This window comes from Solibacillus sp. FSL R7-0668, from assembly GCF_038006205.1.
Lineage (GTDB): Bacteria > Bacillota > Bacilli > Bacillales_A > Planococcaceae > Solibacillus.
Map to the genome: position 1 here is coordinate 2,841,139 of NZ_JBBOUU010000001.1, position 753,862 is coordinate 3,595,000.

At 38.6% G+C, this 753,862-nt stretch carries 673 protein-coding genes, 57 tRNA genes, 11 rRNA genes, 1 other RNA gene, 5 pseudogenes, 8 riboswitches and 3 other annotated features (2 of these 758 running past the window's edge); of the genes and pseudogenes, 197 read left to right on the forward strand and 550 right to left on the reverse strand.

Translation table 11 applies throughout. The annotated features are described in order from the left end of the window. The 8 genes from MKX47_RS14165 to MKX47_RS14200 form a co-directional block, all read right to left on the reverse strand. A protein-coding gene (locus MKX47_RS14165; protein ID WP_340775372.1) for an FxsA family protein crosses the window boundary here: on the reverse strand, window positions 1-273 show its 5' portion. The gene continues 117 nt to the left of window position 1, outside the view; the window shows 273 of its 390 coding nt (coding positions 1-273); it begins with the start codon at window positions 271-273; the stop codon falls past the left edge of the window. A 109-nt stretch (window positions 274-382) separates the two neighbouring features. Further along, complete coding sequence (gene pyk, locus MKX47_RS14170; RefSeq protein WP_340775375.1) at window positions 383-2,143, reverse strand: pyruvate kinase; 1,761 nt, start codon at window positions 2,141-2,143, stop codon at window positions 383-385. Window positions 2,144-2,171: 28 nt separating this feature from the next. After that, the gene (pfkA, locus tag MKX47_RS14175) at window positions 2,172-3,131 is read right to left on the reverse strand and encodes a 6-phosphofructokinase (RefSeq protein ID WP_340775377.1); all 960 of its coding nucleotides are present in this window, start codon (window positions 3,129-3,131) and stop codon (window positions 2,172-2,174) included. A gap of 159 nt (window positions 3,132-3,290) precedes the next feature. Further along, window positions 3,291-4,244, reverse strand: a complete 954-nt coding sequence (gene accA, locus MKX47_RS14180; protein WP_340775379.1) for an acetyl-CoA carboxylase carboxyl transferase subunit alpha — start codon at window positions 4,242-4,244, stop codon at window positions 3,291-3,293. Further along, entirely contained in the window at window positions 4,237-5,109 is an 873-nt protein-coding gene (accD, locus tag MKX47_RS14185) for an acetyl-CoA carboxylase, carboxyltransferase subunit beta (protein ID WP_340775382.1), read from the reverse strand. Before accD ends, accA begins: the two co-directional genes overlap by 8 nt. A 30-nt stretch (window positions 5,110-5,139) precedes the next feature. After that, window positions 5,140-5,775, reverse strand: coding sequence for a FadR/GntR family transcriptional regulator (locus MKX47_RS14190; RefSeq protein WP_340775384.1), 636 nt, complete (start codon window positions 5,773-5,775; stop codon window positions 5,140-5,142). A gap of 222 nt (window positions 5,776-5,997) precedes the next feature. Further along, the gene (gene dnaE / locus MKX47_RS14195) at window positions 5,998-9,072 is read right to left on the reverse strand and encodes a DNA polymerase III subunit alpha (RefSeq protein ID WP_340775387.1); all 3,075 of its coding nucleotides are present in this window, start codon (window positions 9,070-9,072) and stop codon (window positions 5,998-6,000) included. Window positions 9,073-9,159: 87 nt separating this feature from the next. Further along, on the reverse strand, window positions 9,160-10,101 hold the full coding sequence (locus MKX47_RS14200) for a DHH family phosphoesterase (protein ID WP_340775390.1): 942 nt from the start codon (window positions 10,099-10,101) through the stop codon (window positions 9,160-9,162). Between the two features lie 92 nt (window positions 10,102-10,193). On the opposite strand from MKX47_RS14200, the gene MKX47_RS14205 reads away from it, so the two are divergent. Beyond that, a complete protein-coding gene (locus MKX47_RS14205) occupies window positions 10,194-10,505 on the forward strand; it encodes a YtpI family protein (RefSeq protein ID WP_340775392.1) in 312 nt (103 codons plus the stop codon). A 51-nt stretch (window positions 10,506-10,556) separates the two neighbouring features. Here MKX47_RS14205 and MKX47_RS14210 read toward each other — a convergent pair whose 3' ends face one another. Both MKX47_RS14210 and MKX47_RS14215 read right to left on the reverse strand, forming a co-directional pair. After that, window positions 10,557-11,864, reverse strand: coding sequence for a DRTGG domain-containing protein (locus MKX47_RS14210; RefSeq protein WP_340775394.1), 1,308 nt, complete (start codon window positions 11,862-11,864; stop codon window positions 10,557-10,559). A 179-nt stretch (window positions 11,865-12,043) separates the two neighbouring features. Further along, window positions 12,044-12,724 (reverse strand): metal-dependent hydrolase, encoded by a 681-nt coding sequence (locus MKX47_RS14215; RefSeq protein ID WP_340775396.1) that lies wholly within the window; start codon window positions 12,722-12,724, stop codon window positions 12,044-12,046. Between the two features lie 130 nt (window positions 12,725-12,854). Here MKX47_RS14215 and MKX47_RS14220 point away from each other — a divergent pair, with 130 nt between their 5' ends. Beyond that, window positions 12,855-13,943, forward strand: coding sequence for a M24 family metallopeptidase (locus MKX47_RS14220; protein WP_340775398.1), 1,089 nt, complete (start codon window positions 12,855-12,857; stop codon window positions 13,941-13,943). A gap of 251 nt (window positions 13,944-14,194) precedes the next feature. Beyond that, window positions 14,195-14,839, forward strand: coding sequence for a 5,10-methylene tetrahydromethanopterin reductase (locus tag MKX47_RS14225; protein WP_340775400.1), 645 nt, complete (start codon window positions 14,195-14,197; stop codon window positions 14,837-14,839). Window positions 14,840-14,887: 48 nt separating this feature from the next. Here the strand turns inward: MKX47_RS14225 and ald are convergent, their stop codons facing one another. Continuing rightward, complete coding sequence (gene ald, locus MKX47_RS14230) at window positions 14,888-16,024, reverse strand: alanine dehydrogenase (protein WP_340775402.1); 1,137 nt, start codon at window positions 16,022-16,024, stop codon at window positions 14,888-14,890. A 328-nt stretch (window positions 16,025-16,352) separates the two neighbouring features. On the opposite strand from ald, the gene MKX47_RS14235 reads away from it, so the two are divergent. Beyond that, on the forward strand, window positions 16,353-16,799 hold the full coding sequence (locus tag MKX47_RS14235) for a universal stress protein (protein WP_340775404.1): 447 nt from the start codon (window positions 16,353-16,355) through the stop codon (window positions 16,797-16,799). 69 nt (window positions 16,800-16,868) lie between these two features. On the opposite strand, the gene MKX47_RS14240 is transcribed toward MKX47_RS14235, so the two are convergent. From MKX47_RS14240 to ezrA, 9 genes are all read right to left on the reverse strand, one after another. After that, the gene (locus MKX47_RS14240; protein WP_340775406.1) at window positions 16,869-17,810 is read right to left on the reverse strand and encodes a class I SAM-dependent methyltransferase; all 942 of its coding nucleotides are present in this window, start codon (window positions 17,808-17,810) and stop codon (window positions 16,869-16,871) included. A 186-nt stretch (window positions 17,811-17,996) separates the two neighbouring features. Next, window positions 17,997-18,503: a thiol peroxidase gene (gene tpx, locus MKX47_RS14245; protein ID WP_340775408.1), complete on the reverse strand. Its 507-nt coding sequence runs from the start codon at window positions 18,501-18,503 to the stop codon at window positions 17,997-17,999. Between the two features lie 173 nt (window positions 18,504-18,676). Beyond that, a complete protein-coding gene (locus MKX47_RS14250) occupies window positions 18,677-19,180 on the reverse strand; it encodes an RDD family protein (protein ID WP_340775410.1) in 504 nt (167 codons plus the stop codon). A gap of 16 nt (window positions 19,181-19,196) precedes the next feature. Beyond that, window positions 19,197-20,207, reverse strand: coding sequence for a signal peptide peptidase SppA (gene sppA, locus MKX47_RS14255; RefSeq protein ID WP_340775412.1), 1,011 nt, complete (start codon window positions 20,205-20,207; stop codon window positions 19,197-19,199). A 145-nt stretch (window positions 20,208-20,352) separates the two neighbouring features. Further along, complete coding sequence (mbcS, locus tag MKX47_RS14260; RefSeq protein WP_340775414.1) at window positions 20,353-21,924, reverse strand: acyl-CoA synthetase MbcS; 1,572 nt, start codon at window positions 21,922-21,924, stop codon at window positions 20,353-20,355. A 164-nt stretch (window positions 21,925-22,088) separates the two neighbouring features. Further along, window positions 22,089-22,298, reverse strand: coding sequence for an alpha/beta-type small acid-soluble spore protein (locus MKX47_RS14265; protein WP_241369458.1), 210 nt, complete (start codon window positions 22,296-22,298; stop codon window positions 22,089-22,091). Window positions 22,299-22,410: 112 nt separating this feature from the next. Next, entirely contained in the window at window positions 22,411-23,622 is a 1,212-nt protein-coding gene (thiI, locus tag MKX47_RS14270) for a tRNA uracil 4-sulfurtransferase ThiI (RefSeq protein ID WP_340775418.1), read from the reverse strand. Further along, complete coding sequence (locus MKX47_RS14275; RefSeq protein WP_340775420.1) at window positions 23,619-24,767, reverse strand: cysteine desulfurase family protein; 1,149 nt, start codon at window positions 24,765-24,767, stop codon at window positions 23,619-23,621. Before MKX47_RS14275 ends, thiI begins: the two co-directional genes overlap by 4 nt. 132 nt (window positions 24,768-24,899) lie before the next feature. Further along, window positions 24,900-26,603 (reverse strand): septation ring formation regulator EzrA, encoded by a 1,704-nt coding sequence (gene ezrA, locus MKX47_RS14280; RefSeq protein ID WP_340775422.1) that lies wholly within the window; start codon window positions 26,601-26,603, stop codon window positions 24,900-24,902. 140 nt (window positions 26,604-26,743) lie between these two features. Here ezrA and hisJ point away from each other — a divergent pair, with 140 nt between their 5' ends. Continuing rightward, window positions 26,744-27,550, forward strand: coding sequence for a histidinol-phosphatase HisJ (gene hisJ / locus MKX47_RS14285; RefSeq protein WP_340775424.1), 807 nt, complete (start codon window positions 26,744-26,746; stop codon window positions 27,548-27,550). A 15-nt stretch (window positions 27,551-27,565) separates the two neighbouring features. Beyond that, a complete protein-coding gene (locus MKX47_RS14290; protein WP_340775428.1) occupies window positions 27,566-28,045 on the forward strand; it encodes a GAF domain-containing protein in 480 nt (159 codons plus the stop codon). Between the two features lie 35 nt (window positions 28,046-28,080). Here MKX47_RS14290 and MKX47_RS14295 read toward each other — a convergent pair whose 3' ends face one another. Continuing rightward, on the reverse strand, window positions 28,081-29,937 hold the full coding sequence (locus MKX47_RS14295) for a sensor domain-containing diguanylate cyclase (protein WP_340775430.1): 1,857 nt from the start codon (window positions 29,935-29,937) through the stop codon (window positions 28,081-28,083). A 472-nt stretch (window positions 29,938-30,409) separates the two neighbouring features. On the opposite strand from MKX47_RS14295, the gene rpsD reads away from it, so the two are divergent. Continuing rightward, the gene (gene rpsD, locus MKX47_RS14300) at window positions 30,410-31,012 is read left to right on the forward strand and encodes a 30S ribosomal protein S4 (RefSeq protein ID WP_340775432.1); all 603 of its coding nucleotides are present in this window, start codon (window positions 30,410-30,412) and stop codon (window positions 31,010-31,012) included. Window positions 31,013-31,258: 246 nt separating this feature from the next. On the opposite strand, the gene MKX47_RS14305 is transcribed toward rpsD, so the two are convergent. Continuing rightward, a complete protein-coding gene (locus MKX47_RS14305; protein ID WP_340775435.1) occupies window positions 31,259-31,918 on the reverse strand; it encodes a M15 family metallopeptidase in 660 nt (219 codons plus the stop codon). Window positions 31,919-32,587: 669 nt separating this feature from the next. On the opposite strand from MKX47_RS14305, the gene dctA reads away from it, so the two are divergent. Next, window positions 32,588-33,841 (forward strand): C4-dicarboxylate transporter DctA, encoded by a 1,254-nt coding sequence (gene dctA / locus MKX47_RS14310; protein WP_340775436.1) that lies wholly within the window; start codon window positions 32,588-32,590, stop codon window positions 33,839-33,841. A gap of 121 nt (window positions 33,842-33,962) precedes the next feature. Here dctA and MKX47_RS14315 read toward each other — a convergent pair whose 3' ends face one another. The 3 genes from MKX47_RS14315 to tyrS form a co-directional block, all read right to left on the reverse strand. Then, complete coding sequence (locus MKX47_RS14315) at window positions 33,963-34,580, reverse strand: Yip1 family protein (RefSeq protein ID WP_340775438.1); 618 nt, start codon at window positions 34,578-34,580, stop codon at window positions 33,963-33,965. Between the two features lie 152 nt (window positions 34,581-34,732). Next, a complete protein-coding gene (locus MKX47_RS14320) occupies window positions 34,733-35,908 on the reverse strand; it encodes a PstS family phosphate ABC transporter substrate-binding protein (RefSeq protein WP_340775440.1) in 1,176 nt (391 codons plus the stop codon). Window positions 35,909-36,017: 109 nt separating this feature from the next. Next, the gene (gene tyrS / locus MKX47_RS14325) at window positions 36,018-37,289 is read right to left on the reverse strand and encodes a tyrosine--tRNA ligase (protein WP_340775442.1); all 1,272 of its coding nucleotides are present in this window, start codon (window positions 37,287-37,289) and stop codon (window positions 36,018-36,020) included. Window positions 37,290-37,368: 79 nt separating this feature from the next. Beyond that, window positions 37,369-37,572: a binding site (T-box leader), on the reverse strand. 102 nt (window positions 37,573-37,674) lie between these two features. Between tyrS and MKX47_RS14330 the strand changes: the two genes are divergently transcribed. Continuing rightward, the gene (locus MKX47_RS14330; protein WP_340775445.1) at window positions 37,675-40,551 is read left to right on the forward strand and encodes a transglycosylase domain-containing protein; all 2,877 of its coding nucleotides are present in this window, start codon (window positions 37,675-37,677) and stop codon (window positions 40,549-40,551) included. A gap of 72 nt (window positions 40,552-40,623) precedes the next feature. Here the strand turns inward: MKX47_RS14330 and MKX47_RS14335 are convergent, their stop codons facing one another. The 5 genes from MKX47_RS14335 to acsA all read right to left on the reverse strand — a co-directional run bounded on the left by MKX47_RS14335 (window position 40,624) and on the right by acsA (window position 46,703). Then, complete coding sequence (locus MKX47_RS14335) at window positions 40,624-41,760, reverse strand: acetylornithine transaminase (RefSeq protein ID WP_340775447.1); 1,137 nt, start codon at window positions 41,758-41,760, stop codon at window positions 40,624-40,626. Next, a complete protein-coding gene (argB, locus tag MKX47_RS14340) occupies window positions 41,757-42,533 on the reverse strand; it encodes an acetylglutamate kinase (protein WP_340775449.1) in 777 nt (258 codons plus the stop codon). Before argB ends, MKX47_RS14335 begins: the two co-directional genes overlap by 4 nt. Next, a complete protein-coding gene (gene argJ, locus MKX47_RS14345; protein WP_340775451.1) occupies window positions 42,496-43,719 on the reverse strand; it encodes a bifunctional ornithine acetyltransferase/N-acetylglutamate synthase in 1,224 nt (407 codons plus the stop codon). The genes argB and argJ overlap by 38 nt, the downstream gene beginning before the upstream one ends. A 17-nt stretch (window positions 43,720-43,736) precedes the next feature. Further along, complete coding sequence (gene argC / locus MKX47_RS14350; protein WP_340775454.1) at window positions 43,737-44,771, reverse strand: N-acetyl-gamma-glutamyl-phosphate reductase; 1,035 nt, start codon at window positions 44,769-44,771, stop codon at window positions 43,737-43,739. 204 nt (window positions 44,772-44,975) lie between these two features. Then, window positions 44,976-46,703 (reverse strand): acetate--CoA ligase, encoded by a 1,728-nt coding sequence (gene acsA, locus MKX47_RS14355; protein ID WP_445683591.1) that lies wholly within the window; start codon window positions 46,701-46,703, stop codon window positions 44,976-44,978. A 165-nt stretch (window positions 46,704-46,868) separates the two neighbouring features. Here acsA and MKX47_RS14360 point away from each other — a divergent pair, with 165 nt between their 5' ends. The 4 genes from MKX47_RS14360 to MKX47_RS14375 all read left to right on the forward strand — a co-directional run bounded on the left by MKX47_RS14360 (window position 46,869) and on the right by MKX47_RS14375 (window position 49,956). Then, window positions 46,869-47,501 carry a GNAT family N-acetyltransferase gene (locus MKX47_RS14360; RefSeq protein WP_340775456.1) on the forward strand — a complete coding sequence of 211 codons (633 nt, stop codon included), beginning with the start codon at window positions 46,869-46,871 and terminating at the stop codon, window positions 47,499-47,501. A 25-nt stretch (window positions 47,502-47,526) separates the two neighbouring features. Beyond that, complete coding sequence (locus tag MKX47_RS14365) at window positions 47,527-48,174, forward strand: acetoin utilization AcuB family protein (protein ID WP_340775458.1); 648 nt, start codon at window positions 47,527-47,529, stop codon at window positions 48,172-48,174. Continuing rightward, window positions 48,171-49,334, forward strand: coding sequence for an acetoin utilization protein AcuC (locus tag MKX47_RS14370; protein WP_340775461.1), 1,164 nt, complete (start codon window positions 48,171-48,173; stop codon window positions 49,332-49,334). Before MKX47_RS14365 ends, MKX47_RS14370 begins: the two co-directional genes overlap by 4 nt. A 208-nt stretch (window positions 49,335-49,542) precedes the next feature. Further along, on the forward strand, window positions 49,543-49,956 hold the full coding sequence (locus tag MKX47_RS14375; RefSeq protein ID WP_340775465.1) for a universal stress protein: 414 nt from the start codon (window positions 49,543-49,545) through the stop codon (window positions 49,954-49,956). A 42-nt stretch (window positions 49,957-49,998) separates the two neighbouring features. Here MKX47_RS14375 and ccpA read toward each other — a convergent pair whose 3' ends face one another. From ccpA to MKX47_RS14395, 4 genes are all read right to left on the reverse strand, one after another. Further along, entirely contained in the window at window positions 49,999-50,997 is a 999-nt protein-coding gene (ccpA, locus tag MKX47_RS14380; protein WP_340775468.1) for a catabolite control protein A, read from the reverse strand. Window positions 50,998-51,229: 232 nt separating this feature from the next. Beyond that, complete coding sequence (locus MKX47_RS14385; RefSeq protein WP_340775470.1) at window positions 51,230-51,607, reverse strand: MarR family winged helix-turn-helix transcriptional regulator; 378 nt, start codon at window positions 51,605-51,607, stop codon at window positions 51,230-51,232. Between the two features lie 73 nt (window positions 51,608-51,680). Beyond that, window positions 51,681-52,433, reverse strand: coding sequence for an SDR family NAD(P)-dependent oxidoreductase (locus MKX47_RS14390; RefSeq protein WP_340775472.1), 753 nt, complete (start codon window positions 52,431-52,433; stop codon window positions 51,681-51,683). A gap of 155 nt (window positions 52,434-52,588) precedes the next feature. After that, window positions 52,589-53,674 (reverse strand): bifunctional 3-deoxy-7-phosphoheptulonate synthase/chorismate mutase, encoded by a 1,086-nt coding sequence (locus MKX47_RS14395; RefSeq protein ID WP_340775474.1) that lies wholly within the window; start codon window positions 53,672-53,674, stop codon window positions 52,589-52,591. A gap of 178 nt (window positions 53,675-53,852) precedes the next feature. Here MKX47_RS14395 and pilM point away from each other — a divergent pair, with 178 nt between their 5' ends. Continuing rightward, window positions 53,853-56,009: a pilus assembly protein PilM gene (pilM, locus tag MKX47_RS14400; protein ID WP_340775476.1), complete on the forward strand. Its 2,157-nt coding sequence runs from the start codon at window positions 53,853-53,855 to the stop codon at window positions 56,007-56,009. Between the two features lie 49 nt (window positions 56,010-56,058). On the opposite strand, the gene MKX47_RS14405 is transcribed toward pilM, so the two are convergent. The 9 genes from MKX47_RS14405 to MKX47_RS14445 form a co-directional block, all read right to left on the reverse strand. After that, entirely contained in the window at window positions 56,059-56,532 is a 474-nt protein-coding gene (locus MKX47_RS14405; protein WP_340775478.1) for a YtxH domain-containing protein, read from the reverse strand. Window positions 56,533-56,566: 34 nt separating this feature from the next. After that, on the reverse strand, window positions 56,567-57,076 hold the full coding sequence (locus MKX47_RS14410) for a DUF948 domain-containing protein (RefSeq protein WP_340775480.1): 510 nt from the start codon (window positions 57,074-57,076) through the stop codon (window positions 56,567-56,569). Window positions 57,077-57,319: 243 nt separating this feature from the next. Beyond that, window positions 57,320-58,618, reverse strand: coding sequence for a UDP-N-acetylmuramate--L-alanine ligase (gene murC / locus MKX47_RS14415; protein ID WP_340775483.1), 1,299 nt, complete (start codon window positions 58,616-58,618; stop codon window positions 57,320-57,322). Window positions 58,619-58,837: 219 nt separating this feature from the next. Further along, window positions 58,838-62,164, reverse strand: coding sequence for a DNA translocase FtsK (locus MKX47_RS14420; RefSeq protein ID WP_340775485.1), 3,327 nt, complete (start codon window positions 62,162-62,164; stop codon window positions 58,838-58,840). Window positions 62,165-62,357: 193 nt separating this feature from the next. Then, a complete protein-coding gene (gene ytpR / locus MKX47_RS14425; RefSeq protein ID WP_340775487.1) occupies window positions 62,358-62,972 on the reverse strand; it encodes a YtpR family tRNA-binding protein in 615 nt (204 codons plus the stop codon). A gap of 8 nt (window positions 62,973-62,980) precedes the next feature. Continuing rightward, window positions 62,981-63,781: a DUF1444 domain-containing protein gene (locus MKX47_RS14430; protein WP_340775489.1), complete on the reverse strand. Its 801-nt coding sequence runs from the start codon at window positions 63,779-63,781 to the stop codon at window positions 62,981-62,983. Between the two features lie 193 nt (window positions 63,782-63,974). Further along, a complete protein-coding gene (locus tag MKX47_RS14435) occupies window positions 63,975-64,493 on the reverse strand; it encodes a hypothetical protein (protein ID WP_340775491.1) in 519 nt (172 codons plus the stop codon). Window positions 64,494-64,521: 28 nt separating this feature from the next. Beyond that, complete coding sequence (locus tag MKX47_RS14440; protein WP_340775492.1) at window positions 64,522-65,046, reverse strand: DUF84 family protein; 525 nt, start codon at window positions 65,044-65,046, stop codon at window positions 64,522-64,524. A gap of 167 nt (window positions 65,047-65,213) precedes the next feature. Continuing rightward, window positions 65,214-66,290 carry a M42 family metallopeptidase gene (locus MKX47_RS14445; protein ID WP_340775493.1) on the reverse strand — a complete coding sequence of 359 codons (1,077 nt, stop codon included), beginning with the start codon at window positions 66,288-66,290 and terminating at the stop codon, window positions 65,214-65,216. Window positions 66,291-66,432: 142 nt separating this feature from the next. Between MKX47_RS14445 and MKX47_RS14450 the strand changes: the two genes are divergently transcribed. The 4 genes from MKX47_RS14450 (at window position 66,433) to MKX47_RS14465 (ending at window position 68,074) form a co-directional block, all read left to right on the forward strand. After that, the gene (locus tag MKX47_RS14450) at window positions 66,433-66,750 is read left to right on the forward strand and encodes a hypothetical protein (protein WP_340775494.1); all 318 of its coding nucleotides are present in this window, start codon (window positions 66,433-66,435) and stop codon (window positions 66,748-66,750) included. Window positions 66,751-66,892: 142 nt separating this feature from the next. After that, a complete protein-coding gene (locus MKX47_RS14455) occupies window positions 66,893-67,048 on the forward strand; it encodes a hypothetical protein (RefSeq protein WP_340775495.1) in 156 nt (51 codons plus the stop codon). A 139-nt stretch (window positions 67,049-67,187) separates the two neighbouring features. Then, window positions 67,188-67,391 carry a helix-turn-helix transcriptional regulator gene (locus MKX47_RS14460; protein WP_340775496.1) on the forward strand — a complete coding sequence of 68 codons (204 nt, stop codon included), beginning with the start codon at window positions 67,188-67,190 and terminating at the stop codon, window positions 67,389-67,391. Continuing rightward, complete coding sequence (locus MKX47_RS14465) at window positions 67,391-68,074, forward strand: DUF3169 family protein (protein WP_340775498.1); 684 nt, start codon at window positions 67,391-67,393, stop codon at window positions 68,072-68,074. Before MKX47_RS14460 ends, MKX47_RS14465 begins: the two co-directional genes overlap by 1 nt. Before the next feature lie 38 nt (window positions 68,075-68,112). Here the strand turns inward: MKX47_RS14465 and MKX47_RS14470 are convergent, their stop codons facing one another. The 16 genes from MKX47_RS14470 to nagA all read right to left on the reverse strand — a co-directional run bounded on the left by MKX47_RS14470 (window position 68,113) and on the right by nagA (window position 83,352). Beyond that, the gene (locus MKX47_RS14470; protein WP_340775501.1) at window positions 68,113-68,973 is read right to left on the reverse strand and encodes a YtnP family quorum-quenching lactonase; all 861 of its coding nucleotides are present in this window, start codon (window positions 68,971-68,973) and stop codon (window positions 68,113-68,115) included. A gap of 23 nt (window positions 68,974-68,996) precedes the next feature. Next, window positions 68,997-69,644 carry a tRNA (guanosine(46)-N7)-methyltransferase TrmB gene (gene trmB / locus MKX47_RS14475; RefSeq protein ID WP_340775503.1) on the reverse strand — a complete coding sequence of 216 codons (648 nt, stop codon included), beginning with the start codon at window positions 69,642-69,644 and terminating at the stop codon, window positions 68,997-68,999. Window positions 69,645-69,708: 64 nt separating this feature from the next. Beyond that, the gene (locus MKX47_RS14480) at window positions 69,709-70,629 is read right to left on the reverse strand and encodes a diacylglycerol/lipid kinase family protein (RefSeq protein ID WP_340775505.1); all 921 of its coding nucleotides are present in this window, start codon (window positions 70,627-70,629) and stop codon (window positions 69,709-69,711) included. Window positions 70,630-70,631: 2 nt separating this feature from the next. Next, on the reverse strand, window positions 70,632-71,642 hold the full coding sequence (locus tag MKX47_RS14485; protein WP_340775506.1) for a nuclease-related domain-containing protein: 1,011 nt from the start codon (window positions 71,640-71,642) through the stop codon (window positions 70,632-70,634). A gap of 117 nt (window positions 71,643-71,759) precedes the next feature. After that, the gene (dat, locus tag MKX47_RS14490; protein ID WP_340775509.1) at window positions 71,760-72,611 is read right to left on the reverse strand and encodes a D-amino-acid transaminase; all 852 of its coding nucleotides are present in this window, start codon (window positions 72,609-72,611) and stop codon (window positions 71,760-71,762) included. 23 nt (window positions 72,612-72,634) lie between these two features. Beyond that, window positions 72,635-74,029 (reverse strand): dipeptidase PepV, encoded by a 1,395-nt coding sequence (pepV, locus tag MKX47_RS14495; protein ID WP_340775511.1) that lies wholly within the window; start codon window positions 74,027-74,029, stop codon window positions 72,635-72,637. A 181-nt stretch (window positions 74,030-74,210) separates the two neighbouring features. Continuing rightward, window positions 74,211-75,293 (reverse strand): DUF871 domain-containing protein, encoded by a 1,083-nt coding sequence (locus MKX47_RS14500; protein ID WP_340775513.1) that lies wholly within the window; start codon window positions 75,291-75,293, stop codon window positions 74,211-74,213. Window positions 75,294-75,310: 17 nt separating this feature from the next. Beyond that, entirely contained in the window at window positions 75,311-76,594 is a 1,284-nt protein-coding gene (locus MKX47_RS14505; protein ID WP_340775515.1) for a PTS sugar transporter subunit IIC, read from the reverse strand. A gap of 40 nt (window positions 76,595-76,634) precedes the next feature. Continuing rightward, entirely contained in the window at window positions 76,635-76,946 is a 312-nt protein-coding gene (locus MKX47_RS14510) for a PTS lactose/cellobiose transporter subunit IIA (protein ID WP_445683616.1), read from the reverse strand. Between the two features lie 29 nt (window positions 76,947-76,975). Beyond that, the gene (locus MKX47_RS14515; protein ID WP_340775519.1) at window positions 76,976-77,287 is read right to left on the reverse strand and encodes a PTS sugar transporter subunit IIB; all 312 of its coding nucleotides are present in this window, start codon (window positions 77,285-77,287) and stop codon (window positions 76,976-76,978) included. Between the two features lie 226 nt (window positions 77,288-77,513). Beyond that, on the reverse strand, window positions 77,514-78,689 hold the full coding sequence (locus MKX47_RS14520) for a GNAT family N-acetyltransferase (RefSeq protein WP_340775522.1): 1,176 nt from the start codon (window positions 78,687-78,689) through the stop codon (window positions 77,514-77,516). A gap of 34 nt (window positions 78,690-78,723) precedes the next feature. After that, window positions 78,724-80,433 carry a phosphoenolpyruvate--protein phosphotransferase gene (gene ptsP, locus MKX47_RS14525; protein WP_340775524.1) on the reverse strand — a complete coding sequence of 570 codons (1,710 nt, stop codon included), beginning with the start codon at window positions 80,431-80,433 and terminating at the stop codon, window positions 78,724-78,726. After that, window positions 80,427-80,696, reverse strand: coding sequence for an HPr family phosphocarrier protein (locus MKX47_RS14530; RefSeq protein ID WP_340775526.1), 270 nt, complete (start codon window positions 80,694-80,696; stop codon window positions 80,427-80,429). Before MKX47_RS14530 ends, ptsP begins: the two co-directional genes overlap by 7 nt. A gap of 22 nt (window positions 80,697-80,718) precedes the next feature. Further along, window positions 80,719-81,435: a sugar isomerase domain-containing protein gene (locus MKX47_RS14535; protein WP_340775528.1), complete on the reverse strand. Its 717-nt coding sequence runs from the start codon at window positions 81,433-81,435 to the stop codon at window positions 80,719-80,721. A 4-nt stretch (window positions 81,436-81,439) separates the two neighbouring features. Further along, window positions 81,440-82,171, reverse strand: a complete 732-nt coding sequence (locus tag MKX47_RS14540; protein ID WP_340775530.1) for a GntR family transcriptional regulator — start codon at window positions 82,169-82,171, stop codon at window positions 81,440-81,442. 17 nt (window positions 82,172-82,188) lie between these two features. Then, complete coding sequence (nagA, locus tag MKX47_RS14545; RefSeq protein WP_340775532.1) at window positions 82,189-83,352, reverse strand: N-acetylglucosamine-6-phosphate deacetylase; 1,164 nt, start codon at window positions 83,350-83,352, stop codon at window positions 82,189-82,191. Between the two features lie 518 nt (window positions 83,353-83,870). On the opposite strand from nagA, the gene MKX47_RS14550 reads away from it, so the two are divergent. Next, a complete protein-coding gene (locus MKX47_RS14550) occupies window positions 83,871-84,092 on the forward strand; it encodes a DeoR family transcriptional regulator (protein ID WP_008408196.1) in 222 nt (73 codons plus the stop codon). 192 nt (window positions 84,093-84,284) lie between these two features. On the opposite strand, the gene MKX47_RS14555 is transcribed toward MKX47_RS14550, so the two are convergent. Together MKX47_RS14555 and MKX47_RS14560 are read right to left on the reverse strand one after the other, a co-directional pair. Then, window positions 84,285-84,995: a pseudouridine synthase gene (locus MKX47_RS14555; RefSeq protein ID WP_340775534.1), complete on the reverse strand. Its 711-nt coding sequence runs from the start codon at window positions 84,993-84,995 to the stop codon at window positions 84,285-84,287. A gap of 86 nt (window positions 84,996-85,081) precedes the next feature. Then, the gene (locus MKX47_RS14560; RefSeq protein WP_340775538.1) at window positions 85,082-86,698 is read right to left on the reverse strand and encodes a putative polysaccharide biosynthesis protein; all 1,617 of its coding nucleotides are present in this window, start codon (window positions 86,696-86,698) and stop codon (window positions 85,082-85,084) included. Window positions 86,699-86,933: 235 nt separating this feature from the next. Between MKX47_RS14560 and MKX47_RS14565 the strand changes: the two genes are divergently transcribed. Both MKX47_RS14565 and MKX47_RS14570 read left to right on the forward strand, forming a co-directional pair. Beyond that, window positions 86,934-88,193 (forward strand): BaiN/RdsA family NAD(P)/FAD-dependent oxidoreductase, encoded by a 1,260-nt coding sequence (locus MKX47_RS14565; RefSeq protein ID WP_340775541.1) that lies wholly within the window; start codon window positions 86,934-86,936, stop codon window positions 88,191-88,193. Between the two features lie 73 nt (window positions 88,194-88,266). Then, complete coding sequence (locus tag MKX47_RS14570) at window positions 88,267-89,082, forward strand: cysteine methyltransferase (RefSeq protein WP_340775544.1); 816 nt, start codon at window positions 88,267-88,269, stop codon at window positions 89,080-89,082. Window positions 89,083-89,120: 38 nt separating this feature from the next. On the opposite strand, the gene trhA is transcribed toward MKX47_RS14570, so the two are convergent. After that, entirely contained in the window at window positions 89,121-89,762 is a 642-nt protein-coding gene (gene trhA, locus MKX47_RS14575; RefSeq protein ID WP_340775547.1) for a PAQR family membrane homeostasis protein TrhA, read from the reverse strand. A 139-nt stretch (window positions 89,763-89,901) separates the two neighbouring features. After that, window positions 89,902-90,336: a CoxG family protein gene (locus MKX47_RS14580; protein WP_340775549.1), complete on the reverse strand. Its 435-nt coding sequence runs from the start codon at window positions 90,334-90,336 to the stop codon at window positions 89,902-89,904. Window positions 90,337-90,803: 467 nt separating this feature from the next. On the opposite strand from MKX47_RS14580, the gene MKX47_RS14585 reads away from it, so the two are divergent. After that, window positions 90,804-92,519: an HD-GYP domain-containing protein gene (locus MKX47_RS14585; RefSeq protein ID WP_340775551.1), complete on the forward strand. Its 1,716-nt coding sequence runs from the start codon at window positions 90,804-90,806 to the stop codon at window positions 92,517-92,519. Between the two features lie 58 nt (window positions 92,520-92,577). On the opposite strand, the gene MKX47_RS14590 is transcribed toward MKX47_RS14585, so the two are convergent. From MKX47_RS14590 to MKX47_RS14630, 9 genes are all read right to left on the reverse strand, one after another. Further along, window positions 92,578-93,264: a response regulator transcription factor gene (locus MKX47_RS14590; RefSeq protein WP_340775553.1), complete on the reverse strand. Its 687-nt coding sequence runs from the start codon at window positions 93,262-93,264 to the stop codon at window positions 92,578-92,580. A 150-nt stretch (window positions 93,265-93,414) separates the two neighbouring features. Continuing rightward, a complete protein-coding gene (gene leuS / locus MKX47_RS14595; RefSeq protein WP_340775555.1) occupies window positions 93,415-95,829 on the reverse strand; it encodes a leucine--tRNA ligase in 2,415 nt (804 codons plus the stop codon). Window positions 95,830-95,943: 114 nt separating this feature from the next. After that, window positions 95,944-96,162, reverse strand: a binding site (T-box leader). A gap of 53 nt (window positions 96,163-96,215) precedes the next feature. Beyond that, entirely contained in the window at window positions 96,216-97,376 is a 1,161-nt protein-coding gene (locus tag MKX47_RS14600) for an MDR family MFS transporter (RefSeq protein ID WP_340775558.1), read from the reverse strand. 152 nt (window positions 97,377-97,528) lie between these two features. Beyond that, complete coding sequence (locus MKX47_RS14605) at window positions 97,529-98,827, reverse strand: TRAP transporter large permease (RefSeq protein ID WP_340775560.1); 1,299 nt, start codon at window positions 98,825-98,827, stop codon at window positions 97,529-97,531. Between the two features lie 11 nt (window positions 98,828-98,838). Next, a complete protein-coding gene (locus MKX47_RS14610) occupies window positions 98,839-99,396 on the reverse strand; it encodes a TRAP transporter small permease (RefSeq protein WP_340775564.1) in 558 nt (185 codons plus the stop codon). Between the two features lie 12 nt (window positions 99,397-99,408). Next, on the reverse strand, window positions 99,409-100,509 hold the full coding sequence (dctP, locus tag MKX47_RS14615; protein WP_340775565.1) for a TRAP transporter substrate-binding protein DctP: 1,101 nt from the start codon (window positions 100,507-100,509) through the stop codon (window positions 99,409-99,411). After that, entirely contained in the window at window positions 100,509-101,492 is a 984-nt protein-coding gene (locus MKX47_RS14620; protein WP_340775568.1) for a fumarylacetoacetate hydrolase family protein, read from the reverse strand. Before MKX47_RS14620 ends, dctP begins: the two co-directional genes overlap by 1 nt. 12 nt (window positions 101,493-101,504) lie before the next feature. Then, window positions 101,505-102,284 (reverse strand): cyclase family protein, encoded by a 780-nt coding sequence (locus tag MKX47_RS14625; protein WP_340775571.1) that lies wholly within the window; start codon window positions 102,282-102,284, stop codon window positions 101,505-101,507. A gap of 20 nt (window positions 102,285-102,304) precedes the next feature. Continuing rightward, entirely contained in the window at window positions 102,305-103,114 is an 810-nt protein-coding gene (locus MKX47_RS14630) for a TrmB family transcriptional regulator (RefSeq protein WP_340775574.1), read from the reverse strand. Between the two features lie 483 nt (window positions 103,115-103,597). Here MKX47_RS14630 and MKX47_RS14635 point away from each other — a divergent pair, with 483 nt between their 5' ends. Genes MKX47_RS14635 through MKX47_RS14645 form a run of 3 tightly spaced genes read left to right on the forward strand, consistent with a single transcriptional unit; the run spans window position 103,598 to window position 105,579 of the window. After that, window positions 103,598-104,557, forward strand: a complete 960-nt coding sequence (locus tag MKX47_RS14635; RefSeq protein WP_340775576.1) for a TIGR01212 family radical SAM protein — start codon at window positions 103,598-103,600, stop codon at window positions 104,555-104,557. After that, complete coding sequence (locus MKX47_RS14640) at window positions 104,554-105,135, forward strand: class I SAM-dependent methyltransferase (protein ID WP_340775579.1); 582 nt, start codon at window positions 104,554-104,556, stop codon at window positions 105,133-105,135. Before MKX47_RS14635 ends, MKX47_RS14640 begins: the two co-directional genes overlap by 4 nt. 39 nt (window positions 105,136-105,174) lie before the next feature. Further along, window positions 105,175-105,579 carry a pyrimidine dimer DNA glycosylase/endonuclease V gene (locus MKX47_RS14645; RefSeq protein WP_340775582.1) on the forward strand — a complete coding sequence of 135 codons (405 nt, stop codon included), beginning with the start codon at window positions 105,175-105,177 and terminating at the stop codon, window positions 105,577-105,579. Window positions 105,580-105,601: 22 nt separating this feature from the next. On the opposite strand, the gene MKX47_RS14650 is transcribed toward MKX47_RS14645, so the two are convergent. Both MKX47_RS14650 and MKX47_RS14655 read right to left on the reverse strand, forming a co-directional pair. Beyond that, the gene (locus tag MKX47_RS14650) at window positions 105,602-107,059 is read right to left on the reverse strand and encodes an alanine/glycine:cation symporter family protein (protein ID WP_340775584.1); all 1,458 of its coding nucleotides are present in this window, start codon (window positions 107,057-107,059) and stop codon (window positions 105,602-105,604) included. Between the two features lie 129 nt (window positions 107,060-107,188). Further along, the gene (locus MKX47_RS14655; RefSeq protein ID WP_340775586.1) at window positions 107,189-107,995 is read right to left on the reverse strand and encodes an alpha/beta hydrolase; all 807 of its coding nucleotides are present in this window, start codon (window positions 107,993-107,995) and stop codon (window positions 107,189-107,191) included. Window positions 107,996-108,133: 138 nt separating this feature from the next. Here MKX47_RS14655 and MKX47_RS14660 point away from each other — a divergent pair, with 138 nt between their 5' ends. After that, on the forward strand, window positions 108,134-108,658 hold the full coding sequence (locus MKX47_RS14660; protein ID WP_340775589.1) for a gamma carbonic anhydrase: 525 nt from the start codon (window positions 108,134-108,136) through the stop codon (window positions 108,656-108,658). A gap of 82 nt (window positions 108,659-108,740) precedes the next feature. On the opposite strand, the gene metK is transcribed toward MKX47_RS14660, so the two are convergent. Then, on the reverse strand, window positions 108,741-109,937 hold the full coding sequence (gene metK / locus MKX47_RS14665; protein WP_340775592.1) for a methionine adenosyltransferase: 1,197 nt from the start codon (window positions 109,935-109,937) through the stop codon (window positions 108,741-108,743). 198 nt (window positions 109,938-110,135) lie between these two features. Then, a riboswitch (SAM riboswitch) is annotated at window positions 110,136-110,251 on the reverse strand. A gap of 210 nt (window positions 110,252-110,461) precedes the next feature. On the opposite strand from metK, the gene pckA reads away from it, so the two are divergent. Beyond that, window positions 110,462-112,048, forward strand: coding sequence for a phosphoenolpyruvate carboxykinase (ATP) (gene pckA / locus MKX47_RS14670; RefSeq protein WP_340775595.1), 1,587 nt, complete (start codon window positions 110,462-110,464; stop codon window positions 112,046-112,048). 151 nt (window positions 112,049-112,199) lie between these two features. On the opposite strand, the gene MKX47_RS14675 is transcribed toward pckA, so the two are convergent. The 4 genes from MKX47_RS14675 to MKX47_RS14690 all read right to left on the reverse strand — a co-directional run bounded on the left by MKX47_RS14675 (window position 112,200) and on the right by MKX47_RS14690 (window position 114,347). Next, on the reverse strand, window positions 112,200-112,994 hold the full coding sequence (locus MKX47_RS14675) for an alpha/beta hydrolase family protein (protein ID WP_340775598.1): 795 nt from the start codon (window positions 112,992-112,994) through the stop codon (window positions 112,200-112,202). Continuing rightward, window positions 112,978-113,445 (reverse strand): NUDIX hydrolase, encoded by a 468-nt coding sequence (locus MKX47_RS14680; RefSeq protein WP_340775600.1) that lies wholly within the window; start codon window positions 113,443-113,445, stop codon window positions 112,978-112,980. Before MKX47_RS14680 ends, MKX47_RS14675 begins: the two co-directional genes overlap by 17 nt. 69 nt (window positions 113,446-113,514) lie before the next feature. After that, entirely contained in the window at window positions 113,515-113,820 is a 306-nt protein-coding gene (locus MKX47_RS14685; protein ID WP_340775602.1) for a transposase, read from the reverse strand. A gap of 83 nt (window positions 113,821-113,903) precedes the next feature. After that, complete coding sequence (locus tag MKX47_RS14690) at window positions 113,904-114,347, reverse strand: Dps family protein (protein WP_340775605.1); 444 nt, start codon at window positions 114,345-114,347, stop codon at window positions 113,904-113,906. Window positions 114,348-114,591: 244 nt separating this feature from the next. Here MKX47_RS14690 and MKX47_RS14695 point away from each other — a divergent pair, with 244 nt between their 5' ends. The 4 genes from MKX47_RS14695 (at window position 114,592) to MKX47_RS14710 (ending at window position 116,310) form a co-directional block, all read left to right on the forward strand. Continuing rightward, window positions 114,592-114,744: a hypothetical protein gene (locus tag MKX47_RS14695; RefSeq protein WP_340775608.1), complete on the forward strand. Its 153-nt coding sequence runs from the start codon at window positions 114,592-114,594 to the stop codon at window positions 114,742-114,744. Then, window positions 114,741-114,899 (forward strand): hypothetical protein, encoded by a 159-nt coding sequence (locus MKX47_RS14700; RefSeq protein WP_340775611.1) that lies wholly within the window; start codon window positions 114,741-114,743, stop codon window positions 114,897-114,899. The genes MKX47_RS14695 and MKX47_RS14700 overlap by 4 nt, the downstream gene beginning before the upstream one ends. Further along, complete coding sequence (gene yidD, locus MKX47_RS14705; protein ID WP_340775614.1) at window positions 114,896-115,129, forward strand: membrane protein insertion efficiency factor YidD; 234 nt, start codon at window positions 114,896-114,898, stop codon at window positions 115,127-115,129. Before MKX47_RS14700 ends, yidD begins: the two co-directional genes overlap by 4 nt. A gap of 191 nt (window positions 115,130-115,320) precedes the next feature. Further along, complete coding sequence (locus MKX47_RS14710) at window positions 115,321-116,310, forward strand: metal ABC transporter solute-binding protein, Zn/Mn family (RefSeq protein ID WP_340775617.1); 990 nt, start codon at window positions 115,321-115,323, stop codon at window positions 116,308-116,310. A gap of 78 nt (window positions 116,311-116,388) precedes the next feature. On the opposite strand, the gene MKX47_RS14715 is transcribed toward MKX47_RS14710, so the two are convergent. From MKX47_RS14715 to MKX47_RS14735, 5 genes are all read right to left on the reverse strand, one after another. Continuing rightward, window positions 116,389-117,825, reverse strand: a complete 1,437-nt coding sequence (locus MKX47_RS14715) for an o-succinylbenzoate--CoA ligase (protein WP_340775619.1) — start codon at window positions 117,823-117,825, stop codon at window positions 116,389-116,391. Window positions 117,826-117,897: 72 nt separating this feature from the next. Next, window positions 117,898-118,722, reverse strand: a complete 825-nt coding sequence (gene menB, locus MKX47_RS14720) for a 1,4-dihydroxy-2-naphthoyl-CoA synthase (RefSeq protein ID WP_340775621.1) — start codon at window positions 118,720-118,722, stop codon at window positions 117,898-117,900. Window positions 118,723-118,799: 77 nt separating this feature from the next. Next, window positions 118,800-119,609 carry a 2-succinyl-6-hydroxy-2,4-cyclohexadiene-1-carboxylate synthase gene (gene menH / locus MKX47_RS14725; protein WP_340775623.1) on the reverse strand — a complete coding sequence of 270 codons (810 nt, stop codon included), beginning with the start codon at window positions 119,607-119,609 and terminating at the stop codon, window positions 118,800-118,802. Then, a complete protein-coding gene (gene menD, locus MKX47_RS14730) occupies window positions 119,591-121,324 on the reverse strand; it encodes a 2-succinyl-5-enolpyruvyl-6-hydroxy-3-cyclohexene-1-carboxylic-acid synthase (protein ID WP_340775625.1) in 1,734 nt (577 codons plus the stop codon). The genes menH and menD overlap by 19 nt, the downstream gene beginning before the upstream one ends. Beyond that, window positions 121,317-122,699: an isochorismate synthase gene (locus MKX47_RS14735; RefSeq protein WP_340775628.1), complete on the reverse strand. Its 1,383-nt coding sequence runs from the start codon at window positions 122,697-122,699 to the stop codon at window positions 121,317-121,319. Before MKX47_RS14735 ends, menD begins: the two co-directional genes overlap by 8 nt. Window positions 122,700-122,943: 244 nt before the next feature. Here MKX47_RS14735 and MKX47_RS14740 point away from each other — a divergent pair, with 244 nt between their 5' ends. After that, window positions 122,944-123,864, forward strand: coding sequence for a 1,4-dihydroxy-2-naphthoate polyprenyltransferase (locus tag MKX47_RS14740; RefSeq protein WP_340775631.1), 921 nt, complete (start codon window positions 122,944-122,946; stop codon window positions 123,862-123,864). A gap of 54 nt (window positions 123,865-123,918) precedes the next feature. Here the strand turns inward: MKX47_RS14740 and MKX47_RS14745 are convergent, their stop codons facing one another. The 24 genes from MKX47_RS14745 to MKX47_RS14860 all read right to left on the reverse strand — a co-directional run bounded on the left by MKX47_RS14745 (window position 123,919) and on the right by MKX47_RS14860 (window position 129,519). Then, window positions 123,919-124,674, reverse strand: a complete 756-nt coding sequence (locus MKX47_RS14745; protein ID WP_340775634.1) for a MerR family transcriptional regulator — start codon at window positions 124,672-124,674, stop codon at window positions 123,919-123,921. 664 nt (window positions 124,675-125,338) lie between these two features. Continuing rightward, window positions 125,339-125,599 (reverse strand): hypothetical protein, encoded by a 261-nt coding sequence (locus tag MKX47_RS14750; RefSeq protein ID WP_340775636.1) that lies wholly within the window; start codon window positions 125,597-125,599, stop codon window positions 125,339-125,341. 31 nt (window positions 125,600-125,630) lie between these two features. After that, the gene (locus tag MKX47_RS14755) at window positions 125,631-125,807 is read right to left on the reverse strand and encodes a hypothetical protein (protein ID WP_340775639.1); all 177 of its coding nucleotides are present in this window, start codon (window positions 125,805-125,807) and stop codon (window positions 125,631-125,633) included. A gap of 234 nt (window positions 125,808-126,041) precedes the next feature. Beyond that, window positions 126,042-126,113: transfer RNA gene (locus MKX47_RS14760), tRNA-Glu, on the reverse strand. Window positions 126,114-126,115: 2 nt separating this feature from the next. Next, window positions 126,116-126,206: transfer RNA gene (locus MKX47_RS14765), tRNA-Ser, on the reverse strand. A gap of 11 nt (window positions 126,207-126,217) precedes the next feature. Beyond that, window positions 126,218-126,293, reverse strand: a tRNA-Asn gene (locus MKX47_RS14770). Window positions 126,294-126,303: 10 nt separating this feature from the next. Then, window positions 126,304-126,380 (reverse strand) — tRNA-Ile (locus MKX47_RS14775). Window positions 126,381-126,395: 15 nt separating this feature from the next. After that, window positions 126,396-126,469: transfer RNA gene (locus MKX47_RS14780), tRNA-Gly, on the reverse strand. Between the two features lie 3 nt (window positions 126,470-126,472). Beyond that, window positions 126,473-126,548, reverse strand: a tRNA-Phe gene (locus tag MKX47_RS14785). Window positions 126,549-126,557: 9 nt separating this feature from the next. After that, window positions 126,558-126,633: transfer RNA gene (locus MKX47_RS14790), tRNA-Asp, on the reverse strand. 3 nt (window positions 126,634-126,636) lie between these two features. After that, window positions 126,637-126,711 (reverse strand) — tRNA-Met (locus MKX47_RS14795). Window positions 126,712-126,843: 132 nt separating this feature from the next. After that, window positions 126,844-126,936: transfer RNA gene (locus MKX47_RS14800), tRNA-Ser, on the reverse strand. A 19-nt stretch (window positions 126,937-126,955) separates the two neighbouring features. Then, window positions 126,956-127,032: transfer RNA gene (locus MKX47_RS14805), tRNA-Ile, on the reverse strand. Window positions 127,033-127,038: 6 nt separating this feature from the next. Further along, window positions 127,039-127,112 (reverse strand) — tRNA-Met (locus MKX47_RS14810). 26 nt (window positions 127,113-127,138) lie between these two features. Then, a tRNA-Ala gene (locus MKX47_RS14815) sits at window positions 127,139-127,214 on the reverse strand. A 7-nt stretch (window positions 127,215-127,221) separates the two neighbouring features. After that, window positions 127,222-127,298 (reverse strand) — tRNA-Pro (locus tag MKX47_RS14820). A gap of 6 nt (window positions 127,299-127,304) precedes the next feature. Further along, window positions 127,305-127,381, reverse strand: a tRNA-Arg gene (locus MKX47_RS14825). A gap of 21 nt (window positions 127,382-127,402) precedes the next feature. After that, a tRNA-Leu gene (locus tag MKX47_RS14830) sits at window positions 127,403-127,491 on the reverse strand. Between the two features lie 4 nt (window positions 127,492-127,495). Next, window positions 127,496-127,570: transfer RNA gene (locus MKX47_RS14835), tRNA-Gly, on the reverse strand. Between the two features lie 43 nt (window positions 127,571-127,613). Continuing rightward, window positions 127,614-127,698: transfer RNA gene (locus MKX47_RS14840), tRNA-Leu, on the reverse strand. A gap of 13 nt (window positions 127,699-127,711) precedes the next feature. Then, window positions 127,712-127,787: transfer RNA gene (locus MKX47_RS14845), tRNA-Lys, on the reverse strand. Window positions 127,788-127,795: 8 nt separating this feature from the next. Next, window positions 127,796-127,871 (reverse strand) — tRNA-Thr (locus MKX47_RS14850). A 10-nt stretch (window positions 127,872-127,881) separates the two neighbouring features. After that, window positions 127,882-127,957, reverse strand: a tRNA-Val gene (locus tag MKX47_RS14855). A gap of 581 nt (window positions 127,958-128,538) precedes the next feature. Further along, window positions 128,539-129,519, reverse strand: coding sequence for an MBL fold metallo-hydrolase (locus tag MKX47_RS14860; RefSeq protein ID WP_340775642.1), 981 nt, complete (start codon window positions 129,517-129,519; stop codon window positions 128,539-128,541). 112 nt (window positions 129,520-129,631) lie between these two features. On the opposite strand from MKX47_RS14860, the gene MKX47_RS14865 reads away from it, so the two are divergent. Beyond that, complete coding sequence (locus MKX47_RS14865; RefSeq protein WP_340775644.1) at window positions 129,632-130,810, forward strand: hypothetical protein; 1,179 nt, start codon at window positions 129,632-129,634, stop codon at window positions 130,808-130,810. 117 nt (window positions 130,811-130,927) lie between these two features. On the opposite strand, the gene MKX47_RS14870 is transcribed toward MKX47_RS14865, so the two are convergent. The 24 genes from MKX47_RS14870 to MKX47_RS14985 all read right to left on the reverse strand — a co-directional run bounded on the left by MKX47_RS14870 (window position 130,928) and on the right by MKX47_RS14985 (window position 138,871). Beyond that, window positions 130,928-130,999 (reverse strand) — tRNA-Glu (locus MKX47_RS14870). Between the two features lie 2 nt (window positions 131,000-131,001). After that, a tRNA-Ser gene (locus MKX47_RS14875) sits at window positions 131,002-131,092 on the reverse strand. Between the two features lie 11 nt (window positions 131,093-131,103). Beyond that, window positions 131,104-131,179: transfer RNA gene (locus tag MKX47_RS14880), tRNA-Asn, on the reverse strand. Between the two features lie 10 nt (window positions 131,180-131,189). Further along, a tRNA-Ile gene (locus MKX47_RS14885) sits at window positions 131,190-131,266 on the reverse strand. Window positions 131,267-131,281: 15 nt separating this feature from the next. Continuing rightward, window positions 131,282-131,355 (reverse strand) — tRNA-Gly (locus MKX47_RS14890). A 3-nt stretch (window positions 131,356-131,358) separates the two neighbouring features. Further along, a tRNA-Phe gene (locus MKX47_RS14895) sits at window positions 131,359-131,434 on the reverse strand. Window positions 131,435-131,443: 9 nt separating this feature from the next. After that, window positions 131,444-131,519: transfer RNA gene (locus MKX47_RS14900), tRNA-Asp, on the reverse strand. 3 nt (window positions 131,520-131,522) lie between these two features. Then, window positions 131,523-131,597: transfer RNA gene (locus MKX47_RS14905), tRNA-Met, on the reverse strand. Window positions 131,598-131,664: 67 nt separating this feature from the next. Beyond that, window positions 131,665-131,757: transfer RNA gene (locus MKX47_RS14910), tRNA-Ser, on the reverse strand. A 19-nt stretch (window positions 131,758-131,776) separates the two neighbouring features. Then, window positions 131,777-131,853 (reverse strand) — tRNA-Ile (locus tag MKX47_RS14915). Between the two features lie 6 nt (window positions 131,854-131,859). Further along, window positions 131,860-131,933: transfer RNA gene (locus MKX47_RS14920), tRNA-Met, on the reverse strand. 26 nt (window positions 131,934-131,959) lie between these two features. Beyond that, window positions 131,960-132,035: transfer RNA gene (locus tag MKX47_RS14925), tRNA-Ala, on the reverse strand. A 7-nt stretch (window positions 132,036-132,042) separates the two neighbouring features. Then, window positions 132,043-132,119: transfer RNA gene (locus MKX47_RS14930), tRNA-Pro, on the reverse strand. A gap of 6 nt (window positions 132,120-132,125) precedes the next feature. After that, window positions 132,126-132,202: transfer RNA gene (locus tag MKX47_RS14935), tRNA-Arg, on the reverse strand. A 21-nt stretch (window positions 132,203-132,223) separates the two neighbouring features. Then, window positions 132,224-132,312: transfer RNA gene (locus MKX47_RS14940), tRNA-Leu, on the reverse strand. Window positions 132,313-132,316: 4 nt separating this feature from the next. Continuing rightward, a tRNA-Gly gene (locus MKX47_RS14945) sits at window positions 132,317-132,391 on the reverse strand. Between the two features lie 43 nt (window positions 132,392-132,434). Further along, window positions 132,435-132,519: transfer RNA gene (locus MKX47_RS14950), tRNA-Leu, on the reverse strand. 13 nt (window positions 132,520-132,532) lie between these two features. Then, a tRNA-Lys gene (locus MKX47_RS14955) sits at window positions 132,533-132,608 on the reverse strand. A gap of 7 nt (window positions 132,609-132,615) precedes the next feature. Beyond that, window positions 132,616-132,691, reverse strand: a tRNA-Thr gene (locus tag MKX47_RS14960). Window positions 132,692-132,701: 10 nt separating this feature from the next. Beyond that, window positions 132,702-132,777: transfer RNA gene (locus MKX47_RS14965), tRNA-Val, on the reverse strand. Between the two features lie 9 nt (window positions 132,778-132,786). Beyond that, a 5S ribosomal RNA gene (rrf, locus tag MKX47_RS14970) occupies window positions 132,787-132,902 on the reverse strand. Between the two features lie 61 nt (window positions 132,903-132,963). Continuing rightward, window positions 132,964-135,891: ribosomal RNA gene (locus MKX47_RS14975) — 23S ribosomal RNA — on the reverse strand. 215 nt (window positions 135,892-136,106) lie between these two features. Then, a 16S ribosomal RNA gene (locus MKX47_RS14980) occupies window positions 136,107-137,659 on the reverse strand. The 16S, 23S and 5S rRNA genes sit together here with 20 tRNA genes alongside, the layout of an rRNA operon. Window positions 137,660-137,980: 321 nt before the next feature. Next, a complete protein-coding gene (locus MKX47_RS14985) occupies window positions 137,981-138,871 on the reverse strand; it encodes a DMT family transporter (protein WP_340775647.1) in 891 nt (296 codons plus the stop codon). 141 nt (window positions 138,872-139,012) lie between these two features. On the opposite strand from MKX47_RS14985, the gene MKX47_RS14990 reads away from it, so the two are divergent. Beyond that, window positions 139,013-139,732 (forward strand): MgtC/SapB family protein, encoded by a 720-nt coding sequence (locus MKX47_RS14990; RefSeq protein WP_340775650.1) that lies wholly within the window; start codon window positions 139,013-139,015, stop codon window positions 139,730-139,732. Window positions 139,733-139,748: 16 nt separating this feature from the next. Continuing rightward, window positions 139,749-140,738, forward strand: a complete 990-nt coding sequence (locus tag MKX47_RS14995; protein WP_340775654.1) for a cation diffusion facilitator family transporter — start codon at window positions 139,749-139,751, stop codon at window positions 140,736-140,738. Window positions 140,739-140,797: 59 nt separating this feature from the next. Here the strand turns inward: MKX47_RS14995 and MKX47_RS15000 are convergent, their stop codons facing one another. From MKX47_RS15000 to yugI, 3 genes are all read right to left on the reverse strand, one after another. Beyond that, window positions 140,798-141,961, reverse strand: coding sequence for an iron-containing alcohol dehydrogenase (locus tag MKX47_RS15000; protein WP_340775657.1), 1,164 nt, complete (start codon window positions 141,959-141,961; stop codon window positions 140,798-140,800). 86 nt (window positions 141,962-142,047) lie between these two features. After that, window positions 142,048-143,292 (reverse strand): Glu/Leu/Phe/Val family dehydrogenase, encoded by a 1,245-nt coding sequence (locus MKX47_RS15005; protein ID WP_340775658.1) that lies wholly within the window; start codon window positions 143,290-143,292, stop codon window positions 142,048-142,050. A gap of 237 nt (window positions 143,293-143,529) precedes the next feature. Beyond that, a complete protein-coding gene (gene yugI / locus MKX47_RS15010) occupies window positions 143,530-143,904 on the reverse strand; it encodes a S1 domain-containing post-transcriptional regulator GSP13 (protein WP_340775660.1) in 375 nt (124 codons plus the stop codon). Window positions 143,905-144,152: 248 nt separating this feature from the next. On the opposite strand from yugI, the gene MKX47_RS15015 reads away from it, so the two are divergent. Together MKX47_RS15015 and MKX47_RS15020 are read left to right on the forward strand one after the other, a co-directional pair. Beyond that, window positions 144,153-145,481: a sodium-dependent transporter gene (locus MKX47_RS15015; protein ID WP_340775663.1), complete on the forward strand. Its 1,329-nt coding sequence runs from the start codon at window positions 144,153-144,155 to the stop codon at window positions 145,479-145,481. A 129-nt stretch (window positions 145,482-145,610) separates the two neighbouring features. After that, a complete protein-coding gene (locus MKX47_RS15020) occupies window positions 145,611-145,817 on the forward strand; it encodes a helix-turn-helix domain-containing protein (RefSeq protein ID WP_340775666.1) in 207 nt (68 codons plus the stop codon). Between the two features lie 38 nt (window positions 145,818-145,855). Here the strand turns inward: MKX47_RS15020 and MKX47_RS15025 are convergent, their stop codons facing one another. Beyond that, complete coding sequence (locus MKX47_RS15025) at window positions 145,856-146,116, reverse strand: DUF1871 family protein (RefSeq protein ID WP_340775669.1); 261 nt, start codon at window positions 146,114-146,116, stop codon at window positions 145,856-145,858. Window positions 146,117-146,198: 82 nt separating this feature from the next. Between MKX47_RS15025 and MKX47_RS15030 the strand changes: the two genes are divergently transcribed. After that, window positions 146,199-147,365 (forward strand): MalY/PatB family protein, encoded by a 1,167-nt coding sequence (locus MKX47_RS15030; protein ID WP_340775673.1) that lies wholly within the window; start codon window positions 146,199-146,201, stop codon window positions 147,363-147,365. Between the two features lie 54 nt (window positions 147,366-147,419). On the opposite strand, the gene MKX47_RS15035 is transcribed toward MKX47_RS15030, so the two are convergent. Together MKX47_RS15035 and MKX47_RS15040 are read right to left on the reverse strand one after the other, a co-directional pair. Beyond that, the gene (locus MKX47_RS15035) at window positions 147,420-147,653 is read right to left on the reverse strand and encodes a hypothetical protein (RefSeq protein ID WP_340775675.1); all 234 of its coding nucleotides are present in this window, start codon (window positions 147,651-147,653) and stop codon (window positions 147,420-147,422) included. A gap of 23 nt (window positions 147,654-147,676) precedes the next feature. After that, window positions 147,677-148,264, reverse strand: coding sequence for a peptidylprolyl isomerase (locus MKX47_RS15040; RefSeq protein ID WP_340775677.1), 588 nt, complete (start codon window positions 148,262-148,264; stop codon window positions 147,677-147,679). 229 nt (window positions 148,265-148,493) lie between these two features. Here MKX47_RS15040 and MKX47_RS15045 point away from each other — a divergent pair, with 229 nt between their 5' ends. Together MKX47_RS15045 and MKX47_RS15050 are read left to right on the forward strand one after the other, a co-directional pair. Further along, window positions 148,494-149,711 carry an MFS transporter gene (locus MKX47_RS15045; RefSeq protein WP_340775680.1) on the forward strand — a complete coding sequence of 406 codons (1,218 nt, stop codon included), beginning with the start codon at window positions 148,494-148,496 and terminating at the stop codon, window positions 149,709-149,711. Window positions 149,712-149,766: 55 nt separating this feature from the next. Then, window positions 149,767-151,620 (forward strand): transglycosylase domain-containing protein, encoded by a 1,854-nt coding sequence (locus tag MKX47_RS15050; RefSeq protein ID WP_340775683.1) that lies wholly within the window; start codon window positions 149,767-149,769, stop codon window positions 151,618-151,620. 48 nt (window positions 151,621-151,668) lie between these two features. On the opposite strand, the gene MKX47_RS15055 is transcribed toward MKX47_RS15050, so the two are convergent. Continuing rightward, window positions 151,669-152,229: a YufK family protein gene (locus MKX47_RS15055; RefSeq protein WP_340775685.1), complete on the reverse strand. Its 561-nt coding sequence runs from the start codon at window positions 152,227-152,229 to the stop codon at window positions 151,669-151,671. Window positions 152,230-152,327: 98 nt separating this feature from the next. Beyond that, on the reverse strand, window positions 152,328-152,531 hold the full coding sequence (locus MKX47_RS15060; RefSeq protein ID WP_340775687.1) for a uroporphyrin-III methyltransferase: 204 nt from the start codon (window positions 152,529-152,531) through the stop codon (window positions 152,328-152,330). Between the two features lie 310 nt (window positions 152,532-152,841). Between MKX47_RS15060 and MKX47_RS15065 the strand changes: the two genes are divergently transcribed. Continuing rightward, window positions 152,842-153,318: a VanZ family protein gene (locus MKX47_RS15065; protein WP_340775690.1), complete on the forward strand. Its 477-nt coding sequence runs from the start codon at window positions 152,842-152,844 to the stop codon at window positions 153,316-153,318. A gap of 137 nt (window positions 153,319-153,455) precedes the next feature. On the opposite strand, the gene MKX47_RS15070 is transcribed toward MKX47_RS15065, so the two are convergent. Further along, on the reverse strand, window positions 153,456-154,958 hold the full coding sequence (locus tag MKX47_RS15070; protein WP_340775693.1) for a leucyl aminopeptidase: 1,503 nt from the start codon (window positions 154,956-154,958) through the stop codon (window positions 153,456-153,458). Window positions 154,959-155,118: 160 nt separating this feature from the next. Here MKX47_RS15070 and MKX47_RS15075 point away from each other — a divergent pair, with 160 nt between their 5' ends. Then, window positions 155,119-155,592 (forward strand): divergent PAP2 family protein, encoded by a 474-nt coding sequence (locus MKX47_RS15075; RefSeq protein WP_340775696.1) that lies wholly within the window; start codon window positions 155,119-155,121, stop codon window positions 155,590-155,592. Between the two features lie 49 nt (window positions 155,593-155,641). On the opposite strand, the gene MKX47_RS15080 is transcribed toward MKX47_RS15075, so the two are convergent. The 5 genes from MKX47_RS15080 to MKX47_RS15100 form a co-directional block, all read right to left on the reverse strand. After that, entirely contained in the window at window positions 155,642-155,968 is a 327-nt protein-coding gene (locus MKX47_RS15080) for a YuiB family protein (RefSeq protein ID WP_340775700.1), read from the reverse strand. Window positions 155,969-156,109: 141 nt separating this feature from the next. Beyond that, window positions 156,110-156,610, reverse strand: a complete 501-nt coding sequence (locus tag MKX47_RS15085; RefSeq protein WP_340775702.1) for an NUDIX hydrolase — start codon at window positions 156,608-156,610, stop codon at window positions 156,110-156,112. A 75-nt stretch (window positions 156,611-156,685) separates the two neighbouring features. Then, window positions 156,686-157,891, reverse strand: coding sequence for an EAL-associated domain-containing protein (locus MKX47_RS15090; RefSeq protein WP_340775704.1), 1,206 nt, complete (start codon window positions 157,889-157,891; stop codon window positions 156,686-156,688). A gap of 170 nt (window positions 157,892-158,061) precedes the next feature. Next, entirely contained in the window at window positions 158,062-159,573 is a 1,512-nt protein-coding gene (locus MKX47_RS15095; protein WP_340775706.1) for an SH3 domain-containing protein, read from the reverse strand. Between the two features lie 353 nt (window positions 159,574-159,926). After that, a complete protein-coding gene (locus tag MKX47_RS15100; protein ID WP_340775708.1) occupies window positions 159,927-160,301 on the reverse strand; it encodes a HesB/IscA family protein in 375 nt (124 codons plus the stop codon). 287 nt (window positions 160,302-160,588) lie between these two features. Between MKX47_RS15100 and MKX47_RS15105 the strand changes: the two genes are divergently transcribed. Beyond that, a complete protein-coding gene (locus tag MKX47_RS15105; protein WP_340775710.1) occupies window positions 160,589-161,281 on the forward strand; it encodes a DUF2225 domain-containing protein in 693 nt (230 codons plus the stop codon). A 38-nt stretch (window positions 161,282-161,319) separates the two neighbouring features. On the opposite strand, the gene MKX47_RS15110 is transcribed toward MKX47_RS15105, so the two are convergent. Further along, window positions 161,320-161,556 carry a NifU family protein gene (locus MKX47_RS15110; protein ID WP_445683592.1) on the reverse strand — a complete coding sequence of 79 codons (237 nt, stop codon included), beginning with the start codon at window positions 161,554-161,556 and terminating at the stop codon, window positions 161,320-161,322. Between the two features lie 83 nt (window positions 161,557-161,639). Here MKX47_RS15110 and MKX47_RS15115 point away from each other — a divergent pair, with 83 nt between their 5' ends. Continuing rightward, the gene (locus MKX47_RS15115) at window positions 161,640-161,972 is read left to right on the forward strand and encodes a YuzD family protein (RefSeq protein WP_340775713.1); all 333 of its coding nucleotides are present in this window, start codon (window positions 161,640-161,642) and stop codon (window positions 161,970-161,972) included. Between the two features lie 39 nt (window positions 161,973-162,011). Here the strand turns inward: MKX47_RS15115 and MKX47_RS15120 are convergent, their stop codons facing one another. Continuing rightward, complete coding sequence (locus MKX47_RS15120) at window positions 162,012-163,079, reverse strand: NAD(P)/FAD-dependent oxidoreductase (protein WP_340775716.1); 1,068 nt, start codon at window positions 163,077-163,079, stop codon at window positions 162,012-162,014. 274 nt (window positions 163,080-163,353) lie between these two features. On the opposite strand from MKX47_RS15120, the gene MKX47_RS15125 reads away from it, so the two are divergent. Continuing rightward, entirely contained in the window at window positions 163,354-163,590 is a 237-nt protein-coding gene (locus tag MKX47_RS15125) for a YuzB family protein (RefSeq protein ID WP_241370185.1), read from the forward strand. 19 nt (window positions 163,591-163,609) lie between these two features. Here MKX47_RS15125 and MKX47_RS15130 read toward each other — a convergent pair whose 3' ends face one another. Further along, complete coding sequence (locus MKX47_RS15130) at window positions 163,610-164,371, reverse strand: TIGR01457 family HAD-type hydrolase (RefSeq protein ID WP_340775724.1); 762 nt, start codon at window positions 164,369-164,371, stop codon at window positions 163,610-163,612. A 1-nt stretch (window position 164,372) separates the two neighbouring features. Next, a complete protein-coding gene (locus tag MKX47_RS15135) occupies window positions 164,373-164,822 on the reverse strand; it encodes a DUF86 domain-containing protein (RefSeq protein WP_340775726.1) in 450 nt (149 codons plus the stop codon). Window positions 164,823-164,913: 91 nt separating this feature from the next. On the opposite strand from MKX47_RS15135, the gene MKX47_RS15140 reads away from it, so the two are divergent. Continuing rightward, window positions 164,914-165,180, forward strand: coding sequence for a DUF3055 domain-containing protein (locus tag MKX47_RS15140; RefSeq protein ID WP_340775728.1), 267 nt, complete (start codon window positions 164,914-164,916; stop codon window positions 165,178-165,180). A gap of 82 nt (window positions 165,181-165,262) precedes the next feature. Here the strand turns inward: MKX47_RS15140 and MKX47_RS15145 are convergent, their stop codons facing one another. From MKX47_RS15145 to MKX47_RS15170, 6 genes are all read right to left on the reverse strand, one after another. Then, on the reverse strand, window positions 165,263-165,610 hold the full coding sequence (locus MKX47_RS15145) for a YutD family protein (protein WP_340775731.1): 348 nt from the start codon (window positions 165,608-165,610) through the stop codon (window positions 165,263-165,265). A gap of 64 nt (window positions 165,611-165,674) precedes the next feature. Further along, window positions 165,675-166,586 carry a lipoyl synthase gene (lipA, locus tag MKX47_RS15150; RefSeq protein ID WP_340775734.1) on the reverse strand — a complete coding sequence of 304 codons (912 nt, stop codon included), beginning with the start codon at window positions 166,584-166,586 and terminating at the stop codon, window positions 165,675-165,677. 114 nt (window positions 166,587-166,700) lie between these two features. Continuing rightward, complete coding sequence (gene yunB, locus MKX47_RS15155) at window positions 166,701-167,471, reverse strand: sporulation protein YunB (RefSeq protein WP_340775735.1); 771 nt, start codon at window positions 167,469-167,471, stop codon at window positions 166,701-166,703. Window positions 167,472-167,512: 41 nt separating this feature from the next. After that, window positions 167,513-168,616: an HD-GYP domain-containing protein gene (locus MKX47_RS15160; protein WP_340775738.1), complete on the reverse strand. Its 1,104-nt coding sequence runs from the start codon at window positions 168,614-168,616 to the stop codon at window positions 167,513-167,515. A 77-nt stretch (window positions 168,617-168,693) separates the two neighbouring features. Continuing rightward, entirely contained in the window at window positions 168,694-170,058 is a 1,365-nt protein-coding gene (locus tag MKX47_RS15165; protein ID WP_340775741.1) for a bifunctional metallophosphatase/5'-nucleotidase, read from the reverse strand. 40 nt (window positions 170,059-170,098) lie between these two features. Then, window positions 170,099-170,950: a DUF72 domain-containing protein gene (locus MKX47_RS15170; RefSeq protein WP_340775744.1), complete on the reverse strand. Its 852-nt coding sequence runs from the start codon at window positions 170,948-170,950 to the stop codon at window positions 170,099-170,101. Window positions 170,951-171,060: 110 nt separating this feature from the next. Between MKX47_RS15170 and MKX47_RS15175 the strand changes: the two genes are divergently transcribed. Then, window positions 171,061-171,378, forward strand: a complete 318-nt coding sequence (locus MKX47_RS15175; RefSeq protein ID WP_340775748.1) for a thioredoxin family protein — start codon at window positions 171,061-171,063, stop codon at window positions 171,376-171,378. A 42-nt stretch (window positions 171,379-171,420) separates the two neighbouring features. Here MKX47_RS15175 and MKX47_RS15180 read toward each other — a convergent pair whose 3' ends face one another. The 6 genes from MKX47_RS15180 to sufC all read right to left on the reverse strand — a co-directional run bounded on the left by MKX47_RS15180 (window position 171,421) and on the right by sufC (window position 177,003). Continuing rightward, window positions 171,421-171,564 carry a hypothetical protein gene (locus tag MKX47_RS15180; protein ID WP_340775751.1) on the reverse strand — a complete coding sequence of 48 codons (144 nt, stop codon included), beginning with the start codon at window positions 171,562-171,564 and terminating at the stop codon, window positions 171,421-171,423. Window positions 171,565-171,762: 198 nt separating this feature from the next. Then, window positions 171,763-173,160, reverse strand: a complete 1,398-nt coding sequence (gene sufB, locus MKX47_RS15185) for a Fe-S cluster assembly protein SufB (protein WP_340775754.1) — start codon at window positions 173,158-173,160, stop codon at window positions 171,763-171,765. Window positions 173,161-173,235: 75 nt separating this feature from the next. Further along, window positions 173,236-173,676 carry a Fe-S cluster assembly sulfur transfer protein SufU gene (gene sufU, locus MKX47_RS15190; RefSeq protein ID WP_340775756.1) on the reverse strand — a complete coding sequence of 147 codons (441 nt, stop codon included), beginning with the start codon at window positions 173,674-173,676 and terminating at the stop codon, window positions 173,236-173,238. After that, window positions 173,666-174,895: a cysteine desulfurase gene (locus MKX47_RS15195; RefSeq protein ID WP_340775758.1), complete on the reverse strand. Its 1,230-nt coding sequence runs from the start codon at window positions 174,893-174,895 to the stop codon at window positions 173,666-173,668. The genes sufU and MKX47_RS15195 overlap by 11 nt, the downstream gene beginning before the upstream one ends. Next, window positions 174,895-176,202, reverse strand: coding sequence for a Fe-S cluster assembly protein SufD (gene sufD, locus MKX47_RS15200; RefSeq protein ID WP_340775761.1), 1,308 nt, complete (start codon window positions 176,200-176,202; stop codon window positions 174,895-174,897). The genes MKX47_RS15195 and sufD overlap by 1 nt, the downstream gene beginning before the upstream one ends. An 18-nt stretch (window positions 176,203-176,220) precedes the next feature. Next, window positions 176,221-177,003, reverse strand: coding sequence for a Fe-S cluster assembly ATPase SufC (gene sufC / locus MKX47_RS15205; RefSeq protein WP_340775764.1), 783 nt, complete (start codon window positions 177,001-177,003; stop codon window positions 176,221-176,223). A gap of 496 nt (window positions 177,004-177,499) precedes the next feature. Between sufC and MKX47_RS15210 the strand changes: the two genes are divergently transcribed. From MKX47_RS15210 to MKX47_RS15230, 5 genes are all read left to right on the forward strand, one after another. Further along, complete coding sequence (locus MKX47_RS15210) at window positions 177,500-177,640, forward strand: hypothetical protein (protein ID WP_340775767.1); 141 nt, start codon at window positions 177,500-177,502, stop codon at window positions 177,638-177,640. Between the two features lie 37 nt (window positions 177,641-177,677). Then, window positions 177,678-177,968, forward strand: a complete 291-nt coding sequence (locus MKX47_RS15215; RefSeq protein ID WP_340775771.1) for a hypothetical protein — start codon at window positions 177,678-177,680, stop codon at window positions 177,966-177,968. A gap of 696 nt (window positions 177,969-178,664) precedes the next feature. Next, window positions 178,665-179,057 (forward strand): hypothetical protein, encoded by a 393-nt coding sequence (locus tag MKX47_RS15220; protein ID WP_340775773.1) that lies wholly within the window; start codon window positions 178,665-178,667, stop codon window positions 179,055-179,057. Window positions 179,058-179,221: 164 nt separating this feature from the next. Next, window positions 179,222-179,749: a hypothetical protein gene (locus MKX47_RS15225; protein ID WP_340775775.1), complete on the forward strand. Its 528-nt coding sequence runs from the start codon at window positions 179,222-179,224 to the stop codon at window positions 179,747-179,749. A 127-nt stretch (window positions 179,750-179,876) separates the two neighbouring features. Continuing rightward, window positions 179,877-180,419 carry an isochorismatase family protein gene (locus MKX47_RS15230; protein WP_340775777.1) on the forward strand — a complete coding sequence of 181 codons (543 nt, stop codon included), beginning with the start codon at window positions 179,877-179,879 and terminating at the stop codon, window positions 180,417-180,419. Between the two features lie 323 nt (window positions 180,420-180,742). Here the strand turns inward: MKX47_RS15230 and gltD are convergent, their stop codons facing one another. Then, entirely contained in the window at window positions 180,743-182,224 is a 1,482-nt protein-coding gene (gene gltD / locus MKX47_RS15235; RefSeq protein ID WP_340775781.1) for a glutamate synthase small subunit, read from the reverse strand. Window positions 182,225-182,240: 16 nt separating this feature from the next. After that, a complete protein-coding gene (gene gltB / locus MKX47_RS15240) occupies window positions 182,241-186,761 on the reverse strand; it encodes a glutamate synthase large subunit (protein WP_340775784.1) in 4,521 nt (1,506 codons plus the stop codon). 118 nt (window positions 186,762-186,879) lie between these two features. On the opposite strand from gltB, the gene MKX47_RS15245 reads away from it, so the two are divergent. Then, window positions 186,880-187,782 carry a LysR family transcriptional regulator gene (locus tag MKX47_RS15245; RefSeq protein WP_340775787.1) on the forward strand — a complete coding sequence of 301 codons (903 nt, stop codon included), beginning with the start codon at window positions 186,880-186,882 and terminating at the stop codon, window positions 187,780-187,782. Window positions 187,783-187,834: 52 nt separating this feature from the next. Here MKX47_RS15245 and MKX47_RS15250 read toward each other — a convergent pair whose 3' ends face one another. The 11 genes from MKX47_RS15250 to MKX47_RS15300 form a co-directional block, all read right to left on the reverse strand. Then, window positions 187,835-188,698, reverse strand: coding sequence for a MetQ/NlpA family ABC transporter substrate-binding protein (locus MKX47_RS15250; RefSeq protein ID WP_340775789.1), 864 nt, complete (start codon window positions 188,696-188,698; stop codon window positions 187,835-187,837). A 150-nt stretch (window positions 188,699-188,848) separates the two neighbouring features. Further along, on the reverse strand, window positions 188,849-189,517 hold the full coding sequence (locus MKX47_RS15255) for a methionine ABC transporter permease (protein ID WP_340775791.1): 669 nt from the start codon (window positions 189,515-189,517) through the stop codon (window positions 188,849-188,851). Further along, window positions 189,510-190,538 (reverse strand): methionine ABC transporter ATP-binding protein, encoded by a 1,029-nt coding sequence (locus MKX47_RS15260; RefSeq protein WP_340775794.1) that lies wholly within the window; start codon window positions 190,536-190,538, stop codon window positions 189,510-189,512. The genes MKX47_RS15255 and MKX47_RS15260 overlap by 8 nt, the downstream gene beginning before the upstream one ends. A gap of 140 nt (window positions 190,539-190,678) precedes the next feature. Beyond that, window positions 190,679-190,782, reverse strand: a riboswitch (SAM riboswitch). 61 nt (window positions 190,783-190,843) lie between these two features. Beyond that, on the reverse strand, window positions 190,844-191,146 hold the full coding sequence (locus MKX47_RS15265; RefSeq protein WP_340775795.1) for a thioredoxin family protein: 303 nt from the start codon (window positions 191,144-191,146) through the stop codon (window positions 190,844-190,846). Window positions 191,147-191,159: 13 nt separating this feature from the next. Beyond that, window positions 191,160-191,480: a toprim domain-containing protein gene (locus tag MKX47_RS15270; protein WP_340775798.1), complete on the reverse strand. Its 321-nt coding sequence runs from the start codon at window positions 191,478-191,480 to the stop codon at window positions 191,160-191,162. Between the two features lie 71 nt (window positions 191,481-191,551). Next, on the reverse strand, window positions 191,552-191,932 hold the full coding sequence (gene gcvH / locus MKX47_RS15275) for a glycine cleavage system protein GcvH (protein WP_340775801.1): 381 nt from the start codon (window positions 191,930-191,932) through the stop codon (window positions 191,552-191,554). A gap of 80 nt (window positions 191,933-192,012) precedes the next feature. Then, window positions 192,013-192,369, reverse strand: coding sequence for an arsenate reductase family protein (locus tag MKX47_RS15280; protein WP_340775803.1), 357 nt, complete (start codon window positions 192,367-192,369; stop codon window positions 192,013-192,015). A 738-nt stretch (window positions 192,370-193,107) separates the two neighbouring features. Then, window positions 193,108-193,338 (reverse strand): phosphoglycerate mutase, encoded by a 231-nt coding sequence (locus MKX47_RS15285; protein WP_340775805.1) that lies wholly within the window; start codon window positions 193,336-193,338, stop codon window positions 193,108-193,110. A 145-nt stretch (window positions 193,339-193,483) separates the two neighbouring features. Further along, complete coding sequence (locus MKX47_RS15290; RefSeq protein ID WP_340775807.1) at window positions 193,484-195,265, reverse strand: acyl-CoA dehydrogenase family protein; 1,782 nt, start codon at window positions 195,263-195,265, stop codon at window positions 193,484-193,486. 53 nt (window positions 195,266-195,318) lie between these two features. Continuing rightward, window positions 195,319-196,491: an acetyl-CoA C-acetyltransferase gene (locus tag MKX47_RS15295; RefSeq protein ID WP_340775809.1), complete on the reverse strand. Its 1,173-nt coding sequence runs from the start codon at window positions 196,489-196,491 to the stop codon at window positions 195,319-195,321. Between the two features lie 71 nt (window positions 196,492-196,562). Continuing rightward, window positions 196,563-198,947 carry a 3-hydroxyacyl-CoA dehydrogenase/enoyl-CoA hydratase family protein gene (locus MKX47_RS15300; RefSeq protein ID WP_340775811.1) on the reverse strand — a complete coding sequence of 795 codons (2,385 nt, stop codon included), beginning with the start codon at window positions 198,945-198,947 and terminating at the stop codon, window positions 196,563-196,565. Between the two features lie 242 nt (window positions 198,948-199,189). On the opposite strand from MKX47_RS15300, the gene MKX47_RS15305 reads away from it, so the two are divergent. Beyond that, window positions 199,190-199,507, forward strand: coding sequence for a thioredoxin family protein (locus tag MKX47_RS15305; RefSeq protein ID WP_340775814.1), 318 nt, complete (start codon window positions 199,190-199,192; stop codon window positions 199,505-199,507). 323 nt (window positions 199,508-199,830) lie between these two features. Here the strand turns inward: MKX47_RS15305 and MKX47_RS15310 are convergent, their stop codons facing one another. Beyond that, a complete protein-coding gene (locus MKX47_RS15310; RefSeq protein WP_340775817.1) occupies window positions 199,831-201,258 on the reverse strand; it encodes a hypothetical protein in 1,428 nt (475 codons plus the stop codon). After that, complete coding sequence (locus MKX47_RS15315; protein WP_340775820.1) at window positions 201,227-201,751, reverse strand: sigma-70 family RNA polymerase sigma factor; 525 nt, start codon at window positions 201,749-201,751, stop codon at window positions 201,227-201,229. Before MKX47_RS15315 ends, MKX47_RS15310 begins: the two co-directional genes overlap by 32 nt. Window positions 201,752-201,871: 120 nt before the next feature. Between MKX47_RS15315 and MKX47_RS15320 the strand changes: the two genes are divergently transcribed. The 4 genes from MKX47_RS15320 (at window position 201,872) to MKX47_RS15335 (ending at window position 206,297) form a co-directional block, all read left to right on the forward strand. Then, window positions 201,872-202,402 (forward strand): C39 family peptidase, encoded by a 531-nt coding sequence (locus MKX47_RS15320; protein ID WP_340775823.1) that lies wholly within the window; start codon window positions 201,872-201,874, stop codon window positions 202,400-202,402. Window positions 202,403-202,622: 220 nt separating this feature from the next. Beyond that, window positions 202,623-203,720, forward strand: coding sequence for an endospore germination permease (locus MKX47_RS15325; RefSeq protein ID WP_340775827.1), 1,098 nt, complete (start codon window positions 202,623-202,625; stop codon window positions 203,718-203,720). Beyond that, window positions 203,707-205,143 carry a spore germination protein gene (locus MKX47_RS15330; RefSeq protein ID WP_340775830.1) on the forward strand — a complete coding sequence of 479 codons (1,437 nt, stop codon included), beginning with the start codon at window positions 203,707-203,709 and terminating at the stop codon, window positions 205,141-205,143. Before MKX47_RS15325 ends, MKX47_RS15330 begins: the two co-directional genes overlap by 14 nt. After that, complete coding sequence (locus MKX47_RS15335; RefSeq protein WP_340775833.1) at window positions 205,140-206,297, forward strand: Ger(x)C family spore germination protein; 1,158 nt, start codon at window positions 205,140-205,142, stop codon at window positions 206,295-206,297. Before MKX47_RS15330 ends, MKX47_RS15335 begins: the two co-directional genes overlap by 4 nt. A 65-nt stretch (window positions 206,298-206,362) precedes the next feature. Here the strand turns inward: MKX47_RS15335 and MKX47_RS15340 are convergent, their stop codons facing one another. From MKX47_RS15340 to MKX47_RS15360, 5 genes are all read right to left on the reverse strand, one after another. Then, window positions 206,363-207,238 (reverse strand): 5'-3' exonuclease, encoded by an 876-nt coding sequence (locus tag MKX47_RS15340; protein WP_340775835.1) that lies wholly within the window; start codon window positions 207,236-207,238, stop codon window positions 206,363-206,365. A 76-nt stretch (window positions 207,239-207,314) separates the two neighbouring features. Further along, entirely contained in the window at window positions 207,315-208,799 is a 1,485-nt protein-coding gene (hutH, locus tag MKX47_RS15345; protein WP_340775837.1) for a histidine ammonia-lyase, read from the reverse strand. A 264-nt stretch (window positions 208,800-209,063) separates the two neighbouring features. Further along, window positions 209,064-211,061, reverse strand: a complete 1,998-nt coding sequence (locus MKX47_RS15350; protein ID WP_340775839.1) for an ABC1 kinase family protein — start codon at window positions 211,059-211,061, stop codon at window positions 209,064-209,066. Between the two features lie 14 nt (window positions 211,062-211,075). After that, a complete protein-coding gene (locus MKX47_RS15355; RefSeq protein ID WP_340775842.1) occupies window positions 211,076-211,510 on the reverse strand; it encodes an SACOL1771 family peroxiredoxin in 435 nt (144 codons plus the stop codon). 124 nt (window positions 211,511-211,634) lie between these two features. Continuing rightward, a complete protein-coding gene (locus MKX47_RS15360) occupies window positions 211,635-212,849 on the reverse strand; it encodes a carboxylate--amine ligase (protein ID WP_340775844.1) in 1,215 nt (404 codons plus the stop codon). 173 nt (window positions 212,850-213,022) lie between these two features. Here MKX47_RS15360 and MKX47_RS15365 point away from each other — a divergent pair, with 173 nt between their 5' ends. Next, entirely contained in the window at window positions 213,023-213,943 is a 921-nt protein-coding gene (locus tag MKX47_RS15365) for a DUF4003 family protein (protein ID WP_340775846.1), read from the forward strand. Window positions 213,944-213,992: 49 nt separating this feature from the next. On the opposite strand, the gene MKX47_RS15370 is transcribed toward MKX47_RS15365, so the two are convergent. The 3 genes from MKX47_RS15370 to MKX47_RS15380 all read right to left on the reverse strand — a co-directional run bounded on the left by MKX47_RS15370 (window position 213,993) and on the right by MKX47_RS15380 (window position 218,036). Next, window positions 213,993-215,369: a right-handed parallel beta-helix repeat-containing protein gene (locus tag MKX47_RS15370; protein ID WP_340775850.1), complete on the reverse strand. Its 1,377-nt coding sequence runs from the start codon at window positions 215,367-215,369 to the stop codon at window positions 213,993-213,995. Window positions 215,370-215,569: 200 nt separating this feature from the next. Next, window positions 215,570-216,781: a serine/threonine transporter SstT gene (gene sstT / locus MKX47_RS15375; RefSeq protein ID WP_340775851.1), complete on the reverse strand. Its 1,212-nt coding sequence runs from the start codon at window positions 216,779-216,781 to the stop codon at window positions 215,570-215,572. A gap of 331 nt (window positions 216,782-217,112) precedes the next feature. After that, window positions 217,113-218,036, reverse strand: coding sequence for a bile acid:sodium symporter family protein (locus MKX47_RS15380; protein ID WP_340775855.1), 924 nt, complete (start codon window positions 218,034-218,036; stop codon window positions 217,113-217,115). A 278-nt stretch (window positions 218,037-218,314) separates the two neighbouring features. Here MKX47_RS15380 and MKX47_RS15385 point away from each other — a divergent pair, with 278 nt between their 5' ends. Further along, complete coding sequence (locus MKX47_RS15385) at window positions 218,315-223,411, forward strand: AAA family ATPase (protein ID WP_340775857.1); 5,097 nt, start codon at window positions 218,315-218,317, stop codon at window positions 223,409-223,411. A 95-nt stretch (window positions 223,412-223,506) separates the two neighbouring features. Then, entirely contained in the window at window positions 223,507-223,713 is a 207-nt protein-coding gene (locus tag MKX47_RS15390; protein WP_340775859.1) for a hypothetical protein, read from the forward strand. 41 nt (window positions 223,714-223,754) lie between these two features. Here the strand turns inward: MKX47_RS15390 and MKX47_RS15395 are convergent, their stop codons facing one another. Then, entirely contained in the window at window positions 223,755-223,910 is a 156-nt protein-coding gene (locus MKX47_RS15395) for a hypothetical protein (protein WP_340775861.1), read from the reverse strand. A gap of 133 nt (window positions 223,911-224,043) precedes the next feature. Here MKX47_RS15395 and MKX47_RS15400 point away from each other — a divergent pair, with 133 nt between their 5' ends. After that, window positions 224,044-224,946: an ADP-ribosylglycohydrolase family protein gene (locus MKX47_RS15400; protein ID WP_340775864.1), complete on the forward strand. Its 903-nt coding sequence runs from the start codon at window positions 224,044-224,046 to the stop codon at window positions 224,944-224,946. A 58-nt stretch (window positions 224,947-225,004) separates the two neighbouring features. Here MKX47_RS15400 and MKX47_RS15405 read toward each other — a convergent pair whose 3' ends face one another. The 3 genes from MKX47_RS15405 to MKX47_RS15415 form a co-directional block, all read right to left on the reverse strand. Continuing rightward, entirely contained in the window at window positions 225,005-225,475 is a 471-nt protein-coding gene (locus MKX47_RS15405) for a Fe-S oxidoreductase (RefSeq protein WP_340775866.1), read from the reverse strand. Between the two features lie 170 nt (window positions 225,476-225,645). After that, window positions 225,646-227,073, reverse strand: a complete 1,428-nt coding sequence (locus MKX47_RS15410) for a DUF7309 domain-containing protein (protein ID WP_340775869.1) — start codon at window positions 227,071-227,073, stop codon at window positions 225,646-225,648. A gap of 135 nt (window positions 227,074-227,208) precedes the next feature. Next, window positions 227,209-227,784, reverse strand: coding sequence for an alpha/beta hydrolase (locus tag MKX47_RS15415; protein ID WP_340775872.1), 576 nt, complete (start codon window positions 227,782-227,784; stop codon window positions 227,209-227,211). A gap of 42 nt (window positions 227,785-227,826) precedes the next feature. Between MKX47_RS15415 and MKX47_RS15420 the strand changes: the two genes are divergently transcribed. Continuing rightward, window positions 227,827-228,774: a VOC family protein gene (locus MKX47_RS15420; protein ID WP_340775875.1), complete on the forward strand. Its 948-nt coding sequence runs from the start codon at window positions 227,827-227,829 to the stop codon at window positions 228,772-228,774. A gap of 21 nt (window positions 228,775-228,795) precedes the next feature. Here MKX47_RS15420 and MKX47_RS15425 read toward each other — a convergent pair whose 3' ends face one another. After that, the gene (locus MKX47_RS15425) at window positions 228,796-229,386 is read right to left on the reverse strand and encodes a Fic/DOC family protein (RefSeq protein ID WP_340775878.1); all 591 of its coding nucleotides are present in this window, start codon (window positions 229,384-229,386) and stop codon (window positions 228,796-228,798) included. Next, the gene (locus MKX47_RS15430; protein WP_340775880.1) at window positions 229,373-229,546 is read right to left on the reverse strand and encodes a hypothetical protein; all 174 of its coding nucleotides are present in this window, start codon (window positions 229,544-229,546) and stop codon (window positions 229,373-229,375) included. Before MKX47_RS15430 ends, MKX47_RS15425 begins: the two co-directional genes overlap by 14 nt. A gap of 85 nt (window positions 229,547-229,631) precedes the next feature. Here MKX47_RS15430 and MKX47_RS15435 point away from each other — a divergent pair, with 85 nt between their 5' ends. Together MKX47_RS15435 and MKX47_RS15440 are read left to right on the forward strand one after the other, a co-directional pair. Further along, complete coding sequence (locus tag MKX47_RS15435) at window positions 229,632-229,880, forward strand: hypothetical protein (protein WP_340775883.1); 249 nt, start codon at window positions 229,632-229,634, stop codon at window positions 229,878-229,880. A 228-nt stretch (window positions 229,881-230,108) separates the two neighbouring features. Then, window positions 230,109-230,636, forward strand: coding sequence for a YceI family protein (locus MKX47_RS15440; RefSeq protein WP_340775885.1), 528 nt, complete (start codon window positions 230,109-230,111; stop codon window positions 230,634-230,636). Window positions 230,637-230,733: 97 nt separating this feature from the next. Here MKX47_RS15440 and MKX47_RS15445 read toward each other — a convergent pair whose 3' ends face one another. Then, the gene (locus MKX47_RS15445; protein WP_340775888.1) at window positions 230,734-231,225 is read right to left on the reverse strand and encodes an LURP-one-related/scramblase family protein; all 492 of its coding nucleotides are present in this window, start codon (window positions 231,223-231,225) and stop codon (window positions 230,734-230,736) included. 76 nt (window positions 231,226-231,301) lie between these two features. Then, window positions 231,302-233,806: a hypothetical protein gene (locus MKX47_RS15450; RefSeq protein ID WP_340775890.1), complete on the reverse strand. Its 2,505-nt coding sequence runs from the start codon at window positions 233,804-233,806 to the stop codon at window positions 231,302-231,304. 349 nt (window positions 233,807-234,155) lie between these two features. Here MKX47_RS15450 and MKX47_RS15455 point away from each other — a divergent pair, with 349 nt between their 5' ends. Then, entirely contained in the window at window positions 234,156-234,761 is a 606-nt protein-coding gene (locus tag MKX47_RS15455; RefSeq protein WP_340775893.1) for a C40 family peptidase, read from the forward strand. A 78-nt stretch (window positions 234,762-234,839) separates the two neighbouring features. Here the strand turns inward: MKX47_RS15455 and MKX47_RS15460 are convergent, their stop codons facing one another. Continuing rightward, window positions 234,840-236,027, reverse strand: a complete 1,188-nt coding sequence (locus MKX47_RS15460; protein WP_340775896.1) for an ornithine--oxo-acid transaminase — start codon at window positions 236,025-236,027, stop codon at window positions 234,840-234,842. 311 nt (window positions 236,028-236,338) lie between these two features. Continuing rightward, the gene (locus tag MKX47_RS15465; RefSeq protein ID WP_340775900.1) at window positions 236,339-236,692 is read right to left on the reverse strand and encodes a hypothetical protein; all 354 of its coding nucleotides are present in this window, start codon (window positions 236,690-236,692) and stop codon (window positions 236,339-236,341) included. 290 nt (window positions 236,693-236,982) lie between these two features. Here MKX47_RS15465 and MKX47_RS15470 point away from each other — a divergent pair, with 290 nt between their 5' ends. After that, window positions 236,983-237,621, forward strand: coding sequence for a LysE family translocator (locus MKX47_RS15470; protein ID WP_340775901.1), 639 nt, complete (start codon window positions 236,983-236,985; stop codon window positions 237,619-237,621). Window positions 237,622-237,699: 78 nt separating this feature from the next. Here the strand turns inward: MKX47_RS15470 and MKX47_RS15475 are convergent, their stop codons facing one another. The 4 genes from MKX47_RS15475 to MKX47_RS15490 all read right to left on the reverse strand — a co-directional run bounded on the left by MKX47_RS15475 (window position 237,700) and on the right by MKX47_RS15490 (window position 241,912). Then, on the reverse strand, window positions 237,700-238,182 hold the full coding sequence (locus MKX47_RS15475; protein WP_340775904.1) for a GNAT family N-acetyltransferase: 483 nt from the start codon (window positions 238,180-238,182) through the stop codon (window positions 237,700-237,702). Between the two features lie 85 nt (window positions 238,183-238,267). Beyond that, on the reverse strand, window positions 238,268-240,229 hold the full coding sequence (locus MKX47_RS15480) for a methyl-accepting chemotaxis protein (protein ID WP_340775906.1): 1,962 nt from the start codon (window positions 240,227-240,229) through the stop codon (window positions 238,268-238,270). Window positions 240,230-240,507: 278 nt separating this feature from the next. Then, the gene (locus MKX47_RS15485; RefSeq protein WP_340775910.1) at window positions 240,508-241,095 is read right to left on the reverse strand and encodes a TetR/AcrR family transcriptional regulator; all 588 of its coding nucleotides are present in this window, start codon (window positions 241,093-241,095) and stop codon (window positions 240,508-240,510) included. A gap of 73 nt (window positions 241,096-241,168) precedes the next feature. Further along, on the reverse strand, window positions 241,169-241,912 hold the full coding sequence (locus MKX47_RS15490) for an SDR family NAD(P)-dependent oxidoreductase (RefSeq protein ID WP_340775912.1): 744 nt from the start codon (window positions 241,910-241,912) through the stop codon (window positions 241,169-241,171). 219 nt (window positions 241,913-242,131) lie between these two features. On the opposite strand from MKX47_RS15490, the gene pdxS reads away from it, so the two are divergent. The 6 genes from pdxS to MKX47_RS15520 all read left to right on the forward strand — a co-directional run bounded on the left by pdxS (window position 242,132) and on the right by MKX47_RS15520 (window position 246,238). After that, window positions 242,132-243,016 (forward strand): pyridoxal 5'-phosphate synthase lyase subunit PdxS, encoded by an 885-nt coding sequence (gene pdxS, locus MKX47_RS15495; protein ID WP_340775913.1) that lies wholly within the window; start codon window positions 242,132-242,134, stop codon window positions 243,014-243,016. Window position 243,017: 1 nt separating this feature from the next. Next, window positions 243,018-243,599, forward strand: a complete 582-nt coding sequence (gene pdxT / locus MKX47_RS15500) for a pyridoxal 5'-phosphate synthase glutaminase subunit PdxT (RefSeq protein WP_340775914.1) — start codon at window positions 243,018-243,020, stop codon at window positions 243,597-243,599. Window positions 243,600-243,828: 229 nt separating this feature from the next. After that, window positions 243,829-244,494: a copper amine oxidase N-terminal domain-containing protein gene (locus tag MKX47_RS15505; protein ID WP_340775915.1), complete on the forward strand. Its 666-nt coding sequence runs from the start codon at window positions 243,829-243,831 to the stop codon at window positions 244,492-244,494. 16 nt (window positions 244,495-244,510) lie between these two features. Further along, window positions 244,511-244,765 (forward strand): hypothetical protein, encoded by a 255-nt coding sequence (locus tag MKX47_RS15510; RefSeq protein WP_340775916.1) that lies wholly within the window; start codon window positions 244,511-244,513, stop codon window positions 244,763-244,765. A gap of 14 nt (window positions 244,766-244,779) precedes the next feature. Beyond that, window positions 244,780-245,688, forward strand: a complete 909-nt coding sequence (locus MKX47_RS15515) for an FAD:protein FMN transferase (RefSeq protein WP_340775919.1) — start codon at window positions 244,780-244,782, stop codon at window positions 245,686-245,688. Then, window positions 245,678-246,238, forward strand: coding sequence for a ferric reductase-like transmembrane domain-containing protein (locus MKX47_RS15520; RefSeq protein WP_340775920.1), 561 nt, complete (start codon window positions 245,678-245,680; stop codon window positions 246,236-246,238). The genes MKX47_RS15515 and MKX47_RS15520 overlap by 11 nt, the downstream gene beginning before the upstream one ends. Window positions 246,239-246,289: 51 nt before the next feature. Here MKX47_RS15520 and MKX47_RS15525 read toward each other — a convergent pair whose 3' ends face one another. The 3 genes from MKX47_RS15525 to asnB form a co-directional block, all read right to left on the reverse strand. Beyond that, a complete protein-coding gene (locus MKX47_RS15525) occupies window positions 246,290-247,525 on the reverse strand; it encodes a sensor histidine kinase (RefSeq protein ID WP_340775926.1) in 1,236 nt (411 codons plus the stop codon). Next, the gene (locus MKX47_RS15530) at window positions 247,515-248,195 is read right to left on the reverse strand and encodes a response regulator transcription factor (protein ID WP_340775928.1); all 681 of its coding nucleotides are present in this window, start codon (window positions 248,193-248,195) and stop codon (window positions 247,515-247,517) included. The genes MKX47_RS15525 and MKX47_RS15530 overlap by 11 nt, the downstream gene beginning before the upstream one ends. Before the next feature lie 205 nt (window positions 248,196-248,400). Then, complete coding sequence (gene asnB / locus MKX47_RS15535) at window positions 248,401-250,251, reverse strand: asparagine synthase (glutamine-hydrolyzing) (protein ID WP_340775930.1); 1,851 nt, start codon at window positions 250,249-250,251, stop codon at window positions 248,401-248,403. A 356-nt stretch (window positions 250,252-250,607) separates the two neighbouring features. Between asnB and MKX47_RS15540 the strand changes: the two genes are divergently transcribed. Both MKX47_RS15540 and MKX47_RS15545 read left to right on the forward strand, forming a co-directional pair. Beyond that, entirely contained in the window at window positions 250,608-251,036 is a 429-nt protein-coding gene (locus MKX47_RS15540) for a HEAT repeat domain-containing protein (RefSeq protein ID WP_340775932.1), read from the forward strand. Window positions 251,037-251,382: 346 nt separating this feature from the next. Continuing rightward, window positions 251,383-251,907, forward strand: coding sequence for a PepSY domain-containing protein (locus tag MKX47_RS15545; protein ID WP_340775934.1), 525 nt, complete (start codon window positions 251,383-251,385; stop codon window positions 251,905-251,907). 279 nt (window positions 251,908-252,186) lie between these two features. Here MKX47_RS15545 and MKX47_RS15550 read toward each other — a convergent pair whose 3' ends face one another. From MKX47_RS15550 to MKX47_RS15575, 6 genes are all read right to left on the reverse strand, one after another. Further along, window positions 252,187-252,489 carry an excinuclease gene (locus MKX47_RS15550; protein ID WP_340775938.1) on the reverse strand — a complete coding sequence of 101 codons (303 nt, stop codon included), beginning with the start codon at window positions 252,487-252,489 and terminating at the stop codon, window positions 252,187-252,189. Window positions 252,490-252,507: 18 nt separating this feature from the next. Next, window positions 252,508-253,737 carry a plasmid pRiA4b ORF-3 family protein gene (locus MKX47_RS15555; RefSeq protein WP_340775941.1) on the reverse strand — a complete coding sequence of 410 codons (1,230 nt, stop codon included), beginning with the start codon at window positions 253,735-253,737 and terminating at the stop codon, window positions 252,508-252,510. 78 nt (window positions 253,738-253,815) lie between these two features. Then, window positions 253,816-255,279, reverse strand: coding sequence for a DUF7309 domain-containing protein (locus tag MKX47_RS15560; RefSeq protein ID WP_340775942.1), 1,464 nt, complete (start codon window positions 255,277-255,279; stop codon window positions 253,816-253,818). 255 nt (window positions 255,280-255,534) lie between these two features. Beyond that, window positions 255,535-256,692: a tryptophan synthase subunit beta gene (gene trpB, locus MKX47_RS15565; RefSeq protein ID WP_340775944.1), complete on the reverse strand. Its 1,158-nt coding sequence runs from the start codon at window positions 256,690-256,692 to the stop codon at window positions 255,535-255,537. Between the two features lie 178 nt (window positions 256,693-256,870). Then, window positions 256,871-257,143, reverse strand: coding sequence for a YqhV family protein (locus tag MKX47_RS15570; protein ID WP_340775947.1), 273 nt, complete (start codon window positions 257,141-257,143; stop codon window positions 256,871-256,873). A gap of 68 nt (window positions 257,144-257,211) precedes the next feature. Further along, window positions 257,212-259,800, reverse strand: a complete 2,589-nt coding sequence (locus MKX47_RS15575; protein ID WP_340775949.1) for a cation-translocating P-type ATPase — start codon at window positions 259,798-259,800, stop codon at window positions 257,212-257,214. 424 nt (window positions 259,801-260,224) lie between these two features. Here MKX47_RS15575 and MKX47_RS15580 point away from each other — a divergent pair, with 424 nt between their 5' ends. Beyond that, window positions 260,225-260,752 (forward strand): DUF5698 domain-containing protein, encoded by a 528-nt coding sequence (locus MKX47_RS15580; protein ID WP_340775953.1) that lies wholly within the window; start codon window positions 260,225-260,227, stop codon window positions 260,750-260,752. Window positions 260,753-260,961: 209 nt separating this feature from the next. Here the strand turns inward: MKX47_RS15580 and MKX47_RS15585 are convergent, their stop codons facing one another. From MKX47_RS15585 to MKX47_RS15600, 4 genes are all read right to left on the reverse strand, one after another. After that, window positions 260,962-262,137: an iron-containing alcohol dehydrogenase gene (locus tag MKX47_RS15585; RefSeq protein ID WP_340775954.1), complete on the reverse strand. Its 1,176-nt coding sequence runs from the start codon at window positions 262,135-262,137 to the stop codon at window positions 260,962-260,964. A 12-nt stretch (window positions 262,138-262,149) separates the two neighbouring features. Continuing rightward, window positions 262,150-263,571: an aldehyde dehydrogenase family protein gene (locus MKX47_RS15590; RefSeq protein ID WP_340775956.1), complete on the reverse strand. Its 1,422-nt coding sequence runs from the start codon at window positions 263,569-263,571 to the stop codon at window positions 262,150-262,152. Window positions 263,572-263,576: 5 nt separating this feature from the next. Next, the gene (locus MKX47_RS15595; protein ID WP_340775958.1) at window positions 263,577-264,980 is read right to left on the reverse strand and encodes a hypothetical protein; all 1,404 of its coding nucleotides are present in this window, start codon (window positions 264,978-264,980) and stop codon (window positions 263,577-263,579) included. 220 nt (window positions 264,981-265,200) lie between these two features. Further along, entirely contained in the window at window positions 265,201-266,187 is a 987-nt protein-coding gene (locus tag MKX47_RS15600; protein WP_340775961.1) for a LacI family DNA-binding transcriptional regulator, read from the reverse strand. Between the two features lie 333 nt (window positions 266,188-266,520). On the opposite strand from MKX47_RS15600, the gene MKX47_RS15605 reads away from it, so the two are divergent. Next, window positions 266,521-267,261 (forward strand): hypothetical protein, encoded by a 741-nt coding sequence (locus MKX47_RS15605; RefSeq protein ID WP_340775963.1) that lies wholly within the window; start codon window positions 266,521-266,523, stop codon window positions 267,259-267,261. 67 nt (window positions 267,262-267,328) lie between these two features. Here MKX47_RS15605 and MKX47_RS15610 read toward each other — a convergent pair whose 3' ends face one another. Continuing rightward, window positions 267,329-268,855: a sensor histidine kinase gene (locus MKX47_RS15610; protein ID WP_340775966.1), complete on the reverse strand. Its 1,527-nt coding sequence runs from the start codon at window positions 268,853-268,855 to the stop codon at window positions 267,329-267,331. 14 nt (window positions 268,856-268,869) lie between these two features. Then, on the reverse strand, window positions 268,870-269,514 hold the full coding sequence (locus MKX47_RS15615) for a response regulator transcription factor (RefSeq protein WP_340775968.1): 645 nt from the start codon (window positions 269,512-269,514) through the stop codon (window positions 268,870-268,872). A 261-nt stretch (window positions 269,515-269,775) separates the two neighbouring features. On the opposite strand from MKX47_RS15615, the gene MKX47_RS15620 reads away from it, so the two are divergent. Beyond that, a complete protein-coding gene (locus tag MKX47_RS15620) occupies window positions 269,776-270,324 on the forward strand; it encodes a GAF domain-containing protein (protein ID WP_340775970.1) in 549 nt (182 codons plus the stop codon). Window positions 270,325-270,450: 126 nt separating this feature from the next. Here the strand turns inward: MKX47_RS15620 and MKX47_RS15625 are convergent, their stop codons facing one another. Further along, complete coding sequence (locus tag MKX47_RS15625) at window positions 270,451-270,903, reverse strand: GNAT family N-acetyltransferase (RefSeq protein WP_340777843.1); 453 nt, start codon at window positions 270,901-270,903, stop codon at window positions 270,451-270,453. A gap of 82 nt (window positions 270,904-270,985) precedes the next feature. Continuing rightward, window positions 270,986-271,153 carry a MarR family transcriptional regulator gene (locus MKX47_RS15630; protein ID WP_340775972.1) on the reverse strand — a complete coding sequence of 56 codons (168 nt, stop codon included), beginning with the start codon at window positions 271,151-271,153 and terminating at the stop codon, window positions 270,986-270,988. Window positions 271,154-271,735: 582 nt separating this feature from the next. Here MKX47_RS15630 and MKX47_RS15635 point away from each other — a divergent pair. From MKX47_RS15635 to MKX47_RS15645, 3 genes are all read left to right on the forward strand, one after another. Further along, complete coding sequence (locus MKX47_RS15635; protein ID WP_340775974.1) at window positions 271,736-272,590, forward strand: malate synthase; 855 nt, start codon at window positions 271,736-271,738, stop codon at window positions 272,588-272,590. Window positions 272,591-272,935: 345 nt separating this feature from the next. Continuing rightward, window positions 272,936-273,775, forward strand: a complete 840-nt coding sequence (locus tag MKX47_RS15640; protein WP_340775978.1) for a YitT family protein — start codon at window positions 272,936-272,938, stop codon at window positions 273,773-273,775. A 171-nt stretch (window positions 273,776-273,946) separates the two neighbouring features. Next, the gene (locus MKX47_RS15645) at window positions 273,947-274,249 is read left to right on the forward strand and encodes a YunC family protein (RefSeq protein WP_340777846.1); all 303 of its coding nucleotides are present in this window, start codon (window positions 273,947-273,949) and stop codon (window positions 274,247-274,249) included. Window positions 274,250-274,571: 322 nt separating this feature from the next. Here the strand turns inward: MKX47_RS15645 and MKX47_RS15650 are convergent, their stop codons facing one another. The 5 genes from MKX47_RS15650 to MKX47_RS15670 all read right to left on the reverse strand — a co-directional run bounded on the left by MKX47_RS15650 (window position 274,572) and on the right by MKX47_RS15670 (window position 283,543). After that, the gene (locus tag MKX47_RS15650; protein ID WP_340775981.1) at window positions 274,572-275,567 is read right to left on the reverse strand and encodes a virulence RhuM family protein; all 996 of its coding nucleotides are present in this window, start codon (window positions 275,565-275,567) and stop codon (window positions 274,572-274,574) included. A gap of 339 nt (window positions 275,568-275,906) precedes the next feature. Continuing rightward, window positions 275,907-280,175 (reverse strand): hypothetical protein, encoded by a 4,269-nt coding sequence (locus MKX47_RS15655; protein ID WP_340775983.1) that lies wholly within the window; start codon window positions 280,173-280,175, stop codon window positions 275,907-275,909. A 118-nt stretch (window positions 280,176-280,293) separates the two neighbouring features. Beyond that, complete coding sequence (locus tag MKX47_RS15660) at window positions 280,294-281,031, reverse strand: DUF6063 family protein (protein WP_340775986.1); 738 nt, start codon at window positions 281,029-281,031, stop codon at window positions 280,294-280,296. Then, the gene (locus MKX47_RS15665; RefSeq protein ID WP_340775988.1) at window positions 281,032-282,525 is read right to left on the reverse strand and encodes a replicative DNA helicase; all 1,494 of its coding nucleotides are present in this window, start codon (window positions 282,523-282,525) and stop codon (window positions 281,032-281,034) included. It abuts the gene before it with no gap. Beyond that, window positions 282,509-283,543 carry a Wadjet anti-phage system protein JetD domain-containing protein gene (locus MKX47_RS15670; RefSeq protein WP_340775991.1) on the reverse strand — a complete coding sequence of 345 codons (1,035 nt, stop codon included), beginning with the start codon at window positions 283,541-283,543 and terminating at the stop codon, window positions 282,509-282,511. Before MKX47_RS15670 ends, MKX47_RS15665 begins: the two co-directional genes overlap by 17 nt. A 337-nt stretch (window positions 283,544-283,880) precedes the next feature. Between MKX47_RS15670 and MKX47_RS15675 the strand changes: the two genes are divergently transcribed. After that, a complete protein-coding gene (locus tag MKX47_RS15675) occupies window positions 283,881-285,158 on the forward strand; it encodes an IS110 family transposase (protein WP_340775994.1) in 1,278 nt (425 codons plus the stop codon). Window positions 285,159-285,567: 409 nt separating this feature from the next. After that, entirely contained in the window at window positions 285,568-285,870 is a 303-nt protein-coding gene (locus MKX47_RS15680) for a YunC family protein (RefSeq protein ID WP_340777846.1), read from the forward strand. 187 nt (window positions 285,871-286,057) lie between these two features. Here the strand turns inward: MKX47_RS15680 and MKX47_RS15685 are convergent, their stop codons facing one another. Further along, window positions 286,058-286,369 carry a hypothetical protein gene (locus MKX47_RS15685; protein ID WP_340775996.1) on the reverse strand — a complete coding sequence of 104 codons (312 nt, stop codon included), beginning with the start codon at window positions 286,367-286,369 and terminating at the stop codon, window positions 286,058-286,060. Window positions 286,370-286,808: 439 nt separating this feature from the next. Here MKX47_RS15685 and MKX47_RS15690 point away from each other — a divergent pair, with 439 nt between their 5' ends. Continuing rightward, window positions 286,809-287,273 carry a DNA polymerase III subunit alpha gene (locus tag MKX47_RS15690; RefSeq protein ID WP_340775998.1) on the forward strand — a complete coding sequence of 155 codons (465 nt, stop codon included), beginning with the start codon at window positions 286,809-286,811 and terminating at the stop codon, window positions 287,271-287,273. Window positions 287,274-287,515: 242 nt separating this feature from the next. Here the strand turns inward: MKX47_RS15690 and MKX47_RS15695 are convergent, their stop codons facing one another. Both MKX47_RS15695 and MKX47_RS15700 read right to left on the reverse strand, forming a co-directional pair. Then, the gene (locus tag MKX47_RS15695; RefSeq protein WP_340775999.1) at window positions 287,516-287,698 is read right to left on the reverse strand and encodes a hypothetical protein; all 183 of its coding nucleotides are present in this window, start codon (window positions 287,696-287,698) and stop codon (window positions 287,516-287,518) included. 1,072 nt (window positions 287,699-288,770) lie between these two features. Next, window positions 288,771-289,967 carry an N-6 DNA methylase gene (locus MKX47_RS15700; protein WP_340776000.1) on the reverse strand — a complete coding sequence of 399 codons (1,197 nt, stop codon included), beginning with the start codon at window positions 289,965-289,967 and terminating at the stop codon, window positions 288,771-288,773. A 410-nt stretch (window positions 289,968-290,377) separates the two neighbouring features. Here MKX47_RS15700 and MKX47_RS15705 point away from each other — a divergent pair, with 410 nt between their 5' ends. Further along, the gene (locus MKX47_RS15705; RefSeq protein WP_340770156.1) at window positions 290,378-291,628 is read left to right on the forward strand and encodes an IS4 family transposase; all 1,251 of its coding nucleotides are present in this window, start codon (window positions 290,378-290,380) and stop codon (window positions 291,626-291,628) included. Between the two features lie 157 nt (window positions 291,629-291,785). On the opposite strand, the gene MKX47_RS15710 is transcribed toward MKX47_RS15705, so the two are convergent. The 18 genes from MKX47_RS15710 to MKX47_RS21450 all read right to left on the reverse strand — a co-directional run bounded on the left by MKX47_RS15710 (window position 291,786) and on the right by MKX47_RS21450 (window position 311,686). Then, window positions 291,786-292,391: a hypothetical protein gene (locus MKX47_RS15710; RefSeq protein ID WP_340776001.1), complete on the reverse strand. Its 606-nt coding sequence runs from the start codon at window positions 292,389-292,391 to the stop codon at window positions 291,786-291,788. Continuing rightward, window positions 292,391-294,070: a zinc ribbon domain-containing protein gene (locus tag MKX47_RS15715; RefSeq protein WP_340776003.1), complete on the reverse strand. Its 1,680-nt coding sequence runs from the start codon at window positions 294,068-294,070 to the stop codon at window positions 292,391-292,393. Before MKX47_RS15715 ends, MKX47_RS15710 begins: the two co-directional genes overlap by 1 nt. Window positions 294,071-294,119: 49 nt before the next feature. Continuing rightward, window positions 294,120-294,347 (reverse strand): hypothetical protein, encoded by a 228-nt coding sequence (locus tag MKX47_RS15720; RefSeq protein WP_340776005.1) that lies wholly within the window; start codon window positions 294,345-294,347, stop codon window positions 294,120-294,122. Between the two features lie 364 nt (window positions 294,348-294,711). Then, window positions 294,712-295,062 (reverse strand): hypothetical protein, encoded by a 351-nt coding sequence (locus tag MKX47_RS15725; RefSeq protein ID WP_340776009.1) that lies wholly within the window; start codon window positions 295,060-295,062, stop codon window positions 294,712-294,714. A gap of 49 nt (window positions 295,063-295,111) precedes the next feature. Then, complete coding sequence (locus tag MKX47_RS15730) at window positions 295,112-296,857, reverse strand: ATP-dependent nuclease (RefSeq protein ID WP_340776010.1); 1,746 nt, start codon at window positions 296,855-296,857, stop codon at window positions 295,112-295,114. A gap of 111 nt (window positions 296,858-296,968) precedes the next feature. Beyond that, entirely contained in the window at window positions 296,969-299,671 is a 2,703-nt protein-coding gene (locus MKX47_RS15735; RefSeq protein ID WP_340776012.1) for a DEAD/DEAH box helicase family protein, read from the reverse strand. Further along, complete coding sequence (locus tag MKX47_RS15740) at window positions 299,664-301,286, reverse strand: site-specific DNA-methyltransferase (protein ID WP_340776018.1); 1,623 nt, start codon at window positions 301,284-301,286, stop codon at window positions 299,664-299,666. Before MKX47_RS15740 ends, MKX47_RS15735 begins: the two co-directional genes overlap by 8 nt. A gap of 19 nt (window positions 301,287-301,305) precedes the next feature. Continuing rightward, entirely contained in the window at window positions 301,306-301,503 is a 198-nt protein-coding gene (locus MKX47_RS15745; protein WP_340776021.1) for a hypothetical protein, read from the reverse strand. A 60-nt stretch (window positions 301,504-301,563) separates the two neighbouring features. Then, window positions 301,564-301,926 (reverse strand): SNF2-related protein, encoded by a 363-nt coding sequence (locus MKX47_RS15750; protein ID WP_340776023.1) that lies wholly within the window; start codon window positions 301,924-301,926, stop codon window positions 301,564-301,566. 40 nt (window positions 301,927-301,966) lie between these two features. Continuing rightward, the gene (locus MKX47_RS15755; RefSeq protein ID WP_340776025.1) at window positions 301,967-302,284 is read right to left on the reverse strand and encodes a hypothetical protein; all 318 of its coding nucleotides are present in this window, start codon (window positions 302,282-302,284) and stop codon (window positions 301,967-301,969) included. 175 nt (window positions 302,285-302,459) lie between these two features. Further along, the gene (locus tag MKX47_RS15760) at window positions 302,460-302,831 is read right to left on the reverse strand and encodes a hypothetical protein (protein ID WP_340776028.1); all 372 of its coding nucleotides are present in this window, start codon (window positions 302,829-302,831) and stop codon (window positions 302,460-302,462) included. A 70-nt stretch (window positions 302,832-302,901) separates the two neighbouring features. Beyond that, entirely contained in the window at window positions 302,902-303,252 is a 351-nt protein-coding gene (locus tag MKX47_RS15765) for a hypothetical protein (RefSeq protein WP_340776030.1), read from the reverse strand. Further along, entirely contained in the window at window positions 303,243-303,797 is a 555-nt protein-coding gene (locus tag MKX47_RS15770) for a site-specific integrase (RefSeq protein WP_340776032.1), read from the reverse strand. The genes MKX47_RS15765 and MKX47_RS15770 overlap by 10 nt, the downstream gene beginning before the upstream one ends. A 56-nt stretch (window positions 303,798-303,853) precedes the next feature. After that, complete coding sequence (gene istB, locus MKX47_RS15775; protein WP_340776034.1) at window positions 303,854-304,570, reverse strand: IS21-like element helper ATPase IstB; 717 nt, start codon at window positions 304,568-304,570, stop codon at window positions 303,854-303,856. Further along, window positions 304,567-306,066: an IS21 family transposase gene (gene istA, locus MKX47_RS15780; protein WP_340776037.1), complete on the reverse strand. Its 1,500-nt coding sequence runs from the start codon at window positions 306,064-306,066 to the stop codon at window positions 304,567-304,569. Before istA ends, istB begins: the two co-directional genes overlap by 4 nt. A 110-nt stretch (window positions 306,067-306,176) precedes the next feature. Beyond that, window positions 306,177-306,521 carry a hypothetical protein gene (locus MKX47_RS15785; protein WP_340776039.1) on the reverse strand — a complete coding sequence of 115 codons (345 nt, stop codon included), beginning with the start codon at window positions 306,519-306,521 and terminating at the stop codon, window positions 306,177-306,179. A gap of 525 nt (window positions 306,522-307,046) precedes the next feature. Continuing rightward, window positions 307,047-311,033, reverse strand: a complete 3,987-nt coding sequence (locus MKX47_RS15790; RefSeq protein WP_340776042.1) for a YobI family P-loop NTPase — start codon at window positions 311,031-311,033, stop codon at window positions 307,047-307,049. Between the two features lie 551 nt (window positions 311,034-311,584). Further along, window positions 311,585-311,686: a GTPase gene (locus tag MKX47_RS21450; protein WP_445683593.1), complete on the reverse strand. Its 102-nt coding sequence runs from the start codon at window positions 311,684-311,686 to the stop codon at window positions 311,585-311,587. 558 nt (window positions 311,687-312,244) lie between these two features. Between MKX47_RS21450 and MKX47_RS15795 the strand changes: the two genes are divergently transcribed. Continuing rightward, window positions 312,245-312,403, forward strand: a complete 159-nt coding sequence (locus MKX47_RS15795) for a hypothetical protein (protein ID WP_340776043.1) — start codon at window positions 312,245-312,247, stop codon at window positions 312,401-312,403. Between the two features lie 66 nt (window positions 312,404-312,469). On the opposite strand, the gene MKX47_RS15800 is transcribed toward MKX47_RS15795, so the two are convergent. From MKX47_RS15800 to MKX47_RS15850, 11 genes are all read right to left on the reverse strand, one after another. After that, entirely contained in the window at window positions 312,470-313,393 is a 924-nt protein-coding gene (locus MKX47_RS15800) for a hypothetical protein (RefSeq protein WP_340776045.1), read from the reverse strand. Between the two features lie 679 nt (window positions 313,394-314,072). Then, a complete protein-coding gene (brxL, locus tag MKX47_RS15805) occupies window positions 314,073-316,118 on the reverse strand; it encodes a protease Lon-related BREX system protein BrxL (protein WP_340776048.1) in 2,046 nt (681 codons plus the stop codon). A 15-nt stretch (window positions 316,119-316,133) separates the two neighbouring features. After that, on the reverse strand, window positions 316,134-318,692 hold the full coding sequence (gene pglZ, locus MKX47_RS15810; protein WP_340776051.1) for a BREX-1 system phosphatase PglZ type A: 2,559 nt from the start codon (window positions 318,690-318,692) through the stop codon (window positions 316,134-316,136). Window positions 318,693-318,763: 71 nt separating this feature from the next. Then, window positions 318,764-319,270, reverse strand: coding sequence for a hypothetical protein (locus tag MKX47_RS15815; protein ID WP_340776053.1), 507 nt, complete (start codon window positions 319,268-319,270; stop codon window positions 318,764-318,766). Then, entirely contained in the window at window positions 319,263-320,516 is a 1,254-nt protein-coding gene (locus MKX47_RS15820) for an AAA family ATPase (RefSeq protein WP_340776056.1), read from the reverse strand. Before MKX47_RS15820 ends, MKX47_RS15815 begins: the two co-directional genes overlap by 8 nt. A gap of 77 nt (window positions 320,517-320,593) precedes the next feature. Continuing rightward, window positions 320,594-324,136, reverse strand: a complete 3,543-nt coding sequence (gene pglX / locus MKX47_RS15825) for a BREX-1 system adenine-specific DNA-methyltransferase PglX (RefSeq protein WP_340776058.1) — start codon at window positions 324,134-324,136, stop codon at window positions 320,594-320,596. Window positions 324,137-324,149: 13 nt separating this feature from the next. Further along, the gene (gene brxC / locus MKX47_RS15830) at window positions 324,150-327,725 is read right to left on the reverse strand and encodes a BREX system P-loop protein BrxC (protein WP_340776060.1); all 3,576 of its coding nucleotides are present in this window, start codon (window positions 327,723-327,725) and stop codon (window positions 324,150-324,152) included. Window positions 327,726-327,743: 18 nt separating this feature from the next. Then, a complete protein-coding gene (locus MKX47_RS15835; protein WP_340776062.1) occupies window positions 327,744-328,310 on the reverse strand; it encodes a DUF1788 domain-containing protein in 567 nt (188 codons plus the stop codon). After that, complete coding sequence (locus tag MKX47_RS15840) at window positions 328,303-328,917, reverse strand: DUF1819 family protein (protein ID WP_340776063.1); 615 nt, start codon at window positions 328,915-328,917, stop codon at window positions 328,303-328,305. Before MKX47_RS15840 ends, MKX47_RS15835 begins: the two co-directional genes overlap by 8 nt. Window positions 328,918-328,945: 28 nt before the next feature. Further along, entirely contained in the window at window positions 328,946-329,194 is a 249-nt protein-coding gene (locus MKX47_RS15845) for a TIGR04540 family protein (protein WP_340776065.1), read from the reverse strand. Between the two features lie 3,508 nt (window positions 329,195-332,702). Then, window positions 332,703-333,854 (reverse strand): stalk domain-containing protein, encoded by a 1,152-nt coding sequence (locus MKX47_RS15850; protein WP_340776068.1) that lies wholly within the window; start codon window positions 333,852-333,854, stop codon window positions 332,703-332,705. Between the two features lie 653 nt (window positions 333,855-334,507). Here MKX47_RS15850 and MKX47_RS15855 point away from each other — a divergent pair. From MKX47_RS15855 to MKX47_RS15865, 3 genes are all read left to right on the forward strand, one after another. Next, on the forward strand, window positions 334,508-337,150 hold the full coding sequence (locus MKX47_RS15855) for a S8 family peptidase (RefSeq protein ID WP_340776070.1): 2,643 nt from the start codon (window positions 334,508-334,510) through the stop codon (window positions 337,148-337,150). Window positions 337,151-338,169: 1,019 nt separating this feature from the next. Beyond that, a complete protein-coding gene (locus MKX47_RS15860) occupies window positions 338,170-338,442 on the forward strand; it encodes a helix-turn-helix domain-containing protein (protein ID WP_340776073.1) in 273 nt (90 codons plus the stop codon). A 33-nt stretch (window positions 338,443-338,475) separates the two neighbouring features. Continuing rightward, window positions 338,476-339,645, forward strand: a complete 1,170-nt coding sequence (locus MKX47_RS15865) for a tyrosine-type recombinase/integrase (protein WP_340776075.1) — start codon at window positions 338,476-338,478, stop codon at window positions 339,643-339,645. A 298-nt stretch (window positions 339,646-339,943) separates the two neighbouring features. Here MKX47_RS15865 and MKX47_RS15870 read toward each other — a convergent pair whose 3' ends face one another. The 3 genes from MKX47_RS15870 to MKX47_RS15880 form a co-directional block, all read right to left on the reverse strand. Then, window positions 339,944-340,510, reverse strand: coding sequence for a recombinase family protein (locus MKX47_RS15870; protein WP_340776078.1), 567 nt, complete (start codon window positions 340,508-340,510; stop codon window positions 339,944-339,946). An 822-nt stretch (window positions 340,511-341,332) separates the two neighbouring features. After that, window positions 341,333-341,614: a hypothetical protein gene (locus MKX47_RS15875; protein WP_340776080.1), complete on the reverse strand. Its 282-nt coding sequence runs from the start codon at window positions 341,612-341,614 to the stop codon at window positions 341,333-341,335. Window positions 341,615-341,827: 213 nt separating this feature from the next. Next, window positions 341,828-342,169, reverse strand: coding sequence for a hypothetical protein (locus MKX47_RS15880; protein WP_340776082.1), 342 nt, complete (start codon window positions 342,167-342,169; stop codon window positions 341,828-341,830). 324 nt (window positions 342,170-342,493) lie between these two features. Between MKX47_RS15880 and MKX47_RS15885 the strand changes: the two genes are divergently transcribed. Together MKX47_RS15885 and MKX47_RS15890 are read left to right on the forward strand one after the other, a co-directional pair. Then, window positions 342,494-345,337 carry a Z1 domain-containing protein gene (locus MKX47_RS15885; RefSeq protein WP_340776083.1) on the forward strand — a complete coding sequence of 948 codons (2,844 nt, stop codon included), beginning with the start codon at window positions 342,494-342,496 and terminating at the stop codon, window positions 345,335-345,337. Further along, entirely contained in the window at window positions 345,309-346,244 is a 936-nt protein-coding gene (locus MKX47_RS15890) for a PD-(D/E)XK motif protein (RefSeq protein WP_340776085.1), read from the forward strand. The genes MKX47_RS15885 and MKX47_RS15890 overlap by 29 nt, the downstream gene beginning before the upstream one ends. Before the next feature lie 303 nt (window positions 346,245-346,547). Here MKX47_RS15890 and MKX47_RS15895 read toward each other — a convergent pair whose 3' ends face one another. Then, complete coding sequence (locus MKX47_RS15895) at window positions 346,548-346,910, reverse strand: cyclic-phosphate processing receiver domain-containing protein (protein WP_340776088.1); 363 nt, start codon at window positions 346,908-346,910, stop codon at window positions 346,548-346,550. Window positions 346,911-347,155: 245 nt separating this feature from the next. Here MKX47_RS15895 and MKX47_RS15900 point away from each other — a divergent pair, with 245 nt between their 5' ends. Next, window positions 347,156-348,292: a site-specific integrase gene (locus tag MKX47_RS15900; protein ID WP_340776090.1), complete on the forward strand. Its 1,137-nt coding sequence runs from the start codon at window positions 347,156-347,158 to the stop codon at window positions 348,290-348,292. Between the two features lie 132 nt (window positions 348,293-348,424). Here MKX47_RS15900 and ssrA read toward each other — a convergent pair. The 10 genes from ssrA to secG form a co-directional block, all read right to left on the reverse strand. Then, window positions 348,425-348,780: a transfer-messenger RNA gene (gene ssrA / locus MKX47_RS15905) on the reverse strand. Between the two features lie 242 nt (window positions 348,781-349,022). Further along, a complete protein-coding gene (locus MKX47_RS15910) occupies window positions 349,023-350,078 on the reverse strand; it encodes a YkvI family membrane protein (RefSeq protein WP_340776092.1) in 1,056 nt (351 codons plus the stop codon). Window positions 350,079-350,173: 95 nt separating this feature from the next. Further along, on the reverse strand, window positions 350,174-351,280 hold the full coding sequence (gene menC, locus MKX47_RS15915; RefSeq protein WP_340776094.1) for an o-succinylbenzoate synthase: 1,107 nt from the start codon (window positions 351,278-351,280) through the stop codon (window positions 350,174-350,176). After that, window positions 351,267-352,091, reverse strand: coding sequence for a GNAT family N-acetyltransferase (locus MKX47_RS15920; protein WP_340776096.1), 825 nt, complete (start codon window positions 352,089-352,091; stop codon window positions 351,267-351,269). Before MKX47_RS15920 ends, menC begins: the two co-directional genes overlap by 14 nt. Further along, window positions 352,078-353,205 (reverse strand): amidohydrolase, encoded by a 1,128-nt coding sequence (locus MKX47_RS15925; protein WP_340776098.1) that lies wholly within the window; start codon window positions 353,203-353,205, stop codon window positions 352,078-352,080. The genes MKX47_RS15920 and MKX47_RS15925 overlap by 14 nt, the downstream gene beginning before the upstream one ends. Window positions 353,206-353,209: 4 nt before the next feature. Further along, complete coding sequence (locus MKX47_RS15930) at window positions 353,210-354,076, reverse strand: MurR/RpiR family transcriptional regulator (protein ID WP_340776100.1); 867 nt, start codon at window positions 354,074-354,076, stop codon at window positions 353,210-353,212. 208 nt (window positions 354,077-354,284) lie between these two features. After that, window positions 354,285-354,749: an SsrA-binding protein SmpB gene (smpB, locus tag MKX47_RS15935; protein ID WP_340776102.1), complete on the reverse strand. Its 465-nt coding sequence runs from the start codon at window positions 354,747-354,749 to the stop codon at window positions 354,285-354,287. 153 nt (window positions 354,750-354,902) lie between these two features. After that, the gene (gene rnr / locus MKX47_RS15940; RefSeq protein ID WP_340776103.1) at window positions 354,903-357,323 is read right to left on the reverse strand and encodes a ribonuclease R; all 2,421 of its coding nucleotides are present in this window, start codon (window positions 357,321-357,323) and stop codon (window positions 354,903-354,905) included. A gap of 40 nt (window positions 357,324-357,363) precedes the next feature. Beyond that, the gene (locus tag MKX47_RS15945; RefSeq protein ID WP_340776106.1) at window positions 357,364-358,110 is read right to left on the reverse strand and encodes an alpha/beta hydrolase; all 747 of its coding nucleotides are present in this window, start codon (window positions 358,108-358,110) and stop codon (window positions 357,364-357,366) included. A gap of 168 nt (window positions 358,111-358,278) precedes the next feature. After that, window positions 358,279-358,506, reverse strand: coding sequence for a preprotein translocase subunit SecG (gene secG, locus MKX47_RS15950; protein ID WP_340776109.1), 228 nt, complete (start codon window positions 358,504-358,506; stop codon window positions 358,279-358,281). Window positions 358,507-358,675: 169 nt separating this feature from the next. On the opposite strand from secG, the gene MKX47_RS15955 reads away from it, so the two are divergent. Then, a complete protein-coding gene (locus MKX47_RS15955) occupies window positions 358,676-359,617 on the forward strand; it encodes a nuclease-related domain-containing protein (protein ID WP_340776112.1) in 942 nt (313 codons plus the stop codon). A gap of 268 nt (window positions 359,618-359,885) precedes the next feature. Here the strand turns inward: MKX47_RS15955 and eno are convergent, their stop codons facing one another. The 9 genes from eno to MKX47_RS16000 form a co-directional block, all read right to left on the reverse strand. After that, window positions 359,886-361,178, reverse strand: coding sequence for a phosphopyruvate hydratase (eno, locus tag MKX47_RS15960; protein ID WP_340776115.1), 1,293 nt, complete (start codon window positions 361,176-361,178; stop codon window positions 359,886-359,888). Between the two features lie 77 nt (window positions 361,179-361,255). After that, window positions 361,256-362,797, reverse strand: a complete 1,542-nt coding sequence (gene gpmI, locus MKX47_RS15965; protein WP_340776119.1) for a 2,3-bisphosphoglycerate-independent phosphoglycerate mutase — start codon at window positions 362,795-362,797, stop codon at window positions 361,256-361,258. After that, entirely contained in the window at window positions 362,790-363,551 is a 762-nt protein-coding gene (tpiA, locus tag MKX47_RS15970; RefSeq protein WP_340776123.1) for a triose-phosphate isomerase, read from the reverse strand. Before tpiA ends, gpmI begins: the two co-directional genes overlap by 8 nt. A gap of 13 nt (window positions 363,552-363,564) precedes the next feature. Further along, window positions 363,565-364,749: a phosphoglycerate kinase gene (locus MKX47_RS15975; RefSeq protein WP_340776126.1), complete on the reverse strand. Its 1,185-nt coding sequence runs from the start codon at window positions 364,747-364,749 to the stop codon at window positions 363,565-363,567. Window positions 364,750-365,119: 370 nt separating this feature from the next. Next, window positions 365,120-366,133, reverse strand: a complete 1,014-nt coding sequence (gene gap / locus MKX47_RS15980; RefSeq protein ID WP_340776129.1) for a type I glyceraldehyde-3-phosphate dehydrogenase — start codon at window positions 366,131-366,133, stop codon at window positions 365,120-365,122. 69 nt (window positions 366,134-366,202) lie between these two features. Further along, entirely contained in the window at window positions 366,203-367,222 is a 1,020-nt protein-coding gene (locus MKX47_RS15985; protein ID WP_340777848.1) for a sugar-binding transcriptional regulator, read from the reverse strand. Window positions 367,223-367,398: 176 nt separating this feature from the next. After that, on the reverse strand, window positions 367,399-367,632 hold the full coding sequence (locus MKX47_RS15990) for a glutaredoxin family protein (protein WP_340776132.1): 234 nt from the start codon (window positions 367,630-367,632) through the stop codon (window positions 367,399-367,401). A gap of 122 nt (window positions 367,633-367,754) precedes the next feature. Further along, window positions 367,755-368,528: a TPM domain-containing protein gene (locus MKX47_RS15995; protein ID WP_340776134.1), complete on the reverse strand. Its 774-nt coding sequence runs from the start codon at window positions 368,526-368,528 to the stop codon at window positions 367,755-367,757. Window positions 368,529-368,612: 84 nt separating this feature from the next. After that, complete coding sequence (locus tag MKX47_RS16000) at window positions 368,613-369,209, reverse strand: LemA family protein (protein ID WP_340776138.1); 597 nt, start codon at window positions 369,207-369,209, stop codon at window positions 368,613-368,615. 92 nt (window positions 369,210-369,301) lie between these two features. Between MKX47_RS16000 and MKX47_RS16005 the strand changes: the two genes are divergently transcribed. Beyond that, window positions 369,302-369,913 (forward strand): spore coat protein, encoded by a 612-nt coding sequence (locus tag MKX47_RS16005; RefSeq protein ID WP_340776141.1) that lies wholly within the window; start codon window positions 369,302-369,304, stop codon window positions 369,911-369,913. Between the two features lie 129 nt (window positions 369,914-370,042). Here the strand turns inward: MKX47_RS16005 and MKX47_RS16010 are convergent, their stop codons facing one another. The 8 genes from MKX47_RS16010 to MKX47_RS16045 all read right to left on the reverse strand — a co-directional run bounded on the left by MKX47_RS16010 (window position 370,043) and on the right by MKX47_RS16045 (window position 380,847). Continuing rightward, complete coding sequence (locus MKX47_RS16010) at window positions 370,043-370,255, reverse strand: hypothetical protein (RefSeq protein ID WP_340776143.1); 213 nt, start codon at window positions 370,253-370,255, stop codon at window positions 370,043-370,045. Between the two features lie 20 nt (window positions 370,256-370,275). Continuing rightward, window positions 370,276-371,757 carry an NCS1 family transporter gene (locus MKX47_RS16015; protein WP_340776146.1) on the reverse strand — a complete coding sequence of 494 codons (1,482 nt, stop codon included), beginning with the start codon at window positions 371,755-371,757 and terminating at the stop codon, window positions 370,276-370,278. A gap of 37 nt (window positions 371,758-371,794) precedes the next feature. After that, window positions 371,795-373,078, reverse strand: a complete 1,284-nt coding sequence (preA, locus tag MKX47_RS16020) for an NAD-dependent dihydropyrimidine dehydrogenase subunit PreA (RefSeq protein ID WP_340776149.1) — start codon at window positions 373,076-373,078, stop codon at window positions 371,795-371,797. Window positions 373,079-373,089: 11 nt separating this feature from the next. Further along, window positions 373,090-374,427, reverse strand: coding sequence for an NAD(P)-dependent oxidoreductase (locus MKX47_RS16025; RefSeq protein ID WP_340777851.1), 1,338 nt, complete (start codon window positions 374,425-374,427; stop codon window positions 373,090-373,092). Window positions 374,428-374,486: 59 nt separating this feature from the next. Further along, window positions 374,487-375,884 carry a dihydropyrimidinase gene (gene hydA, locus MKX47_RS16030; RefSeq protein WP_340776152.1) on the reverse strand — a complete coding sequence of 466 codons (1,398 nt, stop codon included), beginning with the start codon at window positions 375,882-375,884 and terminating at the stop codon, window positions 374,487-374,489. A 429-nt stretch (window positions 375,885-376,313) separates the two neighbouring features. Then, the gene (locus tag MKX47_RS16035; protein WP_340776155.1) at window positions 376,314-377,831 is read right to left on the reverse strand and encodes a CoA-acylating methylmalonate-semialdehyde dehydrogenase; all 1,518 of its coding nucleotides are present in this window, start codon (window positions 377,829-377,831) and stop codon (window positions 376,314-376,316) included. 17 nt (window positions 377,832-377,848) lie between these two features. Next, complete coding sequence (locus MKX47_RS16040) at window positions 377,849-379,204, reverse strand: aspartate aminotransferase family protein (RefSeq protein ID WP_340776158.1); 1,356 nt, start codon at window positions 379,202-379,204, stop codon at window positions 377,849-377,851. 107 nt (window positions 379,205-379,311) lie between these two features. Beyond that, complete coding sequence (locus MKX47_RS16045; protein WP_340776161.1) at window positions 379,312-380,847, reverse strand: PucR family transcriptional regulator; 1,536 nt, start codon at window positions 380,845-380,847, stop codon at window positions 379,312-379,314. Window positions 380,848-380,977: 130 nt separating this feature from the next. Between MKX47_RS16045 and MKX47_RS16050 the strand changes: the two genes are divergently transcribed. Beyond that, window positions 380,978-382,225 carry a Zn-dependent hydrolase gene (locus MKX47_RS16050; protein WP_340776164.1) on the forward strand — a complete coding sequence of 416 codons (1,248 nt, stop codon included), beginning with the start codon at window positions 380,978-380,980 and terminating at the stop codon, window positions 382,223-382,225. A gap of 551 nt (window positions 382,226-382,776) precedes the next feature. On the opposite strand, the gene MKX47_RS16055 is transcribed toward MKX47_RS16050, so the two are convergent. After that, window positions 382,777-382,848, reverse strand: a tRNA-Arg gene (locus tag MKX47_RS16055). 184 nt (window positions 382,849-383,032) lie between these two features. On the opposite strand from MKX47_RS16055, the gene clpP reads away from it, so the two are divergent. Next, entirely contained in the window at window positions 383,033-383,626 is a 594-nt protein-coding gene (gene clpP / locus MKX47_RS16060; protein ID WP_340776167.1) for an ATP-dependent Clp endopeptidase proteolytic subunit ClpP, read from the forward strand. Window positions 383,627-383,745: 119 nt separating this feature from the next. Here clpP and MKX47_RS16065 read toward each other — a convergent pair whose 3' ends face one another. The 21 genes from MKX47_RS16065 to MKX47_RS16165 form a co-directional block, all read right to left on the reverse strand. Further along, a complete protein-coding gene (locus MKX47_RS16065; protein WP_340776171.1) occupies window positions 383,746-384,003 on the reverse strand; it encodes an HPr family phosphocarrier protein in 258 nt (85 codons plus the stop codon). Between the two features lie 108 nt (window positions 384,004-384,111). Further along, complete coding sequence (whiA, locus tag MKX47_RS16070) at window positions 384,112-385,053, reverse strand: DNA-binding protein WhiA (protein WP_340776174.1); 942 nt, start codon at window positions 385,051-385,053, stop codon at window positions 384,112-384,114. 37 nt (window positions 385,054-385,090) lie between these two features. After that, entirely contained in the window at window positions 385,091-386,068 is a 978-nt protein-coding gene (locus MKX47_RS16075) for a gluconeogenesis factor YvcK family protein (RefSeq protein ID WP_340776177.1), read from the reverse strand. Between the two features lie 4 nt (window positions 386,069-386,072). Beyond that, entirely contained in the window at window positions 386,073-386,954 is an 882-nt protein-coding gene (rapZ, locus tag MKX47_RS16080) for an RNase adapter RapZ (protein WP_340776182.1), read from the reverse strand. A 15-nt stretch (window positions 386,955-386,969) separates the two neighbouring features. After that, window positions 386,970-387,440 (reverse strand): 8-oxo-dGTP diphosphatase, encoded by a 471-nt coding sequence (locus tag MKX47_RS16085; RefSeq protein WP_340776185.1) that lies wholly within the window; start codon window positions 387,438-387,440, stop codon window positions 386,970-386,972. Window positions 387,441-387,686: 246 nt separating this feature from the next. Beyond that, window positions 387,687-388,631 (reverse strand): thioredoxin-disulfide reductase, encoded by a 945-nt coding sequence (gene trxB, locus MKX47_RS16090; RefSeq protein ID WP_340776188.1) that lies wholly within the window; start codon window positions 388,629-388,631, stop codon window positions 387,687-387,689. 76 nt (window positions 388,632-388,707) lie between these two features. Further along, a complete protein-coding gene (locus MKX47_RS16095) occupies window positions 388,708-390,240 on the reverse strand; it encodes a tetratricopeptide repeat protein (protein ID WP_340776191.1) in 1,533 nt (510 codons plus the stop codon). Window positions 390,241-390,509: 269 nt separating this feature from the next. Then, on the reverse strand, window positions 390,510-391,133 hold the full coding sequence (gene hisIE, locus MKX47_RS16100) for a bifunctional phosphoribosyl-AMP cyclohydrolase/phosphoribosyl-ATP diphosphatase HisIE (RefSeq protein ID WP_340776195.1): 624 nt from the start codon (window positions 391,131-391,133) through the stop codon (window positions 390,510-390,512). Continuing rightward, the gene (hisF, locus tag MKX47_RS16105) at window positions 391,130-391,888 is read right to left on the reverse strand and encodes an imidazole glycerol phosphate synthase subunit HisF (RefSeq protein ID WP_340776196.1); all 759 of its coding nucleotides are present in this window, start codon (window positions 391,886-391,888) and stop codon (window positions 391,130-391,132) included. Before hisF ends, hisIE begins: the two co-directional genes overlap by 4 nt. Beyond that, window positions 391,882-392,502, reverse strand: coding sequence for an imidazole glycerol phosphate synthase subunit HisH (hisH, locus tag MKX47_RS16110; RefSeq protein ID WP_340776200.1), 621 nt, complete (start codon window positions 392,500-392,502; stop codon window positions 391,882-391,884). The genes hisF and hisH overlap by 7 nt, the downstream gene beginning before the upstream one ends. Beyond that, window positions 392,499-393,089 (reverse strand): imidazoleglycerol-phosphate dehydratase HisB, encoded by a 591-nt coding sequence (hisB, locus tag MKX47_RS16115; RefSeq protein WP_340776203.1) that lies wholly within the window; start codon window positions 393,087-393,089, stop codon window positions 392,499-392,501. Before hisB ends, hisH begins: the two co-directional genes overlap by 4 nt. Further along, a complete protein-coding gene (gene hisD, locus MKX47_RS16120; protein WP_340776206.1) occupies window positions 393,089-394,372 on the reverse strand; it encodes a histidinol dehydrogenase in 1,284 nt (427 codons plus the stop codon). The genes hisB and hisD overlap by 1 nt, the downstream gene beginning before the upstream one ends. Window positions 394,373-394,385: 13 nt before the next feature. Then, window positions 394,386-395,009 carry an ATP phosphoribosyltransferase gene (hisG, locus tag MKX47_RS16125; RefSeq protein ID WP_340776208.1) on the reverse strand — a complete coding sequence of 208 codons (624 nt, stop codon included), beginning with the start codon at window positions 395,007-395,009 and terminating at the stop codon, window positions 394,386-394,388. A 2-nt stretch (window positions 395,010-395,011) separates the two neighbouring features. Further along, complete coding sequence (locus tag MKX47_RS16130; RefSeq protein ID WP_340776210.1) at window positions 395,012-396,172, reverse strand: ATP phosphoribosyltransferase regulatory subunit; 1,161 nt, start codon at window positions 396,170-396,172, stop codon at window positions 395,012-395,014. 279 nt (window positions 396,173-396,451) lie between these two features. Further along, window positions 396,452-396,985 carry an acyltransferase gene (locus MKX47_RS16135; protein WP_340776212.1) on the reverse strand — a complete coding sequence of 178 codons (534 nt, stop codon included), beginning with the start codon at window positions 396,983-396,985 and terminating at the stop codon, window positions 396,452-396,454. 2 nt (window positions 396,986-396,987) lie between these two features. Continuing rightward, entirely contained in the window at window positions 396,988-397,629 is a 642-nt protein-coding gene (ppaX, locus tag MKX47_RS16140) for a pyrophosphatase PpaX (protein ID WP_340776214.1), read from the reverse strand. Between the two features lie 57 nt (window positions 397,630-397,686). Next, window positions 397,687-398,553 (reverse strand): prolipoprotein diacylglyceryl transferase, encoded by an 867-nt coding sequence (lgt, locus tag MKX47_RS16145; protein WP_340776216.1) that lies wholly within the window; start codon window positions 398,551-398,553, stop codon window positions 397,687-397,689. A 45-nt stretch (window positions 398,554-398,598) separates the two neighbouring features. Then, window positions 398,599-399,537 carry an HPr(Ser) kinase/phosphatase gene (gene hprK, locus MKX47_RS16150; protein WP_340776218.1) on the reverse strand — a complete coding sequence of 313 codons (939 nt, stop codon included), beginning with the start codon at window positions 399,535-399,537 and terminating at the stop codon, window positions 398,599-398,601. 136 nt (window positions 399,538-399,673) lie between these two features. Further along, window positions 399,674-399,991 (reverse strand): cytochrome c551, encoded by a 318-nt coding sequence (cccB, locus tag MKX47_RS16155; protein WP_340776221.1) that lies wholly within the window; start codon window positions 399,989-399,991, stop codon window positions 399,674-399,676. Window positions 399,992-400,043: 52 nt separating this feature from the next. Next, window positions 400,044-400,907 (reverse strand): YitT family protein, encoded by an 864-nt coding sequence (locus MKX47_RS16160; RefSeq protein WP_340776224.1) that lies wholly within the window; start codon window positions 400,905-400,907, stop codon window positions 400,044-400,046. A gap of 148 nt (window positions 400,908-401,055) precedes the next feature. Then, on the reverse strand, window positions 401,056-402,297 hold the full coding sequence (locus tag MKX47_RS16165) for an EAL and HDOD domain-containing protein (RefSeq protein ID WP_340776227.1): 1,242 nt from the start codon (window positions 402,295-402,297) through the stop codon (window positions 401,056-401,058). Between the two features lie 97 nt (window positions 402,298-402,394). Between MKX47_RS16165 and MKX47_RS16170 the strand changes: the two genes are divergently transcribed. Next, window positions 402,395-403,171, forward strand: a complete 777-nt coding sequence (locus MKX47_RS16170) for an enoyl-CoA hydratase-related protein (protein ID WP_340776230.1) — start codon at window positions 402,395-402,397, stop codon at window positions 403,169-403,171. A gap of 93 nt (window positions 403,172-403,264) precedes the next feature. On the opposite strand, the gene MKX47_RS16175 is transcribed toward MKX47_RS16170, so the two are convergent. The 9 genes from MKX47_RS16175 to MKX47_RS16215 form a co-directional block, all read right to left on the reverse strand. After that, window positions 403,265-403,903: a DedA family protein gene (locus tag MKX47_RS16175; RefSeq protein WP_340776233.1), complete on the reverse strand. Its 639-nt coding sequence runs from the start codon at window positions 403,901-403,903 to the stop codon at window positions 403,265-403,267. A 212-nt stretch (window positions 403,904-404,115) separates the two neighbouring features. Next, the gene (locus MKX47_RS16180) at window positions 404,116-406,089 is read right to left on the reverse strand and encodes a S9 family peptidase (RefSeq protein ID WP_340776236.1); all 1,974 of its coding nucleotides are present in this window, start codon (window positions 406,087-406,089) and stop codon (window positions 404,116-404,118) included. A gap of 105 nt (window positions 406,090-406,194) precedes the next feature. After that, window positions 406,195-407,745: a fatty acid--CoA ligase family protein gene (locus tag MKX47_RS16185; RefSeq protein ID WP_340776239.1), complete on the reverse strand. Its 1,551-nt coding sequence runs from the start codon at window positions 407,743-407,745 to the stop codon at window positions 406,195-406,197. Between the two features lie 137 nt (window positions 407,746-407,882). After that, window positions 407,883-409,817, reverse strand: a complete 1,935-nt coding sequence (locus MKX47_RS16190; RefSeq protein ID WP_340776242.1) for an ABC transporter permease — start codon at window positions 409,815-409,817, stop codon at window positions 407,883-407,885. After that, window positions 409,789-410,562 (reverse strand): ABC transporter ATP-binding protein, encoded by a 774-nt coding sequence (locus MKX47_RS16195; protein ID WP_340776245.1) that lies wholly within the window; start codon window positions 410,560-410,562, stop codon window positions 409,789-409,791. Before MKX47_RS16195 ends, MKX47_RS16190 begins: the two co-directional genes overlap by 29 nt. Before the next feature lie 16 nt (window positions 410,563-410,578). Next, window positions 410,579-411,001, reverse strand: a complete 423-nt coding sequence (locus MKX47_RS16200) for a hypothetical protein (protein WP_340776247.1) — start codon at window positions 410,999-411,001, stop codon at window positions 410,579-410,581. A gap of 10 nt (window positions 411,002-411,011) precedes the next feature. After that, window positions 411,012-411,995, reverse strand: coding sequence for a sensor histidine kinase (locus MKX47_RS16205; protein ID WP_340776250.1), 984 nt, complete (start codon window positions 411,993-411,995; stop codon window positions 411,012-411,014). After that, the gene (locus MKX47_RS16210; protein ID WP_340776252.1) at window positions 411,995-412,699 is read right to left on the reverse strand and encodes a response regulator transcription factor; all 705 of its coding nucleotides are present in this window, start codon (window positions 412,697-412,699) and stop codon (window positions 411,995-411,997) included. The genes MKX47_RS16205 and MKX47_RS16210 overlap by 1 nt, the downstream gene beginning before the upstream one ends. 117 nt (window positions 412,700-412,816) lie before the next feature. Beyond that, complete coding sequence (locus MKX47_RS16215) at window positions 412,817-413,809, reverse strand: lipoate--protein ligase (RefSeq protein WP_340776255.1); 993 nt, start codon at window positions 413,807-413,809, stop codon at window positions 412,817-412,819. Between the two features lie 139 nt (window positions 413,810-413,948). On the opposite strand from MKX47_RS16215, the gene yhfH reads away from it, so the two are divergent. Further along, window positions 413,949-414,074, forward strand: coding sequence for a protein YhfH (gene yhfH, locus MKX47_RS16220; protein WP_340776260.1), 126 nt, complete (start codon window positions 413,949-413,951; stop codon window positions 414,072-414,074). Between the two features lie 357 nt (window positions 414,075-414,431). On the opposite strand, the gene MKX47_RS16225 is transcribed toward yhfH, so the two are convergent. From MKX47_RS16225 to hemE, 9 genes are all read right to left on the reverse strand, one after another. Further along, window positions 414,432-416,618: a YhgE/Pip domain-containing protein gene (locus tag MKX47_RS16225; protein ID WP_340776264.1), complete on the reverse strand. Its 2,187-nt coding sequence runs from the start codon at window positions 416,616-416,618 to the stop codon at window positions 414,432-414,434. Window positions 416,619-416,708: 90 nt separating this feature from the next. Continuing rightward, window positions 416,709-417,284 (reverse strand): TetR/AcrR family transcriptional regulator, encoded by a 576-nt coding sequence (locus MKX47_RS16230; RefSeq protein ID WP_340776266.1) that lies wholly within the window; start codon window positions 417,282-417,284, stop codon window positions 416,709-416,711. A gap of 88 nt (window positions 417,285-417,372) precedes the next feature. Beyond that, window positions 417,373-417,864: a FixH family protein gene (locus MKX47_RS16235; RefSeq protein ID WP_340776269.1), complete on the reverse strand. Its 492-nt coding sequence runs from the start codon at window positions 417,862-417,864 to the stop codon at window positions 417,373-417,375. After that, window positions 417,861-419,252 carry a sensor histidine kinase gene (locus MKX47_RS16240; protein WP_340776271.1) on the reverse strand — a complete coding sequence of 464 codons (1,392 nt, stop codon included), beginning with the start codon at window positions 419,250-419,252 and terminating at the stop codon, window positions 417,861-417,863. Before MKX47_RS16240 ends, MKX47_RS16235 begins: the two co-directional genes overlap by 4 nt. Beyond that, a complete protein-coding gene (locus MKX47_RS16245) occupies window positions 419,249-419,947 on the reverse strand; it encodes a response regulator transcription factor (protein WP_340776273.1) in 699 nt (232 codons plus the stop codon). The genes MKX47_RS16240 and MKX47_RS16245 overlap by 4 nt, the downstream gene beginning before the upstream one ends. Continuing rightward, complete coding sequence (locus MKX47_RS16250; RefSeq protein WP_340776275.1) at window positions 419,947-420,903, reverse strand: YncE family protein; 957 nt, start codon at window positions 420,901-420,903, stop codon at window positions 419,947-419,949. Before MKX47_RS16250 ends, MKX47_RS16245 begins: the two co-directional genes overlap by 1 nt. 158 nt (window positions 420,904-421,061) lie before the next feature. Further along, window positions 421,062-422,483, reverse strand: a complete 1,422-nt coding sequence (gene hemG, locus MKX47_RS16255) for a protoporphyrinogen oxidase (RefSeq protein WP_340776278.1) — start codon at window positions 422,481-422,483, stop codon at window positions 421,062-421,064. Window positions 422,484-422,500: 17 nt separating this feature from the next. After that, window positions 422,501-423,433, reverse strand: coding sequence for a ferrochelatase (gene hemH / locus MKX47_RS16260; protein WP_340776281.1), 933 nt, complete (start codon window positions 423,431-423,433; stop codon window positions 422,501-422,503). Window positions 423,434-423,606: 173 nt separating this feature from the next. After that, entirely contained in the window at window positions 423,607-424,659 is a 1,053-nt protein-coding gene (gene hemE / locus MKX47_RS16265) for a uroporphyrinogen decarboxylase (RefSeq protein WP_340776283.1), read from the reverse strand. 216 nt (window positions 424,660-424,875) lie between these two features. On the opposite strand from hemE, the gene MKX47_RS16270 reads away from it, so the two are divergent. The 4 genes from MKX47_RS16270 to MKX47_RS16285 all read left to right on the forward strand — a co-directional run bounded on the left by MKX47_RS16270 (window position 424,876) and on the right by MKX47_RS16285 (window position 427,489). Continuing rightward, the gene (locus tag MKX47_RS16270; RefSeq protein WP_340776285.1) at window positions 424,876-425,382 is read left to right on the forward strand and encodes a Target of RNAIII-activating protein; all 507 of its coding nucleotides are present in this window, start codon (window positions 424,876-424,878) and stop codon (window positions 425,380-425,382) included. Between the two features lie 116 nt (window positions 425,383-425,498). Continuing rightward, window positions 425,499-426,053, forward strand: coding sequence for a chromate transporter (locus tag MKX47_RS16275; protein ID WP_340776287.1), 555 nt, complete (start codon window positions 425,499-425,501; stop codon window positions 426,051-426,053). Continuing rightward, window positions 426,050-426,577 carry a chromate transporter gene (locus MKX47_RS16280; protein ID WP_340776290.1) on the forward strand — a complete coding sequence of 176 codons (528 nt, stop codon included), beginning with the start codon at window positions 426,050-426,052 and terminating at the stop codon, window positions 426,575-426,577. The genes MKX47_RS16275 and MKX47_RS16280 overlap by 4 nt, the downstream gene beginning before the upstream one ends. Before the next feature lie 60 nt (window positions 426,578-426,637). Continuing rightward, window positions 426,638-427,489 carry a flagellin N-terminal helical domain-containing protein gene (locus MKX47_RS16285; protein ID WP_340776293.1) on the forward strand — a complete coding sequence of 284 codons (852 nt, stop codon included), beginning with the start codon at window positions 426,638-426,640 and terminating at the stop codon, window positions 427,487-427,489. A 23-nt stretch (window positions 427,490-427,512) separates the two neighbouring features. Here MKX47_RS16285 and MKX47_RS16290 read toward each other — a convergent pair whose 3' ends face one another. Then, window positions 427,513-428,691 carry an ABC transporter permease gene (locus MKX47_RS16290; protein WP_340776295.1) on the reverse strand — a complete coding sequence of 393 codons (1,179 nt, stop codon included), beginning with the start codon at window positions 428,689-428,691 and terminating at the stop codon, window positions 427,513-427,515. Then, complete coding sequence (locus MKX47_RS16295) at window positions 428,675-429,424, reverse strand: ABC transporter ATP-binding protein (protein WP_340776296.1); 750 nt, start codon at window positions 429,422-429,424, stop codon at window positions 428,675-428,677. The genes MKX47_RS16290 and MKX47_RS16295 overlap by 17 nt, the downstream gene beginning before the upstream one ends. Window positions 429,425-429,557: 133 nt before the next feature. On the opposite strand from MKX47_RS16295, the gene MKX47_RS16300 reads away from it, so the two are divergent. The 5 genes from MKX47_RS16300 (at window position 429,558) to MKX47_RS16320 (ending at window position 432,215) form a co-directional block, all read left to right on the forward strand. Then, window positions 429,558-430,013: an HIT family protein gene (locus MKX47_RS16300; protein ID WP_340776297.1), complete on the forward strand. Its 456-nt coding sequence runs from the start codon at window positions 429,558-429,560 to the stop codon at window positions 430,011-430,013. A 127-nt stretch (window positions 430,014-430,140) separates the two neighbouring features. Beyond that, on the forward strand, window positions 430,141-430,509 hold the full coding sequence (locus MKX47_RS16305; RefSeq protein WP_340776299.1) for a YtxH domain-containing protein: 369 nt from the start codon (window positions 430,141-430,143) through the stop codon (window positions 430,507-430,509). 184 nt (window positions 430,510-430,693) lie between these two features. Then, entirely contained in the window at window positions 430,694-431,266 is a 573-nt protein-coding gene (locus tag MKX47_RS16310) for an HTH-type transcriptional regulator Hpr (RefSeq protein ID WP_340777853.1), read from the forward strand. A 192-nt stretch (window positions 431,267-431,458) separates the two neighbouring features. Further along, window positions 431,459-432,001, forward strand: a complete 543-nt coding sequence (locus tag MKX47_RS16315; RefSeq protein WP_340776301.1) for a DUF3267 domain-containing protein — start codon at window positions 431,459-431,461, stop codon at window positions 431,999-432,001. Window positions 432,002-432,029: 28 nt separating this feature from the next. After that, the gene (locus MKX47_RS16320; protein WP_340776304.1) at window positions 432,030-432,215 is read left to right on the forward strand and encodes a hypothetical protein; all 186 of its coding nucleotides are present in this window, start codon (window positions 432,030-432,032) and stop codon (window positions 432,213-432,215) included. A 96-nt stretch (window positions 432,216-432,311) separates the two neighbouring features. Here MKX47_RS16320 and MKX47_RS16325 read toward each other — a convergent pair whose 3' ends face one another. Next, window positions 432,312-432,416: a YjcZ family sporulation protein gene (locus MKX47_RS16325; RefSeq protein ID WP_340776306.1), complete on the reverse strand. Its 105-nt coding sequence runs from the start codon at window positions 432,414-432,416 to the stop codon at window positions 432,312-432,314. A 141-nt stretch (window positions 432,417-432,557) separates the two neighbouring features. Here MKX47_RS16325 and MKX47_RS16330 point away from each other — a divergent pair, with 141 nt between their 5' ends. Then, complete coding sequence (locus MKX47_RS16330; RefSeq protein WP_340776309.1) at window positions 432,558-433,412, forward strand: peptidylprolyl isomerase; 855 nt, start codon at window positions 432,558-432,560, stop codon at window positions 433,410-433,412. Window positions 433,413-433,459: 47 nt separating this feature from the next. On the opposite strand, the gene MKX47_RS16335 is transcribed toward MKX47_RS16330, so the two are convergent. Together MKX47_RS16335 and MKX47_RS16340 are read right to left on the reverse strand one after the other, a co-directional pair. After that, window positions 433,460-433,795 (reverse strand): zinc ribbon domain-containing protein YjdM, encoded by a 336-nt coding sequence (locus tag MKX47_RS16335; protein WP_340776312.1) that lies wholly within the window; start codon window positions 433,793-433,795, stop codon window positions 433,460-433,462. Window positions 433,796-433,906: 111 nt separating this feature from the next. After that, a complete protein-coding gene (locus MKX47_RS16340) occupies window positions 433,907-434,677 on the reverse strand; it encodes a formate/nitrite transporter family protein (protein ID WP_340776315.1) in 771 nt (256 codons plus the stop codon). Window positions 434,678-434,983: 306 nt separating this feature from the next. Between MKX47_RS16340 and serC the strand changes: the two genes are divergently transcribed. Beyond that, window positions 434,984-436,081 (forward strand): 3-phosphoserine/phosphohydroxythreonine transaminase, encoded by a 1,098-nt coding sequence (gene serC, locus MKX47_RS16345; RefSeq protein WP_340776317.1) that lies wholly within the window; start codon window positions 434,984-434,986, stop codon window positions 436,079-436,081. Between the two features lie 71 nt (window positions 436,082-436,152). Then, window positions 436,153-437,403, forward strand: a complete 1,251-nt coding sequence (locus tag MKX47_RS16350; protein ID WP_340776320.1) for an MFS transporter — start codon at window positions 436,153-436,155, stop codon at window positions 437,401-437,403. Between the two features lie 38 nt (window positions 437,404-437,441). Here the strand turns inward: MKX47_RS16350 and yhaM are convergent, their stop codons facing one another. Continuing rightward, a complete protein-coding gene (yhaM, locus tag MKX47_RS16355) occupies window positions 437,442-438,377 on the reverse strand; it encodes a 3'-5' exoribonuclease YhaM (RefSeq protein WP_340776322.1) in 936 nt (311 codons plus the stop codon). 195 nt (window positions 438,378-438,572) lie between these two features. Here yhaM and MKX47_RS16360 point away from each other — a divergent pair, with 195 nt between their 5' ends. Continuing rightward, the gene (locus tag MKX47_RS16360) at window positions 438,573-438,758 is read left to right on the forward strand and encodes a YhzD family protein (RefSeq protein ID WP_340776324.1); all 186 of its coding nucleotides are present in this window, start codon (window positions 438,573-438,575) and stop codon (window positions 438,756-438,758) included. Window positions 438,759-438,815: 57 nt separating this feature from the next. Here the strand turns inward: MKX47_RS16360 and MKX47_RS16365 are convergent, their stop codons facing one another. From MKX47_RS16365 to MKX47_RS16375, 3 genes are all read right to left on the reverse strand, one after another. After that, window positions 438,816-439,985 carry a hypothetical protein gene (locus MKX47_RS16365; protein ID WP_340776327.1) on the reverse strand — a complete coding sequence of 390 codons (1,170 nt, stop codon included), beginning with the start codon at window positions 439,983-439,985 and terminating at the stop codon, window positions 438,816-438,818. Between the two features lie 786 nt (window positions 439,986-440,771). Beyond that, window positions 440,772-441,551, reverse strand: coding sequence for an enoyl-CoA hydratase (locus tag MKX47_RS16370; protein WP_340776330.1), 780 nt, complete (start codon window positions 441,549-441,551; stop codon window positions 440,772-440,774). Window positions 441,552-441,611: 60 nt separating this feature from the next. After that, window positions 441,612-443,258, reverse strand: a complete 1,647-nt coding sequence (locus tag MKX47_RS16375) for an FAD-binding dehydrogenase (RefSeq protein ID WP_340776333.1) — start codon at window positions 443,256-443,258, stop codon at window positions 441,612-441,614. Between the two features lie 397 nt (window positions 443,259-443,655). Then, window positions 443,656-443,901, forward strand: a binding site (T-box leader). 80 nt (window positions 443,902-443,981) lie between these two features. Here MKX47_RS16375 and serA point away from each other — a divergent pair. Both serA and MKX47_RS16385 read left to right on the forward strand, forming a co-directional pair. Continuing rightward, complete coding sequence (gene serA, locus MKX47_RS16380) at window positions 443,982-445,604, forward strand: phosphoglycerate dehydrogenase (protein ID WP_340776336.1); 1,623 nt, start codon at window positions 443,982-443,984, stop codon at window positions 445,602-445,604. 207 nt (window positions 445,605-445,811) lie between these two features. Continuing rightward, entirely contained in the window at window positions 445,812-447,059 is a 1,248-nt protein-coding gene (locus tag MKX47_RS16385; RefSeq protein WP_340776340.1) for a polysaccharide deacetylase family protein, read from the forward strand. Window positions 447,060-447,107: 48 nt separating this feature from the next. Here MKX47_RS16385 and MKX47_RS16390 read toward each other — a convergent pair whose 3' ends face one another. After that, window positions 447,108-447,488: a DNA polymerase III subunit delta gene (locus MKX47_RS16390; RefSeq protein ID WP_340776343.1), complete on the reverse strand. Its 381-nt coding sequence runs from the start codon at window positions 447,486-447,488 to the stop codon at window positions 447,108-447,110. Between the two features lie 195 nt (window positions 447,489-447,683). Here MKX47_RS16390 and MKX47_RS16395 point away from each other — a divergent pair, with 195 nt between their 5' ends. The 3 genes from MKX47_RS16395 to MKX47_RS16405 all read left to right on the forward strand — a co-directional run bounded on the left by MKX47_RS16395 (window position 447,684) and on the right by MKX47_RS16405 (window position 450,672). Further along, window positions 447,684-448,163, forward strand: coding sequence for an HXXEE domain-containing protein (locus MKX47_RS16395; protein WP_445683617.1), 480 nt, complete (start codon window positions 447,684-447,686; stop codon window positions 448,161-448,163). A 743-nt stretch (window positions 448,164-448,906) separates the two neighbouring features. Continuing rightward, complete coding sequence (locus MKX47_RS16400) at window positions 448,907-450,157, forward strand: IS4 family transposase (RefSeq protein WP_340770156.1); 1,251 nt, start codon at window positions 448,907-448,909, stop codon at window positions 450,155-450,157. Window positions 450,158-450,405: 248 nt separating this feature from the next. Further along, window positions 450,406-450,672, forward strand: coding sequence for a YesK family protein (locus MKX47_RS16405; protein ID WP_340776348.1), 267 nt, complete (start codon window positions 450,406-450,408; stop codon window positions 450,670-450,672). 425 nt (window positions 450,673-451,097) lie between these two features. Here the strand turns inward: MKX47_RS16405 and MKX47_RS16410 are convergent, their stop codons facing one another. The 7 genes from MKX47_RS16410 to MKX47_RS16440 form a co-directional block, all read right to left on the reverse strand. Further along, window positions 451,098-452,735, reverse strand: coding sequence for an acyl-CoA dehydrogenase family protein (locus MKX47_RS16410; RefSeq protein ID WP_340776351.1), 1,638 nt, complete (start codon window positions 452,733-452,735; stop codon window positions 451,098-451,100). Next, complete coding sequence (locus MKX47_RS16415) at window positions 452,716-454,233, reverse strand: class I adenylate-forming enzyme family protein (RefSeq protein WP_340776353.1); 1,518 nt, start codon at window positions 454,231-454,233, stop codon at window positions 452,716-452,718. Before MKX47_RS16415 ends, MKX47_RS16410 begins: the two co-directional genes overlap by 20 nt. Beyond that, on the reverse strand, window positions 454,230-454,613 hold the full coding sequence (locus MKX47_RS16420; RefSeq protein WP_340776355.1) for a MerR family DNA-binding protein: 384 nt from the start codon (window positions 454,611-454,613) through the stop codon (window positions 454,230-454,232). Before MKX47_RS16420 ends, MKX47_RS16415 begins: the two co-directional genes overlap by 4 nt. 308 nt (window positions 454,614-454,921) lie before the next feature. Continuing rightward, window positions 454,922-455,710, reverse strand: coding sequence for an HAD family hydrolase (locus MKX47_RS16425; protein WP_340776357.1), 789 nt, complete (start codon window positions 455,708-455,710; stop codon window positions 454,922-454,924). A 136-nt stretch (window positions 455,711-455,846) separates the two neighbouring features. Beyond that, window positions 455,847-456,098: a DUF3006 domain-containing protein gene (locus tag MKX47_RS16430; RefSeq protein WP_340776359.1), complete on the reverse strand. Its 252-nt coding sequence runs from the start codon at window positions 456,096-456,098 to the stop codon at window positions 455,847-455,849. Further along, the gene (locus tag MKX47_RS16435; protein WP_340776361.1) at window positions 456,085-457,275 is read right to left on the reverse strand and encodes an MBL fold metallo-hydrolase; all 1,191 of its coding nucleotides are present in this window, start codon (window positions 457,273-457,275) and stop codon (window positions 456,085-456,087) included. Before MKX47_RS16435 ends, MKX47_RS16430 begins: the two co-directional genes overlap by 14 nt. Window positions 457,276-457,395: 120 nt before the next feature. After that, entirely contained in the window at window positions 457,396-458,898 is a 1,503-nt protein-coding gene (locus MKX47_RS16440; RefSeq protein ID WP_340776365.1) for a coproporphyrinogen III oxidase, read from the reverse strand. A gap of 432 nt (window positions 458,899-459,330) precedes the next feature. On the opposite strand from MKX47_RS16440, the gene MKX47_RS16445 reads away from it, so the two are divergent. Beyond that, complete coding sequence (locus tag MKX47_RS16445) at window positions 459,331-459,705, forward strand: hypothetical protein (RefSeq protein ID WP_340776367.1); 375 nt, start codon at window positions 459,331-459,333, stop codon at window positions 459,703-459,705. 31 nt (window positions 459,706-459,736) lie between these two features. Here MKX47_RS16445 and MKX47_RS16450 read toward each other — a convergent pair whose 3' ends face one another. Beyond that, the gene (locus tag MKX47_RS16450; protein WP_340776369.1) at window positions 459,737-460,081 is read right to left on the reverse strand and encodes a YlbF family regulator; all 345 of its coding nucleotides are present in this window, start codon (window positions 460,079-460,081) and stop codon (window positions 459,737-459,739) included. A gap of 21 nt (window positions 460,082-460,102) precedes the next feature. After that, window positions 460,103-461,248, reverse strand: a complete 1,146-nt coding sequence (locus MKX47_RS16455) for a DUF445 domain-containing protein (RefSeq protein ID WP_340776370.1) — start codon at window positions 461,246-461,248, stop codon at window positions 460,103-460,105. Between the two features lie 107 nt (window positions 461,249-461,355). On the opposite strand from MKX47_RS16455, the gene MKX47_RS16460 reads away from it, so the two are divergent. Both MKX47_RS16460 and MKX47_RS16465 read left to right on the forward strand, forming a co-directional pair. Next, window positions 461,356-461,565 (forward strand): YheE family protein, encoded by a 210-nt coding sequence (locus tag MKX47_RS16460; RefSeq protein WP_340776371.1) that lies wholly within the window; start codon window positions 461,356-461,358, stop codon window positions 461,563-461,565. A gap of 560 nt (window positions 461,566-462,125) precedes the next feature. After that, the gene (locus tag MKX47_RS16465) at window positions 462,126-463,430 is read left to right on the forward strand and encodes a hemolysin family protein (protein ID WP_340777856.1); all 1,305 of its coding nucleotides are present in this window, start codon (window positions 462,126-462,128) and stop codon (window positions 463,428-463,430) included. A 109-nt stretch (window positions 463,431-463,539) separates the two neighbouring features. On the opposite strand, the gene MKX47_RS16470 is transcribed toward MKX47_RS16465, so the two are convergent. From MKX47_RS16470 to MKX47_RS16485, 4 genes are all read right to left on the reverse strand, one after another. After that, on the reverse strand, window positions 463,540-464,190 hold the full coding sequence (locus MKX47_RS16470) for a response regulator transcription factor (RefSeq protein WP_340776372.1): 651 nt from the start codon (window positions 464,188-464,190) through the stop codon (window positions 463,540-463,542). A 12-nt stretch (window positions 464,191-464,202) separates the two neighbouring features. Next, a complete protein-coding gene (locus tag MKX47_RS16475) occupies window positions 464,203-465,315 on the reverse strand; it encodes a GAF domain-containing sensor histidine kinase (protein WP_340776375.1) in 1,113 nt (370 codons plus the stop codon). Window positions 465,316-465,481: 166 nt separating this feature from the next. Continuing rightward, on the reverse strand, window positions 465,482-466,765 hold the full coding sequence (locus MKX47_RS16480; RefSeq protein WP_340776376.1) for a DUF4179 domain-containing protein: 1,284 nt from the start codon (window positions 466,763-466,765) through the stop codon (window positions 465,482-465,484). Next, on the reverse strand, window positions 466,765-467,268 hold the full coding sequence (locus MKX47_RS16485) for a sigma-70 family RNA polymerase sigma factor (RefSeq protein WP_340776378.1): 504 nt from the start codon (window positions 467,266-467,268) through the stop codon (window positions 466,765-466,767). Before MKX47_RS16485 ends, MKX47_RS16480 begins: the two co-directional genes overlap by 1 nt. 295 nt (window positions 467,269-467,563) lie before the next feature. On the opposite strand from MKX47_RS16485, the gene MKX47_RS16490 reads away from it, so the two are divergent. From MKX47_RS16490 to MKX47_RS16500, 3 genes are read left to right on the forward strand one after another with little or no spacing between them, the layout of a single operon-like run. After that, window positions 467,564-467,989, forward strand: a complete 426-nt coding sequence (locus MKX47_RS16490) for a disulfide oxidoreductase (protein ID WP_340776382.1) — start codon at window positions 467,564-467,566, stop codon at window positions 467,987-467,989. Window position 467,990: 1 nt separating this feature from the next. Further along, a complete protein-coding gene (locus MKX47_RS16495; RefSeq protein WP_340776384.1) occupies window positions 467,991-468,461 on the forward strand; it encodes a thioredoxin family protein in 471 nt (156 codons plus the stop codon). A gap of 60 nt (window positions 468,462-468,521) precedes the next feature. Beyond that, entirely contained in the window at window positions 468,522-469,355 is an 834-nt protein-coding gene (locus MKX47_RS16500) for an RluA family pseudouridine synthase (RefSeq protein WP_340776386.1), read from the forward strand. Between the two features lie 47 nt (window positions 469,356-469,402). Here the strand turns inward: MKX47_RS16500 and MKX47_RS16505 are convergent, their stop codons facing one another. Both MKX47_RS16505 and MKX47_RS16510 read right to left on the reverse strand, forming a co-directional pair. Beyond that, a complete protein-coding gene (locus MKX47_RS16505) occupies window positions 469,403-469,954 on the reverse strand; it encodes an acyl dehydratase (protein ID WP_340776389.1) in 552 nt (183 codons plus the stop codon). A 33-nt stretch (window positions 469,955-469,987) separates the two neighbouring features. After that, window positions 469,988-470,818 carry an aldo/keto reductase gene (locus MKX47_RS16510; RefSeq protein ID WP_340776393.1) on the reverse strand — a complete coding sequence of 277 codons (831 nt, stop codon included), beginning with the start codon at window positions 470,816-470,818 and terminating at the stop codon, window positions 469,988-469,990. A 223-nt stretch (window positions 470,819-471,041) separates the two neighbouring features. Here MKX47_RS16510 and MKX47_RS16515 point away from each other — a divergent pair, with 223 nt between their 5' ends. After that, on the forward strand, window positions 471,042-472,658 hold the full coding sequence (locus MKX47_RS16515) for a long-chain fatty acid--CoA ligase (RefSeq protein ID WP_340776396.1): 1,617 nt from the start codon (window positions 471,042-471,044) through the stop codon (window positions 472,656-472,658). A gap of 62 nt (window positions 472,659-472,720) precedes the next feature. Here the strand turns inward: MKX47_RS16515 and MKX47_RS16520 are convergent, their stop codons facing one another. Further along, window positions 472,721-472,885: a multidrug ABC transporter ATPase gene (locus tag MKX47_RS16520; protein WP_340776398.1), complete on the reverse strand. Its 165-nt coding sequence runs from the start codon at window positions 472,883-472,885 to the stop codon at window positions 472,721-472,723. A 381-nt stretch (window positions 472,886-473,266) separates the two neighbouring features. Between MKX47_RS16520 and MKX47_RS16525 the strand changes: the two genes are divergently transcribed. Together MKX47_RS16525 and MKX47_RS16530 are read left to right on the forward strand one after the other, a co-directional pair. Then, window positions 473,267-474,154 carry a VOC family protein gene (locus tag MKX47_RS16525; RefSeq protein ID WP_340776404.1) on the forward strand — a complete coding sequence of 296 codons (888 nt, stop codon included), beginning with the start codon at window positions 473,267-473,269 and terminating at the stop codon, window positions 474,152-474,154. 109 nt (window positions 474,155-474,263) lie between these two features. After that, the gene (locus MKX47_RS16530) at window positions 474,264-475,031 is read left to right on the forward strand and encodes a sporulation protein (protein ID WP_340776405.1); all 768 of its coding nucleotides are present in this window, start codon (window positions 474,264-474,266) and stop codon (window positions 475,029-475,031) included. 49 nt (window positions 475,032-475,080) lie between these two features. Here the strand turns inward: MKX47_RS16530 and trmL are convergent, their stop codons facing one another. Together trmL and queG are read right to left on the reverse strand one after the other, a co-directional pair. Beyond that, window positions 475,081-475,554: a tRNA (uridine(34)/cytosine(34)/5-carboxymethylaminomethyluridine(34)-2'-O)-methyltransferase TrmL gene (gene trmL / locus MKX47_RS16535; RefSeq protein WP_340776408.1), complete on the reverse strand. Its 474-nt coding sequence runs from the start codon at window positions 475,552-475,554 to the stop codon at window positions 475,081-475,083. A 21-nt stretch (window positions 475,555-475,575) separates the two neighbouring features. Continuing rightward, a complete protein-coding gene (gene queG, locus MKX47_RS16540; protein ID WP_340776410.1) occupies window positions 475,576-476,706 on the reverse strand; it encodes a tRNA epoxyqueuosine(34) reductase QueG in 1,131 nt (376 codons plus the stop codon). Between the two features lie 92 nt (window positions 476,707-476,798). Between queG and MKX47_RS16545 the strand changes: the two genes are divergently transcribed. Together MKX47_RS16545 and MKX47_RS16550 are read left to right on the forward strand one after the other, a co-directional pair. Next, window positions 476,799-477,488, forward strand: a complete 690-nt coding sequence (locus tag MKX47_RS16545; protein WP_340776413.1) for a B3/B4 domain-containing protein — start codon at window positions 476,799-476,801, stop codon at window positions 477,486-477,488. 12 nt (window positions 477,489-477,500) lie between these two features. Then, entirely contained in the window at window positions 477,501-478,010 is a 510-nt protein-coding gene (locus MKX47_RS16550) for a hypothetical protein (protein ID WP_340776415.1), read from the forward strand. A gap of 256 nt (window positions 478,011-478,266) precedes the next feature. Here MKX47_RS16550 and MKX47_RS16555 read toward each other — a convergent pair whose 3' ends face one another. After that, window positions 478,267-479,178, reverse strand: a complete 912-nt coding sequence (locus MKX47_RS16555; protein WP_340776417.1) for a S66 peptidase family protein — start codon at window positions 479,176-479,178, stop codon at window positions 478,267-478,269. A 128-nt stretch (window positions 479,179-479,306) separates the two neighbouring features. On the opposite strand from MKX47_RS16555, the gene MKX47_RS16560 reads away from it, so the two are divergent. Further along, a complete protein-coding gene (locus MKX47_RS16560) occupies window positions 479,307-480,215 on the forward strand; it encodes a DMT family transporter (RefSeq protein WP_340776419.1) in 909 nt (302 codons plus the stop codon). 67 nt (window positions 480,216-480,282) lie between these two features. On the opposite strand, the gene nagB is transcribed toward MKX47_RS16560, so the two are convergent. The 23 genes from nagB to MKX47_RS16675 form a co-directional block, all read right to left on the reverse strand. After that, the gene (gene nagB / locus MKX47_RS16565) at window positions 480,283-480,996 is read right to left on the reverse strand and encodes a glucosamine-6-phosphate deaminase (protein ID WP_340777858.1); all 714 of its coding nucleotides are present in this window, start codon (window positions 480,994-480,996) and stop codon (window positions 480,283-480,285) included. Between the two features lie 314 nt (window positions 480,997-481,310). Beyond that, the gene (gene mnmH, locus MKX47_RS16570) at window positions 481,311-482,345 is read right to left on the reverse strand and encodes a tRNA 2-selenouridine(34) synthase MnmH (RefSeq protein WP_340776421.1); all 1,035 of its coding nucleotides are present in this window, start codon (window positions 482,343-482,345) and stop codon (window positions 481,311-481,313) included. Window positions 482,346-482,382: 37 nt separating this feature from the next. Next, on the reverse strand, window positions 482,383-483,432 hold the full coding sequence (selD, locus tag MKX47_RS16575; protein ID WP_340776423.1) for a selenide, water dikinase SelD: 1,050 nt from the start codon (window positions 483,430-483,432) through the stop codon (window positions 482,383-482,385). A 193-nt stretch (window positions 483,433-483,625) separates the two neighbouring features. Further along, window positions 483,626-483,707, reverse strand: a tRNA-Leu gene (locus tag MKX47_RS16580). A gap of 45 nt (window positions 483,708-483,752) precedes the next feature. Further along, window positions 483,753-483,826 (reverse strand) — tRNA-Cys (locus MKX47_RS16585). 6 nt (window positions 483,827-483,832) lie between these two features. After that, window positions 483,833-483,907, reverse strand: a tRNA-Gly gene (locus MKX47_RS16590). A 7-nt stretch (window positions 483,908-483,914) separates the two neighbouring features. Then, a tRNA-Gln gene (locus MKX47_RS16595) sits at window positions 483,915-483,989 on the reverse strand. Window positions 483,990-483,997: 8 nt separating this feature from the next. Further along, window positions 483,998-484,073, reverse strand: a tRNA-His gene (locus tag MKX47_RS16600). Between the two features lie 34 nt (window positions 484,074-484,107). Beyond that, a tRNA-His gene (locus MKX47_RS16605) sits at window positions 484,108-484,183 on the reverse strand. Between the two features lie 27 nt (window positions 484,184-484,210). After that, window positions 484,211-484,284 (reverse strand) — tRNA-Trp (locus MKX47_RS16610). Window positions 484,285-484,294: 10 nt separating this feature from the next. Continuing rightward, window positions 484,295-484,378 (reverse strand) — tRNA-Tyr (locus MKX47_RS16615). 6 nt (window positions 484,379-484,384) lie between these two features. Next, window positions 484,385-484,460: transfer RNA gene (locus MKX47_RS16620), tRNA-Thr, on the reverse strand. 8 nt (window positions 484,461-484,468) lie between these two features. After that, window positions 484,469-484,544 (reverse strand) — tRNA-Phe (locus tag MKX47_RS16625). A gap of 23 nt (window positions 484,545-484,567) precedes the next feature. After that, window positions 484,568-484,643 (reverse strand) — tRNA-Asp (locus tag MKX47_RS16630). Window positions 484,644-484,646: 3 nt separating this feature from the next. Further along, window positions 484,647-484,721, reverse strand: a tRNA-Met gene (locus tag MKX47_RS16635). Between the two features lie 129 nt (window positions 484,722-484,850). After that, window positions 484,851-484,926 (reverse strand) — tRNA-Val (locus tag MKX47_RS16640). Between the two features lie 24 nt (window positions 484,927-484,950). Further along, window positions 484,951-485,025: transfer RNA gene (locus MKX47_RS16645), tRNA-Glu, on the reverse strand. Between the two features lie 15 nt (window positions 485,026-485,040). Further along, window positions 485,041-485,132: transfer RNA gene (locus tag MKX47_RS16650), tRNA-Ser, on the reverse strand. A 10-nt stretch (window positions 485,133-485,142) separates the two neighbouring features. Continuing rightward, a tRNA-Asn gene (locus MKX47_RS16655) sits at window positions 485,143-485,218 on the reverse strand. Window positions 485,219-485,232: 14 nt separating this feature from the next. Beyond that, window positions 485,233-485,348 (reverse strand): 5S ribosomal RNA (gene rrf / locus MKX47_RS16660). A 114-nt stretch (window positions 485,349-485,462) separates the two neighbouring features. After that, window positions 485,463-488,390 (reverse strand): 23S ribosomal RNA (locus MKX47_RS16665). A 215-nt stretch (window positions 488,391-488,605) separates the two neighbouring features. Then, window positions 488,606-490,158 (reverse strand): 16S ribosomal RNA (locus tag MKX47_RS16670). Window positions 490,159-490,501: 343 nt separating this feature from the next. Further along, window positions 490,502-491,395, reverse strand: a complete 894-nt coding sequence (locus MKX47_RS16675) for a nucleotidyltransferase-like protein (protein ID WP_340776425.1) — start codon at window positions 491,393-491,395, stop codon at window positions 490,502-490,504. Window positions 491,396-491,646: 251 nt separating this feature from the next. Here MKX47_RS16675 and MKX47_RS16680 point away from each other — a divergent pair, with 251 nt between their 5' ends. Continuing rightward, complete coding sequence (locus MKX47_RS16680) at window positions 491,647-491,988, forward strand: YgzB family protein (RefSeq protein ID WP_340776428.1); 342 nt, start codon at window positions 491,647-491,649, stop codon at window positions 491,986-491,988. 85 nt (window positions 491,989-492,073) lie between these two features. Here the strand turns inward: MKX47_RS16680 and perR are convergent, their stop codons facing one another. From perR to bcp, 3 genes are all read right to left on the reverse strand, one after another. Further along, on the reverse strand, window positions 492,074-492,520 hold the full coding sequence (gene perR, locus MKX47_RS16685; RefSeq protein WP_340776431.1) for a peroxide-responsive transcriptional repressor PerR: 447 nt from the start codon (window positions 492,518-492,520) through the stop codon (window positions 492,074-492,076). Window positions 492,521-492,697: 177 nt separating this feature from the next. After that, entirely contained in the window at window positions 492,698-493,645 is a 948-nt protein-coding gene (locus MKX47_RS16690) for a D-2-hydroxyacid dehydrogenase (RefSeq protein ID WP_340776433.1), read from the reverse strand. A 24-nt stretch (window positions 493,646-493,669) separates the two neighbouring features. After that, window positions 493,670-494,137, reverse strand: a complete 468-nt coding sequence (bcp, locus tag MKX47_RS16695) for a thioredoxin-dependent thiol peroxidase (RefSeq protein ID WP_340776435.1) — start codon at window positions 494,135-494,137, stop codon at window positions 493,670-493,672. Window positions 494,138-494,271: 134 nt separating this feature from the next. Here bcp and MKX47_RS16700 point away from each other — a divergent pair, with 134 nt between their 5' ends. Both MKX47_RS16700 and MKX47_RS16705 read left to right on the forward strand, forming a co-directional pair. Next, window positions 494,272-495,558, forward strand: coding sequence for a glutamate-1-semialdehyde 2,1-aminomutase (locus MKX47_RS16700; protein WP_340776439.1), 1,287 nt, complete (start codon window positions 494,272-494,274; stop codon window positions 495,556-495,558). Between the two features lie 97 nt (window positions 495,559-495,655). Next, a complete protein-coding gene (locus MKX47_RS16705) occupies window positions 495,656-496,750 on the forward strand; it encodes an FUSC family protein (protein ID WP_340776441.1) in 1,095 nt (364 codons plus the stop codon). Window positions 496,751-496,807: 57 nt separating this feature from the next. Here MKX47_RS16705 and MKX47_RS16710 read toward each other — a convergent pair whose 3' ends face one another. The 7 genes from MKX47_RS16710 to ntdP form a co-directional block, all read right to left on the reverse strand. Continuing rightward, window positions 496,808-497,701, reverse strand: coding sequence for an ABC transporter permease (locus tag MKX47_RS16710; RefSeq protein ID WP_340776444.1), 894 nt, complete (start codon window positions 497,699-497,701; stop codon window positions 496,808-496,810). A gap of 16 nt (window positions 497,702-497,717) precedes the next feature. Continuing rightward, a complete protein-coding gene (locus MKX47_RS16715; RefSeq protein WP_340776446.1) occupies window positions 497,718-498,722 on the reverse strand; it encodes an ABC transporter permease in 1,005 nt (334 codons plus the stop codon). Between the two features lie 94 nt (window positions 498,723-498,816). Beyond that, complete coding sequence (locus tag MKX47_RS16720; protein ID WP_340777860.1) at window positions 498,817-500,460, reverse strand: ABC transporter substrate-binding protein; 1,644 nt, start codon at window positions 500,458-500,460, stop codon at window positions 498,817-498,819. 38 nt (window positions 500,461-500,498) lie between these two features. Continuing rightward, on the reverse strand, window positions 500,499-501,476 hold the full coding sequence (locus MKX47_RS16725; RefSeq protein ID WP_340776448.1) for an ABC transporter ATP-binding protein: 978 nt from the start codon (window positions 501,474-501,476) through the stop codon (window positions 500,499-500,501). Beyond that, the gene (locus MKX47_RS16730) at window positions 501,451-502,452 is read right to left on the reverse strand and encodes an ABC transporter ATP-binding protein (protein ID WP_340777862.1); all 1,002 of its coding nucleotides are present in this window, start codon (window positions 502,450-502,452) and stop codon (window positions 501,451-501,453) included. Before MKX47_RS16730 ends, MKX47_RS16725 begins: the two co-directional genes overlap by 26 nt. 212 nt (window positions 502,453-502,664) lie before the next feature. After that, window positions 502,665-504,410 carry an ABC transporter ATP-binding protein gene (locus MKX47_RS16735; protein ID WP_340776450.1) on the reverse strand — a complete coding sequence of 582 codons (1,746 nt, stop codon included), beginning with the start codon at window positions 504,408-504,410 and terminating at the stop codon, window positions 502,665-502,667. Between the two features lie 108 nt (window positions 504,411-504,518). Beyond that, window positions 504,519-505,082, reverse strand: a complete 564-nt coding sequence (gene ntdP / locus MKX47_RS16740) for a nucleoside tri-diphosphate phosphatase (protein ID WP_340776452.1) — start codon at window positions 505,080-505,082, stop codon at window positions 504,519-504,521. Window positions 505,083-505,316: 234 nt separating this feature from the next. Here ntdP and MKX47_RS16745 point away from each other — a divergent pair, with 234 nt between their 5' ends. Together MKX47_RS16745 and MKX47_RS16750 are read left to right on the forward strand one after the other, a co-directional pair. Beyond that, complete coding sequence (locus tag MKX47_RS16745) at window positions 505,317-505,709, forward strand: carboxymuconolactone decarboxylase family protein (RefSeq protein ID WP_340776454.1); 393 nt, start codon at window positions 505,317-505,319, stop codon at window positions 505,707-505,709. A 101-nt stretch (window positions 505,710-505,810) separates the two neighbouring features. Then, on the forward strand, window positions 505,811-505,963 hold the full coding sequence (locus tag MKX47_RS16750; protein WP_340776456.1) for a YpzG family protein: 153 nt from the start codon (window positions 505,811-505,813) through the stop codon (window positions 505,961-505,963). Window positions 505,964-506,185: 222 nt separating this feature from the next. Here the strand turns inward: MKX47_RS16750 and MKX47_RS16755 are convergent, their stop codons facing one another. Both MKX47_RS16755 and mutY read right to left on the reverse strand, forming a co-directional pair. Next, a complete protein-coding gene (locus MKX47_RS16755) occupies window positions 506,186-506,377 on the reverse strand; it encodes a hypothetical protein (RefSeq protein ID WP_340776457.1) in 192 nt (63 codons plus the stop codon). Between the two features lie 59 nt (window positions 506,378-506,436). Continuing rightward, the gene (mutY, locus tag MKX47_RS16760) at window positions 506,437-507,495 is read right to left on the reverse strand and encodes an A/G-specific adenine glycosylase (RefSeq protein WP_340776459.1); all 1,059 of its coding nucleotides are present in this window, start codon (window positions 507,493-507,495) and stop codon (window positions 506,437-506,439) included. Window positions 507,496-507,797: 302 nt separating this feature from the next. On the opposite strand from mutY, the gene MKX47_RS16765 reads away from it, so the two are divergent. Next, complete coding sequence (locus tag MKX47_RS16765; protein ID WP_340776460.1) at window positions 507,798-508,787, forward strand: metal-dependent hydrolase; 990 nt, start codon at window positions 507,798-507,800, stop codon at window positions 508,785-508,787. A 79-nt stretch (window positions 508,788-508,866) separates the two neighbouring features. Here the strand turns inward: MKX47_RS16765 and MKX47_RS16770 are convergent, their stop codons facing one another. Genes MKX47_RS16770 through recX form a run of 3 tightly spaced genes read right to left on the reverse strand, consistent with a single transcriptional unit; the run spans window position 508,867 to window position 510,266 of the window. Then, window positions 508,867-509,136: a YfhJ family protein gene (locus MKX47_RS16770; RefSeq protein ID WP_340776462.1), complete on the reverse strand. Its 270-nt coding sequence runs from the start codon at window positions 509,134-509,136 to the stop codon at window positions 508,867-508,869. Between the two features lies 1 nt (window position 509,137). Then, on the reverse strand, window positions 509,138-509,467 hold the full coding sequence (locus MKX47_RS16775; protein ID WP_340776463.1) for a YfhH family protein: 330 nt from the start codon (window positions 509,465-509,467) through the stop codon (window positions 509,138-509,140). Then, window positions 509,460-510,266: a recombination regulator RecX gene (gene recX, locus MKX47_RS16780; protein WP_340776465.1), complete on the reverse strand. Its 807-nt coding sequence runs from the start codon at window positions 510,264-510,266 to the stop codon at window positions 509,460-509,462. Before recX ends, MKX47_RS16775 begins: the two co-directional genes overlap by 8 nt. A 105-nt stretch (window positions 510,267-510,371) precedes the next feature. Here recX and MKX47_RS16785 point away from each other — a divergent pair, with 105 nt between their 5' ends. The 4 genes from MKX47_RS16785 to MKX47_RS16800 all read left to right on the forward strand — a co-directional run bounded on the left by MKX47_RS16785 (window position 510,372) and on the right by MKX47_RS16800 (window position 514,921). Continuing rightward, entirely contained in the window at window positions 510,372-511,271 is a 900-nt protein-coding gene (locus tag MKX47_RS16785; RefSeq protein ID WP_340776467.1) for a TIGR01777 family oxidoreductase, read from the forward strand. An 85-nt stretch (window positions 511,272-511,356) separates the two neighbouring features. Next, window positions 511,357-512,121, forward strand: a complete 765-nt coding sequence (locus tag MKX47_RS16790) for a polysaccharide deacetylase family protein (RefSeq protein WP_445683618.1) — start codon at window positions 511,357-511,359, stop codon at window positions 512,119-512,121. A 135-nt stretch (window positions 512,122-512,256) separates the two neighbouring features. Next, complete coding sequence (gene rlmD / locus MKX47_RS16795; RefSeq protein WP_340777864.1) at window positions 512,257-513,618, forward strand: 23S rRNA (uracil(1939)-C(5))-methyltransferase RlmD; 1,362 nt, start codon at window positions 512,257-512,259, stop codon at window positions 513,616-513,618. A 247-nt stretch (window positions 513,619-513,865) separates the two neighbouring features. Further along, complete coding sequence (locus MKX47_RS16800) at window positions 513,866-514,921, forward strand: 2,3-butanediol dehydrogenase (protein WP_274308125.1); 1,056 nt, start codon at window positions 513,866-513,868, stop codon at window positions 514,919-514,921. Window positions 514,922-514,977: 56 nt separating this feature from the next. On the opposite strand, the gene MKX47_RS16805 is transcribed toward MKX47_RS16800, so the two are convergent. Together MKX47_RS16805 and MKX47_RS16810 are read right to left on the reverse strand one after the other, a co-directional pair. After that, window positions 514,978-515,664, reverse strand: a complete 687-nt coding sequence (locus MKX47_RS16805; RefSeq protein ID WP_340776476.1) for a zf-HC2 domain-containing protein — start codon at window positions 515,662-515,664, stop codon at window positions 514,978-514,980. Continuing rightward, complete coding sequence (locus tag MKX47_RS16810; protein ID WP_340776479.1) at window positions 515,664-516,140, reverse strand: RNA polymerase sigma factor; 477 nt, start codon at window positions 516,138-516,140, stop codon at window positions 515,664-515,666. The genes MKX47_RS16805 and MKX47_RS16810 overlap by 1 nt, the downstream gene beginning before the upstream one ends. Before the next feature lie 128 nt (window positions 516,141-516,268). Between MKX47_RS16810 and MKX47_RS16815 the strand changes: the two genes are divergently transcribed. Further along, window positions 516,269-516,505, forward strand: a complete 237-nt coding sequence (locus MKX47_RS16815) for a carboxypeptidase (protein WP_340776481.1) — start codon at window positions 516,269-516,271, stop codon at window positions 516,503-516,505. A gap of 52 nt (window positions 516,506-516,557) precedes the next feature. Here MKX47_RS16815 and MKX47_RS16820 read toward each other — a convergent pair whose 3' ends face one another. After that, a complete protein-coding gene (locus MKX47_RS16820) occupies window positions 516,558-517,718 on the reverse strand; it encodes an MFS transporter (RefSeq protein ID WP_340776483.1) in 1,161 nt (386 codons plus the stop codon). A 463-nt stretch (window positions 517,719-518,181) separates the two neighbouring features. Here MKX47_RS16820 and MKX47_RS16825 point away from each other — a divergent pair, with 463 nt between their 5' ends. The 3 genes from MKX47_RS16825 to MKX47_RS16835 all read left to right on the forward strand — a co-directional run bounded on the left by MKX47_RS16825 (window position 518,182) and on the right by MKX47_RS16835 (window position 520,453). Further along, window positions 518,182-518,364: an SE1561 family protein gene (locus MKX47_RS16825; protein ID WP_340776485.1), complete on the forward strand. Its 183-nt coding sequence runs from the start codon at window positions 518,182-518,184 to the stop codon at window positions 518,362-518,364. Window positions 518,365-518,554: 190 nt separating this feature from the next. Next, complete coding sequence (locus tag MKX47_RS16830; protein ID WP_340776488.1) at window positions 518,555-520,096, forward strand: fumarate hydratase; 1,542 nt, start codon at window positions 518,555-518,557, stop codon at window positions 520,094-520,096. A 111-nt stretch (window positions 520,097-520,207) separates the two neighbouring features. Beyond that, on the forward strand, window positions 520,208-520,453 hold the full coding sequence (locus MKX47_RS16835) for a hypothetical protein (RefSeq protein ID WP_340776490.1): 246 nt from the start codon (window positions 520,208-520,210) through the stop codon (window positions 520,451-520,453). Window positions 520,454-520,481: 28 nt separating this feature from the next. On the opposite strand, the gene MKX47_RS16840 is transcribed toward MKX47_RS16835, so the two are convergent. Next, on the reverse strand, window positions 520,482-521,864 hold the full coding sequence (locus MKX47_RS16840; RefSeq protein ID WP_340776492.1) for an L-cystine transporter: 1,383 nt from the start codon (window positions 521,862-521,864) through the stop codon (window positions 520,482-520,484). Between the two features lie 210 nt (window positions 521,865-522,074). Here MKX47_RS16840 and MKX47_RS16845 point away from each other — a divergent pair, with 210 nt between their 5' ends. After that, a complete protein-coding gene (locus tag MKX47_RS16845; RefSeq protein WP_340776496.1) occupies window positions 522,075-523,979 on the forward strand; it encodes a heavy metal translocating P-type ATPase in 1,905 nt (634 codons plus the stop codon). 49 nt (window positions 523,980-524,028) lie between these two features. On the opposite strand, the gene MKX47_RS16850 is transcribed toward MKX47_RS16845, so the two are convergent. Next, window positions 524,029-524,964, reverse strand: coding sequence for a YihY/virulence factor BrkB family protein (locus MKX47_RS16850; RefSeq protein ID WP_340776498.1), 936 nt, complete (start codon window positions 524,962-524,964; stop codon window positions 524,029-524,031). A 19-nt stretch (window positions 524,965-524,983) separates the two neighbouring features. Continuing rightward, entirely contained in the window at window positions 524,984-525,310 is a 327-nt protein-coding gene (locus tag MKX47_RS16855; RefSeq protein ID WP_340776500.1) for a YtxH domain-containing protein, read from the reverse strand. 277 nt (window positions 525,311-525,587) lie between these two features. Here MKX47_RS16855 and MKX47_RS16860 point away from each other — a divergent pair, with 277 nt between their 5' ends. Next, the gene (locus MKX47_RS16860) at window positions 525,588-525,809 is read left to right on the forward strand and encodes a DUF1128 domain-containing protein (RefSeq protein WP_340776502.1); all 222 of its coding nucleotides are present in this window, start codon (window positions 525,588-525,590) and stop codon (window positions 525,807-525,809) included. A gap of 61 nt (window positions 525,810-525,870) precedes the next feature. On the opposite strand, the gene MKX47_RS16865 is transcribed toward MKX47_RS16860, so the two are convergent. The 4 genes from MKX47_RS16865 to motA form a co-directional block, all read right to left on the reverse strand. Beyond that, window positions 525,871-526,779 carry a pseudouridine-5'-phosphate glycosidase gene (locus tag MKX47_RS16865; protein ID WP_340776505.1) on the reverse strand — a complete coding sequence of 303 codons (909 nt, stop codon included), beginning with the start codon at window positions 526,777-526,779 and terminating at the stop codon, window positions 525,871-525,873. Next, window positions 526,776-527,867 carry a carbohydrate kinase gene (locus tag MKX47_RS16870; RefSeq protein WP_340776508.1) on the reverse strand — a complete coding sequence of 364 codons (1,092 nt, stop codon included), beginning with the start codon at window positions 527,865-527,867 and terminating at the stop codon, window positions 526,776-526,778. Before MKX47_RS16870 ends, MKX47_RS16865 begins: the two co-directional genes overlap by 4 nt. A 104-nt stretch (window positions 527,868-527,971) precedes the next feature. Continuing rightward, a complete protein-coding gene (gene motB, locus MKX47_RS16875) occupies window positions 527,972-528,736 on the reverse strand; it encodes a flagellar motor protein MotB (protein ID WP_340776510.1) in 765 nt (254 codons plus the stop codon). Continuing rightward, entirely contained in the window at window positions 528,720-529,520 is an 801-nt protein-coding gene (gene motA / locus MKX47_RS16880; protein ID WP_340776512.1) for a flagellar motor stator protein MotA, read from the reverse strand. The genes motB and motA overlap by 17 nt, the downstream gene beginning before the upstream one ends. A 198-nt stretch (window positions 529,521-529,718) precedes the next feature. Between motA and MKX47_RS16885 the strand changes: the two genes are divergently transcribed. The 3 genes from MKX47_RS16885 (at window position 529,719) to MKX47_RS16895 (ending at window position 532,025) form a co-directional block, all read left to right on the forward strand. After that, on the forward strand, window positions 529,719-530,954 hold the full coding sequence (locus tag MKX47_RS16885) for an aminopeptidase (RefSeq protein ID WP_340776516.1): 1,236 nt from the start codon (window positions 529,719-529,721) through the stop codon (window positions 530,952-530,954). A 135-nt stretch (window positions 530,955-531,089) separates the two neighbouring features. Beyond that, window positions 531,090-531,293, forward strand: coding sequence for a hypothetical protein (locus MKX47_RS16890; RefSeq protein ID WP_340776518.1), 204 nt, complete (start codon window positions 531,090-531,092; stop codon window positions 531,291-531,293). Window positions 531,294-531,461: 168 nt separating this feature from the next. After that, window positions 531,462-532,025, forward strand: a complete 564-nt coding sequence (locus MKX47_RS16895) for a beta-class carbonic anhydrase (protein ID WP_340776521.1) — start codon at window positions 531,462-531,464, stop codon at window positions 532,023-532,025. 42 nt (window positions 532,026-532,067) lie between these two features. Here MKX47_RS16895 and MKX47_RS16900 read toward each other — a convergent pair whose 3' ends face one another. Next, window positions 532,068-532,625, reverse strand: a complete 558-nt coding sequence (locus MKX47_RS16900; protein WP_340776524.1) for a GNAT family N-acetyltransferase — start codon at window positions 532,623-532,625, stop codon at window positions 532,068-532,070. A gap of 82 nt (window positions 532,626-532,707) precedes the next feature. Beyond that, a complete protein-coding gene (locus tag MKX47_RS16905; protein ID WP_340776525.1) occupies window positions 532,708-533,565 on the reverse strand; it encodes a polyphosphate kinase 2 family protein in 858 nt (285 codons plus the stop codon). Between the two features lie 288 nt (window positions 533,566-533,853). Here MKX47_RS16905 and MKX47_RS16910 point away from each other — a divergent pair, with 288 nt between their 5' ends. Next, window positions 533,854-534,831 carry a papain-like cysteine protease family protein gene (locus MKX47_RS16910; protein ID WP_340776527.1) on the forward strand — a complete coding sequence of 326 codons (978 nt, stop codon included), beginning with the start codon at window positions 533,854-533,856 and terminating at the stop codon, window positions 534,829-534,831. Between the two features lie 51 nt (window positions 534,832-534,882). On the opposite strand, the gene map is transcribed toward MKX47_RS16910, so the two are convergent. Both map and thiT read right to left on the reverse strand, forming a co-directional pair. After that, window positions 534,883-535,635, reverse strand: coding sequence for a type I methionyl aminopeptidase (gene map / locus MKX47_RS16915; protein ID WP_340776529.1), 753 nt, complete (start codon window positions 535,633-535,635; stop codon window positions 534,883-534,885). A 355-nt stretch (window positions 535,636-535,990) separates the two neighbouring features. Continuing rightward, window positions 535,991-536,551: an energy-coupled thiamine transporter ThiT gene (gene thiT, locus MKX47_RS16920; protein WP_340776531.1), complete on the reverse strand. Its 561-nt coding sequence runs from the start codon at window positions 536,549-536,551 to the stop codon at window positions 535,991-535,993. Between the two features lie 106 nt (window positions 536,552-536,657). Continuing rightward, window positions 536,658-536,767: riboswitch (TPP riboswitch) on the reverse strand. Window positions 536,768-536,884: 117 nt separating this feature from the next. Here thiT and MKX47_RS16925 point away from each other — a divergent pair. Next, window positions 536,885-537,211 (forward strand): DUF4870 domain-containing protein, encoded by a 327-nt coding sequence (locus MKX47_RS16925; protein ID WP_340776535.1) that lies wholly within the window; start codon window positions 536,885-536,887, stop codon window positions 537,209-537,211. Window positions 537,212-537,279: 68 nt separating this feature from the next. Then, a complete protein-coding gene (locus tag MKX47_RS16930; RefSeq protein WP_340776537.1) occupies window positions 537,280-537,408 on the forward strand; it encodes a hypothetical protein in 129 nt (42 codons plus the stop codon). 43 nt (window positions 537,409-537,451) lie between these two features. Here the strand turns inward: MKX47_RS16930 and MKX47_RS16935 are convergent, their stop codons facing one another. The 6 genes from MKX47_RS16935 to MKX47_RS16960 form a co-directional block, all read right to left on the reverse strand. Beyond that, on the reverse strand, window positions 537,452-540,505 hold the full coding sequence (locus MKX47_RS16935; protein WP_340776539.1) for an SMC family ATPase: 3,054 nt from the start codon (window positions 540,503-540,505) through the stop codon (window positions 537,452-537,454). Window positions 540,506-540,511: 6 nt separating this feature from the next. After that, a complete protein-coding gene (locus MKX47_RS16940; protein ID WP_340776542.1) occupies window positions 540,512-541,672 on the reverse strand; it encodes an exonuclease SbcCD subunit D in 1,161 nt (386 codons plus the stop codon). A gap of 100 nt (window positions 541,673-541,772) precedes the next feature. Further along, window positions 541,773-542,627, reverse strand: coding sequence for an SGNH/GDSL hydrolase family protein (locus MKX47_RS16945; protein WP_340776545.1), 855 nt, complete (start codon window positions 542,625-542,627; stop codon window positions 541,773-541,775). A gap of 21 nt (window positions 542,628-542,648) precedes the next feature. Then, on the reverse strand, window positions 542,649-543,878 hold the full coding sequence (locus tag MKX47_RS16950; RefSeq protein WP_340776547.1) for an aminopeptidase: 1,230 nt from the start codon (window positions 543,876-543,878) through the stop codon (window positions 542,649-542,651). A 2-nt stretch (window positions 543,879-543,880) separates the two neighbouring features. Beyond that, entirely contained in the window at window positions 543,881-545,116 is a 1,236-nt protein-coding gene (locus tag MKX47_RS16955; protein ID WP_340776551.1) for a DEAD/DEAH box helicase, read from the reverse strand. 140 nt (window positions 545,117-545,256) lie between these two features. Beyond that, window positions 545,257-546,438, reverse strand: coding sequence for an acetyl-CoA C-acetyltransferase (locus tag MKX47_RS16960; protein WP_340776554.1), 1,182 nt, complete (start codon window positions 546,436-546,438; stop codon window positions 545,257-545,259). A 516-nt stretch (window positions 546,439-546,954) separates the two neighbouring features. On the opposite strand from MKX47_RS16960, the gene MKX47_RS16965 reads away from it, so the two are divergent. After that, the gene (locus MKX47_RS16965) at window positions 546,955-547,530 is read left to right on the forward strand and encodes a metallophosphoesterase family protein (protein WP_340776557.1); all 576 of its coding nucleotides are present in this window, start codon (window positions 546,955-546,957) and stop codon (window positions 547,528-547,530) included. 51 nt (window positions 547,531-547,581) lie between these two features. Here the strand turns inward: MKX47_RS16965 and MKX47_RS16970 are convergent, their stop codons facing one another. The 5 genes from MKX47_RS16970 to MKX47_RS16990 all read right to left on the reverse strand — a co-directional run bounded on the left by MKX47_RS16970 (window position 547,582) and on the right by MKX47_RS16990 (window position 552,629). Next, window positions 547,582-548,877 carry a methyl-accepting chemotaxis protein gene (locus MKX47_RS16970; protein ID WP_340776559.1) on the reverse strand — a complete coding sequence of 432 codons (1,296 nt, stop codon included), beginning with the start codon at window positions 548,875-548,877 and terminating at the stop codon, window positions 547,582-547,584. Then, window positions 548,852-549,331, reverse strand: a complete 480-nt coding sequence (locus MKX47_RS16975) for a protoglobin domain-containing protein (protein WP_340776562.1) — start codon at window positions 549,329-549,331, stop codon at window positions 548,852-548,854. Before MKX47_RS16975 ends, MKX47_RS16970 begins: the two co-directional genes overlap by 26 nt. 133 nt (window positions 549,332-549,464) lie before the next feature. Next, window positions 549,465-550,364 (reverse strand): radical SAM/SPASM domain-containing protein, encoded by a 900-nt coding sequence (locus MKX47_RS16980; RefSeq protein WP_340776564.1) that lies wholly within the window; start codon window positions 550,362-550,364, stop codon window positions 549,465-549,467. Between the two features lie 138 nt (window positions 550,365-550,502). Beyond that, window positions 550,503-551,000, reverse strand: coding sequence for a YehS family protein (locus tag MKX47_RS16985; protein WP_340776565.1), 498 nt, complete (start codon window positions 550,998-551,000; stop codon window positions 550,503-550,505). An 87-nt stretch (window positions 551,001-551,087) separates the two neighbouring features. After that, a complete protein-coding gene (locus MKX47_RS16990; RefSeq protein ID WP_340776566.1) occupies window positions 551,088-552,629 on the reverse strand; it encodes a catalase in 1,542 nt (513 codons plus the stop codon). 432 nt (window positions 552,630-553,061) lie between these two features. Between MKX47_RS16990 and MKX47_RS16995 the strand changes: the two genes are divergently transcribed. From MKX47_RS16995 to MKX47_RS17020, 6 genes are all read left to right on the forward strand, one after another. Next, complete coding sequence (locus MKX47_RS16995) at window positions 553,062-554,729, forward strand: peptide ABC transporter substrate-binding protein (protein WP_340776568.1); 1,668 nt, start codon at window positions 553,062-553,064, stop codon at window positions 554,727-554,729. A 125-nt stretch (window positions 554,730-554,854) separates the two neighbouring features. Further along, window positions 554,855-555,787 (forward strand): ABC transporter permease, encoded by a 933-nt coding sequence (locus MKX47_RS17000; protein ID WP_340776571.1) that lies wholly within the window; start codon window positions 554,855-554,857, stop codon window positions 555,785-555,787. Beyond that, on the forward strand, window positions 555,784-556,719 hold the full coding sequence (locus MKX47_RS17005) for an ABC transporter permease (protein ID WP_340776572.1): 936 nt from the start codon (window positions 555,784-555,786) through the stop codon (window positions 556,717-556,719). Before MKX47_RS17000 ends, MKX47_RS17005 begins: the two co-directional genes overlap by 4 nt. Window positions 556,720-556,734: 15 nt before the next feature. Continuing rightward, window positions 556,735-557,781: an ABC transporter ATP-binding protein gene (locus MKX47_RS17010; RefSeq protein ID WP_340776573.1), complete on the forward strand. Its 1,047-nt coding sequence runs from the start codon at window positions 556,735-556,737 to the stop codon at window positions 557,779-557,781. Further along, window positions 557,781-558,686, forward strand: a complete 906-nt coding sequence (locus MKX47_RS17015) for an ABC transporter ATP-binding protein (protein ID WP_340776574.1) — start codon at window positions 557,781-557,783, stop codon at window positions 558,684-558,686. Before MKX47_RS17010 ends, MKX47_RS17015 begins: the two co-directional genes overlap by 1 nt. A 191-nt stretch (window positions 558,687-558,877) precedes the next feature. Then, the gene (locus tag MKX47_RS17020; RefSeq protein WP_340776576.1) at window positions 558,878-559,108 is read left to right on the forward strand and encodes a DUF1540 domain-containing protein; all 231 of its coding nucleotides are present in this window, start codon (window positions 558,878-558,880) and stop codon (window positions 559,106-559,108) included. Between the two features lie 26 nt (window positions 559,109-559,134). On the opposite strand, the gene MKX47_RS17025 is transcribed toward MKX47_RS17020, so the two are convergent. Then, window positions 559,135-559,347 (reverse strand): hypothetical protein, encoded by a 213-nt coding sequence (locus MKX47_RS17025; RefSeq protein ID WP_340776578.1) that lies wholly within the window; start codon window positions 559,345-559,347, stop codon window positions 559,135-559,137. A gap of 147 nt (window positions 559,348-559,494) precedes the next feature. Here MKX47_RS17025 and MKX47_RS17030 point away from each other — a divergent pair, with 147 nt between their 5' ends. Continuing rightward, window positions 559,495-559,623: a YjcZ family sporulation protein gene (locus MKX47_RS17030; protein ID WP_340776582.1), complete on the forward strand. Its 129-nt coding sequence runs from the start codon at window positions 559,495-559,497 to the stop codon at window positions 559,621-559,623. Between the two features lie 152 nt (window positions 559,624-559,775). On the opposite strand, the gene MKX47_RS17035 is transcribed toward MKX47_RS17030, so the two are convergent. The 3 genes from MKX47_RS17035 to MKX47_RS17045 form a co-directional block, all read right to left on the reverse strand. Beyond that, complete coding sequence (locus MKX47_RS17035; RefSeq protein WP_340776585.1) at window positions 559,776-559,967, reverse strand: hypothetical protein; 192 nt, start codon at window positions 559,965-559,967, stop codon at window positions 559,776-559,778. A gap of 405 nt (window positions 559,968-560,372) precedes the next feature. Next, on the reverse strand, window positions 560,373-561,650 hold the full coding sequence (locus tag MKX47_RS17040; RefSeq protein ID WP_340770751.1) for an IS110 family transposase: 1,278 nt from the start codon (window positions 561,648-561,650) through the stop codon (window positions 560,373-560,375). 180 nt (window positions 561,651-561,830) lie between these two features. Further along, window positions 561,831-563,093, reverse strand: a complete 1,263-nt coding sequence (locus MKX47_RS17045; RefSeq protein ID WP_340776587.1) for an MFS transporter — start codon at window positions 563,091-563,093, stop codon at window positions 561,831-561,833. A gap of 239 nt (window positions 563,094-563,332) precedes the next feature. Here MKX47_RS17045 and MKX47_RS17050 point away from each other — a divergent pair, with 239 nt between their 5' ends. Further along, on the forward strand, window positions 563,333-563,893 hold the full coding sequence (locus tag MKX47_RS17050) for a DUF3298 and DUF4163 domain-containing protein (RefSeq protein ID WP_340777866.1): 561 nt from the start codon (window positions 563,333-563,335) through the stop codon (window positions 563,891-563,893). A 67-nt stretch (window positions 563,894-563,960) separates the two neighbouring features. On the opposite strand, the gene MKX47_RS17055 is transcribed toward MKX47_RS17050, so the two are convergent. Both MKX47_RS17055 and MKX47_RS17060 read right to left on the reverse strand, forming a co-directional pair. Next, window positions 563,961-565,580, reverse strand: coding sequence for a multicopper oxidase family protein (locus MKX47_RS17055; RefSeq protein WP_340776588.1), 1,620 nt, complete (start codon window positions 565,578-565,580; stop codon window positions 563,961-563,963). A gap of 75 nt (window positions 565,581-565,655) precedes the next feature. Continuing rightward, window positions 565,656-567,047, reverse strand: a complete 1,392-nt coding sequence (locus tag MKX47_RS17060) for a hypothetical protein (RefSeq protein ID WP_340776590.1) — start codon at window positions 567,045-567,047, stop codon at window positions 565,656-565,658. A 207-nt stretch (window positions 567,048-567,254) separates the two neighbouring features. On the opposite strand from MKX47_RS17060, the gene MKX47_RS17065 reads away from it, so the two are divergent. Then, window positions 567,255-568,139 (forward strand): patatin-like phospholipase family protein, encoded by an 885-nt coding sequence (locus MKX47_RS17065; RefSeq protein WP_340776592.1) that lies wholly within the window; start codon window positions 567,255-567,257, stop codon window positions 568,137-568,139. Window positions 568,140-568,232: 93 nt separating this feature from the next. On the opposite strand, the gene MKX47_RS17070 is transcribed toward MKX47_RS17065, so the two are convergent. The 4 genes from MKX47_RS17070 to nadX form a co-directional block, all read right to left on the reverse strand. Next, a complete protein-coding gene (locus MKX47_RS17070) occupies window positions 568,233-568,469 on the reverse strand; it encodes a small acid-soluble spore protein Tlp (RefSeq protein WP_340776594.1) in 237 nt (78 codons plus the stop codon). Between the two features lie 94 nt (window positions 568,470-568,563). Further along, window positions 568,564-569,199, reverse strand: a complete 636-nt coding sequence (locus MKX47_RS17075) for a DUF6944 family repetitive protein (protein ID WP_340776596.1) — start codon at window positions 569,197-569,199, stop codon at window positions 568,564-568,566. Between the two features lie 155 nt (window positions 569,200-569,354). Beyond that, window positions 569,355-570,326 (reverse strand): tRNA dihydrouridine synthase, encoded by a 972-nt coding sequence (locus tag MKX47_RS17080; RefSeq protein WP_445683594.1) that lies wholly within the window; start codon window positions 570,324-570,326, stop codon window positions 569,355-569,357. Window positions 570,327-570,497: 171 nt separating this feature from the next. Then, a complete protein-coding gene (gene nadX / locus MKX47_RS17085; RefSeq protein WP_340776599.1) occupies window positions 570,498-571,277 on the reverse strand; it encodes an aspartate dehydrogenase in 780 nt (259 codons plus the stop codon). A gap of 264 nt (window positions 571,278-571,541) precedes the next feature. On the opposite strand from nadX, the gene MKX47_RS17090 reads away from it, so the two are divergent. Both MKX47_RS17090 and MKX47_RS17095 read left to right on the forward strand, forming a co-directional pair. Beyond that, window positions 571,542-571,721 (forward strand): hypothetical protein, encoded by a 180-nt coding sequence (locus MKX47_RS17090; protein WP_340776601.1) that lies wholly within the window; start codon window positions 571,542-571,544, stop codon window positions 571,719-571,721. Between the two features lie 127 nt (window positions 571,722-571,848). Continuing rightward, a protein-coding gene (locus MKX47_RS17095) for an IS3 family transposase (protein WP_340776603.1) occupies window positions 571,849-573,179 on the forward strand; the annotation gives its coding sequence in 2 pieces (ribosomal slippage) (window positions 571,849-572,230 and window positions 572,230-573,179; 1,332 coding nt in all). Window positions 573,180-573,295: 116 nt separating this feature from the next. Here the strand turns inward: MKX47_RS17095 and MKX47_RS17100 are convergent. From MKX47_RS17100 to MKX47_RS17110, 3 genes are all read right to left on the reverse strand, one after another. Further along, window positions 573,296-574,294 carry an HAAS signaling domain-containing protein gene (locus MKX47_RS17100; protein ID WP_340776605.1) on the reverse strand — a complete coding sequence of 333 codons (999 nt, stop codon included), beginning with the start codon at window positions 574,292-574,294 and terminating at the stop codon, window positions 573,296-573,298. Next, window positions 574,281-574,628, reverse strand: a complete 348-nt coding sequence (locus MKX47_RS17105) for a PadR family transcriptional regulator (protein ID WP_340776608.1) — start codon at window positions 574,626-574,628, stop codon at window positions 574,281-574,283. The genes MKX47_RS17100 and MKX47_RS17105 overlap by 14 nt, the downstream gene beginning before the upstream one ends. A gap of 217 nt (window positions 574,629-574,845) precedes the next feature. After that, complete coding sequence (locus MKX47_RS17110) at window positions 574,846-575,703, reverse strand: malate synthase (RefSeq protein WP_340776610.1); 858 nt, start codon at window positions 575,701-575,703, stop codon at window positions 574,846-574,848. Between the two features lie 330 nt (window positions 575,704-576,033). Here MKX47_RS17110 and MKX47_RS17115 point away from each other — a divergent pair, with 330 nt between their 5' ends. Continuing rightward, on the forward strand, window positions 576,034-576,294 hold the full coding sequence (locus MKX47_RS17115; protein WP_340776611.1) for a hypothetical protein: 261 nt from the start codon (window positions 576,034-576,036) through the stop codon (window positions 576,292-576,294). A 151-nt stretch (window positions 576,295-576,445) separates the two neighbouring features. Here MKX47_RS17115 and MKX47_RS17120 read toward each other — a convergent pair whose 3' ends face one another. From MKX47_RS17120 to MKX47_RS17185, 14 genes and pseudogenes are all read right to left on the reverse strand, one after another. Next, window positions 576,446-577,651, reverse strand: coding sequence for an iron-containing alcohol dehydrogenase (locus tag MKX47_RS17120; protein WP_340776612.1), 1,206 nt, complete (start codon window positions 577,649-577,651; stop codon window positions 576,446-576,448). Between the two features lie 282 nt (window positions 577,652-577,933). Beyond that, a pseudogene (locus MKX47_RS17125) lies at window positions 577,934-578,737 on the reverse strand (alkaline phosphatase family protein); the annotation flags it as partial. A gap of 801 nt (window positions 578,738-579,538) precedes the next feature. Continuing rightward, window positions 579,539-579,700: a hypothetical protein gene (locus tag MKX47_RS17130; RefSeq protein ID WP_340776613.1), complete on the reverse strand. Its 162-nt coding sequence runs from the start codon at window positions 579,698-579,700 to the stop codon at window positions 579,539-579,541. A gap of 147 nt (window positions 579,701-579,847) precedes the next feature. Continuing rightward, window positions 579,848-580,699, reverse strand: coding sequence for a DegV family protein (locus MKX47_RS17135; protein ID WP_340776614.1), 852 nt, complete (start codon window positions 580,697-580,699; stop codon window positions 579,848-579,850). Between the two features lie 665 nt (window positions 580,700-581,364). Next, window positions 581,365-583,266, reverse strand: coding sequence for an S-layer protein (locus MKX47_RS17140; protein WP_340776615.1), 1,902 nt, complete (start codon window positions 583,264-583,266; stop codon window positions 581,365-581,367). Window positions 583,267-583,442: 176 nt separating this feature from the next. Further along, window positions 583,443-584,537: a nucleotide kinase gene (locus MKX47_RS17145; protein WP_340776616.1), complete on the reverse strand. Its 1,095-nt coding sequence runs from the start codon at window positions 584,535-584,537 to the stop codon at window positions 583,443-583,445. Between the two features lie 194 nt (window positions 584,538-584,731). Then, a complete protein-coding gene (locus tag MKX47_RS17150) occupies window positions 584,732-584,944 on the reverse strand; it encodes a helix-turn-helix domain-containing protein (RefSeq protein WP_340776617.1) in 213 nt (70 codons plus the stop codon). 11 nt (window positions 584,945-584,955) lie between these two features. Continuing rightward, window positions 584,956-585,438, reverse strand: coding sequence for a DUF2975 domain-containing protein (locus MKX47_RS17155; protein ID WP_340776619.1), 483 nt, complete (start codon window positions 585,436-585,438; stop codon window positions 584,956-584,958). Window positions 585,439-585,813: 375 nt separating this feature from the next. Continuing rightward, window positions 585,814-586,422, reverse strand: a complete 609-nt coding sequence (locus MKX47_RS17160) for a hypothetical protein (protein ID WP_340776621.1) — start codon at window positions 586,420-586,422, stop codon at window positions 585,814-585,816. A gap of 246 nt (window positions 586,423-586,668) precedes the next feature. Continuing rightward, window positions 586,669-587,373: a thiamine phosphate synthase gene (gene thiE, locus MKX47_RS17165; RefSeq protein WP_340776623.1), complete on the reverse strand. Its 705-nt coding sequence runs from the start codon at window positions 587,371-587,373 to the stop codon at window positions 586,669-586,671. A 1-nt stretch (window position 587,374) separates the two neighbouring features. Then, a complete protein-coding gene (locus MKX47_RS17170) occupies window positions 587,375-587,674 on the reverse strand; it encodes an MTH1187 family thiamine-binding protein (RefSeq protein WP_340776625.1) in 300 nt (99 codons plus the stop codon). A gap of 3 nt (window positions 587,675-587,677) precedes the next feature. After that, a complete protein-coding gene (thiM, locus tag MKX47_RS17175) occupies window positions 587,678-588,514 on the reverse strand; it encodes a hydroxyethylthiazole kinase (RefSeq protein WP_340776626.1) in 837 nt (278 codons plus the stop codon). Between the two features lie 145 nt (window positions 588,515-588,659). Next, window positions 588,660-588,759: riboswitch (TPP riboswitch) on the reverse strand. 67 nt (window positions 588,760-588,826) lie between these two features. Then, window positions 588,827-589,723 carry a cation transporter gene (locus MKX47_RS17180; protein ID WP_340776627.1) on the reverse strand — a complete coding sequence of 299 codons (897 nt, stop codon included), beginning with the start codon at window positions 589,721-589,723 and terminating at the stop codon, window positions 588,827-588,829. 149 nt (window positions 589,724-589,872) lie between these two features. Next, complete coding sequence (locus tag MKX47_RS17185) at window positions 589,873-590,355, reverse strand: magnesium transporter (protein ID WP_340776628.1); 483 nt, start codon at window positions 590,353-590,355, stop codon at window positions 589,873-589,875. Window positions 590,356-590,399: 44 nt separating this feature from the next. On the opposite strand from MKX47_RS17185, the pseudogene MKX47_RS17190 reads away from it, so the two are divergent. After that, window positions 590,400-590,621, forward strand: a pseudogene (locus MKX47_RS17190) (transposase); the annotation flags it as partial. Window positions 590,622-591,251: 630 nt separating this feature from the next. Here MKX47_RS17190 and MKX47_RS17195 read toward each other — a convergent pair. The 17 genes from MKX47_RS17195 to MKX47_RS17275 form a co-directional block, all read right to left on the reverse strand. Next, a complete protein-coding gene (locus MKX47_RS17195; RefSeq protein ID WP_340776630.1) occupies window positions 591,252-594,242 on the reverse strand; it encodes a type I restriction endonuclease subunit R in 2,991 nt (996 codons plus the stop codon). Window positions 594,243-594,257: 15 nt separating this feature from the next. Further along, window positions 594,258-595,520 (reverse strand): restriction endonuclease subunit S, encoded by a 1,263-nt coding sequence (locus MKX47_RS17200; RefSeq protein ID WP_340776632.1) that lies wholly within the window; start codon window positions 595,518-595,520, stop codon window positions 594,258-594,260. Continuing rightward, window positions 595,517-597,529 (reverse strand): type I restriction-modification system subunit M, encoded by a 2,013-nt coding sequence (locus MKX47_RS17205; protein ID WP_340776634.1) that lies wholly within the window; start codon window positions 597,527-597,529, stop codon window positions 595,517-595,519. The genes MKX47_RS17200 and MKX47_RS17205 overlap by 4 nt, the downstream gene beginning before the upstream one ends. Before the next feature lie 561 nt (window positions 597,530-598,090). Continuing rightward, on the reverse strand, window positions 598,091-598,411 hold the full coding sequence (locus MKX47_RS17210; RefSeq protein WP_340776636.1) for a hypothetical protein: 321 nt from the start codon (window positions 598,409-598,411) through the stop codon (window positions 598,091-598,093). After that, window positions 598,398-598,568 (reverse strand): hypothetical protein, encoded by a 171-nt coding sequence (locus MKX47_RS17215; RefSeq protein ID WP_340776637.1) that lies wholly within the window; start codon window positions 598,566-598,568, stop codon window positions 598,398-598,400. Before MKX47_RS17215 ends, MKX47_RS17210 begins: the two co-directional genes overlap by 14 nt. A 178-nt stretch (window positions 598,569-598,746) precedes the next feature. Beyond that, window positions 598,747-598,938, reverse strand: a complete 192-nt coding sequence (locus MKX47_RS17220; protein WP_340776638.1) for a hypothetical protein — start codon at window positions 598,936-598,938, stop codon at window positions 598,747-598,749. Further along, a complete protein-coding gene (locus MKX47_RS17225; RefSeq protein ID WP_340776639.1) occupies window positions 598,901-599,959 on the reverse strand; it encodes a S8 family peptidase in 1,059 nt (352 codons plus the stop codon). The genes MKX47_RS17220 and MKX47_RS17225 overlap by 38 nt, the downstream gene beginning before the upstream one ends. Window positions 599,960-600,662: 703 nt before the next feature. Next, window positions 600,663-601,748: an AAA family ATPase gene (locus tag MKX47_RS17230; protein ID WP_340776641.1), complete on the reverse strand. Its 1,086-nt coding sequence runs from the start codon at window positions 601,746-601,748 to the stop codon at window positions 600,663-600,665. Then, a complete protein-coding gene (locus MKX47_RS17235) occupies window positions 601,745-602,518 on the reverse strand; it encodes a DUF6414 family protein (protein WP_340776643.1) in 774 nt (257 codons plus the stop codon). Before MKX47_RS17235 ends, MKX47_RS17230 begins: the two co-directional genes overlap by 4 nt. A gap of 241 nt (window positions 602,519-602,759) precedes the next feature. Then, on the reverse strand, window positions 602,760-605,768 hold the full coding sequence (locus tag MKX47_RS17240) for a type I restriction endonuclease subunit R (RefSeq protein WP_340776645.1): 3,009 nt from the start codon (window positions 605,766-605,768) through the stop codon (window positions 602,760-602,762). Between the two features lie 11 nt (window positions 605,769-605,779). Beyond that, on the reverse strand, window positions 605,780-607,036 hold the full coding sequence (locus MKX47_RS17245) for a restriction endonuclease subunit S (protein WP_340776647.1): 1,257 nt from the start codon (window positions 607,034-607,036) through the stop codon (window positions 605,780-605,782). Beyond that, entirely contained in the window at window positions 607,029-608,813 is a 1,785-nt protein-coding gene (locus tag MKX47_RS17250) for a type I restriction-modification system subunit M (RefSeq protein ID WP_340776650.1), read from the reverse strand. Before MKX47_RS17250 ends, MKX47_RS17245 begins: the two co-directional genes overlap by 8 nt. A 72-nt stretch (window positions 608,814-608,885) precedes the next feature. After that, window positions 608,886-610,760: an N-6 DNA methylase gene (locus MKX47_RS17255; protein ID WP_340776653.1), complete on the reverse strand. Its 1,875-nt coding sequence runs from the start codon at window positions 610,758-610,760 to the stop codon at window positions 608,886-608,888. A gap of 678 nt (window positions 610,761-611,438) precedes the next feature. Continuing rightward, window positions 611,439-612,398: a hypothetical protein gene (locus MKX47_RS17260; protein WP_340776656.1), complete on the reverse strand. Its 960-nt coding sequence runs from the start codon at window positions 612,396-612,398 to the stop codon at window positions 611,439-611,441. A gap of 108 nt (window positions 612,399-612,506) precedes the next feature. Beyond that, the gene (locus tag MKX47_RS17265; protein ID WP_340776658.1) at window positions 612,507-613,457 is read right to left on the reverse strand and encodes a hypothetical protein; all 951 of its coding nucleotides are present in this window, start codon (window positions 613,455-613,457) and stop codon (window positions 612,507-612,509) included. Window positions 613,458-613,622: 165 nt separating this feature from the next. After that, window positions 613,623-613,910, reverse strand: coding sequence for a hypothetical protein (locus MKX47_RS17270; protein ID WP_340776660.1), 288 nt, complete (start codon window positions 613,908-613,910; stop codon window positions 613,623-613,625). Between the two features lie 56 nt (window positions 613,911-613,966). Next, window positions 613,967-614,221, reverse strand: coding sequence for a hypothetical protein (locus MKX47_RS17275; RefSeq protein WP_340776662.1), 255 nt, complete (start codon window positions 614,219-614,221; stop codon window positions 613,967-613,969). 182 nt (window positions 614,222-614,403) lie between these two features. Between MKX47_RS17275 and MKX47_RS17280 the strand changes: the two genes are divergently transcribed. Both MKX47_RS17280 and MKX47_RS17285 read left to right on the forward strand, forming a co-directional pair. Further along, window positions 614,404-614,721, forward strand: a complete 318-nt coding sequence (locus MKX47_RS17280; RefSeq protein ID WP_340776664.1) for a helix-turn-helix domain-containing protein — start codon at window positions 614,404-614,406, stop codon at window positions 614,719-614,721. A gap of 1,030 nt (window positions 614,722-615,751) precedes the next feature. Then, window positions 615,752-616,732: a tyrosine-type recombinase/integrase gene (locus tag MKX47_RS17285; protein WP_340776666.1), complete on the forward strand. Its 981-nt coding sequence runs from the start codon at window positions 615,752-615,754 to the stop codon at window positions 616,730-616,732. A gap of 47 nt (window positions 616,733-616,779) precedes the next feature. On the opposite strand, the gene MKX47_RS17290 is transcribed toward MKX47_RS17285, so the two are convergent. Then, the gene (locus tag MKX47_RS17290) at window positions 616,780-617,658 is read right to left on the reverse strand and encodes a hypothetical protein (protein WP_340776668.1); all 879 of its coding nucleotides are present in this window, start codon (window positions 617,656-617,658) and stop codon (window positions 616,780-616,782) included. 251 nt (window positions 617,659-617,909) lie between these two features. Between MKX47_RS17290 and MKX47_RS17295 the strand changes: the two genes are divergently transcribed. The 4 genes from MKX47_RS17295 to MKX47_RS17310 all read left to right on the forward strand — a co-directional run bounded on the left by MKX47_RS17295 (window position 617,910) and on the right by MKX47_RS17310 (window position 621,310). Continuing rightward, window positions 617,910-618,320 carry a hypothetical protein gene (locus MKX47_RS17295; RefSeq protein WP_340776670.1) on the forward strand — a complete coding sequence of 137 codons (411 nt, stop codon included), beginning with the start codon at window positions 617,910-617,912 and terminating at the stop codon, window positions 618,318-618,320. Between the two features lie 474 nt (window positions 618,321-618,794). After that, on the forward strand, window positions 618,795-618,944 hold the full coding sequence (locus MKX47_RS17300; RefSeq protein ID WP_340776672.1) for a hypothetical protein: 150 nt from the start codon (window positions 618,795-618,797) through the stop codon (window positions 618,942-618,944). A 1-nt stretch (window position 618,945) separates the two neighbouring features. Further along, the gene (locus MKX47_RS17305; RefSeq protein ID WP_340776674.1) at window positions 618,946-619,734 is read left to right on the forward strand and encodes a recombinase family protein; all 789 of its coding nucleotides are present in this window, start codon (window positions 618,946-618,948) and stop codon (window positions 619,732-619,734) included. Further along, on the forward strand, window positions 619,727-621,310 hold the full coding sequence (locus MKX47_RS17310; RefSeq protein WP_340776676.1) for a recombinase family protein: 1,584 nt from the start codon (window positions 619,727-619,729) through the stop codon (window positions 621,308-621,310). The genes MKX47_RS17305 and MKX47_RS17310 overlap by 8 nt, the downstream gene beginning before the upstream one ends. Window positions 621,311-621,317: 7 nt before the next feature. Here MKX47_RS17310 and rlmD (MKX47_RS17315) read toward each other — a convergent pair whose 3' ends face one another. Continuing rightward, window positions 621,318-622,685 (reverse strand): 23S rRNA (uracil(1939)-C(5))-methyltransferase RlmD, encoded by a 1,368-nt coding sequence (gene rlmD / locus MKX47_RS17315; RefSeq protein ID WP_340776678.1) that lies wholly within the window; start codon window positions 622,683-622,685, stop codon window positions 621,318-621,320. Between the two features lie 188 nt (window positions 622,686-622,873). On the opposite strand from rlmD (MKX47_RS17315), the gene MKX47_RS17320 reads away from it, so the two are divergent. Continuing rightward, window positions 622,874-624,559: a methyl-accepting chemotaxis protein gene (locus MKX47_RS17320; protein WP_340776680.1), complete on the forward strand. Its 1,686-nt coding sequence runs from the start codon at window positions 622,874-622,876 to the stop codon at window positions 624,557-624,559. A gap of 50 nt (window positions 624,560-624,609) precedes the next feature. On the opposite strand, the gene cydS is transcribed toward MKX47_RS17320, so the two are convergent. The 5 genes from cydS to MKX47_RS17340 form a co-directional block, all read right to left on the reverse strand. Further along, entirely contained in the window at window positions 624,610-624,714 is a 105-nt protein-coding gene (gene cydS, locus MKX47_RS21455; RefSeq protein ID WP_445683595.1) for a cytochrome bd oxidase small subunit CydS, read from the reverse strand. A gap of 12 nt (window positions 624,715-624,726) precedes the next feature. Continuing rightward, window positions 624,727-625,752, reverse strand: coding sequence for a cytochrome d ubiquinol oxidase subunit II (locus MKX47_RS17325; RefSeq protein ID WP_340776683.1), 1,026 nt, complete (start codon window positions 625,750-625,752; stop codon window positions 624,727-624,729). A gap of 1 nt (window position 625,753) precedes the next feature. Continuing rightward, on the reverse strand, window positions 625,754-627,088 hold the full coding sequence (locus tag MKX47_RS17330) for a cytochrome ubiquinol oxidase subunit I (protein ID WP_340776685.1): 1,335 nt from the start codon (window positions 627,086-627,088) through the stop codon (window positions 625,754-625,756). Between the two features lie 136 nt (window positions 627,089-627,224). After that, window positions 627,225-628,145: a diacylglycerol kinase gene (locus tag MKX47_RS17335; protein WP_340776687.1), complete on the reverse strand. Its 921-nt coding sequence runs from the start codon at window positions 628,143-628,145 to the stop codon at window positions 627,225-627,227. 173 nt (window positions 628,146-628,318) lie between these two features. Continuing rightward, entirely contained in the window at window positions 628,319-628,876 is a 558-nt protein-coding gene (locus MKX47_RS17340) for a thioredoxin family protein (RefSeq protein WP_340776689.1), read from the reverse strand. Window positions 628,877-629,230: 354 nt separating this feature from the next. On the opposite strand from MKX47_RS17340, the gene MKX47_RS17345 reads away from it, so the two are divergent. The 5 genes from MKX47_RS17345 (at window position 629,231) to MKX47_RS17365 (ending at window position 634,835) form a co-directional block, all read left to right on the forward strand. Further along, a complete protein-coding gene (locus MKX47_RS17345) occupies window positions 629,231-630,856 on the forward strand; it encodes a peptide ABC transporter substrate-binding protein (RefSeq protein ID WP_340776691.1) in 1,626 nt (541 codons plus the stop codon). Window positions 630,857-630,996: 140 nt separating this feature from the next. Then, on the forward strand, window positions 630,997-631,926 hold the full coding sequence (locus tag MKX47_RS17350) for an ABC transporter permease (RefSeq protein ID WP_340776692.1): 930 nt from the start codon (window positions 630,997-630,999) through the stop codon (window positions 631,924-631,926). Continuing rightward, window positions 631,926-632,858 (forward strand): ABC transporter permease, encoded by a 933-nt coding sequence (locus tag MKX47_RS17355; RefSeq protein ID WP_340776695.1) that lies wholly within the window; start codon window positions 631,926-631,928, stop codon window positions 632,856-632,858. The genes MKX47_RS17350 and MKX47_RS17355 overlap by 1 nt, the downstream gene beginning before the upstream one ends. 20 nt (window positions 632,859-632,878) lie before the next feature. Next, a complete protein-coding gene (locus MKX47_RS17360; protein ID WP_340777868.1) occupies window positions 632,879-633,925 on the forward strand; it encodes an ABC transporter ATP-binding protein in 1,047 nt (348 codons plus the stop codon). A gap of 1 nt (window position 633,926) precedes the next feature. After that, window positions 633,927-634,835: an ABC transporter ATP-binding protein gene (locus MKX47_RS17365; protein WP_340776697.1), complete on the forward strand. Its 909-nt coding sequence runs from the start codon at window positions 633,927-633,929 to the stop codon at window positions 634,833-634,835. Between the two features lie 89 nt (window positions 634,836-634,924). Here the strand turns inward: MKX47_RS17365 and pruA are convergent, their stop codons facing one another. Then, window positions 634,925-636,469, reverse strand: coding sequence for an L-glutamate gamma-semialdehyde dehydrogenase (gene pruA / locus MKX47_RS17370; RefSeq protein WP_340776699.1), 1,545 nt, complete (start codon window positions 636,467-636,469; stop codon window positions 634,925-634,927). A 159-nt stretch (window positions 636,470-636,628) separates the two neighbouring features. On the opposite strand from pruA, the gene MKX47_RS17375 reads away from it, so the two are divergent. The 4 genes from MKX47_RS17375 (at window position 636,629) to MKX47_RS17390 (ending at window position 641,598) form a co-directional block, all read left to right on the forward strand. Further along, on the forward strand, window positions 636,629-637,924 hold the full coding sequence (locus MKX47_RS17375) for a sigma 54-interacting transcriptional regulator (RefSeq protein ID WP_340776701.1): 1,296 nt from the start codon (window positions 636,629-636,631) through the stop codon (window positions 637,922-637,924). Between the two features lie 480 nt (window positions 637,925-638,404). Then, window positions 638,405-639,379, forward strand: a complete 975-nt coding sequence (locus MKX47_RS17380) for a proline dehydrogenase family protein (protein WP_340776703.1) — start codon at window positions 638,405-638,407, stop codon at window positions 639,377-639,379. Between the two features lie 91 nt (window positions 639,380-639,470). Further along, the gene (gene putP, locus MKX47_RS17385) at window positions 639,471-640,958 is read left to right on the forward strand and encodes a sodium/proline symporter PutP (protein ID WP_340776705.1); all 1,488 of its coding nucleotides are present in this window, start codon (window positions 639,471-639,473) and stop codon (window positions 640,956-640,958) included. 118 nt (window positions 640,959-641,076) lie between these two features. After that, complete coding sequence (locus tag MKX47_RS17390; protein WP_340776708.1) at window positions 641,077-641,598, forward strand: hypothetical protein; 522 nt, start codon at window positions 641,077-641,079, stop codon at window positions 641,596-641,598. 211 nt (window positions 641,599-641,809) lie between these two features. Here MKX47_RS17390 and MKX47_RS17395 read toward each other — a convergent pair whose 3' ends face one another. Next, a complete protein-coding gene (locus MKX47_RS17395; protein WP_340776710.1) occupies window positions 641,810-642,853 on the reverse strand; it encodes an LCP family protein in 1,044 nt (347 codons plus the stop codon). Beyond that, the gene (locus MKX47_RS17400) at window positions 642,843-643,370 is read right to left on the reverse strand and encodes a sigma-70 family RNA polymerase sigma factor (protein WP_340776712.1); all 528 of its coding nucleotides are present in this window, start codon (window positions 643,368-643,370) and stop codon (window positions 642,843-642,845) included. Before MKX47_RS17400 ends, MKX47_RS17395 begins: the two co-directional genes overlap by 11 nt. A 305-nt stretch (window positions 643,371-643,675) precedes the next feature. On the opposite strand from MKX47_RS17400, the gene MKX47_RS17405 reads away from it, so the two are divergent. Together MKX47_RS17405 and MKX47_RS17410 are read left to right on the forward strand one after the other, a co-directional pair. After that, entirely contained in the window at window positions 643,676-643,921 is a 246-nt protein-coding gene (locus MKX47_RS17405) for a hypothetical protein (RefSeq protein ID WP_340776713.1), read from the forward strand. 200 nt (window positions 643,922-644,121) lie between these two features. Continuing rightward, a complete protein-coding gene (locus MKX47_RS17410; RefSeq protein WP_340776714.1) occupies window positions 644,122-644,406 on the forward strand; it encodes a hypothetical protein in 285 nt (94 codons plus the stop codon). 169 nt (window positions 644,407-644,575) lie between these two features. Here the strand turns inward: MKX47_RS17410 and MKX47_RS17415 are convergent, their stop codons facing one another. Beyond that, window positions 644,576-644,872: a hypothetical protein gene (locus MKX47_RS17415; RefSeq protein ID WP_340776715.1), complete on the reverse strand. Its 297-nt coding sequence runs from the start codon at window positions 644,870-644,872 to the stop codon at window positions 644,576-644,578. A 749-nt stretch (window positions 644,873-645,621) separates the two neighbouring features. Here MKX47_RS17415 and MKX47_RS17420 point away from each other — a divergent pair. Continuing rightward, on the forward strand, window positions 645,622-645,924 hold the full coding sequence (locus MKX47_RS17420; protein WP_340776716.1) for a hypothetical protein: 303 nt from the start codon (window positions 645,622-645,624) through the stop codon (window positions 645,922-645,924). A gap of 56 nt (window positions 645,925-645,980) precedes the next feature. Beyond that, window positions 645,981-646,295: a YbjQ family protein gene (locus tag MKX47_RS17425; RefSeq protein WP_340776719.1), complete on the forward strand. Its 315-nt coding sequence runs from the start codon at window positions 645,981-645,983 to the stop codon at window positions 646,293-646,295. A gap of 65 nt (window positions 646,296-646,360) precedes the next feature. On the opposite strand, the gene MKX47_RS17430 is transcribed toward MKX47_RS17425, so the two are convergent. The 16 genes and pseudogenes from MKX47_RS17430 to MKX47_RS17505 all read right to left on the reverse strand — a co-directional run bounded on the left by MKX47_RS17430 (window position 646,361) and on the right by MKX47_RS17505 (window position 666,384). Beyond that, window positions 646,361-647,221 (reverse strand): ROK family protein, encoded by an 861-nt coding sequence (locus tag MKX47_RS17430; protein ID WP_340776721.1) that lies wholly within the window; start codon window positions 647,219-647,221, stop codon window positions 646,361-646,363. Window positions 647,222-647,457: 236 nt separating this feature from the next. Further along, on the reverse strand, window positions 647,458-648,330 hold the full coding sequence (locus MKX47_RS17435; protein WP_340776724.1) for a GNAT family N-acetyltransferase: 873 nt from the start codon (window positions 648,328-648,330) through the stop codon (window positions 647,458-647,460). A 290-nt stretch (window positions 648,331-648,620) separates the two neighbouring features. Next, a complete protein-coding gene (gene gatB, locus MKX47_RS17440; protein WP_340776726.1) occupies window positions 648,621-650,066 on the reverse strand; it encodes an Asp-tRNA(Asn)/Glu-tRNA(Gln) amidotransferase subunit GatB in 1,446 nt (481 codons plus the stop codon). A gap of 1 nt (window position 650,067) precedes the next feature. Continuing rightward, complete coding sequence (gatA, locus tag MKX47_RS17445; protein WP_340776728.1) at window positions 650,068-651,531, reverse strand: Asp-tRNA(Asn)/Glu-tRNA(Gln) amidotransferase subunit GatA; 1,464 nt, start codon at window positions 651,529-651,531, stop codon at window positions 650,068-650,070. A 17-nt stretch (window positions 651,532-651,548) separates the two neighbouring features. After that, window positions 651,549-651,839 carry an Asp-tRNA(Asn)/Glu-tRNA(Gln) amidotransferase subunit GatC gene (gene gatC / locus MKX47_RS17450; RefSeq protein ID WP_340776734.1) on the reverse strand — a complete coding sequence of 97 codons (291 nt, stop codon included), beginning with the start codon at window positions 651,837-651,839 and terminating at the stop codon, window positions 651,549-651,551. Window positions 651,840-652,048: 209 nt separating this feature from the next. Further along, window positions 652,049-653,224 (reverse strand): CamS family sex pheromone protein, encoded by a 1,176-nt coding sequence (locus tag MKX47_RS17455; protein ID WP_340776735.1) that lies wholly within the window; start codon window positions 653,222-653,224, stop codon window positions 652,049-652,051. Window positions 653,225-653,242: 18 nt separating this feature from the next. Next, a complete protein-coding gene (gene ligA, locus MKX47_RS17460; RefSeq protein ID WP_340776736.1) occupies window positions 653,243-655,240 on the reverse strand; it encodes an NAD-dependent DNA ligase LigA in 1,998 nt (665 codons plus the stop codon). 11 nt (window positions 655,241-655,251) lie between these two features. Continuing rightward, window positions 655,252-656,823: pseudogene (locus MKX47_RS17465) on the reverse strand (3'-5' exonuclease); the annotation flags it as partial. A gap of 100 nt (window positions 656,824-656,923) precedes the next feature. Then, entirely contained in the window at window positions 656,924-658,801 is a 1,878-nt protein-coding gene (gene ltrA / locus MKX47_RS17470; RefSeq protein WP_340776739.1) for a group II intron reverse transcriptase/maturase, read from the reverse strand. Window positions 658,802-659,498: 697 nt separating this feature from the next. Continuing rightward, window positions 659,499-660,191, reverse strand: a pseudogene (locus MKX47_RS17475) (UvrD-helicase domain-containing protein); the annotation flags it as partial. Window positions 660,192-660,310: 119 nt separating this feature from the next. Further along, window positions 660,311-661,003, reverse strand: a complete 693-nt coding sequence (locus MKX47_RS17480; protein WP_340776741.1) for a heptaprenylglyceryl phosphate synthase — start codon at window positions 661,001-661,003, stop codon at window positions 660,311-660,313. A gap of 169 nt (window positions 661,004-661,172) precedes the next feature. Continuing rightward, window positions 661,173-661,487, reverse strand: a complete 315-nt coding sequence (locus MKX47_RS17485) for a YerC/YecD family TrpR-related protein (RefSeq protein ID WP_340776743.1) — start codon at window positions 661,485-661,487, stop codon at window positions 661,173-661,175. Between the two features lie 19 nt (window positions 661,488-661,506). Beyond that, window positions 661,507-662,565 carry a DUF3048 domain-containing protein gene (locus MKX47_RS17490; protein WP_340776746.1) on the reverse strand — a complete coding sequence of 353 codons (1,059 nt, stop codon included), beginning with the start codon at window positions 662,563-662,565 and terminating at the stop codon, window positions 661,507-661,509. Between the two features lie 78 nt (window positions 662,566-662,643). Next, entirely contained in the window at window positions 662,644-664,374 is a 1,731-nt protein-coding gene (locus MKX47_RS17495; RefSeq protein WP_340776748.1) for an adenine deaminase C-terminal domain-containing protein, read from the reverse strand. A gap of 234 nt (window positions 664,375-664,608) precedes the next feature. After that, window positions 664,609-665,244 carry an exosporium glycoprotein BclB-related protein gene (locus tag MKX47_RS17500; RefSeq protein ID WP_340776749.1) on the reverse strand — a complete coding sequence of 212 codons (636 nt, stop codon included), beginning with the start codon at window positions 665,242-665,244 and terminating at the stop codon, window positions 664,609-664,611. A gap of 168 nt (window positions 665,245-665,412) precedes the next feature. Next, on the reverse strand, window positions 665,413-666,384 hold the full coding sequence (locus tag MKX47_RS17505) for a hypothetical protein (RefSeq protein WP_340776752.1): 972 nt from the start codon (window positions 666,382-666,384) through the stop codon (window positions 665,413-665,415). Between the two features lie 252 nt (window positions 666,385-666,636). Here MKX47_RS17505 and MKX47_RS17510 point away from each other — a divergent pair, with 252 nt between their 5' ends. The 4 genes from MKX47_RS17510 to MKX47_RS17525 all read left to right on the forward strand — a co-directional run bounded on the left by MKX47_RS17510 (window position 666,637) and on the right by MKX47_RS17525 (window position 669,101). Beyond that, window positions 666,637-667,269 carry a hypothetical protein gene (locus tag MKX47_RS17510; RefSeq protein ID WP_340776754.1) on the forward strand — a complete coding sequence of 211 codons (633 nt, stop codon included), beginning with the start codon at window positions 666,637-666,639 and terminating at the stop codon, window positions 667,267-667,269. Window positions 667,270-667,380: 111 nt separating this feature from the next. Continuing rightward, window positions 667,381-667,953: a hypothetical protein gene (locus MKX47_RS17515; RefSeq protein WP_340776756.1), complete on the forward strand. Its 573-nt coding sequence runs from the start codon at window positions 667,381-667,383 to the stop codon at window positions 667,951-667,953. Beyond that, window positions 667,950-668,273, forward strand: a complete 324-nt coding sequence (locus tag MKX47_RS17520) for a hypothetical protein (protein WP_340776759.1) — start codon at window positions 667,950-667,952, stop codon at window positions 668,271-668,273. The genes MKX47_RS17515 and MKX47_RS17520 overlap by 4 nt, the downstream gene beginning before the upstream one ends. Before the next feature lie 108 nt (window positions 668,274-668,381). After that, entirely contained in the window at window positions 668,382-669,101 is a 720-nt protein-coding gene (locus tag MKX47_RS17525) for a hypothetical protein (protein WP_340776761.1), read from the forward strand. Window positions 669,102-669,139: 38 nt separating this feature from the next. Here MKX47_RS17525 and purD read toward each other — a convergent pair whose 3' ends face one another. The 31 genes from purD to MKX47_RS17685 all read right to left on the reverse strand — a co-directional run bounded on the left by purD (window position 669,140) and on the right by MKX47_RS17685 (window position 708,139). Then, window positions 669,140-670,390: a phosphoribosylamine--glycine ligase gene (purD, locus tag MKX47_RS17530; RefSeq protein ID WP_340776763.1), complete on the reverse strand. Its 1,251-nt coding sequence runs from the start codon at window positions 670,388-670,390 to the stop codon at window positions 669,140-669,142. Window positions 670,391-670,792: 402 nt separating this feature from the next. Continuing rightward, window positions 670,793-672,328 carry a bifunctional phosphoribosylaminoimidazolecarboxamide formyltransferase/IMP cyclohydrolase gene (gene purH, locus MKX47_RS17535; protein ID WP_340776765.1) on the reverse strand — a complete coding sequence of 512 codons (1,536 nt, stop codon included), beginning with the start codon at window positions 672,326-672,328 and terminating at the stop codon, window positions 670,793-670,795. Window positions 672,329-672,402: 74 nt separating this feature from the next. Then, window positions 672,403-672,969, reverse strand: a complete 567-nt coding sequence (gene purN, locus MKX47_RS17540; RefSeq protein ID WP_340776767.1) for a phosphoribosylglycinamide formyltransferase — start codon at window positions 672,967-672,969, stop codon at window positions 672,403-672,405. Then, window positions 672,969-674,024, reverse strand: coding sequence for a phosphoribosylformylglycinamidine cyclo-ligase (purM, locus tag MKX47_RS17545; RefSeq protein ID WP_340776769.1), 1,056 nt, complete (start codon window positions 674,022-674,024; stop codon window positions 672,969-672,971). The genes purN and purM overlap by 1 nt, the downstream gene beginning before the upstream one ends. 162 nt (window positions 674,025-674,186) lie before the next feature. Further along, window positions 674,187-675,605: an amidophosphoribosyltransferase gene (purF, locus tag MKX47_RS17550; protein ID WP_340776771.1), complete on the reverse strand. Its 1,419-nt coding sequence runs from the start codon at window positions 675,603-675,605 to the stop codon at window positions 674,187-674,189. Further along, window positions 675,581-677,812, reverse strand: coding sequence for a phosphoribosylformylglycinamidine synthase subunit PurL (purL, locus tag MKX47_RS17555; RefSeq protein WP_340776773.1), 2,232 nt, complete (start codon window positions 677,810-677,812; stop codon window positions 675,581-675,583). Before purL ends, purF begins: the two co-directional genes overlap by 25 nt. After that, window positions 677,799-678,482: a phosphoribosylformylglycinamidine synthase subunit PurQ gene (purQ, locus tag MKX47_RS17560; protein WP_340776775.1), complete on the reverse strand. Its 684-nt coding sequence runs from the start codon at window positions 678,480-678,482 to the stop codon at window positions 677,799-677,801. Before purQ ends, purL begins: the two co-directional genes overlap by 14 nt. Window positions 678,483-678,486: 4 nt before the next feature. Continuing rightward, window positions 678,487-678,732, reverse strand: coding sequence for a phosphoribosylformylglycinamidine synthase subunit PurS (gene purS / locus MKX47_RS17565; RefSeq protein WP_340776778.1), 246 nt, complete (start codon window positions 678,730-678,732; stop codon window positions 678,487-678,489). 3 nt (window positions 678,733-678,735) lie between these two features. Then, the gene (gene purC, locus MKX47_RS17570) at window positions 678,736-679,446 is read right to left on the reverse strand and encodes a phosphoribosylaminoimidazolesuccinocarboxamide synthase (RefSeq protein ID WP_340776780.1); all 711 of its coding nucleotides are present in this window, start codon (window positions 679,444-679,446) and stop codon (window positions 678,736-678,738) included. Window positions 679,447-679,535: 89 nt separating this feature from the next. Further along, a complete protein-coding gene (gene purB / locus MKX47_RS17575) occupies window positions 679,536-680,840 on the reverse strand; it encodes an adenylosuccinate lyase (RefSeq protein WP_340776782.1) in 1,305 nt (434 codons plus the stop codon). A gap of 15 nt (window positions 680,841-680,855) precedes the next feature. Beyond that, window positions 680,856-681,980 (reverse strand): 5-(carboxyamino)imidazole ribonucleotide synthase, encoded by a 1,125-nt coding sequence (purK, locus tag MKX47_RS17580; protein WP_340776784.1) that lies wholly within the window; start codon window positions 681,978-681,980, stop codon window positions 680,856-680,858. After that, window positions 681,977-682,465, reverse strand: a complete 489-nt coding sequence (purE, locus tag MKX47_RS17585; protein WP_340776786.1) for a 5-(carboxyamino)imidazole ribonucleotide mutase — start codon at window positions 682,463-682,465, stop codon at window positions 681,977-681,979. Before purE ends, purK begins: the two co-directional genes overlap by 4 nt. Window positions 682,466-682,747: 282 nt before the next feature. Continuing rightward, a riboswitch (purine riboswitch) is annotated at window positions 682,748-682,847 on the reverse strand. Between the two features lie 97 nt (window positions 682,848-682,944). After that, window positions 682,945-683,133 carry an NETI motif-containing protein gene (locus MKX47_RS17590; protein ID WP_340776788.1) on the reverse strand — a complete coding sequence of 63 codons (189 nt, stop codon included), beginning with the start codon at window positions 683,131-683,133 and terminating at the stop codon, window positions 682,945-682,947. Window positions 683,134-683,454: 321 nt separating this feature from the next. After that, complete coding sequence (locus tag MKX47_RS17595; RefSeq protein WP_340776790.1) at window positions 683,455-684,432, reverse strand: hypothetical protein; 978 nt, start codon at window positions 684,430-684,432, stop codon at window positions 683,455-683,457. Window positions 684,433-684,593: 161 nt separating this feature from the next. Then, window positions 684,594-684,709, reverse strand: a 5S ribosomal RNA gene (gene rrf / locus MKX47_RS17600). Between the two features lie 61 nt (window positions 684,710-684,770). Continuing rightward, a 23S ribosomal RNA gene (locus MKX47_RS17605) occupies window positions 684,771-687,698 on the reverse strand. A gap of 215 nt (window positions 687,699-687,913) precedes the next feature. Continuing rightward, a 16S ribosomal RNA gene (locus MKX47_RS17610) occupies window positions 687,914-689,467 on the reverse strand. 500 nt (window positions 689,468-689,967) lie between these two features. Further along, window positions 689,968-691,269 (reverse strand): NCS2 family permease, encoded by a 1,302-nt coding sequence (locus tag MKX47_RS17615; protein WP_340776792.1) that lies wholly within the window; start codon window positions 691,267-691,269, stop codon window positions 689,968-689,970. 137 nt (window positions 691,270-691,406) lie between these two features. Continuing rightward, window positions 691,407-691,508: riboswitch (purine riboswitch) on the reverse strand. Window positions 691,509-691,798: 290 nt separating this feature from the next. Further along, a complete protein-coding gene (locus MKX47_RS17620; protein WP_340776795.1) occupies window positions 691,799-693,001 on the reverse strand; it encodes an MFS transporter in 1,203 nt (400 codons plus the stop codon). Between the two features lie 152 nt (window positions 693,002-693,153). Further along, on the reverse strand, window positions 693,154-693,816 hold the full coding sequence (locus tag MKX47_RS17625; RefSeq protein WP_445683619.1) for a Crp/Fnr family transcriptional regulator: 663 nt from the start codon (window positions 693,814-693,816) through the stop codon (window positions 693,154-693,156). Between the two features lie 5 nt (window positions 693,817-693,821). Next, window positions 693,822-694,055 carry a heavy-metal-associated domain-containing protein gene (locus MKX47_RS17630; RefSeq protein WP_340776800.1) on the reverse strand — a complete coding sequence of 78 codons (234 nt, stop codon included), beginning with the start codon at window positions 694,053-694,055 and terminating at the stop codon, window positions 693,822-693,824. A 107-nt stretch (window positions 694,056-694,162) separates the two neighbouring features. Beyond that, window positions 694,163-696,016: a heavy metal translocating P-type ATPase gene (locus tag MKX47_RS17635; protein WP_340776802.1), complete on the reverse strand. Its 1,854-nt coding sequence runs from the start codon at window positions 696,014-696,016 to the stop codon at window positions 694,163-694,165. 1,138 nt (window positions 696,017-697,154) lie between these two features. Then, the gene (locus MKX47_RS17645) at window positions 697,155-698,189 is read right to left on the reverse strand and encodes a retron St85 family RNA-directed DNA polymerase (RefSeq protein WP_340776805.1); all 1,035 of its coding nucleotides are present in this window, start codon (window positions 698,187-698,189) and stop codon (window positions 697,155-697,157) included. A 252-nt stretch (window positions 698,190-698,441) separates the two neighbouring features. After that, a complete protein-coding gene (locus MKX47_RS17650) occupies window positions 698,442-698,759 on the reverse strand; it encodes a hypothetical protein (protein WP_340776808.1) in 318 nt (105 codons plus the stop codon). Window positions 698,760-698,762: 3 nt separating this feature from the next. Then, window positions 698,763-699,614 (reverse strand): phosphoribosyltransferase, encoded by an 852-nt coding sequence (locus MKX47_RS17655; RefSeq protein WP_340776812.1) that lies wholly within the window; start codon window positions 699,612-699,614, stop codon window positions 698,763-698,765. A 192-nt stretch (window positions 699,615-699,806) separates the two neighbouring features. Continuing rightward, window positions 699,807-701,360: a glutamine-hydrolyzing GMP synthase gene (guaA, locus tag MKX47_RS17660; RefSeq protein WP_340777869.1), complete on the reverse strand. Its 1,554-nt coding sequence runs from the start codon at window positions 701,358-701,360 to the stop codon at window positions 699,807-699,809. A 117-nt stretch (window positions 701,361-701,477) separates the two neighbouring features. Beyond that, a riboswitch (purine riboswitch) is annotated at window positions 701,478-701,579 on the reverse strand. A gap of 367 nt (window positions 701,580-701,946) precedes the next feature. Further along, complete coding sequence (gene guaA, locus MKX47_RS17665) at window positions 701,947-703,257, reverse strand: glutamine-hydrolyzing GMP synthase (protein ID WP_340777871.1); 1,311 nt, start codon at window positions 703,255-703,257, stop codon at window positions 701,947-701,949. Window positions 703,258-703,375: 118 nt separating this feature from the next. After that, window positions 703,376-705,520: a DUF4129 domain-containing transglutaminase family protein gene (locus MKX47_RS17670; RefSeq protein WP_340776815.1), complete on the reverse strand. Its 2,145-nt coding sequence runs from the start codon at window positions 705,518-705,520 to the stop codon at window positions 703,376-703,378. Next, on the reverse strand, window positions 705,517-706,593 hold the full coding sequence (locus MKX47_RS17675; RefSeq protein ID WP_340776817.1) for a DUF58 domain-containing protein: 1,077 nt from the start codon (window positions 706,591-706,593) through the stop codon (window positions 705,517-705,519). The genes MKX47_RS17670 and MKX47_RS17675 overlap by 4 nt, the downstream gene beginning before the upstream one ends. A 98-nt stretch (window positions 706,594-706,691) precedes the next feature. Next, entirely contained in the window at window positions 706,692-707,636 is a 945-nt protein-coding gene (locus MKX47_RS17680) for an AAA family ATPase (RefSeq protein ID WP_340776819.1), read from the reverse strand. A gap of 164 nt (window positions 707,637-707,800) precedes the next feature. Continuing rightward, window positions 707,801-708,139, reverse strand: a complete 339-nt coding sequence (locus tag MKX47_RS17685; protein ID WP_340776823.1) for a hypothetical protein — start codon at window positions 708,137-708,139, stop codon at window positions 707,801-707,803. A 377-nt stretch (window positions 708,140-708,516) separates the two neighbouring features. On the opposite strand from MKX47_RS17685, the gene MKX47_RS17690 reads away from it, so the two are divergent. Next, the gene (locus tag MKX47_RS17690; RefSeq protein WP_340776824.1) at window positions 708,517-709,260 is read left to right on the forward strand and encodes a DUF4230 domain-containing protein; all 744 of its coding nucleotides are present in this window, start codon (window positions 708,517-708,519) and stop codon (window positions 709,258-709,260) included. 76 nt (window positions 709,261-709,336) lie between these two features. On the opposite strand, the gene nadE is transcribed toward MKX47_RS17690, so the two are convergent. After that, window positions 709,337-710,161, reverse strand: coding sequence for an ammonia-dependent NAD(+) synthetase (gene nadE, locus MKX47_RS17695; protein WP_340776826.1), 825 nt, complete (start codon window positions 710,159-710,161; stop codon window positions 709,337-709,339). A gap of 13 nt (window positions 710,162-710,174) precedes the next feature. After that, entirely contained in the window at window positions 710,175-711,644 is a 1,470-nt protein-coding gene (locus MKX47_RS17700) for a nicotinate phosphoribosyltransferase (protein ID WP_340776828.1), read from the reverse strand. A 405-nt stretch (window positions 711,645-712,049) separates the two neighbouring features. Here MKX47_RS17700 and MKX47_RS17705 point away from each other — a divergent pair, with 405 nt between their 5' ends. The 5 genes from MKX47_RS17705 (at window position 712,050) to MKX47_RS17725 (ending at window position 716,465) form a co-directional block, all read left to right on the forward strand. Beyond that, a complete protein-coding gene (locus tag MKX47_RS17705; RefSeq protein ID WP_241371144.1) occupies window positions 712,050-712,391 on the forward strand; it encodes a P-II family nitrogen regulator in 342 nt (113 codons plus the stop codon). A 30-nt stretch (window positions 712,392-712,421) separates the two neighbouring features. Then, entirely contained in the window at window positions 712,422-713,729 is a 1,308-nt protein-coding gene (locus MKX47_RS17710) for an ammonium transporter (protein WP_340776835.1), read from the forward strand. A gap of 274 nt (window positions 713,730-714,003) precedes the next feature. After that, window positions 714,004-714,669 (forward strand): ABC transporter ATP-binding protein, encoded by a 666-nt coding sequence (locus MKX47_RS17715; protein ID WP_340777872.1) that lies wholly within the window; start codon window positions 714,004-714,006, stop codon window positions 714,667-714,669. Further along, the gene (locus tag MKX47_RS17720; RefSeq protein WP_340776836.1) at window positions 714,666-715,412 is read left to right on the forward strand and encodes an ABC transporter permease; all 747 of its coding nucleotides are present in this window, start codon (window positions 714,666-714,668) and stop codon (window positions 715,410-715,412) included. The genes MKX47_RS17715 and MKX47_RS17720 overlap by 4 nt, the downstream gene beginning before the upstream one ends. Before the next feature lie 81 nt (window positions 715,413-715,493). Next, window positions 715,494-716,465: a proline dehydrogenase family protein gene (locus tag MKX47_RS17725; protein WP_340776838.1), complete on the forward strand. Its 972-nt coding sequence runs from the start codon at window positions 715,494-715,496 to the stop codon at window positions 716,463-716,465. Between the two features lie 718 nt (window positions 716,466-717,183). Here MKX47_RS17725 and MKX47_RS17730 read toward each other — a convergent pair. The 15 genes and pseudogenes from MKX47_RS17730 to MKX47_RS17800 form a co-directional block, all read right to left on the reverse strand. Further along, on the reverse strand, window positions 717,184-717,489 hold the full coding sequence (locus MKX47_RS17730) for a hypothetical protein (protein ID WP_340776841.1): 306 nt from the start codon (window positions 717,487-717,489) through the stop codon (window positions 717,184-717,186). A 181-nt stretch (window positions 717,490-717,670) separates the two neighbouring features. Beyond that, window positions 717,671-718,276: a response regulator transcription factor gene (locus MKX47_RS17735; protein ID WP_340776842.1), complete on the reverse strand. Its 606-nt coding sequence runs from the start codon at window positions 718,274-718,276 to the stop codon at window positions 717,671-717,673. Window position 718,277: 1 nt separating this feature from the next. Continuing rightward, the gene (locus MKX47_RS17740) at window positions 718,278-719,408 is read right to left on the reverse strand and encodes a sensor histidine kinase (protein WP_340776845.1); all 1,131 of its coding nucleotides are present in this window, start codon (window positions 719,406-719,408) and stop codon (window positions 718,278-718,280) included. A gap of 81 nt (window positions 719,409-719,489) precedes the next feature. Next, complete coding sequence (locus MKX47_RS17745) at window positions 719,490-720,524, reverse strand: fatty acid desaturase (RefSeq protein WP_340776848.1); 1,035 nt, start codon at window positions 720,522-720,524, stop codon at window positions 719,490-719,492. Between the two features lie 186 nt (window positions 720,525-720,710). Then, window positions 720,711-721,859 (reverse strand): GerAB/ArcD/ProY family transporter, encoded by a 1,149-nt coding sequence (locus tag MKX47_RS17750; RefSeq protein WP_340776850.1) that lies wholly within the window; start codon window positions 721,857-721,859, stop codon window positions 720,711-720,713. 2 nt (window positions 721,860-721,861) lie between these two features. Beyond that, window positions 721,862-723,055 carry a Ger(x)C family spore germination protein gene (locus MKX47_RS17755; RefSeq protein ID WP_340776851.1) on the reverse strand — a complete coding sequence of 398 codons (1,194 nt, stop codon included), beginning with the start codon at window positions 723,053-723,055 and terminating at the stop codon, window positions 721,862-721,864. Next, window positions 723,052-724,596 (reverse strand): annotated as a pseudogene (locus MKX47_RS17760) (spore germination protein). Before MKX47_RS17760 ends, MKX47_RS17755 begins: the two are co-directional and overlap by 4 nt. 346 nt (window positions 724,597-724,942) lie before the next feature. Continuing rightward, window positions 724,943-725,455, reverse strand: a complete 513-nt coding sequence (locus MKX47_RS17765) for a GNAT family N-acetyltransferase (protein WP_340776853.1) — start codon at window positions 725,453-725,455, stop codon at window positions 724,943-724,945. A 130-nt stretch (window positions 725,456-725,585) separates the two neighbouring features. Further along, window positions 725,586-729,017 (reverse strand): methionine synthase, encoded by a 3,432-nt coding sequence (gene metH, locus MKX47_RS17770; protein WP_340776855.1) that lies wholly within the window; start codon window positions 729,015-729,017, stop codon window positions 725,586-725,588. After that, entirely contained in the window at window positions 728,995-730,854 is a 1,860-nt protein-coding gene (locus tag MKX47_RS17775) for a bifunctional homocysteine S-methyltransferase/methylenetetrahydrofolate reductase (RefSeq protein ID WP_340776858.1), read from the reverse strand. The genes metH and MKX47_RS17775 overlap by 23 nt, the downstream gene beginning before the upstream one ends. Window positions 730,855-730,957: 103 nt before the next feature. Continuing rightward, window positions 730,958-731,057: riboswitch (SAM riboswitch) on the reverse strand. A gap of 134 nt (window positions 731,058-731,191) precedes the next feature. Further along, complete coding sequence (hemG, locus tag MKX47_RS17780) at window positions 731,192-732,577, reverse strand: protoporphyrinogen oxidase (RefSeq protein ID WP_340777874.1); 1,386 nt, start codon at window positions 732,575-732,577, stop codon at window positions 731,192-731,194. Between the two features lie 391 nt (window positions 732,578-732,968). Next, window positions 732,969-734,264: a globin-coupled sensor protein gene (locus tag MKX47_RS17785; protein ID WP_340776859.1), complete on the reverse strand. Its 1,296-nt coding sequence runs from the start codon at window positions 734,262-734,264 to the stop codon at window positions 732,969-732,971. A 397-nt stretch (window positions 734,265-734,661) separates the two neighbouring features. Next, entirely contained in the window at window positions 734,662-735,147 is a 486-nt protein-coding gene (locus MKX47_RS17790; protein ID WP_340776861.1) for a chemotaxis protein, read from the reverse strand. 123 nt (window positions 735,148-735,270) lie between these two features. Then, window positions 735,271-736,089 (reverse strand): tetratricopeptide repeat protein, encoded by an 819-nt coding sequence (locus MKX47_RS17795; protein WP_340776863.1) that lies wholly within the window; start codon window positions 736,087-736,089, stop codon window positions 735,271-735,273. A 4-nt stretch (window positions 736,090-736,093) separates the two neighbouring features. Beyond that, the gene (locus MKX47_RS17800; protein WP_340776865.1) at window positions 736,094-736,981 is read right to left on the reverse strand and encodes a LysR family transcriptional regulator; all 888 of its coding nucleotides are present in this window, start codon (window positions 736,979-736,981) and stop codon (window positions 736,094-736,096) included. Window positions 736,982-737,175: 194 nt separating this feature from the next. Between MKX47_RS17800 and MKX47_RS17805 the strand changes: the two genes are divergently transcribed. Continuing rightward, on the forward strand, window positions 737,176-737,922 hold the full coding sequence (locus MKX47_RS17805; protein ID WP_340776866.1) for an alpha/beta hydrolase: 747 nt from the start codon (window positions 737,176-737,178) through the stop codon (window positions 737,920-737,922). Between the two features lie 98 nt (window positions 737,923-738,020). Here the strand turns inward: MKX47_RS17805 and MKX47_RS17810 are convergent, their stop codons facing one another. The 4 genes from MKX47_RS17810 to groES form a co-directional block, all read right to left on the reverse strand. Further along, window positions 738,021-739,394 carry an S-layer homology domain-containing protein gene (locus tag MKX47_RS17810; protein WP_340776870.1) on the reverse strand — a complete coding sequence of 458 codons (1,374 nt, stop codon included), beginning with the start codon at window positions 739,392-739,394 and terminating at the stop codon, window positions 738,021-738,023. Window positions 739,395-739,707: 313 nt separating this feature from the next. Further along, complete coding sequence (locus MKX47_RS17815; RefSeq protein WP_340776872.1) at window positions 739,708-740,145, reverse strand: hypothetical protein; 438 nt, start codon at window positions 740,143-740,145, stop codon at window positions 739,708-739,710. Between the two features lie 126 nt (window positions 740,146-740,271). Further along, a complete protein-coding gene (gene groL, locus MKX47_RS17820) occupies window positions 740,272-741,906 on the reverse strand; it encodes a chaperonin GroEL (RefSeq protein ID WP_340776874.1) in 1,635 nt (544 codons plus the stop codon). Window positions 741,907-742,020: 114 nt separating this feature from the next. Next, complete coding sequence (groES, locus tag MKX47_RS17825) at window positions 742,021-742,305, reverse strand: co-chaperone GroES (RefSeq protein ID WP_340776876.1); 285 nt, start codon at window positions 742,303-742,305, stop codon at window positions 742,021-742,023. Window positions 742,306-742,486: 181 nt separating this feature from the next. Here groES and MKX47_RS17830 point away from each other — a divergent pair, with 181 nt between their 5' ends. Further along, window positions 742,487-743,212 carry a CPBP family intramembrane glutamic endopeptidase gene (locus MKX47_RS17830; protein WP_340776878.1) on the forward strand — a complete coding sequence of 242 codons (726 nt, stop codon included), beginning with the start codon at window positions 742,487-742,489 and terminating at the stop codon, window positions 743,210-743,212. Window positions 743,213-743,308: 96 nt separating this feature from the next. On the opposite strand, the gene tatC is transcribed toward MKX47_RS17830, so the two are convergent. The 3 genes from tatC to MKX47_RS17845 all read right to left on the reverse strand — a co-directional run bounded on the left by tatC (window position 743,309) and on the right by MKX47_RS17845 (window position 745,100). Then, the gene (gene tatC / locus MKX47_RS17835; protein WP_340776881.1) at window positions 743,309-744,130 is read right to left on the reverse strand and encodes a twin-arginine translocase subunit TatC; all 822 of its coding nucleotides are present in this window, start codon (window positions 744,128-744,130) and stop codon (window positions 743,309-743,311) included. Window positions 744,131-744,147: 17 nt separating this feature from the next. After that, entirely contained in the window at window positions 744,148-744,384 is a 237-nt protein-coding gene (gene tatA / locus MKX47_RS17840; protein WP_340776883.1) for a twin-arginine translocase TatA/TatE family subunit, read from the reverse strand. Window positions 744,385-744,467: 83 nt separating this feature from the next. Then, entirely contained in the window at window positions 744,468-745,100 is a 633-nt protein-coding gene (locus tag MKX47_RS17845; RefSeq protein WP_340776885.1) for a redox-sensing transcriptional repressor Rex, read from the reverse strand. Between the two features lie 129 nt (window positions 745,101-745,229). Between MKX47_RS17845 and MKX47_RS17850 the strand changes: the two genes are divergently transcribed. Further along, the gene (locus MKX47_RS17850) at window positions 745,230-747,170 is read left to right on the forward strand and encodes an ABC-F family ATP-binding cassette domain-containing protein (protein ID WP_340776887.1); all 1,941 of its coding nucleotides are present in this window, start codon (window positions 745,230-745,232) and stop codon (window positions 747,168-747,170) included. A 114-nt stretch (window positions 747,171-747,284) separates the two neighbouring features. Here MKX47_RS17850 and MKX47_RS17855 read toward each other — a convergent pair whose 3' ends face one another. The 8 genes from MKX47_RS17855 to MKX47_RS17890 all read right to left on the reverse strand — a co-directional run. Beyond that, window positions 747,285-747,671: a hypothetical protein gene (locus tag MKX47_RS17855; RefSeq protein ID WP_340776890.1), complete on the reverse strand. Its 387-nt coding sequence runs from the start codon at window positions 747,669-747,671 to the stop codon at window positions 747,285-747,287. Window positions 747,672-748,234: 563 nt separating this feature from the next. Next, window positions 748,235-749,248: a tRNA (adenosine(37)-N6)-threonylcarbamoyltransferase complex transferase subunit TsaD gene (gene tsaD / locus MKX47_RS17860; protein WP_340776892.1), complete on the reverse strand. Its 1,014-nt coding sequence runs from the start codon at window positions 749,246-749,248 to the stop codon at window positions 748,235-748,237. After that, window positions 749,248-749,691, reverse strand: coding sequence for a ribosomal protein S18-alanine N-acetyltransferase (gene rimI, locus MKX47_RS17865; protein WP_340776894.1), 444 nt, complete (start codon window positions 749,689-749,691; stop codon window positions 749,248-749,250). Before rimI ends, tsaD begins: the two co-directional genes overlap by 1 nt. Further along, window positions 749,691-750,395 (reverse strand): tRNA (adenosine(37)-N6)-threonylcarbamoyltransferase complex dimerization subunit type 1 TsaB, encoded by a 705-nt coding sequence (gene tsaB / locus MKX47_RS17870; RefSeq protein ID WP_340776896.1) that lies wholly within the window; start codon window positions 750,393-750,395, stop codon window positions 749,691-749,693. The genes rimI and tsaB overlap by 1 nt, the downstream gene beginning before the upstream one ends. After that, the gene (tsaE, locus tag MKX47_RS17875) at window positions 750,392-750,844 is read right to left on the reverse strand and encodes a tRNA (adenosine(37)-N6)-threonylcarbamoyltransferase complex ATPase subunit type 1 TsaE (RefSeq protein WP_340776899.1); all 453 of its coding nucleotides are present in this window, start codon (window positions 750,842-750,844) and stop codon (window positions 750,392-750,394) included. Before tsaE ends, tsaB begins: the two co-directional genes overlap by 4 nt. 129 nt (window positions 750,845-750,973) lie before the next feature. Beyond that, a complete protein-coding gene (locus tag MKX47_RS17880) occupies window positions 750,974-751,312 on the reverse strand; it encodes a hypothetical protein (protein ID WP_340776902.1) in 339 nt (112 codons plus the stop codon). A gap of 355 nt (window positions 751,313-751,667) precedes the next feature. Continuing rightward, a 5S ribosomal RNA gene (gene rrf, locus MKX47_RS17885) occupies window positions 751,668-751,783 on the reverse strand. 61 nt (window positions 751,784-751,844) lie between these two features. Next, window positions 751,845-753,862, reverse strand: a 23S ribosomal RNA gene (locus MKX47_RS17890); it runs 910 nt beyond the window's last position.

Consider the following 753,862-nt stretch of genomic DNA (forward strand, 5'->3'; position numbering starts at 1 on the left):
TGTAATAAAGCCCGGGAATGCCATTAACATCCCACCAATGAAGATCATAAATGTTTCAATCATGGCAACACCAGGTGGTTGACCTTGCTGTATACTTTTTTGAATATCTTTATACGATTTCATGCCGCGCTGTTTCGCAATAAACACACCCACTACAGAAGTGAGTACAATTAATAGTAATGTATAGAAAACGCCGATTGCTTTGCCGATTATGATAAACAAAGCAATTTCTGCAAAGCCTAGCGCTAATAGTCCCCATAATAACTTTTTCATATCACTTGTCCCCCTCTTACTATTTTATACGAATCTCCACCAAAAAAGTTTCAAAACAAAGGGAATGTCCCAGTAATATTTCTCGGACACTCCCCTTTACTTTTATCTATTAAAGTACACTCGCATGACCTTTATAGATGACGCCTGTTTCTGCGTCCATCGTAATTTCTTGACCATGACGAATTAATGTTGTTGCTTCTTTTACGCCAACGATAACTGGAATCCCTAAACTTAAGCCAACTACTGCTGCATGTGAGGTTAAACCACCCTCTTCAGTAATAATACCGGCGCAGTTTTCAATGGCTGGCATCATTTCACGGTCAGAGCCGACTGTTACGATAATCGCTCCTTCTGTATCATAAGCTAATGCTTCCCCAGCGTTTTTCGCGACGATTGCTTTTCCGACTACCGATGCTTTACCAATTCCTTGCCCGCGTGCTAATAAGTCGCCAATTATATGAACCTTCATTAAGTTTGTTGTACCCGCTTCACCAACTGGTACACCCGCCGTAATAATCACAACATCGCCATGACTTACAAATTCATGTTTAAGTGCTTCATCTACAGAAAGCTCTAAAATTTCATCCGTTGTTGTGACACGGTGCGTTAAAATTGGTTTTACGCCCCACACTAGTGTTAGTTTCTGTGCCGTTGATTGTTGGCTTGTTACGGCGATAATCGAAACACCTGGGCGATATTTAGCAATCATTTTTGCTGTATTACCGCTTTCTGTTGGCGCTAATACAGCTGCTACCCCTAGATTAATAGACGTGAATGCCACTGCTTGTGAAATTGCCTCTGTCATATTAGCTTCTCTTTCACGGCTACGTGTCGATACAATTTGACGATAGTCTAATGCATTTTCAGTGCGCTCTGCAATTTTATTCATTGTCGATACAGATTCTACTGGGTAAAGCCCTGCTGCCGTTTCACCTGAAAGCATAATCGCATCTGTTCCGTCCATGATTGCATTCGCTACGTCTGATGCTTCAGCACGCGTTGGACGAGGATTACGTTGCATCGAATCTAACATTTGCGTTGCTGTAATAACAGGCTTACCTACTTGGTTACATTTTTTAATTAATGATTTTTGGACAAGTGGTACTTCTTCGGCTGGAATTTCTACCCCTAAATCACCACGTGCAACCATTAATCCATCTGACACCTCGATAATGTCATCAATATTGTCTACACCTTCTTGGTTTTCGATTTTCGGGATAATTTGAATATGGCTTCCATTGTTTTGCTCTAATAGCTCACGAATTTCTAATACATCCTTGGCTGTACGAACAAATGACGCAGCAATAAAATCTACCCCTTGATCAATACCGAATAAAATATCTGCAGCATCTTTTTCTGTAATTCCTGGTAGCTTAACAGAAACGCCTGGAACGTTGACACCTTTTTTATTCTTCAAAATCCCCGCATTTTCAACGATTGTATGAATTAAACCTTGTTCTAAATCCTTTGCTAAAACGCGTAATTCAATTAAACCATCATCTAATAAAATGACATCATTTTGGTCTACATCCTCAATTAACTGATCATATGTTACGGAAAAACGAGATGCGTTACCAAGTACCTCTGTCATTGAAATGTCAATTACTTGACCTGTTACTAAATGAACTTCGTCGTTTTCCATAGTATGCGTACGAATTTCAGGACCTTTTGTATCTAATAAAATGCCGACTGGTTTTTTCATGCGCTCGGATGCATCACGAATCGCTGCAATACGAATCGCGTGATCTTCATGATTGCCGTGTGAAAAGTTTAAACGTGCTACATTCATACCAGCAGTAATTAATTTGTCTAACATTTCTGGTGATTCACTTGCAGGACCGATTGTACAAACAATTTTTGTTTTTCTCATAATATTGTCATCTCCGTTTTTTTACACTTTAGATTGATAGTTCTTTTGATAATGTATACAGACTTAAATCTGCCTCGTGTTTGGATTCAAATGCTTCTTTTAAATCATAATCGATAATATGGTGATTTTTGACACCAACTGCACGTCCACCTTTATTTTCAAGTAAAAGTTCTACAGCTCTTGCTCCAAATTGCCCTGCTAATACACGGTCTCGTGCAGAGGGTGAACCACCGCGTTGGATATGTCCTAAAACCGATGTACGAATTTTGACACCTGTTCGTTCTTCAAGCTGCTTGGCTAATTTATGCCCGTTCATAACACCTTCTGCCACGATAATGATACTATGACGCTTACCACGCGCCGCACCACGCTCTAAACGTGTCACGATGTCCTCTATGTCAAGGGACTCTTCTGGAATTAAAATCGATTCCGCACCTGCCGCTAGTCCAGCCCATAATGCGATATCCCCTGCATCACGTCCCATTACCTCAATAACAAACGTATTTTCATGGCTTGTTGCTGTGTCACGTATTTTATCGATTGATTCGACAACTGTATTTAATGCCGTATCGAAGCCGATTGTATATTCAGTTCCTGGTACGTCATTGTCAATTGTGCCTGGAATCCCAACGCAAGGGAAACCTTTTTCAGTAAGCTGCATGGCACCGCGATAAGAACCGTCTCCACCAATAACAACAAGCCCTTCGATGTCATCTTTTTTCATGCGTTCAATAGCTTCAAATTGATAGTGGTCTTCTTTAAATTCTGGAAAACGAGCAGAGAATAGCTTCGTGCCCCCACGTTGAATAATATCGCCAACTGAACCAATATCTAAAAGCTCATAATTGCCGTTATACAATCCTTCATAACCGTGAGATACACCTACTACCTCGACTCCATGAAAACGTGCCTTACGAACAACCGCACGAATCGCAGCGTTCATACCAGGTGCGTCTCCACCACTCGTTAATACCGCAATCTTCTTCATTCTCTATTTTCCTCCTACTTGTCTCATACTATTCACATTAACAGAAAAATGGTCTATATGTAACTATTCTGGAAAACAAAAAATATAATCTTAATAAAAAAATGAAAGAATGCGCTTTCATGCATTCTTCCACCTCAAATCGTGCGTTCAGTCGAAAGTTTATTCTGAAAACTGACCGATATTTTTAAATTTTGTATAACGATTTTCTATTAGCTCATCTGGTGTTAGTTTTACTAATTCGCTTAAATGAAGTTCTAATGCTTGCTTCATAAAATGAGCCTGCTTCAGTATATCTTTATGTGCACCGCCTGCAACTTCTTGAATAATGTCATCAATAACATTTAATTTCTTCAAATCAGGAGCCGTAATCTTCATAGCCTCCGCAGCCTGTTTCGCATAGGTTGCATCCTTCCATAAGATTGATGCGGCACCTTCTGGAGAAATAACAGAGTACGTCGAATTTTCGAGCATCAATATTTTATTGGCGACTCCAAGTGCTAATGCACCACCACTGCCGCCTTCCCCGATGACAACACTTATAACCGGCACGCGCAGCCCAGCCATCTCAAATAGATTACGAGCAATGGCCTCACTCTGCCCACGTTCCTCGGCCGCTTTTCCTGGATACGCGCCTTTTGTATCAATCAAGCAAATAATCGGACGGTTAAATTTCTCAGCCTGCTTCATTAAACGAAGCGCTTTTCGGTAGCCTTCTGGATGGGGCATACCAAAATTACGACGAATATTTTCCTTCGTCGTTTTCCCACGCTGATGACCGATAATCGTAACTGGCTGACCATTAAAGGACGCGATGCCCCCGACAATTGCGGCATCATCCTTAAATGTACGATCGCCATGTAATTCGATGAAATCCTCAAAAATATGCGCAATATAATCAAGTGTTGTTGGACGTTCTGCATGACGTGCTACTTGCACACGGTCCCAAGGCTCCATATTGGCATATACTGATTTTTCAAGCTCCTGTAAACGTGTTTCGAGCTTTTCGATTTCGCCGCTCATGTCAACATCCGCTTCCATGGCAATGGTCTTTAACTCCACAATTTTTTCTCGTAATTTTACAACTGGTTCTTCAAACGCCATTAATTTAGACATGCGAAACACCTCCTTTTACGTGTAACTTCACAATCGTTGCCACCTTGTCACGCATCTCAGCGCGGTTAAATATCGCATCTAATTGACCATGCTCCAGTAAAAACTCCGCTGTTTGGAAATCTTCCGGTAGCTTTTCTCGTACCGTTTGTTCGATAACACGGCGTCCTGCAAATCCAATCAAACTTTGCGGCTCTGCAATATTATAATCGCCAATGGAAGCAAAACTCGCTGATACACCACCTGTTGTCGGATGTGTCAAGATCGAAATATAGAGCAAGCCTTCTTCGCTATGTCGTTTAAGTGCTACACTAGTCTTAGCCATTTGCATCAACGACAACACACCTTCTTGCATACGCGCACCGCCACTCGCAGTAAAAATAATAAATGGCACACGTAATTCTGTTGCTTTTTCTACTGCGCGCGTAATTTTTTCACCAACGACTGAACCCATAGAGCCCATTCGGAACGTAGAATCCATTACCGCAACAACGACTGGCATACCCTTTAATGTGGCAACACCCGTCAATACTGCTTCATTTAAGCCGGTTTTCTTTTTGTCGACCTCTATTTTTTCGACATATGCCGGAAATTGTAACGGATTAATCGTTTGTAAATGATCGTCCATGGATCTAAAAGAACCCTCATCGATAAAAATGGCCATACGCTCTTGTGAATTCAGCGTAAAATGATGCTGGCATTTCATGCACACTTTTAAATTTTTCTCTAGTTCCTTTGTGACATGGATTGCTTTACATTTCGGACATTTTGTTACAATACCTTCTGGAAATGACTTTTCATCTGTCTTATTTGTCATATTTTCATTATTTTTTTTACGATTAATTGAAAATAAATCTCGAATCGCCATCGTACATCCCCCTTGATTTCACACGCTACTTTAGCGCTCGATACATTCCATCCAATTTTCATAGGCTTGGATTGCTTCATGTGTATAACCCATTTGCATCGCCTTTAGCATTGTTTCCACTTCTAGTTTTTCATGTGTTTCAATTGTACCAACTAGTAAGTCCCCACTAAATGCTACTAATTGCATCCAAATTTTTAGTGCTAGTCGGTTACCACTTGCAATGATGCATTCACGTAATATATCCTCCCTAGCGACCTCTTCACCGAGCTCGACTTTAATGAAAAAGCTATCTAGTATTGGTAAGTTACGTAATTTTTTTGACTGACAAATGAGACGAATGGCTTCTTTTTCATGCATTTGTCTTGTTGCCTCAACATCCATTGCAGACTTTTCGTCTTGTAAAATAAATGAGCCAACGATTTCAACAAATTGATGATGCTTCATGCTCGCTAAATATGTTCCGCCACCATGCTTTGTTTCGATCAAACCTAATAACTCTAAGCTTCGAAGCGCCTCTCGAACGGATGAACGCCCTACTTGTAATTGCTCAGACAAAACACGTTCAGAAGGGAGCTTTTGCCCTTCTTGAATATGTTGGCTAGCAATTAGCTCGCGCAGCTGCTTTACAATTTGCAAAAACATTTTCTTCTCGGGCTTGTTTTCCATACAACTCACCTCAATATTCGCTCAAAAGTGGTCTGACCAGTTTTACTATAACTAAGAATACAAAATGTTTTTGGCGTTGTAAAGAGATTTCCACTATCTTTTTTATTCGCTATAAAGATATTTATGTATAAAACATAGATTTTACGATTTTTCGATCGATATTTTTTTACCACAGAAAAAAAGCGCTTCTAGTAAAAGCTAGAAAACGCTTTCTATTATTATTTATTGAATAGTAATTTGCTTTACTTTTATTTGAACCTTGTTAAATCGACGCTCTAAAAAGCCTTCTACATAGAGCAATTGATCCTCACATAGCTGACCAGCAACCTGTTCATATTCTTTAGGGAATACCGTGCAGGATACTGTTCCAAACTCATCTTCAATCATAACAAATGCCATCAGCTCACCGCGCTTCGTTCGTAACTGGCGAAACTCGCTGATCATACCAATGAGGCGAACATAGCTATTATCCTTTAGGGACGTCAATAATTGAACCGTTCCATTTACCTGCTGAAATTGGGCACGCATACGAGTAATCGGATGTTCTGATAAATAAAAACCTAGTACTTCTTTTTCAAATTGCAGCTTCATTTTTTCCGGCATAATAGACGCTTGACTATATTTTGGTTTACCGAATGCCATCATCGCACCATCAAATAGATCATCGCCACCCGGTCGCATGAAATCCGCCTGCTTTTGAGCACCCTCGATAGTGGCCAGCAATGTCGCACGGTCCTTGCCAAACTCATCAAGCGCGCCAGCCTTAATGAGCGGCTCTATTACTTTCCGTTGAAAATGCGCGGTTGTTAAGGTCACCGCCAAATCAAAAATCGAATCAAATGGTTGTTGACGCTCTTTTCTTACGAGTAATAATTGCTGTAAAAAAGGTTGCGAGACGCCTTTAATGGCCGATAAGCTAAAACGTATTTTGCCATTTTCAACTTTAAAATGTCGGACACTCCGATTGATCGATGGCGGTAAGACTTGAATCCCATTTGCTTTAGCTTCCATTAAAATTTGCATTAATTTATCGCTATTTCCAGTTGCATTTGTTAATAAGGCTGCATAGAAATTAACAGGGAAATTCGCCTTTAAATAGGCCATCTGATACGAAATAATACTATAGGCAACCGCATGACTTTTCGGAAAACCATAATCCGCAAAGCGCACAATTAATTCATAAACCTCTTGTGCGATTTGCTCTGTGTAGCCTTTTGCAAGCGAGCCCTTCACAAATGCTGCGCGTTGTTGTTCGAGCACTTCTCGTTTTTTCTTACTTACTGCACGTCGCAAAATATCCGCTTGACCAATCGTAAAGCCCGCCATAACATTGGCGATACGCATAATTTGCTCCTGATAAATAATAACACCGTATGTTTCTTGTAAAATCGGTGTTAAATCAGGATGAGGCATAATGACCGGTTCCATATGATGCTTACGTTTGGCATAGACTGGAATAAATTGCATCGGACCTGGTCGATAGAGCGCATTGACCGCAACGATATCTAAAAAATGCGTTGGCTTTATATCACGTAACGCATTTTTCATCCCATCTGACTCTAGCTGGAATATCCCTACCGTATCGCCCCGCTGTAATAATTCAAACGTTTTTGCATCCTGTAATGGAATCTGATTGAAATCTAGCTCGATTTGATGAGTAAACTGAATCGACTTTCGAATTTGATCTAAAATCGTTAAATTTCTAAGTCCTAAAAAATCGATTTTCAGTAATCCGGTTTGTTCAATTTCAAGCATGGGCCACTGTGTTAAATAAATATCATCATGTCCCTGCTCGATTGGGACAACTTCGACTAATGGCACTGGGCTTAATACGACTCCTGCCGCATGGGTTGACGCATTACGTGGTAGTCCCTCTAATCGTAGCGCGGTTTGGAACCACTTATGACGAACCGGCTCCGCGTCCATCCATTTGCGTAAGTTTTCAGAATTCGCATATGCTTCCTGCAGTGTAATGCCGGGCTTATTTGGAATCAGCTTCGAAATCATTTCAAGCGTTTCCGAATCAAAGTTAAACATCCGTGCGACATCACGTGCGACAGCCTTGGCAGATAATGTCCCAAACGTAATAATTTGTGCGACAAATTGCTTGCCATATTTCCTTGCAACATATTCGATGACTTCATGTCGCCGTGTATCTAAAAAGTCAATATCAATATCCGGCAATGTCACTCGCTCCACATTTAAAAAGCGCTCAAATAATAAATCGTAGTGTAATGGGTCTACTTGCGTAATTTCTAGCGCATAGGCAATGAGGGATGAAGCAGACGAACCACGACCCGGCCCCGTTAAAATTTGATGTTCACGAGCAAAGCGCATAAAGTCAGCAACAATTAAAAAATAATCCGAGTAGCCCATCGATTGAATAATTTGTAGCTCATATTGAATACGTTCTACATAGGGCTTTGGTAGAGTATTTGTTTGTAATCGTTTCTGTAAGCCCTCCTGCACCTCTTGCTTTAACACCTCTGCAGCTGTTTGCCCTTCCAGAAGCGGAAACTTCGGCATATATACATCATGTAAGCTGATTTCTACATGACAGCTTAGCAATAATGTTTCAGCGGTATCTAGCCAATTTTGCTGATCCTTAAAGCGTTGCTGCCATTCTTGGGCTGGTAATACGTAGTGATCATGCTGTTGTTCATAATTTCGGTCATGCAGCTTAACGCCTGTTTCAATTGATTGTGCAACTTCATAGGCAAAGGCATCCTGCTCATACAGATATAGGCTTTCATGGGTAGCCATGATTTGCAGCTGATGTTGCTGTGCTAGCGCCACTGCTTGTGCTTCAAATGGATGTACCCCATTTGCCCTTGTAATCCCTATGTAAAGGTTTTCTTTATTGGCTTGAATAAGCGCTTGCAAAGCTTCTTGTGCTGTTGGTTGCAACCAGGCTTGCTGATTTCCAAATGGTAATACAACAAATGCAATGTCCTCACCATAGGCAATAAGCCAACGTAAGGGAATATTTTGTTGCGGGCGAATGGCGATACTGCTTGCGATCTTCAATAAATTTTTATAGCCTTTATTCGTCTTTGCATAAAGCACAAGTGGTAATATTTCGTCTTCTGTTCGTTCAAGTGCAATCGTTAAGCCAGCAACAGGGTGTATACCGGCCTTTTTTAGCTGAAACATAAAAGGCAAAAGCCCATACAATTTTGTGTTCACAATTGCACAGCTTTTTGCCTGTTGTTGTTGTAAAAAAGGGATGAGCTCATCGATACGAATTATACTTTTCAATAAATCGGCACTTGTCCGTATTTGTGGATATACCGTCAACGATCATCCCTCCTCATTTTTTGTATATAGGGACCCGAATGTTACATAGTGAGAATCTAGGACATCATCACCGAGCAACGCTTCCCTTTATGCGTTTTGACAAATTTCTTTTAAATCGACAATGACTTGCTCTACTTCCTCCCAATTATGTGCCGTAGCACCTGAAGCAAGCGGATGGCCACCACCGTTGTACTTTTTTGCTAAGCCATTAATTACCGGCCCTTTTGAGCGTAAACGTACACGGATTGTGTCATTTTCTTCAATAAACATGACCCATGCACGAATATTTTTCACATTACCTAAGGAGCCAACTAATAACGAGGTTTCAGATGGTGTTGCATCAAATTGCTTTAATACGTCCGTTGGTAATTTAATATGGGCCATACCGTTTTCATCCATAATAAAATGTTGATAAATGTAGCCTTGTAGATTTAATAGCTTGCGTTCCATTTCATACATCCCATCAAATATTTGATTGCGATCAAAGTTATATTGAATGAGCTGACCTGCGATTTCAAATGTTCTTGGACTCGCGCTCGGGAATAAGAAGCGCCCTGTATCTCCAACAATACCCGCAAATAGGAGACGTGCTGCTGCATCTGATAATTGCCAATTGGCATAGTCTTTCGCTTCTTTGTATAATTCGTAAATCATTTCACTACAAGAGCTTGCACTCGTATCAACCCACAGTAAATCTCCATAGGCATCATCATTTGGATGGTGGTCGATTTTAATGAGGCAATCCCCCGTCTTATAGCGTTGATCGTCGATGCGCTCTGTGTTTGCTGTATCGGTTGCAATAACTAATGCCCCTTCAAAAACAGCGTCCTCAATTTGCTCTGGGTATGCTAAAAACGATAGAGACGCATCATGCTCACCAACTGTGTACACATTTTTTTCTGGAAAGTTGGCGCGAATTAATTCCGCTAAACCAATTTGAGACCCGTAGGCATCTGGATCTGGGCGTACATGACGGTGCACGATAATCGTTTCATATTGTTTAATTTTGTCAATAATTTGACGTTTCACAAAGTTTCCCCCTAAGACATAGTGAATACCTATCGCAATTCCTCAAGAAAGCCGTTACAATATTTAGTAGTTTTGTAATTGGGAGGTTCACTATGGTTTATTTAAATTTCTTATTAGTCGCTTGTATTGTTGCGTCACTTGTATTTTATTTTTATTTTAAAACGAAGCAATTCCGTTCGACATTGCCAATTCGTACAAAATGGTATAAAGCCAAATCAGGGGTTGCACTTGCTGCATTCATCATTTTCTTTGGATTCAATGCAACGATTCTTTACCCTGATATGATTGGCTATATTGTTGCGATTGTCTTTTTAATTATTGGAATCATTCTTGGTACGAGTAACTACAAACGTATGCGTCACGAAGGTCGTTTCGTTCAAGAAGAATACGAATTAAATAAATAATGAATCGACCACTATTTTTGATAGTGGTCTTTTTAATTGGATTGGAGCGTTTTAGCGCTCTAATAATTGGAATGTCATCATCGCTTTACCAACTAATAAAGATCCGCTATACACTTCAAAATCCATTTTTACGAATTTGCGTGACATATCTAAAATACGCGGTTGCACGGTCAAGATGCTTTCCATTTGTACAGGCTTTATGAAGTAAATATTCATATTTTCAACTACAGCTTCACCACGTTTACGACGCTTTAAAGCAAAAGCCCCTACCTCTGATAATAATGTCGTGAAAGCGCCATATGAAATCGCACCGAATTGGTTCGTCATTTGCGGTGTAACAGTAAATTCAACAACGATATCCTCTTCTCCCGTAACACGCATTTCATTTTTCACTAAATCATCAATCGTTTCACCATGCTGCGGCTGACGTTGGGCAATTTGAATTGCTTTTAATACATCCTGACGGCTAATCACCCCTCTTAGTGCACCAGCATCGTCAATAACAGGTAATAGGTCAATTCCTTCCCAAATCATACGATGTCCAGCAGTTGCAACACTCGTTTTCATCGAGGCAGCAATTGGATTTTTCGTCATCACTTTTTCGATTGGCTCATCCTCGTCTTTTCCAATTACGTCTTTACTCGTAATCATACCGACCAGCTTATTTTGTTGTGTAACGACGGGGAATGCGCCATGGGTTGTACGCAAATTTTGCTTATGGAAGGCGGCAATGGTATCGGTATTTTTCAACACAGCCGTTTCCTCAATTGGCACGTACACATCTTCAATTAATAATATATCCTTTTTAATTAATTGGTCATAAATGGCACGGTTAATCATCGTTGCAACAGTAAAGGTATCATAGCTTGTTGAAATGATTGGTAAATCTAATTCATCAGCTAGTTGCTTGTTTGGCTCTGTTGTATCAAAGCCACCTGTAATTAATACAGCCGCGCCTGTTTTTAGTGCATATTCATGTGCCTGTGTACGATTCCCGACAATAAGAAGACTCCCTGCATCCGTATAGCGCATCATATCGTCAAGCTTCATCGCACCTATTACAAATTTTGTTAAAGTTTTATGGAGGCCTGATTTTCCGCCTAAAACTTGACCATCAATAATATTTACAATTTCAGCAAATGTTAAGCGCTCAATATTTTCCTTCTTTTTCTTTTCAATTCGAATCGTCCCAACACGTTCTATTGAGCTTACTAAACGGCGATTTTCCGCTTCCTTAATGGCGCGGTAAGCCGTTCCCTCACTTACTTGCATTTCCTTTGCAATTTGACGAACAGAAATTTTATCTCCGACCGGTAGTGATTCGATATATTGTAAAATTTTCTCGTGCTTTGTTGACAACTACATCACCTATTTCTCATCATTCATTTCTATTATTAGTGTAACACATTCACTCATCCTAATTACACCATTTCATTAGTACAGTTGAGAAAGATTCGTTCAATTGTTAGAAAATTGATTGTCTAAAAATCGGAAAAACTGCCCAAAGAAGGACAAACCTCCCGGACAGTTTCAAAAATTTAATGGTTTACGAACTCACCTGCTGATAAAATTTGTACTTCCGCATCTTCAACAAGCTTGGCAAATTTGTTTGGATCTTGCGCAATCGGTGGGAATGTATTGTAGTGAATCGGTACAACGATTTTGGGCTTTAATAATGATACAGCATAAGCCGCATCTTCTGGACCCATTGTAAAATTATCACCAATTGGTAAAAAAGCGATATCAATCGGGTGGCGTTTGCCGATGAGCTCCATATCTCCAAACAAAGCCGTATCCCCTGCATGATAAATGGTTTTCCCTTCTGCTGTAAATAAAATTCCCGCTGGCATTCCGGTATAAATGATTTCGTTTTTTTCTGTTACGTAGGACGAACCATGAAATGCTTGCGTAAATTTTACTTTGCCAAATTCAAATTGATGCGCACCGCCAATATGCATATTGTGAACATTGCAACCCTGCCAGCCTAAATAGTCGGCTAGTTCGTTTGGTGCAACAACGAGTGCATTATTTTTCTTTGCAAGCTCTACCGTATCCCCTACGTGATCATTATGGCCATGCGTCAACAAAATAACATCTGGCTGTTCATTATCAACCTTTAAATCGGTTTTCCCATTGCCATTGATAAATGGGTCAATTAAAATCGTCCTTCCATTCGTTTTGATTTTTACGACTGAATGTCCGTGATAAGAAATTTGCATCGAATGACCTCCTCAAAAAATTTCATCCCCCATTCTATTCGTTATTTCAGCATAAATCCCCTTTTTTTGATATGCTAAATAAGCAAAAGATAATGATGATTGTCTATACAAAACTAAAGGAGTTTTTACTATGTCAAAACTTAATGAACTACAAGCGTATTTAGTAACAAATGAAATCGATGCGGCTTTTATTACGACACCAGATAATGTATTTTATTTTTCAAATTTTAATAGCGATCCACATGAGCGTTTACTAGGTGTCATGCTATTTAAAGATGCCGAGCCATTTCTAATATGTCCTAAAATGGAAATGCCCGATGTCATTGCGGCTGGTTGGCAATATGAAGTTGTCGGTCATGAAGATACAGAAAACGCATGGGATATTGTGACTAAAACCGTTGCAACGCGCAATACCCCATTCCAAAAGCTCGCTATTGAAAAAGCACATTTAACAGTTGAGCGTTTTGAAGCGATTCAAGAACGTTTTGAAAACATCGTATTCGTAGGAATTGATGAAAAAATCAATGCGATGCGTATTTATAAGAGCGAAGAAGAATTAGTCAAAATGCGTAAAGCAGCTGAACTTGCAGACTATGCCATTCAAGTAGGCTGTGACGCCATCACTGAAGGTAAGACTGAAATGGAAGTTTTAAATGAAATCGAATCAGCGATTAAAGCGAAGGGGTATGCGATGAGCTTTGATACGATGGTACTTGCCGGTGAAAAAGCCGCCTCACCACACGGAACACCCGGTGATCGTAAAATCCAGCAAGGTGATCTTATCTTATTTGACCTTGGCGTTATTTACGAAGGATATTGCTCAGACATCACACGTACAGTCGCATTTGGTCAACCAGGTGAAGAGCAAATTAAAATTTATAATACCGTACGTGCTGCCAACGAAAATGCCATCGCTGCCGTAAAACCTGGCGTACGCGCAATGGACCTAGATAAAATTGCACGCGATACAATTGCTGATGCAGGATATGGTGAGTACTTTACACACCGCTTAGGTCATGGTCTTGGTATTTCAGTACATGAGTTCCCTTCGATTAATGGCTCCAATGAAATGGTATTAAACGAAGGTACCGTATTCACAATTGAACCAGGTGTTTATAAAACAAATGTTGCCGGTGTTCGAATTGAGGATGATGTAGTCGTAACAAGCACAGGGGTAGAAATATTAACAAAATTCACAAAAGAATTAGTAATTCTTTAAAATTTTACGACAGACAATCAAGCTACTAGATAGCTTGGTTGTCTTTTTAGTAATCACTAAAAATAGTTGAATAAAACATATACGATATGCGTAACCTATAACGAGTGATTAACTAGCATCATGCATGCTATTAATCACTCATTTTTTATTGATAAATTGTCTATCATCATTTTTTACAATATTTAACTCGTTTTTATTAGCTAGCAATAAGGAATAGAATACTAAGTCTCTTTGAAAGGACGTGGGATCGTATGAATAAATGGTTCATCATCGCCTTCATTATTTTATTATTGGCTTTGCTCTCTATGAGTCAAGTGAATCAACAAACGAAGGCAGCAACAACATCGCTTAGTATTGCTCAAAAAGATCTTGTTTTACGTAATGCTCCAAATAAGGGCGCAGTAGGATCAAAAAAGGCACAGCCACCCGTTGTTACGAGCGGTTTCATGCCAAAAGCAAATCGTAGCTACACCTATGAGCCTTCCTTTGAAGATCCGAATCAAGTTACCTATCAAGCAGTGAACAATCCTTCTATTGCGAACTCAATTGAATTATTAGAAGCGGACTATATCGGCTATACGTATATTGAAAGCAACAGCGAACTCAAACTTGGTGTCGCCTATTCTGATACCTTCTTCTTTTCATTAAGCTATCCGATGAAGGAGAACCGTACTATTATTGATACGGATTACGGCTATGATGGTGTCCATGCGACTACGGAAGTAAAAGTTGAAAGTACTTCGGCTACTGTGCACACAAAAGCCGCAACATTTCATAACGTCGTCATTTTAGCGTATCCGAATGGCACTAAAATTTATTTAGCAAAGGATTACGGCATTATCCGCATTGCTGATTTCGAAGGCGATATTACGACTGAATTAATTGCGGTCCAATAAAAAAATCTGCCTTGCTCTCCATTTCGAGGGCAAGGCAGATTTATTAGCTTATTGATTTAATCCTGTTAAAACACCTAGTACATCATCCACCGTAACATATGGCAATTGTTGGGCGTCTGCTACTGCGCGGTATACAACTTTACCATCAATAGTATTCACGCCTCGTTTTAATGCTTCATTGTCTAAGCAGGCACGAATATAGCCCTTGTTGGCAATTTGTAACGCATAAGGAACAGTATTGTTTGTTAACGCAATTGTTGACGTACGCGGTACAGCTCCTGGCATATTCGCTACTGTATAGTGTACAACACCATGTTTTACGAATGTTGGGTTATCATGCGTTGTGACCTTTTCCGATGTCGCGAAGCAGCCACCTTGGTCAATTGCAATATCAACGACAACAGAACCTGGAGACATTGATGCAATCATCTCTTCCGTTACTAATTTCGGTGCTTTTGCGCCAGGAATTAATACAGATCCAATTACTAAGTCTGCCGAACGAACTGCATCCGCAATATTAAATGGATTTGAAATTAATGTTTGGACATCACGACCAAAAATATCTTCTAATTGACGTAAACGCTCTGGGCTTAAGTCAATAATTGTCACATCTGCCCCCATGCCAACAGCAACCTTAGCTGCATTCGTCCCAGCGATACCGCCTCCAATTACCGTTACCTTTCCACGAGGCACGCCCGACACACCGCCTAATAAAATCCCTTTTCCACCTTGTAATTTTTCTAAATAATGTGCACCGATTTGCGTTGCCATTCGCCCTGCGACTTCGCTCATTGGTGTCAGTAATGGTAAAGAATTATTCGGTAATTGCACCGTTTCATAAGCAATCCCGACTACCTTGTTTTCAAGTAATGCCTTTGTCAGCTCTGGCTCCGGTGCTAAATGTAGGTAGGTGAATAAAATTAAGCCTTCTCGGAAATATTGATATTCACTTTCTATTGGCTCTTTTACCTTTAACACCATATCTGCATTCCAAGCTTCTACTGCCGAATCAACAATATGTGCTCCTGCTAATAAATAATCATTATCTGTAAATGAAGAACCTAATCCAGCCCCTGCTTCAATATACACTTCATGACCATTGGCAATTAATGATAATACCCCTGATGGCGTCATTGCCACACGATTTTCGTTGTTTTTAATTTCTTTTGGTACCCCTATTTTCATCGTGAATTCCTCCCTGTGAATCATAAAATGTAATAATTCAAATCCATTCTACCACTTTATTCAAAAAATAGTAGCTATTTTTTGAATATATAATACATTCATAATAATCGAATTTAAAAAACGTCAACCCATTTCACAAGAAAGATTCCCTACATCGACACGAACACTATTTTTCAATAATAACTAAACGGTTTTTCTACAATTGTGAAGAAAAATTATACATATACGATAGGAAATATTATTAATTTTCAGCTTTTTTAATGTTAGCTATTTCCAATCGAAAAACATTTGCTATAATAAGGCTATAGAAAACTAGGAGGTAATGAAAATGGCAAATCATTATAAGAGTATTGTAGTAGCAGTAGACGGTTCTAAAGAAGCAGAATACGCATTCCGTAAATCAATCGACGTTGCAAAACGTAACGAAGGCGCAACAATAAACTTAGTGAATGTTATTGATACACGTTCGTTCGCAGCAATCGAAGCGTATGATCGTTCAATCGCTGAGCGTGCACAACAACACTCAGAAGAATTATTAAACGGTTACAAAAAACAAGCGGAAGAAGCTGGTATTGCTAATGTAAACTTAGTAATTGAATACGGCTCTCCAAAAAACATCATCACAAAAGAGCTTTCTAACGTTGTAGAAGCGGACTTAATCATTTGTGGTGCAACTGGTTTAAACGCTGTTGAACGCTTCTTAATCGGTTCTGTATCAGAAGCTATCGTACGTTCTGCAAAATGTGACGTATTAGTAATCCGTACACCAGAGTGATTTTTTCATTCCAGTAAATGAAAACGCCATCTTCCAAATCAATGGAAGATGGCGTTTTTTTTCGTTTCTTTAGCGCTTTTGGTCATTTCCTTCACGCCACATACGTACTTTTTCAAAGAACATCGCAAGCGCTTCACGGTTGGACATATTTGGGACCTTCGCTAATAATACTTCGCGAGGTGCTTTTAACTGCTTACTTTGCTTTTGTAAAATTAAAATACTTTTTTCATGCGCTTTTGATGCAAATAAATTTTCAGGTAATTGAATGACTGCTTGAATCCACGCATGACTTTTTATAAATTTGTGTAATTGCTTTGCTTGCTCGGATTCAAATAAATTAGCAGGAATTAAGAAGAAAGCAAAGCCGCCCTCTTTTGTATAATTCATCGATTGCTCAATAAATAAGTGGTGCGCATAACTCATACCTTCTGCCGCACATAATTCATAATCTAGCGCTACCTCTTCATTTGGATAATAGCCAACAGGTAAATCACAAATGACCGCATCGACTGGGTCTACTAATAATTTTTCTAATGCATCTTGACGGAATAATCTCACAGGCTGTTCAATTAAATCCCCTGTTGCTGCAGCAAGACGGATTAATAAATCATCGATTTCAACACCTGTTGCTTCGACATTACCATTTAAAGCATTCATCACCGTAAATAATAAATTGCCCGTACCTAAAGCTGGGTCAACTACCGCAATGGGACCATGTTGTAATCGCTGTTCAAAGCATTGCTCTACAAAATGAGCCACAAGTAAGCCTAACGTGTCAGGTGTCATTTGATGATTCGGCTGGGCACTTTTGCGCATCCCTTTTAAAATGGCAATTTGGATGGCCTTGCGCATATCTTCATTCGTTGCCTCTTCTACTTGCCACTCAAATTTACCATCTAATGTATCGTCTAATGCTTGTAATAACGCATCTAAATAATCTAGCCCATTTGTTTCTACTAATTTTTCTGCATAATCATTAACATATTTAAATATTTGTTCAAATTTTTCCATCGTATTAAAACCCCTCTTACTATGTTAGAAATATACATACCACATAATTTGACCACTTTCTTATGTGAATTTTCTCGATACATTTCCATCATTTTATCAATCCCAGAAATGAACAACCCACTCAATTTTCTTGAGTGGGTTTTTTAATGCTCTATTTACTTTACACTAAATTGCTGAAAAACAAAATTATTTTGAAAGTGCTTTTACCGCTTCTAACGCTGCTTCATAGTTCGGATGTGTTGTACCTTCTGAAACGTATTCTACATAAGCTACTTTCCCGCTTTCATCCACTACGAAAATTGAACGAGCTAAAAGGCGCAATTCCTTCATATGTACGCCATATGCTTCTCCGAATGATGCATCGCGATGATCTGATACAGTAACGACTTTATCGATACCTGCAGCGCCGCACCAACGTTTTTGTGCAAATGGTAAATCCATTGATACCGTATAAATAATCACGTTATCGCCTAACTCTGCAGCAGCTTCATTAAACTTACGTGTTTGTTGGTCACAAACTCCTGTATCTAATGATGGAACCACTGAGAATAAACGAATCTTCCCTTCAGAATCCTTTAATGTTACTGGGGATAAATCGTTTGCTAACACTGTGAAGTCAGGTGCTTGATCGCCTACTTTTACTTCGTTACCGATTAAAGTGACTGGTTTATTAATAAATGTTACTTGTGCCATAATAACGCCTCCTTATTTATTACCTTATATTACTAAAGACAAAATACACTTTGCAACTATCGTGGCTCGAGAACACCAAAGAAAAAAGCTACTTCATAAGTGACCACTTATAAAATAACTTTCTTCTTGTTTAGAAGGTGTCGATACTCTCTGATACCCTCTCCTATGATTCATTAAACTTTTTGCACATAAATTGCTTCATGTACGACGATGGTATCTGCAAAATAGTCCGCGATGCTTTTATTATTCGGTGCAACTGCTATGATTAAGTACGGTAAATAGAGCATTGTACCGTTAATAAAGCGCCCTATCCCTTCACGGAATAAAACCGTCATCCAGTCCAATGGTTCTCCATTATCTTTTTGTACCTTTAATCCAAAGACCATTTTACCTAAAGTTTGCTTGAAATACTTCGTCATCAATACGAAATACGCATAAAAAAAGAACCCTGATACGATTGTAAACGGTGCGTACCAACTATCACCCGTTACACTCCAATCCAATACTGCAAATAATGGCTTTACTGCAATTCCTACGATGGCTGCAATCACAAGCGAATCGATGATAAAAGCCCAAAATCGCATCCAAAAGCCACCTGTTTTAAGTTGAAGAGAAGGCTCTACTACGACTGGCTTCGTATCAATCGTATTTACTTCCTCGATTATATTGTCCGACATCGTAACCCCTCCTATTCTATTGTTCACCATATAAATACATCATACGCGGTGAGCTAGTTGATGAAATAATTTTTGAAATAGCCTGTGCTTCTGCTGAAGGGCTAAACATTGATCCTATTTTCACGCCTAATAACGAAGCCCAACTATCTGATTGTGTTGCATATTCAAATAACTCTGCATCCTCTAAGCCGTGTTCTGTACGCAGTGCATGTAATGCTGCATTTTCATTGCCGATTTCATCTACTAAACCTGCTTTTAATGCTTGCGAGCCACCTAAAATGCGTCCGTCCGCCACTTTCTTCACGTTTGCTTCTGACATGCCACGACCTTGTTCAATAATGTCGACAAATACTTCATACGATTCATCAATCATTTCTTGTAACATCGTTTTTTCCTCTGCTGTAGAAGGACGATTACCACCGAACATATCTTTATGTTCACCTGATTTGATCGTTTCAAATTCAATTCCTACTTTTTCTGCTAGCTTGCTATAGTTAAGCGATTGCATAATGACACCAATCGAACCTGTAATCGTTTCACGCTGCGCAAAAATTTTGTCAGCTGGGGCCGAAATATAATAACCACCTGAGGCAGCCATCGATCCCATTGATACATAAATTGGAATTTGCTTTTCTTCTTTAATTTGAACAAGCTTTTCATGGATTTCTGCCGATTCAATTACACCACCACCAGGGGAATCTACCGAAAGCAACACGGCCTGGACAGTATCATCCGCTAAAATAGCATCCAACTGTCTCATAAAGGCCTGGTGATTATATTCAACCGTCTCCCAAACACTCGGCTCACCCACATCTTGAATGACACCACTTACTGTTAAATGGGCAATACGATTTGCAAAATCACCTGGTTCCACAACATTTTCATAAGCAAAGTCTTGCGTTCCAAGCATGCTATCAAAGCTTGTTAAAAAATCGGTTTTAAAAATCGTAATGATCGTATTAATTCCAATAGAAAAGAATAATAATACCGCTGCGATAATGAGCGCAACTACTCGTTTTGTATTCATTTATATAGCCTCCTTTAATTACTGTACGAAAGTATTTTACAAAAAGTTTCAACTTTCTACAAATCTAGCCCAAAATAAAGAGAGTATCCGAGAAATATTTCTGGGACACCCTCTTTATTACCTGGGAAATACATCGAAATAACTGTTATTTTGTTTCTTTTAGACGCAGCTCCACACGGCGGATTTTGCCGGAAATTGTTTTCGGTAGCTCATCTAAAAATTCAATAATTCGTGGATATTTATAAGGCGCTGTTAGTTGCTTCACATGATTTTGTAACTCTTCAACAATTGTTGGACTATCTTTTAAACTCGCATCTCTTAAAACAATATATGCTTTTACAACATTCCCCCGTACTTCATCGGGACTGGCTACAACTGCGCATTCTTGAACTGCTGCATGCTTCGTTAAAGCGTCCTCTACCTCGAACGGTCCAATCGTATAGCCTGACGAAATAATGATGTCATCATTGCGCCCTTCAAACCAGAAATAGCCATCCTCATCTTTTGTTGCACGATCACCTGTTACATACCAATCACCACGGAATTGAATCGCCGTACGCTCCGGATCTTTAAAATAGCCTTTAAATAAGGCTGGGGTCGATTTATGCACAGCAATATCACCCACTTCACCCGCAACAACGACTTCACCAAATTCATTGATTAAATCAATACGGTTACCAGGCGTTGGTTTCCCCATTGAACCTGGACGTAATTCAGTGTTCAATAATGTACCAATTAATAATGTATTTTCCGTCTGACCATAACCATCTCGTACAGTAATTTGATGCTCGCGCTTAAATATTTCAATGACTTCGCGATTTAATGGTTCACCTGCAGATACCGCACTACGCAATGCAGCTAAATTGTATGAGCCAAGCTGATCCAGTTTAGCCATCATTCGATATTCCGTTGGTGTACAGCAAAGTACATTAATTTTTTGTTGTTCAATTATTGTTAAAAATGTTTTTGCTTCGAATTTTCCTTTATAAACAAAGCCTGTTGCGCCACTACCAAGAACCGCTAAAAACGGACTCCAAATCCATTTTTGCCACCCTGGTGCAGCCGTGGCCCAAACAATATCCCCATCTTGCACACCTAGCCATTCACTTGCAGTTGTTCGTAAATGGGCAAAACCCCAACCATGTGTATGCATAGCGCCTTTTGGATTGCCGGTTGTGCCAGATGTATAAGCTAAAAATGCTAAATCGTCGGCATTTGTAGTAACCGCATTAAACTCAGTTGACTGCTCTTGCGCTAGTTCCATTAAAGATACCCAGCCCTCACGTTTATTACCAACAATAAAGCATGTAACATTCGCTAAATTTTCGACCTGCTCAAATTCTTTTATAAATTGCTCTTGCACAATAATGGCCTTTGCGCCCGAGTGTATTAAACGATAGTCAATATCTTTTGCTCGAAGCAACTCCGAGCTAGGAATAATTACCAATCCCGCCTTAAGTGCACCAATATACGACACATACGCTTCTAAACAGCGTGGCAGCATAATTAAAATAACGTCCCCTTTCGTTAATCCTTGTGCGATAAAGGCGTTAGCAGCTTGATTGGCTTTTTCAAGGAGCACTTCATATGTATAATGCACCTGCTCACCGTTTTCCTCCTGAATAATCAGTGCTGTTTTGCTATCTTTATTGCTATGTTTTTCAAATTCATCCGCAATATTATAATTTTGCGGCGCTAATAATGATTCGTAATTCATCTTCAACTCTCCCCTTTGATTGAAAAAATGATACTTACCCTTTAAGTATAATTATTGAGCGCTATAAATACAAAAAAATTGTAAAATTATTTGGAATAATTTATTTCCTCGACGTCAAAAATAAAAGGAACGCCTACATTTGTAGGCATTCCCTTTATTTTTAATTATTGATTTGATTTTCCGCGTAATTGTTGTTCAGCCATTTGTACAAGGCGTTTTGTAATTTCGCCACCAACTGAACCGTTTGCGCGTGATGAAGCATCTGGTCCTAATTGCACTCCGAACTCTTGTGCAATTTCGTATTTCATTTGATCAAGTGCTTGCTGTGCACCAGGTACACGTAATTTGTTTGAGCTACCGTTGTTGTTTGTCATATGTTGCTCACCTCCTTGTGACATTAGAATGCACAGGATGAGTAATTTCATACACGTTTAAAAACAGGTAAATCCTACTTCTAATAGGAAATGAGCAACAACCTTTCACAAATTATAGCAAGTCTGCGAATTGGTCCTGTTTTGCTTCCTTTTGTGGGAAGCTATATACTTCGCGGTTTTGTACAGCACGCTCAATTAATTCATCAAATTCCGTAAAGCTTTCAAAATGTTGAACCTTTTCTAATTTTGGCTTAGTTTTCGGACTAGATGGCGTAAAAATCGTACAGCAATCCTCATACGGCTGAATCGATGTTTCGTACGTACCAATTTTTTCGGCAATTTTAATGATATCGTTTTTATCCGCTGAAATGAGTGGACGTAAAATAGGTGTGCTTGTGACATTATTAATTGCTGTTAGGCTTTCTAATGTTTGGGAAGCTACTTGGCCTAGGCTCTCACCTGTCACAATTCCTAATGCACCAATCTCTTCTCGCACACGGTCTGCTACTTTCATCATCATACGACGTGTTGACGTCATCGACATATTGTCTGGAACAGCATCTTTAACCGCTACTTGTAATTCCGTAAATGGAATCACGAATAAACGGACGCGCGCACCAAATTTTGTTAATTCATTGGCTAGGTCTTTTACTTTTTGCAATGCATTATCGCTTGTATATGGTGGACTAAAGAAATGAATGGCATCAATGCGAACACCGCGCTTCATCATTAAATAGCCTGCCACTGGACTATCAATCCCACCCGAAAGCATGAGCAGTGATTTACCATTTGAACCAATTGGCATACCACCAGCACCAGGAATTACCTGTGCCATCATATAAATAGCATCTTCACGTACTTCAATACGTAATGCCACTTCCGGATTTTTCACTTGCACTTTAAAATTCGGGAACTGTGGAAGCAACATCGCACCCATTTCACGCTGTAATTCATGCGTATTTAACGGAAATGATTTATCGGTACGGTGCACTTCTACTTTAAATGTCACTAGCTCACGCTCACGATAATCCTCTAAAATTTCAACTGCTAATGCCTTCATGACATCTAAATCTTTTTCACAAGAAGCAACCGGACTGAAGGATTGGATACCAAATACATTTGGCAAACGCTCCATTAATACATCGAATTTTTCTTTGTTTTCAATTTCGATAAACATACGATCACGTTCAGCACGAATTTTAAGTGGTGCAATATCATGGAATGAATAACGCACATTATCACGTAAACGGCTAATAAAATCTTTTTTGTTTCGACCCTTCGTCGATAATTCACCGTAGCGAATTAATATTTCTTTAAAAATCATGCTGTAATTTCTCCTTTTAACTCTTTCATCACTGCTATAAATTGCTTTTTAAATGCTTCAATATCTGCATTTGTATTATTGGCGCCAAAGCTAAGACGTAACACACCATTTTTAAAACGGCTATCCATATTTAATGCTTCGACAACATGGCTTGTTTTAGTTTGTTTAGATGAACATGCACTAGACGTCGACACAATAATGTCACGTTTTTGTAGCGCATTAATTAATACCTCACCCTTTAAACCCCTTACACTGAAACTCATAATATGTGGTGCACCGTCACGAGAGGATAATACATGTATTTCTTCACCGAATCTAGCAAAGAAATCATGTAAATCATTGGCCCATTTTCGATAGTTTTCCACATGTTGTGGCATTGCTTCGATGGCTAATCGTGCAGCTTTGGCCATTGCAACTGCTTGAGGTACGGCAACTGTACCACTACGTAAACCAAATTCTTGACCACCACCAACGATAAATGGCTTTACTTGTGGCTTTTTGCGGAAGGCTAACACACCCGTTCCTTTTAATGCATGAATTTTATGACCCGAAATCGATAGTAAATCTGGCCCTTTTTCATCATTAAATCGAATTGGTAATTTTCCAAAGCTTTGGATGGCATCAACATGGAACATTGCTTGGCATGTTTCGTGAATCATTTCAGCAGCCTGCTCGATTGGCTGAATGGCCCCCATTTCATTATTGACATGCATTATGCTGACGATAATTGTATCTTTACGCAACTTGGCGCGTAATTCATCTAATGAAATAATACCTTGTTTGTCGACTTTTAAATAATCGATTTCGTAGCCTTCAGATGCAAGACGCTTTGTTGCTTCTAAAATGGATGGGTGTTCGACTTCTGTTGTAATGATGTGCTTCCCGCGAAATTCACTTGATTTTGCTAAACCATAGAGCGCGGCATTATTCGACTCTGTACCTCCTGCGGTAAAGAGTACATTTTTTTCATCTGTATTTAAAAGTTGTGCTAGCTGTTCACGTGCTTTTGTCAGTAAGGCATTGGACTCAACACCTGCTTTATGAATAGATGACGGATTCGCAAAGTATTGTTCATTTACTTGAATAAATGCTGCTAGTACTTCTTTGTGCGGCTTTGTCGTCGCACTATTATCTAAATAGATCATGTTTCATACCTTCTTTATTAAACTAGTTTCCGAAAGAAAAAGGGCTCGTTCCGAAAAATCCTCCCGAACTGCCCTTTATCTTTATGCTTCTATATTATACCGCTAAAATTCACAACATGTAACCGTTAATGCTTATGAATTTGTTAGCAATTGTTCCTGCACCAATTCTTCAATACGTTTAATCGCGTTTGAATCGACCATTTCCACTGCTTTCGCGGCATCTTCAAGCGCCTTTACATAGCGGAAGTTTTTAAATGCTTCCTCTGCATCTAGTAAGCTTTCATGTACTTGACGGTTGCCTGCACGGTAGCGATTACCAAATTGAATTAAGCGCTCAATAATTAAGACATTTTCAATCATTTCTTGTGCCTTGTCATGTGTTTCTTCAATCGATTGCTTTGCTGTTAATAAATGCTGATTCACTTGATTAATATTTAACGGAACTTCTTGCAAACTTTGAATAACGATGTAAATACGTTCTTCTGCTTCTTCTAATCGTGCATCCATTTCTTCTGGAATACCTGGAATATTCGCACGGTTCAGTAGACGCTCTGTATTTTGTAATGTCCGCTTTAACGCGTCTAAATCAGCGCGTGCTTTATTTTCATCGATACGTAGATTTTTTAACTGGTTCGAGAAGCGCTCTTGCTCCTCTGCAATACGTTCGATTTCTTCCGTAATTTCTGTAAGCTCCTCTTGTAAGCTCGAGTACGCTGATTTTTCTTCCTGTACACGCATCGACAAGATTTCGTAACGCTTTTGCAATACTTCTAAATGTTTTAAACCTACTTTTGGGATTTCAGCTTCTTTTTCTTGCAAACGATAGCTATGCTGCACATACTCGACTTCGTTACTGATGTCCTTCGTTAAGCGCATCACCTCAGTAATGGTATTAAACATGCCTGAGCAATGGCGCTCTACATATTTACGCGACATAACCTCTTTTTCTAGTAAATCATAGAAATGATCGATTTCATCATTAATGGCCTGAATACGTGGTGACACTGCTTGTAAGTTAAGTTCAGCAATTGCTGCTTTTAATGTAATAAGCTCTTTGTCTAATGCATCTAAGTATTCGGTTAGCTCTAAATGGCGTAAATAATAGTTTTGCTCTTCCATTTCACGCTGACCATTTCGTAATTCATGAATCGCCGTTGGAATTTTTGTTTGAATTTCTGTTAACAATGTCGGGACTTCATTGAGCAAGTTAAAAATTTCTTGTGCTTCACTATTTAGCTGGAGCACAATCTCACGTGCCTGTAGGTAGTTTCCTTCTTTTGTTAATTCATCGAACTCTTCAAATCTAGGTGAAAATTGCTCCAATCGCTGTTCTAGCCCTTCTAATGCCGGGCCAAATGAATGCTGATGCGCTAAGATTGTTTTACGCGCTGACCGGTAATATTCTTTTAATTGCTCCATTTCGATGCGATTTTTCTCTTCACTTCCGATTAACTCGTCCAGCTCCGCAATAATTTGGACACGAACTTGCTCACATTGTGTTAATTGTTGTTCAATTTCACGCTCTGTAGTGGAAGCTTTTCTAAATTGAAAGCGATCAATATGTTCTTCTGCATCAAATAGCAATTCATCTACTTTTGGAATTTGCTTATCCATGACATCTAGCCAACGATTGCGCCAGTTTTCAAATAACTCCTCTGTTTGACCATTCATATTGAGTGCCTTCACTTTTGCTAATTCTTCAAAAATCGGATAATGTTGAATTTGTAATTTTTCTTTATCTAATCGTCCTATTTCTGCATTATGCTTACGTCGCACTACTAAGCCGGCTATTAATAATGCTAATAGTATGACGACAACAATGATGATATACTCCATTGTAAGCCCCCTAATCCCAAAAAAAAATCAATAAATTGGCTATATACGTATTACTAATAATAACATGTTTTTGGGGATTTGTTTAACTATTTACAGGTTTTTTTACTTCGAGATACCCTTATTATCAAAGGAGGACCCTTATGAGAAAGAGAGATGGCCATATACATACACCTTTTTGCCCACATGGTTCAGAGGATTCTTTAGAAAAATACATTACTAAAGCAATAGATGAAGGATTCACTGAAATTACGTTCACCGAGCACGCACCACTACCAATTTCGTTTGTCGACCCTACACCTGACAAAGATAGTGGCATGAAGCCTGAATTGCTCGAAGCTTATTTTGAACAATTACACTTATTAAAAGAACATTATAAAAAGCAAATTATTATTAATATCGGATTGGAAATCGATTATATTGTCGGATTTGAGCAGCAAACCCGAAATTTTTTGACTGAAATAGGTCCAATGCTGGATGATGCCATTCTTTCGGTACATTTCTTACAGCATGCGGGGAACTATACATGCATCGATTTTTCTGAGAATGTGTATTTACAATTCGCGGAACAAGTTGGTGGCATTGAAGCAATGTATAATCTTTATTATGAAACCGTGAAGCAATCAATCGTAGCAGATTTAGGACCTTACAAACCAAGACGTATCGGGCATCCTACACTAATTCATAAATTCCAGCTTGCCCATAACCAATCCATTAACGATCGTGCACAAATTGAAGCAGTATTACAGCTCATGAAAACGCACGGCTATGAACTTGATTTCAATAGTGCGGGATTAAGTAAAATGTATTGTCAGGAGCCCTATCCAAATTATGAATATGCGGCTTTTGCTAAGCAAATTGGTATCCCAATTGTTTTTGGGTCCGATGCGCACACAGCTAAAGATTTACATCAGCATTATGATGCTTTACAACAAAAACTATCTTTTTAATTTTGGAGGCTTTTTATGTTTGCAAAAACAACTTACAGTGGCACCCTTGCCGAGCAATATGAGTTACTATCAAAACAATTAGAAGCACTTTGTCAGGGGGAATCTGATGCCATCGCCAATTATAGTAATGCATCTGCTTTACTCAACCAGTTTTTAACAGACATTAACTGGGTCGGCTTTTACTTTATGAAAGCTGGGGAACTTGTACTTGGTCCGTTCCAGGGCTTACCTGCATGTGTACGTATTCCAGTTGGGCGTGGTGTTTGCGGAACAACCGTTGCCAACAAGGAAACCATTGTCGTTGATGATGTACACGCGTTTCCCGGTCATATCGCTTGTGACGCTGCGTCCAAATCTGAAATCGTGATTCCCCTTATCCAAAACGATGAGGTGATTGGTGTATTAGATATCGATAGTCCTATTGAAGCTCGCTTTCGTCCAGACGATCGAGCAGGCTTAGAAAATTTTGTGTCTGTTTTGCTAAAGCATATTTAAAATAGGAAAAGCTCCCCACGCATGTGGAGAGCTTTTTAGCACTGTATTTGCATTGTTTCTTCAAATAAACAATAACGATTTTTACCATTGCGTTTTGCGCTATACAATGCTGTATCTGCTTGTAAAAAGATATCTTGAAAATCTGGACGCGCATGACGATTCCAAGTAATAAGCCCTGCAGAGATCGTAACCGATGGATTCGTCTTCTTTGGGACAGCCTCTACAATGGACTGGGCAATTTTTAATGCTTCGTGCTCTAAAATATTTGGAATATAGACAGCGAGCTCTTCCCCACCCCATCGTGAACAAATACCGCGTGTACCAATTTGATGTTCGAGTTGCGAGCTTATTTGAATGAGCACTTCATCACCAATTTGGTGGCCAAAAGAGTCGTTTATCTTTTTAAAATTATCAATATCAATTAGTAAAAACATCCCCGAATCATCTTTTTGAATCGACTGCTCCACATAATTATCCGAAAATCGGCGCGCATACAGCTTTGTTAAATGATCACGGTCAACCATATCTTGCAAACGGTCGCGTAAAATCGAGTTCGAAATTGCAAGTGATGAATGATGGATTAATGATTGCATTAATTTAAAGCTGTCAAACGAGAAGAAATAAGGCTCCTCATGTAAAACGATACTAAAGCCAATAATTTTTTCTTCAACAATCATAGGAATTACCATAATGGATTTAAACGGAATTTCCTCATCGATCAGTCGACTAAAATCCGCAATAAACAAAGAATCTTGCGTCACTTCAAAATGCTGTTCGATATGCTCAATATAAATGTGACTCGCTTCTTGTCGGAAGAAATTTGTGCATGCTTCCGTTGAATTAAATTGGTCCCCCTCCTTGAAAAAGAAACCAACCTCATGTGGTTGAACCGACTTTTGTAGCTGCTTTTGTAAAAAAAGTAGCATTTCATTAATCGATAGCTTCATATTCATTCGATGCGATGTTTCATTTATAAGCTGTAAGTCACTTACTAAACGATGAGATTGATGATATAATTTTGCATTTTCGAGTGCATTACCTGAAGCATGTGCTAACATACGAATAAACTCTTTTTCTGTTGTAGAAAAAGTATATTTTAATGGGGCTTTTACCTGTAAAATACCGTATATTGCTTGTCGACCTTTCATAGGTGCATTCAGTAAGCAACGATTTAATTCAAGTGCATTATCCACTTTCATTTTTCCAGACACAAAGGCTTCAATCGTTGACGGACGCTCTGATAAATAATCAAACGGCTTAATATGAACGCGTGTTTGACGATCTTGGTCATTCGATAAAATCAACTCTACTTCAAAATTTGCGAAGTTTTCTTTAATCGTCACCAGTACATTTTCTAAAATAGCATCAATATCCATTGTTGAATGGAATAAGTCCGTGATACTATATAATTTACGGTATTTATTTTCGTTTGCTCGTAAATTATAATTATGGAGTAAAAATTGATATACTTTTGTTATTTCTTGTACAAGTTGCAATGGAAATTGTGCTGGTTTTTCAGCGGCTTCAACTTTAAAAATAACCAAGCCTAAAATAGAGTCTTCCTCCATTAACGGCAATATATGTGTATGATGTTGGAAATAAGTTTGTTTTTGCACTATCCTCGGTATTTCAATAATGTGGTGATTTGTTAATAATGGTTGGACATCCTTTAATGAAAGTTCATTTAAAAACGGATAATCTGTATGATTTGGTTTCAATGAATTCTCATTCACCTGAAATAAAAAGCTGTCTTGCATCGCAAAATATTTATTTAATCCATAAGCCAACAAACTAAAATAATCATTAAAGATAGTTAGTTTATCTTTGGAATCGATACAGAGACTTAACATTTCGGATTTAAATTGATCAACCAATAGTTGATAATCTGTCATTTAACCACCTTTTCTTTCACATTTGCGATTTACGTTATTTCTGCTTACCTCAAGTATACACAATTTAAGTCTATTTGACCATTCGTTTTTGTTATAATTTTCTAAAAAAACCTATCAAAACGTTCATTTTATTGTCATAATAGTACTTTATTCGAATTCAATTTGTTTTTTGGTAGGTAATAAATACTACAAGCCCTCCAATTTTGTGGTTCTATTTATATATACATTTCTATTGACAGTATAATTGGTTGACGCCCATAAAAAAAAAGGATACAATAGCCTTTGTGTAAAATGAATGCAGTAGTTGTAAAACTTGCTTGTGTATTTTATTCCTTCTATTTATAGAACGGTGTATTGCGTAACCCTTTCGGCTGCATGGGCGAAGATACATGAAAATAAAATGCCATGTAAGAATGGGTACAACTGGTTTTTCTTTTACAACAAAAACCAATTTTAAGGAGGAGACACAACTATGTCTCGTTATACAGGTCCATCTTGGAAACTTTCTCGTCGTCTTGGTATTTCATTAAGCGGCACAGGTAAAGAAATCGCTAAACGCCCTTACGCACCAGGTCAACACGGTCCAAACTCTCGCGGTAAAAAATCAGAGTACGGTCTACAATTAACTGAAAAGCAAAAATTACGCCACATGTACGGTATGACTGAACGTCAATTCAAAAACACTTACTTACGTGCTGGTAAATTACAAGGTGTACACGGCGAAAACTTCATGATTTTACTTGAAACTCGTCTTGACAACTTAGTATACCGTTTAGGTTTAGCTCGCACACGTCGTGCAGCTCGTCAATTAGTTAACCACGGCCACATTTTAGTTGATGGTAAACGCGTTGATATCCCATCATTCTCAGTAAAACCAGGTCAAACGATCTCTTTACGTGAGAAATCAGCTAACTTATCAGTAGTTGCTGAATCAATCGAAGTAAACAGCTTCGTACCAGAATATTTATCATTTGATGCTGACACTAAAGTTGGTACATTTGTACGTTTACCAGAGCGCTCTGAATTATCTGGTGAAATCAACGAGCAATTTATCGTAGAGTTCTACTCTCGTTAATAAAACTTCGTTGCATCTAGCAACACGAAAAGCCTTAGAAACCTTGTTAATTCAAGGGTTTCGAGGCTTTTTTCTTTTATCGAACTTTGCAATAGAATGCATTAAAATGCTTTTCATAAGGTTTTTAATAGGGTTGGAAAAATAAGCTTGGAGAACGTGTGTGTAGGAATAAGTGAGTGCAGTGCTTAATAAATAACTCAAGCCCTCCTCCACTGAGATATAAACAGTAGTTAAGGGCTTTGAAAATTATTTTTTATTTTGTAAATTATAAAGCATAGTAATGAGCTCTTCCCTAGTCGCTGGTCGTTTTAAAAACGTACCATCCGATACTCCGTTTGCTTTTGCCCATTCAACCGCTTCTTTTGCCCACGCTGCTGGTGGTGCATCTTTTACGTATAGTTCTTTTTCCACCATTTCCGCCTCCTTTGTATGATCCTGTACAATTAACTGTACCTTCAGCTTACTGTTAGATGGTACAATAACTTGCCCCTCTAGCTTATATCCTTTGGGTATACTCCAATTACTTTTAATTTCAAAATGGGAGTAATCGGCCTTACCTGCAGCAACCCATGATGCTTGTCCACCCCATGTAATGCCTATTTTTTGTGCAATTGCACCAACCTTAGCTAATGTCGCTGCATCGTATAAGGACTTCGGGGGACTAACTGCAATATCCCATGCTAAACGCCCGCTATGGTTACTGTTTAATGTCCAAGTAACGATCGGACCTGGTCGCGTGCGTCCCTGTGCATATAAATACTTTTGTCGCTCCAAACTTCGATATGTTTCAGTGATGAATATATCCCTAATTTCGGCTTTATAACATTCTTGAAAAAGCAATCGACAGGCCAATTGAGCTGCTGTAGTAAGCTCTGATAAATCACGACTTGTAGTAGTTACGCTCATTGTTTATCACCTCCTTAGATAACTTCAGTAAGTTCAAACACGCTTCCCCGTAACAGCCATTAGATAAAAACGGTCATTTAGAGCATCAGCTAAAGTAAAGACCGATTGCAATGGATACATAGAATTTTGATCCATTACATATTGTAGTTAATCCATTTTTATTATTTCAAAATAATATAATATTACTAAATCCATAGTATGCGCTTCCCTGCTGATCGGTGTGTGTGGATGCCCTCAACGCTTCATACTAATGCGGTTTAGCTGCTTTTATTTATGAGACCGAGCATTCTTCAAACTAGATAAGTAAAACAGCGTCATATTTTCTCGGCATCGCCCGTACTCATTTCACAATAGCTCTAGCATTATTGCACGCATTTCTTCAACAACTTAACCACTCATTCCAAATTGAACAAAATGAACAAAAGGGTTTCCTATTTAAATAAAGCGCTTACAATTTTAGTTGTGCTAGAACAGATGATTGCAAACAATTTAAAGAAAATATGCTTTATAAACAGAAAATAGGCATTTTCAACAGGATAACCTTATCCCCTTTAGCCGAATAGTTTTTATGAACAAAACAACACACGCTAAATAATTAGGTGTATTATAACAACAGTTCGAACGAATAGCAGATTTTTAACAAACTATAATAAGGAAGAAGGATTTTCCATGAAGTACCTAAAAAATTTGACGGTACAAGTTATCACAGCCATTATTCTCGGGATTATTGTTGGAGCCATTTGGCCGGAGTTTGGCGCGAGTTTAAAAATTTTAGCGGATTTATTTATTAAATTAATTAAGATGCTCATTGCACCGATTATATTTTTAACAGTTGTTATTGGGATTGGTAGTATGGGCGACATGAAAAAAGTCGGGAAAATTGGGGGAAAAGCGCTCATTTACTTCGAAATCGTTTCAACAATTGCTTTAGCAATTGGTATTTGCGTTGCATTGTTCATTAATGCAGGTTCTGGTATTGACACAACACATGCTGGGGATGCCGATATTTCAAAATATACTACGGCTGCTGAGGAAAACAGTGATGCGGGGTTAGGCGGATTCATTTACAATATCATTCCGGATAATTTTGTAGGTGCACTGGCGAATGGGGATTTATTGCCTACATTATTATGTGCCGTATTATTCGGGATTGCGTCTGCTTCACTTGGAGAAAAAACAAAGCCGGTCATTACCTTTTTAGAACAGGTATCGGAAATTTTCTTCAAAATCGTTAGCATCGTTATGAAAGTGTCACCAATCGGGGCATTCGGGGCGATGGCTTATACAATCGGTAATTTTGGTTTAGGCTCATTAAAATCACTTGGATTATTAATGATCGCGGTTTATATTACAATGTTCTTGTTCGTCATTGTTGTATTAGGATTAATCGCACGTTTCTTTGGCTTTAACATTTTCAAGTATATTGCCTATATTAAAGAGGAAATTTTCTTAGTAATTGGGACTTCCTCTTCAGAATCGGCACTCCCTTCCATGATGCGCAAGCTTGAAAATTTAGGCTGTTCCAAACAAGTTGTTGGATTAGTTGTGCCAACCGGCTATTCCTTTAATTTAGATGGGACGTCCATTTACTTATCAATGGCTACGCTGTTTATTGCACAGGCGTATGGTGTACATCTGACTTGGATTGAACTCATTACATTGCTTGGAATCTTAATGATCACCTCTAAAGGAGCTGCTGGTGTAACAGGTTCAGGCTTTATTACACTTGCTGCTACACTCGCTGCTTTCCCAATGGTACCTGTTGAAGGGATTGCCCTACTGATTGGTGTAGACCGCTTCATGTCAGAAGCACGCGCCGTGACCAACTTAATCGGTAATGGGGTAGCCTGTGTCGTTATTTCCAAAAATGAAAAAGAATTTACATCAAACACCACTTCACAATCAATTGCCATTAAATCATAATTATCACCAACCGCTTCTTTTCTAGGAAAGAGGCGGTTTTTACCGTTTTAACAGGAGTTTATCAAACACAAATAAAGGGCTAAGTATAGAGTTAACTTCTCTACTAGCCCTTCGTTTTTAGTTACAATAATGCAACCCACGTCAAAATAATTAAGATGATTACGACAAATAATGAGGCGAAAAATGCTTTCCACTTCGAAATTTTATGTACCTCTGATATCCCGACAATTGTAATTACAAACGTCCAAACACTCGCAATGATAATTAGCGTTCCACAAATAAATTGTAAAATATAGTCGCTCATCCCTGGCTGCATATAGGGGATATTAAAAAACGACTGCGGGGCGAACTGCATCCAAAATAAGACCATTGGCAAAATCCAAATATACGGTATCATTGTCATACTAATCATGCGGAACATTTCTTTAAACTTTCCTACACCACCAAAAATTTTTGCGGCTAGCATCAATACCCCTGCCGATAATAGCGTCGATACGAAATACAGTAGAAAGCTAGACATGAATGTAGAGTATACAATTTCGCCAACTGTATATTCCCCTGTAAACTTTTGGCCAAAAAAGCTAATTAAATTACTCCCAAACATACCAACAACACCAACAAAGATGAAGTATGGCAAATTTTTTGTCGTTAATACGTAGCGTATCGTATCACGGGGCTTTATCGCAATGCTTAAAATCGCGTGCCGATCATCGACAAATGTATCTGGTAGATTACTCAAAAATAGAACCTCCTTAGAAAAACATATTTCGTGCCAAAATCACGCGAAATGATGTCTTTTTATGTGGATTTCCTTGAAAAAATAATTCCTTTTCCATCCACTAAAAAAATATATAGTATCTATTATACTAATATCTATCCGGTGATTCAAAGTTATGGCCCTTTTGTGGCATTGATTGGAACATAGCCTGCCTGTTCAAGCAGTTGCTGCCCTTCCGATGATGTGACCCAATCAATAATTTTTTGTACTTGAGGATTACTATTTTGCGTTGTGACAATATAAAATTCATTTGTTATCGGGTAGGCTTCACTGCGAATCATATCCACAGTTGGTGCAATCCCATCTACCTCAAGCAATTTTATTTCATCATTTTTGACCATTTCATTCGAATAATAGCGGAATGTATAGCCAATCGCATTATTATAATTGCGGTATTTAGACACTTCCTCGATAATCCCCCCCATACCTTGTGCAATGTTTTCCGTTGGAGCCTCCATAATTGGCTTATCCCCCATTAAATTTTGCAGGGCCGTTTGTGAGCCACTATCTTGAGGACGTTGGAATGCACGAATGGCTTCATCTTTACCACCTACTTGTGACCAATTTGTTATTTCCCCAGCATAAATAGCTTTAATTTGATCGAGTGTTAATCCATCAATTTTATTTTTGGCATTAACAAAGAAGACAAAGGCCTCTTTGCCAATCGGCGTTAATTGCAACTCCACCCCATTTGCTTTTGCCGAATTAATCTGTTGCTCAGACGGGGCCAAAGCGAAAATTAAATCTACATTTCCTTCGATTAAATTACGATAAGCAGTCGGTGTTTTATTGACCATTACCTCACTCTCATATGGCTGATAGTCTTTCTTTGGATAAATGGCCTCTGCAAATGCCGCATATAACGGATAAAAAGCTGTTGCCCCATCAATAATTGGCAATGGTTCCTGTAGCTGTACGCTCGCCTCATGTTCCATTTTTACTACATGATTCTTCTCCGTAAATGGCATATATTGATAAACATCGACCTCTGCATCAACAGTCGGAATTTGATTTTTATAAAGCTCCTTAAATGGGGTAATAAACGCGATTAATAATGTAATGACAGCAAGTACCCCAACCACTTGCTTTCTCTTTTTCGTCGTAAAAAATTGAAACATCATCAACATGATTATGCTAAACAAAACAATCGCCGCAACAATGATAAAGGATACATAATAAAACCCACCATTTAATGAAACGATTAGCAACAGCATGATTGTACCAATTGTTAGCGCGACACCAATAAGGACGAGCCCCATAATACGAAAAATGATTTGTCCTAGATCCATCCTATACACCTCTCTTCCATAAGAACATTTCTCTTCTTTTCAAAATTCCCCTCTCAAATGCCAGAAAAACACTCCAAATGACTTGGAGTGTTTTCCACTTATACTAAATTTATGCGAATTTCACCATATGGTATTTTTTCTTACCGCGACGAATGATGGCAAATGCATCTTCTAAACGGTCTTTTCCGTCAATGACATATTCTAAATCCGTAATCTTTTCGCCGTTTACACTAATCGCACCGTTTGTTACATCTTCACGTGCTTGGCGCTTTGATGAAGAAATGCCTGCATCCACGATTAAGTCGACGATATTCTTATCTTCTTTTGACACTTCTACAGAAGGAACACCCGCGAAGGCTACTTTCATTTCATCTACTGATAATGCTTTTAAGTCACCAGAGAATAATGCAGCGGTAATGCGCTCTGCTTGTGCTAAACCTTCTTCACCGTGAATTAGCTTTGTCATTTCAGCAGCTAAAGCTTTTTGTGCTTTACGTAAATGTGCTTCTGTTTCAACGCTTTCTGCTAACGCCTCGATTTCAGCGCGACTTAAGAATGTGAAGATTTTTAAGTATTTTACAACATCTGCATCGGCTGTGTTAATCCAGAATTGGTAGAACTCATATGGGGATGTTTTCGTACCATCTAACCATACGGCACCACCAGCTGTTTTACCGAATTTCGTCCCATCTGCCTTTGTAACAAGTGGAATTGTAATACCAAATGCTTTTGCGCTTTCATCATGTGTTTTACGAATCATCTCTAACCCAGTCGTGATGTTACCCCATTGGTCCGAACCACCGACTTGAATGCGAACATTATGGTGATCGTATAAGTGATTGAAGTCGATCCCTTGAATTAATGTGTACGCAAATTCAGTAAATGAAATACCTGAATCTAAGCGAGATGCTACCGTATCTTTATTTAAAATATAATTAACATTGATTAGTTTTCCGTAATCGCGTAAAAAATCGATTAATGTAAGTGGACCAATCCAATCATTATTATTGACTAATTTTGCAGCATTTTCAGCACCAGAAGAGAAGTCGAATAAACGCTCCATCTGCTTTTTAAGGCCTTGTACGTTTTTCTCTACTTGCTCCATCGTTTGTAATTGGCGCTCTTCTGAGCGACCTGATGGATCTCCTACTGTACCTGTTGCGCCCCCAACTAATAAGATTGGTGAGTGGCCAGCTTGTTGGAAACGGCGTAATGTTAAAAGCGGCACAATATGTCCGATATGCATCGAGTCAGCTGTTGGGTCAACCCCTACGTATAATGATACCTTTTGTTCATTTAATAGCTTCTCCATACCTTCTGCATCTGTTTGCTGGTATAACAAACCACGCCATTCTAAATCTTGTAATAATTCGTTTGTCATTGTTATTCTCTCCTTTTACATGTTGGATCATTTGCATTGTAAGGAAAAACAAAAAAACGCCCCTACACGCAAATTTGCATGCAGGGACGTCAAATCATCAATTTAACGCGGTACCACCCGGCTTGAAGAAAAAACCTTCTTCCACTTTAAGCGTCTATATCGCTGACGATGCGCCAAGCTCCAAGAACGTAATTCATAAAAGCGCTATGTCTAGCTTTCACCAACCGCTAGCTCTCTAAATCAGGGAACGTTTTTACTACTGCAAACTCTTCAATGCTTGAATTTTATAATCTCTATTCTACTTAGATTTCGGGTGATGTCAATAATTATATTCGTTCACAGAACAAATATGCTATAATAAACAAGATTTTAGGAGGGCGATGATGTGAAAGAATGGCTTAATCAATTAAATGAAAAAATCGAAACCCTTGCTTCTTCAAAACGAATGCGCTATGTAAGAATTACAGGTGACGTATTTTGGAATCTATCCTTATTAGCAATTATTTTTATTACGACCGTTGTCATTTTATTTGGTGGCATTGGCTTAGGATACTTTGCATCACTAGTAAAGGACGAGCCATTACGTTCGAAAGAAGAGATGCGCGAGCAAATTTTTAGCTATGAAGAAACAAGTGAAATTTACTTTGCGAATGATATTTACATAGGGAAAATTCGAACAGATTTAGACCGACGTGAAACTTCGCTCGCAAATATATCACCAACTGTTATTAACGCTGTAATGGCAACAGAAGATGAATACTTCCGTGAGCACCCTGGGATTGTACCAAAGGCTGTGCTACGCGGGCTGCTACAAGATGTCACAAATTCATCAACGCAGACAGGTGGTTCAACGCTTACCCAGCAATTAATTAAAAACCAAATTCTAACGAACGAAGTATCTTATGAGCGTAAGGCCAAAGAAATTTTACTTGCCTACCGCTTAGAACACTTCATGTCAAAGGAAGAAATTTTAGAGGCTTATTTAAATATCATTCCATATGGACGTAACTCATCTGGCCGCAATATCGCGGGGATTGAAACGGCCGCGCAAGGTATTTTTGGCATTAGCGCTTCTAAATTAAACTTACCACAATCGGCTTATATTGCGGGAATTCCACAGGCACCGTTTAAATACACGCCTTTCACAAATAAAGGTGAGAAAAAAAGCGATGAAGGTATGCAGCCCGGTATCGACCGAATGAAGACGGTTTTGTCCCGTATGCTAGAGGTTGGCTATATTACAGAAAACGAGTACAAAGAAGCCATTAGTTATGATATTAAAAAGGATTTTAAAGATCGTGAACAACGTGCCGAAGATAAATATCCTTGGCTAACGGTTGAATTAGAAGAACGTGCCAAAGAAATTTTTGCAAAAATCCTTGCTGAAAAAGATGGGATTGACCCTGCACGTCTAAAAGAAGAATCAAACTTACAGGAAAAGTATTCGATTTTAGCAGACCGTTTATTACGCTCTGGTGGGTATCGTATATACTCCACAATCGACAAAGATATGTATGACACGATGCAACAAGTGACACAGGATTACACATTATACGGTCAAACGTATAAGAAAAAAGATAAAGACCCTGAAACAGGTGAAGAAATCGAAGTGGATGTACCGGTACAAACAGGTAGTATCGTCATTGACAACAAAACCGGCAAAATTTTAAGCTTTGTTGGTGGACGTGATCATGAGCTAGAGCAGTTAAACCATGCTACTAAGGCATACCGCTCAAATGGTTCGACAATGAAGCCGTTATTAGCCTATGCCCCTGCATTAGAATATGGTGTCATTGGTGCGGGTAGCCCGGTTGTCGATGTCAAATTTAAGCGCTCTTATGATAACTATGAACCAGTTAACTACAATCCGAACCAAGAGCTCGGTATTATTCCAGCGCGCCAAGCTGTAGCTTCTTCACAAAACTTACCTGTATTACGCCTATATGATTCGATTTTAGATCGACGTCCTGCTACATTTTTAGAAAATATGGGCTTCTCTAAATTAACAGAAGGTGACTATGTCAACCTTTCAACATCAATCGGTGGTTTAACATACGGAGCATCTGTTGAAGAAAATACAAATGCCTATGCAACCTTTGCAAATGGCGGACAATTTATTGATGCCTATATGATTGAACGCATTGAAGATTTAGATGGCAATATCATCTATCAACATAAAGCGGAGCCCGTTCAAGTATTTTCACCAGAAACAGCTTATATGATGACAGATATGCTTCGCGGTGTTTTAAAAGAAGGTGGGACGGCTACTTTAGCGAAAAGCCAGTTGAAATTCTCATCAGACTTTGCCGCAAAAACTGGGACGACGCAAGATCATAATGACGTATGGTTAGTTGGCTATAATCCGAATATTTCAATCGGTGTATGGCTAGGATATGACAAACCACGTACGTTAAATGCATTTAATAATCGCTATCAGCATCCAAGTAATCGTGTCAACCGCTTATGGGCCAAGTATTTAAATGCACTTTATGATATCAATCCCGAATATATCGCGACAAAAGAAACATTCAAGCAGCCAGATGGGGTTGTGAGTAGATCATTCTGCGGTATTTCAGGTTTAGCCTCATCTACATCTTGTGCAAATGCAGGCCTAGTACGTACCGATTTATTCAATAAAAATGTATTTTTACCTACACAGCCGGATGACAGTTTCGTATCATCAACAACGGTTGTGATTAATGGCAAGACTTATGCAGCCTTACCTACAACGCCTACAGAATTCGTACAAATGAATGGCTTTGGACTCAACCAAAACTTCATTGATCGTATGTTAGGTAAATTAGGGGGGGACGCATCAAAATTATTACCGTCAAGCTCTGGAAATAGCGTTGTTGCAGGCGCTTCGTTTAATGCAGATAGCCAAGCCCCGGAAGCAGTTTGGGCTAAATTGGAAAATGGTTCCTTATCTTGGGCACCATCTGCTTCAAATGATGTCGTAGGCTATCGTGTCTACAGTGTTATAGATGGCGGTCTATCATTTGTTCGTTCAATCAAATCTTTTGAAGGCTTACAAATGAACGTTTCACCTGGCGTACGCTATATCGTGAAAGCTGTGGATATTAGTGGCTTTGAATCAGCTAGTTCAAATGAAGTCGGTGAAATTATCGAAATTCCAGAACCACCAATTACAGAAGAAAATCCAGATACAACAACACCAGAGGAAACCCCGGAAAATCCAGCACCTGAGGAAACACCAGATTCTGGGGAAAACCCTGATGACACAACTGATACAATAGAATAATCTCAAGATAAACAAAACCGCCCGAGCTCAAATTGAACTCGGGCGGTTTTTTATAATTCCGTTTCGATTGCACTATTTTTTTATAACGGCTTGTAATTTTTTAACGGCTTCATCGATTTCCTGCTCTGTCACCGTTAATGGTGGTAATAAACGGATTACTTTTGGCCCTGCCGCTACCGTTAATACCCCTGCTTCATCTAAAGCAGTTACGTACGGTGCTACATCTTCTCCACCTAAGCCAAGACCTAGCATTAAGCCTTTCCCCTGAATCGTATATTTTTCTTCTGGGAATGCTTGCTGTAGCTTTTCGACAAGGTATGCGGATTTTTGATTGACATTTTGTAAAAACGCCTCATCAAATACATGATTAATAACGGTTTGTGCCACTGCAACCGCTAATGGGTTACCGCCAAATGTTGTACCATGTGTACCTGCGTTAAAGGTAGTAAAAAATTTCTCTTTCCCTAAAATTCCGCCAATTGGGAAGCCGCCACCAAGCCCTTTTGCCATAGATACGATATCTGGCTTGATCGCTGTTTGCTCAAAGGCAAAGCGTGTGCCTGTACGGCCGATTCCTGTTTGTACTTCATCAACAATGACTAAAACCTCTGAACTTGCCTGAATGTCTGCAATGGCTTGTGCGAACTCTTCTGTCACACTATTGACGCCACCTTCACCTTGAATGATTTCAAGCATGATCGCTGCTGTTTCAGAATCAACCGCAGCTTTTAATTGTTCGACATCATTGAATGGTAATGTAATGAACTCACTTACTAATGGACCAAAGCCTTGACGCACTTTGTCTTGCCCTGTTGCACTCATCGCACCAAATGTACGACCATGGAAGCTTTGTTCGAACACAATGATTTTATGCTTCCCTGTATGCTTACGTGCTAGCTTGATTGCCGCTTCATTTGCCTCTGCACCACTATTACAGAAAAATGCATAATCAAGTGGCACATCCTTTACTAATGAAGTAGCAAGTTGCTCTTGGCCTGGACTTTCAAATAAGTTACTAATATGCCATAGCTTTTCGCTCTGTGTTTTAATTGCTTCTACAATGGCTGGGTGTGCGTGCCCTAAGCTACAAACTGCAATCCCACTTGTAAAATCTAAATAACGCTTCCCCGTTGTATCAAAAACTTCTGTTCCTTTCCCTTCAACTATTGCGAAGGGTCTTCTTGCGTAATTTTGAAATAATGCACTCATCTTACTAGCTCCTCACTTTTAATCGTCGTACCTGTCAATGTTTCATTAACGATTTGAACAGATGGAATACCTGCCTGTAAACAATTTAGCGCCCCTTGTACTTTCGGAATCATACCACCATAAATATGACCTTCTTCAATCCAGTTATTAATGAGGCTCGGTGTTACCTCGGTTTGATATTCATCATTAATGCGAATCCCTGCAACATCTGTTACAAGTAATAAGCAATCCGCGCCAACTGCAAGCGCGATTTCACTGGCTACCGTATCCCCGTTAATATTAAGTGCCTGACCATCTTCCGTTGCCCCAATACAAGCAATGACTGGTACTACACCCGCTTCTGTTAACGTATTTAAAATTTCCACATTCACTTGCTTTACTTCCCCAACGTATTGATACGTCGAAAAGTCTAAATAATCACTTGTTAAAAGGGCGTTGTCAAAGCCATTTAATCCTATTGCCGCAATGCCAGCCGCCTGTAGCTCATGTACAAGGGCAGGATTTACTTTACCAATTAGCGTCGATTGTACGATACCAATCATTTCTTCGCTTGTGACACGCAAGCCATTTACTGTATGTGATGTAATTCCGGCAGCAGCTAATTCACGGTTAATCGCTGGACCACCACCATGCGTAATAATAAGTTGAATTCCTTGTGCTTGTAAGGCTTTGAAATTGCGAAAGAAGGCCTCATTAAGACCTTCTAGCGTACTACCTCCGAGCTTAATCACCATTTTACGAGCGGTAAGATGCGTTGATTTGAACGTAGTCATAAGTTAAATCACACCCCCATGCAAAGCCGTGTCCTTCTCCTACCTCTAATGACACATAAATTTTTACTTCATGCTGCTTTAAAATCTCAATAAGTGCTTCTTCTGAGAATTGAATTGGTTCGCCGTTTTCAACCATTGTCGCGCCGCCAATTTTAATTGTAATTTTTTCAGGATCGACCGTTGCGCCTGAATAGCCAACCGCCGCAATAATACGTCCCCAGTTCGCGTCACAGCCAAACACCGCAGTTTTGACAAGTGGTGAGCCGACAACTGTTTTCGCGATTTTACGTGCTTCCTCATCTGAAAGAGCACCCTCTACCTCAACCTCGATTAGCTTTGTTGCCCCTTCTCCATCACGCGCGATTGATTTTGCTAAATCTTCTGCTACAAGGCGTAATGCTGTATAGAAGTTTTCCCAATCTGGATGTGCAGGCGATAAAGGCTCATTACCAGCTAAGCCGTTTGCCATCACGACAACCGTATCATTTGTAGACGTGTCGCCATCTACTGTAATCGAGTTAAATGTGCAGTCTGTTACACTCGATAATGCTTTTTGTAATTCTTCTGATTCGATATTGGCATCCGTTGTGATAAAGCCAAGCATTGTGGCCATATTTGGCTCAATCATCCCCGAGCCTTTCGCTGTGCCAGATACTAATACTTCCTTGCCATCAATGACTGTTGCGTACGTCGTATTTTTCATCACCGTATCGGTTGTCATAATTGCCTGAGCGAAATCGATGCCGCTTTCTAGCTTCGAATCCGGTTGAAGTAATGCCATCCCATTTTTTATTGGTTCCATTTTCATAATTTCACCAATAACACCTGTTGAAGCGACCCCAACTAGATTCGCATCAATGCCTAATTTTTCGCCTGCTAGCTTTTGCATTTCATAAGCATCTGCTAAGCCCTGCTTCCCTGTACAAGCATTCGCATTACCTGAGTTTACAATGATTGCTTGCATTTTTTTCGTAGTGTATACGACTTCCTTTGTTACTTTAATTGGTGCGGCTTGAACGGCATTTGTCGTAAACACGCCTGCAACGCTTGCAGGAACCTCACTCATTAAAATCGCTAAATCCTTTTTCTTATGCTTAATCCCTGCATGTACACCAGCTGCCGTAAAGCCTTTTGGTGATACGATGTTTTTACTTGATAATTTTTTCATCTCTATCATAGATGCCATTGATATTGCCCCCTAATTTAAATAAAGTATGGTACTAATTGTAAGCCTGTTTGCTGTGGTAACCCGAATTGAACGTTCATATTTTGAATCGCTTGACCTGCCGCGCCCTTCACTAAGTTATCAATCACCCCAATGATTGTTGCGCGCTTAGTGCGTTCATCAAGCTTAACGTAAATATCACAGAAGTTAGAGCCCTTTACCCGATTTGTACCGATTGCATTCGCATCTTGGATTACACGAATGAATGGATGGTTTTTGTACGTTTCATTTAAACAATCGATTAATTGCTGCTGTGTAACGCCCTCTGTCACCTGTGCATAAGATGTTGCTAAAATACCGCGCGTCATTGGCACTAAATGTGTATTAAATGTAATCGTTGTATCAACCCCCGCAAATAAGCGAATGGCCTGTTCGATTTCAGGTATATGTTGATGTTCATTAATTTTATAAATAGAGAAGCTTTCATTTGCTTCACTAAAATGTGCGGCTTGTGATGGCTTGTTACCCGCACCTGAAATCCCACTTTTCGCATCAATAACTAAAAAGCTTGGATCAATTAATTGATGCTTTAATAACGGCAATAGCGACATTAACACCGCTGTCGGATAGCAGCCTGGGTTGGCGATTAACTCTGCCCCACGAATTTCTTGCTCATTCCATTCTGTTAAGCCATAAACACTTTTGTTCACTACGTCTTGTGGAGCGGGTGCTTTTTTATACCAATGCTCATAGCTCGCTAAATCCTTCAATCGAAAATCACCCGACAAATCAATGAGCTTTGGTCCTAAACCAACAAGTGGTGGGAATAGACTACTCGATACTCCCGATGGCGTACTTGCAAACACAACATCGTATTTTGCTAACGCATCATAATCAATTTTTTGTAACGGTACATTATATAAATCTGCTAAATGCGGAAATTTATCTGAAAAAATGGTTCCTTCTTCAGATGATGTAAATAAATCAATATGTTCAACCTCTTTATGATTATGCAAAAAGCGCAATAGCTCTAAACCGCCATAGCCTGTTGCACCGATAATTCCTACCTTCATTATGTCACCTCATATTTTTGTTTTAGTTGTTTGGAACAACCATTCGTAAGCTACTCTATAAATAAATGATAAAACTAAGTATAATTATGTATAAATATTTAGTCAACTGTATTTTTATATATTTATCTATAATTCTAAATTTTATTTTATATTTGACAGACAAAAAGGGAAAAGCTACCTTTGCCGTAGCTTTCCCCTTTAAATTTAGTCTTCCATTGTTGAAAGGTCACCTGTTGGTAAATTTAATTCCCAAGCTTTTAACACGCGGCGCATAATTTTACCGCTACGTGTTTTTGGCAGCTTCTCTTTAAATTCGATTTCACGTGGTGCCGCATGCGCGGAAAGCCCTGTTTTTACAAAGTCACGAATTTCGGCTTCTAGCTGTTCAGTAGGCTCTACTCCTTCACGCAGCGAAACAAAGGCTTTAATAATTTCTCCACGTACTGGGTCAGGCTTCCCGATAACCCCTGCCTCAACTACATCAGGATGCTCTAATAATTTACTTTCCACCTCAAATGGGCCAACACGCTCACCTGCTGTCATAATCACGTCATCGACACGCCCTTGGAACCAGAAGTAGCCTTCATCATCCATATAAGCCGAATCCCCTGAAACATACCACTCCCCTTTTAAGAAGTAGGATTCATAACGCTCTGGGTTGCCCCAAATTTGACGCATCATTGCGGGCCAGCCTTTTTTCACGGCTAAATTGCCCATTGTAAATGGCGGTACTTCATTTCCTGAATCATCCACTATTGTTGCGTAGATACCCGGTACTGGTTTCCCCATCGAACCAGGCTTAATGACCATTGATGGGTAATTACAAATCATATGCCCACCTGTTTCAGTCATCCACCATGTATCATGAATGCGGTGATTTAATATTTCCATTCCCCATCGTACAACCTCTGGATTTAACGGCTCCCCAACCGATAATACATGACGCAGTGACGATAGATCATATTGATTAATGACATTAGGTCCTGCTCCCATTAACATGCGGAATGCCGTTGGTGCACTGTACCATACTGTTACCCCGTATTCTTGAATGGCACCATACCAAGCTTGCGGACTAAAACGCCCACCGATGATGACATTCGTTATACCATTTAACCATGGGCCAAAGATGCCATATGCTGTTCCAGTAACCCACCCCGGATCGGCTGTACACCAATAAATATCATCTTGCTTTAAATCCAATACCCATTGTGCGGTTTGATATTGTTGCACCATAGCATAATGTACATGCAATACGCCCTTAGGTGCCCCTGTCGAACCCGATGTATAATGTAAAATAGAGCCATCTTCTTTATCTACCCATTCTATGTCAAATTCCTTAGATGCCTCTTGTAACTCTTTATTAAAATCAATCACATTTGCTGTTTCTTCAATGTCCTCGCCAACTAAAAATACCGTTTTTAAATGCGGTAACTTGTCCATTGGTACACGTTCGAATAATGCTGGTGTCGTCACAATCGCTACCGCCTCACTATCAGCTAAACGGTCATATACGGCACCTTCCATAAACGCTTCAAATAATGGACCGACAATCGCACCGATTTTCAACGAGCCTAGTAAACTAAAATACAGCTCTGGTGTTCGAGGCATAAAAATGAAAATGCGATCTCCTTTTTGTAAATTCGACTTTTCTTTAATGACGTTTGCAGCTTGATTGGAATAATGCATCATGTCTTCAAATGTATAAGCTTCTTTACGTGTACCGTCATTATAATGGAGCGCTACTTTGCTTTTTAAAGCTGTCTTCGCATGGCGATCAATTGCTTCATATGCAATATTGACCTTCCCTGTTTCATACCAAGAAAATGCTTTTTCAGTGTTTGTCCAGTCGTGTGTGCGAGCTGTTTCCTCATAATTTTTTAAATTATGCTCCCCTGGAATTACAGCTAATTTCTCCATCGTTTTCATCCCCATGAAAAAATCCCCCTTTTATATAACATATTTATATTTTACAATACTGTACTATAATAGGCAAAAGAATTTTAAATTTTCACATAATTAAGTTATTTGTCGCAATTTTAAGCGTTTTTTCGTATTAATTAGAGTATAATGGAATTATCATAAGCAGGTGGTGTGACTATGAATCATGTAAAAAATCAGTATTGCCTTGAATTCGAAACGAGGCATGGTAAAGTTTTAGTAGAAGGTCCTGTTCCTTCTGAGCGGCTTGCGTCGTATACCTTACACGAAGATTTAAAAGCCTTTAGACCTTCACATCAGCAACATGTGGCGCTAGTAGGTATCGCAAAGCTAGAAGAGGGGCGCATAATCGTCATCCGACAAGAGGATATGATTGTCGGATATGTGACGTATTTGTACCCTGATCCACTCGAACGTTGGGCAGAAGATCGTATACCAAATATGATTGAGCTCGGGGCAATTGAAGTAATTCCTGCATTTCGTGGAACTGGTGCAGGTAAAAAGTTATTAGAGGTATCCTTTATGGATGACGCAATGGAAGATTATTTAGTCATTACAACAGAGTATTATTGGCACTGGGATTTAAAAGGGACAGGTCTTACGGTGTGGGATTATCGAAATATGATGGAGCGCATGATGACATCTGCCAATTTTGAATACTATGCAACGGATGACCCTGAAATCACCTCCCATCCCGCCAACTGTTTAATGGCACGTGTAGGGGCACGTGTGGAAACAGAGACACTCGAACGTTTTGACAGGCTACGCTTTAGAAGTCGCTTCATGTATTAATTCTTATCACAAGGGGGATTATCAAATGATTGTCGAAGAAATTATGAACCGCGAATTACATACGCTCATGCCGGAAAATTCTGTGCGTGATGCTGTGCGCTTAATGCGAGAAAAGAATATCCGGCATGTTCCAATTATTAATAGCGAAAAAAAGGTAGTAGGCATCATTACCGACCATGACATAAAAAAAGCACTGCCTTCATGCCTACGAGAAGAGCCGAATTCCACAATTTACGATGCAGCAATTGGAGAGGTCATGACGAAAAATCCACTTGTCGGTCATCCACTCGATTTTGTAGAAGAAGTTGCGCTTACATTTTACGAATCAAAAATTAGCTGCTTACCCATTGTTTCAGCGAACGAATTGATTGGGATTGTAACAACAACCGACTTACTATATACGTATATCGAATTAACCGGTACAAACCAACCAGGCTCTAAAATCGATATCCGCGTCGATAATCGTCCAGGTATGTTATTTGAAATTACAAAGGTATTCCATGAAAACAAAGCCAATGTGTTAAGTGTACTCGTCTACCCAGATGGTGAAAGCGAAACAACAAAAATTTTAAGTGTCCGTTTACAAGTAATTAATCCACTTCAAATTATTGAAGAATTACGAAATCAAGGCTACAACGTGCTGTGGCCACATTTACCTGGCGTCACACTATGAAAAAAGCCGTTTTTATTTATTCGCCAGACCAGCTCAATTACAAATTTTCGGACACACACCCGTTTAATCATAAACGCTTACATTTAACCATTGACTTACTTAGAAATATCGGCGCTCTATCCGATGATGACATCGTACCTGCACGAATGGCAACGGACGAAGAAATTGCGCTGGCACACGATCCACAATACATTGATATCGTCAAAAAGGCAGGTCATGGTGAGCTCACTTCACTTCAAGGCGAACCATTCGGCATTGGCACAGAAGATACGCCGATGTTCACCAATATGCACGAGGCAAGTGCACTTCTCGTTGGTGGTACATTACAGGCTGTTGACTATGTGCTACAGGGAAAATCCGAGCACGCTATCAATCTTGGTGGCGGCTTACATCATGGCTTTCGCGGACGCGCATCCGGTTTTTGTATTTATAATGATAGCAGTGTAGCGATTAAATACATTCAAGAAAAATACGGCTTGCGTGTCCTCTATGTCGATACAGATGCACATCATGGAGATGGCGTACAATGGTCGTTTTACGATGACCCGAATGTTTGTACCTTGTCCATTCACGAAACCGGTCGTTATTTATTCCCAGGTACCGGTAATATTACCGAACGTGGCAATGGCGAGGGGTATGGGACTTCATTTAACTTTCCCATTGACGCGTTCACTGAAGATGAAAGCTTTTTACAAGTATATGAGCAATCGATGCGTGAAGTATTTGAATTTTTTAAGCCTGATGTGGTGTTAACACAAAATGGTGCAGATGCCCATTACTTTGACCCACTTACCCATTTATACGGAACGATGAATATTTATAAAGAAATTCCGAAACTGGCACATAAATTAGCCCATGAATATTGCGATGGACGATGGATTGCAGTTGGTGGTGGTGGCTACGATATTTGGCGAGTTGTACCACGCGCTTGGAGTTATATTTGGACAGAAATGACCGACCAACAAGCGCCAACTGGTCCTCTTCCACAAGCTTGGTTAGACAAATGGCAAGTAGAGTCACCGGTACCATTCATTCCAACATGGGAAGACCCAGATCCATTATACGAGGCCATTCCACGTAAAGCTGAAATCGAGGAAAAAAATGCTCAAATGCTAGAAAAAGCCTTACATATGGTTCGTTCAGAGAAAAATCGTTTGTAAGTATCCTAACTATGCGAACCCTTCACAAGTTTGCATAGTTTTTTGACGATTGGAAAATATATGTTTTCATCATACAAGCCGTACAATGGGTGACTGGCATTCCACACTTTTCGCCTGTTTTGTATTTTTCTAAAATTCGCCTGTTATTCACAGTAAATGCTGAGAAAATAGACTATAATGGTTGTATTAACCAATTGGAGGTTTTTTTATGTACAAACATATTTTACTAGCCGTTGACGGTTCTGAAAACTCATTACGCGCAGCACAGGACGCCGTAAAAATTGCTACTGAAGAGTCATTTATTGAACTTATTTCAGTCATTCCAACTGAAGGTATTACTTCACAAGCAGTACACGCAGGTACATTAGATCAATTAGAGGCTGATTATGCTCAAAATTTAGCAAAAGAGCAGCAATATGTCCAAGCAAATCATCCAAATTCAAAATTAACAATCGTGCACGGTCCTGCTGGTCGCATGATTTCAAACTATGCAAATGACAATAAAGTAGACTTAGTCGTTATAGGTTGCCGTGGTTTAAACCCAATGCAAGAAATGGTTTTCGGCAGTGTAAGCACCTATGTATCAAAAAATGCAAACTGCTCGACATTATTAGTGAAATAACTTGAAAACGCCTGTCAGCTAAATTGTTGACAGGCGTTTTGTTTATTTACTGGAATCACGTTGTTCCAAACGATAAGGTAAGATAACATGCTGTTCATCAGTTTCTTCTTTGTTCATAAATTTCGTCAAGAGTCGCATTGCAACCGCGCCAATATCATAGAGCGGCAGTACGACACTTGTCAGTTGGGGACGTACCATTCGAGCTAATTTTGAATTTTCAAAGCTGATGATTTCTACATCATCTGGCACCGATTTTCCGCTATCTTGAATACCATGAACTAAACCAATCGCTAATTCATCATTGCCGACAAAAATCGCTGTCGGTGGCGTCTCAAGTGTAGCTAATGTAGCCCAGCTTTCTAAGCCGTCATCATAAGAACCATCGCCCTCCACAATTAACGCTTCATCTAGCTCGATTCCCGCTTGTGCCAATGCATCCTTATACGCAACTAATTTATGCTGACCGTTTACCGTATATTGCAACGGACCCGATACAAAAGCGATACGTGAATGGCCGTTATCAATGAATCGTTGAACGGCTTCTTTTGCTGCATTGTAATACTCAATATTCACCGATGCAATGGCTTCTGTTTCACAGGTTGAACCAGCGAGTACAATAGGAACTGGACATGCTTCAATTGCACGCTGAATACTTTCCGTAACTTCTTCACTCATCATGACAATGCCATCTACTTGTTTACCAAGCATTGTATCAAGTAATGACAGCTCTTTTTCTTCGTTTTGGTCTGAATTGGCCAAAATAATATTATAGCGATACATTGTCGCAATATCTTCAATGCCGCGCGCAAGCTCCGCATTTAAATTATTTGAAATATCAGGGATGATGACTCCGACTGATGTTGTTTTTTTACTTGCTAGCCCACGTGCAACCGCATTTGGACGATATTCAAGTCGTTCAATAACTTCCAATACTTTTTTTCTAGTTGCTGGCTTAACATTTTGATTTCCATTTACTACGCGTGATACAGTCGCCATCGAAACATTTGCCTCGCGTGCAACATCGTAAATTGTGACAGTCAAACTAATCTCCCCCTTTAACTTGTGAATGCAATAAATGATGGCCTAACCCATATTTATGTATAACATCATCATATAATACTTTCATTTCCATTTTCAATCTTAAACCAAGTAATTTACTAGAATTCTTCTGTTTTTATGAATAACTTGTGTTATCACTCTTCAATTGACGCTGAAAATAGTAAAGGACTGCAATGAAAGCTTATTACTTTCAGTACAGTCCTTCACGGTGAGATTAGTCATGTCGATTAAGTATCTTTTGTTGTAAAGCTAAATACATTTGAACCTCTTCAGGTGTTAATGCTGAAAACAAATCTAAATAGATACCTTTTCCTATTTCGTTTGCTTCATTTAAAGCCTGTTTTCCTTTTTCTGTGATGGACAAGCGAATCGTACGACGGTCGCTTTCGTCAAATACACGCTCCACTAATTGATTCGTAACAAGCTTATTCGCAATACTTGTCATAGCACCTTTTGTGTAGCCTAAACGATCCGCTAATTCTACTTGCTTCAGCTGTCCATGATCTCGTAATTCTAGTAAGACTAAAATGGGAGAGATACCGATTGGATATTGGAATTTTTTAGTAAATTGGACAATGTTTTCATTATTCATTTGTTCAATCATGTGAATTAATTGAAAAATATTTGCCTGATTAATCGAAAACACCTCCTTTGTTTACAAAATATTAACGTAATTGAATAGAACCACCATCAACCATCATTGTTTGGCCCGTGATGTAGCGTGCGTCTTCAGATGCTAAAAATACAGCAACGCGGCCGATATCTTCTTCTGGCTCACCCCAGCGACCTAATGGAATACCTTTTAATGTTGCTTCATACATGTCTGGGAATGCTTGCTTCCAAGCCTCTACACCAGGGCTGTTTGAAATTGGACTAATTAAGTTAATATTAATATTATATTTCCCCCACTCGTTTGCTGCAACACGAGTAATTCCACGAATCGCTTCTTTTGCAGCCGCGTATGCAGCTTGTGTTGGCTGACCGTTTAAACCAGCACCCGAAGCGAAGTTAATGATTGACCCTTCTGTTTCTTTTAAGTATGGCAGAGCCGCTTTCATTAAATAAAATGTTGGGTAGAAGCCTGTACCAAATGATAAATCAAAATCTTCCTGTGTTAATTCTTCAAATGGTTTTTGTTTTGAAGCATGTGCATTATTTACTAATACATCTAATTTACCTAATTGATCTACAACTGATGTTACGATATTTGGTAAGTTTGCTACGTCAAATAAATCACCCGTTAAATAAATCGATTTCGGCGAGTATTCACGTACCTTTGCAAGTACTTTTTGGCCTGCTTCTTCATTAATATCCACTAATGCCAATACAGCGCCTTCCTTTGCCATCGCCATTGCCATACCTGATGCGATACCACCTGCACCACCTGTAATAATTACAACTTTATCTTTTAATCTCATTTTCAAATGCTCCTTTTTGTTGAATTACCTACATTGTAGTACATAATGGTTTAACAGTAAACTATTTAACACTGAACTATTAATTACTTTCTTTATTATATTCAGCAATCATGAAAAAATCCCTCTCGTATTATTAACGGAGGGATTATGATTTATTATTTTGACACTTCGTATTGCTTCATGAATTTTAAAATTTCATCGTAGAACGCATTGAATGTTGGGATGTCCATTTGCTGTTGTTGATCTGATAAAGCAACAGATGGGTCTGGATGCACTTCTGCCATGACACCGTCTGCACCAATTGCGATTGCCGCTTTAGCACATGGTAATAATAAATCACGACGACCTGTAGAGTGTGTTACGTCTACCATTACTGGTAAATGCGTTTCTTGTTTTAAAATTGGTACAGCTGAAATATCTAATGTGTTACGTGTTGCTTTTTCGTACGTACGAATACCGCGCTCACAAAGGATGATGTTTTCATTTCCTTTAGACATGATGTACTCTGCAGCGTGAATGAACTCGTCAATCGTTGCCGCTAAACCACGTTTTAATAATACTGGTTTGTTCGTTGCACCTGCAGCTTTTAATAATTCAAAGTTTTGCATATTACGTGCGCCAATTTGGATTACATCAATATAATCTAAAGCATGGTCTAAATCCGATGGTGTTACGATTTCAGTAATGACACCTAAGCCATATTCTTTCGAAACCTCTTTTAGGATTTTTAAGCCATCTAATCCTAATCCTTGGAAATCATATGGAGATGTACGTGGCTTGTATGCACCACCGCGAATTAACTTTAAGCCTTTTTCTTGAATTGTAGCGGCAACTGCTGCAACTTGCTCGTAGGATTCAACCGCACATGGTCCGAATACAAAAGAAGGTGTCCCTGAACCAATGAGTTCGCCGTTGACATTAATGACAGTATCTTCTGACTTTTTCTTACGTGAAACAAGTAATTCTTTTTTCTTTTCTGCTTCAAGTTGTTTTAAAGCCGTTTTGAAGATTTGCTTAAAGATATAATCAACCGTCATTTGGTTTAATGGCCCATTGTTATGCTTTTGGATTAAATCCAGCATATGACGCTCACGTAACGGATCATAACGATTTACGCCTTGTTTTTCTTTGATTTTACCAATTTCCTCCACGACAGCAGCACGCTCGTTAATTAAACGTAAAATATCCAAGTTCAAGCTGTCAATTTGACTACGTAAGCTTTCTAAATCTTGTTGACTCATATTCCTCTTACCCCTCTTCTTTGCGTATCCGGCACTTTCAGATAACTAAAAAGTATGATACATTTTTAATGAATAAACTTATTATAATCAACTTAAGCTAAATTGTCACGCATTTTTAATTTAGCGCTTCAACTCGCTAAAGTATTTCACAGTAATATTAGAAAGGAAGCGTTCTCAAATGACCAATAAATTATTTGCTCTTGATATCGGTACTCGTTCAGTTGTAGGGATTATTCTTGAACAACAGGAAGACCTATACCATGTTTCCGATATTATAGTAAAAGAGCATAAAGAACGAGCAATGGTTGACGGCCAAATACATAATGTTTTATACGTAGCGGAACTTATCAAAGAAATTAAAGCCGAATTAGAGCAGACGCATGGGCATTTACAAAAAGTAAGCGTAGCCGCTGCTGGTCGTGCTTTAAAAACAGAGCAAGCAAGCGTTACCATTTCTATAAAAAATCGTCCTATTTTTACCGAGGAAGATATTAACCGCTTAGAGCTTCAAGCCGTTCAGCAAGCTCAGCAACAGCTGCTTCAACAAAAAGAAGATGCCAAAAACAATCATTACTATTGTGTCGGTTATTCCGTATTACATTTCCGTCTCGATGGTGAAGAAATTGGTAGCCTGCTTGACCAACAAGGTGATGAAGCAACAGTTGAAGTAATCGCTACCTTCTTACCACGTGTCGTTGTCGAATCGTTACTTGCTGCATTAAAGCGTGCCGATTTAGAAATGGAGGCCTTAACATTAGAGCCTATCGCGGCGATCAATGTGTTAATTCCACCAACTATGCGTCGTTTAAATGTCGCACTTGTAGATATTGGCGCAGGGACATCCGACATCGCGATTACCGACAAGAGTACCGTTGTCGCATACGGTATGGTTCCAACAGCAGGTGATGAAATTACGGAAGCTTTAAGTGACCATTATTTACTCGATTTCCCAATTGCCGAGACAGCAAAGCGACAAATGCAAACAAATGATGAAATTTTAATTCAAGATATTTTAGGCTTTGACCAATACTTCCCTCGCGAAGAAGTATTACAGGCCATTTACCCAGCGATTGAAAACTTAGCCAAATCCATCGGCGAAGAAATTTTACGCCTCAACAATAAAGAAGCTCCAAAAGCAGTTATGCTCGTTGGCGGGGGAAGCTTGACGCCTAACTTAACAGAAGAACTATGCAAAATCCTGAATCTTCCGGCAAATCGTGTTGCCGTTCGTGATGTCAACGCGATTTCGAACTTAACACGTGCTGAGCATATTCTCGCAACACCTGAGCTTGTCACGCCAATTGGAATCGCTATCGCTGCTCAAAAAGCACCCGTCCACTATATGTCATTAACTGTAAATGAGCAGGTCGTGCGCTTATTTGAATTAAAGGATATGACAGTAGGTGACGCCTTTTTAGCGGCGAACATTCGTGCAAAACAACTATACGGTAAACCGGGGCACGGATTGTCTATTACCGTAAACGGTCAGAGTGTCTTCGTCCCAGGTGAACACGGTCAAGCGGCACAAATTTTAGTAAATGGTGAGCCCGCATCGACAAAATCGCAAATTAAGAGTGGCGATCAAATCGAGCTCATTCCAGGACATGATGGTGCTGATGCAAAAGTAACTGTCCGTGAAATTATCGATGGCGCTACTGTCAAATCCGTTACCATTCAGGAAACCTTGTATAAAATTGAACCGAAAGTCTACGTAAATGGCAATATTGTTAACTTGGATACAGCTTTAACGGACCGTGACGTTATTGTAATCGAATCTATTGAAACGATTGAAGACGCCTTTAAGCACACAAATAATTTAAAGCATCTTCAACAATTCAACGCTTATTGTGTGCATATCGATGGGAAACCATTATACTTACCTGAGTTTTCTTCGCAGCTTATGATAAACAATAAGCTTGGTAAAATTAATTATCCTGTTCAAAATGGTGACGTCATCACCTTTAACCAAACTATATTACCAACAGCCGATCAGGTTGCCGCACATTTAAATGTCCTACTAGAAGAAAAAGTAGTGGTTACCTTCCAAAATGAACAGGTAGAGCTAGTCAAGCAAGCGCGTGAATTTTTTGTTAATGGGCAAGTTGTACAAGGTATTTCTACCGTGCCAAATGGAGCAACAATCAAAATTTTAGAAAAAGATACGAGCAAATGGATTTACCAAGATGTTTTCCGCTTTTCAACATGGCAGCTACCGACTACATTTAAAGGCTCATTTACCATTTTACGAAATGGCCAGCCTTCGATGTTTGATGCTGAAATTTTCGGCGGTGACCGTTTAGAAATTGTCTTATCCGAACAAACCGTTTTACAGTAAAGTCGTAGCATATAAAAACGGCTCTCCAGCATTAGGAGAGCCGTTTTTATTATTCTACATCTGTATGACGTGTTGAGTTAGCAACATCGTCATGAGCTTCCTCGCCGGCAATGCTATCGATTGCGGCTTCGAATCCCTCTTCAAATGGCTCTTCCCCTTCAGAAGATACCGTGCCATCATCCAAGATTGGTGCTTGTTTAGAAGTTTTAGATTTTACTTTTTCTACAATCGTTGTCGATTGCTCCTTAAGTTGTGACGAAAGCTGTGCCGTTTTTTCCTTTGCTGTTCCCGAAAGCTCTATCCCTTTATCCTTAAGTGTTACCGCTTGAACGGCTACATCATTACGCAGCTCGCTTCCTGCTTTTGGTGCTAATAATAAAGCAGTTGCTGCCCCTACAATCCCGCCTACTAATGCGCCAATAATAAAATCCTTTGCGTGAATTTTATCATCCCCATAAATCGCATCATTAATTTGTGTATAATCTTGAGCTGTATTGTAATTTACTGGTTGTTCTACCGTCATAACAAATCTCCCCTTATTGTACAATAATAATTAATTATTTACGTTTTAAAAAGCTAAATTTTTGCTTTGGCTCCGTCGTTGGTGGTGTTTCGTTTGTTTTGGTGCTTGTATAAACAACATCCTCTGCATTAATCGGCTTGCGTTGGCGCCATTGGTCAGCAATTCCCATAGCCACATTGCTCCATTGAACAACTTGTGCAATTTTATCTTCGTTTTTGTGTACCTCTGTCGAAATTGATGAAGTCACTTTTTGTACCGAACTGTTTAAGCTATTGACGGAATCGCCAACCCCTTTTACTGCATGAATCACAGAGTTTAGTTTCTCTGATTTATCCGAAATGTCATCTGCTAGAGCATTTGTTTTTGTTAGTAGGGTTGTTGTTTCACGTGTGATGCCCTCTAACTGACCTTCGATGCCTGCTACTGTTCCCGCGATTGAATTCAATGTATTCTTAAGCGAAAACAGTGTCATACCAATACTGATACATAATACTAAAAAGCCGATTGCTGCCACGAGTGCCGCAATATAAAGTACTACTTCCATCCAAAATGACCTCCTCTATCTAGTTCCATTTAAACATTCGACAAAAAATAAGACAATCCCTTTTCGATAAAGTGAAACTTTGCTTGATGAGCGACTTACTATCACTTCTTGTAGAATCGATTGAATGATATTTTTGTGCTTATGTACATAATTCCCATTCAAACTTGGAATAAAACCCAAAATTATACGCTATGTATGAAAAACAGCTTAGCCAGTTTTGCCGGTAAGCTGTTTGATTGTTTGTTATTTTAAGATAGCTTCGAAAGCTTCTTGATATTTATGCACATCGCCTGCCCCCATGAATAGGAATACCGCATTGTCATATTTTTTCAAGTGATCGATTGTTTCTAACGTTAATACTTCGCAGCCTTCGATTAAATTTGCTAAATCTTGAATGGAAAGCTCGCCCTGCTTTTCGCGTGCTGAGCCAAAAATATCACATAAATAGGTTGCATCTGCCGGGCTCAAGCTATCTGCAAAATCCTGTAAAAATGCCTTTGTACGTGAGAATGTATGTGGTTGGAAAACAGCCACTACGTCACGGTCAGGATATTTTTGACGTGCAGATTGTAAGGTTGCTGCAATTTCAGTTGGGTGATGTGCATAGTCATCCACTAATACGACATTGCCAATTTTTGTTTCAGTAAAGCGACGTTTCACTCCGCCATAAGTTAAGAGACGCTCCTGCACTAAGTTTGCTGGAATCCCTTCATAATGGCATAACGAAATGACTGCAAGAGAATTCAATACCGTATGATCCCCGAATAGTGGAATAAAGAATTTGCTATAAAACTCATTGCGCACATAAACATCAAATTCAGTGCCTTCAGTCGTTTTTACAACGTTGCGTGCTGCAAAATCATTTTCTTGACCGAAGCCATAGTAGACAACGGGTACATTTGCTTGAATTTTTTGGAGCTGCTCATCATCCCCACAAGCAATAATCGCTTTATTTACTTGAAGCGCTAATGATTGAAATGCACTATAGACATCCTCAATATCGCTAAAGTAATCCGGGTGGTCGAAGTCGATATTCGTCATTACCGCATAATCTGGGTGATACGCTAAAAAATGACGACGATATTCACACGCCTCCATTACAAAATAGGAAGCATCCTCTTTCCCAGCCCCTGTGCCATCTCCAATTAAAAATGAAGTCGGCATATAGCCATCTATAACATGACTCATTAAGCCTGTTGTCGATGTTTTACCATGTGCACCTGTAATCGCTATAGACGTATAACGATTCATATAATCCCCTAAAAATTGATGGTAGCGAATGACTTCGACACCTAATTCACGTGCACGTACTAATTCAGGATGCTCGTCAGGAAACGCATTCCCTGCAATGACCGTTAAGCCCTCTGTAATGTTATTTGCATCAAATGTTAAAATGGCAATTCCGCGGTCACGTAAAGGCTGCTCCGTAAAATAATAAGTGTCAACATCAGAACCTTGTACATACTCTCCCGCATCAAATAAAATTTGTGCAAGCGGACTCATGCCCGAACCTTTAATACCAGTAAAATGATAGCGTGTCATTATTGTTAAAACCCTCCTAGGATGCAATGATCCCATTGAATTAAAATATCAATATGCCTCGAAGAATGCAAGCTACCATTCTTTAGGGTTACCTAAAAATAATAGCTCCATCCATCATGGCATTTTCATTAAAGTATTTCTTCATTATAGCACTAAATACACGGAACGATAATAGAACAACTTTTCTAACTTTTCGTTTTTTATGTGTAAAATAGTCCTTTAGTCACCAAACTGCGAGGCGATTTCCTCTTCTGTAATAAAGACATCTCTCGGTTTACTTCCCTTTGGCTCGGAAACGTACCCTTGACGCTCTAACATGTCGATTAATCTTGCCGCGCGATTATAGCCAATATGGTATCTACGCTGCAATAGCGACGTTGAGGCTGACCCTTGTTCATACACAAAGCGGCACACCTCTTCAAACAGCTCATCTTGCTCTTCTACCGATTCAGAACGTTTTAATAGCTCCTCTTGTTTGAAAATATACTCTGGCTCACCTTGCTCTCGAACAAATTCAATAATTTCTTCAATTTCATCATCCGTTACAAAGGTGCCTTGAATACGATTTGGTGCCGACATGCCATTGCCTAAATAGAGCATATCTCCACGCCCAAGTAAGCGCTCAGCTCCTTGTGCATCTAGAATCGTTCGCGAATCAATTTGTGATGAGACCGAGAATGCAATACGTGTTGGAATGTTGGACTTAATTAAACCGGTAATGACATCCACTGATGGACGTTGGGTTGCGACGATTAAATGGATACCTGCTGCACGTGCTTTTTGCGTAATACGGACAATGCTATCCTCTACGTCTTGTGGTGACATCATCATTAAATCTGCTAACTCATCAATTACTATTAATAAGTATGGTAACTTTTGCGCGTACATGCCATTTTCATCACACATTTTATTGTATGCTTCAATTTTACGTGCACCGCTATGCATAAATAACTGATAACGTCTTTCCATTTCTTCCACTGCCCACTTCAATGCTGCGGTTGCGGCTTTCACATCGGTAATCACTGGACTTACAAGATGTGGAATATGATTAAACGGTGCTAATTCTACCATTTTCGGATCAATTAGCATAAGCTTTAATTCATTTGGATTCGCTTTGTAAAGTAAGCTCACTAAAATCGAGTTAATGCAAACCGATTTCCCCGAACCTGTAGCCCCCGCAATTAATCCATGTGGCATTTTTCGTAAATCAATCGTAACAGGCTTCCCGGTTAAATCTAATCCCAACGCCGCCTCTAATGGCGACTCTGAGTTGCGGAAGGAGTCAGAATCCGTCACTTCTGATAATCTTACTGAACGAGAAATACGATTTGGAATTTCAATACCGATTGTGCGTTTTCCTGGTATTGGTGCATCAATACGGATATCTTTAGCAGCTAGGGCTAATTTTATATCGTCCGCTAGATTACGAACTTTACTTACCTTTGTACCTTGCCCCACTGTAATTTCAAATTGTGTAACGGCTGGTCCCTGTACGATGGATTCAATATTCGCTTGGATTTGGAAATACGACAAGGCTTCCACTAAATTTTCACCTTGCTCGTCCATCCACTCACGATCTTCACTCATTTCCTCAGGTGGCACTAAATAATCTAATGGTGGCTTCACATAGGGTATACGTTTTTTTATCGGCTCTTCCACTGCTGGTTCTTCCACAGTTTCTTCAAGTATTGGTTGTGCTTTATGAGTCGGTTCAACAGCTAGCTCTGAAGCAATTTCTAAAACAGGTACTGGCTTATTTTCCATGAAGTCCAATTGTGAGTGTTCGGCTGGAGGCTCCTCGTCTACTACGATAGCTGGTTCCTGTTCAGCTTCAACTTCAGGCATGTCTACAGTTGTATGTAGTTGTATTTCATTCTCTGCTATTTCCTGCTGTTCATTTCCCTCGAAATCGACTATGTTATTTTCACGCTCTAAAAGTCCAATCGCAGACGCTTTTGGTTGCTGGGCAATCTCGGTTGACGCTTCTGCTGATTGATTAAAGGTTTGAATGGTTACTGGTGCTTCTGCTTCAATTTCAGGCTGTTTTTCAAGCTCGATTAGTTGTTCTTGCGCCTCTTCGTTTGCTGCTTGAATCGCTTCTTCAATAACAGGTGGTGGTGCTTCCTCCATATTTTTTTCAAAAATCGGATTGGAATCCATTGGCTTTGTACTTTCGATTGTCTCATCAACAAGTATTTCTTCCATCTTGGCATCGATTGGCTCACCAGCTATTGTTTCATTCGTTGTTGGTGTATCTTCTTCAACATTTGCTGCTTGTATTGGTTCTTTTATTTCAGTGACTTCCGGTACTAAGCCAAATTGCTCCCTTTGCTGTGCAACGAATTGCTTTGCTCGTAGCTTTTGTTTATCTGACTTTAACATGAGCACATTAAACGGTAGACGACTTCCCGTAGGCTCCTGTTGCACGGGCTGTGAATCCACTTGCTGTGCTTGCTCGATAATTTTGTCTTGCTCTTGTTGAGGTAATTGCTCTACATTTAGCTGTCCAATATGAATCGTAGAGTTTTCAATTGTGACATGCTTCACCTGCACATCATTTAAAACCTCACCTACAGAAGGCTCTTGTGATGCTTGTTGATCCTCATCTAGTGAGATTATTGGCGGTTCAGCTACTTCGGGCTGTGACTCGATACATGCGATTTCACTTTCTGTTGTGGCTGGTTCCTCCTCAAACAAAATCGGGTCGGCCGCTTCTTCAACAAAATCAGTTTCTATCATTGGTTTGACAGGTTCAACCGGTTCAATCGGTACTAGTGTCGGTTCGATTGGCGCAATCAGATCCTCATCAGGGCTTACCGTTTTACGCATGTCTTGTTCAGTTGGCTCCATTTGAGGAAGGGGCTGTATTGGCGTATTTTCCGTAGCTTCTGATGCAGCAATCTCTTGTTGAACTTGTACATCGAGAGGCTGCTGTTGTTTCAAGCCTTGCTGTAAATCCTGCTGCTTTTCAATTAACTGTTCAATTGGTGTTGGTTTTAAAAATCCGTGCACTGGCGAAGGTACTTCTGTTGGAACAAAGCGTTTCCGATTCGCTAATGGATTGACGAATTCCTTGTTAATATTTGTATCTTCACGTTGAGGATTTTTCGTTAACATTCGACGTTCTTCCTTCGTCACCGGAACTTTGCGTATTGGCTCTGGTGTACGAATGACATCGGAATGCCCCTTCCCTTTACGGCGACGCTCCAATAAATCACGAATGCCAGAAACTTCAACATCCAATACTTCATTTGTCGGTTTCCTTTGCAAATGGTTTGGCAGTGACAATTGGGCACGATCCTCATCGTAGTAGCTTGTCGATTGTGACTCGACCGTTTGCTTCTGTGATTGTGTTTCATATTCATCGTCAATTAAAGGAAAACGAAATGTCTTTTTCGGTTGCGGTTGCTGCGCCTCTTCATAAAAATCTTGCTGTCGTTGATTCGTTTGTTGGGCTGGTTGCTCGGTGTCCTCAACGTAATCCTCATAATCTTCATTTTCATCTAGTTTGAATAATTTATTTAATTGATTTTTAATCCAACTCATTTAGCTCACTTCTTTCTATCAAAACATTGCCTTACAAAATGAATTTTGTAATGGTCTTCATCGAATACTTAAAATATGTATACCCCAAAAGCATATCATATTTATTGCATAAATGCGCAATTCATAATGCTTTTTCAAGACAAAATAAAAAGTCAGTACGAAAGACTACGCTACGTACTGACTATTGTTTCAATTATCGAGTTGGAATTGTAAATGCGCTACCCACTTCAGCTGTTTCTTCTAATACTAAAATTCCTTTTACTTCTGGTGCGCCCGGAATTGCAAGCTCACGTGCTGAACAAAGCATACCAAATGAATCTTCACCGCGTAAGTTACCTTCTTTAATTAATAAACCTGATGGCATCACTGCGCCAACCTTTGCGACAACTACCTTTTGTCCAGCGTCTACATTTGGTGCGCCACATACAATTTGTAAAGTTTCGTCCCCAATATTTACTTTACAAACGCTTAATTTATCAGCATTTGGATGTTTTTCTTTAGACTCCACATAACCTACAACAAATTTAGGTGTGAAATCGACATCTAATGAAATTTCAGCGCCGTTTTCTTGAATGGCTGCCTCTAATTTTTCGACTAATTCAGGTGTTACTTCTACATTACCTGCCGTATCAATTTCCATATATTTGCTGGCATTGAATAAATTGAAGGCCTTTACTTCACCTGTTGCTTCTTCTTTTAAAATCGCGATATCCTTCACGCGCTCCATTTGTGTTTTTACGATTGACTCCATTGCTAGTTGAACTAATAATACGTCCCCTACATGGGCTTTGTTATAAGCTACTTTCATGTTTTTCCTTACTCCTTCTTCTTGTTTTTCGCTAAAATAAATATCGGTTCAAGATGACCCTCTTCATAAACAAAGGAAAGGCTCGTAATCGGAACCGCCCCTACTGTAAAGAAGTGCATCGTCATCTGTGCTAATACATCATAACCTACTTCATTACGAATATCACCAATAATTAGTACGTCTTGGTGTGGCACAGACACCGTCATTTCTCCTTCAATTTGACCAGCCATCTCTTTTAAGAAGCCGTCATTTAAAATTCGACTTGCATCATAACCATCATTATGATTTAAAAAATAATAGACATTGCCCGAAACTTCATCCCGTTTGAAAGAAGTCGGCAATTTTTTGACAGAAAAACGTGCCATCTCACGTACTTGCTCTGCTGTTACGTTTAATTTGGGTAACATTGATTCGTCGATTAAGCGATACGTTGTGCCTAAATCAAGCGCATAAAAAATACGTGTTTCTGCTGTATGATCCGCTATGATAAATGCATGTCCCTCATTTGATTTTTGAGGAAAGGATGTCGAACGAATGACTGGATACACTGCCGCTAAGTCTGTAAAGCCCTGCTGTTGCTCCTGCATCATTGCCTCAAATGTTTGCTCAATCGTATAAACGACTTCATCGATTGCTAATTGTTTTCTTGTTTCATATTTTGCTAAAATTTCTGCTAATGAAATATCCATGCCCCGCCCAATTACTTGGTGCTCGAGACGTAATTTATCTTGTTTTTCATCGAGTGTAAATGTATAGTGTGCTTCACCTAATCGTTTTTTCAGCTCCGCAACTAATTGTTTCGATTCCATGTGCTCACTCCTTTTCTATTAGAAAAATACCATTCACATCACATCGCGCGAATTGCAATATTTTCTTATGTAATTTCCTAAATAATACAGACATTTTTTATCAACACAAAACGGCTCACAACTGTGAACCGTCTTGAAATACTTTATCTATTGTAGCAAAATTTTCAGCGCTTTACTCCGTTGAAAGCTTGCCCTAATGAATTACTTTTACAGATTTCGCAATCTCCATCATGGATTGTAATTTAACTTCTAGCTTTTTCTCATCTGAAATGGTCGTCACTTTCACGCCACCCACACTAACGATTAACTCATATTGGTCTTCCTTTAATTGGTTGACAACTGAAAATCCGAATAAACCATCTTTTTCATAGGTTTGTTCTTCAATCGTATTCGTTTTTACATCTTGCTTTATAAGATCGTAATGCAAACGGCTATCTTCAGTTTCATTTGGATTAACGAATAAAATATATGAATCTTTGCCATTAATAACGGTATAGTTGGCTTCATCAATACCTTTTTCGATATTAAAGCCATTTGGTAAATACAATTCAATATGACCAATTGATTTATTCGTGGCATTCGGTTCATTCGTAAATGCAGTTTGCGCATTTTCGATTCCCATTGCGGCCTTTTCTTCTACTGACTTTCCACAAGCCGATAAAACAAGCATACATAGAGCAACTACCAATAAGTGACTCCATTTTTGGCGCATTTTGTTCACTCCTTAAAAATTTTATAATTTAAGATTGTTGTTTTAGCTTAAATAAAACCTGCCCTACGAGTAATGTAACAATATGTTCAAACATGTGCTTGCGATTAATTAAATCATTGGTAAAAATTCCGATAGCCCCTTGATGATGGCGAATATTTTCGATATTTGTATAGACGTCCATAACAGGACCAAGTTCCTTCCCTATACGAAGCTCCTGTGCAATTACTTCTGGCAAGGCAAATTGTGCTCCTGAACTTGAAATCACCGTACCATCCTTCATCGCCACGGCACCCCAATTACAGCAATACATGACCCCGTCGATTTCATCTACGCCACCTTCTAAACCAAATGCTAAATCCGCATTCGTTTTCAATAATGTATTACGCGCACGATTAATTGCTCCACGGCGTGTTTCTTCATTTGAAAAGGGCTGCACCGATACATCTGAGGCAACTTCTAAATTTTCAAGCTGGGCATCCGGAAAATATTGCGACACGATTGCTTGTACCGCGCCAACCTTTGCTTTATTTTCTGTTCCTACTGCAATTTTCATTCATTCATCTCCAAATTATGTTATAAATAGTTAGCCTAGAAGCAAATTTACAGCTAGTTTGCGCAACTATGTTTTTTCGAGTATGGGCGTTTACTTTAGAATTCTTCAATAAAAAACGAGGATGTGAAAAACACCACATCCTCGTATTATAACATCCCTCTACTAATTTACACGTTTGCACGAATTGATTCGATTGTTGAACGATCTGCAGTTTGAATTAATTTGACTAATAATTCCTTTGCAGCCGCATAGTCATCCACATGAATAATCGAAGCCGATGTATGAATATAGCGTGAGCAAATGCCGATAACTGCTGAAGGGATTCCGTCATTTTGTGTATGCACACGACCTGCATCTGTACCACCTGGAGATACAAAGTATTGATATGGTATATTGTTGGATTCAGCTGTATCTAATACGAATTCTCTCATCCCGCGGTGAGTGACCATCGAACGGTCGAAAATTCGTAATAATGGACCATTCCCTAATTGACCAAATTGCGTCTTGTCACCAGATGTGTCATTTGCTGGTGACGCATCAAGCGCGAAGAAAAGATCAGGTTGAATCATATTCGCAGAAACGGCTGCACCACGTAGACCGACTTCTTCCATTACGTTTGCGCCCGAATAAATGTGGCTCGCTACCTCTTTGCCATGTAATTCTTTTAATAATTCGATTGCTAAACCACAGCCATAGCGGTTATCCCAAGCTTTTGCCATAATTTTTTTCGGATTTGCCATTGGTGTAAATGGACAAACTGGAATGATGGATTGACCTGGACGCACGCCTAAGTTCATCGCATCTTCTTTAGAATCCGCACCAATATCGATTAACATATTTTTAATATCCATTGGCTTTGCACGCTCGGCATCTGTTAATAGATGCGGTGGAATCGATGCAATGACACCTGGAATTTCACGCTCTTTTGCATACACAGTTACACGCTGAGCTAGCATTACTTGGTTCCACCAGCCACCAAGTGTTTGGAATCGAATCATCCCATTATCCGTAATAGATGTGACCATGAATGCCACTTCATCCATATGACCCGCTACTAAAATTTTCGGCGCATTTTCGTCCTGTGCTTTGCGTACACCAAAAATACCACCTAAATGATCTTGAATCATTTCATCTGAGTATTTTTCTAATTCTGTACGCATAAAGTTACGTACAGCGCGTTCATTACCCGGCGCACCCGGTAATTCAGTTAATGTTTTAAATAAATCCAATGTATCTTGATTCATAGGAGACACCTCAAAAATAGATTTTTTCCATTATACCATAATTCCCAAATAGTATTTCGAATTTCGAACCTTCTATTTTTTGTACACAAAATTCAGAGTATGTTAAAGTAAATATAGATTTTATTTTAGAGGGGGATTTTTCATGAACGTAAAAGATTTTGCACTGGGTGTTGTGACAGGTGTTGCAGCAGCAATCATCGTAAAAGAAATGTCAAACCGTGTCGTTCCATATGCAAATCCAGATACAATTTTAGCAAATATCAAGTCAGAATTTAAAAAACAATCGCCAATTGATGGCTCGTGGATTTATATGAAAACAGAAAACTTTAATAATGGCTTCACCGAAATCCCTGTATTTAAAGGCGGTATTACACGCACGATGGAAGGCGAAGTTGAAAACTTTGAATTTGCTGCTGATGCACGTTCAGGCGCAATCGTAAATATTGAGCAAGTGAAATAAAGTAATTACACTAAAGTGCATTGTCTTAATTGACAATGCATTTTTTATTTGTCAAAAAGAAAAATGAAATAGTTAATTTGACAATTTTACTTGTCAAAAAGATAAATATACTTTACACTTTTCAATACGGAGGTGTAAATAAATGGATAACCAATATTTCGTAGGTTGGGGGACATTGGCTTTGATTAATGCTGCACTTGCGCAAGGAAAAAATCGAACGGGGTTAAATTGGTTTTTACTTTCTCTTTTATTAGGCCCATTAGCAACACTATTTTTGTTGTTTGCTGAAAAGCGATAATAACAAGACAAAGGGTATCTAAAATTGTAAGTTGATTTTAAATTGGCTTATTTTCACTTCAATCGTGTCAAAATTTTTAACTAATGCGACTGCGTTTTGATAGGGACTCATAAAGTATGTAAATAATTGAGGTGAAGAAATGAAAACACGATTAAAAGAATTGCGTGCACGCCACTCCCTTAACCAAACCGAACTAGCAAAGCGAGCAAAAGTATCACGTCAAACGATTAGCTTACTCGAACGCGAAGAGCTAATTCCTTCGCTATTAATTGCCGTCAGAATAGCAAAAATTTTTAATGAGCCAATTGATGAGATTTTTATTTTTGAGGAGGAAGAATTGTAATGAAAAGAACTATAAAGCTATTTTTGGGTGGAGGAATAATTGGCGGATTTCTTGGATTTATCATCGTAAAAGATGCATTTACACTCCCCTTATATGAAATCGCTATGGAAATGACGCTTATTATTTTAGGGATAGCACTTCTTTTAACTATAGGGGGCTTCGTTAAATTAGCCCAATTAAAAAAGCAATCTGCCCAGCAATTTTCTGGTGAAGATGAAGATGAACAAGAAGAAATTTTATATAAATTGTATAGCGATGCTTCACTAGCAAGTACGATTTCATTAATTTTAAGTATCGTAGGGGCATGTATCGCAGTTATTACAGAACAACCGATTATTTTTCAAGCCTTGTCAGTTCCCGTTATTCTTCTTGCAATTTCATTAGTTCCATTAGTAGGTAATTATATTAAATTTGCGTATCCAAATCGTGATTTCCCCTCATATAATGATAAAAAATATACGAAAAAACTGTTCGAAATGTCTGATGAAGGCGAACGTCACATTATGCTGCAAGGGTTATATTCTGCATTCAGTACAACGAACATTTTGCTAGTCAGTTCGTTAGTATTGTTGATGTTTTACTCTGTCGCTTCAGGTGAATCACAGCTTTTTGCCATTCTCATCATTGCCATTATATTGGTAGTTGGAAATACACAATATTTCTTAAAAGTACGTAATCGTTAAAAAAAAGCACCTGCTATTTTTGTGCAGGTGCTTTTGGTTTACTTAATTAACGCCTCTTTAGAGCGCTTCAAGCTATCTGTTACTTCCTTACCCGTCGCATCCCATTGAATCATACGGTAATAGGCATCATGATAGAAAATAAAACGATAGCCATTTTCTAGCGCTTCTTTCATCAATTTTTCTTTCGCAAAGACACTTGTCATTGGATAGTCATCATACGCTAATACCCAAAGCGGATTTTGGTGTGCATGTGTTGGCATAATATCCGCCATATGTAATGCCACTTCTCCGTTTTGCTCTAAGCGAATAATGGCATGTCCATCACTATGCCCACCTGTGTGAATCATCTTAATTCCTGGTACAACTTCTAACTGGCCCTCATAAGGCTTCACTAAATGCTGCACAGGCTCCCAATTTTCTTTCCAATACGTATTTTTTGAACGCATATTTGGATTGCGCATTTCATCCCATTCCGTTTGCGTCACGAAAATATCGGCATTCGGAAATACTGGCACAAGCTGTTCGCCTTGCCACTTCGTTAAGCCACCTGCATGATCAAAATGTAAATGCGTCATTAAAATCCCATCAATATCGTCTGGCGTCATGTCGAGCTCAGCAAGACTTTGTTCGATTGTGGATTCCTCTGATACACCAAAATTGCGAAGCTGCTTTTCATTTAACTTACCTGCACCTACGCCAGTATCGATTAAATAATTTTTGCCCTCGTATTGCAGTAAAATTGGCTCACAAGGTAATTCAATTTGGTTTAACTCATTCACTGGATATTTGCGTGACCACAGTGCTTTTGGCACTACCCCAAACATTGCCCCGCCATCTAGTGCTGTGACACCACCATCTAACCAAGTTAGTGTCATGTTGTGAAATTTTAAACGATCCATCATTCCATCCCCCAAATCACAATTTATTTTGTCTTAAATTGACATTCTAATCGATAAATCGGCTGACCTTTTTTCGAGAATTTTTCCTCGTATTCTGTCATGACGTTATCTTCTGGCATGTTGACATGTAAGTCTAATGAAACATAGTTTAACGCCATCCCATAAGCGTTCATGCTCATTAATGAATATTCAAAAAGACCACGGTTATCCGTTTTGAAATGGATTTCCCCGTTATCGACTAAAACATTTTCATAAAGCTTCAAGAAGTTTTCATGTGTTAAACGACGTTTCGCATGACGCACTTTTGGCCATGGATCTGAGAAGTTTAAATACACACGGTCTACATCATTTTTAGCGAAGAATTTTTCTAAGTCTTCCCCATTTACTTTTAGTAGACGTAAATTAGCTGGCTTGTTTGCTGCTTCGATTTTTTCTAATGCACAAACAATGACACTATCAAATAATTCAATTCCGATATAGTTAATATCTGGATTTTGTTGGGCCATGCCTAATACGAATTGCCCTTTCCCTGTCCCTACTTCAATGTGTACAGGATTGTTATTGCCAAACACTTCCTGCCACTTGCCTTTATAATCTTCTGGGTTTGGCAAAATCACATCTGGATGCTGTGCGATATATTCTGCCGCCCATGGTTTATGCTTTAATCTCACTTGTATATCCTCATTTCTTTCATAACATCTTTTTCATTATAACTTAAAAAGGCTCGTTTTACTTTTATTTTGCTAATTTCCATACTTTTTCGCTTACCGTGATGACGATGTGATTTTCGCCCTCATTGAGCAGTTGTCTTTCACCATCTGCATGCGCGAGAATCTGGTCGCTAAATAGGAAATGGATTTCGTTCGTCTCAAATTGATAAACCTCTTTAAAATGCGTATGCTTGGCAAAAAATACACTACCAAAAAGGAATAATAATTTCCACTTTGATAAATTTGAAACGACCGTCACTTCTAATTTTCCATCGGATGTATTCGATTTCGGTGATAAATTCATACCCCCACCAAAATATGGCTGATTGCTAACCGTCGCAAACCAGACCTTTTGATAGTGCTGCTGTTGCTTCTTGTGTTTCACCGTTAATTGAAATGGCTTGAAAGTAAACAACGAGTATACTACAAAGTAAGGATAGCATAATTTCCCAATCCCCCATTTATTAAGCTTCTTCTTTAGCTGCGATTCGTTCGCGGTGTGCGCTACAAATGCATCAAAGCCTACCCCAAAATTATTAACGAATACTTTAGGCTTGCCATTAATTTGTGCAATGCCATAATCATGCGTGGTCGCTTCCAATTTGGCAACAAACTGTTCGAGTTGCCTAGCATTCGTAAAAGCTGTATAGCCTCGAGAAAAATCATTACCTGAGCCCGCTGCAATTGCGCCAATATAAACATTTTCATTATTTGCTGCGCCATTTAACACTTCATGTACCGTTCCATCCCCACCAATTGCTACGATACAGTTCGGCAGTTCATTTGTGGCACGCTTTGCAATGTCTCGTGCCAGCAAATATGCGTGCCCTGCATACTGTGTTTCATGCAGTTCATATGGAAACGATAGCTGTTGGTCAAACTGCAACCAACGCTTTTTCCCTCGTCCATTTCCTGCTTTCGGATTTAAAATAAAATGAACGCGCATCATTAGCCGTCTTTATTTTCCGTACTTTCTGTATTCCAAATATCTCGGTGGAAGGAAGTCGTTTGGACATTGCTTAAAATCGATTGTGCGGCGCGGATTTGCATATGCTTCATTGGTGAAACCGAGTGCTTTAGCTGCTCCATCCACTCTGGGAACTTTCGCTTATCTACAAATTGCGTACCATACATTGTACCTGGATAATCGATATAGCCATTACGTGTTAATAATATTTTCTTAATAGGTACTTCTATCCCACTTTGAACAAACATTTGCTCTAGCAGCTTTTCCATACGATTTAATTGAATTAACGGGCTCAATACCTTCTTGTCGTTTTTGCCAACCTTCTTTACCCAAAAACGTTCACTATTTGCAATATACACCGCCTGTTCTTCCTGCTCCAATACTGTAATGCACAGGCATTCTGTAGGCGTTAAAATAATAATATCGAGTTCAATGGGTGCCTTTTTTATGCGAATGATCGGGTAGTAAAAAATCAAATAATTATCAGGTAAAGTTTGTAGCATCGCTCGAAGCAATGTGTCACGCATATACTTGGGATCCACATAGGATTTTTCTCGTAGCGTTGAGCTCGCCCATTTCATTTGAAAATGGAAAAATTGATCGATAAACATTTTCTTTAATTCTTCTAATGTATTCGGTGCATAAATAATATTCGGTTCAAAGAATAATGTGGTATCCTCTTCTGGAATTTGCTCCTCCACTACCCACTCATTCGAAATCGCTATATTTTCGATATTTTCATTTTCTTGTTCGAGTTCTTTTTCTTTTTTACTAAACGAAAAGATTTTTTGGAATAATGTTCGCCCCTTCTCTTCCTGTTGGAGGGCATCTTCATCCATATGCTCCCATTGCTCGATTACTTCACCTGTCTGCCATTGATGCTTCACACGTTGCCATTGATTTTGTTTTAAGCGAATAAACTGTGTCGGATAACGCGCTAAATCTATTTGATAGCGTGAAATATAATCTTGAAGTTTAACTAATTGAGCCATTGTATCGTCTCCCTAAATTGTTACCTTATGTTCATTACGTTATATTTTACAGGTAATTGGCGAAAAAAAATAGCAGATTACGAGAATGTAACCTGCTACCTACGGATTTGATTGAAATTATGCTTTAATCCCTTTAGGAATCTTTGTTTCGAATTGGGCTTGTAATTTACGTGTCCATTCCCCTGGTGTACCGTTGCCAATAGGTGTGCCATCGATATCGATAATTGGTGTTACTTCAGAAGTTGTCGATGAAACAATCGCCTCATCCATCGCAAGTAACTGCTGTTTTGTCATCGCTTCTTCTTTTACCGGCATCCCAATCTCAGCTGCACATGTTAAAATCACTTGGCGTGTAATCCCATTTAAAATAAGGTTATCTGCTGGATGTGTGTATAAGACACCATCCTTCACACCATAAATATTAGAAGCTGAGCCTTCTGTAATCGTTTCACCGCGGTGTAAAATCGCCTCATAGCATCCTTTTTCATGCGCCTCTTGTTTTGCAAGCACTGCCCCTAATAAATTCAGTGATTTAATATCGCAACGTAACCAACGAATATCTTCTACAAATGTTGTTTTGACGCCCTTTTCAAAGTTTGCCACTGGACGTGGGTTTTCTTTTGTGTTCCCTGTTAAAACGGGCTTTACTTCATCACCTGGGAAGATGTGATTACGTGGGCAAGCACCGCGCGTAATTTGGAAGTACACATGACCTGTATCCACTTGGTTTGCTTCCACTAATTGATGCAATAATTGATGTAACTTATCCTTTGTATATGGAATTGCGATGCGAATTTTTTCTGCGCTCGCATAAAAACGGTCAATATGCTCAGTCGCTGTAAATAATTCTCCATTATATACTTTTACAACTTCATAAACCCCATCACCAAATTGGTAACCGCGGTCCTCCTTATCGATTACAATTTCCTCATTTTTCACGATTTGATCATTTAATAAACTATAGCTCATACAATTTACCATCCTTTAATTATTTATTTCGTTGCTAATTTTACAATAGCCTCCGCATAAATAGCAGCTGCTTTTACTAAATTTTCGACGACAACAAATTCATTTGCCTGATGTGCTACATCCGGCTCACCAGGGAATAACATCCCAAAAGCTACACCCTTTTTCATGACGCGTGCATACGTACCGCCACCAGTCGAAAGTGGTTTACGGAAATCCCCGCTATATTTGCGGTACACATTTAGGAGCGTTTGCACAAGCTCATCATCCTCACTTACATAGTGTGGTTTGGAGTTGCCCGCCACATCTACTGTAAATGCCTGATTTTGAAGTAGTTTTTGGGCATTTGTCATTTTTTCTTCAAATGGATAGGTAACTGAATAACGCATGCTCACTTCAATGACCGCACCATTCTCTGTAAACGACACAATACCTGGATTTAACGTCGTTGGGCCTGACATATCGTCTTCAAAGTTTAGCTGCAATGCTGAACCATAATGATCCCCATCAAATAGCTTTACGATAAAGTCAACAAATGTCTTCGCTTCATCTGTTGCCACAACCTCTTGTAAAAATTTCGCTAAATACACCGCTGCGTTGCGTCCTTTTTCTGGCTCCATCGCATGCGCTGATTTACCTTTAACCGTAATTATAAGCGTATCACCCTGTTCAATGAAAGAGCCTTCAACATGATTTTCTTTTAAAAATGTTTGAAAATTCTCACTTGTGTTTGCACCAGCATATGTTAAGGTTGCCACTGCTTCATCTGGCACCATATTTGTACGATTTCCAGCTTTAAATGAAATGAGCTGTTCATCTGTTGCTGGCTTTTCTTTACTTGTAAATACTAAATGTGCAATGCCCTTTTCTGCATTGATTAATGGAAAATCTGCATCTGGTGCAAAGCCAATGGTCGGCATTTCTTCCTTTTCAAAGTAACGGTCTACACAGCGGAAGCCACTTTCCTCATCCGAGCCAATAATCATACGTACGCGCTTGTTTAATTTAATTCCCTCATCTTGAATCATCTTCATCGCAAGCCATGCCGCCATTGTTGGTCCTTTATCATCAATTGCCCCACGCCCGAAAAGCTTTCCATCCGCAACTTGACCAGCAAACGGTGGATACGTCCAAGTACTAAGATCACCAGCTGGTACAACATCCACATGGCAAAGGACACCGATTAACGCTTCCCCTTCGCCCATTTCAATATGTCCCGCCATATGATCCACATCTTTTGTTTTCATGCCTTGCTGCTGTCCTTTTGCAAGCATAAAATCGAGTGCCGCGCGTGGTCCCGGTCCAAATGGCATCTCCTCAGTCGCATGCTGCTCTTCTAAAATACTTTCAATTTGAATTAGCTGTTGTAATTCACTGACAAGCTCTTCTTGTCTTGCTTCGGCAATTTTTAGCCAGTCCATCTAAGCACCTCATTCCTAATTTATCGATTGATTAACAATCCCAAAATACTTTTTACATTTCCTACTTATCATACTACTTTCAGCAATGACGAGTCCATTCCACTGTTGTATGTGGAGATTTTAGTATAGGAAACATCAAAAGAGATTGAGCAATGACTGCCCAATCCCTTTTAATCGATGCTTATTTTACAAAGCCAAATGATTGCCACGGCTTTATATGTTGAAGTAAAAATCTTTCTTCCTCGACAATTGTACCAACGATGTTTGTTGTCCCTTCATTCGGCATTTCTTTTAGGACAATTTGCAATTCGCCTTTATAGCGAACATCCTCATTGTTATCAATTGTTACATCTCCAATTTGTAATGGTCGAACCGTGTGTGCCGAGAAATCTTCTTGCTTAAATTTCACACGTGATTGCGTGCTGCGAATCATGTATTCTGACACATCGCCGCGATTAAAATGGTATTCATCAAACACGATTGTTTCCTCAATCGCTGTGATGTCCGCGACCGGTTGGACTTGTAGCTCTAGCTTATGTCGATTTAATTGACCAAGCGCTTGTAGCTCCTGCTCTGAGGCAAACATATTGCCAATAATTAAATCATCGATTAACCCTGTATTCCATAAATCCTTGGCCTGTACCGTGATTGGTAAGTATCGATGTTCCTCCACTGTCGGAAGCCCATGCAATGTTTCCTCCCACGGACCAAACTTCCCATGCTGCGAACTAATCATCGCTGCAGTTCGAATCTGTTGCGCTTTAAATAATTGCGATGTTGTCAAAAAGTGTTGACGAGAAAGTGCTGTGTATTTTCTTGGATAAAAATTATGACAGCCCAGTAAATTATCCCGATTTGCTTCATATGACAAAATCGTTTCAACATATTTTGTGCCATTACTAATATTCAGCTCTACTTTAACATTGCTCGCATCAAGAGACATAAAGGCTTCCTCTTGCCCGCTAAAGCCCATATCTAGGCGCAATGCCGAGACATGAAACTGCTCTTTAAAGTAGCCGACATCGCGATAGGTTTTCCCTAGTTCCTCAAATACAGAGGGCGCAATATCTGCGGAAATATCAAAGCCTAAGTTTTTGGCAAATGCATTGACTTGCTGTAGCTTGTTTAGCTCTTGTTCATTTGTTACTGACATCAAGCAAGTAAACATTCGGTCAAAGCCGTTTTGATGTGCAAGCTGAATATAGTCCTGAAGCTCTTGTACAGTGCTATGCTGCGGATAAACAGCAATTCCAAGCCTTCTCATAGCATTCTCTCCAAACACTACTCCATTTTTTGCTCATTCATTTTCTGTTCATTTAATTTCGCTGCACGGTTGGCCATTGCAATAAATGGTAAATAGATTAATACTGAAATCACGATTAGCACTAAACTTAAAACCGCACCACTCCAATGCTGAGTCACTAATAATCCGTTTAAAACTGGTGGTATTGTCCAAGGTGCGACAACTGTTGCGACAGGAACCCAACCCAATTTTGTGACGAAGAACGCAATCGAAACATTGACCATCGGTGTTAAAATAAATGGAATGAATAAAATTGGATTTAATACAATCGGAAGTCCAAATAGTAATGGCTCATTAATATTGAATAAACCTGGTGCCGCGGAAAGCTTTCCAACTGTACTATATTGCTTGTTCTTTCTTGCAAATATGAAGATTGCGATAATTAAAGCGATTGTTGTACCTGAGCCACCCATATTCACAAATGCATCAAAGAATGGCTTGTTAATAATATACGGCGCTGCGTCACCGGCTTGTAGTGCTGCTACGTTCTTTGCAATCGCATCGGCATTAATCGTTTGCATGAATGGGTCTATAATATTGGCACCGTGCACACCTAATGTCCATAAAAACGCTGGAATGAAGGCAAGGATTAACCCAGCTGTCCACGTATTTGTTAAGCCCATAAATGGCTCTTGCACCGCCGCATAAAACGATCCAATAATATCTGGCATTTCTAAAGTTACTGAAAGGATTGTTCGTACAAGTGCAAAAAGACTGATTGTAATAATTACTGGTAATAATGCTGCAAATGATTTTGATACTGCTGGTGGTACCCCATCTGGCATTTTAATTAATAGTTTGCTATTTCCAGATAATCGGCAAAATATCTCAGAAGATAGTAAAGAAACAATAATAGCAATAAATATTCCGCCTGTACCTGTTGTTAGCCCTGATAACCCACCTTCGCCAAATGTACCGAATGTCATGTATGCGGCAAGTCCCATTACCCCTGCAGCTAAACTATCCTTCCCATAGCCCTTCGCCAAATTATAGGCAATTGTAAAGGAGAGTAGAATCGACATCATCGCAAAAGTAGCGCCCCAAACATTGCCACCCCATTGCGTCCAATTTCCTTCACCAAACACGGCATTCATCATGTTTTGATACATGTCAATCGGCAAATTATTTACTAAAACTGCAAGCGAACCAGCAATTGTCAGTGGCATAATTGCGATAAAGCCATCACGAACTGCAATTAAATGGCGCTGATTCCCAATCCTTGCTGCAACTGGTACAAATTTTTCTTCTAAAAATTTGAACATAACAATCAATCCCCTTTGCTTTTATAAAATGCATCTATTACTAGATGGTAGTTCCCCCTAGGCGTTCATGAAGGTCAATCATTTCAATCGCTAAGTCCCTAAATGTAATAGCATTCATTAAATGATCCTGCGCATGGATGAGTAGCATCGTCACCTCAACCTTTTCTCCACTTGCCTCTTTTGTTAGTAACCCCGTTTGTGAATGATGTGCATTGATTAGCGCTTCATTAGCCATTTCAATTTTTTCCTTCGCTTCACGAATCTTACCGTTTTTAGCAAGCTTCAATGCTTCCATACATTCACTCTTCGTATTTCCACTGTGCACAATTAACCCCATAACTGCTTGTAACATTTCATTTTGATCCACTGTTAATTCCCCTTTTATCCAATAAGCTTTAATGCGTGATTTAGTACATTGTCACCGTTCATCATGCCGTAATCGACCATCGCAATGGTATCGATTGGAAACTTATGCTCTTTATACTTATCTTCAAATGTAGCTTTTAAATAACGTACTTGCGGTCCTAACAGCAATACATGTACATCCTCTTTTGCTAACACTTTATCAACTTCATTTTCAGCAACCGCAAAAATATGAGCATCCACATTGTTCTCCTGCGCTACTTTTTGCATTTTTGAAACAAGTAAACTAGTGCTCATACCAGCTACACAAACTAACATAATATTCTTCATTTAGTGCACCCCAATTCTAATTATTTTTCTTCGATTTCATCTCTTGAAATCGCTTTCTTAAAAAGAGAATAGCATCTGTCGGTCTATACCACAATATGATTTTTACATAATTTTTATTAATTTCCAGTTGCTTTAAATACCGGTCTATAGCGGTATTCCTCTAAATCTCACTCTTCACAACCAACTGGTATAGTCCAGAAAAAAGAACAAAAAATTTTTACACTATTCAAAAATATCCATAAAAAAATGGTGTTTGAGACGGAATGGCTCTTTCCCATTGGCGAATAACTTCCTCTGTACACGTCATATTGGTTAAATAGGCTAAACGCTCCATCGTTACATACCCAAGCAGTAATGTTGAAAGCTGTTGAATGGTTAGCTCCAATATATGCGCCTTCATCACAGTTTCTTCATCAACTTTTGCGATTTTTCCATATTTATTTATTTCATAAAGCGCTTCATTCCATGCACAAAATGGATCCGTGATTTTTACATAGAGGCTCGCATCCAGCTCACGCCAATTATATTGTTGCAAAAATCGCTCTACATCAACAATTCGTACCATAACATCACGTGTCAATTCACGCTTATACTGTGGCTCTTGAAATAAAAAGCCCATTTGCTCGGCTTGCGAAGTCACCCCGCATATTTTTTCTACACTAGCTGCATGGGCAGTCATAAAACGCCATAATGCTTTTTCGGCAGCAAAATTTTTTACAATAAAATCTTGCACCCCGAATGTTAATTGATCAATCGTATAACGAAGATAGCCCACCACTTCCTGCTGCTCATATATAACCGCAAAATGGCTTGTCGGCTGACGGCGTTTGATCCGCTTCCACCAGGCCGTATCACGCAGCATGGCCCCATTTTTCTTCGCACAAATGGCATTATGAAACTGTTGTACATCGCTAAAAAGCTCTGAATCTAATAAAGAAAAGCTAAATCGCTTCACATCATCTTGTTGCTTACCAAAATCGGGAAATGCCGTACGCGGAATCGTATAGTGCATTTTATCAACAAACAGTTCCCAGCCAAAATAACGATAAAAGGAAACAGAATACGGTGCTAATACAGAAACAAGCTGCCCTTTTTGTCGCATGCTTATTAATGCCTGTTGCATTAATTGCTTCATGACACCTTTATTACGATGCTCTGGATAGGTTGCCACAAAGCCGATTCCTCCCATGGGCATATTCACTCCATGGACCGTCAAATTTAGTGGCAGCACTAATAATTGACCGATTAGTAGATTGTCTTCATAAGCACCAAGCGTCGTACTATTGGCTACCCAATATTGAAAATCCTCTTTCTTATCGCCTTCATACACACTTGGAAAGCTATAATCCCGTAAGCGGTAAATTTGTTCATAATCGGAAGGCGGTACTTTTTTGATTTCCAAAATGATTCAACACCCTTCTTTTATAGCTTATAAATTATTTCAATATATCTTTCACAGCCTGTTCGACTTGCTGTGCCGTCGCTAATTGCAATAATTTTTGTACATGGGGCTCAAGCTGGTCCTTACTCAACGTCGCAAGCTGGCTTCGTACCGGTAAAATGGATGACGCGCTCATTGAAAACTCATCTAAACCAAGTGCAAGTAAAATCGGAATGGCAATTGAATCTCCAGCCATTTCACCACACATCCCTACCCATTTCCCTTCTGCATGCCCCGCATCAATAATCATTTTTACTAAACGTAGAACGGCTGGATGATAGGGCTGATATAAATTTGATATGTTTTCATTCATACGGTCTGCCGCTAATGTATATTGAATTAAATCATTCGTACCAATAGATAAAAAGTCGGCTTCCTTGGCAAATAAATCCGCAATAATGGCAGCTGACGGAATTTCAATCATTAGCCCAATTTCGATTTCCTCTGAAACGGCAATACCCTCTGCGCGTAATTTTCCCTTTTCTTGCAATAGCATTTCCTTCGCAAGACGAAACTCATCTAATGTAGCAATCATTGGGAACATAATTTTCAAATTACCAAAAATACTAGCACGCAACAATGCTCGTAACTGTGGACGGAATAGCTCCTGATGGTCTAAACAAAGACGAATCGCGCGATAGCCTAAAAACGGATTCATTTCTTCCGGTAATTTTAAATAAGGCAAGTTTTTATCCCCACCAATATCTAGTGTTCGTACAACAACCGGCTTGCCCACCATCGCCTGTAGAACCTCTTTATACGCGGCGAATTGCTCTTCCTCACTCGGTAAATTCATGCGATCCATATACAGAAATTCTGTTCTAAAAAGACCAACGCCCTCACCACCGACAGCGATTACCGCTGCAACATCCTGTGGCTTGCCAATATTTCCTGCTAGCTCTACAAAATGCCCATCCTTCGATACTGATTTTCGCTCCCGGTATTTTTCAAGCTGTAGCTGAAATTGCTGCTGTTGCTGCTCTAATTGCTTATATGCAGCCATTTGTTCACTTGTTGGATGAATGATAATTTCACCTGAAGCACCGTCGATAATTAACAGTTCGCCATGTTTAATATCCGCTGTGGCACTTCTAGCACCAACAATCGCCGGAATTCCCATTGTTCTTGCTAAAATAGCTGTATGCGATGTTTTTCCACCAATATCCGTAATGAATCCCTTTACATGCGTTGGGTCCAATTGTGTCGTCATGGATGGTGTTAAATCCTTTGCTACGATAATGACATCCTCTTTAATTCGACTATAATCTGGTAGCTCCACACCTAATAAACGGGCCATTACACGTTTCGATACATCATGAATATCTGCCGCACGCTCTTTCATATAGTCACTATCCATCGCTTCAAACATATGAATGAAAAACTGTGCCGTTTCATCTAAGGCATATTCTGCATTCATGCCATCTTCAATTTTCCCTACGATTGCAGTAATCAACTCTGGATCTTGTAACACGAGCAGATGAGCCCCAAAAATCGCGCCTTTATCTTCCCCATACTTTTGCGAAGCGACTTCTTGAATATGTTCCACTTCATTTTTAGCATGAAGAATGGCTTCATTAAAACGTCGGATTTCTGCTTCACTATTTTGAATAGACTGCTTTAAAAAAGATAAATCCGGCTCCACTAAACAATAAGCCTTTGCAAACGCTACACCGTTTGAAACAGGAATCCCTTTTAAGGCTAGCATTGTTCTCCAATTCCTTTCGATGCAATCACTTCACTAATTGTTTGTAACGCCGCTTCCTCATCACTTCCTTGTGCTGAAATGGCAATTGTGCTACCCGTAACAACTCCCTGTGCCATGACACCCATAATTGATTTTAAGTTAGCCGATTTCCCATTGAAGTGTAAGGTAATATCTGCCTCAAATGGCGTAGCTGCCGTTACAAGTAATGCCGCTGGTCGTGCGTGAAGTCCTTCTGGTGCCGTAATTTTAAATGTTTTTTCCATCCTTCATTCCTCCAATTAATGTTTAAAATAAAATGCGATGCGCGTATTTTTGCATCATATCCGCATTATGTGATGATTTTCCATTGACATTTGCACTTTCAAATACAGGAAGTGGCACTGTATTTTCAGCGAGTATTTCAATGACCATGCTCACTAATGTATTTAGTATGGTCGCACTTACGACTGTTGAGGCGGGGGCATATTGCAAGCCACCATGCTGGAGTAAACCATCGCCAACAGGTATATGCGTATTCATCGCTACATCCACGACTTCTTCTAGGCGCTTGCCACCCGCATGAGCCGTTTCATAGTTCCGATAATTTAATGATTGTAAAGAACATGTGAATATTCCCTGTTTCTTTGCTAAAATGGCTGCATCAATCGGCGCACAGTTTCGCCCAGATGTAGATATGACTAAAAAGACATCGTGCTCATTGAATTGAAAAGCCTGTGCATTTTGCTCAATAATTAGGGGATTCTTTTCATTTTTCGATGACGCTATTGCGCCAGCCTGTAATGTTAAAGGCTCAATCGTAATCGGTCGAACTGGAACAAGCCCGCCTGCACGATAAAAGGTTTCTAATGCAAGTAAATTGGAGTGCCCACAGCCCAAAATTTGTACTATACCACCCGCTTGAATACTTGTTGCAATGATTGCAGCCACTTTTTTCAAAACAGGCTCTTCTTTTTCAAGGACAGTAGCTAATAATCGTTGAACTTCTACTACGTATGGATGCATATTCTCACCTTTTAATTTCACTTATAAATTTATAGCTATCTGCTCGGTAAGTGCTTTCTACCATTTCAAAAGGGAAGCCGTCGCTCAAATAACTGATGCGTTTAATATTTAACACAGCCGAGGTTGGGCTAATTTTTAACAGCTTGCTTTCCTCCTTTGTCACAATAGATGCTTCAATTTGCTGCACAGCATTACCTATTTTTTGTGGGAACCTCGATTCAACAAGCTGATAAAATGAACCTGCTAGTTTTTGTTCATCTAAATCAGGTAATAGCTTTACAGGGATATAGGCTCGTTCAATCGCCATTGGTTTATAATCCGCGCTTCGAATGCGCACAATGTAAAATGCTTCATCGCCCGGCTCCAAAAATAAATCATATGCTACATCGCGTGGTGGAATGATTTTTTCGAAGCGGATGATCTTACTGCTGGGCTTCATACCGCGTGCGAGCATATCCTCTGTAAAGCTTCGTAGTCCTGTAAGTGGCTGCTCTAGTTTAGGATTGGCTACATATGTGCCTCGCCCTTTTTCGCGGTATAATAAACCACTATTCACTAAATTGGTAATTGCCTGTCTCACGGTCATACGGCTTACATCAAATTGAACTGAAAGCTCCCTTTCTGAAGGAATGCTTTCGCCAATTTTATAAATCTCCGAATAAATTTTCTTTTTTATTATTTCTTCAATTTGACCATAAATTGGAATTCGGGAATTTTTATCGATTTGTGTTTGCATCTCCATCACCTTCCACTTTAAGGTTTTTCATAGACAATCTTTCCGTTACGAATTGTTTTTTGCACGGTTAATTGGCTATCTACTAATACCAAATCAGCATCATAGCCAATTGCGACGCGCCCTTTTGTTGTTGCTTGTAGTTGCCGTGCTGCATTGGATGAAGACATCGCAACAATTTCTTCTAAACTACAGTTTGTAATCGCTTTCATGTTTTTCACAGCTTGCTCCATCGTTAATACGCTTCCGGCTAATGTCCCGTCCTCTAAGCGCGCCCCATTGTGCGTTACATGGACCGCTTGCCCGCCTAGCTCGTATTTGCCAGGTGACAAACCCTTCGCTCGCATCGCATCTGTAATTAAAATAATACCCTTTGCGCCCTTTACTTTATATGCAAGATTTACTGCGTTTTTATGACTATGAATCAAATCGACAATTAATTCCACTGTGATTTGATCATCCTGTAAAGCAGCGCCAACTACTCCTGGCTCACGATGATGGAAAGGACGCATTTGATTATACAAATGGGTTGCCTGTGTAACACCGGCTTCTATAGCTGCTTGCACTTCCTCCATTGTTGCATCTGTATGACCCATCGAGGCAATAATATGGAGCTTGCGGAGCGCTGCAACAAATGCCAAACCATTTTCCAATTCTGGGGCGAGTGTCATAATTTTTATCAAGCCATCACTCAAAGCATACCAGTGCTTTAGATGTGAAATGGAAGGAGCTTGCATAAATTCGACTGGCTGTGCACCCGCGCGCTTAACCGATACAAATGGCCCTTCGACATGAGCCCCCAATAATTGAGCCCCTTCAAAGCGATCTTCATAATTCTTCAAATTTTCTAAAGCTGCCTCAATGTTTTTATCTGATTGAGTCATTGTCGTAGCTAAAAAGCTTGTTACGCCTTCTTTCACCAAATGCTTCGCTATTTCTTCAATGGCCTGCTGCGAGCTGTCCATTGTATCAAAGCCATTAGCGCCATGAATATGAATATCAATATAACCTGGCAGTAAAAATAATGACTGCTCTTTACCATCAATTATTCGAGTCGCTTCTTTTTTTAACGATTGACCAATCTCGCTAATTTTTCCATTTTCAATATAGATATCACAAAATTCCGTTCTTTCATCGCAATTGATAATGGTCATATTCTTCATCAGTACTGTTTCCTTCAACATCCCACCCCCTATTTTGGATTACAACATGTTTGCCATTACAATACGGTATAGTTGTCTATACCAATTATACACAAAAGTTATTTCTTTTTAAAATGTTTTTTGTATTTTCTGAATACTAATTTCAAATTTAGCATAAAAATTATACTAGACACTAAATCGAAATGCCTTTAGTTGTCGTAATGTATCTCAATTCAGATAAGCCTGCACATTGCGTTTAAGAATATTGATTTTACATTTTCTTAACCTATTTTTACGTAGAACAATCCTTCTCTTGCAATTATTAAATTTAATCAAAGTTTATGAATTTTCAGCAAATCTATCAATTTTTCGATCTCTATTATGGAATTATACTTAATTTTCCGCTATAATGTATGTGTCGGAATAATTATTCTGACCAAACTTTCAGAAAAGGGGATGTCTAAGGCAAATTAAAAAGAGCCTAAGTGCACTCCGCACATATCTTGTCGTCCGCTAGTCTTATGCCATGAGAATCTAAGATCGAAGGAGTGGTTTTTATTATGAAACCAACTACTGACAGAATGCTTAATCGTATTAAAGACGTGTATATGTTTATCCTCAATAAAGGAGAAGTGACTACACAGGATTTAGTCGAAGAGTTCAACATCACTCCTCGCACCATTCAAAGAGATTTGAATGTGTTAGCCTTCAATGACTTGGTAATGAGCCCAAGTCGAGGTAAATGGACAACGACGAAGAAAAAAGTTAAAATGACATCTTAGAATTTTTGATAGCGGCTGATTCTTATTTTGTGAGAAAGGACTTTATTGTCCCAACATAATTTAAGGTGTCGATCAGTTACACAATGTAATAAATAGACTTTTATGCTGAAAGTCAACCAGTTCCTAAAACACTGGGAACACAAAAAGCGAATGTCCTTTTCGTCGGGGACATTCGCTTTTTTGGCATCTATTTTAGCGCTCCAATAAACTCGTTAACTCTTCCTTCGTTAGCTCACGGTAATCGCCAAGCTCTAATTCTTCATCTAATTGAAGAGGGCCCATCGATAGACGTTTTAAGTACGTTACCTTTTTGCCAACCGCCTCAAACATGCGCTTCACCTGATGAAACTTTCCTTCTTGAATCATTAGCTCAATTTCAGACTCATTACCTGAGGCCAATATTTTTAATTCACCCGGCTTTGTATGATAGCCATCATCCAGTGTGACTCCCTGCGCGAATGCTTCGATATCAGCCTCTGTTACAACACCGTCAATTTTTGCATAATACCATTTCGGTACATGCTTTTTCGGCGATAATAAATTATGTGCTAAGTTTCCATCATTCGTAATGAGTAATAACCCTTCTGTATCCTTATCTAAACGCCCTACTGGAAATGGCTCAAAATGCTGTATATACGGGTCTAATAAATCAATTACTGTTTTATCCTGACGATCTTCTGTCGCAGAAATCACTCCTGGTGGCTTATTCATCATTACATAAATGAATTCAATATATTCTACACGTTCCCCGAATACGGAGACAATTTGCTGTTCTGGATCGACATGCATCGCTGAATCCTTTACCACTTCACCGTCTACTGTTACTGCTTTTTGTTTTAATAATACTTTTACTTCCTTACGTGAGCCGTAGCCCATGTTCGCTAATAGCTTATCTAAACGCATATAATTCCTCCATATTTTAGAAAAGGCTAAAGCGCCCGTTTAGCCTAGACATTTGAAAAAGGACGCCTATTAGACGCCCAGCTTGTTTATTTAACGATACGTAATTTTCGCAGTACTTTTGTTAATCTTTCACCTAATAATAATTGTGCTAAGCCAAGCTTATATGAAATTGTCCCGTAAACAGCCATACCGATTCCCGCACAAATGACGGCATACAATAATGCCATTAATTTAGAATCGACTGGGGCAATTGCTGTTAATATCATATGTGTGATTGCTACTACCAACGTCATTAAAGCGGTCAATAAAAGAATCAACATAATTCGGCGACGCGCTACCTTCATTTGGTAATTGGTTACCCGATTAATAACAAACACATTAATACCGATTGTTGTAAGATACCCAATAGCCGTTGCTAAAATCGCACCATCCACCGACATTAATTTAATAAGCGGGGTATTTAAAATCGTTTTCACGAACAAGCCCATTAATAAGCTAAAGATTACCCATTTTTGATAATCGACACCTTGTAGAATCGCTGCTGTGACTGAAAATAGACCAAATAAAATGGCAAGTGGTGCATAGTGACTTAATACCTGTGTGCCCATTTCGCTATATTCAAAGAAGAAGTGGTATAAATCCTCGGCTAAAATCGCGATACCAATAGCTGCTGGCACTGTAATAAATAATAGCACTTGATAGGTTTTGTCAATTGCTCCGTGGACTAGGCGTAAATTTCCTTCCGTGAAAAATTTCGTCACCGTTGGAATAATCGCCATCGAGAAGCCTGTCGCTAATACAACAGGAATCATCACAATTTTTTGTGTTAATAAATTCAGCATCGTAAAGTATGTATCCGTTATATCCGCTGACACACCTCCTGCAATCATTGCACGGTTGAATGTGAGCAGATCCACTAATTGGAATAAGGAGCTCCCAAGCCCGACGAAGACTACTGGAATGGAGTATTTGAATATTTCCTTATACATTTCCGAGTAAGGCAACTGATGTTGTTTTGGTGCAACGACTTGAATAGCTTTAATTTCTGGACGAAGCTTTTTCCAAAAATAAAACAGTGTCAGCAGTCCACCAAGAGCGCCAATAAATGCAGCAAATACGGCGACATTGATTGCGGTAATCTTGTCTCCATTAAAGACCTTTACTACTAAGAACGCACCGACAAGTAAAAAGACAATACGCACAATTTGCTCCACAAGCTGCGACACCGATGTCGGCAAATAATGACCATAACCTTGTAAATAACCACGTACTAAGCTCATAAAAGGCACAACAATCAAGGCATAGCTTACCCATTGAATAACATTTGCAATTTGCTCCACGCTAAACGTCTGCTCGCTATCCACAATGACAATGTTGGCTATCGGTGTTGCTAATAAATTCATAATAATAAACGCCACAAGCCCTGTAAGCGTCATGAAAAGTGCACCCGTTTTTACTAAGCGACGTCCTGCATCATAATCACCGAGTGCATTGTATTTCGATACGAATTTCGATACTGCAATGGGTAGCCCAGCAATCGCGATACTTAGCATAATATTGTATGGAATATAAGCATAGTTATATAAGCCAATATTTTCTTCACCGACAATCGCATAAAACGGGAATATATAAACTAACCCTAAAAGCTTCGATAAAAACAACCCGATTGTTAAAATCGCTGTTCCCTTCATTAAAGAAGACATGAAAAAACCTACCGATCCTTATAGAAATTCAAAGTGAAGCGAATGGCATCACTCTTACATTTGACAGTTTTAATAATGACGACTTCCCTTTACTAGAAGTTTCATTGTATTTCCCTATAACAGTTTACATGTGAAAGACCATTTACTCAAATAGTTTCTGCATTTCATGTATAATAGGTCATAGAAAACTTTAGCCAGAGCAGAAAATTTTTTGTAAAGAAAGTGAGAAATAACTATGTTTGATTGTATCGTTATCGGAGGCGGGCCTTCGGGTTTAATGGCCGCTATTGCCGCAGCTGAGCAAAATAAAAAAGTATTATTATTAGAAAAGGGTTCCAAGCTTGGGAAAAAACTTGCCATTTCTGGAGGTGGACGCTGTAATGTAACGAATCGTCTATCTGTCGAAGAAATTATTAAGCATATTCCAGGCAACGGACGCTTTATGTATAGCCCATTTACTGTCTATAACAACGAGGACATCATTCGCTTTTTTGAGGGACTTGGGGTGCCTTTAAAAGAGGAGGATCACGGTCGTATGTTCCCCGTCTCGAATCGCGCACAAGATGTGGTCGATGCTTTAGTCAATGAATTGAAGCGTTTAAAAGTAGAGGTTCGTTTGCACACCGCTGTCAACAAATTAATGACGGACGAGGAAAAAATTTTCGGTGTACGTTTAGAAAATGGTGAAGAAATCCGAGCAAATGCAGTTGTCGTCGCAGTTGGTGGCAAAGCAGTTCCACAAACGGGGTCAACCGGAGATGGCTATCCATGGGCTGAACGTGCAGGTCATACTGTGACAACTCTTTTCCCAACAGAAGTACCCGTTACATCCAAGGAGCCCTTTATTCAATCACGCGAGCTACAAGGCTTGGCATTACGTGATGTCGCAGTCTCTGTGTTAAATAAAAAGGGCAAAGTGCTCGTTACACATCAAATGGATATGCTATTTACGCATTTTGGTTTGAGCGGTCCTGCTATTTTACGCTGCAGTCAGTTTATTGTGAAAGAGCAGCTGAAATCAGGAAGTGCGCCTGTACAAGTGCGAATTCAATCCTTACCGAATTACAATGAAGAAACATGCTTCCAACTATTAAATAAAACAATAAAAGAAGAGCCCAAAAAAGCAGTGAAAAATTTATGGAAGTCACTTGTTCCAGAACGCTGGCTCTTATTTTTACTGGATCGTGCTGGCATTGACGCAGCACTTACCGGTATCGAATTATCCCAAGAAAAAATTCGCAATTTTGCCCGTGCATTAATTAGCTTTACAATGGATGTGCATGGTACGCAATCTATTGAGAAGGCATTTGTTACTGGTGGCGGCGTATCTGTTAAAGAAATCGAACCGAAAACAATGGCTTCCAAGAAAAAGCTTGGTCTTTACTTCTGTGGAGAAATTTTAGACATCCATGGCTATACAGGCGGCTATAATATTACATCCGCACTTGTTACTGGACGTATTGCAGGCATGAGTGCAGGTTCTTTCAATTTTTAGGGAATTGCACCTAGCGATTACCAGCAATCCCTAGTATCATAAATGGTATGTAAAATCAGGAGGCTACAGCACGATGCTTAATTCTGACGCAAAACAATCAACGCTTTATTTAGCGGTAGATGATATGATGCAAATTCATTTATCTGTCAAAAAAATACGAGACTTAAATAACGATGAGTTTTCATTCGCGGTTCGCACATTTTGCTATGCCGAACAAGATGAGGAATTTGCCCAAAATGTACTTTTCAAACTGATTATCGGCATAAACAAACAAGGGCAAGGCATGACAATCGCTGTAGATTTAGTCAATATCCCTACTGTTTTTCCTTTGCAATTAAAAAATATTATCGAACATATTCAAAAAAGTCCTGCCCTATTGGAAAGTCTGTATAATCAACTTTCCTATTTACAGGCATCTGATGAAGAAGAAAAAAGAATTCAGGCACAGCACGCAAAGGCCTTTTTATTAGATAATCTTACAAAGGGTATTACAAGCTTTACGACCAATAGGCAGGCAACCGAGATGGCTTGGCTTACGAATCAAAACCAGCAGATTTCAAATATTAGTCCCTTTTTACTCGACGAAAAAGGCGGGCATATTCAATTTACTGTTCAAATTGGGTTCAAGCACCCTTATCTTATGCAATGCTATGAAGTAGATTGCATGATGCATATGTTTAATGAGGGCGAGAAGCTAGGGTACTATTTTGAGCTTTATTTAGATCAAGAAAATTTCCATCACCAGCTAATGTACGAAAAATTACCGGATCAGTTTATGGACAATAAAGCCTTTTTACAGCAAATTTTAACGCAAATGAAAAAACGTAACGAAGAACAATACGATGACTATTTGCATGATTTAATCGAAAAATTTACCTCGAGTATTTAAAAAAAATCGGCTCTCCAAACACGAGAGTCGACTTTTGTTTATACAAATAAATAAATTGCTAAAAACATTGCTACACTGCCACCCATTACAAATAAATGCCAAATCGCATGATTGTAAGGGATGTTTTTATTTTTATAAAAATACGTGCCGATTGTATAGCTTAGACCTCCAGCAAGTAAGGTAAGGATACCTGCAACACCTATATGTGCGAACAACGGTTTGAACACAAAAATGATAATCCAGCCCATACCAATATAAACAAGTAAGGATGCCTTCATAAAACGATGTACGAAAAATTGTTTTAGTGCGATACCAATTACGGCTAATATCCATTGAATCGCAAAAATTATCCAGCCTAATGTGCCACCAATTGCAATGAGTACTACCGGTGTATAGGTCCCTGCAATTAGTAAAAAAATCGAGCTATGATCCAGTTTTTTGAGGAAAGTTTTGTGCGTTGGCCATACGTGATACATTGTTGAAGCTAAATACAAGCAAAACATTGAGATTCCAAAAATTATATAACTGACAAGCTCTACTGTTGATCCATTTGCCTGCGCTTTTGCGACGAGCGCAATGGTAGCTGGGATTGTTAACAGCGCAGCAATGCCATGCGTCAAGCCATTCCAAAATTCTTCCTTGGCACTGTAGCCACTTTGTTCCACTATGATTTGTGTCATCAAAACCACCTCTTTCTTACCTTTAGTATAAGAGAAACCTGTCCGCTCACACATAGGAAAATGTCATCGCTTCCATATGATATTTATCACAAAAAAAGGGAGTATCCTAGAAACTCTTCTCGGACACTCCCTTTCGATATTATGCTTGAATATGTCGTGCAATTTTTTCTGTTAAACGTGTTGTTACTTTAGGCAACAACACTTTAATTGCTGGTGTTAATACAGCACCCGCTAATCCGCCTGCATTCACATCTACCGTAGCTGTCATATATGTACCACCATCACGTGATTCGGCCTTAAATTCGCCACCACCCGTGAAGTTATCTGATAATCCTTTAATTTCAAATTTAATGCTTGATGGCTCGTTCATTTCAACGACTTTAATTTCTAATTCCACTTTTTTTGATAGGCCCTTGAAGTTCCCCTCAAATGTCCAATGTGATGTTTGCTCATCGATCTGTTTATGCGCCTTATACGCTGGAACTAATGTTGCCCATTTTTCGATTTTACTTACGAACGCCCAGACTTTATCTTGAGCTACTGGAATTTGTACTGAATGTGATGCTTGTGCCATTTTACTACACTTCTTTCTAATGAAATCGTTAAATGAAAATCATTTACTACTCTAGTATACATAAAATCGTGAATGACAAAAGTATCAATTTTCATGCAAATGTGAAGTCATTTCAACGAATTGTCTCCTAAATAAAGCATGCACATTCCATGATTATAAATTACAGGTTTCTACGTTACAGACAGTATTAATCTAGTAAATATCCCTTTAATTATTTATCTTTTTCACAAAATTGTAATATTTCCCATCGTTATTAGATAGTTTAGCCTATACAATATTCAAGTATTTTGATTTTATTATTATAACGAATGATAAATTTTATACTTAAAGTAACCATTCTAAAACGAACAATCAGTACTTTTTTATTAATTTTATAAACATCTATTAATAAAATATATCCATTTTTAAATAAAATTAACTTATAATAGAAAATAAATCGATTGTATCTAACAGTAGGAGTGTGAACTATGCCAAAAATCGAACAACTATTACTTCAAGATATCGTACCAGGAGATGTTCTTGCTGACGATGTCTATGTTAACAGTCAGCTAATCATGACAAAGGGTAGTCCCATCACAGAAAAAGCGATTGATTTACTAAAAAGAAAGCGCGTACATTTCGTTTCGATTTACTATACCGAACAAGTAATGGCGCCAACCGATTTAAGTCTCCCTGAAATCGAACCAAATTCCCCTCAGCCAACGGAAAGCTTAACCTTTAACTTTGCAACGAGCTCAGAAGAACTGGATGAATCCTTTGATTATTATGAGATATTAGCGGAACTTGATATTGAAATTCGTTATGGTGATATTTTAAAAGATGAGAAAAACATTGATTACTTGCATAAATTATTAACGTCCATTTTATCAAACAATGCCTATAAAAATTATTTAATGCAACTAAAAAAATGGGATTATCATTCTTATCTTCATTCGATCGATGCCTATATTATCGGTACGCTATTTGCGCGCCATTTAAATTTAAATAATATTGAACGTTTAGCGATTGGCTATTTACTACATGATATTGGAAAACTAAAAACTCCACGCGCCATTCTAGCAAAGCCTGGGCGCTTAACAGCACAAGAATTTGAAGAAATGAAGCTGCATACGCTCCATGGTGAGGCCATTTTCAACCAAATCGGCTTAAGTGATTTAGCCTACATTGCAAAATCCCATCACGAGCGCCGTAATGGAGAAGGCTATCCGGAAAGTGTGCCGACCGTTTATACTACCGAGCTTGAATTACTGCAAATAATTGATGTTTATTCTGCTACAACGATGAAACGAACATATCGTGATGCAATGCGTGCAGCCGATGCCTTTAGCTTACTTTACCGCGACGAGGAAAAATTTAACGATAGCCTATTAACCTTATTTGTTGATTTTATTGGTATTTATCCTGAAAATTCAATCGTGCTCTTATCAGATGGTTTCCATGGAATTGTTGAGAAATCAAACGCACAATTTCCTACATCACCGCGCGTAAAATGTATGGAAACAAATATTTCTTTCCATATTTCGATTAACAACGATATATCCATTATGAAAATGATTTCGCATCAATCGGAAGACAAGACTGCGCTTTTAAACACATTTTACAACGAGCTTGCTAGTGCCAATGTAGAAAGCGCCAAAAAAACCTATTTAAAAATTGTCGATAATTTTAAGGTCATTGAATATTTCACGAAAATATTCATCCCCGTCTATCAAATTCTAAATTTGCTGCATATGCAAAAGGCCATTTCCGACAAAAAGCATGCGGAGGTGATTGATTATATGAAGGAGCTCATGCAGCAAAAAATAAAGGAACAGCTTGAAAATAACTTATATAAGGAAGATGTTCTAATTTTAGTGGATGATCAATTTAAAAAGGATTACTTCTTCACGGTATTTTTAGGTCTTATTCATAATGACCGCGTAATGCCACATATAATGCCACTGAATGCTAGCCTTGACATGATTTTAAATAAGTTAGACACGGCGGATTTTACAACAACCTGTGTCATTAGCAGCACGAATACCGATATCTTATTACTGTCCTATTTACCCAATATGTATGAAGTACCGAAAAATAAAATTGAAAACTATTTAATCGGTCTGATTGGTGATAATAAGAATGTATTCAACTTCCACTATTTACTCGAAGATTTAGCTGTGGAACAACCTAATGTATTTTTCTAACTCCAAAAAAGGTCATGCTACTAGAGGCGTGACCTTTACCTATGCTAAAAAGCACCTTTTATTTCACTTCAAATTTGTAGCCAAAGCCTCTTACTGTTTGAATATATTTCGGCTTCGTAGGATTGGTTTCGATTTTTTTACGCAGCATACTAATATGTACAGTAACAGCCTTCAAATCCACAATCTCTTCATAGCCCCATACCTCATCAATAATTTGCTCGACGCTTAATACTTGATTGCTATTTTCGACAAGATAAAATAAAATTTGCCTTTCCTTCGTAAATAGATGCACCTGTTCCCCGTTGATGTAAATATTCTTTTCTTCAAAATCAATGAGCAGATTATCCAATTTTAGCTGTTGCTTTTTCGCACTTACACTCTTTTTTCGATTGATATGTGCTTTAATTCTTGCAATCACTTCTTTTGCGATAAATGGTTTCGTGATATAGTCATCTGCCCCTACATCAAAGCCTGTCAATCGATCATCTACCGTATCATTCGCTGACACAAAAAACATTAGTACTTCTGATTGCTGACGGATATATTTTGCTAATTCCATTCCTGAGCCATCTGGTAAATTAATATCAATCAGCATTAAATCAATCGAATGTGCTTCAAATTGCTGTTTCCCCTCAGAAATAGTTCTTGCTTTGACAATATTGTAGCCTGCATTTTGTACATAGAGTGAGAGCACTTCTAATATATCTTCATCATCTTCAATAATTAAAATTGTCGCATCCTCCATATGATTCCTCCACTTGAATAATTTTGTATCTATACTAGAAAATAGTATCATATTTTACAAATGTTTCACATTAGAAACATTTGTTTTCTCGAAAAATAAGAAAGACTGCTCAGATACAATGATCTGAACAGCCCTTATGAAAAATATTCCTTATTTTACAACAATGTTTACTAATTTCCCTGGAATGACGATGACTTTTACAACGTCTTTACCAGCGATGAATTCTTGTACTTTGCTATCTTCAAGTGCTACTTTTTCTAATTGCTCTTTCGAAACGTCTTTCGCTACTTTGACTTTGGCACGAACTTTACCTAATACTTGCACGACAACTTCAATTTCATCATCTACAAGCTTAGATTCGTCGTATGTTGGCCACTGTTCATACGTAATTGTACCTTCATGACCTAAAATCGCCCAAAGCTCTTCTGCTATATGTGGTGCGATTGGTGATAATAATTTAACAAAGCCTTCTACGTATTCAGTTGGAATCACTTCTGCTTTGTAGCCATCATTAATGAATACCATCATTTGCGAAATTGCTGTGTTGAAACGGATGCCTTCGTAGTCATCTGTCACTTTTTTCACCGTTTGGTTATATACTTTTTCTAACGTTTTATCGTCAGAAGCCTGTACTTTATCGGCTAATTTGCCTTCGTCTGTTACAAATAGACGCCAAATACGATCTAAGAAACGACGCGCTCCGTCTAGACCATTTGTAGACCACGCTACAGAAGCTTCTAATGGCCCCATGAACATTTCGTATAAGCGTAATGTATCGGCACCATGAGACTCGATAATATCATCGGGGTTGACAACATTACCTTTAGATTTCGACATTTTTTCATTGCCTTCACCTAAGATCATTCCCTGGTTGAATAGCTTTTGGAATGGCTCCTTCGTATGAACAACACCTAGATCATAAAGTACTTTATGCCAGAAGCGTGCGTATAGTAAGTGAAGTACCGCGTGCTCCGCGCCACCGATGTAAATATCAACAGGTAACCAGCGTTTTAGTAGCTCCGGATCTGCGATTGCTTTGTCATTTGTCGGATCGATATAGCGTAGGAAGTACCATGAAGAACCCGCCCATTGTGGCATTGTGTTCGTTTCACGACGACCTTTTTTACCTGTTACCGGGTCTACTACATTTACCCAATCTTCAATATTGGCAAGCGGTGATTCGCCTGTTCCTGAAGGTCGGATGTTTGTTGTTTTTGGTAATTCTAATGGCAGCTCATTTTCAGGAATTGTTGTCATTGTGCCATCTTCCCAGTGAATAACCGGAATTGGCTCACCCCAATAGCGTTGACGGCTGAATAACCAATCGCGCAGACGATAAGAAATTTTCTTTTCCCCTACACCGTTTTCTTCTAACCAAGCAATGGCTTTTGCGATGCCCTCTTCTTTGTTTAAACCATCTAGGAAATCCGAGTTAATGTGTACACCGTCACCAGTGAATGCTTCGTTTTCGATGTCTCCACCTTCTAATACCGGTGTAATTTCTAGACCAAACTCTTTTGCAAATTCATAGTCGCGCTCATCATGTGCAGGAACCGCCATGATTGCACCTGTACCGTATGAAGCTAATACATAGTCCGCAATCCAAATCGGCACTTGTTTTCCGTTAATTGGGTTCACTGCATACGCACCTGTGAATACCCCTGTTTTTTCTTTCGCTAAATCAGTACGTTCTAGGTCTGATTTTAGAGAAACTTTTTCTAAATAAGCTTCTACTGCCTCTTTTTGTTCTGGTGTTGTAATGTCAGATACAAATTTATGCTCTGGCGCTAATACACAGTAAGTAGCACCAAATAATGTATCCGGACGTGTTGTAAAGACTTCGAATGTTTTGTCTGTATCGGCAATTGTGAATTTCACTTGAGCCCCTTCAGAACGACCAATCCAGTTGCGTTGCATTTCTTTAATTGACTCTGGCCAATCTACATCTTCTAAATCGTCTACTAAACGATCTGCGTACTTTGTAATACGTAGTACCCATTGGCGCATCGGTTTACGCACGACTGGATGACCACCACGCTCTGAAAGACCATCGATTACTTCTTCATTCGCAAGCACTGTCCCTAATGCTTCACACCAGTTTACAGCGATTTCATCGACATAGGCTAAATCCATTTCCACTAATTTCGTGAAAATCCATTGCGTCCATTTGTAATAGGAAGGATCTGTCGTGTTAATTTCACGGTCCCAGTCATAAGAAAAGCCTAATTCGTTAATTTGACGCTTAAACGTCTCGATGTTTTTAGCCGTGAATTCTGCTGGGTCATTCCCTGTATCTAGTGCGTATTGCTCTGCTGGTAGACCAAACGCATCCCAGCCCATTGGATGCAGTACGTTGTAGCCCTGCATACGTTTGAAGCGTGAAAGGATATCTGTCGCTGTGTAACCTTCTGGATGACCTACGTGAAGACCTGCACCTGATGGATATGGGAACATGTCTAAAGCATAGAACTTCGGTTTGTCGACTTCATTTTCTGTTTTGAATGTTTTGTTTTCAGCCCAAAACTCTTGCCATTTTTTTTCGATTTGCTGATGATTAAAGCTCACAATAATTTCCTCCTTTAAATACGATTGATTGCTCTGTTAGGAAGTATTTCTAATTCGCACAAAAATTAACTGAATATTTGAACAATAAAAAAATCCCGCCCCTATCTTATAAAAGACAGGGACGAGAGATAATTGTTAAACTCCCGCGGTACCACCCAAATTAGTGACACAGCACTCAGCTTGTAAATTCTTAACGCGAATACACGGCTTCACTTACTAAGTGTTCAGCAAAGCATACTCCGAGGCGAGTTCAATTTATCACTTACTAGCTTACACCGACCGCTAGCTCTCTAAAAAGTGAAGCCATCTACTATTCCTCATCACAGTTCAATTTATATTATTTCATTCATTCTAATGGATTGCGCCAAAAAGTACAAGAGGGAGTTTTACGCATCCTTCAAGGCTCGGTCATAAACTAAGCATGGGATAATCGCCACTAATATAAAGATGGCTAAAAACAGCATGAGCACTTGCATGCCATACATGTCTACCATAAACCCACCTAATACCGGACCAATCATGCGTCCAACTGTTGAAGCGCTGTTTACTAAGCCCTGATAAAAGCCCTGCTGTCCCTGTGGAGCAAGTTTATTAGCAATAAGCGGAATCACTGGCGTAAAGAACACCTCACCAAATGTTAAAATAACCATCGCTGCGACAAACATTTTAAAATCCTGTGCAAAATAGACAACACCAAATGATGCCGACATTAATACCAAGCCAAGTACAAGCTGATGCTTAATTTTCTTTTCCCAGCGTGTAATAAGTGGCTTAATAATTGGTTGAACCGCCACGATTAAGAAACCATTAATTGTCCATAATAGGCTATATTGTGACAAACTCATCCCTAGCCCTTGTGTATAAGATGAAATCGTTGCGCTCCATTGCGAATAGCTTAACCAACAAATAATAAGGGAAATACTTAAAATCGCAATGGCTAAAATTGGCCCCTTCTCTCGATCACGTGCTTCATTGGCAATTGACTTGGTTGTCACTTGATTCGTATCAAAACGTTTAAAGGCTGTGACGACAAGAATTAAAAACAGAGCATAAAACGTTAAATTTGCATAAAACACATACTCAAATTGAAAATCTGCGATAATTCCCGCTAATGCCGGTCCGATTGCTACCCCAACATTATTCGCTAAGAAAATGGAATTAAATGCTTTTCTTCCACCTTCTGGCCAAGCACTTCCAGCAATTGCATAAAGTGCAGGATAAACAATCCCGCCACTAAAGCCAAGCATCGCTAAAAAGATGACATACTGTGGCCAATCATGCCAAAACGTTAATAACGAAATCGACCCTAAATTGAGCACAACCCCAATTAATATCGCCTTATAGCCACCTAATTTATCAAATAAAAAACCACCAACTAAATTACCAAACACCCCTGCTAACGAATTTAGCATAAGTACGACGCCAGCAACTGTTAATGACTTCCCCAAATGATCATGTATATAAATACTATTCAAAGGCCATAAAAATGAATTGCCTATCGTATTAATTAACGTGCCAATAATTAATAACCAAACTTGTTTCGGCATACTTTCAGCCTCCAATATTTTGCATTACAAAATATCAGTGTATTCTTGTTAAACTAAATTTACAAGAATAATATTTATAACTTTTTTATTAATCCCTTATTTTTACACCAGTGAAAAAGTCGCTTACGTAATCGCAAACGACTTTTCTAAACCTACATTAAACTTGGTAAAAATAAAATGATCTGAGGAAAGAATAAGAAAATTAACAAGATGATAAAATCTGTTAATATAAACGGAATAGACCCCTTTAAAATTTCCGCGTAATCGCTACCCTTAACAGCTCCTTGTATCATAAATATGCTCAAACCAAATGGTGGGGTTACAAGTGAGATCTCTGCAAGGAAAACTACAATAACACCAAACCAAATTGGATCGTAACCTAATTCAATCACTGCAGGTAATATTATTGGAATAGTTAAGAACATCGCTGATAACATGTCAATAAACATCCCTAAGAAAATATACATCGCGCAAATACCAAACATAATAATTATAGGATGTACATCTAATCCTGTTAAAAAATTCGATACTGTTCTAGGAATTTGTGATATCCCCAAAAAATACCCAAATAAAAATGATGATACAACAATAAAGAACACGGTAGCAGATGTTTTAATGGACTCAATAATAGAAAGTTTGAACCCTTCAAATGATAATTTTCCTGAGAACACTGTAATTAACAACGCTAACAATGCTCCAATTGCACCAGCTTCTGTTGGGGTAAAGAAACCTAAATATAGCCCTGCCATTATTGCACCAATTAATAATGTTATACCCCAGATTCCTTTAAGTTCTTTGATTTTTGTACTTAAAGGCTGACGTTCCATTTTGGGTGCCAAATCTGGATTTCTTTTCAATATGACATAAACCGTAACAATATAGCCAAAAGCAATAATTAATCCCGGTACAATTCCAGCAATTAAAAGCTTACTAACAGATTGCTCTGCTAATATTGCATAAATAATCATTAACATAGAAGGTGGTATCATTTGTGCTAATGGACCAGCAGAAGCAACAATACCATATGCTAATCTTCTACTTACACCTAAGCGCTCCATCTCAGGAATTGTAATGCGGGCTAGTGTAGCTGTAGAAGCTGGCCCAGAACCATTCGCAGCTCCAAAGGCTGCTCCCCCTACAATTGTTGCATAACAAATACCACCACGTACTCTATCAAACCAAACATTAATAGCAGAGAACATATTAGTTGCAAGTTGTCCGTAAAACACGAAATATCCCATTAATATGAACAGTGGAATTACTGTAAATGTATAGTTTGCTGTTGTAGAGAAAGGTACCATTCCCATTAATTTCAATGCAGGATTGGATCCGCTAATAATCCAATAGCCTACAAAACCTACTACACTCATTGCCAATGCAACTGGTACACGAAGCATTAATAATGCAACTACAATAATAATGCCAATGACACCAATCATGACTGTACTCATCGTATCACCTCCTACATTTGCTCTGTTATATGTTGTAACTCCGGAACTTTTTCTAGCTCTTTTTCAATTATATTTTGCGGTTCTTTTTGCTTTTGCGTTACAAGAACAATAATATCAATTGCAAATCGTATAGCTAATAAAAACATTGCAAGGAAAATTGCTAATCTACCTGGCCAAAATGGAATCGAAACAATTCCCATAGCTGTTTCTCCATTTTGAAAGGATTCTAAAAACTTCAATAAACCTTGATAACTAAATACGCTCGCAATTACAAAGCCAATCGAATAAGAAAGTAAGTCAGTCAATTTTAAAATAAAAGATGGAAACACCTTATTCATGATATCTACAGCAATATGTTCTTTTTCACCTTGCACATAAGAAATACCCAAAATTGTAACACCTACCATTAGCTGTGAAGATATTTCAAAAATACCTGGAATACTATAGTTAGCAAATTTCCGCAAAATCGACTCTACACTCACAACTAGCATCAGCATTATTAACAGGGTACCTGCTAAATACACTAGTAAAACCTCTATTTTCTTTTGTATATTTAAAAGTTTATCCAAGGTTTTCACATCCTATTTTGGTAGTCCGTTTTTTTGATACTCTTCATCATACTGTGCAATTAACTCAATAAAACGATTTAATATTTCTTCTGCCGGCGATCCACTACGCTCTTCTATCCACTTCTTCCACACTGTTGTTTTGGCAATTTCCTGTAACTTTTGGATATCTTCTGTTGTTTCTTTATTAAATTTCACACCTGCATCTTGGAACTTTTTAAGAGCAACTGTCTCATCACTTTGTATTTGATAAATTTCATGGAAGGCAACGGCATTTTCAATAGATGCTTCATCAAAAATCTCTTTTAAATCATCTGGCAATGCTTTATATTTGTCACTATTCATTCCAAATATGCCACCTTGACTACCAATAGGTATCGTCCAAACGCTCTTTGCTATTTCATGAATACCATAAGTAGATGCTGACGTATACCCTAAGAACCCTCCATCTACTGCACCACGCTCCATTGCTTCAAAGCTTTCAGGCATTGTTACACCAACCGCTGTAGCTCCTAAAGCGTCTGCAATCAAAGCTTGACCACCTGCCGCGATAACCTTCATACCTTTTAAGTCTTCAAAAGAAGCGACATCCTTTTTAGAAATAATATGATAAGAAGGTAGTGCCCAGGCACCTAGAACTTGAATATTTCGATTTTCAAACTCCAAACTTAACTCTGGAAACTCTTTATATAAATCTAGTAAAGCTCTTGTTCCAGTCCATTGATCTTTCCATAACGCCGGTAAAGATTCGATTGTACTTAGTGGATTATTTGCTGGAGTATAGCTAGGTGCTAATAATGCAAGATCAGCAATTCCAGAACCTACGGCATCTGCTGCATCTGCAGGCTTGACAAGTGCGTCACTGTAGTAACGTTCAAATGTAATACGCCCATCTGATTTTTCTTCAATTGAATCTAGTAGTGCATCAAAACCTTGGGATAAAGCAGCCTGTTGAGGTGCTTGAACAGTAGATTTGAATATATACTTTTCAGCTGATTTCGAACCACTATCCCCAGCATCATTAGTAGAATCCTTACTTGAAGTATCTTCTCCACCACAAGCTACTAACACAACTGCTACCATTACCAACAAAAAAATTAGAAGATAACGTTTCATTATGCTAACACCCCTTCCTTTACTTTAACTTGATTACGTAAAATGCCTAAACGTTCAATTTCCAATTCTATTACATCGCCATCGTTTAAAAACTTCCCTAATTCCAATCCACAACCATTTCCAACTGTGCCTGATCCTAATATATCACCGGGTACAAGCGTCTCACTTTGTGATACATAGCTGATAATATCTGCAAAACTACGATACATTGTTGATGTATTACCATCACTCCAGATTTCTCCATTTATCTTTGCAGTCATCCGTAAATTGTATACATTTTCAATTTCATCTGCTGTAACTAAGTAAGGTCCCATTGCTGTGCAAAAATCTTTTCCTTTTGCTGGTCCTAAACGCCCTTCCATTTCACGTAATTGTGTATCACGTGCACTAAAATCGTTATAAATCATATAGCCGAAAATATGCTTTTCTGCTTCTTCAGTAGTCAAATCAATACCCCGTTTTCCAACTACACAAGCTATTTCTAATTCATAATCCATCACATTCGAATATGATGGCCACTGACAAATTTCTTCTGGACCAATTATTGTAGATGTAACTGTTTTGTAATAAATTGGACGCTCATACCAAACTTCTGGTACATTTCCCCCTAAGGAATTTTGATAATGAAGCTCGAATGATAAAAAATCACGCACCGTTGGAGGTTTTTTTAGAGGTGCATGTAGTTTTACGTCTACTAGTTCATAAACATGCTTTTCAAATTCAGTTTGTGAAATTTGCTGAGCAAAAGTATAAGCTCTTTTTGCAGCATCCATTGTAATTTCTCCACCTTCGATAAATGCCGTCATACATCTTGGTATCAACGACTCCGAAAGCGCTTCCACACGATTAATATCTACAATTTTTTCAGCCCTTAAGACAGAACGATAAGCTGCTGCTAAATCTACTACTTTGTCTTCAAAAATTGCGCCGATTTGTTCAGTATATGGAAATGAGTTATTAACCGAAAATAAACAAAGTTTCATCCTTAGTCCTCCCTAGTCTTCAATAATCGCAATTGGACGTACCCATCCTGCACTTGCTTTATAAATGTTGATTGGCATACAAATTGTTTTAAAACCATGTGATGGAAGCTTTTCTAGATTTGCCATTTTTTCAATTTGACAATATTCTTTGTACATTCCTACTCTATGAGCTTCCCAAATTACTTTTGGATCCTTTGATTCTTTAAAATTCGCTGCAATTTTCTCGAAAGGGACATCTAAGCCCATGGCATCTGTACCAATTATTTTTACACCTAAATCAATTAGATAGTGAGTAGCTTCTGCACTCATTCCTGGGAACTCAGTGAAATACTCTGGTGTACCCAGTTTTTTATCTGCATCAAAACGTAAGTACACTATGTCACCTACTTTAATTGTGTAATTCATTTCCACTAGAGCAGCTTCTATATCTGCAATTTTTACTGTTTCACCTGGTTTCATATGAGAAAAATTAAACACTACTCCATCTCCCATAAACCAGTCCAGTGGCAATTGATCTATTGTACGTGCTGGCTTTCCGTCTGTGGTTGGATAATAGTGATATGGGGCGTCTAGATGTGTACCAGAATGAGTAGTTAATGTTATTTTTTCTGTAGCCCACCCATACTGTTCGGGTAAATCTTCTTCTGTACACCCTAAAACTTGAGTAATTTGTGGTACTGTCACCCTATGATCCATATACTCAATTTTCGCTGTCAATTGACGATGATATTCAAATGGAATTTCACTTTCTTTTGGATTTTTAATCGGCACTGATAAATCAATAATACGCATAATTTCATCCCCCTTAAAAATTAAATGTCTAATAGACCTTTTAAATCTTCCCCGTACTTTTCAATAGCTTCCACATAGAAATCTTGAAGTACTCTATTTACATATATGTCATGTCGGATATAATTCAATGTTGTTTGAACTAAAGCTACACTATCAGACACAACCGTAAATACATGATGTTTCTTCAAATGCGAGATCAATACATTTTTCTCATCAATAACAACATTTACTTCATGAAGATGACGCAAAGTTACAATACTTGCACTTAGATGAGTAAACTGCTTCCATGGAACTTCCACTTGATGTTGATCAAATAATAACACTACGATTTTAACGCCACGTTTATGAGCTGCAATTAGTTGTTCATTTAATAACAATTGATGCACTTTCCAACAACAAACATAAATACTTTTTGAACTACTATCAATCATGTCTTGTATTGCTTTTACTGTTAAGTCATAATCAACAATTTGATATAGTTCTTGTTTTAAATTTTGCTGAGGCTTTTCTTCCTCAATTTTTTTTAGTTCTTTTTTTAAAAAAAGAACATCATTACTCACACTAGAATGAAAATTTTCTAATATTTGTTCGTAAGGTGTCGCAATATACTTCACTTTTAATTTCTTATTTGATTCATCATAAACCGCAGAAACAAATCCTTTTTCAATCATATTCTGCATATTGCTATACACTTTAGGACCCGGTACTCCTGAAATGTTAGCAATTTCATTACCATTCAATGCCGAACTCCCTAACAATGTCATATAAATTTTAGATTCATATTCAGTAAAACCAATTCTTTTTAACCTTTCTGTCACTTGATTTCGCATATACAACACCTCAACGAAATTTTACTACTACAGTAGTAAAATTTCAAACTATTTATTTCAATTTTCTAAAATTTCTGAATAAAAATTTTGCTAATGTAATAATATCCATCACACTTTTACGATAACACTAAAAAATCTACTATATTCTATATATTTCTACTTAAAACGTATTTTTCGAATTTTATTTCGATATACTGAATTTTTTATTATTCAAATCCCAAAATTCATATATTTACATTTCACTACATAAATGCAGGGGAATTTTCATGGATAATACTTTTTTCTAAATATACGCTCTATTAACCCATTTTTTATTATCCTATCGATGTAAACATTCACTATGTCATCTCTAACTTATGGTGATGAGCCATATTTATTTATCAAGCAACACTTTTTCACTATTTATTCAACTACTTATTACTAAAGCATGACTTCATATTCAAGCCATGATAAAATGGATGGTTAGAGGAGTGAAACAGACTTATGACTGAAACAAATTTCCCTTTCCCTTCAGACGGAAAGCGCTATTATACATGGAATCGCTATTTGCGAAATGAATTTGGAAAAAAGGTATACAAAGTAGCACTCGATGCTGGCTTTGACTGCCCTAACCGTGATGGTACGGTTGCCTTTGGAGGCTGTACATTTTGCTCGGCAGCCGGCTCAGGTGATTTTGCTGGCAATAAAGTTGACCCAATTCCAGTACAATTCGAGCAAATCAAAGCAAAAATGGAGAACAAATGGAAGGACGGCTTAACGATGGCTTACTTCCAAGCCTATACGAATACACATGCGCCCCTTGAAGTATTAAAGGAAAAATTCGAGGCTGCACTCGCTTGTGAAGGTGTGATGGGCATTTCAATTGCAACACGCCCTGACTGCTTACCAGACGATGTTGTCGAATATTTGGCGGAATTAAACGAACGCACCTATCTTTGGGTAGAACTCGGCTTACAAACCGTACATGAAAAAACAGCTAACTTAATTAACCGTGCCCATGATTACGAAACCTATGTGGAAGGCGTTAACAAGCTCCGCAAACATAATATCCGCATTGTGACACATATTATTAACGGCTTACCGCTTGAAGACTACGATATGATGATGGAAACGGCGCGTGAAGTGGCAAAGCTTGATGTCCAGGGCATCAAAATTCATTTATTACACTTATTAAAAGGCACACCACTCGTAAAACAATACGAAAAAGGCATGCTTGAATTCATGGAGAAGGATGCCTACATTAAACTTGTCGCAGATCAGCTAGAAATCATCCCTCCAGAAATGATTGTACATCGCATTACAGGTGATGGCCCTATCGATTTAATGATTGGCCCTATGTGGTCGGTCAACAAATGGGAAGTGCTAAACGGTATTGATGCAGAGCTGGAACGACGCGGTTCCTGGCAAGGTAAGCATTACAAAGCGGAAGTGACGAACGAATGAAGCTAGAACGTGTTATTCAATACGCACAAACACTCCTACAAATGAGCGTTGCGGAGGGAGATATTGCAGTCGATGCAACAGCTGGAAACGGGCATGATACATTATTTTTAGCAAACCTTGTTGGCGATGATGGCTTTGTGTATGCATTTGATGTGCAAAAAGAGGCCGTAGATGCGACATTGCACCGCTTACTGGATAATGCATTAGAACACCGCGCCATCGTGTTACGCGACGGGCATGAAAATGTAGCGAAATATATCAATAAGCCTGTTTCTGCTGCCATTTTTAATCTTGGCTATTTGCCCGGTAGTGACCATGAAATTATTACAAAGTCCAATACAACCATCCAGTCACTCGAAAGCCTACTTCCATTATTAAAGGTAGGCGGCATGATTGTATTAGTTGTCTATCATGGACATGAAGGCGGAAAAGAAGAGCGCGATGAAGTCATTCGCTTTGTTAGTGACCTCCCGCAAAAATACATTCACGTACTACGCTATGAATTTATCAATCAAAAAAACGACCCACCTTTTATCCTAGCAATCGAAAAAGTAAAAGAATTTAAGACAGAGAGCTAAGCCATTTCGCTCTCTGTTTTTTAGAAATGAGGGGAACTTATGCGTTTATGGCATTATGAATTGATTCCGTATTTACCAAAAAGCCAGCTCCTTGCACAGTGGCGCGAGCTCAACAGCATTTTTGCGAAAGAAGATAAGCATATACTCATTAATTATATTTACGAATACCCAAAGCATGAATTATATGTATACACAGAGCTTGTGCTGCAAGAGATGAAATTGCGCGGAATCAATATTCGAACACTCGATAAAATGGCACGCTATTTTGATGATCTTGAAATGCTTGAAACGATCACACCCTTCGCAAAGCATCATAATAAAGCCTACTTAACCATCTGCTACTATAATTTATACGAAAAATTTATTCGTGGACAAAAGGATTTCTCCCCCGAGCAATTTGCCGCACTAGATGCTTATTATAACGAAAAAGGGCAACCGAAATAATTCGGTCTGCCCTTTTTTGTGTTTATTTATTACGTGCTTCCCAAAAATCCGCATTTTTAATGCCAAGCTTTTTCGGATCGAACTCTGGGTCTTTTCCTTCTTTTTTCTGCTGCTCATAGTCTTTCAACGCCAATAATGCCGGCTTCATAATAAATAGCATCATAATGACGTTAATCCAAACCGTCAAGCCTAATCCTACGTCACCAAACGCCCAAGCTAAATCAGATGTTTTTACCGTACCGTAGAATGCAGAAGCTAATAAAATAATTTTCATTGCAAAAATGCCAATTTTTTCGGCACTGCCCTTAAACATATATGAAACATTTGTCTCTGCTATATAGTAGTAAGCCATTAATGTTGTGAATGCGAATAAGAATAATGAAATTGCCACAAATCCAGAACCGAAGTTATTTAACGCAGGGAAAGCCTCATTGACAGCTGCCTGTGTAAAGCCTGAATATGTGATTGTTTCATCCATCTTTGCCTCGATTAAGGCACCATCTTGACTACCATCATGTACGTTGTATGTGCCCATAAATAAAATCATTAATGCTGTTGCAGAACATACTAATAACGTATCAATATAAACAGATGCTGCCTGTACTAAGCCTTGCTTTGCAGGGTGAGAAACTTCTGCAGCCGCTGCTGGATGTGGTCCCGTACCTTGACCTGCTTCGTTTGAGTAGATCGCACGTTTTACACCCCAGAAAATAGCGCTACCAATCATCCCACCAAATACGGCATCCGATGCAAATGCACTACGGAAAATTAAACCTAAAACAGCAGGTACTTCAGAAATATTCATAATGATAATAATAAATGCAACTATCAAATAGGCTAATGCCATAAACGGCACTAAAATTTGCGCTACGTTGGCAATACGCTTGATTCCACCAAAAATGATAATACCAAGTAAAAGAATTGTCACTAATCCCGTAATCCAAGGGTCAATACCAAATGCATTTTGTACTGCACCTGAAATGGCATTAGCTTGTACCCCTGGCATTAATACTGCAACTGACATAATCATTGCAATCGCAAAAACAATACCTAATGCTTTGATTCCTGTTGATTTTTCGATATAAAATGCCGGACCACCACGATATTGGCCATCCTTTTTCTCTTTATAAATTTGTGCGAGTGTTGACTCCATATACGCTGTCGATGCACCGATAAACGCAGTTACCCACATCCAGAACACCGCACCAGGACCACCAAATGCAATTGCTGAAGCTGTACCGATAATATTACCTGTACCTACACGACCCGATAAGGCAATCGACAACGCTTGGAATGACGAAACCCCTGCGTCTGATTTTTGCCCTGTAAACATTAGCTTGAACATATCACCAATCAGTCGAACTTGAGCGAACTTTGTTAAAATCGAAAATAACAATCCGACAATTAAAATCCCATAAATCATTACTGGGCCCCATAAAATATTATTGGCCCATCCTACAAACTCATTAATAAAGTTCATAAAATTCCCCCTTGTTGACTTAGTGTATTATTTTATATTTTAGTATATTACAAATATTCTAAAATTTCGATATTTTTTTACAGTATATTAGAAAAGCCTAGTAAAATATCATTTTTACTAGGCTTTTCTTTATTCGATAATATATCCCAAATCACGCAAAACATTGTCTATAAAGTCGACACTATAGCGAAATACTTCCTCACGCTCCAACTCAAAGTATAGGCTATGCAAACAGCCTTTCCATTGTTTATAGTGAAATTCAGAAAGGTTCATTTGCTCGTAGGCCCATTTTTTCGTTGCTTGAACATCTGTAATTTTATCATTTTCCCCAGTCATCACTAATAGCGGGACATTTGGCAATTTAAATTCGGGATCACGAATAATTCGTGTCAGCTGCTGCCAATCCCGATACCATTTCACCGTCACTGTATTCGTTAATGGTAGAAATTCCTTCAGTTCCATTAATACATCTGTGTTTCGTGTCAGATGTTGCAATGTCAGCTCATGCTTCAACTTAACATTTGATGTAATCGCACTAAAGCTTGATAGTGCATTGGATAATTTGCCCGGTGTCAATTTTAAGTTAATCCACGGTGAAGTTAATACAACCCCAGCATAATCGAGTTTTTGCTTCCTTAATACATAAGTTGCAATTGTAGCACCTAATCCATGACCTATGACAAATAGTGGTAAATCATATTCTAATGCTATTTTAAATAATAATTTTGTATATTTATAGTATCCATCGAAATCTTCATCATGATTTCTAGCAAATTTTGCTTGCTCCCCATGCCCTGGTAAATCACCCATTACGACATGAAAGCCTGCACTCCTATATTTTTCAATTAACCATGCGTACCAGCGATGCTGCTCATATACACTATGGAGAATGACGATTACTGCTTTTGGCTGCTGTTCTGCTTCCCATTTCCACATGGTCAAACCACTCTTTCTTTCAAATTTCTATTTTCTATCATACATTGTGTAACACATAAATGCTAATTGAAAATTCCCCTCCATTTGTTACGATAATAACAGCACATACTATTTTAGATAAGAATGGAGAAGTTGCACATGATTTATCCTTACAAAGACAAGTCACCTACTATTCATCCTAGCGCGTTTATTGCGGATTACGCAACGATAACAGGTGATGTCACAATTGGTGCCGAAACAACAATATGGTTTAATACGGTCATTCGCGGAGATGTCAACAAAACGATTATCGGCGAACGCGTGAGTATTCAAGATTTATCCTGTCTTCACCAAAGCCCTGCTTATCCTTTAATTGTGGAAGACGAAGTAACTGTAGGTCATCAAGTCACATTACATAGCTGTACAATAAGAAAACGCGCACTTATCGGGATGGGTTCCATTATTTTAGACGGGGCTGAAATTGGTGAAGGAGCGTTCATAGGTGCTGGTAGCCTCGTTCCCCCCGGAAAAGTTATTCCCCCAAATTGTTTAGCGATGGGGCGTCCTGCTAAAGTGGTCCGTGAGCTTACCGAAGCAGACCGTACCGACATGGATCGAATTATCCGCGAGTATGTTGAAAAAGGGCAGTATTATAAATCCTTACAAAATAATACACGCATCTAATTGTTTATTATTAATTAATACGAGTTACAAATGTAAACGGGGTCATTATTAGCACATTACTAATAATGACCCCGTTTTAATTTTATAGGCCTGCTTTTTCTTTTAACACTTGTGCTTTGTCTGTGTTTTCCCAAGGCACATTTAAATCTGTACGACCAAAGTGACCATAAGCTGCTGTTTGCTTATAAATCGGACGACGTAGGTCTAACATTTTGATGATACCTGCTGGGCGTAAATCGAATAACTCGCGTACCCATTCTACGATTTGAGCTTCCGCAACTTTACCAGTACCAAATGTATCTACTGCAATTGAAACAGGTTGTGCAACGCCGATTGCATACGCTAATTGTACTTCCGCACGATCTGCTAAGCCTGCTGCTACGATATTTTTCGCTACATAGCGTGCTGCATAGGCTGCAGAGCGGTCTACTTTTGTTGCATCCTTACCAGAGAATGCACCACCACCATGACGTGCATAGCCACCGTAAGTGTCTACGATAATTTTACGACCAGTTAAACCAGCATCCCCTTTAGGACCACCGATTACAAATCGACCAGTTGGGTTAATGAAGTATTTTGTTGCCTCATCTAATAATTCAGCCGGAACAACTGGTGCAATAACATGCGCCTTCATGTCTGCTTGAATTTGCTCTAATGTTGCCTCTTCATCATGTTGCGTCGAAATAACGATTGTATCAACACGTACTGGGACGTTGTTTTCATCATACTCAATTGTTACTTGTGTTTTACCGTCTGGACGTAAGTAAGCAAGCTGACCTGATTTACGTACTTCCGATAAACGACGCGCTAATTTATGCGCTAATGAAATTGGCATTGGCATCAATTCTGGTGTTTCGTTACATGCATAACCGAACATTAAACCTTGGTCACCTGCACCAATTGCTTCTAACTCATCCTCTGTCATTGAACCTTCACGCGCTTCTAACGCTTGATCTACACCTTGTGCAATGTCAGGAGATTGCTCCCCTACCGCTACAAGTACTGCTAGGTTTTCAGCATCAAAGCCGTATTTCCCACGTGTGTAGCCGATTTCTGCTACCGTGTCACGGATGATCCCTTTCATATCTACATATGTAGAAGTTGTAATTTCTCCTGCTACTAATACTAATCCCGTAGTAACGGTCGTTTCACATGCTACACGTGCATTTGGATCTGCTGCTAAAATTGCATCTAAAATTGCATCTGAAATTTGGTCACAAATTTTGTCTGGATGTCCTTCCGTTACACTTTCTGATGTAAACAGTCGACGATTTGCCATGTCTATTTCCTCCTAAAAACCTTATAAGTATTTTTGACGGTACTCATTACGCCCATGTTCAGCTTCTTGCTTTATCAACACGAGTTATTCGAAAGGCATTTAAGGAAATTTCCCTTTATAAAATAAAAAAACCTTTCGCTCTGATCTGTGCATGCGTTGCACAGCGAGGAAAGGGTTACGTTCGTTCATTACCTTTCACTCTTATCGTTCAAGGAATAATCCTTGCGTCAGATTGGCACCAACGCATGTCGTGAATGTACATGCAGGTTGCCGGGTTTCATAGGGCCTGACCCTCCACCAGCTCGGGATAAGAGTATCCGTTCAATTACACATCTTACGTAAAAAAAACTTAGCTGTCAATTAATATCGACTTTATTCATACAGTTTTCAAACAGATAAAAAAACGCAAAAAAATAATTCATAATTAGTATAGATTATTACATTCAATGTGTTATACTATTTTTGAATTAACAAACAACTCCCCTACACATGGGAATACTATAACAAAGGATGGTATTTAATAGATGAATTCGGTAGAAATTGCTAACGAGCTGAAAGAACTTTTAAACGGGGATAACATTCAAACTCAATTATCAGTTCCACAATTAGTTGAAAAAGCTACATCACGTGGAGAAGCAATGTTAACTGTAGAAGGCGCATTACGTGCTGAAACAGGTAAATATACTGGTCGTTCTCCTAAAGATAAATATATGGTTGAAGAAGAATCTTCAAAAAATAAAATCGACTGGGGCAAAGTGAACCGTCCGATCTCTGCAGAAGTTTTCGATAAACTTTATGTGAAGGTAGTCGAGTACTTAAAAGAGCGCGATGAATTATTCGTATTCAACGGCTATGCAGGTGCAGATAAAGCTTCTCAATTATCTATTAAAGTAATTAATGAATACGCTTGGCATAACCTATTCTGCCATCAATTATTCATCCGTCCTACTGCAGAAGAATTAGCTACGCATCTTGCTGATTTCACAATCGTTTCTGCTCCAAACTTTAAAGCAGATCCAGAAGTAGATGGCACGGAATCTGAAACATTTATCATTACATCACTTGAAAAGAAAATCATTCTTATCGGTGGTACAGAATATGCTGGAGAAATGAAAAAATCAATCTTCGGTATCATGAACTACTTATTACCAGAACAAGATATCTTCCCAATGCACTGCTCTGCAAACGTTGGTGAAGCTGGAGATGTATCATTATTCTTCGGTTTATCAGGTACTGGTAAAACAACTTTATCAGCAGACGCTGACCGTAAATTAATCGGTGATGACGAGCATGGCTGGTCAGACAATGGCGTATTTAATATCGAGGGTGGTTGCTATGCAAAAACAGCAAACCTTTCTCCTGAAAACGAACCAGAAATTTATGCAGCTATCAAATTCGGTTCTGTATTAGAAAACGTAGTAGTAGATGCACAAACGCGTGTAAGTGATTACAATGACCTTTCATTAACTGAAAATACACGTGTAGCGTACCCAATCGACTACATCGAAAATATCGCTGTACCATCAGTGGCAGGTCACCCAAATACAATCATCTTCTTAACAGCAGATGCATTTGGTGTATTACCTCCAATCTCAAAATTAACAAAAGAGCAAGCAATGTATCACTTCTTAAGCGGCTTCACTTCGAAGTTAGCTGGTACAGAGCGCGGCGTTACAGAGCCAGAGCCAGTATTCTCTACATGCTTCGGTTCACCATTCTTACCATTACCTGCAACAGTGTATGCTGAGCAATTAGGTAAGAAAATCGACGAGCACGGTTCTCAAGTATTCTTAGTAAACACTGGTTGGACTGGTGGCGAATACGGTGTTGGTAGCCGTATGAAGCTTTCTTACACTCGTACAATGGTACGCGCAGCAATCGAAGGTAAATTAAACAATGTGGAAACAACTCAAGATACTGTCTTTGGATTAAACATCCCAGTAGCAGTTGAAGGGGTACCAACTGACGTGTTAAATCCTCGTGATGCATGGGCTGACAAAGTAGCTTACGATAAAAAAGCAGCTGAGCTTGCTGATTTATTCAAAAACAACTTCACAAAATTCGCAAATGTTGATGAAGTAATTGTGAAAAAAGGCGGTCCTTTAGCATAATTTGCTTGAAAAAGCGATACGCTGTAGTTAGCTAAAATCTATCCGACATAACGTTTAACTTGGGCGTACATGTACTTGTGCGTCCCCCTATTGAGGGTAAACATCATATAATCGCATATCATAATTGAAAAAAGGATGTTACGCATTAATTCTAATGCGTAACATCCTTTTTCGTTTTCATCCAATTACATAATTTTTCTACCGTCATCCGATTGAGCTTCGGTGGATAATGATGTTTTAAGCCAAATGAAAACCATGTTTCAACTGACTTCCCTTCATCCTTTAAATAGAGCTCCAGTTGATAGGCATGCTCAATATCCACATGCTGATCTTCTGTCCCATGAATGATTAATACAGGGGCATCGATTTGAGCAACCTCATAGAGCGGTGTCCGGTCTTCATAGTTTTCGGGTACTTTATTGGGTGTCCCCCCTACGATACGTTTTAAGCCTCGACGCATATCAACCCGCTCCCAATACGTAGCAGTCGCATCCGAAACTCCTGCCCATGTGACAAGTGATTTCACTTCATCGCTTAATATCGCAGTCCATAATGCCATTAAACCCCCGCGTGAAAAGCCATAAATATTCACTTTTTCGACATTTGCAAATTGCTTTAAGATGGCAATCGCATTCAGCGCATCGTAGCGATCATCCCCGGCAAATTCATCCTTCCCCTCACCACCACGATTTCCGCGGTAATACGGAGCAAATACAACGAATCCTTGCTGTGCAAATTGAGCGATACGAGCAGGCCTTACCATCCCGATCGATTGTAAGCCACCTCGTAAATAAAGCATCGCCTCATAGTTTCCCGCATTTACTGGCTGTGCTAATAAGCCTTTTACACGTAGTCCTTGCGACCAATACGTAATTTCATGTAAACGAACTTGCGGATTTGGTGAGGGATATTGTCGGATTGAAAAAATCTTACCATTGTCGTTCATGATTTTTCACTTCCTGTAACATTTTTTTCATCCCTGCATCACGCATATAAAAGCTTAAATTCGGCTGCTGCCAAAGCTCATCTTCCGTTAACCATAAAATTCCTTCCGTTTCATAATCACCGACAAATGGTTCGATTGTTTTAACCTTTGCGGTAAATACCGCTTTGCAAAACGGGATGTCATCATGCACAATATAATACGCAAACCATTTCTCATCTTCTATTACAACATTGGCCTCTTCATAAACCTCTCGAATCGCTGCCTGTTGCAAGGTTTCTCCTGGCTCTTGCTTACCTCCAGGAAACTCAACACCACGACGATGATGAATCGTACAAAGCCATTTTCCATCGTGTTGCACAAGCGCCAGCACATGCTTCGGCTCTACTTTAAAAGGCCCTTCATCAAAGCGCAAATCTACTTGTAACCCATTTTCATCAATAAATGTAAACATTCTCGCTCAACTCCTACAAACTAAGTGTAGCGAACGAGGGCGAATCATTCAATATGAGATATCATCTTTCTAACGAAAATAGGGAAGCTGCTCGACAAATTTTTTGGCCTCATCATCGCCAAACTCATGAACGAGTGCGTATATCTTTTGCAGACGATAATCAAGCTCATGATTTAAACGATCCATATGATAGGGGATAAACGGCATATGTGCTCGAAATGCATTTGATGCTTCTAAGCTTTGCATTTGTGTAAATAGTTTCGAAAATACTCGCGCCTTAACTGGATCCATTTGCAGCACAAATTCATACGATGATCCTGGCTGCATATTACATGTTAAATGCACGACCGATACATAGATATTTTGTTTTTGCATAGTAGTTCACCTCAACTATTAGCTTGCTTAATATCTAAAAAACTATGCAAAAAAACGACCCCAAAATCGGAGTCGTTCTCTTTTTAGTTTCCTAAATAGGCATTTAACATCCAAGCATGCTTTTCTAAGCTTTGGAATGTTGCGTTCAATAAATCTTCTGTACGATCATCACCAGCTTCACTTGCTGCTTCCATCGCTTTCTTTAAAGCCTTCATAATCGTTTGGAAGTCGGCAATTGTTGTTTCAACCATTTCTTCTGTTGACTCTTTCCCTGTCGCTTCATCGATTAATGATAATTCTAAATGCTCTTTTAACGTCGCAACTGGTTTACCACCTTTAGATAAAATGCGCTCCGCAATATCATCTAAATTAATCGTTACTTCATTATAAAGCTCTTCAAATTTCGTGTGTAATGTGAAGAATGATGGACCGTTTACATACCAGTGATAGTTATGTAATTTTGTATACAAAACTGACCACGTTGCTACTAATTCATTTAATTGTCCATTTAATTTTTTCTCTGCCATGCTCGTCACCTCATAAATTATATTTAAAATCTCTAATTTAGTAGAGATTCTATCCCTAATTGAAAAACATTATCACTAATATCATAATACATCATTTTGAGAAATGCTATGACAAATCCCTGAATTTAACTTCCCTTTAACATTATTGCCTAATAAAAGCATTTTAAAACATAATATGTTCAAAATTTTAGTCGTCCTTTTATTGTAAAATAGAATAGAGTACATATAAATTGGAGGTAATATGATGACCATGACAATCATTTTTATTGCAGTAATCGTCATTTTTATTATTACTGGCTTTTTTTTAACGGCTGTCAATTGGGGTTATAAAGTAAAGCAAACTGTTGATACCATTACACATGATGATTGTGAACAAATAAATGAGGTGAAAAAATGAGCTTACCCGTTGTACTAATTATTATTGTAACCATTATGGGCATATTTGCATTCTCAATCATTTTACTTGCGCGCAAAAACAACGTATCATTAAAGCAGACCGTTGATGCAAAACCGGTTCGAGCCTATAAAAATGGAGAGCAGAAATCGCAATGAAAAAAATTTTTATCGGCTTCATTCGCCTGTATCAAAAATACTTGTCGCCAATGAAGCCTCCATCATGTCGTTTCCACCCTACTTGCTCAAGCTATGGTATTGAAGCTATACAAAAGCATGGGGCTATTAAAGGAACCGTGATGACCATTATTCGTATTTTAAAATGCCAGCCACTTCATCCCGGTGGCTTTGATCCAGTGCCAGACAAATGGCCTTCGAAAAAGCACTAATTTTCGAAGGCTTTTTTCATCGCCTGAAAAACCACCTTTTTTGTGCCATTTAGCTAAGAAATCTCTACAGCTCACACCAAATTTTCTTTAGTTATGCTTTTTTAATTGTGCTTTCACCTATTATCTTGTATGCTATATAATGTTTCAAAAATACAAATCGTAATTATTACTATTTAAGGGGTATAGAACAGATGAAAAAATGGATTTTATTAATTCCAATAGTAACGTTATTATTAGCGGCTTGTAATGCTACTAATGACAAGGCCGTTTCTACACAATCAGATGACAAGCTTTCCATTTATACAACCGTCTATCCGTTACAATATTTCACACAACGTATTGGCGGTGACTTTGTGGAGGTTACGTCCATTTACCCAGCAGGTGCAAATGAGCATACGTTCGAGCCAACCCAAAAAGATATGATGGCTTTAGCGGACTCAGAGCTTTTCTTTTATATTGGTTTAGGCTTAGAAGGCTTTGTTGAAAATGCTAAGAAAACATTGGCCAATGAGGACGTGAAATTAGTACCTACTGCTGAAGGCGTAACGGAAGAACAGCTTCATATTTCAACAGGACATACACATGCAGAGGCTGAAGAAAGCGACCATGACCATGAGCACGAACATGGGGATGAAGAGCATGAAGGGCATACAGATACAGAGTATGATGCACATGTTTGGTTATCACCTGTTATTTCACAGCAATTAGCATTCGCAATTAAAGAGGAGCTTGTCGCTGCTTTACCAGAGCAAGAAGCAATCTTTACCCAAAACTATGAGGCATTAGTAGCCGAATTAACTACATTGCATGCAGATTTCGAAAAGATGGCCTCTGATGCGACAAAGAAAACCTTCTTTGTCTCACATGCAGCATTCGGTTATATCGCTGGTCACTACGGATTAACGCAGGTTCCGATCGCTGGCTTGAATTCACAGAGTGAGCCTTCTCAAAAAGAGTTGACTGCGATTGTCGATTTAGCTAAAAAAGAAAAGATCGAATATATTTTCTTTGAACAAAATGTATCATCCAATTTAACAACAATTATCCTAAACGAATTAGGTGCTGAAACACTGACGTTGCATAACTTAAGTGTTTTAACAAAGGAAGACATCAAAAATGAAGAAGATTACTTCACATTGATGCGCCAAAACATAGAAGCATTAAAGCAAGCATTAAACTAAAATCGTGCTAGCCTCTATCCACAGCAAAAAGGGTCCACCCCTAGAATTTATTTCTCGGGCAGACCCTTTTCTCATTATTTACTGCGTTTCCAAGCCGTTTAACTGTCTTCTCAGTAGTTTGTTGGAGCCATTTCTAGGAAGTTCACTAACAACATGAATCGTTTTTGGCGTTTTATAGCTCGCTAAATTCCTTTTACAAAAATCAAGCAATTGCTTTTCCGTGATAGGTGCTTTCAATACGACAAACGCTACAGGCACTTGTCCCCACTTGGCATCCTCAACTCCACATACGCCTGCTTCTTTCACTGCCTCATGCGCTAATAACATATTTTCGATCTCTGCTGGATAAATATTCTCCCCACCAGAAATGATTAAATCACTGCGACGATCCACCACATACAAAAATCCCTGTTCATCCAAGTACCCCATATCCCCCGTATGAAGCCAGTCGTCTTGAGTAGTCGGTTGATCTTTGAACTTTCCGACATATCGCGGCGTAACATGTGGGCCGCGCACTAAAATTTCACCAATTCCCTCTTTATTCGGGGCATCAATGATTATTTGATTAAAAAATAATGGCTTGCCTGCAGAACCCATCTTCAAAAACGCATCTTCACTCGCTAATGTTGAGGTTTGCGAGGATGTTTCAGTCATTCCATAGGTTTGAGCCACACATAGACGTAGCGATTGCGCACGCTGTAAATATGCTGCAGGTACAGGGCCGCCACCCGCGAGCATCGTTGTAAAATTTGGATGTGCTGTTACATTGGTACGTTCCATTTCTGATAAAATATGTTCGAGCGTTACGGCTACTACTGACATTTTCGTTACAGAACCATTGGCAATTTCTTGTGCACAAGCTTGTGCATCGAATTTTTCATATAAACGTATTTTCATGCCATATAGTAAAGAACGAACAATGATCGAAAAACCACTTATATGAAAAATCGGTACGGTGCATAACCAAGCATCCTGTTCCGTCAAGCCTAAATTTAATGCCGAGCTAACCGCACTCGCACTATGATTCCCAACCGTCTGACATACCCCTTTCGGAAAACCTGTAGTACCGGATGTATACATAATCGTCAACGCAAAATCATCATGCCATTCTGATGCAATTTCAAAGGGTTGTGGCTCTATTTTATGGAGTGTTGAAAATGAAATTAGCTGCTCATTTGATTCGAATTTTTCAAGCTCCGAGTCCGCTACTAAAATGCCATCCACCTCTGCATCCGCAACTTGATAGCTCAGCTCCTGCTTTGATAAACGCCCATTTAGTAATACCATCTCGCACTGTGCTTGCATACAGGCATAGAGCAATTCAATCAGCTTCGGTGTGGACGGCGCTAAAATAGCCACACGTTTTCCTTTTGTTAAATGACATGCATGTAGTTTGTACGCGAGAATAACCGATTTTTCGTAGAGCTCCTGAAACGTCCACTGCTCCTCATGAAAACTAACCGCAATGCGATTTGGTGTTAAATATGCTCGCTGTTTAATCCAGTTTGGCTGCATGATAATTCCTCCTTCAATCACTAAAAAAAGAGCACACCTAAGTATGCTCTTTTTCCGAAAATCACAAACGAATCAAGGGAAACGTGGGAATTGACCGAAGTCAGGTTGACGTTTTTCCTTGAATGCGTCACGACCTTCTTTTGCTTCATCTGTTGTGTAGTAAAGAAGCGTCGCGTCACCAGCTAGCTGTTGGATACCCGCTAAGCCGTCTGTATCTGCGTTCATAGCAGCTTTTAAGAAACGTAAAGCAGTTGGAGACATTTGTAGCATCTCTTCACACCATTTTACTGTTTCATCTTCTAACTCTGCGTAAGGAACAACTGTGTTAACTAAGCCCATTTCAAGTGCTTGCTGCGCATCGTATTGACGGCATAAGTACCAGATTTCACGCGCTTTTTTGTGACCTACGATACGAGCTAAGTAGCCAGAACCGTAACCAGCGTCGAATGAACCAACTTTTGGTCCAGTTTGTCCGAAGCGTGCATTGTCAGCAGCAATTGTTAAGTCACATACTACATGTAATACGTGGCCGCCACCGATTGCATAACCTGCAACCATTGCTACGACTGGCTTAGGAATTTTACGGATTAATGTTTGTAAATCTAATACGTTTAAACGAGGAATATTGTCGTCGCCTACATAACCACCGTTACCGCGAACTTTTTGGTCGCCGCCTGAGCAGAATGCATGCTCGCCTTCACCTGTTAAAATAATTGTACCAACGCGCTCATCGTCACGTGCACGTGTGAATGCGTCGATCATTTCCGCTGTTGTTTTTGGACGGAATGCGTTGCGAACTTCTGGACGGTTAATCGTAATTTTTGCGATCCCGTTATAGAACTCATACTTAATATCTTCGTAAGTATGTAAAGTTGTCCATAGACGTTGCTTTGTCATCGATAGTTCCTCCTATTTGTCAATATGCTTAGTATAAGCAATTATTTAGTATTAACTTAAGTTTTTATGAACAAAAGTTAAATCATTTCCTCTACTATTGTAGCAAACTTTAGCGGATTTTCCACATGAATTGCGTGTCCAACTGCCGGAATTATGAGATGTTGTGCATGAATCAGTAAGTTTTGCATCTTTTCATTCAGCGCAACAAACTTTTGATCCAGCTCTCCTGTAAGCAAGGTTACAGCTATTGGCAATTTAGCTAAATCATCCCAAAGATTCGGCATGACACCTGTGCCCATGCCGCGCAGGCTATTTGCTAAGCCGATTTCTCGCTGACTCAAGCGCTCGTTGCGAATTTCTTGCTGCACAGCCTCATTCAGTCGCTTTTGCGAGGCAAATAACGGAATGTTCTCCCACTTCTCAACAAATGATTCAATGCCATTATGTAGGATTTTCTCAGCTAATTGATCATCCGCTTGTTTGCGTGCCGCGCGCTCTTGTACGTGCTGTAATCCCGGTGAGGCACTTTCTAATAGTAAATGCTCTAGATTTTGCGGGTGCTTCACTGCATAGCTTAGCGCCACACGTCCGCCCATGGAATAGCCGAGCAATGTAAATTTTTGCGCATGTAACTGTTGAAATAGACCATGCAATAGATCCACCTGAAAATCCATTGCATACGCTTCGATATCTTCAGGCGCAGACGTTTCCCCATGCCCGATTAAATCGACCATAATACAGCGCACAGTGGTCGGTAAAGCCTGGACAACATGCTGCCACGTTTTTGTACTGCCGGTAAAGCCGTGCAATAGGACAAGTGTTTTTGTCCCCTGTGGATTTACCTCCTCGACAAATACATCAAGTCCGTTTACAGCATATCGAGCCATTGCTCAATCACCTCGTTAATACGCGTCCATAATGCACGATGCTCTTTCACATTTTCCTCGCGATTTGTAAATACTTCAATTAGCTTTAACGCTTGCTGTTTTTCTGAAGTGATCGCTGCAGCAAATTGCTCCTTTGATGTCACTTTCACATATTCCATCTCATACATGGAAGCGACTTGCTCAAATGTTAACGCTGTCGGAGTACCGAATAACTCTTCATAATGCGCCTCGACCTTTGCCTGAGGTAAATATGAAAAAATACCGCCACCATCATTATTTAATACAACGACTGTTACATCACATTGCTGGTAACGACTTGCGATAAACGCATTGGCATCATGTAAAAATGCTAAATCACCAATTAATAAATACGTTTGACGATTCCCTCGCCCATTACTAAAGCCAAGAGCGGTTGACGTCACCCCGTCAATTCCATTTGCACCACGATTGGCAAACACTTGGATATCCTGATTCATCACAGGTAAAAACGTATCAATATCACGAATCGGCATACTGCTGCTCACAAAAATATCCGAGCCTTCAACTAAGCTTTCTAGCATCAATTGAACATAAGCTCCTTCATCACCTGCTGTTTGCCCATATTTAGCAATAACATCTGCCGCGAGTAAATCCGCCGTTTTCCAAAATTCAATATAGGCAAGCTCTGTTGCAACGTGGTCTAATTCGATTTCACTTAACCACGCACCTGGTAATGCATGGATGAAATGCGTCGAGCTATGCGTTGAATCACGGAACATCGGGTCTTCATCGATAATGATGTAATGCAGCGGATTGGCTTGTGCAATAAACTGCATTAAAAACTTCGATACTGGCTGTGCACCAAATCGAATAACGGTTTGTGGACGTACATTGCGTTTAAAGCGCTCGTTTTTCATTAAGGCGTCATAGGTAGTGATGGCAAACACTTGGCAATCTTCCGGTACTTCAGTACGTAAATTCGACAAGCTTTCAATCATCACTGGCCATTTCAGCTCGCGCACAAAATTCCATAATGTAGTTGTATCTGTTCCTAAAGGGAGCTCACCAACTACAATCATCCCGTTTTTTGTTTGCTCAATAATGGCTGTCAATTCCGCAATCGTTTGCTTAGAAGGCACTAAGTCATTTGTGAAGCTTTTAACGAAGCTTGCGCGCGGTAATTTAGTTTTAAAATCAATGACTAATGGCTCACGGAACGGAATATTGAGATGCACCGGCCCAAATGGCGCTGTCATAGCAATCGTAACCGCGCGTGCTGTATGGCGCTCAATATATGGAATTGTTTGTGGTGCCTCGTCTGGAATTGGGAACTCCGCCGACCATTTAACGTGTTGACCATATAGACGCACTTGATTAATCGTTTGCGGTGCGCCCACTTCACGTAACTCATGTGGACGATCTGCTGTTAATACAATGAGCGGTACACGCGCATACTTCGCTTCGACAATGGCTGGATAGTAGTTGGCTGCGGCTGTTCCAGATGTACATAACAGCACTACTGGTTTTGCTGTCGCCTTTGCTAAACCTAACGCATAAAAGCCAGCTGCACGTTCATCGATTTGACGGTGCAAAGTCAGCTCTTTCGTTGAAGCAAAAGCATAGGCAAGCGGCGTTGAGCGCGAACCTGGGCTCACAACTACTTGCTCAACACCTGATGCAACAAGTGACGCGACAATTTGGTACACATAATTGGATAGCACTTCACGTTCATTCATGCAATTGTCCCCCTAGCGCTCGTAGCATCGGTCTAAATTTCACGAGCGTTTCTTCGTATTCTGACTGTGGCTTGGAGTCAGCAACAATGCCACCACCCGCATATAAATAAGCTTTGTCTTGTACAAGTGCTGCAGAGCGAATCGCCACTGCGAACTCCCCGTTGCCATCTGCGTCTAACCAACCAATCGGTGCTGCATAGAGTCCACGGTTCATCGGCTCGTATTGGCGAATCATTTGCATAGCTGCTTCCCGTGGTACGCCCCCAAGTGCTGGTGTTGGATGTAAATGCTTCACAAGCTGTAAAATCGTTGCGCCGGCATTGAGTTGTCCTTCTACCGGTGTATATAAATGCTGAATATCTCGGATTTTTAAGAGCTTCGGCCCATTCGGAATTTTGACGTCACGACAATTTTCTTCAAATGTATCGGTAATCATTTCTACTACATAATGATGCTCCCCACGGTTTTTCGCATCGTTTAGTAGGCTATTCCCTAATGCTTCATCTTGCTCGGCTGTTTGTCCGCGCTTAATGGAGCCCGCCACACAGGATGAGAACGCACGTCCGTTATTTACCTTTACTAGACGTTCTGGCGATGCTCCGTAAAATAGCATCTCCTCATGCTCTAAGCCAAATAAGTAACTTTCTGGCTGCTCATGTGCCACATGCGATAAAATTTGTGGAGATGTAATCGCTTCCTCAAATTGTAATGCTAAAGAACGCGCAATCACTACCTTTTGCGCCTCATTAGCTTTAATTAATGTCGTCACCTGATCGATTGATTGTAAATATTCTTCTTTAAAGGGTTCTGCGTAATTGATCATTGTTGGCTTCGCATAAGTTTTGACTTCCTTCACTTGCGCAGCATGAATTAATTCATCACGCTCTTTACGTAATGTTTCAAATGTTTGTGCACTATTGGCTTCATTTGTAATAAGATTGATTGTCACAAATACTTGGTCATTGCGAATCACTAATTGATGCGTTGCCACTGTAAAATAGCTTTGAGGAAAATTCGCCCATTCCCCCGCTACTTCGTTTTGTGGGTCAAATGTAAAACCACCAAACAATATTGGTTGCAGATGCTGGTCTTCTTGCACAATTTGACTTGTTAACTGTTTCCACTCGTTTTCCACCTGCTCAAAACGCTTGGTACCTTCATTATTTTCAATTATATAGGCATGTCCTAAACCGACTAATGTGAAAGTTTTCTCACGGTTTTGCCAAAAGTTTCGTTGCCCTTTATACTTCGCCTCGCCTGCAGCAAAAAATGCCAGTGCCGATAAGCGACTAACTTCGATTGTTTCCATATAAAAAATCTGCTTTGAATTCGAGCCTACTTCGATTTCAGTGGCATTGTACCACTTGTGTTGCATGAAAATTCCCTCCGTCATGTTGCAAATTCACTAGTATGATGCAAGTTGCGTTTTTTATTTCAAAAACACATTAAATTTTTTAACTATTTGCTCACTTTATTTGCGTTCGTTCTATAAATAATACCTTTCCTATCATACCATTTTTCGTACAAACGTTACATGTATTCACGCTTCACTCTGTTCTTTTTGTTTCTTTTTCGATACAATGATGAAAGATTGATTTGAAGTTAGGAGAGTTTTTACTATGACAAAGGTCATTGAAGCGGACAAAGGCTTTAAAGTTTGGTGGCATTTAACGCGTCCCCATACATTAACTGCCTCTTTTGTTCCTGTACTTTTAGGTACAGCGATTGCTCTTGCAGTCAATTATGAAACGATTAATTTCGGGCTATTTTTCGCCATGCTCCTTGCAAGTATGCTCATTCAGGCAGCAACGAATATGTTTAATGAATACTATGACTATAAGCTTGGCCTAGACAACGAACACTCCGTTGGTATTGGCGGGACAATTGTTCGTCACGGCGTCGCACCAAAAACGATTATGGGCATTGCCTTAACCTTTTACTTCCTTGCCATGCTACTTGGTTTTTATATTTGTGCCATGACTTCTTGGTGGTTAGTTGTAGTTGGGCTTGTATGTATGCTCATTGGCTTTTTATATACAGGTGGTCCTTACCCAATTGCATATTCTCCGTTTGGCGAGCTTGTTTCCGGGGCAGTGATGGGCATGGGGATTGTGCTAATTGCCTTTTTCATTCAAACAAGAGATGTCACACTAGAGGCGGTCCTTATTTCAGTACCTAGTATGATTTTAGTCGGGGCGATTATGCTATCGAATAATATTCGTGACATCTTAGGCGATACAGAAGGCGGGCGCAAAACAATGGCTATTTTAGTTGGACGTCGTAATGCCGTCACGATTTTAGCGGCGTTCTTTATTGTTTCTTATGTATGGATTATCGGCTTAGTTGTCATTGGCGACTTAACACCATGGGCATTACTCGTATTTCTAAGTGCGAAGAAGCCTATTGAAGCGGTCAAACTATTCCGCGCGAAGGAAAAACCATTAGAAGTTATGCCTGCCATGAAATACACGGCGCAAACAAATACGATATTTGGTTTCCTATTAGCAATTGGACTATTAGCTTCGTATTTATTTTATTAATAAAAGCTGTTCGGGGCGTCGTTTATTACGCCTTGAACAGCTTTTTTTATAATCTTATAGTTTTGCATAAACTGCAATGGCATCAGCTAAAAATTGCGTTGCCCCTTGCCCAACTCGGCTGTCATAATAATCGATAAATCGCTCATCGTAAATATACATTTGCGCTAAACCAGCATGTGCTTCTTTCGTATATTTTGCCCAGTGAAAGCTTAACCAGCGCTTATGCAGTTCCGCAACCTCCATTGCAATTTCCGTTGAGGCATCCCCGCTTGCCAACGCTTCCTTTAAACGAGCAAATAATTGCTGTTCCAGCTGTTGATTGGCTTCATATTGAGCTTCAGTCATTTGCTTCAATTTCTGATTGCTTGCATTCGCCATTTCCTCCCCATATTTTTCACGAATTTCTTGCCCGTACGCTTGCTCATTGTCTTCAATTAGTTTATTTTTAAATGCTTCAAATTTTTGTTCGTTTGACATTGATACTTCCCCTTCCATCGATTGGATTGTTTTTTCAATTGTTTCAAGTAGACCATCTAAATAATTTCTCTTTTGCTCCAGTAGCGCCTGCTGATTGATAAGCGCTGCTTTCACATCAAAGCTCTCATCCTCAAGCAGCCCCTTGATTTGCTCTAACTTAAAATCAAGCTCGCGATAAAACAAAATTTGCTGTAAGCGATCAATATCCGATTGATTGTACTGACGATAGCCATTTTGCTCCACCACTGAAGGCTTTAACAAACCAATTTCATCATAGTATCGAAGCGTGCGTGCACTCACACCCGATAGTTTCACTAACTCATTAATAAGCATGTCATCACCTCTACGTAGTACTATAAAGTGTAACGTAACGTGAAGGTCAATACGAAATAAAAACTTTTTTGAACTTTTTTAGTCGGTTCATTCTCTCACATATAGAAGATTGAATTTAACCGTTCCTTTTGCTTCAATTCCAGAAGCGATGGTTGGACCAAAAGAATTAAAGATTATAAACGTTTTAAATAATGTTGATTCGACGCAAGTTACAATCAGCTCCGAACAACGAAAGTTTTCCATCATAGTGATGAAAATCATACGCGCCCATTGCTATTTGATACCACTAGATGTAGCAAGTACATTAATTATTAAAATATGTACTTCCTCGAACAACAAAACGATGGATTTGGCCATCAACTTATGTAGGTTAGGGCCATTTAGGATATACAAATTCCTGTATTTTATTTCATTACTCACGTCGCTTGACATGGAGCCTCTATCGGTATGAATTCAGCTAATGAATCCAAGCAGGAAGCTTAGCTGGCTTGATAGCCTATCATACCGAAACCTCCATATCAAGCGTAGCTATGCAGAATATTATGCAGGTACTTCATGGCCGTTACATACATTTCTTATTTGCCATACCCAAACGATACAATCGCCATCCCGATTAACTAATAAAAGCACAGACATGAAGTTGGCTATTTCATGTCTGTGCTCTTTATTTTAACAATGTTTGAAGCTTTTCAATAAATGGTTTCAAATAATCTTGAGGAAGTGCCTGCATATCAGCTAAGCTAATTTCCTGACTATCACTCACTTTTTCATCCCCCTGATAATAATAGCCTGTCACCAATGCACTTTTATTGGTATCTTTTGCTATATTAAAAAGATCCATCAATTTCATATAATATATGCCATCTAATTCTTCTCTTTGAATTTGAAATGTATCCAATCCATTTGTTATTTCATAAATAAACACATGCGCAAACTCATAATCTTTAATTTTTTCATTATGTATCGTATAAGGAATGACACCCTAACGCTTTTAGCTCTTCAAAAGCTATATTTATTCCCAATTCCTCATACAGCTCTCTTACACCATCTAAAACCGTTTCTGTCGCCAATAAATACCCTGCTGCTGTTATATCAAATTGATTGGGATAATCCTTTTTCAACTTACTACGCAATTGTAAATAGATCTTCCACTCATCTGCTATTTTTTCTATTATCTAGCAATGAAACACTTCATGCCAATAGCCCTTAGCATGTACTTCATCTCGAATTGCCTCACCAATTTTATGATAATGCTCATCAAAAATTGCCAAGCGTTCTATCATGCCTATCACCGCCTCTATTATTATGAGTATTAAAAAACGCTAAGCAAAAAAAATCTGCTTAGCGTTTTATTTTTCAATTATGTATGACCCGTACGGGATTCGAACCCGTGTTACCGCCGTGAAAGGGCGGTGTCTTAACCGCTTGACCAACGGGCCTATGGCGGAGACAGAGGGATTTGAACCCTCGCGCCGGTTACCCGACCTACACCCTTAGCAGGGGCGCCTCTTCAGCCTCTTGAGTATGTCCCCATAAATACATATGGCTCCGAAGGCAGGACTCGAACCTGCGACCTGCCGGTTAACAGCCGGATGCTCTACCAACTGAGCTACTTCGGAATAATTTATATGGTGGGCCTAAATGGACTCGAACCATCGACCTCACGCTTATCAGGCGTGCGCTCTAACCAGCTGAGCTATAGGCCCTCTTTTTTATAAAACTGGAGCGGGTGATCGGAATCGAACCGACAACATCAGCTTGGAAGGCTGAGGTTTTACCACTAAACTACACCCGCATATGGTGGGTTTGGACGGAATCGAACCGCCGACACTTAGAGCTTCAATCTAATGCTCTACCAACTGAGCTACAAACCCACAAAAAAATGGCGGTCCCGACCGGGATCGAACCGGCGATCTCCTGCGTGACAGGCAGGCATGTTAACCGCTACACCACGGGACCTTTTGGTTGCGGGGACAGGACTTGAACCTGTGACCTTCGGGTTATGAGCCCGACGAGCTACCACTGCTCCACCCCGCGATAATAATATCACTTTGTCTTATTGTATCCTCACGTTTTAATTGGTTGGCAGCCACTTCTTTGAAGCTGCTGCTAATCGCTATCTTCGTTTAGCGATTTGCTCCACCCCGCGATAATACTATTTAATTAAAATGGAGGAGGTAGAGGGATTCGAACCCCCGCGCGGTGTTACCCGCCTGTCGGTTTTCAAGACCGATCCCTTCAGCCGAACTTGGGTATACCTCCGAGATGTTTATATGTTTACTGGTGGACCTTACAGGACTCGAACCTGTGACCGGACGGTTATGAGCCGTCTGCTCTAACCAACTGAGCTAAAGGTCCTTAAGATGGCTACCGAGGGAGTCGAACCCACGACCTTTCGGGTATGAACCGAATGCTCTAGCCAGCTGAGCTAGGTAGCCAGGATCTTTATTTTGGTTATTTATTATGGTGGAGCCTAGCGGGATCGAACCGCTGACCTCCTGCGTGCAAGGCAGGCGCTCTCCCAGCTGAGCTAAGGCCCCATTATAATGGTCGGAATGACAGGATTCGAACCTACGACCCCTTGGTCCCAAACCAAGTGCTCTACCAAGCTGAGCTACATTCCGATAATCTGGCGCGCCCGGCAGGAGTCGAACCCACAACCTTCTGATCCGTAGTCAGACGCTCTATCCAATTGAGCTACGGGCGCTATAACGTTTTTTTTGAAAAATGGTGCCGAGGGCCGGAATCGAACCGGCACGGTGATCACTCACCGCAGGATTTTAAGTCCTGTGCGTCTGCCAGTTCCGCCACCCCGGCATTTTGGAGCGGAAGACGAGGTTCGAACTCGCGACCCCCACCTTGGCAAGGTGGTGTTCTACCACTGAACTACTTCCGCAAAATGCTTAAGATATTTTTTATCTGACAGTTATGAAATTATATGGTGCGGGTGAAGGGAGTCGAACCCCCACGCCTTGCGGCGCTAGATCCTAAGTCTAGTGCGTCTGCCAATTCCGCCACACCCGCTAAAGCAAATTACTGGTGAGCCATGAAGGACTCGAACCTTCGACCCTCTGATTAAAAGTCAGATGCTCTACCGACTGAGCTAATGGCTCTCTAAAAATGGTGCCGGCGAAAGGAGTCGAACCCTCGACCTACTGATTACAAGTCAGTTGCTCTACCAACTGAGCTACACCGGCATTTTAGATATGGTGGAGGATGACGGGCTCGAACCGCCGACCCCCTGCTTGTAAGGCAGGTGCTCTCCCAGCTGAGCTAATCCTCCTGGGTAATATTGTTACATTTCGTAACTGCCCTTTCACTTAAGGACAAGATTTATAATATCAGTATTCATAAAAAAATGCAATGTTTTTTTGAAATCTTTTTTATAAATTATATTTATTTCAAAGTTTCCCATTAAACAACCTTATAAGCCAATGAAAACGATTTCTTGGCATAACGAAATTTTAATATGAATACCCATTTTTTTCAACAGTTGTTTTGCATTTTTATAAAAGAAATTTCTATCATTAACTATTTAACTGTCTGTAAGAAGACTAAAACCCCCTTTTTAGTTTCAATTTACAATTATGTATTCTTCCTACTTTTTGACCGTATAACCTACTGATGTGCAAAATTGGCGTATTTTCCTAGACGCCTAAAAAAATAATTGCTATTGTACACTTATCCTTTAAAGCCCTTTTATTTCAACATTTTCCTAGTAAGAAAACAACAAAAACTACTAGTAATCAGCTAAAATAAACAGCTGCTTACGACTTGCTGACCTCCATTTAACAGTAGATAATAACCTTTGTTTAAACATATAGTTTTCTCTAATTAATTTATAATTATCACATTAACACAAATTCAAACGCTTCGAAATGTTATTTGTCCGTCACGCTGTACGCTTTCCACAAACCCTAAAATTTCAGCAAAATAAACATAGCCAATGACTTCTGATAAGATAAGCGTTGGTATCTTATGTAGTAAATCTCCATAAAGAGCACTCGCCAGTTTCAAGACTGTCTCATTACCTTTATCAATCTGTTTCACAATCCGCTGCACTTTATAATCAATTTTCTCAATATTCAATTGTGCCACTTCAGCAAATTGATCAAATACGGCTTCATGTCCTGCAAATACTGTTGATACCGAATATTTTTGGCATTGCTCAATAGATTGACGTTGCTGTAAGACAGTTGGAAGTAATGATTTTTCGGAATCAAAATCAATTAATGCATTTGTCGTTCCCTTTTCAATCATGAAATCTCCCGTAAATAACCAACCACATTCTTCATCATAGAGAGATATCGAATCCAATGAGTGCCCTGGCGTTTCCAAAGCCTTTAACTCTCCAACATAATCATTTGCTTGTATTGGCTCAATCACAGACTGGATGCGTAGGCCGCCATCATTATGTAATGTTTGCTGCATTTTCTCTATACGTGACGCCATCACTTCAGCACAACCGTAACGTTCATACAGCTCCTGATAAAATTGGATTTTGGTCTTTTGATACGCTGGTGTCAATGCTAATCGCTCTAATGCAAGAGGATGCGCAAATACCGGAATTTGTTTTTTCTCAATAATTTTATTAACCATACCAATATGATCAACATGATGATGGGTCAAAATGATTTGTTCGATATCCATTATGTTTAAACCATATGTAGCAAGCTGTTCTTCAAAAAAAATCTGATATTCAGCTGAATCAATCCCCGCATCTATCAATGTCAGCTTATTCTGATGTTCATATAGATAACAATTAATATTATTCATTTGTCCGTACCGTATTGGATAAATAATAGGATATACTTTTTTAGCCTTACATTCAAAAACTGCGCACATCGCTATACCTCCTCTATTTTTCAAAAGCTATATTTGTTATAATTTTCAAAAAGTCAGTTATTATTGAACAAAAGTATATCGTTATAAAACCTATTTGAAAAGGAGTAATTTAATGACTGCCATTCCATCTACAATTCAGCAATATGTCTCCACAGCACGCCTACATAATTTCTGGCCAAATTTTAAACCTGTAGCCTATGCCATTTATAACGAACTGGAGGTTACATTATTTAATCATCCACGCTGTAACGGAGATAACTATATTACAATAACTAAAACAGACCAATTTAACGCCTGTACGCTTATTTTATTCGATCAATATCCAACCGCAATCGTCGATGAACAGCTATTTTCTACATTTGAAGATATGTATGCTGTGCTTATCCACGAATTATTTCATGGCTATCAATATTCTTATGGTGAAACACGCTTTCCTGACGAATTAATAGGCTTAGATTATTTATTATGTGAAAATAATATTTCATTACGTATTGAAGAACAAAAGGCATTATACAAAGCATTGCAATTTGACCAGCTTGCTGCTCTATATGACTTCATCGCCCTTAGAAAGGTCCGAATCACACTATTTCCTCAAGAAACAATCTATGAAGCTGCCATTGAAACAATTGAAGGTCCTGCATATTATATCGAAAATAAGGCATTCCAGGACATTGCAGCAGACAAATACGAACAGTATATTGAAAAAAGTTTATACATTCTAACTGACGCTTTCGAAAGCCATTTACATATCCGTAAAAGTTGTTACAGTACTGGTCTTGCTATGTGCTTACTTCTTGATCGCTATGCAACAGATTGGCATCAGCAATTTATCCAATCAGAATATAGCTTATTCGATTTTTTCGAATCCTTTTTTCCAAATGTACAATCCAATATATCGCTACCAAGTTACAACCAATTATCAAAAATGATTATTCAAAAAGTTAGTGATTTAAAGCAATCTGACTTTGAACAATTTGACCAATCGATTGGATATAAACTTGTTATTACTGGTACTTTAACAGCTGTAGCCTTTGACCCAATGAATATTACAATACACAATAGCGAAGCCATCCATTTTAATTTCATCAAAATATTAAATGGAATCACGCCCTATACAATTTCACAGCCTATAAAAACAACTTTTGCAGACAATTTTAAGCAAATCACTCGACTAGAACTTTACACGACAGAGAAGCCGATAATCGTTCAAAATCAGGTGATAATAGCCTCTCTCCAGCTTCCTTTCATTGATTTAAAAATAGATAATAATATTTTCTACCTAACAATTTAAGATGATTTTCTCGGTAATTTGTAGAAATTAGCCGCAATACGACTTGTTATCATTTTTTCAATATAAAAAACGCTAAGCAAGAAAAATCTGCTTAGCGTTTTACTTTTCATTTATGTATGACCCGTACGGGATTCGAACCCGTGTTACCGCCGTGAAAGGGCGGTGTCTTAACCGCTTGACCAACGGGCCTATGGCGGAGACAGAGGGATTTGAACCCTCGCGCCGGTTACCCGACCTACACCCTTAGCAGGGGCGCCTCTTCAGCCTCTTGAGTATGTCCCCATAAATACATATGGCTCCGAAGGCAGGACTCGAACCTGCGACCTGCCGGTTAACAGCCGGATGCTCTACCAACTGAGCTACTTCGGAATAATTTATATGGTGGGCCTAAATGGACTCGAACCATCGACCTCACGCTTATCAGGCGTGCGCTCTAACCAGCTGAGCTATAGGCCCTCTTTTTTATAAAACTGGAGCGGGTGATCGGAATCGAACCGACAACATCAGCTTGGAAGGCTGAGGTTTTACCACTAAACTACACCCGCATATGGTGGGTTTGGACGGAATCGAACCGCCGACACTTAGAGCTTCAATCTAATGCTCTACCAACTGAGCTACAAACCCACAAAAAAATGGCGGTCCCGACCGGGATCGAACCGGCGATCTCCTGCGTGACAGGCAGGCATGTTAACCGCTACACCACGGGACCTTTTGGTTGCGGGGACAGGACTTGAACCTGTGACCTTCGGGTTATGAGCCCGACGAGCTACCACTGCTCCACCCCGCGATAATACTATTACTTTTAGCTATTTGTTCCACTTCGAGGCTATATAAACTTATCCATTTTATTAAAATGGAGGAGGTAGAGGGATTCGAACCCCCGCGCGGTGTTACCCGCCTGTCGGTTTTCAAGACCGATCCCTTCAGCCGAACTTGGGTATACCTCCGAGATGTTTATATGTTTACTGGTGGACCTTACAGGACTCGAACCTGTGACCGGACGGTTATGAGCCGTCTGCTCTAACCAACTGAGCTAAAGGTCCTTAAGATGGCTACCGAGGGAGTCGAACCCACGACCTTTCGGGTATGAACCGAATGCTCTAGCCAGCTGAGCTAGGTAGCCAGGATCTTTATTTTGGTTATTTATTATGGTGGAGCCTAGCGGGATCGAACCGCTGACCTCCTGCGTGCAAGGCAGGCGCTCTCCCAGCTGAGCTAAGGCCCCATTATAATGGTCGGAATGACAGGATTCGAACCTACGACCCCTTGGTCCCAAACCAAGTGCTCTACCAAGCTGAGCTACATTCCGATAATCTGGCGCGCCCGACAGGAGTCGAACCCATAACCTTCTGATCCGTAGTCAGACGCTCTATCCAATTGAGCTACGGGCGCGCTATACTTAGTTAATTTAAATGGTGCCGAGGGCCGGAATCGAACCGGCACGGTGATCACTCACCGCAGGATTTTAAGTCCTGTGCGTCTGCCAGTTCCGCCACCCCGGCATTTTGGAGCGGAAGACGAGGTTCGAACTCGCGACCCCCACCTTGGCAAGGTGGTGTTCTACCACTGAACTACTTCCGCAAAATGCATAAGATATTTTTACTCTGACAGTTATAAAATTTAATGGTGCGGGTGAAGGGAGTCGAACCCCCACGCCGTTAGGCGCTAGATCCTAAGTCTAGTGCGTCTGCCAATTCCGCCACACCCGCTAAAGCAAATTACTGGTGAGCCATGAAGGACTCGAACCTTCGACCCTCTGATTAAAAGTCAGATGCTCTACCGACTGAGCTAATGGCTCTCTAAAATGGTGCCGGCGAAAGGAGTCGAACCCTCGACCTACTGATTACAAGTCAGTTGCTCTACCAACTGAGCTACACCGGCATTTTAGATATGGTGGAGGATGACGGGCTCGAACCGCCGACCCCCTGCTTGTAAGGCAGGTGCTCTCCCAGCTGAGCTAATCCTCCTGGGTAATAACCTAGCGATGTCCTACTCTCACAGGGGGAAACCCCCAACTACCATCGGCGCTAAAGAGCTTAACTTCCGTGTTCGGTATGGGAACGGGTGTGACCTCTTTGCCATCATCACTAGATTAAGTTGAAAGATTCATTCTTTCAAAACTGGATAAACGTTTCATTGATGTTCGTAAACATGTGGTTAAGTCCTCGACCGATTAGTATTCGTCAGCTACATGTGTCGCCACACTTCCACCTCGAACCTATCTACCTGATCGTCTTTCAGGGGTCTTACTTACTTGCGTAATGGGAAATCTCATCTTGAGGGGGGCTTCATGCTTAGATGCTTTCAGCACTTATCCCGTCCACACATAGCTACCCAGCGATGCCTTTGGCAAGACAACTGGTACACCAGCGGTGTGTCCATCCCGGTCCTCTCGTACTAAGGACAGCTCCTCTCAAATTTCCTACGCCCACGACGGATAGGGACCGAACTGTCTCACGACGTTCTGAACCCAGCTCGCGTACCGCTTTAATGGGCGAACAGCCCAACCCTTGGGACCGACTACAGCCCCAGGATGCGATGAGCCGACATCGAGGTGCCAAACCTCCCCGTCGATGTGGACTCTTGGGGGAGATAAGCCTGTTATCCCCGGGGTAGCTTTTATCCGTTGAGCGATGGCCCTTCCATGCGGAACCACCGGATCACTAAGCCCGTCTTTCGACCCTGCTCGACTTGTAGGTCTCGCAGTCAAGCTCCCTTATGCCTTTACACTCTGCGAATGATTTCCAACCATTCTGAGGGAACCTTTGGGCGCCTCCGTTACCTTTTAGGAGGCGACCGCCCCAGTCAAACTGTCCGCCTGACACTGTCTCCTACCCCGCTAAGGGGCATGGGTTAGAAGTTCAATACAACCAGGGTAGTATCCCACCGACGCCTCCTTCGAAGCTGGCGCTCCGAGATCTCTGGCTCCTACCTATCCTGTACAAGTTGTACCAAAATTCAATATCAAGCTACAGTAAAGCTCCACGGGGTCTTTCCGTCCTGTCGCGGGTAACCTGCATCTTCACAGGTACTATAATTTCACCGAGTCTCTCGTTGAGACAGTGCCCAGATCGTTACGCCTTTCGTGCGGGTCGGAACTTACCCGACAAGGAATTTCGCTACCTTAGGACCGTTATAGTTACGGCCGCCGTTTACTGGGGCTTCAATTCGCAGCTTCGCTTGCGCTAACCACTCCTCTTAACCTTCCAGCACCGGGCAGGCGTCAGCCCCTATACGTCACCTTACGGTTTTGCAGAGACCTGTGTTTTTGCTAAACAGTCGCCTGGGCCTATTCACTGCGGCTCTCGTGCGCTTGCACGCTCAAGAGCACCCCTTCTCCCGAAGTTACGGGGTCATTTTGCCGAGTTCCTTAACGAGAGTTCTCTCGCACACCTTAGGATTCTCTCCTCGACTACCTGTGTCGGTTTGCGGTACGGGTACCTCCCACCTCGATAGAGGCTTTTCTTGGCAGTGTGAGATCAGGAACTTCCTCCATACGGAGTCGTCATCACAGCTCAATGTTACAGTACGCGGATTTGCCTACGCACACACCTTACTGCTTGAACAGAGACAACCAACGCTCTGCTTACCCTACCCTACTGCGTCCCCCCATTTCTCAAACGGTGGGGAGGTAGTACAGGAATATCAACCTGTTGTCCATCGCCTACGCCTATCGGCCTCGGCTTAGGTCCCGACTAACCCTGAGCGGACGAGCCTTCCTCAGGAAACCTTAGTCATACGGTGCATGGGATTCTCACCCATGTTTCGCTACTCATACCGGCATTCTCACTTCTAAGCGCTCCACCAGTCCTTCCGGTCTGACTTCAACGCCCTTAGAACGCTCTCCTACCACGCATACCAACGGTATGCATCCACAGCTTCGGTGAATCGTTTAGCCCCGATACATTTTCGGCGCAGCGTCACTCGACCAGTGAGCTATTACGCACTCTTTAAATGATGGCTGCTTCTAAGCCAACATCCTGGTTGTCTAAGCAACGCCACATCCTTTTCCACTTAACGATTACTTTGGGACCTTAGCTGGTGGTCTGGGCTGTTTCCCTCTTGACTACGGATCTTATCACTCGCAGTCTGACTCCCGTGTATAAATATCCGGCATTCGGAGTTTGTCTGAATTCGGTAAAGCGAGATGCCCCCCTAGTCCAAACAGTGCTCTACCTCCGGTATTCTTCATCACGAGGCTAGCCCTAAAGCTATTTCGGAGAGAACCAGCTATCTCCAAGTTCGATTGGAATTTCTCCGCTACCCACACCTCATCCCCGCACTTTTCAACGTACGTGGGTTCGGACCTCCAGTAAGTGTTACCTCACCTTCATCCTGGACATGGGTAGATCACCTGGTTTCGGGTCTACGACTACATACTAATTCGCCCTATTCAGACTCGCTTTCGCTGCGGCTCCGTCTTCTCAACTTAACCTCGCACGTAATCGTAACTCGCCGGTTCATTCTACAAAAGGCACGCTATCACCCATTAACGGGCTCTAACTACTTGTAGGCACACGGTTTCAGGTTCTATTTCACTCCCCTTCCGGGGTGCTTTTCACCTTTCCCTCACGGTACTGGTTCACTATCGGTCACTAGGTAGTATTTAGCCTTGGGAGATGGTCCTCCCGGATTCCGACGGAATTTCACGTGTTCCGCCGTACTCAGGATCCACTCTGGAGGGAATGACTTTTTGGCTACAGGGCTGTTACCTTCTCTTGCGGACCTTTCCAAGTCGCTTCGCCTAAATCATTCTTTTGTAACTCCGTATAGAGTGTCCTACAACCCCAAAGAGCAAGCTCTTTGGTTTGGGCTCTTCCCGTTTCGCTCGCCGCTACTCAGGGAATCGAATTTTCTTTCTGTTCCTGCAGGTACTTAGATGTTTCAGTTCCCTGCGTCTGTCCTCATCACGCTATGTATTCACGTGTAGATACTATCCGATTAAAGATAGTGGGTTCCCCCATTCGGAAATCCCCGGATCAAAGCTTACTTACAGCTCCCCGAGGCATATCGGTGTTAGTGCCGTCCTTCATCGACTCCTAGTGCCAAGGCATCCACCGTGCGCCCTTATTAACTTAACCAAAAGTTAAACTTACTTAAAAAGTAAGATTTTAAGGATATTGCACGATCAATTTCTTGATCTATGTTTGTTTATTACTTATCAATGTCGTTTTATCCAGTTTTCAAAGAACAAAGTTTTGAAGTATTTCATTCAACTAAGAATGAACCTTCAAAACTGAACAGCAAACGTTAATGAGCCCCTTCTCCAAGAGAAGGTTTCCGAATATATCCTTAGAAAGGAGGTGATCCAGCCGCACCTTCCGATACGGCTACCTTGTTACGACTTCACCCCAATCATCTATCCCACCTTCGGCGGCTGGCTCCAAAAGGTTACCTCACCGACTTCGGGTGTTACAAACTCTCGTGGTGTGACGGGCGGTGTGTACAAGGCCCGGGAACGTATTCACCGCGGCATGCTGATCCGCGATTACTAGCGATTCCGGCTTCATGTAGGCGAGTTGCAGCCTACAATCCGAACTGAGAACGGTTTTATCGGATTAGCTCCCCCTCGCGGGTTGGCAACCGTTTGTACCGTCCATTGTAGCACGTGTGTAGCCCAGGTCATAAGGGGCATGATGATTTGACGTCATCCCCACCTTCCTCCGGTTTATCACCGGCAGTCTCCTTAGAGTGCCCAACTAAATGATGGCAACTAAGAACAAGGGTTGCGCTCGTTGCGGGACTTAACCCAACATCTCACGACACGAGCTGACGACAACCATGCACCACCTGTCACCGTTGTCCCCGAAGGGAAAACTGTATCTCTACAGTGGTCAATGGGATGTCAAGACCTGGTAAGGTTCTTCGCGTTGCTTCGAATTAAACCACATGCTCCACCGCTTGTGCGGGCCCCCGTCAATTCCTTTGAGTTTCAGTCTTGCGACCGTACTCCCCAGGCGGAGTGCTTAATGCGTTAGCTGCAGCACTGAGGGGCGGAAACCCCCCAACACTTAGCACTCATCGTTTACGGCGTGGACTACCAGGGTATCTAATCCTGTTTGCTCCCCACGCTTTCGCGCCTCAGTGTCAGTTACAGACCAGACAGTCGCCTTCGCCACTGGTGTTCCTCCAAATCTCTACGCATTTCACCGCTACACTTGGAATTCCACTATCCTCTTCTGCACTCAAGTTCCCCAGTTTCCAATGACCCTCCCCGGTTGAGCCGGGGGCTTTCACATCAGACTTAAGGAACCACCTGCGCGCGCTTTACGCCCAATAATTCCGGACAACGCTTGCCACCTACGTATTACCGCGGCTGCTGGCACGTAGTTAGCCGTGGCTTTCTAACAAGGTACCGTCAAGGTAGCGCCAGTTACTACGCTACTTGTTCTTCCCTTGCAACAGAGTTTTACGAACCGAAATCCTTCTTCACTCACGCGGCGTTGCTCCATCAGACTTTCGTCCATTGTGGAAGATTCCCTACTGCTGCCTCCCGTAGGAGTCTGGGCCGTGTCTCAGTCCCAGTGTGGCCGATCACCCTCTCAGGTCGGCTACGCATCGTTGCCTTGGTGAGCCGTTACCTCACCAACTAGCTAATGCGCCGCGGGTCCATCCTATAGTGATAGCAAAACCATCTTTCAACTTTAAACCATGTGGTTCAAAGTATTATCCGGTATTAGCTCCGGTTTCCCGAAGTTATCCCAGTCTATAGGGCAGGTTACCCACGTGTTACTCACCCGTCCGCCGCTAAATCATAGAGAAGCAAGCTTCTCTATTCATTCGCTCGACTTGCATGTATTAGGCACGCCGCCAGCGTTCGTCCTGAGCCAGGATCAAACTCTCCATAAAAGTAGTTTGAAAGCTCATTTGCTTTGCTAGCGATTCTAACCGTTATGTTAGAAATCATTTTTGCTCCATTTAAGAAGCTGTATTCATTAACGTTGCTTGTTCAGTTTTCAAGGTTCATGTTATAAAAAGGAACTTCTCTATGTTATCATCCAATTAATTATTATGTCAATAACATTTCCCCTTTAAGTTTCACCGCTTCATAAGCGACTTTACTAGTATACATTACCATGTTCTCAAAGTCAATAACTATTTCAAAATATTTTTCACAACAGCCATCCTTTTGAAGACAAGTACTAATATACCTCAAAAGGATAACTAAAATCAAGCTTTTTTAATAAAAAACTTTTTCAAATCTAATGCAAACAGCAAAATTCCAGCTAAAACAATTAGACCACCAATAATTTGTGTTGCTGATAAATATTCTTCAAAAATAAAAATAGCTAAAATTGCCGCGCCAACTGGTTCAAATAATATCGCGATTGAAATAACATTAGTACTAACCCACTTCAATGACCAATTGAATAAATTATGTCCCAATAAATTGGGGATAATGGCTAGTAAAATAAACCAAAACCATTCCATTGCTGGATAAGGACCAAATGATTCACCCTTAGCAATAATATAAAAGAATAATGTAATCGTACTAATAGAATAAACAACCATTGTATATGTCACTAGAGACAATCGCTTACGAACATCTTGTCCAAATAATAGATAGCCCGTCACAAGTGCACATGCAACCAATGCTAATACGTCTCCGTATAAAGCCGAACCACTGATTTGAAAATCGCCCCAGCTGATGAGGACACTCCCTAGAATGGCAATCATACCCGCAACAATGGTTTTCAATGTAATCTTTTCTTTAAAAATTAAATACGTACCGATAAATGCAAATAACGGTTGCATCGTTACAAGAACCGTTGAACTGGCAACAGATGTATAGTTCAATGATTCAAACCACAATATAAAGTGGAATGCCAAAAATACGCCGGCAATTGCTGAAAATAGCCAATCTCTCTTTGATAGCGTTTTTACTTCATGGCGATAATTCATTAAAAACCAGGGTAGCATGATTAATACCGAAAAGAACATGCGATAAAATGCAATAACTCCTGCGTCGGCATTGGCCAGTTTTACAAAAATCGCAGAAAGGGAAACAGAAATAACGCCAATAAAGATTGGAATATATGGATGAATGGGTGGTTTAGTCAAATAACGCCCCTACTTTCTAGTGATTTGTTTTTTCCACGAATACTTATTTTACCCGTTCCAATAATAGAAAACTATAAAAAATAAAGGATTTTTCACCCGTGAGTTCGAATCTCGATATATACATAAAAGGAGATGGACTTCATGGAATGGTTAACCGCAGATCAATTTACACTCGAAATTTTGTTGAAATTATTGATTGCAGCAACACTAAGTTTAATTATTGGAATTGAGAGGGAATTAAAAAAGAAGCCGGTTGGATTAAAAACGAGCATGGTCATCGCAACATTTAGTTGCTTATTAACAATTATTTCAATTGAAACGGCTTATTCAACACCGGCGCGTCCAGATATTAATATTACAATGGACCCTTTACGTTTAGCTGCACAAATTGTTAGTGGTATCGGATTTTTAGGTGCGGGTGTTATTTTGCGGAAGGGTAATGATAGCATTACAGGGCTTACTACCGCTGCGATGATTTGGGGAGCGGCTGCCATTGGTATTGCTGTAGGGGCTGGTTTTTATATTCAAGCCTTTATTACCGTTGTTATCGTTGTTATCGGAATCGAAGTCATTGCGCCACTTCTGATGCGATTTGGCCCTAAACGATTACGTATGCGCGAAGTAAAACTCGTTGTGATTACGGAACTAGCAGAGAATATCCAAGAGCTAATCGATTATATGAAATTGCATGGGATGTATATTGAAAATATTTGCATTCGCGACATACCCACAAATGAAAAGCTTTTACATGAAATTGATATGCGATTTTCAACAGTAGAGGCAAATCATACACTCGTACTTTATAACCGACTTCGCGAATTGCCATTTGTAACAAATATTAAAATCGAATACTTAGATTAACGGAGGCGAATTGTCTATGGGAGAACTATTTAGCTTATTAAAAGGTGGGAATCGCCCTTCCTTTTTAGCTGCACTTGTAAATACTTTTTTAGGTGTCCTTAAGGGCGTGGCGTTTTTCTTCACTGGAAATGTTGCAATGTTTGCAGAAATGATGCACTCATTCGGTGATGCAGCGAACCAATTTTTCGTATTTATTGGCTCAGCTTTATCGAAAAAAGCACCGACACAGCGATTTCCAAACGGTTACGGACGAATTGTTAACCTCGTTTGCTTAGGGGCTGTATTAATTGTTGCCATACTTTCCTACGAGACCATTAAAGAAGGGTGGCATCATTTCCTACATCCAGCAACTGAATCATCTGGCATATGGATTGCTTTAGGGGTACTTACAGTCGGGATTCTATTAGAATTCACTGTTTTGCATAAGGCAGCAAAAGAAGTGTTACATGAAGTTGGCGTTGAATCAAAAGGGGTTGCCATTATTCAGTCAGCAGCTTATTTAAACCGTGCAAAACCTGCGACAAAGCTTGTTTGGATGGAGGATTTAGTTGCAACATCCGGTAATGTGCTCGCATTTATAGCGATTGTCATTGCTCACTTTACTGGTTTTTATCGTTTAGAGGGGCTTGTGTCGATGATTATCGGCCTAATGATGTTTTACGTAGTCGGTCGTGTGTTTTTAGATAATGCCCGTGGCGCAATTGGAGAAACAGATGAGGAAATGCTCGTCCACATCGGCAACCTAGTAATGGAAGATCCAAATATTAAAGATATCGCTCGTTTAGAAGTCATTAAAGAAGGTGAGTTTTTACATGTTGAGCTTGTAGCGGAAACAGATCCGAGTTTATCGCTCGCCTATTTAGATGACGTACGAGATCATCTCACGGATTTACTTTTAAATCAAAAAGGCGTTACGAAAGTGACAATGGCCTTTGACGAGGATGATGGGGAACGTAGATGGCTACACACGGCGATGAAGGCTGAAGAACAAAAAGGAATGATTTAAAAGATTCCATATAATAATACAGAAGGGCTATCCAGTATTTGACTGGATAGCCCTTTAGCTTATAGTGACATGTCTAAAATTGCTCGTACATCCGATGCTTGGAGCTTATTAAAGTTACCGAATGGACCATTGACCATACAGTGCCCAACAATTTCATCAAAATAGGCTGCATCAATATTGTAGTCTGCTAGGCGATTTGGTGCACCAATTGACGTCCAAAATGCCGATAATGCCTCAATGCCTTCCAGCGCTAGTTGCTCATCTGTTTTGCCAGATGGGTCGATGCCAAAAACATTGGTCGCAATCTTTGCAAAGCGTGCCGGATTGACATGCACATTATGCTTCATCCAGTTGGGGAATAGGATTGCCAAACCACCTGCATGTGCAATGTCATAGTATGCTGACACCGCATGCTCAATATTATGCGTTGCCCAGTCTCCGCGCGAACCAAGTGATAAAAATCCGTTTAATCCAAGTGTACCGGCAAGCATTAACGTTTCGCGGTAGTCATAATTAGTAGGATCCTTTAAAGCTTTTGGCGCAACATCGATTAAAGTACGTAAAATGCCTTCACTCATTTCATCTGTAATGGGCGTGTTAGATGCGTTGTTAAAATATTGTTCAAAAATATGTGACATCGTATCCACAATCCCATTTACCGTTTGATTTGTAGGTACAGTAAATGTATAAGCAGGGTCTAAAATTGAGAATTTAGGGAAACAGACGGGGCTACCCCAACTGAACTTTTCTTTCGTTTCTAAATTGGTAATAACCGAGCCCGAGTTCATTTCAGATGCAGTTGCGGCTAATGTTAATACCGTTGCCAATGGGAGCCCCTCCTTAGGCAATACCTTTTTCAAAACGATATCCCATGCGTCCTCCTCTACCTTTGCCCCAGCTACAATAAGCTTCGCACAGTCAATGACAGAACCACCACCAACAGCAAGTACAAGATCAATCTGATGCTCTTTACAAATCGCGATTCCTTTTCGTGCCGTTTCAACACGCGGATTCGGCTCAACACCCGCTAATTCAAATACATGACAATTTAAGTCATTTAAAATCGCCATGATGTCATCATACACACCGTTTGCCTTAATGCTTCCTCCACCATAGACCATTAAAATATTTTTCCCATACTGCGGTAGCTCTTTGCGCAAATAATCAATACTACCCTTACCGAAGTGAATTTTTACTGGATTATAAAATGAAAATTTGTTCATGAAAACCCCTCCTTCAATACGATTTAATCATGATTCTACTTTAGAAAAAGTCTCACCTCTACAATAGAAGTGAGACTAACGATTACTTATACCCAGCCACGGAAGCGTGATGCTTCTGCTGTGCGGCGTACCCCTACCATATATGCTGCTAAACGCATATTGATATTACGGTTTTGAGCTGTCGTATAAACATTGTCAAAAGCCGTTACCATTTTTGCATATAATTTTTCACGTACTTCTTCTTCTGTCCAGTAGTAGCCCATGTTGTTTTGTACCCACTCAAAGTAAGATACCGTCACACCACCTGCTGATGCTAAAACATCTGGCACCAAAAGAATGCCACGCTCTGTTAAAATTTTTGTCGCTTCTGCTGTTGTTGGACCATTTGCCGCTTCCACAACGATGTTTGCTTTAATATGATGTGCATTATCTGCTGTAATTTGATTTTCAATTGCAGCAGGAACTAAAATATCACAATCTAATTCTAATAATTCTTTATTAGAAATCGTATTTTCGAATAATGTTGTCACCGTTCCAAATGAATCACGACGGTCTAATAGATAATCAATATCTAAACCGTTCGGATCATGTAGAGCACCGTGTGCATCTGAAATACCGATTACTTTTGCCCCTAAATCACTCATAAATTTCGCTAAGAAACTACCTGCATTACCAAAGCCTTGAATCACCACACGCGCACCTTTAATATCGATACCACGCTTTTTGGCAGCTTCTTCAATTACAATCGTAACACCCTCTGCAGTTGCACGATCGCGCCCTTGCGAACCACCAAGTACAATTGGCTTACCAGTGATAAAACCTGGTGAGTTAAACTCGTCCATACGACTATATTCGTCCATCATCCACGCCATAATTTGCGCATTTGTAAATACGTCTGGCGCTGGAATATCTTTTGTTGGCCCTACTACTTGGCTAATGGCACGTACATAACCACGGCTCAAACGTTCTATTTCATCCATTGACATTTCACGTGGGTCACAAATTACGCCGCCTTTACCACCACCATACGGAAGATCAACAATGCCGCACTTTAATGTCATCCACATAGAAAGCGCTTTCACTTCCTCTTCACTAACCATCGGATGGAAGCGTACCCCGCCTTTTGTTGGTCCTACTGCATCATTATGCTGTGCGCGGTAACCAGTGAATACCTTTGTTGTACCGTCATCCATTTTTACTGGAATGCGTACAGTTAACATACGAAGTGGTTCTTTTAATAATTCGTACATCGCTTCATCATAGCCTAGTTTATTTAGTGCTTCATGAATGACATCTTGAGTTGATGTGAACAAGTTTAAATTTTCAGCCATTGTTATTCGCCTCTTTAAAATTTAATGTTTTTGTGTCTTTCCGCCAACATTGTAACATACTTCAATATGACTTTGTTAAATAATTTGTCACATTTTGAACACTTTACTTATTTCGGTCGAAAATTACTAAAGATAGCGCTTTTTCGATAAATAAATCTACAATAGTACTAGTTTTTGTTTCAAAAACATAACAAAAGGATGTCCCAGAATAACTTCCTGGACATCCTTGTGCTGTCATTATTGGCCTGATTGCTCGATCCAATCTTTTAATTTGTTTTTTAAAATTTTAAAACCGTCTGCATCGACTTCATCCACGCGATCTTGCAAGGAACGTCTCGGATGCGACTCTTTTTTTCGATAATATGGTACTTCTTGTAGCTCACGAATCGAGAGACTAATCTTCTTTTGCTCTTCGTCAACTTCAAGTACCTTTACTTCAATGTCTTCCCCTACCGATAGAAAGTCATTCACATCTTTTACAAATCCGTAAGTAATTTCTGATATATGGACAAGACCCTGTGTCTGTTCATCTAAAGCAACAAAAGCTCCGTATGGTTGAATCCCTGTTACTTTACCGGTTAGTACGTCACCTACTTCAATTTTTTTTACCATACTTTGTTCCTACCTTCTTTTTTCATCAATACGTATATGTCATGTTAAATTATAACATATGATACCATTCGTAACAAAGAATCGACTTAATCAAGAATATTCCGTGTTCAAAGTAAGGAATTAACGACTCAAGCCGAAAAGATTGTGCGTAATTCCCTTTAAATTCATTACATTTCACAAAATATTTTGCCTTAATAGGAGATAATATTGTAAAATGAAAACTTGTACATTAATAAGGAGGGTTTCTTTTGTCATCTAGAGATCAATTTACATCTAAGATTGGTTTTATTTTAGCTGCTGCAGGTAGTGCAATCGGTTTAGGCGCGATTTGGAAATTTCCATACATGGCCGGCACAAATGGTGGCAGTGTTTTTATTTTATTATTTGTTTTATGTACAATTATAATCGGTTTACCTATATTAATTGCCGAGTTTATGATTGGTCGCCGTGGTCAAAAGGATCCGATTACTTCATTTAAAGAACAAGCACCAGGTAAGCCCTGGTATTTGATTGGTTGGATTGGTCTTGTCGCATGTGGGCTCATTTTATCGTTCTACAGTGTTGTAGGAGGTTGGATTTTAAGCTATATCGGACGAGCTATGACGTTTTCATTAACTGGAAATAATGTTGACTTTGGGGCACTGTTTTCAGATATAATCGCAAATCCTTGGGAAGTACTACTCGCACAGGCGGCGTTCATGCTTCTTACGCTATTGATCGTACAAGCAGGGATTAAAAAAGGGATTGAAACAGCGAGTAAGTGGATGATGCCACTGTTATTTATCTTCTTTATTTTATTATTCGTTCGTTCCATTACATTAGACGGTGCAATTGAAGGCGTTAAATTCATGTTCATTCCGGATTGGTCGTATTTAAATGGGGAAACATTAATATTAGCATTAGGTCAAGCTTTCTTCTCATTAAGCATTGGCGTTGCGGCGATGATTACCTATTCTTCCTATTTATCGCGTAAAGAAAATATTGTAAACTCTGCAGTAAATGTTGCGACAATGAATATCGCCATCTCCTTACTAGCAGGCTTAGTAATTTTCCCAGCTGTATTTGCACTAGGCTTCTCACCTACAGAGGGTCCTGGTTTAGTATTCATTATGATCCCAGCCGTTTTTGAGCAAATACCTCTTGGCGGCGTATTATTATTTGTGTTCTTCCTTTTACTATTATTTGCAACGGTTACTTCAGCGATTGCGATGCTTGAAGTCGTTGTATCCATTGGAATTCGCGAAAAAACACAGTCGCGAAAAAAGGTATCTTGGATTTTTGCAGCCGTTATTTTCATCTTAGGTGTTCCTAGTGCTTTATCATTCGGACTACTTTCGGACATTACAATTCAAAATCGTTCCATTTTTGATTTCGTCGATTATGTAACAAGTGCGATTTTAATGCCAATTGGGGCACTTTTAACATCCATTTTCGCAGGCTATCACTATTCGAAAAAAATCTCGCGTGAAGAAATGCAAACTTCACCAATAGTCTACAATATTTGGTACTTTATCGTTCGTTATTTAGCGCCGATATGTATCATTGCCATTTTCGTCAATAAAGTATTCTTTAGTTAATTACTCAAAAGGATTGTCCGAACACACTTCGGATAATCCTTTATTTTTTTAACAGCAAACACGTTTTCACAAACCGTCTCGCATAATATATGTAGAATACTAAAAAAACTATGAAAGGATGGATACGATATGCGGCTTTCACTTCATGAGCAATTAAAGCTTTTACGTTTAGAAAGGAAATTATCTATCTTAGAGCTTTCTGTGAAAACACAGCTAGGTATTGAAAAATTAACTGCCTATGAAGCAGGGGAACAAATCCCTTCCAAGCAATCACTATTTATATTATCAACTATACTCGAAGTACCTGTTTCGAATTTAGTCGATGGCTTAAACTAAAAAATGAGCACCCCTTTATTTTGGGCTGCTCGTTTTTATTAGATAATGCATTTTGCTTTAAATTTTTCTGCGATCAGTTTATATGAAATCGCGACACAGTCTTCAAAAGGAATCCATTGTTCGTATGAATATTCATAAACAGTTTGAATCACTTTTGCCAGTTCGGATGGGTCATCAATTCCTTGTAGGGCCGCTACGACATCAGCCGTTTCTGTCTCATAGCTTGCTGAGCCTAGATTAAATGGGTCCCAATCAAGCAAAAGCTGGACACACTTCTGATTCATTTCTATATTTTCCATAATATTCACCTAGCTACTCTTTTTCTGATAGTTAGTATGATAACATAGGTTCGAACAGATCATAAAGAAAAGAGGGTTATTAATGTCATTTTTTAATGAAATTCATGAGCGTAGCCATTCAAGTTCTATTAAATGGGATAAAATGGGCGAAATTTACAACTTAGAAGATACAACCAAGCTTTTACCAATGTGGATTGCTGATATGGACTTTCCAGCTCCTTCTATTGTAAGCGATGCCATTTCAGAACGCTTAAAACATCCAATTTTTGGTTATACGTATGAGAACTGTGAGGTTAAGGATGCGATTGTTCACTGGTATCAAACGCGTCACAACTGGACAATTGATTCTGATACAATTCTTTTCCAATCTGGCGTTGTTCCTGCAATTGCTACAATTGTTGAAACCTTCACGAAAAAAGACGATAAAATCGGAATGGCGACACCCGCCTATCCACCATTTTTCAATATTCCAGCTGCACAGCAACGAGAAGTCGTGACATGCGAGCTAACGGAACGAGATGGACACTATTCTTTAGACTTTGAAAAGCTTGAGCAGGTTTTCCAATCTGGCATTTCGATGTATATTTTATGTAATCCACACAACCCAATCGGCATTGTCTGGAGTCGTGAACAATTAGAGCAGCTCGTAGCCCTATGCATTAAGTATGATGTGTATTTATTGGCAGACGAAATTCACGCCGATATTTTAATTACGAAATGTTATACACCGACATTAACGGTTAAAGATGCAGATAAAGCAAAAATTATTACATGTATCGCACCGACCAAAACGTTTAACATCGCAGGGATTCATGCAGCGATGATGGTTGCACCGAACAAAGAAATTTTCGAAGCATTAGCCGCTCATACACAGGCACACGGGCAAATGGGCTTAAATGTTTTCGCTTGTACGACGGTTAAGGCTGTTTATACAAAAGGCGCCCCTTGGTTGGACGAGTTGCTTTCTTATTTAAGAAAAAATATGGACTATGTTGTCGCTGAATTAAATGCGCTACCAGGAATTCATGTTACGATCCCTGATGCAACCTACTTAATGTGGATTGATTACCGCGCAACCGGGCTTGATGAAAGCGAAATGATGCAGCGCCTTTTACATAAAGGCTTTGTGGCGCTTGACCCAGGAACGAAATATGGCAATGCAGGACAGGGCTTTTTACGTATGAATGTCGCATGTCCTTTTGATTTAGTGAAGCAAGGCGTGGAAGGAATTAAAAAAGCACTATTTTAGTAGTAAAAAAAGCGCCCCAAATTAGCTTGGGACGCTTTTTATTTAGTGCTTTTGCTATTTTTTCAATGTGCTTTCTTTGGCTAAGCGCTCATTACGTTCTTTTAAAGCACGATCTTCTAAGTGCTTTACCTTTTCAGCTTGACGAGCAGAAATTCGACGGAATAAAAAGAAAGTTGAAAAAACAATAATAATTAAAATCAAAAATTCGATTGCCGCTGGTAAATAAAGTGATTTATCTTCCGGGAAATATAGGAATCCCCCAGAAAAATTGATTAGAAAAGAATTCACCCACGAAACACATCCTTTAAAAATTAGTCAATTACAGTAATTGACTCAATTTTAACATCTTCTTTTGGTTTATCGTGCATATTTCGGTCAACGTTCGTAATTTTGTCAACAACTTCCATACCTTCAACAACTTGACCGAATACAGTGTGCTTACCATCTAACCATGGTGTACCACCGTTTTTCTTGTAGAATTCTACTTCTTCCTTCGACCAGCCGCGCACTTCCATTTGCTTTAACATAGAAGTTTCAACTTGAGGAGCTTGTACGATAAAGAATTGAGAACCGTTTGTGCCAGGACCAGCATTTGCCATAGATAATGCACCACGGATGTTTAATAATTCAGGAACACACTCGTCTTCGAATGTACCGCCCCAAATTGATTCGCCGCCCATACCTGTACCAGTTGGATCGCCACCCTGGATCATGAAGTTTGGAATAACGCGGTGGAAAATAATACCGTTATAGTAACCCGATTTTGCATGGCCTAAAAAGTTTTCTACTGTTTTTGGTGCGTGCTCTGGGAATAATTTAATTTTGATTGAACCCATAGTTGTGTTCATTTCTACCATTACTTCACCAGGATTTAGTTCTTTTGATAATTGTGGAAACATATTTGTCTCTCCTTTAAATAAATTATGAATGTTTGGGTATAGATAAATACGAATGTTTACATGAAAAATCAATTTCCGTGTATGCATTTATATTCTCCCATTGTTACCAAGTTTCAGTTTACCACAAGTTATGCAATATCTGCTATTAACTCGCAAAGCACTTTCTTCGGAATCCGAAATAAGTTATACTAAAATTTACTAACTAAATTTACGGAAGAATGTGATTTATTTGCAAAATATGAAACATAATTTCATCATCATTTTAGTTGCCAACTTTATCGTAGCTGCTTCATCGACTATGATTATGCCCTTTTTATCCTTATATATTGATACGTTCGGTAATTTTTCAGATAGTTATGTTCAAACTTGGGCCGGTTTAATTTTTGCGGCAACCTTTATTAGTGCACTGTTAATGTCTCCAATCTGGGGACGAATCGCCGATAAATATGGCTACAAGCCGATTATGATTATTAACTGCTTCGGGATTGCCACGAGTATTTTCTTAATGGGATATGTTGAAAATGTTGCGCAGTTTTTCGTCCTGAGGCTCGCCATGGGGATTGTAACAGGCTTCATTCCTACTTCTATGGCGTTTATTAGTAAACACACCCGAAAGGAAGTCGCCGGTAAAACACTTGGTACATTACAGATGGGCAGTGTTGGTGGGACATTATTTGGTCCTGTCATTGGTGGGATGATGGCCGATACATTTGGTTTTAAATATACGTTTATTATTACGGCTGTCTCCATTACAATTGCGGCAATTATTATTATCTTTGGGATTCACGAGCCTACAATTATCCGTAAAGTGAAAAATACCATTTATTCACGCAAAAATGTTATTTGGGCGATTTTTCATCACCGTCTCATTTTAAATGTCATGCTCGTCACGACATTAATTCAAATCGGGAACTTTAGTATTCAACCACTGTTATCACTTTACGTTGCAGAGCTCACGCGCACACAGGAAGTAGCCATGCTTGCAGGGGTGACATTTAGTGCTGCCGGGCTCGGTAATATCTTATTTGCACGCTTCTGGGGGAAATTGAGTGACCATCATGGCTACGAAAAAGTATTATCATTTTTACTGATTCTTGCTGTTGCTTTCATCATTCCACAGGCGTTCGTTACAGAGCTTTGGCAGCTTATTTTATTACGCTTTATGTTTGGGATTGTGTCAGGTGGGCTTATTCCTATTACGACCGCGCTTATTCGTCGAGAAGCACCAATCGAAGTACAGGGTGAGGTCATGGGCTACAACCAAAGTTTCCGTTTCCTTGGCAATATTTTAGGACCTGTGCTTGGTGGAATTGTCGCAAGCTTTGGGGGAATTCATTCGGTCTTTTACACAACAGGCTTGTTATTTTTAATTGCTTTTACTGTCATGTATTTACTACGCAAGCTCCCAAAACAATATATGGAAGATGTTTTAAAAGAACATGCTTAAAAGCAGCGCTCATTTATGGTACTCTTTGAGAGATACATTTATTGGGGGCTAATTTATGAAACAAGTTTTTGGCTACATGATTATCCTATGTAGCATCCCTTTACTACTTTTACTTGGAAGCGAAGTATTAAAAGAATTTGCAAAAGCACAACAACATGAGCAACTGATTGAAAAATCGATAACCCTTCCTGAAAATACAGTCTCGACTTTGCCGATCACCTTATACGATGCCAACAACGACATTTTTAGTGAAGAATATACAGAATGGTCACAGCCATTAACACTGGATGAAATTCCTAAAGTCGTAAAGGAAATTTTTATTTTGAGTGAAGATGAAGACTTTTATCATCACATCGGCTTTGATGTTAGTGCCATTGCGCGTGCATTTATTGCCAATAGTAATGAGCAATCCATTCAACAAGGTGGGTCGACAATTACGCAGCAGCTTGTCCGTATGCGTTATTTATCCGTCGACAAAACGTATGAACGAAAATTAATGGAACTATTTTATGCCTATGAGCTTGAAAAGGTCTACTCAAAGGAACAAATTTTAGAAATGTACTTAAACGAAATGTACTTCAGCAATCAAGTATACGGTATTGGTGCAGCCGCAACCTATTATTTTGACCGCCCGCTCGAAAAGCTAACGATACCAGAAATGGCGTTCATTGCAGCAATTCCGAATAACCCGTCCTTGTATGATCCATTAAAAAACTTCGACAACACGAAAGCCCGTCAAGAACGCTTACTTGATAAATTAGCCGAACATCAAGTATTAACAGTACAAGAAGCGGCTCTGCACAAGCAACAGCCAATTGAACTCCATGTCAAAACCAAAATTCAGCAGTACCCAAGCTATAGCACCTACGTTTTACAAGAGTTGAAATGGCTTATCGGTGAGCAAACAGGCTATCATGAAAAAATTGCTGCCACAACAGATAAAATGGAAAAAGAATTTTTACAGCTGGAGCTAGAAAAGGAAGTTAATACACTGCTAAAGCAAGGGATTCACGTCTATACAGCGCTTCAACCAACTAAGCAGTTACAAGATGAAGCCGCTATTAACGATATTTTATCTCGCTCTGAAATTCAGGCGAGTGCAACCGTTATCGACAATGAAACGCGCGAAATTGTCAGTATTTTCGGTGGCAAGGATTATCAAAAGCATGATTTACATCGTGCCTTTCAATCCCCTCGTCAACCAGGTTCTGCCTTTAAGCCACTTAGCGTATTTGCTCCGTATTTCGAAACAACAACAGCTACAAAAAATTCGATTGTTAGTGGCTCTCGCTATTGTGTAGGTACTTTCTGCCCTGAAAACTATGGCGGAATTTGGTACGGCAAAGTAACGATTGCCAAGGCCTTTCAAGATAGTATTAACACCAGTGCCTTAAGACTTTTTGATACGGTTGGCGTGGACACCGCCTTTTCTTATTTAGATCGATTCCAATTTCAATCAATTATCGATAAGGACCGTACGTATGCAGCGGCTTTAGGAGGGTTAACATACGGCGTTACCTCACTGGAATTAGCAGATGCTTACTCAAGCTTTATCGATGGTTTTTATGCACCAGCTCGGAGCATTCGCAAAGTAACCAATTTACAAGGGGAAACGCTTTATAGCTGGCAACACGAACGCGAGGAAATTTGGTCGGCAAGTACGGTCAACACGATTCGAGATTTATTAAATAAAGTTGTTACAAGAGGTACCGGTAAAGGATTATCTAGCAATTCAGGCTATATTGGCGCAAAAACAGGGACGACCAATCAGTTTAAGGACTATTGGGTTGCCGGCCTAACGAATGATTACACAGCAGCCGTTTGGATTGGTTATGATACACCACGCTCGATGCAGGCGATTGAAAAACGGAAAATTCATTTCTCTATCTTTAACGCCATTACAAATTAAAAAAGCTTGTTTGTCCAAGAGTCATTCTTGAAACAAACAAGCTTTTTCTTATGCAAAGGGTAAACTCGCTAAAATGCCGTTATACAGCTTAATCACCGCATAGACCACTAATGCCATAATGACAAACCATGTCATGACTTCAAAAAAGATTAAACCAATAACCCCCGTTATGGACATGTATTGACTCATTTTATAAACATTAAAGATGAAATAGCAAAAAACCGTTGCTAAGAAAATGACGACTAAAATAAGAAGCGATTGAATACCGATTAATGATGCAAATGCACCAAAGAAGAAAATCACATAGCCACCACGCGCCGCATGAATCGTTTGCCCCTCTTTATCCTTTGAAAAAAAGAGCATGCCCAGTTCATGAATGGTTTCACCAATTAGCTTTAATGCTGAAAAAAACATAAAAAACAAGAGCGCAAAAACAATTAGTAATACAAAGCGCAATTCTAAGTCCGATAAAAACTCACGCATTCCATTGTACACACCAATAGATTGAAATAATTGAAGTGATTCAGATACCGCAAATATACCGAATGTAAAGCTAAATAAAATAATTGTAAATAATGGTAAGTAACCATATAAATATGGGTTTTTCATAAACTAAATCCCTCAAAGCTCATAATATTTCTCTATTTATCATAGCTAACAATGGCAATGTGAGCAAGACTGTTCTTATGTTAAAGGTCATCTATGCCCTACCAATTGCGATGTCTGCGGTATGGTGGATAAGATGGATATGGTTGATATGGATACGGATAAGGATACGGTGGATAATAATAGTATGGTTGTGGATAACGGTTAAATGATCCCCCTAAAAAACTACCTAAAAAGCCCCCTAAAAATGGTGCGCCGAATGGTAAAAAACCACCGAAGCCACCATATGGATAACGATTCACCAATTGCCAAGCCCCCTCCCCTTTTTCCTAGCATATTCCACCTTAATTCCTGTCACTAGTTACTCGCCTAGACGATACTTCTCGGTGCTGGTGTTTCAAAAAATCGGGCAGAAAAAACTTGAGTTGGATTTTTCCAATTGCCTTTAAATAGGCTCATGCATAACCAATTTGGTTTTGCGAAATTATTTAAATGATACACCCTTGAAAACTTAGATGACCGAAGATTTCTTAAGACTACCTTAAGATTTTAATGACTTTCCCTTAAGATTTCTACGTTAGAATGAATGTAAACATGTTAGAAGGAGACCATTTGATGAGAAAATTTTTAAACATCGGATATTGGATTGTATTATTATTCTATTCCTATCTTTTAATCGAAACGGTATTTTTTGCACGAGATGCTAGACGAAGCGTTAACTTCATTCCATTTGACATGATTGCAGCGCATGGCTTTACATTAAATGTATGGGGAAATATTCTGATGTTTATTCCACTCGGGCTCTATGTCGCCCACTTTATGAAACAGTTTAAATTTTGGAGCGCCTTGGGAATCGTAATGGGGACAAGCTTTGCGATTGAAGTGCTTCAATATGTTTTTAAGCGTGGCGCAACGGATATAGATGATTTATTGTTAAATGCAATTGGTGGATTCATTGGTATTTTGATTCACCTACTATTTAGAGCACTATTGAAATCAAAAGAGCATGTACATATGGCCATTTCAACCCTTTCGCTTGTAGTAGGAATACCGATATTTTTATTAGCTATCATTCTTATTTTATCTAATTAAAATAGGCATCCAAGGATTAAATAGTTCAATGCATACCAAAAGCCAGCAAACACTAATAGAATCACGTTTGCTGGCTTTTCTCAGCTCTTTTTCAATTTATTACACTTTTAATAGCTTGTCCTACATGATTGAATTAATTATTCGTTATCGCGTAATTCTACTAATGTTGCTAACGTACGCACCATAACGCCCGTACCACCTTTAGGTCCTAATACATGTGGTGCGTCGGCGTCTGATGTGCCTGCGATGTCTAAGTGAATCCATGGCGTATTCTCTGCGAATTCCCCTACGAAGCCACCGCCGAAAATCATATGACCATCACGCCCTGGTGAGTTGTTTAAATCAGCTACATCTGATTTACGAATACGTTTTTTGTCACTTTCTGTTAACGGTAATCGCCATACGAATTCACCTGTTTCAATCGCAGCACCCATGAATTCCTCGAAAAATTCCTCATCATTCGTAAGTGCACCTGTTTTATCTTTACCAAGTGCTACAATAACCCCACCTGTTAATGTCGCCACATCGATTAAATAATCCGCGCCTTGCTGTTTTGCATAGGTCGTAGCATCGGCTAATACTAAACGCCCTTCTGCATCTGTGTTTAATACTTCTACTGTTTTGCCATTATACATTGTAATGACATCATCTGGCTTAAACGCTTCCCCTGAAACCATATTGTCTGTAGAGCCAATGACTGCAACCACATTTTGCTTTGGACGTGTTTCGCCGATAATGCGCATTGCACCGAGTACAGCAGCTGCACCGCCCATATCGCCCTTCATTCCAACCATGCCTTCACGTGGTTTTAGTGAATAGCCACCTGTATCATAGGTTACGCCTTTACCAACAAAGCCAATGACATCTTCCCATTTTGGCTTGCCTTGGTATTTGATCGTAATTAAGCGTGGCTCTTCCACCGAACCTTTATTAACCGCTAAAATTCCGCCCATACCAAGCTCTTCCATTTGTGCTTTGTTCAGCACTTCGATTTCTAAATCATATTGGTTCGCTAGCTCTGTAGCATAGTTAGCTAAATCCGTAGCCGTCAGTAAGTTTGGTGGTAAATTGATTAATGTACGCGCTTCATTTACTGCATCGGCATAAATTTTACCTACTTCGAAGTTTGCGACCACATCGTCCATTGCCGCCTCTGTTACGAATTGGATTTGGTCAAAATAAACATCAGCCTCATTTGAAGTTGTTTTATAGTTTTGTACAGAATAGTAGCCAAGATTTAGACCTTCCCCTGCTAGATAAGCAACTTCTGCTTCTTCTAATGTATTCGTTGTAAACGATTCTACCCAAAGTGCGACATTACCGATTTTGGCTGCTTTTAATTCTTTCCCCACTGTAGCGAAAACTTCACGTAATTCATTCGCTGATAGGTTTTTACGCTCACCTAAACCGACGAAGTACACACGCTTTAATGAAGCCTGTGGACCTGCATAAGGTAGCTTTGTAATTTTTTTAGCGTCAGTAGAAATTTCGCCAGAACGTAACCATGCGTCTACTGTTTCGCCGTAAAATTCGCTAAACGCTGACCAATTTTTCATTTGCTCACGGTGCTTTTGTACACCGATAATTAATGTTTCAGAAGTTTGTGTGTCAAATGTTTGTGCTGTATGTTCAATATTCATGAATTAATACCTCCTAAGGTTTACTTACATTATATACAAAACTATTAGTTCGGGAAACGAAACAACTCAAGTTTTTTGGGTGGAACTAATACATTTGATGTTAATAGGACAAAACAATTAATGCTATAATATTGTTAAAATTAGAAAAGTGGGTGTGATGATGGAACTGGTACAAAATACGCCACTTTGGCTGGGTGTCTTTGCCATTATTTTTGCACAAATCTTAAAAATCCCCATCAATTTTATTGTGACGAAGAAAATAGACTGGGGCTTACTTACTTCTACCGGTGGAATGCCAAGTTCACATTCTGCTGCTGTCACAAGTATCGCAACCGCTGTTGGTATAGAAACAGGCTTCGATTCCCCTACATTTGCGGTAGCGGCGATGCTTGCTGGTATTGTCATGTATGATGCTAGTCACGTACGCTTTCAAGCCGGTCAACACGCTGCAGTGCTCAATGAATTGCGCCACGACCTCCAATTATTCTTCAAAGAGATCAAGCGTTGGCCCGAAATGAATGAGCAAGAAAAAATTCAAGACTTAAAAACCTTATTAGGCCATAAAAAAAGCGAGGTCCTCATCGGTGGACTCGCAGGAATAGTACTATCTATAACTTGGTATGCGCTCATGTAAATTGAAAAACACGCCTACATTCATATTGTAAGCGTGTTTTTTAACTGGATTAAAACATTCGGTAGCCTGCTTTTCGAAGTGCAATCATAACAAAACCTGCTACAATTGCCCCACCCAAACCACCAGATAAAATTAAAATATCTACTAAATGCAGTGCTTGAGCTTTATCGACTAAAGCTGGAAATGCTGTTCCCGGCTTGAAAATATAATCTAAAAAACTCACATCATCAATAATAAAAACTACTACAACCGGATAAATCACGGCCATTAACCACGTCATGCGTAATAACATGTTTAATAAAAAACCAATTCCGAAAAACATGACAAAAAATAACACAACCGAAATAATTAATTGTACTAATGAAACGTCATTCATGTTATGTATACCCCCAATTATCTCTCATAATTTTACATGATTGGGGTTATGCTTTCAATTGCCCACCCAAAATAATGAAATTTAGAACAGAATTGTCAAAATTCATTCATATTGTCTTTGATTTTTATCATTTTGTAAGCGTTATTTCTTGAAATATAAATGATATTCGCTATAACCAAAAACATCGCCAGGATTAATATCCTCAATAATCGGGTGCATATGGCGCGCAACATGCTCCTGCGCCATTTCCTTTAGCATCACAGACGATAATTCATGCACCACAATATCACTTGGCGCCATCCAGCACGCTTCATGAATTTCCCGCTCTTGCAACATAAACGGTGCCAGCTCATCGACCGGTCGACAATAAAAAATCGCCATATTATCACTAATATCATTTAATATTACACCGGAGCGAAAACCAACTAACCCAACGACTTTACACATCACACCTGTTTCTTCAAGTACTTCACGCATTGCCGCGGTCGTTACCGTTTCAGCTTCTTGAACAAAGCCTGCCGGTAAGGACCAAACGTCCTTAAGTCCCCCATAGGTCTTTTTTACAAGTAACCATTCACCCTTTGCATTTTCTACAATGGATGCCACACCTAGCCAAACTTTACCTCGATCCTTTTTCGTCATTTGAATTCCTCCATATATGAAAAAACATGCAAAGTTTTACCTTCACATGTTTCTTCTTCAGTTAAGTTTACTGCATCAATTCACAATATTATGTTCGTATAAATAATCATACGAAATATCAATGAATAAAAATTCGCCACTTGCTAATGCCATTGAATAGGTGCGTGTTAAATCACCTGTTTCAATATCACTATAGACAGATGACAAATCCCCTTGATGATCCTTCGCCAGCTTAATAATATTTAATAGAAAATATGGACGCCAGCTCCAATTTTTACCGAGCGCTTCTTCTTGTACTTCCCACTGACCTTCTTTCCATCGGATATTTGGACTTGTTTGGAAGCCATTATTATCACAGATGTAAAGACGAAATGCGCAGTTTTGGAGTGCTTTCGCTAGCTGCATAAGCTTATTAGGCTGTGTGCCTGATGGATTTACTTGCTCAACAATTGTACAAATCGTTTTTTCTAATCGCTTCATTTCTTCGTACTTATGAAGGAGTTGTTTTTTTTCTGTTGCAATAAACTGCTCACATTCACTACGAAAACGTTCTTTGAGCGAATCACGCGAGTTAAATTGTTTGTCTGGTAATTGTAAATACGGCCCTTTAAAAAAGCGTGCGCCATTTTTCCAGCCTTGCTGTAATTGATATACCGTTCCGATGTTTTCTATTAATAGCAGTGTCCCCATCTTCACCGCGAGTGCACGAATCGTTGCAAATGCATGGTTTTGTGAACCCCATAAATTATAATTCAGTTGCCCGACATTAATTTTTAAAACGGCTGGTTCTAACATAAGTAAGTTTTCTAGCTGTGTTTGTGAGCCAACTTCCGAAAGCGCAATTTTTACTCCATAAGTTTTAATATAACGGATTAAATGGTGTAGCTGCTTGATTTCCCCTGCAAATTTATGCTCTGCCATCACAAGCGTAATTTGCGATAAGTTTTGCTCAGCAATTAGCTCCTTCAACATCGCAAAATAGCTTTCACCGTAATCTAACATGAGTAAATTCGGATTACACGGAATGTAGAGCCCGACATCCGAAATCAGGTGTGCAACGGATTGTAGGGACTTACGTACAAATAGCTGTTCAATCTCGGCACGTATATCTGCTGGTACGTCTTGTTCGTATGTAAATTGCTCCATATTAATAATGCCACTTTCACCATCTACTTGCCCAATGACCTCATAAGCAACGACACGATGACCATCTGCACTATATATTGGTTCATATAAGATTTCAATTTGATCGAGTTTATCTAACATTTCCAAAACACTCAATATAAAAGCCTCCTTCACTCGCAAGCTGTACCCTTATCATAATCCAAAAAATTAGATAACACAAAAGGTTACGTCAAACTATAGTAACATACTAAGAAAAGTAAGAAATAAGTTTACAAAAAAGGGGACGTCCAAGAAATACTTCCTGGACGTTCCCCCTTCGATTATTTTTACTTTGATACGAAAGATTCATATCTTTGGATAAACGCTGATATTTCAGCACGAGTTAAAATTTGGTCAGGTTTATAGTGAGAGGTTGTTGTGGCTGTAGTAATCCCATTATCCATGAAAAATTGAATCGCTTCGTTTTGGCTTACTGTTTTCCCATAATGGTAAGATGCCATCAGTTGTGCCATTTTGCCACGACTAATCCCTTTATCCGCTAGCGCTTTAGAAGCTGTAGACCCTTCATTTGCTAGTACGGGCATATGATACTTTTTCGCCATGTTGTATAAACCACTTTTATTCCATGACGAGTTATTTTTTACATTTGCTAATTCTTCATTTTGAGCAAAACGGAAGAAGATTGTTAGAAAATGTGCTTCTGTTAATTGTGTTTTCGGCTGTAACTGTGTTTCGTATTTCTTTGTTTTTGCATTCCATACATCACCATAACCACTAATTAAACTTCGGTCGATTGCCCAAATCATATCATCTGTCCACCAAGCGGTCTTGCTGAAGTCCGCAAACTTTTTAGCATAATCTGAGTAATCTGGTGTAGTGGTAACTGGAGGTGCTGGCGTTGAAGCTGAGTAGTCTAAATAGCTTGATGCTACATATCCCTTTGTCCCGTCACTTCTTTTCACAGGATACCAAACAAAATGGTTTGTCTTCGTTGATACTTCATCAAATTCAAAAGGACCCGTAATGGTAATAATTTCACCTTCACCTATAGTACCCATAGAAGGACTATCCTTAGTAGGTCTTGCTCTAAAGTTTACAGTTGTTGTTGCCCTAACTTTTTGATTGGTTTCAAAAAAATGCTTTGATTTAGTTAATGGTAAATCAAAATCATAGTTCATCGCTGAAAATTTAATATTTTCCTTGCTGTTCGAGTCGTATTGAAAATCTTCACGTGAAAATGGTAGTACTGTTAAGTCAATAAGTCCCATTTTTTCAACGATTCCGAAAATCTTTTCTTGATAGGCATTGACATTTCTTTCACCAGTTGCTTGGAAAATTGGACTATTGACTGGCTTCGTACCGTTATAAGCCATGACAGCAAAGTACCAATGTTCCAGTACATCTCTTTCTCCACCATTGATACGAGGTAGATCCTTTCGCTTAAACATGTTATCTAGTGTCTCTACACCAGCTTGAATATTATAGACAAGATCGCTTTTTAGTCTATCTTGATTGTAGTTGGCTTGATTTGTAATTTGCATAATGCCAATTCCATTATCAGCTGTCACAATCGCCTTACCATTTTGATCGAAATGACGCCAGTTTCCACTTTCACCTTCCGCTATTGCCTTCACAATTTCAGGCGGAACATCATAACTCAAGGCTGTTTCGGTTAACAAACAGTTCATTATAGAATAATTAGGGTTTACTTTTGATGCCGAATTATATTCACAAGTTTTTGCAATATTATTAGCTGATACATTATTATCTGTATTTATAGATAGCGAGAGGGTACCAATGGCCATCACACTAATCAATGGTTTCAATATCTTCTTCATATTTGCTTACTACACTCCCTTTCACATTTTCAATTGTTAAAAGATTCTAATATATGATATCACAAATCCAATATTTGAGATAGGATACTATTCAATCCATTTTATAAAGTAGTCCGAATTCTTCAGCATTCTCATAAACTTAGCGGATGTCATTGGTTCCATTGCGCTTCGTTTTTTCTTCTTCCAAACCACACAAAAAGCCTCCTCAATTTGTTATGTTTTACAACATACAAATCAAAAAGGCTTGGTATTTACAACCCTTAATACGTCATTTTGGGGTTGTGTTTACACTCTTTGGGGATTGTGTACACACAGTTTTTACTCGTTATTTACAACCCTAATGGCATATCATCTTACTCACATGGTTGCTCTTCTGCTGGGCGTGCTGCTGCTTTAAAGCTCGTTCCACAGCCGCAAGATGCAAGTGCGTTCGGATTATCGATAGTGAAGCCACCGCCCATAAGTGATTGCTTAAAATCAATTTTTGTACCTTGTAAAATGCCAGCATCTTCTTTTGATACTAAAATGCGAATGCCGTGCTGATTATCTGTAAAATCATCTTCGTTTACCTCATTATCGAAAGCCATTCCATACGATAAACCACTGCAGCCGCCGCCCTTTACCGCGACACGTAAGCTTGCGTGCTCCTCTTCGTTATGAGCCATCATTTCTTTGACTTGAAATGAGGCTGCTTCTGTTAAAATTACTACTTGTTTTTCAATCGCCATTTCAGTCACCTTCCTTTATACAGTTATCATATCAATAGTATTTCCCTTCTGACAACAAAACTGCCTGTTAAGAAAATACCATTTGCGCCAAAACACATAAAATGACGTATTTTTTAATGTTAATAACATAATCTTCGCAATCACTAAAGCAAATAAGACTAGATTTACAAAATTGCAAAAAGGAACATTGTACTAATTTTTTCATATTTCTTCTAATAATTAGTTACTATTTTTTTGTGATTCTTGTTATAATATACTTACTATTTTCAGCAGAGAGGTATGATTTTATGGAAATTTCTCCATTTTATGAAAAAAGCATCGAATGTATGCATTGTAAAAAAAGTTTCCCATCACTAAAAGTTCGCTCAAAATCAATCAAAATCGAGCATACCGAAACCGATTTCCAACCCATTTATGCAGATGAGCATGTCAATGCTTTGTACTATAATGTATTCGTATGTCAGCATTGCGGATTTTCATTTACGGAGGATTTCAACAAATATTTTGCACCTGGGGTAAAAGAGCAATTAAATGCGCAAATTTGTGATAAATGGATACCGCATAGCTTCAAAACGGAGCGCACCGTATTTGATGCCATTCAAGCATATAAATTAGCCTTTTTATGTGCAACAATCAAAAAAGAGAAATTTGTTATTACTTCTGGCTTAGCATTGCGTTTAGCATGGCTATATCGCTCACTGAAGAATACAGGTCAAGAAATGCGCTTTTTAAAAATTGCACGTGATCATTATATGGAAAGCTTCTCGAACGGTGACTATTCAAGCACACAAATGTCTGATGTGCGCATCATGTACATGGTTGCAGAATTATCACGTCGTTTAGAAGACTACGAAAATGCCACACGCTTCTTCTCCCGTGTCATTGAAAATCAACGTGTTGGTGGTGAGGCCAAGCTAGTTGATATGGCAAAGGAGCAATGGGAACTAGTACGCGCCGCACGCGAAAAAGTACCAAATTAAAAGGCAGGAGAATCGCTCTCCTGCCTTTTTTCGTTCTATTAGAATACTTGCTCTACTTCAATTACACCTGGCACTTCTTCTAATAAAGCACGCTCGATACCAGCTTTTAATGTGATTGTAGAACTTGGGCAGCTACCGCATGCACCTAGTAAACGTAATTTTACGATACCATCTTCAATATCTACTAATTCACAGTCACCACCGTCACGTAATAGGAACGGACGTAATTTATCTAAAACTTCTTGTACTTGTTGGTATTGTTCTGTTTCTGTCATTTTGCTCGACTCCCTTCACTAAAGTTATTATAATGTGAAGAAGTAAAAAAATCCATTATTGTATCACGAAAGGTTTGAATTCTATGTCTATAAAACAACCCATTATTGAAATTTACGGTGCGGATATTATGTGCGCAAGCTGTGTCAATGCACCATCCTCTAAGGATACATACGAATGGCTACAAGCTGCTGTAACGCGTAAATATCCAAACCAAGCCTTTTCAATCCGCTATATCGATATTGAAGGCGTAATTGAGAATGAACGCGATCAGGATTATGCGAATCGTATTCAAGAGGATGAATTTTTCTACCCACTTGTCCTAATTAACGATGAAGTTGTCGGTGAAGGATACGTACAAATCAAGCCAGTATTCACCGCACTTGAACAGCTAGGCTTTGTTCCTGAAGCAGAATAAGAAATATCCAGCCAAGAATTTCTTGTGCTGGACATTTTTTTAGTTTTCGTTTTGTCGTTTATAGTACCAAAGTAAACCTGATTTCATTAAGCGGGCAATACGGCCTGTTACGGTTGTGTCTGCTAAATGAACGAAGCCTTGCTTTTTCCCTAAAGAGCCCATGAAGCCTTTCATTTTGATGTCAGATAGCTTTTCAGGTAATGCCTCACCCTTCCAACGCATTTTTAGCACCTTGGCAATACGCTCTGCTTGTTCTTCTGCTAATTGAGCTGTTGGAGGTAAATGTGAAGAAGCCGAATCTCCTACTACATAAACATCTTCATCACCAATCACATGATAATGATCTGTAATAATTGGACGATTAAATTTGTCCTTTTCTACATCCAATTCACGGACGATTTTTACGGGTTGAACGCCGGCAGTCCAAACGATTACATCTGCTTCGATGATTTCGTCATGGTTGTGTAAGCGGCCCTCTTCTACACGTGTAATATTCGATTTTGCGATAACTTCTACGTTGTTTTTCTCAAACCAGCTTTTAATGTATTCACTTAGCTTCTCAGGGAAGTCACGTAAAATACGATGAGAACGGTCAAATAATTTAATTTTTAAATCTGCTCGGCTTTCACGTAATTCACTCGCTAGTTCGATACCTGAAAGACCTGCACCAATAATGGCTACTGTTGCACCTGGCGCTAAACCACATACTTTTTCGAAGGTAGTACGAGCCTTTGCAATCGTTTGAATGCTGTATGTGAATTCATCTGCCCCCGGAACACCGTGATATTTATCCACACAGCCTAAACCAATAACAAGCTGGTCGTACGCTACTTCCTGTCCATCTTCTAAGTAAACCTTTTTGTCTTCTCGATCGATTCGAACGATTTCTCCATAAACGCGTTTTAATCGATCATGTTCAGGAAAATCAACACGAATTTCTCTATCTGTTGATGTACCTGCTGCAAGTGCGTAGAATTCCGTTTTTAAGCTGTGGAATGGTGTACGGTCTACTAATGTAATTTCTACATCTGCCGGTAAGCTCGGTAATAGACGTAGTAAAATACGCATGTTCCCATAACCGCCGCCTAATAAAACTAATTTTTGCATAGCGTTTTCCCTCATATCTTTAATTAATCAATTACACCTCTTGTGCTTTGAAGAGGTTCATTCTTCACTTACCAATACGGTCACTACTTACAAAATGAAGAACGCCATTGTTCACAAACTTTCCATAAACATTATAACCGTTTGTGATAACATTCACAATATATTAAAGTATATTTTGTGAAAAAATTCACATAGAATCACCCTAAATGCGAGTACATAGCAATTGACGTCTGTCGCAAAACAAAGTAGCATGTGAAAGTAGCGAGGTGACAAGATGTTTAATATGGTTGAATTTTGTATTACAAATTTAGCAAATGGCGCACAGAAAACCTATGAGGAGCTTGAGAAAGATCCTGAAATAGATGTGCTTGAATACGGCTGCATGAGCTATTGTACAAAATGTGCACGCGGCTTTTATGCAGTAGTCAATGGTGAAGTGGTGGAAGCAGATACGCCAGACGAATTAACGAAGGCGATTTATCAATATATTGAAGAAAATCCGATGTGGTAATTTCCCACATCGGATTTTCTTATTTATTCAGTTCTAATAAGTTTTCTACACAATAAGTTGGTAATTGTGTTTGTTGTTTGACGATAGCGGTTGGTGTGACGCCTGTGTTTACATGAATCGTATCACAGCCGAAATGGATACCACATAAGATGTCCGTGTCGTAATTATCGCCAACCATGACCATCTCACTCTTATCAAAGCCATGATCATCCGCCACAATTTGTAGCATCAGAGGTGAGGGCTTGCCTACAAAAATCGGCGTCACCCCTGCAACATTCGCCACTAAATTTACAAATGAACCATTGCCTGGTGCAAAACTAGCCTCATTGGGAAATTTAATATCGCCATTTGTGCCAATTAATGCCGCGCCATTTTGTACATATACACATGCCTGAGCAAGTTTTTCATACGTCATCTGGCGGTCAATGCCCATGACTAAAATATCCGCCTGTTCTTCTGTAATCTTTAGTCCCTCTTGAACAAGTGCAGTACGAATCCCCTGCTCCCCAACAACATTAACGCGCTTGTCCTTACTCAGCTTTGCTACATATTTTGCTGTGGCAAGCGAGCTCGAATAAATATGCGTAAGCGGTGCGGTAATGCCGATTGCATCTAGCATTTGTTGTAACGATTCACGCGTCTTTGAAGAGTTATTCGTTAAATAAAACGGTTCGATTCCTTGCGCCTGTAGTTGATGTACAAAGCGAATTGCTGAATCAATTCCAGCCTTTCCGCGATAAATCGTGCCATCTAAATCAAAGCAATAGGCTTGATAGTGCATACTATTTATCCTCTGGTAAAAATGCAGATACTGGTCCTAATTCATTTGTTAAGTAAGCTTGCACTTTCTCTGAAAATTGCTTCAGGATTGGTAGGTTTTTCGTTAGGACCGTTAAAATTTCCTCATTATCTACGGCAATAAATTCACGCACAATCATTTTGCGTAAGCCAACTACTTCTTTTAATGGTGCATCCATTTCTGGTGTAATGACTTTTTCGTCGACAAAAATATCAATAATGTCCTCATAACTGCCTGGATCGCGCATGATGAAGCCGTCGATTACTAAGTTTCCTACATCCATCATCGCTTCCATCACATTATGACCAATACGTTGTAATGCTAATTTATGAATATCGTCGGCTAACCAGTTGTCTGTGCCTTCAAAAATGGTGATTAATTCGTCTAAATGTGCTAAGTTTTTAGTAATTTTATTTCTATCTACGAAATACATAGATAAAGCCTCCATTCAATCAATAAAAGTTGATAGTGTTTTCTAATCTATAGTACCATATTCTTTAGAGATGGAAGGGGTTCAAAACAAAATGGAACGATTTTTCTTATATGATGATGTAGAAGATACAAAAACGCGCTTTGTGAGCTTTGCAGGAAAAACACAGCGCTACGATTTAGCAGTTTTACAAAGTAGCCGATTTTTTGGCAAGGTGCTTGTACTAGACATCCAATTCGGCCGATTTGCAATTATCGGCGCAGATGATGTCGAAGAACCAGGATACTTAGAACATGTATACAACCGCACAGAAGTAGAAACAGAAGATTTACGTGAATACTTGAGAGAATTATTGAGTTAAAAAACAACGAGGAAGCATGCAGCATGCTTCCTCGGCGCAAAGGAAGTGTCCCAAAAGTAATTCTGGGACACTCCATTTAATATTAATCAATTTGTTGTTCAATTATTTCTTCTGTCGGTGCTTCCTCAGTAGCTTCCACCGCTACAACTTCTGGTGCACGACCCGTTTTTTTCACGATAAAATAGGCACAGCCAAAATTACAATACTCGTATAAATAATCCTGCACCGTACTAATTTTCGTATCAAATGTAGATTTTTGATTTTTGTCGTCAAAAAATCCTTTTAAACGTAGCTGACCATAGCCCCAGTCCCCTACGATATAATCATACTTCGATAAAATATCCGAATAACGTGCTGTAAACGCTTCTTCTTGAAAGCCCTCTCGCACATTTTCAATCATTTCATACAAATAACCTTCTACAATAATCAAATTAGACCCCACCTATCATACGTTCCATGTTATAAAACATTTCACCTGAAAGCAATATCGACCGTTAAATTTCTAGCTGATGTTTGGCTGCCGCGTTTACTTGTTCATCGGCATGGTAGCTACTACGTACGAGTGGGCCAGCTTCACAATGACTAAAGCCTTTTTCCATTGCAATTTTACGAAGCTTGCCAAATTCTAGCGGTGAATAATATTTCTTTACGGGTAAATGCTTTTTCGTTGGCTGTAAGTATTGACCAATTGTCATAATGTCGACGTTATTTGCACGTAAGTCATCCATTACCTCATAAATTTCTTCCAATGATTCGCCTAAACCAATCATCAATGAAGATTTTGTTGGAATTGTTGGCTCCATTTCCTTCGCGCGACGTAAAAACTCTAGTGACCGTTCATAGGTCGCCTTTGCACGCACACGCGGTGTCAGGCTACGTACCGTTTCAATATTATGATTTAAAATATCCGGCTTTGCATCCATTAGCATGCGTAAGTTTTCTTCACGGCCACCTAAGTCTGATGGTAATACCTCAATGGACGTTAATGGGCTTTTACGACGAATTGCACGCACCGTTTCGGCAAGTACTTCCGCGCCCCCATCTTTTAGATCATCACGTGCTACCATTGTAATGACAACATGCTTTAAGTTCATAAGTGCTACAGAATCGGCTACACGCTCTGGCTCCGCTAAATCAAGCTCATTTGGAAGACCTGTTTTTACCGCGCAAAAACGGCAGGCACGTGTACAGATAGAGCCTAAAATCATCATCGTTGCAGTACGGCGCTCTCCCCAGCATTCGTGGATATTCGGGCAGCGCGCTTCCTCACAGACTGTGTGTAAATTTTTTTCACGCATTAGCTTCTTTAGTGCTTTATACTCGTCATTAGTATTTAGCTTAATTTTTAGCCACTCCGGTTTGCGTAGATGCTCCTCTTTTGGACTAGTTGGTTTACAAGATGTCATTGTTCTTCTCCCTTTCACTCAACTACTACTAAGATATTGCTGTTGTCAATGTACCATAGATAGCGTTTACCAACAACTAACTATAGCTATTATTTTGACTAGTTAAAATATAGCTCAATCATACGGGATTGGAACTTCGATCGATGGCTGTGTGCCTTCCCCTGCACTATAAATATGCGGAACTGTGCCTTGAACTAAGCCGATTGCTACAGGAATTTTTTGCCTTACTGTCGCAGAGCTACTCGCAAATGGAACGATAATTTTAACATTGACCTCAATAAACAAATTCACTTCCACTTTGGCATTATTAATACCAAATTCAGTGATTGGGGATTCTATATCACTACCGACATTCCCAATAATATGAAAGCGTATCGGGATTTTCGGACCTAAATTCCCTATAATTGGAATATTAAGTGCCTGCCCGAGTGGTACAAAGAATACAATCCCATCTCCAGCCTCCATTTTCCCGACATCATATTCAACACTATCTAAATTTGGCAAATGCGATAGATCCCCATTTTCAGCCTGCTCTAAATATTCCTTTACTAAGGCTTGTGTTTCTGCACGCACTTGATTAATAATTTCGGTATTGAATTTTGTCGTAATCATATCTGTTGATTGTGTAGGTAAGTTCACAATAATCTCATTTACATCAAGAACACTAGAAGTACGCGAGTTAATTGCTTTGCTTACAACATACGAAGCCACCTTATACGTTTGTACTTCAGCATACTCTAAATAAATCGGCATTAAACGCCCGTTAATAATATAAATGCTCAGTGCCGTCATGAAGGCTAAACTCACTAATATAAGCGTCATTAAATTTTTACGATGGCTCTTTTTTTTCCTAAATCGCATTCCAGTTTTTTTACGAAAACGCAAAAAAATCCTCCTTCCCACAAAATATGAGAAGGAGAATGAGGTTATTCGGCTGGGACAACATAGTCCGTTTCGATTTTTTCAATAGTTACTTCCGGATGGTCACTTAGACAAATTTCGTATGTTGCTTCTAATAGCTTGTCGTTCGCTTCAAAAATACGCACCCACGGACGAGCAACATCGACTAAATTTTGCTTTGAGACAATCCCTCGTCGTCCATCGCTTAATAACACAATCGTCCCATTAGCATAATGTACGACACTACGTAAAAAGGCATCTACTACACGCGCATCGAACTTCTTTGCTCGATCTTCCATAATGATGGCAATCGCATCTGATGGTAGCATTTTTTTACGATATACACGATTGGATGTTAATGCATCAAATACATCTGCTACTGCAATGACCTTTGCAAAAGGGTGAATCTCAAAATCAACTAGCCCTCGTGGATATCCGCTCCCATCGATTCGCTCATGATGCTGGAACGCACAATGCGCCACGAGCAATGACACAGAATGCAAATTGCGTAATATATCAAAACCAAATCGTGCATGCTGTTTCATTTTTTCAAATTCTTCTTCCGTAAATTTACCAGGCTTCATTAAAATTTCAGATGGAATTAACAGCTTCCCAATATCATGCAACAGTGCACCGATACCGATTAAGCGAATGTCCTCATAGCGATAGCCTAACTCTTTGGCAATTGCCACTGAATACATCGTTACTTGAAATGAGTGCTGGTAAATATATTCATCATATAAATAGGCATCCGTTAAAATCATTAATACTTCGCTACTATTCATGACAGAATTTAAGATATCATCGACAATTAATCCCAGCACCTTGGATTGCTGATCTAATACATAGGAAGCTTGAGATGTTTTTGCTTGCTTCACTTCTGTAAAAGCCTTTGTCATATTCTTCACTGCTTCAATACGTTTAGCTGGGGGCACTGTTTCCTCAACGGAGATCCCTGTCGAAATATTATCATCAATATATAAATATTGAATATTCAATTCACGCAATCGCTCAACAATTCGGCTAGTTATGATGACGTCTTTATGTAATAGTGGATGTCCCGCTTCGTTCCAGATAGTTCTACCGACTACCATGCCTTCCTTCAACACATTGACCGATATTAATCGCATTTCTTATTTGTTCTCCATTCTAATGTTACATACATTATATAATTATAAATATTCGGTGAAAAGGTATATTTATAAAATTATGCGAATTTCTTCACACAATAATCTAGAAAAACATCCCGTATAAACTGTGGTAAAAAATACTCTTTCTTTGCATATTTAAAGCTTGGGAAAAAGAAGCCAAATGTAAATAAATCCAATGTCGCTAAACGATACTCCTGCTCTGCCCTAACAGGTATACCATTAATAAATAATTCACGCTCATGATTCATCTTCAATCCATAATTCAACATTTTACCGAAAATAACGCCTCGAAAACCGAGACCTTTTAATTCAAGTCGTGGCCAATCTTTATTTTCAGATTGCACAAAGATTTCCTTTAGCTCCCTACCTGTAATATGCACTACACATACATTTATCGGATGCGGTAAAATTTTGTGAATATCATATTTGGAAACATAGCCTTTTTTCAACGATTCGACAAATATTCCTGCATTAAACATGACACAATCTGAATTCGTATAATCATACAAACATTCTGCAAACAAATCTGAGAGCTGTGAACGATGAAACCATTCTTTATTATGAGACTTCGCTGTATAAAATAACGGTTGCGCCAACATTTGCTTTGCTTGCTGCTGGATGTCTTGTAACCATGCCGTTTCACCGGGAGCTTCTGGTAATAGGGCATTTTCATACAAATGATCTGACTTTTTCACTAGTTGTCTTGATGTATGATCAAATACCAATTGTAAATGACCTGTAAATTGTCCAAATTTTCCACCGCCTGTTAGCAGTACTCCGTTTTCAATCCGTCCATTTTCAAAGACATGGTGTGTATGCGCTCCAAATATAACATCAATAATCGGACATTCTTGTGCAAGCAGCTCATCCTCCGTAATGCCTAGATGGGATAGACAAACAATCAAATCTACCTCCTGCTGCAATGCATAGGCCCATTTAATGATTTCTGCTCTTGGGGTAGTCACTTCCCAGCCAAGCTCCTTATAAAACACTTCAAAAGGTGCTGTCGCAGCTAAAACGGCGATTTTTGTTCCGTATTGAGTTGTCAAAATCGTATACGGCTTCATCCACTGGGGGTTTTCCTGCTGAGTAGCAAATAAATTATTAATAATTACTTCAAATTGTGCCTCGTCATACAGATGATACAGCTCCTCATGCCCCAATGTGATGCCTTCATTATTGCCTAATGTTACGACGTCATAGTGGGCATCATTTAGCATTTTGACATTGCCATGTCCAAGCGTGGCCTCTGTATATAAATTCGAGCGATCTAGATGATCTCCTAAATCGACTAAAAAACTCGTCTCTCCTTGTTCTGCGAGCATTTTTCGCGTTGCTTCAATAAAATGCTGACTACGTTTCCAATACGTAAAATGACTATGTAAATCATTCGTATGAAAAAAATGAATATGTTCTCGCACAACTGCCACCTCTTTTAAAATTTTTTACCACAAATAATACTCAGTCTCCAAATAAGCCTAGCTGTTTTGGTGCTAAGTTTTCAAATTCAAGCTGTAACATTTGTTGCATTCGTTTGGCGTTTTTCGCTGCATGTCCACCCGAGTTATTATTAAACAGGACAATTACTTGTTCCGTTTGGCTATTTAAAAATCTTACTTGCTCACTAAGTTGCTGTAGTTCTTGTTCATTATAATCATATAAAAAGCGCACCTTACGCCAGTTTTCACCATGACCAATATTACGCCAACCGTGCACATTGCGTCCATGAATCCGTACAAGTGCCTGATCATGTGTAGCAATTGGCACAAATGGGACTGAGCCACTTCCTGCTTGTGGTTCATCGCACACACAATGGATCAATTCATTTTCCTTAAGAAAGGCCAAAGTTTTATCCTTCAGCTGTGCGCTATACCAAGTTTGGTTGCGAAATTCGATGGCTACTGGATAATCAGCTAGCTGCTGCTTAATATAGTGAATATAGTTTATATTTTTCGTCTGACAATCAAACCACGGCGGAAATTGTACGAGTACCATTGCGAGCTTTCCATGCTTTTGGAAAGCATCTGCACATGCACGAAACGCATTGAACATATCATTGCGCGTTTCGAATGGGATTTCGTCTCGTAAATGCCCGGTCATCCCTTGATACGCCTTTACTACGAACTGAAATGTGTCCGGTGTATCATTACACCACTTCTCCACATTTTCAACACAAGGAATCGCATAAAACGATGTATCCAACTCCACTACTGGAAAATGTCCGCTATAATCAAATAATTTATCCTTTGCTGCTGTCACGGAGCTATAGACATCGGGGTGATCTCCCCAGCCAGTTAATCCGATTGCAATCATCCCGTTCACCTCTTCAATTTGATTGTACTACAACTCTTATTCTCTATACGAATTCATTGCAAAATTCATTCATTCCAAGCATACTAATAGAAAAAAGGAGAATAAGTTTTATGCATATTTTACAATCATTAAATGAATTTGAACAATTTAAAGCTGGTGCAAAGCCTGTTATTTTCGAGTTTACAGCAAATTGGTGTCCGGATTGTCAATTTATCGATCCATTTATGCCCGAAGTAGTAGAGAAATATTCAGATTTTCAATTTGTGAAAGTAGACCGTGATCAATTTATCGATCTTTGCATCGAGCTAGATGTCATTGGGATTCCAAGCTTTGTTGCTTATGAAAATGATATTGAACTAGGTCGCTTCGTTAGTAAAGACCGCAAAACACAAGAAGAAATCGAGCGCTTTATCACAGGTTTAAAATAAAAAATGCTTCAAACGCGACTTAAGCGTTTGAAGCATTTTTTATTATTTAATGATACCCTCATGTTCTTCGTTCTTCCAAAGCTTGCCACTCTTCTTTTGTCCTAATGCCCAAAAGATAACGCCAACTGCTACGACTAATACAACAGCTGGTACGCCTAGTGTAATTGGCCAAAATAAATTTTCCATAAAAAATCGCTCCTTTATGTTCATTATGTATACTATCTATTATTCCATCTAATACAGGTATTGTAAATGATTACCTCAAAACTATCGCTATGAATTTCCTTTTTCATCACCAAATTTTCACGATTTCAACACAATTGTTCTTGAAAGCACTAAAAAAACACTTGCTGCATAATAACAGCAAGTGTTAGAGTAAGTGAATTATCCGATAGAACCTTCCATCTCGAATTTGATCAGACGGTTCATTTCTACTGCATATTCCATTGGTAATTCTTTTGTGAATGGCTCAATGAAGCCCATTACGATCATTTCTGTCGCTTCTTCTTCAGAAATACCACGGCTCATTAAGTAGAATAATTGCTCTTCAGATACTTTTGAAACTTTCGCTTCGTGCTCTAAAGATACATTATCATTTAAAATTTCGTTGTATGGAATTGTGTCTGAAGTAGACGCGTTATCCATGATTAATGTGTCACATTCGATATTTGCACGAGCGCCAGTAGCGTTCTTACCGAATTTTACTTGACCCATATACGTTACTTTACCGCCTTGTTTTGCAATCGATTTCGAAACGATTGTTGAAGACGTGTTTGGTGCTAAGTGAATCATTTTCGCACCTGCGTGTTGGTGTTGACCTTTACCCGCGATAGCGATTGATAATGTCATACCACGAGCGCCCTCACCTTTAAGGATACATGCCGGATATTTCATTGTTAATTTAGATCCAATATTACCGTCGATCCATTCCATTGTACCACCAGCATCTACAACCGTACGTTTTGTAACGAGGTTGTATACGTTGTTAGCCCAGTTTTGGATTGTTGTATAACGGCAATATGCATTCTTTTTAACGATAATTTCTACTACAGCTGAATGTAGTGAGTTCGATGTGTAAACCGGCGCTGTACAGCCTTCTACATAGTGTACAGATGCATCTTCGTCTACGATAATTAGCGTACGCTCGAATTGCCCCATGTTTTCAGAGTTAATACGGAAGTAAGCTTGTAAAGGTGTATCTAATTTAACACCTTTTGGCATGTAGATGAATGAACCACCAGACCAAACCGCTGAGTTTAACGCAGCGAATTTATTGTCCGTGTAAGGAATGACTGTACCCCAGTGTGCTTTGAAAATCTCTTCATTTTCTTTTAACGCTGAGTCAGTATCTTTGAAGATAATCCCCATATCTGTAAGATCTTGCTTCATGTTATGATAAACTACTTCAGATTCGTACTGAGCAGATACACCTGCAAGGTATTTTTGCTCTGCTTCAGGAATACCTAATTTATCGAATGTTGCTTTAATTTCTTCAGGTACTTCATCCCAAGACTTTTGCGTAGCTTCAGATGGTTTTACGTAGTACGTAATTTCATCGAAGTTTAACGCTGAAAGGTCGCCACCCCATTGAGGCATTGGGATTTCATAGAATTTGTTAAGAGCTTTTAAGCGGTAGTCAAGCATCCACTGTGGCTCTTCTTTCATATTGGAAATTTCACGAACGATTTCTTCTGTTAATCCACGCTCAGAACGGAAAATCGATACGTCCTTATCATGGAAGCCATATTTGTAATCGCCGATATCAGGCATTTTTTTAGCCATGTTGTCTCCTCCGTTCATCATTTGAGAAGTGGGGCTGTCTAAAAATTACTTCTCGGACATTCCCCTTCGCTTACATTATTTCATTTCGTTGTTTACGCCCTTTTCCATTGCTTTCCAAGCCAATGTTGCGCATTTAATACGAGCTGGGAATTTTGCAACACCTTGAAGTGCCTCTACATCGCCAAGATCATATTTTTCATCATTGAAGTCTTCACCTAACATCATCTTCGAGAAAATCTCCGCTAGTTCTAAAGCTTCGTCTAATTTTTTGCCTTTAACGATTTGTGTCATCATTGATGCAGAAGACATGGAAATTGAGCAGCCTTCACCGTCAAATTTTGCATCCTCTACGATGCCATCGTTTAGCTTTAAAGTTAAATGAATACGATCCCCACAAGTTGGATTATTCATATCAATTGTTACTGTATTTTCATCTAAAGACCCTTTATTACGAGGGTTTTTATAGTGATCCATAATTACAGAACGGTATAGTTGATCTAAGTTATTAAAAGACATCGCCAAAATACTCCTTCGCTGAGCGCAATCCAGCTACTAATGCATCAATATCTGCTTCGTCATTGTACATGTAGAAGCTTGCACGCGCCGTTGCTGTTACTTGAAGCCACTTCATTAACGGTTGAGCACAGTGGTGTCCAGCACGTACGGCTATTCCACTCATATCTAAAACGGTTGCGACATCATGAGGATGCACATCGTCTAAGTTGAATGTTACAAGTCCGCAGCGTTGCATTGGGTCACGTGGTCCGAAAATCGTTAAGCCTTCAATCGTAGACAGATTGTCCATTGCATAGCCTGCTAACGCGTGCTCATGTGCAGCGATATTGTCTAAGCCGATTTCCTCTAAAAAGTCGATGGCTGCACCTAAACCAATTGCACCTGCAATGATTGGTGTTCCGCCTTCAAACTTCCACGGTAACTCTTTCCATGTCGATTCTTGTAAACCTACAAAATCAATCATTTCTCCACCGAATTCTACCGGTTCCATGTTTTCAAGAAGCGCTTTTTTACCATATAGTACCCCAATTCCAGTAGGAGCACACATTTTATGCCCAGAAAGAGCCGCGAAATCTACATCCAAATCTTGAACATCGATTTTCATATGTGGCGCTGCTTGTGCGCAATCCGCTACCATGATTGCACCATTTTCATGGGCAATTTTCGCGATTTCTTTGATTGGATTGATTGTACCTAATACGTTTGAAACATACATGACAGATACGATTTTCGTTTTTGGCGTAATCGTTGCACGTACCTTTTCTAATGAAAGAGTGCCATCTGCTTCTAGATCAATGTATTTCAGTACCGCGCCTTTTTCTTTTGCAAGCTGTTGCCATGGAATAATGTTCGAGTGATGTTCCATGTGCGTAATGACAATTTCATCACCCTCCACAATATTTTGACGGCCATAGCCTGACGCTACTGTGTTTAATGAAGTCGTTGTACCACGAGTAAAAATAATTTCCTGCGTAGAGCTTGCATTAATAAACTTACGAACTTTTTCACGTGCACCTTCATACGAATCCGTTGCGCGGTTCCCAAGTGTATGCACACCACGGTGAACATTGGAATTGTCCAGCTTATAATAGTTTTCTAATGCTTCAATTACTTGGATAGGCTTTTGCGAAGTCGCAGCGCTATCTAAATACACTAAAGGATGACCATTAATTTCCTGATTTAAAATCGGAAAATAGCTTTTAATGTCTTTTGCTATCATTATCGAACTTTCCTTTCGATAACCTCCGTCAGCTGTTTTTTAACGCCTTCGATTGGAAGGTTCGTAACAACTGGCGCAAGGAATCCATGAATGACAAGGCGCTCTGCTTCTGCTTTTGAGATACCACGACTCATTAAGTAGTACAGTTGAGTTGGGTCAACACGTCCAACAGATGCAGCGTGTCCTGCTGTTACATCGTCTTCATCAATTAAAAGAATTGGGTTGGCATCACCACGTGCTTTTTCAGAAAGCATTAATACGCGAGATTCTTGCTCAGCATTTGCTTTTGTACCACCATGCATAATGTGACCAATACCATTAAAAATTGATTGTGCGGCGTCTTTCATAACACCGTGTTTTAAAATTTGACCGTCTGAGTTTTTACCCCATTGACGAATTAATGTTGTAAAGTTTAATTTTTGATCGCCGCTACCTACTGTTACCATTTTGAAGTCTGAAGTAGAGTTATCGCCGATTAAGTTTGTTGTATTTTCATAAACTGTATCTGAGTTTGTCATTAAACCTAATGCCCAGTCAATTTTTGCATCGCGCAGTGCGTGACCACGACGGTTTACATAAGCAGTAAAGCCATGAGCTAAGTTATCTACCGCGCCGAATGTCACTTGTGCATTATCTTTTGCAATGACCTCTGACACAACGTTCACTTGGCCTTTTGCTTCTTCAAATGTAGAGATATATGTTTCTACATATGTTACTGCTGAAGATTCTTCTGCTACCACTAATACGTGGTTGAATAAAGAAGCTTCTGCATTATCATTTAAGAAAACAACTTGTAATGGTGCATCAATGACTACGTTACGAGGCACATAAACGAAAATACCGCCGTTCACTAATGCCGCGTGATACGCTGTTAATTTATGCTCATCTACTTTTACAGCTGTTGTCATGAAATACTTTTCTACTAAATCCGCATGTTCGCGAATAGCTGTTTGAATATCTGTGAAAATAACACCTTTGTTCGTAAGTTCTTCAGAAACTTTGATGAATGCTGGTGTATTATTGCGTTGAATATATAAATTTTCTTGTGTTTCTGCATCGATTACTGCTTTCACTTCTGCAGGCACTTCGTCTAAAGTGGCGAATGGTGTGCTTTCTACAGTATGCGCTGGGAAATCAGTGAAGTTCCACTTTGAAATATTTGTTCTGTCTGGCTTTGGTAATTCAAGTGAAGCCGCTTTTTCAATTGCAGCTACACGGAAATCAGCAAATGCTGCTGGCTCATTATTTGTTGTTGAGAACGAGCGTACTTCTTCTGCTGATAACGCTAATTTTGTTTCAACCGTCATCTTCGTCGTCCTCCTTAATTATGCTTCTTCTGTTACCGCGTCCGTATTTTCGATACCTAGCTCTTGTTTAATCCAGTCGTAACCTTCTGCTTCTAAACGATGAGCTAATTCAGCGCCACCAGATTTCACAACTTTACCTTGCATCATTACGTGCACTTTGTCAGGTGTGATGTAGTTAAGTAGACGTTGGTAGTGCGTGATCATTAAGCAGCCGAAACCTTCACCGCGCATTTGGTTGATCCCTTTAGATACTACTTTTAATGCGTCAATATCTAAACCAGAGTCGATTTCATCTAAAATACCGAATGTTGGTTTGATCATCATCATTTGTAAAATTTCGTTACGTTTTTTCTCACCACCAGAGAAGCCTTCGTTTAAGTAACGTTGTGCCATTTCTTCTGGCATTTCTAAGAAGTCCATTGTTTTGTCTAATTCGCGGATGAATTTCATTAATGAAATTTCATCGCCTTCTTCACGACGTGCATTAATTGCAGAACGTAAGAAGTCAGCGTTTGTTACACCAGGGATTTCTGATGGGTATTGCATTGCTAAGAATAGACCAGCTTTTGCGCGCTCATCTACTTCCATTTCTAATACGTTTTCACCATCGATAAGTACTTCACCTTGCGTTACTTCATATTTAGGGTGACCCATAATTGCTGAAGCTAAAGTTGATTTACCAGTACCGTTTGGACCCATGATCGCGTGTACTTCGTTTGTGTTAATTGTAAGGTTTAAACCTTTTAAAATCTCTTTTCCGTCGATTTCAACGTGAAGATCTTTAATTTCTAAAGTTGTCATTAAATTACCTCCAAATGTTCATTTGCACGACACATGCATGCTAAATTAATTTCATAACCAATCTTACCCGAAATGAATGTTGGTTGCAAATAGTTTAGAATGATTTTAATTAAAAAATCTTTATTTCTTTTAAGCAACGTGTTTATTTAAGTTGTTTCTACTATTAATACAGTGCTTTGTACGCCTTTTTCATTTTCAATAATAATCTTTCAATTGAGAATCAATTTCACTTATTTAATTGAATTCACAGGATTGTCATTGACTGGAGAAAGAAAGTTGAAAAGCAAACCATGTTGTGCGCTGCAGATCGTTTATTTGCGATTTTTTAATTTTATTTGCGATCTTTCTGGGATATTTGCGATTTTCAACTTATATTTGCGAATCCTCAATTTTTCCCCATTATTTTAAAGAAATCGCTAGCATATAGTGATGATCCATAGAATATTTGGTAAAATTAGTTAAATCTATTTTGACCTAGAGGCAGGTGTTAAGGGAATTGGAATTTATTATTACTATCGGGGTAATTATTATAGCCATTTCTTGTTTATCTATTGATGCAAAATTGAGAGAAAATAGTAAACGAGATAAAGAAATAATTTCTTTACTCAAAGAAATCGCTCAACAAAAGAAATCATAGAGTAAAGATAATAGTTCATTTTAAAGGGGGACATAATTTGTCATATTTTAAAGTAGTAGTTGATGGGATTTCTAAACAAGATCTAACTGAAAGAGAACAATTAATTTTGCAAAACGCTATCTTACATTTTTCGGCAATGACAAATGCTTTGATTACAGGTACAGGTGTGATGTTAAACCCACCAGACGAAGGTACGATGGGCATTACATTTGCATATCCTGAAGCGATCGATGCTGAAAAGGAAGCTGAAGTTCGTGAAAGCATTGTTAAAAGATTAAATGCATTTTTCTCTATGTCCAATCTTGAATTAATAGCAATGATTAAATAAGCCTGTAAAAGTATTTTGATGAATTAATAGGGAATCATACTTCAAACTAGTGGTTTATTTAGTGGTTGGTATTTTAAAGCCTTCCTAAACATCGCTTTGGGAAGGTTTGTTTTTACAATAACCTAAAACAATTTACAATGGAACGGGATTAAACACTTTATTAAAATAAAAATCCCAAAATTTTGAAACTTTTATATTTGTTATTTCGTACTGTAGGTAAGAAATTATTATTAATGTAAAGGAGAATTATGCATATCTTTAAAAAAATAATTGATTTTCTTAACAAAATGAAAAAATTTGATATTTGGGGAGACACAGATGTGGAATTAACTGAGGAACAAATGAAGCATATTCGAATCCAAAATCCATATGGCATGATAGCGCTTGTTCTTAGTATATTGGCATTTCTTTTCCCGAAATACGGTCTATCCATAATTACTCTGATTTTTTGTATACTAACCTACTTTACATTTGATAAAGAAAAAGAAGATAACCTATGGCCCTTTTATATTGGTATCATAATTTCATTGATTGGATTAAAGTTGTTTTTTACAGGCGAAGTTCACGAAATCATAGTTTGATTTTATGATAAAAGCTTATGCACCTCATAGTTAAATAAAGTGACCAAACGAGGGTTTGGGTAGGTTATACTTCAACTAACGCAGCAGTTTAATAAAATAAAATGGGGGTGAATTTTTGAAAAGAAACAAAGTAATAATTTTCATTATATCTGTGATTTTTTTATTGTGCTTAGTGTGGATTTTATTTCCTAATAAAAGTGCAGAAGTAAAAAGTTTCACCTATGAGATAGAGGAAAATAATGACGAACTTATTATTGAAGTTAACTATCAATTCACTAACAATACAGGCAATTTTAGTTATGCTACTATTGTTTTAGACAGTTTTTTTTATCAACGACTTAAGAATCCAGAATCCATTGAACCCATTTTTTTAAACGGTGAAGTATCTGGTTCTACAAGAATAATTATTAACAAAGAGGACTTAACTTCAGACTTCATTGAATCGTTAAAATCAAAGGAAAAAAATCCTTTACATGCTATAAGTATAGGTGAAGAAATTAGTTTGTAATAACTCAACTAACGGAGTGCTTTAGTGTAACAAATACTTCAAAAAAGTGCCCAACCACGCTTTGGGAATGTTCTTTATGAGTCCCACATCATCTTTACCTATTAACTTAAGATATATTAGCCGATAGTTTAAGTAATAATGAATTTCAAAAGGGGATGTTTGAAATGAGGTCAGTAGGTATCAACGAAATGACATTAAAACTATTAGGGGTCGAGGTATCTGATAAAAAGATACCGATGATGACACCACAATTTAACGGAATTGATTCAATGACAACGAAAACAGCTCCTGCTATGAGCGAAGAAGCGTATGAAGAAGCAATTCGTAATCAGGCTAAAAAAGATTTTGAAGCAGGAAAATGTGGTGGCGAAAATAATACAGCTTATCGTGCGTTGAAAAATAGCTATGTTTCTGTTGCATCACCAGACCGTAAAGGCTATATCGCCAAAAGCTTTCAGCAGGTTCCGATGAATAAACGTAATCAAATTTCGTATATGAAAATTAAAGATGCAAGCGGTCAAGAAATTGCAAATTACTCTCCGAATACAGGCTGGACAGGTGTAATGACAAAGGATGAGATGAAGAGGGAAAGTAAATTTATGGCGATTTATATGGATACTTGGAGAAGCTTAAAAGCAGAAGCACAGCAGCAAGTAAAACCGACTTCGAGTTCAATTGATACATTTATTTGAGCTATACAAAGACATGCAAAATAACGTTCCCAAATGACACTTAGGGAGCCTTTTTGATTCCAATAAAAGGATATAATGCCCGATATATAGAATTATGTTCTTATAACAATCATTAGGAGTTGAAATAATGAAAGCACTTTTAGTTATTGATGTACAAAATGGCATTGTCAATTTAGGGGATTTTGAAGAAGAACTTTCGCTTATGGAAAATATAATTAAAGATTTCAAAGAAGCGAATATGCCAGTAATTTTTATGAAACATTTAGATGACGAAGAAGAAAGTGGTTTGTATAAAAATTCTATTGGTTCTGAATTACATAATTCGTTAAAAGACTATGCTGAATATGTAATAGAAAAACAAACGCCAAGTTCATTTTATAACACAGAACTTCAGGGTACATTAGAAAAATTAGGTGTAGACCACGTTTTTATTACAGGTTTTAATACGGAATTTTGTTGCTTATTTACTGCTATTGCAGCGTTTGATAGAGGTTATACAGTCACATTTATTGAAAATGCCACTGGAACTGTTAATACGGACGAAACTTATGAAATGCCAGGTTTAGATATCAAAGATTTCGTAGGGACTGTATTACATTGGTCAAATGCTATTGAAGTTTTAGCTTACGAAGAATATGTTGAAGAATATAAACCCAAAAACATAATCTAAGAAAAATTGCTTGAATATCTTATACACCTATAAGTTAAATAACGTTCCCAAATCAAAGTTTGGGAACACTCCAAAAAGCGGCAAACACTGTCAAATCAGTATTTGTCGCTCTTTTCTTTGCACTATTACTTATACATCATTTTATACACCCTACTATAAACCCACATCTAGCAACAGTTTAAGCATATTTTTTAAACGCTGCACAATTTCAAATAATGCATAAAACTATGCATATTACTACCCGTTCTAAATCCAGCACACACTAAAAACCCCTTAAAAACAAACCAAAACAGGGGCACTCCAATTAAAGAGCCCCTTAATAATTAAAATTTCTTCGCTTGCTCCTGCAAATAATAATGCACGCTTGCTGCTACAGCGCGACCTTCTTTGATCGCCCATACAACTAAGCTTTGCCCGCGGCGTGCATCACCTGCTGCAAATACACCGGGTACACTTGTTTCGTAATCTTTAATAGATGCACGGATTCGGTTGTTTGTGAATTCCACACCGAAATGCGCTGGCGTTTCTTTCTCAGCGCCTTCGAAACCAATGGCTACGAATACATGCTGTGCTGGCCATACTTTTTCTGTGCCTGGCAGCTCCTTAAAGAAATGGAAGCCATCTTCACCGAGGATTTTTTCCATTTGGATGGTGTGCAGCTCTTTCAGATTGCCCTTTGTGTCCTTCACAATTTTGGTTGTTTGAATGCAGTATTCACGTGGATCGCGACCGTATTTCGCATCCGCCTCTGCATACGCGTAATCCAATGTGTAAAGATTCGGGTCTTTTGGCCACATTGTATCCTCTGTCCGCGTTGTTGCTTGCTGTGGGTGTTTACCGAATTGGTAGACAGAACGGCAATTTTGACGAAGCGCAGTTGCCACGCAGTCTGCCCCCGTATCACCACCGCCAATAACGATGACATCCTTGCCTTTTACATTGAGTGCTTTATTATCTTTAAAATTAGAATCTAGTAAGCTTTTTGTCACATCCGTTAAATATTCCATCGCTAAATGAATATTGCCCGCATCGCTGCCTTCCATATGCAATATGCGTTGCTTTTGCGCACCGGTACATAAAATAACCGCATCAAACTGTTGTTGTAGCTGTTCTTTTGTCAGATCTTTGCCGATTTCTGTATTCGCTATGAATTGAATGCCCTCTAATGACAATAAATTCACACGGCGTTCAATAAGCTCCTTTTCAAGCTTCATATTGGGAATCCCGTACATTAATAGGCCACCGAAGCGGTCAGAGCGTTCAAATACTGTAACCGAATGCCCCATTTGATTTAATTGATCAGCCGCCGCTAAGCCCGCTGGACCTGAACCAACAATCGCTACCTTATAGCCTGAGCGAATTTCTGGTACGCGCGGTGTTACCCAGCCATTTTCAAAGCCTTTATCAATAATCGTACGTTCAATAGATTTAATCGCAACAGCTGGGTCTGTAATCGCAAGCGTGCAAGAACCTTCACAAGGGGCTGGACATACGCGCCCTGTGAATTCTGGAAAGTTATTCGTCATATGCAGACGCTTCAATGCTTCCTCCCATTGTCCCTTATACACTAAATCATTCCACTCTGGGATGACGTTGTTAATCGGACAACCTGCTGCCGTACCGCGTATTTCAATCCCCATATGGCAAAATGGTGTACCACAATCCATGCAGCGCGCTCCCTGTGTTTGTAATTTATCGTCTGGTAGCTTGCTCGTATATTCATTCCAGCTCGAAATACGCTCTAGTGGTGCTTTTTCCTGAACCTTTTCACGCTTAAATTCCATAAATCCTGTTGATTTTCCCATGCTAGAACCCCTCCTATTATTTCGAACTCACAAGCTTTTTCTGACTTTCCGTTACTTCCACAAACGCTTGCATTGCCGCATGATCATCTGTTAACCCATTTAATTTATGACGCTCAATTTTTTCGATAATTGTCTTATAATCTGTAGGCACTACTTTGACAAATTTCGGTACAAATTCTGCCCATTTCGCTAAAACATCCAATGCGTATGAGCTTTCTGTTTCTTCTAAGTGTTTAATAATTAATCGGCGCACTTGCTCAATTTCATGTGCATCTGTTAGCTTTTCAAAATGAATCATTTCCATATTGCACTGCGCTTTAAATTGCGCTTCGTCGCTCGGTAAAATATAGCCGATACCACCTGACATCCCCGCACCAAAGTTTTGACCAACATCGCCTAATACGACGATTTTACCGCCTGTCATATATTCACAGCCGTGGTCACCAATACCCTCTACAACGATATTCGCACCAGAGTTACGAACACCAAAGCGATGACCAGCTCGACCATTAATAAACGCTTGCCCGCTCGTTGCACCATATAAGCAAACATTTCCTGCAATGACGTTCTTCTCAAAATCTCCTTTGATCGGCGCAATCGCAACAACTTTACCTCCTGATAAGCCTTTACCGAAGTAGTCATTGACGTCTCCAATCACACGCATTGCCATACCTCGTGGTGTAAAGGCACCAAAGCTTTGTCCTGCATGACCTGTGAACGTTAAATTGATTGTGTTATCCGGCAAACCAGCTTCACCGTATTTTCGTGAAATTTCACTGCCTACAATTGTTCCCATTACACGATCTGTATTTTTAATTGGATAGCTTAGCTTTATGACCTCTTTATTGGCAATTGCTTGCTCGACTTTTGGTAATAGCTCACGTACATCAAAGCTTTCTGTGATTTGATGATCTTGCTCCTGCTGCTTCGTACGCACCCCTTGCATTTGATGTAGCAATGCTGATAAATCCAATTGACTCGCTTTCCAGTGCTGCTTTGTGCGCGCTGAAATTTGTAGCACATCTGTACGGCCTACCATTTCTTCAACTGTACGGAAGCCTAAAATACTCATGTACTCGCGCATTTCCTCAGCAACAAAGCGCATATAGTTCACGACATGATCGGCATTCCCCATAAATTTCGCGCGTAGCTCTGGGTTTTGTGTCGCTACCCCTACTGGACATGTATCTAGATGACAGGCACGCATCATCACACAGCCTAAAACAATTAGTGGAGCTGTTGCAAAGCCAAATTCCTCTGCCCCTAAAAGTGCCGCCATTACGACATCCTTACCAGTCATTAGCTTACCGTCCGTTTCTAGTACAACGCGATCACGCAAGCCATTTAACATTAATGTTTGATGTGCCTCCGCTAAGCCAAGCTCCCATGGTAAGCCTGTATGCTTAATCGATGTTTTCGGAGAGGCACCGGTACCTCCGTCATACCCTGAAATGACAATAACATCCGCCGCGCCCTTTGCGACACCCGCTGCAATTGTCCCAACACCTGCTTTTGCGACAAGCTTTACGGAAATCCGTGCATAACGATTTGCATTTTTTAAATCATGAATTAATTCAGCCATATCCTCAATCGAATAAATATCATGGTGGGGTGGCGGTGAAATTAAGCCAACTCCTGGTGTTGAGCCACGAACCTCAGCAACCCATGGATACACTTTATTGCCCGGTAATTGACCACCTTCACCCGGCTTTGCGCCCTGTGCCATTTTGATTTGTAATTCATCTGCATTGACTAAATAATGCGATTTGACACCAAAGCGACCGGATGCAATTTGCTTAATACTTGAACGACGGTTATCCCCATTCGCATCTAGCTTATAGCGCGCTGGATTTTCTCCGCCCTCCCCTGAGTTTGAGCGTGCGCCTAATTTATTCATGGCGATTGCTAATGTTTCATGTGCCTCTTTCGATAACGAGCCAAACGACATCGCGCCTGATTTAAAGCGTTTCACGATGGAGTCTACCGATTCTACTTCTTCCATTGGTAAACGACGCTCCGCCTTTTTGAACTCAAATAAGTTACGTAAAAAGCCGATACGCTCTTCATTGGCCATTTCTGCAAACATCCGATATAAGCCGTAATCATTTTTGCGTGTTGCCCATTGTAACGTATGAATCGTTTTTGGATTGAACGCATGATGCTCACCATCTGCACGCCATTGGAAATCTGAGCCTGATTGTAATTCTGCGCTCATGGCATGGACAGCAACTTCATGGCGACGTATTGCTTCTTCCCCGATTGTTTGTAAATCGATGCCATCAATTTGAGAAGCTGTACCTGTGAAATATTCGTCAATCACAGCCTTTGAAATTCCGACTGCTTCAAATACTTGTGCACCGCGGTAGGATTGCACTGTTGAAATGCCCATTTTTGACATGACTTTTACGACACCTTCCGCAGCACCTTTACGATATTTTTGAACAGCCTTGTCAAAAGGTAAGGCGATATGCTTGTCGTCAATTGCCTGTGCAATCGTTGCATAAGCCAAATACGGATGAATCGCATCCACACCAAACCCGATTAATGCAGCGAAATGATGCACTTCACGAGTCTCCGCGCTATTGACCACTATACTTGCCTTCGTACGTAAGCCAATGCGAATTAAATACTGATGAATTGTACTCGCTGCTAATAATACAGGGATGGTTAACTGTTTCGCATCCTCTACAAAATCGTTTAATACAAGAATGGTACGACCACCAAATACGGCTGCTTCTGCCTCTGTTTTAATTCGGTTCAACTCATTTTCTAAAGATTCCGTAAATTGTAGTGATATTTCTGCTACTTCAAAGTCACGATGCCCATTGTTCAGTAATTTTTCATATTCTGCCGTTGTTAGTACCGACGTCTCTAACATAATACGGCGCGCGTTGTTTGCTGTCGGGTGAAGTAAATCCCCTTCTGCGCCTAGCATCGTCATTGTAGATGTCACGACATGCTCACGAATGGAATCGATTGGTGGATTTGTCACTTGTGCAAATAACTGCTTAAAGTAATTAAATAATGACTGCGGGCGATCTGATAATACCGCAAGTGGTGAATCATTCCCCATTGACCCCAGTGGATCTTTACCATCTTTTGCTAAAGGCACAATATATTTTTGTACGTCTTCATATGTGTAGCCGTGAATTTTTTGACGCAATGTCAGGTCATTTACCAGTGCCTTCGTTTCTTCCGCTACTTCAATTTTCAACATATTATCTTGTAGCCACTGTGCATAAGGTTGAGCTTTTGCCATTTCCGCTTTCAACTCTTCATCCGAGATGATTTTCCCTTGCTCTAAATCGATGAGCAGCATGCGACCTGGACTTAAACGATCTTTATATAAAATATCTTCCTCCGCGTAATCAACAACACCTGTTTCAGAAGAAAAAATTACATGGTCATCTTTTGTCACGTATAATCGACCTGGACGTAAGCCATTGCGGTCTAAAATTGCCCCAATCTGCTTACCATCTGTGAAGCAAATAGCTGTTGGGCCATCCCAAGGCTCCATTAAACTTGCATGATATTGATAAAATGCTTTACGGTCTTCCTCAATACGCGGATTTTCTGTCCACGGCTCTGGAATCATCATCATCGCCGTCTCTGCTGGTGTACGACCGGCTAACACGAAAAATTCAAATGCGTTATCAAGCATTGATGAATCTGAACCTGTTGGATCAATGATTGGTAATAGCTTTTCTAAATCATCGCCAAACGCTTCCGAAACGAACTGCTGCTCACGTGCGCGCATCCAGTTAATATTCCCGCGCAGTGTGTTAATTTCCCCATTATGGATAATGTAGCGGTTCGGGTGTGCTCGTTTCCAAGATGGGAAGGTGTTTGTTGAATAGCGTGAATGCACGAGTGCTAATGCCGATACGAAGCTTTCATCCTGTAAATCAATATAGAAATCACTTACTTCCTCCGGTGCGAGTAAACCTTTAAACACCATTGTCTGACTTGAAAGGCTTGGAATATAGAGTTCAAAGCCTTGCTGTTCAGCCCAATGCTCCAGCTGCTTTCGAATGACGTATAGTTTCCGTTCAAAGCTTTGGCTATTCACTGCCTTTGACTGGATAAATACTTGGCGTACAACGGGTGCACTTGCTTTTGCAATCTCACTTAAATTTTCTTTATTCGTTGGAGCAGTACGCCAGCCGATTAGCTCCTGCCCTTCCTCGACAATTAGTTCATTCATTTTTTGTTCTATTCGTTGGCGTTCCTCATCATTTTCTGTGAAGAAAACTTGACCCACACCGTATGCACCTTTTTCAGGTAATTTGAGTTCCGGACAATTGAATTTAAAGAATGCATCAGGAATTTGAACCATTAGCCCTGCACCATCGCCTGTTTTACCGTCTCCCCCACGCCCTGCACGGTGCTCTAAGCGACATAACATCTCTAAGCCATTTTTCACGATTTGATGTGATGGTTTGCCCTTCATATTTGCGTACATCCCGATGCCACATGCGTCATGTTCAAACTGTGGATCGTATAAACCTTGTGCTTTTGGTAACTGGTGAAAACTCATCAAAATTCCCCCTCATTCTTTCAATAACGTATTTACATTTTAAAGTTTTCCAAATAATATAAACAATATATAGTTTGGATAGAAACAATCTACTTTTTAGATGAATGGGGTGGAAATAGTGGAATTACGACAATTACGTTACTTTGTCGAGGTTGCGGAACGTGAACATATTTCTGAAGCAGCAGAGCATTTACATGTTGCCCAGTCTGCGATTAGCCGACAAATTGCCAATTTAGAGGAGGAGCTCGGGGCGTCACTTTTTGAACGTGTCGGACGTAACGTCAAACTGACACCAATTGGTAAAACATTTTTAGAACACAGCATTACCGCACTGAAGGCAATTGATTTTGCCGCCAAGCAAGTTGAAGAATATTTAGACCCAGCAAAAGGGACCATTAAAGTTGGCTTCCCTACAAGTTTAGCGAGCTATGTTTTACCTACTGTCATCTCTGCATTTAAGAAAGAATACCCGGATGTTTCATTCCATTTACGCCAAGGCTCTTATAAATATTTGATTGAAGCCGTGAAAAATCGCGAGCTTAATTTGGCATTACTTGGCCCATTACCACCAAAAGACGAGTCCATAAATACAACGGTGCTTTTTAGCGAAAGCATTCATGCCTTATTACCCGCAACACACCCATTAGCAAAGCAAGATTCAATTCATTTAATTGATTTAAAAAATGACAACTTTGTGCTGTTCCCAGAAGGATATATTTTACAAAAGGTTGCTGTCGATGCTTGTCGTTCAGCTGGCTTCGTTCCAACGATCACATCTGAGGGCGAGGATATGGATGCCTTGAAGGGTTTAGTTGCAGCGGGCATTGGTGTGACACTACTACCTGAAAGCTCACTGTATGATTCAACACCGCGTATGACAGTAAAGATGCCGATTGCAAGTCCGACAATCCGCAGAACCGTGGGCATTATCGCACCAACAACACGCGATTTGGCTCCATCTGAACAGGTTTTCGTTGACTTTGTTTCAAAATTCTATTCCCGTCTGTCGAGATTTCAATAATGAGAAAAAGCCATTTTCCAAACAAACTGGAAAATGGCTTTTTGTATAAATATTACTCTCCATCAACTGGAACTACTGAGCCGCCCCACTCTTCTACGATGAAGTCTTGGATTTCTTGAGAATGTAATGCTTCAACTAATGCTTTGATTTCTTCTGAATTCTCGTCACCTGATTGAACAGCAATAATGTTCACGTATGGTGAATCACCAGACTCGATTGCGATTGCATCTTCTAATGGGTTAATACCGTTGTCGATTGCGAAGTTTGAGTTAATTAATACCGCATCGCCTTCTCCATTTTTATACATTTGTACTAACATTTCTGGCGCTAAATCATAATCAAACACAAAGTTTTTTGGATTTTCAGCAATGTCTTTAATTTCCGCTGCTGTTTTGTCGATTCCTTCTGCTAGCTTGATTAACCCTTGTGCTTCAAGTAATGAAAGCATACGACCGTGGTCAGCTACAGAGTTAGATAAAAGAATTGTTGCGCCTTCAGGAAGCTCTTCTAAAGAGGCATATTTTTCAGAATAAATACCGATTGGCTCGATATGAATGCCACCAGCATTTGCGAAGTCATAGTTAAATTCTGCTTTTTGACCTTCAAAATACGGAATGTGTTGGAAATAGTTGGCGTCTAAATCACCAGATTCTAAGTCTTGATTTGGTAATACATAATCTTGGTAAGTTTCGATTTCTAATTCAATACCTTGCTTTTCTAAAATTGGTTGAACTTGTTCTAAAATAACTGCATGAGGTGTATTTGAAGCACCTACTACTAATGTCGTTGGCTCTGTTGCTCCACCATCTGTTTCTTTTTCTATTTCGCTACCTGTTGTTGATTTGTCATCTGTGCCACATGCTGCTAACGCAAGGACAGAAGCCCCTAAAAGTACTGAAGATAATAATTTTTTCATCATTTTTCCCTCTATTCTTTATTTTTTGTCGCCATCACTTAACGGAACATTCCTTAGATTCTGACTCTTCGTTCTACAAAGGCATCTCATAAAAGAGATGCTTGTCCGAAAAAGAGCTGGCTAATATAATTATGGACACTTTGCCATGAACTATCGTTTATCAACTTTTGTTGTAATGTTATCACCAATAAATTGAATGATAAATACTACGATTAAAATAATGATGGTTGCCATGAAGGTAACATCTGTACGGTTACGTGAGAAGCCATCAAGGAAGGCTAAGTTCCCTAAACCGCCTGCACCAATAATGCCGGCCATTGCTGTATACCCTACAAGTGCTACTGCTGTTACCGTAATTCCTGAAATCAGAGCAGGTAAGCTTTCTGGAATTAATACTTTCCAAATAATTGTTGATGTTTTTGCACCCATTGAACGAGCGGCTTCAATGACGCCTTTATCAATTTCACGCAATGCGATTAATACCATACGCGCGTAAAACGGTGCGGCCCCAATAATTAAAGCCGGTAATGCCGCATTGGCACCACGAATTGTACCGAGTAAAAATTTTGTGAATGGAATTAATAAAATGATGAGCACAATAAACGGAATCGAACGGAAAATATTAACGATTGATCCCGTTAAAAAGTGAACAATTTTATTGGCCCATAGCTGATTGTCACTCGTTAAAAATAGGACAATCCCGATTAAAATACCCAATACGAATGTAACTGCTGTTGCGATTGTTGTCATATACAAGGTTTCGTATGTGGCTTCGAGCATCTTGTCCCAATCGACATTCGGAAATAATTGATTAATCATGCTCAATCACCTCCATTTGGATTTCATGCTGTTTTAAAAATTGGAGTGCCTGCTGGATTTGCTGCTTGTCCCCATCAATGTGGACAAATAATGTACCCAGTGAACCACCCGTTGTCGTTGAAATTTTGCCATGCACAATATTAATAATCACATCAAATTGCTTAATAATTTGGGAAATGACCGGCTGCTCTGTTGTCGCGCCTGCAAACGTTAATTTTACGATTTTCCCTGATGGATAATTCGTTAAAATTTGTTCGAGTGATGCTTGTGTTTCCTGTGTTTCCCCAGCCGCTTGCGATACGAAGTTTTTCGTAATCGGTGCTTGAGGATGTTGGAACACTTGCAGTACATCCCCTTGCTCTACCACTTTCCCTGCTTCCATTACTGCGACACGGTTACAAATTTTACGAATGACATGCATTTCATGAGTAATAAGCACGATTGTTAAACCAATTTGCTTATTAATGTCTAATAATAAATCTAAAATCGATTCCGTTGTTTCTGGATCGAGTGCTGACGTTGCTTCGTCACAAAGCAATACTTCAGGATTATTGGCAAGTGCACGGGCAATACCGACACGCTGCTTTTGACCACCTGATAATTGTGACGGGTATGCTTTTCCGCGTCCCTTTAAACCAACTAGCTCAATAAGTTCCTCTACGCGCTGTGCACGCTTGTCTTTTGGGACACCTGCAATTTCAAGTGGAAACGCAATGTTTTCCTCAACTGTGCGTGACCAAAGTAAATTAAAGTGCTGGAAAATCATACTAATCTTTTGGCGCGCGGCACGTAATTCATTGCCTGAAGCTTTGGCAATATCCTGCCCGTTAACAATGACCGAACCTGTTGTCGGCTTTTCTAAACCGTTTAATAAGCGAATCATTGTACTTTTACCAGCTCCACTGTAGCCGATAATACCGTATATTTCGCCTTTATGAATCGATAAGCTTACATCATTGACAGCGGTTAAATCGCCGTTCTTTGTTTTGTAAACTTTCGTGATGTTTTGTATCTCAATCATCGCTTGAACTCCTTTACATGAAATAACCTACTCGTTATGTTCAATAATTACTTTTGTAGTTGTTCGCATCTTCGAACAAACAAAAAACCTTTCTACCACGACAAGTAGAAAGGTTTCGCAAATTTATACGTTGAACCGTTCTCTCATCTTTCAAAGTTTAACACTTTGTGTGAATTGGCACCTTTGCATAATTGCTGGTTGCCGGGTTTCATAGGGCACTTCCCTCCACCTCTCTCTATAAGAGTAACGCTATTAAGTTTGTTTTGTATGAATGTTACTTTAACACGCGATAACAGGTTCGTCAATTATTTTTTTAATATTTCATACAAGTATGGTACGGATTGAAATGCATAGATTTTTTCCTGTATTTGCCCCTTATTAGAAACTAATAAGCAAGGAACACTTTCGATTTTTAAATCATACGCTAATTCTTCTAAATAATTGATATTTGCCATTCCTATCGGTAAATCTGGGAGTAATTTCTCAATTACTTTTAGTATTCTTTTAGCCACATCGCATGTTCCACACATGGGCGTATAGATAAAAAATGCACTTTGCTCATGTTGTTGCACATTTTGCTCCCACTGCTCTCTTGTCCATTGCTCCATCGTCATGTCATTCCTATCTTACTAAAAATTTAGCCTGCTGTAATAGATCCCGTAATATAACGGTCGGAGTTTTTTCAACCTCAATATACTGTTGCGGAATAATAAATTGTTGCGCTTCTGGATATGCCCGATTCATGAGCTTACGCAATTTTTCTCCATTTTTATCTGCATCAAAAAATGTCACGATTTCATCATGCTCGTATGCTTCTAATAAATCAATTAAATCGACTTCACTAATTGTGCCATTTGTGCAAAGAATCGTTACTTCCTCAGCTAAAATCGGCTGGATTCTCAGCTTATCTGCCCGTCCTTCTACTACGATACATTTTCTCATGAAAGCACCCCTATCATTTTATAACCAAAAAACGCCAAAACCTAAACATATTAGGTTTTGACGTTGGAATATTATTGCTCGATTAATGCAGCGTAAGCGTCTGCGTCCATTAATGCTTCAACTTCTGCTTCATTAGAAAGCTCAATTGTGATCATCCATGCTGTACCATATGGAGATTCATTAACGAATTCAGGGCTATCTGATAATTCTTCGTTTACTGCAACAACTGTACCTGACACAGGTGCGTAAAGTTCAGAAACTGTTTTTACTGATTCAACACTACCGAATGGTTGATCTATAGCAATTTCGTCGCCTACTTCTGGTAGCTCAACGAAAACGATGTCGCCTAATTCAGATTGTGCGAAGTCTGTAATACCGATTGTTGCTTTATTGCCTTCAACTTTTACCCATTCGTGCTCTTTCGTATAGCGTAATTCTTTTGGTGTGCTCATGAGAAAACCTCCAAGTAATATGTAGTACATTCAACTTCATTTTGCCATAATTCGTTCGGAAATTCAACGACATTCAACGTTTATTTCCAAGTTTCCAAGAAGTCAGACTCCTTAAATCCTAATGTTAATTTTTTACCATCTGTTACAAGCGGACGTTTAATTAACATACCATCTGATGCTAAAAGCGCCAATTGCTCTTCTTCTGACATTGTCGGTAATTTATCTTTTAATTCTAATTCACGGTATTTCATGCCTGATGTATTAAAAAATTTCTTTAATGGCAGCCCACTCGCTTCATAATATGCCTTAAGTTGTTCTTTAGAAGGCGTTTGTTCAACGATGTGAATAGCTTCGTAGGCAATACCGTTTTCATCCAACCATTTTTGTGCTTTTTTACACGTTGTACATTTTGGATAGTGAATAAATTGAATTGTCATTTTTTTTGCTCCCCTAGTATAGTTCAATTTTTTCTATTGTAATCGAAAAATAAGAACAAATCGAGCGAAATTCGATTAATAGTAAGTGGACATCCATTAACAATGAATAAAATAAGTGCAGTGTGCATTCTTATTGGCGGGCTACGGCATGACAGCATTATGGCCACGTGGTACGTGTCCATACTACTGCCTTTAATGCCGCATGCAAGGCCCGCCAAACTAAAATATGACATTCTAATAAAATGAAAAGCGCTCAATGCTGCCGCTAGCGCTTTCGCGAGGCGGCGGTGTTAGATAAAATATGGTGCTGTTTCAATAGGGTAATTTTGTTCAAAATTTATCTCTTTGAATAAAATAATCTACTATGATTGTGTTATGGTAAAACCTTTTTAGGCTAAAGTTGACCTTATTAACATTATTTCGTTTGATTCACTATAATCTTTTCAAAACCTTTGCCATTAAAACCACTCTTAGCTTTATAACATAGTGACGCGGAGGGGGCTCAAGCGTGCGCGGAAAATTAGGTTGCTCCTGTCGCTGCCGCTTTCGTCGCAAAGCTTTTATTCAAAAGCTTTGAAGCCACGCCTCCCGTAGCGTAGCAGAACGAATTTTAGTAGAAAAACACACTTAATTTAAAATCTTGTATTGAAAAACGCTCATTTCCAGTCATTATGTGGATCGCATTATTAATAAATTTCTGTATAAGTCTATGTGACATTTTTGATTAGTTCAAAGCAGTTAGCTCTTCGTCGTATTCATTGGTTCATATTGAATATTTTTCTTAATTTTGCTTAAGTCTCGGTCAATTTTATTGATTAACTTATGTAATCCCTCATTTTCAGTGGCTGTAAAGGTTTCGCCTCTTTGTTTGCTGATGACAATGGTTTGATTAATTAGCCTCAAACAGGTCTTGATAAGAGCTAAATCTGCTTTAATCGCTTCTTTGTTGATTATATCGATTTCTTCCATACTTATCGCCCCTTCCCCTTACCTATCTATTCTTCATCAATCAGTAAATTCCTTCCAGAAAAAATACTATCAGCAGTCATGGCTGGTTATCCAAATTAAAACGAGATGTGGGACGCCACATCTCGTTTTTGTTTATATTGACCGATTAAACGATGTATTTTTCCGCTTCGATTAATTTTACTGAAGCTTCGCGTTTTTTCGGAATTAAGTTGTATGGATTGTTGCGCGTTAATTTACGTAATGCTGAAAGAATCATACGTGCATCATCACCTTCAACCGATGCGATTAATGTTTCTTTTGCTTCTTTTTCGATTTCAGCAAATGCTTCTTGGCAGAAAATTTGCGTGTATAGAATTTTTTGCGCTGCTTTTTCTTCACCGTCACGAGCAATCGCTTTTTGCGTACGGATTACTGCTGATTCCATTGCGTATAGTTGGTTTGCAATGTTTGCGATGTTTACAAGGATTTCTTGTTCTGCATCTAATTTTGCTCCGAAGCGCTGAGCGGCTGCACCTGCTGCAAGTACCGCAATTTTTTTGGCGTTTTTCACTAAATATAGCTCTTGTGCTAATGCTTCTGTGCCGATTTCCTCTGGCATTAACATTAATAGCTCATTTTGTAGCTCTTGTGCTACTTGTAATAATGGTAGCTCGCCTTTTAATGCTTTTTTCATAAATGTACCCGGCACAATCATACGGTTGATTTCGTTTGTGCCTTCGAAAATACGGTTAATACGAGAGTCACGGTAAATGCGCTCTACCTCGTACTCTGCCATAAAGCCGTAGCCACCGTGTAATTGCACAGCTTCATCTGCTACATAATCTAATGTTTCGGAGCCAAATACTTTTGCGATCGAGCATTCAATTGCATACTCTGCAATAGCACCAGCGATTACTTTGCCGTCTTTTTGCTCTGCTTCAGATAATTGGCTTAAACGATCCTCGAAATAACCCACTGTACGATAGTTTAATGATTCAGATGCATAAATATGAGACGCCATTGTTGCAATTTTTTCTTTTGTTAAGTTGAAATCAGACAGCTTTGTTTTGAATTGTTGACGTTGGTTTGTATAAGCAACTGCAAGCTCAAATGCACGTTTTGAAGCACCTACAGTACCTACTCCTAATTTATAGCGTCCGATATTTAAGATGTTGAATGCGATGACGTGACCACGGCCAATCTCACCTAATACGTTTTCCACTGGTACTTGTGCATCTTCTAAAATTAACGTACGTGTAGAAGATGATTTGATACCCATTTTCTTTTCTTCTGGACCTACAGAAACGCCTGCATATGCACGTTCTACAATAAAGGCTGTAAATTTATCGCCGTCGATTTTCGCGTAAACAACAAATACATCTGCAAAGCCCGCGTTTGTAATCCATTGCTTTTCACCATTTAAGATGTAATGTGTGCCTGCTTCGTTTAACTTCGCTGTTGTTTTTGCACCTAATGCATCTGAACCTGAACCCGGCTCTGTTAATGCATAAGCAGCGATTAATTCACCAGACGCTAACTTCGGTAAGTATTGTGTTTTTTGCTCATGATTCCCGAATAATACGATTGGTAAAGAACCGATCCCAACATGTGCACCATGCGTAATCGAGAAACCACCCGCTGGCGACATTTTTTCAGCGATTAATGCTGAAGAAATTTTATCTAAGCCTAAGCCCTCGTATTCTTCTGGTACATCCGCTGCTAATAAGCCTAGCTCACCCGCTGTTTTTAAAAGGCGTACCGAATGCTCGAACTCATGGTGCTCTAAGTTTTCAACTACTGGTAAAACTTCTGTATTTACATAGTCTTGCGTTGTTTGCGCAATCATTTTTTGCTCGTCAGTGAAGTCCTCTGGTGTAATAACGCGATCGATTTCTACGTCCTCGATTAAGAAGCCGCCACCTCTAATGATGTTTGTTGTTTGTTCCATAATGAATTCCTCCCTAGTTTCCTTTATGAATTTCCCTTTAGTTTTCGTTCTGCTTACAGTACTTCAAACACGCCTGCTGCACCCATACCGCCGCCGATACACATTGTTACGACACCGTATTTTCCGCCACGACGTTTTAATTCATTAATGAGCTTAATCGATAGAATAGCCCCTGTAGCTCCAAGTGGATGGCCAAGAGCAATTGCGCCACCGTTTACGTTTACTTTGTCGATGTCGATGCCGAGCTCACGTACAACTTGAATCGATTGTGAGGCGAATGCTTCGTTAATTTCCCATAAATCAACTTGATCCTGTGTAATGCCTGCGATTTCTAACGCTTTTGGTACGGCTACGATTGGACCAATTCCCATTACTTCCGGTGGTACCCCGCCTACCGCAAAGCCTAGGAATTTCGCAAGTGGCTTCATGCCTTGTTTTTCTGCCTCTTCACGATCCATGACCAGTACTGCTGCCGCGCCATCTGATGTTTGTGAAGCATTACCAGCTGTTACCGAGCCTTTGACATTGAATGCTGGGCGTAATTTCGCTAAGCCTTCAACCGATGTTCCTGGACGAACGCCCTCATCTGTATCGAAAACGATTTTCTTTTCTTGTAATTGATTATTTGCATCCACATAGTATTCAATCACTTCTACCGGTACGATTTCATCCTTGAATTTGCCTTCTTTAATCGCCTTTTCAGCTAATTCATGTGAGCGTACTGCGAAAGCATCTTGATCTTCACGGCTAACGCTGTAACGATTTGCTACTTCCTCTGCTGTATGACCCATGCCGATATAATACTGTGGCGCTTCTTCCGCTAGCTTTGGATTTAAGCGAACCGTATTTCCTGTCATTGGAATCATACTCATGGATTCTGTCCCACCTGCAACGATTGCTTTTGCATGGCCAAGCATAATACGCTCTGCTGCATAGGCAATTGTTTGTAAACCTGATGAACAGAAGCGGTTTACAGTTAATGCTGGTGTTGTATCTGGTAGACCTGCTAGCGCACCCACTAAGCGTGCCACGTTCATACCTTGCTCTGCTTCTGGCATCGCACATCCCATAATTAAATCATCAACCGGACCTTCATAGCCCGCACGTTTTAACGTTTCTTTTACTACTACTGCACCAAAATCATCTGGACGAGTATTAGCAAGTGTTCCTTTTTTTGCTCGACCAATTGGTGTTCGTGCACCTGCAACAATAACGGCTTCACGCATAATGATTTTTCCCCCTTGTGATGAGCTAGCAAGAATGATCTTGCTAGCGTAATAGTTTCATGAATCTATTATTAGTTACGTAATGGCTTTCCTTTTACTAGCATGTGCTGCATACGCATTTGTGATTTTTGGTCTGCAACTAGCTCTAGGAATGCTTGTTTTTCTAAGTTTAATAGGTATTCTTCTGTTACTTCTGTTCCATATGGCACTTTACCACCCGCGATTACATAGGCAAGCTTTTTCGCAATTTTTAAATCATGCTCTGAAATGAAACCTGAATCAAACATTCCTTGAGCGCCTAATAATAATGTTGCATAACCTGGTGCGCCGACTACTTTCACAGGCTTTTTCACAGGTGCTGTGTAGCCTGCATCCGCTAGTGCTAACGCTGCTTGTTTTGCATCATAAATTAAATGATCTGGGTTTACGGAAACGCCATCTGCAAAGTCTAGGAAGTTGTTTTCACGCGCTTCCTCGCCTGATGTTGAAACTTTGGCCATCGCAACGGTTTCAAATACTTTGTTGGCGATATGTTGGTAGTCTACTTCAACGCCATTTGGTAAGCCTTTAATGAACTTTTCATAAAGTCCGATATTACCGCCACCACCTGGGATTAAACCAACACCTACTTCAACAAGACCTAAATACGTTTCAGCCGATGCTTGGATATGTGCAGCAGGTAAACATACTTCTGCACCACCACCTAAAGCCATTTGGAATGGGGCTGCAACGACTGGCTTTGCAGCATATTTAATACGTCGCATTGCTTGTTGGAATGACTTGATTACAAAATCAAGCTCGAAAATATTATCATCTTGTGCTTCCATTAAAATCATCGCAAGGTTGGCTCCTACACAGAAGTTTTTACCTTGGTTACCAATCACAAGCCCTTTATAGTTTTTCTCTACCTCATCAATCGCATAGTTAATCATTTGTATAATATCTAAGCCGATTGCATTTGATTTTGAGTGGAATTCAAGTAAGGCAATGCCATCCCCTAAATCAATTAGACTTGCACCTGAATTAGATTTAATGACGCCATGCTTTTTCTTGTAGCGCTTCAAGTCAATTGCTTTTTCATTTACCGGTACTTTTACGTACTCAGTGCCGTTGTAGTATGCTAGGTCGCCGTCAATTTCTGAATAGAAGGTTGTAAGGCCCTTATCTAGTAATCCTGTAACAAATGCAGGAATCTCATAGCCTTCTTCTTTCATTTTTTCGACTGACTTTTCTACGCCGATTGCATCCCACATTTCAAATGGACCCTGTGCCCAGCCAAAGCCCCATTTCATCGCGTTATCGATGGCTACGATATCGTCTGCAATTTCACCCATTAGCTGCGCTGAGTAAATTAATGTTGGTGCAAATGAATGCCATAATAATTCGCCTACACGGTCTTTTGCGTAAATTAATGTTTTTAATTTGCCACCCGGGCCCTTAGCTTGCTTTGCCATTTCAAGTGATGGTGCTACAAGCTTTTTCGTTGGCTCGTATTCAAAGGTTGATAAGTTTAGCTCTAAAATGTTTTTGCCCTCTTTTTTGAAGAAGCCCTGACCTGATTTCGCACCTAACCAACCATTTGCAATCATCTTATTTAAGATTGGTGATTCATCAAATATTTGCTGTTCCGCGCCTGTTGTTTGGTCGTATACATTTTTTGACACATGTGCAAATGTATCTAAACCAACTACATCTAGCGTACGGAATGTTGCCGATTTTGGACGGCCAATAATTGGGCCTGTTACTGAATCCACTTCACCTACTGAGTAGTTGCGTGCGATCATTTCATTCATCGTCACGATTAACCCGTACGTACCGATTCGGTTGGCGATGAAGTTTGGTGTATCTTTGGCAATTACGACCCCTTTACCAAGGACATCTTCACCGTATGTTTGCATGAACTCGACTACTTCTGGCTTTGTCGTAGTTGACGGAATAACCTCTAATAATTTTAAATAGCGTGGTGGGTTGAAGAAATGTGTGCCCAGGAAGTGTGCTTGGAAATCTTCCGAACGACCTTCTGCCATCGCGTTAATGCTTACCCCTGATGTATTGGATGAAACGATTGTGCCTGGTTTACGAATGGCATCAATCTTTTCGAATAACCCTTTTTTAATGTCTAATTTTTCTACGATAACTTCGATGATCCAATCCACATTTTTTAATTTGTCAAAATCATCATCAAAGTTCCCCGGTGTAATTAAGGCTAGATTTTTTTTCGCTGAAAGTGGTGCTGGCTTTTGCTTTACTAATTTTTGCATAGCCGAATTTACAAAACGATTTTTTACCGCCTTTGAATCAAGTGTTAAACCCTTTGCCTCTTCTTCCTTCGTCAGCTCGTTAGGTGCGATATCTAATAATAATGTAGGAATACCGATATTTGCTAAATGTGCTGCAATACCTGAACCCATAACCCCTGAACCTAAAACCGCTACTTTTTGAATGTTGTAAGACACGAGCACTTCCCCCTTCTTCCTTTGAATGAACAATCATTCATTTTGAGATGAAAAAAAAACTTCAAACAGCTTTTCTGTTCTTAGTGTAGATTATTTTGACAATTTGCGCAATAATTTTCTCGTAAATTTATATAAAATTATTATTCTTAAATTTTTTTGATTGTTTGTCTATGTTTCAAAGTTCAATTACTTTTCGTAATCGACTGGTTTCGTGTACAATGGCATAAAGGAGCGTGAATATAATGCAAGAAATTACAACAATTGAACAGTTTACTGAATTAACAACTACAGACAAAGCGGTTATCGTGAAGTTTTTCGCTGGCTGGTGCCCGGACTGCACACGTATGGATATGTTTATCGATCCAATTATTGAAGAATACAACCAATATGACTGGTACTCACTAAACCGTGATAACTTCCCCGATTTAGCAGAGAAATATCAAGTCATGGGTATTCCATCATTATTAATCTTCAAAAACGGTGAAAAATTAGCTCACTTACATAGTGCTAATGCAAAATCACCTGCACAAGTTGAAGAATTCTTAAACGCACAAGCGTAATAAAGGACGAACGAGGCATGCAGTAGCTTCGTTCGTTTTTTTTATGGGAATAAAACGAAAAGCCTACCCCAAAATTTTAGGTAGGCTTCGTTTTGAGTTGGTGGTCTGGGACAATTCCCTTCCCGTTTTATCTGTGCGTTGTTGAGATAGTGATGTGCAGGGTTATTTGCGACTTTAGAATTTTATTTGCGATTTCGCGTGGATATTTGCGATTTTCACAGTTTATTTGCGAAATTTTTGAGTTATTTGCGATTTTTAAAATATATTTGCGAACTCCCAAAAACCCCCACCATTTCCCCAGTAAAATCATATACAACCCCAGCTTACGGTAAATCCTCAAACTTCACAGATGTCGTATATTCAATCCCCTTTTCATCCTGCAAGATGCGTGGTGCGGTGCGTGTTAATGTCCAGCTAAAGCCGTCATCCCCGGTAATGAAATACTGATCCCCCTCTGTTTCGATTTGGATATTGGTATAGGTTTTTTCGACTAATTCGAATGTATTTGTTCTCCCCCTATAATAAATCGTATCCCCATCAAAAATATACATTAGTTGATCATTATAACGGTTCGTTAACGACATATTCTTCAAATGCTCCGGCTTGGCTTCGAGCAGATTGATTGTGCGGTAATCCGTTAGCCTATCAGCCGAGGTAAATTCATAATACGTAGAAATTTGTCTCAAATCTTCAGTATACTTCACAAGTAAATGCTGACCAATTGCTTCCGTATGATAAAATGCCGAGGAATTAGTAAGATCTGCATGCTCAAAAACATTGGCATACATCAGCTGCCCTTGCTCAATGGTAATGACTTTTGGCTCGTCACCACCAAATAAAAAGGTTGGCGCCTCATGATAATCTGTCGAATACAGCGTCACTCCTGGATATTTAAGCTGCCCTGTTACCAGTTGATACTCTCCTGTTTGATTATGATAAATAAAGGTTGTTTCGAGCGTTTTACTATCAATCAAATAATATCGGCCATCTCCGCCAAAATTAAATTGTGTTGGTTCATTACTGACAATATTCAAATCAAAGCGCTCGCCACTTGGTGTTTCAAATACTCGCCAAATGCCAGCGTCTGTCGGAATTTGATAGAGGGTATGGTCATTATTCGTTTGGATTTCCGCTTCACGCAGATCAAGTTCTAAATTTAAAATGATGGGTGCATTTGGCGCTACTCGATATTCAAAGACAAACTCTTTCGGAAGCGCTACATCCTCTACATAACGCTCCAGCGGCTGTAACATATCAAGCTCGATTTTTTCAGTTTTTTTATGAATAACGAGCGTATCTAAAAATGCTGCTCCATTTAAATCTGGGAGCTTCATAACAATGGTCATTTGCTCCTTCTCGTCAATTGTTCGCATCACCTGAAGTTGCTTCGTTAAATCATAATTATTATAGCGAGAAAGCACATCTTCACTATCCATGACGGTCATTTTAGTTAACTCTTCACTGTCCCTTTGTAATATTGCACTATAAAATTCTGAAACAAGGCGCTGGTATTTTTCAGTTAAATTGGGTGCTTCAACATCCACAGCAGATTGTTCGTTTTGCTGTGGTGTAAAATACAGCACCGCCCCAATCGCAAGCATCATGACGACTACAAGTGCTGGCTGCAAAAATGGGATCGGCTTTTTACGACGGTTTTTGCCATGCAACACCTTTTGCACAAAGGCTTCATTCATCATTGGTTCCTTACTAATCGTTTCATCAATAGCTTTTTTCATTTGAGAACTCGTCATCCCACGCACCTCCTTCTAGCGTTTGCTTTAGTTTTTCTCGTCCGCGCCTTAGCCTTGTTTTCACCGTATTATCTGAACAAGCGAGCAAGTCCGCAATTTCTTCAATTTTTAGCTCTTTATAATAGTATAAAATAATGGCTTCTCGGTACTTCATCGGCAAATTGAGCACAGCCTCACCTAATAAACGATTTTCGGTTAAAACGAGTACTTCCTGCTCTGCAGATTTCGTTCCTTTAAAAATTTGCTGAATTTTTTCTATAAGAATGGTATTTTTGTAGCTCCAACTGCGTAAGTAATCATAGCTACGATTTATGGTCATGCGGAATAAATACGTACGGTAACTGGCTTCTCCACGAAATTTTTCCTGCTGCTCAAAGGCTTTCAGTAGCACATCCTGTACGATATCTTCTGCCGCCTGTTGATTTTTCACATATGTATAAGCAAGGCGCAGTAACTCTTCACCATGTGTTCGAATCAATTGCTCTAGCTGCATTGTGTCACCACCTTTCAATTCGTTAGCCGTTAGACGGAGTGCCCTTCGAAATAGTTTCAATTGGTTTAAATTTTTTTGTTCGGGTATATGATAACCTTATAATACTAGGGAGGTGCTTGTATGCGAGTACTACTAAATGTAAACGGACGGTCCCAATATAGTGCAGAGATTCGACCGGAGTTTCAAAACTCTGCATGCGGACCAACGACAGCGCATGTCATTTTAACTTATTTATGCCAAAAGAACGATGCCGTGCTCACACATGATATTAATGAATTGTATACATTGCTCGGTGGTACAAAAATTGGGCTTTTTAAATGGCGCATGATTCGTAATTTACGTAAGCTGCTTGGCGAGAATTGGTGTGTGGAGGAATGCACCTTAACACAGGCCATCGAGCAACTACGCGAAGGCAATCCTGTGGCGATGCGCTTTGATGTTTATTTTTCAGGGCAGTTTTTATCCAAACATAAGCCGCTTTATAACTACCATTGGGTACCCCTCATTGGCTACGAAATTAAAGACAGCGAACTATACTTGACAATTCATGATAATGGAGGTCGCAATCGCGATAGCCAAGTGCGCTCCTTTAAATATGATGACAATCGTAAAGTATTAAACTTCATCAAAGTCGCACCAAAACAGCGTTAGCTCTCTAGCTAGCGCTGTTTTTTTAATATGAATTTTTTATGATGACGTGTTAACTTCTGAGACATATAATCATTTTCAAAAAACCACCATTCCCTCTGATGTAAATGCCGTGATAATTCATCAAATTGTATAACTACTCAATTTATGGCAATACTTCATGCTAAGAGGACTAATAACCTTCTATTATCATTTACTAGAGAAAAAGTGCGAGGAAATCCCTATGAAATCAATTGGTAAAATTAGTGTCCTTCATATTGTTTTTTTATCGATGACAGTGATAGGCTTGAAAAATCATGTGACGATCATTCCTTCATTATTAAACGGCGCTGGACGTGATTCATGGATGTCGGTCATTTTAGCTGCGCTCATCACAATTCCATGGCTATTCATCATTATTTATATTCAAAAGCAGCTTCAATCTGATTCCGTTCGTATGCGTCTGCTTGAAAATTACCCGAGAATTGGCAATGTCATCATCTATATCATTGTTTTTTACTTATTATTAATGGCAGCCTTCACGATGCGCGAAACATTACAATGGGTGTCAACAACTTTCTTGATTGAAACACCAGTTCTCCTGCTATTTTTCTTCTTTTCAATTGTTTGTATTTTATTAGCCGTATCTTCTGTATACAGTCTTACAATGGCCAATGTCATTGTTCTATTTGGTGTCGTTATTTTTGGTTTTTTCGTTGCCTTTGTCAATATGCAAATAAAAGACTATAAATTATTACTGCCATTTTTTGAGCATGGCTTTACGCCAATAATTAAAACGATACTGTATCCCGTTTCTGGCTATTTTGAACTACTCTTACTTTTATTTATTCAGCAGCATTTCAAGAAAAAATTAAACTTTAAGCATTTACTCATTATACTTTTCATTCTTCTTGGCTTAACGATTGGTCCATTGGTAGGGGCCATTACAGAATTTGGTCCAACAGAGGCTGCCAAACAACGCTATCCCGCATTTGAAGAATGGCGGATCGCAAAAATTGGTAGCTTTATTTCGCATATGGATTTCTTTTCAATATACCAATGGCTAACAGGTACGTTTATACGCGTTGGCTTTTTGCTATTTATTTCAATTGAACTACTCGGGATGACAGGTCAAAAAAAGCGGATTTGGGAAACTGTTGCACCCGCGTTTATTTTTTTATCATTGCCACTGTTTTTAATAAATGACAGTATATTTATCGAAATTAAAGGGAAGTATTTTTTAGTAAGTACATCTTTGTTCTTTTTCATTTTAGCATTTTTATTCCTGTTCCTTTTACGAAAGAGATCAAACAATAAGGTGGATCGCCATGCATCAAATTGATACAAACTCGTTAAAAGAGCAATTTAAACATTGTCAGGATATTCACTTTCAAACGTATTTATTTCAAGCAACTAATGTAACCCTTATCACTTGTGAGGCAATGATAGACAAGTATTCACTAAATGAAATTATTGTACCGAGACTTCAAACAATTTGTAGTGACCCAGATACGCAGTTAACAGAGGATTTACTATTACAAAATTTATATCTCCCTGATTTACAACAAATTACAGATTTAAATGATGCGGTATCAAATGTATTTGGAGGCTTTGTCCTCATCTATGTGGAAAAGCTCCAAACCCTATTTGCAAGTAATATTGAAAAAAAACCAAATCGAAGCCCAGAAGAAACTAAATTAGAAGTTCAAATAAAAGGGCCTCGAGACAACTTTATTGAAGATTTAGCTACTAATATTGCGCTCATTCGTAAGCGACTCCCTACGAATTCACTAGCAGTAGAAAAGCTAACGATTGGGGAACGCTCGAAAACGAAATTGGCTATTCTTTATTTTCAAGATATCGCGGATTTAGCAATATTAAAGGAAATCAAACAGGATTTGCAATCTGTTCACACGGATGTGCTATTAAGCAGCGAGTCGCTAATGGAGCGTTTTCATAAACAATCGTATTTTGTACCCCTTAACGATACAACAGGGCGTCCAGATTTTGCAGTTATGTCACTTTCAGCGGGACGTTTCGTCATTCTTGTTGATGGTGTATCTTATGCGGTCATTACACCGATTAATTTATTAATGCTCTTAAAAGCCGGTGAAGATATCGATTATCCTGCAGTAACAACCTCTATCGAACGAGTGCTGCGAATTTTTAGTATTCTCATTGCTTTACTTTTACCTGCTTTTTGGCTTGCGTTAACGACCTTTCATCAAGAGCAAATCCCGTTTCCATTGCTTGCTACAATCGTTCAAGCGAATACTGGATTACCGCTCCCTTCAGCTATTGAAATGCTTGGTATGTTGTTCATGTTTGAGTTGTTTCGAGAAGCTGGGTTGCGCCTCCCTAGTGTACTTGGTGGGTCAATTAGTGTCGTTGGGGGACTTATTATTGGAGATGCCGCAATACGATCAGGTATAACAAGCCCTGCGATGATTGTTGTCATTGCGATTTCAACCATTGCAACCTTTACACTTGTCAATCAATCGCTTGTCACAACGGTCAGTATGATACGAGTTTGCTTTATTATCGCAACTTCTATTTTTGGTTTATTTGGCTTATTTTTATCAATTTATTTAGTTATTCTTTATTTAGCGAATTTGCGCGTTTACGGTGTGCCTTATCTCAACTTTACCGCAAATTTATCTTGGGCAAACTTAAAAGTATCTTTATTCCGTCCACCGTTAAAATTTTATAAAAAGCGTACAGACATGAACACGCTTCAAGATAAAACGAAGGAGGGGGACTCTTGAAAAAGTTACTCCTCCTCCCATTTATCCTTTTACTTTCTGGGTGCTGGGATACTAATCAGCCTGAGCGAATGTATTATCTGTATAGTATCGGAATTGATTTTCAGGATGATGAATATATTATGTATGCACAAATTATCGATTTTACAAATATCGCCAAATCCGAACAACCAAATCCTGAAGCAACTCAAACAGAGGTTGGTATTGCTAGAGGTCGCACATTTAATGAGGTTTTTTTTAATTTATATAAGACGATGGATGAACGATTATTTTTAGGTCAGTTGGAATATGTTGTATTTTCTGAAGATGCTATCAAAGCACATAAAGGCAGCGCCATTGTCAATTCCTTTATTCGCTATCGAGAATTGCGTTATAAAACCTGGACCTATATTACGGACGAACCATTAGAAGAAATTATGCTTGCAACTCCCATTCTAAATAAGGCCATCACCTTATCAAAGGTAGCCGACCCTACTAGTTTATTCGGTCAATCTTCTTTAATTCAGCCTATCAGCTTTCGAGAAATTTTGATTAATGTGGATGAACCAAGTCATTCGGCCATCATTCCATTTCTTGAACTAAGTGATAACTGGTCAACAGAAAAAGGGGCAGATAGTGTATATTCGATTAAATCTGTTTCTTTAGTAAACTCAAAGGACGGATATTTGGGACGATTAACAGGTGATGATGTTCGAGGGCTTCAATGGATGACAGATAAGACCAAAAGGGGAAATATTACAATTGAAATGGAGGGTTTTGCCGAGAAGTATGTAACAAATATCGTCGAAACGGTAAAACCGACAATTCGCCCTATTATTAATGATGATTCGGTCCATTTTGAAATCGATGTAAAATGCGTTGTGAAAGGGATTGAATCTTTGAATAACGCACTTATGGCGGAATCCAAGAAAAAAATGGAGGAAGAAATAAAAAAGGAAATTGAAACGACCTATTTAGCCGCATTAAAGCTGAACGTGGATGTTTTCCGTCTATCCGAGGTTGTTTATCGAAAGCATAATAAAGCGTGGAAGAAATTCCATATAGACGGCACTGTACCACTAAATGAAAATTCAATTCGCTCCATTAACGTAGAAATTGTCAAAATGAATGGGGAACGTGTTATATCAGATAATATTCAACAAGGACATGGGCAGTAACTATAAACAGCAAAACATACAGCGCTCACTTATATAGTAGCGCTGTATGCTTGTTCTGTATTACCTTACTTTAATGATCTCGCATGCTTGGCAATTAAACGATAGCCTTTTTGTTCCACAGAATTAAATAACTCCGGTGTATATGCTTGTAAACGTAATGCATCCAGCTCGGCTTCAATTGGCGCTGCGCAATTAATCGTTGCCAGTTGATGTGATAAGTGGAGCATGTCTTTATTTTCACTGATTTTAATTCGTTGACCTGGCTTTAATGTTGGTAAAGCTTGTAGCACGCCATCAATCGAGCCGTGATTTTGAATTAATTGTAGTGCGGTTTTCGGACCAATCCCCTTAACGCCTGGATAGCCATCACTTGTATCACCCATAAATGCCTTCACTTCGGCAAATTGCTTTGGTGCTATGCCGTATTCCTCAACAAAGCGCGTCTCTGTATACACATCGTATTCTGAGTATCCCTTTTTCGTAAAAGCAATTGTAGTTGTTGGATTTAGTAGCTGCAGCAAATCACGGTCACCACTAATAACGGTAATTTGTGCCTCGTCCTTCCATTTTTCAATCATAGATCCGATTAAATCATCGGCTTCTAAACCCTTTGTCCCGAAATTTTGCCAGCCAATCATGTCGGATACTTCCTTAGCCATATCAAATTGTGGCAGCATTTCTTCTGGGGGTGCTGGGCGATTTGCCTTGTAACCATCGAATAAATCATTGCGGAATGTATGTGCCCCCATATCCCAGCAAACAGCTAAATGCGTTGGTTTCATTAAGTTTTGTGCGGTTAATACATGACGCGCAAAGCCCTGTACCCCGTTTGACGGTGTGCCATCATCTAAGCGAATAAATTGCTTCATCGCAGCCGATGCAAAAAATGAACGGAATAAAAGTGCCATACCATCAACGATTAATAAATGCGGTTTTGTCATAACAATACTTCCTCTCAAACTTGTCGACTCTCATTATAGCAAAACCGCATGTCGAAAAGCGCTCATGAACACTTATTTAGTCGCATGGTAATAAGTAGTCGATGATTCGATTCACATCCGCGCTAAAAATACGATCTTCCCTCATGCTTGGTACAATTTTACGGATTTGCTCCCATTTTTCACGTAGCTTTGGTGACATCTGTTCGACCCCACGATATTCTACAGCTTGTGCAGCACAAAATGCTTCAATCGCCAATACATTGCGGACATTTCCGATAATCATACGCGCATGTCGTGAGCCCGTAGTTCCCATGCTCACATGGTCCTCCTGATTAGCTGAAGATGGAATCGAATCAACCGATGCGGGATGTGCAAGTGTTTTATTTTCCGATACTAGGCTGGCTGCGCTATATTGTAAAATCATCGCGCCAGATTCTAATCCAGGTTTGGCACTTAAAAATGCCGGTAACCCCTCGTTTAACTGTGGATTCACTAAACGCTCAATGCGACGCTCTGAAACATTTGCCAATTCCGCAACACCAATTTTTAAAAAATCCATCGCGAAGGCAATCGGTTGTCCGTGGAAATTCCCACCTGAAATAACAAGGTTGCCCTCTTCAAAAATTAATGGATTATCCGTTGCTGCATTCATTTCAAGCTCTAGCTTTTCTTTGACGTAATTTAGTACTTGCCAGCTCGCTCCATGAATTTGAGGAATACAGCGCAGCGAATATGGATCTTGTACACGCTTATCCCCTTGATGCGTAATCAGCGCACTACCTTCTAGCCAATGACGCATACGCATAGCAACATCCATTTGCTCTTGCATCCCACGCGCTTCGTGAACAGCCGGGTGAAAGGCATCAATAATACCGTACAATGCCTCCATCGTCATCGCCGAAATCCATTCGCTCGCGTATGCTAGCTTTTCGGCCTCAATATAGTTAACAATCCCCTGTGCCGTCATTGCCTGTGTTCCATTAATAAGCGCTAGACCTTCCTTTGCTTGTAGCTCAATTTTCGGAAGGCCTCGTTGCTCAAATACTTCCTTCGCTGGTCGACGCTCTCCTTGAACAAACACTTCTCCCTCGCCAATTAATGCCAGCACTAAATGCGAAAGCGGCGCTAAATCACCTGATGCGCCAAGCGAGCCTTGCTGTGGAATAACTGGGATCACATCCTCATTAATCATATAGCAAAGTCGCTCAAGTACTTCTAGACGAATGCCTGAAAACCCCTTTAGCAATGCATTCAAGCGTAATACCATCATGGCTTTTGCAACATATAGTGGAAATGGCTCACCAAATCCACAGGCATGAGACCGGATTAAGTTTAACTGCAATTTACTGACTTCTTTCTCTACAATTTTAACATCGCTAAACTTACCAAAGCCTGTATTAATACCGTACACTGTTTTATCTTGCTGCACAATTCGTTCGACAGCTTCACGGCTTTTGGCCACTTTCTGTTTGGCATCATCGACAATTGCTACTTTTTGATTCCCATATAAAATACTCGCCATTTGTTCGATTGTTAAATTTTTACCGTTTAATTGAATCATATGACACCATCCTTTGTGATTTTTCAAAATCATTATCCCTTTGAATTTATTATTCTACAAATAACAGTTTATTTCCACCTATTTTTGTGTGAAAACGCATTTTCTCTCTAAAATTCAAGTTTTACATGTTTAACGTCAGCATTTTCACTTCATTCCACTTTTATGCTAATAAACCATTTCTCTAGTGATTTAGTATTCTATTATAGTAAAGTATTTTTTACAAGATAAAAAAGAGACCCGAAAAATCGAGTCTCTACAAAATTGTTATTTTGTTCGCTTCATATCCCGAATCGCCTGGATTGATAAACGCACAAGTAAGATCGCACATAAAAATAAACCGAGATAAGCAGCCGTATTTAAATAAACCGCATAGGCAGTATGAATAAACTGCGAAATTGCGAGTAATGCAACTGAAATAATACCGAATGTAATGCCCACAAGCAATAGCACAAGACGTGAAAATAGCTGCGTCACAAACATCGCATTCGTTTTATCCGAAAAGATATCGTGGTGCAGAATGATTTTGCCGCTTTCTGCTTTTTTAATCATTTGGTCAATTCGACGCGGGATCTTACGAATATTCGGTAACAGCAGTGCAAGCTCTTCTTCAATAAATTGCTTTGTTTCTTTTGGTTGCTTAAACGGTTTTGCTAGGCTCGCCTTTAAATAGTCATTGGAAAAATCTTTAATCTCTCTAAAAATTTCAAAGCGAGGGTCAATGGTTGATAATGTTCCGTCCAGTGTAACAATTGCGCGTAAAGCAACACTGACTGCTGGATAGAAATGCAGACCAAAATCACGTGCAACCGAGAAAATAGAATAAATAAGCTCGTCCGTTTCGATATGTGACACATAGCTAATTCTAAGTAAAATTTGGCTAATGGCCTGCTCCATTTCTTGACGATTTGCTGCTTCCCCATTTTCCACAAGCAGGTTAATGCCATCCACAACGAGCGCGGCATCCGTCTGGTGAATCCCTACTAAAAAATATTTAAGACCATCCTGCTGCTGTATGGCTAAACGACCGACTGCACCGTAATCTAGCATCGCCACACGACCCGTTTCCTCTTCCATATAAATATTTCCCGGATGTGGATCGGCATGAAATATACCAGAAACAAGTGCCTGTTCTAAAAAGGCATAAAGCAATGTTTGGGCAAATTCATGACGATTGGCATCATGTTCCTTAAATAATACATGTGCCGCATTGACGGATTGTCCTTTAATATATTCCATAATGAGCACATTTTTATTACTATAGCGCGAAAAAACTCGGGGCACTTTTACATTGATCTCACCCTTCTGCACAATGAGCGCCATTTGCTCCATATTGCGTGCTTCAATATTAAAATCGATTTCCTCACTAAGCGCTAAGCTAAATCCTTTTGCCAAATCATAAAAGCCTAAGTTTTCAGCCCAACTAGATTTACTCGATATCCAGCTTGCAAACTCCATTAAAATTGATAAGTCCTCATGCATAATATGCTTTACTTCTGGACGAAGCATCTTCACAACAACAGGCTCATTCGTTTCTTTCAAAACAGCCTTATGCACCTGACCAATAGATGCTGAAGCTAATGGTTTTTTGCTGAAGTAGGAAAAAATTTGATCTACTTCTTGCCCGAAATTATCCTGTAAAATTTGCTCTACTTGTTGTTCTGTTAATGGCTTTACTTGCTGCTGAAGCTTTTCTAATTCTTCTATAAAAATTGGCGATAAAAGCTCTTTTCTTGTAGAAAGGACTTGCCCAAATTTGATGAATACCCCGCCACATTGTTCCAGTGTGTCACGTAAAGCCTTCGCTAACTCACGCTCATCCTCACGAGAACGTGCATACTTTACTGTCCGTGTAACACCGTTTTTTACAGCGACACTGACTACTTCACGCAAACGCTTTTGACGCTTCCAATACGTAATGATTGTTTTAACATAGGAGCGTCTACCAACCGGTGTTCCATTTTCATTTAACTCAATTGAATCAAATAATTCAAAAAACAAGTACAATAGCATTGAAATGAGTAACATACTACCAAGCCACAGCAAAGTCGCACTATTGACTACATTCGATACGATATTGAAATCATAGTAATCCGAACCTCGCAAATACGTATACCAAAAAACAAAGGTTGTAAAAACAACGCTTACAATTACAGATAGTACTCGCTTCACGAGACTAACTTGCGACCCTATTAAGCGTCCACTAATAAAGAAGATTAAAATGCTCGCACCTACTAATTGAATGACGGCTGAAAAAATATTCAACAAGCTCGCCCCCCTTAGTTCATCTTAATATGTACCTGAATAACTACATTCCCTTTTAACGCTTTACTAATCATACAGGTTTCTTCTGCTTTATATGCATAGCGCTCTGCCAGCTTTTGTGTACGCTCCGATCGATCATTTAGCGTGATAGATACATAGTGGTGAATTTCCTGATAGGTAAAGACGCCATTTGTCACATCCACGATACCCTCTGATTTTAATGCTAATTCAGCATCGATTTCACTGCGTTCATACATAGCTGCAAGCGTAATAATATAGCATGTTGCTGCTGCACCAAGCAACATTTCATCAGGATTTGTCCCGATTCCTGGTCCGTCCATTTCTGGTGGGATAGAAATTTGTGTTTGTAGGCGTTGTGTCGATAAGTTGCCTACTGAATTACGCCCCTGTGGCCAATCAATATGTAAAGTAAATGTATGCTTTGTCATTGGAGAATCACTCTTTTCCATTTTCTTTTACTATAACATTTTTTTAGCAGCAGGATGCCTATCCTGACTAGAAGCAAATGAAAAACGCAATCTCCGTATTACAGGAAATTGCGTTTTATATTCATTACCAAACGTTCTCTTTATACTTTTTGTAATAATTCACCTGACGTATGAACATATAGAACTTGCGCTTTAAATGCTTGTCTTGCTTATAGAATAACGGATTGACCATTTTCTTTTCTTTTAATAAGCGCGCGATATCTGCCTGAACGGCTGGATCGGCTACGAAGTTTTTCAGGACAATTTTCGGAACAACTGAAAATAGCATATCTCCATTTAAATACGTACACGGCTTTTCTTTATTATAGATTAAATCATCAACAAAATAGCGCGCCATATTATGTCCCATCGCGGTTACATAATAACTTGAACGGCCTTGACGAATATTGACTTCAAATACTTTGAACTTGCCATCACGCTCATCGAATTTTAAATCAAAGTTGCCGAAGCCACGGTAATTTAACGCCTCTAAAAAGTTGCGCAGCTTGGTCATAAGCTCTTCATTATAGCGTGTAATTAGTGCGGTATAGTTCCCAATAGCGGTTTTCGTGTGCTCCTGTAACACCACTTGTGCAAACGATACAAGCTGTGTTTCTCCTTTTGAGCTTACGTAAACAACGGAATCCCACATTGCCGTATCTTCCCCAGGGATATAGTCTTGAATGATTAATGTATCGGCATAGCCACTGTTTTTAATCATTGTTACTACATTGTTGAGCTCTGTAAGATTTTCGACTTTAAATACTTTTGCCTGTCCTTCAAATGGATGACGACTGTATTCAATCCCATTACTAGGCTTAATGATGACTGGATACATCATCTCCTTTGTAAACTCACCATCTGTTTGACAGTTATAAAAAACAGTCGTTGGAATGTCAATCCCGTGTTGCTCACATAGCTTATAAAAGTTTTCCTTAAACTGGATCTCATTCATTAAGTCTTCTTCGATGTAGTTAAATACGAAGTAATCCTTTAATATAGCACGGTTTTCTATGATGAGACGCACATATAAATCGTTTGTTCCGATTAGAATTAACTTCTCGGCTGCTTCTTCATATTTTTTGGCAACACTAATTAAAATTTTAGCGAATTGTGCTGGATCAGCTAGCTTTTTATCGTATTCAATTGCACGAGGAATTGTACTTAAATTGGTGAATGGTAAAACACCCTTCCCTACTAACACAGGCTGGATTTTATATTCTTCATGGAATGAAATCGCCATATTGTATGCATTTATATCTGTACCTACGATAATTGGTAAAAATGGTTGTCGGCTCATAACATTTAGTTCCTCTCAACTTTGTTCATGTAAACTTATCTTTTTTACTTATTTATCATACACCACTCGTCCCATTTATGCTTTAATTTGCAAACTTAATTTTGAGTAATCCTCTCGTTTTTAGTGAAACTTTCGCTCAGTAAATTCGTACAAATAACTAAGAGGTGATAAGGATGACTGAACAACTCCAATTATTTTTTCAGAATGTCGAAAAAATCCGCCTTTATTTTGGCTCAGAATCGACGCCATTTGAAAAAGAACTCGCGCTTAAATTAACCGTGCGTAATATTCCTTTTTATTATGAAGACTATGAGAAGGTTGTTCAACAAGTTAAAGCCCATACAAAATGGTATAGTAGTGCTCGCGTAGGTCAAACAATCTATCATAATTACTATGTACATTTCGCCAAAACCCCTGATCAAATCCAGCACACATTACATATGTACAAGCAGTTAACGAAGCACTTTAAACGCAATGAACAAACATACTTAGCCGCCATGTACATGAAGCAGGAAGCCGACATAAAAAGATTGCAAGCGCTCATTCGTGAATTAGCACAGCTACCGAGTTTATCCTATGCTACACTAAAGCTCTCCACAACGGCCTTGCTACTCGCCCGCGAAAATGACGTTACAACGCTTGCCCAAACGTATGAACGCTATTACGAGAAACTTCTTGCATATGGCTATGAGCAAGTAGATACAACCAAAATGAGTGCATTGCTATTAACATTCGGTACAGGCATATATTGCGATGAAACAAGTGACCATATACAGCTTATTGCTCACACTATTCGCAAATCCAATGGAAAGCTCGAACGCTGTCATTACAACACCATTGCGCTATTAGCTTTGGCGAAATTTGACATAGCTCAATTTCCCGCACTCTATGCAATTCACGATGAAATATGCCGTGAGTTAAACATAAAAAGATACGACTGTAACTCTTTGCTTTTAGCAACGCAAATTTATACTTCGAATGAGCCCATCGGTGACCTACCTGAAGATGAGTTAAATTTTTGTGACATGCTGCATATTGATTCTGAGACTATAGGCGATGATTGCGCTAATGACGAGGTAGGGGAATGTTTGTGATTTTCCCCCAATTATAAAGGGCATGCCAGTAAACCCAGCATGCCTCATGTTATTTCATCATCAAATTTTTCGGCTCACATTGTTCAAATTGGCCAATTGCACTTTCTGTCGTTCCTTTTGTACTTCCTAAAATGACGACCGCCTGAGTCATGCCAGCTTTGCATTTCGTAAAAGTATTGCCATTTGCTTCAATCGTACAGTTTAACGTATCAATTGCTGCACCTCCCGCTCGAGATGAGCAGCTATCAAATGTCGAATTATGAATTGAAATTTCTGCATCATACGTATGCAAAGCACCTGACATTTCAGCACGACTTTCTTTAAAATGACAGCTGTTCATCACTAATTTAACCTTTTGGATTTTACCTGTGATGCGACTAAAGAAGTCTCTTTTCCTCATATGGCTTGCTTCGGTCCCTGCAATATACATACTACCGCCCTTACCAAGCGTCGAGTTATGCTCGAACACACAATTTCGCAATACGAAATGATCGCTATTCGTAAAGTAAATAGCCCCTCCACGCTCCTCATCAAAGCATTTTTCAAACGAGCATGTGTCGAGCTCCACTTTGGCATTATTCATTTCAATCGCACGCACATTATTCGCCCCGAAGAAATGCACGTCCTGTAATATTGTAAGACCCACATTGCGTAAAGATAGCATGGTTTTATTGGCATCCATGGAAGCGATAAACTGTGCCCCATCCGCCTTTAATAAACCACCATCTACAATAATGGTTGCCTCATTGCCAAACGTCACCTTCATCCCATTTAAATCAAGTTCAGCACCTTTGCCAACAATAACTTCCCCGTTTAAATAGGTCGCATAGCCCAGCTTTTTCTTTTGCCCTGATAGTAGCGTCATCTGCATTAATCGTTCCTGATATTCAAAGCCGGGTATAAAATACGGAAGCTCCTTTAATGGAATCTCGACATTTTGCTCGAAAGCTGCCTGTACAACCTTTGTTGCCACTTCGACATCCTTCTTCAGCATCGCTAAACGGAAGCCACGAATGAACTGTACCTCTTCATAGCTTAGCTGCAAAAGCTCTTCAAATAAGACAAGTAGTTCCTGTTCCTTTTCAGTAATTTTTCGATCCTTTTGCGCGTAGTCATATAAATCGAGCATGAATAAATATTTATGCTTTGCCTCATTTAAATTTTGTAATACTTTATGTATGGCATCGGTTTCTGCTTCCATCGCCACTGAAATCGAAAGCTTTTTAAATTCAGCAGGTAAATCGAGTGCGGCAATTTGTTTTTTTAATACATCCTTTGCCATCTCACTTGGATAACCATTTACACAGACAAGCATGGCATAGCCAATCGCATAGGTTTTGCGGAATTGAATTGCTTCGTTTGCAAGTGGGTGCTTTTCATCTAATAACTCGCGCTTTACTTGACGTAAATTATCTAAAATTGACATATTGTCCCCTCCAAATTTGACTAACAGGAAATCTTCCTCACTCTATATAACGGTTAATTTCCAACAATTTGTACTTTATTTCCCAAGAAATAATGACTATCGACAAAAATCTACGGCAATTGCCCCGTTTTCACACTAAACATGTCTGTTTAACAAAAAAATTCACACCGCTCAATTTGACGATGTGAATTTTTTTAGTCTTATTTAGTTTTGCGTTCGTTTGCGTATTCCGCTGTTGCAGTAAATACGATATCCGAAGAAGAGTTTAATGCCGTTTCACAAGAATCTTGGATGACACCGATAATAAAGCCAATCGCAACGACCTGCATCGCCACATCATCCGAAATACCGAATAAGCTACATGCTAACGGGATTAATAGTAACGAGCCACCTGCAACTCCTGATGCACCCGCTGCTGAAACGGCTGATAATACCATTAAAATAACTGCTGTAAAGAAATCCACTTCAATTCCTAATGTGTGTGCTGCTGCCATCGTTAAAATTGAAATCGTAATGGCTGCACCCGCCATATTAATCGTTGCCCCTAAAGGAATCGATACAGCATAGGTATCTTTATTCAACTTCAGCTTTTCAGCTAATGCCATATTCACTGGAATATTTGCTGCCGAGCTTCGCGTGAAGAATGCCGTAATCCCACTCTCTTTTAATGAGGCTAACACTAATGGATATGGATTGCGACGTGCCGCCACAAATACGATCAATGGATTGACTACTAATGCGACAAAAAACATAGTGCCAACTAAAATGACAATTAAACGACCGTATTCTGCTAATGCTGAAATCCCTGTTGTCGATATCGCTTCAAATACAATTCCCAAAATACCAATTGGTGCTAAACTAATAACCCATTGTACAATCTTTGTTACAGCTTCTGATAAGTTGGCAATCACCGTTTTTGTCGAATCATTAGCTGATTTTAAAGCAATCCCTAACACAACAGCCCAAGCTAAAATGCCAAGATAATTGGCATTTAACAGTGCACTTACGGGGTTCGTTGTAATATTGAATAATAAGGTTTCTAATACTTCTAAAATACCGCTTGGGGGTGCTACATCTTGTGCAGCTGTTTTTAACGTTAAAGTAGTTGGGAAAATATAGCTGACAACTACCGCCACAAAGCCTGCTAAAAATGTTCCCACGGCATATAAAAGAATCACCGTTTTCATATTGTTTGCTTTCCCTTTAGCATGTGAAGCAATTGCGTTAATGACTAACACAAATACTAGGACAGGTGCTACTGCCTTTAAAGCAGAAACAAACAAAGCACCTAAAATCGTAATACCACTTACCTTTTCTGGTATCGTAAGTGCCAATGCAACACCGATAACAATACCAATAATAATGCGGTTTACTAAATTAATGCTATTCCATTTATCGAATAAATTTTTCATAAGCGCCTCCGCAATTCGAAGTTGTTACATACTGCTAATCGGAAACAGTTGAAAGATACAAATGAATCGGAAAATAAATTCATATCTATTTGAAGCTCCTCGTTTATAACACTTCTGTTTTCTTAATTTTGCTATTTAACAATAATAACTTGTATTTTCTATTAATACAACTGTATCTTCCAAACGGACAACTCTTAATCTACCCCGCACCTCTTAAAATCCCTCTCATACGAAAGGTTTCATTTCCATACGAGCAGAAAAATACGAATAAAATAAATCTCAAATCACCAAAACATCCACCACATGCGTACATTCTGCAAATATTTTTCTGTTACGTTCGTGTTACTTTAAAGAAGATAGAGGCTAACACTTGTTGAAAGAGCATCCCAAAAACAACGGGCATCGCTACCTTTGATGGGAAATAGGTGGTTGCAATGACAACACCAACTGCAATATTCCGCATCCCTCCATTAAAAATAAAGGTTACTTGATTTGCCTTTGATTGTAAAAACAGCTTCCCTAGTGTGAGTGCAAACAAATAGCCTGACATCGCAACGAATAATACAGTCCCGATAACAAGTGCTAACTCCGTGTTGATATTTTTCACATAGGGTGCGATGGCGCTACTATTAATCATAATGATGCCAAATAAGCATAGCTTCGAGATGAATGCAAACGACTGATTAAAGCGGTTGCGCAGCTCCCCTTTCGTCCATTCATTAACCAGCATACCGAGTAGCGACGGCAAAACAATCATAATCATTAAATCGATCATTAGGGCCGCTGTCTCTACATGAATAGCCTCACCAACAACAATATGTAAAAGTAGTGGCATTAATATTGGCGCAAGCAATGTATCAATCAAAATAATCGCCAAGCATAATGGTAAATTTCCTTTACTAATCGTGACCCAAATAACGCTTGTAACCCCTGTTGGAACAGCTACAGATAGTATAAAACCAATCGTTAATAAATAATCTTCGAATACTAGCTGCGCGACTGCATACGCCCATAACGGCATTAAAATATGTAAAAAGGCAATGACAAATAAAATCGATTTCGGATACATTTTAAATACTTTAATGTCACGAAATTTCAAGCTCAAACTACTAATAAACGTCATAACGGCAAATAAGATAGGTACTAAAAATAAAAAATGACTCCCTATTTGTTCAAGTAGCACACCTAGTACCAAACTAAGTGGCGTTAAAATCGGCATATAGCGTTGAATGAATTGATTTAGTTGTTGAACCATAATATGTCCCTCATTTCATACGGAATTCATTTCCTTATAACGTCTAGAATATTGACTATAATTTTTCCTTAGCCTCGCTTAAGAATACACCTTTTTCAAAAAAACTGTGATTTTTTAACCTAATTTTAACCTAACTCTTCTATCCTAATAACTAATAGGAAATTAAATTGGATTATGTTAAAATTCAACAAAATGATAGGTTGCTCAGAATTTTCAGAAATTAATAAAACTATAAAAACAAGAGCATTATTCTCTACTCGATAAAGGAGCTGTTGCCAATGATTACCGAAACGCATTTATTACATCCGCTATTGCTTCGAAAATATGTGGAGCATTTTGAGCGCATGATGCTCGTCCAACCGATCGAGCATCATTTAACCGAACAGCAGGCACTAGAATTACTTGTACAGCTTCAACAAAAGACCAAAAATAATCCGTGGCTCTTTCAGCCTGTTGATATAATCCATTTTCAGCAGCAGTATGTCGTTGTTTATGAAGACTTTTTGGGTCAATCATTACAGCACTATCAGCAAGAGCAACAGCTATCCTTACATGAAATTATTCAAATCGTTTTGGAGCTGACGAATGCTTGTATTAGTTTTCATCAGCAAGGTGATACAATTGAGTATTTTTCACCTCGTTTGATTGCCATTCAGCCGAAGCGTCATAAAATAAAATTAGTTGCAACACTGACAGCCAAACGCGCGGTTACACCGATCCATGCGCATAGCTCACTGCAAAATTTACAGGAAATCGTCTATCTAGCACCAGAGCAAACAGGGCGAGTGGAGACAGAAATTGATGAACGTACTGACCTTTATATTATCGGTACTATCCTGTATGAGCTTCTGACAAAAACACCACTATTTAAAGCAGACAATGTTAGCGATGCGCTCTATTTTGTATTAACCAAAACACCAAACGAACATTTACTTGAAGAGAATTGTCAACTAAAAGTATTACAAGATATCACATTAAAGCTATTGCGAAAAGATAAAGTCGAGCGTTATCAATCGGCAATGGGGCTACGTCATGATTTACATAAGGCGATGGATTTACTCATACAGCATCAATTCCATGCACATTTTGCTCTTGGCGAACAAGATACACCGCTACAGCCAATGTTTTCATCCAAGCTATACGGACGAGAAAGCGAGCAAATTGTTTTACAGCAGGCCTATAACAAAGCAAAAGCGGGGCAAAAAGAAATCGTTTTTATTAAAGGGATTTCTGGAATTGGAAAATCCACACTCGCCAAATCATTAATGAAGCAAATTATTCAAGATCAAGGCTATTTTTTAGAAAGTAAATTCGAACAATTACAAGAGCAACACTCCTTTTCACCTATTGTCGAGCCTCTTCGAAAGCTATTGCAGCAAATTTATTTGGAGGGGGAGCAGTCGATTGGAAGCTTTCAAATAAACATGCGGGAAATGGAATTAACACTAACCGACAGTTTAATTCAACTCATCCCTGAGCTCGAATGGTTTATCAACGAAGATTGTCGCATCGTACAAGAAAGCAAGCAATATACGCTTCAATTAAACGCATTTATTTTTGCTTCCATCGCAAAAATCCTGCAAATATTTGCACGTTTAAAAAAGACACTTGTCATCTTTATTGATGATATCCAATGGGCCGAAACTGAAGTCATTCAAATTTTAGAGCAAATCTACAACCAATATGAAGATGGTCATTTACTATTAATCATCGCCAGTCGCGAGGAAGTCGGGCAGGCCAACAATGAACTGCTACTTTGGCAAAAAGAGTTAGCTGCTTTTAGCGTGATTCACGTTCGATTACTTTCTCAAAATCATATTTTTTCAATCGTGAGTGATAGTTTAAAATCCCAATGTGAAACGGCCCACATCGTAGCACAGCGAATTTTTCAAATGACGCAAGGGAATCCTTTTTTTGTCCATGAAGTTTTAAGAATTTTTATTAAAGACAAGACCGTCTACTATCATTTAAAAAACGGTTGCTGGGAGTATGATGTAGAAAAGCTTCACCAAAATATCGGCAACACGGACCTTTTCAGCTTTTTAGAAAGTCGCATGAATATGCTGTCAGAAGCGGCCTTATCTTTGCTACAGATCGCATCTTGCTTCGGCCATCAATTTAGCTTTGAGCTTTTATTAAAATTCATCCAGGCCCCTTACTATGAAATACTATCTAATTTGGAAGAGTTAATATCAAATGGCTTTATTCAAGCACTGGATACATTCTTAGATTTTAAACATGAAGCGATTATCGAAAATAGCCAGCAGTTAAACACGATGTACTTTCAATTTGTGCATGACCGTATTCAACAAGCGGCCTATGAAACGCTGCCTTATGAAATGCGTTTAAGAACACATTTTGCTATTAGTCAACTTTTACGGCAAGATGTTGAACGCGAAAATCATTTGCAGGCGCTCGTTCGACAACTCAATCATTGTATGGAGCTCCTTTCTACTTCTGAGCATCAGCAATTAGCTCTTTGGAATTATGAGCTAGGCATTAAGGCAATAAATGCAGGTCTATATAGTAATGCGCGCCAATACTTCAAGCAAAGCCTACATTTTTTACCAGAGAAAAAATGGCAGTCTATGCGCGAAGAAACGATCCAAATCTATATGTCTATCGGCGAATGTGAATATTTAGTTGGCAATTATGAGCTATCCAAGCAATATATTTCTGAGGCGCTAGCACATGCACAAACAAAGCTTGAGAAATTAAAAATTTATCGCTTAATGTCTCTTATTTTTATTGAAGAGGAAAATTCAGAGCTCGTATTAAATGCGGGATTACAAGCAATGGAGCTATGTAATCTCAACATTAAGCTCGAACCGAAAACATGGGAGGTTGCCAAAGAGTTCATTCTTGTTAAAATGGCACTTCGCAATAAAACAAACGAACAGCTCTTGAACTTGAAGCCAATTGAAAACGAAGAAATCGATGTGGTCATCCAAATTATGATTAACATCGTAAGTAACTCGTTCCGTATTAGCCAAAACTTAACGGGGATCATTCTACTACGGTTAATGCGATTGCAATTACAATATGGTGCCCCAACAGAAAGTGCCATTGTCTTTATTAACTATTCGTTATTGCTCATTACAGGCTCAAATGATGTACAAGAAGCATTACGTTACGGCAAACTAGCTATTTCGATGGCAGAGGAAACAGAAAATACCTATATTAAATCACGCGTCTATTTTATATATAGTATTTTCTTAAATCATTGGGAAAGTGATTTTGAAACGAGTATAGACTATATGAGAAATGTCCAACAAAATATGGAGCAGCTAGGTCTTTACTACACAGTTACTGCTATGTCCTGTTTTGTAAGCAGTGCAAAGCTATTAGACGGGCGCTCCTTACAAGAAATTTCTGAGGAATTGAGCCTCCAGCAAACTCTGTATGAAAAATACCCAAGTGTTTTGGCGATTGATTTTTTAGAGGAATTTAAGCACTGGGTTCACGTCTTAAAATCCCCTGGTACGGAGCCAGTTTGGGATTCCCATATTACGTTAAAAAATGATGAGGCGGTATTAGTCATGCATTATACGCTCCGTCTGCGCATGGCCTATTTATTTAAAAATGAAGCACAAATAAAATTATTGCTAAAAGAGTTAGCAAAACAAAGTGAAGAAGTTTACTCTTTACCAACAACACCGATTTATCATTTTTTCCGTACGCTTTGCTCTATGGACTTTTTACAAAATCGCCAATCACATCATTTTTCGCAAAACGTATTACGGAAAGAAATTGCGGCGAGCTTGCGTCATTTTAAACATTGGGCAAAGCATGCGCCACATCAATATGAGCATCTGTATATGGCGTTAGTAGCGGAGACCTATGCCTATAAAAAGCAGTATAAAAAGGCGACCCAAGCCTACAATGAAGCGCTACAGCTAGCAGAAATCTACCAATTTGGCCATGATGCAGCCGTTATTCATGAACGACTCGCATTGCTTTATATAAGCCAGCAAGAAGTAACAAAGGCCACTTATCATATTACGCAAGGGATTGAAAAGCTTCGCGAATGGGGAGCAGAAACGATAGCTAATAATTGGGAGCAAAGCTATTCCGATTATATTACAACTCGTGTAGTCAAGTCGTTGCCGATTCTTTCCTACGATATGATTAACCTGTTCGATGCAACCCATTTGTTAGCAAATGAGGATTTTAATACAGATCAATTATTACAGCAAATGCTACAAACGATGCTAAAACAGGCGAATGCCACTTCTGGGTACTTTGTTCGCTATGTGAATCAGCAATATTTTATATTAGCAAACGTAACAAGCAATCAACAGCCTACACCTTTATCATTGCCCGCTCAGCTTGCCGATCCTTCAATGAAAATTATATTCGATTATGTACTGCAGCTTGGTGAAGCGTTTGTGATTGGAAATTTAGATAAAGACCCAGCGTATGCTCATATGAAGCGTTCAACGAAATCTGTGCTCTGTATGCCAATCAAATACAAAGGGAAAATTCAAGCATTTTTATTTTTAGAAAATCAATTATTAGTCAATGCCTTTAGCCATGTGCAGTTAGAATTATTACGCCTTATCGCGACACAGATGGCCGTGTCCTTGGAAAACCTAGAGATATACAATGAGCTTGAAAATCGTGTACAGGAACGAACAACAACACTCGATCAAATGAATGTTTCATTAAAGGAAGTCAATGAACGCCTAGCAATTAATGAGCAGGAGCGCAAAAAATTATTACAAAGTATTTCGCATGAATTGCGTTCCCCTTTAACATCGACATTGGGGTATATTGAATCCATTTTGGACGGCGTTGTCAATGAAAAGGAACAGCAAATGCATTATTTACGACGCAGCCATGAGCGTTTAATCTCTCTTAATCGCTTAATTCAAGATTTATTTGAGCTAGCAAAATTAGAAGCCGGACGCATGGAATTTACATTTACGTCGCTTTCAGTTCAGGAATTTTTCGAGCAATTTGCCTATCGCTTTGAATCGAATGTATTAGAAGCGCAATTGGCTTACTCTGCTTCAGCCAATTTAGAACCGAATCACTATGTAAATGTCGATTTACTGCGCGTAGAACAAGTGATTTCAAATCTCGTTTCAAATGCTATTAAGTATACAGAAAAAGGCCGTGTCTCGCTGAAGATGTCGATAGAAGGTGAGGAGCTCGTATGTATTATAGAGGATAGTGGCATCGGCATTCCTGAACATGAACTGCCATTTATTTTCGATAGTTATTTCCGCGCCTCTAATTCAAGTGTGCTTAATTCGCACGGCATCGGTCTTGCTATTTGCAAGGAAATTATTACACAGCTTCAAGGAAAAATCTTCGCAGATAGTAATGATACAGGCTCGCGCTTTTATTTTACACTACCTATTCACCATTAATTTTTGAATTGCTGTCAATCTCCTATGCCTTTGAATAGGAAATCCTACATATTCTATGTTATTTTTATGATAGGGCATTTAAGGAGGCGTTTGTTGTGTCACTTTCTAAAAGTGGTTACTTAACATTATTTGTCGGCATTATTTTATTAGTTGCTTCGATTTTTTTCACAAGTGATTGGGGTTTAACGGCCTGGATGATTTTATTCATCATTAGCCTGATCCTTTGCACTGTAGGAATCATTATGCTAATCGTTCATTTAGTGCGTCAAATAAAAGAAGACAAAGCACGAAAAACACAATAAAAATAGGGGTAGCTAAACATTAATTTTAGCTATCCCTTATTTTATTGATGCTTTACCGAAATAATTTTTACCGCTTCCTCATATTGCAGGCGTACGGTTTTCCGCGCTAGTATAGAGCTCTTTGCTTTCACTGGAACAAGTTTCTTTTCACCAGCTAGCTCAATTTCTACTAAAAAACATTTCGCACCACATTGCATCCTTACCACTCTCCTCCTTTCATTATAATTCCTTGAAAAACTTTACGCGAATTATAGACAAAAATGATCGAATGTAAAAACAGCTTTTGGTACACTAATAGTAGACATGCCACTGTCCATGGAGGTGAATACAATGAATAAACGAAAACAGGCACTTTGGGGTTTTATTATTGGCGATGCCTATGGGGTGCCGATGGAATTTATGGAGCGGGATACATTTAACGTACACGATATGATCGGCTACGGTTGCTGGGATGTCCCTGCAGGCACGTGGTCAGATGATAGTGCCATGACACTAATTACAATCGAACATTTAATAGCAGATACTTCCCTCGCAGACTTAAAGAAGGCCTTTTGTGATTGGGCTTATCGTGGCTATTGGACTTATAATGATGAGCCTTCATTTGATGTCGGTTTAACCATCTCAGAAGTGCTTAATCGCTGGGAGAAAAACGGGCCATTCGAGCAGGCAAAAAACGATGAAAACAGCAATGGAAATGGCGCCTTAATGCGAATTTTACCCATTGCGCTTTATAGCTATAAGCGTAGTATCGAGGAACGCTATGTAACTGATTATGCAACACTTACACATGGCCATATCCGTTCGACGCTTTGCTGCATGCATTATACATATGTCGTACATCATTTATTAGATGGTTTGTCGATGACAGAAAGCCTTAAACAGGCAAATCAACAATTATTTCCTTTCTTTAAGGACTATCCAAATGAAAAACCACATTTTGAGCGAATCTATTCCATCCATCAACTCACACGTGATGAGATTAATAGTAATGGCTATGTTATGCACACACTTGAAGCTGTTTATTGGAGTATGCTTAACAGTACTAGCTATTATGATACGATTTTCAATGCGGTTCATCTAGGAAGCGATACCGATACGGTTGCTGCGATTGCTGGGGGACTTGCTGGCATTTATTATGACAAGCTCAATATTCCAGAGGATTGGATGGAGCTCATTCCTAAGCGTGAAGAAATCGATACACTATTAGACCGCTTTGTGAAAGTCATATTTTAACTAAGCACAGAGGGTCTACCTAAGAATTACTTCTCGGGCAGACCCTTTCATGCGATTATTAGTCAATATCAGCTGACGATTTAATAATATCTCCATTATACAATTGAGCTTTTTCATAATCCTTTTTATCTACTTGTAATACAAATGTATGTGGCATCCCTTCTGAATCACAATTTTCGCCGCTGCTTTCTAAAAGTTGTACAGCTAAATAATTATTAACATCATAAGTACCGTCCACTGCAATTCCACAGCTACCTGAATAAGTAACAATAAAAATAGCCATATATTTTTCCATGTCTAGTTCAAAGCCATCTACTTTAAATCGTCCCTTTAACGCCTCTAGCTGCGCTTCGTTTTTGGCATAAGCAATATGTGGCACAAGCGATTCATAAATCGGTGAAATTTTTTCTTCATATTTAATAATCTCAAATGGGACAGATTGATTTTCAGTAAACATTGGCCCCTTATCCTCTTTAGCACCACAGCCTGCTAATAAAAGCATCGCTACTAATAATACATATTTTTTCATATAAGTATTCCCTTCTGTTTGTTAACTCTATCCTTTGTGATTTTAGTCAATTTCTGATGAATTATCAAATTTCTACTGTTTTAAAGTATTTTGTTTGATTTGGTTATCCACACCGTCATGTATTTTCTAGCTTGACCATTAATTATTGAAGCGGCAATTTTCAAGCATTGTTAAAACTGTTTAAATTGTGTAATCGTCGGTAACTCACTTTCGATAAATTCTACTCCTAATAAATTACCTAAAGGAAATAGCATATGTTTCATTTCTTTCGTGACATACATTTTTATTGGTCTGTTCGGCAGCTCATTTAAAAATTTCCAAAGTAGTTTTTGACACACACTTGCTGTTTTTGGAAAAGGCAACATGTCCTGCGCAATTATTTCACCTGTTTGCTGATTCATCACTAACAGCTCAATCGGATAAATTTGTCGCTCCCCTACTTTTTGAAAATTATTTTCTGACAACTGGCTATAGCTGACATCAAACTCCAATATAACTGGGAGCTTTGGTTTACGTTGAAAATACTTCTTTTCAATATCATTGATCGCCACATATAGCTCAATGATTGGACTAGAATCCACTTCTATTGACGAAATATCCGCAAACTGACCATCCTGCTGTACAGCAATTAATGGAAATACAAGTGGCTGCTGTTGCTGTGGGAATCGCCATTGTTCATTATAGAACTCTGTTATTTGAATCATGGCCCTCACAGTTTTTAGTAGCAATGCAGCATCATCATGTTTTGGCCAAGTGGGTACAGCTCCTGGCATGTATCGTCGAAAGCGAATCCAATTATTTTTCCCTTGAAATTGAAGCCCATGATTTTCAATGACTTCAACATCCTCCTCATTTAACATGGCTCGGTCGATAAATTGAAGCGCTATCGCCTGCATATTCAATGTAAATTCTGCTGATTGAATCGTTCCATTTAGTATTTGTCTTAATGTTTGCAAGCCTTGCCCACCGTTGTAAATCATCAAGCCATAGTCCTTTTTAGCTTCCCCCAGTATTTGGATAAATACCATTCCTTCCAAGTCTAAAAAATCGAGTACTATGATTTCCCTCTGATCGAAATGCTGCCACGGCTTCATTTGGTTGAGCCTACTTGCAACATGAAATAATTCTGTATAGTCAACCGCACCAAAGTATTTAGTGTTCAGGCTAGCATAGTGCGCATTAATATGTGCTAAATCTAAAGGACCCAAATCATTTGTCACGATATCTCCCTTGCCTTCTAAGCATTCGATTTTTTGCTTGCATTCATTTTTTAATTGTTCCAGCGTAATGTGAAATTTAATATGATTGTCCATTAATAATTGAACTTCATCCTCCACTGTCACAAAATACTCCGTGATTGTCGTCGTTTTCATCTTTCTTTGCTGCAAGTGAACGGGATCAAAGGTAATAATTTCTGTATCCACTGGTACACCATTTTTACGGATTACAACAAAATTACTAAAGCCTATGTCCAATCGATCTAAATCAAAAGCTTTATGAATTACTTCTTCTAAATCGCTAAAATACAATGTTTTAGGCATTTGAATTTTACGATAAATGGTTGGATTTTTAATGCATTTTATGTGCAAGATCAACATCGCGCTCAACCTTCCTACTATCGATTATTTCCATTCTATTCCCGATTTTTTATAGAATGAAAAGAAAATAAGAGCCGTTTTGAAATTTAATGCACAAAAAAGCGAACACCCCATTTCGAGCGTTCGCATGATTTATTATTTTAATACTTTTCGTAAGTAATCAATTTCTCCATCTCTCACTTCATGCCCACCATCAACAAGTTTCAACATTGTATTTGGGAATTGCTGCTCAAGCTGCTTACTCAATTTCATCGTATCACCAGGAATCGCCAGTGTATCCAGTGAACCAGCAGTGATATAAATTGATACATCGCTTCCCTCTTCAAACGTATAGCCTAAATTTGACGGATGCATTAGCACAAGACAATCCGCTATTTTTGGTGCCTTTTCTAAAATCCCTAAAATAAAGTTCGCCCCATTCGAATAGCCTAGAAACGTAATCTTCTCTGCATTTGTAGGTTTCATTTGCTGCCACGTCTTAAGAAATTCCTCAACGCGCTCATTGAAATCCGTGCGTTCGAGCATGCCTTTTTGTAATGGCGCAAAAAAGCGTCTACTTTCCCCTGAACCGACAGTGCCAATCATTGATAAAATATTGGCATTTGGTTCAATATCTCCTGCGATTTGTAATAAGCTAAACTCATTGCCCCCCGTTCCATGAAAAAGTACAATCCATTCATTTAATGGGCCATCTATGCTAAAATAATCCACAATTACATCTCTCCCTATACTATTTTTAAGGATGTGCGACAATTGACAAGTCCAATTATTCACCATGTTTCTGTCATTAACCGCGACAGTAAACAATCATTCGAGTTTTATCATAAATTACTTGGCCTAGATTTTCTATTAAAAACTGTCAATCAAGACGATATGGAAATGTATCATTTATTTTTCGGTGATACAACAGGACGCCCTGGTACCGAATTTAGTGTATTTGAAATGAAGAATGGTGCGCAAAAAACTTACGGCACAAACGCATTAGAGCGTACAGTTTTCGCGGTACCTAGTGAAGCTTCGTTAACATTTTGGGAAGCACGGCTGAATTTGCATGGCGTGTTCAACTGCGAAATTGAGAATTATAATGGGAGCAAGATTTTACGCTTTGAAGATCACGACGGGGTGCTGCTCGGATTGACCCCTGTTACGATGCATGAAGATGAGCCATACTCTCCCTATGAAACAGCGGATATACCAGTAGAGCATGCCATTTTTGGTATTCATTCCGTACACTGCCGCGTGCGTTATACGAAGGCAACAGCCACATCATTTGAACAACTATTTGGCTTAAAGCAACTGACAACATTTGAAGATAACGGCTATCATGTTACTGTTTTAGGCACAGAACATGCATTATTTAATCAACAGCTGCATTTGTATGAGGATCGTACACGAAACTTAGAGCAAATGGGTGTCGGTGCGATTCAGCATATTGCACTCAATGCAAAAGATCACAATACTTTACTGGAAATTGAAGAAGCTATTTTAGAAAAAAATTTCCGCTATTCTGGTATTAAAAACCGTGAATTCTTCCAATCGCTCTATTACCGCGAGCCAAATAATTTATTAATCGAAGTCGCAACAGAGCAAACAAATTTCAAAAAGGCTGTCATGACAACGGATCATTTAGATGATATCGAGCTATACTTACCACCATTTTTAGAACAGCGCCGTAGCTTTATTGAAAGTAAATTACGTTAACAAACTTAAAAAGGAGATTCCCTATTGTTGTGGGCAATCTCCTTTTTGTAATGTCTGCATAAAGATGTTTTGTAGCTTATTCGGATCAAGCACCGCATCAATCATCGCCTGCAAATAACCATCACGCTCTAGCTTTGCGAAATCCCAAAAATAGCCTTTACTTTTCGCATACGCATGAATGAATAAGCGGATTACACGACCATTTCCTTCACGAAACGGATGGATCATATTCAGCTCTGATTTATAATATGCAAGACGTTGTGCTGCTATTTCAACATTAGGCCAATCCGCTTCTTGCGCTAGCTCGGTAAAAAGCTTTTCACACATAGGTAGAATATATTGCATCTGGCAAAAGCGCGTTTCCCCTTTGATAAGCTGGACTTCGCGAATTTTACCTGCAAATCGATAAATATCCTGAAATAAATAATGGTGCAGCGCCATCAGTGACGCTAGGTTAAAGCTATTCATCGTAAATTTACCGCACTCCATTTCTAAGCTACGCACGGTAAATGCAAATTGCTCGGCAAGTTCTAAATCATCAAAATTATCAATGCCTAATAAATTTTGCTCGAATAAATAGGACTCATCTTCACCAAAATTATACCTTTTCACTATTCACCACTTCTTTAATCATTTCTGCTGTCAGTGATTTTCCTTCGTTGACAATTTCAATTGCTTGCAATGCGACTTCTTTATTAATTTGAAAGTTTTCAAGCGTTAAGTTTTTTTCTACGCGCTTATAGGCGTCGCATTCCAAATGAATTTTAGACAAAAGAACCCCTCCACAAACTTGCTTTATCCTTTAATTATAAAGCTTTTATATTGTGAAGTAAATTTTGATAGAGCCCTTACAGGATATGGAATTGTCACAAGGGCTACCACATCCACTCAGTGATTTATATGCAGTTGGTCATTTTATGTTGTTTTTATTGTATTCACTCTATGAGCCACTTGCTAAAAAAAGTACCACTTGGCAGCAGGAACTACAGCTTCCTCCCGCACTTCAGCATTATATTGAGCGCTTGTTGACGATCAATACGCCATTTCAGGATGCTACCGAGGCACTACAGGCACTCCATCAATTAAGGGTCTATTTGGAACATTGATTTCCAGATAGGCTCTTTTATCGTCATGATACGTTCAAGTATTACAGCGAAAAAAATCCAAAAAGTTTTATTGAATATATTGACAGCCATTTTTATACATGGTATATTTATTTCGAATTCAAGATAAATGAATTCAACTTAATAATAGCAATTCTTCCCGAAAAACATTGGGAATTTTATTTTAACATAATATCTCGACTTCGAGATAACTTTAGGAGGAAAATGAACATGACAAACTGGACAATCGATCAATCTCATTCAACTGTAGGCTTTGAAGTAAAACACATGATGGTATCAAAAGTGAAAGGCCATTTCGATAGCTACACGGCAAATCTTGACGTAGCCAACCCAGCGGACTTATCGGATGCAAAAATCAACTTTACCTTTGACGTTGCAAGCATCAACACAAAAAGCACAGACCGCGACAATCACTTAAAATCAGCAGACTTCTTTGATACAGACGTTTTTCCACACATCACATTCACTTCTACAAATGTAAAAAAAGATGGTGATGACTACAAAGTAACAGGTGATTTAACGATTAAAGACATTACAAAACCTGTAACATTCGACGTTGAATTTGGTGGTAAAGGAAAAAACCCATGGGGGGTAGAAGTATATGGCTTCGAGGCTTCAGCAAAAATTAACCGTGAAGAGTTCGGTCTTACTTGGAACCAAGCACTTGAAACTGGTGGCGTGCTTGTAGGAAAAGATATTAAAATTAATGTGGGATTAGAAGTAAACCCAGCACAGTAATATTTGCAACTGCTTTTCTAAACAACGAGATAGTTAGCAACTTACAAATTGCATACGAAAAAGCATCTCCACTATAATAAACATGGAGATGCTTTTTTTATACACTTGCAGCGGCTGCATTTTGGTCGGCTTTTACACAGTCAATCGCTACAACTAATGCAATCACGATCATTTCCCATGCCTCATCTAGCACTTGAATTTGATACGTGTCCCCCCATGTCAACCATTCCTTCGTCACGCTGCCAATCACTTGGCCATCCTTCACAACATCAAAATTCATATCCCACAAATTGCCGTTCACTTCAATACCGGCACCGTCAACCGAATATTTCGCCTTAAAAAATGTAAATTCCTTTTTAATCGTAAATATTTGCCGACCCGCTACTTCAACATAAAACGTTGGCAACCAGCTAAAGGTCTTTTTCGTTATTAGTGCCTTTTCATTATGCTGCATATCACTAATCGTAAACGTTTTCGGAATTTGTAGAAAGCTACCTTCGATTTTATACACTTCTTGCTGTAAATCATCAAACACATTAAATCGTCCGCGCATGCTCATGACCTTTTGCTTTAAGTAAAATGATTTCATCGATATCCGCTCCTTTTTGAAAGGCCTTTTCTGTTATACGAAATTGAACATCAGAAAGATTCAAATCAAATACGTTTTACACCGCGGATTCTAGAGCAAAGTGCATCACTTTTGGTGCCGTTGAATCACATAAAATGTACGGCTTTGTCACTTCAATATTCATTTTTCCTGAATTTTTATGGCTCGTAAATGCTGTAGAGTACAAAATCGTATTGTATTTTGAGCAGGCCTGACGAATTTTTTCGAATGGTCCTGTCCCGTCTACAACTTCCACTTCATAGCCATGTTCACCAAAGTACTTTTTGTAGCGCTCCGAAATACGGATATTGCCAATAATAAGTAGCTCCTTATCCTTGTCAACTTGCGCTTTTGGTGTTTTACGTGTTACTTTACGCCCGCCATCTAATAATTTTTTCTCAATCGTATCTACGGCCATATACTGTTCTTCCATAGCCACTTCCATTAACTTAATGAAGCGATTCGATTCGTCTACCCATACCATATCCCCTAAATCGATCGTTACCTGATGGGGCACATCGTGTAGCTGCACATACTCTTGATTTTGCTTCAATACATAAATGTCCTCATCAATTTCTGAAACCGAGGCAAGCTGCTTATATTTATACATCGTCGAACGCTTGTACATTAACCCACTTTGATCGACAAATTGAACATGTTCTTGCTCATCTAAAATCACAAAGCTATGCGCCAATACATCTTGGTCTAGCTCTATAAAGCGTTGATTTCCATCTAATCCGCGGACCACATAGCCATTTGCTAGCGCCATTAATACATAGAGTGGTTCATGGCGCTTTACATGAATAGACTGTAGCCAATCGTCTAACTGTATGGACCGACTTTGATAATAGCTTACGAGCTCCCCCTGCATATTAATACTAATGACTTGATCATGCTTAATAAATGCATTGTCACGATATTTGATTTGCGTCGTTTTGCCATCGACCTTCGCAAATGCCTGATTATGACGCTCCTCCACTGCTACAAAATGGGTAATGCTGTGATCCATCGGGCCTTCTGAATAATGATAATGAAACGGACGGACAAATTCGAAATCCTTCGTCACTTCTACAAACTGAGCATCACTTAAATAAATATGTTGTGGGATGTCTAAAATTTCGTGCCACTGACCATCACCAAAGTTAATGAAATGCCCCTCCTCCTTTACCTTACAATACCCGATACGATTCGTAGCTAAATCGGTTTTAGGTAGTGCTAGACTACGTTCACACATCATATTTTCGGCAATTGCAATAAAGCCTTTCAGCTTCTGCTCTTGCTCAAGCGTCATATTATGCAAGAAATCTGGTCCTTTTTGTAGCCATTTTTCAAAGGTTAGCTCCTCATTTTGTAGCTTTACACGTTTTTCAGCCGTTAGCTGCTGCTGAAGGACACTCACATTCCCAACAAGACGCTCGTTTTCTGCCGCTACCTCCTTTAGCTTTTTGTTCGTTGTAGCCAATTCCTTTTGATGTTCTTTTTTGCCCTCTCTCAAATCATCCTTTGCTGTTTTTACTTGTTGCTTCAAATCGATTACTTGCTCTGTTAGCTGCTTATCGGCTTCTAAATGTTGTACTTTTACGTTATCCTTTGCATTTAGTTCATGCTTCAATGCGCGTACTTTTTCAAGTTGCTCATCGTATTTTTCTTTTTGCTTCTCCCATTTTTGTTGGAGCTCTACTTGTTTTTTTAGGTGTAATTTCTCTTTTTGCTCCAGTTTCTCAATTTTCTTTGCTAAAAAATTTTCATTGCAAATGCTCAGCGTTTCTTCTCTTTTGGATATAATTTCGATCAAATTATCGTGCAATTCTTCTCTAAACGCTTGTGCCTCTTCAAACGCTGGCAGCCAATACACATCTGATACAAACCGAATCGTTTTTCCGAATGTCACCGCTGCAATTAATATGGACGTAGCAAAATTTGCCTGTTTTAAAATGAAGAGGTCTTTTAATTTATCTGCTAACACAATATCAGCATAGCTTTTTGCAAAAATAGCCTCTGGATATTCGCATTTGCTGCTAACAATCCGCTCTTCATCAAAGCGGTGTTGCATTTCATTGACAAAAATAAAGTAAATTAACGCCTGTACCGTTACGACAACAGATTGCTCTTGAACAATCAAATGCAGCTTGCCATCATAAAAGTCCGTAGCATCAAATGCGATAAATTCATCGCCTTCCTTTTTACCAATGACGAATTGAGCAACATTTTTGTCAACTTCATAAGGAGCTGCTAGTGGGATCGCGCTTAAATCAGTAAATAATCGGTCCATTGACACTTGTTCAAAAAATTGCTCTACGGTCTCGCTCTGCTCATTTTTACTTGCCTTATGCTTTACCGTTTTACTCAATTTTTGAAAGATGGTCATTTGCTTTTTTCGATTTACTAATAGCTCTAAAAATTCCTGTGGCTTGTTATGGTACAAATCAATATATTCTTCAAAAAAGGCCATTTCCAAATTGGAAAGCTCTAAAAACCAATCTTTATGTGTAAACTTCGTATAACGGCTTAAATTTTGTTGTAAAGTTTCCTTTTTTAGTACATCCTGCATCATTATCATCATCGTTTAAACTCCCTTAAGTTGATTTTGTAATAATTCCACTCTATTTTTCTATGAAATTCTTTCCATATCTTTATTGTATAAAATAACCGTGACATTTACTGTCCATTTAAAGACAAATTACGGACTTTTATACTACTTAAAAGTTTTTTATTAGATAAATAGGCATCCTACCTCTAATTCGTTTTATTTTTAGATCATTTAAGCCCATACCTTATTACGAAATTATTACAAAATAACATTTATTTTTAATGTTATTGCAAAGTAAGTGAAATATTACTTTGCTATGATTAACCTCGTTAGTTCAATTCAGGCACAAAAATAAAACATACATCGAGGTTTAACATACATCATGAACAAAATTCTTAAAACAATGGCCGCATTTACTTTAGGTACATCCTTATTATTTACATCCGTATCTGGTGCTTCGGCAGCTACATATACCGTAAAAAGTGGCGACACATTATCAAAAATCGCCAAGCAATACGGGACATCTTACCAATCCATCATGAACGCAAACAGTTTAGTCTCAACTAACATCAACGTTGGACAAACACTACAAATTGGTTCGAATGCTAAGCAGACTACTTCAGCTTCAACAAACAGCTCTAAAATGATTTCTGTGGCCAAACAACAATTAGGGACACCTTATGTATTTGGTGGTTCATCACCATCTGGCTTTGACTGCTCAGGCTTCATTTCTTATGTATTTTCAAAATCAGGTAAATCTGTTGAACGCCAAACTGCTGCTGGTTTCTTTAATAAAGCACAAAAAGTATCTTCACCAAAAGCTGGGGACTTAGTATTCTTTAGCAATACCTATAAAAAGGGCATTTCCCATGTAGGGATTTACCTTGGTAATGGCAAAATGATTAACGCAAGTGGCTCTAAAGTTAATATTACCTCTATCCACAATGGTTATTGGGGATCGAAGTTTACAGGCTATGGCCGCATTTAATATCACCTATACAAAAACGCCCTATCTGTGTTCAAGCTACACAAATAAGGCGTTTTTCATTTTGACTTCTCTATATTTCTATGCAAATACCGCTTTGATTTCACCAATTGCCCACGCTAAATCCTCTTTTGAAATAATTAAAGGGGGTGCAAAGCGGATGACTGTCTCATGCGTTTCTTTACACAGCAATTTTCGCTTAGCTAATTGTTCACAATAGGGACGTGCCGCTTCGTTTAGCTCTACCCCAATAAATAGCCCACGCCCACGCACTTCTTTAATAACAGGATTGTCTATTTTACGAAGTTCCTGTTGGAAATACTCACCTAGCTCTAATGAACGAGCAACTAAATTTTCTTCCTCGATCACATCTAATGCAGCACTCGATACCGCACAGGCCAGTGGATTTCCACCAAATGTTGAACCATGTGAACCCGGGTTAAAAACCCCTAAAATATCACGATTTGCAACGACTGCAGAAATTGGGAATACACCGCCGCCCAATGCTTTTCCTAATATTAAAACATCCGGCGTAATATTTTCCCATTCATAGGCAAACATTTTCCCTGTACGTGCTAAACCTGTTTGAATTTCATCGGCAATAAATAGCACATTATGCGCCTTACAAAGCTCTGCCGCCGCTTGAATAAAGCCCGCTGGAGGTACATGAATACCCGCTTCTCCTTGAATGGGCTCAATAATAAAAGCCGCTGTTGAAGGTGTAATAGCCTGCTTTAATGCGTCTAAATTACCATATTCAATTAATTCAAATCCAGGCAATAAAGGACCGAAGCCGCGTTGGTATTCGGCTTCAGATGATAAGGAAATTGCCGCCATTGTACGACCATGGAAGTTGCCCTTACAGCCGATAATTTTCGCTTCATTTGCCGGAATACCCTTTACCTCATAGCCCCAGCGTCGCGCAGCCTTAATTGCTGTTTCAACTGCCTCAGCACCGGTATTCATTGGTAATACCATATCCTTGCCTGTTATTTTTGCTACTTTTTCATACCATACCCCTAATGTAGTACTATGGAATGCACGACTCGTTAGCGTTACTAAATCGGCTTGGTCTTTTAATGCTTGAATAATTTTTGGGTGACGATGCCCTTGATTTAATGCAGAATACGCTGAAAGCATATCCAAATATTGATTGCCCTCTGGATCCGTTACCCATGCTCCTTGCGCTTTTTCAATGACAATTGGCAGTGGATGATAGTTATTTGCACCGAATTGCTCTGTCTTTTCAATAAGTTGCTTTGAATTCATGTCAATCGCTCCCTTTTCAGTCAATCCCTTTGAGTGGTTTCTGAGAGACCCATCCTTTTCTACCCCTTTTTGATGGCCTTACATAAATAATAAGTTGCCCCCTCATCACACTATCATTAGTGTAGCATTTTTCTGACAAATCGTGTGCAAGCCGTTTTATTTTTTATCATCATCCGACCAATCGCTTCAACTCTATTGACGTGAAGTGTCACATCTCTACAAAGCTATCGAAAAAAACATTTCGTAATATTTTCTTTGCTCCATGAAAAAAAGTAGCCCCCAAATTAATCGGTGGACTACCTTCATTTCAACTATTCCTTTGCCTCTTCAATTGCCTGGATTAACGTTGTAAAAATGATTGCCTCTTCTACATCCTCATCGGTAACTTCATTTAAAATTTCAAAATCATCTGCGTCAACAAGTAAAATACTCGCGCCATCTGTTATGAACTCATCTGCTTCTACTTCACCTTCATAATACTGGTACGTTACAAGCACAACATTGGCACCGGCTTCCTCATCAAAAAACGTATACAACGCATCCGCATCGCCATATACTTCTTCGATTGCAGCAGTTAACGCTTCTGTGCCTGCGCTCCACTTTACTTCATTATTTAGCGTTGCCGCAACTAACGATTCTACAAAATCATCAACTGTATTAGTCATCACATTGCCTCCATATTTGCCAATTGCTTGGCGATTGTGTAGTTACTGTATCATAGTTCGTACACTTTGCATAACTTTGGAATGCGACAATCGTAAAATTAGATTCTTATCCTACTTGCATTCCTAATTAATTCTGTCAATCACTTACTATTTCGTAAAAGTAAAACGCATTCCTAACAATTATTTCTTGCTTTTGCGCTATAATATTCGCAACATTTCAAAAATACCTCCTATCCTCTCACTACTATGTTATAGTGTTGTTCATATTTATTAATTTTGAGGTGGGTTTTATGATAGACAATCTTTGGCTCTTTATTACAATTGCCACATTAATCGTCGTTGTACCCGGCGTCGATTTTTTATTGGTTACCAAAAATACACTCAACTTCGGAAAAAGTGCGGGGCATTTTACAACTTTAGGTATCATTTTAGCGCTTTGCATATGGACCATACTTGCTGTTTTTGGCCTAGCTACAATCGTTGCCAGCTCTACATTTTTATTTATGCTGATTAAATATGCTGGAGCCGTTTATTTAATTTGGCTAGGTATACAGGCATTGCTAGCGAAAAAATCGTCTATGGGCGCACTGCTGACAAAGGATCACACCCTTCAAATCCCAGACAATACGCATCGTCACTGCTTTACACAGGGAATTGTTACGGATTTGATGAACCCTAAAACATTGCTTCTTTATGTCACGCTCATGCCTCAGTTTATCAATACAAAGGCAGCCGTTACACCACAGCTATTAATCTTGGCGGGGACACTTATCGCCATTTCGATCATTTGGCTCGTTTTGGTCGTGTACATACTTAATATGATTCGAACTTGGTTTTTACGCCCAACTGTTCAAGCAGTATTCAATAAAATGACCGGCATTATTTTAATTTCCTTAGGCGTAAAGCTCGCATTTGAAAGAAATATATAATGTAAAAGGTTTAGTAACGAATTAAAAACACCCGCTCGATTGCTGTAAAAGAATCAAGCGGGTGTTGCTATTTTTAATCTATAATTCTTTCACTAAATTAAACCATTGCACGCCACCATGCACCGAATCGGAGACGCCGTGATTTTCATAGCCACATGCTTCATAAAAAGCGATTAAGTCTTCCTTACACGTCAATGAAATGGCTCTTCTTTGTTGCTTACGCGCAACGTCTTCTAATGCCACTAATAATTGTTTGGCAAGCCCCTGTCCTCGAAATGCTGGATCTACTGCTAAGCCTAAAATACTTTGCACACCACCAGTCAACGGATTTTCTTTTACATCGGTAAATAAATCATCCGTTATATATAAAGGCTCCATAACAGGGCCATTAACATAGCCGACAACTTTCCCGTTGATTTCAACGACTAAAAAGCTATCCGCTATCATTTGAATACGTTCAATAAATGCCGCTCGTGTCGCTGCTTCTTCAATACTGAATCCCAAATTTTCAATCGTAACTAATCGCTCTAAATCATTTTCTACTACTTGACGAAGCTTCATATTGTGCCCTCCAAGATTTACTTTCAATACGCGTACTACCTAAATGATCGTTCTCAAGTTTTTTACGAAATACTATTTTACAATATTAGGAACGATGAACTTTATACTGCTTCACAATTCGATTTAATTGCTCGGCTAATTGTGTTAACTGCTCGGTCGAAATCGCGATATTTTGCATTGAAGCACTTGATTCTGCTAATGTGCTCGTCGTTTCCTCTACAGCAGCTGTTGTTTCTTCGCTAATTGCTGCAATTTCTTGAACTGTTGCATTAATTTCCTGACTTTCACTATTCATTGCATCCAAACTAGTCCTCATGTCAGCAATTCCCTCGGAAATTGTCACTACTGCCTGTTCGATTTCATTAAAGGTATGCGAAGTTGTCGCTAGCTGGCTCGCCCCGAATTCTACTTGCAAATAGCCGTTTTGCAACGAACCACTTACATTTGTAGAATCACGCTGAATTGTTGAAACAAGTGTTGTAATTTCTGATACAGACTGCTCTACTTGTAAGGCTAGCTTGCGTACTTCTTCTGCCACTACCGCAAAGCCTTTACCATGCTCCCCTGCACGCGCGGCCTCAATCGAAGCGTTTAATGCGAGTAAGTTCGTTTGATTAGCCACATCTTCAATAATGGAGACAAAGGTTGTAATTTTACTCGCTTGAGCATCTAATGCCGCCATTTTCGTGACTGCATCATTCATAACGGTTTGCAATTCATTCATTTGTGCTGAGGAGGCATGCATTAGCTGTGCCCCCTTTTCTGATAGCGCACGTACCGACTGTGACGAGGCCTGTAAAATCGTACTTTGTTGCGCAGTTTCTTGTAAGCGGTTGGAAAAATCATTGACCGTTTCTGAAACTTCTGTGATGGCAAAAGTTTGTCGCTCCGTTCCCGAAGAGATATCCTCCATCACTTGTGCGATTGCTTGTGAGCTAGATGATGTAATTGATACATCCTCTTTTAATTCCATGCTTTGAGCAGAAACCGTTTCTGAGGCAAGCGACACTTCTTGTATCGTGCTATGAAGCTGCTGCTGCATATCCTTCATGTCCTGCATCATCATACCCATCTCATCTTGGCGCTTTATTTTTTCAATTGTTTGGGTTAAATCACCATCTCGTAAACATTGCAGTGCATGCGCCGTTTTCGCAATGGGTGCTGTTAACGATTTACTATAAATCATTGCAATAACAACGGCTATAATGCATGCAAGTACTAAAACAATGATTCCCGTTATAAACATATCTGATTGGATAGCTTGTATGGCTGAAACATCTTGCTTTAGCAGCATGACTCCAATCACTTTTTTTCCTGTTGGATCTAAAAATGGCAAGTAGCTTTCGATTACTTGTACCTTTTCATCAAATACACGTGCAGCGTCACCATTTAATAATTCCTTTAAAGAAATGTCCGTGCTTTTGGCAAGTAATGTTTCTAGCTCTTGCGGATTTAAAAATTGTAGCTGCACTAATGGTAATAATTCCTGAATGAGTTGAATAAATTGATCATTTATCCCAACTTGTACCGTACCAATAATTATTCCATTCACTTCAATTGGAGCAAAAGCACGAATCGCTAGTCCACTTTTCCCATACTCTAGCCCGCTCATCACCTTACCGTTTAATGCCTCTTGAATTGCGGATGTTTCGGACTTGTCGTCACCAAACTGCTCTATATTATGACCGCGCACATGAACGATTCCTTGAGCATCGCCTATTTCAAGTACAGCTAGTTGCTGCTCATGCTGTAGTTTGGCAAACAACGCCTGTATGCTTTCATTAATAGTTGCACGATTTGTTGATTGCAAAATAGCGACCACTTCTGGATTTTTCGCCAATGATGTAGCAATCGCCTGCAGCTGTGCTTTTTCTGTTTCGACTTGGGTATTCACAATATGTTCCATTTGCTTTTGGTCATCATTTTGAATTGAATTAAAACTTGACGTTGTTGCAAAATAATTGACTGTTACAGTTACGAGAACTGGTAAAATACAGACAGCTAATAATAGAAAAATTAGCCTTGCTCTCATTGATTTCTTGCGCACACTTTCACCTCTATGTCATTTATCGCATTATTATTTGACAATATTATCACAATTTTGTCACAACAAACATCATAACAGGAATTATAGGAAATTTGAATTAGATTGTGCAAATTATGGGAGCCGAATAGAGTTCATATTTAGGCGAACTTTATTTAGTTTGAATTTTACAAACGCTTGGACAAGAAAAAGGGTGCCCGAAAAATCAGAGATATTTCTGATTTTCGAACACCCTATATCCACTTCAATTGTCCTTATAGAACTTGCTAAATCAAGTGAAATTAGCGAAAGCGTTTCACATACGGACCGTTTACCGAAAGCTCAATTAATGTAGCAGCCATTTCAACTACTGAAACCGAATAATTTTCTTTAATCCACCAGCGAATACTCTCTAAGAAACCACCTACAACATAGTTGACGATTAACTCCTCGTGAACATTCAATAAATATTGATGCGCCTCAGAGACATAAATCCCGTTTTTAACAAACTCTTTTAAGATTTCATGAATGCCATCTATAAATAACGCATCTGGTTGATAGATCAATAAGGTTTCATACGCAATATGATTGCTCTGAATATGATTAAATAATAAAATTAAATGCTTTGGCATTTCATCTTTATCAATTACATCAATTGGCTTTGGATCTTGGATAACTAGAGCTGCTTTTAAATTTTCTAGCAAGCTTTGCAACAAACCGCCGCGTAATTCGGGAATATCCTTATATGTTTTATAGAAGGTTGGTCTTGTTACATTTGCTTTATTGCATATCGTTTGAATGGTAAGTTGCTCATGTCCCTCAATTAATAAACTTAAATACGCATTATGAAGCTTTTCTATTGATTTAACACGTCTTGGATCTATCTTCATTTTCTATCACCTACTATTTCTATAGTAGCATGAATCATTATTGAAAACAGACGATTTAAAATATCGAAACAAATTATAGCGCTGTCCAACCACCATCAATAACGAGCTCAGCGCCTGTCATAAATCGTGATTCATCACTTGCTAAAAATAGTACACCATGTGCCACATCTTCAGGCTCACCAAAGTAAGGTAACTGTGTAAATGTTTGATAATATGGCATGGCCGTTTCCATTGTATCCTCGGTCATTGGTGTCACAATAATTCCTGGGTGAACTGAATTTACGCGAATTTTATCTTTTCCGTATTCCACAGCAGCAGATTTTGATAATGAACGTAATGCACCTTTTGCTGCAGTATAAGGGCTTGATCCAGCCATACCTACAATTCCACCAATTGACGAAATATTAATTACCGAACCACCACCAACTTTTTGCATTTCAGGAATCGCATATTTCATTCCTAACACACAGCCATTTAGGTTAATATCCATAACCCAATTCCACTCCGACATTTCCATCGTTGCGAAGCTTTTATTAATTGCGACACCCGCATTATTTACTAAAATATCTAATTTTCCATACTTTTCAATCGTTTGTGCGACAACAGATTTCCATTGCTCTTCCGATGCAACGTCTTGTTTGATTGCTAATACTTCGCCACCAGCTGCTTCAATTTCTTTTGCAAGCTCTTGTAATTTTTCGTCATTGACATCCGTCGCTACAACTTTTGCCCCTTCTTTTGCGAATAATTTTGCCTCGGCAGCGCCCATTCCGTTTGCTGCCCCAGTAATAATAGCTACTTTATCTTTTAATCTCATCTATAATCCCTCCGTTAGTCGAATTGAACTTAATTTACATTTTGTAAATTAATTCACAAGTAAAATATAACAAATATTTCTAGCATTCACAACCATAACCTTCCATTTCAAAATTGCAGCTCTTATAATCTGACCTTTTCAAAAAAGTGTTTATTGGTACTTTTAAAGATACCAATTTCAATTATACTAAACGTATCAATCTTTGGGAGGTATTTACAAATGGTTCAAATTGGTACTGATCGTGTAAAACGAGGGATGGCAGAAATGCAAAAGGGCGGCGTGATTATGGATGTTGTCAACGCCGAGCAAGCAAAAATCGCAGAGGCAGCCGGAGCAGTAGCGGTTATGGCATTAGAGCGTGTGCCTTCAGATATTCGTAAAGCTGGTGGCGTTGCACGTATGGCAGATTTAAAAATTGTGGAAGAGGTAATGGCAGCTGTTTCCATTCCAGTGATGGCGAAAGCACGTATCGGACATATTACCGAGGCGCGTGTATTGGAATCGATGGGTGTAGATTATATCGATGAATCGGAAGTATTAACACCAGCAGATGAAGAATTCCACTTATTAAAAAGTGATTACACTGTGCCATTTGTCTGTGGCTGCCGTGATTTAGGTGAGGCTGCTCGCCGTATTGGTGAAGGGGCTTCGATGCTTCGTACAAAAGGAGAGCCTGGCACAGGAAATATTGTCGAGGCAGTTCGTCATATTCGCAAAGTCAATGCGCAAGTACGTCGTGTTGTCGGCATGAATGTAGATGAGCTCATGACTGAGGCTAAGCTATTAGGCGCACCTTTTGAATTATTATTAGAAATTAAGCGTTTAGGGCGTTTGCCGGTTGTGAACTTTGCGGCTGGAGGTGTAGCAACGCCTGCGGATGCCGCACTAATGATGGAGCTTGGAGCTGACGGTGTATTCGTAGGCTCAGGTATTTTCAAATCAGAAAATCCTGAAAAATTTGCACGCGCCATTGTAGAAGCAACAACACATTATCATGATTATGAATTAATCGCACGCGTTTCAAAAGATTTAGGTTCACCAATGACAGGTATTGAAATTTCAAAATTAGCAGCTGCAGATCGGATGCAGGAGCGTGGCTGGTAAGATGACAAAGATTGGTGTCCTTGCTTTACAGGGTGCAGTCCGTGAGCATGTAAACGCCATTGAAGCAGTTGGTGCACAGGCCATTATTGTAAAGCATGTAGAGGATTTAGCTGAAATTGACGGCTTAATCCTACCTGGTGGAGAAAGTACGACGATGCGTAAGCTAATCGATCAATATGGTTTTCTAGCGCCATTGCGGGACTTTGGTCAAAGTGGCAAACCGATTTTTGGTACTTGTGCAGGTTTAATTTTATTGGCTGCTGAGGTTGTCGGCTATGAAGCGCCCCATTTAGGACTGATGAATTGTACAGTAGCGCGCAACTCTTTTGGACGACAAAAGGATAGCTTTGAAGTTCAGCTCCACGCAAAAGGGATCGGCGAAGATGTCGCAGCTGTCTTCATTCGCGCCCCACATATCGTGTCAGTTGGAGAAAATGTAGAGATACTAGCCGAGCATGATGGCCGAATTGTGCTCGCTCGCGATGGACAGTACTTGGGCTGTTCATTTCACCCAGAGTTGACTGAGGACGTGCGTGTGATGGCGTACTTTTTAACGATGGTTGAACAGCGTGGCGAAAGATAGGCTGATTGTTCAATAAGAAAATACACAAAAATATAAGACACTTCCTATTTTATTAAATTTAAAGTAGGGAGTGTCTTATTTTAATATTGAAATAGTTTTTTCTTTTAAAGTGGCAAATTATATAATGCTTTCCTGACCTAGAAGTAGCTTTTCTTAAAAAAATTATTGCAATTTCAGATTTTTATCATTTTTAAAAGTTACAGTATTGTCTATGAAAGGATTGATGACTATGAAGAATATAAAAATCAGTATGCTTGTCGCGATGCTATTGGCAGGGACAGTCACAGGAGGAGTAATTGTCCAAGCTGATGACGACAATGAACATTGGTATGAAAAATATGATAACGATGATTATTATGATGACCACGATGATGATGACTATGATGACTATGACGACGATGATAACGACTATGACGATTACTACTACGATGATGATGCATTCAATAATATGAATGGCGTCATATACGATAAAGGTACTTGGAATATTTGGTCAAGAAATTTAGTAATGGAAAAAGAGGAGTTGCCGTTCAACACCTCTCAATTAGTCAAAATGAAAGTAGCAAATACGAATAAAGAATTGAATTTTTATGTGATCCCGAAAAATAGAGAGTTCTTTGTTCCAGGAAAAGAGGTAGCTCAGCTTTTAGGAGCAGAGGCAACCTTCTATAAAGCAAGCAAAATATTAGATATTCAATATCAAGAAAATGAACTAATTTTCCGCTCCGATTCAAATGTTATTTTTGATAGTAACGTTAAAACACCGCTACCTGCATTTTCATTCTCTTTAAATGAAGATCTATATGTGCCGATTAGTGTCATTACAAATGGCTTAGGCTATATCGTTGAGTGGCAAGAGAACGACCAAGTATTTTTATGTCTACCTTTAATCAATTAGGAAGGAGTTTTAAAAGATGAAAGATTCTAAAAAAGCAAAGTGGATCATCGGAGCATCCGGATTCATACTATCAGCCGCACTGTTAACACAAATAAACACCGCTGAGAAAACAAAAGCAACTAGTTTAAATGAGTTTCAGCTGACGAAGCAGCAAGAAAAAGAGCTAACCGCGAGAGAACAAGAGCTGATCCAACTCGATTGGACAAATTTTGAATTCGAAGTTGCGAATCAACCTATGACAAAGAGCGATCGAAAAACAAAAAGAACATAGTGGAGATGATGGCAATGGATACACTTTCCCTTCAATTAATGAATACCGATTTTTATATCGCTCTTCCAAAAGGGATGCATTCTAATTGGAAAGATCAAGCGGAGAAGTGGTTACAATACGTAGCGAAAGAATGGTCAAGATTCCAACCGAACAATGAATTAGCACGATTAAATGACTTAAAAATAGGCGAAACATTGCGACTAAAGTCAGTATTATACAATTGTTTACAACTCGCAAATGAATACTATCTTGTTTCCAATGGTTTATTCTCCCCTTATTTGAAGCTACAGCTAGAACAACAGGGCTACAATCAGTCATTTCCCTTTGAAGTGGCAGAGAATCAACCTACCATTGAACAGGTTAGCTCAAAAACGCCCATTCAATTTTTGGACAATCAGCAAGTCATGAAACTAGGATCGCAGGAAATTGATTTAGGCGGGTTTGCTAAAGGCTATGCCATCGAAAAATTAGCTGAATGGCTTGAAAAAGAAGTAGCCCCCGATTACGGCATTGTCGATGGTGGCGGTGATATGAAAATGTGGTCTACCGGTGAAAAGACTTGGACTATTGGTGTTGCAAACCCATCAGATATTACGAAAGAAATTAGCCAAATCAAAATGAAAACTGGCGCAATTGCCACTTCCAATCGGTTGTATAGAAGTTGGACACAAGGTAATTTGACAAAGTATCATCTATTGAATGGACAAACAGGAGAGATTGCTAAAACAGATGTAATCCAAGCAACGGTTGTCACATCCTCACTATGTGATGCAGAGGTCGGAGCCAAGCTTTGTTTTCTACTAGATGATAGCGAGCAACAATGGTGGTTTAATAAAAATTGCCAACGAAATGCACGTTTCATTGTGAAAGAAGGTCAAGCTGGATATTGGGCGTCATCAAGGGGGCGAGTAATTGTTAAATAGCACATGGGAATGGACACGTTTATTTGGATTTTTAGCTTATTTTTATTTTACAATTTCAATTATTTTTGGGCTACTGAGAAAAACCTCTTATGTAAAATCACATAAAAACTTAGTTTATCAGCTGCATCAAAGTGCGGGCTGGATGGGCTTATTCACAGTACTTATTCATATCCTTGTATTAATGTTTGATAGCTATATGCCATATAGCATAGTAGAGGTGTTAATTCCTTTTGCTGCCGCTCATAAGCCCCTTGCTTCTGGTATTGGCACAATTGCATTTTATTGCTTTTTAATCGTGTTAATGACCTCGGATTTATGGATTAAAACAATGAACCGCTCTATCTGGAAAAATATACATTTCCTCGTTTTACCTGCATGGCTATTATCTCTTTTTCATGGGATCAATTTAGGGAGTGATACGGAAAACTTCTTGGTCTTACTCTTTTATGTAGTAACAGCAGGTTCAACACTCATTCTATCTGTTCTACGCATGATCGACCAAAATAATAAAAAAAAGAGTGTCGCCTCGAAAAGTAATCATTCAATATAAAGAGAAAAAGCATCAACTTCTTCCAAAAGGAGCAGTTGATGCTTTTATAGTTCAAATTGGAAATAGGATATGGAATGTAGTCCCCTCTCCCACTATACTTGTAGCATAGATTTCACCATCATGCTGTTGGACAATTGCTTTTGCTAGTGAGAGACCTAAACCATTCCCTTTACTTTGACGAGCCTGATCACTGCGATAGAACCGTTCAAAGATTAACGTTAATTCCTGTTCGGGAATACCAACCCCATTATCAGATACAGTAATTTTAATGAAACGACTTTCCTTTGAAAGAGTAAGCGTTATACTCCCTTTAGTCGCGTATAAAATAGCATTATCCAATAAAATATAAAGGAGCTCTTGTATGTTTGTTGCATCTCCTAAAAATTCAATATTCTCTTGAATATCTGTAGTAAAATGAATTTCAGCTGGCATTACCTTTTGGAATTTATGCCCTATTCGTTCGAGCATGTTAGAGAGCTGAATAACTTCTGTATTTTGATACCCTTGCTGCTGATCATGTCGAGCTAAAAACAATAGCTTTTCCAAAAGCTCCTTCATTAATTGAGCCTCGTCTTTCATATCATCGACCAATTCTTTTCCAAATGGGCTTAAATTAGACGCTTCCCCGGTTTCTAATATATCAAGTGAGCTATAAAAAATACTGAGGGGTGTTCGCAATTCATGAGAGGCATCGGAAACGAATTTTCGTTGTTTATCAAAGGACCATTGAATAGGGATCATCGCTTTCCTCGCCATATAGTAACTAAGCAGACCAATAAAGACAGTGGAAATACAAGTTAAGAAAATAAATAACTGAATAGATTTTTGGAAAAAGTGTTGCTGAGATGTAATAGATTTCCCTAAAATAATATAACCAGCCGCCTCCCCTTGTTCGTAAATGGGCTTTTTTAAGAGCAGGAAATACTGTTCTTGCCATTCGTAACGAAGCACAGAATCTTCCGTAACTTCACTTTCTACAAAGTATTTTTCTAATTGCCTTTTCAGCCCTTTATGCGATTCATCGCCGTGAATAAACTCCTGATTTTTTGTATAAATATAATAGAAATAATTTTGATTTGGTTCATAGCTTAATCTACTTTTTTCTTGGCCGCCATATACATAGAAATCATGCTTTTGTTGTATGTAGAGAGATTCCAGTTCATCTAATTGCTGGCTACTCATCAAATTTACAAGTGAAACATATAGGATGATGAGGAAGAGTGAGAAAAACAAAAAGAATAATGTTGCATATAATAATGATAATTTTATCCTTGTTTTATGAAACATAGCATTCTCTTAGTTTATAGCCAATTCCTCTTACATTTTGAATATACGATTTATCTTGGCTAGCATCTACCTTTTTTCGAACAAGTTTTACAAGTGCATCTAAAGAGTTATTGGAAACATCATACTCATAGCCCCAAATATACGTACAAATTTGCTCTCTTGTTAGCACACGCCCTTTATTGAGGAATAAATATTCCAAAAGCAAAAATTCATTTTTCGTTAATTTAATTTCTACATTATTGCGCATGACAGAACGGGAATCTATATGGAGCTGTAGCTGTTCTACTTCGATGATTTGCTCGATTGCCTTCTCTTTTCTTCGTAATACAGATCGAATTCTGGCCAAAAGCTCTTCCATTTTAAAAGGCTTGACTAAGTAATCATCTGCACCGCTATCTAACCCTTGAATGACATCAGCCGTATCGTCTTTTGCGGTTAGCATTAATATACCACCACTAAAGCCCGCGTTACGCAATTGCTGACACACTTCAATACCAGATAAACTTGGCATCATCCAGTCCAAAATAAGCAAATCATACCATTCAGCAATCGCGTTATCTAGCGCATCTTGTCCATTATTCACCTCGACTACATGGTGAAAATCCTTATTTAAAATATAGCCGATATTTTTTCTTAAGCGTGCATCATCTTCTGCTAGTAATATTTTCAAAGTATTTCCTCCTCATCTAGGCTATCTACTGTACGTTGGCAAACGGAAAATAAGCGAATGGAGCGTTTCTTGCCTATTTCAAATCATAACATGTACTAGGCAGCCAAACCATTTTCGCAAAGCTAAGCAGGTTCAATCAGATGTCATAAATTTGGTTGAAAAAGATAAGGTACTCAACGATGAACTCGCGAATACCTTTTAATCATCATTCCATCTCAACAAAGAAGCACTTATACCAAACAAGATATACGTACACTGTCCAAATATAGCGGCCACGATTTGCTTTGCCTTCAAAATGTTCATCTAAATAACCGACTAATTGATCTGTATCGAAGAATTCCTTTGCAAAATCCTCGTTAAATAGTTCTTTCACTAACTTATAATACTTCTCCTCACGTAGCCAGTGACGAATAGGGACAGGGAACCCAAGTTTTGGTCGCTTTACCCATTCCTCTGGCAACTCCTGATACGATGCTTGTCGAAGGGCGTATTTTGTATTTGTCGTGTTCACTCGATAATTAGACGGTATTTTTTTCGCAAGCTCCATTACTTCTTTATCTAAAAATGGTACACGTAATTCAATTGAATGTGCCATACTCATTTTATCAGCCTTTAGTAAAATATCACCTGGCATCCACAGGTGAAAATCTAAATATTGCATTTTTGTGACATCATCACCACTCGGTATTTCATCATAAATACGTTTTGTAATAGAATTAACTGAGGGGCCATTTTGATAGTCCGGCTTTAAAACTTTTAAGGCATCCTGTTCTTCCCAAACGATAGCATGACCGATGAAACGCTGTTCAACTGTTTGACCACCTTTTATTAGAAATTGTGTATAGCGATTTTTTGGAAACATTTCTGCTACACTGCCTAATGCTTTACGTACACTAAATGGTACTTTTTCATATTGTCGCATTTTATTTGAGCTTTGGTACCAGGAGTAGCCACCAAAAACTTCATCTGCTCCCTCGCCTGAAAGAACAACTGTTACATCCTTTGCTGCTAATTGTGACAAAAAATAAAGTGGCAAAGACGATAAATTGGATTGTGGCTCATCCATATGCCATTGAATTTTAGGTAATGCCTCAAAGCATTCATCTGCCGTAATATATTTTCGTTCGTTTTGAACATCTAACGTGTTTGATAAATCTTTTGCTAAGCTTGTCTCGTCGAACATTTCTTCATAGTCCAAAAATCCAACTGAGAATGATTTATCTGGACGTAGTAATGCCGTAATATAACTGGAATCTACTCCACCTGATAGAAAAGACCCCACCTTCACATCACTAATTTTATGTGCTTTTACAGAGTTTCTCATTGTTTCACGAATTTCTTCTACATACTTTTCGAGAGGCGCTTCTTGGGCATCGAATTTTTTATTCCAATATTGTACAATATTCTTCTTTCCATTTTGGATGACCATATAGTGTGCTGGCGGTAATTTATATACCCCTTTAAAAAAAGTTTCATCCATTGAATTGTACTGAAACGTTAAATAGGGTCGTAATGCCTCTTTATTTAATTCTTTAATGAACGAGGGATGAGGTAAAAATGATTTAATCTCTGAGCCGAAAATGAAGGTTTGATCATATGTATAACTCGTATAATACAGTGGCTTAATGCCAAAGCCATCCCGAGCAATAAACTGTAAATCTTTCTTTTTATCCCAAACACAAAACGCGAACATCCCTCGAAGCTGCTTGACAAATTCGACACCAAATTCGATATATCCATAAATTAAAACTTCACTGTCTGATTGGGTTGTAAACGAATAGCCCCTCGCTACAAGGTCTGCGCGTAATTCTTGAAAGTTGAAAATTTCTCCGTTAAAGACAAGGACGATATTGCCATCAGCGCTGTACATAGGCTGGTTTGCCGCATCAGATAAATCAATAATACTTAATCGACGGAAACCTAATGTTACTTTATCATCTGTATAAATACCTCCACTGTCCGGTCCACGGTGGATAATCGTATTCATCATCCGTTCTATTGTTTGATGATGGTCAATCTTATTTGTTCCATTAATATAGCCAATAAATCCGCACATTCTTTTCACCTCATAAGTTTCGTGTATAAAATTTCCTTTTATAATCGAGAAATCCATTCATATCAAGCTTTCAGTACAAATAAATTTTATAGTAGGTAATCATAAGTACTAAGTATGATCAAATTACTACTATAGCGCTTGAAAATGAAATAAGACTGAAATTTAAGGTGTTAGACCCGTTATGAATAGTAACTTTTTAAGAATGATCACTAAAATAGAACGGCGCGATTTAATAGCTCTTAGTAAAAACCACCTTACTTCTTAATAAATCGCTTTTTCCCCCATTACAACGTATAATGAAAAAATCAGAAGAAGAATTCTATTTTTCCTCTAGTTGAAAAAAGAGGTGCACACATTTGAAATCGTTTAAAAAAGAATTACCAGAACAATATGAAGCATTAAAGAAACAGGCGAATTATACATCAAGCTGGCGCGAGCGTTTAGCCGCAGTTGAGACGCTATCTGCTTATCAACACGAAAAGGTGATTGATTTATTAACTCACCGCATGAAAAATGATACAGTATACAACGTACAAACAGCCGCTTACAATGCGCTCGTAGCATTTGGCGAAAATGTAGATAAGCCTAAACCCGCACGTTTTGATATCATTAAAGGCACGGACAAGATTTTCTTACGTGTGAAAAAAAGTTTGCCTAAGGAGCATAGCGTGGCAGATTTTGCTGACAAGCTAAAACGTATGCGCTTAGATGTATTTGATGCCTATGAAGGCGATAAAGGTGAGCAATTTATGACTTGGCTTGAGGAACGTTGGGCGAAGCTGTAATTCGAACTTAATAGGATTTACGAAAACCATTCTCTCCACTTATAGGGGGGATGGTTTTTTTAGGTTTATCGCTGAACATAGGGTTGATTTTTTCCAACTCATGATTTGATGAGTGGGCTGGAGGCAAACTCTACTTTGTGCTAATAGAGATATATTTGCGACTTTTTGATTTTATTTGCGATTTCCAGTTTATATTTGCGAAATATTGAAGATATTTGCGATTTTCAACATATATTTGCGAACCCCCAAAAATATCCTTTTTCTCATCAAATTTTAATAATTTTTACAGTATTCTCTCATTTTCTTCGTTTACACTAGTAGTATCAACAAAAGGAGGCTATTCAAAATGAAAAAAGTAATTTTAATTCCGGCATTGGCTGGGGCACTTGCACTTGGTAGTATTGCGCTAACTGACAATCCAGTCGAAGCAGCTCCTAAAGGATTCATCACAATGGAAAAGGCGAGAACGATTGCAGTCAAGGCAGTTGGCGGAAATGTGACAGATATTGAATTAAAGCGCAAATATACGGGTGGTATTTATGAGGTGGAGGTTCAATCAAAGGGCTTTGAATTTGATCTAATCATTGATGCAACATCAGGAAAAATCCTAAAGAAGGAAAAAGACGACCTAGATAATTTAGATGACGATGATGTAATTGCATTTAATAAAAAATTTATCACACCGGCAGCTGCTGAAAAAATTGCTCTGAAAAAAGCAAATGGCACAGTCGTAAAAGTAGCCTTAGAAAATGAAAATAATCGCGTAATTTATGAAATCGAGGTCGAAAATGGCGCCTATGAGTATGAATTTGACATCGACGCGCTATCTGGGAAAATTCTCAAATTTGAAAAAGATGAAATGGATGATTAAGTAATGAAAACACATTTCGCCAAACTAAACGTGAAATGTGTTTTCTTATGTGGTGTTAAAAAAATGAGCAAGATGAATAAAGCCGTACAACCTAGTAGATTGTACGGCCTCTCTTCATGGCTGATTATTAATAGAATCTAGTAATTCGCTCTCTAGTCCATCCTCTGTTTCATTGAACACAGCATCGCACATGAAACAATATGCTACACCATCTTCAAATTCGATGTAATTGTAGCAGACAGGGCATTGCTCTTGTTTTGACATCTTTCCACCTTCTAATTACCCTTCAATATAATTCGCTTCTAATAAACGCGCAATTTCCATCGTTTTTTCCAAAACAATCGGATGTGAAACTGCTACGTATAGCTCACCTTCAAAGAAACGAAACGGAATTTTAATATTTTCTAGTTGCCACATGAAAAAGTGACCCTTAATCTTCATATGCACACCGTCTTGACTTGCACCAAAGGAATCTTGGTACTCGAAATCTGATTTTTTCACAAAGAAGCTTTGGCATTCCTCCAGGCTTAACGTTGGATTCCCTTCTTGATCAAGACGTGTAATTTTGTATCGTGTGTTCATCAAATTTGCTCCTTCTCACTACCAACCATACTGTTCTGGCGATTCACCCTTTTTTTCACGGATGCCAGATTCAACAGCGTCAATACCTTCATTAATTTTTTGAACCGTTACGCTAAATGTCCATTCATCACCAAAATCAAATAAATACATGAACTGCTGGCCTTCGCGTAAGTAAAGTTCTCCAATTGTTACCTCATTTACAAATGGTCCTTCATCATCATATGGTGAATTAAAGCAATTTGAGCTGAAAGGCTGGTTGTCCATATAGAACGCATACAAATGGTCGTCCGAAAAATCAAACGCTTCTTGAATCCATTTATGTAGCTCCAGCAAAGTATGCGAATCCTGAAGTGCAATTGTTCGCCAACAACTTCCTGAAAGAGCCACCTTAAATAAATATTCACCCTTCAGCATAACCGGTTCTTTTTTCTCAAGCACCTTATCAAGCTGTCCCTCTGCAAACAGTGGCTTTAGCGCAGCAACAAACTCCGCCTCACTTGTAAAGGATTGATCCCCTTCTGCTAAATGCGATGCAAATAAGCTCAAAAAATCAAAAGAATGCACACTCATCTGATTATCAAAGCTGCTTCGTAAAATGGGAATCAGTGGCTTTAAAAATGGCTTTACGACAATCGTAGTCGCTTGCACCTTTGTTTTAGGCTCGAGCTCACTGTTTAATTTAACGTCCCAAAAACCAAAGTATTGGAAATAGAGCAGGAAATGCCCGTACGATGCAAGTAAATGCGCCATATGCTGGTCCTTATGCAGCAGGATTTTTTCATTGACGGGTAAGCGGGTCAAATGGTCAAAAAGAGCTGCTATATTTAAAGGTGGGCTTGCATAAAGCGCCCCTTGCAATGTTTCCCAATCCGCTTCTAGCCAAAAGCATTTTAATAGCGTGGCATATTGCTCCGTTGCTGTCAGCTTTTCAAAGACTTGTAATTGTTCATCTGCAACGACAAATGCGCATGTACTTCCTTTATAGGTTTGATTGATTAATTCTAGCTTAAGTGCTAGCTCCACAAATAAATTAATGACTGGATAATAGCTTTGAGTGCTTTTTTCACCCACCTCTAGTCCAAGATTCGGTAACAGCTCATATAAGGCTCGTAAATCCTTTCTACCAAGCTGTTGTTTTGTTTTCGTTAGTTTTACCGGCTGCTGCTTTAAATAATTTAGAAAAACAGAAAAATCCGCAACGATCGTAGTCGGATCATCTAGTGTTACTTGTAGTGGATTGGTTTGCATGGGTCATAGCTCCCTTCGTTTATAGTGCCATGTTTTTTAATATTGTTAGGACATACATCGATTAACTACCGAATTTCCTCAGTCAATCGGCGGGGTATTAGCCATAAACTTCTTGAAATTCTGCACATTCGGTAATTCACTCATTACGAGCTCTACACCAATTGATTTGGCCAATTGTGCTAAAACTTCTTTTGTTCCCTTATTCACATAAACCTTATTTGGACGAACCGGCATTTCCTTTAACAGCCCCCAAAACATTTGCTGCTGAATAAATTCAAATTTGGGAAATGGCAGAATATCATGGGACAAAGCTTCTCCTGTTGTTCGATCGAATGCGACGCACACAACAGGGTAGATGAGACGATTTTCATCCTCATCAGAAGGCACGACATGAGGTAAGTAAAATAAATCAAATTCAAGCTGGAGCGCCACTTTTGGCTTTCGCTTAAATTGTGCGCGCTCGATATCCGTAATTTCGATTTCTATCTCACCTTTAGCTGGCGGATTCACTTCCATTATATATTCTTGACTAATCGTCCCAAATTCAGAAATCTTAAATGCTGGATACGTATGCATCGGAACAACTGGATAATGCCAGCCCTGCATCCGTTTTTGTGTTACTTGAATCATTGCTTGTACGATTGTTTTTAACAGCTCTACGTCACTAAAAGCTGGAATCCTTGGAAAGACGCCAGGTTCATAGGAGCGGAACTGAATCCATTTATTTTTTCCTCGGAAGGTCATACCGCAATCTTTAATTAGCTGGTAATCCTCCTGCTCTAACTCTGCGCGGTCTACAAAATTTACCGTCAAGCCACTTAAATCCAAATGGAAGTCCTCAGCAAGCTGCTTTCCATACAAAATATCAGCTAATAATTCATAGCCATTTTCTTCATCATAAATCATTAAGCCAAATTCTTGATGAGCCGCGCCCATTACCGAAACATAAAATACTTCCTCATACTTCTCCAGTTCGATTGCGATAATATCCTCATTATTGAAAAACGTCCAAGGCTTCATCTTATTGAATGCATTTGACAGCTGTAATAATGTCTCATAATCGGGGTCCATATAGTTGTCAATCTCTTCAAAAGCCAAATCCCTCATTACTTGCTTTAAACTCAAATTCAAATTCAACTCTTCTAAATCCACATTTTTTTTGCGTGGTGATTGCAGCGAGCCTTGTCCTGCAATGCATACCTCAAACTCCAAACGCTCCTCCAAAATTTTCTCTAGTCGAACTTTTGCTTCGAATTTATTTTTAGCACAATACAAGAGCTGATCGCCTGGCTGCACAAGCCACTCCTCTAAAAGCTCCTCTCCGCTATTCAAATCCTTGTCTTCTTCTGGAAATGTATAAATGATCTTATTTATAGGCTGACCATTTTTCAACTGTACTTCAAATCTCGAATCCAAAGTGTCCAATTCATCAAAGCCTGCCGCTATTACAAACTCCAAATCAAATAATGTTTGCTCTGGAAACACCTGAAACACGCGATATACCTGTGGATTTTTGACACTTTCTACATAAATTTGATACATACATTCACTCTTTTCATATTATTTATTCTCTCAACTAGTCCAAATACAACTGCTGCTTGCTCGATAAAAGCTACCATCGCTGTGCCTTCTACTTTGAATTTACCTTTATTGTATAATAACTGCCCTTCATTACAAAGCTACTTGGCATAAAAAAATCCCCTTTAAGAATAATGTTAGACATTTTCTCCTTAAAGGGGGATCAAACCATCGCTCTTTTGAATAGAGCTTTTGGTTTTCTATATTTTAAACTAGTGCTTACTTCAGCATCTCATATACTTGCGCTACGTCTTTATCGCCACGACCTGAAATATTGACAATAATCGAATCCTCTTTTGATAAAGTGGGTGCAAATTTCAGTGCATGCGCGACTGCATGAGAAGATTCAAGTGCAGGAATAATCCCCTCTACACGCGATAATGTTTTGAAGCCTTCTAGCACTTCCTCATTCGAAACCGTCACATATTCCGCGCGACCTGTTGTTTTCAAATGACTATGCTCTGGGCCAACACCCGGATAATCTAAACCTGCAGCGATTGAGTACGTAGGAAGTGGGTTACCTGCCTCATCTTGTAGGACAAGACAGCGGAAACCATGTAAATCTCCTGGCGTACCATGCGCCATTGTTGCTGCTTTATCGGGTTCGACACCAATTAAGCGAACTTCTTTTTCATCAATATATTCTGCAAATGAGCCAATCGCATTACTACCTCCACCGCAGCATGCTAATACCGCTGTTGGTAGCTTACCTTCTTTTTGTAAATGCTGCTCTTTCGATTCACGGCTAATAACCGATTGGAAATGCTTCACCATCGTTGGGAATGGATGTGGTCCTACCGCTGAGCCAAGTAAATAAAATGTATGGTCATAGTTTTCTACAAGATCCGCAAATGCTTCATCGACCGCATCCTTTAAACGTGCCTGTCCTTTATCAACTGCGACAACTTTCGCACCTAATAACTCCATACGGAACACATTTAATTCTTGGCGCTTCGTATCCTCAGCACCCATATAAATTGTGCAATCCATACCAAACATCGCACAAACCGTAGCCGTCGCAACGCCATGCTGCCCTGCTCCTGTTTCGGCAATGACACGCTTGGCACCCATGCGCTTCGCTAGCAAAATTTGACCAAGTACATTATTAATTTTATGAGAGCCTGTGTGATTCAAATCTTCACGCTTCAAATAAATTTTCGCACCACCTAATTGCTTCGTTAAATTTTCGGCAAAATAGAGTGGTGATTTACGTCCAACATATTCTTCAAAATAATAATTTAGCTCCGCATTAAATTCAGGATCGTCCTTATATTTCTCGAAATTATCCTCTAATATATCAAGTACCTTTTGTAATTCAGGTGGTACAAAGCTTCCACCAAATTCACCAAAATAACCTTTTTTAACTTTTGTCTCCATCTAAACTCCTCCTAAACTTAGCTGAGTAATTACAGCTACTCCACTTTTCATAACGATTCATACGAGAAGCCGGTCTACACTCCTGTAAACCTTCAAGCTTTTTCGAATCTAATTCGTTACATCCTAGTGTAAAGAAGCGAGGAATTTTCGTCAATACGAAGTTTCGGTTTTACATTACTCACTGAGCTCTCAAACTAAAAAGAATAAGGCCAATCCCCGAAAATAGACAAACCATTCTTAGAAGTGAAATTTTTTCCGCTAAACCAAATAACGCGATGCCCGTCGTAACAATTAATACAACGGGGCCCACCAAAGCAAGTAACGTATTGATATAAAAGGCCTTTTCTAAATCATTGAACTTAAACATTAATGCAGCCGCCGCTAAATCTATACTTCCTGAAAAAAGTCTGAGTAAAATGATTAACAGAAGTGCCGTTTCAATAACTTCCACATCCCCCGATAGTAGTTATACCTTTCATACTAAAACGTCAAGAATTTTCAAGTAAGGTCATCCCCCACCTAAACCTTCGTAAGTAACTTCTCCAGCTGGATCATAATAAGCGGAACCAATGATAAACCATAAATCGTTAAATATTGGAAGTCGTTCAAATCTGCAACTTCAAAAAACCCGGTAATTAGCACGAAGTTAAGCAATGAAAATCCGATTAAAAAGGCGATCCAAACGGACAAATTAGAGAAAATACCAAGCTTCAAAAGAGATTCCTCCGAGCGACAATTAAATCCATGTATAAGCCTAGATAAACATAATGTGGCAAATGCCATCGTTGTCGCTACTCCTGTGTCTCCTGACGATAGCCCAATATGAAATGCGATAATCGTCACTGCCCCAATAACCGCACCTTCAAATCCTATTTGGGAAACAAAGGATTTATTTAAAAGTGGCTCATTAATGTTTCGCGGCTTGTCCTTCATGAGCTTTTTATTATGTGGCTCCAAACCAATGGCAATCGCAGGTAAACTATCGGTTAATAAATTGATAAATAATAGATGAATCGGTAAAAACGGCGCGGGTAACGCAAATAGTGTTGCATATAGCACGACAATAATCGCGCCGGCGTTTCCAGATAATAAAAACTTAATCGCGTTTTTAATATTTGCATAAATACTTCGGCCATTTGAGATGGATTTAACTATGGTAGAAAAATTATCATCAGTTAATATCATCGCTGAAGCATCCTTTGCCACTTCTGTTCCTGATTTGCCCATTGCGACACCAATCTCAGCTTGTTTTAATGCCGGGGCATCATTTACACCATCTCCCGTCATTGCCACAACATGTCCTTTTTCTTGCCAAGCTTTGACAATACGAATTTTATGCTCCGGTGTGACACGCGCATAAACAGAATATTTTTCTACGAGCACCTTCAATTCTCTATCCGAAAGCTTTTCAATTTCCGTCCCTTCAATCGCTTCAGTAGGGTCCTTTAAAATACCAATTTGCTTCGCGATCGCTACTGCTGTAATTTTATGATCCCCTGTAATCATGACAGGCTTGATACCTGCCTTGATACAATCCGCAACTGCCTGAGCAGATTCTTCACGAGGTGGATCCATCATCGCAATTAAACCGATAAATATTAAATCCTGCTCATCCTTTTCACTTATCGTAGAAGAAAAGACATCTTTGTACGTAATAGCAATTACCCGTAACCCCGCATTCGAAAAGTCTTGATTGACCTGTTTAATTCTTTCCAGTTGCTGCTTCGTAATCGCTGAACGATCACTTGAATCGATTCGGCTAATACGTGGGAGAAGTACGTCCACTGCCCCTTTTGTAATCATCACGGAATGATTTCCTATCTGGTTCAGTGTACTCATTAATTTTCGAGTAGAATCAAAAGGAATTTCGCCAACGCGATGATGCAAACCACGTAGCACCTGCTCATTTAAATGAAATGTGCGCCCTAATTTTACCAATGCTAATTCTGTAGGATCACCCATTTGCTTGTCCTCGACAATAACGGAATCATTGCAGAGCATTGCGAAATTGAGTAATTTTTTGTGTTGTGGATTTTCCAATTGTAGCTGATTAGAAGGTAAAACCTGTTCTTCTATATACAGCTCTTGAACCGTCATTTTATTTTGAGTCAATGTGCCCGTCTTATCTGAACAGATAATTGACACACTCCCCAAACTTTCTACGGCATACAGTTTGCGAATAATGGCATTTTCCTTTGCCATATTTTGAGTTCCCACAGCAAGAACAATGGTCACAATCGAGCTGAGTGCTTCTGGAATCGCTGCAACAGCTAGTGAAACAGCGAACATAAAGGAATCCACTAACTCGCGACCGCGAATAAGATCCAACCCAAATATAATAAGGCAAATGATAATAATGCCAAGTGCCAGACGTTTTCCAAAACGGTCCAGACTGACTTGTAAGGGCGTTTTTTTCTCTTGCGCATTCTCCAGTAAGTTCGCAATTTTCCCAATCTCAGTGCTCATTCCGATAGAGGTAACGATCGCTTGTCCACGACCACTCGTTACAAAGCTACCTGAGAAAACCATATTCCTCTTATCCCCAAGTGCAATATCCGTTTCCTGAATGGAATTGGCGTTTTTATCGATTGCTAAGGATTCGCCTGTTAATGAGCTTTCGTTTAATTGCAGACTATGGCTTTCAATTATCCGACCATCTGCACTAATAAAATCCCCCGTTTCTAAAATGAGCAGGTCCCCAACAACCACTTCTCTTGATGGTATTTCAACAATTTCTCCGCCACGCTTTACTTTGGAGACGGGTGCCGACATTGCTTTTAAACTGTTTAACGATTTTTCTGCTCGTACATGCTGAACCGTTCCCAAAATGGCATTTAAAGCAATTACGACTAAAATGACGAAGGAGCTTCCTACATCTCCAAGAAAGATAGAAATTAGTGCAGCAGCAATTAAAATGAGGACTAAAAAATCCTGAAATTGCTCCAATAAAACATGAATAATATTTTTCTGTTTACCTTCTTTCAGCTCGTTATAGCCATACTTTTTATGTCGAGAACGAACTTCGTAATCTGTTAATCCTTGTTGCGTTACATCTAACTGTCTCATTACCTCTTGTATGGATGCTCGGTAAGATTCTGTTAAATTCACGAGAAGCCTCCTTCGAGTTTATTGACTATTGTAAAATAGCGCAGGTCCTTACAAATGCGAACTCTCACAACACCACTGTATGAGAGTATAGTTGTTAAAATGAATAGATTGAAAAAGAAAATATTTAAGAAAGTGCGGACTACTATATGCTGTTCATTAAAAAACGTTAATCGACATTTATAAATAGTTTTATTTCCTTTTGCGTTAATAGTATAGGGAAAGCCGAATTTATTAAGGGTTGGAAAAATTGTGAATGAATTAAAGCTTCCGATATTTGATGGAACTAATAATGATGGGCGAGTTGAAAAGTTAATCGTTAAAATGAGGGGAATTAGGGTATATAGTCTATATAGAAATAATATAATGCACACAATGCAAAATTTCACCTTTATGTGCAAAATCTCTTGAAAAGGATTCGATTCTATTGAAGGAAATTTTACTTATTCTACTGCTACAACTTGTATATGTCCCGCTATTTACACTGCGCACGATATTCCTAGTTAAAAATATTACGATGCTCGCAGCTCTTATTGGAATTGTGGAAATGCTCATTTATGTATTTGGTCTTTCACTCGTATTCAATGGGGATCAAGGACTTCTTGCGATGGTCGTTTACGCGGTCGGGTTTGGTATCGGAATTATTATTGGGACGCGCATCGAGCAAAAGCTGGCGATTGGCTATATTTACGTAACGATTAATACGCAAAGTCGTAATGAGCAATTGATTAAAATTATTCGTGAAGAAGGCTTTGCAGTCACTACTTATATTGGCGAAGGACGCGACAGTCAGCGTTATAAATACGAAATCTTAACGAAACGGAATCGCGAAAAGGAATTATTTATGCTCATCGAACACCATGAACCGAATGCCTTTATTATTTCCTATGAGCCAAAGTCGTTCAAGGGTGGTTTTTTGGTCAAACGGATGAAGCAGCATAAAAAACATAAATGATCAGTTTTTCAGAAACCTAGAGCCCATCGTTGCACTAGGTTTTTTTCTCCCTTAAACATTATAAAAAAAGCGAGTTCACATAAAAGAATTTTTCATTTTTCTTTTTGTCAATCCGCTTTTAATATGTTTGACCGCTTTCTTTAAATAAGAAATAGATTAGTTACAATGTATGTTCGAAATGAAAAAACCTATTCATGCAGTCATTTTAGTTAAGGCTGAACAATTTCTCCGTCAAAGGCTGCACGATAAATTTTTGCGATGTCCTCTTTTAATAATGGTAATGGACTGCGGGCTAAAATACGCTTTTGCTCTATCGCATCGTTAGTTAAGCTCTCTAACGCATCCTCTGTAATATTAAACCCTTTTAATGTAGATGGAATATTGACGTCCTCCACTAAACGTTTAAGTTCAGCCACACATTTATACGAAGCTTCCTCCTGCGATAAATTCGCTGAGCTGAAGCCCATTGCATCATATATATCCTTCATACGCTTTTCACAGCTATTTCGAATATAGCCCATCACATATGGAAGCAATACTGCATTCGAATCCCCATGCGCGATATGGAACTGTCCTCCAAGTGGATATGCCAATGCATGTACACCTGCTACCCCTGCATTGAAAAAGGCAAGACCCGCTAAATAACTTCCATAGCTCATATCTGTACGAGCTTGTTTGTTTGTGCCTTCAAATACTGCAGTGCGTAACGAGCCACTAATTAAACGAATTGCCTGTAAAGCTAATGCATCCGAAACAGGGCTAGCATTTTTTGAAATATATGCCTCCACTGCGTGTGTCAATGCATCTACTCCTGTTGCAGCCGTTACTTTTGGTGGTACAGAAATCGTTAACTCCGGATCAACAATCGCTACATCTGCTAGTAAATAGTCATGTGCAACGACATCTTTTGTTGTTTCCAGTGACAGTACAGAAATATTCGTAATCTCTGAGCCTGTGCCTGATGTTGTTGTAATCAAGATCGTTGGTAAGCCTTTTTTAGAAACTTTTTTTGAGCCTGTTAAGTTTAAATAATCCGCTACATTTCCTTCATGTGTTGCAAGTGTACCTGCAAGCTTAGCTAAATCTAGCGCACTCCCCCCCCCTAAGCCGATTACTAAATCAAATGCATTTTCACGTGTATAAGAAACAAGCTTTTCTCCAACAGCTAATGGCGGCTCAGGTACTACCTCTGTATATACTTCAACTTCAATTCCAGCTTCATTTAAAGGTGTTACAACTTTATTAGTCATACCAATATCTTTTAAAAAAGGATCAGTTACAACTAATACTTTTTTTGCTTCAAAGCGTTGTACTTCATCTAATAAATGCGCGAGTGAACCCCAGCCAGTGTAGCTAATGGGCGCGAATGTAATTTTTTCAGCCATATGAATTCCTCCTTACGCTTGATTCCAAACGATTAATTTTGATTCTGTCATTTCATGGATTGCATATTTAAGCCCTTCTTTACCCGTGCCACTTTCTTTAACGCCACCATAGGGCATTTGATCGACACGATAAGTTGGTATATCGTTAATTATAACGCCTCCAACCTCAAGCTCTTTCGCAGCCTTGAATGCGGTTTGAATGTCTTTTGTAAAAATTCCCGCCTGTAGACCGTAGTTTGAATCGTTAATTGCCGCAATACCTTCCTCAATTGAAGAAATGATATTTACACTAACGATTGGTGCAAATACTTCTTGACAGTTAACTTTTTCAATCGCTGCCACTTTTTTTAAAATTGTAGGAGCGAAAATACCTTCGACAATTTTGCCACCTGTTAACAATTCGGCGCCATTTGCAACTGCCTCGTCTACCCAGCTTTGCGCGCGTAATTGCTCATCAGCATGAATCATTGCCGCAATATCAGTATCTGCCTTAAGTGGATTCCCCACTTTGAGCTGTTTGGTTGCCGCAATAAATTTTGTTATAAATTGTTCAGCTACTTCGTCTAAAACATAAATACGTTGAATCGAAATACATACTTGCCCTTGGTTCGAAAATGCGCCAACTACACATTTCGCTACAATTTCATCAATATTTGTATCACGATCAATAATTAATCCAGCATTTGAACCAAGCTCTAATGCAACACGCTTTAAACCTGCTTTATTACGGATGCCGATGCCTACTGCAGGACTACCCGTAAATGTAATCATTTTTACTTTATCGCTTGTCACAAGTGCGTCCCCTACAACTCGACCGCCACCAGTAACTAAATTAAACGCTCCCTTTGGCAAGTTCGTTTGTGCAATAAGCTCCGTTAAAAACAATCCTGAAAGTGGCGTTTGTGAAGCTGGCTTTAGAACAATTGTATTCCCTGCTGCAATTGCTGGTCCTACTTTATGAGCCACTAAATTTTGTGGGAAGTTAAATGGCGTAATTGCACCAATAACGCCTATTGGCTCTTGTATTGTGTAACCAAAACGTCCCGCTCCACCTTTTGCTGCATCCATTGGAATCATTTCACCTGTTAAGCGCTTTGCTTCTTCTGCCGCAAATTTATACGTTTCAATTGTGCGATCGATTTCTGCTAATGCAAATTTAATTGGCTTCGCACCTTCAAGTGAAATAATTTCTGCCGCGCGTTGACGGTTTTCTTTAAATAACTGAGCAATATGTTCCAAAATTTCTGCACGCTGAAGTGCTGTTAAATTGGCCATTTCAACACGAGCAGCTTCTGCATAGTCAATCGCTTGCGTTACTTGCTCAGCTGTCGCTTGTGGAATTTGAGCGAGTAGCTCTTTTGTATGTGGAGAGTAAAGGTCAGCAAATTGCTGTCCTTCTACCCATTCACCATTCATGTATAATTGTTTTTGCATAAAACTTATCCCTCCTGTTGTTCAATTTTTGAATATGGATTGTTACGTTGATCTTTTGTAAATGTACCGTCTACTTCACCGCGGAAGAAATCGCGACCATAAATTAATAAGCATAGAATAATCCCTACTGCGAAGCCCCATGCTGCACCTTTAATACAAAGCACTGCTGCAATAATGCCCCCAATACCTAAATCTGTTTGGCTACGTGCCTCTAAAATACCTACTTTTACACTTACATAACCTTGAATTAACATTGTTAGCGCTAATGCGACACCTAAAATCGGCTCTACTAAACCAACAATTGGTAATAATAATAGCCCAGTATTTGTACCCCAACGGAATGAGCCAACACCCCCGAAGAAGGAATCCATTGCTTTACGACCCTTTTTGTAACGTTCAATCATGACAACTTGCATTGCTGACCAAGTAGGACCACACATCGTTACATCCGGACCTAAAATACTCATGAATCCATTACGTAAACCAAAAATTAAATGTGCACGGCTTGGTGAATATTCTACTTTTTCATCTGGACGCTTCGACGCGCCGTCTTCTACTAATACTTTATTTTGTAAGACATCTCCAAATAATACGATGTATGTTGCTAATACTGTTGGGAGCGCTGTCACAAACATCATAACTGGCGGGAAGCCTAGACCGAATACTGTGTACTCATTCCATAACGTCATAAAGTCTGGAGATGAGAAGCCCCATTCAATTTTTGGCCATGGTGCTTCACCAAAAATCGGTGCAACTACTACTGCAATAATAATTACTGGGAAGATACCTAGCTTGGCAACCGTTCCCCAAAACATATTTCGTTTTTGAAAATTAACGAAATGTTTCGAGAATAATAAATAAAACCCGATACCAATTGCGATAGAAATTGTCCATGGAAAGGAATCAAAACGCCCACCAACCTGGAACACACTAATAACAGCTGCAATACCTGCCCCCATAATAACTCCTGTTTTTAACGCTGATGGGATTAAGCTTACTACTTTTGCCGCTAGCCCTGTTGCACCTAATATCAAACTCAATATACCAAGCGTTAACTGAAAGGCGATGAGTGAATGTACACGCTCTGGTCCTTCTGGAAACTGCTCACAATATAAAATAATTAATGGAATGGCAGGTGTAATCCAACCTGGCACTGCTGGATCCCCAAGTAAATGGTGTAGCAAATAAAATAATCCGTTTAATACAACAATCGCTAAAGCTACTTCAAATGGCATTCCTAGTAGTGCTGTTAATAATGGAATGGCAGATAAATCTACCGCACACATTAATAATCCTTGCACATAATCTGGCCATTCAAATCGATAGTGAATAAATGGAATTCTAATTTTAAATGGCCCAGCTGGAATATATGGAGATTCCTCTCCGTACTTTCGTTTTTTCCACAACATACTTTTTCCCCCAATCACCTTGTGAAATAATTTTGTTAGAAATACTATTCAACTATATGAATACGTAGTCATTTAAAAATAAAGTTTAATCCCAAGATGGACAGCCCCTAACTTTGTTCATCTTTCAGGCTTCAAAAAACTAATTTCTTGTATATAAACGAAATGGTTACGTATTCATTTTATAGAAAAATAAATAAAGCAACTTTTTATAAGTGCTTTATTATTTCGTCGTACTTCTTGGAAAAACTTTAACAGATTCAGTAATACTATTGCAAGATTTTTTTTTATTTTCTATTAATTTAATTAATTCTTCAATAGCAAGTAAACCTAAATTACGCTCTGAAATGCTTCCTACTGTTGTTAATTGAATACTGCCATATTGGCTTAATTCAACATTATCAATACCAACAATACTTAATGTTTCTGGAACAGCAATGCCTAATTTTGTCGCATAATCTAAAATATTTAATGCAATCGAATCAGAGCCTGTACTAATTGCAGTTGGCTTATTTTCCAAAGCCATTAATTTCTCAAGCGCTTCAAAACAACACTTTTTTGAAGTATCTGTTTGAATAATATATTCCTGTGGAAGCTGAATCTCATAATCATTACACGCCTTTAAAAATCCCTCATACCGATATTTAAAGGTACTTACTTCTAGCGGTCCCCCTACCCATGCTAACTGTGTATGTTTTTGATCAATTAAATGTTTCGCCGATAAATATCCCGCTTCAAAATTATCAATTTCAACAAATTGTTCATTTTTTTTATGCTTGCGGTTATATGTTATGAATGGGATATTCATATCTTTTAAACGATCAAATATTGGATCATCATACAAAATACACGAAAGAATAATCCCATCTACTTTTGTAGCAATTGCTGTTGCATATGCCTCATTCAGATTTTTGTCATTTACGAATTGTACATTTACTTTATAGCCATGATCTGTTGCATAATTGACAATAGCTGTTGTAGTATCCACGAAAAATGGATTATGTAAAGGACCCGATAATAACGCAATTGTTTTCGTTCGTTGCTGAACAAGTGACCGCGCATTTGCATCTGGTATATAATTTAACTCTTCAATTGCCTTTAATACTTTATCTAATGTAGGCTTTTTTACTCGCTCTGGCGTATTAAGCACACGCGATACGGTCGTCTGCGAAACCCCAGCATACTTTGCAACATCTTTTGATGAAACCATTTTCTCACCCCTTTTTACTTCACTAATCATATTTTTTATAGTTAGATTACATTGACAAACTTATACTTCCTTACCTACTAAAAAATCTCATTCAAAAATCTATTGTTTCTTTATTATAATCGATTGCATTGTTTTGACGAAAGCAATAGTTTCATATACTACTTAAGAACACTGTTACCGTCGATAATCTCACTAGAAACTTTTACACAACAGAATAAATTTAAAAGCTTTTTTAAAAGTATAGGGAAAACCCTTATTGATAGCCGTTAGAAAATTGCGAGATAATGGTCATGTAAAACGAAAATAACATGACAGGTGTGAGTGTACATAGTGATGAAACGTTTTGATGACATTCAACCACTAGCTCAAGATTATCGATCCCAACTAAGCCCTAATGAATCTGAATTAACGATTAAAATCTTAGACGACTATGAAGAACTCCTCCAGTTATTCAAACAAAAGAATGAGATGATTAATCAAATTTGGGATTTCCAAGAGAACGAAAAGCATCAATTGGCTCAAGAAACATTGGATCCTCTCGAACAAATTTTATACAGCTCCTTATTAGGAATCCGTACATTAAATCAGGAAGCCCAATCCGAATCTGCAAAGAAGTATTTAGCTTCACTAAAAGTAGAAATTGAAAAACAATTACTTCAGTTAAAAGAAGCTTCCATTCGTGTCTATCCCATATGTATGCAGGATTTGGGACCTTACGGGGCTATTAAATCTTACTATGAACTACTCAAAGACAATCATAACCTAACGATCGACATTGACTTTAAAGGAACACTTAAAAGACAGCCCCTTAATATAGAAAATAAAATTTATCGATTCATTCAGCATTTGATTCAATTGATTGATAACCTTCAAACCGTTGTCTCATTAACGATCACGATTAATGAACAAGAAGAACAAATCGTAACCTCATTTGAAGGACAGGCTTTAGCACAACAGCTGAACCATTCATCCAATTATCAACTGTTTAAAGAATTAATAGACAGCATCGAAAATGTAGAGATTGTAGAAAAAGATGACACTACAGTTAATCTGGTTCTTGAAACAATCAATTAGCCAACATGAACAAAAAAACTCCTTTGTAGAAGACTGAGACCGATGTCTTCTACAAAAGAGTATTGTCTTACGCGAATCGTGCATTTTCAACTTTTTCATCCACATTTCTCGGGACGAAAATTTCGAGCGTTGTTCCTTCATTTGCTTTAGAATAAAACTTCGCAGAACCACCTACCCCTTCTGCTCGCTCCTTAATACTGTATAAACCAATCCCTTTTCGCTGTGCGTTTTTTAAATAATCTTCTACGCAAAATCCGATACCATTATCTTTAATTGTCAAATTCACTGAATCCTCATCCATCTTGATCGATACAAAGACTTCGCTTGCATTCGCGTATTTCGCTGTATTATTCAGCGCTTCCTGGCAAATTCGGTAAAGCGCGGTTTCAGCTTCTGGCTTTAATCTCCCGATGCCCTTATTGATTTCAAAATGAACGGAAATATTGTGAATCTGTTTGTATGTTTCGAGATAGGACCTCACCGCTGGAATAAACCCTAAATCATCCAATGTGCTTGGTCTTAATGAACGGGCAATTTCTTTTACTTCCTTCATCGCCTCTTGTGTCATCAGCTTTGTCGTTTGTAGGATTTCTTCATTTTTATCTGCGGATTGCTCTTTCTTTACCGTATTTAGCGTAACTAAAATACTAAATAGCGATTGGCCGATACTATCATGGAGCTCCCTCGATACACGCTTTCTTTCCTCTTCATGTGCTTCAAACACTTGTCTGGATAAACTTTTTTCAGCCTCATATAACTTCAGCTCAGCTTCCATCTGCTGCTTTTCTGCATTTTCTTTATCAGTTAATATTTGCTGAATTTCAGGGAAATAAATCGCCCGATAAATATAAATATAGCCAATAAATTTGAAACAGTGCCCCAATAGGTTTTCAATCGCATACACATGCGTATACAGGGTAAAGAACAGCTCTCCCACCATCATGATAAATAAGGCAAATATCATGCGTAACAAATCGAGGGCTGGTTGCAACGATTTGATATATCTTATCAATAAAGTCATAAATGTAATAAAAATCGTCGCACTTATTACATACTCCAACGATACTTTAAGCCCTGTAACCCCTTGTTCATTAAGTAAAACTGGTAGTTTTTCAGGCACTAGAAGAATCGTCGTTGTACAAATACTAACAAATAGGATAGTTCCCCAAAGACCCGCACCACGTTTAATAAATAGCATTTGGTTTGGTCTAAAAACAAACAGAGCAGTACCAACACTTTCGATTAATCGTGCAACAATCCAAAACCATGTGGCACGAGTAGCAGAAAACTCATCGTCGAGAAAAGGCATTCCCTTATAAGTAAATGTATGGGCTAAATCAAAGCAACCTACCGCTAAAAACACTAACCCAATAAAATATTGTGATTTCAATCGATGGGTAGAATAAGTAATCCACGCCTGTACAAATAAAGAAAAAGAAACAAATATACTAAATAGCTCAAGCAATGTATGTAGTAATAAAAAATGAGTATCTACATCACCAGATATGTGTGCCATTTGAAAGCGGAACAGCAAAAGTAATGCAAAAATTGCGACAATGATAAATTTAATTTCCTGTTTCCTTAAAGCTGCCATTTGCCTGTGCTCCCTTAATCAAACTCTAAATAGCCATTTTTCACTGCAAATTCCACCAAATCTGGACGTGTTTTCAGCTGTAATTTATCCATAATTTTGGATCTATGGGATTCAATCGTTTTTACGGATAGAAACAGCTTTTCTCCTATTTCCCGATTGGTATAGCCTTTAGCCAAATAAGATAAGACCTCTTGTTCACGACCCGTTAGCTTTTGCAAATCGCTGTCATCGTCAACAGATTTCTTCATATATTCTTCTAATAATAGCTTTGTCGCATTCGGATATAAGTAAGCTTCTCCGCGGTATACCGTCCGTATCGCTTCTAATAAATCATTTTCATGATAGCTTTTTAATAAGTAACTAGATGCTCCTGCCTGCAATGCGTGGAAGAGATATTCCTTCCCTTCATGCATCGTTAAAACAATAATCTTCACCTGATTATTCGCTTCATTAATTTGCTTCGTTGCAACAAGACCGCTCTTTTTGGGCATATTTAAGTCCATAATAATAACATCTGGGCTTTTTTCTAATGCTTTATGAACGGCTTCTTCTCCGTTCTCAGCCTCATCGATTACCTTCATATCTGTTTGACTATTAATCATATGTTTTATTCCCGAGCGTACAATGGCATGATCGTCGGCAAGTAATACTGAAATCATACTTGCACCTCCCCAATTAGAATCTTTAAAAATACTATACCATATTCTTCACATATATTGGTTAAACACAGGGACTTTTGATTAATTTTACAGGTTAGGGTGAATAGCCCACCCAATCTAGGTAATGAACGAGTAAAGTATAGGGATTTTTATATTTACACTTAGGGCTTTCCCTTATAGTGATTATTCACATTTATTGTAATAATAGTACATAAGAACACTTCGTCTAATTCATAACTTTTTTGAAAAGGGGTAAAAATGATGATTACAGTTGAGAAATCCTTATTTGAAAATCAATCCGCGATTATCCATATGATTTCATCTGGTATGCCATTAACTAAAATCCTAACATTCATTATAAATAGTATCGAAAATTCATGCGATTCTTGTAGCCTATATGGGTCCATCATGTTATACAATCCCACACTCAATCAATTAGGTGAAACAGTAAGCTCCTCTCTTCCTACAAACTTTATCAAATCTATGGAGCCCGTAGAAGTAAGTCCTTATGGTGGTTCTTGTGGCGCTGCTGCCTATTTAAAGCAACCCGTTATCGTATCAGATATCGAAACGAATCCGATTTTAGAAAAATATCGAAACACTGCCATTGTTCATGGTTTTCGCGCTTGTTTTTCAATCCCTCTTCTCTCTCCAAATAAAGAATTATTAGGTACAATCGCCTTGTATAGTAGAGAGCTAGGCAATCCAGATGAAAAAACATTATGTACTACCCATTTTTATAGCAAACTCGCTTCAATGGCAATTGAAAGTTCTAATGGAAAGTTCAATATATTGAAGTCTTCTATTTAAAAGAACTGCGAGAATTTAAAAAGCCTTGATTCATAATCGAATCGAGGCTTTAGTCATTTTAGGGTTCTATTTATTTTATTCTTACAAAAGAAATTACTTAGCTAAACATAAAATTGTTGGTATCAATCATTTTAATTTAATCCCCAACCTCACCATATCCCGACATTGAATCCCATTTTCAAAAATCGGCTCATCATAATTGTCGATGAAATAATCATGATGAATTTCTTTCATACGGAATCCACACTTCTGATAAAGCGCTAACTGCTGAATACTAGAGTTACCCGTCCCAAGCTCCATTGACTGCATTCTCCGCATTTTAGCCACTTCAATTGCACGCAAAACTAACGCCTTCCCCAGTCCTTTTCCTTGATGAGACTCAGCGACCGCCACGTTCATCAGCTCTGCTTTACCTGGAGCAATTTCCAGCAAAACAAATACACCTATTAAATCCTCGTTTTCAACTGCTACATACACCTCACTTTTATGAATATACTTTTCGACACTTTGCTCTGATGGATCAGCTAAAAGCAGTAAGTCCATAGGAAGCTTTTCACCTTTCTTAAGCTGCCGAATCATCCATTCTATGTTCCTTGGCTTGGCATGTTCATTTGTTTCCTTTACGTTTTGTTTTAACTTATCAAATTGGCTTTCTTCCATCTTAAGCACCTCTACTTTTTTTAAATTTAATGGACCGATTTTTCGGGTTAATTGTGCGCTCGATATAGCCTTGATTTTCCAGCTTATTAAGCAATTGACTAACTGCACTTGTTGAAACCTGCAAATGCTGCGCGAGATTGGTTGATAAAGTAATGCCCGTTCGAATCAATTCGAGATTAAATACTTACTTCGTTATTAATAAAGGGTGGCGAAATAAATTGCGATTTAATTTTGGTAGCTGTCAGAGCTCATACATAAAGAAAGACTTAGACATAGTTGGAAAATTAGCTGCAAATAATTCCCCTTTTTCATCATACAGACCATTTTCAATCCCGCCCCTTATTTTTATATCATAAAGCCCTCGTATGCGTATCACCGGTAATCAAGTGGTTATTTATGGGTGCCTTCCAGAAGTTTCGTAACTTTTGAAGCCATTTATTTCATAGTTACTTCAATGGTTTTTAGAGAATAAATATTTTATTTTACCTCACAATAAAATACATTGTCAATAATAATTTTACAAATTTTCAGAAAAATGTTACAATAGTCTTATAACTTTTTTTAAATCGTATTTCGAATTCCGCTGTCCTTTTTGCAGATAGAATTTGGATACGTTTTTTTAATATCCTTTTTAAGCGCGGAAGAAAAAATAAAACAAATGTGCGAGCTTTGAAAGGAGTTAGTTGAATAAAATTATTTATTTTCTATCTAATAGTAAACGAATTTTTATTCCATAAGGAGGACTAGAATAATGAACCTAATCAATAAGAAAGTTACACACAAGCATTTTGGTACGGGTAGTATAGTTAAACAAAATGATTCTAGTATTGAAATACATTTCGCTTCGGAAAATAAAATGTTTGTTTTCCCTGATGTATTTGGAAAGTACTTAAAACTACATGATAAAAGTGATGCTCTTTCACTCGAAAAAATAATAAAGAAAAAGGAAATGGAACGAAAGGAGGAAGAATCGAAGAAAGAAGAGGAAAAAAAGCTACAACGTAAAAAAATCGAACTTCGCTGGGAACACGAAAAACTTATGAAAAATCATAAACTTCATCCCGAATCACAAATGGTTTTCTGGTGTGACACAGAAGAAAAGAATAGTTCCTTTTCTGAGTGGGAAGTTTTTTCAGGCGTATTAAAAAGTGGGAATAACAAAGGAAAGCCAAATAAACCGAGCCGCTTGCACCAAAATAGCGCTGTCCTATTAACAGCAATAGATTCCGGTATGCCTGAAAAAGACAGACGTATCTTAGGTGTCTATATGGTGAATGAAGATTTTATCGGTAAGCTTTGTATAGATGGAAATATTCCTGCTCATTCAAAATATAGAATTCAACTTACAGAACAGGAATCAGATCAGCTGCTTTTCTGGAAATATTATATAAATGAAAAATTCCCCGAAAAAATGACATGGAATACAGGTAAATACCGTTATTTTAAAAATTTATGGATGGCTCAAATTTTGCTTGATATCGTTTCGTTGAAAAGTGACCCAAATGAACGTGAATTGGCACAACAATTTTTTAAACATTTTTGTAAAATGAATCAGATAACAGCTCAAGAGTTACCAAAGCCTAATGGCGCATTAATGCGAATTTAGACGTTAGCCCAAAGCTAATAACAATGACAGGAGACTGACATATTCTCTCATCTATCACTAATGCTGAACAGTACCTTGCTCTGTTTGCTAATAAATATGTGATGTTAATATAATTATTTATCAAAAGCGAATTCTTATTATAGGATTCGCTCTTTTTGTATTAATGAAGTACATAAGCACCCTGATTATACAGAATTTAAAAATGATGGTACTATGAATAATTGATTGGGAACAAGCCTTTTGCAGACTATTTAAAAAATCGATTGACGTTATCTTATTCTCTAGCAATATTTTAAAATGTATGGACTAGAGATATAATTTTAGTTCTAAACGGTGGTGTAAAAAATGAAAAAAGTTTCAATTGATATTTTGATAATCATAATCGGGGCATTCTTCTTTGCACTTGGAGTCAACCTATTCGTTATTCCAAACAATTTAGGTGAAGGCGGTGTAACAGGTGTAACGATTATTCTTTATTATGTAATGGAATGGTCGCCTAGTATTGTCAGTCTTGTAATCAATGCCATCCTATTAGTGATTGGCTATCGATTCCTTAATAGGCAAACGATAATTTATACAATTATCGCCGTTGTCTTCAATTCCTTTTTCCTGCATTTAACAGAGCCTTGGTCGATTCAATCAGATGAAATTATGATTAATGCTATTTTTGGTGGGGTTTTTATTGGTGTTGGGATTGGATTAATTATCCGTGTTGGCGGTACTACAGCTGGCACGACTATTTTAGCGAGAATAGCGAATAAATTCCTCGGCTGGAATATTAGCTACGCGCTACTATTTTTCGATTTAATCGTCGCCTTTTCGTCCTATTTCATTATTGGCGCAGAAGCACTGATGCTGACGATTATGATGCTTTACATTGGGACAAAGGTGATGGAATTCGTCATTGAAGGTGTGAACCCTCAAAAAGCGGTGACCATCATTTCAAAAAATCCTAATGCCATTGCGGATCAAGTAAGCTATAAAATGAATCGTGGCGTAACAGTCCTGGCTGGGCATGGCTATTATACGAAGGAACAAAAGGAAGTTTTATATATCGTTATTAGCCGACAAGAAGTCATTAAACTAAAAAATATCGTAAAAACGGTAGATCCGGATGCCTTTATTGCAGTCCATGATGTACGTGATGTATTTGGAAAAGGCTTTATCGAGCTATCGAAGTCCTAAAGCTGTATATATGAACGAATGAAGCCGCGCAACGGAATTGATTGCGCGGCTTTTTTATCGGAATGTGCTGCTGTCATTCATTAATTAGATGAATATTGAAGCAAACCACTTAAAAAATAAGTACCTATTTTTCACTGCTACATATGATTTATATAAAAGGGGGAGAAGGTTATCGTATTTACGGAAACAATTGATCTTCAAGGCAATTTATTTACAGCTGTTACCGTTCAGTTACCTAAAACAACATTGCTCACAATTTCGAATGAACGTGGCTACATTATGTGTGGTGCACTGGATGTGGGCTTGTTAAATGAAAAATTAGCCGATCGCAAAATCATTGCTGGTCGCGCGGTTGGGGTACGAACAATCGACGACTTATTAAAAGCGCCATTAGAATCCATCACATACGAAGCAAAAGCGTGTGGCATCGAAGAAGGGATGACTGGCGAAGAAGCGTTATTAAAATTGATTTAAAAGCCAAATATGTATGTAATTGATTCACCACCGAATTCTGGGGTTGTTATTCATAATTGTTTATAAATAGGCGGTATGAATAACCACTTTACGTGGAAATATGCTCGGTTTCAAGTAATTTAGAATAATGATATAAAAAAGTACTAAGCGCAAAACAACATAAGCTTGTTGTTGCATTTAGTACTTTTCGTTTATTTAGTAGTGCTTACTACACTATATATTTAATAATTTAGATTGATATCGAATTTCTGAAGGATGACACCTATTTTCTATCGCCGCTTCTATTATTTGCATTTGTTGGCGCTCATCGTCTGATACTCTTTTATTTTTCATAATCCTTGCTCTCTATAAACCTATCAAAATCATCCTTCTTTGGCTCGACTAATCGCTGTTGATGAAAGATTCCATATTGCTCAGTAGCAATTTGTTCCGCCAATTTTGCGCTAATTTTTCCTGCGTTCGATAAAACATCGTGCTCATTGAATTCTAAAAATGCATCCAGCTTTTGTGCCCAATCTTTCATATGCATCGGTTTTTTCTTTTTCGCCTGCAACTCTGCATAATCCAAATACATCGTTACAATACGATTTAAGTCACTTAGCTCATCTTGTGTTAAATAGTTTTTCGCAACTGTCACATCATTTTTGCGCACTTTATCGCCTTTCCAGTTTGTTAATCCCATATTCGGCTTCGTTGCGTCCGCGCGCTCTACAATTAATTCAGAAGCTGTATGTCCGTGAATGGCAAAGTGAAGCTTATTTTGCACCGTTGCAAAGAACTCTCTTGCAATCGTTGAATTAGGATCATAATCAATCGATGTTGCATAAATGTCCGTGATTTTTTGGTTGAAGCGTCTTTCTGATGCTCGAATATCGCGAATCCGTTCAAGTAATTCATCGAAGTAGTCTGCACCAAGATTACGCATGTCTTTTAGGCGGTCATCATCCATCGTGAATCCTTTGACCATATATTCATTTAAACGCTCTGTCGCCCATTGTCGGAATTGCGTACCGCGATGTGAACGGACACGATACCCGACTGCTATTATCATTTCAAGATTATAGAAAGTTACTTCCCGCTCTACTTCTCGACTACCTTCAACCTGAACTATTCGGTTTTTCCGAATAGTTGCTTCTTCAGTAAGTTCACCTTCAGCATAAACATTTTTTATATGCTCATTAATTGTTGAAACACCTTTTTGAAACAGCTCTGCCATCAATTTTTGCGTCATCCAAACGGTTTCATCTTCTAAGCGCACTTGAATTTTCGTGTCGCCGTTTTCGGTTTGATACATTAAAAAATCTGATTCATTTTGCATTATCTCACCCCTCGTATATTAGTACTATCACTATGATTGTAGTAATATATAGGTTTTTGAGCAACTTTTGTAATATCTATTATAAGTAGATGAGCAATACAAGAATTTATTAAACCGGCATGACAGCACAAAATGCCATAAAGATGGAAAGTTCACAACGTTACGGCGTTTTTATTCACCGAAAGTAGGAGCAGCATGTCAGAGAACCATTTGCTATTTTCAATTTTTAAAGAGCTTAGGCTGATACTTAGTCTCACTGTTGAGCTCTTAATTTACCCCGCTTTTTCGATGGTATAGGCGAGGCTTTCCTATTTAAATTTTTATATCTAGTCGCCGTACTCACTCATCAAACAAAGACAATTGTTTTTTCTCGCCCACATATTGTAGGGCATCTGGTTGCTTGTCCGCAAAAAAAGCTTTGTTGAGTTGCTGTTCCTTTTGAATTACCTGATGTGAGGCATTGCGCACAGAGCGTAATCGGCAGCTATACACGACTGGGAAATAATCAGCGATGAATTTCCCCTCTGCATGGGCGGTCAGGGCAATCATTTGGAAACCAAGTTGCTCCGCAATATAAAAGACTGGGCTTAGCACATGGTCACTCGATGCTTTACCGAATGGGTTATCGAGTATGAGGACACGATCTTTTTTTGTATTGCTTGGACCACCTGATTTTTCTGAAATAAATTTTAAAATACCTAAATACAGCGCCATATTTTTACTCCAGCTTTCGCCACCTGACCACTGATTAGACTGTTCCCAGCTATAGAAATTTGTAGAAATGTGGCGTTCACTTTCTACCTTTCTACATTTCACCTGCATTTTTTTATTGCCGAGTACTTGTCGTAAAAGTGGTACAGTTTGTAAGTACTTTTCTAAAAACTTACGAATCGCTGCGACATCTTCATTGCCGTACTCATCGCGATATTTATCTTGATCCAATGTTGTAAGAATCCAGTTAATATAATCACGAATGGCCTCTTTCGCCTCGTGCTCCTCCCATTCAGGGATTGAAAATTGGAAAATATATTTCGTTTCGTCCTCTGTGCGAATACGTGTTTTTTTCGGGATTTCTAGTAAATTGTGACGTACACGCACAAGCTGTTGAACGGCATACTGAATGATTTGCTGCTGATCCTTATCGTATTCTTGAATGGCCGTATCTGCCAAATGAATGGCATGTTGAATCGTTTGACGAATGAGCTGCTGATGCTCTGTTATTTCTTTATACGTATAACGGTTTTCAATGCCGTCTATCGTTACCTTGCTTAACTTTTGGTCCTGTAAGCTTGCACAAAATTGGCGGAACTGCTGCTTTTCCTTTTCAATCATTTGCTGCTGACTTTGTTTTTCCTTTATGCGCTCCGTCAAGCTCGCAAATAGATGTTTTAGCTCCTTTTCAAATTCATATAAAAATGCTGTTTGCTGTTCTTTTGACAATGGGTACAGTTCCTTGACTTGATTGAGCTGATGAGCAAAATATGCCTCACGTGATTTGTCGTCGGCATCTGTTAATTTCATTGCTTGTTTATGCAAGCGCTCATGTTCACTTTTCAAAAAGGTTTGCTGCTCTTCTAATTGTATTTGCTCTAGTTGCAGTGTTTTTTGTAATTGCGCTAAAGGCTGTGTGCGTACTGGAAGGTCACCATCGTATTGCTCAAGTAATACGATGATTTTTCCTTTTAGCTGCTGTAGCTCAGTGTCCTGCTGTTGCGCCTCTTTTTTTGGCTTTTGTTGCTCATCGAGTAGATGCTTCAGCTCTTTTTGCAACGATTTAATGCGCTCCTCAGGCTGAATTGGTAGTGCCATTTTGGAATTTAAGTTTGGATATTCTTCAAGCCTTTGTTTAAGCATATGCGCGTATTGTGCTTGTAATTTTTCTTGCTCTGCGATGTGATCGTTTAATTGCTGAATAGTCACTGATACTTGATTAATTGCATTGGTAATATGCTTTACCTGTAGATTTAGCTCATGCTCCGATAATGTTGTTGGCCGCGCGTGTAACGAAGTTTTTTCCAGATAAATATCGTGATTTAAAATGTCGCGGTTTATCGTGTAGGTTACATCACGTTCTTCATTCACGACATCCAACCACCGCTGTTGTAGGTCTTTTGTTTGCTGATCAAGCTGCGTGATGTTTTGTTGTAGATGCGTAACCTCCGCTTTGTCCATTTCATATTGCTCTTGTAGTGGTTGCAACTGCTTTTCTGTGCGCATATACTCTTGTGCCTTAGGAATACGATCGAGTTGTAAGTGTTGTAATTCTTCTTTCTCCTGCTGGTGGATGTTTGTTACTTGCTGCAATAATTGTTGGCATTCTTCTATTTTTTGCACTAGCTGCTTTAAGTCGTAAACCGTTTTGTTATAAGATTCCGTCGCTTGAAAATGCTGCTCTGTTAAATCATTGACATACGTATATGGATACTTTTTTAAAAATGAAGTAAGAATTTCAGACACGCGATGAACCATATTAAGCTTTTCTTCTACTTTTTTACGCTCTTGTTCTAGTTGGTCTGCTTCTTGCATCGCATTACGCTTCCATTGTAAAAACATTTCCTGATCTACATGGTCACGCCAAAATAACGGTGCAATCCATGATTCATCAAACGCCTCTCCTTGCACTAATCTCCTTGCTTCCTCTCGTGCTAGCACAATAATGGGGGTCGTCAGTTTATCGGCGATGACATGTACTTTATCAATTAATGCCTGCTTTTCATGGGCCGTTGTAATGAGTGTAATTGCCCAAAATGGATAGGAGGTCTGATGCATTATTTCTTCTTCGAGTGTTTGCATATACTCCACACCTGTTTGGATATAGGTAAACTGTGACCATTGCGGCATTTGCTCTGCTACATAAGCATCCGCAAAAAACTGATTTTGAGCACCATAATCGTCTAAATAGCGATTTGCCTTACGTTCTAGCACAAGTTTATCTGCACGCTCCGCCTCTAATTGCGTCCGTTTTTCTTGCAGCTGATTTGTATAACTCGTTGCACGGTCATAAATCGATGCACTCGTACTCATTTGATGGAGCACTGTTCGCAAGGCTTCTTTCGCTTCCGTCTCACTTTGCTGTTGCTGCTTGATTTTCTCATCTAATCTACCTATTTGAATTTCCAGCTGTCCTTTGTTATCAGTGAGTAATTGTTGCGTTTGAAGCTGGTCATTTACTTGCTGTTGCAATTGCTTTAAGTGATCCTCATGCTTACGAATGGAACGCTCTAGTTGTAAGACACGCGCTTTCCACTCTTTTAGTAAATCGTCTACTCGTTCATTTTCATTTGCTACTAATTCTCTTTTTAATCGGGCTAGTTGCTTCGATTTATCTTCAATAAGAGCTTCATTTTTTGCCATGCGACTGCTCGTATCCTCTTTCTTTTGGCGAACAGCATCTAGTTGTTGTTCTATCTCCTGCTTTTGTTCCTTTAATTGCTTGGCCTCGAATTGCTTTTGTTGCTGCTGTTTTTCTAACTGCTCTTTTTTTCCTTCTAATAGAAACAGCCATTGCCCTTTTAACAGCTCTAGCTCATTTTGATAGTCATTGACATCTTCTTTTTCGTTTTCCTGTTGGAGCATTTGTTGATTATATGCAATCGTTTCCTTTGTTTGCTCGAGCTTTTGAGCATCCAATGCATATTCTAAAGAGATTTTCTCATGCCGAACAGATTGTCGTTTTTCCTCTATGCTCTGGAGTAGCTGTTGTGTATTGGCTAACGCTTGTTGAAGTTGTTGTTGTTTATCCTGCTGTTCGTAGATTTCTATTGCTTTGTCCTGCCTTAATAGCTGTTGCTGTATGTCCTTTAAGCTATTAAGTCGGTCCTCAATACTCGCAACCTCTTGCTCTGTCTCTTCTTTTTGCTGGCGTAAATAGGACATATACGATGCTGTACGCTGTTGCTCTTCCTCATAGCTCGTTAACGCATCTTGATAAATACGATAGCGATCGACATAGCGGTCCATCTGCTCCTGCATCGCACGGTATTCAATTTTCTTTTCATTAAACTCTTTATATTTTTTTAAATTGCTACGTTGCTTTTCAAATTGATCGGTCATACTAAGTGGATTAAAGTGCTTATCTGCATTTTCAACAGAAGGAATCAACAAGCGATCAAATAACTCCTGTGTTCCTCTACACTCCTCAAATACCTTTTCAATACCACCCTCCGCGCTATTCATGACAATCATATTTTCCCATTCCTCACGAATGATGAAATAATTGCTTTCTAAATAATCGGTAAATGCTTTAATCGACTGTAGAAAAAGCTTAGCACGCATCGGAGTTTGCTGCACAACACTTTGATAATACAGGTGAATGTCATCTTTACTCGCCGGATATTGCATACCTGCTTCCTGCTTTGTAAACGGTATAGCATCGATGCTATGTTTATCACGCTCACTGTACGCATACACATAACGCAGTGACTCAATTTTATTGTTTTTTGTATAAAGCGTCACAGCCGTCACGACATATTGACGTGGTCGCTCGTTTAATAGCCACTCAATGGCAATATGAGCAGGGCCCTCCTCTAAATAGAGCGTGTCTTTAATATTTCGATTAGATACAGAGGCATGTGGAATAATGGCCTGCATTGCCGCCTGTATAAACACGGTCTTGCCACCGCCATTTTCTAATAAAACCGCGCCATTTTGTGCATCAAATTGAAAGGTTTCATCATGTTAACGTTTTAAGCCTTGCTCATAAATAATATTAGCGAAGCGAATTTTACTAATTGTCGGCATCGTCTTCCTCCTTCATGCCATATAAAAAGGCGATAATTCCACGATTGTATTCCGAATCCATAAAGTAATTTCCGATAATGACCTGTGCTTTCTCTGTGAGCTCATACTCACCCATACCGGTTTCAACTAAAATATCCTCATCCTTTAAAAAGCGACACGTCGTATGTAAAAAACTTACGCGACTCACTGTATTGGCACTTTGTCGTTTCGCCGTTTCCTTGACATCATCTAGCCCGTCCCATTTTTCTAGCAACATATGCCAGCGATAAGAATATTGCTTCTCCTTTTCCTTCAATGTCCCTTCGTTATATTCACGAAGTATAGCCATCCGACGATCAATCGCCTGCATCCATTCTTCTAACGTAATAAATGGACGTGTCGGATTTTTCGAATGAAACGCATTATAAAACTCACCAATAACACAAATCGTGGCGAAATACATCAAATATAAATCATCATTGCGTCCCTTTGATTTAAAATACTCACGCTTTAACGCTTCATTCGTCACATGAAAGGGTGAAAGCTTTGTCTCAGGAACAAGTAGCACTTCATTGCCCACTTCAATACAAACGGCATGTACCTTCTTGCAAAACATTTCAACAAGTGCCCGAAAGTCCGTATCAATTTTAAATAAACGCACAACATCGCCACTGACACGTCCATCCATTGCAAGCTGACTATACATATCAAATGCATGCATAATTTTTTCCTGCTGGTATAGCATTTACATTACCTCCCGCCAGTTAAACTGCAAATTTTGAATCGTAAAACGTGATGTTGCACTTAAAATCTCTGGAAGCTCTTCTATCACTAATTGACGCTCACCTAGCAATTGAGACGCCTCTGCTAATAAATGCATCGATTGCTCATCGTTTGTTTGTGCATCCTTTTGGAGTGGTGCACGCTGATGACAAAGCATTAAAAAATCATAAAAGTATCGCTCATCTACTGACAAGGTTTCATGCTGTTTTAGATGGTCTAGCCACTCTGACAACATCCAGCTTTCACGGCCTTCAGCAAATGTGAGCATCTGTTTCATGTAGGCACCGTACAATGCGCGAACTTGCTTTGCATATTGTTCACGCTTCTCTTCTGACACAATTTCCTCATAACGTGCCAGCTCTGCACGTTGCTCTTCCTCCGACCATGACTGTGCGCCAAATATACTGAGTAGTGACCACGTTTTCACATGACCAATTTTTAAAAAGGGAGCTAAAATACCTTTCATTGATTCAAGTGGCAATGGCGTACTTACAATTTCTGATACAATTTCTTTATCGAAATTAAAATTGTCGATGCCAATGCTATACAATGATTGCTCAGCTGCCTCTAATGCTTCTTGCTTAAGCTTTAAGCTATGAGTCAATAAGGCTCGATGCTGCTCATGGACTGACATTAATGCTTCATCAATTTGCATAAGCATTCGAAATGCACGGATGTCCTCCTCATTTGTTGTCGACTCCGATGCCTTCTTCGTTTCCATAATGAATTGATGTAGCTCCTCAAACTCTGTATTCTCCCGCTGCAATCTTAAATTCCGGTCCTGTAAAACTTCCATAAAACGCTTTTGTGTTTCCATATTAATAATATTGCGTTTAATCTCATACGAAAGCTTTTCCATTCGCTCATGCAACTGCTCTACATCCATACGCATTTCATTGATTTGACGTAATGCGCCTTGCAGCTCTCCTTTTTCAAGAAGCTTACGCAGCATTAGCTGATGAATAGATAACTGAAACTCCTGGAAATATTCCTTCGTCGCAAATATAAGCTCCAGCCCATCATCATCTAGCTGATAATATTGCCGATTTTCTTTAGCATCAAAAAAGTCTGTTTTTAAAAAGGAAAACGAAATTTCTTCTGTTAGGTTTGTCTCCCAATTCAAAAAAGAGTAGGTTTTGTAATACCCTTTCGCCGGTCGAAATGTGTTCTTTACTAAAAAAACTAGCTCAGACACTCGCTCATCCGATACGTTATAACGCGTTTGAATGAGTGGGCGTAAATAATTTGCTGCCTCATCTATACCAATCTTCGTTTCACGCATTAGTTTCATTTCAAAAAAATATAATAGCGTTAAGAGTCCAAGCATCCGCATATCGATTTCTTGCTCATCCTCATCTATTTGACGCTTCGCCGACAGCTCATGTAATGGCTCAAATAAAAAAATGCGCCGCATACGTTCCTTCACATCTGCCGTAATATTAAAATTCCACTCCATCCAAATCCTCCATTATATCCGCACTCATTTCGCACCATATTTGCTGAAGCGTCCTTGTCACTAACACTTCCTGTGAGATATAAAACCGCTTATCTAGTAGCTGCTGACACTTTTGCTTAGTGTCATGATTTAATTGTCCCATAAATACTTGGATCGCCTCTTCATCGATTAGCTGCTGCTTAGGAATCGGCTTACCTTCGTGTGTAAGAGCTGCCTTATAAAACGGCAAAGCCAGCTCAATCGGTTGTTGCTTGTGCAATAAATACCAAATAGAAATCCCAGCAAAGTCAATATCGCCAAAATAGTAATACGTATGCTGTACATTTGGCAGTGGCAGCTGTTTATCAAATAAGCTAAAGCTACCGACAATTTCAAAACCTGCTCCATACAGTAATGTTGTAAAGCAAGTAGCTGAAAGAGCAGGTAATAGTGCCTCATATGTTGTTTTATTTTCGACGATTAAATGAAATTGCGATGAGCGACCAATATTTTGCGGATTTATAGCAAAACGTAACGGCTCCTTTGCATCAACAATTTGCATACTCGTCCATAATCCTAGCCGCTCTAATACACATCTACCGCCCTTATATTGTATCCATTTTTCATCTCCAACAAGCTGCTGACTCCGCTCAGGTGCTGGAGCTGGTACTGCTGGCAAGCCATATGTAGTAATATAGTGATTAATTTTTTCAATGTATCGTAAATCCTGCTCCAGCTGTTGCTGCGTTAAACGATAGTATACATCTAATGAAATGCTCATATGAAGTGTTAACTGTAGACGCTCGATTATTTCACGCAGGGATTTTTTTGCGGAGTGCTTTAAAATTTTATATTTGTAGTAAAGTCTCGGTGTTTGAGTGGTTTGTCCAGCGCTTTTCACAGGTTGCAGTAAATTTTGGTCTACAAGTTGCAGCACTAGCATCGCGAAATTCTCATACGTTTCTGGTCTTCCAACAATTTGTTCTAATTGTGAGAGGGTAATAAATGACTTTTTAAATTGAATAAGCTGATCTTCCAACCGTGCACCTCCTAATTATTTTTAGTATAGCAAATCAAGGGGAGTTTAACCAAAAGGGGGACGTTATATGGTAGGAAACAAAACCTACATGAAAATTGAAAATATAAACGTTTAAAAATCGAGTAGTGTTATGCAGCTCCCCCCTCATGAATTTAAAGAAAACCGAAGCACAGCACATAAAATTAAGTACCTATTTTTCACTGCTACATATGATTTATATAAAAGGAGCATTCCTGTTAGAAGGATTTTCAGGGGCTTGAAATAAAAAAAGTCCTCTTGTATGATGCTTGAGTGTCAACGCTCATTGACCCAATCACCACACAGGAGGAACCCGTATATGAATAGTAATACGAACCAAAAAATTAATCAAGTTTCTGAAAATACTTTAGTAATCGGTATCGACATCGCCAAGCACAAACACTTCGCTTGTGCGGTAGATGATCGTGGCCGTGTGCTCCAAAAATCGTTTCCAATCCTGCAATCTCGTATTGGATTTGAAGGGTTTTACGAGCGTTTGCTTGCCTTAAAAGCAGCGCATGAAAAACAAGAAATCCTCGTTGGATTTGAGCCAACAGGTCACTACTGGATGAACTTAGCAGCGTTTTTAACGCATTACGGAATTCCGTTTGTGATGGTCAATCCAATGCACGTCAACCGCTCGAAAGAACTGGACGACAACCTGCAGACGAAAAATGACCAAAAAGATGCGCTTGTCATCGCACGTTTAATGCGAGATGGACGCTTTAGCTATCCACGGCTGTTAGAAGGCGTGGAAGCCGAACTACGAAACGGCGCGACATTGCGCTCTAAAATTCAAGAAGATTTAAACGCGCTTCAAAATCGCCTCATTCGTTGGTTAGATCGCTTCTTTCCCGAGTTTCCACAAGTCTTTAAGGACTTTGGGAAAATGGCGTATGCGGCGCTCGAAATGACGCCATTACCCTCGGATATTCAAGGGAAATCACCCGAAGAGCTTCTCTTCTTATATCGCCAAGTAGAGGGAATGAAAAGCCCTCAACTACCAAAGGCAAAGCAATTAGTTGAAGTAGCCCAAAACTCAATTGGACTAACAGAAGGTTTAGTGATGGCCAAATATGAAATCGCCACACTGCTTTCCCAAATCAAATTGATGCAGGCTCAACTCGATGAATTAACGGTTCAGCTCACAGAGCTAGCCAAACAAATGACCGATTATGATTATTTAGTATCGGTACCAGGAATCGGAGACGTAACCGTTGTCGAGTTACTTTCAGAAGTTGGTTCTTTCACGCAATACGAGCATCCACGCCAATTAATTAAGCTAGCGGGACTTACATTGCGCGAAAACTCTTCTGGTAAGCAAAAAGGACAAAAGCGGATTTCCAAACGAGGCAGACGGAAGCTACGAGCCCTTCTGTTCCGCGTGATGATGCCTTTGATTCGCCATAATCCAGCATTTAAAGCGTTACACGAACATTACACCACACGCGCCGTCAATCCACTGCGTAAAAAACAATCCATTGTCGTCCTGTGTGGTAAATTACTCAAGATTTTACACGCCTTGTGCAACAAGAAAATGATGTTTAACGAACAACAAATGATGAAGGATTTCACCCAGCTTCAAACGGCTGCATAAGCGGCACCATCAGCAGTGAAAGTCAAAAGGATGACACGGAGAAGCCGGCATTATTTATTCCATCCGACCGTGATGAATTGAAACGAGTCCCTATAGGAGCATCGCCAGCCTCTGCCTTATGAATAGACCGAACGAAGGAATGTACGCGCAAACAGACGCCTAGAGACATGGGAGGGTCCGTCATCATAAGCAACGCAGAGATCCAAAAGTGCATCAATATACAGCACGGGATCAGGAGGATCATTACCAATTAATGGTTCATCCTTTAGCGGAGCGTTCGAACGGATTGTAAGAAAAATCAATAATTACAAAATAAAGATAGGTGTACGTGTCGAAAAATATTTTTTTAGACACTCAAAAATGGCGTGAGACATTGATACAACAACATTTATAGAGGGAGGAGAAGGTTATCGTATTTACGGAAACAATTGATCTTCAAGGCAATTTATTTACAGCTGTTACCGTTCAGTTACCTAAAACAACATTGCTCACAATTTCGAATGAACGTGGCTACATTATGTGTGGTGCACTGGATGTGGGCTTGTTAAATGAAAAATTAGCCGATCGCAAAATCATTGCTGGTCGCGCGGTTGGGGTACGAACAATCGACGACTTATTAAAAGCGCCATTAGAATCCATCACATACGAAGCAAAAGCGTGTGGCATCGAAGAAGGGATGACTGGCGAAGAAGCGTTATTAAAATTGATTTAAATTGGTTTAAAAGCCAAATACGTATGTAATTTTAGGGGAAATGAGATCCAGCAAATTTTCCTGTGCAAAAAAATGACTGGCATCTAGATTCAATACTTTTTGCAAAAAAACCGCTCTTTCAATTTCTCGAAAAAGCGGTCTATCTATTTTTCATTGCCTATCCCTAGGTTCAATCACAATTGCCTCTTTAAATCGCTTTATTATAATAAGAAGCTTTGTTCCCTTTACTTCTCTTTACGGCTAGCAGCTCTTCTAATTTCTGAATATATTCATGATCTGTTGATATTCTTGTAAGGCTCGTTAATAAATATGGTCTCAATCCGGAATTAATTTTTTGGCATCGCGCAAGATTAATTAAATACTTGGCCATCTTAAAAGACTTCAAGTGCGTATGCCCTTTTTTAAAATCCTTCTTCGTATTGACGACCATATATTCTTGCTTTCGCCCTTTATAAAAAGGAATAATAATAAACTCATCTTTTTTGAAAATTTGATTCATATTATCCTCATCCTTTTCGAATATACTCATAAACCGCCTTTCACTTACGGAGAAATACCAATCACGCCGCTTTCCTACAATCCCCTCTCGCCTCAGTTGTTTAATTGGCCTTACTTCTCCTTACCCTATTTATCGATTACTATATTCCAAATTTGATGAAAAAAGCACCTTTTTTAAACACTATTAACAATTCAAGCACGTTTTTACACCGCTTTAATACAGAATATGAAAACTTAAAGACAAGGGCAGGACAATTGCTGTGATTTCTTCAAAAAAAGAAAGGTGTCTGCCATAATGACATCGAAAAATTCGCCTTTTGTCCGAGTCGGTGGAATTAGTGAAATTCGGCATATCTAAATTTATAAAAAAGACTAAGAAGGTCCTTTTTAGGTTAGAATACTCATAATTTATAAGTCGGTGTACAAAGGGTGATTATTTAATGAGTGTTATAGTACTAGAAAACAAAAGGATCATTCTAAATGGAATTATTAGGTATGAGTTAAATTCTGATGAGATGTACTATAGAAATGATATGGAAGAGGAAAGATTTCTTTTCATATTTCTTATTAATCAGGATGACCTTTGGAGCGAACATTGTTTCAACTATTTATATATTGAGATGGCTGATGGCACTTTGTATAAATATTATTCTGATAAAAAGTTATATGATGTAATGGAGAAAATGGCTAACTATTTTGAAGAAAAAGGCATTGCTAGTGAGGTAGAAAATTGTTCTTATGATGATCAATATGTTAGTGAAGCTTTAGAAGCAATACTTGAAGTAGATGAGCATTTAGAACAAGCGGTTGAAAGCTATGTCAAAATTAGAGATACGTTTCTATTCGTTAATGAAGATATTTCAGCTATAGCGAATCGAATTGATCATGCTTTTGGAATTATATAAGCAGGAAAAAATCAGCTTTTTTGACGTTAATATGAGAGGTTTTTGTACGTTTTGTCTATGAAATTACAGTTGCTATTCTTTAACCAATGAGGCAATCAGACTCTGTGTCATGGCGTATATGAAGAAGTATAATGAGGGATAAAATTAGAAATGAATTTATCGCCTCATGCAAATTTGCGGTTTGGGGCGGTGATTCGACGTCATTTATTTCTACTGTCTCCTTAACAGGGAACAGTTCATAATCATTTGCTTCCACCATCCTGTGCAGTTGATTTACCAAAATAATAACCAAATACCATCGTTAAAATGGATAGTGTATACTCCACCGGAATTCTTTCTAAAATCGCTAAATAAGCAAATACGAGAGCAAATATCAATGTAATGATTTTCCGCACTTCTATAAGTGCTATTAGTTTGTTTTTCATTTCACTACGCTCCTTCCAATTGATCTAGACATTTATGTGCCGAGCTAACAGACCCTTCAAGCTTTGCCTGCTCATTCCGATAATACGGCGGTTTCTTTCTGGTCGACTTTAAAGATTGCTCGTGATGATTCGACACTGTCATTAATCGGATATAACTTTCCTATGGTTATTGATGTTTAGGATGTTAATTAAAAAGCTGTAATTTCATAAGAAAAAAGCTGTTTATTAAGCGTGGTTATGGCATTCAATTTATGCCATGAATGGCAATGAAGCATATTCAGATTCTCGTAAATTTATTCATAAATCTCGTCGCTTGACATGGAGCCTCTATCGATATGATTTCGGCTAACAAAGCCAAGCAGAGAGCTTAGCTGGCAAAATAGCCTATCATACACGAACCCTCCACGTAAAGCGTAGTTATACAGAATATTATTCATACCCTACATTGCCATTTGTAGCATTCGTTAATTGCCATAACCAAAGCGTAAAATAGACAGTAACACTTTGAAATATCGAACAATCATTTATTATTCAACACATGAAAATGCCGTCGTTACAGGCTTAAATTAATTTTAAAAGCATTTGTAAAAAAATTGTCCTACATATATTTTAATATATTCGTGATTTGGTAAATTTGGTATACAACTTATTTATAAATAAGCGCTATCTGATGCTGAAAAAGGCGTTTGTCACTTATTTAAATTTAAGTCGTATATGGATTTAGGTAAATAGCAAAAAATAGATTTGAAAATGTGTGATTTTTTATATCTTTGCAAAACCAGTCAAGCATTAGAAAGAAATAAGCAATGATTAAAAAGCAGCCTAATTTTTATTTTAATTTTGGCCTGGAAATAATTCAGAAACTAAAGTCGTTTTACTTTTCGAAATTAAAAAAGTGTCAAAATCCTTTAGATCTAAGGATTTTGACACTTTACGAAACTTATTTTTTCATATGGAGACGGCGGGGCTTTTGGGAGCACCGCCGAGGATTGCCGTAATAGCAGTGTTTATAAGGTTTTTTAGTGCCTTTGTAAAAGTATTAACTACGGGTTTAACTACGACAGGTGACTTTTTAACAAAATGATTCAAATTCAAAGTCGAGAAAATCTGTTTTACTAATTACTCTGGCACATACACCATGTGCATTAGCTTGGAACCATAAACTAGCTCGAGTAGAAATTAATTCATTTAGTACTTTTAAATTTAGAGAATTTTCTTCTTGTATCCTTAAAAGATAAACACAGTCACTTACTGGTATAAATCCATCTTCTATAAATGCCACTTTTCCTATACATCTTTTCCCAACCCTAGCAACTAAGATATCTCCAGGTTCAGCTAAGCGTACCTCTTTTGGAAAATCAGAAGATTTATATGGAAATGTATAGTAAACTTTATTTTCTTCAAAGGTACTTGTATGAAAGTATGGTACTTGTAAGTTATCTAGATACTTTTTAGACTTATTTCCCCTTTTTAAAAGAATATCCATATCTTTCAGTTTCAGAAGAGATCGACCATTTGTTTTTTTTATATTCTGTTTCCAAAAATGATAATCATAATCCATTCTCTGTATTAATTCATTCTTATTCACAGATATTTCATTAATTATTACTCCATCTAAATTAGACTTTGCTAAAATAACTTTTTTGAACGTTTCTTTACCTTTTTCTATAATCAAAATATGAGTTCTTGCCTCGGTCTTTTGGAAAACTTTATCAGGTAATTGAATAACTTTTTTCAATTTATGATATTTTAATAAATCTGCTCTAAATAATTGGAAAGTATGATTGGTTAATAAACTATCTGGTAATATTATGGCTAGTTCACTACCATCTTTAAGATAAATTAAATTTTTGACTAAAAACATAAGGTCTGTTGGAATATTTTTCAAATCTTTTACACTCTCAAAACCAGCTCTATCCAAAAGATCATAATCATGATTATTAGGTTTATATTTTAGGTACGGGGGATTACAAATAGCGAGGTCAAAGTTATCTTCAAAATGTGATAAAATTTTATTTAAATTATTATCTAAAACGTTTCCATTTTCCACTTTAACAAAATTCAAACTTTTTCTTATATGCTCTACAATTTCAAAATCAATATCAATAGCAGAGTATTCGGCTGCCCCCCATCTTTTAAATGCAGCTAAACTCAATGAGCCATTTCCTATACCTAATTCGAGAACTTTCTTAGGCTTTTCTACTTCTATTTGAGATATTAATAGATGAGATATTTTATCCTGTGTATAATATCTACCTAACTCTTCCATTCATAATATGCCCCCTTCCATATCCATTTATCATAGCATCTCTAAAATTATAGTAAATATCTTTTTCCACTGCATTGGTAGAAGAATCTTTAAAAATACCATAATACTTTAAAAAAATTTTTTTATCGCTTCTATAATCTAGTTTCCAATATTCTGAACGTTCTTTAAAAGTTCGTTCTAAAATAATTGAAAATAATTGATTATTTATTACTTTAACTAAATTTTCACATACTTGTACAATCTCATTTAAATGATCAAAATCTCATTAACATTGCATTAAATTAAAACACTATTCATCAAGAGTCCTTCTAACTAAAAAAATTCCAAAACAAGGTATTCCGTTGCACAAAAAAACTCCTTATAATTAGGTTTGGTAGTTCTGTCCAAATCCCAATTAAAAGGAGCCAACCATGAACAAGGATACCACAAAATCCACATTAAATGAATTGTTAAAAGTACTAAATGAGAAAACATTTTTAAAAATTGTGAACGTCTCCAATCTTGATTATTACGTGAAAAAGCTGTCAGCCTATAAGTTTTTACAACTGTTCATCATTGCACAGCTGAATGAAAAAGATTCGCTCAAAAAATTGGCGAAACATCTGAAGGAAACTGAAGAGCTTCAAACCTTTGTTCAAATGGGTACCATTAGTTCGTCGCAGCTTTCACGCAGACAGTCCTGCTTGACGCCGGGCATATTTGAAAAGGTCTTTCGCCATCTCGTCGTTGCCGCCCAGGTAAAATTGAAGAGAAGGCAACCGTTTGTTCGGGATATCGATCAACTACTTGTTATCGATTCTTCTACCATGTCCATGAGTCTGAGCCAATATCCCTGGGCTACGTTTCGAAAAACCAAGGCAGGTGTTCGTCTGCATTTACGCGTCGTTGTCACAAAAGATGTGACGCTCCCAGATCAGGCGGTTCTTTTGCCGGCGAAACATGCAGACCGTACGCAAATGGATACGCTGGTGGCGTTCGATTCCGATGCCATTCATCTGTTTGACCGAGGCTATACGGACTATAAACAGTATGACAAATTGTGTGAGAAAGAGGTTCGCTTTATCACGCGATTGAGGAAAAATGCAAAGATTGAAGTGCTGAATGAGCAAGCCCCAGACGTTGAAAATAACATCTTTTCGGATCAAGAAGTCTTTTTGGGGGATGAGCAGAACCGCACGAAAATGTCGAATTCGCTGCGTTTAATCCGAACAGTCGATCGCGAGAAAAATGAAATCATTATTCTCACAAGCTGTTTCGATTTGTCGGCGAAAGAAATTGGAGACCTCTATCGCTACCGCTGGAAAATTGAAACGTTTTTTAAATGGATGAAACAGCACCTAAGAATCAAAAAGTTCTTCGGAAAAAGTCAGAACGCCGTCTACACACAAATCTGGATTGCTCTGATTACGTATTGCCTGCAAGTATTGCTAAAGCTGGAACTGAACCATGATGGACCACTTTTAGAGATGAAAGAAACGCTTCAGAATCTTCTTTTCAAGCCTTTTGAAACTTTTGTTAAAGCACTTTTCAGACCGCCGACAAGGCAATCCAAAGGACGAAAAAAGCATGATTGGGACAGTGAGTTTCAGCTCATCGTCAAACAGTTTGACGAAAGAGAGGTGGAACATTTAGACAATTTAACGTACGACCCGATTTTCTAGGTTATATCATATGTAAATAATTTACAATTTGTGGATGAGGACTACCGCTTATGCCCACGTTGACTTTTTTTCAAATACGGAGAAATCGTTCGTTCTGAATTTTCAGATATATGAGTCAGGTAGGTATTATGCCCCTTTTGACAAATGTTAAAAATTTTTATGCAACGCTAATGTCAAAATCTATAACTATTGGCTTCTCAATATACTTTTTATATGTATTTAAACCAAAATGCATAGCATTATCTGAACCCAACATTCCAAACCTATGTACAATACAATGCCTTAATTGACATACATCTGAAAATTCTTTAAACACTGTGTCTGTATTCTTTAATGTTACACCTAATAAACTCTTCAAAGTCTCTCTAATATTCTTCCCATTTGTAAATGAGTATCCTTCAAGTAAGGCCTCAGGTAACATTAGCAAGTTTTGATTCGATATAACTGCTCCATATTTTAAAGTTACACCTTCACATTTAGTTTTAGAAATCTCATCATTTATAATTATAGACCTTATTAATTTCCTAATAAAACTTTCTACGGCAGAGACACTTCCTAAAACTATCATATTCGTTAAATCTTTAGGTATATTCTCAATACTGCTTTCATAAGGTCTAATTAACCTAAACAGAGCTTGCCTTTTTTCTATAAAATCATCAATAGCTGATTGTTTAGGTTCTTCATATGTTTCATCAAATAATCCTTCTGTACTAAAATTACTAACAGGTGTATGGCTACTTATAACATAATTGAACTTTGACATTATGCTAAAAACTCCTCTATTAATATATTTACTGTATTAATAATTTTCCCTGCTTTCTTTACTCCAAATCCATTAGGTTTCGTTAATTCTTCTGATATATTGGCACTTGCTAAAAAATCTTTTACTGTTCTTAAATCTGTTTCTTCCAAAATTTTATTCTTTTGCCATTCAGTTAAAGGTAACTGATCAATAGTTAATCGCATACATTCCTCAAAAGTAGATTTAGATACTAGCTCACTTCCACAGTTGTGGCAAAACTTTTGATTTTCACTTAATCTATGAGCCCCACATTTAAAACACGAAGGTAGATCTAACTTTAATCTTTGTAAAGCTTCTGCACTTAGAATACTTTGAATACCCGTTTTTCTATGGGGGTGTTTCTTATCTGGACGTTCTAAAAAACTAATTATTTCACTTATTTTAAAACCCCTACTTGTAGAAAAAGCTTTCTTTTGTAAGAGTAAAAGAAGATGAGGTATATATCTTTCATATTCTCGCTTTGGACCATGCTTAACTGGAGGTAGTTGATATAGCATACCTGCCTCAATTAAAAACTGAAACATACGCTGTGTTGATTTATCAGTGACGTCCCCTATTCCAAATATAACCTGTTTTGTTTCCTCATCTAACACTAATTTTTTATTTAAATCCGCTAACTCACTTACTATTGCTTCAAGAATTTCCATCCCTACCTCCAATATGCTACTATATTGAGGTAACTTTTGTTTAATAGAAATATATTCATCTTTTAACAATTTACTTCTCTCATCAATAATTTGATTAAATTTACTTTGTGTGGAACCTTTTTTTAGTTCATAATCTCTTAATATTGTTACAAAAGCTCTAGGATTGCCAAAAGAAGCATATTTTATCAAAGCTTTTATATTAGAATCTAAAGTTGTATTTTTAAATCGTTTTTCAAAGAATTCTTCAATAAAACTATTGTAGTCTTCTCCAAAAGGATTAAACCACAAACTAATAGAATCGACATCTTGTTTCAGATGAAATCTAGGTCCATATTCTGTAGTTCCTGGGTATACAGATGCTTTAGGAGAAATACTAATTGTTTTCAAACTTCTAAACACATCAAAAAATTCAATCATATATTCCTTTGTTAAAGTTAATGCTGCATCATCTAAAAGTAAAATAGCTCGTTTCCTTTTAGCAGCCTTCATGGAAGTGTTTATAAAATTTGTTGTACTAAATATTGTGATATTATTTAAGATTTTTTCATGCCAAGGTTCTACTACATTTTTTTCTGATTGTGCAACAAATTTCAACAACTCTTCTTCAGTTATCTCCTCAAAAAAAGTTACCTTTTTGTTGCTTAGTTTCTTATTACTTTCTGAACAACCTAAAATAATTTTACTCAACATCCATGTGTGAAAAATCTTAATTGCAGCTGGATTGCTCGAAATTAAGGGCTCTAAGTGATAATACTTACTAAATGATACATAGATAGAAAATGGCTTTTTAGAATCTTCTAAGCAATTTTTTTGGGCTATCTTCATTTGGTGTGTTTTACCAGTACCTCTTGGTCCTATAAGAACCTTAGCTCCTTTTTCGATTAACTTCTTCTGAACCTCTTCTAAAATTTCACTTTGTACATTCCATTGTGAAAGTAAAGTTTCTTCTATATAATCTGCTCGTTCTTCATATTCATTTTTATCTTTTACCATCATACACACCCCTTTATATAGCTTTCAGCAAGTAATTTAGTATATTCGCTTAAACCGTATACTCCAACGACTTCTTCAACTCATCCAAATCAATTCTCATTAATTCTTTTATATGTTCATCTGAAACAAGTGTAAGGTCGTATGCTTCCATTTCTAAGAGCAGCGTATATGCCACACCATGAAAATGGGTAGGTTGCCACTTTAACATATCAGGATATTTTTCTTGTACAACAGCTTCCGCTAATTTGATAACTCGATTATATTCTTCTTGTTCCATAAGTTTACCTCCCACGAACTATAAAATGGTCTTTATAGTAAAAACAAAGATAACCTGTACAGGGAATTCCTGACACATGCTATCTTTGTTATAACATATCCTATTCACTATATTAAGGACCATTTTAAATTGTCCCTATTTTGTCGCAAAATTTGTTCCAATAATAAAACAAAGCTCCACCTCATAGAATTTGAAATGATTGATTGTCCCAAGTTTTGTCCCTATCCCTAACTAAAACTCGCTATTAGATGATTTCTAATACATTTAATGTCCCCAATTTGTCCCAAGTTTTGTCCCCAATTCAAAACAAATCTTTATTTTAAAGGACTTTTTTAATTTGCATTGTCCCAAAATTTGTCCCTATTTAAGATTGTACTGTGTATTTTGTCCCCGAGCCTTTTCCGATTGCAACGACGCCATCAGCTGCCATTTCTTGCATTAACCTGTGCACTTGTTTTCGGTCCATTCCTGTCATTTGACGAATTTCTTTATTAGCCAATGGGCGATTCTTCAATACAGTTAAAAGCCTTATTTTAATCGCTTCTTTATCAAGGCTTTGCTGACGCTCGTATTTCATATTTTCTTCTAATATGTCATAAGTATAGCGAGTTAATGTATAGTAGCGTCCTTTACCTCGCCCTCTTGGCTCAATTAAATTAAATTCATTATGCATCTTCACCAATAGTTCCCTAGCTTGCTCCGCACTTCTTTGCATAACAGTAGCAGCTACAGTTTTGTCAACTTCTTAATGACAATGAAGGGGGTCATTTTAATTGATCTAACTCTAAAAATTCAAGCAAATGTGGTGTGAACAGTCCTTTATCATCAAAATCATCCTTATTAACCTCATTCCAAATGCCAATACTATTCTTATCATTACTTGTGTAACCAATTACAGCCTCTAATTTAGGCATATTAAAATGAATATTATTTTTCCCACCAGCAGCCTGAATTAAATTATAGTTATTAGTAATCATAGATCTTTTAGTCTTAAGGTCGTATGGCTTACCTGTTGTTAAACTGTTTATTGTAATTAGCTCCAGTTCTTCTTTATAAAAGATACTTTCTTGAAGTTCCTTGACACTCGAAAAATTGATTTTTTCTAATAACCCCTCTGGTAAATCAAAATCATTTATCAAGAAATAATCAACCCCTAAATGCTTACACAACTCTGCTAAAATTATCGCTGTTGCTTTACCATGATGTGGTATGATAGCGATGTTTTTATAATTCAAATATGTTTCGGCATATTTTTCATCACCAGTTAGATTAAGGACTCTTTTTTTAATCAGTTGCCTATATACCATCAAATCATTCGGCCCTTCAACTAAAAGTACCTTTTTACTGAAAATTATCTTATTTAAATTTGGTTCGATACTTTTTATGTAATTGTTATAATCGGCAATTTCCTCTAATGTAAAAACTTCTTTAATATCTTCATCAAAATCACCGTTATAATCATTAAAAGCTACCACTGATTGTTTTAAATCCTCGTCAAACTCTAAACGTACCAAACCTCTTGTATCAAAAATATCAATCATTTTATGGGAATGAGTAGTGTAAATGACTTGATGTCCTTTTTCTGTTAGTTCACATAAAACTTTTTTATAAAAATATTCTTGATGGTTTTCGTGTAAAAAGCTCTCTGGTTCTTCAAATATAAATACACATCTATCATCGGTATTTGTTTCGGCAATTGTTTGAATGATCGACATAACAAACATTGAGATATAACCGTCCCCAAAATGTTCTATCGGAATTAAATTTTCTCTATCCCCATTAATTCCTACTTTAAATATCATTTCTAGGAAAAGGTCATCGTACTCTGGTAATCCGAATTCTATTAAACATGAATTATCCCTTAAATTCTTTTCATAATTCGTCTTTATATTATCTATGAAATCGTTTAAAAATGATTCACTAATCATTTCATCAGATAAGGATCTCATTTTTCCGTTAAATAATGTTCTTTTATTTATAATGTCTGGATCGGAAGTTATTGAACTTTTAATAAACTTTGCTAAAAAAGACGTTAAATTTCCCCAGCTACTTTTCTTTATAGAAAGTTCCTTTTTTATTTCATGAAAATTAACATAAAATATTTTATAATATTTTGCTGCACCCGATATTTTTTTATTATCACTATTCATTTTTGCGTTTAATATTTCCGTTTCGTCAACTTCTAATTCTAAAAATAATTCCCCATCCAATTTAACTTCATTGCCACTTGAAGTTTTTTCAGCACTACCCTCAAGCGTCGAATTTATAGAAATTTTTTTCAACAAATCACGGTTATGAAAATCATCAATACAAAATGTTTCTTTTCCAACATATTTAGCAGTTAGGCCAATTAAAATGGCATTTAATAAATTTGTTTTACCTGCATTATTATAACCAACTATTGCTACAGGTCTTTTGTAGTTCTCATTCGGAAAAGTAATTGTTTGTGCTTTGTTTCCAAATGATCGATAATTTGCTATATAAATCTCATTAATTCTAATTTTACTCATGCAAGCCACTTCCTCTTCGTGAATTACACACATAATTAATACACAAAAGCACCTCAGTATAATCTTATTAAGTATGTTTAAAAGATCACTAAGGTGCTATAGTTTGTTAAATCACTTGTACTGACGGTAATATTTATTCTTCAACCCATCAACCGTCATATTTTCATTTAAGTTCGTATGAGGAATAAGCAAGTATCCCCACTCTTTTCCGTCATGCTCTAATTCATGCTTAGATGCGTGTTCACACCATGCTGTAACAGCTTTTGCCTTCTCTAGAACAATCTCGTCCTGCATATCCGATTCAGCTTTAATTTCACAAATAAATTTCACTTCATCTGTTTCTACTACGAAGTCTGGGTGATACGTTTCACCACGCCCGTAGTAAATTTTCAATTGCCCTGACATTGGTTTAAACCATTTCAGCACCTTAGGATCGTTTTCACAGATTACAGCAAATTTACGTTCACTATCTGAGTCGAATTTTTGAACTCGGTACAGGCTCTTTGAAAAGCCGCTGAATACCATACTTCTAATTTTACTTTTATCTTCAACAGGGTTTCTGAAGTTACGTTCACCATCTTCAACAACCATTGTGTAATGCACATTACCTAGTTGTTCATATCCCTTACTAATCTTCACATCATACTCGTTTTCTGAAGTTTGATAGTAATATTCCTGCATTTGTTCGTGAATATGGCTTGCTAATTGTTTTGAATTATAAGCAAGAACATTTTCAACAGCCTCATCATCTGCCAAATACGATTGGAGATGTTTGATTAATTGACCAACTAAATTGTAAAGTAATTCTGCATGATCATCGTAGGAGATGTCCGAATAATTCATTAGTTGCTCAATAATATAGTCTGCTAAGTTCTCTTGTTTATAAATCATTCCACTCGTATTTAACGTGGAACGTTCACTCGTTCTTAAGTTTTGAATGACTATTTTACCTTCAGTGGACTGAAGATGTATATTTTTTACGTCTAATTCGAATTCTTTATATCCCCATGTTACATCGCCTACTGGTTGAATAATAACCCTTGGAATGTCAATACTATGCTGAACATGGTTATTAACAGAGGTTGCAACTACGTGTGCTACAAATTTTTCTGTTTCTTCTGGGAATAAATCTAATTCTTGTGTATTGAGATCTTCCTTCACTTCTTTTACAATTGCTGCCTGTACTTCAGGCTTTTGAAGGTCTTTAGAACTCGGAAGGTATTCAAATTTTTTCATTGCCTTCTGAGTCGCTTGAACGATGTCGTTAACGCGATTAGTCGTGAACGTTTCTTTCGCTTCAGGTTTATTCTCGATTATTTTATCAACTTCAGCTTGTACTTCCTGTTGAATCGTTTCTTCTATTTTTGTCGTAATTGTAACTGCTTCTTTTTTCTCTACGGCAACATCTTTACCAATAATAACACCTTTTCGAATAACCGAATTCGGATTGTTTGCCTCATCAATTATATCTTGGAATCGATCATGTGCTACAATTGTCAACCTATCTACCGCTTCATTTCCTGTTCTTTTTCCATAAGGTAAACGTAATCCACGTCCAATTGATTGTTCTACAAGCGTCTTCGAGTTAGCTGCACGTAATGGAATAATTGTATATAAATTTGTTACATCCCAGCCCTCTTTTAGCATATTTACATGAATAACAATTTCAGTTGTAGAGTTTGGATCTTCAAGTGCCATTAATTCTGCAATTGTTTCATCCTTCTCCTCTCCACGCTGATTAGAGTGTACTGTTATAACCTTCCCTTCATATTGACCATCATAAAATTCGTCTGATTCAATATATTTTAGTAGCTCTTCTGCATGATTTGTGTCTTGAGCAACTACAAGAATAAAAGGTTTTACTAATGGCTGGCCCGTTTTACGACTATATAAATCAAGCTCAGTTTTTGTTTCTTCGTGGATACGAACACCATCTGCTAATTTTAATCTTTCTAGCATATGTTCTTGCCCTTTAAAATCATCTGCATTGAAGTTTTCTCTTGTAGCAACTGTTGGCTCTTTTACATAACCATCTTCCATCGCTTTATGTAATGGATAGCTATAGATTACATTTTCAAAAGGAATTGTCTTTGTGCCTGATTCGACTTGTGGTGTAGCAGTTAACTCCAATCCGATTACTGGCTTTAATTCATTTAAAACATTTACACCAGCTGTCGCTCTATAACGATGCGATTCATCCATTAATAGAACTAAATCAGGTAATGAAGATAAATATTCAAAATAACTTTCGCCAATATATTCACTTAATCGTTTAATACGAGGAGCTTTCCCACCACGCACTTCTGAATTAATTTTAGAAATGTTGAAAATATTTATGTGAATCTCGTCTTCTTTAAATAAGCTACTTTTCACATACATTTTTCCTGAATCGTAGTTATCACCTGTAATGATACGTGGCTCATTCGCTGCGATTTCTGCGACACCTTTAAATACATACTTAGGTGTACCAGGCGTAAAGTCTTGAATCAGCTTGTTGTAAATAGTTAAGTTTGGCGCAAGTACAAAGAAGTTCTTCATTCCTTTTTGTATGTACAAATATGAAATAAACGCACCCATTAAGCGGGTTTTCCCCACCCCTGTGGCTAATGCAAAACACAGGGACGGGAAGTCACGCTCAAAGTCTGAAACTGTTGGATAACTTGCTTGAATTTTTTCAAGTTCAAGCTTTAATGACGCCTCATCATGCTTTTTCAAATCAAGCATTTCGATAATATCGGCTAATATTTCTAATGAATCTTTCTGCGGCGTTCTTAAACTCAGCCGTGCAGAAATATTTTTTACTTGTTTATTCATTGGAATCCTCCTCAACAAATAACGACAGTTGCTCTTTATTTTCGGTATTCATAAAACCATCAACCTTTAAACTATAATCATCTCTACCGTATTCACAGTTTTTCAGAATCGTTGTCGGAATTTTAACAAACGTTATATTTGGATAATCATTAGGATTAGCAGTATAAGCCTTACAGCAAATTAATAACGTTTCATCTTCCTTCATTTGCTCTTGAATATTATCAGCTACCTCACGGGTAATAAATTGCGTTGTTGTGTAAATATAGTCATTTTCAGTAGAATAGCCTTGCTTCCAATAAATTTGCTCATCAGGCGCATACGTAAAGCCTTTATGCTTACACATCGCTTCTGCCAACATTGCTGGATTATAATTTTCACTAATAATCCAATTACCAAACTTATCTTTTTCTAATAGGCTTGGTGCTAAGCGATAATATTTAAAGCCTCCACCACCTTGCCAATTTACTGACTTACTAATACCACCTTGATCTGTACCATCCACAACTTGTTGTATGCGTGGGATAATATGAGTATGACAATGTTCCCCTAATTCTATCATTATCCACTTACGTCCCATCTTATGAGCAACAGCCCCTGTTGTACCTGAACCTGCAAATGAATCAAGTATAATGTCATTTTTATTAGTAGCCAAGGTAATGATCTTTTGCAAAAGTCTTTCAGGTTTTGGAGTAGTAAAGACATCTTTGGGATTCAGTGCCTTTACTTCTTTTTTAGCTTCTTGGTTATCTCCCACTTCTGAACGAAGCCAAATTGTTTTCGAAACAACCCCACCCTGCACCTCTGTTAAAAACCTTTTCACTGAAGGAACGTTACCACCAGTTTTACCAAACCAAATTCTATTATCTTCTAATAGTTCCTGAAATTTTTCTTCAGAAACAACCCAACTTCTACTTTCAGGTGGTACAACAATTCTTCCAGATGGTGTCGTTATAGGATAAATATCTTTAGGATTTGCAGTTTTAACTGATAAATCACTTGGTTTCCAAGATCCTCTTGGGTCGTTGTCTGGGTTTTTGTATCGCTTATCCATTTCTTCAGTTCTTGGCAATAAATTTGGTCTCCATATATTCTTATCTTTTGCATAGACAAGAATATGATCATGGCTATCAGATAACCATTTAGCATCATTTTGCGGTGAGTATTTCTTTTCCCAAATAACATTGCTAACAAAGTTCTTACGTCCAAACACCTCATCACATAATACCTTTAAATAATGTGATTCATCATCATCTATAGATATCCATATAGAACCGTCTTCAGTTAATAAATTATGAATAATTTCTAACCTCGGCTTCATTAAACTCAACCAAATTGAATGTTCAATACCATCGTCATAATGAGGAAAAGCATTCCCAGTATTATAAGGAGGATCAATATAAATACATTTAATCTTCCCAGCAAATTCATCTTCTAATGCTTTTAATGCCAATAAGTTATCCCCAAAAATCAATCGATTATCGAAAATATCATTATCTGTCACTTTTGCTTCAGCACGATAAGATAGTTCAGGGTCTGCAATTAAAATACGTGGCTCTAACTTCGGGGGATTATCCTTACCAATCCAAGTTAGCTCCAATTTCGTTTTATTACTCATTCCGTTCACCTCGTAGTAGTTAGATAACACTCCATTTTATTATAAACAACTTCTGCTCGCTAATCTTCTGTTCTAATCGACTTTCCATATCAATAAACAATCGCTGTTTTTGTCGGTCGATTTCATCTTGTTCATCATATAGATTTCGACGCATTTTGTTACGTTTACGCTCTTTTTCTTGAATGAGATTATTCATTTCGAGTTCTTCACGAACCATTCTCGATTCAAGTTCCTGTAGCAATAGTATTCGCTTTGTATAAGGTACATATTCTATTACTTATCTTCGCAGTGTTCTATGACACACAGGAGCAATACGCTCTTTTAAATCTTCTAAGTTAGATTTTGAAATTTCTCTTGAACCGCTACCAAATTGTTTTCTAAAAATTATTTCATCGCCAAATAAATAAGGGTCTATAAAACTCATCAAGCGATACAGTTCCATCAATGAATTTTGAAGCGGTGTTGCAGTTAATAGTAGCTTCGGAAAGCCAGCCGTTGCTTCTCTTATAACTCGACATACTTTATTTGATTTTTTGTATACATTTCGTAATCGATGTGCCTCATCAATCACGATTAAATCCCAAGGAATCCGTTGAATTTCCTGTGCCTTGTTTCGGGCATATGTATGTGAAATAATCACTACTTGATCTTTTTGGAAAAAGGGATTTAACGAGCCTTCTTTAACGAATTGATTGTAGTTTTTGCTTTCGTAATGGAGGTGACACAATAATAAGAATTTGTCGTTTATGCTCCGCCCATAACTGGCTTAAAGCTAACCCTGCCTCAATTGTTTTTCCTAAGCCTACCTCATCTGCTAATAAAGCTCCCCTTTCTAATGGTGCTCTAAATGCAAATAAAGCTGCTTCAACTTGATAGGGATTTAGATCCACTGTTGCCCTAATTAAAGATTGGCTTAAACGCACTACTAAATCAGATGCATTTTGCTTCGTTAACTCATGTGCATAATATTGGCTTTGGTAAGCTGTAGTAATTGTCAATTGTATCCCCTCCGTACTTGCTTATATACAGTTTAAATCACTAGGTAATAAATAGGAATATATTAACTAAATTTATTATATTTAATAAGTAAAAAACCTCACTTTTTTACCTCTAATTACCAACAAAACACAAAAAACACGCAACATCAAATGACATTACGTGTTCACTACCATACTATTTACTAGCCTTTCTCAACTGCATTCGTTTGTTTTCAATTTTCTCCCGCTCCTTTAATAACCATTCCATTGATTCATTATAAAATACATCCGAGCAATCTTTAGAGCAAAAGCGTTTAGGCATTAGACTTTCCTCACTCCAAACCATTGAAACAGCATAGTATGATTCATCCTTATCACTATGGACTCTTTTATTACAGTGATAGCAATTAAATCCCCACCCGCGCTTTAAATCTTTTGGGAAGTATCTTTGATAATAACCTTTTTTCAACTGCTCCATTTGATATCCCGTTTCCCATATACAATTCATTAAATGCATATCCTCGTTATAGCCTGTAAGTTTCATTAACAGATTTTGATTGTCTGTCATAAAAGCCCGCTCCCTAACCCACGCTATTTGGTATACCTACTTTTTTTCCACTTTGTCCTCTATTGAAGTCTTATCCCCTCAACACCTTTTCTCTCGTAGCTAATACACGCTCACGCTTTTGAAGCAACATTTGCATTTCTTCATTAAAATAAATATACGAGCAATCCTTTGAACAGAAGCGACGATTTGTTGCATTAGGTTCTTTCCATATAATTGATACGATATAATACGCTTCATCCCTATCGCTTCTTACTTTGTCGCCGCAATGGAAGCATTTAAACCCCCATGCTCTTTTTTTATCTTTACGAAAGTATCTTTTATAATAGCCGTTTTCTAATAATTTAATGTTCAATCCGACCTCTATTAATTCCATCATTAAATAATCATCTTCTGTTACTTCTAATTGCCTAGCTAAAACCATGATAATCCCTCCCTCCTAATAGCGTGTGCATTGATATTCTCTAAGCCAAATCGCTTTGAATACTTGCTTAGTTGCTTTGAGATGGCACTGTTAGATGATTTACTTGAGTTCATCGGTAAACCGTTTTGTGTGATGAATACATTACTATTATCTGTTCCGTAGTATTCACGAATACCTGTGTTTAGTTTGATTAACATTTGGAGCATGTCTGCTAGTTCTTGCGTGATAGGCAACTTGAGGAACTTATGATTTTTCAATGTAGAGCCATCAAGATTCAAGCATGGGTTTGTAAAGTCGATGTGACGCTCCCTAAGCTCTCCTAACGTGCGAATACGAATACCTGTCTTGTACATCACCATGACCGCACAAGCGTCTCTAAAGCCAATGAATGTTGTCTTATCTATCAATTGAAGCAAGCGGTCTATATCTGTTTCCTTTGCTCCTTTCTTAACTTCCTTATCAATCTTAATATGGATATTGCTCCAGAAGCGGTCTTTAATCCAACCATTGTTATGAAACTTGCTTAGTATGGATTTGGCAATCAAAAAATGACGTTTTTGGTATTTAATTTTGTATGTATTGCCAACAGCCCCGTTTTTCGTTAATTTCTTACTGTCGATGCACGGTAACGATGACTTTCACCTGTAAAAATCACGAGATGTGAATGATGAATAAGTCGATCAATTACTGCCTCTGTCAAAATCTGATTGCCAAATACATGATTCCACTGGCCAAACTGTAAATTGGTCGTGATGATAATACTCTTTTGCTCGTAACACATGGAAATTACTTGAAAAAGAAGCTCTGCTCCTTCTTTACCGAGTGGGAGATAGCCCATCTCATCTAAAATTAGTAAATCTAACTTCTCAATCTGATTCATCAGCTTCGTCAATTGTCCCTTCTGATTGGCATCAATCAATTGATTGACTAAGCCAGCTACCGTATAAAAGCGTACTTTATAGCCAAAACTAGTTATGGCATTTAAGGCAATCAAACGGCTCAAATAGGTTTTTCCTACTCCGACCCCACCATATAAAATCAGATTCTCCCTTTCGGCAATGAACTGACCGCTTAGTATTTCTTCTGATGTAATTGTCTTTGGCAATTGCACATGCTGCCAAACGTAAGGCTCATTGCCACACTTCGGTAGATTCGCCTGTTTTAATAAGAGGTTAATTCTTGATGTTTCACGTTGCTCGATTTCCTCTTCAAAAATATGTTCTAAAAACGTCACCTGTTCAGGGGTGAAATTCATGTGATTCGCACGTAAATGACTTAATTTTAGTCGTTTGGCGTATTCCTGTAATCGTTCACTCATGAGGAACTCACCTCCTCAAAAAGCGTGTCATACCGGGAAATACTACGCTCAATATTCGGAAGTGCTGGTAACTCTGCTGCTGGTGTAATCGGCTGATGCATTGCGCCATCGAAGATAAGCGAATTAAAAGCTTGATGAATGTGCTCCGCTTTTGGATGTCCGGTTTTACTGGCAATCTTTAATGCCTGCGTCAGCTGTTCAAACGTCGCTGATTTCATTAAATCTGCTAAAAGGGCGAAGCCTTCTTTTTGTTCTTCCTCCGTACAAGCCTTTAAATAGACTTGCCAATCTACGGGTAGATGATCGTATACACCTGAATATTTAATGGCACGGGGCCGTTGTGATAAAAGCTTCAAATAAGGCTGCCAAACCATAGATTTGGCATTACTGCCATATAAGCGAGGGTGTGTAACAATCACCTGCTGGTGTTCATCTAAAATTTGCACCTCATTATAAGTGATTTGTACCATTACCTTCTTTTGGGCGAAACGTGGCGAGGTAGAGTATACCTTTGTCTCTAAGTGGATTAATCCACTTTTATCTGCTTTCGCTTCCATCAATCGAGCGCAAAGGAATGATTTCTCGGGTAACACAAGATGGGCCGTACATGTTTCTTTATGTAAAGTGTTTAAGGCAATTTCCTTTTCATAGTGAAGTCGATTACGATTGTCTTCGGCTAATGCCCATAAGGTTTCATTAAAATCCTCTAAATCTACAATCGTCTGTGCCGGCAATAAAAAGTTATTCCTCACATATTTTACCATATTCTCAACGTGACCCTTTTCGTTTCCTTGGGCTGGATTACAGAATTCATATTCAAAGCCATAGTGCAACACAAACCGTTCAAACATATCCGTTAATTCGCGTTCACCTTTTGCGAAAACCTTTTTCACAGCGGGCTTCAAATTATCAAAGCGAATCGTTTTCGGTACGCTACCCATATGCTGAAATATACGTTGTAAGCCTTCTAGTAAGCACTCAGTATTTTCCGAAGGAAATACTTGAAAATAAAAGGTATTTGCGTGTGGAAATGACATCACCAAGAAGGGTAATTCAATGATTTCATTTAAGTATTTGAATGGTGCCTTCCCAAAATCAACTTGTGCTGTTCCAGGTATCGTTTCCAAAGGTAATGTTGCGCCTTCAGCTTCTGCTGTAAGCTCTCTTTTCCTTTTTGAAACATATTCGCGAACGGTACGCGCCTTTCCTTCAAAGTTATGCTCCTGTACTAGCTGATTAAACATACGCTGCGCTGTTCGTTGATACTTCTTTTTCATTTTTAAATCTTCGCGAATCCATTCATCTAAGATTGGCTTCACTCGATCCATAACCGGTGCTTTTCTCGTTTGCTTCTGTTTTTGAGGAAATTCCTCTTGGTTGGCATATTTCTTTACCGTACGTGGATCGTGCTGCACCTGTCGTGCCACTTCCGCATAAGTTTTGCCTTTTTGGTTTACTTCATGTCTGATATAATGGATTTCTACCACTTCTAACATCTCCAATCCCTCCTGTTAAACGTTGTTGGTCCAACGAGGAGTTTACTTTTATTGGGGATTGTTGGCAAGTGGTTTTTTCATACATAAATTAACCGCCATAACTTACATTCTTATAATGCCATAACCATTAGTACGGCTTTTGTGGACTTGAGACGAATTAACTTCGTGCGTTGACTTACATCAAGTGAACCTAAGTAGTTGTAAATACTATCAATGTTAATTTGCTCTACATACTCAATGCCGTTCATTTGTACAAACTGCTTAAAGATGTACTCATAACTTTCGATTGTGCGTGGTCTGTTCCCTGCTACCTTCATTTGATTAAACACCGTTTCAAGTGCTTCTGCTATTGGTTTACCTGTTGGCTTCTGTTGTTGTGATTCCTCTGCTTGAATCATCTCTACCGCTTCTCTAGAGACAGAAAAGATGCCATGCTTACGTTTTCTATTAGACATAGAAAAACCTCCTAAATTGAGTTTAGAAGGTCTTTGAGCGTGTTCAAATATAGTACATTTCCTTAGGGATAAGAAAAGGGATATTCAACAAGAGTTCAACTCCCGTTCAATATCCCTAGCTCTTAAAACGTTGATATACCACCGTTTATAGGCTGGTAAATTATGGAGACGGCGGGTATTTAAACTGATTGCTTATAAACCTAGTCACATCAACGTTTTCAAGCACTTCTGATTATTATTAGCCAGATTATAGCCAGACGTGCCAACACCGTATAATAAACCACCATACAGGGAAACTAGCTTCTTCATGGCAAAATATACACATTTAACAAAAATCGCTAAACCTATAAACATCATGCATTACTACACTAGTCCGAATGAAATGTTAGTTAGATAACATACATGTACTTAACTGCGTATTCTAAAGCAAGTGTAGTAGCACCCGCTAGACTCCTCCTACAGCTGATCTTTCTCCACAATATGGTTTATGGTGTCAACATAATCTCCTAAGAGTTAATCAGCCTTCTATTTCATTTTATTATTTATTATTATTTCCTCTTCTGTAATTGTAATGTTTAGGGACACAATTTTCCTTTCAGCTAAAAAATTCATTAGTTCTAAATTATTTTCCTCATTAGAGAAATGGATACGATTTCCTTTCCTTAATCCGATGGAATTATATGGAGGTTTAAGTTTAGAAAATAATTCAAAAATCTGAGTCCTAGATAAGTTTGCTTTCTCAATATAGAATTTAGCCATTTTTGAAATATCTTCTTGTTCTACAAAACTGCTCACTATTTTCTCACTATTATGAAACTCTAAAATTCTTTCATATCTTTGTTTTTTAAGTAACCAATTTCTAAAATCTATACTCGATTCAAATTTATTATAGTTAAATAAATTAATAATTAGATTATCATCAAAATTTTCCTTCGTAAATAAATCGAAATCTTCCTGCGAGAAAATACGATCATAAAGTTGGGATTCTTGATTTAATGCATATCGTGTTGCATACTCTTTCGAGAAATTAAACAATTCATCATATATTTCTTTATCCCAATATTTAGCTTCTTCTATTTGAATTTTTATATCATCACTTGATAAACCACTCTTTAATAAGGCAATAAAATAAGCTGTATTTGCTTTTTCCGAGTTCCATTTAAAATTTAATAATGTTGAAAGAGGTATATTCCCATTTATTTCTCTTAAAATATATTCTTCTGATACTTCAGAACTAACTCGATCAAAATAATTAACCATGTCATCATCCATAAATTCAAATTCCTTAATCAATAAATTAACTAACTTTTCTGTCCATGGTAATATCCCTTCTGAATTCAAATCTACAAGGTCTCCTTGCAATTCCTGTATTTCACCTTTATTGTACAATTCAATTGCATTATATAAATATAATAATGAGATTTGTTTTTCTGATAAAGAATAAATAAACTTATAAACTTCTATAGACCAATAAACAGCATCAATACTTATTAATGCTTCTAACTTATCAATAATAACAGTTGAGGTATTAATAATCACTGTAGGTTCAATCATAATGTAGGAAGAATTTCCCGCTAAATTTTGAAGGATAGTCCTATCAATATTTTCACTAATAATCAATTCATTCATTAACTTTTGATAATTATCACCTTCTAGTTTGTTAATATTTTCCTTATCATTTAATAATTCTGTAATATTTAAAGGATTATTAAGGATTTTATTTAAGTTTATAAAGCTATCGTTATAATCTTCATGGTTTAATATAAAATCTAAATTATTTACGTTAGATTTAAATTTGTTTTTACTTATAATTTCCTTTACTGAATTCAACCTTGAAATATCATTTAATTTTCCGGAGTATTTTTCAACCAATATAAATTTAGCTCCATCTGATAACTCTTCATTATTTAAAAAATTGATAAGTACTGTCTCGTCCTCTATATAACTATCTAAATTATTGATAACATTGTAAATAAAACTTTCTATATTCTCTTCAATATAATTACCAAAAAGCTCATTGTCGATTGCATTTTTTATATTTATATCTTGAAGTAAATGTTGCATGTTTATTTTATTTATTTCAAATAAACTATTTTTAATTAAATATGATAAGTTTCCTAAATCTAATGTAGATATATTTTTAAATTTCACATTTAAATTACCAGAAAATTTTTGAATGTTTTCTTCTGAACAATTCTCATATAAACTTGGTAAATGCTGCTCTTCAGTATATTCCTTTAAACTTTCCCACCCCCCCAATTCAAATTCATTAGGTTTAACATAATTCCAACTACTGATTATAAAATACAGGTATTTTTGCTTTTGAACACTATCTAATTCATCTATTGTATGAATCCAAAAATGTATATCAATTTTCATTGATAAATGAAATAAATCACCTATTATTTTATATTCTTGATTTTTATATGAGTTTTCTATAAAACCATAATAATTTTTAATCCCCTCATCATTATTATTGAACATATGGGATATTATTTTTTTCAGCTTGTACCAATATTTTTCTGAATTCTTTATCATATAATTAAATAGGTTGTAATTGAATATTGCATTAGATGATACTTCTTCTAATTTAATTCTATCTATTATTTTCGGAATATTAGTTAAAGTAAAATCTACTTCTAAAATTGTCCCGTTTCTAACTGCTTTTAAAAACTTCATATCATTATTTGTTAAACTTCCAGCATAAAAATAAGATAAGTAATCTTCGTATGATTCGTCTATCCATCCATGACGTATTAGAAAATAAATTAATTCACTACCACTCTTTAAGTTTTCTAACAACTCACATTCTATTTCTCCGCTTTTTATTAATTTAGATAATGATTCTCTTTTAATTCTTTGTATTTTTTTATGCAATTCCTCTTTATCATTTTTTAAATTTTCAGTTTCTGATTTATAATATATCCACTCATATCTCTCCAAATAGTTACCATCAGATACACTAGAAAAAAAAGCTTTTCCTTGCTGTATTATAGGTTGATAATTTGATCGATAAAGATGAACGGTAAAATCATTTTCTAATCCTATACAACTTTCAAATAGACCTGTAAATCGAATATCAGAATTATAACTATTATTTGCCTCTATAGATTGAATAAATTCTCCTGATGAATTATGAATACTTATTTTATTTATATACCTTAATTCTTCTTTTTTCTTAAAATTGAATAATAGTGCTATATCCATTGGATTATACATATCTGATTGAATACCCATATTTATTTTATGTTGGATTTCTTGAATATCATTTTCAATTTGATTTATTATTTTATCCCTTATATTTAATATTTCGAACAACTTACCCTCATTATTCAATAGTTTAGAATAATCGCCAGGATGAATATTCTTATATACTATAAAAGCAAATAATCTATTAAAAGTAATACTATTATTATTTAATGCTTCCTTATAAATTTTATATTCATTGCAGATATTAATTAATATCCTCATATCATTTATAAATAGTGCTATATCTTCAATGAAATCTTTAGTAAGTCCATTTGGTTTTTCTTCACAAATAAATTCATTAGATAATATATTTAATAATAAACTTTCAGCATTAGAACTATGTGCAACTTTAATAGTTGGAATTATAAAATCAAAAAATTTAGTTCTATTATAAATATCATGGTTACTATCGTTATTAGTAAATAAATCATCCTTTAAAGCATAAATAAAAATAATATTTTGATTTTCTAATTGTTTTGTACCGTTTAAGATTATATTTAATCCTTTTAATCGTTCATAAATCCCTATATTTTCAAATCTATCTAAATCTTCAAATACAACATACTGAAATTTAGATTGTTGAAAGAAGTAAATTATTTCATCTAAATATCTATTAAACACAGTATTATTATCTTTTGTAACAACTTCAATTGAAGTATTTCCAAAACCAAATTTGCTGAGCCCCAATTTTTGGAATATCAATACACATATATATATTAATAATGTAAACAATATAAAAAGACTGAAGCTCAATAATGAAACTAAAATCGTTTTATTTATATCTTCAGAGATAAATAACTCCCATCCTTTATTAAATCCATCTTTAAATAAAATAAGATAGCCTATAATACACATAAAAAAAATAAATGAAATGAGAGAAAAAGCTTTATATTTATTAATCTCATTGATTCGAGTGAACTGTGAAAAAGGGATTTTATCAGGTTCAATCTTGTAAAATAATTGCTGCAATATTTGTTGTTCTAAAACGTTTTCAATGGGTATATTGTTTACTTCATCTGTAGCATTTTTTATTGACTCTTTATCAAATGTAGCTATTGAGATTTTAACAGTATTCTTCTCCATATTTTCATGTTTAATAAAAGTATCAATTATACTACTTTTACCCGCACCATAAGCCCCAGTAATTGCTATGTTCTTTATTTCTGGATTATTTATCGCCCATTTAATAGCATCTATATATGGTTGTTTTTTTTCATCTAATTCAGGATCTGGTATAAGACTTCTAAATTCCAAAGCGTCCATTAAAATTCACCACTTTAATTATTATATTAATTTTCACTACAGTTATAATAAATAATACTAAAAACTTCTTGTAGTATAATTTTTCCCTAAAGAAATCCTTATTAATGGTTGGCTGGTAATAAACCTTTCCCAATAAAGGACTATGGCATAAATTAGTTTACACGAGCAACATTTGAACAAGGGTTTTCTCTGATTTCTTTCTTAATATAGCCAATAGATGTTTTTGTAACATTTCGATATTACCACCTTTTTTATACTACATTGGGTATTCACCCTAATTTTTATCTTCTATATTTTTGAATAATGTAGGTACATCATCAGACGCATCTATTTTATTCAAAACAGTAACTATATAATTATTAGTTCGAGAAATATCTGTAAGATTTTAAGTTCACTTTCTGATAATACTGTACCTACAGCATTAAAAAAGGTAATATAATATCTGCATTTTTAATGTAATCAAGTGTTATGTTGGAATTTTCTTTTTGAACATCATCTAAAACAGATGTATCAAAAAACAGCATTTTCTTTATATGTTATTTTTCCACTAATCAAGTTTCTTCAGGTTTAGCTCCTACCATAGCTAATTCTTCATTCATAAGTTTATTAATAGTGGAAGATTTTCCGCTATTGATATATCCTACTAAAGCCAATAAAATTTTTTGAGATAACAGAAAATTTATTTAATGCTGAATCCTTTTCAAAAGCTTCTTCAAATACTTTATTAAATACTCCTAATTAATTTTTTTCGTCATAACCTCACATCGGTTATATGACAATTTAATCATAACATATTTTACATATATAACTAAAATACCTAGTTGTATAATTATAAATTTAAAGAACCATAAAATTTATATACATATTTTAAAAGAAATTTCTGTACGGTTTTTCCGTACTACAGAACCACATTCTTTTTTATGAAATTTTGATACTTCAAATCTACAATTCAGTTGTTATGCACGATTTCTTTATAAAGCAAAAAAACAATTCCGTAACTTTGCACACTTTATTAAATCTCTAAACCTAAATACAAGCCCATATATTATGCGATTTATACTCCGCTATAATTAAATCTTTCCTATACTGAATTTTCTGCAAAAACCACATAAATAAGGAGTTCAAAACGGAATATTCCCATAACTCCCTGCTTACAGTAAACAAATAAATAAAAATGGTGTCTTTATGACAATTCGAAAGGACTTGTGAATATGAACGAAGTAGCTGAAAAATTAGAATTGGAATCACTTTTGCTTGAGCACGAGGTTTTTTATAACGGTGAGGTGTTAAGTGTAGACATGAAAAAAATCATTCTTTCAACGGCACTCGATCTGTTGAACATTTCAAAGGACCAAGCTATTAGCAAATAAAAATACCATTGCTTAGTACATACTAGGCAATGGTATCTTGCTTTTCACTGAAGAAATTTCTCCTAATTACAAGGCAGCCTGCTTCACTAAGCTTTCTAAATAATCTAGCTTGTACTTTGGTGGAATCGCAATCGGATTTATTCCATGCTCATTGAACAGCTTCAGATATTTTCGATAGGTGCTTTCTGAATAATGCTTAGTAGGTGTATCTAAATTTCCTTTAGAAACATATTTTGTGAATTTTTTCATTTCTGATTTTTCTCTAATTGATAAATCCATTGCAGCAATCATTGCTTCTAACCGAGGATAAGAATAAAAATCACCAGTAGGGCAAATGTTCAAAATGTACTTGCTCATATAGTTGACGTATTTTTCTTTTTTAAAATAATCCTTTAAAAACCGCGGCTCTCCTTTTTTATATTTTTTATACTTCAAATGGTCTTTTTTAACACACACCTCAAACCTCATCATCCCTCTCTCCCACACTTCAACATGTTCATTTTTATCTCTCCGCTCTTGTTCCTTATCATAGAAGATAGTATGAATGCTTTTACATTGATGATATTGTGAAGTAAAATAAATCTTTTTTTCCAAGTGAGCCTTTTTCATTTTTAACTTCCTGAATAATTCAAAATAAATGTTCCTAATATTTTCATCGGAAACCTCAATATCAAATCGATAATCAACTCTACTAAGATTATGTTGCTCGAATAGCTGCTCATCCCCATAAACGATGCTCAATGCTCCTTTAATATAACGCTCAACTTGCTCATAATCGCTTTCCTCTACATTCCCTTTATTTAAAATCAAAGGAACATCTATTACCATCTTACAAGATGCATTAAAGTTATTTGAGTATTCCACACTACTAATCCCTTTGATCATATGCCTGTGTAAAATTTGGTTTATCGGTTCCTTGCCATAGTGATCCTTTCTAAAATTTATATGTTCATAATCTAGTTGTATTGAAAATTCTGCTGTATGAATCATATTTTCTCTCCTCTTTTGAAGCAGATGATTTTCTATTTAACGCAGTTATATCAACGGATTACCGTTTCTTTCTTACGCCAAATTCCCCGCTTATTTACGTCTCTTAACTGCTCATATTTCAAGTGACTTTTCATTCTACAAATTTCCGAGAGAAACTATTCAAAAAACATTTTTCACACTATGCTTGTCAACTAAAAAATGCTATAAATGATAATGTGAATATGCATAAAAATACGAGTTTTTAAGCTTTACATGAGGGACGATACGACGAAATAATTAGCCAGATAAGCTTTATAATAGTATTTACCAATTTAAATTAATGACTAGTCACATGAATAATATTGCAAAACAATGAGTATGCATCATTGCCAATTAAGATTTAAACAGAATGCCAAATTCATTTACACCTAAACTATCTTCAATGTTACTTAGCTAACAATTTAAAAGAGGGAGTGAAGGAAATAATCAAAAAAATCCTACACCATTTACGATGTAGGATAGGAATTTAATATTGGTTGAGACTATGATTTTATGACCGTTATTCTCATTTACTGTCTTGTTACATCCAATAATCGTCTACAACCTAATCATTGAATGACTTAATTATACGTTCTTCTGCGTCAGGAGGTTTTCAATTTCATCGATTGCTATTTGCACTTTATCGATTAATTGCCAATAATCAACTAACCCCTAATGCCTTATAAACCGCATCTATGGGATCTAAATAGAAGATTGGTTGAACTTTTACAATTAAATCTGCCGGCACAGTAAAGAAGTCTCCTGCTGATGGAGCGGGTAGCAGAATTTTCTTTGCACCTGCATCCACACAAACTTGAAGGATATTAGCTAACTCCTCTACTTTCGAAATCGTCCCGCCTACTGTCATATTTCCAACAATGACGAGACCATCTTGTACAGGTTTCTCTAACGCTCCTGAACAAAGACCAATTAATTCTGCAATTGCAACCTGAGCAGTTAATCCAATGCCCTGTAAGTCTGTAAGATGCATTAAATAATCCTTCGTCTTGGTACTAATCGAGCTGCTGACACTCTTACTGTTAGCAGTAAAATAACGAAATGCGGTATCTAGGCTTTCTTTTACCTCTCGATTAGAGCCTATACCCGCCTTATCAAACTTGCCTGTGCCACTGACAACTTGGTTTTCTAATTTATAGACGCCTATCATGCCTGTCAGTGCTTGACCTACAACATAGACATGCCCTGATCGTAACATCCCTTCTGGAATAAGCTTTCCACCGCCCTGCTCAGGAACGGCAACATGCTCTTCTTGCATCGTTTCTTTATCTAAATAAGAAAACATGACATCATAGAATTCCATACCGCCAATTTTCTTCAGCTGTTCTTTTACTCTTCGACGTCCCTCTAAAGCATACTTCAGGACTTCTTCTATATCCTCACGTGTATATTCACCATGTGGATATAGTAACTTCACTAAGCCTGACACCGTTTTACGTACGGCAATTGTGTCTCGTTGATTTAAGTTATTACCTAATTTAAAATAACGGTCGATTGAATCTGCAAAGGACCGCTTTCGCATTTCACGGAAAAATTCAGCAACATAATCCACGATAAAGCCATAGCGATCCGTAAAGAACTCTGGACGCATTTTAGGAATTTCCCAGCCTGGCATATAATAATGCATTCGGTCGAAGAAAGCGGTGTCGTTCGCCATTTCAGGTGGGAATGGGGCAAATAAATGAGATGTTTTCAAAAGTACATCGACACTTTGATTAATATTGCCGACGAATACCATCGATGCGGATGCATTTTTTTCTTCTTTGCCACGTGCAAATGACCCTGAAGCCATATAATCCTTCATTATTTGAATGCCATCTTTATCTTTAAAGCGGATGCCTGCCACTTCATCAAATGCGACACAATCCCACATACCAACCAAACCTACTTTGCGTGTAGACATATTATAAAAAAGGTTGGCAACGGTTGACTGACCGCCAGATACTAATATTGAGTTCGGTGATATTTCTTTATATACATGTGATTTACCTGTACCACGTGGTCCTAATTCACACATATTATAGTTGTTTTCCACCAAAGGCACTAAGCGTAATAATAAATGCCATTTCACGCGGTCTTCAAGCTGTGTTGGCTCCATGCCTGTTGAACGAATTAACACATCAATCCACTCATCTTTTGTGAACTGTTTACGCCCCTCAAAAACCTCTGTAATGTCCATATTCGGCATTTGAATTGGCTTTAAATTGCTCACACTAAACGGATTTGTGTTACGGACTTCCTCATCAAAGAAGTAATCAATTTTCACCATACACCAAATACCGCCAACTAAAAGCTTGTCAAACTCTTTCACATAGCTCGGTGGTACAGGAACACCCTTTAGCCCTAAGTTTGAAAACTCTGCTTCATACGTATCAATTTTAGGGTTTAACGCAACTGTTACTTTATCGATAATAGAATATTGACCGAGCTCTCGAATTCTTGATTTAATTTTTTCTGCTTCATCTGGACGCACAAAATTTTCGGCCAAGATTTTCTTCACTCGCTCTACGCCCTCACGAATACTTGCCTCATCGTCCGTAGCAGCATACATGCCTAATAGATACTCCAATACATAAACAGGTACGTTTGCCCCTTCTTTAATCAGCTTTGTTAAATCTTTACGCACCACTCGCCCGGCAAAATGCTCATTTAATTTTTTATCTAAATTTAGTGTCGAAACCTCGTCCATGCTCACACCTCTTTACTAAAAGTCAAAATCACTGACAATGCCTAAGTTAATTGAAAACGGTATTTTATCGATTACAACATCCGTTTCCATATCTTTTATATTTAAATAATAGTTTTTTGCACGATCATACGTAATGCTTTTTAATACAAATTGCAGTTTAAATGTACGCTCTTCAGGTTTATCAAATGTTCGATCCCCAATTATTGTTTCTTCATTGGATAATACGCTTCCTTCATCATCCGTCATATAAATTAAAACGGTACGTGGAATTTGCTTATCTTCTACCTTTTCAGTTTGGAAAAACTCTAAGTTAAAAATGCTGTTTGTAATTTTCCGTGTCGTATTTGTTAGCTTAATATCCACTTTCTGAATCGCTTGTACACCTTTTTGACCAGCACGTTTATTTTTAAATGTTAGCAAAGGAACAACCACTTCCTGTAAGCTCGCTCCACCGTGTACAAAGTTTACACCTGCACCTTGTAGGCGATTGCGAATTGTACCATTTGGTAAATAAACCGTTAATGCTTCTTCATTTTGAATAATTGCAGATAAATCCACGGCAATTTGCCCCTCTAGTTCACGCTGCTCCTTCGATAAAATATGGCGGCGTTTCACTTCGATTACATCCATCTTCTCCTTTGCCAATTTATCACTATCTGGGAGCTCTTCACGTTGATATAAGAAACCGTGATCGGCTGTAATATAAACATTCGAACCACTTAAATCATCACGTATCACCTTTATTAAAGCAGATAATTGATCTAACGCTTTTTCAACGGCATTGAACGTATAGATTTCAGTAGATGCTTTATCACCCATCGCATCAATCGTGTCATGATAGAAGTAAATGAGCTTCTTCCCTTTAAAGGTTTCTCTGCGTCCTGCCTTATTCATATCTAACACATCCTGAAAATGCACGGCAATACTATCTTCCACATAAGATTCAAGTATTTTTTTACGATTTTCTAAACCAGATGAATCCGTATCATCAATCATTACTCGACCATTTGCATCAAAATCAAGCTTACGATGAGGTAACAGAGCCGCCATCCCTAATTTTGTTACAGAAGGCACTACACCTAATAACGTGCCTACCTCACAATCACCTATTGTTTCGGCATTTAATCGTTCTGTTAGTTCTACGCCAACCTCATAACGCATTGCATCTGAAATAATAACGAACACTCGCTCACCTTTACGGATATGCGGTGCAATAACTGACGAATAAAAGCTTTGTTGACTTCTAACGCCTGGCAATGACCAATCTTCTGCCATCTCAGCTTTCACAGCCTGTGACCAGTTCGTACTTAGTTCTGCCACAAACCAATTCGTATATAGATTTTCTACTAATGATTTCAATTTTTTAAGCAATTCATTATTGCTGTCCTCATCAAAAGCAACATAAAATTTACGGTAATACATATCCATAGCGTAATACTCTTTTACATACGCCTCATGTATAGCAATTGGTTCACCCTGCATAAGCCCCTGTTTATGCTCCTTGTAAAACTCATGCATCTTTACGGTATAATACAACGCCTCATAAACAAATGTGAATTGCTCATAATAATGCTTCGCTCTACGCAGCTTAATTAGCTTTGTATAATTTTCAAAGTCCTCTAAATTCTCTAACAAGCTATTCGCAATATTAATAATGATTGCCTTATCAAAATAAGGGAAAATATCCGCCTGTCTGAATTCCTCAACAGGAATCGATTGAATGATACTTGCTAATTTCACTTCTTGCTCAATTAATGCTGCGTACTCATCAAATAGAGCGTAATCCGTTTTATGGTGTCGCCAATGGTCGATGAATACTAATGAATTCGTACGATTACGAACCGCTATAAAGTCCTTTAATCCACCTAAATATTCCTCTTTCATTGCATGACTAAGTGCTGTAACCGTCAAATGAATAAATAATGTTTTCAAGGTCTTTAATTCACGCTCATAGCCATAAAGCTGCTCTACATGCTTCCAAAAAGCCGCTAAATCAAAGAACTTCTCCATCTGTGCGATGTATTTATTTTCAGTATCTTCTAGAGTATCCATTAGCACCGTTTTTAAGACCGATTCAAAATCTGGTGTCTTAATGCCACAAAGAACGCTCATAATCGCAAGCTCAATCGATTCTTCTGTATAGTTCGTCAAACCAAAAGCCTGAAACCTCTTAAAGCGTTCTTTATTGTTGAAGAACTTTTCATATTTCTTAATAATCATTCGCAACGATGGATCAATATGTAGGTCACTAATAATTAATGAAATACGATCCGCAAAAAACGTTTTCGAATAGAGTACAATATCGTACAACCAATTTTCTTCCGAATTCAATTCCAAATTCGTGTAAATCAAATAATGCGATTGCGTGTCCTCTTCTTCTAATAAATGCTTCATATAAAATTGATTGTTATTCGTTAATTTCTGTATGTGTACACCATCTATTGTCATTTGATCAATTTCATCAATAAATTCTTGATCCTTATCTACCCAGAATATAATTTTACGCTGCTCGCCACTATTTAACGGCTCATTAAACGCATCCTGTAATGCAGATTCTATTTGTTCGATATTCAAATGAATCACCTCAATTCCTATTATAGCTGAAAATGAAAAAAGCCCCGATGTAATAAGGGACTTTTGCCATTTTATTTTCTTCTTCTTGGAATCAGTGTTGGCTTGGGTGGAGTATAGGACCTTAAAAGCTGATCTCCTGTTAAAATCTCCACTGTTTTACCCATTGCTGCATAATAATTGGCTACATTTTTTATCGTTGAATCCCCAATTGCTAAACCTTGTGCCGCTAAAGTAGGCCATTCATCTGCTAAAGTTTTTAAGCCTTCCACATCCCATAAAGTCGATTGATCGGTAAACGCTGCCCAAGGTGTTTTGTTTTCAGCTGTTAACCGTAATATTTCAGCAAATGCTTGAGCCGTTTCAAAACGATTACGATTTGCTTGTGCAATATGGTTGCCTGTTTCAATAATTGTTGCTAGCGGTAAAACAAAGGTTGCCTTTTGCTGCATTTCATCCTGTATCTCTTTTTCTACTCGCTCATTATTCCACTGGTTTCCTACAGGTCCACATGTCTCTTTCCCAGGTACTTTGAGCCAGCAGCACAAAATGGACGTATCCATGACAACAACTTTACTCATTTGAGGATTCCTCCTCAGCTAAAGCTTCTTCAATCATCCCTTCACTTGATAATTTGCCAACCTTACCATATGCCATTAGCTTAGGCAATGATTGAATATCTTCTAGTAAAGATAATTTACTTTCGCCTGTCTTATTGTCACGATGAGCTACAACGATAAACGGAATCATTTCAGGCTCTAGCTCGTCTAAAAGTGCCGGGTTATGTGTTGTTACAAGCACATCAATTGCTCGGTCAGTCGAGATATTTCGAATCATATTTAAGAGAAGCTTAGACCTTGACGGATGCAGTCCATTGTCTACCTCTTCAATAATAATTTGTGTACCCGATGGACGCGTTAATAACGCTGTTAAAATCCCTAATAATCTAAGCGTTCCGTCAGACATGCCACGTGCATCCATCGTTATTTCTTTATCAATGCCCCAATCTTCCTTACAGTACAGCATAGCGTCTTGGCTGAATTCTCCAACTGCCCTTGTATACACTTCTGTAATATCTCGCTCTGGCAATTTCTTCACATATTTCGATAAAATTTGTTCTACCTGTGCTTTTTCATCTTTGGGCAATGCAGCTAATACCCCAGCAATATTTGAGGCATCATTATTTAACGTTTTAGAAAACGCGGTGTAATTTCGCATTAAACTTGGAATAGGATCTAATATAAATATCCCTTGCAAGGCCTCACATACCGCATTAACACCTTTTGAAACATCCTTCTGTATGGAAAGATTATAAAGCTGACTTAAAATAGAATGAGATCTTTTACATTCTCGCTTTGTTCCAGCCTTGCCGTTATATAACCTTGCAATAATACTAGGGCTATCTTCTGTTGTTTCATCTGTATATATTAATTGTGTTTGATAAGGGTTCACCTTTGTATTCGCACGCTCTTTAATTCTTGTTAGTGTCTCCGATTTCAGTTGTACATAAGGTTTTGTTGAAACCGTAATACTATATAAATAATCTGTTTTTTCATCCTCACCTTGAACTAATGCTCGCAATGTAAACTCATTATTTGCAGTTAATGCCGCCCACTCTGCACCGCCTCGAATCGCTTTCAAGGTTGGATCGCCTGTTAAAGACGATTGCAAATCTTTTCCCAATGAAATCCTACTCAAAAATTCTAAGCCATCCAAGGCATTGGACTTCCCACTGGCATTTGTCCCAATTAATACTGTTAGAGGATCAATATATAAAATGCTTTCCTCAAAGCTTTTCCATCTTGAAAAATGAATTTCTTTTAACATGTCACTTCACTCCTTCGTACCAGCAGTAAAAAATTACAGAAGGATATACCAAACCAGTATACCCTTTTGTTGCAATTTTATTTAATCGGTGCCACTAACCCTTTAAACAGCTCATAATTATGCTTCACACCATCATCTAAATCAATTTCAATTTGCTGATCTGCCATATGATGCAATAGCTCATCATACTTTTTCAGTTCATCAATTTTTTTTTCTAACAATTTTAATTCTTTCTTTGCTGCCGCAATTTCTTTAACTGTTGAATCGCCATTAATAACATTCAATAGGTCAGTTCTTTCAGCATCCATTCGATTTTGCACTTCATGTACATAATCTGTACGAATACGAGATAAGGTTGTTTTGTCATAGCGGTGCATGTAAATTAAACAGTTGAATGCCTTTTCCTTGCCTGATGTAAATAACCAATAAATTGGGCGTTTTTTATAAATTTGCACATGGTCTTTATAAAAATCGGTTATAAAGTAACGTCGTAATGTTTCACGAGCTGTTTCATTCTTCTTTCGACCTAATGCATCTGCAATAAAATCTAGATTCTGTTCTAATGTTTCTGCCGCAAACGTTACACGAATAAAATCAACGAACTTTTTCACAATATCATCTTCGAAATACGTCCCTGATAAAATTGGTAAGATATTATCTTTATCTAATGGGAATGTTTTATAGTGAGATACGTCAATTTCACCACCAGCGTAACAAATCCCTTCTCCATCTAAGGAATATCTGCCAAGTGTACAACCAATTGCATATGAAATTAAACTTTTTATTTCCTTTTCCAAATCTGATTTTCTTATAGTAATATCTTTTTCATTTACATCTGATGTAAGTTCATTTTCTAAACAATAGAGTTTAATAAATATTTCATTTAACTGTTCTTCATTATTTTTTACTTGATTAAATCTATCTTCGCTTAATTTCTCCATATTTTCGAAAGCAAATTTTACTAGATTAATTGAATTATTATTTTTAACTAAAGGGTGCCTTGTAAAATTCCAAGAAGTTTCAAATTGATCCCATTCTTCTTTCGATTTATAAATACAATCTAATACCAACGATTCTATTCTTTCTTTTTGTTCCTTATTCTTAATTTCTTTATAAGGTATGTCAGAAATATTACCTGTCTGAAAATGCATTGTCGGATTTAAAATTCTTAAAAAGTTAAAAGACAATTTTGAGCATAACAACCCTAACATAATGTACAAATCTTGTTTATCTGGAAAAACTGATGACCCAGAAATATCGAATAAAAAACCCTTTTCTGTATATCTAACTCCAAAATTGCTAGAACTTATATCAGACCAAGTTATTCCTTCCTTAAAATAATATTCTTTATTGTTAAGTCTTCCTGCTGGAGTTGATACTTTATTAAGGTATTCACCCCATTCTTTTAATTCCTGACCATCATTTTCCCAATTAACAACATAATCATTATTTCCATACCATTTTCTAAAAGCTCCACCTTTATTATAAGGGAACCATTTTAATTTACTCTCCTGAGCTTGCTCTCTACTTTCAAAGCTAAATCCTATATTATTAATTTTCACCTCATGCCAAAAACGAAGAAATCTGTCATTATCCGAAGTAAACATCCCAACTTTAGGTTTCGCAACTTCAAAAAGTGGTTTAGTATTTTCGAAGATTTCTCTTACATTATTACTGACCCAATAGGCTATTGGTATTCCACTAATCCGATTAAATTCTTCACTATTACTTGTATATCTATAATTAACATTCGGGTTTTCTATTGCAGCTAATGTCTTCAATGGTTGATTTTTAGCCCCAGGAAATTCAGTTAATTGAATGTATTCACCTGACGTTTTTGTAAAGGAATTTCTTAAAGTAAAACTACAAATAGGAACAGTTGCTTCCTCAAATGCTGAATATTCAAGTTGTATTAATGAACTTATATTTTTTTCGTTAATTACTATATTTCTCAGCTTTTCATAAGTAGATATAAACATCCATACAAAAGGGGTCATAAAACCAATGTGTCCATTACTTTTTACCATACCAAAACTATATTCAAGAAATGCCGCAAATACATCACTTTTCGTTCTAAAATAATACTTCTTCAAATATGTCCCAAGAACATTATTAATGAATTTCCTACCTATATACGGGGGATTCGTCACCAAAATATCAAATTGATTGTACATAATTTTATATTGTTTTAATAAGTCTGGAAGTAATTTCATTACTTTTATTTTTATTGCATCTTCAAAAAGATTATCAGTTAAATTAAATTTAATCTCTTCTAATCTTTTCTCTAAAAATCCTTGGTTAGCTTGACTTAGTTTAATTAAAGATCCTACTGTCTTAGCATCATTAAATTGATTAATGAATTCTTTTACATCATTAAATTCACTACCAATACTTTCTCCTGCAATATATGCAATATCTTCATCAGTTAAAATATTGGATTCTTGAATAGAAGCTAAGTTCATTACTATACCTTCTCGTTCAATATTTCTAAGAAATCGCTTATTATACTGAAGTGCTTTCATTACAATCGAGAAACTCGCCAATTGATATGCTCGATTATCAATATCCAATCCGTATAAATTCTTTTCAATAATTAATCTCGGTATTTCACGTTCCATATATCCACATTTAATATAAATCTCATAAAGTACATCAAACATATACGTAAGGATATGCCCACTTCCCATTGCTGGATCAAAGCATTTAATATCCTCTATGTTTAACTCTCTATTAATATACGGTGCAATTTTTTCTTCAAAATCTGATTCTGGATTTGGATTCTCTAAGTAGAACTCCCACTTGCCTATTAGCTCACGATGTTCGGGATGCGACTCTACCCAATAACGTCCTAATGCATTTTGCACCATGTAACGAACAATCCACTCAGGCGTAAATAGTTGTGTCGCATATGGAATTTCTTCTTTTTTATATTTCTTCTTCGCTTTAATTACACGCTCATTTTCATCTGAAATATAGTACTGATATAGCCATCCAACTATTTCAACATTCGTCCAATCCTCTTCTGAAATACTTTCTACATCGGTCATTTTACGTACAAATGTATCTGTACCAAGTAGGCCCTTAGGGAACAAAATTTCCAGATAACCCTCTACATTCTCAAACATAAATGGCATATAACGATTTAAATCATTACAATGAAGTTTAATCAGATATTCAAACAATTCATCTGTGTTATTTCCAATTTTCAAGTTATAGACAAGCTCTTTATCAATCGGTAAATCTAAATTCAAAGCTTCTTTAAACATATCTGGCTCTGTACTATCTAGATTCACTGAAGAAAGAACACGTACCTTTGTTGGTAAGTAATCATTCACTTCCATATAACGCAGTGCGATGAAGCGGTTAAACCATGTATAAGCCGCTTCCTTTATTACCTCGTCATAACCAATTTCATTAATACGTGCGATTAACTTATTGCGTTGCTTACGCTCAATTTCTGAAAGCTGTTTGCCATCAATAAAGATGGCATCCGAGCTTTCTAATGTTGCTTGCTGTATTGCTTCAGGTGTAATGCCCAGCTTCAATGCTTGTAGCTGAATTTTTTCATGCAGCTCGCGGCGTGCTTCTGTTGCAAAGCTCTTTAAAACCGATTTATTCATTGCTCAACATCCTTTACTCAATAAACTCAATTTGTTTATTTGATTTGATAATTTGCTTTAATTTTGCAGACAGAGTTGAAATATATTGATCGACATCCTGCTCCGTTGCCAATGTTTTCATAGGTACTAATGTCGTCACCTTTACTGATTCCTTTTGAACAACTACTTCCTCTACTGATGGGACATTCGATTCGCCACCGATTATACGCTGCTGCTCTGCTTTACGCTTTGCTTCCTGTGCAATGTCTTGACTAATTATGCGGCTCATTCTGTCCTTTAAGCTCGCACTTTGAGAAATAGTTGCATCCACCTTATAAATGTCTGTAAATGCTGTAACATCAGCTAATAACTTAGTAAAATTAAATTCAACATTTTGCTTTGTTTCAGCAGATACACCATATTGTCGAGATAATAATGATACCTCATCGTAATCTAGTTGCACCTTTTCTTGTGCAAAAGCAATTTTGTCTGTTAAGACTTTATTAAATAAAACATCAAGAGCATTCGTTAGCTCTGGGATTTCTTTAATTTCCTTATATGGAATCGAATCATTTAGTATCGCCTGTAGTTGCTGCATTGGCTGTTCAATCTCTTCACCAAATAGGTACGATTTATTTTCCTCGTATTTTTTAAATGCCGCTAAGCCTTTATCGAATAACTCTTTTTGATTCGTTTCAAAGAAGCTTTTCACATAAGCAATATCCTCTTCCCAATCTAACAGGTTATCCTCTAACTCTTTTAGCTTTTCAAAGAAAGAAACACTATCTAATTTGGAATCAAATTGCTCGAAATACTCTAGCCCTTTATTTAATAGGCTCATCCCTGGGTATTTACGTCCTTCATAACGAGCCTTATAGCCTTTAATTTCATTAATTTGCGTTTCCATTAAGCCTTGAATGTCTTTTAGTAAACCATCCTCATCATCTGCTAAGTTCGTTGTATTAAACACATCCTTACAAATACTTTTAGCAGTTCGAATTAATGCTTCATCTACTTTAGTACGTTTTACTATAATCGCTTTTTCTGATTCTGACGACTTCACTAATGTTGTAATAATTTTATTCGTATCTTTTACTGGCTCAATATATTCAGAATTGTAGCGAATGCGAATACGTTGCTCTGTTAATAATTCAGCAATAAGTGCAGCAATATCTAACAACTTCCACCCATATGGCTTATCCTGATAACGATCATATATTTTTTTTATCGTTATTTGTTTCTTAATTTGATCCTGTAAATCAACAAATTCAAATACTTCACGCTTTGCCTCTTGGTTAGGCTTTGCCACAATGGAATCATCCAAAGACAATTGACTGTTATCCGTATTTAACAAAGCAACTAAATCTTTTTCGCTATCTAAATGCTCTTGAATATAGCCTAATTTAATAAAGACGTTATCTACTAGCACTTTAAATGCTGCATTGATTTTTTCTTTTACAGAAGAGCCTTTAATTTCTACCTTTTCTCCGTAAATGTAGAATTCTGCATCCTTAATAGCCTCTGTTAATAAGTCTCTTACGCGACGTTTACGATCCTTTATTTCGACTTGCTTGTTATTTAAAATATTTTGAATGTTTTCTGGTTGCTGTAATGGATTTTTCTTTTTACGATAGTCCTCAATTTTTAGTGCTTCTTCCATTTCCTCCACATAAGAATCATTTGCACCTAGCTTGATAAGCATTTCTCCACTGCCAGATGTAAGCAGCATTAACTCCTGCTGTGATTTTTGATAATGGTCTGATAATGGTGAAATAATTTGCACACCAATCGAAGACGTTTGGTTGCCGTAATTTTTTTCATCCATCTTTTGATTAAATGGGAAAGCATAGTGTTTTGAATAGTTAAAACGCTTTTCTTCATATAGATCAAGGAAGATCGTATTCGCTAACTCACGTTTTAGTACATCCTCATCGATCGTCACTTGCTTAATTTCACGGTTAATATCCTGCTCATCATCTGTCAAGAACACATAGTAGTCACCGTTTTTCTGAATCAATGTTTGAGCAATTAATTTACGAACAGCTGATTTAATCTTCTCTTTTAATTGTAATTTGTCCTCATCAATGTTTGTTACCATTAATGTTGCGATGTTATCAATAGTAGCTGGCAGCTCTTTCACGTACTTAATCATGAATAGCACTTTTAATAAATCGATATTTAATTCATCATTTTTTAACTCTGGATTTTCTTTTGCTCCCTCAATTACACGTGAAATCGCTGGATTTAAAAATTCCTTGATTGTATCGTAAAAGGCATAGAATGGAATTAACGTACCTTCTTCTTCCTGCTTGTAGTATAGTGCTGCTTCTTTAAAAGCAGACAGCATTGAACGCTCTCCCTCAGATAAATGCTTACCTGACGATCCATGCTTACGTACCTGTTCAAATACATTTTGAAGTAGCTTAAATTGGTACGGAATAAATGGATACACTTCTGCAAATTCTTGTTCATTATCATAGCCGCGTAAATCAGCTGTGCTTTCACGGAAGCTAATTAGATTTTTTAATATCGCACTTTTCTCTGGATAAATAGCCTTTAATTTATCTGTTACATGCGGCTGCTTTTCTAAAATACGCTTTTTGATTACTTCATCAACTGAAATTGAAGATAAAGACAAGCGTGTATCAAAACGTCCTTGAATACGTGAGAAGTCATCGCCTTTTACTTTAATAATAGAATCGATGCTTTCCTGAGATGTAACCATTACCCATACTTTACCTTCAGCGTAAGTACCTAAATCCTCTGTTAGCGTTTGCAAATTAAGCATTAAATTACGGTTATCACCGATATATTGTCCAATCTCATCTACTAAAAATACTAAATGGAAATTTGGTCCCTTTGAATCTATGTATTCCTTTACGTCTTTCGCAAACGTTTGAATATCCATTTCAAAGTCATCTACTTTTTCTTCAATCCATTTGCGTGCAGAAGCCTCTGACAGATTAATAACTTTTCCTAAAGCTTCAATGACAAAATCTTGATCAAAATAGAATGTGCTACGGCGTGCTTCCCAGCTTTCGCCTACAAGCGATTGGAACTCTTGCTTAAATGCTTCAAATTTGCCTTGCTTATCAAGGTATTTCTCCATTTCAGCAACACCTGGAATATCTCCGTAATAGCCACGGTGCTCATAAAATACTTTCATAAACACACGTAAAATGGCATCTTCTTTTGATTTGTTATCTAAAGAACTTTTTGAATCAATATTGAATAAAACAACTTCCGTTTCAATGTCTGCTGCTTTTTTCATATTGGCATATACTAATGGATCTTTAATCTTATCTTCAAATAGATTTACAGGATATTCATTTTCCACCATACGGTTTTCTAATAGGTATGCTAAAATCTTTAAGAAATGCGATTTACCTGAACCAAAGAAGCCACTAATCCAGACACCCATTTTATCCGTTTTCCCAACAATTCCTCGTTGGTAGTTATCATAAAACTTTGAAAAATGCTTATGGAGTTCTTGGGTTACTACATACTCATCTAACTCGTTATAAATATCCTTATCACTCGTTTGAGCTACTTTAATAACGCCACGTATATCACGTTCAATACTCTTTAAAAACATGTCCTTTAAAATCATCTAAAAAGCCTCCCTATTCTAATCAATTAATCGAAATGCTCTGTAATAGTTGTCATCCTTAAATTTGCTAAATAGCTGTAATGATTGCCCATCATATTGTCCAGGGAAGAACATAACAACTGGTGTCTTGTCTAAAATTTCTTGTAGGTTGTTCAAAATGTTATGAGAACGCACAAAAGGATATACCTTCCCTACACCTGTAAGGAAAATCACATTATGACCTTCTAATTTTTCTTTGATTTTATTGAGGAAGATTTCTGGCTTTGCAAACGTTGTCATTGCTTTAAACAATGCTTCCTTGCCCTGCCTTTGTTCCATTTGGAAAATCCGCTCATAAATACGCTTTTCTTTCGTGATTTCAAGGAGCGTCTTATATAAATCCACCTCTAATATTTGGCGTGTTGAGCCATCATAGTCGAATTCTTTTTTGATATGCTGTATATAATCTCTCATTTCAAGCTCATGAACAGGCTCGTAATCAAATACATAGAAGCTAATTTCGTTACCTAGACCTCTACCTTCAATAAACTTGTCTTCTTTTAGCTTTGGAATAATTTTGTCCAGTCGCTCATTAAAATTAACCATGATAGCCCCCTGCTTCTCCCATTGCTTGTACATACTTAGCATCTCCAAGATGATTCAGATGAATTTTTATACGCTCATCGATATACAAACGGTTTAACTCATTGGATTTTAAATTATTCAGTAAACCTGCATTTAACAAGATTTTTTTGAACACCTGTTTTAGTTTTGCTACCGTTGTATCCGACCAGCCAGCCATAAATGCACTCTGCTCCATCTTGGCTGCAAAAAAAATATTCACATCGACCTTATCAAGGTAATAATCATTGTTGTTTAACTTTTCAGCTACAACTTCCTGCATAAATTCATAAAAAAGACGATCAAATTTCATGATGGCATAAAGGTTGATCACTTTCCCTACCTCATACGGCTCATCAATCAACATTTGCCTTAGTGAATCGTCTAGTAAGTCTACTCGCTTTATAATATACGGTATTGCTCTTTTAACACTTGAAAGCTTTTCATATTGAAAAATGTTTTCTTCTAATACTTTATATCGAATTTCTTTATCAGAAAAACCTTGTTGCTTTAATTTTGCTACTTGCTTCACCTCGTAAAGCATAAATCCAGCACCTGTTAAGACAGAAGAATATTCTATATCCATTGTCATTCATATCGCTCCTTCTATCAAGACTATTTCACTTGTTAATTTCCACAATTTTCTTAATTAACGAAAGTCTTCTTTTTCCACATTGCTGCTGAACAATTTTTGTAAATACTCCATCCTTAATCAGCTTATCAGAGTTATTTAAATACATACTATGTACATCTGAAATAAGTTCTTCTTCAGTTATTGCCTCTTGCCAATACGCATCTACTACTTCATTTATAGCCTTTGCTAAATCACGCTGTGTTCGATAAAAACGTTTTACAACCAACTGAAACACCTCAATTACATTATTAGTACAATATTTATATCTTATTCTTACTTTATTCTTATTAAAGGGTTACTTCAAGGTCAAAATCAAATATGTACCACAAACTTTTGAACATCACAATTAGTATGTCCATTACATACATTGAATCGGCAAGCTATGAAGTTACAAAACTAAGCTCATTAACTTCTACATAATATCAGCGAGCGTATTGTTAAAACATTTTTGCTGATCCACTTACTTAACGCTACATAATTTGGCAGGCAATCGTTGCTACTTTCCTGTATTCACTTCAACCTTGGTAGCAAGTTAAGTAGTGCAGCATTTCACCTCCGTGTAAGCGATCGGTTAGGGGGATATTGCCTAAGTAATTCCGCCCCTCAACCCTTGGTACTAAAGCATTCTTGACAAAAAATTTAAAAATTTTTTTCGGATTTTTTTCGAGATTTTTTTATCTTTTTTTTCGAGTTTTAAACTCTGATTAGACTAAAATCCTTGGAAGAATCAAATAATAGTTTTTTTAGTCGAATCCTTCCATTGTTATTTACCTCGCCTTTAATGGAATATTTATTTAATAGTTTTTCTAGTCAATTCCTTCCAACAATAATCCCTCAATTTTCATAAATTTAGCTTAAATATTCAAGGAACCGCTATGGCTTTTTTGATATAAGTTGTATAAATGTTATATAACTTATATTCTTTTTGGCATAAGTTGTATAATTGTTATATAACTTTTTTGCATTATTTTGCTCTGTAGGAGCTTTTTCATTGGAAGAATCTAATTATAGTTTTTTTGGTCATTTTCTTCCTCTTAAATTCCCTTCAAACTTATATAACAGTTGTATACAAGTTATATAATTGTTGTATAAATGTTATATAACTTTTGTCCTTTCCCATTGGAAGAATTTAGTTGTAGTTTTTTCAGTCATTCTCTTCCTCTTAAATTCCTTTCAAACTTATGTAACAGTTATATATAAGTTATATAATTGTTGTATAAATGTTATATAACTTTTGCCTTTTTCATTGGAATAATCTAATTGTAGTTTTTTCGGTCATTCTCTTCCTCTTAATTTCCCTTTAAACTTATATAACAGTTGTATATAAGTTATATAAATGTTGTATAACTTATGTCTTTTTCCATATAAATGTGGCATTAATATCCGAGAAACACCCTATGTTTTTTCGATATAAGTTGTATAAATGTTATACAACTATTTGGCAGCATAAAATCAAAACACTGTAAATTAAAAAGAAAAGGGCATTTAGACCTCAAGTGTAGCTGTTGATCTGAATGCTCTTATAGCCCCTATTTGTTTGATATTATTGACTTATGATTTAGTTGCCTTTAATTCAGACACGCATCAATTATGTCTGAATTGTGACAACTGTGTACAACAAATTCCTATATGTGCGCACGCACTCGTTTCCACCTTCGAACTAGAGGCAGGTAATGCTGTAAATACGTCCGTGCTTAATCCTACCTGTTATCGTATTACTACAAGCTAGCTTTACGGATTACTCTCGCTCCAAGCACGCTTATGCCATTTCGTTTACTAGCACGTACCAGGAAATATCAAAACACTGTTAATTTAAAAATGCATTTAGACCTCAAATGTATCTGTTGATCCGAATGCTCTTATAGCCCCTATTTGTTTGAATTTATTGACTTATGATTTAGTTGGTCTTACTTCAGGTACATTACATTTGTGTCTAATTTGTGACAACTGTGTACAACAAATTCCTATATGTGTGTACGCTCTCGTTTTCCCCTTCGAACTAGAGGCAGGTAATGCTGTAAATACGTCCGTGCTTAATCCTACCTGTTATCGTATTACTACAAGCTAGCTTTACGGATTACTCTCGCTCCAAGCACGCTTATGCCATTTCGTTTACTAGCACGTACCACCGAATATCAAAACACTATTAATTAAAAAGTAAAAGTCATTTAGACCTCAAGTGTAGCTGCTGGGTCGAACGTTCTTATACCCTTTTTTGTTTGAAATTATTGGCTTATAATTTAGTTAACTTTACGTAACGACAGGTATATTAAATTTGTGTCTAAAATGTGACAACTGTGTACAACAAATTCCTATATGTGTGCACATACTCGTTTTTCCCTTCGAACTAGAGGCAAGTCTTGGTGTACATACGTCCGTGTGTAAGCCTACTTGTGTCGAATTACCACAAGCGAGCTTTACGGATTACTCCCGCTCCGAGCCTGTTTCTAGCATTTCGTTTACTAGCACGTATCACGGAATATCAAAACACTGTTAATTAAAAAGAAAAGTCATTTAGACCTCAAGTGTAGCTGCTGGGTCGAACGTTCTTATAGCCCTTATTTGTTTGAATTTATCGATTTATTATTTAATTGCTTTTAATATAGGCAGGCATTAAATGTGTCCAAAATGTGACAACTGTGTACAACAAATTCCTATATGTGTGCATGCACTCGTTTTTCCCTTCGAACTAGAGGCAAGTCTTGGTGTACATACGTCCGTGTGTAAGCCTACTTGTGTCGAATTACCACAAGCGAGCTTTACGGATTACTCCCGCTCCGAGCCTGTTTCTAGCATTTCGTTTACTAGCACGTATCACGGAATATCAAAACACTGTTAATTAAAAAGAAAAGTCATTTAGACCTCAAGTGTAGCTGCTGGGTCGAACGTTCTTATAGCCCTTATTTGTTTGAATTTATCGATTTATTATTTAATTGCTTTTAATATAGGCAGGCATTAAATGTGTCCAAAATGTGACAACTGTGTACAACAAATTCCTATATGTGTGCATGCACTCGTTTCCACCTTCGAACTAGAGGCAGGTCTTGGTGTACATATGTCCGTGCTTAAACCTACTTGTTGTCGTATTACTACAACCGAGTTTTACGGATTACTTTCGCTACAAGCACGTTTATGCCATTTTGTTTACTGGCACGTATCATGGAAAAGCCAAACACTATTAATTAAAAAGAAAAAGGTATTTAGACCTCAAATATAGTTGCTGATCTAAATACCCTGATAACCCATATTCGTTTGAAATTAGTGTCTTTAAATTTAGGGCACTTAACGGCAAAAGTAGTATGCGTGCTGTAAATATTAATACCGTGCAAAGTTGATGCGGTGTATGCTACCCTGCTGTTTCACCACAATTCCTTCCTAACTTATAGCTTTTCGATTTATAGTAGCTATCCAGCATCTAAAAAATATGCTTCCCAATCATCATATCTATCTTCTAAAATTAGGAGAATACTCCGCTATGCTAGCCATCAAATTACTAAAATGACCTGAATCCCCAGTTACCTTTCTGTACAAATCATCGTTACTTAACATACCTTTTCATATTATTTTTTTAAGATATTTTTTATTTAATGTTTAATTATTGTTTCAAACTAAGATTATGCGTAAAAGTCCACAGTATCGAATATGCGGGCTGTTTTCTAAACTTTATAATTCTCATACAAAATAAAAAAAATAGTAGTACAGACCATGCCTTGGTCCGTACTACCATTGTTAATATGCTTTTGCTACAATTTCAGTTTTTTATTTGGTTCAGAGATATAAATCACCAATGATGATGGTAGTGCATTTACATATACTTCACGATTTCCAACTTTAATTGTTTTGTTGAATTTTTTGTATACATCTGCATTTCCTTCTGCACCTTTTTCAATTAAATTGTAGAATTCATTGCCTTTAGCAGTCCCAAAAAATAATCTTGAAATTTCCTTAAACGCATAAGGGGTTACGTTATCAATTAGTCGTTCTGTACCACCAGCATTCCAATAATTGATCTGTACTGAATAATCACTGTGCTTTGTGCTGTAAGATACCATGATTGAATTTAACGTACTATACGGATTTAAGATGGCAGCATCGTCGGCTAGTTTTTCAAAACCTAGCTCATTAGCAAGAATATTAATATTTTTCTTATAATCCTTGGTAAATGCTTTTGATTTCCCCTTAAATGGTTTAATGCCTTCAGGTAATGGATACTTTTTGTTTAGAGCTTGATAAAGTCCTGTTGGAGATTCTTTCCACTTATTTGGAACATAAGGGTTTTCTTCAACTTCCAGATTTGTTGAGAGTTGGTCCTCTTTAATATTTTGAGTTCCAACGATTACCGTATACGCGGTACCTCTCTTTTTCAATGACACTTCATAATCGAATAGTTGATTTAGTGATTCGTATGGGACAAATAGATCTGAACCAATCATGATTGTTTTTAATCCCGTAGGAGTTGTAGTCCGTTTAGATTTTTTAACATGTAAGTGTTCCTTTACGCCATCTACTTTGACCATTGCATTCGCTAACGTAAAATCATACTGTGAATTATCATGCGTTACCGTAGCATTATTCTCACTTGATGTTAATTCGTATTTGTCACCCATACCTTCAACCGAAATTTCTAATGGAACATAAACTTGACCATTTCGTACAATTGGATTAACTTTCGCTTTTTCACCATTTACATAAATCGAATGACTTGCCTGTAATACTTGACGTTTATGTGCATCTGATGTCTTTATAAACATTTCATCAAGACTATAAAATGTGGTGCTTGCTACTGCTTTTTTGGGGATAGCTACCAAAAACGCTGATAACATAAGCAAACTTATAATAATGATTGCTACAAATCTCGAAGTTGAATTAATAAAATTACTTTTTTCCATGTTCATATAATCTGATTCCTTTCTTTAAATAGTGCTCAATCAACAGCTCACACCATTAATAAATACAATTTTTCTACACATATTCATGCAAGATTTTGAAATAAAAAGTAGACAATTTATCCTTACATGATTAGTAATTTATTAATTACCAATTTAGTGCATCGGTAAAAATAATAGCAACTAAAACTTTGATGGTCAAATATATATTGGTAAATAAAGGATACGAAAGGGAGTTAAACATACTTTTTATCTGCTGATTTGATGACACGAATCGTACTTAGATTATCTATGATCAATGGAATTTCTTATCACTTTGAAGCAAATAAAATTATTATTTGCGTTACTATCCGCTTCAATGTAATTTGAGGAAAAAATTGTATTTTTGGATTAATAATTTTATAAAAAATAGTAATGTTTGCAAAATAGGGCTGTTTTCTGAACAAAAATAGCCCTATTCTGCTCTTTTCCTCCTATGTTTTGGATATTTTGGTAGAATGAATTCTAGGTACTTAGTTTGAATTTAATTAAACATTTTTTGTTATAAATAAATCTTTATTTCTATACAATGAAACGAGTTTACGAAAAAGGAGAAAGTTTATACATATTCAACTTCAAAGGGCTCTAATTTTATTGTGAAGATTTTAGGAGGATGAATGAGAGTGCGGAACAATCAAAATCAAATTTCTAAAATGAAAGAAGCTTTGAATCGTGTTTTAAAAAGCAAAAAAGTTCAAAGTAGGGCATTGGTTATTGGCTTAGCTGTATTAGGAGCCAGCTTAGCAAGCCCATCCTATTCACTTGCAAATGAAAAAACATCAGAAGTACGTATAACGACAAAAACAAATATCGGTGACGCTGAATTAGTGGATACGAAAGGTGCAACATATGAAGTAGATCAAAATAAGCGTTTTGAAGTTCTTGTTATGTATAAGAATTTAGAAGGTTTAGAGTATGCTGAAAAAATTGGTAAGCCAGTTCTTGGTGGCGATGATTTAAAGGTTTTTAATATCGTTAAAATCAAAACGAATAATGCTGGGTTAAAGAAGTTGCAAAAAAATAAAAATATTCTCTCTGCTGAAATTAATGTACGTGTTGAAGTGAAAAAGCAAGGTTCAACAATGGAATCAACACATTCAAAGGTATATGAAGTACGTCCAGGAGAACATGCATCATGGGCTTATAAGCATATGAATATTCAAGAAGCTTATAAAAAGGATGTAACAGGTAAAGGGGTCAAAATAGCAATTGCCGATTCAGGTGTAGCTGGACATTCAGACTTAAAAATTGTAGATCAGCATATTGTAAATGATAATGTATCGAATCTAACAGACAATAATGGTCATGGTACACATGTAGCAGGTATTGTCGGTGCAGCAGACAATGGCAGTGGTGCAATTGGTGTTGCTCCAAATGTTCAAATGTATTCGATTAAATTAGATGATGACGAGGGTAAACTTTATGCATCAGATATGTTAGATGGATTACGTTGGGCTTTAGAGAATAATATTGACATTTACAATGCTAGTTTTGGAAACTCATTAAATTCCCCAATTTATCAAGCTGCAATTGATGCTGCATACGAAAAAGGATTAATGATTGTGGCGGCTACAGGTAATGAAAGTGAAGGTAAAGTTGGATTTCCTGCTGCGTATGACAATGTCATTGCAGTCGGTTCAATTGGAAGTAATGGAACATTAGAATATTACTCAAACTATGGTCCTGAAGTTGATTTTGTTGCTCCAGGTTCTATCATTACAAGTACATCTAATAAAGGTGATTTTGAAACTCGTTCAGGTACGTCAATGGCTACTCCATTAGTATCGGGCGTGTTGGCATTATTAATGGAAGAATTTCCAAACCAAACAGCTGATTGGTATTATAATGCATTAAAGGATATGTCAAAAGATGTAGAATCTCCAGGCTTTGATAATAAGTCAGGTCATGGTATGCCTCAATATGAGCCATCTGAAATTAAGGATGAAGTTGAAGAAAATAATGATGAAATTACATCGGTAGAAGATTTGCCGATAAATGAGCAGCGTATTTATGAGTTAGTATGGGATTATATTAATGATCCGTCAGGGAAGCCAGCGAGTCAACGTCCAAAAGACTTTGAGCGTGCGGAAGAATTAGTAGAATTAATTACGCCTTCTATTGTGCGAGATAAGTTGATCGAGCAATTGCATAAAGAAGATTATGCAAAGGATATTGCTTTATCAACAGGTGAAAAGTATGAGAAAAAATTGCCTCAAACAATTGAGGAATTGCCTTATGAAGAAAGACGTTATGCCACTCAGGTAGAGCGTTATCTTGAAGAAATGAAAGAGACGACACGTGAAAGTCGATTTGAATATTATAAAAATCGTGTGACGAATATGATTAAGGATAAGTTATCTCCATCACCTGTTTTAGACAGACTTTTAGCAGAGGCTCATAAGTATGGAGCTGTTTTAGATGTTCCGTATTCAAATGGCAGTAAGTATAACGGAGTGGTTTATGATTTTGATGATTTACAAAAACCATCAGAGGTCATTCCGCCAATTGAAAAGCCTGATGAAGTGAAGCCAATCGTGCCAACACCTCCTGAAGTGAATGTTGGGGAAGAAACAAGTGTGCGTCATTTACCTAAAGAGCAGCAAGAATATTATAAACGAGCAGAATATTACCTTGATCGAGTACATGCGAGAAATGGTGAAACGATGCTTGAACAAGCTGCGATTTTTGTGTCATACATTAATGCATCGCCTATTAGAGATCGAATTTTAGCTAGAGTTCATCAATATGGTGGATTGTTAGATGTTCCTTACTCTAATGGTTATTTCTATCAAGGTGTTGTTACGAAGCCCTGGGAGAAATACAATAATTCGAATGTAGGCAATGGTGGTAACACTGGCAATGGTGGTAACACAGGAAACGGTGGTAACACTGGCAATGGTGGCAACACTGGCAATGGTGGCAACACTGGCAATGGTGGTAACACTGGCAATGATGGTAACACTGGCAATGATGGTAACACTGGCAATGATGGTAACACTGGCAATGATGGTAACACTGGCAATGATGGTAACACAGGAAACGGTGGCTCAACAGATACTCCGTATGATCCTCCGAAAGAAATTGCAGATTCTTATTTGGCTTTAATTAAAGAGACATTGGATAGAGATATTGAAAGATTACGTTTAAGACCTTATTCATATGTTTCTCAAATGAACTTTGAAGCAGATATGCTGAAGATACCAAAAGAATATCCTGAAATGACAAAATATTATCGTGATCTTTACAATAGTATCGTTTCAAACTAATAATATAATAAAATAACTTGAAGGCTGTACTAGGAGAATTAATTTCCCTGGTACAGCTTTTTTCATTGTATGGTATCAAACATCTTTTTGTTTGGAAGGTAAAATTAAATCAATGAAAGTGGAATATTTCTTATGCTGTCTCTCTATGTATTTTAGGTACTATGATATCTACTCCTTCCACCAACTAAAACTCGCTTAATGCGTGCCAAGCATACAATACTCTTTATTTAACATGATATTTTTTGTCGGTTCCAACTTTAATGTACAAATGAACAGCTCTGCATAATACCCCTCTCCTCAAATCTAAAATTTCCAATCAAACAACATTGCTATGTAATTCAAATGTTTAGAAGGAAACAATTTAATTCTCTTAAATCTGGTTTCTGTCGTACCTAGAATGCTTATGAATAGCTGATTCTATGTATCCGACACTTTTTTACGAATATTCATTTCTGCATGTTTGTAGAGTGTCGTATCTATACTTCAGCTGGCTTCACATCTTATAACCGATATTCAGATGTGTTCGACACTTTTTTATGAATATTCATTTCTGCAAGTTTGTAGAGTGTCGTATCTATACTTCAGCTGACTTCACATTTTATAACCGATATTCAGATGTGTCCGACACTTTTTTACGAATATTCATTTCTGCAAGTTTGTAGAGTGTCGTATCTATACTTCAGCTGGCTCCACATCTTATAACCGATATTCAGATGTGTTCGACACTTTTTTACGAATATTCATTTCTGCATGTTTGTAGAGTGTCGTATCTATACTTCAGCTGGCTCCACATCTTATAACCGACTTTCAGATGTGTCCAACACCTTTTTATGAATATTCATTTCTGCATGTTTGTAGAGTGTCGTATCTATACTTCAGCTGGTTTCACATCTTATAACCGACTTTCAGATGTGTCCGACATTTTTTTATGAATACTCATTTCTGCAAGTGTATAGCGTGGCGTAGCAATTCTTTACTGACTTAATCACACTTACTATCTATTACGGAGGAACAAACAAATGGAACAAACTATTGAAAAATCAATCGAAGAAAAAATTGAAAACTTAATTACACAAAGCCTTGAAAAAAGACTTGGCGAAATAATTGGACAGAATAATGAGCTTGTAGCTAAAGAATGGTTAAACGTTCAAGAAACTTGCGATTATATCGGAATTTCCTATAAAAATTTACAAAAGCTTATTGATCAAGGTCTTAAATGTATTTCAATTGGTCGCAGCAAGCGATTCTCCAGAACGGAAATCAATCACTTTTTAAAAAATACACAAGCATAAAAAATACGGAAAACACAAAAGGAGTTCATTCTAATGACAACAATGGAAAAAGCAGTTAAAGAATATATGAAAAGAGGCGTTCCTCATTATATGGTGAAAATGTATGGGGGTATCGATCCTATTACGAAAAAACAAATCGACATTACAAAGCGTGGTTTTAAAACAAAAACTGAAGCAAAAGCTTTTTATGCCCAAAAACAAGCGGAAATGCTACAACGAAATGATACTGATAATCCAGACCTTACATTTGAGCAATTCTATCATACTGACTATGAAGAATACCTTCATAATTGTTCCCTCGAAAAAAGTACTTTAGGGAAAATTAAAGGGATTTTCAAAAACCACATCCTACCTTTTTACGGAGATTTAAAGCTTAAAAATATTTCTTACCAAGATACTTTGCGGTCTTTTGAAGTATGGAAAGAAAAATTACAAAAACCATCAAAGGTAGCAATCGAACTAAATAAATGCTTAGAACAGGCTGCCCATAACGATTACATTCCGAAAAATCCCGTTAAACTTGGTGGTTTACGATCATGGGAAAAAAAAGAAGAAAGAAAGAGAGTCAATGCACAAGGTGATAAATTGTTCTATACATTAGATGAAATAGATTTATTTATTCAAAAGCTAAAAACAACAGATGATATTTCAAAAATTGCAAGTTTCCTCTTGCTTGTAAATTTAGGCTTACGCAAAGGAGAGCTTCTTGCACTACAATGGCAAGATATTGATTTTCAAAATAAAACAATCCATATTCATCAAGCAGTTGGTATGGACGAATTGAATAAGCCTTATATTAAAGCTACGAAGAACTTTTTAGTAAGAACACTTGATATTGATGAGGAAACTTTCCAAGCACTATTAAAATGGCAGGAGCTCCAAGCAGAACAATTAAAGTGGCAAAGTCTTGAGCATCAAGGTGATAAGCAGTTTATCTTCCCAAACAATAAAAATACTTTTTATACTAACAGCAAGTTAAATACCTGGTTAAAAAAGTTCCAAATCCAACACGGACTAAAACTTGTTTCAATTCACGGCTTACGTCACAGTTGTGCTACTCGTATCTATTATCAAACGAAAGATATAAAATTCGTTCAACATTTCTTAGGTCACACAGACATGGCAACAACGGTAGATACGTATATTCATTGCATTCCCGAAATAGGCAGTATGTTAGTAAAAGGTTTTAATCGTACTGCATAAATAATCATTAGTTGAATCTCAATTCGTGCCAAAGTACATTTGTATTTTGGCACTTTTTCTTTCTCTATCTTTAAACAGGTTTTCACAATAAGTATAGAAATACTTAAAACTAACCCTTTTATTTATACATTAATCATTAAAAAACCTGGTAGAAACCTTATTAGATAAGGCTCTACCAGGCATTTTATATTTTCATTAGTTATCTTTCCTTAATTGTCTCACTTGTTGCTGGCAGCTTAGAAGTGATGTCATGCAGTACGCTCTCAAATCATTAATACAAGTTGCCCCTACTTTACATTTAATTATTTTTAATAATTTTATACACGGTTGCCCTACCAATCCCATACTCCTTTGCAATATCTGTAGCACTTTCTCCTGCTTCAAACAATGCTCGTACATGCTTCTTTACTTTATCATCAATAGCTGGTCTGCCTCCAATACGCCCACGTTTTCTAGCACTTTCTAACCCAGCCTTTGTCCTCTGTTGAATAATATCCCTTTCAAATTCAGCAAATACAGCTAACATACCAAACATAGCTTTACCTGTTGGAGTAGTTGTATCAAATGCATCATTAATTGAAACAAACTCTACTCCCTTCTCATTTAATTCACCTGTTAATGTAAATAGCTCTTTCGTGCTTCTAGCTAAACGATCTAATTTAAACACAACAAATAAATCCCCATTAGCCGCAGCTTTCATTGCATGTTCAAGTTCTTGTCTTTCTACTTTACGACTAGAAATCTTTTCTACATATATGATTAGTTCTAATCCTTTTTCTTTAGCATATTTTTCAATGGCTTGCTCCTGCATATCTAAATTTTGATCTTCCGTACTTACACGACAATATCCTATTACTCGTCCCATTTCTGACACCACTTTCTACAAACTTATACGTTTTATATACATTTAATAATAGACGAGTTTATAGACAAAAACAACAAAAAAAGGAAGCCTAAACGTTAATTTAAGCTCCGTCTTCAAATCGTCTACTAAACGATGATTTTATAGACGTGTATTTCGCGATTGAAATGTGAGCCTTATCGCAACTGAAATACTAGACCATTCTGGTAGAAAAGATTATCGAGATAGCAAGTTTACTCGTGTACTTTACACGGATTCATTGCGGGCATAATTCACGTTTAAAAGGCATAGTAAAAATGTTACTTAACATACATTTTACTAGGGCTAAATCACACATACTTGAGAACATCAAAATTAATAATTCAATTCAAACCATATTGAGAAAATTCAAAAATCATGCTATAATTCAGTGTGTATTGATTATAAATAAGACTGTTTAGTGGTGGTACACTAAGCAATCTTAGCAACAAGCAGAATCGATTCAAAGGCGATTAGCGAGCAAAAAGTAAAAAAGTAAACCACTACTCAACTTTGGCGGAGAGGGCGGTTTATTTTTTTTGTAAAAGCAAATGACAATGCAATTACAGATATGATAAGTGTTGAAAAACGTATAGCTATCATCATTGCTTCGTCCTTACCAACAGCTATATACCTCACGATTCTACAATACTAATGTCCGAACGAGTAATACACATATAAATTGAAGAGGGAAAGTATTTAATCATAAAAAAAGACTTACCGATCTTATATGACCAATAAGCTTGAGATGAATTCTGATGGCTAAGTTTGTTTTTAAAGTTAATTCTCGATTCAACTGAGAGCCATTTAGTCAACGACCTCAAATTGCATCGTTTCAAAATTTAGCTCCATTGGAATGTAATGCGTTACGATCATCATTAATGGAAATGCAAGCGTCACTGTATAAGCATATACGTGCATGAATTGTAGCGGATCAACCTGTGCATATATTACCATCACCCAATGAGCGAGCACATACGGAACATAGAAAACGATAAAAAAGTAAGCTAGGCATCTGGCGGTTTGTTGCATACTCGAATAAAAGCCTGATGCAATATATAATAACATGTCTCTTGTTTCTTCTTTCATAATACAATCGCCTCCATAATATAATGTTTCTTCTATTATATTATAAAAATGAGGTACCACGATATTCTCTATTACACCATCAGACATGTTTTTAAGTGTTTAGAAAGTAACTTTATACTATAACTTAAACAGCAGCATACACCCTTCGTATTTATTCATAAAGTAAATCACCCCTACCCATTTTGAGCAAAAAAAGAGATGCAAAATATGCATCTACTCTATTTTACGCCAATCAATAATCTCAATCATTGCATTTGAAAGCTGATTATACAGGATTAACCAATTTCCAACGATATTTAATTGAATCAATATTTCACCGTTAATATTTTCTCGAAATACAAGAACAATAATAGAGAGTTCTTTATTTTCGGAACGCTCTATTACACCAGCCTTCACCATGTAGTCATTAAAATGGCATTCTACGTATTGTTTTTCATCTAGCTGAGCGTCAAGTAGCTTTCGAATCGTCTGAGCTACATGGTTATACAGCTTATGTGTATTGAAATCGTCTTGTAATGCTGCTGTTAAATCGTGCTTAATTTGTTGTGCTTGCAAAGAATCGCTCCTTTCATAGTATGTTGATATTATCATTCTACAAGCTTTCTCCAAACATTCCCATACTATCGATTGGTAACCTTAACACTGTAAATCCAAAATCATAAGAGACATCTACATTATTTCAACTCTCTACCTATTACAAACATTTGTAGCTAAAACTTAGTTGAAGCAGTGACGATTCATAATATGCAAGTCCATAAGCTTATATTTAGATTCTTAATAATATTCACCCCTTCCCTGCCGAAAATATTACGGCCAAAAGAAAAAAAGGTATTTTTTCTTTTGGCCTTGGTTAAGATAATATTGAAAGGAGGTCAATAGATGATGAATTATTTAATTTATGACCCATTAATTCAGATAGGGATTAAACAGATTAAACGCAAATCACTATCAGAAAATGATATTACTAAGGAATCCGATAAGATAGTTGATAGGATAGCGGCCTTTATGAAAGAAAGTGCCGCTGAACTAATAAGAAATAACCCTGAGCTTACAAAACACATTAAGAATTGCATCCAGGAACAAATCAATACGACTCAAGAAATAGCCTCTACGATGGTTTGTGATGAATGGAAAACAATAGCTGTCGAAGAATTTAAAGAAAAATGGAAAAGGTTTGAAGCATATAAAAATGTTTTAAAAAGCGAGGGTTTGCCCGAAAAAGTATTAAAAACTTTAAATGTTGATACAAATAACGTCCTGAAATTCCTACCTGAATTATGGAAAGAAAAGGTTTTTCACGTATTTGGGATGGTGGTGGGCTTAGTACAAAGTGGCAAAACAAATCACATGATGGCTCTAATAAATAAATTATTTGATTTGAATACCGATTTTATTGTTGCTTTAGCAGGTGCTAACAATACTTTACGGAATCAATTACAAGAACGTGGAGAGAGACATGTAACTGGTTATAACTCAAGTACAAAGCAATTTAATCCGTTATATGCATACTTGAAAGACAATCAGATAGATGCAGTCATTAGTGGCACTGCCCAAGATTTAATTGATTTTACAAAAGGCAAACCTATGGTTATTCAAAGTGGTGATTTGTCCATACAATGGACACATGTAATCCGATATGAACCTGGGAAAAAGTATCTCTTTATTATTAAAAAACTACCAAACGTTCTTGAAACCCTTACAAAATGGTTTAAAGACCAGGTGTTTTACCATAAACCTTCAAAGAAATGCCGTAAAGTGACGATGGTGATTCTGGATGACGAAAGTGATTATTATAGCCTCAATACAAAGGATGATGGGGAAACGACATCAACTAACCGATATATAAGAGAACTACTGGATTTATTTGATCGGAGTATCTATATTGGTTATACTGCCACACCTTTCGCAAATATATTCATATCAAATGATCCACCAGATCGGCAGATTGCTGACTTTGATCTATTCCCAAGACATTTTATCCAATGCATTAGTACACCTACAAATTATATAGGGTTTAATCATTTTTTTGGTACACCCATTTCTAGAGCAGGCTTATTACCTTTTATTGATGAAATTGAAGAGTATGACGATGATGAAAAAGAGTATTTTGATTTGAAGGGTAAAATGTTATTTATGCCACCCAGCCTAAAACGAGCCCTGCATCAATATCTATTTAATGGCGGTATATGCAAACTTCGTGGGTATGGAAGAATGCATCATACAATGTTAGTTCATACCAATATCAGAAAAACCCCTCATAAAAGTGTAGTGAAGTTTTTGAATGATTATATTGATAATCTGATTAACGATGTAAAACTTGAAGATGCTTCTTATTTTTGGAGCGAAATAAATGATATTTACCAAGATTCAATAAATAAGAATCAAAAGGTAAATGATTATCAGAAAAAACAAGGTTTACAAAAATACGATTTGAGCTTTTCATTTGATGAAATCCTAAGTGCGGTTAAGGAGTACCTTATCAGTCGACAATCTAAGGTCATAATGGTCAATTCTGATAGCGATGATAGTTTGAATTATGATGCATATCCTGATGGTCTCCATGCTATTGCAGTTGGAGGTACCATTTTATCAAGGGGTTATACCTTAAAAGGTTTATCTGTCAGTTATTTTACAAGACAAAGTTCGCAGGCAGATTTAATGCTCCAATGTTGCCGATGGTTTGGATACCATGAATTGTATAAGGACCTTATCAGATTATTCACCACCAAGACAGTCCTAGATGTCATGTGCTACGCTAGTGGTATTACAGTGCAGTTATTTGAGCAATTTCAGGAAATGTGCGTTAGGGGGCAAACACCTCTGGAATTTGGATTTGCAATTCAAGAAAAACGAGGTCTATTAGCTACCTCACGGAATAAAATGCTATCCAGTATATCTACTCGTGATAAACTCCTATATCGTACTGATTTTGATGATGCTATATTCCCAATTAATAATAATAATCTTGAAGCCCGTATAGAAAGAATAAATACTCTTATTCAAGAGTTTGGCGAACCGGTAAAACATGATGGTGTCTTTTTATATCCAAAAGTTGATGTGGGCACATTTTCAAATTGGATTAGACTCTGGCCTAACATTGGTAACAATCGTAGTTTACCAGGGGAGCAGCTCGCTATACTACTAAATACCTTGCACAACGAGGGCAAGTTAAGCAGTATCGATGTGGGGTTAGTAACTATTAAAAGAAGTGAAAAAAGCGGGAAATATACCTTTTCAAAAAATGTAGAAGTAGTACTGGCTGAGCGGAATAAGATAGTATATACCCCTGAAACTGGAATATTTGAACTTCCACAGGGACGTGCAGTATCAGTCCGACATTATCAATATGGATTATCTGATCAAGAAATTAGAACAGTAGAAGAACTTAGTGGAACAACTTTCAAAGATAGAGCCACTCCAGAATCAAAAGTGGTGAGCAGGGTAAGGTGGGAAAGCCCATCGGGTCCAAGGGCTCTTTTTCTTATTTACGTGTTTAATTCTGACAGTATTAATTCAAGCCTTGAAAAAGAATACGGAATCAAAAACGGAATTCGTGTACCTGCAGTTGGATACCATTTATTACTGCCAACGCCTAAAGATAGTAAACAACTACGTGTTAATGAAATTTATCAAGAAAATTATCGAAAAGTTTTTAATGCCTTATTAAATGAAAATAAAAGAAAGGTTGCCTTGCATGAAGATGAAACTGAATCATCTGCTTAATGAAGTAACTGGGGACGGTAGTCGTATGTTTTACCGCAAGATTCCCAATATTCCAATCCATGTAATGATAGGTGATGGAGTTACACACGTTTTTATCCGTTTTAAATTTGAGAATGAATATTCTTTACCTACGTTGTCCTGCAAAGGAATCACCTCAAAAACGGACATCAATACATTTACACTAATCTCTTCATTTAGGGATAGTGATCTGCTGCTTAGTTTGGCAGCAGATCTTTTACAGCCTAATCAACAATCATTATTTGAAAATTATCAGGAAGAGAAATATGTTGTATGGCTTCGTCACCAATTGTTACGTTGGGTATCCTATTATAAAAGCACATCAAATGAGGTAATGAGCAAGGAAATACAATTAGGTCTTTTAGGCGAGTTAAAAAAACTAATCAATTATTTGAAAGATGGTAAATCACTTTCGTGTTGGAGAGGACCTTTTGGGGACCATCATGATTTTCATTGTGTAAATCACCACTCGGAAGTAAAATCACGTTTAGTTACATCAAAGGAGCTAATAAAAGTAAACGGAACAGAACAGCTACATCATGATGGAAAATTGTTTTTAGTTGTTCTTCATTTTATTGAACATAATGATGGAGAAACTATCTATAACTTAGTTGACCAAATTATCCCATTATTATCAGCTGAGGATATAGAAGAATTTTATGAATTACTCTCGTATGTAGGGGAACTTCCATCTGAGGAAAAAACTTATAGTTTTACACTGTTATTAGAAGAAACATACATGGTGCAGAAAGGATTCCCTCGGCAACCTCTCGTTGAAGGAACACTGGATGTAACTTATAAGATTCCTTTGAAAACAATAAAAAACTTTTTAATTAAACGTATTGATTTAGAAATGGATACCAACTTTAACCAGTTGTTTACAGGTTAATAAATGGGCGAGACATATCCTCAATTACGGTCTACTTAATTTATTTTCGATTAAGTAAAGAGTTGAATCCTTTTTAAATTTGGTATAATCCACATACAATAAGAGTGTTTAGTGGTGGTACACTAAACACTCTTTGCAACAAGCAGAATCGATTCAAAGGCGATTAACAAGCAAAAAGTAAACCACTACTCAGCTTTGGGTGCGAGGGTGGTTTATTTTTTCTAGTATTTGCAATAAGTAATGGAATACTTTTTTTAATTGCTATAGAGCCGCAATAACTTTTACGGATTATTTAGTATTACTTCATTCGGTATATTTATTTTCGGTAATAGGATAGTGGTAAATTTCAATATCTGAATCAATGAAACCTCTTCGCTTTGCTCCATGCAGTGTTTGATACATATTCTCTCTACCAACAGGGTTATCCGTATGAATATATATTTTGTTTGCCCGTAATCCTTTTTCACAAATATATTTTACTAAGTCATAACCCGTTGGCAATAGATTACCTTGTAGATCCTCTCCTAAATCATGGTCAAGAGAAAGTATAGCTACTTCGTGAGTTTCAAGTAAGTGAATTGCTTCTTGAAACGTTCTTGCCACAACAAAACCACTCGGACAATCTCTTAAATCATCAACATAAAGATTTATCTTTTGTGTACCCAAAATCATCACATCCTTAATGCATCGTTTGTTTCAATTGTGTAGTGTAATAAAGGATTTTGCAAATATACAACCACTAATTACAAATAGCCTTTTTGCTATCACCATTATTACTCCATTAAATGTTCCCAAAATAAAGGTAGCTAATTTATTGGGAAACCATTTTTTATGAGTTATACTTACAATATAGTTAATCGCAGCATTAACTGTACCCCTAGTTTCCCTGTATGGTTCTAGGAGGCATTTTAATGAAAGACCCTATTAAATCATATACAAAAAAAGATGGCAAGACCTACTACATGTTTAAGCTTTATTTAGGAATAGATAGTCAAACAGGCAAACAAATTCATGTTACTAGACGCGGCTTTTTAACAAAAAAAGAGGCTAGTCTCACTTTAGCTCAATTAAGAGTCGAAGTTAGTAAAGGGGAATATAAGAAGCCTATAACTGAAACATACGAGGATCTATATAATGTCTGGATTCAGCACTACGAAAGAACTGTCGAAGAAAGCACCTTTGTCAAAACACTAGGAATTTTCAAGAATCATATTCTACCTGCACTAGGTCACTACCGAATTGAGAAATTGAGTATAGCAATCTGCCAAAGCTTTGTCGATGACTGTTCATTGAAACTAAAAAGATTTCGAATGGTTAAAACTTACGCATCTAAAGTAATTGATTTTGCTATTAAGCGTGAATACATTAGTTCTAATCCATTCAAGCTAGTGGATCTCCCTAAAATCAAAGGTTCTGCTGTATTAGATACCGAAACCAACTATTATTCAAAAGAGCAGCTAATTGATTTTCTTGAATGCTTAAAGCAATATGGTAACGCTCAAATAACCGCATTTTACTACCTGCTTGCTTTTTCAGGTATTCGTAAAGGGGAGGCTCTTGCATTAACCTGGGCAGATATAAATTTCGATACAAATGAACTGCTTATTACAAAAGCTCTTTCAAGAGGTAAAAATAACAAGCTTTATATCAAATCAACGAAAACCGATACGATACGCCAGCTTTTAATTGATGATGAAACATGCAGCATCTTATCTGAATGGAAAAGGATTCAGCAAGTTAAATTTCCAAATGTGAATGACAAAAGCCAATTAATGTTTACAAACGAACAAAATGGCTTATTACAGCAAACGGTCCCCAGAAAATGGCTCATGAAAATCATCGACACTTACGGCTTGCCCTATACACATGTTCACTCATTTCGTCATGTGCATTGCTCTTTGCTTTTCGAAGCAGGTGCAAGTGTCAAAGAAGTACAAGAACGATTGGGTCACACAGATGTGCAAACAACGCTCAACATATATACGCACCTATCAAAGCGTGCAAAAAACGATACAATTAATAAGTTTGTGACGTACTTAAACTCATAAATTTGACCCAAAAGTGACCAGATTTATAGCCAGATTCCGATAAAATGCCCAGAAAACTCAGTACATCAAAAATAGAAAAAACCCTTGATATACAAGGGTTTTTACCACTCTAGACAACTCTAGAAAATTCAATTATGGAGACGGCGGGAGTCGAACCCGCGTCCAGAAGCTCCAATACGCCGGCTTCTACGCGTGTAGTTTGTCTACTTGCGATTCGCGAGTTCTTATGCCGACAAACAGGCGTCCGAATCGCTAACCTAGAAATCTCTTATTACTGACTCAGGTGGCACCAGTAATCGTATCCCACTAAAGTTGGGCCCGACGTACTGCACATGGGCGATGCAGAGGCCGAGCGCTTACGAGCTTACGCTGCGAAAGCTAAGTTTTGTTGTTTGCCAGTTATTATATAACTTCCGTTGTTGACGAAGACGAGACCTCCGACGCGCGACCAGAGCTTGAACCACCCCTGTCGAATCCGTAACGTCCCCGAGTATGAGTACCCGAGATAAGTTTCGGTATGAGCAAGTAAATTACTCATTGAAGTATGCCGTATGAGTAGGCATACACTGGCTAGTACAATAGATTATATGACAAAAACATTATTTTCGCAAGTAAATCGCTACCGATCAGCAAATCAAAACGATACCGACGACCACATTAGACATTCCCCCAAATAATTCCCCTCACCAAAAAGTAAAAAACGCATCCCGAGTAGAGATGCGCCAAATAGCTATGCTGTTTTCACTTTATTTCGTCGTAGCCAAGCTAGTAAAATGGCAATGATCAACGCAAAGCCTAAATACCCCATCGTTGAATATACCTTTCCTACTAAGTCTGTGAATCCAACTAAACTTGCGATGAATCCGACAATTCCGACAACGACTAATGCTGGCTTGAATGATTTAGACTCTGGCGCGAAGAAACGTACTGTGAATGAGTAAAACATACCAACCGCCGTATTATACATCATACCAAGTAATGCAATTGACATCAGTACACCGACAGCAGGGTGAATTTGATTTGCCAGTTCAAGCGTTGGCATATCCATTCCCGCAATCGTATCAATTTTTACAAACATGGCGATATTGATTAAAATAATGAGCGCACCAAGCATGATGCCTCCAAAAATACCACCAAGGCCTGCAACTTTACGATCCTTTTCTGTACCACCCATTACGATTAATAATGCTGCACCAGCCGCAAGATTATACGAAACATATAAAATTGCACCAAGAAGCCAGTTACCTGCTGCAGATGGCTGCTCTTTTGCGATGGCATCTGCCTCTGCCCATGAAATATCCATAGTAAAAATCGAATAGACTAATATAACAAAAATAATCGTCATTAAATAAGGCGTCACAATTGCAATGATGTTAATAATATTTTTTACATTTAATAATAAAGTAGCAATCGTTAATACCACCATAATAATGCTACCAACCATTGGATCGATGCCGAACATTTGGTTAAATGTTGAGCCCGAGCCAGCAAACATGACAACCGCTACACCGAATAAGAAGAATGTAATTAATACATCCAAAATGACGCCAATATAGCGACCGCCAATATGATAGATGACGCCTTTATGCGAGGTCGTTTGTAAGTCTGAGCCAAGCTGTGCTAAAGCCATCCCTAAAAATGCAAACACAAGCGTGGCAACAATTCCACCGATCAAGCCCATTGTGCCGAAGCTTGTGAAGTATTGTAAAATTTCTTGTCCAGAAGCAAATCCCGCACCAATAATTAGTCCAACAAATGCCCCACCTATTCGTAAACTTCTTTTCATTTTTTCACCTATCCTGTATTGTATTTTGAATTTTCTGATAAATATTCCCTAAAGATATCCTTAAGCACCTATTTATGATGCTTAAGGATTGATTACTAGTTATATGTTTTTTTCGCTACTGTGTAGGATTCCACTGTCTCAACATTCACCTTGTAGCCAATGCCTGCTGTTTCAGGTACTTGGATGTAACCATTTTCTGCGACTACTTCCGGTTCAATAATGTCCTTTTCCCAGTAACGATTAGAGCTGGCCGTATCCCCCGGTAAGATGAAGTTCGACAATGTCGTTAATGCCACATTATGTGCACGACCAATTCCAGACTCGAGCATGCCACCACACCAAACTGGAATCCCCTTTTGCTCACAATAGTCATGAATTTTCTTCGCTTCCGTTAAGCCACCTACACGACCGATTTTAATATTGATAATTTTCGTGGCACCGATCTCGATTGCCTTACGCGCATCCTCTAAAGAGTGAATACTTTCGTCTAAGCAAATCGGTGTCGACATTTGCTTTTGTAATGTCGCATGGTCGATGATGTCGTCAGAAGCAAGCGGCTGTTCCACCATTGTTAAGTTAAATTCATCCAGTTGCTTCAATAATTCAGCATCTTCCAAACGATAAGCTGAGTTTGCATCGGCCATAATCGCTACATTAGGGAACTTTTCACGTAAAGTACGCATTACATCAATATCCCAGCCTGGCTTTATTTTCACTTTAATTCGTTTGTAGCCTTCGTTCACATATTCATCCACTAATGCGACTAAGTCATCGATTGATTTTTGAATACCGATACTAATGCCCACCTCAATTTGCGTTTTATTTCCTCCAAGCGCTTTTGCCAGTGACTGATTCGTTTGCTGCGCGTAAATATCCCAAATCGCACCTTCAATAGTTGATTTCGCCATATTATTTTTGCGGATTGGCTCAAATAATTCATTGACCTCATCTGGGTGATTAATTTCCTTATTTAAGATCAATGGAATTAAATAATCTTCAAGCATATGCCAGTTTGTTTTTAATGTTTCCTCGTTGTACCAAGGTGAATGAAATGCGACAGATTCGCCCCAGCCAACTGTGCCTGCCTCGTCCTTTGCTTCAAGTAGTAGGAAATCCTTTTTTGTAAATGTCCCAAAGCTTGTTGTGAATGGTGCTTTTAAATCCATTTGTAAGTGACGGATTGTAATTTCAGTTATTTTCATGATTCGTTTCCTCCAGTGGTAAAGATGCTTTTTTTACAAAAATATAATGATTGCACAGCTCCTGTTGCTCTAATCGAACGGCTGCGTAACCAGCTGCGAACAATTTTTCAAATGCGTCTCGCGTTGCAAAGCGCCATTGCATTGCCTTCTCTTGATTTTGTGCCTTTAAGCTTTGGAAATCCTTTGGTACAGGCAATGAATAAACCGCCTCTACAAGATTCTCTAAATTGACATCCTCCAGTGATGGTAACCCATCTGTATCAAATATGAGTTGAGCAAGTGGCTTCGGATTTTCAGTATTTGGATGAAGTTGCTCGGTTACATATTGTGATGTCAAATGCCAATGTACTTCAAAACGGTCAGATGGTAGGCCTTTATTAAAGCCGTCCTGCATTTCACCATAGCAGTTTTCTACATACGTATCACATATGCCGTTTAATTTTGTTAAGTTTAAATAGCCGTTACGTGTTTCGAGCGGATCATACGTCCATACCATTAAGTCATAGCCTTTTGTAATCGCGACTTCACGCTGGGCGAATTTTAGTTTTTCCCCGATTTGCTGTGAGCGATAGGCTTCATCGATTCCAAGCATATGCGAGCATAAATACGTTTTGCCATTTTTCACAGCTGGAAAGCCGTAACTAAATCCAACTAAACGGTCTTCGTCATATGCGCCAACCAGTATGCCACCATGCTTTGCGACCGTTAGCGTTTGATGTGTTGGGAGTGGCGTTGACTGCCAAATATCTGCTTCAAGCTTCTGCACCTGCTCCATTTCCGCTATCGTTGTCAGTTCCTTAATTGCTATCATTTTGAATCGCTTCTTTCTCTAAATACTGAATTGCGTCTACTAGCGCATTTGTAATAATTTTCACGCCAACTGCTAATTGCTGGCGATTGAAGGTCATTTGAGGGTGATGCAACCCGGGTGTAACGCCGCAGCCCAGTCCGAGCATCGTTGTTTTTAGTTGAGGGCGTTTGTACGCATAAAAATGGAAGTCCTCTCCACCAGGTGTCACAACTTCTGGTGCACAATATGCTTCGCCAACAGTTTTTATAATGGCCTGCTTCATAATGGCTTTTGCTGTATCATCGACAGTTGCCGCTACGATATGTGCGCCGACTGTAGTTGTAATCGTGGCTCCGTATAGTGTGCTGACTGCTTGAATCGCCTTTTCCAGCCCGATTGTTGCAGCGGCCATTGTTTCATTCGTTTGTGCGCGCATATCAATACTAAAGGTTGCTTTGCCTGGAATGATATTAGTCGATGTGCCCCCTGCTTGAATTTGCGTCATTTTTATAGAGGCTGATTCTATTGGGCTAATCCAAATTCGCTTTATGGCATCAACAAGAGATGCTGCCACTTCGATTGCATTAATGCCTTGCTCTGGTCGTGCGCCATGTGCTTCTACACCTGAAATTGTGCCGTTCATAAGTTTTGCCGCACCATGATAAAGTGCTGGTGTATGGTACCCGTCCGCTAACTCTACAAGTGGACGTACATGTGTGCCGAAAAGGAATTCTAAAGGATCGACTATTCCTTTTTCCACGAAGGCTTTGGCTCCTGCTGCTTTTTCTTCTGCTGGCTGGAATAAAATACGAACCGCGCCTGGAAAATCTCTTTTCTGAAGTTCAAAGGCAACTCCAAGTGCCATTGTCATATGCCCATCATGACCACAAGAATGATTTGCTTTAAATTCGCCGTCTACCTCTTGCCATAAAGAATCAATATCCGTTCGGAAGCCAACACGTGGTGTCCCTTCACCGATATCCACATAAAGGCCAGTCATATCGTCAAATGTGATTGGCTCAAGCCCTACCGCACGTAACTGCTCGGCTAAATAAACTGTCGTATTCACCTCTTGCCAGCTCGGCTCTGGGTGACTATGTAAATGTTCAAATATTTCTAGAAGACGTTGTTCCATCATCTCAACTCCATCGATCTGCTAAAAAGCTATTTTGAAAATCATCAAATTTTTGACGCTGTTCGTTATAATACTCTGTATCATGAGACATCATGCCAACGACGAGTGTATTCATAAAAGAAATTAAAATCGGCATCAAATCAATCGTAGAAAGCTCCATTTGCTGTAATACAAAGGCAGCATTCGCATGTGCATGAATCGGTGCCATCGTTGAATCGGTAATGGCCATTACATAAGCGCCTTGTTCTTGAAATGACTTCGCAAGCAAGATTGATTCACTCGCATAACGATGTAAGGATACGACTAACACGACTGCGCGTTCATTCATTTGCTGCAATGTCCGAATAAGCGCACTTGCCTCGGTATCCACCAGCTGTACATTGGGTCTCAAAATATTAAGCGTGAATTGTAGCCACTGAACAGCAAAATGAGAGGCACCTGAACCAATCAAATAGATTGTTTCCGCTTCATGCAACTTCATCGTAAAGCTTTGAAATTGCTCTGGCGCAATATTTTTGGTAACAAACATTATTTGATTGCTTATTTGCGTCATTACCTTCTCGGCTAAATGCTGCTCATTGAACAATTGCTCCTTTGAAGAGACGTAATTGCTTAATGTACTATTGGTATTCTGCTCAAAGACAAGCATCGTGACTTCCTTTTGAAGCTGTGCAAAACCCGTTAACCCAATTGCATAGCAAAAGCGGATTACGGTTGTTTCACTTGTACCGGCACTTTTACCAATCTCATTGGCAGAATGTACACCGACATAAGTCAAGTTATCTAAAATGAATCGTGCGACTTTTTGCTGCCCTTTTGATAGGTTGGCAAAATGCTCCTCGATTCTTTTTGTTATATTATACGGTTTCAAAAAGAAGTCACTCCTTCATTTTCGCTCTTATGAAGTCTATACTTCATTTGATATATTGTAATTTAACATGGATCTCCACTAATTTCAATAAATATTCTGAAATTTCTTATTTGTCCATCTATTCAAAATAGGATTTTCCCATATAAACTAGAAAAAGCATTTAAGAACTAGAAGAATCGTTCTTAAATGCTTTTTGATTTTTTATTGATTATTGCTGACGTTCCTTGAAAGCACGATCCATATCACGCTTGGCTTCTTTTTTCTTTAGGTCGTGGCGTTTATCGTAATCTTTCTTACCTTTTGCAAGACCGATTAATAGCTTTGCGTAGCCGTCTTTAATATAAATTTTCAGTGGCACGATTGTGTAGCCATCGCGTTTGACCGCGCCGATGAGCTCACTGATTTGCTTTTTATGTAGCAGCAATTTGCGTTCGCGTAACGGATCATGGTTGAAGCGGTTCCCTTGATCGAACGGTGAAATATGCATATTGCGAATCCAAGCTTCCCCGTCACGAATGCTGACGTACGATTCCTTTAGCTGCACACGTGCACCGCGCACTGACTTTATTTCTGTTCCCGTTAGCACCATACCTGCTTCGATTGTTTCTTCAATAAAGTAATCATGGCTTGCCTTTTTATTTTGTGCTAACACCTTGCCTGAGCCTTTTGCCATTTTGTTTACACCTCTACTATCCCATACGCCTATAAAGTCGCACATCAGGAAGAGACCCTTGCGCGAGCTTAGTAAGGCCTTTAATTTTCACTTCAATTAGAAGGAAAAGAGCAGGGCAAGCTGTAGCATCGTGATATGCTACAGCAAACAGCCTTATTTCTTCTTTTTCTTCCCTTTTTTCTTTTTGCCCTTTGCGATGCCTTCGTAAAACTTCGGCTTATCGCTTGCTTTGCCATCTTTACGGCGACCGCGTGGATCACGTTCAGATGTCCCAGTGCGCTTTTCCTTTTCCGGGCGCTTCTTGCTTTCACCTCGTGATGATTTACGGTCACGCTTCTCACCTGTGCGCTCTTGATCCTTGCGGCGACCCCCTTCACGACGGCCTGCATGAATCACTTTTGATGTTTGACGACGAGTTGGGCGTGCATTACCAACCATCCCCACAATTTCAAAATCAACTGAAGATTCTTCAATGACTACATTAGACACGCGAATCTTCACTTCATCCCCAATGCGGAATTGACGACCTGTACGCTCACCAATCATCATTAAATGACGCTCTTCAAAGCGGTAGTAATCATCCGTCATATTCGAAATATGCACTAAGCCTTCCACTGTGTTTTCCAGCTCAATGAACATCCCAAAATTAGTAATTGATGAGACAATCCCAACGAATTCCTCGCCAACCTTATCGCTCATAAATTGCGCTTTTTTCAGGGCATCCGTATCACGCTCTGCATCTACTGCGCGACGCTCACGACTTGACGTATGCTCGGCAATATCATCCATTACCTGACCCCATTGGAATACCGTTTCCGCCGATGTATCTTCATTAATTAAATACGTGCGAATGAGACGATGTACGATTAAGTCCGGATAACGACGAATTGGCGACGTAAAGTGCGTGTAAAACTCCGTCGATAAACCAAAGTGACCTAAAGACTCCGCGTAATATTTCGCCTGCTGCATAGAGCGCAGTAACATTGTCGAAATAACCGGTTCTTCTGGCAAGCCTTCAATCGATTTAATGACTTCCTGTAGTGCTTTCGGGTGTACAGAATTGCCCGTACCCTTCACCATAATACCGAAATTCGTCACAAACTCGAAGAAGCGCTGTAGCTTTTCAGGCTTTGGATCTTCGTGAATACGGTATAAGAACGGTACTTCCATCCAGTGGAAATGCTCGGCTACTGTTTCGTTTGCCGCTAGCATGAACTCCTCAATCAAGCGCTCTGCCACTGTACGCTCACGCAGCACAATATCAGTTGGCCAGCCTGCTTCATCCACGAGTACTTTCGATTCTTTAAAATCAAAGTCAATCGCACCACGGTTCATTCGTTTGTTACGTAGAATTTGTGCTAAATCCTTCATATCATTAAACATTGGCACTAAATTTTCATAGCGCTCGATTAGCTCTGGATTTTCATCCGCATGCTCTAAAATATTATAAACATCCGTATACGTCATACGCTCTGATGTCTTAATGACACTTTGGAAAATTTCATGCTTCACCACTTGTCCCGCTTGGTCGATAATCATTTCGCATGATAATGTTAGACGGTCCACTTGTGGGTTTAATGAACAAATCCCATTTGATAAGCGGTGCGGAATCATCGGAATCACGCGGTCTGTTAAGTACACAGAAGTGGCACGCTCATACGCTTCCTTATCAAGCACCGAGCCTTGCGTTACATAATAGCTTACGTCCGCAATATGCACACCTAATTTATACGTACCGTCATTATTTTTCGTTACAGTTACCGCGTCATCTAAGTCTTTCGCATCCGCGCCATCAATTGTGACGATGACTTCATTGCGTAAATCACGACGACCAACGAAATCCTCATCTGAAATTTCGTCTGGCACTTGCGTTGCTGCATCTACTACCTCTGCTGGGAACTCTGGTGGAATATCGTATTTATAAAGGATTGATAAAATATCCACACCTGGGTCATTTTTATGCCCTAAAATCTTCGTAATCATGCCGGTAGCTGATTTTGTTTCATCTGGCCAGTGCGTAATTTCAACAACGACTTTATGGCCGTCTACAGCACCAAGCGCATCCTCTTTGGCGATGAAAATATCCATATTGAGCTTTTTATCGTCTGTTACAACGAAGCCAAATCCGCGATTTGCTTGATAGGTCCCAACAAATGTTGTTTTGCTACGCTCGACAATTTTTGTAACAGTCCCTTCACGGCGATCGCCTGACTGCTCCTTTAATATGCGCACTAAAACGGTATCACCATTTAATGCACCGTTAATTTCGTATGCGGGAATGAATATATCATCCATGCCCTGCTCTTCTGGCGCAACGAAACCAAAGCCTTTCGCGTTCCCTATAAAACGACCACGCAGTAAATTCATACGCTCTGGTAGGCCGTAACGGTTGGAACGTGAACGCACAATATAGCCTTGCGCTTCCATCTTAACCAGTGTTTTTACTAATTCGCGGAAATCATCCGCCTCTACTAATTCAAACGCATCTTCTATTTCTGATACGGTCATTGGTTTGTACGTATCTTCTTTCATAAACTCTAAAATGCGTTTTTGTAATTCATTTTGCTGTGCCATATATTTTCCCTCCTTTGAACAGAAAAATAGTATCCCAACATTAGACTATCCAATCTAACGAATTTAAAAACGTAAGAACTTCTTCGTGTAGCTCGTCTTTTTCTTTATCGAGTGTAATCACATGTCTAGAATGATCAAACCAGCGAATATGCTTTTCATTCGATTCCACCGAATTGTAAATAATATTCGCTGAATCGGCATTAATCACTTCATCATATGTGGATTGAATGACCAAAATCGGTGCATAGAGCATATCGATTGACTGTCTTACATCGGAAATCAGCTTTTGTAATGCAGGTAATGATGCCATGCCCTGCTGCTCAATCGCTTCTATTTCTATATTCATTTCCTGTTCACTTTTACCTTGTTGTTTTTTATATTGTTTTGCATATTCTAGTACGCCTTCAAACATGATGTCTGTCGTGCGCATTGTCATCGGTGAGCACATTGTGACGACACCTTTTACTGGCTGTTCAAGTGCCAGCTTAAGCGCAAAGACACCGCCAAGCGATAGCCCTGCAACCGCGATTTCGTCGTACCCAGCCTCTTTTAGCTCATTGTAACCTCGCACTACATCTTGCCACCATTCATCCGGATGTGAGGCGATTAATTCCTCAGGCGGTACACCATGTCCCTTATAGTGTGGCGCAAGTGATGTGTAGCCATGCTTTTCTAAATAGCGTCCAAGCATACGCACATCTGCACTGCTGCCTGTAAACCCATGTAATAATAACACCGCTCGCTTACCTGCACGGAAGAAAAACGGTGAAGACAAAGCTGTTTTCATGCTCGCCGGCTCCTGTCTTTTTTAAATATATGAAAAAACCGATTCGAACACACCTTCGAACCGAGTAAAACTTTCCATTTCTTCTATTATACTGTGTTTTTCATCTTACTAAAAGAAAAAGCCTAACCGAAAGCCAATTACTCGGTTAGGCGACTTAGATTCATTCGATTAGAATTTTGTAATAGCTAATGCTAATACGAAGAATAGAACAGAAAGAACGATTGTTACGCGGTGTAATACTAAATCCATCCCGCGAGCTTTCTGCTTACCGAAAAGTTGTTCAGCTCCACCAGAGATGGCACCTGATAAACCTGCACTTTTACCTGATTGTAGTAATACTACAACGATTAAGGCTAAAGCCATGATAATAAGTAATACCATTAATAACGTATGCATTTGCTCCACCTCCTAGATATGGACGTCACAATACAAATTAGTATAGCAAAATCCGCTCTCTATTACAATATTTCTTTGGCAAAGAACACCATGATTGGATTCGTAAAAACGAAAGCAGCTTGTTAATCGTCCAACTGTATTGTAAATTGGTCGTAAGGAGGTAAATTCTATGCAAAAATCGAACCATTACTTTTTTATCGATGCAGTCAATAAACGAATCCAAGAGAAGGACAACGAAATACTTTCATTTCAAGAAGAATTTTATCGTATGGAGGCTGGCTCTGTTGGCGAAAAAAAGTTAAAACTTGTTTTAGATGATTACCCATTTAAAAATGAATATTCCATTTTTTATAATTTCGAATGTATGAATGACCGCGGTTTCTCCCACCAAATTGACGCGCTACTCATTACACCTTTTTTTATTCTTATTCTTGAAGTAAAGCAAATTTCGGGAACACTTTGTTACAAGCCTGCCCTCCATGAATTTTATCGCATCACTGAAAATAAATTGCGTGAAAATTTTCCTAATCCATTTGATCAAACATTTCGCCACAAATTATTTTTGGAGCAATTTTTACTGCAATTTAACATCGTTATTCCAATCCACGAATTAGTCGTTATCGCAAATTATCGTGCTCAATTAGATGATTCATTAAAAGGATTGCCCATTATACATTTAAGCGGATTACCTCGTTACTTAGAAAATCTATTTGCAACGTATACAAGTCCCCTCGTAAATATTTCCATGATTGATAAAAAACTACAGCAAATTCATCAACCTTTACCAGCTCGCCGTTCCATTGAAGCGCACCGTCTCAAACATGGTGTACTTTGTAAAAAATGCAATTATTGCTATAAAATGCACTACGCTCGAGGTAATTGGATCTGTGAAAAATGCAATTCAAATGATCGCAGTGCATTATTTGAAGCTCTTCATCACTATCGCGTATTAATTCGTCCTACCATTTCCAATAAAGAATTTCGCGACTTCGTTGGTATCGATAGTAAATTTACTGCATCCAAAATATTAACGAGATTAGGTTTGGAAAAGCATGGAGATAAAAAAGGTCGTTACTATGTGATTCCTGAAGATATTTTTTACAAAGAGTAGGGGGAAACAGACTTTTATATGGTGGAGGAGGGTGTTGAATTTTATTGTTTCTTGATAACTATTTGACATTTGGCTATTAAGTATTGAATTGTGACTATTATAATTAAAATTTGACTATTATCTTAAAATTAATGGCTATTATCGCTACTTTTTTGGCTATTATCCCATCCCATCACACACCCCTCGCGAACCACTGCACAACAAATAAACCTAAAAAACAGCAGGGCTCCCGATTCTTGGAATGCACCTGCTGCTGGAAAATCAATAATTATTTAATATTATAGAAAGACTTTAAACCTTCAAAGCGTGCTGTTGCACCAAGTTGGTCTTCGATGCGTAATAATTGGTTGTATTTCGCCACGCGGTCTGTACGTGAAGGAGCACCCGTTTTAATTTGGCCAGCGTTAGTTGCGATTGCGATATCAGCAATTGTAGTATCTTCAGATTCGCCTGAACGGTGAGAGATAACTGCTGTATAGCCCGCGCGTTGAGCCATTTCGATTGCTTCAAATGTTTCAGTTAATGTACCAATTTGGTTAACTTTAACTAAAATTGAGTTCCCAACACCTTGCTCAATACCTTGAGAAAGTTTCGCTGTGTTTGTAACGAATAAATCGTCCCCTACTAATTGAACGCGGTTACCGATACGCTCAGTTAATAATTTGTGACCAGCCCAGTCATTTTCATCTAAGCCGTCTTCGATTGAGATGATTGGGTATTTTGACGTTAACTCTTCGTACCAAGCAACCATTTCTTCAGATGTCTTTTCTACGCCTTCACCAGCTAAAACGTATTTACCTGTTTCTTTGTTGTACAGCTCAGAAGATGCCACGTCTAAAGCGATGCGGATTTCTTCGCCCATTTTGTAGCCAGCTTTTTCTACTGCTTCGATGATTACAGTGATTGCTTCTTCATTTGAACCTAAGTTTGGTGCGAAACCACCTTCGTCACCTACAGCTGTGTTGTAGCCTTTTGCTTTTAATACTGCTTTTAAGTTATGGAAAATTTCAGCGCCCATACGTAATGCTTCTTTGAATGATTTTGCCCCTACTGGCATAATCATGAACTCTTGCACGTCTACGTTGTTGTCTGCGTGCTCACCACCGTTGATGATGTTCATCATTGGTACTGGTAATTGTTTTGAGTTGAAGCCACCTAAGTATTGGTATAAAGGAACATCTAAATAGTCAGCTGCTGCGTGTGCTACTGCCATCGATACACCAAGGATTGCGTTGGCTCCTAATTTACCTTTGTTGTCTGTGCCGTCAAGCTCGATTAACGCTTGGTCGACTACTACTTGATCTAATACAGAGTATTGACCTTCTAATTCTTCAGCGATAATTGTGTTTACATTTTCTACTGCTTTTTCAACACCCTTACCTAAGTAACGGCCTTTGTCTCCATCGCGTAATTCTACGGCTTCATATTCACCAGTTGATGCACCAGATGGTACGATGGCACGACCGAAAGCACCTGATTCTGTGAATACTTCTACTTCTACTGTTGGGTTACCGCGAGAGTCTAACACTTCACGAGCATATACTTGAGTAATGAATGGCATAATAAAAAACTCCTCTGTAATTAAATTTAGATGGTATTGTAAAACTTGAACTATTTATATAATCAACCGCACGAAAGCTATTCTTCGTTTGGCATAATTAACGATTTTCCTGTCATTTCAGCAGGCTGTGCAATTTGCATTAAATCAAGCATTGTTGGCGCTAAATCTGCTAAAATTCCGTCTTCATGTAACTTTACACCTGGCTTTGTTACGATGACTGGTACTGGATTGGTTGTATGGGCTGTCATTGGTTGATCATCTACTGTCACAACCTCATCTGAATTCCCGTGATCGGCGGTAATAATCGCTTGACCGCCCTTTGCTAGGATCGCATCAACAACGCGACCTAAGCATTCATCTACCGCCTCGATTGCTTTAATCGTTGGCGCGAGCATTCCTGAATGCCCTACCATGTCAGGATTTGCGAAGTTTAAAATAATGCCGTCAAATTTATCCGCTGCAATCGCGGCAAGCAAGGCATCCGTTACTTCATAGGCACTCATTTCTGGCTTTAAGTCATAGGTTGCTACTTTCGGTGAGGCGATTAAAATACGCTCCTCGCCTGCAAATGTTTCCTCACGACCACCACTCATAAAGAATGTTACATGCGGATACTTTTCCGTTTCGGCAATACGTAACTGCGTTTTACCCGCTTTTGAAATGACTTCCCCAACGGTATTGATTAAGTTGTCATTTTCAAATGCCACATCTGCGACAACATCATCACTATAATGCGTGAATGACACGAATTTTATGTTTTTCGGATGCTTTTCAGATAATGGCATCGCGTCAAACGCTTCATTCGTAAACACTGTGGATAATTGAATCGCACGGTCTGGGCGGAAATTAAAGAAGATGACCGCATCATTTGTATCCACTGTCGCCACTGGTGCGCCTTCTTCTGTTAGGACAAATGGAATGACAAACTCATCATTTACTTCACGCTCATAGGAAGACTCTACACCCGCATAAGCTGTTGCTGCCGTTTGACCAACACCGTCCACTAATGCGTTGTATGTTAAGCTAACGCGCTCCCAGCGTTTGTCGCGGTCCATCGCATAATAACGACCATGAATCGAAGCAAATTTACCAATACCGATTTCTGTCATTTGCTTTTCCGTTTCTAAAATATAGTCACGTGCCGTTGTTGGACCAACATCACGACCATCTAAGAAACCGTGGACATATACTTCTTTTAAACCTTTTGCCTTTGCTAATTTTAAGAGGGCAAATAGGTGCTCGTAATGGCTATGTACCCCACCATCTGAAAGTAAGCCCATTAAGTGTAATTTGGATCCGTGTTTTTTCGCATGCTCTACTGCTGCTAAAAACTTTTCATTGCGGAAGAAATCACCTTCACGAATCGATTTATGAATACGTGTTAAGCTTTGATACACAATGCGACCTGCACCAATATTTAAGTGCCCAACTTCAGAGTTCCCCATTTGACCATCTGGTAGACCTACCGCTTCACCACTTGCTGTAAGTGTTGCATGTGGGTAACTACTCCAATAACGGTCAAAGTTTGGTTTGTTCGCTTGTGCGACAGCATTGCCTTTCACTTCTTCACGAAAGGCAAAACCATCTAAAATAATGAGTGCTACGGGTTGTTTAGGCATTTGCTGCCGCCTCCAATAATTTCATAAATGACGCAGGTTGTAAGCTTGCACCGCCAACTAATGCACCATCAATATGTTCTTTTGCTAATAATTCTTCAATATTTTCTGGCTTGACACTGCCGCCGTACTGAATACGTACTTTGTCAGCTGTGTCTTTACCATATAAGCTTTCGACTACTGCTCGAATCGAACCACAAACTGCGTTAGCATCATCTGCTGTTGCTGTTTTGCCTGTTCCGATTGCCCAAATTGGTTCGTAGGCAATGACTATATGCTCTACTTCAGCCGCTGCAAAGCCTTCTAACGCTTTCGTCATTTGCCCCGCAACCTTACTTTCTGTAGAACCCGCCTCACGCTCTTCTAATGTTTCACCACAGCAAATAATTGGCACGATGCCATGATTTAAGGCTGCACGTACTTTTTTATTTACGGCATCATCTGTTTCGTTAAATAGCTCACGGCGCTCTGAATGCCCTAAAATGACATAGTCTACATGGATGTTTGACAGCATGGCTGGGCTAATTTCGCCTGTAAATGCACCCTCATCTTCAAAGTGCATGTTTTGGGCACCGATTGCTAAAGATGAGTCCTCTGCCGCTACCACTAATGTTGGTAAATAAAGTGCTGGTGCACAAATAACAGCATCCACCTTATCTGGAGAAGGAATCGCTTGCTGAATTTCTTCAACAAAGTCAACCGCCTCATCAAATGTTTTATACATTTTCCAGTTTCCTGCTACGATTGGTTTACGCATTCAAGAATTCCCCCTATTTGTCATTTAGTGCTACAATGCCCGGTAATGCTTTGCCTTCCATTAACTCTAATGAAGCACCGCCACCTGTTGAGATGTGATCCATTTTGCCAGCTACTTCGAATTTTTCTACTGCTGCTGCTGAGTCACCGCCACCGATAATTGTGTAGCCCTCTGTTACTGCCATCGCATCAGCCACTGTTTTTGTACCGTTTGCGAATTTTTCCATTTCGAATACACCCATTGGTCCGTTCCAAATGATTAATTTTGATGCTTTGATTACTTCCGCATAATTTTCAGCCGTTTTTGGACCGATATCAAGTCCCATCCAATCAGAAGGAATCGCATCGATTGCGACTACTTGTGTTTCTGCATCTTTTGAGAATTCGTTTGCGACTACTGCATCAACTGGCATGTGTAACTGAACACCTTTTGCTTTTGCTTGTTCGATGAAGCTTTTTGCTAATTCAATTTTATCTTCTTCTAATAAAGATTTACCGATGTCATGACCCATTGCTTTTACGAATGTGAAGACTAAGCCCCCACCGATAATTAAGTGATCTACTTTATCTAATAAGTTTTCGATGACGCCGATTTTATCTTTAACTTTCGCACCACCAATAATGGCTGTGAATGGACGCTCTGGGTTGGATAATGCTTTACCAAGTACGTCTAATTCTTTTTCCATTAATAAGCCTGATACTGCTGGAACAAATTTCGCAATTCCTTCTGTTGAAGCATGTGCACGGTGAGCTGCGCCGAACGCATCATTAATATACAGGTCTGCTAATTTAGCAAACTCTTGTGCTAATGCTGCATCATTTTTCTCTTCCCCTTTATGGAAGCGTACATTTTCAAGAAGGACAATATCGCCGTCTTGCATGTTATTTACTGCTGCTTCAACTGCTGCGCCAATCGATTCGTCTAGCTTTGTAACGGGCTTGTTCATCAGTTCTGCTAAGCGAGTACCTACAGCTGTTAAACGCATCTCTTCGTTCACTTCACCTTTTGGACGGCCAAGGTGTGAAGCTAAGATTACTTTTGCACCTGCATTTACTAATTGCTCAATTGTTGGGATTGCTGCACGAATACGCGTTTCGTCAGTAATTTTCCCCGCCTCCATCGGCACATTGAAATCCACACGTACAAATACGCGCTTCCCTTTTACATCTATATCATTCATTGACTTCTTTAAAAACATAAAGATAATCCTCCTTCAGTTTTGATTTTAGTAATCGTTATGAGTTAATCATACTTGTTAATCTTAGAAAAGCACATTTCACGCAAATATGGCGAGAAATGATATCTTTTTTTATGTGGATTTCCTTGAAAATTTTATATTTCCCTATCTACCAAGTTAAATAGTATCAAAATTCAGCAGTACTGTCTTGCATGGCCCTTATCGTTTTTCAGAAAAAAAGAGCGGTTCGGGTACTTATGATTCCCTGCCGCTCTTTACCCTTATATATTATAAGTCGTTCTGAAATTAAAGGCTATACTTTTTATGACGAATAACCTATATTATGTCACACTTTTTCTTTAATTTTTAAAAAGTATGTCACATTTAACGATTACGCTTTGTCAATTCCTTGATCTGCAATGTATAAGGCTAAGTCCATTAAACGTGTTGAGTAACCGATTTCGTTGTCATACCAAGAAACCACTTTAACCATGCGACCTTCCATTACCATTGTTGATAAGCCATCAATTGTTGAAGATGCTGGGTTCCCGTTGTAATCAATTGATACAAGTGGTAACTCATTGTACGCTAAAATTCCTTTTAACTCGCCTTCTGAAGCTGCTTTTAATGCACCATTTACATCTTCTAATGTTACATCTGTGTTTAACTCTGCCACTAGGTCAACACATGATACGTTCGGTGTTGGGACACGCATCGAGAAGCCGTCTAGTTTTCCTTTTAATTGTGGTAATACTTTTGATACGGCCACTGCTGCTCCTGTTGTCGTAGGAATCATGGATACCGCGCCTGCACGTGCACGACGTGGGTCAGCATGCGGGAAGTCAAGGATGCGTTGGTCGTTTGTGTATGAGTGAATTGTCGTCATCATGCCGCGTTTAATGCCGAATTTTTCGTCTAATACCTTGGCTAGTGGTGCTAAACAGTTTGTTGTACAAGAAGCGTTTGAAATCACGTTTTCGGATGGGCTGTAATCCGTGTGGTTAACACCCATTACATAAGTTGGCATTTCACCTTTTGCAGGTGCTGAAAGAATCGCCTTTTTCGCACCAGCTTCGATATGCTTCGAAACTTCTTCCAATGAACGCCATTTCCCTGTACATTCTAAAACAACATCTACACCTAGCTCACCCCATGGTAATTTAGCTGGGTCTTTTTCAGAAAACACTTGAATACGTTTACCGTTAACAATAAATGCGTTTTCTTCTGCTTGTACATCTGCATCGTAAACGCCATGTACAGAGTCATATTTTAAAAGATGTGCTAATTGACCAGCGTCTGTTAAATCATTTACTGCAACTACTTCAAATTCCTCATGCTTCATCGCTTCACGGAATACTAAACGTCCGATTCGTCCAAATCCATTAATTGCTAACTGTAAAACCATGTGTAATTCCTCCAATATGTTATTTATTTAAACAGTATGGTGTATCACCATACGTTTTAAAAAACTATTTCATTTCGCAAGGATTGCATTTGCGGTTTGTTCATCCGTAATTAGGATTGTTTGTGCCACTGTATTTTTAAAATACGCTTGAATCGCTGGCGCTTTATTATGTCCTGCTGCTATTGCAAGTACATGTCGTGCCTGATTCACCTGCTCAAGCTGAATACCAATCGTCCGTATATGATGCACGATGTCTCCTTGCTCGTTGAAGTAATAGCCAAACGCTTCCCCAACAGCGCCCTTTTCATCAAGTGCTTGCTGCTCTAACGGAGAACTATTTCGACGCTGGGCCATTTCGTTTGCTGCACCGATTCCATGAACAACAATATTTACTTGTTCATAATGTGCAATCATTTCTTGAATAATTGGCTCTTGTTTCATCGCTTCATGAGCCTGTGCACTTAAATGCTCTGGTAAAAACAGTGTGCGATACGTTGCGCCCGTCTTTTTCGCGAATTTTGCAACGATTGTATTGGCTTGGAATGTCATTTCATCGCCCATACCACCACGCGCTGCTAGAAATTCGACTTCGCTTAGTACCGTATTTGGCACTAAATATTCTTTTAAGGAGGCAACACTACTTCCACCCGTAACAGCAATCTTATCTTTACTTTGCGCAATTTTCAGCAGGATTTGTGCAGCTTCCTTGCCAAGCAACTGTTTCACCGTAACATCTGACTCGACATCTCCCGAAACAATGACCACACGGCTAATTCCAAACTTGTGAGCTAGCTGCTGTTCTTTCGCAACAATACCTGATAATTCACGATACAACTCTGAAAGCTGTTCTAATACTACATAACCCGTTGGCGAACAAATCATACCTTTTTTTTGAACAGATATAAGTTGCTGTTCACTAAGTATCGTGATTTCATTCCGTACATCTCGCTCGGTCATATGAAGTTGCTCTGCCAATGCACGTCTTCCAACTGGACCAAATGTCGCAAGCGTCTGTAAAATTCGAAAGCGCTTTTGAAATAAAGCATCGATTTCAGGCATCAATTTGCGCTCCGCTTCAAAAAATGTCACATTGTCCAAAAAATCACCTACTCTTACTTAAGGGACTATTTTTGTCCCACCGAATTATTTTTAGTCCCACATGGAGCAAAAAAAATAATTTGTGCCTTCATTGTAAAATAAATCCCATAAAATTGCAACTGATTTTTCGTTATTTCGAGCATCCTCTTGCAAATTACGCTAAATGATTAGTCATTTAGCGCATCGAATAATGTGACATAATCCAATTGCCCGTATTGAATGACTTTCCCATCCTTTTCAACAACCGGTATCATGAGCATATATTTTTCGTGCAATTCATCATGCTCTTCTATATTGAATTGTTCAATCGTAAAAGAAATGTCATCCTGTACGATTTTTAAAGTATGTAAGCCTTCGATGCAAAGCTCGCAGTTTGGACGAGAATAAAATTTTACAAGCACTGTAGCATTCTCCTTTCTCTATTATAAAATATATAACGTTTACATAAGCTTTTTTCAACTAAAAAGCAGCCCGTCTTGTGTATACGAGCCGCTTTTTTAATACTTATTCACACGAACGGCTATCAAAACTTTCTGCCCGCGCCGCCTCCGGATGATCCACCTCCACCAAAGCCGCCGAAGCCACCTGTTGAACTGCCGCCACCGCCAAAGCCGCCACCAAAACTACCTGGGAAACCACCCTGTCGGTAAACTCTACGTGCCATGCGTCGGCGTCCACCCGGGCCACCGCCTCCACCATATTTTGTAATGAAGAAATAGACAATGACAATGAAAATAATAAAACCTATCGAAATTTCTCCATCATCATTCGCTGAAACAGGCTTTACGAAATCCGCGCCACTTGTATCGCCCCCCATTTCTTCATAAAACTGCCAAAAGATATTAGCGAATGCATTTGTATAATCACCATTAACTAAATATGGCTTCATATACGTATCAATCATCTCACCTAGTAACCCATCTGGATAATCCCCTTCAAGTCCATCCCCAACCGATATCCAAACATCATTTTTTCCCGTTCCTTGATTTGTTGTCGCAAAAATGAGCATGCCATTATCAGCTTCTGCGTCACCAATTCCCCATTTTCGGATTGTTTCTGTCCCAAATTCATATGGTGCTAATCCACCGATCGTATCAATGGTCATCATCACAATCACGTTTCCCGTGGAGCCTTCAAGTGCTTTCGCTGCTTGAATTAAATTTTGTTCAACATCAGCAGAGATTACATTCCCATAATCATGAACATAGGAATTATATGCCGGCTTTTGCGGAATGGCTGCCAATACTTGCATCGGCAGTATTGTAAACAACAAAATCAGCACAGCCATTTTTTTCATGTATCCGTCCCCCTTTAGAAGCGACAATCTGAAGTGCCGCTTATAGATTTTTTGAACATAACGGCAACATGATGCCTAGAATGTTTAGTCATCACTACCAAAATCAATGGTTGGCGATTCTTCTACACCTTCTTTAATTTCGAAATAGTCTTTTTTCTCAAAGCCGAACATGCCCGCAATGATATTACCAGGGAAGCGACGGACATCATTATTAAATGTTTGGACTGTTTCGTTATAATCTTTACGTGCCACCGCCAAACGATTTTCAGTACCAGCAAGCTCATCCATTAAACGTGTAAATTGGACATCCGCCTTTAACTCTGGATAGTTCTCTACGATGACTAATAAACGTGACAATGCAGAAGATAAATCATTACTCGCATCCGCTGTTTCTTCTACTGTATTGGCATTTCCATATTCCGTGCGTGCATTAGCAATTTGTGTAAACACTTCTTCCTCATGTTCTGCATAGCCCTTTACCGTATTTACTAAATTAGGAATTAAATCAAATCTTCGTTGTAATTGGTTTTCTACTTGCGCCCATGTAGCATCTACCTTTTCCTCACCTGTTACGAGGCCATTATATTTTGGCACCATCATAACTGCTGCAATAACTACAATTGCTACAATGGCAATGAGCGCAATCAATAGCGCACTTCCTTTTTGATTTTTTACATACATTACGAACACCCTCTCCTTAAAAAATGCGTATAAAATTTTTATTATTCCTCACAATAAGAACGTACGAAATTTCTTAAATTGGAGGTTTATTAATGTTTACCCAATCATCACAATCTCAAGACAATCAAATGCCCTTTTCTCAGAACCACGGTGCCCACGAACTGCTTGACGTTCACGAAGTACTAAGTACCATGATTGCTGGCTTAAACCAATTTGTGCTACTGCGTGACCATGTACAAGATAGCGAGCTCTTAAATATTATGGATCGTCAGTACGCATTCATGCTCGACGAATATAATATTACAATGGAAGCCTATAAAACTGGGCATGACCCGCAGCATCCTACCCGTAGCTACAATATGCAAATGGGCAATGATACAAATTATGGCATGACAGCAGGCGCCCCGAAAAAGCCAATGACTTCGGCAAATGAAATAAATGATGCGGTCATTTCAGGCTTCATGCTCGGCTGTCATAAAGCAGGGGCAAAAGGAAAAACGGCTGCTGCGCTTGAAACAACTAATCCAGTCGTACGCAGAGTTTTACAGGACTCTGTCGCTAACTGTATCGAAATGGCTTACGAAGTTTCACTTTATGAAAACAAAAAAGGCATTTACCAAGTACCACAGTTATCCGAACAAGATATGAATATCATGCTGAACATGTATGGACAAGCAGAGAAAGCAAAAAATATGCCAAACTAAATTCCTCAGCATACCAATATATTACGGATGAAATAAGCAAATGTTTCTTATTTCTCTCAAAATGCAAAAGGAGCATGCGCCATTATTTTGTGCGCATGCTCTTCTTATTAAACGAAGCAATTTTTTATCTCACTTATTCAATTGCTCATATAGCTTAGACGAAAAATACTTTCTCGTCTCTGCCATTTTAATATGCAAAATTAATTCATCTTTCGTATCTACATTCATAAAAGTTACATATGCACCTTCTAAATCTTCGCTAATATTGGTGAAAATGTAGTTTTGCGCTAGTAGTTGATCAATTTGCTGCATTTCCTTTTCGACAAACTGAAATTCTGACATAACCCCACCTCTTCACTATTTTATTCTGTAGAAACCGTTGATGGAACGCTAATTGGTTCTGCTTCCACATCAATTTCCCAACTGCGCCCCGTTGTAATTCCTAAATAGTCTTCATCACTTGGATTGATAATTTCAGCTTGTGGATATTTTTTGAACCACCAATACTTTGCTAATATAAAGTAAATGACCGCCCCTACAAAAAAGCCGATTAATGAAGAATACGCTGGCCAGATATTTGCGATTAACCCACCAATAATCCAAGCAATAATCCCTGCTAAATTTACACCTTTTAAATAACGATATTGCCCATTCGTTTCATATAAGTCATTTACATTCACACGACGTTTTCGAAGTAAATAATAATCCGCAAATAAAATACCGACAATAGAAGATAAAATTCCACCAACAATTAGGAGCACGCTATTTAAAATATCGAACAAGCTCCATGGTTGAACAATCGTACCAACAATCCCTGCAATTATTACCCCTACCCAGAAAGGCACTTTTGGTCCTCCGATATTCGAAAAGATGGTCGCTGCTGGAATGACGTTCGCAGAAGTATTTGTCGACCATTGTGCTAAGACAATCATCGATAATAGCATAACAAGTACAACCCCACCTGCCGCTTGTTGAAGGGCATTAATTGGATCACCGGAACCTACCGACATATAACATACCGCGCCGATAACAACCATTAGCGTATTAAAAATAGGTTGAATAACAAGAGAACCTAATAATTGCGCTTTATTTCGTTTGAACCAGTTACGCTCATTTTTCGGCGCTTTAAGGTGGCGAGATAATGTGGGCATATCAGCAGCCAGTGTCGCCCAGAAGCCCATAACCGCCGTCGCAATGACCATAAATGCGGTAAATTGTTCAAAGCCTGTTTGCGGAGCTTCCACCCAAGACCATACTGCCTTCCCTTGCGCCTTTGCTTCAGCAGATAATTGTAAATACATCCAAATCGAGATGAAGATAATGATTGGCGCTGCGAAATCTGCAAAGCGCTCGATTGACTTAATCCCCAATGACACATTTAGCAATTGTAGCCCGGCAAATACGATGAAGCACACAAACCAATTGTCAAAGCCTACTAAAATATTTAAAATTCCATTGATTGCCGCTGCTCCAAAATACGTATTAATCCCAAACCAACAAGAAGCAGTAAATGCACGGGCAAATGATGGGAAATGAGTCCCAATCGTCCCAAATGGCGCCCGCATATAAACTGGAAACGATAAGCCATGCTCTACACCGATATCACCGATAATCACCATAAATATTCCGATCAATATAGAACCAACCAATGTCGCCAGTATTAGCAAAGGCATACTCAAGTTAATAATGCCTCCAGCACCAATTGCGAAGGCAGCTAAAACAATGGCCATTCCCACCCAAATTACGCCAAATCCTACCATCCCAATACTACGATTTTCATATTTAATCGGTAGTAAATCAGGGGACTTTAAATAATTGTCACTTGAATTTTTGGATTTTGACATACGACACCCCATCTTTAATTAGATTTCACAAAACGAATTAACGGACAACATTTGAATTATTTGCGCTGAAACCTGCAAGTAATGATTGTCTTTCATTCCATGTCATAGGTGCTTGGGTATGCGGCAATTCCTTCATCGTAATTGCCCCCTCTGCCGGACAAACGATGGAGCATAAATTACAGCCCACGCAGTCCTCTTCTCGAACCTTTAGCATTGGACGCCCATTTTCCGAATACAAGTCGATGCATTGATGAGAAGTATCTTCGCAAGCTATATGACATTTATTGCAATTAATACAGATGTCATTATTAATTTCTGCGACTACCTTGTAATTTAAGTCTAAATCCCCCCAATCAGAATATTTCGGAACCGTCTTTCCAACTAAATCCATTACTGAAGCTAAGCCTTTATCATCTAGATAATTACTTAAGCCATCAATCATATCTTCCACAATACTAAATCCATGATGCATGGCCGCTGTACAAATTTGCACGCTTGTAGAACCCATCAATATAAACTCCGCTGCATCTTGCCAATTCGATATGCCACCAATGCCTGAAATCGGCACGTTGATAAACGGGTTTCTAGCACATTCCCCGACCATATTTAGTGCAATCGGTTTAACAGCCGGGCCACAATAGCCACCGTGCGCCCCTTTATTTCCGACATGTGGGATTGTGTTCCAAGAGTTTAAATCCACTCCAGCTAAACTATTAATCGTATTAATCATACTTATGGCGTCTGCACCACCACGAACTGCCGCTTCTGCTGTTACCGTAATATCTGTAATATTTGGTGTTAATTTCACGATTACCGGTACTTCCGCATATTCCTTTGCCCAATACGTTTGCTTTTCTACAAGCTCTGGCACCTGCCCTGAAGCAGCACCCATTCCACGTTCTGCCATTCCATGTGGGCACCCAAAATTCAATTCAAAGCCATCGACGCCGACATCCTGTACTTTCTTCACGATTTCATGCCATTTTTCGGCCTTTGGTTCCACCATTAACGACGCAATAATCGCATGATTCGGAAATCGTTTCTTTGTTTCATAAATTTCTTTTAAATTCACTTCTAAGGGACGGTCTGTAATTAACTCAATATTGTTAAAGCCTGCCACCTTTTGTCCATTAAAACTAACCGCTGCAAAACGGGATGAAACGTTTAAGATTGGATCACCTAATGTTTTCCATACCGCGCCACCCCAGCCTGCCTCAAACGCCCTTTGCACCTGGTAGCCTGAGTTCGTTGGTGGTGCGGATGCTAGCCAAAATGGATTCGGTGACTTAATACCTGCGAAATTAATCGATAAATCTGCCATTTGTATACCCCCTATGCAATTTCTGATTTTGCGTTCAGTTCATTATGAATGACGTATGCCGAATCTTTTCCTTGCTGTGCCGCGGATACGACCGTTGCTTCTCCATAGCCATTGCCGTAAATCACGTCACCACAAGCATAAATTTTCGGATTCGATGTTTTTAAACTATTCATGTCTACATCAATCACACCACGCGTATGCGCTAATCCTAAATGCTCAATCAGCTCATAATGCTTCGTTTGACCAATCGCTCGAATGACTGCATCCGTTTCAATGACAAATTCAGAGTTCGGAATTTCCGTTAACTTTCCTTTTCCATTTTCAATATCCGTTAACTTCATTTTTACACATTCTATCCCAATGACTTGACCGTTTTCATTGCCAATAATTCGTTTAGGTAATGATAACCATCTGAATTCCACGCCGTCCTGCTTGGCAAATTCATATTCAAAATCATAGGCCGTCATTTCTTTTGACGTACGTCGGTAAACAATTTGCACTTGCTCTGCGCCTAAACGGACCGAGCAAGTTGCAGCATCGATTGCTGTATTTCCAGCACCAATGACAACTACTTTTTTCCCTACTACCTTATCCGTAAATATTGCCTTCGATTCTTTCACAAAATCAATCGCATCATATACGCCCTCTAAGTTTTCACCTTCAATACCTAGCATCGGTACTTTCCCCATCCCAACCGCTACGATAATGCGATCAAAATTGGCAAGGAGCTCATCTACGAGCACGTCTTCTCCTATTTTTGTGCTTGTTTTTATTTCCACACCTAAGTTTTGGACTTGCTGCACTTCCCACTCTACGACATCCTGTGGTAAACGGAAGGAAACGATTCCGTAGTAATTTAATCCCCCTGCTTTTTCATCTGCTTCGTAAATCGTTATGGCATAGCCTAATAACGCCAATTCTCGCGCGGCAGATAATCCTGCTGGGCCACTTCCAATAATCGCTATTTTCTTACCATTCGCCGGCTGTGGTGTGAATAGTTTCACACCCGATTCACGTAACCAATCGGTTGCATAGCGTTGCAAATGACCAATTTGAATGGGTTTTTCCTCACTATTTAATACACAAGCTCCCTCACAAAGCTCGATTGTGGGACAAACCCGCGCACAACTGGCACCTACAGGATTTGACTCCATAATGACACGCGCAGAGCCCTTCATATTATTCGAAGCAATTTTCTTTATAAAGCTTGGGATATTAATGCTCGTTGGACAGGCTTGAATACAAGGCGCATCGTAGCAATATAAACAGCGATTTGCTTCAACCGTTGCCGTATACGTTGTTAAACCACCAAACATTTCTTCAAAGTTTTTGGATAAATCAGTACTCATTTTCATAACAATCCTCTCTCCAGTGTGATTTGTTATTACTTGTCTAGTAGAATCAATACCTATGAAGATACTTTTGTTGTGTTCTTTACTTCTCGTCGGATGTACTTGCCACTTCCAAGCTTCCCTACGAATTTTTTCTCTTTAATGACGTATTCCCCACGCACTAAAACACTGATTGGTTCACCTGTTACTTCAAGCCCTTCAAATGCGTTATAATCCACATTCATATGATGGGTTTCCGCTGAAATCGTACGCTTTACAGTTGGATCAAATAAAACAATATCCGCATCTGAGCCAATCGCAATCGTGCCCTTTTGCGGGAATAGGCCAAAAATCTTTGCCGACTGTGTAGCAATCATATCGACAAATTCATTGATGGTAATTCGCCCTTTTTCTACACCTTCCGAATATAATACCGAGAAGCGATCCTCTATAAACGGCCCGCCATTTGGAATCTTTGAAAAGTCATCTTTTCCTAATGATTTTTTGCCATTAAAGCTGAATGAACATTGATCTGAACCAATTGTTTGTAATTGCTTCGCCTTCAATGCATTCCATAATACTTCCTGATGCGCTTTCGGGCGTAAAGGTGGTGACCATACATACTTAGCCCCTTCAAAATCTGGCTTCGCTAATGCGGATTGATCCAATACTAAATAAGGTGGGCATGTTTCACCTAAGACATTGTAGCCTTTATTGCGCGCTGCAATAATTTCATCGACTGCTTCTTTACATGTAACATGTACAACATACAATTGTGCTCCCGCTAAATTAGCAAGCTCAATCGCACGTTTTGTCGCCTCTCCCTCGACTTCTGGCGGACGTGTTAATGCATGGTAAATTGGCTCCGTATTGCCCTTCGCCTTTGCCTCTTCTACGAGCTCATCAATAACTGACCCATTTTCACAATGCACCATCACCGTTGCCCCTAGCTCTTTTCCAACTTTAAAGGCTTGGAATAATGTACGATCTGTTGCCTGAAATTCCTTGGCATACGCTAAAAATACCTTGATGGAGTTAATGCCACCTCGTTCTAGCGCCTCCGGTAATTCCTTTAAACGTTGCTCATTTAAATCACCAATCATTAGATGGAAGCCGTAGTCAATAACCGCCTTGTCTTTTGATTTGCTATGCCATGTATCAATGGCATCCATTAAAGTAGGAGAACCCGCACTAATACAGAAGTCAATAATGGTCGTCGTTCCCCCATAGGCTGCTGCAATTGTCCCCGACGCCCAATCATCATCGGTAACGGTATTATTAAAAGGCATGTCTAAATGGGTATGCGGGTCAATGCCACCCGGAAAAATAAACTTTCCTGATGCATCCACAATTTCCGCATCTGCTGCTTGAATGCTCGGCGCAATTTGCGTAATCACCCCGCCCTCAATCAATAAATCTGCTTTATACGTATCAGCAGCCGTTACAATCGTTCCTCCAGTGACAATCTTCTTCATAATTTCTCCTCCCGTTTCCTAAAATTATTTAGCAAAAACTCTCTTTTAAAATTGATACAATAGCATAATACAAAATTTTCCGACTATTAAAGGCGTATTTATTCTATTCTATTTACTTATGAAAAAAGTTTCGATAATATCCATATGTCGATAAAATTGAGGTAAATGAATGTGCAAATAACTTATGTGGAAAAGCGTACTACCAAACTATTTTTAGTAAATACAATTTCATAGAATGTGGGAATGTTGATTGGTATTTTTGGAATATTATTCATTTTATAAAATGAATGATTGCATTTTAATATACATTGCGTAAGGTGTTTTATACAAAATTGTGGACAAATTGTAAAAATCACAAAAACAAAGGAGCCATTTCAATATTACTTATTCACAATGTAATAAAGCATGCTCCTTGTTTTATCCGTCTATTTAGTTATTGCTAGGGAAGGCAAAGGTAGACTCTATTTTTTCTGTTACTTCAAGCCAGCGCTCTGAAATCGTCTTCGTCTTTGTGAAGAAGCGGGCTTGATCTGGTCCAAACATATGACCTTCACCGAATCGAGAGCCTTTAAATCCAGCAAAGTTATGATAACCTACTGGAATTGGAATTGGGACATTCACGCCAACCATTCCTACATCAATTTCGGTTGTAAACTTGCGTGCAGCTGCACCGTCATTCGTAAAGATTGTGACACCATTTGCGAGTTCCTGCGAGTTAATGACAGCAATTGCTTCTGCCAACGAGGCTACGCGCACCACATTTCGAGCGGGACCGAATACTTCCAATTCGAAAATATCCATATCGGTTGTAATATTATCTAATAATGTAGGGCCGACAAAATAACCATTTGCATTTTCCGCCATGTTTAATGTACGCCCATCATTGACAACCGTTGCCCCTTGCTGCTCCGCACGATCAATCGCTTTTAAAATCCCCTCTTTGGATTCTTTTGAAATGACCGGTCCAAAATCTGTTCCTTCTTCGGTATAACTGCCGACTTTCAATCGACTAATTTTGTCTTTTAAAATCGCTACTAATTTATTTGCAGTTTCTTCACCAACCGGCATAATTGTCGAAATGGCCATACAGCGTTGAGAAGCTGCTCCATAGGCTGCCCCAATAAATGCGTTAGCTACTTGCTCTAAATCTGCATCGGGCATGACGACCATATTGTTTTTACCACCGCCAAGTGCGGTTACACGCTTTCCATATTTCGCACCAGTCTCGTAAATATATTTTGCTACCGGTGTTGAACCTACAAAGGAAATGGCTTGCACAGCTGGGTTTTCTAATAGCTCATTGACGGCCTCTTTACTCCCATTAATCACTGTCCAAATACCATCTGGTAAGCCTGCCTTTTTCCATAATTCACTGACAAATAATGCAGTCATCGGCACTTTTTCAGATGCCTTTAAAATAACGGCATTTCCAACAGCTACAGCCATTGAAGTTTGCGCTAACGGAACCATAATTGGAAAGTTAAATGGTGAAATCGCCGCAACAACCCCTAAAGGATATTTTGCCGAGTAGGAATTAATTTGACCGCCAACATTAACCGAATACTCCCCTTTCATTAAGTGAGGCGCTCCAATCGCTAAATCAACGGATTCCAATCCACGAATAATTTCACCACGCGCATCTTCTAATGTTTTTCCGCTTTCTGTGCATATAATATTCAGTAATTGCTCGATATTTTCTGTTAGGAGCTGACGAAAACGCATGATGACTTCTACACGCTTTGCAACGGCTACATCACGCCATGCTGGAAATGCCGCTTTAGCCGCAGCAATGGCCTCACTTGTTTCCTCAGCAGTTGCAAGTGGTACCTCTGCAATCACTTCACCCGTTGATGGATTGTAGACATTGGCATAATGACCGCTTTTCCCTTCTACTAATTGCCCATTAATAAAATGCGTTAATTTTTTTACTGAAACCGCTTCTGTCATATGAGAAATTCCTCCCTTTACTTAATGCTATTTACAGCTTCGATCACTGTGTTGGCAATAAAATTCATTTCTTCAAACGTAATTGAAAGTGGTGGTGATAAGGTTAATACATTATTGAAATCGGCAACTGTCACACCATTTTTTCCAATTATTAAGCCCTTTCCCTTACAATAAGCAATGACGGCATTTACTTTATGAATAGTTAATGGTTTTTTTGTCGCCTTATCTTCCACAAGCTCAATTCCTACTAATAAGCCCTTCCCGCGAATATCCCCAACATATGGATGTTCCTGTAAATTAGCCTGTAAGCATTGCATCAGCTCTGTACCTAGCTTTACAGATTGCTCAAATAAATGTTCACGTTCCATAATTTCGATATTTTTTAAAGCAACTGAGCATGCCACTGGTGAGCCGCCAAATGTATTGACATGACGCAAAAACTCGTAGTCTCCATTGCTAGCGAATTGTTCATAGATTTCACGACGTACAGCTGTAGCAGATAATGGCATATAGGCACTCGTCAGCCCTTTAGCCATCGTCACGATATCTGGTTGAATATCGTAATTTTGGAAGCCAAAAGCCTTACCTGTACGGCCAAAGCCACAAATGACTTCATCAACAATGAGTAATGTACCGTGCTTTTCGCAGACTTCTTTTACACCTTTTAAGTAAGCATCATTCGGGACAATGACACCGCCACCCGTAATGATTGGCTCCATAATAACGGCAGCCACTGTTTCCGGCATTTCCCACGTTATCGTTTGATCGATTGTCTGGACACTTGGTAATGTCGTTGGATCATTATTTTGCACTTCTTCAGGATGTCGATATTGATCGGGTGGCGCAACATGTAGGAAGCCCGGTGCAAGTGGCTCATATTTATATTTTCGTTGCGCTTGCCCTGTTGCTGCAAGTGAGCCCATTGTATTGCCGTGGTATGCCCGGTAACGAGCGATAATCTTATAACGATGGGTTTCCCCTTTTTGCTGGTAATATTGACGTGCGATTTTAAATGCTACTTCATTGGCCTCCGAACCGCTATTCGAATAAAAGACAACATAGTCATTGCCTAATAATTCACTAATTTTTTGACTTAATAAAATGGACGGCGTGTGCCCATAAGAAAGGGGTGTATAGGAGTTTTTAAGCATCTGTTCGTATGCTACTTCTGCCATTTCCTTACGCCCATACCCAATATTTGTACACCAAAGTCCTGCCATCGCATCTAAATATTTATTGCCATCAATATCTGTCAACCAAGCACCATTGGCTTGCTCGACAATGAAGGTTGCTTCAGGATTATAAGGTTTCATCGAATGCCAGACATATTTTTCATCATTTGCTTTCCAGTTATACTCAACTGATTGACTCATGAACATCCCTCCTAAATTTCTAAACGTATATTCATTTTCGCTTATTCCATTTAGGAGGGCACTATACATTGTGTAAAACAATTATTTCCTCGCATTTCACATTTAGCTCATTCTTTCGTTCCAACAAACGTTTGCTTTGTCATCAATAGCATCATTTCAAGGCATAAACGATTTTCATAGTTCATAAAATCACTGCCAATAATTTGTTCAATTTTTTCAAGGCGATGATACAGCGTTTGGCGCACGATAAATAATTTTTCAGCCGTCTCCTTTTTTAACCCATGACATTGTAAATACATATTTAAGGTTTGGATTAGATTACTATTATGCTTGCGATCATACCGTCGTAGCTTTTCTACTTTTTCATTGGCCATATGCATCAGTATGGAATTATTTTGTAATACCTTCACCATATGATAAAGTGTCAGGTCATCATAAAAATAAGAGAGCTTCATATTTTTCATCCGTATTTGTAAGGCATCCTGTGCTGTTTGATAGCTTTCCGTTAGCTCATTATAGTTGTACACATATTTTCCTACCGCAATTAAAGTATCAAGCCGATATTGATTAATAATTTCATTCATTGCACGTTTCATACGTTCCTTATACGTATTTTCTTGCAATAAATCACTTAGTATGAAAATCAAATAATGCGACTGCTCGACAATAAATGTATAGAACCCCTCCTTTTGTAACGCCTGGCGCAAGTTCATTTTATAGCTGGTTAAATCGTTCTTAATGTTTTCCTTTCGTAGTTGATGAATCATGACAAGCCAGCCATTTTTCGTTAAGTTATGATCGATCTCCTCTAAAAAATAGCCCATTTCCTCATCGCTATTTCGTCCTTCTAGCCATTTTTCGAAAAATTTACGATGCTCACTTTCGAGCTTTTCTTCAATATATAAATCTCTTAAAACAAATTGGGATAATGTGACGACCGTACGATCCAAAATTAAACTATCCAAATCCGTAATCTCTCTTTTTTCCGAATAAATATAGACCGTGCCATATGCTTGATCAAATAAATTCAATTCCTTGCTAGCACGATACTTATCGCCTAAACCTAAAATGCATTCTTTTGAATTTTCAGTCTTTTTATCCGGAATGGAGAGGCTTGACCCTTTATTTACTTCAAAAAATACATTGACCTGTAAATATTTTTGCATATATTGAAGAATTTTTACTTTGTCGGTTACTTTTAACACATAATGATTAATTTTTTGGGAGTAATCTTCTAGCTGCTTTAATACATCGTATTGATGATGAATAATGACCGTATGTAAATCCTGTGTAATTTCAACAAACGGCACAATTTCCTCAAAAACAATGATTGGGAAGCTTAATTGGTTAGCTAGCTTACGAACACTTTCAGGTATTTCCTTTACATACATACCAAGCTCCACACAAAGCCCTGCCACATCTAAATCGCTCAATTGCTGAATAAATTGAAGAAATCCTTGCTCGTTATCCTTTAATACGACTCCAGTTGTCAGCAATAATTCATTGCCCTTTATTAATTGCCTCACATCGGTAACTTCCATGATGTGTATCCATTTAATGACACGATTTAATCCGGTATTGCCTGCAACTACTCTGGAACATTCGAAATATTTCCGCTGTAACACTTCCTGAACCGTTAACATGCATGGCCCCCCTCATAATTAACAAATTGTATATGCTTTTATTGTAATATTTTACATTATGTATATACAAATATATTTTATCCGAATGCTATAGTGAAAATATCTTGCTAACTTTAAAGGGGGTTACACAATGTTGAAAACGAATCGTGAACGACTGAAAAATAATATAGAGTTATTTAGTCAGATTGGAGCTACTGACAATAATGGCGTCACACGTTTAAGTCTTTCTGCGGAAGATATTCTGGCGCGCGACAAATTTAAAGCGAAGTGCGAACAGCTTGGCATGATTGTTACAGTGGATGATATGGGCACAATGTATGCAACGCTTCCTAGTCAAACAGATAACTTACCAATCGTGATGGGCTCCCACTTAGATTCCGTTATTAAAGGCGGGCGCTTTGACGGCGTGCTTGGCGTATTAACCGCTTTAGAAGCAGTGGAAACGATTATCGATGCCAATATTGAACTAAATCATCCTTTAACCATTGTAAACTTTACAAATGAAGAAGGCGCCCGTTTTGAGCCTTCACTTATGGCTTCTGGCGTGCTTTCAGGAAAATTTGACAAGGCGAAAATGCTCGCTTCCACCGATCCCCAAGGCACTACATTTGAACAAGCTTTAGAGACAAGTGGCTATAAAGGCGAAGAAGCCAATCGCCTTACCGAAGCGCATGCCTACTTGGAACTTCATATTGAACAAGGCCCTGTATTAGAGCATTACAACAAGGAAATTGGGGTTGTAGAAGGTGTTCTTGGGATGGTCTGTTATGACATTACGTTAACTGGCGAATCCAATCATGCAGGTACCACTCCGATTTCGATGCGTAAGGACAGTATGTTTGCCGCGATGCAAATTATTTCGATCCTACAAAATAAATTAAAGCAGCTTCCTAAGAATCTCGTCTATACGATTGGTCGAATCAATGCCTATCCGAATATTCACACCGTCATTCCAAGTCATGTCACGTTCTCATTAGAATCCCGCCATCAAGACCCTACTGTTATTCAACAAGTGGAGCAAATTATCTTTGATTTACCAAAGGAAATTGAAAATTGTCAGCTTGCCTATACGAAATTATGGAATCGCGATACGGTTTATTTTGCACCTGACATCATTCAGGCAGTTGCAGCAAGTACTGAAGAATTAGGCTATTCTCAACACCGGATGTTTAGTGGGGCTGGTCATGATGCACAGTTCATCGCACAATATATCCCGTCTACTATGATTTTCGTCCCAAGTGTAAAAGGCTATAGCCACCGCGAAGATGAATTAACTTCCTATGAGGACTGCTCAAAAGGGGCCGATGTGCTCGTAAATGCTGTTCTAAAAGTAGCCAATTATAGCGTTTCACAAGCAAATTCAGCCAATGCCCTATAAGCTATCCCAACAATCCGTCCTGCCCAATATGACAAGACGGATTTTTTTACGCAAAAAAAAAAACGATTTCGTCAGCATCATGCTTTTGAAACCGTTTTGAGATTTTCATATTATTGGTTTAAATAAATTGTTATTGGAAAGAATGAATTAGGGATAAAAAAGAAACGGTACAGTGAATCTTTTTTATCCCAGTAAAACTTCATTCTTCGTTGTAAAAAAGTAAAACGACCATTTCTCTTTTACAACAGCTATTAAAAGTATATTAAAACAGTAAAATGGTGCCCATGAAAGGACATGATAATAAATGCTAAACAAATTGGGGTGAACCTTCTTCTATTTAGCCTTGCAATAAAACACAACATTTAATAATGTTGTAATTTTCGTCACATTTTTCAAGCATTATTTCTTATTCATACAAAAGACTCTCTGTTTTAAATAATTTTATTGCATTTAAGTGATACATGTGCGGGAAATGTGTTGATGTTAACTAATTCCTTAACGATTAACTGTATAAGGAAGATGTAATTAGTGAGGTATGTCGATTGAAAAAGCGCCCTCGGAGGGAATCGAACCCCCATTTCAAGAACCGGAATCTTACGTGCTATCCATTACACCACGAGGGCATCATCATAAATATACGACCTTCTCATTATACAAAGGGGATTGTTTGATTTCAACTATTAAAAATCAGACTTTATATTTGACCATAACTGACTAATACGTGTATGATAGGTTTACAGCTGAAACACTTTCCAAATTCAGCAAAGGTATACGAAAATAGGCTTTAACAAAGGGAGGATTTTTTCAATGAACTTAATTCCTACAGTTATTGAACAAACAAACCGCGGCGAACGTGCATATGACATTTATTCACGTTTATTAAAAGACCGTATCATTTTATTAGGGAGCGCAATCGACGATAATGTTGCCAACTCAATCGTAGCACAGCTTTTATTTTTAGAAGCTGAAGATCCAGATAAGGACATCTACCTATACATCAACTCTCCAGGTGGTTCAATTACGTCTGGTATGGCGATTTACGATACAATGAACTTCATCAAGCCTGATGTATCGACAATTTGTATCGGTATGGCTGCATCAATGGGTGCCTTCTTATTATCTGCCGGTGCAAAAGGTAAGCGTATTGCCTTACCAAACGCCGAAGTGATGATTCACCAACCACTTGGTGGCGCACAAGGTCAAGCAACTGAAATCGAAATCGCAGCAAAACGTATTTTATACTTACGTGAAAAATTAAACAAAATTATGGCTGAAAACAGTGGTCAAGATTATGAAACATTAGCGCGTGACACAGACCGCGATAACTTCATGACTGCTGAGCAAGCAAAAGAATACGGGTTAATCGACAAAATCTACGATCGTAACCAACTTAAAAAATAATCTCCAATAAAAGCGGCAGAGCAATTCTGCCGCTTTTTTTGCGTAAAGAAATGTTTATAAAAAAAAAAGATGCACATGAATTTAGTTCACGAACATCTCTATGTTTACGCTTTCAAAAATTAGTCTGCTTTTTCGATTAGTTGCTGTAGCGCATGAATCGCCTTTTCTTCATCATGCCCATCTGCGCTTAGCGTCACTGTCGTACCTTTTGCGACAGCTAAGCTCATAATGCCCATAATCGATTTGGCATTTACTTTTTTCGTACCTTTTTCTAAAAAGACATCTGCTTTATAACGATTCGCCTCTTGGACGAATAGTGCAGCTTGTCTTGCTTGTAAACCTGATTTTAGCTTGACCTCTACTTGTTTTTCGATCATTTTGAAATACTCCCTTTCACAACCGTACATCACCTTATTTACTTCATCTTATCGAAATTGGCGGAAAAGAACAACAATAGAATACCATATTTCGAAAACTTTGCTTTACTATATTTGCTCGCCTCGGCGAAGTGCGTCTGCAATTTCATCGATTTTGCGTAAGCGATGATTTACGCCTGATTTACTCACAACACCTGTTGAAACCATTTCACCTAGTTCCTTCAATGTAACATCCTGATACTCGACACGTAAGCGCGCAATTTCTCGCAGTTTCTCTGGCAACTGATCTAAGCCAATTGCGTTGTCAATAAAACGAATATTTTCAACCTGACGTAATGCCGCGCCAATTGTTTTATTTAAATTAGCGGTTTCACAGTTGACAATACGGTTGACGCTATTTCGCATATCACGGACAATTCGCACATCCTCAAACTTGAGCATGGCAGATGTCGCACCTACTAAATTTAAAAAATCTGATATCTTTTCAGCCTCTTTTAAATAGGTGACAAAGCCCTTTTTACGTTCAATCGTTTTCGCATTCAAATCAAAATGGTTCATCAGGTCAGCCAACGCCTCCCCGTGCTCCTTATAAAGCGAATAAACTTCCAGATGATACGAAGATGTTTCGGGGTTATTCACTGACCCCCCCGCTAAAAATGCACCACGTAAATACGCACGGCGCTGATTATTTTTCGGAATGATGGTTTGGGCAATTGTATGATTGAACTCAAAGGAATTCGAAACAATTTCTAAATCCGCTAATATTTCACGGGCCCCTTCGCGAACACGGCAAATGTAGACGTTGTTTTTCTTGAGGCGCATTTTTTTACGTACTAACAACTCAACATTATATGGATAAAGCTTTTTGACAATGGTATAAAGTCGACGTGCAATGGCTGCATTTTCCGTTTGCACATCTAAACTTAATTGACGATTGGCAAAGCTTAAAGATCCATTCATTCGGATTAGGGCGGACACTTCAGCTTTTAAGCAGGTGTCATCCGCTTCAACTTGCGTGAGCTCTTTTTTCGTTTCTGATGCAAATGACATCTTTCGTGTTCCCCCTTTCTAGCAAACTATGTAGTGTTTAGGGCTGCAAATTTTGTTGCTTTTGTGCAGCGTATTCACATAGCCAATCTGCTAAATTTTTGGCATCGTGACGTACTGTACCGTCTTCAATGAGTGCAATTTCTTTTTTTATTATTTTTAAGCCCATTTGCATTAATTTTTCTACATCAAAATGAACGGGCTCCGCATTTTCTTCGCGATATTGCGCGTAAATTGCAGGAGGCAACTCTTTTTCATTAAATAACACCGATTCAATAAAGGGTTCACCTACATGTTCGTGAATGGCCTCTATGTGCTGGGATACCGAATAATGGATTGTTTCTCCTTGTTGGGTCATTAAGTTCGCAATATAGATTTTTTCGCCTTTCGCCTTGACGACCGCTTGCCCAATTCCCTTTACTAAAAGGTTTGGGATAATGCTTGTATATAAACTTCCTGGACCAATTAAGATAAAATCCGCACGTTCAATCGCATGGACAGCAGCTGGCAACGGCTTTAAATTACTTGGTTCTAAAAAGACACGCTTAATAGCCGCATGACCTGATGGGATTTTGGATTCTCCGACAATCGTTGTTCCGTCGGTTAGCTCGGCATGGAGCGTCACCTTTTTATTGGCAGCTGGAATGACCTTCCCATGAACATTTAATACTTTACTCATTTCGGCAATGGCATGGTTAAAGTCACCTGTAATCTCGATTAGGGCTGTTAACATTAAATTGCCTAAAGAATGTCCATTCAAATCATTGGACTGCGAAAAGCGGAACTGAAACATTTGCTCGACTAACGGTTCCACATCTGATAAAGCCGCGATGACGTTTCGTACGTCCCCTGGTGGTGGAATATCATAGTCATCTCGTAGTCGCCCAGAAGAGCCGCCGTCATCTGCTACGGTGACAATCGCGGTAATATCGAACGAATGCAGCTTTAATCCGCGTAGTACTGTCGATAGCCCCGTGCCTCCCCCAATGACTACGATGCGCGTTTTTCTTTTTTTCATGCTATCAATCCTTCCTATGATTGATATCTCTATGTGTAATAATGACTGGATTGTTTTTCGTTAATAACTTACCAAAGTATTCTGCAAGCGTTACCGAACGATGCTGACCACCCGTACAACCAAATGCAATCACAAGCTGGGACTTCCCCTCATTACGATACTGGGGAATCATAAAGGCAAATAGGTCTGTTAATTTGGCAATTAACTGCTGAGTCTCATCCGTTGCTAAAACATATGATGAAACCTCTGTTTGAAGCCCTGTTTTATGACGAAGCTCCTCCACATAATAGGGATTTTTTAAAAAGCGCACATCAAACACTAAATCGGCATCGATGGGAATACCATGCTTAAAGCCAAATGACATCACGTTTACTGAAAATGCTGGGCTACTTTGATTATCAAATTCCTGTGCAATATGCTCACGTAATTCACGTGGTTTTAGCGAAGATGTATTCACGACCGTTTTCGCGCGACCTTTTAATTCTGATAATAATTCGCGCTCTAGCTGAATACCTTCAAGCGGTAAACCTTGAGGGGCTAATGGGTGTGAGCGGCGTGATTCTTTATAGCGGCGTACAAGTGTGGCATCATCTGAATCTAAAAATAAAATACGTGCGAGTAAATCCTCTTCTTCTAATAAGGCATCTAGTGTCTCGATTAATGAATCGAAAAACTCCCGTCCACGTAAATCCATCACAACCGCGATACGTGAAATTTTCTTTTCAGAATCCTTCATTAGTGCCAAAAAGGTCATTAATAGTTCTGGCGGTAAATTATCCACACAGTAATAACCTAAGTCTTCAAAGCTTCGAACAGCGACTGTTTTACCAGCACCCGACATCCCTGTTATAATGACTAGCTCATGTGTATAATCCAAACTCCCCACCTTCTTTCATCTCCTCTAGTTTTGTTCGAGTGAATTTTGGATTCTTTCGCTAATTAGCTCAAAATCCTCTGTATATTCAAATGTACCATATTGCATGCCTTTATTTAACGCTGCAAATAATAAGTTTGTTCGATCTCCTTCAGCCATCGGAAGTTCTTTAATACTGTCAATAGAATGCCAGCCTAAGATTCCTTCACGTGTTTCAACAAACGGTGTACCTTCCACGTCATTCGCAACAAAAGTATACAACATCCATTCGTCGACTACTGTCTCATTATTTTTGATAATCATTGTATAGGCACCTTTTAAATGAACATCATTTGGTGTTAAGTTCGTTTCTTCCTGAAATTCGCGTACAGCGGATTCATAGATGGATTCTCCTAACTCCATTTTCCCTCCTGGCGCAACATACCAACCGCGTCTCGGCTTTTGAAGTAATAAAACTTTCCCATCTTTTACAGCTAATAAATTCGTAATTCGTTGCATACGAAGCACCTCAATTCTTTCATGTAAGCTTATTTCTATTATACCTTGTCCTATGCATTCCGTAAAAGTACATCATTCCATTTATTGTATTTCCAAGGGTGGGATTCACGCAAAAAAGAGGTTGCTTCGGCGTAGGTACGCACGAAACAACCTTAAACGAATTTTGAATATAAGGGGGTTAAAACGAATTCATACGTTTAGTATACCCTATCTTTGTAACGATTCGATTACAAATATGTTAAAGAATTATTGATTTATTTTTTCTTTTAATTCTTCGATGAAATGTTGTGCAGATTGTGCTGCGATACTACCGTCACCCGTAGCCGTAACAATTTGGCGAAGCATTTTGTCACGCACATCACCAGCGGCAAAAATACCCGGCACTGCTGTTTCCATTTTTTCATTTGTAACGACATAGCCAGTTTCATTCAAGATGTTTAACGCTGCAAATGGTGCCGTTAATGGCAGCATCCCTACATATATGAATACACCATCTGTTTCTACTTGTGTTTCTGAGCCGTCTACTGTTGATACTAACGTTACTTTTCCTACTTTGCCATCGACTTCATGGATTTCTTTAACTGTCGAATTCCAAATAAAGTCGATTTTTTCATTTGCAAATGCACGGTCTTGTAAGATTTTTTGTGCACGTAATTGATCACGACGGTGAACGATTGTTACTTTATCAGCAAAGCGAGTTAAGTAAACGCCCTCTTCTACTGCCGAGTCACCACCGCCAATAACGATTAAATTCTTTTGTTTGAAGAATGCACCATCACAGACAGCACAGTAACTTACCCCACGACCGCCAAGCTCTGTTTCGCCCGGAATGCCTAATTTTTTGTATTCTGCACCTGTTGTAATAATAATTGTGCGTGTTTTATATTGTTTTTTGCCTGAAATGATTGTTTTATAGTCTTCGCCGTCGATGATTTCTGATACATCACCATAAGCGTATTCTGCACCGAATTGTTTAGCGTGCTCGAACATTTTTGTAGAAAGCTCAGGTCCTAAAATCGTTTCAAAACCTGGATAGTTTTCTACCGCTTCTGTGCTCGCCATTTGACCGCCTGGAATCCCACGTTCAATCATTAATGTTGATAAGTTGGCGCGAGATGTGTAAACCGCAGCTGTCATCCCTGCTGGACCTGCTCCGATAATCACTACATCATAAATTTTTTCTTCTGACATGAAAATCCTCCTCTTGCGTATACCCTATAATAGTATATATCGTATAAGATTACTGTCACAAATACAACTTTACTGCTTATTCCGTATCAATTGGTACAAACTGGAATAATTCATCATTATATTTAGATAATGTCGCTGTGGAAATACCATATTTCTCGGCCATTTCCTTTTTAGTTACCTTTTTTTCGATTGCTACATGAAATGAATATTCTACCGCTGCTGCCAATGCTGCACCATTTTTGAAAGGATACCCTTGCTTGAATGCAATTTCCCCAAGTGCAAACCAAGTGCTTAAAATTTGCGCGACTTCTAAATTAATCGCTTCATTTTTTTGGACGATGATTTCTGCTACTTGCATCAAGCCTAGAAAAGTCTGTTCTTGCTTACTTGAAGCATTAAATTCATATTCCAGGGCATACGCCAAGCTTAATTTTTCAAGCTCCGACAAACGCGATACATTTAATAATGTAGGATGTGCCACAATTTCTTGCTTATGCGCAGAACGTTTTAATAAAAATAAACCAAATAAGCGACTTGATTCATGTTCTTCTGATAATTGGCGAATGATGAAATCTCGATGGTTTTCTGCAGAATTTCGCATGTGGCCCGCTTCCCCGTGCACCCATGGCTCCATCCCTTCTTTTGTTGGATCTATTTTAATGAGTGTTTGCCATGCATCTTTTGCTGTTTGCTGATGTCCAGTAAAATGCGCGGATTGCGCCAACCAAAAATAAAAGCCGGCATCTCCCTCGTAGCCACGCTTACTCATTGAGCGTAACCATTTATAGGCACTTTCATATTCACCAATCAATGCAAACGTTGCGCCAAGCTTGTAGCGATTATCCCAATCATACGGCTGAATTTTTTTCAACAGCGGTAATAAATAATCAAGCTCCTCGTCATTTTTTTCATAATACGCAAATACAGCTAAATTACATAATGCATGTAAGTTTCCTTGATTTTCACGTAACACCTGATGAAGTAGCGCTCGTGCTTGCTCGGCTTCACCAATATAAAAATAGGCCAATGCTAAATTATTATAGGCATTCCACAAATCTGGGAACTCCTCTATCGTTTGTTCCAATACTTCAATCGCAGACTGAAAATCACCTTGCTCCATTAAACGACGCGCTTTTTCTTGAGCCACGAGCTTTTCGCCATCATACTCATCCTGGTCTTCAAAGGGCTCTGCTTCCGATACATAATCAACAAAATCCAAAATTTCTGTTGCATCTTCAATGTATGCACCATTTGGATCCATCTCTAAGTATTGCGCAGCATATTTCTGAGCATCTGAAATATGCCCGATACAGCCTGAGATTTCAGCTAGCATAAATACAATTTCTGCTTCATTCGGCTCAATGCTATAAGCCGTATGAATCAGTTCATAGGCATGGTCGAAATTTTGTAGCTCCATTTCTAAAATGCCATATTGTAATAACACATGCGCTTCACCAGGGCTTAAATCAGCTGCACGTTTAATGTACTTATAGGCCTTTTCCATTTCATCACGATCAATCGCTTTTAGGGCCTTATTGTAGTAATAATCACCATTCGGAACAAATGACACGATATTCGTAGATTTTACCTTTAAACGTTTATTTTCCAATCAAATTCCTCCGACTTATTTCCGTTCGTTTTCTCTATAATATGAAAGATTATATTTGTTTTTAAGAAAAACAGATTTCGCGCCAAAATAGCGCGAAATCATAATTTTTCTTATGTGGACTTCTTTAAAGTAGTTGTTCGCTCTTATCCACAGACAAAGAAATAAGGAACGAGCGAAATGTCGTTCCTTAATCAATTCTTATAATTATAGCATATCCCATGTCAATGTCATAAAATTACGAATGACAATATCGTGAAAATTAGTCCTTATTATTTTTGTGGTTTTTTACCTTCGTGGCGTTTTTGTAGTACTTCTAACACTTCATATACATCCACTTTTTGTTCTTGTAGTAAAACTAATAAGTGGTATATTAAATCGGCTGCTTCCCACTTTACTTCCTCTGCATCACGGTTTTTTGCACCGATGACTACCTCTGTTGCTTCTTCCCCGACTTTTTTACAAATTTTATCGATGCCTTTTTCAAATAAATATGTTGTGTACGCGCCTTCTGGCATATCGATTTCACGTTGTTTAATCACTTCCACTAATTGCGGTAAAATTGCAACGGTACCTGGACGAGCGTTTTCAATAAGTGATTCTGTGAAGCAAGATGTTGTGCCGTTGTGGCAAGCTGGTCCTGCTGGTAGGACTTCAATCACTAACGCATCTTGATCGCAATCTGTTTTAATGGATACAACTTTCTGCGTATTGCCACTTGTTGCTCCTTTATGCCATAGTTCGTTGCGAGAGCGTGAAAAGAACCATGTTTCGCTGGTTTCAATTGTTTTTTGTAAGGATTCCTCGTTCATAAAAGCAACTGTTAAGATTTCTTTTGATTGTGCATCTTGGACTACCGCAGGAATTAATCCCTGCTCATTAAATTTTACATTCATCGTACGTGGACCCCTTTATCTTGTAAGTAGCTTTTTACTTCTGCTACGCTCGTTTCTTTATAGTGGAAAATGCTCGCAGCAAGTGCGGCATCTGTGTCAACATCTTGTAATACTTCACGGAAATGCTCGGCATTACCAGCACCACCACTTGCGATGACTGGTACGGTTACAGCATCACGCACCGCTTTTGTTAATGCTAAATCAAAGCCTGATTTTTCGCCATCCTGATTCATAGACGTAAGTAATATTTCACCAGCGCCAAGTCTAACTGCTTCTTTTGCCCAATCGACGGCCTTCCACTCAGTCTTCTTGCGGCCTCCATGAGTATAAACCATCCATGTTCCGTCTTCTTCCGAGTAACGAGCATCAATGGCACAAACAATGCATTGTGCGCCGAAATAATCTGAGCCTTCTTTAATTAATTCTGGTCGCTCTAGTGCTGATGTATTAACGGAAACTTTATCCGCTCCAGCACGCAAAATACGCTTCATATCTTCTAATGTGCGAATCCCTCCGCCTACTGTAAAGGGAATAGCTAATGCGGACGCTGTTTGACGCACCACATCGACCATCGTTTCGCGCCCTTCATGGGAAGCTGAAATGTCTAAAAACACCAGTTCATCTGCACCTTGCTCATCATAAAACTTCGCTAGTTCTACTGGATCCCCAGCATCTCGTAGCTCTACAAATTGTACACCTTTTACAACGCGGCCTTCTTTCACATCGAGGCACGGAATAATTCGTTTTGTTAACATACTGTATTCATAACCCCTTTCGCCCATGCTGTTAATAAGTACACACCGAATGAACCTGATTTTTCTGGGTGGAACTGCATCCCCGTGAAGTTTGCTTTCGCGACAATGCCTGGCACTTGCACATTTTCATAATCCGCATACGCTACAAGCTGATTGTTATCCATTTCACTCGCATAAAAGGAGTGCACAAAATAGACATGACGCGCAGCAGGTAACGCCTTTATGTCTAACCAATTTGGCGTTTGTTGAAGCTCTAGGTTATTCCAGCCCATATGTGGAATACGGGAAACACCTTCAAAGCGCTTAATACGCCCCGTAAATATCCCCAGCCCTTTAGTTGGTGTTACTTCATTACTTTCTTCAAATAATAATTGCATGCCTAAGCAAATACCTAATAATGGCTTTTTCGTTGTTTGAATAAATTCGATTAGACTCGTTTCCTCTAGACGCTTCATCGCATCTGGAAATGCACCTACACCTGGTAAAACAAGTGCATCTACTGCTTGTAGCTGTGCTTTATCACTTGTGACAACTACTTTTGCACCGAGCCTTTTTAATGCCTGCTCGACACTAAATAAGTTGCCCATTCCATAATCAATTACACCAATTTTCACGTTAACAGCCCCTTTGTTGATGGCACGCCTTTGACACGTGGGTCAATTTGAATCGCATCATCTAGTGCGCGCGCTAATGCTTTGAAAATTGCTTCGATAATATGATGTGTATTTTGACCATAAGGAACGATTACATGTAAATTGATGCGTGCCTCTAACGCGAACTTCCATAAAAACTCTTGCACTAACTCCGTATCAAATGCACCTACCTTAGCGTTCAACGGCGGTGTCACACGGTATTCTAAGTGCGGACGATTTGAGCAATCCACGACTACTTGTGCTAGCGCATCATCCATTGGTACAAAGGCATTGCCATAACGTTTAATCCCTTTTTTATCGCCTAATGCTTCGCGGAAAACCTGTCCTAACACAATCCCGATATCCTCTGTTGTATGGTGGTCGTCAATCCAAGTATCGCCGTTTGCTACAATTTTGCCGTCAAATAAACCATGCTTTATGAACAGGTCAAGCATATGATCCATAAATCCAACGCCTGTTTTAATTTCGGCTTGGCCTGAACCATCTAAATTTAGCTCTACTTCAATTTTTGTTTCATTTGTATTTCGTTCAATTTTTGCAAAACGCATTATGCTTCTTCTCCTTTATCCCAGCCGCGTGATTCAACCGCGCGTGCATGTCCTTCTAAGCCTTCTAAACGGGCAAGGCGGGCAATTTTTGGTGCATTTTGTTGCCATGTTTTTTCGCTATAATAAACAACACTCGTACGCTTAATGAAATCATCGACATTTAAGCCACTTGCAAAGCGCGCTGTTGAGTTAGTTGGTAATACGTGATTCGTACCTGCGAAGTAATCTCCAACTGGCTCTGAGCTATAACGCCCAATGAAAATCGCACCCGCATGTGTAATCATCTGTGATACCTGTTCAGCATTTTCTGTTACAATCTCTAAATGCTCAGGTGCTAAAGAATTTACTGCACGCACCGCTTCTTCAATTGATTCTGCCACATAAATTTGACCAAAGTTTTCAATCGCTTTACGTGCAATGGCTTCACGTGGTAAGTTACTTAATTGCATTTCTACTTGCTCTGCAACCTGCTCTGCTAAATCATCACTTGTTGTAATGAGTACCGCGCATGCTAATGCATCATGCTCTGCCTGTGATAAAAGATCTGCTGCAATTTCGTCTGCATAGGCTGTATCATCTGCAATTACACATATTTCAGAAGGACCCGCAATCATATCGATCGCTACTTCACCGAACACTTCACGCTTTGCTAAGGCGACAAAAATATTGCCTGGACCTGTAATTTTATCTACGGGTGCAATTGTTTCTGTCCCGTAGGCAAGTGCGGCAATTGCTTGTGCACCACCCACTTTATAAATTTCAGAAATCCCTAAAATATACGCCGCTACTAGCACAGCTTCTGGTAATTTACCATCCTTACCAGCAGGTGATGTAATAACAATACGCTTTACGCCCGCTACTTGTGCTGGGATGACATTCATTAATACTGAAGACGGATACGCTGCCGAACCACCTGGCACATACAGCCCCACTGCATCAAGTGCTGTAATACGCTGTGCCAAATATGAACCATCCGCAAGTGGTAATTGAAAACCATTACGCTTTTGCTCATTATGATACAGACGAATATTGTCCGCTGCTTCTTGTAAATCCATATATAATTGGGAGTCAAAATTCTTAACTGCCTCTGTAATTTCCTGCTTCGTCACACGTAGGTTTTCTGGTGCAAAGCCGTCCCATTTTTCACTATAATATTTAATCGCCTCATCGCCTTTTGCACGAACGTCTGCAATGACATCTCGTACCGTTTGCAGCTGCTGTTCATTGCCCTGCTCTAGCTGGCGTTTTAACGAAATATCACTTGTTAATGTTGTAATTTTCATAACGAAGCCTCTCTTATTTCACGCATTTTTTTAAGCGTGTTACTAAGTCTTGAATACGCTCACTCTTCATACGGTAGCTCACTGGGTTGGCAATTAAACGCGAAGAAACCTCTGCAATTCGCTCATATTCAACTAAGCCATTTTCCTTTAATGTGCGCCCCGTTGACACGATATCGACAATGCGATCAGATAAGCCTATCATCGGTGCTAATTCAATCGATCCGTTTAGCTCGATTATTTCCACTTGCTCGCCAATGCCTTTGTAATACTTCATCGCGATATTTGGATACTTTGTTGCAATGCGTGGCGCGATTTCGTTCATCGTTGTATTCGGAAGTCCAGCTGATGCGATATAGCATTCGCTAATTTTTAAATCAAGTAGCTCATGGACTGTTCGTGCCTGTTCAAGTAACACGTCCTTACCTGCAATGCCGATATCTGCAACGCCATGCTCGACATAAACCGGTACGTCCATCGGCTTTGCTAAAATGAAGCGAATTTGTTCTTCTGGAATTTCAATCATCAGCTTGCGTGACATTTCTACTTCTTCTGGAAGGTTAAAGCCTGCCTCTTGTAACATCACATAGGCTTCTTCAAAAATACGACCTTTTGGCATCGCAATCGTTAACTGTGTCATGCTTATGCCTCCTTGCTTTTAAATTCATTTACTTGGTGAAATTGTACTTTCAGTGCATCGATATTTTCGATACCTTCATAGCTTTGGAATGTTACTCGTTTGCCTTGCTCACGTAAATTTTGCGCCTGTGCCAATGCTTCAGAAAAACGCTCCGTTGAAAATAAGACGAGTACTTCATCGTTATCGAGCTCAATTTTTGGCATCGCTTCAAATACACGATCTACACGTAAGCCAAAGCCTGTAGCCCCAACCTGTGAACCAAAATGCTCTAACAATCCATCATAGCGACCACCATTACCTAACGGGAAGCCACTGCCTGAAGCAAATACTTCAAATAACATCCCTGTGTAATAGCTCATATGACTTGAAAGCGTAAAATCAAAGGCGATATAGTCCGCATAGCCCGCAGCCTCTAAAATACGCGACAAACTGCGCATATACTCAAGTGCATCGTTTTTGCGTACATATTTTTCAATTGCCTCAATAGAAGGGAGGCTAATCGCTTCGTCAATGTAAGCCAGTAGCGCATCCGATTTCGTTTTTGGTAAATCAAAAGCTAATACTGCCTCTTCAAAGCCTACATAATTACGTTTTACAAGTAGTTCATTTAATGCCTGGGCTTGCTGTTTGCTTTCTGTATAGTCCTTTAAAATGCAGCTTAATACCCCTGCATGACCGATCGTTACTTTGAAGTCTTCAATTTTATAGGCCTTTACTAAATCAATCGCTGTCATGATGACTTCTGCATCAGCAAAAACACTTGAATCACCGATAAGCTCAATCCCCATTTGATCGAATTCTGCTGGGCGTCCGCCTTCACGCTGCTGTGCACGAAATACATTAGCGAAATAAGCTAAGCGTTGTGGAATTTTCTCTTTTAATAATTTTGATGTCGCGACACGCGCAATCGGTGTTGTCATATCTGGTCGTAGTACAAGCGTATTGCCCTGACTATCCACTAATTTAAAAAGACGTGCATCTGAAATGGCCGATGCTTTTCCGACTGTATCGTAATATTCAACAGAAGGCGTTTTAATAAATTCATAGCCACGTCCACGCAGTAGTTCACGTCCTGTTGAGCGAATTTGTTCTAATTTTTCGTAAATATTGGGAAATGTATCACGCATCCCAAGAGGTTTTTCGAACATTTTAATTGCTGACATTTTGACACATCCTAAACTTTAAATATGATTTCCGTTCCTTTAAATCACTTTAGTGTGCTAGAGTGATAAATTACTAGTGTATGAAAGTATTTTACTGCTAGAAGCCATTATCGTCAACCCATTATTCCTAATAGACTTAATAAATTCAATTTTCTGATATATATATTATTATACACCACTTTCACGCGCATTCTGAGGTGACTGCATGAATTCCATTATATTAGTAGGAATAGTGTGTACAAAAAAAGCAAAACCTTGGGAAAGATTTTGCTTTTGCTTTTATTCGTTCTGCCAAATGGGGTTATCTAACTTTCTTCGTTCTGCCATTTCTTCCGCAGTAAAAATGATACGCATTGGATTTCCACCAGCCATCGCCCCAGCTGGGACATCTTTATGAACAAGCGTTGCTGCTGAAACAATTGCACCATCACCTATTTTTACGCCCGGTAAAATAGTAGAATTTGCGCCAATCATGACCTGACTACCAATTTCGACATCCCCTAAGCGATATTCTTCAATCAAATATTCATGTGCTAATATTGTCGTATTAAAGCCGATAATTGTGTTATCGCCAACTGAAATGCGTTCAGGGAACATTGAATCGGGCATCACCATTAACGCTAATGACGTTTGCTTGCCAATTTTCATTTTTAAAAAGGTGCGATATAGCCAATTTTTCATCGAAAGAAAAGGTGTTATTCGACCAATTTGAATAATCGTAAAACATTTCATAATTTTCCAAAATGACACCGTTTCATAAACATTCCATAATGAATTAGCGCCATGCACACGATAACGCTCTATTTTTCTCATCGCTATTCCCCCTTCACAATATCAAGTAAGTCGCGCATATGGTACAGCATATAGGTTGGTTCAAATGTCTTTAAAAAATCGACACCCTTTGCAGACCATGCTACCCCTGCTGTGCGCACGCCAGCATTTTTTCCACCTTCAATATCATGCGAATTATCACCAATCATAATCGCTTCTTCTTTTTTGACCCCTAATTTTTCTAACGCCAGTAATATCGGCTCTGGATGTGGCTTGACATGCTCGACATCGTCTACACCTATAATGACCTCAAATAAATGCTCTGCCTTTAATACCTTTAACCCGCGTGCTAAGCCTTCACTGCTTTTAGTGGAAACAATCGCTAATTGAATCCCCATTGCATGAAGCGCCTCTAATGTTTCGAGTACAGCGTCATAGCCTGTGACAAGTGCGTCGTGATTCGCTGCATTCCATTCTTTATACTTAGCAATCATCGCATCCGTTTCACCCGGCGTTATTTCGTCAAATGTCTGCTTTAATGACGGACCGATGAATTGTAAGCAGTCTTGTGTCGAATATTTCCCCGGAAATTTTTCGTCAAAAATATACATAAAGGTTTGAACGATTAAATTATTGGTGTTTAATAATGTACCGTCAAAATCAAATAATAATGCGGTTGTTTTCATTTCGCTGCCTCTTTCTTGTAAAAAACCGTTCGCAATCATTGCAAACGGTCTACATTATTATTTCTTTTTATTTTGCTTATTCTTCGCTGATGCTGTCAAAGCTTGTTCTTTATCTAAATAATGCACAGCAGGCTTCACATTGACACGACGGTAAATAATGCAAATTAAACCGACTGCAAAGCCAATGATCGATACAACTTGTGCTGAACGTAAGTCACCTATTAAATATAAGCTGTCGGTACGTAAACCTTCGATGAAGAAGCGTCCAAACGAATACCACATTAAATAGAAGAAGAACATTTCGCCACGACGCCAATTCCACTTGCGAGCAAATAATAAAATAATGAAGCCAATAATATTCCACACGGATTCGTATAAGAATGTAGGATGAACATATGTACCATCTTCCTTAATATACATTTGCTCGATTAGCCAATTCGGTAAAAATAAGTTTTCTAAAAAACTACGGCTAACTGGTCCACCATATGCTTCTTGATTGACGAAGTTCCCCCAGCGTCCAATAATTTGCCCTACTAAAATACTTGGTGCCGCGATATCTGCCAAATGTAAGAAGCTTGTTTTTCGTTTTTTCGTAAAAATATAAGCGGTAATAAACGCCCCAATTAATGCACCATGAATGGCAATCCCACCATTCCAAATTTGAATGATGCGTTCTGGATTCTGACCATAATAATCCCATTTCATCGTAACATAATAGATGCGCGCACAGACAATCGAAATTGGCACTGCCCAAAGTAATAAATCGGCAATATACTCTGAATCATAGCCATGGCGTACCGATTCACGCTGTGCGATAAAATACGCCAGTACAATCCCTAATCCAATTAAAATTCCATACCAGTTCACCGGGATTGGTCCTAAATGAAAGGCGACGGGGTTAATCGTTAAAACAACTGATGACATAATATTCTCCCTTCAACTACAGTATTTTCACGTTGGTTTATATGGTTAAAAATCATCCATTTCATCGCCAGCGACTAACATATCGTCTAACCGCCGTGAAAATTCCTCTGCTGCATTCACGCCCATTTTTTTCAGGCGATAATTCATCGCAGCTACTTCAATAATTACTGATACATTTCGTCCCGGCTGTACGGGAACCGTTAGCTTTGTCACATCGGTATCAATAATCTTCATTTTTTCTTCATCTAATCCAAGACGATCGTAAAACTTATCTGGATTCCAATTTTCTAGTTCAACAATTAATGTAATGCGTTTATATGGACGCACAGCACTTGCGCCGAATAACGTCATAATATCAATGATACCGATTCCACGAATTTCAAGTAGATGTTCCAATAACGGTGGCGGACTACCGATTAACATATTCTCTCCTTCTTGGCGAATTTCCACACTATCATCTGCGACAAGACGATGCCCTTTTTTCACAAGCTCAAGCGCCGTTTCACTTTTCCCTACACCGCTTTTCCCCATAATTAGTACACCAATGCCATAAACATCTACAAGTACGCCATGTATCGCTGTTGTCGGTGCTAGCTTACTTTCTAAAAAGTTCGTTAATCGGCTTGAAAAACGAGTCGTTGTTAAAGTTGTAATTAACACAGGTACATGATTTTCATTGGAAGCATCGATGAGCTCCTGTGGCACTTCCAGCCCACGAGATATAATAATAGCTGGGGTTTGCTCAGAGCATAGCTGCTTCATGCGGCTTATTTTTTCTTCTTTCGGCAGCATTTCAAAAAACGAGAGCTCGGTTTTCCCTAACAGCTGCACACGATTTGCCGGATAATGTGTAAAATAACCCGCCATCTCTAGCCCTGGACGTGAAATATCACTCGTCGTAATATAGCGGCCTATTCCAATTTCGCCACTTACTAATTCTAGCTGAAATTTTTCCATAACATCTTTTGTGATTACTTGAATCATAAATTTAGTACGCTCCTATCTTCAACCCATCTCCACTGTATTTTACCATGTAACCACCAATTGCTATATAATATGAACTCATTTAATTGAAAATAAAAACGATGAGGCTTATTCGCCCCATCGTTTAATAAGTAACTTATTTTAATCCTGCTAAATATTCAGCAGCTGCTTCTGCTTTTTCATCTTTTACGATACCAGGAGGCATACCGCCCTTACCATTTACAATGATGTCTAAAATTTCTTCTTGTGAGTATTTTGCACCTATTTTATCTAATGCTGGTGCACTGCCACCTTGTAATTGACCACCATGGCAAGTTGCGCAAGATTGTTGAACAACTTTTTTACCATCTAATTCTGCTGTTTCTCCGTTAGATGATTCAGAATCACCGCCACCACATGCTGCTAAAAATAGTGCAGAGCCTAATACAATTGTAGAAAGTAAACTTTTCTTCATTCTGTACCCCTCCAAAAATGAATTTTTCTTTTCGTTATCTAGTATACCAAATTTAAGCTCGTTTGAAACCTTCTCCTAATACCTCATAGGCATCTGAAACGATAACAAACGCTTGTGGGTCAACATCTTTCAACACTTGTTTCAGCTTTGTGAACTCTGTTTGATAGACAACAACCATCAATACTGGACGATTTTCACCTGTATAGCCACCAATCGCAGACAGCTTTGTCACGCCACGATTGACATTTTTATAAATCGCATCACGCACTTCCTCTTCCCTTTGCGTAATAATGTAGACCATTTTAGATTGACTAAAGCCCAGCTGAACAATATCGATTGTTTTCGTTGTCACATAAAGGCCGATCAGTGCATATAATCCCTTTTCTAAATCAAAAACAAGCGCCGCACTCACCGCAATTATTCCGTCAATTAACAGCACGCTCGTTCCAAGTGTTAATCCGGTATATTTCGTAATGATTTGAGCCAATAAATCCGTACCACCAGTAGAGGCATTGCCCTTAAACACTAAACCAATGCCAAACCCAACAACGATGCCACCAAAGATGGCGCCCAATAACGGATTGAGCGTCCAAGCCTCCCAATCCTCCGTTAAAATAACAAACAGCGGTAATGCCAACGTCCCGACTAAAGACTTCACACCAAATTTCTTTCCAAGCACTAAAACACCTGCGATAAATAGTGGAATATTAAATGCATATTGCACAATACCTGCATTCCAACCGAACATACCGTGTAAAATTGTACTAATCCCACTCACACCACCAGAGGCGACTTGGTTTGGGAATAAAAAAACATTAAAACCCAGTGCAATGACAGCTGCACCGGCAATTACAAATATATATTCCTGTATCACGTTTTTTACCGAGCTATGTGATTGATAAGCTGTATTTCCCATGTAAATCCTCACTTCTTTTCTAAATTCCATTGAATTATAGCAAATCCCCATACAAAAGAGAACTTCATCATAGTGAAGAAAAAGGAAGACAAACTTATAATGAAACAATTAAAAGAGTGCCCAGAAAACGCCTGGACACCCTTGTTTGTTACTTATTTATATTGATTGTCTCTTTCACCCAAGCACTGACTTCTTCATACATGGGGAGTATGTCATCTATCGGTATGTTTAACTGCTGTGCTAACGGTTCGATTTCTACCCAATCTAATTTGCTTACCGCAATGCTAAATTGTAAATACGGCGTCATCTCTGTATCGGCACCGCTAATGGTTTCTAAAATTGTTTCTGCTAAAGGGAGTTGCGCCAAAATCGTGTTGATAGGACGATTTAATAATGCATCGATTAAAGAAAATAATCCTACTAAAAAATACTCTGAATAATTCGCTTGGTAATTTAAGCGTGCGCATTTTTCGCATACTTTTGCTCTAAATAGCGACGCATACATCAATTCATTGAATACCTCACCATTTTGCTGAAGATCGGATTCGCGCATCGCTAATAAGTAAATCCATTTTCGGAGCTCTGTTAATCCGAGTAATAATATGGCCTGCTTTATCGAACGAACCTTTAATTTTGAACGCTTCGATGTATGATTAATTAGCTTTAACAGACGATAAGTTAACGAGATTTCTTGCTCAATATTTTCTACGATTCTATCAATATCCATTTCATCCTCGCGTAACAACGAAATAATTTGGAAATATTGCAATAGATTTGCCGGTATATCTGTCCCTTTAATAATTTGCGGTTGCTGAAAGAAATAGCCTTGGAACAAGGAATAGCCTAAATGCTTTGCCTGTTCATATTCCCTACGTGTCTCTACTTTTTCAGCTAGCAATTGAATATGAGGGTATTGACCCTTTACTTTATTTTCTACAATCGCTCTCTCTTGTTCGGAGGACTTGATAAAATCGATTTTAATATAGTCTACTAACTTAAATAAATCATCATAGATTTGCACCTTTTCATCCAGGATAAAATCATCTAACGCGATTTTAAATCCCTTGCTCTTAATTTCCTTCAACCGATTAACTAATACAGGCGTAATCGGGATATCCTCTAAAAGTTCAATCACCACTTTGTTCGGACTTAATAATTCAAGCTCCTCCTGCATAATTAAATTTTCCGTGAAATTAATAAAAGACGGATAACCATTCGATACCTCTTTAATACCAATTGTTAAAAATGAATTGATCAACACTTCTATCGTTGCCTTATCTGAATCAATTTGGGGAAATTTATTAACACCATTATTTCGATATAATAGCTCATACGCGACAATTTCTTCATCTCTATTAAATATTGGTTGTCTACCGATGAAAACTTCCATTTTTATTCCCCTCCTCAATTCTGAATAGATTCATTATATTTTTCTTTTTTTCCATTGTACTATAAAATAGGTTAACAAAATATAGGAGGTTGTATATGTGAATACTGTAAAATACGAACAAAAAGATTTTATCGCCTATGTTACATTAGATCGTCCTGATATGTTAAATGCCTTTAATTTTGAAATGCTCGAGCAATTGCGTAAAGTAATGGAATCGATTCAAATCCACCCAGATATTCGACTTGTCATTATTACTGGCGCCGGTGACAAAGCATTTTCAGTTGGTGCGGATTTAAAGGAACGCAAAACATTGCCCGATGCACTTGTTAAACGAAATTTAAATCGCTTTGGTGAGGTGTTTTCACTCATCGAGCAATTACCGCAGCCAACCATCTGTGTGTTGAATGGCTATGCATTTGGTGGAGGTCTTGAACTTGCGCTTGCCTGTGACTTCCGGATTGCCGCAGATTCCATTACACTTGGCTTAACTGAAACAAGTCTCGGCATAATCCCAGGCGCTGGAGGTACTCAACGTTTACCGCGACTCATCGGCGAGGCAAAGGCACTCGAATTAATCTTAACAGCCAAACGTTTGACAGCAGCAGAAGCACTACAATATGGCGTTGTCACAAAAATTGCACCTAAAGAACAGCTCCATGAACTGACGGGAGCATTTGCAATGACCATCTTAAAAAATGCACCGATTGCCATTCAACAGGCAAAATTCGCTGTAAAGCAGGGCATGAAAACTGATATTCAAACGGGCTTACAAATCGAGCGTAAAGCTTATGAACTGACGATTCCTACAGAAGATCGCATTGAAGCACTTAACGCATTTGCAGAAAAAAGACCTCCCCAATTTAAGGGAAGGTAAACTTGCCTTTTTAGATTTTTTTATGAATAAGTTACAGCATATTATTGTATCACAAAAGGGCATTGCTTCAATAAATAAGCAATGCCCCTTCCTTTATTTTTTACGCGCTTTTACTGCCCCAATAATTGCTGGCAATACTGAAATCACAATAATTAAAATCAGTACAACCGAGAAGTTGTCTTTAATAATTGGAATATTTCCGAAGAAGTACCCAAGTAGCGTACAACTCATTACCCATAAAAACGCACCAACAACGTTATAAACAAGGAAATAACGATAATTCATGCGACTAGCACCGGCAACAAACGGAATGAATGTACGGATAAATGGCATGAATCGTGCAATAACAATCGTTTTCCCACCATGCTTATTAAAGAAGCGCTGTGCGATTTCTAAACGCTCACGGTTAATTACACGTCCGAGAAAGCTGTTTTCCGGAATCGACATCCCTACCTTATGTCCAATATGGTAATTAACCGTATCCCCAAGAACAGCCGCTATGAAGAAGACAATCAATAATGTATACAAATTAAATGCACCTAATGCGGCCAGCGTACCACTAGCAAATAACAGCGAATCCCCCGGTAAAAATGGCATAATCACTACACCAGTTTCAACGAAGACAATCCCAAATAAAATCCCGTACGACCAATTTCCAAACTGTTGAATAATTTCAACAAGATGGTCGTCAATGTGTAAAATAAAATCAATTAACCCATAAATGACTGACATCGTTTTTCTCTCTTTTCCACTAAATTATTTTTTTATTTTACCATACTATGAAAGTGATGGCTGATTATTACGTCTTTGTAAAGACGTATTGTACATTAATTTGTTGCCATACCCCTTCGTTCATTAATCAAATTTACAAAACTGTAATATTCCAGCGCCATTATGACCAAATTGAAAAGGCATCCTCCTTAGATGGATGCCTTCGAATTGAGTTATAAATATTTTTTAAACCAACCTGTAATTTGAGCTAATCGTTCTACTCTTAGGCTTGGAATTCCTGTACGAGATAGATTATGATCACTTTCTGGGAAGCGGACAAAGCCTACTTCTTTGCCCATACGTTTTAATGTAATATAAAATTGCTCTGCTTGCTCGATTGGACAGCGGAAATCCCGTTCACTATGCAAGATTAATAACGGTGTTTCTACATTTGCTGCATACTTTAACGGTGAATGGTGCCATAGCTTTTCGACATTATTCATATCGGCAAGCATTTGCCATTCTGTGAAGTAATAGCCAATATCGGATACGCCATTAAAGCTAATCCAGTTTGAAATAGAACGCTGTGTCACTGCTGCTTTAAAGCGATTTGTATGCCCTACCGCCCAGTTCGTCATAAAGCCACCGTAGCTCCCACCTGTTAACCCAACACGTGCTTCATCAATCCAATCATAGTTGGCTAATGCATAGTCTAATCCTGCCATAATATCTTCATAGTCTCCGCCACCATAATCCCCGCGCACAGCATCTACAAATTCCTGTGAATAACCATGACTGCCTCGTGGATTTACATATAGTACGCCATAGCCTTGCGCTGCTAATAGCTGCATTTCGTGGAAGAAAGTGTTGGCATAAAGTGTATGTGGCCCACCATGAACTTCCACGATTAGTGGATACTTTTCACCCACAATATAATTTGTCGGCTTCATGATCCATCCATGCACCGTTAGGCCATCTTTTGTTGTATATATGATTGCCTCTGGTGTTGAAAGGGTTGTGCTTGCCAAAAATTCGGCATTAAATGTTGTTAATTGTTTGCGCTCACCTGTTGTAATATCAAAGTCAAAAAGCTCTCCAGGGAATGTTGGATTGGATACGGTCATTAATGCGCGATTGCCATTTTTAAAAATGGCATAGCCGTAGACATGCTCATTTTCAGGAGATGCCGGATAAATGGCGCCTTCAAGCGTTGCATAATACAAGCGGACATCGCCTACTGTTGATACTTGGAAATACAAATCATTGTTTTCTGTCCACATGACAGTTGGTGCAGATGCAGCTTGTTGTGTATCCCCTACTGCATAATCCCCTACAGGCACATCAAACATTTCCGTTAGCTTCTGGGTTGTTTTAGATTGTGTGTCATAAATATAAATATGACCATGTGTTGCGTTTTTAAATGTTTGGTCTGATCCACCAAATGCAATATAGCGTTCATCAAATGAAAAGGCAGCATCTCCATAATAACCATCTTCATCGATTAACACGGTTTCTTCTTTCGTGTCCACATTTACTAAATAAAGCGGTGTACGGAATACATCATCAGTATTATCAGCTCGGTTTACCGCTACTACTAATGTTTTGCCATCATGCGAAATGCCTTGTAAGCTATGTGAATAAGGTGTATCTGTAAAGGCAGTAATCTCTTTTGTGTCCAATGCAACAACGGCAATTTGCGCATAACGCTTTTGAGGTAATAGCCCCACGCTATCTGCTTTATACTTCATTTTGTCGACTACATATGCTTTCGGGAATTTTTTATCTTCCTCTTCTTCCTCCTCTGTAATCGCTAGCCCTTCTTTGACGGAAGTAGTCAGCCAAATCTTTTCACCACAAGGGCTCCATAAAAATGAGTTCACTCCATTTGGTAATGTCGTCATTTCTTGCGCTTCGCCTCCGCGACGATTTAATACATAAAGTTGTTGCTTTTCTCCACGCTTCACTAAAAATGCTACGCGCTCCCCATTTGGAGACCAAGCAGCATTTGAAACTCGTTCATTACCAAATGTCCATTGTGTTATGTTGCCTGATGCAAGCTCAATATGGAATAAATGAGCGTTATAGTTATTTTCTTTTTCGTTCATCTGTGTTCGAATAAATAATGCTTCCTGCTCATTTGGCGCTAGTACCGGATTCGTAATCGACTGTAATTCAAATAAGCTCTCTTTTGTTATAAAGTTTGTCATAGGGCACCTCGTTATTATTTCGAATTTCGTAATACATAGTTTACCAGTTTTTCGCCAAAAAATAAATAACACTTACCACTAAGTACAGCAGTAAGTGTCATTATATTAGGCTTTTGTCGTTTCTTTTAGTGAACGACGTAAAATTTTACCTGTCGTATTTTTTGGTAACTCGTCAATAATTTCAATCACTGTAGGCACTTTATATTTTACAATATGTTTTGAGCAGTATTCTTGAATATTTTCCACTGTGATGGATGGGTCCTTTAAAACGACGAAAGCATGCACAGCCTCACCAAAGTTTGGATCTGGGAAGCCGACAACAGCTGCTTCTACAATTCCATTGTGTGAATATAATACCTCTTCTACTTCACGAGGGTATACATTATAGCCCCCAACAATGATTAAATCCTTTTTGCGATCCACGATAAAGAAATAACCCTCTTCATCCTTTCGTGCTAAATCTCCTGTATATAACCAGCCATTGCGAATCGTAATAGCTGTTTCTTCTGGCATTTTGTAATAGCCCTTCATGACATTTGGTCCACGTACGATTAATTCGCCAACTTCACCTATCGCAACTTCTTCTCCATTTTCATCAACGACTTTGTTTTCAACATTGACAATGGATTGTCCGATCGAACCCGATTTACGTTCACGGTCAATTGGATTGAAGCAAGTAACAGGTGAAGCCTCTGATAAACCATAACCTTCTGAAATTCGCACATTAAACTTATTTTCAAAGTTATGTAGCAATGATACCGGTAAAGATGAACCACCAGAAATCGCCAGTCGCAATGTAGAGAATGCACTTACATCGCCCGCTTCGTATTGATATAAGAAGTTAAACATCGTCGGTACACCTGCAAATATCGTTGCTTGATAAGCATCTGCTAACGCGAAAATTTCGCCCGGACTAAAGCGTGGCGCTAATAAAATTGTAGCTCCGCGCGTTAACGGTGCATTCACTACGACCGTTAATGCAAATACGTGGAATACTGGTAAAGTTGCGATTACGCGGTCCTCATGCGTCATTTTTAAATAATCACCAATATCTCGTGCATTGGAATACAGATTTTGATGTGTTAGCATGGCTCCCTTTGGATGACCAGTTGTACCAGATGTATACAAAATAACCGCCGTATCATCTGGTGACACTTCCACTGGGTCCACTGAACGTGTTGCGCCTGCTAATACTTGTGTAAATAATTTTGTTTTTGCTTTTACTGCATCCGACAATGTCGCAAATTTCTCACCAATATCTGGTGTCGTTTCGCATACGATGTAATTTTTCACCTGTGGGAATCTTTGCACCCCTGCTTCCACAAGTGGTAATAGCATGTCTAATGCGATTACAGCCTTTACATCACCATTTTGGATAATGTACGAAATTTCGTCTGCTGTGTATATCGGGTTAATCGGAATTGCGACTGCCCCAATACGCATGGACGCGTACAAACTAATGATAAAATGTGGTGTATTGCCGAGTAAAAGAGCGATATGATCTCCCTTTTGTACACCTAAATCTTCTAAGGCTCCAGCAAAGCGGGCAATCGTTTGCTCCAGCTCGCCATAAGAAGTACCCTTTCCTAAAAAGTGAAACGCCGTTTTTTCAGGTTGTTCGAAAGCTTGTTGTCTTACTTTTTCAACTAAATTCAATACACCCATCCCCTTTTCACATAAAATGAAAGAATATTCACTTTAATGAAAGTATAGAATAAGTATATTAATAAAACAATAAGAATTTCTATTTCATGCATAAATTTTGTTATTAAAAACATATTTTCAGTTCAAAATCATCCTTTGATATGCGAAATATAACGCCAGCGAATCAAGAAGAAATAGACGATTTGAATGATTGTAAAGCATGTAAATGAAAATACAACTTCTTTTACAATCGATAAATCCATGACATCATTTAATACCATTTGTACGACATAAAATGCGAATGCGCTATGCACAAGGGCTAATCCCCATGGCAAGAAAAATTGAATGACTAAATTTCGAGTGACCAGTCGCTTCATTTCTTTATCTGTTAACCCAATTCGCTTTAATGTATTAAATTGATTTTTCTCTCGATCTAGGTTGGCATAAATTTTAAAATACACAAAACTACCTGAAGCCAGTAAAAATACTGCAACGACCAAAATGCCAACAAGTGTCAATAATGCATAGGTAGCTAATATATAAGAATAATTTAACCCTGCATTTTCAAAATAAAATGGCAAGGAGTACTTCTCATTCAACACATATTCCCTTGCCACCATTTGCTGAATACCTAATCCTACCAATTTGGTTTCTGTCCAGTTCGGTATATCAAACGTAAACAAATGGTAACCAGGCTCAACATCTGGCGCGCGTTCGAATCGATTTGCTAGCTTTTCAAAATCTTCGTCACTAATAATAATGGAATTGCTACTAATCATCGCTGACGGGAAAAACATTTTTGGGTAGACGCTATTAATCGTTAACTTTACATCATTTTCCTTTAGCGTTGTATGAACAACCGTTTCGCGCAGCTCTTTTATGGAGTCTTCCGAATACGGAATGAACATCGCCTCGCCACTTTTTAAATTTACTAGCGGGTATTTATATGAAAACAACAAATGATTAATGTCTGTTTCTCGAAAAACCTCTACTGGATTTGATGTAAAAGTAGACGTTTGACGCACAACTGAAAAGCGCGTCATATGATAGCTAATACCATTGGTTTCTAAATCTTCTATTACCGAAAGCACATGCTCGACTTCATAAGGATTATCAATTTCCCCTTTATAAATAATGCCAATGGGATTGATTTTGTCATATTGTGATGTGTAGGATGACATCGCTGACAGCACACCTACCGTCAAAAATGCCAAGGTCGAAACAAGCGTTACAATAAAAAACATGCGCGAATTAACACGTAGTACTTGTACTTGATCAGCAATCGATAACATATGCGAGCGCTTCCAGTACACATGCTTGCGTCGCTTAATCAGGTCAATAATAAGCAAGGTCGTATCCGAAAAGAAATAATACGTACCAAACGTCACAAAAAACGGAATCAGTAAGGTGTAGGAAAATAGAGATGATTTTGTAGTTAACAGCGCCAAGCTATAACCAACGACAATGAGTACAATCCCTAATATGCCATTGCGCTTTGAATACGTTTGGTTAATTTCAATCGATTGCTGCCCCCGAATCAAATCGCGAATCCTCAAATCTGGAATAAACATCATACTAATCGTTGAAATTACCACGAATGCGCTTACATATACAAAAAAGGTAAGCACAAAAGGCTCCCAAGAAATGTACAAAGGCAATGCCGATAAATTCAAAATTTCGCGTACGATCATAAAGAAAAACTTTGAAAAGGCAAAACCAAATACAATGCCCGATAAACAGGAAAACAGCCCGATTGTCATCGTTTCAATGAAAATTAACTTTCCAAGCTGATGACGATCCATGCCGAGCTGTAGTAATATTGCAAATTCCTTCGTCCGCGCTTCTAAAAAGGCTCGCAACGAATAATAAATAAAAAACCATGAAAATAACACGAGAATGATTTCTGCAAAAATCATGCCCGCAATCGATACTTCTCCTAAAAATCCACTTTCAATTTCAGGGTGAAACATAAGCATCGAGTAAATAAAAAATACAAACACACTAAAAAAACTGGCCATAAAAAACGCTGCATAATTACGGAAGTTACGGAAAACGTTACGGTAAGCGAATTGAAGAAAAGTCACCGACATGTCCCCCTAATAAGCTTAGTACATTTAAAATGCGTTGAAAAAACGTTTGACGACGGTCATCTGTATAGATTTCATTGAAAAATTCACCATCTTTAATGAAAATGACACGGTCACAATAGCTAGCAGCAATCGGATCATGCGTGACCATTAATATCGTCGTTTTGTTTTCTTTATTCATTTTACCAAGGAGCTCTAACACTTCACGTGATGCATTCGAATCTAAATTTCCCGTAGGCTCATCCGCTAGCACGAGCATCGGTTCATGAATCAGTGCACGTGCAATCGCTGTTCGCTGCGCCTGCCCACCTGATATTTCATCGGGACGCTTATCAAGAATTTGCGTTAAATCGAGCTTGTCACTTAAATAAGCTAATCGTTCCTCCATCACGGCAATTGGCTGTTCATCCAGCGTTAACGGCAAAATAATGTTTTCTTCTACCGTTAGCGTCGGCAATAGGTTGAATTCTTGAAAGACAAATCCTAGCTGTCTACGGCGAAAATAAGCCAGCTCCTCACTCGTAAATTTTTGTGGCTTCATTCCATCAAAAATAACATCGCCTGAAGTAGGAACATCAATCATCGACACCACGTTCATCAGTGTTGTTTTTCCACTACCTGAGGGTCCCATGATTGCAACAAATTCACCCTTTTCCACTTCAAAGCTTAGCTGATTGAGTGCACGCTTTGTTACTTTGCCCTCATAAACTTTCGTCACTTCATGTATTTGTAAAATCGACATAGTTACTCCCTCATACTTAAACTTTCATTTCTACTTCCAGTACCCAAGGCAGTACAACTTCGAAGCTAATTTCAATAATTGAACCCATCATAAAGATAGGAACCGTTTCCATTTCAGATGTTAATGAAAAGCAATGCTCATCTACTACAATATCCCACGCATCCAGCTCGCCCTCAATGATTTCACCAATAATATGATACTTGCCTGAATACATGATGGCTGTATTACCGTTGACATGATGACTTTCTAGTTGACTTGGCTTCGCTAGATCAATGCCTAATTTTTCGGCAAACTCCAGTACAACAGGACTCATATGCACTTCACATGCTTTTACAAAATTACGACACTCATCACCCACACATCGGTAGCTATTGTATTCAAAGGCCATTTTCGTATTTTCCATATCTATCGCTAATAGCCAATCTTCTATTTGTATCATCGTGTTCCTCCTAAGATTGAAAAATTACTTCGATTTGAGTTCCTTTGTCTACTTCTGATGTGATCACGAGTTGATGTCCGAGCTTATCACAAATTTCCTTGGCGATATATAAGCCCATCCCAGTAGATTCTCCTGTTTTGCGTCCATTTTCACCTGTATAAAAAGCCTTTGTTACACGTGAGATGTCGGCCTTTGGAATGCCTATCCCCTCATCACGAATCATTAGGTGAATTTGGTGTTCTATTTTTTTAGCCGAAATATAGATTTTTTTATTGGGCTCAAATGTATATTTCACAGCATTTGTGATGAATTGCTCTAAAAAAAAGCGCAGCCATTTCAAATCACTCATCACGACAATCGCCTCGTCCACATCCACTTCAGGAAATACACGATTCGCGATAAATAATCGCTTATTGTCATTGACTGCTGTCATCACGGCTGATTTTAAAGGGATTTGCACAATTTGCATATCATCCGAAAAATTTTCGAGCCTCGCATGCATAAGCACCATTTCGAGCCCGCGCTTTAATCGCTCGACTTCCTCTTGCACGCTCTTTTTGTCTAGTTCTTCCTCCTGCTGTAATAGTAGCTCCAAAATGGATACAGGGGTTTTCATTTGATGGACCCATTGATTCATAAATTTATACTGCCTTGATTGAATGGCGTATAAGGTTTGTACTTCGTGTTGGTAGATTTTATAGAGCTCTGATAAATACTGCTCTGTAATCGCATACTCCGTCGTTTTGGCATTTTTATGTAGCGCATCTTCCATCGTTGTCGGTAGCTCCAAAATCTTGGATAAATAGCGTCTACGTAGCATATAGCGCACCACTAAAAACGATGTAATTAATAGCACACTAATGGCAATTGCATAAATAGCCGTATTGATATTTCGTAAGCCCTCAAGCCAAAATAATGCCAGTAAAAAAGCTGTTAATGCCACTTGAAACAAAATATAGGAAATATGCTCTTTTAAAAATAACTTCACAGCCATTACATTTCCTCCGCGCTTAACACGAAGCGATATCCAGCACCACGCACAGTTTCAATGCTTGATTGGATGCCATAATCCGCTAGCTTTTTGCGCACGCGTGTCATATTGACATTCAATGTATTTTCATCCACAAATGCCTGATCATCCCATAGTTCTTCTAGCAGTTGATCACGCGACACTACTTTTGGTGCCTGTCCCATTAACAAGCCAAGGATGATGCATTCCTTTTTTTGTAGCGGTACAATTAACTCCTTCAACTGTAAATCCATACGTTCTAAATAAAGTGTCAGCTGTCCTTGAGCAACGGTGCGCTCTTCTTGACGTGCTGAATATTCACCATATGTACGACGTAGATGACTGCGAATTTTTGCGAGTACAATTTCATAGTTAAACGGCTTCGTAATAAAATCATCGCCACCATTTTCAAGCGCAAAGATTTGGTCCATTTCTCCTGAACGTGCCGAAATAAAAATAATTGGACATTTTGTATAGGAGCGTAATTTACGACACCAATAATAGCCGTCGTATAATGGTAAATTTATATCTAACAAAATCATATGAGGTGCAAACGCCATGCATTGTTCAACTAATGTTTCAAAGTCAGAAACAGTTTCCACATCATATTGATACTTTCGTAGTGTATCTGCCAATAATGAGGCGATTTTCGGATCATCTTCAACAATAAAAATTCGATGCTTTTCCATCACCTATGCCTCCTTTATTTTCCAAAAAAATCTATTCAGTTCCTTCTATCTATTGTAACAAAAAAACAGAGCACTAGAAAATACCAGCACCCTGTTTTAATGATTTGACATTTTGAATTAATAAATTAGCTGTAAGAAATCCTCTTCTGTAATACCGCCGAAGTATGTTGGAATATCCATGTCTTTTAACACTTCTGCGATTGCCGTACGGTCATACTTTGTACCGATTAAACGCTGTGCTACTTCCTCCACATCACCAACGCCGAAGAAATCACCGAAAATCGTTACGTCTTCAATAATCCCTTTATTCACTTCAAGACGAATATCAATGCTGCCTGATGGGAAGCGCTTTGTTTTTTGAATGTTGAATCGTGGTGATTTCCCGTAATTCCACTCCCAAAGTTGATAACGATTTTTTGAAATTTCATGGATGTTTGTCCAATCCTCTTCCGTTAATTCATAATATTGAATATTTTCTTCTCCACCAAAGATCGATTTTAAAATCTCCATACGGAACTCCTCGACCGTAATTTTTTCTGGCAAGAAATCAATAATATTTGCAACACGCGAGCGAACCGATTTAATCCCTTTTGATTCGATTTTGTCCTGCTTTACTTTTAAGGAATTCACTACCGCATCAATATCTAAATCAAACATTAATGTCCCGTGGCTAAACATGCGTCCACGAGTAGAGTATTGCGCATTACCAGACACTTTTTTGCCTTCTGCTAAAATATCATTACGACCTGATAATTCAGAGTTTACACCTAATTTTGCAAGCGCATCTACAACTGGCTGTGTGAATTTTTTGTAGTTACTAAAGCTGTTGCCGTCATCCTTCGTTAAGAAGCTGAAGTTTAAGTTGTTGAGATCATGGTATACCGCGCCACCACCTGAAAGACGACGAACGACTAAAACATTATTGGCTTCTACGTAGTCTGTGTTAATTTCCTCAATCGTGTTTTGGTTTTTGCCAATGATAATTGAAGGCTGATTGATGTAGAACAGTAAAAAGTCATCCTTTTCGATATCCATGTTTTTTAGTACATATTCTTCGATTGCTAAGTTAATTCGTGGATCTGTAATTCCTTTATTGTCGATAAAATACAAGCCGATCACTCCTTCACAAATTGTCCATAATTATTTTAACTTAAATTTCACGTTTTGTGTTGACGAATTGCAACTGTTATAATACACTATAAAATATAAACAGAAGTAATATAACAGAAACTTAAAGGAGGCACACACAATGTTAGAAAACGTAGTGGAATTTTTCAAAAATTTACCAGATAAAGTTTGCGTATCATGCGGTGACAAAATTGAAGAACAAAGCGAATGCTACAGCAACAATTGTGATAAATGCAACTCACTTTAATTCTTTATTCACTGTTTAACTAGACTTAAAATACCTTCATCTTAGACCAAGATGAACCTATAACGCTTACTTCAAGCCATAAGCTCGCTCAAAGCTTATGGCTTTTTTCTGCATAAAAAAGCGCATGGACCAAATGCCATGCACTTATTTTTTATCCCGCATTAAGGGACAGTAAGAAGATACCACTGTCCCTAAAAGCCCGATTGGTGATGCTAATGCTCGGTCAAACCCCACCGAGCAAAGATTCACTTTATCCCGCATTAAGGGACAGTAAGAAGATACCACTGTCCCTAAAAGCCCGATTGGTGATGCTAATGCTCGGTCATAACCCCACCGAGCTAAAGGTTCACCTTATCCTTATGCTTCTGTATGATGTTTTGAATAGCGTTTTTTGTGTACTAATGCGAAATAACCGAATGTAACGACTAAACATAACAGCATCACTGTAGCTAGTAATGACCAATTGAACATTAAGAATGTTGTATCACCTGTTGAAATAGCTGCCTTGAAGCCTTGAACAGAGAATGTCATCGGTAAAATTTTATTAAAGAATTGTAATTGTTCTGGTACTAATTCGATTGGGAATGTACCTGCACTTGTTGTTAATTGAAGAATTAACACAATAATGGCGATAAAGCGGCCAGGGTCACCGAATAATGACACAAGCATTTGAACAATTGCAAGGAATGTAAAGCTTGTTAAAATCGTTGTGAAAATAAACTGTGGCATGTTCCCTACTTCAAGTCCTAATCCCCACACGACAATCGCTACTGTTAATAAGGATTGTACAATACCAACACCCATTAATACAGATACTTTACTAATAAACCAACTTGCTCCTGTTTTTGGAATAATCGCTGGTTCCACAAGTGGGAAGACAATGGAAATTAATAATGCCCCGACAAATAACCCTAATGAAATAAAGTATGGTGCAAAACCTGTACCATAGTTTGGTACGTGGTTGACAGATTCTTTTTCAACTTCCACTGGTGCACCGACCATATCGTACGTATCTTCAGTTGGATGTACGTCTGCTTTTTCACTAGCTTCTGTCAATTTATCGGTTAATGTCGTTGTACCATCTGTTAGCTCTTTGGTACCTTCGACTAATGTAGTAGAGCCTTGCGCTAACTCACCAGATTTTTCTGCCAGTAAGCTTGTGCCGTCATTTAATTTGTTAGAGCCCTCTACTAAAGTATTTAACCCTTGTGCTAATGATTGTGCTCCTGCTTCAGCACTTGCTGCACCTGTGCTTAATTCAAGTAGCTTATCCGCAATTGTAGCGTTACCTGCTGCAAGGGAAGCGGCACCATCTGTAAGCTGGGCTGAATTTTGCTGTAATTGACCTACCCCTTCACTTACTTGCTGTTGACCCGCATTTAATTTTTCAGCACCCGCGCTAATCGCAGCGATTTTATCGTCTAAGCCATTTGTTCCAACATGTAATTGACTTAAACCACCGCTTACTTGTTTCGTGCCTTCTTGTAATTGCGCCAATGCTGTTGTTAACGCTGCTTGCTTTTCTTCTGGTAGCATCGGAATAATCGCTTCTAGCTGTGCTGCTAGTTGCTCCATGCCCGCAGATACATTGGCTGATCCATCGGCTAATGCTTTTACCTTGTCATCAATACCTGCTGTACCTTGTGTTAATAACGCTAAATTTTCCGTTAAATTTGCCTGACCAGCTGTTAATTCTGTTTGACCATTTGCGACTTGAGCAACCCCATTTGTGTAGCTTTCAATACCTTGCTGTAAGCTATTTGCACCTTCTGCGGCTGTTTGTGCTCCGTCTGATAATTGTTTACTGCCATCTGCAATTTTGGCTACACCTGTTGCTAATTCACTCGCCCCTGTTGCAGCTGTTTTTGCACCCTCTGCTAATGTATCTGTACCAGCTGATAATTCAACTGAGCTTGAAGCTAATTGCTCTAAATAGCCTTTCAATTCATCGGCACCGTCTGCTAATTTTTTGGCACCTTCATCTAATTTTCCAGCGCCATCCGCTGCTTCCACAAAACCATCACCAAGCTGGGTAATCGAATCAAATAATTTTTCAGCATAGGTAGTAGACACTTGTTTATTAACTTCTGCTTTAATGCGATCCATCGCTGTTTCACCAATTTGCGCACTTAAAAAGTTGAAGCCCTCATTCGGGATATAATCAATCACTAATTTTTGTGGCTGATCGTCCAATAATGTTGTCACATGCTCAGAAAAATTTTCTGGGATTTTAATTAAAATATAATATTTTTGATTTAATAATTGTTGATTGGCATCTGCTGCATCGATTTCTTCAAATTGAAATTGCTTACTTTCAACGAGCTTATCCACTAAGGTTTGACCAAGCTCCATCGATTCCCCGTCCATGGTAGTCCCTTTGTCTTCATTGACAATTGCTACGGGCATGCTATCTAAATTTGCGTATGGATCCCAAAACGCCCATAAAAACATACCACTATACATGACAGGCACGAAAAGTACCGCAATTACAGAAATCAGCATTTTTCTCGTTTTGAAAATTTTCAGCCATTCTGCTTTTATCACACTATTTCCTCCTTGTTAAAACTAATTGACCATAAACGTCACTCGGTCATTTCACTGTAAAAAGAAACCCACCTCACATGGAAGTGAATGCTACTTTTTCTTTGCTAAACCACGAAAAATGGTTTCACTAAATAAGGCCAAAATCTCTTGTTCGTTAAGTGGCTCATGATGTGTCAACTGCCAATCTACAATAAACGCTAAATACGATTTAAACAATAAATAGGCTACATGCTCTGCATTACAATCAATGATTTCATCTTTTGCAATCCCATTTCGAATACGCATGGACACATATGAAATAATCTCTGCCTCGATTTTTAAAAGCATTTGCTGTACTTCTGGTGTACGAAGTGCTTTTTCTTCTTCAATCAATTTGGCAAATAGCATATGCCGCTCACGGAATTGAAGCATTTTCATTAAGGCTGTATGCGCATTTTGAATAAAGCTCGCATTCGTATCGATGAGTTGATCGGTTTCATGCTTCATTTCATTAATTAAATGAAAGACCACCTCTTGAAATAGTTCTTCCTTATTTGAAAAAAACGTATAAATCGTTCCTTTACCGACATTAGCGATTTTTGCCACCTGCTCTATCGTCGTTGCTTTATAACCAAATAATGAAAACGATTTTGTAGCTGCATGTAAAATTTCATATCGACGATCCATAAATCCACCTCCTCTAAACAAAAGTGACCAGAAAACCACTTTGGTCATCTGGTCATTATTATACACCGCTCATTTCATTTTGCAACTATTAATGATTATGATCTTCTTCTTTTTCTTCGTCTTTATGCTCTGAATCCTCCATTGTATCGGAGCTTGTATCTTCTAACACCTTGCTCATATCCGGTTTCCCTACAACAAGCTTTTGCTTTGGCATGACATGCATTCCTCGCGCTGTAGTATGAGCATACATATAGTAAACCCCGTCATAATCGAATGTATAGTCCACCGCGTATAAACCATCTGACGTTAATTCCCCAAATAGCATTTCTCCTTGGTCACGTAGGCCGGATTCCCATACTTCGAATTTTACTTCATCCGCATCATCTACGGCCTCTCCATTTTGTGTAATGCGGGCTGCTAATTGAATTGGTTCACCAGCGGATACTAATTCGGCTGTTTGAATATCCACCTCAACAATTGCCGGTGCCTCGGTATTGGCATCTGTTTGAAGTTGTTGTTCATCTCCACAGCCAAATAATAAAAACGGTACTGCAACCATACTATACATCCATTTTTTCATCCTGATTCCTCCATTAATGGTAGTGTTATCATTACATTTGTCCCTTGTTCAACTTTGCTTTCAATTTTTAACGATCCGTTATGCTGTTGAATGATTTGTTCTACGATTGACAGCCCTAATCCACTGCCTCCATCCATTCGACTACGTGCCTTATTCACACGATAAAAGCGCTCCGTTACATGAGGTACATCTTCCTCGGGGATACCAATTCCAAAATCCTGTATTGTAATGACTGCCTCTTTGTCTAATTGAGACGTTGTCATGATAATTTGTGCATGCTCATGTGAATAACGAATTGCATTTTCGATAACATTAATCCATACCTGCTTTAGCTTTTGTTCATCACCTATGACAATCAATTCTTCATCAAAATTTTGCTTGATTTGAATCTGCTTGTTCATCGCTTGCTGGCTTACTAAGCAAATCGCATCACGTAAGCTTTCCGCCAAGACAAGCGGATCATATTCACTCACCGTCATTTCGTCTTTTCGTGCGAGCTGCATGAACTCATTCGTTAAACGTTCCATACGCGCAGCTTCTTTTGCAATAATTTGAACGGCCTCTTCCTTTTGCTGCGCATCCACTAGTCCATTTTGAATGGCTTCACTATAGCCTTTGACATAGCTAATTGGTGTACGTAGTTCATGCGATACGGTAGCTAAAAAGGATTTTTGTGCTTCATCCTCTCGTTGAATTGCTGCTGCCATCTGGTTAAATGCAGCTGACAGGCTTCCGATTTCATCTTTGGATGTCACTTCCACTCTCGTTTCATAATGTCCCTTTGTCATTTTGCCTACCGCTCGCTGCAATTTCGCAAGTGGCTGCAAAATTTTGCCCATACCATAATAAACAAAAAATGCCGCCACTAATAAAAACATTACAGCACCCGTTACAAGTAAAATGACTTCTTGCTGAGCAAGCTCAGAAATTTTAGCAAGTGGGTAATACACATAAATAATACCCTCTAAACGATTTTGATCGGTAAATGGTAAAATAACAGAAATGATTTGACGCTCAAAACGTTCCTCATAGCCTATTTTCGTAACGGCCTTACCCTGCAGCAGCTGCTGACGTTCATCGACCCCAATTAAGGCATCATAATCAATATCAAACGGAACACAGGCACTAAGCTCACGTGGGTTACGTACCGCAAAAATTTCGAGATTGGAATAAGCCGCATACGCATCAATTTCAGCGATCAGCTCATCCGTTACTTTGCCACCTGTGTATTTGGTTTGCAGCTTTTCCCCTACTTCAATCATGGTAGTCTTTGTATCTTCTACATAGAGCTGCTCATATAAAAAGTTTGTAAATATATACATAAATACTACGGTAGCACTTAAAAATAACACGATGAGCAACCAAATTTTCGATGAAAGCTTTTTCATAAGACCTTTTCAAAGCGATAGCCTACACCCCATACCGTTTGAATATAGTCGCTTGCTTCCTTTGATTTTTTTCCTAATTTAATACGTAATGTTTTAATATGTGTATCGACTGTGCGCGTGCCACCAGAATAATTCAAATCCCAAATATGCTCCAGCAGCTGTTCGCGTGAATAGACATTATTTGGATGCTTCATAAATAAATAGAGCAGTTCAAACTCCTTTAAAGTCAACATAATCAATTCATCCTCGATAAAAACTTTACGCGAAATTTCATCTAATTTAATGACCCCATGCTGGATAATCTGAACTTCCGGCTCTTGAATGAGTCCACCTGAGCGGCGCAACACCGCATAAATCCGTGCAACTAATTCCTCTGCCGTAAAGGGCTTTACAATATAGTCATCGCCACCAATCATCAGTCCCTTTACTTTATCGTCCTTCGCATCCCGCGCCGTTAAAAAGATAATAGGCACCTTGTCCATCGTCATGGCATGGATGGCTTGACACACCTCAAAGCCATCTTCACCTGGCATCATGACATCTAATAACACTAAGTCAATGGCCTGTCGACTAATTATTTGATAAGCCTCTGCCCCATTTTCAGCGTGAATCGTTTGGAAGCCTGAGTTTACTAATACTAAATCAATGAGCTGACGCATATCGATTTCATCATCTACAATTAAGATTGTCGTCATTAAGGTCTCTCCCTTACGAATAACTGAAATGCACCTTTTCCGGTAGCGATTTTTCTTATAATTTGTGCTTGTTCCATCACATACAGTGTTTGATCATCATAGCCCGCTACCACTAATTGATCATTAAAATAAGCGACTGTAAACGGGTTCGCTGCAACCTCTTGCTGCCAATGTATCTTTCCATCTAATGACATACTATAAATCGTATTTGAGCCGTGACTCGCAATAACGATTTCTTGGTCCTGCTGGATTAATGTGACCGGCATCATTGGTACTGCAACTTCACTTTTCAGTTCGCCTGTCGTCAAATCCATTATTTGCACCATCTCATTTGGCTTACTTCCTTGTCCGTGTCCACCAAGCCAAAGCTCGTTTGTCTGTTCTACTACGAGCACACCTTGAGCAGAGCTTGCAATCTTCCATTCATCGATTGCTTGAAAGGTTGTTGTATCAATAACAGAAAGGACTGTATCTTTATAGTTCACTACATAGAGTAGCTTTTCATGTAACGCCATCGACATCGGATAATTGCCTAGCTTGATGCTTTGCTGTACTTCGCCGATGACGGAATAGCTTGTTAATTCATTAGTCTTGCTATTGGTTATATAAATGGTCTGTGCTTGTTCATCATAAAGTGCATTAGTCGTACCAATACCTGTTTTCAACTTCGCGATTTGCTTCCCTGTTGAAAGCTCATAGAGTTCGGCTTCATCTAGTTGGTGACCATATAGTAATATAGCATTTGTTCCAACTAATATTGCACCGGTATAAGCCTTTTCTAAATGCCAGGTTGCTAGTAGCTCATAGCCTTCATCATAAAATGTAATGGTTGGCTCTAAAATATTCATGGAGGCTAAAAAGCTTTGCTGCTCATCAATTGCATCAAAGGCCTCGTCATTACATCCAGCTAAAGCGAGCAGGCAGCCTACTAATAATAGCGCTTTTATCAATTTCATGGCGTACACACCTCACTTTCAAGCCTACTAAATATTTGTGAAATTTGCATGAAATGAAAAGGATAATTTTGTGAAATTTGTATACAAAAAAAGCTAGGTTAAAAGTACATGCTTTTAATCCAGCTTTTTCTTTCTATTTGAATGGCAAGGTACATCTCTCAATTTGCTTGTGAAAGTTGTGAGATAATTTGCTCGGCCGTTTCCATTCCTTGTGTTACACAATCTGGAATACTAATGCCTTCATAGGAGCTGCCCGTCAAATAGACATTGGGAAATTCCTTGTAAAATTGTGCTTTCAATAGCTGCACACGCTCTGCATGACCAATGGTATATTGTGGCATCGCTTCTTTCCAGCGCGCGACTACCATTAATGAGGGCCTCTCATTTAAGCCAATTGCCTTTTTTAAATCCTGCAGCACAATTTTTTCGATTTCACTATCCGATAATTCTACAATCGATTCATCCCCGACACGTCCAATATAGACACGTAGTAGCTCATGTCCTTCAGGTGCTACATGGTCAAATTTACGATCGCTCCAGGTGCATGTTGTAATCGCAAAATCACTATTACGAGACACAAAGAAATTGATAGCATCGTTATACTTTTGCATTACTTCTTTATCAAAAGCGAGTGTCACGGTTGCTATCGTTGCATAATTCATTGTCTCCATGCTTTGAAGTGTTTCTGAATCTCGGAATATTTTTTTGGCAACATTAAAAGGTGTCGTCACCACGACTTGATCTGCTTGAATGGACGTCCCATCATTTAAAAAGAGCTGCTGTGTGGAATCTGCGCTATTTTCAATTGTATCCACTTTTAGACCTTTTAATATTGTAACATTTGTTAGTGCAGCCTCCAAAGACTCCACCATCGTTTCTAAACCACCATCGAATGATTCATAATGGATTTCACCAGGTGCATCGAATAATGCATAAATGCCTCGGCCTGTCTTTTTCATTCCGATTAATAGACTTCCGTAATCTTTCTCTAACTGGTAAAACTGCGGGAACATAGATTGCATACTAACATGATCGACATCACCAGCATACGTACCTGCTAATACAGGTTCAACAAGGTTTTCGACCAATTCCTTACCAAAGCGACGGCGGAAAAAATCACTAATTGGTTCGTCCGCCTCATGTGGTAGTTTTGGTAAAAGCAAATCACCCGCTGCACGAATTTTACCACTTAAAGAAAGAAAATTCGAAGTCAACATAGACAGGATTTTAGGTGACCCTCCTAGCAATAAATTACTTGGGATTTGGTGAAGTTTGTTGCCGATTGCGATAAATGTTCGACCGTTATTATTTTGTATAATTTTATGTTCGATTTTTAAATCACGCGCTAAACTATGTACACTATTACGTGTATCAAAAAACGATTCAGGGCCACGCTCAATAATGTAGCCATTTTTACGAACAGTGTGAATTTTTCCACCTAAACGTAAAGACGATTCAATTAACACAATCTCAAGTGGTATATTGTACGTCATCGATTTTTGCTGTAAATAGTATGCCGTCGTTAAGCCCGTAATTCCACCGCCAACGATTACAATCTTTCTCCTTTTTAAGGTCACCATCATCATCACTCTCTATATTATTTCGCTAATTTTTTTGCAATTGCATCGACCATTGCATCAATAAATAACGGATGCGTATTTGGCATTGTTGGTCGATAATAGTTAGCGCCAATTTCATCACAGACTACTTTACATTCAATATCATTATCATAAAGCACCTCTAAGTGTTCTGTTACGAAGCCAACAGGTGTATAAATGAATGATTTATAGCCTTTTTGTTCAAATAATTCTTTTGTTAAATCTTGTACGTCTGGCCCTAACCATGGCTCTGGTGTTTTACCAGCTGATTGCCAGCCGATTTCAACGTTTTCAATATTAGAAGCCGCTTCGATTAAACGCGCCGTTTCGATTAGCTGTTCTTCATATGGGTCACCTGCTAATTTAATCTTTTCAGGTAATGAGTGATTTGACACGATTAAGCACGCAGTTTTGCGCTCTTCTTCTGTCATTTTCGCTAATTCTCCATTTACTGCTTGCTTCCAGAACTCAATGAATTTTGGCTCGTCATACCATGCTTCAACCGAAGTGATATTTAAAGTGCCACCTAATTTTTCGGCTGCTTCTTTTGCACGACCGTTGTAAGATTTAATCGAGAATGTTGAGAAATGTGGGGCAAGTACGATTGATACAGCTTCCGTAATTCCTTCGTTTACCATAGCTTCCACTGCATCCTCTACGAATGGCTCGATATGCTTTAAGCCGATAAATAATTTATATTCTACCTCGTCTTGTACTTCATTTAAGCGTGCACAAAGAGCTTCAGCCTGTGCTTTTGTCATTTTTGCTAGTGGCGAAATCCCACCAATTGCACGGTAACGCTCTGTTAAGTCATCAATATGCTCCTGTGATGGCTTGCGACCATGACGAATATGTGTGTAATAACGTTCGATATCTTCTTCTTTATATGGTGTGCCATATGCCATGACTAATAAACCACGTACTTGTTTCATGTTTAATCACCTCAAATTATTTTATCCCGCATTAAGGGACAGTAAGCAAACCATTTTTACCTTGAAATCGTTAATAGATGGTTAAATGCATAATTTACTGTCCCTAAAAGCCCGATTTATGAAAGCTCATTCTCGGTGGAAGATACGAACCTCCCATCGATCAAAAATTCCCCTTATCCGCGCTTGGTAATTTGTTCATGACTATACTCATGAACGAAAGTCGTTAAACGTTTTAATACAGCTGGCTCTACTTCTGGGAATACTCCGTGACCTAAGTTGAAAATATGACCACCCTTATGTGCTAAGCCTTGGTCAACAATCTCTTTAGCACGTGCTTCAATAACAGACCAATCTGCTAATAATAAGGTCGGATCTAAGTTCCCTTGCACTGCTTTTGTGACACCGCGTGCCTCAGCTTCATGAATCGGTAAACGCCAGTCTAATCCGACAACATCGATTGGTAGCTCATGCCATTCATTGACTAAATGAGATGCACCCACTCCAAATTGAATTAACGGTACATTAAGTGCACGTAATTCGCCAAAAATGCGTGTCATAATAGGCTTGATGAAAATACGGTAATCTTCGACATTTAATGCGCCAACCCAAGAATCAAAAATTTGGATGGCCTTTGCACCAGCTTCTACTTGTGCTGTAATATCTGCAATAATCATGTCTGCAAGCTTGTCCATTAATTTAAACCAAGCTTGTGGCTGTGATACCATAAAGGATTTTGTCTTCGCGTAGTTACGACTTGGACCACCTTCAATCATATAGCTAGCTAATGTAAAAGGTGCGCCTCCAAAACCGATTAATGGCACATTTAATTGCTCTTGCGTTAACATTTTGATTGTTTCAAGTACAAAGGGTGTATGCTCTTTCGCATTGAACTCGCCTAGCTTGTCAACATCTGCAGCCGAGCGAATCGGGTTAGAAATGACTGGCCCTACACCTGCTTTAATTTTTACATCAATTCCAATTCCAGGTAGTGGTGTTACAATGTCTTTATAAAGAATTGCCGCATCCACATTATATTGTTCAACCGGTAAACGTGTAACATACGCACATAATTCCGGCTGCATTGTAATTTGTTCTAATGAATATTTTTCTTTAATTTCTCGATACTCAGGCTGCGAACGTCCTGCCTGGCGCATAAACCAAACCGGCGTATGCTCTACTTGTTCACCACGAGCTGCACGTAATAATGTATCATTAAATTTCGTCATGTTTGATTATACTCCTTATCAAATATAATTTTTTGATTTTGCCAATCATTAAAAACGTCATTGATATCCATTATCGACTATAAACTTTTCCTATAAATTTGTATAGATTTCTTAAGTAAATGTCATAAATTTGCCCCTTCTCAACACTGAACTTTTTGACAAAAGGCTTGAACAGCTTTATAAATGGAAATAATAGAATAAAGGAGGTCTATATCTATGAATTTTTATGTAACATCTGGTACACCAGATTATATGGAGAAGTTAATCGAAAAAAACGCGCAGCAACCTTTAATTTTGCTTCACGGTAATGGGAATTCAGTCGTTTTACATGAAAGCGATAAAAAATCCATTTTTGCCGTCCCAAGAAAATTCGAGGTGATTGGTCAAAAAGGACAGTTTGAACAAAAGGGCTATTTCACATTTTACAATATGCCTATTATGTCAGATGAGCGCCATGTTTTCGAGAAAAAAGCACTCGATCTCATTTCACTACTGAACTCAAACGACGCTGTCATCGCCTATCGCTTATTACGTCCTATAAAGGAAGAAACGTATTTGTTCATCATTCAATGGGGTGGACCAGCATCCTATGAAGTTTGGAAAAATAGCCCCATCTATATCGAGCAATTTGCACCTATTTTTGAGGGCAAATCAGCCGCTCTTCAATCGATGTTCAACGCTTCTTCCTATATTACGACATATAGCGCACCACCTAAAGAATAATGCTTAGATAAAATTTATCGAATAAAATGAATCATTCCTTTTCATAAAGCTGCGGTCGTTAGGTTTTAACTCGCAGCTTTTGTATTGATTCATACACAATTCAGATGGAGGAGATTATGTTAGCTAACCAATTACATATATTTATCGCCTTTTTTCGTTCTGGGATTTTAGGTTTTGGTGGAGGTCCTACAACAATTCCACTCGTACATAAAGAAGTCGTCAAAACATACGGTTGGATGACAGATGAAGAATTTGCAGATGTGATATCAATCGGGAATACATTACCAGGACCTATCGCGACTAAAATGGCGGGCTATATTGGCTACCGAGTTGGTGGTTGGCTTGGTCTTATCACTGCCCTCGTTGCAACCGTTTTCCCAACTTTATTACTCATCATTTTATTATTGGATACATTAAAGTATTTTCAGGATTCAAAATTTGTTAATGGCATGACCAATGGCGTTATTCCAATTGTGGCTGTGATGATGGGTGTGTTAACTTATGATTTTATAAAAAAATCGAAGACTTCCCTAGGTATCAAAATAGCGACCCTTATTTTTAGCGTAAGCTTTATCGCCATTATTCTATTAAATATTCATCCGGGCATTGTTATTTTCATATTATTAGTGCTTGCCTTAGCATTGCCGGTTAAAGGTGGTCAAGAATCATGACTTACTTCCATTTATTTATCGCCTTTTTCTTTCCGAATATTTTAGCTTACGGTGGCGGCCCTTCTGCAATTCCATTAATTGAGCATGAAGTCGTGGATAAATATGAGTGGCTCTCTAAAACCGAATTTAGTGAATTGCTAGCTCTTGCCAATTCATTACCCGGACCTATTGCGACAAAAATGGCAGGCTATATTGGCTATGAAGTGGCCGGGATTTTAGGAAGCACAGTTGCCTTATTTGCAACAATCGCACCATCACTAGCATTGATGCTGCTCTTGCTTAATCTATTGTATAAGCATCGTAACTCACCGCGTGTAAAACGCTTATCAAGCTTTGTTTTACCTGCCATCGCCGTACTCATGCTGTCATTAACAGTTGATTTTTTACAAACATCCTACGAGCAAATTAATTGGATTCCGACATTATTACTTGTTATCGCGAGCTATCTTGCATTAGAAAAGATGAAAATTCACCCGGCATTCGTGATTTTAGCGGGGCTTATCATAGGCGGCTTATTTTTATAGTAAATAATGGTAGCACCCCACCGATATAACTATTAAGTATGTTAGATGGAGGGAAGCAATATGCGTATTGGAGGCTGGAGCAGTGCTGGACTGGCAATCTATAATAACTATAATCGTCAGTATAATGCGATGAATAAAGCGCTGTATCGTATTTCTACAGGCTACCGGATTAATAGTGCTGCTGACGATGCGGCAGGACTCGCCATTTCTGAAAAAATGCGCGCACAAATCCGTGGCTTAAATATGGCAGGTAAAAATATTCAAGATGGTATTTCGCTCATTCAAACAGCTGAAGGCGCCTTAAATGAAACACATGCCATCATTCAACGTATGCGTGAGCTGTCTGTACAGGCGAGCAACGATACATTAACTGATGATGATCGCAAGCTGCTCGATATTGAATTCCAAGAGCTAAAAAAGGAAATTACCCGCATCTCTACCGATACAGAATTCAATACCCGTACATTATTAAATGGGGATTATAAGGATAACGGATTAAAAATTCAGGTCGGTGCTAATAGCGGACAAAATATGGAAGTATTAATTGGGGAAGTAAGTAGCTTCTCTTTAGGCTTGGATACTTTGTCCATTTCTACAAGAGACGATGCCGAAAAATCACTTAGCCAATTAGACAAATCATTAAGTCAAACATCGATGGAGCGCGCTCGCTTAGGTGCCTATCAAAATCGATTAGAGCATGCCTATAATGTGACGATGAACACCTCTGAAAATTTAACAGCTGCTGAATCTCGCATTCGTGATGCAGATATCGCAAAGGAAATGATGAATTTCACTAAGGCCAGCATTTTAATGCAGGCTACACAATATGCGATGCGACTGCATATGCAACAGGCATTTTCAATATTAGACTTACTAAACTCTGGCTTAACGCCGAAAAAAAGATGGGGCTAGCGAATTCGCTAAAACCCCATCTTTTATTTTGACATCCGTAATGTTACCTCACTCACAACAATCATAACGATTGGAATGATATAGAATTGTGGCTGCATGACCGCGCATAGCATCACGATGATTGCTTGTACAACGCTTAATTGACGCAGTAATTTCGCCACCGCCTGCTTTCTTGTATCGCGCGCAATTGGGTAGAGCATGTCCATGCGGAACTCCCCGGCATTCATAAGCGCATATTTCAATTGCAATGTCGTCGCAAAGGCCATTGCCGCCACAACAACCCATGTCACAAATGGAATGGAAATAAATAGCGCAATCCCCCCTGCAATAGCCGTTAAACGCACCCATAAATAAAAATGGTCATCCGTACGAATAAATGTGCGATACACTAAATAAGCCTGTGTATTGTCCTTTTTGAAAGCAATCGTTTTATACGCAGCATCTAACCATGCACGACGCTTGACCGAGCCTTTTAAATGCGGTACATCCGTAAAATAATTGGCAAAGCGATAAAAGCCCATCATCCGATTTTGCTCTAGCTTAATGAAATGCTCATAAGGTACAGGATTATTCACCGTTTTCTTCATAAGTACGAAAATATAATACGCCAGCATGACTAAAAATACTGCAGCAATAAAGCCATCCGCTAATGACATCTGAATGCCTAAAATCGTTACAACCGCACGTACAAAACGATCCAGCAGCACCGCGTTGCCACGATTAACAAAACGATAATAAAATTCCGCACGCACATTCAGCCATTTTAAAATCGCAACAAATAATACGGTCAGCCAAATAGATAGTACCGACAAATCCGTCACCGCTTTAAGCAGTGGAATCGAAACAATAAATAACACTACGGGCACAAGCACTTGCGACCAAAACGTCCAATTCATTGCCTTTTTAAAGTAGCCCATCATCTGACTTTCAAGCGGAAGGAGGTACACTTGGTCTGGCTCACGTAATAAGGTTACCGGGCGACTAAATGCCACGATTCCCCCAACAAGCACCGCAATCAGCCACTCTGCTGGAAAATCTCGCGCTACCACTTTTAACCACTCACTATATTGATAGCCCCCTGCCCCAACAATAAAGACAAGCACAATCGCAATATGACCAGTAAAGACGAAACGCATGTATTTCATCACTTCACCGATATAATGCTCAAAGCGCTTTGTCCAAACACTATGCATGTTGTTCATTGTCCTGCTCCTTCGTCATCGCAATGTACAAGTCATCTAATGTCGCAGTTGGCATGTTAAAGGCTTGTCGTAAATCAGCCATCGTTCCCTGTGCACGTACACGCCCCTCATGTAATAAAATAATGCGGTCACAATGCTTTTCCGCCGTCGATAAAATATGGGTCGACATTAAAATGGAAGCGCCCGCTCGTTTTTTTGCATCCATTTGATCGAGTAAGGATTGAATTCCAAGTGGGTCTAGCCCTACAAATGGTTCATCAATAATATACAAACTCGGATTCACTAAAAACGCGCACATAATCATGACCTTTTGGCGCATCCCTTTTGAGAAGTGTGACGGGAACCAGTTTAAGCGCTTTTCCATCCGAAATTCTTTTAATAGGCTTTCAGAACGTGCTGCTAATGTTTTTTCATCTAATCCATAGGCCATTGCTGTTAACTCTAAATGCTCTTTTAATGTCAATTCTTCATATAATACCGGTGTTTCAGGAATATACGAAAAACTTGAACGGTATTGATCCATATCCTCTTTTAACGTTACACCGTTTAGACGAATTTCACCTGTGCGCGGTAAAAGTGTTCCGATAATATGCTTAATCGTTGTACTTTTCCCTGCCCCATTTAGTCCAATCAAGCCAACAAGCTCACCTTTATTAATTTCAAATGATAGATCTTGAATTACAGGTTTTTTCGTATACCCACCTGTTACATTTTGTAGTTGTAAAATCGTCACCGTGGTCACTCCTTTTTCTAAATTTTAGTTTATCAAAAGCTTGTGAAGTTGAACACCGAATGTATCTATTTGATACAGACAAAACGGAATTTTTCCATTATATCCGGTAGTTTTCCATATTTTCTATGTTAGAATGAAAGAAAATATCACGAAAAAGGAGCGAATAAAAATGAGTGATTGCTTATTTTGCAAAATTATCGCGGGCGAAATTCCAAGCCTAAAAGTATATGAGGACGAGCATGTATATGCATTTATGGACATTATGCCCTTAACAAAAGGCCATACTTTATTAATTCCAAAAACACATTGCAAGGATCTTTTTGAAATGCCAGAGGATGTTGCACGCAATCTATATGCGGCTGCACCAAAAGTAGCGAATGCGATTAAAGCAGCATTCAATCCAGTAGGTATGAATACGATTAACAACAATGGTGCAGAAGCGGGTCAAACGGTGTTCCACTATCATTTGCATCTTGTACCACGCTACGATGAAACAGATGGCTTAAAAGTTGAATGGAACAGTCGTCAAGCAGAATTCCCTACGGAAGTACTTACAGAAATTTCAGCCCATATTAAAGCAAATCTATAATGATCGAGCGGTACAAAAAGCAAACACTTTTAGTACCGCTTTTTTCAAAATGAAGACCTTGAAGTTTACGATAATTACAAGATGGAAATAAGTGTATTCACAACACTTTTGAAAGGACGTTATTTAGATGAAAGCAAAATCATTTCTTTTAGGGTTAACAACTGGATTAGTAGGTGGTGCGATCGCTGTATTATTTTCAGCTCCACAATCAGGCGAACAGCTTCGCCAAAATATTGCACGAAACACAGCTAGAGCAAAATCAAAATTACAGGATGTACAAGTTGAAATGGATCATGTAAAACAATCTATCCTCACACTAAAATCCGAAGCACAGAATAATATGCCTAGTATAATAAATGAATTGAAGGATAATTTCACGACATTTAAAGCAGAAATCGAGCCAGAAGCAAAAATATTAAAACAAGAAATTGAGAATTTACAGAATTCTATTGATGAAATCGAGAAAATTATACCTCAAAGCAAAAATAACAAATAATGAATATCGGTTCATTCATAATACCTTTGAACTAACATACCCATAAAAAAACATCGATTTTAATCCAAAAATATCATTTTTTAGTAATTTTAAACCAACATTTAATTATTCGATTTTTCTAACTTTAAACTTTTTTCTTTTATTGCTATAATATTTTCAAAATGATAAATGAAAGAAGAAGGTGATTGCTTTGACAGAAGATTTATACTCACAACGAGAGGCTATGCTATTTAGCCAAAGAGTGGCTCAATTATCAAAAGCGCTATGGAAAGCTATCGAAAAAGATTGGCAGACTTGGATCAAGCCTTTTGATTTAAATATTAATGAGCATCATATTTTATGGATTTCGTACCACTTAAAAGGCGCCTCGATTTCAGATGTAGCTAAATTTGGCGTCATGCATGTATCTACTGCATTTAACTTTTCTAAAAAGTTAGAAGAACGTGGATTACTCACTTTCTCCAAGCGCGATGAAGATAAGCGTAATACATACGTAGAGCTAACACCAGCAGGCTCTGAGCTCATTTTGCGTATGTATGATCATTATCACGATACCGAACATACCATTTTACAAGGTGCGCTTCCTTTAAAAGAACTATATGGTCGCTTCCCTGAATTTTTAGATGTCATGGCAGTCATTCGTAACATTTACGGGGATGACTTTATCGAAATCTTTGAGCGCTCTTTTTATAACTTTAAAGAAACAATCGATGAATCAGGCAAAAAAATTACTACTGCACCTGCATCTTCATTATAATCAGCTTATTCACAAGAAATGTCCTCAACTAAAATTTGAAGACATTTCTTTTTTAGTGTATAAAAAAGTATAGGTATTCAAATAAAATACAGCATTACCACTTAAATTGTGCTGTATATTTCTATTTTCTTGAAAAAATATAGTATGGGGCTGTCTAGCATCAATCGGACATGCCTATATAGGAGGATATTTGTGCACTGTTGGAAAACCATTAACATCGAACGCGAGTACGGAACGACAAGACTTTATTTACTAGCAATCATCCTGTTCGTTCTCGTATTTTGCTTTTCATACATTGCGTTTAGCTTTAATTTCAAAGGGCAGCATATCGATCGCTACTTATGGTTAGTCTTTTTAATTGTACCGGTTATTTACCCCCTTCATAAATATTTACATTATGTCGCGCTATTTCATTACAAAAAATCGCTCGTTTTTCGCTTCAAAATTCAGTATCATTTCGTTCCCATTATTCATATGCGCTTGCAGCATGGCATTCCGAAATGGGCATATATTTTTGCGTTAATCACACCATTTATTGTACTGAACACGGTTTTTATTATTGGGGGCTTCCTTTTGCCTGAATTTGCGCATTATTTTAGTGTGCTGCTTGCTTACCATTGTGGTATTTGCTTAATGGACTTTTTGTATATCAAAAATTTAAAGTCTGCTCCAAACAATGCTATAATTGAGGAAACACCAAGAGGCTATGAAATTTTAGTACCGATTGATCTATAATTTTTTTGTTTAGAGGGGAGGAATAAATTTGTTACTTCTTATCGTCATCTTATTTTCAGTAATATACTTATTCCAAATTAATCGAATGACGGCTGCCTTATGTATGCGCCGTGAAATTCCAGAAGAAAAACAACCTAAAATTTTCCGCACTATAAATGTACTCATTACCATTTTATTAGTATCCATGTATGTAGAAGTATTGCTAGCCATTTAAAGATTACTGTTTTTGTTAATGTTGAAAGGAGGCGTCGAGAAAGAATTTTCCCGAACGCCTCCTTTTTCGTTATAGCCACTAGCACTCACCTATTGATTAGTAAAGAAACGCTGCACCAACGATAATTAATAAGATGAATAACACGACTAATAACGCAAAGCCAGAACCGTAACCGCCACCATTGTAGCCACCGCCGCCCATACACTCACCCCCTTTCTCCTTTTATCCTATGCACGCGTTTTTGTATAACTTAGGCAGTCTTGATATGCAACCATTTTGTTTTTAAAACGTTTATGTTATAGTAACTAGTGATTTAAAGTTCAGTTAGGAGCGTAATTTAAAATGAAAAAAACACTTTTAGCATTAACATTTGCTGCTTCTCTAGGCTTAGCAGCATGTAGTAATCCAGGGGATGAAGTAGTCGTTTCAACAAGTGTAGGCAACATCACGCAAGAAGAGTTTTATAAATCAATTAAAGAAATTGCCGGCGACCAACTTTTACAACAAGTGGTAATCGAAAAAATCTTAAACGACAAATATGAAGTAACAGACAAAGAGGTAGACGAAGAATTTGCTGCTGTTAAAGAGCAATACGGTGAAAGCTTCGATGCTGCACTTGCTCAAAGTAATTTAACAGAAGAAATGTTTAAAACAAACATCCGCTTCAGCTTATTACAACAAAAAGCAACAAACGATGTTGAAGTAACAGATGAAGAAATTCAAAAGTACTATGACCAAGCTTCTCAAGAACTAAATGCGCGTCACATCTTAGTTGAAGACGAGGCATTAGCGAAAGAATTAGTTGAAAAACTTAAAGCTGGCGAAGATTTCGCGAAATTAGCGAAAGAACATTCAGTAGACACAGGCTCTGCTGAAAAAGGCGGCGAATTAGGTTGGTTCACTGTTGGTACAATGGTTCAAGAATTCAACGATGCAGCGTATGAATTAGAAATTGATAAAATTAGCGAACCTGTAAAATCTGATTTTGGTTACCACATCATTCAAGTTTCAGAAAAGCGTGACGTAAAAGACTACGGTACACTTGAAGAGAAAAAAGAAGAAATTCGTGAATCTATCGCTGCTACAAAAGGCGACTGGAATACAAAAATGGCGGAGTTAATCAAAGAATCTAAAGTCGAAGTTAAAGACGAAGACCTAAAAGATGCTTTTGATGGTATGACTTCTACTGAAAAATAAATGGAACGTAAAAAATGCGAAGTCCCAATAGCTGGACTTCGCATTTTTTAATTTTTCTTTACAAACTCTGATTTTAGCTTCATTGCGCCAAAGCCATCGATCTTGCAGTCAATATTGTGATCGCCTTCTACAAGACGAATATTTTTTACGCGTGTCCCAATTTTTAATGTAGAGGAGCTCCCCTTAACTTTTAAATCTTTCACAACAGTTACCGTATCACCGTCAACAAGTAGGTTGCCATTTGCATCTCGTACAACTAAGCCCTCTTCTTCTACAGCTTCAGCAACTTGAGGCCATTCATGCGCACATTCAGGACATACAAAATTTGCACCATCCTCATATGTATATTCAGAGCCGCATTGTGGACATTTTGGATATACCATTTCACATACCTCCAGTATTTATTCCTCTCCATACTGGCATACTTCTCGCCAAGAAACAACTTTAGCTCAATAATTCACATAATTTCTACAAAATTCACCTGTTTTTCATGATTAGTATTCTCGATTTCCAGTTTCCGTTAACCAAAGGGCAACTCCTAATAATGCGCCCCCTAATGCATTACCAATTGTTACGGGAATTAAATTATGTAAAAAATGATTAATTGAAAAGACAGCACCCTCGGGAATCATTGATGCGACTGAAAATAGCATCATATTGGCAATACTATGCTCGAAACCGCCTAATATAAAGGGAAAGATGCAGCAAAAAATCAATGCTATTTTTGCCATTTCGCTTTTTACCCGATAGAAGCACCACACGGCCATGCATACTAAAATATTGCAAAAGACACCACGAAACACGAGCTCGCTAAATTCGGCTGATGTTTTGAGTTGCGTCACATTTTCGACATAGGTAGCTAAATCCCCGACAACATAACCAGTCATTACGAGTAGCCATGCGCAAACATATGCGCCGACAAAATTACCACAATAGCCAACAGTCCATATTTTTGTCAAATCCATCCATGATGTACGTTTTTCTAAAGCACCGATTGTCAGTACTAAATTATTACCCGTAAACAAATCGGCACCCCCTAGCATGACCATGCACAGCGCGATTCCAAACACTGCGGCTTGTACAATTTTTACAGATGGCACTTCTGCAGGCGTGAGCATTCCACCAATAACGATAAATGTCAGCATTCCAAATCCAATAAATAATCCACCGAAAAAGGCCAATACTACATAACTAATAACACTGCGATTTAAGACAGTTACTTTCTTTTGCGCTACAGCTGCAATCGCTTGAAATGTTTCATTCAACAGTAATACCTCGTTTCTAATCAAGATCCCTCTAAATTATAACAAGTTCAATCCTAACATGTTGATGAAAGGTGAAATTTCTGTGTTTTTCTTAACATTCAAACAAAAAATCCGTACGAATTTGAATGATAATCCACAAAAACCGAACATTCGATTTTCGTTCAATACAAAAATTCGTGAATTTGTTGTTAGTTCTGCTCTTTTATGTTTTTTATAAAAATAATTTCGTGAATTTTCCCACATTTATCGCAAAAGAGTATATTATCAAGATAGAGATTATTTAACTTTACACAAGGAGTGTTTCCATTGACAGTTACAGAAAAACGCGCATTTAACTTTAACGCAGGTCCATCTGCATTACCACTTGAAGTATTACAAAAAGCACAAGCTGAGCTAGTGAATTTCCAGGGTACAGGTATGTCAGTGATGGAGCTTAGTCACCGTAGTGCAACATTTGAGGCTGTGCACAATGAGGCCATTGCACGCTTACGTAAGCTTTTTGCTATTCCTGAAAACTATGAAGTGTTATTTTTACAAGGTGGCGCTAGCTTACAATTCACAATGATTCCGATGAATTTCTTACAAGAAGGCAAAAAAGCAAGCTACATCCAAACAGGTGCTTGGTCTGAAAAAGCATTCAAAGAAGCAAAACTTTTCGGAACACCTGTTGAAGCAGCAAGCACAAAAGAAAACAATTATAAAAACATTCCTGCTGTAGCCGATATCAACATCGACCCAGAAGCAGCATATGTTCACTTAACTTCAAATAATACGATTTTCGGTACACAGTGGAAAACATTCCCAATGACAGGCGATATTCCGCTAATTGCTGATATGAGTTCTGATATTTTATCGAAAAAAGTAGATGTAAGTAATTTTGCTATGATTTACGCTGGTGCACAGAAAAACTTAGGTCCTTCTGGTGTTACAGTCGTGATTGCACGCAAAGACTTTTTGGAAACAGCAAACACAAATATTCCAACAATGTTACAATACGCAACACATGTAAAAAACAATTCCCTTTACAATACACCGCCAACATTTGGTATTTATATGTTAGGTGAAGTTTTAAAATGGGTCGAAGCAGAAGGTGGATTAGATGTAATCGAAAAACGCAACGAAGAAAAAGCCGCCTACATTTACGATGTAATCGACAGCTCAAACGGCTTCTACTATGGTCATGCCACAGAGGATTCTCGTTCATTAATGAACATTACATTCCGTGTAGCTGACGAAGAATTAGAGAAAAAATTCTTAGCTGAAGCAAAAGAGGCTGGCTTTGTTGGCTTAAACGGTCACCGTTCAGTTGGTGGCTGCCGCGCATCTGCTTACAACTCGGTACCTGTTGAAGCATGTAAAGCACTTGCTGATTTCATGGTCAAATTCCAACAAGATAATCAGTAATTGATTCGCTTTAAAGAAAATGCCCCCGCACACTTGGGGGCATTTTTTCTCGCTCATTTGGAGGTGAAATTTTGAAGAAATGGCATTATAGCTGGATTGTATTAGCAGTGACGTTTGCATCGATTATCGTAGCTGGCATTATCCGTTCCTCTGCCGGCGTATTTATCGACCCATTTGAGCAAGATTTCGGTTGGAATCGCCCATCGATTTCCTTTGCCTTTGCTGTTTGTTTATTTTTATATGGATTCTCTGGTCCATTTATGGCCGCATTTGTTGAAAAATATGGATTAAAACGTATGATGTTGATTTCCATGTTCCTCTTATCCGTTGCCCTTGCTTGTACGGCAATCATGCAGGAAGAGTGGCAGCTGATTCTCATATGGGGTGTTATGATGGGGATTGGTTCGGGATTATTTTTAACCGTATTAAGTACACAGGTAGCCAATCGTTGGTTTGATAAGCGACGAGGCTTAGCTGTCGGTATTTTAACAGCTGCTACTGCAACAGGGCAGCTCATTTTACTACCTGTGCTTGCGGCTTTAATTGAGCATTATTCATGGCAAGCAGCCATTCTGTTAATTTTTATTTTAAGTTTGCTTATGCTTGTAATTATTGCGCTCTTTATGCGTAATTATCCGAGTGAAAAAAAGATTGGCCCATATGGCAGAGATAAAGTCATTGAACACACGCCGAAACATGTCGGCAATCCATTTCAAATGGCATTAAGTGCATTAGCAGAAGGCTTAAAGGTAAAGGAGTTTTGGCTACTAGCAGGCAGCTTCTTTATTTGCGGCTTGTCTACAAGTGGGCTGATCGGAACGCACTTTATTTCGTATTGTATTGGCTTTGGCATTCCAGTCGTAACGGCCGCTGCCATGCTATCGTTTATGGGTGTTTTCGATTTAATTGGCACGACACTTTCTGGTTGGTTGTCTGACCGTTTTGATAATCGTTGGTTACTATTTTGGTATTATTCATTACGTGGGCTGTCCTTACTAGCATTACCATTTGCATTGGCCAGTAGCTCGTATACATGGTTAATGATTTTTGCTATTTTTTATGGGCTGGACTGGATTGCGACTGTACCACCGACAATTGGCTTAACACGTCAACGCTTTGGCATTGAAAAAAGTGCCATGATGTACGGCTGGATGGTTGCCGCTCATCAAGTTGGCGCTGGAGTTGCTGCTTATTTTGGTGGCGTGGTATTCGAAGTAATGGGCTCGTATAAAATGGCATTCCTATTAGCAGGTGGCTTCTGCTTACTGGCAAGCTTATTTGTCATCATTATTAAAAAACAGCCGAATCCATCAACTACATAAAAAAGCATGAACCACTTCTTTGGTGGTCCATGCCTTTTTTAAATTGTTGGCTTATAGAACGAACGATTATCTAATGGGAATAAACGTTCAGTAAATTCGCCTGGCTTTGTTTTATCAAGCGCACGCGTCAGCATATTCATTTTTGCATCGATATTGTCGATGTAATGTAAAATTTCAGCCTCTTGAATCATTGGCTTTTTCGGGCTACCCCACTCTTCTTTTCCGTGGTGTGCTAATACTAAATGTTGCAGTAGCATTACTTCTTCGCCCTCGATTTTTAACTCTGTTGCGGCTTGACCGATTTCGTTGACCATAATGGAAATATGACCGAGTAAATTCCCCTCCACCGTATACATTGTGCCGACTGGACCGCTTAGCTCTATTACTTTCCCAATATCATGTAAAATAACGCCCGCATATAATAGATCACGGTTTAATGTTGGGTATAAATTGCAAATCGCCTCGCTTAATTTCAGCATTGAAACAACATGGTCAATTAAACCTGATGCATAATCATGATGGTTTTTTGTTGCTGCTGGATAAATGATAAGCCGATCTTGATATTTTTTTACTAAAAAACGTGTAATACGTGAAATATTTGGATTTTGAATTTGGAAAAAATATTGTGTTAGCTCTTCAAATAGTTGCTCTTTTGGCACGGCTGATGTTGGCAGTAAATCACTAATTGTAACCCCTTCATCTTCACGTGCGGGGCGAATTTGCTTCACACGCAGTTGATTTTTACCGCGATAATCATGAATTTCGCCACCTACTTTTACGATGATTTGGGCACGGTATAGGTTTTCGTGTTCTTCATTCGTATCCCATAGCTTTGCCTCAATATCTCCACTTCGATCTTGCAACACAAGCGACATGAATGGCTTGCCTACAGTGGTAACTCCTTTTTTAGCCTCTTTAATTAACAAATATTGATCGACTTGATCTCCAGGTTGAAGTTTCGTAATTCCATCCACAAGCAATCACTCCTTTATAACTCTATTACAAGTAATTGTAACATGTATATGCAAATGTTTCCGACTAAAAGACTGGATAATTGTTCATGAACATTTCAATATTTCAAATATTTTCTAATAAAAATAGAGTTGTACGTGAATTGTCAAAATATTTTATGTATAATGTAAATATATTGCTTAAAAAGGGTGGTTTATATGGAGAATTATCGTTTCACAGCTTTCGAAAAAACAGGCGAGACTTTATTCGATGAAGTTTGGACTTTTGATAATGACCAAACAGCAAAAGTTGAGGGCCAAAAGCAAATTGAAGAAAAAGGAATTGCCGAAAAAACACATCGCTTAGTAAATGCACAAGGAAAATTAATTTTATTTCACGTTTAAACTGCTTTGCATAAAATCAAAGGGAATGTCCCAGAAATTCTTCTCGGACATTCCCTTTTATACTAATCGCACAATCATTTCATAAAGCTCTTGATTCGTTGGTACTTGCAAATACATGCGCTGACGTACAATACGATCTAATTCCTTTTCAATCATTTCACGCGCGAATGCTTCTCGATTATCCGAAGCAAACATATTCCGCAATTCTTGCCGCATATTATAAATTTCATTAAAATCATTTAGTACTTGCTGCAGCTCTCGTTCATTCAGTAAATATTGCTGTGCTAAATCAACAAGTGCTTCATTAAATATTTCGAGCATGCATACGGCATCGTCTTTAATTATAAAGTCCAGTGCCTTTTTCACAAGCTTTGTCGTAACAACGCTCCCCAAAATAAGGCCAATAATACCTCCAATTAAGCTAATGACGGCTGTACTTACACTAGGAATAGTAAAACCAATTCCCCCGCCAATAATGAAGCCTGCAATACTCCCTACCAAGCCTGTAGCTGTTTTCGAGACATGTTTAAATAACTGCGCCGGTGACAGATGGCCCTTTATCGTCTGTACGATATCTACGTTCGCCATCACATCCGTTACAATGGCATTGGTCACCATATTACCATTCGATAATGTAAAAGCTTTTTTTGTCGCAATGGAACTATATTTCGCTTTTTTCGTTGCGGAGCTGGCCATTTTTTGAATGACCACTTTTTCACCGTTCTTTTGGATAGCCTCAACAATTTCCGCGTCTAATTCCATGTCATCGATAAAATCTACTAATTGAATTTGCTGTTTTATTACTTGTTGGGCAAATAATTCACCATCAATCATTAAACCCGTAAAAACAGCATTCTCTACAGCCTCTGCTCGTTCTGCACCGTTCCATTTACTTTGGGCAAACGATACGGCTGTACTCATGCCAATCGTTTCTTCAGTAAAATAAATACTTCCTTGTGCATCCATCGTTAAATGATGGACATTCCCCGCCTCTGCAATATGTCGCACCTGCTGATAGGTAAATGCACCTTGCTTTATATTATTCGTTTGATTAAAATGCGCTGAAATCTGTTCAAATTGTTCAAATGGTACTTCTAAATAGTTCATTTGCCCTTTATCTTGCTGCTTTAATTCCACTTCACAGATTGCAATCGTTTGTTCAACAGTTGGACAATAGACATTAAGCAATGCTTGTCGCTGTTTTTTAGAAAGCACTATTGGTTCCACGAAGCTACCTCCAGTTATTAAGTCCTCCATTATCATAATGGCAATGAGGGAGGTTGTACAGATTTTTATTTAACAACATTGAGCAAATTCACTAACAATAAATGGATTAAGTACAGTGTGCTTTCTTTTTTTGGCGGGCTACGGCAAAGTTAAAACCAATCGCAATCTGGATTGGTTTTAACTTCTGCGACGAAAGCGTTGTGACAGGAGCATGAACCCTGCTTCTGCGGGGAGTAAAATCGCGATTTCACTCTCCTCGGCGTAAAGAGAATTTCTAAAAAGTGTTTTAGAAATTCCCTTTACTACTGTCTTTAATGCCGCATGCAAGGCCCGCCAAACTAAAATGTTGCGTTCAAATAAAATGAAAAGCGCTCAATACTACCGCTAGCGCTAACGCGAGGCGGCGGTGCTGGATAAAATATGGCGTTGTACCAATAGAGTGGCTTTGTTCAATGCTTAGCTCTTTGAATAAAATTATTTACTATAATTGTGTTATGGTAAAACTTTTTTAGGTTAAAGTTGGTGATATTAAAATTATTGCGCTAGATTCACCAATAATTTTCGAAACATTCGCAATATAAACCAAACTTAGTTTTGTAGCAAAGTGACGCGAAATGAAGTAGGTGCCCTCTTGGGGATATCCAATCATTTGTACCGCCAATAATGCACAAATGATTTAGCAGATAAGCACTCTTAATTCCAATTTTTGCATTAAGAAATACTCTTTTTGAGTAACAACAAAAAAGGAGCGTCCGAGAGTAATTTCTGGGACAGCTCCTTTCCTACTTATTGTCCGACAAATTGCGGGACACGCTTTGCTACAAATGCTTGGATGCCTTCTAAATGATCCTTCGTTTGACGCATTTTTACTTGTCCTTCTGATTCGCCTTGTAAAATTTGCTCCAGCGTACTTAAATTCGCATGATGCAAAATTCGCTTCGTTTCAATCATTGCTAAAATCGGTGCAGCTAATAACTTCCCTACAATTTGGTCTACCGCAACACTCGCTGTACCATCCGCTACATTGTAGTCAATTAAGCCAAGTGCTAATGCTTGTTCACCATCTAATACTTTCCCCTCCCAAATCATCTGTTTCGCCTTTACCGTACCCAGTCGCTCCTTCATGAAGAAATGGCCCGCTCCATCCGGAATTAAGCCAATTCCTATAAAGTTCATCGCCAGCTTACTTGACTGTTCGGCAACTATAAAATCGCTCCCTAATGCCAAGCTAAACCCTAATCCAGCCGAAGCACCATGTATTTGGGCAATCGTAATCATCGGCAGCGTATAATAGGCCTTTACTAAACGTGCAATATCCTCCATCACCGTACCGAAATCCGAAAAATCATCTGATGCCAGCATCCTCTTTACATCGCCACCAGCTGAAAAGACCTTTCCTTCCCCTTTAATAACAAGCACTTGGACAACCTTTTCGTGATGCAGCGCTTCAAAGCAATCTGCTAATTCGCGCATCATTGTAAAATCCATGGCATTCATTGCGCTTGGACGATTTAACGTCACTGTCGCTTTTCGCTCTGCTACTTCTAATTGAATTGTTTCATACATTGTTCATACACCCCTTTTTATGAATAACCATTCATTTCGACATCATGTAGCATTTTTCCTTTATTTACTCAAAAATTTTCCAACTTGAAGCCCTGTGAACAGACAGCCTCCTAGAAATGTTCCTTCTAAAGAGCGGTAGCCATGGACACCGCCACCACCAAAGCCACTTACTTCTCCCGCTGCAAAAAGCCCAGTAATAGGTTCTCCCTGCCCATCCATTACTTGCCCGTTTAAATTTGTTTGCAGCCCACCCAATGTTTTGCGCGTTAATATATTTAATCGTACAGCAATCAGAGGACCCGCTTTTGCATCTAGTAATTTATGTGGCTTCGCAGCACGAATTAGCTTATCCCCAATATAATTTCGTGCACCATGAATTGCTGTAATTTGCGCATCTTTGGAAAATTTATTTTCAATTTCACGGTCCCGCGCCAAAACTTGCTCCTTAATATGCATAAAATCGAGCAACTCACTTCCAACTAACTCATTCATGCCACGTACTAAATCCTTCAAATTATCGGCGACGACAAAATCCTCTCCATGATCCTTGAACGCTTGCACCGCAGCTGGCGGACCTGGTAATACGCGTTTCAACACTTCTTTGATGCTTTTATTTGTTAAATCCGTATTTTGTTCAGAACCTGATAAAGCAAATTCCTTTTCGATTATTTTTTCAGTTAAAAGAAACCACGAATAGTCATAACCTGTTTTTTGAATGGCCTCAAGGGTACTAAGCGTATCAAAGCCTGGGAAATTCGGTGCAGTAAAACGATTGCCTCGCGCATCCAACCACATGGAGGATGGTCCTGGTAAGATGCGAATGCCATGATTTGGCCAAATGGGATTCCAGTTTTTTAAACCTTCTGTGTAATGCCACATTCGGTCACGATTAACGATGCGCCCGCCAATTTGCTCCGTAATGTCAAGCATTTTTCCATCGACATAGGCTGGTACACCAGATACCATCTTTTCAGGGGGCGCTCCCAGTCGTGCTGGCCAATTTTTCTTTACTAATTCGATATTGGCTCCAATTCCACCACTTGCTACGACGACGGCCTCTGCATAATATTCAAAATGATCAATTACAACACGCGAGCTTTCTTCCCCACGTGTGATTGTAGCCGGTTCTAATAGATTGCCTCGAATACCCGACACAGCTCCGTTTGTTGTTATCAGCTCGGTCACTTGATGTCTCGGCTTATAATCGATTTTTCCTTCACTTGCTGCTTGTAATACTTGTTTCGCAAATGGCTCCACTAAGCCCGGCCCCGTTCCCCAAACAATATGAAAGCGCGGAACAGAATTGCCATGTCCTCCAGCAAGTGCGCCACCACGCTCTGCCCACCCCACTACTGGGAAAAAATTTATGCCCTTTGATTTTAGCCAGCTATATTTTTCTCCAGCCGCAAAATCAACATAGGCCTTAGCCCATTTATAAGCCCAAATATCCTCATCCTCTAACCGATCAAATCCAGCCGTACCACACCAATCTTGCCAAGCTAACACCTTACTATCTTTAATGCCAAGTCTTCTCTGCTCAGCTGAATCAACTAGGAATAATCCACCAAAAGACCAAAATGCTTGCCCACCAATGGAATTTTCAGGCTCCTGATCGACAAGTAATACTTTTTTATTTGCCTCCAATAATTCACAAGCAGCGACTAGACCCGCAAGCCCAGCTCCGATGATAATGACATCATAACGCATACAAAAGGCCCCCTTTATTTTCCATAACATATGTGATAAATGCTGAATCTAATTTAAATTTCGTGCTCACTCATATTTCCCCTTCTTATTGGCAATAAATAAAAGGATTCATCAAAATTATTTTGTGACAAAATTATGTCACAAAAATGAAAACGAATTTCTATGAGAGAATTTCACTTGTGTTATTATCAGTAAATTCAATCAAATAGCATCAGACCAACATCGTTAGCGCTTACATCAAAAATCGCAAAGACGAATATTAAATGATTTATTTTATTTATAGTTCGGTTTTTGTTGTTTATACGTAGATGGAAATGAAGTAAATTTCAGAAAATCCGAATATCCCGTTGACAAAGGTGAACAATCGGGTTTATGATGTAATCAAATTTAATTACGACAAACTATTGCGATAGAGACATGCTTTTCGTTTTGTATAGCAAAGAGAGCTGGTGGTTGGTGTAAACCAGTATATACGGCGATAAAGTTCCACTCTTGAATAGAATAACTGAAATGTATTAGTAGGTTATTCCGTCCCATGCACGTTACGCATACGGATAAGGTTGTACGAGTATTTATCTGAATATTACGTCAACGAATAAGGGTGGTACCGCGATTCTGATATTTTTAGCCTTTCGCCCCTTACAGTGACATGTAAGGGACGGAAGGCTTTTTTATTTCATTATTAATTAAAATGGGTTAACCATTAAGGGAGAGAATTTTATTATGGCAACAAAAGTTATCGAACAAGCAACTAAAACAATTAACGTATTTATTGCGGATCCACTTAGTGAAGATGGAATTTTTCCATTACGTCAAGAAACAGAATTAGACTTAAATGTAATTATTGATACAGGTCTTGCACCAGAAGAGCTTATCGCAAAAATTGCTGACGTAGATGTACTACTTGTTCGTTCTCAAACAACTGTTACACGCGAAGTAATCGAGGCAGCAAAAAACTTAAAATTAATCGGGCGTGCTGGTGTTGGTGTAGATAACATCGACTTAACTGCTGCAACAGAACACGGAATTATCGTTGTCAACGCACCAGATGGCAACACAAACTCTGCTGCTGAACATTCAATCGCAATGATGACATCTTTAGCACGTCATATTCCACAAGCATTTAATACACTTAAAAACGGTAAATGGGATCGCAAATCTTTCGTTGGTGTGGAATTAAAAAATAAAACTTTAGGCGTTATTGGTATGGGCCGTATCGGTGCTGAAGTGGCATACCGTGCAAAAGGTCAACGTATGAACGTCATCGCTTATGACCCATTCTTAACAGAAGAACGCGCAAAAGAGCTTGGCGTAACAAAAGGAACAGTTGATGAAGTATGTGCAGCTGCTGAGTTCATCACAGTACACACACCATTACTACCAGAAACACGCAACATCATTAATAAAGCGCGCTTTGCCATTATGAAAGACGGCGTTCGCATTATTAACTGTGCACGTGGTGGTATCATTAATGAAGATGATTTATATGACGCAATCGTAGAAGGTAAAGTAGCTGGTGCAGCACTAGACGTATTCGTACAAGAGCCAGCAACAGACCACAAATTACTAACACTTCCACAAGTAATTGCAACACCTCACTTAGGTGCATCTACAGTAGAAGCACAAGAATCAGTTGCAGTTGACGTTTCAAATGATATTATTAAATTCTTTAAAACAGGTACAGTTACAAACCCAGTAAACATGCCTTCAATTCCTAAAGAAAAGCTTGCACAAGTTGAGCCATTCTTTGCACTTGCTGAAAAGCTTGGTAAATTCTTAATCCAAGTAACAGAAGAGGGCATTCAACAATTAAATATTTCTTATGCAGGAGAAGTTGCTAACTTTGATGTTCGCCCATTAACTGCCAATGCAATTAAAGGATTACTTTCTACAAATCACGGCACGCATGTAAATGATGTCAATGCACGTTATTTAGCAGAGCGCATTGGTATGCAAATTAACGAGCACAAAACAACTACTGCAAAAGGATTCACGAACTTAATTACAGTGGAAATCATTACAGAAACAGAAAAACATACAGTTGCAGGTACGCTATTAAATGGTCTTGGCGCTCGCATTGTGAAAGTGGAAGGTTTCGTAGTAGACGTTATTCCTGAAGGTCACCTACTATACATCAAAAACCAAGACAAGCCAGGTTCAATCGGCCGCGTAGCTACAAAATTAGCTGATAAAAACATTAATATCGCGACAATGCAAGTAGGACGCGACCAAATTGGTGGTTCTGCAGTTATGATGCTTGCTGTTGATAATGAAGTAACAACTGAAGAATTAATCTATGTTGCACAACTTGAAAATATTGATGAAGTAAAAGCCATTACTCTATAATTTCATTTCGAAAACGGATAAGCCTATTTCCATGCTTATCCGTTTTTTTCATTCTTTTTACGTTCATCGCATATACAATAGGAGCTGGTCTAGTTCTAAATAAGGATTTATCTGTCGTTTGTTTCAGTTTTTAGAAAAGGAAATGTATACTAAAGGAAAGAGTCATTTTTAACAAAGACTGACATTTCAAGTAAAGGAGCTTTCCATATGAGAAGAGTATTTTTCCTGCTTACAATGTTGCTATGTGCAGGCCTTACTTATTTGATCATGCCTCATTATACATACGCAGCAACCGAAGATCCTATAACGATTAAATTTACATCCATTGAAAGTGAACTTTATGATGATCCATTGCAAGAACCTGTCATGATCATCCCTGAAAATTCACCCGTTATTGTGTTATTCGAGGAAGATGGTTGGTCTGAGGTTCAATACAAAACATTCACTGGCTCTATACCAACAGAGCAGTTAATTACCGCAAAGCCTAAGCATTTGCTCATCAATTCAAAAAACGAGCCTCTTGTGCGTATGACAGATTCCCCACAAAGTGATTCGCTTGGTCATTTATATTCGAATAGCATTGTCGAAGTTTATGAGATTGATTCGCCACAATTTGTCTTTGTCCGTTATGGTCATTTAGCGGGCTATGTGTATAATAATGTGTTCGTTCAGCAAAATGCCCGACAAAGAGTTGTCAAAGATCCTTCTGTCATTGTGCGTTCAACGGCTGGTGCTTCAGGTGTAAAAATCGGTGAATTGCCTGCTAAAACGGAAGTGACGGTGTTAACGAATTTTAATGGCTGGGCATTTATTGAAACCGATCAAGCTTCTGGTTATGTATTAGCAAGCAGTTTGGCTATCAGTGAAGCTAAGCCTACTCAGCCAAAGCCGCCTGCAACGTCAAAGAAAATTGCCCTTACCTTCGATGACGGACCGCATCCTAAGGTAACACCACAGATTTTAAAAATATTAAAAAAATATGAGGCCAAAGCTACCTTCTTCGTTGTTGGCTGTGAGGTAAAAAAGTATCCACAAGTGTTGAAAGACGTGGCAAATGCAGGTCACGAAATCGGTAATCATACATTCAATCATAAAAAACTCACAACATTGTCGCTTCGAAATGCCAAATTACAAATCGATTCTACAGATGCCGTGATTAAGGCTGCCATCGGACATAATGCTACGGTTTTTCGCCCGCCATATGGTGCCTATAATAAAAGTATCGTCAATCAACTAAATGTACCTAATGTTCTTTGGTCTATTGATACACTTGATTGGAAGCATCATAATCCGCAAAAAACATTAGCTGCCGTGCAAAAAAATGCGAAAAATGGCAGCATTGTGCTCATGCATGATATTCACCAAGAGACAGCCGATGCACTGGATTCCATTTTAGCTATGTTGCAAAAGCAAGGCTATGAATTTGTGACCGTTTCAGAATTAACTACTAAATAAAAAACAAAGCTCCACATTCAAGCAATACGAGCTTGGATGTGGAGCTTTTTATTGTAAAGATTTTAGGTGTAAAAATGTTAAGGACGCTTCCACTGACTGAGCTGAATCAATTGGGTTTGGAACAAGCGCGTTTATATCAAAGCCCTGTGTAACCCCAACCGCCATTACAGCAACTGCCGCGAGCACTGAACCAACCCCGATCATTCGGGATATGAGTCGATGCGCCTGCTGCATTTCAGAATTGGAGTGCTGAATCTTTTTTTGCCGAACAAGCTTGAAAAAACGGGCTTGCTGCTGAGGAAATGATAAAACATGAGCACATGCCAAGCATAGCTGCGCACTGTGATGCTGAATCGTTATCAAATCAATTTGAACATATTCTGTTGTACGTCCACAGTTTTCACAGCTACATGCTACATTGTTTACCATACTCATAACCTCTTTCATCTGTTTCATAATGTTAGTATAACATAAATTTTTAGAAAATTCTTTATTTTTGTTTTATTGAAAAGTTAATTGATACAATGCCTTATACTGGTAAAATAAAGGGGACTATCGAATTAATCTGGTAGAAATCAAAAATGGAGGAATTCCATGTCTAATAATTTAGAAGAACGAATTTCGCTGAACCAATATGCCTTATTTTTTTGCTTTGCAATTACAGTGCATAATATTGAGGAAGCAATTTGGTTACCTAATTGGACTCAATCATCCTATGCTATTCAACAGCCTGTAACATCGACTGAGTTTCACTTCGCTGTACTTATCATTACAGCATTGGCTTATTTAACAGCCTTTTTCTTTGGTCAATTTTCACACAGTCAGCTAGCCAAATATACTTTTACAGGATTTTTAGGCTCCATGATTTTCAATACGTTTTTTCCCCACTTGCTTTCAACGATTATTATGCAAGCCTATGCACCTGGGCTTATTACAGGATTACTGCTGATCGTCCCAATTAATACATACATTCTTTATCAATTACATAAGAAGGGTCATATCAAGCTTAAACATATATTCCTTTCAACTGTTATGGTCGGTGGGATATTACTGTTGCTCATTCCTGTACTATTCAAGATTTCAAATATTATGTTCATTTATTAGCGTACAGGACGTTCTCACTATCGCTTTGGGAACTTTCTTTTCTTAATATAGATAAAATATACTGTTAATATTGAAGTAGCATTATTAAGAGAAAACCACAATCTCTATGGTAGGTATTTGCTTACTGGTCGTTCTTCAAAAAAACTGTAAGGAGATAATTCAATGAATCTTAATATTAATCTAGTACGTAAATTTGCTATTTTTATATTTTTTTTATTTCTTTTAAATGGTCTAACTAATATAGTAAATCACTCACACTACGCCTATCTCCTTTTAGGAATATTTCAAACTGTCATCTGTACTATTAGTATTATGATTCTTTTCTTTAAAAAAGGTTCTTCGCAAAAATTTCGAGATTGACAAAATCAAAGCCCTATTTCCAAACATAATAAAATAATAAAGTGGTACCGTTCTGATACCCCATCCACTTTCTTGGTAATGAATATGATATAAATTTTAAATTAAATAACGTTTCTAAATGACACTTTGGGGACAAATTCCCCCTTATTTCAATTAAATGAGGGTGATTTTTCCTCTTATGAATGATAAATCCATAAATTAGGAATTTTATGCTATATAATTTATCGTAGTTAGTACATTAACATTGCATTAAATTAAAACACTATTCATCAAGAGTCCTTCTAACTAAAAAAATTCCAAAACAAGGTATTCCGTTGCACAAAAAAACTCCTTATAATTAGGTTTGGTAGTTCTGTCCAAATCCCAATTAAAAGGAGCCAACCATGAACAAGGATACCACAAAATCCACATTAAATGAATTGTTAAAAGTACTAAATGAGAAAACATTTTTAAAAATTGTGAACGTCTCCAATCTTGATTATTACGTGAAAAAGCTGTCAGCCTATAAGTTTTTACAACTGTTCATCATTGCACAGCTGAATGAAAAAGATTCGCTCAAAAAATTGGCGAAACATCTGAAGGAAACTGAAGAGCTTCAAACCTTTGTTCAAATGGGTACCATTAGTTCGTCGCAGCTTTCACGCAGACAGTCCTGCTTGACGCCGGGCATATTTGAAAAGGTCTTTCGCCATCTCGTCGTTGCCGCCCAGGTAAAATTGAAGAGAAGGCAACCGTTTGTTCGGGATATCGATCAACTACTTGTTATCGATTCTTCTACCATGTCCATGAGTCTGAGCCAATATCCCTGGGCTACGTTTCGAAAAACCAAGGCAGGTGTTCGTCTGCATTTACGCGTCGTTGTCACAAAAGATGTGACGCTCCCAGATCAGGCGGTTCTTTTGCCGGCGAAACATGCAGACCGTACGCAAATGGATACGCTGGTGGCGTTCGATTCCGATGCCATTCATCTGTTTGACCGAGGCTATACGGACTATAAACAGTATGACAAATTGTGTGAGAAAGAGGTTCGCTTTATCACGCGATTGAGGAAAAATGCAAAGATTGAAGTGCTGAATGAGCAAGCCCCAGACGTTGAAAATAACATCTTTTCGGATCAAGAAGTCTTTTTGGGGGATGAGCAGAACCGCACGAAAATGTCGAATTCGCTGCGTTTAATCCGAACAGTCGATCGCGAGAAAAATGAAATCATTATTCTCACAAGCTGTTTCGATTTGTCGGCGAAAGAAATTGGAGACCTCTATCGCTACCGCTGGAAAATTGAAACGTTTTTTAAATGGATGAAACAGCACCTAAGAATCAAAAAGTTCTTCGGAAAAAGTCAGAACGCCGTCTACACACAAATCTGGATTGCTCTGATTACGTATTGCCTGCAAGTATTGCTAAAGCTGGAACTGAACCATGATGGACCACTTTTAGAGATGAAAGAAACGCTTCAGAATCTTCTTTTCAAGCCTTTTGAAACTTTTGTTAAAGCACTTTTCAGACCGCCGACAAGGCAATCCAAAGGACGAAAAAAGCATGATTGGGACAGTGAGTTTCAGCTCATCGTCAAACAGTTTGACGAAAGAGAGGTGGAACATTTAGACAATTTAACGTACGACCCGATTTTCTAGGTTATATCATATGTAAATAATTTACAATTTGTGGATGAGGACTACCGCTTATGCCCACGTTGACTTTTTTTCAAATACGGAGAAATCGTTCGTTCTGAATTTTCAGATATATGAGTCAGGTAGGTATTATGCCCCTTTTGACAAATGTTAAAAATTTTTATGCAACGCTAATGTAGTTAGTAATATAAATAATAAATAACTCTAGTAATTTGCTCAGTTTATGGAAAAACACAACTGGAGGTAATCAAATGGATGCTTTGATGTTAGAGGGATGGACCCCTATATTGCTTTGTGGAATTGTTTTTGCAATGGGGATGTTTATTATATCCCGTAAAGTTTCAAGAAAAGTTTTACTTTTAACCGCCACTGTATTAAGTCTAATTTGTATCGGATTAATTATTTTTAGCAAGAATGTAGTTGGTGGTTGGGATGGTATCGGATTGGCTTACTTAATGGTTACTATTTTTGTAGATGTATGGATAGGTACTTTTATCGGAGCTATTTCAAAGAGATAAAATAAGTGTTTTCCCGTTTTTCATTTACTTTATTAATTTCTCTTTTGTCTGCCACTATTACTTCTAGAGTATGGCTAAAACAAATAGCGAATTTTTTTATCACAATCAGGTTGGTTGAAGAAGTGTCTTTATTTTACTAAATTCAAGATTACTTTAATTTTTTAAAGATTTATAAAGTATACAAAATAAATATAAAAACGTTGCCAAATACAAATTTGTGGATACATTGAAAATGCGCAAACGCTGTGAAATCAACGTTTACGCATTTTTTGGAATATTATCGATACAGCTTTTTATGCAATTCAGTTGAAACTCAGTTATAGCAACAGTTTTGAGCGTGTTTTGGGTTTGTTGGATTACTGATTAAAAACATGTATATTCGTACTTTTTAAATCCTCATTTTTCTGCTTCTAACCCTCCACAAATTAAATTTGCGTAAAATATTTCACAGCCAACGGAACTTCGCCGAACGGTCGCTTTTCTAAATACTGTTCAATATAGATTTCTGCGAGCTTTTGCTCACGTTCGCCATGTAATTCACCATGTCTTACTGCTGTCACTGCTTCAAATAACTGTGTGAGCTCTGTCATTAATGGTTTTGCTTCAATTGTTTGTAATGCATCTGGTAGCTTTACAAACGTTTCAAACTTTTGTTGTAATTCGGCTACACGTGCTTTTAATAATGGGTGCGTCGTGTGATGAAGCTGGGCTAGTAATGTTTGATGCGCATTTTTTTTAGATAAACGAATCAATTCATGTGCCAAAATATTAGCTGGCCCTTCCCACACTGTTAATACTTGTGCATCACGAAGTAAACGTGCCATGACAAAATCCTCCATGAAACCATTGCCACCATGAAGCTCAATGGATTCATGTGCGAAATGAATCGCATATTCCGCTGTTTCCTTTTTCAGTAAGGCGATTAACAAACGGACAACCAATTGCTCATCCTCGTCAGCTAAACTAGCCGTTACCCGATCGTAGCGTTCAACCAAATCAAACAAACCAATTAATGAGGCATGCCATTTTGCCTTTAGTGTTGAAAGGGTTTCTTGCACCATTGGATACTCCGATAAAGTATGACCAAATGCCCTACGACCGCTTGTATAATGAATTGCTTCATCTAGTGTACGCTTCATGATGCCTAGAGACGCAGCAGCATTACAAATGCGAGATAAATTTAATGCTTCAAGCATATAATAAATCCCTTTATTTGGATCACCGACTACATAAGCGAGCGCTCCTTCAAATTCCACCTCTCCTGATGGAACAGCCTTTACCCCTAACTTATCTTTTAAACGACGAATGCGTAAATGATTTAGCGTCCCTTCTTCTGTATGCCATGGTACCGCAAATAGTGTCAACCCTTTTGAGCCACTACTAGCCCCCTCTTTTCTAGCAAGCACCATTGCCACGCCACACATTCCGGCATTGGAGGCGAAATATTTTTCACCAAATAAACGCCATTGCCCATCTTCAAGCCGTGCCTCAAGGATATTTGCCCCAACATCTGAACCACCTTGACGCTCCGATAAAAAAGTTGCACCTTCATACAGTTCAACATCTCCCGTTGCAATGACATGTGGTAAAAAACGTTGCTTAAGCTCATCGCTCGCATATTGGTCTAATAAAAAGGCTGTTGCCATCGTTAATGTAACAGGACAATAAAAGCCTGGCTCTGTTTGGGATAATAAATAACCTTGTGCAAAACTATACACATAATTTCCTTTTTGATGAAGGGCTGGGATTTCTTTATGCACATAGCCTACGATACCAGTTTCATACGTTTCTTTTACCGTTTGCAAATAGCCCTCATTTACAATGACCCGGCTCACCTCTTCACCATATGCATCATAACGCTGTAACTTTGGTTCCCCTTCTCGGTCCGTTATTTTCGCTCGTTGATCAATTGGCCCTGCACAACGTTCCCCGAATTTAAGTAGCTCCTCGTTCGCAAAATGAAAAAATTGTGGTGCAAGCTTTTGCTGTAATAGTTGATGTAATGTTTCATCGCCTTCATAAAAGTTTTTTGTCTTTTGCTGTTTATTCGCTAACACTTGCATTTTCTTTTGCCTCCCTTAGCTGCTGCTTTAAAATTTTGCCGGATGCGTTACGTGGTAATGCCTCTACTTGTTCATAAATTTTCGGGAGCTTAAATGCTGCTAATTTATCTTGTAAAAATGCGCGCAGTTCCTGTTCTGATAGCGTTGTATTGGCCGCATAAATCACTTTCACTGTTTCGCCCCACTCTGGATGTGGGACACCAATGACAGCGGTTTCAAAAATAGCCGGGTGCTGCACAACGATATCTTCTATTTCCTTTGGATAGATGTTAACACCACCTGAAATAATGACGTCCTTCTTACGGTCAACAATGTAGTAATAACCGTCTTCATCCATGCGTGCTAAATCACCTGAACGAACCCAGTCATCCACAAATACCTTGCTTGTTTCCTCTGGATTTTTATAGTACTCTTTCATATTTCCTTCACCGTATAAGATAATTTCACCCACTTCACCCGGTGCTACATCTTCATTGTTTTCGTTAATAATACGAATTTCTGTGCCGAATGGTGCACGTCGTCCAATTGATCCTGGTTTAGCTAAATGTTCTTCTGCATGTAAAATCGTGCCGCTTGGTCCTGCCTCCGTTAAGCCATATACGCAAACAAGCCGATCTGTTTGGAATTGTTGTTGAATATAAGCCACTTCCTGTTGTGATAAAGGAGCACCCCCGTAAACCCAATACTTCATTGAAGATAAGTCAGCTGTTTTGATCTTTTCATTGGAAGCGGTTAATAAATACGCCACTGGAGCGCCAAAGAAATGCGTTGTTTGATAGGTTTCAACCGTATCGATGAATAAATCTGGCGTAAATGTCGGTGTTAATACAGCAGTTGCGCCAACTAAAATGGCTGTCACAAAAAATAAATTCAATGGTGCTGAATGCGTAAGTGGCATCATAATGAGTAATCGGCTTTCAGGCTTGACTTCCATCTCAATCGCAATCATATGCGAAACGGTTAACACATTGCGATTTGTTAATAACACACCTTTTGGGTTACCTGTCGTACCAGATGTATAAAGTAGCGTTGAATCATCCTCTTCCACAAGCTCACACATCACCACATCATTATTTGCTTGCTCTACAAGCTCATTATAACTTTGCCATCCATCCACTTTTGATCCTGTTTTCACCTTTAAGCCCGCAAATTGAACATTCTTTGCCTGTTCCATTAACAATTCATGTACAAAAAGGGCTTTCGCATCACTGTGGGAAAGTACATATTCAAGCTCACGCGTTACAAACTTAGCATTGACCGGTACAACAATCGCGCCTACTCGTTGAATCGCAAAATAAAGTGCTGCGAACTCGCGTACATTTGGCATAAAGATCGCTACTTTATCTCCTTTTGTAATGCCTGCAACAAGTAAAGCATTTGCTAAGCGATTCGTTTCGATATCTAGCGCTTGATAGGTTGTCTCTTGCCCCATGCTAATTACGGCAATGTTATGTGGATACTTTCTCGCATGTCGAGCCAATAAATTTGAAATATTCATTTTTCATCCTCCATTAACAACTGTAGTTTTTCACGAAATATACGGTCCGTCTTTACAATTTCCGCACGAATCTCCAAGAGCTCTTCAATCTTACTATCGATTTCCTTTACCTTCTGCTGTCCATATTCGATTGTCTTCTCTAGCTGCTTCTTTCCAGAACGATCATAATCAAATAGCAGCACCATCTCTTTTATTTCCTCAAGTGAAAATCCATACGTTTTTCCTCGAAGAATCAGCTTTAACTTGGCCTCCTCCCTTTTAGTAAAATATCGGATACCCTTATCTACACGGTGTGAGCTTAATATGCCCAGCTCCTCATAATAGCGTAGTGTGCGTGTAGAAAGCTCGTATTCTTTGGCTATTACTCTAATAGATTTCATTCGTGTATCCCTCCGTTTTTGCAAGTATACCATTGACGTTAGCGTTAATTTAAAGCAATTTATTCAATTTTCTAATATTTAAAATCAGATGTAAATATCCTATGTAAGCTTATGCTTCAATTTTTATTAGGGCTTCCAGTGGTATTTCATCTCCTGGCAAGTATCTATCTATAAGCGCCCGAAAATAGTGTAATGACAAAACAAAAAGCAAACAAATGCTTTAAATCAGCGCTTGTTTGCTTTTTAAGTTTTAGTTTAATAGCTAAAAACTAGTATTATTTTATTGTTCGTGAACTCGGTGTACTAACTTATAACGTTTTCACAAGCTGTAAAAACTCAGTTAACGAGGTTACTTCATAGGTTGGAACTACATCAGGGTTTTTCGGCTTATCTTCTCGGTTAATCCAAACATTGCGCATATTGACGCGCGATGAGCCTAAAATATCCGTCATTAAATTATCGCCTACCATAATGCCGTCGTCTTTTGTAACATTGGCCTTTTCCATCACAAATTCAAAAATCGAAGCGTCGGGCTTTCCTTTACCAAAATCGCCTGAAATAATGATGTGATCAAAATATGGCACAATTTCTGGTGTAATTTCGAGCTTTAAATTTTGTAAGCTTGGTGCACCGTTTGTTAAAAGTACAAGCTGATACTTGCCCTTTAATTCATCTAATACGGCAAATGTGTCCTCATAGAAGAATGGTGCTTGTTTACGCTCCTCTACAAAGCGTTCGCCAAGTTCCGCGCCAAACTCGGCATCTTCAACACCAAGTGCCGCTAAGCCGTTTGTCCAGGCCTGTGCACGGTAGCTCGGTACAATTCCCTTCATTTGTTGGAATTGTGGTGTCGGATCATCAAATGTTCCCCATAAGCCTTCAAACGGATTAATACCAATTAATACGGTATAATCATACGTTTCATAGCCTTCATATAATGCACGTGCCGCTTTACGTACTTCTTCTTCCAGGGTAATCGCATCTACATTTTTGACCGTGCTTGCATATTCACATGTTTTTTCAAATGCTGTTTTTACTGATTTTTGATCGTATAAAAGTGTGTCATCTAAATCGAAAATAATTGTTTTAATCGTCATGTCCTTACTCCTAATTTATAATCTATCACTGCTATTAGTTTACCATAATAAAGCGTTTATTTTTGATTTTTCTAAATTTTTTAGCGCAAACAAAACTAAATCACGTACAAGTCATTCATACGTGATTTAGCTTTTACTATTTATTTTTGTTCCGTAGCTGTTGCATCAGTTGTTGAATGCGTTGTTTTTGATTCATCGTTTCTTCTTTTAGAACGGTAATATCATATGTGTGCCCATTGTCGGAAATTGCTACAATATCTCCTTCCTTAAGGGTGCTGTCCAATTCGGTGCGGTGAATAAGCAATTGCTCCATTTCTTCAGGGCGTTTTAAAAAAATCGCATAATCCCCATCAAATCGGTCTAATGTGTATTTATTAAGGTAGCTCACTAACGATTTCTCCCTTCGCATTTTTCAATTGTGCGGCATCGCCTGAATTTAGCCAAATTTGCTTTTTCGTCCATTCAATCGAATTAGTACCTGTTTTTGCCTCTGGTCCACTTGTAATATAGAGTGTTTTTCCTGCTGCAAGTTGAATATTGGGGAAATTAAAGGATTGATTCCCTTCAACTGAAATGAGCTGCCATCCTTGTAAATTGACAGCTTCTTTACTCGTATTTTGAATCGCAACCACTTCGGACTGTAAATCCTTGCTTACAAGCTCAACCTTGCCTGATTTCGGTAATGTGATGGCGCTTGTTGCCCCAATGCCTGTCCATTGTTCTGCGTTTATGTCATATGTTACACCATCTGTTTTGACAACAATAGTACCTGATTCTGCCGTACCATATAAATCACTATTTGCCTGCTTTAATACATCGACAACCTCTACATGTGGATGACCGTATTTATTGTCCTGTCCATAGCTTAAAATCGTTGCCAGTGGACTTACTGCTTCAATAAAATCAGGCGAACTGCTCGTATTTGATCCATGATGTCCTGCCTTTAAAATCGTTGCTTCAACATCAACGCCCGATTTTACTAATTGCTGCTCAATCCCTTGGTCAGCATCCCCCATTAATAAAAACGAAATATTATTATAAGCCACACGTAATACGATGGAGGCATCATTATTATCAGAAGCGTTTTCGTCACTTGCGAGTACTTCTACGTTGACCTCTGGATCAAGTGCCAATGTATCTCCTGCTGCTGGCACAGTGTAGCGAATATTTTTATCGTGTATTAATGTTAGCATTTCCTCATAGGTTTGAGATGTATGTATTTTCCCTGAATCGATGAATTCTTTAATTGAAATCGAGTTCAATACCGCGATCAAACCGCCTATATGGTCGGCATCTGGATGCGTTGCTACTACATAATCGAGTTTTTGCACGCCTTGTGCACGTAAGTAATCCACAACGGTTTTACCCGCGCCCTTTACACCTGCGTCTACAAGCATCGTTTTGCCGTTAGGGGCTTGAATGAAGATCGAGTCCCCTTGCCCGACATCAATAAAATGTACGGTCATCTCTTTTCCTGTTACGGCTGGTGCATTTGTTTCCACCATTTCTGTACAGCCTGCTAGCAGCAACATCATTACTATTGCCATAAAAATGAATTTTTTCATTATGCCAAATCCTTTTCTTCCTGTCTTTTATTACGCTACTTTTGATGTAAAGCTCTTTCTAAAAAGAATAACAAAACACTACATACTCCTCTGTAATGCTTTGTTATCCCTGTAAAGCTATCATCCATAAATTTCATCTAAAATGGCGATTTTTTTCGTAATGGAATCCTCAAACGTCATAATATACGCTGCTGGATCTTTCGGATTATAGAACTGCGTAATTTTGCCCGTTTTTGGATGCACAAATTTTGAAGAAGCCCCGCAACCAATACCTAATATTGTTTGTACTTCTTCCATAATGACAATATTATAAATCGATTCCTCACTTGGCTTACAGTAACCAACGTTCTCTAAGTTGCCTAAAATATTTTTTTGGCGGTATAAATAATATGGTACATAGCCATTTTCAGCCGTCCAATCCGTTGCCATTTGCATCATTTGTGCAACAGTATCACGGTCTGCTACTTTATATTTGTCCTTGTTACGCGTCATTTCAGAAGCACGCTTAAAGCTTAATGTATGCACGGTTAAGCTTTCAGGCTGCATTTTTGCCGATTCATCTAATGAATGCTGGAATTCCGCAATCCCTTCATTTGGTAAACCGATGATTAAATCCATATTAATATTATTCATCCCGGAATTGCGTGACAGCCAAAACTTTTCAACCGTTTCTTCAACTGTATGATGGCGACCAATTGCCTTTAATGTTTCCTGCGTATAGCTTTGCGGATTCACCGAAATACGGTCAATGCCCCATTTTTTCAGCACTTCGATTTTCTCCGGTGTAATCGTATCTGGACGCCCTGCCTCTACCGTAATTTCTCGAATGGATTCAGGATTTGGGAAGGCATCAAACATTGTTTTATAAAGGGCATCCATTTCATCTGCCTCGATTGATGTTGGGGTACCTCCACCCCAATAAATCGAAGTAATGCGCATATTTTTCTTTGTTAGCCATTTTCCCATTTCTCGTAATTCAATATGCAGGCCATCAATAAATTTCTCGACACGCCCCGCCTTCCGATTGGACTGAATCGCATAGGCTGGAAATGTACAGTACGCACACATTGTCGGACAGAAAGGTACCCCAATATAAATCGAAATTTCCCGCCCAAGCTCATCTAAATCTGGAATGACCTTCAACTGACGCTCAACAATGGCTTTCATCAGTGCGATTTTTTCATCAGAAATTCGGAAATCCTCTTTTAAAATGGTTGCAATCTCTTCATCCGACTTCCCTGCTTTGCGGTACTTATGATACAGTTTCGTCGGCCGTACACCCGTTAAAATGCCCCATTGCTGTGTCATCCCTGAATATTGCTCCAGCACATCCAGCATGACATGGGATAAGGCACGCTTCATCCGAATATTTTGCTCTTTTTCTGTTCCTTCCGATGCATAGCCAATGGAATAGCTACTTGTATATGTTTGGCCATCAACTACTAACTCCGCCGCTGTATGAATGGTAAACGAGGCATCCACTGAATGCTCAAAGGCTAATGTCATATCCGCACCATCGTTTTCAATTTGAATAACAGAGTCTTCATAAAACAGATTGGCAATATGATTGAACACGCGTGTCCAATCCTCTTTAAGTTGTTTGTTTATATAAATGGTTTTCATTATTTATTCTCTACTTTCCTATCTAAATAAAGGTTTGAAAAACAGGTTTCATACCAATTTTTGAGATGCGATGTCTTCCCTACTATGGACTTTCACTTGTCTACCCAACAAATTCAAAATCCCTTCCATTGTAACAAAAAATGAAAGGGAACAAACGAATCATGCTTATTTTTATTAAAAATACGATTTCCTTTTTTCTCTATGCTGTTATGTAAAAATATACTTACTAATACATATAAAAATTACTAATTTTTAATATCCATTTAACCTAGTTTTAACCTTTCACCTGTAAAATCAACTATAGATTTTAGAAATAAGGAAGTTATCACTATTTTTACAGTGATAACTTGGTATATTTTTACTATATTTCATTAGACTAACTTTACAGAATATTTTATACTTCTTATTATCAACTATTAAATGGAGGTAGCAATGATGATTCGACCACTCAAGTTTACAGCACAGAATTTTACGACCATTGTAAATCAACTATCTATCGGCATTCATAAGTTTGATTTAAATCGCTGCGATGAACGCACATTTTACATTACGATCAATGTTTCCTATGCAAATAATTCGACGATATGCGATTTAATTTTCTTAATTGATCGCGATGAATTATTTGGCGCGATTTCATTAAACGACCTTTATGAAAATGTACAACGTTTCTTTTCACAACACTTTAACTATCAATTACTTTATACAGATGAAATGCAGCTTGCCAAACTTGCTACAACGCACCCTAGCTTTTTAGAGAGCATTCGTATTTACTCGCAAAAGTTCTCGAAACATTCGATTTCATTGTAAAAGGCTCACACAAGGGTGTGAGCCTTTTATCTTATAGACCGTCGTATAATGACTGGATCGGCTGTGTAATAATGCGGTTTACTTCTTGAATCACTGTGCTTAACGCCATTTCAGCCTCTAGCATTGCTAAGATTTTCATGTCCTGCTGTGCTAATTGAGCCGTTTTTTGTAAATATACATACTCATCTTCTGTTAGTTCTTCGCCTGCATTTTGCTTATCCTGCATCTTCATTTGAACATCACGGAAATTTGTGAATAATTTTTTTGCCTCTTCATCTTCACGTACAGCCTCTACCGCTTTTTGTAGATTTTCGAATTCCTCTGTTTTGCGGAATGTTGCTTGAAGCTTATTAATATCTTCATAAATGTTAATCATTTGATATCCTACTTTCTCATTTTAGTTCGTCAACAAGACGATGACCGCCTGAATTACCCCAACTAGACCACCAATAATACCACCTAGCCAAGTAATTAACTTTAGCTCTTTGCTAATAATACCAAGTACAAGCTCCTCTAATTTCGCAATTGGGAATGAATCTACCTGCTCACGCACAACTTCTGCTAAATTTAAGCGCTTTAAGACATCTTCAATTTTCCCTTCAGCTGTTGTAAACAATTTCTCCATTACTTTAGGTAGTAGCTCGTCTGTTGCCCATTGATTTCCTTGTGGCCAATAATCATTAATCGTTTTGTCCAAGCGTGATTCAATTGCTAGTGCATTTTTTGCGTAACTTTGGATGCTCGACTCAATCGTATCAAAGTTTATGTCATTCATAAAGTCCATCGCTGGGCGTTTTTTTATTTTTTCCCATTCTGCACTAAAAATCCGCTGTAATAATGCCGCTGTACCTGGTGCTTGTAAAAACTTCACAAGCTCACGCTGCACTTTATCAACAAGAGATGTAGAATCACCTAAAAACATTTGAATCATGCCTCCAAATGAGCCCTTCGTCGATAAAAAATCATCCAGCATATTTTTGATTGTAATAGCCCCTTCTTGTGATAAGAAGTAATCCTCACCCTTTTTCAAAATCTGCACAACCGCTTCATCTACTTTACGATCTAACACAGGCGCTAAATCAGCTGGTAATAATTCTTGAATTGTCTTTGTCGATAATGTATGTTTCATAGACATCAATTGATGATGAATGATGTCATCCACTTTTCCCTCAACAGTTTGCGGTAATGTTTGAAATCCAGCTAAATGCAACCAATCATTAATCGTTTTTTCATCTGTAAATATTTCCTGTGTCACCTTGTCCTGTGCAAATGTTAATACGCTCGCTCGCACTTCTGTAGATAAAAACTTTTTCTTAATTGTTTCTGGCGTTAATAAATAATCTGTTACCGTTTTACCTAATTGAATAGCTAAATCCCCACGACGCTTCGGAATAAGGCCTGGTGTTAACGGCAATTTCCACTTTCTAAAGTAAATCGGCTTATACGGTCGAAACAGCATTTTAATGGCCATGTAGTTTGTAGCCGCCCCAACTATCGCACCCACAACGCCAAGTAATAATAACAGCGTAATAAATTCTCCCATTAATCTCACTCTTTCCTTATCTATATCTATTCTTATTATTAATTTCTTCAAACAAAAATTGCAACAACGGACTACTTTCTTGTACGATTAGATGGGGGGGAAGTTTCATGATTCAACATTTTAGCTATAAACCATTATTCGAAAACAGTCAAATTCCTGGTTGGTCGATTCGTTTCTTTTTTAACAATGAGCGTTTTACAGCAGAATATTATAAAGATGGTAGTATTCGCTTTATTGGCAATACACCGCAACAAAATGATCTTGCCAATGTAGAAAAAATGATTCATGAATTAATGTTATTCCACGTTTATGAATAAAAAATGGGGCTGCGCCAAAAGTAAATACTTTTAGCGCAGTGCTTCGTTCGTGTATTAATTATCCGCTGCATGCGGTGCTTCTGCGGTGGTCGAAATAAAATTTCCACCATCCTCGGCGCAAGGGGGTGTCCCAGAATCACTTCTCGGACACCCCCTTACTGTCCCTAATAGTAGATTGTAAAAAACTAATGCTCGGTGGAAGATGAACCCCACCGAGCAAAGCGTTAGTCTATGCGCATTCAAGTAAATTATTCAAATAGCTGGCTAGAGAATTTATTTGCTGGCTTTTTTGCACTAAATTTCTCATCTATTCAAATAATTACTTGCCCCATACATTACCATTAAAATACTGATAATTCAAATTTTACTGCCCATTTCTTATTTCTCATAAAAAACCTTATATTTCTCAAATAACATAATTTGTTTTTTGAGCATAAATAATTTATCATTGTAGTATTAAAATTTTTTTAGGAGGTGTACTCTTTATTTGCCGTGCCCATTTGCATCGCAGATAAGGAATATATTTGGACGTAGACATAGGTATTGAACTAACCATTAGGTTGATAGTATTTGCTATCTTAATTGCCGCTACGGCATTTTTCGTTGCAACTGAGTTTGCAATAGTTAAAGTAAGAACGACAAAAATCGATCAGCTCGTTGCTGAAGGAAACAAAAAAGCCATTCGTGCAAAAAAGGTTATTACTAATTTAGATGAGTACTTATCTGCTTGTCAATTAGGGATTACTATTACTGCCCTTGGACTTGGTTGGCTTGGAGAACCAACCTTTGAAATCATTCTCCACCCACTGTTTGATTTTTTAGGATTAAGTGGTAGTGTTACATCCGTTCTTTCATTTATTGTTGCCTTCTCACTCGTAACGTTTATACACGTTGTCGTAGGGGAATTAGCACCGAAAACTCTTGCTATTCATAAAGCAGAAGAAATTACCTTAAACTTATCAGGATCCATCATTTTGTTCCATAACATCATGTACCCATTTATTCGTACATTAAATGGTTCAGCACGTGCCTTATCGGGACTATTCGGTTTAAAAATGATTTCTGAAACTGAAGCAGCACACTCTGAAGAAGAGCTTCGCATGATTTTAACAGATAGCTATAATGGAGGAGAAATCAACTCTTCTGAATACGAATACGTTAACAGTATTTTCGAGTTTTCTGAACGCATTGCGAAAGAGATTATGGTTCCTCGTACTGAAATTATTAGTATTGAAAAAGATCAAACGATTCGCGAAGTATTTGAGCTAATGGGAATTGAGCAATATACACGTTATCCGATTACTGATGGCGATAAAGACCATGTCATTGGTTTAATCAACATGAAGCATTTATTAACAGCTTATATTAAGGACCCTGCAAATGGGGAGAAAAAGGTTGAAGAATATATGCAGCCGGTAATCCGTGTAATTGAAACGATTCAAATTAGTGAGTTACTTTTAAAAATCCAAAGCGAACGTATTCATATGGCAATTTTAATGGATGAATACGGTGGTACATCTGGTTTAGTAACGATTGAAGACATTATCGAAGAAATTATCGGTGATATTCAAGATGAGTTTGACGAAGATGAAGTGCCTGAAATTCAAGAAATCGCAAAAGACCATTACATCTTTGATTCTAAAATGTTGCTAGCAGAAGTAAATGATATTTTAGGTACTGATATTGAGGATGAAGACATCGATACAATTGGTGGTTGGTTCATGACGCAGCGCTTTGACGTTGAAGAGGGCGACACTATTGAAGAACAAGGTTACCATTTCAAAGTAACCGAGCTTGATGGTCATCATATTTTATATTTAGAAGTTACAAAATTACCTGAGTCAGTAGTTCTAAACGAAGAATAATCAATTTAATTCAGCTAGAGTTTAAACCCTAGCTGACTCAAGTTACTGCCACGGCGGATATCATAGGTAAAGCCCACATTTTCTAAGTTGAAAATGTGGGCTTCTTTTATTAGGCGTTTTCACTTGGTTCCGTTAAATTATGTTTTACTGCATACAAGGCAGCTTGCGTGCGGTCTTGTACTTGTAGCTTTGTGAATATATTGGAAATATGCGTCTTCACCGTTTTTTCCGTTACATATAAAGAGGAAGCAATTTCACGATTGCTTTTCCCTTTTGTAAGCTCTGCTAGTACATCCTGCTCACGCGGTGTTAGCGGATTTATAATATGGGGCTTATTTTCCTCTTCTCGTAAACCTTCTTCTAGCTGTGTTGTTGCCTCTGGGTGCAATGTATTTTCGCCGCGCATTATTTGGCGAATCGATTCCACTAAATCATCTGGCTCAATATCCTTCAATTGATAGCCTGATGCCCCAGCTTCCATTGCGGGCAGCACATGATCTTTATCAGAAAAGCTTGTCAGCATCAGTACCTTCATGTCTGGCCATTTATGCTTAATTTTTTTAGTCGCTTGAATACCATCCATTTCTGGCATCACTAAATCCATTAGCACAATATCTGGCTCTAATTTTTGAACAAGCTCTACCGCTTCAACACCATTTTTCGCCTCCCCAACAACTTCAATATCCTTTTGCGTTTTTAAGAAAAATAATAACCCACGTCGTACCACATGATGATCATCGGCGATTAATACACGAATCATTGTAACTCCCCCTTAATATGGCAAGCGAACTAATAGCTCTGTCCCTTTACCAATTTCACTTACCCAATCGGCCGTTCCACCTACCGCGTGCGAACGGTCTTTTATCGACTGAATTCCAATAGATGGAATTTCCTGAATAGCTTCAACGTTAAAGCCTTGTCCAGCATCTTTTACAACAAGCAATACATCCGTTGCTGTTACATTCACAAATAGTTGAACTTGCGATACGCCAGAATGTTTTCGCGCATTATTAAGTGCTTCTTGTGCAATCCGAAATAGCGTTTCCTCCACACGAGATGGCAATTGAATAACGCCTGCAACATTGACCGATAATTGTAAATTCAGCATTTCTGCATATACTTTAATCGCTTCAATTAGCCCACTCTCTAAACCTTTTGGACGCAATTGCCAAATAAGGGCGCGCATCTCCGTTAAAGCCTCTTGCGTAAGCTGCTGAATATCTTTAAACGTTTCTTTTAACTCCTCTTGCTCTGTCATTTCAATCCCTGCCCGCGCCGTTAACGTAACTGAAAATAACAGCTGGTTCACTGAATCATGCAAGTCCCGGGCTAATCGATTCCGTTCCTGAACAAGCGCAATTTCCTGTTGCTCATTTGTCAAATAGATGCGCTTAATCGCGGAGCCCATTTGAAAAGCGACCGACTCCAACAAATCGAGCTCTTCTTCGGTAAAGCGGACTGTATTGCGTGATGCCACATTGAGAATGCCAAAACGCTCCTGTCCTGATTGTAGTGGCACGGTCGCATGATGTGTAATGTCATGATGATCCCCCACATTCTCTTCAATTGCCCCTTCAATTCGTTGGCATTCAATAATATTAGACGCCTTTTTTAATTCGTCATTGCGAAAACGCGACACACACCAACAACCGCCGCGCTTTAAATGCTGACAATCATTATAGCTCAGTGTGTCTGGTAAGTTTTGCTTCACAACAAGCTCAGATTTCCCCTTTTTATCGATAAAAAATATCCAGCCCGTTTCAAATTTTGTACCACTTAGAAATTTTGATAAAGCGCCATTTAACATCGGAATCATTTCAGTTTCTTCGTTTAATAGCTCCGCAATTTCTTTTAATATGGCAATATTAGAATGGTTATTCGTCATTAGCATTCGTCCCTTTTCAGTGCTCTTTCTTTTATCATATCATGCCCATAAATATCCGCGTACCGTATTCTCTTCATACTTTTGAATGAAAAAATCCCCGATGCGAGAAACATCGAGGACATGGATAGCTATAAAGGCCGAATGAAATGGCTGCTACTATTAACAATCATTCAACTTGCAATGGAATCGTTACTTCCGCTGTTCCGTTTAAATATGTCGGATAGCTAGAGAAATAAATTTTAATTGGATTTTGAACATTGTCTAAATCATAGCTAATTGTCGCTTCGTGATGGTTATCCTCCATGTCTGACATAGAAGAGCTTCTCATGCTTGGCTGCTCACCTGTCGCATCAACAGCATTACCAAATAGTTGACGATGATGCTTCATATTGCCAGGCTTATATTGTACTCGCACTTGCATTGGGTACACTTCCACCTTCGATAAATCAATAAAGCTAGGTGCAAAGACGACTTGCTGTTTTTCAAAATCGACTTCTATATAGTCCTCTCCTTTTGGTAATGCCTCCACTTCAGCAATTTTTAATGTTAATGATTTTGGCTCTCTAAAATAATTACTTTGTAGATAATGGGTCATCGTATGCTCATCCATTGAACCTGCTCCTGAAATACCATTCGAAATTTTTCCCCATACCTCCTTATTTTCATCTAATAGTTCAAGCGAATTAAAACTTAATATACGCTTATCATTCATTGGGTCGATTGAAATTTCGATGCCTACACGAAGCGGTGAAATTCGAACTTCATTTACTGTAAATCGTTGCCCTTCAATTTCTAACTGTTCATTTAATGTATAAACTTTCGCTTTCTTAATTTCATTTTTTAATGTAAATGGAACGTGAATTGTTTCATCCTTTAACTTGAAATGCACTTCAAAATTTGGTTGACTATAGTCCATGCCTTCACTTGAAGCAATTTCAATTGTATTCGCAAATTCATATGTCTCTTCATCGATAAAATTACTATACGTCACAGCCGCTTTTACTTGTTCACCATTTTGAAATACTTCAATTTGCATATCTTTGTAATGCCGTAAATCTTGCTCACTACTTAAACGATACATAATAAACATCCCGGTTTCATCCGCTACAACCTCTTCAATGACTGCCTTTATGTCCGCTTGCTCAGTGGTAGCGTAAATTTTTTCATTATAGCCATGCTCTAAAACATCCTCAAAGCCTTTATTATACGTAATGAGTTCTACAATCGTTTGTAAGCCTGGAACTTTACCTACTGCATAGGCAATTGTCGGTGAAACACGAATGGATAAAATAAATAAGCAAATAACAGCAGCTGCTACAAAAGAAATCGCCCATTTTCTTCGCCTTTTTTGTTCTGTTCTTTTTATTCGTAACGCACGCTCCCTTGCTTGTGCTAATGCTTCATGGGGCGTGTTCAGCTCTTCTAAATATTTTTTTAATTTGTCATCCATTATCGCTCACCTCTTTCTATTAATAGCCCGCGCAGTTTTCGTATTGTATAATGCAAACGCGATTTAATTGTGCCTTCGGAAACTTGTTGGATTTGTGCAATGTCCTTCATTTTTAAATCTTTAAAATAGCGTAAATAAATAAGCTCCTGCTGTTCCATTGGAAGCTCGGTAATGACTTCAGCTAGCTCTAATGGATGTGTCTCTTCGCTTGCTATCTCTATTGATTCCTTTAAATCATAGCGCGCTTGTTTCTTTTTCATATCTAAACAAATATTAATTAATATGCGTATTAACCAAGTGTATAAGTATTCGGGTTGCTTGATGGTATGTATTTTTTTCAAACAACGGTACGTCATTTCTTGGATCGCATCTACTGCATCATGCTCGTTTTTTAAATAGGCAAAAGCAATTTTATAAAAGCCTTCTTCATAACGTTCTAAAAGTGTAACAATGGCCTGTTCATTTCCTGCAATGGCACTTTTTATTAACTGCTGCTCATCCAAATTCAGCCCCCCTTTATGTATTAGACATTTCAAATATACATTTCGTTCAATCCACTAAAAATCTCGCCTTCTTTTACAATAGCAGAATTCTTTGTAAACTTATTTTAAATACTCAACTCGATACCGATTAGGACAGCGATCTTATAAATAGTAGATTATTAACAGCTAGAAAACGCAACCATATCATTTTCATAATATGACTTTGTTCGCTATTTCCTCTTCCATATAATTGATTTTTCCTTGAATTCAAACTATAATCAATGCAGGTTAAATTTTGAAACCCGAGGTAAAAGGAATGTCAAAAAAACTTGAAAATGCCTTACTCACGATTTGGGTCGTTTCATTAACAGCGACACTTGGATCATTGTATTTTTCTGAAATACGAGGCTACGAACCATGTACCCTTTGTTGGTACCAACGCATCATCATGTACCCAATCGTCCTTATTTCGACCATTGCTTACATCCAAAAAAATGCAAAAATCGCATTAACAACAGCTGTATTTTCTTGTATCGGGGCGGCAACATCCCTTTACCATTACAGCATACAAAAGCTTGATTTTTTACAAGAATCATCCCCTTCATGTGGTCGTGTGCCATGTACGGGCGAATATATTAACTGGCTAGGCTTTATTACGATTCCATTTTTAGCATTAACAGCATTCGTCATTATTGCGGCAACTAGTTTTTATATGTTAAAGGTTTTAAAGGAGGAAAAATAACATGAAAAAGCTCGCTATTGTTGGCGCAGTTGTAGTCTTATTATTTGCTGCAATTATCGTCCTAACAAACATGAAAAATGCAGACAAATTAAAAGATAATCCATACGAAACAGAAGAATTAAGACAATCGACAATTGATTTACTAGGCGATAAAAATTATCAAAACATCATTTTACCAGATGCATTGGCAGATAAAATTGCTTCAGGTGAAGGGGTTGTAGGTTATTTCTTCAGTCCAGAATGTTCACATTGCATGAACTATACGCCAAAAATGATGCCAATTGCTGAAGAATTAGATATCCACGTCGACCAATTAAACGTATTAGAATACCAAGAGGCTTGGAACACTTACAATATTACAGCAACACCAACTATGATTTATTTCGAAAACGGTGAAGAGGTTGCGCGTGTTGAAGGTGATGCATCCAATGAAGTTACGCGTCAATTCTTTAACGATGTTGTGTTAAAATAAGAAGATATTCAAAATCGTGCTTTATTATAAGCACGATTTTTCATTTGGAGGAAAATAGACATGTTCACATATACAATTTTTGAAAACGGGCAAACCGTAGAAGATTTACTACGCAACAAATGGCGCTTAGGCAAAAAGTTGGTACACGAGCTACGGATGGAAAAAGCAGTAACAATCGACGGGGAGCCGATTATGTGGAAGGAACCTTTTGACAAGGGGACAAAAATTGAGTTTAACTTTGAAATTCCTGCTTCCAACTACATCCCAACGCAAACTTGTGATGTCCATATTCGCTATGAGGATGAACATTGCTTAATTGTATCCAAGCCAAAAGGGATGGCAACACATCCGAACGAGCCAACCGACCGCGATACATGTATGAACTATGTCATGCGTCACATCGTTGACAACGGGGGGCATTATGCAGAGCACGTACACCGTTTAGATCAAGGGACAAACGGCTTATTACTTGTAGCAAAGCATCCGATTGCAAAGTCCATTTTCGACCGCATGATTGAGGAAAAATCAATTGTCCGCACCTATGCAGCCGAGGTACAGGGCAATATTCGAACAGATAATGGCACAATTAGAGCAGCGATCGGTAAAGACCGCCACCATAATACACGCCGCGTTGTTGCACCAAATGGACAAAATGCTGTGACACATTATGAAGTGGTCAATCGCTACAAAGGGACATGTGTTGTGCATGTTGTGCTCGAAACGGGTCGCACTCACCAAATTCGTGTGCATATGGCGCATATTGGTCATCCAATCGTTGGCGATACACTATACGGCGCGCGCGAAACTGCAGCCGGCACCTATGCACTCCACGCCATTCAATTAGCCTTTGCACACCCATTTTTAAATGAAGATGTTGTTGTAAAGGATATATAATAAAATAAGGGACGAGAAATGCATGATGCGGTTTCTCGTCCCTTTTTTTAATTAAGCTTTTCGCGCTCTATATACGGTATGCCGTTTTGATTTGAGTATTGATAAATATAGCTTTTCGCACTGGAATTCAATTCCTTTTCCTTAATAACAAACGAATCCCCCGACTTTGTAATCAACTTTACCTCGCCTTTATTCGCTCCTACGACATATTCATAGTACACTTCCGAAAGCTCTGTCCATTCATACTGATCATTCATCCATAAAAAATTGCGCTCAATTTGCTCGTTACTAATTTTCAAATAGTTTTGCGTCGAATAATAGGCCATACTGCCACCAATTACAAGTAACAAAAGACTAATTCCATAAATTACTTTTGTACGCTTATACGCTAATAAGCCAAACATCACCCCAAAAACGAGGCTGGCTCCTATAATAAGACGTAAGGTAATTGGATTTATTAGAAATACATCTTGATCTTCTGGCTTTACGAAAAAAAAACTTTGAAACATCGGTTGTAATAACATGATATATGGCGTAAAAATCAAAATGGTAATGGCAGCCATCGCGAAAAATAACCCCGGTGAAAAATTTTTAAACATCATCTCATCCCCCATGAAATGTGAATTTATTCGTTAAAAGTCAAACTTAAAGCTATCTGGATTTTGTCCGAAGCGCTCATTGCGATTCAAGGCATTGATTTCCTGCATTGTCGCTTCCGTTAATTCAAAATGAAATACTTCACTATTTTCTTTAATACGTGATGGTGTTACTGACTTTGGAATAACAATGACATCATTTTGTAAATGCCAGCGAATGATGACTTGTGCAGGTGTTACACCATATTCATTGGCAATGCGTACAATCGTTTCGTCCTTTAGTACATGTCCACGCCCCAGTGGTGACCATGCTGTAACGGCAATATTATGCTCCCTGCAAAATGCGCGTAGCTCAGATTGATTTAAGTAAGGCTGTAATTCTACTTGATTAACCATTGGTGCAATATTACTCTTTGCTAATAGCTGTTGTAGATGATGCTCATGGTGATTCGATACACCAGTTACGCGAATTAATTTTTCATCATATAAGCGTTCAATCGCACGATACGTATCCACAAATTTATCTTCTACTGGCCAATGCGTTAAATACAGGTCGACATAATCCATATTTAATTTTTTCAGTGACGTTTCAAACGCTTTTAATGTCTTGTCATAACCTTGGTCCGAATTCCATACTTTAGTTGTGACAAAAATTTCATCACGCGCGACTGACGAATGACGAATCGCCTCCCCCACTTCTTCTTCGTTGTAGTAGAGAGCCGCTGTATCTATCGCACGGTAGCCTAGATCTAAAGCAGTCGTAATGGCCTGCAAGGTTTCATCACGATCGGTCATTTTATAAACACCTAAGCCAAGTCTCGGCATCTCGATACCATTCGCTACAGTTTTTGTTGATTGTAAATTCATATAAATCACCTCGGTTTTAATTTCCTTCTATTATAGCATTATTCCTATTATGTATTACCAAAATTTTCTCACTACTGACGTTTCTTCAAAAACAAAATTTTTATCCAATTTGCATATAATTGGTAGATAGAATGGCTATAGTCTTGTATAATTCTATTTACAGAAAATTCTTTCAACTAGAGTTCTATAGTAAGTTATTACTTTTGTTTAGGAGTGGATAATGATGATGGATACACAGTTAGTTTTGACAGGATTTTTAAAGCGAGCAGCACGATACTTTCCAAACAAGCAAATCATTTCACGTACAAGCACGACAACTACACATCGCATTACTTTTAAAGATTACGTAAAACGTACACATCGCTTAGCAGATGCTTTAACAAAACTCGGTATGACACGCGGTACGAAGGTTGGTACATTTGCATGGAATCATCACCGCCACTTAGAAGCATACTTTGCGGTTCCGTGTAGTGGCGCCATTTTACACACAATCAATATCCGCTTAGCACCCGAGCATATTATTTATATTATTAATCACGCACAGGATGAAATTTTATTAATTGATGGCGATCTATTCCCATTAGTCGAGCCTGCACTTGGCCATTTAAAAACGGTCAAGCATATTATCGTCATGAGTGATGACAATGTAGCGCCTGAATCATCCTTCCCAAATGTGCATAGCTACGAGCAATTACTTGAGCAAGCGGATGAAAACTTTGTATTCCCTGAAGACTTAGACGAAAATTTACAGGCAGGTATGTGCTACACATCTGCGACAACAGGCATGCCAAAAGGCGTTGTCTATACACATCGTAGCATTGTCCTGCACAGCTTGGCGCTCGGTCTTGCCGAATCATTCGCTTTAACGGAGCGCGATGTCGCACTTCCAATTGTGCCGATGTTCCATGTCAATGCATGGGGCTTCCCATTTGCAGCACTTAATTTTGGCTCCAATATTGTCCTACCAGGTCCGATGATGACACCAGCCATTATTTTGGATTTAATGGAGCAAGAAGGCGTAACAATTACTGCCGGTGTACCAACGATCTGGCTCGGTGTACTTGCCGAACAGGAAAAGCAGCCGCGCAATCTGTCATCCATTCGCTTAATTATTTCAGGTGGCTCTGCTTCACCGAAAGGTTTAATTCAGGCCTACATCGAAAAGCTCGGCGTACCTTATGTAAACGCTTACGGCATGACGGAAACTTCACCACTTGTCAGTATGTCGCACCCTACTTCTGAAATGGATCACTATAGTGCAGATGAGTTGTTAGATATGCGCGTTACACAAGGCTTAACGGCATCATTAATCGAAACAGAAGTCGTCAATGAAAACGGTCCTGTACCATGGGACGGCGAAACGATGGGCGAGCTACGCGTACGTGGACCATGGATTGCATCTAGCTATTATCAAGATGAACGTACAAACGAAGCATTCCGTGACGGCTGGCTCTATACAGGGGATATCGCGGTCTTAACAAAAGAGGGCTATATTAAAATTACTGACCGAACAAAGGACTTAATTAAATCTGGTGGGGAATGGATTTCCTCCGTCGATTTAGAAAATGCCCTCATGTCACACCCTGCTGTATTTGAAGCAGCTGTTATCGCTATGCCACACCCAAAATGGCAGGAGCGCCCTCTCGCTTGTGTTGTCTTAAAAGAGGATGCTACTGCTACAAAAGATGAGCTCCTTGCCTCACTTGAACAAGAGGTCGCAAAATGGTGGATTCCAGATGATGTAGTATTTTTGAAGGAGATTCCAAAAACATCCGTTGGTAAATTCTTAAAAGCCAAATTACGTGAGGATTTAAAAGACTACGAAATCCCAACAACTTAAAAAGCAAGAATGCAAGAAGTCCGCTATCTCCAATGATAACGGACTTCTCTTTATGCCTTATTTCAATCCCCTTCTTCTTCATCATCGAATTGCTGTGGGTCTGCAATTCGATTGGTTTCTTCTAGCTGTTGCTCATCACGCATATTTTCCATTTGCTTGCCAAGTAAGCGCAGCTCCTCCATTGAATTAGCCATATTGCCATTGACGATTTCTTCTCGTTTTGTCATAAAATACACCCTCCTATTCTCTTCAATACCTTTCCATTTTAGAACCATTTCTGTCATAAATTTAAGTATTCATAGCCATTTTTTATGCTATACTGAAAAAAGAGACAATTAACACATGAGGAGGATACTTCCATGAAATTAATTTTAATTCTTGGTGTTTGTGTAGCATTCTTAACAGCTATTTTCACAGCTGGTTATGACGGCGACAACAAGCCATTCGCTAAAGCTAAAAACTAATTTTAGCTAGCTTTCACTAAAAGGCAATTGTGTTTTTATACACAGTTGTCTTTTTTGTTTGACAATTTTACTCCTACAATTTATATTAGTTACATAAAGTAAGTTACTTATAAAAAACAAGCATATAAAAGGAGCAATTATACAATGGCTACACATTTTCACCATAAACCAAATTTATATTCATCTCATGTTCAATTGAAGGTTTCAGCTTTAGCCCGTTCTATCGAATACTACACAACTATTATTGGCTTTAAAGTTCTAAAACAAACAGAAACGGAAGCTTATTTAACAGCCGATGGTCAAACAAGCTTAGTATCACTTGTGGAAGTTCCAAATGCAGCACCACTTCAACCTGGCTTCACTGGGCTTTACCACTTAGCTTTACTATTACCCTCTCGTAAGGACTTAGGAAACATCGTACAGCATTTTGTTAATTTAAATGTACGCTTAGGCGCAGCGGATCATGATGTTTCGGAAGCCTTATATTTAAATGATCCAGATGGTAATGGGATCGAGATTTACATTGACCGTGATGAATCAGAGTGGACTTGGTCTGAGGGTGAGCAGGTGCATATGGTCACAGAACAACTGAACTTCCAACCAATTTTAGCTGCGGCTGATGGTAAATGGGACGGCCTCCCTGCTGGCACTGTGATGGGGCATGTGCATTTATCCGTTGCTAGCTTAGACAAATCAGAGCATTTTTACACAAATGTTTTAGATTATAAGGTTGTCACACGTTTTGGCGCGCAAGCATTATTCATTTCAACAGGGAAATACCATCACCATTTCGGCTTAAACACATGGAATAGCAACAATGGCCATGCACCAACCGAGGAGATGGTTGGATTAAAATCCGTTACGGTTGTTTTAAAAGATGCAGCCTATGCTGAAACCGTAAAACAAAGCTTACGTGATAATGACTATGTGGTGGAGCAATTTGTGGCCGCACCTCAATTCGGTGGCAAGCAAGTCTTTTCAACTATCGATCCAAATGGCTTACGCATCGTGTTTACAATTGAAGGTAACTAATTAACGAGGGGCAGAAGGAAATCTTTATTTTCTTCTGCTTTTTTCGAAACTTTATTTTACTTGATTCGTATAAAGTAAATAAATCAATTAATACATTGGAGGAATACGGTTGTCACTATTTAATAAAGTTTTAGCGAGTGTTGGTATTGGTGCAGCTACAGTAGATACAAAATTACACAAATCAAGCTACACGATTAACGAAAAGGTTACAGGTGTTGTCGAAATTGTCGGTGGGAATACTGAGCAACAAATCGATGCCATTTATTTAACACTGTACGCCAATTTCATTCGTGAAGTGGATGACAAAAAAATCAATGATCAAGCAGCATTACAAAATATTAAAATTAATGAGCCTTTCACAATTCAGGCTAATGAAAAACGTGAAATTCCATTTTCATTCGATTTACCATCAATTATTCCAGTTACAACTGGGAACTCACGCGTTTGGGTTCATACTGGCTTAGATATTAAAAATGCCATTGATCCGAGCGACAAGGACTTTCTTGATATTCAGCCGACGCGTTTAGCGAGTGCTGTTTTATCAGCTGTTCAAAATTTAGGCTTCCGTCTACGCAAAGTCGATACTGAGCAAGCCCCTTCCTACTTACGCAATCGCACAAAAATTGTACAAGAATTCGAATTTACAGCGACAAACAACACGTATCGCCGGTATCTAGATGAATTAGAAATTGTATTTTTAGAGCAATCAGAGCGTTCTGTCGAAATTTTAATACAAGTCGACCGTCGTGCACGTGGGCTTGGTGGCTTCCTATCCGAGGCCTTTAATATGGACGAAAGCTTTATCCGTTTAACATTATTCGAAAATGATAATATTCAAGCAAAATTGGCAGATGCCATTGAAAGTAAAATGCGGTAACCAAATAAAGGAAGGTACACATATTTAAAGATGTGCACCTTCCTTTTCCTTATTTTAGGCCCGGATAATTTTGCTGACGTAATGCTTCATAAATTACGATAGCCGCAGTATTCGATAAATTTAAAGAACGGACATGATCACTTTGTGGGATGCGTAGGCACATTTGCGCACGCTCCTGTGCAAAATCCTTCGGTAAGCCAGTTGTTTCACGACCGAACATGAAATAAATATCACGTGTTGTATCGCTAAAATCATGCGTTGTGAAAGGTTCGTCACTATACGTTTCGATTAAATACACATCTCCATTTTTACTATATTCAATGAAATCTTCTAATGAATCATGATATACAACGTTTACATGCTCCCAATAATCAAGTCCTGCACGCTTTAACATTTTATCATCTGTTGAAAAGCCTAATGGACGAATTAAATGGAGCGATGTGTTCGTACCAGCACATGTACGGGCGATATTCCCTGTATTTGCTGGAATTTCCGGTTGGTATAAAACAATATGGTTTGGCACTTCTTTATCCTTCTCTCTTACTTATTGTAACAATGCTAGTCCTTTTTGAATTTCAGCTAGCACTTCCTCGTCTTTTTCTACTTCGCGCGCCTTTCGTAAAACTTCCTCTGCATTAGCTGCACCGATTTTACCAATTGCCCAAGCAGCCGTACCACGAATGACAGGGCGCTCGTCTTTTTGTAGTACATCGAGTAAGTCGGGCATGGCACTTTGCTCTTTAAAATGGGCCAGTGCTAAAATGGCATTACGCTGAATCGGCTTTTTCCCTCTCCATGAGCCGGATACATGACCGAACTTCGCTTTAAATTCTTTATTAGAGATGGATAAAAGCGGTTGTAATAGTGGCTTCGCAATTTCTGGATCCGGCGTAAACTCATCATGTATCCAATTAAGCTTGCCCTTATTTTTCGGACATACGGTTTGGCATGTATCACAGCCATAAATACGATTGCCGATTTTAGTGCGGAATTCATCGGGTAAAAAGCCCTTTGTCTGTGTTAAAAAAGCGATACAACGCTGTGAATTAAGCTGACCGGGTGCGACAATGGCACCTGTTGGACAAACATCTATACATAAATTACAGTCCCCACATTCATCCTCAATTGGCGTAGTAGGTGCAAATGGAATATTGGTCATCACTTCTCCCAAATAAACGTACGAGCCAAATTCTGGCGTAATAATCGAGCAGTTCTTTCCAACCCAACCAATACCCGCGCGCTCTGCAACGGCTCGGTCAACAAGCTCGCCTGTATCAACCATCGACTTGACCTTCACATTCGGAACATGCTCAATTAACCATGCTTCAATCAATTGTAAACGTTCGCGCACCGCTGTATGGTAATCAACCCCCCATGAAGCCCGACAAAAAATACCACGGCGCTCTCCCTTTTTTCCCTGTGGTGCATTTTCCATACGCGACGGATACGCTAACGCAATCGCAATAATACTTTCTGCATCCTCTAACAACCGTAATGGCTCCGTACGCAGTTCAATGTCAGATTCCTCAAAGCCCGATTGGAAGCCAAGTTGTTGCTGACGTCGTAATCGATTTTTTAATTCATGAAACGGTGCTGCTGTTGTAAAGCCGATTTTATCAACACCGATAGATTGTGCATATTCAATAAGCTGTGCTTGAAGCTGTGTCACATTCATTTCCCCAGCCCCTTTCATTTCTTTCAAATAGCTATCGTAAATTTTAGTAATTTGTATAGGAATCCATTACAATAATAGTTAGGTGATGACAGATGAAAATTTCAATTAACAAAACAATTTTTGAACAAGCCGAACAATTTAAAATCGGCCTTATCCATTATAACAAAATTACCGTGGCACAATCGCCTCAAATGATTAAAGGCCGCACACAACTTTATCAAGAAAATTTATACTTAGAGTTACAAAGCACATCTGTAACCGAACGCCCAGGTATTCAAGAATGGCGCCAGCTTTGGAAAACATTCGGTGCTGATCCAAATCGCTACCGTCATTCCGCAGAAAGCCTTATGCGTAGAATCTCCAAACAAAATTATTTAACACCGTATCACTCAGCGGTCGACTTAAATAATTTCTTCTCGCTCCAATACGAGCTGCCGATTGGAATTTATGATACAAATACTATTGAAGGTGCGATAGAAATTGCACTCGGTGATGAAAATACAGGCTATGAAGGCTTAAATGGTCGCTATAATGTGCTGACGAACATTTTATATTCTCAGGATGCGCATGGTGCATTTGGTAGCCCATTTGTAGACTCCAAACGCACCGCTGTCACAGAACAAACAACGGATGCATTGCAAATCTTTTATTTACAGCCATCACTACAGATAGAACAAGCCGATCAGCTATTAACGAGCGCGGGCAAGATGTTTACACAAATTAGTGGGGGCGATTATACCATTGCTGTACTAACAAAAAGCAACCCGACCATTGAATTTTAAGGAGTGTTTGAAATGAGTATTAATTTAGCAGAATCCGTAAAGTTAAAAAGTATTATTACTAAGAAGATTCAAGAACTATCTAGTGCCGTCCATCAGGTGACACATGTAGTCGTTGAAAAAGGAGAGGAGCCAAAGCAGCCCACGCTAACACTTGAAAAGCTAGAGGCTGATTTAAAGCAGTTACGCTACGATTCTCGCAAGCTTGATGCACTCATTTATCGCGCCAACATCGATAATACCATTGTTTTTAATGACGAAGAGATGCCGATTGTTGAAGCGATTGAATTAGCAAACCAATTGCGTGCGGAAGCAGCCTTTTGTAAAACGCTTGGCATGGAAGAGAAAGAATCTTATTATCATTCTGTCGGTGAAACGATGCTCTACCGCATCGCACTTTACGAGCCGCTTGACTATTTAAATCGTTCCAACGAGCTTGAAAAACAGGCACATCGTTTATCAAACGCTATTAACGCCAAAAACTATCAAGTGACTATTGCATTTGATGATTCTAATTATTATTAATCCTAGGGCGGTGAGACTCCAACCTAGGTAATAACGAGCGCCCATTTGCAAATGCAAATTTACTTTAACTGTAAACCAATCAACGATTACCTGTTACTTTGTTACCTTTAACCAATGACCAACCAGTGTAAAAGTTAACACTCAGCGAAATACTTGATTTTAGCTCGTTATTAAAAGGCCCTCCCATCACTTTTTTTGTGAGAAGAGGGCCTTTACTAGTTAATTTTTTCTAGGGCACTTTAAGCATGTAATATTTTTATTCGACACCCGGCAAAATACGTAAGATTTTTTCATCCGCATTTAATATGGCATCCACACCCAATGGAATGGCTATATTCGGCGTACAATGCCCGATTTTAAAGCCTGCCACTGCTGGTTTATTAAACGGCTTCAAATAGCCCGTAATCATTTCCAATACATCCTCATCACGATATGACTCATCTGGCATGTTGAAGTCCCCTATCACAAATCCTGCCGCCTGCTCAAGCTTACGTGCTAAGCGTAATTGATTCATCATATGGTCAATCTGTTCAATCGTTTCCCCAATATCTTCTAACAGAATAATTTTATTGCGCACATCGATTTCAAATTTCGTCCCTAATGTACCTACTAGGCGATTTAAATTACCGCCAGCAAGCTCACCTCGCACCATACCAGGAATGATGGTTTGAAGCGGTGCAATGCTTTCTGTGTATTGAATTTCAATTGGCTGGAATAGCTGCTGGAACATTTTTTGTGACAGCTCATCTAGTGCTCCCTGTGGACTCGATAGCATTGGGCCATGGAATGTTACTAAATTTGAGAATTCATTCACCTGTGTATGTAAAGCCGTTACATCCGAGAAGCCCCAAATAATTTTTGGATGATCCTCTAATAATGGGTAACTAATTTTATCAATCACACGCGCAATACCGTATCCACCCTTTACCAAAAAGATCGCTTTTACATCTGGATCTTGTACCATCGCATGAAAGTCTGCAACACGCTCTTCATCCGTCCCTGCTAAATACCCCTCATAGTTTTGAATCGTATTGCCTAATTTATAACGTAAGCCAAGCTGCTCTAAAAACACGAGCTTGTCTCCTAAGGACTCTTGCTTAAGTGGGCTACTTAAATTTACTAGCCCTACTGTATCTCCTTGCTGTAATCTTGCTGGTCGAATTTTCATTTGTTTGACCTCCTTTTACTACTGTCGTTATTGTATCATAGCGTTTTATGTAAAGCGCATTGCAAATTCCAAGTCCAAACTCCTATAATGAATAGAATTAATGATTTGCTTAAAGGAGCTCGATAGCTATGAAATTTCCTCCTCAAGCACTCCTCGTCTTCGCCACCTTATTATGGGGCGGTAACTTTGTCATCGGACGAGCCGTTGCAGGAGACATCCCACCAATTACATTTGCGTTTTTACGATGGCTTGTCGCATTTATTATCTTTTTACCAATCGCTTATCATCGGACAAAAAATGAATGGCCGATGCTCAAGCAAAATTTCGGCGCTGTCATTCTATTAGCATTAACAGGGGTTGCTGCATTTAATACGCTTGTTTATATTGGCCTGCATTATACAACCTCTATCAATGCGTCCTTAATGAATTCCACAACGCCAATTATGATTTACATATTGAGCTTTCTTTTATTAAAAGAACGTTTAACTCGTTTCCAAGCAATTGGAACATTGGTATCCTTAACAGGGGTTTTATTTATTATTTCGGGAGGCTCTCTTGAAAGCTTATTGGCCTTCTCATTTAATAAAGGCGATCTCATTGTATTAGCTGCCGTATTTTGCTGGAGTGTTTATTCGTTATTAATCAAAAAATATGCGGGCAAGCTACCAGGCTATTCCACGTTTTTAGTAACCATAGCAATTGGAGCCTTGATGCTTCTTCCATTCACAGCGTATGAGTTGCTTACTACTCCGCAAACGATTGAATGGAGCATTTCAACGATTAGTGCAATTTTATATGTTGGAATCGTCGCATCCATTGTCGCCTTTTTAAGCTGGAATACTGGTGTCATTGCGCTCGGTGCTAATAAAGCAGGTATCTATTTAAATTTTATTCCTGTTTTTGCTACGATTTTTGCCGTCATCTTTTTAAACGAGCAATTACTCATCGCTCAAGTAGTCGGCGGGATCGCTGTTATTGCAGGCGTCTTTATTTCTACTATTAGAAAAACACAATTCCCGTCAAATCACGCAAATTAACGTTCTTCTTAAGAACTTATACCTTTTTATTTAAAAAAGGAGTGCTCTTATCCGGCACTCCTTCTACTTATTTTACATCTGTATAAATCACAATGACGTCTTTATGTTTGTGTAAAGCACTTGCTGGGAAGTCCTCAGTAATTTCGCCACTACGCAAACGATTATACGCCTCTTGTTTCGAAGCACCAGAAATCAATAGCACAACTTTTTTCGCGTTCATAATTGTTTGAATCCCCATTGTAATGGCATGTGTAGGTACTTCATCTAGGGAATCAAAATAAATTTTATTTGCTTCACGTGTAGATTCTGTAAGTTCCACGACGTTCGTGCCTAATGAAAATGGTGTCCCCGGTTCATTAAATCCAATATGACCATTTACACCGATACCTAATAATTGAATATCAACATTTCCTGCCGCTTCAATCATCGCATCATAATCTGCTGCCGCTTTTGCTAAATCGGAAGTATCCCCAGTTGGTACATGAATATTTTCATCCTTCATATTAATATGATTAAATAATTGCTGATCCATATAGTAATGGTAGCTTGCTTCGTTTTCTGGACTAATACCTATATATTCATCCAAGTTGAAAGACTTCGCATCCGCAAAAGAAATTTCTCCAGCTTTATATGCATTTACAAGCTCTTTATAAAATCCTTCTGGCGTTCCACCTGTTGCTAATCCTAATACCATTTCACGATTTACTTGTAATTCCTCTTTAAAAATTTCCGCCGCAATTTTACTCATCTCTTCATAACTCTCAGCTTTTATCCATTTCAAGGTTTCTAAATTATTCACTACTATCCCCTACTTCCTCTAAATTATTTAATCAATAAATAACATCTATTCTTATAATTTTTTCTTTACATTACCACGTTAATTTTAAATGAACTTTTGTTAATACGCCATATTAAACATTATATTTTTTCTTACTTATACAAGCATTTCACTAATTTTCGTTACCCACCTATTTTTAAGGTTTCTAATCGTTAATTCACATTAAAAAAGAACCCCTGATTGCTCAAGGATTCTAAAATATTTTCGATACCAATTATCGAAAAAAATGGAGTAGGAAGCCCTATATCTCAAATTTTTTACTTGAGCTGTGTTAGAAACGCTCGAATTTTTTCTGTCGCTTCTACTACATTAAGCGCTTCAATATGAATCGTTTTTTCAGGTGCATATTGTGCAGCAGAATATTTATATAAAGGGTCATAATAATATTCAAACAATAAATGAACCGCTTGAGAAAATTCACCTTCTACAATATGTTTCTCAATTTCAGTAGCGATTGGCGTATGAATACGTCTTTTTATCCTTTGAAAGGCAGCCATACATTCCTCTTTATGCTCAGTAGGATGGTAATCTTCTAAAATCGTTTTTACTCGTTCTTCAATCGGGATAGTCAGAAAAATTTGCGTTCCATTTTCTTTTTTCTCAAGAAAAGGCTGGGGAAGAAGCACTTTTCCTATGCGTTGACTTTCGGCTTCAAAAAGAACATAGGGCGCATCTTGCGTTTCATGTAAGGCGTTAAAAAAGAGCGCTTCAAATGTTCTTTGATTATTTGGTTCTAAGCCGATTTGACCGAAAATAGATCCACGGTGATTAGCCATCTTTTCAAGGTTTAGAACAGGATAACCATCGCTTTGTAAGCTACGTAATATTTTCGTTTTACCGGAACCTGTATAACCATTTAAAACGAAGGCTTCTGGCTTGTATGCCATACTTTTAAGCTGCTCAGTTATAAATTCTCGGTAAGACCTAATACCACCTTCAAGACGGCTTATCGGGAATCCCATTAAATCCACTACTGTAGCAGCTGTTTTACTTCTCATACCGCCTCGCCAGCAAAATACGACCTTTTCCCCTTCAAGTTCACTCACTGCTTTTATAAATGCAGGAAGTTTGGCAGAGAAAATTTCTAGTCCTTTTTGTTTTGCTGCTTCTACACTCATTCTTTTATAAATCGTGCCTATTTCCGCTCGTTCATCATCAGTGAATACAGGGATATTTTTAGCATTTGGTATCGTCGCTTCTTTAAATTCTGATGGAGAACGTACATCAATCCATGTGACCTTCTTGAACTTATTTGATTTTACTAATTCAGTAATTGTAAGATCTTGAAACAATTAGAACAATCCCTTTTCTAGTAAGACATAATAAAGCTTATTTTACTTCAATTTTTCCTTGGTGTTCAGCTATTACTTCACCAATAATACTTGCTTCAACACCTGCATTGATTAATTCTGTTAACAGTTCGTCAGCTTTTTCCTCAGCTACAGAAATTAATAAACCTCCACTTGTAACAGCATCGCATAAAATCCATTGATCAACTTGATCCATTTTTTCAGGGAATGTCACCACGTCTTGTAAGTGAGCGTAATTATTTTTAGTCCCCCCAGGAATGATGCCCATCTCAGCTATCTCTCTTACTCTGGGTAGTACCGGTACATCCGATTTATTGATGCGTAATCCAACATTGCTTCCTTTTGCCATTTCTGAAGCATGGCCTAAAAGACCAAACCCAGTAACATCCGTACAAGCGTGTATTTCATAAGGCTCCATTATTTCAGCAGCCACCTTATTTAAAGTTGCCATTACTTTTGTAACTCGTTCAATTTCGTCATTTTGTAAAAGACCATTTTTTATTGCAGAGCTTAAAATTCCTACACCAATGGGTTTAGTTAAAATTAATTTATCTCCTACTTTTGCGTGACTATTAGCTCGTACCTTTTCAGGGTGAACCATACCAGTCACTGCTAAACCAAATTTTGGCTCTTTATCATCAATAGAATGTCCACCAATTAACGCAACATTTGCTTCAGCAAGTTTATCAGCAGCCCCTCTTAAAATATCAGCTAATATACTCTTATCTAGCTTAGAAATAGGAAATGCAACAATATTTAGAGCTGTTATTGGTTTACCACCCATTGCATAAATATCACTAATCGCATTTGCTGCTGCAATTTGTCCAAAAGAATATGGATCATCAACAATTGGTGTAAAGAAATCAAGAGTTTGCACAATCGCTAAATCATCTGTTAAACGATATACCCCTGCATCATCACTTGTTTCTAATCCAACTAATACATTTGAGTTAGGAACAGCGGGTGGCAGCATACGAATGACTTGAGCTAAATCAGATGGTCCAATTTTACACCCGCAACCTCCTTTTGTCGTTAAAGTTGTTAATTTTATTTTTTCAGACTGTGTCATGAGACACCAACCCTTTCAATGTTAATTTATATACCTCTCTATTATAGATCAATCAAACTAATAATTTGAAAATATCTGTTTTACTCGAATTAATAGTTTGATTTCGAGTAAAACAGAAAAAGGTTCACAAACATTGATATATCAATGTTTGTGAACCTCCTAGAAATTCTTATCCCAACAGAAAATCTAATAATACCGATAGTCGGGGTCGAACCGACACTCCAGAAGGAACCGGATTTTGAGTCCGGCGCGTCTGCCAATTCCGCCATATCGGCAAAAAGGGTAAAAAAAAACCGGATTAACCGATTCAATTAAAAATATGGAGGCGGCAACCGGATTTGAACCGGTGGTAAAGGTGTTGCAGACCTGTGCCTTACCACTTGGCTATGCCGCCATATTATGGAGCGGAAGACGAGGTTCGAACTCGCGACCCCCACCTTGGCAAGGTGGTGTTCTACCACTGAACTACTTCCGCAAATGAATGGCTGGGGTACCTGGATTCGAACCAGGGCATGACGGAATCAAAATCCGTTGCCTTACCGCTTGGCTATACCCCAACGTTTTATGGGGCGACTGATGGGAATCGAACCCACGAATGCCGGAACCACAATCCGGTGCGTTAACCACTTCGCCACAATCGCCATTATATTATATATAATAAACTAAAAAAATGAATGGGGCGACTGAAGGGAATCGAACCCTCGAGTGCCGGAACCACAATCCGGTGCGTTAACCACTTCGCCACAATCGCCATTGTATTTAGTTTAAATATTAAATTTGGCAGGGGCAGTAGGAATCGAACCCACACTGACGGTTTTGGAGACCGTAGTTCTACCTTTAAACTATGCCCCTAAAAAATAGATGGTGGTGGGGGACGGATTCGAACCGCCGAACCCTAAGGAGCGGATTTACAGTCCGCCGCGTTTAGCCACTTCGCTACCCCACCGAGTAATGGTGCCGGCGAAAGGAGTCGAACCCTCGACCTACTGATTACAAGTCAGTTGCTCTACCAACTGAGCTACACCGGCAAAAAATATGGTGGGTTTGGACGGAATCGAACCGCCGACACTTAGAGCTTCAATCTAATGCTCTACCAACTGAGCTACAAACCCATTTATGTATAAATTTTCAAAAATGGCGGTCCCGACCGGGATCGAACCGGCGATCTCCTGCGTGACAGGCAGGCATGTTAACCGCTACACCACGGGACCATTTGGTTGCGGGGACAGGACTTGAACCTGCGACCTTCGGGTTATGAGCCCGACGAGCTACCACTGCTCCACCCCGCGATAATAGTATTACTTATTCTTATTGTACCATCACGTTCTACTTAGTTGGCAGCTACTTCTTTGAAGCTGCTGCTAATCGCTATCTTCGTTTAGCGATTTGCTCCACCCCGCGATAATACTATGAAAATATGGTGGAGGATGACGGGCTCGAACCGCCGACCCCCTGCTTGTAAGGCAGGTGCTCTCCCAGCTGAGCTAATCCTCCATGCTGGATATAAAAATTAATTGATGGTGACCCGTACGGGATTCGAACCCGTGTTACCGCCGTGAAAGGGCGGTGTCTTAACCACTTGACCAACGGGCCATCTTAAAATACGGCTGGCGGAGAGTAAGGGATTTGAACCCTTGATGCAGTATTACCCGCATACACGATTTCCAATCGTGCTCCTTCGGCCACTCGGACAACTCTCCAAGATTTAGATGGCTCCGAAGGCAGGACTCGAACCTGCGACCTGCCGGTTAACAGCCGGATGCTCTACCAACTGAGCTACTTCGGAATAATTATATATTCGCCTAGCGATGTCCTACTCTCACAGGGGGAAACCCCCAACTACCATCGGCGCTAAAGAGCTTAACTTCTGTGTTCGGTATGGGAACAGGTGTGACCTCTTTGCCATCATCACTAGACTATGTATTAAAAGACATTTTTTATTATATCATACTAAACTCATATGTCAAGTATTATTAATAAATTTCATTCTTTCAAAACTGGATAAACGTTTCATTGATGTTCGTAAACATGTGGTTAAGTCCTCGACCGATTAGTATTCGTCAGCTACATGTGTCGCCACACTTCCACCTCGAACCTATCTACCTGATCGTCTTTCAGGGGTCTTACTTACTTGCGTAATGGGAAATCTCATCTTGAGGGGGGCTTCATGCTTAGATGCTTTCAGCACTTATCCCGTCCACACATAGCTACCCAGCGATGCCTTTGGCAAGACAACTGGTACACCAGCGGTGTGTCCATCCCGGTCCTCTCGTACTAAGGACAGCTCCTCTCAAATTTCCTACGCCCACGACGGATAGGGACCGAACTGTCTCACGACGTTCTGAACCCAGCTCGCGTACCGCTTTAATGGGCGAACAGCCCAACCCTTGGGACCGACTACAGCCCCAGGATGCGATGAGCCGACATCGAGGTGCCAAACCTCCCCGTCGATGTGGACTCTTGGGGGAGATAAGCCTGTTATCCCCGGGGTAGCTTTTATCCGTTGAGCGATGGCCCTTCCATGCGGAACCACCGGATCACTAAGCCCGTCTTTCGACCCTGCTCGACTTGTAGGTCTCGCAGTCAAGCTCCCTTATGCCTTTACACTCTGCGAATGATTTCCAACCATTCTGAGGGAACCTTTGGGCGCCTCCGTTACCTTTTAGGAGGCGACCGCCCCAGTCAAACTGTCCGCCTGACACTGTCTCCTACCCCGCTAAGGGGCATGGGTTAGAAGTTCAATACAACCAGGGTAGTATCCCACCGACGCCTCCTTCGAAGCTGGCGCTCCGAGATCTCTGGCTCCTACCTATCCTGTACAAGTTGTACCAAAATTCAATATCAAGCTACAGTAAAGCTCCACGGGGTCTTTCCGTCCTGTCGCGGGTAACCTGCATCTTCACAGGTACTATAATTTCACCGAGTCTCTCGTTGAGACAGTGCCCAGATCGTTACGCCTTTCGTGCGGGTCGGAACTTACCCGACAAGGAATTTCGCTACCTTAGGACCGTTATAGTTACGGCCGCCGTTTACTGGGGCTTCAATTCGCAGCTTCGCTTGCGCTAACCACTCCTCTTAACCTTCCAGCACCGGGCAGGCGTCAGCCCCTATACGTCACCTTACGGTTTTGCAGAGACCTGTGTTTTTGCTAAACAGTCGCCTGGGCCTATTCACTGCGGCTCTCGTGCGCTTGCACGCTCAAGAGCACCCCTTCTCCCGAAGTTACGGGGTCATTTTGCCGAGTTCCTTAACGAGAGTTCTCTCGCACACCTTAGGATTCTCTCCTCGACTACCTGTGTCGGTTTGCGGTACGGGTACCTCCCACCTCGATAGAGGCTTTTCTTGGCAGTGTGAGATCAGGAACTTCCTCCATACGGAGTCGTCATCACAGCTCAATGTTACAGTACGCGGATTTGCCTACGCACACACCTTACTGCTTGAACAGAGACAACCAACGCTCTGCTTACCCTACCCTACTGCGTCCCCCCATTTCTCAAACGGTGGGGAGGTAGTACAGGAATATCAACCTGTTGTCCATCGCCTACGCCTATCGGCCTCGGCTTAGGTCCCGACTAACCCTGAGCGGACGAGCCTTCCTCAGGAAACCTTAGTCATACGGTGCATGGGATTCTCACCCATGTTTCGCTACTCATACCGGCATTCTCACTTCTAAGCGCTCCACCAGTCCTTCCGGTCTGACTTCAACGCCCTTAGAACGCTCTCCTACCACGCATACCAACGGTATGCATCCACAGCTTCGGTGAATCGTTTAGCCCCGATACATTTTCGGCGCAGCGTCACTCGACCAGTGAGCTATTACGCACTCTTTAAATGATGGCTGCTTCTAAGCCAACATCCTGGTTGTCTAAGCAACGCCACATCCTTTTCCACTTAACGATTACTTTGGGACCTTAGCTGGTGGTCTGGGCTGTTTCCCTCTTGACTACGGATCTTATCACTCGCAGTCTGACTCCCGTGTATAAATATCCGGCATTCGGAGTTTGTCTGAATTCGGTAAAGCGAGATGCCCCCCTAGTCCAAACAGTGCTCTACCTCCGGTATTCTTCATCACGAGGCTAGCCCTAAAGCTATTTCGGAGAGAACCAGCTATCTCCAAGTTCGATTGGAATTTCTCCGCTACCCACACCTCATCCCCGCACTTTTCAACGTACGTGGGTTCGGACCTCCAGTAAGTGTTACCTCACCTTCATCCTGGACATGGGTAGATCACCTGGTTTCGGGTCTACGACTACATACTAATTCGCCCTATTCAGACTCGCTTTCGCTGCGGCTCCGTCTTCTCAACTTAACCTCGCACGTAATCGTAACTCGCCGGTTCATTCTACAAAAGGCACGCTATCACCCATTAACGGGCTCTAACTACTTGTAGGCACACGGTTTCAGGTTCTATTTCACTCCCCTTCCGGGGTGCTTTTCACCTTTCCCTCACGGTACTGGTTCACTATCGGTCACTAGGTAGTATTTAGCCTTGGGAGATGGTCCTCCCGGATTCCGACGGAATTTCACGTGTTCCGCCGTACTCAGGATCCACTCTGGAGGGAATGACTTTTTGGCTACAGGGCTGTTACCTTCTCTTGCGGACCTTTCCAAGTCGCTTCGCCTAAATCATTCTTTTGTAACTCCGTATAGAGTGTCCTACAACCCCAAAGAGCAAGCTCTTTGGTTTGGGCTCTTCCCGTTTCGCTCGCCGCTACTCAGGGAATCGAATTTTCTTTCTGTTCCTGCAGGTACTTAGATGTTTCAGTTCCCTGCGTCTGTCCTCATCACGCTATGTATTCACGTGTAGATACTATCCGATTAAAGATAGTGGGTTCCCCCATTCGGAAATCCCCGGATCAAAGCTTACTTACAGCTCCCCGAGGCATATCGGTGTTAGTGCCGTCCTTCATCGACTCCTAGTGCCAAGGCATCCACCGTGCGCCCTTATTAACTTAACCAAAAGTTAAACTTACTTAAAAAGTAAGATTTTAAGGATATTGCACGATCAATTTCTTGATCTATGTTTGTTTATTACTTATCAATGTCGTTTTATCCAGTTTTCAAAGAACAAAGTTTTGAAGTATTTCATTCAACTAAGAATGAACCTTCAAAACTGAACAGCAACCGTTAATGAGCCCCTTCTCCAAGAGAAGGTTTCCGAATATATCCTTAGAAAGGAGGTGATCCAGCCGCACCTTCCGATACGGCTACCTTGTTACGACTTCACCCCAATCATCTATCCCACCTTCGGCGGCTGGCTCCAAAAGGTTACCTCACCGACTTCGGGTGTTACAAACTCTCGTGGTGTGACGGGCGGTGTGTACAAGGCCCGGGAACGTATTCACCGCGGCATGCTGATCCGCGATTACTAGCGATTCCGGCTTCATGTAGGCGAGTTGCAGCCTACAATCCGAACTGAGAACGGTTTTATCGGATTAGCTCCCCCTCGCGGGTTGGCAACCGTTTGTACCGTCCATTGTAGCACGTGTGTAGCCCAGGTCATAAGGGGCATGATGATTTGACGTCATCCCCACCTTCCTCCGGTTTATCACCGGCAGTCTCCTTAGAGTGCCCAACTAAATGATGGCAACTAAGAACAAGGGTTGCGCTCGTTGCGGGACTTAACCCAACATCTCACGACACGAGCTGACGACAACCATGCACCACCTGTCACCGTTGTCCCCGAAGGGAAAACTGTATCTCTACAGTGGTCAATGGGATGTCAAGACCTGGTAAGGTTCTTCGCGTTGCTTCGAATTAAACCACATGCTCCACCGCTTGTGCGGGCCCCCGTCAATTCCTTTGAGTTTCAGTCTTGCGACCGTACTCCCCAGGCGGAGTGCTTAATGCGTTAGCTGCAGCACTGAGGGGCGGAAACCCCCCAACACTTAGCACTCATCGTTTACGGCGTGGACTACCAGGGTATCTAATCCTGTTTGCTCCCCACGCTTTCGCGCCTCAGTGTCAGTTACAGACCAGACAGTCGCCTTCGCCACTGGTGTTCCTCCAAATCTCTACGCATTTCACCGCTACACTTGGAATTCCACTATCCTCTTCTGCACTCAAGTTCCCCAGTTTCCAATGACCCTCCCCGGTTGAGCCGGGGGCTTTCACATCAGACTTAAGGAACCACCTGCGCGCGCTTTACGCCCAATAATTCCGGACAACGCTTGCCACCTACGTATTACCGCGGCTGCTGGCACGTAGTTAGCCGTGGCTTTCTAACAAGGTACCGTCAAGGTAGCGCCAGTTACTACGCTACTTGTTCTTCCCTTGCAACAGAGTTTTACGAACCGAAATCCTTCTTCACTCACGCGGCGTTGCTCCATCAGACTTTCGTCCATTGTGGAAGATTCCCTACTGCTGCCTCCCGTAGGAGTCTGGGCCGTGTCTCAGTCCCAGTGTGGCCGATCACCCTCTCAGGTCGGCTACGCATCGTTGCCTTGGTGAGCCGTTACCTCACCAACTAGCTAATGCGCCGCGGGTCCATCCTATAGTGATAGCAAAACCATCTTTCAACTTTAAACCATGTGGTTCAAAGTATTATCCGGTATTAGCTCCGGTTTCCCGAAGTTATCCCAGTCTATAGGGCAGGTTACCCACGTGTTACTCACCCGTCCGCCGCTAAATCATAGAGAAGCAAGCTTCTCTATTCATTCGCTCGACTTGCATGTATTAGGCACGCCGCCAGCGTTCGTCCTGAGCCAGGATCAAACTCTCCATAAAAGTAGTTTGAAAGCTCATTTGCTTTGCTAGCGATTCTAACTGTTAAGTTAGAAATCATTTTCGCTTCATTTAAGAAGCTGTATTCATTAACGTTGCTTGTTCAGTTTTCAAGGTTCATATTGTCGTACGTCGTTTTAGCGACTTCTCTAATTTAACATTTTTGCTTTTCACTGTCAATCACTTTTTATAAAAAGTTTTTTTAACAGTTTATTAAATAAATAATATTGTTTCGTTCAGTACGTCTTAGCGACATTTAATATATTACAATACTTTATCTCGATAAGTCAACACTATTTTAAAACTTTTTTCAGAGCGTATTTAACGCTCTGAAAATGACTAATCATTATAGTCCGTATTCTCTTTCAACAAACTTTGGATCTACGTAATAATTCCGATGGAAGATGGCCTCATTTTTTGCAATTACCTCTTCAACCAAGATTAAACCTCGATCAATTAAATATTCCACAAACACTTCTAAATCCGTTGAGTAATAACTTAACTCCGCCTGATCGTGTAACTCTTGAATTGTCCACGATGGCTGAGTTAACATCATTTCTAAAATATGTTGTGCCCCGTCGTTTGTTCTTGCGTTAATTAAAAATTCCCCCGCTAAAAATAATAGCTCTAAACGCTTTTCTAAACTTTCATTACTCATTATCAACTCTTCATATAATTTATAGATTGCTGGATCATTACGTTTTACTTGTGCCCATACCGTTACTTCTGGGTAATGACCACTATCAATAATAGAAAGTCTACCTAAATGATGCAATGATGCGACCACATGATTATACGCATCTAAATAATGACCGTCTTCAAATAGCTCTTTTCCCTCTTGATAACGACGAATTAGTTTGGCAAACTGGATACCCGTTTTTAACTTACGCCCAAAGAATGGGAACTCTTGCATCTCTGAACGAAGCTTGAATAAAAACTCATTGCGATCAAACATAATTTTACCATGAAATAACCAATCCACTAAACGACGATTCGATCCAATGAAAATCCATTTACGTAAACGCTCTTCTGTAATAATATGCATTACCATTTTTGCGTCACCATATGAATAGTGCTTAGAATAAATTGGTGTATCACTATCTTTTACTATTATAAGAAGAACTGCGTCGAATGTATCTGTCATATTCTCAGCGCCTTCACGCTTATTAATCAAAATAACGCCCAATGTATCAGGCTGACTTGCACGCTCTTGATAAATCGGTCTTAAAATATGCTCCATCTTAAATCCCCCTAAAAATTGCACTACGCTCATATTGTTTATTTTATTGTAAATGCTCTAAGACAAATTAACTAGTTAATTCTAGCTAATTTTTATAACTATTAGTATTTGAGTTCGACGTTATGATTTCAAATCCCTCTTTAAAGAATACACCTAAAACGATGGATTAATTAATTATCCAAATTCTTTCACATCTACAAAATTAAAACTAATTTATGTTATAGTATAATTTAGATTAGGAGGCAATCGAAATGAAAAAATATAATAGTAAAATAAATAAAATCCGTTCCTTTGCATTATCTCTTATTTTCATCGGCTTCGTGATTATGTACGGAGCGATTTTCTTTAAAAATAGTCCTGTTTTAGTATTAATCTTCATGACAGTTGGACTTATTTGTATTATTGGTAGTACGGTTGTTTACGGCTGGATTGGTTTACTGTCGACAAAAGCGGTACAAGTTACATGTCCTGAATGTGGGAAATGGACAAAAGTTTTAGGTCGAGTTGATATTTGCATGTATTGCAACGAACCCCTTACCCTAGACCCATCATTAGAAGGAAAAGAATTTGATCAAGCTTACAATAAGAAGTAATTAGCTAGGTGCATTCGTTTAAGCGGATGCACTTTTTTTACTATAAAAAAGCCTAGCAACATTTCGTTACTAGGCTCTGTACTTATTATTGAATTTTCTTTGCGCCTGCTACTACACATTCAGGACATGTACCATAAACCTCTAAGCGATGCGAGTTCACTTCAAAGCCTGTCACTTGTGAAGCGAAATGCTCTACCTCATTTAAGCCAGGATAATGGAAATCCACAATCTTGCCACAGCTTTCACAAATCATATGATAGTGATCACCTGTTACAAAATCAAAACGACTTGCTGCATCTCCGTACGTAAGCTCTTTTACTAAGCCCACTTCACGGAAAACACGTAAATTGTTATATACTGTCGCTACACTCATGTTTGGAAACTTATCACATAGCGCTTTGTAAATATCATCAGCTGTTGGGTGAATCATACTTTGAATTAAATATTCTAAAATCGCATGACGCTGAGGAGTAATTCGTACACCAGTAGTCTTTAACGTGTCTAGCGCATCTTTTAAATGCAATTCAGACATCGTCATGCACCTCTCTTCATACATATTATTAATTTATAATTGTTATAAATAGTGTAGCGAATTTATCCACAACTTGTCAACAATTGCTTACTTTAATCCAAGTGAATATTAATAATTAGTATCACTAATTGAAAACAGATTTTACAAACACCGCCATTACGCGCTTTACATTCTCAATTAGTATCCGCGCAAAATATCCATTTTATTTTCTAAATCACGTTCTCCCGCTAACCACTTCTGTAAGCTTGGCTTAAAAATAGCTAAGCTGCGTTCTACATAGCGTGAAGAATGACTAGAAAAGTGTGGGGATACTGTTACATTTTCCAAACTCCAGAGTGGACTCTCTGCAGGCAATGGCTCGATTTCATAAACATCCAGTACCGCATGGGCAATTAATTCATCTTTTAATACCTCAATAAGTGTATCTGTTTCCACTAAATCACCGCGCCCGAAATTCATGAATAGCGCTGAATCCTTCATTACCTCAAAATGCTCGCGCGTTAGTAAATGCTTCGTTTCAGCTGTAGATGGGAGCATCGAAATGACAATATCAGCTTTCGGCAATTGCTCCTTCAATACGTCTAGTTTATGTGTTTCATTCATAAATAATGCTTGTTCACCTGAACGATTGCAACCAATTGTATAAACATCAAATGCTTGTAAAATACGGCCGATTTCACCACCAATGGCACCCGGTCCGATGATTAGTGCTGTGCTACCATTCAATTCCGATAAGCGCGCCTTTTTATTCCATTCATGCTTTTTTTGTTGCTCATAAACGAATGGTAACGCACGTTTGTAAGCTAAAATATGCGCTAGAATTGATTCAGTCATTGGCTTTTTATGTATGCCGCGCACATTCGATACGAGAATATTTCGGGCAGCAATGGCTTCTGCCGGCATCTTTTCAACCCCTGCTGATGCAACGAAAATCCATTGGAGCTTTTCCGCATACTGTAAATGTTCTGCCGTTAAATCTTCCCCGTAAGTAACTAAAATTTCTGCAGCGCTTAACTTCTCTGTATCCAGTTTTGCATCAAATCCAAAATCTACCTGCGGAAATTCGGCGATAAGTGGCTGTTTTAAATCTTCTCGTGGCTCAAATGTAAAATAAACGTTTACCATAAAGACTCCCCTTTGTGTGCGTGATTAATTTGTACGCGTTTTTAAATAGTTTAACACATCTTCAATATGGTTTTTGACACGTACTTTACGCCATTCTTTTTCAACGATGCCTTGCTCATTAATTAAAAAAGTCGAACGCTCAATCCCCATATATTCCTTACCAAAATTTTTCTTTAATGTCCAAACCCCATATGCTTGTGAAACTTCATGGTTTGCATCTACTAATAACGAAAACGGCAGTCCATGTTTTTCAATAAATTTCGTATGTTTCGCTGCATCGTCTAGGCTCACACCTAAAATAACTGCATTTACATCCGAAAAATCTTCATAGCGATCACGGAAATCGCAAGCCTGTGTTGTACAGCCTGGTGTTAAATCTTTTGGGTAAAAATATAAAATGACGTTTTTTCCTTGATAGTCTTGTAAACTTACCTGTTCTCCGTTTTCATTTTGTAACGTAAAATTAGGTGCTTGTAAATTTTCTAATAGCATACGCATTTTCCTCCAATTTTTCTTCTATCGTACAAAACAATGCCCGTTGTTTCAAATTCTTTGGCATAGCGCCTCATTCCATACTACAATAGAAGGGAATCTTTTTAATGTAACCCAATTTGGAGGAATAAATGATGAATCATACAAAATCTGAACAACTGCACGAAGAAGCCCTACAACATATCGTTGGCGGTGTAAATAGCCCATCACGTTCTTATCAAGCTGTTGGCGGCGGTGCTCCTGTCGTAATGGCACGCGGAAAGGGCGCATACTTTTGGGATGTAGACGGCAATCGCTATATTGACTATTTAGCAGCTTACGGTCCAATCGTAACTGGGCACGGTCACCCACATATCGCAAAGGCCATTGCACATGCAGCTGAAACAGGTGTATTATTCGGGACACCAACAGAGCATGAAATTACTTTTGCCAAAATGTTAAAAGAAGCCATCCCTACATTAGATAAGGTTCGCTTCAACAACTCTGGTACAGAAGCAGTAATGACTTGCGTACGTGTTGCACGTGCTTTCACTGGTCGCACAAAAATCATGAAATTTGCTGGTTGCTATCACGGTCACTTCGACCAAGTCCTTGTAGCAGCAGGTTCTGGTCCTGCAACACTTGGTTCACCTGACTCTGCTGGTGTACCAACATCGGTCGCAACAGAAGTGATTACCGTGCCATTCAATAATATCCAAGCCTTTGATGAAGCTGTAGCCGTATGGGGGGATCAATTAGCTGGGATTTTAATCGAGCCAATCGTTGGTAACTTCGGTATCGTCGAACCAAACCCTGGCTTCTTAGAGCATGTACATGCGGTTGCAAAAGAAACAGGCTTCCTAACAATTCACGATGAAGTCATTACTGCATTCCGTTTCCACTACGGTGCTGCGCATACAATGTTAGGTCTAACACCAGATTTAGTAGCTATGGGGAAAGTAATCGGTGGCGGTTTACCAATCGGTGCTTACGGTGGTCGCCAAGAAGTAATGGATACCGTTGCACCACTTGGACCAGCTTACCAAGCAGGCACAATGGCGGGTAACCCTGCAAGTATGCAAGCTGGGATTGCCTGTCTGGAAGTGTTACAGCAACCTGGCATTTACGATGAAATGGATCGCTTAGGCGCGTTATTAGAAGAAGGTATATTAGCTTCTGCCAAAAAGCATGGTGTAACAATTACCTTAAACCGCTTAAAGGGTGCTTTTGCCGTGTACTTCACAGACGAAAAGGTAGAAAACTACGAGCAAGCTGAAAATACAGATGGCGAAAAATTCGGCCGCTTCTTTAAATTAATGCTTTCTCAAGGTGTAAACTTAGCGCCATCAAGATATGAAGCTTGGTTCTTAACAACCGAGCATACAGAAGCAGATGTTGAAGAAACATTAAAAGCAGTGGATTATGCATTTTCTCAACTGTAAACAAACTTAGAAAAACTACTTTCAAAATTTTTAAAAGCCGCTATAATTGGATTACCATTTATAGTGGCTTTTATTTTGAGGGAAGGGGGAAACTTCTATGAAATTAGGTGCACGTGTTTTAAAAACTGGTGTAGCCATTGTTTTCGCGCTATTTTTAGCTGAACTTTTACATGTACCATCACCCGTATTTGCAGCAATTGCTGCTGTTTTCGCCATTCAACCCTCCATTTACCGCTCTTATCTAACCATTATTGAACAAATACAAGGGAACTTAATCGGCGCAACAGTTGCTGTTATTTTTGGTTTAATATTTGGTCATCATATTGTCGCTGTAGGGATGGCAGCCATTATCGTACTCGGCATCATGATGAAATTAAAGCTCGAAAAATCCATTTCACTGGCACTCGTTACGGTAATTGCCATTATGGAGGTGCCAGGTGATGATTTTTTAACATTTGGTTTCATTCGATTTGGCACAGTCATGCTTGGGGTATTTGCAGCATTCACCGTGAACTTAGTATTTTTACCACCGAAATATGAGGTTAAATTATTCAAAAAAATCAATGCGATGCAAGATGATATTATTCGCTGGACTCGTCTAGCTGTACGTCAGGCAAGTGAGCATACATCAACGAAAATGGCGATTACCAAATTGCAATCACGCTTAAACGAGCTCGATACGATGTATGGCTTTTTCAAAGAAGAACGAGGCTATTTTAAAAACCAAAAATATGTAAAGGCACGTAAACTGGTTGTCTATCGTCAAATGTTAACTACAACTAAAAAAAGCTTAGAGCTCCTAATGCGCCTACACAAGCATGAAAATGAGTTAGGGAAATTACCAGTGCAATTTCAAATTATTATTCAGGAACGGTTAGATTTCTTATTAACCTACCACGAACAGCTCTTACTAAAATATACAGGGAAATTAAGACCTGAACATTCAAAGTGGACGCGTCACGAGGAATACTTACAAGGTAGTGAGCTAATGGAACAATTCATCAAGCAAATTGCCATTGCCCAGGAAGAAGCAAAAGAGGATGAACAATTTTCAAGCTATCACTTGCTGTACATCTTGTCTCGAATATTAGATTACGAGGAAAACTTGGAGCATTTAGATACGCTCATCGTTTCGTATCGAAGCTACCATAGTGATGAAAAGAATGTAGATTTAGAATCTGATTTCTATTAATAACACTCGGGGTATGTTGAAAGTCCAATCGGCTATCAGCATACCCCCTCTTGGCTATTAGCTTTTCATCTTGGGATCGAGTGCATCACGTAAACCATCTCCCATTAAGTTAAAGCCAATTACTGTTAACATAATGGCTAACCCCGGAAAAATCATAGCCCATGGTGCATTTAGCAAAAACATTCGCGCATCTGCCAGCATTTTTCCCCATTCTGGTTGTGGTGCCTCTGCGCCAAGTCCTAAAAATCCGAGTGCTGCCGCTTCAATAATGGCTGTAGCAATCGATAATGTCCCTTGTACAATTACCGGTGTCATGGAATTCGGCAAAATATGATTCCATAAAATACGTGCATTTTTCATACCGGTCGCTCTCGCCGCATGAATATATTCCTCTTCTTTGATACTTAGCACGCGCGAACGAATGAGACGACCAAAGCTCGGAATATTAATAATCGCAATTGCTATCAATGCATTTTGCAAAGAAGGCCCTAAAATCGAAACAACCGCAATCGCTAATAATATACTCGGGAATGCTAGCATAATATCAAAAATCCGCGAGATAATCGTGTCTATCCAACGTCCATAATAACCAGCGAGAATTCCCAAAAAGCTCCCGGCAACAGCCGAAATAAGCACAGCGGCTAGTCCAACCGTCAATGAAATACGTGCCCCATGTAAAATACGCGAAAATACGTCTCGCCCTAAGTCATCCGTTCCAAACCAAAACTCCGCAGATGGAGGCTGCAAACGAAGACTTAAGTTTTGATCATTAATGCCCTGTGGTGCAAATAATGGACCAAAAATCGCAATTAGTACAAAGAACAGGACAATTGCACTTCCTACTAACGCCGATTTACTCTTTTTAAAGCTTAGCCACGCTTCTCGCCAAGGTCCATTCACTCTTTCCTGTTGTTCAATAGCGTGTGACTGTTTTGGAACCAATTCCGTCATATGTTGCGCCTCCTTCCTAGTTGTATTTAATTCGAGAATCAATGACCGTATAAAGAATATCTACAAGTAAATTAATCATAACGAATAAAAAGGCAACAATTAAAATGCCGGATTGAATAACTGGGTAATCACGGAATCCAATTGCTTCATAAATATAGCGTCCAATACCCGGCCAGCTAAAAATCGTTTCCGTTAAAATTGCACCACCTAACAGCATTCCTGTTTGTAAGCCAACAACCGTCAACACGGGAATCAATGCGTTTTTTAATGCGTGCTTATACACAACGATAAACATTTTTTGTCCCTTTGCGCGCGCTGTACGGATGAAATCAGAACGCATCACTTCAAGCATCGAAGCACGTGTCATACGTGCAATAATGGCTGTTGGAATCGTCGCAAGTGCAATGCCTGGTAATAATAAATGCTTTAACACAACGATAAATTGATCAAAGCGACCTTGCAACAACGTATCTAATAAGTAAAAATGCGTAATGGCCGTAATGGGATCACGTACATTTTCGCGTCCAGATGTCGGCAACCACCCTAAATTAATACTAAAAACCCACTGCTCCATTAAACCTAACCAGAAAATCGGCATCGAAACGCCAATTAATGCAATGACCATCGCTACATAATCGAACCATGAATTTTGAAACCACGCAGAAATAATTCCTGCATTTACCCCTAAAATGACCGCAATGAAAATCGCGAAAAAGGCTAATTCAAATGTAGCTGCTAAATACGGCCACACTTCCGAAAGAATCGGCTGTCGTGTACGCAAGGATTCGCCTAAATCTCCGGTAAATACACCTTTTAAATAATCGAAATACTGTATATACCAAGGATTGTCTAACCCTAACTTTTGGCGAAGTGCTGCAATTGTTTCTGCAGTTGCTTGCTGTCCTAAAATGACTTGTGCGGGATCTCCTGGAATCGCACGAATAATTAAGAACACAATAAAGGTCATCCCTAATAACACAGGAATTAAATGTAATAAACGTTTGCCAATGTAGTGAAGCATCTTCTTCACCCCTTTTGTTGAAATCGTAAGTACTGTCGTAAATTGTGTTGAAAGAGAAAAAGGAGAGGCCTATTACCTCCCCTTCTCGTTTTAACTATTCGATAGACACGTTATCTAATTTATCAGAGCCAGTTGGGTGTGGTAGGAAGCCTTTCACACCTGCTTTTGCTGCTAATAATGGTGTTGAGTGTGCTAAAGGAACCCATGGGGCATCCTCATGAATAATTTCTTGTGCTTTTTTGTATAGATCATTACGCACATTTTCATCTGTTTCTGATTGTGCTTTGATTAATAAATCATGGACCTCATCATTTGAATAATACGCGTAGTTGTTTGAACCGATATTATCTTTATCTAATAATGTATAGATAAAGTTATCCGCATCTCCATTGTCCCCTGTCCAACCAAGCATGAACGCATCGGCATCACCGTTTTTCGCCTTTTCTAAATACGTTGCCCATTCAAACGTAACGATTTTAGATTTGATGCCTACATCCTCTAAGTTCTTTTGAATAACTTCAGCTACTTTTGCTCCGTCTGGCATGTATGGACGTGGAACTGGCATTGCCCATAACTCGATTTCTTTACCATCATAGCCTGCTTCTGCTAATAATGATTTTGCCTTTTCAGGATCATACGGATATGGCTCAATTGCTTCGTTATAGCCGCTAATTGATGATGGCATTGGGTTTGCGGCCACCTGTGCACGCCCCTCGAAGAACGCATCTACAATCGCTTGCTTATCTATCGCATAGTTCACTGCTTGACGTACTAATTTGTTGTCAAATGGTGGACGTGTATTTGTTAAACCTAAATACCCAATATTCATGGAAGGACGCTCGATTAACTGTAAATCTGCATTTCCTTCTACAGTCTTACCGTCAGAAGGATTAATACCGTCCGCTAAATCGATATCCCCTGCCGTTAGTGCATTTAAACGTGCTGAGTTATCTGGAATGGAGCGGAAAATCACTTTGTCTAATTTTGGTAAGCCTTGTTGCCAGTAGTCAGCATTTTTTTCGATTGTAATCGAATCATTACGTTTCCATTCCGTAAATTTGAATGGACCTGTACCTACTGGATTGTCGCCAAATTTGTCACCTGCTGCTTCAAACGCTGTTGGCGAAGCGATACCAAACGGGCTCATGGCAAGGTTTTTTAAGAACGGCGCTTGTGGACGAGAAAGCGTGAAGACAACTGTATAATCGCCATCTGCCTTTACGTCTGCAATGACATCTGCGCCTTCTGCTTTAAACATGGAGTTGAAGTAGTAGAAATCTTCTTCTGTTCCACCTTTCCAACGGTTGATGTTTTTCACGACCGCTTCAGCATTGAAGTCTGTTCCGTCATGGAATTTTACCCCTTCTTGCAATTGGAATGTGTACGTTAAGCCATCATCCGAAACTTGCCACTCTTTTGCTAAACCTGGATGAATTGTTGTATTTTGCTCTCCAAAGTTTAGTAATGTTTCAAATAAGTTTTGTGTCACTTTAAACGATTCACCGTCAGTTACAATCGCAGGATCGAGTGATACGGAATCCGCACCGCGACCAAATACTAACACTTGAGGTGTGGAAGTTGTCGAGTTATCTGTCGTGTTACTATCAGTTGATGGCGTACCAGAATCTGAATTTGAATCCGTTGACGTCGAACCAGAATCACTTGTGTTACATGCTGCTAAAAACACTGTCATCGTTAAAAGCAAGATGAACGCAAGGATATACTTTTTCCCTTTCATCAATAAAATGACCCCCTATATATGTTTGTTAGTTTATATCATTGCTGCGTGTCATATAAATGACAGGCAACAGAATGACCTGGCTTTACTTGCTGCAATTTTGGTACTACTGTTTTACAATGCTCCATCGCTTTTGGACAGCGCGTATGGAATGTACAACCAGAAGGCGGGTTGGACGGGCTTGGTATATCCCCTTTTAAAATGAACTGCTCACGCTCAAATTGCGGATCAGGAATCGGAACAGCTGATAATAGCGCTTGTGAATAGGGATGTAGCGGTTCATTATATAAGGATTCACTTTCTGCAAGCTCCACCATTTTCCCCAAATACATCACACCTACGCGGTCACTAATATGGCGCACTACCCCTAAATCATGGGCAATGAAAATATACGTAAGTTGTAAATCTTCCTGAAGTTTTTGCATTAAATTTAATACTTGCGCTTGAATCGATACATCTAGTGCGGATACCGGTTCATCGGCAATAATAAGCTTCGGATTGGTCATAAGCGCACGTGCAATGCCAATACGCTGACGCTGCCCACCACTAAATTGATGTGGATAACGTTTAGCATGATAGGCACTCAAGCCAACAATCTCTAAATATTCGTAGACTTTCTTTTTACGCTCTTGTACACTGCCAATTCCATGTACGATGAGTGGTTCTTCTAATATTTTCCCAATGGTATGCCTCGGATTGAGTGAAGCATATGGATCTTGGAACACCATTTGAATATCTCTTCGTGCTTTCCGCATGGCCTCTTTATTTAGCGCAGTCAGCTCCACACCATCAAATGTAATGGCACCTGCAGTAGGCTCTGATAGACGCATAATGGCACGACCTGTCGTCGATTTCCCGCAGCCCGATTCACCGACAATCCCTAATGTTTCCCCTTCAAATAATTCGAATGAAACATCATCTACTGCCTTTACATCACCGATATGGCGTGAAAACATGCCATGACGAATCGGGAAATATTTTTTTAAATTCTCAACTTTCAGCAGCACTTTCGCCATGCATTACGCCTCCTTTTTCGTCTAATAAAAAACATCTCGCCTTTTGAGAATCAGATGTTTCATAGAGAATGGGGTCTTCTTGGCGACAACGTTCAAAAGCATATTCGCAACGCGACGCAAATCTACATCCCTTTGCAATGGAGCCTGGTTTTGGTACATTTCCAGGAATGGAGTACAATAAATCTTTTTTATAGCGCATATCTGGTACAGACTGAATAAGACCTTTTGTATACGGATGCTGTGGATTTTTGAAAATTTCATTGACCGGTGCTTCCTCAACAATTTGCCCTGCATACATCACGATAACGCGCTCACAGGTTTCTGCTACAACACCTAAGTCATGCGTAATCAGTAGCACCGCTGTGTTCAAGCGTTCATTTAAATCACGCATTAGCTTTAATATTTGTGCTTGAATGGTCACATCAAGTGCCGTTGTTGGTTCATCAGCAATCAGTACTTTTGGGTTGCAGACAAGGGCCATCGCAATCATCACACGCTGACGCATCCCGCCTGATAATTGATGTGGGTATTCTTTCATTAATTGTTCTGCACGAGGCAACCCAACAAGCCTCATCATTTCAATTGCTCGCGCTTTCGCCTCCTTTTTCGACCATTTTGGATGATGAATTAAAATGGCCTCCACAAGCTGATTCCCAATCGTAAATAGAGGATTTAATGACGTCATTGGTTCTTGGAAAATCATCGCGATATCATTGCCTCGAATTTTACGCATTTGCTTATCTGTGTAGGTTGAAATATCCTGCCCGTTCAATAATATTTCGCCATTTGTAATTTTCCCTGGTGGACTTGGTACGAGCCCCATAATCGATAACGACGTCACACTTTTCCCGCAGCCTGATTCGCCTACAATTGCTAGTACTTCACCTTCTTGAATAGAAAAGCTAATACGATCTACCGCTACTACATTTCCACTGTCCGTAAAAAAGGTTGTTTCAAGCTCTTTTACTTCAAGCATGGTCTTCCGATTCACACGACCACCCCAATTATCTGAAAATTAAAAGTATTTTAACATATGATATTACAACAATTGTTAATTTTCAATATTATTGTAGAATATGCTCGTTTTTTCTACTAATAGAACAAAAATCAATTCTTCATTAATATATTCAAACATAAAAAAACCACCTTCTACCAAATTTCTATGGTAAAAAGTAGTTTTATTAGTTGTTAATCTAATTTTTGCACTTGGAATAAATTATAGTAAGCACCATTCTTGTCCATCAATTCATCATGTGTTCCCGCTTCTGAAACTTCGCCATGTTCAATCACAATAATTTTATCAGCATGCGTGATTGTCGATAAACGATGCGCGATAATAATCGTTGTTCGATCATGTGCTAAACGGTCTAATGATTCTTGAATTAATGCTTCACTTTCTAAATCAAGTGCGGATGTTGCTTCATCCAATACTAAAATTGGTGGATTTTTCAGGAATACACGCGCAATCGCCACCCGTTGCTTTTGACCACCGGATAATTTCACACCGCGCTCTCCTACTTTGGTATCATAACCTTCTGGAAGATTCATGATGAACTCATGAGCATTTGCCGCTTTTGCTGCTTCGATTATTTCTTCATCGGTTGCATGTGGATTGCCCATTAAAATATTTTGCTTCACCGAATCACTAAACAAAATATTGTCTTGCAGCACAATCCCAATTTGCGAACGAAGCGATTCTAACGTAACATCCCGCACATCATAGTCATCAATTTTCACTGTTCCATCGGTCGTATCATAAAAACGTGGGATTAAACTAACAATGGTCGATTTACCACCACCACTCATCCCAACAAAGGCAACGGTTTGTCCAGGTTCAATGATAAAATCAACATCGTTTAGAATTGTTTTACCATCTACATCATATTGGAAAGTTACATGGTCAAACTGGACCTTTCCACGAGCTTGAGGAAGTGGTAGGGCATGCTGTTTATTTTGCACATCGTATTTCTCATCCATCAATTCAAACATACGGTCCATTGAAGCAATCGATTGCGTTAATGTTGTTGACGAGCTTACTAAACGGCGTAATGGGCCATACAAACGCTCGATATACGCATAAAACGCAACCATCACCCCAATTGATAAGCCTTCATATAAATAGAGATAACCCGCAAAGCCAATGACAATTAGCGGCGCCATATCCGTTATTGTATTGACTACGGCAAATGATTTAGCATTCCAGCGCGAGTGGGCAAGTGCCTTATTTAAAAACTCGCCATTTGTTTCATCAAAAATCTTTTGCTCATGCTTTTCAAGTGTGAAGCTCTTTATAATGCTCATACCTGCAACACGTTCGTGCAAATAACTTTGGACTCCTGCAAGTGCCTGCGAACGCTCTTTCGTTAGGCTACGCAATTTGCCGAAGAAGAATTTCACGCTGAGTGCATAAAAAGGTAGCGCAAGAAGTGACACAATCGTCAGCTTTACATCCATTGAAAACATGATGCCTACGACAATTAAAATGGTTACTAAATCTAGCCATAAATTCATTAAACCCGTCATGACAAAGTTTTTCGTTTGCTCTACGTCATTAATTACACGTGAGATTACCTCTCCAGCACGTGTATTTGCATAATATTTTAAGCTTAATTTTTGCAAATGACCGTACAGCTCTTTACGAATATCAAATAAAATATTATTACTCAAATTTTGTGCAAAGTATTGGCGGTAATATTCGATTGGGGGACGTACAATAAAAAATAGCACGAGTGCCACACCAATCCAAGTAAATAATTGTTTCGCTTTTTCATCAGTTGTTAGCGTATTATTCAATAACACATCATCTAAAATAATTTGCAACAACCACGGTAAGAACAGTGGAATGGCAAATTTAATTATCCCAATGACAATCGTTAAAAATAACAGTAGCTTATATGGCTTTACAAAGCGCATATAACGTTTAATACTATCCAAGGCAAACATATCTCCCTTCAGAACATTTTACAGCAGCTAACATCATACCATAATTTCCCCTCTTTTTATGTAAAGGAGACTTGAAAAGAGCCTAAGTAAACAAGTTGTTTACTCAGGCTCTTCGTTACTTTTATTCGCTTGAATTTCGCTTAGTAGCTCATAACGGCTTGTCCATGATTGAATAAAGTCTTGAGCAAATGGACCGCGACGTTGCTCAATCCAGCTGATCAGCGTCTTGACATTGCGTTTTAAAATTTTATCAATCACTTCGGGGTAATTCATTTCCAATTTATGTTGCTCGTACTCGTCTTCGTCTAATAACGCATGACTCATATCCGGGAAAACCTTAACATCCAAATCATAGTCAATATACTTTAGGCAATTATTATCAAATACAAACGGCGAACTAATGTTGCAGTAATAATACACACCATCTTCTCGCAACATACAAATAATATTAAACCAATGCTCTGCGTGGAAATAACAAATCGATGGTTCGCGCGTAAGCCAAGTTCGACCATCTGACTCAGTCACAAGTGTCTTTTCGTTCGCACCAATCATTACATTTTTCGTTGCTTTTAATACCATCGTTTCTTGCCAGACACGGTGAATATTACCATTGTGCTTATAACTATGTATTTGGATAATTTCTCCTTCAACCGGTAATGCCATTTTCAAGCCCACCTTTTCGTCTTAGCTAAAAATTCTAGCAGTCTCTATTGTATTATAACAATGCTTTGACAAAACTTATAGTTCCAATGCTATTATTTTCAATTATTTGCGAAATATTTGCTTATTGCAAGTAAACACGCTAAAACTCGTGACTAAAAATAAAGGTATTTGTCTCACAACCATCTAATTATTAGTAGAGGATGGGATTTTACATAATCAAAGGAGGTTGTTTATATGAATGAACGTTTTATAAATGGTTTGGAGACGATTAAGCAATATGTGACAGAAGAAGAGGCTTTGCGTATGGTGGAGCATGACGCTTTAGCTAATATTGCCCCAGATTTACGAAAAATGATTATTGAATTTGCTTATGGCGATATTTATTCAAGACCAGGTTTAGATGCTAAAAGTCGTGCACTTGTTGTCATTACAGCAGTTGTCACACAGGGTGCGGAACCACAAACAAAAACACATATTACGCGTGGTCTACATGCTGGTCTCACACCAACTGAAATTGTAGAGGCATTATTGCAATTAGTTCCCTACATAGGTTTTCCACGTGTTCAAAACGCACTCACAATTGCACAGCAGGTATTTCAAGAAAAGCAACTAATCGTGCAGAAATAATGAGGCTGCGTATTTTTTAAAATGACGAATAAATTCTTTTAAATCGCTCATACTTTTTTTAGGTAACACTTATTAATCTAATTTGATGAGGAGGATGCGACATGAGTAGGCCTGAAGAGTTAGACCCAAAATCTCGAAAAATCCACCGAAACTGGACAAGGATTAAGCACGCTAAATCTCAAGTTAATGGTGAAACAGAAATTACTCTGCATAACCGTATTTTGAGAAGCGAAGCGAAAGCCCGACAGTTTTAGTCAGCTAGAAGCAGTAAGTGTAATCCAGCCCAGAACTATTTCTGGGCTTTCTTTTTGTTTTTGCTTATTTAACATGCCTACAAATGTTACTGATTGCATTATTGTACAGCTCAAGATAATAAGTTTTTTTAGCAAAAGACATTTAAATGAAGAGATTTACACATAATAATCCTTAAACAAAAAGTGTACGGAAAGTTATTAGCTTTCCGTACACCACTCACCTTAGAAGTTATTATTTCTTTTTGCGAACTGCTTATTACGCTGCTCTTGTTCGCGTTTTTGTTTTTGGCGCTCTTGCTCTACTTGCCCAAAGTTTTCCTCACGCCCAAATTCTTCGCGTTTTGAGGGTTCGTTATTTTGGGATGGCTTGTTTGCGTTTGATTGACGATTACGATTATTTTCATTACGTTTCATGCTTTTGTCACCTCCACGCCCATTATTGTGGACGGTTGGTACATAGATTATGCATAAAGCTATTTGATTTTATCCCAAATTTTTAGCATCGGGACTGGCATCGGCAATTGTTCAATTTGCTCTTTTGTAAAAAACGCCATGTTTGCCGGTAGCTGTTTTGGTCCCTGCAAGCAATCGACTAAATAGCTGTCAATCACCCATTTCAAGTGAGAAAAAACATGCTTAAAATTAAGAATCGGTACAGTCAGTGCATCATCTAATAGAAGATCATACTGTTGCTGTGCTTTTTCGTATGAATTTTTGCCCTGTTCGCGTTCAATCATGACAAATTGCCACATATTTGCTAGTAAGCCTGTTTCTTCGCGTTTTTCTAATAAAAAACGTCCCTCTGCATCTCGAATGACCAATACATCAAAATCGATTGTTTTCGTTTTTACTTTTTTCGATTTTACTGGCAACGCTGCAGGGTCTCCCTCATGAAATGCTGTACAATAGTCACGCACAGGACAGAGCAAGCATTTCGGGGAAGTCGGTGTACAAATTAGTGCGCCAAGCTCCATTAATCCTTGATTGAATGCCGATGTATTTTCAGGGTCTATTAATGCCATCACAGCCTCTTCAAAAATCTTTTTTGTTTTTGGCAGTGCGATATCTGCGTCTATGTTTAGCACTCGACTTAACACACGCATAACATTGCCATCTACTGCATGCTCAGGCTTTCCGTAGGCTATACTTAAGATTGCTCCCGCTGTATAGGGACCGACTCCTTTTAACTTCGAAATATCGTGGCGATTATCTGGCACCTTACTTCCATAGGTTTCAACAACTTCCCTTACTCCTGCTTGTAAGTTGCGTACGCGGGAATAATAGCCAAGACCTTCCCACATTTTTAATAGCTCTTCTTCAGGTGCATAGGCCAAACTTTCAGATGTTGGGTACTTGTCCATAAAGCGGTTGTAATAAGGAATTACAGTATCTACTCGCGTTTGTTGCAACATCACCTCAGAAACCCAAATTTTATAGGGATCTTTCGTATGGCGCCATGGCAAATCACGATGCTCTTTCTTAAACCATTCGACTAATGCTTGTTGAAATTCTAACTTATATTGATAGTTCACATTGTCCTCCAAAAATTCGATTTTATTTCATGTAAAAAGGGTATATTATAATCATAACTACTACTGTTAATTTGCTTCAGCGAATTCTTTTGTACCATAAGCAAAGTGGTATGTACAGAAGTCCCATACTTCTAAAAGCTGGGGAAACTTGGCTGAAGCAAATTAATGTCCCGACGGATGTCACAGATTTTTTAAAGGAATTTTTCGAGTAAACTCGAAAAAAATCTGGACGCAATTACGCTAGCGCATAATTGAATTATTTCCGTCTAAAAACGGTTTTGTCTACGAGAGGATGATACATTTTGGATTCAGGTACACATTTTGTTATGGGTATTGCTCTTGGCGGTCTTGCACTTGCTGACCCTGTTGTAGCAAGCCATCCAATGACATTTGCTGCAGTTATGGCCGGTACAATCATCGGGCAACAGGCACCTGATATTGATACGGTTTTAAAATTACGTAATAACGCGATTTATATTCGCCATCATCGTGGCATTACACACTCAATTCCTGCCGTTCTTTTATGGCCTTTGCTCATTACAGGCGTATTAGCACTCATATTACCTTCCGCAGACATTTTCCATGTTTGGCTTTGGACACAACTCGCTGTGTTTCTACATGTATTTGTCGACATTTTTAATGCTTATGGTACACAAGCTTTGCGTCCATTCTCCAAAAAGTGGGTAGCGCTTGCCGTCATTAATACGTTTGATCCATTTATTTTTGGGTTACATTGTATTGGTATTCTTTTATGGGCATTTGGCGCAGACCCTGTCATTACCTTTAGCATCATGTACTTTATTATCGTGCTTTACTATATTTTACGCTTTTCACTACAAAAAGCGGTCAAATCGGCAGTCCACCGTGAAATTAAAGACGAGGAATTTGTCATTGTCGCACCTACATTGAACTTTTTCCAATGGAAAGTTGCTGCGAAATCTAAAACGCATTTCTATGTGGGGCGCTCTTATCGTCGTACCGTAAATATTTACGATAAATTTAAAATTGAGCCAATTCCTAAAACGCCGCTTGTCACTGCTGCATTAAAGGATCCGAATATCGATGCTTTTTTATCCTTTTCTCCCATTCATCGTTGGGAAATCGCAGAGCTTGACAATGGCTTGTCGGAGCTACGATTAATCGATTTACGTTATCGAAGTAATGACCGCTATCCTTTTGTAGCAGTCGCCCATTTAGATGAAGATTTAAATATCGTCAACTCCTATACGGGCTGGATTTTTACTGAAGAAAAATTGATGAAAAAGCTACAAATCGGTGCCGGCAACGAATAGAAATAAGGGTGTGTTAAAAGTGCCATCGCTTTTAACACACCCTCTTTTATAGTAAATAGAAACGTAGAAATCTTTCTAATTAGTTCACGATGTCATCGCTCTCATTTAATAAATCCGCATATTTTGGATTTTTTGCAGCAAATAAATGCAATTTGTCGCCGTAGCTTTCGATTAATTGACTAACTAATTTTGCTGTATATTCCATACCGCGATAGTCAACACCCGCTTTGGCTGATGTGGCTTCGAAATCGCTGCATAATAGCTCGACCCATGTACGTGCACGACCCTTTGACAATTCAGGGTTTTTAGCTAATAATTGCTCCGTTAACTTTTGATAAAACGCTTCCATCCTACTTCCCCTCTTTCATTGGACGTAAAAGTGAAACAGGCAATGCCTCTTCAAAACGGTCTGATCCTAAACGATGCCCCCATGCAAAGCGTCCTTTCAAACGATCTACTTGGAAAAACTCGCCTGGCGCCCCCGTAAGACGATACATTTCGCCTGGAATAATCGTAGAAAGATCTACTAAATAGGCTTCTGCCATTAATGCCTTACGCTCATAAACGGCGTATTCATTGACAATCCCTAATTGCTCGGCTTTACGTGCTTGCTCACGTAAATTGGCAATTTCCTGACGTAGTTCTGCTTCTGACATTTGACTATATGTTAATTCATTCATTTTCTTGCTCCTTTTGTTCGATAAATGCTGTAATGACTTCAACGGGGAAGCCCTTTTGGTATAATGTTTGCTTCACTTTTTGATTGAGTTCAAAGCCTTCGAATTTACTCGCATATTTCCGCCAAATCTTTTCGCCTTGATTTTGGATTAATGCGCCCCATTCGTCTTCTTCGCGCTCTAAAGTTATCTGCTCTAACACATCCGTAACGATGCTGTAAGAATAGCCTTTACGCAATAACACATCTTGAATTTTTTGCTTTACTTGAGTAGGTGTTTTGTTGTCGTTAGATCGAATCGCCTTTTCTGCTAATTCCATTGCAAGCTGTAGCTGTTCATCATGGCCATAGGATTTCAATACTTCTTGCTGTAAATCTTTTGCAATGCCTTTTTTCATTAAATCTTGGCGAATGGCAACAGGCCCTTTTTTGGCAGTACGCTTTCTTGTTTCGAGCAATGCCTTCGAATAACTTTCATCATTCAAGAAGCCGAGGCGATTTAATTTGTGGATGGCTTCTTGTATCACAGCTTCTCCATGTCCTAATTGCAATAGCTTTTGCTTTACTTCATGCTCACTACGCATTTGAAAGCTTAAAAAACCTAGAGCCTTATTAAATGCTTTCGCTATTTCATCTTCATATTGTATTTCATCGATTTCAATTTGCTCAAGTACTTTGCCTTTTTGCAAACCAAATTTAATGAGTGTACCTTCATCAACAGCAAATGCATACTTTTCATTTAAATAGATATTGTAACGCTCTTGATTACGCTTTTGACGGCCGATTTTTGTAATGACTTGCAAAATGTACACCTCACTTTATATACACATATCTTTTAGTATACATCTTTTTGCTTGGAGTTTCATGGCACAGTATACTGGATATAAGATAAATTGAGGAGGGGTATGATGAAAATTGCAATTGCTGGTGGTACCGGCATGGTTGGTCGAAAATTAACAGAACTGCTTCAAGATAAAGGACATGAGGTCGTCATTTTGACACGTGGAAATTCTCGTACTGAAAACAATATACGCTATGTACAGTGGCTCGCACAGGATGTAAAACCAGAATTACAGCTTGAACAGTTAGATGCGTTTATCAATTTAGCTGGTGTTTCATTAAATGAAGGACGCTGGACAAAGCAGCAAAAACAAAAAATTTATTCTAGCCGTATGGATGCAACCGCTGAAGCATTGCGAATTATGCAAGCCATTGAACACAAGCCATCTGTATTCATTAATGCAAGCGCAGTCGGCATTTATCCTGTTTCAGAAAATGAGATTTATACCGAGCAATCTACCGAAAAAGCAACTGATTTTTTAGGTAATGTTGTGGATCATTGGGAGCAAAAAGCAGTACAAGCCGAAAATTTAGGCATTCGTACTTGCCTAGCGCGCTTTGGTGTTATTTTAGCTAAAGGTGAAGGTGCACTTCCGATGATGGTGCTGCCTTATCAATTAGGTGTTGGTGGAACAATTGGCTCAGGTAAACAATGGCTTAGTTGGATTCATGTTGACGATGTGGCGCGTGCTCTGCTCTTTGTAATCGAGCAGGACGAATTACGTGGGCCAATTAATTTTACGACACCGAATGTTAAGCGTATGAAATCTTTTGGACAAGCTATTAGTAAAGCACTACGTCGTCCACATTGGTTACCTGTACCAAGCCTTGCTCTAAAGCTCGCACTTGGCGAAAAGAGTGTCCTTGTGGTAAAAGGTCAACATGTACTACCCGAAAAATTATTAAATGCCCATTTTAAATTTAACTACACCTCTGTAGAAGATGCCATTCGCGATTTATATCCATGAATAAAATTATCGTTTCCACGCAACCTACCTGTAACAAATCTGCCAAAGGAGGTTGCTTTTTTTCGTGAAAAAACATGTTATTGGAATGGCGTTCGTTCTCGTCGTCTCCCTCGTTTCCTATATATCTGTTGCAAAAGCCGAAGAATTTCATTGGGGCTTTAAACCAAGTCGTAATGCAGAGCCCGTTGAAATTGGTGAACCTTTAGAAAGCTTACTTGAAAATTACGGGGCAATTTATAAAGGGGACCCTTCCAAAAAGGTCATTTATTTAACATTTGATAATGGCTATGAAAACGGCTTTACCGAAAGTATTTTAGATACATTAAAGACCGAGAAAGCACCTGCGACCTTTTTCTTAACAGGTCATTATTTAACGAGTGCGAGTGATTTAGTCAAAAGAATGATTGCAGACGGTCACACAATCGGCAATCACTCTGATGGTCACCCGAATATGGCGAAATTATCGGCACAGGAAATGAAAGAAGAATGGTTTGGTTTTGATGAAAAACTATATGAATTAACGGGTGTTGATCGCACCTATTATGCCCGACCACCTGAAGGAATATTTAATGAAGAAGTATTAAAAGTCGGCAATGAGGTCGGTTATCGTCATATTTTTTGGTCCATTGCCTTTAAAGATTGGCTAAAAGACGAGCGCCGTGGCTATGAATATGCCTACAATGCCCTCATGAATCAGCTACACCCTGGCGCAATTATTTTAATGCATACCGTCGCGCAAGATAATGCCGAAGCGTTGCCGAAATTTATTCAAGAGGCGAAAAAGCAAGGCTATACATTTGGTTCGCTGGATGATTTAGTGCTTGAATATGAGCAAGTAATGCCTTACTAGAACTAAGTGACGTTCCTTTTCTTTCAAGTCGTTGTCCGTTATAATGTAAGGATGAAGAAAAACGATTCAACTCGCGCTAACTTTTTAGTGCGAGTTGAAGTATTTAAAGGACGTGTAAACTTGAGTGAAGTAAAAATGGAAGTCGGGCAAAAATTCCCGTTAACGATAAAGCGCCTTGGGATTAATGGTGAGGGTGTTGGATTTTATAAACGTCATGTCGTATTCGTAAAAGGTGCGATTCCAGGAGAAGAAGTAACAGTCAAATTAACAAAAGTAGCACCAAAATTTGCCGAGGCAGACATTTTAACGATTCGTAAAGCTAGCGAATTCCGTCAAGAAGCACCTTGCCCTGTGTATGCAGACTGTGGTGGCTGTCAATTACAGCATATGACGTATGAGGCACAGCTCGCGAATAAACGCGATATCGTCGTACAGGCATTTGAAAAGTATGCAAAGGAAATCGCAGAAACTGCCGAAATCCGTCCAACACTTGGTATGGACAATCCTTGGAACTACCGTAACAAATCACAATTCCAAGTACGTAAAGAAGGCAAACGTGTGTATGCTGGCCTATTTGCAGAAGGCTCACATCAACTACTAAACATCAATGATTGCTTAGTTCAGCACCCGTTAACATCAAAAATTACGGTCGCTGTACGTAAAATTTTACAAAAATTAAATATTACCATTTATGACGGAAAAACATTAAATGGCTTAGTACGTACCATCGTTGTCCGTACAGGCTTAAAATCTGGTGAAACGCAGGTTTGCTTAGTCACGACACGTCATGAAATTCCACATAAAGAAGAATTAATCGAACGCATTAATAAGATTGACCCTTCCATTGTGTCCATTACGCAAAATATTAATCGAGAAAAAACATCCCTTATTTTCGGTGAAGAAACGATTGTTTTAGATGGGCACGAAGCCATTCTTGAAAAGCTAGGTGAGTATGCATTTGAATTATCAACTCGTGCCTTCTTCCAGTTAAACCCTGAGCAAACGGTGCATTTATATGACGAAATTAAAAAGGCTGCCGCGCTTACTGGAAAAGAGAATGTCGTCGATGCCTATTGTGGGGTTGGGACAATTGGTATGTGGCTTGCCGACGGTGCACGCGAAGTACGCGGGATGGACAATGTCGACGAAGCCATTGCTGATGCAAAAATGAATGCGCGTAATAATGCCAACCTACAGCACGTCCGCTTCTTCCCAGGTACTGCAGATAAATGGTTATTCCGTTGGGCAAAGGAAGGTTACCGACCAGACGTCATTTCTGTCGACCCACCACGCACAGGTTTAGAGCCTGGCTTTATTAAAACGGTATTAAAAATTAAGCCAAAGCGCGTTGTTTACACATCGTGTAACCCTTCCACATTGGCACGTGATTTAAAAGAATTATCTAAAGCATATAACGTTGAATATATTCAACCAGTAGACATGTTCCCACAAACCGCCCAAGTGGAATGTGTTGTGAAATTGACGTTAAAGAAATAAATTTAAATTTTCTTATTAAGCATTCCCTCCAATCTGAGCATTTTTCTGCTCTTTTGAAGCGAATGCTTTTTTATTTCTATGATCTATCAATATGCCTAAAACGCCTTGTATTTCAAGCAATCCATAATCAAATCTATAAATTATTCACACAAAACTTAACAGTATCTCCATAAAATTCATCAAGAAATTTCGTTATACTAGAGCTAGTACTACTAGTGTAGTAACTATTTTAAATGGAGTGATTATCATGAAAGCAGCACGTTGGTATAAAGCAAAAGATATTCGCGTTGAACAAATTGAAGAACCTCAAGTAACAGCAGGTCGCGTAAAAATTCAAGTTGCATGGACAGGAATTTGCGGTAGTGACCTTCATGAATATATAGCAGGTCCCATTTTCGTTCCAGTTGACGCACCACATGCCGTAAGTAAAGAAGTTGCACCAGTTGTAATGGGTCATGAATTTTCTGGTACAGTCGTTGAAATTGGCGAAGGTGTAACAAGTGTCAGTGTCGGCGATCAAGTTGTCGTAGAACCAATTTTAGCATGTGGTAAATGTCCTGCATGTTTAAAAGGGAAATATAATATTTGTAAACATTTAGGCTTCCATGGATTATCAGGTGGTGGCGGTGGTTTCTCTGAATTCACAGTTGTTGATGAACGTTGGGTACACAAAATGCCTGAAGGATTATCGTTAGAGCAAGGTGCTTTAGTTGAACCTGCAGCAGTAGCTCTACACTCCGTTCGTATGAGTAAATTAAAAGCTGGTGACAAAGCCGTTGTTTTCGGTGTAGGTCCAATCGGTTTATTAGTGATCGAAGCATTAAAAGTAGCAGGTGCTGCTGAAATTTATGCCGTGGAATTATCGAAAGAGCGCGGTGCAAAAGCATTAGAACTAGGCGCAACTGCAGTAATTAATCCTGCAGAAGAAGCGGATGTAGTAGCAAAAATTCATGAATTAACAAATGGTGGTGCAGATGTTGCCTATGAAGTAACAGGCGTTCCAGTTGTCTTAAAACAAGCAATCGATTCTACTTCGTTTGAGGGAGAAACAATTATTGTTTCAATATGGGAAAAAGAAGCATCCATTCAACCAAACAATATTGTATTATCAGAGCGTAGCGTAAAAGGAATTATTGCATACCGTGATATTTTCCCTGCTGTAATGCACTTAATGACGCAAGGCTACTTCCCTGCGGATAAATTAGTTACTAAACGCATCACACTTAATGAAGTTGTAACAGAAGGCTTTGAAACATTAGTAAACGACAAAGATCAAATTAAAATTTTAGTTGCTTCGAAATAATTATTTTATACTGTACTAAGCGCAGAATCTCTCAATTTGATTCTGCGCTTTTTTTATCAGTTTATTTTTAATTGCTTTTCCAATTCTTCACTCGCTTTTGGCAACTCCATGCCTTCTTTCCATATCAACTGTGCGTTTTCAGGAGAGCCGTAATAGAGCGCTTGAATTTTACCATCACGATCTATCTGTCGACTAGGCAGATTAAAATCCTGATAACCTTCACCTACAACAAAATGCGGTAACGAGCTTTTGCCGATAATTGTGCGTAACGGAATCATATAAAAGTTGCCATCCTCATGAAGCTCATATTTCACACGGTAGACATCCAGATTATCTAGGTAATCGACGTGATAGGCTATCCGACCATCTGCGAGCTGTGCAATCTCTGTAATAGCAATATTATCTTGTTTAACTGGCTTAATATCCCACTCGTATAATCCAAAATAGCCGCCATATAAAAGTAATGCCACAAGTGAAGCAATTCCTACCCCTTTAAAAAATGATTTTTTTCGAAAAGTATTCCACGAGTTCGCCAAAGATAGCATCATTTTTTTATCCTGTGCGTTTTGCTTTAATTCTGATGGCTGCACTGGAACATTTACAGATAGATTTTTCAATTCTATTTGGCATGCTTTACAACTTTGTAAATGCGTCTCCACTAAATTTTTCGTATCCTGACTGCACACCTCATCGTAGTAAAGTGGCAGTACGTCTTGGACAATATCACATGTAATTTTCGTCATCACTGTTCCTCCTTCGCCATTTGCTGTATTTTCTTTTTCGCTCGATAAAAGGTAACTCGTGCCCAGCTTTCCGTTTTTTCAAAGAGCTGGCTAATTTGTAAAAACGAAAGCTCTCCAAACACTCGGAGCGAAAAAACTTCCTTATAAGGCTCATCCAATCGATGGACTAATTGATGAAGGTAGAAGGCTTGTTCTTTTTTTAATAGCTGTTGTTCGATTTTCAAATCATCTTCTCGGTCTGTTTGTTCATCAACAAAACGCTTTTGCTTTTTTGCATGTGTAAAATAAGTATTTTTGGCAATTTGGCAGAGCCATACTTTCATTTGGCAGTTGACCTTATATTGGTCAATGTTTTGCAATGCTTTATAAAAGGTTTGCTGTGTAATTTCTTCGGCAAGGGCTTCATTGCGACAGAGCGTGAGCATAAAATGATAGACATCCTGAAAATAAAGCCGATAGATTTGTTCAAAATTCATCTCCCCCTTCCCTCCTTCTTACATAAGACTAGCGAAAATGAAATTCGTTACAAAAATTATTAATTATTGATCAATTTCCCCTTATTTTTTTATTTCATGTAAAATAGTACATGCTAGGAGGAATTACAATGAAAAACTTTCTTTTTGTAGCAATTACTTTTGCTATTTCTTATTCTGGGGTTTCATGGCTTGGCGGTGTTATCTTCCCAAGCAATGATGAAAACTCTGCGACATCTGCAAGCTCCCTACAAGCTGCTGTTACGTTTGGTGGCGTTAATTACTTAAATGTCTTTATGTACATAATTGTAGCGTGTATTATTACCGCAATCGTATTTTTCACAGTAAAAAGCAGACGTTCGCAATGAGAACGCCTGCTTTATTACTTTCCCTACCTCTAGAAGTAGGGGAAGAATCTAGTTAAATCATGACTTTGCCTGTTTTCCCAAATTTTATAACAATCAGTGCTACTAGGAATAATATCGTAGCGACTAATAGTAAGAAACCCTTACTCGGGAATAATTCTAAGTACATGCCCCCTATAAACGGACCACTTAAGCTACCCAAGCTAAAGAAAATACCACATAATAAATTGCCTGTTGGTAACAGCTCTTTTGGCGTTAAATCTGTCATATAGGTAATACCTAAAGAAAACATCGACCCGACACACATTCCGCCTGCAAAAAAGCTAATCGCAACAAGCATTTGTGAATATTCCACAAGATTCCCCACAAAGAAAATACTTGCTCCTACTAACAAACCAGAAATAATTACTTTACGACGCCCGATTCGATCACCTAGCGCTCCAAGTGGGAATTGCATTAAAATAGCCCCTATTGAAAAGCCAGCAAGCATAATCGAAACAAATTCTAAATCAAACTCTTTGCGTAGCGCATATACCGGAAACAGCGCATTTAAGGAAGATTCTAAAAAGCCATAAACAAATGGAGGCAAAAATGCGACCCATCCATATTTTAAAGCAAGTTTATAGCGGATAAAGCCAGTTTGATTGGCATCACCTTTAAGTGCTTCTGGCTTTTCGTTTTTCACAAAAAATATAAGCGACCATGCTACTAAACATAAAGCCGAGGAAATGATAAATGGCAGCGTTTCTGATATTTTTACAAGTGGTACAAATAATGGTCCCATCGCAAAGCCAAGCCCAAAGGAAATGCCATAAATGGACATGCTCTTCCCTAATTTATGTGTAGGTGTTGTTGAGGTAACCCAGGTTTGCGTTGAAAAATGTAATGCATGATCCCCAATGCCAATAAGCATTCGCAATACAAACCAAAACAGTACACTTTTCCATAATGGGAACAAAAACAACGACACAAATACAAGCGCCCCACCTAAAATAATAATTGGTTTATAGCCATATTTACGTAATGGTTGCTCGATAAATGGCGATATTAATAATGTCCCTATGTAAAGACCTGTTGCATTCAATCCATTTAATGTAGATGAAACCCCATCCTCTTCAAAAATAACTGAAATGAGTGGCAACAGCATCCCCTGTGAAAAGCCTGAAATGGATACGATAATAACTAATATGGCAAATCTACGTTGTTCGTAACTCATACTATTATCTCCCTTTTTCATATGTAACCAACCTATCGTATCATAGCTTTTAATCGTTTGGGATAAATATTGCAAACTCAAAAACCCTAGCCAACTTTATCTCTAAAAGTTAACTAGGGTTTCAAATTTCACTTAATTCCATTTGTGCTTTACGTAAACAATCTTTGTCGGCATATTCGCCGAAAAACGTTTAAACGTCCTCCTTTTCTATAAGATTTCTCATATATGCTTTTTCTAATCATCTCCCTCTTGTTTTATATGTCTTAACTTTATCATAACATTTTAATTTTAACAATATTCTAAATACATAGAAATTTAAAATAATTAATAAGTGCTATACAATTGGTTATTTTTTTTAAGTATCTTAATAAAATCCAATTACCTTTGTCGCAAGTTGTCCATTAACTTTTGCGTTCAAACATAGTATAATAATGCTACGCAAACACAAAGGAGAATCTTCCCTATGAATCCAATCACAAGTAAAGAGCAGCAAGTAACATATTTAAAAGAACGCTTAGAAATCTTCCTTGAGGTGTTAGATGCTATCGATCCAGAAACAACAGAGTTAGAAGATATCGATCGCTTAATTCAAATGATGGACGATTTAGAACAAAAAATGGAACAATTCCAATCACGCGAAGACTAATTTCGAAAAGCAATGCTTAAAATAGGCATTGCTTTTTTTCATCGTTTTATTGCATTTTCCTAGCTTAATAACCGATTTTCATAATTTTCCTTTGTCTCTTTTGTAAGCGCTCTTTTTTTTATAGATTAATAAGGTTATAATATAAGATGGATTTTAAAAACAATACTATTTTTCTGGGGGGAAAAATAAGATGGCATACTTAGAAACTTTAGAAAAAAGTCTTTATTCTTTAGTAACTGAAACATCTACTAACTTACCTAAAGACGTTCGTCGCGCGATTAAAGCTGCCAAAGCATCTGAAAACGCTGGTACTCGTGCTGCAATGACATTAGACACGATTACAACAAACATCGTAATGGCGGAAGACAATGTATCTCCAATCTGTCAAGATACAGGTCTACCAACATTTAAAGTATATACTCCGGTTGGCGTAAACCAAATCGAAATTAAAAAAGCAATCCAAACTGCAATCGCTGCAGCTACTGGTGACGCAAAATTACGTCCAAACTCAGTTGACTCATTAACTGGTAAAAACTCTGGTACAAACATCGGTGCTGGTCTTCCAGTTGTGAAGTTTGAGCAATGGGAAAATGATTACATCACAGTAAAGCTTATCCTTAAAGGTGGCGGCTGTGAAAACAAAAATATTCAATACTCTTTACCTACAGAATTAGAAGGTTTAGGCCGCGCTGGTCGTGACTTAGACGGTATCCGTAAATGTATTTTACACTCTGTATGGCAAGCACAAGGTCAAGGCTGTTCAGCTGGTTTCATCGGTGTGGGTATCGGTGGCGACCGCTCTTCTGGTTATGATCTTGCAAAAGAGCAATTATTCCGTCACGTTGAAGATACAAACCCAATCGAAGACTTAGCAACATTAGAAGACTACATCGTAAAAACAGCTAACACATTTGGCGTTGGTACTATGGGCTTCGGTGGTGAAGCAACATTACTAGGCTGTAAAATCGGCGTAATGGACCGCTTACCAGCATCCTTCTTCGTATCTGTAGCGTATAACTGTTGGGCTTACCGTCGTATGGCAATCGATATCGATCCAGCGACTGGTGAAATCACAAACTGGCACTACCAAGAAGGTGAAAAAATCACGTTCAAAGACGAAGAAAAAACAGAAGCTTCTTCAAACAACAAAGTAGTTGAGCTTGTTGCCCCAATTTCTGAAGAGCAAATTCGCTCATTAAACGTTGGTGACGTAGTTAAAATTTCTGGTCGCATGTACACTGGTCGTGACGCAATCCACCACCACTTAATCGGTGAGGGCGTTGAAGCTCCAGTAGACTTAGATGGACAAATCATCTACCACTGTGGTCCAGTAATGGCGAAAGACGAAGCAGGCAACTGGGTTGTGAAAGCAGCTGGTCCTACAACTTCAATTCGTGAGGAACCATACCAAGGCGACATCATGAAAAAATTCGGTATCCGCGCAGTTATGGGTAAAGGCGGCATGGGTCCAAAAACATTAAAAGCTCTTGGCGAACACGGCGGCGTTTACTTAAACGCAATCGGTGGTGCTGCTCAGTATTACGCAGACTGCATCAAATCAGTTGATGGCGTAGACTTAATCGAATTCGGTATTCCTGAAGCAATGTGGCACTTATCCGTTCAAGACTTTACAGCTGTCGTAACAATGGACTCTCACGGGAACTCATTACACGCTGATGTAGAAAAATCATCATTAGAAAAATTAGCAATGCACGCTGAACGCGTATTCTAATTTTAAGAACAAAAACGACTCATCCTATCTACTGGATTGAGTCGTTTTTTTATTGATGGAGTTCTTCCCACTTTGCTATACTGAAAAAAATACTTGTACTGGAGGAGTTACATGTTCTTAGTAATACTACTCATTAACCTTCTATTTATCAGTGCACAAATTCACTTTAGCTCAACGTACAACTGGAAGCATAGCTTAGTTAACGCGCTATCCTTTACCATCTATGCTGTCATCGTTTTTCCTCATGCTACTTTTCAATTTATTTACATCTATCTCGATTTCTTTTTTTGGCTCTTATCTATCGGTGCTTTTTTACAACGCGACAAATTATTTAAAGAAAAAGACACACAGAACTAACTCGGTTCTGCGTATCTTTAAAATTTTATTATTGAACTAACGGTGCTTTTTCTGCTGATTCGTTGTAAATCGTTGTATCTAATTCGTTTGTTGCACGACTCGCGACAATCCCAGAAATCATTGAGCCACTTACATTTAGAGCTGTTCGCCCCATGTCGATTAATGGTTCAACTGAAATTAAAATACCTGCTAAGGCAATCGGTAAATCCATTGCTGATAATACGATAATGGCAGCGAATGTTGCCCCACCACCAACACCTGCCACACCAAATGAGCTAATAGCAACAATCACAATTAATGTAGCTATAAAGCTTGGCGTTAATGGATTAATGCCTACTGTTGGCGCAATCATAACAGCTAGCATTGCGGGATAAACCCCTGCACAGCCGTTTTGTCCGATTGATAAGCCAAATGATCCGGCAAAGTTTGCAATGCCATCTGGTATACCGAAACGTTTAGTTTGCGTTTGAATATTCAGCGGTAATGTACCTGCACTTGAACGTGAGGTAAAGGCAAATAATAGTACTTCCGCTGATTTCTTTACATATTGAACTGGGCTTAATCCCGTTAAAGCAACGATAATTAAGTGAATAATAAACATTACAAATAATGCGACATAAGATGCTATTACGAACATACCTAAGTCAACAATCGCACCTAAATCACTCGTTGCAACTGTACGTGCCATAAGAGCAGCTACCCCATAAGGCGTTAAACGTAAAATAATGCGTACAACACCCATAATTAAGCCATATAAAGCGTCGATTCCTTTTTTTACATTGTCTGCAGTTTCTTCCTCTTTACGACGAAGCGATAAATAACTAAATCCTAAAAACGCGGCGAAGATTACAACTGCAATCGTTGATGTCGCACGCGCCCCTGTTAAATCAGAGAATGGGTTTACTGGGAACATAGACAGGATTTGATCTGGTAAGCTCGCGACTTCTGCCGATTTTTCTACCATCGCTTCCCCACGCGCTATTTCGGCATCCCCTTGCATAATTTGGTTCGCATCTAAATCAAAGATCACCGTTGAAGTAATCCCAATTCCTGCTGCCAAAGCCGTTGTACCAATTAATACAGATAAAATAATGGCTGCCGATTTTCCAAAGTTTTTTCCAATTGTCACTTTCGTAAATGCTGCCAATATCGAAACGAACACTAATGGCATTGCAATCATTTGTAGTAATTTTACATAGCCTGAACCAACGATATTATACCAAGGCACTGTTTCAGCTAATGTATCTGATTCAACTCCATAGGCAAATTGTAAACCTATCCCTAATAAAACCCCTAATCCTAAAGCTATGAACACACGATTTGAAAATTTCACATGCTTCGTTTTTAAAAAATATAAAAATGCAAGAACAATAAATAGAATGACTACGTTAAGCAAAATCATTGCATCCATTGAAAACGCCTCCTTTAATTTTGTTAATTTGTAATCACTATCTTACTCTACAATTCTTATTAGTCAAGTATGAATTGAAATTTTTCTTTTCTTTTGTTTACAAAACACCTCCTCTAAATTATAATAATTATAAATAAAAAATAATTATAAAATAAATGAAATCCATTATCAGTTGTTTTAACAATGATTTTCATTATCAAGGAGGTACTTATGGAGAATTCTAATCGAGAAAAGTTATCATTAAATGAGAAAATAAGTGAACACAAAGAATTGATTGCTGCGCTAGTTTCCGGGCTCATCATATTAATTGCGTGGCGAATGGAATCTACTGGTCAAATGACGGCTGCCATTGTTGCGTATTTAACAGCATTTGTTATTGGTGGCTATGCTAAAGCAAAAGAAGGTATTGAAGATACAATCGAAAACAAATCATTGAATGTTGAGATGCTGATGATTTTAGCAGCAATTGGTTCTGCAACGATTGGTTACTGGACAGAAGGCGCAATATTAATTTTTATATTTGCATTAAGTGGGGCACTTGAAACGTATGCCATGAACAAAAGTCATAAGGAAATTTCTTCATTAATGGAATTGCAGCCAGAAGAAGCTTGGTTAGTACGTGGTGGTTTCGAACCAATCAAAGTGTCAGTAAAGGAATTAAAAGTAAATGATCATATTTTGGTAAAGCCCGGTGAACGTATTCCAGCTGATGGAACAATTTTCAAAGGTGTTTCTACCGTTGACGAAGCCGCGATTACGGGGGAATCAATGCCTGTTTCAAAAAACATTGGTGATGAGGCCTTCGCTGGAACGGTCAATTTGAATGGTGTATTAACAATTAGTGTGTCAAAGCCTAGCTCAGAAACATTATTCCAAAAAATTATCACACTTGTGCAATCTGCGCAAAGTGAAAAATCACCCTCTCAACAATTTATCGAGCGATTTGAAGGGATTTATGTAAAAGGTGTATTAGTAACAGTCGCTTTAATGATGGTACTCCCTCACTATTTACTTGATTGGGATTGGACGACAACTTTCTATCGTGCAATGGTGCTATTAGTCGTAGCTTCGCCTTGTGCACTCGTTGCATCGATTATGCCAGCAACATTATCTGCTATTTCAAACGGGGCAAAAAACGGGATTTTAGTAAAAGGTGGCGTGCACTTAGAGCATTTAAGCTTGCTACATGTATTAGCAGTCGATAAAACTGGTACGCTTACGCAAGGTACCCCTGCTGTAACAGACTTTATCGTACGTGAAGATTTAAATGAGCTCGACACATTAGCTGTCCTAGCAGGTATCGAAGCCCAATCCAATCACCCGCTAGCACGTGCTATTACACAATATGCCAAAAAACAACAAGTTATTATTCCGCAAAATATCGAAATTGAGGATATTCCTGGATTTGGATTAAAGGCTGTATTTGAAGAAAAAGCATATACAATTGGGAAGCCTGATTTTGTAGGGAAAGAGCTTGCAAATCGCTTTCACAATGGGGCATTACAACAATTAGCACAAGACGGAAAAACGGTTGTCTTTTTAAAGGATGAACAAGGTATTGCAGCACTTATTGCACTAAAAGATATCGTTCGTGATGAGGCAAAAAAAGCCGTGGTTGCATTAAAGGAGCTTGGCATTGATGTCATCATGCTGACAGGTGATAACGAAACAACGGCAAAAGCAATCGCTCAAGAAGCGGGTGTAACAAGCTATGTAGCCGAATGTCTACCTGAAACAAAAGTAGAGCATATTAAAAAATATAAAGCGGATTACGAGCATGTCGGCATGGTTGGTGACGGTATAAACGACGCTCCAGCTCTTGCAACAGCCTCAGTAGGTATTGCCATGGGTGGCGGCACAGACGTTGCCCTCGAAACAGCAGACGTCGTATTAATGAAAAATGACCTATCAAAAATTGCTTATGCGGTAAAGCTGTCACGCAAAATGCAGCGCATCGTTAAGCAAAATATTATTTTCTCTCTCACAGTCATTGCTCTACTAATTATCTCAAATTTCTTCCAAGCCATTAGCTTACCATTCGGGGTTATCGGTCATGAAGGCAGTACTATTTTAGTTATTTTAAACGGATTACGCATGTTAAGTAGAAAAGTATAATATGTAAAAAAGAGTGGACTCGATTGAAATTACAATCAGGTCCACTCTTTTAAAATACAGGAGTCTTTGCATTTTCTTTACTCTTTTTAGCAAGCTGGCGTTTTTGAAATGTTGCATTGAGCAAACCACCAAAAATTAAAATCATCCCCGTGAAATATAGCCACAACATCAAAATAATAACCCCACCAATACTGCCATAAGTCGCGCTATAATTGCCAAAATTATTAATATAAAACGAGAAGACATACGTCAGTACAAGCCATCCAGAAGTTGCAAAAATAGCACCCGGAAATACACTTACAATTGTTAATCGAGGATCTGTATTAGGCACAATCCAATACATGGTTGTTAACAAGATTAAAATTAAAGCAGGTGGTATGATCCAACGAATTGAATTCCAAATCGTAGTAAAGGATGTGGTCACTCCAAGATAATCAAATATTAAATTGCCAATTTGTTGTCCAAAAACCGGTAATACAAGAGCAATTAATAACACACCTACTAAAGAAATCGTAAATATTAAGGACCATAGCCGATTCATAAAGCCTGCCCTGCCTTCCACATCATAGGCACGATTCAACGCCTTCATAAGTGCATCCACACCTTTAGAAGCAGACCAAATCGTACCAATAATCCCGATTGAAAGGAGACCCCCATTTTGATTGCTTAGCACTTCAGTTAATGTGCCCTCGATCAGACTGTATACTTCATCTGGCATAATCTCACTTAAAAAATCAAAAATTTGCCCTCTCTCTAAATTCAAATAGGGCAATAGCGTCACCATAAAAATTAGCATCGGAAAAAATGATAATAAGAAAAAGTATGCTAACTGTGCACCCATACCTGATATATCAACGTTTTTTATACGGTAGATTAAATCTTGAAAAAACCCCTTTGTCGTTAATATATCAATTTGTGATGGATCAGGTGCTACAAATGATTTTACAAGTGCCAACTTTTCGTTTTGTTGTATTTTGTTTGTCATCTAGCCACCATCCCTATGGTTATTCGCTTAGTTGATCATCCTTTTTCGAGAACGCACTAATCGTCTCAGAAACCATACTTTGAATTGTAGTAGGCATATGTTGAATGTCGCTTTGCATTAGCGCTTGTACATTGTTATTCACTGTGCCATAAAGTGATTGGGCCTGCTCTACTTTTGACTCAACTAATGCTGTTAGTTCATCTCGATTTTCGGCATAATAGGCAACTGTATCCTTTGCTTTCTTTGCTGTTTCTACAGTATGCTCACGCGTTTGCTTGTCTAACATGCTAATTGCTGCTCCAACAATTGCTCCAATCGCGATGAATGGTAGTAATTTACTTTTCATTTAAAATCGCCCCTTTGTATTTATTTGTATATTCCCTAATACATTCTTTACAAAACGAATTATCTTTATTTTAGCGAATATTTCCCATTTTTGAAAGTGATGAACCTATAATCCATTACAACGCGGCATTCTTCTTAGCCGGAGCTTGTATAAAAATAGAGGACTTTTCGCACCCACCGCTCTGCTTACGACACAAAAATTTGCTGAAGCAAGTTGACAAGTTGCCCCGTGCATGAAATGATGGTTTCGTATACTTAGAAAGGCAGGGCAACCAATTATGGACTTAACTAATCCAACACAAGAAAATGTCGCTTATATGATCGAACAAATTAAAGACAAGCTTCGTATGGCAAATGGCGACGCAATGCAAGCGGAAGCATTCGACGAGAACAAATACGAGGATTTACAATATTTATACGAGATGGTCATGAAACGTGATTCATTTAGTCCAAGCGAAATGAATGCAATCGTTGCTGAACTAGGCTCATTACGAAAATAATCATCAAAAAAGCTCATCGAAAATTCGACGAGCTTTTTTATTATTCCCCAGGAAATAGCATTTATTTGTTTAATTCTACAGCAATCTTCGCGCCAACTCGTGCATTGTTTTTTACTAATGCGATATTGGCATCTAATGATTTGCCTTCTGTTAACTCTTTTACCTTACCTAATAGGAACGGTGTTACATTTTTTCCTGCAATCCCTTTTTCTACAGCTTCTGCTAAAGCATTGTCGATAATGCCATTAATAAAGCTTGCTTCCATTGAATCTTCCACTGGAATTGGGTTGGCGATTAACGCGCCACCACGTAAGCCTAAATCCCATTTTGTACGTAAAATCGCCGCTGTTTCTTCTGGTGAATCAGCGCGGAAGTTTACATCGAAATCACTTTCGCGTGTATAGAATGCTGGTAATTTATCTGTGCCATAGCCGATTACCGGTACGCCCTTTGTTTCTAAATATTCTAATGTTAGTCCAATATCTAAAATTGATTTTGCTCCAGCACAGACAACTGCTACATTCGTCATTGCTAACTCTTCTAAGTCTGCAGAAATGTCCATTGTTGTTTCTGCACCACGGTGAACACCACCAATACCGCCTGTTACGAATAGCTCAATCCCTGCTAATTCCGCACAAATCATGGTTGCTGCTACTGTTGTTGCACCGATTTTTTTTGTAGCAAGTAAGTAACCGATATCACGACGAGATGCTTTTGCCACACCCTGAGCATTACCGAACATTTCTAATTCTTCGTCAGATAAACCGATTTTAATTTGACCATCAATAATCGCAATTGTCGCTGGTACTGCACCGCCATCACGGATGATTTGTTCTACTTCACGCGCTGTTTTTACATTTTGTGGGTAAGGCATACCATGTGAGATAATTGTTGATTCTAATGCTACGATTGGTAAGCCTTTCTCTTTTGCTTCTAATACCTCTTGAGAATATGATAAATGTTGGTTCATTTTGAATTCCTCCAATTAGTTAAGTTTTCTTTTGTTAAATCCGTACGTACTGTTTTGTCAGATTGCAATGTTTTTGAGGCATTGATTAATCCAAGCTGAACGGATTCTTCTAGCGTTTCGTTGTTTAACATGCCATGTAGAAAGGCACTTACAAATGCATCTCCTGCACCAGTTACATCGACAATTTCCTTCGTGACAATCGCTTTGTAATGCGTAATATTGCTTGCATGTCCTGCCATGACTCCTTGATCACCTAAGGTCAGCAGCACATACTCTACGCCTTTTTCGAGTAATTTTTGCACTGCCTGCTCATAGTGCTCAAATGTCTCTACCTCTTGCTGGAGATAGGTTGCTGCCTCATCACGATTGCAAATGAGGTAATTGACCCCTTGCAAATCTTGCGGCATACGTGACATTTTCGGCGAGGATACTGGAATAATTGCCAATGTGATATTACGTTGAGCGGCAAAATCCTTCACAAATTGCACCGTTTCAAGCGGACAGTTCAAATCAATGATGATACAGCTTGCATTTTGCAATGTTGCTTCATATTGCTGAATTACACTTGGTGTTAGCTTGTCATAAATCGACATATTAGCCATTGCAATCACTAGCTCGCCTGTGTGATCTAATATGGCCGTATAGGAGCCTGTAGATTCCTCTTTGATCTTTTGGGCTAAATCAAAATTAATATACGCATTGCTCGATTGCTCGATTAATAATCCGTCATGGTCTTCCCCTAATGTCGTTAAGAGCGACACAAAGTTTCCTAATCGCCCTAAATTTTCTGCAATATTACGGGCAACTCCGCCAACACTTTCTGATACAGATGATGGATTAGATGTTCCTAACTGCGTAGTGCCTTCAATTGTAAATTTTCGGTCGACATTTGCACCACCAATTGTGATTAATTGATTTTTTTCGGGTAAAACATATGCACGACCGATTATTTCACCCCGTTTAATTAATGATGAAATCATATTTGCTAAAGCGGGCCTTGACATCCCTAACTGCTCTGCCATTTCCTGCTGTGATAAATACGGGTTTTTTTTGATTAGTTGGAATACTAATTTTTCTTTTTCATTCATTAGCCTCACCTCTCAAACAAACATTTGTTTATAATTATAAACTTTTGTTTTTAGAATGTCAAAAAAATGACCAAAAAGTATATACCTTTTGGTCATCTTCTTTCTTATTCAACGATTACTTCCCCTGATTCCGTTACACGTGGTTGTACGAGTACTTCAACTCGGCGGTTCTTTGCTCGACCTTCTTCTGTGTCGTTTGAAGCAATTGGATTATATTCGCCAAAGCCTTTTACACTGAAGTATTTTGAGTCTAATTCTTTATTTCCAGCGACAACCTCTTTCATGAAGTTAACGGCGCGCATTACAGATAAATCCCAGTTCGATTCGAATTCATTTGTATTGATCGGTACATTGTCTGTATGTCCAGTAATTACGATATTACGAGGTGGGTCGAATACTAAAAGCTGTGATAATTCATCGGCAATTGTAGCATATTCCGCCTTTACATCTGCACGTCCCATATCGAATAATACACTATCACGAATCGTAATTAGTAAGCCCTCATCCGTCATTTTTGTTTCGAATTGCTGCTCCAATTCATTAATAGCAATAAACTCGTCCACACGATTTTGCGATTCTTTTAGACGCTCCTGATCCTCCATATACTTTGAAACACCTGATTGAAGATCCGTCGTCGAACCATTTGGTGTTTGAATCACTGTTGGATTTTCCATTACACCTGTGCCACTTGTAAAAATTTCATTAAATACAGCAGACATTTGCTGTAATTTTGTCTGGTCAACCGTACTTGATGCAAACAGTACGATAAAAAGCGCTAATAGCAGCGTTAAAATATCTGCATAGGGTACTAACCAGGATTCGTCGACATGTTCCTCATGCTTTTTATGTTTTTTATTCTTCTTTGCCAAGGCCACCCGCCCCGCTTTCCGTAATTTGCTTACGTTCTTCCATTGTTAAGTACGAAGCTAATTTTTGTTCAATTACACGAGGTGCTTCTCCTTCAAGAACAGATAAAATCCCTTCAATCATCAAGTTCTTTTGTTTTACCTCAACAGCTGATTTACGCTTCAATTTATTAGCAAATGGGTGCCATAAAACATACCCTGTGAAAATACCTAGTAATGTTGCCACGAACGCTGCTGAAATGGCATGTCCTAATTTATCAATATCCGTCATATCTGCAAGTGCTGCAATTAGACCTACTACCGCACCTAGCACCCCTAGTGTTGGAGCATATGTACCTGCTTGGGTAAAAATCCCCGCGCCTGAAGTATGGCGGTCTTCCATCGCTTCAACCTCTTCTGTTAATACATCGCGAATATAATCCGCAGTTTGACCATCAATCGCTAATGTCAGACCGTTCTTTAAAAATGGATCTTCAACTTCTGCTGCCTTGCTTTCTAATGCAAGTAAGCCTTCACGACGAGCTAAATCTGCCCATTGAGAGAACATTTTAATTAAATCAATATCACTCGCTAATTTTGTTTCTGTAAATAAAATCTTGAAAAGCTTTGGAACTCTTTTTAATTCTTTCATTGGGAATGCAATTGTTACTGCGGCAATTGTACCAAAAATGATGATTAAAATTGCAGCAGGGTTTGCTAATGCCGCCAACGGTACACCCTTTAAAACCATCCCGGTCAAAAGTGCAACGAAAGCTAAGATTATCCCAACAACTGATGAAATATCCATTATGTACTACCTCCAAATTACTATGTCTTTTCTTATTTCGGTCTATTTAATTTTTTATTAACTTCCTATACACTAGTATAAAGGCAAAAAAATTATTTTTCGACGCATTATTGGATTTTTCTGTTCTTTTCAGTAATTTTGATTATAATGTACCAAAACAAACCAATATTTTAAATTATTATCGGAGGAATGATTCAAATGAACTCAATTTTTGAAAGAAATTTAGCAAATTATGCGGAATTAGCAGTAAAAATCGGTGTCAATATCCAACCTAATCAATATTTATACATCGCTGCTTCGATTGAGGTGGCACCATTTGTTCAAAAAATCACCAAAATTGCCTACGAGAATGGCGCAAAGCAAGTATTTGTCGACTACACAGATGATATTATTGCACGCACTCGCTATGAATTAGCCGACGAAGACAGCTTTGATTTCTTCCCCCCTTGGAAAGTTCAGGAGCGTGAATGGCTAGCAGAACAAGGGGCAGCATTTATGAGCATCGTTTCCCAAAGCCCTGATTTACTTGCAGGTATTGATGCTAAAAAAATCGCAACAGCTCAAAAAGCAGCAGGTGTAGCATTAAATAAATATCGACAATATGTACAAGCCGATAAAATCAGCTGGACAGTTATCGCGGCACCTTCAGAACAATGGGCTAGCAAGGTATTTTCTGAATTACCGAAAGAAAAACAAGTAGATGCTCTATGGGATGCCATTTTCAAAGCAACTCGCTCCGACTTAGAAAACCCTGTAAAAGCATGGGCAGATCATAACGATAACTTGCACGAAAAAGTAGATTATTTAAACAATAAAAAATATGCAAAATTACATTATACTGCACCAGGCACTGACCTAACAATCGAGCTTCCTAAAGGGCATTTATGGTGTGGAGCCGGCAGCGTCAACGAAAAAGGCGATGAATTCATGGCCAATATGCCGACAGAGGAAGTGTTCACTGTCCCTCATAAAGACGGTGTAAACGGTTATGTATCAAGCACAAAGCCACTTAGCTACGGCGGTAATATTATCGATAATTTCAAAGTTACATTTGAGAATGGTCGCATCGTAAATGTTGAAGCAGAGCAAGGCGAAGAGGTTCTAAAAAACTTAGTCGCTACAGATGAAGGCTCACACTATTTAGGAGAAGTGGCATTAGTTCCATTCCAATCACCAATCTCACAATCGAATATTTTATTCTACAATACCCTATTCGATGAAAATGCATCTAACCACCTAGCGATTGGTAGCGCCTATGCGTTCTGTTTAGAGGGCGGCAAAACGATGTCAAGCGAAGAATTATTAGCAAATGGCTTAAATCAAAGTATTACACATGTGGACTTTATGATTGGCTCTGACCAAATGAATATCGATGGTATTACGGAAGCAGGCACAGCTGAGCCCGTATTCCTCAATGGCAACTGGGCATTCTAATTAAAATCAAAATTTCAAGATGTCGCCATATTTACAATTTATTCTATGTTAAAACCATAAAATCCCCTACAATGTTCCAAATTGTTAGGTTATAATTGGATAATGATTCTTATTATATTGCAGAGAGGAGTTTTTATGATGTTTGATCACCGTCATCCATTTTTATCTGATTACTACACGTTAGTACTTGGATTCTCTATCGTTCTTCTTGTTTTTCTATTTATGTTCATTAAATATTTACGTATAGGATTACAAGCTCAAGAATCCGTTGTAGTAGATTCAAAGGCAGGTTCATTCGCTTCAAATGAAAAATCAAACGATGGACATCACCATCATTAAAATTTTTTCGCAACCGTTCTTATTTTATAAGTACGGTTGTTTTTTTTTGCTTTTTTCGACATAAGTTTGCTTTATTTTTATTAAAATTCGCATTAATTGTGACAATTTGTTTGAATTATCTAAAATATATTTTAAAATAATAGGAAATCGAAAGGGGATTTAGAACTTATGTCAGCTTTACAATCAATTCTAGAATATAACCAACAATTTGTTGAAGAAAAACAATATGAAGCGTATGCAACGACAAAATACCCTGATAAGAAAATCGTTATTTTATCGTGTATGGATACGCGTTTAGTTGAATTATTACCAAAAGCAATGAATTTACGTAACGGAGATGTGAAGGTTGTCAAAAGTGCTGGGGCCATTGTCAATCATCCATTCGGTGGGATTATGCGTAGCTTACTTGTTGCGGTATACGAATTAAAAGCAGACGAAGTATATATTATCGGCCACTATGATTGCGGAATGAGTGCCGTAGATCCAGAAGTAATGGTTGGCCATATGTTAGAACGAGGGGTAAAGCAAGAAACAATTGATGTTTTAAACTATGCTGGTGTGAATTTAGATGAATGGCTACGCGGCTTTGGTGATGTGAAAACTAGCGTCCTAAAAAGTGTAGATTTAGTAAGAAATCATCCACTAATGCCAGCTGGTGTACCAATACACGGCTTAGTTATCGATCCAGCAACAGGCAAATTAGATTTAGTAACAGATGGCGATAAGGCTTAAATAAATAGGAACGCGGCTGAAGAAAGTATCAGCCGCGTTTTTTTAATTCATCTTTTTATAATCATCTTGTAAAAGGGCATACATATAATGATCAACCCACACACCATTAATGAATAGTAACTGTCTAAGTAATCCCTCGCGATTAAAGCCTGCTTTTTCTAACACCTTAACCGATGCTAAATTTTGCGGTGCTACATACGCTTCAATCCGATGAAGATTTAATGTCTTGAAACCAAATGCCAACAATATACGAACCGCTTCAGTTGCAATTCCACGACCGATATAACGCTCATCCATTGAATAACCTATAAAGCAGCTAGAGTACGGTAAACGTTTGATTGAATATAACGAAATATGTCCAATTAGTCGTTGGCTCTCATGATCAAAAATCCCAAATGAAAATTCCCGATTTGCTTGGAGAAGCTGAAGACTTTCTAAAATTTTTTTATATTGTGCCTCTTCTGTATAAAACTCGTCTCGATGCAACGGTTCATAAGTAGACCAAAAAAATTTATTGTCTGCTAACAGTTGAGCTAATGCTCTTGCATCCGATGGCGTAAACGTACGTAACGAACAGTGTTGACCTGTAAGTTGTACCATTGGACCCTCCTTCTTCTTTAAAAACTTAAATAGGCTTCTCACAATGATTCACCTTCAAGAGTGCATAAACTTTTCCCATAAATTATTTTGATTTTTTCTTTCTTTTCTTTTTCACTTGAGCTGCCGCTACGACAACCTCTTCTGTAGTCGCTACTTCTTCAAGCTTTGCTGCCTCGATTTCCTCTAGCTGATGCGGTTGTAATACATTGGTAATGTGTAAACCCCGACGTGTCGCTTCTTTTTCGATTTGTGCAATTACTTCTTTTAATACTTGTACGCGCGCATACAACTTATTATTCCCCGGAATTAAACACCAGGGTGCATTTTCTTTATCTGTCTTCGCAAACATTTCATCCGCTGCCTCACTATATAAGCTGAATTTCTCACGGTTGCGCCAGTCTTCATCTGTTAGCTTCCAAGCTTTGTACGGATCTTGTGCACGTTCATTAAAGCGTTTTAATTGCTCGTCTTCATCAATATGGATCCAAAATTTAATCATGATGTAATCGCCATTCGTTAATTGTTTTTCGAATTCATTGATTTCATCATAAGCACGGCTCCATTCAGCCTCTGTAGCAAAACCTTCGATTCGTTCTACCAAGACACGTCCATACCACGAACGGTCAAAAATCGCGATTTGCCCATGCTGAGGAAGCTTTCTCCAAAAACGGTGCATATAATGATAGCGCTTTTCGTGAGGCTGTGGTGCAGAAATCGGTGTTACCAGTAGTCCACGTGGGTCCACACGTTCTGTTAATCGCTTTATAGCGCCACCTTTACCTGCTGCATCCATTCCTTCAAATGCAATAATTAATCCAATTTTGTTATTAAATAAAAACTGCTGTGCATTGAGCATCTCATATTGCAGCATTTTAAGTTTCTTTTTGTACATTTTTTTGTCTAGTTCTAATGATAAATCTAAGTCTTTTAATTTCTTCATTTATTATAGCCTCCTAAACATCGTTACTTCCATTTTACTTGAAATTGCATCGAAATGGTAATTGATATTGTGATGAATTTAAGGTACTTTACAGCGCTCCACTTCAAATCATTTCTTGACTCGTTTCATTGAGAAATTTATTATCATATTTTCTCGTAAATTTACTACTTTGCTTCTATTTTCAACAAGTTATCTTTTAAAAATGAAAAATGAAAGATACGGCAAAAAAATACTATATAATCATTTCTTGTGTGAAAAACACATAATACCCGAAAGGCGGAGTGATAAATGAAAAAAACCCTTACAGCAGTTTTATTTTCTGCAGTTCTATTAGGAGCATGCTCTGAAGAAGAAGCAAAAAATAACGCGGAGGCAGAAGTAGATACAAAAGCGTCAGCCGAAACTACTGTGGCAGTTAAAACACAAACAATTGAAGGCGAAGATTATGATGAAGCAGGCGGTGCAGATGCATACGCAAACGCAGGCGACAACGCAGACTCTCGCTATTACAAAGCACCTGATTTTTATCATTTAAAATCAGATGACAATTTAACAATTATTGAAAACTTCCAAACGATGCAGCAAACAACTGAATGGTCATGTGGTCCAGCTACTGCATTAATGGTGGCAAATCATTTTGGTTTTGAAGAAATGACTGAAATGGACATCGCCACAGCAATGAAGGCAATGACAGATTTAGATGTTGAAGGAGCATTACCTGGCTCAGCAAACAACTTCCATGAATATGGTTCTGACGTTTCGCAATTACATGAATTCTTTTCAGGATTAGAAGGCTTTGAAGTTGTAGAATCTAGCTATCGTGCTGATTTTAAAGAAACGGATTTAATTCAAGCAGATTCTGGAGCTACCGAAGCAAATACCGGGAACTTACCAGAAACATTTTTATGGAATAGCTTATATGCTTCTGAAAATAGTGAAACAACGGAAGCTTGGGTAAGCGATGCAAAAGATAGCTATTTCGTAAAATGGTTAACGACTCATTTAGAAAATGAACGTCCTATTATGGTTGAATGGGGCGATTGGGGCGGACATTGGCAAGCTATTATCGGCTACGACAACAACGGTACACCTGGTATTGGTGATGATGTACTCGTTTTTGCAGATCCATATGACACTTCAGATCATTCACAAGATGGCTATTATTTCTATCCGTTAGAGCGTTGGTTTGGTATGTGGAATGACCGCAATATTGCACCTAAACCATATCAGTTACAGCCGTACATCGTTGTTGATTATAATAAATAAGATAAAAAAACGTGAAGGCTTATTTATCAAGCACTTCACGTTTTTTCTATACTAGTCTTCCAAAGAAGTTAAAATAATGGGCTCACCTTTTGTTACGATAATCGAATGTTCAATTTGAGCTACTAATGATTTATCTGGTGTGATAAAAGTCCAGCCATCCCCTGATTCTACGATATGTTCGGCTTTTGCAGAAATAAACGGTTCTACTGCCAATACCATACCTTCCTTCATTAGTTGACCATCAGTTGGATCATAATAATTTAACACATGGTTTGGTGCGTCGTGTAAAGATTTACCTAAGCCATGACCCGTTAAGTTCAAAATGACTGTTAAGCCATTTGCATAGGCTTCACGCTCAACCGCTTTACCGATTTGATTTAACTTTGAACCAGCTTTTACTTTTGTCATTGCACGGTCAAAAGCAGATTTAGCTACCGCACAAAGCTTTTCTTTCTCTTCAAAGCCTTCACCTACTACAAAGGAAATTCCTGTATCTGCGAAATAGCCATTTAATGAACCAGATACGTCGATATTGACCAGATCCCCTTCTTGGATTACCTTATTACTTGGAATACCATGTGCAACTTCGTGATTGACTGATATACACGTATATCCAGGAAAATCATATTCACCTTTTGGACCTGAAATAGCGCCTGCCTCTGCAAACATACGGCCAGCAATTTCATCTAATTCTTTCGTCGTAACTCCTGGCACTGTTGCAGCTTTCATCGCTTCACGAATTTCAGCACAAATACGTCCGATTTTTTTAAACGCTTGAATTTCCTCTTGAGTTGTAACAATCATGTGTAACTTCCTTCCTCTTAAATCTCTACCCTTAACTATAACACACATAAAATTCATTGTACGAATAAATGCTTGATTACAACGACTGTTTGCGTAGGATAACCTAAGAGCAAAAAAGACGCTTTAGCACCTTCCTGAAATTATATCTTCAGCAGCATCTGGTTTCCATCAAACAGTCATTTGGTTCAATCGTGGAAGCATTCTTTATACTATATGACTTTATGATGTAGTTGGTTTAATCGCTACAGTTACATTTTTCTACATCTATAGTAAAAATATAAGGCGCAAAGTATAAAAATAAAGTGTAAAGTAAAAGAAAGGTGTAGTTCACAATTTGAACTACACCTTTTTGTACTTATTTGAATGTTTGTAATAATCTTGGTGCTGTTGTGAATAATAATACAGCAACTAACGCCGTCAGAATTGTTGCTGGTAACATGTATGAGGCATTGTAAATAATCGAATAAATCCACACATTATCATCGCCAGCATATTCTTTAAAGAAGATTACTCCTGCAAGTAAATGCGAAATAAAGCGTAATGTCCCACCTAATAACGCGCCGAGCACAATATAAATGCCCATTTTCGTTTTATTTAAATCTTTTGCGGCCTGTAGTAATGGTTTACGAATTACTGCGACCAATCCGACTACTGTAAAGGCTAGACCATAATCTAAAATCGCCTGTAACCAGTGCACAATATATGCGCCAAACATCATTTGTAATACGCCAATAATAAGGCCTGTCGCCAGTCCAGCAGGTAATCCCCAACGAATCGCCATTAACATGATTGGTACCATCACAAAGCTAATCGAACCACCTTGTGCCCATAATGTAAATGAAAATTGATCCAATACAATCCCGATGGCGCCGAATATTGCGATTTCCACCATCATTAATAATTTTTTCTTGTCCATAACAAAGCTCCTTTCTTTTTTCCGATGCAACAGAAGTTAAAGAAGGAATAGAATAGAACAGCAAAAAAGCAATCATTAGGATATATTCCTAACCATTGCTTGAACAGTCGGCTTCTATCCACATCCCTACGTAAGTACTAACTTACAGGTTCAAAGAGTCAGCGCAATATCCGTGCGCAATCTCAGCCGACTTCATCGGCTCCCCTTGTGGTACATCTCGATACTATTGTTTGAACACACTCATTGTAGCGAAAATTATTACAATTTTCAACCGCTTTCTTTGAAACTATTACGCTCGTAATCCGTATGTTGTATAAAAGGGAGTGAATTTTCATGGATCAATCAAAAGGATTAAGTGCACTTGGCTATTTAAGCTTTTATTTCGCACCATTCGTATTACCACTTATCATTTTCTTTGTAGCCAAAGAGGATGCTGTCAAACATCATAATAAACGCGCCTTCATCTCACAGTTAATTCCCATTGTTTTAGGCATTATTTACTTTATTTTCTTTATAATCTTTGCCTTTACAGACGGTATTGCTTACGAAACCAATTACTTTTTTGAAGGTTGGATTTTTATTGGTTTTATCATACTAGCTGTTCTTTCATTTGGAATTGCGATTTGGAATCTTGTACAAGCGATTAAAGTATTGCGCTAAGGTTTAAGTTAGCCTACCTATTGGGTATATTTTTACTATAATTTCCGCAAAAGTAAGGAGTGTCATTGATGAAATTAAATAAAGTTATTAAAACAGCTATTAAATACGGTCCCATCGTTTATCCTATTATAAAAAAGGTTCTCGATAATCGCTCAGCATCTAAAAAAACAACCACAACACGAGCTCCTAGGCAATAAAAAACGAAACGTGCCTTCTCCCTGTTGGCGCGTTTCGTTTTATTTATTTCACAATAATTTCAGTTGTACTATGACCTTCTTTTAGCTTTTTCACATGTAAAATCGCAGGCATTGCTGCTTTTAACTCCGCAACATGCGAAATAATGCCGATTAGTCGTCCCGTTTGCTGTAGGTCGATTAATATATCAATTGCGCGGCGTAATGCCTCCTCATCCAGCGTACCAAAGCCTTCATCGATAAACATTGTATCAATATGCACACTCCCCTGTACGCTTTGAATAACATCCGCCATTCCAAGTGCTAAGGATAGGGAAGCATTGAATTTTTCACCGCCTGACAATGTCTTCACATCACGTGTTTGTCCTGTATTACTATCATACACATCTATGCTTAAGCCACTCTGCGCATTGCCCTCTTTACGACCAGTAGATTTCAAGAAATATTGACCATTTGATAAAATACGTAAGCGTTCATTTGCTGCATGCGTTACTTTTTCTAAATAACCAATCTGAGCAAAGCGCTCAAAGCTAATCTTTGCTTCATTTTGACCACGCACTAGATCATAAACATGCTCCATTTGCTGTAATTTTACTTGATAGCTTTCAAGATGGTGTGCGGATTGTTCAAGCTTTTGTAATGTTGTTTGGCATTGTGTTGCATAGGATTCTGCTTGTTTCATCGTTGCATAGCGCTCATCTTGTTCGTTATTCAATGTTGTAATTTGCTGCTGTAGCTCTGTTAAATCAGCGAGCTGCTTCCCTTCAAGCTGCTCCTGATCCTCAGCAATTTGTACCGTTAATGTATGCAGCTGTTGCCTGTACGCTTCAAGCAATTGGCGAATTTGAAGCTGAACTTGTTCCGTTAACAAGGCCTGCTGATAGCTTTCTAATGAAAAGCCTTCCTTTTGTAGTGCTGTTGTAAAGACCTGTTGCGCGTATTCATGTTCCTGCTGCTTCACCGATAAATGATTCACCGCATGCAGCTGATTGACTTCACTGGAGTTTTGCTGTAATTGTGCCTGTTGCAATGTATCGAACGCTCGCTTTAATTCATTCTTTAATATTTGATGCTGCTGGCGCTCATTGGATAAGGCTGCTTGAACGTCAGTGACCATGGTAAATTGCGGTAGCAAGGATAGCTCACTTTGCTCCAGCTTCCCCTTTTCCTGCGCGAGCTGTGTCTGGACTTCTTGAACATATGTCTGGCCTTTTTCAAGACGCCCTTGGATTACTTCACGCTTTTCATTGAGTTGTTCTTGCTGGGTACGCTCAGTTGTTAATCGCTGTTGCCTTCCTCGTAAATCGGCTAGTTGCGCTGCTAATCGTTGTAGCTGCTCTTCATACTGTGTTAATGCCTCTAGCTGCAATTGTTGCTGCTGTAGTTGACTGTGCTTTTCAGCAAATAGTTGCTGCTCGATTTCAAGCTTGGACTGAACTTGATAAAAGCTTTGACGGGCGGTATTCGCTTGCTGCCGCAATTGCTCCAGCTGCTTGTCATCCACATGAAGCAGCTCACGATTATGGATTGCCGGGTGTTCGGTGCTACCACATACTGGACAAGAATCCCCATGCTGCAATGAAGCGGCTAAAAAGGCGGCCTGATTGCTGCGAATTTGTTGCTCCACTGCTTGTAAGGCTTGATCGGCATCTGTTGCTTGTTGCTGCTTAGACAATGTATCTGCCTTTAACCTCTCCACATTCATGCGCAGCTTTGCGGATTCTTTTACGAGCTCGACATTACGGGCAGCTGTGGCGTGTGCTTCAAATATTGATTCATACTGTGCGATTGCCTGCTCAAGTTCGGTTACTACCTGTTGTTGCAATTGTTGCTGCTGCTTTAATTCGACTAATTCAATCTGTAAATTTTCATATAATGTTTGTGCTTTAAGCTGTTGTGCCTTTAGCTGCTCGACCTGGTTACGCTGTATATCAATTGTTTCATAAACCGGAATTAACTGCTCAAGCTGTGTAATATTTTTCGTATACTTGTCTAATAATGACTCATCTTTTTGCACGGTTTCGTAGGCATTGGTTGCTTTAATGAGCTGCTGCTTGGCTTGTTCGGCCTCTAAATTAGCCTTTTCTACTGCTGCTGTCTCAGCCTGAAGTTGTGCTTTTAGCTTGGATAATTCGCGCTCTAACGGCTCAATTTGATTCGCTTTTTGGGCAAGCTGTAATCGCTGTTCCTGTGTTGCCATTTCATTTTTCTGTTGCTGTAAATGTAAAAGCTCGGTTTGACGCTGTCGATAGCGTTCGATTCGTTCGTTAATAAGCTTTTGCTCACTGAACTGCAAATTGAGCGTTGTTGCAAGTTTATTGGCCTGATTATATTGCTGTAAAAGCTCGGTTGATTGTTGCTCATAAAAGCCTTGTTCTTCTAAAAGCCCCTGTTTTATTTGATACATATTTATAGCATCCTGTTGAATTGCGGCAAATAACGCGGATTCACGTTCAGGTAAGCGTGTTTTTATTTCTTGAATGGTATGCTCCTGCTCCATTTGGGCTTGCTCGTACAATTTTTCTGCCTGTTTCTTTTTATCACGCAGTAGCTCGACCATTTTTGTAAAACGCTCGGTTTTGAAAATTTTACGGAAGATTTCTTCTTTATGCTTCGACTCCGATGTCAAAAGCTTTTGGAACTCACCTTGAGGCAGCATCACAATTTGGTTAAACTGTGATTGCGTTAAACCAATCAATTCCTCCACCTTTGCTTGCACAAGCTTTACTTGGAATTTTTCTACGGCTGGTGTCATTTGACCGCCTGTAATATCATAAAATTCACGCTTTGCCCTTTCACCATCATGGCCAAACTTACGCCAAATACGGTACATACGACCGCGCACCTCAAACTCTAGCTCTACCTCAGTATCCACTGTGCTATCTGCAAAATCACTTCGCAAAAATAAAGACTTGTCCCGATCCTCACCGCTACCTGCATCATAGAGCGCAAATGTAATCGCATCAAAGATTGTTGTCTTCCCCGCACCTGTTGACCCTGAAACGACAAAAATCCCGTGTTCATGTAGCTGTGTAAAATCAATGATTTCTTTGTCTTTATACGGACCAAATGCCGTCATCGTTAATTTTAATGGCTTCAATTTACATTACACCTCCTGCTTTTCTCGTTCATTTTCAAGTAATTGCTGCAGTACACTCGTATAAATTTCCTTGATGTCTGCTGTGAGCTCTTTACCTGTCATTTCACAATAAAACAGTTCAAACAGCTCTGAATCGTCCATTTGTACACGGTTCATCGTTGCAGACTGCTGATCCATTTGGGCAAAAACGGCTACACGCTCTATGTGCAAGGCATTTGGGTATACCGTACGCACAAGCTCTGACGCCCCTTTCACGTAGCCATCATCTTCTAGCTTCACAAATACATAATCATCGCTTTTTTGATGTTGTAAAATATCATCTAAAACACCCTTTACGATACGCATTTCACGTTTCGGGACGAATAACTTTTTCTCTACCGTAACCGTGCCATCCTGTGCGAGCTCGAGCATTAAAAAGCCTTTTTTATGTGTCACTTCTGATTCTGAATATTTCAGTGGGGATCCTGAATATTGAATCGTTTCATTCGCAACAAAATGGGCCTGGTGTAAATGACCAAGCGCGGTATAGCAAAATGGCTCAAACAATGCGGAATTGATGCATTCTGTACCGCCAATCGTTAGTTTGCGCTCCGAATCACTCGTGTTCAATTCGGGCATACCATCCTTCGTAATAAAGGCATGTCCTACTATAATATTGCGCTTTGTCGGATCAAGCTTGCCTTTAATATGTTCAATAATTTTAGCCATCGCTGCCTCATGCGTTGTAATGGAGTCATCCTCAAAAAGAATGCGCACTGTGGATGGCTCTGCAAATGGTACTAAATAAAAATGCACCTCGCCAAATTCATCCTCCAGAATCACTGGCTCTATGTCATTTTCAAGATGTCCAACCAAATGTAAGCCACTTGCCTTCATTAAATCACTACCAAAATTTAAACGTGTTGCGCTATCATGATTCCCTGCAATGGCAACAATCGGTGTTTTTTCGTCAATTAAAATTTGCTTTAATGTTTTATTTAGAAGCTGAATGGCCTCTGTTGGTGGAACAGAACGATCGTATAAATCCCCTGCAATGATGATGACATCTGGTTTTTCAATTTTAATTTCATTGATGAACTGCTGTAGGATATACGCTTGATCCTCTGTCATCGATACCCCTTGTACAAGCTTTCCTAAATGCCAATCTGCTGTGTGAAAGATTTTCATGAATGACGCCTCCTTTTAAAAGCTATTATTTTTAGTGTACATGAGCGCCAACAAAAACACCACAATATACGAACAAATATTCGTAATTTGTGGTGTTTTTTTAAACATGTATGGCAATGGGTGTTTTGTTACTATGAACGGCTGCTCTTGCAGTACTTTGAAATGACTCACGCTGCTCAAGCATTTGTTCAAAGCTTTTTGGATTTGGGACTGGTAAATGATTTGCTTGTAATTGAAGCGAATTATCCCCACTATAGCTTTGTAGCATCGCATTAGCCATTAGTAAATAGCCATGCTGATTGGGATGTACATCTCCCTTATTTGGTAAATAATTCGCTCGATTTTCATCGAAGCGTTCATATACATCCACAAAGTTCATGCCCGCTTGCTCTGCCACTTGCGCCAATATCGTATTCAATAATTGTAGCGCTGCAGTTGCCCCTTGGAGCTGCTCTGGATGCACACTAACATAAGGGAAATAATAGCCCATTACATACACATCTGCTTTGGGCGCTTTTTCACGCACAAGCTGTAGCAATTGCGCCATTTCCTCACGCACATTATTTAACGCAAAATTTGCTTGAAGCTGCGAAAAATTTACTGTCCCTTGCTGCGGATTATGCGCGATTAATGGCAATAAATCATTAGCCCCCGCAGAAATCGTAATGACCGTGGCATCTTGAAGTAATCGCTCGGCTCGCTCAGACTGAACGGTATTTTTCACATCGCTTACACGATATCCAGGGAAAGTCAGCTCCTTTGTAAAATGAGCGAGCTTTCCTTTCTTTTGAAGCTGCATTGCAATAAAATCCGTGTAGCCCGCATCAATTTGTGAATGGGGTGTTTGCCCGGCTGCTAATGAGTCGCCGAGTGCGATATAGACTTCACGTTCATTGGCCATAGCCTGTGTTGGTAATATTAAACAAATTAATAGCGCGAACAAGCACTTACGCATCACTTCACCTCATTTACGAAATTAGAAGGCCCAGTTTCCTTTGCGGAAGATTGGTTCTGTTGTGCCATCTGCTAAAATGCCGTCAATATCCATTTCTGCACTACCGATCATAAAGTCTTCGTGCGTAATCGACGTATTAATCCCTAACGCTTCTAACTGACCTTTTTCTAGCTCTTTACCACCCTCATAGCACGTTGGGTATGCTTCGCCAATTGCTAAATGATTCGAGGCGTTTTCATCGAATAATGTATTGTAATATAAAATATTGGAAGCTGAAATAGGGGATTCATGTGGTACTAATGCAACCTCCCCTAAATATCGAGCGCCATCATCGGAATCGATTAATTGTTGCAGTAAATCTTGGCCGACTTTTGCCTCGGCACCAATAATTTTTCCCTTTTCAAATGTCAGCTTAAATTCATCAATAATATTGCCTTTATAAACAAGCGGCTTCGTATTCGAAACATAGCCATTTACGCCAAATTTCGCAGGTAATGTGAAGACTTCCTCTGTCGGCATATTGGCAATGAATGTTGTACCAGCAGGCGTTTTACTGCTGCCACTTTTCCATAAATGCTTATCAGGTAATTCGATTGTTAAATCTGTGCCTGGTGCAATATAATGTAATTTTGCATATTTCTTCGCATTGAGCTGATCTGCACGTGCATGTAGGTTTGCAATATGTGCCTCCCAGTTTTCTACAGCATTGCCTTCACCGATGCGAACCGTTTTGAAAATCGCATCCCATAATGCATCGACTTGCTCGTTTTCAGGCAAGTTTGGGAATACCTTAGCTGCCCATTTTGCAGATGGCACAGCGATGATTGACCATGCGATATCATCGTTCATCACAGCTTTGCGGTAGTTGACTAATGCTGCCCCCGCTGCTTTTTGCTGTGCACCAATTTTTTCAACGTCAATTCCTGCTAGTAAATCTGGATTTTCTGCGTCGATCCAAAGCAGCGCACCTTTACGCTCAATTAACTCTTCACGCTGCGCAACCGTCCATTTCGGGAAATTCGCTGTTTCTTCGACAGTCACATTTTCATAATAGGCACGCTCAAAGCTAGCATCTGTTAAGTTGACATGCACACGACCCGCGCCAGCCTCATATGCTTTTTTCACCACAATACGTGTAAAATCTAATGTATCCGTAGACGTGTTGATTAATAAATATTGTCCCTTTTGAACATTGACGCCAATTTTTACAGCTAACTCGGCAAATTGCTCTAATTTTTCTTCAAATGTCATTACTAATTCCCCTTCTTTTTGCTGAATGTCATACCTTTTTTACCTGTTTTTGATTGATATGGTTTTTTAGCTGTTTTATTTACTGGAGTGGCTGACTTTTTCGAAGCCGTTACGGTATTTGCATTTCCTTCAATAAATTCACCCTGATGCCATACCTTTTGCACGCCCTTTAATGATAGTTCGCGCAACCATTTTTTATACGTCTTTTCATCTTTATAAGATAGTAATGTTAATACTTCTCCATCCGCGCCGGCACGACCTGTACGACCCGAGCGATGTGTATATTGTTCAATTGTTCGAGGCACGTCGACATGAACAACATGTGTTAATCCCGAAATATCTAAGCCTCGAGCCGCAATATCCGTTGCGATTAAAATACGTGCCTCTCCATTACGGAATGCATCCAGTGCTTTTTTGCGCTCGTCTTTTTTCATATCTGAGTGCAGTGCTACAATCGGCGCCTCTCTATATTCAAGCTTGCTTTGCTTCATTAAAACTTGGTCGATATTATTGACGAATGCTAACCCGCGTACCCCTTCAATATTCGCTAAACGGCGTAGCATATCAGTTTTGTCGCGCTCATCAACTTTAACAAATGAATGCACAACCTTACCGAACTTTACCATGTCTTCTGGATTAATCTTAATAGCGACTGGCTCAAACATTAAACGCTCTGCCACAAGCTTAATTTCCTCTGTAATTGTTGCTGAAACAACCACCACTTGACGACCAAAAGCTGCACCCTCGATAAAAGATTTTACAACGACACGGTATTCGCGGCTCAATAGCTGATCGCACTCATCTAAAACGACCGTTTCGATTTCTTTTAGCTTTAATTTTCCTTGGCGTGCTAGCTCATTTAAACGTCCCGGTGTACCAACAACAATCGTTGGCTTTTTCTTTAATTTTTCAATTTGACGCGCCGAGTTTGCCCCACCAATTAATTGTTGCACGGTAATGTCTGTGCCCTCTGTCCACTGACGGATTACTTCAACAATTTGCATCGCTAATTCCTGTGACGGTGCTACGATTAAGGCTTGCGTTTGCTTTTTTGAACCATCTACTTTATTTAAGATGGGTAATGTATAAGCTAATGTTTTCCCCGAGCCTGTTGGAGATTCTGCGACAATGTCTTTCCCATCTAGCATTGCCGGAATCATCTCTTCTTGAATTTTCATTGTTGTTTCAAACGACCATTTATTTTGAAGTGTTTCATTAAGTAAATTGATAACTGACATATTGTTTTACCACCTTTTATTCATTGGTTTCAGTGTACCATATTCCGTGAATATAGGTGCAATTTCCAGGTAGCCTTACATGCTAAAACGTGAAGAAGGGCGTGTCCTAGAAATTCTTCTCGGACACGCCCTTTAGCAATTTACACGCGTTCAATGATTAATGCGATTCCTTGTCCACCACCAATGCAAAGACTGGCAACAGCATAGCGCCCGTTTCGACGCTGTAATTCATAGGCAGCCGATAAAATAATGCGTGTACCGCTCGCACCAACAGGATGTCCCAGTGCAATTGCACCACCGTTGACATTTGTTTTATCACGGTCTAAGCCGAGCTCTTTTTCTACGGCTATATATTGTGCCGCAAATGCCTCATTCACTTCCACTAAATCCATATCAGCTATTGTTAAATTGGCACGCTTCAATGCTTTACGAATCGCTGGTGCGGGACCGATTCCCATAATCGTAGGATCCACACCCGCAATTCCCCAACTGACAATACGTGCCATTGGTTTTAAGTTTTGCTGCTGAACAAAATCCTCACTCGCCACTACAACGGAAGCGGCTCCGTCATTAATCCCCGAAGCATTCGCCGCTGTTACGCTACCATCCTTTTTAAATGCTGGACGCAATTTTGCTAACGCTTCGGCTGTTGTACCTTCCTTTATATGCTCATCTGTATCAACAATCACGTCACCTTTACGTGTGGAAATCACTACTGGTACAATTTCCTGAGCAAACTTTCCTTCTGCGCGCGCCTGTGCTGCACGGTCATTTGAAAGAATTGCAAATGCATCTTGCTCCTCACGTGAAATGTCATATTGCTCGGCTAATTTTTCAGCCGTCATGCCCATGCCCGAACCTGTATACTGATCTGTTAACGTTGCTTGTAGCATATCTGTAAATTGTAAATTCCCCATTTTCGGTCCATTAAAGCGTTGGTCGAAGTTAGCATACGGTGATTGTGACATATTTTCTGCACCGCCAGCCAGTACGACATCCCCCTCTCCTAGCTGAATCATTTGTGCTGCCGAGATAACAGCCTGCATACCCGAACCACATAAACGGTTTAATGTTAGCGCTGGTACTTCTTGAGGTACTCCTGTGTATAGTCCTATATGGCGTGCTAAATACGCAGCGTTTGCACCTGATGGAATCACCCCACCATAAACAACATGATCCACCTGTTCTGGCGATACACCCGAGCGCTTCAATGCTTCCATTGCTGTTTTTGTTCCTAATTGCACCGCATCTGTTGTCGCAAATGAGCCCCCAAACGCTGTAAATGCCGTACGTGCTCCGTCTACAATATATACATTTTTCATGTCACTGTTCCCCTTTGTGTTTACAATTTTATAAATTACTTCATAATCCCCTGTACATAATTCCTGTAATCCTTATGTAATTTTCTGAAAATTACTATATTTCAATTCTATCAGTATGCAATTTTATAAACAATGTTTTTACGAGAAAAAGTATAATTATATAGAGCAGAAAGGTACATTTCCATGAGCTTTCCATGAAGCAATGCAACATCAAAACAAGGGGGAATCAGCTCCAGGATGAATTTGGTGAGCTTGAACCTTTCCACTTTCACTCTCTATCCCTTTACTTGATTGCATCTTTGGGCATTTCTTATATTATTTTGCAATGGTAGTTTATGAATCACCTCTATTGAATAAACTGTTGGTAATAGGCTGAATTCAATGGGGTTTCAGCATACCATCCTCACTAATTTATCACGCTTTGAAACCTTGAAATAATTTTAAAAATACTTATTTTCTTGTTTTATGACACTTGGTATAATACAAAATGATTCTTTTATTGGTGGTGGTCAAAAATTGCAGTACGCATTCATTAGCGACTTACATTCGCATTATAAAAATACAAAAAAAGTTTTAAAGCATATTGAACAAATTGCACCGCAAGCTGTAATTATTGGATTAGGGGATTTGTTTGAATGTACCATTGGCAAGAAAAAGGCGAAAACCATTCGCAATGCCAAGCTAAAGGAAGCAGCCATTATTGAAGAAAAATTTATGAATCTCTTAACATTCCCCTCAATTATCGGAAATCAAGAAGAACGAATCGCACTCGTAACCGGCGATGAGCGTTTTTTACAATACGAACAAATACGTGAAGTTGAGCATGCTACATTAATGCATGGGCATCAAATTGAATGGGATGAAACGTATAAGCCAACATTCCCACCAATTCAAACACCTTTATTATTTTTTGGACATAGTCATGAAGCTGCGATTTATATTAATGGGCAACGTCAGCCCGTCCCATATAATATTCCGCTTGCAATCGGGCAAAAACCCTATCAAATCAATGTCGGCGCAGTAGTGGATAATAAAGAATGGTGTCTATATGACAGTGAATCGATGACGGTTACCTTCTTACAGGCTCAATGAACAAAAGCGAGTAGCATAGTCCATTTCGACTACGCAACTCGCTTTTTATTGTTATTTTAAATACTGTGCTTTTGATTCCACTAAAATTTCTTGTAAACGTTGAAGCTTCGTAATAACAACTTTTGATGTCTCCGTTAATTCATCTAAATACTTTTCCGCTGTCATTTTGTCGCCCGCAGTATGTGCACTTACTGCCTTTCTCGCAATTTCATACACGTTTAAAAATGGCGCTTCTAGCTCACGGTATTCTTTTTCATCGCCTAGCAGCTCATGGCCTTTTCCGTAATACCACTGACCTAAGTGCGAATCGCGTGGCGCGTCTAAATTTAAGCTCGACATTTCTTCAAAGCCTAATAATAAGTTGTAAATTTTCCAACGCCATAATAGATGGTCAGTAATAGCTACTTCGATAATATCCTCTTGAGAAATAATGAAGTTTTTCGAAATCGTTTTTGAACGGTATTCATCAATCATTTTACTTAAAGCGTAGATTGCCGAGCCTGTATCAAACGCAATTTCTTGACTGCGAATCGTACTTTCAGTCATACTGCGGTTCCGCTCGGCAATTTCAGATGCCGATTCAGCCTGGTGACGTGTTGTTGAAGCAATTTCTTCAAAGCGCGCTCCCTGTGTTTGTAGGGTATCATTCAGTTCAGATAATGTGTTTGTAATTTGAATCACATCCGCTACCCCTACGTGTAGCTCTTCGGTTGATTGCTTTGTTAAGTCATCAATGTTTTCTGTAATTTGTAATAACGCTTTAATATCTGAGTCAATCGATTGAACAGAACGTTTCGTATCATCTGCTAATTTGCGCACTTCTTCTGCAACTACTGCAAAGCCTTTCCCAGCCTCACCTGCACGCGCTGCCTCGATGGATGCATTCAATGCAAGTAAGTTTGTTTGGTCTGCGATTCCTTGAATTAACTCCATTACTTTCGATACACTATGTACTCGGTCTACTAGATTAGCTACATTTTGGCGCACGGCTTGTTGACCTTCGTCTGTATTTTGTAAAATCGTCGACACTTGTTGTAAAGAAGTTAAGTCGCTATTTAGCTCTGTCAATGATCCTTGTGTATGCGTCGAAATATCACCGATGGATGCAGCAATTTCCTCGATACTTGAATCAAGCTCCAGCATTAAATCACTCGCTAATTTCACATCATTATGCTGAACTTCTTGGAATTGAATAAGTTCTTTAATTTGATCTAGCTGTGTATTGTATTTAATGATTTCGCCAAGCCCATTTACTACTGAACCGCCCTGAATTTCAATGTAGGTTTCAACGATAATTTGTAAATCTAATGTTACTAAACTATCATATGCAAGCAATGTATCGAGCATTTTTTTTGTAATCGCGTCCACATTGCTTTGCGATTAATGGGATAATTAATTGGTTGATTAAAGTATAGGCAGAAATCATCCAGTTCGGTAATACACCAATACGCGCGTGTGTATAGGCAATTCGGCGGCGCTTAAATACGTATTCAATATTTAATTCATCTTGAAAAAGACTGGAAAAATGGCGATCAAATGTTACTTTTAAGCGTTCTACACTTGAATTTTCTACGATAATCTTTTTAAATTCCGGAATCGATAGTAAACGCGTATAGAAATTATCTAAAATCTCATGACGATTTTCGGTATAAATTTGATTTAATAAGGATACCGAATGTCGACGAACCTTACTTAATGCTAAAAAATCTAATTTTTCTTTAAAACGCTCATTCGTTTGAATATCCGATGATGAGGCTTCACCGAAATACTCGTAGTTATCAACTTTACTCTTCCCAAACATAATTTAATCTCCCTACTACCATTTAGATGATCAAGTGACTTTCTATAGAAAAAACAAGGTAAACTATTACAAATAATTACTTTTATCATACTACAGGTTACTGAAAAGTAAAACGCAACCATAGTATACCGAATTACTCCATATCAGGTAATTCAGAAGCCATGCCAAACTTTTGTCGGAATCCGCATTTTTTACATAATTCCTCCACTGCCTCACGTCTCGAAAATCCATCTACTAAATTTTGCGCACGTTCGCTCCCAATAATTTCACCAAATTTTTGTTCATGAACATTTCCTAAGTTAATAACGCCTTCTCCATCTAAGCAGCAAGGAACTACAGAGCCGTCTACTAAAATTGCAGCATGTGTACGAAGCGCATGGCAAAAGCCTTTCCCCTCATCTGCTTTTTCGAGTAGACTTGGCCAGCGGAATTCATGATCTTGGTTTAAGTAAATATTTTTCGAAATTTTGATGCCCTTCCCCATTTCTACACGTTCTTGAATTTCATAATCCAAATCATATTCTTTTTCAAGAATCTCTAATGTTTCGCGATTGCGTCGATTAGCGATTTCCGAAATATTATTGCGCTGTAAATTCCACAGACGATACGAAATAATGACATTATGCTCCCGTACATCACGAACAAATTCTAAAATATCTCCTAAATATTTTTCGCGGTTTTCTGAGCCCTCATGCCCATCAAAGCTGTGTAAAGAAAAATTAATTTGTCGTAATGCAGGCTTTCCTAATAACTTGTCTCGGTTCTTTTTAATTAAAGTACCATTTGTTGTAATATTCACTTTGAAGCCTTTTTCATGAGCGATGTCTAATAATTGTCCAATGCGCGGATGTAAAAGCGGCTCCCCCTTTACATGTAAATAAATATATTTGGTATACCCACTAATTTCATCTAATATGTTGGCAAATTGTTCAACTTTTATTAAGCCCTTTGCACGTTCAGTTGGCGGACAAAAGCTACACGCTAAATTGCAAACGCTCGTAATTTCAATATATACCTTTTTAAATGTTTTCAACGTTCGTTCACCGTTCCTTTTTTATAAACAATACTTTTCATTGTAACAAATATCTGCTCTAAATAGGAAGCAACAACACTGGCTTGTACAACCTCAAAAAAAGATGCACGAAAATTTAACTTTTCGTACACCTTCTATTTATCCGCGATAACGAATGGAAAGACCCTTTAAAAACTTTCGTGTGAAGTTATCGCCACATTCTTTATAATTACGGTGACCCGGCTTACGCATAATCGCACCTAGCTCACCTTTTGATACCGCGATGCCCCCATCATCTAAAACATCCAGCATTTCCTCTGTTGTTAGCTGACAGGCCACCTTCAATTTTTTCAATACCATATTGTTAACATGATCTGGTTTTTCTTGTACTGGTACGGCTTGCCCTTCTCTTTTAGGCATTGGCCCTCGTTTAAATGTAATCAGTCCATTGAAAAATGCTTCAAGCTTTTTATCATTTAATTTAATTTGATCGTAATCAGCTGGTATTTCCTCATCTTTTGCTATCGACTTTGTTAAAATTTTTGGCATTTCTTCTGGCGTCACTGTTTCGCCACCTAGCTTAAAAATTTCAACCATTTCTCTATTTTTCAAATCAAGTGCATAACGCACACGGATTAAAATATCGTTATTTTCCATAATAGCCTCCATCAATGTTTTGCTAAAGGCTATTATAACAGAGGTTCACGCTCCCATGTTAATTCGATTGCTCGGACATGCTTTTCATTATAGATGATCTGTTTCTTTACTTTCATTAATAGCCTGCTCTACTGCCTCGTCATTTTGTGCATTCCCTAGTGGACCTGTACTATCCGTATTTTTTAAATTTTCTCGCAAGCGACGCCCGTATTCCGCATCTGCCTCTTCCGCGTAACGAATCATCGTTTCTTGAATAACGGGTGCACATTTTGCTAAATCCGTCGTTAAGTTAAGAATCAAATCATCTTGCTCCCATTTTTCAAATTTACGATACGTTTCACCTGCTTGCTTCGTGTCATTTGTACGATCTAGCGGAGCTCGTACTAAATTTCCTTCTATATAAGGTGTATACTCTGTTCCAGTTTGTTTAGCTTCTTTTAAACCGCCTAGTAAAGATGGCTCGTAATTAATATGTGGATTTTCATTTGTATCCACTTTATATTGCATTTGCCCACCGCGCTGATTTGTGGCGACATGCTTTTTCGGGGCATTAATCGGCAACTGCAAATAATTCGCTCCTACTCGGTAACGCTGTGTATCGGAATAGCTAAATGTACGCCCTTGTAGCATTTTATCATCAGAAAAATCAAGCCCATCTACTAATACACCCGTGCCAAATGCAACTTGTTCTACTTCTGTAAAATAATCATCTGGATTCTTATTCAGTGTCATTTTACCAACTGCAAGCCATGGGAATTTTTCCTCGGGCCAAAGCTTCGTATCATCAAGCGGATCAAAATCAAGCTCAGGATGTTCGCCGTCCTCCATCATTTGTACAAGCAGCTCCCATTCAGGATATTCCTTCTTTTCAATCGCATCAAATAAATCTTGCGTTGCATGGTTAAAATTCTTTCCTTGTATATCCTGAGCCTGCTGCTGTGTCAAATTGCGAATCCCTTGCTTCGGCTCCCAATGATACTTAATAAGCATGGCTTTTCCTTGTTCATTGACCCATTTATACGTGTTGACGCCAGAGCCCTGCATCATACGATAGTTTGCTGGAATACCCCACGGCGAATAAATAAGCGTTACCATATGGAAACTTTCAGGTGAGGCTGCACAAAAATCAAAAAAACGCTCTGCATCTTGACGATTGGTTACGGGATCTGGCTTGAAAGCATGGATCATATCGGGGAACTTCATCGCATCACGAATAAAGAATATTTTTAAATTATTGCCTACTAAATCCCAGTTTCCATCCTCTGTATAAAATTTAACCGCAAAGCCACGTGGATCCCGCAATGTTTCAGGCGAATGTCCTCCATGAATCACGGTTGAAAAACGGACGAATACAGGGGTTTTTTTTCCCTTTGTTTGAAACAGCTTTGCCCTTGTGTACTTAGAAATCAGCTCATTGCCAACTGTACCATATGCTTCAAAATAGCCGTGAGCCCCAGCCCCCCTTGCATGCACAACACGCTCTGGTACACGTTCACGATCAAAGTGACTAATTTTTTCAATAAAATCATAGTTTTCTAATGTCGCTGGACCACGTTTTCCAATAGAACGAATTTGTTGATTATTCGTAACAGGATGGCCTTGGCGATTTGTTAATGTATTTTCTTCCATTTCCTCACTCCTTTCTATAAGCATAGGAGAAATGGAAAAAAATTATTCATTTGGAATTCACATTTATTGAATAAGTATTCACTACTCTATGTATCTTTAGATCCCCATTTATTATTCTTCAATATTGTATTTTTTTGATATCCTATTTTCTATACATTCCAACTCACACAATGATGTTATATTATTTCGCCAATATTAATTCAATATTACATAGACCTTACAACTCTCCTTTAAAGAAAAAAATGCTATTTAAAACACATATCTCCTAATAAATGCATCTCGTAAAAAACGTATAATTATTCCGCTATTAAACAATTATCAAAAATAAATTTCTAAAAACTTGAAAAAGGATTTATTATTTCCTTTGTTTTTGATATAGTTATATTGCGTTACAGAGTTTTCAGAAAATTACGCAAAATGGGAGGTTAACAAATGAAATTCAACAAGTTTTTAACGCTAATGATGGTACTTGTACTATCGATTGTACTTGCTGCATGTAATACAGATGACAGCAAGGAAGAGGTTGACAATTCATCTGAAGGCACGACAGAAACAGGATCTGAAGGCACAACAGAGACAGCTTCAGAACCAAAAGAAATTAACTTAGTATTCGGATCTGAGCCACCATCATTACACCCTGGTTTAGCGACAGATACAACTTCAAGCACGATGATTCAAAACATCTTTGAAGGATTAATGACAATGGAAAACGGTGAAGCAACAGAAGCTGCTGCTGAAAGCTATGAAATTTCTGATGACCTGTTAACATACACGTTCAAATTACGTGATGCTCAATGGACAAATGGCGACCCTGTTACTGCAGAGGATTTCGCATTTTCTTGGAAATGGGTGTTAGATCCAGCAAACGCATCTGAATACGCTTCGATTTTATACCCAATCAAAGGTGCTGAAGCATTTAACCTTGGTACAGGTTCAGCTGATGATTTAGGTATTAAGGTAATTGATGAAAAAACAATCGAAGTAACTTTAGAAGTGCCAACACCGTACTTCTTAGAGTTAACTGCTTTCAAAACAATGTATCCATTCCATAAAGCGACTCAAGAAGCGAATGCAAACTGGTACACAGAAGCAGATACAATCGTTTCAAACGGTCCATATACGTTAACTGAGTGGGTTCATAACGGAAACATCGTCTTAACAAAATCAGACACTTACTGGGATGCAGCAAATGTAAAAATTGACACTGCCAACATTTCAATCGTAGAGTCTGAAAGCTCTCAAATGGCCATGTATGATGCAGAAGAAATTGATTTCTTAGGTACTAACTTCGGCTCAATTTCTTTAGATGCGATTGACCGCCTAAAATCAGATGGTTCGTTAAATGTAGCACCATACTCTGGTATTTACTGGTATAAATTTAATACAACTGACAAAGTGATGAGCAACGTCAATATCCGTAAGGCTCTAGCTTTATCAATCGACCGTGCAGGTCTAATCAAGAACATTACAAAAGGTGAGCAAGAGCCAGCTTTAGGTATCGTTCCAAATGCGGTTGGCGGTTTCGGTGATGATTCTGGTTACTTCAAGGATGCTGATTATGAAGAAGCTAAGAAATTCCTAGATGCTGGTTTAAAAGAATTAGGTTTAGCTAGTCCAGCAGATTTAGAGATTACCGTTTCTTACAATACATCTGAAGCACATGCTGCAATCGCTCAGTTCATCCAACAAGGCTGGACTTCACAATTAGGAATCAAAGCAAAGCTTGATAATTCTGAATGGCAAGTGTATTTAGATAAGCTTTCAAACTTAGACTACCAAGTTGGTCGTTTAGGCTGGATTGCTGACTACAATGATGCCTATACATTCCTAGAAATGTATAACACAGCTTCAAATGGTAACAACGATACAGGTTGGGAAAATGCTGATTACACAGCATTATTAAAGCAATCTGTTGTTGAAACTGATCCAGCAAAACGTACTGCAATCTTATTAGAAGCTGAAGCAATTATGATGAATGAAATGCCAGTAGCGCCAATCTACTTCTATACAAACCTTTACATTAACAAGGATTATGTTACGAATATGGTTCCAGATGCTTTAGGTAATATTTCACTTAAAAATGTTGATATCAACAAATAATCTGAACGTTTCATCAGTATTTTTTGTGTAGTTGTACACGAAAGGCTGCTCAAAAATCCTCGTGATTTGGAGCAGCCTTTCCTAATATTACAGAATATTCTAAAAAGTTAAAGGAGGTCTGTCCAATGCTTACCTACATTTTAAAGCGCATTCTATACATCTTTGTTGCCCTTTTTGTTATTATTTCGGCTACCTTTTTCTTAATGAAGTTGGCCCCAGGTAGTCCATTCGCAAGTGAACGTCAACTTCCGCCAGCAATTGAACAGCAACTTAATGAAAAATATGGCCTCAACAATCCTTGGTACATTCAATATAAGGACTATTTAGTTTCGTCTTTTACATTTGATTTCGGTGAATCAATGAAATATAAAGGGCGTTCTGTAAACGATATGATTTCTGAAGGATTCCCAGTGTCTTTAGTTTTAGGGTTAGAGGCAATGATTTTAGCCATTGGTCTTGGGATATTACTCGGAGTGATATCAGCACTTTACCATAATAAGTTTCCTGACTATGTGTCGACTGTAATCGCCGTATTAGGAATTTCAGTACCATCCTTTATTTTAGCGGGTCTATTGCAATTATTCTTCGCTTTGAAGCTCGGATGGTTCCCGGTAACTGGATGGAAAGGCTTTATCTATACAGTACTGCCTGCAACAGCAATTGCCCTAACACACGCCGGCTTCATTGCAAAACTAACACGATCAAGCATGTTAGAACAAAATAATAGTGAGTACGTTAAGCTAGCACGTGCAAAAGGGATTGGCAAATGGTCAGTCGTTTTCAAACACTCACTACGCAATGCATTGTTGCCAGTTGTCACATATTTAGGACCTTTAACTGCTGGTGTTGTCACGGGTAGTTTCATTATCGAACAAATTTTCGCGATTCCTGGTATTGGACGCCACTTCGTTCAATCCATTACGAACCGAGATTATACAACGATCATGGGTGTAACCGTTTTCTATTCCATTATTTTATTGCTCGCTGTATTAGTAGTAGATATTTTATATCAATTCATTGATCCACGAATTAAGTTAAAAGGAGCGAAAAAATCATGACATCCACTAATAACAACTTCGACCATATCGCTCCCGAACGTTTTAAAGTTGTTGGGGCTCGTACAAATGAAGCAGATACATTAAACAAAAAGCAAGTATCCTTTTGGCAAGAAGTTATGTATCGATTTTCTCATAATAAATTAGCGCTTATTGGACTCATTATTTTAGCGTTCGTTACCATTATGGCCATTTTCGCACCGATGTTCTCTTCATGGTCTTACGAAGAAAATACAGGACTCTACAATACCGCGCCATCTGCTACTCATTGGTTTGGAACAGATGACTTAGCACGTGACCTCTTTGTTCGTGTTTGGCAAGGCGCTCGTATTTCTTTATTTATCGGACTTGCGGCTGCTGTCATTGATTTAATTATCGGCGTTCTTTGGGGCAGTGTTTCAGGCTTACTAGGTGGTCGTGTCGATAATATTATGATGCGTATTGCCGATGTTTTAACGGCGATTCCTTATTTATTAGTGGTCATTATTTTATTAGTCGTAATGGAAAAAGGATTAATTCCTATGATTATTGCCCTTTCGATAACGGGCTGGGTCAATATGGCGCGTATCGTCCGTGCAGAAGTGCTGTCAATCAAAAATCGCGAATATGTAATGGCTGCTCAAACTTTAGGTGCAAATACATGGCATTTAATTAAGCGCCATTTGATTCCGAATGCAATGGGTGCGATTTTAGTTACGATGACTTTAACGATTCCAGGTGCGATTTTTACAGAATCCTTTTTAAGCTATATCGGCTTAGGGGTTCAACAGCCGATGTCAAGTTGGGGAACGATGGCTTCAGAAGGGAATAAGGCTATCCAATCCGCGCCATGGCGTTTAATATTCCCTGCCCTCTTCATTTCGTTAACCATTTTTGCATTTAACGCGGTTGGAGATGGACTTCGTGACGCATTAGATCCTAAATTACGAAAATAGAAAAGGGTGTACGATATGAAAAAGAAACTTTTAGATGTTAAAAATTTGCATGTTCATTTCAAAACGTACGCCGGCATCGTGCAAGCAGTACGTGGCGTAAATTTCGAATTATATGAAGGTGAAACACTAGCCATCGTTGGGGAATCTGGCTCAGGCAAAAGTGTTACAAGTAACGCACTGATGAAGCTAATCCCACAGCCACCTGGAATTTACGCTGGTGGTGAAATTCTCTTTAACGGGAAAGATTTAATTCCACTTAGCGAAAAAGAGATGCTCGCGATTCGAGGTAATGAGATCGCGATGATTTTCCAAGATCCGATGACCGCATTAAATCCAACGATGCGAATTGGCAAGCAAATTACAGAAGTGCTCTTAAAGCATCGAAAGGTCGATTCAAAGGACGCTGCCAAAAGACGTGCGATTGAATTGCTCGACCAAGTTGGGATTCCATTCCCTGAAAAACGTTACAAATCCTACCCGCATGAGCTATCTGGTGGAATGCGTCAGCGTGTTGTGATTGCCATTGCACTTGCTGCAGATCCGAAGCTTTTAATTGCGGACGAGCCAACAACCGCACTGGACGTAACGATTCAAGCGCAAATTTTAGAGTTAATGAAAGAAATTCAAAAATCATCGAATACATCGATCATTTTCATTACCCATGACCTTGGCGTTGTCGCAAATGTCGCAGACCGAGTAGCCGTTATGTATGCTGGACAAATTGTGGAATACGGTACGGTTGAAGATATTTTCTATGATCCAAAGCACCCATATACATGGGGATTACTCGGTTCTATGCCGGATTTAAACAATTCATCCGACGAGCTTTTACGTGCGATTCCTGGTTCTCCACCGAACTTAATCAATCCTCCTATCGGCTGTGCATTTGCACCACGAAATGAGCTTGCTTTAGCGATTGACTTTGAAGAAGAGCCACCGATGTTCCAAGTTTCTGACACACATTTCGCCAAAACATGGTTACAGCATCCAGATGCTCCACATATCCCAATTCCTGAAGTTGTCGCGCGTCGTATTGCAGCAGCAAGGGGAGGTGAAGCATAATGAGGAAAAAATTATTAGAAGTTAAGAATTTAAAGCAATATTTCGGCACTTCAAAGGAGCCGATTAAAGCAGTAGACGGTATTAGCTTCGATGTATTTGAAGGCGAAACACTGGGTCTTGTAGGTGAGTCTGGCTGTGGAAAATCAACGACTGGTCGCTCCATTATCCGACTTTATGATATTACGGATGGCGAAATTTTGTTTAATGGGAAAAATGTAAATTCCTATTCTTCTCGTAAGGAATCTATGCAATTCCATCGTGAAATGCAGATGATTTTCCAAGATCCATATGCGTCATTAAATCCACGTATGACGGCTGGGGAAATTATTGCAGAGAGCTTTGAGATTCACGGTCTCTATAAAAATAAAAAAGAACGCCAACAGAAAATCGGCGAACTTCTTGAATCAGTTGGGCTTAACCGTGAACATGCCAATCGCTACGCACATGAGTTTTCAGGTGGTCAGCGTCAGCGTATCGGGATTGCACGCGCACTCAGCTTAAACCCTAGCTTCATTATTGCCGATGAGCCAATTTCCGCGCTGGATGTATCGATTCAAGCGCAAGTTGTGAACTTATTAAAACAGCTACAAAAAGAGCGTGGGTTAACCTATTTATTCATCGCGCATGACCTGTCGATGGTCAAGTATATTTCTGACCGAATTGCTGTTATGTACCGTGGGAAAATTTTAGAGCTTGGCCTAGCGGATGAAATTTATAATCATCCGATTCATCCTTACACGAAATCATTGCTATCTGCAGTACCTCAGCCAAATCCAGAGTATGAGCGGAAACGTGTTCGTATTCCATACAAGCATGAGGAAACCCCAGCAAATGCAGAAGTATTAGAAGCACGCCCTGGTCATTTCGTCTTTGCAACAAAAGAACAGCTTCATAAATGGTTATAAGCTACAGCCGCGTGGAGATTCTTCCACGTGACTGTATTTTTTTATGGTCTACGTGCTATCCATCAATCCAGCCATCCTCTCCCACCTTGATTGGCATCTTTTAATAATTTTTGGAAAAATAATTATTCGCATTAAAATGAGTTTTTTTTGGACACACTATGATGGATCATGAATCGAAGGTGGGGATGTAAATGCCAATTGTTGAAGTAAAATGTACAGTCGAAAATTGCTTTTTCCATGAAATAGGTAATCTTTGTGGTGCAGAGAAAATTGAAATCCATGCAGATACTCATGGAAAGCAGCATCAACAAGCAGAGTTTTCGACTGATTTTGATGCACATCTATTAAGTGTTGCCGCGCATTCAAAAGACACTTGCTGTAAAACATTTATTTCAAAAAAGGATAAAAGAACGAATGCATAGCCTGCATTCGTTCTTTTCCCTATATGTTACCTTGGTCCATCACGGTCTAAATGAATCATATCAGGAATTTGATTGATGACGAAATTGTTGCTGTCTACTTCTGCATTGGCCTTTAAAGACCCAAGTGGGATTTCATCGACCGTATGCACTTCACGCGCCTTTTCGATTAGTGCCTCGGCATCATTATAGGAAAAACCTAATGTTTCATGTATAATTTTTACCTTTTGTTGCTGTTTCATCAAGCACACCTCCTCTTTAGTAGCTTGTGCGAGCAAAATTTTTTTATGTAATCTTTCAAAAAAACAACAACTATCTAATACAAATATCCATACTTTTTTTATTTCTTTACATATTCTGAATTAATCCTAAATAAAGGAGTGAAAAAAATGGGTTCAGCAGGCTATTCATGGGGTGGTAACAGCGGTTATGGTAATGGTTCAGGCTTTGTATTAATTGTAGTTCTCTTTATCTTATTAATTATCGTGGGTGCTACAATGTACGGTGGAGGCTATTAATACTACTCAGTAGATAGCGCCTTCTCTATATTTTGAAAGAACCTTTGCCAATGGAATTCTCCCTTCACACCTCAACTACTACAGGAGTGAAGGGATATTTCAGATTTCTTAAAAACAAGGAAATTCTCTTCAGTCCCTACATACCGTAGTAATTAGTTTTTTTTCGTTCGATCAATTACTACATTTACGTCCAATGGTTCTGCCGCAAATTCTTCTTTTGGCTTTTTTCTTGATGCTTGTCCAAGTATGGCAAGCATTTCATTGTAGGAAGAACCTGACGAGGCATTTAATCGCTTCACTTCTTCAATATCTGTTCCCGCTTTTGTATACTTCTTTCCTTCCATTCATACACCTCCCTCTATAAATGTTGATATATCAATGGTTTGCACCGTTTTCGAGTGTCCAAAAAATATTTTTCGACACGTACATCTATCGTTATTTTGTAATTCTTGATTTTTTTTACAAACAGTCCGTACGCTTCGCTATAGGATAAACCAGTAAATGGTAATTATCCCTCTGATCCTGTGCGCTATATCGATGCACTTTTGGATCTCTGCGTTGCTTATGATGACGGACCCTCCCATATCTCTAGGCGTCTGATGCGCGTACATTCCTTCGTTCGGTCTATTCATAAGGCAGAGGCTGGCGATGCTCCCTTAGGGACTCTTTGCGATTCGCACGGTCGAATGGTGGAAATAGTGCCGGCTTCTCCGTGTCATCCTCTTGTTTGTGACTTCTGATGGTGTCGCTTACGCAGCCGTTTGAAGCTGGGTGAAATCGTTCATCATTTGGTCTGGATTAAAATAAATTTTCTTGTTACACAAGGCATGTAAAATCTTCAGTAACTTCCCACACAGGACGACAATCGATTGCTTTTTACGCAGTGGATTGTTGGTGCGTGTGGTGTAATGTTCGTGTAACGCTTTAAACGCTAGATTATGTTGAATCAATGGCATCATGACACGGAATAGGAGGGCGCGAAGTTTGCGTCTTCCACGTTTAGAAATCCGTTTTTGTCCGGTTTGTTTACCTGAAGAGTTTTCACGCAATGTGAGTCCCGCGAGTTTGATTAATTGGCGTGGATGCGTATATTGCGTGAGCGAACCGACTTCTGATAGTAATTCGACAATCGTGACATCGCCGATTCCGGGTACAGATGCTAGGTAGTCATAATCCGTCATTTGTTTCGCTAATTCCGTTAATTGTACAGTCAATTCATCGAGCTGTGCCTGCATTAGTTTCACTTGAGAAAGCAGTGTGGCGATTTCATAACGGGCCATCACCAGTCCTTCCGTCAGTCCAATTGAATGAGGTGCCAGTTCGACTAATTGTTTCGCTTTCGGTAGTTGAGGACTTTTCATCCCGTCTACTTGGCGATAAAGGAAGAGCAGTTCTTCCGGTGTTTTCCCTTGAATATCCATTGGCAGCGGCGTTTTTTCCAGCACCGCATACGCCATTTTTCCAAAATTTTTAAAGACTTGTGTAAACTCTGGGAAGAAACGGTCTAACCAACGAATGATGCGGTTTTGAAGGGCGTTTAAATCCTCTTGAATTTTTGAACGCAACGTCGCACCATTTCGTAATTCCGCTTCCACGCCTTCTAAAAGACGAGGATAGCTAAAGCGTCCATCTCGCATTAGACGGGCGATGACAAGCGCATCTTTTTGGTCATTTTTCGTCTGCAGGTTGTCGTCGAGTTCTTTCGAGCGATTGACGTGCATCGGATTGACCATCACAAACGGAATCCCATAGTGTGTTAAAAACGCCGCTAAGTTCATCCAGTAGTGACCAGTTGGCTCGAAACCAACGAGGATTTCTTGTTTTTCATGTGCCGTTTTTAACGTAAGCAGACGCTCATAAAACGCTTCAAATCCGATACGTGATTGCACGATAGGAAATGATTTTTGGAGCACGCGACCGCGATCATCCACAGCACAAGCGAAGTGCTTATGCTTGGCAATATCGATGCCAATGACTAACGTATTTTCAGAAACTTGATTAATTTTTTCATTCGTATTAAAATTCATTGTTGTAAGTCCTCTCTGTAGATGTGCGAGTCAATTGTCTGGTTGACACTCAAACATCATACGAGAGGGCTTTTTTCTTTTCAAGTCCCTGAAAATTCTTCTAACAGGAATGCTCCCTTTCAACTAGCATGTGCGGGAGTGTATCATTTATGTAAAAAATCGGTCGCTGCGTGTAGGCAACTACCGATTCATTTTAAGTTTGATTTTATTTTCTTTATAGCAAAATATTCCGATGATCCCCATCACCGAAAAAATAACTGGTGTAATGAAGCCATAATAATAACCATCCGCTAAATTTCCGGCAGTGAGATGAAAATAATCTAAAATATAGCCAAATAAGATTGGCAAGAGTACCGCGCTTAAAAAGCCACCTGTATTGACAAAACCTGAAACAATTCCATTTTCTTTAATTGAAAAAGATTGACGAACCGCGGCAAAACTTAAGGCACTCGCCCCATAACCAAAGCCAATAATAAAAAATAGGAGACTGAGCAACGACAGAGACGGATGCCCATTCACCAATAAGAACGTACACCAACTTAATAAAACTATAGTATGAACCATAATGTACGGCTTTCTAATTGTTTCTAACGAGCTTGAAATCCAGCTCATTAAAGGCGCGCCAATCAGTGCACCAATCAACCCAAGCATGATGAGCTGGCTAGCCTCTGAACTGGTCATTTCATATAAATTCGTCATATAAGGTACTGCCCATGAGCTAATGAATCCTACATATCCTCCAACAACCCCAAAATGACAAAAGAATAAAGCCCATGATTGACGGTTTGAAAACACTTTTCTTACAATCACCATTGTTTTCTCTCGTTGTACCGCCACTTTTTCTACGACTGGTTGTTCTTCAAATCGACGTTTTGTATTTTTGACCAATACAAAATAAAGGAACAATCCGCAAAAGCATAATAGTAGTCCTATTGAAAAAAATGTAGCGCGCCATCCATATAAACTAATCCACATAGAATACGGTACGGTTGCCAGCAAAAAGCCTAAACTCCCTGTCATCCCCGCAAAGCCTACTAAGCGAACGAATTCCTTTCTATGAAACCACGTAGCCAAAATTAACATCATATTCACCCAGATGGTTGCATCCCCTACGCCTGTGAGGATTCTTGCAATAAATAAAATCCAGTCATGCGTACCTAAACTATATATGACTGTCCCGAAGCCTGTCAGTGTCGCTCCGATAATGAGAAAAAAATTAGGTCCAAAACGATCCGCTAAAATCCCCATTGGAATTTGTAAGCTTGTATAGACAAAAAATTGGATGCTCATTAATAAACCAATTTTCGAAGCAGTTAAATTAAAATCTTCCATCAAGTTATTCGTAATTAACCCCGGAGCCGTTCGTTGACTTGCCATTAATAAATAGGTGACCAACACAGAAGCAAATACAATCCATCGGTATCGGCTTTTTTGTTTTTCCACTTGTTTCTTACTCCTAGTTGTTTTTTCGCATAGCGTTCAAACTAATGGCCGTTACTTGTTAAATCGTTTCATATTCCTTATATGGCTACATATACATATCTATAGCACAGCATAAACTCTTCACATTATGTTATGTTATGTCATGTCATTCATTCAAGAAAATGAAAAGGATGGGGAGCGCTATTCAAGTAAATCCAGTCCATGTCAATACATGTTGTTTAAACAATGGGGCCAGACAGATTGTGTATTATCCACAAGTCGCTTACTGTGAAAATTATTTATGGGAACAGCATATAAATCATGCCATTTACGAGCAAGTTAGAGCGTTAATTTCACTACAGGTAGGAAATCTACCCAGTACAGTGGATGAAATGCTGGGGTTTTATGAAATAAAAAATAATCAACGACAATTGCTTAGTCTCTCTCTTTCTAATTACACGTATCATAAGCAGGCTGCCCATGGGATGACGTATATTAAATCACTTACGTTTGATTTCGAAAAAGAGCAAATTTGCCAATTGAGAGATTTATTTATACCAGGAGCGGATTATGTTCAGCGCCTTTCTGAACTAGTTGAACTACAAATTATTCAGCGTGATATTCCTTTATTAGAAAACTTTCCTGGCATTCGACCGGATCAGGATTTTTATATTGCAGATAAGTCGCTTGTCATTTATTTTCAATTATATGAAATTACGCCTTATGTTGTGGGGTTGCCAATGTTTCCTATTTCTGTATTTGATTTAACCGATATTATCGATGAACAAAGCCCACTTAGTAGAATGGCTGTTAATAACTAACCTCTAAAAAGACCCATGCTAAAGGAAATGGACTTTCTTGCATGGGCTTAACTATAATAACCGTGTATTAATGTTCATCCATATGGGGTGGCTGTACAGGATGCGCGTCCTCAATCACACGAATAGGGCGCATCATATCATGATCTTCATGTTCAAGGAAGTGACAGTGCCAAATATAGTTTCCAGTATGCTCTTTCCAATGCATGATGAGTTTTGTTACTTTGCCAACATCCGCTTTTACTGTATCTTTCCAGCCTCTTTCATAATCGCGTGGTTTTTCGGGTTCGCCTGTAAATTCTAATTTTCCCTCCGCCACAAAAAGATCCACATCAAAGGGTCTTCGCTCAAGAATTTTGAACTGGACTAAATGAATATGCACCGGATGAAAAACGGGAGTCGTATTGATGATATTCCATATTTCAATACTATCTAGCGCAGGCTTTTCTGTTGCAGGCTCATGGTACATTCGGCCATTTAACTGAAGCATGAGCCTGCCATAACGATCTAATGTTGTAGTTAATGGGAGCTGGCGTATTGTATGTGCATGATGTTCGTGCAAATCCATTGCGGGCTCCAACAATGCAGGGATTTGACTTGTATCCTGCCCTTTTAAAGGTAACGACACGTTAAATTTCATAATCACACTTGTATGCTCATCTGGAAACTCCTCATCGTCATTCATCAAAAAGATTTCTTCATGGGCAAATTTACTAAAATCAATAACGATATCACTGCGCTCTGCTGGTGTTAATGTGATGCTGCTAATCTCATTCGGCTTCTCTAAAAATCCACCATCTGTTCCAATTTGAGTGATGAGTTCATTATTTGAAAGACGCAAATCATAACTTCTTCTATTTGAGCCATTTACGATACGGAAGCGATATTTTCTTGGCTCCACATTTAAATAGGGCCATAGCTTGCCATTAACGACGATTGTATTACCCACATAACCTAATGTAATCGTTGGATCTGGTAATGGTAGTTGGTCCGGCACGGGAAGTGGGAATGGTGGTGTCAATTTAGTAGGGTAAAATATCGAGCCATCTTCATTAAAGGATTTATCCTGAATCATTAGGGGAATTTCGTATTTTCCACTAGGCAAATGGAATCGCTCTTCAGAAGAATCACGAAGCAAATAAAATCCCGCCAAGCCTGCACAAACATTTAATCGTGTTAACCCCATAGAATGATCATGATACCACATCGTCGTACCTGGCTGATGATTTGTGTATGCATGCACCTCTTGCTTAAATGTCGGGCCAGTTGCTGTATAATCCTTTGTATACCAAGCTTCTGGGTGTCCATCACTTGCCGAAGCCACGTTTGCACCATGTAAATGAACAACCGTTCGAACCTCAGGCGAATTATTGGTGCCATGTAAGCTAAAATCGATTGGTAAGAAATGTTTTTGAGGCAGTTTATTTAAATATTTCACATAGGTCGTAGAGTCTTTTTTTGCTTCAATTGTTGGACCTGGGATTATGCCATTGTAGCCCCAAACTTCTGAATAAGGAAAACCTACATGAAATCGATGCTTTGCTTTTAACATTTTAATTTCGTAATAAGAACCCGGTGGATAATTTTTATTTGCTTTTGGTATAGCGATTGGTGGCTTTACTAATTCATCTACAAATTTAGGGATGGTATTCGGATTTGCTGGGTTTATAGGCTGCTCTATATGCTTCAAAATAGCACATCCTTCTTTCTTTTATTTGTCTAGATTATTCATTAGCTGTTAGAGGTGTTCATGCTTGATACGCTACTAGATAAGAAATACCGCTACAATCGTCGTTACAATTAAGCCCACGACAACCGGTACAAGATTTCTCCGCGCAAGCTCAAATGGACTTACATTACAAATAGCGGCTGCTGGGATTAATGCCCAAGGAATGAGTGTACCGCCACCAACCCAAATCGCCGCAATTTGACCAAGTGCTGTTAATGTTGCTGTCCCTTCTCCAATAGCTGTGCCGAACAGGCTTCCAATAGAACCCACTAAAGAAATCCCTGAAAATCCTGACCCATCAAGCCCCGTAATTGCACCAACTCCTGTTAATGTGATAACCGCGACTTCTGTTGTTAATGGTACAATCGCTGCAAGTGCAACACCGAGGTCATTGACAATACCGTGCGAGCTTTCTGGTAAATATCCCCCAATGATTGTCTGGAAGCCTGAATCACCTAAGTAGAAGAAGGCCGCAATCGGAATGACCGGTCCAAATACTTTAAAGCCAAATTGAAAGCCATTGATAAAGTAGCTCGTTGTTTGATCTAACCCCTTCTTCTTATACGCTAGGATACAAAGTAAAAGTAAAATAAATACCGAAGTGCCCCCAACTAACGCCGTTGCATCTCCACCTTGTAGATTAAATAATGCCATCGCTACAACGTCTAAAATGAAGGCAATCGGAATGAGTAGCGCAAAGAATTTTTTCTGCTTCATTGTTAGTAAATCCTCTGTCGTTTCTTGCTCCGCACCATTATCATACGTCCCGACTAATTCGAGTTTGCCCTTTTTCATATCCCTTTTTAATAAATAAAAGGCAACGATTGTCGTTACAACTCCCATCGTAATGACGAGCGGGATACTTGCTGCAACCACATCACCGACAGGAATTCCGGCTGCATCTGCTGTCAATTTAGGAGCGCCCTGAATAACAAAATCACTAGATAAAGCAATTCCGTGGCCAAATAGGTTCATAGCCATTGCGACACCAAGCGCGGGAAGTCCAGCACGAATCGCCACGGGCAATAACACCGCTCCTAATAAGGCAACAGCCGGAGATGGCCAGAAAAACCAAGAAATAATCATCATTAATAGCCCAATTGTCCAAAAGCCAAGTGTTGGATTTTTAATAATTTTCGTAAACGGAGCAATCATCACTTCATTAATACCCGTTTTAGTTAAAACACGGCTCATCGCAACGATGATGGAAATGATTAAAATAGTAGATAATAATTCTGTGATGGCAAAAACAAAGCTATTAAATATACTACTAATAGAGGAAGTAAAATTACCCGTTGCTACAATTGCAATAACAAAAATCCCCAATATACTAATCAATGTTGTATCAAGACGTCTTACCATGAAGTAAATAATGAGCAGTATAAATAAAACATAGATCCAATGCAAGGCTGTCAATTCAATCCCCATACACTACCTTCCTCTCCTTTTTTTTAGCATATGGGAGACAGAGATAGATGGTGAGCGCCTATTTGCAATTAATATTTTTTTAGAATCTAATGAAATCGCCTAATTTTCAATCATGCTATTTCCGTAATTGAAGATAATCATGCAAATTATGTTCTAAACTGGCCATTTCTTACTTACAGTATAAAAAAGCATTTAAGGGGAGAACAAATGATTGTAGATGGTGTGTTCTCTGGTGGTGGGATTAAGGGATTTGCTTATGTTGGTGCATTGAAGGTGCTTGAAGAGCGTGGATTCCAATTTGGGCGTGTAGCCGGTACAAGTGCTGGTGCAATCTTGGCGGCTTTTATTGCAGCAGGTTTTAATGCGCAGGAGTTGGAGGAAATCTTTGATGATCTAAACTTGAATGTACTACTCGACCCTCCGAAAATCTGCATCGGCATGCCCTTTTTAAAATGGGTTAATTTATACGTACGTTTTGGCATGTACCGCGGAAAGTCGTTAGAAAAGTGGTTTTATGATAAATTAGCGACAAAAGGAATTTTTACTTTTGGTGATTTGCCTGAAGGGTCATTAAAACTCATCGCTTCTGATTTAACAACCGGGCGAATCCTTGTCTTGCCCGATGATTTAAAAAACTATGGCATTAATGCGCATACCTTCTCCATTGCTCATGCATTGCGTATGAGCTGCGGCCTTCCCTTTTTCTTTGAGCCCGTCTATTTAAAAAATGGCGTGAATGAAAATGTCATTGTAGATGGTGGTGTTTTAAGTAACTTCCCTCTATGGATTTTCGATAATGGCCATCAAATAAGACCTATTCTTGGACTCAAGCTAAGTAGTGCCAATGAAGAAATGGCGCCACGCGAAATCGATAATGGTATTCAGTTATTTGAAGCATTATTTGCTACGATGCAAAATGCGCATGATAATCGCTACATTGCTCGAAAACATGAAAAAAATATTATTTTTATTCCGGTAGAAAAATTTAGCACCACCCAATTCGATATCGATGAAGAAACAAAGAATAAATTAATGTGTATTGGTAAAGATCGTACCATTCAATTTTTAAAAACATGGTCGCCGGTTTGGTAGGGGAGGGTCATGGTTTTACTTAGGAAACATGCGTAGAAGGCGTCCTAAAATGACCTTCTGGACGCCTCCTGATTTATTTATTTTTTCCCGTTGTTACGCCTTTCCTTTTTTACTTTTTCCGATTTCCTCTTTAATTTCTTCTTTTAGTTCTTCAATGGAGTGTTTCCGTCGCTCATTTTGTTCATTGATCATTGCACGTTGGATGCCGTCTGCAAACTCCTTGCCAATTTCTGCTTCCATCAAATTTCTTTCCGTATTTTTTACAATTTCACGTATGCGTCCTACATTACTCGTTTTGTCGTCTTGCTTTAGGTGCTTTGAATTCGGCATATTCTCCTCCTAAGTTATTATAGATTCAAACTTAGTGTGGTTAGTTTAATTATTCCTATGTGCTATACTTTTAAATTTAAAAATTGGCTACCTCTTATTCAGTCGCTAAAGCGGTAAGAACAGACCCCATCGCTTGAATCCAGCCACCAATTGCATTCATAACTATGCCCTCTTCGGTATCCATATTAGCGGAAACTTGAATGACACTTCCGATTAATTGAATGATGTTTCCTATATTTGTAATTGTTTCTAAAAACGTTAACTGTCCAGAGGTTTGTATGGTCATCCCCATGCCTACTATTTGAAGAAGATTTCCTTGCTTTTGTAGGAGCTCACTTGATCGTTCATTCGTATTTAATATCCCTGCAATTACCGCGATATTACCAATTGCTTGAATCTGTTCGCCAACAATATTTAATGTACCTTCCTCACCTTTTGCTGCAATAGCCGTTCCTCCCGCTTCTAAAACGTTGCCAATTAGATTTAAATCTGTGAGGGTTCGTTCCGTAAAGGTTTTTGATGGCGTACTTGCTATTGCAGTTATAATAGCTCCAGCCGCTTCAATCCAATTTCCTGCAATGCTCGCCATATTTGCACTGTTGGCTTCTTTCTGAATTTCGGACTTTTGCTGTATTACACGTTTCCTAGAAAGTATTTTTTTATCCTTATTATTCGTAGGTTGATCTTTCCTATTTTGATTACTTCGGTTATTCGGATTATAAATGCCCATCTTATTTTCACCCACTACTCTAGACATCATACAATAGTATATGGTGTTTAAAATAGTACCTTTAGACTAATGAAATGCTATAGTTTATTTTGGTATTTACGCAAAAAAAAACAGATTGTCAAAGGAATAATTTCTTTGACAATCTGTTTTCATTTTTATTCTATCTCTTGCGTTGCTTTAAAGTTATCTAATAATGCACGCACTTCATTTGTAGATTTGGTATGCATTAATTGATTACGTAATTCACCAGCTCCGCGGAAGCCTTTTACATAAATTTTGAAGAATCGATGTAGGCCTGACATAGAGCGTGGTAATTGCTCTGCGTATTGGTCTTGTAAGTCTAACTGGAATCGTAATAATTCTAGTAGCTCTTCACTCGTATGCTCTCTTGGCTCTTTTTCGAAAGCGAATGGGTTTTTGAAAATACCGCGTCCGATCATGACACCGTCCACACCATATTTTTCTACAAGCTCTAAGCCCATTTGACGGTCCAAAATATCACCGTTGATTGTTAATAATGTGTTCGGGGCAATTTCGTCGCGTAGTGCTTTGATTTCAGGAATGAGCTCCCAGTGTGCATCCACCGCACTCATCTCTTTGCGCGTGCGTAAGTGAATGGAAAGATTGGCAATATCCTGCTTTAAAATATGCGTGAGCCATTCCTTCCACTCCTCTATTTCCTTGAAGCCAAGTCGTGTTTTCACACTTACCGGAATTCCACCCGCTTTTGCCGCTTCAATGAGCTCTGCTGCCACATCTGGTCGCAAAATTAAGCCTGAACCCTTCCCACGGCCTGCAACGTTTGGTACGGGACAGCCCATATTTAAATCAATTCCTTTAAAGCCCATTTCTGCTAAATCGATACTCATCTTGCGGAAGTTATCTGGATTGTCTCCCCAAATATGCGCCACAATCGGTTGCTCATCTTCTGTGAACATTAAACGGCCGCGCACACTTTCAATACCATTAGGATGGCAATAGCTCTCTGAATTTGTGAACTCTGTAAAATAAACGTCGGGTGCCCCAGCCTCCGCTACAACATGTCGGAACACGCAATCCGTTACATCTTCCATCGGTGCTAATACGAAAAACGGCTTCGGTAGCTCTGTCCAAAAATTTTCTTTCATTTTTATTCTCGATCCTCTCATAACAGGACGTATTTCATCCTAAAATTCATCAGTTATCTATGCTGAAATTATTTATTGTAAGCAAAAATGCAATCATTGTAATAGTATAACCTAGCTTTCACATTTTTTCTTGTATGAAATTTTGGTATGAAAAAGAGGACAGGTTTACAGCTATCCTCCAATGATTAGCTTTTGGTTCATACGTTTTAATGTCCCTAAAATACTCATCGCGGCTAAATAACTTGTTTTTGGATTTTGTGATAACGGATTATTTTTAATTGTCAACATTACTTCGCCAAAATTGCCTTTAATATCGACCAGATGAATATTTTGATCAATATGCGGATCCGCCACTAATTTTACTGTTGTTGCATCAAAGCCGATGCTCGCTAAAGCCAAGACAATCGAAACATTCATATTTTTAGGGAATTTATGAATGGCGTCGCGTGCTGTTCCTTCAAAAACCGTGATTGCCGTATCAATTTTTTCTTCAATTAATGACCGTGCTGGCTTGCGTGTTAGGAGCGAAACTGATGTAACTGTGCCAAGTGCATGGGCGTTTTGTAGTAAATCCAAGCCACCAATCGCGCCTGATGGTAAATACAGTTTTTGATTATATTCGATTGCTATGTCATATAAGTGCTGCAATAACTGCTCATCTGCAAGTGCACCAATGCTTATGAGTACAACGGGCTTTTGCTTGAGAATCGTTGGAACGAATGCTTGTACTACTTCTATTGTTGCCGCTTCCACAACAATATCAATGTTTGACGCGAGAAATGCATCCAAATCCGTGTATAATATGATGCCAAATTGTTGTTCAAGCATCTTGTATTTTTCTTTGTTGCGAACATAGACGCTTTTTATTTGTAGCGGACCTTGTTTATTTCCCTCTAACTCATGTAACAAAAAATGGGCAATGGCTCCTGCACCGATTAGTCCGATATTCATTTGTATAACTCCTTCACTTCTGTTTGATATCTCCATCTTATAAGAAAACTCATGATAGATGTTAGCCTTAAGCGAACAAACTTTCATTTAAGAAAGTTCTGTTAATTTCTAGAAAAACGCTTTCAATGAGCAGAAAATAGGCAAGTTCATTTTGCTGACATATTGTGAACGTTTTCATGTTTTTTTCGCAGCATTTCCTTTGAGGTCTGACGTCTATTCATTGTATAGTAGCTATAGAAAATAACATTTTAGGAGATGACATAGATGGGCACAGAAATTCTAAATTACGTAGAAAAAATGGAAGCCGCAGTATTAAATAATTTAGTAACAACAGACACTTCAGATATTTATGAAATCGCAACGGATATGATTGCACAGGACCAAGCCGCTTTCGAACATATTTGCCAAGCTTACGAAATTGTAAAACATAACTTAGTAGGTTAATGCCAACATAATCTAAAAACCCAATCCATCCCCTAAAATGTACCCTATAAGATAGACACTTTGAAAAAGTCTATCCTATAGGGTATTTTTATTTATAGTGAGAAAAAAGATGTCGGAGTGGAATCAAATGACGAAAGAATTATTTACAAAAAAAGAACAAGAACAACTAAAATGCAATCCTAATGTGCAAGCTGTTAGTGAGAGATCAATTACATATACAGATGAATTTAAACGTCATTTTATTGCGGAGTATGAGAAAGGGAAGCTTCCTAGAGAGATTTTTGAAGATGTTGGTTTAAATGTTGAATTAATCGGTTTAGAGCGTATTAATTCAGCTCGAAAACGTTGGCGTGCAGCCTATCGTAAATCAGGTGTGGCAGGTCTACAAGATACTCGAAAAACCAATTCTGGTAGACCTTCAGAACGTGAATTAACATTAGAAGAAAAAATCACTCGGCTAGAAGTGAAAAATCGTATATTAGCAGCGGAGAACGAATTACTAAAAAAGCTCGATTTACTCGAAAGGCAGATGTTAAAGAAGAAGTAAAAATTACACCAGAATTAAAGTTCGAACTCATCCAGCATACGATAAAAAAATACAAATTAAAGCGCATGGTGAGCTATTTATGTAACATAATGGGCGTATCTCGTTCAGGTTACTACAATTACTTCACGGAAAAATCAGCACAAAAGCGCGCAATTAAAGCGGAAATAGATGAAGAAGTAAAGGATATCATTTTAAAGGCGTATCATTTCCGAGGACGCAAAAAAGGAGCACGCCAAATTAAAATGACCTTAGAAAATCAATACCAAATTACATATAACTTAAAGCGTATTCGCCGCATAATGAAAAAATTTTCGATTATATGTCCAATTCGTAAAGCAAATCCATATCGTCGCATGGCGAAAGCAACGAAAGAACATCGCACATGTCAGAACAAACTACAACGTCAATTTAAACAAGGTGAAGCAGGTAAAGTTCTGTTAACAGATATCACTTATTTAACGTATAAAGGTGGAAAACGCGCTTATTTATCAACGATTAAAGACGCCGAAACGAATGAGATTTTAGCGTATGAAGTATCCCCTTCATTACATCTAGAGATTGCGCTCAATACGCTTCACAAACTGAAGAAACACCGCCATTTAACAGAAGGCGCCTTTATTCATTCGGATCAAGGTTTCCATTATACGAGTCCGCAATTTCAAAAGCTCGTAAAGAAAATGGGGTTAGGTCAATCGATGTCACGTCGGGGAAACTGTTGGGATAATGCGCCCCAAGAATCATTCTTTGGGCATTTTAAAGATGAAACGAATCTAAAAGAATGTGAAACGCTAGAAGAAGTAAAACGAGAAGTTAAGAGTTATATGACGTATTACAATCATTATCGTGGCCAGTGGAATTTAAAAAAGCTGCCGCCTGTAAAATACAGACAGCAGCTTCAACAAGTTGCCTAGGCTTTTCAAAATGTCCTTTACAAAGGGTACACTTTACCCCTGGATTGGGTTTTTATTTCTATGTGTAATACTATTCCGAATAGTTCTACCTCTAATTTAACAAGAACGAATTCCAACTACCGAATAGTCGCTTTTTTAAATCCGTCATATACAGAAATCGCAGCACTAAATATAAAGATCATAATCGCCCCACCAATTACCCACATGTTCAATTGACCCTTTGTTATATTAAATATTTCCGTCAAATAGATAATAAAATCTGGGTTCATTAAATTTGGATTCACTAAAATAATGATAAAGACAATGGTTGAAATTACTTGAAGTACCGCATTACCAATGGCCATTCTTTTTGTCCATTGTGCTTTGATTAGCTTATATAACGCCAGTATTACTTCAAATCCAACTAAAACAACTACAAGCGGCCAATATTTTAAAAGCACCTCCTGATTTAAAGCGGGTATGACAAATTCTAATCGGCCTCCGCTTCCTTCATATACTCCTACTAGCTGGTTGGCATAAAAATAAAGCGTTGCCCAAATCGCCGTCCACATTAAGCTCCCAAAAACCTCGAACTTTGAAATGGCCTTTTTCTTAGGTATATAAGCAACCTTTTTCAAATCATCAGCAGTCCATTTTTCCAAGCTTGAAGTTAAAGGCTGTTGCTCCTTGTCCTTATCAAATCTTTCAATTAGCGCAAAAGTTAATGTGAGCCAGAAAAACACCTGGATCCCTACCTCGATTATCGTCGCAATTCCATTACCAAGCATTGAAAGCACAACCGTTAAAATGGCCTCTTCCCCGTTGTAGTCGATAAAATATTGGGTAATTATTGTGATACATGCAATCACAGTGGCTATCGGTACAATCATTTTCAATAGCGACATATATACATCAAAATAACGGGGACCTATGAGGTGCATTGGCTGGTCCTTGTAGCCGTTTGCCAATACTACTGGACTTCCTAATTGATTGAGTACCTCTTTAACATCCTGTTCATTATAATGATCGGGCAACATATCTTCAATTGTTGAACGTAACTCGAGCGCAATATCCGCTCGAAGTTTTTCAGGTAGCCTGCGCGTGACCTCTTGAATATATATTTCAATTAACTTCATCTTCTTCATCTCCTCTTAATAGAGCATAAAGTTCATTCGAATTGTTAAACCATTCTGTTTTTAACTGTAGGAAAATTTCTAAACCATATTCACTCAATACATAGTACTTACGGGGTCTACTCTCTGAAGTATCCCAGCTGCTTGAAACCAACTCTTGCTTTTCTAATCGACGGAGCAATGGATAGAGCGTACTTTGATCAATGGAAATTCCTGATTGCTCCAATAACTGTACGAGCGAATAGCCATACTGAGGTGTCCTTAATTGACTTAAAACCGCTAACGTCAATGTTCCTCTTCTCAGTTCTGTCGTTAACGAATTTAATAAATTGTTCATTGATACACCCCCAACCTCAATATTGTATGTCGTACAGTATTTATTTTATACTATGCATCATACAGTATTATTGATAGGAAATCAATTTCCAATTATTTAAACACAAAAAAAATCACAGATTAGACACGTCTAAACGGTGATCTTCATTTCCCACTATCAAGCTACTGCCTTTAGACACGAAAAAGAACAAATCTCATTCCCAGAATCCATCCTTATGCTAGTTTTCAGCTCTAGACAGTCCTTGATAATTCGGCAACTCTTGCACGATTATTCGATTCATTTTACAAAAATGTTTTAAAAATTGATTTGCTTGCTCGCGTTCCTTTGGGTTACTTTTAAGCAAAGCTATATCAAGCAAAATTTGAGCCATCCATGAATTATGAAAATAGCGGTATTTTCCAGTATTCCAAGAGGTTTTTTTAGAGGCATTTTTATTTAGATACGTATCCCATGAAGGCAGTGCGTAGGATTCTTGTTCGGTGAGTTGAAGTTGATATTTTGAGTGAGCAGGAATATACCCATCCTCACAAAGCTTCCCGATAAACTCCTCCTTCACCATATAAACGCCTAAAATCCGCCTTTCTGCTCCAGGCATATTCGAATTTTTTTCTGTTAATAAAACAGCGCTATTTTGGTGTAAGCGAATGGGCTTGTTCGGTTTTCCTTTGTCATTTCCGCTCTTTACCACACCTGAAAAAACTCGCCATTCTGAAAAGGAACTCGTCTTTTCTTCAGCGTCACACCAAAAAACCAGTTGTGATTCAGGATGGAGTTTAAATTGATTCATTAGTCTTTCATGCTCCAAACGAAGCTCTTGTTTCATTCGTTGCAATTGTCTTTCTTCTTCTTTTTGCTTTTCTTTCTTTTCTTGCTCAGCTTCTTTTTTTTGAATAATTTCTTTCATGAATATAGCGGCACCTTGATCATGCAACTCTAAGTGCTTACCGAAGACATCCGGAAAAACAAATAATTTATTTTCCGTGGCAAAATTGATTTCTACGCTCGATTCAGTTTGTTTCACTATGCTCCCCATGCCGAAAAATTTGTGCGTAACCTTCTTATTAATTAAATTCAATCGTCAAATCCTCCTAGTATAGAATTACTTGTTTTTTCCCAATAATTATAGAGTGCCCTCATATTAGAAATTCAATACTAATAATCACTTTCTAAAAAAGAAACAGTCGGTCGGCTAGATGCACCTGAAAAACAAGTGAAGCTTGCAGTGAAAGCCTTTCTAGCAGCAGCGCTTTCCGATTGAGAATTTCGTTTAGTGAGGCCTATGTCAGAAGAATTTAGATAGCCCGTTCGCTGACCAGATCATCCTTTTAGGGCCAATCTCTAATAAATATTTGTTAGAGCAAGATTATCGACAAGCGAAAATATTTTGCCTTACCTCTACAGTAGAATGCTATGCCCACATGTTTGCCGAGCAGCAAAAAATGGGGGATATATCATTAGCACCCATGTGGATGGTGCTTCGGACATCATACAAAATCAACGCTTCGGCAAAATTCATCCAACATATGATTGGGAACATATTGTGTTAGAATTAAAAAAGGCGGCCGCACAACTAGATGTACTGGCCGATACGTGTGACAAGCTACAAAAATTTGCACGTGCTGAATTGAAGTGGAATTGTGAAGAAAATTGCGGACTTACTAGATGAAAAAAAGACTGTTTAAATAGTGCAAAAAAAGAGCGTGTCCGAGAAAAATTCTGGGACACGCTCTTTGCGCCGGGGAAGGATGCTAGCATGAAGCTCCGATCACCACTGCAGCACCGCCTCAAGCGGATGATTTGAATACGAGTTTTAGTATTTAAGAAACGGTTACAGATTCATTTTGGTTAGCAGGCACCAAAGCTGGTCCCATTGCATTTGTGATAATTTGTTTAATATCTTCAAGAGTTGCTTTTCGTGGGTTTGTCGCTGCGCAAACATCTAACATCGCGTTTTTAGCTAAGATTTCAATATCTTCGTCTTTCGCACCAAGCTCACGGAAGCCACTTGGAATATTTAAGTCTTTTGCTAACGCTTCAATCACTGAAATTGCTTTTTCAGCTGCATCGCGCTTGCTTAGCCCTTCAATGTTTGCCCCTAATAACTCAGCGATTTTTGCAAAGCGTTCTTGGCGCGCTGTTAAGTTGAAACGGCAAACATGTGGTAATAAAATCGCGTTACATACACCATGTGGTAGGTTATAGAAGCCACCTAATTGATGGGCAATGGCATGTACATAACCTAATGATGCGTTGTTGAACGCCATTCCTGCTAAAAATTGAGCGTACACCATTTGCTCGCGTGCTTCTAAATCTGCACCGTTTGCATAAGCACGCGGTAAATACTCAGGAATTAATTGCAGTACTTTTTCGCCACAAGCATCTGTAATTGGCGTTGCATTTGTTGAAACAAATGCTTCGATTGCATGTGTTAATGCATCTAAGCCAGTTGCTGCCGTTAGTGCTGGTGGTAAACCAATCATTAACTCAGGGTCATTAATTGATACAAGAGGGGTAACATGTTTGTCAACAATCGCCATTTTTACTTTACGCGCTGTATCCGTAATAATTGTAAAGCGTGTCATTTCGCTTGCTGTGCCAGCCGTTGTATTGATCGCAATTAATGGAACTAGTGGATTTTGTGTTTGATCTACGCCTTCATAATCATGAATACGTCCACCATTCGAAGCAATAATACCGATTCCTTTTGCTGCATCGTGTGCACTACCGCCTCCAAGCGATACAATGGAATCACAGTTCTCGGCAATATAAGCCGCGATACCATCTTCAATATTTTTATCTGTTGGATTTGGTTCTGCTTTCGGGAAAATTGCCACTTCAACACCTGCAGCTGTAATGATGTTAGCAATTTGTGCTGAGAGCCCTAATTTGTGTAAGCCCTCATCTGTTACGATCAATGTCTTCTTCACTTCTAACTCTTTTAGTTTTTTACCAACCTCTTGAATTGCTCCTGGCCCAAATAAGTTTGATGATGGCATGACAAATTGCTTTAGAATGTCTGACATGTTTCCAACCCCTTTTCCAATGTTAAAAATTGCTTGAATGGCGAAAATCACCCTTCAAAATATCCTATTCTATCAACTTTTGAAAAATACTCGGGGTTATTTAATTAAATGTATATTTTTAGTGAACGTTATTATTGAATAATTTACAAATCTAATTATTTTTAAAATACATTTGGTTTTGAGCTAACTACATTATGGTTTTCTTATTCCTTAAAATGAATGCCCTCCGCTATCTGTCATAGATTTTCTTCTGATTCAACAAAAAATTGAGTGACTTCATCGTTATGAGTCACTTAATAATTGAAGAATCCACTTCTTCACATCAACAAACCGATTAAATGGAGGGAATTCATTTGTTCCTGTAACAATCATTGGCACAAGGGAATCTACTTTATGAAGGCTACCATGTGCGCCACCTCCTGCATGATTGTGACTATGTTCTTCAATAAACTCATATGAAGGTTTTGCATCTACAATAATAACACGGCCTTCCTGTGAATGAAGCGCTCCATGTAGCCTTGCTAGAGCATCTGGATAGTCTTGATACTCAATATGTCCTTCATTCGTAACTTTCAAATCTAAAATGGAAGTATTCCCGGAAATTTCCCATGATTGTTCATAGTCATCAACATACGTACCCATTGGTGAAAATGTAAATTCCCCATCACTTAGTGAATTTACAACATAGTTTGTTTGGTCATCTTTCCAGGCAATAAAGCCAATTCGCTCGTCCTCTTTTAAAATGTTCACGATTTCTGAGATTTCAACTTGTTGATCGTTGACGTAAATGTATGCCATGCGCTCATTAATCGCGATGGCAAGTTGGGCATCCCTTTTATTGCCTTCCCAAAACGTATATTTCTTCAATGAATGATTTAAATCAATTAAAGAAGTTTTTTTATCTTTATTTACGAATGATTGACCGCTATCTCCGAGTACAATCCACGTTACCTCTTGAATTGCTTCTTCCCACGATGCAAAGCTATTGAATAGGTCTTGTAGTGCCTGATCTGCTTTTTCAATCCCCTTCAAATCTTCAGGACCATGTTTGTGTATAGAAGCATCTGCATCCGGTAAATAGGCAAGCGTAAAGGATGGTAATTTCTTTTGTTAGCGTTATAGAAATTACTAGCACAAGTCCAGTACAGATAACAAGAAATATTATAATCGCCGGTACCATTTTTCTTTTCATCGACTCACCTTCAAATCAATTTATTTACATTAGTATGGTTAAAAATTTATTAATACATGTAAATGAAGGTGAGCTCATCTAAATAACCAATATATTCCGTTTCTTTTTTTCACTCTTTAATCGTTCCATTAGTTCAAATCAACATCAATAAGCAATAAAAAAACGATTTTGAGTGTATTAAACATAAAAATCGACCTATACTATTAAAGATTTCACTTTCAAACTAAGTGACTAGGAGGGTTAACCCGATGAGTGCGAATGATCGCTTAATCTGAATAACCATCAACTGAATGCTCAAGCACGGTTGTCTTAGGTTATTCTTAAGAATCAATGCTTAAAGTATGACAGTGTGTCATGAAGAAAATGTAAGTGTCATCAAGGGGGGTGTCCGAGAAGTGATTCTGGGACACCCCCTTGCGCCGAGGATGGAGGCCAGCACGATGCTGGTCATGAATGCGTTGACTCGCGTCGTGACGATTTTAGCATTCGTACCTATTTCGACCACCGCGAAAAGCAGCCTGCAGCGGATAATTAATACACGAACGAAGCACTGCGCTAAAAGTATTTACTTTTGGCGTAGCTCCTTTTTATTTTTGCTCTACAAATTGTTTTAGCTTTAATGGTCGATAACATAAGAAAAACCCCATACATCTCCTATCTAGAGCGTGTATCGGGGTTGGTCTTATATAAAAATGTTAAAGATTTTTTTGAATTTGATTTTGAATTTCATTTCGATTGAAGTTTATTTCCTCAGCGAACTCTTCCCTGTTTTTACGCTCTCTGTTGGCATTTTGATTTTGGTTTTGCTGTTTTTTGTTATCCTGCGTTTTATTGTTTTTATGTTTATTACTACCCATTTTCACTCACCTCCACTATTAGTGTGAGTGAAAAATATTTTTTTATCCGCTTTTCTCCCATTGCCTAGAGTCAAGCAGGTTTTTTATCTTATTGCTAAACAGCATTACTAATAATCTACCTCTTTATCCATGGCCTCTTTTGGAATTCTAATTTTCTATTCCTGCAATTCCAAAACATCCTGGTCCGGCGTGGGTGGAAATCGCTGCACCCGCTTGTATCCATGTTACATTTTCAAAGCCTGTCTCCCTGGCACTATTCTCCATTCTCCTCTTAATACTTTCATCAAGCCCAATAGAATAAATTAAAAATAGCTGTTTTCGATCAATGTCGTATTGGTTTAAATAATCTTGCATTAGTTTTTCCGCAACATTACTCATTTTCCCTCGGTATTTTTTAGTTGGAACAAGCTTCCCTTCTTTTATTTCGATGCAGGGCTTTATTTTTAACCATGCCCCTCCAATAAAAGCAATATTGCTTACCCGTCCACCCGCTCTTAGAAATTCTAAAGTATTAGGAATAAAAGCTAGCCTTGTTTTAGAAACAACAGATTCTATTTTTTCTATTAGATGAATAGGGTCAATCGCAGGCTCTTCTTCAAGCAAAGCAATCGCGTACATTACAATGGCAGCCAATCCACCTGTCACGTTTAGCGTATCAATTGGAAAAAGATCATCGAAATCTTCCGCTGCAATTAACGCACTTTGAAAGGACGCAGATGCTTTTGACGTATAACCAATGTGAATAATGATGCTATCAGGAAATTCTATTCTAATTTTCGAAAATAAATCATGGTATTCCTGTACATTCATTGCGGTTGTAGTTGGTATTTTTTTAGTGCGATCATAATAATCAAAAATGCCCGCTACAGATAGCTCACTCTCTAAATAATCCTTCCCATCCATAATGACGTGAATCGGTATTATTTGTATGGGGTATTTTTCAATCAGTTCTTTCGGTAAATCCGCTACACTCTCTGTCGATAAAATAATACGTCTCATTGTACATCCCTTCCAACTATTCTAGTCATTCCTGCATATTGATTAATTTACTTTATATGCAGTAAAGAGGAAGATTATCCATTAGAATATTCACGAAAATTTCCCCATTTGATGCGCTATATTACATCTGCTGTAACATACATCTCTTTTCTAGTGAGAAATTAACTAAATCGTATACATTGCATAAAATAGATATGAAAGATTAAAAAAGGGTGATGTATAAAATGACAGTGTTAACATGGAGGCTTTTAATGGAAACAACTGGTCTCCTACCTAATCCCGGAGAAATAACTGACAACTGGGATATTGATCGTTGGGAGAATGATGGCGGCAGAAGTTTTAGTAAACTACATGTACACCGTTGTGATTAGAAACGTAATGGTGCTGTTAGAAATTATTATCTGTGCGTTTTTTGTTGAAAAGGGAGGCAGCTGTCTCCCTTTCACTTATTTCAGTAGATTCTTTTTGTACCGAAAGCAAAGCGACAGGTACAAAAATCCCCCTACTTACTATAAGTGGGGGGATGAATGCTACATATGCAATTCTATTCACCGAGTGTTCAACTCAGGCTAAGTCTAGTAAAATAAACTGAGTATTTTACGATTTCGTTAGATGGTCATAAAATTGTAGCTATGAGCTCGTAGAAATTATTTTTCAACTATATCTTAGTAATAATACCCATTTTTTATCGCACTATTATAATCCGTAATTGCATTGTTTAAACGATTGATAGCATCTGTAATTTCATATTGCGTAGCGTAGTTATTATACAAAACCGCTTGAGCGACTGAAACTTCATACACCAATGCGTCCTTTTCGACTTGCGTTGTCCAAGGTGTATTAGGTGGTAAATTATTTCCATACCAAGAAACTGTTACATATATATATTCAACTGAATTAATGAGTGATGTTAGGGAAGATTTATCCCCATAATACCCATTTCCATTTGAACCATATTTATAGGCATTCTTATAATTCGTAATAGCATAGTTTAAATTATTGATCGCATTGGTAATTTCATATTGTGAAGCGGCGTAATTATACAATACCGCTTGAGCATTTGAAATTGCATAATCCAATGTATCCTTATCTGCCTGTGTTGTCCAAGGCATATTATATGGTACATCATAGCCATTCCAAGAAACCGTTACATATTGAACCGAATTAATAAGTGATGTTAGGGTCGCTTTGTCACCATTATAGCTAGACAGCCCATATTTTTGCGCGTTTTTATATGTTGTAATGGCACTTTCTAAATTATTCAGTGCATTCACAATCTGATCCTGTGTGGCATAGTAATTATTGACAACCGATTGCGCAGTTGAAACTGCATAGACTAATGCATCCTTTTCGGCTTGTGTTGTCCATGCTGTGCTTGAAGATAAGCCACTGCCATTATTCCAAGAAACTGTTACATATTGAATACTATTAATCAACGCTGTGATTGTCGCTTTATCGCCCGTTGTATGCTTTTTACCATTCTTTTGAGCAGCCTTGTACGTTGCTAATGCGCTCGTTAACTGCGTATGTGCAGCATTCACTTGCTCTTGTGTAGATTTCGGATTATTTGCCACAGTTTGAGCACTGTTTAAGATGGCTTCAAAAGCCGTTTTTTCTGCCTGTGTTGTCCATCTTTCAGTAGAAACAACGTCATGACCTGTAACAGATACTGCAACATAAGTAGATGCTGCAACTAATGTATTCAGCGCAGTTTTATCAACGATTGTCACAAGTACATTTGCATTTTTATCATCAATTTGTACATTTTTAAATTGGTGGTAAGATTCTAAATCAACCTTTTTACCTTTTTTCACCGTTACCTGTTGAACGATCCCATCTCCAAGAAGACTGAAATCCTTCTTCACATCAATCACTAGTTTTTCAATATCTGATTCCACTTTTAATTGTGGTACATCATCGGTTACATGAATACTTGCAAGCGATTTGTCCGAAATAAGGGATAGCTTGTTTCGCTGTGTCGTAATTTTTACGTTTGGCATATTCGTAAGTGACACATTTAACCAGCTAATTTTTTTCATGCGTAATGGCTGAAATTTAATCGTACTTCCAACTGAAACATTATTCAGTGTAAGCCCTTTCTTAACACGGTTAGAGACAATTAGCTCCTTTGTCACCTTTACATTTTGAACCTTTGTATAGTCGGCAGCTACCGTTAAATTACCAGAAATCGTAGCCTGTCCTCCATCGAAAACTATTGGTTTTTTAGACGTACCCTTTTTGGATAATGTTAGCGCTGTAATGCTTGTAATTTTTCCATTTTCCACAGATACGGTTGCTTGTGCATTCGTAAGTGCGGCATGGTTATCGGATTTAAAAATAGGCTTTAATGCCTCGCTAATTTTCAGCTGGCCACTAGAAGTATAGATCAAATCATTAGAAAAGCTTGTAATGGTAAGTGACACTTTCCCTGAAGGTATTGCTTTTCCTTGCTCGGCCACCACGATTGGTTGTTCTGATGGAGCCGAAGCATTAGCCGTTGCAACGGGTAACACAAGAGATGCCGTCAGAGCAGTTGCCATAAACGTATTGAATGTCTTTTTCTTCAAAGTCATCACTCCTAATCGAAATATTCTGTAATTAATATACCACATTTATCAAATATTTGGTAATTAATGAAGGATTATTCAATATTTTGTGGTTTATTTTATATTAAAATAAAGACAATACGAAAAGAAGAACAAATTCTGCTACGAGAAATCTGTTCTTCTTTCATTACGCTAACTTAGTTGTTCTCTATTTTTAGTTCTAATAGGTTTTGGAATAACTTCGCTGTTCGTTTATCAAATTCCTCTACATTTAGTGCGGCATCAATTGCTTCCCGCACTTTTCTTTCTTCCTCGACGAATAACTTGGCAAAACGTGTAGCCTCAGCGATGGAGGCCTTATACTTAGCCGCAACCTCTTTAATAGTCGCTTCTTCTGCCTCTGTTGGGTGGCAATGCTTGGCGATATCGAAAATCTCATCGCCGGCACGATTTTCGTCTGGAAAATACACATGGGGCTCTGTGCTATCAAAGATACAAAACTTTAATTCAGGTAAAATCACCATATCAATGGAACTGGCGTCTAGCCCACACCACACAAGCTGGACATCGTATCCGCGCTGTAAGGCTTCGTTCGCTAGCTTTTTCATCATCGAAGACTTTCCTGTACCTGGATAGCCTTTGATGAACAGTCGTTTTTCAAGATTTTGCGTAATGCTTGGCACGGTATCACGCGCCCCTGCTGCTGTTAATGTTCCCAGCAAGCGATGTGTTAATTTGCCGGGCTTCTCTAATTGATGCTCTCCAAAAAGCTGCTTTTTTAAATCCGCATATTGTTGATTTAACCCATGCCAATTCATACTTTTTCTCGTTTCAACTTCCCAAGCATCATGAATGTGGATAGCTTTTGAAAGGGCGGCAAAGCATTTTTCATAATAGGCTTGCTTTAATTCGGTTATCGCGGGCATCGACAGTTTGGAAGATACCTTTTGCTCATCCAAACACTCATAGAGCGAAATGACAATGTCTCGCTCACCAATCCTTATTGGCTCAATTGCTGGATTGGATGCAGCAAGAAATAATATTTCAAAAGGTGCTTTTACCAAGGTCGCTTCAATGACTTCTTCAAACAAAGGGTCATGAAAATATTCAATCTCCGCGCCTTGTTCATGATAGTAAATGCCGAGTTTTTGAAGTAGCTCCGATATTTTAAACCCATGTGCACCTTTCAAAAGATACACCGTTTTTACTTCATTCATTATTTCCCGATAAACATTTTTCATCCCCTGCCCATTCATTGCCTGCCCGTAAAAATGGGTAATTGTACTACTCAAAACGCCATCCTTCCATCACCTTAGTATTCTTATTTTTATGTTAAATGCCTAAAAAAGGTGCCGTCAAAAAATTAATGAATAAAAGCCCCATGAATAAGAAGCCTTTTTAAAAGCTTTCGAATCATTTCTATACAAGTTTTCCAGCTCATGCGGGTTATTCCTATGTTCAATGATCAACTTGGCCATGCCCATCCCTATTCCTCATCACTTTTGTATTCTAAAATATCTCCCGGCTGACAGTCTAAAGCTTTACAAATTGCCTCTAAAGTGGTGAATCGAATTGCCTTGGCCTTGCCGTTTTTCAATATTGAAAGGTTTGCCATTGTGATGCCCACCTTTTCAGTAAGCTCGGTTACGCTCATCTTCCTTTTTGCTAGCATGACATCAATATTAATAATAATCGCCATTTTTTCTCACCTCAGACCGTTAAATCATTTTCTACTTTGATATCAATTGCTTCTTTTAAAAGCTTTTGGAGAACCGCTGCAAATACAGCAATGACTAATGAAGCAAAAGGTACAACTAAGCCGACAATAATTACCCCTGGTGCGTCGTCCAACTCTGCAAAGATGTAGAAAAGTGGCAAGACGAGCAGATGCAAAATGCTAATTGTGACAGCACAGTATTTGATTTTCTTTAACGCACTCACAGATAAACTTGAGAAAGCTTGGTTTTTGTCAATATAGCGTAAAAGCTTGAACGCCTGATACAAAGCAAAGTAAAAAGGAATTGCCGAAGCATCAAGTGCAAAATAAACGAAATAACTGATATAACTAAAGTTCGGGACTAACTCCGCTGCAAAATTGGCCATCTCAGGCACTAAAAAGATGCACAAAGCTAGAACGGGAATTGCTAGAAGTATGACAGCGATTTTTAAAAACATCGTTGTAATTCTATCCATAAAAAACACCTCACCTATTTATTGTGATTTTGATTTTAATATATAATTTATCGATTTACAATAAATATATATCAAATTAAATAAAATATTTATTGCATTGTTTAATTTTAGGCAAAGTAAAAAGCATTTCTTACATGAAGAAATGCGCTTAAAGTGGCAATCATTCTACTTGGTTACAAAATTACTGTCATACACATAAATAGGTCTCTATAGATTCATTCCCTTTACATCGATTTGACTGTACAAAAAAATGCCAAAACGTTGATTTAATAACATTTTGACACCTTAGTAATTTTATTTTATTAGAATACTACCCATTTTACTTTCGTTTGATGAATGGCTGTTAATTGTGTGAGTTCCAGTTTCCCATGAGCCTTATTGCAATTCAATTTTATATCGATAGTTTTCTGATATGGATAAACCATCTTTAAATGGTGCGGGAACGTTCAATAGTAGTGAAGTGAACGGCATAGAAGCATCCACGAGAAAATACAAGTAGCCTTTATCCATATCCTTTACTTTTCCGCCACTTATAGATACCTTATCACTATATGTGGTATCTGCCGCCACTTCTTTACCTTGTACATCGACTGTAGCATGATCAATATAGAATGTTATTTCGTCTTTTTCATATGCATCTTTTTCGGCATTTAATTCAACACCAACTTTAATGTACGTATTTTTTCCATCTGCATCTGCTAATTCTTCATATGTGCTACGATTACTCTCGTTAACAAGCACCTTACCATATTCAACTGAAGTAATCGTTAACCCAATACCATTCTCTTCATGTGTCTCTTCTATTTCATCATTTAAATAATAGGCTTCCAAGTTTCCAAGTTCCGTGTCGTATGTCTTCACAATTGTTAACTCTTCTGATTGCACTGTGACATTTGATGAATTATTTTCTACAACCTTTTTTTCATTACAACCCGTGACTAAAAGTGCAGCACCAAAGACAAGTGGAAAAATTATTTTTTTCAAACGTTCTCTCCTATAATATGACATTCAATTAAATTATAGGCATTACTATAATTTTATAAAATTAGACATTTTAATCATTTTTCTGAAAGAGGTTAGTTATTTGGTGATATAAAGGAGTAGGTCTTGTTCCATAGATATAAAAACAAAAAGCATTTCTCACGCAAAGAAATGCTTTAAAACAAATTGGATGCAATGATGCCGAGGCATGAATTGCGTCCAAATTTTTATTAAGTTAAACAGATTGTTTTATCTAGCTATATTACGATTCCAAGCATTCACCAAATTCGCTGCCTCTAGCTTTGGATTTTCGGCCTCCGTTACTGCGGAAACAACGAAAAATCCATCAACGCCTGTTTGTGTAAGAGCTGGGAGATCTGCTAACTTTACGCCACCGCCAACAACTACTGGAATCGAACTTGCTTCAGCGACTTTTGTAATTTCCTCAATATTTCTTGTGATGACCTTGCCATCTTTACCCATTCCGCAATCTGGCTTTGTTTGCGTTTCATGAAGTGGTCCCACACCAAAATAATCAATTTGAGAAACATCCTCTGTTTTTATATATTCTAACAATTCATCTGTGCGAGCAGATAAGCCGACAATGGCATCCTCCCCTAAATATTCGCGACAAACAGCTACCGGAATATCTGATTGCCCGACATGAATGCCGTCCACTTTAATCCCTTGCTTTCTTGCGGCTAAAACGACATCTAATCGGTCATTAACAACTAATGTAACGTGCTGAGATTTGCCAGCCTTTTCAATCACATCTGCTGCTTGACGTGTGAGCTCGATTAATTCTCGCGCAGCCGCAACCTTTGAGCGAATTTGAATGCATGTAAAGCCCGACTCAATTGCATCTTGAATGATTGCCGCAACCGAGCGACCTTTTGTATTTTCGGGTCCTATTACTAAATAGGCTGAGATATCTACTTTTTGAACAGTATTCATATTATCCTCCTAAAATATCGTTTACTTTATCGATTTTTGAATTGATTGTATTGACATGGCCTGGGCGAATATCTGCCTTTAAAACAACCTCTGTTCGAATGCCCTTTTCAGCGAGGACAAAGGTTGCTTGCTTAACCACGGCCATTACTTCATCCCATTCACCTTCTATTTCTGTAAACATCGCGGTCGTTCGATTTGGTAATCCTGATTCTCGAATAATTTTTACGACCTCGGCTACTTCCTGTGCAAGCTCATTGCCTACACCAAAAGGCGCAATCGCAACTGCTATTAATGTATTCATCGATTAAATCTCCTCAATTTCAAATGGATTGTTTGCGATTTCTTCAGGTGTTGCTTTATATAATTCATCTAAAAACTGTACTTGGAAGCTACCAGGGCCATCCACCTTCAGCTCCGCGCGTTTTGCGGCTACATTGTATACCGCAGTCGCCGTAAGTGCCGCAATAAATGGGGATGATGCTGTTGCGTACACCGCGACAACGCCACCTAGCGAGCAGCCTGCACCTGTAATTTTCTCCATAAAATGCGAACCTCCATAGGAAATTGCCATCAACTTACCATCTGTTATCAAATCCGTTTCACCAGACACTGCAACAGCGCCACCTGTCCACTTCGCAAGTGCAATCGCGGCTGTTTTCGCGGCATTGACCGAATCCGTAGAATCTACACCTCGCACATTGGATTCAGCTGTTCCCCCGTCTAGCTCCCATAAGCCTGCTAGTGCAATGATTTCAGAAGCATTTCCTCGGATAATGGTTGGTTTATAGTCCTTAAATTGTTGTAATAGCTGCGTCCGAAGAGAGCCAATCCCCACCGCAACAGGGTCTAACACCCATGGCTTACCCGTTTCGTGCAATACCTTTGCGGCACAGGGTAACGTTTCCTCATAAATCGGAAATAATGTGCCGACATTGATATAAGTTGCTCCACCTGCACCCGCTAAAAACTCGGCTTCATCTGGTAAGTACACCATCGCGGCAGATCCCCCAACAGCAAGCTGCGCATTTGCCACAAAATTAATGGTCACCGTATTCGTAATTGAACCTGCCATTGGATTTGTTCGTTTTACCGTTTCAACTGCCTGTATCATTTCACTTTGAATCGCTTGCTTACTCACCATTTTACCTTCACCCTTCTATTTGAATTCTTCCTTCAAATGAATAGATATTAAGACTGGGGTTTTATATTTGAGTTCATTAGAACAAAAAAAAGTGCTCTCCTATTCAATAAAAATAAATAGGAAAGCACAATTCAGCTATTGCTTAAAAATATAATGAATCGCTTCCCTACACCAGTGTTAACTGACAGGTTCAAAGAGTCAGGTTTTAACCTTCTCAACTCCAAAGAGTCCCCCCGCAATAATGCTATTCAATTTTATCCCATACTATCAACTGCTACTTTGGATGTCAATGGTGGATTCGTCACTTTTCGATTACTCTTTTTTCGCCAAAACTAATTCACATATACAATTATCAAACTGCTCTGCTAGTTCAGCATTGATTTGATTCGTTATATTTCCCAATGTTTCAACATGTAAATAGTCTTTTTTCACCGCAAAGTAAATCGATATCCACATTCTTCTTCCCGTACGAGTCACATCATAAAAGACGGCATGTAAATCGGTGTCTTGTAATACATTTTCACTAATCTCTTTTACTTTCTCCATCACTTCTTTTTCAGGCGAGAATAAAAATACGTCTTTAATTGCACGTACTAGCATTTTTAAAGCTTCCGGCAGCATAAATAAAATAATGAATACCGCAATAATTTGGTCAAAATAAGGTGAAATAAAGGCTAGCTTTGTCCCTTCTAAGAACGTAGAGGCAAAGAAGGCAACACCCATCCCAATACTGTATACGACATCAATTTTCCAACCATAAATCTCTAAATTAATAATTGGTGAAGACAATGAGCGATTAATGCGCATCATAAAATAAAGTACCGCTAAACTGGCAATTGCAATTATAAATTGGAAAATTGACACCAGCTTACCATCAACAATATTTCCTCCAGATAATGCAATTTCTACACTATTCGCAGACAGCCCCAATGTTACCGCGAGAAGCATAAAGCCCTTAATAATGACTAAAAACGATTCGATTTGCCCATAACCAAAAGGATGCTTTTCAGAAACAGGTCGATGAAACAAAGGGATTAAAAATAAAGTCAAACCAATCATTAATAATTCGGATGCATCATAGGCAGCATCCATCAGCACAGACTGTGATTTCGTATAAATCGCAATCATAAATTCAAAAATCACAAAAAACAAACCTGTACTCAGGGATATCCATAATATCTTTCTTTCTAATTTTTGTTGCTTTGACATTTTCCCAAATCCTATCTTCACTTTTCTATTTATTATACAGGACCTGGCTGTGTGCAGGGGAGAATTTGCATTTGGGGTAGATATGATTATAGTAAAAGGCTATGCGATTTTTGATACGTGTCCAAACGTTCATTTCGGTGCTTTATCTTTTATTTTTCTATTACTAAGCAATACTGTTGTTTATAGTTTTCATCGTTCCAATTGTACAGTTGTAACAGATAACCTAGCGTTAACTCGTTATAAGTGAGCCTACTATATGGGATATTTTGCGCATCATCACCAATCCATACTCGCCACAGCTCGATTATTTGATCTACTTTTATATTGCTCGTTAAGTAATCTAATAATTGCTTTGCTCTTGATTCTGAATAGCTAAAATCTACTTGATAGATGAATGGATAGTTTGTATATTCGCTTACATTATAGTAACAGTCCTTTGTAATCGTTAACTCATTTAGATCCTCTTCATTTTCAGCAATTAGTACTTGAGCATTCGGGTCCATCTTCTCCCAGGGCATCAACTCATGAGGTTTTATTTTTAATTCAATAGCTTCTTTCACTGTAATATGCTTTTCCTTGGACTCTATTTTAGGCATTTCAAAATTTGTTGCGATGAATGAACACGAGCTCATAATAACCTCCGAAATTTATGTTTGAGAATATCGATATAATACCATTCTTAAAACGTTATCAATTTCATCCTTGTGGTGTCGTTGCAAAAATCGCTAAGACCGTGATTGTACGAGAAGAAGCGATGATTCATACCATTTATTCACCCTTCTCGAATGGCATTATGGAAGGCACAAATAATAAAATTAAACTCATCAAAAGACGTGGATTTGGTTATCGAAATGATGCCCATCTGTTCCTTCGATTACGATTGGAAACAGGGCATTGATTTTGTCATCCCCGACTTATGGTGATGAGCCAAAAAAGGCTATTTTTGCAAGTTATAAACGACTGTTAGAAATCTTGAAATTACACACTACAGAATAAAATATCGTATTGAAATCTCAGAAGTACTCGGTGTTCATACAACCTCACATAATCAGAATGGCAGAATTCCTGAAGATATCATTTTTCTTTTAAAGGAACTACGAAATGCCGTTGCACATAATGGTGTCGTGTTTGATTGCCGCTTCAAAAAAACAACCCCCCCTGGTCGCTTAACTGCCTATATCGAAAGTGAGACTAAAATAGCTAACATTACATTTAACACCATCATAGATTACTTTATTTTAATGATAATAATCTTAAAAAAATTAGAAACGCCTAAACGAGAACTGCAAAAACTTCTTCGTGATTTAGAGAATCATTCTGAGCATTTAAGATCTCAAATCCCTGTATCAGTACATTCATCAATAATGGGTTCTGATTTTAGGAAAAAGCTAACAAAAACAAAAAGTTATATCTAACATTTCTACCTTGTAGTACTACATCGATGTATGCTAAAATATAATTAACTAATAGCGGTGCACTGCTTCGGCTTGCACTTAAGGGAACCAGATGCGTCTGGTTCTCTTTTATTTTATTGATTCACTTCCCCATAAACCTCATGCATCATATCTTCCATGATGTACGTTTTAAACTCATCATTCTCCAGTATTTTCATAAAGAAGTCTTGGTTGCTGCTCATACGGTCGATGACGAAATCCATGAATGTTTTTTCGAAAGCGAATTTAAAGTTTTCTTTTGTATTGTTTGCTGCTTTCTGGCGAAGGTCTTCGTCATTCAGCATATCCTCTTTCACTTGCTCACGTGATAAGAAATCAGTTTCTGTGAATTGTGTGCCAAAACGGTCATTCAACTTCTCTAAAATCGTTGATAAACGCACCTTTTCATCTTCCACCGCACCACCAGCACCGTGCTTTTGTGGGTCAAGCTCCACGCCACCTGTTTTCTCCAGCTCGATGCTACCTTCAAAAACTTTTTGATTGCGATAGTATTCAAGGGCGACATCATCTGCTAGATATACGTCCTTATCCTCTTTACCACGTGGTAGCTTGCGCAGTAAGTACGTTAAATAAATGTAGAGCTTGTGCAAGTCTAAATCAATGAACGTCACGACTTGTAGTACGAAGCCATATGTACGAGTGAATTTTGTCGCTGCCTGTTTAAAGGCAAGCTGTTCCTCCTCCGATAGCCTCTTGTAGCGCTCCACGCCTTTATCAAGAAGAGCATTTAATTCTGTCTGTGCTTTCGTTGATTTCTTTGCACCACCGGTTACTTCAAGCTCATTTACTCGTTGTACCTCATCTTCTGTGAACAATTGATACGGCTCAATTTCAGCTTGCATATCATATAAAATATTCGGGTCGGTAATTTCAGATAAGCTTGTTGACTCGTAATACGGCTGGAAGGATTCTTTCATATCCTCTGGGTCATTAACGAAATCAAGTACGAAGGTATCTTCTTTTCCAGGACAAGTACGATTTAAACGTGATAAAGTTTGGACAGCTTTAATACCGCTTAAAGGCTTATCGACATACATTGTGTGCAGCAGTGGTTCATCAAAACCTGTTTGATATTTTTCTGCTACGAGTAGCACCTTATATTCATCTGAATTAAATTTTTCAGGCAGTTCTTTTTCAGAGAAGCCGTTCATGTCTGGCTCGGTATATGGCAGTTCGCAGTCTTTTACAATTCCTGAGAAAGCAACAACTGTTTTTAAATCGTCATAGCCCATTTCATTAATGTACTTATCAAAAGCAATTTTGTAGCGTACTGCATGTAATCGGCTTGCTGTAACAACCATCGCCTTTGCGCGGCCGCCAATTTTACGCTGTACGAAATTGCGATAATGCTCGATAATGATTTCTGTTTTTTGTGCAATGCTATGCGGATGCAGTGACACATATTGTGCTAGCTTTTTCGTTGCTTGCTTTTGTGATACTTCTGGGTCATCATCTACTGTTTTGGCAATCTTCCAAAATGTATTATATGTTGTGTAATTTTCTAACACATCTAAAATAAAGCCTTCTTCAATCGCTTGGCGCATCGTGTATTGATGGAATGCAGCTGGCTTACCATCGATGCCGATTGTACCAAACTTCTCTAACGTCTTCGGCTTTGGTGTTGCGGTAAATGCAAAGAACGAAACGTTATCTTGCTTCCCACTTTTCATGATGGCTTCCACGATTTTCTCATCTACATCATCTAAATTTTCTTCTGCAATACGGTCTTCCTCATAGGCTGCTTCTAACGTTTTGTCTGATAATACATTCGTTAATGCAGTAGATGCTTTACCACCTTGCGATGAATGCGCCTCATCAATAATAACCGCATATTTTTTACGCTCTAAGCCAGCGACCTTTTCTAAAATGAACGGAAACTTTTGAAGCGTCGTAATAATAATGCGTGTTTCACTATTAATGGCACGTGCTAGTTGCTCCGAATCTTTATCAACTGGCTCTACCATTCCTGCTTTATGTTCCAGCTGATACACCGCATCTTGTAACTGCTTATCTAACACTCGGCGGTCCGTAATAACAATAACACTACTAAAAATAGATTCGTTGGCCTCGTTATGTAGCTTTGCTAAACGGTGTGCAAGCCATGAAATCGAATTTGTTTTACCTGAACCTGCACTATGTTGAATTAAATAGTTATAGCCAACTTGCTTTTGCTCTACATCTGCTTCTAGCTTACGTACAACATCTAACTGATGGAAACGAGGGAAGATGAGCATTTGACGTTCACCAATCGTTTCACCATTAGAATCTTTAATATCATCTTTCTTAATAAAGATAAAGCGGTATAAAATGTCGAGTAAGCTATCTGGCGCTAATATTTCTTCCCATAAATAATGTGTACGGTAATTATCACCATAGGCTAAAGGATTACCCTTGCCGCCATTGTTACCTTTATTAAAAGGCAGGAAATAGGTTTTTCCTTTAGCCAGCTTTGTCGTCATAAACACTTCATCTGTATCCACCGCAAAATAAACCGCAACACGCTCATTAAATTTAAACAGCTGCTCACGTGGATCACGATCAAACTTTAGCTGCTTCATCGCATGCTCGACCGTTTGATTCGTTAATGGATTTTTCAGCTCCATCACCACGAGCGGCAAGCCGTTTAAAAAAAGCACCATATCCAAGCTATTGTTATGCTTATCACTGTAATACACTTGGCGAGCCACGTTAAAACGGTTCTTTGCATAGTGCTCATTTAATGTCTTGTTCATATCCGTAGGTGGCTTATTATATGCAAGCTGTAACGTCACACCACGATCTTTAATACCTTTACGTAAGCACTCTACCAATCCTTGCTTATGTAGCTGGTCTTTAATACGCTTTAACACTTCTTCTTTATAAGAAGGACCATACGACTTCTCAAGCGTACGCATGCGTTTTTCCTGCGTATCTTCTAAAAACGTAAATAGTTCCTCTACGTCAATGGCATGCTGTTTAAAAACGCTACTCGCATCACCTTCAAGCACACGCTTTTTATAGCCACGCACAATTAAATCTGCTTCAATATTCGTTTCAAACCCTTTTTCCGAAGTATCCAATGCCATCACAACTCACCTCACTTAATCAAGTTCCAACTCACGTACATCGATTTTGCCTGTTACTGCTTCGTAGATTAGGGATTGGCGGTATTCTTTTAGTTTTTCGATTTGTGATTTCACATTAACAATCAAACTTTCAATTTTTAACGTCTCATCATCTAAATATTTAGCTATCTCCTGTTGCTCTTTTAATGGAGGAAGTAAAACCTTAAATTTCTTTATGTCTGCTTGGAACAAGTGTGGCACACCCATTCCATCTTTAATTTGGTTAATAGTATCTTGTATATAGGTTGATTTCAAATAGTAGTAGAAATAAACGCTATCAATTTTTTGTGTAGGACGCAGAACAGCAATAGAGCTATTCACAGTAGTGGGAATAGGTAATCCTCTCACCACATTAACAATACCTAATGTACTTCCATCTTTCGCTAATAATACATCACCGAGTTCTAACATAATTTCCGGAGATTCTAAATATCTTTCTTCTGTAATATAGTTAACGTTGTTAAAGTCGATATCTCGATATTTTAGGTTAGGCGTTGATAGAAATGCATAACCTTCATCCACGTATTCTTCAGCTTTCAATCCTTTCCACCCTAATCGAGCTTTAACTCGTGAAACAAAATCGATTCGTGTTTTTTCCCAATGTTCAGGAATCTCACCAATCCACTCAACACCTGAATCTTTCATTTTCACATTCGGATTTAAACCTTTTGTAACAGCTTCTGTGATGATGGATTGGCGTTGTTGTTCTAATACAGTAATATACTTTTCTTTAGACTCGATTAGATAACTTATTTGAGTTACCTTTTGGTCTAAAAATTTCACTAGTTTTTCTTGAGTACTTATATTCGGGAATACTACTGGAAACTCTGAAAGCATAGGTCTTCTAAGAGAATCAACTGTTGATTTAGCTCCGCCCATTAAAACTTCAAATTTTAAATTAGACAATAAATAATAATAGAGATATTTACCCATTACATTTTTAAATTTTGTAAATACATATACCCTTTGATGCGCAGCAAATTTACCTTCATAATAATGAAATACTTTACCAACACCCACACCATCTCCCGCTGTCATTACCGCTTCTTCATCATGTGTAAACTCATTTAGTCTTTCAACATTAGGGGACCTTACAAAAAACGGGAATTCTCCTTCAGGGAGTTTATCTTGAGTATCTTTACTCCCTGTATTAATGTCACATAAATATTTCAGTTTTAATATTCTCCAATCTTCTGGTACAACACCCAACCATTGAACATCCAATTCTTTGAAACTCATCCCATCACCTTCTTCAACTGCTCTGCAATCTCCACTTCCAATGCACGAATCTCGTCCATGATTTCTACTGAGCTGCGTAGTGCTGTGTATTTGTAGAACTGGCGAGTAAAAGGAATTTCGTAACCAATCTTCGTTTTTGACTCATCAATCCATGCATCAGGTACATGTGGTAATACTTCACGTGCGAAGTAATCTTCGATGTTTTCATTTAACGGCACGTTCTCCGTATCACGTAAGTCTGTATCTGGCTCGATGTCAGTTTTATTTTTCATGCATACACCTGCTGTTTCATCTTTTTCAGACAGCCCTGCTAAAATTGCTTTTAATACAGGTGCACCAATTGTAAGGTTTGCTTCTTTTAAAGCAGCTTTTACTACTTTCGTAAACTCCTCACGATTTTTATACACTGTATCGCTTGCTAACGTACGTAATACATATAAAATTTGAGTTTGTAACTTCTTACCTTCTTCAATCTCAAAGTGACCTGCATCGCCTTTTTTCTTTGATGTCGCTAAGTTAGCAAAGCCTTTTTCCTCAACAACACGTGCAAGACGTTCTTCATTTACTTGGAAGTTTAAACGTAGTGGACGTTCTACCGTAATTTTCGAATAACCAAAGTCTTCATTATCAAAGATTTTCACGTACTCATGTGGCTGCGCGTCGCCATATAAACGAACGATTTCATTGATTTGGTCTTCTGTAATTTCATTACGCTTGCTTCCCATCGACTTTTTCATCTTTTTCGAGAAGTCTACCGCATTCACTAATCGTACTTTCCCTTTATGTAGAGGTGCTTTATTGTTCGTTAAAATCCAAATATATGTCGCAATGCCTGTGTTATAGAATAAATCGTTTGGTAGCGCTACGATGCCTTCTACTAAATCATTCTCCAGCACATATTTACGGATTTCACTTTCACCAGAGCCTGCATCGCCTGTAAATAATGGTGAACCGTTCATAATGATTGCTAAACGAGAGCCCTGTGGATTTTCTGCTGTTACTGGCTTCATTTTTGACAGTAAGTGCATTAAGAATAATAGTTGTCCATCACTCGTACGAGGTGTACCTGGACCGAAACGACCGTCAAATCCTTGTTTTTCATGCTCTTCTTTAATCGGCTTCTCATACGATTTCCAGTCTACCCCGTATGGCGGGTTTGAAATTAAGTAATCAAATTTATTATTAGGGAATTGGTCATTTGATAATGTATTACCTAAACGAATGTTACGTGCATCTTCCCCTTTAATAAGTAAGTCTGCTTTACAGATTGCATACGATTCAGGGTTAATTTCTTGGCCAAAAAACTCTAAATGCGCTGTTGGATTTTGGTCGATTAAGTACTCTTGTGCGACCGAACCCATACCCCCTGTACCAGCTGCTGCGTCATATAATGTTTGTGTTAAGCCTGGCTTCGTTAAAATGCTCTCATCGTCATGAAGGAATAATAAATGCGTCATTAAACGAATCACTTCACGTGGCGTATAGTGATCCCCTGCTTCTGCATTTTCGTTAAAGCGACGGATTAATTCCTCAAATACATAACCCATCTCAATGTTTGATACAGTTTCAGGGTGTAAGTCGATTTCGCTAAAGCGTTTAATCGTTAAGTATAATAAGTTGTTTTGTTCGAGCTTATCAATTTGGCGGTCAAATTCAAAGTTGTCCATAATATCACGAGCCACTTTTGAAAAGCCGTTTATGTAGTCACGTAAGTTATCTGCAATATTATCTGAATCCGTTAACAGCTTGTTGAAATCATATTTACTTATGTTATGGAAATTTTGCTTTGATTCACGATTTAAAATTGGCTCACGTGCTTCTTCTGAAAGCGCTTTAAATTGTTCCGCCTTCGCTAACACTTCTTCCTTTGTGCTTTCTAATACGCAGTCAAAGCGACGTAATACCGCTAATGGTAAAACAATTTTACCGTAATCTTCTGGCTTATATGGTCCACGCAAAATCTCTGCAATTGACCAAATGAAGCTTACTTTATCCTGGAAGTTAATCATCTTTGAATCTCCTTAGTTAAATAATATTATACTTCTTTCATATACAGCCCTCTGCTTGAGATAAATCAAGGAAAATTGAGCAATTCTATGAAATAGCTCGATACAGCATTCCTAGTTCTATTTTATCACTTACCATCAGCGCTCACACCCAATAGCGTCATTCGCAAAATAACGCTACATTACCTACAATTATAAGTGTTGCAACAACAAAAAACACCAACCAATCTTAAACAATCAAGCTAGAGAGTATAGGCCTTACTCCTACTTTATTAATAGTAATTTATTTTGGACAGTTTTATTTAGATAACTAGATGATAAGCCCTTATATAGCAAGGGTTTGAAGATTTATATACTGCAATTATTAACGAGAAGGAATGAGTACAGTTGAGAGAATTACAAGTAACGATCAATTTCCGTGCACCGGGTGCAAATACAATTCTGACAATTCAGTACAATTCATAATAATTCACTAAATTCCCTTGAGCAATATAGCCACTTTGCTTTATTAGTAGAGTGTAACAGCAAAAGCAGACGGCCAATTAGAGGTGCATTATCGCACTTCTAAACCGTCTGCTTTTTAAATTTCTGAAAATCTTTAATTAGGATAAATTGCATTTGGCAAAATCGTGTTTGTCCCTTTACGAGCTGAATATCTCGAATCTTCCCAGCAAATCGATAAATATCCTGAAACAAATGAAAATGTAATGTGCCTAACGACTTTGAAATAAAGCTCGTTATCTGATAATCACCTTGTTCAAATTGCAGTGCCCTTACCGTAAACACATATTGTTCAGCAACTTCTAGCTCCCCAAAATTAGTAGCCCCTACTAAATTTTGTGCTAATAAGTACTGCTCATCTTCATCAAAATTATACTTTTCCAAGTTTCATCACTTCTTTAATCATTGCAACGGTCAACGGTGTTTTACTATTGACTGTTTCAATTGCACGTAATGCCACTTGCTTATTAATTTTTATATTTTTAAGCGTCAAATTCTTCTCAACACGCTTATACATTTCTGATTCTAAATTAATATTCATGCAACATACCCTCTGATAAATCCCATTTAAATCAACCTAGCTCCAACCAAGCCACAGCCTCACAATGCCATGAGTGCTGAGCGTGGACAGAATATAATAAGGATGTAGTAGAATCACCTAAATCTCATTATTAAAAATAAATAGAAAAAGAACTATCCTAGAATAGATAGTTCAAAAATTATGCTAATTGGAATTTTTTAGACTGCTCGACTTCAATTACATTTGGATGACTTTTTAATAAATCCACCATACGATGTTCAACTTCCATAATTACAATATTTTTTAATTTAGCTACATGTAAAACTACACCGTATTCAATTAAGTTATTGATATTATCTCTGTCTCGCACTTGAACTAGATATTCCTTCATTAAAAGCCACCTCCGTAAATTTCTTTAAATCGATAAGGCCAAAACCTTGCTCATACTTAGTATACCCTAAATCAATACAAGTTTGATACATATAATTTATAGCATCATCTTTTCCTAATGTATGATAAACCGCTGCTAATATACCTGTTACTACAGGAGCAGCAAATGATGTACCACTAGCAATTTTGTAATACTGATCAGAAATCACCTTCACAAATCCTGGCGCTAATATATTGGGTTTTAAAAAGGTTTGATCCCCTTTACTACTGGTTGAACTTAATTTATTTTCTTCATTTGTAGCACCAACTGTAATAGCCTTTTCAGCTCTTCCAGGACATCCAATACTAATTCCTTCATCTTCTCCTTGGTTACCTGCCGAACTAACTATTATCATGTCAGTCGCTTCTACTGCTGTATTTACATAATCACATACTTTACAATTCCCCAAACATTCATTTCCGTAATCATCGTCCATCAATAGTTCGAGAGATATATTCAATATATTTATGTCTAAATCTACTGCTATATCTATACTTTTTATAATTCTTCCGCTTGTAATATCTTCACCAAAGTGAGCAACCTTTATACTTGTTAATAATGCTCCTGGAGCAAAACCTTCAATAATTTTACCAACTATAGTACCGTGTGTATTTCCTAAAGAATTTTTATATTCAGTAAGGTCAATTGTTTCAATTAGTTTGGCACAGTCTCCTTTCTTTATTCCAGAATCTATTATCCCTACAGAAACTTGCCATCCTAGACTTTGAGTACTTTTTAAATATCTCTTATCTATTTCGGTTTTAACTTGAAAATTGGTATCAACATTTGCCAATTTAAACTTTTTAGACTTTTCAACTTCTAAAAATAATCCTGTAGATTCTAAAGCTTCTTTGGAATATGCCTCAACTACTAATAAATTATTAAACTTTGCTTTATGAGTAATAGATAATACATCTTTATATTTCTTATTAACTTCTAGGACATCTAGTTTAGTTGTTTTAGCTATACAAATAAATTCCACATTATCACCATCTTCTAAACCACCAATTTTACATTATCTTACACTAAAAAACCTAGCATTTCTATAGTCAATTTCTTAGTAATAAATTTCTTGTATACATTTATTAACCTATTTATTTTCAGTGGATAGGCTACACTAAGTTAGACAGAATAAATGAGGGGTTGTAAACTTAGACTACTAACTAAAGGGAGCGTGCTAATATGCCACGTCGACGTCGAAGTGGTATGGCAACACTTTTGGTCAACTTTTATAGGAAGACTCTTAAAGCATAAGGGGGCGTACAAGTTGCTTGACATGGAGCCTATATGGGCATGACTCCTTGCGCCAGAAAGCCAGCAATATCAGGCTGGCTTAGCCAATCAAGGCTATCATGCCCATTGCTCCACGTAAAGTTCTTCTTCGTTGATAGGCTTAGTGTCCAGCTAAATATAGCCTATCCAGAATGTAACACCACATCAAATGATTAAAGAAATTGAGGAATTACTTAAATAAAAGTCATATTACATACTTTCACTACATAATTTTGTTAAATATATTTAACACTTAAAATTAAAATTTAAGGAGTATGTTAAATCGATTGACTTAAACATAATCCTTTTAAATTCCATTTCTTATTATAGCTGCTTTTTAAGCTTTTTAAGCAGCCTAATTAACACTTTCAAGGGTAACATAATACCGAGACTAAATAACGTCTTTAAAGCACCTACAAATTTTCTATTAAAACATACGACATAGTCTGAACCATTACTTTTCTTATTTCCCTTGCATTTCTCATTGAATCCACTTTTTCCTTCAACTTTTCTTTGATGTTTTTCTCTTGTATTAATACTTGATCAATCTTACTGAACTTCTTTATTTCTTCATCATATATACTCTCGATTATGGACAATTTCGCCTCTTTTTCAAGTTCGTTAAAACTAATAAAATGATCAAATCTCGAATAAATAGGATCCCCTAAACTTTTCCGAATTTCCTTCTCGTCTAAATAATTTGAAGTACAGAATATTATAGTATTTTCTAAACAAACTTCATAATATTTGTCTGTATAAATCCCTTCATCAAACAATTGATAAAATGCGCTGTAGAACATGGGGTGCGCTTTATCAAATTCGTCTAATAAAATTATATTTGTTTCCCTATCTAATAAATCTTTGGCAAATGAATTACTTTTATCCCCAAAAATATAATTCATAAATTTTTCGTTGTGAAACATTGAAAGTTGTTTACGAAATAATTGCCCAGTAGGATTTATAATAGAATTTATTAATTTCGCTGTTTCAGTTTTACCTACACTAGAAGGTCCATATAGCATAATTACGGTAGGTTTATGAGTACCTTTATTGGTAAGGCTATATAACGAGGCCAATAGCTCCCTTTTCACTTTAGGTTGTCCGAATATTATTTTTTCGAAGTCTTCTTTTATCTTTTTTAAATGACGTTTTTTTAGATTAGAATAGCTATAATTATGGATTTGAACGAATTTTGACTCCTTAATACTCGCTAGTTGTTGCTTAACTTTCGCTGGAGGATTTTGCATGATTATTTTTTCATAACCCAAAATTTTTGCATATAAAGAGCTATATGTTAAAAAACCTTCAATAAAAAAATCTGCAACACCTGAATATTCATCAGAAAATATTACTAATGCTTCATAATTAGCTTCAACTTCGGGAACAAATTCTTCTTTAGGGCTAATAATTCTTACTAGGCTAGATAATGTCAAGATTTTTTCAGTAGGTAATCTTTTTTCAAATTCACTTTTAGGACCATTAAATACTTCATATATCAATTCCCTCTCACCTCTACGCCTGCGAGAATCACATCATATATTTTTAATATTGGCTCATTCTGATAACCGCTATATTCTTCATCTTCAAGTACATCTGCTGCTGAAATCCGAACACTTTGTCGATTAACGTCCATTTCATTTTGAATATCTAATTCTTTTTCAGAAGCTGCTCCTACCTCGATTGCGTAATAATTGAGGCCCATTCTCGGTAAGTCCATCAAACTATACGCGTTTTTAAAAGCATTAATATTAAACCTGAATATGGCTTTAATTTCTCCGTTATATGCTAATAACTCATAATAGCCTTTTGCGCTTAGTAATATTTCATCGAAATTATGTATATCAAAATCACGCATATCTGCCATTAACGGGGAATCTTCTTTAATAATTTTCATATAAGGGGTGTACATTTTCATAAATGAAAATGAATTTTTAATTGGACTCACCTTAAAATTTTCAAAACAATTAATTTTTTTCGAATCTATAAGTGCATGTCTTAAATTATAAAAATCAGATAAAATTGTATTAGATATAGTTTTAGTAACTAATGAGTCACTTGTCTTTGAAGCATTTGTATTTATCTTAGTATTAAAAGCAGCCTTAATAGCCGTGAATAGATTTATTTTCCCACCTGCTTCACCTACTAACTCAACACTTCCACCAAAATGTACAATGCCCTTTTCTTCATCTATTGAAATTAATTCTCCACCATACTCGATTTGTAGAATGTCTGTTGCGGAACCCTCATCAAAATATATAATTTTTTGCATAGTAGTTTCTCCTCCCGTTATTTGTATTTTAAATATATAAAAACAAACCGCCAAAATACGAACGTTTATTCTATTTTATTTTAACGAAGTTTAATTAGCAAGGAAAAGACTTAATATTCTTTTTATTCACACCCCTACCAATTCACCCAAATGTTAAATGCACCCGAAAAGGGATTTTACTTATTTGATAAAAAAACCTGTATGGAAGTATATATCCACACAGGTATAAAAACTATTTAAATTAGATTTGCGCTCGAAACCATTTATATAAATCTTTTGCAATTAAAGAATACACAGTTTTATAATAACTATCCTCTGCTCCTACTAGTTTACTAAATGCAGCTTGGTCTTCTGCATAATGGTCAAGTATCACATCCTGGAAAATATCCTTAAACAAATTATTCTCAAACATTTCCGTGCTATTATTTTTGGCCATATTAACTAATTTTAAATCCGGGTTCTGCTTAAATGATTTATAAAGCCTTTCAAGTAACACTCGGTCAGCGTCTGTAAAATCATTTGGGAAACGTTCGTTTACACGATGTATAATTTCTTCTAATGAATCACGCTCTTCTGGTGGCTTAATCCCAGCATTAATTTGCTTTGGATTACTTAATACACCTGGCTGTTCAGCTACAAGTGAGATTTCTCCTTCAAAATCCTTTTGCAGCTTGTAATATTCCAATTTCACTTTATCCGATACATCGATTTTTTCACGCGTCTCTTTTGGAATGAATTTCAGTAAATAGTTCGTAAAAATATTTTCCTCTAATAATTCCATATCAAAGGTACGGTCTAATTGCGAAACATAGTTATACCATTTCCCAAAATTACGTAACGTCACTCGGAATTCATATTGCGTATCCTTAGCAAGTTCGTTATAACGCTGAATGATTGGCTTAAATGAGCTTGAGATGCGCCCTAACAGACGTTCATCTTGCTTATTTTGTGCTTGCTTAACTAGCTTCATCACTTGATCAATATCATCCTGATTGTAAATATTATATTTACGTAGCTTACTCTGTGTATCATAAATAAGATTAATGTTAATCTCATTATCTAGAGTGGTTACTTCATAAAAGGGTTGGAAAGCTGCCAAAATTTCTTCTTCTGAATTTACAAAATCTAAAATAAACGTATCCTTTTTACCTTGCATTGTACGATTAAGTCGTGATAATGTTTGTACTGCCTTGACACCACTCAGCTTCTTATCGACAAACATAGTATGCAATAACGGCTCATCAAATCCTGTTTGGTACTTCTCTGCAACGATTAAAAGATTGAAATCTTCAGTATTAAATACTTCTTTTAATTGATTTTCCTTTACTCGCTCACCGTCTTTTGTCACATTCATCGATGGTTCTGTATAATCTACCCCATCATCACGTACAGTACCAGAAAATGCTACTAGCACATCTAAGTCTTTATATCCCTGTTCTGCTATATATGCCTTAAACTCCTGCATATATCGTACAGCATGTAAACGAGAAGGTGTGACAACCATTGCTTTTGCTTTGCCACCAATTGCCTTCTTCGTTAATGCACGGAACTGTTCAATCATCACTTCTGTTTTTTGTCGTAACACCCACGGATGGAATGATTGATAGCTAGCAATAGCACGAACAGCTTCTGTTTTCGGAAGTTCTGGATTATCCTCAATTTCTTTTGCAATTCGGTATGAGGTTTTGTACGTCATATAGTTTTTCAATACATCTAAAATAAATTCTTCTTCAATTGCTTGACGCATACTGTAAACGTGGAAAGGTGCAAAACTGCCATCCATTTTCTTCGTGCCAAACATTTCGATTGTTTTTTCTTTTGGTGTAGCTGTAAACGCAAAGAAGCTTAAATTCTGATGACGTCCTTGTGCTAATAAAGTTTTCACTAATTCATCCTGATCATCTAACGTTGTCATTTCAATTTCTTCTTCAATATCTTGGTATTCTTTTAGAGTTACTTCTTTATCAGCTAAGGCTGCTTTTAATTTTTGAGCGCTATTACCCGTTTGAGACGAATGCGCTTCATCAACAATGACTGCAAAATTTCGTCCATTAGAAGCATCTACTTCTTCATAAATGACCGGGAACTTTTGCAATGTCGTAATAATAATTTTTTTACCATCATTAATTGCATTTTTTAAATCTTGAGAGGTCTTTCGATCGTCAATAATTTCTACTTGTCCCGTAGTATGGTCAAAACTCATTATTGTTTTTTGCAGCTGACGATCTAATACAGTACGGTCTGTCACAATGATAGTTGAGGCAAAAATTGGCGTATCTTCATCATTATGAATCGAGGCAAGGTGATATGCTAACCATGCAATACTGTTGGACTTGCCTGACCCAGCACTATGTTGAATTAAATAGTTTTCTCCACTGCCCTTTTCCTTCACATCTGCAATCAACTTACGTACAACATCTAATTGATGATAACGAGGGAATATAAGTGTTTTCTTCGCTTCATCATAATTCATGAAACGTTGTAATATATCCATGACATTATCGCGATGCAACACCTGTTCCCAAAGATATGCTGTAGGATATCCTTCTGCATTTACTGGATTCCCTTTACCGCCAACATTGCCTGCACCATTAGAACCTTGATTAAACGGTAAAAAATATGTTTTTCGACCTGCTAACTTCGTTGTCATAAATACTTCATAATGATCCACTGCAAAGTACACTAAAAAACGAGTATTCAACTGAAAAGCTAATTCTTTAGGATCACGGTTTTCTCGGAATTGAATTTTTGCATGTTCAACAGATTGACCAGTATATTGATTTTTTAATTCTAACGCAATAATCGGAATCCCGTTTAACATCAATACCATATCAATTGTATTGTGGTTATTTGGGCTATATGCAAATTGGCGAACACACGTAAACTGATTAGCTTCGTATCTCGCTAATACGTCGTAATTCAATCCAGAGACAGGTTTGAAATACGCAATCTTTAATGAAACGCCACGATCTTTTATGCCATGACGTAATACATGTAGTAATCCATGCATTTGTATTTCTTCGTTAAATCGCTTCAAAAATTTCCGAAGAACATCTTCTTTATAAATCTTTTCATAACGTTCCCATTGCTTCGGTTGTGTCTTTTGAATAAAGGTAATTAACTTATCTAAATCAAGTCCCATACTAGCATCATAGCCACAGTGCTGAAACTTTTCACTAGTCCATCCACCTTGGCCTGTTAAAACTGATTCAATATCTTGTTCAAAGCGAATCTCCTTCAGTTCAACCAAAACTATCCCCCCTAGACTTCTTTTTTGCCTGTTACGTATTCGTAAATTAAAGATTTTTTATATTGCTCTAATTCTTGAATTACTTTTTCCTTATCATTAATAATGATGTTAATACCACTCAATTTATCATTCAAATAACTTACAATTTGATTTTGTTCAAATCGATTTGGTAACACAATAATTAGATTTGACAATTCCTCTCTGTTTATTTTTGGCATTTTAACCCTATCTGCTGTAATCATACTAACTTGATGTTTAAAATAATATGACATCATTAAGTAAATAATAAATTCACTATTTTCTGTTGTATCAATTGGATACATATCAGCGCTACAAAGACCATCAAAAGGTGCAATTACGACTTTATTAAGTTTTGGACGAATTTTAGAATATAAAATTTGCCCCTTATAAAAATAATAATTACTACTAGAAACTCCGGACTCTTTAACGGTTTTAAATTTTATTAATTTGGCTGTATCTTTTTCTATATCATCTGGAGAAACTTGTTGAAAATTAGGAAAATCATTAGGATTCACTAGATTGGATTTTATATTTATAACATTACCAAATTTCAAAACGCTCCATTTAACAGGTATATATCCCATCCACTCAATCCCACTGTCCTTCATCTCACCATTTTTATCTAACCCTTTTGTTACTACTTCTGTAATTAACGTTTCCTTGTATTTTTTTAATTCTTCGATGGATTGTTGGGTGTCTTTTATTAATTTAGAAATACGATTCAATTTTTCATTTAAAAACTGAACAATTTTTTCTTGTTCTTCTTTAGATGGATAAACTATTGGAAAATTTTTTATCGTTTCATCGTTTAAAGTCCATCTATTTTCATAAGAAACTCCTTTACCATGTGTAAAAAAAGATCCTAGCCAATATTGTAATTTAAAATAATAATTATAAAAATAAGGATTTGTATCTTTATTAGCTTGAAGATTTACATATGCAGGACTAATAACACCACAAACTTCTGATATATTAGAATTGTCACCACTAACTAAATCCATAGGGTTAATTAAAATGTCACCTGGTGCAACTGGATTATAATTTGAATAATCAGCAGCAATTTGTCCTTCCCCTGTCGAAATATCCCTAATTTTAATTCCACTTCTAGCTAAAGTTAATATATCGAAATTTTCACTGTTAGGTTTTCCTTTTTTTCTAAAGAAATTATGCTTAACCTTTTTCACTTGCCAATTAATTGGTATTTCACCAATCCACTTGACACCTGAGTCTTTCATTAGTCTAGTCAACGTTACTCACATCCTTGCCTGATAATGCTTCGAAGTTTGCTACGATAGATTCCTCAAGTTTTTTGATTCGTTCTGCAATTGCTTCTGACGGTTCTGGTGCTGAGTATTTGTAGAATAGTCGTGTAAATGGTATTTCGTAACCCATTTTGTCTTTGCTACGATCTATCCATGCATCTGGATTAAACGGCAATACTTCTCGTTCAAAGTAATCCTGGATGTCTTCTTTTAACGGAATGTCTTCTGTATCACGTAAGCTTGTATCTGCTACTGGTTTGCCTTTTTTTAATATGATATTGCCTTGTTCATCGCGTTGAGAGCTTTCGATTGTCACTTTTGTAAAGCCAAAATCAGCATTATCAAAGATTTTTGATTCTACTACTTTATCGCCTACGATATATTCTTTATTATCAAACTCACCATACGCTTGTACAATAACATCACGGCATTTCCCATCAATATCAACTCGTTTATTCCCTATATTTTTACGGCGTTTTATAAACATTTTTGATGCGTCAAGTAGTTGAACTTTGCCTTGTCTTTGTGCTGATTTATTTTTTGTTAAAATCCAGACATACGTAGAAATTCCTGTGTTATAGAATAAATCCGTTGGGAGTTGAACGATTGCTTCTAGCCAATCATTTTCAATCACATATTGTCTAATTGCACTCTCGCCACCACCTGCATTACCTGAGAACAATGCTGAACCGTTGTGTACAATCGCCATGCGTCCTGTTTCTTTTAATTTAGAAAGTCCATTTAATTGGAATAATAATTGACCATCGCTAATTTTAGGCAAGCCAACACCAAAGCGACCGTTTTCACCTTTTTGATGTTCTTCCTCTACCTTTTGCTTGTCTTTTTTCCAATCAATACCAAAAGGTGGGTTAGAAATGCAGTAATCAAACGTGTAGCCTTCAAATTGGTCGTTAGATAATGTACTACCTAATGCCATGTTGTCTGGATTACCACCACGAATCATTGTATCGGCTTTTGCTATAGCATACGTTTCAGGATTTAACTCTTGTCCAAAAGTTACAACTTCCGCATGACTATTGAAATCATGAATACGCTCCATCATAGCTGACAGCATTTGAGACGTCCCCATCGTTTGGTCATACACTGTTTTTACAACATCTTGACCTGTTAATGTACTTTGATCTTCAACTAACAATAAATCCGTCATTAAATAAATGACATCACGGCTCGTAAAGTGCGCCCCAGCTTCTTCGTTATAGCTTTCCGAAAATTTTCGAACAAGTTCTTCGAAAATATACCCCATATCCGTACTCGTTACTTTATCTGGTCCTAAGTACGAATCTTTTTTATTAAACTCTTGAATGACATGGTATAAAGCATCGTTCTCTGCCATCGTTGTTATCTCAATATCAAATTTAAAGTTCGCTAAAATATCCTGCATGTTATCAGAAAAACCATTTAAGTATTTTCGGAAGTTTTCTTCGATATTTGCAGGATCTGCAAGTAATTTATCAAAAGTATATTCACTTGTGTTGTAAAAAGAATAACCCGCAGCTTTTTCTAACATACGTTTTTGCATCGCATCATTCATATTTTTGCATTGTTCTACAGCTGCCCATACTTTTTCACGCGAAGGCATTAGCGTGTCGTGTAAACGCTTTATAACGGTCATAGGAAGAATCACTTTTCCATATTCGTGAGGCTTGTATAACCCTCTTAAAATATCCGCTACGTTCCAAATTAAATTGGCTTGTTTTTGGACATTTTGCGTTGTCTGTTGATTTCTGTTTAATTCACTCATTTTCAGTCTCCTTAATAATACATATTTCACTAGAAACCCTTTAATAAAGGGCTTCTTACCATTTAAAAATATTTATAACTTAGTTACAGCTTGAAATGCTGCGGTTAACCCCATTTTCTCATAAAGATCATAGTAATTGGCATTATATTTTTCCTTCGCCAATCGAATTGCATCTTCTAATTCGTTATCTGCATTCAAAAATTTCTTACCTAATGCTCGCTGTATATCAGCATCTATTTTTGGAACAAGAATTGATTCAATATCCTTCACACTCAATACCGTCACAGCAGTTCCCTTTTGCTTGGAAGTTATATAATACGTACCAATTGGACTTTCTAAAAACGATTTAATGAAATAAGAATTCACATCGTTATTAGGTCGAATAATTATAAAATTATGCGATGCAACAAGCTTTCTATCTAACTGCGGTACAACAGCAATCTTAATAGCACTACCTCGACTAGATAATAAAATATCTCCCTCTATCACTTCATAAGCATTTGCCTTTTCTGGATCTAAATCAATTGCATTTAACTGCTCGAACTGAATTTTGCCATCTTGAACATCCGCTAATTGAAGTAATTGGTATTCTCCATCCTGCTGCTCTAATTCTTTTTTGGGCGGCGTATTCATCCCCCTAATGATCTTTGCTAATTGCTTCATACTAACTTTTGGTTCTGGTGAATTTTCATAAGCATTTTTATTAACTAAAACTTCTCCAAAAATACTTTCCACATCGTCAACAGTAAAATAATTTCCGATATTTAAGTTAGCATCTTCAATATCCTCAATAGAAACAAACATGCTATATTGTTTAATTTCTTCAGCATTATAATATGCATTTATAATTTTTTCTTGATCCTCTAACCTTAAAATGTTTTGCCCACGTGATTTTTCTACATGGTCTTGCGCATTAATAAATTGAATTTTACCTTTACGTTCAGATGACTTGTTTTTATTTAAAATAAGAATAACTACAGGGATATTAGTAGTAGCAAATAGATTTTGCGGAAGACCAATAACTGCTTCAATTAAATCTTCATCTATAAGTGCTTGCCTAATCTTCTTATCTGCACCGCCTCTAAATAGAGTACCATGTGTAACGACAAGTGCAGCTTTCCCATCTTCTTTTAATGATGCTAATGCGTGCTGTATAAATGCCATATCCGCATTAGAATTACTCGGAATGCCGTACTTATACCGATTGTACAGGTCATATTCAGCATTTTCACTGCCCCAGTTTTTTAGCATAAATGGGAAATTCATAAGCACATAATCAAACTTTTTAAGTTGCCCTTCAACAAATGCAGGTTCTAATAAAGTATCTCCCAATACATATTTAAAATCGAATCCTTGAATTATTAAATTCATTTTACCTAGAGCATAGGTTGATGGGTTTATTTCTTGACCAAATAGTTGAACACTTTGTCCATGCTTATTTGCATATTTAGCTGCCTCTGTTAAAAGTAATCCGATACCTGCTGTACCATCATATACAGAACCAGACTTAATATTTAATAGCGGTGGGAGTAACGTAGTAATAGAATTCGGTGTGATAGACTCACCACCCGCTTTACCTTCTTGAGAAGCTAGAAAATATAACGTGTCTTGAAATAACTTTGGTGTAATTTGAATTTTATTGATAAGCGATACTAATCTCTCGACAGTTTTATCATCTAAATCCATGATTTCTTGTATAGCAAATAAACCTTTTAACTCTGGATTTTTACTTTCAATATCTAATATGGCCTTTACTAACTTGTCTTTCAATTCCTGATTGGAAAAAATAATATTACTCCATTTAGTCAGCTTTGGAACTTTAAAACGATCATCACCTTCCAAAAACTTCACCATCATTGTTGAAGTTACTATTTTCTTTTGTGTACTTGTATCTACTTCGCCTCTTAAAACATCAAAAGCTTTCCATACACCATTTAAATCCTCCATAAAAACCTCCTAATATGAATTACTCTAAAAAGTAATTCAATTAACTTTTTATTTATTTTTAAAAAAATAGGGCGGAAATTCAAACCAATTTTTTTACCTTAATAAAAAGATAACAGTTTTGAAAAAGAAAGTAAAGTGTTTTTATTAAAAAGTTTTTAGTTTACCAAAAAAGTTAATGCAATTACTTTTATTTGTAGTTTAATAATTGTTTCATTTCTTTTATTTTAATGAAAATAAAACGAACTATACTATCTCTTTAAAAAGATTCAAGTAATAGTTCGTCTTTTTGATTGAAAGAATTTTTTATGTAATTAAAGTAATAAGCCCTCCAGGTTTAAAAGGATATGACTTATTAGAGCTTATTAATGGTCACCAATATGAGTATCTAATTGTATTTTAACCACTGTTAAGAGTACATTTCCTATAAAGTTCCTTTTATTAGTTACTATTAATATTGACTAAAAACTACTATGCAAACCCCCAGTAGCAGTAATGATTTTAAGCATTTACTAACTTCATGTCATCACTTATTAACAGTTGTAATTCAATCTTTTTGACATTGGTAACTATTTATAGTCACCACTTACGGTTTGTATATTATTTTTTGTCTTTCACAGATAAGATACGAATGTTATTTAAGTTATTCAATTCATTTTTTCAATAAGAATTTTCTTTAACTTACTTTGCAAACACAATTTTTTTACTCGCTAACAATACACTTTCTTTTGATGCCATTTGTTTTTTCAATTCGTTACGCTTTTCTTCAATATCTTTTTTTAGTGCAGCTAACTTAATTTCAAGTGCGACCAATTCAATCGATTTTTCCGTAACTTTCTCTTTTGATTTAGCTAACCTCTCCTCTACATCCAGATCAATTAACTCACTTATAGTGATATTAATTATTTCATTTTGCTTTTTAAAGTAACTTTTTCTATCCCCAAGCATTTCAGTTAATAATCGATTCCACTTCACTTGATTTAAATCATTTCTAAATTCATTATTCAACAATGTGATTTCGTTTTCTAACTCGAAATATTTTATAGATGTAATCCGTTCTTCAGTTACTAGCTTTAGAAGCGAATCATTTAGCTTCAACATTTGTAATTCAATTTCAGAAATTTTTTGGGCAAATTCATAAAGCTTCAATAAATTACGACTTAACTCCAAATTTTTTGCATTTAAAATATCAATCTTTGCTTCCAATATTTGAATCGTTTGCGTATTTAGTAAAAAATCATGCTCAATATCGCTTGCAACTTCAGAAGGGGTATTCTTACCCTTATGTACATCTTGTATAAGGCCTAGCGCAAATTTAACATCAGTATAATTAAACCCTTGTTTTGAGCAAATTAAATTCGCTAGAAATATTTTATAAACATCATATATATCTAACTTATAATTCCTACCAACTCTTGAATCAACAAGATATTCGTCCTTAATTAGTAACTTCATTATATTTCTTACGTCATTGTCATTTCTGTCAAGGATACGAGCTACATCTATTGTTGAATATCTTCCTGCAACATTTAACGTTATCACTGACACAGGAAATAATTCTTCTTCATCTCTTTTTGTAACCAAATACTTATATAGTGGGTCCTCTTTAAACCTATTTAATAATAATTGTTTAATTTCCATAACTTCTCCTAACAGCACTCTTGCAGTGATTTAATATTAAGAGCATTCCTTAACGGTTAACCGATTAACGAATGCTCTCGACTTTACAAAACTGATTATATTCTATAATTAGAACTGTTCCCAACTAAATGTAGTCGTTGATGAATCCCACATAGCTTTAAATTCCTTCATAATATAGTTATAGAAATATTTAAACGACCAAATCCCAGCTGCTTGCTGGCCCGCCGCGTCCTCTTTAGTAATTTTGAGTTTGTAACACTCATCCATTAAGGTATATATATAACCGGGATCACCTACCACATTTAGAAGCTGGTCTATTAAACGTTCATCTTCTTTAGAAACAGCCACAGCATTACTTAAATATAAGTAATGAAATTTAATTAATTCCTTTTCATCCTCGACATTGGATTGATGAATATTCTCTGTTAGTAATTTTTGATTAGTAATATTTGAAGTAATCTCTGGTATTGTTACTGACATATTACCAATTGAGACATCCTTATTTTCCACTTTAGGGTCCGAAAAAGGTTCGTTCAAAAGGACTTTTTGGCTCTTGGACATTGTCAAATTGGCCCCTACAAAGTGACCTTTTTCTTTCTCATAATGGTAATAATGCTTTGTCTCCGCAACAGTAAGGCTGAATTCTTCAAATCCTTCAAGCTGGTGTCCTATAAGATTCAGATCATCAATGATTTTTCGTAAGTTAACACGGTATTGGTACGTTCGATCAACTTTCCACATAGGATTGTTTCTTCTTAAAAGAAATCCTTTATCAACTAAACTTTTTAAATACTTGCGAATCGTTTTCAAATTCGTATCAATCATTAATAACTCATTCTTTAATTCTTCCGCTGCCTTATAAATCCAGCCCCCCTCAAATTCATTCACTTCTTGCTGCATCCTAGCTGATTCTTCACTTAAAAACTGATCATATGTTTTAGTTCTTGGTGTCCAGTATAAAAACTGATTCAAAATTGCAGCTTCATCACGATGCATTGTTAAAATCACAAGTTCTTCCTTAATTACACTTCGTAGTAAAATATCGCGTTCTGATTTCATTTTTTAGCCCCCTCAAAAATTTCAAATCATCTTACACTCGGATTTTTCATTTTTTAAGGGCAAAACTAAAAAAAATCATTATTAGCTTCAAATGATTATAAAGACCTAAATTATTCATATAAAAAGATAGAGCTAAAAATTCCGGCTCTATCTAAAAGCAAACATTTATAGTTGAATACGAAAAGAACGTTTCTTACTACGATTTTTCGATTCAATTTTTTCATTGCTTATAAAATCAACATCCGATTTATCAGCATCTTCAACATAGTGTAAATCCGCTGCAACAATCGAAACATGATAGCCTTTTTCCTCCACTAACTTTCGAAGTTCTGCGAATAAATCAAAGTCTAAATTCTTATGAGCCTCATTACGTTCTTGAACTAAGTCATCATTAGCTTCAACTGTAGTAAATACTTGTAATGTGACTTCTCCACCATATAGCTTATTTTCCATTTCAAATCAAACTCCTTTTCCGAATCGTATTTTTAACTAAATACTGTTTATCCGTGTTAATTAGTTCTTCCTAGCTGTGAAAATAATTGATAAGCATCTTTGAATGCGTTTAAATACGTCATTTCATTTAATTGATGTATATAATTTTGGATTGCTCTGACTGATTCAATACTTTGCTCATTATCATTCGTTTGATTTTGAAGTAACTCTTCAATTGATTTAAAAATAGCTTTACATTCATCTGTTTCATATTGTGCATCTAATCGTTCAGCTATAAGAATAGCAAGTATAACTGATGTGTTATCTACCACAACACCACCTCTTTTTCTTTAAACGAAAATTTTCTTTTAACTACAATTCAATATTATCATTAAAAATATTGCTTGTAAAATAAGAAAACGATAGTCTATTTATAACGGCTATTTATATTTCTATTTATAACTAGCTTTATAAATAGTGAGGTGAGTTCGTCTTGGATAACAAGGGGATAGGCATGCTAATCCGAAAAATACGACAAGAAAACGACTGGAAACTAATTGATTTAGCTGAGAAATTGGATATTTCTTTCTCGTCATTATCGAAAATCGAGAATGGCACACAAGACATAACTTATACGATGTTGAGAAAAATTTGTAATCAGTTCGATTTATCACTAAGTCAGTTTTTCAGGGAATTGGAGCATAGTATTAATATTGAAGCAGAAGCAAACGATTTAGAAGAAATCGACATATTATTGGAATTAACAAAAGAAATTGAAAAACTTTCAGTTGTTCAACAAAAAGCTTTATATATTTTATTAAAACAACGCTAATTTTAATATTCATCTTTAGGAAGTTTGGTCCTAGACATAATAATTATTTTATTTTGTAGCAGTCTTACTCCCCTTTTAATAAGAAATCAAAATTTATTTCATTTAAAAATACTTCTTCAGGTGTAATAAATAGAGCCAGCCAATATAATGAAGGCTGGCTTTAATTATTTATTTCAAAAAAGTTCATTATGCCCCTTAAAATTCCATGGACATGCTGTTATATTGTTTATGTTAGTAAATTCACTTATTTTTTATTGTTTTTTTATCCAACAATTGCGAGATGTTTTTCTAAACACTCTTCTAAAAATCCTTCTTCGAAATGAAATCAAGGCATCTATCATGCGATTTCACCAACAAATTCAATCCATTCGCTTCAATTAATAATTCATTATTCGTAAACTAATATTCCCATTTTGATGGTTTCTATATAATAATTCAGCATTACAGAACAAAATAGCTCGTCACTACTTGTTCTGCCAATTAATTGGCGATTTATATATAATGAAAATCCAATTGTAAATCGTGCCGTTGCCAAACTTTACGTTGGTCTAATGCGCTAGCTGTTGCTCTGCATTAGTTAGAAATACCTTCTCCCCTTTAGCTAGGAGAAAAAATGATGATAACACATCTAAAAATGTAAGAAGCTAAATCAGTTGGACGGTCTGATCTATCGTCAAGTGCGTATGCGACTACGTCATCGTAGGTTTTTATAACTTTTGCCATTGGAATTTGTCTTAGGACAACATTCTCACTTTTCATCTAGTTGAGGGATGAAATCTGTGGAATACAGATATAAGTGAGCCGCACCTGTCTAAAATGACAACAAGTCGTGTACTTGTAGTGTGCAACGAAAACTCACCGAAATACTAAAGTCTTTCTTTTACACCATATAGACAGAAAGAAAATATTTAGGAAAAGCCTTTATTTTCTTTAACTGGTGTAATGAACTTTATATAAATTCTATAAAGATCAGACTTTTTAGCAGCAGGCGAAGTCTGTCTTTTTTTATTTTTTTGAAAGGAATGATTTTATGCAACATAAACGTGGATGGATTAAAACCGATGATGAAATTCGGGATTATGCAAATAAAGATGACGATTTGCACAACAAAGGGGCATACATTAATTTAATGACACAGCTAAATAAACTGGCTCGTCATAGTAAAGGCATTAGTGTTCATAAGTCGATGCAGCAATACTATCATCACGTTCACCTTTTCTGCTTATTTTTAGCAGATTATTTCAGTTTAAAAACATTAGCAAATATTCATGATAAACATATCGTCGCTTACGTCATCGAAAGACAAGATGAAGGAAAATCCGCTTCAACTATTAAAAATGATTTAGCAGCGATTCGCTATTTTCATGACCAAATTCCAAACACTCGATATCGAATTAGTGACAATCAAAAATTGAAAGAAAAGTACCCTGAATTTGATTTAGAGCGAAGAAAGTTCGGTGGTGTTAATCGCCGCGCAACAGAGTATGAATATCAAGCATTAGTAGCACTTGCTGCAAATTCGAAGAATCCTAAATTATCGTACATTATTCAATTAGCACGAGAGCTTGGACTACGTGTTCACGAAGCGGTAAAAGTCGACCGCGCTAATGCTAAGAAAGCTTTAAGAACAGGTCTATTAACTGTGAAAGGAAAAGGCGGGTTAATCCGTAATGTTCCAATCAATAGTACTGCATCAACTATCTTGAAATCGGCTATGAGCGGCATTGAACGTGGTCATAAACTATTCGTTCCAGTGCATTTGAAAACACATCAAGTGATTCAACAAATACAGGATTTCGTACGTAATAACCGCGATAAAGTACGTGATCCATTTAATGACCGAGCTGAGGGTGTTGAAATAACTATGCATAGTTTCAGACATAATTATGCAAAAGAACAGTTCGAATACTTTTTAGAGGAAGGACATGAGCCAGAAGATGCGAAAAGAAAAGTATCGAGGTTGATTGGTCACCATCGAGCAGATGTAACTGATATATATTTAGCAGACTAACTAAAATAAGCCGGAACCTTTTACTTAGGTTCCGACTTATTTTAATTCTACTTTTTATTTTCACGTAGTTGCATAATTTCATTTTGTAACTGTTCATTCATTGTCTGTTGTGATTTACGCAAACTTTCAATTTCATCATATAATTTACGTACTTCTTCATTATGATTGGCTTTTCCCTCAACTAGCGCTTGTGCTTTCTCTAGTTTCTTTTGCTCTACTACAAACTCCATTTCTTGCTGATGGTTCAGTTTTGTTTGCCTTAGTTCAACCTGTGTAGAAGTCAATTCACTTGTAATTGAAGTGATTTGTTCTTCTATAGTTTTTACTTGTTGTAGTAACACACTCTTTTCATTATTAAATTGTTCCTCATACAATTTCGACTTCCGAGTAAATTCTAATTTAATTCGTTCGTTTTCGTCAGCATATTCTTTATATTTCACAACTAAACCATTCAAAGTATCATTTTTTTCTTTATACTCTTCAATAAGTGCCTGATTGTTATTTAGTATGATTTGATTTTTTGCTAATTGGTTTTCTAATTCAACAACTGTATTCGAATGTTCTTGAACTAACAATACAATCGCTTTCAGTGAATCCTTAGTAGTTTGAAGCTTTTGCTGTAAGTTTATAATTAAATCCCCTTTATTTTGAAGTTGATTAGATACTTCTTTAACAGCGTATTCTTCCAAAGAAACTGATTGCAGAATCATACTTACAATCCATTCATACATACTTGCTATAGGTTGCTCTAGTACAGTCGAATCTTGCTTGTATTCGCTCCCCCACTCTTTAATTGCATCCGTTTGATCGAATGCAAAAGTACGCGCAAATAATTCTTTATTCAACAACCCGCTTTCCTCGATTACTAACTTACCTTTTTCATAAAATTCTTCTCCTGCATTAAAGCCATTTGTTTTATCCGCCATTCTATCACCTTTCCTGTTAACATTTTTTTATCGAATTTTAATTTGCTTACTACGATAACTTTAAAAGAAAACCTGTTTTTTAGGAAATGAGAGTTTGAAATCGATAACTACATTTCTGAACAATTTCAAACTATTATACTCACAGATTTTTCTATTATAAGAGGTAATTTTAATTTTCAATCATTATGGATTTAACTAGGAATATAGAAAATCGAAGTTATACTGTTTTGAGAATGGAGGTGAAGGTCAAAATGAATTTGGACCAAGCATTAAAACAAATCGAAGAGTTAAAGGCCGAATTAGCTCTATCTGAAAAGAAACTGATTAGCGAACAAAAACGACTACGAGAAATCATCGGAGCCTGGCGGAGAAAAGCTGAAGGCAAAGGTATATTCAAGGAAGAAATTCGAGAAGGCTATAATGCAGTATCAGGTATGCATTACAAAACTTACACCATTTCGTTACCTGCTGATCTGCCAATAGAAGAAATTTTAAGTTATTTAAAGACTGAAAGTTTACCCAATCTATATCCGTATGTATTCAAAAAAATTGATTATCTACCTCGATCAAAAGCCTGGGCCTTCGAAGTTGAAATGGATTTAAATTACGACATTCGTTTAGAAGAAGCATTTATAAAGCAATATTACGAAGAACATTTTTGATGCAATCCCCCAAATTGAAGAGTGGTAAATTTGCCATGAAAATACCTAGATGGTTTGGCGGTGAAACTTACCACCTTATTTTACCATCAACAACAAACGTTAGAACCACTTGGGTTCCAGCACTTTTTCAACTGGTAAGTTTGCTTCTAAAATACCTAGATAGTTTGGCGGCGAAACTTACCACCTTATTTTACCATCAACAACAAACGTTAGAGCCACTTGGGTTCCAGCACTTTTTCAACTGGTAAGTTTACACCTTAAATACCTAGATAGTTTGGCGGCGAAACTTACCACCTTTTTTCAACCACACCAAACCTCATCTAGCCTCAGATGTTTGTTCATCCAAAAAAAATTAATTTTTTTTATAAAAAGTTGATTTTTGCTATTAAAATCTATTAAATCATTGAGTAGAATGTTTTCACTTTTAGCTAAAAGTATTTTTTACCACTAAACTTTACAGGAGGAAAACATTCTATGAAAATTGATCGTAAATTTGATAATGTCGCACCCGTAACTGCTATTCGTGTCACTCTTGAAGTGTTATTTGACACATTTATCGCTCAGTATTATTCTGAAGATAAGGTGATTTCTACTGCATCTTCTTTTGTGAAGGAGGATGCATAAAATGAAATATGCAATCTATATTCGAATCAATACAGCAACAGACAATGAAAATGTGTCTATCACGAATCAAGTTACGCTCTTTGAAAACTTCATGAAGAAAAACGGCATAGAGCTTTATAAAATTTATTCCGATATCGCAGGTGGTTCAACTTTAGAGCGTGAAGGCATTCAACAATTGATGACAGATGCCAAGAAGAAAAAATTTGAAGGCGTTATCGTACAAGATTTAACTCGCATCTCGCGATTAGGTCATTTAACTCAATTAGTAACTGACGTTTTAAATACTAATCAAATTAAGTTAATTACTTTATCAGAGTTAAATACTGATAATTACCCGACACTAGCAGGTTTTATTAACGATACTAGTAATACGAGCGTAATGGATTATATACACCTAAATTCAAAGCGTTGTGCTATCTATGTCCGTACACCCAAGGATTCAAGTGAACATTTGATTTCAAATCAAATTAACCAGTTGAATAAACTTGCTGATGTTCTTAAATTAGAAATTGATAGTATCTACATCGATGAAGGTTCAGGTTCCGAATTAAATCGAGAAGGTCTCCAAAAACTAATGTCTGATGCCCATGATAAAAAATTTGATGTGGTACTTGTACAAGGGCTATCACGCGTTTCACGTAATGCAGCAACAACTAAACAATTTATCAACTTATTGAATACTAATGAAATTGAGTTGCTATCTTTTGATGCTCAAAAAATTCAATTTTTAAATGATATGTTCGAACATTCAAGTAATCTTCCAATTATGGAGGATGGCCGACATGTTTAAGCGAAAAAAAGGAAAAAAGAAGTTACGGGTTGTAGCTTATGTTCGTGTATCGACGAAATACGAAAGTCAGCAAACATCCATTTCTGCTCAAATCGCAATGATTAAAAATTTCGCAGATGAAATGGGTTGGGAACTTGTAGAAATTTATATTGATATCGAATCCGGAGCAAAGTCAAATCGTGAAGGTATTCAAAAATTGATGACAGATGCCAAAAACAAAAAATTTGATGTAGTTGTGACCAAAGAGTTCTCTCGAGTATCGAGAAATAGTGCATTTTCATACGAGTTTTATGATGTCCTAATTCACAATCAAATTGATTTAGTAGCACTCGATGGATCTGTTAATACACTAGAAGATAATTCTATGAACTTGGGGTTATATGTGTGGCTGTCTGAAAATGAATCTGTAAGAACTAGTAGACGAATTAAAGCAGCGTATGATACACGTGTAAAATTAGGTCGCTTTGATGAAGCGCCATTTGGCTACGATTTAAAGGATGGACGATTATATGTTTCTAGCGATGGTAGTGCAGAAGTTGTGAAACAAATTTTTGCAGATTATATTGCAGGTAAGAGCTTCGATGGAATAGCACGTGCCTTATATAAAGAGGATGTTCCTACCCCAGCAAAACGAAAAGGTCATCAAAATGCCGGCGAAGTTTGGCACGGCTCTTCTGTTCGACAAATTCTAGAACGTGAAATTTACACTGGTAAACTTGTTGCAAAGAAAACTTCAACAATTTCTCCTACAACAACAAAGCGAATTGTTAACGATGAAGAGGATTGGATTGTTCGAGAAAACACACATGAGGCAATTATCTCTAAGGAAGATTTCGAATTAGTACAGCAGCTTATTAAAGCTAGAAAACGTATTCGTTCCCAACAAACTATACACCTATTTACAGGACTACTCATTTGTGCTAATTGTGGTGCAGGTATGCACTTTAAACGTGATCGTTATGTTTGTGGATATCAAAATAAATATGGGAAAAAAGCCTGTTCAGAAAATTTCCGTCCCATCGAAACAAAATTAATCCAAGCAATTTTAGATGATTTAAATTCACTTTATTTTTCAAAAGTATCTCAAAATTCTATTGAGAAGCTTTTAGACAAACAAATCGAAAATTCACAGACTAAAGTAAATAACGATTTAGAAAACTTCAACTTAAAATTAACTAGTCTACGAAAGAAAAAACAAAAGGCTTTAGAACTGTTCCTAGATGATAAAATTGATCAAGATTCATTCAACAACCTTGCATTGACATTAAATCCCCAAATTGACGAATTGGTCGAAAAGATTAATTTGTTAGAGGTTGAAGAAGAAAATGAAACAACCATCAATGTTGATGAACTAAAGCAATATATTCGGCAAAAACTAAATCCTGAACAACCGTTAACAGAATTAACACCAGAAATTCTAGCACGATTTGTAAAGGTTATCAAAGTAAAAGCAGACGGCCAATTAGAGGTGCATTATCGCACTTCTAAACCGTCTGCTTTTTATGTTTCTGACAATATTAAATTAACTATACCAAAGACGCATCCAAATAAAGCGTACGTTGAAAAACACGCTTAAATAAGGATTAGTCAGCTAGTTCAAGCCACGCACAGCATTCACAATGCGTCGTATGTGGGAACATATCCACTGGCTGAACTTCCTGTGTTTTATACCCGCCGTCCTCTAAAATACGCAAATCACGGGCTAAAGTGGCAGGGTTACATGATACATAAACAACACGTTTCGGCTTTTGCTCGATGATCGTATTTAATAACGCCTCATCACAGCCTTTACGTGGTGGGTCTACTACTAAGACGTCTGCAACTTTGCCCTCAGCGTACCAGCGTGGGATGACTTCCTCGGCTGGACCGGCTTCGAAATAGGTGTTTGTGAAGCCGTTTAGCTCGGCATTGCGTTTGGCGTCTTCAATTGCTTGCTCGACAATTTCAACACCCATGACATGACCGGCTTTTTGTGCTAAAAATAGCGAGATGGAGCCGATACCGCAGTAGGCATCAATGACACATTCATTGCCTTCAAGCTGTGCATAGTCCAGTGCTTGCTTGTAGAGCACTTCGGTTTGAAGCGGGTTTACTTGATAGAACGAACGTGCCGAAATTTCGAAGCGTACGTTGCCGATTGTGTCTTCAATCGTATCTTTGCCCCATAGTGTGAACGTATCGTTACCGAAAATAACATTCGTTTTGTCGCTGTTTACGTTTTGGACAATGGACGTCACATTTGGTACAAGTGCTCGGATTTTTGCGATGACTTCCTCTTTTTGTGGGAATTTTTTTGCTTTCGTGACAAGTACGACCATCACTTCGCCTGTTGCACGACCTTTACGCACAACAACATGGCGCAGCATTCCTTGGTGAGAGGCTTCGTCATATGGACGAACGCCTAATACCATAAGCTCATGCTTTAAATCGGCCATCATCGTGTCGGCTTCACCTGTTTGAATTAAGCAGCGCTCCATGTTGACAATGTTATGCGATTTTGTTTTGTAAAAGCCTGCTACAATCTCGCCTGTTTCGGATTGTGCAAATGGGATTTGAGATTTATTGCGGTAATGCCATGGCTCGTCCATTCCCTTTACTGGATGAACAGGCGCATCGATTTTGCCTAAGCGCTTCATGGCATTTTCGACCATTGATTGCTTCCATTTGAGTTGTCCCTCATAGGAAAGATGCTGTAATTGGCAACCACCGCATTGTTCGAAATAGTCGCATGGTGCATCTACACGGTCGGGTGATTTCGTTAAAATTTCTACGATTTTCGCAAAGCCGTAGTTTTTTAACGTTTTCAATACATGCACTTCCACTGTTTCACCAGGCAGTGCCCCTTGAATAAATAATGGATAGCCATCGATTTTCGCAACGCCATTGCCATCATGTGTGAAATCTTCTATATAAACTGTTGTACGCTCATTCTTTTTAATTGGTGCTGTCATTTGTAGAATCTTCCTCTCATTTCAATCTCTTCATTGTACCATGTCGCTTTAAAAATGTACTTCCTGAAATGTCGCCTTTTGATTCGAATAATTCTGTGTATTTTATTTTCTATGGTATTCTTTTCCTAATACTACTATAATTTATTATTACAAAATTAAGAAAAAATGATCAAAAGGAGGCTTAAACTATGTCTGTTCGAAAGAAATTAAATTTAGGTTTTCTTACAATTGAAATGCTCATGCTCGTTACCGTTATTTTTGCAGCTGTTCAATTTTTCCGCATTGGCAACGATGTATCCGACGCAGTAGATGTGCAAATGGCGCAAATTCAGCGTATTGATGATATCCAGCAAAATCTATTATCGCAAAATATTTCTACCCGCGCATATACAGTCGATCCATCTCAAAAAAATCTAGATGCCATTACGGCGCATTCGAGTAATCTGAATGAGCTCATTGCTGAGGTAGAAAAACAAAACACCTTAAAGGATGCCAATACGCTCATTTTGAATTTACAGGATCAGCTCGCACTCATTAACGAGCAAATTTCAAAAATGACCGCGGCCATTCAAAACCGTGACGTAGCAACAGCACTTTCCATCGTTAATGGTGACTACAATTACACAAGCTCCTTTGCCCATGAATTAACGGAAAAAATTGTGGCACTTGAAAATACTCAGCTCGATACAATGGTAAACAATACGAAAACGGAAATTAATCGTTCAACCATCGTCTCGGTTGTCTTTATTTTCCTTACAATTATTATCGCAACAAGTTCGATGATTTACACAAGACGCGGTATCACAAAGCCACTTCAAATCATGTCAAAGGATTTAGAGCAAATGGCCAACGGAAATATCAAAATCGACCATAAGCCCCTCCAATCAAATGATGAAATGGGGAAGCTTTCGCGTGCTTTTATTACTTTGCAGCAAAACTTTGAGGAACTACTATCAAAAATCCAGCACAACTCTGATGAACTCGCAAAATCCTCAGAGCAGCTAACACATAATAGCCAAGTTATTTCAAATGAAACGGTTCAAATTCAACAGCTGATCACGCACACTGCCAAAACATCTGAAACAATGGCAATTGGCGCAAGTGAAGGTGCGGATGCAGTAGATGAAACATCCCAAGGCATTAATGAAATTGCGCGCGCGACACAGGAGCTGCATAACGGTGCCATGACCTTAACTGAAGCTGCAACAACAGGAGTAACGATTGTTGAGGATGCGCAAAATCAGATGGCTACTATGCACAAATCAACACAGCATATTGCAACATTAACCCATATTCTAATCGAGCAATCCGAGCAAATAAGTGCCATCACAAATGCCATTACCGGTATTGCCGATCAAACGAATTTACTAGCACTAAATGCCTCGATTGAAGCAGCGCGTGCCGGTGAGCATGGCAAAGGCTTTGCTGTTGTAGCTGACGAAGTACGTTTACTAGCCGAACAATCAAAACAATCCGCGGCACAAATTGTGGGCCTTACAAGCACCATTCAAGCTAACTCACAAAACGTGAACGATGCAGTCGAAAGCAGCTTACTTTGTGCAGACCAAAGTGTTACGGTGATTAACCGCGCAGGTCAGGCTTTCCATGAAATTTCGACGTATATTAAAGAAATGTCACAGCAGGTGGAGCAAATATCTGCAACGTCCGAAGAGATTTCTGCCAGCGCCGAGGAAGCTGCCGCGACCGTTATGGAAATTTCGCATGGGACAGAGCAAACAGCAAGTAACGTCGAGCAAATCGCCGAGGCAACAGATGAGCAAGCTACCGTCATTCAACAAGTTGACGCATTATCCGCTCGCCTTGCCGCTCAAGCAAACGAATTACAAAATAGCCTCCATAAATTTAACTTATAAAAAAACAAGCCTTCCTTCAGTAGTTTTCACCACTGAAAGAAGGCTTAATTTTATTCACGCTCGCTTCTTTTATCCTTAGGCGCTACATAAAACGCGGCAAGTAATGAGGCAATGACCACTAAAAACGGTGCAACAAATATGATAAATTCATTCATTTTATATTCCCCCTATGCATGCTCATCATGCGCCCCTTTTACATATTCTTTATCAAATACAAATAGCTTAAACAGCAAGTAGAGCGATGGAATGAGTAACGCTGCTCCTAAAATAAAGGCAATGATAAGCGCAATCCCCATTTGGTAATTTGTCACGCTATCATGAATTGTTAGGTACGGATACAGTAAATACGGATAATGCGAAATACCATACGCAAAAAAAGCACAGGCAAATTGGGTAAATAACAAAATAATCGCTAATCCGTAATTGCGCTTCATCCACAATAAATACGTCGTCACTAAAAATAGCACAGCCGAGATTGCAAACAACCACCATACATCCACGATTCGTTCAAATCGAAATGGATTATGCCCTTTAAATTCAATGAGGATGCCCACAGCCGCAATCGCAAGTGGTGCCGACCAAATCAGGGCATATTTACGCATGAGGTTAGCTGCATTTTTATCTCCTGCTTTATGCGCATACCATGTCAAAAATACTGCTGAAATGTAAAGAACAGCTACAATGCTTAGAACAACGATGCTCCACGTCAATGGGCTTGTAAATAATGCGTTATAATCCAGCTGTGGCACATCTCCAACCAACTCCACATAGCCACCCTCTGAAATCGTTAACACGACTGACAGCGACGCAGGAATAAGTAGCCCAGCAATCCCATAAGCCGTTGCATAGCCTTTATGCCCCGCCATGCCATAAGATTCAAATGCATAATACGCACCACGAATCGATAGTAAAATAAGCGAAACACTAACGGGCACTAATAGCACCGTTCCATAATAATAGGCAGTTTGCGGGAAGAAGCCGACAATCCCAACAAAGAAAAACACTAAAAATACATTCGTTACTTCCCACACGGGCGACAAATAGCGCTTAATGACACCGCTCAAAATATCCGAGCGATTCGTCAGCACGCTATACGCATTATAAAAGCCTGCCCCAAAATCGATGGATGCAATAATGACATAGCCAAATAAAAATGCCCATAACACACAAATTCCAATCAATTCTAATGACATCTTACACCTCTCCTTTCGAAGAACGCGCTGCTATTTCTTTGGTGATTGGATTATTTTTAAACATGCGGTGCAACGTCACAATACTGCCAACCCCTAATATGAAATACAAAATCGAAAACAAGATGAGCATAAAATCCACTTGCCCGCTTGTCGTTGCCCCTTCAGCTGTTGTCATATACCCACGTAATATCCAGGGCTGCCTTCCAACCTCCGCTAGCCACCAGCCTGCTTCTATCGCAATAATAGATAATGGTCCTCCTAAAACAACGATAAAGCGAAACCATTTTGAAGCGATAAATGACCATTTACGCCAAATGCCTACTAAATAGACAGCCGCAACAAACAGCATAAACATCCCTATAAACACCATGATATTAAAGTGATAATGAATACTATAAGGTGGATGTTCTTCAACTGGAAATTGGTCCAATCCAATAACCTCTTTTGTAAAACTATTATGTGCTAAAAAACTAAGCGCGTATGGAATTTCTAGTGCATACTTAATTTCACCATCATCTAGTATGCCAAATAAAACTAACGGTGCATTTTCGCTCGTTTCAAAATGCCATTCTGCCGCTGCAAGCTTTTCTGGCTGATACTCGGCTAAATACTTACCAGAATAATCACCAATCATGGCGGTTGCTACAGAAAAAATGAAGCCTAATTTCATCATTAAATACAGTGCTTTTTTATGGTAAATATGATTGGAACCGCGCATTAATTTATAAGCAGCAATCGACGCTAATAAAAACGCACACGTCATATACGCTGTCACGAGCACATGCGCTACCTTTGTTGGCACTGCCGGATTGAACATCGCCACAAGTGGTTGAATATTTACTAGCTGACCATCTACCATATCAAAACCTTGTGGCGCATTCATAAACGAATTCACGATCGTAATAAACACCGCAGACATGGAAGCCCCTATCGCCACTGGAATCAGTAATAATAAATGCTTTTTCTGATTTTCGAAACGATCCCATGTGTATAAATAGATCCCTAAAAAGATGGCTTCAAAGAAAAACGCAAATGTTTCCATAAAGAGAGGTAACGCAATTACCTTTCCTGCTACCTGCATAAAATTCGGCCAAAGTAACGATAGCTGCAAGCCAATAACCGTTCCTGTTACAACGCCAACAGCTACCGTTATCACAAAGCCCCTTGCCCAACGCCGTGCCATTAAAATATAGTGCTCATCCTTATTTTTAATGCCGACCCATTGGGCAATCATAATCATAATCGGTACGCCTACGCCAAGCGTTGCATAAACAATATGGAAAGAAAGGGTGACCTCCGTTAAAATACGACTCCAATATACCGCAGACTCATTCATAAAAAAATACCTCCTCACCAAACATGTCATTACCGTTACTATACCCAACAACTATTCTTTTGAACGTCCAACCACATTCTCAATCAAACAAAAAAACCTACAAGGTATAATCTTCCCTGTAGGCTCATTTTTATAACTATTCTTCTAAAACATTAATTTCACCAATTTCATTTAACGGTACAAATACTTCAATATGGCGTTTTAAGTTTTGGAATGTCGCTGGAACATCGCCACCATATTCGCCATCTAAGTTTAAGTGTACATCTTCTTCTGAAGTAACCTCAACACGACTCGCTTTACGATAAATGACACGCTCATCTGATAGATGCTCCCCGCGCAATGCTAAAGAGGCAATACGTACGAAATCCGCAATATTACATTCCTTTAAAATCATGACCGTAAATAGCCCATCATTAATCGATGCATCGGGTGCAATTTTTTCAAACCCTCCCACTGAGTTTGTTAAACCACATAAAAACATCATCGCGTTGCCATCAAATTCTTCCCCGTCCATTTTAATCTTCATATGAGTGGATTTAATGGAAGGAATCATCTCAATCGCTTTTAAATAATAGGCCATTTGTCCAAGTATGGTTTTCATCTTACTTGGCACCTCATACGTCAATTCTGTAATACGTCCTCCTGCAGCGATGTTAATAAAATAACGTTCGTCATTTAACAGCCCTACATCTACCGGAATGGTTTGACCACCTATGATGATTTCTACTGCTTCCTCAATATTGCGCGGAATATGCACGGCACGAGCAAAATCATTCGTTGTGCCCATCGGAATTAAGCCAAGCTTTGGGCGATTTTCACATTGACTCACACCCGCTACCACTTCATTTAGTGTGCCATCTCCACCGACAGCAATAACGACATCAAATTCACGCTTGACCGCTTCAATCGCTGCTTTTGTTGCATCTCCAGCACCAGTTGTAGCATGGCAAGACGTTTCGTAACCTGCAATTTCAAGTTTTTCTAATACTTCTGGTAAATGCTTTTTAAATGCTTCGCGACCAGAAGTTGGATTATAGATTATTCTCGCTCTTTTCATAAGTTTTCTCATCCTGATCCATAATATTTGTCATTCTGTTCAAAGTATACTGTTGATTGATTTTGAAAAGCAATTAAATCTTCTTTACCTATACACGTCTCAAAACCAAAAAAGTTCCTACTATATTATATAGTAAGAACTTAATGTAAAAAATAGGATGTTTCGACTTAAATTTATAGAATTTGCGTTACTTTTTGTTTGAAGGATTCGTATACATAAAGCCATAGCTTTTCATCTTCTACATATTGCGTGCGCATTTTATCATAAATTGCCTTTTGTGCCTCATCAAAGGCTGGATCCTCTTTTTCGGGCAAGGTTGCACGATAGTCCATAACAAGTTGCTGTAATTGTGGTGCGCGTGGGCCCCAAGTAGTCATCACTTCACCTGCTTCATTTAAAATTAAGTAGATTGGAATGGCACGACCACCGTTTGTTAAATAGCGATCGATTAAGTCTGTGTCTGCATCACGTAGCGCTGTACGCACTTCAACCTGAGCAGCCTCTGCAATTTTACGGATGATCGGGTTATTAATCATCGCATCGCCACACCAATCCTCTGTAATCGCTAGAATATGCACATTTGCCTGTTGTAATTGCTCGATAAATGCGTCCTCCTGAGGTAAGGTAAAGCGTTCATAAATAGCCTCACTTTGCTCCTTTAATTGCGACATTCCCTTCATATAATCCTGTATTGTCTTACTCTCTTCAAAATACTGCTGTTCCGTTTTCATAAAATAACCACCTTTATAGTTCTACCTCCTAATTTTGCACTTTTTTTAGAAAAAAAGAAAGTTAAATATGTCTAAAATGTTAACGAAATATATAATTCTGAATTTTCAGTACATAGAGTTTTAAATAGAATTTCAGCTATATTTCGACAAAATTTTTAACTTTTTATTATTCTTGTATAAATTATTTATTAATTACAAACAATTAAGAATTTTAATAATTATTTAACTTATCAATAATAATAATAAATCAAGCCTATTAACTGTTCTTCATAAAACTTTTCTGATATATTGTAGTAACGCATCAAAATATTATCAGAAAATTGTGTTTACATCATTTTCTAGGAGGATTTTAGAATGAAAAAAAATAAAAAAGTCGCACTTACTGCAACAGCACTTTCATTATCAGCTATTTTAGCAGCATGTGGCGGAGAAGAAGAAAAATCAGCAACATCGTCGTCAACTGATGATGCAGAAAAGGTACTAGACCTATTAATCACATCTGAGCCACCATCACTACACCCACAATTAGCTACAGATACAACTTCTGGTGCTATTTTAGAAAACACATTTGAAGGCTTAACAACAATGAAAGACGGCGAGCCTGTATTAGCGGCTGCTGATGACTATGTTGTTTCTGAAGATTTATTAACATACACATTCACTTTACGTGACGCGCAATGGTCAAACGGTGAAAAAGTAACTGCTCAAGATTTTGAATACGCTTGGAAATGGGCTTTAAATCCAGAAAACGCATCGGAGTATTCTACAATCCTTTACCCAATTAAAGGCGCTGAAGCATACAACAACGCTAAAGGTACTGCTGAAGAAGTAGGCGTTAAAGCAATCGATGAAAAAACATTAGAAGTAACATTAAATGCGCCAACTCCATATTTCTTAGAGTTAACAGCATTCAAAACATTCTTCCCTATTCATAAAGCAACAGCGGAAGCAAATCCAAAATGGTACACTGAAGCAGATTCATATGTAGGGAACGGTGCATTCACACTTGCTACATGGAACCACTCTGGTGACATCGTATTAGAAAAAAGCGAAACTTACTGGGATGCTGAAAATGTAGCCCTTGAAACAGTAAACGTAGCAATGGTTGAGTCTGAAACAACTCAAATGACAATGTTTGACGCTGGCGAAATTGATTTCTTAGGTGCGCCATACGGTACAATCGCACTTGATGCAATCGAGCGTTTAAAATCAGAAGATAAATTACAAGTATCAGACCTTTCAGGTATTTATTGGTACAAATTCAATACAAAAGATCCTGTAATGCAAAACGAAAACATCCGTAAAGCGTTAGCATTATCAATCGATCGTGAAGCATTAATTTCAAATATCGTTAAAGGTGAACAACAACCTGCATTAGGTATTGTTCCAAACTCAGTAGAAGGCTTTGGCGATGACGAAGGTTACTTCAAAGATGCTGACATCGAAGAAGCGAAAAAATATTTAGATGCTGGCTTAAAAGAATTAGGCTTAGCAAGTGCTGCTGATTTAGAAGTAAAAGTTTCATATAACACTTCTGAAGCTCACTCTGCAATCGCTCAATTCATCCAACAAGGCTGGACATCTAACTTAGGTATTTCAGTTAAGCTTGACAATGCTGAATGGCAAGTTTATTTAGACAAGATCCAAGCTGGTGACTTCCAAGTTGGTCGTCTTGGTTGGGCAGCTGACTACAACGATGCTTACTCATTCTTAGAAATGTACAACTTACCAACAAATGGTAATAACCAAACTGGATGGTCTAACGAAGAGTACACGAAAATTTTAGAAGCTTCTACTACTGAAACAGACGCTGCAAAACGTACTGAACTATTATTACAAGCTGAAGAAATCATCATGGATGACATGCCAGTAGCACCGGTTTACTACCAAACAAACTTATTCATCAAATCGGATGATGTAGAAAACATGGCACCGGATGCATTAGGTAACATCAACTTAAAATTCGTTGACGTTAAATAAATTTAGTTTTTCTTTGTAAATGCAATTTGTATTTCTAATACAAGCGTATTTTTCATAGGAGGAGGTGTCTCAATAAATGAGACACCTCCTTTACTACTATATAAGAATTTTCAAAATAATATAAAAAGGAGGTTAGGACATTGCTTAAATTCATTTTTAAACGATTACTTTATATCGTACTTGCAATGTACTTAATTATTACAGCGACGTTCTTCTTAATGCAGCTAGCACCTGGTAGCCCGTTTGCCAGTGAGCGCGAATTACCACCTGCCATCGAAGAACAATTAAACGCAAAATATGGGCTCGATAACCCGTGGTATATCCAATATAAAGACTACTTGGTCAATACAATTACCTTTGATTTTGGTGAATCCATGAAGTATAAGGGGCGCTCAACAAACGATATTATCGCCGAGAGTTTCCCAGTTTCACTTGCTTTAGGTATACAGGCAATGATATTAGCCATTGGGATTGGGGTTTTACTAGGAGTAATTTCCGCGCTCTACCACAATAAACTCCCAGATTACCTATCAACAATTGTAGCAATCTTAGGGATTTCGGTGCCGTCGTTCATTTTAGCTGGTTTACTACAATACTACTTAGCTTTCAAAGCAGGTTGGTTCCCGGTAAGTGGTTGGAAGGGCTTTAGCTATACAATCTTGCCTGCCTTTGCCATCGCATTAACACATGCTGGTTTCATCGCCAAGCTAACGCGTTCGAGTATGTTAGAGCAAAATAACTCAGAATACGTAAAATTAGCACGCGCCAAAGGTCTTGGTAAATGGACAATCGTCTTCAAGCACTCTTTACGTAATGCTTTACTACCCGTTGTGACGTATCTCGGCCCATTATTTGCTGGGGTTATTACAGGTAGTTTCATCGTCGAACAAATCTTTGCCGTACCAGGTCTTGGTCGCCACTTCGTAACATCGATTACGAACCGTGACTACACAGTTATTATGGGTACGACTGTATTCTATTCATTAATTTTATTATTAGCGGTTTTAGTTGTAGATATTTTATACAGCGTCATTGACCCTCGAATTAAATTGAAAGGAGCGAAAAAATAATGGCTCAAAACGAACAGCAAATTCCAAAAGTATCACCTGATATGTTCGAAGTGGTTGGCCGTTCTGAAAATACGGACGCATTATCGAAAAAACAAGTGTCTTATTGGAAGGAAGTATTTTATCGCTTCTCTCATAACAAATTAGCCGTAGTAGGCTTGTTCTTATTAGCGATTATTGCAGGCTTTGCGATTTTCGCACCGATGTTATCATCGTTTACGTATGAACAAAATGTAGGCTTATACAACTCCGCGCCATCTGCAACGAACTGGTTTGGTACAGATGACCTTGCACGTGATATTTATGTACGTGCCTGGGAAGGTGCTCGAATTTCTTTATTCATCGGTATTACTGCTGCCGTGATTGACCTAATCATTGGTGTTTTGTGGGGTAGTATCGCAGGTCTTGCAGGCGGGCGCGTAGATAATATTATGATGCGTATTGCCGACGTCTTAACAGCGATTCCATACTTATTAGTCGTAATTATTTTACTTGTAATTATGGAGCCTGGTTTAGTGCCAATGATTATTGCCCTTTCGATTACCGGCTGGGTAAATATGGCACGTATCGTTCGAAGTGAAGTATTAAAAATCAAAAACCAAGAGTATGTGCTTGCTGCGCGTACTTTAGGTGCAAATCAATGGCATATTATTAAGCGTCACTTAATCCCAAATGCTATGGGTGCCATTTTAGTAACAATGACTATGACAATTCCAAGTGCAATCTTCACAGAAAGTTTCTTAAGCTATTTAGGTTTAGGGGTTCAAGCACCTCTTGCCAGCTGGGGTACGATGGCCTCTGAAGGTTTCAAAGCACTTCAATCTGCTCCATGGCGATTATTGTTCCCTGCTTTCTTAATCTCGATTACAATTTTCGCATTTAACGCAGTTGGAGACGGCTTACGTGACGCACTTGATCCGAAATTACGTAAATAAGGAGAGCGTACACTATGAATATGAAGAAAAAAGTATTAGAAGTAAATGACTTACGCATCAATTTCAAAACGTACGCTGGTGTTGTACAAGCCGTACGTGGCGTTAGCTTTGAATTATTTGAAGGGGAAACACTCGCAATCGTTGGTGAATCAGGCTCTGGTAAATCCGTAACGAGTAACGCCTTAATGAAATTAATCCCTCAACCACCTGGTATTTATGCCGGTGGTGAGATTAAATTCAACGGTCGCGATATCATTCCTCTAACAGAAAAAGAAATGATGCAAGTACGTGGGAATGATATCGCCATGATTTTCCAAGACCCAATGACGGCGCTTAACCCAACAATGCGCATCGGTAAGCAAATTACGGAAGTGATTTTAAAGCATAAAAAAGTCACTTCAAAAGATGAAGCAAAAAAACGCGCCATTGAGCTACTTGATCAAGTAGGGATTCCTTTCCCAGAGCGCCGCTACAAAGCATACCCACATGAATTATCTGGTGGTATGCGTCAGCGTGTGGTAATCGCCATTGCCCTTGCAGCCGATCCAAAGCTATTAATCGCCGATGAGCCGACAACGGCACTGGACGTAACAATCCAAGCGCAAATTTTAGAGCTAATGAAAGAGCTTCAAAAGAAATCAAATACGTCGATTATTTTCATCACGCATGATTTAGGTGTTGTGGCAAACGTAGCAGACCGCGTAGCCGTTATGTACGCAGGCCAAATTGTGGAGTACGGTACAGTAGAGGATATTTTCTACAATCCACAGCATCCATATACTTGGGGCTTACTTGGCTCGATGCCAGACTTAAACAATTCAACGGATGAGCAATTAATGGCGATTCCTGGCTCACCGCCAAACTTAATTGACCCACCAAAAGGCGATGCATTTGCAGCTCGTAACGAATTTGCAATGAAAATCGACTTTGAAATGGAGCCACCAATGTTTAAAGTATCGGATACACATTTTGCAAAAACATGGTTACTGCATCCAGATGCACCACCAACTCCACTTCCTGATGCGGTAGCACGCCGTATTCAAGGCTACAACTTGGAGGGCAAATAAGATGGCAAACAAAATTTTAGAAGTAAAAGGCTTAAAACAATATTTTGGATCTGCGAAAGCCCCGATTAAAGCAATTGACGGGATTTCATTTGATGTTTATGAAGGCGAAACATTAGGTTTAGTTGGGGAGTCTGGCTGTGGTAAATCCACAACAGGCCGCTCAATTATCCGCCTTTATGACATTACAGAGGGCCAAATTAACTTTAAAGGTCGCGACATCTCAGAGCTAAAATCTCGCAAAGAATTATTACAATTCAACCGTGAAATGCAAATGATATTCCAAGACCCATACGCTTCATTAAATCCGCGTATGACGGCTGGCGAATTAATCGCAGAAGGCTTTGAAATTCATGGGCTTTATAAAAACAAAAAAGAACGTCAAGAACGCGTTGGTGAATTGCTTGAAGCAGTTGGTTTAACACGCGAGCACGCCAACCGCTATGCCCACGAATTCTCTGGTGGTCAACGTCAACGTATCGGTATTGCACGCGCACTTAGCCTAAATCCAAGCTTTATCATTGCCGATGAGCCAATTTCAGCACTTGACGTTTCGATCCAAGCGCAAGTCGTTAACTTATTAAAGCAGCTACAAAAAGAACGTGGCTTAACATATTTATTCATCGCCCATGATTTATCGATGGTTAAATACATTTCAGATCGTATTGCCGTGATGTACCGCGGGAAGATTTTAGAGCTTGGTTCGGCGGATGAGATTTACAATAATCCAATCCACCCGTACACAAAATCGTTATTATCTGCTGTCCCTCAGCCAAACCCTGAGTATGAGCGCAGCCGTGTGCGTATTCCATACAAGCATGTCGATCACGATCCAGCAGCGCAAGTAATTGAAGCGCGTCCAGGTCACTTCGTCTTCGGTACAGAAGCACAAGTGAAGGAATGGGTAAAATAATTTAGACAAAAGTAAAACTCCTTCACGAGGCAATTGTGAAGGAGTTTTTTGTATCTATAGGGCAATTTCCAAAATCGTAGTTTTATAAGTTAAAATGCTTCTGACGTTGTTTTTGCTTGCATGTGGAGTGTTAAATAGTCTGGGCCACCTGCTTTTGAGTCTGTGCCTGACATGTTGAAGCCACCAAATGGTTGATAGCCAACGATTGCGCCTGTGCAGCCACGGTTGAAGTATAGATTTCCTACATGGAATTCTTCGCGCGCGTATTCTTGGTTCATACGGTTGGATGTAATGACCGCACCTGTTAAGCCGTATTCCGTGTTGTTCGCAATATCAATCGCTTGCTCAAAGTTTTCCGCTTTTGCCATCGCAACAACTGGACCGAAGATTTCCTCTTTCATAATACGGGCTTCAGGATCGACATCCGCAAATACAGTTGGGTTCACAAAGTAGCCTACTGAATCGTCTGCTGTACCACCGACAACTAAGCGTCCCTCCGCTTTACCGATTTCGATGTATTCCGTGATTTTTTTAAATGCAGCCGCGTCAATAACGGTTGCCATGAAGTTATTTGGATCTGCTGGGTCCCCAATTGTTAATGATTTTGTCAGTTCTTCTACTCGGTTCACGACTTGATCGTACACGTCTTTAACGATGACTACGCGTGAGCATGCCGAGCATTTCTGACCAGAAAAGCCGAATGCTGATTTGACAATCGATTGTGCCGCTAATTCTAAATCCGCTTCTTTATCGACAACGATTGTATCCTTACCGCCCATCTCCGCGATGACACGTTTAATCCAAATTTGGCCGTTGTTTAATTTAGATGCACGTTCGTTAATGCGTAAGCCAACATCACGAGAGCCTGTGAATGAAATGAAGCGTGTTTTTGGGTGATCTACTAAATAGTCCCCTACTTCTGCACCGCTGCCTGGTACATAGTTAACAACGCCCTTTGGTAAACCGGCTTCTTCTAGCACTTCCATAAATTTATACGCCACAACTGGAGTCGTTGAAGCTGGTTTTAGCAATACGGTATTTCCTGTAACGACCGCTGCTACTGTAGTACCTGCCATAATCGCGAATGGGAAGTTCCATGGCGAAATGACAATCCCAATCCCTAAAGGAATATAGTCATAGCGGTTGTATTCATTTGGACGACTTTCTACTTTGCGCCCGTCCTTCATTTCTAGCATTTGACGACCGTAGTATTCTAAGAAATCAATCGCTTCTGCTGTATCTGCATCCGCCTCATTCCATGGCTTCCCTGCTTCTTTTGTTAACCAAGCCGAAAATTCATGCTTGCGACGGCGAATAATTGTTGCCGCTTTGAATAATACATCCGCGCGAATTTCAGGCTTTACCTTTTTCCATGTTTGGAAGGCTTGCTCTGCTTCTTGCATCGCCTTTTCAGCTAGCTCTTGTGAAGCTTTTGAAACAACACCAATGACTTCTGTTTTCTTCGCTGGATTATAGGATGTGATTTTTTCTTCTGTTGTAATACGCTCGCCACCAATAATGAGTGGATACTCCGCGCCGAGCTGTGACTCTACTTTTTTTAATGCTTCTAAGTATGCTTGCTTATTTGCTTCTACCGAAAAATCTGTGAATGGTTCGTGCTTATAGTTAATCATTTATCCATTACCTCCGATATAAAGTGCAATAATATTTTGCATTACATAATCTTCCTTACCTCGAATTATGCAATATTCTAATGCTTAATGCAATAATTTTTTCTTAAAAACAAAAAATCTCTTATTCATGATAAAATAATGCTAAGGGGGCTACATCGCATGAAACAGCTAGATACTTCTAGTGTCTTTGAATTTATGATTGAAAAAATTGAAACTGGGCTTTGTGCCATAGATGAAAACGGACGTGTCATTGTGTACAACAAAAAGATGCGCGAACTAACGGGTGAATCATTAGAGCAAATTACGCAGCGTTTTTTATCACAATCCCTCGACTTTAACTTAGAGCAAAATATGCTTCAAAAGGTGTTAGCCTCTGGTCAAAGCTATCGACATGTGAAGCAAACGTTTTGGAATGCGCGTGGCGAAGAAGTCACGATGATCAACGACTACTATGCCTATACCCTAAATGACGGCACAAAAATCGCCATTCAATTAGCACGTGATGTGACACAGCAGGAATTTTTAATGGACCGCCCACTCAGCCGTTACGGGGCCCCATTAACCTTTGATATTATTACCGCCGTTTCCAAATCGATGAAGCAGGTTATTCAACAGGCAAAAATTGCAGCACTCGGACGAATTCCTGTCATGCTAGTGGGTGAATCTGGAACGGGAAAAGATATGATTGCAGAAGGCATTCACCATGAGCTGCAGGATAAAAACGAACGCTTCATCACCCTGATTTGCCGGCGTAATGAAGACGCACTACTTGCACAAATCGAAAAATATATTGCCGAGGAAAAAAACTACACCTTTTTTGCTGAACGCATCGAATTTTTATCAAGTCCCGCACAGGAGCGCATCATCGAGCTTTTAGAAACACATAATGTGCGCAATCATGTGTTTATTGCTAGTATTGGCGAGGATCCGATTGATTTAATTCAGCAAGGGCGTCTTTCGAAAAACTTATATTATTTATTTTCAAATTTAACGATTCAAGTGCCAGCACTGCGTGAACGTCGCGAGGACATTAAGCCCTTTATCGACGACTATTTTTCACGCCGTCGCAATGATTACGGCATGTCTGTCATCGGTCTTGCGCCAGATGTTGAGGACATTTTCTTAAGCTATGACTGGCCAGGCAATTTAAAGGAGCTTGAAGTGTTGCTGGATGATATTAGCGCATTATTAACAAACGAGGAATACGTGGAAATGACGCATATTCCGGCGTACTTTAAGTGGAAGCTCAAGCAAATCGAGCCTGCCCATACAGAGGTGGAGCAGCTGTTTGATTTTTCGCAGCAAGAGCTACAGCCACTAGATGAGTATATGCGCAAGGTGGAAGATCAGTACATCAGCCATGCCCTTCAGCTGAATGATGGCAACATCTCGCAAACCGCGAAAGCGTTAGGCATTCATCGTCAGGGCTTACAATACCGATTGAAGCGGAAATAGGCTTTTAGAGATTGTTTTGGGTTTGAATTGTTTGTTCGGGCTGCGGGGCTACGGTGCTGCGCGGACGGGGGATATTTGCGAAATTTTGATTTTATTTGCGAATTTTGAATTTTATTTGCGATTTTGCGCGGATATTTGCGATTTTCTAAATATATTTGCGAATCCCCAAAATCCCCCTTTAACATTCCTATTATTTCCTAAAACTTCTAATAATCATGGATTCCCTATTAAACAGGGGGTCCTTTTTTATTTATGCATTATATAATTGCACCGTTTGATATTTCTGCTTTTTCAAGAAAATTACTGCATGAAAAAGATATTCCAACAAAATTTTTTAACCTACAAATCATTGCTACTACTTGATTTCTGCCTTTCACAAACCCTATGACACTCATTTTCTATTTCCATTTTTACATTTTTTGTTTTATACTCTCCTCAACGTTAACAAAAACAATTTTTTCGCTAAGGGGAGAATGAAATATGTCATTAAAGGACTTTTTTATCGCACTTTCTGAAAATCAAACATTAAATTTTGCAGCTCAAAAATACGGTTATCAGCTCGGGGCGCAAACTGTCGTTGCAGGTACAAATATTGATGAGGTTGTAGAAAGCATAAAGGCATTAAATGCGCAGGGAATTGCATGTACTGTTGATAATTTAGGGGAATTTGTCTTTGAAAGAGAGGCTGCGCTTGCTGCAAAGGCCCAAATTTTAGCGGTAATTGAACGCATTCATTCAGAAAATTTAAACGCTCATATTTCACTAAAGCCATCACAGCTCGGCTTAGATATTGATTATGATTTCTGCTATGAAAACTTAAAGGACATCGTGGCATTAGCCAATGATTACCAAATTTTCGTTAATTTCGATATGGAAAACTATGCGCGTTTGCATCCATCCTTTGAGTTATTAGAAGCATTACATGCACAATATGACAATGTCGGGACAGTCATTCAGGCTTATTTCTTTGAGTCGGATGACAACATCGAACGCTTTAAGGACTACCGTTTGCGCTTAGTGAAGGGCGCTTATAAAGAAGATCCATCTGTCGCGTTCCAAGACAAAATAGACATTGACCGTAAATTCATTGAGCAAATTGAATATCATTTATTACATGGTAAATTTACATCCATTGCGACGCATGATCATAATATTATTAATCACGTCAAACAATTCGTCAAAGCACACAACATCCCGAATGATAAGTTTGAATTTCAAATGCTTTACGGCTTCCGTACAGATATGCAGCTAAGCCTTGCTAAAGAAGGCTATAATTTCTGCACATATGTGCCATTCGGACAGGATTGGTATGGCTACTTTATGCGTCGTTTAGCAGAACGTCCGCAAAATATCAATCTCGTTACTAAACAAGTGTTTAACAAAAAGACGAACACCGTTTTAGCTGTAGCGGCTGGGGCATTTCTATTAGGTCGCATCACAAAAAAGCGTAAATAAACCTGTTCGGTGCTATGCCAGATTGCGTTGACGGGGGACTATTGGTTCATGCTACACTAAGCAAAAAATTATCAATAAAGGAGCTGTTTTGATGTCGGACTACAGTTATCAATTATTGGCCATTATTATTTATATGATTGCGATGCTTGGTATAGGCTGGTATGCGTTCCGAAAAACAAGCAACTTAACGGATTATATGTTAGGTGGACGTGGACTTGGCGCTACGGTAACAGCCTTAAGTGCTGGCGCTGCGGATATGTCAGGCTGGCTCTTAATGGGGTTACCTGGTGCCATTTACGTATCAGGTCTTGTGGAGGCATGGATTGCCATTGGTTTAACAATTGGTGCTTATTTAAACTGGTTGCTCGTTGCACCGCGCTTACGTGTGTATACACAGGTTTCAAACAATTCGATTACGATTCCGAGTTATTTAGATAACCGTTTACGGGATCGCACAAAATTATTACGTATTGCTTCAGGAATTATTATTCTCGTATTCTTTACGTTCTATGTATCATCTGGGATGGTATCTGGTGGGAAATTCTTTGAAAGCTCATTCGGCATGGATTACCATACAGGGCTGTTATTTGTAGCGGCTGTAGTCGTTGCTTATACGCTATTCGGTGGCTTCCTAGCGGTGAGCTATACAGACGTGATTCAAGGGCTGATTATGGTCGTTACGCTGATCGCGGTGCCTGTTGTCGGGGTATTTTTAACAGGGGGCATTGGGGAAACAGTGGATTCGATTCAAGCTGTGAATCCTGATATGCTTAGCCTAATTCCTCCAACGGCAACTGCAGCAATGATTATTTCATCATTAGCTTGGGGACTTGGCTATTTCGGGCAGCCCCATATTATTGTACGCTTTATGGCGATTAGCTCTGTAAAAGAAACGAAGGCTGCTCGTCGCATCGGAATTGGCTGGATGATATTCAGCTTGCTTGGTGCACTGGCAACCGCTTTTGTGGGTGTTGCCTATTTCCAGCAGCAAGGCGCGGCATTAAAGGACTCTGAAACGGTGTTTATCGTATTAGGGCAAATTTTATTCCATCCGCTTATTGCAGGAATTATATTAGCAGCCATTTTAGCGGCGATTATGAGCACGATTTCCTCTCAATTAATCGTCACAAGCTCGGCCCTTATTGAAGATATGTATAAGGCACTGTTCAACAAAAACGCAGAGGATAAGCATTATGTATTTTTAGGACGCCTAGCTGTACTGTTCGTATCCATTTTTGCGATAGTTGTTGCATGGAATCCTGAAAGTACCATTTTAGGGCTTGTTGCCTTTGCTTGGGCAGGCTTTGGCTCGGCATTTGGCCCGATTATTATTCTTTCGCTATTTTGGCGTAAGCTGACAAACTACGGTGCACTGGCTGGTATGGTGTTCGGTGCAGTCGTTGCATTTTTCTGGGGACGCACCGAAAGCCTAAAGGATATGCTGTATGAAATTGTACCAGGCTTTATCACTTGTTTTGTCATCGCGGTAATCGTCAGCTGGATTACGTACAGACCCAATGCTGAAATCGATAAAGAATTCGATGAAACCGTGCGTATTTTGAAGGAAGAACGACAGTAATTACGGGAACTAGTCTCTTTTGGGGGCTAGTTTTTTTGTGGACTTTTGTTCCTATCGTAATTTTTTATCTAGAAGATTATACTATAATTTAGCAATCATTCAATTTTAAGGAGTGTTTATGCTGAAAAAAGCAAATTGGTTATTATTTTTATTAATTCCTTTATTCGTTATTACCATACTAGCTGCTTGTGGAGGCGCGACGGAAGAACCTGCAATCAAAATCCACTATGGCTCTGAGGAATTAGAACCTATCTATTATGGAGATTTAGACAACGAAGACCAAGAAGATATTGAAAAGAGATTAAAGGATTTCATGATAGGTAAAAGATTTAGCAATTTACCAACCGTTGCTTATGGTGACCCAATTCAACTAGAGGCGTTAAATTTTGAAACAGCTGCAATCGAAATTTATGATTTTGTGTTGGATGAGAAGGCCAATATTATTTCTGAATATACTATAAATCCTGTATCTATCCATACAGTTAATAATGGTTTAGCTGAATTTACATTGGATGAGAGTCTGAATTTAGAAATGTCTCCGGTTTCTACAATCGAGGGGAATTTAATTCATGCAATCTTGATTAGATGTGAAATTGATAACCATTCTTTTGCCTTTTCTACGCTTGTGTTGGGGGAATAATTATTTTTCATATATAATAATGGCGCAAACTACACCGAATGCACAATCAATTATACTTTGGATTGTCTTATACATGCGATGCTGTAAAAATAAAAAAGCCTGGTGATCAAACCAGGCGCCGTGCCATGTGCGATTCCCGGGTGGAAATCTTACTAACTCCATTCATTGTATGTTGAGATTATGCAGCAACATCAATGTTTGTATATGATACTTAGTTAAATGTAGTTAATTCTTTTGAAATATCATTTAAAAACTCTTTCTCAAATCGGTAAAAGAATTTACCTGTTGTATTAGTTAATGGTATAGAATCTGTTATCATTCCATCTTTTAATGATATCGGTTCTATAGAATTAATTTCGATTTGCTTTTCTAAAAATGAATCCAGTGTGACATTCGCTTCTATTTGAGTAAACAATTCTTTTAATTGTGCGGAAGGAATTTCATTTTCTATTTTAGTCATAACAGCATTCATTAGGTTTTCTAGATGTTCTTCTCCTAATGGCTCAAACTCTGAAGTAGCCATCATTAATGCCACAACTTCTTCTCCATTCAAATGATACGATCCTTTTTTAAAGTCAAAAGCCACCTGAGTTATAGCTCTTACTTGAATATCTTCTTGCATTTCATAAGCGATACCATTCGCAGAGTCAATTAGCGTTGAAAAGGTTTCTAAATCGATAACAGCATAATAATCAATTGGTAAATCAAATAGTTTTGAAACCGTTGTTCTTACATTCTCAGCGCCACCAAAGTTATAAGCGAACATCAATTTATCGTACAATATAGTCCCATCATCATTCTCTGCTACTGGTGCATATGTTAAATGACTTGGCGATACCACTTTCATCGACTTTTTATCTTTATTATAAGTAAGCAACAGATTAAGGTATATTTGATTATCCATCTCATTCGACTTCACCGTAATTAAAGTGGTAGAAATTTTTTCCTCCTCACCTACTGCGTCGCTTGCAACAGATGTCCTAGAAACTTCATTGAAATCGCTGCTGTTAGATTCTTCATTAAAATTCCCTGACAGGATTGATGGAAAAAACAAAAATAGACACAAGCCTATCGCCAATAAAGATACTGTGACGGGTAAGAGTTTTTTTATAGAGATACGTGATTTTCTTTGTGTGTGAGGTTCCTCGTTTATTTTGCGAATTCGTTCAAATACTTTATGACGATCTTCTTTCGTAAATTGTAGTTCTCGATCCGACGTGTTAGAAAATGCCTCTTTTAACCGTTTATCTTCCATTCAATTCCGCCTCCTTTATCACCAAATGTAACCGTTGTTTTGCTCTTCTTAATCGCGTTTTCACTGTATTTACTGATATGCCTAAAACTTTGGCAATTTCCTCTGTCGTTAATGAATTATAGTAGTATAGATAAACGACTTCCCGATATATCTTTGGAAGAGAAAAAATAGTATCTTTGATTTTTTCATTATTGTATTTATCAATAACTGTTTTTTCTGTTGATGGGATGATTGACTTGGCTGTTTCATGAATAAAACTCTTAACCTGTACCATTTTGTAATTCCAACTTTTCAAATAATCCTTACATTCGTTAATTGTTATACGATAGAGCCATGTTTTGATATGTGCATCATATTGAAACGACTCCATATTTTTGTAGCATTTGATAAACGAATTTTGTACCATATCTTTTGCAATTTCTACATCTTTCACATAAGAAAAGGCCAATCGTACCAACTCATTACCATAGTCAATCATCATTTTTTCTAATATGTAATCTTTTTCTTCCTTGTCCAATTTAATCCCCTCCCTTTCAACTTACTTCCAATTCTGCTATTAGACGATTACCCATTCATAATAGGTTCAATTTTAAAAAAATATTTCATTTAAGAAAGATGCTCTTCTTTTCTCGGCGTTATTCCTTAATTGATTTTAATGCACTTAAAGCGTCATTTGTGGGAGAAACGGTTTAGCAAACTTTACCGGGTACACAAATAATTAAAAATTCACAAATTTCTCGTTCTTATTCTGTTATAATTATCCAATATATAGAGGATCAATTACTCTGGTCACCTAATATTTACTAAAAATTAGGTGATTAGATGACTAAGCTAGGAATTCTTTCTTTTCTAATGGTTATTGCCAGTATCATTGCCTTTTTAATTATAAGAGGACCTAATGCGAATTTGATGATGGTTATTATCATTCTAGGGATACTTTCGCTATTAGGCATTGTATTTGCGGTATTGTCAAAGAAGTGGTTATCCGTAATATTGGGTGTGTTATTAAATGTCGGAGTCTTAGTTTTTGTATTTTCACTAGTACTAGCTAAGGGTATTGCCGGTTAAATTCCCTGTGGATGTATTCAACATGGATTTATAGACATGTCGCATCGGGTGCATAAATATTTTGAAATTCATACAGTTCCCATACTGCTTTGGGAACTAATGTTATACTTAAGAATGTTTCGTAATAAGAAAGTAAAATTACAATGTAATAAGTTATTTCACAAATGGGCCATCATGTGGCATTACTAAGGAGGGAATTTATGAATTCTTTGGTTATATTCCTTTTAGTTCTCTTTACCCTTAATGTATTTGTAATCTTTTTATCAAGATTGAATAGATTGGTATGGATAATGACGGGTGTTATTTTTATTATTTCTTCTCCAATAGTTCTAGTTCTGACAATGAATAACGTTAGTCGTAATGTTGGAGATGGAATTGCAGGTGCTGTGGCGGGGCTTACTTTTGGTGGACTTTTGATTGCTAATGCAATTATTTTATTCATCGTGGCATTTTTTGTAAGAAAAAAGAAAAACAAACTGGTTTAGAGTATTCTGCAATCAAGCATTTTTGATGAATTAGCTTAACTTTTCTTCTTTAAATAATTGAGGACCTAGTGCAACAAGGTTTTATAAAGCAAACCAATAAAACCTAATAAACGTGCCCAAATGTTTGAGGACGTTTTTTGAATGGAAATGCATGTAAAACTATAGTTAATCAAGTAATAGTAAAAAGAATTAATACAATTCCCCAGCTCATTAAAGTAGTAGCTATAAAAGCGTTTTTAAATTTATCTCTTAACTCTTGAGTGAAACTATTTAAGTAATGACGAACTCCCAATCCCATTGACCAAGCAACAACAATTATTAAGGCTAGCACAGTCAAAAATTTTGCATTTGGAAACGTATTTCCTATTGCACTTATAACCAAACTGTTTAAACCGAAGTATAATAATAAAATCAGTGTTAGAGCATATGCGCTTAAAAACCAAATATTGATTTTATTCTTAGTCATTTTAAACCTCTTTTTTCTTCTATCATACCATTTTTACTTTAAATTCCAATGGACTATTAACGTCCCTGAGCGAACAAGCAATTCACCACAATTCATAAATATGCATCTTTAACTCAAACAAAGTCAGAAGCACGAGACAATCTTGCTTCCGACTTTTTATAGGTTGCTGTTAAATTTAGATTCTCTATCGCATACATGAAAAATTACAGTTCGAGCATTTACACTTTTATGATTATTACAAACATGCTATTTTAAAATAATTTAAACTCCCACCTAAAGTTATATTAATATACCATCCCAATCTTTTGTTACCTCATATTGTTCCCTCCAATGTCCACCCACGTACCTTCAGAGCGTTCATCTGCGTCCCCTCTGAGAATCCATTTTATTACCACTCTAAAAGATTAGAGTATTAAAGATTTAAAAGAGATATATTGTCGTATCAAAATCGATACGACCGTAAAATCTTAAAATATATAAAAAAATTTGCACAACCTGTCCCCTTTTTGTCCTTTGCATGACATATAAAGGGTGAAGACATTTTTGAGGAGGAGACACAATGAGCTGATTAACGAACGAAAATCACTGACTACTCGACTTGGAGGAAACGATTTCACCGTAGCTTCACGAGGAACGGTTGCAGCAGCAATAATTTACTGCACCTATTGCAGTCCACATTTTATTATCAGTAAAAAAAAATGAACGATTTTTAAATATGCTGCGTCTAATGTGCAAAGGAGGGAGAAATGATGGAGCAATTGCTTTTACAGCGAGATACAGTCGATTGGCAGTTCACCGTAGAAGGAAAAACCGTCATAGTAGAAGCCGACCATTACGAAGGCGAAGGACGCACGCTATTATTGACAGCTTACGATCAAAATGGCAATGAAATACACAACAATGGGCAAACATGGCGCGACATTAATTATGAATTATACGCAACATACACCTACGAAACAGCACCATATGAAGCACCTGTTAAAATCGACAATAATTATTATCCAAACCCAATTGGCTCTAAATTAACATTACCTATTTTTTCAAATAAATGAAACCTTCTTCTCACCAATCCGTAATAAATAGTATGACATGTGAAGGAGTGAATTTTATGCTAGTTGTAACAACCAATTCAATCGAGGGTAAAACAATCGAAACGTATTATGGCATCGTATCTGGCGAAGCGATTATGGGCGCAAACATTGTGCGTGATATTTTCGCATCGGTGACAGATATCGTTGGTGGGCGTAGTGCTTCTTATGAAGACAAGTTAGCAGAGGGTCGCAAAATTGCAATTAAAGAAATGGAGGACCGCGCACTTAGCCTTGGAGCGAATGCTATCATTGGAGTGGATTTAGACTTCGAAACATTACGTGAAGGCATGATGATGTGCGTGGCAACAGGCACTGCGGTAACAATTCGCTAAGCATGATTCCATTGAAAAATCACCATTCGCACAAATTTGGAATGGTGATTTTTAATTTGCTCATTTTACAGTAACGCCGCGCCAATTAATCCAGCATGCCCTTTATTCATACTCGCTTGAACGCGTCCTTTTTTATGCTCAAAAAATGGAAGCGTAAAACAATCGTCTACTTTCTGGGCAATTTCACTCACCATTTGTGGATGATGATTCATCACACCGCCACCTAAAACAACGACATGTGGATCAAGCAACAAAATAAAGCTATGAATCTTGTACGCTACTTCCTTTTGCCACTGCTTAATAAGTGGGACAAGCACTTCATCCTGCTCATAATAAGCCGTGAAAAATTGCTTTAATGTATCGGGACGATTTGTTTTTTCCTGTAGCCATTTTGTTAACCCCGGGCCAGCACATACATCTTCAAAAAACGCACCCGTCGACGTTAACGAAAAGCCCACCTCTCCCGGAATACCAGCGCCTCTTAAAAATTGCCCCTCATGTATGGAGCAGCAAGCGATTCCTGTACTTATCGTTAAATAAATCAATGTTTCCTGCTCAAATTTGCGAATTTTATATTCGCCATTTGCAGCTGTCATCATATCCGTTTCCATCTTGATTACTGCATTTGGATACACCTCTTGTAGGCGCGCCACTAATGGGAAGTCCCTCCAAGGTAAGTTTTGCTGATAGACAACGGTTCCTTGCTGTAAATTTAAAATGCCTGGAAGCCCCACTGCCACTTTGACAACTTCTCCAGCATGTCCTTGCATGAGTTTAGTAAAGCCGTTAATCATTGCCTCAAATAAAGCCTCTGATTGTTGCGGGCTTGGAATTTCTAGCTCATGAATTAGCGTTTCGGGTTGTTCCTGCTTTGAAATCGCTAAGGCTAATTTTGTGCCGCCAACGTCAGCGCTCAATATCCACATATTCATCCACCTGCTTCGTCATAATACTGTCATTTTTCCAAACAGAATACCCTAATTTTCCATAAAAAGCAATAAAGAGAATCAGCAACGAAGCATGGGCGATTTTCTGATTCCTGTGTGGGGATATATTTGCGACTTTTAAGTTTTATTTGCGAAATCGCGGGGATATTTGCGATTTTCCTAGTTTATTTGCGATATTCAACATATATTTGCGAATACCCAAAAATCCAAGTTATTTAGGCCAATCCACTATACGGGTATAGTACATCATTCGGATAATGCAAATCACTTTGTTCCCTCACAAACATCGCGCCATCATCATGTAGAACCCCTTGCTGTACAGGCACCGTTAAATGATCGGGTGTAAAGCCAAGCTCCACAAGGCTTGCATTAATTGGTAAGCTTTCAATAAGCGCTTGTAAATCCACATACTGTTTGGCAATAACATCAATTAGCTGAAAGCGCCCCCCCTGCTCCGTTGCGATGACAAAGGCACTAAATTTAGGGACATAATAAAGAGCATCCTTATACTGAGTTAATGCATGGAACATTACAATACTTTCGTTTTGTAGCATGCTCATTTTCAAGCTGACGGGCATGCGATGCTTGATTGTTTCGTAAAATAATTTACGTGCCGCTTCATCCGAAATATCTACTTTTTTAATTTCCGTTGGCTGTAAATTTAAATCCTTCGTTGCTAGTGAAAAGGTCGCTTGTCTACGTGTTGAAAAGCCAAATTTCGGATAAAAATTCAGCACGGATTCGTTGGCAAATAAGTAAAGAATCGCCGCACTTGCTGTATCTTCCAAAACTTTCTCCATTAATTTACGAGATAAGCCCTGCCCCCGAAAAGCCGGATGCGTCATCACTGTACCAATTTGAATAGCTTGATAGGTTGTCCCCTCTACTAGCATTGTCCCAACATTCACAGATACATTGGCAACAATTTCACCGTCCACCTCAAAGGCATACGGACAATACGTATTATCCCAATAGCCGAGTTCATCCCATTGTTCAAATTCCAGTCCAAACGTTTCCTGTGCAAGCTGTAGAAAGCTTTGTTTTAATTGCGAATTACTGCGGATAGCCTCCCCTTTTATGAAGTTCATCTAACCTCCCCCTTTACAATGAATCTTTCTCCTGTAATGTTTGTCCTAAGCTTTGCGCTGAGCACTCATTTCCAATTATTAACGTATTCAATCCTATCTATCAAGTGTTTCCTACCAAAAAACGACAGCCTAAACTCAGGCTGCCGTTGCATATAGGGAAAAATCAATTACGCCTCGGCGTAATTGCGTCCAGATTTTTTTCGAGCTCACTCGAAAAACTCCTTTAAAAATCTGTGACATCCGCGGGAGGCTTAACTTGATTCAGCGGGGTTCACCCCCGCTGAATCAAGTTATCGTTTGCTTAATTCTTCTGTTAGGATTTGGTTTGTTAATTGTGGGTTTGCTTGACCTTTTGAAGCTTTCATAATTTGACCAAGTAGCGCTTTGATGGCACGCTCGTTACCACCTAAATAATCTGCTACTGATTTTGCATCATTATCAAGCACTGTTGTTACAAAGCCACGGATTACTTCTGGATCAGAAATTTGTACTAAGCCTTTTTCCTTCACGATTTTCGCTGCGTCGCCACCCTTTGTAACAAGCTCAGTGAATACTTTTTTCGCGATTTTAGAAGAAATTGTGCCGTCAGAAATTAGCTTGATCATACCGGCTAAGTTTTCTGGTGTTAAGGCTGTATCTTTTAATTCTTTTTGCTCAGCATTTAAGTAAGCAGAAATATCACCCATTAACCAGTTTGCTGCTAATTTAGCGTCTGCACCAGCCGCTACTGTTGCATCAAAGAAATCAGAAATATCTTTGTTGATCACAAGGACATTGGCATCATACTCTGTTAAACCAAGCTCAGAAATATAACGTGCTTTACGTGCATCTGGTAATTCAGGGATTGACTGACGTACGCGCTCCACCCACTCGTCCGAAATGGAAAGACGCACTAAGTCTGGCTCTGGGAAGTAACGGTAATCGTCCGTACCTTCTTTTACACGCATTAAAATCGTTTTCCCTGTTTTTTCGTCATAGCGACGAGTTTCTTGCTCAATTACGCCACCTGACATTAATACTTCAGCTTGACGAATTTCTTCATGCTCAAGGCCTTTACGTACGAAGTTGAATGAGTTTAAGTTTTTAAGCTCAGCCTTTGTACCAAATTCCTCTTGACCATAAGGACGTAAAGAAACGTTAGCATCACAGCGTAATGACCCTTCTTCCATACGTACATCCGATACGCCAGAATATTGGATAATGGATTTTACTTTTTCAAGGTATGCATACGCTTCGTCTGGTGTGCGAATGTCTGGCTCAGAAACAATTTCAACAAGTGGCGTGCCTTGACGGTTTAAGTCGACTAAAGAGTAGCCATCTGCGTGCGTTAATTTACCCGCATCTTCTTCCATGTGAAGACGTGTAATACCGATTTTCTTTTTATAGCCTGGTGTTTCACCTTTAGCTGGAATTTCAATTTCCACCCAACCATTTTTACCGATTGGCTTATCAAATTGTGAAATTTGGTAAGCTTTCGGATTATCCGGATAGAAGTAGTTTTTACGATCGAACTTTGTCTCTTGTTCGATTTCCATATTTAATGCTAATGCAGCGCGCATTGCATAATCGACTACTTCTTTATTTAATACTGGTAAAACCCCTGGATAACCAAGGTCGATTACACTCGTATTGGTGTTTGGCTCGGCACCAAAGTGGTTTGGTGAAGCAGAGAAAATTTTCGACTTCGTTTTTAATTCAACGTGAATTTCTAAGCCGATGACTGTTTCAAAGTTCATATTATTTTACCTCCCATAGCGCTGGAGTTTGTTTTGTGAAATCTGTGTTTTGTTCGTAAGCATATGCGACACGGTAAAGTGTTTCTTCATCGAAGTGCTTCCCGATAATTTGTAAGCCTAGTGGTAAGTCATTTTCAAAACCACATGGAATTGAAATAGCTGGTACACCTGCTAAGTTAATCGGAATTGTTAAAATATCGTTCGCGTACATTGTTAGTGGATCATCTACGTTTGCACCAATTGCGAATGCTGGTGTTGGCGCAGTTGGCCCAATAATTACGTCATAGTTTTCGAATACTTTATCATAATCTTGTTTGATTAATGTACGAACTTGCTGTGCTTTTTTGTAGTAAGCATCATACGTACCAGCAGATAATGAATACGTACCAAGCATGATACGACGTTTAACCTCGTCACCGAAGCCTTCCGCACGTGTGTTTTTGTAAAGCTCTAATAAATTTTTCGCGTTGTCTGTACGGTAACCATAGCGGATGCCGTCAAAACGAGAAAGGTTAGAAGAAGCCTCTGAAGATGAAAGAATATAATAAGCGGCTAACGCATATTTAGAATGTGGTAATGATACCTCTTCTACAGTAGCGCCTTGAGCTTTTAATACTTCTAATGCATCCAGAACGGATTGTTTTGCTGCTTCGCCAACGCCTTCACCAAGGAATTCCTTTGGCACAGCAATTTTTAAGCCTTTGATGTTACCATCTAAAGCGGCTGCATAGTTAGGCACTGGTACGTCAGCTGATGTTGAGTCCATTTCGTCTACGCCTGCGATAGCTTCTAAAAGTAATGCATTATCTGTAACATTGCGTGTAATTGGTCCGATTTGGTCTAAAGAAGAAGCGAATGCTACTAAACCAAAACGAGATACACGACCATATGTAGGCTTCATCCCTACCACACCACAGTAAGCTGCTGGTTGACGGATTGAACCACCTGTATCAGATCCTAATGAGAACGGTACTTCACCTGCTGCTACTGCTGCTGCAGATGCACCTGAAGAACCACCTGGTACATGGTTTAAGTTCCATGGATTTTTCGTTGTTTTGAATGCTGAGTTTTCGTTTGAAGAACCCATTGCGAATTCGTCCATGTTTAATTTACCAATTGTGATCATGCCGGCATCGCGTAATTTTTTCACAATTGTGGCATCGTAAATTGGCATAAAGCCTTCTAAGATTTTAGAGGCACAAGTTGTTTCTAAGCCTTCTGTTACGATATTATCTTTAACCCCGATTGGCATACCAAATAATGGGCCGCGCTCCTCAAAAGGAACTTTATCTAATTCTGCAGCTTTTGCAGTTGCTTGTTCTTTGTTTAATGCTAAGAAAGCTTGTACGTCGCCGTCTAACTTTTCAACGCGATCAAATGCTTCGTTTGTTAAATCCGCAATTGTTAGTTCGCCTGCTTTAATAGCTTCTTGTAATTGTGCTGAAGTGCGCTCAAATACTGTCATGCGTAAGTGTCCTCCTATTAGTCCATAATTGATGGTACTTTAATTTGACCAGCTTCTTGTTCTTTTACGTTAAGCATTACTTTTTCGCGTGGTAAGCCCTCTTTTGCTACGTCTTCACGAAGTACGTTTACTAATGGTAGCACATGAGAAGTTGGCTCTACATTCGTTGTATCTAATTCATTTAACTGCTCTGCGAAGTCAGTAATTTTACCTAATTGTTCAGCAAATTTCTCTGCCTCTTCTTCTGTGATGGCAAGACGAGCTAAATTCGCTACGTGTTTTACTTCTTCTTTTGACAATTTTGCCATTTATTACACCTCCAAAATTCGTTTAGACCATGCTTAATATCATATCATTTTTCCCTTTAAAAATCTGCGCTTCCCCAAAAAATTAACGAAAGAGACGCATCAGCTAGATGTTTTTTTGTGAAATTAACGCGTTAGAGTGATGAAGTGTATTTTCTCTTCACAAAGCAAAAATACCACACTATTTTAAGTATGGTATTTTTACATTAATTTTACTCATAAATATGCACGAATGGCTCATCTTTGTTTGGTTCTTTAATAATTAAAACTTCAGGTCCATTTACCGATGTGATGCTGACTGTAATGTGCAAGTCGAGTGGTAAATGATTGAGCATTAAGCCCGTAAGATATTGTGTAAAGCCTGTAATTTCTGCCGTGCCATAAAATTGAATCGGAATTTCAATTTCAAGCTTTTGTATTTTTTGGTTTTGATAGAATCCCGTTGCGAACACACTCGTAAAGTTCGAGAAGTATTTGTCCACATTTTGCTTAAAATTCATAAATTTCGTGTTCATGTCTCGATATACGTCCTCAGGCGAGTTCATTGGGAAAGTCACATATTTTTCATTAATATCTTGCCATTCTCCTAATTCGGTTTTGCCACCATCCGCATAATTATACGTCAAGTAGGAGCCTGGAACGATTGAATTACGCTCTTCCTGCTTAAAGAGTGCGATAGTAATTGGAATATCCTTTAATTCTGTACGGGCACGGAGACGATTGACAACCTCTTGTGCAATTTTCTTCCCTTCTTTAATGAGCTCAGCCTCTGGTATTTTTTGCTCATAAAATTCACCGTACTGCTCTTTTTGAAAATAGTATACAGAGTTTAAGGCAAGGCCAATTGACATGCCTGCAAGCTTTACTTTATTATCATCTGTTTTTGTTAAATAATTTTGCTCTACGATATGGGCTAAATAAACGGGTGCTTCTGTTGCTCTAACCGTCGGGTCCATTTCTTGCCCTGTTTTTTCATCGATACTTGATGGGTTTAAGCCTTGATATTCGGGGCCTTTATCCTTTGTTTGATTCGGACGAGCTAACCAATATTTTAGCATTTCCTCATCTAAGTATTGACCTTCTTGGAAATAATACTTTTCCGTGTCAAAGTAATTTTGAGAAATACGCATTAAGCCGGTTTCTGCTTCCTTCATATCGTATTTCGTATGAATATTCGAAACGACTAATCCACGACTGGCACTTTCTTTGTATGGAATTAGCGTACGATAAAACTTGTCACTAATTTGCATATTTGGGATAATCGTAGTTTCCACCTGTTGTGTTGAATCTGATTCCTGTGCGAGCTCTGTTTCAGGTGTAATACTTGGTGTACACGCTGATAACATCACAGCTGCAAGCATCGCCGGTATCCAGCGGTAACGTTTCATGAGAACAAGTCCCCTTTGCTATAGTAATTGGTCAATTAGGCGTAGTTCATCCCAAATTTCAATGCCGAGACTTTGCGCCTTTTCAAGTTTGGAGCCGGCATCTTCACCTACGATAACAAGATCTGTTTTTTTACTAACACTTCCTGCTACAATTCCACCTAACTGTTCTATTTTCGCCTTTGCTTCGTTACGTGTCAATTGTTGTAGTTTTCCGGTAAGCACAATGGTTTTTCCGGCAAATAGATTCGCGCCCGCTTCCACCATGACTTTTTTGCCTTTGTATGTCATATTGATGCCGTGTTCTTTTAGACGGTTAATTAATTGTTGGATTTGCTCGTTTGCAAAATACGCGACAACGGACTCTGCCATTTTATCGCCAATTTCATGAATAGCCGTCAGCTGCTCGATTGTCGCTAGCATTAATGCGTCCATCGTTTCGAATGCTTGCGCTAAAATTTTCGCAGCCTTCTCTCCTACATGTCGAATCCCTAAGCCAAATAATAAACGTTCGAGTGAATTTTCCTTTGATTTCGCAATCGCATCCACTAAGTTTGTGGCAGATTTTTGTCCCATTCGCTCTAAGTTGACAAGCTGCTCAATTGTTAACTCATAAAGACCCGACACATCGTGAATATAATTTTCACGCAGTAGCTGCTCCACTACCTTTTCACCTAGCCCGTCGATGTTCATCGCATTACGTGATACGAAATGCTTTATGCCCTCTGCAATTTGCGCTGGGCAAAGCGGGTTCACACAGCGTAGGGCTACGTCTGTCTCGATACGTACGACTTCTTCATCACAGGCTGGGCAATGTGTGGGCATTTGATACGGTACAGCATCTTCTGGGCGCTGCTCTACAATGACCCCAACAATTTGTGGAATGATATCACCCGCCTTGCGTACAATGACTGTATCCCCTAGACGAATATCCTTATCACGAATTAAGTCTTCGTTGTGCAGTGAAGCGCGACTCACTGTTGTGCCTGCAACTAGTACAGGCGTTAAAATTGCTGTTGGCGTAATTACCCCTGTGCGACCTACTGTTAGTTCAATATCTAAAAGTGTCGTCACAACCTCTTCTGCCGGAAACTTATAAGCAATGGCCCAGCGCGGAGATTTCGCGGTAAAGCCTAATTCGTCCTGCTGTGCATAAGCATTTACCTTAATGACGATTCCATCAATTTCATAAGCTAAATTTGGGCGTGCCTCTGTCCACTTTTCTATAAACGATAAAACATCATCAATTGTTTCACAATATTCACGTTCCTTATTAGACGGGAAGCCTAAGTGCTCTAAGTACTTCAACATTTCCCAATGCCCACTAATGCCATAGCTCTCCCCGTCGCCACCAATCGCATAAATAAAGGTTGATAAATTACGGCTGGCGGCGATTTTTGGGTCGAGCTGGCGTAGTGAACCTGCTGCTGCATTACGCGGGTTGGCAAATAATTCTTCGCCATTTTCCGTACGACGCGCATTTAATTGTTCAAATGATTTTTTCGGCATATATGCTTCGCCACGTACTTCGATAGTTACAGGCTCTTTTAAACGTAGCGGAATCGCCTTAATCGTTTTTAAGTTGGCTGTAATATCCTCCCCAACCGAGCCGTCACCACGCGTTGCCCCTTGTACAAACACACCATTTTCATAGCGTAGGGAAATGGCTAACCCATCAATTTTCAATTCGCATACATAGGAATAATTTGAGCCAATCGCTTGCTCAATTTTCCGGTCAAAATCACGTAATCCTGCTTCATTGAAGGCATTGGATAAGCTGAGCATGGCTGTTTGATGCGTGACTTTTTGGAAGCCCTCAAGTACCGCGCCACCAACACGCTGCGTAGGAGAATCTGCATAAATAAATTGTGGGTTTGCCTCTTCTAGTGCTATTAATTCGTGTAGTAGCTGATCGTACACACTATCTTCTACAAGTGGCTTATCCTCTACATAATACGCATAGCCATATTCATGAAGTAGCTGATTTAACTCCGCAATTCGTTGTTCAATTTCACTCATTAAGTTTCCTCCTAAGCTTTTGTAATCGGTGCGAATTTCGCAAGCAATCGTTTAATCCCTGTTGGTGCTGGGAATGCGATATCGAGTTCCATTCCGTCGCCTTCTCCCTTTACGCTAACAACCATACCGATGCCCCACTTACCATGTGACGCCTTGTCGCCCACCTTCCAGTCGAACTGATTGCCACCAGTAGCATTTAAGCGAGAAATTTGTGAGGACGGCTTTTGCATCTCTCCAAGTGATCGCTTGTTAGACGCACGGTCATAGCGATTTGATGAAAATGGTAATGCGCTATCTCGATAGCTAGTTGCATTACTGCGCGTCACTTGCTCTAACACGTCTTCGTCAATTTCACGTAAAAAACGAGAGGGTGCGTTATAGCCCGTTCGACCAAAAATCGTCCGCGAGCCCGCACAAGTTAAGTACAGACGCTGTTCTGCACGCGTTGCGCCTACGTACATTAACCGACGTTCCTCCGCCATTTCTTCTTCATTTTCAAGCGAGCGGGAATGCGGGAAAATATTTTCCTCCATCCCAATAATGAATACAATCGGGAATTCGAGCCCTTTCGCAGCGTGCATCGTCATTAAAATAATGGAGCCTTTCTTCTGCTCCTCTTCATCTAATGTATCGATATCCGCAACAAGGGCTAAATCCGTTAAAAATGCCACTAATGATTGATCTTCACTGCGCGCTTCAAATGCTTGTGTAACTGTTAAAAACTCTTCAATATTTTCAAGACGACTTTCTGCTTCTATCGATTTTTCACCTTTTAGCATTTGACGGTAGCCTGATTTTTCGAGCACCTCTTCGACAATTTCGGTTACAGATAGCTCATGCTGACGCTCGCTTAATGAACGAATCATATTGTAAAACGCTTCTGCTGATGCTGAAGCCTTACCCGTTAAGCCCATAAACACAAGCTCGCTCATTGCATCAAAAATCGAACGGTCCTGCTCTAGTGCATAGCCAAGCATCTTATCAAATGAGGTCGCACCAATCGAACGCTTTGGCTCATTAATGATGCGGGCTAACGAGAGGTCATCGTCATTGTTGGCAATTAAGCGCAAATAGGCCAGTAAGTCTTTAATTTCTTTGCGGTCATAGAACTTGGTACCACCTACGATTTGGTAGTTCATGTTAGACTTCACAAGAATATCTTCCATTACACGCGACTGGGCGTTTGTACGATACAAAATCGCAAAATCATCCAGCTTGTAGTTGTCTTCCTTCATCAGCTTTTGGATGGTGCGCACAACATATTGCGCTTCGTCCTGTTCATTACCAGCCTTGTAAAGCTGGATTTTTTCGCCTTCTGGGTTCTCTGTACGTAACACCTTTTTGTAGCGATTTTTATTATTTTTGATGACACTATTCGCCGCCTGTAAAATACGCGACGTTGAACGGTAATTTTGCTCTAGCATAATGACCTTAGCATCTTTATAGTCTTTCTCAAACGATAAAATATTCGTAATATCCGCGCCACGCCAACGATAAATTGACTGATCCGAGTCCCCCACGACACAGATATTGCGGAATTTTTTTGCTAGCATTTGAACTAGTAAATATTGGGTTTTGTTTGATATGGATAGGTAAGCCTTTGAAATCATCTCCAGCTTTTCCCCCCATTCACACCGGACGTGAGAGTTTCCCCTCATACGGCGTTCCATCAATTATGAATCTTTAAACTAATATTTCATTTCCAGCCATAACTCGAAGTTTATTTACTTTGTCTCTACATTCTTGTGTCAGTCTTTCTAATTGAAGATATTTTTCAATCGTCTCTTCTTTTGTTGCGTGAATCAGTTTATGGACCATTTTTGTTATAAAAACCAAATTGTTATAATCATCTTTTCCACCTAATGCTCTTGGCTTCTTATGATGTAATTCCATATTATTTAGAAGAAGTGGCTCACCTGTAACGAAACATATCCCCTTTTGAGCGATATATTTTGAGATGCGATTGTCATTATACTCAATGCTCTGATTGATTACAGGATTTTTTACTAAGTGCCTAATAATTCCTTCTGAGACTGACTTTTGTGTTTTGTGTACGAGACTTCTACCTTCAATCGTGTAGTTATTTATTTCTTGCGTAAAGTTCTTCGGGTTTTTGTGTTTGACACCATCAATCGGGAAAATGGCTACTCGGGCTACGAAAACTTTCTTCTTACCTAAATAGTCTTTATAATGCGTTTTGTAATATTTACTTAGTTCCCCGTTTTCGGATGACACAAATTTTAAGCTGTTATATAAGGTTCGTTTGACAGAGAATGCAATTTCACTAAAATCCTTTGATACCATTGTCGCTTGTTGATAATAATTTTGAAGTCCTAATATCGTCGCATTGAGCTTAGAAACTTCAGAGGCAGTGGTATTTTTCTTAACTTTTTTAAGATGTCCCTTGATTTTTTGTTTTGCATTTTCTTTTGCCTTTTCAGTCATAAATGATTTTACAGTATGTTTTTCTTTATTCCTTGTTACTTTCATTTTAAATCCAAGGAATTCTGAAAAGTTTTTTCTTAAATTAATTACCTTCGATTTTTCTTTGCTAATGTCTAGATGCAATCGTTCCTTTAACCACTTTTTTACACCTTCAAATATTTTGAAAGCACTTTTATGGTCACGACAAAAGATTTTGAAATCATCTGCATAGCGTACGATAAACATTTCTTTTAAGTTTGTACTTTTTAAAGCACGGTACTTTGCAGTTCTGTCTAATCGCTTTTTTCCGCCTATGATTCGTTCTCTTTCATAATCTTTATCCGTTTCAAAAGTTTCCCATTGGTCACTTATCCACCAATCTAGCTCATTCAGAACGATATTGGATAGTAATGGTGATAAAATACCACCTTGTGGAGTACCTCTTTCTGGCTTTCCTATCCCCACTATTTCCGCTTTCAAAAGTTTGCTTATGATAGAGATTACTTTCTTATCTTGAATCCCCATACTCCACATTTGTTTTAATAGCTTTCCATGATTGACGTTATCAAAGAATCCTTTAATGTCTATATCAACCACGTAATGCAGCTTATTAATATTCGCTAATGTAACTGCCCTTGAATATGCGTGTAATGTACCTCTATTTGGTCGAAAGCCATAACTGTGATGATGAAATTTCGCTTCACATATCGGTTCAAGAACTTGTTTAATACATTGTTGTATAATTCGGTCTTCGATTGTTGGGATTCCCAACGGTCTAACTCCTCCATTAGCTTTTGGTATTTCTTTTCTTCTAATTTTGTGTGGAATAAAGTTTTCCATTCTTGTTCTAACATACCGCACAAGTTTTTCAGGTTCTTCTTCACCTATCGTGATAATAGTTGACTCATTAACACCCTTCGTAAATGAACCTTTATTTTTCTTGATGTTTCTGTATGCTAGTAAGATGTTTTCTCTATTTACTATCAGTTCGTAGAGATTTTTGAATTTCTTGTTGATTTGACTATCTTTATATAGCTTGTCGAAGGTTTGTTGCATACCGTAATACTCATTGTTTCGTAAAGACTGTCGTTTCAAAACTTTTTCGTTTGCTGTGTCAGTCAACACTTTCACCACCATTTTGGTTTGGTGACTGCATTTCTTTTAGTCATACGAGAACCTGAACCTCTAAAATATTGTTTTAGTTATTCATAAACTGACTAGTGGCTATCCCTCCACCGCTTATTATCACGGCTTCAATGGTACTGTGCCACCACTTTCACGGGCTTAAAATAGGTTATACAAATGAGTTTTCCCTATACCTTTTCATCGAGTGCAACCTCTCCAAGTAGCCTCGCTTACCACGTTCCAAGAAATCATATCTTTACATATAATACCTTTAGGTCATTCCTCTAACCCTGCTAGCTTGATAGTGCCTGTAACACTATAAGGTGTTTCATAAAGACAAATTTTACTCCACCTCACTAGCCCAACAATACGTTAGTGTACCCTTTCGAATACCTATACCTCTAGAGCCGTACATTCGGAATTTCGTCAGTAGGAAGTTTTGTTCCCTACATTCTAACCATGGGCATTTTTATAGAACCCCAGTCTATCTACCACACGAAGTGCCTCCACTCCGCTTTCCTATACATTAGGGTGATATTCAACTGACTTCACCGAGCTTATAACACGTTCAATGTTGCAATCTAATTGTGCTATTCGGAGGATTAGGCCGAGCCTTTCAGAGCGTTACCTCATCATTCGACTCATCTGATTTCTTAGTTCTCCTAGCAAATGAGCTAGTGGCTAATCTTTTCAATTAGCAACGTGTCGCACTATCCTGATACTCATCCACGTGTATATACTGGAACTTATTTTGATAAAATTCGAGTACATCAGGTGCTTCTTTAAATAAGCGAATCGTTAACATAATTAAATCATCAAAATCAGCACTTTGATTTTGTTTTAGACGCTTTTGATAGCCTTTATACACTTGCGCTACGATTTTTTCGAATGGGTTATGTGGGTTCATATTCGCTTCGAACCCAGTTGCGGTGATGCATTCATTCTTCGCGGAGCTAATTGTATTTAATATGGCGCGTGGATCGTACTTTTTCGGATCGATATTATCCTGCTTTAAAATATTTTTAATAACGGTTAACTGATCTGAGCTGTCTAAAATCGAGAAGCTCTTGGAATAGCCGATACGGTCGATATGGCGACGTAAAATTCGCACACACATCGAGTGAAATGTTGATACCCACATGCTTTCTGTCGTACCATTTCCTAAAATGCCATCAATACGTTCACGCATCTCGCGCGCTGCCTTGTTCGTAAATGTAATCGCTAAAATCTTAGAAGGATATACTTCACGTTCTACGACTAAATATGCAATCCGATGCGTTAATACACGTGTTTTCCCTGAGCCAGCACCAGCCATAATGAGTAGCGGGCCTTCTGTTGTTTTTACTGCTTCTGCTTGCTGTGGATTCATGCCTGCCAGTAAATTTTTTGCTATGTGCTCCATGCTGCTTCCCTCCTGCAAAAAGAACATTTGTTCCTATTTTATCATAATTCATTTCATCTTGGTAAAGTTGCTGCTAAATTTAATCCAATTAGCAAAAAAATATTTCTGTTCCAAAGAAACTATTTCACTGTATTTTTCACAGCTTTTACGGTTTTTAACGCCGCTTTTAAATCGTCATAAATAATATTGCCGACGACGACTGTATCTGCATAGGCCGCCATCTCTTTCGCCTGTTGGACCGATGTGATGCCCCCACCGTAAAACAACTTTGTCTTTTCTAGTACCTCGGCAGTAGCCTTCACCATCTCGACATCGCCATAAGCACCACTATATTCTAAATAGAAAATAGGGAGCTTGAAGTAATTTTCGGCCATGCGGGCATACGCCACTACATCCTCTTCTGTTAAATCGGTTTTGGCACTCGTTACTTGTGCCACCTTGCAATCAGGATTTAGCACACAGTAGCCTTCTGCAACAAGCTCCTCCCAAATTAACACATCGCCGAATTCTTTAATCGCCTCATGATGTAAATCCTTCACCCATTTCGTATCGGTACTATTTAATACAGAAGGAATAAAGTAATAATCATAGCCAGCCGAGATACTTTCGACATCCGAAATTTCAAGGGCAATCGGTACCGAATAGCGGCGTACACGTACTAATAAATCAAGCACGCCATCAAGCGTCACATTATCCGTACCACCAACTAAAATCACATCCGTACCTGATTCACAAATTTGCTCTAACGCCTCATCTGAAATTTCCTTCGCCGGGTCTAGCTTAAACACATGACGCCAAGTTAAATAATCCATTCACCATTCCACCTATTCTTAAGTTTTATCTAAACATTTTTGAGTCAGTTCTTGCTCGTTGCGACTAGTTATAAGTATAACGAATGTACGAAAAATATTAAAAGACTGAGCGCGTAAATTGGCTCAGTCTTTTGAAAACGCCCCTCTTATTTATATGAGTGAGCGATTGTTACTTTGAAGTAAATGGCTTTTCGTCTGGATAAAGACGACCAAGCATTTCATCATACATATCATTACCATAATCATAGCAACGACGTACGCGTGAAATTGTTGCTGTTGATGCACCTGTTTCTTTTTTTATTGTCTCATACGTTTTCTTTAAACGTAATAAATGCGCTACTTCAAAACGCTGTGCTAATGATTGAATTTCACTAATCGTGCATAAATCATCAAAAAACTTATAGCATTCCTCAATATCTTTTAATTCTAGGACTGCTTTAAATAACTGCTCTGTTTGATGACCACGAATTTTTTCAACTTGCATGTAGCCCACCATTTCCTCTCTACTCTGAATATGTAACAGCTGTTGCTAAGCCTGGTGTCGTTGGTACAAAATGAATCCACGTATTTCCTGGTACGAGCTTCACTTCTGTCCCATCCTCTTCTACAGCGACTAACAAACCGTCTGCATTTTTCCATTTCACCTCGCGCACGGTACCAGCCTGTGCTACGTACGCATTGCCGCCATCTGTAATCGTAATATCACGTCGACCTTCACTATCGATAATACGGTGGGGCATTTCAAAAAATAAGACATTGGCCAATTCAATCGATTCATTCGTTTCCGCATCAATCGTTTCTACATTTGCTGAATAACGTTTATAATGATTTGTTTCGGCATCATAAACATAGTGACTATTGAATGAACCGCCACTATTATACATCATCGTTACCTCATTGGCCGCTGCTCCTATTTTAACACTATCTTCGGCTTCATAAAATGGATAAGATACTTTTTTCTGATAAAGTAATGAAGCTCCTACCTTTTCTGCCCCCGCCATTACATTCTCACCAGTAATATAGGAATTATGAGGTGCCTTTCTCTTCGATGAACGTGTGAAAAACGTACCATCATATTGCATCCCATTAATCTGATCCACTACTCTTCGATCTAGCATGGATTTTGCCTCTGGGCTATACCCATGTGCAATATAAAAGGCATCTAAGCCCGCCGCAATATCAATAAAATACGAGCGTGCACTTCGAATCGGTCCAATTGAATCAGGCACTTCCGATTGGTACAATGCTAAAAATCGCGTTACATCCCCTTCTGCCAGCATCTCATAAACAACATCAGCAGCAGCAAGCCCTGATTGTGGACGCGCTTGTGGATGATTATTGATCGTTGCTAGGATGGGTCTTGTCGATACTTCCTCTGCAACACGCACTCCTGTAAATGGCGTTACATAGGGTAACTCTTCAGAAACCTCGACGTCCACCTCTGTTTCAGCGTTCACTTGCTCAACTTCTTTTTCTGGTTCCTGTACTTGCTCTTTATCGGAGCAGCCTGAAATAATGGCTGCACTTAATAAGCTTAAAATGAATAAGCGACTCTTTCTCACACCGACACTCTCCTTCAAATAATAACTCCAATCCATTACGCCAGGTCCTTAACTTACTTCAGCCCCCGCTAAAGCAAGTTAACGCATTACAGCTGGCAACATCACCGTATTTTTCATCACATCAAAAATACCGCGCGTCGTAATTCGAATATATGGTAAATGCGTAGATTGTAAAAATAATAATGTATAAATGGCATCTGTATGATGATAGCCACGTTGCTTTAATGCTTGCTTTAATTCCACTTCTAATGGAATTAATTCACGCACATCGCCATCATAAATACTGCCCCCTAGTGCTAATGGGATTTTAGCCACGACTTGTCCATTTTCAACAAGCACGATACCGCCATTCATCTTTTTCAATTCATCAAAGGCATGAAGCATCTCGTCCATACTTTTGCCGATTAAAATAATATCACCCGTATTGGAATACGAGGAAGCAAATCCTTTCACCTGTGACGCAAAGCCTTTCAGCATCGTGTTAATACGCCATTTGCCATTACGGTCAACGAGCATTAAATAGCTCTCATCATGATCTGTTGATAACCTATTGTTTTGCCCTACATTATTAATACTGTACGGTTTTGTAATCACATCGTTCAACATTTCAATTCCGATTGGCATCGAAAACTGGAAATCCGCTTCTGTTAACTCAAAGTCTAGTTGTAATTGACCAAATACCGATAAATCCGTTTTCGGGAATGCCTGTGTATTTTGCCCATCCTTTTTCAACCACACCCCTTTAGATAAAACCGCTTCTGGCGTTGGTGAAAATTCATCTGCTAAAATATTAATATTGGCATAGCGCCCTGTTGCAATGGAGCCATGTAAATTCGTCATATTATAATAGCGCGCAACATTATATGCCGCCATATTATACGCATCAACCGGACGCACACCTGCTTCTAGTGCCGCACGAATACATTTATCCATCACGCCATCTTCATGGAAACTTGGCGTAGAGCCATCTGTCGTCATCATTAAATGATCAAAAATAGCATAGCCTTTCTCGACTACCGCTTTTAAAAGCTGTGGTAAGTCTGGACGAATCGATGAATAACGTAATGTCAGCTCATACCCGTGCTGCAAACGAAGCTCGATATCCTCAATCGTCATCGATTCATGGTCGCCATCTACGCCAAATAAGCGCATTTTTGCGAGCGTTTTTTCAGAGGCTCCCGGCAAATGACCTTCAACTTTTTTCCCTTTATGCTTTGCGGCTTGAATCCAATACAGCATTTGATCATCCCCACGCATTAATCGCGGCCAACCCGTAAGCTCGCCTCCCATAATGACATCTTGACGCTCCAGCCACTCCATAACCGATGCATTCGAATAAAGCTCGCCCTCATTTTCAAGCTCCGTTTGTGAATCAAAGCGACTCCACCAATAAAACGAAAACGGTAATTTCGCTAGTTCATCGATAAAAGAAAACGCTTTCTTATTTCCGATTGATGAAATAAAGGTCATATTGTCTGAAATAAAGGTGGTTGTCCCACTTTGTGCACTAAATTCCGCAAAGCTGTGCGGATTATACAGTTGAAACGGGTGAACATGTGGCTCGATATAGCCGGGCACAATTTTTTTTCCAGAAACATCGATGATTTCTGTCCCCTCTGTATTACTAGGCATTTCTTTTCCTACATAAACAATGCGCTCTTCAGAAATCCAAATATTGCCCGTTACCCATGTTTTGAGCATGCTATGTAAATAATTTGCATTTTGTAACACTATTTCTGGCGCAGCTACCCCATCAATAATACTAATTTGCTTTCTAATTTTATTTATTTTCCAGTTAATTTCCGGCATTGGCAAACGCTCCTCTCCAATCATCCCTATCTTTTTAGTGAAAAAATATAAACTTTAGTCCTCTTATTTTGCTTTAGGACGACTTCTTCTACAATATTCCTTTTTTATGGTTAATCGTATCATAGCACTTTCCTAAAGCAAAGTATTTGCAATGTAAATTTTTAGATAATTTAGTATACGCCTCAAAAAAATGGTAACGGAATATATCCGTTACCATCTCCACTATTATTATATTTAAGAAATCGTAATTCCTGCATTCGCTGAACCTGTAACTGTTGTGACCGCTGTTATTCCTGTTCCAGAAACAGAGAATACCATTACTAAACGATCGCCTGTCACTACTGGGAAATTCGCATCAGTTGCACCTTGTAATATAGTTCCTACAGAAATTACACCTGAAAGCTGTGGTGATAAATTCACTCCTACACCAGTTGCAGCAAATGTATTACTTCCTGCAGGAGCACGATAAATTTCAGCTCTAACCGTCGCGCTTCCTAAAACAGTAATACCCAATGTTTCAGTAAATGTAGCTGCAAGTGATGAAATCGTACCTGCTCGAGGTACTGTGAACGCTTCTGTAGAACCTGCTGGTAAGATTGGTAAAGTAATCGTGTTATTAACTAAAGTAACTCCTGTAATAGTAGAACCAAATCCCACTGCACTCACTGTCCCTGCTAAACCATTCACAAGTGTTACTAATACAGCTGGAATTAAGCCTGAAGAGAACGGGATAATCGAACCTTTATTAACAGGCGGACATACCGAACTAGTCGCTCTAAAAGGTCCTACTGAAAAACATTGATTACCGCAATGTCCTCCTGCGTGACCAGAGCACCCACTACATCCACCATGCATACAATTATTACACATATTTCTCACCTCCCTTCTTCCGTATTTTATTCACCGGAAAATAGAGTTGAAGGGCAATCAACTAGTAAGTGGGAGGAGAAAGTTTTGATCGTTGCACTTCTTTTTAAGTTAGCAATAGGCGCGTTTATTAGATTACAACGCTCATTATGAATATCTTTAAAACGCTGGTCATTTGCGGAATAGATTAAAAAATAAGGAGTTCTTCTGTTTTTTACTCTCCACATATGAGGACTCTTGTGAATTACTTATTTCTTCAGGTGGGATTTCTGGCTCAGATTGGGGTTGGTTTTGTTGCTCGAGTTCGAATGCATCATTGTTTGATTCGCTCGTCGGTTCATCCGCAACAATTTCGAGTAAGTTCTCTTCATAAATGGAAGGCACTTCATTCGGTAGCTCTGGCTCATTCGTGTTACTAAAACTTTGCTGATGATTCAGGTGATGCTGATTTTCTCCAAAATGTTTAAATTGAAGTGTAGCCTCACCTGACTTGTTCTTATTTAATCCCGTATACGCAGAATTGGGCTGTGCAAGATTGGATTGAAAGTAGCTTTGATTAAAAAAACGCTGATCGATGGAATTCACAATAATTTCATTATGCTCGACCGGTACACGTTCTTCTTCATTTTTTTGTAGCTCAAGCTTCTGTTCGGGGAATTTTCGCAACTGCATATAGGATGGCTGATAGGGGGCGTTAGCTGTTTGATTATTTGGAGATGTTTTGTCTTCTTTAGTTTTCAATTTACTGTCCGACTTTTTTTCTTGTACTTCTTTTTTATGTGCCTTCAAATCATTTCCTAATGGTGCTTCCCTATTACTTGGCTTGATTTTGTCGGAAATATTGAAAATCTCTTCACTCATCACTTTGACGGTTTGATTCAGTGCGGACAGCTGAAGAGCAAAATGCTTCACCTGCTCTTCATATTGCTCACTTTGTGCATAATGTTTTAAGTCAAATGTTTTGGTGAAGTCTTCAATAGTAGAGATTTGCATTTTTAATGAGTCCAATTCCCTCTTAATAATTAAATAATCATCAAAGGAATCCCCCATTTTTAAGGTCAATAAAGCACCCCGATAGCCTGAAATTTTTTGCTTGAGCCTCTCAATTTCACGAAGCGTCGTATTTGAAGAAGATTCTTCCACTATCATTCACTCCTTTTTAGTACACATCTATTTGTATGTTATTGAAGAGCGTGGCTGTATGTTACACCGTAAGCAATAAGCATCCTTCTTATTCATAAGACCGCGAAAAGCACCGCGTCCATCCTCATTATTTTTTACTATTGCCATAATAATTTTAATCCCTTCATCAATCTATTTCTTTGCCTATGCAAGTAGATGAAGGGCGACATAATATACAAACGAAAGATAAAATTTTTTGGAGGTGTTAATAAAATGCAGGAACAAATGTCATCTCATGCAAAGGAATTAATTTGCATCAATGTCGAAAAAGTTTATGATTGGGTTGTGAAAGATCTGTCATTTGAATTTTCTCCAGCGAGTCCTATTTCTTTCCCTGGTTTACCAGCTACTGCTACAACTGCAGGTGCAACCGTTAAATGTCATGTAGAACCATCACCGAATAATCCTGTTGTTATTATGAATCGTGAAAATCGTACGTTTAAGATTGACGGGTCATCTGTTTGCTTGCAACAACTGACAATTCAAAAGAACTTTGAAGTAACAATCTGTATTACGTTAGCGAACGGAACAATGTATACAAGTAACAGCTTCCCTATTTCACGCTGTGAGCATGTAGTAATGTGTGCACCGAAAGGAACGAATGTAGACGTTACTTACACAGACCTTGATTGCTTCGTATGCTCTACAGGTTCTTATCAGAATAATGGTAACGGCACAATCACGTTTTCAAACTTATCGCTTTCCGTTACAGTTTGCCAAAGCATCCAATCCACTTACCCTGTTACAGTTGAGTTTTTAGCAAACTACTGTGAACCACGAGCAGATTTACCAACAACTTGCTCACCAGGCACTCGACCACATAACTGTTCGGTAGTCTTCCCATAGAATTGATGAGCTGTGCTAATTTTAACTAAACGGTCATAAAATAAAGAAAGGGGCAGCCCTTTCTTTATTTGTGCTTACATAATCTGTGTTTTCCCAAAAGGAGGAATCAAATTGACAACGCTTCACCGTCAACTAGAAGAAAAGATTCATATACTTCAAATGCAAACGAAAGCTTATCTTCGCGAAATCAAAGAACAAATAGACCAGCTTCCCAAATCCAAAAAGATTCATGTCATCAGTTATTTCACGACTTCCTTCAATATTTCGCATAGTCCCGAACAAGAAAGCTTATGCCTCTGCTCCTATCATATTCACAATATCGGGAATGAGTCATTACACAACCCCTCTATCTCGATTATACTCCCTGAAGACTCTCCGTTTTCCTTTAGCGGTAGATACGTTAGGGAAGAATTCAGCCAAAGTTTTAAGGGCCCTAATGAATGGATTCGCCTACCCAATAGCACAAATAAAAAGGAATTTTTACTAAAACCACTTAGTAAAACAGAGCTAAAACCAAATGAAATTCTGTCGTTTTCCAATTTTCAAATAAAGTGGTCACCGAATGAATCCTACTCAGGTAGCATTACCGGCTTTACCTATTGCGATCAATTACAGGATGGCATCGCCGTGGTCAACCCGATTCATCTGAGTGTCATCAGTCTTGGACAGGAGGAAATGTCTTGAATCACTTTGACGAAGAACATGCTGGATCCATCTCCATCGATGAGCTTTTCAAGCAATTTACAAAAGAGAATTTTTCCGATTTAAAGCATCAAGACCCTAATAATAGCTTTCTGTTTTTAGAAAAAAGCTCCTTGAATTTATTGTTAGCCTATCTATTGTCGAAGCCACCAACGTCGCCTACAGCTCCCAACATCACAGATGAGCTAGCGAGTAAAGAGGAGGCATGGGCAGTAAAGGCTGTAGAACAATTGGAGCAATTTATTCATGACAACGAAAAGGAATTTCAAGACATCATTCGTTTATTAAAGGAAATGACGTGATGGGAGGGATACGCGATAGCAAATGAAAGCCTGCACAATAAAGACATGCATCAATTACAACAAATGATCATCTTTTTGAAGTCTGAGCTGGTGAAGGCTCAAAACGAAATGGCAAAATGGCAAAATAATGATTATTATGCCTTAGCCATTAGCCTTGAACAGGAAAATAATCGACTAGCCCATCAGAAAAAACAACTTTCGCGGGAACTCCTCGTAATCAAGCGCGCTTTCGAAAAGGAAATGACGAAGCTTCATGAGGATATTCAAACGCGCGAAACCCAAAGATTAAAATTAATCTCTTCGATCAAGGCATTAGTACAGAAGAAAAATGAATTGCTCGCGGAAAATAAAAACTTAAAAACATCCATGAAAGAAATACAGAAAGAAAACGGAGCGTCGTCCACCCTTCACTCGCCAAATCAAACCGCAAAAACGATTGAAAAGATCGACAACAGCTTACAGGATTTTATCGAAAAAAACGCTCAGCAGCTCGCCTTAATTAATGACGAATTATCAAAGAACCGAAGTGAAGTAATTGATATTAATTTATATTTATTAAAAGAAATCAAACATAAAAGCACGAAAATAGACATGCTACTGCTTGAAATTGAGGAGCTCAAAGAACAACAGCACAAACAGCAGCTAGCTTCCATAGAAAACAAGCCTACCCACACCCTCTCGCATTTCGAGGAGCATGCGCAAGATGGATTACCTTTAGCAACAAATTTCGAGGAGCAACTAGATGAAAAATTACGGATACTCGATGATTTAGAAGACGAATTAAATCAACTTGCCAAAAAGGCTAACAAGCATAAAGTGGACCAATAATTAAAGGGCGATACTTTTTACGTATCGCCCCGTTGATATTATTTAAACGTTCTCCAGCCAATATCGCTACGGAAGAAGAAATTCGTCCATTCTTTTTTCGCAAGCTCTGCATATACCTTTTCTTGCGCTGCTTTTAAATCCGCGGCTTCTGCTGCCACTAATAGCACGCGCCCGCCATTGCCCACATAATGACCATCGACTAGCTTTGTACCCGCATGATAGACCGGTAATTCTAAATCAGCCAACTCTGGTAAGGCATTTCCCTTCATCACATCACCCGGATAGCCTTCTGCTGCTACAACAACCCCTAGCATTGCTTCGTCTTTCCATTTCAAATCAAACGGCTTTTCGTTCATTAAACTCATCATAAACTCTCCGAAATCGGAGGCCATACGTGGTAAAACAACTTGTGTCTCCGGATCACCAAAACGGGCATTGAACTCAATTACCTTTGGACCTTTTGCCGTCAAAATTAAGCCAGCATATAAAATCCCTGTAAACGAAACACCTTCTGCATCCATTGCCTTTACAGTTGGTTCAACAATTGTGTCGTACGCAATCTTGACAATGTCATCAGCAATTTGTGGAACTGGTGAATAAGCACCCATTCCCCCCGTATTTGGACCTTTATCTCCATCGTACGCACGCTTATGATCCTGTGCAATCACCATCGGATAAATTTGACCTCTATGCACAAATGACATAAAGCTGAACTCTTCGCCATCTAGGAATTCCTCAACGACAACACGAGAAGAAGAATCACCAAAGCGCTGATTGCCGATCATATCTTCCACCGCTTCAATTGCTTCTTGTTCCGTCATCGCCACGATTACACCTTTACCAGCAGCAAGTCCGTCCGCTTTAATAACGATTGGTGCACCTTGCTCTTTAATATAGGCAACTGCTTTTGCGCTTTCCGTAAATGTTTCATGCGCAGCTGTTGGAATGCCGTATTTATTCATAATTTCCTTGGCATAAGATTTCGAACCTTCAATTTGTGCTGCAGCTTTTGTTGGACCAAAGATTACTAAGCCTTGCTCGTTGAAGTAATCGACAATCCCTTCTGCTAATGGTTGCTCTGGACCAACGAATGTTAAGGCCACATCATTTGCCTTTGCGAATTCCGCTAATTTTTCAAAGTTTAATGCGTCAATTGCTACGATTTCTGCATCATTTTTCATACCGTCATTTCCTGGTGCTACGAAAACCTTTTGAACAGATGGTGCATGATTGAATTGCTTTGCGATTGCATGCTCGCGACCGCCACTACCGATTACAAGAATGTTCATATATATGCTCTCCTTCAAATGAAAAATAGGTAATAAAAAAACGCCCGCCAAAAATTAGGCGAGCGTTTTTCATTAATGGTCGTTGACACTGAGCTACCCGACCAAAAGTAGCACTGTGCGTCTTACAATCAATGATCATTTGTTATTAATGGCGCATCCCCCGGCCAAAGTGGATGCATCCATTAACAATTATTTTTTTCCGATGCGGACCCGGCCAAGAATCGCGACATCGTCTTATTTCTTCCTCTTCCGGCCAGAAAGAAGAACAAATAATGCATTTGCAAACGCTTCTGCTAACGTCCGGCCAGAACATTAGCGAAACATTATTCTATTATAAAGCTTTAGCTACCATTTCTCTACTATAATGACTTCATTTATCACATTTTGTGCAAACTCTACAAATTAGTGCTTAAAGTGACGAACACCTGTGAACACCATTGTAATGCCTGCTTTGTTTGCTGCATCAATTGAATCCTGGTCCTTAATCGAGCCACCTGGTTGGATGATTGCTGTAATGCCTGCTGCAATGGCTGCTTCAACTGTATCCGCCATTGGGAAGAATGCGTCCGATGCTAATGCTGCACCTTTTGCCTTTTCGCCCGCTTGCTCGAACGCAATTTTTGCCGCGCCCACACGGTTCATCTGACCAGCACCAACACCTAATGTCATTTGCTTGTCTGTTACAACGATGGCATTTGACTTCACATGTTTTACTACTGCCCAACCAAGCTTTAATGCTTCCCACTCTTCTTCTGTTGGTTCACGGTCCGTTGCCACTTTAATGTCCGCGTTAGCAAAGCCAAAACGGTCTGGCTCCTGAACAAGTAAACCACCTTCAACCGATACAACGTTGAATTCGTCTTGTTTTGCTTGTGCAAAATCAATTGTTAATAGGCGAATATTTTTCTTCGCTTGTAAAATTTCTAACGCTTCTGCTGTAAAGCTTGGCGCGATGATAATTTCTAAGAAAATGCCTGATAATTTTTCAGCAGTCGCTTGATCTACTTCCATATTTAGGGCGATAATGCCGCCGAAAATCGAAGTTGAATCCGCTTCATAGGCTTTCTCGAATGCTTCTTCAATTGTGACACCTGTACCAACACCACAAGGGTTCATATGCTTCACGGCTACGGCTGCTGGCATTTCGAATTCTTTTACGATTTGAAGTGCAGCATTGGCATCTTGAATATTGTTGTACGATAATTCTTTCCCATGTAATTGTGTTGCATAGGCAATTGAGAAGTCCGAGCCTAAACGTTTGGCATAGAATGCTGCTTTTTGGTGAGGGTTTTCACCATAGCGTAATGTTTGCTTTAACTCATAAGTTAACGTTAAATTCTCTGGGAACTCTTCGCCAATAGCCGTTGTTAAGTGATTTGAAATATACGAATCATAAGCCGCTGTATGACGGAATACTTTCGCTGCTAAACGACGGCGTGTTTCTAATGTCGTTTTACCATCTGCTTTTAGTTCTTCTAAAACCGTAGCATAGTCTGTGCTATCCACGATTACTGTTACATAATCATGGTTTTTAGCCGCTGAACGTAACATTGTTGGACCACCGATATCGATGTTTTCGATTGCATCATCCCAAGATACGTTTGGTTTTGAAATAGTTTCTACGAATGGGTAAAGGTTTACACATACGATTTCGATTGGCTCAATGCCATGCTCCTCCATTTGTGCTACATGTGAAGGCTCATCGAATTTCCCTAAAAGACCGCCATGGATCATTGGGTTTAATGTTTTTACACGGCCATCTAAAATTTCCGGGAATTTTGTTACTTCGTCAACCGCTGTTACGGCTACATTGTTGTCTTGTAATAATTTTTTTGTTCCACCTGTAGAAAGTACTTCATAGCCAAGTGCTACTAATTCTTTTGCAAATTCTAAAATTCCATTTTTATCTGAAACACTAATAAGTGCACGTTTCGTCACGACTAGGTCCCCCAATTTTATTGTTTTCATTTCCGGTAAGCGCATGCCCTCTCATGGAGCGACTTAAGCGGAAATTATTGTTCAAATAACTGCTTTAATGTATTCGTATAAAGTGCATGCTCTAATGCATGAACACGTGCTTCTGTTGCTTCACGGTCACCATCGACTACGTCAACTGCGCCTTGTGCAATAATCGTTCCTGTATCCATCCCGGCATCGACATAGTGCACCGTTACACCGGTTACCTTCACGCCATGTGCCATTGCTTGACCGATTGCATCTTTGCCTGGGAAGGATGGCAGTAAGGATGGGTGAATATTGATGATGCGGTTTTCGTACGCTGTTAGTAACGTCTCACCAACTAAGCGCATATAGCCAGCTAAAATAATCCATTCCACATCGTTTGCTTTTAGGTGCTCTATGATTTTTGCTTCATAGGCTGCCTTGTTTTCAAATGCTTTCGGCGATAGCTCCACTACCGGAATGCCAAAATTATTTGCGCGTGTGACAACAAATGCTCCTGGCTTGTCTGTTATAACAAGCGCAACAGAGGCATTTAATTCACCATGCTCGATTGCTTCTTGTATTGCTTGGAAGTTTGACCCACTTCCCGAAGCAAACACTGCAATTTTCGTTGTCATTACACTAGGCTCCCGTCATGCTCGCCTTTGAAAATGACACCTTCACCTTTAACAACGCGACCAATTGTATAGGCTTTTTCACCATTTGCTTCTGCTGCTGCGATTACTTTCTCTACTTCACCTGCTGGCACAGCCATTACAAAGCCAATCCCCATATTAAAGACGTTATATAAGTCTTTATCTGCTAATTGACCTTTATCTTTTAAGAATTCAAACACGCGTAATACAGGCCAAGCACCTAAATCAATTTCAGTTGCTAACCCTTCTGGCATCATGCGTGGTAAGTTTTCATAAAAGCCACCACCTGTTACGTGGGCACAGCCGTGAACATCTGCTGCTTTAAGCGCTGCTAATACAGGCTTTGCATATAGCTTTGTCGGTACTAATAATGCTTCACCAATTGGACCTAAATCCTCATAGCCTTCAACAACGGCATCTACCGCATAATCATTGTCAGCGAATACAATTTTACGTACTAATGAATAGCCGTTTGAGTGGACACCACTTGATGCAAGACCAACAAGCACGTCACCTTCTGCGATTTTTTCACCTGTAATGATGTCTGCTTTCTCACATGCACCTACTGCAAAACCAGCTAAGTCATACTCATCTTCCTCGTAAAGACCTGGCATTTCCGCTGTTTCACCACCAATTAACGCTGCACCAGATTGCACACAGCCATCTGCTACACCTTTAACAATTTGCTCGATTTTGGCAGGCTCTGCTTTACCAACCGCTACATAATCAAGGAAATATAATGGCTCCGCGCCCTGTGCTACAATATCGTTGACACACATTGCGACACAGTCAACACCGATTGTATCGTGCTTATCAACCATGAATGCGAGCTTTAACTTTGTCCCAACACCGTCTGTACCAGAAATAAGAACTGGTTCTTTTAAGTTCAGTGCAGATAAATCAAACATACCGCCAAAGCCGCCGAATGTACCCATGACACCTAAACGATTTGTGCGCTCAACGTGTGATTTCATACGTTTTACTGCTTCATAACCTGCTTCAATATTTACGCCTGCTTGTTCATATGCTTTTGACATAATGTACTTGCTCCTCCTATAGAAAAACACATTTTACGCCAAGTAGCGGGAAATGATGTCTTTTCTTATGTGGTTTTCCTCAGAAAATTTTTCTAACCGATCCACTAAATTACGAGAGGGTGCATTCGTTAAAATGACGAATGCCTTCCTCTCATCAACCGTTTAACAGTCTTTTTCATGTGGTAATACTGTGTCTGGGAAAATTTCTGTCGGATATTTCCCTGTAAAGCAAGCTAAGCAAAGCCCACCATTCTCATCTTCAAACGGACGATTTGTCGCTCGTACCATGCCTTCTACTGATAAGAATGTAATTGTGTCTGCTCCAATTGCTTCACGAATTTCCTCAACGCTATGGCTTGAGGCAATTAATTCTTCATGTGTGGATGTATCGATTCCATAAAAACATGGATCTGTCATTGGCGGAGAAGAAATCACAACATGGACCTCTGCTGCACCTGCTTCTTTTAACATACGAACAATACGTTTTGACGTTGTACCGCGCACGATTGAGTCGTCTACCATAATCACACGTTTGCCTTTTACGACTTGAACAACTGGTGAAAGCTTCATTTTTACGCCGCGCTCACGAAGCTCTTGTGTTGGCTGGATAAATGTACGACCGACATAACGGTTTTTAATTAACCCAAGCTCGTAAGGAATTCCACTTTCTTCAGAGAAACCAATCGCTGCAGAAATCGAAGAATCCGGTACACCTGTCACTACATCCGCTTCGATATGTGCGCATTCACGTGCAAGCTCTTTCCCCATACGTTTACGTGCCATATGCACATTGACATTGTCGATATTTGAATCTGGGCGTGCTAAATACACATATTCCATTGCACACATCGTACGTTTGTCTTTTTCTACAAAGCTATCGATTTCCATGCCATTATCTGAAATAACTAATAATTCACCTGGTTCTACATCTCGCATATATTCGGCTCCGATTAAATCGAAAGCACATGTTTCAGAAGCAACTACATATGCATCCCCTAATTTCCCTAATGAAAGTGGGCGTAAACCATTGCGGTCACGTGCAACAATCATTTGGTTATTCGTTAAAATAACAATAGAGAAAGCGCCTTTTAGTAATGAAAGTGCTTCTTTCACTTTCGAACGAAATGGTGATTGATTTGATTTTTTAATTAAATGTACAACAACCTCTGTATCAGAAGTCGAATTAAATAAACTACCAGAGCGCTCTAAAACCTGCTTTAAATGATTGGCATTTACTAAGTTTCCGTTATGCGCAATTGCTAACGAACCTGTAGAGGAACGGAATAACAGTGGCTGAACATTCTCAATTCCTTTGCCACCTGCCGTAGCATAGCGTGCATGAGCGATCGCTGCATGACCATTTACTTTTCGCAATTTTTCTTCGTTAAATATGTCATTTACAAGTCCTTCACCACGTACAGCCTGAAGCTGATTACCGTCAGTTGTGACGATACCAGCTCCCTCCTGTCCACGATGTTGCAATGCATGTAAGCCGTAATAACTTAAGTGGGCTGCATCTTGGTTTCCCCAAATGCCAAACACGCCACATTCTTCATTTAAGCCTCTGATTTCAGCAAGCATGGGATTGCTCCTTTCCAAGCAGAACGGAATTCCTCCACAGTACCTTCAACAAGTACGCCAGTTTCACCGTTAATTGTTAATTTTGCGTCTTCTGTTACTGTACCGATTTTTTGTGCATCACTTACGATTGCTTCAAATGCTTCTACATTTTCAGCTTTTACTGTTAACACAAAGCGTGATTGTGATTCAGCAAATAAAGCTGTTGTTGCTGAACCTGTTAAAGTAGCTTCAATCCCTAAGCCGTTTGCAGCAAATGTTTTTTCTGCAAGTGCTACAGCAACACCGCCTTCAGAAACGTCATGCGCAGATTGTACAAGTCCTGCACGAATCGCTGCTAAAATTGCTTGTTGACGAGCTGCTTCCACTGTTAAATCGATTGCTGGTGCTTTACCAGAAATTTTGCCGTCGATTAATTTTTGTAATTCCGAACCACCGAATTCAGTCGCTGTTTCACCAATTACATACACCACATCACCAGCAGCTTTTACTTCTTGTGTTGTTACATGTTTTAAATCCGTTACTAAACCGACCATACCAATTGTTGGTGTTGGGTAAACCGCTTCACCTGAACGTTCGTTATACATCGATACGTTACCACCGATTACTGGTGCATCTAGTGCTAAACACGCTTCCGTAATACCGTCAGCTGATTTTTGAATTTGCCAGAAGATTTCTGGTTTTTCTGGGTTACCGAAGTTTAAGCAGTCTGTTATCGCAAGTGGTTGTCCACCTGAACATACGATATTACGTGCCGCTTCCGCAACTGCGATTTTACCACCTGTTGTTGGATCTAAGTAGATGTAGCGAGAGTTACAGTCTGTTGTCATCGCTAATCCTTTATTTGTGCCACGTACACGTAAAACAGCCGCATCAGAGCCTGGTGCTACTACTGTATTTGTACGTACTTGATAGTCATATTGATCGTAAACCCACTCTTTAGACGCAACAGTTGGCGCTTTTAATAGTGATGTTAACGTTGCTTTATAATCTGTTACTTGTGGCTCAACATTTTCCATTGCTTGGAACTCAGCAAAATACGCTGGCTCTGCTTCTGGCATAATGTACACTGGCGCGTCTTCAGCAAGTGCATCTGCTGGTACTTCTGCTACCACTTCACCGCCATGTAATAAGCGAAGCATTTTATCTTCTGTTACTTTACCTACAGCTACTGCATCTAAGTCATATTTTTCGAAAATCGCTTTTATTTCTTCCTCACGGCCCGCTTTTACAACAAGTAACATACGCTCTTGTGATTCAGATAACATCATTTCGTAAGCTGACATACCTGTTTCACGTTGTGGTACTAGATCTAAATTCATTTCTACACCTGTACCAGCCTTTGAAGCCATCTCTGCTGAAGATGAAGTTAAGCCTGCCGCACCCATGTCCTGAATCCCAACAAGTGCGTCTGATTTTACTACTTCAAGACAAGCTTCAAGTAATAATTTTTCCATGAATGGGTCACCAACTTGTACAGCTGAGCGTGACTCTTCTGTATCTTCCGTTAATTCCTCAGAAGAGAAAGTAGCACCGTGAATACCGTCACGACCTGTTTTTGCCCCAACATACATTACTGTGTTCCCAACACCTGCTGCAACACCCTTTTGAATGTCTTTATGGTCGATTAAACCTACGCACATCGCATTTACAAGTGGGTTGCCCTCATAGCAAGGGTCGAATTGTACTTCGCCCCCTACTGTTGGAACGCCGATACAGTTCCCATAACCTGCGATACCTGCTACGACTTCCTCAAATAAGTATTTACCGCGCGCTGATTTTAACTCACCAAAACGTAAAGAGTTTAGCATCGCAATTGGGCGTGCTCCCATTGAGAATACATCACGTAAAATACCGCCAACGCCTGTTGCGGCACCTTGGTAAGGCTCAATTGCTGAAGGGTGGTTATGTGATTCCATTTTGAATACCACTGCTTGCTTATCACCGATATCCACGATACCCGCGCCTTCACCTGGTCCTTGTAATACTTGAGGACCTTTTGTAGGGAATTTGCGTAATACGGGCTTCGATTTTTTGTAAGAGCAGTGCTCCGACCACATTACTGAAAATAGACCTGTTTCTGTCCAGTTTGGAATACGACCTAATTTTTCAATCGCTAAATCAAATTCTGCATCTGTCATACCCATGTCGGCATATAAACGCTTCGATTTAATTTGCTCTGGTGATGGCTCAAAATTAGTTGTTGACATGTTGTTCCCTCCACTGCTTAACAATTGATTTAAATAATTTAAGACCGTCTGCACCGCCAACGATTTCGTTCGCTGCACGCTCTGGGTGAGGCATCATACCAAGTACGTTACCTTCTTTGTTGATGATTCCAGCAATATCCGCTAAAGAACCGTTTGGATTTTCACCTTCATATGTGAATGCGATTTGGTTATTCGCTTTTAATTCAGCTAATGTTTCCTCGTCACAGTAGTAGTTTCCTTCACCGTGTGCGATTGGAATATTAATCACTTCGCCTGCTTCATACTGGTTTGTGAATAATGTGTCATTGTTTTCAACTTTTAATTGTACTGTACGACACATGAATTTTAAGTTTTTGTTGCGGATTAGCGCGCCAGGTAATAAGCCAGCTTCCGTTAAAATTTGGAACCCATTACATACGCCTAGAACCGGTTTGCCTGCTGCTGCAAATTCTTTTAAAGCCTTCATTACGTTTGATTGGTTCGCCATTGCGCCACAACGTAAGTAGTCACCATATGAGAAACCACCTGGAACTAATGCACCGTCAAAACCATCTAAAGAGCCTTCTGTATGCCAAACGTATTCTACTTCTTCACCTAATTCGTCTTTGATCGCATGATACATGTCGATGTCACAGTTAGACCCCGGGAAAACGAGTACTGCAAATTTCATAGTATTATGCCTCCTCGATTTCGTAACGGTATTTCTCGATTACCGTATTTGTTAATACTTTTTCACACATTTCCTTAACGATTGTATCTACATCGCGGTCAGTATCAGCGATTTCCACTTCTAAATATTTACCAATACGAATGTCTGTCACTTCACTATATCCGATTTTTTGTAATGAACCTTGAACAGCTGAACCTTGTGGATCTAAAATACTTTCTTTTAATGTTACGTAAATTTTAACTTTCTTCATGACTTATTTGCCTCCAAGTTTTTGTAAAATAATTTCGTATACTTCAGTTATACTGCCTAGATCACGGCGGAATACGTCTTTATCAAGCTTTTGATTTGTGTTGGTGTCCCATAAACGACAAGTGTCAGGTGAAATTTCATCGGCAAGTAGTACATTGCCTTCCTTGTCACGACCGAATTCTAATTTAAAGTCGACTAATGTCACACCAACTGCAGAAAAGATTGGACGCAGCACTTCATTTACTTGCAGTGCTTTGTCATATAAATCTTGTACTTCCTTTGGTGTAGCAATAGCGAGCACGTCGATATGCTCCGTTGTGATGAATGGGTCCCCTAAAGCATCGTCTTTATAGTAAAACTCAACGATTGGACGCTTTAAGCTTGTCCCTTCTTCAAAGCCTAGACGTTTTGCTAAGCTTCCGGCAGCGATATTACGTGTTACGACTTCAATTGGAATAATTTCGACTTTACGTACAAGCTGTTCATTATCGGAAAGACGTTTTACGAAATGTGACGCAATTCCGTTTGCTTGTAATTTTTCGAAAATTAAAGTAGTGATTTGGTTGTTTAAATTTCCTTTACCGGCAATTTCGGCTTTTTTCTCACCGTTAAATGCTGTGGCACTATCTTTATATTCAACAAATAGAATTTCTTCATCCTGTGTTGCGTATAATCGTTTTGCTTTACCTTCGTACAAAAGTTGACCTTTTTCCATAACGTATTCCTCCAAAAAATTAATTGATGTTGTGATTCCTTCTAACAGGCTTCAAGCAAAGTTCACTAAGGTATTTCAGTGAACTTCTCTTATTCGTTCAGTCCTAAACGTTCGAAAATGAAATCGACATTTTGAATGTGATAGTTGTAATCGAAGCAGTCGTTGATTTCTTCAGGTGATAGATAAGAAGTAATCTTTTCACTAGCTTCTACTAATGGGCGGAACTGTGTTTGCTCATCCCATGCGCGTGCAGTTAAGGGTTGAACCGTATCGTACGCCTCTTCACGAACTAAACCTTTATCAATTAATGCAAGTAGGATACGCTGTGAGTAAATTAATCCAAACGTACGCTCCATATTGCGTTTCATATTTTCAGGGAATACTGATAAGTTTTCGATAATACTGCCGAAACGATTTAACATGTAGTTCAATGTAATTGTTGCATCTGGAATAATGACACGCTCTGCTGATGAGTGCGAAATATCACGCTCATGCCATAATGACACGTTTTCAAAAGCTGTTAGCATATAGCCGCGCATTAAGCGTGCCATACCTGTCATATTTTCAGAGCCGATTGGATTACGTTTATGCGGCATTGCCGAAGAACCTTTTTGACCTTTTGCAAAACCTTCCTCTACTTCACGTGTCTCGGACTTTTGTAAGCCGCGCACTTCTGTTGCAAACTTTTCAATGGAAGTCGCAATTAACGCGAGTGTCGAGAAGTATTGTGCATGACGATCACGCTGCAGCGTTTGTGTTGAAATGGGCGCTGCCGCTAAGCCAAGATGCTCACATACATATGCCTCTACACGAGGATCGATATTGGCATATGTACCAACCGCCCCACTCATTTTACCGGTTTCAATGACCTTTGCAGCCGCCTCGAAGCGCTCCATATTACGCTTCATTTCTTCATACCAAAGGGCAAGCTTTAAACCAAATGTTGTAGGTTCTGCATGGACACCATGAGTACGCCCCATGCAGACGGTATTTTTATGCTCTTGTGCTTTACTTTTGATGATTGCTAAAAATTTCTTCAAATCTTTGCGAAGGATCTCATTCGCTTGTTTTATTAAGTAAGATAACGCTGTATCCACTACATCTGTAGAAGTTAAGCCGTAATGTACCCATTTACGTTCTTCCCCAAGTGCAGGTGTTTCAGAGACAGCGCGAGTGAACGCTACTACGTCATGACGCGTTTCCTTTTCGATTTCGTAGATGCGATTGATATCGAAGTCGGCATTCGCACGTAATTTAATAACATCTTCTTTTGGAATTTCTCCAATCTCAGCCCATGCTTCACAAGCTAAAATTTCAACTTCAAGCCAAGCTCGATATTTATTTTCTTCAGTCCAAATTGCGCCCATTTCGGGACGTGTATAGCGTTCAATCATCTTTTTATGCTCCTTCTACTCTGGCCAAATACCAGATTCCTCGATTTGTTTTAAAGTCGTATTTAAATCCTTTGTCATGATCGTTACATGACCCATTTTACGATTCACTTTTGCTTCTGATTTACCGTAAAGGTGTACAGACCAATCTGGATATTTCGAAATAGAGTTTGTTAAAGATACAACATGCTGTCCTAGCACATTCACCATGATTGATGGTGCCCATAACTGCGGTTTACGTAATGGCCATCCACATACAGCACGGATATGCTGTGTGAATTGTGAAATATTGCACGCCTCTATTGAGTAATGACCAGAGTTATGTGGTCGCGGTGCGCATTCGTTGATGACAATGCTACCATCTTCAAGTACGAACATTTCTACTGCTAATGTGCCGACTAGCTGTAAGTAGTCTGCAATTTTCATCGCCGCTTCTTCTGCTAACATGGCTGTGTTCGCTCCGATGCGCGCAGGCACAATTGTTTCATGTAAAATGTGATTTACATGAATATTTTCGCCTACTGGCAAGCAGTATGTTTCGCCATGTCCATTGCGCTGAACAATGACGGAAATCTCTTTCGTAAATGGTACAAAGCCTTCTGCAATGCATTGTGAATGTTCAAATAAACCTTGTGCAAGTGGCAAATCAGCTGCTGATTTTAACAGCTGCTGCCCTTTGCCATCATAGCCTCCACGTGCCGTTTTCACGATGCATGGGAAGCCAATTTCATGAATTTGTGCTGTAAGCTGTTCATATGTATCCGCCACAACATACGGCGCTACTGGACAACCAGCCTCAACAATCATCGCTTTTTCCGTTACACGATTTTGTGTAATCCGAACAAGCTCTGCTCCTTGTGGGACATAAGCAATTTGTGTTAAACGCTTTAAGCCCTCGTAATCGATATTTTCGAATTCGTACGTAATCACGTCACTTACTTCTGCTAATTCTTCAAGTGCGGCCTCGTCATCATAAGCTGCTACGATGCGAATGTCTGCTACTTGTCCACAAGGTGAATCCATTGTCGGCTCTAAAACAGCAATTTTATAGCCTGCTTCTTTTGCCGCGACTGCCATCATTCGACCAAGCTGACCGCCTCCAATAATGCCGATCGTTTGTCCAGGATAAATCATTTTTGTCACGTTAGGTCACCTGTGCTTTCTAAAACCTGTGCTTTTGTCGCTTCACGACGTGCGTCAAGCTTTGCAGCAAGTTCCGTATCAAAGGCTCCTAAAATTTGTGCAGCAAGTAACCCTGCGTTGGTTGCACCGGCTTTACCAATTGCTACTGTTGCCACTGGTACACCGCCTGGCATTTGTACGATTGATAGTAGGGAATCAAGGCCGTTTAATGCACGAGATTGTACAGGTACACCAATAACCGGTAATGTCGTTTTTGCTGCAACCATTCCTGGTAAGTGAGCTGCCCCACCTGCTCCAGCAATAATTACTTGGATACCGCGGTCACGTGCACCTTCTGCATATTCAAACATTAAGTCAGGTGTGCGATGTGCAGATACAACCTGCTTTTCATAAGGTACTTCAAGCTGTTCTAAAATGTCGCACGCATGCTTCATTGTTTCCCAGTCACTTGAACTTCCCATAATAACGCCAATTTTCGGATTCATGAGTTTCGCTCCTTTAAACATCTTCTCCACTTACGTTTCGCTTTATTTATCGCCATTCAGTATTATTTCACTGTTTGTAGATAATTGCTCAGCCCTTGTCATAGATTTTTTCGAATACTCGATAAAAATCGGTACATATAATCGCTAAGGTGTAATTTACTTAATAAAAAATCCCCAAATAAACTACTCTCTACGCATGAGAAAGCAGATTACTTGAGGACTCTTTAAAAAAGAATATGAAGATAATAGCATCTCAATCCACACCCTTTATAAATAATCGTACCAAAAGTTGCTTTCCCACATAGTCCGGAATTTACGGTACCGGGTAGAGACACTAGAGCCATATTCTCTAGCATATATGAGGGATAAAATGTTTTTCCTGTACACATTTTAACAAGGCTTTCACAGAAAATCAATGCAAAAATGCGAACGATAAATTTTCAGAAAACAGTATTGTTCGGTTTTCGGTTAATATTTCATTATTCTTCGAGTATTATCCCTTTGAATTGGATTTTTTGCCGTAAATACACGGGCTCACCATTGACCTCTTCAAATACGGGCTCTTCCTTACGTCCAAATGGCTGATAACCATCTTTCTTCATTCGTTCAAGACATTGCTCGATTGTTTCATTTTCTTGTACTTCATACCACACTTGATTCTTAGCCAAACTGGTCATCCTTCCGACTTTCAATATCGCTCTTACTATAACATGTTCAATAGTACGCTACCTAATAGAACAAATTAAATTTGTGAACGAATTGTCACAATTATTATAGAATTGAAAAAAGAATACTATTTCAGCATTCTCCGTCATTTATTTTTAAATTGCCGACGTCTGTTCAAATGTTAATTGGGAACCTTCAAAGATGACATTGTAGCGTAAGCCTTGCTTCATTCCATTGTAGAAACTTGACGTACTCCGAATCCTAAATCCATATCATCTTCAACACAAAAAAGGCGTCCCGATACAATTGTCCGGACGCCCCCTTCATAATTTTCGTTCTCCCGCTCGATTATAGCCTTGGCGATCATAGCCTTCACTATCAAAACCTTCTCGATCTAAGTCGAACGAATCAAACCCCAATCGATTGTAGCCTTCCTGATCGTAACCTTCTCGATTAAAACCCTTTTGATCATAGCCAGCTCGATTAAAGCCTTCTTCATTAAACCCTTGTTTATTATAGCCCTCTTTGTCATAACCAAGTTCATTATATCCCTGTTTATTAAAGCCGTCTTGTGTTTTACCATTTCGGTTATAACCTTGTTTATCATAGCCGTCTCGATTGAAGCCTTCCCGATCATAGCCCTTTTTATTGAAACCCGCCCGATCATAACCTTCTATATCTATTCCTGCAGCAGTAAAACCCTCTCGATTATAGCCTTTTTTGTTGAAACCCTCTCGACTATACCCATCCTTGTCGTAACCGGCCCGATTATAGCCATCTTCATGAAAGCCCGCTCGATTGTAACCCATCTGATTAAAGCCACCACGATTATAACCATCTCGGTCTAAGCCTTCTTTATTAAATCCATATACATTAAAACCTTGATTATCAAAGCGTGTACCATTTTTATGAATCCCTTCTTTATTGAATCCATATTTATTGATTCCTTTTCGGTTAAAGCCATCTTTGTCATAATTGTCTTTATTAAAGCCGTCTTTATAAAACCCTTCTCGATTCCATCCTTCTTTATTGAAGCCTAACGAATCATAACCAAAGCAATCATAGCCAGCAATATATTTTTTCCCGGTTAAATGAATTCCTTTGGCATCAAAACCATTATCGTCATAATATTTCCGATTGCGTGTTTTGCCGTTTTCGCCAAAGCCACGTACATCATAACCATGATCGTCATATTTCGTACCATTTTTGTGAATACCATATACATTAAAGCCACGTTCGTCATACTGCTGCTCAGGTAATAACGATTTAGATGAAAATAACTTTTTGAAAAATCCAACCATACACATTCAAACCTTCATTTAAATTTACCTTCATTTTACCCTATTCAGTAAGAAATACATACTATTTATTTCGAAGGTATTCTGTTTCTAAAGACCTGTTTTATAGCATAATCTAAACCAATGCACAAAAAAGCCACTGATTGCTCAGTGGCTTTCCAATGACCTAGCGATGTCCTACTCTCACAGGGGGAAACCCCCAACTACCATCGGCGCTAAAGAGCTTAACTTCCGTGTTCGGTATGGGAACGGGTGTGACCTCTTTGCCATCATCACTAGATTAAGTTGAAAGATTCATTCTTTCAAAACTGGATAAACGTTTCATTGATGTTCGTAAACATGTGGTTAAGTCCTCGACCGATTAGTATTCGTCAGCTACATGTGTCGCCACACTTCCACCTCGAACCTATCTACCTGATCGTCTTTCAGGGGTCTTACTTACTTGCGTAATGGGAAATCTCATCTTGAGGGGGGCTTCATGCTTAGATGCTTTCAGCACTTATCCCGTCCACACATAGCTACCCAGCGATGCCTTTGGCAAGACAACTGGTACACCAGCGGTGTGTCCATCCCGGTCCTCTCGTACTAAGGACAGCTCCTCTCAAATTTCCTACGCCCACGACGGATAGGGACCGAACTGTCTCACGACGTTCTGAACCCAGCTCGCGTACCGCTTTAATGGGCGAACAGCCCAACCCTTGGGACCGACTACAGCCCCAGGATGCGATGAGCCGACATCGAGGTGCCAAACCTCCCCGTCGATGTGGACTCTTGGGGGAGATAAGCCTGTTATCCCCGGGGTAGCTTTTATCCGTTGAGCGATGGCCCTTCCATGCGGAACCACCGGATCACTAAGCCCGTCTTTCGACCCTGCTCGACTTGTAGGTCTCGCAGTCAAGCTCCCTTATGCCTTTACACTCTGCGAATGATTTCCAACCATTCTGAGGGAACCTTTGGGCGCCTCCGTTACCTTTTAGGAGGCGACCGCCCCAGTCAAACTGTCCGCCTGACACTGTCTCCTACCCCGCTAAGGGGCATGGGTTAGAAGTTCAATACAACCAGGGTAGTATCCCACCGACGCCTCCTTCGAAGCTGGCGCTCCGAGATCTCTGGCTCCTACCTATCCTGTACAAGTTGTACCAAAATTCAATATCAAGCTACAGTAAAGCTCCACGGGGTCTTTCCGTCCTGTCGCGGGTAACCTGCATCTTCACAGGTACTATAATTTCACCGAGTCTCTCGTTGAGACAGTGCCCAGATCGTTACGCCTTTCGTGCGGGTCGGAACTTACCCGACAAGGAATTTCGCTACCTTAGGACCGTTATAGTTACGGCCGCCGTTTACTGGGGCTTCAATTCGCAGCTTCGCTTGCGCTAACCACTCCTCTTAACCTTCCAGCACCGGGCAGGCGTCAGCCCCTATACGTCACCTTACGGTTTTGCAGAGACCTGTGTTTTTGCTAAACAGTCGCCTGGGCCTATTCACTGCGGCTCTCGTGCGCTTGCACGCTCAAGAGCACCCCTTCTCCCGAAGTTACGGGGTCATTTTGCCGAGTTCCTTAACGAGAGTTCTCTCGCACACCTTAGGATTCTCTCCTCGACTACCTGTGTCGGTTTGCGGTACGGGTACCTCCCACCTCGATAGAGGCTTTTCTTGGCAGTGTGAGATCAGGAACTTCCTCCATACGGAGTCGTCATCACAGCTCAATGTTACAGTACGCGGATTTGCCTACGCACACACCTTACTGCTTGAACAGAGACAACCAACGCTCTGCTTACCCTACCCTACTGCGTCCCCCCATTTCTCAAACGGTGGGGAGGTAGTACAGGAATATCAACCTGTTGTCCATCGCCTACGCCTATCGGCCTCGGCTTAGGTCCCGACTAACCCTGAGCGGACGAGCCTTCCTCAGGAAACCTTAGTCATACGGTGCATGGGATTCTCACCCATGTTTCGCTACTCATACCGGCATTCTCACTTCTAAGCGCTCCACCAGTCCTTCCGGTCTGACTTCAACGCCCTTAGAACGCTCTCCTACCACGCATACCAACGGTATGCATCCACAGCTTCGGTGAATCGTTTAGCCCCGATACATTTTCGGCGCAGCGTCACTCGACCAGTGAGCTATTACGCACTCTTTAAATGATGGCTGCTTCTAAGCCAACATCCTGGTTGTCTAAGCAACGCCACATCCTTTTCCACTTAACGATTACTTTGGGACCTTAGCTGGTGGTCTGGGCTGTTTCCCTCTTGACTACGGATCTTATCACTCGCAGTCTGACTCCCGTGTATAAATATCCGGCATTCGGAGTTTGTCTGAATTCGGTAAAGCGAGATGCCCCCCTAGTCCAAACAGTGCTCTACCTCCGGTATTCTTCATCACGAGGCTAGCCCTAAAGCTATTTCGGAGAGAACCAGCTATCTCCAAGTTCGATTGGAATTTCTCCGCTACCCACACCTCATCCCCGCACTTTTCAACGTACGTGGGTTCGGACCTCCAGTAAGTGTTACCTCACCTTCATCCTGGACATGGGTAGATCACCTGGTTTCGGGTCTACGACTACATACTAATTCGCCCTATTCAGACTCGCTTTCGCTGCGGCTCCGTCTTCTCAACTTAACCTCGCACGTAATCGTAACTCGCCGGTTCATTCTACAAAAGGCACGCTATCACCCATTAACGGGCTCTAACTACTTGTAGGCACACGGTTTCAGGTTCTATTTCACTCCCCTTCCGGGGTGCTTTTCACCTTTCCCTCACGGTACTGGTTCACTATCGGTCACTAGGTAGTATTTAGCCTTGGGAGATGGTCCTCCCGGATTCCGACGGAATTTCACGTGTTCCGCCGTACTCAGGATCCACTCTGGAGGGAATGACTTTTTGGCTACAGGGCTGTTACCTTCTCTTGCGGACCTTTCCAAGTCGCTTCGCCTAAATCATTCTTTTGTAACTCCGTATAGAGTGTCCTACAACCCCAAAGAGCAAGCTCTTTGGTTTGGGCTCTTCCCGTTTCGCTCGCCGCTACTCAGGGAATCGAATTTTCTTTCTGTTCCTGCAGGTACTTAGATGTTTCAGTTCCCTGCGTCTGTCCTCATCACGCTATGTATTCACGTGTAGATACTATCCGATTAAAGATAGTGGGTTCCCCCATTCGGAAATCCCCGGATCAAAGCTTACTTACAGCTCCCCGAGGCATATCGGTGTTAGTGCCGTCCTTCATCGACTCCTAGTGCCAAGGCATCCACCGTGCGCCCTTATTAACTTAACCAAAAGTTAAACTTACTTAAAAAGTAAGATTTTAAGGATATTGCACGATCAATTTCTTGATCTATGTTTGTTTATTACTTATCAATGTCGTTTTATCCAGTTTTCAAAGAACGAAGTTTTGAAGTATTTCATTCAACTAAGAATGAACCTTCAAAACTGAACAGCAAACGTTAATGAGCCCCTTCTCCAAGAGAAGGTTTCCGAATATATCCTTAGAAAGGAGGTGATCCAGCCGCACCTTCCGATACGGCTACCTTGTTACGACTTCACCCCAATCATCTATCCCACCTTCGGCGGCTGGCTCCAAAAGGTTACCTCACCGACTTCGGGTGTTACAAACTCTCGTGGTGTGACGGGCGGTGTGTACAAGGCCCGGGAACGTATTCACCGCGGCATGCTGATCCGCGATTACTAGCGATTCCGGCTTCATGTAGGCGAGTTGCAGCCTACAATCCGAACTGAGAACGGTTTTATCGGATTAGCTCCCCCTCGCGGGTTGGCAACCGTTTGTACCGTCCATTGTAGCACGTGTGTAGCCCAGGTCATAAGGGGCATGATGATTTGACGTCATCCCCACCTTCCTCCGGTTTATCACCGGCAGTCTCCTTAGAGTGCCCAACTAAATGATGGCAACTAAGAACAAGGGTTGCGCTCGTTGCGGGACTTAACCCAACATCTCACGACACGAGCTGACGACAACCATGCACCACCTGTCACCGTTGTCCCCGAAGGGAAAACTGTATCTCTACAGTGGTCAATGGGATGTCAAGACCTGGTAAGGTTCTTCGCGTTGCTTCGAATTAAACCACATGCTCCACCGCTTGTGCGGGCCCCCGTCAATTCCTTTGAGTTTCAGTCTTGCGACCGTACTCCCCAGGCGGAGTGCTTAATGCGTTAGCTGCAGCACTGAGGGGCGGAAACCCCCCAACACTTAGCACTCATCGTTTACGGCGTGGACTACCAGGGTATCTAATCCTGTTTGCTCCCCACGCTTTCGCGCCTCAGTGTCAGTTACAGACCAGACAGTCGCCTTCGCCACTGGTGTTCCTCCAAATCTCTACGCATTTCACCGCTACACTTGGAATTCCACTATCCTCTTCTGCACTCAAGTTCCCCAGTTTCCAATGACCCTCCCCGGTTGAGCCGGGGGCTTTCACATCAGACTTAAGGAACCACCTGCGCGCGCTTTACGCCCAATAATTCCGGACAACGCTTGCCACCTACGTATTACCGCGGCTGCTGGCACGTAGTTAGCCGTGGCTTTCTAACAAGGTACCGTCAAGGTAGCGCCAGTTACTACGCTACTTGTTCTTCCCTTGCAACAGAGTTTTACGAACCGAAATCCTTCTTCACTCACGCGGCGTTGCTCCATCAGACTTTCGTCCATTGTGGAAGATTCCCTACTGCTGCCTCCCGTAGGAGTCTGGGCCGTGTCTCAGTCCCAGTGTGGCCGATCACCCTCTCAGGTCGGCTACGCATCGTTGCCTTGGTGAGCCGTTACCTCACCAACTAGCTAATGCGCCGCGGGTCCATCCTATAGTGATAGCCGAAACCATCTTTCAACTTTAAACCATGTGGTTCAAAGTATTATCCGGTATTAGCTCCGGTTTCCCGAAGTTATCCCAGTCTATAGGGCAGGTTACCCACGTGTTACTCACCCGTCCGCCGCTAAATCATAGAGAAGCAAGCTTCTCTATTCATTCGCTCGACTTGCATGTATTAGGCACGCCGCCAGCGTTCGTCCTGAGCCAGGATCAAACTCTCCATAAAAGTAGTTTGAAAGCTCATTTGCTTTGCTAGCGATTCTAACTATTAAGTTAGAAATCATTTTTGCTTCATTTAAGAAGCTGTATTCATTAACGTTGCTTGTTCAGTTTTCAAGGTTCATGTGTCAGTCGTTTGTGCGACTGTTATATACTTTACAGGAGTTATTTCCGTTTGTCAACAACTTTGTAAATATTTTTTAATTTGTTGTTTTCACTTGTTTCGTAACAACGTGTTTAACTATACACCCCTCACAATCATTTATGCAACCCTTTATTTAAAGAAAAAATTTTCTGATTTTTAATAGCCAATTTAATACGAGTTTCTTCCTATTATATATAAAATATATAAAAGTAAAGTAAATTCACTTGTCGCTTATTTTTTAGCATAAAGTTTCTCAAATTCTTAGATTAACTAATCATATGATTTATCCAACTAAACAAAATTTCTTTAAAAAATAAATAAAAGCTGCGAAATCGTAATTGATTTCACAGCTTTGTGTTTTCTTATAAGAAGATAAAGTAACCTAAGAAGATTAAGAACATACCGTACATAATTGGATGAATTTCTTTACCACGACCCGCCACTAACATCGTGATTGGATAGAATAAGAAACCAATTGCGATACCTGTTGCAATTGAATAACCAAGTGGCATACATAAAACAACTAAAAATGCCGGAATTGCAATTTCAATCTTATCCCATTCAATTAAACGTAATGAAGAAACCATTAGTGCACCTACGATAATTAATGCTGGTGCAGTTACTGCTGATGTCACTACCGATAATAATGGTGAGATAAATAATGCTAATAAGAATAATATACCTGTTACAACAGAAGCAAAGCCTGTACGTGCGCCTGCTGCTACACCGGCAGTAGACTCTACATAAGAAGTCGTTGTTGATGTACCGAAAATAGCACCTGTTACTGTTGCTAATGAATCGGCTAATAATGCACGACCTGCGCGAGGTAATTTATTATCTTTTACTAAACCTGCTTGCCCTGCTACCGCCATTAATGTACCTGCCGTATCAAAGAAGTCTACGAATAAGAATGTTAGAACTACAATTAAGAAGTCCATATTTAAAATTAAACTTGGATTGGCAAATGCATCAAATGCTGCACCAAATGTTGGTGAAACATCTGGAATACTTGAGAATACTTTTTCAGGTACTTTTACTAATCCAAAAATCATACCAGCAATTGCTGTAAGAATCATCCCGTAGAAAATACCACCGTTAATCTTTTTAGCCATGAAGATTGCTGTAATGACAACGCCAAACACTGCTAATAATGCATTTCCAGTAGTTACATCACCAAGTTTTACCAATGTAGCCTCATCCGCTACGATAATACCTGATCCTTGAAAACCTACAAATGTAATGAATAAACCAATACCGGCACCTACTGCATATTTCAATTGAGCTGGAATTGCGTTAATAATAATTTCACGTAAACCTGTTAATGATAGAACAATGAAAATTAATCCTGAGAATAACACACCTGTTAATGCTGTTTCCCATGCCATACCCATTCCTAATACTACTGAGAAAGCAAAGAATGCATTCAGTCCCATACCTGGTGCTAGTGCGATTGGGTATCTTGCAATAAGCCCCATAAATAAACTACCAACTGCCGCAGCTAGAGCTGTTGCTACGAATACGGCATTGTAATCCATTCCCGCTGCAGATAACATTCCAGGGTTAACAGCTAAAATATATGCCATTGATAGGAAGGTTGTTATTCCACCGATTGTTTCCTTGCGGTAATTCGTTCCAAGTTTATCAAACTCGAAATACTTTTTCATAATAAAAATTTCCTCCGTATTGTCGTCTTACAATAACTTGAGCTTATCGACCCTTAAATATACAAAAAGACACGCAAAGCTATGAGCTGCATGTCTACGATTCAAGGAAAATAAGTACTATACCTATATAGAAGTATCGTAACTTATTAATAAATCGTAGTCGAATCATTTACGGTGATTCGGTAGAAACTCACGGGCCCTATTCCCGACATTATACGACGACATATTTAATTTATGATAGTAATATATCATTTCATTTTTTGAATTTCAACCCCATTTCCGAACATTTTTTATTATTATCAAATAAAAGTTCGTGAAAATATTTACAGATAACTAATTACCCGCAGTTTTTAGCAGTTTAATGCATTTTATACCTATTTTGCGAAATGTTCTGTTTTTTCAAATCCCGAACATTCTATGTAAAAATATTGAATTTTTCACGTGAATTCCGAAAATAATCAAAAAGTCTTATGCTTTTTTAACTGCCAAAAAAAGTAGTTGGATTACAATATCCTAACTACTTCTCTTCTTACTCAAATGCGAGTGAATATTTTTTTGATTTTAAATAGAGCATAAAGAAAATGGTTAGCATTAAACTAAATAACCCAAATGCTAAGCCTGTAATCGGTAGGCCAAACCAATCTAGTAATGCCCCCGTTGACAGTAATACCGCCTGAAACAATGTTTGATCTATCATATTTCGGAAGGCAAAAAAGCGCCCGTGATACTCTGCTGGCATTTGCTTTTGAAAGATCGTCATCGTTGTTGGGAAGAAGCACCCCACTGCAAAGCCAAATACTGCAAAAATGACAATATTCATTATTTCAATTGTTGAAAAGAACAGCAGTGCCTGCATCACACCAATTAATAGGGCTAGGCTAAACATCATCGTCCCGGTTTTCATACGCACACCTAGATATTTGACTGCAATAGCGCCTAACATAAAGCCGGCACCTTCTACTGTATAGAGCAATCCCGAAATACTTGTTGAATCATGCATTTGCGCGATTTTCATAATCATTAAATTGAACGAGCCTAAAAATAGAATGGGCACGACAATTAGCACAAGCGTCACAAGAACGACTGGATACTGCTTCAGTACGGGTAGTACCTCTTTGAAGCTGCCACTTTCCTTCTTTTTCGCTGTGCTTGGTTCACTTTTTTCATCCTCATCGATATGTAGGAAGAATAATGTTGCTAACACCGCTAGATACATGACGAGCGAAACAACATATAGCCAAATTAAATCTACATAAGCAACGAATACGCCTGCTGCTGCCGCCCCTACAATACGAGATAGTGTACGTGCATTCATATGCCAGCCATTTAATGAAAGCAAATCCTTTTTATCAACAATTTTCGGGACAATTGACTGAATCGCCGGCATAAAAAATGCAGCCGCAATTTGTAAGAATACTAAAAAGACAATCATTAAAAGCACTGAATCGAATGCAATGGCCGCAAACATAATAAACACCGTAATTACACGCGCAATCGAGGAGCCAATCAACACCTTCTTCTTACTCGAAGCATCGATAATCCGCCCTGCTAAAGGTGCAACAAGTACACCTGCGAGCATTCCGATGGCTAAAATAATCGATTTATGAAAATCTGAAGGAACGAACTCCGTCATAAAAGCCAAATTCCCAATGATTCCAGCCCACAGACCGAGCCCTACTATAAATTCACCAATTAACACAATCCATACATTTCGATTCCGCCACATATCCATTCCCCTTACTTCCAATTCCCACTAATTTTTATTGTATAAAATTTCGGGTAGCTAAACAATATGGCCTCATTGTTCATATTTTGAATGGACGCAAAAAAAGGACTGAATTTTTAGCAATTCAATCCAATTTCTCAAAGGTACTCAATTAGTTTCTAGACAAGCAAGAGCTCCTCTAAGTTGAGTATTTCAATTATCTTGTTAGATTTTCTTTTAATTAATCCACGCGTTTCAAGTTGGGTGAGCCTTCTACTAAGCGTTTCAGGAGTTGTACCTAAATAGGAGGCAAGATCTCTTTTGCTCATCGGTAAGGAAACTTCATTGGAACCATCGTCTAGACATTGTGTCAGAAAAATTGCAATGCGTGTTTCGATTTTCTCCGTAGCAAATAATGTCGTTTGTTTCTCAGACTCTTCTAAGCGATTAGAAAACGCTTTTAAAATATTCATTGAAATGGACGGATACTTTGTAAGAAGTGTTTGCAAATCCGAACGCTTGATCATACAAACACTTGTATCTGAAATCGCTTCTGCATAAGATTCATGAATCGAATCATTAAATAACGCATACTCCCCTGTAAAATCACCTGGATTTAAAATACGCACGAGCTGTTCCTTACCTGAATCGGTTAATCGGTAATTTTTCACTTTCCCTTTATTGACGATATAAAGGGAGTCTGATTGATCGCCTGCCTGATATAACATCTCCCGCTTTTTAAAAGAAACCGAGTGCGTAATATCAAGAATTTCAGCCATTTGTTGCACTTCTAAATGATTGAAAATCGGGACCATCGAAACACAATTTTTATGTGCCTTCATATTATTCAAACAGCCTTTACCTTTGTTTCAATAATTGGGTATCCTAAAGCTTCAATCGCCTTTTCAATTTTTTCAATTGCGACAGCCGCCGAATCAAAGTTCAATTTCACTTTGCTTGCATTGAACAGCACTTTTACGCTTTCTTCTTCAACACCAGCTACCTTTTTTACAGCACTTTCAATCTTTTGTAAACAGGATGGACAAGATAATGTTTCTAATTGAATGGTTGCTTTTTGCATAATAAACGCCCCTTTTTATATAATAAATTCACTATACCCTAAGTTACTCGTAGAATAATTGACCAAGATCAATTTTTATAATAATTCGTTCCTCTCTTGTTACGTTGCTATCCCTTCACCTTATATCGAAGCAATCGCATTCCATTAACGATTACGACTAAAATACTCAATTCATGAACAAACATCCCAATCGTCATACTCATCCAGTTACTAAACAATAATGCGCTTAGTAAAATGAAAACAACACCTACTGCAATGATAATATTTTGTTTCATATTTCTTGAAGTAGCTTTTGTTAAACCGAATGCATGTGGTAAGCGACTAAAATCAGAGTTCATCAAAACAACATCCGATGTTTCGATTGCCACGTCTGTGCCACTTCCCATAGCAATACCAATATCCGCTAAGGCAAGGGAAGGGCTATCATTTACCCCATCACCAACAAAGGCAATAATTTGTCCTTGTGCCTGCAATTTTTCGATATAGGCTGCCTTGTTCTCCGGTAGCATATGCCCATGTGCTTCAGTTAAACCAAGCTCGCGGGCAACTAAATCAACAGTTCCCTGATTATCCCCAGAAAGGACAACGAGGTTTTGCACCCCAAGCTTCTTCAACTTTTGCAAGTCCTGCTTCACACCTGGGCGAATTTGATCCCGAATTCCTAGCAAAGCCTTTAGTTTTCCATCCATTGCCGCAATAACAAGGGAGTTCCCATTTTGCTCGAAGCGTTCAATGTCTTGTCGCGCCTTGTCATTCATTGCTATATTTTCTTGCTCCATTAAGGCAACATTTCCAACGGCAATACGATGCCCTGCTACCTTCGCGATAATTCCCCCACCTTTTACTACTACGGTTTCTTCTACAGTCGAAAAATTCACGTCACCAATATCCTTCAAAACGGCCTTTGCTAATGGATGGTCTGATTCGCGTTCGACACTTGCTAAATAGCCAAGAAAATCCTCTATATTTTCATCATAGTATTCCTTTTCCGCCACTTCCGGATTACCGATTGTTAATGTGCCTGTTTTATCAAAGATCATCGTATCAATCTTACTGAAGTCATTAATCACCTCACTGCCCTTTAGAAGAATGCCGTGACGCGCACCATTTCCAATGCCCGAAACATTCGACACAGGAACACCAATTACTAAGGCACCTGGACAGCCAAGCACAAGAACGGTAATGGCAAGCTCTACATTATTTGTGAAAAGCCCGACAATCACACCAAGCACGAGAACACCCGGTGTATAGTATTTCGAAAATCGATCTATAAATCGCTCTGCTTCTGATTTAGAATCCTGTGCTTCTTCCACGAGCTCGATAATACGTCCAAATGTCGTATCCCCACCCACCCGATCTGCCCGAATTTGAATCGTCCCGTTTTCTAAAATGGTGCCAGCAAATACTTCAGAGCCTTGCTTTTTACGAACTGGCAGCGATTCACCGGTAATACTTGCTTCATTAATATGAGCTTCCCCAACTAACACCGTCCCATCTACCGGTACCTTTGCGCCGGTTTTCACTAATAATAGATCCCCTTCATCAACATCATCCACATCGATTTCTTCAAAATCTCCGTTCGCCATTTGTTTCAGCGCGCTTTCCGGTGCTAATTCGGTTAATTCTTTAATGGCCGACCGCGTTTTATTCAAGGTACGCTGCTCTAAATACGAGCCAAATAAAAATAGAAATGTAACAATTGCCGATTCTTCATAATTGCGAATGAGCACAGCCCCGATAACAGCAATCGTCACTAATACATCAATACTAACAACCTTTACTTTTAATGCCTGATACGCTTGAATCGCAATCGGTGCCACCCCAAGAATCGATGCAATGAGGAGTGACCATTCAAACAAAGCAATATTATCTAACGCAAAACGCCCAAAAAATCCAGCAATAATTAAAATCGCACTTATGACCGTAATGTGTTTTTTCTTCCCCAATATGAATCGCTGCATATCTTTTTCCTCCATGTTTGTTATTGTGTTCAGTATAGAGGAGTTGGCATGAAGAATAATTGACCGAAGTCAAGGTTTGGGGAGGTTTTATTGATTGTGCAGTAGGTGCGTTAAATTTTAAGAAATAGGAGTAACCACAATTATAGATGTGCCTATTTTTTAAAATACAATCATTTTTATCACTACTTAAGTAAATATCAAGACTATTTTATACACGATCGTTTTTGGTAATCGTTAGCGTATAATATCCACGTTTTGTCGACTGGTCCCCTAAAGGTAATACAAAGATATTTCATCGGATGTAATACAGCCTCTTAATGACGAACCTAATTCAGTTAAAAGTGATTTAGATGATTTCTAAGAACGTGGCGATAGTTGTGACTCACTGTTATAATCTAAAAAAAGAAACGAGTGATATCATTGAAAATACAAGAGAGGGCTATGTTAAACAAATTTTTGCAACTGATAGTTGTTTCGTTTGTTACTGCAATTATGTATTACTTATTAATTTCGTTTGATGTGAGTGGAAATGAAGCGCCGATTCGATTTTCGATGTGGGAAAATTTTATCTTTTTTCCGTTAATATGTGTTGTGATGTTCGTTCCATATGTATTCTTCTATGGTTTGATAACGTTTATTTTGAAATTTTCCATTGAAAAAATAGCGGGTTTGAGAAGTGTATTTTTCGATATTGTTTTTTATGTCGGTGTGTCATTCGCTGTTATACCAATGCTCCCTCATATGATAAAAGGGACAGCAAATAATACCACTTACCAATTTTTTTAAACCCGTACTATTTAATTCCGTTTGTGGCGAGTATTATTCTTATAATATTCGAAGTCAATAGTAAAAAAGCTCAGAATAAACCCTTTATATAGGGTATTCCAAGCTCTTGCTAGTTTTTATTTAATTATTCCATCGTCTTGGTTATGAGGATATTAAAACTACCCTTAGTACTTACCTACAGTTATATCCAAATGTGAATTTTGAAATTGCAAATAGTTTGAGTGGAACAATAAAATTTGATAAATCTACAAAGAAGAAAACACAATTTAATGGCAACCATTACACTCAGTTCAATACTAACAAAAATTAAGTAGACAAAATATGCCAAAATAGAATAGTCTGTTTTGGCATATTAACTACTACTATTTAATAACTCTTTAAGAAAATCATAGCTTTCTCTTACTTCACTGTCTTGGGGATTAATATTTAAAATAAAATTAGCCATCCCCAATAAATGATATAAATATCTTTCTTGATTTTCACTTTCAATTTTTTGAAGATGCGATTCAAGCCCAAACTTTTTTATATAATAAACCTCTTGTCTGAACTTTCTTCTATAATTTTTTGAAGCTTGCATTTTTTCATTTACAACTATACCTGTAACTTCTTGTCTTTGATGCTGCTTTCTCACTCTAGTTTTTGATTGATTAATCCGGAATCCCTCAGACTCAAGAACATTTTTGACAAATGTAATTAATTCGCCTTCATTAAAATCCCCTGAAAAAGTTAAATCATCTGCATATCTTGTATATCTGATTTTATTTTTACTAGCAAATGCAGCGATTCTTTTATCAATATTTATTGTAATTAAATTTGATAACATTGGACTTGTAGGCGCCCCTTGAGGTAATCCATTATTTAGTGTACAAAGATTAGCTAACATTACAGAGACCTGTTTACTGTAGCCTTGTCCTCTAAAGAAAGCAAAAACTCTTTTTTGACTAATTGATCCAAAATAATTTTCTATATCTAAGGTTAATACCTTTTTTTGTTTCCTATGAAACTTTGCATTATCTTTTATAGAATGTCCTACCTTATAAGCTTTAGAATAGTCACTGGGTTTTAATTTAGATAGAATCTCATCCAAAATCCATCTTTGAATATATTTTAGGTTTGGTAATGGTTCTGAAATCATTCGAAAATCTACTTTATTTTTCTTTGCAATTTTAAATTCTCTATAAAAAAAACTTTGTGAATTTGACACTTTTAATAAATATATATCTTGATACCCAACCAATAAAGATAAATGCTTCTGATCATAAATTATAGGCAAATTTTTACTAAATAAATTTTCAGCATATTCCAAGCAATTTTCGATATATTCCGAATCCTTATTATTGAAATTCGCAAAATGATAAAATTTTAATTTATATTCTATCCATTCCATTTTTATATCACCACATATCTGTCCAATTACAACAACATTCTTTTTATCTTCCCATACTTCAAATTAAAGATGCCTTTCCTTTAATTTGAAGTATGCCCACGAAGGCAAAGCCTGAAGTGTTGTTAAGCTTTTAGGAGTTTTCCCTCCTGGGTAAACGGAGAAAAGCTTAACAAAAGGCTTGAAAATTCGGTTCTTATTCGCATGGCGACTCGCCAAACGTGTGATACATAATATCACCAAAATCTAATTGGACTATTTTAAATCAAAATAATTATCAGGTAAATAAACATCATAAACATTTAATTTACTTTCTAAAATGTATTCTTTTTGAGGGCTAATAAATAATTCTGCGTTTTTTCTTTTATGTTTTTTATTATAATTCATTAATGCTTCATGTCCATTTTTCGTTAGTAATACATCATCTGAAATAAATTCAACATAACCCATCTCAATTATTTTCACCATCATCATAGCAACATCTGAATATTCATAACCTTGATTAACCAAATTATCAATATTCCCATTTTTCTTAATTAGTTGCATTAATAATATTATTTCATCATTTAACATATTTCACCTTGGAAACGGAGCTTTCCTTCCTTTTCTTTCCTTCCAAAAGACAGGAAATGTGTTATTTGGTGTTCTAATTAAAGATATCAAAGCTTCAGAACCTTTAAAACCTAACTTTTCATTTTTATGTACTTTTATTTTACTTTCTATAGTGTTCATTAGCATTAATTTTTCTGAAAGTTCTTCTTCAGTATAATTATCAGTTATTCCTTTATTGAAAGTTAAATGAGTGTACAATAAAATATTTGATTCCCTTAGAAAATCTTCCCCTATTTGCAATGCAGCTATTGTAAGTATTACTATCTTCTCTTTTCTTATTCCTTTGTCTATTAAAAATTTCACAGCACTTTCCGCTGTCTCACCTGTACCTATAAAATCATCCACTAGAATCAATAAACTATCTTCATCATTAATCTGATCGGATTCTATTTGTAATCCATCAACATAGATACTTTTTTTCTCTGCAAGTATTGGTGTATTACAAATAATGTTTCTGAGTAAATATTGTACAGTTGTAGAACTTTTACTCTTCCCAATATCTTCTGGTGCAATTAATGGTGCTATATAAATCTTATTTATTCCAATTAAATTTGTTGCATTTTCATTTGCAAATTTACGCAATAAATTTTTTAAATACAGTATATAGTCATTCACTTCAATTCTTGTATATCTCTTAGTTAGCTCCAATACCAGTTCTTGCTGTTCTTCATTCAATTCTGCTATCATGGTACAAAATCTATTAAATGCGCTAAATTCATTTCCTCCATGCTCAATTTCCCACGAATTATTATTAAAGATTCTAACTATTCTAGCGAAAACATGAGAAGGGATTTCATCATTTTTTTTTTGCAACATTACTTTCACTCTTTATAATTTATTTATAAAAAATACATTTATCTCTTATTATTGTAAAATAAAACAGAAATATAGTCATTAACTTTTTTATACAACTAAGAGTTGGTATCAAAATCGGTATCACCAAACAAAAAAGCTCAGCAGAAACCTTATCAAATAAGGCTCTACCAAGCTTTTTAGGGTGCTATTTAATCATTCCCACTCGATCGTAGCAGGCGGTTTACTCGTAATATCATACAGCACGCGGTTCACGCCTTGTACTTCGTTAACTAAACGCACCGAGATTTTCTCAAGAACATCGTAAGGAATACGTGCCCAGTCGGATGTCATGCCGTCGATTGATGTGACGCCGCGAATACCGATTGCATAGTCGTATGTGCGGCCATCGCCCATTACGCCTACTGAACGGATGTCTGGTAGTACACAGAAGTATTGCCAAATGTCGCGTTCAAGTCCTGCTAATTTGATTTCTTCACGTAGGATGAAGTCAGCTTCGCGCACGATTTCTAACTTTTCTTCTGTTACTTCGCCAAGTACGCGGATACCTAAGCCCGGTCCTGGGAATGGTTGACGCCATACTACCGCTTCTGGAAGACCTAATTCTAAACCTAAAGCACGCACTTCGTCTTTGAATAATGTATTTAATGGCTCGATTAACTCAAACTTCATGTCCTCCGGTAATCCGCCTACATTATGGTGAGATTTGATTGTTTGCGCAGTTGCTGTACCTGACTCGATAATGTCCGTGTAAAGCGTGCCTTGCGCTAAGAAGTCCATGTTTTCAAGCTTTGCTGATTCTTCATCAAATACGTAAATGAATTCGTTACCGATGATTTTACGTTTTTGCTCTGGATCCGAAACACCTTTTAACTTGTTCATGAAACGTTCACGGGCATCAATTTTGATTACTTTCATATCGAAATCTTCCGTGAATGTTTTCATTACTTGCTCTACTTCGCCTTTACGGTTTAAGTTATGATCCACAAACATACATGTTAATTGGTCACCGATTGCTTTATGAATTAAGACCGCAACGACTGAGGAGTCAACTCCGCCTGATAATGCACAAAGAACTTGCTTGTCGCCTACTTGCTCGCGGATTTTTGCGATTTCGATGTCGATGAAGTTCGCCATTGACCAGTCGCCTTTAGCATTACAAACATTGAATACAAAGTTTTTCAACAAGTCATTGCCGTAGACAGAGTGACGTACTTCTGGGTGGAATTGTACAGCATACAGTTTACGCTCAACATTTGCCATTGCAGCGATTGGGCAGGCTGGACTCGTTGCGATGACTTCAAAGCCTTGTGGAACAGCTGTTACATGATCACCATGGCTCATCCAAACAACTTGGTTTTTCGGTAAATCGCCGAATAATAGGTTTTCCGTCGTTACATCAATTTCCGCTTTACCATATTCACGCGTTTCCGCACCTTCTACTTTACCACCTTGTGTATGCGCCATTAGCTGCATACCATAGCAAATGCCTAGAATCGGTAAACCTAATTCAAAAATCGCCGGATCTACCTTGAATGCAGATTCATCATAAACAGAGTTTGGACCACCTGAAAATACGATCCCTACAGCGTTCATACCTTTAATGTCCTCAGCCGTAATTGTATGCGGGTGTAATTCAGAGAACACACCAAATTCACGGATACGACGCGTAATTAATTGGTTGAACTGACTTCCGAAGTCAAGAACGACAATCTTTTCTTGCTCTTTTAATAAAGGAGTTGACACAATTTTTCACCTCTTCAAAATGTATTGCGGCCTATAATCAAGAAAAACGCGTAAGAAACGAAATTTCTACGCGTTCATATTTCAGCTCTTCTGCCGATAGATACAGCTATCCCGTCAAAGAAATAGTGCAACTACCGTCATAGATAAGTTATTTAAGGTAACTTAGTAGAAACATCTGGACCTTATCTCCAGACTTATATGAAGGCACACTTTTTATTTTTTAAATTTTACTCTTTACAAAAAGCAAAATCAACAGCTAGCATAATTGATTTAATATTCTTTTTTTTAAGCGAAAATATACAACGATTAAAAAACGTGTCCGAAAATTTTTTTCGAGACACGTTTTTTATAAAAGCTTCCTTACATGGTGATGTGATTTTTTAATTTAGCCTCTGCCGCTAAATTAAGAGATGTGGCTTTCGCCGCAAACATCAACTTCGCTGTCGCGAAAAATTTCTCCGGTGCAGTCGCTCCTCGAAATTTGGCGAGCTTGCACCTTTCACTTCGTTTTCGGCGCTAAAAGATGTGCGGCTGTCGCTTTGCTTTCGCCGCAAAATAATTTCGCTCCTTAACGGAGAGCGAAATTATTTCACTCCCACTCAATCGTCCCGCCTGGTTTTGGTGATAAATCGTAGCACACGCGGTTGACGTGTTTGACTTCATTAATAATACGGTCTGTAATTTTTAATAAAATCGGCCATTCAATTTGTTCGATTGTTGCCGTCATTGCGTCAATTGTATTGACCGCGCGAATGATTACTGGGTACTCATACGTACGCTCGTTGTTGCGCACACCTACTGATTTGAAGTTTGGTACAACTGTGAAGTACTGCCATACCTTTTGATCTAAGCCTGCAAGTGCAAATTCTTCACGTAAAATCGCATCGGATTCACGAACTGCTTCTAGACGGTCTGGCTCGATTTCGCCTAACACACGTACCCCTAAGCCTGGGCCTGGGAATGGTTGGCGGTACACCATATCATGAGGTAATCCTAGCTCAACACCACATGCACGTACTTCATCTTTGAATAATTGGAATAATGGTTCTACTAATTCAAATTGTAAGTCCTCTGGTAAGCCACCTACATTGTGATGTGACTTTACCACTTTATGTGTTTTCGTACCGGATTCCACGATATCCGGATAAATTGTTCCTTGTGCTAAGAAATCAATGCCCTCTAACTTACGCGCTTCTTCTTCAAAGACACGGATAAATTCATTCCCGATAATTTTACGCTTTTCTTCTGGCTCGCCTACACCTTTTAGCTTACCTAAGAAGCGCTCACTTGCATCTACGTAAATAAGATTTTCTTCAAGGTCTTTTTCGAACATTTCGATTACACCTTCAGATTCATTTTTACGCATTAAGCCGTGATTCACGTGTACGCACACTAATTGTTTGCCGATTGCTTTAATTAATAATGCCGCTACAACTGAAGAATCGACACCGCCTGAAAGCGCTAAAAGCACCTTTTTATCCCCAACTTGTTGGCGAACTAAGGCAACTTGATCTTCAATGAAGTTTTTCATATTCCAGTTTGCTTCTGCCTTACATGTATTGAAAACAAAGTCCTTTAAAAAGGCTTTCGTTTCTTCTTCGTTTGGCCATTTATCTAATGTTTGAGATGCTTGAGTAGATGGGTGCTCTACGCTAATAACAGGAATGTTTAACTTATAAATTTCATCTAATACGTCGATTGCTTCACCATCAACGATATTATTGACACCGCCATTTAAAATAATCCCTTTTACCGTTTTTAAATCTTGGATATTTTGTGCGGTAATATCATGTGGATGAATCTCACTATATACACCTAATTCACGTATCCAACGAGCTATCGTTGTATTTTCACTGCTACCTAAATCTAATACTAAAATATTATCCTGTTTCAACCTGATACAACCTCCTCTTAATGCTATTCATTCTACCCTGTTTCTTTTATTTTACCAAATGTTTTTTACACTTTGTCTTTTAACAATGAGCCGATTGCGCCTGTTACATCCTATATAATTCCAATCAATTACTCGTACGATGGATTAAATATTCCCAGCTTTCTTTCACTTCTGCGGTATGAAGATTATCGGTATTGCCTGCATAAATATATTGCTCATAGACTGACGTTAGCTCACTCATCTTTGTCGTTTCAAGGGCACGGTCTACACGAATGGCGAAGTTTTGCAGTGTCTCATGCGTCCCCCGTTTCAAGTAGATGCGTTCAAGCTGCTTTAATAAAACAAAGTACGCATCCTCAAATTGATCCGGATGATCTAACTTCGAACGGTTCATTTTCACCGCCAGTTTTGGCTGCCATTTTCCGCGCTTCCGCCATACAATCACCGCGCCAATAAGTAGCACTGCTGCGACTACATAGAGTACCCATTTATATTTTGCAAAATCAATCGCTAATTTTTTGCTTCCTCCAGCCGTTGCTTCTTGTTTTTCTGGCTGAGGACGCTCAACTTCTGGTGTTTCTGGTTCTGGTAATTGCTCTTCGCCCGGTGCCATTTCGACATCATAGTCAATGTTCATCGGATTACTAAAGCCAATTGTCGGCTCAAATGGCATCCAACCAATGCCATCAATATAAGCCTCTACCCATGAGTGGGCATCATTATTTGTCACGCTGTATGTCGTCATGCCATCACTTGACGCTACTCGTTCACCACTTGCAAAGCCTTTTACCCATCGTGCTTGAATGCCCACTGAACGTAGCATTACAACCATCGATGTCGAGAAGTTATCACAGTAGCCTAGCTTCGTTTCGAATAAAAATTGATCGACATAATCCTCATCCTCTGCTGGCTGTGCTACATTCCTTGTCTCATATTGGAAACCGTTTCGAGCAAAATAATTTTCAATCGCGCGCGCCTTATCATACACGCTTTCATAGCCATCTGTTATTTCATGCGCCAAATCACTGACACGCTGCGGTAGCTGTTCAGGCAGTTGCAAATAACGCGGATCCGATTCAGTCGAGGTTACCGTTTCCTTCAATTCCGTATAGCTATATTCAGGCTGTTGGAACGTAATTTCATAATTCGTTGGCTTTACAATTTCATCATCTAACGTAAGATGCATTTTTTCGTTTGCATAATTAAATGAAAAATAGTCTGCCACCTCATCTGTTTGATACGTTGTAGTTCCATATGCTTGTAGCAAAAAATTATAATCCCCAACTGTATTTACTTGCACAAGCTGTGGCTCTACATTTCCTGGCGTAATCGAAAAGTTGATGGGCTCTGAAAACCTTACGTACTCAGTAAAATTTTGCTCACTCGTATGAAGCCAGCCCTTTGACGTATAATAATCCTTTGTTTCTACACGCCAATATTGACGAATCGGTGTTTCAATTTCATAGACAACCGTATCATCACCGACAAATGGACCACCTAAACTTTCATCATTATCCCCATAGCCCACTGTTGCGACTGAACCACTAGAGGATGAATCCCCTAACCCAACCATCCCCTTCATATAAGGAACCGGATCTGGCCATTGCGGCTCGGCTTTCGGGATAACCGCTGCCACCACCCCTGCAATTGTGACAAATAAAATAATCGGTGTCGCAAATAATAGATAGCTCGTCCAATCCTTTTGCATATTGGCCGATTGCATTAACCGTTTGATAAATAGAAGGGATGTTAGCACAAGCCCCAAAAGCATGACTTTAATAATTGCCATGGTGCCATCATATTCCGTAAATGTATCCAACGTCCCTATGAAGAACACCGTCAGCACAAGGAAATAGTAAACGGTATGGCGCACGCTCACCCAATGCTGAATTAAATAAATGAGCATCCAAATTAAAATGAAGAACAGGCTCGTTCGAAATGGGTCACTCACTAATACCCATTCCCCTTTTAGCAAAACATCGACATTATAGCGCAACTCATTTGATAAAAACTGCATGCCCGTCCATTCACCTTTGTTATAAACACTTACAATGAACCATGAAATATAAAGTATTTTCAATGGCCATGAAAGGAGTATCGGTAAACTAAAGACACCAATCGTTAAGCAAAGTGCCATAAACAATAGAAATTGCATGAAATAGCCTGTATTTGTAAGTTGCATAATTGGCACGAGCCATTCACGCAAAATTAGAAAAATAATCAGGTAGAAAACAGCTAGTTCTATTTTTTCGGATGCGCTTCGTTTCATAGCGATTCCACCTCCGATTGCAGCTGTGCTGGCTCTTTAATAATATGCACTTCATTTTGATTTTTTAAATGCACAGGCTCTGCTTCATTATTGACAACAAAGCACACAATTTTACCCATGCTTTTCGTGCTCGCATTGAGTGCTTCTTGTAGCTCTGGTAGCCATTCCCCTGTAATGATGATAACAACCGAGCGACTCATTACTTTTTGCTCTTCAAATAATAAACGCTCTACACCAAACTCCGCATCTGCCTGCACGGTCACAAAATGCTGCATAATCTTTTTGAATTGACTATCCGTTTTAATAACTGGCGCAAAATAACGATCTGTCCCCACACTCAAAAACGAGACATCTCCACGCGCCTTCATCGTTTTCTGAATATAAGATGCGGCAAATTCCACCACTTGCTCAAAGTTCTTTTGGACAGCGCGGTCTATTAACACAAAGGTATTTTGCGCATTGCGATCCTCGAATTCCTTTGTTCGCAGCTCTCCATTTTTAGCAAATGATTTCCAATGAATCCACGAAAAGCGATCGCCCGGCACGTACTCACGCACACCGGTTGCCATTGTCGTATCTTTAATAAGCGAAAAGCGGGTTTGGCTCGCCCCTTGGTCATACTGCATCGTAATTTGTTCGGTTTTGACATCATAAATTTTCGGATACACTAAAAAAAGCTGCGGATGCTCGATAACGACTTGGCGAACCGTCCAGCCGAAAAAGTCGGTACACATCACTTCAATACCTTTGAAATGATGCTCTCCACGCCTTAAATCGCGCAATTCATAGGTCCATTCGAACTCCTTTTTCCAACCAACTAAAAACAGCTTCGTCGCATTGCCATTTAACTCCTCATAAAAGTCGGCATCCATCGCGGTTTCTCGTGCTGTCATAAAGACAAGCGGAAACCAGCTTTTGTTGTGAAAACGTACAGTTACTTCTATTGTATCGCCACGTTCTACCGCTTCTTTCGATAATGTTCGCGACACTTGCTGTATGCGAATCGGTACAATTGCTAGCAAAATCGAGTAAATGGAAAATGGCAATATTGTAAAAAATACAAACCAACTCACAAACCCACCTTGGAACATTGCGTAACAATATGTAATGATTAAAAGCGCAATTACGGTTAACAGCCTACCTCCGTGCTGAAAGAAGTATCGGATTTTTTTCATTCGACAACATACCTTTTCACAGGCACATTCACAAATCGCAGCACACGGTCAATCACCTGTTCCTCTGTCACACCTTCATAGCGCGCCTCTGGTTTTAAAATTAAACGGTGACCAAAAACAAACTTCGCTAAATACTGCACATCATCCGGAACGACATAATCGCGCCCCTTCATAAAGGCATAGCTCTGAGACGCACGCATTAATGCAATCGAAGCACGTGGACTCACACCTAAATACACATTTTCATGAAAGCGTGTATGTTGTGCTAGCGATACAATATATTCTTTAATATTGTCCCCTACATGCACCTGCTTCACTTGTTTTTTCAAATCAATTAATTGTTCAATCGATAGCACAGCCGTAATTTCTTCAATAGGCACTGAATTTTCTGCACGGCGTAACACTTCAATTTCTTCATCCTTTGTTGGATAACCCATTTTAATTTTAAGTAAAAAACGGTCTAACTGCGCTTCTGGTAAAGGGTATGTCCCCTCGTATTCAATCGGGTTTTGCGTAGCCATGACAAAGAACGGCTTTGGCAATGAAAGCGTCTCACCATCCACTGTAACGGATGATTCCTCCATACTTTCTAATAGGGCTGCTTGCGTTTTTGGTGATGTACGGTTAATTTCATCCGCTAATACGATGTTGCCGACAATCGGACCCGGGCGAAATTCAAATTGTAATGTTTTTGGATTGTAAACCGAGACGCCAATAACATCGGAAGGCAGTAAGTCTGGCGTAAATTGAATACGCTTAAAGCTAGCACCTAGAGACTTGGAAAGCGCACGCACCATCATCGTTTTCCCTACGCCCGGCACATCCTCTAATAATACATGCCCTCCCGCAAGTAAAGACACGATACTTAACTCCGCAATCTCACGTTTCCCTATCATTACTTTTTCGATATTTCTGATAATTTTTTCGATTTGTTCATTCATCTAGTAGCCCCCCTGAATAGAAATTCCATTATTCAACACATCTAGTTCAAGCATAACGAAAACAAAATGCGAGTACAAGAATAAAGATAGCTATATTTGGTAATTCGAAATAATCAAAAAGCAAAATAAAATCACCCAACTAAATTATCAATTAGTTGAGTGATTCAAATAGAAGTTTTATAGGTCATAATGCGACGGTTCTGTTTGTTGATTATATTGGCACGCGATGTAAATTGGAACAGTTGATTTAAGGTCACAGCCGATTCAGCATTAAATTGCATCCCCTTTACAATCAAGCGGGCTTTGTTTGGTACGAGCTTTTTGGCGCGCGGTTGTGGTTTTTTCTGTTTGTTCTTTTGTTGCTGTAATTGCTCGCGTGGATCACGGTATTGGTCGTGCATGCCGCTATTTATCGCATCTGCAAAATGCGTATCCGACAAAATCGTTCGTGTTGAATTACGATAAATCGAACTTGTCGTTTGTCCCACTCGAGATGTTCTCACATCAATTCCCCCTCACAGCCTTGTTAGGTATTTATATCGACAAGTTCACAGGAATGTTAAATATAATTAAGCAATGTGTCGCTATACATCGAAATAATACTAAGGTACGGGGAATTAATATAGGGATTGGTACCTATATTTGGAGATTTCACTTGAACAATAACAAAATCGAAACGAAAGATGCTTCAATATTTCCTTTTAGGGTTAATAGTTTATATGAGGTCCCCTCTATTTTTAGCTATATCACTCTAAAAATAGCATTATCTATAGTATAATTAGCTTTTAGATATCGAAACCTATCACGCAAGTTTGATTACTTAAAATAATCATAGCAATCACTTCTTGAAATTAAGAAAGGAAAGAGTGGTGGTCATACCATGAGTAAAAAAGAAAAAGCATTAACACAATTTGAGGATGCACTAAAAGAGCTTAAAAAAGGCGAAGAAGAAAGTGCTGCTACTAGTGTCGTAGGACCAAGTAGAGGCAACATCAATATTTCAGGCACACTATTTAAGCTAGTTTTTAAATATTGGGGCGTAAAGATTCTCATGATTCTATTGATCCTCATAGTCATTGCCTTTGGAATCATTTGGTCATTCTCCGGGAGTACATATAAAAAGGAAAGCACAACTTTTGTAGAGCAAATTCACGAATTAGCTACGTTAGCAACTGCAGAGGCACATGTAAAGGTCGTCATTGAGGAAGAGGATAATAAGGTGTTCGGTAAAGATATTCCGGTCAATTTCCCAGGCACAAAGAGAGAGCTCTTATTAATCGTTCCAGCCACAGTTACAGCAGGTATTGATATGAAGGAAATCACTTCCAATGATATACAGGTTGACGAGAAGGAAAAGCTATTAGAAATCAATGTACCACGGGCAACGCTTCTACAAGAGCCTGCCATTCAGATGGATCGCGTCCAAACCTTCTCAGACGAGGGGCTATTCCGTGGAGAAATGAAATGGGATGAAGGTTTTAACCTAGCAGCAGAAGCACAGCAAAAAATTAAAGATGAAGCGATTGAAATGGGTTTACTCACATCTGCCGAAAAAAATGCAGAGAAAGCCCTTAAAAGTTTCTTTAGCAATCTTGGCTATACTGTGGAGCTTACATTTAAATAATCCCTGTGAGCATTCTAGATAACTTCAGACATACCAAGAAAACCCGCCAACAAAACGGCGGGTTTTTGCTTATCTTTTACTTCCAAAAATCATCAAACACTGTAATCGGTAAATGACGCTTGTGCATCGAGCGTTTATAGTGACCTTCTAATGTTTCGCGTGCTTGTTCGGGAATTTCTTTACCCTCTAAGTAATCATCAATTTGCTCATACGTTACACCTAAAGCTACCTCATCCGGTAAAGACGGGCGATTTTCTTCTAAATCGGCCGTTGGTACTTTATCGTATAAATGAACTGGGCAATCCAGATGCTTTAAAATTTGGCGACCTTGGCGTTTATTCAGACGGAAAATCGGCATTAAATCCGCGCCCCCATCGCCAAACTTCGTGTAGAATCCTGTAATTGCTTCCGCAGCATGATCGGTTCCCAAAACAACCGCACCATTCATCGCAGCAATCGAAAACTGCACCTTCATGCGTTCACGAGCTTTTTCATTACCCTTTGCAAAATCACTCAATTCGATACCCGCATCCGCTAATGCGCGAACACTCGCATCCACCGCTTCTTTAATATTCACTGTATAAATTTTTGTCGGCTGAATATAATCAAGCGCGTCCTGACAATCTCGCTCATCGGCTTGTACACCATAAGGCAAACGCACCGCCCAAAAGGAGTACTTTGCTTCAGCAGCTTCGGCGTTTAATTCATCCACCGCTAGCTGCGTTAGTTTCCCTGTTAGCGTTGAGTCCTGTCCACCGCTAATCCCTAAAACAAAACCTTTAACAAAGGTATGCTTTTTCGCATAATCCTTTAAAAAATCAATCGAACGGCGAATTTCTTGCTCGACATCAATTTGTGGTAATACCTTTAATTCTTCGATAATTTGTTGTTGTAACGACACAGTTCAACACTCCTTAATTTTGTTCGAGTTCTGCTACCATATCGCGTACTTCCCTAATATTACGCATTTTGTTATCCCAGCATTTTTGGCTTAAGTCTACCGGGTATTCTTCCGGATTTAATGAACGCTTGTATTCATCCCATAAGAGCTCTAAATTATCTTTTGCATACTGACGAATGTCCATTAATGCTGGATTTTCGTAAACCACTTTCCCTTGATCAATCGCTAACTGATGCAGCTCTTTTGCTTCAAAGTTCGTCACAAATTTCGATACGAATGTATGCACCGGGTGGAACATTTTAATTCGACTTTCATTCTGTGGATTTTCATCCGCCATCGTAATATAATCCCCTTCAGATTTACCGTTTTTCTTATTAATAATACGGTACACCTTCTTCAATCCTGGCGTTGTTACTTTTTCGGCATTGGCTGAAATTTTGATTGTATCTTCCATTTCACCGTTTGCATTTTCAATTGATACCATTTTATAAACTGCACCTAAAGCAGGTTGATCATAAGCGGTAATCAGTTTTGTGCCAATCCCCCAAGAATCCACACGTGCGCCCTGTGATTTTAAATTCAATATCGTATATTCATCTAAATCATTTGAAACGACCACTTTGGCATTCGGGAATCCCGCTTCATCTAGCATACGACGCGCCTCTTTTGATAGGAAGGCTATGTCCCCACTGTCTAAACGAATTCCGATGAAGTTAATTTTATCCCCTAACTCTTTTGCTACTTTAATCGCTGTTGGTACACCCGATTTGAGCGTATTGTACGTATCCACTAAAAACACACAATCTTTATGACGTTTTGCATAGGAGTGAAAAGCATCATAATCATTTTTGTATGCCTGTACTAATGCATGTGCATGCGTTCCCGCAACCGGAATATTAAATAGCTTACCGGCACGGACATTCGAAGTGGATTCAAAGCCACCAATGATCGATGCGCGCGCTCCCCAAATCGCTGCATCCATCTCCTGCGCACGACGCGTACCGAATTCCATCGCCACCTCATCATGTACAACCTGCTTGATACGACTCGCTTTTGTCGCAATCAACGTTTGATAGTTCACGATATTAAGCAGTGCCGTTTCGATAAGTTGCGCTTCTACAAGCGGTGCTTCAATACGTACAATTGGCTCGTTTGCAAAAACAAGCTCCCCTTCTACCATTGAATACATCGAACCTGTAAAACGAATGGTTTTTAAGTACTCAATAAAGTCCGCTTCATAATGCAGCTCATCACGTAAATACGCAATATCCGTTTCGCTCAATTTAAAGTTCTTCAAATAATCTAGCATACGTTCTAATCCTGCGAATACCGCATAGCCATTGCCGAATGGTAACTTCCTAAAATACAGTTCGAATACAGCTTTACGATTATGAATACCATCTGCCCAATAACTTTCTGCCATATTGATTTGATATAAGTCTGTATGCAAAGCTAAGCTATCGTCTACATACTTTTCTGCCATGATGAGTTCCCTTCTTCCAAAAACATAATTAGTCATAGTATACACCATCTCCTAATTTTTCGACCGCTCAACAACTTATGAAAAATACATTTCGTATCAAATCGGTCAAAACGGTCTGGATTTCCCCCAAAAAATCAGATTTCCTTATCCACGTCATTCAAATGTAATTTTTCTTCACAAGATGACAATCCCCCATTGCATACGTTACAAATTTGTTCATTTCTCCCAATTGACAACCATCCCATTTCCTTTTGGTAGCGCTTTAACGTCAAACATACCAACTATATCTCGTAATTCGATGAAACCAATCGAAAATACATGTTAGTTTTTATTACATCAAAGTATTGATTTACTTAAAAATCCACTTTATTATGTTAGATAACATAACATAAGGAGTTGTTGAGGTTGAAAAAAATCGAAGCAATCATTCGTCCTGAAGTGTTCGCAAAAGTTCGTGAAGGGTTGGCTCTTGAAGGTATCGATGGTTTGAGCATTTCTGAAATTGCAGGTGCAGGTCGTCAAGAGGGGCGCATCGGATTATTCCGTGGAAATTCGTATTCTATGGAGTTCTCACAAAAATTAAAGCTTGAGATGATTGTTGACAACGCGAAGGTGCAAGCAATCATCGATGTATTATTACGCGAAGCCTCAACAGGTGAAGTAGGAGATGGTAAAATTTTCATCTACCCTGTAGAACAGGCTATTCGTATTCGCACAAAAGAACTTGGCTCAATCGCCATCGACTAATAATGATTTTCTAAAGAGGAGGAATGTTTTATGACAAACGAAGCGTTAGAACTGTCAATTAATTTAGTTTGGGTGATGCTCGGTGCATTTTTTGTATTCTTCATGCACGCAGGTTTTGCCATGGTAGAGGCTGGATTTACCCGCTCTAAAAATGCTGTAAATATTTTAATGAAAAACGTGTTAACGATTTCAATTGGCGGTATCGTTTATTTTGCAGTAGGTTTCGCTATTATGTTCGGTGATAGCGCTGGTGGATTTATCGGAACGACTGGTTTTGCCCTGAGTGGTGTAGAGGATGTCGCATTCTTTGTATTCCAAGCTATGTTTGCAGCAACTTGCGCCACAATTATCTCGGGCGCGGTTGCAGAGCGTACAAACATCGTCTTTTATATGGCTTTAGTCGTTGTCATGACTGCCATTGTCTATCCGATCGTCGGTCACTGGGTATGGCAAGGGAACGGCTGGCTAACCGCTTTAGGTTTTGTGGATTTTGCAGGCTCTACTGTCGTGCACTTAACGGGTGCAGTTGGTGCATTAGTAGTCGCTGCAATGGTCGGTCCGCGTATCGGTAAGTACGCAAAAGGTGTGGTGAACGTTATTCCTGGTCACTCGATTCCACTTGGTGCGTTAGGTGTATTTATCCTATGGCTAGGTTGGTATGGATTTAACGGGGCATCTACATTAGCTGCTGATCCCTCTTCTGTTCCTGGTGTTATTGCCAATACATTTTTATCCGCTTCAGCTGGTGTTATCGCAACAGCCATCTATACACGCTTCCGTTACGGCTACATCGACGGTTCTTTAACATTAAACGGTGCATTAGCTGGTTTAGTTAGTATTACAGCGGGTGCTGCGAACTTAAGTATCCTTGGCGCAATTTCTGCAGGCTTTATTGGCGGCATCATCTTAGTAGAAGCTGTTCGTTTTGTTGAGCATAAATTACGCGTTGATGACCCAGTAGGTGCGGTAGCTGTACACGGCGTCGCAGGTATTTGGGGTACATTAGCAGTTGGTCTATTCGATGTTACCGGCGGTGGGTTATTCTATGGCGGCGGTGCGACATTATTAGGCGTTCAAGCACTTGGTGTTGCAGCAGTTATCACTTGGACTGCGAGTACAGTAGCAATTGCCACATTGGTTATTAAAGCCTTCATTCCATTACGTGTAACGAGCGAGGAAGAAATCGAAGGCTTAGATATCGCAGAACACGGGGCATACGCATATGAAATGCAGGATATGTTTACAGGTGTCACAAAATCCAATGATAGCTTCGCGCAGCGCTTAACAAACTTAGGCAAAACGCCAAGTAATACACAGGTGCAAGAAAAGCGTGTTTAATAACTTCCTTTAGGTTCCCGAATTCCCTTTTGCTCTCCCTAAAGCAAAAGGGCGCGGAGTGTGCTCCCTTACACACTCTCGAATCATTCTTTCAAAATATATAAGCAAGTAAAGCATGTTCAAACCCCCAATTTGAGCATGCTTTTCTTATTTTGCAATTGTCCTGCCAAACGCGTATCCTAAACTATAGAAAAACACAGCAAAGGAGGCCACTATCATCGAAAGCGCCATTCAATTTCAACATGTCTATTTCAATATAAACGATACGAACATTATTGCTAATTTAACGGCCTCAATTTATAAGGGGAAGATCACGACGTTAATCGGTCCTTCAGGTGCAGGAAAAACAACCTTACTAAAACTTTGCAATGGATTAGTTTCTCCAACTACTGGCGAAATTACAATTAACGGCGATAGCATCAAAACCCTCGAGCCCACTCTATTACGACGCCGCGTCGGGATTGCATTACAATCTGCACCTATTTTAAAGGCATCCGTTTACGAAAACCTAGCACTCCCACGAAGATTACAACAAAAAGACCTCCCAAAAGAAGAGGCCGAGCAATTTTTAATAGCTGTTGGACTAGCGGAAGCGTTTTTGACAAAAGACGCAACGGCATTATCCGGTGGTCAAAAACAAAGGCTTTCAATCGCACGCACACTTGTCAATCAGTCTGAAATTTTACTACTCGATGAAATTACATCTTCCCTTGACCCGAAATCGGTGCGTGAAATCGAAGAATTAATCGTTCAAATAAATGAACAGTTTGACGTAACCATTATTTGGATTACGCATAATATCGAGCAAGCACAAAGACTCGGGCATTATACATGGCTATTAAAAAACGGAGAACTCATTGAAGCAAGTGAAACAGAGGCACTTTTCCAATCACCAAATGCAGTCGTGCAACAATTCCTAACTCGGGGTGATGAATCATGACGTACAGCTCTTTATCGTTAACCTTACTATTCGTGTTCATTCCGCTCATCTTATCGAAGACTCTAAAGCTCGGTTTAGAGCGCGATACCATTATCGCCACGATTCGTTCAGTCATTCAGCTACTCGCAGTGGGCTATTTACTTAACTTTATCTTCAATTCTGAGAGCACCCTTTATATGTTGTTAATGATTACATTAATGATTTTCGCAGCTACGATGAATGCGCGGAAAAAGGGGGAAAATATTCCGGGCATTACTTGGAAAATTGCCCTTACACTGCTTTCAGTAGAAATCGTTATTATGAGTGTGTTACTCGGTTTACAAATTATGCCCGCAACGCCGAATTTTATTATTCCCATTAGCGGCATGATGATCGGCAATTCCATGGTACTTTCCATACTCTTCTTAAATCGCTTCAAAGCTGAAATCGAGGCAAATGAAGAAATGATTGAGCTGATTTTATCGCTCGGTGGTACACCAAAACAAGCTGTACATAAGCAACTGATGGACGCCATAAAAGCGAGCATGATTCCAACGATTGAATCGCAGAAAACAATCGGTCTCGTCCAATTACCAGGCATTATGAGCGGTCAAATTATCGGCGGCGCAAACCCCATTGAAGCCGTTCAATTTCAAATATTAATCATTTTTGCCTTATTAACTTGTGCGACACTTTCCTCAATCATTTTAGGTTTTTTAATATACCCAACTCTATTCAACGAGCGCATGCAAAAGGTTATTTAAGTGGGGTGTTGGCCATTCTCATAAAAAAGACTATGGTATAATTTTCTTATTCAGCCGAAAAATTTTAAGGAGTGAATTTCCATGGCATTACGCGATATTTTTATTTCATTATCTGAAAACGAAGCACTCAGCACCGCCGCGCAAAATTACGGCTTCAAGCTAGGTGCGAAAAACATTGTAGCAGGTACAAACTTACAAGAGGTCCTTGAAAGCGTACGCAAACTAAACGAGCAAGGCATGTCCTGCACAATCAACCATTTAGGTAAGTTTGTGACCGATGAAGCGACTGCTACACAGGCAAAGGAAGAAATTTTAGCTTTAATTGAAGCGATTCATAGTGAAAATTTAAATGCCCATATTTCATTAAAACCATCTCAATTAGGCTTATCAATCGATATTGATTTTTGCTATGACAACCTACGTGAAATCGTAGAATATGCAAATGAATATGATATTTTTATTAGCTTCGATATGGAGGATAGCTCACATTTACAGCTGACATTTGAGTTCGTAGAAGAGCTTCAAAAATCGTTTTCAAATATTGGTACGGTCATTCAAGCATATTTACATCGTGCACAGGAGGATATCGAAAGTTTCAAGGATAGCCGCCTTCGCATTGTAAAAGGTGCTTACAAAGAGCCTGAAGAAATTGCTTATCAGGATAAATTAGAGATTGATATTAACTTTATCGAATTAATCGAATATCATTTAGCACACGGACATTTCACATCCATTGCGACGCATGATCATAACATCATCAATCACGTGAAATATTTCGTAGAGGAATACAATATTCCAAAGGATACATTTGAATTCCAAATGCTTTATGGCTATCGCAAAGATTTACAGCAAGCACTTGTAAAAGAAGGCTATCCATTATGTGTGTATGTCCCTTATGGTGAGGATTGGTACAGTGACTTTATGCGCGGATTGGCTGAACGCCCACAAAACTTAAACATACTGACAAAGCAAGTGTTCAATAAAAAGACCAATACGGTATTAGCTGTTGCCGCTGGTGCGTTCGTACTCGGACGATTAACGAAACGAAAATAAAAAGAAGACGTCCAGTTCTTAGGCAGGGCACTGAAAAAGTCGATTCACGCTAAAACTTTTAGTATGAATCGACTTTTTATTTGTCATAAATGAATATAATCAAAATTTATTACAATGAATTTTCAAGTTTTCTTAGTTCTTCAGCAGCCTCGTTCTTAGGGGCTGTGTACTTATTAATAACTTACGATTTTTTATAGAGAACGTTACCAAAGAGCTTTTTGGTAAACAAAATCAACTAAGACACCGAATTGCCCCTAGTTGCTCTTAGAAGGCTCCAAAATGCAACGTGAATTAGGAGCTTTTTGAAATTCATTTAGGGTGAAAGTTCTTACGTTTAGGACCGAAAATAATACGTTCAGGAAACCGAGATATATTTTGCTAACACAATTATATTTTAATGAACATGACTAGTAATTCCCCCTATGATTATAGTTGTCATTGACATCATCAACTTTATTATAGATGTTATTTTTAAAAGATCGCTTTTATTTCTTGTACGTACTCTATTAAATCATAAACGTTCTATAATTGTATTCGCATCGGTTACGGAAGCTGCTTTTTTACTGGGTTATTTTAAAAGTCTTATTCTAGATAACCTTTTGCTATTAGAGTTATCTTCTAGAATATCCTTATTAATTTAGCTAAAAAGTAGAATATGTCGTTTTCAAATCGTCGTTAGGTGCGCTTACTAAGTTTATTTTGCATACTCTATAAACTTTTATTCCTTTTTGCTATAAATTTCATAAACAAAGTATCCAAATAAGAAACCAATTCCAGCTCCTAAAGTAATTGCATTAAGTAAAGAGATTGGGGAAAACAGGCTAAGGAGTATACCAACAACACTACCACTCAACATTCCTAATGGTATGAAACTACCTAATAAGTTTTGAGCACCTTTTGATTCTTTCTTACCCAAGGAGCCTTTCTTATATTTGCGTTCCATTGTTTTCACTACGAATACCGCAATTCCACCTACGATTACAAGAGGTAATAAAGTGCGAACAATTTCCAAAGCTAAAGTCATATTAGAATCTCCCTTCTTTTCACTTCCGATCATTTCAAATTTAGCATAATTTATTCAAAAAAGGGTGTAGTTGTTAAGTTTTATACAAATTTACCATATGCATCAACCGCACCAAAAAAGAGCGTGTTGGAATAACTTTCCACTCCAACACGCTCTAACAATTAAGTAAACAACTGTTTCACTATTTATTCCAGCCCTTTTCTTTAAAGCGGGCAATGGCTTCGATACGGTTGCCGACACCTAATTTATCTAAAATCGTTGAAATATAATTCCGCACCGTACCTGCAGATAAAAACAGCTCAGCCGCAATTTCCTTCGTCGTTTTCCCTTCTGCTACTAGCTCTAGCACTTGACTTTCTCGCTCTGTTAATGGATTCTCACTATCATCCTCATACACAAAGTCCACAAGCTCAGGGGCATAGATGCGTCGACCGTCCATAATAATACGAATCGAATTAACAAGCTCCTCAATCGGGCTATCCTTCAATAAATAGCCGCGTACCCCCGCTTTTCGAGCACGTTCAAAATAACCAGGGCGTGCGAATGTCGTTAAAATAATGATTTTGCAATCACCACCACGTAGCGCCTCGGCAGCATCTAGCCCCGTTTTCACAGGCATCTCAATATCCATAATACAAATGTCCGGTTGCAGTTCATTTACCAGTTCAATGGCCTCTTCCCCATTTTTCGCAAGCCCTACAACTTCCATATCATCTTCCATGCTTAACAATGATTTCATTGCACCAAGGAGCATCCCTTGATCTTCCGCTATCACAATTCGAATCACGTCAATTCCTCCCTTTTTGATGCGTAATGGCTAACGGTACTTTTAATGTCACGGTCGTCCCATCACTACTATCGATTTCTAAAGAGCCATTTAAAAATTCTATTCGTTCATGCATACCCTTTAAGCCATTGCCACCTTCAATTTCATGCGAGCGTTCAAAGCCCGTTCCATTATCTTGAATTGTCATTTGAAATTCATCATCACTTTGATAAAAGTTAATGCGGCAAATGGTTGCTTCGCTATGCTTCACGATATTCGTTACCGCTTCCTTTAAGCACATACTAATGACATTTTCCGCTAAGGTCGGCATTTTGATTTCGGATAAATCCCCATTTAAACGCAATTTAATTTGCGCTGCCTTCAGAATTTGCTCTACGCGGTAAAGCTCCTCTTCAATCCGCACCGCACGCATATCCGCAACCAGCTCACGCACTTCCTTTAGTGCAACACTGGCCGTTTGACGAATATCTTTAATTTCCAAAATCGCTTGTTCCGGATTTTTTTCAACTAATCGTGCAGCTAAATCACTTTTTAACCCAATCATCGATAGCTTTTGACCAAGTGTATCATGTAAATCGCGTGCAATACGTTGACGCTCTTCAAAAACCGTCAATTCCGAAATACGTTCTCTTGCAGTTTCCAATTCACCCTCTAAGTTTTCACGCTTTGTTTTCGAGTACAGCGTAAACGGTAGCAAGACCACACCCAATACATTAATAATAATAAACGGTGTTTGCGCAATGAATAAATCGAGGTAAATAAAGTAGCCTCCAACAATTGACAGCACAGTAAAGCCAATATGTAAGCCGTACATAATATAAAACCCAACAGCCTGCTTAATATTTCCGATAAAAAACGCCGTAAAGAGCGATAAATACACATAGCCAAATATGAGTGTCATCGCAATATTCAGCACCATTTGAAAGCTAATCCACATATATTTCAAGCCCGGCTTTGCGCGGAATGAAAAATAGTGGCATAAGAAATAACAAAAAATAATGACAACCCCAACTATGATTTGCCACAATGTAAAGGATTGGATAATAAAGAAAAATGGCATAATGCAAAAAATTATCCATATATAAATACTCAACATCGGACTTTTCGGGATGATACTATACCAAGTTTGCATAACAGCCTCGATTCTTTTTTATTGCTATTATATCAAAAGAAGCACCTCAAGCATGATTTGAGGTGCCTTTCATTTCGAAAACTATTTTACAGCGAACTGTTTGCCGCGCATTGTTTCACGCTTTGCTGCTTCTTTAAATGAAACGAAGCGATAATTTTCTGGATCGTATAATTTATAACGTAGTGACTCTAAGCTTGTCTTTATTGTAATCGTCGTCGCTTGTTGTAGTGGTTTTACCGATTCATGTGCGTCTTCTAATTTGTAGTTAGGAATACGCGGTGATAAGTGATGCACATGGTGGAAGCCAATGTTTCCTGTTACCCATTGTAACACTTTCGGTAATTTGTAATACGAACTACCCTCTACAGCAGCCTTTACATAATCCCAATCTGAATCTACCTCGAAATACGAATCTTCATAAGTATGTTGAATATAGAATAACCAGATGCCTAAAGCACCTGCAATGAATAATGTTAAGCCATGCACTAATAAAAACGTTGCCCAGCCATTTACAAAAATTAATACCGCACAAATCGCTAGTAATACAATGTTTGTGAAATACGTATTTAAACGCTCTTTACGCTTTGCATCTTTACGATTAAAACGATTTAAAACAAGTACCATAAACAATGGTCCTAAGCCAAACATCACAAGTGGATTACGATATAAACGGTAGCCTAAGCGACCCATTTTTGATTTTTCAAGGTATTCATCCACCGTTAACATATCAATATCACCAATGCCACGCTTGTCTAAGTTCGAGCTTGTTGCATGGTGAATCGTATGCTCACGTTTCCATTTCTCGTATGGGAAAGACGTAAAAATCCCTGTAATATTCCCAATAATATCATTTGCCTTTTTGCTTTTGAAAAACGAACCATGTGTACAGTCATGGAAAATAATAAATGTACGTACAACAAAGCCCGAAGCAATGACGCTACAAAGTGCCGTATACCAAGGTGAATATTGTAATAAAAAATATCCTGCACCCCAAATAAGTAATAATGGGACAAGTGTATTTAATAATTGTTGAATGCTAAGGCGTGTTTCTGATTTCGCAAACGGCGCTACATCTTTTCGTAGCTGCTTCGTTTTTTCTGCATCTGTTTTAGCCATCGTGTAATCCCTCTTCCCTCAAATTTGCTTAACAACATCTTATAAAAATGCGGGACATGACAACACGCGCAAACATCACAACTTTTTTATGACATCTGTCATATGACCAGGTAATAATTCATTTCATTAACGATGAGTGGCACTTTTACTTAAGTTTATAGACTTTCTTCAAAAAGAAATTACTATTTATGATGTTGATTTTTCTTTTTTCAAATGCGTTTTTCGTATGGCATTTACGATGAGCAATAAGAGCGGTAATAATAACCCAATGGAATAAGAATAATATATACCGATTGTTGCGTTCCAATGTTCTTGATACACGACACTCGGATACATTACGACAGAAAGGACTACAACAATTACTCCTAATGGGATTGTTAAGGGCTTATAATCTTTCCTATTAAAAATTTGTGCCAGCCCTAATACGGAAACATAAAAATATAGCGTTGCCTTAATATAAAGGGCGATAATCCATAATCCTGCCATCGAAGCCTCGATGCGCTGTATAAAATTACCTATATTTATTCTTTTAGCCAATTCATAGCTCGGATGATATTCAGCCGCTGTACTATAAAAACCTAAAACCGCAATGCATAAAAATGTTAGGATTATGATGACAAGTCCACCGATTAAGTAGCCAATATAAAAGGATTTTTTCGCTTGTTTCAAATTGTTAATACAGGCGGGAAAAATCATTAACAAAACTACCGCATTAACCGAAGTAACTTCAATTACAGATTTAGTTGATTGAATGATTGGTATTGGTCCCGCTTCAAAAATAGGTTGTATGTTTTCCAGCTTCATTTCAGGTAAAATAAAAAGCACTAACAGGAGAAAAAATATAAAGAAAAAAAAGATCAATATTTCCGCAGAACGAGCAATTGTCTCGATGCCAAGACGGACACCCATTACGATTGCTAGAGCGAGAAGAAGGTTAAGTGCAATCATTGGGGTATTGGGCATCAAATGTATATTTAGGAATGTCCCTGAATAATACAGAAGACTTGCAGCATAAATAAAAGCCATCGATACAAACAAAAGGGAAACCGCTTTTCCTATCCATTTTCCTAAAATTTTTTCGCATATTTCAACAAAAGTAAGATTGGGGAACCATTGTATGATTAAGCAAAATAACCATATTACGATTACTCCGATTATAATACCTAAAATCGCAGCAATCCAAGCGTCTTGTTTCACTCCCTCCGCTAATACTGATGGGACAATTAAAATACTCGTTCCCATAGAAAAAAACATTACTAAAACTAGAAATTGATACGAGTTTATTTTTACATTTTGCAGCATTTCATATCTAGGCATCCCTTCCTTAAAGTTCACCTTTATTCTTTCACCTTTTCTAAGAAAGTATTATTGATTGTACCTGTCCGATGAATTTCCAAGTCTACTTTCAGATTCACCGTTAAGTTAGAAAATTCCTCATCCCAATTTTCTTTCAACTGTTTCCATGCTTTCGGGTTTGATCGGTGGATGACTTCACCAAATCCAAAGATGTCAGCTTGATATTGTTTTTGAATCGATTCTATTGCCTCTTCCCCTATTTTTTCTCCTTGTTCTTCAAAACTTTTTTCAAGCTCAGCAATTGTTTTCAAATCTTTTAGCTGGATTTTGCATGATACCGACCCTACATTGCCATCCAATTTAACATGGATATCAATTTTAGGTTTTCCGTTGCTTACATTCCCTTTAATCTTAGCTTTGGACTTCATTATTTCTATTGTCACTTTTCCATCATCAGCTGCAGGGCAAGGTACCGTTCTTACCGTTGTTTTTACGGTATTTGAAATGTAATTATACGTAACCGCTTCTCCTTCATTTAGCCAACCTATCAATTTATCCCCTTTAAACACGGCCAAATTATCATAGCGTAATATTGCAGCAGGTTTAATCGTTTCTACATTTTGCTTACTTGCTCCTATGTTAGGTTCACCTATCAATTCAATCCCCGTAATTGCAGCTTCCTTCCCATCGCTTATAAAATCTGCTATAACCTCATCTAAATTAATACTCTTTGTACCTGCCCAAGCTTGCTCTGACACACTCAGACTTTTAAACATATCATTAGCTGGAATACTTTCGACTGTTGTTGTTATATTTAGTATTTCAGCTGCGGAAGTTTCTTTCGCAATGGCGACATAGAAATCTGGTCGAATTTCATAATCCCTAGAAAATACGTCCAAAGCTTCACTTATTCCCTCTTGTGCAATTTCTTCACCAAATATAAGCATTCGTAAATGACTAGGGTAAATTTTTCTTGGCGATTCCTTAGTCATTTTTCGAAATGCTTCATAAACCGTTTCACCTTTCACAGTATAAAGGGTCACTTGCGAACCTCCTGTGCCTCCCTTTACCGACATTTCTGAAGGTACGACTACTTGAGCAGATACTTGGTATTCATCATCTGCTTTATCGATACCCACTGCAACTGCTATGGCGAGTTGATCTAATTCTCGCCGATCCCAACACCCCGAAAGAAATAAGCTGAAAAACAGGAGACCAAACACATACCTTTTCATTTCATATTCCCCTCATCCTTTTCATTTTCTGGTGGTGCTGGTTTAACTAAAGCTTCCTCCTGTTGCTTCACTGGATTTTTTTGCCCAATTAGACGAGGTCGATTCGTCATTTTCCATATAGGTGAAACAATAAGCGTATCCTTTTGGCTAGTGACATTGAATGGAGCGATTGGAGCCATATAAGGAATACCAAAAGAACGTAAACTACATAAGTGCAAAATAAAGACAATTAAACCTACTACAATTCCAAACATCCCAAATACAGCGGCTAAAGCCATGAATACAAAGCGTATCATCCTCACTGAAATCGCCATCTCATAAGAAGGTGGAACAAAACTCGTTATGGCTGTTATCGATACAACAATAACCATCATAGCTGAGATTAATCCTGCCTCCACTGCTGCTGTACCTATAACAAACGCCCCAACAATTGACATCGCTGAACCTATAGAACGTGGCATGCGGATACCGGCTTCCCGCAAAATTTCAAAGGTGATTTCCATGATAAGCGCTTCAACAAATGCAGGAAATGGAACACCCTCCCTCTGTGCCGCTAGACTCATGAGAAGCGAGGGCGGCAGCATGGATTGATGAAAGGTTGTAATTGCAATAAATACTGCTGGTGCAAGCAAAGAAATGCTAAACGCCACAAAGCGAAGGGAACGAATAAGACTTCCAATAATTGAACGTTGATTGTAATCCTCAGGCGATTGGAAAAACTGAATAAATAAAGCTGGTACGAGTAACACAAAAGGAGTCCCATCTACGACAATCGCTATGCGTCCTTCTAGTAATGCAGCCGCTACTACATCTGGACGCTCTGTATTAAAAACGGTTGGAAACGGAGAATACGCAGATTCTTGAATAAATTCCTCAATATTTCCACTATCAAGAATCCCATCAATGTTTATTCGATCTAAACGCAAATGAACTTCTTCTACGATTTTGTCATTGGCAATGTCCTAAATATAAACAATGGCAACATTCGTTTTCGTACGCACTCCAATTTCCTTAGACTCTATCCTAAGATTCGAATCCTTAATTCTTCTACGAATGAGGGCTGTATTCACACGCACATTTTCGTTAAACCCTTCTTGCGGTCCTCTTACTACTGTTTGGGCCGTCGGTTCACTTACCCCACGCTCGACCCAATGTCTATTCGAAATCACTAATACTTGAGCATATCCGTCAATCAAAAAAATGGTATCTCCTGATAATAGGCTTGTTAAAATAATCTCAAGATTTGTGATTTCTTTTATTTCTCCTACTGTCATCGCAACATCTTTTAATATGCTAACAAGACTTTGCCCAGGAGATGCTTTTTCCTGTAAATCTATTTCGTTCAGGTCTATCATAAGCGTTTCTAAAATAAATTTTTGTAAGGAAGCAGTATCAGTTAAGCCATCTGTATATAAAATAGCTACTTTGATATTTCCTTGCTTTCCAATTCGAATTTCACGAGTAATAATATCAGAGCTATTTCCAAGGGCATTTTTAATTGTTTCTATATTTTGCTGAAGAGACGCTTTTAATTTTATGATTGCTTTTTGATTAGGCTCCTCTTTAGGACTCGTTTTAGGAGGTTGAGGATTTGCTGTTTTTTTATTTTTACTTTAAAAAAACCACATATTTCCTCACTTTCTTTCTCACTATATTTTTCGATTAACCGTATCTGTAATTAATCGTTCATCACGAAATTCTATTATTTAGTGTTACTTACTTTTTCTTGTTTATACTTTGATTTTTCGTAATTTAACATTGAAAATATGGGCGTATTTTTCCATTGGCAACACAAATAGCCATCGCCCCATAGAATCTTATGGGTGATGGCTATTTAGGTAATATTGTTAATCATTTGCGCCCCTGTAAGAGCTTACAGTAAGTATATTAATTTTCTCGTGGATTTTCCGGACCTTGTAAATCCAGCTGATAAAACACTAAATCTAGCCAGCGATTAAATTTATAGCCGGCATTTCGGATTGTACCACTATACGTAAAGCCTAGTTTTTCGTGAATAACAATGCTTGCTTCATTTTCTTTATCAATCCCGGCAACCATCGTTTTCACTTCATGCACCGTTGCATGATTAATTAGTACATGCATTAATTTTGTCGCAATGCCCTTTTTGTAATGATTTTTGTGTACATAGACAGAATGCTCCACTGTATATTGATACGCAGGATAAGCGCGGAAGCTACCATATGTTGCATAGCCTGCTACTTCACCATCCACCTCAAATACAAATAATGGCTCACCTTTCGCTTGCTTTTGCTCAAACCACTCGAGGCGTTGTTCGAATGTCTGCTCCTTATACATATAAATGGCTGTTGAATGTAAAATATTATCGTTAAAAATCTCTAAAATTGTCGGTACATCTTCTTTGGTTGCGCTTCGAATCATTGGTAAACCCTCCCCTTGAATTTAGAAAACCGCCCTATTTGAAAATAGGACGGCTCATTACTCACCTGCACCCTGCGTCATTGCATCGGGCTTAATTTACAGTAGTGTTTGAACACTTACGTAAAAGTAGTTATACATTAAAGTATCGTGCATCTGGATGGGCAAACACAATTGCCGACACACTTGCTTCTGGTTCCATCATAAAGCCTTCAGTTAATTGTACACCTATTTGCTCTGGCTTTAATACAGCAAATAATTTTTCTTGGTCTTCTAAATTCGGACATGCAGGATAGCCGAAGCTGAAGCGCTGCCCTTGATACTTCGCTGCAAAACGGTCGCGCATCGTGAAGTCCGTTGCATCTGGGAAGCCCCACTGATCGCGGATTTCTTGGTGAATACGTTCCGCAAAGCCTTCTGCAAGTTCCAGTGCCGTTGCTTGTAGAGCATGGCTTTCTAAAAACTTACCCGCTTTTTTTAATTCATTCGCTTTTTTACTTACACCTTTACCCGCTGTCACAACCATGAGTGCGATATAATCCATTTCTCCGCTTGCAACCGGCTTTAAATAATCGGCTAAGCATAGGAATGGTGCCGTTTGCTGACGCGGGAATGTGAAGCGCTGAATTTCTGTCTTCGCATCTTCCGGGCTGTATACAACAACATCATCACCATCTGATTGCGCTGGGTAAAATTGATACATACCTGAAGCACTTAATTCCCCACTATTTAAATAACCATTTACTAAGTCATTTAACAAAATCGCGCGTTCGTCTTGATCAGCCAATAACTGCTCTAAATTCCCTTTTAGACCTAAGTGATGACCGATCAATGTACGCAAATTCACATAGGGCTGTAAGTGTGCAACGGAATAATCACGTTTAATATGTGGTACTAAATCTTTTGGTACAAATACATTCGCATCACCAACTGTACGCACAGGCTTTTCCGCAACCACTACTGCGGGACGTGCCGCGCGTTTTGCATCCGCTTCTAATCGTTGTTCACGCGATGCACTTAATTCCGCTATTAAACTTTCTCGCTCGTCTTCGTTCATTAAACGATTGGCCTGCTCTAAGCCTTGCATCGCATCTTTCGAATAAATAACCGGTCCATCATATTGCTCGGCAATTTTTGTTTCTGTAAAGCGACGTGATAATGCAGCGCCACCCACTAAAATCGGCACATCAATACCCGCTTCCTTAAAGTCTTGCGCGGTAATGACCATTTGCTGAGCTGATTTTACAAGTAAACCAGATAACCCAACAAAGTCCGGTTTTTCTTTGCGGATAGCTTCAATTAGCTGTGCTGGTGTTACTTTAATTCCCAAATCCACAACACGGTAGCCGTTATTACTTAAAATAATATCGACTAAGTTTTTACCGATGTCATGTACATCCCCCTTAACGGTTGCAAGCACCATCGTTCCTTTACTTGCAGATGTATCGCCTTTTTCCATGAACTGCTCTAAATGCGCAACAGCCGCTTTCATGACACCCGCACTTTGAAGTACTTCGGCTACAATTAATTGATTGGCGTTAAATAAACGACCAACTTCCGCCATCCCCTCCATTAAAGGTCCATTAATAATATCTAAAGGCGTATCAAAAATTTGACGCGCCGCATCTAAATCTTCAATTAGCCCTTCTTTTGTACCTTCTAAAATATAGTACGCAAGTCGTTCCTCTACTGTTGCTGGTAATTCCTTCACAACCGCATCTTTCTTTTTATCACGATAAAAGTCGGTAAATACGGCAAGTGTTTCATCATTCGTATTGAAAATTAAATCATTTGCTAATTTAATTTCCTCCTCTGGAATCGATGCATAACGCTCTAATTTTTCCGTATTGACAATCGCATAATCTAAGCCCGCTTGTGTACAGTGATATAAATACACCGCATTTAACACTTCACGCCCAACTGGTGGTAAGCCGAATGATACATTACTTACACCAAGCACCGTTAAGCAGCCTGGTAAGTTTTCTTTAATTAAGCGAATGCCCTCAATTGTTTCTTCCGCCGCTCCAATATATTGTTCATCCCCTGTACCAACTGGGAACATTAATGGGTCGAAAATAATATCCTCTGGTGACATGCCCCATTTTTCCGTTAATAGTTTAAATGAACGCTGTGCCACTTCCAATTTTTTCTCGCGTGTTACAGCCATCCCAACTTCATCGATTGTTCCCACAACAAGCGCTGCACCATATTTTTTGACAAGTGGCATCACTGCATCAAAGCGTTCTTCGCCATCTTCTAGGTTGATTGAGTTAATGATGGCCTTCCCTTGTGAAAACTTCAATGCCTCTTCCATTACCTTCTCGTCCGTTGAGTCAATGACAAGTGGCACTTTGACCTTCTTCACTACTTCCTGCATGAAGTTTTTCATATCCTCAACTTCATCGCGGTCAGGATTAGCTAAGCAAATATCAATAACATGTGCACCGTTTTTCACTTGCGCACGGGCAATTTCGGCTGCTTCCTCAAATTTTCCATCAATAATCAAGTTTTTAAATTTACGTGAACCAATTACGTTTGTACGCTCTCCAATAAACAATGGACGCATCGATTCATCGTATTGCAATGGCTCAATTCCTGAAACGACATGACCATGTGTTGTTTCTTTTGGCTTGCGCGGTGCATAACTTGCTACAGCCTCTCGAATGGCAGCAATATGCGCTGGTGTTGTCCCACAGCAGCCCCCTACAATATTTAACCAGCCTTTTTCAGCAAAACCTTGTAGCTTTTTCGATAATGAATCCGGCGTTTCATGATAGCAGCCTTCTTCATCAGGAAGCCCCGCATTCGGATAACAACTAATATAGCCATTTGAAAGCTCTGCTAATGAACGAATATGATCCGTCATAAATTCTGGGCCTGTCGCACAGTTTAATCCAACCGATAATGGCTTAATATGCTCGATTGAAATGTAAAATGCTTCAATGGATTGACCAGCTAATGTTGTTCCCATCGGCTCAATTGTTCCGGAAATCATCACGGGAAGCTCTTTCCCTAATTCAGTAAATGCACGATGAATGGCAATTGTACCAGCCTTTACATTTAGCATATCTTGTGATGTTTCAAGTAGTAATAAATCCGAGCCGGCCTCAATTAATGTTTTGGCCTGTATATAAAAGTTTTCTTCTAATTCTTCAAATGTAATACCACCTGTTACGGATAAGGTTTTTGTTGTTGGGCCAATCGCACCTGCAACAAAACGAGGCCATTCTGGTGTTGAATACTCACGTGCTGCCTCTACTGCTAGTTCTACAGCTCGTGTATTAATTTCAACAGCCTTATGCCCTAAGTCATATTCATTCAATACAAGCGGTGTCGCACCAAATGTATTCGTACAAATAATATCTGCACCAGCTTCTAAATACGCACGATGAATTTTCCCTAACACATCAGGACGTGTGATGACTAGGTTTTCGTTACAGCCATCTAAATCCTCGCCACCGAAATCTTCGTATGTTAAATTTTCAGCCTGTAGCATCGTCCCCATGGCACCATCGATGATTAATATTCTTTTTTGTAATTGCTCATGAATTGGATGTTTCGACATTTGTTTTTTCTCCTTTGCGTTTCGCGTCGTACTGTTTGACGTAATCCATTAAATGCAGCGTCATATCGTAGCGTAAAAACGGTGTAATTAAATAAATTCCATTGAAATACTGACAGGCTGTATCAAGTAGCTCTTCTGCGATTGCTAAGCCCTCTTTCGTTGCAGCTTCTTTATCATCGCCACATGCTGCCATACGTGCGAGTACATCGTCTGATAGTTTAATTCCTGGCACCTCATGATGTAAAAACTCGGCACTACGAGACGAGGTAAGTGGCATAATCCCAATATAAATCGGTGTTTCTAAATGCTTTGTTGCCTCGTAGATTTCGATGATTTTTTCTTTTGTGTAAACCGGCTGTGAGATGAAATAATCCGCACCGTGCTCAATTTTCTTCTCTAAGCGCTGTACCGCTCGATCTAATACACGGACATTGGGGTTAAATGCTGCCGCTACAGAGAAGTTCGACTGTTTACGTAAAGTTTTCCCGGTAAATGACATCCCTTTATTTAATTGTTTAATAAGTGAAATTAGCTCCATTGATGACACATCATACACGCTTGTTGCTCCTGGGAAATCGCCTACCTTTGTCGGGTCACCTGTTACAACGAGAATATCGTGCAGTTCAAGTGCGTCCAGCCCCATTAAGTGCGACTGTAGACCAATTAAATTACGGTCACGACAAGTTAAATGCGGTAATGAACGAATGCCCTGTTCCTTTAAGATAGCCGCCATTGCAATATTACTAATGCGTGGAGAAGCCAAGGAATTATCAGCCATCATGACAACATCTGCACCCGCATCTGCTAATTGTTTTGCGCCTTCGACAAAGCCATCAATTTCTAAATGACGTGGTGTGTCTAGCTCCACAATTACGGAACGCTCACGCTTTACTTTTTCGTGCAGCGGCTCGAATTTTCGCGGTTCTGCAACACGTACAAATTCTGTCCATCCTGGCATTTTCTTCTTTTCCTCTAATGGCGCCAGCTGTGCTAAGCGCTTTTTAGCAGCCGCAATATGCTTTGGTGTTGTCCCACAGCAGCCTCCGATTAAACGTACCCCTTGATTGACTAACTCTACTGCGGCACGCGCAAAATAATCGGTTTCGGATTCATAGACAATGCGCCCGTCCTCCACATCTAATAGTGAGGCATTGGGATAAGCCGAAAGATAAGCCTTTTCCGGTAAATTTACACGTTCAAATGCTTGAATCGTATGGAAAGGGCCAAGGCGACAGTTACTACCAACGATGTCTGCACCCAATCTTTCAAGGTCATGCAATGCTTCATTTAACGACATACCATTTTTCAAGATCCCCGCCTCTTGCATCGTTACCTGGGCAATAATCGGTAAATCCGTTAAAGAACGTAGCAAATGAACACTATGTGATAACTCTTCAAAATCATAGTAGGTTTCTAATAAAAAGCCGTCTGGTTCACCCGCTAATAACACTTCAACCTGTTCTTGAAAAGCGGCTAAAATTTCTTCTAATGTTGCGTCGCTTTTGCGAATGCCACGAATCCCGCCAATTGTCGCAAGCACATATTGTCCACCTGGTGCTGCCGCGCGCTTGGCAATCGCTAATGCCGCTTCGTTAAATTCCTGCACACGTCCCTCATAGCCATAGCGAGCTAGTTTAATGGCATTGGCACCATATGTATTCGTCTGAATAATGTCTGCACCAGCGGCAATGTATTCCCCATGAATTTTTTCAATAATTTCAGGACGGGCAATATTCATTTCCTCATGACAATAATCCAGTCCATATGAATATAATAATGTCCCAATTGCCCCATCCGCCGTTAATACCTTCGTCTTTAAATCTTGTAATAAACCCATCGCCATCACTCCATCATTCACAGTATTTTCAGTTTATTAGCTATACGAAAAAGCCTTCTTTTCATATAAAAAGAAGGCTTCTATCTTAAAGAATTTAGTTTCCTTCTCATCTTCTGGCATGCGCCAACTGGATTTAGCACCTGACATATTGTTGGTTGCTGAAGCTTCATCGGGCCAGTTCCCTCTACTTCTCTTGATAAGAAATTTTATGAATTTTTCAAATAATTAAGTGAATCATACCGTTATCGCACACGCTCGTCAACCCTTTATGCAAATAAAGTGAAACTTCAAACATTGGAAGCGCTTCATCTTGACGAATTGGCTGTTGTTCTAATTATTAGATGATTTTCGATAAGATTTGATCGGCTGTTTTTTTACCATTTTGGATACATGCCCCAATACCTACACCAAAATATGAACAGCCAGCTAGTAACACATTCGGATAGCGCTGTGCTAACTCCCTTACAACAACACCTAATGCTTCATTATGTGCCAAATCATAGCGTGGCATTTTGTCGATCCATTTAGTCACCTTCACAACTGTCGGCTCTGCTTCAATCCCAAGACTTAACTTGATGTCTTCCAGTGCCACTTGTGTCAGCTCTTCATCCGTCATCGCCGCTAATTGCTCGTAGCGTGGGTTAATGTTCTTATAGAAAAGACGGACAAGTAAATTGCCTTCTGCAGATGTATGCTTCCATTTACGGCTTGTCCATGTAGAAGCATTGCACACTAAATCGGAATGGTGTGAGACGATAAAGCCGGTACCATCTGCTGGCAGGACGCTATCTGCCACATCAAAGCCCACATACATCGTTAATGCAGAAGCATTGGTGAATTTTTCAAGTTGCTCATCGATGACCGGATCTTGTAAAACCGCTCGAACTGTTTGGTTAGGTGTTGCAAGAACAACAACATCCGCTGCAATTGTTTCATGATCCAGCACGACATCATATTTTTCACCGCGCTTATGAACGGCTTGTATTGCTGTATTCTTCTTGAACTCTACGGTTGTCAGCGTTTGCTCTAAGCGATCAATCAACGCAGATAAACCGGTTTTAAAGGAAATAAATTTTTTATTGGCCGCTTTATCAAATTGCTCCCGATTTGCTTCAAAGCCTTTTATAATCGAACCATACTCATTTTTATAATCGACTAAATACGGCAATGTTGAATTCAAGCTAAGCTGATATAAATCGCCCGAATAGACACCTGCTAATACTGGGGCAATTTGCTTGCGTACAATTTCTTCTCCTAAAAAGTACTCTAAAAATTGGCCAATGGAGCTTTCTTTTGTGAAATTTTTATTCGGAAGCTGCAAATCTTCTAGCGCTCTTTGCTTGCCCTCTTCTGAAATTAACGTACTTGCCATTAAAGACTCCACACTCATCGGAATGCCAAATGTCGAGCCCGCTGGAATCGCATGCAGCTCGTTATTCGTATGAATGTATGAAATACCCGTCTCGTTGTACACAAGCTCTTGTTCAAATTCTAATTCCTTTACGAGCTCTAGCACTCCCGGATGACGCGCCACGATGGAATCCGCACCCGTTTCCATAATGAAGCCACCTTCATGTTCTGAATGAATTTTTCCTCCTAAATAGTTATTTCTTTCAACTACTACTAATCGTGCTTCAACATTTTGTTCGACCATTAGTTTACTCAAATAATGCATCGTTGTTAAGCCTGTAATTCCGCCGCCTACCACTACTATTGTTTTCATCATTTAATCGCTCCTATACATTCGCACTCTTCCTCTTGTGTTAAGTATAAGCTTTTCCAACGAAAAATTGGACTGACGGATATTACAAATTTGTATATAAAGAACAAAAGTGCTAAAGCGCCCTTCCAACTCCGAGTGAGCAAAACGCCAAGTCCATGTGGCATGCTCCCAATGACTCACATCGTGTGAACCTCAGGCATTGTAGGGCCCGACGCAAAAGTAAACGCTCCACCACTTTTGCAGGAGGGTTCGAAATGACCGAGGAGTTGGCGCTTTAGCCTAGACGTAAAGTAAATCCTTACGAAAATGTTATACACAATGCGAATATCTATATTTTCCTTAACAAAAGCAAAAGCGCATGCTAAATGATTCCTTTAACATGCGCTAATGATTAATCTTTTAAGGACTGCGAAACATTGGCTAATGCATCGGCTGCGTAAGTTACTTCATCAAACGCACTGCCTAGTTCTAAAATAACCTCGCCAATTTGCTCCGATTCTTGTTCTACTAAATGGTTTTGCGCCTTTGCTGCCTGCACAGATTCTACAATGGCATTAAACTGTATTTCTGTATCATGCATACTTTCTTCGCCATTACTGACCGCTGCTTTAATTTCTTTTAGTGATTCTTGAAGCTTGGTTGTGCGAATATGTGTATTACGCAGTAACGCTGCCACATTCGTTGCAGATTCCTTCGTTTGCTCTGAAAGCTTGCGTACCTCTCCTGATACTACTGCAAAGCCTTTCCCAGCTTCTCCAGCACGTGCCGCTTCAATCGCCGCATTTAATGCTAATAAATTCGTTTGGTTGGCAACATCTGATACGATGCTCATGGTAGATTCCATTTCTTTTGAGATTTCTGCCATCTTGTCCATTTCCTCGGAAATGATTTCCACTGAATGTTGAATTGCCTTCATACTAACGGCTTGCTGCTGAATTTGAGTCTTTCCTTGATGCGCCTGCTCAGTTGTCATTTCAGAATAGTTTATCGCTTTTTTTACATATGCAACCATCACTTCTGATTGGCTAGTCAATTGATGGAAGGACGCATTTGTTTGCTCTGAAATTGCGGCTAAGTTCGCTGAGGATCCGATAATCGCATTGCTCACTTCCCGCTTTTCTTGCCCTAATTTCTCCTTCAAAACATCAATCACAAGCTCATATTCCTCAAGAACAACCTGTTGCTCAAAATTTAGTATTTTTGACATCGCTGCGATCGTATGGTAGCGCTGGCTATCCTGTTTAATATGCCGTTGTACAAGGCTTATAAAATCTGTGAGTATACTTTGAAACGCACCGATATACCATTTCGTTTTCAGCCCGATATGAACATGCACACGAGCAATTTTTTTCCGTTTTTCGAAATATTCCGAGTCGATGACACCATCAAACATTTCACTAATATGACGCTTTAATGTTACTTTCAAGCGTTCCACTGAGCTATGATCATTAATAATTGTCACTAAGCTCTGTTCCATACCTAAATTTTTGTAAAATGTATCGACAATCGAGTCGATATTTTCATCTACATGCGGTTTAAAAATCTTTAAGTATTTTAAATCTTCTACTGTTAAATTTAACATTTGCAGTTGCTTTTTTATTTCTGAATTTTCTTCAACCTCTAACTTCACTTGTACTTGTCCCAAATCTACTGCTTGTGCTTCGTATTTTTCCCTCTTAAAAAACATCCGCGACCTCGCCTTTTCCTTTTATAACAAAGAGTTAGCTATCGTTTTGATGATTTCTCCCCCCCAAAACAATAGCTAACCTCTTTGCTCTTACATCTATAATTCATCTCTATCATTCACTGAATGCTATAAAATTTTCTCCATTTAATCATTACATTATAATGAAACCGTTAATTTTTTGAAATACTATCTTATCATTTCCTTAATATTTTATGCTTTCGCACTAGATAATGAACAAAAACATAGTTATTTCTAAGTATTATGAACAAAGAATCGCACTAAGTTGTTAAAGCAATCTGTAACTAAAGAGCCAGAATGACGGGTGGAAAAATACGGAATATGTATTCGTATCAAAAAAAGCCTGTCACACTCTTTGGCGACAAGCTTCTCCTATGAACTATTGGATTCGTTTTGATAAAGCATTCATTTCCGCCTCAATAGCAGCTGAACGCTTTTCGAAATAGCGAATACGTTCCTCACTCCGATTCTCTAAATGTTGCTGAGGATCTAGCATATTGATCGCATCATTTACGAACAATTTTAACGTACGGATGCCCGATTCAATCTTTCGGACCTCTTTTCCATAAACAAGTGCGGTATTATCTGTCGTTTTGCCCTTTTTCATTTGAAAAATATTTGTATTAATTAGTTGATCAATCGTATAATAACGTTTCGTTTGTTTCTCACTCATAATTTGAATTTTTTGATTGTATTTAATGACATCGTTACTATCTAGTCCCGTCTGACTAAAGCCCTTTAAGTATTCCACAATCGTACATAATGTTGTTAAATTTTCTCGTTGCTCTGCCAACACTTGGTGTAAACTGCGAATTGTGCTCTCATCCTGATGAGAAGAGAATTGCGGAATTGTAGTCATAAACATGAAAATTTCCCTCCCTAACAAAGTCTTTATACTACTATAGTTCCTAAATTTTTACGAAATGAAACCTAAAATCTGCTCACTCTTACATCGTCTAGCAAAGGCCGTAACATTATAGCCATAATGTCATTCCTCTGCCTGTTGGAGAAGCATTAATCTTTGCTGCCATGTAGAAAGTTGTTCGTCGTTTGTACGCTCGTAAACATCGATCAATTTCTTTGTTGCCTCGATATCTCCAGCAAGACTGGCTTGTTTGTAATAATGAATTGCTTTTGCTATCATCCCAAATTCGTGCTCATAGAGATAGCCTAGATTGAACAACGCATCCATATGAAATTGCTCCGCTGCTTGTTCAAAAAATGAAATCGCACGCGCTACGTTTGGTTGCTGCCCAAGCTCCCCTTCAAGATACACCATTCCCATCCGATACAAGCCCTCTACATCACCACCATTTGCAGATTGCTCGTAATAATGGTATGCCTGTTGCTCATCTACCACGACACCTAAGCCTTGCTCATACATCATCCCCAGCGTAAACATTGCTTCGACAACATCCTGTTCAGCCGCCTTGACAAACCACTGTAAAGCTAGTGGTTCATTTAGCACCGTTCCCTCACCGTTCAAATACATATCTGCTAAATTATTCATTGCATCTGGATGTCCTAGCTGTGCGGCCTGTTCATACAATCTATATGCATGCGTTTCATCTTCTATTTCAAAATAGATATTACCAAGCTCATACATCGCCTCCACATCCTCCAATGCGACAGCCTTTTGTAACCATAAGCTCGCCTCTTCAAAATGCTGATGTGCTTTATATAATAATGCAATCGCCAGTATAGATTGCACATTACCTTTTTCAGATAATGCATAATGCTCCAGCCATTGCACCTTATCTATATTATATTTGCTGAGCCAAGCATTAAATTGTTGCTTTGTTTGCACGCTATCACTCTTCTCTTTGCTTAAAATAATCGACTAAATATTGCTTGAATTCTGCAGCAGCTGGTGGCAAATACCGATTTTTTGCCCATGAAACGCCTACCGAACGATAACAAGGCGGATCTACCTTTAGCCGCTTCACTTTGTAATGATCCAGCCCTTTAATATTCGGAATCAGTGAAATACCCATACCCGCGCCAACAAAACCCGCCACCGTATGCATTTCTTCTGCTGCAAAAGCAGTTTTCAGTTCGATTCCTGCATCTAAAAATAATTCATCAACTAATTGTCGCAACGAATTTCCCTTTTTAATGGCGATGAATGTTTCATTTTGTACATCCTCTAGCTTCACTTCCGTTTGTTTGGTTAACGGATGCGTCGTTGGAACAATTACAAATAATTCTTCCATAAATAGTTCCTCGGTTTCAATATCAATTACTTTTGATTCAATCTTTTGTGAAAGACATAAATCGATGGCCCCTTCCTCTAGCCGTTTCATCAAATTAAGTGAGGTCGCCTGTGTTAAAGAAAATTGCATGTTTGGAAATTGCTTTGTCGTTGCCGCAATAAGCTCTGGCACTACTTCCATACCTAATGTATGAATAAAGCCAAATGATACTTCCCCTGAACCAGGCTTAATAATATCTTCAAATTCCTCTCGAATGCGCTCGTATTCCTCTAAAATAATTTCCACACTTTTTAAAAATAGCTCGCCAAAACGATTTAAATAAATAGAGCGCCCTTCACGATTAAATAGTGGCACACCTAACTGTTGCTCGATACTAGCAATTGACTTACTTAACGCCGGTTGGGAAATTGCTAAAACCTCTGCAGCCCGCGTCATATGTTGCATTGTAGCAACGGTTCTGAAATATTGAAGCTGTTCAATCTCCATTTTTTATACCTCACATCATTCATAACTTTTTCGAATCAATATAATAAGAATAATAAATTGTACTTATGGTTTATTAGCTTTATAATAAGCGTTAGCAAACGGAATTCATATCAAAAAAGTTTTTATTTATCAATAGTTTTTTTCAAAATCTACAAAATTGACATATTTCACTACACAAAGGAGCCGAGAAGACAATGAAACTCATCGCGCCCAAACCTTTTACAATCGAATCAGGAAAACGGGCTGTTCTTTTATTACACGGTTTTACTGGAAACACAAATGATGTAAAACGTTTAGGAAAATATTTAGCTGATCGTAACTACACGGTGCATGCGCCTTTATATAAAGGTCATGGCGCTGGTCCAGATTTATTAATTCAATCCAACCCCACTGAATGGTGGAATAGTGTTATTGAAGGCTACGATGACTTAAAAAATCGTGGCTATGATGAAATTGCTGTAGCCGGAGTTTCCCTTGGCGGTATTTTCTCACTAAAGCTTGGTGAAGAACGCCCAACAAAAGCGATTGTTACAATGTCTGCTCCTGCCATGTCAAAATCAACAGATAGCTTACAAAATCGTATCGTCGATTATGCCATTAACTATAAAAAATTATCTGGTACATACGACGAAGCGATTGATAGCCGTACCAAAATTGCGGAGCTTATGAAAATGCCTTCGTTAAATTATTTGCAAAATATGATTAACGAAACGAGCGAAAAACTAAATGTCATTCAAACACCGGTTCACATTTTACGTGGACTTGAGGATGATGAATATTACTGCGAAAGTGCTGACTTAATATACAGTTCTGTTAACTCTCGCATCAAGTCTGTCAAAACGTTCATTAACTCTGGTCATATTTTAACATTAGGTAAAGAGCGTGAGTTAGTTTTTGAAGAAATTTATCGTTTCTTTGAAGGATTAAAGTGGCAAAATTGAGGTAATACTAACATTGTGTCCCCTTGCAAAAATCCCCGTTTTTGCAATGATATAAAACGAGCGGTAAATGGATCCCCGTCCACTTACCGCTCATTTTTTTATTGCTCTGACATTGCTAATACTAGAATTTTTGCTAATTGAGCTCGTGTTAAGTTGTCCTTTGGTGAGAACGTTGTTGCACTTGTCCCATCTACTACACCAATATCATATAAAAATGTAATCGCTACTTGCGTTTCACGATCAAAATTGGCAATATCCTTAAATGGTGCAATTGTTTCTGGAACGTACTCTTCCCCGACAAAACCATTTGATAAGCGCAGTAAAATTAACGCTAGTTGCGCACGTGTAATTTGCCCTTTCGGGTTAAAGATACCGCCATTTTCTAGAATTAACCCAGCCTCATAAGCTGCGGCGATTTCATTTTGTGTATCTTGTGGATACTGGCTAATATCTTTGAATGGCGCCGCCTTCGTAGCCTCTAATTCAAATGCTCTCACAATGACTGATATCGCTTGCGCACGTGTCACCTTCACATCAGGCTTAAATGTACCATCTTCATTGCCCTTCATCATACCATAATAGTAGGCTACATCAATATATTCCTTAGCCCAATGGTTTTGAATGTCCGTAAATGGTGCCTCGTCAATTACGATATCCGTAAACTCGTTCTCTAAATCAGCTAAAATCGCTGCGAAATAGTCCTCCATCATGATCATTCCGACTGCATCATAGCCCGCTTCGGTTAAATGGATATTGTTCGGATTCGTTAAAAATGTTTGTGTATTTTCCGCAATTAATGCGGATACATCTGAAAAAATACCTTCGTTTGCTTCTACTACCGTTTTCATCGAATTATTGATTGTTGTAACAAGCGCTTTTAATTGCTCTTGCATTGTTGCATCTTGTAAGTATGGATATGGATTGTATAAGCCCATCACAACAATATCTACATCTGGATTCAATGCGTAAATGCTATCAAATATTTTCTTATAGTTTGCTGAAACTTGTTGGATCGCTTGGAGCACACCCGCAGCATCATATGAAAAGTCGCCTGCTTCCGTACGCTTCACATTTTTTAATATATCATTAGCTCCTACACTTAATGTGATTAAATCTGCTTCTTTGATTGCCTCATGAATCGTTACTGTTTGTTGTGATTGACCATCTAAATTAAAAATAGGCTTTGATACATTGTTTTCAATATCATTTAATACATTGACCGTTGTATAGCCTGGATAAGCAAAACCTTTATTATATTGGATTGGCTCTTCTTGAATACCGAAATATTGTGCGATAAAATCAGCATAACCAAGACCCATTTCACCTTTTTCATTCATTCCAGCTGCAAGAGAATCCCCCAAAGCTAAATAATTGAATGCCTCGCTTGATTGTTCAGCAGATGCTGATAAAGATACAGGTAATACAAGTTGTAATACTAAAATAAATGCTGCCAATATGCTAAACTTCTTCATCCATAACCCCCATATAAAAATGACTTGTTCATATTATAAAGTAAGCAACAATAAAAAATCAAAATAATATTAATTTTGGTTATTATTGGTTTAATACTTTTTTATTTATAAATGATAATATTCAAATCATTCTCTACAAATCACTGCCCTATAATAACGCTAATAAGTAGGATAGTCATACCGATTCTTTTAATAAATAAGCCTTACTATTTAAATTAGATATCTGTAGTGATTGGGAGGTTGATGGTACGAATTTTAAATCAATGAATGCAAAAATTTGGTTTGGCCTAAAAAATTCATCCACTAAACTCTACTAGCTGTTTCTAAATTTCGGTAAAATATAATAAATAACAAAGCTCATAATGGCAATCATAATTGCAATGAATGCTATTTTCGCTATATTCAATACACTACCTCGATATTCATAGGGTGATTCATAAACAGCCTTTATATAGGATCCTTTTTCATGCTCAACCGCAATGGCCTCGGTTACCACTATTCCCTCAATCGCGTAATAAGCTGTTCCTTTTGGATACATATTCGAGAAATTCCCTCCGAATTGCTCCATATCTGAATAGCTTGTTACGTTCCCAATTTTCTTTTCTACATTCGTCACGACCTCATCTGTAACGACATAAATTGAATCACTCCACACAACAAAAGGAAATGCCCATGTCGTAGCATACGCCAACTGTGCCATGAGAAAAAGCCAGCAACATACAATTCCACTTAACAGTATCCCTTTTTTCATGTAAATCCCTCCAACACCTCTTTATTCATTAGACTAAATAGTTTGGAAAAGGTTACAAAAACACCTCGAAACCAAAAATGATTCGAGGTGTTTCAAAGTATCTTATATTTTAAAAGTTAAGAAGGATTACATCATTCCTGGCATACCCATGCCGCCCATGTCTGGCATACCTGCGCCGCCGCCTGCTTCTGGGATGTCTGCAACTACAGCTTCAGTTGTTAGGAATAATGAAGCTACAGATGCAGCGTTTTGTAATGCTGAGCGCGTTACTTTCGCTGGGTCTACTACACCTTCTTCGATCATGTTTACCCACTGGCCTGTTGCCGCGTTGAAACCAATACCGATTTCTTCACGTTTTAAACGATCAACAATAATAGAGCCTTCAAGACCAGCGTTTTCAGAAATTTGACGAACTGGCTCTTCTAAAGCACGTAAGATGATGCGTACGCCTGTTGCTACGTCGCCTTCTACTGTATCTAATACTTTCGCTACGGCACCGTATACGTTAAGAAGTGCTGTACCACCACCTGATACAATGCCTTCTTCCACTGCTGCACGTGTCGAGTTTAAAGCATCTTCAATACGTAATTTGCGCTCTTTTAATTCAGTTTCTGTTGCTGCACCTACTTTAATGACTGCAACACCGCCAGCTAATTTCGCTAAGCGCTCTTGTAATTTTTCTTTGTCGAATTCAGAAGTTGTTTCTGCAAGCTGTGCACGGATTTGGTTGACACGTCCTGCTACTGCATCTGCGCTACCAGCACCTTCCACGATTGTTGTGTTGTCTTTAGAAACAATTACTTTCGCCGCGCGACCTAAAGAAGTAAGGTCTGCTGATTTTAGATCTAATCCAAGGTCTTGTGTAATGACTTGACCACCTGTTAGAATCGCGATATCTTCTAGCATTGCTTTACGACGGTCACCAAAGCCAGGTGCCTTCACTGCTACAGCGTTAAATGTACCGCGCAGCTTGTTCACTACAAGTGTTGCTAATGCTTCACCTTCCACATCCTCCGCAATAATTAAAATCGGACGGCCTTGTTGAACAACTTGCTCTAATACTGGTAAAATTTCTTGAATGTTTGCGATTTTTTTATCCGTAATTAATACGTATGGGTTATCAAGCACGGCTTCCATTTTATCTGTGTCACTTACCATATAGTGTGATAAATAACCACGGTCAAATTGCATACCTTCTACTACGTCTAATTCTGTTGTGAAGCCTTTAGACTCTTCGATCGTAATAACGCCGTCGTTTCCTACCTTTTCCATCGCATCCGCAATGTATTGACCGATTTCTTCGTCAGCTGATGAAATCGCCGCTACTTGTGCGATAGACTCCTTGTTTTCTACAGGGCGAGAAATCGCTTGTAACTCTGTTAATGCTGCTGCTACTGCTTTATCCATCCCTTTACGGATACCTACAGGGTTTGCACCAGCTGTTACGTTTTTAAGCCCTTCACGAATCATTGCTTGTGCTAGTACTGTTGCTGTTGTTGTACCGTCACCCGCGATTTCGTTTGTTTTCGAAGCCACTTCTGCTACTAATTTAGCTCCCATGTTTTCGTATGGGTTTTCTAATTCAATTTCTTTCGCGATCGATACGCCGTCATTTGTAATAAGTGGTGAACCGAATTTTTTTTCTAATACAACGTTACGCCCTTTTGGACCTAATGTTACCTTTACAGCGTTAGCTAATTTATCAACACCTGCTGCCATTAATGAACGCGCTTCTTCTGAGAATTTAATATCTTTTGCCATAATACATATCCTCCTAATTGTTCAATCTATTTTTTACAATGTATTTTTAAGTTCATGTGCAGCTAGTAGAAACCTATGTATAAAAACTAGCTGCAAGTTTAAAAGTTTTTTTAATTAACCAACGATAGCTAGTACATCACTCTCGCGTAAAATTAAATATTCTACGCCGTCATACTTCACTTCGGTACCTGAGAATTTTGAGAAGATAATTTCGTCGCCAACTTTTACGTCAAGCTCTAGACGAGTGCCGTTGTCAAGAACACGACCTGTACCGATAGCAACAACTTTGCCAGTTTGCGGCTTTTCTTTTGCAGAGTCAGGTAATACGATACCAAACGCGGTTTTTTCTTCTACTTCTACAAGTTCGATAATAATGCGATCTCCTAATGGTCTTAACAATTGAAACAACCTCCTAAATATTTGTTCTTGTTAGCACTCTTAACCTTAGAGTGCTAACGTAGTTCTTAGTTTAATAAATTCACTATTTTTTTGCAAGTATGTACGCTAAAAAATTTTGTTTTATTCTGAAATTCCTCTACAATGTATTAGAACTGTACTCTATAGAAAGAAGGTTGAAGCTGTGACCAATGTTTCCTCACCTAAGTTTAAAACACAAAAAACTGCATTTTATGTGTTGTTAACTTATATCATTTGTCAATTATCTGTATTTTTACTTATATTCATCCCTGGATTAAAAGATTCCTTACTCGCACTATTTACGGGTACACCAGATGAACAATTAATCAAGCTTTCTGGCTGGTGGAGCACGATATCCTTTGCGATTGCCTTTATCGTTTCCTTCCTACTCATTTCACGCAATAATAACTTTTGGAATGTGTTCAGTGGGGAGAAAATGCCCCTAGGAAAAGCCATTGGTTGGGGCGTTATCGGATTCTTCCTCGTATTTTTAGGGCAAACGATTGGCGCCTACATCGAGCTTGCATTAGGTATTGATATGGGCTCGGAAAATACCGAAGCCATTATGGATGTCACTAAGGTAGCCCCGGTCATGATCATTGCTACTGTATTTTTAGGTCCTGTCTTAGAGGAGCTCGTTTTCCGTCGTGTCATTTTTGGGTCAATCATTCAACACTATAATTTCTGGATTGCCGGTATTATTAGTGCCATTGTTTTCGCTGCTATTCATATGGACTTTACGCATATTATCTTATATACAATTTGCGGTTTAATTTTTGCCTTTTTATATCACAAAACAAAGCGCCTCATTACACCAATTATCGCGCATATTTTACTAAATGGTTTCGTGACATTTGTACAAATGAATGCCGATAAATTTCAGGTATAGCAATTGCCATATGAAAAGCCCTAGGAATTATATATATTTCTAGGGCTTTATTTTATACAACAAAAAAACGCTACCAACTGACGATAGCGTTGAAAACTACTGATTCATTTGTTCGATTTGTTTACGCTGTTGCTCTAGCAATTCTTCTACTTGCAACTCTCGTTCACGCTCTTCCTCCTGCAAAACACGCGCTGCTTCAGCCTTCTCATATTTTCGATAGCCTATACGAGATATGACAATACTTACCTCATATAAAATAAAAAGCGGAATGGCTATAATAATATTCGACACCAAATCAGGCGGTGCTAGTAAGACCGAAATAACAATTAATACAAAATAGGCATATTTGCGGAATTTAACCATTAATTTTGGATTAATGATTCCTAATCGCGCCACAAATAGTGTAACAACAGGCAACTGAAATAGAATGCCAAATGGGACGACTAGCTTTAGTAAAAATGAAAAGAATGCATTAATGCCAATAGTTTGCTGAATATTCAAATCATTGGATAAGTCATTCATAAAACGTATAACAAACGGGAATAAAACAAAATAGGCAAAGGCCATACCACCAATTCCAAGAATAAAGGCATATGGTATGTACTTTAATGTTGCTTTACGCTCTGTATCATGTAGCCCTGGAGTAATAAACGCCCAAAGCTGATAAAGCAGAATCGGCGAGACAATAACAGCCGCAATTATAAACGTCATTTGTAAATAGACCGTTAGCGGATCGACTGGACTAAATGCGTTCATTGTAAAACTTTCAGCTAAATCGCTTCGTTGAATATATCGAATAATTGGTTTTGCTGTATAAAAGCCTACGAATAGAGCCGCAACAAAGAAAATCGCCACAAAAAATAGGCGTTTTCTTAGCTCCTCCATATGCTCAACAACAGTAAATTCTTGTGGATTCATAGCAAGACATCCTTAGTTTACTTTACATCTGTTTTTTCGTTATCTTTATGTTCGATGACTGTTTTTTTTGCTTTATAATCATCATCGTCATCATCTGTTAACCCTTTTGTTGCACTGCGAAACTCACGTAAAGTTGTTCCCATGGCGCGACCTAAAGATGGTAATTTTTTTGGACCAAAAATTAATAAGGCAATAAGACCAATGATAATTAGGCTTACAGGTGTAATCGCATTTAAATGTATAACGACTTCCACTTTAGCCACCTCCTCTATTATTATGTACATTTTACAGTACTTAATGACATTTGGCTATTTATAGTAATGTGAACAATTTGTTACTAATCGGCATTTCTTACTAAATAGATTAATGCCTGCAACTCCACTGATAAGTCAATGTTCATTACCTTTAACGTCTCGGGTACAGAAAGTCGGACAGGCGTGAAATTTAATATCCCCTTTGCATTCATGCGTACTAAACGGTCCGTCATCATTTGCGCTGAGCGTGATGGCACTGTTAAAATAGCTAGCTCTGCCCCAAACTCCTCGTACATTTCCTCTAAACGGTCCGGATGGAATACCGGAATGTCACTTATCGTCGTCCCTTCGTATGGTGCTTTGGAGTCAAAGGCCACCACAATACGAGTATTATGATTTTTTTGGAAATTGTATTTTAATAAACCATTCCCTAAGTTTCCGACCCCGATTAAAGCAACATTCATCGCTTCATCCTGATCTAAGGTTTGGCGGAAAAATTCAAGTAAATAGTTGACATCATAGCCATAGCCCTTCTTACCGAGTGCCCCAAAATAAGAAAAGTCACGACGAATTGTGGCCGAATCTATTTTCATTGCATCACTTAATTCCTGTGAGGAAATACGCTTTTTACCTTCATTTGCGAAGTTTTTTAAAAATCGATAATACAGAGGAAGTCTTTTCGTTGTTGCTTGTGGAATTTTTGTTTCTGGTTTCACACGTTCTCCTCCTACTTGCTATTAGAAATTGTTTTAATCTTACTAAACAACTAGCTTCAAGTAAAGTATCCATCGTTGCGTGTAATGTGTCCATCCATTAAACTAAATAGAAGAAACTGAGGTGTAAACATGATTGTCTTACAAGTAAATCAACTATATAAATCCTTCATTACCGATGAAATTTTAAGTGGTGTCAAACTTGAGGTGCAACATCGTGACCGCGTGGCATTAGTGGGTCGCAACGGTGCTGGTAAGTCGACGCTTCTAAAAATTATTGCCGGTCAAATGAGCTATGACTCTGGTGAAATTATTATTCCAAAAGGGATTCGTGTTGGCTATTTAGAACAGCATGCAGGCATCGATTCAGCCCTATCTATTTGGGACGAAATGATGACAATTTTTGATACGCTACGCATTCAAGAGCAAAAGCTCCGTCAACTCGAACAACAAATGGCCGATCCAGCCGTTTATGAAAATAGCGAAAGTTACGGACGTATTATGGCCGAATACGATCAATTGCAGCATGATTTTAAAGATGCGGGTGGCTATCAATACGAGGCCGATACGCGCTCTGTCTTACACGGCATGCAGTTTTTCCCAGCCGACTATGACAAATCAATTCAATCACTGTCAGGTGGTCAGCGTACACGTCTGGCACTTGCCAAGCTATTACTGTCAAAGCCGGACTTATTGATCCTAGACGAGCCGACAAACCATTTAGACATCGATACACTTTCTTGGTTAGAAGGCTATTTAAAAGGCTATGACGGCGCAATTTTAATCGTTTCCCATGACCGTTACTTCCTCGATCAAGTTGTCTCGACGGTTTACGAAGTTTCACGCACAAAAGTAACAAAGTATGCCGGTAATTACAGCGCCTATTTAGACGAAAAGGCAAAAAATTATGAGCGTGACCTAAAAATGTACGAGCGCCAAATGGATGAAAAGGCTAAGCTCGAAACATTTATTCAAAAGAACTTAGCCCGCGCCTCAACAACTAAAATGGCGCAATCACGTCGCAAAGTATTAGAAAAAACAAACTGGATGGATTCTCCCGATGGCGATGAAAAAAGTGCTAGCTTTGGCTTCACGATCGATCGCCAAAGCGGAAATGACGTGTTATCAATTGATGATTTAACAATTGGCTACCCCGACAAAGAAATCTCATCTAATATCAATATGCGTGTATTCCGCGAAGATCGCATTGCATTAGTCGGCCCAAACGGTGTTGGTAAATCAACATTACTAAAAACCTTGGTCAAAGATTTAGCCGCATATACAGGTGAGATTCGTTACGGAACCAATGTACAAATTGGCTACTATGATCAGGAACAGGCAAAACTCCATTCAAACAAAGCCGTCTTAAACGAGCTATGGGATGAATGGCCTCTCATGAACGAAAAGGACATTCGCAGTGTGTTAGGAAACTTCCTCTTCAGTGGAGATGACGTTTCAAAAACCGTCAATTCTTTATCTGGTGGCGAAAAAGCGCGCCTAGCCTTAGCAAAATTGATGATGCAAAAATCCAATTTCCTCGTGCTCGATGAACCGACAAACCATCTAGACTTAGACAGCAAGGAAATATTAGAAAATGCTTTAATTGATTACCCAGGGACGTTATTATTCGTGTCGCATGACCGTTATTTCATTAACCGCATCGCGACAAAGGTTGTGGAGTTATCTGGGACAGGCTCATTTGAGTATTTAGGGGATTACGATTATTATCTTGAGAAAAAACAGGAGCTTGAAGAATTGGCCGCGATGAAAGCCGCCGCCACTGAGGCAAAATCACAAGAAACAATAACACAAGCCAAGTCGACCTCTATGATTGACAAGGATGCTAAAAAACGAGAACGCCAAATTCGACGTACCATTGAAGATATCGAAAAAAACATGGCCACTCTTGATGAAAAAATCGCCCATTTTGAAGAACAGCTATGTGATCCAGCCGTTTTCTCTGACCATGAAAAAACATTAGCTATTCAAACAGAGCTGTCCGAAACAAAAGAGCAGCACGAAACATTTGAAATGGAATGGCTTGAACTAAATGAAGAGCTAGAACAGCTATAAAGTGAAGCTTTGCTAGGTGGGTTACCATTTGAAATAGGCATCTTACTTCCCTTACTTCGGGGATAAAATAAGGAGAACGCATGTATGGTTGAAGCCTACCGCGTTCTCTTTTTACTATTTCACATAATAGCTTTTTAGCATTTGAAGCTTTTGATACGCTGTATAGGCCCCGTATATCCAACCAAAGAACACGACCGTCAACAACGCAATGACCGTATTAATTACCGTAAAAAATAGCCTCCACGGCGAATCAATCTTTTTCGTTAAAAACGGACGTCTTGCCCCAATACGAATACTTTGAAAAATATCGACTATCTGACTTCGCCCATAAACAAGTGCTAACGGATATAAAACCAATGCCAAAATAATAAAGATGCCACTAAACGAAGCTAAAAACAACCCATTCCCAGACCTAGCTAATACATAAAACACACCGATTAAAAACAACACCCCTACTACAAGCAATCCAATCATTTTATTGCGCTCTTTTAGATAATTCATGAAAGCACCTCGCGTTCAGTCGTTTTTTTCACTATACCCATTTTTAAGAAATTCTTTACTGATTCATCATTATTGTATAATATCAACGCCTCTTTTTACTTCCATTTGGCGATTCGACATATATATAGGTCAATACGCTGAATTTCGACAAAATAACCCACAATTTTATTCACAAATTGAATTCAGTCATATCAACATATCAACAGTGTTTTCCACATTATCCACAATTAAAACTAATTTTATTCAAATAAACTTGTGAAAAAGCAGCTACTATATATAGATAAAGCACAAGTTTTCCACAAGTTATTCACAGTTTGTGCATAAGTACGCATGTTCGCAAAGTTTTACTAGATTCCACTCTATTTTTTTGTGGATAATTTTTCAGAAAAGTTGTACATTAAATAAAAAGTTGTTATAAACAACATTATTTCATCATAAAATACAAGTTACGACTAGTTTAAACTATTCTAAAAAATCTTTATCGCTTCATCACTTCAAACTGTATACAAAAAAGCACGATGAACTGGGATTTTAATTTCCATTTCATCATGCTTACTATATGTTTACTTCCAACTATTTAGTTCCATGCCGGGACGTCCATTCATAGTTAAATTTCCACGGACACCTGCTTCATACATTTGATAGGCTGCTGCACCAATCATTGCAGCGTTATCTGTACATAATTTTAATGGTGGGACGTAAAATGGGATTCCTTCTTGTTCAAATGCTGTTTCTAGCGCGCTACGTAGCCCCTTATTCGCCGATACTCCACCTGCTGCAATCACTTGCTTCACACCAAATTCACGTGCCGCACGTACAGTTTTTGCCGTTAATACTTCTACAACACTATCCTGGAAACCTTTTGCGACCTGCTCTGGAATGATTTCTTCACCACGCTGATCCATATTATGCTTGTAATTAATAACTGCTGATTTTAAGCCACTAAAGCTAAAATCATACGAGCCTTCTTCTAACCAAACTCTTGGGAACTTCACCGCTTCTGTTGCCTCATGCGCTAAACGGTCAATATGAGGCCCTCCTGGATACGGCATATTTAATACACGTGCTACTTTGTCATATGCCTCACCTGCTGCATCGTCACGCGTTTCACCGATGACTTCAAATGATCCGTGCTCACGCATGAAGACCAGCTCTGTATGCCCCCCAGATACAACTAATGCGAGCAATGGAAATGCCATTGGTTGTACTAAATTATTCGCATAAATATGCCCTGCAATATGATGCGTGCCGATTAACGGTAATCCATTCACAAAGGCAAATGCTTTTGCGGCATTGATCCCGATTAACAAAGCCCCAACTAGCCCAGGTCCTTCTGTCACTGCTACTGCTGTCAATTCCTTAGGCGTCATTTCAGCTTGCTTCAACGCTTCTTCTAACACAATCGTTATTTGCTCCACATGATGGCGTGATGCAATTTCTGGTACAACCCCACCAAAGCGCTTATGACTTTCAATTTGAGAGGATACAACATTTGAAATAATTTCCGTGCCATTTTTAATAACTGCCGCTGCTGTTTCATCACAGCTTGTTTCAATTGCTAATATATAGTTATCCATTATAAATTCACCCACATAACTAACGCATCTTCTTGATTGTCCACATAGTAGCCTTTACGAATGCCACCATCTTGGAAGCCAAGCTTGCGATATAAATTTTGCGCAACGGTGTTTGTTACGCGAACTTCTAAACTCATGACGTCCATATTTGCTTCTTTGGCTACACGCATGGCTTCACGCATCAACGCTTCACCAATACCTTGTCCACGAACGGATTCGATAACCGCTACATTCGTGATTTGTGCCGCATCAATGACAAGCCATATACCACAAAATCCAACAAGTTCACCAACATCATTTTCCGCTACTAAATAATGCGAAAACTGATTTTCATTTAGTTCATAGTAAAATGAATCTAATGTCCACGGTGTAGGAAATGTCGCCAGCTCAATCGCATGTACTTTTGGAACATCCTCAAGCACCATTTTCCGATACTGTACCATTAGGGTTGCTCCTTCTTATGTTCCTTAATCCAGTTCGCTTCAGCCTCAGCAATACGGCGATACTGTGGTACAAACGCATGCACTGCCTCTACTGAAGGTAACTCTTGCTTCTCTGCGATCGCAATTAGCTCTGACGCACGTGGTAAATCTAGTGTAAACGGAGCACGTATAGCACGCTCACCTAATACTTCTTGAATTTTTTCAAAGTAAAGATCTACATCTGCACCTACAAATAATACCGGACGCTTTAACGCATCTAGGTTTGTTAAAAGCCCATCAATATGATCATGATGGTCCTCAATAATCGGTACTTGCGTTAATCCTTCATAAACACCAGCATAGATATTTTGACGGCGTGCATCAAACAGCGCACATACTACATCGTTAGACACACGTGCATTCGCTGCTAATGCTTTTAAACTCGATACACCGACTAAAGGCTTTTGCAACGACCATGCTAAGGTTTTCGCTAATGTCACACCAATGCGCACACCCGTATAAGAACCCGGACCTTCTGATACCGCAATTGCATCGATTTCTACCGCTGTTACCCCTGCTCTCATCATCACCTCTTCAATAGCCGGCATCGCACCTACTGAATGCGTTAATTTAATATGTTGTACCACTTCCGCCACCACTTTACCTTCTTTAACAACTGCGATAGAAAGTGGACCATTTGCTGTTTCAATCCCTAACCAAATCATTTTAATAACTCCTCACAAAGACGAATATATTTCTCGCCCATTGGTTTTAACAAAAATTTTCGACTTGTCTCACCAATACGTGTAATTTCAATTGCTAAACGTTCTTTTGGCAACTCATCTTCAATTAAGTGTGCCCATTCAACAATTGTTACCGCATCGCCATAAAAAATTTCATCCCACCCTAAATCCTCATCACTATTTTCTAAGCGATAAACATCTAAATGGTTTAAAGCAATTCGTCCCTCATACTGCTTCATAATCGTAAATGTTGGGCTATTTACTGTTCGCTTAATACCTAAGCCCTTTGCAAAACTTTGTGTAAATGTCGTCTTACCAGCCCCTAAATCTCCTTCTAACGTAATCGTATATTGCGGCTCAACGAATGTAGCCAACTTTAAAGCAAGTGCTTGTGTTTCTTCCAATGTATCTACTTGTTTTTCAAATATCATATTGTGCTTCCTTCCACAAAAAAATCCATTACTTCTAGTTTACTTGAAGTAGCGCAATTGTTCAAAATGTATCACTTATTTTACACATAAGAAAAAGCCTTACACGCAACTTGCCTATAAGACTTCCCTTTATCGTGTAGAGTGCCCTCGACGCTCAATGATTTCTTTTGTAGTTAATGCATCCTCTTTGAATGTTAAACGATAGCCCTTCGTTAAAAGTAATTCATCGTTCCATTCATAAATATTTGATTCCGCTTCTTTTCCTGCTCCACCTGCAATACGTACCACTTCCAGATAGGACATCCCCTTCTTAATTTCTCCATATTCCCGTTCATTCATATACTTTTGCCAGCTATACGCATTTTCTTCTTCAATTTCTAAGATTTCATCCTTACAAGCTGTCACACTTAAAATTAGCAAGAAGATAAGACAAATAGCCAGGCACCCCATTAAACCTTTTTTATTCATCAGCACTCCTCCTCAATAACATAGGAAACTTTTCCCTCAAGGGGGATATACAAAACGTATGCTTAATAAGTTTAAAAGGTGATTTGTTTATCGATTAATTATAAATAGCTTATATTTTTCTCCTTTCCAGTAAAAAGCTCTATCAAGTATGGAAACTGCTATTTGAAAAATATATTGCATGCCTAATAACACGAGATGCTATCATTCTTATTCGTTTTATCTTGCAATAAAGAAACTTTTCTATTTGTTAACGTAATTCATTTAAACATTCTATAAACTAATTCAATTCCCAAAAATGTTAAATTTTCTTCAAAAACCACAAAAAAACCACTGAATATTCAGTGGTTTTACGATTACCTAGCGATGTCCTACTCTCACAGGGGGAAACCCCCAACTACCATCGGCGCTAAAGAGCTTAACTTCCGTGTTCGGTATGGGAACGGGTGTGACCTCTTTGCCATCATCACTAGATTAAGTTGAAAGAATCATTCTTTCAAAACTGGATAAACGTTTCATTGATGTTCGTAAACATGTGGTTAAGTCCTCGACCGATTAGTATTCGTCAGCTACATGTGTCGCCACACTTCCACCTCGAACCTATCTACCTGATCGTCTTTCAGGGGTCTTACTTACTTGCGTAATGGGAAATCTCATCTTGAGGGGGGCTTCATGCTTAGATGCTTTCAGCACTTATCCCGTCCACACATAGCTACCCAGCGATGCCTTTGGCAAGACAACTGGTACACCAGCGGTGTGTCCATCCCGGTCCTCTCGTACTAAGGACAGCTCCTCTCAAATTTCCTACGCCCACGACGGATAGGGACCGAACTGTCTCACGACGTTCTGAACCCAGCTCGCGTACCGCTTTAATGGGCGAACAGCCCAACCCTTGGGACCGACTACAGCCCCAGGATGCGATGAGCCGACATCGAGGTGCCAAACCTCCCCGTCGATGTGGACTCTTGGGGGAGATAAGCCTGTTATCCCCGGGGTAGCTTTTATCCGTTGAGCGATGGCCCTTCCATGCGGAACCACCGGATCACTAAGCCCGTCTTTCGACCCTGCTCGACTTGTAGGTCTCGCAGTCAAGCTCCCTTATGCCTTTACACTCTGCGAATGATTTCCAACCATTCTGAGGGAACCTTTGGGCGCCTCCGTTACCTTTTAGGAGGCGACCGCCCCAGTCAAACTGTCCGCCTGACACTGTCTCCTACCCCGCTAAGGGGCATGGGTTAGAAGTTCAATACAACCAGGGTAGTATCCCACCGACGCCTCCTTCGAAGCTGGCGCTCCGAGATCTCTGGCTCCTACCTATCCTGTACAAGTTGTACCAAAATTCAATATCAAGCTACAGTAAAGCTCCACGGGGTCTTTCCGTCCTGTCGCGGGTAACCTGCATCTTCACAGGTACTATAATTTCACCGAGTCTCTCGTTGAGACAGTGCCCAGATCGTTACGCCTTTCGTGCGGGTCGGAACTTACCCGACAAGGAATTTCGCTACCTTAGGACCGTTATAGTTACGGCCGCCGTTTACTGGGGCTTCAATTCGCAGCTTCGCTTGCGCTAACCACTCCTCTTAACCTTCCAGCACCGGGCAGGCGTCAGCCCCTATACGTCACCTTACGGTTTTGCAGAGACCTGTGTTTTTGCTAAACAGTCGCCTGGGCCTATTCACTGCGGCTCTCGTGCGCTTGCACGCTCAAGAGCACCCCTTCTCCCGAAGTTACGGGGTCATTTTGCCGAGTTCCTTAACGAGAGTTCTCTCGCACACCTTAGGATTCTCTCCTCGACTACCTGTGTCGGTTTGCGGTACGGGTACCTCCCACCTCGATAGAGGCTTTTCTTGGCAGTGTGAGATCAGGAACTTCCTCCATACGGAGTCGTCATCACAGCTCAATGTTACAGTACGCGGATTTGCCTACGCACACACCTTACTGCTTGAACAGAGACAACCAACGCTCTGCTTACCCTACCCTACTGCGTCCCCCCATTTCTCAAACGGTGGGGAGGTAGTACAGGAATATCAACCTGTTGTCCATCGCCTACGCCTATCGGCCTCGGCTTAGGTCCCGACTAACCCTGAGCGGACGAGCCTTCCTCAGGAAACCTTAGTCATACGGTGCATGGGATTCTCACCCATGTTTCGCTACTCATACCGGCATTCTCACTTCTAAGCGCTCCACCAGTCCTTCCGGTCTGACTTCAACGCCCTTAGAACGCTCTCCTACCACGCATACCAACGGTATGCATCCACAGCTTCGGTGAATCGTTTAGCCCCGATACATTTTCGGCGCAGCGTCACTCGACCAGTGAGCTATTACGCACTCTTTAAATGATGGCTGCTTCTAAGCCAACATCCTGGTTGTCTAAGCAACGCCACATCCTTTTCCACTTAACGATTACTTTGGGACCTTAGCTGGTGGTCTGGGCTGTTTCCCTCTTGACTACGGATCTTATCACTCGCAGTCTGACTCCCGTGTATAAATATCCGGCATTCGGAGTTTGTCTGAATTCGGTAAAGCGAGATGCCCCCCTAGTCCAAACAGTGC

Bases quoted from the DNA above. Each gene is read 5' to 3' on its own strand.
- pyk (WP_340775375.1), bottom strand. From the start codon at position 2,143: ATGAGAAAAACAAAAATTGTTTGTACAATCGGTCCTGCAAGTGAATCA.
- pfkA (WP_340775377.1), bottom strand. From the start codon at position 3,131: ATGAAGAAGATTGCGGTATTAACGAGTGGTGGAGACGCACCTGGTATG.
- accA (WP_340775379.1), bottom strand. From the start codon at position 4,244: ATGTCTAAATTAATGGCGTTTGAAGAACCAGTTGTAAAATTACGAGAA.
- accD (WP_340775382.1), bottom strand. From the start codon at position 5,109: ATGGCGATTCGAGATTTATTTTCAATTAATCGTAAAAAAAATAATGAA.
- MKX47_RS14190 (WP_340775384.1), bottom strand. From the start codon at position 5,775: ATGGAAAACAAGCCCGAGAAGAAAATGTTTTTGCAAATTGTAAAGCAG.
- MKX47_RS14205 (WP_340775392.1), top strand. From the start codon at position 10,194: ATGGTTTATTTAAATTTCTTATTAGTCGCTTGTATTGTTGCGTCACTT.
- MKX47_RS14215 (WP_340775396.1), bottom strand. From the start codon at position 12,724: ATGCAAATTTCTTATCACGGACATTCAGTCGTAAAAATCAAAACGAAT.
- MKX47_RS14220 (WP_340775398.1), top strand. From the start codon at position 12,855: ATGTCAAAACTTAATGAACTACAAGCGTATTTAGTAACAAATGAAATC.
- MKX47_RS14225 (WP_340775400.1), top strand. From the start codon at position 14,195: ATGAATAAATGGTTCATCATCGCCTTCATTATTTTATTATTGGCTTTG.
- ald (WP_340775402.1), bottom strand. From the start codon at position 16,024: ATGAAAATAGGGGTACCAAAAGAAATTAAAAACAACGAAAATCGTGTG.
- MKX47_RS14235 (WP_340775404.1), top strand. From the start codon at position 16,353: ATGGCAAATCATTATAAGAGTATTGTAGTAGCAGTAGACGGTTCTAAA.
- MKX47_RS14240 (WP_340775406.1), bottom strand. From the start codon at position 17,810: ATGGAAAAATTTGAACAAATATTTAAATATGTTAATGATTATGCAGAA.
- tpx (WP_340775408.1), bottom strand. From the start codon at position 18,503: ATGGCACAAGTAACATTTATTAATAAACCAGTCACTTTAATCGGTAAC.
- MKX47_RS14250 (WP_340775410.1), bottom strand. From the start codon at position 19,180: ATGTCGGACAATATAATCGAGGAAGTAAATACGATTGATACGAAGCCA.
- sppA (WP_340775412.1), bottom strand. From the start codon at position 20,207: ATGAATACAAAACGAGTAGTTGCGCTCATTATCGCAGCGGTATTATTA.
- mbcS (WP_340775414.1), bottom strand. From the start codon at position 21,924: ATGAATTACGAATCATTATTAGCGCCGCAAAATTATAATATTGCGGAT.
- MKX47_RS14265 (WP_241369458.1), bottom strand. From the start codon at position 22,298: ATGACAAACAACAACGGTAGCTCAAACAAATTACGTGTACCTGGTGCA.
- thiI (WP_340775418.1), bottom strand. From the start codon at position 23,622: ATGATTTTTAAAGAAATATTAATTCGCTACGGTGAATTATCGACGAAG.
- MKX47_RS14275 (WP_340775420.1), bottom strand. From the start codon at position 24,767: ATGATCTATTTAGATAATAGTGCGACGACAAAGCCGCACAAAGAAGTA.
- ezrA (WP_340775422.1), bottom strand. From the start codon at position 26,603: ATGGAGTATATCATCATTGTTGTCGTCATACTATTAGCATTATTAATA.
- hisJ (WP_340775424.1), top strand. From the start codon at position 26,744: ATGAGAAAGAGAGATGGCCATATACATACACCTTTTTGCCCACATGGT.
- MKX47_RS14290 (WP_340775428.1), top strand. From the start codon at position 27,566: ATGTTTGCAAAAACAACTTACAGTGGCACCCTTGCCGAGCAATATGAG.
- MKX47_RS14295 (WP_340775430.1), bottom strand. From the start codon at position 29,937: ATGACAGATTATCAACTATTGGTTGATCAATTTAAATCCGAAATGTTA.
- rpsD (WP_340775432.1), top strand. From the start codon at position 30,410: ATGTCTCGTTATACAGGTCCATCTTGGAAACTTTCTCGTCGTCTTGGT.
- MKX47_RS14305 (WP_340775435.1), bottom strand. From the start codon at position 31,918: ATGAGCGTAACTACTACAAGTCGTGATTTATCAGAGCTTACTACAGCA.
- dctA (WP_340775436.1), top strand. From the start codon at position 32,588: ATGAAGTACCTAAAAAATTTGACGGTACAAGTTATCACAGCCATTATT.
- MKX47_RS14320 (WP_340775440.1), bottom strand. From the start codon at position 35,908: ATGGATCTAGGACAAATCATTTTTCGTATTATGGGGCTCGTCCTTATT.
- tyrS (WP_340775442.1), bottom strand. From the start codon at position 37,289: ATGACAAACGAATTATTACAAGATTTAGAATGGCGTGGTTTGTTATAC.
- MKX47_RS14335 (WP_340775447.1), bottom strand. From the start codon at position 41,760: ATGAGTGCATTATTTCAAAATTACGCAAGAAGACCCTTCGCAATAGTT.
- argB (WP_340775449.1), bottom strand. From the start codon at position 42,533: ATGACTACGTTCAAATCAACGCATCTTACCGCTCGTAAAATGGTGATT.
- argJ (WP_340775451.1), bottom strand. From the start codon at position 43,719: ATGGCATCTATGATAGAGATGAAAAAATTATCAAGTAAAAACATCGTA.
- argC (WP_340775454.1), bottom strand. From the start codon at position 44,771: ATGAAGGTAGGAATTATCGGTGCAACAGGCTATGGCGGTTTAGAGCTA.
- acsA (WP_445683591.1), bottom strand. From the start codon at position 46,703: ATGGGGATGAAAACGATGGAGAAATTAGCTGTAATTCCAGGGGAGCAT.
- MKX47_RS14360 (WP_340775456.1), top strand. From the start codon at position 46,869: ATGAATCATGTAAAAAATCAGTATTGCCTTGAATTCGAAACGAGGCAT.
- MKX47_RS14365 (WP_340775458.1), top strand. From the start codon at position 47,527: ATGATTGTCGAAGAAATTATGAACCGCGAATTACATACGCTCATGCCG.
- MKX47_RS14370 (WP_340775461.1), top strand. From the start codon at position 48,171: ATGAAAAAAGCCGTTTTTATTTATTCGCCAGACCAGCTCAATTACAAA.
- MKX47_RS14375 (WP_340775465.1), top strand. From the start codon at position 49,543: ATGTACAAACATATTTTACTAGCCGTTGACGGTTCTGAAAACTCATTA.
- MKX47_RS14385 (WP_340775470.1), bottom strand. From the start codon at position 51,607: ATGAATAATGAAAACATTGTCCAATTTACTAAAAAATTCCAATATCCA.
- MKX47_RS14390 (WP_340775472.1), bottom strand. From the start codon at position 52,433: ATGAGATTAAAAGATAAAGTTGTAATTATTACAGGTGGTGCAGGTGGT.
- MKX47_RS14395 (WP_340775474.1), bottom strand. From the start codon at position 53,674: ATGAGTCAACAAGATTTAGAAAGCTTACGTAGTCAAATTGACAGCTTG.
- pilM (WP_340775476.1), top strand. From the start codon at position 53,853: ATGACCAATAAATTATTTGCTCTTGATATCGGTACTCGTTCAGTTGTA.
- MKX47_RS14405 (WP_340775478.1), bottom strand. From the start codon at position 56,532: ATGACGGTAGAACAACCAGTAAATTACAATACAGCTCAAGATTATACA.
- MKX47_RS14410 (WP_340775480.1), bottom strand. From the start codon at position 57,076: ATGGAAGTAGTACTTTATATTGCGGCACTCGTGGCAGCAATCGGCTTT.
- murC (WP_340775483.1), bottom strand. From the start codon at position 58,618: ATGACACGCTATCATTTTACTGGTATTAAAGGTTCGGGCATGAGTCCG.
- MKX47_RS14420 (WP_340775485.1), bottom strand. From the start codon at position 62,164: ATGAGTTGGATTAAAAATCAATTAAATAAATTATTCAAACTAGATGAA.
- ytpR (WP_340775487.1), bottom strand. From the start codon at position 62,972: ATGAAAGTAGCTTATAACAAAGCCCATGTAGGGGACGTATTATTAGTT.
- MKX47_RS14430 (WP_340775489.1), bottom strand. From the start codon at position 63,781: ATGGAATCGAAACAATTAGTTGCGGAGCTGAAAAAACGATTAGGTGAA.
- MKX47_RS14435 (WP_340775491.1), bottom strand. From the start codon at position 64,493: ATGCGCCAAAAATGGAGTCACTTATTGGTAGTTGCTCTATGTATGCTT.
- MKX47_RS14440 (WP_340775492.1), bottom strand. From the start codon at position 65,046: ATGAAAATTGCAGTAGGAACAGAAAATAAAGCAAAGGTTGGCGCGGTA.
- MKX47_RS14445 (WP_340775493.1), bottom strand. From the start codon at position 66,290: ATGAATCAAGATACATTGGATTTATTTAAAACATTAACTGAATTACCG.
- MKX47_RS14450 (WP_340775494.1), top strand. From the start codon at position 66,433: ATGAACGTAAAAGATTTTGCACTGGGTGTTGTGACAGGTGTTGCAGCA.
- MKX47_RS14455 (WP_340775495.1), top strand. From the start codon at position 66,893: ATGGATAACCAATATTTCGTAGGTTGGGGGACATTGGCTTTGATTAAT.
- MKX47_RS14460 (WP_340775496.1), top strand. From the start codon at position 67,188: ATGAAAACACGATTAAAAGAATTGCGTGCACGCCACTCCCTTAACCAA.
- MKX47_RS14465 (WP_340775498.1), top strand. From the start codon at position 67,391: ATGAAAAGAACTATAAAGCTATTTTTGGGTGGAGGAATAATTGGCGGA.
- MKX47_RS14470 (WP_340775501.1), bottom strand. From the start codon at position 68,973: ATGGATCGTTTAAAATTTCACAACATGACACTAACTTGGTTAGATGGT.
- MKX47_RS14480 (WP_340775505.1), bottom strand. From the start codon at position 70,629: ATGCGCGTTCATTTTATTTTAAATCCGAAAGCAGGAAATGGACGAGGG.
- MKX47_RS14485 (WP_340775506.1), bottom strand. From the start codon at position 71,642: ATGGCTCAATTAGTTAAACTTCAAGATTATATTTCACGCTATCAAATA.
- dat (WP_340775509.1), bottom strand. From the start codon at position 72,611: ATGAGCTATAGTTTATTAAATGATCAAATCGTGAAAAATGAGGAAATT.
- pepV (WP_340775511.1), bottom strand. From the start codon at position 74,029: ATGGACTGGCTAAAAATTGCCGAAGCAAGACAAGAAGAGCTTGTCAGT.
- MKX47_RS14500 (WP_340775513.1), bottom strand. From the start codon at position 75,293: ATGAGAAGGCTTGGAATTGCTGTTTATCCGCAGCATAGCACTGTACAA.
- MKX47_RS14505 (WP_340775515.1), bottom strand. From the start codon at position 76,594: ATGTTCAAATTTTTAGAAGAAAAATTTGTACCAGTTGCAGCAAGGATT.
- MKX47_RS14510 (WP_445683616.1), bottom strand. From the start codon at position 76,946: ATGTTACAAGCAGTTATGGGGTTAATTGTGCACAGTGGAAATACGAAG.
- MKX47_RS14515 (WP_340775519.1), bottom strand. From the start codon at position 77,287: ATGAAGAATATTATGTTAGTTTGTGTAGCTGGTATGAGCACTAGTTTA.
- ptsP (WP_340775524.1), bottom strand. From the start codon at position 80,433: ATGCTAGCCTTAAAAGGGATTCCTGTTTCAAACGGTGTAGCGTTTGCA.
- MKX47_RS14530 (WP_340775526.1), bottom strand. From the start codon at position 80,696: ATGGAAAAAACATTTAAAATTACGGCACCAGAAGGACTTCACGCACGA.
- MKX47_RS14535 (WP_340775528.1), bottom strand. From the start codon at position 81,435: ATGCATCCATACGTAGTAGAAGTTCAACGATTATTAGCTACTGTCCTT.
- MKX47_RS14540 (WP_340775530.1), bottom strand. From the start codon at position 82,171: ATGCAAACACAAATCGATAAAAATTCCCGAATTCCAATTTATGGTCAA.
- nagA (WP_340775532.1), bottom strand. From the start codon at position 83,352: ATGTTGAAGGAAACAGTACTGATGAAGAATATGACCATTATCAATTGC.
- MKX47_RS14550 (WP_008408196.1), top strand. From the start codon at position 83,871: ATGAAACCAACTACTGACAGAATGCTTAATCGTATTAAAGACGTGTAT.
- MKX47_RS14555 (WP_340775534.1), bottom strand. From the start codon at position 84,995: ATGCGTTTAGATAAGCTATTAGCGAACATGGGCTACGGCTCACGTAAG.
- MKX47_RS14560 (WP_340775538.1), bottom strand. From the start codon at position 86,698: ATGTCTTCTTTAATGAAGGGAACAGCGATTTTAACAATCGGGTTGTTT.
- MKX47_RS14565 (WP_340775541.1), top strand. From the start codon at position 86,934: ATGTTTGATTGTATCGTTATCGGAGGCGGGCCTTCGGGTTTAATGGCC.
- MKX47_RS14570 (WP_340775544.1), top strand. From the start codon at position 88,267: ATGCTTAATTCTGACGCAAAACAATCAACGCTTTATTTAGCGGTAGAT.
- trhA (WP_340775547.1), bottom strand. From the start codon at position 89,762: ATGACACAAATCATAGTGGAACAAAGTGGCTACAGTGCCAAGGAAGAA.
- MKX47_RS14580 (WP_340775549.1), bottom strand. From the start codon at position 90,336: ATGGCACAAGCATCACATTCAGTACAAATTCCAGTAGCTCAAGATAAA.
- MKX47_RS14585 (WP_340775551.1), top strand. From the start codon at position 90,804: ATGCCAAAAATCGAACAACTATTACTTCAAGATATCGTACCAGGAGAT.
- MKX47_RS14590 (WP_340775553.1), bottom strand. From the start codon at position 93,264: ATGGAGGATGCGACAATTTTAATTATTGAAGATGATGAAGATATATTA.
- MKX47_RS14600 (WP_340775558.1), bottom strand. From the start codon at position 97,376: ATGCCGAAACAAGTTTGGTTATTAATTATTGGCACGTTAATTAATACG.
- MKX47_RS14605 (WP_340775560.1), bottom strand. From the start codon at position 98,827: ATGAGTACAGTCATGATTGGTGTCATTGGCATTATTATTGTAGTTGCA.
- dctP (WP_340775565.1), bottom strand. From the start codon at position 100,509: ATGAAACGTTATCTTCTAATTTTTTTGTTGGTAATGGTAGCAGTTGTG.
- MKX47_RS14620 (WP_340775568.1), bottom strand. From the start codon at position 101,492: ATGAAACTTTGTTTATTTTCGGTTAATAACTCATTTCCATATACTGAA.
- MKX47_RS14625 (WP_340775571.1), bottom strand. From the start codon at position 102,284: ATGCGTATTATTGATTTATCAGTGCCGATTAAAAATCCAAAAGAAAGT.
- MKX47_RS14630 (WP_340775574.1), bottom strand. From the start codon at position 103,114: ATGCGAAATCAAGTGACAGAAAGGTTAAAAAGAATTGGTTTTACTGAA.
- MKX47_RS14635 (WP_340775576.1), top strand. From the start codon at position 103,598: ATGACTGAAACAAATTTCCCTTTCCCTTCAGACGGAAAGCGCTATTAT.
- MKX47_RS14640 (WP_340775579.1), top strand. From the start codon at position 104,554: ATGAAGCTAGAACGTGTTATTCAATACGCACAAACACTCCTACAAATG.
- MKX47_RS14645 (WP_340775582.1), top strand. From the start codon at position 105,175: ATGCGTTTATGGCATTATGAATTGATTCCGTATTTACCAAAAAGCCAG.
- MKX47_RS14650 (WP_340775584.1), bottom strand. From the start codon at position 107,059: ATGAACTTTATTAATGAGTTTGTAGGATGGGCCAATAATATTTTATGG.
- MKX47_RS14655 (WP_340775586.1), bottom strand. From the start codon at position 107,995: ATGTGGAAATGGGAAGCAGAACAGCAGCCAAAAGCAGTAATCGTCATT.
- MKX47_RS14660 (WP_340775589.1), top strand. From the start codon at position 108,134: ATGATTTATCCTTACAAAGACAAGTCACCTACTATTCATCCTAGCGCG.
- metK (WP_340775592.1), bottom strand. From the start codon at position 109,937: ATGGCAAATCGTCGACTGTTTACATCAGAAAGTGTAACGGAAGGACAT.
- pckA (WP_340775595.1), top strand. From the start codon at position 110,462: ATGAATTCGGTAGAAATTGCTAACGAGCTGAAAGAACTTTTAAACGGG.
- MKX47_RS14675 (WP_340775598.1), bottom strand. From the start codon at position 112,994: ATGAACGACAATGGTAAGATTTTTTCAATCCGACAATATCCCTCACCA.
- MKX47_RS14680 (WP_340775600.1), bottom strand. From the start codon at position 113,445: ATGTTTACATTTATTGATGAAAATGGGTTACAAGTAGATTTGCGCTTT.
- MKX47_RS14685 (WP_340775602.1), bottom strand. From the start codon at position 113,820: ATGCAAAAACAAAATATCTATGTATCGGTCGTGCATTTAACATGTAAT.
- MKX47_RS14690 (WP_340775605.1), bottom strand. From the start codon at position 114,347: ATGGCAGAGAAAAAATTAAATGGACAATTAAATGAATTAGTAGCAACG.
- MKX47_RS14695 (WP_340775608.1), top strand. From the start codon at position 114,592: ATGACCATGACAATCATTTTTATTGCAGTAATCGTCATTTTTATTATT.
- MKX47_RS14700 (WP_340775611.1), top strand. From the start codon at position 114,741: ATGAGCTTACCCGTTGTACTAATTATTATTGTAACCATTATGGGCATA.
- yidD (WP_340775614.1), top strand. From the start codon at position 114,896: ATGAAAAAAATTTTTATCGGCTTCATTCGCCTGTATCAAAAATACTTG.
- MKX47_RS14710 (WP_340775617.1), top strand. From the start codon at position 115,321: ATGAAAAAATGGATTTTATTAATTCCAATAGTAACGTTATTATTAGCG.
- MKX47_RS14715 (WP_340775619.1), bottom strand. From the start codon at position 117,825: ATGCAGCCAAACTGGATTAAACAGCGAGCATATTTAACACCAAATCGC.
- menB (WP_340775621.1), bottom strand. From the start codon at position 118,722: ATGACAAAGCAACGTCTATGGACAACTTTACATACTTACGAAGATATT.
- menH (WP_340775623.1), bottom strand. From the start codon at position 119,609: ATGGCTCGATATGCTGTAAACGGACTTGATGTATTTGTCGAGGAGGTA.
- menD (WP_340775625.1), bottom strand. From the start codon at position 121,324: ATGAATGAACGTGAAGTGCTATCCAATTATGTGTACCAAATTGTCGCG.
- MKX47_RS14735 (WP_340775628.1), bottom strand. From the start codon at position 122,699: ATGCAACACAAGTGGTACAATGCCACTGAAATCGAAGTAGGCTCGAAT.
- MKX47_RS14740 (WP_340775631.1), top strand. From the start codon at position 122,944: ATGACAAAGGTCATTGAAGCGGACAAAGGCTTTAAAGTTTGGTGGCAT.
- MKX47_RS14745 (WP_340775634.1), bottom strand. From the start codon at position 124,674: ATGCTTATTAATGAGTTAGTGAAACTATCGGGTGTGAGTGCACGCACG.
- MKX47_RS14860 (WP_340775642.1), bottom strand. From the start codon at position 129,519: ATGTGCGCAGTTTTTGAATGTAAGGCTAAAAAAGTATATCCTATTATT.
- MKX47_RS14865 (WP_340775644.1), top strand. From the start codon at position 129,632: ATGACTGCCATTCCATCTACAATTCAGCAATATGTCTCCACAGCACGC.
- MKX47_RS14990 (WP_340775650.1), top strand. From the start codon at position 139,013: ATGGAATGGTTAACCGCAGATCAATTTACACTCGAAATTTTGTTGAAA.
- MKX47_RS14995 (WP_340775654.1), top strand. From the start codon at position 139,749: ATGGGAGAACTATTTAGCTTATTAAAAGGTGGGAATCGCCCTTCCTTT.
- MKX47_RS15000 (WP_340775657.1), bottom strand. From the start codon at position 141,961: ATGAACAAATTTTCATTTTATAATCCAGTAAAAATTCACTTCGGTAAG.
- MKX47_RS15005 (WP_340775658.1), bottom strand. From the start codon at position 143,292: ATGGCTGAAAATTTAAACTTGTTCACATCAACTCAAGATGTCATTCAT.
- yugI (WP_340775660.1), bottom strand. From the start codon at position 143,904: ATGGTAAAAAAAATTGAAGTAGGTGACGTACTAACCGGTAAAGTAACA.
- MKX47_RS15020 (WP_340775666.1), top strand. From the start codon at position 145,611: ATGCGGCTTTCACTTCATGAGCAATTAAAGCTTTTACGTTTAGAAAGG.
- MKX47_RS15025 (WP_340775669.1), bottom strand. From the start codon at position 146,116: ATGGAAAATATAGAAATGAATCAGAAGTGTGTCCAGCTTTTGCTTGAT.
- MKX47_RS15030 (WP_340775673.1), top strand. From the start codon at position 146,199: ATGTCATTTTTTAATGAAATTCATGAGCGTAGCCATTCAAGTTCTATT.
- MKX47_RS15040 (WP_340775677.1), bottom strand. From the start codon at position 148,264: ATGTTTCCACAATTATCAAAAGAACTAAATCCTGGTGAAGTAATGGTA.
- MKX47_RS15050 (WP_340775683.1), top strand. From the start codon at position 149,767: ATGAAACAAGTTTTTGGCTACATGATTATCCTATGTAGCATCCCTTTA.
- MKX47_RS15055 (WP_340775685.1), bottom strand. From the start codon at position 152,229: ATGAAAAACCCATATTTATATGGTTACTTACCATTATTTACAATTATT.
- MKX47_RS15065 (WP_340775690.1), top strand. From the start codon at position 152,842: ATGAGAAAATTTTTAAACATCGGATATTGGATTGTATTATTATTCTAT.
- MKX47_RS15070 (WP_340775693.1), bottom strand. From the start codon at position 154,958: ATGAATATTGAACATACAGCACAAACATTTGACACACAAACTTCTGAA.
- MKX47_RS15075 (WP_340775696.1), top strand. From the start codon at position 155,119: ATGGAACTGGTACAAAATACGCCACTTTGGCTGGGTGTCTTTGCCATT.
- MKX47_RS15080 (WP_340775700.1), bottom strand. From the start codon at position 155,968: ATGAATGACGTTTCATTAGTACAATTAATTATTTCGGTTGTGTTATTT.
- MKX47_RS15085 (WP_340775702.1), bottom strand. From the start codon at position 156,610: ATGACGAAAAAGGATCGAGGTAAAGTTTGGCTAGGTGTGGCATCCATT.
- MKX47_RS15095 (WP_340775706.1), bottom strand. From the start codon at position 159,573: ATGAAGAAGATATTGAAACCATTGATTAGTGTGATGGCCATTGGTACC.
- MKX47_RS15100 (WP_340775708.1), bottom strand. From the start codon at position 160,301: ATGGCGATTGAAAAACAAGTAGTAATTTTAACAGAAGCAGCCTCATTT.
- MKX47_RS15105 (WP_340775710.1), top strand. From the start codon at position 160,589: ATGGAAATTTCTCCATTTTATGAAAAAAGCATCGAATGTATGCATTGT.
- MKX47_RS15110 (WP_445683592.1), bottom strand. From the start codon at position 161,556: ATGACAGAAACAGAACAATACCAACAAGTACAAGAAGTTTTAGATAAA.
- MKX47_RS15115 (WP_340775713.1), top strand. From the start codon at position 161,640: ATGTCTATAAAACAACCCATTATTGAAATTTACGGTGCGGATATTATG.
- MKX47_RS15120 (WP_340775716.1), bottom strand. From the start codon at position 163,079: ATGCAAAAATTAGTTTTATTAGGCGGCGGTTATGGGAACATGCGTATT.
- MKX47_RS15125 (WP_241370185.1), top strand. From the start codon at position 163,354: ATGTTTAATATGGTTGAATTTTGTATTACAAATTTAGCAAATGGCGCA.
- MKX47_RS15130 (WP_340775724.1), bottom strand. From the start codon at position 164,371: ATGCACTATCAAGCCTATTGCTTTGATTTAGATGGCACGATTTATCGC.
- MKX47_RS15135 (WP_340775726.1), bottom strand. From the start codon at position 164,822: ATGTATTTCGTAGATAGAAATAAAATTACTAAAAACTTAGCACATTTA.
- MKX47_RS15140 (WP_340775728.1), top strand. From the start codon at position 164,914: ATGGAACGATTTTTCTTATATGATGATGTAGAAGATACAAAAACGCGC.
- lipA (WP_340775734.1), bottom strand. From the start codon at position 166,586: ATGACATCTTGTAAACCAACTAGTCCAAAAGAGGAGCATCTACGCAAA.
- MKX47_RS15160 (WP_340775738.1), bottom strand. From the start codon at position 168,616: ATGCGATTAATATCGGTCAATGTGTTGAAGGAAGGCATGGTAGTCGGT.
- MKX47_RS15170 (WP_340775744.1), bottom strand. From the start codon at position 170,950: ATGATTGCAATCGGATTAACTGGCTGGGGAGATCACCCCGATGTCTAT.
- MKX47_RS15175 (WP_340775748.1), top strand. From the start codon at position 171,061: ATGCATATTTTACAATCATTAAATGAATTTGAACAATTTAAAGCTGGT.
- MKX47_RS15180 (WP_340775751.1), bottom strand. From the start codon at position 171,564: ATGGAAAATTTATTTTGGCCAATTACACTAGGCGTACCAGCTGTTGTA.
- sufB (WP_340775754.1), bottom strand. From the start codon at position 173,160: ATGGCTAAAAAAATGCCTGATATCGGCGATTACAAATATGGCTTCCAT.
- sufU (WP_340775756.1), bottom strand. From the start codon at position 173,676: ATGTCTTTTAATAACTTAGATCAACTATACCGTTCTGTAATTATGGAT.
- MKX47_RS15195 (WP_340775758.1), bottom strand. From the start codon at position 174,895: ATGATAGCAAAAGACATTAAAAGCTATTTTCCGATTTTAAATCAGGAA.
- sufD (WP_340775761.1), bottom strand. From the start codon at position 176,202: ATGACGGTTGAAACAAAATTAGCGTTATCAGCAGAAGAAGTACGCTCG.
- sufC (WP_340775764.1), bottom strand. From the start codon at position 177,003: ATGACAACTTTAGAAATTAAAGATCTTCACGTTGAAATCGACGGAAAA.
- MKX47_RS15225 (WP_340775775.1), top strand. From the start codon at position 179,222: ATGAGGTCAGTAGGTATCAACGAAATGACATTAAAACTATTAGGGGTC.
- MKX47_RS15230 (WP_340775777.1), top strand. From the start codon at position 179,877: ATGAAAGCACTTTTAGTTATTGATGTACAAAATGGCATTGTCAATTTA.
- gltD (WP_340775781.1), bottom strand. From the start codon at position 182,224: ATGGGAAAATCAACAGGATTTATGGAATTTAAGCGTGAAAAGGTTCAG.
- gltB (WP_340775784.1), bottom strand. From the start codon at position 186,761: ATGAGTTTTCACCAGTTACCAAAAGCACAAGGTTTATACGATCCACAG.
- MKX47_RS15250 (WP_340775789.1), bottom strand. From the start codon at position 188,698: ATGAAAAAATTATTATCTTCAGTACTTTTAGGGGCTTCTGTCCTTGCG.
- MKX47_RS15255 (WP_340775791.1), bottom strand. From the start codon at position 189,517: ATGATTAATCAATTATTTCCGAATGTCGATTGGGACAAGATGCTCGAA.
- MKX47_RS15260 (WP_340775794.1), bottom strand. From the start codon at position 190,538: ATGATTGAGATACAAAACATCACGAAAGTTTACAAAACAAAGAACGGC.
- MKX47_RS15265 (WP_340775795.1), bottom strand. From the start codon at position 191,146: ATGGAGCAATGGACAAGAGAGCAGTGGGAGCAAAATGTGCAACAACAT.
- MKX47_RS15270 (WP_340775798.1), bottom strand. From the start codon at position 191,480: ATGAGAAAATGTATCGTAGTAGAAGGACGGGCAGATAAGCTGAGAATC.
- gcvH (WP_340775801.1), bottom strand. From the start codon at position 191,932: ATGAGCACACCAAAAGAATTACGCTATACGAAAGAGCACGAATGGGTA.
- MKX47_RS15280 (WP_340775803.1), bottom strand. From the start codon at position 192,369: ATGACAATTCAATTTATTCACTATCCAAAATGTACAACGTGTAAAAAA.
- MKX47_RS15285 (WP_340775805.1), bottom strand. From the start codon at position 193,338: ATGGAAGAAATCGATATAATCAACAAAGAAGCGATTAAAGCAGATTTA.
- MKX47_RS15290 (WP_340775807.1), bottom strand. From the start codon at position 195,265: ATGGAACAAACAACAAACATCATTAGAGGTGGCGGCTTCTTAATCGAG.
- MKX47_RS15295 (WP_340775809.1), bottom strand. From the start codon at position 196,491: ATGCGTGAAGCCGTTATTGTTGCAGGTGCACGAACACCAATTGGTCGA.
- MKX47_RS15305 (WP_340775814.1), top strand. From the start codon at position 199,190: ATGCAAGAAATTACAACAATTGAACAGTTTACTGAATTAACAACTACA.
- MKX47_RS15310 (WP_340775817.1), bottom strand. From the start codon at position 201,258: ATGACGAGTTCTCAAATGAAAAAAGCTATTGATGAAACGATTAGTAAG.
- MKX47_RS15315 (WP_340775820.1), bottom strand. From the start codon at position 201,751: ATGCAGCTAGAGCAATTGATTCGAACACATGGTGAAGAGTTACTGCGC.
- MKX47_RS15320 (WP_340775823.1), top strand. From the start codon at position 201,872: ATGCGAGTACTACTAAATGTAAACGGACGGTCCCAATATAGTGCAGAG.
- MKX47_RS15325 (WP_340775827.1), top strand. From the start codon at position 202,623: ATGAAATCAATTGGTAAAATTAGTGTCCTTCATATTGTTTTTTTATCG.
- MKX47_RS15330 (WP_340775830.1), top strand. From the start codon at position 203,707: ATGCATCAAATTGATACAAACTCGTTAAAAGAGCAATTTAAACATTGT.
- MKX47_RS15340 (WP_340775835.1), bottom strand. From the start codon at position 207,238: ATGACAAAACCGCATTTATTAATCGTTGATGGTATGGCACTTTTATTC.
- hutH (WP_340775837.1), bottom strand. From the start codon at position 208,799: ATGATTCAATTAAACGGTAAAAATTTAACAATCGAACAAATGGCGAGT.
- MKX47_RS15355 (WP_340775842.1), bottom strand. From the start codon at position 211,510: ATGACAAAGCATACATTTACTTTACATATTGATTGGCCACAGGGGCGT.
- MKX47_RS15360 (WP_340775844.1), bottom strand. From the start codon at position 212,849: ATGAGCCGACAACCATTTTTACCAATTATCGTAGGTACAGATATAAAT.
- MKX47_RS15365 (WP_340775846.1), top strand. From the start codon at position 213,023: ATGACTGAACAACTCCAATTATTTTTTCAGAATGTCGAAAAAATCCGC.
- MKX47_RS15370 (WP_340775850.1), bottom strand. From the start codon at position 215,369: ATGTCAATTTTAGATAATTTACGTCAAGTAAAGCGCGAGTTATTAGAT.
- sstT (WP_340775851.1), bottom strand. From the start codon at position 216,781: ATGAAAAATTTATTCGATAAATGGAATAGCATTAATTTAGTAAACCGC.
- MKX47_RS15380 (WP_340775855.1), bottom strand. From the start codon at position 218,036: ATGGTTCAACAACTAAATCAATTCATTCAACGCTATATGCCGATTTTA.
- MKX47_RS15385 (WP_340775857.1), top strand. From the start codon at position 218,315: ATGATTACCGAAACGCATTTATTACATCCGCTATTGCTTCGAAAATAT.
- MKX47_RS15395 (WP_340775861.1), bottom strand. From the start codon at position 223,910: ATGCAATGTGGTGCGAAATGTTTTTTAGTAGAAATTGAGCTAGCTGGT.
- MKX47_RS15400 (WP_340775864.1), top strand. From the start codon at position 224,044: ATGAATAAACGAAAACAGGCACTTTGGGGTTTTATTATTGGCGATGCC.
- MKX47_RS15405 (WP_340775866.1), bottom strand. From the start codon at position 225,475: ATGAAAAAATATGTATTATTAGTAGCGATGCTTTTATTAGCAGGCTGT.
- MKX47_RS15410 (WP_340775869.1), bottom strand. From the start codon at position 227,073: ATGTTGATCTTGCACATAAAATGCATTAAAAATCCAACCATTTATCGT.
- MKX47_RS15435 (WP_340775883.1), top strand. From the start codon at position 229,632: ATGGAATTGTCACAAGGGCTACCACATCCACTCAGTGATTTATATGCA.
- MKX47_RS15440 (WP_340775885.1), top strand. From the start codon at position 230,109: ATGACAAACTGGACAATCGATCAATCTCATTCAACTGTAGGCTTTGAA.
- MKX47_RS15445 (WP_340775888.1), bottom strand. From the start codon at position 231,225: ATGAAATCATTTTACTTAAAGCAAAAGGTCATGAGCATGCGCGGACGA.
- MKX47_RS15450 (WP_340775890.1), bottom strand. From the start codon at position 233,806: ATGATGATAATGATGCAGGATGTACTAAAAAAGGAAACTTTACAACAA.
- MKX47_RS15455 (WP_340775893.1), top strand. From the start codon at position 234,156: ATGAACAAAATTCTTAAAACAATGGCCGCATTTACTTTAGGTACATCC.
- MKX47_RS15460 (WP_340775896.1), bottom strand. From the start codon at position 236,027: ATGAATTCAAAGCAACTTATTGAAAAGACAGAGCAATTCGGTGCAAAT.
- MKX47_RS15465 (WP_340775900.1), bottom strand. From the start codon at position 236,692: ATGACTAATACAGTTGATGATTTTGTAGAATCGTTAGTTGCGGCAACG.
- MKX47_RS15470 (WP_340775901.1), top strand. From the start codon at position 236,983: ATGATAGACAATCTTTGGCTCTTTATTACAATTGCCACATTAATCGTC.
- MKX47_RS15475 (WP_340775904.1), bottom strand. From the start codon at position 238,182: ATGAAGCTTCGTCAAGTAGTAGAAAATGATTTAGAGCGATTAGTTACG.
- MKX47_RS15485 (WP_340775910.1), bottom strand. From the start codon at position 241,095: ATGAAGATAGATCCAAGACGTGTTAAATCAATAGAAAAGCTTCATAAT.
- MKX47_RS15490 (WP_340775912.1), bottom strand. From the start codon at position 241,912: ATGAGATTAAAAGATAAAGTAGCTATTATTACTGGGGCAGCAAACGGA.
- pdxS (WP_340775913.1), top strand. From the start codon at position 242,132: ATGGTTCAAATTGGTACTGATCGTGTAAAACGAGGGATGGCAGAAATG.
- pdxT (WP_340775914.1), top strand. From the start codon at position 243,018: ATGACAAAGATTGGTGTCCTTGCTTTACAGGGTGCAGTCCGTGAGCAT.
- MKX47_RS15505 (WP_340775915.1), top strand. From the start codon at position 243,829: ATGAAGAATATAAAAATCAGTATGCTTGTCGCGATGCTATTGGCAGGG.
- MKX47_RS15510 (WP_340775916.1), top strand. From the start codon at position 244,511: ATGAAAGATTCTAAAAAAGCAAAGTGGATCATCGGAGCATCCGGATTC.
- MKX47_RS15515 (WP_340775919.1), top strand. From the start codon at position 244,780: ATGGATACACTTTCCCTTCAATTAATGAATACCGATTTTTATATCGCT.
- MKX47_RS15525 (WP_340775926.1), bottom strand. From the start codon at position 247,525: ATGTTTCATAAAACAAGGATAAAATTATCATTATTATATGCAACATTA.
- asnB (WP_340775930.1), bottom strand. From the start codon at position 250,251: ATGTGCGGATTTATTGGCTATATTAATGGAACAAATAAGATTGACCAT.
- MKX47_RS15545 (WP_340775934.1), top strand. From the start codon at position 251,383: ATGAAAAAAGTAATTTTAATTCCGGCATTGGCTGGGGCACTTGCACTT.
- MKX47_RS15550 (WP_340775938.1), bottom strand. From the start codon at position 252,489: ATGAACACACGATACAAAATTACACGTCTTGATCAAGAAGGGAATCCA.
- MKX47_RS15555 (WP_340775941.1), bottom strand. From the start codon at position 253,737: ATGCAAACCAATCCACTACAAGTAACACTAGATGATCCGACTACGATC.
- MKX47_RS15560 (WP_340775942.1), bottom strand. From the start codon at position 255,279: ATGTATCAAATTTATGTAGAAAGTGTCAAAAATCCACAGGTATATCGC.
- trpB (WP_340775944.1), bottom strand. From the start codon at position 256,692: ATGGAGACAAAAGTTAAAAAAGGTTATTTTGGTGAATTTGGTGGAAGC.
- MKX47_RS15585 (WP_340775954.1), bottom strand. From the start codon at position 262,137: ATGGCTGAAAAAATTACATTCGCGCCCATTAGCTACACTGGCTGGGGT.
- MKX47_RS15590 (WP_340775956.1), bottom strand. From the start codon at position 263,571: ATGCAAAAACAATTATACATGAATGGTGAATGGGTAGAAGGACAGCAA.
- MKX47_RS15595 (WP_340775958.1), bottom strand. From the start codon at position 264,980: ATGTTGTGGAAAAAACGAAAGTACGGAGAGGAATCTCCATATATTCCA.
- MKX47_RS15600 (WP_340775961.1), bottom strand. From the start codon at position 266,187: ATGGTTTCATCAAAAGATGTTGCAAAGTATGCTGGGGTTTCGCAGACG.
- MKX47_RS15605 (WP_340775963.1), top strand. From the start codon at position 266,521: ATGAAACGTTTTGATGACATTCAACCACTAGCTCAAGATTATCGATCC.
- MKX47_RS15610 (WP_340775966.1), bottom strand. From the start codon at position 268,855: ATGGCAGCTTTAAGGAAACAGGAAATTAAATTTATCATTGTCGCAATT.
- MKX47_RS15615 (WP_340775968.1), bottom strand. From the start codon at position 269,514: ATGATTTCAGTATTACTTGCCGACGATCATGCCATTGTACGCTCGGGA.
- MKX47_RS15620 (WP_340775970.1), top strand. From the start codon at position 269,776: ATGATTACAGTTGAGAAATCCTTATTTGAAAATCAATCCGCGATTATC.
- MKX47_RS15625 (WP_340777843.1), bottom strand. From the start codon at position 270,903: ATGATTCGGCAGCTTAAGAAAGGTGAAAAGCTTCCTATGGACTTACTG.
- MKX47_RS15635 (WP_340775974.1), top strand. From the start codon at position 271,736: ATGAACCTAATCAATAAGAAAGTTACACACAAGCATTTTGGTACGGGT.
- MKX47_RS15640 (WP_340775978.1), top strand. From the start codon at position 272,936: ATGAAAAAAGTTTCAATTGATATTTTGATAATCATAATCGGGGCATTC.
- MKX47_RS15650 (WP_340775981.1), bottom strand. From the start codon at position 275,567: ATGCAAAATGAATCAGATTTTTTAATGTATCAAACCGAAAACGGCGAC.
- MKX47_RS15660 (WP_340775986.1), bottom strand. From the start codon at position 281,031: ATGCTATACCAGCAGGAAAAAATTATGCATGCATTTGATATGTATAGT.
- MKX47_RS15665 (WP_340775988.1), bottom strand. From the start codon at position 282,525: ATGGAGTGGAATTTTAATATTACGGCAGATGTGAAGGAACGTATGCGG.
- MKX47_RS15675 (WP_340775994.1), top strand. From the start codon at position 283,881: ATGAATAGTAATACGAACCAAAAAATTAATCAAGTTTCTGAAAATACT.
- MKX47_RS15685 (WP_340775996.1), bottom strand. From the start codon at position 286,369: ATGAATCAAATTTTCAAAAAAGATGAGTTTATTATTATTCCTTTTTAT.
- MKX47_RS15690 (WP_340775998.1), top strand. From the start codon at position 286,809: ATGAGTGTTATAGTACTAGAAAACAAAAGGATCATTCTAAATGGAATT.
- MKX47_RS15695 (WP_340775999.1), bottom strand. From the start codon at position 287,698: ATGAAAAACAAACTAATAGCACTTATAGAAGTGCGGAAAATCATTACA.
- MKX47_RS15700 (WP_340776000.1), bottom strand. From the start codon at position 289,967: ATGGAAGAGTTAGGTAGATATTATACACAGGATAAAATATCTCATCTA.
- MKX47_RS15705 (WP_340770156.1), top strand. From the start codon at position 290,378: ATGAACAAGGATACCACAAAATCCACATTAAATGAATTGTTAAAAGTA.
- MKX47_RS15710 (WP_340776001.1), bottom strand. From the start codon at position 292,391: ATGTCAAAGTTCAATTATGTTATAAGTAGCCATACACCTGTTAGTAAT.
- MKX47_RS15715 (WP_340776003.1), bottom strand. From the start codon at position 294,070: ATGGTAAAAGATAAAAATGAATATGAAGAACGAGCAGATTATATAGAA.
- MKX47_RS15720 (WP_340776005.1), bottom strand. From the start codon at position 294,347: ATGGAACAAGAAGAATATAATCGAGTTATCAAATTAGCGGAAGCTGTT.
- MKX47_RS15725 (WP_340776009.1), bottom strand. From the start codon at position 295,062: ATGCAAAGAAGTGCGGAGCAAGCTAGGGAACTATTGGTGAAGATGCAT.
- MKX47_RS15730 (WP_340776010.1), bottom strand. From the start codon at position 296,857: ATGAGTAAAATTAGAATTAATGAGATTTATATAGCAAATTATCGATCA.
- MKX47_RS15735 (WP_340776012.1), bottom strand. From the start codon at position 299,671: ATGAATAAACAAGTAAAAAATATTTCTGCACGGCTGAGTTTAAGAACG.
- MKX47_RS15740 (WP_340776018.1), bottom strand. From the start codon at position 301,286: ATGAGTAATAAAACGAAATTGGAGCTAACTTGGATTGGTAAGGATAAT.
- MKX47_RS15745 (WP_340776021.1), bottom strand. From the start codon at position 301,503: ATGGTTCGTGAAGAACTCGAAATGAATAATCTCATTCAAGAAAAAGAG.
- MKX47_RS15760 (WP_340776028.1), bottom strand. From the start codon at position 302,831: ATGACAGACAATCAAAATCTGTTAATGAAACTTACAGGCTATAACGAG.
- MKX47_RS15765 (WP_340776030.1), bottom strand. From the start codon at position 303,252: ATGGTTTTAGCTAGGCAATTAGAAGTAACAGAAGATGATTATTTAATG.
- istB (WP_340776034.1), bottom strand. From the start codon at position 304,570: ATGAGTGAACGATTACAGGAATACGCCAAACGACTAAAATTAAGTCAT.
- istA (WP_340776037.1), bottom strand. From the start codon at position 306,066: ATGTTAGAAGTGGTAGAAATCCATTATATCAGACATGAAGTAAACCAA.
- MKX47_RS15785 (WP_340776039.1), bottom strand. From the start codon at position 306,521: ATGTCTAATAGAAAACGTAAGCATGGCATCTTTTCTGTCTCTAGAGAA.
- MKX47_RS15790 (WP_340776042.1), bottom strand. From the start codon at position 311,033: ATGGACGCTTTGGAATTTAGAAGTCTTATACCAGATCCTGAATTAGAT.
- MKX47_RS15795 (WP_340776043.1), top strand. From the start codon at position 312,245: ATGAACGAAGTAGCTGAAAAATTAGAATTGGAATCACTTTTGCTTGAG.
- MKX47_RS15800 (WP_340776045.1), bottom strand. From the start codon at position 313,393: ATGATTCATACAGCAGAATTTTCAATACAACTAGATTATGAACATATA.
- brxL (WP_340776048.1), bottom strand. From the start codon at position 316,118: ATGGACGAGGTTTCGACACTAAATTTAGATAAAAAATTAAATGAGCAT.
- MKX47_RS15815 (WP_340776053.1), bottom strand. From the start codon at position 319,270: ATGAGTAAAGTTGTTGTCATGGATACGTCCATTTTGTGCTGCTGGCTC.
- MKX47_RS15820 (WP_340776056.1), bottom strand. From the start codon at position 320,516: ATGTTAAAAGAAATTCATTTTTCAAGATGGAAAAGCTTTGAGGAAAGC.
- pglX (WP_340776058.1), bottom strand. From the start codon at position 324,136: ATGAATAAATCGGTTTTAAAGAGCTTTGCAACAGAAGCACGCCGCGAG.
- brxC (WP_340776060.1), bottom strand. From the start codon at position 327,725: ATGATTTTAAAGGACATGTTTTTAAAGAGTATTGAACGTGATATACGT.
- MKX47_RS15835 (WP_340776062.1), bottom strand. From the start codon at position 328,310: ATGGTTAATTTTAATGAGCGACTGGACAAAATTATTCCAAAGCTAAAA.
- MKX47_RS15840 (WP_340776063.1), bottom strand. From the start codon at position 328,917: ATGACAATGGATATAGAATATTCTTCTGTCTTAACAGGTGCTGGATTT.
- MKX47_RS15850 (WP_340776068.1), bottom strand. From the start codon at position 333,854: ATGAACATGGAAAAAAGTAATTTTATTAATTCAACTTCGAGATTTGTA.
- MKX47_RS15860 (WP_340776073.1), top strand. From the start codon at position 338,170: ATGGAACAAACTATTGAAAAATCAATCGAAGAAAAAATTGAAAACTTA.
- MKX47_RS15865 (WP_340776075.1), top strand. From the start codon at position 338,476: ATGACAACAATGGAAAAAGCAGTTAAAGAATATATGAAAAGAGGCGTT.
- MKX47_RS15870 (WP_340776078.1), bottom strand. From the start codon at position 340,510: ATGGGACGAGTAATAGGATATTGTCGTGTAAGTACGGAAGATCAAAAT.
- MKX47_RS15875 (WP_340776080.1), bottom strand. From the start codon at position 341,614: ATGAAAGAAGAAACAAGAGACATGTTATTATATATTGCATCAGGCTTT.
- MKX47_RS15885 (WP_340776083.1), top strand. From the start codon at position 342,494: ATGATGAATTATTTAATTTATGACCCATTAATTCAGATAGGGATTAAA.
- MKX47_RS15890 (WP_340776085.1), top strand. From the start codon at position 345,309: ATGAAGATGAAACTGAATCATCTGCTTAATGAAGTAACTGGGGACGGT.
- MKX47_RS15900 (WP_340776090.1), top strand. From the start codon at position 347,156: ATGAAAGACCCTATTAAATCATATACAAAAAAAGATGGCAAGACCTAC.
- MKX47_RS15910 (WP_340776092.1), bottom strand. From the start codon at position 350,078: ATGAAAAGAAGTTTACGAATAGGTGGGGCATTTGTTGGACTAATTATT.
- menC (WP_340776094.1), bottom strand. From the start codon at position 351,280: ATGAAAATAACTGAAATTACAATCCGTCACTTACAAATGGATTTAAAA.
- MKX47_RS15920 (WP_340776096.1), bottom strand. From the start codon at position 352,091: ATGATAGCAATTAAGGAACTGACAACGATAGCGGAAATGGAGCAGGTG.
- MKX47_RS15925 (WP_340776098.1), bottom strand. From the start codon at position 353,205: ATGGAACAACGTCTTCTAGAAATATTTGAACATTTACATAGTCACCCA.
- smpB (WP_340776102.1), bottom strand. From the start codon at position 354,749: ATGGCAAAAGGCTCAGGCAAGGTGTTAGCACAAAATAAAAAGGCAAGC.
- rnr (WP_340776103.1), bottom strand. From the start codon at position 357,323: ATGGCACAGCAAAATGAATTACAAAAACGCATTTTAGAGTTTATGAAA.
- MKX47_RS15945 (WP_340776106.1), bottom strand. From the start codon at position 358,110: ATGAAAACAGCTTTGTCTTCACCGTTTTTCTTCCGTGCAGGTAAGCGA.
- secG (WP_340776109.1), bottom strand. From the start codon at position 358,506: ATGCATACGTTATTAATGGTATTACTTATTATCATGGCTTTAGCCTTA.
- MKX47_RS15955 (WP_340776112.1), top strand. From the start codon at position 358,676: ATGCAAAAATCGAACCATTACTTTTTTATCGATGCAGTCAATAAACGA.
- eno (WP_340776115.1), bottom strand. From the start codon at position 361,178: ATGCCATTCATTACTCAAGTATATGCTCGTGAAGTGTTAGACTCTCGC.
- gpmI (WP_340776119.1), bottom strand. From the start codon at position 362,797: ATGCCTAAACAACCCGTAGCACTCATTATTTTAGATGGTTTTGCCTTT.
- tpiA (WP_340776123.1), bottom strand. From the start codon at position 363,551: ATGCGTAAACCAATCGTAGCAGGAAACTGGAAAATGTATAAAACATTT.
- MKX47_RS15975 (WP_340776126.1), bottom strand. From the start codon at position 364,749: ATGTTTTTAAAGAAGTCAATGAATGATATAGATGTAAAAGGGAAGCGC.
- gap (WP_340776129.1), bottom strand. From the start codon at position 366,133: ATGGTTTTACAGTTAGCAATTAATGGATTTGGACGAATCGGACGTTTA.
- MKX47_RS15995 (WP_340776134.1), bottom strand. From the start codon at position 368,528: ATGAAAAAAATGGCTGTGCTGATTTTGTTGTTTACAATACTGCCGATG.
- MKX47_RS16000 (WP_340776138.1), bottom strand. From the start codon at position 369,209: ATGTATGTAAAAAATCAAAAAGGAAGTGCGCTATTGATTGCGCTCATT.
- MKX47_RS16005 (WP_340776141.1), top strand. From the start codon at position 369,302: ATGTTTACCCAATCATCACAATCTCAAGACAATCAAATGCCCTTTTCT.
- MKX47_RS16010 (WP_340776143.1), bottom strand. From the start codon at position 370,255: ATGTCAGAATTTCAGTTTGTCGAAAAGGAAATGCAGCAAATTGATCAA.
- MKX47_RS16015 (WP_340776146.1), bottom strand. From the start codon at position 371,757: ATGTCAAAATCCAAAAATTCAAGTGACAATTATTTAAAGTCCCCTGAT.
- preA (WP_340776149.1), bottom strand. From the start codon at position 373,078: ATGGCAGATTTATCGATTAATTTCGCAGGTATTAAGTCACCGAATCCA.
- MKX47_RS16025 (WP_340777851.1), bottom strand. From the start codon at position 374,427: ATGAGTACTGATTTATCCAAAAACTTTGAAGAAATGTTTGGTGGTTTA.
- hydA (WP_340776152.1), bottom strand. From the start codon at position 375,884: ATGAAGAAGATTGTCACTGGAGGAACGATTGTAACGGCTGCTGATACG.
- MKX47_RS16035 (WP_340776155.1), bottom strand. From the start codon at position 377,831: ATGACAGAAGCGGTTTCAGTAAAAAAATTAACGCATTTTATTAATGGG.
- MKX47_RS16040 (WP_340776158.1), bottom strand. From the start codon at position 379,204: ATGAGTCAATCAGTTGAGTATAACTGGAAAGCAAATGATGAAAAATAT.
- MKX47_RS16045 (WP_340776161.1), bottom strand. From the start codon at position 380,847: ATGTTAACGGTTCAGGAAGTGTTACAGCGGAAATATTTCGAATGTTCC.
- MKX47_RS16050 (WP_340776164.1), top strand. From the start codon at position 380,978: ATGTTGAAAACGAATCGTGAACGACTGAAAAATAATATAGAGTTATTT.
- clpP (WP_340776167.1), top strand. From the start codon at position 383,033: ATGAACTTAATTCCTACAGTTATTGAACAAACAAACCGCGGCGAACGT.
- MKX47_RS16065 (WP_340776171.1), bottom strand. From the start codon at position 384,003: ATGATCGAAAAACAAGTAGAGGTCAAGCTAAAATCAGGTTTACAAGCA.
- whiA (WP_340776174.1), bottom strand. From the start codon at position 385,053: ATGTCATTTGCATCAGAAACGAAAAAAGAGCTCACGCAAGTTGAAGCG.
- MKX47_RS16075 (WP_340776177.1), bottom strand. From the start codon at position 386,068: ATGAAAAAAAGAAAAACGCGCATCGTAGTCATTGGGGGAGGCACGGGG.
- MKX47_RS16085 (WP_340776185.1), bottom strand. From the start codon at position 387,440: ATGCAACGAATTACGAATTTATTAGCTGTAAAAGATGGGAAAGTTTTA.
- trxB (WP_340776188.1), bottom strand. From the start codon at position 388,631: ATGTCAGAAGAAAAAATTTATGATGTAGTGATTATCGGAGCAGGTCCA.
- hisIE (WP_340776195.1), bottom strand. From the start codon at position 391,133: ATGAATGTAAAATTTAATGAGCAGGGATTAATTCCTGCGGTAGTCCAA.
- hisF (WP_340776196.1), bottom strand. From the start codon at position 391,888: ATGTTAACAAAACGAATTATTCCGTGCCTCGATGTGAAAGAAGGCCGC.
- hisB (WP_340776203.1), bottom strand. From the start codon at position 393,089: ATGCGTTTTGCAAAAATTGAACGAAATACAAATGAAACAAAAATTGAA.
- hisD (WP_340776206.1), bottom strand. From the start codon at position 394,372: ATGAAAATTACAACATTAACAAGTGATATTTCGTTAAAACGCCAGCTA.
- hisG (WP_340776208.1), bottom strand. From the start codon at position 395,009: ATGACACAGTTAACGATTGCGATGCCAAAAGGTCGTATTTTTGAAGAA.
- MKX47_RS16130 (WP_340776210.1), bottom strand. From the start codon at position 396,172: ATGTCAGCAATTAAAATGTTCGAAAAACCTCTTGGGATGCGTGATACA.
- MKX47_RS16135 (WP_340776212.1), bottom strand. From the start codon at position 396,985: ATGAGAAAAATAGAGCGTTATCGTGTGCATGGCGCTAATTCATTATGG.
- ppaX (WP_340776214.1), bottom strand. From the start codon at position 397,629: ATGAAAACAACCGCATTATTATTTGATTTTGACGGTACATTATTAAAC.
- lgt (WP_340776216.1), bottom strand. From the start codon at position 398,553: ATGTCATCAGTTGTTTTAACGATTAACCCCGTCGCCTTTCATTTAGGA.
- hprK (WP_340776218.1), bottom strand. From the start codon at position 399,537: ATGATTCAAGTAATCACAAAAGATGTTATGGAAAAATTTCAGCTAGAA.
- cccB (WP_340776221.1), bottom strand. From the start codon at position 399,991: ATGAAGAAAAGTTTACTTTCTACAATTGTATTAGGCTCTGCACTATTT.
- MKX47_RS16160 (WP_340776224.1), bottom strand. From the start codon at position 400,907: ATGGGAAATACAGCTTATCAATCACATAGCTCGGTAAAAAACGTGATA.
- MKX47_RS16165 (WP_340776227.1), bottom strand. From the start codon at position 402,297: ATGGAAGTTTTCATCGGTAGACAACCAATATTTAATAGAGATGAAGAA.
- MKX47_RS16175 (WP_340776233.1), bottom strand. From the start codon at position 403,903: ATGTCAGTCATTTATGGGTTAATTGATTTTATTTTACACATTGACGAC.
- MKX47_RS16180 (WP_340776236.1), bottom strand. From the start codon at position 406,089: ATGACAAACTTTATAACAAAAGAGAGCTTATTTGAATTACAGTCGATT.
- MKX47_RS16195 (WP_340776245.1), bottom strand. From the start codon at position 410,562: ATGTCGATTTTACAAATACATGAAGTGACGAAAGTTTATGAGGGCAAA.
- MKX47_RS16200 (WP_340776247.1), bottom strand. From the start codon at position 411,001: ATGATACAAATAGAAGATTGGCTATTAGCGATAGATATGGAAAATACG.
- MKX47_RS16205 (WP_340776250.1), bottom strand. From the start codon at position 411,995: ATGGCTGTGAAGTTATTTTTAAAAGAGCATATTTCCTATATTTTGTTT.
- MKX47_RS16210 (WP_340776252.1), bottom strand. From the start codon at position 412,699: ATGGAAAAGCATCGAATTTTTATTGTTGAAGATGATCCGAAAATCGCC.
- yhfH (WP_340776260.1), top strand. From the start codon at position 413,949: ATGTTAGAAAACGTAGTGGAATTTTTCAAAAATTTACCAGATAAAGTT.
- MKX47_RS16230 (WP_340776266.1), bottom strand. From the start codon at position 417,284: ATGGATCGTCGATATGAAATTTTACATGCAGCTACAAAATCGTTTTCA.
- MKX47_RS16235 (WP_340776269.1), bottom strand. From the start codon at position 417,864: ATGAAAAAATGGATGTATAGTATGGTTGCAGTACCGTTTTTATTATTT.
- MKX47_RS16240 (WP_340776271.1), bottom strand. From the start codon at position 419,252: ATGAAAAAGCTTTCATCGAAAATTTGGTTGCTCATCGTGTTATTTTTA.
- MKX47_RS16245 (WP_340776273.1), bottom strand. From the start codon at position 419,947: ATGACGACAATCTTAATTGTAGATGATGAAATCGATATGCGTCAGCTC.
- MKX47_RS16250 (WP_340776275.1), bottom strand. From the start codon at position 420,903: ATGAAATTGATAAAAGCGCTATTATTAGTAGGCTGCCTGCTCGCTTTA.
- hemG (WP_340776278.1), bottom strand. From the start codon at position 422,483: ATGGTGACCTTAAAAAGGAGAAAGATTGTAATCGTTGGCGGTGGAATT.
- hemH (WP_340776281.1), bottom strand. From the start codon at position 423,433: ATGAAACAAGTACGTGGTTTATTAGTCATGGCATATGGCACACCATAT.
- hemE (WP_340776283.1), bottom strand. From the start codon at position 424,659: ATGACGAAATTTAATGATACATTATTACGTGCAGCTCGTGGTGAACAA.
- MKX47_RS16270 (WP_340776285.1), top strand. From the start codon at position 424,876: ATGAATTTTTATGTAACATCTGGTACACCAGATTATATGGAGAAGTTA.
- MKX47_RS16275 (WP_340776287.1), top strand. From the start codon at position 425,499: ATGTTAGCTAACCAATTACATATATTTATCGCCTTTTTTCGTTCTGGG.
- MKX47_RS16280 (WP_340776290.1), top strand. From the start codon at position 426,050: ATGACTTACTTCCATTTATTTATCGCCTTTTTCTTTCCGAATATTTTA.
- MKX47_RS16285 (WP_340776293.1), top strand. From the start codon at position 426,638: ATGCGTATTGGAGGCTGGAGCAGTGCTGGACTGGCAATCTATAATAAC.
- MKX47_RS16290 (WP_340776295.1), bottom strand. From the start codon at position 428,691: ATGAACAACATGCATAGTGTTTGGACAAAGCGCTTTGAGCATTATATC.
- MKX47_RS16300 (WP_340776297.1), top strand. From the start codon at position 429,558: ATGAAAGAAAATATCACGAAAAAGGAGCGAATAAAAATGAGTGATTGC.
- MKX47_RS16305 (WP_340776299.1), top strand. From the start codon at position 430,141: ATGAAAGCAAAATCATTTCTTTTAGGGTTAACAACTGGATTAGTAGGT.
- MKX47_RS16325 (WP_340776306.1), bottom strand. From the start codon at position 432,416: ATGGGCGGCGGTGGCTACAATGGTGGCGGTTACGGTTCTGGCTTTGCG.
- MKX47_RS16330 (WP_340776309.1), top strand. From the start codon at position 432,558: ATGAAAAAAACACTTTTAGCATTAACATTTGCTGCTTCTCTAGGCTTA.
- MKX47_RS16335 (WP_340776312.1), bottom strand. From the start codon at position 433,795: ATGGTATATCCAAAATGTCCACAATGCGGCTCTGAATATACATATGAG.
- MKX47_RS16360 (WP_340776324.1), top strand. From the start codon at position 438,573: ATGGAGAATTATCGTTTCACAGCTTTCGAAAAAACAGGCGAGACTTTA.
- MKX47_RS16370 (WP_340776330.1), bottom strand. From the start codon at position 441,551: ATGTATGAAACAATTCAATTAGAAGTAGCAGAGCGAAAAGCGACAGTG.
- MKX47_RS16375 (WP_340776333.1), bottom strand. From the start codon at position 443,258: ATGCGTTATGATGTCATTATCATCGGAGCTGGGCTTGCGGGTCTAGTC.
- serA (WP_340776336.1), top strand. From the start codon at position 443,982: ATGGCAACAAAAGTTATCGAACAAGCAACTAAAACAATTAACGTATTT.
- MKX47_RS16385 (WP_340776340.1), top strand. From the start codon at position 445,812: ATGAGAAGAGTATTTTTCCTGCTTACAATGTTGCTATGTGCAGGCCTT.
- MKX47_RS16390 (WP_340776343.1), bottom strand. From the start codon at position 447,488: ATGGTAAACAATGTAGCATGTAGCTGTGAAAACTGTGGACGTACAACA.
- MKX47_RS16400 (WP_340770156.1), top strand. From the start codon at position 448,907: ATGAACAAGGATACCACAAAATCCACATTAAATGAATTGTTAAAAGTA.
- MKX47_RS16405 (WP_340776348.1), top strand. From the start codon at position 450,406: ATGGATGCTTTGATGTTAGAGGGATGGACCCCTATATTGCTTTGTGGA.
- MKX47_RS16410 (WP_340776351.1), bottom strand. From the start codon at position 452,735: ATGCAAGTGTTAGCGAATAAACAGCAAAAGACAAAAAACTTTTATGAA.
- MKX47_RS16415 (WP_340776353.1), bottom strand. From the start codon at position 454,233: ATGAATATTTCAAATTTATTGGCTCGACATGCGAGAAAGTATCCACAT.
- MKX47_RS16420 (WP_340776355.1), bottom strand. From the start codon at position 454,613: ATGAAATCTATTAGAGTAATAGCCAAAGAATACGAGCTTTCTACACGC.
- MKX47_RS16425 (WP_340776357.1), bottom strand. From the start codon at position 455,710: ATGACGATTAAAACAATTATTTTCGATTTAGATGACACACTTTTATAC.
- MKX47_RS16435 (WP_340776361.1), bottom strand. From the start codon at position 457,275: ATGAAAAAATTCATTTTTATGGCAATAGTAATGATGTTGCTGCTAGCA.
- MKX47_RS16440 (WP_340776365.1), bottom strand. From the start codon at position 458,898: ATGAAAACCATTTATATAAACAAACAACTTAAAGAGGATTGGACACGC.
- MKX47_RS16445 (WP_340776367.1), top strand. From the start codon at position 459,331: ATGATGATTCGACCACTCAAGTTTACAGCACAGAATTTTACGACCATT.
- MKX47_RS16450 (WP_340776369.1), bottom strand. From the start codon at position 460,081: ATGATTAACATTTATGAAGATATTAATAAGCTTCAAGCAACATTCCGC.
- MKX47_RS16455 (WP_340776370.1), bottom strand. From the start codon at position 461,248: ATGGGAGAATTTATTACGCTGTTATTATTACTTGGCGTTGTGGGTGCG.
- MKX47_RS16460 (WP_340776371.1), top strand. From the start codon at position 461,356: ATGATTCAACATTTTAGCTATAAACCATTATTCGAAAACAGTCAAATT.
- MKX47_RS16470 (WP_340776372.1), bottom strand. From the start codon at position 464,190: ATGATTCGTGTATTAATCGCCGATGATCATCATGTGGTACGACGTGGG.
- MKX47_RS16475 (WP_340776375.1), bottom strand. From the start codon at position 465,315: ATGACGAATAACCATTCTAATATTGCCATATTAAAAGAAATTGCGGAG.
- MKX47_RS16480 (WP_340776376.1), bottom strand. From the start codon at position 466,765: ATGGATGACAAATTAAAAAAATATTTAGAAGAGCTGAACACGCCCCAT.
- MKX47_RS16490 (WP_340776382.1), top strand. From the start codon at position 467,564: ATGTCAAAAAAACTTGAAAATGCCTTACTCACGATTTGGGTCGTTTCA.
- MKX47_RS16495 (WP_340776384.1), top strand. From the start codon at position 467,991: ATGAAAAAGCTCGCTATTGTTGGCGCAGTTGTAGTCTTATTATTTGCT.
- MKX47_RS16500 (WP_340776386.1), top strand. From the start codon at position 468,522: ATGTTCACATATACAATTTTTGAAAACGGGCAAACCGTAGAAGATTTA.
- MKX47_RS16505 (WP_340776389.1), bottom strand. From the start codon at position 469,954: ATGTTTAAAAATTTTTCACCGGGGTTATTTTTCGCGATGGCTGCCATT.
- MKX47_RS16510 (WP_340776393.1), bottom strand. From the start codon at position 470,818: ATGAATTTACAATCAACAAAAACTGTAGCGAATGGTATCGAGATGCCG.
- MKX47_RS16515 (WP_340776396.1), top strand. From the start codon at position 471,042: ATGATGGATACACAGTTAGTTTTGACAGGATTTTTAAAGCGAGCAGCA.
- MKX47_RS16520 (WP_340776398.1), bottom strand. From the start codon at position 472,885: ATGACAAAACGAGAAGAAATCGTCAATGGCAATATGGCTAATTCAATG.
- MKX47_RS16525 (WP_340776404.1), top strand. From the start codon at position 473,267: ATGGCTACACATTTTCACCATAAACCAAATTTATATTCATCTCATGTT.
- queG (WP_340776410.1), bottom strand. From the start codon at position 476,706: ATGAATGTGACACAGCTTCAAGCACAGCTTATTGAATATGCACAATCT.
- MKX47_RS16545 (WP_340776413.1), top strand. From the start codon at position 476,799: ATGAAAATTTCAATTAACAAAACAATTTTTGAACAAGCCGAACAATTT.
- MKX47_RS16550 (WP_340776415.1), top strand. From the start codon at position 477,501: ATGAGTATTAATTTAGCAGAATCCGTAAAGTTAAAAAGTATTATTACT.
- MKX47_RS16555 (WP_340776417.1), bottom strand. From the start codon at position 479,178: ATGAAAATTCGACCAGCAAGATTACAGCAAGGAGATACAGTAGGGCTA.
- MKX47_RS16560 (WP_340776419.1), top strand. From the start codon at position 479,307: ATGAAATTTCCTCCTCAAGCACTCCTCGTCTTCGCCACCTTATTATGG.
- selD (WP_340776423.1), bottom strand. From the start codon at position 483,432: ATGACACAGTCTGAAAAAATAAAATTAACAACTTTAACGACAAAAGGA.
- MKX47_RS16675 (WP_340776425.1), bottom strand. From the start codon at position 491,395: ATGGAGCATATTTTAAGACCGATTTATCAAGAGCGTGCAAGTCAGCCT.
- MKX47_RS16680 (WP_340776428.1), top strand. From the start codon at position 491,647: ATGAAAAAATATAATAGTAAAATAAATAAAATCCGTTCCTTTGCATTA.
- perR (WP_340776431.1), bottom strand. From the start codon at position 492,520: ATGTCTGAATTGCATTTAAAAGATGCGCTAGACACGTTAAAGACTACT.
- MKX47_RS16690 (WP_340776433.1), bottom strand. From the start codon at position 493,645: ATGGTAAACGTTTATTTTACATTTGAGCCACGAGAAGATTTAAAACAG.
- bcp (WP_340776435.1), bottom strand. From the start codon at position 494,137: ATGCTATTAGAAAATTTACAAGCACCTAATTTTACGTTACAAAATGAA.
- MKX47_RS16700 (WP_340776439.1), top strand. From the start codon at position 494,272: ATGAATCATACAAAATCTGAACAACTGCACGAAGAAGCCCTACAACAT.
- MKX47_RS16705 (WP_340776441.1), top strand. From the start codon at position 495,656: ATGAAATTAGGTGCACGTGTTTTAAAAACTGGTGTAGCCATTGTTTTC.
- MKX47_RS16710 (WP_340776444.1), bottom strand. From the start codon at position 497,701: ATGACGGAATTGGTTCCAAAACAGTCACACGCTATTGAACAACAGGAA.
- MKX47_RS16715 (WP_340776446.1), bottom strand. From the start codon at position 498,722: ATGCTTCACTACATTGGCAAACGTTTATTACATTTAATTCCTGTGTTA.
- MKX47_RS16720 (WP_340777860.1), bottom strand. From the start codon at position 500,460: ATGAAAGGGAAAAAGTATATCCTTGCGTTCATCTTGCTTTTAACGATG.
- MKX47_RS16725 (WP_340776448.1), bottom strand. From the start codon at position 501,476: ATGGCGAAAGTGCTGCTGAAAGTTGAGAATTTAAAAAAATATTTCCCG.
- MKX47_RS16730 (WP_340777862.1), bottom strand. From the start codon at position 502,452: ATGCTTGAAGTAAAAGAGCTTGAAACAACCTTTTTTACGGACAGTGGA.
- ntdP (WP_340776452.1), bottom strand. From the start codon at position 505,082: ATGGCATTACCGGTTGAAGGAGAAATTATCCAAATACATAGTTATAAG.
- MKX47_RS16745 (WP_340776454.1), top strand. From the start codon at position 505,317: ATGAATGAACGTTTTATAAATGGTTTGGAGACGATTAAGCAATATGTG.
- MKX47_RS16750 (WP_340776456.1), top strand. From the start codon at position 505,811: ATGAGTAGGCCTGAAGAGTTAGACCCAAAATCTCGAAAAATCCACCGA.
- MKX47_RS16755 (WP_340776457.1), bottom strand. From the start codon at position 506,377: ATGAAACGTAATGAAAATAATCGTAATCGTCAATCAAACGCAAACAAG.
- MKX47_RS16770 (WP_340776462.1), bottom strand. From the start codon at position 509,136: ATGGAAGCGTTTTATCAAAAGTTAACGGAGCAATTATTAGCTAAAAAC.
- MKX47_RS16775 (WP_340776463.1), bottom strand. From the start codon at position 509,467: ATGAATGAATTAACATATAGTCAAATGTCAGAAGCAGAACTACGTCAG.
- MKX47_RS16785 (WP_340776467.1), top strand. From the start codon at position 510,372: ATGAAAATTGCAATTGCTGGTGGTACCGGCATGGTTGGTCGAAAATTA.
- MKX47_RS16790 (WP_445683618.1), top strand. From the start codon at position 511,357: ATGGCGTTCGTTCTCGTCGTCTCCCTCGTTTCCTATATATCTGTTGCA.
- rlmD (WP_340777864.1), top strand. From the start codon at position 512,257: ATGGAAGTCGGGCAAAAATTCCCGTTAACGATAAAGCGCCTTGGGATT.
- MKX47_RS16800 (WP_274308125.1), top strand. From the start codon at position 513,866: ATGAAAGCAGCACGTTGGTATAAAGCAAAAGATATTCGCGTTGAACAA.
- MKX47_RS16805 (WP_340776476.1), bottom strand. From the start codon at position 515,664: ATGACGAAAATTACATGTGATATTGTCCAAGACGTACTGCCACTTTAC.
- MKX47_RS16810 (WP_340776479.1), bottom strand. From the start codon at position 516,140: ATGAATTTTGAACAAATCTATCGGCTTTATTTTCAGGATGTCTATCAT.
- MKX47_RS16815 (WP_340776481.1), top strand. From the start codon at position 516,269: ATGAAAAACTTTCTTTTTGTAGCAATTACTTTTGCTATTTCTTATTCT.
- MKX47_RS16820 (WP_340776483.1), bottom strand. From the start codon at position 517,718: ATGAGTTACGAACAACGTAGATTTGCCATATTAGTTATTATCGTATCC.
- MKX47_RS16825 (WP_340776485.1), top strand. From the start codon at position 518,182: ATGAATCCAATCACAAGTAAAGAGCAGCAAGTAACATATTTAAAAGAA.
- MKX47_RS16830 (WP_340776488.1), top strand. From the start codon at position 518,555: ATGGCATACTTAGAAACTTTAGAAAAAAGTCTTTATTCTTTAGTAACT.
- MKX47_RS16835 (WP_340776490.1), top strand. From the start codon at position 520,208: ATGTTCTTAGTAATACTACTCATTAACCTTCTATTTATCAGTGCACAA.
- MKX47_RS16840 (WP_340776492.1), bottom strand. From the start codon at position 521,864: ATGGATGCAATGATTTTGCTTAACGTAGTCATTCTATTTATTGTTCTT.
- MKX47_RS16845 (WP_340776496.1), top strand. From the start codon at position 522,075: ATGGAGAATTCTAATCGAGAAAAGTTATCATTAAATGAGAAAATAAGT.
- MKX47_RS16850 (WP_340776498.1), bottom strand. From the start codon at position 524,964: ATGACAAACAAAATACAACAAAACGAAAAGTTGGCACTTGTAAAATCA.
- MKX47_RS16855 (WP_340776500.1), bottom strand. From the start codon at position 525,310: ATGAAAAGTAAATTACTACCATTCATCGCGATTGGAGCAATTGTTGGA.
- MKX47_RS16860 (WP_340776502.1), top strand. From the start codon at position 525,588: ATGGACTTAACTAATCCAACACAAGAAAATGTCGCTTATATGATCGAA.
- MKX47_RS16865 (WP_340776505.1), bottom strand. From the start codon at position 526,779: ATGAACCAACATTTATCATATTCTCAAGAGGTATTAGAAGCAAAAGAG.
- MKX47_RS16870 (WP_340776508.1), bottom strand. From the start codon at position 527,867: ATGAATGAAAAAGAAAAATTAGTATTCCAACTAATCAAAAAAAACCCG.
- motA (WP_340776512.1), bottom strand. From the start codon at position 529,520: ATGGATATTTCATCAGTTGTTGGGATAATCTTAGCTTTCGTTGCACTT.
- MKX47_RS16885 (WP_340776516.1), top strand. From the start codon at position 529,719: ATGAACTCAATTTTTGAAAGAAATTTAGCAAATTATGCGGAATTAGCA.
- MKX47_RS16890 (WP_340776518.1), top strand. From the start codon at position 531,090: ATGATGTTTGATCACCGTCATCCATTTTTATCTGATTACTACACGTTA.
- MKX47_RS16895 (WP_340776521.1), top strand. From the start codon at position 531,462: ATGTCAGCTTTACAATCAATTCTAGAATATAACCAACAATTTGTTGAA.
- MKX47_RS16900 (WP_340776524.1), bottom strand. From the start codon at position 532,625: ATGGTACAACTTACAGGTCAACACTGTTCGTTACGTACGTTTACGCCA.
- MKX47_RS16905 (WP_340776525.1), bottom strand. From the start codon at position 533,565: ATGAAGAAATTAAAAGACTTAGATTTATCATTAGAACTAGACAAAAAA.
- MKX47_RS16910 (WP_340776527.1), top strand. From the start codon at position 533,854: ATGAAAAAAACCCTTACAGCAGTTTTATTTTCTGCAGTTCTATTAGGA.
- map (WP_340776529.1), bottom strand. From the start codon at position 535,635: ATGATTGTTACAACTCAAGAGGAAATTCAAGCGTTTAAAAAAATCGGA.
- thiT (WP_340776531.1), bottom strand. From the start codon at position 536,551: ATGGACAAGAAAAAATTATTAATGATGGTGGAAATCGCAATATTCGGC.
- MKX47_RS16925 (WP_340776535.1), top strand. From the start codon at position 536,885: ATGGATCAATCAAAAGGATTAAGTGCACTTGGCTATTTAAGCTTTTAT.
- MKX47_RS16930 (WP_340776537.1), top strand. From the start codon at position 537,280: ATGAAATTAAATAAAGTTATTAAAACAGCTATTAAATACGGTCCCATC.
- MKX47_RS16940 (WP_340776542.1), bottom strand. From the start codon at position 541,672: ATGAAAATCTTTCACACAGCAGATTGGCATTTAGGAAAGCTTGTACAA.
- MKX47_RS16945 (WP_340776545.1), bottom strand. From the start codon at position 542,627: ATGCGTAAGTGCTTGTTCGCGCTATTAATTTGTTTAATATTACCAACA.
- MKX47_RS16950 (WP_340776547.1), bottom strand. From the start codon at position 543,878: ATGACATTTGAAGAAAAATTAGAGCAATTTGCCGAGTTAGCTGTAAAA.
- MKX47_RS16955 (WP_340776551.1), bottom strand. From the start codon at position 545,116: ATGTCAGTTATCAATTTACTTAATGAAACACTTCAAAATAAATGGTCG.
- MKX47_RS16960 (WP_340776554.1), bottom strand. From the start codon at position 546,438: ATGAAAAATGTATATATTGTAGACGGAGCACGTACGGCATTTACAGCG.
- MKX47_RS16970 (WP_340776559.1), bottom strand. From the start codon at position 548,877: ATGCTCGATACATTGCTTGCATATGATAGTTTAGTAACATTAGATTTA.
- MKX47_RS16975 (WP_340776562.1), bottom strand. From the start codon at position 549,331: ATGTTTGGGAAGAGTAAAGTTGATAACTACGAGTATTTCGGTGAAGCC.
- MKX47_RS16985 (WP_340776565.1), bottom strand. From the start codon at position 551,000: ATGGAAAATAACGATATTTTAATCCGTGTGCGTTATGCACTTGATTTG.
- MKX47_RS16990 (WP_340776566.1), bottom strand. From the start codon at position 552,629: ATGGAAGAAAATACATTAACAAATCGCCAAGGCCATCCTGTTACGAAT.
- MKX47_RS16995 (WP_340776568.1), top strand. From the start codon at position 553,062: ATGAAATTCAACAAGTTTTTAACGCTAATGATGGTACTTGTACTATCG.
- MKX47_RS17000 (WP_340776571.1), top strand. From the start codon at position 554,855: ATGCTTACCTACATTTTAAAGCGCATTCTATACATCTTTGTTGCCCTT.
- MKX47_RS17005 (WP_340776572.1), top strand. From the start codon at position 555,784: ATGACATCCACTAATAACAACTTCGACCATATCGCTCCCGAACGTTTT.
- MKX47_RS17010 (WP_340776573.1), top strand. From the start codon at position 556,735: ATGAAAAAGAAACTTTTAGATGTTAAAAATTTGCATGTTCATTTCAAA.
- MKX47_RS17015 (WP_340776574.1), top strand. From the start codon at position 557,781: ATGAGGAAAAAATTATTAGAAGTTAAGAATTTAAAGCAATATTTCGGC.
- MKX47_RS17020 (WP_340776576.1), top strand. From the start codon at position 558,878: ATGCCAATTGTTGAAGTAAAATGTACAGTCGAAAATTGCTTTTTCCAT.
- MKX47_RS17025 (WP_340776578.1), bottom strand. From the start codon at position 559,347: ATGAAACAGCAACAAAAGGTAAAAATTATACATGAAACATTAGGTTTT.
- MKX47_RS17030 (WP_340776582.1), top strand. From the start codon at position 559,495: ATGGGTTCAGCAGGCTATTCATGGGGTGGTAACAGCGGTTATGGTAAT.
- MKX47_RS17035 (WP_340776585.1), bottom strand. From the start codon at position 559,967: ATGGAAGGAAAGAAGTATACAAAAGCGGGAACAGATATTGAAGAAGTG.
- MKX47_RS17040 (WP_340770751.1), bottom strand. From the start codon at position 561,650: ATGAATTTTAATACGAATGAAAAAATTAATCAAGTTTCTGAAAATACG.
- MKX47_RS17060 (WP_340776590.1), bottom strand. From the start codon at position 567,047: ATGGGGATTGAATTGACAGCCTTGCATTGGATCTATGTTTTATTTATA.
- MKX47_RS17065 (WP_340776592.1), top strand. From the start codon at position 567,255: ATGATTGTAGATGGTGTGTTCTCTGGTGGTGGGATTAAGGGATTTGCT.
- MKX47_RS17070 (WP_340776594.1), bottom strand. From the start codon at position 568,469: ATGCCGAATTCAAAGCACCTAAAGCAAGACGACAAAACGAGTAATGTA.
- MKX47_RS17075 (WP_340776596.1), bottom strand. From the start codon at position 569,199: ATGGGCATTTATAATCCGAATAACCGAAGTAATCAAAATAGGAAAGAT.
- MKX47_RS17080 (WP_445683594.1), bottom strand. From the start codon at position 570,326: ATGAAAGAAAATTTTTGGACAGAGCTACCGAAGCCGTTTTTCGTATTA.
- nadX (WP_340776599.1), bottom strand. From the start codon at position 571,277: ATGAATATCGGACTAATCGGTGCAGGAGCCATTGCCCATTTTTTGTTA.
- MKX47_RS17090 (WP_340776601.1), top strand. From the start codon at position 571,542: ATGGGCACAGAAATTCTAAATTACGTAGAAAAAATGGAAGCCGCAGTA.
- MKX47_RS17100 (WP_340776605.1), bottom strand. From the start codon at position 574,294: ATGAAGTTAATTGAAATATATATTCAAGAGGTCACGCGCAGGCTACCT.
- MKX47_RS17105 (WP_340776608.1), bottom strand. From the start codon at position 574,628: ATGAACAATTTATTAAATTCGTTAACGACAGAACTGAGAAGAGGAACA.
- MKX47_RS17115 (WP_340776611.1), top strand. From the start codon at position 576,034: ATGCTATGCCCACATGTTTGCCGAGCAGCAAAAAATGGGGGATATATC.
- MKX47_RS17120 (WP_340776612.1), bottom strand. From the start codon at position 577,651: ATGTCAGACATTCTAAAGCAATTTGTCATGCCATCATCAAACTTATTT.
- MKX47_RS17130 (WP_340776613.1), bottom strand. From the start codon at position 579,700: ATGGGTAGTAATAAACATAAAAACAATAAAACGCAGGATAACAAAAAA.
- MKX47_RS17135 (WP_340776614.1), bottom strand. From the start codon at position 580,699: ATGAGACGTATTATTTTATCGACAGAGAGTGTAGCGGATTTACCGAAA.
- MKX47_RS17150 (WP_340776617.1), bottom strand. From the start codon at position 584,944: ATGGCGATTATTATTAATATTGATGTCATGCTAGCAAAAAGGAAGATG.
- MKX47_RS17155 (WP_340776619.1), bottom strand. From the start codon at position 585,438: ATGGATAGAATTACAACGATGTTTTTAAAAATCGCTGTCATACTTCTA.
- thiE (WP_340776623.1), bottom strand. From the start codon at position 587,373: ATGAATACTGTTCAAAAAGTAGATATCTCAGCCTATTTAGTAATAGGA.
- MKX47_RS17170 (WP_340776625.1), bottom strand. From the start codon at position 587,674: ATGAATACATTAATAGCAGTTGCGATTGCGCCTTTTGGTGTAGGCAAT.
- thiM (WP_340776626.1), bottom strand. From the start codon at position 588,514: ATGGTGAGTAAGCAAGCGATTCAAAGTGAAATGATACAGGCAGTTGAA.
- MKX47_RS17180 (WP_340776627.1), bottom strand. From the start codon at position 589,723: ATGTCAAAGCAACAAAAATTAGAAAGAAAGATATTATGGATATCCCTG.
- MKX47_RS17185 (WP_340776628.1), bottom strand. From the start codon at position 590,355: ATGAGCTCGTGTTCATTCATCGCAACAAATTTTGAAATGCCTAAAATA.
- MKX47_RS17195 (WP_340776630.1), bottom strand. From the start codon at position 594,242: ATGGCATTGGATACTTCGGAAAAAGGGTTTGAAACGAATATTGAAGCA.
- MKX47_RS17200 (WP_340776632.1), bottom strand. From the start codon at position 595,520: ATGAGTTTCAAAGAATTGGATGTTCAATGGTTGGGTGTTGTACCAGAA.
- MKX47_RS17205 (WP_340776634.1), bottom strand. From the start codon at position 597,529: ATGATTAACTTCCAGGATAAAGTAAGCTTCATTTGGTCAATTGCAGAG.
- MKX47_RS17215 (WP_340776637.1), bottom strand. From the start codon at position 598,568: ATGAATATTAATTTAGAATCAGAAATGTATAAGCGTGTTGAGAAGAAT.
- MKX47_RS17220 (WP_340776638.1), bottom strand. From the start codon at position 598,938: ATGAAGGAATATCTAGTTCAAGTGCGAGACAGAGATAATATCAATAAC.
- MKX47_RS17235 (WP_340776643.1), bottom strand. From the start codon at position 602,518: ATGCAAAAAATTATATATTTTGATGAGGGTTCCGCAACAGACATTCTA.
- MKX47_RS17250 (WP_340776650.1), bottom strand. From the start codon at position 608,813: ATGAGTGAATTAAACAGAAATCAACAGACAACGCAAAATGTCCAAAAA.
- MKX47_RS17255 (WP_340776653.1), bottom strand. From the start codon at position 610,760: ATGGAGGATTTAAATGGTGTATGGAAAGCTTTTGATGTTTTAAGAGGC.
- MKX47_RS17260 (WP_340776656.1), bottom strand. From the start codon at position 612,398: ATGGAAATTAAACAATTATTATTAAATAGGTTTAAAGAGGACCCACTA.
- MKX47_RS17265 (WP_340776658.1), bottom strand. From the start codon at position 613,457: ATGAAATCAGAACGCGATATTTTACTACGAAGTGTAATTAAGGAAGAA.
- MKX47_RS17270 (WP_340776660.1), bottom strand. From the start codon at position 613,910: ATGGAAAATAAGCTATATGGTGGAGAAGTCACATTACAAGTATTTACT.
- MKX47_RS17280 (WP_340776664.1), top strand. From the start codon at position 614,404: ATGCTAATCCGAAAAATACGACAAGAAAACGACTGGAAACTAATTGAT.
- MKX47_RS17285 (WP_340776666.1), top strand. From the start codon at position 615,752: ATGCAACATAAACGTGGATGGATTAAAACCGATGATGAAATTCGGGAT.
- MKX47_RS17290 (WP_340776668.1), bottom strand. From the start codon at position 617,658: ATGGCGGATAAAACAAATGGCTTTAATGCAGGAGAAGAATTTTATGAA.
- MKX47_RS17295 (WP_340776670.1), top strand. From the start codon at position 617,910: ATGAATTTGGACCAAGCATTAAAACAAATCGAAGAGTTAAAGGCCGAA.
- MKX47_RS17300 (WP_340776672.1), top strand. From the start codon at position 618,795: ATGAAAATTGATCGTAAATTTGATAATGTCGCACCCGTAACTGCTATT.
- MKX47_RS17305 (WP_340776674.1), top strand. From the start codon at position 618,946: ATGAAATATGCAATCTATATTCGAATCAATACAGCAACAGACAATGAA.
- MKX47_RS17310 (WP_340776676.1), top strand. From the start codon at position 619,727: ATGTTTAAGCGAAAAAAAGGAAAAAAGAAGTTACGGGTTGTAGCTTAT.
- rlmD (WP_340776678.1), bottom strand. From the start codon at position 622,685: ATGACAGCACCAATTAAAAAGAATGAGCGTACAACAGTTTATATAGAA.
- MKX47_RS17320 (WP_340776680.1), top strand. From the start codon at position 622,874: ATGTCTGTTCGAAAGAAATTAAATTTAGGTTTTCTTACAATTGAAATG.
- cydS (WP_445683595.1), bottom strand. From the start codon at position 624,714: ATGAATGAATTTATCATATTTGTTGCACCGTTTTTAGTGGTCATTGCC.
- MKX47_RS17325 (WP_340776683.1), bottom strand. From the start codon at position 625,752: ATGTCATTAGAATTGATTGGAATTTGTGTGTTATGGGCATTTTTATTT.
- MKX47_RS17330 (WP_340776685.1), bottom strand. From the start codon at position 627,088: ATGAATGAGTCTGCGGTATATTGGAGTCGTATTTTAACGGAGGTCACC.
- MKX47_RS17335 (WP_340776687.1), bottom strand. From the start codon at position 628,145: ATGAAAAGAGCGAGAATAATCTATAATCCAACTTCTGGTCGCGAAGCA.
- MKX47_RS17340 (WP_340776689.1), bottom strand. From the start codon at position 628,876: ATGAAAACGGAACAGCAGTATTTTGAAGAGAGTAAGACAATACAGGAT.
- MKX47_RS17345 (WP_340776691.1), top strand. From the start codon at position 629,231: ATGAAAAAAAATAAAAAAGTCGCACTTACTGCAACAGCACTTTCATTA.
- MKX47_RS17355 (WP_340776695.1), top strand. From the start codon at position 631,926: ATGGCTCAAAACGAACAGCAAATTCCAAAAGTATCACCTGATATGTTC.
- MKX47_RS17360 (WP_340777868.1), top strand. From the start codon at position 632,879: ATGAAGAAAAAAGTATTAGAAGTAAATGACTTACGCATCAATTTCAAA.
- MKX47_RS17365 (WP_340776697.1), top strand. From the start codon at position 633,927: ATGGCAAACAAAATTTTAGAAGTAAAAGGCTTAAAACAATATTTTGGA.
- pruA (WP_340776699.1), bottom strand. From the start codon at position 636,469: ATGATTAACTATAAGCACGAACCATTCACAGATTTTTCGGTAGAAGCA.
- MKX47_RS17375 (WP_340776701.1), top strand. From the start codon at position 636,629: ATGAAACAGCTAGATACTTCTAGTGTCTTTGAATTTATGATTGAAAAA.
- MKX47_RS17380 (WP_340776703.1), top strand. From the start codon at position 638,405: ATGTCATTAAAGGACTTTTTTATCGCACTTTCTGAAAATCAAACATTA.
- putP (WP_340776705.1), top strand. From the start codon at position 639,471: ATGTCGGACTACAGTTATCAATTATTGGCCATTATTATTTATATGATT.
- MKX47_RS17390 (WP_340776708.1), top strand. From the start codon at position 641,077: ATGCTGAAAAAAGCAAATTGGTTATTATTTTTATTAATTCCTTTATTC.
- MKX47_RS17395 (WP_340776710.1), bottom strand. From the start codon at position 642,853: ATGGAAGATAAACGGTTAAAAGAGGCATTTTCTAACACGTCGGATCGA.
- MKX47_RS17405 (WP_340776713.1), top strand. From the start codon at position 643,676: ATGACTAAGCTAGGAATTCTTTCTTTTCTAATGGTTATTGCCAGTATC.
- MKX47_RS17410 (WP_340776714.1), top strand. From the start codon at position 644,122: ATGAATTCTTTGGTTATATTCCTTTTAGTTCTCTTTACCCTTAATGTA.
- MKX47_RS17415 (WP_340776715.1), bottom strand. From the start codon at position 644,872: ATGACTAAGAATAAAATCAATATTTGGTTTTTAAGCGCATATGCTCTA.
- MKX47_RS17420 (WP_340776716.1), top strand. From the start codon at position 645,622: ATGGAGCAATTGCTTTTACAGCGAGATACAGTCGATTGGCAGTTCACC.
- MKX47_RS17425 (WP_340776719.1), top strand. From the start codon at position 645,981: ATGCTAGTTGTAACAACCAATTCAATCGAGGGTAAAACAATCGAAACG.
- MKX47_RS17430 (WP_340776721.1), bottom strand. From the start codon at position 647,221: ATGTGGATATTGAGCGCTGACGTTGGCGGCACAAAATTAGCCTTAGCG.
- MKX47_RS17435 (WP_340776724.1), bottom strand. From the start codon at position 648,330: ATGAACTTCATAAAAGGGGAGGCTATCCGCAGTAATTCGCAATTAAAA.
- gatB (WP_340776726.1), bottom strand. From the start codon at position 650,066: ATGAACTTTGAAACAGTCATCGGCTTAGAAATTCACGTTGAATTAAAA.
- gatA (WP_340776728.1), bottom strand. From the start codon at position 651,531: ATGACAGTATTTGAGCGCACTTCAGCACAATTACAAGAAGCTATTAAA.
- gatC (WP_340776734.1), bottom strand. From the start codon at position 651,839: ATGGCAAAATTGTCAAAAGAAGAAGTAAAACACGTAGCGAATTTAGCT.
- MKX47_RS17455 (WP_340776735.1), bottom strand. From the start codon at position 653,224: ATGAAACGTTACCGCTGGATACCGGCGATGCTTGCAGCTGTGATGTTA.
- ligA (WP_340776736.1), bottom strand. From the start codon at position 655,240: ATGAGTGAAATTGAACAACGAATTGCGGAGTTAAATCAGCTACTTCAT.
- ltrA (WP_340776739.1), bottom strand. From the start codon at position 658,801: ATGGTGGTGAAAGTGTTGACTGACACAGCAAACGAAAAAGTTTTGAAA.
- MKX47_RS17480 (WP_340776741.1), bottom strand. From the start codon at position 661,003: ATGGATTATTTAACTTGGCGTCATGTGTTTAAGCTAGACCCGGCGAAG.
- MKX47_RS17485 (WP_340776743.1), bottom strand. From the start codon at position 661,487: ATGCAAGTTGAAAAAATTCGTGGTCATCAAACAGAGCAGTTATTTAAA.
- MKX47_RS17495 (WP_340776748.1), bottom strand. From the start codon at position 664,374: ATGCCGGAAATTAACTGGAAAATAAATAAAATTAGAAAGCAAATTAGT.
- MKX47_RS17500 (WP_340776749.1), bottom strand. From the start codon at position 665,244: ATGTGTAATAATTGTATGCATGGTGGATGTAGTGGGTGCTCTGGTCAC.
- MKX47_RS17510 (WP_340776754.1), top strand. From the start codon at position 666,637: ATGCAGGAACAAATGTCATCTCATGCAAAGGAATTAATTTGCATCAAT.
- MKX47_RS17525 (WP_340776761.1), top strand. From the start codon at position 668,382: ATGGCAAAATGGCAAAATAATGATTATTATGCCTTAGCCATTAGCCTT.
- purD (WP_340776763.1), bottom strand. From the start codon at position 670,390: ATGAACATTCTTGTAATCGGTAGTGGCGGTCGCGAGCATGCAATCGCA.
- purN (WP_340776767.1), bottom strand. From the start codon at position 672,969: ATGACAACGAAAATTGCAGTGTTTGCTTCGGGAAGTGGGTCAAACTTC.
- purM (WP_340776769.1), bottom strand. From the start codon at position 674,024: ATGTCAAAAGCATATGAACAAGCAGGCGTAAATATTGAAGCAGGTTAT.
- purF (WP_340776771.1), bottom strand. From the start codon at position 675,605: ATGCTTGCTGAAATCAGAGGCTTAAATGAAGAATGTGGCGTGTTTGGC.
- purL (WP_340776773.1), bottom strand. From the start codon at position 677,812: ATGTCAACAACTAATTTTGAGCCATCACCAGAGCAAATTAAATCGAAG.
- purQ (WP_340776775.1), bottom strand. From the start codon at position 678,482: ATGAAATTTGCAGTACTCGTTTTCCCGGGGTCTAACTGTGACATCGAC.
- purS (WP_340776778.1), bottom strand. From the start codon at position 678,732: ATGAAGAAAGTTAAAATTTACGTAACATTAAAAGAAAGTATTTTAGAT.
- purC (WP_340776780.1), bottom strand. From the start codon at position 679,446: ATGGAAAAAGGTCAACTTTTGTACGAAGGTAAAGCAAAACGATTATAC.
- purB (WP_340776782.1), bottom strand. From the start codon at position 680,840: ATGATTGAACGCTATACACGTCCCGAAATGGGCGCAATTTGGACTGAA.
- purE (WP_340776786.1), bottom strand. From the start codon at position 682,465: ATGAATCCGAAAATTGGCGTTATTATGGGAAGTTCAAGTGACTGGGAA.
- MKX47_RS17595 (WP_340776790.1), bottom strand. From the start codon at position 684,432: ATGGTTGGATTTTTCAAAAAGTTATTTTCATCTAAATCGTTATTACCT.
- MKX47_RS17615 (WP_340776792.1), bottom strand. From the start codon at position 691,269: ATGAAAAAGTATTTCGAGTTTGATAAACTTGGAACGAATTACCGCAAG.
- MKX47_RS17620 (WP_340776795.1), bottom strand. From the start codon at position 693,001: ATGGATATGTGGCGGAATCGAAATGTATGGATTGTGTTAATTGGTGAA.
- MKX47_RS17625 (WP_445683619.1), bottom strand. From the start codon at position 693,816: ATGAAGGCACATAAAAATTGTGTTTCGATGGTCCCGATTTTCAATCAT.
- MKX47_RS17630 (WP_340776800.1), bottom strand. From the start codon at position 694,055: ATGCAAAAAGCAACCATTCAATTAGAAACATTATCTTGTCCATCCTGT.
- MKX47_RS17635 (WP_340776802.1), bottom strand. From the start codon at position 696,016: ATGCAGCGATTCATATTGGGGAAGAAAAAACACATTACGGTCATAAGT.
- MKX47_RS17645 (WP_340776805.1), bottom strand. From the start codon at position 698,189: ATGGAATGGATAGAATATAAATTAAAATTTTATCATTTTGCGAATTTC.
- MKX47_RS17650 (WP_340776808.1), bottom strand. From the start codon at position 698,759: ATGTTAAATGATGAAATAATATTATTAATGCAACTAATTAAGAAAAAT.
- MKX47_RS17655 (WP_340776812.1), bottom strand. From the start codon at position 699,614: ATGTTGCAAAAAAAAAATGATGAAATCCCTTCTCATGTTTTCGCTAGA.
- MKX47_RS17670 (WP_340776815.1), bottom strand. From the start codon at position 705,520: ATGAAACGAAGCGCATCCGAAAAAATAGAACTAGCTGTTTTCTACCTG.
- MKX47_RS17680 (WP_340776819.1), bottom strand. From the start codon at position 707,636: ATGAATGAACAAATCGAAAAAATTATCAGAAATATCGAAAAAGTAATG.
- MKX47_RS17690 (WP_340776824.1), top strand. From the start codon at position 708,517: ATGAGTAAAAAAGAAAAAGCATTAACACAATTTGAGGATGCACTAAAA.
- MKX47_RS17700 (WP_340776828.1), bottom strand. From the start codon at position 711,644: ATGGCAGAAAAGTATGTAGACGATAGCTTAGCTTTGCATACAGACTTA.
- MKX47_RS17710 (WP_340776835.1), top strand. From the start codon at position 712,422: ATGACAAACGAAGCGTTAGAACTGTCAATTAATTTAGTTTGGGTGATG.
- MKX47_RS17720 (WP_340776836.1), top strand. From the start codon at position 714,666: ATGACGTACAGCTCTTTATCGTTAACCTTACTATTCGTGTTCATTCCG.
- MKX47_RS17725 (WP_340776838.1), top strand. From the start codon at position 715,494: ATGGCATTACGCGATATTTTTATTTCATTATCTGAAAACGAAGCACTC.
- MKX47_RS17730 (WP_340776841.1), bottom strand. From the start codon at position 717,489: ATGACTTTAGCTTTGGAAATTGTTCGCACTTTATTACCTCTTGTAATC.
- MKX47_RS17740 (WP_340776845.1), bottom strand. From the start codon at position 719,408: ATGCAAACTTGGTATAGTATCATCCCGAAAAGTCCGATGTTGAGTATT.
- MKX47_RS17745 (WP_340776848.1), bottom strand. From the start codon at position 720,524: ATGGCTAAAACAGATGCAGAAAAAACGAAGCAGCTACGAAAAGATGTA.
- MKX47_RS17755 (WP_340776851.1), bottom strand. From the start codon at position 723,055: ATGAAAAGGTATGTGTTTGGTCTCCTGTTTTTCAGCTTATTTCTTTCG.
- MKX47_RS17765 (WP_340776853.1), bottom strand. From the start codon at position 725,455: ATGATTCGAAGCGCAACCAAAGAAGATGTACCGACAATTTTAGAGATT.
- metH (WP_340776855.1), bottom strand. From the start codon at position 729,017: ATGTCGAAACATCCAATTCATGAGCAATTACAAAAAAGAATATTAATC.
- MKX47_RS17775 (WP_340776858.1), bottom strand. From the start codon at position 730,854: ATGGGTTTATTACAAGATTTAAAGACGAAGGTATTAACGGCGGATGGG.
- hemG (WP_340777874.1), bottom strand. From the start codon at position 732,577: ATGAAAACAATAGTAGTGGTAGGCGGCGGAATTACAGGCTTAACAACG.
- MKX47_RS17785 (WP_340776859.1), bottom strand. From the start codon at position 734,264: ATGTTTTTTAAGAGGGAAAAATACGAAGCACAAGCAGTAGATTTGGGA.
- MKX47_RS17790 (WP_340776861.1), bottom strand. From the start codon at position 735,147: ATGTTTATGACTACAATTCCGCAATTCTCTTCTCATCAGGATGAGAGC.
- MKX47_RS17800 (WP_340776865.1), bottom strand. From the start codon at position 736,981: ATGGAGATTGAACAGCTTCAATATTTCAGAACCGTTGCTACAATGCAA.
- MKX47_RS17805 (WP_340776866.1), top strand. From the start codon at position 737,176: ATGAAACTCATCGCGCCCAAACCTTTTACAATCGAATCAGGAAAACGG.
- MKX47_RS17810 (WP_340776870.1), bottom strand. From the start codon at position 739,394: ATGAAGAAGTTTAGCATATTGGCAGCATTTATTTTAGTATTACAACTT.
- MKX47_RS17815 (WP_340776872.1), bottom strand. From the start codon at position 740,145: ATGAAAAAAGGGATACTGTTAAGTGGAATTGTATGTTGCTGGCTTTTT.
- groL (WP_340776874.1), bottom strand. From the start codon at position 741,906: ATGGCAAAAGATATTAAATTCTCAGAAGAAGCGCGTTCATTAATGGCA.
- tatC (WP_340776881.1), bottom strand. From the start codon at position 744,130: ATGAATCCACAAGAATTTACTGTTGTTGAGCATATGGAGGAGCTAAGA.
- MKX47_RS17850 (WP_340776887.1), top strand. From the start codon at position 745,230: ATGATTGTCTTACAAGTAAATCAACTATATAAATCCTTCATTACCGAT.
- MKX47_RS17855 (WP_340776890.1), bottom strand. From the start codon at position 747,671: ATGAATTATCTAAAAGAGCGCAATAAAATGATTGGATTGCTTGTAGTA.
- tsaD (WP_340776892.1), bottom strand. From the start codon at position 749,248: ATGGATAACTATATATTAGCAATTGAAACAAGCTGTGATGAAACAGCA.
- rimI (WP_340776894.1), bottom strand. From the start codon at position 749,691: ATGGTACAGTATCGGAAAATGGTGCTTGAGGATGTTCCAAAAGTACAT.
- tsaB (WP_340776896.1), bottom strand. From the start codon at position 750,395: ATGATTTGGTTAGGGATTGAAACAGCAAATGGTCCACTTTCTATCGCA.
- tsaE (WP_340776899.1), bottom strand. From the start codon at position 750,844: ATGATATTTGAAAAACAAGTAGATACATTGGAAGAAACACAAGCACTT.
- MKX47_RS17880 (WP_340776902.1), bottom strand. From the start codon at position 751,312: ATGAATAAAAAAGGTTTAATGGGGTGCCTGGCTATTTGTCTTATCTTC.